The following is a 922,746-nucleotide window of genomic DNA, read 5'->3' on the forward strand; positions in this document are numbered from 1 at the left end:
GGACAAGGATGCGCGCACCCTGACCGTGCGCGACAACGGCATCGGCATGAACCGCGACGAGGTCGTCGATCTCATCGGCACCCTCGCGAAGTCCGGCACGGGCGAACTCCGGCAGAAGCTGCGCGAGGCCAAGGACGCCGCCGCTTCCGAGGAGTTGATCGGCCAGTTCGGTATCGGCTTCTACTCGTCGTTCATGGTCGCCGACAAGGTCACGCTCGTCACCCGCAAGGCCGGGGAGAAGACCGGTACGCGCTGGGAGTCCAGCGGCGAATCCACCTACACGATCGCCGAGGTCGACGACGCGCCCCAGGGCACCTCGGTGGTCCTGCATCTCAAGCCCGAGGATGCCGAGGACCACCTGTTCGACTACACCTCGCAGTGGAAGCTCGAGGAGATCGTCAAGAAGTACTCGGATTTCATCGCGTGGCCGATCCGCATGGAGGTCTCGCGCACCACGAAGTCGGAGGACGGCACCGACGAGGTGACCTTCGAGACCAAGACCCTCAACTCGCAGAAGGCGTTGTGGGCGCGCTCGAAGGACGAGGTCTCCGAGGAGGAGTACACGGACTTCTACAAGCACATCGCCCATGCCTGGGACGAGCCGCTCGAGGTCATCCCGCTCAAGGCCGAGGGCACCTTCGAGTACCAGGCGCTGCTGTTCATCCCGGAGCACGCGCCCTTCGACCTGTTCGCCCGCGAACGGCGCACCGGCGTGCAGCTGTACGTCAAGCGCGTGTTCATCATGGACGACTGCGAGGATCTCGTCCCCGAGTACCTGCGTTTCGTCAAGGGTGTGGTCGACGCGCAGGACCTGTCGCTCAACGTCTCTCGTGAGATCCTGCAGCAGGACCGGCAGATCCGGGCCATCCGCCGCCGCCTGACGAAGAAGGTCCTCGCGACCGTCAAGGACATGGCCGCGAAGGAACCCGAGAAGTACACGAAGTTCTGGCGCGAGTTCGGCCGGGTCGTCAAGGAAGGTTTGATCTCCGACACCGACAACCGCGACACGCTGCTGGCGATCTCGTCGTTCGACTCGACGGCGAGCGAGGAGGAGCAGACCACGCTCGCCGGCTACGTCGAGCGCATGAAGGACGGCCAGGACGCGATCTACTACCTCACCGGCGAGTCGCGGCAGCTGCTCGAGAGCTCCCCGCACATGGAGGCGTTCCGCGACAAGGGCATCGAGGTGCTGCTCCTGACCGACCCCGTCGACGAGATGTGGGTGACCTCCGTTCCGGAATTCGAGGGCAAGCGCTTCCAGTCGATCGCCAAGGGCGACGTCGACCTCGGTACCGAGGACGAGAAGAAGGCCGCCGAAGCCGAACGCGAGGAGAAGGAGAAGGAGTTCGGCGACCTGCTGTCGTGGATGAAGGAGACCCTCGACGAGCAGGTCAAGGACGTGCGGCTCTCGTCGCGCCTGACGTCCTCCCCGGCGTGCATCGTCGGCGACACCTTCAGCATGTCGCCCGCCCTCGAGCGGATGTACAAGGCGTCCGGTCAGCCGGTGCCGCGGGTCAAGCGGATCCTGGAACTCAACCCCGATCACCCGCTCGTGTCGGGTCTGCGCACGGCCCGGGAACAGCGTCCGGACGACGCCTCGCTCGCCGACGTCGCCGAGCTGCTCCACGGCCTGGCGCTGATCGCCGAGGGTGGCGAGGTCGAGGACCCGGCACGCTTCACCCGCCTGCTCGCCGAGCGTCTCGCCGGTAGCGTGTAGGCCGAGCGTTTCTCCGCGAGTCACCGCGCGGATAGGCTCGACGCATGACGCATGTGGACGGGGTGTTGTTCGATATCGAGGGTGTGCTCGTCACCGAGTGGCAGCCCGTCCCGGGCGCGGCGGACGTCCTGGCACGTTTGCGTGCCGAGGGCGTCCGCCGCGCCTTCCTCACCAACACCACCTCGCGTACGTGTGCCGAGATCGCGCAGCGGCTCACGGATCTGGGGATGGAGGTGGAGCCGGACGAGATCGTCACGGCGGTGTCCCTCACCGTCGACCATGTCCGGCAGACCTATCCGGGTCTGCGCTGCTGGGTCCTCAACGAGGGCGACATCGCAGCGGATCTCGACGGTCTCGTCCTGGACGCGGACGATCCGGAGGTGGTGATCCTCGGTGGAGCGGGAGATGCCTTCACGCATCGGGCGATGAGTCGCGTCGCCGAACTGATGCTCGAGGACGTCCCGGTGGTCGCGATGCACCGGGCGCTCGCCTGGCAGGCGGCCGACGGGCTGCGGATCGACACCGGTGTCTACCTGGCGGGACTCGAGGAACTCACCGGACGGTCGGTGGTGGCGGTGGGCAAGCCGTCGCTGCGCGGCTTCCTCGTGGCGTCGGAGCGGATGGGTGTCGAACCGGATCGGATGGTGGTCGTCGGCGACGACATCGCGGGCGAGGTCGTCCCGGGGCAACGCCTCGGTATGACGGGAATCCTGGTGCGTACCGGAAAGTTTCGGCAATCCGTCCTGGACCTGGCGGTCGATCGTCCCGACCACGTCATCGACTCCGTCGCCGCTCTCCCGGGGCTCCTCGACAGTCTGTGACAGGCGGTCTCGCGTGAGACGCATGTGATCGGTACCCTACCGCCGGGGCGCTCGCCCCGTTCAGCGCAGACGCAGCCTTTCGCGTAGAGGCACTCCAGTGCAGAGGAGCCGTTCTTGTCCATTCGTTCCTTCCGTTCCGCTCTCACCGCGCGCCGTTCGTTCCGGGCCGGTGTACTCGTCGCCGTCGGTGTGGCCTCGGCCGCGCTGTTCGGTGGGGGTACCGCCGCAGCGGCGCCGGTGACCTGTGTGTCGCCTCCTTCTGCCAACGACATCCTGGTGTCCGATACCGCCAGCTGCGGCGCCACCGCCGAGGACGCCTTCGCTCGCGCGTATGCGGCCGACAGCGGCACCGCGGTGTCGGTCGCCGAGTCGGCCGGTGCCGCCGAAGCCCACGCGACGGGCTTCGGCACGGCGCTCAGTGCAGCCCGTGACGGCGGCCGGTCGTTCGCCTACGCGCTCGGCGGCGGACTGAGCCACTCGTGGGCTCAGGGTCCGGCGACGACCCTGTCGGTGGCCGGCTACGGGTCGGGCGCCACGGCCGACACCACCGGCGTCACGTGCGTCGGAGCCCAGTCGTTCGCGGTCAACACCGCGACGGGACAGTGGTGCGCCGTGGGGGTCGGTTCGACGCCGCGCTGAGCGAGCGCGGCACCGATGATCCGGACGACCGTGTAGTCGGTCTTTCGCGGATTTCGTGACGGGGGTGGCAGGTGCCGGTAGTCTTGCACTCGCCACCCCCGAGTGCTAAAAATGCACTTAGCACTCGCAACACGTGAGTGCCAGGTCGGTAGGGTGAGACCGGGTTTTCGACACCCCTGGTCGTCCGTCGCGGGCACTGCTTCCGGCCGAAGGCGTACATGGAGCGATCCGACGAGCGATCGCTCCGGTGTCACCCCCATACCCGGAGGATCACTTCGCAATGGCCAAGATCATCGCGTTCGACGAAGAGGCCCGTCGCGGCCTCGAGCGGGGCCTCAACAGCCTCGCCGACGCAGTCAAGGTGACGTTGGGCCCCAAGGGTCGCAACGTCGTTCTCGAGAAGAAGTGGGGCGCCCCCACGATCACCAACGATGGTGTGTCCATCGCCAAGGAGATCGAGCTCGAGGATCCGTACGAGAAGATCGGCGCCGAGCTGGTCAAGGAAGTTGCCAAGAAGACCGACGACGTCGCGGGTGACGGCACCACCACCGCTACCGTGCTCGCCCAGGCGCTCGTCCGCGAGGGTCTGCGCAACGTTGCTGCGGGCGCCAACCCCCTCGGCCTGAAGCGCGGCATCGAGAAGGCCGTCGAGGCCGTCACCGCCAAGCTGCTCGACACCGCCAAGGAGGTCGAGACCAAGGAGCAGATCGCCGCCACCGCAGGCATCTCCGCCGGCGACCCCGCGATCGGTGAGCTCATCGCCGAGGCCATCGACAAGGTGGGCAAGGAAGGCGTCATCACCGTCGAGGAGTCCAACACCTTCGGCCTCCAGCTCGAGCTGACCGAGGGCATGCGCTTCGACAAGGGCTACATCTCCCTCTACTTCGCCACCGACGCAGAGCGTCAGGAGGCCGTGCTCGAGGATCCCTACATCCTGCTCGTCAGCTCCAAGATCTCCACGGTCAAGGACCTGCTGCCGCTGCTCGAGAAGGTCATCCAGTCGGGCAAGCCGCTGCTGATCATCGCCGAGGACGTCGAGGGCGAGGCTCTGTCCACCCTGGTCCTCAACAAGATCCGCGGCACCTTCAAGTCGGTCGCCGTCAAGGCTCCGGGCTTCGGTGACCGTCGCAAGGCCCAGCTCGCCGACATCGCCATCCTCACCGGTGGCGAGGTCGTCAGCGAAGAGGTCGGCCTCTCCCTCGAGACCGCCGGCATCGAGCTGCTCGGCCAGGCCCGCAAGGTCGTCGTCACCAAGGACGAGACCACCATCGTCGAGGGCGCGGGCGATCCCGACGCCATCGCCGGTCGCGTCAACCAGATCCGCGCCGAGATCGAGGCGTCGGATTCGGACTACGACCGTGAGAAGCTGCAGGAGCGCCTCGCGAAGCTGGCCGGCGGCGTCGCCGTCATCAAGGCCGGTGCCGCGACCGAGGTCGAGCTCAAGGAGCGCAAGCACCGCATCGAGGACGCCGTCCGCAACGCGAAGGCTGCCGTCGAAGAGGGCATCGTCGCCGGTGGTGGCGTGGCCCTGCTGCAGGCCGCTCCGGTTCTCGACGACCTCAAGCTCGAGGGCGACGAGGCTACGGGTGCCAACATCGTCAAGGTCGCTCTCGAGGCGCCGCTGAAGCAGATCGCCTTCAACGCCGGCCTCGAGCCCGGCGTCGTCGCCGAGAAGGTCCGCAACCTCGAGGCCGGCCACGGCCTCAACGCTGCGACCGGCGACTACGAGGACCTGCTCGAAGCGGGCATCAACGACCCGGTCAAGGTCACCCGCTCGGCGCTGCAGAACGCTGCGTCGATCGCGGCTCTGTTCCTGACGACCGAGGCCGTCGTCGCCGACAAGCCGGAGAAGGCCGCCGCTCCCGTGGGCGACCCGACCGGCGGCATGGGCGGCATGGACTTCTGATCCGCCCCTGCGGGCGGAGAGGACTTCTGATCCGCCCCTGCGGGCGGAGAGGACTTCTGATCCGCCCCTGCGGGCGGAGAGGACTTCTGATCCGCCCCTGAGCCACACGAGGCCCGATCCCACTCCGGTGGGGTCGGGCCTCGTGCTGTTCCCCGACGATTCCGGCCTCCGGTACGGAACGATCACATATTCGTTACGAAAGGGGCTCTGCGGACGATGAATGTCACGAAAGTGTCACTTCATCCGGTTCCGGAGGTTCGTGCCGATCCGCAACCGGTCCGAGGTGCGCAGCCAGACGGATCGACGAGGGGAAGAGAATATGCGGTCGTCCTGGTTACGGCGGGTACTGCTCACGGTGGCGATGGGAACGTCGATGGTCCTCGCGGCTCCCGGAGGCGCTTTCGCGCAGTCGGTAGAAGCCGACGACCAGCGACCGGTGGGAGAGCTGACCTCTGTCGAGCACGAGAGCGACCGCACCGTCATCGCGAACGTCTACTCACCGTCGATGGACAAGGTGATCCCCCTCCGGATCCGGACGCCCGCCGACTCGAGCGAACCGCGTCCCACCCTCTACCTGATCAACGGCTCGGGAGGCGGGCAGGGGATCGCCACCTGGGAGAAGCAGACCGACGTCGAGGACTTCTTCTCGGACAAGAACATCAACGTCGTCACGCCGCTCCTCGGCGGCTACAGCTACTACACCGATTGGCGCAACGACGATCCCGCACTCGGCCGCAACATGTGGACGACCTTCCTGACGCACGAACTCCCGCCGGTCATCGACACGGAGTTCGGGACATCGGGACGCAACGCCATTGCGGGAGTGTCGATGTCGGGGACGTCGGTGCTCGGCCTCGCCACGACGGCCCCCGAGCTGTACGAGGCGGTCGGGGCGTACAGCGGATGCGCCGAGACGAGCACGCCGCTGGGGCAGTCCTACGTGCAGGCCGTCGTACGCGTCAAGGGTGGCGACCCCGAGAACATGTGGGGCCCGGTCGGTGATCCGGCCTGGATCGAGAACGATCCCTACCTCCAGGCCGAGAAGCTCCGCGGTATCGACCTGTACATCTCGTCGGGTTCGGGTCTGCCCGGGCAGTACGAGCGGCTCGGATCGCGGTCGGTGAACAACGACCCGATCGGGCTCGTCGGGCAGGTGGTCGTCGGCGGCAGCATCGAGGCAGCCGTCCACCACTGCACACAGCGGATGGCTCAGCGCCTCGGGGAACTGGACATTCCCGCCCACATCGACATCCGCCCGGCGGGCACGCACTCGTGGGACTACTGGGAGGACGATCTGCGCAACTCGTGGCCGGTACTGTCCGAGGCGGTCGGACTGTAGGGGTTTCTTCCGCGACTCGCCGAATGCCCGGTTCGACCTCTGTCGAGCCGGGCATTTCCGTTCGGTGGGCATATTTCCGGTGGACCGGGCAACTCGCCCATAACTGTTCGGGAACGGGATGAAACGGGTCGATCGGAAATATCGAATCCGAAGCGAATTGATCGGTACGAACGTTCCATTTTCTTATGCGAGTACTCTGAACTGCTGATTTACGGGACCCTTTGGGTGAATCGGCGAGTGTGAAAGTCATCACACCAGTTTTTTGCATTCTCGGGTCGCGAAAGTTCGGCGAATGTGACCAGAATCTATTCGAGCCCGGATGGAATCCGGTCGGATTTCCGGGTGGGCGTAAAGCGATCGGACGAAATCCGTTCGATATGCGATCGGACGAAGGAGATTCTCATGGAGATCATCGAACTCATCGGCTCCGCCCTCGAACTGCTCGGCGGCACCGAACTTCTGGGCACCCTGCTCGACAGCGGCAGCGCTCTGCTGGGCAGCGCCCAGTCGTAGTGGTTCGCGCCTGCCGCTGCCACCTGTGCAACATGCGACCCCCGATGGATGTCCATCGGGGGTCGCATGTTCTCGGGCCGGGATGTCGATCAGTGTTCGGGGACGATCATCCACAGTGCGAGGTAGAGCAGTACGGCGGTGCCACCCGTGACGAAGGCTGTGAGGAGTGCGCCCGCGCGCACGAGGTTGAGGTCGATGCCGAAGTACTCGGCCAGTCCTGCGCACACGCCACCGAGCATGCGCTGGGACGAGGAGCGGGTGAAGGGGCGGGGAGTCCGGTTCTCGAAGTTCATGCATTCATCCTGTCGCCGAGGCGATCCCGCCACATCCGGGAACGACCCGGATCTTCACCCTGATCTTCGACTCGGGGTCGACCGGACTCTCGCCGGGGGAGTGCTGGGATCATCCTGGACAACTCGTCGTCCGGCGTGCTCGGAAGCCGCGAGGACATTCGAGATGGTCTGTGGGAGAGTGTTTTCGGTCTGGACCGACCTTCGAGGTGGGTCAGCGGCACACGACCGTCAGGCCGACCCCGCGCCACACCTGACGTTCGACACGATCGAACTCGTTGTCGTCACTGTCGTATTCGTACTCGACCTCGGTCCGGTATCCCCGGTCGCGCTGAGCGGTCACGGTGCAGTCGCCGCCGGCGGAACCGGACCGGTTGACGATCGAGTACGGCACACCCTCCGCGGCGAGCACGGCGACCGCGGCCTGCTCGCTCAAGCCGACTACGCCGGGCGCGGGTTGTGCTGTGGCAGTTCCTGTTCCGAGCAGTACTGCGGCGGTGCCGAGCGACAGGACGGCGGCGGTCGCGAGGCGGGAGCGGGTGGCAAGAGTACGCATGGGTTCCTCCGAAAGGGTGCTGGACCGGACATTTCGATCGTCCGCCGCGACCCGGCCCGAGCACATCCGGGCACGACCCCCATCCCGACCCTGAATTCCGGACTCGGGGTGGCAGGGACACTGGGGAAACCGGCACCCGCCGCGTCCGGATCGGCCTAGTCTGGGCCGGTGGAGACCGTACCGATCCAGCTTCCCGGGGGCACCACGGCCCCGGTGCGCCTCTTCGCGGGACCCGACCACGAGCACGAGACACGTCGCGACGCCTCCCGCGCCGTCGTGGTGATCGTGCCGGGGCTCGGCATCCCTGCCGGTTACTACGAGCCGTTCGGGCAGGCGATCACCGAGCACGGATTCGACGCGGCGATCTGTGAACTGGCCGGCCAGGGCGACAGCCGTCCGAGGCCCGGACCCGACAGCACCTACGGCTACCACGAGATCGTCGCGACGCACTTCCCCGCTGTCTTCGAGGTGGTGCGGGAGCGCTTCCCCGACTCGACGCCGTACCTTCTCGGCCACTCCATGGGCGGCCAACTCGGGGTGCTCTACGCCGCGCGCATCCGCGGCCGGCTCGGCGGACTGATCCTCGTCGCGTCGGGCACGCCCTACTACCGGCATCACGGGGGCGTCCGCGGCCCGGGACTGTGGCTCGGATCGACGGCGATGTCGCTGACCGCCGCGGTCGCCGGATTCTGGCCCGGCGACCGGATCGACGTCGCCGGGTTCGGCCGGCAGTCGCGCGTGCTGATCTCCGACTGGGCGCGACTGGCCCGCACCGGCCGGTTCGAACCGGCCGGTGCGGACATCGACTACGAGGAACGGGTCGGGCGTCTCACGCTCCCCGTCCTGTCGATCACGATCGAAGACGACGACCTCACCCCGGTCGCGTCGGCGCAGCACCTGCTCGAGAAGCTGCCCTCCACCGAGATCACCCGATGGCACAATCCGCGGGCACTGGGCCACAACGGCTGGATCCGCGACAACGACGACACCGTCGCGACGATCGTGGCGTGGTTACGTGACCGCTGAGCCCGCGCGGGCGGCCGCGGCGAGCCGGACGTGGGCGTTGGGGGAGCCGTATCCGGTGTATCCGCCGCGCCGTTCGAGGAGTTCGACCTGGAAATTGCCCTGCACCGGGAGCGTGTAGGCGTGCAGGAATTCGCCGCCGTCGTCGTTGCGGTCGTAGAGCAGGCCGTTGTCCTGCAGGACGGCGAGCAGGTCGGGGTCGAGCACGAACCGCGCGTCGAGATCCGCGTAGTAGTTCGCGGGCGGCCGGAGGAACTCCACGCCGCGCGCACGTGCGTGGCGTACCGAGTCGACGACGTCGGCCGTGGCGAAGGCCAGCTGGGTCACACCGTGCAGCTGGGGCGCAGCACCGGTCTCGGAGACGTTCAGCGCGACCCGCAGGTCACCCTTCTCCGCGCGCAGTGCGCGGATGCGCAGGCGGCCCTGCGGCTGGATGTACTCCTCGGGGTCTTCCGGCCGCAGTCCGAACAGGGTGCGGAAGAACGACAGCTCCTGGTTCAGGTCGTCCGCCGCGACCGTCACGTCGACATGGTCGAGACCGAGCCATCCCTCGTCGGCCGGGGGAGTGGCTGCCGCGTCGTCGGACACGAAGTCGTTGTGCCAGTCGTCGGTCTGCCCCGGCTCGGCACTGACGAAGACGTGCAGACCGGAGGGCGAGGTGATGCCCGGCAGGCCTGCTTCACCCTCCCCTCGGGTGCGGTCGACCGCGGGCCACAGCAGGTTCGCGGCGCGTTCGGCCACCGCGGCGACGTCGGGGGCGACGAGACCCAGCGCGGTCGCGGCGGGACCCGGCGCGGGCTCCTCGTTCAGGACGACGTTCGCGCCGCCGTTGCGCCACCACACGACGGGCTTGCTGCGGTGCCGGCCGGCGACATGGAATCCGAGTCCGGTGAGCAGCGCCGGGTAGTCGGTGCGGTCGGGGTCGGCGAGTTCGACGAACGCCGCGTCGGTGTGCGCCGGAAGCGGCGGTGCGACCGTCACCTTCTCGCGTGCGGGCCCGGTGACCCGCGCACCGAGCCGGTCCTCGAGGAACAGCAGCGACCGCATCGCGTCGCGCGCGGTCACATGCGGATCCGCTTCGCGCACCACGTCGCTGAAGACCTCGAGCGAGAGCGGACCGTCGTAACCGGCGTCGAGCACGGCCGCGACCACCCCGGAGACGTCGAGCATGCCCTGCCCCGGGAAGCACCGGAAGTGGCGGCTCCATTCGAGGACGTTCATGTCGAGCACCGGGGCGTCGGCAACCTGCAGGAAGCCGATGCGTTCGCCGGGGATGCCGGCCAGGGCGCGTCCGTCGTCGCCGCGTGCGAGCATGTGGAAGGTGTCCACGGCCAGCGTCACGGCCGGGTGGTCGGCGCGTTCGACGAGATTCCACGCCTGCCCGACCCGGTTGACGTGACGTCCCCAGGCGAGGGCCTCGTAGGCGAAGGTGACCCCGTGCGAGGCGGCGAGATCGCCGACGGCGCGCAGCTGTTCGGCGGACAGTTCCGGATCGTCGATCGCGGTCGGCAGCGCGTTCGAGCACGCCAGGAAGGTCGTTGCGCCGAGCTCGTTCATCACCTCGAGCTTGCGGCGGACGCGGTGCAGGACGTCGGGGAATCGCCGCGGGTCGACGCCCTCGATGTCGCGGATCGGCTGGAACAGGTCGATCGACAGACCGAGATCGGCGCAGCGCCGCGCTACCTCGGCGGGTGACAGCGGCGACGCGATGAGGTCGTTGTCGAAGATTTCGATCCCGTCGAATCCTGCAGCGGCGATCGCGTCGAGTTTGTCGGCGAGAACACCGGAGAGCGAGACGGTGGCGATTCCGCGGCGCATCAGCTGGTCAGCTCCTCGAAGTGTCGGACCATTCGTTCGGCGTCGGGTTCGACGCCCGTGAAGTACTCGAAGGCACCCACGGCCTGGAAGACGGCCATGCCGCCACCGGGCACCACGCGGCATCCGCGGGAGCGGGCGAGGTGGATCAGTTCGGTCTCGAGCGGGAAGTACACGACGTCGGAGACCCACAGGTCCTCGCGGACGAGCTCGGCGGGGACGGGCAGGCCGGGGTGGCCGGTCATGCCTGTGGGGGTCGCGTTGACCAGACCCTGCGCCGAGGCCAGAGCGCCGGCGAGATCGGTGGTCGCGCGGACCCGGTCGTCGCCGAAGCGTTTGGCCAGGCGGGTCGCGCAGGCCTGCGCCTTCTCGACGTCGACGTCGACGATGGACACGTGCGCGGAGCCCTGTTCGAGCAGCGCGTACCCGACGGCCGAACCGGCACCGCCGGCCCCGACCAGCACGGCGCGGTCGGAGACGGCCTCGGGCAGCCGGCGGCGGAACGCGCGCCCCCAGCCGGACCAGTCGGTATTGCGGCCGAGTGCGCGACCGTCCCGGAACACCACCGTGTTGACCGCGCCGAGATCGTGGGCGTCGTCGGACAACTCGTCGAGCAGGGGGATGACGACCTGCTTGAAGGGGTGCGTGATGTTGAGCCCGTCGAAGCCGAAACGCTGTGCCCAGTCGAGCATCTCGGCCAGGTTCTCGGCGCCGTAGCCGAGGCGCTCGGCGTCGACGAGGCGGTAGGTCAGGTTCAGTCCCGAGGCGAAGCCCTCCCGTTCCTGCATGGCCGGGGTGAGCGAACCGCCGATCCCGGCGCCGAACAGGCCCAGCAGGAAGGACGTACGTGCGGGCGCTGCGGTGGTCATCGGGAGCTTTCCTTCTTCTCGGTATCGAGTGCGAGTGCGGCCAGGTGACGGACGGCGAACTCGTATCCGTCGGGGCCGCATCCGGCGATCACGGCCTTCGCGACGGGAGCGACGAACGAACGGTGCCGGAACTCCTCGCGGGCGTGGACGTTGGTCAAATGCACTTCCACGATCGGTGCCGCGACGGTCACGAGCGCGTCGTGCAGTGCGACCGAGGTGTGCGTGTAGGCCGCGGCGTTGACGACGAAACCGGCTGCCGATTCGCGGAGTTCGTGGACGGCGTCGATGAGTGCGCCCTCGTGGTTGCTCTGCCGGAAGTCGATGTCGAAGCCCAGGTCGTCGGCGGTGCGGCGGCACGACTTCTCGATGTCCGCCAGCGTCGCGGTGCCGTAGAGATGAGGTTCGCGCGTGCCGAGCAGGTTGAGATTGGGCCCGTTGAGAACGGCGATCGTCGGACGAGCACTCACGATGCCGCTCCGGCGGGGACCGGCGCGGTGTTCCGATCGTGGGGGAGCAGGCCGATCTCACGGGTGGGGATCTTGTGGGTTCCGGACGGTCCGGTGGCCACCGCGATCAGCGAGATGGCGACGGCGCCGACGCAGAACAGGGCCACGCGGTACCAGTTGTCGGCGTTGCCGTCCATGAGCGAGCCGGCAATGGCCGGGGTGAAACCGGCGAGCGCGAAGCCGAACTGGGTGCCGATCGCCATGCCCGACAGGCGGACGCTGGTGGGAAAGTACTCGGCGTAGGTGGCGGGCCACACCGCGTTCGGCATGCTGTAGACCACGCCGGCGAGCAGGATTCCGGTGATGAGCACGAGCGGCACGTCGCCCCGCGAGATCGACCACAGGAAGGCCGTCACCATCACGGCGCTGCCGATCAGGCCGGAGACGAAGACCGGCTTGCGACCGATGCGGTCGGACAGCAGGGCCCACATGGGGATGGTGCCCACGGCGATGATGTTGGCGACGATCGCCAGCCACAGCATCGTGGTGTCGCTGATGCCGATGCCGTACTCGTCGGCTGTGGCGAAGTTGAGGGCGAACACCTGGAAGGCCGTGTTGACCATGGCGATGAAGGCCGCGAAGAAGACGCGCAGGACGCCGGTCCAGTGCTGGCGGAAGAGCACGGCCAGCGGTGCCTTGGGGGCCTCGTCGTGCGCCTTCTTGGCGTGGAACTCGGGGGTCTCGTCGAGGCTGCGCCGGATGAGGAAACCGACCAGCACGATCACGGCGCTGATCCAGAAGGGCACGCGCCAGCCCCACGACTGCAACTGCTCCTCGGACAGCAGCGCGATCACGGGCAGGAACATCAGAGGTGCGAGCACCTGGCCGCCCTGCGTGCCGCTCAGTGTCCAGCTGGTGAAGAAACCGCGTCTGTCGTCGGGGGCGTGTTCGAACGACATCGAGTTCGCGCCGGCCTGCTCACCCGCGGCGGACAGCCCCTGGAGCAGCCGCAGCACGACCAGCAGGATCGGCGCGATCATGCCGACCTGTCCGTAGGTCGGCAGGCAGCCGATGAGGAAGGTCGAGACACCCATCAGTAGCAGCGTGCCGACGAGAATCAGCTTGCGGCCGAAGCGGTCACCGATGTGGCCCATCAGGACGGAGCCGAAGGGGCGTGCGACGTAGGCGACGCCGAAGGTCGCGAGCGACGCGACGGTCGCGACCGCCTGGTTGCCCTCGGGGAAGAAGATCTTCGGGAAGACGAGCGCAGCGGCGGTACCGTAGATCGCCAGGTCGTAGTACTCCAGTGCGCTGCCGCTCCACGCGGCGAGGGCCGCCTTGCGGGGCGTGCGCTGCACCGTGGTGTTTTCAGTCATCGGATGCCTCGGGGGGTGGGTCTTCAGTATCGGATACACGGACGTTATGGGTGTGGCGCAGCCCACGACAATCGTTTGCCATTTTTTTTGCCATACTGTCCGTATGTCGGCCTCTCCGCGTTCACGGAAACGCGCCACCATCACCGATGTGGCCCGCGAGGCAGGGGTCGCGGCGTCGACGGTCTCGCGCACGTTCACCAAGCCCGGTCGCGTCAACGCCGCCACTCGCGACCACATCCTCGAGGTCGCCGACCGGCTCGGCTACGCACCCAACCCCGCGGCCCGCGCCCTCGAATCGGGACGCACCAACACCCTGGCGCTGCTGGTCCCCGACATCACGAACCCCTTCTTCTCGGGCGTGATCAAGGGGGCCGAACGCGCCGCCGTCGCCTCCGGCCGGACCCTCGTCCTCGCCGACACCCAGGAGAGCGCGACCACCGAAGCGCACATCATCCGGCGGCTGGGGCCGGCCGTCGACGGTTTCGTCCTGGCGGCCGCCCGTATGCCGGACGACGAGCTGCGGCGCGTCGCCGAATTCGACGCCGTGACCCTGGTGAACCGGGCGATCCGCGGAATCTCCTGCGTTGTCGCCGATTACGAGACGGGCACGCGGCAGATCGTCGACCACCTCGCGTCGCTCGGGCACCGCTCGTTGCTGTTCCTCGGCGGTCCGCCCGAGTCGTGGTCGGGAGCGCGGCGCTGGGCCGGTCTGCAGGCCGCGGCGCAGGCTCACGGCATCGCGGTGCGTCGCTTCGGCCCCTACTCGCCGACGCTCGGTGGCGGTGCCGCCGCGGCCGACGCCGCCGTGGCGGCCGGTGCCACCGCGGTGGTGTGCCACAACGACATGCTCGCCATCGGGGTGCTGCGCCGGATGCGGGAACGCGGGGTGTCCGTCCCGGAGCACGTGAGCGTGGTCGGATTCGACAACATCTTCGGCTCCGACCTGTGCCGGCCGTCGCTCACCACGCTCGCCGAACGCACCGAGGACGCCGGGGCGCGCGCCATCGAGATGCTCGCCCGGCAGGCCTACGAGCGGGTCGCGGTGGCCGACGAACTCGTGCTCCCGACGCAGCTCGTCGTCCGCGAGTCCACCGGACCGGCGAGATGAGGGAGGTTGTGTGCGTCTTTCTCGACGAGAACGCACACAGCCTCCCCGAAGTTCACCGGTTCGCGAGCTTGTCCGCCAGGAAGGTGAACGTCAGCGCCGACTTGAACGCCGCCTGGGCGTTGTCGGCAGCGCCGCCGTGGCCGCCCTCGATGTTCTCGTAGTACCGGACCTCGTGACCCTGCTCTTCGAGCCGCGCCACCATCTTCCGCGCATGGCCGGGATGCACCCGGTCGTCGCGCGTCGACGTGGTGACGAGGATCGGCGGGTAGTCGGCATCCGGGTCGGTGTTCTGGTACGGCGAGTACTTCGACAGGAACTCCCACTCCGCGGGGTTGTCGGGGTCGCCGTACTCGGCCATCCACGACGCACCGGCGAGCAGCAGGTGGTAGCGCTTCATGTCGAGCAGCGGCACCTGGCACACGATCGCCCCGAACAGTTCGGGATAGCGGGTGAGCATCACGCCCATGAGCAGACCGCCGTTGCTGCCGCCCTGGGTGCCGAGCTGCTCGGCCGTCGTGATCCCGCGCGCGACGAGATCCTTCGCGACCGCGGCGAAGTCCTCGAAGACCTTGTGCCGGTTTTCCTTCAGGGCCTGCGTGTGCCAGCTGGGTCCGTACTCGCCGCCACCGCGGATGTTCGCGATGACGTAGGTGTAGCCCTTCTCGAGCCACGCCCGCCCGACGCCGCCGCTGTAGGCCGGCACCATCGAGTTCTCGAACCCGCCGTACCCGTACAGCAGTGTGGGCGACGGGGTTCCGGTGTTGCTGCCGACCACGAAGTAGGGCACCTGCGTGCCGTCGTCGGACGTCGCGAAGAACTGCTCGACGGTGATGCCCTCGGCGTCGAAGAACGACGGGGCCTGCTTGATCGCCTCCACCGGGCCGCCGACCGTCCCCGACAGCAGGGTCGCAGGGATCGTGAAACCGCTGGAGTTGAGGAAGAAGTCGTCGCTGTTGAGCGGATCGACGTCGATGATCGAAGTCGACGTGGCATCGGGGACGTCGGGCAGTTCCTCGTCCGACCAACCGTCCTCACCCGGTGTGAGCACCCGCACGCGGGTCTGCACGTCGCGCAGTGTGACGACGAGCAGGTGATTCTGCGTCCACGCGTACTGCTCGAGCGAGGTGTGTTCGTCCGGGGCGAACAGCACCGTCACCTCACGCGAGCCGGCGAGGAAGGCCGGATAGTTCGCGGCGAGCAGCGTGCCGGCGGGATGGCCGAGCCATTCGGAGCGGGTGCGCACGAGCAGGTGGTCGCGGTACACGCTCACCCGCGCGTCGTCGGGAACATCCAGTTCGACGAGCTCGCCGTCCGCGGTGAGTTCGAAACGCTGCGCCCGGTAGAAGTCGATCGCGCGGTCGACGAAGCTGCGCTCGTATCCGGGCGTGTTGTCGTACCAGGCGGAGACAGCAACATCGGTGCGCTCACCTTCGAAGACCGTCTCGGCCTCATCGATCGGAGTGCCGCGCCGCCAACGCTTCGCGAGTCGCGGATAACCCGAGTCGGTGAGCGACCCGTCGCCGAAATCGCTTCCCACATAGACGGTGTCGGAGTCGATCCACCCGATGTCCGTCTTCGCCTCGGGCAGTTCGAAACTGTCCGGGCCCGAGACGAATCGTCGCTCGACGAGATCGAACTCGCGGATCACACTCGCGTCGGCACCACCGCGCGACAAGCTGATGAGCGCGCGGGTCTGATCGGGCCGCAGCACCTGGGCACCCGACCACACCCAGTTCTCGCCCTCTTCCTCGGCGACGGCGTCGAGGTCGACGAGGACGTCCCATTCGGGTTCGTCGCGCAGGTACTGCTCTATCGTCGTGCGACGCCACAGGCCGCGTACGTGCTCGGCGTCCCGCCAGTAGTTGTAGAGGTACTCGCCCCGCCGACGTGCATAGGGGATGCGGGCGTCGGTGTCGAGAATCTCGCGGATGCGGGATTCGAGGTCGGTGAAGCTCTCGGTGCGGGTGTACTCCTCGACCGTTCGGTCGTTCCGGGCACGCACCCAGTCGAGTTGTTCCTCGCCGGTGACGTCCTCGAGCCATAGGTACGGATCGGTCGTGTCGTCGCTCATGGTCCATTCATACCCGCCCCGCACGTGCCTCCGGCGGCAGGCAGACTGTGACCTCGTGCAGATGCATCCGTCGGACGCGCGCCGGGAATGGCTCGGCGACCGCATCCCGGGCGACCTGTTCGCCCTCTACTGTTTCGACGCCCCCGCGACTCCGGTCGCCGACGTGCTCGACGAACTGCGGTCGCGGGCGGCGGTGATGGGGGAGCTGCAGGTACGGATGGTCGAGGTACCCGCGGGTCTCGACTATCCCTACTGGGCAGCGCACACCCCAGCAGAAGACCGGTTCGTCGTCCACGAATCCGGCAGCTACGAACAGATGCTCGTCGCGCTGTCCGGGCTCGTCGCGACCCGCGTCGACGTCACCGTCTCGCCGTGGCGACTGCACGTCTTCCCACATGTCACGGGTGCTCCGCGCGGGAACGGTCCCGCCCTCGTGGTCGTCCTGCAGATGTCGCACGCCTTCGCAGACGGGGTGCGCTCCTCCGCGCTCGCCCGCGATCTGCTGGCGGGCACCGCGACACCCACGACACCGCCGCGCGCCCTCTCGCCCGCCGGGATGCTTACGCGTGCCGTCCTGCGGCTGCCGTTCTCGATTCCACGGGTGATCGCCGACGGGCGGCGGTCGGTGGATGCGGCGCGACAGCTCGCCGACCCCTCGGTGCCGCCACCCACCCCGGGGAGGCCGCTGGTCGCTGTGAACACCGCACCCGGGCCGCGGCGGACGGTCCGCACACTCGTGTTCGACTCCGCCGCCCTGCGCAGCGTCGGCACGGTCACCATCGGCGCGCTCACGGCCATCGGCGCCGCCCTGTCGCAGTTCCTCGGCGTCGACGAACTGTCCGCCGAGGTGCCGGTCGCGGTGGCGCCGGGCACGGCCCGCAACAGCTACCGCAACGTCGGCGTCGACCTGCACTGCGCGCTCCGCGACCCGCACGAACGTGCCGCGGCGATCGCCGCCGACCTGGCGTTGCAACGGATCCGTGCGCGGCACCCCGCCATGGCGATCCGGGTCCGCACCGACGACCACGTCCCCGCACCGTTGCTGCGGTTCGGTACCGACCGACTCGACCTGTCCGTCGTCCCACCCACCGTCACGGGCAACACCGTCGTGTCGAGCGTCTACCGAGGTCCGGCCGACCTGGAACTCGGTGGCGGGCGGGTGCGGTTCACCTCGGGCTTCCCGGGCCTGTCGCCCGTGCAGGCGCTCACCCACGGCGTGCACGGGATCGGCGACACCGTGACCCTGTCGGTGACGACCTCCCCGGATGTCCTCGACGCGGCAGGTCTCGCTCGGTACGTCTCCCTGCTGCACGAGGCGGTCGCCTCGCTGTAACGTGCCCCGAATCCAACGATGGAGGGGCACATGGCGGCTTATGCGGTGACGGGTGCCGCCTCGGGAATGGGCCGGGCGAGCGCGGAGCGGCTGCGGGCCGCCGGGCACACGGTGATCGGCATCGACCTGAAGGACACCGAGGTCACGGCGGACCTATCCACTCCGGAGGGTCGTTCCCACGCCGTCCGGGCCACGCTCGAGCTGGCGGGCGGCCGTCTCGACGGTGCCGTGCTCGCCGCGGGCCTGGGCCCCACCCCCGGCAAGGAGAAGATCATCGCGCAGGTCAACGTGCGCGGCGTGATCGACCTGCTCGTCGGATGGCGAGCAGCTCTGGCCGCCTCCGCGAACAGCAAGGTCGTGGTGTTCGGATCCAATTCGACGACCACGACTCCCGGCGTGCCGAACTCGGCGGTGAAGGCCTTCCTCGCCGGCGACATGGACAAGGGCGTCGCGCGCACCACCCGCATCTCGCAGGCGGGCCCGCCGTTCACCTATGCGGCGTCGAAGATCGCCGTGACCCGATGGGCGCGACGCGCCGCGGTCACCCCCGAGTGGGCGGGTGCCGGCATCCGCCTCAACATCCTCGCGCCCGGAGCGATCTCCACCCCGCTGCTCGACGCGCAACTCGAGAGCCCCCTCGGGAAGGTGGTGGAGAGCTTCCCCGTTCCGCTCGGGGGCTTCGGGAAGCCCGACGAGATCGCGCAGTGGGTCGAATTCATGCTGTCCCCGGCGGCGGACTTCATGACGGGCAGCGTCGTGGTGGTCGACGGCGGCACCGAGGCGTACTTCCGTCCCGACGACTGGCCGGTGCGGGTCCCGTTCCGGTCGATCCCGCGCTACCTGCTCGGCATGCGCAGGTTCGGGCGCCGCAAGTGAGGGTCCGCGCAGCGCGGACCCCCACCGCGCTCCCGTATCAGGCGAAGTAGTCGCCGAAACCGTAGATCGCGTCGAACGCGCTGGTGGGCAATACATCCACCGCGTTCACGCGGTAGGACGAGTACGAGTCCTGCATCAGGTCGCGCACGAACCGCAGCGCGTGGATCGCGTCGACGGCGTCGACGGTGATGATGAGCTGGGCGCGACCGTTGTCGCTGCGGCCCACCGCCCCGTGGTGCGGGACGATCGGTTCGATGAGGTCGACGGTCTCGTCGTCGGTCAGGAGATCGAGGTCGGCGTCGATTTCGATCATTGCGTTGTATTCCATGTGGGTTCTCCCGTGTCGAACACCCGAGCGGCCTCGCGCCGCGCGGGTTGATCTCGACGGGGAACACGCACGGCGACATCATGCCCGAGCCGGATGACCCTCGCCATCATCCGATCGGGGGACATCCGATCGAGACGGACGGACGATGTGCGGGACCTGTGCTCCGCGCGACGCTCGATGCATGCCGATCGTCGAAGTGAACAATCTGCACAAGTCGTACGGAGGTCGCGCCGTCGTGGACGGCGTGAGCTTCGAGATCCACGAAGGTGAGATCTTCGGGATCCTCGGTCCGAACGGGGCCGGGAAGACGACCTCCGTCGAACACATCTCGGGTCTGCGAAAACCCGATGAGGGCACCGTCCGCGTCGCCGGCCTCGACCCGGTCCGCGACCACCGGGCCGTCACCGAACTGCTCGGCACGCAGTTGCAGCAGAGTGAGCTGCAGCCGAAATTGACCGTGCGCGAGGCCCTCCGGTTGTACGCGGCCTTCTACGCCCGACCCGCGGACGGCGATGTGCTCGCCGAACGCCTCGGGCTCGGCCGCATGCTCGACACCCGGTTCACGAAACTGTCCGGGGGCCAGAAACAGCGGTTGTTCATCGCACTGGCACTCATCGGTTCACCGCGCGTCGTCGTCCTCGACGAACTCACCACCGGACTCGACCCGCGTGGGCGCCGTGACACCTGGGAACTGATCGAGGAGGTGCGTGATTCCGGCGTCACCGTCCTGCTCGTCACACATTTCATGGAAGAGGCACAACGCCTCTGCGACCGTGTCGCGGTCTTCGATTCCGGGCGCATCCGTGCGCTGGGGACGCCGGCCCAGCTGATCGGGCAGTCGTCCGCAGCGATCGTGGTCTCGTTCCACCCGTCCGGTCCGCTCGACCCCGCGCTCCTCGAAGCCCAGCCCGGCGTCGTCTCCGTGCACACCGCCCGGGAACGGGTGGCCGTCGAAGGCAGTGAGGAGTCGATCCACGCGGTACTCGGCCTGTTGGCACGCCTCGGCGTCACGGCCGAACGCCTCCGCATCGCCGAAGCGACCCTCGACGACGCCTACCTCGATCTCACCGACACCAGGAGCACGTCATGACCGACCCGACCGTCCGCACCAGGCTCGTCGAGACGTCGACGACGAGCACCCCGACGATGTCCGCATCGACCGCCGTTCTGCGTACCGAGGCACGACTGTTCACGCGGGAACCCGGGGCGCTCTTCTGGATCCTCGTCTTCCCCACGTTGTTGCTCGTGATCCTCGGCATGATTCCCGGTTTCCGGGAACCGGATCCGGACCTCGGTGGTCTGCGGGTGATCGATCTGTACGTCCCCGTGGCGATCCTCCTCGCGATGATCGTGGCCGGTGTCCAGACGATGCCCGCGGTGTTGTCGTCGTACCGAGAACGGGGCATCCTCCGCAGGCTCGCCGTGACCCCGGCGAGTCCGTCGCACCTGCTGACCGCACAGATCGTGGTGCACGCGATCGCGGTCCTGGCGTCGGTGGTCCTCGCACTGATCGTCGGTCGGGCGGCCTTCGGAGTCGCCTTCCCCGCCCAGCCGTGGGGATACGCACTCGCGGTACTCGTCACTCTCGCTGCGGCACTGAGCGCGGGAGCGACACTGGCTGCGGTGGCACCGTCCGTGCGGATCGCCCAGACGCTGGGCACGATCGTGTTCTTCCCGTTGATGTTCAGTGCAGGCGTATGGCTTCCGGTGCAGGCGATGCCCGAGCTGCTGCGACGGATCGTGGAGCTGACACCCTTCGGTGCCGCAGCGCAACTGCTCGACGAGACCGCCGCGGGCGGCCTGCCGAACCTCGGTGGCATCGCGGTCGTGGTGGGTTGGACCGTCGTCCTGACCGGCGTGGCGATCCGGTGGTTCCGTTGGCAGTGACCGCGTCGACCGTCATCCTGGAAGCCATGACGGCACCGACGACCACCGACGATCCGTGGCTTCGGACCTACAGATGGGCGCCGGTGGGGATGCTCGCCACCGGCACCGTCCTGTCCGTCGGCACCGCGACGTTGTTGATGAGTCCCGCCGAGCGGTACACGGCAGCGGTGCTCACCGCGGTGGCGGTGGGTCTGGAACTGTGGCGGGGCCGTCGCCGTCGGTCGATGCCGGAGGGCGACGCGGTCTACTACCTCCTCCGGTCCGCCCTGGCGTTCGTCCTGAGCTGGCTCAACCCGTTCTTTGCGATCTACGCGGCCTCCGGTTACTTCGATGCCCACGCGATGCTGCCGGACCGTTGGATCCGGTTCGGGCTGCTCGTCACCGCCGTGACGGTGGCGGGTTCGCAGGCGGGCGGTCTGCCGCCGGAGGACACGACCATGTGGATCGCGTTCGGGCTCCTCGTCGTGCTCAACGCGTCGATCTCCATGCTGATGATGAGGCTCGCCGAACGCGACGAGCAACGCAGTCTCGAACGGCTGGCTGCGATCGCCGAACTCGAACGCACCAACGTGCAACTCGAGAACGCGCTGTCCGAGAACGAGGCTCTGCACGCGCAGCTGCTGGTCCACGCCCGGGAAGCGGGGATCGACGACGAGCGTCGCCGACTCGCCGCGGAGATCCACGACACCCTCGCCCAAGGCCTGGCCGGGATCGTCACGCAGCTGCAGGCCGCGCAGGACACCACCGACCCGGAGGCGGCGCGGCGCCACGTCGAGAGGGCGACGGACCTCGCCCGACGCAGCCTCGGCGACGCCCGTCGTTCGGTGCGCAATCTCGCTCCCGAGGTACTCGAACACCGCACGCTCGACGACGCGCTGGCCCACGAGGTGGAGAGATGGTCGGCCGAACACGGGATCCGGGTCGATCTCACGGTCACGGGCACCACCGAACCGTTGCACGACGACATCGGCGTGACGTTGTTCCGCATCACCCAGGAGGCCCTCGCGAACGTCGCCAAGCATTCCTCCGCACACCGTGCCGGTGTCACGGTGTCCTATATGGACGACGAAGTGAGTGTGGACATCCGGGACGACGGATGCGGTTTCGATCCGTGCGCGACACCGGGCGACGGATTCGGGTTGCGGGGCATGCAGTCCCGTGCCGACCGGATCGCCGGCGTCGTGGACGTCGAGTCCGAACCGGGTGTGGGGACCGCGGTCTCGGTGCGGGTGCCGCTGATCAGGGCCGGGAGGACGTCGTGACCGACGCGGACGAGATCACCGTGCTGATCGTCGACGACCACCCCGTCGTGCGGGACGGCCTGCGCGGAATGTTCGCCGCATCCCCGGAATTCGACGTGGTCGGAGAGGCTGCCTCCGGTCCGGAGGCCGTGACCCTCACGCTCGAACTCGACCCCGACGTGGTGCTCATGGACCTGCGGATGCCGGGAGGCGGGGGAGTGCAGGCGATCACCGAACTCGTCGCGCGAGGTGCGCGCAGTCGCGTCCTGGTGCTGACGACCTACGACACGGACGCCGACACCGTGCCTGCGATCGAGGCCGGCGCGACCGGCTACCTGCTCAAGGACGCTCTGAGGGACGACCTGTTCGCCGGGGTGCGGGCCGCGGCGGAGGGACGGACCGTCTTGTCGCCGGTGGTCGCGTCGCGGTTGATGAACCACATGCGGACACCCACCGCCCCGCAGGCGCTCAGCGCCCGGGAGCGTGAGGTGCTGGCGCTCGTCGCGAAGGGCACCTCGAACCGGGCCATCGCCCAGGAGCTGTTCATCAGCGAGGCGACCGTGAAGACCCACCTGACCCACGTCTTCGCGAAGCTCGAGGTGAAGGACAGGGCGGCCGCGGTCGCAGTCGCCTACGACCGCGGGATCCTGGGTTAGCCGAACAGCAGGGTCATCCGAACACCGCACGCTCGCGGCGTCGTTGCCGACGGGAGAAGACCGCGACCATCAGTCGCACCGGAAGGGGCAGTTCGCGGCGGACCCGCTCGGTCTCGTCCTCGGTCATCACGGCGAAGAAGCGGGTGAGGTCGAAGTCGGCCCGGCCACCGCGCTGGGCGTCCTTCTCGAACCGCTGCCACGCGTCGGCGGAGACGTGCCCGGTGATGAGCGGGAAGACCGTTCCCTCCTCGTCCGCGATGTGCTCGTGGAGGTGCTCACTCAGCGTGCGGAGGGTGCGTGCGAAGCCGGCCACTGCCGCGGGGTCGGGGAGCCCACGGGTGAATTCGCCGAGTTCGTCGAGGAGCGGGTCGAGTTCGTCGTGGTCGTCGGTGAGTTCGGTGAAGTCGACGTGGGGTCCGGCCGACGCGGTGATCAGCGGCCAGAGTGCGAGGTCCTCCACGTTGTGATGGTGGTAGAGACTCGCGACGAACAGTCCGACATAGTCGGCGGTCGCCGCGTAGCGGGCCCTGTCGAAGCTCGACGGATCTGCGAGCATCCGGTCCGCCAGTTCGCGGAGCCGGGTGACGTCGCGGAGGATCACGCGGTGCGCGAGCCGCATTCCGAGCAGGTCGTCGTCGGTGGTGAGGCGCGGGGTGAGGGATGCGGAAGTCATGTCGGTAGCGTGCGCGGCCGGACTTGGAACCGGCTTGGTGCCGAGCGGGCGCCGGAGATCGTCGCGCACCAAGTGGTCGCCAAGAATGTCTCCGCGCGCTCGGTCCGTGATCATCACTCCGGCTCTTGCAGGGAGCCGGCAGGCGATGTCAGCGGGTCGGCGCGATGCCGAACAGGAGCGCGTCGATGCCGGCGCGGAACGCACGGTCGTTCGCATCGGATCCGTCGTCCGCACCGCTGCGGCTGTCCGCATCTGCGACATCACCTGCGGATCCTCCGGCGGACGCGCCGGTCATCAGGGCGGTGAGATGCGGGTAGTCGCCGTGCTCGAGCATCGCGGCGATGTGCGCGGCTCCGCCGCCGGCCGCCCCTGCAGACATCCCGGCGGCCTCCTGCGCGGCGAAGTTGGTGACCCACCCCGACAGGAGGGCGACTCCGGTCATCGTCGCGGTCGGGTCGAGTCCGGCGGGGGCGAGGGCGCCGACGAGGTGGTCGAGATACCGCATCGAGTTCGGGCCGAGCGTCGATGCCGTGACCTGGCTCAGCCAGGGATGCCGGCGGTGGATTGCGCGGGACTGTTCGGCGACGTCGAGTACGTCGGCGCGCACGTCACCGGTCAGCGGAGCGAAGCGGTATTCGGCTCCGGCCCGGTCGACCATGAGGTCCACGAGATCGGTCTTGCCGGAGACGTAGCGGTAGAGCGACGCGGGGGCGGTGCCGAGGGCGTCGGCGAGCCTGCGCATGGACAGGGCGCGGATGCCGTCCTCGTCGGCGATCCGCACGCACGCGTCTGCGAGCTGGTCGAGCGTGTAGGCCGGTCGCGGGCCGGGGCGCCCGGTGTCGGACCGCAGCCAGATCGAGTCGGAGACCGTCATGCAGGACAGCATGCCTCCTCGAACGGGTTGCGAACGATGTTCGCAGATGCGTACCCTCGAACTGCGAACGGTGTTCCCGATCGATAGGTGGATCGTGATCGAGATGGCACTCGAGGCGGAAGGCCTCACCCGGGCGTTCGGCGATCGCATCGTCGTCGACGACGTCCACCTGCGCGTCCCGCCGGGGCGCGTCCATGCGCTCCTCGGTCCGAACGGATCGGGGAAGACCACCATCGTCCGGATGCTCGCCACCCTGCTGCGGCCCACGGCCGGACGTGCCCGCGTACGCGGCTTCGATGTGGTGCACGACGCGACCCGCGTGAAGCGCTGCATCGGCTTCGTCGGCCAGTACCACGCGGTGGATCTACGACTGACCGGTGTCGAGAACCTGATGATCGTCGCTCGCCTGCACGGTCTGGCCGGCCGCGCCGCCCACACCCGCACGGTCGAACTGCTCGACCGCTTCGGCCTCGCCGATGCTGCGAACCGGCAGGCGAGCACCTACTCCGGCGGCATGCGCCGGCGGCTGGATCTGCTCGCCGGGATGCTCGTGCGACCCGACGTGCTCTTCCTCGACGAACCGACCACCGGTCTCGACCCGAGCAGCCGCAACGAGATCTACGGGATGGTCGGCGAACTGGTCGCCGAGGGCACCGCGGTCCTGCTCACCACGCAGTATCTCGACGAGGCCGACCGGCTCGCCGACGACATCACCATCCTCGACGCGGGCCGGACGATCGCGACCGGCACTCCCGCCGAGATCAAGGAGGCGGTCGGCTCCGGACTCGACCTCGTCCTCCCCGGTGCCGCCCGCATCGACGAGGCCGTCGCCGTCATCGGCGCATTCGGCCTGCGCCACAACGGCATCCAGGTGCCGGTCGAGAACGGCTCGGTCCGGCTGTCCTTCACGACCGACGCCCACTCGGTGCCGCTGCTGCCCGTGCTGCGCGCCCTCGACGACGCGGGTGTCCCCGTTGACGACATCGGCCGTCGCCGCGTCGGTCTCGACGAGGCATTCCTGACCCTGACCGGACGCGAGCGAATCGAGGAGTCCGCATGACCACCATCCACGAGTCCGGCCACGGCAGTTCTGCCCTCACCGGCACCCGGACGTTGCTGCATCGCGTCCTGCTGACCTACCGGCACTCGCCGGCCCTGCTGTTCGTCACCCTCGCCGCACCGCTGGGCATGATGCTGCTCTTCGGATTCGTCTTCGCCGGCGCCCTGTCCGGTGGCGAGGGCGCCGCCTACCGCGCATACCTGATGCCGGGTGTGCTCGTCCTCGTGGCGGCCATGGGCCTCGCGACCACCGCCGCCACCGCGAACGCCGACATGCGCAGCGGACTGTCGGATCGCTTCCGGACCCTGCCCACCTCCCCGGTGGCCGCGCCCGCCGGACTCGCCTTCGCCGAGACCCTGACGTGTGCGGTCACGCTGGCGCCGATGGTCGGCATCGGATATCTCGTCGGCTGGCGGATCGAAGCGGGCGCCGGGGAGATCGCCCTCGCCGCGGTGGTGCTGCTGTTGTTCCGGTTCGCATTCTCGTGGGTAGGTGTGTGGCTCGGCGTCTCGATCCGGGACGAACAGGTCCTGCAGCAGTGCGCACCCATGATCTTCGGCACGATCACGTTCTCGAACATCTTCGTGCCCACCGACACGATGCCGGTGGTCGTCCGACAGATCGCCGAGTGGAATCCCGTCAGTGCCGTCGTAGGTGCGCTGCGCGAGCTGCTCTCGGCGTCCGCGCCGGTACCCGCGGATGCGGCGTGGCCGCTGCACCATCCGGTGTGGTCGGCGTTCGGTTGGTGCGTCGTGCTGCTCGCCGTGACGGTCCCGCTCGCCGTGCGCCGATACACGGCCGATCACCGGATCCGGTAGCTACCGGCCGGTAACCGGACCATCGGCAGACACCGGAATCGGGCGGGACTACCCTGTATATCCGTGACCTCACACTATGACGTCGTTGTCCTCGGAGCCGGTCCCGGTGGGTACGTCGCTGCTATCCGCGCGGCACAGCTGGGACTGAGCACCGCCATCATCGAGCAGAAGTACTGGGGTGGTGTCTGCCTGAACGTCGGCTGCATCCCCTCGAAGGCACTTCTCCGCAACGCCGAGCTGGCACATCTCTTCAACAAAGAGGCCAAGACCTTCGGCATCTCGGGAGACGTGTCCTTCGACTTCGGTGCCGCCTATGACCGCAGCCGCAAGGTCGCGGACGGGCGCACCAAGGGCGTGCACTTCCTCATGAAGAAGAACAAGATCACCGAATACGACGGTAAGGGCTCGTTCGTCGACGCCAAGACCATCGAGGTGACCCTCACCAAGGGCGGCACCGAACAGGTGACCTTCGACAACGTCATCATCGCCACCGGCTCCGTCACCAAGCTGCTCCCGGGCACCGAGCTCAGCGACAACGTCGTCACCTACGAGGAGCAGATCCTCACCCGCGACCTCCCCGAGTCCATCGTCATCGTCGGTGCCGGTGCCATCGGCATGGAGTTCGGCTACGTCCTGAAGAACTACGGGGTCGACGTCACCATCGTCGAGTTCCTCGACCGCGCACTGCCCAACGAGGACGCCGACGTCTCCAAGGAGATCGCCAAGGCGTACAAGAAGCTCGGCATCACCATCAAGACCGGTGCCGCGGTGCAGAAGATCTCGGACGACGGTTCGAAGGTGACCGTCGAGATCAAGGACAACAAGTCCGGCAACGTCGAGACCGTCACGGTCGACAAGGTGCTGCAGTCGGTCGGCTTCGCGCCGCGCGTCGAGGGCTACGGCCTCGAGAACACCGGCGTCGAGCTCACCGACCGCGGTGCCATCGCGATCGACGAGCGCATGCGCACCAACGTCAAGGGCATCTACGCCATCGGCGACGTCACCGCGAAGCTTCAGCTCGCGCACGTCGCGGAGGCGCAGGCCGTGGTCGCGGCCGAGACCATCGGCGGTGCCGAGACCCTCGAGCTCGGCGACTACCGCATGATGCCGCGTGCGACCTTCTGCCAGCCGCAGGTCGCCTCCTTCGGTCTCACCGAGGAGCAGGCGAAGGCCGAGGGCTACGACGTGAAGGTCGCGACCTTCCCGTTCACCGCCAACGGCAAGGCGCACGGTCTGGGCGATCCCAACGGCTTCGTCAAGCTCATCGCCGACAAGACCCACGGTGAGCTCATCGGCGGCCACCTCATCGGCCCCGACGTCTCGGAGCTGCTGCCCGAGCTGACCCTGGCCCAGAAGTGGGACCTCACGGTCAACGAGCTCGCGCGCAACGTCCACACGCACCCGACTCTGAGCGAGGCGCTGCAGGAGGCCATCCACGGTCTCGCAGGACACATGATCAACTTCTGAGGATGCGGGGCCGACCCGAGGCCCCGCGTTCACCCTTCTTCCGTGTGGGCGGATCCCCGCTCGGATGTACCGGCTCAGCCCGTGACGACTCGACCGTCGTCGCGGGCTGACGTCGTTCCGCCCTTCTCCGGGCGCAGCACCAGCTGCACGAGACAGTTACCGTCCTGCGGGTCGGGCCGGACGTCGACGGCGTAGCGGCTGCGCAGCAGGTCGGCGTGGTCGTCGAGGACACGCTGGATCAATCCGCGTTGGATGCCGCGCACCACTTCGGGATTCGTGCGGGCGATCTCCGCGAGCGGGCACGTGCACAACGTGAGGCTGTGGGTGCCGAAGGCGTTCGTCGCGCTCTGCGTCTCGAAACCCAACTGCTGCAGGGCGTCGATGACGAGCGTGCCGGCGTCGACGGTCGGCGCGGGTGCGAGGGCGAGCATGCCCGCCCAGTCCGAGCCCACCTCGAACGCCTTGTCCTCGCGCTCGGTGGGGGTGCCCCCGATCCGCGCGGCGAGCAGCGCGACGAGATCGGTGTAGGACGGTTCCTTCACCGCGACGTAGCCGAGGCGCGGGCGCCCGACCCGCTCGATCGGAAGTTGCCGGGTGCGGACGAGACCTTCCTCCCCGAGGCCCGCGAGATGGAAGCGGACGGTCGTGACGTGCAGGTCGAGCGTGGCGGCGAGATGATGGGCGTCGACCGGGCCCGAGGACTCCCGCAACAGGCCGAGAATCCGCTCGCGTTGCTTCACCCGCCGTGCCAAGTCCGCTCTCCCGTCGCGCCCGCGGTGACTCTCAGGTGAGGGTCACCTTATTAAAAGGAGGAAAATCCTCTATAGTCGGCGCCATGGAGGCGACAACCGACGCACCGTCCACGTTACGACCGGTCCGGAGAGCCTCGGAACCGTAGCCACCCTTGCCCTCGCGAGAAGGAGTGCAGAACATGGCGGACAAGCGCGCATCGGAAGACGCTCTCCCCCTTGCGGGTAGGGACACCGCCCACCTGCCGGGACACTGGCTGCTCGCCCGCCTGGGCAAGCGTGTGCTGCGGCCCGGCGGTAAGGAACTGACGGCACGCGTGCTCGCCGACGCGAGGTTGCGTGGCGCGGACGTCGTCGAGTTCGCGCCCGGCCTCGGCCGGACGGCGCAGGAGATCCTCGCGTACTCGCCCGGCAGCTATACCGGAGTCGAATCCGACGAGACGGCAGCCGAACTGACGCGCAAGGCCATCGCCGGCGGAGGCAGTGTGGTCAGCGGCGAGGCGTCGAAGACCGGACTCGACGACGAGGTCGCCGACGTCGTGGTCGGCGAGGCGATGCTGACCATGCAGACCGACAGGCACAAGGCGGAGATCGTGCAGGAGGCCCGCCGGGTGCTCCGTGTGGGCGGCCGGTACGCCATCCACGAACTCGCGATCGAACCCGACGAGGTCGATGACGAGGTCAAGACCGAGATCCGCACGTCGCTCGCGCGCTCGATCAAGGTCAACGCCCGCCCGCTCACCGCGGCGGAATGGCGGACCCTGTTCGAGGAGAACGGATTCGAGGTCGAGAAGATCGGCTTCGCTCCCATGGCGCTGCTCGAACCCAAGCGCATCCTCGCCGACGAGGGCCTGCCCGGCACCCTGAAATTCGTTCGCAACGTCCTTCGCGACTCCGACGCCCGCAGCCGGGTGCTCCAGATGCGGTCGACGTTCACAAAGTACAAGAAGCATCTGGTCGCGATCGAGATCGTCGCCACGAAGAAGGAAGCGTGATGAGTACACAGCAGGTCGAGGGCAAGCTCACCCGTATCGAGGGGCTCGCGGAGCTCAACGCGGGCGAGGGGAGCGGGCCACGCATCGAGAAGCTCGCGACGGTCACCGGTGCCACCGTGGTACGTCTGTCCTTCGTCGCCGGGCAGACGATGGACGACCACAAGGCCGGCGCTCCGATCCTCGTGCAGGCCGTCACCGGCGACATCTCGTTCAGCACCGCCGACGAGACCGTGTCGCTCGTACCGGGTACCGCCGTCCACGTCGACGCCGGCATCGTGCACCGCCTCGTCGCGAACGCCGATTCCGTGGTGCAGCTGACGATCCTGCGCTGAGCTGTCACCGATCCCACATCGGCGACGAATGTGCACGTGAGGTGTGCGCGCCCGCGTAGTGTTGCGCCATGGCGGAACGCGGCGCTCGCCCACACGTGCACCCGGTTCGGAGATGGTTGCTGCAAACGGTGCGGCACCTGTTCACACCTCTGCGGCCCGACGACTATCTCGAGATGATCAACCCGCTCTGGACGACCCGCGAACTGCGCGGCCGTGTGGAGCGGGTCGTCCCCGAGGGCGGCGACGCCGCATCGGTGCTCATCCGCCCGGCCTACGAGTGGCGCGGTCACGAGCCGGGCCAGTACGTGCGGCTCGGGGTGGTCATCGACGGGGTCTACCACTGGCGCGCGTACTCGCTCACCTCCGACCCCGATCCGGTCGACGGGCTCATCAGCGTCACACCCAAACTCGTCGAGAACGGCGTGGTCTCGCCGTACCTGGTCCGCAAACTCGAGCCCGGCGACATCGTCCGCCTCGGTGAGGTCGAGGGCGTGTTCACCCTGCCCGACCCGCTGCCCGCGAAGATGCTGTTCATCAGCGCGGGCAGCGGGATCACCCCGAGCATGAGCATGCTGCGCAGCCTCGACCACCGCGACCGCATCGACGACGTCGTCGTCGTGCATTCCGCCCACACCGAGGACGAGGTGATCTTCGGCTCGACCCTGCGCGACCTCGACGAGCGGCATCCCGGAATGCGTCTCGAGCTGTGGCTCAGCGGCGACCGCGGCCGCATCACTCCCGACGACCTCGGCGATCTGTGCCCCGACTGGCGCGAACGCGACGCTTTCTGCTCGGGCCCGCGCGACCTGCTCGACGCCCTCGAAGAACACTGGGACGAACACGGTGATCCCGAAAGATTCCACCTCGAACGTTTCCAGCCGATCATCGGTGGGATGCCGGGAGCGGCGAGGGCGGCACCATCCACTTCCTCGACAGCGAGAAAGAGGTGGAGTGCGACGGGGGAACACCCATCCTGGTCGCAGGCGAGAACGCCGGCCTGAAGTTGCCATACGGCTGCCGTATCGGCATCTGCCACACGTGCGTCGGAACGCTGAAATCCGGGCAACTCCGGGACCTGCGGACCGACGAGGTGAGCGAGCCCACCGGGGCTGCGGTGCGTACCTGCATCCACACCGCGGAGGGTGGCATCGAAATAGAACTGTGAAGCAACCGGCTTCGAAGCAGGGGGCGTCGTGCCGAGAAGCATCGACAGGGCCGACACCGGGACGCGGGAACCACAGAGTCCGCTCGCGCATCTGAGCGACGACGATCTCGAACAGATCGCCAAGGAGTTCGACGCCATCCACGACGAGGTGTACTCGAGTCTCGGCGACAAGGACCGGCAGTACATCAAGAACGTCATCGCCGCGCAACGGCAGTTGGTCGTCGCGGGGCGGTTACTGCTCTTCGCGTCGTCGTACAAGCCCGCCTGGGTGGCCGGGACAGCCTGTCTCGGAGTGGCGAAGATCCTCGAGAACATGGAGATCGGCCACAACGTCATGCACGGCCAGTGGGACTGGATGAACGATCCGGACATCCACTCGTCGGTGTGGGACTGGGACACCGCCTCCACCGCGGAGGCGTGGAAGCACTCGCACAACTACATCCACCACACGTTCACGAACATCCGCGGCCTCGACAAGGATCTCGGCTACGAGATCATGCGGATCGACCCGCACCAGAAGTGGCACCCCGTCTACCTGGCGCAACCTCTCTACAACGCGCTGCTCACCGTGCTCTTCGAATGGGGTGTGGCGCTGCACGACCTCGACCTCGAGGCGTTGTGGGCCGGCGAGAAGTCGACCGGTCAGGTGATCGAGGAGCTGAAGGGCATCTTCGGCAAGGCCCGCGCGCAGTTCGTCAAGGACTACGTCGGCTGGCCGCTGGTGAGCGCCGCGCTGTTCGGTCTCGCGCAGGTCGCGCTGCAGGGCCGGTTGCCCCAGCCGAAGACCTCGCGTCTGGGCCGGCGACTGCGGTCGATGAGCAAGGGACCGATGGGCAAGGGCCGGTCCGGAAAGTTTCGTACCGCAGCCCATCTCGCCGACCGGTATCTGCCCGGTGTCGAGAAGACCTTCCTCGCGACGGTTCTCGCCGACATCACGGCCAACATCATCCGCAACGTGTGGGCGCACGCGATCATCTTCTGCGGGCACTTCCCGGACCAGACCTATACCTTCTCGAAGAAGGAGGTCGAGAACGAGTCGCGTGGAGGGTGGTACGTGCGGCAACTCGTCGGCGCCGCGAACATCGAAGGCACCCCGCTGTTCCACATCCTCAGCGGCAATCTCGGCTACGAGGTGGAGCATCACCTGTTCCCCGACATGCCGAGCACCCGTTACGCGGAGGTCGCGCCGAAGGTCAAGGACATCTGCGAGCGTTACGAACTGCCCTACAACTCGGGGCGATTGGGCAAGCAGTGGTTCATGGTGCACCGCACCATCGCCCGGCTCGCCTTCCCGGGCGGCAAGCCCCGTCCGAAGCCCGGACCGTATCGTCGTTCGCAGGACCCCACCGGCGGTCCCGTTCCCAGCGAGGCCGCACGGTTCCGCGACCGTCTGCCCGCCGACCATCCCGACGCCGGACCAGAACACGAGGGCGGCGGCGTGAAGGTCGATCCGCCACCCCGCTGATCACGTCGTCCGGTGTGCAGTTGTCGTCGACGATGCGCGAATTCGCCGATGAGAACTGCACTCCGGAGCCGGGGTCAGGACGCCCGGTATGCCTTCCAGCCGCCGAACTCGGTGATGTCCACCGCGTCGGCGGCTGCGTCCTGCGTGCAGCCGAAGCCGACGACCCACCGTCCGTCCGCCAGTTCGACACTCGTCAACGTCATCGGGGCGGGCAGCGCGGCGAGGAACCGACCCAGTCCGGCCTCCGACAACCGGAACAGTTCACCGACGATGGCGGCGCCCTCGCCCGGTGCGTGACGCACCAGGCCCGGCTTCGGCGGCGTCGTGTTCAACGCGGCGAGGCGGTACGCGTCGGAGGTGTACACCTCCTCGACGAAGCGCGCCCCGAGTTCCTCGAGCTGGAAGTGCAGCGGCTGACCGCGCAGGTGCGCTCCGAAGACCGCGAGTTCGACGCCGGACTCGACCACACGCGGTGCGTCCACACCGTTCAGCGCGGCCGCGACGTCCACGGCCACCTGGTCGCCGAAGGCCGGGACCACGACCATGACCCCGAACGGCTCACCGGCCGGTGTCGGCGCACCGGGCACCGCCACCGCCGTCATGTCCAGCAGGTTGCAGAAGTTGGTGTAGGTGCCCATCCGACGATTGATGGCGATCGGATCGGCCTGCACCGCGGCGATCGTCGGGTGTTCCGTCGTCGTCGGGAGCAGCAACCCGTCGAACCCGGCGAGCAGTTCACGCGCGAACGCCTTCACGTGGATGAGGGTGTCGAGATCCTCGACGAGTTCGTAGGCGGCAGGCTTCTTCGCGCCGGCGACGATCGCGGCGACCGTGGGATCGGCACCCTCCGGTGCCGTCGACAGGAACTCGCCGACGGCCGCGTAGCGCTGGGCCACCACGGCACCGTCGTAGAGAAGCAGGGCAGCATCGAGCAGCGGTGAGATGACCACCTCCGCGATCTCGATGCCGGATTCGCGTGCCGCGGTCACCGTGCGGGCGAAGGCGTCGCGGTACTCCTCACACAACGCTTCGAGATCCTCGGCGCGCGGCACCGCGACGCGCAGAGTGTTCGGCGCGGCGAGTCGTACATCCGCGGGCCAGGTCCTGCTGCGCGGGTCGCGGGGTTCGGGTCCGGCCATGATCCGGACCGCGGTCGCCGCCAGGTCGAGCGACGTCGCGAAGACCGTGAGGCAGTCGTAGTCGACGCAGGCCGGGACCACGCCGTGCGCCGGGATGACGCCGAGAGTGGCCTTGATGCCGACGATTCCGTGCAGCGCGGCGGGTACCCGTCCCGAACCGGCCGTGTCGGTGCCCAGCCCGATGTCGGCGATGCCGAGCGCCACCGCGGCCGCCGAACCGGAACTCGAACCGCCCGAGACCTTCTCGGGATCCCACGCGCACCGCACCGCCCCGTACGGGCTGCGGGTGCCGACGAGACCGGTGGCGAACTGGTCGAGGTTGGTCTTACCCAGCACGACGGCGCCGGCGGCGACCAGACGCTCGACACCCGAAGCGGTTTCCTCCGGGACGTACGCGAACTCGGGACATGCCGCAGTGGTCGGGATTCCCGCGACGTCCACGTTGTCCTTGACCGCCACGACCAGACCGGCGAAGGGAAGGGACTCACCGGCGGCGACCCGTGCGTCCACTTCGGCGGCGTCGGCGAGAAGATCGTCGGCGCTGCGCAGCGTGATCCACACCTCGGGTCGATCCACCTCGTCGATGCGGCCCAGTGCGGCACGAACGCGATCGGTGGCGGACACCCTCACCGGGGAGACGGGCGCCGCAGCTGTATACATCTTTGTGGACATGGCTGTATACGCTATGGACCAGCAATGACGCTGCTGTGACGTTGTGTAACAGCCTTGTTAGGATCGCGCCGAACCGATGCCCGCCGGTGCGGACGGATCAGAAGTCGCGTTCGATCCGCAGCACACCGATGGTTGTGGCAAGGGCGTCGTACTGCGTGACCAGCAGACAGAACTCGATGAGCCTGCGGTCGTCGTAGAACTGCGCGAGCGACGCCCACGTCTCGTCGGACAGATTTTTCGTCGCCACGAGTTCGTCGACGGCGGCGAGAAGAGCGCAGTGCCTTGCCTGCCAGCCGGGAGCGTCGGGTCCGGCGACGATACGCTCGCGCACCTCGTCGGTGATGCCGGCACGGCGACCCAGGCGGGTGTGGTGGTCGAATTCGTAACCGCACTCGCGCAGATGCGCGACGCGCAGGATGACCATCTCCGATTCGAACCGGCCGAGACGGCCGAACGGCATGAGCATGCCGGCGTAGTGCAACCACCCGCGGAACAGCCGTCCGGTGCGGCCGAGGGTGCTGAACAGGTGGGCGTCCGAAGTGCCGCCGGCGGCGGACAGGGCCTTCCATGTCACCCAGTTGATCGGGCCGAGTTCCTTGAAACGTCCGGGCGGGATGCGGGGTGTCATGAGCGCCAGTGTGCCGCACCGGACCCGTCCGGTCACGTGACACGACCGGAAGTGTCAGTCTCGGACGGCCCGGGCCATCCGCGCGAAGGCGCGTGCCTCCTCGGCCCGGCGCACGACCACCGATCGCGAGGTGTCGATGTGGGCGAGCAGCAGGTCGTGGGCGTCGTCGAGCTTGTCGGCGAGAACCAGCTCGGCGACCTCGATGTGCTCGTCGACGGTCGCGACGATGCGGTCGGGGGTCAGATAGTCGAACATCCGCACCGGGCGCACCTTGGCGTTCACCGAGGCCAGCGCGTCGCACAGGGCACGGTTGCCGGAGGCGGCGAGCAACGTCATGTGGAAGCGCTCGTCGAGCGTGACGAAGCCGGCGTCGGGCTCGGGCGGATCCTCGCGGATCTCATACCAGCGGTCGAGCTCGGGACCGAGGACGTCGGGATCGTGCCGCACCGACTCGCCGTCGAGTGCGCGGCGAATCCCGCGCAGCTCCAGGGTGGTCCGCAGTTCGTACAGGTCCGCGAGGTCGTCGAAGCGCGGACGGTAGGGGTACAGCCCCTGGTCGCGGCGTTCGACGAGCCCGTCGGAGACCAGTCGGGCGAGGGCCTCGCGTACCGGCGTGCGCGACACCTCGTACTGCTCGGCGAGGCGTTCTTCACTGAGTCGTTCGTCGGGGGAGGGGGTCCCGGACATCAGACGATCGCGCAGGGCCTTGTAGACCCTCTCGCGCCGTGTGTCGGCGGCCATCAGATTGCCATCGCCGCACGGACGGTGGAGGCGGCGTCGACACCACCGTCACCCGTCGAGGTGATGCGCCCGGATTCGAGGACGTAGTAGTGCAGGGCGTTGTCGAGGGCGAAACCGATGTGCTGTTCGACGAGCAGCACCCCGAGGTCGCCGCTGCGGCCGAGTTCGACGATGGTGTTCTCGATCTCGGCGACCACCGACGGCTGGATGCCTTCGGTGGGCTCGTCGAGGATGAGCATGCGCGGCTCGGTGATCAGCGCGCGGGCGATGGCGAGTTGCTGGCGCTGACCGCCGGAGAGCAGGCCGGCGCGGCGGTCGAGTAGCGGGACGAGGGCGGGGAACAGGTCGAGCATGTCGGTGACCAACTGACGGCCGTTGCGGCGCGTGTCGGCGACGACCTGCAGGTTTTCCCGGCAGGTGAGCTGACCGAAGGACTGTTGCCCCTGGGGGACGTAGGCCAGGCCGCGGGCGACGCGGGCAGATGGTCGCAGCGAGGTGATGTCGTCACCGTCGAAGAGGATCTTTCCCTTGGTGACGGGCAGCAGGCCGACGGCGGCGCGCAGCAGTGTGGTCTTGCCGGCACCGTTGTGGCCCATGACCGCGACGGTCTTGCCGGTCGGCACGGTCAGGGAGATGCCGTGCAGGATCTCGGTGCGACCGTAACCGGCGCGGACGTCGACGAGTTCGAGCATCATGCCTCCTGAGCAGCGGTGGCGGTCCCGAGGTAGACCTGCTGGACCTGCGGGTCGTTCTGGACCTGGTCGACGGTGCCGTCGGCGATGACCTTGCCGCGGGCGAGGACGGTGACGGAGGTGGCGAAGGCGCGCATGAAGTCCATGTCGTGCTCGACGACGACCACCGTGCGCTGCGCGCCGATGCGGCGCAGCAGCTGCCCGGTCTCCTCGCGTTCGTCGCCGCTCATTCCGGCGACGGGTTCGTCGAGGAGCAGCACGTCGGCGTTCTGCACGAGCAGCATGCCGATCTCGAGCCATTGCTTCTGCCCGTGGGCGAGGATGCCCGCGGGGGTGTCGCGGTGGGCGGTCAGGCCGATCGTCTCGAGTGTTTCCTCGATCTCGGGCAGAACGTTGTTGCGGCGGCGCAGCAACTGCCACGGGGAGCGGCTCGCGCCGGCGGCGATGTCGAGGTTCTGCAGAACGGACAGTTCCTCGAAGACCGAGGCGGTCTGGAAGGTGCGGCCGACACCGAGGCGTGCGATCTTGTGGGTCTTCTTGCCGAGCAGTTCGACGCCGGATTTGGTGATCGAGCCGGTCGCTGGGACCAGGCCGGTGACGGCGTCGACGAGGGTGGTCTTGCCGGCGCCGTTGGGGCCGATGAGGAACCGCAGGTCGCCTTGGAGGAGGGTGAGGTCGACGCCGTCGACGGCGGTGAAGCCGTCGAAGGTGACACGCAGGTCGCGGATCTCGAGGTAGTCGCTGCTCATTCCGGCGTTGCCGCCGTAGACGGGTTTGCTCATCGCACGGGCTCCATCTCGGGAAGGTCGGCGGGCTCGGGTTCGGTCGGGGGTGTGGGTTCGGTCGGGGTGGTGCGGCGGCGCCGGCGGAGCAGGGTGATGACTCCGGCGAGGCCGGCGGGGAAGAAGCCGACGACGACGATGAACAGCAGGCCCTGCGCGTAGGTCCAGGCCGAGGGGAAGTTCTCCGACAGGGTGGTCTGTGCCCACGCCACGCCCACCGCGCCGAGGACCGGGCCGAGCAGGGTGGTGCGTCCGCCGATGGCGACACCGATGAGGAACGCAATCGACGGGACGATGCCGACGTCGGCGGGGGAGATGATGCCGACGATGGGCACGAACATCGCCCCGGCGATGCCGGCGAAGAAGGCCGCGACGGTGTAGGCGGCCACCTTGATCAGGGCGGGGTCGTAGCCCAGGAAGCGGACCCGCTCCTCCTGGTCGCGCACGGCGACGAGCAGTTCGCCGTAGCGGGACTGCATGAGCTGGCGGGTCGCGGCGACGACGAGCAGCAGGATCGCGGCGACGATGAAGAACAGCATCCGCTTGTTGACCGGATCGGACAGGTCGTAGCCGAAGAAGGTGCGGAAACGGTTGAGGCCGTTGGATCCTCCGGTGGACTGCTGGCCGATGAGCAGGATCGCGAAGGCGGCGGCCAGTGCCTGGGAGAGGATGGCGAAGTAGGCGCCCTTGACGCGGCGGGCGAACACACCGAAGCCGAGCAGGGCGGCGAGCAGGGCCGGCACGATCAGGATCGCCAGCAGCGTGACGGCGGGGGAGGCGAACGGGGTCCAGTAGGCGGGTAGTTCCCGGATGCCCGCGATCTGCATGAAGTCCGGGACGGTGTCGCCGCGGAGCTGCGCGTCGGAGATCTTCAAGTGCATGGCCATGATGTAGGCGCCGAGGCCGAAGAAGACACCCTGGCCGAGGGTGAGCATGCCACCGCGACCCCAGGCCAGGCCGATGCCGACGGCGACGATCGCGAAGCACAGGAACTTGCCGAGCAGGCCGAGCCGGAAATCGGAGAGGACGGCGGGGGCGAGACCGAACAGGACGATCGCGGCGATCGCGAATCCGCCTGCTGTGCGTACGGGTCCGGGTCGGGTGAAGGTGCGGGTCGAGAAGGTCGCGGACATCAGACCAGGCTCCTCGTCTTGACGGCGAACAGGCCCTGCGGACGGACCTGCAGGAAGATCACGATGAGCACGAACACGATGACCTTCGCGATCGACGCGGTCGTGGAGTACTCGATGAACGAATTGAGCAGGCCCAGTGCGACGGCCGCGAGCACGGCGCCCTCGATGCGGCCGAGACCGCCGATGACGACCACGAGGAAGGCGTCGATGAGGTACGACTGGCCGATGGTCGGGCTGGTCGAGCCGATGAGTGTCAGGGCCACACCGGCGAGGCCGGCCAGGCCCGAGCCGAGGAAGAAGGTCGTGATGTCGGTGCGGCGCGACGAGATGCCCACCGTCTCGGCGAGATCGCGGTTCTGCACCACGGCCCGGATCCGTCGTCCCATCGGGGTGTACTTCATCGACGCGATCAGGGCGACCACGCAGACCACGGCGAGGGCGAGGATGAACAGGCGGGTCTTCGGGACCACCGCCCCGAAGATCTCCACACCACCGGAGAGCCAGGACGGTGCGACGACGTTGACGGCGGGGGCGCCGAAGATGTCGCGGGCGGCCTGCTGCAGCAGCAGGCCCACACCGAAGGTCACCAGCAGGGTGTCGAGCGGGCGGTGGTACATGCGGCGGATGAGGGTGACCTCGAGGATCACACCCATCACGCCGCCCACCAGGAAGCCGACGAGCAGGGAGACGAACAGGGACATCCCGGCCGAGGAGATCACCTGCTGCACGACGAAGGCGGTGTAGCTGCCGGCCATGATGAATTCGCCGTGGGCCATGTTGATCACGCCCATCTGGCCGAACGTCAACGACAGCCCCAGTGCTGCCAGCAACAGGATCGATCCGATACTCAATCCTGTGAAGAGCTGTCCTACAAGGACATCCATGTCGTCTCCCTCTTCGGCTTCCGTGCTCAGTTACCGGACAGGCCCGACGCCCAGTCGTAGGACTCGAGGTACGGGTCGGGCTCGATGGCGCCGTCGGACTCCCAGACGGTGTAGATCAGGCCGTCGCCGCGGATCTCACCGACGCGAGCGGTCTTGGTGATGTGGTGGTTGTCGCCATCGATCGTGACGGTGCCCTCGGGGGCGTCGAAGGTCACGCCGTCGGCGGCTTCGACGACGTCGTCGACCTCGAAGGACTCGGCCTTCTCGACGGTGTTCTTCCACAGGTAGACCGAGGTGTAAGCGGCCTCCATGGGATCGGAGGTCGGCTTGTTCGCGCCGTACTTCGCCTTGTACGCCTCGACGAACGAGGTGTTCTCGGGGGAGTCGACGGTCTGGTAGTAGTTCCACGCGGTGAGCTGGCCCTCGATGTTCTGCGCGCCGATGCCGCCCACCTCCTCCTCGGCGATGGACACCGACACGACCGGCATGTCCTTCGCGTTGAGGCCGGCGTTGGTGTACTCGCGGAAGAACGCGACGTTGGAGTCGCCGTTGAGTGTGTTGAACACCGCGTCGGCGTCGGCGGTGCGCACCTTGTTGACGATGGTGGAGAAGTCGGTGGAGCCGAGCGGGGTGTAGTCCTCACCCTTGATCTCGATGTCGTTGGCCTCGGCGTACGCCTTGATGATGCGGTTGGCGGTCTGCGGGAAGACGTAGTCGCTACCGACGAGGTAGAGCGACTTCACGCCCTGTTCCTTCAGGTAGTCCAGGGCCGGCACGATCTGCTGGTTGGTGGTCGCGCCGGTGTAGAAGATGTTCGATGACGACTCGAGGCCCTCGTACTGGACGGGGTAGTACAGCAGCGCGTTGCGGTCCTCGAAGACCGGCAGCATCGCCTTGCGACTCGACGATGTCCAGCCACCGAACACCGCTGCGACGCAGTCGGATCCGATGAGCTTTTCGGCCTTCTCCGCGAACACCGTCGGCTCGGATGCGCCGTCCTCGGAGACGATCTCGATCTGCTTGCCGAGCACACCGCCGTCGGCGTTGATCTCCTCGACGGCCAGCGCGATCGAGTCGCGGACGGTGACCTCGGAGATCGCCATCGTGCCCGACAGGGAGTTGAGCGAGCCGACCTTGACGGTGTCGCCCGAGGTGTCGACGCACGACGCAGCACCGGAGGCGGCCGTGCTGCCCTCGTCACCTGCGCGGCTTCCGCAGGCGGACAGCACGAGTCCGACTGCGACGAGTGCTGCGGGGGCCGCGATGGCGCGGGTGGCGAGCCTGGACCTGACAACAGACATGTAGAGCCCTTCCTTCGAAGGTGTGGCCTGAGGGGACCCCGGTGTATCCGGGAGGCGTATACAGCGCTGTATCCGTGAGGCCACACAGTAGAAGGGAGTTGTTGCGCGGGAATATCTTCCGGTCACGGTCTCGTGACACAGATTTCGTGGGCGTTACAAAATGCGCACAAGCATCAGCTACGACCTTCGCTATCCGCTACGGCAATCGCTGCGGCGGATAGCTGACGGTGTAGCGAACTGTTTGTCCACAGGTGGCGAGATCATCCACAGGCGACGCGAATACCGGTGTTCGCACCGCGTCTGCACCACGACGATCGGGCACGGTTGTCCGCATGCGACCGACACCTTTCCTGCGGACCACCGCTCTCGCTTCCGGGATGACCGACTCCGAGATCCGTCGTGCGGTACGCGCCGGTGAACTCGAGCGACTCGAACCCGGCGTCTACCTCCACCGCGACGACTCCCTCGACGAACTCGATCGCTATCGCGTGCGCGTGCGATCCGTCGGGGCAGTGCTCGCGCCCGGCACGGTGATCAGCCACGAGTCCGCCGCCGTCCTGCACGGGCTCGCCCTGTGGAAGCCGGATCTCACACGGGTCCACGTCACCCGCGGCAGATCGGGTGGTGGTCGGAGGAACGCGAACCGTCACCTGCACGTCGCCCCTCTGCGTCCTCACGACCTGTCGGAGGTCGCGGGCATAGCGTGCACCTCGCTCGCCCGGACCGTCGTGGATCTCGCCTGCACACTCGACTTCGACGAAGCCGTGATCGCGGGTGATTGTGCTGCGGCTCGTGATGCCGAGTTCGGCTCCGCGTTGCTCTGTTGTCTCGACGAGTCCGGGCCGCGTAGGGGTATCGCCGCGGCGCGACGCGTGGCTGCATTTCTCGACGGTCGCAGCGAGAGTCCGGGAGAATCGCTGAGTCGCATCCGGATGCATCAGGCCGGCATGCCCGCACCGACGCTCCAGAAGGAGATACGAACACCCGACGGGCAGTTCGTCGCCCGGGTCGACTTCCTCTGGGAGGACGAAGGAGTCGTCGGTGAGTTCGACGGGATGGGCAAGTACGACAAGGGAGGCGTCGAGGCCCTACGGAACGAGAAGCGACGGGAGGACGCCCTGCGCGACCTCGGCTTCGAAGTGGTCAGGTGGACGTGGCCCGAACTGTCCCGGTTCGACGTCGTCCTCGCTCGCTTCGACCGTGCTGTCGCCCGTGCGTGGCGGTAACCGCTACCCTCCCAGCTATGTGCCGCATCTGCTTCCGCTGCGGATGGCAAACAAGCGAGCGGATGCGTCAGATGGGGTCGAGGACCGAGCCCATCACGCGCTCGACTGCGATCTCGATGACGACGCGGCGGGGGTTGGGGCGGGGTTCGCGGTAGCGGGCGGCGTAGCGACGCTCGCCCTCGCGGACGTCGGCCGGCTCGCGCGTAACGCGGGCCGGGCCCTCGAGGGTGAGCCAGCGACCGCCGTCGACCTGGCTCACCACCGCGTAACCCCCGCGCTCGACGTTGAGGGTCTTCTGGGAGCCCTCGAAGGTGATGACGCGGGCGAGGCCGGCCTCGCCGTCCCACGTGAACCCGACGGCGACGACGTGCGGCGAGCCGTCCTTGCGGAGGGTCGTGAGCGTCGCGAGGTGGTACTCGGACAGGAACTCGAGTGCCTTCGCGCCTATCGAGTCGGGGGTGCGTGCCATGCGACGAGCCTACCGACGCTCAGCGCACCAGATACGGCGAGACCGACGAGCGGTGCTCGTTGATGTCGATCTCCTTGCCCAGGGGAGGGAAGGCGCGCTGCGGGCAGTTCATCCGCTCGCACACGCGGCAACCCGAGCCGATCGGCGTGCCGGGATTGGACTCGTCGAGGTCGAGACCGTCGGCATAGACGAGGCGATGCGCGTGCCGCAGTTCGCAGCCGAGACCGATCGCGAACGTCTTCGACGGCTGGCCGTAACGCGCGGCGCGACGCTCGACCGTGCGCGCGACCCACAGATAGCGACGACCGTCGGGCATCTGCGCGATCTGCGTCATGATCTTGCCGGGATAGGCGAAGGTCTCGTAGACGTTCCACAACGGGCACGTGCCACCGCTGGTGGAGAAGTGGAAACCGGTGGCGGACTGGCGCTTCGACATGTTGCCCGCGCGGTCGACGCGCACGAACGAGAACGGGACGCCCCGCAGCTTCGGACGTTGGAGTGTCGACAGCCGGTGCGCGATCGTCTCGTAGCTGACGCCGTAGAAGGCCGACAGGCGTTCGACATCGTAGCGGAAGTCCTCTGCGATCTCGTGGAACTGCGTGTACGGCAGGATCAGTGCGGCCGCCCAGTAGTTGGCGAGCCCGAGCCGGGCCAGCGCGCGTGAGGCATCGCTCGTGAACGAACCCTCCGCGACGAGGCGGTCGATGAGCTCTCCACACTCCAGGTACGCGAGTTCGATGGCCAGCTTGAAGACCTGCTGCCCGCCGGACAACTGCGGCGCGACCTCCAGGACACGGGTCTCGGGGTCGTAGCGGTGAAGGATGTTCTCGCCGAGGTCGATGCGCTTGACGATCTGCACATCGTGGACCGTGGTCATGCGGCGAGCGATCTCGCCCCCCACGTCGCCGCGGTGGAACCGGATGCGGTTGGCCAGCTCCTCGGCCGCGGTGTCGAGATCGTGCAGGTAGTTCTGCCGCTGGTAGAAGTAGTCGCGGACCTCCTCGTGGGGCATGGTGATCGCACCGCTGCCGCTGCCGTCGCTGTACCTCTCCTCGGTCGCGACGGCGAGCTGCGCGGTGGTGTTGCGGAAGCGCCGGTGGAGATTGACCATCGCGCGCGCCAGAGTGGGGTGGGCTGCGACCATCTCGGCGATCTCCTGGGCGTCGGCCTCGATGCCCATCTCCCGGTCGAGCGCGACCTCCCGCATCTCCGCGATCAGACGGGTGTCGTCCTGCGAGGAGAAGAAGGTGGCGTCGACCCCGAAGACCTCGCTGATCCGGAGCAGGACGGGCACCGTCAGCGGCCTGACGTCGTGCTCGATCTGGTTGAGATAACTCGCCGAGATCTCGAGGGTCTTGGCGAGCGCGGCCTGGCTGAGTCCTCGCTCGGTGCGTAGCTGCCGCAGCCGGGCGCCTACATAGGTCTTGGCCATTCGCCCAGGGTAGAACTGCCTCGCAGCCTTCGCAAGGCAGCGTTCGCAGCGTGTTAATCGACAGATACCGGTGGGGCCTCGAGGCCGAACCACGAGCCCGGCGCGAACGCCTCGAAGTGAATCGACTCGGGGGATACCCCCGACGCGACGAGATCCGAGCGGATGGCACGCATGAACGTGATCGGACCGCACACATAGGTGCGGGCATCGCCCGGAATCGTCAGCCCGGACAGTGGAGTTCGTCCGTCGCTGCGGATCTCGTCGTACTCGGTGTAGCGCACGTGCAGCCGGGCGTCCGGCAACGAGTCGACCAGGATGGCGAGTTCGGTCCGGTGCGGTTGCTCGTAGGGGGTGCGGTCGACGTGGACGACGTCGACGCTCCGGCCGTCGCCCCGGGACTGCATGTCGCGCAGCGCCGCGATCGTCATCGTCACGCCCACGCCCGCCGAGGCGAGCAGCAACGGTTCGCTGCCCCTGTCGACGACGACGCTGCCGAACGGCGGCGACACGAGGAGGTGATCGTCGACGCCCAGGCCGTCGCACAGCACGGGGGAGACGAGTCCGCCCGGCACGCGCTTGACGGTGACGGCCCACTCGCCGCTCGTCCTGCCCGGGAAGACGGTGTACTGGCGGATCTGCTCGGAGCCGTTCGGCAGCGCGACCCGCACCGAGATGTACTGGCCGGGAAGGAAGGCCGGCAGCGGCCGACCGTCGACGGAGCGGAGGTGGAAGGTGGCCGCGTGCGCGCCGTCGTACTCGTGTTCGGTGACGACAACCCGACGCCAGATGTCACCGGGGGCCACACCGGCCCGCCGGTACAGCTCCGTCTCCTGCTCGACGAGCGAGTTCGCCATCAGCGTGTACACCTCGTGCCAGGCCACGGCGACCTGCGGTGTGACGGCGTCGCCGAGCACCTCGGCGATCGCGGCGAACAGGTGGGTCCGCACGATCCCGTAGTGCGCGGCCTGTACACCGAGGGACGCATGTTTGGCGGCGATCCGCTCCATGATCGGGTCGATGTCGGTCGGTGCGTGGGTGACCAGCAGTGATGCGAAAGCGGCGACCGAGTCGGCGAGCGCCCGTTGCTGGGCCCCGTTGGCCTGGTTGGTGCGGTTGAAGGTGTCCCGCAGGGACGGGACGGCCCGGAAGAGCCGGTTGTAGAAGACACGTGAGATCGTGCCGATCTCGGCGCCGACCACCGGCAGGGTCGCTTCGACGATCGACCGCGACGTACTCGAGAGAATGTCGACTCCTCGTGTTCGGGGGCTGTTCTGCCGGGGCCCTGACACACGAAGGCACTACGATGCACCGGCCCCGATCCGGCCCGAGACATGTTACGGATGGGATTCCAGGGGTCAATGGGGATCACAAACCACGATCACCGTTTGTGAAGGCAGTCACAGGCAGGTGTCCGATCCGTCCCGAGGTGGGGGAGTCGGCGGGACGAGGCGTCCCGGCGGTGTGGGCCGGACGGCAGCGGCAAAAGCCGAGGTAGTTACTACTCGCGGGTAATAAACCCGTGCCCGATTCGGGTAGTTGGACCGACCATCGATTGGCAATCTTCGCAATGGCTGCGACGAAAATAGCCGAGATTGGCATTAGCAACAGGTAGACGGGCTTTTTGGACTGTGTCATTGTCGTTCTTGTACATCCGAACGGCACGCAAAGGATGTGAAGTCGTACACGCGTACTGCTTCATCCCGAGCGGGGCAGATCTAGAGAGTGGAGATTTGATGTCGACCACCGGCACCCCGAGGACTGCAGAAGAGATCCAGAAGGATTGGGACACCAATCCGCGCTGGAAGGGGATCACCCGCAACTACACCGCCGAGCAGGTCGCCAAGCTGCAGGGCAACGTCGTCGAGGAAGCCACCCTCGCTCGCCGCGGTTCCGAGATCCTGTGGGACCTCGTCAACAACGAGGACTACATCAACTCGCTCGGCGCCCTCACCGGTAACCAGGCGGTCCAGCAGGTCCGCGCCGGCCTGAAGGCCATCTACCTCTCCGGTTGGCAGGTCGCCGGCGACGCCAACCTGTCCGGCCACACCTACCCGGACCAGTCGCTGTACCCGGCGAACTCGGTTCCGCAGGTCGTCCGCCGTATCAACAACGCGCTGCTGCGCGCCGACGAGATCGCCAAGGTCGAGGGCGACACTTCCGTCGACAACTGGCTCGCTCCGATCGTCGCCGACGGTGAGGCCGGCTTCGGTGGCGCCCTCAACGTCTACGAGCTGCAGAAGGCCATGATCGCGGCCGGCGTCGCCGGTTCCCACTGGGAGGACCAGCTCGCGTCGGAGAAGAAGTGCGGTCACCTCGGTGGCAAGGTGCTCATCCCCACGCAGCAGCACATCCGCACCCTGACCTCGGCTCGCCTCGCGGCCGACGTCGCGGACGTCCCGACCGTGGTCATCGCCCGCACCGACGCCGAGGCCGCGACCCTCATCACCTCCGATGTCGACGAGCGTGACCGCCCGTTCATCACCGGTGAGCGCACCGCCGAGGGCTTCTACCACGTCAAGAACGGCATCGAGCCCTGCATCGCCCGTGCGAAGGCCTACGCTCCGTACTCCGACCTCATCTGGATGGAGACCGGTGTTCCGGACCTCGAGGTCGCCAAGAAGTTCGCCGAGGGCGTCCGCAGCGAGTTCCCGGACCAGCTGCTGGCCTACAACTGCTCGCCGTCCTTCAACTGGAAGGCTCACCTGGACGACGCGACCATCGCGAAATTCCAGAAGGAGCTCGGCGCGATGGGCTTCAAGTTCCAGTTCATCACCCTCGCCGGCTTCCACTCGCTCAACTACGGCATGTTCGACCTGGCGCACGGCTACGCCCGCGAGGGCATGACGGCCTTCGTCGACCTGCAGGAGCGCGAGTTCAAGGCGGCCAAGGAGCGCGGCTTCACCGCCATCAAGCACCAGCGTGAGGTCGGTGCCGGTTACTTCGACACCATCGCCACCACCGTCGATCCCAACACCTCCACGGCTGCCCTGAAGGGCTCCACCGAGGAAGGCCAGTTCCACTAGGAACCAGCGCCACCCCGAGGTCCACCACCCCGCGGCGGGATCCACAGGTCCCCATGTCCTGCCGCGGGGTGCGTGCGTATCCGGAGCAGTTCGAAACGCGCGCACCCGACGGGTCCTCGCTTGTACTTCCGGCCTCGGCCACGACCCCCACAACGAGAAGGAGCTGACGTGACCAGCGAAAAGATTCAGCGCGTCGGCGTGATCGGCGCCGGCATCATGGGCGCAGGTATCGCCGAGGTGTGCGCACGCGCTCATGTCGACGTACTGGTGTTCGAGCAGACCCGCGAACTCGCGGCTGCCGGACGTGCCCGGATCCTCCGGTCGCTGGACCGGGGCGTGAGCAGCGGAAAGATCACCGAACGGGAGCGTGAGCAGGCCGCATGGCGTCTGCGCTTCACCTCCGATCTCGGTGACTTCGCCGATCGGCAGCTCGTGGTGGAGGCCGTCGTCGAGGACGAGAAGGTCAAGAGCGAGATCCTCGCGGAGCTCGACAAGATCGTCACCGATCCCAACGCGGTGCTCGCCTCGAACACCTCGTCGATCCCGATCATGAAGCTCGGTATCGCGACCGGTGCGCCCGAGCGTGTCATCGGCATGCACTTCTTCAACCCTGTTCCGGTGCTCCCGCTCGTCGAGCTCGTCACCACCCTGAAGACCAGCCCCACCGTCGCCGAGCGCGCCGAGGCGTTCGCAGCCGACGTACTGGGCAAGCAGGTCGTGCGGTCCTCCGACCGTGCAGGTTTCATCGCCAACGCACTGCTGGTGCCGTACCTGCTCTCGGCGATCCGGATGGTCGAGTCCGGCTTCGCCACCAAGGAGGACATCGACAAGACGATGGTCCTGGGTTGCGCCCACCCGATGGGTCCGCTCGCCCTGACCGACCTGGTCGGTCTGGACACCGTCAAGTCGATCGCCGACTCCATGTACGAGGAGTTCAAAGAGCCCCTGTACTCGGCCCCGCCGCTGCTGCAGCGCATGGTCGAGGCGGGACTCGTCGGCAAGAAGTCGGGCGCCGGCTTCTACGAGTACGCCGACAACGGTCGCACGGTCAAGAAGGCCGGCTAGCCAGGTAGCACCACCGCACACGGCGCCCGTGCCCGGCGACAGTGTTCCGAACACTGGTCACCGGTGCACGGGCGCGACGTGCATGAGGGAAAGGTCGACGCCGACATGGCAACTCTCGCCGACGGATACGGATCGAGCATCCTCGGGTACCCGCGCATCGGGCCCCGCCGCGAGCTCAAGTTCGCCCTCGAGGCCTACTGGCACGGTGAGGGCACGCACGACGAACTTGTCGCGGTCGCTCGCGAGCTCCAGGAGAACACCTGGCGCGAGCTCGCAGCCACGGGTCTGACCCAGGTACCCGGCAACACGTTCTCCTACTACGATCACGTCCTGGACAACGCGCTGTTGTTCGGCGCGCTGCCCGAGCGGTTCCGTCCACTGGCCGATGAGCTCGACCCGCTCGATCTGTACTTCACGCTGTGCCGTGGCCGCGAGGACTTCCCGCCGCTCGAGCTGGTGCGCTGGTTCGGCAGCAACTACCACTACCGCCAGCCCGAACTCGACGAGAACACCGTCTTCGAGCTGAATTCGGCGGCCGTACTCGACGAGTTCGAGCGTGCGAAGGCCGAGGGTATCGAGCTGCGGCCGGTGGTGCTCGGCCCGGTCTCGCTGCTGCTGCTGTCGAAGGTCGCACCGACGTCGACGAAGGAGGGTTTCCGCACCCTCGACCTGCTCGACGCGCTGCTCCCCGAATACGAGAAGCTCTTCGAGCAGCTCGCCCGTGCCGGTGCCACCTGCGTGCAGCTCGACGAGCCGTCGTTCACCGAGGACCGCAGCGAGGAGGAGCTCGCAGCCCTCGCGCGTACCTACGACGCGCTCTCGCACGCTCCGCTGCGTCCGCGTCTGCTCGTGACCGGCCCGTACGGGCATCTCGGTGAGGCACTGCCGATCCTGGCCGCGTCGAAGATCGAAGCGATCGGCCTGGACCTGGTCAACGGCCGCATGAGCGCGGACGAACTGGCCGCAGTGCCCGGACTCAAGCGCAAGCGCATCTACGCCGGTGTCGTCGACGGCCGCAACGTGTGGAAGGTCGACCGCCGCCGCACCCTCGACTACCTGAAGTCGCTCGCCGCGGTCGCACCGGATCTCGTCGTGTCGACCTCGTCCTCGCTGCTGCACGTGCCCTACGACCTGCTCGTCGAGTACGACATCCCCGGTGACGTCGCCGACCGTCTCGCGTTCGCGAAGCAGAAGGTGGGGGAGGTGGTCTCCCTTGCCAAGGCGCTCACGACCGGAGCCGAGGAGCGGTGGCGCAAGCCGCCCGTGTCGGTGCACTTCAAGCAGAAGCACACCGTCCGTGCACGTCTGAACGCGGTCACGCCCGCCCATCGGGTGCGCGCGCCGTACGAGGAGCGCCGCGCCGCGCAGCAGAAGCGACTGGATCTGCCGCCGGTGCCGGTGACAACCCTGGGGTCGTTCCCGCAGACCGCGGAGATCCGCAGGGCACGAGCGGAACTCGCTCGTGGCCGGATGTCGTACGGCGAGTACGTCAAGCGGATCCAGGAGGAGATCGAGTCCACCATCCGTCTGCAGGAGGACATCGGTCTCGACGTCCTCGCCCACGGCGAGCACGAACGCAACGACATGGTGCAGTACTTCGCCGAGCTGATGGAGGGCTTTGCCACCACGCACTTCGGCTGGGTGCAGGCCTACGGTTCGCGCTGCACGCGTCCGCCGATCCTCTACGGCGACATCGTGCGGCCGAAGCCGATGACGGTCGAGTGGATCTCGTTCGCGCAGTCGCTGACCGACAAGCCGGTCAAGGGCATGCTCACCGGTCCGGTGACGATGCTGGCGCGTTCCTACGTGCGTCAGGATCAGCCGCTCCACGAGACGGCCGACCAGCTCGCGCTGGCCATCCGCGACGAGATCGCCGATCTCGAGCGGGCGGGCATCGCGATCATCCAGGTCGACGAACCGGCCATCCGGGAACTGTTGCCGCTGCGGCAGGACGGGCGCTCCGAGTACCTCGACTGGGCCGTCGACGCCTTCCGTCTCGCCACCGGTGGCGCGAAGCCGGAGACGCAGATCCACACGCACCTGACCTATTCGGGTCAGGTGTCGGTGGTCGACGCGATCGAGCGGCTCGACGCCGACGTCACGGCGATCGTGGCGACACGCTCGATCCGCTGGGTGCTCGAGGCGATCAAGGACCGCGCGCTGTCCCACGGTGTCGGTCCCGGTGTCTACGAGTCCCGCTCGGCCCGGATCCCGAACATCGACGAGCTCGACGAGTTGCTCAGCGAGGCGGCGGAATCGGTGGAACTCGACCGCTTGTGGGCCAATCCGGACGGTGGTCTCAAAACCCGTCACCACTGGCAGCTCGAGCCGTCGCTGCGCAACCTCGTCGCTGCGGCGCGACGACTGCGCCGCCGGGCGACACACCGGTCCGACCAGGCCGGATAGTCGAACCGTCTCCACGACGTGCACCTGCGGGAGTCCCCCGCGGGTGCACATCGTCGCGAGGCGGAGTAGTTGTGGAGGAATGACGTCCACAACCGGTACGACCACCGTCGCCGCATACGCCGCCACCGCGCCCGACGCGCCCCTGTCGAAGACCACCGTCGAACGACGTGCCCTCGGCCCGCTCGACGTGCTCATCGCCATCGAATTCGCCGGCATCTGCCATTCCGACATCCACACCGCCCGGAACGAGTGGGGCGGAACCAAGTACCCGATCGTGCCGGGCCACGAGATCGTCGGCACCGTCGCCGCCGTCGGTTCCGGTGTCACGAAGCACGCCGTCGGAGACCGCGTCGGCGTGGGTTGCTTCGTGAACTCCTGTGGTGAATGTGAGCCCTGCCGAACAGGATTCGAGCAGCACTGCACCAGTCGGGTGACGGGAACCTACAACTCCGTCGACCGCGACGGCTCCGTCACCCAGGGCGGCTACTCGACACACATCGTCGTCACCGAACACTTCGTCCTGAGGATTCCCGACGGACTCGACCCGGCCGCCGCGGCGCCTCTGCTGTGCGCGGGAATCACCCTGTACTCGCCGCTGAAGCGGTGGAATGCCGGGCCGGGGAGCAAGGTCGCGATCATCGGCATGGGCGGTCTCGGGCATGTCGGAGTGAAGATCGCGGCAGCGATGGGTGCGGAGGTGACCGTGCTCGGTCACTCGCTGTCGAAGCGGGACGACGGCCTGCGCTTCGGTGCGGTCGACTACCGGTCCACCGAGGACGAGTCGACCTTCAAGGAGTTGCGCGGGAAGTTCGATCTGATCCTCAACACCGTCTCGGTCAACCTCGACCTCGACCGCTACCTGTCGTTGCTGCGGCTGCACGGCACCCTCGTCGGCCTCGGCCTGCCCGAGAAGCCGCTGTCGGTGCGGGCGTTCTCGCTCGCGATGAACGATCGTGCGATGGCCGGATCGAATGTCGGCGGAATCCCCGACACGCAGGCGATGCTCGACTTCTGCGCAGAGCACGGCATCGGTGCGGAGATCGAGCTGATCTCCGCGGACCGTATCAACGAGGCATACGACCGTGTGGTCGCCAGTGATGTGCGCTATCGCTTCGTGATCGACGCCTCGACGTTCTGACCGCGTCGACGTCCCGGGCACGGGAGCCCGGGACGTCGACCCGTCAGAAGTTGTCGCCGAGCTGATCGCGGAGCTGCGCGAGGGTCTTCGTGAGCAGACGCGACACGTGCATCTGCGAGACACCCACGCGCTCGGCGATCTGCGTCTGCGTCATGTTGCCGAAGAAGCGCAGCAGCACGACCGTGCGTTCGCGGGCCGGAAGGGCCTCGAGCAGCGGACGCAGCGCCTCGTGGTTCTCGACCTCGTCGAGCGCGGCGTCGTAGTCGCCGAGCGTGTCGGCGAGGGTGAGCCCGTCGTCGCCGGACGGGGACGACCGGTCGACCGACACGGTCTGGTAGGCGTTGCCGGCCACGAGACCCTGCAGCACCTCCTCCTGATCGATGCCGAGTACCTCGGCGAGCTCGGAGGCGGTGGGTGCACGTCCGAGCTGCTGGGAGAGCTCGGACGTGGCCTTGCTCAGGGACAGATGCAGTTCCTTCATGCGTCGCGGCACACGAACCGCCCAGCCGGCGTCACGGAAGTGCCGGCGCACCTCGCCCATGATCGTGGGGACCGCGAAGGAGACGAAATCCGAACCGCGTTCGGGGTCGAAACGGTCGACCGCGTTGACCAGGCCCAGGCGCGCGACCTGCAGCAGATCTTCGAAGGCCTCACCACGGCCGTCGAAGCGCCGGGCGATGTGCTCGGCGAGCGGCAGGCACCGCTCGACCACTGCGTCGCGGATGCGGATGCGACCGGGGTCGCCCTCCTCGAGTGCGAGGAGTGTTCTCAACGTTTCGGTGACGTCGGCGTACTCGTCGCTCGACCTACCCGTGTTGCGCGTCACCGATCGGCGCTGCCTTCGGCGATGGACATGTCGATCGTGGCGCGCGAGTCGTCGCTCGTCACCGAGATGGACTCGGTCAGCGAGTTGAGCACGTGCCATCCGAAGGAGCGCGGCTGCCCGATCTCGGAGGCGTCGTTCGTGGGCGCCGACAGGCTGATGTGCAGCAGCGGGAGAGCCGCCCGGAACGAGCACGCCAGGATCGCGTCCTCGGGTGCGCCCATGATCAGCCGCGTGGCCGCTTCGTCGACGGCGAGCTTCACATCCGCAACGGTATCGAGGTCGAAGTCGTGCTGCAGCGCGATCGCGGCGGCTACCGCTCGGAGCACTGCGAGCTGGTCGGGATGGGCCTCTACTCGAAGTTCGACTACCGGGGGATTGTGGTCGCGTGCCGATTCGATCGACGCGGATTTTGCCATGAGCCTGATGTCTCCAGTACGGGGAGTGGGGGTACGAGCGGGTCGTGTCTGTCTGGTCGTCGGAGAGATTACCCAGATACCGCGAATTCAATCCATCCACCGTGACCTGGGCAGGGGGCCGCAACATTCCCGAAATGCACGATCGCGTGTTGAGTGCCCGTGGTTCGTGGACTACTGTGGCGGCAGAAGGTTGAGCACACAGCCGAGAACACGGAAGCACCCCTGTTTCGGGAGGGTTCCGATCGGTCACCGGTTGTGCCTGTCTCGTAGGTCGTGCTTCCTGCAATTTTCGATGTTGGGAAGTGCTATGACAGTTCCTCAGCGAATTGCCGCACAGGTAGATTCCGTCCCATCCGGGTGGTCGGCTCGGCCGATCAGGTCCGACATTCCCGCAGAACGGGTCGTCGGCGCAGAATTCAGCGCGCAGAAGATCGAACCGGACCTCGTCTGGATCGACGTGCGAGGCGAGATCGACATCCGCAACGCACACGCTCTACACGCGTTCACCCATCGGCAGCTCGAAGAATCGATCCGTATGGTCGTCGATCTCGGAGCAGTCGAATTCTTCGGTGCGGCCGGGTTGTCGGCCTTCGACGATCTCGACGAACGTGCGCGTGCCCTGAACGTCCGCTGGGCACTTCTGAGTGGGCGACCGGTGGAACGGTTGCTCCGGGTCGCCGACGCGACCATCGCTTCCAAGGCATGCAGAACACGTGAAGCAGCGCTTGCTGCGCTCGCTCGCGTGAAGTAACAGGCCGGGAGAGCCGACCATACGGCGTGGCCGCAATCCGCCACGCCCCTCCATACCGTTGCCGTTCGGGTTTCCCGGGCGGCAACGGTTCTGTTCGGAGGGCATCTCCGATCCGCCGCTCGGCCCGAGGTGCCCGTTTCGTCACTTCGACCCGGGGGAACCCGCTGGTGAACCCGAGGAGGTCGAGATGAGCACGAACGACTGGATTCTGCTGGTGATAGCGGTGGTCGTCGCGTTGGTGGTAGTGGCGGTGCTGGGGTGGACGCTCCGCAACCGGCGTGCCGAGCGCCGGCGTGCCGAAGCCGAACGTCTGCGTCGCAGCGTCGAGGAGAACAGGCCGGGAGTCGAACAGCGGGCGGCGTCGGCCGAACGCACCGAAGCGGAGGCCCGTCGCGCCGCGGCGGACGCCGAAGCGAAGGCGGCCGAGGCGGAGCGGCTGCGCGCCCGCTCCGAGGAGGAACGTCGTACCGCCGAAGCGGCACGAGCCGAACTCGACGAGCGTCGTCGCCGGGCGGAAGAGCTGGATCCCCGTTCGGCGGAACACGCCGAGCGCGGTGATCACCGCGCGGATCCGGTTCCGCGGACGGCAGGTTCGTCGGATCAGGTCCCGAACACCGTGCCGGGCGACGAGGCCGGCCCAGCGGGCGCACACCGGAACGATCAGGACTTCCGTCGCTGATCGTTCCGGCGTCTGTAGAGGTTCGACGGGCGCTACTGCACGCCGGTCCGTGCGGTCCGGTGTGCAGTACGCCGGACCGGCACGCAGCGTTCGTAGGCGCGAAGGGTGTCCTCCGCCACGCGATCCCAGGTGTACCGGGCGAGAACGCGGTCGCGTCCGGCGATACCGAAGGTGGCGCGTGTCGTCGCATCGGAGAGAAGCCGGCGCGCGGCGGCCGCGACGGCCTCGGGGGAGCGGGTGGGCACGAGAAGGCCGGTCGCCTCGTCGAGCACGGTGTCGAGCATTCCACCGGAAGCAGTTGCGATGACCGGGCGACCGCACGACATCGCCTGCAGGGCGAGCATCCCCGACGGATCGTGCCAGGGAGTGGAGACCACGGCGTCGGTGGACAGGAGGAGACCGGGCATCTCGTCCCGCCCGACATCGCGGCGGATCCGGACGCGTCCCTGCACACCGCGTACGCGTGCGAGCTTCACGAGTCGGGACTTCTCCTGCTCGTCCGCTCGGCGCGACGAGTACGGGGGAGCGGGATGCGCGGCGATGATCAACTCGGTGTCGGGAATGCCCGCCAGCGCTTCGATGGCGATGTCGAATCCGGAGCTCAGTTCGAGAGGGCCGGCTGCGAGCAGACGATGCTTGCGGGTCCTCGTGGTGTCGGGAGCGGCAGCGGTGCTGTAGTGCACGGCGTCCACGCCGCTCGGCACCACCGTGGTCCGCGTGCGGGGAAGTCCCATGCGCGCCAGCTCGAACACCTCGTCGGAACTCGTCGCGATCATGCGTGTCGCGCCCCGGGCGAGGAGCCGCTCCAAGCGGATTCGGTCGCGCGCGGACGCGTCCATCGCAGTCTTCTCCCGGATCCGGTGCTCGACCGTGCCGAGGGAATGGAAGGTCTGAACCGTGGGGATGCCCAGCGAACGGGTGGCGAGCTGCGTGGCCAGTCCGGACAGCCAGTAGTGGGCGTGGGTGATGTCCGGTGGCCGCTGGCGCCACTCCCGATCCAGGAAGCTCCCGAATTCCCCCATCGCAGAGGCGGTTTCGTCGGGACGCAGCGGGGACGGTGGTCCTGCCGGTACCTGCACCACCTCGTATCCACCGGGGGCGGAGATCCGGTCGGGGTCGTCGCGGTCCTCGCGGCGTGTGTAGACCACCACCTCGTGACCGGCCCCGGCGAGGGCGGACGACAGTTCGGCCAGGTGGACGTGAAGTCCTTGCGGCGGCGCATCTGCGTGCGCGCCGTGACCGAGCAGGGGATTCACTTGTCCGGCAACCATCGCGATCTTCACCACAGCGGTATTCCCGTGTGTGGTGGGGGATAAACCGGTCACGGCGCGCCGGTACGAACCGAAATACGCTGCTGCCCCACCTGTTCGTTCGTGTGGGGTCCCGGATCAGATGATGGCGCGGGCGGAGATGGTGGCGTAGACGACCATCAGCACCAGCAGTACCCATCCCGCACCCTGCCAGATCGGCCAGCGACCGCCGCGCTTCCACGTGCGGTAGGCCGTCAACAGTGCGCCGAGTCCGCCGAGCAGGAGCACGAGTGTGGGTCCGAAGACCAGGATCTGGCGGGCGGGATCGGTGCACACCGCGAATGCGGCGTCGCTGCAGTCCTGTCCGGAGTTCGTGCCCCAGAGGATGGCGACGCCCATCACCACGAGCGCAGCGACGATCACGCCCCCCGCGTACATCGTGGCCTTACGGGCCGTCCGGGGGTCGTTCCAGCGTTTCTCCACATCCTGGGTCATGGCTCTCCTTCTCGTGGCCGAACGGTGCACGCGCGATGGCGGCGCACGCGCGTAACGGCCGGCGTGACGCGCTCTCCGAGTACCCCCGGCCAGGTCGCCCAATCCGGATGTGCGGTGGTCGCCCCACGAGAGGTGGGGTGAGCCGGGCGTCAGGCGTGCTGGTGCACGGTCATGAAGACGTGGCCGAAGTGGCTCCGATGCTGTTCGGCGAGGGCCGGCAAGGACGTGATCTCGTGTACGAGTCGTTCGGCCAGTGCCCGCAGTTCGACGTCCGTCTCCTGCGAGCGCCAGGCGCCGCCGGACCCGGATTCATCCCCGCCCGATCCGACCTTGGAGAGTTTCGTCCGTTAGGGCCGGATCAGGGCGCTCGGTGCGTTTGTTCGGTTTCCCCCTCGGGTATTGCTACCCGGCCGGACGGTCCGGCATATGAGACGGATCGAGGTGAGGTCGTGCGATTGGTGAGTCTCGTGGTCCTGATCTGGTTGATCATCGGTGCGGTGGCGGCCGGTCAGCGCGGCTACTTCAGCGACTCGGACCAGAATTGCAGCAGTCTCGCGACAGTGGCAGTCACGGTGGTGGCCGGGCCGCTCAACTACGCGGGCGTCAATCCCCAGGTCGAGTGCGAGGTGCCGCAGCCGAGCGGGTAGGTCCGCATTCCTTCGGGTCTGTCGCTGTTCGAGGTGCGGAGCGTGCGGGTCCTCTTCCGACAGATGTCGGAGAGGACCCGCACGCCTAGCTTCCGGAGGCGGTGACGTGCGCACCCGAGGTGGCCCGCAGATCCTCGAGGAAGGTGCGCGACCAGCGGGCGACGTCGTACTCCATGACGTGCGCGTGCATGGTCTTCATGCGCTTCTTCCGTTCGGCCGGGTCCTCCTCTATCGCTTCCACGATCGCGCGCTTGACGCCTTCGAGATCGTGTGGGTTGACCAGAAGAGCGCGGCGGAGTTCGGCTGCCGCCCCGGCGAATTCGCTGAGCACCAACGAACCGCTGCCGTCGGGGTGGCAGGCGATGTATTCCTTGGCGACGAGGTTCATGCCGTCGCGCAGGGGAGTGACCAGCATGACATCGGCACCGGTGTACATCGCGAGCAGTTCGTCGCGGTCGACCGAGGCATGGAGGTAGTGGACGACGGGGGAACCGAGCCTGGCGAACTCGCCGTTGATCCGACCCACTTCGCGCTCCACCTGGTCGCGGAGTTGTGCGTACGCCGTCAAACGCTCGCGGCTCGGCGTGGCCAACTGCACCATCACGACCTTCTCGGGATCGAGGATGCCTTCGGCGAACAGCTCGTGCAGGGCCTCGAGACGTACGTCGATCCCCTTGGTGTAGTCGAGCCGGTCGACGCCGAGCAGCATGACCTCCGGATCGCCCAGGTCCCTGCGGATCTCGGCGGCACGCTCCTGAACGGCGGTGTCGCGGGAACGTTCCCGGAGCTGCGCGGAGTCGATGGAGATGGGGTAGGCACCGACACGAACCTGCCGGTCGCCGAGAACGATGGTGCCGCCCGACGAGGTCCCGCGCGGTGCCGGAAGTCCGAAGAGCCGGTTGGCGAGATAGAGGAAGTTCTGTGCCCCGCCGGGGAGATGGAAACCGACGAGATCGGCGCCGAGCAGACCGTCGACGATCGCCTTCCGCCACGGCAACTGCAGGAACAGTTCGGTAGGCGGGAAGGGGATGTGGAGGAAGAAACCGATCGTGACGTCGGGCCGGAGTTCACGCAACATCCGGGGAACGAGCTGGAGCTGGTAGTCGTGCACCCACACCGTCGCCCCGGGGGCAGCGGCACGGGCCGCGGCCTCGGCGAATCGCTGATTGACCGCGCGATAGGTCCGCCACCACCGGCGGTCGAAAGTGGGTGGGATGAGCGCGTCGTGGTAGAGCGGCCACAGAGTGTCGTTCGAGAAACCCTCGTAGTACTCCTCGACCTCCTGGGAGGACAACTCCACCGGATACAGCGAGAGCCCGTCCTCCTCGAAGGGATCGACCGTCACGTCGGGAGTGCCGGGCCAGCCGACCCAGGCGCCACTGTTGGACCTCAGGACGGTCTCCATCGCGGTCACCAGGCCACCGGGGCTGCGTCGCCAGACCGGCGGGCCACCGTCGGTCGGCGTCTCGAGATCCACCGGCAAACGGTTGGCGACCACGACGAAATCGTCGGAGTTCGGTTCGTTCATAATCCCGCCTTCGTGCAACTGCCTTACGGCGAACCAATCCCACATGTTCGAAATCGACTACTTCTTGTTATCAAGGCGGGTAGGGGGCCGCAAATTGCGTGCACCGCTGCGGGCCTTCGACCAGCAGTTCTCCGGAAAATCAGCTTTCGCTCGGCAGGGGAGCAGCCGGGTTGTCGAACATTTCGTCGATACGCTTCTTGATCTCCGCGGTACTGAATCGCACGCCCTGGTGGAGGGTTGCGGGCGGGAAGAAGGTGGCGCCGGAAACGGGGCTCTGCTCGAGCATCGTCGAGGTCCTTTCGGAAAACAGGCGGAGATGGACCGGGACCTTTGTGGTCGCGGTCGGTGAAGTGACGAGGATCGGCCTGCGTCGTGGCCCGAACGATTCAGCTCGCGGGGTTCGCCGCGAAGAGATCTATGAGTGCCTTGCAGAATGCCGGCAGGTCGCCGGGGTTGCGGCTCGAGACCAGGTTGCGATCGACGACCACCTCTTGATCGACGACGTTTCCGCCGGCGTTGCGGATGTCGGTACGAACGCTCGGATACGACGTGAGGGTGCGGTCGCGCACCACGTCGGCCTCGACGAGCATCCACGGTCCGTGGCAGATCACGCCGACCGGGCGCCCGGAGGTGACGAACTCCCGCACGAACGACACGGCCTTGTCGTCCTGGCGCAGCTGATCGGGATTCGTGGTTCCACCGGGAAGCACCAGGCCGTCGAAGTCGCCGGGGGAGACCTCCGAGACGAGGTGATCGACGGTGTATTTCCCTGCGGCGTTGACGTCCTTCTCCATTGCCTGGATCTCGCCCTGCTCGATCGAGACGAGTCGGACCGTGGCGCCCTCGTCCTCGAGAGCTTTACGCGGCTCGACGAACTCGACCTCCTCGACTCCGTTCGTCGCGAGAATTGCGATGGTCAGTCCGGACAGTCGTGCCCCATCGGCGGAATTCATGTTCGTGTGTCCTTTCTCGACTGCTGTCAGAATTACCCGGCTCGGATGGCGTGAAACGCGGGCTCTCACGCCTTTTTCCACCCTCGGCGTCACCTGGGGGAAAGGTTGCCGGTCGCGGGCCCCTCCAGCAGAGTGCCGTCGGCAGTGAATCGGGAGCCGTGCAGCGGGCAGTCCCACGACGACTCCGCGTCGTTCCACCGCAGGATTCCGCCGAGGTGCGGGCAGACCGCGCTCACGCGGTGCGTCCGGCCGTCGACCGTGGACACGCCGACGGGACGTCCGCAACTGCGTACCACCCGTCCCTGTCCTTCTTCCGGCTTTGATCCGGAGGACGTCGCGGCCTGCAACCAGCCCTTGGCCATGTGCAATGCGACGGTGGCATTGAGTTTGGCTGCGGTGGGAATGCCGGTCACCAGTTCGGTGCGCCATGCCGCCATGGCGGGCGCCCACGCCTCGACCTCGGGATCCGGCGACTCCGAGAACCGGGACGCGATGATGTGCGCCGCCGCGACCCCGCCGGTCATACCCCACTTGCCGAAGCCGGTCGCCACCCAGATCCGGTCGGCACCGGGCAGGACGGGCCCGACCTCGGGGAGGCTGTCCATGTTCGTGTAGTCCTGCGCCGACCACCGGTACAGTTCGTGGGCGCCGGGGAAGGTCCGTTGACTCCATCGCAGCAGGTCGTCGTATGCGGAGCGGGTCGAATCGTGCCGGCCGACGACGTGTCCGTTGCCGCCGACAAGCAGTAGTCGATCCGCCGACGAGGACGTTCCCGCCGCAGAGGCGGTGCGGAGCGACCGGGTGGGACTGTCCGCGGACAAGAACATCCCTTCCGGCGGGCCACCGGGCACTTCGACGGCGATGGAGTACGAGCGGTCGGGTTCCATCCTGGCGAAGAATGCACCGCGGTCCAGGATGGGGATGCCGGTTGCAAGTACGACGCGATCTGCACGGATGTTGCCGTCGTCGGTGCGGACGATGCATCCTGCGTCCTCGGTGTCCACGGTCTTCACGCGCCGCCCGACGAACACTTCGGCGCCGCACGCACGCGCCCGGTCGACCGCCGTGAACAGAATGGGCATGGGATCGACCTGCACCTGGTCGGGAATCGTGACTGCCGCGGCCACGCCGAAGGGCAGCGGGATCTCACCGACCCTCTCGGCCGGTAACCCGGCGGCGCGGCAGTGGTGGTATTCCGCGTCGATCATGCTCACGTTCGACGGATCCTGCGCGTAGGTATAGGCGTCCGCACGGTCGAAGTCGAGTCCGTGCCGCGTGCAGAAATCGACCACCCATCGTTGTGCCGCGAGGGTGCCGTCGACATATCCCTGACGGATCGCACCGGAATGTCTGCGGCCGATCTGCGACAGGCGTGTGCCCTGCAGGACGCTGACCTTGCCGGTGGTGTTCCCGGTGGTCACCGCCCCGATGTCCCGGGCTTCGAGCACCGCAACGCGTAGTCCCCTCTCAGCGAGGAGCAGCGCCGTCACGGTGCCCGTGATCCCGGCGCCGACGACCACGATGTCGTAGCGCTCCCGGCGGGCCGTCCAGTCGTCGTACGTCGCGATGTGCGGGGCGCGATCCCGCCAGAGGGACACCGTGGTCTCGGTAGGCATACGCGCTGGTTACCTCCCCGGCCGGACCGGTAAACGGGGCGCTGCGGGAGCCTCTCGCATCGTTGTTTCCGGTTCGTGATCCGAACCGGGTGTTTCGATGCCGGACAGGTGTGGGTAAACCGCAGTACCACGTCGCGTAAGGCGAAATAAATCAACCGGTTTCGTGGGTGTCCCACGGGAGGTTCCAGTGCTGTCTTCTGAGATCGACGATTTCGGTGGAGGTGAGGGCGTCAGCCGCACCCACCGAGGTGGAAGCGTGCGCTCCCGAGTCGTTCGGGGCGCGGTACGCGCACTCGCGAAGCCGGTCGTCGGGGCATGGATGGCCCGGCCCGACCTCGCGTGGCCACTGTCGGTCGTCGACGGCGCTGCGTCCCTCCTCCCCAAGCCCTCCGGAGCCCAGTACGTGGACGTCGACCTGGGCGCGTGCAGTGCAGAGTGGATCCGCGCGGAAGGACGATCGACCAAGCGCGCGGTGCTGTACCTGCACGGTGGCGCGTTCCTGATGTGCGGATTGAACACTCATCGTTCGCTGGCCGTGAGCCTGTCGGATCGCGCCGACGGCGCGGTGCTCAGCGTCGACTACCGCATGCTGCCGAACGCTCCCCTCGCACACGCGGTGGACGACGCGGTACGCGGTTACGAGTGGTTGTGCGAGAAAGGCTATCGGGGAGAGGACATCGTCGTCGCAGGCGACTCCGCCGGAGGATACCTGTCGTTCATGACGGCCCTGGCCATCGCGGAATCCGATCTGCCCCGCCCCGCCGGAATCGTCGCGCTGTCGCCCCTCGTCGACCTCGATTCCGATCGTCGCGCCGAACACGACATGCAGGCGGCCTGCCCCATGTTCCCCGGATCGGCCGTGCAGTCGCTCGTACGCTACATCGAGGGCACCCATACCCGTCTGACCGTCGACGGGGAGCCCGGACCGCTGATGTGCCCGCTCGACAACGACCTCAGTGTGCTGCCCCCGGTGATGATCCACGCCGGTCACGACGAATTGCTGCGCAGCGACGCAGAATCCATGGCGCGGGCCGTGCGGGAGGCAGGGGTCAGCTGTGACCTGCACCTGTGGCGACACCAGGTGCACGCCTTCCCGATCTTCGCCGACAGCGTTCCCGAGAGCCGGCGTGCGCTCGCCGAGGCCGGCCGGTTCGTGCAGTCCGTGACGGACACGACCGGTCGTGCGCAACGGTCCGTCGTCACGCCGATCTCTCGCTACGTCTCCGATTCCGCAGTCGCCTGAGCACTGCAGTGCTCTGAGAACTGCAGTGCTCTGAGAACTGTAGTGCTCTGAGAACTGCAGCGGCCCGAATCAATTGGAGTCGGGACCGCTCGGTCGCGGCACTCGTGACCGAGCGGTCCCGGAACCTTCTACAGCACCTACTGCTGCGAACTACCCGAGTGGGCGAATTCCAAGGTTCCGAGATCGGCTTCCGCCACCTCGAAAGGCATCGTCAGCACGGTCGCGGTCGCCCACCCCCGGCACACGAGAACGGCGTCGCTGTCGTGGGATTCGTCGAGTTCGACCGCCCGGAAGGTGACCGGCAAGGCGCGGGAGATGTCGCCGTCGTCCTCGACCTCCCCGATCTCGGCCTGGACGGCACCGAATCCTGCCAGAGGAGCACTGCGCAGTCCGCGTAACTCGTGGACGGGCATGTCGGGGATGTTGACGTTGAGAACCGTGCCCGGACGGCTGTGTTCGACGGCCCACTCGAGAGCGCGACGGGTCACCAACTCGGCGGTCTCCCACTGCGACGGAGCTGTCCCGTTGAGGGACAATGCGACCGCGCGGGCACCGTGGGTGGCCGCGGTCAGGGCTGCACCCACCGTGCCCGAATGCAGGATCGCGTGACCGGTGTTGGGGCCCAGGTTGATTCCGGATAACACGATGTCCGGTGCCGTCCCGAACGCGCCGTACGAGGCGAGGAAGGTGATCAACGCCGGAGATGCTTCCACCGCATAGGATTCCACCTCGGGCAGGTCGTCGAGCGGGCGACGGCTGAGCAGGAGTTTTCCTTCGTCCTGGAGAGCGGTCAAGGATGCGCTGGCGCCGCTGCGCTCGACATGGGGCGCCGCGACCTGCACGTCGAATCCCGCCTCGACGGCGAGGCGGGCGAGCAGGGCGAGACCGGGACTGTCGATGCCGTCGTCGTTGACGATCAGTGCTTTCATGAACGCTTCCCCTTCACCTTCCGGACCTCCACCTTCTCGGCCATCTTCTCCACAGCGCCACGATGCCCCGTCGCCAGACCGCGGCGCGTGACGTTGACCGCACCTGCTGCGGCGCCGAGACGCAGCGCGTCCTCGAACTTCGCGCCCGCGGCGTAGGCCGACGCGATGCCGGCGGTCATCGAATCTCCGGCACCGTGGTGGTCCACGGTCTGCACCGAGGGTGCCTCCACCTCCCAGATGGTTCCGTTGTCCAGTGCGATCGCCGGATCGCCGGCGCGGGAGATCACCACCGAGGCGGCACCTTCGTCGTGGAGACGGTGCAAGGCCTCGATGAGATCGTCGAGATCCTCGGACTTCGCGCGACCGTCCTCGATGAGATCCTCGTGGCTCACCTTCAGCACGGTCACCCCGCCTTCGAGGGCCGCACCGAGGGTGGGGCCGGACAGATCGGCGACGACCGGGATGCCGAGGGCTCCCAGATCGGCGCACAGGCGCGTGTACACCTCGCTCGGTACGGCGTCGTCGTTGTGCGGTCCGCCCAGCATCGCGACCTTCGCGCACATCGCGGACGCCAGCGACGCGCTGAACAGATCGTCGGTCTCGTGACGGGTGAGTGCCGGCGGGTCGATCTCCACGATCTCCTTCCGTTCGCCCTCGCGCCGGTCGTGGATGTAGGAACCGTTGGGTGATGCGGTCTCCACGGCATGCACCGTCACGCCTTCGCGGTTGATCATGTCGACGAGGATCGTGCCGGACTCGCCGCCGAACGGTCCGCACAGGTGCACGTCCATTCCCAGGGTCGCCGCCATGCGGCCGATCCAGAATCCCTGCCCGCCGGGATGGACGTGCAGTTCGGTGCTTCCGTCGGGTGCCTTCTCGAGGGTTACCGTGAGGAGCGGGGACGGCGCGAAGACGAAGGCGTACGGGTTGGAGGAGGGGGTGTTCTCGGCTTCCATGCCCGCCCGGATACCCCCTCCGAACAGCGATGACACCCGGCGTCGTGTGACACCTGCGGAAGCGGGGTATGCGTCTGCCGCAAGCGAGCTGTCGTCCAGAGGATGAGGAGCGGGCATGGCCAGGATCGCGACGATCGAGACTTCGGTGGCACCGGCGCGTGTATGGGAGATCCTCGCCGACGGCTGGCGGTACGCGGCATGGGTGGTGGGTGCGTCGCGCATCCGGGCCGTCGACCCCGCCTGGCCGCAACGGGACACCCGGATCCATCATTCGGTGGGTCTGTGGCCTCTCCTGCTCGACGACCACACCGAGGTCAGCGAGGTGGTGCCCGAACGGCAACTGGTGCTGCGCGCACGTGCCTGGCTGTTCGGCAAGGCCGAGATCGCGATCTCGCTCGAACCCACCCACGACGGCGGCACCCGCATCACGATGGCCGAACACGTCGTCGAAGGACCGTACGCCCTCGTCCCCGATCGCGTACAGGAGGAAATGGTGTTGCCACGGAACCAGGAATGCCTGAGACGGCTGGTGCTGCTCGCCGAAGGCGCCACCGAATGAGCGACGCGACGGTCGATGCGGTTGTCATCGGCGCCGGACCCAACGGTCTGACCGCCGCCGCGGTGCTCGCCGACGCCGGATGGGACGTCCTCGTACTGGAGGAACAACCCGAACCCGGTGGAGCGGTGCGCAGCGCAGAACTTCACCCGGGATACTGCGCCGATCTGTTCAGCGCGTTCTATCCGCTCGGTGTGGCCTCACCGGCCTTCCAAGCCCTCGATCTCGCGTCGCACGGCCTCCGCTGGGCGCGTTCCCCGAAGGCCTTCGGTCACCCGCTGGGCCCCGACGACGAGGACGCGATCGTCGTCTCTCCGGATCCGACCGACACGGCGGCCGACCTCGAGCGTCGCTACGTCGGTGACGGGGAAGCGTGGCTGGCGCTGTTCGACCAGTGGAAGCAGGTACGCGGCGCGCTTCTCGAACTGCTCCTCGGTCCGTTCCCGCCCGTCCGGGGTTCCGTGGACCTGCTGCGCACCATGAAGACGGGAGATCTGCTGCGCTACGCGCGCATGCTCGCGCTGCCCGTCACCCGGATGTCGTCGGAGTTGTTCGGCGGTTCGGCGGCGCGGCTGCTGCTCCTGGGCAATGCCATGCATGCCGACACACCGCCCGAGGCGCCCGGCAGCGGCGTGATGGGTTACATGCTCACGATGCTCGCGCAGGACGTCGGATTCCCCGCGCCGGTCGGCGGCGCGGGAGCGCTCACCGACGCGCTGGTCCGGCGCGGCGCCGCAGCGGGTGCCCAGCTGCGATGCGACTCGCCGGTCGTCGGCGTGGAGGTGCAGGGCGGGAAGGTCTCCGCAGTCCGGATCGCCGGTGGCGAGCGGGTGAAGGTGCGACGTGCCGTCCTCGCCGATACCTCGGCCCCGGCCCTGTACACGCGGCTCCTCCCGGCCGACGCCGTCGGGTCACGGGTACTCGACGACCTGCGCAAGTTCGAATGGGACACCCCGGTCGTGAAGGTGAACTACGCGCTCGACGGCCGCGTGCCGTGGCGTTCGCCCTCGTTGAGCGGGGCCGGCACGGTGCACGTCGGTGCCGATACGGACGCGATGATCCGGTGGTCGGCCGATCTGTCCACCGGGGTCGTCCCCGAGTCGCCCTTCCTCCTCTTCGGGCAGATGACCACCACCGACACGACGCGGTCGCCCGAGGGAACCGAAAGCTGCTGGGCCTACACACATCTGCCGCGGGGCATCACCGACGACGCGTCCGCCGACCACCTCGCCGAACGCGTCGACGCGCAACTCGAGGCCTACGCACCGGGTTTCGGTGCACGCGTGGTCGGCCGGCACGTCCAGCGACCCGGCGACCTCGAAGCGGCCGACGCAAATCTCGTCGGCGGCGCCGTCAACGGTGGAACCGCGCAGGTCCACCAGCAGTTGTTCCTGCGGCCCACTCCCGGTTTCGGCGGACCGCGGACCCCGGTCGAAGGGGTGTATCTCGCCAGCTCGGGTGCGCATCCGGGCGGGGGAGTCCACGGCATGGGTGGCTGGAACGCCGCTCACGCCGCACTCGCGGACGGCAAACGCACCGCTCCGGTGACCCGACGCGTGCGAAATGCCGCTCGCCGGGTGCTGTTCTCGTGATTGCTGGGCCTCCCACGCGGAACGGTGGCGTGTTTCACACGGAAGTCGCGCGGGTATCCGCCCGCGAACGGACGGATCCGGGTTTTCGGCCCGGGGTGGTGGAGATGCCGTCGAACTCGAGATACCGAGGTGGTGTGACGTGACAGCTTCCCTGGCGCTGGACGGATCGGATTCGCCGCGGGTATGGCGTCTTCCGGGGGTGTACCGCCCCCAAGAGGATTCGTATCTGCTCGCAGGCGCGCTTGCGGACGCAGGCGGTACGAAGGGTGCGAAGGTGCTCGACTTCTGCACCGGGACAGGGTTTCTGGCGGTGAACGCCGCCATGCTCGGTGCTTCGTCGGTGGCGGCCTTCGACATCAACCCGCGAGCCGTGTTCAGCGCCCGCGTCAACGCGTGGTCGCGCCGGCTGCCGATCCGTGCCCGGCAGGGAGGCCTGGACGAAGCGTTGCGCCACGGTCCGTTCGACATCGTCTTGTCGAATCCGCCGTACGTTCCGTGCGACGGGGAGAACCGCGACCCGCGCTGGGATGCCGGCGCCGACGGACGCTGCGTGCTCGATCCGTTGTGCGACAGCCTGCCCACCCTGCTCACGCCCGGCGGATTCGCGCTGATCGTGCACTCCGAGTTCACCGGTGTGGAGGCGACACTGTCCCGGCTGCGCGAGGCGGACCTCAAGGCATCCGTCGTCGCCCGCAGCCGTATCCCCTTCGGACCGGTCCTTCGCAACCGCACGGACTATCTGTACTCGTCGCAGCTGGCGGAGCCCGGGGCACTGACCGAGGAGGTGGTCGTCGTCCGCGCCGACCGCCCCCGCACGAGGAGTTGAGAACGTGAGCAAGGCACCGAAGATCACGCAGCTCACCGCCGACGGAGAGTGCGAAGCACGGGTCGTGCGGCAGGTGAGGGGCGGTCCCACCCTCGTCGAGGGCCCGGTGCGGATCGTCGAGGACGACGGCGCCGAGACGGTCTCGGACCGTTTCGTGGTGGCCGTGTGCCGGTGTCACCGCAGCGCGCTGTACCCCCTCTGCGACACCAGCCATCGCGCACTCCGCACGCCGAAAGCCGCGGCGCGCGCCGACACGTAGTCACCCGACGAATCTGCCGATCCGGGCCGGTCCCCGCACAGGGGCCGGCCCGGATGTCGTTCCGGGACCCGGTCCGTCCGTCCCTGTCGGGACCGGTCCGTAGAGGTACGGAAACGACGGATCCCGGGTGCAGTGAGCACCCGGGATCCGCAGTTCTGCTTCGTGCCGGACGTCTCCTTCCGGCACGGACGATCGGTAGGGGGTCAGTACCAATGCGCGCGTCCGCCGATCGCCCGGCCCGTCGCGCCCAGGATCGCAAGGATCACGCCGATCACCAGGAGTATCACTCCGAGTGTGGTGAGGATCGAGATACCCGTGAAGAACCCCACCACCAACAGAATCAGACCCAGAATGATCATTGTCGCCACCTCAGATGTCATGACCGAGACCTGGAAGCCTCGGTGCCCGGCGATCGAATAACCGGGTTGGTCCGTTTCCAAACGTTTGTGACTCGCCGAATTCGGACGAAATTCTTCGATGCAGGTCGCGGGACGTCCGGTGCGCCCGGATGTTTGGATTCCACCGTGCCTCGGGTATTCGCCCTCCGACACACCCGAGAGCATTCTGGAGGAAGAATATGTCGAACTCGAGCTATACGGTTCCCGGTCTGAGCGATGCCGACGGCTCGCGCACCGCGCAGATTCTCCAGGAGCGCCTGAGTGCCTACAACGACCTGCACCTCACGCTGAAGCACATCCACTGGAACGTCGTCGGTCCGAACTTCATCGGCGTCCACGAGATGATCGACCCGCAGGTCGAGCTCGTGCGTGGATACGCGGACGAGGTCGCCGAGCGGATCGCCGCGCTCGGTGCGTCCCCCAAGGGCACGCCCGGCGCCATCGAGAAGAACCGCACGTGGGACGACTACTCGGTCGGCCGCGACACCGCGCAGGCGCATCTCGCCGCGCTGGACCTCGTCTACGACGGGATCATCACCGACAACCGCAAGGCGATCGACGAGGTCGGCAAGCTCGACCCGATCACCGAGGACGTCCTGATCGGCCAGACCGGCCAGCTGGAGAAGTTCCAGTGGTTCGTCCGCGCCCACCTCGAGAACGCTGCCGGTACTCTCCAGAACGCCGATGCGCAGACGGAGAAGGACGCAGCGGAATCGGCCCGCTGACCGGGACGCTCGGACGATACCGGCGATGCCGATGGCTTCCACATCCCGAACCGGTCTGCCACGACGCATCGTCGTCACCGGAGCGAGCGGAAATGTCGGCACGGCGCTTCTGCGCCGGCTGGCCGCTCATCCCGCACAACTCGATATCGTCGCGATCGCGCGCCGGATTCCCCCGGCGCGCGATCCGTATGCGGCGGCACGGTGGTGCGCCGTGGACCTCGCGGCTCCCGACGCCGCCGAGGTCCTGACGCCTATCTTCGCGGAGGCCGACGCCGTCGTGCACCTGGCGTGGGGATTCCAGCCCTCGCACCGTCGCGACTATCTCCGGCGGGTGGCGGTGGACGGCACCCGCGCCGTCGTGACGGCCGCCGCCGAGGCCGGTGTCGAGCACGTGATCCACATGTCCTCCGCCGCCGTGTACTCCGACGGTGCCTACGGTCGGGAGGTCGACGAATCGTGGGCGCGCGAAGGTGTACCCACCTGCGTGTACAGCGTCGACAAGGTCGCGGCGGAGAAATTCCTCGACGACTTCGAGACCGGCACGAACGTGCCCGTCCTCACCCGTTTCCGCCCGGGATTCATCGGGCAGCTCGTCTCCGGCTCGGGTCTCGAACGCTACGTGCTGCCCGAGTCCGTGCCCGCCGGCATCACGAACCATCTGCCGCTGATCCCGATCGACCACAGGCTCACGATCCCCGCCGTACATTCCGACGACGTCGCGGATGCGCTGGTCGCAGCGCTCGAACGACGGGTGCCCGGTCCGTTCAACCTGGGTGCACCGACGCCAGTGGGGGCACAGGACTTCGCGGCCCCGTTCGACTGCCGGACGATTCCGGTGCCGCGATGGGGTCTGTCGGCCGTCGCCGAAGCGACCTGGCGCCTACGGCTGCAACCGGTGCAGGGCGGTTGGATCGACCTCGCCTACACCTGCCCGATGCTCGACTGCAGAAGGGCCCGCGAGGAACTCGGATGGTCGCCGAAGTACGACGGTCCCGAGGTGTGGTCCGAGACGGTGCGCGGCATGCGCAGCGCGACGGGCACCGATAGCCCCGTCCTCTCTCCGCGCAGCGCGCGCGAACGACTCGCCGCGCTCGTCGAACGTGGGCCCATCGGCCGGCGGATACCGCCGTAACACTCTCGGCCGTAACGCTCTCCTGCGCAGAACCATCCGCCGCCCTCCGTCGTCCCCTGCTGGGCCGTGGAGGGCGGGTTCGTGGAGGGCTGGTTTCGTGGAGGGCCGGATGCGGTATCCACCACCATGACGAAACCATCGAATCGAGCTCACGCTCCAACCACTGCGTCCCGAGCTTCGGGCTGGGTCGGATACGCCTGCATCCTCGCGGGGATCGCTGTCGTCGCTCTCGTCCTCTACGCGGCGGGCGACGGATTCGAGGGATGGGTGATCGTCGGAGCCATCGCTGCCGCCGTGCTCATCGTCATCGGCGTGGTGATGTCCGCGCTCAACCTCCGTCGACGCCGCCTCCGCGGGTCCGGTGGCACCCCCACACACGAACCCGGCCTGATCGACTGAGCCGGGACCCCGGCACCGACGAGTGGAGCCCCGGGACGCACTGTCCCGGGGCTCCACTCGCTGACTCGTACCCGAGTGTCAGGCCGGTGCCTCCGCCGACGTGAGGAGCGAGCTGCGACCGGCGGTCCAGCTGCCCAGCAGATGGCTTCCGAGCCGGCCCTCGAGGAACTCGATGGCCTGCGCACCGAACGAGATGTCCTGCGCCCGAGACGGATCCTGTTCGATCATGTAACCCACCACGTCGTGCCGCAGGACGAGCTCGTGGACGGCGTCGGCCTCGATGTGCTCGGAGTAGAAGAGGACGCACGCGTCGTCGGCGCCCAGACGCTCGAGAGCCTCGACCATGCGGCGGGCGCTGGGGGCGGTGGTGATCTCGGCCGCGGCGAACATCCCGACCAGCATCGGCGTATATGCGCGGTGCAGACCGCACAACGACATGAAGTTCACCGTTGCAAGGGTGACGGCGGGAACGACGTCGAGATAGCCCAGATAGTCGTCCTTCAGGCCGGCGGCGAGCAGCAGGTCGGCGAACAACCGCGAGTGCATGCGCTCGGCCCGACCTCCGCCGTACTCGTCGAACTCGACGGCGACCAGCGCGGCTTTGGCGCGACCGGACAGTCGAGGGATCGCGAGGGCGTGTGGGTCCGCTTCCTTGAGGTGGTAGATCGAGCGATGGACGAAGAACTCGCGCATCATCTCCCACGTGCCGTTCGCGGCGAGCTCGTGGGAGACACCCCACGAGTCGTCCGGCTCGCGGCACAGGTCCTCGAGGACACCCTGCGGATCGTCGGAAGCCGGGACGTCGGCGCGCAGCCGATCGAGGAAGATGCGCTCGAGACGCGCCCGGACCCCGAGCGGGCCCGGTGCCCATTCCCAGGCCGGGTCGACGCCCGCGAACCCGCGGTAGTGGAGCTCGTAGAGAACGGCCAGAGCGAGTTGGACGTCCTCGCCGTAGGCATCCGCGCCGTCGGTCGCGACGTCCCACACGGCATCGTCCACCGGGCCACCGAGTCGCTCGACGATCTCGGCGGAGATGGGTCCGCGGGGCGTGGGAAGCGGAGCGTCGTGCACGTCGCACATCCGGGTCTCATGAGCCATACGCCGGGGTTACCCTCTCGGAGCAGTGCAGAAACGACCCGTCGGTCGGTGCAGAAACGACCCGTCGGTCGGTGCAGAAACGACCCGTCGGTCGGTGCAGAAACGACCCGTCGGTCGGTGCGGACCGGGGAAACGGGCGTGAATATCGATGCAGCCTGTGGGTATCCGGCGGCCATGAGCGAGGACCGCGAACGAGAACCACACACCATCGACTATCCCGGTGAGACCGACGAGATGGCCGAGCGCCCCGCCGACGAGATGCGCGATTACGTCGGCCGCGGGTTGCTGTCCGGCCGCAAGGCCCTCGTCACGGGCGGCGACTCCGGCATCGGACGGGCGGTCGCCGTCGCCTTCGCGAAGGAGGGTGCCGACGTCGCGATCGCGTACCTCGAGGAACACCGCGACGCCGAACACACCGCCGACCTGGTGCGGCGCGAGGGCCGCACATGCCACGTGATCGCGGGCGACCTCGGCGACGCGCAGCACTGCCGGGCGGTGGTGGCCGAGACGGTCGAGCAACTCGGTGGCCTCGACATCCTCGTCAACAATGCCGGCACCCAGCAGCCCGTCGACGATTTCGCCGAGTTGAGCGAGGAGCAGTGGCGCCACACCTTCGCCGTGAACATCGACAGCTTCTTCCACGTGACGAAGGCGGCCCTGCCGCATCTGACGCCGGGCGGTTCCGTCATCAACACCGCGTCGGTCAACGGTCTGCGCGGCAACAAGACGCTCATCGACTACTCGGCGACCAAGGGCGCGGTGATCGCCCTGACCTACTCGCTCGCGCAGGCACTGCAGGACAGGCAGATCCGCGTGAACTGCGTGGCGCCCGGACCGGTGTGGACACCGTTGATCCCGGCGACGATGGACGCGGAGAAGGTCTCCGAGTTCGGGCAACAGGCCCCTTTCGGCCGCGCCGCGCAGCCCGACGAGATCGCCCCGTCCTACGTCTTTTTCGCATCGGAGACGATGTCGTCGTACTACAGCGGTGAGGTACTCGCCCCGCTCGGCGGCGAGACCATGCCGGGCTGACCGGGTGAGCCGGTAGAGAGCAAGAACGGTCGGGCGGCGGCCGGGGTCTGCGCGCGACACTGAACGCATGACCTTCGGCCGTGACCGACTGCGGGAACTGCTCGACGCCGTTCTCGACGAGAACAACGCGACCCTCGAACGGATGGCGCAGCACGCCTACGCGTCGCAGTGGCACTTCAGCCGCACCTTCGCGGTGGGCACCGGCGAGTCGCCGGTGGCGTTGCGGCGCCGGGTGATGCTCGAGCGTGCCGCCTGGCAACTGCGTCACGGCAGTTCGGTCACCGATGCGGCGTTCGCCGCCGGCTACGACAGCGTCGAAGGGTTCGCCCGGGCCTTCGCCCGTGCCTACGGATATCCGCCCAGCGAGGCCGCCCGGGTGCTCGGCACCGGCCGTAGGGATCCCGGGGCGCCTGCGCCCGTCGACCACTGGGCGCCCGCGCCCGTCGACCACTGGGCGCCCGCGCCCGTCGATCACTGGTTGCCCGCCCCCAACGGCGTACATTTCCATCCGCCCACCAATCTCTGGGTCGAGGAGGACGGAAGGCGGTCCACCGCGCCCGATTACCCGGCCGCCGAGGTCCTCGCGCAGATGGTGCAGCACGACCTCGCGGACACCCGCTATCTCCTCGAGCGCGCCACCGAGCTCGACGACGACGAGCGCGACCGGATCAGGTTCCCCGGACTGGTGGTCCTCGAATGGGACGGTCCCGAGGAATCCGTCTCACGTGTGCTCGGCAACCTGGTACGTGCCAAGGAGATGTGGTTGGCCTCGATGGCCGGCGCTGACCACCCCGAGGATTCTGACAACGGGATCGACTCTCTGACAGAGCGTTTCGAGGACGTTGCTCCGCGCTGGGTGGAGACGATCCGCGACATCCATCGCCGCGGCGCCTGGGGCGACGTGCTCATCGACGCCCTGTGCGACCCTCCCGAGAGCTTCGTCCTCGGGGGAGTGGTCGCCCACGTCCTCACCTTCGCCGCACACCGCCGTCAACTCGCGCGGCACATGATGCGGGCGGTCGGGCTCGACGTCGATCACGGAGATCCACTCGACTGGAACAGGAGCAGCTCATGACCCGGATGATCTACTACACCGCAAGTACACTGGACGGCTTCCTCGCCACCGAGGACCATTCGCTCGACTGGTTGCTCACCCGGGAGTCCGGTGACGGCGGGCCGTTCGACTACGAGAAGTTCATCGCCGGTATCGGCGCCATCGTCATGGGATCGTCCACCTACCGCTGGGTGCTCGACCATGCAGGCGAGGACAAGTGGGAGTACGACCTGCCCTGCTGGGTGTTCACGCATCGCGACGACCTGCCCGTCGCCCGGGCAGGCGACGAACCCGGCGACATCCGCTTCACGCAGAAGGACGTCCGTCAGGTCTACGACGAGATGGCCGAGGCCGCGAACGGCCGCGACCTGTGGATGGTGGGCGGCGGTGATCTCGCCGGACAGTTCGCCGAGCGCGGTCTGCTCGACGAGCTCGTCGTCTCCTTCGCGCCGGTGACCATCGGTTCCGGCCGTCCGTTGCTCCCGCTACACGTGGAGATGCGCCTCACCGAGCTCGGGCAGAGCGGCGAGTTCGCCGTCCTCCGCTACGAGGTGCTGAAGGAATCCACCGGTCGGTTGTGATGCGAGTCACGTGCAGGTACCGTCGGCATCGAGAGGGACACACCTCGTCCGAGGAGGCCGGTCGTGAAACTCAATCTGTTCGTAGCCTGGAGCGCGTATGCGCTCGCACTCGCCTCGATCCTGATGATCGCCCTGACGATCGTCGCCGCGGGGTACGGATTCTCGGGCTGGGCGCTCGTCGCGGCGCTCGGCGCTGTCGTCGCACTCGGCGCGGCATTCGGCATGATGGCCGGAACCGTGCGCCGAGACCACAGACGGCACTACGACACCCCGCATCTGTTCTGAGGGTGATACCTGACGCGAGTCGGTGAAAGCCGACTCGCATCACTCACACGACATCACGACTCTGCGAGACATCACGACTCTGCGAGTCGACGCTTCTCCGTTTCGATGTCGAAAGTAGGCTCCGGCCAATCGAGGTCGAGACGTTCGAACGCGTCGATGAGCAGTTCCGTCACTGCGAGGCGGCTGTACCACTTGCGGTCGCACGGTACGACGTACCAGGGCGCCTCGTCGGTGCTGGTCCGATCCAGCATGTCCTGATAGGCCTGCTGGTACTGCGGCCACAGGGCGCGCTCCGAGACATCGCTCGGGTCGTACTTCCAGTGCTTGTCGCGGCGCTCGAGGCGCTCGGCGAGGCGCTTCTTCTGCTCGTCCAACGAGACGAACATCGCGACCTTCACGATGGTCGTGCCCTCCCGGACGACTTCGCTCTCGAACCGGTTGATCTCGTCGTAGCGTCCGCGCCAGACATTCTCCGGCACCAGTGATCTCACCCGCGCGACCAGCACATCCTCGTAGTGCGACCGGTCGAAGACGCCGAGCTGACCGTTGCGGGGGAGGGCCTTCGCGATCCGCCACAGGAAGTGGTGCCGCTTCTCCTCCTCCGTCGGCACCCCGAAGGCCTTATGGTCGACGCCCTGCGGGTCGATTTGGCCGACGACGTGACGCACCATGCCGCCCTTCCCGGCGGTGTCCATGCCCTGCAGGATCAGCAGCACCGAGCGGGTGCCGCCGGTCCGCCCCTCGGCGAACAGCATCTCCTGCAGATCGGAGAGGATGGCACCACGTTCGGCGAACAGACGTTCGCCGAGCGCCTTGTCGCCGTCGAATCCCGGGGTGCCGTTCGTGTCGATGTCGGCGACGCGGGTCTCGGGCGTCGCCCGGAGGGCTTCGACGATCGATGCGGGCCGGAAGACGTCGTCCTTCGTCATCCCGCCAGCGTGTCACACGCAGTCGTGATCAGGCGGGATCGACACCGTCGGTCTCGGTTGGCAGAGGGTAGGGCGGTCGCGAGATGCCGTCGACCATGTGGCTGCCCCACAGGTCGACCTCCGAGATGCGGGCGGTCGCGGTCTCGGGGGCGTCGGGCACCGTGATCGTCACGGTGGTGCCGGGGGCGGGCGAGGCGTCTGCTCCGAGGGTCTCGGCGAGCCTGCGGAGCCGGCCGCGCCACACGTGCCGGCCGAGCAGGGGGTCGAACCGTCCGGAGATCTCGACGTCGACGGCGACCGTGCGGTTGCCCACGGTGACCTCGGCGGGACCGCGGTAGCCGGGATCGTCCTCGTCGTGCAGGTCGTCGGCGTGGTCGCTCATGTCCGCACTATACATGCAACTTCGAGTAACAGTAAAGGTGTCGATCAGGGAGTGGTCGACGACTCCGGCAGGAGTGGATGCGGTTGCGACTTGAAGCGCACCGGAGATCCGGCGACTCCGGCGATGCCGTTCATGCCGCCCCAGATCATCATCGTCAGATAATCGATCAGGTCCTCGGCGGTCATCGACTTGTTCGAGATCCACCAGTGCGTCGCGAGCTGGATGCCGCCGACGATTCCGTACGCCCACGGCACGGCACCACCCGAATCCATCTCGAGCAGCCGCAGCCGTTCCCCGAGGACGGTAGCGACGAGCTCGGCGATCATCCGCTCCGAATCGGCCACCACGTCGCGCCCCGCCGACGCGCTGTTGCTCATCACGTACAGATAGACCTCGGGATCGTCGGCGACGGTCTCGACGTAGGCGGTGATCGCCTCCCGGGTGAGCTCGTACTCGTCGAGATCCTCCGCGACCGCCGCGTAGATCCGGGGAGCGAGGACCGTCTCGACGTACCGCAGCATCGTCGCGGTCGTCAGGTCGCTCTTGTCGGTGAAGTAGCGGTAGAGCACCGTCTTCGACACGCCGATCTCGGCGGCGATCTCGTCCATGCCGATCTCGTGGCCGCGGGAGCGGATCGCGTTGATGGTGCCGTCCACGAGCTCTTCCCGGCGGGCGATCTTGTGCTCGTGCCAGCGCCGTTTGCGGCCGTCCTGCTTCACGGGCGGGGCGGCCTCGCTCGAGGTCGTGGTCGAAGTCGTCTGCGGTCTGCTGGACACTGTGTGGCACATCCGTTCGGTTTCGATCGTCGGCTCAGTCTACGATCCGGCCCCCCGTCCTTCAGAACTCGAGGGCGATCCGTCCGCCGAGTGCCGACTTTCGGCACAATCGATCGGGTGCAGCTCCTGACGACCGACGACGAGATCAAACGCCGAGAACTCCGCCGTATGAAGGCGGTCGCGACCGGCTTCCTCGTCGCCGCCGCGATCATCTATCTCTTCTGCCGCTGGCAGGAAACCCGCGGCGCCGGCGCATGGGTGGGTTACGTGCGCGCGGCTTCCGAGGCCGGCATGGTCGGCGCGCTCGCCGACTGGTTCGCCGTGACCGCCCTGTTCCGGCACCCACTACGGATACCCATCCCGCACACGGCGATCATCAAGCGGAAGAAGGACCAGCTCGGCGCCAACCTGAGCTCGTTCGTCGGCAACAACTTCCTCGCACCCGAGGTGGTGTCGGCCAAGGTCGAGTCGGCGCAGATCCCGCTGCGGGTCGGTACCTGGCTCGCCGAACCCGAGAACGCCCAGCGTGTGGCCAAGGAGACGTCGACGGTCCTGCGCGGCGTGGTCGGAATCCTGCGCGAGGACGACATCCAGCAGATCATCGACCACACCATCGTCAAGCGGATCGCCGAACCGGAATGGGGACCGCCCATCGGGCGTGTCCTCACCGAGCTCCTCGCCGAGAACCGCCACCTGCCGCTCGTCGACATGCTCGCCGAACGCGCGCACCAGTGGGCGCTCGGGAGCCAGGAGACCATCGACCGCGTGATCAGCCGCGACTCGCCGTCGTGGTCGCCGAAGTTCGTCGACCTGCTGCTCGGCGAGAAGATCCACCGCGAACTCGTGGAGTTCACGTGGAAGGTGCGGTCGAATCCCGACCACGAGGTGCGGCTCGCGGTCAACAAGTTCCTCGCCGACTACGCCCGCGACCTGCAAAGCGATCCCGTGACCATCGCCAAGGCGGAGAAGGTCAAGGCCGAGATCATGGGCCGCGACGAGATCACCGGGCTCGCCGCGGCGACCTGGCGGACGGCCAAGCGGATGATCCTCGACTCGGTGGACGACCCGAACAGCACCCTGCGCACGAAGATCGCGGAGAACGTCATGGCGTTCGGCATCCGGGTGCGTGAGGACGCCGAGCTGCGCACCAAGATCGACGGTTGGTTGCTCGACGCGGTGCGTTTCGTCGCGTCCAACTACGCCGACGAGATCACCTCCGTCATCCGCGAGACGGTCGAGCGCTGGGACGCCGAGGAGGCCAGCCGCAAGATCGAACTCGCCGTGGGTCGCGACCTGCAGTTCATTCGCATCAACGGCACGGTGGTCGGCTCACTCGCCGGGTTGACGATCTACACGGTCTCGGAGTTGCTGTTCGCGTGACGACGGTCACGTGCTAGCAAGGTGCTTGCTGTAGCTAGCACTTGTCCGTAGACTGGTCGGTGTGTCCACGGAACCAGATCCGATCGAGGGCTCGGACACGCCGGACGACAGCGCCGGACCGGGGGATATCGCCGTTCGGGTGGTCAACAACGCCGCCCAGGACATCGGTGCCTTCATTCGGTCGCAGCGCGAGGCTGCACAGGTGTCGCTCCGCCAGTTGTCGCAACTGGCCGGTGTCAGCAACCCGTACCTGAGCCAGATCGAACGGGGCCTGCGCAAGCCGTCCGCAGAAGTGCTCGCCCAGATCGCCAAGGGGTTGCGGCTCTCGGCCGAGGTTCTCTACGTGCGAGCGGGGATCCTCGAGCATCGAGCGGAGAGCGCCGTGCGCGACGCGGTGCTCGTCGACACCGTTCTCACCGAGCGGCAGAAGCAGGTCCTGCTCGACATCTACGACTCGTTCTGCCGAGAGAACCAGCAGAACACCGGCGAGGCCCGGCCCGACCATCCGACAGACTTCGACGAGGAGAAAACTCCATGACCGATCCCACCAACATCCGTACCTCCCTCTACGCCGCGGTCGGTGCCGGCGACGCCGTCGTCCAGGCCGTCGCCGACCTCGTGGCCCAGGCGCGCCGACGTGCGGAGACCAACCGCACCGAGGTGGCCGAGCGAGTCGAGACCGCCCGCGACCGCTTCGCGACCCTGCCCGCCGATCTCACCGAGACCGTCGAGTCCCTCCGCGAGCGTCTCGCCGAACTCCCGGCCGAGCTGCCCGAGGAGATCGCGGAGCTGCGCGAGCGCTTCAGCACCGAGGAGCTGCGCAAGGTCGCCGAGGCGTACCTGAAGGTCGCCTCCGACCTCTACACCGCACTTGCCGAGCGCGGTGAGGAGACCATCGAGCGTCTGCGCTCCCAGCCGGCCCTCGAGGACGGCCTCGGTCGCGCCGAAGCCGTGCTCGGCGACGCCGCCGACCTCACCGAGGAAGCCCTCGGGACGGTGGCCCGCCGGACCCGCGAGGTCGGCGAGCAGGCCGCTAAGCTCGCGGGTCGCGCGGCCGGCCGCATCTCCGAGACGAGCGACGAGGTGAGCGAGGCCGTGTCCGACGCCGGCGACAAGGCCGCCGAGCGCGTCGTCGAGCTCGGTGAGCGTGCCGAAGAGACGGGCTCCGAGACCGCCGGACGGGTCGAGTCGGCCCGCGGCGAGGTCCGCGAAGCGGCCGACAAGGCTGCGGAGAAGGTCGAGTCGGTGGCCACCCCGGTCGAGCCGGTCGAGGTCACCCCGGCCAAGGCTCCGGCCAAGAAGACTCCCGCCAAGGCTCCGGCGAAGGCCCCGGCCAAGACGGTTGCCAAGACGCCCGCCGCCAAGGCTCCGGCCAAGACCGCCGCCAAGACCCCGGCGAAGAAGACCCCTGCCAAGAAGGCGGCTCCGCGCAAGACCAGCGGTTCCTGACCTGCAGTGATCGATCGGCCCTCGTGCGAACTCGCACGAGGGCCGATTCTCGTAGACTGGTGTGGTGACCAATGTCGATTCACTTGCCGGTCTGATCATCCTCGCGCTGCAGATCATCGCCATCGCCGGGGCGGGATTCGCGCTGTTCCACGTCGTGCGTCAGCCCGCCGAGGCGTTTCCGGCCGTCGACAAGCTGACCAAGCCCGTCTGGCTCGGCATCCTCGTGGCCGCGTTGCTCGTCCTCGTCGTCTTCGGCGCGGTGGGTCTGCTCGGGATCATCGCGGTCGTCGCCGTGTGCGTGTACCTCGTGGACGTCCGTCCGCGGGTCGAGGAGGTCCAGCGCCCTCGGTGGTAGGGGGTCGGGCCTCCCTTTCGCTTGACAAGTGTGATCCAGATAATGACACTTCGGGTAACGGATAATTTTCCGAGACGAGGTGATCGGCGATGACGCTCCTGCGAAAGCACGACAGCCTGCCGGGTGAACACTCCACGGATCACCGGCAGGAGACCGCGCAACGCCTGCTCGATTCGTCGGCGCGGCTCTCCTACGATCCCGAGCTCGAGATCGACTGGGACGCGCCGCTCGTGGACGGCAAGTACGGCATGACCCCGGAGTGGTGCAGTCTCTACGGCACCGACCTGTGGGAACGCATGTCGGAGGACCAGCGCATCACCCTCACCGAGCACGAGGCCGCGAGCATCGCCGGCACCGGGATCTGGTTCGAGATGATCCTCATGCAGATGCTCGTCCGCGATCTCTACCGGCACGATCCGGCAACCCCCTACGTGCAGTTCGGGCTCACCGAGATCGCCGACGAATGCCGGCACTCGATCATGTTCGCGCGGTCGGCGCAGCGATACGGCATCCCCTCCTACCGGCCCAAGCGTTGGATCCGCGAGACCGGCCGGCTGTTCAAGGCCGTCGCGCGCGGCGCCCTCGCCTACGGCGGCACCCTGTTCGCCGAGGAGATCCTCGACATGATGCAGCGCGATTTCATGCGCGACGAGCGGGTGCAGCCCATCACCCGGACGGTGAGTCACGTCCACGTCGTGGAGGAGTCGCGGCACATCCGCTACGCCCGCGAGGAGACACGCAGGCGCTCGGCCCGGCTCGGACGTCTCGAGCGGGCATGGATCCGGATCCACCTCGGGGTGAGCGCGTACTTCGTCGTCACCAGCCTCGTGAACGACCAGGTCTACGCCGCGGCCGGACTCGACGTCGCCGAAGCGAAGAAGGCCGCACAGGAGAACAGGCACTACCACGACAAGCTCCGTCAGGGCACTCGCCGCACGGTCGAGTTCCTCGACGAGGTGGGACTGATCGGCGGTCCGTCCACTCTGCTTCTGCGTCGCGCGCACGTCCTGTGACGGCGCGCTGCTCCACCGAACCGACAGGAGAATTCCACCCGTGAGAAAGCCGTCCCCGACCGCGTCGATCGCCGCGGGTTCGATCGTCCTCGCTGCCGCGGCGACCACCGCCGTGCTCGTCCGCCGGCGTCGTCGGACGGTCGTCCGTACCGAGGACGTCGCCCCGCACGAGCTGCTGCGCGAACCGGAACTCGAACCCGAGATCCTCGACGTCCGCGCCGACGACGGTGCCCGGCTGAACGTGCTCGCCTATGGCGACGCGGACGCTCCCGTGCTGGTGTTCTGTCACGGCTGGACGTGCAACGCCGCGTACTGGACCCCGCAGATCAACGCCTTCGCGGAGAACTACCGGGTGGTGGTCTACGACCAGCGCGGGCACGGCGACAGCGAGGCCGGGGCGCGGACGCTGGGAGCAGACGTGCTCGCCGACGATCTCCGGACGGTCCTCGACGCTGTGGTCCGGCCCGGTTCGAAGGCCGTGCTCACAGGTCACAGCATGGGCGGGATGAGCATCATCGCGTGGGCCGAGAAGTACCCGGAGAACGTCGGCCGCACGGTCGCAGGCGTGCTGCTCGCGAGCACCGGCACCGACCGGCTGGTCGCGGACTCGGCGATCGTGCCGCTGCCGCAACGCTTCCCGCGGGTGCCGGTGCCCGTCGCGAGCCGGCTCATGGGTGCGACCGTCCCGTTGGCGGCGTCCCCGGTGACGACGCGGGCCCTGCGCTACGTGGCCCTGTCGCCCGGTGCAAGCGCCGCCGAGGTGCAGTTCTGCGAGAAGATCGTGCTCGGCTGCCCGCCGCGCACGCGGGGCGGCTGGGGCAGGGCCCTGAGTGCCCTCGACATCCGTGAGGGTCTGCGCAATCTCACCGTGCCGACGACGGTGCTGGTCGGCACCGCCGACCGTCTCACCCCGCCTGTCCACGCCCGGCGTCTCGCCGAGGAACTCGACCGTGCGGGCAACCTCGAACGTTTCGTGGTGCTCGACGGCATCGGCCACATGAGCTCGGTCGAAGCGATCGACCGGTTCGACGAGGAGCTCGCGCACCTTGTCGAACGAGCCGGTGTGCCCGTCGGCTGAGCCGATCACTCGCACGCACGTCGGCTGAACCGATCACCCACGCACGAAAGACCGGTCCATCCGCTCGCGGGTGGACCGGTTTCGGCTCGGGGGATCTACCGGAAGACGACGGTCTTACTGTCGTGCACCAGCACCCGATCCTCGAGGTGCCAGCGCAGACCGCGCGAGAGGACCAGCTTCTCGACGTCGCGGCCCTGACGGACCATGTCGCTGACGCTGTCGCTGTGACTGACGCGGATGACGTCCTGCTCGATGATCGGGCCCGCGTCGAGTTCGGCGGTGACGTAGTGGCAGGTCGCGCCGATGAGCTTCACGCCGCGCGTGAAGGCCTGGTGGTAGGGCCGTGCGCCGATGAACGACGGCAGGAAACTGTGGTGGATGTTGATCGCGCGGCCGGCCCAGTGCTCGCACAGTTCCTCCGGGAGCACCTGCATGAACCGGGCGAGGACCACCGCGTGCGGGTCGTGGGCGTCGACGAGCTTGCGGACCTGCTCGAAAGCCGGTCCGCGCTCGGCGGGATCCTTCGGGAACGACACGTAGTGGAAGGTGATGCCGTGTCGCTGCGCGACCGGTTCGAGATCGCGATGGTTGCCGATGACCGCGCAGATCTCGGCGTCGAGTTCCCCTGCGGCGACCCGTCCGAGGATGTCGTGCAGGCAGTGCCCTTCCTTGCTGACGAGCAGCACGACGCGCTTGCGCTTGCCGGTGTCGGAGAGCGTCCATTCGGTCTGCGGGCCGATGTCGGCGGCGACGCTCGCGAACTTCTCGCGCAGCTCGTCGAGTCCGAACGGGATCGACGACGCCCGGACGGCCTGCCGGGTGAAGAACCAACCGGTGTCTTGATCGGCGTGGTAGGCCGCCTCGACGATCGAACCACCGACCTCCGCGAGGAAGGTCGCGATGCGGGCGACGATCCCGGTGGTGTCCGGGCAGCCCAGGGTCAGAACGTAACGTCGATCGTCGGCGGATGAGGCGAGCGTCATGCCCCGATTCTCTCAGGTGACACACGGCGTCCTACTTCCGGTCGGCCCTGCTCCCGGTAGACCCTGGCTCCGGTCGTCAGCCCGAGACCGGAGGACGTCGAACCGTACCCGTGGCGACGAGAGTGGTCGCATCGATCGTGCGCAGTCCGCGTGCGGTGACCTCCTCGGCGATCTGCTGCCGCACCGACGCCACCTGCCCGGAGTCGAGCCCGGTCAGCACCGCGCGCAAACCGGTGCCCGTTACGAGCGACCAGCACAACTCCTCCGTCGCCGGAAGGAGATTCGACAGGGTGCGGACCTCCACGGAATCGGTTCCGGCGTCCGCGAGCCACGCCTCGAGTGTGTCCGGAGTGTCGATCCGGTGCAGGGGTGTGCGGTCGCGCAGGACGCCGCGCTCGCGCAGCCCGGGGGAGTAGCGCGACGCGACATCGAACACGATCGACGAGAACTCCTCCATCGCGCCGCGTCGCCAGACCGTCACGCCGGCGCGTCCGCCCTGCCTCACGAGCGAGACCAGACGCCAGAAGGTTCGGTCCATGTCCGGGAGGAAGAACACCCCGTAGGAGATCGACAGCACGTCGTAGCCGGCGTCGGGTACGTCCGACGGCGCCTCCCACTGCGAGGCGTCCGCACAGACGAATTCGATGTTCTTCAGGCCGCGGCGTTCCGCGGTCAGGCGGCCGTGTTCGAGCATCTCGTCGGCGACGTCGACGCCGTGGACGAGACCTTCGGGTCCGACGGCGGCGGCGGCGGGAAGCGCGGACGATCCCGTTCCGCAACACGCGTCTAGCACCGCCTCGTCGGGGGCGACGCCGAGCTGGAAGACCAGTGCCTGCCCGGCCGGTCCCCACACTGTCGGGGTCAGCTCGTCGAAATCCCCGCTCGCCGCGTCGAAGGTGCGTGCGGTCTCGGCGGAATCGGCCCAGGGGTTCTCGGGATCGTCGTTCATGCCTGCTCCTCGAGGGCGTAGAACGGCTCGGCGTACCGGAAGGTGCCCCGCAGCTCGGGGTCGTGTGCCGTGAGCGCCCGTGCCTGGAAGTGGGACGCCCACTCCTCGACGTCGGGGGAGATCCCGAGTTCGGCGGCGGGCACGAAACCGAAGCGGGGGTAGTAGTCGGGATGTCCGAGCAGGAGCACGATCGACTCGTCCAGGGCATCCGCCGCACCGAGCACGGCGTGCATGAGAGCGGCGCCCACGCCGGAGCGCTGGAAATCGGGACGGACACCGAGTGGACCGAGGCCCAGGGCAGGGGTGGCGCCGACGTGACCCCGGGTGGCGACGACCTGGCCGACGATCGCGCCCGAGGCGTCCTCGGCCACGAGCGACAACGGCGGCAGCCATGCGTCGCTCGCCCGCAACGACGCGACCAGACCGGGCTCGACCGGCTCGCGACCTTCCGGGGTGAACGGCGCGAACGCGGCGCGATGCACGTCGGCGGTCGCACGGACGTCGGCGGGGAGTTCTCGACGGATCAGCACGCGATCATTGTCGTGGCCGAAGCGGTGCGGCGGTATCGAATTATCGCCGTCTGCTGTTCCTCCGGACCACCACGACGGCCACAACTGCGACGAGAAGCGCGATCACCAGGATTTCCATGGGAATCGACTACCCGGCACGGGGCGAAGCCTGCTGAGCACGGCCGTCGGATCTCGCCGTGTGGAAAGCTGCAGTCATGTCCGGAACTACGTTGACCCGCGCGCAGGTCGCGTCGATGATCGACCACACCCTCCTCAAGCCCGAAGCGTCCTCGCAGGACGTGCGGGCCCTCGTCGACGAAGCCGTCGAACTCGGCGTGTACGCGGTGTGCGTGTCGCCGTCGATGCTGCCCCTGCGGGCCGAGGGGGTCACGGTCGCGACGGTCGTCGGTTTCCCTTCCGGCAAGCACCATTCCCTCATCAAGGGCGCCGAGGCGCGACTCGCCGTCGACGAGGGCGCACGCGAGATCGACATGGTGATCGACGTGGGCGCAGCGGTGGCCGGCGACTACAACGCCGTCCTCGCCGACATCCTCACCGTGCGTGAAGCGATCGGTTTCGACCCTGTCCTCAAGGTCATCATCGAATCCGCGGTGCTCTCCGACGAGGCGATCGTCGAGGTGTGCCGCGCCGCGGAGAAGGCCGGGGCGAACTTCGTGAAGACCTCCACCGGTTTCCATCCCGCGGGTGGCGCCACCACCCACGCGGTCGCGCTCATGGCGGAGACGGTGGGCGGCAAGCTCGGCATCAAGGCGAGCGGCGGCATCCGCACCGCCGAGGACGCGGTCGCAATGATCGAGGCCGGAGCGACGCGACTCGGACTGTCCGGCAGCCGCGCGGTGCTGGACGGGCTGCAGAGCTGACGACAGCTCTCGACGGTCTGCCGGACCGGCCTCCTCGCTCACGACAGGAGGCCGCAGCTGCCCTCCTGCTGTTGCTGCTGCTGTCCCTGCGGGGCCTCCGGCAGCACGAAGCGGCCACCCTCGAGGCGGAGATCGATACCGCTGTCGGTGACGTTCACCTCGGTGGCCTGCATACCCAGCGGGTACTGCTGCAGACCCGAGGTCAGGATCTCCACGACGCCGTCGACGAGGGCCGTCGGGAGCCCGATGCCGAGGATCGTCGCGTCGGTCGTCTCGACCGTCACCACACCGCCGTTCACCACCGGTCGCGCGGTGAACTCCGCGAGACCCTGGCCGCCGACCGTGAACGTCAGGGTGCCCGCGTTCTCGTCGGCCACGACATCGGTGACGAGGCCGCCGACCGACTGGCTCTGCACGGTCGCGAGGATCCCGGAGGTGGGCCACGAGACGTCGGCACTCGAGCTGCCGATGGTGCCGGCGCCCTCGGCGGAGTCGCGCAGGTCGACGTCGTTGACCTCGGCGTGCACCTGCATCTGCTGGGCCGGACCGAAGGCGGTGTCGTCGCTGTCGAGAGCGACCGAGGGAACCTGCCGGTCGAGCAGCTGGAGCAACACCGGCTTCCAGCTCAGGTCGACGTCGACTCCCGTGCCGAGCTCGCTCTCGAAGGACTGGGCGAGGCAGGCCGTCGCGCGGTTGCGGACGTAGACCTCCGCGCCCACCAGGACTGCGACCAGCGCCGCGACGAGAACGACGGCGATCGTGACGGTGCGGTTGCGCTTCCGTTGCGTCATGGTCGCCGATTCTTCCGGACGACGCTGAGGATCGACTGAGCACACGGCCACAGGATGAGGAAAATATGTGAGGTGTACCACATTCTTCGGCTACGCTGGGCGCCATGACAGGGTGGACGGATTCAGGTTACGACGCAACCGGGCGGGCCGATGCCGACGACTCGCTGCGGCGCCTCGCCGCCACACAAGCCGGGTTCTTCACCGCACGCCAGGCCGTCGGTCACGGAATAGCAGCTCACGACTTCGCGGAACGCATCGAGGCGGGACTGTGGATCCGCGTCGAGACCGAACTGTTCCGCCTCAGCGACAGCCCACGGACGAAGTTCGACGAATTCGCCCAATGGTGCACCTGGTACGAGGGGGAAGCGGTCGTCTCGCACCAGAGCGCCGCCGACCTGCACGGCATGGGCCACCTGCAGCCCCGCTTCCTGCACCTGTCCACACCCGACCAGCGCACCGTGCCGAGCAACCGGCTCGCGCTGCATCACCGGACGCTGGCAGAGGAGGACTGCGAGGTCGTCGGGGCCTTCCGGATCACCACACCCGCCCGCACCGCGGTCGACCTCGCGGCCGGCGGCGTGTCCCAGGAAGTGCTCGACGAACTCGTCGGCGACGCGATCGCGCTCGGACGGGTCGACTCCGACCAGCTGCACGCCGCCGTGGCGAACCAGCCGGCCGCAGTGGCCGACCGGATCGAGCTCGCGCTCCTCGCCGCGGGCTGACCGACCGGAGCGACGACGAACTCGGACAGACGGTCTCAGACCGCGACCAGCTCGGATGCAACGGGTGCGCCGGCGGGCGCGACCGCGTCCCACGGCACCGTCAGCACGCAGTCACGCAGACGGCGGCGGGGCGGAGACACCGGGAAGCCCTGATCCCGCAGCAGCTCGAGCGTCGCCTTCCATCGGATCCGCGGCCCGAACGCCGCGTGCGGAGCGCTCGTCGCCCACGCCCGGTCGGCCGCGCGGAGCAGCGCGTGGATCGGCTCGCCCGGGACGTTCCGGTGGATCAGCGCCTTCGGCAGCCGTTCGGCGACGTCGGACGGTCTCTCCACGTGGAACGGGCTCCACGCCAGGGTCAGCGAACGGGGACCGTACTCGTCGAGGAGCACCCAGGCGCAGCGCCGGCCCAGCTCGTCGCACGTGCCGTCGATGAGCAGGCCGCCGGAAGCGAGGCCGGAACGCAGGTGCGCCCACGCCGGTTCGACCGCCTCCTCCGGATACTGCCGGAGCACGTTGAAGGCCCGGACCAGGGTCGGGCGCAGGCCCGCGAGCTCGAAGCCGCCCCGGGCGAACTCGACACCGTCGCGGCCCGGGACCACACGGTCCGGATCGATCTCGAGACCGACCACGCGCAGATCGCTGCGGACCCGACGCAGGCGCGCGGCGAGTTCGAGGGTCGTCACCGGCATGGCGCCGTAACCCAGATCGACCACCAGCGGGTCGGTGGCGTGCGTCAACGCCCTCATGATGTGGGGGTCGTGCATCGCCCAGCGGTCGCTGCGGCGCAGCCTGTTGATGCCGGTGGTGCCGCGCGTGACGACACCGACGGGTCCTCGATTCCGCACGCGCTACCGGCCGGCGAGCCAGTCGGCGGTGATGGCCGCTTCGGTGCGGAACACGTCGACGAGATTGGTGAGGATGAGTTCTTCGAGTTTGCCGCCGACGAACGGGATGTGCACCTTGGCCTCGGAGGTGGTGCGGAGCGTGGCGCCGTGGTCGTCGCCGAAGAGCTCCATCGTGCCCGTAAGGCTGCCCGGACCGCCGGGGATCGACGCCTGGTAGGTGCCGGTCGCGCCGTCGGTGAACGGCCCGTAGTTCTCCTTGCGCGTGATGACCATGTCCTTCTTGATCACCGTGCGGGCGATCTCCGGCAGGTCGGAACGCGGCAGGACGTGGTGCAACACCAGTGCGATGCCCGATTCGGAGACCGTGAACTCGCGGACGTGGTTCTCCGAATACTTGCGCATCTCGGTCATCCGCGCTTCCCAGTGATCGGGGTCGGCGAGAGCCTCGTACACCCGCTCCGGTGGATGAGGGAAGCGGGCGGAGTAGTCGATACGCCGTGCCACGACCGGCCAGGTTACCGCGCCGGACGGCCGGCCCGGAAATCGCGACCGTCCACGGGGGAGCCCCGCGGGGTGCGATCAGGCCGAGTGATCCCCGTTCAACCACTGTTCGGTGAAGGTGCGCTCCGCGTCGAACAGCTCGACGAGCTGCTCGACGATCATGCCCTCGATCTTGGAACCGAGGAACGGGATCTTCACCTCGACGGTGCCCTCGATGACGACGGACGAGCCTGCTCCGTCGGCGATGAGTGTCATCCCGCCGGTGACCTCGCCGGGCATGCCGTCGACGTGGGCCGAGAACCTGCCCTCGGCGCGACCGTCTGCGTACGCACCCCACGATTCGTGACGCCGGATGACGAGATCGCCCGGGCGGAGGCTCGTGACCATGCTCGGCAGGTGCTCGGCCGGGATGGCCTGGTGGAGGTCGAGTTCGATCGTGCCGTCGCCGGTGTCGGCGCGTTCGACCGCCGCGCCCGGGCCCCCGACCTCACTCAGCCGGGTCTGCCAGTACTGCGGATCGACGAACGCCGCGTGGACCGCAGCAGGCGGGGACGAGTAGTTCGCAGTGTGGTCGATAGGGCTGCCCATACGGGGCACGCTACCGTTTGCTGGTGCTTGATCCACGTACCAGGGCCCGGCTCGTCGAAACGGGAGCCACGGTGTCCGAGCAGGTGTCGCTGTCGGAATTCACGACCCTCCGGCTCGGTGGCCCCGCCCGGTATCTCGTCGAATGCACGTCCACCGCGTCGTTGATCGAGGTCGTGCGCCTGCTCGACGAGCAGGAAGTGCAGCTGCTGCTCCTCGCGGGTGGCTCCAACCTCGTGATCGGCGACGACGGCTTCGACGGCGTGGTGGTGCGTGTCGCGACCACCGGTGTCGACCTTCGCGACGACCACGTCCGGGTGGACGCGGGAGCCGAATGGGACGCCGTCGTCGCGGCCACCGTGGAGGCCGGCCTCGGCGGCCTCGAATGCCTGTCGGGCATCCCCGGCTCCACGGGAGCGACGCCGGTGCAGAACGTCGGCGCGTACGGCGTCGAGGTGGGCTCGATCCTGCGTCGCGTCCGCCTGTTCGACCGCGCCACCGGCCAGGACTCGTGGGCCGGCCCCGAGGCACTCGGTCTCGGCTACCGGACCAGCATCCTCAAGCACACCGACGCAGCGGTCGTCCTCGAGGTGGAACTGGACGTGCGGAGCGACGGTTCGTCCGCACCCCTCGCATACCGGGAGCTCGCTGTCGCGCTGGGTGCGGAGGAGGGCGAGCGCCGGCCGGCGGCGCAGGTACGCCAGCACGTGCTCGCGTTGCGCCGCAGCAAGGGCATGGTGCTCGACGCCGACGACCATGACACCTGGAGCGCCGGATCGTTCTTCACGAATCCCGTCGTCCCCGACGACCGCCTGCCGCAGGTGCTCGCGGCCATCGCGGCGAAGGTGGGGGAGGACGTGCGCATCCCGCAGTTCCCCGCGGACGGCGGCACCAAACTGTCGGCCGGATGGCTCATCGAGCGGGCCGGTTTCGTGAAGGGTTTCCCCGGCGCCGACGCACCGGCGCGGTTGTCGACGAAGCACACGCTGGCGCTCACCAACAGGGGAGCGGCATCGGCCGCGGACCTCGTGGCGCTGGCGCGGACGGTGCGCGACGGCGTCGAGGACGCCTTCGGGGTCCGTCTGCATCCCGAACCCGTCACCGTGAACTGCGTGATCTGACGGACGGCCCGCCCGTCGCCCCCGGTCGAACACCCCGAAGGCGGTGGCGGGATCGAGGACCAGCTCCCGCCCACCCACGGTGACCGTGACAGTACCGACGGGGGTGGGTGCGACAGCCTCGCCGCGCCCACCACCGCGGTGGGTCAGTCGGTGACGCGGTGGAACCGGCCGGCATTGGCCTGGTCGCGCGGCTTGACGATGATCTGGTCGAGGTTGACATGCGACGGCCGCGACGCGACGAAGCCGATGATGTCGGCGATGTCCTGGGCGACGAGCGGGGTGATGCCCTCGTACACCTTGTCGGCCCGATCCTTGTCGCCCTCGAAGCGCACCAGCGAGAACTCGGTCTCGACCGCGCCCGGCGCGACTTCGGTGAGGCGGACGGGCTGTCCGAGCAGTTCGCCGCGCAGCGTGCGGTGCAGCACGGCCTGCGCGTGCTTCGCCGAGGTGTAGCCGGCGCCGTTGTCGTAGGCCTCGAAGGCCGCGACCGAGGTGATGGTGACGATCAGGCCGTCGCCCGAGGCGATGAGCTTGGGGATCAGCGCCTTGGTGATGCGCATGGTGCCGATGACGTTGGTCTCCCACATCCAGCGCCAGTCGTCCTCGACGGCCTCGGCCACCGGTGCGAGTCCCTTGGCGCCACCGGCGTTGTTGACCAGCACGTCGACCCGCGGCAGCACCGTGGTGAAAGCGTCGACCGAATCCTCGTCGGTGACGTCGAGCTCGAGCGCGGTACCGCCGATCTCGTCGGCGAGCTTCTGCAGGCGGTCGAGGCGGCGTGCGCCCACCACGACGTGGAAGCCCTGTGCGGCGAGCGTGCGGGCGGTCGCCTCGCCGATTCCGGAGGAGGCTCCGGTGACGACGGCGACGCGGGAATCGGGAGAGATGCTCATGGGGGCAATCGTAGTGTCGGGCACCGGATGCCGCCGCACGTCCCGGCCTGCGAAGTCCTTTCCGTGCGGCTACCCTGCGGCGTATGACCACCACCCGCGGTCGATACAGTTCGGGCGAACAGACCCGGATCCGGCTCGTCGAAGCCGCTGAGCGACTCTTCGCCCGCAGTGGATACGACGGGGTCACCCTCGCCGACATCCGCAAGGCCGCCGGACAGCACAACTCGTCGGTGGTCGGTTACTACTTCGGCACCAAGGAGGGGTTGCTCGAGGCGGTCTTCTCCCACCGGTTGCTCGCCCTGCACTCCCAGCGGGAAGCGCTCCTCGCCGAGATGCTGCGGACGCGGGAGACCCTCTCGGTCCGCGACCTGCTGTGGGTGATCATCCGCCCCCTGGCCGGCACGCTCGGCCGCAACAACCACTACGTCGCCTTCCTCGACCGGCTGTCGAACCACGACCGGTTCGCCGAGTGCTTCCGCGTCACCGGACCGACGGGAACCGAGAGCGGCCGCCGGTCCGACACCGCGCTACGGACCCTGCTCGGGCCGTTGCCCGACGATATCGCCGGGCAGCGTCTGCGGCTGGTCTACTCCGGCACCGTCGGTGCGCTGGCGCGGTGTCACCGTGCAGGCGAATCACCCACCACGGCAGAACTCGCCGCACTCGTCGACGCGTGGGAGGCGTTGCTGCTCGCCCCGGTGTCGGCGGAGACCGCGGACGCACGCGGGGACGTGCAGGAAGATTTCCCACCGGATCGGTGAGGATTGGACACGACGCGGTTCGGGCGATAGTTTGAGCGACATGTCAGTCGGCCACGCCTCCGCACCGCGGGTCACCTATGTGACCGCCGCGCTGGGATCACGGCTGCCTCTGGCGCGCGAACTCTGTTGTCGCTGCTGCGGAAAGTAACTCCGCACCGATCCCGCCCTCGTTGTGCGGGTCCGTCTCCGATCATGTTCTCCACGTCGGGGTCTCGGTGCGTCGATCGTCTCCCGCCCGTTCTCCGGTCATCACGTCCGGATCAGCAGCCAAGGATCAGCGCCGTGTCGGTTCCCACTCTCTCGCCGTCCGTTTCCCTTCCCTCGCGGTCGTCCGCGCCCCGTCGCGCCGCCGGTTCCGCCGTCCGTGGATCCACGCGTGCGACGGTCGTCCGTCCCCGCACCTCCCGTGTGTCGAGCCCCGTCAGGATCGTTCCGCCGGACCTGCGTATCGCCGACGGCACCGGGGCGTCGGTCTTCCGTGTCGCCGCCAACCGTGGCCCCGTCTCGCGCGACGTGATCGCCAAGGTCACCGGTGCGAGCATCGCCACCGTCAATCGTCAGGTGTCGGCCCTGCTCTCGGCAGGTCTGCTGCGTGAGCGCGCCGACCTGACCGAACCCGGCGCGGTCGGCCGGCCGCGTGTTCCCGTCGAGGTCGACCACGAGCGGTACCTGACGGTCGGCATTCACATCGGTGCCGTCACCACCGGCATCGTCGCCAGCGACCTGCGCGGTCGCATCATCGGCGCCGTCGAGGTCCCCACGCCGACCGGCGACCAGGACGCCGCGCTCGCGTCGATCACCGCGAGCGCCAAGGCCTTCGTCGGACGGTGGCACCGCCGCGCCCCGTTGTGGGTCGGCGTCGCACTCGGCGGGCGGGTGGACTCGAACACCGCCGTCGTCACGCACCCGCGACTCGGCTGGGTCGACGCCCGGGTCGGCGCGATCGTCGGTGGCGGTATGGGGCTTCCGGTCTCGGTGGCCGCGCACGTCGAGGCGATGGCCGCCTCCGAACTGCTCCTCACCCCCGATCGCGACGCCCCCGAGGCCAAGGGCACCGGCCTGTACTTCTACGTTCGTGAGACGGCCGGTGTGGCAATCACTTTCGAGGGCAAGGTGCACACCCCTGCCGGCGGTCCGGGTTCGGTGACGCATTTCCCCACCGGTTCGTCGACCCGGTGCTCGTGCGGCGGCACGGGTTGCCTCGAGGCGACGGTGAGCGATCGGGCGGTCGTGCAGCGCGCGGTGGCCGAGGGCATCCTCGCCGACGGCGACAACACCATTCAGTCGCTCTACCGCCTCGCGCGCGGCGGTTCCGAGGCCGCCCACGGTCTGCTCGTCGAGCGGGCCACCGTGCTCGGCCGCACCGTCGGAATGCTGCGCGACCTGTTCAATCCCGACCGTGTGATTCTCGGCGGACAGGCCTTCACCGAGTACCCGGCCGCGGTTCCGCACGTCGCCCGCGCGTTCGCCGCGTCGACCACCCTGCCGCGCAAGGACATCCGCATCACCGGCTTCGGCAACCGGGTGCAGGCCCACGCCGCGGGTGTCGTCTCGCTCAGCTCGTTGTTCTCGGATCCGATCGCGGCGATGAAGCGCACCGAACTCTGAGCGATCCCGTCGGATTCACACGCTCGGTGGGGCGTCCGTCGCGTCCGCAGCGGCGCCCCGCCGGTCGAGTTCCGCCCGGGCCCGGTCCAGCCCGCCGTGTTCGAGTGCGGCCGAGTGCGATTCGTCGGCCCACACCAGTTTCCCCCGTTCGTGGACCGTCACGGTCATGCGACCGCCGAGATGTTCGATCGAACCGGCGACGTTCCGTCGTTCCGCGGGCACGGGGACCGGCAGGACGTGTGCCGCTCCGAGGGGTGAACTTCCCGAGATCTCCACGCTCCAGCGGGCATTGCGGCCGCGCAGGTGCCAGCTCTCGTCGGTGACCGTCGCCCGGACCGGGGATGTGACGGGATTGCCCAGCCGCACGATGCGCCCGTCGGGTAGTGCGACGACGACCGCCGTGACCTCCGTGTGCAGCGGACCCGAATGCACCTGCCCGCCTGCGAACGCCACACACGCCTGCGGGTCGGCGAATCCCTGCGCCTGACCCCACCACCACGACTCGGGGAAACCGCCCTTGCCCCAGTTCTTCTCGCCGTAGACCTGGGCGCCGGTCAGATCCCACTTCTCGTCGCCGAGGATCGCGTGCCCTTCCACCCGGCCGCCGAGCAGCCAGGAATGCCAGTACTGGTTGAGACCGGGGACGGAATGGAACACGCTCGACGCGCCGAAGCGGCGTCGCGGCCAGAGCCACAGATCCGACAACCGGATGTCGAGACGGGCGTCGTCGCCGAGATCCATCCACACGCGTTCGCTGTCGCCGCAGAAGACGTCGCCGGCCGATGCGCCGAGCCGATCGGGATCGGAAGCGGCCACCGGATGCGCGGCGGTGCGCAGGAAACCCCCGGGATGGGCGGCCAGACCGAGCGTCGCCCAGTGCGAGCCGGGCCCTCCCGAGTCGTCCGCACGGTTTACCCCGCACAGAGCGATGACGACGCGGCCGGTTCCGGGCTGGGTGAAGCGCCAGAAGTAACCCTCCATCGCGACGCCGTGCGCGGCGAGCGGATTCCCGAAGGGCAGATCCGCTCCCGACGCGCGGTAGCGGGTCCACAGACTCCTCGGAGAGAGATCCTTCGGTGAGAGCCGTCCGTGTCGTTCGTGCACCGCCATGCCCGCTCCGTTCCGTGGATCCGTCCTGTCCGTTCTCCGGATGTACCCAGCATGGCCGTTCCCGTCACGGAACGTGCGGAATCGGGCAGCGATGTGCGGACGCGGGGGAGGTACCTTCACCTCGCGTGGTCGGTCGGCCATAACGTTGACCGGACCGGATCGGACCGAAGAGAACGCGAGAAGTACGTGACAGGAGAGAAGGGCGGCTCGTACCGCGAGTTGTTCGCAGCGCCGGGTGCAGCCGCGTTCTGCCTGGCGGGATTCGTGGCGCGACTGCCGATCGCGATGGTCGGGATCGGCATCGTCACGATGTTCTCCCAGCTCGAGGGGAACTATGCGGTCGGGGGCGCACTGTCCGCGGTGTTCGCGCTGTCGTACGCCGTGCTCACCCCGCTCGTCTCCCGCGCGGTCGACCGGTACGGCCAGCGACGGGTCCTGCCCACGGCGGCGGCCGTCAGTGCGGTCGCCACCCTCGCGATGCTCGCGGGCGTCCGGTTCGAGGTGCCCACGGTGTGGCTGTTCGTCTGCGGGATCCCGGCGGGACTCATGCCCACGATCGGCGCGATGGTGCGGGCGCGGTGGACACAGCTCTACGGCGGCACCCCGCGACTGCGCACCGCCTTCGCGCTCGAAGCGGTGGTCGACGAGGTGTGCTTCATCGTCGGCCCCGTCCTGTCGGTGGGCCTGAGCGTGGCGGTCTTCCCCGAGGCCGGCCCGCTGCTCGGCGCGGTCCTGCTGCTCGTCGGCACCCTTGCCCTTGCGGCGCTGCGCAGCACGGAGCCTCCCGTGCAACCGCACACCGACGACCGTGCGCGGACGAACATCCTGCGCATGCCCGTCCTCCTGTCGATCGTCGTGGTGATGGTCGCGATGGGTGTGGTCTTCGGCGTGATCGATGTCGCAGCCGTCGCGTTCACGGCCGAACAGAACTCTCCGGGCTCGGCCACCTTCGCGCTCGCACTGTTCGCGACGGGTTCGGCGATGAGCGGCCTGATCTTCGGTAGCCGGGTGGGATCGAGTGCTCCGACCCGCCAGTTGTTCGTCGCCACCGGCACTCTCGCCGTCCTGCTGTGCCCGTTGCTGCTCGCCGGTTCGGTGCCGATGCTCACGGTGCTGTACTTCGTTGCCGGATGCGCGATCTCGCCCATCATGATCGTGGCGACGTCGCTGACGCAGCAGATCGTGCCGCCCGACCGGCTCACCGAGAGCATCACGTGGACGGTCGCGGGTCTCGGCGTCGGCGTCGCCGCAGGTTCGGCGCTGGTGGGACAGGTCATCGACCGGACCGATGCCGGCACCGGATATCTCGTGGCGGTCGCCGCGGGCATCCTCGCGGTCACCTGTGCCGGCGGGATCCATGTGCAAGCACGGTTAGAGTGACGCGCATGGCAGTTCGTGAAGTGGCCGGTATCGACGGCACCTCCCTCGTCTATCGCACATTCGGCTCCGAGACGGCACCGGTTCTGGTGCTGCTCCACGGGTGGGCGCAGTCGTCGCGGTGCTGGGGCGACGGGGTCCTCGACGCACTCGCCCGCGACTTCCGTGTCGTCGCCGTCGACCTGCGCGGACACGGTTATTCGCAGGCTCCCGAGACCGGATACGCCGATCGCAGTCTGTGGGCCGGCGACCTCGCCGCGGTGCTCGCCGCCGAGAACGTCTCCGAGACGAACCCGGCGGTGCTGCTCGGTTGGTCGTACGGCGGCCTGGTGATCTGCGACTATCTCGCCGAACGCGGCGCGGGAGCCGTCGCCGGCCTGGTCCTCGTGGGTGCCATCACGAGCATCGGCCGTGGCGAGAAGGGCGGACGCGTCGGTGCCTCGATGCGTGCCGCGATCCCCGCCGCGATGTCGGAGGACCCGAAGGAAGCGGTGCGCGCGCTCGGCTCCTTCGGTAACGCCCTCACCGGTCCCGTCGTCGAGGGCAGCGCTCTCCTCGAAGGCAAGGGCGCGGTGTCGCAGGCCTTGTTCGGTGCGAGCCTGTGCACCCCGCCCCGCGTCCGTGCGGCGCTGTTCGACCGGGCGGTGGGCAACGACGACCTGCTCGCCGACCTGGACGTGCCGGTTCTCCTCCTGCACGGCGACGCCGACTCGGTCGTCGACGTCTCCGCGGCGCACCACGCGGCGTCGCTGCTGCGACGCGCCACGACCTCGATCTGGGAGGGCGTCGACCACGGTCCGTTCGTCGAAGATCCCCACCGGTTCGTGTCGGAGGTCGGAGAGTTCGCTCGCACCGCGACGGCGGAGGCGGCGACACGCGAAGATCGGCAGCAGGGCAGTATGGAGGGGTGACGTCCCAGCCCAGCCGCCCGCACCGCGTGGCCGTGATCTCGGTCCACACCTCGCCGCTGGCGCAGCCCGGAACCGGGGACGCAGGCGGTATGAACGTGTACGTCCTGCAGACCGCCGTCGAGCTCGCGCGTCGCGGCGTCGAAGTCGAGATCTTCACCCGCGCGACCTCGTCGGCCGATCCGGCCGTCCAGCAGGCCGCGCCCGGGGTGCTCGTCCGCAACATCGAGGCCGGCCCCTTCGAAGGCCTCGACAAACACGACCTGCCGACGCAGCTGTGCGCTTTCGCCGCCGGCGTGCTGCGCGAGGAGGCACGGCACCCGCAGGGCTACTACGACCTGGTGCACTCGCACTACTGGTTGTCGGGGCAGGTCGGCTGGCTCGCCCGCGACCGCTGGGGTGTGCCGCTCGTGCACACCGCCCACACGCTCGCCGCGGTGAAGAACGCCTCGCTCGCCGAGGGCGACACCCCCGAACCCGCAGCCCGGCAGATCGGGGAACAGCAGGTCGTCGCGGAGTCCGACCGCCTGGTGGCCAACACCGCCGACGAAGCGGGGCAGCTCGAACGCATCTACGGGGCCGATCCCGCGAAGATCGACGTCGTCGCACCGGGCGCCGACCTGAACCGCTACCGGCCCGGCGACCGCGCGGCCGCCCGCGCCGAACTCGGACTCGACCCGCGCGAGACCGTCGTGGCGTTCGTGGGCCGCATCCAGCCGCTCAAGGCCCCCGACGTGCTGCTCGAGGCCGCTGCGCGGGCACTCGCCGACGATCCCGGCATGCCGCTGCGGGTCCTCGTGGTGGGAGGTCCCTCGGGAACGGGTCTCGAGCGCCCCGACGCGCTCATCGAACTCGCGTCCGCACTGGGCATAGCGTCGCGGGTCACCTTCCTCCCGCCGCAGCCGCCGGACCGTCTCGTCCAGGTCTACCGGGCTTCGGATCTCGTTGCGGTGCCGAGCTATTCGGAGTCCTTCGGTCTCGTCGCAATCGAGGCGCAGGCTTGCGGCACGCCCGTGCTGGCCGCGAACGTCGGGGGTCTCGGCGTCGCCGTGCGCGACGGGGAGACCGGCATGCTCGTCGACGGGCACCGCATCGACGACTGGGCGACGGCGTTGCGTTCGCTCGTCGGCGATCCGGATCGTCTCGCCCGGTTCGCGGCGACCGCGCCCGTGCATGCGGAGTCCTTCTCGTGGGAACACACCGCGGAAGGACTGCTCGACAGCTATCGGCGGGCCGGGATGCGCCGCAACCGCACCTTCGGTACCGGTGAGCATTCGCTGCGACGGCAGCGTGGAGTGTGGAAGTTGCGACGGACGAGGGGAGTCACGGCATGAGCGACCGGCTCATCGAACTGATCGAATCCACGCTGCGCGATCGCGAGCTCGAGTTCTCCGTCAAGGAGGGCGGGCACTTCGTCGTCGAGCTCCCGGGCGAGAAGAAGCTCAAGACGACCACGCTGCTCAGCGTCGGACAGCACGGTGTGCGGGTCGAGGCGTTCGTGTGCCGCAAGCCGGACGAGAACTTCGAATCGGTGTACCGCTACCTGCTGCGTCGCAACCGTCGCCTGTACGGCGTGGCGTACACGCTCGACAAGGTCGGCGACATCTATCTGGTGGGACGCATCGCCGCGCACGCGTTGACCCCCGAGGAGATCGACGCGGTCCTCGGGCAGGTCCTCGAGGCGGCGGACCACGACTTCAACATCATCCTCGGTATCGGGTTCATCACGTCCATCAAGCGCGAATGGGAGTGGCGGGTCTCGCGGGGCGAACCGTTGCGCAATCTCGAGCCGTTCCGTCACCTCATCGAGGAGGAGACCGGCACGCCGTTCGAGCCCGATGTGGACGACGACGAACCCGGGGATCGGCGCGAAGCGAACGGGTGACGGCGTTGCCGGACACCGTTATCTCCCCGTGAACATGTCCGGTTGGAGAGGTCTGCACGGCCGTATGGTGTGACCATTCCCACAATCGAAATCCGCTGAAAACGTCCGGGAAACGGTGCGTTCCCACGAAGCGACCTGGGGTTTTGTCGATCGCCGGTCCGGTTTCTCGCACAGCCGTACCGGAAAATCGAACCGTGACCTCGCCGTGATGAACCCTTACCGTCGATGTAGGCCCGATACCGACGGGCTTTACACACCGGCCCCGCAGCCGCTCGTTCCACCCCCGCGGGATTGTCGGATCCACAATCTGCCGAGGGGTGGAGCGAGAGAGCGACCGGGCGTGCGCCAGCACCGCACCGCGTTGCCGGCACCGACCGTCCAGCCCACATGTGGCGGACCCGTTGCGTCGGGGGCCTCGCAAGCAGCCGGAAAGGAATCATCCACATGGCAAAGTTCACGATCAAGCGCGCCCTGGGCACCCTCGCTGCCTCCACTGCACTCGTTGCGACCCCGTTCGCTCTGGGTGCCGGTACCGCCAATGCCGCATCCGGTAACTGGGATGCCGTCGCACAGTGCGAGAGCGGTGGTAACTGGGCGATCAACACCGGTAACGGCTACTACGGCGGTCTGCAGTTCTCGCAGAGCACCTGGGAGGCCTACGGTGGCTCGGGAACCGCGAACAACGCGTCGCGCGAGGAACAGATCCGCGTCGCCGAGAACGTCCTCGCCGGACAGGGCGTCGGTGCATGGCCGGTCTGCGGTCAGTACCTCTGACCGCAGCGCCCTCCGGGGTAGCGAGCGCAGCTCACACGCCATCGTGAGTGCAGCTCCAGCAGCTTCACAAACCCCGCGTGCGATCCGTCGCACGCGGGGTTCGTGCTTTCCGGCAGGGGAATCGCGCCGGGAACGGTATCCTCGCAATCCCCACACAGCGTGTGTGACGGGCTTCATAGCCGCTGCGGTAGTGTGAACTCGACCGAAAGTCGGCACGGCGTGCCAGCAGAATCCTCGGAGGATGAGTAATGAGTTTCCGCAGTCCCTTTCCCGACGTGGACATCCCGGCATCGAGTGTCTACGACTTCCTGTTCGGTTCGCTCGACGAGTCCGAGCTCGATCGACCCGCGCTGATCGACGGCGCGTCCGGCACGGTGACGGACTACCGCACGCTCGTGGCCCACATCGACGCCGTCGCCGGAGCGCTGGCCGCCCGGGGCATCGGTGTGGGGAAGGTCGTCGGGCTGCTCGCACCCAACGTGCCGGCCTTCGCCTCGGTCTTCCACGGCATCCTGAGGTCCGGCGCCACCGCGACCACGATCAACGCTCTCTACACGGCCGGGGAGATCTCGAAGCAGCTCGACGACTCGGGGGCCGTGGCACTGTTCACGGTGTCCCCGTTCCTGCCGCAGGCGAAGGAGGCCGCCGCGGCCGCCGGGATCCCCGATGAGCTGCTCTTCGTGCTCGACGGGGCCGAGGGCCATCCGTCCCTGCGCGACGTGCTCACCGAGGGGTCACCGGCTCCCGCGGTCGAATTCGATCCGGCCACCCACCTCGCGGTACTGCCGTATTCCTCGGGCACGACCGGCCGGCCCAAGGGCGTGATGCTCACGCACCGTAATCTCGTCGCGAACGTCTGCCAGATCACCCCGCGGATGGGTATCGCCGCCGACGACCGCGTGCTCGCACTGCTGCCGTTCTTCCACATCTACGGCATGACGGTGCTGCTGAACGCCGCGCTGTACAACCGCGCGTCGCTGGTGACGATGCCGAAGTTCGACCTCGTCGACTTCCTCACCTACATCTCGGAACACAAGTGCACGTACGTGTTCATCGCGCCGCCGGTCGCGGTCGCGCTCGCCAAGCACCCCCTCGTCGACCAGTACGACCTGTCGAGCGTGCACACGGTCTTCTCCGGTGCCGCACCGCTCGACAAGGAACTCGCCGGATCCGTCGTGAAGCGCCTGGGCTGCAACGTCCGGCAGGGATACGGCATGTCGGAGATGTCGCCCGTGTCGCACGCAATTCCCTTCGAGGACAACGAGACCGAACTCGATTCGGTGGGTCCGACGATCGCGAACATGGAATGTAAGATCGTCGATCCCGCGACCGGTGAGGAAGTCGAATATCCCACCGGCGACGGCGTTTCGGCGCCCGGCGAACTGTGGTGCAAGGGGCCGAACGTCATGGTCGGTTATCTCGGCAATCCCGAGGCCACGGCCGACACCCTCGACGATGACGGCTTCCTCCACACCGGCGACATCGCCACGGTCGACGGGAAAGGTGCCGTCCGGATCGTCGACAGGCTCAAGGAACTCATCAAGTACAAGGGCTACCAGGTGCCGCCGGCCGAGCTCGAGGCTCTGCTGCTCACGCACCCGCAGATCGCCGACGCCGCGGTGATCGGCGTCCGCGACGACGAGGGCGAGGAGGTCCCGAAGGCCTTCGTCGTCCGGCAGCCGGATTCGACGATCGACGAGGACGAGGTCATCGACTTCGTGGCCGCGCGGGTCGCGCCGCACAAGAAGGTCCGCCAGGTCGAGTTCATCGACACGGTGCCGAAATCCTCTGCGGGCAAGATTCTTCGGAAGGATCTGCGCGCCCTGAACGCCTGACGGGCGCACCGGCGACGTGTGGATCCCCGGGAGATCGTGTGTCTCCCGGGGATGCCGCTGTCCGGCCCCTGCTACGGAACCGCCGGGCCTCGACCTCTCGGGCCGTGGAGGACCCTGCCCGATCAGGCGAGCATGTGCGGTTGTCCCGCTCGGTACCGGTCGGCGTTGATGCGCCGCAAGGGTTCCAGTTCGGGCGGTTCGTGCAACTTGTACAGTGCCGGCGGTGCGGCGGGGGAGCCCGCAGTCTGGAGCAACGCACCCACCGCCACCCGCGCCGATTCGTTCGCGCTCTCCATCGTCGCGAGGTCGATGTCGTTGCGGACGTAGTCGCCCGCGAGGAACAGGTTCGGGATCGCGGTGTGTGCCTCGGGCCGGTTCGCGAGCGACCCCGCGGTGTTGATGAGCAGCGGGTGTCGTTGGTGACGCCACCGGCTCCCCACTTCACGCCGGGATCGAGGAACCACGAGGCGATGTCGTTCTCGTCGATCGCGCCCGTCCCGGGCAGATCGAGGCGGCCGCCTGCCGCGGTGCCGGGGGAGGGGATGCTGCGCGCCTTGCCGCCGAGCGCGGTCGGCTCGAAGACGGTGACCTCGAAGCCGCGTCCGATCAACTCGTGCGCGGCGGCCGGTCCGGCCATCCCGCCGCCGAGGATCGCGACCCGGCGTCCGCCGGAGTGCACCGCCGGTGCGCGGCGGCTCGGCTGTGCGCCCGCCGTGACCGGCAGGGCTGCGGCCCCGAGCGCGCCGAGCGCGCCGAGCGCGCCGAGCGCGCCGAGGGCGGTGAGGACGGTGCGGCGGGACATGCGTCCGTCGGGCTGCGGACCCCGGTGTGGCTGCGGACCCCGGTGTGACATCGAATCCCGTGTGTGTCGGTGACGACGAACTGTGGTGCGCGGCGCCGACTCCCGCGTTCCTGGCAACGTACATTGTCAGATATGGCCCACGATCGGGGGCGCCCGTGGCGAAATCCCCATCCGTGCATGTCAGGATTGGGTCATGACTATCGGAACACTTGTTCTGCTCCGCCACGGCGAGAGCGAATGGAATGCGATGAACCTGTTCACCGGCTGGGTGGACGTGCATCTGACCGACAAGGGGATCGCCGAGGGCAAGCGGGCCGGTGCCCTCCTCGCCGAGCACAATGTGCTTCCCGACGTCTCCTACACCTCCCTGCTGCGCCGCGCGATCAGCACCGCCAACTTCGCGCTCGACGCCGCCGACCGGCACTGGATCCCCGTCATCCGCGACTGGCGTCTCAACGAACGCCACTACGGCGCGCTCCAGGGCAAGAACAAGTCCGAGATCAAGGACGAGTTCGGCGAGGAGCAGTTCATGCTGTGGCGTCGCAGCTACGACACCCCGCCGCCGCCGATCGAGCCGGGTTCGAAGTACAGCCAGGACGCCGACCCGCGCTACGCCGACGTCGACGAGGTTCCCCTCACGGAGTGCCTGAAGGACGTCGTCGCCCGTTTGATCCCGTACTGGGAGTCGACGATCTCCCAGGACCTGCTCGCGGGCAAGACCGTGCTCGTCACCGCGCACGGCAACTCGTTGCGCGCGCTCGTCAAGCACCTCGACGGGATCTCCGACGACGACATCGCGGGCCTGAACATTCCGACGGGCATCCCGCTGCGCTACGACCTCGACGAGAACCTGCGCCCGCTGAACCCGGGTGGCACCTATCTCGACCCCGAGGCCGCAGCTGCCGGTGCGGCGGCGGTCGCGAACCAGGGCGCCAAGTAGCAGCCTCACGGAAGCGAGATCCGACCCCGTTGCCGTTCGGTGACGGGGTCGGTTCGTTCGTGCAGGTCCGTCGCAGAGTGGTCCGTTCTGGGCGAACAAAGGGTGAACAACACTCCAACATCCGAAAAATGGGGTGTGACGTGCGGGAAATGCCGTCGACCCGCTGTTCGGTGGGGTACCGGTGTCATTACGATTCGAAGTGTGAGTGTTACGCAGGCCGTGTTGCTGGCCGTGGTCGCAGCGGTCCTCGGCGGGATCGTCACCGTCGCCGCCGGGAGGCTGGTGCAGCGCCGGGCCCACGGTAGCGACCAAGCCGACCTCACGATGTTCGACGTGCTCGACCGGGTCGTGCACGGGGCGTCGACCGGTATCGCGGTGGTCGACAAGTTCCACGACGTCGTCCTGTCGAACCCGCGCGCCGAGGAACTCGGCCTCGTTCGCAACCGGCAGATCGACGACCGGGCCTGGGCGGCCGCCTGCCAGGTGCTCGAGAAGAGGAAGCCGATCGAACTCGACCTGGGCGCGAAGGCATTGCTCGGCCGCGAGCCCGTCGCGGTGCGCTGCACCGTCCGGCTGCTGCTCGACCAGGATCCGCGCTTCGTCGTGCTCTACGCCTTCGACGACTCCGAGCACGTCCGCATGGAGGCCACCCGGCGCGATTTCGTGGCCAACATCAGCCACGAACTGAAGACCCCCGTCGGCGCGATGGCGTTGCTCGCGGAGGCGCTGCTCGAATCCGTCGACGATCCCGAGACCGTCCGCCACTTCGGCGAACGGGTCCAACGCGAGGCGACGCGCCTCGGCAACATGGTGACCGAACTGATCGCCCTCTCGAAGCTCCAGGGTGCCGAGAAACTGCCCGATCTCGAGGTCGTGGACGTCGACGACGTCGTCGACGAGGCTCTCGACCGCACGCGCCTGACCGCCGAGAACGCCTCGATCACCATCAGCACCGACCGGCCGAGCGGTCTCGAGATCCTCGGCGACCGAACGCTGCTCGTCAGCGCCCTCACCAACCTCATCGAGAACGCGATCGCCTACTCCCCGGCCGGCTCACCGGTGACCATCAGCAGGTCGCTGCGCGACGGCAAGGTCGCTATGGCCGTCACCGACCGGGGGATCGGTATCGCCAAGGAGGACCAGGAGCGGGTCTTCGAGCGCTTCTTCCGCGTCGACAAGGCCCGGTCGCGGGCCACCGGAGGCACCGGCCTCGGGCTGGCCATCGTCAAGCACGTCGCTGCGAACCATCACGGCGAGATCACCCTGTGGAGCAAGCCCGGTACCGGCTCCACCTTCACCCTCCTCGTCCCGGCCCACGTCGAGGACGCCGAGGACGACGAGAACCACACCGCCGACCGCACCGAGAAGGTGGTCGGATCGTGACGCAGACCCCACCCGGGTTCCCGGGCGGACGGATATCGAGAAACAGACGGAGGACCAGCTCGTGACGCGTGTGCTGATCGTCGAGGACGAGGAATCGTTGGCGGATCCGCTCGCCTTCCTGCTGCGGAAGGAGGGGTTCGAGACGACCATCGCCGGCGACGGCCCCTCGGCCCTCGCCGAGTTCGACCGGGAGGGCGCCGACATCGTCCTGCTCGACCTGATGCTCCCCGGGATGAGCGGCACCGACGTGTGCAAGCAGTTGCGGACCCGCTCGGGTGTGCCGGTCATCATGGTCACCGCTCGCGACAGTGAGATCGACAAGGTCGTCGGGCTCGAACTCGGCGCCGACGACTACGTCACCAAGCCGTACTCGGCGCGTGAACTCATCGCCCGGATCCGTGCGGTCCTGCGGCGCGGGGCCGACACCGAGAGCGAGGTAGCGGCGGACGACGGACTGCTCGAGGCCGGACCCGTGCGGATGGACGTCGACCGTCACGTCGTGCACGTCAACGGTGAGCCGGTTGCCATGCCGCTCAAGGAATTCGACCTGCTCGAATATCTCCTGCGGAACTCCGGGCGGGTGCTCACCCGCGGACAGCTCATCGACCGGGTGTGGGGCGCCGACTACGTCGGCGACACCAAGACCCTCGACGTCCACGTCAAGCGTCTGCGCTCGAAGATCGAGGAGGATCCGGCCAAGCCGCGTCACCTCGTGACGGTGCGCGGTCTGGGTTACAAGCTCGAGGCCTGATCGGAGCCGGCATCGGAGCCCGCCTGTGCTGCCGACGTCGCGGGATGGATCGCGATCAGACCCAGTCCCTGGCGTCGCCGGCACAGGCGCGCGAGCTCGTCGTAGGCCGCCGCACCGAGGAGTTCGGTGAGCTCGGGGGCGTACGACTGCCAGACCGGACGCTCGCCGACGTGCGCGTCGGGAGAGCCCGAGCAGTACCAGTCGAGGTCGTGCCCACCCTCACCCCAGCCGCGTCGGTCGTACTCGGTGATGACCGTGCGCAGGATCTCGGTGCCGTCGGGACGCTCGACCCAGTCCTGGGTGCGGCGGATCGGGAGCTGCCAGCATACGTCCGGCTTCATCTCGAGCGGTTCGATGCCGCGTCGCAACGCCATGGTGTGGAGGGCACAGCCCTGGCCGCCCTCGAATCCGGGACGGTTCAGGAAGATGCACGCACCCTTGTAGCGGCGGGTGCGCAGGGCGGGCTCGTCGTCGATCTCGTCCTCTTCGAGGTAGCCCTTCTTGCCCAGGCCCTTGTCCATGAACTGCCAATCGGCCGGCGTGAGGTGTTTCACTGCCTTCGCCAGCTTCTGGCGATCGTCGTCGTCGGACAGGAACGCACCGTGCGAGCAGCACCCGTCGTCGGGTCGCTCGGCGATGATGCCCTGGCACGCCGGAGTGCCGAACACGCAGGTCCACCGCGAGAGCAGCCATGTCATGTCTGCGGCGATGACGTGTTCGTCGTTGTCGGGGTCGGTGAACTCCACCCATTCCCGAGGAAAGTCGAGAGGGACTTCCGGGGCCGGGTCGAGTTTGTGTGGGGCATGGGACATACCTGCTGTCACAGGTCCCGACGGTAGACCCAGTACCGTATTGATGTGCGCTTAGGGGTACTCGACGTCGGAAGCAACACCGTTCACCTGTTGGTGGTGGACGCCCATCGTGGTGGGCACCCCACGCCGATGAGTTCGACGAAGGCCACGCTGCGGCTGTCCGAGAACATGGACGACAACGGCGACATCACCTCCAACGGCGCCGATCGGCTCGTCGAGACCGCCGCCGAATTCGCCAGCATCGCCCGCACCTCGGGATGCGGCGAGCTCATGGCGTTCGCGACGTCCGCGGTGCGCGACGCCGGCAACTCCGAGGCCGTCCTCGAGCGGGTGCGCCGGGAGGCCGGGGTGTCGCTGGACGTGCTCTCCGGCGAGGACGAGGCGCGGCTGACCTTCCTCGCGGTGCGCCGCTGGTACGGCTGGAGCGCCGGAAACATCCTCGACCTCGACATCGGCGGTGGATCGCTCGAGCTCACCTTCGGTGGCGACGAGGACCCCGAGATCGCCTACTCGCTCCAGCTCGGTGCGGGACGGCTCACCCGCGACTGGTTCCGTGAGGACCCGCCCGGCAAGCGCCGGATCTCGGCGCTGCGCGACTGGCTCGACGCCGAACTCGCCGAGCCGGCGAAGGCCATACGCAACGCGGGCGACCCCGACCTGTGTGTGGGCACCTCCAAGACCTTCCGGACCCTCGCCCGCCTGACCGGCGCGGCCCCCTCGTCCGCCGGCCTGCGGGTACAACGGACCCTGACGGCCAGCGGACTGCGCCAGCTCATCGCCTTCATCTCCCGGATGACCACGGCCGACCGCGCAGAACTCGAAGGCGTCAGCTCGGACCGGTCCGAGCAACTCGTCGCCGGCGCCCTCGTCGCGGAGGCGAGCATGCGTGCCCTCGGAGTGGAGACGCTGCAGATCTGCCCGTGGGCGTTGCGCGAAGGCCTGATTCTTCGGAAGCTCGATACGGATATGGGTGGCGAACTGGTGGTGGCAACCGGATGAGCGAGAATCGCAGCAACGACACGGGGCAGATCTCCGTGGCCGAGCTGTTGGCGCGTAACGGCCAGAAGGTGGGAACACGGGCCGGGGGACGACGCCGACGAGGTGCGAGCGGCGGCATCTCCGTCGCTGAACTGACGGGTGAGATCCCGATCACCCGCGCAGACAGCAAGGTCGAGCGGAATACCCCGACCGATGCGGAAAGCGCTGCCGGGCAGGCGGATTCGTCGTCCTCGACGGCTGCTGTCGAGGCGGAGACCCCGCCGAAGGCCGTCCCGGCGCCACGCAAGGTCGAGACCCCGAAGCTAGAGACGCCGAAGGCGGCGACCTTCGCGCTGTCCGACATCGAGAAGACCACCGTGACCCCGCGGGTTGCCGTCGAGACGAAGACGCCGCCGGTGAAGACCGGAACGAGCACGCCTGCCGTCACGAAGACGCCGCCTGCCGCGAAAACACCACCCACTGCGAAGGCGCCGTCCGGCCCGGCGGCGAAGGTGCCTGCAGCCGCGGATGAAGTGTCGAAGACGGACACGGTGTCGAAGACGGACACGGTGTCGAAGACGGACACGGTGTCGAAGACGGCCGCATCGACGAAGGCAGCGTCCAAGGCGGCGCCGCCCAAGATCGAGTCGCCGACCGAGGTCATCCGTCCCGAGGCGCTTCCCCGGCGCGCGCGGGCGCATCTCGGAGCGGCAGCGCCCGGCTCGCAGTCCGGTGAAGGAGCAGCGGTCGCCGACAAGAAGGCGGACAAGAAGTCCGAGAAGGCGAGCGTCCCGGCGGTGTCGGTGCGCAAGGCCGACGTCGCCGAACCGCGACTACTGTCCGGCCCCGCCAGCGACCTGCAGGGCACCGGTTCCGACGCCGACGACTCGACCGACACCATCGGTGCTGCGGGTGCCGCGCCCGACGCTTCGAAGGGAGTGGCATCGTCGCGGTCGCGGAAGTCCCGCGGCAAGGGTGGGAAGGCGACGTCCGACGCCGCCGACGACTCGGCACGGAAGAGTGCGGACGACGAGTCCGCCGACGCGGAGCAGGGCAGTGGCCTCAAGCAATGGGCGTTGCTGATCGGCGAGAGCGTCGCCGCGATCGTCGCGGGCGGATTGCTCTTCAAGGGCTTCGAGCGGTTGTGGGACCTCATGCCGTGGGTCGCCTTCGCGCTCGCGCTGCTGGTGATCGTGGGCCTGGTCGCGCTGGTGCGTGTCCTGCGGCGCACCGACGACATCACGAGTCAGCTCATCGCGCTCGCGGTGGGAGCATTCGTGGCCTTCGGGCCGCTGTTGTTCCTGCTGCCCGGGTGAGCCGATGCCGACCGCGCAGGGAATCCGGGTAGGGCTGTCCACCGCTTCGGTCTATCCGGAGAACACCGAAGCGGCGTTCCGCTTCGCGGCCGATCTCGGTTTCGACGGGGTCGAGCTGATGGTGTGGGCCGAACCGGTGAGCCAGGACCCCACCTCGGTGGAGCGTCTGGTCCGCGAGTACGGCGTGCCGGTGCTCGCCGTGCACGTGCCGTGTCTGCTGATCTCGCAGCGCGTGTGGGGATCCGATCCCGCCGCCAAGCTCGACCGTTCGGTGCGTGTCGCCGAGATCCTCGGTGCGGAGACCGTCGTGGTCCATCCGCCCTTCCGGTGGCAGCGTCGCTATGCGGAGGGATTCTCCGACCAGGTCGCGGCGCTCGAGGCCGACAGCCACGTGGTGCTCGCGGTCGAGAACATGTACCCGATGAGGGCCGACGTCGTCTTCGGCGGTCGTGATCGCGGCGCCGAACGTCTGCGCCGGCGCGGTCCCGGCCGCGCGGTCTCGGCCTACAGCCCGTCGCTCGACCCCACCGACACCGGTTTCGCGCACTACACGCTCGACCTGTCGCACACCGCGACCGCGGGGGCCGACGCCCTCGCGCTCGCGGATCGGATGGGGGAGGGGCTCGCCCACCTCCATCTCGCCGACGGCCGGGGCTCCTCGCTCGACGAACACCTCGTCCCGGGAACGGGCACGCAGCCGTGTGCGGACGTGTGCCGCCGGCTCGCCGCGAGCGACTTCGGCGGGCACGTGGTGCTCGAGATCAGCACCCAGAGCGCACGGACGCGTGCGGAGCGCGCCGGGATGCTGGCGCGTTCGCTGGCCTTCGCTCGCACGCACCTGGATCGCTCGGCGACGCGCGCGATCACCGCCGGCCCCGAGAGTCCCCGGCACACGGACATCGCGCGCGTCCCCGCCTCAGAGGGCAGCGATTCCGGCGGCGAGCACGGCGACGCCTGAGATCAGCACGCCCGCGGTGAGGGAGACGGCGCCGAGCCGGACCGCCGCGAACATCCGGTCGGGCCGCGTCGGATCGGGCCCGAGCACCGACAGGAAGAAGCCTGCCGGGATCAGGATCGCGGCGACGAGCACGGCGATGGCGCCGGCCGCCGACCAACCGGGTGATGCGCCCACGACGTGCGTGAGAACGGCGATGAGCAGCCCGAGGGTGACGAGTACTCCAGCGTGGGCGTGACCGGCACGGAAGAACGTCTTCTGCAGGTCGTTGGTGGGTACGCCGCCCGAGGCGACGCGTAGCAGGAAGGTGCCTCCGAAGGCGATGCCTGCGACGGTGAGCACGGTGCTCCCGAGAACGATGGTCACGAGCGGATGCATGAGGGCCTCCTCGGCCGGTACTCCGTGACTGGATACTACAACTATCCAATACTGGATAGTTGTAGTATCCGGTGTCGAGGAGCGGAGGTGATCGGTGCGTATCTCGGAACTCGCCGAGCGTTGCGGCATACCGCTGCCGACGGCGAAGTACTACCTGCGCGAGGGGCTGCTCATGCCGGGCGTGGCGACGAGCGTCACCTCGGCGACCTACGACGACCGGCACGTGCGGCGCATGGGTCTGGTCCGGTCACTCGCCGCGCAGGGTCTGCCCCTCGAGAAGATCAAGACCGTCGTGGATCTCGTCGACAATCCCCGCGACGACCTCTTCGTCGAACTCGGCCACGCCATCGCCGCGCTGCCACCCTACGTCGAGGACTCGGCCGGTCCCGGCTATCCCCGCGCCCGCCACCTGCTCGAACGCCTCGGCCAGATCTACGACCCACGGTTCGCGGCCGTGGCGCAACTCGAACACGCGCTCGCGGCACTCGAAGCCGCCGGCCTGCGGATGGACGACCGCCGGATCGACGCCTACGGCCGTCACGTCCGCGCCATCGCCGAACTCGACCTCGAACTGCTGCCGACGCACTCCCGGGAAGCCACCGTGGAAGCGGCCGTGCTCGGGACCGCCCTGTACGAACCGGTCCTCACGGCCATGCGCCGGTTGGCCCACCAGCATCTCGCCGCCCGCATGTTCGGGTCCGGTGGACCCCCCACGACCGGCGCCGATCCGGCCCCGAACGACGACCAGGAGCAGCAGTGACCCTCACCGACCAGCCCTTCCTCGACCTGACCTCGGTCACCCGGATGCCGGGAGAGCACCCGGATGGCACGGCGCCCTGGCAGGCGCACATCGATCCGGTGTGGACCATCGGGCCCAAGGTGCACGGCGGATGCATGCTCGCGGTCTGCGCGTCCGCGGCGCGCAGGTCGGTGCTCGACGCCGGCGTGGACCCGCTCACCCAGCCCCTCGCCGTGAGTGCCTCGTTCGTCGCCGCGCCCGACCCCGGCGACGTCGAACTCACCACCGTCCTACGCAAGCAGGGCAAGCAGATCGCCCTTGTGGACGTCGAACTGTCCCAGGCCGGGCGTGTGGCGGTGCGGGCGAGTGTCACCCTCGGCACGCCGGATACCGAGGAGCCCTTCCACACGGTGCCGCACCGCGCGACCACGATGCCCGCCGACCCGCCGGCCGAGTCGGTGCTCGTCACCCCCGAGCACCCCATGGGGCAGATCGTGAAGTTCGCCGCCACCTCCCACCTCCGGATCGACTCCGCCACCGCGCGTTTCCTCGACGGGCAGCAGGGCGAACCGCTCGTGTCGATGTGGACGCGGCCGTCGCCGGGCGACGAGGCCGACGTCGACACCTCGGTGCTGTTCGCGCTCATGTGCGGCGACGTGTCGGCTCCCGTCGCGATGAACCTCGGCCGTTTCGGCTGGGCGCCGACGGTGCAACTCACCGCCTATCTGCGGCGGGTTCCGGCTCCGGGATGGCTGCGGGTCATCGCCGAGAGCAGCGTGCTCGGCAGCACCTGGTTCGAGGAGGACCACACCGTCGTCGACTCGACCGGCCAGGTGGTCGTGCAATCGCGTCAGCTGGCCATGATGCCGCGCTGATACGCCCGAACGCGGTAGGTCCCGACAGGCGGTGACCGTGGTGTAGGCCGCACGGACGGTCGTGGCAGGCTGTCCCCATGACGAGAATCGCAGTGATCGGTGGCGGCAGGATCGGCGAGGCGCTGATCTCGGGTCTGCTGAAGAACGGCTTCGCGACCAAGGATCTCGTGGTCGCCGAGAAGTTCGAGGAACGGCGTGAGGAATTGTCCCGGGCCTACTCGATCCGGGTCACCGACAGCACCTCCGACGCCGCGGAAGGCGCCGACGTGGTGGTCGTGGCCGTCAAGCCCAACGACGTGGACGTCGTCGTCACCGCCCTCGCGGCGGTCGACGCCGGGAACGACGACGAGCAGATCCTGGTGTCGCTTGCCGCGGGCATCCCGACGGTCCGCTACGAGACCAAGCTCCCGGCCGGCTTCCCTGTCGTGCGCGTGATGCCGAACACCCCGATGCTCGTCGGGGAGGGCGCGAGCGTGCTGTCCGCCGGTCGGTACGTCAAGCAGCAGCATCTCGACACGGTCCGCGAGATCCTCGCGAGCGTGGGAACGGTCTCGGTGGTCCCGGAGGCGCAGATCGACGCGGTAACCGCGGTTTCCGGATCCGGGCCCGCATATTTCTTTCTCGTCGCGGAGGCGATGATCGACGCCGGTGTCTCGCTCGGCCTGACGCGGGCGGTGGCCACCGATCTGGTGGTGCAGACGATGACCGGCTCGGCCGCGATGCTCACGCGCTCGGGGGACAACGCTGCCGACCTGCGCGCCGCGGTCACCTCGCCGGGTGGCACCACGGCGGCCGCGATCCGCGAACTCGAGCGTGGAGGCCTGCGTACGGCCTTCTACGAGGCGCTCGACGCTGCGAAGCGCCGTTCCGCGCAACTCGGGGCGGCATCGGATCAGCCGTCGCCTGCGGCCCGCGAGGGGCTCTCCGGGACGGCCTGACAGGGCATCCACCCGAGGCACTGACAGGTGTCACTGCGGAACGCTGACAGACGTCACCGTAGGGCGTAGCGTGGCGACGAACAGCCGCCCGCCGGAAATTCCCCAGCTGCATCGTCGCACAGGAACCATTCGTCACGCTAAGCTCGAATCAGCACGTGCGTGTCTGTTCCGCCGGAGGGGAAGCCGGCGGCGCGGGCGTGCCGGAGGTGTGTAATGGTTTCAGGAAACACGCCGTCGAAGGGTCAACCTCAAGACGGACAGTCGGTTCTCGCCGGTACCCAGTTCCTGACGGTTGCCGAAGTGGCAGCTCTCATGCGGGTGTCGAAGATGACCGTGTACAGGCTGGTGCACAGTGGCGAACTACCCGCAGTGCGTGTGGGACGCTCGTTCCGCGTGCATGCGAAGGCCGTCCACGACTACCTCGAGACGTCGTACTTCGACGTCGGATAGAGGTCGGACAGGGACGATCGGCGCATCGTCGGGGACGACGGTACGACGAACGGATCCGGTGCGCGAGGGAAGTCGCGTTCCGGGACGGACCTCGGTTTCACGCCGGGTGGGCCGCCCCGGTAGGATTGCTTGTCGTCGTACCGGCCAGCCGGTGTCGTGAGGCGCTGTTACTCGTCGCCACGAGGCCCAGCGTCGACATACATCAGGCGTACGTCACCGGCGTGCGCAGGAACGCTACAAGGAACGTGAGGGATGCCCACATGGGATCTGTGATCAAGAAGCGCCGTAAGCGCATGTCGAAGAAGAAGCACCGCAAGCTGCTCCGCCGCACCCGAGTGCAGCGTCGTAAACTCGGCAAGTAAGCCCTGCGCCTATCCGATGCCCGTCACCTTCCATGGTGGCGGGCATCGTTCGTCTGTGCATCCCGGTACACGAAAGTTCACCCACGAGTCGTGCGATGGCGGCGAATTGGCCGTATTGTGGGACGGCATACCGCGTCGGGGCGAATGTGACCGATGACGCGTGTGGTGCAGCAGGGGGTTTCACGAGTGGTTTCGCAGGGGCACGAAGTGGCACGTCCACGAGTCGTGCTGGTCACCGGAGCAAGTCGGTTCCTGGGGGGTTTCCTCGTCACCAGGCTCGCCCAGAATCCCGACATCGAGCGGGTGATCGGCGTCGACACCCAGTCGCCGTCGAAGGACATGCTCCGGCGCATGGGGCGGGCCGAGTTCGTGCTCGCCGACATCCGCAACCCACTCATCGGCAAGATCATCCGCAACATGGACGTCGACACCGTCGTCCACGCGTCCGCCGTCACGAAGGCCCCGAAGTCCGGGAGCCGCACGGCGATGAAGGACATGAACGTCCTCGGCGCGATGCAGCTGTTCGCGGTGTGCCAGAAGGCACCCTCGGTGCGCAGGATCGTGCTGCGCTCGTCGTCCGTCGTCTACGGATCGAGTGCCAAGGACCCCGCGAAGTTCACCGAGGAGATGAGCGCCCGCCGCCGGCCCACGGGCGCCTTCGCCCGCGACATGATAGAGGTCGAGGGATATCTGCGCGGCGTCGCCCGGCGGCGCAGCGACATCGCGACCACCATCCTCCGGTTCGCACCCACCGTCGGAAACCGGCTGCCCGGCTCGGTGTCGAGCTATCTCACCTCCCCGCTCGTCCCCAACGTGCTCGGCCGCGACGCGCGACTGCAATTGCTGCACGAGGAGGACGCACTCGGTGCGCTCGAACACGCGGTCGTCGCCGGACCGTCAGGGACGTACAACATCGCCGGTGAGGGGATCGTCACGATGACCCAGGCCGTGCGCCGGGCCGGTGGCGTCACCGTGCCGATGCCCTACGCGCTGTTCCGCACGGTCGGGCACGCACTCATGGGTTCCGTGATGAACTCCTTCACCAAAGAAGAACTCGACTATTTCCATTTCGGATGCGGACTCGACACCACGCGCATGCGCAACGAGTTCGGATTCGAACCACGCTGGACCACGAGAGAAGCGCTCGACGATTTCGCCCGGGGCCTCGCCCTCACCCGCATCGTGAAGACCGAATGGGTGGACAAGGCCGAGTCGATGGCGCTCTCCGTGCTCGGAGAGACGAGGGAGACGCGATGACGGAGGTCGCGAAGGTCATCCCGTTGCACGCCGGCAACCGCCGTCCCGGTGAACGGGTCACACGCACACCCCATCCGTCGATGGGGCCACCGCCCACCCCCGAGCAGGTGAACCGCACCGATCGATTCCTCGACGACCTGCGCGGCACGCTCGCACAACAGGTCACCGCCACCGCCGAGTTCGTGCGCCGCCGGATGACCGGCGACTACGAAGTCGACGACTTCGGCTTCGACCCGCACTTCACCGAGAACGTCGTCCTGCCGGTGCTGCGACCCCTGTTCGACAAGTGGTTCCGCGTCGAGGTCCGCGGCGTCGAGAACATCCCCGCCGAGGGCAGCGCACTCGTCGTCGCCAACCACGCCGGCACGCTCCCCGTCGACGCACTGATGACCTCCGTCGCCGTGCACGACCACGCGGATCGTCACCTGCGGATGCTCGCCGCCGATCTCGCCTTCGGTATGCCCGTGGTGGGGACGGTGACGCGCAAGGCCGGCCACACCCTCGCGTGCCATCCCGACGCCGAACGACTCCTCCGGCAGGACCAGGTGGTCGCGGTCTTCCCCGAGGGGTACAAGGGACTCGGCAAGCCGTTCAAGGAGCGTTACAAACTGCAGCGGTTCGGCCGCGGCGGTTTCGTGTCGGCGGCCCTGCGCACCCAGGCGCCCATCGTGCCGTGCTCGATCGTCGGCTCCGAGGAGATCTACCCGAACATCGCCGACCTCACCTCGCTCGCGCGCCTGCTCGGCCTGCCCTACTTCCCGATCACCCCGCTGTTCCCGGCGCTCGGCCCGCTCGGGATCCTGCCGCTGCCGTCGAAGTGGTACATCGAGTTCGGCACACCCATCGTCACCGACGTGTACGACGAGACCTCGGCGGAGGATCCGATGGTGTTGTTCGAGGTCACCGACCACGTGCGCGAGACGATCCAGCAGACCCTCTACAAACTGCTCACGCGCCGGCGGAACGTCTTCCTCGGCTGAGCACCTCGAAAATCAAGCCGCTCGGTCGCGGCGGCGACCCACGAGGACCGCGACAGCACCACCCGCGGCACCGAGACCGAGCGCCGTCGGCACCCCGACCTTCGCGGCCTTGCGCGCCGTCCGGAAGTCGCGGATCTCCCACCCGCGTGTGCGAGCGACCTGCCGTAGATCCGGATCGGGATTGATCGCGACGGCCGTGCCGACCACCGAGAGCATCGGCACGTCGTTGTGGCTGTCCGAATAAGCCGTGCAGCGCTTGAGATTCAGACCCTCACGGATCGCGAGGGCCCGCACCGCGTGCGCCTTGCCGAGACCGTGCAGGATGTCGCCGACGAGACGGCCCGTGAAGACGCCGTCCTTCGACTCGGCGACGGTGCCGAGCGCACCGGTCAGGCCGAGGCGTTCGGCGATGACGTCGGCCAGTTCGACCGGCGTCGCGGTCACGAGCCACACCTGCTGGCCCGCGTCCAGGTGCATCTGCGCGAGCGCGCGGGTGCCCGGCCAGATCTTGTCGGCGATGATGTCGTCGTAGATCTCCTCGCCGAGCCGGCGCAGTTCCTCCGTGGAGCGGCCCTGCACGAACGACAGCGCCTTGTCGCGACCGGACGCGACGTCGTTCATGTTCTCCTTGCCCGTCAGGCGGAACTTGACCTGCTGCCAGGCGAACTCGAACAAGTCGGACTTGTCGAAGTAGTTCCGGGCGACGAGGCCGCGGGCGAAGTGGATGATCGACGCGCCCTGCACCATCGTGTTGTCGACGTCGAAGAACGCCGCCGCGGTCAGATCGCGCGGGACGGGAGCGGTATCGGGGGAGGGCTCGGGTTCGACGCGGGATTCCTGCAACGCGAGGGCGGCATCGGCGCTCGCCTCACCTGCGAGATTGGCGCGGACCTCTTCCTCGCTGGGTCCGAATTTGCGAGAGAAGAGCCGACGTCCGGGACGGATGATGCTCGCCCACGTCTCACCCATGCCCCATCCGTAGGGAAACGAACGTCCTGGCACTCGCACCTCCGGTGTCGTAACGGGCGGGGCTGTCGAAACGGGCGGGCCCCGTGTGACCCCTGCACTTCCGGGCGCCGCACATATGGCGACCGCATGCACGGGCGACCCGCGCCAAGCCTAGCCCGCGACACCGCCCCTCACCGGGAGGCCGTCGCCCCCGTGACGGGGTGTGACGTTCATCTCGACAGGTCGTGCCGCACAGTGGAGGCATGAGTGAGCAATCGTCATCGGCAACGAGCGGCTCCGCGAGCCGTCATCACCTGACCCTTCTCGTGCGCGCCGGGTGCGGTGCGTGCGGTCCTGCGCGCGAGCAGCTCGAGGCGCTCGCGGAGGAGCTCGGCGTCGAGGTCACCTGCATCGACGTGGATGTCGCTGCCGCAACCGATCCCGATCTGAGGGCCGAATTCGGGGACCGTCTGCCCGTCGTTCTGCTCGACGGACGCGAGCACAGCTACTGGGAGGTCGACGAGCCGCGACTGCGCGCAGATCTCGCTCGGTGAGTCGGCAGGTCCTCGTCGTACAGCAGGTGGGAAGCACATTCGGGGTGCTTCGAGCAACTTTGTGCATGGCTTCACAAGCGGTTACCGTGGTGTGAACGAATTCCCGGATCACCGTGAGGCCAGGCGTGTATCCACCGGCCGGACGAGGAGCCACGTACCGTGACGCAGTTGCACCCACCGCAGGGCGAGGACGCTCGCGGCACCGCCGAGTCCGGCGAGGGTGCCACTCCCACTCCTCCGGTCCGCGATATCCCACAGGCTACTGTGACGCGTCTCGCGACCTACCTCCGGGTCCTCGGTGCGTTCGCCGAAGCGGGCACTCTCATCGTCTCCAGTGAGGAACTCGCGGCCGCCGCCGGGGTCGGTTCGGCCAAACTGCGCAAGGATCTGTCCTTCCTCGGACCCAACGGAGTGCGCGGCGTCGGCTACGACGTCCTGCGCCTCCAGTCCCGCATCGAAGCAGCTCTCGGACTCGACCGGGGCCATCGCGTCGTGCTCGTCGGAGTTGGCAGCCTCGGCCGCGCCCTCGCCCGGTATCCGGGCTTCGACCGCCGCGGTTTCACGATGGCCGGACTCTTCGATTCCGATCCCGACGTGGTGGGCACACGTGTGGGCGATCTCGTCGTGCGTCACGTCGACGATCTCGAGAACGGAGCCCATGAACTCGGCGCGACCATCGGTGTCGTCGCCACCCCCGACGAGGCAGCACAGCAGGTGTGCGATCGGCTCGTGCTCGCAGGAGTGCGCAGCATCCTGAGCTTCGCTCCCGTCGAACTCGATGTCCCCGACCACGTCGAGATCCGACGCGTCGATCTGTCCGTCGAGATGCAGGTCCTGTCCTTCAACAGCACCCGCAACGGGGAGACCCCCCGGGCCGCGACCGCTGACGTTCGTCCTGCTGCCGGCGACGTACGCCCCGCCGGCATACCGCGGGTGTCCACCCGAAGCTCTGCTCGGCGTACCACAACAGGAAAGGCGGGTCCGATGGGCTCGGCCGCGACCAGAAACGGATCGGTGATCGCACCGTGAGTGTTCTCCTCGTCGGGATATCGCATAGGAGCGCACCGGTCCCGGTGCTCGAGAAGGTGGCGGTCACGGACACCGACCGCCCCAAGCTCACCGACAAGATGCTGGCGTCGGACAAGATCTCCGAAGCGATGATCGTCTCCACCTGCAACCGGGTGGAGATCTACGCGGTGGTCGACGCCTTCCACGGCGCGCTCGCCGCGGTCAGCGAACTGCTCGCCGAGCACTCGGGTCTGCCCGTCACCGAACTGCACAAGCACGCCTACGTCCGCTACAGCGAGGCCGCTGCCGAACACCTGTTCTCCGTCGCCAGCGGGCTCGACTCGATGGTCGTGGGGGAGCAGCAGATCCTCGGCCAGATCCGCACCGCCTACGCCGCCGCCGACGCTCAGCAGGCCGCCGGCCGCACCCTGCACGAACTCGCCCAGCAGGCGCTGCGCGTCGGCAAGCGGGTGCACTCGGAGACCGGCATCGACGCCGCCGGTGCATCCGTCGTGTCGGTCGCGCTCGACAAGGCCTCGAACTTCCTCGGAGGCGCCCTGAAGGGCCGCACCGCCGCGGTGATCGGTGCCGGCGCCATGGGTGGTCTCGCCGTCGCGCATCTCGTCCGGGCCGAGGTCGGCTCGATCGTCGTCGCCAACCGCACCCGCGACCGTGCCGAGCGACTCGCCGAGACCGCACAGGCCGCCGGTGTCGACGCCGAGGTCGTCGGATTCGACGATCTCGCGACCGCACTGAGCCGCGCCGACGTCGCCGTCACCTGCACCGGAGCCGTGGGCGCCGTCGTCACGCTCGCCGACGCGCACCGCGCACTCGCGCAGCCCGGCCGCGGCGAACGCCCCCTCGCGATCTGCGATCTCGGTCTGCCGCGCGACGTCGACACCGCCGTGGCCGGTCTTCCCGGTGTGCAGGTCTTCGACATGGAGTCGCTGCAGCGCGACCCGTCGGCCGGCGCCGCCGCGACCGACGCGGAGGCCGCCCGCACGATCGTCGCCGCCGAGCTGTCGCAGTACCTCACCGCGCAGCGACTCGCCGAGGTCACCCCCACCGTGACGGCACTGCGTCAACGCGCCGCCGAAGTGGTCGAGGGCGAACTGATGCGCCTCGAATCGCGACTGCCCGATCTCGACGACGGCCAGCGCGGCGAGGTCGCCCGCACCGTGCGCCGGGTCGTCGACAAGCTCCTCCACGCACCGACGGTGCGCGTCAAGCAGCTCGCGTCGACGCCGGGAGGCGACCAGTACGCCGAGGCCCTGCGCGAGCTGTTCGAGCTGCGCCCGGGCTCGGTCGAGGCGGTCGCGACACCCACCAAGGATCTGAACTCGCTGACCGATCCCACCCTCTCGGGGGATCTGTCCGCCGCACTCGACCCCGCTGTCACCACCGAACTCCAGGCCTCACGAAAGGACGGCACCGCATGAGCACCGAAGCCGCATCGGTTTCCCGCGACGATGTTGCTCGGCAGGATCGTCCCCTGCGGATCGGTACCCGCGGCAGCGTGCTCGCCACGACCCAGGCCGGTACCGTGCGCGACGCACTGATTGCCGCCGGTCGCCCGGCAGAGCTCGTCATCATCACCACCAAGGGCGATGTGACGCCCGGCCCGGTGCAGCGCATCGGCGTCGGCGTGTTCACCGCCGAGCTGCGCGAGGCGCTGCTCGCAGGTGAGGTCGACGTCGCCGTGCACTCCTACAAGGACCTGCCGACCTTCCAGGATCCGCGCCTCGTCGTCGCGGCCGTCCCCGAGCGGGAGGACCCGCGCGACGCGCTCGTCGCCCGTGACGGACTCGTCCTCGGCGAGCTGCCGCCCGGCTCCAAGGTCGGTACCTCGGCGCCGCGCCGGCGGGCACAACTCGCTGCGCTCGGCCTGGGACTGCAGATCGAACCGCTGCGCGGCAACATCGACACCCGCATCGGCAAGGTCGACTCCGGCGAACTCGACGCGATCGTCATCGCGCGTGCCGGACTGTCGCGGATCGGACGCCTGGACCGGGTCACCGAGTCCCTCGAACCGGTGCAGATGCTGCCCGCGCCGTCGCAGGGTGCGCTCGCCGTGGAGTGCCGGTCGGACGATCCCGAGATGATCGAGCTGCTCGCCGGACTCGACCATGCGCCGAGCCGCGCCGCCGTCGTCGCGGAGCGCTCGCTGCTCGCCGAACTCGAAGCCGGATGCACCGCACCGGTGGGGGCGATCGCCGAGGTCGTCGAATCGCTCGACGACGACGGCCGGGTGATCGAGGAACTGTCGGTGCGCGGATGCGCCGCCGCCATGGATGGATCGGATGTGCTGCGAGCGAGCGCGGTGGGGGCGCCGGAGAAGGCCGAGGAACTCGGTCGTCGTGTCGCCCGCGAACTGCTCGACCTCGGTGCGCGCGAGCTCATGGTCGAGCACGGGGTCTTCCCCGAGACGAGACCTGCCGATGATTGACACAGCCGTCACCGTCACCCGATTTGCCCTTACCGCTGATTTGACCGCACTGGAGAATGACCGATGAGCCGAGTCCGTAAGCACAACCCCGGGCGCATCCTGTTCGTGGGATCGGGTCCGGGCGATCCTGCGCTGCTCACCGTGCGCGCGCGTGACGTGCTGGCGGGCGCCACGATCGCCTTCACCGACCCCGATGTCGACAAGGGTGTCGTGGCCCTCGTCGGTGTCGACCACGGCACCGACCCGGAGACCGGTGAGCCCGTCGCCGAGGTCCGTCCCGCGCTCGGCGAGCCCGCCGAGGTCGCCAAGACGCTCGTCGCCGAGGCGAAGGCCGGTCGCGACGTGGTGCGCCTCGTCGCGGGCGACCCGCTCACCACCGACTCGGTGATCGCCGAGGTCAACGCCGTCGCCCGCACCCAGGTGGCCTTCGAGGTGCTGCCGGGCCTGCCCGCCGGATCGTCCGTGCCGAGCTACGCCGGTATGGCGCTCGGCTCGTGCCACACCGAGGTCGACGTGCGCGGAGAGGTCGACTGGGCCGCGCTCGCCGCCGCCCCCGGCCCTCTCGTCCTCCATGCGACCTCCGGCCACCTCGCCGAGACCGCCAGCGCGCTGGTCGAACACGGCCTGGCGCCGCAGACCCCCGCCGCGATCACCGTGCGCGGCACCACCCGTCAGCAGCGCACCGTCGAGGCCACTCTCGCGACCCTGAACGACGCGGGTTCCGAGCTCGTCGGACCGCTCGTCGTCACCGTCGGCAAGGTCGTCTCGCACCGCAACAAGATGTCGTGGTGGGAGTCGCGCGCCCTGTACGGCTGGACCGTGCTCGTGCCCCGCACCAAGGATCAGGCCGGCGAGATGAGCGAGCGGCTCGTCACGCACGGCGCGATCCCGATGGAGGTGCCGACCATCGCGGTCGAGCCGCCGCGCAGTCCCGCGCAGATGGAACGCGCGGTCAAGGGCCTGGTCGACGGTCGCTACCAGTGGGTGGTGTTCACTTCCACCAACGCGGTGCGTGCGGTGTGGGAGAAGTTCGAGGCGTTCGGTCTCGACGCGCGCGCGTTCTCCGGCGTCAAGATCGCGTGCGTCGGTGAGGCCACCGCTGCGAAGGTGCGCTCGGTCGGCATCATTCCCGAGCTCGTGCCCAGCGGCGAACAGTCCAGCCTCGGCCTGCTCGCCGAGTTCGCCCCGTACGACGACGTCTTCGATCCGGTCAACCGGGTGCTGCTGCCGCGCGCCGACATCGCCACCGAGACCCTCGCCGAGGGTCTGCGCGAGCGCGGCTGGGAGATCGACGACGTCACCGCCTACCGCACCGTGCGTGCCGCTCCGCCGCCGGCCGCGACCCGCGAGATGATCAAGACCGGTGGTTTCGACGCGGTGTGCTTCACCTCGTCGTCGACGGTCCGCAATCTCGTGGGTATCGCGGGCAAGCCGCACGCCCGCACGATCGTCGCGTGTATCGGCCCGAAGACGGCCGAGACGGCGATCGAGTTCGGCCTGCGGGTGGACGTGCAGCCCGAGACCGCGCAGATCGGGCCCCTGGTCGACGCGCTCGCCGAGCACGCGGCCCGGCTCCGCGCGGAAGGCGCACTGCCTCCGCCGCGGAAGAAGTCCCGCGCCCGCCGCTGATCTCTGGTGATCCGATGATCCGTGCGCGGTCCCGGTAGTCGCCACTACCGGGGCCGCGCACGACCCGTATGGAAGGTGTTCTCCCCATGTTTCCCGACATCCGTCCCCGCCGGCTGCGCAGCACACCCGCCATCCGACGGCTCGTGGCAGAAACCTCCCTCGAACCCCGCCACCTCGTGCTCCCGATGTTCGTGGCCGACGGCCTCGACGAGCCGCGCGAGATCGCGTCGATGCCCGGGGTGTACCAGCACACCGCCGATTCGCTGCGCAAGGCCGCGGCCGCGGCCGTGTCCGCCGGTGTCGGCGGCCTGATGCTCTTCGGTGTGCCCAGCCCCGAGGACAAGGACGCCCGTGGTTCCGCGGCGAGCGATCCCGGCGGTGTGCTCAACCGCGCGCTGCGGTCGCTGCGCAGCGAACTCGGCGACGCCACGGTGATCATGGCCGACACCTGCCTCGACGAGTTCACCGATCACGGCCACTGCGGTGTGCTCACCGACACCGGCGTCGTCGACAACGACGCGACCCTCGAGCGTTACGCCGAGATGGCCGTCGCGCAGGCCGAGGCCGGGGCGCACCTGCTCGGCCCGAGCGGCATGATGGACGGCCAGATCGGTTTCATCCGGTCCGCGTTGGACGAGGCCGGGCACACCGAGGTCGGTCAGCTCGCCTACTCCGCGAAATACGCCTCGGCGTTCTACGGTCCCTTCCGCGACGCCGTCGGCTCGTCCCTCGAGGGAGATCGCCGCACCTACCAGCAGGATCCGGCGAACCGTCGCGAGTCGCTGCACGAGGTGGACCTCGACCTCGCCGAGGGCGCCGACATGGTGATGGTCAAGCCGGCGATGTCGTATCTCGACGTGCTGCGCGAGGTCGCCGACCGCTCGCCCGTCCCGGTGGCCGCCTACCAGATCTCGGGGGAGTACTCGATGATCACCGCGGCCGCGCAGAAGGGCTGGATCGATCGCGATGCGGCGATCCTCGAATCGCTGGTCGGCATCCGGCGGGCCGGTGCGGACGTCGTCCTCACCTACTGGGCCGCCGAGGTCGCGGGTCGCCTGTCATGAGCTTCCCCGCACCTCCTGTCGGGCCCGGCCCCGCGGCGAATCGTCCCGTTCCCGGAGACGTCACGACGGCCCACCAATTGTGGTGCGGGGTACTCGCTCTCGCCGTCGTGAGTTTGGCGGCAAGTCTCGCCGATCTGCTGAGTCGACGCGAGGAACTGCTCGACCTCATGACCACGATGGCCGCCGAGCAGGCCATCGAGGGCGTCACCACGGAGCAGCTCGAGTCGGCGGTCCCGCTGCTGGTCGCGCTGACCGCCGGCATCGGCCTGGTGATCGTCGGACTGCTGTATCTGGTAGTCAGGCAGCTGTTGAAGGCCAAGAACTGGGCCCGGATGCTGCTGACCCTGCTCGGGGTGTTCATGTCGCTGTCGACCCTGCCCACCGTCTTCGGTGTGGGCGTCGGGGAGGGCGGCGCGGGCTGGATACTCGGTGTGGTGGGCATTCTGCAAGCCGTCGCGACCGTCGGAGCGATCGTGCTGATGCACCGGCGGGATGCCAACCGCTTCTTCCTGCGACTGCCGGAAGAATAGACGTACCACTCGGTTTCGTCCGGCGCGACCGAAGAGTACGGTGGGCTCACCATGTGGGCCGCACGGCCCTTTCCGTCGAGCGAAAAGGACGTCATGCAGGTGGAACCGCGGCCCTATGGGCGCCGTCGCGAATTGGTGTTGATCGCTCTCATCGCCCTCCTCGGACTGGTGACCACCGTGCTGCTGGTGATCCCCGGCGCGTTCGCCGCTTGACCGACCCGGCGGCCCCCGATCCGGCGACCCCTGATCCGGCAACCCCTGATCCGATGGGCACCGACCCGGCCGGGCCGCTGTTCCACGAACCCGGAGCGCGCTGGCGCACGGTCGCCATCGGCCCGCTGGTCTGCGTCGTGGCCCTCGTCGTCGAACTGTTCACCGGCCCCGTCGTGCACTGGGTCGCGCTGCCGATCATCGCGATCGTGCTCGCCGGCTTTTCCTACGTGATGGTCGTGGCTGCTCGTCGGCACGTCAGCGTCGAGCTCACCTCCACGGTCCTGCGGCAGGGCACCGAGGAACTGCCGGTCGCCGAGATCGAGGCGGTGCTGCCGCCGCCACCGGACGACCGGCGCGATCCGGAACGCTGGGAGACCGCCCGGAGCCTCGGCGAACTGGCGGATGTGCCGCGCGGCCGCAAGCCTGTCGGACTGCGGCTCATCGGAGGAACGTTCGTGCGGGCGTGGGCGAAGGACGCCGACGAGCTGCGAGCACGGCTCGGCGAGCTCGTCGGCGAACCCGGTCAGACTGCGACGTCCTGAGGTGGGACGACCGCTCCCTCGCGGTCGAGCATGGCCGAGCCGAGCAGGTAGTCGGGCACACCCAACCCGTCCACGAGCGTCAACGCGTGCGGACGCAGGCTGCGGCACCGCTCGTTGATCCCGCGTGTGACGGCCTTGGCGCGTTCGACCGACAGCAGGCGGTGCTCCATGAACCACGCCTTGTCCTCGTCGATGATCGTCAGCGCGTAGAGATCGCACAGCTCCGACAGCAGGTCGCGGGCGGTCTCGTCCTTGCAGTCCTCGATCGCGGCGACGAACGCCTCGAGCACGACTCGGTCGATGTGCGCGCGGGCGGCGTGCAGAACGTGGTCCTGCACGAAGTTGAAGGCGTCGAACGGGTTGTCCTCACGCTTCATCGCGGCCTGCAGGCGCCGGGCCGCAGTGGACAGCAGGTACTGCTCACGGTCCTCGAACATCGTCACCTGGGTGCCGCGGTCGAAGAGGCTGCCGTCCTCCTCGTTGTCCTGGCGGGTGTCGACGATCGTCTGGATGATCTGCTGCGCCGCGGTGCGCTTCTTGACGATGTCGGAGATGGTGGTCGCGGCGAAGCGCATCCACTCCACCGGGCTCATGCCCTGCACCTCGTCGGCGTAGGCCGTGAGCAGTTCCTTCGCGACCAGCTGGGTCAGGACGTGGTTGTCGCCCTCGAAGGTCGTGAACACGTCCACGTCCGCGCGCAGCGCCGTCAGCCGGTTCTCGGCCATGTAGCCGGCACCACCGCACGCCTCGCGGCACTCCTGTATCGCCCGCGACGCGTGCCAGGTGTTGGCGGCCTTGAGGCCGGCCGCGCGACCCTCGAGTTCGCGCTGTTCCTGCGCGTCGAGTTCCTGCAACGACGTCGACTGCAGCCGGTGCATCGTCGTGAGCAGCTCGTTCTGGGCGAAGCCGAGCGCGTACGAGCGGGCGATCAGCGGGAGCAGGCGCCGCTGGTGGACGAGATAGTCCATGATCGGCACCTCGCCGTCGCGCCCGGGGGCGTCGAACTGGCGACGCTTCTCGGCGTAGCGGGTGGCGATGCTCAGCGCGACCCGCGCCGCCGCACCCGCCGAGCCGCCGACGGTGATGCGCCCGCGGACCAGCGTGCCGAGCATCGTGAAGAACCGTCGGCTCGGGTTGTCGATGTCCGAGGCGTAGGTGCCGTCCGGTTCGACGTCCGCGTACTTGTCGAGCAGGTTCTCCCGGGGGATGCGCACCTGGTCGAAGACGATGCGGCCGTTGTCGACACCCGGCAGGCCGCCCTTGTAACCGCAGTCGGAGGTCGTCACACCCGGCAGGTCGTTGCCGTCCTCGTCGCGGATCGGGACGACGAAACAGTGCACACCGTGCGTCTCACCCTGCGTGACGAGCTGCGCGAAGACGGCCGCGAACCGGGCGTGCTGCGCCGCGCCACCGATGTAGTCCTTGCGGGACGACGGGGTGGGGGAGTGGATCACGAACTCCTGGGTGTCCGGATCGTAGGTCGCCGTGGTCTCGAGCGACTGCACGTCGCTGCCGTGACCCGTCTCGGTCATCGCGAAGCAGCCGAGCACGTCGAGGTCGATGAGCTGCTTGACGTACTTCTCGTGGTGCCGCTCGGTGCCGAGGTTCTCGATGGCACCGCCGAACAGGCCCCACTGCACGCCCGCCTTGACCATCAGCGACAGGTCGGACATCGCGAGCATCTCGATGGATGCGACCGCGCCGCCCGCGTCGCCCGTGCCGCCGGACTCGACGGAGAAGCCCGCCGCGGCATAGCCGTGTTCGGCGAGGATGCGCATCTGCTCGAGCGTGATGGCGCGCGCCTTGTCGGTCTCGGGGGTGTAGTGCGGTGCGAACTTCTCGTGCGCGAGATCCTTGCGTGCGCGTTCGCGTGCTTCGTGCCACGCACCGTCGAGTGCGATGCGCAGGTGTTCGGCTGTCGTCGGCATGCCTCAGACGATAGGTGCGACAAGTCACTCACGGTGTCCCTTTTTCCTGGTAAGGGAGAAAAAACACATGAGGTTTGAGGACCACTGTTTTTGGCAAATCCCGCGAAACTACGGACACTGGAAGTCGTGACTGCGACCCCCGATGCTTCGTCCACCCACGACACTCGATCCGCCGCACTCTTCCACCGGGCATCGAAGGTGACACCGGGGGGCGTCAACTCTCCGGTCCGCGCGTTCGGATCGGTCGGCGGCAATCCTCCTTTCTTCGCATCGGGATCGGGTCCGCTGCTCACCGACGTCGACGGAAAAACCTACGTCGACCTGGTGTGTTCTTGGGGCCCGATGATTCTCGGGCACGCGCATCCGGCGGTCGTCGAGGCCGTCCGATCCACCGCGCCGGCGGGTCTGTCGTTCGGTGCCCCCACCGAGGGTGAGGTCGAACTCGCCGAGGAGATCGTCGCCCGCATCGCACCCGTCGAGCAGGTCCGGCTCGTCAACTCCGGCACCGAGGCGACGATGAGCGCCGTCCGTCTCGCGCGCGGATTCACCGGACGGTCGAAGATCGTGAAGTTCGCGGGTTGTTATCACGGTCACGTCGACGCGCTGCTCGCCGACGCCGGTTCCGGCCTCGCCACCTTCGGTCTGCCCACCTCGCCCGGCGTCACGGGCGCCCAGGCGGGCGACACCATCGTCGTCCCCTACAACGACCTCGCCGCCGTGCGCGCCGCCTTCGAGGCGAACCCCGGTGAGATCGCCGCGGTCATCACCGAGGCCGCCGCCGGCAACATGGGCACCGTCCCGCCGGTGTCCGGCTTCAACGAGGGCCTGCGCGAGCTCACCCGTGAGCACGGCGCGCTGCTGATCATGGACGAGGTGATGACCGGCTTCCGCGCGAGCCCGACCGGCTGGCACGGCATCGACGGTGTCTCCGGCGACCTGATGACCTTCGGCAAGGTCATGAGCGGAGGTCTGCCCGCCGCGGCCTTCGGTGGCCGCGCCGACGTCATGGCCCATCTCGCCCCGAGCGGACCGGTCTACCAGGCCGGCACCCTGTCCGGTAATCCCGTCGCCGTGGCCGCCGGCCTCGCGAGCCTGCGTGCCGCCGACGCCGAGGTCTACGCCACCCTGGACCGCAACTCCGAGACCCTCGGGCGTCTGCTGGGGGAGGCACTCGCCGCCGAAGGGGTGCCGCACCGCGTCCAGAATGCCGGCACGCTGCTGAGCGTCTTCTTCACCGATGAGCCGGTGACGAACTACGAGCAGGCCAAGGCCGCGCAGACCTGGCGCTTCCCGGCCTTCTTCCACGCGCTGCTCGAGCGCGGCGTCTATGCACCCCCGAGTGCCTTCGAGACGTGGTTCGTCTCGTCCGCGCTCGACGACGACGCGTTCTCGCGGGTCGCCGACGCGCTGCCGCACGCCGCGCGCGCGGCCGCCGCGGCGACCGCGCCGTAGCACCGCTCTCCTGCCTGCCCAGCCCGATCCGCCCCTCCCACACCCCTCGAGGAACATCGACGTGACCGACGCCGCCCCGTCCGAGACCCGCACGATCGTGCACGTGCTCCGCCACGGAGAGGTCCACAACCCCTCCGGAATCCTCTACGGCCGCCTGTCCGGCTTCAAGCTGTCGGTGACCGGTGAGGCCCAGGCACGTGCGGTCGCGGCGTCGCTCGCCGACCACGACATCGCACACGTGGTCGCGTCCCCGCTCGAACGGGCCCAGCAGACCGCCGCCCCGATCGCGGAGAAGCACGGACTGCAGATCCGCACCGACGAGAACCTCATCGAGGCGGCCAACGACTTCGAGGGCTTGAAGGTCTCGGTCGGCGACGGTGCGCTCAGCCGCCCGCGCCACTGGTGGAAGCTGCGCGATCCGTTCACCCCTTCCTGGGGCGAGCCCTACCTGCAGATCGCCCACCGCATGCTCGCCGCCGTCCACGCGGCCCGCGTGGCCGCGGTGGGGCGGGAAGCGGTGTGCGTGAGCCACCAACTCCCGGTGTGGACGCTGCGCCGCTTCCTCGAGGGCGAGCGACTGTGGCACGACCCGCGTCGCCGCCAGTGCAGCCTCGCCTCGCTGACCTCCCTGGTCTACGAGGGTGACACCCTCGTCGACCTGGTCTACTCCGAGCCGGCCGGCGCCTCCGACCCGAACGTCCACGGCGCATGAGAAAGGTGTTCCGGGCGACGGTCGCCGCGATCTGCGGTGCCGTCCTTCTCACCTCCTGCGCCACCGGGGACGACGCCGTCGCCACCGGGGGAACGTTCGACTTCGTCTCGCCCGGCGGGCAGACCCGCATCTTCTACGACCCCCCGGCCGACCGGGGCACCCTCGGTGAGCTCACCGGCGAGGACCTCATGAACGAGGGCGAGACCATCTCCCTCGACGACTACGAGGGCCAGGTCGTCGTGCTCAACGTGTGGGGCCAGTGGTGCGCGCCGTGCCGCAGCGAAGCCGACGATCTCGAGGAGGTCTACGAGGCCACCAAAGATCTCGGGGTGCAGTTCCTCGGCATCAACGTCCGCGACAATCAGCGCGACAAGGCCCAGGACTTCGTCACCGACCAGCGGATCGGCTACCCGTCGATCTACGACCCGCCGATGCGGTCGCTGCTCGCCCTCGGCCGCAACTACCCGACCTCGGTCGTGCCGACGACGGTCGTCCTCGACCGTGAGCACCGCGTGGCTGCGGTCTACCTGACCGAACTGCTCGCCGAGGACCTGCAACCGGTCGTCGAACGGGTCGCGGCGGAACCGGATTCGGAGCAGTAACAGTGATCCTTGCGTCGGGTGTCGGGGAGACCTTCCAGAACGCGGCCCTGTCGGGTCCGCTGCTGCTGGCGATGGGCGCGTGCCTGCTCGCCGGTCTCGTCTCCTTCGCATCGCCGTGCGTCGTGCCGCTCGTTCCCGGCTATCTGTCCTACCTCGCCGGAGTGGTGGGAGCCGAAGCCCCCGCCGTCACCGCCGAGCAGGCCGGTGCCCGCACCACGACCGTCCGCAGCGACGGCCGCCTCCGGGTGGCCGGTGCCGCCGGGCTGTTCGTCCTCGGATTCACCGTGGTGTTCGTCCTCGCGACGGCCTCGGTGTTCGGGGCGATCTCCGCGCTCGCCGTCAACCGCGAACTGCTCATGCGGATCGGTGGTGTCGTCACCATCGTGATGGGTCTGGTCTTCATCGGTCTCATCCCAGTCTTGCAGCGCGACACGCGTCCGGCGCCCCGGCGCATCTCGAACCTTGCGGGAGCCCCGCTGCTCGGCGCGGTGTTCGCGCTCGGGTGGACCCCGTGCCTCGGCCCAACCCTCGCCGGCGTCATCTCGCTCGCGGCGGGCACCGAGGGCACCACCGCGGCACGCGGGGTGACGCTGATCGTTGCCTACTGCCTCGGCCTCGGGTTGCCGTTCGTCGTGCTCGCGCTCGGTTCGGCGCGGGCGCTGCGCGGGGTGGGCTGGCTGCGCACCCACGCGCGGACCGTGCAAATCGTCGGTGGCCTGATGCTCATGGCCGTCGGTATCGCTCTCGTCACCGGTGCGTGGGACCTGTTCGTGTCCTGGGTCCGTGACTCGTTCATCTCGGAAGTGACTCTGCCCGTATGACCGCGACACACACCCCGACCCCCGCACCGCAACCGTCGCCGCCGCCGCGACAGGGCGCGCTCGGACGTGCCGCGGCCTTCGTGCGGAACACCTGGCGCGGCCTGACGTCGATGCGGACTGCGCTGGTCCTGCTGTTCCTGCTCGCGCTCGCCGCGATCCCGGGCGCACTCCTGCCGCAGCGCAGCCTCAACACCCAGAAGGTCGACGAGTACATCGCGGCCCGCCCGACGCTCGGACCGATCATGGACCGGTTCGAGCTGTTCGACGTCTTCGGCAGCTTCTGGTTCACCGCCGTCTACGTGCTGCTGTTCGTCTCGCTGGTCGGCTGCATCCTGCCGCGCTGCGTCGAGCACTTCCACGCCCTGCGCACCCCGCCGGTCGCCGCGCCGCGCAACCTGCAGCGCCTGCCGCACCACACACAGACGATGGTGGCCGAGGCCCCCGCCGACGCCCTCGACCGGATCCAGAAAGAGCTGCGCGGTTGGAAGGTCGTGCGCCGCGAGGGCGGTGCCCGCGGGCGTGACGGCGAGGTGACCCTGTCCGCCGAGAAGGGTTATCTGCGCGAGGCCGGCAACCTGGTCTTCCACATCTCCCTCGTCGGGCTGCTCGTCGCCGTCGCCGCCGGCAAGCTCTTCGGTTACGAGGGGCAGCGCATCCTCGTCGCGAACGGTGAGGAGTTCTGCACCACCTCGCCCGCCTCCTTCGACTCGTTCCGCGCCGGCAGCACGCTCGACGGCACCGGTCTGAACCCCATGTGCGTGCGGGTGAACACCTTCGTCGCCGACTATCTCGACAACGGCCAGGCCGAGATGTTCACCTCCGACATCGAGTACCAGTACGGCGACGACCTCGTCACGAACACCTGGCGCGACGCGCAATTGAAGGTCAACCATCCGCTGCGGGTCGGCAGCGACCGCGTGTACCTACAGGGTCACGGTTACGCCCCGACCTTCACGGTCACCTGGCCGAACGGCGAGACCCGCACCGAAACGATGCAGTGGGCGCCCGACGACGCGACGACCTTCCTCAGCAGCGGCGCCATGCGCTTCGACCCGCCCGGTGGCATGTACCCCGACGCCGACGAGCGCCGGAAGAACCAGATCGCGATCGAGGGACTGTTCGCGCCGACGGCGTCCTTCCACGGCACGCTGCTCACATCGATCTTCCCCGCCCTGACGGACCCGGCTGTCGCCATCGACATCTACAAGGGCGACTCCGGTCTCGACACCGGCAACCCGCAGTCGCTGTTCTCGCTCAACAAGGAACTGATCAATCAGGGACGCCTCGTGAAGCAGGATCGTGTCAACCTGCGTCCGGGGGAGAGCGTGACGCTCGCCGACGGCACCGAGGTGCGATTCGACAAGGCCACCGACTTCGTCAACCTGCAGGTCTCCCACGACCCGGCTCAGCAGTGGGTGCTGGTCGCGGCGATCTTCATGATGGGCGGACTGCTCGTGTCGCTGCTGGTCAAACGACGCAGAGTGTGGGCACGCGCGTACCCGGACGGTACAGTGAGCGACGGCGAACGACGGACCGTAGTAGAGCTCGGCGGTCTCGCACGAACCGATCAGGCCGGATGGGGAGACGAGTTCGACCGGCTGGTCGAGCGCCTTCTCGGCGACGATGCACCCTCCGCCCCGGCGGCACAGGAGAAGAAGAACTGATGACAGAGAACGACACCCTCGCGCAGTACAGCGACTGGGCCTTCGAATCGGCGTTCGCGGTGCTCGTGCTGGCTCTGCTGCTGCTCATCGCCGAGTACGCGACCCACCGGGCCGACGTCGTGGCGGAGCGGGAACGCGAACTCGTGGCCGCCGGAAGGCAGCAGGCCCCCGCCGAGCGCGCGACCGGGCCGGGACGGATCGACCAGACGCCGAAGCGCACCGTGTCCCAGCGTCTCGGCAACATGGGACGCGCGCTCGTCGTCGTGGTCGCGGGCCTGCAGCTCGCCTCGATCGTCCTGCGTGGGCTGGCCACCGAGCGGTTCCCGCTCGGCAACATGTACGAGTTCGTCTCGATGGCGTGCACCGCCGCGGTGATCTTCGGGCTGATCGTCCTCCGCAAGCCGGCCTACCGGATCATGTGGGTGTACCTGGTGGTCCCCGTATTGATCCTCATGTTCCTCGCGGCGACGGTGTTGTATGCCGACGCCGCTCCCGTGGTGCCGGCCCTCCGATCGTTCTGGCTGCCGATCCACGTGACGATCATCAGCGTCGGCAGCGGCATCTTCCTCGTCTCGGGTGTCGCGAGCGTGCTGTTCCTGCTGCGCATCCGCTTCCCGAAGGGCGAGGAGCGCAGCGGTGTGTTCGCGGCGATCGCCGAGCGGCTGCCCGACGCGCAGACCCTCGACCGGCTCGCCTACCGCACCACGATCATCGGCTTCCCGCTGTTCGGCGCCGGCATCATCCTCGGGGCAATCTGGGCCGAGGCGGCGTGGGGACGCTTCTGGGGCTGGGACCCGAAGGAGACGGTCTCGTTCATCTCGTGGGTCATCTACGCCGCCTATCTGCACGCGCGTGCGACCTCCGGCTGGCGGAACACCCGCGCAGCGTGGATCAACATCGTCGGCTTCGTCACGGTGCTGTTCAACCTGTTCATCATCAACATGGTCGTGTCGGGCCTGCACTCGTACGCCGGGCTCAACTGAGGCTGCTATCGTCGCGCCGTCGTCCGTGACAGTCGACGGGGGGAGAACGCGGTGAATGGGGCCGGTAACGGGTCGTCGGGGCTCGACGGACACGCATTGGACGCGACGGCGCTGGACTCGTCGCTACTTGTACGTCCGGTCGCCGCGCCGCCGCGGAAGGGCTGGCGGCGGGTCGTCTACCGGGCGACCGGTGGTCGCGTGCACGTGGGGGAGAGTTCCCGGCAGCAACGCAAGGAGGAATCGGCCGAGCGGGTGCGTGCACCGCTGCACGGCTGCCATCGGATCGCCCTGCTGAGTCTCAAGGGCGGGGTGGGCAAGACGACCACCACGGTCACGCTCGGCTCGACCTTCGCGGAGCTGCGTGGCGATCGGATCGTCGCGGTCGATGCGAATCCGGACCGCGGGACGTTGAGTCAGAAGGTGGCCGAACAGACGCCGGCCACGGTGCGCACGCTGCTGCGCGATCAGTCGCTGCTCGAGACATATGCGGACGTGCGCGCCTACACCTCGCAGAACACGCATCGTCTCGAGGTGCTCGCCTCGGACACCGATCCGGCGGTCTCGGAGGCCTTCAGCGCCGACGACTACGAACGGACGTTGGGTCTTCTCGAGCGGTTCTACAGCATCGTGCTCACGGATTGCGGGACCGGGCTCATGCACTCCGCTATGACCGCGATCCTCGAGAACGCCGACACGCTGGTCGTCATCAGTTCCGGTTCGGTGGACGGCGCCCGCAGCGCGTCGGCCACGCTCGACTGGCTCGACGCGCACGGCTATCGCGAACTCGTCGAGCGGTCGGTGGCCGTCGTCAACGCGGTGCGGCCGAGGTCGGGCAAGGTCGACCTCGACCTCGTGGTGCGACACTTCGAACAGCGGTGCCGCGCGGTCCACGTCCTGCCCTTCGATCCCCACCTCGAAGAAGGGGCGGAGATCGACCTGGACCGGTTGCAGTCGGGTACGCGGCGCGCCCTGCTCGGACTCGCCGCGGATATCACCGACGGTTTCGCCGCGCGGTGACAGACCGCTCGGCGTAACGCGAACGGTCAGTCGCCCCGCTCCTGATCGGACTCGCCGGTGCCGTCGCCACTCCGGCGGCGGTGCACCTCGCGATCGACCTTCCACAGGAAGTCGGGATCGTCGTCCGGCCCCATCACGCGGGACGGCGGACGAGATGTGGGACCGTACGCCTTCCACAGCAGGACGGCGAGTGTCACCGCACCGATGAGTGCCAACAGATAGAGCACGTTGCACCTCCTGACCGTGGTGGTGCCGGACGAGGACGTGCCCTCGCCGTGCACCTCCGGGCCGCGGCGACCGCAGACCGGTTCGTCCACATTCTAGGTGGGAGGAACCCGGTCCGGCACGTGGGTTCCGCGGGTGGTCGGCCGAGATCCGGCAGGTGTACGCCGGAGGTGCGGATTCTGCTGTCTCGGATCAGCGTGTCGCTTCGGTCGTGAGGGAGCGGAGAAGCGCCAGGACCTCGGACTCACGGAAGCGGCGATGGCCACCGGGGGTCCGCAGCGAGCCCAATCGGCCGGCGTGGGCCCACCGGGTGACGGTCTTGGGATCCACATGGAACAGTGCCGCCACCTGGCCCGGGGTCAGCAGGGATTCCTTCGCGCCGTTGAAAGTGGGTGCGCTCATTGCGAATGTCCTCCCGGTTGTCGTGATCGTGTTGTTCGACGCGATCGAGTTGTTCGATCGGGATGTCCAAGCCCATGGTGGCACCGATACCCCTGGTTGCTCGAACGGTCTACGGTTGGTAAAGCGGAAGTAATAGACAAAACGGACGGATGTCCGACTTACGGAAATCGACGCGGAGCTCGTCGCCCGGGCGGCCGGTTAACCTGGAGTGGTGAACGACGAACGCCGGAACGAACCCTCGGATACCCCCTCCCAGCGCACTCCACACCCTCACGGTGAGGGCGCCACGGCCGCCGACGGTCAGGCGGGGGCCGGGTCTCTGATCCGGGACGTCGCGTTGTACTCGGTGGCCCGACTCGCCCTCGTGGTCGTGCTCACTCTGCTCATTCTCTACGTTCCGCGGGCATTCGGGGTGGAAATCCCCCTCCTCGTCGCGGCCCTGTTCGCCGTGCTCATCGCCCTGCCCGTCTCGCTCGTGCTCTTCGCGTCGCTTCGGCGTCGCGTCAACGTGGGCATCGCCGCGGTCGATGAGCGTCGGCGCACCGAACGCGCGGACCTCGAGAAGCGCATGCGCGGCGAGAACGGGCGGTGACGGCGACCGGTGCGGTCGTCGACCGCAGCGCACCCCGGGACTGGGTCGACAACGCGGTCCGGCTCATCGAGGCCGACGCCCAGCGCAGCGCCGACACCCACCTGCTCCGCTACCCCCTCCCCGCGGACCGGGGCATCGACCTGTACTTGAAGGACGAGTCGACGCACATCACGGGCAGCCTCAAGCACCGTCTCGCACGCTCGTTGTTCCTCTACGCCCTGTGCAACGGCTGGATCCGTGAAGGGACCCCGATCATCGAGGCGTCGTCCGGGTCCACCGCGGTCAGTGAGGCGTACTTCGCGCGACTCCTCGGCCTCGACTTCGTCGCCGTCGTACCGCGCCGCACCTCACCAGCGAAGGTCGCGCTCATCGAGGCGCAGGGCGGCCGGTGCCACTACATCGACCGCCCGCCCGAGATCTACACCGAGGCTCAGCGGCTCGCCTACGAGCTCGGGGGCTGCTACATGGACCAGTTCACGAACGCCGAGCGGGTCACCGACTGGCGGGGCAACAACAACATCGCCGAGAGCATCTACTCGCAGATGCGTCTCGAGCGTCATCCCGTGCCGGAGTGGATCGTCGTCGGCGCCGGAACCGGCGGCACGAGCGCGACCCTCGGCCGCTACATCCGCTATCGCCGTCACCGGACACGGCTGGCGGTCGTCGACCCGGAGAACTCGGCGTTCTTCGGCGGGTTCGAGACGGGATCGGCCGACTACACGACCGGCATGCCCTCGCGTATCGAGGGGATCGGACGTCCGCGCGTCGAGCCGTCCTTCGTGCCCGAGGTCGTCGACCGGATGGTGCGGGTGCCCGACGCGGCGTCCATCGCCGCCATGCGGCACGCGAGCACCGTGCTCGGACGTCGGGTGGGCGGCTCGACCGGCACGAACCTCTGGGGAGCCTTCGGCCTGATCGCCGAGATGCTCGCGGAGGGCCGTGAGGGCAGCGTCGTGACGTTGCTGTGCGATGGCGGCGAGCGCTACGCCGACACTTATTTCTCCGACGAGTGGGTCGCTGCCGAGGGGATGGACCTCGCAGGGCCGCTCGCGGTGCTGGAGAAGTTCGCGACCACCGGCGGCTGGCGCCGGTAGAGCCTTCACCACCTGCGCAGATTCCGTTTCTGTCAACCGTCGTTGACGCGCCCTCGGTGTCAACCTATATTGACAACATGAGTGAAGCCACCACCCTCGCCGCTGCCGCCGCGAGCTCCGATCCCGCAGTGGGCCTGCGCGCCGTGCGTGCCCTGCGCCGGCTGCTGGAACGGCTCGAGGAGGTCCAGGTCACGAATGCCCGTGAGCGAGGTTGGTCCTGGCAGGCCATCGCCGACGAGCTCGGTGTCAGCCGCCAGGCGGTCCATCAGAAGCACAATCGGAAGCTCAGGTGATCGACATGTTCGAACGATTCGCCGACGGTGCCAGATCCGCCGTTGTCGCAGCGCAACAGGAGGCGATCCGGGTGTGCGATCCCCGGATCGAGGCGTCGCACCTGCTCATCGGGGCCGCTGTCGCTGCGGACGAACCGCTGCGGGTCCTGCTCGCGGAGGAAGGTCTCACGGTCGACGGGCTCCGCTCCGACCGGGCCACCCGCACCGCCGACGCCCCGCTCGGTGACGAGGACGCCGCGGCGCTCGAAGCGATCGGGATCGATCTCGACGAGGTCCGGAGCCGTCTCGAAGCGGCCTTCGGCAAGGGGGTGCTCGACGGGAAGAACGCCGATCGGCGGGGCGTCGCGAACCGGCTCGGTCACATCCCGTTCGACCGGGCGGCGAAGAAGTCGCTCGAACTCGCGCTGCGGGAGGCCATCGCACGCCGCGAACGGGTCATCCGTCCCGAACACATCCTGCTCGGACTGCTGCGCAGCGACGATCCGGCGACCGGCGCCCTCGTGGAAGCGCACGTGCCGCGCGCGCAGCTCCGTCAGCGCCTGAGCGGCCACCTCGACGCCGCTGCCTGACGTCGTCGAGCCTTCGGGTGGTTACCGGGTCGGCTGCGCGGGGGCGGCGGCGAGCGGACGCCCGGCGACGAGCGGGACGACCGTCGCCGCGACGAGCAGCAGCGTGCCGACCGCGATCGTCGCGAACGGCCACCACTGACTACCCGATGTCGCCGTGACCTCCGCAGCCTGCGTGTCCGTAGCGGCCGGCGCGGTGCGCGGCAGCGCTTCGGTGGCCGACCGGACGTTGTCGGCGATGCCACCGACGACGTCGGCCACCGGCCCCACACCGTCGACCAGCTGTCCGGTGCCGTCCGTCAGGGCTCGGCCACCGTCGTCGAGGAGAACGAGGCCGTCGCGGAGCTGTCGCGAGCCGTCGGCGGCCTGCGCCATGCCCGCAACGAACTGCGCGTTCGGATCGGTGAGTTCGTAGGCGAGCTGCCGTGCGCCGTCGCGCAACTGCCCGAGCTGGGCGAGGGTGTCCGGTCCGAGGCCCTGCGTGTCGAGGGTCTCGACGAGCCCGCGCAGTCGGCCGGCCGCGCCCTGCGAGACCGGATCTGCAGACGCCCCGAGCGTGTCGGCGACAGCTGCGAGTTGCGCGGTGACGTCGCCCTGCATCTCCCCGAAACCGGAGAGCCGGTCGACCACCTCGTCGACGCCACCGCTCACCTGGCGGGCACCGTCGCCGAGCATGTCGACACCGCCGTCGAGTTGTCCGAGACCGTCGGCGAGCTGCTCCCCGCCGTCACGGGCCTGCCGGAGACCGTCGGAGAGCTGGTGGGCACCGTCGTCGAGCTGGGTGCTGCCCTCCGTCAGCTGACCGACTCCGCCGTCGAGCACCGACAGCGGCAGTCCGGCCCGCTGCAGATTGCTCCGCGCCTCGTCGACGCCGTCCGCAGAGGGACTCGGCTCTTCCGAGACGGTCGCGACCGTCGTCTGGGGGCGGTCGAGCCAGGCGAAGACCGAACCCGTGCCCACGAGGAGCAGACCGGCTACAGCGAGAAGCAGGGGGAGAAGACGTGAACGCACGCCGGCCGACGCTACCGTCCGTCGCTGAGAGGCCCCTGAGGGGGAGGGGCGATCCCGGATGGGCCCGATTTGCCCGTTACGAGACCGAGTTCGGTGTGCCACAGTGGCACCATGATTTCTCTGATACTGCGGTTGATCATCAACGCGGTCGGTCTGTGGCTCGCGGTCGAGCTGGTCGACGGGATCGACTTCACCGATCCCGCAGGCACCTCCGACACGACCCGCAAGGTCATCTCGCTCGTCGTGCTGGCCGCCATTTTCACCGTCGTCAACGCACTCGTGAAGCCGCTGGTGAAGCTGCTGTCGCTGCCGCTGGTGATCCTCACCCTCGGGCTCTTCCTGCTCGTCGTCAACGCGCTGATGCTCATGCTCACCGCGTGGCTGAGCGGATTCACCGAATACGGCCTCACGATCGACGGTTTCTGGGCGGCGCTGTGGGGCGGCGTGATCATCGCGATCGTCAACTTCGTCCTCGGCCTGGTCGTCCCGGACCGCGACTGATCCCGTCCGCCCGCGACCCGGTCCGCCGCGCCCGCGTCATGGTCAGCCGAAGGCCAGCGCGGGCGCGGTGGCTACCGCCCACACGAGCATCGCGACACCCGAATCGCTGAGCGCCGGGATCAGCGCGAGACCGAGGGCACCGGCCCGCACCGGTTTGTGCGCGCGGACCGCGAACGGTGCGGCGAGGAAGCCGGCGAGCGCCCACGGCGTCGCCGCGACCAGCACGAGCGACATCACAAACGGCACGACGACCAGCACCAGGTGGAGCGTGCGGGTCCTCGGGTCGCCCAGCTTGACCGCCAGGGTCCGCTTGCCGGTCTCCGCGTCGGTGGCGATGTCGCGGAGATTGTTCGTCACCAGGACGGCCGTCGAGATCGAGCCGACGGCGACCGCGCAGGCCAGACCCACCCAGTCGACGCGACCGGCCTGAACGAACTGGGTGCCGAGCACCGCGACCAGCCCGAAGAAGACGAAGACGCCGATCTCACCGAAGCCGCTGTAGCCGTACGGGTTCTTTCCGCCGGTGTAGTACCAGGCCCCGGCGATGCAGACCGCGCCGACGAGCACGAGCCACCAGGCGGTCGTGACGGCGAGAGCGAGTCCCGCGACGGCCGCGATGGCGAAGCACACGAACGCCGCGCGCTTGACGGCGCCGGGGCTCGCCGCCCCCGAACCCACGAGCCGCATCGGGCCGACCCGCTCGTCGTCGGTGCCGCGGATGCCGTCGGAGTAGTCGTTGGCGAAGTTCACGCCGATGATCAGTCCGAGCGCGACGACCAGTGCCAGCAGCGCCTTCCACCACACGGCCTCACCGAGCCACGCCGCAGCGCCCGTGCCCGCCAGGACGGGTGCGATCGCGTTGGGGAGGGTGCGCGGACGAGCGCCTTCGAGCCATTGACCAGCCGTTGCCATGGATCGATCTTCGCACCCGGGCCTGCCTGCCGCGTCGTGCGCACCCCGTCAGGAGAAGCGCGAGACGAGGGCGCGGCGATCGACCTTGCCCGGTCCACGCAGCGGCAGCGTGTCGACGACCTGCAGCTCACGCGGCGCAGCAGTGGGATCGAGCGTGGCCTCGACGTGGTCGCGGAGTTCGGCGAGCGTCGGCGTCGCGCCGGGGACGGGCACGACGACCGCCACGACGCGCTGACCGAGCCGGGCGTCGGGCAGACCCACCACCGCGACCTCCCGGACGGCCGGGTGCTCGACGAGCACGGCCTCGACCACCTGGGGGACCACGGTGAGCCCACCGGTCGAGATGGCCTCGTCGAGCCGTCCCAGGATGCGCAGGACCCCGTCGTCGAGCATGCCCGCGTCGTCGGTGCGGAACCAGCCGGGTTCGGCGAAGGCAGGATGGTCGGGCAGGTTCCGGTAGCCCGAGGCGAGCGTGGCGCCGCCGAGCCACACCCGCGAGTCGCCGTCGACGCGCACGTACACGCCGTCGAGCGGCACGCCGTCGTAGACGCAGCCGCCGCAGGTCTCGCTCATGCCGTAAGTGCGCACGACGGTGATGCCGGCCGCGCGGGCGCGCTCGAGGATTGGCACGGGAGTCGCGGCCCCACCGAGCAGGATCGCGTCGAGGCGGGCGAGCGCCGCGGTGGCGTCGGGATGGTCGAGGGCCTTGATCAGCTGCGTGGGAACCATCGAGCTGTACCGGCGGGGGCCCGGCACGGCGTCCACCGCCGCCGGCAGATCCGCAGGATCGAAACCGGCGGACACGTCGACGACGACGGGTTCGGTTCCGGAGAGCAGGCTGCGCAGCAGCACCTGCATGCCCGCGATGTGATGGGCGGGCAGGGCCAGGAGCCACGAGCCCGTCCCGCCCAGCCGGGCGTGGGTGGCGTCGCCGCTCGCGCGCAGCGCCTGCGCGGACAACATGGCTCCCTTCGGGGTCCCGGTCGTGCCGGAGGTCGCGACCACCAGTCCCACGCCGTCCGCGACGGGTTCACCGGGGCTCAGTGCGGCGGTGAGTCGGAGCGTCTCCCGCTCGTCCCCGGCGGGGACGGGAAGCAGCGCCGGTCCGTCACCGTCGAGCATGCGCTGCAGGGTGGGCAGCACGGAGCGGACGGCGGACCCGGCAGGGACGGGCAGGAGCTCGAGCGTGGTCACAGATCGTATTGTGTCGTGTCCCATCCGCCTGCCTCGAGCTGGCGGCGGACCCGGTCCACATCGTCGGGCGACGGCATGTTGTTGGTGATCCTGCTGACCAGGACCGCGATGTCGATGCGGTTGATCGAGAGGTCACCGTCCTCGACCAAGGTGTCGGCGACCTGGGCGACCTCCTCGTCGGACAGGCGCCGCGCGAGCAGTGCGAACAGGGGTACGTAGTCCTGTTCCGGTACCCCTTCGGGGTAGCCGGCGCGGAGCCACTCGACGATGGAAGCGAGAAACGGCGGGAGAGCCACCCGTCACTCCGATCAGAAGATGTCGATGCCGAACGTTCCGGCGAGGAAATCGGACGCCAGCAGGAGGATTCCCGCCAGGATCGCGCAGGCGACCACGGCGAAGCACAACACCGCAGCGGTCCGCGCCACGGGAGTCGGTAGGCCGTCGCTGCCCCGACCGGTGTCGAGCGCGCGGACCCCCAGGGCGAACAGGGAGGGCAGGCCGGCGCCGAGCAGCAGGCCCACGAGAACGACCTGCCAGAGGGAATCGAGGGTGTGCGTCAACAGGTTCACGAGCGTCCTTCCCCGCTGACCGTTGCGGAGGCACCCGGCGCCGGGGCCGGCTTGTCGTCCCAGTCGGCGGTGACATTGGAGGCGTCGACGGGCTGCCGGCGCGAGCGCAGCCACATGAACAGGGCCAGGGCGCACAGGATCGCGAACACGCCGAGCACGCCGGGCATGCCGCCGATGAGGTGGGCGAGCGCCCAGCAGATCGCTCCGACGACCGCGGCGCACGGCAGGGTGATGACCCACGCGACGACCATCCGTCGCGCCACCGACCAGCGCACCTCGGCGCCCTTGGTGCCCAGACCCGTTCCGAGGATCGACCCCGTGGCGACGTGCGTGGTCGACAGCGGCAGACCGAAATGACTCGAGGTGAGGATGATGGCGGCCGACGACGACTCGGCGGCCAGGCCCTGCGGCGGGGCGATCTCGACGAGACCCTTGCCCAGCGTGCGGATGATACGCCAGCCACCGAGATAGGTGCCGAGTGCGATCGCGACGGCACAGGCGACCTTCACCCAGAACGGCATCGCGGTGTCGGCGGTGATGGTGCCGTGGGCGACGAGGGCCAGGAAGATCACGCCCATCGTCTTCTGCGCGTCGTTGGTGCCGTGCGCGAGGGACATCAGGGACGCCGTGCCGATCTGTCCCAGCCGGAAGCCGCGGTCGCGGTGCTCGGTGGAGACGGAACGGGTCAGGCGGTGAATCGACCAGATGCCCACCGTGGACACGAGCGCCGCGATGACGGGCGCAAGCACGGCGGGGATCAGGACCTTGCCCAGGACTCCGTCCCACACGACGCCCTGGACACCGATCGACGCCAGTGCAGCGCCGACGAGACCGCCGAACAGAGCGTGCGACGAGCTGGACGGCAGGCCGAACAGCCAGGTCGAGATGTTCCAGAGGATCGCTCCGACCAGACCGGCGAAGACGATGAGCAATAGATCGGTACCGCCGACGGTGTCGAGGTCGACGACACCCTTCGCGACGGTCGCGGCGACTTCCACGGACAGGAAGGCGCCGACGAGGTTGAGGGTTGCGGACAAAGTGACCGCGGTCTTGGGTTTGAGGGCGCCGGTGGCGATGGATGTCGCCATGGCATTGCCGGTGTCGTGGAAGCCGTTGGTGAAATCGAAAGCGAGGGCAGTGACGACCACCACCAGGAGCACGACGAACTCTGCGGTCACGTCTGTCGATTGTGGGGTAGCGGGCAGGTGAATGTACAGCGACGGGGATGTGAATTCTGCGCCTCGCCGTCACGCCCGACCGGTTCTTTCGGACTCCGACCATGAGCGGAGTGCAGAGCAGACCGCACAGCTTGTGTGCAAGATCACCGGCGTCGCGCGACTGCCTCCGGCCGTGCCCGGGTACCTCCGTTCGTCAACGGAGGTCGCGCCGCAAGGGATGGTCCTCGGGGATCTGCACCAGGACGATCGGGATCCCCTCGGGATCCGCGATCCACAGCTCGCGCAGTCCCCACGGCTCCTGCTTCGCACCCCGGACGATGCGCACGCCCTTCAGCGCCAGTTCGGCCTCGGCGTCGTAGACGTCGCGCACCTGGAGCCACAGGGCGCCGTGGAACATTTCGTCGCTGTCGTCGGATCGGCCGTGCGCGGCGATCTCGATGAGCGACTGCCCCGCGAAGAAGACGGTTCCGCCGGGATACTCGCGGGCGATCGCCAGTCCCAGCGTCGAACCGTAGAACTCGAGGGCGGCCTCGGGGTCGCGCGGACGGAGGATGGTGCGGCTGCTGAGGATCTCCACGGTCACTGTTCCTCGGCCGGGCAGGCCTCGTGATGGCGGCGGCCGTGCGTGCGCCGCGATTCCTTCATCTCGGCCTCGAACAGATGGCGCCGGCCCTCCACGAGTTCGTCGCGCACCTGCTTCTCGAAAGTGCGGAAGTCCGACCAGTAGCCGTCGTCGAACTCCTCGACGAGCTGGAAGGTCCAGCGACCCTCGGCGATGTTGCGTCCGATGATCTCGGTGCCGAGCCGCTCGGCGATCTCGTCGTGCCCGGCCTCGCGGAACAACTCCTCGGCGTCGCCGGTGAGCAGATCGGCGCGGCCCATCAGCTGGTGGAAGGCATAGAGATGGCCTCGCGCCTGCTCGACGGTCTCGAGGGCCTCGGACAGTTTGCCGGTCGCTTTCACAGTGGCGTCGGAGACGCCTTCCGGGCGGGTGTGGGCGGTTCGCGGACTCTGGCGATCGGTCATGTCCCACAGTGTGCCCGAGAGCACACGGTTCGAACGTAACTGAACATATGTGTTTGACGAAGCTTTCGATGGGACATTACTGACGGCAACGGTGCCCATGACAGCGCCGGCCTGCCACAGCGGATCCGACGCAGCCGTTACCGCGGCTGCGCGGCACCGCCGACAACGAGTGAGGAGAACTGCCATGGCGACCGACTACGACGCTCCCCGCACCACCGACATCCTGGGCGGCGGTGGCACTGCCCTGGACGAGCTGGACATCAAGCCCACCGCGGCCGCCGACACCGACGAGGGCGAGATCCTCGAGACCCTCGACCTGCCCGGCGCCGACCTCTCGGCACTGTCGGCGGAGGAGCTCTCGGTGCAGGTCCTGCCGAAGCAGTCGGACGAGTTCACCTGCATGGGCTGCTTCCTCGTCCAGCACCACAGCCGTCGCGCGACGGGCGACGGCGAGCAGGCCTACTGCCGCGACTGCGTCTGACCTTCCGTCGGACGACTCCTCCCTGCGCGGCGAACCGGGCTTTGCACCTGCTGTAGCAGGGGCGAAGCCCGGTTCGCCGCGTCAGGATCAGTAGTAGTGCGGGTAGGGCGACCAGTCGGGCTCGCGCTTCTCGAGAAAAGCGTCGCGACCCTCGATCGCTTCGTCGGTCATGTAGGCCAGACGCGTGGCCTCGCCCGCGAACAACTGCTGACCGACGAGGCCGTCGTCCTGCAGGTTGAAGGCGTACTTGAGCATGCGCTGCGCCTGCGGCGACTTGCCGTTGATCTTCTGCGCCCACTCCAGCGCGACGTTCTCGAGCTCGTCGTGGTCGACGACCTTGTTCACCGCACCCATTTGGTGCATCTCCTCGGCCGTATAGGTGTCGCCGAGGAAGAAGATCTCCCGCGCGAACTTCTGGCCGACCATCTTGGCGAGGTAGGCGCTGCCGTAGCCCCCGTCGAAGCTGCCCACGTCGGCATCGGTCTGCTTGAAGCGGGCGTGCTCGCGGGAGGCGAGCGTCAGGTCGCACGTGACGTGCAGGCTGTGACCGCCACCGGCGGCCCAGCCGTTGACCAGAGCGATGACGACCTTCGGCATGAACCGGATCAGCCGCTGGACCTCGAGGATGTGCAACCGGCCCGCGCGGGCCTTGTCGACGGTGTCGGCGGTCTCGCCGCTCGCGTACTGGTAGCCGCTACGGCCACGGATCCGCTGGTCGCCGCCGGAGCAGAACGCCCACCCGCCGTCCTTCGGGCTCGGGCCGTTGCCCGTGAGCAGCACGACGCCCACGTCGGAGGTGGTCCGCGCATGATCGAGCACGCGGTAGAGCTCGTCGACGGTGTGCGGACGGAAGGCGTTGCGCACCTCGGGGCGATCGAACGCGACGCGGACCGTGCCCTGCGTGACGTGTCGGTGATAGGTGATGTCGGTGAGGTTCTCGAACCCGGGTACCGGGCGCCACAATTCTGGATCGAAGGTCACCTCGTCACCATAAAGGGCCGGACATCTCGGCGACGTGCGCTGCCGCCCGATAACGTGCACAACCATGACCGAGCAGACCGATCCCCGCGACGACTACGAACACCACGGCGGATTCCCGGTCTACGAACCGGTGAAGGCGGGGCCGAACTACGGTCGCCTCGTCGAGACCTTCCGGCGTCTGCAGGATCTGATGGTCTCCACGAACCCGCCGGACGAGGTCGTCGACCGCGCGATCGAGCAGACCGAGGCACTCGTCGGCCTGCTCGCCGAGCACGCCGTGCCCGAGGGCCGCTCGCCCGCCGGATTCAACGTCGACCTGCCCGGACGCGGCAGCGCGCTGCTGCTGCCGTGGACGATCGAGAAGTACGGACCGGACGGTGTCCGTGAGCGCGGCGTCTTCCGCCGCTACCACCTCGGAGGCAACGGGGCCGCGCACGGCGGCACGCTGCCACTGCTGTTCGACGACCTGTTCGGCATGGTCATCCACGCCAACGGCCGCCCGATCGCCCGCACCGCCTATCTCCACGTCGACTACCGCAGGATCACTCCGATCGAGACCGAACTCGTCGTCGACGGCTGGGTGGACCGCGTGGACGGTCGCAAGGCCTTCTGCAAGGCCGAACTGCGCGATGTCGACGGCAACCTCCTCGCCGACTGCGAGGCGCTGATGGTCCAGTTGCTGCCGGGCCAGCCGTGACCTCCCTGCCCCTCCCGTCCGCGCTGCCCCTCCCGTCCGCGGACGAGTTGCTCGACGGGGCAGTCGTCGTCTCGCTGCCCATGCGCGTCCGGTTCCGCGGCATCACCGAACGCGAGGTGCTGCTGCTGCGCGGACCCGCCGGGTGGGGCGAGTTCGGACCGTTCCCCGAATACGGCGACGACGAGGCGGCGCACTGGTTGCAGTCGGCGATCGAAGCCGCCTGGCAGGGCCATCCGGCTCCGCGCCGCTCCCGGATCGCGGTCAACGCGACCGTGCCCGCCATCGGCCCGGAGCGCGTCCCCGAGGTGCTCACCCGGTTCCCCGGCGCGCGCACCGCGAAGGTGAAGGTCGCCGAAACGGGCCAGGATCTCGCGCAGGATGTCGCTCGCGTCCGGGCCGTGCGCGAACACGTGCCCCACGTCCGGATCGACGCGAACGGCGGCTGGAGCGTGGACGAGGCCGTCCGCGCCCTCACGGCGTTCACCGCCGACGGTCCGCTCGAATACGCCGAGCAGCCGTGCGCGACCGTCCCCGAACTCGTCGAGGTGCGCCGGCGACTGCCCGGGGTGCGCATCGCTGCGGACGAGAGCATCCGCCGCGCCGAGGATCCCCTGCGGGTCGTGCGGGCCGGGGGCGCGGACGTCGCCGTCGTGAAGGTCTCGCCGCTCGGTGGGGTCCGACGCCTCGTCGCGCTCGCCGACGAACTCGCCGGGCACGGCGTCGAGGTGGTCGTCTCGAGCGCCCTCGACTCCGCGGTGGGGATCGCCACCGGTCTCGCGGCGGCAGCCGCCCTGCCCGACCTCCCGTACGCCTGCGGGCTGGGCACGGGTGGCTTCTTCGAAGCCGACGTCGCGCCGGCTCTGCTCATGTCCGACGGAGCGCTCGATGTCGTCGCGGTCGAGCCCGAACCCGAGCGGCTCGACGCGCTGCGGGCCGATCCCGATCGAGTCGAGTGGTGGTGCGAGCGGGTGCGTCGGTGCCGTACGGTGCTCGCCGGACGCGGACTGTGACGACCTCGCCGGACGCGGACTGTGACGGCACGGAATCGTCGTATATCGTTCCCCGCGTCCCAACGGTCACAAGTGTCACATCTACGGAGGCAGTGAAAGTGGTTGCAGCTCTGGGCGATGCCCTCCTCGGCGCCGACAAGTTCCCGGCGGTCAAGGCAGACGTCGAAGCCCTGATCGATGCTGAGGTGTCGGACAAGAAGGGTGCGTCCGGTCTCGCCCTCAAGGGTGGCTACGCAGCAGTGAAGAAGGTCGGCCCGGGCATCGTGCCGGGTGCCGTCGAAGGTCTGCTGCCCGAATTCGTCGAGAAGCTCCAGCCGTTCTGGGTGGAGTACGCAGGCAACGGTTCGTTCGCGGACTTCCTGGTCGCCCGCGGCGAGGTCGTCGCCGACGCTCTCCTCGGCGTGACCGACGAGCGCATCGCCGGCACGTCGAAGTCCGGCGTCAAGAAGGTCTACGACTCGCTGCGCCCCTCGGCCAAGAAGCACGTCGTCGAGGCCCTGCCGCGCCTGGGTGATCTCATCCAGAAGCACGCCGGCTGAGCCGACACCAGCGACATCCGGACGTCGCGGTCCCGAACCGGTTCGCCGGTCGGTACCGCGACGTTCGTCGTTCGAGGGGGCCGTCAGTAGACGGGCTCCCCGTACTTCCAGTAGCCGATGAAGGTCACCGCCGCACGATCCCAGCCGCACTCGCGCACGAGATGGCGGCGCACGCCGGTCGCGAGCGACGACTCGCCCGCGACGAACGCGTGGGCCGAATCCGACGAGGGCGTCGACTCCCGCACCGCGTCGACGACGAGACTGCCCGGAACCGCCTCGCCATCCGTCCTGATCACCGGATGCACCCGCACGTTCTCGCCCGTCGGCAGATTCTGGGCGCTGAGATCGCCCGGGTGCGGAACCTCGACGAAGACCTCCACGGCCGCGAACGGGTCGAGGGCAAGAATCGAGTCGAGGATGCCGACCACGGCGGGCACCGCGCTCTCGTCGCCGACGAGCAGCCACGACCGTGCTTCGTCGAGGGGCAGGTTGCTGATGCCCTCGTCGAGGATGCCGATCTCGTCGCCGGGCTGTGCCCGCTCCGCCCACGCCGAAGCCGGACCCAGATCGCCGTGTGACGCGAAATCGATCTCGATCTCTGAGGTAGGACCGAACAGCCCGGTGCCCGCAGGTCGCACATGGCGGAACGTGTAGTTCCGCAACACCGGACGCCGCTCCTCGGGCAGTTCCTGGTATTCGGGCCACCAACGGTCGTCGGTCGCGCCGGGAAGGGTCAGCTCCTGCTGATCCGGGGTGGGAAAGAACATGCGGAACCAGTGGTCGAAGCCCATCGGTGCGATCGAGTCGACGTCGTCGCCGCCCACGGTGATGCGCACGAAGGTCGGGCTGATGCGTTGGGCGGCGAGTACCTGCGCGCGCACCATCCGCCGCGACTCGGGCTTGAGATAGGGATTGCGCCGTGCGGTTCCGGTGCTCTTCGCCATACGGCCCTCCGAGGTTGCTCGGATGCCACCACTGACGACGTGCAGCATCCCGACGATCGTTCAGCGGAGCCTAACCTGTGTCGTCACCCGGGAGTGCCGGGCCGCTGCAGTCTCCGCACCGCGGGCGTCAGTCCCCATTCGGTCCGCCCCAACCGGCTCACCGCGCCGAGCGCGGCGAAGTCGGGGGCACCGTCCTCCGCCAGCACCTCCGAATCGACCGTCACGGCGAGGACGTCGCCCATCACGACGAACGAGTCGCCGATCTCGATCACACGGTGCAACCGGCACTCGATCGAGGCGGGTGCCTCCGCGACCCGCGGGGGCCGCACCCGCTCGCTCGGCTCGGCGTGCAACCCCACCTCGGTGAACTCGTCGATGTGGTGCGGGAACGCCGCCGACGAGGCGTTGACCTTCTCCATCAACGGCACGGTCGCGATGTTGATCACGAACTCGCCCGTCTGCTCGATGTTCCGCAGACTGTCCTTCCGGCCCACGGAGGTGAACTGCACGACCGGCGGGGCCGTACTCGCCACCGTGAAGAAGCTGTACGGAGCGAGATTGAACACACCGTCCTCGGCCTCGGTGGACACCCACGCGATCGGTCTCGGCACGATTGTCGCGGTGAGAAGGCAGTAGAAGCGGCCGGGACTCGACTCGGCGGGATCGAAGACTGTGCGCACGGCCTCCATTCTGACCGCACCTGTACCCGGCCACACTTCCGGCGCAATTACCCTGGACTCCGTGAATCCGTCCACTGCCCAGGCCACTGCTGTCGTCGACGAACTCGCCCGGGGCGGTGTTCGGGACGTCGTGCTGTGCCCGGGCTCGCGCAACGCGCCGCTCGCCTTCGCGCTCCAGGCCGCCGACAGCGCAGGACGTCTGCGCCTGCACATGCGTATCGACGAGCGCACCGCCGGATTCCTCGCGATCGGCCTGGCCCTCGCATCGGGGCGTCCCGTCCCGGTCGTCATGACCTCCGGTACCGCCGTGGCCAACCTCGCGCCCGCCGTGCTCGAGGCGAACTACGCCCGCGTCCCGCTGGTCGTGCTCAGCGCCAATCGCCCCTACGAGCTGCTCGGATCCGGTGCGAACCAGACCGTCGAACAGCTCGGGTTGTTCGGCAGCCAGGTGCGCGCCACCATCAGTCTCGGCCTCGCCGAAGGCATCGAGCAGAACAGCCAGTGGCGTTCGGCTGTCTCCCGGGTTCTCGCTGCCGCCCGCGGAACCCGATCGGGCAACGCCGGCCCGGTCCACTTCGACATCCCGCTGCGCGAACCGCTCGTGCCCGAGCTCGACGCGAAGGGCCCGGTGCCCGAGGGCCGCCCCGACGGCAATGCCTGGACCACCACGGTGAACGCCACCCTCGACGTCCCGCTCGAGATCGACCTGACCCCCGACACGATCGTCGTCTCCGGTCACGGTTCCGCCCACCGCCCCGAATTGTCCGGGCTGCCGACCGTCGCCGAACCCACCGCTCCGTTGCACGGCATCCCGGTGCATCCGATGGCGCTGCCGCACCTGAAGCCGCGCCAGGCGATCATCACCGGACGGCCCACGCTGCACCGGCCGGTGTCGAACCTGCTCGCCGACCCCGCCGTCACCGTGTACGCGCTGACCACCGGCCCGCGCTGGCCCGACGTGTCGGGCAACGTCATCGCGACAGGCACCCGCGCCGTGGTGTCGGGAACACCCGACGAGGCGTGGCTCGAACGATGCCGCCAGCTGTCGGCGCACACCGACAAGGCCGTGCGCGCCCAGCTCGACGGGCATCCGAAGGCCACCGGACTGCACGTCGCGGCGGTCGTGACGGACTCGCTGAAGCCCTGCGACCAGCTGCTGCTCGGGGCGTCGAACCCGGTGCGCGACGCGGCGCTCGTGAGCTACCCGAAACCCGACGTGAAGGTGCTGTCCAACCGGGGTGTCGCCGGGATCGACGGTACGGTCTCCACCGCCGTCGGTGCCGCACTCGCCTACGAACAGGGACGGACCGTCGCGCTGCTCGGCGACCTGACCTTCCTGCACGACGCGTCGGGCCTGCTCATCGGGCCGTCGGAGCCGCGGCCGCAGAACCTCACCATCGTCGTCGCGAACGACGACGGCGGCGGAATCTTCGAACTGCTCGAACAGGGCGACCCGCAGTACGCGGGTGTTTTCGAGCGTGTCTTCGGCACCCCGCACGGTATGGACCTCGCGGCACTGTGTGCGGCCTACCGCGTCCCGCACGAGCTGGTGGATCTGCAGGGACTCGCGCTCGCCCTCTCGAACGACACGGCGCCGCCCGCGGGCATCCGTGTGGTCGAGGTCACCACCGATCGGGCCGGGCTGCGCGAATTGCACGCGGCGGTGCGGGCGCAGCTGTGAGCGGACCCGAGCGCGCGCGGCGCGCGGTTCTCATGGTCGCGGCGGCGATTTCCGCCCTCGCGGTGATCCTGTTCCTCGGCGCCCTCCGCAACGACCTCACCATCCGCTCCGACACGGGCACGGCCGTCGCGGAGGTGCTCTCGGCCGGCTCCGTGCGGTCCGCCGTGAGTTTCGTCACTCCTGACGGTGTGACGCACAATCCGGAGCTCGGCGTTCTGTACCCGACGGGGCTGACCACCGGGCAGCGGATCGCCGTCGAGTACGCCCGGAGTGATCCCGATCTCGTTCGTGTGACCGGTCGCGACGCCCGCGTCGCCCTGATCCCGACCGGATCGGTGATCGTCGTCACATGGTTGATCGCCACGCCGGTGCTGATCTGGCTGCGGCGGAGGGCGACCGCCGCACCCGCTGTCGCTCCCGACGTGAAGGATCGACAGCTGCAGGTGTGACGAACGAAACGTTCGTCGCGACTTCGTCCATCGGTCACCGAGCTCGCACCTGCTCGACTCGCAGGCTCGCCACGCTGTCGGCGTGCGAGTAGCCATCGTCGCGGAATCCTTCCTCCCGAACGTCAACGGCGTCACCAACTCGGTGCTCCGCGTCCTCGAGCACCTCGACCGCACCGGACACGACGCGTTGGTCGTCGCACCCGACACGGTCGCAGGCAGGCCACCCGCTCCTTCCGACCATCACGGGACACCCGTCCACCGCGTACCGGCGGTGCGCGTACCGAGGATCAGCTCCCTCCCGGTGGGCGTGCCCGGCCCGGAACTCCTTCCGGTGCTGCGCACTTTCGCGCCGGACGTGGTGCACCTCGCGTCCCCGTTCGTGCTCGGTGCCGGCGGTCTCGCCGCCGCGGGACGCCTCGACATTCCGACGGTCGCGATCTATCAGACGGACGTGGCCGGATTCGCCTCCAGCTACGGGCTCGGCCTCGCCGCGCGTGCGTCCTGGCGGTGGACTCGGCGCCTGCACCGCGGCTGCGATCTCACCCTCGCTCCCTCGACCTCCGCCGTGGACGACCTCGTGGCCCACGGCATCCCGCGCGTGCGGCGCTGGTCGCGGGGCGTCGACACCGACCGCTTCGCGCCGTCCCGGCGGGACGAGGACCTGCGCGCCTGCTGGTCGCCGGACGGCCGTCCGATCGTCGGTTTCGTGGGACGCCTCGCGCCCGAGAAGCACGTCGAGCGGCTCGCGATCCTCGCCCACGACCCGCGGCTGCAGCTCGTCGTCGTCGGCGACGGTCCCGAACGGTCGCGGCTCGAACGTCAGCTGCCGTCGGCCGTGTTCACCGGGCAGCTGGGGGGCGAGGAACTGGCCCGCGCCCACGCGAGCCTCGACGTCTTCGTCCATCCCGGCGAACACGAGACCTTCTGCCAGGCCGTGCAGGAAGCCCTGGCGAGCGGGGTCCCGGCGATCGTGCCGGACGCGGGCGGACCACGCGACCTCGTCGCCCACTGCCGCAACGGTTACCGCTTGCCGGTGGACCGCTTCGTCGAATTGCTGCCCCGAGCCGTCGATGCGCTGCTCGCTCCTGGGGTCCGGGACGAGTTCGGTGGTGCGGCACGCAGTGGAGTGCTCGGCCGCACCTGGCCCGTGCTGTGCGACGAGTTGTTCGCCCATTACCGGCGGGTGCAGGGCCTTCCTGCGCACGCGCTCCGCCGCGCCGCATGAGCGCCGGCGTCCACTAGGGGAGCGGGTAACGTTTCGGCCGTGGCAACAACTCACGGATCACGCGCGTCGCTCGACAAGGACCCGCGTGAGGTCGCGTCCATGTTCGACGGGGTCGCTGCACGCTACGACCTGACCAACACCGTCCTGTCGTTCGGGCAGGACCGCGGGTGGCGTCGCGCGACCCGTGCGGCTCTCGACCTGAAGCCCGGCGAGCGGGTGCTCGACCTGGCCGCCGGCACCGGGGTCTCCACCGTCGAACTCGGACGGTCCGGCGCGTGGGTCGTCGCCACCGACTTCTCCAAGGGCATGCTGCACGCCGGTGAGTTCCGCAACGTCCCGATGGTCGCGGGCGACGCGATGAAACTGCCGTTCGCCGACGCGGTCTTCGACGCCGCGACCATCTCCTTCGGCCTGCGCAACGTCGCCGACCCGGACGAGGGACTGCGCGAGATCGCCCGGGTGGTCAAGCCGGGTGGACGCCTCGTGGTGTGCGAGTTCTCCACACCCGTGCGGGAACCGCTACGCACCGTCTACATGGAGTACCTGATGCGGACGCTGCCGCGGGTCGCGCGGGCGGTCAGCAGCAATCCCGACGCCTACGTCTACCTCGCCGAATCGATCCGGGCCTGGCCCGATCAAGAGCAGCTCGCCCGGCGCATCGAGGCCGCGGGCTGGAGCGACGTGAAGTGGCGCAATCTCACGGGGGGCATCACCGCCCTGCACCGCGCGGTACGCAAGTAGCCGGGCGCATCGGCACCGCGCGGTACGCAAGTAGCCGGGCGCATCGGCACCGCGCGGTACGCAAGTAACCGCGCGGCGCTGTATCGGCTCTCAGGCGAAGAGGGGCTGACGGTCCCAGCGCATCGAGAGATGACCGCTCGTCCGCCACACCCGGGCCACGAAGTCGGCGTCCTCGTCGGTGACGAGATTGCCCATCACCCGCACCGCGACCGACATCATCGTCCGCGACCGCATCGCGATCGGGCCGGTCGCCGGCAGGAACTTCGGGATCGTGAGCAGGCTCGCGAGGCGACGCGCGGTGGAGAACGCCCGGCCGTAGTGGGAGCGCAGCGTCGCCGGCCACAGGTCGGTGAGGTCGTCGGAGTCGAGCAGCCCGGCGAGCAACCGACCGCCTTCGAGTCCGTAGTCGATGCCCTCGCCGTTGAGCGGATTGACGCACGCCGCGGCGTCGCCGATCAGCGCCCAGTTCCTGCCCGCGACCCCCGACACGGCTCCGCCCATGGGCAGCAGCGCCGACGCCACACGCGTCACCTCGCCGAGTTCCCATTCCGTGCGGCGCTGCCGCGCGTAGAGGTCGATGAGAGGCCGCAGCGATCCGCTCGCCGGTCGCGAGGCGGTCGCGAGGGTCCCCACTCCCAGGTTCACCTCGCCGGTGCCGAGCGGGAACACCCAGCCGTAGCCCGGCTGGACGGCCCCCGCGTCGTCGCGCAGTTCGAGGTGCGAGGTGATCCACGGATCGTCGCTGCGCGGGGAGGTGGCGTAGGCCCGCGCGGCCACGCCGTAGGTGGTGTCGCGGTGCCAGCGACGACCGAGCACCTTGCCGAGGGGAGAACGCACCCCGTCGGCGACGATCACCGTGCGGCAGCGGACGGTCCGCGGTCCGTCGGCGGTGCGGAAGATCACGGCCGAGACCCGGTCGCCGTCGCGTTCGACGTCGACGGCCTTCGTTCCGTCCACGGCGCGGGCACCCGAGTCGAGCGCGACCTGCCGGATCCGGGCGTCGAGTTCGGTGCGCGGCACGGCGCTGCCCACGACCGGGAACGACGAGTCGGGCCAGGGGAGTTCGAAGCGGCCACCGAAGCCCTCGAGACGCAGACCGCGGTTGACGGTGCGGGTGCGCAGCCAGTCGCCGAGGCCGAGTTCGTCGAGTTCGGCGACGGCACGCGGGGTCAGTCCGTCACCGCAGGTCTTGTCGCGAGGGAAGGTCGCGGCATCGACGAGCAACACCTCGCGACCGGCGCGGGCAGCCCACGCGGCGGCGGCGGAACCGGCTGGACCGGCACCGACGACGAGAACATCGGTACTGTCGGGAACGCAGGACTGGGATTGCCGCGGATCTCGCGCGGAGTGTTCGGCCACCACCGCTCCATCTTCTCAGGCCGCGATCGGCCGCCTCGACGAGGTGGATCGGGGAACGAACGGCTAGGTTCACTACGGTGAAGTCGAGGCGACAGAACAGGATGGGTACGTCATCGTGAGCACTGAGGGGGCGGCTCGGACCGCTGGTTCGGCCGATGCGGCGCCGAGCACCGTCGTGGCCGGTGTGGAACTCGGCGATCCGGTCCTCGCCGCGACAGTCGGGGACGGCCTCGCGAGCGTCGAGAAACTCCTGGTCGAGGAACTGTCCGACGGTGAGGACTTCCTGACGGAGGCCGCATTGCACCTTGCGAAGGCGGGTGGCAAGCGGTTCCGGCCGCTGTTCACTATCCTCACCGCGCAGCTCGGGCCGAAGCCCACCGATCCCGCCGTGGTGACGGCGGCGACCGTCGTCGAGCTCGTGCACCTCGCGACGCTCTATCACGACGACGTGATGGACGAGGCGACGATGCGTCGCGGCGCCCCGAGCGCCAACGTGCGCTGGGGCAACAGCGTCGCGATCCTCGCCGGCGACTATCTGTTCGCGCACGCCTCGCGGTTGGTGTCGACGCTGGGTCCGTCGGCCGTGCAGATCATCGCGGAGACGTTCGCCGAGCTGGTCACCGGTCAGATGCGCGAAACCATCGGTGTGCGTACCAACGACGACCCGGTCGAGCACTACCTGCGGGTGATCTGGGAGAAGACCGGTTCGCTGATCGCCGCCAGCGGTCGCTTCGGCGGTACGTTCTCGGGCGCCGATCCGGAACATGTAGAGCGTCTCGAACGGCTCGGCGACGCCGTCGGCACCGCTTTCCAGATCGTCGACGACATCATCGACATCGCGTCCGACACCACGGAGTCGGGCAAGACCCCCGGAACCGATCTCCGCGAGGGTGTGTACACCCTGCCGGTGCTCTACGCGCTGCGGGAGACCGGACCGGAGGCGGATCGTCTGCGTGAACTGCTCGTCGGTCCCATCGAGGACGAAGCACACGTCGCGGAGGCGCTCGAACTGCTCGTCCGCTCGCCGGGGATGGATGCGGCGAAGGCGACTCTCGCGACCTACGCCGCCCGCGCTCACGCCGAACTCGATGCCCTGCCGCAGGGGTCGGCGAACGAGGCGCTGCGTCGCCTCGTGGACTTCACCGTCGCCCGCGTCGGCTGACGGACCGTCGTGTCGTCCCGCCCCGGTAGGGGCGGGAACCGCGCCGTTCGCTCGTTCGTTGGACGAATGAGTGAGAAATCGTGGTGCGGAAGGGGTGCGACGTGCACGGATACTCGAACCGTCTCAAGACGGCCGGTCTGTTGATCGGAATGTCCGCGCTGATCGTGTTCGTCGGAGCGTTGTTCGGCAATTCGACGATCCTGCTGATATCGATCGTGCTCGCCGTCGGCATGAACGGCTACGCGTACTTCAACAGCGACAAGCTCGCCCTGCGGGCGATGCACGCCCAGCCGGTCACCGAGGTGCAGGCACCGGCGATGTACCGGATCGTGCGTGAACTCGCGACCGCGGCGCACCAGCCCATGCCGCGGCTCTACATCAGCCCCACCAACGCCCCCAACGCGTTCGCCACGGGTCGTAACCCGCGAAACGCCGCCGTGTGCTGCACGACGGGCATCCTGGAGATCCTGAACGAACGGGAACTGCGCGCGGTGCTCGGCCACGAACTCGCCCACGTCTACAACCGCGACATCCTCATCTCGTCGGTCGCCGGCGCGATGGCTGCCGTCATCTCGGGCCTGGCGAACTTCGCGTTCTTCGCCTCGGCCTTCGGCAACCGGGAGGGTGGCGCGAACCCACTGGCGCTGCTGCTGGTTTCCCTGCTCGGCCCCATCGCAGCGTCGGTCGTCAAACTCGCTGTGTCGAGGTCGCGCGAGTACCAGGCCGACCAGTCCGGTGCCGAGCTCACCGGCGACCCGCTGGCCCTCGCGTCGGCGCTGCGCAAGCTCGCTCTCGGCACGCAGGCCGCGCCGCTGCCACCCGAACCGAAACTCGCGGCCCAGTCGCACCTGATGATCGCCAACCCGTTCCGGGCGGGCGACAAGATGAGCCGGCTGTTCTCGACGCACCCGCCGATGGCCGACCGCATCGAACGGCTCGAGCGCATGGCCGGGATCCGCTGACCGGACGGCACCCCACAGACGACATCCCAGACGACTCCGCCCGCGACGACGGTCGCGGGCGGAGTCGTAGGAGAGGGCGTCGTCGGCAGCGGTCGACGTACTAGCGGTAGTTGACGAACTGCAGGGCGATGTCGAGGTCGGCGTTCTTGAGCAGCGAGATGACGGCCTGCAGGTCGTCGCGCTTCTTGCTGCTCACGCGCAGCTCCTCGCCCTGGATCTGCGCCTTGACGCCCTTCGGGCCCTCGTCACGGATGAGCTTGGAGATCTTCTTGGCGTTCTCCTGGCTGATGCCCTGCACCAGCGTGCCGGTGATCTTGTAGACCTTGCCGGACTGCGTCGGCTCGCCGGCGTCGAAGGACTTGAGGGACAGGTCGCGGCGGATCAGCTTCTCCTTGAAGACCTCGAGCGCGGCGAGCGCGCGGTCTTCGGTCTCGGCCGAGATCGTGATGGCCTCGTCGCCCGACCACTCGATGTGCGCCCCGGTGTTCCGGAAATCGAAGCGGTTGGCGATCTCCTTCGCCGCCTGGTTCAGCGCGTTGTCCACTTCCTGGCGGTCGACCTTGCTCACCACATCGAACGACGAATCAGCCACGTCTCACTCCACTTCGGGGTCGGTCTGTAAGGGTTCTGTCCACCCGACGCTATCGGGTCGCGCGGAGCTGTGACCACTCGGTTTGCGTTTCGGGGGGGTATGCGTTGTATTCTTCCAAACGCATCGAGGACGCGGTCCCGATCGCACCCCGGCAGGTTGCCCGAGCGGCCAATGGGAGCGGACTGTAAATCCGTCGGCTTACGCCTACGTAGGTTCGAATCCTACACCTGCCACCGGAACAGCCCCGGTTCTTCGGAACCGGGGCTGTTCTGCATTCCGGGGCCCTTCGGTGCGGGCTCCGGAGTGTGGGTCCTGCTCCCCGATGCCTCCCGCCGGCCCGCCGCGCGCGTAGGTGTGGGCACGGGTGGGTGCGGGTGGGCAGAGCTCGGAGAGGAGCGGCGTTTATGCGCCTTCACCAGCGGATTTTGCACCAGGACCGAGTGTGTGTAATCTTTTGGAGGCCGCAGCGAGCAGAGATGCTCCGGAGGCCACGCCCCCTTAGCTCAGTCGGCAGAGCGTTTCCATGGTAAGGAAAAGGTCGACGGTTCGATTCCGTCAGGGGGCTCGCTGGATTGAGGTGCCGCCTTCGTAGCGACACTCGGCACCGAGGCGGTGTAGCTCAGTTGGTAGAGCAAACGACTCATAATCGTTGCGTCGCCGGTTCAAGTCCGGTCACCGCTACCAAAAGTTCATTGATCCACCCTGATCGATACTGATCGGATTGACGCGAAAGAAGGCATCCCGTGGCCTCCTCTACTGACGTTCGGCCGAAGATCACCTTGGCCTGCGAGGTGTGCAAGCACCGCAACTACATCACGAAGAAGAACCGTCGCAACGACCCCGACCGGCTCGAGCTGAAGAAGTTCTGCCCGAACTGCGGTACGCACCAGTCGCACCGCGAGTCCAAGTAGCCGGTCGCAACGACGTCGACGCATAAGGTCTCCGCAATACCGACCGTGCCAGTTGGCGTCGTCGGAATTGCGGAGGTTTTGCGTATGACGAACATACTCGAGAACCAGGAATCGGTGGACGCGACCGAACAGGCCGGGATCCCGTTCGATGCCGCCGCGCACGCCAAGTCCATGGTCGGTCACCACTACCGGGTGGGCGACTACTACGAGGTCGGTCGCGAGAAGATCCGCGAGTACGCCCGTGCCGTGCGCGATTCGCATCCGGCCCATCACGACGACGACGCAGCCCGGGGGCTGGGATATGACGGAGTGATCGCGCCGCTGACCTTCGTCTCGATCGTCGGCATGATCGCGCAGCGCAAGCTGTTCGAAGAGGTCGTCACCGGCTACGACCTGAGCCAGATCATGCAGACCGACCAGCGGATGGTCTACCACCGCCCGATCCAGGCCGGCGACAGGCTGTTCTGCGACGTCTACCTCGACGATTTCCGGCAAGCTGCCGGCAGCGACATCATCACCACCAAGAACGTGATCACGGATCAGTACGACAATCTCGTGCTCACCTCCTGGACGACGCTCGTCGCCCGTTCCGGTGGCGAGGTCGACGACAACATCGCGCACGCGGTCAAGGATGTGGTGATGCACAGTGACACTCCGTAGCTTCGCGGATGTCGCGGTAGGGGACGAGCTTCCGTCGAAGGTCGTCACGCTCACGCGCGGAAATCTGGTCAACTATGCAGGTGTGTCGGGTGATCCCAACCCGATCCACTGGAGCGACAAGGTGGCCGAACTGGTCGGCTTGCGCGACGTCGTCGGGCACGGCATGCTCTCGATGGGCATCGCGGCCGGCTTCGTCACGGAGTGGCTGGGAGACCCCGGCGCGGTGACCGAATACAACGTTCGGTTCACCAGTCCGGTATACGTGGAGGCCGACGAGGCCGCCGAGATCGAGTTCACCGGCAAGATCAAGTCGGTGGACGCGGAGAGCAAGACAGCAGTGGTCGCTATCGTGGCGAAGTCCGACGGTCGTAAGATCTTCGGTCGCGCCACGGCAACGGTCCGTTTGGCCTGACGGCCGAGCGGATTGGGTTTGTCCCGGGGCAATGCAGTACACTTAGGCTTCTGGGATCGCATAGCAGCGCGCTGCTCTACGAAGGCCGTAACGGCCCGACGGGGTAGCGCGCGTGTCATGTGGTCGCAGATGGGTCGGTTCCGGACACTCGCTTCGTACGAGTGTGGATGTCCGACCAGAGGGGCGTAGCTCAATTGGCAGAGCAGCGGTCTCCAAAACCGCAGGTTGCAGGTTCAAGTCCTGTCGCCCCTGCCCCCGGACTGCCAGCGACCGAGAGGAACGATGTGAGCGAGGAGCGCGGTCAGCGCCACAGCGGCACCGCAGGGAACATTCCCGGCGACGCTGGAACGGCTACCGGCGCGACCCCCGACGGTTCTTCCGCGGCTGCTCGGCCGACCGGCAAGCGGGCTACCCGTCGTGGTGCAGCCGATCCCTCGGCATCCACGACGAGTGCGGTGTCCATGAAGAAGACGTCGCGTTCGGCCACGGCCGTGAGCGATCGTCCCGCCGCGAAGTCCGAGAACATCTTCAAGCGACTCGTGCGCTTCTTCCGTGAGGTCATCGCCGAGCTCCGCAAGGTGATCTGGCCCAACCGCAAGCAGTTGACCACCTACACGCTCGTGGTCCTTGCGTTCGTGACCGTCATGACGGCGTTCATCTTCGGATTGGATCTGGCGTTCGTACAGGGCGTCAGCTGGTTGTTCGGTTAGCGCCTGTCCGCGCGAGACGAAAAATGTGATCGACGAGAGGAAAGTGCCCGGTGAGCACCCCCGAGAACGACTCGTACGAGGCTTCGGCCGAGGAGCACGTTTCGGACGAGGCCTTGGTTGACGACGTGACGGCCGAGTCGGCGGATGCGGACACCGAGGTCTCCGAGTCCGACGCTGCTGTCGAGTCCGGCACCGATGCCGAGACCGATGTCGAGGTCTCCGACGCAGCGGAGAGCACCGACGACGCCGCCGCCGAAGAAGACGAGGTCGACCCGGTCGAGGCCCTCGAGAAGCAACTGCGGCGCGAGCCCGGCGACTGGTACGTCGTGCACTCCTACGCCGGCTACGAGAACAAGGTCAAGACCAACCTCGAGACCCGCGTCCAGAACCTCGACCTCACCGAGTACATCTTCCAGGTCGAGGTGCCGACCGAAGAGGTCACCGAGATCAAGAACGGTCAGCGCAAGCAGGTCAACCGCAAGGTCCTGCCCGGCTACATCCTCGTCCGGATGGAACTCAACGACGAGTCGTGGGGCGCCGTCCGGAACACCCCCGGCGTGACCGGCTTCGTCGGAGCCACGTCGCGTCCGTCGCCGCTGACGATCAAGGAGGTCGTGAAGTTCCTCCTCCCGCAGCAGGCGAAGAAGAAGCCGGCGGCCGGTGCTTCGACCGCAGGCGAGCAGGCTCCCGCCGCCGCTGCGAAGCCCGCCATCGAGGTGGACTTCGAGGTCGGCGAGTCGGTCACCGTGATGGACGGCCCGTTCGCGACGCTGCCCGCCTCCATCAGCGAGGTCAACGCCGAGCAGCAGAAGCTCAAGGTCCTGGTGTCGATCTTCGGCCGTGAGACTCCCGTGGAGTTGTCGTTCAACCAGGTGTCGAAGATCTAACGATCCCCAGGATCCGACGGCGCCGGCATCCGGCGCGCACAAGCTTGCAGTAGCAGTACGCAAGAACCACACCGAGCACGAAACTAGGAATAGAGATGCCCCCCAAGAAGAAGAAGATCGCCGGGCTCATCAAGCTCCAGATCCAGGCCGGCCAGGCCAACCCGGCTCCGCCGGTCGGCCCCGCGCTGGGTCAGCACGGCGTCAACATCATGGAGTTCTGCAAGGCGTACAACGCGGCGACCGAGTCGCAGCGTGGCAACGTCGTGCCGGTCGAGATCACGGTCTACGAGGACCGTTCGTTCGACTTCAAGCTGAAGACTCCGCCGGCCGCGAAGCTCCTGCTCAAGGCCGCAGGCGTGCAGAAGGGCTCCGGCGAGCCGCACAAGACCAAGGTCGCCAAGGTGACCATGGATCAGGTGCGCGAGATCGCCAAGACCAAGCAGGAAGACCTGAACGCCAACGACATCGAGGCTGCCGCGAAGATCATCGCCGGCACCGCTCGGTCGATGGGCATCACGGTCGAGGGCTGAGCCCCTCGCTGTTCCGGGGCTCCGTCCCCGGGCTTGCATAGCACTCGTGGGAGGGCCGGCCAGGCCCGCTACCACGCCCGAACCATTCACCTGCCGGTGAGAAGTTAGGAAAGAACATGGCAAAGCGCAGCAAGGCATACCTCGCCGCGGCCGAGAAGATCGACTCGGACAACCTGTACAGCCCCCTCGCAGCTGCGAAGCTCGCGAAGGAGACCAGCTCGAAGAACTTCGACGCCACCGTCGAGGTCGCCATGCGACTCGGTGTGGATCCCCGCAAGGCGGACCAGATGGTGCGCGGCACGGTCAACCTGCCGCACGGCACGGGTAAGACCGCTCGCGTCATCGTCTTCGCGGTGGGCGAGAAGGCTGCCGAGGCCGAGGCCGCAGGTGCCGACGTCGTGGGCGCCGAGGATCTGATCGAGCGCATCCAGGGCGGCTGGCTGGACTTCGACGCCGCGATCGCGACCCCCGACCAGATGGCGAAGGTCGGTCGTATCGCCCGCGTCCTCGGTCCCCGTGGTCTGATGCCGAACCCGAAGACGGGCACGGTCACCCCGGACGTCGCGAAGGCCGTCACCGACATCAAGGGTGGCAAGATCAGCTTCCGCGTCGACAAGAACGCCAACCTGCACTTCGTGATCGGCAAGGCCTCGTTCGACGAGACCAAGCTGGTCGAGAACTACGCTGCTGCTCTGGACGAGGTGCTCCGCGCCAAGCCGTCCAGCGCGAAGGGCCGCTACATCAAGAAGGTCACGATCGCTACGACCACCGGCCCGGGCATCCCGGTGGATCCGCAGCGCACCCGCAACCTCCTCGAGACCGCGGAGTAATTCGCACTGCACGCAGTGGATGTGCGTCCTGAAGCGGCCGGTACAGCATCGCTGTGCCGGCCGTTTTGCATCTCGTGCACATCGTCCGCTACAGTGGTGGGGTAGTTCGGCGTGTGCCGATCTTCACCCCGATCATGTTCTACCCAAGACCGTTGGTCACCGAATCCGCGTGCGGATCGGTTGAAGGTCCGGAGTTGTCCGGCGGCCCACGCAGGAGGACGAGGTTAGGGGAGATACGAACCGCGATGTGCCTTCCGGGTGCATTCGAGTTCCTCCTCCTTGTATGCCCCGTGTGCCCTGCGCCGGGGCGTTCGTCGTTTTCCGGTCCCGGCGGTCGTCCGGTGGGGCGTCCCACTCGGGACACCGGGAAAACGACTGTTACTGAGAGGAGGCGAAGTATGGCAAAGCCCGAGAAGGTTTCCGCAGTTGCGGAGATCACCGAGCAGTTCAAGACCTCCACCGCTGCCGTGATCACGGAATATCGTGGTCTGTCGGTGGGAAGTCTGACCGAGCTGCGTCGCGCTCTCGGAGAGGGTGCCACCTACTCCGTCGCCAAGAACACCCTGGTCAAGCGTGCCGCCGCTGAGGCGGGCGTCGAGGGTCTCGACGATCTGTTCGTCGGTCCGACCGCCATCGCGTTCGTCAAGGGCGAAGCGGTGGATGCTGCGAAGGCTCTGAAGAACTTCGCGAAGGACAACAAGGCTCTCGTCATCAAGGGCGGCTACATGGACGGCGCTGCGCTGTCCGTGGAGCAGGTCAACCAGATCGCGGACCTCGAGTCCCGCGAGGTGCTGTTGGCCAAGCTCGCCGGCGCGATGAAGGGCAACTTGGCAAAGGCCGCAGGCCTGTTCAACGCCCCCGCTTCGCAGGTGGCCCGCCTCGCGGCCGCTCTGCAGGAGAAGAAGGCGGGCGAAGAAGCCGCCTGACGCTGATCCGCATCACTGCGAATCTGCATCACCGCGAAAGATACATCCACGCGTGCTCCGGCACGCACCATCCCATCCGGTCGCGGATCAGCGACATGGGACTTATCAGGAAGGACCGCCACCATGGCGAAGCTCACCACCGAAGAGCTGCTCGACGCGTTCAAGGAACTGACCCTGCTCGAGCTCTCGGAGTTCGTCAAGGCATTCGAGGAGACCTTCGAGGTCACCGCTGCTGCTCCGGTTGCCGTCGCTGCCGCCGGTGCTCCGGCCGCTGCTGCCGAGGCCGAGTCCGAGCAGGACGAGTTCGACGTCATCCTCGAGGGTGCCGGCGACAAGAAGATCCAGGTCATCAAGGTCGTTCGCGAGATCGTCTCCGGCCTGGGCCTGAAGGAAGCCAAGGACCTCGTCGAGGGTGCTCCGAAGCCGATCCTCGAGAAGGTCGCCAAGGATGCTGCCGACGCTGCCAAGGCCAAGCTCGAAGAGGCCGGCGCCAAGGTCACCGTCAAGTAAGACGGTTTCCGAACTTTCCGTCGAGCGTTCCGACGCTCTCCGGAACGGTTCCGCACAGGGCCGTTTCCGCGAATTCATTTCGCGGAAACGGCCCTTCTGCATTTCGGGCATGAATGCCGAGTGATATGTCCGTTATCGGCAGAAATCGACATCTACGCCGTGTTCATGCAGGTCACGGCGTAAGTCGAGATACGCGTACCCCCTTGTCCAACGTCCTTACTCATGAGTAGGATCGCGTGTCACAGGTACCACTATCCATGCGATAGAGTGGCCCAACCCACATGGGGGCGACGGTATCGGACAGTGGAGGTGATCGTGGGAGTCGAGGTTTCCGTCGAGGGACTGACCAAGTCCTTCGGCTCGCAACGTATCTGGCAGGACGTGACGTTGACGTTGCCGGCCGGTGAGGTGTCCGCGTTGCTCGGGCCGTCGGGTACCGGTAAGTCGGTGTTCCTCAAGTCGTTGATCGGTCTGCTGCGCCCGGAGGAGGGCTCGATCGTCATCGACGGCACCGACATCCTGCAGTGCTCCTCGAAGGAGCTCTACGAGATCCGCAAGTTGTTCGGGGTGCTGTTCCAGGACGGTGCGTTGTTCGGGTCGATGAACCTCTACGACAATGTCGCCTTCCCGTTGCGTGAGCACACCCGCAAGTCCGAGTCGGAGATCCGGCAGATCGTGATGAGCAAGCTCGAGCTCGTCGGTCTGCTCGGCGCCGAGGACAAGTTGCCCGGGGAGATCTCCGGGGGGATGCGGAAGCGCGCCGGTCTGGCGCGGGCGTTGGTGTTGGATCCGGAGATCATTCTGGTGGACGAGCCGGATTCGGGTCTCGATCCGGTGCGCACGACCTATATTTCGCAGACGTTGATCGATATCAATGCGGAGATCGATGCGACGATCCTGATCGTGTCGCACAACATCAATCTGGCGCGCACGGTGCCGGACAACATCGGGATGTTGTTCCGTCGGCAGTTGGTGATGTTCGGTCCGCGTGAGGTGTTGCTGACTTCGGATGAGCCGGTGGTCAAGCAGTTCCTCAACGGCACGATGATCGGTCCGATCGGGATGTCGGAGGAGAAGGACGAGGCGACGATGGCGCACGAGCAGGCGCTCGTCGAGGCGGGTCATCATGCCGGTGGTGTGGACGACGTCGAGGGGATCGTGCCGCAGATGCAGGCGACTCCGGGGATGCCGGAGCGGCAGGCGGTGGCGCGTCGGCAGGAGCGGGTGCGGTCGATCCTGCACAACCTGCCCCCGGCCGCCCAGAGCGCCATCCTCGAGTCGCTCGATCACAACGGCGCGCCCCACACAGCCCGGGGCTATGCCGACGACGACACCCAGATCATTCCCGCCTATGCCGGAGAGAGATACGAGCAGCAGGCCCAGCAGTAGCACCAGCCGCAGCAGTGGTACAGCGTCAGCAGTGGTACAGCCGCAGGTTGGAGAAGTAGGAGAGTAGATGGGGGCGGGCAGCTCGCTCGTGCGGCCGGTTCACGGCGCACTCACCCAGGCCGGCAACATCGTCGAACTGTTCGTCGACGTCGTGCGGAACACCTTCCGCCGACCGTTCCAGTTCCGGGAATTCATCGAACAGGCGTGGTTCATCGCCAGTGTCACGATTCTTCCGACGGCGCTCGTCGCGATCCCGTTCGGCGCCGTCGTGTCGCTGCAGACCGGCTCGCTGATCAAGCAGCTCGGCGCCGAATCGTTCACCGGTGCCGCGAGCGTCCTGGCGGTCATCCAGCAGGGCAGTCCGATCGTGACGGCTCTGCTGATCGCCGGTGCCGCCGGCTCCGCGGTCACCGCCGACCTCGGATCGCGGACGATCCGCGAGGAGATCGACGCGATGGAGGTGCTGGGCATCAATCCCATCCAGCGCCTCGTCGTCCCGCGAGTACTGGCGATGGTGCTCGTCGCGCTCCTGCTCAACGGTCTCGTCTCCGTGATCGGCATCGCCGGCGGCTACTTCTTCAACGTGGTGCTGCAGGGCGGTACCCCCGGCGCCTACCTCGCCTCCTTCTCCGCCCTGGCGCAGCTACCCGACCTCTACGTCGCCGAACTCAAGGCTGCGATCTTCGGGTTGATCGCCGGCGTCGTTGCGTCCTACAAGGGGCTGCACCCCGGTGCAGGCCCGAAGGGCGTGGGGGAGGCCGTGAACCAGACTGTCGTCATCACGTTCCTGCTGCTCTTCTTCGCGAACCTGATCCTGACGATGGTGTACCTGCAGATCGTTCCTGCGAAGGGATCCTGACCAGATGACAGTCTCCAGAGGCCGCGGAGATCTCGTTCTTCTCCGGGGTCGCCGAGCGGTGCGCGCACCGCTGAACGTGCTCGACCGCGCGGGGGACCAGATGTCCTTCTACGCGCGCGCCGTCGCGTGGACCCCGCGAACCCTCACCCACTACCGCAAGGAAGTCCTGCGGTTGCTCGCCGAGGTCACCTTCGGCAGCGGTGCACTCGCCGTGATCGGTGGCACCATCGGCGTCATCGCGATGATGTCCGGCTTCACCGGCGTCGTCGTGGGTCTGCAGGGTTACGCCGCGCTCGAGCAGCTCGGCTCGTCGGTGCTCACCGGCTTCCTCTCGGCCTACGTCAACACCCGTGAACTGGCCCCGATCGTCGCGGCGCTCGCGTTGTCGGCGACCGTGGGCTGCGGCTTCACGGCACAGCTCGGTGCCATGAGGATCAGCGAGGAGATCGACGCCCTCGAGGTGATGGCCGTGCCGTCGCTGCCGTTCCTGGTGACCTCCCGGATGATCGCCGGCTTCGTCGCCGTGATCCCGCTGTACATCATCGGTCTCCTCGCGGCCTATCTCGCGACCCGCACGATCAGCACGCTGTTCAACGGCCAGTCGAGCGGATCGTACGACCACTACTTCTATCTGTTCCTCCCACCGGAGGATGTGTTGTATTCGTTCGCGAAAGTGCTGGTCTTCGCGTTCGTGGTCATCCTCATCCACTGCTACTACGGTTTCCACGCCAGCGGCGGTCCCGCCGGCGTCGGGGTGGCCGTGGGCCGCGCGGTACGTACCGCGATCGTGACGATCGCGATCCTCGACTTCTTCCTCAGCCTCGCGATCTGGGGCACGACGACCACGGTGAGGGTGGCCGGATGAGCGACACGACCACTTCGCCCTTGCGTCGCCGCACCCTGGGATTGATCTTCTTCGTGGTGCTGGCGCTGTTCCTGTACGTCACGATCGCGATGTACAACAAGACGTTCACGAAGGTCGTGAAGGTCGACCTCCGCACCGACAGCATCGGCAACGCCCTGCCGCTCAACGCCGACGTCAAGGCACGCGGTGTGCTCGTCGGCGAGGTCCGCGGAACGAGCGCGGAAGGCGGCGACGTCACCGCGCATCTTGCGCTCGACCCCGACAAGGCCGAACTGATCCCGGTCAACGCCACCGCACAGCTGCTGCCGAAGACCCTCTTCGGTGAGCGCTACGTCTCGCTGATCATCCCCGACGATCCGGGGCGTCCCGTCACGAACGGCGATGTGCTGGTGCAGGACACGAGCGAGCGCACCGTCGAACTCGGCGACGTGCTCGACGGGCTGCTCCCGCTCCTCGAGGCCGTCCCGCCGCAGGACCTCGCCAACACGCTCGGCGCCCTGGCCCAGGGACTGAGCGGACGCGGCGAGAAGCTGGGACAGACGGTCGACGACCTCGAACAGATCTTCCGCGAGGTGAACGGCGAACTGCCCACACTGCAGGAGGATCTGCGCGGACTCGCCGATTTCTCGCAGACCTACTCCGAGGCCGCACCGGATCTCGTCGAGGCGCTGAACAACCTGCGCACGACGGGTGGCACGGTCGTCGAACAGCAGAACCAGATCCGCACGCTGCTTGCGAGCGCGACGGGAGCGTCGTCGCAGACGGCCGATTTCATCGAGCAGAACTCGAACTCGATCATCACGCTGTCCGCCGATTCGAAGGAGGCGCTGCAGCTGCTCGCCCGTTACTCGCCGTCCTTCCCGTGCACCTTCGAGGGATTCGCCGACGCGAAGCCGGCCGCCGTCGATCTGCTCGCGGCCGACGATCCGTTCCCGGGTGTGCGCGCGAACATCCAGTTCACGAACCCGAAGGGCCGCTACCTGCCGAACCAGGACGAACCGCGTCTGCTCGACGATCGCGGACCGGCCTGCTACGACGACGTGACCGCGCCCGGCCGCAACTTCCCGCAGTATCCGGGCGGTTCGATCAACGACGGTTCGTACCAGGTGCCGTCGCGTAATCCCGGCCCCGAGACCATCGATTTCTTCCCTGCCCCGGCAGGATCCGGCGTCCCCGACGACGTCGGTGAGATCATCGGCACCTCGGACGGCGGCGCGACTCCCGTCTCGTACGCCGGCTCGCGTCTGGAACAGGACACGCTCGACGTCATCTACGGACAGGCCACCGGTGTCGACCCCGAGGGGGTCCCGTCCTGGACCACCCGGCTCGGCGCTCCGGCGATCCGCGGTACGGAGGTGAGCTTCCAGTGAGAGGTCTCGCAGCACCCCTGATCAAACTCATCGTGTTCGCCGTGGTCACCGTCCTCGCGACCGGTGTCCTCGCCGCGACCATCGCCAATGTCGGCGGTGGGGGAGGAACGAAGTTCCACGCGATCTTTTCCGACGTCACCTCACTCAACAAGGGCGACGACATCCGCATCGCGGGTGTCCGCGTGGGGCAGGTCGAGGAGATCTCGGTCTTCGACGAACGGCAGGCGCGGGTCACCTTCTCGCTCGAGGAGCGCGACTGGCTCCCGGCCGGTGCCACCGCGACCATCCGGTTCCGCAATCTCGTCGGCCAGCGTTACATCGCGCTCGGTCAGGGTGAGGGCGCGCAGGGCGAGAAGATCACGGGCGGCGATACGATCCCGATCGAGCGTACGAAGCCGGCGGTGAACCTCACGACGCTCTTCGACGGCTTCCGGCCGTTGTTCCAGACGCTGAGCGCCGACGACGTCAACAAGCTCTCGTTCCAGATCATCCAGGTCTTCCAGGGTGAGGCCGGAACGATCGACGATCTGGTGCGCAGCACCGCGTCGCTGACCAACACCATCGCCGACAAGGACCGCGTGATCGGTGCGGTGATCGACAACCTCAACACCGTCCTGGCCACGATCGACCAGCGCGACGAGCAGCTCGATTCGCTGCTGGTCAACACGCAGGCACTCGTCAGCGGGTTGTCGGCCGACCGGGCGACCGTCGGTTCGGCCGTGGCGTCGATGGCGGGGCTGACCGACGCGGTCTCCGACGTCCTCGAGCCCACCCGCCCGTCGATCGCACAGTCGATCACGGCGCTCGAACAGGTCACTTCGAATCTCAACGCGAACCGCGACGAGGTCGACCGCGTCCTCGAGACGTTGCCGGTCAAGCTCGACAAGCTCGGGCGCGTGGCCAGCTCCGGTTCGTGGTTCCAGTACTACCTGTGCGGTATCGACATCATCGCAGGTCCCGGTTCGGTCCCGTATCTGAATCTGCCGACGGGGCTGCCCACCGTGAACCAACCCATCTACACGAATGCGGCGAAGCGTTGCTCGCAAGAGGGGATGCAGGAGTTGCAGGGACGATGAGCAAACGTCGCAGTCCGGCCGCCGCCGGTGCCCTGGGCATCGTCGTGGTGCTGCTGGGGACACTGTCCGCCTTTTTCCTCGACGAACTGCCCATTATCGGGGCGGGCGCGACCTACGAGGCCGAATTCAGCGAGGCCGCGGGTCTCAAACCCACCAACGAGGTGCGTATCGCCGGCGTGAAGGTCGGCAAGGTCACCGGAGTCGACCTCGAGGGCGACCGCGTGATCGTCTCGTTCAAGGTCCAGGACGCATGGGTCGGGAACGACACGGCGGCCTCCATCCAGATCAAGACGATCCTCGGACAGAAGTATCTGGCACTCGAGCCGCGGGGTACGGAGGTGCTCGACCCGGACGACCGGATCCCGCTCGACCGGACGGTCGCGCCGTACGACGTGATCGAAGCGTTCTCGTCGGCGGCCACGACCCTCGGCGAGATCGATTCCGAGCAGCTCGCGACCGGCTTCCAGACCCTGTCGGAGGCGTTCTCGGAGACACCCGACGACATCCGGGCCTCGCTCGACGGCATCAGCCGCCTGTCCGAGACCGTCGCGAGTCGTGACCAGGAGCTGAAGAAGCTCCTCGACGCGACCGGCAATGTCTCGAAGGTGCTCGCCGACCGCAACGCCGAGTTCAACCGGTTGCTCTCCGACGGTGCGCTGCTCGTCGCGGAACTGAACAATCGGCAGGAGGCGATCTCCCAGTTGCTCGATGGCACCAAGCGGTTGTCGGCCGAGCTCTCCGGGCTCGTCGAGGAGAACCGCGAGACCATCGGTCCCGCCCTGCAACAGTTGCGCGGCGTCGTCGACGTCCTCCAGGAAAACAACGACAACCTCGATCGGGCCATGGAGCTGTACGAGCCGTTCGTGCGTGTCTACACCAACGTCGTCGGCAACGGCCGGTGGTTCGACCAGGTCGTCGTGAACCTGACCCCGCCGGGCCTACCGGAGATCCCCGGTTACCGCGAGCCCGGTCGCCGCCTGGAAGGGGGCAACTGATGGCACACGCCGAGAACGGCGAGTCCCGCAGCAATCGCGGGCGCATCGCGCTGCTCGCAGCCGTCGTCGCGGGCGTGGTGGCCCTGGCCGGAGCGGGGTGGTGGATGTTCACCCGGCTGGGCACCACCGAGATCACTGCCTATTTCGACAAGGCCGTGGGCATCTACGAGGGCTCCGACGTCCGGGTGCTGGGCGTCGAGGTGGGGAAGGTGACGTCCGTCGAACCGCAGGGCGACCTCGTGAAGGTCGGGCTGCGGGTGAACCGCGGCGTCGACATCCCGGCCGACGCCCGCGCCGTGCAGATCACCCCGTCGGTCGTCGCCGACCGTTACGTGCAGCTCACCCCTGCCTACACCGGTGGCGACACGATGAGCAGCGGTGCGGTGATCGACCGCGAGCGCACCGCCACCCCTGTGGAGGTCGACGAGCTCTACGCGAGCATCGACGAGCTCTCCCGCGCGCTCGGTCCCGACGGCGCGAACCGCGAGGGCGCGCTGACCGACTTCGTCGAAGTCGGTGCGGAGAACCTCGCCGGCAACGGTGAGGCCCTCGGGCAGAGCATCGAGAACCTGTCGGCCGCCGCGCGCACGCTCGACCAGTCGCGCGACGACCTCTACGGCACGATCGAGAACCTGCAGGTGTTCGTCAGTGCTCTCGCGGCCAACGACGAGCAGGTGCGCCAGTTCAATGCGCAGCTCTCGGACCTGTCGGGATTCCTGGCGGGGGAGCGGCAGAACCTCGGTGAGGCGCTGAACACGCTGTCGGTCACGCTCGGCGACGTCGCGACGTTCGTGCGCGACAACCAGGCAGCCGTGAAGGACAACGTCGACGCACTCGTGCCGATCACGGAGACCCTGGCTAACCGCCGGCAGGAACTCGTGAATTCGCTGACGCTGCTCCCGCTCGCGGTGAGCAACCTCGTCAACTCGTACGACGCCGAAGCAGGTGTGCTCGCATCGCGGCTCGTGCTGCCCGACCTGCAGGACCCTGCGGGAGCGGTGTGCAAGCTCATCGATCTCGGCAATCTCGTGCCCGGCGACGAGCGTTTCGAGCAGCTCGGCCGGCAGATGCAGCCGCTGATCGACCGGTGCCGCGACGTCGCCACGCAGATCACCGAGGACCAGCGGTCCCCGGATCTGATCCTGCCGTTCGGTGTCCTGAGCGGTGAGAACATCCAGCGGCAGGTCACCCCGGGCACGGTGCCCGGCGTGGTCTCGCCTCGGCTCGACCTCCGGGGAGGAGATCGGTGAGCGGCGCGAAGAGGATGGGCCGCACAGGTGTCTTCGGAGCGGCCGCGTGCGTGGTCGCGGTGACGGTCGCGGGGTGCGGAGGTCTGTCCGACGTCCCGTTGCCCGGCGGCGCCGACGTGGGTAGCGATCCGATCCGTCTGTCCATCCAGTTCGACGACGTGCTCGACCTGGTTCCGCAGTCGAGCGTGAAGGTCGACGGTGTGCCGGTCGGGCGCGTCGAATCGATCTCGGTCGCATCCGATTTCGGATGGACCGCCGACGTCGGCATCGTGCTCGACTCGAGCGTCGACCTGCCGGCGAACGCGCTCGCGAGCGTCGAACAGTCGAGTCTGCTCGGTGAGAAGTTCGTGCAGCTCACGCCTCCGGAGGACGAGCCCCCGACGGGCCGGCTCGCCGACGGCGACGTGATCCCGCTCGACCGCACCCGGCACGCCACCGAACTCGAACCGGTGCTCGGCGCGCTGTCGCTGCTGCTCAACGGCGGCGGTGTCGGCCAGCTCGCGCCGATCGTCAACGAATTGTCGACGGCCTTCGACGGCCGCGAGGGAACCACGCGCAGCCTCATCGAGCAGGCCGAGACCCTGATCACCGGTCTCGAACAGCAACGCGACGACATCACCCGGGCGCTCGACGGACTCGACGAGCTCACGGTGCGGGTCGCGGAGCAGAACGACAAGATCGCCGCCGTGCTCGACGAACTGCCGGTCGCGACCGAGGTGCTCGAGCAACAGCGGCCGCAGCTGACCCAGCTGCTCGGCCAGCTCGACCGGCTCGGCACCGCAGGTGTCGACGTCCTCGATCAGTCCAAGGAGGATCTGATCGCCGATCTCCTGGCGCTGCGCCCGACCCTCCAGGCACTCGCGGCGTCGGGCGACGATCTCGTCGAGGCGCTCTCCTTCGTGCCCACGGTGCCGTTCCCGGACGGTGTCGAGAAGGTCGCGCTGGGCAACTCGGTGAACCTCTTCCTCCTCGTCGACCTGCAGATCGGCGATGCGCTGGCCGCGCTCGGTGTGGGCCAGGGCGACCCGGTCTACCGCCAGCCGAAGTTCGGCAATCCGAAGCCGCTCGTCGACCCGTCCAACCCGTACTACGACGGGAACGGACCTGCCCCGGGCTGGCCCACCGTGTCGTTGCTGCCGGTGCTTCCTACTCCGCGTCTGCCCGGTGTGACCCTGCCCGAAGGGGTGTCGCTGCCCGACGGCATCGAGATCCCGGGGGTCACCGAGGCCGGTACGGACACCGATACCGGCACCGGCACCGGCACCGACGGTGACGAGGCCCCGCCGCCGGGGCCGCTGGAAGGTTTGCTGAATCAGCTCGGACTCGGGGGTGGGCAGTGAGATCGCGCCTGGTGAAAGTGCAGCTCGCGCTGTTCGTGGTCATCGCCCTGCTCGGCATCGTGTTCGTCGGTGCCCGGTACGTGCGGCTCGACAACCTCATGGGCTTCGGCCAGTACACCGTCGACGCGCGGTTCCCCACCGGCGGTGGCATCTTCCCGAACGCCGAGGTCACCTACCGTGGGGTGCCCGTCGGTCGAGTCGGGGCGCTCAGCCTCACGGACGACGGAATCAACGTCGAACTGCGCCTCGACAACGGCGGACCGCAGATCCCGGCGTCGGCGCGTCCCGTCGTGGCGAACCGGTCGGCGATCGGTGAGCAGTACGTCGATCTGCAGCCGCCGAACGACGAGGGCCCCTATCTCGAACAGGGCTCCGTCATCGAGGGCACCGAGGACGATCTGCCCACGCCGGTCGAAGACCTGCTGTTGAGCACGAACGACCTCGTGTACTCGGTTCCGCTCGAGCCGCTGCGCACCGTCGTCACCGAGCTCGGCGCGGCCTTCGACGGCCGCGGCGACGACCTGCAGGTGCTCGTCGACGCGCTCGCCGGTCTCAGCGAGAAGGGCACCGAATACCTGCCGCAGACCGTTACGCTCATCCGCGACAGCCTCACGGTGCTCGACACGCAGTCCGCCCAGTCGTCGGCGATCCAGCAGTTCAGCTCGGATCTGGATCTGGTGACCGCGCAGCTCCGCGACAGCGACCCCGACCTGCGGCGCCTGATCGACACCGGCACCGACGCGAGCGACCAGCTCTCCCAGCTGATCGAGGGCTCCGGCCCGGGCCTGACCACCGACCTCGCCAACCTCGCGGCGGTGGCGGAAGCGGCAGCCCCGCAGTCGATCGCTCTGCAGCCGCTCCTGGCCTTCCTTCCCGCCGTCGCGGGCAGTGCGAGTACGGTCGCTCCGGGCGACGGCGCGGTGCGTCAGGGCATCGTGCTCGAGACCAACAATCCGCCTTCGTGCACCATCGGGTACGAGGGGACGCAGGAGATCCTCGCGCAGATGCGCGCGCAGGATCCGAACTTCGACGAGACCCAGCAGGACTTCCCGTTCAACACGAACGCCTCGTGCGAGGTGCCGCAGGGCAGTGTCACCGGCGTGCGCAGCGCGAACCGCATCGTCTTCGCCGATCCGAACACGATCCAGCCCTGGGATTTCAAGCCGAAGAAGGACCCCGACAAGCTCAACCTGAATCCGATCGCGACGCAGCTCGCGCCGTTGCTCGGAGTCACCCCGAAGTGAGCAGTTAGTAGGTTTGTGGAGTGAGTGCACCAATTTCCTCCGACGCTCCGCCCACCCCGCCCCCCTCCGCCGACGGCAACTCGTCCGCGGACGGGCGGGGGCCGGGCGGGGCACGCAGGGCGGCCCTCGCCGTCGTCTCGGTGCTCGCCGTCGTCGCCCTCGCGGCGGCGGTGTGGTTCGGCTACGGCTGGGGGCGCGCGCTCCTGGTGGACCGTTCGGCTGCCGAGGCGCGGGACGCCGCGCTCTCGGGAGCCATGCAGGCGGCCGTCAACCTGAACAGCGTCGACGCGAACGACGTCGACCTGTCGATCGAGAACATGCGGTCGTCGATCACCGGCGACGCCCTGCGCAACGATCTCGCGGCGACCGAAGAGGACATCCGGGCCCGGGTCGCGGAGACCGGCACCAGCATGTCGGCCGAGGTGCTGTTCGGAACGCTCACCGAACTCAACACCGACGACGACCTGGGCAAGGCGCTCGTCGTCCTGGCCGTGCGCACCCAGACTCCCGAGTACTTCGTGACCAACAAGGTCCCGGTGCTCGTGTCGCTGCGCAAGGACGGTGACGTGTGGAAGGCCGAGACCATCGAACCGCTCGCCTCCGTCGAGATGGAGTCGGGACCGGTCCCCGGTGCTCCGGCTCCCGATCCCGGCGCGCAGCCCGCACCGGACGGGGCGCCCGCGCCCGAGGGTTCCGGGGCGCCCGCGCCCGAGGGTTCCGGGGCGCCCGCGCCCGAGGGCGAGGCGGGCCCGTGATGTTCGGCAAGTCGACGAAGGAGAACGTGTAGTGCCCCCGCAGCGACGGAAGACCGGCCCCAGTGGGCCCCCGCGCCGTCGGCCGAAGGTCGCCGGCACGTCCCGACCGCCTCGAGCGACCCCTGCAGAGGACGAACGCCCGACCCGGGCAGAGCAAAACTCTGCCGAGGAAACTTCTGCCGAGCAGTCACGACCCTCCGAGGTGACGCTCGACAAGCAGGACGAGGAGCAGGAGAAGCCGGCCCCGGCGGCCGGCGACGGAACTCCCGCAGAGCACCCGACGGAGTCTCCGGCCGAGCCGGTTGATCCGCCCGGGCCTCCCGCCGGTGACGCCGGCAGGTCGCGTGCCTCCGGTGGGTGGCGTCCGGTGATCGTCGTCGGTGCGGTGGCGGTGGTGCTCGCGGTGATCGCCGCGGTCGCAGCCTTCCGCCCCGGCGCCGAGATCTCGAACGTCGCGTGGGTCGACACCGCGGAGACACGCGAGGTCACCGAGGCCGCGAAGGTCGCGATCGAGACCATGCACGGCTACGACTACCGCACCATCGACGAGGACTTCGGCCGGATCCGGGAGTTGCTGACCCCGGAGCGGCTCGAGGAGTTCGACTCGACCGCGGACGTCACCAAGAAGGCCGCGATCGACACCCGCACGGTCACCGAGGTGATGGTCGAGCACATCGGCGTGACGATGCTCGACGACACCCGCGCCGAGGTCGCCGCCTACATCAACGTCAGCGCCACCGGCGACGGGATCGCCCAGGGAAGTGCGGCCGCACCGCTGCTGGTGAGGATGGAGAAGTCGGACGGACGATGGCTGGTCTCGGAGATCCGCGACCGGTGACGACGGCTGCGGATCGCCCCCTCACCGGGGGCGTCCGCGGCCGCGACGCGCGGATCGTTCCGGACGCGCAGTCTTGACGCAGGCGACGCGAGCGGTCACTCTATCGGTACGCCTGTTCGACTGAAGGCTTCCTCGTGAGCCGCTCGAGGTCGTTTGCCAGGTTTCTTTGAGGCACCCCTGTGGACATTTCGCCTACTCAGGTGTAGGTTAGTTCTTTGCGCTGGCTGCCTCCTGTTCACCTTCTGATCGTCGAGTCGGAATTCGCTCTTTCGAGCGAGACCGTTTCGGTGCGTCGGTGGGGTTCTCGTTCGGGTTGCGACCAGCGAAAACGCCCCACATGAAGAAGCAGGTACAGCGGCGGTCGCACCGGTTGGAGCGGCCCGCGTGAGGTGCTGGAAGGACGCATCTTGGCAGTCTCTAGCCAGACCAAGGCAGTAGCCGGAATCCCCGGAGCCCCGACGAGGGTGTCGTTCGCGAAGATTCGCGAACCCCTCGAAGTTCCCGGGCTCCTCGATCTACAGACCGATTCGTTCGAATGGTTGATCGGCTCGGAGCGCTGGCGCGCGAAGGCTGCCGAGCGCGGCGACGGTCACGTCGTCGGTGGCCTGGAAGAAATCCTCGACGAGCTCTCGCCCATCGAGGACTTCTCGGGTTCGATGTCCCTGTCCTTCTCCGATCCGCGCTTCGACGAGGTCAAGGCCTCCGTCGAGGAGTGCAAGGACAAGGACATGACGTACGCGGCTCCGCTGTTCGTCACCGCCGAGTTCATCAACAACAACACCGGTGAGATCAAGAGCCAGACGGTCTTCATGGGTGATTTCCCGATGATGACCGACAAGGGCACCTTCATCATCAACGGCACCGAGCGTGTCGTGGTGTCGCAGCTCGTGCGTTCGCCCGGTGTGTACTTCGACAAGAACGTCGACAAGAGCACCGAGAAGGACCTGCACAGCGTCAAGGTCATCCCGGGCCGCGGTGCCTGGCTCGAGTTCGACGTCGACAAGCGCGACACCGTCGGCGTGCGTATCGACCGCAAGCGTCGTCAGCCGGTCACCGTGCTGCTCAAGGCGCTGGGCTGGTCCACCGAGCAGATCGTCGAGCGTTTCGGGTTCTCCGAGATCATGATGTCGACGCTCGAGAAGGACAACACGGCGGGCACCGACGAGGCGCTCCTCGACATCTACCGCAAGCTCCGTCCGGGCGAGCCGCCGACCAAGGAGAGCGCGCAGACCCTGCTGGAGAACCTCTTCTTCAAGGACAAGCGCTACGACCTGGCGCGCGTGGGCCGTTACAAGATCAACAAGAAGCTCGGCCTGAACACGGGCCAGCCGATCGAGGCGTCCACCCTCACCGAGGAAGACATCGTCGCCACGATCGAGTACCTCGTGCGCCTGCACGCGGGCGAGAACAAGATGACCGTCCCCGGCGGCGTCGAGGTTCCCGTCGAGGTCGACGACATCGACCACTTCGGCAACCGTCGTCTGCGCACGGTCGGCGAGCTCATCCAGAACCAGATCCGCGTGGGCCTGTCCCGCATGGAGCGCGTGGTCCGTGAGCGCATGACCACCCAGGACGTCGAGGCGATCACGCCGCAGACCCTGATCAATATCCGTCCGGTCGTGGCCGCGATCAAGGAGTTCTTCGGAACCTCCCAGCTGTCGCAGTTCATGGACCAGAACAACCCGCTCTCGGGCCTGACCCACAAGCGTCGCCTGTCGGCGCTGGGCCCCGGCGGTCTGTCGCGTGAGCGCGCCGGCCTCGAGGTCCGCGACGTCCACCCGTCCCACTACGGCCGCATGTGCCCGATCGAGACCCCGGAAGGTCCGAACATCGGCCTGATCGGCTCGCTGTCGGTGTACGCGCGGGTCAACCCGTTCGGCTTCATCGAGACGCCCTACCGCAAGGTCGTCGACGGTGTCGTCACCGATGAGGTCGAGTACCTCACCGCCGACGAGGAGGACCGCTACCTCATCGCGCAGGCCAACTCGCCGATCGGTTCCGACAACCGCTTCTCGGACGAGCGTGTGCTCGTCCGTAAGAAGGGCGCGGAGATCGAGTACGTCTCCGCCGACCAGGTCGAGTACATGGACGTCTCGCCGCGCCAGATGGTGTCGGTCGCGACCGCCATGATCCCGTTCCTCGAGCACGACGACGCCAACCGTGCCCTCATGGGCGCGAACATGCAGCGTCAGGCCGTGCCGCTGGTTCGCAGCGAGTCGCCGATCGTCGGTACCGGCATGGAGCTGCGTGCCGCCGTCGACGCCGGCGACGTCATCGTCACCGAGAAGAGCGGCGTGATCGAAGAGGTCTCCGCCGACTTCATCACCGTCATGGCCGACGATGGAACCCGCAAGACCTACCGTCTGCGCAAGTTCGACCGTTCGAACCAGGGCACCTGCTCGAACCAGCGTCCGATCGTGGACGAAGGACAGCGCGTCGAGTCCGGCCAGGTCCTCGCCGACGGCCCCTGCACCGAGAACGGTGAGATGGCGCTCGGCAAGAACCTGCTCGTGGCGATCATGCCGTGGGAAGGCCACAACTACGAGGACGCGATCATCCTGTCGCAGCGCCTCGTGGAGGAGGACGTGCTCACCTCGATCCACATCGAGGAGCACGAGATCGACGCTCGCGACACCAAGCTCGGTGCCGAGGAGATCACCCGCGACATCCCGAACGTCTCCGACGAGGTCCTCGCCGACCTCGACGAGCGTGGCATCGTCCGCATCGGCGCCGAGGTCCGCGACGGCGACATCCTCGTCGGCAAGGTCACGCCGAAGGGCGAGACCGAGCTGACCCCCGAGGAGCGCCTGCTCCGCGCGATCTTCGGTGAGAAGGCGCGCGAGGTCCGCGACACCTCGCTGAAGGTGCCCCACGGCGAGAACGGCAAGGTCATCGGTGTTCGCGTGTTCTCGCGCGAGGACGACGACGATCTGCCTCCGGGTGTCAACGAGCTCGTCCGCGTGTATGTGGCGCAGAAGCGCAAGATCCAGGACGGCGACAAGCTCGCCGGCCGCCACGGCAACAAGGGCGTCATCGGCAAGATCCTCCCGCAGGAGGACATGCCGTTCCTGCCCGACGGCACCCCGGTCGACATCATCTTGAACACCCACGGTGTTCCGCGTCGTATGAACATCGGCCAGGTCCTCGAGACGCACCTGGGCTGGATCGGCAAGGCCGGCTGGCAGATCCAGGTGGCCGACGACGGCAGCCGTCCCGAGTGGGCGCAGAACCTCTCCGATGAGATGCTCGCCGCCGAGCCCGACACCAACATCGCCACGCCGGTGTTCGACGGTGCCCGCGAGGAGGAGCTGACGGGTCTGCTGTCCTCGACGCTGCCGAACCGCGACGGCGAGGTCATGGTCGGCCCCGACGGCAAGGCGACGCTGTTCGACGGTCGCTCCGGCGAGCCGTTCCCGTACCCGGTGTCGGTCGGCTACATGTACATCATCAAGCTGCACCACCTGGTCGACGACAAGATTCACGCGCGTTCGACCGGTCCGTACTCGATGATCACGCAGCAGCCGCTCGGTGGTAAGGCACAGTTCGGTGGTCAGCGCTTCGGTGAGATGGAGTGCTGGGCCATGCAGGCCTACGGCGCCGCCTACACCCTCCAGGAGCTGCTCACGATCAAGTCCGACGACGTGGTCGGTCGCGTCAAGGTCTACGAGGCGATCGTCAAGGGCGAGAACATCCCCGAGCCGGGTATCCCCGAGTCGTTCAAGGTGCTCCTCAAGGAACTCCAGTCGCTGTGCCTGAACGTGGAGGTCCTCTCCAGCGACGGCGCGGCCATCGCGATGGCCGACGGCGACGACGAGGACCTCGAGCGGGCGGCCGCCAACCTGGGCATCAACCTTTCCCGCAACGAGTCGGCCACGGTCGACGACCTCGCGAACTAGGAGCCGAGCCGACGCGGTACGCACCCCGACACCACTGGGCGCGTACCGCGTCGGGCCCCGGCAGCGATAGCGACAACTAGCAGCAATACAACCCGCACAGGGGAAAGGAAGTTACGTGCTCGACGTCAACTTCTTCGATGAACTCCGGATCGGCCTGGCCACCGCCGAGGACATCCGTAACTGGTCGTACGGCGAGGTCAAGAAGCCCGAGACCATCAACTACCGCACGCTCAAGCCCGAGAAGGACGGCTTGTTCTGCGAGAAGATCTTCGGTCCCACCCGGGACTGGGAGTGCTACTGCGGCAAGTACAAGCGTGTCCGCTTCAAGGGCATCATCTGCGAGCGCTGCGGCGTCGAGGTGACCCGCGCCAAGGTCCGCCGTGAGCGTATGGGCCACATCGAGCTCGCCGCTCCGGTGACGCACATCTGGTACTTCAAGGGTGTGCCGAGCCGCCTCGGCTACCTGCTCGACCTCGCGCCGAAGGATCTCGAGAAGATCATCTACTTCGCCGCGTACGTCATCACGTCGGTCGACGACGAGCTGCGCCACAACGAGCTCTCCACTCTCGAAGCCGAGATGGAGGTCGAGAAGAAGTCGGTCGCCGACCAGCGCGACGCCGACCTCGAGGCCCGTGCACAGAAGCTCGAAGCCGACCTCGCCGAACTCGAGGCCGAGGGCGCCAAGTCCGACGTCCGCCGCAAGGTCAAGGACGGCGGCGAGCGCGAGATGCGTCAGCTCCGCGACCGTGCGCAGCGCGAGCTCGACCGCCTCGACGAGATCTGGACGACCTTCACGAAGCTGAAGCCGAAGGACCTGATCGTCGACGAGATGATCTACCGCGAGCTCCAGGACCGCTACGGCGAGTACTTCACCGGTGCCATGGGTGCCGAGGCGATCCAGAAGCTCATCGAGAACTTCGACATCGATGCCGAGGCCGAGTCGCTGCGCGAGACCATCCGCAGCGGCAAGGGCCAGAAGAAGCTCCGTGCTCTCAAGCGCCTGAAGGTCGTGGCGGCGTTCCAGCAGTCCGGCAACTCGCCCATGGGCATGGTGCTCGACGCCGTGCCGGTGATCCCGCCGGAACTGCGTCCGATGGTGCAGCTCGACGGTGGCCGCTTCGCGACCTCCGACCTCAACGACCTGTACCGCCGCGTCATCAACCGCAACAACCGCCTCAAGCGACTGATCGACCTCGGTGCCCCCGAGATCATCGTCAACAACGAGAAGCGGATGCTGCAGGAGTCGGTCGACGCCCTGTTCGACAACGGCCGTCGTGGCCGGCCGGTCACCGGTCCCGGTAACCGGCCGCTCAAGTCGCTGTCCGATCTGCTCAAGGGCAAGCAGGGCCGCTTCCGTCAGAACCTGCTCGGTAAGCGCGTCGACTACTCGGGCCGTTCGGTCATCGTCGTCGGTCCGCAGCTCAAGCTGCACCAGTGCGGTCTGCCGAAGCTGATGGCGCTCGAGCTGTTCAAGCCGTTCGTGATGAAGCGTCTCGTCGACCTCAACCACGCGCAGAACATCAAGTCCGCCAAGCGCATGGTCGAGCGTCAGCGCCCGCAGGTGTGGGACGTCCTCGAAGAGGTCATCAACGAGCACCCGGTTCTGCTGAACCGTGCTCCCACGCTGCACCGCCTCGGTATCCAGGCGTTCGAGCCGCAGCTCGTCGAGGGCAAGGCCATTCAGCTGCACCCCCTCGTGTGTGAGGCCTTCAACGCCGACTTCGACGGCGACCAGATGGCCGTGCACCTCCCGCTGTCCGCGGAGGCGCAGGCCGAGGCCCGCATCCTGATGCTGTCGTCGAACAACATCCTGTCGCCGGCATCGGGCCGCCCGCTCGCCATGCCGCGTCTGGACATGGTGACGGGTCTGTTCCACCTGACCCGTCTGGTCGAGGACGCCCCCGGCGCCTACACGGCCGCGACCGCCGACGAGCCCGAGCAGGGCGTCTACTCGTCGCCGGCCGAGGCCCAGATGGCCGTCGACCGTGGCGTGCTGTCGGTCCAGGCTCCGATCAAGGTGCGCCTGACCCAGCTGCGTCCGCCGCGCGACGTCGAGAACGAGCTGTTCCCGGAGGGTTGGAAGTTCGGTGAGCCGTGGACCACGCAGACCACCCTCGGTCGCGTGCTGTTCAACGAGCTGCTGCCGACGAACTACGCGTTCGTCAACGACATCATGCCGAAGAAGCGCCAGGCCGCGATCATCAACGACCTGGCCGAGCGGTACCCGATGATCGTTGTCGCGCAGACCGTCGACAAGCTCAAGGACGCCGGCTTCTACTGGGCCACGCGTTCGGGTGTCACCATCTCGATGGCGGACGTGCTCGTTCCGCCGGAGAAGAAGGACATCCTCGAGCGGTACGAGACCCAGGCCGACGCCATCCAGCGGCAGTACGACCGAGGCAAGCTCTCGGAGGACGAGCGTCGCGACTCGCTCGTCAAGCTGTGGCAGGAAGCGACCGAAGAGGTCGGTCAGGTCATGGAGGCGCACTACCCGGACGACAACCCGATCCCCACGATCGTCAAGTCCGGTGCTGCGGGCAACATGACCCAGATCCGTTCGCTGGCGGGCATGAAGGGTCTGGTGACGAACCCGAAGGGCGAGTTCATCCCGCGCCCGATCAAGTCCTCCTTCCGTGAGGGCCTGACCGTCGCCGAGTACTTCATCAACACGCACGGCGCGCGTAAGGGTCTGGCCGACACCGCTCTCCGTACCGCCGACTCGGGCTACCTGACCCGTCGTCTGGTCGACGTCTCGCAGGACGTCATCGTCCGCGAGGTCGACTGCGGCACGCCGCGCGGCATCGAGATGACCATCGCCGAGCTCGCACGCGACGCGACCGGTCAGCCGACCGGTGAGCTCGTGCGCGACGCTCACATCGAGACCAGCACCTACGCTCGCACGCTGGCGACGGACGCGGTCGACGCGAACGGCAACGTCGTCGTCGAGCGTGGTTCCGACCTCGGCGACCCGGCGATCGAGGCGCTGCTCGAGGCCGGTATCCAGAAGGTCAAGGTCCGCTCGGTCCTGACCTGCGACACCGGCACCGGCGTGTGCGCGACCTGCTACGGCCGTTCGATGGCGACGGGCAAGCTCGTCGACATCGGCGAGGCCGTCGGTATCGTCGCCGCCCAGTCGATCGGTGAGCCCGGTACGCAGCTGACGATGCGTACCTTCCACCAGGGTGGCGTCGGTGAGGACATCACCGGTGGTCTGCCCCGCGTCCAGGAGCTGTTCGAGGCTCGCGTCCCCAAGGGCAAGGCCCCGATCGCCGACGTCTCCGGTCGCATCCGTCTCGAGGACGACGATCGTTTCTACAAGATCACGATCATCCCCGACGACGGTGGCGAGGAGGTCGTGTACGACAAGCTGTCCAAGCGTCAGCGTCTGCACGTCATCCGCAAGGCCGACGGCACCGAGGGCGTGCTCGCGGACGGCGATCACGTGGAGGTCGGTCAGCAGCTCCTCGAGGGCTCTGCCGATCCGCACGAGGTGCTGCGCGTGATGGGCCCGCGTCAGGTTCAGGTCCACCTGGTCCACGAGGTCCAGGAGGTCTACCGGAGCCAGGGCGTGTCGATCCACGACAAGCACATCGAGGTCATCGTGCGTCAGATGCTGCGTCGCGTGACGATCATCGACTCGGGCTCGACGGAGTTCCTGCCCGGTTCGCTCGTCGAGCGCAGCGAGTTCGAGGCTGCGAACCGTCGTGTGGTTCAGGAGGGTGGCGAGCCGGCTGCCGGCCGTCCGGTCCTCATGGGTATCACGAAGGCGTCGCTGGCCACCGACTCGTGGCTGTCGGCGGCGTCCTTCCAGGAGACCACTCGCGTGCTCACCGACGCGGCGATCAACTGCCGCTCGGACAAGCTGATCGGTCTCAAGGAGAACGTGATCATCGGTAAGCTGATCCCCGCCGGTACCGGTATCAACAAGTACCGGAACATCGAGGTCCAGCCGACCGAGGAGGCCCGTGCGGCCGCGTACGCCATCCCGGCGTACGACGACCAGTACTACTCGCCGGACGGCTTCGGCCAGAACACCGGCGCTGCAGTGCCGCTGGATGACTACGGTTACTCCAACGACTACCGGTAGTTCGCTGCCGTAGTAGACGACGAAGGTCCCGCCCTCTTCTCTTCGGGGGCGGGACCTTCGTCATTTGTTCTCGACGGTGATGCCGTCACGGCGTGCGTGCGAGCGTCCCGTGGCAGTTCCGCTCGGGGTGGGTCGCTCGGGACGCGGGTCAGCGCGGGATGTGGAAGTCCACGAGTTCGGCGGTGCCTCGCGACAGTTCGGACCAGGATCCGCTCACCGTGAGGACCGCGATCGCGGAGGTGGGGAACTTCTCGGCCACCTGATGGGCAGCGTCGGTGCTGTGATCCGTGATGAGCCCGAGGACGGTCGCGGAGAGGGTCGGCTCGTGCCCGATGACGAGCAGGGTGTGCACGTCGTCGGCCGTTCCCCGGATCTCGGCGACCAGGGATTCCGGATCGGCGTGGTACAGGCTGTCGCGGTACTCGACGGGAGCCTCCACGGCTGCTTCGGCGAGTGTCTTGCGCGTCCGGGTCGCGGTGGAGCACAGAACGGCGTCCACTTCGGGCAGGTTCGCCCGGATCCAGCGACCGGCGAGTCCGGCCTCGCGGCGTCCGCGGGGGGAGAGGGGACGCTCGTGATCGTCCACGTCGTCCGGGTACGCGGACTTGCCGTGGCGCAGCAAGATCAGGGTACGGGTCATGGGGTCCACCGTAGAGCGTCCGGTTTCCGGCCGATCCACGCGACCGCGCGAGTGTGATCCTCGACCGTGAACCAGACCGTCAGTCCGTCCTCTCGCAGGGTCGTCCGCAGTGTGAGGGTCTCGCCGGCGGCGACGGGGCGCAGGTGTTCGATCACCGCCCGGTACGGCGCGTCCGGGATGTCCGGCCGGAGGGGCAGGAGCTCCTCGAGGCCGTGCCAGTAGACGGCGTTGTTGACGTGCCCGAACGGGTCGAGGTCGGTGGCGCGTAGGGGGAAGACGCGTTCGTCGTCGAGCTCGTCGGGTGCGCGAGCGGGCAGCCACGCCGTCCACTTCAGGCGTGTGTCGTGCGCGTAGCGGGCCATGTGCTCGAACAGGCCGTCGCTGATCCGGGTGGGGGCGCCGGTGGTGGGACCGATGTCGATCCAGAACGCCGCGGTCTCGATCAGCGGGCCGTCCGGGGCGTCGCCGGGGTCGTCGAAGCGGACCCGCACGTTCGCCCACCGCGTCGACAGGGCGTCGCACCAACGTCGCAGCCGGAGCGTGCGGCCGTACTCGGCGGGGCGGTGCACGTCGACGATCGTGCGCCGGACGATCCAGAGCGGGTCGGTCTCGGACGCGCCGACGGCGGCGAGGTTGTCGGTGCCGATGTCCTGGAGATAGCGGGCGATGCCGTCGAGCCGCAGTCGCTTACCGGTGTCGACGTCGCCGGTGCGGACGGTGCGCTCGGTGGAGAAGGGGTTCGCCTGCTCGGGCAGTTCCGTGAGCGGTCGCGTCCGAGGCAGATCGGTGCTCGGCGTCGACGTGGCCATGTGTCCCCCCCGGGTCGGATATCCGATCGTGCGATTCTCGCAGTTTCGGTGGGCGGTCGCAGGTTCTCTTGCGAACCCACGGCGACAGCCGCTACAGTCGAATTAACTGTTACGGATCGTTACATGAAATTCGCGGACGCTCCGCCCGGCTGCCGAGGACCCTTCCCATGGCCTATGTGATCACCCAGACCTGCTGCAACGACGCGAGCTGCGTCGCAGTCTGCCCCGTGAACTGCATCCACCCCTCGCCGGACGAGCCCGAGTTCGCCACCGCCGAGATGCTGCACATCGATCCGAAGACCTGCATCGACTGCGGCGCCTGCGCCGACGCGTGCCCGGTCGAGGCGATCCTGCCCGACGACAAGCTCGATCCCTCCCAGATGCGGTTCGCCGAGATCAACGCGGCCTGGTACGAGGACCACCCGGCGCCGGAGGGGTGGAAGCCCCTCGTGCCCACCCCGGCGCCTCCGCGCGATCGTGGAACGCTGCGGGTCGCGATCGTCGGCGCCGGCCCCGCGGCCTGCTACGCCGCCCAGGAACTGCTCGAACGTTCCGAAGTCGAGGTCGAGATGTTCGACCGGCTCCCGACTCCCTTCGGCCTCGTGCGCGCCGGTGTCGCCCCCGATCATCCGGGGACCAAGGCGGTCACGGAATCGTTCGAATGGTCGTTCCGGCGCGAGGAGTTCGCCCTGCACCTTGCCACCGAGGTCGGTCGCGACATCACCCACGCCGAACTGCTCGAGCACCACCACGCCGTGATCTACGCGACCGGTGCGTCGTCCGACCGCCGCCTCGGGGTCGCCGGTGAGGACCTGCCCGGCAGCCACGCCGCCACCGAGTTCGTCGCCTGGTACAACGGCCACCCCGACTACGCCGACCGCACTTTCGATCTGTCCGGGGAACGCGCCGTCATCGTCGGCAACGGCAACGTCGCCCTCGACGTCGCGCGGATACTCACCATGGACGTCGACGAACTCGCGCGCACCGACATCGCCGACCACGCCCTGACGGCGTTGCGGAAGAGCAACATCCGCGAGGTCGTCCTGCTCGGCCGGCGCGGCCCGGCCCAGGCCGCGTACAGCAATCCGGAGTTCCTCGCCCTCGGCGACCTCACCGGAGTCGACGTCGTCGTCGACGACGCCGACCTCGAACTCGATCCGGTGAGCGCCCGGGCCGTGGAGGAGGACGCGGCGACCGCGCTGCGCGTCCGTCTCGCCCGCGAGTACGCCGGCCGGCCCGTCCGTCCCGGGCACCGCCGCATCGTCTTCCGGTACCTCGCCGCGCCGAGCGAACTGCTCGGCGACGACCACGTGACCGGCGTGCGGATCGAACGCACCGAACTCGTCGACGACAGTGGTCGTCTCTCCGCCCGACCCACCGGCCGTTTCGAGGACCTGCCCGCCACGCTCGTACTCCGGTCGATCGGCTATCGCGGCGTTCCCCTGCCGGGTGTGCCCTTCGACGACGTCCGCGGGGTCGTTCCCAACACCGGCGGTCGTGTGGACGCCGGCGTCTACGTCACCGGGTGGGCCAAGCGCGGCCCGAGCGGCGTCATCGGCACCAACAAGGGATGCGCGAAGGAGACCGTCGCCGCGCTGCTGGCCGACTTCGACTCCGGTGCACTCGCCGCTCCCCGCGGCGACCGTCGTGCGCTGAACCGGTTGCTCGCACAGCGCAGGCCCGATCGGGTGGACCTGGACGGCTGGAAGACCATCGACGCCGCCGAGCGGCAGGCCGGACGAGCCCAGGGTCGGCCGCGCGTCAAGATCACCGACCGCGAGAGCCTCGTCGAACTCGGTCGTCGCCGACGCCGTCTTCCGCTGCTCGCCTCGCTGCGTCGTTGACACAGCCGCGGGTGACGCAGGTCGCGGCCCGCCCGGACGTTCGTCGATAGGCTCGGGAGAACCGAATCCCGACCCGAACGGACATGTGCATGAGCAGCGACAACCTCGACCGCACGGCGCTCACGCGCCGCACCCTCATCGGCGGCGCCGGTGTGGTGGCGGCCGGCGCGGCCCTTACAGCCTGCGGATCGTCCGGCGACACCGGCGAGGCGCGATCGGCGGTGCCCGCACCGACCACGACGGCGCCTCCCGGACCCGATGCGGAGGTCGTCGCCGCCGTCGCGGACGTGCCGGTCGGCGGGGGCGTCATGCTCGAATCGAAGAGGCTCGTCGTCACCCAGCCCGCAGAGGGCGACTTCCGCGCGTTCATCGCGATCTGCACCCATCAGGGCTGCAATCTCAGCGGTGTCGAGGACGATCGCATCATCTGCCCGTGCCACGGCAGCCGGTACGACCTCGACGGCGCGCCGGTCGAAGGACCGGCGAAGCGGCCGCTGAAGACCCGTCCCGTGGCGGCCCGCGGGTCCGATCTCGTCGTGGGCTGATCGGTCCGGGGATAGAGTCCGCTCCGTGGAGACCAGCGGAGGCCGGCGCCCGAAGGCGCTGCACGGTTGGCGCCCGAAGGCGCTGCGTGACGGTACGGACCCGGACCCTCGTTTCACGCTGGCCAACGAGCGCACCTTCCTCGCGTGGGTGCGGACCGCGCTCGGCGTCATCGCCGCGGCGGTCGCGCTGGAGACCTTCGCGGGCGGCATCGTGTCGGAGGGGCTCCGCACGGTGCTGGCGTGCGCGTTGCTCGGATTCGCCGCTGTGCTCACGGTGTTCGCGCTGATCCGCTGGCACCGCGTCGAGCACGCGATGCGCACCGGACGGGCACTCCCGGTGCCGTGGGTGGCCTATCTGCTCGCCGTGGCCCTCGGGGTCTCGGGGGTCGTGCTCGCCGTCGCGATCGCCCGGTGAGACGAGCCGCACCGTGAGCCGGGACGATCTGCGGCACGGCGACGTCGGTCTGCAGCCCGAACGGACGAGTCTGGCGTGGCTGCGCACCGCCTCGGTGCTCGGTGCGGTGGTGCTCGGATTCATGCGGTTCGTGCCGGGCCCGGGTGCCGTGGTCGCGTCGATCGGCCTGATCTGCCTCGTGCCCGTGCTGGCGGTGCTGCTCGCCTCCCGGATCGGTCACCGCGCGCGAGTGCGCGGTCTGGTCGCGGGTCGCGCGCCCTATTTCTGGTGGCGCAACGTCGCGGTCTCCGCCACGGTCGTGGTGCTCGCGATCTCGTCGGCCGTCCTGATCGTCACCGCCCGCTGAGTGACAACACGCCGATCAGGGCTATCGCCGCGACCCAGACGGTCGCCGCTGCCGCGAGCGCGATCGGACGCCATCCGACGCCGCGGAGCACTTCCCGGCGCACCCCCGCGCCCAGGGCGAACATCGCGACGGTCAGCAGCGTGCGCTGCACCGTCCCCGCAGCCTCCACCACGATCGGATCGAGCAGTCCGGTCGAGCGCAGTGCGACGCACGCGAGGAAACCCAGCAGGAAGACCGGCACGATCGGGGGAGTGCGCTCGTCGCGGCGGTCCTCACCGCGCCGCCGAGCGACGACCCCGACGACCGCCACGACCGGGGCCAGCAGTGCCACCCGTGCGAGCTTGACCGTCACCGCCGCGGCGAGCACCCCACCGGCGGTGGCCTCGAGGGCGGTGCCGGTCGCGACCACCTGGGCGACCTCGTGGATCGCCGCACCCGCCCACAGACCGGCGGTCCCGGGAGTCAGCCCGAGCATCCCGGCGGCGAGCGGAACGAGCGGGATCATCGCGGTGCCGAAGACGACCACCAATGCGACGGTGGTGACGAGTTCGCGTTTGCGCGAATCGATCACACCGTCGACCGCCGCCGCGGCCGCGGCTCCGCAGATCGAGAAACCGCACGCGATGAGCAGGCGCTGGGTCCAGCCCACCCCGAGCCACCGGCCGAAGGCGAGCGACCCGCCGATACCCGCGACGACGACGGTCGCCGCGACGACCGCTGTGCCCCACCCGAGGTCGACGAGATCGGAGACCGCGAGCTGCACGCCGAGAAGAGCGACGCCCACTCGGAGGAGACGCTTCGACGCCGTACCCAGGCCCGGCTCCAGAAGGCCGACCACCGGTGCGGGCAGCCCGATATTCGCCACGACCACACCCAGGACGATCGCGACGAGCAACGGGCTCGTCCCGGGGATCAGGTGCGCCGCTCCCAGTGCGACGACCGCGCCCGCCGCGGCCACGAGGAGACCCGGGACGACGGTGGGCCGGGACACGGGCGCGTGGACGGTGAGCATGCCTCGACTCTTCCGCCGCAGCGGTGTCCGCACCAGCCGTCGATCGGACATGAGCTCATATCGAATGGATATGAGTGGCGAGTGCGGCATATCGTTCGTGCATGACCAGCTGGCCGGATCTCGTCGCTCTGGAACTGCTCGTCGGGGTCGACGACCGGGGCGGGCTCGGCGCCGCGGCCCGCGCGGCCGGTCTCGCCCAACCCAACGCGACCCGCATGCTGCGCCGACTCGAACGGCAACTCGGCGCGGTCCTCGTGCGGCGGGGCCGCACGGGTTCGGTGCTCACCCCGGAGGGCACGGTGGTCGCGCACTGGGCGCGGGAGGTCCTGGCCGACGCGGAACGCCTCCTCGACGCCGCTGCAGCACTGCGCGTCGAACAGCAACCCGAACTGGTGGTCGCGGCGTCGATGACGGTCGCCGAACACCTCATCCCGCGGTGGCTCGGCGCCTTCCGCACGCTCCGCGACGACGTCCAGATCCAGTTGCAGGTCCACAACTCGATGCGGGTGTGTGACGTCGTCGCCGAGGGCGGATGCGACGTCGGGTTCGTCGAGGGGCCGACGGTTCCGGAGGGACTGCACAGTGTCGCGGTGGCACGCGACCGCCTGGTCGTGGTCGTCCCGCCGCAGCATCCGTGGGCACGGCGGCGGCGCCCGCTCACCGTGGCCGAATTCGCGGCGACACCACTGGTCGTCCGCGAGGAGGGGTCCGGTACCCGCCGCACCCTCGACCTCGCGTTGCAGGAGTACGACCGGGCCGCACCGCTGCTCGAACTCGGGAGCGGAGCCGCGGTCCGCACGAGTGTGCTCGGGGGCACGGGCCCGGCGGTGCTGAGCACCCTGGCGGTGGAGGAGTATCTGGACTCCGGCCGGCTCGTCGCGGTCGCGGTGGACGGACTCGACCTGCAGCGTGTGCTCCGCGCGGTCTGGAGGCCGCCGCGGGTGTTGTCCGGTCCGGCGGGGGAGTTGGTCCGACTGATCACCCGTACCCGCTGACCTGGCTTACATCCGGCGCCGGGTCACGCGCGCGAGTGCTGCAACGCACCAGCCCCCGCGACCACCACGAGTGCGATACCCGCGAGGGCGAGAGGTTCGACGACCTGCCCCAGCACCAGAGCGCCGGCGAGCGCTGCGGCGGCGGGTTCGAGCGCGATGAGGATCGCGAACACCTTCTTCGGCAGGTCGCGCAGGGCACGGATCTCGAGGGTGTACGGGATCGCCGACGACAGCAGCGCCACGGCGAGTCCTGCGAGCACGAGGCCGGGCCGGAGGAGCTCGGTGCCGGCCGTCGCCGCGCCGAACGGCAGGACGACGACGGCCGCGATCGTCGTCGCCCCGGCCAGCCCCGCCGATCCGGGCAGGGTCGTCGCCACACGTGAGCCCGCCACGATGTACCAGGCCCACCCCGATGCGGCGACCAGCGCGAAGGCGACTCCGAGCGGATCGGGACCGGTGGACAGCCCGGCACCGTCGCCGACGCCGAGCAGGACCACCCCGCCCAGCGCGAGCACCACCCACAGGGCGTCGCGCATACGTCGGGACAGGATCGCGGCCAGCCCGAGAGGGCCGAGGAACTCGATGGTGACGGTCGCGGCGAGCGGCAGTCGCGTCAACGCTCCGTAGAACGCCGTGTTCATCAGCGCGAGACTCGCGCCCAGTGTCACCACCGCCCGCCACTGTTCCGGTGTCCACGTCCACGGCCGGGGCCGGGTGAACGCGCAGAGGATCACGGCGGCGAACAGCAGGCGCAGGGTCACCGTGCCGAGAGCACCAGCCCGGTCGAACAGGGTCGCGGCGAAGGCCGCCCCGAACTGCATCGACAGCACCGCGGTGAGGACCGCGACGACAGGGCCGACGGTGTGCGTGCGGGAATCGTCGGCCATCTCGTCAGTATGTCCGACGAGCACGAACGACGCCTGCCGCAAAAAACAATCACACGTGCTTGATTTTGGGGCTGTGGCGTGTGACGCTTGCCGCATGTCCGATCTGTACATCGTGCTCGACGATCTCCGCGCGGAGGGCGACGATCTCGACGCTCTCGTCGCGACCCTGCCCGACGAGAGTTGGGCACTGCCCACCCCGGCGGAGGGCTGGACCATCGCTCACCAGATCGGTCACCTGTTGTGGACCGACCGGGCGGCGCTCACCGCCGTGCGCGACCCGGACGCCTTCGTGAAGATGGTCGAAGCGGCATTCGGCGACCCGCTGGGATTCGTCGACGTCGGTGCCGAGGAACAGGCGGGGCGGCCGCCCGCGGAGTTGCTCGCCGACTGGCGCGACACCCGCCGCGAACTCGCCGACGCGCTCGCCGAACTCCCGCGGGGTACGAAGATCCTGTGGTTCGGACCGCCGATGTCGCCGGCGTCGATGGCGACCGCGCGGCTCATGGAGACCTGGGCGCACGGGGGTGACGTCGCCGACGCCCTCGGTGTCACCCGCACGCCCACCGCGCGCCTGAAGAACGTCGCGCACCTGGGGGTGCGGACGCGCGACTTCGCGTACGTCATCCGCGACCGGAAGCCCCCGGCCGAGCCGTTCCGCGTCGTGCTTACCGCCCCCGCCGGGGACAGCTGGGAATGGGGTCCGGAGGACGCCGCGCAGTCGGTCACCGGCCCGGCCCTGGACTTCTGCCTGCTCGTCACCCAGCGCATCCACCGCGACGACACCGCCCTCGTCGCCGACGGCCCGGACGCGGAGGAATGGCTCGGCCTCGCGCAGGCCTTCGCCGGTGCCCCCGGCGCCGGGCGCGAGCCCGGCTCGTCCGCCACCTGAGACCGCCCGCCCCACAGTCGAGACACCTCCGGCCGAAACATCTTCGACCGAAACACCATCCTCGACCGAAAACACCATCGGAGACATCGTGAGCATGTGGACCACCCCCGAGCGTCTCGCCCTCCGCGAGACCGTCACCGGTTTCGTGAAGCGTGAGATCCTGCCCCACCTCGACGACTGGGAGCGCGCCGGCGAACTGCCCCGCGAACTGCACGTCGAGGCCGCGAAGATCGGCCTGCTCGGCGCCGGATTCCCCGAGGAGGTCGGCGGTTCCGGTGGCGACGGCGCCGACACGCTCACCGTGTGCGAGGCGTTCCACGAGGCGGGGGCCTCGGGCGGCGCGTTCGCATCACTGTTCACGTGCGGCATCGCCCTGCCGCACCTCATCGCGGCCGGCGATCCCGATCAGATCGACAAGTGGGTACGGCCCACTCTCGCAGGCGAACTCGTCGGGTCCCTCGCGATCACCGAACCGGGCGGCGGATCGGACGTCGGTCATCTGACCACCACCGCGGTGCGCGACGGCGACCACTACGTCGTCAACGGCGCGAAGACCTACATCACCTCGGGATGCCGCGCCGACTTCGTGGTCACCGCCGTCCGCACCGGAGGTCCCGGCGCCGGGGGAGTCTCGTTGCTCGTGATCGAGAAGGGCACAACGGGTTTCACCGTCTCCCGCAAGCTCGACAAGATGGGATGGCGCGCGTCGGACACCGCCGAGTTGTCCTTCGCCGACGTCCGCGTACCGGTCACCAACCTCGTCGGCGCGGAGAACACCGGATTCTGGCAGATCGCACAGGGTTTCGTCTCCGAGCGGATCGCCCTCGCCGCCCAGGCCTATTCGGGTGCGCAGCGGTGCCTGGACCTGACCGTCGCGTGGTGCCGCGACCGCGAGACCTTCGGCCGGCCGCTGATCACCCGCCAGGCCGTGCAGCGCACCCTGTCCGAGATGGCGCGTCGCGTCGACGTCGCGCGCGTCTACACGCGGCACGTCACCGAGCGCGCCGTGGCGGGAGAGACCGACCTGATCGCCGAGGTGTGTTTCGCGAAGAACACCGCGGTCGAGGCCGGCGAATGGGTCGCCGACCAGGCGGTTCAGTTGTTCGGCGGCCTCGGGTACATGGCCGAATCGGAGGTCGAACGGCAGTACCGCGACATGCGCATCCTCGGCATCGGTGGTGGCACCACAGAGATCCTCACCGAACTCGCCGCCAAGCGGCTGGGTTACGGCGCCTGACCCACCTGTTCCCTCATGCGACCGTCCACGGCCGCGCGTCCTCTCACCCGACCCGGAAGGCATCCCCGTGAGCATCATCGAGACCGAAGAACAGAAGGAACTACGCGCTGCGGTGGCGGCTCTGGCCGAGCGCTACAACTACGTCGACTACGTACTTCCCAAGTCGCGCGCGCACGAGCCGCTCACCGAATTGTGGGCGGAGGCGGCCAAGCTCGGCTTCCTCGGCGTGAACCTTCCGGAGCAGTACGGAGGCGGCGGCGCCGGCATCTACGAACTCGCGCTGGTGCAGGAGGAGCTCTCCGCGAAGGGCGCCGGGCTGCTGCTCGTCGTGGTTTCACCGGCGATCTGCGGCACCATCATCTCCAAGTACGGCACCGACGCTCAGAAGCAGGAATGGCTGCCCGGCCTCGCCGACGGCTCTTGCATCATGGCCTTCGGCATCACCGAGGCCGACGCCGGATCCAACTCGCACAACATCACCACGATCGCGCGCCGCGACGGTGACGACTGGATCCTCTCCGGCAGCAAGGTCTACATCTCCGGTGTCGACCAGGCCGACGCCGTGCTCGTCGTCTCCCGCACCGAGGACGCGAAGACCGGCAAGCTCCGTCCGGCCCTGTTCATCGTGCCGACCGATGCCCCGGGCTTCACGAAGACGCCCATGGAGATGGACATCCTCGAGCCGGACTACCAGTTCTCCCTGTTCTTCGACGACGTCCGACTTCCCGCCGACGCACTCGTCGGTGAGCCGGAGGCCGCGCTCATGCAGCTGTTCGCCGGACTGAACCCCGAACGGATCATGGGCGCGGCGATGGCAGTGGGTATGGGCCGGTACGCCCTCGACGCCGCGGTGCGCTACGCCAACGAGCGGACCGTCTGGAAGCAGCCCATCGGTGCGCACCAGGGCATCGCGCACCCGCTGGCGCAGCGCCGGATCGAGCTCGAACTCGCCAAGCTCATGATGCAGAAGGCCGCCGTCCTCTACGACAGCGGCGACGACTTCGGGGCCGCCGAGGCCGCGAACATGGCCAAGTACGCCGCGGGTGAGGCTGCGATCGCCTCGCTGGACCAGGCGATCCAGACCCACGGCGGTGCCGGCCTCACTCGGGAGTACGGCCTCGCGGCGATGCTCGGCGCCGCGCGCATCGCACGCGTGGCGCCGGTCAGCCGGGAGATGATCCTCAACTTCGTGGCCCGGCACTCGCTGGGCCTGCCGAAGTCGTACTAGGCCGACGCTTCCGAGTCGGATGCTTCCGGGTTCGAGGTTTCGGGGTTCGACACCGCGAACCCGGAGGTTCCGATGTTCGGCGGGAAGGAATCCGGCGGGAAGAGACCGGTCGCCTCCTCCGCTGGGAGCAGCGTCCCCAGCAGATAGGCGAGGGACCACCGCAACGAGCTCACGTCCTGCAGCGGCACGGTCTGCTGGTAGCCCACGAGCGTGTACAGGGCCAGCCGCGCGAACCGCTCGGCCTGGTCCCTCGAACCGAGGTACTGGGCCACCGCTTCGGCCACCACCGCGTACCGCAGGTCGTCGACCTCGCTCTGCACCTCGTGGACGCCGGAGTCGCTGTGCGACCAACCGCGGATGGCGGACTCGGCGGAGTGGGGGAGGCTGCACGCGAATTCGACGAGCAACCGGAGCCGCCGGGTCATCGAACCCTCGAGGCGCGCCGCGGCGGCGAGCTGGAGCGTCTGGCTTTCGAGCCAGTGCTGGAGGAATTCGGTCTTGAACTGCGCCCAGCTCTCGAAATAGTTGTAGAACGAGCCGGTCGTCACCTCGAGGTGACTGCACAACCGTGCCTGCTTGAGTCCGGCATGGTCGTTGGTGGCCAGGATGGCCAGCGCGGCGTCGAAGTAGTCCTCGCGCCTGACGGTGGTCGCCACGTGGTGCTCCCCTTTCCCCCCGACCTGTTATACGAGTGTACGGATGATGACCTTTGCGTACGGTCTCGGGGTCGCACGAATACCCGTTCGGCGGAAGATCAGTCGTGACGGAACGGTCGTGACCACGGGGTCGTGACAGGACAGGCAGGAACAGGAGTCCCGATGGCGCGAGAACCGAAGCAGGACCGCAGCCGCGCCACGCGGCGGCGACTGCTCGAGGCGACGATCGACTGCCTCGTCGAATCCGGTTGGGCCGCAACCACGGTGAGTGTGGTCGCCGAGCGGGCAGGAGTGTCGCGCGGGGCCGCCCAGCATCACTTCCCGACCCGGGAGGATCTCATCACCGCATCGCTCGAGTTCATGTTCGACAGTCGCATCGAGCGGGTCCGCACCGAACCGTTCGACGTGCCCGAGGGCGTCGGCCGCACGGAGGCGGTGGTCGAGCGCATCGTCGACCAATGCACCGGCAACATGTTCAAGGCCGCCCTGCAGGTGTGGACGGCCGCGGCGGCCGATCCGGCTCTGCGCGAGATGCTCCTGCCGCTCGAGGAGAAGTTCGGCCGTGTCTCGCACGCGGTGGCCGTCGAGCAGCTCGGTGCCGACGACACCGACCCGGTCGTGCACCGGACGGTGCAGGCGACCCTGGATCTCGCGCGCGGCCTCGGCCTGGCCGACGTGCTGACGGACGACTCGGCCCGCCGGCGGGAGATCGTCCGTCACTGGGCCGCGCAGCTCGACGAGGTGCTCCGGGAGTCCTCGAGTCGTCGCACACAGGTGGGCCCGGCTCGGTAGTCTTCCCGCCATGCCTCTCCCGCGCATCGGAAGGACGGCGGCTGCCGTGGCGACGGTCGGTCTCATGGGTCTCGGTGCGGCGGCGTGCGGGAACTCCGACGACGCCGGACAGGTCGAGACCTCGCCGACCGCGTCTGTCACCGACCCCGGCCCGCTGTTCGACGAGTGCGGCGCGATGTCCGACGACGAGGTGGCGGCGGCTTTCGGTCTCGGCAGTTTCACGACGGTGACGCGCAACTCGGTGGGCTGCGAGTGGGAGATCTACGTCGGCGGCCCCAGCGTGAGCTTCTCGTGGTACCGGGGAAGTCCCATCGGCCGCGAACGCGCCGGCTCCGATCTCATCGGCCGGCCCGCCGCCGACATCGAGATCGGGGGACGGTCGGGTTTCATGGGGTCCTATCAGAACGAGCTGGGGCAGACGACGCTGTGCGAGATCGGCGTGGAGTTCGGCGGCGACTTCGTCCACTGGTCGGTCTCGTACTCGAACCTCACGCCCGTGGCCGACGCCTGCGTCGTCGCTCGCGGACTGGCCACCACGAGTGTGGAAAGGGTGCAGAAGTGAACGCCCGCCGCTGGGGTGCCGCACTCGCGACCGTCCTCACGACGGGTGCTCTGCTCACCGGATGTACCCGCACCATCGAGGGGCGGGCCGTCCCGGAGGGGGTCGGCGGCGGCACGGGCGCCGAGTTCACCCGGCTGCTCACCGAGTGCGATGCGGTCGCCGACGAGAAGATCGCCGAGGCCGTGGGCGCGGACTACGTCTATCGCGGGTTCTTCGGTGCGATCTGCCGCTGGGACGGCGAGGGGCCCACGGGAGTAGTGAAGGTCACCTTCAACTGGTTCGAGACCGGTTCCCTCGACCACGAACGCGCCGCCGCCGAGGGGCTCGGCTACGAGATCGAGAACACGACCATCGAGGGCCGGCGGGCACTGCAGATGCGCCGACCCGGCGATCCGCTGTCGTGCGGGGTCAGTTCCGGGGCGTCGACGACCGGCATCTTCGGCTGGTGGGTGCAGTACACCTCCGGGGGAGCGGACCCGTGTGAAGCTGCTGCTACGTTGGCCCGGCTCACACTGAACCTCAGCAGTTGACGGTGTGTGCGGATCCTCGGGAGGGTGCGCGCTCCTCACTTTGACCTCATGCGCGCACGCCGGGTATCGTTGTGGGTCGTGTCCGGCATGCCCGGGCCGGTCTGTGTGCCTATGCGAGGTAGTGCCGTGCGCGTGGTCTGTAGATATCTGCAGGAACGAGCCCCCGGCTGCCTGTGTGGGGGTACGCGACACACCCGACCTCGTGTGCACACGAGGGGCGAGTGCGGGGCAGCAGCTTTCTTGCCCCAACCGATGGATCCCTAATTTCAGAACAGCCGAGGTTGCTCGAAGTGAGCAGCTTCAGACAACGAAGAAAGCCGGTTAATGCCAACCATCAATCAGCTGGTCCGCAAGGGCCGCCGCGACAAGGCCGCCAAGGTCAAGAGCGCGGCGCTCAAGGGCAGCCCCCAGCGTCGCGGTGTGTGCACTCGCGTGTACACCACCACCCCGAAGAAGCCGAACTCGGCTCTCCGTAAGGTCGCCCGTGTGCGCCTGACCTCCCAGGTCGAGGTCACCGCCTACATCCCCGGTGAGGGCCACAACCTCCAGGAGCACTCGATGGTGCTCGTGCGTGGCGGTCGTGTGAAGGACCTCCCGGGTGTGCGCTACAAGATCATCCGCGGCTCGCTCGACACTCAGGGTGTCAAGAACCGCAAGCAGGCCCGCAGCCGCTACGGAGCGAAGAAGGAGAAGGGCTGATGCCACGTAAGGGTCCCGCTCCCAAGCGCCCGCTGATCGCCGATCCGGTCTACGGTTCGCCGCTGGTCACCCAGCTGGTCAACAAGATCCTGCTGGACGGCAAGAAGTCCACCGCCGAGCGCATCGTCTACCAGGCGCTCGAGCAGGCTCGCGAGAAGACCGGTACCGATCCGGTCGTCACCCTCAAGCGCGCGCTCGACAACGTCAAGCCCGCCCTCGAGGTCCGCAGCCGTCGCGTCGGTGGTGCCACCTACCAGGTGCCGGTCGAGGTTCGCCCCGGTCGTTCCACCACGCTCGCGCTGCGCTGGCTGGTGACGTTCTCGCGTCAGCGTCGCGAGAAGACCATGGTCGAGCGGCTCGCCAACGAGCTCCTCGACGCGAGCAACGGCCTCGGCGCCTCCGTGAAGCGCCGCGAGGACACGCACAAGATGGCTGAAGCCAACAAGGCGTTCGCGCACTACCGCTGGTGAGTCGTCGCCGACCGGGAGATGCCGTCATCACGGACCTCCCGGTCGGCTGCTCGCACAACTGTGTCGGTCCCGTAAAGGCCGGCTGACAACACAAGAACATGTGGTCCGCACCCAAGGACCGACACGAGCTACGAGCGGGGTTACCTGTGGCACAGGAAGTGCTGACCGACCTGAACAAGGTCCGCAACATCGGCATCATGGCGCACATCGATGCCGGCAAGACCACCACCACCGAGCGCATCCTCTTCTACACCGGTGTCAACTACAAGATCGGTGAGACGCACGACGGTGCCTCGACCACCGACTGGATGGAGCAGGAGAAGGAGCGTGGTATCACCATCACCTCCGCTGCTGTGACCTGCTTCTGGAACAAGAACCAGATCAACATCATCGACACCCCCGGCCACGTCGACTTCACGGTCGAGGTCGAGCGGTCGCTGCGCGTCCTCGACGGCGCAGTCGCCGTGTTCGACGGCAAGGAGGGCGTCGAGCCCCAGTCCGAGCAGGTCTGGCGCCAGGCTGCCAAGTACGACGTTCCGCGCATCTGCTTCGTCAACAAGATGGACAAGATGGGCGCGGACTTCTACTTCACCGTGCAGACGATCATCGATCGCCTGGGCGCGAAGCCGCTGGTCCTCCAGCTCCCCATCGGTGCCGAGGATGCCTTCGACGGCGTCGTCGACCTCGTCGAGATGAAGGCGCTCACCTGGCGTGGCACCACCGACATCGGCACCGAGGCCACGGTCGAGGAGATCCCGGCCGACCTCGCCGACAAGGCTGCCGAGTACCGCGAGAAGCTGCTCGAGACGGTCGCCGAGTCCGACGAAGAGCTCATGGAGAAGTACTTCGGCGGCGAGGAACTCACCGTCGCCGAGATCAAGGCGGCCATCCGCAAGATGACCGTCAACTCCGAGCTCTACCCGGTGCTGTGCGGCTCCGCCTTCAAGAACAAGGGCATCCAGCCCATGCTCGACGCGGTCATCGACTACCTGCCGAACCCGCTCGACATCGGCGACGTCATCGGCCACCAGGTCGGTAACGAAGAAGAGGAACTGCGTCGTAAGCCTTCGAAGGAGGAGCCCTTCTCGGCTCTCGCCTTCAAGATCGCTGCGCACCCCTTCTTCGGCAAGCTGACCTTCGTCCGCGTGTACTCCGGCCGGATCGACTCGGGCACCCAGGTGCTCAACTCGACCAAGGGCAAGAAGGAGCGCGTCGGCAAGCTGTTCCAGATGCACGCCAACAAGGAGAACCCGGTCGACGAGGCAGTCGCGGGCCACATCTACGCGATGATCGGCCTGAAGGACACCACGACCGGCGACACCCTGTGCGCGCAGGACGCCCCGATCGTCCTCGAGTCGATGACCTTCCCGGACCCGGTCATCCAGGTTTCCATCGAGCCGAAGTCGAAGGCCGACCAGGAGAAGCTGTCGACGGCCATCCAGAAGCTCGCCGAAGAGGACCCGACCTTCTCGGTCGAGCTCGACGACGAGACCGGCCAGACCGTCATCGGCGGTATGGGCGAGCTCCACCTCGACATCCTCGTCGACCGCATGAAGCGCGAGTTCAAGGTCGAGGCCAACGTCGGCAAGCCGCAGGTCGCGTACCGCGAGACGATCACCAAGCCGGTCGAGAAGCTCGAGTTCACGCACAAGAAGCAGACCGGTGGCTCGGGCCAGTTCGCAAAGGTCATCATCGGCCTCTCGCCGTTCGTCGGCGAGGACGGCGCGACCTACGAGTTCGAGAACAAGGTCACCGGCGGTCGCATCCCGCGCGAGTACATCCCGTCGGTCGACGCGGGTGCCCAGGACGCCATGCAGTACGGCGTGCTCGCCGGCTACCCGCTGGTGAACCTGAAGGTCACCCTCATCGACGGTGCGTACCACGACGTCGACTCGTCCGAAATGGCGTTCAAGATCGCCGGTTCGCAGGCACTGAAGGAAGCGGCCCGCAAGGCCGCCCCGGTGATCCTCGAGCCCCTCATGGCGGTCGAGGTCACCACGCCCGAGGACTACATGGGTGAAGTGATCGGCGACCTGAACTCCCGCCGTGGCCAGATCCAGGCCATGGAGGAACGCAGTGGTGCCCGTGTCGTGAAGGCGCTGGTTCCGCTCTCGGAGATGTTCGGTTACATCGGCGATCTGCGGTCGAAGACCCAGGGTCGTGCGAACTTCTCCATGGTGTTCGATTCCTACGCAGAGGTTCCCTCGAACGTCGCGAAGGAAATCATCGCCAAGGCGACCGGCGAGTAGCCTCCGGGTTATCCCTCGGTCACCTGCACGACCAAGTAATACAAACCGCACTGCTGCATACAGCAAGCAACAACAGTCCAGGAGGACATCCAGTGGCGAAGGCGAAGTTCGAGCGGACCAAGCCGCACGTGAACATCGGCACCATCGGTCACGTCGACCACGGCAAGACCACCACCACGGCTGCGATCACCAAGGTGCTTGCCGACAAGTTCCCCGACCTGAACGAGAGCTTCGCTTTCGATCAGATCGACAAGGCACCTGAGGAGAAGGCTCGTGGTATCACGATCAACATCTCCCACGTCGAGTACCAGACCGACAAGCGCCACTACGCGCACGTCGACGCCCCGGGTCACGCGGACTACATCAAGAACATGATCACCGGTGCCGCCCAGATGGACGGCGCGATCCTGGTCGTGGCGGCCACCGACGGCCCGATGCCCCAGACGCGTGAGCACGTGCTGCTCGCTCGCCAGGTCGGCGTTCCCTACATCCTCGTCGCCCTGAACAAGGCCGACATGGTCGACGACGAGGAAATCCTCGAGCTCGTCGAGATGGAGGTGCGCGAGCTCCTCGCCTCGCAGGAGTTCGACGAGAACGCTCCGGTCGTTCCGATTTCGGCTCTCAAGGCTCTCGAGGGCGACCCGAAGTGGGTCAAGTCGGTCGAGGACCTCATGCAGGCCGTCGACGACTCCATCCCGGACCCGGTCCGTGAGACCGACAAGCCGTTCCTCATGCCCGTCGAGGACGTCTTCACCATCACGGGTCGTGGCACCGTCGTCACCGGCCGTATCGAGCGTGGCGTGATCAACGTCAACGAAGAGGTCGAGATCGTCGGCATCCGCCCCGATTCGACCAAGACCACGGTCACCGGCATCGAGATGTTCCGCAAGCTGCTCGACCAGGGCCAGGCCGGCGACAACGTCGGTCTCCTCGTCCGCGGCATCAAGCGCGAGGACGTCGAGCGTGGCCAGGTCGTCGTCAAGCCGGGCACCACGACTCCCCACACGGAGTTCGAGGGCCAGGCCTACATCCTCAACAAGGAGGAGGGCGGCCGCCACACGCCGTTCTTCAACAACTACCGCCCGCAGTTCTACTTCCGTACCACGGACGTGACGGGCGTTGTGACCCTCCCCGAGGGCACCGAGATGGTCATGCCCGGTGACAACACCGAGATGTCCGTCAAGCTGATCCAGCCGGTCGCCATGGACGAGGGCCTCCGCTTCGCGATCCGCGAGGGTGGCCGCACCGTCGGCGCCGGTCGCGTCACGAAGATCATCAAGTAGGCGCCGCCTACGGGATCATCAAGTAGGCACCGCCTACGGGATCATCAAGTGAGCTAGTCCTCACTGACGCTCGAACGGCGTCCACCCTCCGGGTGGGCGCCGTTCGACGTTTCTGGATCACAAGCGATCAGCCGACGATCTCCTTCAGCTGGTTTGCCACGGGGGTCACCGGTTCCTCCCCGTCGGCCGTCGGGATGTCGCTGTTCACGGCGGCGACGACCACGGCCCGGCGCTCGGGCAGATATCCCACGTAGGTGTTGAAACCGGGGAGTTCGCCCGTGTGGCCGAGCCAGCCGTTCTCGATACCGAGCCCGAGGCCGTAGGCGCGCGTGTCGGTCGCACCGGGGACGTCGAACAGGAACGAGTCGAGACGGAGCTGCTGCATCTCGGGGGAGAGGATGCCCTCGCCCGTCCCGAGGGCCGTGCCCCACAGTTCGAGGTCGTCGACGGTGGAGATCACCGCGCCGGCCGACCATCCCCACGACGGGTTCCAACCGGTCGCATCGGCCGTCTGCCCGTCCGGCTGTCCCTGTTCGGTGATCCCGTACAGGTGCGGTGACGCGATGGCCGCGTCGGTGGGCATGACGGTGTCGGCCATGCCCAGGGGCTCGAAGATGTTCGCCCGGAAGTACTCGTGCAGGCTCTGCCCGGAAACCTGCTCGACGACCAGCCCGAGCGCGATCGTGTTGGTGTTGGAGTACTCGAACCGCTCCCCGGGAGCGAAGTTCGGTGCGTCACCGCGTACGTAGTCGAGGAGTTCGTCCGGGGTCCACGGTGCCTCCGGATCGTCGAAGAGTTGCTGCTGGAATTCCTCGTCGAAGGTGTAGCTGGGGATGCCGCTCACCATCGAGGCCAGCTGACCCAGGGTGGCGACGTCGCCGTTCGGCAGGCCCGGCACATAGCGGCCGATCGGATCCTCCAGCGACAGGCGGTCGTCCTCCGCCAGTTGCAGTAGAGCGGTGATCGTCATCGTCTTCGTGATGCTGCCGATGCGGGTGTGGTCGTCCGGGCCGGGTTCCTCCGATCGATCCGCACCGATCGTGCCGGACGAACCGGTCCACTCGTAGTCCGGGGTGACCACGCGCGCAACGACTCCCGGGAAGCCGACTTCCTCGCGGACGCGGTCGAGCACGTCCTGGAACTCGTCGGCGGGCGCCGCGCCGGTAGCGGTCGCATCGGTCGCAGTCGCTTCGGACGTTGCGGCGAGCGGTGATTCGCTCGAGGTGTCGTTGCCGCAGGCGGCCGCGACGGTGAGGATCACGGCGGACAACACGATCGGTAGTCGACGCACAGCACTCTCCTCGGTCGAGACGACGGTGTGAGAACGACAGTGATCAGTATGTGCCGTTCGGCAGGACGTCGGGTCTGTTTTCGAACCCGGAGATGAGCGCGCCGTACACGATGCGCCGTGCGTCAGGCGCTCTCGATCGCGGCGAGGAGCATCCGCGCCGTCACCGCGATCATCCGGGTCCGATCGGATCGCCGGGGCCGCAAGAGGGCGATCCGTGAACACAGGCTCGCCGTCGCTCCCATCACGATGAACACGAGATCGTCGAGTGCTGCGTCGTCGAGATCGGGTCGCAGCCGCGCCGGGATGATGCGTCCGAGCGGCCGCAGCGGACCTTCGACCTCGGCCCACGCGAGTCCGAACTCGATCTCCTCGGAGGTGTACGACACCCGGAGCACCGCGGCGTGTTTCTCGAACGCGGCGGTGAGGCTTTCCACGACCGTCGCCATGGCGTCCTCCGGCTGCTGGTCCATCGCCCGCCCGATGGCGGTGGACAGCGAGGTGGTGATCGCGTGGACGGCGGTCATGCGGAGTTCGTCGAGCACGGCGTCGACGTCGGGGAAGTATCGGTAGACCGTCCCGATGCTCACGTGGGCGTGCTCGCCGAGTGCCGTGGTGCTGATCCGCGCGGTGGGGCTGCGCTCGAGCAACTCGTACGCAGAGGTGAGGAGCAACTTGCGGGTGTCGTGACTTCGCTGCTGCACAGGACGCTTCCGAGGGGTTCTGCCTGCGGTTCTGTTGCCGCGCGGGGAGCTCATGAAAAGTGAATAGTAAGTGAGGATTCCTCGTGTTTCCATGGATGCATGGAGCGACACATCCCACGTGATCTCGTCAACGCCGACCTTGCGGTGCGCCGATACGCAGATCTCGGCGAGCGCTGGCTCGACGGCATGTGGCAGGCCGACCCGCCGGCCGACGCCGTGGTGAACGACGACTTCGGTCCGAACTCCGCGACGGCTGCCGTGCGCGTCGCACTCACCCACGGTGTCGAGGCGGTCCCCGACGCACCCGAATCCCTGCGAGAGCTGTTCGCCTTCCTCGACGACGAACCCGCCTGGGTAGACCACGACCGCATCGACAACGCCGCCGACGCGCTCGTTCGGCACACGCCGATCCTCGGCATGGTGCTCGGTGCTGCCTCGCTGCTGCGCGGTGCCGGAAACTTCATCGCCGGAAAGCCTCTCGCACTGACGGGCCGCTATGTGAGTCAGCCGGCCGTGCGGTCGGTCGAGGTCGGGGAGTGGTTACGGCACGTCCTCACTCGCGGCGGAATGCGCCGCGACGGAGGCGGATTCGCGTTCACGGTGCGGGTGCGCCTGATCCACGCCCACGTGCGCAAGGGCATTCTCGCGAGCGGGGTGTGGGACGAGGACGCCTGGGGAGTGCCGATCCCGCAGTCGTACATGGCGCTCACGATGGCCGAGTTCGGGCACATCGCGGTCGAGGCGATGCAGATCCTCGGGGTGCGCTTCACCGATCGCGAACTCGACGACATCTACCACCTGTGGCGCTACGTCGGGCACGTGATCGGGATGGGCGAGGAACTGGGCCTGCGCACCGAACGCGACCACATCGCGGTCGAGGACCTGTACCGGCTCACCTCGCCCGGCCCCAGCGACGAGGACCGGGATTTCGTCACCGCGCTGACCGAGCAGTATCTCGTCCCGGAGCTGGCCAACCTGCTGCCGGGCACCGCACCGATCCGGACGACGGTCGCCCGCACGGTGATGCACTCGCTGCAGCGGGTGTTCATCGGTGACGCCGACGCCGACGCCCTGCACATCCCCGACAGCCCGCTCAAGCACGTCCTCGGACGCGTCGGGCCGCTGCTCGCGCTCGTCGACCGCGTCCAGGAATTCCGCTATCCGGACCTCGAACGCACCACGCAGCGGGCGTACAAGGTGCGCGACGTGGCGATGGACCGGATGCGCGTGGACTACAGCGTCGAGCACGACCTCGTGGACGCGGCCCGAAGCTGAGCCACCCCGGGCCGGATGGGTTCCGGCCCGGGGTGGGTGGGCTCAGTGGACATCCACAGCCGGGTCGAGATGTACCAGGACCTGCGTCGCCACGTGCGCCCCGCCGAGAGCGCGCGCGACCCGCTGGGCGGCATCCTCCGCGGCTTCCGTCAGCTCGGTGACATCGATGGTCGGGTCGGCGTGCACCACCACCGAGAGCGTCGGCAGGTGGCGTTCGACGACCGCGCGTCCGCGCACGGCCCGCACGCCCGGCAGGGCGGCGAGTTCGGCTGCCACGCCGTCGACGACGGGACCGAGTTCGACACCGAGGGTGGCGTCGGTGACCTGGTCGTAGAGCTGCACGGTCGACGTGCGCCGGCGCGACAGGTTGACAGCGAGCAACGCGATGCCGAGCACGAGTCCGCCCGCGAAGACCGACCACAGGGCCGGTGTCCACCACAACTGGTCCGGGACGTCGGTCACGCGGGGACGGTCGAGACGCGAGAGTTGCTCTCGAGCTAGGGGAACCTGCCACACCCACGCCAGGGCGAATGCGCCGGCACCGGCGAGGGCGAGGCCCGCCAGGAAGGTGACGAGCCGATTCGCCAGCACGGTACGGAGTTTCACCGCGCCACCTCCACCACGAGTTCGACGGGGTCGGCGAGCGCCGCGAGGTTCGGGGCGACCGCGCCGCGCACGGACGCGGTGATCTCGTCGACCGGTGTCTCGTCCTCGATCGAGATGCGCACCACGGCACGGCGACGGTCGACGACCGTGCGGGCCGTGCGCACGCCGGTGAGCGCGGACGCGTGGGCGCTGCACATCCGTGCGACGTCCGTGCGCCGCATCCACACCGTGGGCACCGGCCCCGCGACCTGCAGCGGCACATGCGTCCGGCGGCGGGGTTTGAGGGCGACGACGATCAGGACGATCCCGAGGACGAGGCAGACGCCCGCGACGGGTGCGAGCCAGGTGTGCCAGTGCAGACGGCCGAACCACTCGAAGGAGTTGCGCAGCCACGGGGCACCGCCGTACGTCCCGTTGACGATGAGCAGTTCCCGGGCGGCGACGAACGACAGGGCGAGCGCCGCGATCGCCACGACCGCGGCGGCGGGTGCGGCCGCGGGCGGCGCCAGCGGTGGCAGGGGAGCGACGGTGGGGATGTCGGGATGCGGAGTGGTCCGCGCCGCGACGATGTCGGATTCCAGGTACTCGACGGGTGGCTGCGCCTCGTCGGTCTCGCCGTCCTCGACGAGCGCGGTCGCGACGATGAGCACGTTGAGTTCGCTGATCCGCATGCCCGTCAGGTCGTTCAGCTGGCGTTCGACCGCGTCGTGGACCCGGCGGGTGAGCATCGCCGCGTCGTACGGCCATTCGGCGGCGATGTAGAGATTCACCGCGACGGCCTTCGCGCCGGTGGTGACGTCGGCCCGGGGCAGGTCGCGGCCGGTGAGACGCAGGATCCCACCTCCGCTGTGCCGCACCACACCGGGAACGCCGAGCGCGGCAGCCGCGGCGATGCGTTCGATCGCACGGTCCTTGACGACAAGGCTGCCGCGTTCGCCCGGGGGAACGACCCCGGTCCCGGTGTCGTCGGATGTCCCGACGTCGGACGCGGTGGGATCAGCCACGGCCCCGGCTCCTCAACAGGGCGCCGAGGTCGAGGTGGCCGTCGCGATGGGCGCCGATCGCGGCACCGAGCGCGCCGAGCAGCACGGCGAACAGCAGACCGCTGAACCCGCCGATGATGCCGGCGAGGGCCAGGAGCAGCCCCGCGAGGAGTCCGACGACGGTGTTGCTGACGGGTGTGTGGTTCACGATGGGGCTCCTTCTCGTTCACCGGCGTGGACATCTTCGATGGTCACTTGGACGGGGACGTCCACCAGCGGGGACACCCGGACGCGGACGGCGTCGGCGACGGCCGGGAGATCGGCGGGGATCCGCACGACGATGTGCACCGCGCACAGCTGATCGGTCAGCCGCACACCTTCGACCCGTCGGCCGGGCAGATAGGTGGCGACCTCCCCGAATGCGCCGCGGTGCAGACCGACGACGCCGGGAACGGACAGCGCGGCGTCCGCCACCAGGTCGGCCGCATTCGCCTGCGCTGCTGATCCGGGGTTCACTGCACGCGGGGTTTGGCGTCGTCGGTGAGGGCCGCGGCCTCTTCGTGGAGCATCACGTCGAAAACCGTGATGTTGACCTCGGTGACCTCGAGTCCCGTCATGCGTTCGACCGCAGCGATGACGTTGTGCCGGATGGCGACGGCGAGTTCGTGCAGCGCGACGCCGTATTCGGCGACGATGCCGATGTCGATCGCGGCCTGACGTTCACCGACCTCGACGGCGACACCCTGTCCGTGGTTGATGCGCGCACCGGGGATGCGGTCGCGCAGTGCGCCCACGACGCGGGCGGTGCCGGCGCCCACCTCGATGACGCCGCTGATCTCGCGGGTCGCGAGCCCCGCGATCTTGGCCACCACCGCGTCCGCGATGATCGTGCGGCCCTGCGGGTCGGCGGATCCGGAGGAGGTTCCGGCGCCGAACTGTATGCGGCTGATACCTGCGCCGCTGTCGCTGGTCATGAGGGGCTCCCAGGTAGGTGTACCGGTCGTGTTCCGTGCTCGATCCTGTGCTGGATCCCATTGTCCTCACGGTGCCTCGAACTCTAACGGCCGACGTAGGTCTGTCGCCCGTCGTCACTGTTTGGTAAGAACGTGGGACGCGGAGTGGGATGCATCACTACCGCGCGGAACGCGCATGCGTGTCGCAACAGACGAAGCGAAGGATGGGCCGAGGGTGTCGAACGAGCGGGAGACCGAGAGTACGCCGGAGCGCGTCGTGGTCGTGGGCGCCGGCCTGGCGGCGGTGCGTACCGCCGAAGAGCTGCGCCGGGCCGGATACGAGGGCGAACTCGTGCTCGTCGGCGACGAGACGCACCTGCCCTACGACCGCCCGCCCCTGTCGAAGGAGGTCCTGCGCGGCGACCGCGACGACACGACTCTTCGGCCGAGCGAGTTCTTCGGCGACAACCGCATCGAGTTGATGCTCGGTGCCGCGGCTCGCTCGGTCGACACCGCGTCGCGCATCCTCACGCTCAGCGACGGCACCGAACTCGGCTACGACGAACTCGTCGTCGCCACGGGTCTGCGGCCCCGCCGCATCCCCGGTCTGCCGGATCTGGCGGGGGTCCACGTCCTGCGGTCGCTCGAGGACAGCCGCGCCCTGCGCGAGGCGATCGTTCCGGGTGCCCGCGCGCTCGTCGTCGGTGCCGGGTTCATCGGGTGCGAGGTCGCGGCGAGCCTGCGGGCGCGCGAGGTGGAGGTCGTGCTGGTCGAACCGCAGCCCACCCCGCTCGCATCGGTGCTCGGTGCCGAGGTCGGTGCTCTCGTCACCCGCCTGCACACCGCCGAGGGCGTCGACGTGCGTGCCGGCGTCGGATTGTCGGAGATCCGCGGCGACGGCCGTGTCACCTCCGCCGTCCTGGGCGACGGCCGTGTCACCTCCGCCGTCCTCGGCGACGGCAGCGAGATCGACGTCGACCTCGTCGTACTGGGCATCGGTTCGATCCCGGCCACCGAGTGGCTCGAGGGATCGGGTGTCGAAGTCGAGAACGGTGTCGTGTGCGACGGCACGGGCCGCACCTCCACCCCGCACGTGTGGGCCGTCGGCGATGTCGCGTCCTGGCAGGTACCGGCCGGTGGGCGCAGGCGCATCGAGCACTGGACGAACGCCGGCGAGCAGGCATCCGTCCTGGCGAAGACCATCATGGGCGTCGAGGCCGGGGCCGCCGCACAGGTGCCCTACTTCTGGAGCGACCAGTACGACATCAAGATCCAGGGCCTCGGTGCGGTCACCGCCGACGACACGGTGCACGTCGTGCGCGACGACGGCCGCAAGTTCCTCGCGTACTACGAGCGCGACGGCAGGTTCGTCGGCGCTGTGGGCGGAGGCCTGCCCGCGCTGGTCATGAAGTCGCGCGCGAAGATCGCTGCGGGCGCCCCGATCGACGAGCTGCTCACGGCGGCGGTCTAGAGGAGTGAGCTGCGCGCCGGAACGACCGCCGTCGGGCCGGCCGTGCGCGACCCGCTAGATTCGTAGGGTGATCGTTGCGCTCATCGACTCGGGTCTCGGGCTGTTGCCGACGTCCGCGTGGCTGCGACGGTTGCGTCCCGATCTCGACCTCATGTTGTCGACGGATCCCGACGGCGCCCCGTGGGGCCCGAAGTCTCCGGACTGGGTGATCGACCGGGTCGTCACCACCGCCCGTCGCGCCGTCGCCCGGGGCGCCGAGGTGGTCGTGCTCCCGTGCAACACCGCGTCGGTGACCGCCCTCGAACACGTCCGGGCCGATCTCGGTCCGGCGGTGCCCGTGGTGGGCACGGTCCCCGCGGTCAAGCCCGCGGCCGCGGCGTGCGATTCGGTGGCGATCTGGGCCACCGCGGCGACCACCGCGAGCAGGTACCAGGCGAATCTGATCGACCAGTTCGCGAACGGGTCCGAGGTCGTCGGCGTGGCGTGTCACGGACTTGCCGACGCCATCGATGCGGGTGATCGGGTGGCCGTCGCCGCAGCGGTCGCCTCCGCGGCCGAGCGCACCCCTCGGGATGTCCAGGGTGTGGTTCTCGGTTGCACCCACTATCCGCTTGTCGCCGACACCATCATCGAACACCTGCCGGCCGGAGTGCGCCTGTTCGACAGCGCCGAGGCCGTCGCACGGCAGACGCTGCGCCGGATCGATGCGCTCGGGCGACCCGCCTCGGGTTCGGGCCGTGTCGAAGTCTTCCGCAGCGGTGTGCCCGGAGAGTTGCCGCTGGCAGCGACGGTCTTCGCTGCCGGTCGTGCCCTGCTCGCGGCGCCCGGCGACATGCGGGACGAGGACGTCGAGGACGCCACCTCCCTCTGAGTGTCCGAGCCGTCGGGTGGATGGCCGGAGGAATACTTCGTCGAGCGAAGTATGTTGGTGAAGGGGTGTTCACCAATCCGCGTGGAGGCGCTCGTTCGTTTCCGCGTGGGACACGCCGTTCGTCTCTCGCGTGGAACGCGCCGATCACCTTCTGGAGGTTCGATGACTGCTCCCGTCCAGCCCCGCGGCCGTATCCGCTCGTTCGGTTTCGCCGTGGTCGGCCTGGGAGCGTTCACCCTCACCGCGTCGTCGTCGGCACCGTCACCGCTGTATCCCGTCTACCAGCAGATGTGGGGGTTCTCCGCGGCGATGCTCACGGTGGTGTTCGCGGTCTACGTGCTCGCACTGCTCGCGGCGCTCGTGACGGTGGGGTCGCTGTCCGACCACGTCGGGCGCAGACCCGTGATCGTGACGGCCCTGCTGTTGCTCGCGGCGAGCATGGTGGTCTTCATCGCCTCCCCGGGGGTGGGGTGGCTGATCGTCGCGCGGATCCTGCAGGGTCTCGCGGTGGGCGCGGCGACGAGCGCGCTGGCGGCGGCCGTGATCGAGATGCAGCCGAACAGGCACATCGGTCCGCTGATCAACACCGCGGCGCCGTCGCTCGGCCTCGCGCTCGGCGCGGCGGGAGCCGGCGTACTCGTACAGTTCGCGCCGCTCCCCACGGTCCTGAGCTATGCGGTCGTCGGCGTTCTCGCCGTCGTGCTGGCGATCGCGCTGATCTTCGTGCCGGAGACCTCGCCGTCGGTGGGTTTCCCGTCGCGACGCGACGCCCTGCGGAGCCTGGTGCCGAGCGCGTCGGTGCCCCGTGAGGTCCGGGGTCGCTATCTGCTCATCCTGCCCAGTCTGATGTCGGCGTGGGCACTCGGCGGGCTGTACATGTCGCTGGGGCCCTCGATCGTCGACTCGGTATTCGGTATCGACAACCGCCTCGCCGCGGGTCTGGCGATCGGCACGCTGTTCACGGCGGGCACGGTCGCGGCGACCACCACGGCCCGCCGCGACCCCCATCGCATCGTGATCCTCGGGGCCGTGTTGCTCGTGACGGGACTGGCCGCGGTGATCACCGCGCTCCTCACGGGATGGGTCGCGGCGTACTACGCGGGTACCGCGGTCGCCGGCTTCGGCTGGGGTTCGACCTTCGTCGCGGCCATGGGCGTGGTCGGCTCGCTCGGCCGACCCCACGAGCGCGGCCGGATATTCGCAACGACCTTCGTCGTCTGCTACTTCGCGTTCTCGGTGCCCGCGATGGCCGCCGGGGCGGCGGCCGGATCGTTCGGCCTGATGTCCACCGCCGTCGGCTACGGCGTGGTCGTCGCCGTGCTGGCGCTCGTGGCCGGGGTCGGCGTGCTCGTGCGAAAGCCGAAGCCCGACTCCGCCGGGATGCGGGAAGTGCCCGTCCCCGCCTGTTCGTAGGGGCCGGGCACTTCCGCAGAGAGCGGGATCAGCGGGGCGTGAACCCGCCGGCTCAGAACTCGATCTTGAGGTGGTCGGTCACCGGCCGGGCCTGGCAACCGAGGATGTAGCCCGCCTCGATGTCCTCGGGGTCGAGCACGTCGCAGTTCTCCATCTCGACCTTGCCCTCGAGCACGGTGCACGCGCACGACCCGCATTCGCCCTCCTGACACGAATACGGCACGTCGATGCCCTTCGCGAGCATGATGTCGACGAGGGTCTGCGTACGCGGCCACGAGAGCTTGTGGACCTCGCCGTCGAGTTCGACCTCGACGGTCGCGGCGTCGGCGGCGTCCTCGTCGCTGACCTCGACCGGCGCCTGGTCGGCGAACGGGTCGCCCGACAGCGAGTTGAAGACCTCGGCGTGCACGCGGGCGCGGGGCATGCCCACGGTGTTCAGTGCCTGGTGGACCGTGTCCATGAACGGTCCGGGGCCGCACATGAACGCCTCGTACGACTCGTAGGGCGTTGCGATCGCCGCGAGCTGGTCGGCGGTGGGCAGACCCTGGACGGACTCGAGCCAGTGCACGACGGTCAGGCGCGTCGGGTACTTCTCCGCGAGAGCCCGCAGCTCCTCGGCGAAGATGACGGACTTCTCGTCGCGGTTGGCGTAGACCAGCACCACCGTGCCGCCGCCCTGGGTGAGCGCGGACTTGAGGATCGAGATCACCGGGGTGATGCCGCTGCCGGCGCCGAACAGCAGGAAGTCGTGGTCGAGCGACTTCGGGGTGAAGACGCCCGCGGGAGGGAGCACCTCGAGGGTCTGTCCGGCCGCGATGTTGTCGCACAGCCAGTTGGATCCGTAGCCGTCGGAGGTGCGCTTGACGGTGACCTTGGGGGCGTCGTCGGTGAACGGCGAGCTCGCGAGCGAGTAGCAGCGGGCCACCGAGCCCGTCCGGTCGCTCGGGATGCGCAGGGTGAGGAACTGGCCGGGCCGGTAGGCGAATTTGTCGCGCAGCTCGTCCGGGACGGCGAACACGATCGACCGCGTGTCGGCGGTCTCCTCGACGACGGCGGACACGGTGAGGATCACCGAGCGTGAGCCGTGGGGCACCTCGACAGTCGTCATGGGTGGGTCTCGTCCTCTCCTGCAAAGATGGCCGCGCACGACCGAATCTAGAACGTGTTCTAATTCAGGTTACCAGCGCACATGGGATGAGGAAAACGGTACCGGCACTGCTCGGGCGAGTGCGGCGCCCACCCGGTCAGCGGGAGGTGCCCTACCCGAACGGGCGGTGCCCCCGCGGCGACCGGACGGTTTCGGCCGCTGCGTCTTTCACGCCTCGCAGCTCTGGTCGATGGTGAATCGCGGATGAGGTCCACATCACACTCCCGATCCGGTACACCCCCTCTGCGAGGAGATACACCATGGCAATCGAGCTCAATCAGATCTGGGACTTCCCGATCAAGGAATTCCACCCCTTCCCCCGCGCGCTGATGGGTGTCGGCGCCCACGACATCCTCGGCGTCGAGGCGAAGAACCTCGGCTTCAAGCGCGCCCTGCTGATGACCACCGGCCTGCGCGGATCGGGGATCATCGAGGAGCTCATCGGTAAGATCGAGTACCAGGGCGTCGAGGTCGTCCTCTACGACAAGGTCGAGTCCAACCCCAAGGACTACAACGTCATGGAGGCCGCGGCGCTCTACCAGAAGGAGAAGTGCGACTCGATCATCTCCGTCGGGGGCGGATCGAGCCACGACGCCGCGAAGGGCGCCCGCGTCGTGATCGCCCACGACGGCCGCAACATCAACGAGTTCGAGGGCTTCGCGAAGTCCACCAACAAGGAGAACCCGCCGCACATCGCCGTCTCCACGACCGCCGGCACCGGCTCCGAGACGTCCTGGGCCTACGTCATCACCGACACCTCCGACATGGACCACCCACACAAGTGGGTCGGCTTCGACGAGGCCACGATCGTCACCCTCGCAATCGACGACCCGCTGCTCTACTACAGCTGCCCCCAGCACTTCACCGCCTACTGCGGTTTCGACGTCCTCGCCCACGGCTCCGAGCCGTACGTCTCCCGGCTGGATTTCGCCCCGTCGCTCGGCAACGCCCTGTACTCGATCGAGCTCGTCGCGAAGCACCTGCGTGAAGCGGTCTTCGAGCCGCGCAACCTCAAGGCCCGCGAAGGCATGATGAACGCCCAGTACATCGCCGCGCAGGCCTTCAACTCCGGCGGCCTCGGCATCGTGCACTCCATCTCGCACGCCGTCTCGGCCTTCTTCGACAGCCACCACGGCCTCAACAACGCCATCGCCCTGCCGCGCGTGTGGGAGTACAACCTGCCCTCCCGCTACGAGCATTACGCCCGCATCGCCACCGCGATGGGCGTGGACACCCGCAACATGACCACCGTCCAGGCCGCCGACGCGGCCGTCGAAGCGGCGATCCGTCTCGCGAAGGACGTCGGCATCCCCGACAACTTCGGGCAGGTGCGCACCGACTCGTACGAGAAGAACCAGATGAACACCAAGAAGTATGCGGGTCGCGGAGACGCGATCCGCGGCGACGAGAAGACCGTCCGGGCGATCTCCGAGCACATCCAGGACGACTGGTGCACCCCGGGCAACCCCCGCGAGGTCACCGTCGACTCGATGATCCCGGTCGTCGACCACTGCATCAACCGGTCCTACTGAGAACCCGCGCTCCCGGGGCGTCCCCTGCGCCCCGGGAGCGCCCTGCTCCGCTGCGACCACGCCACAGAAGGAGACCCCGGATGACCCCGTTCGCCTCGGGCGCCGAGTTGAAGGATGCGCTGCGCCGGCACGACTACATCGCCGACGACGAGTTCGCGACCGTCGTGCACCTCGCCACCGCACTCGAGCGGCCCCTACTGCTCGAAGGCCCCGCCGGGGTCGGCAAGACCGAACTGGCCAAGGCGCTCGCCGCGGTCGGCGGCCGGAAACTGGTTCGACTGCAGTGCTACGAAGGGCTCGACGACAGCCGCGCCCTCTACGAGTGGGACTACGCCAAACAGCTGCTGCACGTGCAGATGCTGCGCGACCGCATCGGCGAACTGCTCGCCGGTCGCGCCGACCTCGCGGACGCGTCGAAGTTCCTCGCGCAGCAGGACTTCGGACTGTACTCGGAGACCTTCCTGTCGGTCCGTCCGCTGCTCGAGGCCGTGCTCTCGGAGGAGCCGGTGGTCCTGCTCGTCGACGAGGTGGACCGCACCGAGGAATCCATGGAGGCACTGTTGCTCGAGGTGCTCGCCGAACGGCAGGTGACGATCCCCGAGGTCGGCACGTTCACGGCCCGGTCCACACCGTGGGTGATCCTGACCTCCAACGACACTCGCGAGTTGTCACCCGCGCTCAAGCGTCGCTGCCTGCACTACCACGTCGGATACCCGACACCCGAGCGTGAACGCGAGATCGTCACCGCGCGGGTGCCGGACGTGCGCCCGGGAACGGCTCACCAGATCGTCGACCTGTCCCGGACCCTGCGCGATCTGCCGCTGCGCAAGAGTCCCTCGATCTCGGAGGTCATCGACGCCGCACGTGCGGCGACGGTGATGGGACACGACGCCGACGACCCGGATTCGCTGGGCGGCATGCGCGACGTGCTGCTGGCGACGCTGCTCAAGTACACCGGCGACGTCGACCTCGCGAAGACCCGGCTCGGCGGTGCGGCACCGGCAGCCGCGGTGTCCGAACCGATCGCACCCGAAGCGAGTGCGCCCGAAGCTGTTGTGACCGAATCTGTTTCGTCGCGTGAACGCGTGACGGTCGCATCGCGCCCGGCGAACACCACGACGGCCGTCTTCCGGGGACGCGGTGGTGGCGGTCGCGACGCCGCGGGCAGCGGACTGCGGGGGTGACCCCGCAATGCACGCATCCCGGGTCACACAGGTGACCGCGCTCGACGAGCGTCGCCCCCGCTACGTGCTCGACGTGGTAGCGGCGGTGTTCGGCCTGCTCCTGCGACGCCACGGTGTCGCGGCGTCACCGGCCGAGAGCATCGAGGTGCGCCGGGTGCTCGACCTGGTCTCCGTCCGCGAGCGGGATTCACTGCGCTCGTGCCTGCGGGCGGTGTGCGCCAAGTACTCGCACGAGCGGGCCGGTTTCGAGCGCGCTTTCGACGAGTTGTTCGGTGCGGTCGACGCCGCCGTCGCCGCGAGCGGCGGCGGTCCCGCCCGGGCGCAGTTCGCCGAATCCCTGCCGGCGGCGATCGAGATCGGCGACGACCCGAGCATCGCGCGCTACGCCGAGTACAACGACCGCGCAGCCGAGGTCGGCGACCACTTCGACACCCCGGAGGCCCGCAAGGGGTTCAACCCGCACAAGGACGACGACGATGTGTCGATGACGTCGTCCGATGCCGATCTGTCGGTGGACACGGGTGCGGACTCGGGCCGTCGCGGCGTCACCTACACCGTCGACGTCGAGAATGCGGCGACCACGACGGTGGGTGATCTGTCCGGTGAACCGGGTGCCGCGGTCGTCGGATCGCTGTCGTGGGACGACCCGGCGTCGATCCTCGCGTGGCTCGACGCCTACGACCCGCACCGCACCTACGGGGGAGAGGTCCTCGACGAACCCCTCTCCGCATCGCAACTCGCGCGACTCGTGGACGCGGTCGAGGCGTTCGTCGCCTCACTCGCCGCCGCGGTGCCGGGCGCCGAGGGTGTCGAGGCGCCCGAATCGCACGACGCCGCCGACATCGATCGCGCCGAGATCGAGCTCGCGTGCCACGAGGTGCTGCGCCGCATGCGCGGACCGGTCCGGCCCCATCCGCGTGAGCGGACCCGCGGACGGCTCGACATGCGCAGGACCGCCCGGGCGGGGATGCGGACCGACGGTGTGCCGTTCCGGCTCGTCGTCCGCGCGCCCCGCCCCGACCGGGTGCGGCTGCTCGTCCTCGCCGACGTCTCGCTGTCGGTCCGCCCGATCACCGCGTTCACGCTCCGGCTCGCCCAGGCGATGCACGGGCGGGCGCACCGGTGCCGGGTGGTCGCCTTCGTCGATCGTCCGGTGGACGTGACGACACAGTTGCTCGCCGCCGGCGGTGACGGTGCCCTGGCCGCCGTACTCGCCCATCCTGCCGTCGATCTCGAGGCGAGCAGCGACTACGGAAGGATGTTCGACGAACTGCTCACCGAGCACTCCGGATCGATCGACGGCCGGACGTCGGTGCTGGTCGTGGGGGACGGGCGCTGCAACGGCCTGCCCCCGCGCACCGATCGGCTCGAGGAACTCCGTCGCCGCGTGCACCGCCTCGCGTGGATCACGCCCGAACCCGAGCGGTACTGGACGCAGGCGACCTGCGCGATGCCCGGCTACGCCGAACTGTGCGACGAGGTGGTCGTCGCCCGCGACGGCGCGCAACTGCTCGCGCGCGCCGCCGAACTCGGCCACGCCCTGCGGTGAACGGCGCTCACCGCGTCGCGGACCCGGCAAGCAGTTCCTCGAGTCGTTCGAAGCCCTCGGTCAGGCCGGTCTCCATACCCGCTTCCGCCATGCCGTCGCGGGCCTCCTGTCTCGGGTACACGGAATGGCCGACCAGCTTGCAGGGACGTTCCCGAGGTCGACGAAGGTGAGCGTCTCGAGGCTCACCACATCAGGGAACCCGAGATATTCGAAGGTCTGGACGATGAACTCGTTCTCGCGGACGGTGTGGACGACACCCGCGAAGCGGTAGCTGCCGCTGTCGTCGGAGTGTTCGTAGCGGTACGAACCGCCGGTGCGGAGGTCGTACTCCTCGATCTTCATCTCCAGGCCGCGCGGGCCGAGCCACTGCGCGACGGCGTCGAGACCGCGGAACTGCTGTTCCTTCACCAACCGGTAGCGGTCGATCCAGGAGGTCAGCATCTCCAGCCGTGCGGGCTTCAGGTGGACGGGCCGGCGCGGGGCGTCGCGCGTGCGCAAACGGATCGCGGTCGAATTCCCTACGGGCACTCACGCGCCCGGCTACGGTCAGTGAATGGTCCTGCCCTCGAGAGCCCGGTCCGGTGTCCGCGCGGCCTTCGCCGCGGCCGTCTCGATCACCCTCCTCGGCGCGTGTACGTCCGCGTCGGACGATATGGAGTCGGGCGGTACGGCTGACGTGCAGGAGACCGCGGCAGCCGCGACCTGCACCGCCGAACCCAACGGCACCCCGATCGCCGAGACGCAGCCGGCGACGGAGACCGGGGATCGCGACATCTCCACGAACCCCGAGATCGCGACCGGTTACCGCGCCGGCATGACCGCGGTGACCACCTCCTCCTTCGCCGTGTCGACGGCCAATCCCGCATCCACCGAAGCGGCATGCGAGGTCCTGCGCGACGGCGGGACCGCGGCCGACGCACTCGTCGCCGCCCAGATGGTCCTCGGTCTGGTCGAACCCCAGTCGTCGGGTATCGGCGGCGGAGCGTTCCTGGTGTACTACGACGCCGAGTCCGGTGAGGTGGAGGCATACGACGGCCGCGAGACGGCACCGATGTCCGCGACCGAGAACTATCTGCGCTGGATCAGCGACACCGATCGCACCGAACCCCGCCCCGACGCGCGTGCGAGCGGCCGCTCGATCGGCGTGCCCGGCGTCGTGCGGATGCTCGAAACCGTCCACGCGAAGCACGGGAGTGCCGCCTGGGGCGAATTGTTCCGCCCCGCGATCGATCTCGCCGATCAGGGCATCGTGATCAGCGACCGTCTGGCGCAGTCGATCGCCGATTCCGCCGAGCAGCTCGCCGTCGACGACGAGGCCCGCGCCTACTTCCTGCAGGCCGACGGCTCGCCCAAGCCCGAAGGTGAGATCCTCACGAATCCGGCGATGTCCAAGACGCTCTCGGCGATCGCCACCGACGGCGCCGACGCCTTCTACACCGGTGACATCGCGGCCGGCATCGTCGAGTCCACCGGCACCGATTCGGGCGGGCGTACACCCGGAACGATGACCCTCGACGATCTCGCCGTCTACGAGGCGAAGGAACGGCAACCGCTGTGCACCCCCTACCGCGAGTACGAGATCTGCGGGATGCCCAACCCGTCCTCGGGTGGCATGGCGGTCGCGGCGACGCTCGGCATCCTCGAGAACTTCGACCTCGCGTCGCTGCCGCCGGGTGATGTCGATGCCGACGGTGGCGTCCCCGACGCGGATGCGGTGCACCTGATCTCCGAAGCCGAACGACTCGCCTACGCCGATCGCGACAAGTACGTCGCCGACGCCGATTTCGTGCCCCTGCCGGGTGGCTCGCTCGAGACCCTGGTGAACCCGGACTACCTGTCCGAACGCGCAGGGCTGATCGACCCCGGCAAGAGCATGGGCGAGGCGCAGCCCGGCGACTTCGGTCCGGTCCCGCTCGGCATGCCGCCGCAGAGCCCCGAACACGGCACCAGCCACATCTCGGTCGCGGACAGCTACGGCAACGTCGCATCCATGACGACCACCATCGAGTCGGCCTTCGGCTCGTTCCACATGACCGACGGCGTCCTCCTCAACAATCAGCTCACGGACTTCTCGGCCGAACCGGTCGACGAGGAGGGGCTGCCCGTCGCCAACCGCGTCGAACCCGGCAAGCGGCCGCGCAGCTCGATGGCCCCGACGCTCGTCTTCGATCGCACCTCCGACGGCGGTCGCGGCGACATCCGGATGGTGGTCGGGTCGCCGGGCGGCTCGGTGATCATCCAGTTCGTCGTCAAGACACTCGTGAACACTCTCGACTGGGGACTCGACCCGCAGCAGGCCGTCTCGGCCGTGTCGTTCGGCGCTGCGAACACCCCCGTCACAGGGGTCGGCGGCGAGCATCCGGCGATCGACGGTGCCGACGACGGAGCGACCGATCCACTCGTGCAGCAGCTCCGCGACAGGGGCCACGAGGTGTCCGTCGCCCCGCAGTCCAGTGGACTGAGCGCGCTGCTGCGTCAGGGGGAGGGATGGATCGGTGGCGCCGACCCCCGACGCGAGGGCGCCGTGATGGGTGATACCGGCGGGCAGTGACGATCGGCGCCCTATATCCGTCGAGCGCGGATCGACGCCCGTGACCTACCCTGTCGAATAGGTGCCGACCTCACCATCGGTCCGGTGCGTCCCGTGCCCGCTGCGCCCGACAACCCGCGCACCGTAAGCTGGATCACACAGGTGCGCGGATCGTGCGGATCGTCAGGAGTGAACAGTGGCCGTCGTCATGCCGGGACACCAGAACACGACCCATCCCCGTGCTTCCGCGCCCCCTCGGGACGGCCACCCCGCTTCGGGGCCGGCCCTGGTCAAGTTCCACGCCCCCGAGATCGTCTTCGGGGAGGGCTCGCTCGTCGAAGCGGCCCACGCCGCCGTCCGGCTCGGCGGTGTCCGCCCCATGCTCGTCACCGACCCGGGACTGATCGAAGCCGGCTGGGTCGACGAACTCCTGCAGCACCTGCGTGATCAGGGGGTCGACGCCACCGTGTGGGCCGGTCTCACCCCCAATCCGAAGGACCACGAGGTCGCGACCGGCCACGAGGTGTACCGGTCGCGGGGCTGCGACGTCCTCGTCGCGCTGGGCGGTGGCTCGGTGATCGACGCCGCGAAGGGCGTCGCGATCCTCGCCGCCAACGGCGGCAACATCCTCGACTACGAGGGCGTCGACCGAGCGCGGTTGCCCATCCCGCCGATGGTCATGGTGCCGTCGACGTCCGGGACGGGAGCCGACGTCTCCCAGTTCTGCGTGGTCACCGACACCGCGCGCGGCAGCAAGATCACCATCATCGGCCGGTCGCTCGTCCCCGACCTCACGGTGATCGATCCGCGACTGCTCACCACCATGCCCGACGACCTCAACGCCGCCACCGGACTCGACGCCCTCACCCACGGCATCGAGGCGTTCGTCTCCCGCGCCCACAACCCCCTCACCGACCATCACGCACTGCGGGCGGTCGGCATGGTCACCGGCACGCTCGTGCGCACGATCGACGACCCGACCTACATGCCCGCTCGCGCCACCATGGCCCAGGCCAGTCTCGAGGCCGGACTCGCGTTCACCAACGCGATCCTCGGTGCAGCCCACGCGATGAGCCATCAGGTCGGCGGTCTGCTCGACCTGCCGCACGGGGTCATCAACGGCGTGCTGCTGCCGCACGTCATCCGGTTCAACGGTGCCGACGATCCCGAGCCGTTCGTCCAGGTCGCCGCGACCCTCGGTCTGGAGGAGGCGCGCGGTGCCGCGCCCGAGGCCGTCGATGCCGTCGCGTCGCGCATCGACGCCCTCGCCCGTCAGGTGGGTGTGCCGCGCGGACTGCGCCAACTCGGCGTGCGGGAGGAAGACCTGCCGCGACTCGCCGAGGGAGCACTGCGCGACGCGTGCATGTCGACGAATCCGCGCACCGCGACCCGCGACCAGATGATCGAGTTGTTCCGGACGGCGCTGTGAGTGCTCCCGACCTGTCGGCACTGACCGGACTCCGCTCCGGGAAGTCGACCTTCTATCCGCAGTACCGCGGCGCCGCCGAACGGCTCGAACGCGTCGTCCACGCACTCGAACTGATCTCCAGGGCATTGGTGCGCACGGTCGAGGGGCCCGAGACGCTCATCTGCGCCGTCGCCGAAGCCGCTCGCGCGCACCTGAGCGCGACGTGGGTTGCCTTCGCCCTCGCCGACGGTGTCCTTCCCGATGCCGGGCCGCGCAGGCTCGTGCTCGGCCCCGACGCCACTCCCTTCCTCGTCGACAACGTCGAGGGACCGCCCCTGCCCGACGAGGTCGTGGCCCTGCTCGACGCCGTGCGTACCGGTGCCGTCGAACGTCGCGAGCTGGTCGAGAACCACCACGCGTTCGTGCCCATCGTCCTGGACGGGGGAGTCGCCGGTGCCATCGCCGCGTGGACGCCGGACCGCCGCGTCCTCGACACCACCGACCGCGCCGTTCTGTCGATCCTCGCCAGCCAGACCGCGGTCGCGCTGCAGAACTCCGCGCTCTACCAACGCGGACAACTCCTGCTCGAACGCGCCGAGCAGGCCTACCGCGAAGCGAACCGCTCCGCCGCCGATCTGCAGGCACGCAACGAGGAACTCGAAGCGACCCTGAAGAAACTCGCTCTCACGCAGCGGCAGCTGGGCGTCGCCCACCGGAACCAGGCGCTCGACGAGGAACGCCACCGCATCGCGCGCGAGCTCCACGACAGCGTCACGCAGGCCGTGCTCTCGGCGGGCATGCAGATCGAGGTGTGCCGCAGCGACATTCCCGACGCCGAACGCAGCGAACGACTCGACCTCGCCAAGGAACTCACCCGCGGTGCCGTCGAGCAGTTGCGATCCGCGATCTACGCGCTGAACCGACCGTCCGATTCCGAACGGATGTCGTTGCCGGAGATGCTCGAACAGCTCAGCGTGGCCCACATGCCGGGCGAACTCGAGGTCAAGACGAGAATGGGTGGCACACCGGTCGAGTTGAGCGGCGAGGCCGAGCACGCCCTGCTCCGGATCGCCGGCGAAGCGTTGTTCAACGCGGCGGTGCACGCCAACGCGAGTCGCGTGGTGCTGCGGCTCAGTTATGGACGCGATGCGGTCCTGCTGTCGGTCGCTGACGACGGCGACGGCGACCCGGCGCGTCTGCGGGTGATGCTGCGACTCGCCGCCAACGACCTCGACGGGAGCCATCGCGGTCTCGCGAACATGCAGGCCCGCGCCCGCGAACTCGGTGGCACCCTCGAGGTGCGTCGTTCCCGGTTCGGTGGAGTGCGAATCGCGGCCCGTATCCCGTTGCAGGACAATGCTGTAGCTCAACAGGTGGGAGAACCGTCATGACCGTCACGCCGCCTCGGATGACCCCGCGGGCGCGGCCCGGCACGGTGCGCATCGCACTCGTCGACGACCACGCGATCCTCCGCCAGGGACTCCGCTCGATCCTCGATCGCGAACCGGATCTCGAAGTGGTGGGGGAGGCCTCGACGGACGTGGAGGCGCTCGCGCTCGTCGACCGCATGCGCCCCGACATCGTGCTGCTCGATCTCAAGCTCTCGGCCGGGTCGGACTTCGAGGGACTGGGATTGTGCGGGCGGCTGTCCTCGGCGCACCCGGGCATCGGTCTGCTCGTGCTCACCACCTTCCTCGACGAACAACTCGTCGTGCGGGCGGTGCACGCGGGCGCGCGTGGTTACGTCGTCAAGGACGTCGACACCACCGAACTGGTGCGCGCCATCCGGGCGGTCTCTCGCGGTGAGAGCGCCTTCGACTCGCGCAGCGCGGCGGCGGTCGTGCGTTCGCTCAACGGGCAGGGCACATCCGCCGAACAGTTGACCGGCCGGGAACTCGAGGTGCTGAAGCTTCTCGCCGCCGGCATGTCGAACGTGAAGATCGGTGAGCAGCTTTTCATCTCGGCCACCACCGTGAAGTTTCACGTCAGCAACATCATGCGCAAGCTCGGGGTGAGCCGCCGGGCCGAGGCGGTCTACGCCGCCAGCAAGCAGGGGCTGATCTGACCGCCTGGCCCCTTCCGCGGCTCAGCTCTGCGCGGTGAGCTTGCTGCTGTAGGCCGCACCCCAGTCGTCGAGCCACGCGGCGACGGCCAACGGTTTCGCGTTCGGTGTCCGCGACGAGCGTGGCCGCGTCCGCAGATACGGCGACGGGGGACTGGCGGGTACGGACCCGACGTCCACACCGCGTCAGCGTCCGGTCGGAGCAGGCGAGTGCAATGGCACGAGTACCGACAGTGCGCCGGTATACAGGATCAGGCGCAGTAGCGGTCCGCCTCGGAGAAGCTGCCGGGTGATCTCCCGGACCCGTCGGCCCTCGTCCTCACCCGGCGGCGCGGCGAGCACGATCGCGGGACCGGAACCGGGCCGGGTCGCGGTGACGAGCAGACACTCCTCGACGGTGGTCAGTACCGGAATGTCGTTCGCGCCCTCGGTCTTTCCGATCGCCACGGCGTCGTAGTCGGAGTCGTCCGCATCGTCGTGGAAGACGAGCAGCCGCACGTCCGGTCGCTGGGGGAGCGGCCGACAGTCCGTCACCACTCCGCACGACATGTCCCGCGATGCGCCGGGGCGGGGAAGGGCGACGCGACGAGTCGTCCAGCCGAAGTGGCTCTCGACGATGTGGTCCATCACGCCACCTCCTTCCGTCCACACCGGGTATTCGTCGCCGGACGGGAAACGGATGGGCGGGCAGGCGGATGGCCCGGGTGGATCACCCGATGACGAGCCACCCACCGTGGTGTTCGAACACCTCGAAGGGACGCCCCGTACTGCGGCCCAGTTCCTCGAGTGCGGGCAGGTCGAAGGTGCGCACGTGTCCGTGGCAGGCCGTCGCCTCGTCCTCGAACGGCACCGCGACCACCACCCGCTGCCGGGCGATCCGCAGCGCCTCGGCGAGGATCGTGGCACCGAGGGCGTCGTCGACGTGCTCGAGCAGGTGGATCGCGGTGACTGTGTCGGCGCTGCCGTCGGGCACCGGGACGTTCGCCGCGTCGCACACGAGCGTGTCGACGTGCAGCCCGAGCCGCGGTGCGACCGCATCGAGCAGGCGCATCGTGCCGGGCAGGATGTCGGTGGCGGTGACGGTGGTGCCGGCGGCGGCGAGCCGCAGCGGCAGGAAGCCGAAACACGACCCCAGGTCGAGCACGCTCCCACGCACGAGTTCGGCGGCCCGATTATGGATGGGCGCGAAATCGGCTGTACCGTCGAGCAGTTCGCCGAGCGAGTTGCGTTAGTAGGTGACCCACGAGTCGAGGGCGCCGGGCACCGTGGAGCGGACGAGTCCCACCATCGTCAGCTCGAACTCGTCCTGACCGAACTCGATGTCCTGGATCGAGGCGGTGACCTCGGCGACGAGTCGCTCGCTGATCTGCTCGGCCGTGAGGGAATGCGTGACGTGGAGTCGGTCGTCCTCGCGCCGGACGTTCAGCGGCCCGGCGGGTACGCGTTCGACCGTCACGTGATCGTGTGTCCACCGGCCCGGGCTGCAGGGAGCGAGCGAATCGAGCAGGGTCATTGTTTCGCAACCTTTTTCGGAGGTGTGGAAGGGGGCGGTGTGGAAGGGGAGTGCGGGTCACTGTAGTCGAGACCGGCCGTCAGTGTCCCCATCCCGGTGGCCAGTAAGTCGTGCAGATCCGATCCGGGTTCGTCGAGCCACGCCTCGTAGGCGGAGATCGCGACACCGAGCAGCAGATAGCCGACGGTGCGGGGGATGTGGTCGTCGGGATCGGCCCCGATGCGACGGGCGACGAACTCGGCGACGACACGTCTCCAGCCCTGGTACATCACCGACGAATAGCCCTGCAGCGCGGGCGTGTGCAGGATGAGACCCATCCGCGCGCGGTGTCGTTCGGCCTCACTGTCGGGGAAGGTGTTGAAGTCGTGCAGGGCGGTGGTCAGCGCTTCCGAGAGCGGAACGTCCTCGGGGATCGTTTCGAGGCTCGCGCGCATGCCGGCGAGGTGTTCGTCGAAGTTTCCCCAGGCCACCTCGTTCTTCGACGGGAAGTAGCGGAAGAAGGTGCGTCGCGCGATGTCGGCCGCCTCGGCGATGTCGTCGATGCTCGTCTCGTCGAAGCCCGCCTCCATGAACAGCTCGATGCCGATTGCGGCGAGTTCCTCCTTCGTGGTGGACGGGCGGCGACCTATCCGAGCGGACGGTTTCCCGCGACTACGCGTCATTCTTCCTCCCGAAGGCGTGACATTCTGCACTCGATGCCATTACAGTGGTGAACTGTCTCACAGCGCAAGTCCCACTGTGACGACCGGCTCCGATCCAGGAGAAGAAACCGAGGAGGAAACATGTCCGATCGTGACAACGCCGTGATCGAATCCGATCTGATCGAGGAGTCCCTCGTCGAAGAGGTCTCCATCGACGGCATGTGCGGCGTGTACTGACATGACCGCGCCCGGAGCCACCGACGTGTCCCCCCTGGCAATGGACACCGAGACAGCAACGGACACCGAGATGTTCGATCCGGGTGCCGGCTGGCGGCTCCACCCGCAGGTAGCGCTTCGCCCCGAGCCGTTCGGGGCGTTGCTCTACCACTTCGGCACCCGCAAGTTGTCGTTCCTGAAGAACACCGTCATCGTCGACGTCGTCCGATCCCTCGGCGACCACGGTTCGGTGCGAGAAGCGTTGCGAGCGCACGGGATCGACGAGAACGCCGAGCGGCCCTACGTGCGTGCCCTGGGCACCCTGGCCGATTCGCACATGATCGTTCCTGCCTGACGTCTGTAAGGACCAGCCCATGACCTCGCTGCTCGAACCGCCCACCACCTCCGCCCCACCGAAGGTCGGCCGCCTCGTCGACCAGTTCGAGAAGGGCCTCGATGCCCCGATCTGCCTGACCTGGGAGCTCACCTACGCCTGCAACCTCTCATGTGTGCACTGCCTGTCCTCGTCGGGCAAGCGCGACCCGCGTGAACTGTCGACCGAACAGTGCAAGGCGATCATCGACGAGCTGCAGCGCATGCAGGTCTTCTACGTCAACATCGGCGGCGGCGAACCCACCGTGCGATCCGATTTCTGGGAACTCGTCGACTACGCCACCGAACACCAGGTGGGCGTGAAGTTCTCGACCAACGGTGTGCGCATCGACAAGAAGGTCGCCGCCCGGCTGGCCGCCTCCGACTATGTCGACGTGCAGATCTCCCTCGACGGCGCCACCGCCGAGGTCAACGACGCCGTGCGCGGGCCGGGTTCGTTCGCGATGGCCGTGCGTGCCCTGGAGAACCTGTCCGAGGCGGGCTTCCGCGACGCGAAGATCTCCGTCGTCGTCACCCGCCAGAATGTCGACCAGCTCGACGAATTCAAGGCTCTCGCCGACCGTTACGGCGCGACCCTGCGCATCACGCGACTGCGCCCGTCCGGCCGCGCCGTGGACGTGTGGGACGACCTGCATCCCACCCATGAGCAGCAGCGGCAGCTCTACGACTGGCTCGTCGCCCACGGCGAGGGCGTGCTCACCGGCGACTCGTTCTTCCACCTGTCCGCCTTCGGCGGCGAGGGCGGCGGCTCGCTGCCCGGACTGAACCTGTGCGGTGCGGGACGCGTGGTGTGCCTGATCGACCCGGTCGGCGACGTCTACGCGTGCCCGTTCGCGATCCACGAGAACTTCCACGCCGGAAACATCCTCACCGACGGTGGTTTCGCGTCGGTGTGGAAGAACTCCGAGCTGTTCCGCGAACTGCGCGAACCGCAGTCCGCCGGTGCGTGCGGCTCGTGCAACTTCTTCGACGCGTGCCGCGGCGGCTGTATGGCCGCGAAGTTCTTCACCGGCCTGCCGATGGACGGACCCGATCCCGAGTGCGTGCAGGGCTACGGGCAGTCCGCGCTCGAAGCCGAGCGCACCGTGCCGCAGTCGAGCGTCGACCACTCGCGCACCGGCAAGCGCGCCGAACGGCGCACCCCGGCCGCACCGGTACCGCTGACCCTGCTCACCAAGCCCCCCGCCAAGTTCTGCGACGAGAATCCGCTCGCAGGGCTCTAGACTTTCCGAGGAGACGACCGACGATGGCCAAGCCTTCCTGGTTGAAGAATCCGTGGGCACAGGACCCATGGTTCGAGACCGTCGCAATCGCACAGCAGCGCGCCCGTGAACGCCTGCCCAAGTCCGTCTACGGCGCACTCGTCGCCGGATCCGAGGCCGGCATCACGGCCGACGACAACACCACCGCCTTCCGCGAACTCGGGTTCGCCCCGCACGTCGCGGGACTGTCGGACAAGCGGGAGATGTCTACGACCATCATGGGACAGGATGTGTCCCTGCCCGTGATGATCTCGCCGACCGGTGTGCAGGCCGTGCACCCGGACGGTGAGGTCGCCGTGGCCCGCGCGGCCGCCGCCCGCGGAACCGCGATGGGTCTGTCGTCGTTCGCGAGCAAGTCCATCGAGGAAGTCGCGGCGGTCAACGACAAGACCTTCTTCCAGATGTACTGGGTCGGCAGCCGCGACACGCTGATCCAACGCATGGAACGTGCCCGCGCTGCGGGCGCGAAGGGTCTGATCATGACCCTGGACTGGTCGTTCTCCAACGGTCGAGACTGGGGCAGCCCCGCCATCCCGGAGCGGATGAACCTCGAGGCGATGGTCAAGTTCGCCCCCGAGGGCATCACCCGGCCCAAGTGGCTCCTCGAATGGGCGAAGACCGGTGCCGTGCCGGATCTGACCACCCCCAACCTCACACCGCCGGACGGCCAGGCCCCGACCTTCTTCGGCGCCTACGGCGAGTGGATGACCACGCCCCTGCCCACCTGGGAGGACGTCGCGTGGCTGCGTGAGCAGTGGGGCGATGCACCGTTCATGCTCAAGGGCGTCATGCGCGTCGACGACGCCAAGCGCGCCGTCGACGCCGGGGTCACCGCCATCTCGGTATCCAACCACGGTGGCAACAACCTCGACGGCACCCCGGCGCCGATCCGGGCCCTGCCGGCGATCGCCGAAGCGGTGGGCAAGGACGTCGAGGTGCTGCTCGACGGCGGTATCCGCCGCGGCAGCGACGTCGTCAAGGCGATCGCGCTCGGCGCCAGGGCCGTGCTCATCGGCCGCGCGTACCTGTGGGGTCTGGCCGCGAACGGTCAGGCAGGCGTGGAGAACGTCCTCGACATCCTTTCCGGCGGAATCGGTTCCGCCCTCATGGGTCTGGGCAAGAACTCGATCCACGAGCTCACCCCCGACGACGTCTTCGTGCCGGACGGCTTCCGCCGCGACCTCGGCATCTGACCGAACCGACGACATGAGCCCCGCGCTCACCGAACCGATCACCCTCGCCGGACGCACCGCTTCGTCGAGGGTGATCTTCGGTCCGCACGTCACCAATCTCGGTGACGGCCGGTCGTTCTCGGACCGTCACGTCGCATACTACGCGCGACGTGCGCAGGGTGGGTGCGGGATCGTCGTCACGGAGACGGCGTCGGTGCACCCGTCCGACCACCCTTACGAACGCGCGCCGCTGGCCGAGTACTGCGGGGACGGCTACCGGCGGATCGTCGAGGCCTGCCGTCCGCATGGCACACTCGTGCTCGCCGGCCTCGGTCATCGCGGCCTGCAGGGTTCGAGCGCGTGGACCCGGGCACCGCTGTGGGCACCCTCGCGCGTGCCGGATCCGGTGACACGCGAACTGCCTGCCGAGGCGACCGAGCGTGGAATCGCCGAGCTCGTCGAGTCCTTCGCCCGTGCTGCCGTCGTCGCCGCGGAAGCGGGTCTCGACGGAGTGGAACTCGACGCCGGACCGACCTCGCTGCTGAGGCAGTTCCTCTCCGGGCTGACCAACCGTCGCGACGACGCATACGGCACCGAACGCCTGCGGCTGCTGCGTGAGGCGATCGCCGCCGTTCGCGCGCGAATCGGCTCGGATCACATTGTTGCACTGAGACTCTCGTGCGACGAGAACGCGCCGTGGGCGGGCATCACACCCGACATCGCCGCCGGATACGTCCACGCGATCGCATCATCGGTCGACCTGCTCACCGTGGTGCGCGGTGGATTGTTCTCACCCGAGTCGTATCGGCCCGACGCACATGTCCCCGCCGGATTCAACGACGACCTGTGCCGCCGCATCCGGGACGAGATCTCCGGATCGGTCCCGATCGCTCTGCAGGGCAGCATCGTCGACGCCGGCCACGCGCAGCGGGCCCTCTCCGGCGGTGCGTGTGACCTGGTCGAGATGACCCGCGCGCAGATCGCCGACCCCGACCTCGTCGTCGCCGTCCGTCGCGGTCGTCGGCCGCGTCCCTGCGTGCGCTGCAACCAGGCGTGCCTCGTCGACGACTTCCACAACCCGATCGTGGGGTGCATCGCGAACCCGGAGGCCGGCGACGAGACACGGAACTCTCCCGGATCAGTGGACTCCGCACGCGACGTACTCGTGGTGGGTGCCGGACCCGCCGGTCTGGAAACAGCGCGCGTGGCAGCGACGCGCGGTCACCGTGTCGTCCTGGTCGAGGCGGACGAACGGGTCGGTGGGACGATCGCCGCCGTCTCGCGCGGTGGCCGGCCCGACTTCGCTGCGCTCGTCGACTGGCTCGAACAGCAGTGCCTGGAGTCCGGCGTCGACATCCGTACCGGCACGGAAGTGAGCGCTGCCGACATCGAGAGTGCGCTCGCCGCGGGTACGGAGGTCGTGCAGGCCACCGGCGGGCTTCCACGTCCACCCTCCTTTCCGGTGACCGAGCCCGAGCGGTACGCGACCGCCGCGGAGGTGCTGTCGGGGATTCGGCCGCCTGCGTCCCGGATGGTCGTGTGGGATCCGACGGGTGGTCCGGTGGCGAGTGCCGTCGTCGACCGTCTCGTGGAGCGCGGCGCGGAGGTCCACTATGCGACGGGTGACCCGGTCGCCGGATCACGACTTGCGCCGACGGGGGACCTCGTCGCCTTCGACGTCCGCATGCAGCGGGCGGGCGTGGCGAGACATCTCGGGTGCCGGGTCGGTTCGGTCGATGCCGACGGCGTCGTGCTCGTCGACCGGGTGTCCGGGGAATCCAGGCCGGTGGCGGACGCTGTCCTGGTCGACTGCGCACCCCCGTTACCGGCAGAAGTGTCCGAGTGGCCGGGATCGCGGTCGATCGGCGACCAGGTGGCCCCGAGGACCGTGCGCGAGGCCGTCCGAGAGGGATACCGGGTGGCCACGGCGCTGTAACGTGGGGCACACTGAAACGCGTTCTAATTTGGGTCTACGGAAGGGCCGACATGGGAGATTTCGACGGCAAGGTCGTCTTCATCACCGGGATCGCGCGCGGGCAGGGCCGCAACCACGCCATCCGGTTCGCGCGCGAGGGCGCGTCCGTCATCGGCGTCGACATCGCGGCCCCGGTATCGGAGTACGTGACCTACGAGCAGGCCACCGAGGACGACTTCCACGAGACGGTCCGCCTCGTGGAGGAGGCCGGCGGGAAGATCCTCGCCCGTGTCGCGGACGTGCGCGACAGTGCCGCACTGAAGGCCGTCGTCGACGAGGGCGTCGCCCAGTTCGGGCGACTCGACGTGGTGGTCGCCAATGCCGGCATCTGCAGCTGGAACCGCTTCTGGGAAATGCCCGACGACCAGTTCGAAGAGCTGATCGACATAAACCTCACCGGTGTCTTCAAGACCCTCAAGGCCGCTGCCCCCGCGATGATCGAGGCCGGTAACGGCGGATCGATCATCGTCGTCAGCTCGGTGGCGGGCCTCAAGGCGATGCCAGGCCAGATCAACTACGCGGCAGCGAAATTCGGCCTCGTCGGTATCACGCAGGCAGCGGCGAAGGAACTCGGCCCGTACCGTATCCGGGTCAACTCCATCCACCCCTACGGCGTGAACACCCCGATGGGCACCGACGTCAGCGTCCTGAAGCTGTTCGAGAAGAACCCGTCGTGGGGACCGAACTTCGTCCCCATCCTCACCGAGAAGCCTGCGGCCGACCCCGACGACATCTCGGAGACCGTGTTGTTCCTCGCGAGCGATCGGGCCTCCACGATCACCGGCAGCCAGATGGCCATCGACCAGGGCAACTCGAAGGTCTGACGGTGACGCGCACGGCGACCGGCACCGTTCCGCACGCGTCGTTGCGGATCGGTCCGGTCAGCCTGCGCAACCGCATCGTCTTCCCGGCGCACCTGACCAACTTCTCGGTCGACGGCACCGTCACCGACCGCCACATCGCGTACTACGACGCCAGAGCACGCGGCGGCGCGTCCATGATCGTCACCGAGGAGCACACCGTGCACCCCTCGGACCGGCCCTACGAGAAACTGATCCGGGGCTGGGACCCGGACATCGTCACCGGTTACCGCCGCCTCACCGACGCCGTCCACCGACACGGCACGCGGATCCTCGCGCAGCTCAACCACAACGGCGCGCAGGGCACCTCGATGTACACGGGGCAACCGCTGTGGGCGCCGAGCCCCGAACCCGACCCGCTCTTCCGCGAGGTCCCACGCGTGATGACGGAATCCGACATCGCCGAACTCGTCGCGGGCTACGCCGACGTCGCCCGCCGCTGTGCCGAGGGCGGCTTCGACGGTGTCGAGATCCAGTGCTCCCAGGCATCCGTCCTGCGCGCTTTTCTCGCATCCGCGACGAACCGTCGCACGGACCACTACGGCGGGGATCTCGCCGGGCGGGCCCGTCTGCTGCTCGAGGTCGTGTCCGCGGTACGGGCGGCCGTCGGGCGCGACCGTGTCATGGGCGTGCGACTGACGGGTCACGACGGCACCGACGGCGGTGTCGGTATCGACGACGCCGTGCAGGTCGCGCGGATGCTCGAGGCGAGCGGCGACGTCGACTACCTCAACACGTCCGTGGGCGTCGCGACCGAGACGCTGCATCTGGTCGAAGCGCCGATGTCCACCCCGCACGGTTATTCCCTGTTCGTCCCCGACGCGATCCGGGCGGCGGTGTCGCTGCCGGTCGTCGGGGTCGGGCGCTTCACCCGACCCGAACAGGTCGGTGCCGCGCTCGCCGACGGAGTATGCGATCTGGTCGGCGCCGTGCGCGCGCAGATCGCCGACCCGGAGTTCGCGAACAAGACCCTCTCCGGACGCGACGACGAGATACGGCCGTGCATCGGCTGCAATCAGGAATGCATCGGACGGGTCGGGCTCAACCGTCCCATCGCGTGCGCGGTCAATCCCCAGGCCGGGTACGAATCCGACGCTCCTGCCGCGCCCGCCGTACCGCACCGGGTCGTCATCGTCGGCGGCGGACCCGCGGGCCTGCAGGCGGCGGTAACGGCTGCCGGAGAAGGACATTCGGTCACCTTGCTCGAACGGAACCGGTGCACCGGCGGCCAGATCCGTGAGGCGGCCGCAGCCCCGCACCGTGCCGAACTGCTCGGTGCGGTGACCCACCTCGACGCCGAGTGCCGCCGCAGGGGAGTGGACATCCGTACCGGTGTGACCGCCGATGCCGCGACGCTGCACGCGCTCGCGCCCGACGTCGTGGTCGTCGCGACGGGTGCGCGCCCACACCGGCCCGCATGGGCGGGTTCGTCGGCGCGGGTGAGCGACGTGCGCGACGTGCTCACCGGTCGCACCGCACCCTCCGGCCGCGTCCTCGTCGTCGACGATCTCGGTTTCCACCAGGCGACCTCGGTCGCCGAACTACTGGCCGACCGGGGGAGTGCGGTGACAGTGTGCACGCCGGGAATGCTCGTGGGCCAGGACCTCGGCCTGACGCTCGAGCTCGACGGCTGGTTGCGCCGCGCCCACGACAAGCGGATCGAGCGACTCACCGGCGTCGCCGTCGGCGGTGTCGTGGACCTGCCGGACGGCGCCGAGGTCACCCTGATCCACCACGCGACCGGCGAACCGGCGACGCTCGCGGTGGACGCGGTCGTCGTCGCCACCCATCAGGATCCCGTCGACGAGCTGTGGCAGGAGCTTTCGGCATCCGGCACGAGAGTGATCCGTGTGGGCGACGCGGTGACGCCACGCCGCCTGCACGCCGCGATCGTCGAGGGGGAGCGGGCCGCCAGGGACCTGGCTCCTACGCCTCCAGCCCGCGGCGCATGACGATGCGCGGCCAACGGTCGAGGCCATGCTTCCGTTCCTCCGCGCGGATCCGGGTGAGAACTGGGGAGAGGGCATCGTCCGCGACCGTGTGAAAGCCGAGACGGGCGTAGTACGGGCCGTTCCACGGCACGTCGCGGTAGGTGGTCAGCGTCAGCAATCCGAACCCGGCGTCCCGAGCCCACCCCGCGACATGGTCGATCAGCTTGCGGCCGATCCCGCGACGCGCGTGATCGGGATGCACCGACACCTGCTCGATGTGGACACCGTTGTCGACGAGGTCGGCCACGAGATACGCGACCGCTCGTCCCTGCTCGTCGAACCACGCCCAGCAGCGGCCCGCGTCCCGGTGAGCGCGCAACTCCTCGACGGACGGAGGATCGTCGTCGGTGACGAACGCCATCCCGATCTCGGCGAAGGGCTTGCCCGCCGCGCGTTCGATCTCCTGCAGCACCGGCAGGTCGTCGTCGGTCGCCGGACGGATCGGGGGCAGTTCCTTGCAGTAGTACATCGCCGTCGGTGATTCTGCGTAGAGCCCGAAGCGCTCGGTCATCGGCACGTACCCGGCCTTCGCGTACAGCGCGATCGCCTCGGGTTGCTCGCTGCCCGTCTCGAGGATCATGCGACGGCGACCGGCATCGGTCGCCGTGCGCTCCAGCGCACCCAGCACCCGTGCTGCCACACCACGTCGCCGCATGCTCGCCCGCACGTACATCCGCTTGATCTCGGCATCATCGTCGCGTACCCCTCGATGCGAATGCTCCGGTGCACGCCAGCCGCCGATCCCGGCCGGAACCCCGTCGGCCACCGCCAGGAGGAACACCCCGCGTGGCGGTTCGAATTCGTGCGGCGCCAGTTCGGTGTCGTCGGGTCCGCCGTACCTCCGCACGTATTCGAGTTGGACCTCGCCGATGAGGTCCTGCACGTCCGGATCGTCCAGCGGACGAGGTTCGATCAGCACCGGGAAAGCGTACCGACCGGATCTCGGCGTCCGGGCGGACCCACCGAGACCTCCGGGTTTCGTGCACGCCCGCGAAACCCTTAGCATCGGAGCGGTGATGCGGGAGCTCGCCGACGCCTGTTGGACGGACATCGAACCCGACCGGGTGACGGTGGCCGTCCCGATCGGTGCGTTCGAACAACACGGCCCACACCTTCCCCTCGACACCGACACCCGGATCGCGACTGCTGTCGCCGCCGAGCTGCCCGAGGTGGTCCTCGCGCCACCCCTGCCCTACGGAGCCAGCGGGGAACACGAAGGTTTCGCCGGCACCGTCTCGATCGGAGCCGAGGTGACGAAGGCGCTGATCGTCGAATACGGCAGGTCGGTGTGCCGATGGGCGAAGCGGGTCGTCTTCGTCAACGGGCACGGCGGCAACGCCTATCCGCTGATCGAGGCGGTGAGCCTCCTGCGATACGAAGGCCGCGACGCTGCCTGGCTTCCGTGCGCGGTGCCCGGATCCGATGCCCACGCCGGTGTCACCGAGACGAGTCTGCTGCTGCACCTGGCGCCCGGGGCGGTCGACATGACGCGGGCCGCGGTCGGCGCAACGGAACCGATCGGAGCACTGATGCCACGACTGCGCGAAGCCGGTATCGTCTCGGTGTCCGCGAACGGAGTGCTGGGAGACCCCACCGAGGCCACCGCAGAACTCGGCGCGCGCCTGTTCGCGAGTCTGGTCGAGCGGGCGAGTGCACAGGTCGCCCGGTGGCAGCCGGGAACGGAAGGAAGGCTTCGGTGAGTCGGGCGATCACTCCACAGGCGACGTCCCCGGAGGCGGCGCAGCCCTCAGCGACCCGGCTCCCCGACGGTTTCGGTGTGCGCATCGACGCGCGGGTGCGCAGCTTCGCCGGAGGACGCGTCCTCGTCGGAGGATCGCCCACGCGCATGCTCACACTTGCCCCCGCCGCCGTAGCGATGATCGACGAGGACTTCGTCGAGGTGGTGGACGCGCAGAGCGCCGCGGTCGCGCGACGCCTGCTCGACTCGGGCATCGGAAACCCCCGGCCGACGAAGCTGCCGCCGAGTTCCGCCGTCACCGTCGTCGTCCCGGTCAAGGACAATCCGTCCGGCCTCGCCCGTCTGCTCGCCGCTGTCGAAGGGCACGAGGTCGTGGTCGTCGACGACGGTTCCGAGAAACCGGTCGAGGCGCCGGAACGTGGTCGCGTCCGGGTGATCCGGCACGAGACCGCACGCGGGCCGGCGGCGGCCCGCAACACCGGATTGCAGCAGGTGGCAACGGAATTCGTCGCCTTCCTCGATTCCGATGTGGTGCCGCAGCTGGGCTGGCTCGAACGATCACTGGGGCACTTCACCGATCCTGCGGTCGCACTCGTCGCGCCGCGCGTCGTGGCCCTCGAACCCGACAGCAGCGCGCTCGCGAAGTACGAGCACGCACGCTCGTCGCTCGACCTCGGCAGCCGGGAATCCGCTGTGGTCGCGGGTGGTCCCGTCTCGTACGTGCCGAGCGCGGCGCTGCTCGTCCGTCGCGACGCGCTCGTCGCCTGCGGTGGTTTCGACGAGACGATGCACGTGGCCGAGGACGTCGATCTGTGCCGGCGACTGCAGACCTCGGGGTGGCGGTTGCGGTACGAGCCCATCTCGCGGGTCGCGCACGACCATCGCACCCGCTTCCGGACGTGGTTGACGCGCAAGGCATTCTACGGAACCGGTGCGGCTCCGCTCGCTGAGCGGCATCCGGGTTCCGTCCCACCGATGGTGATGTCGATCTGGACGCTCCTCGCGTGCGTCGCGATCGCGACCTTCACCCGCGTCGGGGTGATCGCAGCGGTGCTGACCCAGGTGGTCACCTTCGTGCGGTTGCGGCGGATGTTCTCCGGACTCGACCGGCCCGACCGCATCGCCGCGCTGCTCACCGCCCAGGGATTCGCCGGTGGTCTGTGGCAGGTGGCGTCGGCGGTGTGCCGGCACTACTGGCCGGTCACGGTCGTCGCAGCGGTGTTCTCCCGCAAGGTTCGGCGGGCGGTTCTGGCTTGCGCTGTGGCCGAAGGCATCTGGGACTGGAAGACGCACCGCGAGAGCGACGGCCTCGATCCCGTCCGGTACCTGCTCTACAAGCGCCTCGACGACCTCGCCTACGGCGCGGGGCTGTGGAAGGGTGCGCTCGACGCCCGCACGGCGGCCGCGCTCGTACCCGACATCCGGAAGTGACATGATCCCGGCGCACGCCGATGTGGTGATCGTCGGCGGGGGAAGTTGTGGCTGCGTTCTCGCCGCCGGGCTCAGCGACGATCCGGACCGCACCGTGCTGCTGCTCGAGGAGGGCACGGCGTTCGGGTCGGCGTCCGCTGTTCCGCGCGAGATCCGTGACGCTGCCGTCCTTCCGGTTGGTCCGGAGAGCCCGTGGACGGCGGACTTTCCCGGACGGTTGACCTCGGACGTCCAGGCGACCGTGACGCGGGGCCGGGTGCTCGGCGGCTCCGGCGCGGTCAACGGCGCGTACTTCGTGCGTGCGCGGCCGGACGACTTCGCGTCGTGGCCCGCCTCGTGGTCGTACGAGGAGGTGCTGCCGTCCTTCCGGGCCGTCGAGACCGACACGGATGTCCCCGGCGACCTGCACGGAAGTTCCGGCCCGATACCGGTCGCCAGGGTGCCGCGCGAACGGATGCATCCGCTCTCGCGTGCCTTCGTCAACGCCTCCGAAAGTGCGGGATTCGCACCGGTCGCCGACCTCAACGCTCCCGGACCCGACGGGGTGGGTGCGGTTCCGTCGAACATGCGCGATGGCACGAGAGTGGGTCCGTTCCTCGCGTACCTGGCACCCGTCCTGGACCGGCCGAATCTGACGGTCGCCGGCGGGGTGAGCGCGACTCGAGTCGTGATGACGGGCGGTCGCGCGGTGGGTGTCGAGATCGCCGGACCCGACGGACCACGAACTATCTCGGCCGGACACGTGATCGTCGCCGCAGGCGCAGTGAGGTCCCCGCAGTTGCTGATGCTCTCCGGGATCGGACCGGCCGACGAACTGCGCCGGCTCGGCGTCGATCCGCTGCACGACCTTCCCGGGGTGGGCCGCGATTTCTCCGACCATCCGGAGTTCGCCGTCCCGTACCGATTCCGCCCGGGCCTCCCGTCGCACACGCTGCTGCTCGAGACGGTCCTGCACACCGAGAACCTCGAACTGCGCCCGTACACCGCGGCATTCGGTGCGGCGATCCCCGGCAGCGGTGTCGCCGATCCGGTGCTCGGCGTCGTCCTGACGCGCCCACGCAGTCGCGGACGCATCGTGCTCGACGAACGTGACCCGCGACGTCCACCTCTGCTCGACTATCGATACCTGACCGACCCGGCCGACCGGCAAGCTCTGGAGGAGGGTGTCCGGCTCGCCGCCGACCTCCTCGCCGCGACCACCGGCGTCGTCGAGGCCGGCAGCGTGGACGCGCGCGGCGGCAGGCTCGGAACGTCCCTGCACCTGTCCGGCACGTGCCGGATGGGCGACGACGAGCACGCCGTGGTCGACGAGTGGTGCCGCGTGCGCGGGATCGAGGGGTTGAGCGTCGTCGACACCTCGGTGTTTCCGCAGGTCCCCAGCCGTGGGCCGCACGCCACCGCGGTGATGCTCGCCCACCGCATCGCCGCGACCGCGAGGGATGCCCTGCCCCACACGGTGTGATCCCGACTACAGTGTCGGGGGAGGAGGCGTCGGTACATGACGGATCGTGGAATCGCGACGACCAACCCCTGGGTGGCACTCGACCCGGGAGCGGACGTGGCCGCGCACGCACGTGCGGTACTGCGCGCGCACGGCACGTTCGTCTCCGCCCGCGGCAAGGATCGGCTCGACGGGGTGCGCTCGGTGGTCCGCGACTCGTGGAGCCGGAGCCTGCAGCGCGGCATCGATCCCGACGTCGTCGAACAACCCGCACTGCTCTCCGGGCACGACCTCGAGGAGTACCGCGCCGGCCACCCCATGTCGCTGATCCGCCCCGTGGTGCGCAAGCTCCTCGTCGAGGACGCCGACGACAGTGGACTGCTCGTCGCCATCACCGACGGACAGGGACGGCTGCTGTGGGTCGAGGGCGATCACGCCGCGCGCGACCGCGCCCTGTCGATGAGCTTCGTCGAAGGGGCCGACTGGAGTGAGGACCGCGTCGGCACGAACGCTCCGGGAACGGCTCTCGCCGTGGATCATTCGGTGCAGATCTTCGGCGCCGAGCATTTCAACCGCACGGTGCACGAATGGAGTTGTTCGGCCGCTCCCGTGCACGACCCCACCAGCGGCCGGGTCCTCGGTGCCATCGACATCACCGGTGGGCACCGCGTCGCCGCGCCCGAGGTCCTGCAACTCGTCCGCGCGACGGTCGCGGCGGCGGAGGCCGAACTGCGGTTGCATGCCCTGAGCGGCCGCCCGTTGTTCCCGTCGGCGACGCCGCGCATCGAGACGATCGGCGCCGGGCGGCCCGCCCTGCACCGCGGAGGCGAACGCGTCGGCCTGTCCCGCCGGCACGCCGAGATCCTGCTGATCCTCGCCGATCACCCCGAAGGCCTGAGCTCCGACAGGCTCGCGATGCTGCTCGACGAGAACGAACTCGACTCGGTGACCATCCGCGCCGAGATGTCGCGCCTGCGCAAGGTGCTCGGGGCCGAACACCTCGGATCGCGGCCCTATCGGCTGCTCACCACGCTCGACACCGATGTCGCGGACGTGCGCCGCGCACTCGACCGCGGCGACGTGGCCTCGGCGGTCCGCCTCTGTACCGGGGAGATTTTGCCCGGATCGATGGCGCCGGGCATCGAGGAGATCCGCGACGAACTCTGCTCGGGCGTGCGGGCGGCGCTGTTGCGCTGCGGCGAGGAGCATCTGCTCGCGCAATGGACCGCGTCCGTCCACGGCCGCGAGGACATCACCGCCTGGGCGGCCTACCGGGCATCGATCGATCCCCGGTCACCCCGCTTCGCGCAGGTCGACGCCACATTGACCCGATTGGACAGGCAGCTCGCAACGTAGTTGCAACCCTCGCGTTCGTAGTGTTTCGGATCACATACCGACCGCTCGACGCTGCAGGAGATGCACATGACCGTGTACGCCCGCCCCGGTTCGCCCGACGCCCACATGTCCTTCCAGTCCCGGTACGACAACTGGATCGGTGGCCAGTGGGTGCCCCCGGTGAAGGGGGAGTACTTCGAGAACGTCACCCCCGTCACCGGCCAGGTGTTCACCGAGGTCGCTCGCGGCACCGAGGAAGACATCGAACTCGCGCTCGACGCAGCCCACGCCGCCGCGCCGGCCTGGGGGAAGACCTCGCCCGCCGAACGCGCTGTGATCCTCAACAAGATCGCCGACCGCATCGAGGAGAACCTCGAGTCGATCGCCCTCGCCGAGTCGTGGGACAACGGCAAGCCCATCCGCGAGACCCTCAACGCCGACATCCCGCTCGCGATCGACCACTTCCGCTACTTCGCGGGAGCCATCCGCGCGCAGGAGGGTTCGATCTCCGAGATCAACTCCGAGACGGTCGCCTACCACTTCCACGAGCCGCTCGGCGTCGTCGGCCAGATCATCCCGTGGAACTTCCCGATCCTCATGGCCGTGTGGAAGCTCGCGCCGGCCCTGGCCGCCGGCAACGCGGTGGTCCTCAAGCCCGCCGAGCAGACACCGGCGTCGATCCTGCACCTGATCTCGATCATCGGCGACCTGCTGCCGCCCGGCGTGGTCAACATCGTCAACGGTTTCGGTGTGGAGGCGGGCAAGCCGCTCGCGTCGAGCCCGCGCATCCGCAAGATCGCGTTCACCGGTGAGACCACCACCGGCCGGCTGATCATGCAGTACGCCTCGCAGAACCTGATCCCGGTCACCCTCGAACTCGGTGGCAAGAGCCCGAACATCTTCTTCTCCGACGTGCTGTCGGCGAACGACGACTACCAGGACAAGGCGCTCGAAGGCTTCACGATGTTCGCCCTCAACCAGGGTGAGGTGTGCACGTGCCCGTCGCGTGCGCTGATCCAGCAGGACATCTTCGACGACTTCCTCTCGCTCGCCGCGGTCCGCACCAAGGCCGTCCGCCAGGGCGATCCGCTCGACACCGACACGATGATCGGCGCTCAGGCCTCGAACGACCAGCTCGAGAAGATCCTGTCGTACATCGAGATCGGCAAGAGCGAGGGTGCCAAGGTCATCACCGGTGGTGAGCGCGCCGATCTCGGCGGCGACCTCTCGGGCGGCTACTACGTGCAGCCGACGATCTTCCAGGGCAACAACAAGATGCGTATCTTCCAGGAGGAGATCTTCGGCCCGGTCGTGTCCGTGACGTCCTTCAGCGATTTCGACGATGCGATCTCGATCGCCAACGACACCCTCTACGGTCTCGGTGCCGGTGTGTGGTCCCGCGACGGTGGCGTCGCCTACCGTGCCGGTCGCGCCATCCAGGCCGGCCGGGTGTGGACGAACACCTACCACCAGTACCCCGCGCACGCGGCCTTCGGTGGTTACAAGCAGTCCGGCATCGGCCGCGAGAACCACCACATGATGCTCGACCACTACCAGCAGACGAAGAACCTCCTGGTGTCCTACGCCCCCAAGGCACAGGGCTTCTTCTGATCCGAACTTCGGCGCCTGTCACGTCCGCACGGCGTGGCAGGCGCCGTTGCCATACGCTCGGAACACCGTGCACCCCAACGGAAAGGCAGGCCTGTGACCGTCCCGCGAATCGTGGCGACCGTCGATGCCGTCGCCCTGCTGCGCCGCCTCGCGCAGCGCAACGGACCGCTCATGATGCATCAGTCCGGCGGATGCTGCGACGGCTCCGCGCCGATGTGTTATCCCGACGGCGATTTCGTCGTCGGCGACTGCGACGTGCTCCTCGGAGTCCTCGACCTGCGCCTCGGGGCAGGGGAGACCCGCTCCGATCCGCCGGTCGGCGCGGACGCCGTGCCGGTGTGGATCTCCGGTTCGCAGTTCGAGGCGTGGAAGCACACCTGTCTCGTCCTCGACGTGGTGCCCGGGCGCGGCTCCGGGTTCAGCCTCGAGAGTCCGGAGGGGGTGCGGTTCCTCAGCAGGGGGCGCGCGTTCACTTCCGACGAAATGGCTCTCCTGGAAGCCCACCGGCCACTCACCGGGCGGGACCGGGAGGCCGGCGTGGAGCCCGCGGTGTCCGATGTGCCCACCGTGGTCGCCGAGGCCGCCGACGCGTGCCCGGTACCCGGCCTGTCCCCATGATCCCATCTGCGTGATCCCATCGGGAGGAGGGTGACTCGCCTGCCGGTTGCCGGTGTGCGTCAGAATCGGGACGGAATCCGTCCGGATTCCGGACGACGACGTGGGCGCCCGGCGGGTGCGACGAGGAGTGGGCATGGCCTTCGCAGGCAACGTGGACGAACTGGCACTGCTGCAGACGGTGCGCCTGAAGAAGCAGGTCACTGCCGAGGTGATCGCCGCGCACCTCGGTGTGTCGGTGGCGGCCGGCCAGGCTGCGGTGGCCGCGCTCCTCGAACAGGGCAAGGCGTCGGAGAACGGCGGCGGCATCAGCCTCACCGACAAGGGCACCTCCGAGCTGAACGATCAGCTCGATGCCGAACGGGTCTCCATCGACGAGGATTCGATCTCGGAGCTCTACGACCAGTTCCTCCCGCTCGACGAGGAGCTGAACACGCTCCTCGAGAACGCGGACGCCGACGGATTCGTCGACGGCCTCATCGACCTCGACCGCCGGGCGCAGAGTCTGTTCGACGACGTGTCGGCGTTCGTGCCGCGCCTGTCGCGCTACCAGGACCTGTTCGCCGAGGCCCTGGAGAAGATCAAGGGCGGCTCGCTGGCGTGGGCCACGGCCGCCAACATCGACTCCTACGCCTCCGTGTGGGGCGAGATGCGCCAGGAGATCGCGGGCGCCGCCGGCCGCTGACAATTTCGTTCGTTCGGCGCACTATGTGATGCCGGTCACCTCTACCCCCCTTTCGGGGGTGGTGCGGGGGTGACCGGCATCACTACGTTTCGTTCATCCGCCGAGGCGATCACGCCCGCGGTTCGAACGGACAACGGAGGACTCACGTGACCAGTGTGTCGACCCCGGGGGCTGCCGAACCCCCCGTCGCCGGACCGGTGGGACGTTCGCGTCCCGATCCATCCACACCCCGCCACGCGGGCCCCTCGAAGGAAGGGCCCGGTATCCGGCGCGTCGCCGTCGCCAGCTGCATGGGCACGACGATCGAGTTCTACGACTTCTTCATCTACGGCACCGCCGCAGCGCTCGTCTTCCCGACGGTCTTCTTCCCCGCGCTCGGATCGACCGCAGGTACCGTCGCCTCCTTCGCGACCTTCGCCGTCGCCTTCATCGCCCGCCCCGTGGGCGCAATGCTGTTCGGGCACTTCGGCGATCGCATCGGACGCAAGAAGACGCTGATCTCCACGCTGCTGCTGATGGGTATCTCTACCCTGCTCATCGGCCTCCTGCCCGGCGCCGAGACCATCGGTGTCGCCGCCCCGATCATCCTCGTGCTGCTGCGATTCGCCCAGGGCTTCGCAGTGGGCGGTGAGTGGGCCGGTGCGACCCTGCTCACCGCCGAATACGCGCCACCAGGCCAACGCGGTCTGTACGCGATGTTCCCGCAGCTCGGTCCCGCCATCGCATTCGCCCTGTCGAGCGGAACCTTCCTGTTCACCGGTCTCGCCCTCGGCGACACCAACGACGCCTTCCTGAACTACGGCTGGCGGATCCCGTTCCTGCTCAGCATCGTTCTCGTCGGCATCGGCCTCTACATGCGCCTCGCCATCGAAGAGACTCCTGTCTTTCGTGCGGAGCAGGAAGCCCGCCGTAGTGCCCCGGCCGCCGAGATCGAGGCCCCGCGCCGGCTGCCCTTCCTCGACGCGTTGCGCTACCAGGCCAAGGAGATCTTCCTTGCCGGCGGCGCGCTGGCCATCATGTTCGCCTTCTTCTACATGGGCACGGCCTACCTGACCAGCTACGCGACGTCCGAGCTGGGATTCGACCGGCCGTTCGTCCTGGTGGTGGGCATCGCCTCGTCGCTCGTCTTCGGTCTCGCGATCGTGCTGTCCGCGCTGTATTCCGACCGCTTCGGGCGCAAGAAGGTCATCATGGTCTCGTGCGCCTTCTCCGTGGTCTGGGCACTGGTGTTGTTCCCGCTCCTCGACACCGGCTCACCGATTGCGTTCGTGCTCGGAATGATGATCACCCTCGCGATCTTCGGTATCGCCTACGGGCCGTGCGGAGCACTGCTGCCCGAGATGTTCGCGACCCGCTACCGCTACACCGGTGCCGGTCTGGGCTACAACTTCGCCGGTGTCCTCGGCGGCGCCATCCCGCCGATGATCGCCGCACCGCTCGCCGCCTCCTACGGCGGTATCGCGATCGGGATCATGCTGGCCGGAATCGGCCTCGTGAGCCTGGTCTGCACCGCGGCGCTCGTGGAGACCCGCGACCGGGCCCTCTGATCCACCGCCCCACCGATCCACCCCCGGTGGCGGTCGTCCGGCAGCAGCCCGACGACCGCCACCACAGCCGTTTCCCCGCCTCGTGAAGGAGAATGCGATGTCCGGCCTCGACGTCGACCGTCTGCCCAGCTATACCCAGGGTGCCTGGGACGTCCCGCTGCTCGGCGACACCATCGGCGACAACCTCGACCGCACCGCCGCCCGCTTCGGCGACCGTGAGGCGCTCGTCGATTCTGCCGCCGGAAAGCGCTGGAGTTACACCGAATTCGCCGCGGACATCGACGTGCTCGCGCTCGGTATGCTGCGGGCGGGCATCACCAAGGGTGACCGCGTCGGAATCTGGGCACCCAACTGCTGGCAGTGGGTGCTCGTGCAGTACGCGACCGCGAAGATCGGGGCGATCCTCGTCAACATCAACCCCGCCTACCGCTCGCACGAGCTGCAGTACGTCCTCGAGCAGGCCGGTGTGCGGATGCTGGTGTCCGCCCCGACGTTCAAGACCTCCGACTACGCGCAGATGATCGAGACCGTCCGGCCCAACTGCCCCGATCTCGAGGACGTCGTCCTGCTCGACTCGCCGCGGTGGGACGAACTCGTCGACTCCGGCCGCGCCGCGCTCACCGAGGACCGGGCACCGCTCGACGCGGCCCAGGCCTCGTTGTCGCCCGACGATCCGATCAACATCCAGTACACCTCGGGCACCACCGGTTTCCCCAAGGGCGCCACCCTCAGTCACCACAACGTGCTCAACAACGGTTTCTTCGTCGGCGAGCTGTGCCACTACACCGAACGCGACCGGGTCTGCATCCCCGTCCCGCTGTACCACTGCTTCGGGATGACGATGGGCAACCTCGCGTGCACGAGTCACGGCGCGACCATCGTGTTGCCGGCGCCGGGATTCGACCCCGCTGCGACGCTCGGTGCGGTCGCCGAGGAGAAGTGCACGTCGCTGTACGGCGTGCCGACGATGTTCATCGCCGAACTGGCCGACCCCGGATTCGACAACTACGACCTGTCGAGTCTGCGGACCGGAATCATGGCGGGATCACCGTGTCCGGTGGAGGTGATGAAGCAGGTGATCGACCGGATGGGCATGAGCGAGGTCTCCATCTGCTACGGCATGACCGAGACCTCCCCGGTCTCGACGCAGACCCGCAGCGACGACAGCATCGAGCGGCGCGTGAGCACCGTCGGTCGTGTCGGCCCGCATCTCGAGGTGAAGGTCGTCGACCCCGTCACCGGACTGACGGTGCCGCGCGGCGAACCCGGCGAACTATGCACCCGCGGTTACTCGGTGATGCTCGGCTACTGGGATCAGCCCGACAAGACCGCCGAGGCGATCGACGCGGCCCGATGGATGCACACCGGCGACATCGGCGTCATGGACGAGGACGGGTACGTCTCGGTGACCGGCCGGATCAAGGACATGGTCATCCGGGGTGGGGAGAACATCTACCCCCGCGAGATCGAGGAATTCCTCTACACCCACCCGGACATCCTCGACGCCCAGGTCGTCGGCGTGCCCGACACGAAGTACGGCGAGGAACTCATGGCGTGGATCCGGATGCGCGAGGGCGCCGAACCGCTCGACGCCGATTCGCTCCGGACGTTCTGCACCGGCAAGCTCGCCCACTACAAGATCCCGCGCTATGTGCACGTGGTCGAGGAGTTCCCGATGACGGTGACCGGGAAGGTCCGCAAGGTGGAGATGCGCGAGCAGGCGATCGCCTTGCTCGAGGCGACACGAGCGGACGGGGGCCGGTGAGACCACGGCCCTGCCGGAGAAGGATGTTCACTCGACAGGCACGTCGAATCCGCCTCGTGTGAGGGGTTCATGATCGACACTGATGGGGTACATGGTCGTCGAGGTTGCGCCGCCCCGGGTGCGGCGCCGAACAGAGAGGCTCACCATGGGACAGATCATCGGCACGATCATCTTCGGCGCAGTCATCGGTATCCTCGCCAGGTTGGTGATCCCCGGTAAGCAGGCGATGGGGATGCTCATCACCATCGTCATCGGCATCATCGGTGCGCTGATCGGTTACTGGATCTGGGGTCTGATCTCGTCCGAGGGGAACGAGAACACCTCCGGCATCGACTGGATCCGCTGGATCATCTCCATCGCCGTCGCTGTGGTGCTCACCCTCATCTACACGTCTGCGACGCGCGAGCGGCGATAGCCGAGAGTCCTCGCGCGAGGCTCCGTTTCGGACGTCTCGGACGTCGTGCACGGGCAGTCCGTCCGTGCACGACGGTTCCCGGCCGGTCCGGGCGGGCCTTCGTCCGTGTTCAGGTACGGTCCCGGACCGGGAGGTGAACTGTGGTGGAACCGCAATGGACTCCGACGGACGTCGACATCGAGCAGGCGAACGTCACCGGATTCACCCGGTTCGTCGAGGAGAGACACGGACTCGACCTGCCCGGCTACCGGGCGTTGTGGCAGTGGTCCGTCGACGAGCCCGGCGCATTCTGGCAGGCAGTGTGGGACGCCTTCGACGTCGTCTCCCACACCGACCCCGGCCCGGCTCTGGCCGACGCCTCCATGCCCGGTGCCGTGTGGTTCCCGGGCGCGCGACTGAACTTCGCCGAGTACGTCTTCCGGGAGCGTCCCCCGGACGAGGCCGCCATCGTCCACCTCGACGAGGAGGGACGCCGGCGCGAGGTCTGCTGGTCCGAACTCGAACGCCGGACGGCCGCGCTCGCCGCGACGCTCCGCGCGCACGGGGTGGGGGAGGGTGATCGTGTCGTCGGCTACCTGCCCAACATCCCCGAAGCGATCGTCGCCCTGCTCGCCACGGCGAGCATCGGGGCCGTCTGGGCCGGATGTGGACAGGACTACGCCGCACCTGCGGCGATCGACCGTCTGGGCAGACTCGAACCACGAGCACTCGTCACGGCAACCGGATACCGCTACGCAGGACGGCGGCACGACCGCGTCGACGAGGTGGACGTACTCCGCGCCGCGATGCCTGGCCTCGCCCTGACGGTCGTCGTGTCGGAGGAGGAGACATCGTTCGACACGTCCGGGTTCGACACGTCCGGGCAGACCGGGACCGTTCTGGACTGGCGGGACGCTGTCTCCGGCGACGCCGCTCTCGAACCCCTACCCGTTCCCTTCGACCATCCGTTGTGGGTGGTCTTCTCCTCCGGCACCACCGGCCCACCGAAAGGCTTGGTGCACGGCCACGGTGGTGTGCTGCTCGAACACCTCAAGGCGTTGTCGCTGCACCTCGACCTCCGTCCCGGCGACCGCTTCCTCTGGTACACCAGCCCGAGCTGGATGATGTGGAACTTCCTGCTCTCGGGGCTGCTCGTGGGATGCACCGTCGTCACCTACGACGGCGCCCCGTCCCATCCCGAGGTCGATCGCCTGTGGCGGATCGCGGCCGAGGAGAACGTCACGGTGCTCGGGACGAGCCCCGGCTATGTGCTGGCCTGCATCAAGGCCGGTGTCGTCCCGCAGGACGACCACGATCTGTCGGCCCTCCGCGGCGTCGGGGTCACCGGGTCGACGCTGCCCGCCTCGTCGTCGGCGTGGCTGTCGGACAACGCCGGCGAGCACGTGCAGGTGATGTCGATCTCCGGCGGGACCGACGTCGTGACGGCCTTCGTCGGCGCCGTCCCCACGGTGCCCGTGTGGCCGGGAGAGATCTCGGTGCCCTGCCTCGGCGTGGCGGTCGACGCCTTCGACGAAACGGGGCGGCCGGTGCGCGGAGAGGTCGGCGAACTCGTGGTGACCGTCCCCATGCCGTCCATGCCCGTGCGGTTCTGGAACGACCCGGACGGCAGTCGCTACCGCGATGCGTACTTCTCCGTCTATCCGGGTGTGTGGCGCCACGGCGACTGGATCACGATCACCGAGCGCGGAACCTTCGAGATGCACGGCAGGTCCGACTCCACCCTCAACCGCCACGGTGTGCGGATGGGCAGTGCCGATATCTACCAGGCCGTGGAGAACCTGCCCGAGGTCGTCGAGTCGCTCGTCCTCGGCATCGAACAACCCGACGGCACGTACCGCATGCCGCTGTTCGTCGTCCTCGCCGAGGGCGTCACGCTCACCGACGACCTGAAGGAACGGATCCGTGCGGCCGTGCGCGAGCACGCCTCGCCCCGGCACGTGCCCGACGAGATCGTCGCCGCGCCCGGGGTGCCGCACACCCGCACCGGTAAGAAGCTCGAGGTTCCCCTCAAACGGATCCTGCAGGGAGCCGATCCCGGCCGCGTCGTCGACCGCACCGCGATCGACGAACCCGACCTGCTCGACTGGTACCGCGACCAGGCGTGATCCGGGGCACACCATGAGCGTCACCTAACTGGACAGTCCCCGTCCCGAATGGTCGGATTGCGCCCATGGACATCGCCATCAAGATCTTCCTCATCCTGCACTTCATCGGCCTCGCGGGCATCATCGGTTCGTGGCTCGCGGTCATCAAGGAACCGCGCGTCGTCGCCGGCATGCTGCACGGCGCCATCCTGCAGGTCGTGACGGGTCTGGCCCTGGTCGGTCTGCGGGAGGCGCAGGACGTCGTCGAGGTGAACCACATGAAGATCGGCATCAAGCTGCTGGTCGCCCTCGCCGTGCTCGTCGTGGCGTTCATCGGCCTGAGGAAGGAGAAGCAGAATCCCGGCTCGACCGCGACGCTCGCCCACGTCGCCGGTGGTCTGGGCATTCTCAACGTGATCATCGCCGTGGCGTGGACGTGATCGTCCGCACTCGGGTGACAGCTGGTCGGCGCCGGGTGGGCACCCTGTAGATTGGGACCGATGCGTATGTCATGGGCTCCGGTGATGACCGGCGGGTAACCTGCTTCGGGCGCCTCGGCCGAAAGGCCGGGGATTCGTTGCTGCGTCCGGTCCTGCGGAGAGTCCTACCGCCCGGCCGCGCCGTAACGATTCCCACCTGGTCAGCAGATAAACCGAGAAGGTTGTGCGCTGCGCAAGCTGCCGCCGATGGGGGTTGCGCGACGGTGAGAGAGAGGTTGGGGATTGGACTCGCTGGGTAGCGGCGGATCGGAAGCGGCGAACGCGCAGGGCATCGTGCCGCCCGGGGCCTTTCCGCTCTCGCCGGCACAGCTGGGCATGTGGTTCGCTCAGCACGTCGATCCGACGGTGCCCGCCAACATCGCTCAGTACGTCGAACTCGAGGGCGACCTCGACCGCGACCTGCTGCGTGCCGCGAGTGTCCGCGCCGCCCACGAGATGGGATCGGGTTTCCTCCGGTTCATCGAGGTCGACGCCCAGCCCTACCAGCTCGTCGACCCCACTCTCGAAGAGTCCGTCGGGTACGAGGATCTTCGGGGCGAGCCCGATCCTCGCCAGGCCGCGCTCGATTGGATGCGCGACGACCGCAGCCGTCCCGTCGACGTCCTCCGCGACCGGCTGATCTCCGCGACGGTCCTGCGCATCGGTGACCGTCGTTACTTCTGGTACAACCGCGTCCACCATCTCGCGCTCGACGGTTTCGCCGCCGCGACCTTCATGACCCGCATCGCCGAGCTCTACACGGCGTCGGTCGACGGCGTCGAACCGTCCCCGAGCCTCGCGTCCGATCTGCGCAAGGTCCACGACGTCGAGATGGAGTACCGCGGATCGAAGCGGTTCGCCGACGACCGCGAGTACTGGGCGCAGCAGATCGAGGGCATCGAGGAACCCACGAGCCTCGCCGGCCGCACCGCGGCGCCCGCGCCGGTCAGCCGCATCGACAGCGCGGCGTTGTCGGACGAGACCGAACGTCGCGTCGAGCAGCTGTCAGAGCGGGAGAACACGAGTCTGGCGACCGCCGTCATCGCGGCGTTCGCGGCCTACGTCGCCCAGATGACCGGGCAGACCGACGTCGTCCTGAGCCTGCCCGTCGCGGCTCGCACGACCGCCCTGTTGCGCCGCTCCGGCAGCATGGTCTCGAACGTCGTCCCGCTCCGGCTGAGCGTGACCGACGAGACCACTGTGCACGACCTGATCGCGGCGTCCGGTGCTGCTGTCTCGGGCGCGCTGCGTCACCAGCGCTACCGGCACGAGGACATCGTCCGCGACCGCGCCGCGACCTCGGCGGGTGGAGCGCAGTCCACCTTCTTCGGACCGTGGGTCAACATCATGCTGTTCGACAACGAGGTCCGACTCGGCGACATGGTGGGACGGATCAACATCCTGTCCACCGGTCTGATCGAGGATCTCGGCGTCAACGTCTACACCAGCGGCGACAACACCCACATCGACTTCGAGTCGAACCCGAATCTCTACGGACCCGACCGGGCCGCCTCCGACCACGCGCGGTTCGTCGAGTTCTTCGACCGCTTCGTCGGTTCGGCCTCCGACCGGCCCGTCTGGGACATCCCGCTCGCCGGCGGCACCGAACTCGACCGGGTCGTCCGCGACTGGAACCGCACCGACCATCCCGTGCAGCGCCGCGACCTGCTCGCGGAGTTCCACGACCGGGTCGCGACCTCTCCCGAGGCGACCGCGCTGGTCTTCGAAGGCGAATCGCTGACCTACGCCGAATTCGCCGCGCGGGTGAACAGCCTTGCCCGGGCACTGGTCGATCTCGGTGTCGGCCCCGAGTCCCTCGTCGGACTGTCCATCCGACGCTCGCTCGAGCTCGTCGTCGGCATGTACGCGATCGTCGAGGCGGGTGGTGCCTGGGTGCCGATCGACCCCGACCACCCCGCCGATCGCACCGCCTACATCCTCGAGACCGCCCACCCCGCGGCGGTGCTCACCACGGCACGCGACGACGTGACGCTGCCCGAGGGCATCCCCACGATAGACGTCGACACCTTCGACCACGCGCGGTTCGGCACGACACCGCTCACCGACGCCGAACGACGCGGACCGATCCTGCCGGACACGACCGCCTACGTCATCTTCACCTCCGGTTCGACGGGCCGGCCGAAGGGCGTGGCCGTGAGCCACGTGGCGATCGACAACCAGATCCAGTGGATGAACGACCAGTACGGTCTGACCTCCACCGACGTGTACCTGCAGAAGACCGCGACGACCTTCGATGTGTCGCTGTGGGGCTTCTTCATGCCCCTGCGCGTCGGCGCGACCCTCGTGATCGCGACGCCCGACGGGCACCGCGACCCGGTCTACGTCGCGAACAAGATCGCCGAGCACGGCATCACGATCACCGACTTCGTGCCGTCGATGCTCACCGTCTTCGTCGCGAATGCGCCTGCCGGGACGTGTGATTCGCTGCGGCACGTCTTCGTCATCGGTGAGGCCCTGCCGTCCGAGACCGCCGCGGACTTCGCGCGCATGTGCCCGGCCGGGCTCCACAACCTGTACGGACCCACCGAAGCCGCGGTCTCCATCACCTACCACCGGGCCGCTCCCGGCGACGTGCACAGCGTCCCGATCGGCGTCCCGCAGTGGAACAGCCGCGCATACGTCCTCGACCGGCGGCTGCGGCCGGTGCCGGTGGGCCGACCCGGCGAGCTCTACCTCGCCGGCGTCCAGCTCGCGCGCGGATATCTCGACCGTCCCGACCTGACCTCCGACCGTTTCCTCGCCGACCCCTTCGGGGCGCCCGGCGAGCGGATGTACCGCACCGGCGACCTGGTGCGGTGGGAGACCGCCGCCGACGGCACGGGTCTGCTCGAATACATCGGCCGCACCGACTTCCAGGTCAAGTTCCGCGGCCAGCGCATCGAACTCGGCGAGATCGAAGCGGTGCTCCTCGCGCACTCCGCCGTCTCGCAGGCCGTCGTGCTCGTGGTGGAGACCCCCACCGGGGACCAGCTCGTGGGGTACGTCGTCGCGGCTCCCGGCCGCACCATCGACCCTTCCGATCTCGCCGATCATGCCGGCCGGTCGCTGCCGTCGTACATGGTTCCGGCGTCGCTCATGGTGCTCGACGCGCTGCCGCTCAACACGAGCGGCAAGCTCGACCGGAAGGCGCTGCCGGAGCCGGTCTTCAGCAGCACCCGCGTCTTCCGTGAGCCGCGCACCCCCGCCGAGCGTGCCGTCGCCGAAGCGTTCGGCGAGGTCCTCGGTGTCGAACGTGTCGGTCTCGACGACGACTTCTTCGAACTCGGCGGCAACTCCCTCGTCGCCACCCAGGTGGTCTCCCGCATCGGAGCCGCGCTCGACACCCAGGTGCCCGTGCGTGTGCTGTTCGAGGCGTCCACGGTCGTGGGTCTCGCGACCCGGCTCGCCAAGCAGATCGGTACCGGCGCGCGGTCCCCGCTCGTCGCCCGACCGCGACCCGACGTGCTGCCGTTGTCGACTGCGCAGCAACGGATCTGGTTCCTCAACCGCTTCGACGTCAGCACCGCCGCCTACAACCTTCCGTTCACGGTGCGGCTCACCGGCGCCGTCGATCCCGCAGCGGTGTCCGACGCCTTCGCCGACGTGGTGGCGCGGCACGAGAGCCTGCGGACCGTCTACCCCGAGGTGGACGGCGAGCCGCAGCAGACGATCCTTCCGGTCGAGCAGGTCGTCGTCCCGCTCGAGCCGATCGACGTCGACGAGCAGGACCTGCACGCGGCCGTCGTCGACCTCGCGAGCCGCGGTTTCGACGTCGTCCGCGACGTCCCCTTCCGGGTCGCGCTGTACCGGCTCGCCCCCGACGACTACGTCCTGGCCATGGTGCTGCACCACATCGCCGCCGACGGCTCCTCGTTCGGCCCCTTCGCCCGCGACGTGGTCACGGCCTACAGCGCCCGCGCCGAGGGGAACAAGCCGAGCTGGACGCCGCTTCCCGTCCAGTACGCCGACTACGCCGTTTGGCAGCGAGAGGCCCTCGGCGACGAGGCCGACCCGAATTCCGTTGCGGCGCAGCAGCTCGACTACTGGGTGAACGAGCTCGACGGTCTGCCCGACCAGCTCGACCTGCCCACCGACCGGACCCGGCCCGCCGTCTCCTCCTACAACGGCGACAAGCACCGCTTCGCGATCGACGCCGAGACCCACCGCGGTCTCGTCGACCTCGCCCGCAGGCAGCACGCGTCGCTGTTCATGATCGTCCACGCTGCCTACGCGGCGCTGCTGTCCCGCCTCAGCGGTTCCGACGACATCGCCATCGGTACCGCCGTGGCAGGTCGTGGGGAGAAGGATCTCGACGACCTGATCGGCATGTTCGTCAACACCCTCGTCCTGCGCACCAGGGTCGATCCCGGCGTTTCGTTCGAGGACTACCTCGCCGGCGTCCGGGAGACCGACCTGACGGCGTTCTCGAACGCAGACGTCCCCTTCGAGCGTCTCGTCGAGGTGCTCAACCCGCCGCGCTCGACCGCGCGGCACCCGCTGTTCCAGGCCGCGCTGTCCCTCGAACCGGGCACCGCGCGCGACGTCTCGTTCGCGGGAGTCCACGCCGTCGGCGCCGAACTGGACGTGCCGATCTCGAAGTTCGACATCCAGCTGTGGGTGACCGAGAAGACCGGTGACGACGGCGAACCCGCCGGCCTCGACGCCCTGTTCGAGTACGCCACCGACCTGTTCGACGCCGCGACGGTCGCCGTCTTCGCCGAACGCTTCGCGCGGATTCTCGCCGGGATCGTCGCCGATGCGTCGACCTGCGTGGGCGACCTGGCGATCCTCTCGCCCGGGGAGGCCGAACGCCTGCTCACGGCGACGGGGCCCGAGCCTGCCGAGGCCCGCACCCTGGTGGAACTGCTGACCACCGGCGCCGTCGACCATCCCGACCGCGTCGCCCTCCGCGACCGCGACACCGTCCTGACCTACCGCGAACTCGACACGTGGTCGAACCGCATCGCCCGGCGGCTCGTCGAGCGCGGTGCCCGGCCCGACGGCATCGTCGCGCTGGCCTTCCCACGGTCGTGGGAGATGGTGCTCGCCGTGTGGTCGGTCGCCAAGACCGGCGCCGCCTACACGCCCGTCGACCCGGAGTACCCGGCCGAACGCGTCACCCACATGCTCGACGACTCGTCGGCCGTCTTCGGTCTGACGACGGGGGAGTACGCCACCGGTCTGTCCTCGGCCACCGAGTGGATCCGACTCGACGACCCCGAGTTCGTCGACGCGTGCGCGTCCTACCCGGACGGCCCGCTCACCGACGCCGACCGCGCTGCGCCGCTGCGCCTCGACCACACCGCTTACGTCATCTACACCTCCGGTTCGACGGGCAAGCCCAAGGGCGTCGCCGTCACCCACCGCGGCCTCGCCGGTCTCGTCCGCGAGACCGTCGAACTGTACGGCGTGACAGAGGAATCGAAGCTCCTGCACATCTGCTCGCCGAGCTTCGACCCGACGGTCCTCGACTGGACGCTGGCCGGGTCCACCGGCGCCGAACTCGTCGTGACACCGCCGTCCGTCTACGGCGGCGCCGAACTGCGCGCGCTCATCGAACGCACCGGCGTCACCCACACCGTCATCACCCCGGCGGTGCTCGGTTCCGTCGACCCGAGCGGACTCGACGCCCTGCGCGTCGTGAACGTCGGTGGCGACGTGTCCACGGCCGACCTCGTCTCCCGCTGGGCGCCCGGCCGCAACTTCTACAACGCCTACGGGCCGACCGAGACCACGATCGTCTCGACGCGCGCTCTGCTCGAACCGTCCGGGCCGATCACCATCGGACGGCCCGTGGCGGGCGTGCACGCCCTGGTCCTCGACAGCCGGCTCCGCCCGGTCCCCGCCGGTGTCGCGGGTGAGCTCTATCTCGCGGGCGACGTGCTCGCCCGCGGTTACCATCGGCGTCCGGCGCTCACCGCCGACCGGTTCGTGGCGAACCCGTTCGGCGCGAACGGAACCCGGATGTACCGCACCGGCGACATCGTGCGCTGGGACGAGCAGGGCCGCATCGAGTTCGCCGGACGCGCCGACTTCCAGGTCAAGGTCCGCGGCTACCGCATCGAACTCGGGGAGATCGACGCCGCGCTGCTGACCCACCCCTCGGTCGCCTTCGCGACCACCGTCGGACACGAGATGCCGTCGGGCCAGACCGCGCTCGTCGCGTACGTGCACGGGGACGAGCAGATCGATCCTGCCGAACTCGCCGATCACGTCGGCCGCTCGCTGCCGTCGTACATGGTGCCGTCGCAGATCGTCGTGCTCGACGAGGTGCCGCTCAACCCGGTCGGCAAACTCGACCGCCGTGCCCTGCCCGAGCCCGATCTCGGCATCAGCTACCGCGAGTTCCGTGCCCCGACCACTCCCATCGAGGAGACGGTCGCGAACGTCTTCGCCGAGGTACTCGGCGTCCAGGGCGTGGGTCTCGACGACGACTTCTTCGAGCTCGGCGGCAACTCGCTGCTCGCCACGCAGGTCGTCTCCCGGCTCGGTGTCGCCCTCGACGCGCAGGTGCCGGTGCGGGCGTTGTTCGAATCCAGTTCGGTGGCGGCCCTGGCGGTGCGCGTCGAGCAGGAGGCAGGTCGCGGAGCGCGTATCGCTCTGACGAAGATGCCGCGGCCCGAACGTGTTCCGCTGTCGCTCGCGCAGCAGCGCATGTGGTTCCTCAACCGCTTCGATCCGCGGTCGTCCACCTACAACCTCCCGATGGCGCTGCGCCTGACCGGCGAACTGGACGTCGCCGCACTGCAGGTGTCGATCATGGACGTCATCGATCGGCACGAGTCGTTGCGCACCGTCTTCCCCGACTCGCCGAACGGACCGCACCAGGTCGTCCGTGCCGCGGCGGAGGTCGTGCCGGATCTGACCCCGACCCGGATCACCCCCGACGAGCTGCCGGCCTCCGTGCGCCGCCTGGTCTTCACCGGACTGGACGTGACGTCGGACGTGCCGATCCGCGCCGAACTGTTCGAACTCGGCGACCAGGACCACGTGCTCGCGCTCGTCGTGCACCACATCTCGGCCGACGGCTGGTCCACCGGCCCGATGGCGCGCGACATCATGGTCGCCTACACTGCCCGCACCGAATGGGAGGAGCCCTCGTGGGCACCCCTGCCGGTGCAGTACGCCGACTACACGCTGTGGCAGCGGCAGGTACTCGGATCCGAGGACGATCCGCAGTCGCTGATCTCCCGGCAGCTCGACTACTGGCGTCGCACCCTCGCCGGTGCGCCCGACCAGCTCGATCTGCCCGCCGACCGTCCGCGGCCGGCCGTGCAGTCGTACTCCGGTGCGACCGTGGACTTCCCGATCGATCCGGAACTGCACCGCGAGCTCGTGGCGCTGGCACGTACCCGCAACGCATCGCTGTTCATGGTGGTGCACGCGGCCCTGAGCGTGCTGCTCGCGCGGATGTCCGGTCAGGACGACATCGCGATCGGCACCCCGGTCGCGGGTCGCGGCGAGCAGGCGCTCGACGACCTGATCGGCATGTTCGTCAACACCCTCGTGCTGCGCACGGATGTCGATTCGGGCAGGCCGTTCACCGCGCATCTCGCACGGGCACGCGATGCGGCGCTCGGCGCCTTCGGCCACGCCGACGTGCCGTTCGAGCGGCTCGTCGAGGTGCTCAACCCGACCCGCTCCACCGCCCGGCACCCGCTGTTCCAGGTGATGCTCTCGTTCGAGAACCTGCGCGCCGCGCACGTCGAACTGCGTGGCCTGACCCTCGACGTGCTCGACATCGACACGGCGGTCGCCAGGTTCGACCTGCAGCTCACCCTCACCGAGGACTTCGCGGAGGACGGCACGCCGAACGGTCTCGGAGCGGCGTTCACCTATGCGACCGACCTGTTCGATCACGCGACGGTGCGCGGATTCGCCGATCGCTTCGTCCGCATCCTCGAGGCCGTGGTGCGCGAACCCGAGGTCGTCGTCGGCGACATCGACCTGCTCGACGCCGACGAGCGACTCGCGGTCCTCGAATCGTGGAACGACACCGCGCACGAGCTGGAACCGGCCACTCTCGTCGACCTGTTCGACGCCCGGGTGGCGACGGATCCCGACGCCGCGGCCGTGGCCTTCGAGGGCGAGCAGCTGACCTACGCGGACTTCGACGCGCGAGTGAACCGCCTTGCCCGCCATCTGATCTCGCAGGGTGTCGGACCGGAGTCGACCGTCGGACTCGCGGTGCGGCGATCCCTCGACCTCCTCGTCGGCATGTACGCGATCGTCAAGGCCGGCGGCGCCTACCTGCCGCTCGACCCCGATCAGCCCGCCGACCGCAACGCGTACATCCTCGACACGGCGGCGCCGGTCGCGGTGCTGACCACCACCCGCGACGCCTTCGGGTCGACCGCGGCCGCGCACACGATCGAGATCGACACGCTCGATGTGTCCGACCTGCCGTCCGGCCCGATCACCGATGCCGATCGCATCGCCACGCTCACGCCGGCGAACACCGCCTACGTCATCTTCACGTCCGGTTCGACGGGACGGCCCAAGGGTGTCGCGGTGCCGCACGGCGCAATCGTCAACCGCCTGCTGTGGATGCAGGACGAGTACGGCCTCGGTCGCGACGACGTGGTCCTGCAGAAGACGCCGTTCACCTTCGACGTGTCGGTGTGGGAGTTCTTCTGGCCCCTGCAGATCGGTGCGCGACTCGAGATCGCACTTCCCGACGGTCATCGGGACCCGGCCTATCTCGCCCGGGTCATGGCCGACCGCGGCGTCACGGTCGCGCACTTCGTGCCGTCCATGCTCGCGGTCTTCGTCGCCGAGAACGCCGCGGCCTCGGCCTCATCGTTGCGGATGGTCTTCGCCTCGGGCGAGGCACTGCCTGCCTCGGTCGCTGCACGCCTGCGGTCGATCCTGCCGGGCGCTCGCCTGCACAATCTGTACGGCCCCACCGAGGCGGCCGTCGACGTGACCTACCACGAGGTCACCGCGGCCGACGCGGTGTCGGTGCCGATCGGCGTCCCGGTCTGGAACACCGGCGTCCACGTCCTCGACGGCCGACTGCATCCGGTGCCGGTCGGTGTCGCGGGTGAGCTCTACCTGTCGGGCGTCCAGCTGGCGCGCGGTTACGTGGCGCGGCCGGACCTGACGGCGGAACGCTTCGTCGCCTCGCCGTACGGGGCGGGGGAGAGGCTCTACCGCACGGGCGATCTCGTGCGGTGGGTCGCCCGGGAGACCTCCGACGCACGCACGGCGCGTGCCGAACTCGAATACATCGGCCGCACCGACTTCCAGGTCAAGCTGCGCGGTCTGCGCATCGAACTCGGCGAGATCGAGACGGCCCTGCTCGCGCTCGACGACGTCGACCAGGCCGTCGTGCTCGTGCGCTCGGACGCCCACTCCGGTGAGCACCTCGTCGCCTATCTCGTCGCCGCCGACGGCCGGTCGCTCGACACCACCTCCGTCTCGCGTCGTCTCGCCGGCTCGCTGCCGGCCTACATGGTGCCGTCGGTCTACGTCGTGCTCGACGAGTTCCCGCTCGGATCGTCGGGCAAGCTCGACCGCAAGGCCCTGCCGGCCCCGGTCTTCGAGGTCAAGGAGTTCCGCGCCCCGACGACCCCGGTCGAACAGATCGTCGCGTCGGTCTTCGCCGACGTCCTCGGACTCGACCGCGTCGGTCTCGACGACGACTTCTTCGCGCTCGGCGGCAACTCGCTGATCGCAACACAGGCCGTCTCCCGCATCGGCGAATCCCTCGGTGGCCGAGTGGCATTGCGCGTGATCTTCGAGGCATCCACCGTCGAGGCCCTCGCCGCCGCCGTCGAGGCCGACTCGTCGGGTGCGGCCCGCACACCGCTCGTCGCCGGGCGCCGCCCCGAACGGGTTCCGCTGTCGCTCGCGCAGCAACGCATGTGGTTCCTCAACCGCTTCGACCCGGAGTCCGCGGTCAACAACATCCCGGTGGCCGTGCACCTGTCCGGTGCGCTCGACGTCGCCGCGCTCGGGACCGCGCTGCGCGACGTCGTCGCACGGCACGAATCGCTCCGCACCGTCTACCCCGACGTCGACGGCTACGGCTACCAGAAGGTGCTCCCGGTCTCGGAGGTGCCGGTCGAGCTGACCGTCACCCGTATCGACGCCGACCGTCTGCCCGCCGAACTGCGTGCACTCGCGGCGACGTCCTTCGACGTCGCTGTCGACGTACCGATGGTGGTGCGGCTATTCGAAACCGGCCCTGATTCGCACGTGCTCGTCGCGATCCTGCACCACATCGCCGCCGACGGATTCTCGATGGTGCCGTTGACCCGCGACATCATGATCGCGTACGCGGCTCGGTCGCAGGGCGGGGATCCGGCCTGGGCTCCGCTCGAAGTCCAGTATGCCGACTTTACTCTCTGGCAACACGAGGTGCTCGGTGCGGAGAACGACCCGGAATCGCTGTTATCAAAGCAAATTCGTTACTGGACGAAGGTGCTTGCTGGTCTACCTGACAGTCTCGACCTGCCGGCGGATCGGCCTCGCCCGGCGGTGGCGTCCTACGCGGGTGCCGTCACCCGATTGCGGATCGACGCTGAGCTCCGTATCGCTATCGAACGCGTCGCCCAGCAACACCGCTCCACCGAGTTCATGGTGGTGCACGCGGTGTTGGCCTTACTGCTTGCGCGGCTGAGCGGCTCCGGTGACATCACTATCGGTACTCCGGTCGCGGGCCGCGGTGAACGTTCCCTCGACGACCTCATCGGTATGTTTGTCAATACGCTCGTTCTGCGGACCCGAGTGGATCCCTCAGCGGGATTCGAAGATCTGCTTGCCCATGTCCGCGAAGTGGACCTCGGGGCCTTCGGGCACGCAGAGCTTCCGTTCGAACGTCTCGTCGACGTACTTGCTCCCGTTCGCACTCAGGCTCACAATCCGTTGTTCCAGGTGATGCTCGCATTCCAGAACCTTGGGCAGGTCGCTCTTGAGTTGTCGAACCTATCGGTCTCGAACCTGCCGTTCGACCACGGCATGTCGAAGTTCGACCTCGCATTTACCGTTCTCGACGTTGGCGAAGAAGAGGTCGATCGCGGTTATGAACTTGAAATTCAATATGCGACTGATTTGTTCGACGCCTCCACAATCGACGAATTGAGTAAGCGATTTGTCCGTCTCCTCCATGTCGTCACCGCAGACTGGTCCGTGACGGTGGGAGATATCGATCTACTGGATGCCGACGAGCGGTCGCGTCTGCTCCAGCATTGGAATGACACTCATCATGAGGTGGATGAGTCGTCTACCCTCGTGAATCTGTTCTTCGAACAGGTCGAGCGCACGCCGGATGCGATCGCGGTGGAATTCGAGGGTGAGGCACTGACCTACTCCGAATTCTCCTCCCGTGTCAATCGTCTTGCACGGCATCTGGTCTCGGTGGGAGTGGGGCCGGACTCGACGGTCGCGTTGGCTATGCGTCGGTCGACAAGCTTGTTGGTGGGTATGTACGCCGTTGTGGTGGCGGGAGGCGCCTACGTCCCGGTGGATCCGGATCAACCGGACGAGCGCAACGCATATATCCTCGACACGGCGGCTCCCGTGGTGGTGTTGACGACTGAAAGCGACAAGTTTGCGGTCTCCGGAGCAAAAGTGGTGCCGAACCTGACTATCGACACCTTGGATCTGTGCGATGTTTCGGATGCGCCTGTGTCGGATGTAGATCGGGTATCGCCGTTGCGGCGGACGAACACCGCCTACGTCATCTTCACGTCGGGATCGACGGGACGACCGAAGGGTGTTGCGGTACCGCACCGCGCGATAGTCAATCGTCTGCGCTGGATGCAGCACGAATACCCGCTTGACGCCACCGATGTAGTACTGCAAAAGACTCCGTTCACCTTCGACGTCTCGGTCTGGGAGTTCTTCTGGCCATTGCAGGTCGGCGCTCGCCTCGTGGTGGCGCGGCCCGACGGTCACCGCGATCCGCGCTACCTGGTCTCCGTGATAGCGCGCAGTTCCGTCTCGGTCGTTCACTTTGTCCCGTCGATGCTCGCGGTCTTCGTTGCAGAGTCTTCCGTCGCCAATTGCTCGTCGCTGCGTTACTTATTCGCGTCGGGTGAGGCGCTCCCGCCAGCGTTGGCGGCCCGCACCATTGCCGTCTTGCCCCGTGTCGGGCTGCACAATCTGTACGGACCGACGGAGGCTGCGGTGGACGTGACGTACCACGAGGTCGTCGATTCTGACGTGCTGTCGGTGCCGATCGGCGCGCCTGTGTGGAACACGAAGGTCTACGTCCTCGATCACCGCCTGGCTCCGGTCCCTGTTGGTGTCCCGGGGGAACTTTATCTCGCGGGCGTTCAGCTTGCCCGAGGTTACGTAAATCGGCCGGATCTGACGGCCGACCGCTTCGTTGCCTCTCCATTCGGTGATGGTGAGCGTCTGTACCGCACCGGCGATCTCGTCCGATGGATTGGTGATGGTGAGCGGGGTGAACTCGACTACATTGGGCGAACAGATTTCCAGGTCAAGCTCCGTGGTCTGCGGATCGAATTAGGGGAAATCGAAGCCGCACTTCTCGAATGTGACGACGTCGACCAAGCCGCAGTCCTCGTGCGACAGGACCAACTGGTCGCATATATCGTGCCGCAGAGCGGCGCGACCCTCGACCGCGAGGTGGTCGATACGTATCTGTCGACGCGTCTGCCGTCCTACATGGTGCCCGCGACCTATCTCGTGCTCGATGCCATGCCATTGGGTGCGTCCGGCAAACTCGACCGCAAGGCGTTGCCAGATCCTGTTATCGAGTTACAGGAGTTCATGCCGCCGCGCACGCCGGTCGAGGAGATCGTCGCGGGTGTCTACGCGCAGGTGCTCGGTGTCCCGCGCGTCGGCCGCACCGACGACTTCTTCGCGCTCGGTGGGAACTCGCTCGTGGCGACGCAGGTGGTCGCCCGTCTCGGCGACGCCCTCGACACGACCGTCCCCGTCCGTGCCCTGTTCGACGCCCCCACCGTCGAGGCTCTCGCGGTCCGCGTCGAACAGTTCGGGGGAGCCGGGTCGCGGCCCGCCCTCGAACGGCGCGAGCGTCCGGAGCGGATCCCGCTGTCGCCCGCGCAGCAGCGCATGTGGTTCCTCAACCGCTTCGATCCGGCCTCCGCGGCGAACAACATCCCCGTCGGTGTCCGCCTCACCGGGAACCTCGACGTCGACGCGCTGCGCACCGCGCTCGGCGACGTCATCGAGCGGCACGAGTCCCTGCGGACGGTCTACCCGGACATCGACGGCGTCGGCCACCAGTCGGTGCAGCCGCCCTACGAGGTGGAACTGCCCGTCGAGCGGGTCGCCGAGAGCAGCCTGCTCGAGCGGGCGGAGCAGCTCACCTCGGCCGGCTTCGACGTCACGAGCGAAGTGCCGCTGCGGGTCGTGCTGTTCTCGCTCGGCGCGCGTGAGCACGTGCTGTTCCTCGTGGTCCACCACATCGCGTCCGACGGCTTCTCGCTGCGGCCGCTCGCGCGCGACATCATGGTCGCCTACGCGAGCCGTTCGCGCGGTGAGACCCCGAACTGGGCGCCGCTCGAGGTGCAGTACGCCGACTACGCGTTGTGGCAGCGCGACGTGCTCGGCTCCGAGGACGATCCGCGTTCGGTGCTCTCCCGCCAGGTGGAGTACTGGACCGCGCAGCTGGCGGACCTTCCCGACCAGCTCGACCTGCCGTCGGATCGTGCTCGCCCCGAGGTCGCGTCGAACACCGGACGCACCAGCCGGTTCCGTATCGAACCCGAGCTGCACTCGGCGCTGGAAAGCCTTGCCCGGGAGCGGAACACGTCCCTGTTCATGGTCGTGCACGCGGCCCTGACGGTGCTGCTGGCGCGACTGTCCGACAGCGAGGACATCGCGATCGGCACCCCGATCGCGGGTCGCGGCGCGGCCGCCCTCGACGACCTCGTCGGCATGTTCGTCAACACGCTCGTGCTGCGTGTCGGTGTGCGCAACGACATCCGGTTCCAGGATCTCCTCGCCGAGGTGCGCGACACCGACCTCGACGCCTTCGCGAACGCCGACGTCCCCTTCGAGCGGCTCGTGGAGATCCTCGACCCGCAGCGTTCGCAGGCGCGTCACCCGCTGTTCCAGGTGGCTCTGACCTTCCAGAACACCGGCCGGGTCGAGTTCGACCTCGACAGCGTCACCGCCGCGGCGGTCGACTACGAGGCGCCCACCGCCAAGTTCGACCTGCAGTTCACCTTCGCCGAGAGCGTCGGCGAGGACGGTTCGGCGGCCGGTATGGACTTCGCCGTCACCTACGCGACCGATCTGTTCGACGACCTGCGGGTCGCGGCGTTCGCGGAGCAGCTGCTGCGCATCCTGCGCGGGGTGGCCGAGGATCCGGCGGCGGTGGTCGGCGACATCGAGATCGTCGACGACTTCGAACGCGAACTGGTCGTCTCGCGCTGGAATTCGCTGGGCGACGACGTCGCACCGGCCGGAACGACACTCGTCGACATGTTCGAGGCGCGCGTCGCCGAACGCGGCGACGCGGTCGCGGTGCGGTTCGGCGACGAGCAGTTGTCCTACCGCGAACTCGGTGCGCGGGTGCACCGCCTGGCACGTCATCTCATCGATGTCGGTGCGGGTCCGGAGGATCTGGTCGCGGTCGCGATGCCGCGCTCGCTCGATCTGATCGTGGCGCTGCTCGCGGTGCTCGAGGCCGGTGCCGGTTACCTGCCGATCGACCCGAACTCGCCGACCGACCGGATCGAGTTCCTGGTTTCGGACGCGACGCCGGTGGCGGTGGTGACCACTTCGGACGTCGAGGTCGCGTTCCCGGCCTCGGTGCCGGTCGTCGAGATCGACCGTCTCGATCTGTCGGAGGTCGACGACGCACCGATCCTCGACGCGGAGCGTCGTGCCCCGCTGACGTCGACGAATCTGGCGTACGTGATCTACACGTCGGGCTCGACGGGACGCCCGAAGGGTGTGCTGATCCCGCACCGCAATGTGGTGCGGCTGATGGTCAACACCGAATCGGTGTACGGCTTCGACTCGTCGGACGTGTGGACGATGTTCCACAGCTACGCCTTCGACTTCTCGGTGTGGGAGCTGTGGGGACCGCTGCTCTACGGCGGAACCCTCGTGGTCGTCGACTACTTCACGTCGCGTTCACCGGAAGCCTTCCGCGAGTTGCTGATCCGCGAGCGGGTCACCGTGCTCAACCAGACCCCGTCGGCGTTCTACCAGCTTGTCGAGGCCGACCGGGTGGCGGCCGACGAGGCACAGCTGTCGCTGCGGTACGTGATCTTCGGTGGTGAGGCACTCGAGCCACGGCGTCTGGCCGGGTGGTTCGAGCGTCACGGCGACACCTCACCGCGGTTGGTGAACATGTACGGCATCACCGAGACGACCGTGCACGTGTCGTACCGGGAGATCGGTGCCGACCTGGCGCAGGGCGCGTCCGCGAGCGTGGTCGGTGTGCCGATCGCGGGTCTGCGGGTGTACGTGCTCGACCGGCGGCTCAAGCCGGTGCCGGTGGGTGTGGCCGGCGAGATGTACGTCGGCGGCGGCCAATTGGCGCGTGGATACCTGCGCCGTCCGGAGCTGTCGGCGGCACGTTTCGTCGCCGATCCGTTCTCGTCCGACGGTGCGCTGCTGTACCGGACGGGCGACGTCGCACGCTGGGTCGTCTCGGGCGATCTCGAATATCTCGGACGCGCCGACGACCAGGTGAAGATCCGCGGTTTCCGCATCGAACTCGGTGAGGTCGAGGCTGCGGTGCTCGCGCAGGACGAGGTCGCCCACGCGGCGGTCATCGTGCGCGAGGACACCCCGGGAGCGGCCCGGATCGTCGCCTATGTGGTTCCGCACGAGGGCATGTCGATCGACACCGAAGCGCTGCGCAGCAGTGTCGCCGTGATTCTTCCGGAGTACATGGTGCCCTCGGCGTTCGTGGTGATCGACGCGATCCCGCTGACGGTCAACGGCAAGCTCGACCGGCGGGCGTTGCCCGAGCCGGTGTTCGAGACGCGTGGTTTCCGCGCGCCGAGCACCCCGATCGAGGAGATCGTGGCGGGTGTGTTCGCCGATGTGCTCGGTGTCGACCGCATCGGTGCTGACGACGATTTCTTCGCGCTCGGTGGCAACTCGTTGATCGCGACGCAGGTGGTTTCCCGGCTCGGTGCCGCGCTCGATGCGCAGGTGCCGGTGCGGGCGTTGTTCGAGGCGTCCACCGTCGCGGAACTCGCGACGCGGGTCGAGCAGGAGTCCGGTCGCGGTGCGCGGGTGCCGCTCACGGCCCGGACCCGGCCGGAGTCGATCCCGCTGTCGCTGGCGCAGCAGCGGATGTGGTTCCTCAACCGCTTCGATCCCGACTCGACGGCCTACAACATCCCGTTCGCGTTGCGGATGACGGGCGCACTGGACGTCGACGCCTTGCGTGCCGCGGTCGCCGACCTCGTCGCACGGCACGAGTCCCTGCGGACCGTCTACCCCGAGACCGAATCCGGTCCGGTGCAGCGCATCCTGCCCGCCTCGCAGGTCCGGCCCGAGCTCGAACCGGTGGACGTCACCGCCGCCGATCTCGAACCGCGGATGCGGGAGATCGCCGCGGCCGGCTTCGACGTCACGGTCGACGTGCCGGTGCGGATGCATCTGCTCCGCGTCGCCGACGACGATCACGTCCTCGTCACCGTGGTCCACCACATCAGCGCCGACGGCTCGTCGATGGTGCCGCTGGTCCGCGACGTCATGACGGCCTACGCCGCCCGGTCCGCGGACAGCGATCCGGCGTGGGCGCCGCTCGAGGTGCAGTACGCCGACTTCGCGTTGTGGCAGCGGGAGGTCCTCGGCTCCGAGGACGATCCGGAGTCCACCGCCGCCGAGCAGCTCGGCTACTGGCGCATCGCGCTCGCCGACCTGCCCGACCAGCTCGACCTGCCGCTCGACCGTCCGCGGCCTGCGCAGCAGAGCTTCCGCGGCGACCGCGTGGAGTTCACCATCGGTGCCGATCTGCACCGCGAGCTGCGCGACCTGGCACGCAACCGGAACGCGACCGTGTTCATGGCCGTGCACGCGGCCTTCGCGGCGCTGCTCGCGCGCCTGTCCGGCTCGACGGACATCGCGGTGGGCACCCCCATCGCGGGCCGCACCGAGCAGGCCACCGAGGACATCATCGGCATGTTCGTCAACACGCTGGTGCTCCGGCTGGAGGTGGACGGTGGTGCGTCCTTCGACGAACTGCTCTCCGCGGCACGGGAAACCGATCTGCAGGCGTTCGCCCACGCGGACGTGCCGTTCGAGCGCCTCGTCGAGGTCCTGAACCCGGCCCGCTCGACCGCCCGGCACCCGCTGTTCCAGGTCGGCTTCTCGTTCCAGAACCAGAGCCGCTCCGAACTCGCCCTGCCCGGCCTCGACATCGAACCGGTCGATCTCGAAGGCGGCACCGCCCAGTTCGACATGCACCTGATCGTCGCCGACAGCTACGGCGACGATGGCGCGCCGCAGGGCATCGACGCAATCCTCACCTACGCGACGGATCTGTTCGACCGCGAGACCGCGGAAGCCGTCGCGGCCCGTTTCGAGCAGCTGCTCGAAGCGCTCGTCGAGTCGCCGGCACTGCCCGTCGGCGATCACGCGTTGCTCCTGCCGCAGGAGCGCGACGCGGTGCTCGGCGCGTGGAACGACACCGCCCACGGAACCGACACCGGAGCGACCCTCGTCGGTCTGTTCGACGAGCAGGTCGCCGCACACCGCGACGACGTCGCGCTCGTGTACGAGGGCCGGCAGTGGACCTACGGCGAGTTCGACTCGTCGGTCAACCGTCTCGCCCGGCACCTGCTGGGTCTCGGTGTGGGACCGGAGCACCGGGTCGCGCTGGCGATCCGTCGTTCGCCCGAGTTGCTCGTGGGCATGTACGCGATCGCGAAGACCGGCGCGGCCTACGTGCCGGTCGACCCGGAGCAACCCGCCGAGCGCAACACCTACATCCTCGACACGGCCGCTCCCGTCGCGATCGTCACGACGAGCGGCGACCGGGTCGAGCACGGCACCGCGCCGGTCGTCGAACTCGACCGTCTCGACCTCACCGGGCTCCCGGACGGCCCGATCACCGACGACGACCGGTCGGCTCCACTGCGGCCGGGCAACACGGCGTATGTGATCTTCACGTCGGGTTCGACCGGACGCCCCAAGGGCGTCGCGGTCTCCCACGCCGCGGTCGTCAACCAGTTGCTGTGGAAGCGTGAGCATTTCGGCATCGGGTCCGACGACGCGGTGCTGCTCAAGACCGTCGCGACGTTCGACCTGTCGGTGTGGGAGTTCTGGTCGGCGCTCACCTCCGGTGCCCGCCTGGTGATCGCCACCGCCGACGGACACCGCGATCCCGACTACCTGCTCGCGCTGCTGCGCGACGAGCAGGTGACCACGCTGCACACCGTTCCGTCCATGCTGTCGATGCTGATGACGGTCGCGGCCGGTCCGGTGGCGCCGTCGCTGCGGCGGATCCTCGCGATCGGTGAGGCACTGCCCGCGGCGGTGGCCCAGCAGTTCCGCGCGGACAACACTGCGACGCTGTACAACCTCTACGGGCCGACCGAGGCTGCGGTCTCGGTGACCGTCCACGAGGTCGACGACGCCGACCGCACCGTCGTCCCGATCGGTGTGCCCGAGTGGAACACGGCCGTCTACGTCCTCGACGACCGGTTGCGACCGGTGGCGCCGGGCGTCGCCGGCGAGCTGTACCTCGCGGGTGCCCAGCTCGCGCGGGGCTACCACGACCGTCCCGACCTCACCGCGGACCGGTTCGTCGCCGACCCGTACGGGCGCGGACGCATGTACCGCACGGGGGACATCGTCCGGTGGAACCGTGCCGGTCGCCTCGAATACCTCGACCGGGCCGACTTCCAGGTCAAGGTACGCGGTTACCGCATCGAACTCGGCGAGGTCGAGACCGTCCTGCGGGAGCTGCCGGACGTGAAGGACGTCGCCGTCCTGGTGCGCAATACCGCCCACCTCGGCGACCGTCTCGTCGCGTACGTCGTTCCGGCCACCGACGCGTTCGACTCCGGTGCGACACGGGCGTTCGACGCCGGTGCGACACGGGCGTTCGACGCCGGTGCGACACGGGCGGCGCTCGCGGAGCGACTGCCGTCGTACATGGTGCCGTCGGCCTTCGTCGAACTCGACGCGCTGCCGCTGAACACCAACGGCAAGCTCGACCGGCGGGCCCTGCCCGACCCCGAACTCGACGCGGGGCAGTTCCGCGCCCCGACCGATCCCGTCGAGGAGATCGTGGCCGCGACCGTCGCCGAACTGCTCGGTGTCGAGCGGGCCGGTCTCGACGACGACTTCTTCGAACTCGGTGGCAACTCGCTGCTCGCGACGCAGCTCGCCGCCCGGCTCGGTGCCGCACTCGACACCCGCGTGCCCGTCCGGACCGTCTTCGAGTCGTCCACGGTAGTCGCGCTCGCCGCCCGCATCCGGCCGTCGGTGGGCGAGGGCGCCCGCCCGGCACTCACGACCGTCCCGCGCCCCGAACAGGTGCTGCTGTCGCTCGCCCAGCAGCGCATGTGGACCCTGAACCGGGTCGATCCCGAATCGGGTGTCTACAACATCCCCGTCGCCGTGCGCCTGACCGGTGCGCTCGACGTGGACGCCCTGCGCGCAGCGATCGCCGACCTGTTCGCCCGGCACGAGGTGCTGCGCACCGTCTACCCGGACAGCGGTGACGGTCCGGTGCAGGTCGTGCTGCCGGTCGCACAGGCCGTGCCCGAGCTCACCCCGGTGAGCGTGACCACCGACGAGCTCGTCGACCGCCTCACCGAGATCCTCGGCAGCGGATTCGACGTGACGGCATCGGTCCCGCCGGTGCGGGTCGCGCTGCTGCGTCTCGCGGCGGACGAACATGTCCTCGCGGTCGTGGCGCACCACATCAGCGCCGACGGGTACTCGATGCGTCCGCTCGTGCGCGACGTGATGACCGCCTATCTCGCGCACGCCGCGGGGGAGACCCCGGGATGGGAACCGCTCGAGGTCCAGTACGCCGACTACACGCTGTGGCAGCAGAGAGTTCTCGGCTCCGAAGACGATCCCGAGAGCGAGCTGTCGCGTCAGCTCGACTACTGGGCCGACGAACTCTCCGGTGTCCCGGAGGTTCTCGCCCTGCCCACGGATCGTCCGCGCCCCGCCCGCCAGTCGACCGTCGGTGAGTCGTTCACCTTCACGATCGGTGAGGAACTCGCGCAGCGCATCGAGAAGACCGCCCGCGAGCACAACGCGACGGTCTTCATGACGATGCACGCCGCCTTCGCGGTGCTGCTCGCCCGCCTGTCGGGCAGCGAGGACATCGCGGTGGGGACCCCGACCGCCGGTCGTGGTGAGGAAGCGCTCGACGACCTCGTCGGCATGTTCGTCAACACCCTCGTGCTCCGCACCCGGGTGGCCGGTTCGGCGACCTTTGCGGAGCTGCTCGCACAGGCCAAGGAGAAGGACCTCGCGGCGTTCGGCAACGCCGACGTGCCGTTCGAGCGGGTCGTCGAACGTCTCGGTGTGCGACGCAACAGCGCGTACACCCCGCTGTTCCAGGCGATGCTCACCTTCCAGAACATCGACACGGGCACCTTCGCCCTGCCGGGGCTCGAGGTGGCCGCGCTCGAGACGGGCGCCGACCAGGCGAAGTTCGACCTGCAGTGCACGGTGGTCGAACGGTTCTCCGAGTCGGGAGCGCTGACCGCGCTCGATGTGACCTTCACCTACGCCACGGCACTGTTCGACGCCGCGACGGTCGAGGCCTTCGGCGATCGCTTCGTCCGGATCCTCGAGGCCGTCAGCGCCGACCCGCAGGTCGTCCTCCGTTCGATCGACATCCGCACGGATGCCGAGCGGGCGCGGGCGGCCCGGCCGAAGAAGGCACGCACCGTCGCCGATCTTCCGGCACTCGTGGCGGCAGCGGCCGCGGTGGCCCCGGACACCGTCGCCTTCCGGCACGGTGAGCGCGAGGTCACACTCGGCGAGTTCGCCCAGCGTCTGGACACCATGGCCACCACGACCGGCGGTGCGCTCACCGCGGAAGCGCTCGTCTCGGTGGTTTTGAACGGCCTCGTACCGGGGATGCTGCCCCAACTCGGCGCCGACGGTCTCGCACAGTTGGTGCGCGATGTGATCGCCGTCGCGGAAGGCGTCGATGCCGATGCGGTGGGAGACGCGGATTAGTCCTGTGTCGGTCACTTCGGGATAATGGAAGATCGGCTGTCGTTCGACTGCCCGGCCAGTACGGTGCCGGGTGGCAGCGGGGGGCGGTGTCGCGTGCACAGCGTGATGCCGAGCGCAGGTTATTTCAGGAGGCTGACGTAGATGACGGGTGACATGGCGGGCAAGCCGGCGCTGGCGATCGAGGACCTTCCCCGGTTGCTCGCCGCCGTCGCGGAGATCGAACCCGACCGCGTCGCCCTCACCGACGGTGATACCCGTATCGGCTACGCGCGCCTGCGCGACGAGATCGCCACGCTCGACACCGCCATGGGCGGTGCGCTCGGTTTCGACGCGCTGTTCCCGGTCGTTCTGTCGAACATCGCGCCCGCTCTGCTGGGTGCTCCGGGTCTCGCGGGGGTGGTCGACGCCCTGCTGGCCGACGCCGTCGAGGTGCTCGGCGACGATGTGGCAGCACCGGCCACGGTCGATCCCGACACCCTCATGGCGCGTTTCGACGCCCAGGTGGCGCGGACCCCCGATGCGGTCGCTCTCGATTTCGACGGGCAGGCCCTGACCTACCGCGAATTCGACGCCCGCGCCAACCGTCTCGCACGTCACCTCATCGGTCTCGGTGTGGGCCCCGACGCACGTGTCGGTCTCGCCGTCCGTCGGTCGTTCGACCTGCTGGTCGGCATGTACGCGATCGTCAAGGCCGGTGGCGCCTACGTGCCGCTCGATCCCGACCACCCGGCCGACCGCCTCGCCTACGTCCTCGAGATCGCCGAGCCGGTCGCCGTCGTCACCACCGAGCGCGACGCCGTCGATCTCCCCGGTTCCGTCCCGGCGCTGACGATCGACACCCTCGACCTGTCCGAGGTATCCGACGAGCCGATCACTCCGGAGGAGCGCGGCGGCGCGCTCACGGCCGATCACCTCGCCTACGTCATCTTCACGTCGGGTTCGACGGGACGGCCCAAGGGCGTCGCCGTCGAGCACCGGGCGATCGTCGCGAACATCGACTGGCGTCAGTCCGAGTACGGGATGCGCGCCGACGACGTGGTGCTGCAGAAGACGCCGTTCACCTTCGACGTGTCGGTCTGGGAGTTCTTCTGGCCCCTGCAGGTGGGTGCCCGTCTCACGATCGCCGTGCCCGACGGGCACCGCGACCCTGCCTACCTCGCGCAGACGATGATCGAACGCGGCGTGACGATCGCGCACTTCGTGCCGTCGATGCTCGCCGTCTACCTCACCGAGTCCACCGCCGCGTCGGTGAGCACCCTCCGCTATGTCTTCGCGTCCGGTGAGGCGCTGCCGCCGCAGACCGTCGCCCGCTTCTACGAGATCTCCTCGGCGCGTCTGCACAACCTCTACGGGCCCACCGAGGCCGCGGTCGACGTCACCTACTTCGCGACCTCCGCCGACGACACCGTCGTGCCGATCGGTGCCGCCGTGGCCGACACCGGCCTCTACGTCCTCGACGAGGGTCTGCGCCCCGTCCCGGACGGTGTCGAGGGCGAGCTCTACCTCGCGGGCGTCCAGCTCGCGCGCGGCTATCTCCGTCGCCCCGATCTGACCTCCGATCGTTTCGTCGCCGACCCGTTCGGCGAGCCCGGCGACCGCATGTACCGCACCGGCGACCTCGTGAAGACGAACGAGGACGGGCAGATCGAGTACATCGGCCGTACGGACTTCCAGGTGAAGCTGCGCGGTCTGCGCATCGAACTCGGCGAGATCGAATCGGCGTTGCTCGACCACCCGGGCGTGCGGCAGTCGGTCGTCGTCGTGCACTCCGACCCCGCGCTCGGCGACCACCTCGTCGCCTACCTCGTCACCGACGGCCGCGACATCGAACGGTCCGAGCTCGCCGACGCCGTGCGCCGGCGCCTGCCCGACTACATGGTGCCGTCGCTGTTCGTCGAACTCGACGAGTTCCCGCTCGGCGGCAGCGGCAAGCTCGACCGGAAGGCCTTGCCCGCACCGGATTTCAGCTCCCTGCAGCGCGAATACCGCGCGCCGTCGACTGCTACCGAGCATGCCGTCGTCGCCGCTTTCGAGCAGGTCCTCGGCATCGAGCAGCTCGGTGTCGACGACGACTTCTTCGAACTCGGCGGCAACTCCCTGAGCGCGACGCGGGTCGTCGCGCGGCTCAGCGCCGATCACAAGGTCCGCATCGACGTCCGCGAGTTCTTCGACGCCCCGACGGCGGCCGAACTCGCCTCGCTCGTCGACGCCGCCATGGCCTCGGGTGGCGACGGACGCGCACCGCTGGTCCCGCAGGTGCGTCCGGAACTGGTGCCGTTGTCGCTCGCGCAGCAGCGGATGTGGTTCCTCAACCGCTTCGAACCGGAATCGGCGGTCAACAACATCCCCGTGGCGATCGGCCTGTCGGGGGCACTCGACGCGGCGGCCCTGCAGGCCGCGGTCACCGACGTGCTCGGCCGGCACGAGTCGTTGCGGACGATCTACCCGGACGTCGACGGTGTGGGCTACCAGCAGGTGCTGCCGGTGGACGAGGTGGTGCCCGACCTGACGCCGGTCCCGGTGGCCGAGTCCGATCTGATCGCCCGGGCCACCGAGATCGTCGGCACCGGCTTCGACGTGACGACGCAGGTCCCCTTCCGGGCCCGGCTGTTCGCCGTCACCGAGACCGGGACCGCGGCCGAGCACGTGCTGGTGCTGGTCGTGCACCACATCGCGTCCGACGGTTTCTCGATGGGTCCGCTGACCCGCGACGTCGTGACGGCCTACGCGGCCCGCGTCTCGGGTGACGCCCCGCAGTGGGAGCCGCTGCCGGTGCAGTACGCCGACTTCGCCATCTGGCAGCGGGAGGTGCTCGGTTCGGAGGACGATCCGGAGTCGATCATCTCCTCGCAGGTCGCGTTCTGGCGGGAGACCCTCGCGGGTCTGCCCGAGCAGCTCGACCTGCCGGCGGACCGTCCGCGACCGGCGGTCGCGAGCTACCGCGGTGCCTCGCACCGGTTCGTCCTGGACTCCGAACTCCGTTCCGCCGTCCGCGATCTCGCCCGGCGCACCTCCACCACCGAGTTCATGGTCGTGCACGCGGCACTGGCGGTGCTGCTGGCGCGTCTGTCGGGCACCGACGACATCGCGATCGGCACCCCGGTGGCCGGTCGTGGCGACGCGGCGCTCGACGATCTGGTGGGCATGTTCGTCAACACCCTCGTGCTGCGCACCCGGGTGGAGGGCGGCGAGTCGTTCGAGCAGGTGCTCGGCCGGGTGCGCGGCGCCGACCTCGAAGCGTTCGGGCACGCCGACCTGCCGTTCGAGCGGCTCGTCGAGATCATCGACCCCGAACGGTCGACGGCACGGCACCCGCTGTTCCAGGTGCTCCTCGCGTTCCAGAACCTCGATGCCGGCTCCCTCGAGCTGCCCGGCCTGACCGTCTCGGCGCTCGATGTCGACGTGGCACTGGCGAAGTTCGACCTGCAGGTCACCGTCTCGGACGACGCCACCGCCGAGGGTTATCTCGTCGAATTGACTTATGCCACCGATCTGTTCGACGCCCGGACGATGGAGTCCTTCGCCGAGCGCCTGGCCCGGATCCTCACCGCGGTCGTGACCGAACCCGCACTCCCGGTCGGTGATGTCGCGCTGCTCGACGATGCCGAGCGCACCGATGTGCTCGCCACGTGGAACGCCACCGAGCACGCACTCGGCGACGCCGGGACCCTCGTCGATCTGTTCGCCGAGCAGGTCCGGCGGTCGCCGGACGCGGTCGCGGTGGAGTTCGAGGGCGAGACGCTGACCTACGGCGAGTTCTCCGAGCGTGTGAACCGTCTTGCACGACACCTGATCTCGCTCGGTGTCGGTCCCGACGCGCGGGTGGGTCTGGCGATGCGCCGCTCGCTGGATCTGCTCGTCGGTATGTACGCGGTCGTTACGGCCGGTGGTGCCTACGTGCCGATCGATCCGGATCAGCCCGAGGATCGCAACGGGTACATCCTCGACATCGCCGCGCCCGTGGTGGTGCTGACCACCGAACGCGACGGATTCTCCGTGCCGGCCACGGCATCGGTGCCGTCGCTCGCGATCGACACCCTCGACCTGTCCGCGACACCGGCCGAGCCGGTCACCGACGCCGACCGCGTCGCGCCGTTGCGGCCGTCGAACACCGCGTACTCGATCTTCACCTCCGGTTCGACGGGACGCCCGAAGGGTGTGGCGGTCGCCCATGCCTCGGTCGTCAACCAGATCCGGTGGATCACCACCGAATACGGGATCGGCCCCGACGATGTGGTGCTGCAGAAGACCCCGTTCACCTTCGACGTGTCGGTGTGGGAACTCTTCGGCACCCTCGCCGTCGGTGCGCGCATGGTGATCGCGGTCCCGGACGGGCACCGCGACCCCGCCTATCTCGGCACCGTCATCCGCGAGCGCGCGGTGACGGCGACCTCCTTCGTCCCGTCGATGCTCGCGGTGTTCGCCGCGTCGGTGTCGCCCGACGACTGCGCGTCGCTGCGCACCGTGCTCGTCGCCGGTGAAGCCTTCCCGCTGTCGGTGGCCGAGCAGTTCTCCCGGAGCAGCGACGCCGAGCTCCACAACCTCTACGGCCCCACCGAGGCCACGGTGCACGCCACCGCCCGCCCGGTCGCAGGAACGACGGGTGGTTCCGTCGCGATGGGCGCTCCGGTGTGGAACACCCGCGCCTACGTGCTCGACTCGCGACTGTCGCCGGTTCCCGCCGGTGTCGTGGGAGAGTTGTATCTCGCGGGCGTGCAGGTGGCGCGCGGTTACGTCGGCCGCCCCGATCTGACCGCCGAGCGTTTCGTCGCCTCGCCCTTCGGCGAGGGTGAACGTCTGTACCGCACGGGCGACCTCGTGCGCTGGAGCAACGACCGCAGCGGAGATCTCGAGTACCTCGGCCGCACCGACTTCCAGGTCAAGCTCCGCGGTCTGCGTATCGAGCTCGGGGAGATCGAGACCGCGCTGCTCGACCACACCGGGGTGTCGCAGGCCGCCGCGCAGGTGCGCCGCGATCAGCTCGTCGCCTACGTGGTCCCGGCCCCGAACACGACCTTCGACCGCGACGCCGCGCAGGCCGCGCTGAGCGCGGTGCTCCCGGCCTACATGGTGCCGTCGCAGTTCGTGGTCCTCGACGAGATGCCGCTCGGCAGCTCGGGCAAGGTCGACCGGAAGGCGCTGCCCGACCCGGTCTTCGAGGCTCGCGGCTTCCGTGCACCCACGACCCCGGTCGAGGAGGTCGTCGCCGGCGTGTTCGCCGACGTCCTCGGTGTCGACCGTGTCGGGCTCGACGACGACTTCTTCGCCCTCGGCGGCAACTCGCTCATCGCGACGCAGGTCGTCGCGCGCCTCGGTTCCGAACTGGGAACCGTTGTGCCCGTTCGTGTCCTGTTCGAGGCGCCCGGCGTAGCCGCTCTCGCCGCCCGCGTCGAGCAGAGCGAGGCCCAGGGCCGCACGCCGCTCGTCGCACAGGAACGTCCCGAGCGGGTCCCACTGTCGCTCGCGCAGCAGCGGATGTGGTTCCTCAACCGCTTCGAACCGGAATCGGCCGTCAACAACATCCCCGGGGCGATCCGGTTGACCGGCGCCCTGGACGTCGAGGCGCTGCGCTCCGCGGTGGTCGACGTGCTCGGCCGGCACGAGTCGCTGCGGACGATCTACCCGGACGTCGACGGTGTGGGCTACCAGCAGGTGCTGCCGGTGTCCGAGGTCGAACCCGACCTCACGCCGGTCGACGTCACCGAGACGCAGCTGGTGCAGAGCATCACCGATCTCGTCTCGTCCGGCTTCGACGTCTCCACCCAGGCACCCTTCCGGACGCAACTGTTCGCGGTGTCGGCGACCGAACACGTGCTCGCGCTGGTCGTGCACCACATCGCCGCCGACGGCTTCTCGATGGGCCCGCTCACTCGCGACATCGTCTCGGCCTACGCGGCCCGCGCCGCCGGCGGCGAGCCGGGATGGGAGCCGCTGCCGGTCCAGTACGCCGACTTCGCGATCTGGCAGCGGGAGGTGCTCGGCTCGGAGGACGATCCGGAGTCGGTCATCTCCTCGCAGGTCGGTTTCTGGCGGGACACGCTTGAGGGTCTGCCCGAGCAGCTCGACCTGCCGGCCGACCGCCCGCGCCCCGCCGTCGCCACCAATCGTGGTGCCCTGCACGAGTTCACCATCGACGAGACGCTGCACGACCGCATCGTCACGCTCGCCCGCGAACGCAACGCGACCCCGTTCATGGTGGTGCACGCCGCGCTGGCGGTGCTGCTGGCGCGTCTGTCGGGCACCGACGACATCGCGATCGGTACTCCGGTGGCCGGTCGTGGCGACGCGGCGCTCGACGATCTGGTGGGCATGTTCGTCAACACCCTCGTGCTGCGCACCCGGGTCGAGGGCGGCGAGTCGTTCGAGCAGGTGCTCGGCCGGGTGCGCGGCGCCGACCTCGAGGCGTTCGGCCACGCCGACCTGCCGTTCGAACGACTCGTCGAGATCATCGACCCCGAGCGCTCCACCGCGCGTCACCCGCTGTTCCAGGTGATGTTGTCGTTCCAGAACCTCGAGACCGGCTCCCTCGAACTTCCGCGGCTGACCGTCGAGGCCGTCGACCTCGACATCGCGACCGCCAAGTTCGACCTCCAGTTCGTCGTCACCGAGACGCCGACCGCGACCGGTGCCGCCGAGTACTCGGTGGGCTTGGCCTACGCCACCGATCTGTTCGACACCCGCACGGTCGAGCGCGTCGCCGAGCGCTTCGTCCGTCTCCTCGATGCGGTCACCGGTGATCTCTCCGTCGCTATCGGTGATGTCGACCTGCTCGACGATGCCGAACGCGTGCAGGTCCTCGAGCAGTGGAACGACACCGGCCGCGCGCTCGACGACACCTCGACCCTCGTGGATCTGTTCGCCGAGCAGGTCCGGCGGTCGCCGGATGCGGTCGCGGTGGAGTTCGAGGGCGAGTCGCTGACCTACGGCGAGTTCTCGGAGCGCGTGAACCGTCTTGCGCGGCATCTGATCTCGCTCGGTGTCGGTCCCGACGCGCGGGTGGGTCTGGCGATGCGCCGCTCGCTGGATCTGCTCGTCGGTATGTACGCGGTCGTTACGGCCGGTGGTGCCTACGTGCCGATCGATCCGGATCAGCCCGAGGATCGCAACGGGTACATCCTCGACATCGCCGCGCCCGTGGTGGTGCTGAGCACCGAACGCGACGGATTCCGCGTACCGGGGGAGAGGTCCGTCCCGAGCCTGCTCGTCGACACCCTCGACCTGTCCGCGACGGCGTCCGGGCCGGTCACCGACGCCGAGCGGACGTCTCCGCTGCGGGCGTCGAACACCGCCTACGTCATCTTCACGTCCGGGTCCACCGGGCGCCCGAAGGGTGTGGCGGTGCCGCACGGCGCGATCGTCAACCGCCTGCGCTGGATGCAGCACGAATACCCGCTCACCGGCGCCGACGTGGTGCTGCAGAAGACCCCGTTCACCTTCGATGTGTCGGTGTGGGAGTTCTTCTGGCCCTTGCAGATCGGTGCCCGACTGGTGGTCGCCGTGCCGGACGGTCACCGCGATCCGCGGTACCTGGCCTCGGTGATCGAGCGGCGCGGCGTGACCGTCGTGCACTTCGTGCCGTCGATGCTGGCGGTGTTCGTCGCCGAAGCGTCGGCCGACGAACTCACTTCGCTCCGTCACGTCTTCGCCTCCGGTGAGGCGCTCCCGCCCGCACTGGCCGCACGCACGCGGGCACTGTTGTCCGATGCCGGCCTGCACAACCTCTACGGCCCCACCGAGGCAGCCGTGGACGTGACCTACCACGAGGCCACCGACGCCGACACGGTCTCCGTGCCGATCGGCGCCCCCGTGTGGAACACCCGCGTCTACGTCCTCGACGAGCGTCTCGCGCCCGTGCCCGTGGGGGTCGCGGGAGAGCTCTATCTCGCGGGAGCTCAGCTCGCCCGCGGGTACATGCAGCGCCCCGACCTCACGGCCGAACGCTTCGTCGCCTCGCCGTTCGGCGACGGTGAGCGGCTGTACCGCACCGGCGACCTCGTGCGCTGGACGGAGGGCGCCGGCGAGCTCGACTACATCGGCCGCACCGACTTCCAGGTCAAGCTCCGCGGTCTGCGCATCGAACTCGGCGAGATCGAGACCGCGCTGCTCGTCCTCGACGAGGTCGACCAGGCCGTCGTGCTCGTCCGTCAGGACCAGCTCGTCGCCTACGTCGTCCCGCAGGCCGGTGCGACCTTCGATCAGGTGGCGGCTGGTGCGGCACTGTCCGCGCAGTTACCGGCCTACATGGTGCCCGCCACCTACGTGCTCCTCGACGCCATGCCGCTCGGTGCGTCCGGCAAGCTCGACCGCAAGGCACTGCCCGACCCGGTCTTCGAGGTCAAGGAGTTCCGCGCTCCCACCACCTCCACCGAGCAGGTCGTGGCGTCGATCTACTCCGAGGTCCTCGGTGTCGACCGCGTCGGCCTCGACGACGACTTCTTCGCGCTGGGCGGCAACTCGCTCATCGCCACCCAGGTGGTCTCCCGCATCGGTGCCGCGCTGAACGCCACCGTTCCGCTGCGCTTGCTGTTCGAGGCCTCCACCGTGGAAGAGCTTGCAGCACGCCTCGAACGCGGGGTCTCCGGCGGTCCGCGCCGGCCCCTCGTCGCCACCGAACGACCTGACCGGGTGCCGTTGTCGCTCGCGCAGCAGCGCTACTGGTTCCTCAACCAGTTCGACACGGCGTCCTCCGCGGTCGACAACATCCCGATCGCCGTGCGGCTCGTCGGCACCCTCGATGTCGAGGCGCTCCGCGCGGCAGCACGCGACGTCATCGCGCGACACGAATCGCTCCGCACCATCTACCCGGACTCGCCGGAGGGCCCGCACCAGGTGGTGCTCCCGCTCGACGGTGCGCTGCCCGAACTCGTCGTGCGCGAGGTCGCGGAGGCCGAACTCGAACCCGAGATCGTCGCCTTCATGTCGACGACCTTCGACGTGACCTCCGAGGTGCCAGTCGCGGTGCGCATCTTCCGCGTCAGCGACGACGAGCACATCCTCGCGCTGGTCGTGCACCATGTGTCGGCCGACGGTGCGTCGGTCGGCCCGCTCACCCGCGACCTGATGACGGCCTATGCAGCGCGCTCCCACGGGGACGCCCCGGCATGGGAACCGCTGCCCGTGCAGTACGCCGACTACGCGCTGTGGCAGCGCGAGGTGCTCGGCAGCGAGGACGATCCGGAATCGCTGGCCGCCAAGCAGGTCGAGTACTGGAAGCAGGCCCTCGCCGGCCTGCCCGACCAACTCGACCTCCCGTCCGACCGCCCGCGTCCGCCGAGTCAGAGCTTCCGCGGCGAATCGTTGCAGCTCACGATCTCACCTGAACTGCACCGCGGCCTGCAGGAACTCGCGCGATCGAAGAACGCGACGCTGTTCATGGTCGTCAACGCGGCCTTCGCGACCTTGCTGGCACGGCTCTCGGGCACCCGCGACATCGCGATCGGCACCCCGATCGCCGGTCGTGGCGAGCGCGAGCTCGACGACCTGATCGGCATGTTCGTCAACACGCTGGTCTTCCGCAGCGACGTCGACCCGGCACAGTCCTTCGAACGACTCCTCGAAGGCACCCGCGAGACCGACCTCGGTGCCTTCGCGAACGCCGACGTGCCGTTCGAACGCCTGGTGGAAGTGCTGAACCCCGTGCGCTCGACCGCCCGCAACCCGCTCTTCCAGGTGGGTCTGTCGTTCCAGAACCTGGCGCGTACCCAGCTCGAACTGCCCGGTCTGACGGTGAGCTCCACCGATTTCGAGTTGCAGCTTGCGAAGACCGACCTGCAGCTCACGGTGTTCGACCACTACGACGACGACGGTGCACCTGACGTCATCGACGCCACCTTCACGTACGCGACCGATCTGTTCGACGAGTCGACGGTCGAGGGCTTCGCGCAGCGTTTCGTGCGGGTCGTCGAGGCGATCGTCGCCGACCCGACCACGGCCGTCGGCGACATCGACATGCTCGACGGATCCGAACGGGTCGAGATCCTCGAGTCGTGGAACGCCACCGACCGCGTGGTCGAGCAGGCGTCGACCCTGGTGGATCTGTTCGACGAGCAGGTCTCGCGGGTGCCGGATGCAACGGCATTGGTGTTCGAGGGTGAGTCGCTGACCTATGCCGAGTTCGATGCTCGGGTGAATCGCCTTGCACGCAAACTGGTCTCGCTGGGTGTGGGTCCGGAGTCGACGGTGGCGTTGGCGATGCGTCGCTCGGTCGAGTTGCTGGTCGGTATGTATGCGGTGGTCAAGGCCGGTGGCGTGTATGTGCCGGTGGATCCGGATCAGCCGGACGATCGCAATGCGTACATTCTCGACACGGCTGCTCCGGTGGTGATCCTGTCCACCGAACGCGACGAGTTCACGGCACCGGGGGAGAAGTCTGTCCCCATCCTGCTGCTCGACAGCCTGGATCTGTCCGAGCTGTCCGCGGCGCCGGTGACCGACACCGAGCGGATTGCGCCGTTGCGTGCGACGAACACGGCGTATGTGATCTTCACGTCGGGTTCGACGGGCCGGCCGAAGGGTGTGGCGGTGCCGCATGCGGCGATCGTCAACCAGTTGCTGTGGAAGCGTGAGCATTTCGAGCTCGGTACCGATGATGCGGTGCTGTTGAAGACGGTGGCGACCTTCGACCTGTCGGTGTGGGAGTTCTGGTCCGCTCTGGTCTCCGGTGGCCGTGTGGTCATCGCGTCGGCCGACGGTCATCGCGATCCGGCCTATCTGAACCGGTTGCTGACGGAGCAGTCGGTCACGACCCTGCACGTGGTGCCGTCGATGCTCGAGGCTCTGATGGTCGACGCGGGCGGCACCCTCACGCCGTCCCTGCGGCAGGTACTGGCCATCGGTGAGGCCCTCCCGCCGGCCACCGCGAAGCGGTTCGTCGAGCACAACGCCGCCCGGTTGGTGAACCTGTACGGCCCGACCGAGGCCGCGGTGTCCGTCACCGCCGGTGACGTCACCGATACCTCGGGGGCGTCGGTGCCGATCGGTGTGCCCGAGTGGAACACCCGTGTCTACGTGCTCGACGAGCGTCTGCATCCGGTGCCGGCCGGTGTCGCCGGTGAGCTCTACCTCGCCGGTGCGCAGCTCGCACGCGGCTACTTTGATCGACCCGATCTGAGCGCGGAGCGGTTCGTCGCCTCACCGTTCGGTGACGGAGAACGCTTGTACCGCACGGGCGATCTGGTGCGGTGGACCCGCGATGGGCAGCTGGACTACCTGTCGCGCACCGACTTCCAGGTGAAGGTGCGTGGTTTCCGCATCGAGCTCGGCGAGATCGAATCCGCCCTGCGTGCGATGGATGCGCTGCGTGACGTCGCGGTCATCGCCCGGGAGGACGAGCGGGTCGGCACCCAGCTGGTCGCGTACGTCGTTCCCGCCGAGAACAACACCCTCGACGCGGCGACGGTCAGGAGCGACCTGGCGACGCAGGTGCCGTCGTACATGGTGCCCTCGGCGTTCGTGACGCTCGACGCGCTGCCGCTGAACGTCAACGGCAAGCTCGACCGCAGGGCCCTGCCCGAGCCGGTCTTCGAGACCCGCGAGTTCCGGACCCCCGTCACACCGGCCGAGCAGGCCGTCGCCGCGGTCTTCGCCGAGGTGCTCGGCGTCGAACGGGTCGGCCTCGACGACGACTTCTTCGAACTCGGCGGCAACTCGCTGCTCGCCACCCAGGTGGCCTCCCGCCTCGGAGCCGCGCTCGGTGCGAAGGTTCCGGTGCGCGCCCTCTTCGAGAACACCACCGTCGAATCGCTCGCCGGTGCGGTCGAGTCGCAGCGCGGCGACGACCGCCGGCCTCTCGAAGCCGTCGAGCGGCCCGAGCGCGTGCCTCTGTCGCTCGCGCAGCAGCGCATGTGGTTCCTCAACCGCTTCGACACCGAATCGTCGGCCTACAACGTGCCGATCGCGATCCGGCTCACCGGCGATCTCGATGTCGACGCGCTGCAGGCCGCCGTCGGCGACCTCGTGGCCCGTCACGAATCGCTGCGCACCTTCTATCCGGAGACCGGGGACGGTCCCGTCCAGGTCATCGTTCCGGCCGCGCAGGCGGTTCCCGACCTCACCCCGGTGGACGTGCCGGAGGCGGACATCGTCGCCGCCGTCCAGGAACTCGCGGCGACGATCTTCGACGTCACCACGGCTGTGCCGCTGAGCGCGCGACTGTTCCGGGTCCGCGAATCCGACTACGTCCTCGCCTTCGTGGTCCACCACATCTCCGCCGACGGCTCGTCGATGGGTCCGCTCACGCGCGACCTCATGACGGCCTACGTCGCGCGATCGCAGGGCGACACCCCCGCGTGGGAGCCGCTCTCGGTGCAGTACGCCGACTTCGCCATCTGGCAGCGCGAGGTGCTCGGCGACGAGGACGATCCCGAATCGCTCGCCGCCAAGCAGGTCGAGTACTGGAAGCACGCTCTCGCCGGCCTGCCCGACCAGCTCGATCTCCCGAGCGACCGGCCGCGTCCCGCGGTCCAGTCGTTCCGGGGCGGCCGCGTCGACTTCACGGTCGAGGCCGAACTCCACCGGCGCCTCGCCGACCTCGGCCGGCGCACGAACACCACGATGTTCATGGTGCTGCACACCGCACTCGCGGTGTTCCTCGCACGCATGTCCTCGAGCGACGACATCGCGATCGGCACGCCGATGGCCGGTCGTGGCGAGCGCGAGCTCGACGACCTGATCGGCATGTTCGTCAACACGCTGGTGTTCCGGACCCACGTCGATTCGGACGCGTCGTTCACCGAACTGCTGGGACGTACCCGTGAGGCCGACCTCGGCGCGTTCGCGAACGCCGACGTGCCGTTCGAGCGGCTCGTCGAGGTGCTCAACCCCGCGCGGTCCACGGCACGGCACCCGCTGTTCCAGGTGGGTCTGTCGTTCCAGAACCTCGCGCAGGCCGCACTCGAACTCCCCGGTCTCACCATCTCCGGTCTCGACACCGACATGGAGATCTCGCAGTTCGACCTGCACCTGATCGTCACCGATCGCTACAGCGAGGACGGCACGCCCACGGGCATCACCGGCTACTTCACCTACGCGACCGATCTGTTCGACGAATCGACGGTCGCGGAGTTCGCCGCCCGGTTCATCCGCGTGCTCGACGCCGTGGTCGACGACCCGGCCCTGCCGGTCGGCGATCTGCCCCTCCTCGACACCGTCGAAACCGCGCGAGTGCTCGAGGCATGGAACGACACCGTGCACCCCACCGCCTCGGCGACCCTGGTGGATCTGTTCGACGAGCAGGTCTCGCGGGTGCCGGATGCGACGGCGTTGGTGTTCGAGGGCGAGTCGCTGACCTATGCCGAGTTCGATGCTCGGGTGAATCGCCTTGCACGCAAACTGGTCTCGTTGGGCGTGGGTCCGGAGTCGACGGTGGCGCTGGCGATGCGCCGCTCGGTCGAATTGCTGGTCGGCATGTACGCGGTCGTCAAGGCCGGTGGCGTCTACGTGCCGGTCGATCCGGATCAGCCGGACGAGCGCAACGCCTACATCCTCGACACCGCTGCTCCCGTGGTGATCCTGTCGACCGAACACGACGAATTCACGGCGCCGGGGGAGAAGTCTGTCTCCACCCTGTTCCTCGACAGCCTGGATCTGTCCGAGCTGTCCGCGGCGCCGGTGACCGACACCGAGCGGATTGCGCCGTTGCGTGCGTCGAACACGGCGTATGTGATCTTCACGTCGGGTTCGACGGGGTTCGGTTCGACGGGCCGGCCGAAGGGTGTGGCGGTGCCGCATGCGGCGATCGTCAACCAGTTGCTGTGGAAGCGTGAGCATTTCGAGCTCGGTACCGATGATGCGGTGTTGTTGAAGACGGTGGCGACCTTCGACCTGTCGGTGTGGGAGTTCTGGTCGGCTCTGGTGTCCGGTGGGCGTGTGGTCATCGCGTCGGCCGACGGTCATCGCGATCCGGCCTATCTGAACCGGTTGCTGACGGAGCAGTCGGTCACGACCCTGCACGTGGTGCCGTCGATGCTCGAAGCATTGATGGTCGACGCCGACGGAGTGCTGGCCCCCTCGCTGCGCCACATCCTCGCCATCGGCGAAGCGCTGCCGCCGGCGACCGCCCAGCGGTTCCTGACCCACAACCGGGCGCGGCTCGTGAACCTGTACGGCCCGACCGAGGCCGCGGTGTCCGTCACCGCCGGTGATGTCACCGATACCTCGGGGGCGTCGGTGCCGATCGGTGTGCCCGAGTGGAACACCCGTGTCTACGTGCTCGACGAGCGTTTGCATCCGGTGCCGGCCGGTGTCGCCGGTGAGCTCTACCTCGCGGGCACACAGTTGGCGCGCGGTTACTTCGGGCGCCCGGATCTGAGCGCGGAGCGGTTCGTCGCCTCGCCGTTCGGTGACGGAGCACGCTTGTACCGCACGGGTGACCTGGTGCGGTGGACCCGCGAGGGGCAGTTGGATTACCTGTCGCGCACCGACTTCCAGGTGAAGGTGCGTGGTTTCCGCATCGAGCTCGGCGAGATCGAATCTGCCCTGCGTGCGATGGATGCGCTGCGTGACGTCGCGGTCATCGCCCGGGAGGACGAGCGGGTCGGCACCCAATTGGTCGCCTACGTCGTGCCCGCGGACGGTGCGCAGGCGGACATCGAGTCGATCAGGTCCGCGCTCGGCACCCGGGTGCCGTCGTACATGGTGCCCTCGGCGTTCGTGATGCTCGACGCGCTGCCGCTGAACGTCAACGGCAAGCTCGACCGCAGGGCCCTGCCCGAACCGGTCTTCGAGACCCGCGAATTCCGCGCTCCGAGCACCCCGGTCGAGGAGATCGTCGCCGGCGTGTTCGCCGACGTCCTCGGCCTCACCCGAGTGGGTGTGGACGACGACTTCTTCGAACTCGGCGGCAACTCGCTGCTCGCCACCCAGGTCGTCTCGCGGATCGGCGCGGCACTCGACACCCGCGTCCCCGTGCGCGTGCTGTTCGAGGCCCCCAGTGTCGCGGCGCTCGCCGTCGCGGCCGAGCAGCACACCGGTGCGGCGGCACGTCCGCCGCTGGTGCCGCAGCCGCGGCCCGAGCGTGTGCCGCTGTCGCTCGCGCAACAGCGCATGTGGTTCCTCAACCGCTTCGACACCGAGTCGTCGGTCAACAACATCCCGGTCGCGGTCCGCCTGACCGGGGCACTCGACCTCGGTGCGCTGCAGGTAGCGGTCCAGGATCTGCTCGCCCGGCACGAGGTGCTCCGCACCATCTATCCCGAGATCGACGGGCAGCCCTACCAGCTGATCCTCCCGGTCGCGGAGGCCGCACCCGACATCGACGTCGAATCGGCCACCGAGGACGACCTGCTGCAGAAGGTGACGGCGGTCGTCTCCCGCGGGTTCGACGTCACCACCGAGATCCCGCTGCGCGCACGACTGTTCGAGCTCTCCGAGCGCGATCACGTGCTCGTCTTCGTCGTCCACCACATCAGCGCCGACGGCTGGTCCATCTCGCCGCTGACCCGCGACGTCATGACGGCCTACATGTCCCGCGCCGAGGGCGAGGCTCCCGGCTGGGCACCGCTGCCCGTGCAGTACGCCGACTTCGCGATCTGGCAGCGCGACGTGCTCGGCGACGAGGACGATGCCGCGAGTCTGCTCGCGGCGCAGGCCGACTTCTGGAAGCACACCCTCGCCGGACTCCCGGACGAGCTGAACCTGCCGATGGACCGGCCGCGTCCCGCGGTGCAGTCCTTCGCCGGCGGCAAGGTCGACTTCCTCCTCGACGCCGACACGCACCGCGGTCTCGCGGCGCTCGCGCGGCGGACCGGCACGACGATGTTCATGGTCGTGCACACCGCGCTCGCGGTGTTCCTCGCGCGGATGGCCGACACCGACGACGTCGCGATCGGCACCCCCATCGCGGGTCGCGGTGAGGCCGAGGTCGACGACCTGATCGGCATGTTCGTCAACACGCTCGTGCTGCGCAGCCGGGTGGACACGGGTGAGGGCTTCTCCGACCTGCTCGCACGGGTGCGCGAGGCCGACCTCGAGGCGTTCGCCCATGCCGACATTCCGTTCGAGCGGCTCGTGGAGATCCTCAACCCCGAGCGGTCGACGGCACGCCACCCGCTGTTCCAGGTGGTCCTGTCGTTCGAGAACCTGCCCGAGACCGCCCTGGAACTGCCCGAGCTCACCGTCTCCGGCGTCCCGTTCGAGGTCGACACCGCGAAGTTCGACCTGGGCCTGACCCTGCGCGAACACATCGACGGATCCGGCGCGCCCGCCGGCCTGTCCGCCGAGTTCTCGTATGCCAGTGCGCTCTTCGACGAGAGCACGGTCCAGCGTTTCGCCGAACGGTTCACGCGACTGGTCGGCGGCATCCTCACGGACGACCGCGCACCGGTCGGCGACCTGCCGCTGCTCGCCGACGACGAGTTCGCGCAGCTCACGGCGATGCGCGGACACGACGTCATCACCGAACCGAGCACCCTCGCCGAGTTCCTCACGCGCGGCGTCGCGATGGATCCCGACGCCGTCGCGGTGCGGTACGAAGGACGGTCGATCACCTACCGCGAACTCGACGAGACCTCGTCGAAGCTCGCGCGGGTGCTGATCGATCGCGGCATCGGCCCGGAGAACTTCGTGGCCGTGTCGTTCCCGCGCTCGTACGACATGACGGTCACCGTCATGGCCGTGGCCAAGTCCGGTGCGGCGCACGTCCCCGTCGACCCGACCTATCCGGCCGACCGCGTGCGCTACATGCTCGACGACTCCGGGGCCACCCTGGGCATCACGTCGTCCGAGTTCGTCGGCGGACTGCCCGACGACGCGGAATGGCTGCTGCTCGACGACCCGGCGTTCGCCGCGGACGTCGAATCCCGCTCCGCCGCACCGATCACCGACGCCGACCGGGTACGCCCGATCCGGGTCCACCACCCCGCCTACCTGATCTACACCTCGGGGTCGACCGGCAAGCCCAAGGGCGTCGTCGTCACGCACACGGGTCTGGCGGGCCTGAAGGACATGGTCACCGATCTGTACGGGGTGACCTCCGAATCGCGGTTCCTGCAGATCTGCTCGCCGAGCTTCGACCCGTCGGTGCTCGAGTGGATGGCGGCCTTCGCATTCGGCGCGACGCTCGTGATCGTGCCCGCCAGGATCATCGGCGGTCCGGATCTCGCCGAGCTGCTGAAGACCGAGCGCGTGACGCACACGATCATCACGCCGGCGGTGCTCGGCACGATGGACTCCACGGGCATCGACAGCTTCGAAGTGCTCTCCGTCGGTGGCGACGTGACGACGCCGGAACTGCTGGCCGAATGGTCGCAGCGCACCACCTACGTCAACGCGTACGGCCCGACCGAGGCGACCATCGTGTCGACCTTCGGCGAGATGGAACCCGGACGTCCGATCACCATCGGCGAACCCATCGTGGGCATGACGGCCCTCGTGCTCGACTCGCGTCTGCGTCCCGTGGCCGCCGGTATGGCGGGTGAGCTCTACGTGGCCGGCCGGGCACTCGCCCGCGGATACCACCGCCGCAACGCGCTGACCGCCGAGCGGTTCGTCCCCAACCCCTACGGCGAACCCGGCGACCGCATGTACCGCACCGGCGACGTCGTCCGGTGGCGGCCCGTCGAGGACCGGCTCGAGATCGAGTTCGTCGGCCGCAGCGACTTCCAGGTCAAGGTGCGCGGTTTCCGCATCGAACTCGGGGAGATCGACGCCGTCCTCAGTGCACACGAGTCGGTGAACTGGGCGACGACGGTGGGGCGGTCCACCCCATCCGGCGCGACCGTCCTCGTGTCCTACGTGCTGCCCGTCCGCGGCCGCACGATCGACACCGCACAGGTGACGGAGTTCGTGGCGCGCTCGCTGCCGCCGCACATGGTGCCGTCGGCGATCGTGGTGCTCGACGAGGTGCCGCTGACGCCGGTGGGCAAGCTCGATCGTGATGCTCTGCCGGAGCCGGTGATCGAGGAGCGCGAGTACCGGGCTGCGGAGAGCGAGGTCGAGCAGATCATTGCGGAGGTGTTCGCGGAGGTTCTGCATCTGGACAAGGTGAGTGTCGACGAGTCGTTCTTCGCGCTCGGTGGCGACAGCATCGTGTCGATCCAGTTGGTGTCGCGGGCGAAGGCGCGGGGCGTGGTCTTCACGCCGCGCGACGTCTTCGAGCGTCGTTCGGTGGCGGGCCTCGCCGAGGTCGCCACCCGCGCCGACGAGACGCAGGCGAAGCGACTCGAGGAACTCCCCGGCGGCGGTGTCGGCGACGTGCCGCTCACCCCGATCATGCGCGAGGTCCTCGGCTGGCCCGGCGGCTTCGACCGCTTCTCGCAGACCGTCGCCGTAACCCTCCCGGCCGACATCGACCGGGACGTGCTGACCCGCACCATCGGTGCGGTCGTCGACCATCACGACGCGCTGCGCTCGATCCTCGAACGCGATGCCGACGGAGAGGTGACCCTGCGGGTCCGCTCCGCGAGCACCGTGGACCCGGACGCCCTGCTGTCGCGGGTCGAGGTCGCGGCCGACGTCGACGACGCCGAGCTCACCGAGATCGCCTCCCGCGAACTCGATTCGGCGCTCGGAGCACTCGACCCGTTCGCCGGTTCGGTGCTGCGATTCGTGTGGTTCGACTTCGGCTCGGCCGAACGTCGCGGCGTGCTCCTCGTCGTCGCCCACCACCTGGTGATGGACGGCGTGTCGTGGCGCATCCTGCTGCCGGATCTCGGTCTGGCCTGGGGGCAGATCGTCTCCGGTGAGCAGCCGCGGCTCGAGGCCGTCGGGACGTCGTTGCGCCGCTGGGCCCACGGCCTCGTGGATGCCGCGGCACAGCGCCGGTCGGAACTGCCGCTGTGGGAACGGATCCTCGAGGGACCGGACCCGCTGCTCGGCGAGCGTCCCTTCGACCCCGCCGTCGACGTCACCTCCACCGTCGAACGCATCGAGATGAATCTCGACGCCGCGCAGACCGATGCACTGCTCACCACGGTGCCGGCCCTGTTCCGCGGCGGTGTCGCCGACGGTCTGGTGGCCGCGCTCGGACTGGCACTCGTGAGCTGGCGCCGCGACCGCGGCATCGAATCCTCCTCCGCCCTCGTGAAGTTCGAGGGTCACGGCCGTGAGGAATCCGTGGTGCCGGGCGCCGACCTGTCCCGGACGGTCGGCTGGTTCACCAGCGCCTACCCGGTGCGGGTCGACCTCGCCAGTGTGGACGTCGACGACGCCTTCGCCGGTGGAGCCGCGATGGGTGCGGCGGTCAAGGCCGTCAAGGAACAGCTGCTGGCCATTCCGGACAAGGGCATGGGCTTCGGTCTGCTGCGCTACCTCGATCCGGAATCGTCGGCACGACTCGCCGCCGTCGCACGCTCACCGCAGATCAGCTTCAACTACCTCGGTCGCGTGTCCTCCGCGGACGTGCCGGAGGAACTCGCCGAGATCGGCTGGGCCCCGACCGACGCGCTGGGACGCGTCGACGCCGCTCTCGACGCCGACATGCCCGCGAGCGCGGCGATCGACATCAACGCGATCGTCAACGACGGCGCGGACGGCCCGCAGCTCGGCGCGAACATCGCCTTCCCGGCGGGTCTGCTCGACCGCGAGGACGTCGACGAGTTCGTGCAGCATTGGCGGGCCGCCCTCGCGGCGCTCGTCACCCACGCCGCCGACCCCGCCGCCGGTGGGCTCACACCCTCCGACGTGCCGCTCGTGTCGGTCACGCAGGCCGATCTCGACCGCTGGCACGTGCGCTACCCGTCGCTGGCGGACGTGTGGCCGCTGTCGCCGCTGCAGTCCGGTCTGCTCTTCCACGCGTTGATGACCGGCGAGGACGACGTCGACGTCTACACGATGCAGGCCGTCCTCGATCTCGAGGGAGAGGTGGATCCCGAGCGGCTCCACCGCGCCGCGCAGGCACTGCTCGACCGGCACGCCAACCTGCGGACGGTCTTCGTGACCGACGCCGACGGCGACTCGGTGCAGCTCGTCCTCGACGACGTGCAGGTGCCGTGGCGCACCGTCGACCTGTCCGCCGAGGTCGCCGCGGACGGCGTCACCGCCACGGTGCCGTTCTGGAAGGACGAGGAGGCACGCCGCTTCGTCATGGACACCGGACCGCTCATGCGGTTCGTCCTCGTGCACCTCGGCGACGGCCGCTACCAGCTCGGCGTGACCACCCACCACGTGCTGGTCGACGGCTGGTCGATGCCACTGCTCATGCAGGACCTCATGGCCCTGTACGCGACGAGGGGAGAGGTGTCCCTGCTGCCGCGGGTGCGCTCGTACCGCTCCTTCCTCGAATGGGTCACCGCCCGCGACCGCGAATCCTCGCGTGAGGCGTGGGCGCAGACCTTCGCCGGCTTCGAGGAGCCGACGCTGCTCGCCCCGCAGACCCCACGCCATCCCGGACTGCAGGGCGACGACCGGGTGAAGGTCGAACTCGACGCCGAGCGACTGACCGCCGTCAGCGGCGCCGCCGCGCGCCTCGGTGTCACGGTGAACACGCTCGTGCAGGCCGCCTGGGGCGTGCTGCTCGGCCGCCTCACCGGTGCCGAGGACGTCGTCTTCGGCGCTACGGTCTCGGGTCGCCCCGCCGACCTGCCCGGTGTGGAGTCGATGGTCGGCCTGTTCATCAACACGCTGCCCGTGCGGGTCGCCTTCGATCCGGACGAGCCCGTCTCGGCGTTCCTCGAACGCCTGCAGGGCGAGCAGGCCGCACTGCTCGGTCACCACCATCTCGGACTCACCGAGATCCAGTCCGCGACGGGTCCGACCGTCGGCTTCGACACCCTCACAGTGTTCGAGTCGTACCCGCTCGACGAGGCAGCACTCGCGGAGCAGTCGGCGTCGATCGACGGCATGGCCGTGACCGGCGTGGGCACCCACGATGCGACGCACTACCCGCTGAGCCTGTTCGTGCACCTGCGCGCCGGTCTCGACGTCGAACTGCGTTACCAGCGGGCACTGTTCGATCGCGAACAGGCCGAGACGCTGGTGCAGCGTTTCGTGCGTGCCCTCGAATCGATGGCTGCCCGGCCGGAACTGCCGGTCGGTGAGATCGCACTCCTCGGTGAGGACGAACTCGACCGGATCCTGCGCGTGTGGAACGACTCGGATCACCGGTTGGACGAGAACGCACTGCTCACTTCGCGTTTCGACGGCCAGGTCGAACGCACACCGGACGCGGTCGCGCTCGTCTACGAGGGAGAGCAGCTCACCTACGCCGAGTTCGACGCCCAGGTCAATCGCCTCGCCCGGCACCTCATCGACCGGGGTGTCGGACCGGAATCGCTGGTCGGTCTCGCGGTCAGGCGCTCGACCGAACTGCTCGTCGGTATGTACGCCATCGTGCGCGCGGGTGGTGCCTGGGTTCCGATCGACCCGGATCATCCGGCCGATCGCACCCGCCACATCCTCGACACCGCCGACCCGGTGTGCATCGTGACCACCGCTCGCGACGAGTTCGAGGTGCCCTCGGGAATCGACGTTCAGGCGATCGAGATCGATCGCCTCGACCTCGCGGACGTCTCCGCCGCGCCGATCCGCGACGACGAGCGTCGCGGAATCCTGCGGCCCGACAACACCGCCTACGCGATCTTCACCTCCGGCTCCACCGGCCGGCCGAAGGGCGTCGCGGTGACGCATCGGGCGATCGTCAACCAGACCGAGTGGATGCTGCACGAATTCGAGATGACCTCGGAGGACGTGTACTTCCAGAAGACCGCGACGACCTTCGACGTGTCGTTGTGGGGCTTCTTCATGCCGCTGAGTGTCGGTGCGAAGCTCGTGATCGCCACCCCCGACGGGCACCGTGATCCCGCCTACCTGTCGGAGGTCATCGCCCGCGAGAAGGTCACCATCACGGACTTCGTTCCGTCGATGCTCACCGTCTTCGCGGCACACGCCGACGCGGACGAGTGCCGCACACTGCGCGACATCTTCGTCATCGGTGAGGCCCTACCGCCGGAGACGATCGACGGGGTGCGCCGGATCAGCTCCGCGGACATCGACAACCTGTACGGGCCGACCGAGGCCGCGGTCTCCGCGACCTACTGGCAGGCGCCGGCGACCGGAGCGGTCGACGTGGTGCCGATCGGTGTGCCCGAGTGGAACGTGCGTGCCTACGTGCTCGACGGGCGTCTGCGGCCGGTTCCGGTGGGTGTCCCGGGTGAGCTGTATCTCGCGGGCGTCCAGCTCGCACGCGGCTACGTCCGTCGCCCCGATCTCACCTCCGACCGGTTCGTCGCGAACCCGTTCGGCGAGGCCGGCGACCGCATGTACCGCACCGGAGACCTGGTCACCTGGAACTCCTCCGGAGAACTCGAATACATCGGACGCACCGACTTCCAGGTCAAGTTCCGTGGCCAGCGCATCGAACTCGGTGAGATCGAAACGGCGCTGCTGGCACACGAATCCGTGAACCAGGCCGCCGTTCTCGTTGCGCAGACCCCGACCGGCGATCAGCTCGCCGGGTATGTGGTCCCGGTGCCGGGACGAGATGTCGACACCGGCGAACTCGTCGAATTCGTCTCGGGGGCGCTGCCGTCGTACATGGTGCCCGCTGCCGTGGTCGTCCTCGACGAGTTCCCTCTCAACACCTCGGGCAAGCTCGACCGCAGGGCACTGCCCACTCCCACCTTCGAGGTACGTGAGTTCCGGGCGCCGAGAACTCCGATCGAGGAGATCGTGGCGTCGACGTTCGCCGACGTCCTCGGCGTCGAGCGGGTGGGTCTCGACGACGACTTCTTCGCACTCGGCGGCAATTCGCTGATCGCGACGCAGCTCGTCTCGCGGCTGGGTTCCGCGCTCGATACCCAGATTCCGGTGCGAGCGCTCTTCGAGGATTCCGGTGTCGAGGCACTGGCCGCGCACGTGGAGCAGCACGCCGGTTCCGGTGGGGCCGTCCCGTTGGTGAAGGTGGAGCGTCCCGGCCGGGTGCCGTTGTCGCTGGCGCAGCAGCGCATGTGGTTCCTGAACCGTTTCGATCCTGAATCGGCCGCCTACAACCTGCCGATGGCGCTGCGGTTGTCGGGCACCCTCGACATCCCGGCATTGCAGGCCGCGATTCGCGACGTCCTCGAACGGCACGAGGTGCTGCGCACCGCGTACCCGGAGACGGAGGACGGTGCCGTTCAGATCGTGCTCCCCACCGCCACTGTGGTGCCCGATCTCGATCCGGTCGTTACTACCTGGGATCGCGTCCCGGACCTCGTGCGCGAACTCGCGTACACGTCGTTCGACGTCACCTCCGAGGCTCCCGTCCGCGTCAGGTTGCTGAGCGTGGGAGACGACGAACTGATCCTCGCGTTCGTGGTGCACCACATCTCGGCGGACGGATCGTCGATGGGGCCGCTCACCCGCGACCTCGTCACCGCCTATGCCGCCCGATCCACGGGACGAGCGCCGGACTGGGCTCCGCTCCCCGTGCAGTACGCCGACTACGCGATCTGGCAGCGCAGGTACCTCGGCGACGAGAACGACCCGGAATCGCTCGCCGCCAAGCAGATCGAGTTCTGGAAGCACACCCTCAGCGGCCTGCCGGACCAGCTCGACCTGCCGAGCGACCGGCCGCGGCCGGCCGTGCAGTCCTACGCGGGCGGCAAGGTCGACTTCAGGATCGACGCAGAGCTGCACCGCGAGCTGGTCGCACTCGCGCGAGGCAGAGGCGCGACGTTGTTCATGGCTGTGCACGCAGCGTTCGCCGTCCTCCTCGCCAGGTTGTCGGGAACGGACGACATCGCCATCGGCACGCCGATCGCCGGGCGCGGTCGTCGCGAACTCGACGACCTCGTCGGCATGTTCGTCAACACGCTGGTGTTCCGCTCGACCGTGGACGGAGACCTGCCCTTCACCGCCCTCGTCGATCAGGCGCGGGAGCGCGACCTGCAGGCGTTCGCGAACGCCGACGTCCCGTTCGAACGGCTCGTCGATGTTCTCGAACCCGAGCGCTCCACGGCGCGGCATCCGCTGTTCCAGGTCGGCCTGTCGTTCCAGAACCTCGCGGCGACCAGCCTGGAACTGCCGGGTCTGACCGTCGCGGGAGTCGATGCAGACCTGCAGACCTCGCAGTTCGATCTGCATCTCGTCGCCACCGACCGGTACGACGAGAGCGGCGCCCCGGCCGGCATCGACAACGTGCTGACCTACGCCACCGATCTGTTCGACGAGGCCACCGTGCAGGGCATCGCACGACGCTTCGTCGGTCTGCTCGAGGCGATCGTCGCCGAGCCTTCACTGCCGGTCGGTGATCTCGAGATCCTGGACGACGCCGAACGGCTCCGGATCGTCGAGGAGTGGAACGACACCCTGCATCCGACGGATACGGCACTCACCCTCGTCGATCTGTTCGACGAACAGGTTCGCCGGGACCCGGCGGCGCCGGCGCTCGTGTCCGAATCCTCGTCGTTGTCCTACGGAGAATTCGACGGACGCGTCAATCGCCTTGCGCGGCACCTCGTTTCGCTGGGCGTCGGCCCCGAGACCACGGTTGCGCTGGCAATGCGCCGATCGGTCGAGTTGCTCATCGGTATGTACGCGGTGGCGAAGGCCGGTGGTGCCTACGTCCCGCTGGACCCGGACCAGCCGGCAGAACGCACCGGGTACATCCTGTCGGTGGCGAAACCGGTCGCGGTACTCGCCACCTCCCGCGACGACGTCGGCTCGGCGTTCGCCCCGTCCTCGACGATCGTCGAGATCGATACCGTCGATCTCGACGGACATGCCGACGCCCCGGTCACGGATGCGGATCGGCTCGCCCCGCTGCGTCCGGAGCACACCGCCTACGTCATCTTCACGTCCGGCTCGACGGGCCGTCCGAAGGGCGTTGCGGTCCCGCACCGGGCGATCGTGAACCAGATGCTCTGGAAGCGGACGGAATACGACCTCGGGCCGGACGACGCGCTGTTGCTGAAGACCGCTGCGACGTTCGACCTGTCGGTGTGGGAATTCTGGTCCGCGCTCGTCTCCGGCGGCCGCGTGGTGATCGCGTCTGCCGACGGTCACCGCGACCCCGAGTACCTGCATCGCCTGATGGTGTCCGAGTCGGTCACCACACTGCATGTGGTGCCGTCGATGCTGGACGCGCTCATGGCCTCGGTCGGAGGTCCTCTGACGGGATCGCTGCGCCGGGTGCTCGCCATCGGTGAAGCGCTGCCGGCCACGACCGCCGCGCGGTTCGCGACGGAGAATCCGGCGCGCCTCGACAACCTGTACGGCCCGACCGAGGCGGCGGTGTCGGTGACCAACCACACCGTCGACGGGGACGACGTCGTGAGCGTGCCCATCGGGTCCCCGCAATGGAACACGCGCGTGTACGTCCTCGACGACCGGTTGCGTGTGGTGCCGGTCGGTGTGCCGGGTGAGCTGTACCTCGCGGGTGAGCAGCTCGCACGGGGCTACCACGAGCGTCCCGATCTGAGCGCCGAGCGGTTCGTCGCCTCCCCGTGGGGCCGGGGCGAACGCCTGTACCGGACCGGTGACCTCGTGAAGTGGTCGGCGGACGGTGAATTGGAGTACCTGGGTCGCACCGACTTCCAGGTGAAGGTGCGCGGGTTCCGCATCGAACTCGGCGAGATCGAAGCGGCCGTGCGACGCCTGAGCGCGGTGCGCGACGCGGCGGTCCTCGTCCGCGAGGATGCGCTCGTCGGTCCGCGCGTGGTCGCGTACGTCGTCGGGCACAAGGATGCCGACGTCGACACCGACGCGATGATCGTCGAACTCGGCCGGACACTTCCGTCGTACATGGTGCCGTCCGCGTTCGTGGTGCTCGACGCGTTGCCGCTCAACGCCAACGGCAAGCTCGATCGCAGGGCTCTGCCCGAACCGGTCTTCGAGGCGACGGAGTTCCGGGCCCCCACCGGTGAGATCGAGCAGATCGTCGCCGACGTGTTCGCGGATGTCCTCGGAGCCGACAAGATCGGTGCCGACGACGACTTCTTCGCGCTCGGTGGTGACAGCATCGTCTCGATCCAGTTGGTGTCGCGGGCGAAGGCCCGGGGCGTCGCGTTCACTCCGCGTGACGTGTTCGAACGCCGCACGGTGGCCGGACTCGCCGAGGTGGCGACGAGGGTCGAGAGCGGTGTGCTGCGGCCTACCGAACTTCCGGGCGGTGGTGTCGGCGAACTCCCGCCGACACCGGTCGTACGGGACGTTCTCGAGCGGTCCGAACCTGCCGAACGTCTCGTGCAGGCCGTCGCCGTGACATTGCCGCGCGACGTCGAACGCGCGGGGCTCGAGCGAGCCGTCGGTGCTGTGATCGACCATCACGACGCGCTACGCATGGTCCTCGACCTCGGTATGGCCGGAGAACCCGTCCTGCGGGTCCGGGCAGCGGGCACCGTCGACCCGGCCGCGATCCTGGAGCGGGTGGAGGTCGCCGGTGAGCTCGCCGAGCCGGAGCAGGCGCGCGTCGTGAAGGACGCCGTCGATGCCGCCCTCGACCGGGTGGACGTGTCGAAGGGCTGCGCGGTCCGGTTCGTCTGGCTCGACTTCGGTACGGCCCGACCGGGTGTGCTCGCGATCCTGGCCCATCGTTTCGCGGTCGACGAGGAATCGTGGCGCATCCTGCTCACCGACCTCGCGCGGGCCTGGAAGCAGATTTCCGCCGGGGAGGCGCCGAGCCTCGAGCCGGTCGGCACGTCGTTGCGGCGGTGGACGCACGGACTCGTCGAGGCCGCTTCCGCGCGGCGCGACGAGCTGCCGATGTGGGAGCGGATGCTCGACGACGCGCTCGCCGAGCCGGCCGTTCTCCCGGCGGAGTCCGTCGTGGGCCCGGCGAGCGCGCGTGACCACGTCCGCATCTCCCTGTCCGCGAATCACACCGACGCGGTACTGAATTCGGTGCCGGCGCTGTTCCGCGGTGAGGTCGAGGACGGTTTGGTCGCCACCCTCGGTCTGGCGCTGGTGCGGTGGCGGCGGGACCGCGGTGTGCAGTCGTCGTCGGCGCTGGTGAGGATCGAGGATCACGGTCGTGAGGAGTCCGTGCTCCCGGGCGCGGATCTGTCACGCACCGTCGGTTGCTTCACCAGTGCCTATCCGGTGCGGCTGGATCTTGCCGGGATCGACGTCGACGAGGCGTTCGCCGGCGGTACTGCGATGGCACGTGCCGTCAAGGCCGTGAAGGAGCAGTTGCTGGCGCTGCCGGACAGCGGCGTGGGCTTCGGTCTGTTGCGTCATCTGGATCCGGAGTCGTCGGTGCGCCTGGGCTCGACGGGGCGAGCGCCGCAGGTCGGCTTCGGCTACCTGGGCCGGACGCCGTCGGATGTTCTCGAAGGTGAAACCGGCTGGACGCCGACCGACGAACTCGGTGACCTCCTTCCGGTAACGGGCTCGCTCACCGGGGCCGATCTCGACCTCCGCGCGTCCGTGTCCGGAGGCGACGATGCAAGGCTGGAGGTGCGCATCGAATTCGCGGCGGACCTGATCGAGCGTGCGGACGCCGACGAATTCGGCCGGCACTGGACCGAGGCTCTCGAGGCGCTCGCGCAGCATGCGGGGTCGTCGGATGCCGGGGGTCTCACCCCGTCCGATCTGCCGCTCGTCGATCTCACCCAGAACGAGATCGAGTCGTGGGAGCAGCGCTATCCGTCGTTGACGGACGTGTGGTCCCTGTCGCCGCTGCAGTCGGGGCTGTTGTTCCACGCGTCGCTGACGATCGACGAGCGGATGGATGTCTACACCATGCAGGCCGTGCTCGACCTCAAAGGCGAGGTCGACCCCGAGCGGTTGCAGGTGGCGGGGCAGGCACTGCTCGACCGGTATCCGAACCTGCGCGCCGCCTTCGTCACCGACGAGGACGGAGATTCGCTCCAGCTCGTCGTCGGCCGGATCGAGCTTCCGTGGCGGACGCTGGATCTGAGCGACGTCGCGGAAGAGCGCAGGGAACGCGAACTCGCCTCGGCGTTCGCCGACGAGCAGTCCCGGCGGTTCGACATGGCCACGGCACCGTTGATGCGGTTCCTGCTGGTGAAGTCGGCGCCGAGCCGGTACCACCTCGCGGTCACCGCGCACCACATCCTGCTGGACGGCTGGTCGATGCCACTGCTCATGCAGGACCTCATGGCCCTGTACGTGCTCCGGGGAGACTTCGCTGCGCTGCCGCCGGTGCGTTCCTACCGGGACTTCCTCGGATGGCTCGCCGAGCAGGACCAGGAACGGTCGCTCGACGTCTGGGCCGGGGCCCTCGAAGGAGTGGGAGATCCGACCGTCGTCGCGCCGACGGTCCGGGATCCGGAGAACGACACGATCTCCAAGGTCTCGGTCCTCGTCGACGCCGATCTCACCGCTCGCCTGAGTGCGCTCGCGGCGCAACTCGGGATCACGGTGAACACCCTCGTCCAGGCGGCGTGGGGCGTTCTCCTCGGGCGGACCGTCGGCAACGACGACGTGGTGTTCGGTGCGACCGTGTCGGGACGTCCGGCCGACCTGGCCGAAGTCGAGTCGATGGTCGGTCTGTTCATCAACACGCTGCCCGTTCGCGTGAAGGTCGATCCGGACGAGCAGGTTTCGGCGCTGCTGCGACGACTGCAGAGCGAGCAGGCAGAACTGCTCGATCACCACTACGTCGGGCTGTCCGACATCGAACGGCGGCTCGGGACCTCGGTCGCATTCGACTCGTTGGTGGTCTTCGAGTCGTACCCCGTCGACCGGGAATCCCTGGCCGAGGCGGCCGGATCGATCGACGGGATGACGATCACCGGAGTGGCAGTGAAGGACGCCACTCACTACCCGATCACCCTCATGACGGTCGCCGACACGCAGATCGACCTGACCTTCAAGTACCTGGAGCGGTTCTTCGCCGAGCCGGAGGTCAGGAACATCTCGGAGCGGCTGGTGCGCGTGCTCGACGCGTTCGCCGCCGATCCGGAGTCGGCGGTCGGCGACATCGACCTCGTCGATGCAGAGGAACTCGCCCGTATCGTCGCCGAGTCCGGACCGTCCACCGCGGCGGTGGACACCGGCGCGCGGACGCTGGCCACTGTCTTCGCCGAGGTGGTCGAGGAGGATCCGGCGGCGCCGGCGCTCTCGCTCCCGGCCGATCCGGAGATCGGCGGTGAGGGGACGGAGATCGCCTACCGGGAACTCGACGCACGGTCGTCCCGCCTGGCTCGGCTGCTCATCGGCCGCGGCCTCGGCACCGGCGATGTGGTCGCGGTCGCGATCCCACGCTCGGTGGAGTCCGTGGTCGCCCAGTGGGCGGTGGTCAAGACCGGTGCCGCGATCGCACCGGTCGATCCCACCCGCGTCGACGGGCAGCTGCCCGCCGGAGCCGCTCTGGGACTGACGGTCGCCGGTACCGCGGCGAACGGTACGGACGGCTGGCTGGTCGTCGACGAGCCCGGTGTGCGGGACGAGCTGGCTGCGCAGACGGCGGATCCGGTGACCTACGCCGACCGGTTGCGTCCGGTCGGCTCGGCGGACCCGGCGCTCGTGCTGCCCTCGCGTACGTTCACGAACGTCGAACTGGTCGAGAGGATCGGCACGCTGCGGGATCGGTACGAACTGACCTACGAGTCGCGCAGCCTCGCGGTGGGCGGTGTCGAGATCGAGGCGGTGGCGCTCGAACCGCTGGTCGTCACGGCGACCGGTGCCGTCGTGGTGGTCGTGCCCGAGGGCGCGTCGTCGGGTACGGCACTGGACAGCGTGCTCTACAACGAGTGGGTCACCCACGTGCACCTGCCCGAGGCGTCGCTGAGCACGCTCGAACCCGGGTCGCTCGAGGACCTCGCGGCCGTCGTCGTGGTGGACGACGCCCCCGACGGGTTGCTCGAGGAGTGGGGCGCGGCACACCGCCTGTACCGGCTCGCTGACCTGGACTGACGACGTGGTGGGGCCGCTTCGGGTGGCCCCACCACCTCGGCGGACGAGTCCCCGCGGGATGCGCCGGTAACGTCGGGAGTGGTCGGAGAGATGAACCCCATGGGGTTACTACCGAGTAAGTTCGCCCGTCTCCGGCGGGTGACTATGCTTGCTCGGTTCGCAGACGCGGCCGTTGGGATCGAAAGCGAAGGGTATGGGCTTTTTCATGCGTTCACGACACGATGGCAGCTCGAACGGGGCCTCTCCGGTGAACGCATCCTCTTCGTCCGATTTCCCTTCGGAGACGCAGCCTCGCGAGACGCAGGACGGTGCCCGCAGCCGGGCACCGCGCCCCGAACGTGCACCCCGTCCCGAACGCGCGCCCCGGCCCGAGCGCGCACCCCGCCCCGAACGTGGCTCACGCCCCGAGCGCGCTGCGCGCCCGGCGCGCGGCGAGCGCGCCCGTGGTCGTCGGGGTGTGTTGTTGCCGCAGTTGTTGGTGTCGGCGGTGGAGTCGGCCGGTGATGCGGTGGCGGTGGTGGAGGGTTCTCGGTCGTTGTCGTATCGGGAGCTCGATGCGGTGTCGTCGCGGTGGGCGCGGTGGTTGATCGGTCGTGGGGTGGGGCCGGGGGATGCGGTGGTGGTGGCGGTGCCGCGGTCGCTCGAGTCGGTGGTGGTGTTGTGGGCGGTGGCGAAGTCGGGGGCGACGTTCGTGCCGGTGGATCCGGGTTATCCGGCCGAGCGGGTGCAGTTCATGGTGGCCGATTCGGGTGCGGTGTTGGCGTTGACGGTGTCGTCGGTGGCGCAGGTGGTGGCCGAGGCGGCGGGGTCGGTGCCGGTGGTGGCGGTCGACGAGGTGTCGGTGGCTGCGCGGGTGGGGCAGTTGTCGTCGCGTCCGGTTTCGTATGCGGATCGGGTGCGTTCGCTCGAGCTGTCGGATGCGGCGTGGATGATCTATACCTCGGGGTCGACGGGGCGGCCGAAGGGTGTGGTGGTTTCGCATGCCGGTATCGGTGGGGTGATGTCGGCCGAGCGTGAGCATTTCGGGGTCGATGGCTCCTCGCGGGTGTTGCATGTGTGTTCGCCGAGTTTCGATGTGTCGTTGCTCGAGTTGGGGGTGGGGTTCTCGGCGGGGGCGACGGTGGTGGTGGCGCCGGCGGGGGTCGGTGGTGGTCCGGATCTGGCGGATGTGATTGCGTCGCAGTCGGTGTCGCATGTGTTCATGACGCCGGGTGCGTTGGGGTCGATGGATCCTGCGGGCTTGGACGATCTGCGTGTGGTGGTCGTGGCGGGTGAGTCGTTCACCCCGGATCTGGTGCGGCGGTGGTCGGTGCCGGGTCGGCGGCGGTTCTTCAATGCCTATGGTCCGACGGAGACGACGATTCTGGCGACCTCGTCGGCGGAGCTGGTGCCCGATGCGCCGGTGGTGATCGGGTCGGCGATCGCGGGGGTGGGCGCGTTCGTGCTCGATGAGCGGTTGCGTCCGGTGCCCGAGGGTGTGGTCGGTGAGTTGTATGTGGCCGGGGCGCAGGTGGCGCGAGGCTATCACGGTCGGTTCGGGTTGACCGCGGCGCGGTTCGTGGCCGATCCGTTCACCCCGGGTGGCCGGATGTATCGGACGGGGGATCTGGTGCGTCGCGGCGGCGATGGGGTGTTCGAGTATGTGGGGCGCAGTGATTTCCAGGTCAAGATCCGGGGGTTCCGGATCGAGCTGGGGGAGATCGATGCGGTGTTGTCGTCGGTGCCGGGGGTCGGTTTCGCGGTGACGGTGGGGGCGGCGTTGGCGTCGGGGGAGTCGGCGTTGGTGTCGTATGTGGTGCCCGAGGCGGGGGCGGTGCTCGATCCGGCGCAGGTGCGGGCGTCGGTGGGGGAGGTGTTGCCCGGTTATATGGTGCCGTCGTCGGTGACGGTGCTCGACGAGGTGCCGCTCACGCCGGTGGGGAAGGTCGATCGGGCGGCGTTGCCGGCGCCGGTGTTCGAGGTGGCCGAGTATCGGGCGCCGCGGACGCCGGTGGAGATCGCGGTGGCCGAGGAGGTCGCGCAGGTTCTGGGGGTCGAGCGGGTCGGGTTGGACGATTCGTTCGTCGATCTCGGTGGTAATTCGTTGGCGGCGACGCGGTTGGTGGCGCGGTTGTCGGCGCGGTTGGGGTATCGGGTGGCGGTGCCGGTGGTGTTCGAGGCGTCGTCGGTGCAGGAGTTGGCGGCCCGTCTCGACACCGACACCGCCGGTGCCGGGGTCGGGAGTGTGGTGTTGGCGGCGCGGCAGCGTCCGGATCGGGTGCCGTTGTCGTTGGCGCAGCAACGCATGTGGTTCCTCAACCGGCTCGAACCGCATTCCGCCGTGAACAATATCCCTGTGGCCATTCGTCTTTCGGGACGTCTGGACGTCGATGCGCTGCAGGCAGCAGTCTCCGACGTCGTGGAACGTCACGAATCGCTCCGCACCGTCTACCCCGAGATCGACGGTGTCGGCTACCAGCAGGTGCTGCCCGCCGCGGACGCGGTCGTCGAGGTCCGTCCCGAGACCGTCGGGGCCGACGAGGTCCCGGCCCGGGTCGCCGAAGCGGTCACTACCGGCTTCGATGTGACGCAACAGGTTCCGATCCGAGTGCGCCTGTTCGCCGTGGCCCCGGACGAGCACGTGCTCGTCGTCGTGGTGCACCACATCTCCGCCGACGGCTACTCGATGGGGCCGCTGACCCGCGACGTGGTGACGGCCTACGCCGCGCGTGTCGCGGGCGGGGAACCCGGATGGGCACCGCTCGAGGTGCAGTACGCGGACTACACACTCTGGCAGCGCGAGGTCCTCGGCGAGGAGTCCGACCCCGAGTCGCTCATGGCGCGCGAGACGGACCTCTGGACGCGGACCCTCGCGGATCTGCCCGAAGAGGCGACGCTGCCGTCCGATCGTCCCCGGCCGGCCGTCGCGAGCTATCGGGGTGCCTCGCACCGCCTCACCCTCGACGAGCGGGTCCGCGCAGCGATCGCCGATCTCGCCCGCCGCAGCGGCGCAACGGAATTCATGGTCGTCCACGCCGCGCTCGCCGTGCTTCTCGCCCGGCTCGGCGGTAACGACGACATCACCATCGGTACTCCCGTCGCCGGCCGTGGCGACGCCGCGCTCGACGATCTGGTGGGCATGTTCGTCAACACCCTGGTGCTGCGTACACCCGTCGAACCCCAAGCGTCCTTCGGCGACTTCCTCGACTCGGTGCGCACGACCGACCTCGAGGCGTTCACCCACGCCGACGTGCCGTTCGAGCGGCTCGTCGAGGTGCTCGATCCACCTCGTTCGCAGGCGCGCCACCCACTCTTCCAGGTGATGCTCACCTTCCAGAACATGCCGGTCTCGCAGCTGGAACTGCCCGAGCTGACCGTCTCCGGTATCGACTTCGACGCGCAGGTCGCCAAGTTCGACCTGCAGGTCACCGTCGCGGATGTCGTCGACGCCGCCGGCGATCCCTCCGGTCTCGTGGTGGAATTCAACTACGCCACCGAACTGTTCGACCCGCAGACCGTCGCCGCTGTCGCAGAACGGTTCTCGCGGATCCTCGAGGCGGTCACCACCGATCCGCGCATCCCGGTCGGCGACGTGCCGCTCGTCACCGACGATGAGCTCGACCGCATCCTTACCGAGTGGAACACGCTCGGCGAATCCGTCCCGGTCGTCGAACCGGCCACGCTGTCTGCGCGTTTCGACGCGGCCGTCCGCACCCACACCGCGAATGCCGCGGTGACTCACGGGGAGACGACCCTCACGTACGCCGAACTCGGTGCCCGCGCGAACCGGATCGCACGCCGGCTCGTCGGCGCAGGCGTCGGACCGGGCACTCTCGTCGCGGTGGCCCTGCCGCGGACCGAGAACCTCGTGGTCGCTCTCACCGCGGTCGTGCTCTCCGGCGGCGCCTACCTGCCGATCGACACCGCTCACCCGCAGGACCGTGTGCGGTACATCCTCGACCAGGCACGGCCCCGCGTGATCCTCACCTCGGATGCACTCGGAGACGAGCCCGGAGCGGAGGCGTTGCGCGGCAGCGGAATCGAGATGCTCGATGTCGTCGCCGCACAAGACGACGCCTCGGTCTCGGCCGATCCGCTCACCGACGCCGACCGGATCGCATCGCCGCAGCCGGACGATCTCGCGTATGTCATCTTCACCTCCGGTTCCACCGGCCGCCCCAAGGGCGTCGCCGTCACACACCGGAACGTGCTGACCCTCTTCGCCAACGCCGAACCCCGCTTCGGCTTCGGCCCGGACGACGTGTGGACGCTGTTCCACTCCTACGCCTTCGACTTCTCGGTGTGGGAGCTGTGGGGACCGCTGCTGTACGGGGGCCGGCTCGTCGTCGTCGACTACCTCACCTCCCGGTCACCCGAGCTGTTCGCGCAGCTCGTGCGCCGCGAGGGCGTCACGGTGCTCAACCAGACGCCGTCGGCGTTCTACCAGTTCGACGAGGCCGATCGCACTCTCGCGGCCGACACAGCACCGCTCGCGCTGCGCTACGTCGTCTTCGGCGGTGAGGCACTCGACCCCGCCCGGCTCGCGGACTGGTTCGATCGTCACCCCGCCGGCCCACAACTGGTGAACATGTACGGCATCACCGAGACCACGGTGCACGTGTCGTACCAGCCCATCGACCGCGCCCTCGCGAAGGCCGGTGCCGCCAGCGCGATCGGACGGTCGCTTCCCGGACTGGACGCCTACGTCCTCGACCGGCGCCTGCATCCCGTGCCCGCCGGCGTGCCGGGCGAGCTGTACATTTCCGGCGACCAGCTATCCCGCGGATATCTCGGACGTCCCGACCTGACGGTCGCGCGCTTCGTCGCGAACCCCTTCGGTCGAGGTCGCCTCTACCGCACCGGCGACATCGCGCGGTGGAACGGTGAAGGCATCCTCGAATACGCGGGTCGCAGCGACTCGCAGGTCCAGCTCCGCGGCTTCCGCATCGAACTGGGCGAGATCGAGTCGCAGCTGCTGCAGGCTCCGGGTGTCGCACAGGCCGTCGCCATGGTCCGGGACGACGGACTCGGCGAACGTCTCGTCGGTTACGTCGTCGCCCGCACCGGTGAGACCGTCGACGCGGCCGCGGTGCGCGCGCACGCGTCCGAATTCCTCACGGGGTACATGGTTCCCGATGTGGTGACCGTGCTCGACGAACTCCCGCTCACGGTGAACGGCAAGCTCGACCGTCGCGCTCTCCCCGTGCCCCGCATCGACATCGACGCCGATCGTTTCCGCGAACCCGCCACCGAATCCGAACGGATCGTCGCGCAGGTCTGGAGCGAGGTACTGGGCATCGAACGCGTCGGCGCCGACGACTCGTTCTTCGACCTCGGCGGTAACTCCCTCGTCGCGACGCGGGTCGTCGCGCGCATCAACGAGGCGACCGGAGCGAGCCTGGCCATCCGCGAACTGTTCGAGGATCCCACCGTCGCGGGTCTGGCGGCGCGCGTCGACGCCGGCGGGTCCGATCGGGCCGTGCCGGAGCTCGTCGCACGGCCGCGTCCCGATCGCATCCCCCTCTCGCTCGCGCAGCAGCGCATGTGGGTGCTCAACCAGCTCGACCCGGGCTCCGCGACCTACAACATCCCGCTCGCCATCCGGCTGCGGGGCGCACTCGACATCGATGCGCTGACCGCGGCGGTGCGCGACGTCGTCGAGCGGCACGAGACGTTGCGCACCGTCTACACGCAGGACGAGCAGGGCCCGTTCCAGAAGATCCTGGATGCGGAGTCGATGCCGCCGCTCGAGGTGGTCCGCGTGGCCTCCGAGCAGGAGGCTTTCGAGGCCGTGGTCGAGGTCGCCTCGCAGGGATTCGACGTGTCCTCCGAGCCACCCGTGCGCGGTCGCCTCGTCTCGATCTCCGCCGGCGGTAGTGCAGGTTCGGTCGTCTCCGACGATCATGTCCTCGCGCTCGTGGTGCACCACATCTCGGCCGACGGCGCCTCGCTCGTGCCGTTGGCCCGCGACCTCATGGAGGCCTACGTCGCCCGGCTGTCCGGTTCGCGACCCGACCGCCCGCCGCTCGAGGTGCAGTACGCGGACTTCGCGGCGTGGCAGCAGGAGACCTTCGGCGACGCCGAGAACCCCGATTCGCCGGCGGGCAGGCAGCTCGCCTACTGGAAGCAGCAGCTGGCCGGGGTACCGGACCTGCTCGACCTGCCCACGGACCGGCCGCGCCCCGCGGTACCGAGCCTGCGCGGGGCCACGGTCTTCACCGAGGTCGACGCGTCGACCCGGCAGCGGCTCGAGGCGCTGGCGACCGAGAACCGTGCGTCGTTGTTCATGGTCGTCCACGCCGCGCTCGCCGTGCTGCTCGCGCGGATGAGCGGTTCGCGGGACGTCGTCGTGGGAACCGCCGTCGCGGGACGCGGCTCGCGGGTGCTCGACGACATCGTCGGCATGTTCGTGAACACACTCGCCCTGCGCACGGACGTCGATCCGGGCGCGCATTTCGCCGACATTCTCGAACAGGCACGCACCGCCGATCTCGAAGCGTTCGCGCACGCCGACATCCCGTTCGAGCGCATCGTCGACGAGGTCGTCGCCACCCGGTCGCCGGCACGTCATCCCGTCTTTCAGACGATGCTCTCGTTCCAGAACCTCGAACCCGCCCGGCTCGAACTGCCCGAGCTCACGGTGGAAGCACTCGATTCGGGGGTGCTCGCCGCGAAATTCGACCTGCAGGTGACCGTGGAGCCGCTCGCCGACGACGACGGCATGCGGATCGCGCTCACCTACGCCGTCGATCTCTTCGACGAGACGACGGCGCAGGCACTCGCGCAACGCTTCGTGACGGTCCTCGACGCCGTTGCCGCGGATCCCGGTTCGGTGGTCGGCGACATCGAGGTCCGGACCGAGACCGAGCGCGAGGCGGCAACCACCCCGGTCGCCGCTCCGGTGCGGGAAACCGCTCTCGAGACGGTCGACCGGACCGTCGTCCAGGAGTTGCAGATCGCGGTCGAGTCCGATCCCGAGGCGCCCGCCGTGGTGGTGGGCGACACCGAACTCGGCTTCGTCGACGTCGAGCGCCGGTCGTCGCAGTGGGCCCGGTACCTCATCTCCCGCGGAGCGGGTCCGGGTCGCACCGTCGCCGTCGACCTTCCGGTCGGTCCCGACCTGATCGTTGCGGTGTGGGCCGCCGTCAAGACGGGAGCCGCCGTCACGGTCGACCCCACGGTCACTGCCGACCACGTGCTGACCACCCTCGCACGCAGCGACGATCTGCGGTCGTCGGTCGCGGGGACGTTCGTCGACGATCCGGAGACGCTCGCCCTCGTCGCCGAGCAGCCGACCCGCTCGATCGCGTACACCGACCGTTCCGGTGTCCTCGGCCCCGACGACACGGCCGTCCGGACGAGTGAACTCGATCTCACCCACGGTGCGGTCGTCGCGGCGCTGCGGCGCGGCCGGAAGGACCTCGATCTGACCTACGAGTCGCGGGTCCTTCTCGCCGGTTCCCGCCTCGACCAGTGGACGGTCTTCGCCGTCCTGGCCGCGGCGATCACCGGTGCCGTCGTCGTTCCCGCCGGTCCCGACCATGACCCGGGCATCCTCGTCGACGAGGAGTGGGTGACCCACGGCTTCGTTCCGGCCGACGAACTCGCCGCTCTGCCCGACACCGAGGACCTCGTGGCGGTCGTCGTCACGGACGGGCCTGCGCACGACGGTGCGGAGCTCTCCGCCGGTCTCGCCGGCAAACTTTCCGACCTGCGTTCCCCCTGGGTCCTGCAGGAATGATTGCGGAAAGGTAACTTTACTTACCGGCCGAGTTCGTTCGGGGCGTCCACGGCCGGAAGGAGAGCTGTTCCGTGTTGCACAGAGGTCTTGTCGGGGGCCGAGCACGCTCGGGGACGCGCACACGGATGGGGAACCCGCCCAATGAGGGCACGGAGCCAAGATCGTGCTCGCCGTGGGAAGTCGAGTGAGCGTAGCTCGATGCGGGCCCGGGTGAGTCCGTGGCCGGCTGATGACGACGGAATTAACGTTGACGGTGTCCGCCCTACGGGGCACCCGGTGAGTAGGATGGTTGCCGCAGCGGCGCGCCGGCGTGGTCGCGATCGTCCCGGAACCGAAAGGACCGGAATACCGCTTCCATGGAGCTCGGGACAAGTAGGTGACGAATGATCTGTGCCTGCTTACGGACTTGGGACACCGGCGGGAGGGAAGATCTTGAGTTCGTCTCATTGCTGAGGATCGAATGTGATGAAGACAACCGCTCTCGAAAAGAATAGCGGTCTTCATGGCGAAACATTTGTGATGCAAGTATGCGTCGTCGGCTTGTCCGGTATTTTCCTGTTCTCCGCGGGACAAGTTGCCGCTACGATGGCAAACCATGATCCCATACATGCGTAGAGTGTTATCGGACCGATTTATGCCGCATCGCGAAGGCATCAGGACTTTTTGGTGGCGGCGCATGGGACTTGTTACCGACAGGCCGAATTTTGGTGACGAGCTCACATCCGGAATCGTCCATGGACTCGCCGGAGTTACGTGCACTTGGGCTCACCCCAAACGGAGTGAATTCATCGGTGCCGGGTCCATCCTGGAAATGGTGCAGGGCGCGGGTGCGCCAAGTGGGCTGAAGGTATGGGGTTCGGGATTCATGGCTAGCGGCACTGCGGGGGGGAGAAATTGGGATCATCCCGATTTCGATTTCTATGCGGTTCGGGGAGAACTCACTCTCTCACGTATCCGTCCGGTCCGAGATGTAGCCCTCGGTGACCCTGGCCTACTTGCCAGTAGAGTCTACCCCCGCTCACCGGTAGTGACTGGAAAGGTTGGTCTTGTCTACCATTATGTGGATGAGAAAGACGAGGTTGTACGAGCCCTCGCGCAACAGGGGCGCGTCGCACTTATCGACCCGTCCAGAGAACCCCGCGATGTCATTGCCGACATTACTGAATGTGAGTTCATCTTCTCGACGAGTCTTCACGGCCTTATTGTCGCCGATTCGTTCGGCATCCCGAATGCTTGGATCGCGCTGAGTGGCCGGATCGGTGGTGGTCGGTACAAGTTCGAGGACTACTATTCCGCCTTCGGTGGGACCGCAACACAGTACGATGCTGATCTCGTCTGGGATCCGGAGGCTGTGGAGGACCTGAAAAGGGGATATTGTGCTGTTCCAAATCTGAAAGAAATTCAGAGCAGGCTGATTCGAGCAATACCGTACCTGTAATGTTACATCGTAGAATCTCTATCACCGACGGGCAATGCTCTCGCCCCGCCACCAAGGCCGCGGATGCGTGATATTGACGAATGACTCTTGTACAGCGGAAGAAAAATTGCGTGAACAAGCATGTTCGCGATGAGTAGAAGACGCAAACCCAGATAGTCGTGTCCGTGGCGCACGAAAGTTCTCTTTGTCGCTCTCGTATATGAGAGGTAATCCTTCAAACTGCTATTTCCTCTACGTCCGGAAACCGAAAGGAGCATATCCGCTGCTTGACCGAGCTGAAATCCATGCTTCAAGAGGCAGAGGGAAAGATCGACGTCCTCATGGACGTCCCTAGATACGGCCGTGCTGTTCTCCACGGTCTCCCAAGCGCTTCGACGAATGGCCATATTAGCACCAGACAATACAACGACTGGGCGCGATCCTTTTGAGCGCCAGCGCCTTGAGAAACGATCGAAAATCGTGCGTTGCAAGCCGGCTACGGGCGACTCATATAGATATGATAGTCCTGTCACTGCAGCATACCCTGGTTGTTCCCGGAAGAATTCGTGAATCGCCCTAGCCCACGAATTGCCCACGATCGTATCGGCGTCTACGCGCGCTATTATGTCACCCGAAGTGGCGTTGAATCCCGCATTCCGGGCATGCACCACTCCCGGTGTCTGTTCCGAGATGACAGCAAACTTCTCAAAACGGTCACGGAAGAGCATTGCAATATCGCGCGTGCGATCGGTCGAATTGTTGTCGACAACCACAACTTCGTCAATCCATTCACGGTTGTGCGCGAGGGTCGACAGGCATTTCCGGATATACCGTTCCTCGTTGTAAGCGGGCACTACAACAGAGAGGGTTACTCGGCTCATGGCGATCTACGCTACCCATGAAGCGGAGTCCACGCTGGACAGGTGGAGCTGAGTGTAAGATATGTCACTTTAGAATTCCTTAGGGTGGCTCTGCCGTCGCCGTGCTATAATCCGCTGTTTTCGGGTCATATTCGCGTGTTGACGCTGCGGTCCTGCAGGATCTGTTCTCGGCCGGTAACTTTCTTTGCGACCAGGGACGTCGGGGTGCCTCGGTCGGGAGGAGTTTGATACGTGACGCACGCGAAATCCGACCAGGAAGGACCACGGTTCGGAAGAGTGACAGCGCCCGGTTCAGGCAGGGTTCGAACCCCAGTTTCGAGCCGTTCCAATCGACGTAGTGGTCGTCGGGGTGTGTTGTTGCCGCAGTTGTTGGTGTCGGCGGTGGAGTCGGCCGGTGATGCGGTGGCGGTGGTGGAGGGTTCTCGGTCGTTGTCGTATCGGGAGCTCGATGCGGTGTCGTCGCGGTGGGCGCGGTGGTTGATCGGTCGTGGGGTGGGGCCGGGGGATGCGGTGGTGGTGGCGGTGCCGCGGTCGCTCGAGTCGGTGGTGGTGTTGTGGGCGGTGGCGAAGTCGGGGGCGACGTTCGTGCCGGTGGATCCGGGTTATCCGGCCGAGCGGGTGCAGTTCATGGTGGCCGATTCGGGTGCGGTGTTGGCGTTGACGGTGTCGTCGGTGGCGCAGGTGGTGGCCGAGGCGGCGGGGTCGGTGCCGGTGGTGGCGGTCGACGAGGTGTCGGTGGCTGCGCGGGTGGGGCAGTTGTCGTCGCGTCCGGTTTCGTATGCGGATCGGGTGCGTTCGCTCGAGCTGTCGGATGCGGCGTGGATGATCTATACCTCGGGGTCGACGGGGCGGCCGAAGGGTGTGGTGGTTTCGCATGCCGGTATCGGTGGGGTGATGTCGGCCGAGCGTGAGCATTTCGGGGTCGATGGCTCCTCGCGGGTGTTGCATGTGTGTTCGCCGAGTTTCGATGTGTCGTTGCTCGAGTTGGGGGTGGGGTTCTCGGCGGGGGCGACGGTGGTGGTGGCGCCGGCGGGGGTCGGTGGTGGTCCGGATCTGGCGGATGTGATTGCGTCGCAGTCGGTGTCGCATGTGTTCATGACGCCGGGTGCGTTGGGGTCGATGGATCCTGCGGGCTTGGACGATCTGCGTGTGGTGGTCGTGGCGGGTGAGTCGTTCACCCCGGATCTGGTGCGGCGGTGGTCGGTGCCGGGTCGGCGGCGGTTCTTCAATGCCTATGGTCCGACGGAGACGACGATTCTGGCGACCTCGTCGGCGGAGCTGGTGCCCGATGCGCCGGTGGTGATCGGGTCGGCGATCGCGGGGGTGGGCGCGTTCGTGCTCGATGAGCGGTTGCGTCCGGTGCCCGAGGGTGTGGTCGGTGAGTTGTATGTGGCCGGGGCGCAGGTGGCGCGAGGCTATCACGGTCGGTTCGGGTTGACCGCGGCGCGGTTCGTGGCCGATCCGTTCACCCCGGGTGGCCGGATGTATCGGACGGGGGATCTGGTGCGTCGCGGCGGCGATGGGGTGTTCGAGTATGTGGGGCGCAGTGATTTCCAGGTCAAGATCCGGGGGTTCCGGATCGAGCTGGGGGAGATCGATGCGGTGTTGTCGTCGGTGCCGGGGGTCGGTTTCGCGGTGACGGTGGGGGCGGCGTTGGCGTCGGGGGAGTCGGCGTTGGTGTCGTATGTGGTGCCCGAGGCGGGGGCGGTGCTCGATCCGGCGCAGGTGCGGGCGTCGGTGGGGGAGGTGTTGCCCGGTTATATGGTGCCGTCGTCGGTGACGGTGCTCGACGAGGTGCCGCTCACGCCGGTGGGGAAGGTCGATCGGGCGGCGTTGCCGGCGCCGGTGTTCGAGGTGGCCGAGTATCGGGCGCCGCGGACGCCGGTGGAGATCGCGGTGGCCGAGGAGGTCGCGCAGGTTCTGGGGGTCGAGCGGGTCGGGTTGGACGATTCGTTCGTCGATCTCGGTGGTAATTCGTTGGCGGCGACGCGGTTGGTGGCGCGGTTGTCGGCGCGGTTGGGGTATCGGGTGGCGGTGCCGGTGGTGTTCGAGGCGTCGTCGGTGCAGGAGTTGGCGGCCCGTCTCGACACCGACACCGCCGGTGCCGGGGTCGGGAGTGTGGTGTTGGCGGCGCGGCAGCGTCCGGATCGGGTGCCGTTGTCGTTGGCGCAGCAACGCATGTGGTTCCTCGGACGATTCGATTCCTCTGCGGCATACAACATTCCGATCGTCGTCCGGCTGACCGGAGATCTCGACGCCGCGGCGATGCAGGCGGCGGTCCGCGATCTCGTCGCTCGGCACGAGACACTCCGCACCGTCTACCCCGAGATCGACGGTGTCCCGGTGCAGGAGGTCCTCCCGATCGAGGCGTTCCTGCCGGATCTCCTGCCGGTCGAAGTCGATCCCGACGCCGTGCGGTCCGAGGTCGACGCCGTCCTTTCGACCCGATTCGACGTCACCCGTGAGGTTCCGGTCCTGGCCCGACTGCTGCGGTGCAGTAGCAGTATCGAAAACGACAGTGATGCAACGGAACACGTGCTCGTCGTGGTCGTCCACCACATCGCCGCCGACGGAGCGTCGCTCGCGCCGCTGACCCGCGACCTCGCCGCCTTCTACGCCGCCCGCGCGACCGGGACCACGGCCGAGTTGCCGCCGCTGGCCGTCCAGTACGCGGATTACGCACTGTGGCAACGGGATGCGCTCGGTGATGCATCCGACCCGGAATCGGTCGCCGCGCGGCAACTCGACTACTGGCGGCGCGCCCTCGACGGGTTGCCCGACCAGCTCGATCTGCCCACCGACCGTCCCCGGCCGACCGTGCAGTCGCACCGCGGGGGCAGTGTCGACGTCGAGGTCGACGCCCACGTCCACGAGCAGTTGCGCGAACTCGCCGCGCGTCACGGTGCGACCCCGTTCATGGTCGCCCAGGCCGCCTTCGCGGTGATGCTCGCCCGGTTGTCGGCGACGCGCGACATCGCCATCGGCACCCCCGTCGCCGGGCGCACCGATCCGCTGCTCGACGACCTCATCGGCATGTTCGTCAACACCCTCGTCTTCCGGACCGTCGTGGACCCCGCCGAATCCTTCGACGAACTCCTCGACCGCAGTCGCGCGACGGTGCTGGAGGCCTTCGACCACGCCGACCTGCCGTTCGAGCGGCTCGTCGAAGCGCTCGATCCGGCCCGATCCCTGGCACGGCACCCGCTCTTCCAGGTGGGCCTGTCGTTCCAGAACCTCGCACCGTCCCGGCTCGACCTTCCCGGTCTGTCCGTCGAGAGTCTGGTCCCCGACACTCGTATCTCGCAGTTCGACCTGCATCTGCTCGTCGGCGAACGCGTCGACCAGGACGGGCGGTGCGGCGGGCTGGCGGGTCGGCTCACGTATGCGGCCGACCTGTTCGACGAGGAGACCGCCCGCTCGTTCTCGTCCATGTTCACGCGCGTGCTCGCCGCACTCGTGGACTGCCCGTCACGTCCCGTCGGCGATGCCGACATGATCGGAGAGGACGAGCGGACCAGGCTGCTCGACATCGGCAGGGGAAAGTACCGCCGGTCGGACGCATCCGTCCTTCCCGATCCGTTCCGGGCGCACGCCGATCGTCGCCCCGATGCGATCGCCCTCGTTCACGAGGGAACGTCGGTGTCCTACAGGGAATTCGACGAGCGTGTGAACCGGTGTGCGCGTGCGCTGATCGCGGCCGGTGTCGGCCCCGAGACCCGGGTCGGCCTCATGATCGGACAATCCGTCGAGTTGGTCGTCGCGATGTACGCGGTGTCCGTCGCCGGCGGAGCTTACGTTCCGCTCGACCCCTCCCTGCCACCCGGACGCATCGCGCAGATCGTCGCGGCCGCCGAACCCGCCGTCGTCGTACGTGTGGGTGGGGCGTCCGCAGCCGTCGATCTCGGCGGTGCCGCGGTGATCGACGTCGACGATCCGGCCCATGCCGGACTGTCCGCAGCGCCGGTGACCGATGCCGAACGGCTCGCCCGGCTGCGACCGGAGAACATCGCGTACGTCCTGTTCACCTCCGGTTCGACGGGGGTCCCCAAGGGTGTTGCGGTCACCCATCGTGCGGTCACCAATCAGATGTGTTGGCTGCGAGAGCGATTCGACCTCGGACCCGACGACGTGTCGGTCCTGCACACCCCGGCGACCTTCGACCTGTCGGTCTGGGAGTTCTGGGGCTGGTCGACGTGCGGTGGCCGGCTGGTGATCGCCGACCGGGGACGCCACCCCGACCCCCGCGCCATGATCGCCCTGCTCGAGCGTGAACGGGTCACCACCTTCCACGGGGTTCCGACCATGCTCGGCATGTTCCTGTCGGGGGTCGAGAAGCGACTTCCGTCGACGTTGCGGCGTGTGCTGTCCATCGGTGAGTCCCTGCCCGCCGCGACCGCGCGGGAGTTCGCCGCCCGCAGCGACGCCGAACTGGTGAATCTCTACGGGCCGACGGAAGCGGCCGTCTCGGTGACCGATCACCCGGTGACCGACGCCGACGTCCACGGCGTGCCGATCGGGACACCGGTGTGGAACACGGGCGTCCACGTGCTCGACGACCGCCTCGGTGCGGTCCCGCTCGGCGCGGTCGGGGAGTTGTACCTGTCCGGCGAGCAACTCGCGCGCGGTTACGTCGCGCGGGCGGGTGAGACCGCCGGCAGGTTCGTCGCCGACCCCTTCGGCAGCGGAGGGCGTCTCTACCGGACCGGGGACCTGGTGCGCTGGGTCACGAGCGCACGCGGACCCGAACTCGACTACATCGGTCGCCGGGATCTCCAGGTGAAGATCCGCGGGTTCCGGATCGAGCTCGGTGAGATCGAGGACGCACTCCGGGCATGCCCCGGCGTCGCTGCCGCGGCGGCAACGGTGCAGCAGGATGCACATCGTGGCGACCGCGTGGTGGCCTTCGTGGTCGTCTCGGACGGCACCGAACCGGACACCGCCGCCCTGCGGACCTCGCTCGGCGAACGGTTACCGAACTACATGGTCCCGGCCGACATCCGCGCGATCGACTGCCTGCCGAAGGGGAGCACCGGCAAACTCGATCGGAACGCCCTCCCACTCGTCCCGGCCGCGCCGGCCGAGCACCGTCCGCCCGCCACCGCCGTCGAATCCGCCGTTGCGAAGGTGTTCGGGAAGGTCCTCGGCATCGAGTCGGTCGGACGTGACGACGACTTCTTCCGCTCGGGCGGTACCTCGCTGGTCGCGGTCCGGGCGGTCAGCGAACTCGCGGCGGCGCTGGAGCGTCCCGTGCCCCTCGAGTGGCTGTTCGCCCACCCCGTCGTCGCCGAACTGGCGGAGCGGATCGAACGCAGCGAGCGCGACGGTGAGGAGTCGGCGTCCACGGCGTTCGACGTCGTGTTCCCCCTGCGCACGGGACCCGCCTCCGGTGAGCCGGTCTTCTTCGTCCACCCCGTCGTCGGCCTCGCCTGGGGATTCTCGCGGCTCGCGGAGTTCATCGACGCCGGTCGTCCGGTCTACGGACTGCAGTCGCCCGCGCTGTCGGGCACCGAGGAGCTTCCCGGATCGATCCGGGAATGGGCTGCCCTGTACGTGGACGAGATCCGGCGCGCGCACCCCGACGGGCCCTACCACCTCGTCGGGTGGTCTATGGGCGGAGTGATCGCGCACGAGATGGCCGTGCAACTGCAACGACACGGGAGCTCCGTGGACTCCCTCGTCCTGCTCGATGCGCACGTCCCGGCCCCGCTACCGGAGTCCGTCGATCCGCAGTCGGTGGCCCTCGCGGCCCTGAACGGTCTCGACAACGGTGACCGCGCCACGCCGAACGTCGGGGATATCACATCGATTCTCGGGCGTGGCGAATTCGACAGCGACGTCTTCCCGTCCATGGAGTCGTTTCTCGGCGGCATCAGTCATTCGTTCGACGTTCTCGAGCGGCACTACCCGGGACGCTTCGACGGCGACCTGCTCTTCGTGGGGTCGCGGAGTTCGGCGTCGCCGGAAGACGATTCCCGGAGGGACTGGACCGAGTTCGTCACCGGACGGGTGCACCGCCACGACATCGACGTGTCCCACTGGGCGATGACGGGCGAGCACGCGTGTCGCACCGTCGGCCCGCTCCTCGCCGCCTGGTGCAACCGCCGTGTATGTCCGAATTGCGAAGTCCGCAAGCGCGACTCGACACTCCGTGTCGGGCACTGATGTGGCAGCGTTCGTACTCCTGTGCGAGACTCGTGTAGTTCGGCGTACGTGATCCGGCTGTCGGGGGCCTGATCGCGTCGATACGCCAGGGCGCGTGCCTGTTTCGGCGTGCGTTCATCAGCCGTACCGTCCCCCGGCGCGAAGCGGGGAGTGGTATGACGACGAATGCGATGGACTTCGACTCGGCCCACTCGGACGAGGGATCCGTTTCCGGGATCCGTACGTCGGGCAGCCCTCGGAGATTGCGCCGCAGCGCACCGACCGCATCGTTGCCCCATCTGCTCGCCGTCGCCGTCGAACGGAATCCGGACGGCATCGCCGTCGTCTCCGAATCCGGCGCTCTCACCTACCGCGAACTCGACGCGGGATCGTCACGCCTTGCCCGTCTTCTGATCTCGCGCGGAATCGGTCCCGAGGACTGCGTGGCGCAGTTCCTCACGCGCTCGCTCGAATCCGTCCTCGCGACATGGGCGGTGGCGAAGACCGGCGCGGCGTTCGTGCCCGTCGACCCCACCTATCCCGCCGATCGCATCGCCTACATGCTGGACGATTCGGGGGCCGGGCTCGTCCTGACCACCGAGGAACACGCCGGCACGCTGCCCGGTGAGGTACCCGCACTCGTGCTCGACACGGCCGAGGTGCGCGACGAATCGGCCGGGATGTCCTCGGAGCCCGTCTTCTTCGACGAGCGACGCGGTGTCGTCCGTGCGGAGAACGCGGCGTACGTCATCTACACCTCCGGCTCCACCGGTCGCCCCAAGGGCGTCGTGGTGACGCATTCGGGGCTCGCCAACTTCTGCGCCGAACAGGTGGAGCGCTACGGACTCTCGTCGCAGTCGCGCACATTGCATTTCGCGTCACCGAGTTTCGACGCCTCCGTGCTGGAACTCCTGCTGGCGGTGGGTGCGTCGTCGACGATGGTCGTCGCCCCGCTGACCGTCTTCGGCGGGTCGGAGTTCGCGGATGTCGTGCGGAAGCACGGGGTCACACACGCATTCGTCACACCCGCTGCGCTGGCCTCGGTGGACCCGGCCGGTCTCGAGGTACTCGGCACCGTCGCGGTGGGCGGCGAGGCGTGCCCGCCCGAACTCGTGACGCGATGGGCGCCGGGCCGCCGCTTCCACAACGTCTACGGACCCACCGAGACGACCATCGTCTCGAACATCTCCGAACCCCTCACCCCGGGCGACCGGGTGACGATCGGACCTCCGATCGGCAATGTCACGGAGACCGTGCTCGATTCGCGACTCCACCTCGTCCCCGTCGGTGTCGCGGGCGAACTCTACACAGCAGGGCCGGGGGTGGCCCGCGGGTATCTCGGTCGCCCAGGGCTCACCGCAGCGCGATTCGTCGCAGCGCCGGGAGGTGCGCGGATGTACCGCACCGGCGACGTCGTGCGCGGACCCGAGACGCCCTCGTCGGGCATCGTCTACGTGGGCCGTAACGACTTCCAGGTCAAGGTCCGCGGATTCCGCATCGAACTCGGGGAGATCGACGCCGCACTCGCGTCGCACCCAGGGGTCGACTTCGCCCTCACCGTCGGCCGCGAGACCCCTGCCGGCGAGACCCAACTCGTCTCCTACGTGCACGGCACCGACGACCCGCTCGATCCGGGCAGCCTCGTCGAACACGTCGCCGGCGTGCTCCCGACGTACATGGTCCCCGCCGCGGTCGTGCCCCTCGACCGCATCCCGCTGACCCCCTCCGGCAAGGTCGACCGCGCGGCGCTTCCCGAGGTGGGAACGACCGTCGCCGAATTCCGCGCTCCCGTCACCGCTTCCGAGAAGGCCGTCGCCGATGTCTTCGCCGATGTCCTCGGTGTGGACCGGGTCGGACTCGACGACGACTTCTTCGATCTCGGCGGCAACTCGCTCCTCGCGACGTCCGTCGTCGGCCGCCTCCGCGCGCGTCTCGGCGTCACAGTCCGCGCGGCCGCGCTGTTCGACGAGCCGACCGTCGCGGCACTCGCCCGGCACCTCGACGCGGCCGGCTCCGATCGCGCGGTACCGCTCGTCGCCGGCCCGCGACCCGCACACCTGCCGCTGTCCTACGCGCAGCAGCGCATGTGGTTCCTCAACCGCCTCGATCCCGAATCCGCCCTGTACAACATCCCTCTCGCGGTGCGTCTGACCGGTGGGCTCGACGTCGACGCGATGCGCGCGGCGTTCGCCGACCTCGTCGAGCGTCACGAGACCCTCCGTACCGTCTACCCCGAGATCGACGGTGTGGGTGAGCAGCGCATCCTCGAACCGGGAGCACGCGTCGTCGACGTTCCGGTCGAGCAGGTGCCCGCCGGCGAGTTGCCGGAGCATCTCGCGCGCGTCGCGGGCCGCGGATTCGACGTCACGGCCGAGGTTCCGGTGCGTGCGCACCTGTTCGCGACCGCACCCGACGAGCACGTGCTCGTCCTCGTCCTGCACCACATCGCCGGCGACGGCACCTCGCTCGCGCCGCTCGTGCGCGACCTCGTCACCGCGTACACCGCACGTGTCGGTGGGCACGCGCCCGACTGGGTGCCCCTGCCGGTGCAGTACGCCGACTACACGCTGTGGCAACGGGAGGTCCTCGGCACCGACGACGACCCCGAATCGATCGCGGGCCGTCAGCTCGCGTACTGGACGGGCGCGCTCGCCGGTGTCCCCGAGCATCTCGATCTCGCCACCGACCACGTGCGACCTGCGATCCTCGGCGCGGGCGGCGGTGCCGTGCGCGTCGAACTCGAGGACGACGTCCACGAGGCGATCACCGGCCTCGCCCGCCGGGCGGGAACCACCCCGTTCATGGTCGTGCACGCCGCACTCGCCGCACTCCTCGCGCGCCTGTCGAACACCCACGACGTCGTGATCGGGACCCCCGTCGCCGGTCGCTCGGCGCCCGAACTCGACGGTGTCGTGGGCATGTTCGTCAACATGCTCGCGCTGCGCACCGAGGTCGATCTCGGCGGCACCTTCGCCGATCTGCTCGAGCAGGCCCGCACGGTCGACATCGATGCCTTCGACCACGCCGACATCCCGTTCGAACGGCTCGTCGAGGTGCTCGACCCCGTCCGGTCGCCGTCCCGGCACCCCCTCTTCCAGGTCGGGTTGTCGTATCACAACTTCACCATCGACGCGCTCGAGCTGCCGGGCCTGCGAGTGGAGGCGCTCGACGCGTCGTCCTCGTCGGTCCGCTTCGACCTGCACGTGACGATCGTCGACAAAGGCGTCGACGGCGGACCGGGTGGATTCGACATCGAATTCGGTTACGCTACCGACCTGTTCGAGGAACCCTCGATCCGGCGCATGGTCGACCGCTACCTGCGCATCCTGCGCTCCGTCGCCGAGGACGCCGACGTCGTGGTCGGCGACATCGACCTGCACGAGCCCGACCAGCTCGCCGCGATGCTCGAAGCCTGGGAGGCCGAACAGCTCGCGGTGGGCCCCGGCCGGACCCTCGCCGACCTGTTCGACGATCAGGCCCGCACGACGCCCACGGCGTGCGCGCTCGTCGACGCGAACAGCGAACTCACCTACGGGGACTTCGCCGACCGGGTGCGACGCCTCGCACGGATGCTGATCGAACACGGCGTCGGTCCCGAGACGGTCGTCGCGCTCCCGATCCGACGTTCGATCGACCTCGTCGTCGCGATGTACGCGGTCGTCGAGGCCGGCGGTGCATATCTGCCGCTCGACCCCGACCACCCGCGCGAACGCGTCGAGTACATCCTCGGATCCGCCGACCCCGCCTGCATTCTCACCACGAGCCGCGACCGCCTCGACCTGCCCGGCGACCGGCCGACCATCGAGGTCGACACCGTCGACCTCGCTGCCTACAGCGGCAAGGAGATCCGCAACGCCGACCGCCTCGCCCCGCTGCGCGCGAGCAACGCCGCCTACGTGATCTATACGTCCGGATCGACGGGACGGCCGAAGGGCGTCGTCGTGCCGCACGAGGCGATCGTCAACCAGCTCGTCTGGAAGCGGAAGGAATACCGCCTCGGCGTGGGCGACGCCGTCCTGCTCAAGACTGCAGCGACCTTCGACCTGTCGGTGTGGGAGTTCTGGTCGTCGCTGACCTCCGGCGCGAAACTCGTCGTCGCCGCACCCGACGGCCACCGCGACCCGGCCTACCTCAACGACCTGATCCGCCGCGAGCACGTGACGACCCTGCACGTCGTGCCCTCGATGCTCGACGCGCTGCTCGACGACGCCGACGGCGAACTGCCCGACTCGCTGCGACGAGTGCTCGCGATCGGTGAGGTGCTTCCCGTCGACACGGCCGAACGCACCCTCGAGCGGTCGCACACCGATCTCGTCAACCTGTACGGGCCGACGGAGGCGGCGGTCTCGGTGACCGCGCACCGCGTCACCGAGACGGGGGAGAGCTCGATTCCGATCGGCGGCCCGATCCCCAACACGCAGGTCTTCGTCCTCGACGAGCGGCTGCACCCGGTGCCCCCGGGAGTGGCCGGAGAGCTCTACCTCGCAGGAACCCAGCTCGCGCGCGGCTACTCCGGCCGACCGGAGCTGACCGCCGAGCGGTTCGTCGCAAACCCGTTCGGCGACCCCGGCACACGCCTGTACCGCACCGGCGACCTCGTGCGCTGGCGGTTCGACGACGATCAGCTGTCGGGCACGCTCGAATACCTCGACCGGGCCGACTTCCAGGTGAAGGTGCGTGGTTTCCGCATCGAGCTCGGGGAGATCGAGTCCGCGCTGCGGGCGCTGCCGCAGATCCGCGACGCGGTGGTGACGGTGCAGCACGGCGACCGGATCGTCGCGTTCGTCGTCCCCACCGGCGGAGCCCCCGACATCACCGCGATCCGCGGCGCGCTGGCGCGGACGCTGCCGTCCTACATGGTCCCGCAGGGCTTCGTCACCCTCGACGCCCTCCCGCTTAACGTCAACGGCAAGGTCGACCGCAAGGCCCTCCCGGAGGCGGAGGTCGTCACGGCGCCCTACCGCGCCCCGCGCACCGGCACGGAGGCGACGGTCGCGTCGGTCTACGCCGAAGTGCTCGGCAGCGACGACCCGGTCGGTCTCGACGACGACTTCTTCGGTATCGGCGGCAACTCGCTCAGCGCGGTCAAGGTCGCCGCGCGCCTGCGCGACCGCCTCGACGCCCACGTCGAGCTGCCGTGGTTGTTCCTGCACCCGGGTGTGGAGGAACTCGCCGCCCGGATCGACTCGCACAGCACGTCCGAGACGGACACGCTCGGCACTGCCGGGCTCGACCCGCTGCTGCCGCTGCGTTCCGGTGGGGACGGTGCACCGGTGTTCTGCATCCACCCCGTCACCGGCCTCGCATGGGGCTTCGCCGGCCTCGTGCCGTACCTCGGCGACCGTCCCGTCTACGGTCTGCAGTCGCCCGCGCTCGGCGAGGCGGACGACCTGCCCGGCGACATCGACGCCTGGGCGGACGAGTACGTCCGGCTCATCCGGCAGGCGCACCCGCACGGCCCCTACCATCTCGTCGGATGGTCCATGGGCGGCATCCTCGCCCACGCCGTCGCGGTCCGGCTGCGACGGGCGGGGGAGCAGGTCCCGACCCTCGCGATCCTCGACGCCTACCCCGAGACCGGGGCCGCGCGGGCCGACGCGCAGCCCACCGCGGCCACCGCCCCGACGGTCGCGAACGTGCTCGGCATCCCGGCCGAGGGCCCGGCTGCGGAGATCCCCCTCACCGAGCTCACCGCCGAGAGCGCGCAGCAGGTGGTGCAGGCTCTGCCGGCTCCGTTCGACAGCCTGTCCCCGGAACGGATCACCCGGATCGTCGAGGGCGTCCGGCACTCGTACTCGGTCCTCGCGACGCATCGTCCCGAGGTCTACGACGGTGACCTGACGGTCTTCATCGCCGAGACCGATCGTCCGATGTCCTCCACCGAGGCCTGGTATCCCTACGTGAACGGGCTGGTGACCACGCGTGAGGTGCCGGTCTCGCATTGGGACATGGCCACCAGGAAGGCGTGGGCGGTCATCGGACCCGCCATCGGTCGCCGTCTCGACGAGAGGCGCTGACCGGCCACAACTCGACATCCCGCCACGGTGGGGCGGCCCGCACGGGTCGTCCCACCGTGGCGTGCGCGCCCACGGCCGTAACATGGCTTCTCGGCCACCGATGCTCTAATGGGCACATGACTGCCCGGTAACAACCGGGTGGCCGCGGCCGGAACGGGACGTACGAGGGATCGGGACCAGTGGTGAGTGAAGCCTTGCGTAAGGTCGGCGAGCAGGGGGCCGAGGGGAACGGTGGAGCCTCTGGCGATGCTCGACCTGCGGCAGCAGAGCGGCGGCGGCCACGCAGGCGTCCCGAGCGTCGCGGAGCCAGGGCCGCGCTGCTTCCCCAGCTGATTGCGGCGGCGGTCGAACGCGACCCCTCCGCGACGGCAGTGGTCGAGGATGACCGTTCGCTCACCTACGCCGAGCTCGACGAGGCGTCCTCGCGACTCGCGCGGTACCTGATCGGCCTCGGTGTCGGTCCCGAGGACGTCGTCGCGCTCGCGATCGCCCGGTCGATCGACTCGGTGCTCGCCACCTGGGCGGTCGCGAAGACCGGTGCCGCCTTCGTGCCCGTCGACCCGAACTATCCCGCCGACCGGGTCGAGCACATGACGGTCGACTCCGGCGCGGCGCTCGGCCTGACCCTCGCCGAGAACGAACCCGCCCTGCCCTCCGCGACCCGGTGGATCGCACTCGACGATCCCGCGATCGCGCAGCAGCTCGCGGCTCTTCCGTCCGAGCCCGTCTCGTTCGACGAACGGGTCCGAACCCTGCGGGTCGAGAACACGGCCTACATCATCTACACCTCGGGGTCGACCGGACGGCCGAAGGGCGTCGTCGTGACCCATTCGGGTCTGGGGAACTTCTGCACCGAGCAGGTGGAGCGGTATGCCCTGACCTCCGACTCGCGCACGCTGCACTTCGCGTCCCCGAGCTTCGACGCCTCGATCCTCGAACTGCTGCTGGCGATCGGCGCGTCGTCGACGATGGTGATCGCCCCGACCTCCGTGTACGGCGGCGAGGAGTTCGCCGAACTCGTTGTGCAACAGCAGGTCACGCACGCCTTCGTCACCCCGGCCGCGCTGGCCTCGGTCGACCCGACGGGCCTGGGCGTGCTCGATTGCATCGTCGTCGGCGGTGAGGCGTGCCCTCCGGACCTGGTGGAGCGGTGGGCGCCGGGACGGCGATTCTTCAACGGCTACGGTCCGACCGAGACGACCATCATGACCAACATCTCGGATCCGCTGGCTCCGGGTGAGCAGATCACGATCGGTGCGCCCATCCGGAACACCACCGCGCACGTGCTGGACACACGGTTGCACGCCGTTCCGGCCGGGGTGACGGGCGAGCTCTACCTGTCGGGTCCGGGCGTGGCCCGCGGATACCACCGTCGGCCGGAGCTGACCGCCGCCCGGTTCGTCGCGGCCCCCGGCGGCACGCGCATGTACCGTTCCGGCGACCTCGTCCGCGGACCCCGGGACGCCGCATCCCCCATCGTCTACATCGGTCGGAACGACTTCCAGGTCAAGGTTCGCGGCTTCCGCATCGAACTCGGCGAGATCGACGCCGTGCTGGCCTCCTCGCCGGCAGTGGACTTCGCGGCGACGCTCGCGCGGACGGGCCCGTCCGGGCAGGCACAGCTTGTCGCGTACGTGCACGCGGCCCCCGACGCAACCGTCGACCTGCAGGAACTGTCGGCCCTGGCCGCCGAGCGGCTCCCTGCCCACATGGTGCCTTCGGCGATCGTGCCGATCGACGAGATCCCGCTCTCGCCCACCGGCAAGCTCGACCGCGACGCACTGCCCGATCCGGGGCCGATCGTCACCGAGTTCCGGGCCCCGGAAACCGGCACCGAGATCGACATCGCCGCGGTGTTCGCCGACGTGCTGGGACTCGACTCCACGCGGGTCGGCCTCGACGACGACTTCTTCGATCTCGGGGGTAACTCGCTGATCGCCACGCGAGTGGCGGCACGGCTGAGTGAGCGTCTAGGGGTACGGGTGCCTGCCCGCCTGCTGTTTGAGGGTTCGACGGTCGCCGCCCTCGCTGTCATGGTCGAACCTCTTGCCGGTGACGACCGAGCTCCGCTCGTGGCGCAGGAGCGTCCCGAGCGGGTGCCGTTGTCGCTCGCGCAGCAGCGGATGTGGTTCCTCAACCGCTTCGAACCGGAATCGGCCGTCAACAACATCCCCGGGGCGATCCGGTTGACCGGCGTCCTGGACGTCGAGGCGCTGCGCTCCGCGGTGGTCGACGTGCTCGGCCGGCACGAGTCGCTGCGGACGATCTACCCGGACGTCGACGGTGTGGGCTACCAGCAGGTGCTGCCGGTGGACGAGGTGGTGCCCGACCTGACGCCGGTCCCGGTGGCCGAGTCCGATCTGATCGCCCGGGCCACCGAGATCGTCGGCACCGGCTTCGACGTGACGACGCAGGTCCCCTTCCGGACCCGGCTGTTCGCCGTCACCGAGACCGGGACCGCGGCCGAGCACGTGCTGGTGCTGGTCGTGCACCACATCGCCGCCGACGGTTTCTCGATGGGCCCGCTCACTCGCGACATCGTCTCGGCCTACGCGGCCCGCGCCGCCGGCGGCGAGCCGGGATGGGAGCCGCTGCCGGTCCAGTACGCCGACTTCGCGATCTGGCAGCGGGAGGTGCTCGGCTCGGAGGACGATCCGGAGTCGGTCATCTCCTCGCAGGTCGGTTTCTGGCGGGACACGCTTGAGGGTCTGCCCGAGCAGCTCGACCTGCCGGCCGACCGCCCGCGCCCCGCCGTCGCCACCAATCGTGGTGCCCTGCACGAGTTCACCATCGACGAGACGCTGCACGACCGCATCGTCACGCTCGCCCGCGAACGCAACGCGACCCCGTTCATGGTGGTGCACGCCGCGCTGGCGGTGCTGCTGGCGCGTCTGTCGGGCACCGACGACATCGCGATCGGTACTCCGGTGGCCGGTCGTGGCGACGCGGCGCTCGACGATCTGGTGGGCATGTTCGTCAACACCCTCGTGCTGCGCACCCGGGTCGAGGGCGGCGAGTCGTTCGAGCAGGTGCTCGGCCGGGTGCGCGGCGCCGACCTCGAGGCGTTCGGCCACGCCGACCTGCCGTTCGAACGACTCGTCGAGATCATCGACCCCGAGCGCTCCACCGCGCGTCACCCGCTGTTCCAGGTGATGTTGTCGTTCCAGAACCTCGAGACCGGCTCCCTCGAACTTCCGCGGCTGACCGTCGAGGCCGTCGACCTCGACATCGCGACCGCCAAGTTCGACCTCCAGTTCGTCGTCACCGAGACGCCGACCGCGACCGGTGCCGCCGAGTACTCGGTGGGCTTGGCCTACGCCACCGATCTGTTCGACACCCGCACGGTCGAGCGCGTCGCCGAGCGCTTCGTCCGTCTCCTCGATGCGGTCACCGGTGATCTCTCCGTCGCTATCGGTGATGTCGACCTGCTCGACGATGCCGAACGCGTGCAGGTCCTCGAGCAGTGGAACGACACCGGCCGCGCGCTCGACGACACCTCGACCCTCGTGGATCTGTTCGCCGAGCAGGTCCGGCGGTCGCCGGATGCGGTCGCGGTGGAGTTCGAGGGCGAGTCGCTGACCTACGGCGAGTTCTCGGAGCGCGTGAACCGTCTTGCGCGGCATCTGATCTCGCTCGGTGTCGGTCCCGACGCGCGGGTGGGTCTGGCGATGCGCCGCTCGCTGGATCTGCTCGTCGGTATGTACGCGGTCGTTACGGCCGGTGGTGCCTACGTGCCGATCGATCCGGATCAGCCCGAGGATCGCAACGGGTACATCCTCGACATCGCCGCGCCCGTGGTGGTGCTGAGCACCGAACGCGACGGATTCCGCGTACCGGGGGAGAGGTCCGTCCCGAGCCTGCTCGTCGACACCCTCGACCTGTCCGCGACGGCGTCCGGGCCGGTCACCGACGCCGAGCGGACGTCTCCGCTGCGGGCGTCGAACACCGCCTACGTCATCTTCACGTCCGGGTCCACCGGGCGCCCGAAGGGTGTGGCGGTGCCGCACGGCGCGATCGTCAACCGCCTGCGCTGGATGCAGCACGAATACCCGCTCACCGGCGCCGACGTGGTGCTGCAGAAGACCCCGTTCACCTTCGATGTGTCGGTGTGGGAGTTCTTCTGGCCCTTGCAGATCGGTGCCCGACTGGTGGTCGCCGTGCCGGACGGTCACCGCGATCCGCGGTACCTGGCCTCGGTGATCGAGCGGCGCGGCGTGACCGTCGTGCACTTCGTGCCGTCGATGCTGGCGGTGTTCGTCGCCGAAGCGTCGGCCGACGAACTCACTTCGCTCCGTCACGTCTTCGCCTCCGGTGAGGCGCTCCCGCCCGCACTGGCCGCACGCACGCGGGCACTGTTGTCCGATGCCGGCCTGCACAACCTCTACGGCCCCACCGAGGCAGCCGTGGACGTGACCTACCACGAGGCCACCGACGCCGACACGGTCTCCGTGCCGATCGGCGCCCCCGTGTGGAACACCCGCGTCTACGTCCTCGACGAGCGTCTCGCGCCCGTGCCCGTGGGGGTCGCGGGAGAGCTCTATCTCGCGGGAGCTCAGCTCGCCCGCGGGTACATGCAGCGCCCCGACCTCACGGCCGAACGCTTCGTCGCCTCGCCGTTCGGCGACGGTGAGCGGCTGTACCGCACCGGCGACCTCGTGCGCTGGACGGAGGGCGCCGGCGAGCTCGACTACATCGGCCGCACCGACTTCCAGGTCAAGCTCCGCGGTCTGCGCATCGAACTCGGCGAGATCGAGACCGCGCTGCTCGTCCTCGACGAGGTCGACCAGGCCGTCGTGCTCGTCCGTCAGGACCAGCTCGTCGCCTACGTCGTCCCGCAGGCCGGTGCGACCTTCGATCAGGTGGCGGCTGGTGCGGCACTGTCCGCGCAGTTACCGGCCTACATGGTGCCCGCCACCTACGTGCTCCTCGACGCCATGCCGCTCGGTGCGTCCGGCAAGCTCGACCGCAAGGCACTGCCCGACCCGGTCTTCGAGGTCAAGGAGTTCCGCGCTCCCACCACCTCCACCGAGCAGGTCGTGGCGTCGATCTACTCCGAGGTCCTCGGTGTCGACCGCGTCGGCCTCGACGACGACTTCTTCGCGCTGGGCGGCAACTCGCTCATCGCCACCCAGGTGGTCTCCCGCATCGGTGCCGCGCTGAACGCCACCGTTCCGCTGCGCTTGCTGTTCGAGGCCTCCACCGTGGAAGAGCTTGCAGCACGCCTCGAACGCGGGGTCTCCGGCGGTCCGCGCCGGCCCCTCGTCGCCACCGAACGACCTGACCGGGTGCCGTTGTCGCTCGCGCAGCAGCGGATGTGGTTCCTCAACCGCTTCGAACCGGAATCGGCGGTCAACAACATCCCCGTGGCGATCGGCCTGTCGGGGGCACTCGACGCGGCGGCCCTGCAGGCCGCGGTCACCGACGTGCTCGGCCGGCACGAGTCGTTGCGGACGATCTACCCGGACGTCGACGGTGTGGGCTACCAGCAGGTGCTGCCGGTGGACGAGGTGGTGCCCGACCTGACGCCGGTCCCGGTGGCCGAGTCCGATCTGATCGCCCGGGCCACCGAGATCGTCGGCACCGGCTTCGACGTGACGACGCAGGTCCCCTTCCGGGCCCGGCTGTTCGCCGTCACCGAGACCGGGACCGCGGCCGAGCACGTGCTGGTGCTGGTCGTGCACCACATCGCGTCCGACGGTTTCTCGATGGGTCCGCTGACCCGCGACGTCGTGACGGCCTACGCGGCCCGCGTCTCGGGTGACGCCCCGCAGTGGGAGCCGCTGCCGGTGCAGTACGCCGACTTCGCCATCTGGCAGCGGGAGGTGCTCGGTTCGGAGGACGATCCGGAGTCGATCATCTCCTCGCAGGTCGCGTTCTGGCGGGAGACCCTCGCGGGTCTGCCCGAGCAGCTCGACCTGCCGGCGGACCGTCCGCGACCGGCGGTCGCGAGCTACCGCGGTGCCTCGCACCGGTTCGTCCTGGACTCCGAACTCCGTTCCGCCGTCCGCGATCTCGCCCGGCGCACCTCCACCACCGAGTTCATGGTCGTGCACGCGGCACTGGCGGTGCTGCTGGCGCGTCTGTCGGGCACCGACGACATCGCGATCGGCACCCCGGTGGCCGGTCGTGGCGACGCGGCGCTCGACGATCTGGTGGGCATGTTCGTCAACACCCTCGTGCTGCGCACCCGGGTGGAGGGCGGCGAGTCGTTCGAGCAGGTGCTCGGCCGGGTGCGCGGCGCCGACCTCGAAGCGTTCGGGCACGCCGACCTGCCGTTCGAGCGGCTCGTCGAGATCATCGACCCCGAACGGTCGACGGCACGGCACCCGCTGTTCCAGGTGCTCCTCGCGTTCCAGAACCTCGATGCCGGCTCCCTCGAGCTGCCCGGCCTGACCGTCTCGGCGCTCGATGTCGACGTGGCACTGGCGAAGTTCGACCTGCAGGTCACCGTCTCGGACGACGCCACCGCCGAGGGTTATCTCGTCGAATTGACTTATGCCACCGATCTGTTCGACGCCCGGACGATGGAGTCCTTCGCCGAGCGCCTGGCCCGGATCCTCACCGCGGTCGTGACCGAACCCGCACTCCCGGTCGGTGATGTCGCGCTGCTCGACGATGCCGAGCGCACCGATGTGCTCGCCACGTGGAACGCCACCGAGCACGCACTCGGCGACGCCGGGACCCTCGTCGATCTGTTCGCCGAGCAGGTCCGGCGGTCGCCGGACGCGGTCGCGGTGGAGTTCGAGGGCGAGACGCTGACCTACGGCGAGTTCTCCGAGCGTGTGAACCGTCTTGCACGACACCTGATCTCGCTCGGTGTCGGTCCCGACGCGCGGGTGGGTCTGGCGATGCGCCGCTCGCTGGATCTGCTCGTCGGTATGTACGCGGTCGTTACGGCCGGTGGTGCCTACGTGCCGATCGATCCGGATCAGCCCGAGGATCGCAACGGGTACATCCTCGACATCGCCGCGCCCGTGGTGGTGCTGACCACCGAACGCGACGGATTCTCCGTGCCGGCCACGGCATCGGTGCCGTCGCTCGCGATCGACACCCTCGACCTGTCCGCGACACCGGCCGAGCCGGTCACCGACGCCGACCGCGTCGCGCCGTTGCGGCCGTCGAACACCGCGTACTCGATCTTCACCTCCGGTTCGACGGGACGCCCGAAGGGTGTGGCGGTCGCCCATGCCTCGGTCGTCAACCAGATCCGGTGGATCACCACCGAATACGGGATCGGCCCCGACGATGTGGTGCTGCAGAAGACCCCGTTCACCTTCGACGTGTCGGTGTGGGAACTCTTCGGCACCCTCGCCGTCGGTGCGCGCATGGTGATCGCGGTCCCGGACGGGCACCGCGACCCCGCCTATCTCGGCACCGTCATCCGCGAGCGCGCGGTGACGGCGACCTCCTTCGTCCCGTCGATGCTCGCGGTGTTCGCCGCGTCGGTGTCGCCCGACGACTGCGCGTCGCTGCGCACCGTGCTCGTCGCCGGTGAAGCCTTCCCGCTGTCGGTGGCCGAGCAGTTCTCCCGGAGCAGCGACGCCGAGCTCCACAACCTCTACGGCCCCACCGAGGCCACGGTGCACGCCACCGCCCGCCCGGTCGCAGGAACGACGGGTGGTTCCGTCGCGATGGGCGCTCCGGTGTGGAACACCCGCGCCTACGTGCTCGACTCGCGACTGTCGCCGGTTCCCGCCGGTGTCGTGGGAGAGTTGTATCTCGCGGGCGTGCAGGTGGCGCGCGGTTACGTCGGCCGCCCCGATCTGACCGCCGAGCGTTTCGTCGCCTCGCCCTTCGGCGAGGGTGAACGTCTGTACCGCACGGGCGACCTCGTGCGCTGGAGCAACGACCGCAGCGGAGATCTCGAGTACCTCGGCCGCACCGACTTCCAGGTCAAGCTCCGCGGTCTGCGTATCGAGCTCGGGGAGATCGAGACCGCGCTGCTCGACCACACCGGGGTGTCGCAGGCCGCCGCGCAGGTGCGCCGCGATCAGCTCGTCGCCTACGTGGTCCCGGCCCCGAACACGACCTTCGACCGCGACGCCGCGCAGGCCGCGCTGAGCGCGGTGCTCCCGGCCTACATGGTGCCGTCGCAGTTCGTGGTCCTCGACGAGATGCCGCTCGGCAGCTCGGGCAAGGTCGACCGGAAGGCGCTGCCCGACCCGGTCTTCGAGGCTCGCGGCTTCCGTGCACCCACGACCCCGGTCGAGGAGGTCGTCGCCGGCGTGTTCGCCGACGTCCTCGGTGTCGACCGTGTCGGGCTCGACGACGACTTCTTCGCCCTCGGCGGCAACTCGCTCATCGCGACGCAGGTCGTCGCGCGCCTCGGTTCCGAACTGGGAACCGTTGTGCCCGTTCGTGTCCTGTTCGAGGCGCCCGGCGTAGCCGCTCTCGCCGCCCGCGTCGAGCAGAGCGAGGCCCAGGGCCGCACGCCGCTCGTCGCACAGGAACGTCCCGAGCGGGTCCCACTGTCGCTCGCGCAGCAGCGCATGTGGTTCCTCAACCGCTTCGACACCGAATCGTCGGTCAACAACATCCCGGTCGCGGTCCGCCTGACCGGGGCGCTCGACCTCGACGCGTTGCGGGCAGCGGTCCAGGATCTGCTCGCCCGGCACGAGGTGCTCCGCACGGTCTATCCGGAAGTGGACGGACGTCCCTATCAGCTGATCCTCCCGGTCGCGGAAGCCGCGCCCGACATCGACGTCGAATCGGCCACCGAGGACGACCTGCTGCAGAAGGTGACGGCGGTCGTCTCCCGCGGGTTCGACGTCACCACCGAGATCCCGTTGCGCGCACGATTGTTCGAGCTCTCCGAGCGCGATCACGTGCTCGTGTTCGTCGTCCACCACATCAGCGCCGACGGCTGGTCCATCTCGCCGTTGACCCGCGACGTGATGACGGCCTACATGTCCCGCGCCGAGGGGCAGGTTCCCGGTTGGGCACCGCTGCCCGTGCAGTACGCCGATTTCGCGATCTGGCAGCGCGACGTGCTCGGCGACGAGGACGATGCCGCGAGCCTGCTCGCGGCGCAGGCCGACTTCTGGAAACGCACCCTCGCCGGGCTTCCGGACGAGCTGAACCTGCCGATGGACCGGCCGCGTCCGGCGGTGCAGTCGTTCGCCGGTGGCATGGTCGGATTTACGATCGATGCGGATACGCACCGCGGTCTCGCGGCGCTCGCGCGGCGGACCGGCACGACGATGTTCATGGTCGTGCACACCGCGCTCGCGGTGTTCCTCGCGCGGATGGCCGACACCGACGACGTCGCGATCGGCACGCCTATCGCGGGTCGCGGTGAGGCCGAGGTCGACGACCTGATCGGCATGTTCGTCAACACCCTCGTGCTGCGCAGCCGGGTGGACACGGGTGAGGGCTTCTCCGACCTGCTCGCACGGGTGCGCGAGGCCGACCTCGAGGCGTTCGCTCATGCCGACATCCCGTTCGAGCGGCTCGTGGAGATCATCGACCCCGAACGGTCGACGGCACGCCACCCGCTGTTCCAGGTGGTCCTGTCGTTCCAGAATTTTCGTGAGGCAGCGCTCGAACTTCCGGGCCTGACGGTCTCAGGAGTCCCGTTCGACGTCGACACTGCGAAGTTCGATCTCTCGCTCATACTGCGTGAGCAGTACGACGAGGAGGGCGAGCCCGCCGGCATCGGAGCCGAGTTCTCCTACGCGACGGCCCTGTTCGATCGGCGGACCGTGGAGGAGTTCGCGCGCAGGTTCTCGATGTTGCTCACTGGCGCGTTGGACACTCCGGAGGCGCCCGTCGGCGACCTGGCGATCCTCGACGTGGATGAGTTCGACCGCCTCATCCACGTCCGCGGTGGTCACGTGACCACTGGAGGAAGTTTCAGCGATATCCTCACGCGGGGGGGCGCGATGGATCCCGACGCCGTGGCAGTGCGGTACGAGGGACGGTCGATCACCTACCGCGAACTCGACGAAACCTCGTCGCGACTGGCCCGCTTGCTCATCGAGCGTGGTGCCGGACCGGAGAACTTCGTGGCCGTGTCCTTCCCCCGTTCGTACGAGATGGTGCTCAGCGTGTGGGCGATCGCGAAGACCGGCGCCGCGCACCTGCCCGTCGACCCGACCTATCCGGACGACCGCGTGCGCTACATGCTCGACGACTCCGGGGCCACCCTGGGCATCACGTCGTCCGAGTTCGTCGGCGGACTGCCCGACGACGCGGAATGGCTGCTGATCGACGACCCGGCGTTCGCCGCCGACGTCGAATCCCGCTCCGCCGCACCGATCACCGACGCCGACCGGGTACGCCCGATCCGGGTTCACCACCCGGCCTACCTGATCTACACCTCGGGGTCGACCGGCAAGCCCAAGGGCGTCGTCGTCACCCACGCCGGCCTCGGCGGTGTGGTCGACACTGCTGCCGATCTCTACCATCTCCGTGCAGGGCACCGCTCCCTGCACATCTGTTCGCCGAGCTTCGACCCATCGGTGCTCGAGTGGACAGCCACGTTCTCCAGCGGTGCCACTCTGGTGATCGTGCCGGCAGGGATCATCGGCGGGCCGGATCTCGCCGAGTTACTGCGGGCGGAGGGGGTGACACATGTGACGATCACTCCGGCCGTGCTGGGCACCATGGATCCGACCGGCCTCGACAGTGTGGAAACGATCTGTGTCGGCGGCGACGTCACCACGCCCGAACTGCTCGCGCAATGGGCGGCGGGACGGAGGTACTTCAACGGCTACGGCCCGACCGAGGCGACCATTATGACTACCTTCGGTAGGCTCCAGCCGGGACGGCCGATCACCATCGGTAGTCCTACACACGGAGTGTCGGCCCTGGTGCTCGACTCGCGTCTGCGTCCCGTGGCCGCCGGTATGGCGGGTGAGCTCTACGTGGCCGGCCGGGCACTCGCCCGCGGATACCACCGCCGCAACGCGCTGACCGCCGAGCGGTTCGTCCCCAACCCCTACGGCGAACCCGGCGACCGCATGTACCGCACCGGCGACGTCGTCCGGTGGCGGCCCGTCGAGGACCGGCTCGAGATCGAGTTCGTCGGCCGCAGCGACTTCCAGGTCAAGGTGCGCGGTTTCCGCATCGAACTCGGTGAGATCGACGCGGTCCTCAGCGCACACGAGTCCGTGAACTGGGCGACGACGGTGGGGCGGTCCACCCCGTCCGGTGCGACCGTCCTCGCGTCCTACGTGCTGCCCGTCCGCGGCCGCACGATCGACACCGCGGAGTTGACGGAATTCGTGTCGCGATCGTTGCCGCCGCACATGGTGCCGTCGGCGATCGTGGTGCTCGACGAGGTGCCGCTGACCCCGGTGGGCAAGCTCGATCGTGATGCTCTGCCGGAGCCGGTGATCGAAGAGCGCGAGTACCGAGCTCCCGCTACGCCGTACGAGGAGATCGTGGCACGGACATACGCAGAGGTGTTGGGCGTGCCCCGGGCTGGGGTGGACGACGACTTCTTCACTCTCGGGGGCAACTCGCTGATCGCCACGCGGGTGGCGGCGCGGATTTCCAAAGCGCTCGGTGTGCGGGTCACCGTGCGCGAACTCTTCGAATCCTCCACTGTGGCGGGACTCGCTGCCGTGGTCGAGTCTCTCGCCGGGGGGGATCGCATACCTTTGGTGCCAGGCCCTCGTCCCGAGACGATTCCACTATCCTTCGCGCAACAGCGCATGTGGTTCCTGAATCGCTTCGATTCGGCCTCGGCGGCGAACAACATCCCCGTCGCACTGCGTCTGCGCGGGACACTCGACGCCGATGCGCTCGGTGCCGCGGTCGCGGATCTTGTCGAACGACATGAACCCCTTCGGACGATCTATCCGGACCGCGACGGTGTGGGCAGCCAGTTGGTCCTGCCTGTCTCGAAGGCTATCCCGGTGTTACGAGTCGAGGAGGTCCAGAGCTCGGAGATCGAAAGTCGAGTGATCCATGCAGTGATGACGGGATTCGATATCACCGTCGAAGTGCCCTGGCGACTAGAACTCTTACGGACGGGCGACGAGTACGTTCTGATCATCGTGGTCCATCACATCGCTGCCGACGGTGCGTCGATGGAGCCGTTCGTGCGTGATCTCGTCACCGCCTACCTCGCCCGTAGGGCGGGGGCGGTGCCCGGCTGGGAACCACTCGCCGTGCAGTATGCGGACTTCACCCTGTGGCAGCGGTCCGTCCTGGGCGACGAGGATGATCCGGATTCGACGATCTCGAAAGACATCGCCTACTGGACATCGGTTCTTGCGGATCTACCGGATCGTCTCGAACTGCCCACCGACCGGCCACGCCCGGCCGGGGCGTCGGGCCGCGGGGCGGTCGTCGAGTTCGAGATCGACCCGGCCCTGCACGAGGCCGTCGTCGAACTCGGCCGGGCCGCGGGATGTTCGCCCTTCATGGTCTTCCACGCGGCCTTCGCCGTTCTATTGTCCCGGATCTCGGGTGCGAACGACATCGCGATCGGCACCCCGGTCGCGGGCCGCGGCGAGCAGGCGCTCGACGATCTGATCGGCATGTTCGTCAACACACTCGTGCTGCGGACCACCGTCACTCCCGAGCGGACGTTCGCCGACGTCCTGCGCGAGGTCCGCGCCTCGGACATCGACGCGTTCGCCCACGCCGACCTGCCCTTCGAGCGGCTCGTGGAGGTCCTCGACCCTGTTCGTTCCGCTGGTCACCATCCGCTGTTCCAGGTGGCCCTGTTCTTCCAGAACATGGAGCGACCCGACCTCGCCCTGCCCGGACTGGACGTCGAGCCGGTGGATCTCGGTGGCAGCATCGCCAAGTTCGATCTGCAGCTCACCGTCGGACCGCGAGAGGTCGAGGGACGTCCCGCCGGTATGGATGCCCAGTTCACCTATGCCACGGACCTTTTCGACGAGACGACGGTGCGGTCGCTCGCCGCCCGTCTCGTGACGGTCCTCGAATCGCTCACCGGCGACGTCGAGATGGTCGTCGGTGACGTCGACCTGCTGGCCGCGCCGGAGCGACACGCGCTCACCGTCGAGGTGAACGCCACCGAGCGACCGGTCGATGCGCAGACCCTGCTCTCGCGCTACCGCGCGCAGGTCGCCTCGACCCCGGACTCCACCGCAGTCGTCTTCGGCGACGACGCCCTCACCTATACGGAGTTCGACGCGCGGGTCAACCGCCTCGCCCGTCACCTGATCTCGGTCGGTGTCGGACCCGAATCGCTTGTCGCGCTGGGTATCCGGCGCTCGATCGATCTGGTCGCCGCCATGTACGCGGTCGTCACGGCGGGCGGGGCCTACGTGCCGCTCGACCCCGACCACCCGGCCGACCGGATCAGCCACATCCTCGACACCGCACGACCGGTGTGCGTGCTCAGCACCACCGCCGACGCCGGGGATCTCCCGGCCGGGGTCGAGACGATCCTCGTCGACGACCCGGCTCTGCCCGACCATCCGGCAGAGCCCGTGCGCGAGGACGAACTGCGGGGCACCGTCCAGGCCGCCTCACCGGCCTACGTGATCTTCACGTCCGGATCCACCGGACGTCCGAAGGGTGTGTCCGTCCCCCACGAGGCGATCGTCAATCAGCTCGAGTGGATGGCCGCGGAGTACGACATCTCGCCCGGCGACGTGTACCTCCAGAAGACCGCCACGACCTTCGACGTGTCGCTGTGGGGTTACTTCCTGCCGCTGCGCACCGGCGGTACGCTCGTCGTCGCGACCCACGACGGTCACCGCGACCCGGCCTACGTGGCCGACGCGATCGTCCGGTACGGCGTCACGCTCACCGACTTCGTCCCGTCCATGCTCACCGTCTTCGCCGCCCACGCCCCGGCGGGTAGCTGCGCCGGCCTGCGCCACGTCTTCGTCATCGGCGAGGCCCTCCCGCCGGAGACCGTGACGGCCTTCCGGCGTCTCGGTGACGCGGCGGTCCACAACCTCTACGGCCCCACCGAGGCCGCGGTCTCGGCGACCTACTGGGGCGCCGAGGACGGCGACCATTCCGTGCCGATCGGCGTTCCCGAAGCGAACGTGCAGGTATACGTGCTGGATTCGCGTCTGCGTCCCACCCCGGTGGGAACCCCGGGCGAGCTGTATCTCGGTGGCGTGCAACTCGCGCGCGGCTACGAGAAGCGCCCCGACCTCACGTCCGACCGGTTCGTCGCGAGTCCCCTCGGGGTGCGGGGAAGCAGGATGTACCGCACCGGCGATCTCGTGCGGTGGCGCCGCATCGCCGACGGTGCCCTCGTCCTGGACTATCTCGGCCGCACCGACTTCCAGGTCAAGTTCCGCGGTCAGCGCATCGAACTGGGCGAGATCGAGACGGCGCTGCTCGGCTGCGCCGAGGTGAGCCAGGCCGTCGCGCTCGTCGTGCCGACACCGACCGGTGAGCAGCTGGTCGCCTACGTCGTGCCGGCACCCGGGCACACTGTCGACAAGGCGGTCCTGCTCGACGCCGTGCGTAGCGTCCTGCCGTCGTACATGGTGCCGTCGGCGGTCGTCGTGCTCGATGCGTTCCCGCTCAACACCAGCGGCAAGCTCGACCGCAAGGCCCTGCCGGAGCCCGTCTTCGAGGTCCGCGAATTCCGCGCTCCCCGTAGCCCGATCGAGGAGATCGTCGCGAACGTCTATGCCGAGGTGTTAGGCGTACCCCGCGTCGGTGTCGACGACGACTTCTTTGAGCTGGGCGGAAACTCACTGATCGCAACTCGAGTGGTAAGTCGCCTACGCGAGAAGATCGGTGTCGAGGTTCGAGTCCAATGGCTCTTTGCCGAAACCACCGTCGAGGCGCTGGCACAGCGGATCGCGTTCGATCTCGATAGCGGGGAAGCGTTCGATCCGTCGGACGACAATTCGATGCAGATCCTGTTGCCGCTTCGGACTCGTGGTAGCGGCAAGGCGCTCTTTTGTGTGCATCCTCTGTACGGTTTGGCATGGACGTATTCGGGTCTGACCCATTTTGTGCGCGACCGTCCTGTCTATGGCGTCCAATCCCGGATTCTGTCGGAGGACGGTTACCGACCTAAGTCCCTCGCCGAGATGACCGCCCGCTATGTGGAGGAGATCAGGATTGTGCAACCCGAAGGGCCCTATCATCTGATGGGCTGGTCGCTCGGTGGCGTGCTCGCTCACGAAATGGCTGTCCGTCTTCAGGGGGAGAACGAACAGGTTGGGAGTCTGACAATGCTCGACAGCCGACTGAACCTGAAGGTGGGGGATTTCCGGGACACCATTCGTGACGAGCTCGCCCAGATCGGCGTCGTCCTTGAGGATGGGGACAACGTGATGGCATTGTCCGACGAACACCTGGAAAAGTTGTGGGAGATGATCCCGCAGGAGATGTTCGCCCTCTCTCCCGAGCGGTTTCGAGACCTGTACGAAGGTGCGCTCCATTCCGCCGAGCTCATCGCCTCGCATACTCCGGGTGTTTTCGAGGGGGATCTGCTCTACTTCACCGCTGCGGATCATTCGCCGAACCAGGACGATGTCGAGCAGCAGTGGTCACATCTTGTGACCGGCAGCATCAAGGACGTTCCGGTCGGTTGCGTCCACGGGGCGATGATGACGCCGGAGTCGCTCGCGGCGATCGGCCCTGTACTCGACGAGTACCTGAGAAGGAAGCAGATGTAACGAGTTGCTTCCGCATCCCGACGCATGTAACTGTACGAAACCTGTAATCAGGTAGGTTCCGTTCGTCACCGTCGAACCCGACGCCGACAACCGCTGCCCAACTCGAAAAGGTGAGAGAACCGTATGAAGCATCCGATGCGAGGATCCGGACGACTTCGTGTATTGACCGTTGGCGCGGCATGCGCAGTTTTTTCGGCGGCGTTGTCGTTCGCTCCGGCAATCGCACAGCCGGCGGACCCGGTGGTAGAGAGCCAGCAACCGCTCCAGTCGGTAACCAGTGAAAACGGTTCGAAGATCACTCGTATCGAGAAGTACGATGACCAGCAGCTGCTGGTCTACGTGTACTCCGCTTCAATGGACAAGGAGATCCTGCTCGACGTCTGGCGTCCGGCCGACACGAGCGAGCCGCGCCCGACGCTGTACCTCCTCAACGGCGCCGGCGGCGGCGAGGACAGTGCCACCTGGCGTTTCCGTACCGACGCGATCGAGTTCTTCAAGGACAAGAACGTCAACGTCGTCTCGCCGGTCGGCGGAAAGTGGAGCTACTACACCGACTGGAAGAACGAGGACCCGGAGCTCGGCGTCAACAAGTGGGAGACCTTCCTTACGAAGGAGGTCCCGCCGCTGATCGACGCCGCGCTCGGCACCAACGGCGTCAACGCGATCGCCGGTCTGTCGTCCTCGGGTACGTCCGTCCTGCAGCTGCCCATCGCTGCTCCCGGCCTGTACCAGGGCGTCGCGGCCTACAGCGGGTGCGCGCAGACCTCCGACCCGATCGGTCAGCAGTTCGTCAAGCTCGTCGTCGAGACCTGGGGTGGCGGCGACACCCGCAACATGTGGGGCGAGCTCGACGATCCGGCCTGGGTCGAGAACGATCCCTACGTGCACGCCGAGGAGCTGCGCGGACTCGATCTGTACATCTCCAACGGCACCGGCCTGCCCGGACGTTACGACACCCTGGCCGGCCCCGAAATCGACGGTGAGGTCGACGTGCTCGCCAACCAGATCATCGTCGGCGGTGTCATCGAGGCTGCGACCAACTACTGCACGCACAACCTCCGTGGCCGCCTCGACCAGCTGGGCATCCCCGCCACCTACAACTTCCGCGACTCCGGCACCCACTCGTGGGGTTACTGGCAGGACGACCTCAAGGATTCGTGGCCCGTCCTCGAGAAGGCACTCGGTCTGACTTCGTAAGTCCGGCCGGTCCGTCGCGACCAGGTGTGAGAAGGCCCCTCTTCGCCAGGGGGGTTCACATGATCGTCGCAACACTCTCAACGAGAGGTTGCGACGATCATGTCGTTTACGGAGGACTGCGACCGGTTCGGTGACCAACTGGCACGACTGATCGATGCCGGGATTCCGGTCAAGGAGGCCGCGGCCGCATTCGGGCTGCCCCGACAGCGGTGTTACGCGATTTTGAGGGCGATCGGCCGGCCGGCGGGTAGATCCCGTGGCCGGGCCGGCACCGCCGACCCTGCGCTGATCGTGTCTGTCTACAACGAGACCGGTTCGATCACCCGGGCGGCGAAGGCCTCGAAGGTGGCGCATTCGGTGGCCCGCCGGATCCTGGTCGACGAGGGACTGGTCCGCACAGGGAAGATCTCGCCGAAGGGCAAACCCGAAGCCAAGCGTCGTTGTCTGGAGTTGATCGCAGCCGGGTGGTCGGCCAGACGAGCAGCCCGTGAGGTCGGGGTCAACGAACGCACCGCACGGGACTGGCGGCAGGGGATCCGGCGTTCGAACAGCAAGCGGATTCACCCCGATGGGCGGGTCGTGGATTACCACCACGGAACCGTCTACACACAGTCTGTGACCAGTGCGACCAGAGTGACCTGCGATGACAGCGGACGGCCGGCGATCAGCGACCGGTATCTGTCGACCGAGGACCGGATCGCGATCGCCGACGGCCTGCTCGTCGAGGATTCGTTGCGGGCCATCGCCGCTCGGATCGGCAAGAACGTCTCGACCGTCTCGCGGGAGGTTCGTCGGCACAGCATCGAGGGCAGGTACCTGCCGTATCAGGCCGATCGAGCCGCCGCTGCCGCCCGGGCGCGGCCCAAGCAGTCCAAACTGGTGGTGAACACGGTCCTGCGGGCAGCGGTCGAGGAAGGCCTGTCCCGGAAGTTGTCGCCGGAGCAGATCTCGCACCGTCTGCGCCGGGATCATCCCGACGACGAAAGTATGCGGGTGAGCCACGAAACGATCTATCAAGCCCTCTACTTCCAAGCTCGAGGTGGGCTCAAAAAGCACGTGCAACAGGCACTTCGGACCGGACGGGCGAGACGTAAACCGCACCGCGCGGACGGTCAGCGGTATCAGCGATTCACCGATCCGATGGTGATGATCAGTGACCGGCCCGCCGAGGTCGCCGACCGTGCGGTGCCCGGACACTGGGAGGGCGATTTGATCACCGGTGAGCTGAACAAGACCGCGATCGGCACCCTCGTCGAACGCACCACCCGTTACACGATGTTGCTGCACCTGCCGAACGGGCACGACGCCGAATCCGTGCGGGACGCGCTCATCGCCGCGATGAAAGACCTGCCCGCGCATCTTCGTGGCTCGCTGACCTGGGATCAGGGCGCCGAGATGGCCCGGCACAAACAGTTCGGTATCGCCGCCGATATGGCCGTGTACTTCTGTGACCCGGCCAGCCCCTGGCAACGCGGCACCAACGAGAACACCAACGGACTGCTGCGGCAGTATTTCCCCAAGGGCACCGATCTGAGTGTCTACAGCCCGGCGGACCTCGAGCACGTCGCCCAGGAACTCAACGGCCGGCCACGCACAACGCTCGGCTGGGATACTCCAGCCGAGCGTCTGCGTGATCTAATCCCCACCAACTAACAGCGGTGTTGCGTCGACCCCTTGAAACCGCCCAGCGGAGAGGGGCCTTCCCCATTCGTGTGGTCGAGTCGGCTCGACGGGTGACGCTCGGATCAATTCTGTTCGGCCGAGCGCCGATATCCGACGACGGCGGGGAGGACGAAGATCGCCACCATCCCGGCCGACCACAGGACCGTCTTCAGGAACGGTTCCGCGATCGGACCGCCCATCGCGAGCGAGCGCATGGTGTCGATCGCGCAGGACATCGGCTGGTTCGCCACCACGGGTTGCAGCCAGCTCGGATACGCCATGACCGGCACGAACCCCGAGTTGAAGAACATGAGCAGCGTGCACAGGATCGAGACGGTCTCGACGAGGGGAGTGCGTCCCGGCAGGGTCGCCAGAGCCGTCACCATCATCGCGAATCCGAGACCGAAGATCAGTGGGACCACGAGGCTGAGCAGGGTGGGGCCGATGCCCTGCGTGAACCGGAAACCCAACGCCATGCCGGCGCCGAAGATCACGAGAGAGGTGACGAACACGCGCACCATCTCCGCCATCAACCGCCCCACCAGACCGGACGAGCGGTGGACGGGCAGCGTGTGGAACCGGCTCAGCAGGCCGGAATCGCGTTCGGTGCGCAGCCCCACCGCGCTGACGACCGAGCCGAACATCGCGCCGACGAGCACGATCATGGGCACGGTGCCGAAGATCGACGAATAGCCGGTCGCGGCGGTGATGCTGTCGCCGAGCACGATGCGGAACATCACCAGGGTGAGCGCCGGATAGATGAGCGCCTGGATCATCGTGGCCGGATCGCGGGCCCAGCGGAGCAGCAGGCGACCGCACTGCAGGCGGCTGTGCTCCCACAGTGCGCCGAGGGAACTCTCGCTGCGGACGCGATCCGGTTCGGGATAGGCGAAGGCGCGACCCGGAGTCCCTGCCCGCTCCCGCGATCGGGCCCGTGCCCGCTGTGTCTCGACGGTCTTGCTCATCGACTCACTCCCGCCTCGTCGCGGCCCACACGGCGCCCGGGATGCAGATCACGGCCAGCCCGATCATCCAGAACAGGCTCGGCCGGAAGACCTCCCAGGTCACGCCGTCCTGGGCCATGTCGCGCATCGCGAAGGAGAACTGTGAGATCGGCTGGTTGCGGACGAACGGTCTGATCCACTCCGGGAATCCCTCCTCGGGCACGAAACCGCACGAGAGCATCCCGAGGATCAGCTGCGGCAGGGTCAGCGCCTGCGCTGTGGCCTCGGGGCTCCGGGACAGACATCCGATCGCGTCGGCGCCCAGGCACAACAACAGGCTGATGATCAGTGCGGTCGCGCAGAACAACGCTGCCTGCCCGGGCCCGGCGGAGAAACGGAAACCGATGAGATAACCGAATCCGATCGCCGCGGCCAAGGAGATGACCGACCGCACCATGCTCGCCGTCATCCGTGACGCCAGGGGCGCCGCCGGGGCGACGGGCATCGTCTGCAGACGCGAGGTCACACCGGTCGTGCCCTCCTGCGCTGCCAGCTGCGCCGCGGAGATGGCGGTGAACGCCATCGACTGCAACACGATGATGGGCATCAGGAACTGCGCGTAGTCGATGCCCTGCAACTGCATCACGAACTTGAGCGGCAGATAGAAGCCGAGACCGAAGACGAACGGTGCCAGGACCGCGAGGACCAACTCGCCGTACCGCGCCATCGTGCGCAACGACCGGAGCGTCAGCACCCACCACTGCTCGACGCCCGACGGCGTGATCCGGCGGTGGACACCTCCCCGACGTGCGGGAAGGGTGGACGAGGAGTCGGTGAACGAGACCGTGGAGGCTTCCGTCCCGCGGACCGTCTCGTCGGTGCGGGCCGTCACGGCCGCTCACCTGCCGGCGCAGGCACCGCTCGTTCCGCCTCGGGCGGCGCTGTCGGGCCGCCGTTCGTAGGGCCACCGTCCGTCGGACCGCCGCCGTCGGAAGCGGAGTGCCCGGTGAGGCGGAGGAAGACGTCGTCGAGCGAGGGACGTCGCAGACCGATGTCGGCGAGTTCGATGCCCAGGGGTTCGATGCGCCGCAGCACCTCGGTGAGGGTCGCGGCGCCGTCCGGTGCCGGGACGGACACCCGATCCGTGTCGGGGACCGTACCCACCAGGACGTCCTGGGGGAGAAGACCGTTCAGGGCGTGCAGGATCTCGGGTATCGCCCGCGGGTCGGCCGGAACGATCTCGCAGTGGGTGCCACCCGCGGAGGACTTCAGCTGGTTCGCGGTGCCTTCCGCGATCACGGTGCCCTTGTCGATGACGATGATGTTGTCGCTCAGCACGTCGGCCTCTTCGAGGTACTGCGTCGTCAGGAGCACCGTGATGCCCTGGTCCTTGAGCGCCCCCACCAGCGACCACACGCCCTGCCGGCTGCGCGGGTCGAGACCGGTGGTCGGCTCGTCGAGGAAGACCACCTTGGGACGGACCACGAGGCCGCACGCGATGTCGACCCGTCGGCGCATACCGCCGGAATAACCCTTCACGGGGCGGCGACCGGCGTCGACGAGATCGAACTCCCGGAGCAGATCGTCGGCGCGCCGGGTGGCCGACTTCTTGTCCAGACCCATCAGGCGGCCGAACAGGATCAGGTTCTCCCGGCCGGTGAGGGTGTCGTCGAGCGCGGCGAACTGGCCGGTCATCATGATCGACCGCCGGACCGCTGCGGCGTCGGCGACCACATCGTGCCCGGCGACCACGGCGCGACCCGAGGTGGGACGCAACAGTGTCGACAGCACCTTGACCATCGTGGTCTTGCCGGCGCCGTTGGGGCCGAGGATGCCGAGGACACGGCCCGGCGGTGCAGAGAAGCTGATCCCGTCGAGTGCGTGGACGTCGCCGAACGACTTGTGGACGTCCTCCACGAGAACTGCCTGGTCGTGATCGCTCACATCACACCCCGCCGTAGATCTCGGTCCCCGTCGGGGACGGGTCGGTCCGTCACCGTCGGAATCGTACCGGTGCGCACGATCCCGGGAGGGGTGGACGGACATGCGCGTCGGCGCCGACGTCCCTTCCCCTCGGGGTGTTCACGCCGGTCGGTCAGGACCAGACGCCGAGATCTTCGAGGTGTTCGACGAGTCGGTGGGCCCCGTCGGTGAAGTGTTCGCGCGTCTCGCGTCCGGCGGCCTCGACGTCACCGGTGCGCAGCGCCTGCAGCAACCGCTCGTGCGAGGCGACCGCATCCGTCCCCCAGCTGCGCGCCTTCTCCTAGTACATGATCCGCCTTGTCACTTCACGGTCTCGGTAGCATCACAGCCGGAGGTGACATGTGGCACACCTACCGTGCCCTAACCTGGCTCGCAACGCACTGGATGGTTTGGTTGGCGGGTGAGCACCGGAGTATCACGCCGACGGTTACTGGGAGGGGCCGCCGGCGGATTGTTCGCGTGGGGTGCGACCGCGGGGAGCGGTCGTGCGGCTCCGCCACGCAGGCTTCCTCCACCCGACACCGTCACCGATCCCGCGAGGATGAGTGCGGCCGAGGCGGCAGCGCTGCTGCACGCCGGCGAACTGCACCCGCGCGAACTGCTCGATGCCTGTCTGGACCGCACGCGCTCGTACGACGGAGCGATCGGTGCGTGGATCCGGCTCTACCCCGAAGTGGCCTACGCGGCGGCCGAGGCGGCGGGGGAGCGCCTCGCCCGTGCGCGCCGCGATCGGACCCCGGCGCCGCTCGTGTGCGGGCTCCCGATCGCTCTCAAGGACATCTTCGCGGTGTCCGGGCTTCCGCTCACCGCGTCGAGTCGCGTCCTCGAGGGCAACATCGCGGCCGGGCACTCGGGTGTGTGGCGTCGACTCGAGGACGCCGGTGCGGTGCTCATGGGGCACGCGCACACCGACGAGTTCGCGATCGGTGTCGCCACCCCTCAGGTGGGCAATCCGTGGAACACCGAGATGTCGCCCGGCGGATCGTCCGGCGGCAGCGCGGCCGTGCTCGCCGCGCGGTTCGCGCCCCTCGCGATCGGTAGCGACACCGGCGGTTCGGTCCGGTTCCCGGCGAGCGCCTGCGGTGTCTCGTCGATCAAGCCGACCTACGGGCGCATCACCTCGCACGGCATGATCCCGCTGACCTGGACCCGCGACCACGTGGGTCCGATGGGCCGCAGCGTCGCCGACGCGTCCCTGATGATGACCGTGCTCGCGGGCGCGGATCCGGCCGACCCGATCACGGCACTCGGCCCCGACGTTCCCGAGGGCGGTTATCCGGTGACGGCCGCCGGGGGAGCGAGTCCCCTCGCCGGCGTGCGGATCGGACTGCCCGTGAACACGAATCCCGCACCCCCCGAGGCGGTGCAGCGCGTCGTCGACGACGCGGCACGGGTGGCGGAATCGCTCGGTGCGGTCACGGTCCCGGTGACGATGCCGTCCCTGCCGGAATCCCTCGCGACCGGCGACCAGGTCGAGATGGGTGCCTACCACCAGCAGTTCACCGACCGGCTCGGCCTGTATCGCCCCGAGAACGCGGTGGCCGCGGGCACGGCGGTGGCCTCGCTGGCCGTGCCGGTGGGCGACTACCTCACCTTCGAGCGCGACCGTCTGCGGTACCAGAGCGACTACAACCGGATGTTCGTCGACCAGGATCTCGACGCGATCATGCTGCCCGGCGCCTCCGTCGACGGCGCACGACGCCAGGAGTTCCTCGGCATCAGTGTCACGGCCGGAGTGACGGGCCCCGTGCGATGGGCGAACTACTCCGGTGCCCCCGTGGTGACCCTGCCCGCCGGGTACTCCGCCGCGACGGGGATGCCGGTCGGTGTGCAGCTCGGTGCGCGGCCGTGGCAGGACGAACGTCTCATCGGCATCGGGCTCGAACTGCAGGAGGCACTGCCGATCTGGCGCGACGAGCCGCAGCTCGTCGCCGCCGGCGCACGGGTCCCCGAGGTCGCGCAGGTGCAGCCGGGCCCCGGTCCCGACCCGACGAATACGATCGGGGCGGCCGCTCCGGTTCGGACCCTGCCGATGAACCCCATCGGCTAGGTTCGACCACGCGGATCCGACCGCACGGCGTATCGCCGAGGTGTACATCACGCACCGTCGTGAGTTGAACTCTCGGCCGTGCTCCTGCATACTGGTCGGGTTGCCTTGACCGGGCCATGGATGTTTTGCGGCTCGGATCGGGAAAGACGTGACAGTCGCGGATCGAGCCTCACGGCCTGGTCGCGGCCACATGCAAGACGGAAGCAGTACCCCTGTGTGCTCCTGTGGAGCGCAGCCGGTTCCGTTCCTTGCGGTGTCGAAGCCTTCGAGCATCGACGCCGGGGAATGAGCGGCGGGCCGACACGCCCGACCGCGTGGGCCGGAGAACAATGACAGATGAACAGCGGCAAGCGGATCGGATACGTCCGGCTCGCACTGTGTTTCGAGCGCTGTTCTCGGTCGCCGTTCCCCGGGGAACTGTGCAGACGAGGTGGTTTCCGGCTCCGCCGGGGATCACGAAACGCGGCAAGAAAAGGACACTAAGCGTGGCGGGACAGAAGATCCGCATCAGGCTCAAGGCCTATGACCACGAGGCGATCGACGCATCTGCGCGCAAGATCGTCGAGACGGTGACCCGTACGGGTGCCCGCGTGGTCGGCCCGGTGCCGTTGCCCACTGAAAAGAACGTGTACTGCGTCATCCGCTCGCCGCACAAGTACAAGGACTCGCGCGAGCACTTCGAGATGCGGACGCACAAGCGGCTCATCGACATCCTCGACCCGACGCCGAAGACCGTCGACGCGCTCATGCGCATCGATCTCCCGGCGAGTGTCGACGTCAACATTCAGTGACATTCGATTACAGCGAGCTTGTGAAAGACGCAGCGGAGACAACACATGACTAACCAGATCAAGGGAATCCTGGGCACCAAGCTCGGCATGACCCAGGTCTTCGACGAGAACAACCGGGTTGTCCCGGTCACCGTCGTCAAGGCCGGACCGAACGTGGTCACGCAGATCCGCACCGAGGAGCGCGACGGCTACAACGCCGTGCAGCTCGCCTACGGTGCCATCGCGCCGCGCAAGGTCAACAAGCCGGTTCGCGGCCAGTTCGAGAAGGCCGGCGTCACGCCGCGCCGTCACCTGGTCGAGCTCCGGATCGAGGACGCCTCCGAGTACGAGGTCGGCCAGGAACTCACCGCCGAGGTGTTCGAGGACGGCGCCTACGTCGACGTCACCGGCACCTCGAAGGGCAAGGGCTTCGCCGGCACCATGAAGCGTCACGGCTTCGCCGGCCAGGGTGCGTCGCACGGTACGCAGGCCGTGCACCGTCGTCCGGGCTCCATCGGTGGTTGCGCCACCCCGGGCCGCGTGTTCAAGGGCACGCGCATGTCCGGCCGTATGGGCTCCGACCGCATCACGACGCAGAACCTCTCGGTCCACAAGGTGGACGCCGAGAACGGTCTGCTGCTGATCAAGGGCGCGATCCCGGGTCGCAAGGGCGGCCTCGTGATCGTCAAGACCGCAGTGAAGGGTGGTGCACGGGCATGACCAGCACCGAGACCGCAACCAAGCTGACCCTGGACGTCAAGGCCCCCGGTGGCCAGACCTCCGGCTCCGTCGATCTCCCCGCCGAGATCTTCGACGCTCCCGCGAACATCGCGCTGCTGCACCAGGTCGTCACCGCGCAGCTCGCCGCGGCCCGCCAGGGAACGCACGCCACCAAGACCCGCGGCGAGGTCCGCGGCGGTGGCAAGAAGCCGTACCGCCAGAAGGGCACCGGCCGCGCACGTCAGGGCTCGACCCGTGCGCCGCAGTTCGCCGGCGGTGGCACCGTCCACGGCCCGCAGCCGCGCGACTACAGCCAGCGCACCCCCAAGAAGATGAAGGCCGCCGCCCTGCGCGGAGCCCTCTCCGACCGGGCGCGCAACGAGCGCATCCACGTGATCACCGAACTCGTCGCGGGTCAGACCCCGTCGACGAAGAGTGCTCGCACGTTCCTGGGCGAGATCAGCGACCGCAAGAAGGTCCTGCTCGTCGTCGGCCGTGAAGACGTGGCGGCGTGGAAGTCGGTTCAGAACCTTCCCAACGTCCACGCGCTCGCGCCGGATCAGCTGAACACCTACGACGTGCTCTACAGCGATGACGTCGTGTTCAGCGTCGAGGCGCTCAACACGTTCATCCACGGGCCGGCCGAGTCCGGCCAGGAAGTGAAGGAGGAGAGCAAGTGAGCACGATCGCCGATCCTCGCGACATCCTGCTGGCTCCCGTCGTCTCCGAGAAGTCCTACGGGCTGATGGAAGAAGGCACCTACACCTTCCTGGTCCACCCGGACTCGAACAAGACGCAGATCAAGATTGCCGTCGAGAAGGTCTTCGGCGTCAAGGTGAGCAGCGTCAACACCGCCAACCGTCAGGGCAAGCGCAAGCGGACCCGGTTCGGTTACGGCAAGCGCAAGAACACCAAGCGCGCGCTCGTGACCCTCACGGCCGACAGCAAGCCCATCGAGATCTTCGGAGGCCCGGTCGCCTAGCGATCGGAACTCTCGAGAGATAGAGGACGAGAAGACTCATGGCAATCCGTAAGTACAAGCCGACTACGCCGGGCCGCCGTGGCGCCAGCGTGTCGGACTTCGCCGAGATCACTCGGTCGACGCCCGAGAAGTCGCTGATCCGCCCGCTGCACGGTCGCGGTGGACGTAACGCGCACGGCCGCATCACCACCCGTCACAAGGGTGGCGGACACAAGCGCGCCTACCGCCTGATCGATTTCCGTCGCAACGACAAGGACGGCGTGCCGGCCAAGGTCGCTCACATCGAGTACGACCCCAACCGCACCGCGCGCATCGCGCTGCTCCACTACGTGGACGGCGAGAAGCGCTACATCATCGCCCCCAAGGGCCTCGTGCAGGGTGCTCCCGTCGAGTCGGGCCCCAACGCCGACATCAAGCCCGGCAACAACCTGCCGCTGCGCAACATCCCGACGGGTACGACCATCCACGCGGTCGAGCTGCGTCCGGGTGGCGGCGCCAAGATGGCCCGCTCCGCCGGTGCGAGCATCCAGCTCCTCGGTAAGGAAGGCACCTACGCCACGCTGCGTATGCCCTCCGGCGAGATCCGTCGCGTCGACGTGCGCTGCCGCGCCACCGTCGGCGAGGTCGGCAACGCCGAGCAGTCGAACATCAACTGGGGCAAGGCCGGCCGTATGCGCTGGAAGGGCAAGCGCCCGACCGTCCGTGGTGTCGTGATGAACCCGGTCGACCACCCGCACGGTGGTGGCGAGGGCAAGACCTCGGGTGGTCGCCACCCGGTCAGCCCGTGGGGCAAGCCCGAGGGCCGCACCCGCAAGAACAAGGCGTCCGACAAGCTCATCGTCCGTCGTCGCCGTACCGGCAAGAAGCGCTAGTCAAGGAGGGAGTTAGAGAATGCCACGCAGCCTCAAGAAGGGCCCGTTCGTCGACGACCACCTCCTGGCGAAGGTGGACACGCAGAACGAGAAGGGCACCAAGCAGGTCATCAAGACCTGGTCGCGCCGTTCCACGATTCTGCCCGACTTCATCGGTCATACGTTCGCTGTCCACGATGGACGCAAGCACGTGCCGGTGTTCGTCTCGGAGTCCATGGTCGGTCACAAGCTCGGTGAGTTCGCGCCGACCCGTACGTTCAAGGGCCACATCAAGGACGACCGGAAGAGCAAGCGTCGATGAGCACTGAAACCACCACCAACAGCGCTCGGGCTGTTGCGCGCCACGTGCGCGTGACCCCGATGAAGGCGCGCCGCGTCGTCGACATCGTTCGCGGTAAGTCCGTCGAGGAGGCCCTGGCCATCCTCAAGTTCGCGCCGCAGGCCGCGGCCGAGCCGGTCGCCAAAGTGATCGCGTCGGCCGCTGCGAACGCGCAGAACAACTACAACCTCGACCCCAGCACGCTCGTCGTCGCGACTGCGTACGTGGACGAGGGTGCGACCCTGAAGCGGTTCCAGCCGCGTGCCCAGGGCCGTGCGTTCCGCATCCGCAAGCGGTCGAGCCACATCACCGTGATCGTGGAAAGCGTCGGGTCGGCCTCGACTCGTAACCGCCGGAAGGGAGCTCAGTAGTGGGCCAGAAGATCAACCCGCACGGCTTCCGTCTGGGCGTCACCACCGACTGGAAGTCTCGTTGGTACGCGGACAAGCAGTACGCGGACTACGTCAAGGAAGATGTCGCGATCCGCAAGTTCCTGGCCTCCGGCCTCGAGCGCGCCGGCATCGCGAAGGTCGAGATCGAGCGCACCCGCGACCGTGTGCGTGTGGACATCCACACCGCTCGTCCCGGGATCGTCATCGGACGCCGCGGCGCCGAGGCCGATCGCATCCGCGCCGAGCTCGAGAAGCTGACCGGTAAGCAGGTCCAGCTGAACATCCTCGAGGTCAAGAACTCGGAGTCCGAGGCTCAGCTCGTGGCGCAGGGCGTCGCCGAGCAGCTCTCGAACCGTGTCGCCTTCCGTCGTGCGATGCGCAAGGCCATCCAGTCGGCCATGCGTCAGCCGAACGTCAAGGGCATCCGCGTGCAGTGCTCGGGCCGCCTCGGTGGCGCCGAGATGTCGCGTTCGGAGTTCTACCGCGAAGGTCGCGTCCCGCTGCACACGCTGCGCGCGGACATCGATTACGGCCTCTACGAGGCACGGACCACCTTCGGCCGCATCGGCGTGAAGGTCTGGATCTACAAGGGCGACATCGTCGGTGGCCGTCGTGAGCTCGCTGCTGCTGCAGCTGCTCCCGCCGACCGGCCGCGTCGTGAGCGTCCGAGCCGCCCGCGTCGTTCCGGCGCGTCGGGCACCACCGCGACGAGCACCGAGGCCGGCCGCGCCGCATCGAGCGACGCTCCTGCCTCGACCGAGAACAAGGAGGGCTGACGCAATGTTGATCCCCCGGCGGGTCAAACACCGCAAGCAGCACCATCCGAGCCGTACGGGTGCCGCCAAGGGCGGAACCCAGGTGGCCTTCGGTGACTACGGCATCCAGGCTCTCGAGCCGGCCTACATCACCAACCGGCAGATCGAGTCCGCTCGTATCGCCATGACCCGGCACATCAAGCGTGGCGGCAAGATCTGGATCAACATCTTCCCGGATCGCCCCCTCACCAAGAAGCCTGCCGAGACCCGCATGGGTTCCGGTAAGGGTTCGCCGGAGTGGTGGGTCGCGAACGTCAAGCCCGGTCGCGTGCTGTTCGAGATGAGCTACCCCAACGAGGAGATTGCGCGCGAGGCTCTGCGTCGCGCGATGCACAAGCTCCCCTGCAAGTGCCGCATCGTGACGAGGGAGGAGCAGTTCTGATGGCTACCGGTACCCCCGCCGCGGAACTCCGCGAGCTGAGCGACGAAGAGCTGACCGACAAGCTCCGCGAAGCCAAGGAAGAGCTGTTCAACCTCCGCTTCCAGATGGCCACCGGCCAGCTGGACAACAACCGTCGGCTCCGCGTGGTGCGCAACGAGATCGCCCGTATCTACACGGTGCTGCGCGAGCGCGAGCTCGGACTGGCCACCGGCCCGAATGCGGGTGACGTGGCATGAGTGAGGAAAAGGCAGTGAGCAACCAGGAACAGCGCGCGAGCCGTAAGGTCCGCATCGGTTACGTCGTCTCGGACAAGATGGAGAAGACCATCGTCGTCGAGCTCGAGGACCGGGTGAAGCACCCGCTGTACGGCAAGATCATCCGCCGTACGACCAAGGTGAAGGCGCACGACGAGAACGGTCTGGCCGGCATCGGCGACCGCGTGCAGCTGATGGAGACCCGTCCGCTGTCCGCGTCGAAGCGCTGGCGTCTGGTCGAGGTGCTCGAGAAGGCCAAGTAAGGCCTCCTCGTCCTCGACAGGGCCGAGAACATGCAGCACCCCACCACCCGCACCGCGGGCGGTGGGGTGCTGTGCGTCGGGTAGTAGGTGCAGCCCTCGCGTGAGGGAGCGGTGGACGTCGCTGCGACACGCCCGGTTCCGGGGTGGGGAGTGACATCACAATTCGCGAATTTGCCCTGCGTACGGTATATGGCCTACTCTGGACGGGTTGCTTACGGGACCCGTGTGTGATTCGCGCGTGCGCCGCAGGCAACCGACGACCGCGTACGTCCAGGTCGGAAATCTGACGTACACACCAATCCAGGTCAAGGAGAAGTAAGTGATCCAGCAGGAGTCGCGACTGCGCGTCGCCGACAACACGGGTGCCAAGGAGATCCTCTGCATCCGCGTTCTCGGTGGCTCGTCCCGTCGCTACGCCGGAATCGGTGACGTCATCGTCGCCACCGTCAAGGACGCGATCCCCGGCGGCAACGTCAAGCGTGGCGATGTCGTCAAGGCCGTGATCGTGCGCACCGCCAAGGAGCGCCGCCGTCCGGACGGTTCCTACATCAAGTTCGACGAGAACGCTGCCGTCATCATCAAGGGCGACAACGATCCTCGCGGCACCCGCATCTTCGGACCCGTCGGTCGCGAGCTCCGCGACAAGCGGTTCATGAAGATCGTCTCGCTCGCTCCGGAGGTGCTGTGATGAAGGTGCACAAGGGTGACACCGTGCTCGTCATCTCGGGCAAGGACAAGGGTGCCAAGGGCAAGGTCATCGCGGCCTACCCGGCGACCGGCAAGGTCCTCGTCGAGGGCGTGAACCGTATCAAGAAGCACACCGCCGTCTCTGCGAACGAGCGTGGCGCCTCCTCCGGCGGCATCGTGACGCAGGAGGCCCCGATCCACGTTTCCAACGTTGCGGTCGTCGACTCGGACGGAAACCCCACCCGCGTGGGCTACCGCACCGATGAGGAAACCGGCAAGCGCGTTCGGATTTCCCGGAAGAACGGGAAGGACCTCTGACATGACTTCCACCGAGAACAAGACCCAGCCGCGCCTGAAGGCCCGCTACCGCGCCGAGATCAAGGACGCGCTGAACGCGGAGTTCGACTACGCGAACGTCATGCAGATCCCCGGCGTCGTGAAGGTCGTCGTCAACATGGGTGTCGGCGACGCCGCCCGCGACGCGAAGCTCATCAACGGAGCCGTCAACGACCTCGCGCTCATCACCGGTCAGAAGCCGGAGATCCGTAAGGCCCGCAAGTCCATCGCACAGTTCAAGCTGCGCGAGGGCATGCCGATCGGTGCGCGCGTCACGCTGCGCGGCGACCGCATGTGGGAGTTCCTGGACCGTCTCGTGTCCATCGCGCTTCCCCGTATCCGGGACTTCCGCGGCCTCAACGGCAACCAGTTCGACGGCAACGGCAACTACACGTTCGGCCTGAACGAGCAGTCGATGTTCCACGAGATCGACGTGGACAAGATCGATCGCCCGCGCGGCATGGACATCACTGTCGTGACCACCGCTACCAACAACGAAGAAGGCCGTGCCCTGCTCAAGCACCTCGGCTTCCCGTTCAAGGAGAACTGAGCCCATGGCTAAGAAGGCACTGGTCAACAAGGCCAACAAGAAGCCGAAGTTCGCGGTGCGCGCCTACACCCGCTGCCAGCGCTGCGGGCGCCCGCACTCGGTCTTCCGCAAGTTCGGACTCTGCCGCATCTGCCTTCGCGAGATGGCACACCGCGGAGAACTTCCGGGAGTTCACAAGAGCTCCTGGTGACGTGAGCGGTGGGCGGAGGACCGAGAAGTTCTCCGCCCACTGTCACGCTGTCATGGGTTCGTCGCCGATCCGTCGACGAATCCGCTATCGAAACCGAGTTTCGATGTAGGCCCACGGCCGGCATGTTCCGGCGTTGCATGGGAACCGCATCGAGAAAGGTGAACAGGTCAGCCATGACCATGACCGACCCCATCGCAGACTTCTTGACGCGTCTGCGTAACGCCAACACGGCGTACCACGACGAGGTCAAGCTCCCGTCCTCGAAGATCAAGGTGAACATCGCCGAGATCCTCAAGCGCGAGGGCTACATCTCCGACTACCGCACCGAGGACGCCGAGGTGGGCAAGACCCTCATCGTCGACCTCAAGTACGGACCTTCCCGTGAGCGCAGCCTTGCCGGCGTGCGCCGCGTGTCGAAGCCCGGCCTGCGCGTGTACGCGAAATCCACCAACCTGCCCAAGGTCCTGGGCGGCCTCGGCGTGGCGATCATCTCCACGTCCTCCGGCCTGCTCACCGATCGCCAGGCGGCCAAGCAGGGAGTGGGCGGGGAAGTCCTCGCCTACGTCTGGTAAAGGGAGGCCACCACAATGTCGCGAATCGGAAAACTCCCCGTTGCAGTTCCTTCGGGCGTCGAGATCACCATCGACGGCCAGGATGTTGCAGTCAAGGGCCCCAAGGGCAACCTGTCCCTGACGATCGCCGAGCCGATCGCCGTCGCCAAGGGTGAGGACGGGGCAATCAACGTCACGCGCCCGAACGACGAGCGTCGCAGCCGCGCGCTGCACGGCCTGTCGCGGACGCTCGTGCAGAACCTCATCGTCGGTGTCACCGAGGGTTACATCACCAAGATGGAGATCCACGGCGTCGGCTACCGCGTGGCCCTCAAGGGCAAGGACCTCGAGTTCTCGCTCGGCTACAGCCACCCCGTGCTGATCGAGGCGCCCGAGGGCATCACGTTCGCCGTCGAGAACCCCACGCGCTTCTCGATCTCGGGCATCGACAAGCAGAAGGTCGGCCAGATCGCGGCCAACATCCGCCGGCTGCGCAAGTCCGACCCCTACAAGGGCAAGGGCATCCGCTACGAGGGTGAACAGGTCCGTCGCAAGGTCGGAAAGACGGGTAAGTGATCATGAGCCAGACCGAGAACCAGAAGGCCAAGCGCATCCCGCGCGGCAAGGACGCCTCCACCACGCGTCGCCTTTCGAAGACGCGTCGTCACTTCCGCCTCCGCAAGAAGATCTCCGGCACCGCCGAGCGTCCCCGCCTCGTCGTCAACCGGTCCTCGCGCCACCTGCACGTGCAGCTGGTCGACGACCTGACGGGCACCACTCTCGCCGCAGCGTCGTCCATCGAACCCGATGTGCGCGCTCTCGAGGGCGACAAGAAGGCTCGCGGCGCGAAGGTCGGTCAGCTGATCGCCGAGCGCGCGAAGGCTGCCGGCGTGGAAGCCGTGGTCTTCGACCGCGGTGGCCACACCTACAGCGGACGCATCGCGGCCCTCGCGGACGCGGCTCGCGAAGGCGGGTTGAAGTTCTGATGACCATTTTCTCGAACGGAAGGAACGCCTGATGCCGGGACGTCAGCGGCGTGACGGCGGCAATGGCCCCGCCGGACAGAACCCCAACAGCGGTGACAACCGTGGCGGTCGCGACCGCCGCGACCGCGACTCGCGCGGCGGCAACGCTGCCGAGAAGTCGAACTACATCGAGCGTGTCGTCTCGATCAACCGTGTGTCGAAGGTCGTCAAGGGCGGTCGTCGCTTCAGCTTCACCGCTCTGGTGATCGTGGGCGACGGCAACGGCCTGGTCGGCGTCGGCTACGGCAAGGCCAAGGAAGTTCCCGCGGCCATCCAGAAGGGTGTCGAGGAAGCTCGCAAGAACTTCTTCCGCGTCCCGCTCATCGGCGGAACCATCACCCACCCCGTCCAGGGAGAGGCTGCAGCCGGTGTCGTCCTGCTGCGTCCGGCTTCCCCCGGTACCGGTGTCATCGCCGGTGGCGCTGTGCGCGCGGTGCTGGAGTGTGCGGGTGTCCACGACATCCTGTCGAAGTCGCTCGGCTCCGACAACGCCATCAATGTGGTGCACGCGACGGTTGCGGCCCTCAAGGGTCTGCAGCGTCCCGAGGAAGTCGCGGCTCGCCGTGGCCTCACCCTCGAGGAAGTTGCCCCCGCCGGCATGCTGCGCGCACGTGCACAGGCTGCTGGGAGCGTGAAGTAATGGCAGAGCTGAAGATCACCCAGATCAAGAGCACCATCGGGGCCAAGTCGAATCAGCGCGACAGCCTCCGGACCCTCGGTCTGCGGAAGATCCGCCAGTCCGTCGTCCGCGAGGACAATGCGCAGAATCGTGGCCTCATCAACGTGGTGCGTCACCTCGTCATCGTTGAGGAGGTCTGAGAATGACCATCAAGCTGCATCACCTGCGCCCGGCTCCGGGTGCGAAGACGGACAAGACCCGCGTCGGACGCGGTGAGGGTTCGAAGGGCAAGACCGCCGGCCGCGGTACGAAGGGCACGAAGGCACGCAAGAACGTGTCGCCGGCCTTCGAGGGTGGCCAGATGCCCATCCACATGCGTCTGCCGAAGCTCAAGGGCTTCAAGAACGCATTCCGTACCGAGTACCAGATCGTCAACGTCGGGGACATCGCTCGCGTGTTCCCCGAGGGTGGACAGATCGGTGTCGCGGACCTCGTGGCGAAGGGTCTGGTTCGCAAGAACCAGCTCGTCAAGGTCCTCGGCGAGGGCGAGCTGACGGTGGCCGTGCAGGTCACCGCCGACAAGTTCTCGGCCTCCGCTCAGGAGAAGATCGCTGCAGCCGGTGGCAGCGCGACCGTCCAGGCCTGACCTGTACTTTCGCGTGTGAGTCACGGCTGTCGAACGGCCGCGGTGCAGATACCTGCACCGCGGCCGTTCGCGCGTTCACACCGGTGTCCCAAGCTGCGTTCGCAGCGGTGACATAGGCTACCGGGCTACGCCTCTCATCGGGGCCCACTGTTAGAGTTTCAGAGTTGTCTACCGTCCGACGGATCCCTCTCGATCCGTCGTCCCCGATCGGCCCGCCAGGAGGATCTTTGCTTTCCGCCTTCGTCTCGGCCCTCAGGACACCGGACCTGAGGCGGAAGATTCTCATCGCCCTCGGGCTCGTGGCGCTGTACCGCCTCGGTGCTACCGTGCCGTCCCCGGGCGTCGACTACGGCAACGTCCAGGCCTGTGTCGATCAGCTCGCCGGCAGCGAGCAGGCCGGCATCTACTCGCTGATCAATCTGTTCTCCGGCGGCGCGCTACTGCAGTTGTCGGTCTTCGCGATCGGCATCATGCCGTTCATTACCGCGAGCATCATCGTCCAGCTGCTCACCGTGGTCATTCCACGCTTCGAGGAACTGCGCAAGGAGGGCCAGTCCGGCCAGGCCAAGATGACGCAGTACACGCGTTATCTCGCCGTCGCGCTCGCCGTCCTGCAGGCCACCGGCATCGTCGCGCTCGCCGCCCGAGGGCAGCTGCTGCAGGGCTGCTCGGAGCCGATCCTCGCCGACGACAGCATCTTCGGGATGGTCGTCATCGTGCTGGTGATGACCGCCGGTGCCGCCGTCGTCATGTGGTTCGGTGAGCTCATCACCGAACGCGGCGTCGGCAACGGCATGTCGCTGCTGATCTTCTCCGGTATCGCGGCCGCGCTGCCGAGCGAGGGTCGCATGATCCTCGAATCCCGCGGCGGCCTCGTCTTCGCGATCGTCTGCGTCGTGGCCCTGGCCCTCATCACGGGTGTCGTGTTCATCGAGCAGGGTCAGCGCCGGATCCCGGTGCAGTACGCCAAGCGCATGGTCGGCCGTCGTATGTACGGCGGTTCGTCGACCTACCTGCCGCTGAAGGTCAACCAGGCGGGCATCATCCCCGTCATCTTCGCGTCGTCGCTGCTGTACCTGCCCAATCTCGTCGCGCAGCTCACCGGTGCCACGACGAACCCGGATCCGAGTTGGTGGCAGCGGATCATCAACGAGTACCTGGTCAATCCGAACAACCCGGTCTACATCGCGATCTACTTCGCCCTGATCGTGTTCTTCGTCTTCTTCTACGTCGCCATCACCTTCAATCCGGAGGAGCGGGCCGACGAGATGAAGAAGTACGGCGGCTTCATCCCGGGCATCCGCCCCGGTCGCCCGACCGCCGAATATCTCAGTTTCGTGCTCAACCGCATCACGGTTCCGGGCTCGATCTACCTCGGTCTCATCGCGACGCTGCCGAACTTCTTCCTGTCCGGCAGCCAGACGGCCTCGAGCATCTTCGGTGGCGCCGCGGTTCTCATTCTCGTCAGTGTCGCGCTGGACACTGTCAAGCAGATCGAAAGTCAACTGATGCAGCGCAACTACGAAGGGTTCCTCAAGTGAGACTTGTACTGCTCGGTCCTCCCGGTGCCGGCAAGGGCACACAGGCCGCGATTCTGTCCGAGAAGCTCGGCATCCCCGCCATCTCGACGGGCGATCTTTTCCGCGCGAACATCGGGCAGGGCACCCCGCTCGGCGTCGAGGCCAAGAAGTACATCGACGCGGGGGAGCTCGTTCCCGCCGAGATCACCAACAACATGGTGCGTGAGCGTCTGGCCGAGCCCGACGCCGCCAACGGCTTCCTCCTCGACGGCTTCCCGCGCAGCGTGGAGCAGGCCAAGGAACTCGAGAACATCCTGAAGGATCTCGGTGTCGAGCTCGACGGCGTGCTGTCCTTCGTCATCGACGAGGACGTCGTGGTCGAGCGCATGCTCGCCCGCGGTCGCGCCGACGACACCGAAGACGTGATCCGCAACCGTCTCCGGGTCTACCGTGAGGAGACGGCCCCGCTGCTCGACTACTACGCCGACTCGATCATCACGGTCGACGCGATCGGTGAGGTCGAGGAGATCAATTCGCGGGCTCTGTCCGCACTCGGAAAGTAGACGGGTAGTTCGACATGGGTTTCGGGCGCAAGCGCTCAGTGGTTCCGTTCCGCACCTCGGGTGAACTCGACGCGATGGCGGCGGCGGGAGCCGTGGTCGGTGCCGCACTCGTCGCAGTGCGCGAGGCCGCCAAGCCGGGCGTGAGCACCCTGGAACTCGACCAGGTGGCGGAATCGGTCATCCGCGATGCGGGGGCCGTTCCGTCCTTCCTGGGCTACCACGGCTTCACCGGTTCGATCTGTTCGTCGGTCAACGAGGTCGTCGTCCACGGCATCCCGTCGGTGTCGGTGGTGCTCGCCGAGGGCGACCTCGTGTCGATCGACTGCGGCGCGATCCTCGACGGCTGGCACGGCGACTCGGCATGGACCTTCGGGGTCGGGGAGCTGTCGCAGGCCGACATCGACCTGAGCGAGGCCACCCGTCTGTCGCTCGAGGCCGGTATCGCGGCGATGCTCCCGGGCAACCGCCTGACCGACGTCTCGCATGCGATCGAGCAAGGCACGCATGCCGCCGAGAAGGTGCACGGCCGCTTGTACGGCATCGTCGACGGCTACGGCGGTCACGGTATCGGGCGCGAGATGCACATGGATCCGTTCCTCCCCAACGAAGGCAAGCCGGGCAAGGGCCCGAAGCTCGTCGTCGGATCGGTGCTCGCCGTCGAGCCGATGCTCACCCTCGGTACCTACGAGACCGAGGTCCTCGACGACGAGTGGACGGTGGTGACCGTCGACGGCAGCCGGGCCGCGCACTGGGAGCACACGGTAGCGGTCACCGAGGACGGCCCCCGTATCCTCACCGTCCGGCCGGAGTGACGCGAGCGGTCGTACTCCGCGGCGTCATACGTCGACGAGGAGCGTGACCGGTCCGTCGTTGACGAGGCTCACCTCCATGTGGGCCCCGAACTTCCCGGTCTCCACCGTCGCGCCGAGATCTCGTAGAGCGTTCGCGAACGCATCGACGAGAGGTTCGGCGATCGGGCGGGGAGCGGCGGCCGACCACGACGGACGCCTGCTCTTCCTCGTGTCGGCCATGAGCGTGAACTGGCTGACCACCAGGATCGGGGCGTCGACGTCGGAGGCGGATCGCTCGTCCTCGAGGATGCGCATCGTCCACACCTTCCGGGCGAGCGTCGCGGCCTTGGCCTCGTCGTCGTCGTGCGTGACGCCGACCAGCACGAGCAGACCGTGACCGTCTTCGGCCGGCGTGATGCGAGCCACCTCGGCTCCGTCGACCGCCACCGCCGCCGTGGTCACCCGCTGGATCAACGCCCGCACGTGCGGTCCTCCTCCTGGTCGTGGGCACGAGTGTGCCGGAGCTCATTTGTCCTGGACGGTCAACTTCCCGTACCATTGATCGGTGGTGCGCGCTGCGCTCCGATCGGTCCCGTGTCGAATTCCTTCGAATCTCGGTTCGTGTCCGGTCCCGGAGTTGCCGAGCGTCACGGTAACGGATGCCGATGCAACCACAACGCCGAACAACGGATCGCGGAGGATATGGCTAAGAAAGACGGGGCAATCGAGGTCGAGGGCCGGGTAATCGAACCGCTGCCCAATGCGATGTTCCGCATCGAGCTGGAGAACGGGCACAAGGTTCTCGCCCACATCAGCGGAAAGATGCGTCAGCACTACATTCGTATCCTTCCCGAGGACCGCGTTGTCGTGGAGCTTTCTCCCTACGACCTCACGCGTGGACGCATCGTCTACCGCTACAAGTAACGAAGCTTCCCCGGCCACACGGTCGGGGAGAATCATGTCGCCGGGCCGGCTCTGCCGTGTCCGGCGGCGCACATACAGGAGATCGGACTTACGTGAAGGTTCAGCCTAGCGTCAAGAAGATCTGCGAGAAGTGCAAGGTGATCCGCCGTAACGGTCGGGTCATGGTGATCTGCGAGAACCTGCGTCACAAGCAGCGTCAGGGCTAGATCCACCTTCGTCTCGAAGATCTGCTTGGCAACAAGCACGAAGACCTTCCAGCACCAGTCGCGTGGTTACGATCCTCGATCCGTCGAGGAGCTGCGCGATCAACCCCCGGTACGGAGGCCGGGGCCCCACTGTGTTTTTGAATCACACAGTTCTTCGACGCAGGGGACGGGCTGGGAGCAGACCTCCGCACACCGAATAGGAATGCCACATGGCACGTCTCGCAGGTGTCGATCTTCCCCGCGAAAAGCGGATGGAGATCGCACTCACGTACATCTACGGCATCGGCCGTACCCGCTCCCAGGAGATCCTCGAGGCCACGGGTGTCAACCCGGACCTGCGCAGCAAGGATCTGACGGACGAGGACCTCGCCAAGCTCCGCGAGTACATCGAGGAGAGCTACAAGGTCGAGGGTGACCTCCGTCGCGAGGTTCAGGCGGACATCCGCCGCAAGATCGAGATCGGCTGCTACCAGGGCCTGCGACACCGTCGTGGTCTGCCCGTGCGTGGACAGCGCACCAAGACCAACGCCCGCACCCGCAAGGGTCCGAAGCGCACCGTCGCAGGAAAGAAGAAGTAATGCCTCCCAAGTCACGCAGCACCGGTCCGAAGAAGACCCAGAAGGCACGGCGGAGGGACAAGAAGAACGTTCCGCACGGTGCCGCTCACATCAAGAGCACGTTCAACAACACCATCGTGTCCATCACGGACCCGCAGGGCAACGTGATCTCCTGGGCGTCCTCCGGCCACGTCGGCTTCAAGGGTTCGCGCAAGTCGACCCCGTTCGCCGCACAGCTCGCCGCCGAGAACGCCGCCCGCAAGGCGCAGGAACACGGTGTCAAGAAGGTCGACGTCTTCGTCAAGGGCCCGGGCTCGGGCCGCGAGACGGCGATCCGTTCCCTCCAGGCCGCAGGCCTCGAGGTCGGCACCATCTCCGATGTCACCCCGCAGCCCCATAACGGTTGCCGTCCGCCCAAGCGGCGTCGCGTCTAACGGGAAAGGAAGGTAAAGAAAAATGGCTCGTTATACCGGTCCCGTTACCCGTAAGTCGCGTCGTCTCCGTGTCGACCTGGTCGGAGGCGATCAGGCCTTCGAGCGTCGCCCCTACCCGCCCGGCCAGCACGGCCGCGCGCGGATCAAGGAGAGCGAGTACCTGCTCCAGCTGCAGGAGAAGCAGAAGGCCCGCTTCTCGTACGGCGTCATGGAGAAGCAGTTCCGTCGCTACTACGAAGAGGCCGCAAGCCGCCCCGGCAAGACCGGTGAGGTTCTGCTGGTCATCCTCGAGTCGCGCCTGGACAACGTCGTCTACCGTGCCGGCCTCGCCCGCACGCGTCGTCAGGCCCGCCAGCTGGTGAGCCACGGCCACTTCCTGGTCAACGGCAAGAAGGTCGACATCCCCAGCTACCGCGTCTCGCAGTACGACATCATCGATGTCCGCGAGAAGTCGCTGAGCACGCTGCCCTTCCAGGTCGCCCGCGAGACCCAGGGCGAGCGCCCGGTTCCGGGTTGGCTGCAGGTCGTCGGCCCGCGTCTGCGAGTGCTGGTCCACCAGCTCCCCGAGCGCGCGCAGATCGACATCCCGCTGCAGGAACAGCTGATCGTCGAGTACTACTCGAAGTAAGACACCTCGGTGTCGTGGTGTCCTCCGGTCCGTCCGGGCGGGAGGACACCGCTCCATTCCACTAGGGCGTCATATGGCGGACGCCCACAAGGAGGCAACAGATGCTCATCTCTCAGCGACCCGCACTGACCGAAGAGGTCATCGCTGAAAACCGCTCGAAGTTCGTCATCGAGCCGCTCGAGCCTGGCTTCGGGTACACCCTCGGCAACTCGCTTCGTCGCACCCTGCTCTCGTCGATCCCGGGCGCCGCTGTCACCAGCATCCGCATCGACGGCGTTCTCCACGAGTTCACCACCGTTCCCGGGGTGAAGGAGGATGTCACCGACATCATCCTGAACCTCAAGGGTCTCGTGGTGAGCTCCGAAGAGGACGAGCCGGTCACCATGTACGTCCGCAAGCAGGGGCCGGGCACCGTCACGGCCGGCGACATCGTGCCCCCGGCCGGTGTCACCATCCACAACCCGGATCTGCACATCGCCACCCTGAACGACAAGGGCAAGCTGGAGATCGAGCTCGTCGTCGAGCGCGGTCGCGGCTACGTTCCTGCCGTGCAGAACAAGGCGTCCGGCGCCGAGATCGGCCGTATCCCGGTCGACTCGATCTACTCGCCGGTGCTCAAGGTGACGTACAAGGTGGAAGCGACCCGCGTCGAGCAGCGCACCGACTTCGATCGGCTCATTCTCGACGTGGAGACCAAGAACTCGATCAGCGCGCGGGACGCGCTCGCCTCGGCGGGCAAGACCCTCGTGGAGCTCTTCGGTCTGGCTCGTGAGCTGAACGTCGAAGCAGAAGGCATCGAGATCGGTCCCTCGCCCGCCGAGGCCGACCACATCGCCTCCTTCGGACTTCCGATCGAGGACCTCGACCTCACGGTCCGGTCCTACAACTGCCTCAAGCGCGAAGGTGTCCACACCGTCGGCGAGCTCGTGGCACGGACGGAATCCGACCTGCTCGACATCCGCAACTTCGGCCAGAAGTCCATCGACGAGGTCAAGGTCAAGCTGCACTCGCTCGGCCTGTCCCTCAAGGACAGCCCGGCATCGTTCGACCCCAGCACCGTCGCCGGCTACGACGCCGCGACCGGTACCTGGAGCGATACCGAGGCCGGCTCCTTCGGTGACAACGACGGCAACGAGGACTACGCCGAGACCGAGCAGCTGTAGCAGCTCACGGTCCGTTACTAGGAGAAAATCATGCCCAAGCCCAAGAAGGGCGCCCGCTTCGGCGGATCGGCCTCGCATCAGAAGGCGCTCATGGCCAACCTGGCCACCGCGCTCTTCGAGCACGGCCGCATCACCACCACCGAGGCCAAGGCCAAGGCCCTGCGCCCGTACGCCGAGAAGCTCGTCACGCACGCCAAGGCCGGCACGCTGGCCTCGCGTCGTGAGGTGCTGAAGGTCATCCGCAACAAGGACGTCGTCCACTCGCTGTTCGCGGAGATCGGTCCCTCCTTCGAGGACCGCAACGGCGGTTACACCCGCATCATCAAGACGATGCCGCGCAAGGGCGACAACGCCCCCATGGCCATCATCGAGCTGGTGCGCGAGAAGACCGTCACCTCCGAGGCCGACCGCGCTCGCCGCGTCGCCGCCTCGCAGGCACCCGCCGAGGACAACGCGGTCCAGGCCGTCGAGGCCGAGGCCACCGACGCCGAGGTCGCGAACGCCGACGCCGTCGTCGAGGGTGTCGAGGACACCAACGCCACGGCTGCCGACGCACCCGAGGCGGACGAGGCCAAGAAGGACTAATCCACTTGGTTTCGGCATCTGCTGAAGCTCACGAGACAACCCGTCTGCGACTCGACATCGCGTACGACGGCACCGACTTCTCCGGCTGGGCACGGCAGCCCGGACGTCGCACGGTGTGCGGGGAGATCGAGGAAAAGCTCTCCGCGATCGTCCGCACCCCCGTGCTGCTCACCGTCGCCGGTCGCACCGACGCCGGCGTGCACGCTTCCGGGCAGGTCGCCCACGTCGACGTCCCCACCGCGGTGCTGCCCGACGATCCGTCGCGCTGGGTCCGCCGTCTCGCACGGTTCCTGCCCCGCGACGTGCGGGTCACCGGGATCTCCGTCGCCCCCGAACATTTCGACGCGCGTTTCTCGGCGATCCGGCGCCACTACGAATACCGCCTCACCACAGCGGTGTACGGCGCCGAGCCGCTGCGTGCCCGCGACACCGTCGCGTGGCCGAAGGCCGTCGATCTCGATGCGATGCAACGCGCGTCGCAGTCGCTGCTCGGCCTGCACGACTTCGCCGCCTTCTGCAAGCGGCGGGAGGGTGCGACGACCGTACGTGAACTGCAGCGATACGACTGGACCCGCGAAGGTGACATCCTCACCGCCTATGTCAGCGCCGACGCCTTCTGCTGGTCGATGGTGCGCAGCCTCGTCGGCGCGGCCCTGGCCGTGGGGGAGGGGCGTCGCAGCGTCGAGTGGATGACGGCCCTGCTCGACGAACGCGAACGTGCGGCGTCCGTCGCGGTGGCACCGGCCCACGGCCTGTCACTGGTTCGCGTCGACTACCCTGCTGACGAGGAACTCGCCGCGCGCAACGCTGCGACGCGGGAGATGCGCGGGCCCATCACGCCCGGCTGTTGCGGATGAAGGGAACGAATGTGCGCGCACGACGGTTTGCGTTGATGGGGACGATCGGGGCGCTCGCCGTCTCGTCGCTGGTCCTGTCCGGTGCCGCGGTCGCCCACGCCGAGGATCTCCCGGCCGCCGCGACCGGCGAGACTCGGTCGCAGAGCGCGACTGTCGAACGCATCGAGAAGCACACCGACCGCGATTGGTCGCTGTTCGTGTACTCGCCGTCGATGGAACGCACCATCGAGCTGCAGGTGCTGCGACCGGCCGACACGAGCGCGCCGCGACCGGTCTTCTACCTGCTCAACGGTGCCGGTGGGGGACTGGACCGGGCGACCTGGCGCGAGCAGACCGACATCGTGGAGTTCTTCGGCGACAAGAACGTCAACGTCGTCACTCCGGTCGGTGGCGCGTTCAGCTACTACACCGACTGGCTCGAGGACGATCCCGTTCTCGGACGCAACAAGTGGACGACCTTCCTCACCGAGGAGATCCCCTCCGTGGTCGACGAGACACTCGGTGCGAGCGGCCGCAACGCGATCGCCGGTGTGTCGATGTCGGCGACGTCGGCGCTGGCGCTCGCCCAGCAGGCGCCCGATCTCTACCAGGCGGTGGGTTCGTACAGTGGATGCGCCGAGACCGCGTCGGATATCGGTTCGCGCTATGCGGAGATCGTCGTCGCGTTCGGCGGGGGCGAGGTCGAGAACATGTGGGGACCGGTCGCCGGTGAGCACTGGACCGAACAGGACGTCGTGCTCAACGCCGAGAAGCTGCGCGGCAAGGCCGTGTACGTCTCCACGAGCAGCGGTGTCCCGGGTCCGTACGAATTGAAGGCATGGGAGCAGGACGGTGTCGCCGTCCTTCCCGATGTGGCTCTGCTCGGGCTCATCGAGGCCGGCGTGAACGATTGCACGACGCGACTGCGCGGTGCGCTGGACGCAGCCGGGGTCGAGGCGACCTACTCGGTCCGGCCCGACGGTACCCACACCTGGGGCTACTGGCAGGAGGCCCTGCACGAGTCGTGGCCCGTGTTCGGCGAGGCCATCGGCGCCTGAGCCGAGAGCGCTGCCCTCGAAAAGACACCCGGGGGGTGAGGTCCGCGACCTCACCCCCTCGGGCGTTCTCACGTGCTCGTCGGATCAGCCAGTCCAGGAACTCGAGGACGTTGCTGATGAGCGCATCGAGCGAACCGGGAAGCGGCCGAGCGCCTCGGCGATCATGCGGTGGCCCTCGGCCTCGTAGCAGTCGTCGCCCACATGGAAGGCCCACACCGCGACCGCGACCGCCGCGCGGACACGTCGGCGGAACCAGGCGTCCTCCTCACGGGGATCCTCGCCGTAGCCACGCAGAAAGGCCTGCTCGGCACCGGGGACCCGGAGGAACTCGCGTACCGCGAGCCGCTCGAAGTCCTCACCCGCCGGGCGCATCGCGGCACGCCCGAAGTCGATCACCTTCACCACACCGATGTCGTCGGCGAGCCAGTTGCGGCTCTGCCAGTCGCCATGGGTGGGCACCAGGGTGGCCGTCGGTGTCGGCCATCCCTCGACCATCGAGCGCAATCGGCCGGCGACGTCGGGACCGATACGGTGCGGCGCCGCGAGCCACCGCAGCGTCTTCGTGTTCGCCGATCGCTCGTACCCCTCGTCCACCACATGCTCCTGGCGATGGAACTGGGCGAGCAGCGCGCCGGCCTGCTCGTAGACGTCGAGACGGGACGACGCGGCGGTGCCCAGGACGAGCCGCCCCGGAAGGTATTCCGTCACGACGAGTTTCGTCGCGCGGTCGGCGAACACCATGCGGGCGGCCCGACCGCACCGTACCCACGGAGCGGTCCACCGCTCGTGCGCGCTGATCTCGCGGCCGATGTGCCGATCCGGAGTTCCGCCCGCCTTCACGACCAGTAGCCCGTCGTCGGTGTCGACCTCGAGGACAGTGGTCGACACCAGCCCCCAACTCATGTCGGAGACCACGACGATGCGGCCGAACCGCTGCGTCAGCAGGTGGCGTTGCTGTGGAGTGAGCCGCTCCAGGGCGTCCGGCATGAAGGCACTCTAGCGATCTTTCGCCGCGAAAACCCCTGTCGCTTCCGGCTTGCGATCGTTCACCCCGCGAGGGACCGCGCGATCACGAGTCGCTGAATCTGATTGGTGCCCTCGAAGATCTGCGTGATCTTCGCGTCGCGCATGAAGCGCTCGACCGGGAAGTCGCGGGTGTAGCCGTATCCACCGAGGACCTGCACAGCGTCGGTCGTGACCTTCATGGCGGCATCCGTCGCGACGAGCTTGGCCACCGACGCCTGCCGCGAGTAGAGCAGGCCGGCGTCCTTGCGCCGGGCAGCGTCGAGATAGGTGGCGCGGGCCGAGTCGACGGCGGCGGCCATGTCGGCGAGAACGAAGCCGAGGCCTTGGTGGTCGATGATGCGCTTGCCGAAGGCCTGCCGTTCCTTGGCGTAGGCCGTCGCCTCGTCGAGGGCGGCCTGGGCCAGACCCGTCGCGACGGCGGCGATCCCCAGGCGTCCGGAATCCAGTGCGCTGAACGCGATCGGCAGTCCCTGTCCCTCGGCGCCGATCCGGCGCTCGGCCGGGACGAAGGCGTCGTCGTAGTGGGCGGAGGTGGTGGGGATGGCGTGCAGGCCCATCTTCTCCTCGGGCTTGCCGAAGGACAGGCCCTCGGTGCCGGCGGGCACGAGGAAGCACGAGATGCCCTTGCTGCCGGTGTCGGCTGTGCGGGCGAACAGGGTGTAGAAGTCGGCCTTGCCGCCGTTGGTGATCCACGCCTTCGAGCCGGTGATGCGGTAGCCGCCGTCGACGGGTTTCGCACGGCACGCGAGGGCCGCGGCGTCGGATCCGGCCTGCGGCTCGGAGAGGCTGTACGCGCCGATGGTGTTGCCGCCCAGCATCTCCGGGAGCCACTTGTTCTTCTGCTCGTCGGTGCCGTGGGTGGCGAGCGCGAAGCACGACAGTCCGTGCACGCTCACCGCAACCGCCACGGCAGCCCAGCGGGCGCCGAGTTCCTCGAGGACCTGCAGGTAGACCTCGTAGGGTTGGTCGCCGCCGCCGAACTCCTCGGGGTACGGCAGGCTCAGCAGCCCTGCGGCGCCGAGTGCGGGGAAGACGCCCTCGGGGAAGGTCTCCTTGCGCTCGTGCTCGTCGACGCGCGGGGCGAGCACCTTGTCGGCAACGTCGCGGGTGAGGTCTATCAGGTCGTAGGCCTCGCGGGTGGGAAGCAGACGCTCGACGGGCACGGTGGTTCCTCCTGGAAGACTGGGGACCAAAAATAGTACTGAGGACGATACTGCAGTACTGTTCTCGGTATGGCAAGAGTCGGTAGCCGGCGGCCCACCGCCCGGCAGGCGCAACTGTTCGACGATCTGGTCGCGTTATTCCTGGCAGAAGGCTTCGCGCACCTGACCCTCGACGACATCGCCGCGCGTCTGCGCTGCTCGAAATCGACGCTCTACGCACTCGCGGAGAACAAGGACCGGCTCGTCTACGCGGCGACCGTCCACTTCTTCAAGGGTGCCGCCGACCGGGTGGAGGCCGACGTCGCGCGGGCCGCGGACGCCCAGGCTCGCATCGGCGCCTATCTCGAGGCCGTGGGGCGCGAACTCGAACCCGCCTCCACGCGGTTCATGGAGGACATCGCCCACACGCCGGTCGCGCGCGAGGTCTACGAACGCAACACCCGGTTCGCCGCCGACCGCGTCCGCCAGCTCATCTCCGAGGGAGTTGCGGCCGGCGAACTGCGCGACGTCCACGCGGCCTTCGTCGCCGACGTCGTCGCCTCGGTCATGGTCCGCATCCAGCAACGACAGGTGGCCGAGGCGACCGGTCTCGAGGACGCACGTGCCTACCGGGAACTCGCCGCACTGCTCGCGCACGGGCTCTCGACCGCACCGCACCTACGATCGACCCTATGACCACGGCTGCACCGAACGATCCGATCCGCCTCGAGGTCGTCGTCGCGAGTGTCCGCGCCGGTCGCATCGCGCCGGTCGTCGCAGACTGGTTCGCGGCCACCGCACGGCGTCGGCCCGAGTTCGACGTCGGCGTTCTCGATCTCGCCGAGACTCCGCTCCCGCACGACCTCTCGGGCGGTCCCGACGCCGACGCCTTCACCGGTCGCATCGGTGCTGCGGACGCCTTCGTGGTGGTGACCTCCGAGTACAACCACGGCTATCCCGCCGCGCTGAAGACGGCCATCGACACCGTCAAGCACGAATGGCGCACCAAGCCGGTCGGATTCGTCTCCTACGGTGGCCTGTCCGGCGGATTGCGCGCGGTCGAGCAGTTGCGGCAGGTCGTCGTCGAGGTCCACATGGTGCCGGTGCGGCAGTCGGTGAGCTTCCACCGCGTCAAGCACGCCTTCGCGGCCGACGGCACCACCACGGACGAGGCCGCGATCGACGGCGCGGAACGCATGCTCGACCAGATCGCCTGGTGGGCCCGCACCGTCCGCGCCGGAACCGCCCTCGACCGCTATCCCGGCTGAGGCGCCGGATCCGGCATGCGCGACCGGCCGAGATGGGTGCTCTCCGCCGCGATCGTCACGAGGGTGAGAGGCGTGCGTTCGCCGCCTACCGTGAGCACCACACGGCCCCCGGCCGCTCCGGGTTGGAGCAACGACACCGTGGGGCGCTCGCGCGGCCATCCGTCCGGGTGGATGTGCACGTGGATCGCGGTCGCGTGCGGCATGGACGAGGTGGGCGGGACGCCGTCGTAGACGACCGTGTCGAAATCGTGGTCGCCCGCGTACTCGCCCGCCAGACGCAGCCGGTCGGGTCCGGCCGCGGATCCGACCAGGCCGCGCCACGCACCGGACCGGTCGGTGTGGACGACGACCCGCGCCCCCACCGCGACGGCGCGGAAGACCACCTGCTGGGCGAGATACAACTCGCCCGCGATGTGGACCGAGCGGACTCCGGGGCCGGTGAGACGCGCGGTGACGGCGCGACCGGCGTCGTCCGATCCGATGAGCTGCCCACACCCACCGGCCGGAAGAGCGAGGGCGTCGAGTTCCCCGCTACGCGATTCGCGCAAGGGAACCCGGTCTTCCAGTTGCGGAACCCCGAGGGGCAATGCCGCTGTGAGGAGTTCGGCGTGACGTCCGTACGCCGGGAACAGTCCGGCCACCGAGGGGACGTCCGCCTCGCGCGTGGTGAACCGTGCCAGCGCCCCGACCCGAACCGACCCGTCATCACCCGGTCGCAAGCGGAGGACCAGTGTCGACGCCAAAGTTGGATGCGACCAGATCGCCGCCGTGTGGCGGCGGTCGATCCGACGTGGGTCGAAGGCGCCGCCCGAGTCGAACGCGGAGGCCAGGGCGACGTGCCGGCGCGTCGGGGCCCACTCCGTCGCCGGGACCCCGTGGGAGATGCGCAGCGCGGCCTGTTCGATCTCGCTCGCGGTGAGCAGTCGCGCACCGTACCCGGCGTCGCCGAGCGCGCGGATCACGCGCCGCGCCGCCGCGACGACGGTCCGGGCGGCACCCTCGGAGCCTCCGCCCCGACGGGCGGCAGCGGCCGCGCAGGACGTGACGTCGAGTCGGAGCACCACCCGCACCGTGCGTTCGGCCGCGGCGGGAAGCGGGCCCAGCAACTGTGCGTAGGCCTGCCCCGCGGGGGTCGAGTCGCGAACCCGGCGCCCCTGCACCACGACATCGATCCCGTCCAGGACGACGTCGTGCCGGTACAGGCAGGCGGCGATCGCGTCGAGGGGGAGCGTTCGCCCCGTCTCCTCGCTGTCGCGCCCGAGTCGGGTGATCGCACCGGCCGGTGAGAACGGTTCGAGAACCACGGTCGCGTACGGGCCGTCCCATAGCACCCCCACCGGGACTGCCGACCCGACGTGGAAGTCGCGGAGGGCACCCGAGACGGAGACGTCGTCCGGGCGTCGGCGCAGAACGGTCGCGATCCATTCGGCTGTGCCGCGTCCGCCGATCCGCACGAGGCACAGCGCGGCCGGTGGCACGGCGATCGCGCAGGCCACCCACACGGACGCCCCCGACACCACCGCCAGCGTCCATACGAGGGCGGCGACGCACTGGGCACCCACGAGCCGCACGGCGACACGGCTTCTCGCATCACCTGCTGCTGTGCTGATCCGTGCACCGGTGGGCGCTGTGCTGACCCGTGAATCCCCCGACTCGAAGACGGTTCGTTGCATCGATCCCCCCCGAACGACGGCCGGCAATGATTCCGGCGCGGTGCCGACCTTCCCCCTGACCGCGCGGAGCGCCTGTGGTGGACGCCCGACTGGACTGTACTGTGTTGCGCCAGAGAGCGTGCCGTACGGGGGGAGATCGATGGCAGCGCAACCGACCACGCGATGGCAGGTCAGTGGATACCGTTTCCTGGCACGACGCATGGATCATGCTTTGGTGCGGGGCGACGTACGAATGATCCACGATCCCATGCGTTCCCAGTTCCGGGCGTTCGTCGTCGGAGTCGTCGTCGCGTGTGTCGTGCTGGGAGGCTGTGCCGCCCTTGCCCTGTTCCGCCCCCAGGACCGGATCGGTGATGCTTCCGTCGTCGTCGGACGCGACTCCGGTGCGCTCTACGTCGCGATCGGCACGACCTTCCATCCCGTCCTGAATCTCGCGTCGGCCCGGCTTATCCTCGGATCGCCCACCGAACCGGCGGTCGTAGCCGACGAGGAACTGACGACACGACCACGCGGACCGCTGGTGGGGATCCCGGGTGCGCCGTCCTCCCTGGTCCATGATGCAGAGGAGGTGCCGTGGACGGTGTGCGACGTCGCCGACCCGAACGGTCTGCAGTCCTCGACCACCGCCGTGCTCGCCGGCACACCCGACCACCGGGCAGGCTCGGTGCTCGCCGACGACGAAGCGCTCCTCGTGGCCGCGGACGGCAGATACCACTTGCTCTACGAGGGCAGACGCGCCGAAATCGACCCGAACGACCGGTCGCTCGTGCGCCTGCTGGGCATCGACGTCTCCCGTGCGCGCCCCGCGAGTCCCGGACTGCTCGCCGCCGTGCCGGAATCGCCGAAGCTGGCGGCACCCCACATCACCGGCGCCGGAGGTGTCCCGGGCATGTCGATCCCGGGTGTGCGAGTCGGGTCGGTCGTCGCGGTGTCCGAACCGGACGGGCAGAGTTTCCACGTAGTGCTCGAGAACGGTGTGCAGGAGGTCTCGCGGGCCACCGCACATCTCATCCACTTCTCGGATTCGCAAGGAGCACCCGAGATTCCGGTGATTCCACCCGACGTCCTCGCAGCCGCGCCGGCCGTGCACGAACTGCCGGTCGACACCTTTCCCGAGGTCGTCCCGCGCATCGTCGATCCGGGGGAGAGGCCTGTGGCGTGCTCCACCTGGCAGCCCGGCACAGGCGAGAACGACCGGCACCGCTCGACTCTGCGGTTGTCCGCGGGGACGGCCCTGCCCACCGGCAAGGACGCCGTGCCGGTGGTCCCGGCCCAGGCGGACGATGCCGGACCGCAGGTCGACGCGATCCACATCCCGCCGGGCCGCGGCAGATACGTGCAGACCACCTCGCTGACCTCGGACACCGACCGTCTCGGTTCGTTGTTCTACGTCGCCGACACCGGCGTGCGGTACGGCATCACCGATGCGGACGCCGCTGCGGCACTCGGCTTCACGGATCCACCCGCCCGGGTCCCGTGGCCCATCCTGCAGTTGCTCGCTCCGGGACCCGCGCTCGGCCGGGAACAGGCGCTGCTCGCACACGACGGTGTCGCCGCCGACCCGGAGGCGGTCCCCGTCGGGGCGGGCAACTGATTCAGGTCCGTGATCGGGCGAGTCGTCGTGCCGGTGCAGTGAGGACGAGAACGAGGGCGGTCGCGGCGATCACGGCCGCAGCCGAGATCAGTGCGATGGTGCGCGGCCGGTGATCCGGTACCGGGGGAGGAGTCGGCTCGGCGACGGCAACCGCCGGCATCGGCTCCGCGCGCCCGGCCGGCAGCGGCGCGGTGACGGCGGCGAGCGGGTCGACGACCCCGTGGCCCACCTGCGGATTCCATCCTTCCGCGGGGGAGTGGGCGGTGCTCTCGATGCGCGTCATCACCTCTCGGGCGGACAACTGCGGGTACCGCGAGCGCACCAGCGCGACCGTCGCCGCGACGAGCGGCGCCGCGAAACTCGTCCCGGACACCGGTCTGCCGCCCTGGGGGCCGGGGATCAGGTCGGCCAGACCGTCGGTGCCGGGATTGAGTGAGACGAGCCCGCTCCCGGGAGCGGCGACGTCGACCCACGGCCCGGGCAGGCTGTACCCGGCCGGTGTGCCGTCGTCCTCGACCGCGCCGACGGTGAGGACGTACTCGTCGTACCAGGCCGGTGATGCCAGGGTGACGACCGAATCCCACGGATCCGCACCGGGATCGGCCGGATCCGCCGAGCGCGGATTGCCTTCGCGGCAGGTGTCGGTGTTGCCGGCCGCCGCGACGACGACCGCGTCGTGTACATCCGTCGCGTACTGCACTGCCGCTCCCAGCGGACCGTCGACGAGGCCTTCGGCGACCGTTCGGCAGGCGACCTCGGAGATGTTGACGACGGTGGCGCCGAGATCCACCGCCTGCCGGACGGCCGCCGCGAGGGTCCGTACGTCGCCGTATCCGGAGGCGTTGCGCGCGGCGTCGTCGTCCGATCGGGAGCGGTCGGAGAAATGGCCGCTCGACTGGCGGATGGCGATGATCCCCACGTCGGGTGCGCCACCGGCGAAACCCGATCCGGGTGTCGGCCGCGCCGCGATCAGGCCGGCGACGAGGGTGCCGTGCGCGTCGCAGTCCTCGGTGCCGTCACCCGTGGACACGTAGTCGCCACCCGGCCTCGGGGCCGGCAACCGCGGATGCGGATGGACCCCGGTGTCGATGACGGCGACCACCTGCCCCGCTCCCCGGGTGATCGGCCACACGGACGCGAAGTCGAGGATGCGTTGTGCCCGAGGGATCTGCGGTCCGTCGGGAGCATCCGGCAGTTCTGCGCACAGCACCCGCATCTCGGTGGCCTCGGGAGGCGCAGGCGTCGCGCCGGCGGGCAGTTGCGCCGGATCGGGTACCGGGGGCGCGGCGGTCGCGAGACCCGGAGTAGTGGTCGCTATCAGGGCGGCGAGGGCCAGGACCGCGAACCGGTGTGACAGCCGCACCGTCACAGTCCGCGGATCGCTGCGTACACACCGGCGACCCAGCAGGCCAACGGCACGACGGTGGCGATGGTCGCGTACTCCGCGATCTCGGCGATCCGGCGTTGTACCGGGGTGAACGTCCGTCGCGGCGCGACCACACCGAAGAGGAAACCGGCACACGCGAGACCCGTAGCGGATGCGAACACCGCCCACGGCGGCAACGCTCCGCTCGCTGCCGCACCGACGAGCAGCCCGAGCAGCAGTACCGCGCCACCGGCCACGAGGGGAGCCGCCTGCGCGGTCGCGGTGTAGGTGCGGCCTCGGAAGACCAGGACCACGGCCGACGCCACGGCCAGTGCTACCGCGGGCACGGACACGTCTCCGTCGAACGGGAACGCGGCGCACCATGCTCCGCCCGCCGTGAGTAGGACGACGGCGTGGACGATTCCGGTGAGCGCGCTCCGTGCCCGGTTCGCACGGTGCTCGAGCTCCGCCTGTGACGGCAACCCGGACACGCTGCTCTCGGGGGTCTCCGGTTCGAGCGGAGCGCCCGGAGCAGGGACCGGGGGGATGGGGAGTTTCGCGAGCATCGCCGCGAGGCGTGGTGCCGTGCCGGCGAGCAGCAGCGCCACCACCACCGTTCCGGCTCCGAGGGCGCGCGCCTCGAGTTCGGTGGTCGATGCGAGGGTGGCCGTCACGACGACGCCCGCGGCGGTCGCGGCGACCGCCGTGCACGGTGCGAGGCCGATGCGGGTGGCACGCACGGCGAGCACTGCGACCGCACCGGTCAGTGCCGCGGCGAGGACGAGACGCGGCGCCGGCGATTCGCCGGGAACGAGCAGCGCCCCGGCCGTCGCTGCGAGCGGGAAGGCGCACCACAGCAGCGCGGTCGCGGTCCGTCGATCGTCGTGGAGCCGGGCGAGGATGCCTGCGGCGAGCAGCACCAGGAGAGGCAGCGCGGCGCACACGGCTCCGAGGGCGAGACGGCTCGCGCCGTCGGGCAGGAACAGCAACGGTACGCAGCCCGCGGCGAGGGCGACCGGACCCAGGACGGCCGCGATGAGACCCGACGGGCCCGCACCCCACGGCGTCGTGGTCCGGTCCGAGGCCGCGACGCTGTACATGACGTCGTCGAACAACGGTGGAGGAGCGGGGGATCCGGCGTCCTCCAGGACGAGGATCTCCCCGTCGCGGACGCCGTGCTCGTCGAGACTCAGCGCACCGGACAGCGGGGCCCGACCGATCCGGGCGAGCGCCCAGCCGTCGGGTTCCGTGCGTTCGGGTGTCGCGTCGAAGTCGTTGTCGGGCCGGTGGCCGGCGACGAGATTCACGATCCCCGGGAGCAGCAGCGCCACCGGAACGTCGAGGGGCAGTGCGAGATCGACCTCGGTGTGGCGGGCGAGCACGGTGATCCGGCACAGATCCGGGGCGCCCACCTGCCCCGGGGTCTCGGATCGCGCACGCACAGATGTCATCGGCCTCGGTTCCCCCCGTCACTGCAGTCCGAACGACGCAGACCATACGACATCGTCCCGACCGGTGTCGTGCCCGAGTTGTCCGTCGAGGGGCCGAGGGGCGAACAGGAGCACGGAAGGTCGCAGCCATGGGTTAGTCTTCCACGACCGTGGGGCCGTAGGGGGCGGCCGACGGCGTTCCGGGGGGTGACGAACGTGAGTACCGTGCGTTTCGTACGCAGAGCACGGCGGGAGGCACCGCGCGCTCCCAGCGGCGAGGTGAGTGTCCAACCGCCACCGGACATTCCCCGGGCTACGCCCGGCAATCTGGTGACCAGACTGCTCCCGCTCGTGATGGTCGCGGCGATGATCGGGATGGTCGCGCTGATGTTCACCACCGGCGCCGCACGCAGCCCCATGGCGATGATCTTCCCGCTCATGATGGTCGTGTCCCTGGTGGGCATGCTCGCCAACGGTGGTCGCAGCGGGGGAACGAAGACCGCCGAGGCGAACGAGGACCGCAAGGACTATCTGCGCTATCTCGACCAGCTCCGGCGCGAGGTCACCGAGACGGCGCACGAACAACGTCGGGCGCTCGAATGGTCGCATCCCGACCCGGCCCTGCTGTGGACCCTCGCCGGCACCGTCCGGATGTGGGAGCGGCGCAGCACCGATCCCGACTTCGGTCACCTCAGGGTGGGGCGCGGCGGGCAGCGACTCGCGACCCGACTCGTGCCTCCGGACACCGGGCCGGTCGAGGATCTCGAACCCGTCGCCGCCCTGTCGCTGCGCAGGTTCGTGCGCGCGCACTCGGTGGTGCAGGCGCTGCCCACGGCTGTGTCGCTGCGGGGTTTCGCGGCGATCGGCCTCGAGGGCGATCGCAGCGCGGCGCGCTCGCTCGCTCGGGGGATGCTCGCGCAGGCGTGCACCTTCCACGGTCCCGACACACTGCAGGTCGCCGTCGTGTGCGGGCCCGACACCGCTGCGGAATGGGAATGGATCAAGTGGCTGCCGCATGCGCAGAACCCGGTCCTGCGCGACGGTGCGGGCAGTGCACGCACGGTGTTCGGTTCGCTGTTCGAACTCGAGACCGATCTCGCGGCGGTCCTCGCCGGTCGCAGCAGATTCGTCCGGAACGCCCCGGCCACCGAGGGTGCCGTGCACCTCGTCGTGGTCGTCGACGGCGGGGTCACGGGATCGGGTTCGGGGGTGCTCGACGACGGTCTCGACGCAGTGACCGTGCTCGACCTCTCCGGTTACGCCACGCGGCTCAGCGCGACGCGCGGCCTGCGCCTGGTGGTCGAGGAAGGACGGGTCGGGGTCGCCACCGGCACCGACGTCGACATCTTCGCCGATGCCGACGGCATCGGGACTCCGCAGGCACAGACGTTGGCCAGACTGCTCGCGCCGTACCGGGTGACGAGCGGAGCGGTGGACGAGAGCGCCGGCGACGACCGGCCGTCGAGCTGGCAGGAGCTGCTGGGCCTCGGGGACGTGGCCCGCTTCGACCCCGCGCAGGTATGGGTGCCACGCCGCGGGCGCGACCGCCTGCGGGTACCGATCGGTGTCGGCATCGACGGTGCGCCTGTCGAACTCGACCTCAAGGAGGCCGCCGAGAACGGGATGGGACCGCACGGACTGTGCATCGGCGCAACCGGATCGGGAAAGAGCGAGTTCCTGCGGACGCTGGTCCTCGGTCTCGTGGCGACGCACCCGCCGGAGGCACTCAACCTGGTCCTCGTGGACTTCAAGGGCGGCGCGACCTTCCTCGGTCTGGACCGGATCTCGCACGTCGCGGCGGTGATCACCAACCTCGCCGACGAGATCGCGATGGTCGACCGCATGAAGGACGCCCTCGAAGGCGAGATGAACCGCCGCCAGGAACTGCTCCGGACCGCAGGCAACTTCGCCAACGTCGGCGACTACGAGAAGGCCAGGGCGGCAGGTGCACCGCTCGACCCGCTGCCCGCGCTGTTCATCGTGGTCGACGAGTTCTCCGAACTGCTCTCTCAACAGCCCGAATTCGCCGACCTCTTCGCGGCGATCGGACGCCTGGGCCGGTCGCTGCACATGCACCTGCTGCTCGCCAGCCAACGACTCGACGAGGGTCGCCTCCGCGGTCTCGACAGCCACTTGTCGTACCGCATCGGCCTGAAGACTTTCTCCGCAAACGAATCGCGGAGCGTTCTCGGCGTTCCCGACGCCTACCACCTGCCGTCGACACCCGGCGCCGGATATCTGCGGACCGATTCCGCCGACATCCAGCGGTTCTCCGCGGCGTACGTCTCGGGGCCGTACGAGCCCGGCCGCCCCACCCGGCGCACCCGATCGGCGGTGCCGGCCGGCACGTCCCGGCCCCGGCTCTTCACCGCGCGGGCGGTGCCGGTCGACGCCGGTCCGCCCGCCCCGGTCACGGAGCCGCTCCCGGTTCTTCCCGCGGGCGACGGCCGGAGCGTGCTCGAGGTGGTCGTCGACCGGATGCGGGGGCACGGAACACCGGCGCACGAGGTGTGGCTTCCTCCGCTCGACGACTCCCCGTCGCTCGACATGCTGCTGCCCAGGTCGGTGCTCACCGGCGACGTGCCGCGTCACGCAACCTTGCGCACCGTCGTCGGTGTCGTCGACCGGCCGTTCGAGCAACGCCGCGACCCGCTGGTGGTCGACCTGTCCGGGTCGGCCGGCAACGTCGTGGTGGTCGGCGGCCCGCAGTCCGGGAAGTCCACACTGCTGCGCAGCCTCGTCCTGTCGATGGCCCTCACGCACAACGCCGAGCAGGTGCAGTTCTACGGTCTCGATTTCGGTGGTGGCACGTTGTCCGGTCTGGCCGGCCTGCCGCACGTCGGTTCCGTCGCGGGGCGGCACGACACCGACCGGGTGCGCCGCACGGTCGCGGAGATGATGTCGCTGCTGCGTCGTCGCGAACGGTCCTTCGCCGAGAACGGCATCGAGTCCATAGCTCAGCTGCGGCGGATGCGCGCCGACGCGGTCGCACCGGCCACCGGCGATCCGTTCGGCGACGTCTTTCTCGTCGTCGACGGTTGGCCGAGCATCCGGCAGGACTTCGAGGCACTGGAACAGACGATCGGGATCCTCGCCGCCCAGGGTCTGTCCTACGGCATCCACGTGGTGCTCAGCGCCCCGCGCTGGGGTGACGTGAGGCCCGCCATGCGCGACCTGCTGGGTACGCGGCTCGAACTCCGCCTCGGCGACCCGTCCGACTCCGAGTACGGCCGAAAGAGAGCGGCGATGGTGCCGGAAGGGCGGCCGGGACGCGGTATCGACCGCGATGGCCTGCACATCCTGGGGGCGCTGCCGCGGGTGGATGGAAGCTCCGATCCGGCCGATCTCGCGGTCGGCGTCGCAGCGGCGGTCGAGGCCGTCCGTGCTGCCACGCCGGGGCGTTCGGCGCCACCGGTGCGCATGCTGCCCGAACGCATCGACCGGCCCGACCTTCTCACAGCTCTGCCCTCAGGGTGGCCGCCACCGGCCGACGCGTCCCCGGCGGCCCGGCTCTCCGTCCCGATCGGCATCGACGAATCCGAACTCGCGCCCGTATCGGTGGATTTCACCGACCATCCGCACCTGCTGATCTTCGGCGACTCGGAGTGCGGCAAGACCAATCTGCTGCGAGGGCTGTGCCGCGGACTGGTCGAAGCCGGCAGCGGTGCGCAGACCAGGATCATCGTCGGCGACTACCGCCGCACGCTGCTCGGTGTCGTGGGCGGCGACCATCTCGGGGGATACGCTGCGTCGGCAACGGTCCTCGCAGCCATGGTCCGCGAACTCGCCGGCATCTTCGAGCGCCGGCTGCCGGGCCCCGGCACGACGCAACAACAGCTGCGCGATCGATCGTGGTGGACCGGACCCGAAGTGTTCGTGGTGATCGACGACTACGACATGGTCGCCACCTCTGGCCAGAATCCGCTGCTGCCGTTGCTCGACTATCTCCCGCAGGGACGTGACATCGGCCTGCACCTGGTGGTCGCACGTCGCTCGGGTGGTGCCGGACGCGCGATGTACGAACCGATCCTCGGGCGTCTGCGGGAGTTGTCGACTCCGGGTCTGATCATGAGCGGTAGCCGCGACGAGGGAGCGCTCGTCGGCGCGGTCCGTCCGTCGCCGGTACCGCCGGGCCGCGGCACACTCGTACGACGCGACGGCACGGCGCTCGTCCAGACCGCGTGGGCGCCGGAGGTGTGATGGCGCTCCGGGACGAGACGGTCGTCGCGGTCGCGTTCACGCTGACACCCGGATCCGTCCACATCGGATGGCCCGGAACCACGCGCAGCGTGCCCGCTCTCGCCGCGGATCTCGGCGACCGACGGGTCTACGGAGCGGCAGCGGAGGAACCGTCGGAGCCGGCCGGCGTCGCAGGACTCATGGATGTCACGGAACTCGTGGATGCGGCCGCGGTCGAAGGGGAAACCGAACTCGGAGAACTGCTGAGCGGGCTCGTCTCCTACGCCGCAGCGACCGTGGGTGCACCGGACATCGGCGGGGTGGCGTGCGCGATACACCCGACCTGGTGGAACGAGCGGCGCCGCGATCTCTTCCGGACCGCCGTGCGGCAGGTCGCAGGCGATACGATCCTGCTTCCGGCCGCGGTGGCCGCCGCGCGCGCCGCCGATCCTGCGCCGCACGAGCGGTGTGCGGTGCTCGAATTCGCCGCCGGGGGAGTCACCGCCGTGAGCATCGCTCCGCCGGGGCCCGACGGGCCGACCGTCGAACGACTCGCACGCGATCCGGGTCTGTCGGTGCACTCCCCGGACGCCGCGATGCGACTCGAGAACCTGCTGACCTCGGTGTGCGGCGGGGCTGGGCCGGAGGTCGTGGTGGTGACCGGCGGCCCGGGCGAACCGTCCGGTGTCGAATACTTCTCTCTCGCAGTTGATCTCGTGGGTTCGGGTCGGCGGGTGCTGCCCGTCGCGGCCTCGGAGATGCTCAGCGCCGTGACCGGCCCTCCGGCGCCACCGGCAGGAACCGGAGGGACCGCGAGAGCCCCGGCCATCGCTCCGACGACCGACGGACCCGACAGGACACTGCCGTGGCTCAGCGAGGTGCGCGCACGCCCGGATCCCCCTCGTGGCGGGCGGGCCGGCACGGTGCCCGCGCTGGTCGTCGCCGGGGCGGTGATTCCGTTCCTGCTCGCCGCTGCGATCTTCCTGTGGCCGCTTCTCACCGGAGAAGGTGGAGACGCGGAGGTCCCGGCTCCGCCGGAAGTCGTTGCTGCAGAGGAGCCGCCGACCGACGCTCGTGAGCCCGAGTCGGCCGCCGACGCCGGTCCCTCCCCGTCGACGCGGATCGACGCCGGTCCGCTGCACCTCGACCTGCCGGAGGGCTGGCGCGTCCGCGACCCCGCGACTGTGCCCGAGGGGCGCGCGGAACTGATACCGGTCGGCGGAACCGATCGCCGGATCCTGGTCGTGTACCGCGATCTTCCCGACGGGATCGACGAGCGCTCGGTCGCCTCCGCGTTGGCGGAGCGGGCCGCCGAACGTGCACCTGTCATCCGCGACCTCGACACCGACACGACCTTCGCCGACCGCAAGGTCGTGGCGTACACCGAAGTTCCCGACGACTACTCGGTGGTGCGGTGGTCGGTCCTGGTCTTCCCCGGACTTCAGGTCTCCGTGGGATGCCAGTACCTCGAGGGGGAATGGACCCGTATCCGGAGTGAATGTGAGCAGGCCGTCCACACCCTCCGGGGCGGGTGAGAAAAGTAGGTCCACGAATTTCGGAAGGCGCGGAACCGATACCGGATCGGGTGCGTCCAACCAGATGTAGGAGCCAGGACCGGCTCGACACCGAGCCGGATGATCCACGCACGAGCGAAGGAGTACGCCGTTGACCCAACCGACCGGCAATTCGAATCACCTCACCACCGATGTAGCGACCATGGAGGTCGTCGCGGGACAACTCCAGGACTCCCGCGCCGAACTCGACGCGATCCTCGGTCGTCTGACGGGCGTGGTGCAGTCCGCGCCGTCGGTCTGGCGGAGCCGCTCGGCGGAACAGTTCGCCGGAATCATGGAGCGCTGGAACGTCAACCACACCAAGCTGTCGAACGCCCTGGACGAACTGGCAGAAGCCGTGCGCACCAGTGGACGGTCGTACGCCGCTGCCGAGGACCAGCAGGCCCAGTCCTTGTCGGCGATCGACCCCGATGGCGGTTCGGTGCTCAACGGGTCGTTCAACTGATCGCCGGTCGCTCCGGCACACAGCCCTCCGGCACACATTCGAGAACAAGGAGAACGATCCGTGTCCGAGATCTATCAGAACTTCGCCGGCGTCGCCGACCTGCACGCCCAGCTCGTGTCCGGTCAGAAGGCGATCGAGGCGACGCTCGACCGCATCGAGGGGCAGGTGGCGCCCCTCATCGCCACCTGGGACAGTGGGGCGCAGGAGCGCTACGCCGCCACGCAGGCGCGCTGGAACGAGGCCGAGGCCGGCCTCATCCAGGTGCTGCACGACATCGGTCGGGTGGTCTCGACCGGTAACGACAACATGCAGGAGGTCGAGCGACTGAACCAGCAGCGCTTCCCGGGCTGATCCGGGTCTGCCGGATCCGGACCGATCCGGCGCTGTCACGTCCCGGTGGTGGAGAGGCCGCCGGGACGTGCTGCTGCTTCCGGGGTGCTCCAGCGGAGGGTGCGCAAGGGGCAGGGCTGCTGCGGCGCTTTGACCGGCCCGGCGTCCGCCCGGTAGAGTGTCCCCTCGGCGTGTCGCACGTCGTCGTGCCCTGTGGTGCGACGAACACCTCTCCCGGGTCCCAACTGGCCGCCGGGCGTGGCAACCGTCGGCATGCAGGCCAGCAGCGAAACGATAGACGAGGAAGATCTGTGTCTACGTACACACCGAAGGCCGGCGACGTGACCCATCAGTGGCACGTCATCGACGCCACCGACGTGGTGCTCGGCCGCCTCGCGGTGCAGGCGGCAAACCTGCTCCGCGGCAAGCACAAGCCCACATTCGCGCCGCACGTCGACGGTGGTGACTTCGTCGTCATCATCAACGCCGACAAGGTTGCCGTCTCCGGCAACAAGCGGACCGACAAGTTCCTCTACAGCCACTCCGGTCACCCGGGCGGTCTGCGGGCTCGTTCCGTCGGCGAGGTTCTCGAGAAGAACCCCGACCGCCTCGTGGAGAAGGCCGTCACCGGCATGCTCCCGAAGAACAAGCTCGGTCGCGCCATCGCGAAGAAGCTGAAGGTCTACGCGGGCCCGAACCACCCCCACGCCGCGCAGCAGCCGGTGCCGTTCGAGATCAAGCAGGTGGCACAGTGACGACGCCCGAGGAACAGAACGTGAACCCCGAAGAGTACGTCGAGAACGTCGAGGTCGCTGCAGACGAGTACGTCGAGGACGTCGTCGAGGCACCTGCTGCCCCGATCGTGTTCGACCGTCCGGTCCAGACCGTCGGTCGCCGTAAGGAGGCTGTCGTCCGCGTCCGCCTCGTGCCCGGCACCGGCAACTTCACCCTCAACGGCCGCACCATCGAGGACTACTTCCCGAACAAGGTGCACCAGCAGCTCGTGAAGTCGCCCCTGGTGACGGTCGAGCGCACCGAGTCGTTCGACATCCACGCACGCCTGCACGGCGGCGGTCCGTCCGGCCAGGCCGGCGCGCTGCGTCTCGCCATCGCGCGTGCACTCACCGAGGTCACCCCCGAGGATCGCCCCGCGCTCAAGCGTGCCGGCTTCCTCACGCGTGACCCGCGTGCCGTCGAGCGCAAGAAGTACGGCCTGAAGAAGGCCCGTAAGGCATCGCAGTACTCCAAGCGCTGATGTGCCGCCGACGCTGATTTCGTCAGAGTCGGCACCTGTTCCATCACGAGAGCAGGCGTCGGTAGACATCTCCTACCGGCGCCTGCTTTCGTGCATTCTGTCCTCTATCGACACCCGCGGCGGGGGCCGCACACGACTGGGAGGCTGTGTACATGGGTCGGTTGTTCGGCACCGACGGAGTCCGGGGCTTGGCCAACGCCGAGCTCACATTGGAGCTGGCAGTACGCCTGGCAGGCGCTGCGGCAGCGGTCCTGGCCCCGCAGGGTGCCGAGCGGCGACCGGTCGCGGTCGTGGGTCGAGATCCACGCGCGAGCGGGGAGATGCTCGAGGCGGCCGTCACGGCCGGACTCACCGCAGCCGGAGTCGACGTGGTGTCGGTGGGCGTACTGCCCACCCCAGCGGTCGCGTACCTCACGGGTGACTACGGCGCCGACCTCGGCGTGATGATCTCCGCGTCGCACAATCCGATGCCCGACAACGGCATCAAGATCTTCGCAGCCGGCGGGCACAAGCTCGACGACGAGGTCGAGGACCGGATCGAAGCGGTGCTGCACGGCGACGCCGAGAGCGCCGCACGCCCCACCGGCTCCGGTATCGGCCGGGTGCGCGTCGTGTCCGACGCCCTCGACCGTTATCTCGCGCATCTCGCGACGGCCGTGCACAAGCCGCTCACCGGTACGACCGTAGTGGTCGACTGCGCGCACGGCGCCGCCTCGCAGGCCGGCCCGGCCGCCTACGCGGCCGCAGGTGCCACGGTCATCGCGATCAACGCCGAACCCGACGGACTGAACATCAACGACGGCTGCGGATCCACGCACCTGTCCGTGCTGCAGCAGGCCGTGCTCGAGCACGGCGCCGACCTCGGTCTCGCGCACGACGGCGACGCCGACCGCTGCCTCGCCGTCGATGCGACCGGCACGGTGGTCGACGGTGACGCGATCATGGCGATCCTCGCTCTCGGCATGCACGAAGCCGGTGAACTTCCCGACGACACCCTCGTCGCCACGGTGATGAGCAATCTCGGTCTGCATCTCGCGATGCGCGCGGCGGGGATCCAGGTGCGCACCGTCGGCGTGGGCGACCGCTACGTGCTCGAGGAGCTCCGCCGCGGTGGCTACGGCCTCGGCGGTGAGCAGTCCGGCCACATCGTCCTGCCCGCGCACGGTACGACCGGCGACGGCGTGCTCACGGGCCTGCGCCTGATGGAGCGGATCGCCACGACGGGTCTGCCGCTCGCGAAGCTCGCCTCGGTGATGACATCGCTTCCGCAGGTCCTCGTGAACGTGCGGGTCCACGACAGGGTCGCCGTCGCGAGCGATCCTGCGGTGGCGGACGCGGTCGCGGAGGCCGAGCGCGAACTCGGTGAGACCGGCCGGGTGCTGCTGCGTCCGTCGGGCACCGAGCAGCTCGTACGCGTCATGGTCGAAGCCGCCGACGACGATCACGCCCGGGCGGTCGCCGACCGTCTCGCGGGAGTCGTCGCCGCCGTCTGACCTGCGCGGTCCCTGCCCTTCGCTGCCGGTTTCCGCTCGCAGTCACGCTGCGGTGGAACCGGATCGTCCTGCGCTGCGTCCTAACCCTTCGAGAGGGTTCGGTGGGTGAAGGGCGGACATGGACACACAGCACAGCACGATCCAGGTCGACGGCGACGCGGTGCGAGCCGTCGCGGCACGACTCGCGGAGGTCGCCGAGGACGCCGACGACGAGATCCGTCGTGGCTTCGGCGGTCTCGTCTTCGACGGCTCCGGTGCCGGATCGACGCACCGGTCGGCCGGCGTTCGCGTCGAGACCGGATATCGCAGGATGCGTGCGACGTGTGAGAGCTGGGCGGCGACCGTACAGGCGCAGGCCGACGCATTGCACGCGGCGGCAGACAGATACCGGCACCAGGACGACGCGACCGGCATCGCCCTCACCGCTGTGACCGGTGCCGAACTCGACAGCGTCGGGTTCGGCGACGCAGGGACCCGGCAGCCGTGAGGACCCCTCCCGAGAGCGCAGGCGACATCCTCGACGCGGGAGCGCCCGGCCTGGCCCGTCTGACCGACCTCGTGCAGTCCCTGCACACTCTCGGGCTCGAGTCCGGCTGTTGCGTCGCGGACGTCCGGGCACGCTACGACGAGGAACGAACCCTCTCGTTGCCCGCCCTCGCCGACGACGCCGCCACGACGCGCTCGCTCGCGACCTCGCTCGGTCGTCGGACCGACGAACAGCGTCGCCTCCTGCAGCAACTCGACGAGTCGTGGGACGGATCCGCCGCCGACCGGGCTCGCGCCGAGCTGACGGCCACCGTCCGTTCCGGAGTGGCGCTGTGTGCGTCGCTGACCGATCTCGCGGTCGCGCTGGAATCGGCGGCCACCGCGATCGCCGCAGCGTTGCGTGAGAAGGCCCGCGTCGTCGGGGAACTCGCGGAAGGCACCGTCGACGGTCGCACGAGGGACGAGATCGACACGATCGTCGCCGGAGCGAGCGGTGGCCCGCACGGACCGAGCCCGGAGGAGCATGCCCGCTGGTTCGGCAACCCGCCCGGTGGCGACGTGGGCGACCCGCCCGGTGGCAACCTGGGCGACCCGCCCGGTGGCAACCTGGGCGACCCGCCCGGTGGCAACCTGGGCGACCCGCCCGGTGGCGACGTGTCCGACCCTGCCGCCGAGTGCCGGAGATGGATGGAGGAACGTCTGGTCCCGGCGGTCCGGGACGCCGTCGACGTGGTGCTCGGGGCATGTGAGGAGGCCGTCCGCCGGATCGCCGGCAGCGTCACCGACCTGGCGACGACCACCGAACGCGTCGCCGATGATGCCGGGGCGGCGACCGCGGACGTATCCGGTGCCGGGACGGTGGCTCCCGTCGTCGACGACGGGTCGACGCAGCACGGACCGAGCGACCCGCCGAATCAAGGTGCACTGCTGACGGTTCCCGGGATCCGCCCGGGCGAACGCAGACGCGAACACACCCCAGGACCGGTCGAGGCCGACCGCCGGCAGGACGAGAACGACGAGGGCGGTGCAGGAGCCGTGCTCGCGGAAGCCGGACCGCTGTGACGCGAACGACGGAACGTCAGCGCCCGAGGAGCAGGTTGACCTGCGTGCCGAGATCGCGATCGACGACGTCGGGGTCGGAGATCACCGTGGAGCCGGGCAGCTCCGTGGTGAGGTCGGAGAAGATCGCGTACGTCTTGTCGCCTGTGAGACGGTGCAGCAGGAAGCCGGTGAGCAGCGCACGAGTGCGTTCCTGGGTGCGACGCTCGGCACCACCGACGCCGAGCACTCCGAGCAGGCGGCGCCCCTCGACGAGTCCTTCGTCGTTCGCCTTCTCGACGACCCGCAGCTGCACGTCGTCGCTGCCCCAGCCCCGGGCGACCGCGACGGCGTCGCTGGTCATCGACCCGATGCTCTTCTCGCCGACGAGGACGAGGCCCGGTGCCCGCACGCGGCCCGCGGCTTCGGAGGCAGCGGGGGAGACGGGCGAGGGGTAGAGCGCGGCGACGGCCGCGACCTCACGCCTCGCAGCGGCGAGCACCGCCGCCCCGGCACCCGAGCCGTGGCCCACCAGCGCGAGCTTCGACGGATGGACACTGATCCGCCCGGTACCGAGACGCACGCCGGTGCAGATGTCGAGGGTGGTGAGCAGGTCGGTCGACAACCCGATCGCCGACGGCACCGGTCCGCGCTCGGTGTTGGGCGCGCCCACCACGATTCCCCAGGACGCGAGATGCTCGAAGAGCTTCGAGTACTTCGTGACCCCGGTGAGCCAGCCGTGCCCGAACGCGATCGCGGGCAGGTCGAAGCCTTCCGCGGGGGTGTACACGACACCCGGCTGACCGGCGAGCGCCAGGTCGCCGCGCAGCACCGAGTGCGGGCCGCGCCGAGAGAGTTCCTGAGCCAGTTTCTTGGGGTTCGCCGCCACGGCCTGAACGTTAGCGGATGGTGATGCCCGCCGGGGTCGGTGCGTACCGGACGGCGTGCCCCGATGCAGGTGTACGGGCTCACCGGTGTGTTGTTCCCGGGCGGGGGTCGACCAGTACCCTGCTAGGCATGTGCGGAATCGTGGGCTATGTCGGGCACCGTCGTGCTCTCGACGTCGTGGTGGAAGCGCTGCGGCGGATGGAGTACCGGGGTTACGACTCGGCGGGAATCGCCATCCTCGACGGCAAGGGTGGTCTGGCCGTCGAGCGGAAGGCGGGGCGGCTGGTCAATCTGGAGGCCGAGCTCGCCGAGATCGGCGAGGAGCACTTCGCCGGTACCGCGGGGATGGGGCATACCCGGTGGGCCACCCACGGTCGTCCCACCGACCGCAATGCGCATCCGCATCGCGACGCGACCGGCAAGGTCGCGGTGGTGCACAACGGCATCATCGAGAACTTCGCGCCGCTGCGTGAGGAGCTCGAGAAGTCGGGTGTGGAGCTGGCCAGCGACACCGACACCGAGGTCGCGGTGCATCTGGTGGCCCGCGCCTACGCCGAGGGTCCGACGGCGGGCAACTTCGTCGACAGCGCCCGCAGTGTGCTGCGCCGGCTGCAGGGTGCGTTCACACTGGTCTTCGCCCACGCCGATCATCCGGGCACGATCGTCGCGGCGCGCCGGTCGACGCCGCTGGTCGTCGGGGTCGGCGACGGTGAGATGTTCATCGCCTCGGACGTCGCGGCGTTCATCGAGTTCACCCGGGAGGCGGTCGAGCTCGGTCAGGACCAGGTCGTGGTGATCACGAACAACTCCTACGAGGTCACCGACTTCGACGGCAACACCGACGTGGCGACGCGTCCGTTCACCATCGACTGGGATCTCGCCGCCGCCGAGAAGGGCGGCCACGACTACTTCATGCTCAAGGAGATCGAGGAGCAGCCGGCCGCGGTCGCCGACACCCTGCGCGGTCACTTCGTCGACGGGTGCATCGTGCTCGACGAGCAGCGCCTGTCCGATCAGGAACTGCGCGACATCGACAAGGTGTTCGTCGTCGCCTGCGGCAGCTCGTACCACTCGGGCCTGGTCGCCAAGTACGCGATCGAGCACTGGACCCGCCTGCCCGTCGAGGTCGAGCTGGCCTCGGAGTTCCGCTACCGCGATCCGGTGCTCGACCGGTCCACGCTGGTCGTGGCGATCTCGCAGTCCGGGGAGACCGCCGACACCCTCGAAGCGGTCCGGCACGCCAAGGATCAGAAGGCGCGGGTGCTGGCGGTGTGCAACACCAACGGCGCGCAGATCCCGCGGGAGGCCGACGCGGTGCTCTACACCCGCACCGGCCCGGAGATCGGTGTGGCCTCGACGAAGGCGTTCCTGGCGCAGATGGCCGCGAACTACCTCGTGGGTCTGGCGCTGGCGCAGGCGCGCGGCACGAAGTATCCCGACGAGGTGGCCCGCGAGTACCAGGACCTGGCGGCGATGCCGGAGAAGATCGCCGAGCTGCTGACCGGCATGGAGCCGGTGCGGGCGCTGGCGCGGGAGCTGTCTGCCTCGCCGGCCGTGCTGTTCCTGGGCCGGCACGTGGGCTACCCGGTCGCGCTCGAGGGTGCGCTCAAGCTCAAGGAGCTGGCGTACATGCACGCCGAGGGTTTTGCGGCCGGTGAGCTCAAGCACGGCCCGATCGCGCTGATCGAGGACGGGCTGCCCGTCATCGTCGTGATGCCGTCGCCGAAGGGCCGCGCCGTGCTGCACAGCAAGCTGCTCAGCAACATCCGCGAGATCCAGGCCCGCGGGGCCGTCACCGTCGTCATCGCCGAGGAGGGCGACGAGACGGTCCGGCCGTTCGCCGATCACCTCGTCGAGATCCCGTCGTCGGCGTCGCTGCTGCAGCCGTTGTTGTCGACGGTGCCGTTGCAGGTCTTCGCCGCGGAGGTCGCGCAGGCCCGTGGTTACGACGTCGACAAGCCCCGCAACCTCGCCAAGTCGGTCACCGTCGAATAGCGACCCACCCGCCGGTGCAGGAGGGACGATGCGCAGTTTTCACCCGTCCGACGTGGTCCGCGCGGCGGAGGCGCCGCTGCTGGAGTCTCTCCCCGAGGGAACCCTCATGCGGCGCGCGGCCTACGGACTCGCGCGGGTCGTGGCTTCCGAACTGCGTGAACGCACCGGTGGGATCGCCGGTCGGCGGGTGAGCCTGCTCGTCGGGTCCGGCGACAACGGCGGCGACGCGCTGTGGGCGGGAACCTTCCTGCGCCGGCGGGGCGTGTCCGTCACTGCACTGCTGCTCGACCCCGACCGGGCGCACCCCGCGGGTCTGCGGGCACTGCGGAAGGCCGGCGGGCGGATCGTCCCGGCGACTCCAGAGCACCTCGGCGACCCGGACCTCGTGCTCGACGGCATCGTCGGCATCTCCGGGCGCGGCCCGCTGCGACCGGCGGCGGCCGCGCTCGTGGACGAGATCACCGCGCCGATCATCGCCGTCGACATCCCGAGCGGTGTCGGCCCCGATACCGGTGCCGTCGACGGACCGGCGATCAGGGCCGCGGTGACCGTCACCTTCGGCGCCTACAAGCCGGTCCATGCACTCGGCGCCACGCGCTGCGGTCGCGTCGAACTCGTCGACATCGGACTCACACTCCCGGAGGCCGGGCTGGTCGCGGCGGAACCGTCCGAGATCGGCGCGATCTGGCCGGTGCCCGGCGCCGAGGACGACAAGTACTCCCAGGGTGTGGTGGGTGTCCGTGCCGGCAGCGCCCGGTATCCGGGGGCGGGTGTGCTGTGCACGGGAGCGGCCGTCGCCGCGACCTCCGGCATGGTGCGCTACGCCGGGTCGGGTGCCTCCGAGGTGCTCGCGCGGTTCCCCGAGGTCGTCGTGTCGCCCTCGGTGGCCGAGACCGGGCGGGTGCAGGCCTGGGTCGTGGGGCCGGGTGCCGGTACCGACGATGAGGCCTGCGCGAACCTGCGCGACATCCTCGCCACCGACCTGCCGGTGCTCGTCGACGCCGACGGACTCACGCTCCTCGCCCGCGAACCCGGTCTCGTGCGGGGCCGGTCCGCGCACACCCTGCTCACCCCGCACGCCGGCGAGTTCGCACGCCTGACCGGGAACCGCCCCGAACCGGACCGGGTCGCGGCGGTACGTTCCCTCGCCGCCGACTGGGGAGTGCACGTGCTGCTCAAGGGGCGCGCGACGCTCGTGGCACGGCCCGACGGGCACGTCTTCGTCAACGATGCGGGCGGTTCGTGGGCGTCGACCGCGGGTGCCGGGGACGTGTTGGCCGGTGTCATCGGGTCGTTGCTCTCGTCGGGCATGCCGGTGGACCTGGCCGCGGCGGCCGGTGCTCGGGCCCACGCCCTCGCCGCGAACCTGGCCGCGCAGGACCCCGAGTCCCCTGGAGCGGCGCCGACCTCGGCGAGCGCGATCCTCTCGCGACTCGGCGACTCGATTCGTCTGTTGCGCACCCACATTGCCGAATCGTGACGTGGTACACGGGGACACGACGTCGACGTCCGACGGCGCAGTGGCAGGATCGACAGACGTGACCACGACCCAACGCACCCCGCGACCTGCACGTACCGTCCTTCCCCAAGCCGAAGCCCTCATCGATCTCGATGCCGTGGCGGAGAACGTACGAGCGCTCCGGGAGTACGCGGGTCCCGCTGCGGTCATGGCCGTCGTCAAAGCCGACGCCTACAACCACGGGGCCGTGCCGGTCGCGCGTGCCGCGCTCGCCGCAGGCGCCCGCGAACTGGGTGTGACGACGCTCGGCGAGGCCCTCGAACTCCGCGCCGCGGGTATCGAGGCTCCGATCCTGTCGTGGCTGCACACCGCCGACTCCGATTTCGCTCCCGCCGTCGAGGCCGGGATCGAACTGGGCGTGTCCTCGCCGCGGCATCTAGCGGCCGTCGTCGAGGCGGCGCGGCAGGTCGGGGTCACCGCGACCGTCACGGTCAAGGTCGACACCGGCCTCAACCGCAACGGTGTCGCCGTCGACGAGTGGGACGACATGGTGCGCGACCTGGGCCGGGCACAGGCCGAAGGTGTCGTGCGGCTGCGTGGAGCCTTTTCGCACCTCGCCCACGGCGACGAACCCGAGCATCCGGGCAACGCCGAGCAGCGCGACCGGCTGAGCGAGGCCGTCGCGGATCTGCGGCGGCACCATCTGGCTCCCGAAGTGGTGCACCTGTCGAATTCCGCGGCCACCGTCACCCGTCCCGACCTGCGATTCGACATGGTTCGGCCCGGAATTGCGATGTACGGGTTGACACCGATCCCGGAACTCGGCGACCTGGGCTTCCGGCCGGTGATGACCGTGCGGGCGAGGGTGGTGCTGGTGAAGAAGGTGAAGGCGGGAGACGGGGTGTCCTACGGGCACACCTGGACTGCTCCCGCGGATACGACGGTGGCGCTGCTGCCCATGGGATATGCGGACGGGATCCGCCGCAATCTCAGCGGGCGCATCGAGGTGCAGCTCGGCGGGCGCCGGTGCCCGCAGATCGGGCGCGTGTGCATGGATCAGGTCGTCGTCGACCTCGGCCCCGATGGGGCAGGAGTAAGCGAGGGCGACGAGGTGTTGTTCTTCGGTGACGGGCGTCACGGAGAGCCGAACGCCCAGGACTGGGCGGACAAGCTGGGCACGATCAACTACGAGATCGTGACCGGCATCGGCGGACGGACCGTCCGGACCTATGTCGGAGCGAAGGGAGCGTGACGTCATGTCACTCGTGAACAGGATGGGACTCCTCGGTGCGAGCCTTGCGACGCTCGCATCGTCGGCGGGACTGTACGCGGTCAAGACCGCGGGCGCGCCCGCCCATGAGATCTATCAGAACGAGGACTTCGACGAGATCCTCCGGCTCCCGCGCCGCATCGTGACCACCGAGGACGGTGTCCCGCTCGTGGTCCGCGAGAGCGGCTCGGCCCTGGCTCGGCTCACCGTCGTGTTCGTCCACGGCTACTGCCTGCGCATGCAGGCCTGGCATATGCAGTACCGCCACCTGCGCGAACAGTGGGGGCGTGACGTGCGTGCCGTCTTCTACGACCAGCGTGGTCACGGCGAATCCGGTTTCTCCGGTGCCGCGACGTGCACCATCGCGCAGCTCGGCCGCGACCTGGGCCGGGTGATCGACGAAGTCGCGCCCACCGGTCCGGTGGTGGTGGTGGGCCACTCGATGGGCGGCATGACCGCGATCGCGCTCGCCTCCCAGCGGCCCGACCTGTTCGGTGAACGCATCGTGGGCGTCGGTCTGCTGGCGACCACCGCGGCAGGGCTCAGCAAGACCGGTATCGGACGCAATCTCGAGAACCCGGTGATCGACGCGTTCCGGTACGCGGCGCGTACCGCACCGGGATTCGTGCAGTTCGCGCGCGGCGCGGCCCGTGCCGTCGTGACGCCGATCCTGCGTGCGGCGTCCTACGGCACGGTCGTGAGCCCCCGCCTGGTGAAGTTGTCCGACCGGATGCTCGACGAGACGTCGGTGCTCACCATCGTCAACTTCCTCCGCACCCTCGAACTGCACGACGAGTCCGCGGCGCTTCCGGTCCTGGGCACCGTGCCCGTGCTGGTGCTGTCCGGCGACGCCGACATGGTCATCCCGTACGCGAGTTCCGAGGCGCTGGCGGAGCAGCTGCCCGATGTCGAACTCAAGCGGGTACGTGGTGCCGGGCACCTCGTGCAGCTGGAGTTCCCCGAGGTGGTCGACCGTGCCCTCGATCGTCTGATCCAGCGGAGTTTCACGCAGGGAGTGAACGGAAGGCAGATCGCAATTGGGTGATTCGCAATCGAGTGGGCCGCAGGTGGGGGAGCAGACCATCGAACTGCCGACCGTGGAGGACACCGAGGCGTTCGGGCGCAGGCTTGCAGCCGAGCTGCGGGCCGGGGACCTCGTCGTGCTCGACGGGCCGCTCGGCGCGGGAAAGACGTCACTGACCCGCGGAATCGCCGCCGGCCTCGGGGTGGAGGGACGCGTGACCTCCCCGACCTTCGTCATCGCCCGCGAACACCGTCCCGGTAGTCCGGAGGGACGCGAACCGGTCGGGCTCGTCCACGTCGACGCCTACCGTCTCGGCGACGGACCGAACGCCCTCGACGAACTCGACGCGCTCGACCTCGACACCGACCTGACCGACACCGTCGTGGTGGTCGAATGGGGCGGTGGCTTGGTCGAACAGCTCGCCGAACGGCATCTGAGGGTCCGGCTCCGGCGCGACCCGGGCACCGATGTCCGCCGTGCCTCGTGGGAATGGATCGGCTGAGCCACCGGCAGTCCGCATGCCGGTGGCTTCCGTCACTGCACACCGACCGGGCAGGTCGCGCGGGGTAAGCTGGTACATCGTGCTCGTGCTCGCTGTCGATACCGCCACCCCCGCCGTGACCTCGGGAGTCGTCCGTCTCGACCGCGGTCGGGACGATGCCCGACCCGAGACGGTCGCTGCGCGCGTGCTCGACAATCCGCGAGCGCACGCCGAAGTCCTCACTCCGCAGATCCTCGAATGCCTCGCCGAGGCCGGCGCTGCCCCCATCGATCTCGACGCGATCGTCGTCGGCATCGGACCCGGCCCGTTCACGGGTCTCCGCGTCGGCATGGCCACTGCTGCGGCCTTCGGTGATGCGCTCGGCATCCCCGTGCACGGTGTGTGCAGCCTCGACGCGATCGCCGCGGACGTCCACCGGGAACACGGTACGGACGACGATCTGCTCGTCGTCACCGACGCCCGTCGTCGCGAGATCTACTGGGCACGCTATTCCGGCGGCCGCCGCGTCGAAGGGCCCGAGGTGCGCAAGCCCGCCGACGTGCCCGCCGAGCCGTCGGTGCGGGTGGCGGGCTCGTCGTCGCACGTCGCGCTGTTCGACCTTCCGGCGGTGGACGTGCAGACGCCGTCCCCGGCGGGCCTGGTGACAGTCGCGGCCGACGCCCTGCGCGCGGGCGCCGAACCGGAGCCGCTCGTGCCCCTGTACCTGCGCCGCCCCGACGCGGTGGAGACCGCGAATCGCCGAGCATGAACGCCACACCCGAGGAGAATACGGCCGCAGAGAACGCGGTCGTCATCGACGCACTGCGCCCCGAGGATGCACCCCGCTGCGCCGAACTCGAACAGATCCTGTTCCCCGGCGACGACCCGTGGAGCGCCGACGCCTTCCGTTCGGAGCTGGCCTCGCCCCACAACCGCTACTTCGCGGCCCGCGACCCGCAGGGCCGGCTGATCGGTTACGCGGGACTCGCGCGACTCGGTACGGCCATCGAACCCGAATCCGAGGTGCACACCATCGGTGTGGACCCCGTGGCGCGCCGCCGGGGGATCGGCGGAGCCCTCCTGGGGGAGTTGCTGGCCGTCGCCGACCGCTGGGGAGGGCCGGTCTTCCTCGAGGTGCGCACCGACAACGACGCGGCGATCGCCCTGTACCGGCGCGAGGGCTTCGAGATCGTCGGAACCAGGAAGCGTTACTACCAGCCGAGCGGCGCGGACGCGTACACGATGCGTCGTCCGGATCCGCGAGAGGAGTCACCGGCGTGAGCACCACCAGCCCCCGATTCGAGCTGCCCGAGCGCCCCGTCGTGATGGGCATCGAGAGTTCGTGCGACGAGACCGGTGTCGGCATCGTCCGCTGGGTGGGTGACGGCACCCTCGAGCTGATGGCCGACGCCGTGGCGTCGAGCGTGGACGAGCACGCCCGCTTCGGTGGTGTGGTGCCGGAGATCGCATCCCGCGCCCACCTCGAAGCCATGGTGCCGACGATGCGGCGCGCCCTCGACGAGGCCGGGATCGAGAAGCCGGACGCGGTGTGCGTAACCATCGGGCCGGGTCTCGCGGGAGCACTTCTCGTCGGTGTCGCCGCCGCCAAGGCCTACGCGGCAGCGTGGAACGTGCCGTTCTTCGCGATCAACCACCTCGCGGGCCACGTCGCGGTCGACACCCTCGAGCACGGACCGATGCCGCCCTGCGTGGCGCTGCTCGTCTCCGGTGGTCACACCCACCTGCTGCACGTCGAACATCTCGGCAAACCCATCGTCGAACTCGGCACCACCGTCGACGACGCCGCCGGGGAGGCCTTCGACAAGGTCGCGCGACTGCTGGGGCTCGGTTATCCGGGCGGTCCCGAGGTCGACAGGCTGGCCCGCCAGGGCGACCCCTCCGCGGTCGTCTTTCCGCGGGGTATGACCGGTCCGCGCGACGCGCGTCACGACTTCTCGTTCTCCGGTCTCAAGACCGCGGTGGCCCGCTTCGTCGAAGCGAAGGAACGTGAGGGCGAGCCGGTGCCGGTCGCCGATGTCGCCGCGGGCTTCCAGGAGGCGGTGGCGGACGTGCTCACCATGAAAGCTGTGCGGGCCGCCCAGGATCTCGGTGTCGACACGCTCGTCCTCGGTGGTGGAGCGACCGCCAACAGCCGGTTGCGCGCACTCGCCGAGGAACGGTGCACTGCTGCGGGTATTACCCTGCGCGTGCCGCGGCCGAAGTTGTGCACCGACAACGGCGTCATGATCGCGTCGCTGGGCGCGCATCTCATCGCCGCGGGGGCGCAGCCGTCCTCGCTGGGCGCTGCGACGGATCCGGGCCTGTCGGTGTCGGTGTCGCAGGTCGTGGCCTGACCTTTCCCGACCGACCCCCACCCGAGGAGGACGCGCTGCCTAGGTGGGGGCGATCTCCGAGGTCCCGGATCCGGTGGTGGTCTCCCCGGTGGTCGTTTCCCCCGTCGTGGTCTGTCCGGTGGACGGCACGGTCGTGCCCTCCTCCGTGACGGACGCGATCGTGGAGGACAGGTCGGTCGGATATGCGCCGGTGGACGACGCGGACGGCGTCTCGGTCGACGGGGGTGTCGGGCTCACACCGGTGCTCGGTTCGGTCGTCTCCGGATCGGTGGGCGCAGGGCTCGTCGTCTCCGGCGGTGTGGTCGGCTCGGTGGTGTCGGGAGCCGTCGTGTCGGGAGCCGTGGTGTCCGGAGCGGTCGTGTCCGGAGCCGTGGAGTCCGGAGCCGTGGAGTCGGGATCGGGCCTCGGTGCGGTCTCGGAATCCGGCGACGTGAACGGTCGGTCCGGGTCGGACTCTTCCTCCGCTGTCGACCCGGGGGTCGGCACCTGATCGATCGGCGTGGGCGTCACGGTGGTGCTCGACGACTCGGGCACAGTGGGCCACGGATCTTGGGTCGACGGAACGGTGTGCTCGACGGTCGGCAACGGCCAGGGAACCGTCGTCGGCGCGGGTGCGTCCCGGGTGCTCCGGGACGTCACGGGTTCGGGCGGCGGGTCGTGGGACGGGACGGCCGACTCGCCGGGACCGGCCTCCTGCGTGGGGACGTCGCCGCTCGTGAAACGTGGCGACACCTGGGCGTCGCTGCTGTCGCGTTCGGTGAAGTGCTGGGTGGCGAAGCCGGCCATGATCGCACTGAGCACCAGGAGCCCGGCGACCGCACCGGAGACACGACCCGAGGACCGGTTGCCGGTGCGCGACAGGGCGCCGACCACGGTGTATCCGACCGAGGACGGGGAATCGACCGACAGTGCCGCACCGATCGCGGCAGCCGCTCCCGGTTCGGGGACGGTGACGATCTCGCCGTCGAACTCCGCCGAGATCGCCGCGGCGAGGACGGGGGACGCGGCCGCGCCCCCGATGAGGGCCATGGTCTCGGGGACCGGATCGGTGCTCGAGCAGATGCGCCGCGTGAACGCCGCCGCTTCGTCGGCGAGATCGGTCGTCAGTTCGTCCAGTTGCGCTCGGGTGAGGGTGACCGTCGCGTCGGGACCGGCCTCGGCGATGTCGATGCGGGTCGTCGTCGCCGAGGAGAGTGCCTCCTGGGCGCCCTGGCACCGGGCCGCCAGCAGGCCGGGGTCGATCTGCCTCCGGGTGCGCATCCGCTCGGTGGCGTTGCGGACATGATCGAGCACACGTGCGGTCAGGGCGTCGCCGCCGACGGTCTCGGTACGTGCGGACCGCAGCAGGGTGCCGGTCTCGCGGTCGAGGACGGAGACGGTCGTGCCGGTGGCTCCGATGTCCACGAGCGCGATCGCGCCGGGTTCGCGACGGACCCCCACTGTGTAGAGATATTCGAGGGCGGCGGTGGTCTCCGGAACGAGGCGGACCATGTGGCCCGTCCGCTCGGCGGCCGTGCGGATCTCGTGCGCCTGTTCCTCGGTGCGGTATGCGACCGTGATGATGGCGGGACTGTCGGCTCCGCGGGCGGTTCCGCGAGGAGACGTGAGCGAGACGGCGTCGAAGACGAGATCTCCGAGATCGCGCCCGGGCTGCGACTCGGAGGCGAGTCTGCGGAATTCCGTTGTGGGCGCGTGTGCAGCATCGACGCGCAGGGCCGAGCCGGCGCCGGAGGCGCCGACGGAGATGCCGAGCGACGTGGGCATTGTTCACCTTCCGTGCGTGATCGACGACCAGGCGTCCAGGGCCTACCTCGGCTGAGGTCACCGAACGATCACGCTCATGGGTTTCCGTTATTCAACCGTAACATGACGTCGGGTTCCACGCAGGTCGGCGTGTTTGCACCCGTTGCCCTTGAGCGCTGGCACTCTCGTGTATAGAGTGCTAGTGACACCGAGCGCCGGCCCGGCACCCGCGACGACGGGACGCGTGCGGAGTCACCGTGATGACTGAACACACCCGTGTCCGAGAACACCGGTTCTCGGACCCCATTACCCCTGAAAGTGGAGGGCTCATCGTGGCGAGCGTGAACATCAAGCCGCTCGAGGACAAGATCCTCGTCCAGGCCAACGAGGCCGAGACGACGACTGCCTCCGGCCTGGTCATCCCGGACACGGCGAAGGAGAAGCCCCAGGAGGGCACCGTCGTCGCCGTCGGACCCGGCCGCTGGGACGAAGATGGCGACAAGCGCATCCCGCTGGACGTCAAGGAAGGCGACGTCGTCATCTACAGCAAGTACGGCGGAACCGAGATCAAGTACGCCGGCGAGGAGTACCTGATCCTGTCTGCGCGCGACGTCCTGGCTGTCGTCGCCAAGTAGGCCGCTTGCATTCCGCCCCGGTGTCCCGTTTCGGACCCGGGGCGGAATACGTTGGGGAACATCCGAGTCCAGGAGTAGTCGCAGAACATGTCCAAGCAAATCGAGTTCAACGAGACCGCGCGGCGGGCTCTCGAGCGCGGTGTCGACCAGCTGGCCGACGCCGTCAAGGTGACGCTCGGCCCGCGTGGCCGGCACGTCGTGCTCGCCAAGGCCTTCGGTGGTCCCACCGTCACGAACGACGGTGTGAGCATCGCCCGTGAGATCGAGCTGGAGGATCCGTTCGAGAACCTCGGCGCCCAGCTCGTCAAGAGTGTCGCGACCAAGACCAACGATGTCGCGGGTGACGGCACCACCACCGCGACCGTTCTCGCCCAGGCGCTCGTCAAGGCCGGCCTGAAGAACGTTGCCGCAGGCGCCAATCCGATCGCGCTCGGTGCCGGTATCGCCCAGGGTGCGGACAAGGTGAGCGAGGCTCTGCTCGCTGCCGCCACTCCCGTCGAGGGCAAGACCGCCATCGCGCAGGTCGCTACCGTGTCCTCGCGCGACGAGGAGATCGGTGAGATGGTCGGCGAGGCGCTGACCCGCGTCGGGAAGAACGGTGTCGTCACCGTCGAGGAATCCTCCACGCTGAGCACCGAACTGGTCGTCACCGAGGGCGTGCAGTTCGACAAGGGCTTCCTGTCGCCCTACTTCATCACGGACATCGACGCGCAGGAAGCCGTCCTCGAGGACGCGCTCGTCCTGCTGTACCGCGAGAAGATCAGCTCGCTTCCCGACTTCCTCCCGCTCCTCGAGAAGATCGCAGAGTCCGGCAAGCCGGTCCTGATCATCGCCGAGGACATCGAGGGCGAGCCGCTGTCGACCCTGGTGGTCAACGCGATCCGCAAGACCCTCAAGGCCGTTGCCGTCAAGGCTCCGTACTTCGGTGATCGCCGGAAGGCCTTCCTCGAAGACCTCGCCGTCGTCACCGCGGGTACGGTCATCAACTCCGATCTGGGTCTGTCCCTCAAGGAGGCCGGACTCGACCTGCTCGGCTCGGCCCGCCGCGTCGTCGTCACGAAGGACAGCACCACGATCGTCGACGGTGCCGGTACCGCCGAGGACATCGAGGCGCGCGCCGCTCAGCTGCGTCGTGAGATCGAGGCCACCGAGTCCGACTGGGACCGCGAAAAGCTCGAAGAGCGCCTCGCGAAGCTCGCCGGTGGCGTCGCCGTCATCCGTGTGGGTGCGGCGACCGAAACGGACCTCAAGGAGCGCAAGTTCCGCGTCGAGGACGCAGTCAACGCCGCGAAGGCGGCCATCGAGGAGGGCATCGTCCCCGGTGGCGGGTCGGCTCTCGTACAGGCCGCACGCTCGCTCGAAGAGCTCCAGGCGTCCCTCTCCGGCGACGCCGCCACGGGCGTCGCCGCGCTGCGCACCGCGCTCACCGCGCCGCTGTACTGGATCGCCACGAACGCCGGCATCGACGGTGCGGTGGTCGTGAGCAAGGTCGAGGAGACGGGTAAGGGCTTCAACGCCGCGACCCTCTCCTACGGCGACCTCGTCGCCGAGGGCGTCGTCGACCCGGTGAAGGTGACGCGTTCCGCCGTCGTCAACGCCGCCTCGGTCGCACGCATGGTGCTCACCACCGAGAGCGCCGTCGTCGACAAGCCGGAGGAAGAGGCCGAGGCCGGGCACGGCCACGGTCACGCGCACTGAGCGACCGGTCAGGGCCGCGGACCCGCCGCCCGGCGGGTCCGTAGGTCGAGCCGGACGTGAAAGTCGTTCCGGACGGCACGAATACAGCGAGGCCCCGCAAGGAATGTTCGCATTCCCTGCGGGGCCTTCGTCGTATCGACGCAACTCCTCCAACCGGCCTCCCGGTCGTACCGTCACGGTCGTGTCGACATGGTCACGACCGTGACGGTGTTGACATGGTCACGACCGTGACGGTGTTGACATGGTCACGACCGTGACGGTGTCGTCACGGGGCGGGTGACCGCCTCACACAGCGACCTTCCGCCGTCGTTGCCTCGTGTACATCTCCCGCTCGGTCTCCGACATGCCGCCCCAGATGCCGTACGGCTCGGCGACGGCGAGGGCGTGGTCGCGGCAACGGGCCAGCACGGGGCAGGTGCGGCACAACTCCTTCGCGCGGTTCTCCCGCTGGGCGCGGGCACGACCGCGCTCTCCGTCGGGGTGGAAGAACACCGAGGAGTCCACACCACGACACTTACCGTGCATCTGCCAATCCCAGAGGTCCGCGTTGGGGCCGGGCAGTGTGTGTGGTGCGGGCATGTGGCACTCCTTTGCAGCAAGCTCGCGTGAATGGTGCGAGCGGACCGTGGACACATCGGGATTCCCGCTGTGATCCGAATCAAACAAACTCACCGTAGGATCTGTATCGATTCGTCGTCAATGTTTTCGATGAGTGGGATAGTCCATAACCGAACAGCCAAGATTTAACCGCGGAAATATTTACTTTCGTGAGGAGTCGTGCCTGTGCGCTGCGGGCGGGGGTGATCCGGGGTATCTTATGCTCCCGACGTGGGCAAAAGGTCCCTTACTCGCTGGTAACCCGGCCTTTCGGCGGCCGGATGCGGGCTCCGACGCGGCCTCGGAGGTCCGGGGCGGCACCATACATGCACCACGCATGTTTTAACTCGATGTTTAACAAAATGTTCGGAAATGTCTTCTGTGCGTCCCTGCGTTCCAATCATCGAGACTATTTGCGCTCACGGTGATAATTTCTCTCCGACAAATGCCCGGCGTCGGCCCGGAGCCCCGCGTATCGTCGGTATCCGCTGGTGCGATGATTCCGCGATGGCACATTCCGACGCCCGCCGGCACACGGCACCGACACCTTCCGACCGCCACGCGATCCTGGTCGCCGCGGCCTTCGGCTCGTCCCCGGGGGCACATCCGCTCCCTGCCGCGCACGGACCCGAACAGAACTGGTTGCGGGCCGTCGCGCTCGGTGGGCAGGGACGTTACGCCGCCGCGCGGGCCGAGCTGGCCCGAGTGCGTGGAACCGGAGGAGTGTGGTCGTCGTTCGGAGCGAGCACCGAGGCCTCCCTTCTCCGTCAGTTGGGCGGACATCGCGCGGCCGCCGTCCTGGACGGACGTGCTCTCGCGGAGGCGGGGTCGCTGCGAACCAGCTCCGGGAACACTGTCGCTGCATGGCGCGACGTCGGCACTGTCGCCGCACGGCGCGACGTCGATGTTGTCGCTGCATGGTGTGACGCCGCCACGGGGTTGGCGGCCGATGCGCTCGGGCGGGGCCGTCTCGCGGTGTGCGGGTCGCTGCTCGACCGATGCGCAGCCGCTCTCGACGCTGCCGAATCGGAAGCGGGGGAGAAGGCCTTCGTGCGACAGCGGATCCGTCTCGCATGGGTCGGGGCCGAATCCGCTCTCGCGGCAGGCGACTTCACCCGTGCGCGCAGCCGGGCGGACCGCGCGGTGGAACTCGCGGACGGCTTCGGATCGATCCGGCACTCCGTGAAGTCGGACCTCGTGCGGTCGGCCTCTTTGACCGGACTGCCCGACCATGGTCCGGCTATGGATCTGGCCGCCGACGTCCTCGCGCGCGCGGAGGAACACGAACTCATTCCGTTGCAATGGGCCGCGGCGATGCTCCTCGACGGGCTGGAGGCAGGGAGAGACGCGGGTCGCGTCCGTGATCTCGATGCGGGTCGCGTCCGTGACTTCTGCGCGACCGTGATCAGGGGGCGTGGGGGTCGCTTCGTGACCTTGTCTGCCTGCTGAGTTCCAGTCGCGCGCGGGGGGTGACCGGACCGGTCGGTCGTTGTAGTTACTCTGGGGGTGTTCCACGGTCAGGTGGAAGCCCGCCCGGGGGGTGGTGCCGTCTGTAACGCCAGGACTTGCGCAATCGATGACTGTTATGGGTGAGGAGTTGGACTCCGCGGTTGCTGCGGCTGCGCAAGGCGACCGGGCGGCTCTCGCTCAGGTTCTTGCAAGTGTCCGGCCCCTCGTCGTGCGGTACTGCCGCGCACGGGTCGGATCTGCAGAGCGCGGCCAGCTCTCTGCAGACGACGTTGCACAGGAGGTGTGCCTGGCCGTGATGACCGCTTTGCCGAGATATCAGGACCAAGGCCGCCCCTTCATGGCGTTCGTGTACGGGATCGCTGCTCACAAGGTCGCCGACGCGCACCGCAGTGCGGCGCGCAACCGCGCGGAACCCGTGGCGGATGTGCCGGAGGTGATGTCGCTCGACGACAGCCCCGAGGAATACGCGATCAACTCCGAGGCGGGCCGGCAGATGAAGCAGCTGCTGGGCATCCTCCCGGAGAAGCAGCGCGAGATCCTCATCCTCCGTCTCGTCATGGGATTGTCGGCCGAGGAGACGGCCGCAGCAGTGGGTAGTACTGCAGGAGCGATCAGGGTGGCCCAGCACCGGGCCATCGCGAGACTCAAGAAGGAAGTCACGAGAGCAGGTGAGCGGAATGGGTAGGGGGCGTTTCTCGGGCGACGGCTTCGACGACGAGTTTCCCGACGACGAAACCTCCGTGGACCTCGCCGCCGTGCGTCGTGACGACGCGCTGATCGATGCGATCTCCGGTAACGGGCTCGTCGAGACGAAGGACAACGAGGAGTACGAACTCGCCACTCTGCTCGCCGACTGGCGTGCAGAGATCCTCGCCGAACCGATGCCCGCCGGCCCCGACCTCGACGAAGTGGTCGCCGCCGTCCACCGGGAACTGGGAACACGGGAAACGCTCGCTCGGGCCCCGGAGGTCACCCCTCTGCGCCCGCGATCGAAGGGGCAACTCCGGTTGCTCCGTCCGCTCGCAGGTGCAGCAGCGCTCGTCGCTATCGCCGTCGGCAGCGCGACCGCCGTGTCCTACGGCGCCGAGCCCGGCGACCCGTTGTGGGGCGTCAAGCAGGTCGTGTTCAGTGAGCAGGCGCAATCCACCGAGGCCCGGATCGACACCACATCGACCCTGGAGCGTGCCGAACAACTCATCGCCGAGGGCAACACGGAGGAAGCACGCGAGTTGCTGACGTCCGCGGAGTCCCGTTCGGGCGACGTCCGGGACGCGGAGGAGCGCGATGCGCTCGGCGACTGGGTGCAACGCCTCGCCGAGGAACTCGGCCGGTTGGTGCCGCAGGTGCCTCCGCCGCCGGCAGCGCCGGTGGCACCCGAGGTGCCGGTGGTTCCCGGTGCCGTCGTGCCCCCGCCGGTCACGACGCCCGGCACGGATGGGCAGCAGCCTGCCCCGACGACCGGTGCGGAAACCGGCACGACCGTGCCGCCCACTTCCACGACGGTGGATCCGACCATCCTGCAAGCGCCGCCTCCGGTTTCGAACACCACGACGCCGTCGCAGACCGCGCCACCGCCCCCGTCGAGCACGCCGGGTCCGTCGGTGCCCAGCGAGGCTCCTCCGTCGACCTCGGCTTCTTCCCCGACTCCCGCTCCGACGACGACGGCATCGTCGCCGCGGTCGACGCAGGACGGACCGGGAGCAGATTTCGCTCCGGGGTCCGTGACCACTTCGGAAGGCGGCTAGAAGTACAGAACGACCCGGGCCCGGCAGCATGTGCTGTCGGGCCCGGGTCGTTCGTGGAAGTGACGTGATGCGTGGTCCGCGTGGGGAACGGTCGGTCAGGAATCCAGACCGTAGGGGTCGACGGGAAGAGCCTCGTTCATGGACGCGTCCGCGTAGCCGCGGCAGTAGTCCCAGGTGACGTAGGCGTCGGGGGACGGATCGAAGGCCGGCTCGTGCGGTCTGACGGTGCCGTCGACGAGCAGCTGCAGCAGGTTCGCCCGCAGCATGTCCCAGTCGTGGTAGTGGTCCTGGTGGCAGTCCTCGCAGCACACCACGAGTCCGCGGACGCCGCGGGGAGCCAACAGCGCCTCATAGACGGCCAGGTCTGCGAGGTCCTCTTCCACCGCGAGCCGCTCCGCAGGATCCAGGGGCTGGCCCGGCTCGATCGCGTCCAGTGCTGCGGACGGATCGTCGGGGTCTCCTGCGAACGGGTCCGGTGGGAGTCCGGGAGGCAACTGATCACGCACGACTCCACGGTACGCAGACCGAGGGGGTCTGCGCCAGCGGTCGCCAGGGGACACGCCGTGAAATCACACGGGGTGATGTGACGAACATCGGGGAACAGGGTGGGAGCCGAGCTTGTTCCCCGAACAGATAACATGAAGGGGTGCGTGCCGCTCTCCAACCGCCCGTCGGTGCGACGAGCGCGCACAGCCTTCATTCATTCCTGCTGTCGGACGGTTCTGCCGTCCGCTCCCATCGACTGTCACGGAGGGTCCGAACCGCATGAGTAGTACCGGAGGGCGCGTGCACACCGGCGGTGACGACCCGAACAAGGTCGCAATGCTGGGTCTGACCTTCGACGACGTGCTGCTGCTTCCCGCGGCTTCCGATGTCGTCCCGAGTCAGGTCGACACGTCGAGTCAGCTCACCCGCGAGATCCGCCTGCGGATCCCGCTGGTCAGCTCCGCGATGGACACCGTCACCGAGTCCCGCATGGCCATCGCGATGGCCCGGGCCGGTGGTATGGGCGTGCTGCACCGCAACATGCCCACCGAGGTGCAGGCCGCGCAGGTCGAGACCGTCAAGCGGTCGGAGGCCGGCATGGTCACCGATCCCGTCACCTGCAAGCCGACCGACACGCTGGCCGAGGTCGACGCGAAGTGCGCGCGATTCCGCATCTCGGGTCTGCCGGTCACCGACGACGAGGGTCAGCTCGTCGGCATCATCACCAACCGCGACATGCGCTTCGAGGTCGACCAGAACCGCCCGGTCGCCGAGGTCATGACAAAGGCTCCGCTGGTCACGGCCCGCGAAGGCGTCACCGCTGAGGCCGCGCTCGGTCTCCTGCGTCGCCACAAGATCGAGAAGCTGCCGATCGTCGACGGTCAGGGCAAGCTCACCGGCCTGATCACCGTCAAGGACTTCGTCAAGACCGAGCAGCACCCCAACGCCACGAAGGACCGCGACGGCCGTCTGCTCGTCGGTGCCGCCGTGGGCGTCGGCGACGACTCCTGGACCCGCGCCATGACGCTGGTCGATGCCGGAGCCGACGTTCTCGTCGTCGACAGCGCCCACGGCCACTCGGCCAACGTGCTGTCGATGATCTCGAAGCTCAAGAGCGAGGTCGGCGACCGCGTGCAGATCATCGGCGGCAACGTCGCGACCCGCGAGGGCACCGAGGCGCTCATCAACGCCGGCGTCGACGCGGTCAAGGTCGGTATCGGCCCCGGCTCGATCTGCACCACGCGTGTCGTCGCGGGTGTCGGCGCGCCGCAGATCACGGCGATCCTCGAGGCGTCCACGGTGGCGCGCGCCCACGGCGTGCCGGTCATCGCCGACGGCGGTATGCAGTTCTCCGGCGACGTCGCCAAGGCTCTGGCAGCCGGTGCGTCCACCGCGATGCTCGGTTCGCTGCTCGCCGGCACCACGGAGTCCCCGGGTGAGCTGATCCTGGTGAACGGCAAGCAGTTCAAGAGCTACCGCGGCATGGGCTCGCTGGGCGCGATGCAGAGCCGCGGCGAGGCCAAGTCGTACTCGAAGGACCGCTACTTCCAGGACGACGTGCTCTCCGAGGACAAGCTCGTGCCCGAGGGCATCGAGGGACGCGTGCCGTTCCGCGGCCCGCTGCAGCAGGTCACGCACCAGCTCATCGGTGGCCTGCGCGCAGCGATGGGTTACGCCGGCGCGACGACGATCGAGCAACTGCAGGAGGCGCAGTTCGTGCAGATCACCGCCGCCGGCCTCAAGGAGAGCCACCCGCACGACATCACGATCACTGCCGAGGCGCCGAACTACGTGGTCCGGTAGTTTTCGCGTTCGCAGCAGGGTCCCGTTCCGAATAGGACGGGAGCATCGTCCAAGAGGAGAAAGGGGCGCGCGTGCGCGACCTCGTTGAAATCGGCATGGGTCGCACGGCCCGACGTACGTACGAGCTGGGCGACGTCGACATCGTCCCGTCGCGCCGGACGCGGTCGTCGAAGGAGGTGTCGACGGCCTGGCAGATCGACGCCTACCGTTTCGACATCCCGGTGCTGGCGCACCCCACCGACGCGCTGGTGTCGCCCGCCTTCGCGATCGAGCTGGGCAAGGCCGGCGGTCTCGGTGTCATCAACGGCGAGGGCCTGTGGGGTCGTCATGCCGATGTCGACGCCGTCGTCACCCGTCTCGCGGAGATCGCGAGCACGGATCCGCGCGCAGCCGTCCGTTACCTGCAGGAACTGCACACGGCTCCGCTGCAGGGCGATCTGCTGGCCGCGGCCGTCGCACAGGTGCGGGATGCCGGGGTGACCACCGCGGTCCGCGTCAGCCCGCAGAATGCGCGCGCTCTCACGCCCGAGCTCGTGAAGGCGGGCATCGATCTCCTCGTCGTCCAGGGCACCATCATCTCGGCCGAGCATGTGGCCCACGGTGAGGACGAGCCGCTGAACCTCAAGACGTTCATCTCGGAGCTCGACGTGCCGGTCATCGCCGGCGGTGTCAGCGACCACCGCACCGCGCTGCATCTGATGCGCACGGGTGCGGCCGGTGTCATCGTCGGCTTCGGCTCCACGAAGCAGGCGACCACCACGTCCTCCTCGCTCGGTATCGGCATCCCGATGGCCACGGCCATCGCCGACGCCGCTGCGGCCCGGCGCGACTACCTCGACGAGACCGGGGGCCGTTACGTCCACGTGCTCGCCGACGGCGACATCGAGAACGCCGGCGACCTCGCGAAGGCGATCGCGTGCGGCGCCGACGCGGTGGTGCTCGGCGCGCCCCTGGCTCTCGCCGAGGAGGCCGCGGGTAAGGGCTGGTACTGGCCGTCCGTGGCCGGGCATCCGTCGATGCCGCGCGGCGCTGCGGTCCGGGTCGCCGAGGACGGGCGACCGGGCCTCGGTCGGGTGCTGTTCGGCCCGTCCGATGACCCCTCCGGTTCGCTCAATCTTGTGGGCGGCCTGCGTCGATCGATGGCGAAGGCCGGATACTCCGATCTGAAGGAATTCCAGAAGGTCGGTCTGTCGGTCCGCGGATAAGGATCTTCCCGGTACATCCCGATGGCCGGTCACAGCGTCGCAGGACGCGGTGACCGGCCATCGATTTTTCTCGCACTTCGTTTTCGTGCAACTCCACGTAACGGGTAGAGTCGGGGCTGTGCCTGTAGTCACACCGCCGAAGTGCATACTTGCCGGTAACAACTCTCGCCGCTGGAGGTTCCATGGGTAAGCAACGGGTCACGGACTACGACGTCCTGATCGTCGGATCGGGTTTCGGTGGGAGCGTCACGGCGTTGCGCCTCGTGGAGAAGGGCTACAAGGTCGGCGTTCTCGAGGCCGGTCGCCGCTACGCCGACGCCGACTTCGCGAAGACCAGCTGGGACCTGCGCCGCTTCCTCTGGGCGCCCAAGCTCGGCTGCTTCGGCATTCAGCGCGTGCACCTGCTGCGCGACTGCCTGATCCTCGCCGGTGCCGGCGTGGGCGGCGGGTCGCTGAACTACGCGAACACCCTGTACAAGCCTCCGGCGCCGTTCTTCGAGGACCGCCAGTGGGCGCACATCACCGACTGGCAGGACGAACTGAGCCCGTACTACGACCAGGCGAAGCGGATGCTCGGCGTGGTGCAGTACGGCCGGATGACCGACGCCGACAAGGTGATCAAGTCGGTGGCCGACGACATGGGCGTCGGCGAGACCTTCATCCAGACGCCCGTGGGCGTGTTCTTCGGCGAACCCGGCCGCACGGTCGCCGATCCCTACTTCGGTGGCGTGGGTCCCGACCGCACCGGCTGCATCGAGTGCGGTGAGTGCATGACGGGATGCCGCCACGGTGCCAAGAACACCCTCGTGAAGAACTATCTGGGTCTCGCCGAGCGGGCGGGAGCCGAGATCGTCCCGCTGACCACCGTCACCGATCTCCGTCAGGCCGCCGACGGCACCTGGGACGTGATCACCGAACGCACCGGCGCGTGGGTCCGCAAGCGGCGGCGCACCTACACGGCCGCGCACGTCGTCCTTGCCGCCGGAACGTGGGGCACGCAGCACCTGCTGCACCACCTCAAGGACACCGGTGCGCTGCCCGAACTGTCCGACAAGGTCGGCGAACTGACCCGCACCAACTCCGAATCGATCGTCGGCGCCGGGAAGATGCGGATCGATCCCGGTCTGAAGCTCACCGAGGGCGTCGCGATCACGTCGTCGTTCCACCCCACCCCCGACACGCACATCGAACCCGTGCGGTACGGCAAGGGATCGAACGCGATGGGCTTGCTGCAGACCCTCATGACCGACGGCGACGGACGCACCCCGCGCTGGGTGAAGTTCCTCGGGCAGGTCGTGCGGAACCCCGTGAAGATGCTGCGGATGCTCTCGGTGCACCGGTGGAGCGAGCGCACCATCATCGCGCTGGTGATGCAGAACCTCGACAACTCCATCACCACCTACACGACCAAGGGTGTGTTGGGCCGCCGCAGGGTCACGAGCAAACAGGGCCACGGGCAGCCGAATCCCACCTGGATCCCGGCCGGCAACGAGGCCACGCGCCGCATCGCCGAGAAGATCGACGGTGTCGCGGGCGGCACGTGGGGTGAGATCTTCAACATTCCGCTCACCGCACACTTCCTCGGTGGCGCCGTGATCGGATCCGATCGCGACCACGGGGTCATCGATCCGTACCACCGCGTCCACGGCTACCCGACGCTGAGCGTCGTCGACGGCGCCGCGGTCTCCGCGAACCTCGGTGTGAACCCCTCGCTCACCATCGCGGCGCAGGCTGAACGCGCTGCGTCGTTGTGGCCCAACAAGGGTGAGGACGACCAGCGTCCCGAGCAGGGACAGCCCTACCGTCGTATCGCGCCGATCGAACCGAAGAACCCCGTGGTGCCCGTCGACGCACCTGGTGCGTTACGACTGCCGGTCGTCGAGGTCAAGCACAGCGGCGTCGCGTAGCGACCCGGAAGTGATCGGATGAGCGGCCGCGTCGGGAACACCCGGCGCGGCCGCTTAGACTGTTCGGGTGTCGTCGCAAAGCCAGCAGTCCAGACCGGTCGTCGTCGTCGATTTCGGAGCTCAGTACGCGCAGCTGATCGCTCGGCGCGTTCGTGAGGCCAACGTCTACTCGGAGGTCGTGCCCCACACAGCCGGTGTCGAGGAGATCGCGGCGAAGAACCCGCGCGCGGTGGTGCTGTCCGGTGGCCCCGCCAGCGTGTACGAGGAGGGCGCACCGCGTCTCGATCCCACGCTGTTCGATCTCGACGTCCCCGTCTTCGGCATCTGCTACGGCTTCCAGGCGATGGCGCAGGCGCTCGGCGGCACGGTCGCGCACACCGGCTCGCGCGAGTACGGCCGCACCGAGCTGTCGGTCTCCGGAGGTGTGCTGCACCACGGTCTGCCCGAGACGCAGCCCGTCTGGATGAGCCACGGCGACGGCGTCACCGAGGCCCCCGAGGGCTTCGAGGTCACGGCGACCAGCGCCGGTGCCCCGGTCGCGGCGTTCGAGGACCGCGCCCGTCGCCTCGCCGGTGTCCAGTACCACCCCGAGGTGCTGCACTCGCCCCACGGCCAGCAGGTGCTGAGCCGGTTCCTGCACGACATCGCCGGAATCCCGGGCGACTGGACTGCAGCGAACATCGCCGACGCGCTCGTCGAGCAGGTCCGCGAGCAGATCGGCGACGGTCGTGCCATCTGCGGCCTGTCCGGCGGCGTCGACTCCGCCGTGGCGGCCGCGCTGGTGCAGCGCGCCATCGGCGACCGCCTGACCTGTGTGTTCGTCGACCACGGCCTCATGCGCGAGGGTGAACGGCAGCAGGTCGAGAAGGACTTCGTCGCCGCGACGGGTGCCCGTCTGGTCACCGTCGACGCGTCCGAGACCTTCCTGCGCGAGCTCGCCGGCGTCACCGACCCCGAGACCAAGCGCAAGATCATCGGCCGCGAGTTCATCCGTTCCTTCGAGGGCGCGGTCTCCGAGGTGCTCGGCGAGGGTGCCGACAAGGGCGAGACCGTGAAGTTCCTCGTGCAGGGCACCCTGTACCCGGACGTCGTGGAGTCCGGCGGCGGTTCCGGCACCGCGAACATCAAGAGCCACCACAACGTCGGTGGACTTCCCGAGGACCTCGAGTTCGAGCTCGTCGAGCCGCTGCGTCTGCTGTTCAAGGACGAGGTGCGCGCGGTCGGACGTCAGCTCGGTCTGCCCGAGGAGATCGTCGGCCGCCAGCCGTTCCCCGGCCCCGGCCTCGGCATCCGCATCATCGGTGAGGTCACCCGCGAACGCCTCGAGATCCTGCGCCGCGCCGACTCGATCGCCCGCGAGGAACTCACCTCCGCCGGCCTCGACGGACAGATCTGGCAGTGCCCGGTCGTGCTGCTCGCCGACGTCCGCAGCGTGGGCGTGCAGGGCGACGGCCGCACCTACGGACACCCGATCGTGCTGCGTCCGGTCTCCAGCGAGGACGCGATGACCGCCGACTGGACGCGCCTGCCCTACGAGACCCTCGAGCGGATCTCCACTCGTATCACAAACGAGGTGACGGAGGTCAACCGAGTGGTGCTCGACGTGACGAGCAAGCCCCCGGGAACGATCGAGTGGGAGTGATTTCCGCTCGCCGTAAGCGGTGAGACGACGTCCCCCGGACCGGTCAGGTCCGGGGGACGTCGCGTAGGTGGGGGTGGTTATCTCCGGCGGTTGGGGAGGAAGACCAGCACCGCTCCGATCAGCAGGGCCGCGCCCACCAGGACCCATCCGAGGTCGACGGCGGCGAGGAACTCGACGGAGAACGGCCCGATCATGGCCCATCCGCTCACGACCAGCGCTGCCAGTGCGGCGAGCAGGAGCAGGAGCGACGGTCCCTTGCGGGTGCGCTCGGTCCGATCCTCGGTGTGTGTTCCGGTTTCGTGATCAGCCACGACGCACCTCCAGAGATCCGAATTCCATGTTCGCGTTCAGGTCCAGGACCGGCCCGTCGTCGACTCCGTCGGCACCACCGTCGATGCCGGGGGCGGGGCATCCCCTGATCTCACCGGGACCGACCGTGCAGTCGGCGCGGACGTCCAGGTTCTCCGGCAACAGCACCTCGACGCTGCCGAACCGGCCGTCGACCTGCACCGTGCGGTCCTCGGTGAGTTCGAGTCCCCGCAGATCGAGGGTCATCGCCCCGAACTGGAAGCTGTATTCGGACTCGAGCTGATCGGTACTGGTCGGAGCCCAGGTCCGGTCGCCCCAGTTGGAGGTGTCGACCGGGCCGGCGATCGAGGCGAGGACGACGAATCCGAGGAGGGGGCCGGTGACGACGAGCAGTCCGTGCCCGCGGTGCAGGAACGCGCCGATCAGCAGGCCCAGACCGACGACCGCGAGGGCCGCGGCACCCACCCGGGCGGGGGTCACCCAGGCCAGGTCGGCGGCGGCACCGAGCGCGCCGGTCACCGCAGCGGCGATCACGGCCAGTCCGAGAACCGTCGTGGTCAGGCGCGAGCGTCGATTCGTGACGATCGCAGGTTCGTGCTTCGGTGCCGGTTCGGGCAGATCCCATGCGAACGGGGCGACCCCGAGGGGATCCCATGCCGGCGGTGCCGAACGGTGGGGGGAGAGCGCGTCGACATCCGGGAGCGGAAGGTCGGTGTCCTTGCGGTCGGTGTCCTTGCGGTCGGTGTCCTTGCGTAGGTCGGGCATCGGGGACGTCTTCCTCTCAGTCGTCTCGGTGGGCGCTGTGGAATCGGTGCCCGAAGCAGGGGTGTCCGAGGCGTCGGTGGTGCTCAGGACCTCCGTCGCGTCGGTGGTCTGCGCAGGCGGGGTTGCCGCTGTGCTGGTTGTCTTTGTGCCGGCTGCCTCTCCGCCCGGTGTCGTCGTGGCCGCCGGACCCGCCTGCATGTGCCATGCACCGGTGTGTGCGCCCCACGGGGAGCAGTACGCGTTCGTCACCGGAGGCTGAGGAAAGGCCGCCTGGGTGGGGAAGGAGGTTCCCTCGGGCGCCGGCAGCACCGGCGGTTCGGGACGCCGCTGATAGAGCAGCCACCAACCGCCGAGCAGCAGGAGCGTTCCGATGAATCCGGAACCGCCCGAACCCGCACCCACCGGACCGATGGCACCCGCCGCGATCGCCAGGGCCACGAGGAGTACGACGACCTTGGTGGCCGAGTCCGAGCTCGCACCCCGCCCGACGAGCGATTCGAGCGAGGATACCTGGTCGCCGTGACGGGGGAACATCAGCCAGGCGGCCAGATAGAGGACGAGACCGCCACCGCCGAACAGCGCCGACGCGACGAAGACGACACGGATCAGCACGGGATCGACGCCGTAGCGCACTCCGATACCCGAGCACACACCCGCGATGTGCCCCTCCTTCGGCAGACGCACGGGGCGGGTCCGCCACATGTCCGCCACCTGGTCCTGAAAGCTCCTCGTGTCCATGGCACCCATCCTGCTGGGCTTCCGCGCGCGGCACATCAGGGACCAACCCTGATTTCCGAGGGCCCGATCGGAACCCGGACATCAGGGTTCGTCCCCGATGCCGGGCCGGCGATCTCCGTGCCAGTATCGAGGTGTGCAACCGGTACCTGGATTACCCGTGACCGTTCCCCGCCTCGAACGACGGGTGGGCGGTCGCATCGTGGGCGGTGTGGCCGGCGGTATCGCCGACCATCTCGGCATCGACGCCACCAAGGTGCGGGTCGCGTTCACAGTGCTCGCCGCCCTCGGCGGGTTCGGGATCGCGGCCTACGGCTTGCTGTGGATGTTCGTGCCCCCGGGCTCCGACACCGATCGCCCCACCGGCCCCGAACGGCGCCGAGCCATCGGCCTCGCCTTCATGGGTATCGGCCTGGCGGTGGGTCTTTCGTGGCTGTTCAGTGGTGGTGCCGCCGGGGTGGTGCTGCCGATCGTCGTGGTGGTCGTCGGTGCGGCGCTCGTATGGCGTGAATTCGACGTCGAAGGCCCCCGATCGGTACTCGGTCTGCCCGCACATCCGACGGTCCTCACATGGGCCCGCGTACTCGGCGGCCTGACCCTCGTCGTCACCGGACTCGGAGTGATGGTCATCGCGCAGGTCGACGTCGCGGCGCTGCGCTCGTCGCTGGTCGCCGTGGTGGTCACGCTGGTCGGTGCCGCCCTGCTGTCGGTGCCGCTGTGGATCCGGATGTGGCGTGCCCTCGAGACCGAGCGTGCCGCCCGGGTGCGCAACGAGGAGCGCGAGGAGATCGCGTCGCACCTGCACGACTCGGTACTCCAGACCCTCGCGCTCATCCAGAAGCAGGCCGGCGACCAGCAAGAGGTCGTGCGACTGGCGCGCAGCCAGGAACGCGAACTGCGCCGCTGGCTGTTCGGTGGGGACGAGACGCCGAGCACCTCGCTCGCCGAGACGCTGCGCACCATCGCCGGTGAGGTGGAGGACCAGTACGGTCTGTCCGTTCAACCCGTCATCGTCGGTGACGTCGCGCCGGATGACAGCGATCTGACCCCCGAGGCCGCGACCGCCGTGCTCGGCGCGACCCGCGAGGCTCTCGTCAACGCCGCCAAGCACGCCGGGGTGGACAGCGTCGACCTCTTCGCGGAGGTGGAACCGCATCAGGTGAGCGTGTTCGTGCGCGATCGCGGCGTCGGATTCGATCCCGACGAGGTGCCGGCCGATCGGCAGGGTCTGGCCAAGTCGATCCGGGCGCGCATCGAACGTCGCGGCGGCCGGACGGTCGTGAAGTCGAGTCCCGGAAAGGGAACCGAGGTGCGCATCCATGCACCGCGCGCCGGCCGGACGGAGACCGAACGCGAACAGGACACCGAGTCGACCTTAGAGTGGGGGGTGAACGACCCCCACCCCGAGGAGCAGACACAGTGACTTCGATTCCGGCGACATCGTCCGATGCCACCGAGAACAACCGTCCCTATCGTGTCTTCCTGGTGGACGACCATGCGGTCTTCCGCTCCGGAGTGCGCGCCGAACTGGGGCGCGAGGCCGACATGGAGATCGTCGGCGAGGCCGGGGGAGTCGCCGAGGCCGTCGCCGGGATCGAGGCGACCAAGCCGGATGTCGTGCTCCTCGACGTCCACATGCCCGACGGCGGCGGCGTCGCCGTCCTCCAGCGGATCCCGGACGGGCCGGTCTGCCTGGCGCTCAGCGTGTCCGACGCAGCCGAGGACGTCATTGCCGTCATCCGCGCCGGCGCCCGCGGGTACGTGACGAAGACGATTTCCGGTCCGGATCTGGCCGACGCCGTCCGGCGGGTCGCAGGGGGAGACGCCGTGTTCAGTCCGCGTCTGGCCGGTTTCGTGCTCGACTCGTTCACCGGCCGGTCGGCCGCGCCGGAACCGCCCCTCGATCCCGAGCTCGACTCGCTGACGCCGCGGGAACTCGAGGTGCTGCGCCTGCTCGCTCGCGGCTACACCTACCGTGAGATCGCCGAGGAACTCGTGATCTCGGTGAAGACCGTCGAGACGCACGCGTCGAACGTGTTGCGCAAGACGCAGCAGTCGAACCGCAACGCGCTGACCCGTTGGGCACACCGCCGCCGCATCGACTGAGCGTGACCGGTGCTCGTCGTGCCGATGCCGGCGGCGTGCAGTTCTCGTCGCTCGCGAGCGAAATCATCGACGAGGACTGCGCAGCCGGCGCAGATCAGACGACCAGCGCGATGATGACGGCGACGAGCAACGCCACCAGGATCACCGCGATCATCGCCGCCATCGCCAGGGGTGCATAGGCGACGATGCGGTCCTGCGGGTTGTCGGGCACGGGGCCCTTCGGGAGCAGGCGGTCGAGCAGATCCGCCGGGGCGAAACCCTTCGCCGACTTCTTCGGACCACCGGTGGCCTGCGTCGCGGCACCGAGGGGGCGGTCGACGAAGGAACCACGGGGGCGTGCGGGTTCGGCGAAGTGCGCGGAACGCTGTGCCCACGACGGGATCGTGCCGTCCTCGTTCTGGATGGGACGGCCGCGCAGCGCCGCCGCCGATCCGCTCGGTCCGAGGACCACGCGGGCGAGGAGATCGCGCGCCTGCGCCATCGTCGGGCGTCGCGCCGGATCGGGCTGGAGCATCTCGAGCAGGGGCTCGGTGAGCGGACCGGTGTGCGTGGGCATGATGATCTCCGCCCGCGCGACCCGGTGCAGCAACGCGATCGAGTCGGTCTCGAAGCCGAAGGGCGGTTGCCCCTCCACCGCGGTGTAGAGGGTGGCGCCGAGCGAGAAGACGTCGCTGGCCTCGGTGGGATCGTTGCCGCGCGCGACCTCGGGTGCGAAATAGGCGGGGGTGCCGATGATCACGCCGTCGGGGTCGTTGTCGCCCTTCGCGCGAGCGATGCCGAAGTCGCTGATCTTCACGATGCCGGCGTCGCGGCCGCGTTCGGCGATGAGGATGTTGCCGGGCTTGACGTCGCGGTGGACGATCCCGGCGGCGTGCGCGGCGGTGAGGGCGTCGGCGACGTTCGCGCCGATCTGCGCCACCACGTACGGCGGGAGAGTGTCGACGACGTTCATCACCTGCGCCAGGCTGCGGGACGGCAAGTGCTCCATGACGAGCCACGGTTCGCCGTAGTGCAGAGCCATGTCGTACATCGAGATGGCGTGCTCGTGGGCGAGTTGGGCGGCGGCCCGGCCCTCCCGGAGCGCGCGGCGGCGAAGATCCTCGGCCTCGTCGGGATCGAGGTCTGCGGTGGAGATCACCTGCTTGACGGCGACGTCGCGGCCCAGACGGTTGTCGCGGGCGAGCCAGACGGCACCCATGCCGCCACCGCCGAGCTTGGAGTCGAGCCGATATCGACCGGCCACCAAGTGATCCGGTCCTACGGCCCGTCCTGCCCATGCCTGCTCCGCCACTCGATCGAGAGTAGTCGATCGGAGGTGTTCGCCCCGGCCGAAAAACGTGTGAGCTGCACTGTAGTCACCGTCGGGGGCGGTGCTCCCGGCTTGACGGGAAGGATTCGGGTCGGTTCTACTTGATGGGGATCGAAAGTATGTTCGAATAGAGTGCGAGCCGGGCCACGACTTCCCCGTGGTCGGCCGGTCGTGTGTGTCAGGCGGCAGGCGGATGACAGGGGTGACAGTGGGCGAGGTGGCCGAATTTCCGGTGGACGACGAGGAAGCGGGTCGCGCGGAGCGGATCGAAGCGTTGCGACGTCGGATCGCGGCAGTGCCGGCGCGGGGCGAGGTCCAGTCCGTCGCGCGAGGCCGGGTCGAGGCCCCCTCCGACCGCATCCTGCCCGTCCCGGCTCCGCTCGCGGAACTGTTGCCCCAGGGCGGATTGGTGCGTGGCAGCGTCGTCTCGGTCTCGGGGGCCACCTCCCTTCTCCTCGGGATGCTCGCGTCCGTGACTGCCTCGGGCGGATACGCCGCCGTGATCGGTCAGCGCCGGCTGGGTCTGCTCGCCGCCGCGGAGATGGGAGCCCGTCTGCACCGGTTGGCTGTGATCCCCGATCCCGGACCGGATCCCGTGGAGATCGCCGCGGTGCTGCTCGACGGGATCGACCTGGTGGTGTTGGGGCTCGGTGGGGCATCGGTGCCGCCGTCCCGCGCTCGTGCGGTCGCCGCCCGGGCGCGGAGCAAGCAGTCCGTCCTCGTGGTCACGGACGGTCGCTGGGAGGGTGCACACGTGCGACTGGAGGCGCGGGTCGACGGTTATCGGGGTGTGGACGGTCCCGGCCGGGACCGGCTGTGCGCGACCCGCTTGTCGGTCCGGGCGCACGGGCGTGCGTTTCCTCCGCGCGCCACCCGCGTGGAGGTGTGCGCCGGCCGCAGTGCCGTCGAATGGGCGAGTGAGGAGCGAAATCGGCTGGAGGACGGGCATTTCCGTAAAGCGGTCCGGTGAACGACTCGTCCTCTCGACGGGCGCCCGCGCGGGTCGTGGCCCTCTGGTGCCCAGACTGGCCCGCCGTCGCCGCCGCCACCGCCGCGGAGTTGCCCGCGACCGTCCCGGTGGCGGTGGTCTCGGCGAATCGTGTCGTCGCCTGCTCGGCCTCGGCGCGGGCCGCGGGTGTCCGGCGCGGCCTGAGACGACGTGAGGCGCAGGCACGCTGCCCGGAACTGCATGTGGCCCGCTCGGATCCCGACCTGGAAGCGCGGACGTTCGAGGTGGTGGTGGCCGCAATCGATGCGGTGGCCCCGGGCGTGGAGGTGCTGCGCCCGGGTCTGGTGGTCCTCGCCGCGCGCGGTGCAGTCCGGTGGTTCGGTTCGGAGGAGGCCGCCGCGGAGGTCCTGATCGACGCGGTCGCGGCGAACGGCGTGGAATGCCAGGTCGGTGTCGCCGACGAGTTGTCCACAGCGGTCCTCGCCGCGCGCCGGAACGCGCTGGTCCCGACGGGGAGGGGCGCCGAGTTCCTGGCGCCGCTGCCGGTCTCGTATCTCGCGGTGGAACCGGCGCTGGCGGCTCCTCGGCGGGCCGACACGGTGGATCTGTTGCGCCGTCTCGGTATCCGCACCATCGGAGCGTTCGCCGCGTTGTCCCCGATCGATGTTGCGTCACGCTTCGACGCGGACGTCGTCGCTGCGCACCGGAGCGCACGGGGCCTGCCGGAACGTCCCCCGTCGGGGCGGCCGATCCCTCCGGACCTGACGGTCGAGCAGCCCTGCGACCCGCCGGTGGAGCGGGTCGACGCCGCGGCCTTCGCCGGTCGCGCACTGGCCGAACTGCTCCACACCAGGCTCGCGGCAGCGGGAGTCGCATGCACGCGACTGCTCGTGACGGCACGCACCGGGGCCGGGGAGGAACTCGCGCGCACCTGGCGCTGCGCCGAGCCGCTCACCCCCGAGGGTACGGCCGATCGTGTGCGATGGCAGCTCGACGGATGGCTCACCGGCCGCAACACGAACCGGCCCACGGCGGGAATCGTGCTGCTACGTCTCGAACCGGTCGAGGTCGTGGCCGCCGGCGCGCTGCAGCTCGGGCTCTGGGGCGGTGTCGGCGACGAGGACGAACGCGCACGTCGGGCGCTCGTCCGAGTGCAGGGCCTGCTCGGTGGGGACGCCGTCCGGATCGGAGTGCTCGGCGGCGGCCGGGGACCCACCGAACGGATCGTCCTCGTGCCCGTCGGCGACGAGGCGATACCGCACTCCGACCCGGACGCACCGTGGCCGGGCCGGCTCCCGCCCCCGGCTCCCGCGCTGGTGTTGCACACACCTCCCGCGATCCGGCTGGACGACGACGTGGGGAATCCGGTCTCGGTGACCGAGCGCGGACTGCTCAGCGGGTCACCTGCTCGGCTGCGATGGGGAAGTCGCAGCTGGACGGTGATCGGATGGGCCGGTCCGTGGCCGGTGGACGAGTACTGGTGGGATCCGGCCGCCGCCCGGTGCGCCGCCCGTCTGCAGGTGCTGCTCGAGGAATCACGGGCCCTGCTGGTGTTCTTCGGCGCCGACGGCTGGCGGGTGGAGGGCGTCTACGACTGAGTAGGCTCGAGCATCATGAGATCTCCGGTCCTCACCGTCGCGCCGAACGGGGTCGCCCTGGCGTATCGCGAATACGCTGCGTCCCGCGAATCCGCGGGGTCCGCCGCCCGTTCCGTGCCCGTACTGCTGGTGCACGGGATGGGGGGTGACGGGCGCACATGGACCCGGTTCGCCGGAAACCTGGTGAAGGCGGGCCGACGGGTGATCACCGTCGACCTGCGCGGGCACGGACGCAGCGGCCGGGCCCCCTCGTACCGTTTCGACGAGTTCGCCGCCGACGTCGCCGGCCTGTGCGCCCACCTCGGTGTCGAGGCCGTCGATCTCGTCGGGCACTCGCTCGGCGGTCATGTGGGATCGCTGGTCGCGCAACAGAATCCCGGCCTCGTCCGGCGACTTGTCCTCGAGGAGACACCTCTGCCGTTGCGGGAGGGGGATCCGGTTCCGGAGGTGCCGGCCCACCGCCCGACTCCCGCGGAGTTATGGCACGCCGCGACCAGCATGGCGCTCAACCCGCGCGCGGTCACCGCCTTCGACCGCTCGATGACGCCGTCGGTCGTCGCCCAGTTTCACACGCCGAATCCGGTGTGGTGGAAGCATCTTCCGTCCCTCGACGCTCCGACCCTGCTGTTGCGCGGAGCGCGCCGCGGCAGCATGGTCGACCCGCGCCTGTTGACGGCGGCAGTCGACGCGCTGCCTTCGGCCTCAGTGCGGGAGATCGGCTGCGGGCACAGCATCCACCGCGACCGTGCCCGCGATTTCGCAGCGGCCGTCGTCCCGTTCCTCACGGATCGAACGGTTGCCTAGACTGGACGATCGTGCGCATCGCGACCTTCAACATCAACGGAATCCGCGCCGCACAGCGCCGCGGATTCGAGGACTGGTTGCGTGAGCGCAACCCCGACGTGGTGGCCCTGCAGGAGGTACGCGCCCCGGCGGCTGCGATCCCGCAGGGAGTCTTCGGCAAGTACCACCTCGCCTACGACGAGGGCACCCTTCCCGGCCGCAACGGCGTCGGAATCCTGACCCTGCACGAACCTGCCGCCGTGCGCACCTGGAGCGGCACCGCACTGCTGCGACTTCCCGGTGAGGAACACGTCGACCGGATCGAGTTCGATCGGGGAGCGCTGGCACGCGGACTGTCCGAATTCGCCCACGAGGGGCGGTACGTCGAGGTGGATCTCGCCGACGCACCGATCACCGTGGCGTCGCTGTACCTGCCGAAGGGCGGGCTCCCGGCGCACCTCCAGAAGCCCGGGCGCATGCGCGACGAACCGGACGGTGGGATGCGCTACCAACGCAAGATGCGGTTCCTGTCGGCCTTCGCCCGGCAGCTGACCCGTAGCCGACTCGCGGCGCGCGCCCAGGGGCGGGAGTTCCTGATCATGGGTGATTTCAACGTCGCCCACACGCGCTACGACGTGCGCAACTGGCGGCGTCGCGGGCAGGCCGAGGGCTTCCTGCCCGAGGAACGCGCCTGGTTCGATTCACTGTTGTCGCCGCGCACGCTCGTCGACGTCGTCCGCCGGCATCATCCCGAGGTCGACGGTCCCTACTCGTGGTGGTCGTGGCTGGGGGAGTCGTTCGCCTCCGATTCCGGGTGGCGGATCGACTACCACCTCGCCACGCCGCGACTGGCCCGGACCGCGATCTCCGCAGGGACCGACCGCGATCCGGCGCCGGACCGGAGGATCAGCGATCACGCGCCGGTCGTCGTGGACTACGACATCTGAGTGACTGTCGTGGACTACGACATCTGAGTGACTGTCGTGGACTACGACGTCTGAGCTTGATATGTAGGGCTCGTGGTCAGTCCATGGTGAGGATCTGACGGAGGGCGGTTCCGTCGGCCAGGGCGTCCATCGCCTCGTTGATCCGACCCAGCGGCAGACGGTCGGTGACGAGTCGCTCGACCGGCAGTCGCCCCTCGCGCCACATGTCCACGAAGCGGGGGATGTCGCGGGCCGGGACGGCGGATCCGAGGTAGCTGCCCACCAGTGAGCGGCCCTCGCCGACGAGAGCGGTGGGCGAGATCTCGAGCCGGGCGTCGGGGGCGGGCAGGCCGACAGTGATCGTAGTGCCTCCCGGTCCGGTGAGCGCGACCGCCGTGGCGAGCGCGGGCACGCTCCCCGCGGCCTCGATGACCAGCCGCGCCTTCACGCCCTGTTCGACGGCCTCGTCCGGTGAGAGGACGCGTTCGGCTCCCAGCGACCGGGCCGTATCGCGCTTGTCCGGGGAGGTGTCGACGGCGATCACGGTGACGTCGTCGTGGGCCAGCGCCACGAGCAGCGCGGCCATCCCCACTCCGCCGAGACCGACGACGACCAGCGTGTCCCCGGCCTGAGGACGAGCAGTATTGACGACCGCACCGCCACCGGTCAGCACGGCGCAACCCATCAGCGCGGCGACCTCGGCGGGGACGTCGTCGCCGACACCGACGAGCGACCGCGTGTCGACGACGGCGTGGGTCGCGAAGGCCGATGCTCCCAGATGGTGGTGGACGTCGTTCCCGTCGCGGTGCAGCCGCCGGGCGCCCGACAGCAGGGTTCCCGCCGCGTTCGCGGCCGATCCCGGGATGCAGGGACGGATGCCGTTGCTCGCGCAGCCCTCGCACTCACCGCAGCGGGGCATGAAGGTCATGACGACCCGCTCGCCGACGGAGAATCCGGTGGTGTCGTCGCCGAGTTCGACGATGCGTCCGGCCGCTTCGTGCCCGAGCAGCATGGGAACCGGACGAGGCCGGTTGCCGTCGACCACGGACAGATCGGAGTGGCACACACCGGCGCATTCGATCTCGACCAGCGCCTCACCCGGGCCCGGTGGGTCGAGTTCGAGAAGGTCCACGCTGAGCGGGGTGGACTCCTCGTACCGCCGTCGACGTCCGATCTCCTCCAGGACTGCTCCGGTGATCTGCACGAGTCTCCCTTCCGTAGAGTCGCGGATTCTCCGCCTCTAGCATCACGAGCATGACACTCACCCGGGCCGACCGCTTCCTCATCGGTGCTACCGCAGTCTTCCTCGTGTCCCAGGCGAACATCGGTCGGGTTCTCGGCTCCACGGCCCCGACGGTGGGCACCCTCCAGACCACCTTCTCGGCCGCGAAGTACCGAAAGATCCTCGACAATCTCGGTCCTGAGGAGATCGAGCGCTACCGGCAGCACTACTACTGGGACATGGTCCATCCGGCGACCTTCGCGATCGCATTGCGGGCCGGTGCACGATCGCTCGACGAACACCGCCCGCTGTTGCCGAGCACGCGTCGGATCCTGATGGCGGCGCCCGTCGTCGCCGCGGCGGGGGACTACGTCGAGAACGCCGTCGGCCTGTACCTGCTGGATCACCGCACCCGGATCGACGATCGGACGGTCCGGGCTGCCTCGACCGTCAGCGTCACCAAGTGGGTGCTGGCGCTGGGCAGTTTCGCGTACCTGTCGCAGGGATTCCTGCGGATGTGGGGCGGTGCGGCACAGCGGGTTCTTCGCCGCGGCTGACCGGTCACTGCGGGGTGCCGGGCCGTCACGAGGGTGTCCGGGCCACAATGTCCGCGTGACCACCATCTCCGCCCCCACCTGTTCCGCACTGTCCGCACTCGACGAGCCGCTGCCCGGTACGGCGGCCACCGCGCCCGGCTACGTGTGCCTCGAGGTGCCGACGGGCTGGGGCCGCGACGTGCTCGACGGCACCGCCCTCGGCGCCGAGTTGTCGGACGAATTGTCCGCCCGGGCGAAGGTCGCGGACGTGCGGATCCTGTTCATCCGGAGACCCGGCCGCGACGTGGTGCGGGAGACCCGGACCGTCCTGCTGGCCCGCACCGAACCGGAGAACATCTGGTGCGAGCGGCTCGAGATCACCGAGCCGGCGGAGCTGCTCGACATCGTCCCCCGTGTGGTCGCAGGTCCGGCCCCCGGTTTCGGCACGGCCGTGCAGGACCCGATCGCCCTGGTGTGCGCTCACGGAAAGCGGGACCGGTGCTGCGCTGTGCTGGGGCGCCCGATCGCGGCCGCTCTGACCGCCGAGTTCGGGCAGGACGTGTGGGAGTGCTCGCACACCGGCGGACACCGTTTCGCGCCGTCGATGATCATGCTGCCCACCGGTTACACCTACGGGCGGCTCGACGAGGACGACAGTCTCGCCGCCGTCCGCGACGCCGGGAAGGGCAAGGTCCACGCGGCCGGTCTGCGGGGTCGCAGCACCTGGGGTGCGGCCGGGCAGGCCGCCGAGATCGCGGTGCGCGAGGCGATCGACGAGTTCGCGATCGACGCCGTGACGGTCGAGGACGGGGACGAGCCGATCGTGCGTCATCGCGACGGCCGGGCATGGCAGGTCGGGGTGGAGACCTCGGAACTACCGGCCCGGCCGGCGAGCTGCGGTGCCGCGGCCAAGCCGGCGCGTCCCGTCGTCGCGACGACGATCACGCCGCTGTAGCGACACCCCGACCACCCGGCCGCTCTGCGGTTCAGTGATCCCGCCGCTCTGCGGTCTAGTGACCCAGTCCGACCTTCGCGTGCACGCGCTTCATCCACGCCGGTGCCCACCAGTTGGCCTCGCCCATGAGCTTGACCAGTGACGGCACGAGCAGCATGCGCACGATCGTTGCGTCGATGATCAGCGCGACGATCATGCCGACGCCGAGGAACCGCATGATCGACAGGCCGGAGATGGTGAAGGCCCCGGTGACCACGATCAGCAGCAGTGCAGCGGCGGTGACGACACGTCCGGTGCGGGCAATGCCGTACTCGACGGCTTCTACCGTCGTCGCTCCGGCCGCGCGGGCCTCCATCATGCGCGACATGAGGAACACCTCGTAGTCGGTCGACAGGCCGAACACCACGGCGAGGATGAGGACGACGAAGGTCGGCTCCATCGCCGCGGGAACGACGTGCAGCCACGAAGCACCGTGGCCCAGCTGGAACACCCAGGTCAGCACGCCGAAGGTCGCGGCGAGACTCAGTGCCGCCATGAGCACCGCCTTGATCGGCAGTGCCACCGACCCGAATGCCAGGAACAGCAGCACCAGGGTCGAGAGCACCATGATCGTGATCATCCAGGGGAGCGAATCCGAGACGGCCTGGTTGGCGTCGTCGACGAGAGCCCGGCCGCCGCCGACGAGCAGGTCGGTGCCGTCCGGCACGTCCAGGGCGCGCAGTTCGCCGGTGATCTCGCTCGCCCGTGCGGTGCCGTCCACGCCCTGAGCGTAGAGGCCTTGCAGGACCACCACGTCGGACTCCTGCCCGACGATGACGGTCTGCGAGATGCCGTCGACCTTGGCGACCTCGGTGGACACCGTGCGCACGGCAGTGCTGTCCGGGGCCTGTCCGTTCTCACCACGCAGGACGAGCGTGGCGCCGTTGCCGGTGCTCGGGAACTCGTCGAGCAAGGTCTGGGTGGCTGCGCGGGCCTGGCTGTCCTCGGGCAGGGCGGTGTATTCGATCTCCCCGAACCGTGCTTCGAACAGGGGCGACGCGAGTACGAGGAGACCGCCGGTGATCACCACCGCGATCAGGGCGGGACGGCGCACGACCTTGCGGACGACCCCACCCCAGAAACGACGTGCCCGCGCTTCGGCGCGGGTGGAGGTCTCACGGTCCCAGGTCCACGCGTTGATGCGGTGGCCGAGCATCGTCAGCAGGGCGGGAACCGCGGTCAGCGACAGGACGGCGGCACCGAGGACGGCGGCCATGGCACCGAGGCCGAGCGACCGCAGCACCGTCTGCGGGAAGACGAGCATGCCCGCGAACGCGCAGATCAGCAGGGCAGCGGAGAACATCACGGTGTGACCGGCGGTGGACATCGTCCGCTTGACCGCCGAGGTGACGTCCGAACCGGCCGCGAGTTCCTCGCGGTAGCGGCTGACGATGAACAGGCCGTAGTCGATCGCCAGGCCCAGACCGATCAGCGACGTGATGTTCAGCGCGTACGACGACACCTCGGTGAAATTCGACAGCAGGCGCAGGGTGGCGAGGGACGAGAAGATCGCGAGCACACCCACGAAGACCGGGACCGCGGCGGCGATCACCCCGCCGAAGATGAACACCAGCAGCACCAGCGTGATGGGCACCGCGATGAGCTCGGACCGGACGAGATCGCTCTCCAGGGTGTCGGTGAACTCGATCGCGACCACGGTGTTGCCGGCGAACTGCGATTCCACGCCGGGCACCTCGAGCAGGTCGAGGGCTTCGGGGAAGCTCGCGGCCGTGAGCCCGGAGTTCGCGCCGAGCGTGATCGAGGCAGCCACGCTGCGTTGGTCGGTCGACAGCAGCAGTTGGTTCATCGGCGGCGGAGCGGTCCAGTAGGTCTGGATCGACTCGGCGGGGACGGCGTCCTGGAACTCGGCGAGGGTTCTTTCGATGTCGGGACGGATGTCGTCGACCGTGCGTCCCTCGGGTGCGGTGTAGAGCGCGATGATGTCCGCGGCCTGCGACCCGAAGTTCTCGTAGATGATCTGCTCGACCTCGACGGCCTCGCTGTTCGGGTCGTAGTAGCCCGTGCCGGTCAGCTTGCCGAAGATCCCGACGCCCCAGGCGCCGGCGAAGAGCACGACGAGCAGCACGATCGCCAGTACCCATCGGCTCCTGGTGACGACGATCTCGGCCCAGCGACTCATGCCCACTCCCGGTTCCGCTGACGATTGTGACGATCGGCAACTGTACTGGCGTGGAGTGGGAGGGCTTTACCCTGCTCGGCCGGAACGGGCACGAGATCAGGGGAGGAAGAAGGTGGACCGACGCGCCGGATGCCTCACGGCACGGTGCGCAACGTGGCTCCAGCCGGACGGTATTCCACGAAGGCGGTTTCTCATTGGCTCCGGGGCGTACGCGACGCGCCGATCCACACTCCTCAACAGGGGTGGGCGGGGATCCATTCCCCGCCCTGCCGGACGTGACCGGGTTCACCCGCCGTCGTGGGCATGGTGGGCCGTGCCGGCCACCTGCGTCACCTCGTCGGCGCCGACCACCACGAACTGCCCCATCATCCCGGCGTCCTCGTGTTTGAGCAGGTGACAGTGGTACATGTACGGCATCGCCGGATCGGTGTGGCTACCGAACGGAACGAGCAGCCGCACCGTCGCCGCCGGCGGGATGAAGACGGTGTCCTTGCGCCCCGCCAGGGACGGATGGTCGGGACTCATCCCGGTCATGCCGAGGATCTCGAACTGCACGTCGTGGATGTGGAAGTTGTGGATCGTGCCGCTGGCGTTGGTCACCTCCCACAGTTCCGTGGTGCCGGCGACGATCACCTCGTCGATCCGGCTCATGTCCATCTCGCGATCGTTGATGGTCGTCGACGACGTCAGGTCGATGCGGCGGGTGTTGCTCGGCTCCCCGAGCTCCGGGAGGGTCGTCAGCTTCTCCGGGATCGCGGCCGACGACCCGAGCACGGGTGCCGCCCGCAGTTCGAGGACGTCCAGGCGATCGTCACCACCGGAGAAGCGGTCCTGGAAGAAGCCGGCCTTCAGCTCGGGTGGGGTGCTGCGCAGCACGTGGCTCGAACCTGCTTCCGGCCGGACGACGATCTCGGCGCGCTCACCCGGCGACAGCTGGAGGCTGCGGACGGCCTGCGGTTCCTCGAGCAGACCGCCGTCGCTGCCGACGACGAGGAACGGCATCCCGGTGTCGAACGAGAAGTTGTAGACGCGCGCGTTCGACGCGTTGAGCACCCGGAGCCGGACCGTCTCGGTGCCGACGTCCAGGAACGGTCGCGGTGTGCCGTTGACGAGGATCTCGTCGCCGAGCGTCCCGACGTCGGCGAAGATCGCGTTGCTGTCGTCGAGCTGATCGCCCTCGAACTTCCGGTCCTGGACGATGAGGGGGATGTCGTCGACCCCGTAGTCGTGGGGGAGCGGCGACGTGCCGGGTTCGTCGATCAGGAACATGCCCGCGACACCCCGGTACACGTGCGCGGCGGTGGAACCGTGCAGGTGCGGGTGGTACCAGAGGGTCGCGGCCGGCTGATCGACGGTCCAGTACGGCGACCATGTCGTTCCCGGCTCGATCGGCTGGTGCGGTCCGCCGTCCATCGCCGCGGGCAGGTGCATGCCGTGCCAGTGCATCGTGCTCGTCTCGTCGAGTTCGTTCGTGACGTTCACGCGCACGTTCTCACCCCGCACGGCGCGGAGGGTGGGCCCGAGATAGCTGCCGTTCACTCCCCACGTCCGGGTGTCGGGGCCGTGCCCGAGGTCGGTCGTGCCGCGCTGCATGGTCAGGTCGAACACGCGTGTGCCGTCGGCGTCGACGGTGCCCGACTCGACGGGAGGGATGCGCAGGGCGGTGTCGAAGTCGACGCGTCCGGTGGTGTCGATCGCGCGCGTGGTCCACGCGTGGACGGCCAGGCCACCGATGACCGCCACGAACGCGAGGAAGAGCACGAAGGGTATGGCGAGCAGACGCACCAGGAGTTTCACGACATCCATGCTCGTTCTCCCGCACTCTCGGCACATCCGGCGTGGCACCGGATTTCATGGTGGGGGAGAACCCTGAGCGACCCTCAGGAAACGCTGTGCAGGCGCGCCGCCTGCCGCACGAGATGGTCCCGCTCGGGGACGCTGGTCGCCAGGTGTGCGGCCTCCGTGTAGAGCCGGGCCGCCGTGGCCGTGTCGCCGGCGCGTTCGTGGAGATATGCCGCGGCCGCCGTGTACCGAGGCAAGCCGGGGTCGAGTTCGGCCAGCGCCGCGAGACCGGCCTGCGGTCCGTCCGCCTCACCGAACGCGACGGCGCGGTTGAGGCGGGCCACCGGGTTGTCGGTGAACCGCAGGAGCTCGTCGTACCACTCGACGATCTGCACCCAGTCGGTCTCCTCCGCAGTGCGTGCGTCGGCGTGAAGGGCGGCGACGGCGGCCTGTGCCTGGAACTCGCCGAGCCTGTCGCGGGCGAGTGCGGCCTGCAGGATCTCCACGCCCTCCGCGATCATGCGCGTGTCCCACAGGCTGCGGTCCTGTTCGGCGAGGGGGACGAGACTGCCGTCCGGCCGGATGCGCGCCGCTCGCCGGGCGTGGTGGAGCAGCATCAACGCGAGCAGACCCGACACCTCGGGGTGGTCGATCACCGCTGCCAGCCGGCGCGTGAGCCGGATGGCCTCGGTGGCCAGGTCGACGTCACCTGAATAACCCTCGTTGAACACGAGATAGAGCACCCGCAGCACCGTCGCGACATCGCCCGGCCGATCCAGCCGGACGTCCGCGATCGTGCGCTTGGCCCGGCTGATGCGTTGGGCCATCGTCGCTTCCGGGACGAGATAGGCCTGCGCGATCTGCCGGGTGGTCAACCCACCGACGGCCCGCAGGGTCAGCGCGACCGCCGACCCGGGCGTGAGCGACGGGTGGGCACACAGGAAGTACAACGCGAGGGTGTCGTCCACCGGTGTGCCCGGACCGGGCCGGGGCTCGGCGTCGACGAGGATCTCGCGGCGCCGGCGGGATGCGTCGGCGCGTACGGTGTCGAGGAATCTGCGCCACGCCACCGCGACCAGCCAGCCCTTCGGGTCGCGTGGCGGATCCTCCGGCCACACCCGCAGGGCTTCGACGAGCGCGTCCTGCACGGCATCCTCGGCCGCTGCGAAATCCGCTCCGCGGCGGACGAGGATGCCGATCACGGTGGGGACGAGCGTGCGCAGCAGAGCCTCGTCCACGTCTACTCCGTGACGGTCGGCGGCTCGGACATGAACGGGCGCACCTCGAGCCATTCGTGGATCGGCTTCCCGCCGGCTCCCGGCGCGGCCGACAGTTCGGCGGCCAACTCCAGTGCCCGGTCGTAGCTGTCGACGTCGATCACCATCCACCCGGCGATGAGATCCTTCGTCTCCGGGAACGGCCCGTCGGTGACCGGGGGACGTCCCTCACCGTCGTAACGGACGAAGGTGCCCTCCGGGGAGAGCGCCTGCGCGTCGACGAACTCGCCGGTGCTCTCGAGACGGGCGGCGAAATCCTGCATGTACCGGATGTGGGCCGACACCTCGTCCGGCTCCCACTGATCCATGGGTACGTCGTTCACCGCTGCCGGGGCGCCGCGGTAATGCTTGAGCAGCAGGTACTTGGCCATGATGTTCTCCTCCGTGCGGTACGGCCCATTGTGGCCGCGTTCATGGAGGAGACGGAGCCGCTTCCGGATTCTCGACATCCCTCCGCGAACGATTCGAGGTTAGGGTCGCGGCATGCGTATTCATCTCGGACCGGGCCACGACGAACACCTCGCCACCGCGATCGTCTCCGGCGGTGGAACCCTCTCCGAACTGGACGAGGCCGACGCCCTGGTGTGGGACGGCAGCGCCGAGGAATTCCCGGATCTGCCCGACCGAGTCCGCTGGGTGCAGCTCACCTACGCGGGTATCGAACCGTTCTTCCGGGCGGGCGTGATCGACGACCGCCGGCTGTGGGCGAATGCGTCCGGTGTGTACGCCGACAACGTGGCCGAGTACGCGGTGGGAGCGCTGCTCGTGGGGTTGCGGCAGTTCCACGCCTCGGTTGCCGCGAAGCGGTGGACCAAGGACGTTCTCGACCCGCGGGTGCGGACCCTCCACGGCTCGACCGTGGCCATCGTCGGATGCGGCGGTATCGGCCGGGCGATGATCCCGCGCCTGCACGCCCTCGGCGCGTCCGTCGTCGCGGTCAATCGTTCGGGCCGTCCCGTCGACGGCGCGAAGGTCACGCTGCCGGCCGACCGCACGTCGGAGGTGTGGTCGATGGCCGATCACTTCGTCGTCGCCGCACCCGCGACCGCCGAGACCGATCATCTCGTCGACGCCGCCGCGCTCGCGGCGATGCCCGGGTCGGCGTGGCTTGTGAACGTCGCGCGGGGCAACCTCGTCGACACCGACGCGCTGGTGAAGGCGCTCGGGGACGGTGCGATCGCCGGGGCGGTCCTCGACGTGACCGATCCCGAACCGTTGCCCGACGGTCATCCGCTGTGGGATCTCGACAACGCCGTGATCACACCGCACATCGCCAATACGCGCAGCCGGCTGACGCAGACGTTCGCGCCGACCCTCGAGGAGAACGTACGCCGGTTCGCCGCGGGTGAGGAGTTGATCGCCCGGGTCGATCCGAACGCGGGTTACTGAGGCCGTTCGGCCGCCTTCTTGATCGCGGACAGGCGGCGGTCCCAGCCTGCCCCCACGGCGTCGATCGCACGCCCGACCGCGCTCAGCCGCGATCCGACGGCGGAGAAGCGGATCTCCCGTCCGGCGCGCTCGGAGGTCACGAGACCGCACCGTTCGAGCACCGCCAGATGCTTGGCGATGGCCTGACGGGAGACCGTGAACTCGGCCGCGAGCCCGGACGCCGACGCCGGGGATCGGCCCAGTCGCTGCAGGATGCGCCACCGGGTGTCGTCGGCCAGGGCCGCGAAGACGGGATGCAGGTCGGCGGAGAACTCAGCGTCGGGCAACGCTTCCGTCCTTCTCGAGATGGTGCTTGGCGATCTCCAGTTCGGTGGTCCAGCCCCGGGAGTTCTCCTCGAAGCGGGTGCGGCGTTCGCTCGCGTCGCCGGGCATGGAGTCGAATCCGGTTTCCGTGACGCGTAATTCGGTCGTGTCGGTGTCGAGGGCGGTGAGCCGGAACTCGACGAGGGTCGACGGGCTGTCGGGATCGGTGTGGTCGGCGAGCCAGCGGAAGGCCGCGTAGTGCGGTTCGTCGAGGGTCACGGTGCGGAAGACGAAGGCGCCGTGGACCGGATCGTGCACGGTGGTGAGATCTCCGTCGTGTTCGAGGCGGTGCTCGGTCCACTCGTTGTCGTTGATGTACCAGCCGGGTTCGGCCACGAGTGTCCACACCCGGTCCACGGGGGCGTCGATGGTGATGTCGCGTTCGATGCGGTCGAGTTCGTCGGTCATGATTGCCTCCTTCGATGGGAATGCAACTCCAGGGTTGCACTTGCTGGCCCGTGATGCAACCCCCTGGTTGCAGTCGATCGTGCAGTTCTCGTCGCCGACTCCCGGCGTGTCGCGACGAGAACTGCGCGTGTTCGAACGTCTCGTTCGAACACATGTGCGATACTGGATCGGTCGAGGAGGTGCCGGAGTGGGATGGGGAAACGGTCCGCCGACCTGGTCGGAGATGGAACGTGTGCTCTCGGGACGACCCGGCACTTCCCGTCGCGATGCCGAACATCCCGGCGACGGGAGCGACAGCCCGGCGTGGTCGCGCACCCGCACCGAGTACGAGGCGCGGGTCCGACGTCCGGAAGGACCGGTCGTGCCCTACGCCGAACTGCACGCCCACTCCGCGTTCAGCTTCCTCGACGGTGCCTCCACGCCGGAGGAACTCGCCGAGGAGGCGGCACGACTCGGACTCGAGGCCCTCGCGGTGACCGACCACGACGGACTGTACGGAGCGGTGCGATTCGCCGAAGCCGCACGCGAACTCGGCATCCGCACCGTCTTCGGAGCCGAGCTGGGCCTCGACGATGCGCACCTGCTCGTCCTCGCCCGCGGTCAGGAGGGCTATCGACGCCTGTCGCGGCAGATCGCCGACGCCCACCTCGCAGGAGGGGAGAAGAACAACCCGAGGTACGACTACGACGCGCTCACCGACGCCGCCGGTGGGCACTGGCAGATCCTCACCGGTTGTCGCCGGGGGCACCTGCGACAGGCGCTCACCACGGGCGGGATCCCCGCCGCCGAAGCAGCATTGCTCGATCTCGTCGACCGGTTCGGTGCCGACCGCGTGACCGTCGAACTCACCCGTCACGGATATCCCGACGACCACGAACGCAACGCAGCCCTCTTCGAACTTGCCGCGCGACATGGCATTCCGTGCATCGCGAGCACGGCGGCGCACTTCGCGCATCCCCATCGGCGACATCTGGCGATGGCCGTGGCGGCGATCTCCGACCGGCAGAGCCTCGACGACGCCGTCGGCCGGATCCCCCCGACCGGAGGCGGGCACCTGCGGTCGGGGGAGGAGATGACGTGGCTGTTCGAGGCCTTTCCGGGTGTCGTGCACCGTGCCGCCGAACTCGGTCGTGAATGCGCCTTCGATCTGCGTCTCGTCGCCCCGAAACTGCCGCCCTTCGATGTTCCCGACGGGCACACCGAGTTCACCTGGCTGCGCGAACTCACCTACGACGGGGCGCGTCGCCGCTACGGTCCGGTCGAGCGCCGCCCCGACGCCTATCGGCAGATCGAACACGAACTCGATGTCGTCGGCCGGCTGGGATTTCCGGGATACTTCCTCGTCGTCCACGACATCGTCGACTTCTGCAAGCGAAACGACATCCTGTGCCAGGGAAGAGGATCAGCCGCCAACTCGGCGGTCTGCTACGCGATCGGCATCACCAACGTCGATCCCGTCGGCAACAAGCTGCTGTTCGAACGCTTCCTGTCGCCCGAACGCGACGGCCCACCCGACATCGACCTCGACATCGAATCCGACCGGCGCGAGGAGGCGATCCAGTACGTCTACCGCAAGTACGGGCGGATCAATGCCGCGCAGGTCGCGAACGTCATCACCTACCGCGGTCGCTCCGCTGTCCGCGACATGGCCCGTGCCCTCGGATACTCGCAGGGACAGCAGGACGCGTGGAGCAAGCTCATCGGCCGGTGGGGTGGGGTGCGGGTCGAGACCGACGAACGGATCCCGGAGACGGTTCTCGATCTCGCCGAACAGATCGAAGGTCTCCCACGGCATCTCGGCATCCACTCGGGCGGAATGGTGATCTGCGACCGGGCCGTCGCCGACGTGTGCCCCGTCGAATGGGCGCGGATGGAAGGGCGCACCGTCCTGCAGTGGGACAAGGACGACTGTGCTGCAGCGGGTCTCGTGAAGTTCGATCTGCTCGGCCTCGGCATGCTCTCCGCGTTGCATTACATGATCGACCTCGTCGACGAACACGAAGGCGTCCGAGTCGACCTCGCACACCTCGATCTCTCCGAGCCGGGGGTCTACGAGATGTTGTGCCGCGCCGACTCGGTGGGGGTCTTCCAGGTGGAGTCGCGGGCGCAGATGGCCACTCTGCCGCGGTTGAAGCCGCGATGCTTCTACGATCTGGTCATCGAGGTGGCCATCATCCGGCCCGGCCCCATCCAGGGCGGTTCGGTGCACCCCTACATCCGGCGGCGCAACGGTCTCGAACCCGTCACCTACGACCATCCCTGCCTCGAGAAGGCCCTCGAACGCACCCTCGGCGTTCCGCTCTTCCAGGAGCAACTCATGCAGATGGCCGTCGACGCCGCGGGATTCACCGCGGCGGAGGCCGATCGCTTACGTCGCGCCATGGGATCGAAACGCTCGACGGAGAAGATGGAACGTCTGCGCGGACGCCTCTATCAGGGCATGCGGGACCTGCACGGCATCACGGGGGACGTCGCCGACCGCATCTACGAGAAGCTCTACGCCTTCGCGAATTTCGGTTTTCCCGAAAGTCATTCGCAGAGCTTCGCCTCGCTGGTGTTCTATTCGGCATGGTTCAAACTGCACCATCCCGCAGCGTTCTGTGCGGGCCTGCTGCGTGCTCAGCCGATGGGTTTCTACTCGCCGCAATCGCTGGTCGCCGATGCCCGCCGTCATGGTGTGGTCGTCCACGGCCCCGACATCGCGGCGAGTCTCGCGCACGCCACCCTCGAGAACGAAGGGAAGGAGGTCCGGCTCGGCCTGGCCACGGTGCGGCACATCGGCGACGACCTCGCCGAACGCATCGTGACCGAACGCAGTGCCCACGGCCCGTACACCTCGCCCGCCGACCTCGCCGCCCGCGTCGGTCTCACCACCACGCAGGTCGAGGCGCTGGCCACCGCAGGAGCTTTCTCCTCGTTCGGCGTCACCCGCCGCGAAGCCCTCTGGGGTGCGGCCCCGGCCGCGGCACAACGCCCCGGGCGGCTCCCCGGGATCGGGACGGTGCCGACTCCGGCCCTGCCGGGGATGAGCGCTCTCGAACTCGCCGCCGCCGACGTCTGGGCCACGGGAATCTCGCCCGACAGCTATCCGACGCAGTTTCTGCGCGAGCGGCTCGACGAACTCGGGGTGATCCCGGCCGCGGAGTTGTGTCAGGTCCCCGACGGGACGCGCATCCTCGTCGGCGGGGCCGTGACACACCGGCAGCGACCTGCAACAGCCGCCGGTGTCACCTTCCTCAACCTCGAGGACGAGACCGGAATGGTGAACGTGGTGTGCTCGGTCGGTCTGTGGGCGCGCTACCGGACCGTGGCCCACACGGCTCCCGCCCTGCTCGTCCGCGGCCGGCTCCAGAACGCCGAGGGCGTGGTCACGCTCCTCGCCGACCATCTCGAAGCCATGGATCTGCGAATGCCGAGCAGATCACGCGACTTTCGCTAACATCGCCGAGTGTGAAACGCCTGTGGCCGGTCTCGTTGGCTCTGTTCGCTCTGGTCGTCACCGGCTGCGACGAGGGTGGTGGAGGCGAGGGCTCCTCGGCGTCCGCGCCTGCGATCTCGGCACCGGCGATCGTCGACGGCGGTCTCCGCGAGTCGCAACCCGAAGAGGCCGACCGCAAGGAGGTCGTCACCGGCTACCTCGAGATGGATGCCGGCGATCCCGTGGCGACGGGCCGCCGGGTCGTGACGGTCGTCGAGGAAGCCGGTGGACGCGTCGACTCGCTCACCGAACAACCCGAGGCGAGCAGCGTGCTCACGGTGCGGGTGCCCGCCGACCGGCTCGACGAGGTCGTCGACGAGATCCGCACACTCGGCCGTGTCACCAGCCTGAGCACCACCCGCGACGACGTGACGATGCAGTACACCGACCTCGAAGCCCGGGTGGGTGCGTTGCGGGCCTCGGTGGACCGCCTGCGGGCACTGCTCGAGTCGTCGGCCGACGTCGAGGCGCTGATCGCTGCAGAGACCGCGCTGGCCGAACGACAGGCCGAACTCGACAGCCTCGAGGCGCAGCGACGGCAGCTGGGCGACCGGATCGAACTGTCCACGCTCACCGTCGACATCACCACCGACCGCCTTCCCTCCGAACAGGACAGTTTCTGGGACGGGCTGGTCGCAGGATGGAACAGCCTGTGGGCCGCGCTGGGGGCAGCGGTGGTCGGTATCGGCGCCGCGCTACCGTGGGTGGCGTTCCTGTTCGTGTGTGCAGGTGTCCTCTACCTGGTCATCCGGCTCATCACCCGACGGGGACGTTCGTCCGGAACCACCGGGACGCCCGACACCGAGAGGACCGACAGCGATGCGTGAGGTCGACCTGGCCGCACTCGAATCCGCGCTCACCGACGGGGCGACCGTCATCGACGTGCGTGAACGCGACGAATACGCCCAGGTGCGCGTACCCGGCGTCACGAACATCCCGCTCAGCGAGTTCGTCGCGCGGATCGACGAGATCCCCACCGAGGGCACCGTCTACGTCGTCTGCGCCGTGGGTGGCCGCAGCCTGCAGGCCGCGCAGTATCTCGCCGGTCGCGGTGTCGACGCCGTGTCCGTCGCGGGTGGCACCGACGGATGGGCCCGCTCGGGTCGTCCGGTGGAGAGCGACGCCTGACTGCTCTCGTCGTCGAACGCGCGCCGTGGCACCGGGCCGCTCACCTTCGGCCTGCCGAAGGCTCATGTCGACACGGATCCGGGTGCCGGGTCCGTCTCGGGCACCGGCGGATCGTCCGGTGGGTGTGTCGGGAGGCGTGTCTCGGCGGCGATGCGGCGGGGATCGTCGTGGGGGAGCGAATCGATGAGGATCCGCCGGGGGTGTGCCGCGGTTCCGGTGACCAGATACTTCCGGCCGGGACGCACGTGCCGGGCCTGATCGATCATCTCGTCGGTGCCGGCCGGTGTTGCCGGCGGGTGCGCGGCAGGTTCGAGCAGTACGTCGTTCACGATCGTACGAGGATCGTACCGACGCAGGTCGAGTGATTGCCATTCGTTGCGGCGCAACGAGATTCCCATGTCGCGTTCGGCGTCGCTGCGGGTCTTGTCGATGAGATGCCGTAGGGCCCGGACTGTCCCGGCGAAGTGCTGGGCGTAGACGGGCAGGCGTTGTGGGCCGATCACGATTCCTGCCAGAAGAACCACGAGGAACAGTTTTTCGAGGGTCAGGCCGAACATGGTGTGGATTCCTCCCTGACGAGATCGGGATCGTGCGATGTGAGAGCGCGACGTGCCGCCCTCCGGTCGTGCAGACGGGTGATCACGAGAGCGGCGCCGAACAGAGCCGACATCGGTAACGCGACCAGGAACATCGACAACACGTCCGCGGACGGCGTGACCAGAGCACTGAACAGGGTGATGACCACGACGATGAGGCGCCAGCTGCGGCGCAGGGTGTGCGCGGAGACGACCCCGAGACAGTTCAGCATCACCAGCACCACCGGCAGGACGAATGCGATCCCGGTCGCCAGCACGATCTTCATCACGAAGTCCACGTAGTAGGAAGCATTGAGAAGGGTGCTGTCCCGGTCGGAGGAGAAGCCGGTGAGCACGCTCACCATGCGGGGGAAGAGCAGGAAACCGAAGGCGCACCCCCCAGCGAACAGTGGAGCGGCTGCCGCGGAGAACCCGATCACGTACTTCTTCTCGCGACGGGTCAGTCCGGGGGTGACGAAGGCGAACAGTTCGCACAACCAGACGGGACCGGAGACGATGACCCCGCTGAACAGCGCGATCTTCAGTTCGACGTCGAACGCTCCGGTGATCGTGTCGTAGTTGAGGCTCGCCTGGCGGGATCGGGCCAACTCCTCGATGGGTGCGCGCAGAAGGTCGAGGACCTGATCGGCGAAGACGAAACCGCCGATCACGCCGACCAGCAGCGCCACCGCCGCGCGAAGTCCGCGCCGTCGTGCCTCACGCAGGTGATCGGTGAGCGGCATCGTGCCGCGCGTGGCGGTGCGGGCCGTCATGACGCGGGTCGGTAGGGAACCGGGGTGCTCGTGACGGTGGTCGTCGAGTGCTCGCCGAGGGCGGTGGGGGCGTTGTCCTGCGGGGACGGAGTGGATTCCTCACGGATTTCGTCCTTGAGGATGCGCAGAGATTGTCCGACACCCTTGGCGAGGGCGGGAAGTTTGGCAGCTCCGAAGACGAGCAGGAGGATCGCCAGGACGATGAGGGCGTGCCAGCCCGTGAGATTGTGCAACATGGTGGAGTCCTTCGATGGTGGTGGGTCGATGTATGCGGACGGAGCGCGCTCAGTTCGAGGCTTCGGAGCCGGTTTGCGTCGGTGCGCCGCCGGGACCTCCGCCGCCGGGACCTCCGCCGGCGGGCGGCCGACCCGCGGATGGAACACTGTTGTTCCCGGGTCCGTCCGGACCTCCCGGTGCACCCCCGCCTGCACCGAGCGCGGGCTCGGTTGTCGTGTCGACTGCGACGGCCAGAGTCCCGACGTAACCCGCTTCGGTGTCGCCGGTGAACGTCCCCATCTGCAGGTCGTAACCGTCCCCGAAGACGTTGTCGTTGTCGGGGTTTCCGATCCGGGCCAGATTGCCGGCCGAACCCGGATAGGTAGCGAGCCGGTACACCGCGTCGAGCATGTCCTGTGGGAAGGCGACCTGTGAGGTCGCGATCGCGTTGTTCGCATCGGTCGCAGAGGCGGCATCGGGGTAGATCTCGAAATGGAGGTGGGTCCAGCGGCCGGAATAACAGCCCGGAACGATCGTCTCGAATGTCGCCTTGCCGTTGGTATCGGCGATCTGGATCCCTCGGAGATAGGTCTGGTCCTCGACGCCTTCGGAGTACATCGAGTACCGGCCCTGCGCGTCGCACTGCCAGGCGTACACGGCCACCCCGTCGAACGGGACGCCACCGTTCGCCGTGTCGGTGACGGTGAAGGTGAGCGAGAGCGGGACACCGTCGACGGTGGTCCCGCCGTCGAGGCTCGAGGTGATGTCCCTGCGGACGATCCCCGATTCCTCGAGCACGTTGATTCCGTTCGTGCCGTCGGCCGGGTAAGGCCCGTTGGTTTCTTCGGGTATCTCGTCTGCAGGGGTCACCGGCGCGGTCGTTCCGGCAGTGGTGATCGTGTTCGCGGTGCCGGTGGAGCAGGCGGCCAGTGCCAGGGCGCCCGCTCCGGCGCCGACGAGGCCGAGCACCCGGCGCCGGGTGACGAGGGTCGTGATGTCGAAACCGGCACCCTGGTCGACGACGTCCTCGGCGGGGCGATCGAGCAGGCGTCCTTCGTAGATGGGTCCGGCCGGTGTGGAAACGGGTTCGGGGATACGGGGCATGTCGACGTCTCCTTCGACGATTCGCTCGGTGGTTCGGTACCGAGTGTTGCCGTCGATCCGGTGGGGACGCTGTGTCTTACCTGTCGGTTTCCTGTCAGCCGGTCGGTGGAAGGGATACGGGCGGTATGTCGCCGGTGACTAGACCGCGCCGGGGAAACCCTGCTGCCGCCACGCCTCGTAGCAGGCGACCGCCGCGGCATTCGACAGATTCAACGAGCGTCGGCCGGGCAGCATGGGGATGCGGACCTGCTCGGTGATGTGCGGATCGGCGAGTACCTCGGGCGACAAGCCCGTCGGTTCGGGCCCGAACAGCAGCACGTCGCCGGACCGGTACTCGATCTCCGCGTAGCTCGACGTGCCGTGAGCGGTGAACGCGAACACCCGCTCGGGGGCCAACGCCTCCCATGCGGCCCCCAGATCGCTGTGCACGGTGACCGACGCGAGGTCGTGGTAGTCCAGTCCCGCCCGACGCAGCTTCGGTTCGGAGAGGTCGAAGCCGAGGGGTTCCACCAGGTGCAGCTCCGCGCCGGTCGCGGCGACCATGCGTATGGCATTGCCGGTGTTGGGGGGAATGCGCGGCTCGTGGAACATCACTCTGAACACTCGATCCAGCTTGCCAGAGGCGCGCCGGCGTCCCGCACGCGCGTAGCGCCGATCTCGGCGTAGCGAGGGCACGCGTGTTTTCATTCTCGTGTCGTGGTTCGACGTATCGACCGCTGGGGGATGCATGGAGTCACCGGTAGCGACGTACGTCTCGGCGGTGCGCAGCTTCTCGGAACTGGTCCGTGCCGTGCCGGAGGGCCGCTGGGACGGTCCGGGCCTGGGTGAGTGGGACCTCCGAGCACTGATCGGACACACCTCACGCTCGTTGACGACCGTCATGACCTATCTCGACAGTCCTGCCGACACCGAGGACCTCGCGAGCGCGGAGCAGTACTACGTCCACGTCGAGGAACTGACCTCGGTCCTCGGCGCGGAGGACATCGTCGAACGCGGGCGGCGTGCCGGTGCCGACCTCGGTGACGACCCGGTGGTGACGATCGGTGCCCTGTCGGCTGCGGTGATCGAGCGGCTCGGTACCGGGGAGGATCGTCTGATCCGGGTGATCGGAGGATCGGGGATCCGGCTGCATTCCTACCTCCCGACACGCACCTTCGAACTCGCCGTCCACGGTCTCGACATCGCCGCCGCCGCGGATGTTCCCTACGAACCTCCCGTCGAGGTTCTCGAGCAGTCCGCCCTGTTGGCGGCGAGAATCGCTCTGGCACTCGGCGACGGCACGACCGTGCTGCGGGCATTGACCGGTCGGATGGCGTTGCCGAACGGCTATTCCGTTGTGTGAGCGGAGAGGTTCAGCGCAGCCGGGACCGGAACATCCGATCCTCGAGCAGCGCGAGCACGGATGCCGGGGGAGGCAATCGTGCGATCTCGTCGCGCAATTCCTCGGCCCCGCGGCGGAGAGAGCGCGAGGACAGCGCGTCGAGGGTGATCCCTCCGATCTCCGCCGAGGTTACGGTGACGGGATCGACCGTGGTCCCTGCGCCCAGCGCGACCAGCCGTCGGGCGTTGAGTTCCTGGTCCGCGCCCATCGGAAGCGCGACGACCGGAACGCCGTGGGCGAGCGCACCGATGACGCTGCCCGATCCGCCGTGGTTTACGACGACATCGACGTGCGGGAGCACGGCCGACTGGGGCACGAACCGCACGATGCGGACGTTGCCGCCCGGTGACGGCAGGGTGGCCGGGTCGATGTCCCGGCCGACGGTGACGAGCACGCGCGCAGGTAGTCGGTGCAGCCCCCGGAGGAGACGGACGATGAGATCACCGGACTCGGTGTTGAAGACGGTACCCAGCGTGACGTACACGCGGTGGGGCTTCTCGCCGCTTCGAAGCCAGTCGATCGCAGGGTGTTCGCGGGATGCGAGCGACGGGCCCGGCCCTGTCGAGACGGCTGTGGGAGGCAACGGGACATCAGGATCACGGAACGACGGTGGGAACGGTGAGATGACCAAATCCTGTGTCAGGAAAGAGCACTCGTGATCGGAAGGGAGGTCGTGGGCGGCCCGTAGTCGTCCCAGTGGCTCACGGATGCGGTCGATCCGGGTGAGTGCTCCGGACGCGATGACGGCGACCACCACGCGGGGAACGGCGGCGTGCTCGGCCGCCGTCATCGCACCGAAGTCCATCTCGTCGCAGATCACCAGATCCGGATGCCAGCGGTCGATCACATCGCGGACCAGGTCGAATCGTCGCGCCGCGAGCACACCGGCGAAGTGGGTGCCGATCACCGAGTACTCGTGGTCGAGGTCGGGAGGAGCGAGCGTGCCCGTGGACCGACCGGAAGGAGATGTCGTCTCCCCCTCGGGGAAGTGTGCGTCGAAGCCTTCGGTGCCTGCGAGGGCGTCCGCCTCCCCGCACACGCCGAGACGGTGGCCGGCCCCGCGCAGGACGTCGGCGATCGGGAGCATCGGTGCGAGATGGCCGAGGCCGCCTGCGAACGAGAACAGGACGCGACGCACGGCCCGGCCTCGTGTACTGCCGGTCGTCGATCCGACTCGGTGCGCCATGGCCGAATTACACCGCTCCGCGCTCGTGTACGCGAATCGTCGACCGGGTGTGGCCCCGAGCGGTAACTGGTTCAATCGAGAGGCACGAGCAGCGGGCGACCCGGGAGAGAACCATCACGATGACACGCCGACGCGGAATCCGACTGGCCGCGCGGGACGCGCTCCACGTCTTCGTGGAGGACACGGACCCCGAGGCTCCGCCGTCGACCATGGTGAGTGTCTACGTGTTCGACGCCCGAGCGGGCGACGCTCCCATCCGCACCCGTGAGGACGCCGTCACCTGGATCGGACAGCGCCTGCACCGCACACCGGCGCTCACCCGCCGTCTGCACCGGGTGCCGGCGAACCTCGACTTCCCGTACTGGGTCGAGACCGGCGTCGATCCGGACGATCACGTCCGGTACGAGACGATCGGACCGACCTCGCGCAGCGGGTTGCATCGGCTGCTCGCGTCGATGAAGGAACGCTGCCTCGATCTGTCCGCACCGCCGTGGGAAGTGCACGTCCTGACCGACATCCGCGGTGTCGACGACCTTCCCGAGGGCGCCACCATCGTCGCGTTGCTCCTGCACCACTCGGTGACCGACGGGCTCGGAGCCGTCGAGATCGCTCGTGCACTGCTCGACGATCCGGCTGCCGCCCCTTCGGCGGGAGGACGCATCGTCGCCGTGCCGGGACCGGTCCGCGCGGCGGTCTCGCTGCCCTTCCGGTACGCGAGGATGCTCCCGGCTCTGGTCGCAGCACGTCGCGCTCGACGAGCACTGGGTGGTCTCACCGCATCGGGGGAGATCACCGCCCCCCGGCCGCAGCGTCCCCGCACCCGCTTCGACACCGACGCCGGCAGCGCCTGGCAGCTCGGCGTCGTCCGTATGCCGTTGCCGGAGGTGCGTGCCGTCGCGCGCGCCACGGATACCTCGGTGAACGACGTGATCCTGACGGTCGTCTCGGGCGGACTACGCGCCTACCTCGCATCCTACGAGGAAATTCCCACCGATTCACCGGCGGCGATCGTTCCGGGATCCCTCCGGGACGGAGCGGGAGCGGAGTCGGAGAACAAGGTCACGCTCATGTATGTCGACCTGCACCTCGATCGGGCTGATCCGCGCGAGCGACTCCGCCGAGTCCACGAGTCGGCCGCTCTCGAGAAACGGCGCATCCGGCGTCCGGAGTCGGCTGCCTCCGTTGCGGCGGTGGATGCATCGCCCGCGTTCGACCTGGCGATGACGATCCGGAGAGCGCACCGCGGGCGGGTGGGGCCCACGGGAGACGTGGTGCCGCTGGCCAACACCACCGTGACGAATGTGCCGCGCGGGCCGGTCGAGGGCCTCCGATTCGGTGGCAGTCCCGCCGTCGAGGCGATCGGTACTCCGATGCTCAACCGGAACTACGGTCTCGTCCACTCCGTGACCTCGCTCGGCGAGGTTCTCACCTTGTCTTTTCTGGCCTCGGACTCTTGCATGCCCGACCCCGAGCAGTACGAGCGGCACCTCGCCGAAGCCTTCGCGGAACTATCCCGGGACTGCCTGCCTCCCGGCGCGCGGACGGTTTCCGGTACCGGCCGCGATTCGACGCCGGACGGGCGCCTGGAAGAATGAACGACGTGACTGCGACGATCCTGGACGGCAAAGCAACCCGCGACGAAATCTTCGAGGACCTGAAGGTCCGCGTGGATGCGCTGAAGGCCAAGGGCGTCACGCCCGGTCTCGGCACGATCCTCGTCGGCGACGATCCGGGATCCGCGGCCTATGTGCGCGGTAAGCACAACGACTGCGCGAAGGTCGGCATCACGTCGATCCGCAAGGATCTGCCCGCCGACATCACCCAGGAACAGCTGTTCGAGGCGATCGACGAGCTCAACGCCGACCCTGCCTGCACCGGCTACATAGTCCAGCTCCCGCTGCCGAAGCATCTCGACGAGAACGCGGCGCTCGAGCGCATGGATCCGGGCAAGGACGCCGACGGATTGCACCCGGTCAACCTCGGCCGGCTCGTGCTCGGCAAGGAGGCTCCGCTGCCCTGCACGCCGCGCGGCATCATCCACCTGCTGCGCCGCTACGACGTGGAGATCGCCGGCGCGCACGTGGTGGTGGTCGGTCGTGGCGTCACCGTCGGCCGCCCGATCGGTCTGCTGCTGACCCGTCGTTCGGAGAACGCGACGGTCACCCTCTGCCACACCGGCACTCGTGATCTCGCTGCAGAGGTGCGTCGCGCCGACATCATCGTCGCCGCCGCAGGTGTTCCCGGGCTGGTGACGGCGGACATGGTCAAGCCCGGCGCCGCTGTGCTGGACGTGGGTGTCTCCCGCACCGAGGACGGACTGCGCGGCGACGTCGCCGCGGACGTGCGCGAGGTCGCGGGCTTCGTGTCCCCGAACCCCGGTGGCGTCGGACCGCTCACCCGCGCCTTCCTGCTGACCAACGTCGTGGAGCGGGCCGAGCTGCTCGCGACCCGATAAGCGGGTCGACGACCCCGGGAGACGAGATGGCTCAGGCTATGCGATTCACGCGTCTGAACCTGCCGCTGCTCGCGGTCACCCTGGTGATCGCGGCAGCGGTGATCTTGGTGATCGCCGATCGGTGGCGACGCGGAGCGTTCGTCTTCGGCGGCGCCACCATCCTCGCCGGCCTGTTCCGCTGGGCTCTCGACGAGGACAAGGTCGGTGTCCTCGCGGTACGCGGCAAGGCGTTCGACGTCGCCTCGATGATGGTCGTCGGCGGAATCGTGGTGGCGCTCGCCGCGTCGATCGACCCGCTGGGAACCGACTAGCCCTCGGCGAGCTTCATCAGTTCGACGAGGAGCTTCGCGACCTCGTCGGCCTCGGTGAGGAATCCGTCGTGTCCGTCGCGGGAGACGAGCACACGCAGGTCGCCCGATCCCGGGAGCAGATCGGCGATCTCCTGCTGCAGGCGCAGCGGGTACAGGCGGTCGGAGTCGACGCCGGCGACGATCGTCGGGACCGGGGTGGACGCGAGTGCGGCCTCGACGCCGCCGCGTCCGCGCCCGACGTCGTGCCGGTTCATCACGTCGGACAACACCACGTAGGTGCCGGGATCGAAACGCGCGACGAGCTTGCGCGCCTGGTGCTCGAGATAGCTCTGCACGGCGTACCGGCCGCCGCGCCACGGGTCCTCGTCGTCCTGGGGTAGATTCCCGAAGCGCGTGTCGAGTTCGAGTTCGGTCCGGTAGGTGAGGTGCGCGATGGTCCGGGCGATGGCGAGTCCGGCTTCGGGACGCCGCCCCGTGCCGTAGTAGTCGCCGCCCTGCCAGTCGGGGTCGGCCGTGATGGCAGCCATCTGCGCGGTCTGGGTGCCGATCTGGTCGGCGGTCGCGCGGGCACCGGTGGCGAGGACGAGCGACGCTCGCACCCGCTCCGGGTACGCGATGATCCACTCGAGGGTGCGCATGCCACCCATCGATCCGCCGGTCACGGCGGCGAGGACGTCGATGCCGAGCCTGTCGAGCAGCGCCACCTCGGCCGCCACCTGGTCGCGCACGGTGATCAGCGGGAAGCGGGATCCCCAGGCCTTGCCGTCGGGTGCGGTGCTGCCGGGGCCGGTGGTGCCGCGGCACCCGCCGAGAATGTTCGTCGAAACCACGCACCAGCGGTCGGTGTCGATCGGAGCACCGGGGCCGACCATGCCCGACCACCAGCCGGGGGACGGATGGTCCGGTCCGGCGGGGCCGGTGACGTGCGAGTCGCCGGTGAGGGCGTGTTCGACGAGCACCACGTTGTCGCGGGCGGGGGACAGTTCGCCCCACCTCTGCACGGCGACGGTGACGTTCGGCAGCGTCTCGCCGCTCTCGAGCGCGAGATCGCCGATGTCGATGGTGTCGAGGCGTCCGTCTGCCGGGGGCAGTTCGACGCGACGCCGCTCGGTGCCCGCCGTCAAGAGATGACCGCCTCGAGGCTCGCGGTGGGCCGGCAGCGCCGGCTGCGGATGTCGGTCATCGTGTCCTTCCGGCGGTGATGGGAGGTGTGATCGTGACTTGGGTGCGACAGCACATCATCATCTCAGTCCTCCCGACAACAGGCTTGTCGGTGGGGTTCCACCGACCGTGTCATCACCCGGAGCACCCCACCCCGGTCGGAGGGTTGCCGGCCAGCAAGCCGGGGCTTGACGCTGGCACTCATGACTTTCCCGGCAGTCTAGCGACTCTCCGTTGCAGGGTCTTTATGCACCCTCTGAACATCCCTGACCAGCAGGAAAGTTACCGGTCGGTAGGGCGTGAGGGTGGGACGAGGCGCTTTGCGGTCGTCGGCAATAGCAGTACGCTTGTCATGTTTGGCCGCGGTTCAGGACGTGGACACGGCCATGCTCGCTGCTCGCGAGCCGACGGCGACCGCACCCACAAAGTGCGGTCGATTGGGGACCTACAGAAACGTCCTAGGAGGACACGAAACGCATATGTCCAAGATCAAGGTTGAAGGTAAGGTCGTCGAACTCGACGGCGACGAGATGACCCGCATCATCTGGCAGTTCATCAAGGACAAGCTGATCCACCCGTACCTGGACGTGGATCTCGAGTACTACGACCTCGGCGTGGAGAACCGCGACGCCACCGACGACCAGGTGACGGTCGATGCGGCGAACGCCATCAAGAAGCACAACGTCGGTGTCAAGTGCGCCACCATCACCCCCGACGAAGCGCGTGTCGAGGAGTTCGGCCTGAAGAAGATGTGGCGGTCGCCCAACGGCACCATCCGTAACATCCTCGGCGGCACCATCTTCCGCGCGCCCATCATCATCTCGAACGTGCCGCGTCTGGTGCCGGGCTGGACCAAGCCCGTCATCGTCGGCCGTCACGCGTTCGGCGATCAGTACCGCGCCACCGACTTCAAGGTCGACCGCCCGGGCACCGTCACCATCACCTTCACGCCCGAGGACGGCAGCGAGCCGATCCAGCACGAGGTCTGCCAGATCCCCGAGGACGGCGGCGTCGTGATGGGTATGTACAACTACAAGAAGTCCATCCAGGACTTCGCGCGCGCCTCGCTCTCGTACGGCCTGCAGCGCAACTACCCGGTCTACCTGTCGACCAAGAACACGATCCTGAAGGCCTACGACGGCATGTTCAAGGACGAGTTCCAGCGGATCTACGAGGAAGAGTTCAAGGCGGAGTTCGACGCCGCCGGTCTCACCTACGAGCACCGCCTCATCGACGACATGGTCGCATCGTCCCTCAAGTGGGAGGGCGGCTACGTCTGGGCCTGCAAGAACTACGACGGCGACGTCCAGTCCGACACCGTCGCGCAGGGCTACGGCTCGCTGGGGCTGATGACCTCCGTCCTGATGACCCCGGATGGCAAGACCGTCGAGGCGGAGGCCGCACACGGCACCGTCACCCGGCACTACCGTCAGCACCAGCAGGGCAAGCCGACGTCGACGAACCCGATCGCGTCGATCTTCGCCTGGACCCGTGGCCTCGAGCACCGCGGCAAGCTGGACAACACCCCCGAGGTCATCGAGTTCGCGCAGCAGCTCGAGGACGTCGTCATCAAGACCGTCGAAGCCGGTCAGATGACCAAGGACCTCGCACTGCTCGTTGGCCCGGAGCAGGGCTGGCTGACCACCGAGGAGTTCCTCGGCGCACTCGACGAGAACCTGCAGAAGGCTCGCGCCTGACCTTCGGCTCGTTTCTCGGCAGCACGAACACGGGACGCCCGCACCGGGCGTCCCGTGTCGTGTTTCCCGAGCACTCCGGGCACGGGCTACCGTTCCGTGTACCACTGTCAGTCGCATCACCGCCGTAGTGCCCGGGAGGAGGACGGCCGTGACCACCACTGGTGCCGACTCCGAAGGTCGCGGCGGGGCGCATGCCCGCCGGCGCTTCTGGACCCGGGTGTGGGCGCTGATGTTCGGCTCGGCGCTGGCCTACCTGCCGGTCGCCCTCGCCCCGAACATGATCCACGCGATCGCCCGCCGAACCGACGAGCTGGCCCTACGACCGGTCCACGCCGGTGCGCAGCGGCGTGCTCACCACCCTCACGATGGGCGAGGCCGCCGCTGTTCTCGGGGTCCTCGCCGCCCTCGTCATCGCGCTCAATCTCATCGCCTGGTCGCTCGGGCCGGTCATCGCCGCCGAGGGTTCGTCCCGATCGACCGAGGCGTTGCGCCTCGAGCACCTCGAACTGTGCGGGTCGGTGTTCGGTGTCGGAGCGACGATGACCTTCGTCGCAGCGCTGCTCGACGGTCTCCCGCACTCCGTGGATCTGGCGGCGCTGCTGCTGTTCCCGGCGGTCTTCGTGATCGTGGTACTCAGCCAGGACCTGTTCCTCGCGACCCAACGCGGCGTCGGTGCCCGCCGTCGTCTGCGCCGGGAGGCGTCGCTGCTGCGCCGACGTGAACTGCTCGCCACGGCGGCGAGGCTGCGACCGGGCGACCCGCGGGTCGCCGGCCACCCCTTCGCGGCGCTCGCCGTCGAACTTGCGGTCCTGGCCGTCGTCACGGTGGTGGCGGGGCTCCTCATGATCGTGGTGTTCGACGACGAGTCGGGCTCCGGGCCCTTCCTGGATTCCTCGGACATGGTCTTCGTGGTGGTCACGTCCGCGATCACGATGTTCACGGCCGTCGTCCTCGTGCTGTGGACGGTCCGCTGCTGGTTGCTCCGCCGATACGTCGGCGCGGTCCTGGCCGCGGCGTTGGGTGGCACCCTCTACGTCGTGGTCGGTGCGGGAATCGTGTGGGCGGCACTCGACGAGGACGCCGTCGCCGAGGCGATCGCCTCCGCCGCCGTCCTGTACGCCTGGATAGTCCTGCCGGCCGCCGTCCTGCTCCTCGGCACCGTCGGGGTGGGCCGTCGGGGTCGCTTCCCGGGTGTCACCGCCGCCCTGCGCGCCGCGGTGCTGCGCGAGCGGTACCGGGTGCGGCGCGCCGAGCTCGACGGTGGTCGGAGGAACGGTCGAGCGGAGGGTTCCGTCCCGCCGCTCCGTCATCTGATCGTGCGGGCGCGCACCGTCGCCCGTGTCGCTCCGGCGGACCGGACATGACGACGGGGACGTCCTCCTCGGAGGGCGGCCCCGTCGATCCACTCGTCTACCGGTGCGCGCCCACCGGATCGCGGTGCGTAGCGCGCTGCCGCTCCGTCTGCTCGGTCAGCAGGTGGTCGAACAGACCCCCGGCGCGCAGCCATTCCCACTCGAGGGGAGTGTCGATCCGGGAGAGTGCCGTGCCCTCCCACACGATCTCGCCTGCACGGCGGACCCGGACGGTGATCTCGGTGGTCGATCCGAGAGCGGCCAGTCCACCACCGTCGACTTGGGGAGCCCGGTGATCCCGACGAGTTCGCGCAGCGTCCGGATCGGGTGCTCGGCGTCGAATGCGTTGAGCAGATCGAACGCGCGGGCGACGCTCCGCACGCCGCCGTCGGCTCCGGCGACCGTCGATGCCTGTGTCATGCGAGTCACTCCAGGCCCACAGAACAGTCCGAGCAATCCGCAGAATGGAACACATGAGTGTTTCCCAGTAGAGATATTTCGGTAATAGGGTGTGTCGTTGCACTTGATTCACACCGCGCTGCTTGATCATTGACGAATGGCAGGGAAGAAGACTGGTTCCGGCGAGGAGCCCAACTACCGGAAAGCCAAGCAACGTGGCGCTCGACGCGATTTCGAGGCGTTGCGTGACCGGCGAATGCGCGCCGCGGAGATGTTCGCCGCAGGACGACGACAGATCGATGTCGCGGTCGAACTGGAGGTGACCCAGCAGACCGCCTCACGCTGGTATCGGCAATGGGCCGACGGGGGCAGTGACGCACTCGAAGGGCCCAGGCGAGCTGGACGCCGGCCCCGCCTCGACGACACCCAGATCGAAGTGATCCGAGAGGAATTGCTCAAAGGACCCCAAGCTCATGGCTTCGCCACCGGGGTGTGGACCCTGGGACGGGTCGCGATCGTCATCGAGCGGCTCACCGGCGTGACCTACGGACCCACCCAGACCTGGACGATCCTGCGGACCCGGCTCGGCTGGAGCCGGCGGCGGCCCGCACGGCGCGCGGTCGAACGCGACGAGGACGCCATCGTCGCCTGGCGCGAGAGATGAGTGGCTGTTTGGGACGCCTTTCGGAAAGCGCGGTTCTGATGATCGGGTAGCGGTCGGACGGGTATCGGATAGCGGAGTTCACCCGTCCGACCGCTGGGCCGCTATGGCGTTGCCGTGGCGAGGTGTCGTCTCATGTTCGGGCCGTCGAGGGCGATGATCTCGGCGCCGGCGACGATCCGGTTGAGGATCGATTCGGCGATGACCGCGTCTTGGAGCGACTTGTACCAATCTGGCGGATCGAACTGCGAGGTCACCAGCGTCGAGCCCCGCCCCTCCCGAGCGGCAAGGATGTTGAGCAGCTCCGCCGCGGTGTGCGGGGCCACCGGCGTGGTCAGGAAATCGTCCAGCACTAGCAGGTCGCAGTTGTGCAGATCAGTGAGGAAGTCCAGCCTGCGCTGCGAGGTCGGCTCCAGCACGGCGAGCCGGTTGGCCAGGTCGTCGAGCCGGAAGAACCTCGCGGTGTAGTACTTTCGGCACGCGGCATTGAGAAGCGCCTGGGCGAGGTAGGTCTTGCCCACGCTGGATTGGCCGAGCACGACGAGATTGCGAGTGGCGTCGATCCATTGACAGCTGGAAAGTCGTGCGATTAGCTCGCGGTTGACGTTGCGGTCAGGCAGGTAGCGGATCTCTTCTACGCAGGCGTCAGGGTTTGGCGATCTGGAGGCCTTGAGTAGTTTCTGGGTCCGGCGTTCCTGCCTGGCCGTGATCTCTTTGTCCAGGGCGTGGAAGATCTTCTCCGAGAAGGTCCACTCGTCGCAGGCGGGATCGTTGGCCAGGTCAATGACGGTCTGGCCGAACGCGGTCATCCGCAGCTGCGTGAACAGCGGCATGTCGGCGTCGGTGAGATGACGATCAGTCACTGCAGCTCCTCCTGCCCCGCAGTGCCGCTGCTCGGGCCTCCGGTGAGGGCGGCGAGGCTGAACTGCTCGGGCCCGGCCAGATGCGCCCCGGTGGTATCTCGCCGACCCGGCGGCGGCTCCAGCCGGTCCGTCGTAGCCGCCACCGCCGGCTGCGTGGTGGTGGGCCGGGCGGCGGCCTGGGTCCTCAGGGCCGCCAGCTGCTGCTTGACGGCGGTGTAGCTGATCGCCCGGCGTGAGGTCTCGGAGACGAGTTGGCCACAGGCCCGCTCGAGCAGCATCTTGTTGTCCCCGCGGGCCAGGGCGAGGATGTTCTGGCACGAACGGTAGCCCTGAGCCTCGATCCGCTGGCGATCCAGGACCTCACTGATCGCAGCCACGGTGTGCGGTCCGATCTTGTGGGCCTGGCGCACGAAATACGCCCGCGACCACAGGTCCGATGACTGCAGATGCTGCGCGGGAACATGGTCGGGATCGGTGACGAAGGCGTGCCGCCTACCGGAGACGGTGTGGGAGGCGATGATCTCGCCGCCAGCCATGACCACCAGTGTGGGGCCGGTGATCTTCACGTCGACGTGCTGGCCGGTGAAGGTGTAGGGCACCGAGTACTTCACCGTGGCGATCTCCACGTGATAGTCCCGGTTGACCTTGGACTTCTTCCAGATGACCGGCTGCCAGCGGACCTCGGGCAGAGCGATCAGCTCCGACTGCTCGTGCTCGGTGAACAGCTCGCGGCGGCTGGTCTTCTGGCCGCGGAACGGGATCCGGTCGTTGATCGCCTCCACCTCGGCGGCGATCGCCTCGTTCAGATCGTCCAGGCTGGCGAAGCGCCGATCGGCCAGCCGTCCGATCACCCAGTTCGTCACCACCTTCACCCCGGCCTCGACGTTGCCCTTGTCCGTCGGGCGCACCGGCCGAGTGGGCACGGCGGCGGTGTGGTGGTACTCGAGGAAGTCACGGTATTCACGGTTGACCTCGCGGGCCCGGTCGCCGCGGGCGATCTGGTTCGATGCCGTCGAGGCGTTGTCCGGGACGATCACTTGCGCCGCGCCGCCGAAGTACTCGAAGGCCTGCAGGTGCGCGTCGAGCCAGTTCGCCATCTTCTCGTCCACGCAGCCGCACGCGAAGACCATCCCCGAGTACGGCAGCGACGCAACGAACACCGAGACCGTGGTCTTGGTACCGAGGACGGGGTCGAAGATCGCCATCTTTGTGCCCGCCCAGTCGACCTGCATCGTGTGCCCGGGCACGTGCGCGATCCGCATCGTCAGCTCGTTGACCTCGACGTACTCGCCGACGATCTGGCAGAACCGCTGATAGCTGTAGTGCCGCTGCCCCGGCGATCCGTCGCTGTCGAGGTAGTTGGCCCACAGCACCCGCAGCGGCAGCTTGTTCTTGCCCGTGCGCTTCTTCACGGTCGCCGCCACGTCGAAGGCGACGAACTCCTTCGACGGCGTCTTGCGCCCATCTGCGAACAAGACGTCGATCTCCTCGCCGCTGAGCGCCTCGACCTGGCTCGTGGCGGTCAACCCGTGCTCGTGGCAGACCTTCTTCGCCTTCGCGACAGTGCGATGCGAGCAACCCGCGATCGCCTCGATGTCCCGGTAGGACCTGTCCTGCAGCAGTAGCGACATCACCAATCGGTAATCAGTCACCCGTGCCTCCTGTTCGGATCCACGCGCAGCCTTGTTGCCACGCGTAGAACCGACACGAGCACACGAGGACCGGCACCGCTATCCGATGCTCATACTCGCGCTACCCGATCATCAGAACCCTGCTTTCCGAAGCACGTCCCTAACAGAGTGGCCGCGGATAAAAAAATAGCGCGGCGCCGAGGTGCATGGATCTGCTTCCAGGACGAAAGCGGCGTCTCGCTGCTCCCGGTGGTCCGCGCAACCTGGGCGCCGAAAGGCGACACACCCGTTCTGCATCACCGGTTCTCCTGGAAACGCCTGTCGATGGCCGGAGTCCTGGCCTATCGGCCCGACCGCAGTCGCAGTGCGTTTGTGTTCTCCATGACCGACGGTGCCTACAACACCGACAAACTCATCGAGTTCCTCACCGAACTGCGTGGCCACTTCGCCGGCGAGAAGCTCATCGTGCTCTGGGACGGACTGATGGCCCACCGGTCCCGGGCGATGACCGCGTGGCTGGCGACCCAGCGCGACTGGCTCCACGTCGAACGTCTCCCGGCGTATGCGCCCGAGCTCAATCCCATCGAACAAGTCTGGGGCAACATGAAATCCACCGAACTGGCCAACCTGTGCCCCGATACTCTCGACGAGGTTCGTGTGGCGACCGAGGCAGGGCTGACCCGGATCGGGTCGAGCTACGACCGTGTGTCACGGCTTCCTCGACCACACCAGGCTCTCGTTATGATCTACGCTCACTCAATTACCGAACCATCTTTAACCGTGCAGTAGCCATCTCTGATGAGGTGGCTGATCTCCTGAAGCAGTAGTCGGGTGCTGAGCGCTCACACGCTCAGGAGCTTGGTCCCCTCCAACGACGAATTCAGATCATCGTTGAAATTCTTCACCGCCAGGCGCAAGACCAAACCGATCAGCAGGACCGGCAGAGTGAACAGCAACAGGAAGCCTAGCGCCTTCCAGTAGTCGGCATCGTAAATTCCCGCGATAGCCGCGCGCACCGCTGTCGTGGCATGGGAGACCGGGACGAACGGGCTGATGTTCTGGAACCACTCCGGCAGGACCGCCAACGGATACGCACCCCCACCCGCGGAGATCTGCACGACCAGCAGGAGCACCCCTATTGCCTTACCCGCCTCGCCAAATGCAAGCACAAGCGTGTACGTGATGAGCGAGAAGACGAACGACATCACCCACCCGGCGAGGATCAACAGGAACGGGTGCGCCGGACGAACCCCGACGAAGCCGATGAGGCCCACGAAGAGGATCGTGCTCTGCAGAAGAGCCATCCCGCCGAAGATCGCGTAGTGGCCGAAATACTCCTGCCACGGCTTGAGCGGCTTATCGAGCGGTGGAAGCGACTCGCGCGAGACCTCGGTGCGGATGAGCACCGCGAGCAGCAGCGAACCCACCCAGAGCCCGAGGACCGTGTACAGCGGCGCCATCTGCGAACCGAAGTTGTCGACCTTGAACACCGGGATTTCCTTGAGGTTCACCGGAGAGGCGAGCTGGGAGGCGAACGTCGCCGGGTTCGAGCCGATGATCTCGGTCACCTTGCTGAGGTCACCGGTGTTCTCGGCACGCGCGAGGGCCGCCTCGAGATCGGCAAAGATATCCGAGGTCCCACGGAGATCGCTCGCGAGCAGCCGGACCGCGGTCTCCGCGTCGGAGAGGCCGGCACTCAGCGAACCCGCCCCGGCGGACAGCGACTGCTCCGCTGCTCGCAGATCCTGACCGATACCCGCGAAGTTCCCCTCCACTCTGGAGAGGTCGCCTGCGAGTCGGTCGAGCTTCGGCCGCAGGCTGTTGGTGTACTGGTCCCGCGCCCCGACGATCGCTGCCTGTACGGCATCCACGTCCCGCAGGATTGCGCTGCGCGCCGCGGCAACGTCACCCGTCGACTGGGGACCGGCCGCCGCCGCGTCGAGGCGCTGCTCGAGAGCCTCCTGACGGTCGACGATGCCAGCGACTCGATCGGCGAGAAGATTCACAGCGTCCCGGGTCACAGGGTCCAGACCTGCCGCCGATGCCTGGTCCCGCAACCGATCACGAAGCTGGGCGTACGACTCGGCCTGCTGCCCGACTATCCAGGAGGCCTGCGACAGCGTCGCCACGGACTGCGGCGACGGCGAGTTGCCCAAGATCCGGTCGACCTCGGCACGAAGAGCCTCGAAGCTTCCGGCGCTGGCGCTGAAGGCCTGCGAGAGTCGCTCGGACGTCGATGCGAGGACGTCCCGGGCGGAGGTGACGGCACCGGCACCCTGTCCGATCGCTCCGGAGGTGTCCCGCACGGCATCGGACGATGCGGTGGCGAGCGAACCGGCGCTGGAGAGCAGACTGTCGGCAGACGAGAGCACCACTGCGAAGATGTCGGCAGTGCCGGCTGCCGAATTCAGCTGGGTGGAGATCCCGCCCACCGAAGCCTGCAGCCGGTCCAGAGTCTGCTGCGTCTCGGAGCCCTCGAGATAGGTGGCCAATGACGACACCAGCGCCAGGCCGACCTCGTTGAGGGTCTTGGTAAAGCTGGTGTTGATCTGCGTCGATACCTCCGTCGCGGCCTCGCCGGTGATCAGCGAGGAGAGTGCGTTCTTCTTCTCGTTGACGTAGAGGTCGATCTCCACCGGCGAGGCGCCGGGGGCGATGAAGGTCAGCATCTTCTGGCTGAAGTCCTTCGGCAGCACGATCGCTGCGTAGTACTCCTCGGACTTGGTGCCCTCGATCGCTTCTTCCTCCGAGACGAACTGCCAGTCGATGTCGCTGTTGGCGCGCAGCTGCGAGACCACCTGGTCGCCCACGTTCACGCGCATCGGGAACAGGTCGCTCTCGAAACCCTCGTCGGCGCTGGCGACCGCGACCTCGAGGTTGTTGACGTTGTCGAACGGGTCCCAGCTCGACAACACGTTGAACCACGCGAAGAAGGAGGGGATCAGTATGACGCCGACGAGCACCACCGCCGCGACCACGTTGCTGGTGGCCTGACGGAAGTCATGACGGATCAGGGTGATGATGTTGTTCACGCGTTCTGTCCCTGCTTCTCAAGCTGGTCGAGTCGGGCGTCCGACCTGATCGCGATATCTTCCTGTGCCAGAGCTCGCTTCAACGCATCGTCTGGAAGATCGCTGACCTCTGCGCCGTACAGGACGTTCTGGTTGATGTACTCGACCACCACGATCGAACCCATAACGAGAAGGCACAGGAGCCCCCACAGCCCGAGGACTGTGGCCTTCTCATCGGGGAAGACGGACCCGATCACGAAGAGAACCACGGACCCGATCACGCCGGCGAACAGTGCGGCGCGCTGCGCGGCCTTGTGGTTGGTGTCCAGCCAACGACGCTTGCGGGCGTTGTCCTCCCGGAACTTGTCCCGATCGGTCAGGGCCTGCACCAACTGGGTGAGCCTGTGACGGGAGCCGAGGATCTGCACGTCCTCGCTCAGGAACAGACCGGTATCGGCCAACTTGCTGTTGAACAATCGAGCGAAGTTGCCCAGCCGCTGGCGGAGGAACAGCCCGAGGATGAAGGCCAGCGCGGCGAAGAGTACGAGTACGGCCATGCACCGGAGGTAGTGCAAGCCGTAAAAGCCGCCGATGGTCTCGCGCAGCGCGTCGATCCCGTACGTGAACGGGAAGAACGGGAACAACGCCCGGAAGAAGTCCGGCATCATCTCGATCGGATAGATTCCCGAGGCGCCGGGAATCTGCATGATCACCAGCAACACGGCTATGCCCTTACCGATGTAGCCGAAGGACACCGAGAGCGCATAGATGATGGACATGTAGACGAGGCCGATGAACACCGCCGTGGCGACGAACACGACGGGGTTGACCGTCTGGACGCCGATCACCACATTGCCGATGCTCACCAGCAGCGCCTGGATGACGTTCATCACCGCGAACAGCAGCCAGCGCCCGAAGTACGCCTGCCGCACCGTCAGGCCCTCGACATCCTCGTCGTCGACCTCGAGCTTGAACAGCACCATCAACACGAACCCGGCGATCCACAGCGACAGGTTGGTGAACAGGGGCGCCATCGACGAGCCGTAGGCCGGCACCGGGAACAGGTCGTTCTCGTGGACCACCACGGGCCCCGCCATGAATTCGGCGATCGTGTCCGGGTCGAGCGAGGTCAGTGTGCTCACCTGGTTGAGGAGGTCCGTGGCACTGATCGCACTGAGGTCGGTCTGCAGGGCGATGAGATCCGATTGCACGTCCGCGAGGTTCCCGTCCAGCGACGACACTGCGGTGCCGGTCTCATCCATGACCGATTCCAGTTCGGTGAGCATGCCAACGGCCTCGCCCACGAGCACACGCTGCGAATCGAGCGCCGAGGAGAACGCCCCGACGGTCGCGGACAGCGACGACATGGACTGGTTGAGCCCCGGGAAGGTCCCCGACAACACACTCTGCAGCGCGCCGGAGGAACGCTGGGCGGCGGCCATGGCCTCCGACGCGGCGGCCGTCTGATCGGCCACCGTGGACACACCAGCCTGCGCGGCCTCCAGGGTCGCCAGGAGCTCCTGATCGCGGACCGTCTGCGCTTCGAGCGCGCCGATCACCTGGTTCAGCTGGTTCTTGAGCGGCAGCCCGTCAGGGGTGGCGGCGACGAGAGGAAGCATGGTGGCGAGTAGCGCCTGATTTGCGGTGATCACCGCCTGCACATCACGCTGAGCTGTGCTGAGAGCCGACCGGGCCGCGTCGGCGCCGACCGCGACCTGCCCGACGCTCTCGTTGAGGCGGGTGGTGGCGCCCGTGAGGTTCGCCGTGCCGGAGACGTAGGCGCCGGTCAGGGTGTCGGAGAACTTGACCAGGTCGCCCTGGACCTCGTTGACGAGGCCCTGCGCGTCGGAGACCGCTGCGGTGACGTCCCCGATGGCCGCGTCCACCCGCTCCAGGGCTCGCCTGGCATCGGTGAGCGCCGCCGCCCCGGGCTCGAGCGTGCCGTTCAACTCGGTCAGGGTCGTGCGGGTGGCCTGGACCGTCGCGAGGGCCTGGTCCAACGCGGTCAGCGTCTGGCTGCGCGAATCGACCAGCCAGTCTCCCGCATCGACCCCGGCCTGCTCGGCTTCCTTGGCGATGGTCTGTGCGACGGTGGAGACGAAGTTCGAGTTGATCTGCGTGTCGAGCGTGGACGCACCGACCTCGGTGATCTTCGGGGCGATCGCGTTGGCCTTCTCGTTGGTGTAGTACTCGAGTTCCGGCCGGACGAAGTCGCCGGTGACGATGGTGAGGAGGTTCTTGCTGAAATCGGGGGGCATGACGATCGCGGCGTAGCTCTCGCCGGACCTGACCGATTCCATGGCCGCGTCCTCATCCATGAACTGCCAGCCGAGCTGGTCGTTCGACTTGAGCTGGGCCACCACCTGCTCGCCGACGTTCACTTCACCGGTCAGCTCGGTACTGGCTCCCTCGTCCTGGTTGACGACGGCGACCTTGATGTGGTCCGCGTTCCCATACGGATCCCAGAACGCGATGATGTTGACCCAGGCGTAGAGCGAGGGCAGCACCAGCAGTCCGATGATGATCGCCCACGACTTCGGAGCCCGACGGATACGCGTGAGGTCACGACGAAGCACCTTGTAGGCGTTGCGCATGCACTTTCCCCGCTTAGCTGTATGGGCATTCATGGATCGCACCGTGGATAAGGGACTTCCCCCACTTCAGTTGACTCGTGGGGTTGAGCGGTTCAGGCCGCGTGTGCGGCCTGATTGGTTGTCTCGAACGGGTACTTGCCGGGCACGTCTGCGGTCGCCTCGATGATCGCTCGGCGAACACTGTCGCGGCGGAAGCGGGATGGACACCGCGGAATCACGACACCGGGAGCGGCTCCGGCGCCGATTTCCTGCGACCGAGGAAGACTGCAGACGCCAGGAGGAAGCACACTGCGCCGACGAACGTGCCCACGTTGGCCAAGTTGGGGTCGAGCGAGGTCCCGTGGTGCAGGACGAATGCTCCGACTGCGGAGATGCCGAACGCGATCGAACCGAGGGTGTTGAGCCAGACGCTCTGCCAGTCCCTCGACTTCGGTGCCCAGTAGGTTCCGGCTCTGAACAGAATGAGTACGGCGAGGGCGCTTGAAACGAGGAAGGCGATGGAGCCTTCCGCGTTCGGATTCCAGACCAGGTGCATCTCCCCTTTCACGGTGTGGGCGTGGAGTGCGGAGCCGGTGCTGATGTTGAACAGGATCGTCCCGAGTAGCTGGACTGCGGCAGCCAGCCACAGCGCGCGGACCGCGGGACGGCCGGCGTCGACGACGGTGGCCGGTTGACTCAACGTTAGCTGTAGGAACGCGGCTGCGGTGAAGAACCAGGATCCCGCGAAGAAGAAGACGTTCGCGAGCATGACCCCCGAAGACAGCAGACAGATACGGCGCCGAACCGAGCGCGAAGAGGGCGGAGCCGATCACGAAGCCCCAGGACTGCATTCGCAGTGTCCGGTGAATCAACATGCGCCGCATGATAGTTAGAATCCCAGATACTTTCAGCACGACACTCGGTCCATTTGTCGACACGACAACCTCGTGTGATTCGACGAATCGCGCCCCTCGGGTCGACACGGAACGGGTTGCCCGCGCCGTGGCGAGCAGGACGGCTTCCTCGGTGTTACGGTCGGCCCATGCCACCCAAATCGGACGCTGGTACTCGTTTGCTGTTCCGTAGCGTTCGTGTATACGACGGCGTGTCGCCGTCACTCGTCACCGGTGACGTCCTGATCGACGGGGCGACCATCGCGGGGGTGTCCAGCTCCCCTGTCGGCGAAGATCCGAGCCGGGAAACCATCGTCATCGACGGTGGAAATCGTGTCCTGATGCCGGGCATGAGTGACGCCCACGTGCATCTGGTCGGAAATGCCAACTCCTACGTCGACATGGTGGCGGGAACCGAATCCCACATCGCACTCAACGGTCTCGCCGAAGCCAAGAACATGCTGCACCGCGGATTCACCGCGGTGCGCGACATGGCCGGCGACACCGGGAGTATCAAGTCGGTGATCGACCGCGGACTCTTCGAGGGACCTCGCATCTATCCGTCGCAGGCCGCGATCTCCTAGACCGGCGGGCACGGCGACTTCGGATTCGTCTACGAGTGTCCGACAGCGCTCGGCGGAAATCAAAGTCGCGCAGAGGAAATCGGGTTCATGCGGGTGGCTGACGGGCCGGATCGCGTCCTCGCCGCCGTCCGTGAGCAGCTCAAGAAGGGCGCATCCCAGATCAAGGTGATGGTCGGCGGTGGTGCCGCGTCCATGTACGACCCGCTCTACACCGTCCAGTTCACCGATCCCGAACTTCGTGCGGCTGTGCACGCCGCCACCGACTACGGAACCTACGTCGCCACGCACGTCTACAACGTCACGGGCATCCGCCGGGCGGTCGCGGCAGGGGTGAAGTCGATCGAGCATGGCCACCTCGCCGACGAGGAGACCATCGCCCTGCTGGCGGAGAAGGATGTCTGGCTGTCGATGCAGCTGTTCGCGTTGGGAGATCACCACTACCCGGATCCGAACCGAGCCGACAAGGACAAGGAGATCTGCTCGGGAACGGACAACGTATACGAGTGGGCGCGCAAGCACGGCGTCAAGACCGCATGGGGCACTGATCTCCTGCTCGAACCTCAGCTTGCGCACCGGCAGAGTGAGATGGCAGCACGCCTCGGCGATCACTACAGCAACGCCGACGCCCTCCGGATGCTCACCTCGGGCAACGCCGAATTGTTCCGGCTCGCCGGCGAGCGAGATCCGTACCGGCAGGCCCCGTTCGGGGTGATCGCCGAGGGCGCGTGGGCGGACGTCCTGCTGGTCGACGGCAATCCACTCGAAGATCTCAGCTTGCTGGCCGACCCCGCGAAACACCTCTCCGTCATCGTCAAGAACGGCAACGTGGTCAAGAACCTTCTCCAGTAGCGCACGTTAACAGACATCCGATTCCGGGTGACGTGGCCGGAATCGGTCAGTGCGTTGTACCCGAATCCGGAGGTCGAGTTGGTCGACATGCAGTCCGAGAGTTGGCAGCCACCGCCGCCAATCGTCACGAACACCGCAGGAACCCTGGTATCAGCCCGCAGCATCGAACTGCACGGGCCGTGGGGGCACGTGTTCGGCCCACTCGACCTCGACATCGACCTCGGCGGGGTCAGCGTCATCGCCGCCCAGGCCGGTGCAGTCCGAACCGCACTGCTGATGGCACTGTGCGGCCGGATGCGACTCAATGCCGGTTCGTTGACCGTCCTCGGCAACGACAAGCAGACGACGGTGTTCGCGCAGTCGTCGATCGCGTGCGTGAACGAACTCGAAGAAGTACGGCCGTCCGTCACCGTCCGCTACCTGGTCACAGAACAGCTGCGCTGGGGATTCCCCGTGGTACCGGATGGTGCCCCGGGTGAAGGAATCCGGGCCGGCGGCATCTATCCGGTGCCGACCACCGCGAAACCATTCCAGTGCATCCACCCGTTCGACCCGATGACCTACACGGTGAACGGGCTCCGGCAGCCCACCGTCGCCGGTCACGTCGACTCCAGGCTGCGGATCGCGATCGCGGTACTCACCGGCATCCTCCTCGTCACGCTCACGGCCAGCGCCGTGTCCGTGCGACGCAACCGCCGCTACACGATGGAACGCCTCTACCCCCCGATCGAGGTCTGATCCACCCCGAACCGGCCACCCCCCGCTCGACCCGTACACGCCAAGGATCGTCCGTTCGACCCGGTGGAGGAACAGATGTCAGAACGCAACTCGGCCCCCGCGGAGACTCTCGCCCCGGCATACACCGGACGGCTCGGGACCGACCCGGTCCCCGCGCTCCGCCTTCCGAAGTCCGAAACCGACCCCGAGGCGGCCTACCGGTTCATTCACGACGAGCTGATGCTCGACGGCAGTTCACGGCTGAACCTGGCCACGTTCGTCACCACCTGGATGGACCCGCAGGCCGATCGTCTGATGGCCGAGACCTTCGACAAGAACATGATCGACAAGGACGAGTACCCGGCCACCGCGGAGATCGAGACCCGCTGCGTGAACATGGTGGCCGACCTGTTCCACGCGGAGAACCTCACCGCCGATCCCGCGTCGGCAACCGGTGTGTCGACCGTGGGATCGTCCGAGGCGGTGATGCTCGCAGGTCTGGCCCTGAAGTGGCAGTGGCGGCAGAAGCGTCAGGAGGCGGGAGAGGACGCCACCCGTCCGAACCTCATCCTCGGCAGCAACGTACAGGTCGTGTGGGAGAAGTTCTGCCGCTACTTCGACGTCGAACCGAAGTACCTGCCCATGGAGAAGGGGCGCTACGTCATCACTCCGGAACAGGTCCGGGATGCAGTCGACGAGAACACCATCGGTGTCGTCGCGATCCTCGGCACCACCTTCACCGGGGAGCTCGAACCCGTCGCCGAGATCGCCGAGGCGCTGGACGAGATCGCCGCCGCAGGCGGGCCCGACGTCCCGGTGCACGTGGACGCGGCGAGTGGTGGCTTCGTGGTTCCGTTCCTGCACCCGGAACTGCAGTGGGACTTCCGGATTCCCCGTGTGGTGTCGATCAACGTCAGCGGCCACAAGTACGGCATGACCTACCCGGGCATCGGATTCGTCGTCTGGCGCTCGAAGGAGCACCTGCCCGAGGACCTGGTGTTCCGGGTCAACTACCTCGGCGGAGACATGCCGACGTTCACCCTCAACTTCTCGCGCCCCGGAAACCAGGTCGTCGGCCAGTACTACAACTTCATCCGACTCGGTGTCGCCGGCTACACCGCGATCATGGAGTCCCTGCGCGACACCGCACTGATGCTCTCCGAACGGATCTCCAAGATCGACAACATGCATGTCATCACCGACGGCACCGCCATTCCCGTTCTGTCTTTCGAAATCGTCGACGACCCGGGATTCACCGTCTTCGACGTCTCACACGAACTGCGCGCCCGCGGATTCCAGGTCCCGGCCTACACGATGCCCGCGGATGCCGAGGACGTCGCGGTTCTGCGGATCGTGCTGCGCGAAGGCTTCAGTCGCGACCTGGCAGCCAAGCTGGCGGACGCCCTCGACAGCGTGACCGGGGAGCTGCGAGGCAAGAACACCGATCGACCGGCGAAGACGCACTTCGCCCACTGACCGTCGTGGGGGAAGCCGCGGTCCCGGCTTCCCCACGACCGATCCCGACAGATTGCGAGACGCAACGTGAAACGCGCCGCCGGCGAACTCATCGTGATAGACGGCCTGCCGAATCTCCGCGACATCGGTGGATGGCCGGTCTCCGACGGCAGCCACGTTCGTCGGGGTGCCCTGTACCGCTCGGTCGAACTCAACCGCCTCAGCGACGTCGGTGTCGCCGCGTCGCTGCGCTCGGCGTGCACACCGTGTTCGACCTGCGCACGGAGATGGAGCGGGCGGCGCAGCCGGACCGACTTCCCGAGGGCACCGCTCACGTGGTGGTCGACGTGCTCGCCGACGCCCCGACGGACGGGCGGAACAGCTACTCGCCGAAAGTTACCGCGACATAGTCGGATCCGACAGCGCACTGGCCGCATACCGGCATCTGTACACCGCGCTCGCCGACCCCGAGGTACGGCCGGCGCTCATCCACTGCACGACGGGCAAGGACCGGACCGGTTGGGCGGCAGCGGCCCGTCAAGGTCGCCCCACGCACGTACCGGAACTGGAAAACCGCTCCGCCGTCGGAACGGACCGTCGCCGACGCGCATGTCACGAATGCATTGCTCGGCACCGTCGGCGCCGCGGAGGGGCTGTACGGGCGCCGCAAGATGACCGTGCACCTGCGCAACCAGGGCCACGAGGTCGGCAAGCACACGGTGGATCGGTTGATGCGCGACGAGGGCCTGTCCGGTGTGACTCGTGGGCGCCGGGATCGTACTACGATCCCCGGCGGCCGGAAGGCAGATCGGGCGCCTGACCTGGTCGATCGTGACTTCACCGCCGAGGTGCCGAACCGGAAGTGGGTCACCGACTTCACCTAGAGATATTTCGGTAATAGGGTGTGTCGTTGCACTTGATTCACACCGCGCTGCTTGATCATTGACGAATGGCAGGGAAGAAGACTGGTTCCGGCGAGGAGCCCAACTACCGGAAAGCAAAGCAACGTGGCGCTCGACGCGTGACCTACGGACCCACCCAGACCTGGACGATCCTGCGGACCCGGCTCGGCTGGAGCCGGCGGCGGCCCGCACGGCGCGCGGTCGAACGCGACGAGGACGCCATCGTCGCCTGGCGCGAGAGATGAGTGGCCGCGGATAAAAAAATAGCGCGGCGCCGAGGTGCATGGATCTGCTTCCAGGACGGAAGCGGCGTCTCGCTGCTCCCGGTGGTCCGCGCAACCTGGGCGCCGAAAGGCGACACACCCGTTCTGCATCACCGGTTCTCCTGGAAACGCCTGTCGATGGCCGGAGTCCTGGCCTATCGGCCCGACCGCAGTCGCAGTGCGTTTGTGTTCTCCATGACCGACGGTGCCTACAACACCGACAAACTCATCGAGTTCCTCACCGAACTGCGTGGCCACTTCGCCGGCGAGAAGCTCATCGTGCTCTGGGACGGACTGATGGCCCACCGGTCCCGGGCGATGACCGCGTGGCTGGCGACCCAGCGCGACTGGCTCCACGTCGAACGTCTCCCGGCGTATGCGCCCGAGCTCAATCCCATCGAACAAGTCTGGGGCAACATGAAATCCACCGAACTGGCCAACCTGTGCCCCGATACTCTCGACGAGGTTCGTGTGGCGACCGAGGCAGGGCTGACCCGGATCGGGTCGAGCTACGACCGTGTGTCACGGCTTCCTCGACCACACCAGGCTCTCGTTATGATCTACGCTCACTCAATTACCGAACCATCTTTAATACTCTCGGGACGTTCCGCTGAATGAGAGAAAATGGTGAATGTGTTCCGTCTTGTGGAACTCGCGGTCGTGGGGTGAGCCACTCTCACGGCAGGCTCCTTCCACGGTGGAGCAGTGGCATCGCCGGCGTGGGCTACGGTGACCCGGTGCCTCTCGTGATCACCACCGTGAACGTCAACGGCGTGCGCGCAGCCGCAGCCAAGGGTCTCGTCGACTGGCTCGCCTCGTCGGCCGCCGACATCGTGTGCCTGCAGGAGGTGCGGGCCACCGAGAAGCAGTTCCACGCCGCGATCGCCCCGGCGCTGGAGGCCGGATGGCACTGTGTCGGCGCAGAGTCCTCGGCCAAGGGCCGCGCCGGGGTGGCGATCCTCTCGCGTGTCCCGGCGGACGCCGTCCGCGTCGGATTCGACGTCGACGAGTTCGCCTCGGCCGGCCGCTACATCGAGGCCGACTTCGGCGACGTGACGGTGGGAAGCCTCTACCTGCCGACCGGTGAAGCACAGACGCCGAAGCAGGACGAGAAGGAACACTTCATGAAGAGCTTCGCGACCTACCTCGCCGAACGGTACGCCGCGGTGACGGCCGCAGGTCGCGACATGGTGGTGTGCGGCGACTGGAACATCGCCCCTACCGAGCGGGACATCAAGAACTGGAAGGGCAACGTCAAGAAGTCCGGCTTCCTGCCCGAGGAGCGCGCGTGGGTCGGCGACCTCCTCGAGACCGGCTGGCGCGACGTGGTGCGCGACCTCCACGGCGACGTCGCGGGCCCCTATTCGTGGTGGTCGTACCGCGGCAAGGCATTCGACACCGACGCAGGCTGGCGCATCGACTACCACCTCGTGACCCCGGGCCTGGCGGCCCGCGCGAGCGAGGCCCGCGTCGAACGCGCAGCGAGCTACGACCAGCGCTGGTCCGACCATGCACCGGTGACCGTGACCTTCGATCGCTGACCGCTTCTGCGGATCGGCGCAGAAGTGCCCACCTCGGTCGCAGCGCGGCGTGGCCTGCGTGGAATCATCGACGGCATGTCGAGCACTGCAGAACAGAACGCCACGAAGCCGAAGGCCCGCCCCCGTGTGCTGTCCGGCATCCAGCCCACCTCGGATTCGTTCCACCTCGGGAACTTCCTCGGGGCGCTGGCGCAGTGGGTTCCGGCGCAGGACGAGAACGACGCCTTCTACTTCATCCCCGACCTGCACGCGATCACCGTTCCGCACGAGCCGAAGCTGCTGCGCAAGCGAGTGCTCGTCTCCGTGGCGCAGTTGCTCGCCATCGGTATCGATCCGGAGAAGTCCGTGCTGTTCGTGCAGAGCCAGGTGCCCGAGCACGCCGAGCTCGCCTGGGTCCTGAGCTGCATCACCGGTTTCGGTGAGGCCAGCCGGATGACGCAGTTCAAGGACAAGTCGGCCAAGCAGGGCACCGAGCACGCCGGCGTCGGCCTGTTCACCTATCCGATCCTCATGGCCGCCGACATCCTGCTCTACCGCGCGAGCCACGTGCCGGTGGGGGAGGACCAGCGTCAGCACCTCGAACTCACGCGAGATCTCGCGCAGCGCTTCAACTCCCGCTTCGGCAAGACCTTCGTCGTCCCCGAGCCGACGATCGTGAAGGAGACCGCGAAGATCTACGATCTGCAGGATCCGACGTCGAAGATGAGCAAGTCCGCGACGACCGACGCGGGCCTGATCAATCTCCTCGACGATCCGAAGGTGTCGGCGAAGAAGATCCGCTCCGCGGTGACCGACAACGAGCGCGAGATCCGTTTCGACCGGGAGAACAAGCCCGGGGTGTCGAACCTGCTCACGATCCAGTCTGCGCTGTCGGGTCGCAGCGTCGACGAACTCGTCGCCGGCTACGAGGGCAAGGGTTACGGCGATCTGAAGGCCGACACCGCAGAGGTCCTCATCGAGTTCGTCACCCCGATCCGCACCAAGGTCGACGAGTACCTGGCCGACCCGGCCGAACTGAACCGCATTCTTGCGGGCGGCGCGGACCGCGCTCGCGAGGTCGCATCCCGCACCTTGGCGCAGGTCTATGACAAGGTGGGTTTCCTGCCGCGGACCTAGACGAAGGAGCACCCGGATGGCCGGTGAACCCGACGAGAAGCCGGGATTTCTCGAGCGTCAACGCGCGGCCCATCCCGTGCTCGACCGCATCCTCCGGGCCGGGGTTCGGTACCAGGAGAACAAGGGCGACTACTACGCGGCCGGTCTGACCTACTTCACGGTGCTGGCAATCGTCCCGATCATCATGGTCGTGTTCTCGCTGGCCGGTTTCGTGCTTGCCGGGCGACCCGAACTGCTCGACGAGATCCGGCAGGTCATCTCCGAGAACATTCCCGGTCAGCTCGGCGGCACCGTGCAGAGCTTGATCGACTCGGCGATCGAATCCCGCGGCGCGGTCGGCCTCATCGGCCTGCTCACCGCCTCGTATGCCGGTCTGGGCTGGATCACGAATCTTCGCGAAGCCCTCACCGCCATGTGGGAGCACCCGCGCGACAAGGGCAACTTCTTCGTAGTGAAGTTGCGCGACGGGGGCGCACTTCTCAGTCTCGGACTCGCGATGACCGTGTCGTTGGGGCTCTCGGCGCTGAGCAGCGGTCCGATCGCGCGCAGGATCGTCGAGCTGCTCAACATGGAGAATCTCGTCGGCATCGGCGTGGGTCTGCGAATTCTGGCTCTGGTGGCGGCCACTGCCGCCACCGGTCTGGTGTTCACCTGGGTGATCGCTCGCCTGCCCCGCGAACCCGTTCCGTTCCGCAGCGCGCTCGTCGCGGGTGCGATCGCCGGGATCGGTTTCGAACTGCTCAAGCAGACGGGTTCGATCTACCTCGAACGTGTGCTCAACGGCCCGGCGGGCGTCGCCTTCGGCCCGATCCTCGGCATCCTCGTGTTCGGTAACCTCACGGCCCGCCTGGTGCTCTTCTGCACCGCGTTCGCAGCGACGTCCCGAGCGAGCCTCGCACTCGCACACCATCCCGCACCCACGGGGGCGGTCATCACGCCTCGCCTCGAGGTGCACGAGGGTCTCGACGCGCGCCGCGGCGCCGCAATCCTCGGTGCGGGCCTGGTCGGTGGACTCCTCGCCGGGCTGCGCTTCCGGAGGAAATGAGCGAACTCCCGGGGTGAAAACTCGGTTCGGGGGTGCCGATCGTGCCGCGAACGGGCGACGATGGAGGCGTGGCAAAACAGTCGCGATCCGCCGCGCCCCAACGCGCGTTCCGGGTGACTCCGCGCAGAGCGCTCGCGGCCGTCCTGGTCCTGCTCGCTGCGCTGTTCGTTCTCCAGAACCGCAACAGTACGAGCATCGACCTCTTCTGGATCTCGCTGCAGGCACCGCTGTGGCTGGTGCTCGTCATCATCTTCGCGGTCGGGGTGGGTCGCGGGCTTCCTGTTCGCACGCGGACGCTGATCCGCATCGGTGCGGCCACCGGCAACGGAGCACAGGGGAGTGGGCACAGCGGAGTGGGCACAGGGGAGTGGGCACAGCGGAGTGGGCGCAGCGGAGTGGGCACAGCGGAGTGGGCACCGACGACAGCAGGCCCGTCCCCGAAGGGACGGACCTGCTGTCGTGCGAGGTGATCAGCGAGCGAACATGAGCGCGCGCTTGACCTCCTGGATCGCCTTCGTCACCTGGATGCCACGGGGGCACGCGTCGGTGCAGTTGAAGGTGGTGCGGCAGCGCCACACGCCTTCCTTGTCGTTGAGGATGTCCAGCCGCTCGGAGGCACCCTCGTCACGCGAATCGAAGATGAACCGGTGCGCGTTGACGATCGCGGCGGGGCCGAAGTAGCTGCCGTCGCTCCAGTACACCGGGCACGAGGTGGTGCAGCACGCGCACAGGATGCACTTGGTGGTGTCGTCGAACCGGGCACGGTCGGCCTGCGACTGGATACGCTCGCGGGTCGGCTCGTTGCCGGAGGCGATGAGGAACGGCTTCACGGCGCGGTAGGCGTCGAAGAAGGGTTCCATGTCGACGACGAGGTCCTTCTCGACCGGAAGGCCACGGATCGGCTCGATCGTGATCGTGACGTCCTTGCCGTTCTTGTCCAGCATGTCCTTCATGAGGATCTTGCAGGCGAGACGGTTGACGCCGTTGACACGCATCGCGTCCGAGCCGCACACGCCGTGGGCGCAGCTGCGACGGAAGGTGAGCGTGCCGTCGAGGTAACCCTTGACGTAGCCCAACAGGTTGAGCAGACGGTCGGACGGCAGCGCCGGCACCTGGAACGAATCCCAGTGCTGACCCTTGTCGTCCTCCGGGTTGAACCGGGCGATCTTGAGGGTGACCATCGTCGCGCCCTCGGGCACGGGTGGCAGTGTCGACGCGCCCGTGTCGGTCTTCTCGATGGTTGTCATCAGTACTTACGCTCCATGGGCTCGTACCGGGTCTGGACCACCGGCTTGTAGTCCAGGCGAATGTCGGAGATCAGTTCCTCGCCCACCTTGTACGCCATGGTGTGCTTGAGGTAGTTCTCGTCGTCGCGCTTCGGGTAGTCCTCGCGGGCGTGTCCGCCACGCGATTCCTTGCGGTTCAGCGCGCCGACGACGGTGACCTCGGCCATCTCGAGGAGGAAGCCGAGCTCCAGCGCCTCGAGCAGGTCGCTGTTGTAGCGCTTGCCCTTGTCGTGGACCGTGATCTCCTTGTAGCGCTTCTTCAGCTCGTGGATGTCGTTGAGCGCCTGCGTCAACGTCTCCTCGGTGCGGAACACCGACGCGTTGTTGTCCATCGTCTGCTGCAGCTCGGTGCGGATGTCGGCCACCCGCTCCTTGCCGCCCTGGTGCAGGATCAGATCGAGCCAGTCGTCGACGTACTTCGTCGGCTGCTCGGGCATCTCGACGTGCTTCGTGCTGTTGGCGTACTCCGCGGCGGCGATGCCGGCGCGACGACCGAAGACGTTGATGTCGAGCAGCGAGTTGGTGCCGAGACGGTTGGCGCCGTGGACGGACACGCACGCGCACTCGCCGGCCGCGTACAGGCCGGGCACGACGTTCTCGTTGTCGCGGAGGACCTCGCCGTCGACGTTGGTCGGGATACCGCCCATGACGTAGTGGCAGGTCGGGAACACGGGCACGAGCTCGGTGACGGGGTCGACACCGAGGTAGGTGCGGGAGAACTCGGTGATGTCGGGGAGCTTCTCCTCGAGGACGTCCTCGCCGAGGTGGGTCACGTCGATGTAGACGTAATCCTTGTTCGGTCCGGCGCCGCGACCCTCGAGCACCTCGAGCACCATCGAGCGGGCGACGATGTCGCGGGGCGCGAGGTCCTTGATGGTGGGGGCGTAGCGCTCCATGAACCGCTCGCCGTCGGCGTTGCGGAGGATGCCGCCCTCACCGCGCACGGCCTCCGAGATGAGGATGCCGAGACCGGCCAGGCCCGTGGGATGGAACTGGTGGAACTCCATGTCCTCGAGCGGGAGGCCCTTGCGGAAGATGATGCCGAGGCCGTCACCGGTGAGGGTGTGGGCGTTCGACGTCGTCTTGTACATACGGCCCGAGCCGCCCGTCGCGAAGACGATGGCCTTGGCGTGGAAGACGTGGATCTCGCCGGTCGCGAGCTCGTACGCGATGACACCCGTCGCGACGGGACCGTTCTCGGTTTCGGTGAGGGTGATGTCGAGTGCGTAGAACTCGTTGAAGAACTCGACGTCGTGCTTGACGCAGTTCTGGTACAGCGTCTGCAGAATCATGTGGCCGGTGCGGTCGGCGGCGTAGCACGCGCGACGGACCGGGGCCTTACCGTGGTCGCGGGTGTGACCACCGAAGCGACGCTGGTCGATCTTGCCCTCGGGCGTCCGGTTGAACGGAAGACCCATCTTCTCGAGGTCGAGAACGGCGTCGATGGCCTCCTTGGCCATGATCTCCGCAGCGTCCTGGTCGACCAGGTAGTCGCCACCCTTGACGGTGTCGAAGGTGTGCCACTCCCAGTTGTCCTCTTCGACGTTCGCGAGGGCGGCGCACATGCCACCCTGAGCGGCGCCGGTGTGGCTGCGGGTGGGGTAGAGCTTCGTGAGCACTGCGGTGCGCGCACGCGGGCCGGCTTCGATGGCCGCACGCATGCCGGCGCCGCCGGCGCCGACGATGACTACGTCGTAACGATGTTCCTGCATGAAGGTTCGGCTCCCCTAGCTCGCCGTGATGTTCGGGTCGAAGGTGAAGATCACGTAGGTGCCCAGGCCCATGATCAGGATCATCGACACGACGAGGATCGTGTTGAGCCAGAACCGGGTGGAGTCCTTACGTGCGTAGTCCGCGATGACGGTGCGCAGACCGTTACCGCCGTGGAGCTGTGCGAGCCACAGCATCGACAGGTCCCAGAACTGCCAGAACGGGCTGGACCAGCGGCCTGCGACGAACGCGAAGTTGATGCGGTGCACGCCGTCATCGAGCATCAGCATGATGAAGAGGTGACCGAGGACCAGGATGATCAGGGCCAGGCCGGACAGGCGCATGAACAACCAGGCGTAGAGCTCGAAGTTGTTCTTCGCGGCACGCCGCGGCGTGCGCGGGTTGTCGAGGCCTGCGGGCCGGTCGTATTCCTTACCCAGAGTCTTCGCTTCGGTCATGTCAGTGCCCCGCAAACGTGTTGAAGAGGATGCGAACGGCCGCGGGGATCATCACCACGAACCAGATCGCGAGGATCGTCCAGAGCATCACGCGCTGGTACTTCGGGCCCTTCGACCAGAAGTCCACGAGCATGACCCGCAGGCCGTTGAGTGCGTGGTACAGGACCATCGCGACCAGGCCGAGCTCCATGAGGCCGACGATCGGGTTCTTGTACGTATCGATCACCGCGTCGTAGGTCTCGGGGTTGACCCGGACGAGTGCGGTGTCGAGGACGTGGACGAAAAGGAAGAAGAATGTCGCCACGCCCGTGATCCGGTGCAATACCCAGGACCACATGCCGGGGTCTCCCCGGTAAAGCGACCGTGTGCGCCCCGCCTTTGCGGGGGCGGCTTCAGTCGTGCTGCTCATCGAGTGCTGTGCCTCCAACGTCAATGGTGGACGCGTCGAGCTGCTCCTACCTGTGGGGGATTCCGCAGTACGGGCCCGACGTGAACCTGAACCGACTTGGATCGACTCTAGACCCATCCCAAACTCGGGAACCAATCTCCTGCGCCATTCGTACAGGCCCCAAAAGCGAAGTTAGGTTTGCCTTTCCAACTGTGATCTGGCGCAGTGGGGGTCGTTTACCGTCGTCCACGCCACCGTGACAGGATGGGGAACCATGCCGGACATCGACTGGAAAATGTTGCGCGCCAAAGCACATGAGGTGATGGGTCGAGCCTACGCCCCCTACTCCGGGTTCCCGGTGGGGGCTGCCGGCCTCACCGTCGACGGTCGGATGGTCTTCGGGTGCAATGTGGAAAATGTCTCACACGGACTGGGACTGTGTGCCGAATGTGTACTCGTCGGTAACTTGTTCGCCCAGGGTGGAGGGCGTCTGCGGGCCGTCGCCGTCTGCGACTCCCGAGGCCACGTCCTGACCCCGTGCGGCCGGTGCCGGCAGGTGCTCCTCGAACACGGCGGTCCCGATCTCGAGGTCGACGCCCAGGGTGGCCCGCGTCGCCTCTGCGAGCTCCTCCCCGACGCGTTCGGCCCCGACGATCTGGCGGCCGTGCGGGAGAACGAGGACCGCCGTGCCTGACATCGTCACCGTCATCCGCCGCAAGCGCGACGGACACGAGCTCTCCGGCGCCGAGATCGACTGGGTCATCGAGGCGTTCACCCACGAGATCGTCTCCGACGCCCAGATGTCGGCCCTGGCGATGGCAGTCTGGTTCCGCGGCATGAGTCGGGTCGAGACGGCACGCTGGACCACCGCCATGATCGACTCCGGTCGTCGTCTCGACTTCTCCGCTCTCGGCCTGCGCACCGTCGACAAACACTCGACAGGCGGTGTGGGGGACAAGATCACACTGCCGCTCGCACCGCTCGTCGCGGCCTGCGGCGTCGCGGTCCCGCAATTGTCGGGCCGCGGTCTCGGTCACACCGGCGGCACCCTGGACAAGCTCGAGGCGATCCCCGGCTGGAAGGCCGATCTGACCACCGCGGAGATCGCCGAGATTCTCAGCGACCCGGCCGTCGGTGCGGTCGTGTGCGCGGCGAGTGCCGATCTCGCCCCCGCCGACCGCAAGCTCTACGCGCTGCGCGACGTCACCGGGACCGTCGAGTCGATCCCGCTCATCGCCAGCTCGATCATGAGCAAGAAGATCGCCGAGGGCACCGGAGCCCTCGTCCTCGATGTGAAGGTCGGCAGCGGCGCCTTCATGAAGGAACTCGGCGAGGCCCGCGAGCTGGCGCGCACCATGGTCGAACTCGGCACCGACGAAGGGCTGCCCACGACGGCCCTGCTCACCCGCATGGACAGCCCGCTCGGGCGCACGGCGGGCAACGCGCTCGAGGTCCGGGAGGCCGTCGAGGTGCTCGCCGGCGGCGGACCCGACGACGTCGTCGAGCTGACCCTGGCCCTGGCCCGCGAGATGCTCGCCGCCGCCGGTGTCGACGATGTCGATCCCGCCGACCGACTGCGCGACGGCACCGCAATGGACCGGTGGAACGCGATGATCGCCGCCCAGGGCGGCGACCCCGCGGCGCCGTTGCCGGTCGCGACCCACACCGAGACCTTCCACGCCGACGCGGACGGGGTGGTCTCCGAACTCGACGCGTACAAGGTCGGTATCGCCGCCTGGCGGCTCGGAGCCGGTCGCGAACGGCAGGGTCAGGACGTGCAGCCCGGGGCCGGTATCGAACTGCACGCGGTCCTCGGTGATCGCGTCCGCGCGGGGCAGCCGATCGCGACGCTGCACACCGACACTCCGGGACGTATCCCCGACGCGCTCGCCGCCCTCCGCGGCGGTGTCCGAATCTCCGACACGGCCCCCGTTCGGCAGCCGCTCGTGATCGAACGGATCCGGGCGTAGGGGCTCGGTGGCCGGAGACCGAGCGGAACCGGCCGCCGCCGACTACCGTCCCGATCATGAACGGCCGTCTGACTCCCGAACTCGTTCGCACCGCACCCAAAGTGGTCCTACACGATCACCTGGACGGCGGACTCCGTCCCCGGACGGTCCTCGAACTCGCGGACGCGTGCGGGTGGTCGTTGCCCGCGGACACCGAAGCGGATCTCGCCCGCTGGTTCCGCGAATCCGCCGACAGTGGGTCGCTCGAGCGCTATCTCGAGACCTTCGAGCACACCGTCGCCGTGATGCAGACGGCAGAAGGACTCGAACGCGTCGCACGCGAGTGCGTCCTCGACCTCGCCGACGACGGCGTGGTGTACGCCGAGGTGCGGTTTGCGCCCGAGCAGCACCTGGAGAAGGGACTGTCTCTGGACGAGGTCGTCGAGCGCGTCCTCGAAGGCTTCCGAGCCGGGGAATCGGAGGTGGCCGCCGGTGGTCGTCGCATCCGGGTGCGCTGCCTGCTCACTGCGATGCGGCACGCTGCACGCTCGTTGGAGATCGCCGAACTCGCCGTGCGCTTCCGGGACCGCGGCGTGGCGGGATTCGACATCGCCGGCGCCGAAGCGGGCAACCCGCCCAGCCGTCATCTCGACGCCTTCGAGTACACCCGCGCGGCCAACGCGCACTTCACGATCCACGCCGGTGAGGCGTTCGGGCTCCCGTCCATCCACGAAGCGGTCGCCTTCTGCGGCACCGACAGACTCGGCCACGGTGTGCGCATCGTCGACGACATCGAAGTGCACGACGACGGAACCGCCACTCTGGGCCGGCTCGCGAACTACATCCGCGACAAGCGCATCCCCCTCGAACTGTGCCCGTCGTCGAACGTGCAGACCGGCGCGGTGCGCACGCTCGCCGAGCATCCCTTCGACCTGCTGGCCCGCCTGCGCTTCCGCGTCACCGTCAACACCGACAACCGGTTGATGAGCGACACCACGATGACGCAGGAGATGGTGCGGCTCGTCGAGACCTTCGACTACAGCTGGGTCGACCTCGAACGGTTCACGATCAACGCGATGAAGTCGGCCTTCCTCCCGTTCGACCAGCGACTGGAACTGATCGACGACGTCATCAAGCCTGGATACGCCGTCCTCGTCGGGTAGAGACCGCGACCCGCAGATACCTCTATGGGTGCGCGGGGCGGGAAATGGTCATCGGAGCGCGTTACAACGCGCTCTTGTGACCACTTCGCGCGCCGGAGTGCCCAAGTGGAGCTGCCGTCAGTGCCTACCCGACGCGACCCGCGTCAGTGCCGACCCGACGCGACCCGCGTCAGTGCCGACCCGACGCGACGCGCGTCAGTGCCGACGCAGTCGCGCTTCGAACTCGCGCTCGAGCTCGCGCCAGGCGAGGGATTCGGTGTCGAACGGCGGCTTGGGTGCCGTGCGTCCCGAGTCGGGTTCGATCACGTGGTTGACGAACCAGCCGAGTTCCGTGGACGCGGCGAGCGCGGCCTCCGTCGAGTCATCGTCCGCGAAGTTCGCTGCGTCGACGAACAACTCGACCGCGAGTTCGAGCTGGTCGGGGTCGACGGCCGCAACACCCTGAGCGATGTCGTCGGCGATCCCGGTGAGCACATAGACGTTGTCGTCGGTGACCGTCACGTCGAGCGATCCGTCGACGGCGGCGAGCTGGATCTCCGTGTACGGCTCGAGCGTCGCGAGGTCGTGGTCGTGGTTGTCGGCGAGGTGGCGGGCCAGCGCGCGCTCGGACGGGAAGACGTCGATCGTGCCGTCGTGGCCGAGGAAGACGGCGTCGTCGTTCACGTAGCACCGCAGCGAGTACCAGGTGCCGTCGGTCGTGATGATCCGGATGGGATCGATGCCGACCCGGGCCCAGAACTCGTAGCCGTCGTCCTCGTCATCGGTGTCGATGAACTCGTACTCGTCGTCGGCGTCGACGTCCTCGACCGTGTCGTCGGCCTCGACCTCGTTCTCGTCGACCGCGACGAGCTCGGATTCGATCTCGGCGACCACGGCAGCATCGACGTCGGGAGTGGAGATCACGGCGTCGAGCGCGTCGATCACGCCGTCCCAATCCTGCGCGACCGCGGTCCCGACGCGATTCCACAGGTCGAGGCCCTCGCGCGTGCGGAAGGCCGAGACGCCGTGCTGCAACAGGAGGTCGATCTCCTCGCGTTCGAAGAACTTCGTCACGACGTCGAGATCGCAGACGTCGCCGAGGATGCTCACGATGTCGAAGGTGTCCTGCAGCTCGGACACCGACACGGGATCCGGATCGTCGGCCACGAGTTCGGGGACGCCGACGAGGTCGTAGGTGTGCGGTTCGTCGGGTTCGAACTCCGAGGCCGCAAGCTTGGACACGATCGGCCACGCCTCGTGCTCGACGAGGTCGTTGTCGGCACCCGAACGCACGAACGCGACGAGCTCGGGGACCGACGGGAAGGCGTACAGATCGTCGCCGTGGCCGAGGAATGCCTCCCACTCGTCGTCGCCTTCGCGCCAGCGCGGCGCCCAGAGCGTCACGAGGTTGCCGTCGGTGAGACCGAGCTCGATCGGGACGATGTCTCCAGCCATGGCGCGAAGCCTAGCCATGTCGGCGCCGAGAATATAGCCGGGGGCGGCTCGCTATCGGTTTCATCGCGTTACCGGACGGTCGCCGACGGTGACCGGGTGGTGACCGACGGCGACCGGACCGGCGTCGCTCGCGTCGAGGGCCGCGCGGAGCTCGTCCATCGCGGAGACGCGCGCGGCAGCGGCCTGCCGTGCGGCGTCGTGCACGGTCGCGAGAATCACCGCGGCCAGTTCGCGGGGGTCGGTGCCGCCGATCGGCTCGGCCAGCTCGAGTCCTTCGAGCGCTCCCGAACCGTCCACACGGGCGGTCACGCGTCCGTCGGGACTGCTCGCGGTGCCCCGGACCGCGCCGAGCCTCTCCACCGTGCGTTCGAGCGCATCGAGCCGGACGTGGGCTCGGTCGACGATCGCCTCCACCATCGGTTCGCTCATCGAACGAGACTTCCACGACGATCGGTCGGTCCGTCCGCCAGGTCGGCGCGGGACGGCAGCCGCATCCGGTCGAGGATCTCGCGGGGGACACCTTCGGCGGCGAGGCGTTCGCCGCGGACCACCGCGGCCTCGAGAGCGGCCTGCCGGTTCAGGGCGAGGATCTGATCGGCCAGTTGCCGTGCTCCGTAACGCAACTCGCGGGGGTCGATGCGAAGGTCCACGGGTAGTCCACCGTCCGTCGTGCGCACCGAGATCGTCCCGGCCCGGTTGTGGGCGGTGGCCGTGATCGGTTCCGTCGTCGTGCTGTCCATATCGGGTTGGACGCAGCGCGAGCCCGGCCGGTTCCCTCCCGGTGCGGAGATTCTCCGGAATCAGCCGGCGGTCGGGCGGTAGACACCGTGGAAGGCCATTCCACCGTTGCTGGTGCGCATCGGCGTCACGGAGACGGGGTCGCCCGCCTCGACCATGAGGCCGTTGCCCACCACCATCGCCACGTGCCCGTCCCACACGACGAGGTCTCCGGGCAGGGCGGCCGCAGGATCCACCCGTGTGCCGACGTCCTGTTCCTGGGCCAACCGCGGCAGTTCGACCCCGGCCTGCGCGTAGGCGTACTGCGTCAGTCCGCTGCAGTCGAGGCCGGAGCCGGGACTCGTGCCGCCCCACACGTACGGGGTGCCCTGCTGGGCGAGGGCGTGACGCACCGCTGCCGCAGCGGTCTCGTTCGGTGCCAGGCTGACGCTGCCGTCCGGAAGCCGCACCTCCACGCCCGTCGAGAGCCCTCCACCGAAGGTGTGGAGCGAACGTGGCTCGTCGCCGGCCGGGTCGGGGCCGGGATGGTGGCCGGAGTCGATCGGGGGAGCGGAGGGCTCGGGTGGAAGGAGTGCGGACGCCCGATCGGTCAGCTCCGCGAGCGTTCCGGTCACCTGTGTCAGCACGTCCAGCCCGGCGACGAGGTGGTCGATCGCCACTGCGAGGAGCGCGAGCTGCCCCTGTGGAAGCGACGTCGCGGGTGCGGCCTGCTCGGCGAAGGTGACGAACGAGTCGACGAGGCGAGCGATCTCGGCCGCACCGGTGACCACCGTGACGGTCGCCTCGAGCGCGATCCCGGCCAGTGCCGACCCACGATCGGCCGCCGCGAGGACGTCGGCGAGGACCTGCTCGGCACTCGCGATCGCCTGCGAGGCGGCCGGGCCACCCCAGGCCCAGGCGAGCTCGGCGACGGCGTCGCGCCCGGTCGCATGTACCTCCTCGGCCCACTGCGCACCGATGCGCACCATCTCGCCCGGATCGACGCCGGGTGGCAGCGCGGTGCCGAACGCGTCGAGCAGGCCGGTCAGCGGAGCGACGAGCAGATCCCCTCCGATCACAGTGACTCCACGACGGAGTCGAGTCGTGCGGCGGTGTCGTCGGTGGTGTGCTCGTAGGCGGCCGCGGAGGCCTTCGCGGCGTCTCCCATTCCGCCGAGCAGGTCGCCGAGCCGGCCGAGATCGCGCACGTGCGCGGAGTGGGTCGCGGTGAGAGCGGCGAGCACGGGTGCCCCGATCGGACCCAGTGCGGCGCTCAGCGCCGAGGGGTCGCCGTGCCGTGTCCGTTCGGCGGCCTCGTGCAGGCGCGCGGCGAGTTCGACGGCGTCGTCGCCGAACCTCCCGACGGCACTCGTGTCGATCCGTATCGCGTCCCTACCGGAGTTCTCGGTCACCTCGTCGCCTCTCGCGTCGTTGATGTGGGATTCGGCACCTTCGGAGGGTTCCGTCCCTGCCTGGTTCGACGCACCCGACTGCCGATCGGTTCCGTCGTTCTATCCTTCGGACATGGATTCGCTCGTCGTCGACCATCCGCTCGCTGCTTCGCTCCTGACCATCCTTCGCGACGAACGCAGCGACAACGCTGCCTTCCGGCACGCGTTGAGGCGGCTCACCCAGATGCTCGTCTACGAGGCGGTGCGCGATGCGCCCACCGAGACGTTCGACGTCAAGACGCCGGTCGCGGTGACGACGGGGGTACGGTTGCAGCAGCCTCCGCTGCTCGTCCCGGTTCTTCGCGCCGGCCTCGGCATGGTCGAACAGGCCCACGCCCTGATTCCCCAGGCGCAGGTCGGTTTCGTCGGTCTCGCTCGTGACGAGAAGACCTTCGAGCCGGTGCCCTATCTGGAGTCGTTGCCGGAGGACCTGTCGGGTCTTCCCGTCTTCGTGCTCGACCCGATGCTCGCGACCGGGGGGTCGATGGTGCACACCCTCGACATCCTCGCCCAGCGCGGTGCCACGGATATCACCGCGATCTGTGTGGTCGCGGCGCCGCAGGGCGTCGAGGCCCTTGCTGCCTCGGGTCATCCGGTCCGGTTGGTCACGGCGTCGGTCGATGAAGGTCTCAACGAGAACAAGTACATCGTGCCGGGTCTCGGCGATGCGGGGGACAGGCAGTTCGGGCCGCGATAAACCGCGCGTCGTGTGTTACTCGTGTGACTGACGGTACGGATGTGACACCCGACCGCAGTCATCTCGTTATCGAAAAGCAACCCGCAGGTCTCGATTTCTTCTTACGCTCGGTGTGCTCCGTGTGAAGTCCACTGCGTAGGTACAGCCGGAGATGGGGTCGGCGGAATGGCAAGAATCTTCTTCCGCAATCTGATTCGTGGAAGTGTCAGAGCGGCTTCGGTGGGCGCGGTCGCCGTCCTCGCCGCAGTGACGAGTCACGGCACGGCTGCGGCCGCTGTCGACAACTCGCGTATCCTCCCGTTGGACGGAGGGCACGCGATCGAAGTGATCCAGGCCGACACCTCGACACAGTCGGTGCCGCCGCTCGACAGCTCACCGCTGAGTGTCGAGTTCTTCCACGACGAGATTGCTACCGTTCGGATCACCGGTCCGAACGCGGCGAACTTCGTCGGGACGGCGGTGGAGGTCGGTTTCCAGGTCGGCTACCCGGTCGCGCTGCCGGGGGCGACGGTCACCGCCATCACTCCGAGCCTGTCCTGGGGTGTGGACAACGGTGCGGCCATCGGCCTCTCGCTCGACAACGAAGGTGGTGCCTCGCTCGATCTCGGCCTGGAGGCGGGTGGTTCGCTCAGCGGCGACATCATCCCGTCCCAGGAGATCGAGATCCCGCTCGAGCCGGGCGGCATAACGTCCGTCCCGATCGTCGAGGGCTTCGAGTTCGACGGCAGCTCGACGACCATCCGGATCGCCGGCGTGCACGGCTCGGTCTCGGGAGCCATCGGGCCGGTGATGATCCGTCCGTACCTGAAGGCTGTCACCGCCGACCGGAACACCGTCGTCACTTACGGTGTGCCGCAGCAGGTTTGATTGCAGCAGCAGGTCTGATCGAATCGGGTCCTGGCCCGGCCGGATCCGGCCGGGTCAGGGGTTCTCGTCACCGAGCGAGGCCGCCCATCCGCGCAGGGCGTCGAGTATCGCTTCCGCCGCCGGGCGGTCCCGCTCCGTGACCACCTCCAGGTAGACCTTGAGCTTCGGTTCGGTGCCCGAGGGGCGCACCACCACGCGCACCCTCGGCCCGCCCGCGACGTCCTCGCGACTCTCGAAGACGAGAGCGTCGGTGTGCATCGGTCCCGGGCTCTCGGCGAGATCGGTCGCGGTCACCTCCAGACCCGCGAGGGTCGTCGGCGGCTCCGCACGCAGTCGCGTCATCACGGTGCCGATGCGCTGCAGGTCGTCGACGCGGATCGACACCTGATCGCCGACGTGGACACCGAGTTCGCGATGCAGGTCGTCGAGTGCGTCGAGCAGTGTCCGGCCGGCCTGCTTCAAATCGGCCGCGTAGTCGGCGACCATTACGGCGGTCGCGATGCCGTCCTTGTCGCGCACAGCGTCCGGATCGACGCAGTGCCCGATCGCCTCCTCGTACGCGTAGACGAGGCCGTCACCGGCGCGGGCGAGCCACTTGAAACCCGTGAGCGTCTGCGCATATCGCGCGCCGCGTGCGGTCGCGAGTCGCCCCAGCATGGTCGACGAGACAATGGTGGTCGCGACCAGTGAGCCGGGCGGTGACGACGCGAGGATCCGGTCGCCGAGCAGGACCCCGGTCTCGTCGCCGCGCAGCATCGTCCATCCCCGCGGGCCCGGGACACCGACGGCGCAACGATCGGCATCGGGATCGAGCGCCAGGGCGATGTCGGCGTCGACCTCGGCCGCCAGCGCGAGCAGAGCCTCTGTTGCGCCCGGTTCCTCGGGGTTGGGGAAGGCGACGGTGGGAAACGCCGGGTCGGGTGCGAACTGGGGCGCCACGACGTGGATGTCGTCGAATCCCGCGGAACGCAGGGCCGCGACTGCCGTCTCGCCGCCGACACCGTGCAGTGCCGTCAGGGCGATGCGCATGCCTCGGTGCGGTGAGCGGGGGAGCGACGCGACCCGGGCGAGATAGCGGTCGACGAGGTCGTCACCCGACGGCGCGACCGGCATCCGGGGCACGTCCGCGGCGGAACCGACGGCGTCGATCGCCGTTTCGATCTCCCGATCGGCGGGTGCGGCCAGTTGCGCTCCGTCGGCGAGATAGACCTTGTACCCGTTGTCGGCGGCGGGATTGTGCGATGCCGTGATCTGCACGCCCGCAACGGCGCCCAGCGCCCGTACCGCGAAGGCGGTCACCGGGGTGGGGAGCGGCTCTCCGAAGGCGACGACCTCGAAGCCGGCCGCGGCGAGAACCTCTGCCGCGGCGGTGTGGAATTCCGCTGAGCCCGTACGGGCGTCGCGGCCGACGACGACGGTACCGTCGCCCTGCCCGTTCGCCTCGAGCCACGCCGCGAGTCCGGCGGTGGTGCGGACGACGACGGGTACGTTCATGCAGTCCGGTCCGTCGCCGACCGGGCCGCGCAACCCCGCGGTGCCGAATCGCAGCGTCACAGCCGGGCCGCCAGATCGCGCAGAAGATCGCCCATCCGGGTCGCGGCCGCACGACCCGCGGCCAGTACCTCGGTGTGGTCGAGGGGAGCGCCGGTGATGCCGGCCGCGGCGTTGGTCACCAGCGAGACCGCGAGCACGCGCGCTCCGGCCGCGCGCGCCGCGATGGTCTCGTGGACCGTGGACATGCCGACGAGGTCGGCGCCGAGGGTGCGCAGCATCCGGATCTCCGCCGGGGTCTCGTAGTGCGGCCCGGGCAGACCGGCGTAGACCCCTTCGCGCAGCGACGGATCGATCTCGCAGGCGAGTGCACGAAGATCCGGCGAGTAGGCGTCGACGAGGTCGACGAACTGGGCACCCACCAGCGGCGAGCGACCGGTGAGATTGAGGTGGTCCGAGATGAGAACCGGTTGTCCCACGGAGAACTCGGGATCGATGCCGCCCGCCGCATTGGTGAGGGCGACGGTGCGGGCACCCGCTGCGACTGCCGTGCGCACGGGATGGACGACGCGGGCGAGGTCGTGCCCCTCGTAGGCGTGGATGCGGCCGGCGAGGACGAGGACGGCGTTGTCACCGGCGCGCACGGAGTGGATGTTACCGGCATGCCCTGCCGCCGTCGGCGGTGCGAAGCCGGGCAGCTCGCTCATCGGGATCGTGGCGACGGGGATGCCGAAACTCTCGACTGCGGCCCGCCAGCCGGACCCGAGGACGACGGCGACGGAGTGTTCGGCGACCCCCGTCCGTTCGGCGAGAGCGGCGGCTGCGGCGTCGGCGGCCGCGGTGGGGTCGAAGACGTGATCGGGTTCTCCCATGGCATCGGACCCTAATCGCTCACAGCTTGTTACTCGTGGGTAAGTAGGCGCGGTATGCTGACGCGCATGCCTTACCTCGAACGTGACGGCGACGTCTTCGTCCTGCATCTCGGTGACCGTGACGCGGAGGTCTCCGAGAACCGGTTCCACCCCGATCGTCTCGCCGCGATCCACTCCCTCCTCGACGAGGTGGAAGCGCACGACGGACCCGCCGCCCTCGTGACCGCGGCGACCGGAAAGTTCTGGAGCAACGGACTCGACATCGACTGGGTCGGCGCGAACCTGCCGGATCTGCCGGGCTATCTGGACTCCGTCCACGCCCTCTATGTGCGGCTGCTCACCTTCCCGGCGGCGACGGTCGCGGCCGTGCAGGGGCACGCCTTCGGTGCCGGCGCGATGCTCGCGCTCGTGCACGACTTCCGGGTGATGCGCGGCGACCGCGGCTACTGGTGTCTGCCCGAGGTGCAGCTGAACATGCCGTTCACCGTCGGGATGTCCGCGCTGATCCGTTCCCGCCTGCCGATCCAGACGGCGGTCGAGGCCATCACCACCGGCCGTCGCTACGGCGGTGAGGACGCCGTGGCCGCGGGCATCGCCGAGCAGGCCGTCACCGGTGACGTCGTGCTCTCAACGGCGGTCGAGCGCGCAGCGGCGCTCACCGCCACCCGCGGGCCGAATCTGTCGGGCATCAAGCGCGGTCTGCACGCGCCGCTGATCTCGGCACTGGAGATCCGGACCGACGCGTCGAACTTCCGGTTCGGCTGATCGCCCCGCCGCGAAGTCGACGAACCGGTCGTACGCGCCGATCGATCGGGACGCGGTGAGCATGACAGACTGGACCCCGTGACGACCGACTACGCCACGGCGATCGAGGCTGCTTCCGACACCCTCGTCGGCCTGTCGCATTCCATCCATGCCGAACCGGAACTCGCGTTCGAGGAACACCGGAGCGCCGCGAAGATCGTCGAGGTGCTGCGCGACCACAATTTCGAGGTCACCACCGGCATCGCCGACCTGCCCACCGCCTTCGATGCGCGGTTCGGCAGCGGCGAACTCGTCCTCGCGTTCTGCGCCGAGTACGACGCACTGCCGGGCATCGGGCACGCGTGCGGCCACAACATCATCGCGGCGTCGGCCGTGGGCGCCGGGATCGGTCTCGCTGCGCTCGCCGACGAACTCGACGTGACCGTCCGCGTCGTCGGAACCCCCGCGGAGGAAACCGGCGGCGGCAAGGTCCTCATGCTCGAACGCGGCGTCTTCGACGGCGTCGGTGCGGCGATGATGGTGCATCCCGGCCCGTTCGACATCACCGGGGCGACGTCGCTCGCCCTCGCCGATATCGCCGTCGAGTACGACGGCCGCGAGGCGCACGCCTCCGCGGCCCCCGAATACGGGCTCAACGCTGCCGACGCTGCGACCGTCGCCCAGGTCGCGGTCGGACTGCTGCGGCAGCACCTGCATCCCGGGCAACAGATCCACGGCATCGTCGCGCAGGGCGGGACGGCACCGAACATCGTGCCCAGCCACACCGAACTGCTGTACTACCTGCGGGCCGGGACGAGCGAACTCCTCGACGACCTCGTCGACCGCGCACGCAACTGCTTCGCCGCCGGGGCGCTGGCCACCGGATGCAACCACCGGATCCGGACGGTCTCGCCGACCTATACCGAACTCACTCCCGATCCGTGGCTGGTGCAGGCATATCGTGAGGAGATCATCGATCTCGGGCGCCGACCGCTGCCCGTCGAGGAGGAAGGAGCGCGCCCCCTGGGCAGTACCGACATGGGAAACGTGACGAACGTGGTGCCGGGAATCCATCCGGTCATCGGACTCGACTCCGGTGGCGCGGTGACACATCAGGCTGCATTCGCGGCCGCGTGTGTCACTGAGTCCGCCGATCGGGCAGTACTCGACGGAGCGCGTGCGCTCGCAGCGACCGCCGTACGCGCGGCGACCGATCCGGTCCACCGGGCACGGCTCCTCGAACAGGCCGGCCGTCGATGAACCCCTACGTCGAGAAGTGGTTGGACCGCCACACCGAGGACCTCTCGCTCTGGCGCCGTCACATCCATGCGAATCCCGAACTCGCCCGGCAGGAGTACGCCACCACCGAGTTCGTCGCGAAGCACCTGCGCGCGGCCGGACTGGAGCCGAAGGTCCTGCCTCGCGGCACCGGCCTGATCTGCGATCTCGGTCCGACCGGCGGACCGCGCATCGCCCTGCGTGCAGACATGGACGCCCTGCCGATGCAGGAGGCCACCGGCCTGCCGTTCGAATCCACCGTCCCCGGTGTCTCGCACGTGTGTGGGCACGACGCCCACACCACCGTCGTGCTCGGTGCAGGTCTGGCGCTGGCCTCGATGCCCGAATTGCCGATCGGTGTCCGGCTGGTCTTCCAGCCCGCGGAGGAGGTCATGCCGGGCGGGGCGCTCGACGTCGTCGCGGCGGGCGGACTCGACGGGGTCGCGCGAATCTTCGCCTTGCACTGCGACCCGCGTCTCGAGGCGGGCAAGGTCGGTATGCGGGTCGGGGCGATCACCTCGGCGGCCGACACTGTCGAACTCGTCCTCGACTCACCCGGTGGGCACACCTCCCGGCCGCACCTGACCGGCGATCTCGTCTACGGCCTCGGTGCCGTCATCACGGGTCTTCCCGGCATGCTCAGCCGTCGCATCGATCCGCGCACCGGCACCGTCATGGTGTGGGGTGCGGTCAGCGCCGGCAAGGCACCGAACGCGATCCCGCGCACCGGCATGCTCGCGGGCACCGTCCGCACCGGCGACCACGACACCTGGCAGCTGCTCGAACCGATGGTCCGCGAGATCGTGCACGGTCTGCTCGCGCCCACCGGTGTCAGCTACGAACTGAACTATCGCCGCGGCGTGCCGCCGGTGGTCAACGACGAGGTGTCGGCGCGCATGTTCGAGGACGCGATCCGCGCGACCGGCCCCGACGCCCTCGCGGACACCCCACAATCCGGTGGGGGAGAAGACTTCTCGTGGTATCTCGAACACGTCCCCGGCGCCATGGGTCGGCTCGGGGTATGGCCGGGGGTCGGGCCCGAACTCGACATCCACCAGCCCACCTTCGATCTCGACGAGCGGGCGCTGGCCGTGGGTGTGCGGGTGATGACGAATCTGGTTCTCGGCGCTGCGTGACGCAGCCCGAAATAAGCTCAGGCTTACCTGAACGGTAGGATGTGTGAGCTCACCCATACCAGGAGGAATCGATGTCCCTTCGACACCGGATCGGCGCAGGGCTGACGGCAGCCACGCTCGTCGCCGTTCTCGCCGCGTGCAGCGACAGCGGCTCGGGCGACACCACCCCGGACGCTTCGAACGGGGAGGCGCTCACGCTCTATTCCGGGCGTAGCGAGAACCTGGTGGGCCCGCTCGTCGAACAGCTCGAAGGCACTCTCGGTTTCCCGATCGACGTCGTCTACGGCGGCACGCCGGAGATCACGGGCAAGCTCGTCGAAGAAGGTGCCGCATCGCCCGCCGATGTGGTCTTCAGCCAGGATGCCGGCGCGCTCGGTCTGCTCGACCGTTCGGGTCTGCTCGAGCAGCTGCCCGCGAGTGTGACGAATCAGGTGCCCGAGAACTACCGCGCGGAGGACGGCACCTGGGTCGCCACCTCTGCACGGGCTCGCGTCCTGGTCTACAACGACGACAAGGTGCAGCCGCAGGACCTGCCGAGCGGGATCGACGGGCTCCTCGACCCGAAGTGGAAGGGCCAGGTGGGCTTCGCGCCGACCAATGCGTCGTTCCAGTCGTTCGTGACCGGACTCCGTGTCTCCCGGGGCGAGGACGGTGCCCGCGAATGGCTCGAGGCGTTCAAGGCCAACGAACCGGTCGCCTTCGAAGGCAACGGACCTCTCATGGAGGGCGTCGACACCGGCCAGGTGACCCTCGGCCTCACCAATCACTACTACTGGTACGGGCTCGCGGACGAGAAGGGCGCCGACAACCTTGCCGTGCAGCTCCACTTCTTCGACGCGGGCGATCCCGGTGCCCTGGTGAACATCGCCGGCGCCGCGGTGCTCGCCACTACCGACCAGCGCGAGCAGGCCGAGCAGTTCGTGGCAGCGTTGCTCTCGCCCGAGTCGCAGACCTATTTCGCCGACGAGACCGCGGAGTATCCGGTCGTCGAGGGGACCGAAACCCAGACCGACCTGCGCCCGCTCTCCGAGATCGGGACCTCCGACATCGAACTGGCCGAACTGGCGTCCCTGGCCGAAACACAGGCGCTCCTGCAGGAACTGGAATTCATCTGATCACCCTCGCGACGCCGCGCGTCGGTACCCGACGCGGCCGGCCGATCCTGGCCACGGCCGCGCTGGGTGTTGCCGTGTTCGCGCTCGCACCCGTCGCGCACCTGGTGATGCGCGCGTTCGCGGACGGACCCGAACGGGTCGTCTCGCTCGTGTTCCGTCCACGCACTCTCGAACTGGTGTGGCGCAGCGGCGCGCTCGCCGTGACGGTCACGGTGGCATGCCTGATCCTGGGGCTCGCCGCCGCATGGTTGACGACCCGCACGGATCTCTCCGGCCGTCGCTGGTTCGCGTTGGCCCTGAGTCTGCCCTTGGCGATCCCCTCGTACGTGTCGGGCTTCGTCTGGATCGCCCAGTTCCCCGCGCTCGAAGGTTTCGTCGGTGCTGCCCTCGTCCTGACCTGCGCGTCCTTTCCTTACGTCTATCTGCCTGTGGCGGCGGCACTCGCCTCGGCCGACCCGGGGCTCGAGGAAGTGGCCCGCACTCTCGGCCGGTCCCGGCTGACCGCCATCCTCACCGTCACCTTGCGGCAGGTGTGGCCGACCGCGGCGGCGGGCGGACTGCTCGTCGCGCTCTACACGCTCAGCGATTTCGGCGCCGTCGCATTGATGCGCTACGAAGCGTTCACCCTGGCGATCTACGGAAGTTACCGGGGACTTCTCGATCGCACGCCCGCCGCTGTCTTCGGCCTCGTGCTGGTCGCGATCGCCGTGGTGCTGACGGTCGCCGAACGGAGCGCGCGCCGCGGCGCCACCGCGCGGATCGGATCCGGTACCGCGCGCACGGCCGAACCCGTGATGCTCGGCTCACGGCGATGGCCGGCGATCGGCTTCCTCGCCGCTCTGCTCGTCGTGAGCGTGGGAGTTCCGGTCGCGGGCCTGGCCCGCTGGTTGTGGAGGTCACAGCAGATCGCGGTCGACTGGTCCGGTATCTGGACCGCCACCACCTACACTCTGTGGGTGTCCGCGCTCGGTGCGTTGCTGACCACGGTGCTCGCACTTCCGGTGGGCATCTACGCCGCACGGTCGCACTCCCGATTGTCCCGCTTCACCGAGAGCGCCGCCTACATCGGCTTCGCGCTGCCCGGCATCACCGTCGGTCTGGCGCTCGTGTTCTTCGGCATCCGACTGCTCCCGCAGTGGTACCAGCAGACCCCGATGCTGGTGATCGCCTACGCGGTCCTGTTCCTCCCTCTCGCGGTGGGGTCGATCCATGCGGCAATCGCCGCGATCCCCCGGGGTCTCGAAGATGCGTCCGCAACTCTCGGTTCCGGACGATTGCTCACCGGACTGCGGGTGACGATCCCGATCGCCGCACCCGGCGTGGTCGCCGGTGCGGCATTGGCATTCCTGACCATCGCCAAGGAACTGCCTGCGACGCTGCTGCTCGTCCCCATCGGGCACGACACGCTCGCGACTGGGATGTGGCGACATACCGAAACCCTCGCGTACGGCTCGGCAGCACCCTATGCGGTGATCCTCGTCCTCATCGCGGCACTGCCGTCGCTCGTGCTGGGACGTCTGTTGCGCGGCCGGGTCGACGCGGAAAGTGGAGGCGAAGAGTGACCGGTCTGACCATCGAGAATGTATCCGCGCGATACGGCGCCGCCGAAGTCGTCACCGATGTGACCCTCGACGTGCCGCGCGGCGACCTGCTCGCCGTCCTCGGACCGTCGGGTGGCGGCAAGACCACGCTGTTGCGAGTGGCGGCTGGGCTGCATCCCGCAGCGTCGGGACGGATCTCCGTAGACGACGTGACCGTGACCGACGTGCCACCCGAACGTCGCGGGGTGGGCCTCGTGCCGCAGGAAGGCGCGTTGTTCCCGCATCTGAACGTGGCGCGCAACATCGGCTACGGTCTGGGGCGAGCGAACCGGCCGTGGCGCGGAGGTGCGCGGGAGGAACATCGACGCCGGGTCGAGGAGCTACTGGATCTCGTCGGTCTTCCGCGAGTCGGGCACCGTAAGCCGAGCGCGCTCTCCGGCGGGCAACAGCAGCGGATCGCTCTGGCTCGTGCACTGGCACCGCGACCGTCCGTGGTCCTGCTCGACGAGCCGTTCAGCGCGCTCGACGCCGGTCTGCGCGCGAGTCTGCGCGCGGATGTCCGTACGCTGCTGCGCGAACAGTCGGTCGCGGCGGTGCTCGTGACCCACGACCAGACGGAGGCCTTGGCCATGGCCGACAGGCTGGCGGTGATGCTCGACGGCCGGATCGCCCAGGTGGGCTCGCCCGAGGAGGTCTACGGGAGGCCGGCATCCGTCGCGGTGGGCGAGTTCGTGGGGGAGGCGATCGTACTCGAGGCCGAGGCGTTCGGCGACTGCGCGCAGACCCCGCTCGGGAAGGTTCAGCTCGTCTCACCCGGACACGGCGTGGGCCGCGTCCTGCTGCGACCGGAACAGATCGAAGTCGGGGCAGCGCCGACGAAGTGCCCTGCTGCCGGATCGTTCACTGTGCGCGACACGGCATTCGGCGGCGCACACAGCGAAGTGCGGGTCGAGGGGATGGGAATCGCCGTCCGTGCCCTGTGCACCACCCTGCACGGTCTGCAGGCGGGCGACCCGGTGACGGTGAGCGTCCGGCGACCGGTGCCCTTCTATCCCGGAGGGTAGGAAGGCCGGCGTCTAGAAACCGTCGGGACGCCCCGGACCCACATTGCGACTGTTGCGGGTACGCAGATCCCGAACGTATTCGGCGGGGGCCCCGGCGATCTCGGCCGCGTCGGCCATCACGCCCAGATAGCGTGCCGACGGCAGGCCGCCCTCGTATCCGTCGACGACGTACAGCCACGCGAGGACCGGACCGTCGGCCGTGTCGACGCGCACGCGGATCTTGCGGTGGAAACCGAGTTCGGCTCCCTCCCAGCGGTCGAGGCTGCGTTCGTCGTCCTCCGGCACGTCGTAGAGCACGACGAACACCTTCGCGTCCGAATCCTCGACGACCGTCGCGAGGGCGCCCTCCCAGCCGATGTCGGCGCCGGCGAAGGTCAGTCGCCAACCGTGCAACCACCCGGTTCCCGCCATCGGCGAATGCGGGCAGCGCGTCAGCATCTGCTCCGGATGCATGTTGGACCCGTAGGCGGCGTAGATCGGCACGAGGATAAGGCTAACCCGTCGTCCACCGGAGTCGTCGGAGGGGCGGCGCAGGGACGGACGAGGAGTTATCGGGGGCCGTTGCGTGCCGGGTCCACCGGTCCCTGTGCGCGAGGTGGGGGCATTGGCATAGCGTTGAGACCACGTGTGTGCCCACCAGGCGCTCACGTGCAGCCCGACCCGGCACCCTTCGGAATCGATACAGAGGAGAACAATGACCCGGATCGTCATCATCGGCGGCGGCCCCGCAGGATACGAGGCGGCGCTGGTGGCATCCCAGTACGGCGCGACGGTGTCACTGATCGATTCGGACGGGATCGGTGGCGCCTGCGTGCTCTTCGACTGCGTCCCCTCCAAGACCTTCATCGCCTCGACCGGCGTGCGCACCGACATGCGCCGCGCCGCCGACCTGGGCATCGAACTCGACCGTGCCGAGGTGTCGTTGCCGCAGGTGCACGGCCGTGTGAAGAGCCTCGCCCGCGCGCAGTCCTCCGACATCCGCACCAAGCTCGAGGCCGCCGGGGTGAAGTTGTTCTCCGGTTACGGCGAACTCGTCGACGCGCAGCCCGGCATGGCCGCCCATCAGGTGCGCGCCAAGCTGCTGACCGGCGAGGAAAAGGTGCTCGACGCCGACGTCGTGCTGATCGCCACCGGCGCGAGCCCGCGTGTCCTGCCGGGCGCGGAGCCGGACGGTGAGCGGATCCTCACCTGGCGTCAGCTCTACGACCTCGAGAAGCTTCCCGAGCACCTCGTCGTCGTCGGTTCGGGTGTCACCGGCGCCGAGTTCGTCTCCGCTTACACCGAGGTCGGCGTGCAGGTCACCGTCGTGTCGAGCCGCGACCGGATCCTGCCGCACGAGGACGAGGACGCGGCTCTCGTGCTCGAGGACGTCCTCACCGAGCGCGGTGTGACCCTCGTCAAGCACGCCCGCGCCGACCGGGTCGAACGCACCGAGGACGGCGTCCGCGTGCTCCTCGCCGACGGCCGCATCGTCGAGGGCAGCCATGTGCTGATGACCGTCGGCTCGGTGCCCAACACCCGGGATCTCGGTCTCGACAGGGTCGGGCTCGAACTCGACCGGGGCGGTTACCTTCCCGTCGACCGCGTCTCCCGTACCGCCGTCCCCGGCATCTACGCCGCGGGCGACTGCACCGGACTGCTGCCCCTCGCGTCGGTCGCGGCCATGCAGGGCCGCATCGCGATCTACCACGCGCTCGGCGAAGGCGTGAGCCCCATCAAGCTGAAAACCGTTGCGGCCGCAGTGTTCACGCGTCCCGAGATCGCCGCCGTCGGTGTCAGTCAGGCGACGATCGACAAGGGCGAGGTGCCCGCCCGCACAGTCATGCTCCCGCTCAACACCAACCCGCGCGCCAAGATGTCCGGCCTGCGGCGCGGTTTCGTGAAGATCTTCTGCCGTCCCGCGACCGGTGTGGTCATCGGCGGTGTGGTCGTCGCCCCGACCGCGTCCGAGCTCATCCTTCCCGTAGCGTTGGCGGTGCAGAACAACCTGTCGGTCAACGACCTCGCGCAGACCTTCTCGGTCTACCCGTCGCTGAGCGGATCGGTCACCGAGGCCGCCCGCCAGCTGATGCGCCACGACGATCTGGACTAGGCACCGGACGGGGCGGGATTCGCGGCGATCCCGCCCTGCTCAGGCCCAGTCGTAGGTGCGTTCGACCGCCTTGTTCCATTCGCCGAACAGGCGCTCGCGTTCGTCGACCGGCATCGCCGGCTCCCACGTGCGGTCCGCGGTCCAGTTGCGGCGGATGTCCTCCTCGTCCTCCCAGAAGCCGACGGCGAGACCGGCCGCGTAGGCGGCGCCGAGTGCGGTGGTCTCGGAAACGGTGGGTCGTACCACCGGCACACCGAGGATGTCGGACTGGAATTGCATGAGCAGATCGTTGGCGACCATGCCGCCGTCGACCTTGAGGGTGCGCAGGTCGACCCCGGAGTCGGCGTTCATCGCCTCGATGACCTCCCGCGTCTGGTAGGCCGTCGCCTCGAGCGCCGCCCGCGCGAGGTGGCCCTTCTCGACGAAGCGCGTCAGGCCGGCGATGACGCCGCGGGCGTCGGGTCGCCAGCGCGGCGCGAACAATCCCGAGAAGGCCGGCACGAAATACGCCCCGCCGTTGTCGGGGACGCTCGTGGCGAGCGCTTCGATCTCGTCGGCGGACCGGATCAACCCGAGATTGTCGCGCAGCCACTGCACGAGCGAACCGGTCACGGCCACCGAACCTTCGAGGGCGTAGACCGCGGGGGCGTCACCTATGCGATAACAGACGGTGGTGATCAAGCCGTGCTCGCTGCGCACCGGGGTCGTGCCGGTGTTGAGCAGCAGGAAGTTGCCGGTGCCGTAGGTGTTCTTCGCCTCGCCGGGGGACAGGCAGCCCTGGCCGAAGGTCGCGGCCTGCTGGTCGCCGAGGATGCCGGCGACCGGGACCCCGGCGAGCGGTCCGCGCTCGCGGGCGTGCCCGTACACCTCCGACGAACTGCGGATCTCCGGCAGCATCGACTCCGGGATGCCGAGTTCGGCACAGATCGCCGGATCCCACTGCTGTGTCCCGAGATTCATCAGCAGCGTCCGGGAGGCGTTGGTCACATCGGTGATGTGCAGTCCGGGTGGCTGACCCTCGTCGCCGACACCACCGGTGAGATTCCACAGGATCCAGCTGTCGATGGTGCCGAACGCGAGGTCGCCGGCCTCGGCGCGCTCTCGGGCACCGTCGACGTTGTCGAGGATCCACCGCACCTTCGGTCCGGCGAAATAGGTCGACAGCGGTAGTCCGGTGATCTCGCGGTAGCGGTCGGGCCCGGCGTCGCCGGCAAGCTCCTCGACGAGCCTGTCGGTGCGGGTGTCCTGCCAGACGATCGCGTTGTACACCGGTTTTCCGGTGGTGCGGTCCCACACCACCGTGGTCTCGCGCTGGTTCGTCAGGCCGATCGCCGCGACGTCGTTGCGTCGCAGATCCGCTTTGGCGAGTGCTGCGGCGCCCACTTCACGGGTGTTGAGCCACAGCTCTTCCGGGTCGTGTTCGACCCATCCCCACCGCGGGAGGAACTGGCGGTGTTCCTTCTGCGCGAGCGAGACGATGCGCCCGTCGTGGTCGAAGATGATGCACCGGCTGGACGTGGTGCCCTGGTCGATCGCCGCGATGAACTGGTTCACAGGTGATCCTCGGGTGAAGGGGACGGCTCGGTTCGGCAACGCTTCCGCTGCGCGCTGCGGGTCCGAAGCTACTACCCTTGATCGGGATACGTCGACGACTCACGGGAGCAGGTGCGGTGACCAACCAATCGGGTGTGCAACTCCTCGGACCGCAACAGCGCGCCGACGCCTGGCGTCGTCTCGCCACCGAACAGTTCGACGTCGTCGTCATCGGCGGTGGTGTCGTCGGGGCGGGAGCAGCGCTCGACGCCGCAACCCGGGGCCTGCGAGTCGCTCTCGTCGAGGCCCGCGACTTCGCGTCCGGCACGTCGAGCCGGTCGTCGAAGATGTTCCACGGCGGCCTGCGCTATCTCGAACAGCTCGAATTCGGTCTGGTGCGAGAAGCCTTGCGCGAGCGCGAACTCGCATTGACGACCCTGGCCCCGCACCTGGTCAGGCCGTTGAAGTTCCTCTTCCCGCTCACCCATCGGGTGTGGGAGCGGCCCTACGTCGCGGCGGGTATCTTCCTCTACGACCGTCTCGGCGGCGCGAAGTCCGTTCCGGCGCAGAAGCACCTGACCCGCTCGGGCGCCCTGCGGATGGTTCCCGGTCTCAAGCGCAATTCGCTCGTCGGCGGAATCCGCTACTACGACACGGTCGTCGACGACGCCCGGCACACCATGACCGTCGCGCGGACGGCCGCGCACTACGGTGCGGTGGTGCGTACGTCGACGCAGGTCGTCGGTTTCCTGCGCGAGGCCGACCGCGTGTCGGGTGTGCGGGTGCGCGACAGCGAGGACGGTTCGGTCACCGAGGTGCGGGCGCACGCGGTGATCAACGCAACCGGTGTGTGGACCGACGAGATCCAGTCGTTGTCGCGGCAGCGCGGCCGATTCCGGGTCCGCGCGTCGAAGGGCGTGCACATCGTCGTGCCCCGCGACCGGATCGTCAGCGATTCGGCGATCATCCTGCGTACCGAGAAGTCGGTGCTGTTCGTCATCCCGTGGGGCAACCACTGGATCATCGGCACCACCGACACCGACTGGAATCTCGACCTGGCGCACCCGGCAGCGACGAAGGCCGACATCGACTACATCCTCGACCACGTCAACCGCGTACTCGTCGTCCCGCTCACCCACGACGACATCGACGGTGTCTACGCTGGTCTGCGCCCGCTGCTGGCGGGGGAGAGCGACGAGACGTCCAAGCTCTCGCGTGAACACGCCGTCGCGCGGGTGGCGCCGGGGCTCGTGGCGATCGCCGGTGGCAAGTACACGACCTACCGCGTCATGGCCGAGGACGCCGTCGATCTCGCGGCCGAGGACATTCCGGCCCGGATCGCGTCGTCGATCACCGAGAAGGTGCCCCTCGTCGGGGCCGACGGGTACTTCGCGCTGGTCAACCAGACCATGCATCTCGCCGAGCAGTACGGTCTGCATCCCTACCGCGTCAAGCATCTGCTCGACCGCTACGGCTCCCTCGTCGAGGACGTGCTGAGCCTCGCGAAGGGCCGGCCCGAGTTGCTCGAACCGCTGACCGATGCCCCCCAGTACCTGCAGGTCGAGATGGTCTACGGCGCTGCGGCCGAAGGAGCCCTACATCTCGAGGACCTCCTGGCGCGCCGGACCCGGATCTCGATCGAATACCCGCACCGCGGGCTGCACTGTGCGGAGCAGACGGCCCGGCTGGTCGCTCCGGTCCTCGGCTGGGACGACGCGACGATCGACCGGGAGGTCGCGACCTACCGGGCGCGCGTCGAGGCGGAGATCGAGTCGCAGAACCGACCCGACGACGAATCCGCGGACGCGCTCCGGGCAGCGGCCCCGGAGGCCCGGCCGGAGATCCTCGAACCGGTGCCCATCACGTAGCCGCGGGCGGTTCGTGACGGGTGTCGGTGCGTGAGCACCGCCTTCTCGGCGGTCGGTGCGTGACACCGCCTTCGCGGCGGTCAGTGCGTGAGCACGACCTTCACGACGACCACGACCGTCGCGATCAGAGCCACCCCCACCGCGGCCGCCACGGTCCGGTGGGTCGGGCTGCGATTCTGTAACCGGCGCACGACGAATACGGTCGAGCCGATACGGATCAGCACGGCGACCTCGGCGAGGATGTGGGCCGTCCGGGGCTCGAGCCAGCCGACCCAGGCCGTGGCGAGCACGAGACAGGGCAATACCGCCGACGACAGGATGGGAACGGAGTCGCGGAGTTCCTCGATGCGTTCGCTGCGCGTGAGTTGAGCACCCGAACGAACGGACTGAGCGACCGACTCCGCGAAGACATGGGCGATGAACGTCGAGAGTGCGGTGCCGATCACGATCGCGATCCCGATGTACTCGGGCGAGGTCGTGATGGGGACGAGCGCGGCCAGCACCAGGATGTTGCCGTAGACGTAGGCGCTGATGCGGGAGGCCGCCGACTCCGGGGACAGAGGGCGGCGCCGTCCGGACGACAGGTACGAGGGCGTGGACACCTCGCTAGCGTGACACAGAACGCCCTCGTCGACGCCGCTACCGGAAGGGTGCGTCAGGGTGAAACAGAAGTGGGACGGTGGCGATCCGTCACCTTCGGGCTGAGCGCCCGACGGCGCGGCAGCGAACGTCAGGGCCGTGTGCCGGGCCGCCGAACTCACCGAACGGTACTTCTACGAGAGCTTCACCGACCGCGACACCTTCGTCCGCGAGATCTACGCCCACGTCGCCGACCGCGCCCGCGACGCGCTGACCGAGGCGGTACTGTCCGCCCCCACCCTCGGCCGGGCCGAGGCCGCGGTGCGGGCGTTCGTCGAGCTCATGGTCGACGACCCCGCGAAGGGACGCGTGCTCCTCCTCGCCCCGCTGCGCGAACCCACAATCAGTCGGCGCGGTATCGAACTCGCCCCGGCCTTCGTCGCGCTGGTCCGCGACCAACTACCCCCGGGTGGCGACGAGGGACAGCGCCACATGGTGGCCGTGGGTGCCGTCGGCGCCCTCACCAGCCTGTTCATGAGGTACCTCGAAGGCGACCTCGCCGTGTCGCGAGACACCCTCGTCCGGCACTGCGTCGCGCTCGTCGAGGACGCCGGCAGGGCGGCGTGTCTGCAGGGCGATCAGGGCGGGGATCCTTCCGGGCGCGGCTGACATCGCGGGCACCGGTAGACCACCCGCTCGGGATCGGTCGCGGTGCCGATCTCGCCGAACCGGATCGGGGTATGGCAGCGTCTGCACGGCTTCCCGCGACGCCCGTAGACCCACAGATTGTGGCCCGGACGACGGTCGCCGGTGGTGATACGGGTCGTCCGGTCGCGGTTCGCGACCAGCAACCGATGCGTGAGGTCGACCCACGCAGCGGGATCCCCGGCCTGCGCGACCGGGGTCCACGGATCGACGCCCCGCAGGAAGCACAATTCGGAGCGGTACACGTTCCCGACGCCGGCCATGATGCGCTGATCGAGCAGGGCCACCCCGATCGGACGGTCCGGGTCGCGCACGAGATTCGCCGCCGCACGCTCGGGATCCCAATCGGGACCGAGCAGATCCGGCCCGAGATGGCCCACGGCGTCGTCCTCCCGGTCACGGGCGAGCACCTCGACGATGCCGAGTTCGAAACCCACCGCCTGCACGTCCTCGGTGCCGAGCACGATGCGCGCCTTGTATCCGGGCTTGCGCCACCGTGTTCCGCGCGGATAGACGTGCCATTCGCCTTCCATCTTCAGGTGCGAATGGATCGAGACGTCGGCGACGCGGACGAGTAGGTGCTTGCCCCGCGAGACCACTTCGTCGACCGTGCACCCGGTGAAATCGGCCGTGGCGAAACGCGGAACACGGAAGTCCGTCTCTGTGAGCACCTTTCCCTCCAGTGCCGTTCGGAGGCGGTGCGCGGCGCGGAACACGGTGTCTCCCTCGGGCACGTCAGAACCTCAGCCGGTAGCCGCGCGGGGTCGCCGAGAATCCCGCTTCGGCAAGATATCCGGCGAACTCGTGCCCATGGATCGTCTCACCGTCGACCTTCTCGACGACGATCTTGTCGACACCACCGCGTTTGACGCTCGCAGCGAGCGACGCGCATGCGCTGCGCAACCGGCCCGGATCGTCGTCGAAGGTGAGCAGCGTGCGTCCGCCGCGTTCGACGAACAGCACGAGCGCCCCGTCGACGAGCACCACGAGTCCACCGGCCTTGCGGCCCGGCCGGTGCCGCGGCGCGTCGTCGTCGGCCGACGACTTCGGCCACGGCAGTGCCGCACCGTACGGGTTGGCCGGATCGCACGCCGCGAGGGTGACGGCCGCGGTCTCCGAGTGCCGGCCCTCGATCGAATCCGAGAACGACCGGAGACGGTCGACGACCGACGGTGTCGAGAACTGCGCTCCGCCCAGCGAATCGACGAAGTAACCGCGGCGGCACCGGCCCGTCTCCTCGAACCGGCTGAGCACCTTGTACATCGTCGCGAATCCGCCGGGCACACCCTCGCCGACGACGACACCGCGGGTGACCACACCGTACCGCTCGAGCAGCAGTTCGGCGGTGGTGTGTGCGCGGACCGTCGCGTCGGTCTCGCGTTCGGGCAGCATCGACCAGCGCCCGCTCACGGTCGGTGGCCCGGTGCGGCTCGGCAGCGTGGGCCGGGCCCGGTACATCCGGGCGCGCGGCGCCCGGCGCGGGGTGCGGTGGGCGGGCTTGGCACGGGAGGTGTCGCCGATCAGGGCGCGCAGCGGGGCGAGGGTGTCGCCCGCGATATGCCCGCTCCACACCAGCTCCCACAGGGCGTCGGCGACCGTCGTGTCGCTCGCCGTGGTGTGGAGGACGGTGACGGCGTCGACGAGTTGCCGGAAGAAGTACGCGCCGCCGCCCGAGAGCGACTCGAGGATCGCCCGGTGCACCGGCCCCAGCTCGATGTCGTCGACCGGAGCGAGGCTCGCCGGGGCCAGATCGGCCGGATGCAGTGCCACCCAGCCGTCCTTCCCGGAGATGGACCCGGCACCCGACCACAGGACCTCACCGGTCGTGGTGAGTTCGTCGAGCATCGTCGGGGTGTAGTCGCGCACGCGGGGAGCGAGGATCAGCGGTTCGAGGGCACTCGCGGGCACCGGTACCCCGGCGAGTTGTTCGACGACGGTGAGGACACCGTCGATGCCGTAGAGCGCACTCGTGCCCGGGCCGGTGCCGAGGTGGTGCCAGTCGGGCAGGAATCGTCCGAGGGTCGTGGTGCTGACGGGTTCGACGTCCTGCCGGGCGGCTGCGAGCGACCGGCGCCGCAGCCTTCGGAGCACCTCCGTGTCGCACCATTCCGATCCGCTCGCACCCGGGCGGAATTCGCCTGCCGTGACGCGCTTCTCGGACGCGAGCCGGCCGAGGACGGATTCGACGACCGCCGTGCCCAGTCCGAACCGGGCGGCAGCCTGCGCGGTGGTGAACGGGCCGTGGGTGCGGGCGTGCCGGGCGATCAGATCGCCGAGCGGGTCGGGGACCGGTTCGACGAACACCGTCGGGACCCCGATCGGCAGGGGCACGCCCAGCGCGTCGCGCAGACGTGAGGCGTCCTCGACCGCCGCCCATCGGTGCTCACCCGCGTACGAGACACGCAACGCGCGGCGTTGCGCTTCGAGATCCTCGATCCAGGACGTCGGGTCGTCGGTGGTGCGCTCGCGCAGCTCGGCCTCGGTGAGCGGACCGAGCAGACGCAGCAGATCGGCGACGCCCTCGGCGTCGCGTGCGCGTCGCTGCGGGGTCAGGCGTTGCAGTTCGTGCTCGGCCTCGGTGATGACGTCGGCGTCGAGCAGTTCGCGCAGCTCGACCCGGCCGAGAAGTTCGGCGAGCAGCGTCGAGTCGAGCGACAGTGCCGCGGCCCGACGTTCGGCGAGCGGGCTGTCGCCCTCGTACAGGAACTCACCCACATAGGAGAACAGCAGCGACGTCGCGAACGGTGAGGCCGTGGGGGTCTCGACCTCCACCAGCCGGATCTTGCGCTGGGCGATGCTGCCGAGCAGGTCGCGCAGAGCAGGCAGGTCGTAGACGTCCTGCAGGCACTCGCGCACCGTCTCGAGCAGGATCGGGAAGTCGGGAAAGCGGCGAGCGACGTCGAGCAGTTGCGCCGATCGTTGGCGCTGCTGCCACAGCGGGGCGCGCTTGCCCGGGTTGCGGCGGGGCAGGAGCAGGGCCCGCGCCGCGCACTCCCGGAAGCGGGACGCGAACAACGCGGAGCCGCCGACCTGTTCGGTGACGATGTCGTCGATCTCCTCGGTGTCGAAGACGAAGATCTCCGAGCCGGGCGGGGCGTCGTCGGTGTCGGGCAGTCGGACGATGATGCCGTCGTCGGACGGGGTGGGGTGCGATTCGATGCCGTAGCGTTCGAGCAGCCGCGCGCCCACCGCGAGCGCCCACGGCGCGTGCACTCGCAACCCGAACGGCGAGTGCAGCACCAGCCGCCAGTCGCCGAGTTCGTCGCGGAACCGTTCGACGACGAGTGTTCGGTCGGTGGGCAGGTGACCGGTGGCGGTGCGCTGCTCGTCGAGCAGACGGATGAGATTTCCGGTGGCGTAGTCGTCGAGACCACCTTTGCGGCAGCGGGTCTCGGCGTCCTCCGGCGAGGCGTGGCCCATCTCGCGCAGGAATGCGCCGAGCGCGGCACCGAGTTCGGCGGGTCGACCCTGACTGTCGCCGTGCCAGAAGGGCAACCGGCCGGGCCGGCCGTAGGCGGGGGAGACCAGCACTCGGTCGAAGGTGATCTCCTCGATCCGCCAGCTGGTGGCACCGAGCGCGAAGACGTCACCCACTCGCGACTCGTAGACCATCTCCTCGTCGAGTTCGCCCACCCGCGTGTTCTTCTCGCCGACCATGTACACGGTGAACAGGCCGCGGTCGGGGATCGTGCCGCCGGAGGTGACGGCGAGCCGTTGGGCGCCGGGCCTGCCGATGAGGGTGCCGGCCGTGCGGTCCCATACCACCCGGGGACGGAGCTCGGCGAACTCGTCGGACGGATAGCGGCCGGCGAGCAGGTCGAGGACGGATTCGTAGACTCCGCGGGAGAGCGTCGCGAACGATCCGCTGCGCCGCACCGTGTCGAACCAGTCGTCGACGTCGACGGGTTCGAGGGCCGTGGCCGCGACCGTCTGCTGGGCGAGCACGTCCAGTGGATTCGCCGGGACCTGCAGCGCCTCGATGTGTCCCTCGACCATCCGCTCGACGGTCACCGCGCAGTGCACGAGATCGGTGCGGTGCTTGGGGAACAGCACGCCGCGCGAGGTCTCGCCCACCTGGTGCCCGGCGCGACCGACGCGCTGCAGACCGCTGGCCACCGAGGGCGGAGCCTCGACCTGGATCACGAGATCGACCGCACCCATGTCGATGCCGAGTTCGAGACTCGACGTCGCCACCACGCACCGCAACCGGCCCGACTTGAGATCGTCCTCGATCAGAGCGCGCTGGTCCTTGCTCACCGACCCGTGGTGGGCGCGGGCGAGCACGGGTGCAGCGCCGGCGGTGGTCTCGGTGGGCGATCCGAGCTGCGAAGGCGGTGCGCCCTCGCGGTCCACCTGCTCGCCGAGGCGTTCGGCCTGGATCTCGTTGAGCCGGGCGGTGAGACGTTCGGACAGTCGCCGGGAATTGGCGAACACGATCGTCGACCGGTGCTCGGTGATGAGATCGACGATCTGCTCCTCGACGTGCGGCCAGATCGACCCGGCCTGCGGTGTGGGTGAGAACGATTCCTCGTCGGGCTCGGAAACCCCGAGTTCGGTCATGTCCTCGACCGGTACGCGCACCGCGAGATCCCACGTCTTCGCCGAGGGCGGCGCGACGATCCGGATGGGGGCGGAACCGGCGAGGAACCGACCGACCTCCTCGTGCGGTCGCACGGTGGCCGACAACCCGATGCGTTGGGCCGGCGCGCGCAGGAGCTGGTCGAGACGCTCGAGCGACAGCGCGAGATGCGCCCCGCGTTTCGTCCCCGCCACCGCGTGGACCTCGTCGACGATCACCGTCTCGACACCGACGAGGTTCTCCCGCGCGGACGAGGTGAGCATGAGGAAGAGCGACTCGGGCGTCGTGATGAGGATGTCCGGTGGCGTGCGCGCCATGGCGCGACGATCGGCCTGGGAGGTGTCGCCGGAACGCACACCGACGGTGATGTCGGGTGGCGTCAGACCGAGCCGTTTCGCGGTCTGGGTGATGCCGACGAGCGGAGACCGCAGGTTGCGCTCGACGTCGACGGCGAGGGCCTTGAGCGGCGAGACGTACAGCACGCGGGTGCGGTGCTCGCGCGCGGCGTGCTCGTCGGCCGGGGTGGACGAGAGCCGGTCGAGCGACCACAGGAACGCCGACAGGGTCTTGCCCGAGCCGGTGGGGGCGACGACGAGCGTGTGGGCTCCCGAGGAGATCGAATCCCACGCGCCGAGCTGGGCCGGGGTCGGGGACTCGAACGCCCCGGCGAACCACGCCCGGGTCGGCGCGGAGAAACGATCGAGGATGTCGGTCACCATCCCATCGTCTACCCGCCGACCGACACACTCAGTCGCCGCACGTGAACCCACTCAGTCGCCGCACGTGAACCCGCTCAGTCGTCGTACGCGAACCGGGCGATCTGCCGGCAGTGATCGTCGGCCCAGGAGTTGCGGCCGCCGCGCATCAGTTCCGTCACGAGCGCCCGCGCCGGGGCCCGCCACGGCAGCGCCTCGAACTGCTCCCGCGCGGCGGGTTCGTCGCTCCACACCACGGACACCACGGAGCCCTCGTCGATGAAGGAGAGGCCGGGGGAGTCCGCCGCGAGCTGCTCGCGGGTCGAACCCGACGCCTTCTCCAGCTCGGCCCCCGACACACGGACGTAGCCGGCGAGGCTCCGCTGCCCGTCGGAGAGGTCGAGGAACATCCCTGCGACCGCCATGTTGCCGGCGTGCACCGACACCAGCGGCTTCCGCGGGTCGTCCGGCTCGCCGGCGGGAAGACACACGACGGACCAGTACTCGCATTCGCTCATGCGGGCGTTGGGCACGATCGACGACACGACGTCGCGGAGCCAGGCCGTGACGGAGCCGAACTCGGGATACTGTTCGAGCTCGCGGTACTTGGTCTCGCGCAGCGGCAGGGCGGTCGTTGACGGGGGCACACGGGTGTTCACGCGACGATTATGACCGCAGCCGATGTGGTGTGGGTCATCAGATCACCACGCCGGGATTCAGGATCGCGTTCGGGTCGAGCGCGGCTTTGATCCGCTCGGTCAACGCCATCACGTCCGGTCCCACCTGATCGGGTAGCCAGGCCTTCTTGAGCCGGCCGACACCGTGTTCACCGGTGATGGTGCCGCCGAGTTCGATCGCGAGATCCATGATCTTCCCGAAGACCGTCTGCGCCCGCGCCGTCATGTCCTCGTCGGCGGGGTCGTAGACGATCAGCGGGTGGGTGTTGCCGTCCCCGGCGTGGGCGATCACGGCGACGGTGACGTCGTGTCGGGTTGCGAGATCGGCGATTCTGCTCACCAGTTCCGGCAGTGCCGGGATCGGCACCCCGACGTCCTCGAGCAACAGGCTGCCGGTGCGCTCGACGGCCGGGATCGCCATGCGGCGGGCGACGGTGAACGCCTCACCCTCCTCGGGGTCGTCGGTCGCGAAGACGTCGTCGGCGCCGGCCTCGCGGCAGGCCCGCACCATGATCTCGATCTCCTCCGCGGCCGCGTTGCCGGGTGCGTCGGAGCGTGCGATGAGCATGGCCTCGGCGGTGCGGTCGAGTCCCATGCGCAGCATGTCCTCCACCGCCCCGATCGACGCCCTGTCCATGAATTCGAGCATCGCCGGTCGCAGGACCGCGGTGATCGCGACGACCGCGTCGGCGGCGGCCTGCACGGTGGCGAAGGTCGCGACCATCGTGGACGCCGGTGGCGGCGGTGGGACGAGGCGCAAGGTCACCTCGGTGATGACCCCGAGAGTGCCCTCGCTGCCGACGAACAGCTTCGTCAGCGACAGGCCCGCGACGTCCTTGACCCGCGGACCGCCGAGCCGCACCGCGGTACCGTCGGCGAGGACCACCTCGAGTCCGAGCACGTAGTCGGTCGTCACCCCGTACTTCACGCAGCACAGCCCACCGGCATTGGTGGCCGCGTTGCCGCCGATCGTGCAGATCTCGAACGACGACGGATCCGGTGGATACCAGAGTCCGTGTTCGGCCGCGGCCTGCTTCACCTCGACGTTGAGCAGACCGGGCTGGACGACGGCGGTGCGGGTCGCGGTGTCGACGGTGATCGCCCGCATCTTCTCGGTGCTCAGCACGATGCCGTCGGCGAGCCCGCCCGACCCGCCGGACAGGCTCGTGCCGGCACCCCGGGGTACCACCGGCACCTTGTGGGTGTTCGCCCACCGCAGCGTCGCCTGTACGTCGGCGGTGGATGTGGCCCGTACGAGCGCGAGGGGAACCGCGGCGTCCGGGTCCTGCGCCCGGTCCTGCCGGTAGCCGGCGAGGATGTCGGGATCGATGATCAGTGCGCCGGCGGGCAGCTGCCCGCGGAGTTCGTCGAGCAGGTTCCCTGGATACACGCCCCAGGTCTACCACAGGATGTGTCACAGGCCACAGATCCTCTGATTGGGTGAAGTGTCGTCGGGTACCCCTTCCGCAGGACACGGAAAGGAGAAGACGATGCCGAGTCCGTCGATCAAGAACGAGAAGATGTACGAGGACCTGCGCGAGGACGGTGCCTCCAAGGAGAAGGCGGCCCGGATCTCCAACGCGGCTGCGAACGAGGGTAAGTCGCAGGTCGGGAAGAAGGGTGGCAAGTCCGGCTCCTACGACGACTGGACGGTCGACGACCTGAAGAAGCGTGCGAAGGAACTGGGCATGACCGGTTACTCCGACATGAAGAAGGACGAACTCGTCGACGCACTGCGCAACCATTAGCCGCCCGGACCCCCGAGTTCGGGATCAGCCGAATTCGACACCCTGGGCGAGCGGCAGCTCCGTCGAGTAGTTGACGGTGTTAGTCGCCCGCCGCATGTACGCCTTCCACGCATCCGATCCGGATTCGCGCCCGCCGCCGGTGTGCTTCTCCCCGCCGAAGGCGCCGCCGATCTCGGCCCCCGAGGTGCCGATATTGACATTCGCGATGCCGCAGTCGGATCGGGCGAGGAACAATTCGGCCTCGCGCTGGTCGAGCGTGAATATCGCCGACGACAGGCCCTGCGGTACACCGTTGTGCAAGGCGATCGCCTCGTCGAGGTCGTCGTAGTCGAGGACGTACAGGATCGGGGCGAAGGTCTCCTCGCGCACCACCTCGGTCTGCGCCGGCATCCGGACCAGTGCGGGGGAGACGTACACGCCACCACCGGTGACCTCCACCCGTTCGCCGCCGACGACGAGCGTGCCCCCGTCGGTCTGCGCGCGGTCGAGCGCCGCGGTCATCGCCTCGTAGGACCGTTCGGAGATGAGCGGACCCACGAGGACACCCTCGTCCAGCGGATTCCCCACCCGCAGACGCGAGTACGCCTTCGCGATGCGCTCGACGAACTCGTCGGCGATCGATCGGTGCACGATCAGCCGGCGCAGGCTGGTGCAGCGCTGGCCCGCCGTGCCGGCTGCGGCGAACACGACGCCCCGGACGGCGAGGTCCTGATCGGCGGACGGAGCGACGATCGCCGCGTTGTTGCCGCCGAGTTCGAGCAGGCAGCGACCGAACCTCGCCGCGACCCGCGGCCCGACGATCCGCCCCATCCGGGTGGAGCCGGTCGCACTCACCAGGGCGATACGGGGATCGTCGACGAGCGCCTCACCCACCCTGTGGTCGCCGAGGAGCAGGTGATGGAGACCGCCGGGGGCGCCGACGTCGGCGGCGGCGCGGCGCAGCAGCGCGTCGCAGGCGAGGGCGGTGAGCGGGGTGGTCTCCGACGGTTTCCACACCACCGGGTCGCCGCACACCAGCGCGATCGCGGTGTTCCACGACCACACCGCCACGGGAAAGTTGAACGCGGAGATCACGCCCACCACGCCGAGCGGATGCCAGATCTCCATGAGCCGGTGCCCGGGCCGCTCGGACGGCATCGTCCGCCCGTAGAGCTGTCGCGACAGACCGACGGCGAACTCACAGACGTCGATCATCTCCTGCACCTCGCCCGCGGCCTCCGACGGGATCTTCCCCGCCTCCAGGGTGACGAGCTCGGCGAGATGCCGCTTGTGCTCGACGAGCAGTTCGCCGAGCCGTCGCACCACGCGGCCGCGCACCGGGGCGGGGACGTGGCGCCACTGCTCGAAGGCCCGTGCCGCCGCGGTGATCGTCGCATCGACCTCGGTGGCCGAGTGGACGGGTACGTGCCCGAGCACGCTGCCGTCGATCGGGCTGGTCACCGCGAGTGTCACGCCGGCGGGCAGGGCGCTGTCGGGCACGGCGTCGGCGCCGCACTGCCTCAGCGCGGTCGCCGCGCGGTCGGCGAGATCGGTGGTCGCATTCATCGGTGAGCTCCTTTGCTGCTCGGATACCCTGCGCTGGTGCCCGAATCCTCGAGAAACGACTCGTCGAAGGAGTCGCTGGACGACATCGATCGGATGTTGCTGCGCGAACTGGTCGCCGACGGTCGCGCGACACTCGCGGCGCTCGCCGAGAAGGCAGGGCTGTCCGTCTCGGCCGTGCAGTCGCGGGTGCGCCGGCTCGAAGCGCGCAGCGTGATCCGCGGATACAGTGCGCGCGTCGATCCCGAAGCGCTCGGGCTGATGCTGTCGGCGTTCGTGGCGATCACCCCTCTCGATCCGTCGCAACCCGACGACGCGCCGGCCCGCCTCCGGCACATCTCCGCGATCGAATCGTGTCATTCGGTGGCAGGCGACGAAAGCTACATCCTCCTCGTGCGTGTCGAGTCTCCTCGCGCTCTCGAGCGGTTGCTGCAGGAGATCCGGGCGACCGCCGATGTCGCCACCCGCAGCACCGTCGTTCTGCAAACATTTTACGAACGATAGGCCTCTGCGCCGTAAATGTTGCTGTGATACCGGGTTTGTACCGTTGAGTTTCGCGTACGGTGGGGTTATGAGCACTGCATTCCGAAACCCGGACGGTGCCGAGAATCTCGCCCCCGACCGGGTACACAGCATCCTCGGCCGGCACATGCTCGCCGACGGTTTCGACCTCGTCCTCGATCTCGACCGCTCCCGCGGAGTCCGCCTCGTCGACGCCCGGGACGGAACGACCTATCTCGACATGTTCGGGTTCTTCGCGTCGTCCACGCTCGGGATGAACCATCCCGCGCTGACCGATCCGGAGGCAGCGCACGAACTCGGCGCCGTCGCGGCGAACAAGCCCAGCAACTCCGACATCTACACCGTGCCCATGGCACGCTTCGTCGAGACCTTCGTGCGCGTCCTCGGCGACCCGGCGCTCCCGCACCTGTTCTTCGTCGACGGCGGCGGGCTCGCCGTGGAGAACGCGCTCAAGGTGGCGTTCGACTGGAAGAGCCGCCTCAACGAGTCCCGCGGTCTGTCCGCCCACCCGGGCGGTTCGGTGCTGCACCTGACCGGGGCCTTCCACGGCCGCACCGGGTACACCCTGTCGCTGACCAACACCGATCCGGTCAAGACCGATCGGTTCCCCAGGTTCGAATGGCCGCGGATCGACGCGCCCTATCTTGTCGAGGGCCGTGATGTCGCCGCGGCCGAGGAGAAGGCCCTCGAGCAGGCCCGACGAGCCTTCGCCGAACGCGCCCACGACATCGCATGCTTCATCGCCGAACCGATCCAGGGGGAAGGCGGCGACCACCACTTCCGTCCCGAGTTCTTCCGGGCGATCGCGCAGCTGTGCCGGGAGAACGACGCCCTGCTGATCTTCGACGAGGTGCAGACCGGCGCCGGCACGACCGGCACCGCATGGGCCTACCAGCAGCTCGGCGTCACCCCCGACATCGTCGCCTTCGGCAAGAAGACTCAGGTGTGCGGGATCATGGCCGGCGAACGTATCGACGAGGTGCCCGACAACGTGTTCGCCGTGAGTTCGCGGATCAACTCGACGTGGGGCGGCAATCTCACCGACATGGTGCGGGCCCGTCGCATCCTCGAGGTCGTCGAGCACGACCGGCTGATCGACCGCGCCCGGTTGAGCGGAGCGCACCTGCTGTCGGGGTTGCAGCAGATCGCCGCGCGACGACCGGTCGTCACCGAGCCGCGGGGACGCGGACTGATGTGCGCGGTCGATCTCCCGACTCCGGAGATCCGCGACGAGGTGCTGAGACGGCTGTACCGCGACGAGCACGTCCTCGTGATCGGGACGGGCACGCGCGGCATCCGCTTCCGGCCGCCGCTGATCGTCACCACCCACGAGCTCGACGAGGCCCTCGACGCGCTCGACAGGGTGACCTCGCAGTACGAATGACGGGGCGGGTCCCCCTGTTCGGGGCCGCACGGCGGTAGCTTGTCGGATATGGCCGATGCACTGGACGAGACCGTAACCGGCGGCGAATCCTTCGCGATTCCGTCGCTGGTCAACCTGAGGGACATCGGCGGTTGCCGGAGTTCGTTCGGCGGCGTGGTCCGCACCGGGGTGGTCTTCCGCTCCACGGACCTCAGCCGCCTGACCGACACCGACGTCGAGACCCTCGAGGCCCTGAGCATCGCGACGGTTTTCGACCTGCGCACGCTCGAGGAACAGCAGCGCCGTCCCGATCGTGTCCCCGACGGTGCCCGGCACCTCGGGCTCGACGTCCTCGCCGACCGGCAGAGCGGATCGATCGCGGCCGCGCTGCCGGAACTCGTATCCAACCCGGAGCTGGTGGCGCAGACACTCGGGGACGGTCGTGCTGTCGAGTACCTGCGGCAGAGCTACCGCGAGTTCGTCACGTTGCCGAGTGCCGTGGCGTCGTACCGGACCCTGGCGAGCACCGTCGCCCACGGAGACGTTCCAGGGCTCGTGCACTGCAGTGCCGGCAAGGACCGCACCGGCTGGGCGGCGGCCTCGCTGCTCCTGTTCGCCGGCGCCGACCAGGAAGCCGTCTTCGCCGACTACCTGCGCACGAACGACGAACTGCTCCCGCATTTCGACGACTTCTTCGCCCGGTTCGCATCGCTCGGCGGCGATCCGGAACTGATCACCCCCCTGCTCGGTGTGCGTCGCGAGTACCTCGAGGTGGCGATCGAGGAGGCGCTGTCGCGCTACGGAACCATCGAGCAGTACTTCGCTGCCGGACTCGGTCTCGACGACGACACCCTGCAGTCCCTGCGGATCCGGCTCGTCGATTCGAACGTGACCGCCTGACCGTCACCTCGGCGCCGGCGTGCTCAGGGTCGGCACGGGGACCGGACCGTAGCGTCGCCACCGCGGTCCGGGTGCGTAGGAGCGCAGCTCGTCGACTCGGCGTGCGACAGCGTCGGGATCGGCGAGTTCGGCACGGGCGTCGGGGTCGCGGAGATAGTGGTCGAGCACGGCGTCGAGGAGTTCGGGAGCGATCTCGAACCGGCGCCGGTCGATGCGGGCAGTGTGCCCGGGGCGGCGCCGGGATGAGGGACGTAGGTCGCCGTCCTTGCGGTCGTCGATGATCCGCCACGGCAGTGGAACCCGCGAACTCGTGGTGGCGCCACGCGCCGGTAGGGCCGGCACGACGACATAGAGGGGATCGGCCAGTACTCCGGACGCCGTTGCCTCCCAGGGGATCCAGGTGTCCGTGGCGTGATCGCTGAAGCGGATTCCCTCGGCGGAGAGTGTGATGTAACCGGGGCGTAGTTTGTGTCGGACGATGAGGAAGCAGTAGCCGACCTGCCACGCGCAGGCGAGGACGGCCAGGACGACGTTGATGTCCAGCCGCTGTTCGTCGGGCTCGCCCGTCAGCCAGATGAGCCCGAGGAGCATGAGCGTGAACGCTCCGATCTGGACGAAAGCGATCCGGAACACCCAGGACGACTGCCGCAGAACCAGCGCCGGTGCCGTGGATCCGGTGTCCGCCGTGATGTGGTCCGCCTTCGTGCGAGGGCTGTACATGAGGAAGCCGAGCACCGGATACATGAGGATCGTGGCGCTCAGCGCCAGGATCACCGGCCAGCCCCTGGGCAGTTCGAGGGGAGCCCCCTGTGCTGCCTGCTCGATCAACACTGCCGGGACGAGCAGCAGGAAGACGAGACCGACGATTCCGGTCCCGAGAACGACGAAAGGGGCACGCGAGTCGCCGTAGGTGCGGAGACCGTGGTCGTCAGAAGATGGCATCGAATGCTCCTCGTCCCAGCCTGGCCAATCCTCCGATGGAGGCACCGGCGAGTTCTTTGGTTGCGCTTGCAGCACTTCCGACTTCGGCCAGGCCAGCGCTGAAGGATCCACCGATCGATTTCGTGCTCGACTCGTAGAGATTGTCGACCGCGCCGGAGGTGAAGATTCCGGTGACCGTCCCTGCTGCTGCGCCGACCACCGCTCCGAACGCCGTGCCGGCGCCCGGAACGATCGACCCGACCATCGCACCTGCCGCGGAACCGGCGGCTATCGATGCTCCGAGACCGAGGCCGTTGGATACCACGGCCTGTTCGAGGGACTCACCACCCGCGAAATAGTCGAGCCCGACACCGGCGACGAGACCTATGGTCCCCGCGGCCCGGCCGGCGGTCCGGGACATCGATGCCATGTCGTCGAGGCGTCCGGTGGTCGCCACCAGATCGTCGAGTGGTTCCCGCGCAGAACCGAACAGACGTCGTAACTCGTCGTAGGGTGTGTCCGGCGAAAGCGAGAGAAATCGCTCCATCTCACGGATCGCCTCGGTCTGGAGGTGCTGCTGCATGGTGAGGAGGTCCGCGATCCTGCCTTGCAGGTTCTTGTCGACGTAGTCGAGCGCGGTGCTCACGAGGAAGGACGCGGACCACGGGTGTCCGGTCCAGGTGTTCGTGGCGGTTGCGACTGCGACGGACCAGCGAGCGTGCACCGCCTCGGCGGCGTCACTCGCTTCTTGATATGCCGAGGTCCTCCGGAAAGCGGCTTCGTCGTCACCCGGGGGAGGATTACCGATCGTGTTGCATACGACCGGCAATCCCGCGGCCAAGGCACGAGCGCGGATGTCGGCCATGTCGGACAGGGCGCGCGACAGTTCGCCCGCCAGGCCCGCGAAGACATCGGCGGTCTTCGATGTCCGCGCGTGGAAATCGTCGATGGCGTGGACGTGCTCGCTCGACCTGCCGAGATAGGTCTCGGAAGCGTCGCCCTCCCAAGCGTCGTCGGCGATGCGGCGCGCCCGGGCCGCGGCGTCGGCGACGTTCCCGATCGTGGTGCCCAGCGTCGTGCGGATCCAGTCCTCGACCCGTCGGATATCGGTGGGGTTGCCGGCGATGAAGGTGTCGATCGGCACGGTCACTCCGACCAGGTCCGGACGAGCGCGGCGGCGGCCTCGTCGTCGGCTTCCCGGTACGTCTGCGCTGTGGTCGTCAGCAGGCCACCCGTTCCGCCGAGCACCTCGACCATGCCGGCGAGGTCGGTGACGATCTGCGCCAGCATGCCGGTGAGCGGACCGGTCGCGAGACCCGCGTCCACACTCGTGGGGCAGGTGTCGACGAGATCCGCGGTGTCGGTGGCCGCACCCGTGTAGATGCCTGCGGCCCGATCGAGTTCGTCGGGATCGACGTACAGGCTCATCTCGCGTCTCCGGAGGCCGGGTGCCGACGTTCCGCTTCGGGTATCGGGACGTCGAGCAGCAGCGAATCCCACGGCTGTGCCTCCCGCAGTCGCGGGAGCATGTGCGTGGGCAGCACCAGCCACGGTTGCCCGGCGCCGCAACAGGAGTGGAGACGGTCGAGAGCCGTGTAGGCGAGCAGCGCGATGCGGCCGTCGCTGAGATACCGATAGTCGACGGTGGCATCGGCCGGATCCGGGACCGCTTCCGCGCAAGGTAGATAGAGATACGGCGGGAGCACCGTCGGTAGTGCGTCCGCGACCTGTTCCTGCGACATTCGTTCCCCCGTGAACAGCCTGTCCGATCCCCCGTCGGACTGTCGGCGCAGAGGAGGCTACCAGCATCAGGGTTTGTGACGAATCACGGGTTGATGCTTACGGTTTCGACCGCGTGCGAGAACGTGAGCCGACGACCGCCGCGACGGCGAGACCGATCGCGACACCGGCAAGGTCGGCGCACCAGTCCCAGAACGACCCGGAGCGCCGGACCGCGACGGTGGCCTGGAGGATCTCCGTCAGCACGCCGTAGAGACCCAGCCACACCACGGTGACGACGGGGGAGATCCGTGCGTAGCGGGAACACAGCGCGAGGGCCACGAACATCAACGCGTGCGTGACCTTGTCGGCATGGGGAGGACCGCTCGGCACGGTACCGCCGGGAGAGAGCAGCATCGCGGTGATGACGACGCCCGCGAGGATCAGGGGCAGAGCGCGGTGCCGGAGGAGCGTGGACGGCACGGTTCAGGCGTTCTTCTTCTCACCACGGTGAGTGTCGGCGTCGTCGGTGCTGTGCCCGTCCCGATCGCGACCGGCGAACAGGACGATGCCCACGGCGGGGATCAGCAGGAAGAACAACCACGTGTCGAAGGTGAAGAACAGCACGAGCGCGACCAGCGGCGTCAGGCCCATCACGACCTCGCGCCACCGCTCGGGATCCCTCTTCGGGATGATCACCGGAAGATCGTCCCGGGTCGTGGCCGAGCTATCGGTGAGGTGGGCGGGCAGGTCGGTGAACAGCACGTCGAGATCACCGCGCGTCCCGGCCGCCGACGCCATCGCGCTGCGTTCGTCGAACTCCGACAGCGTCAGCCGGCCGAGCGCGAAGTGCTCGCCGAGCAGGTCGAGAGCCTCACTGCGTTCTGCGTTGCCGATCCGGACGTCGGGGTGTTCGGGCATGCCGGCCACACTAACCTGTGCCGTCGGACCGGCAACAGCCACGGGCACCTCTCGAAGAGCTGTGATATCCGCTACAGGATCTCTGCAACAGCAGAAGGACGCGGCCGGGTACCGCGAGGTCAGGACGGCCCGCGGCCCTCGCCGAGGAGCCGGTAGGCCCGGCGACCCGCGACGAACAGCACACCGAAGGCGATGAGCAGCGCGATCGGGTGCCGGAAGACGACGACCACGAGCAGCGCGACCAGGATGAACGGAACCAACGTGAGCAGCTGTTCCGCCAGATCGCGTGGCCCGGTGGTGGCCATCGCGGCCGGCGCCGAGGGCAGGTCGGCGAACAAGGGGATCAGGTCGCCACGCACCGTGGCCTGCGTGGCGAGTGCGACCCGCTCGTCGAATTCCGCCAGGCTGAGACGGCCCGCGGCGAAGTGCTCGCCGAGCAGCGCTACGGCTTCTTCACGCTCGGCGGTGCCGATGCGGATGTCGGGGCGGTCGGCCATGACTCCAGGCTAGTGGTTTTTCGCGCGCATGAGCCGGTCACGGGGGCCCGATACGGCGAGGTCCCCCGCATCGTGAGCGATGCGGGGGACCGTCGGCCGTACTGCTCGAGCGTTGCTCGGGCGGGGTCCTACTTGATCTCGGTGAGCACGGTGCCCTGGGTGACCGCGGCACCCGGCTCGACCGCGAGGCCGGTGACGACGCCCGCCTTGTGGGCGTTGACCGGGTTCTCCATCTTCATGGCCTCGAGCACGGCGATGAGCTCGCCCTCGGCGACCTCCTGGCCCTCGGCAACCGCGACCTTGACGACGGTGCCCTGCATGGGTGCGGTCACCGCGTCGCCCGACGCCTTGCCGGCGCCGCCGCCACCGCGCTTGCGGGGCTTCGGCTTCTTGCGGATCACGCCGGCGCCGCCGCCGTTACCGCCGAGCGAGAACTGCCCGGGCAGCGACACCTCGACGCGGCGTCCGCCGACCTCGACGACGACGTTCTGCCGCGGCAGGGCCTCGTCCTCGTCCTCGATCGGGGCACCACCGGTGTACGGCTCGATGGTGTTCTCCCACTCGTTCTCGATCCACTTGGTGTAGACGTCGAACTTCTCGCCGTCGCCCACGAACGCCGGGTTCTCGACGATGTGGCGGTGGAACGGGATGACCGTGGCCAGGCCCTCGACCTCGAACTCGGCCAGCGCGCGGGCAGCACGCTGCAGCGCCTGCTCGCGGGTCTCACCGGTGACGATCAGCTTGGCGAGCATCGAGTCGAACTGACCGCCGATGACGTCGCCGGCGACGACACCCGAATCGACACGCACGCCGGGGCCCGTGGGCTCCTTGTAGACGGTGATCGGGCCGGGAGCGGGGAGGAAGCCGCGACCGGCGTCCTCACCGTTGATGCGGAACTCGAAGGAGTGGCCGCGCGGGGTCGGGTCCTCGGTGAGCTCGAGCTTCTCGCCGTTGGCGATGCGGAACTGCTGACGCACGAGGTCGATGCCGGCGGTCTCCTCGGTGACCGGGTGCTCGACCTGCAGGCGGGTGTTGACCTCGAGGAAGGAGACGGTGTCGCCCTGCACGAGGTACTCGACCGTGCCGGCGCCGTAGTAACCGGCCTCGCGGCAGATGGCCTTGGCGGAGTCGTGGATGCGCTTGCGCTGCTCGTCGGTCAGGAACGGCGCGGGGGCCTCCTCGACGAGCTTCTGGAAGCGGCGCTGCAGCGAGCAGTCGCGAGTGCCGGCGACGATGACGTTGCCGTGCTGGTCGGCGATGACCTGGGCCTCGACGTGGCGGGCCTTGTCGAGGTACTGCTCGACGAAGCACTCGCCGCGACCGAAGGCGGCGACGGCCTCACGGGTGGCCGACTCGAACAGTTCGGGGATCTCCTCGATGGTCTGCGCGACCTTCATGCCGCGTCCACCACCGCCGAAGGCGGCTTTGATCGCGACCGGCACGCCGTACTTCTCGGCGAACTCGACGACCTCGTCGGCGTTCTTGACCGGGTCCTTGGTGCCGGCCGCCATCGGAGCCTTGGCGCGCTCGGCGATGTGGCGGGCGGTGACCTTGTCGCCGAGGTCGCGGATGGACTGCGGCGAGGGGCCGATCCAGATGAGGCCGGCGTCGATCACGGCCTGGGCGAAGTCGGCGTTCTCGGAGAGGAAGCCGTAGCCGGGGTGGATGGCGTCGGCGCCGGACTTGGCCGCGGCGTCGAGGATCTTGTCGAACACCAGGTAGGACTCGGCCGAGGTGTTGCCGCCCAGTGCGAACGCCTCGTCGGCGAGCTTCACGAACTGTGCGTCTGCGTCCGGTTCGGCGTAGACGGCGACACTGCCGTAGCCTGCGTCCTTGGCGGCTCGGATGACCCGCACAGCGATTTCGCCGCGATTCGCGACGAGCACCTTCGTGATCTGCGCGCTGGCATGACTGGGCACGGAGCCTCCTGTTGATCGATCGTTAGGTTATTTCCGTCGACGGGCAGTCTAAGCGCCATTCGGATCGACGATGTAACCGGATGCCCGTATACATTACGGCGGCCGTTCGAGCGCACAATGCTACTCACCGGTAGGTGGGACTGCCGCCGTTTCCGGCCGTGCGATCCACGGTCCACCCACCGCGACCTCGTGCATCAGTTCGCGGGTGCGCGTCAGAAGGCTCGGGACGTTCTTGTCCGCGACCGTATTGTCTGGAAATCGCGCCGACATGTTCACACCCTCGGGCGTGCGGTTGATCCAGACGTAGACGTCGTGGGTGAAGCTGCGGCTGCGCAGCGCCTGAGCGTTCCATTCGGGCCACTGGGCGGCCATCGGTACGAACCGCACGTCCATGTACGAGACGACGAAACGTGGACGGATGGGCACGCCGAGGAGTTCGCCCACCCGCGCGAACGGCACTCGTGCGCTCGCGCGGGTGCGGTGCAGTTCGTCGCCGGCCCGCATCGCCAGGGTCTCGAAATCCGTTGTGTCCGTGAGTTTCAGATCGATCGGACGCAGACCGACGAACCATCCGAGCGAACCCGCCCAGATCGGCCCGGCGCGGGTGTGCGCGGGCGCGACGGTCCGGAACCGATCCGCACCGGTGAGTTCGGCCGTCGCCCGGCCGAAGCACGCCAGCACGCCGGCGAAGAATCCCGTCCCGGCGCGTCGGCAGCACGCGGAGAAGGCGCTCGCCTCGTCGTCGTCGAACCAGCGTTCCGACAGTCGTTGCTGGGGTGTGGCGTGCGCGGGTCGCGCCCCGATCGGGAGGGGGAAGGCGGGCGGTTCGCCGCCGCATTCGGTGAGGGTCCGCCGCCAGATCTGCACGGCCTCGTCGTCGTCGTCGAGATGCGCGGACTCGTCGCGTTCGGCGGCGCCGAAGTCGATGTAGCTGCCCACCGGGAACAGGTCGGCGGCGCGACCGGTGCGCTCCTCCTCGTAGAGCGCCGAGATCTCGTGCGCCACGAGCACCACCGAGTACCCGTCGATGATGGAGTGGTCGGCGCCGAAGAAGACTGTGAACCGCTCGTCGGTGTCCTTCGCGCTTTCTGCGCTGTCGGGATCCCCGTCCGGTGTCCGCTCGAGCGTCGCGAAGACGTAGGACGGCCACAAGTGCGGGGTCGTGTAGTCGTCGAACAGACCGAGCAGGTGCTCGTGGATGGTGTCGGGATCGGCGGGATCGTGCCGGATGGGTCGCACCGACACCCGGCCGGGGGGAGCGGTGCGCCGCACCAGACCGCCGCCGCTCTGCTCCTCGTCGAGGTGCGCGTGGCTGCGCAGCGGTTCGTGCCGATCGATCCAGCGCTGCAGGGCCCGCCGGAACCGCTCGGTGTCGAGGGGCCCGGGGACCTCGAAGGCCGTGCCGAGCCAGGAGTCGCGGCCCCCGCCGTACCGGACCCCCGAGGTACGCCGCAGATGCGCCTCGTGGATGTACGAGGCGGGACGAGGGTCCTCGCGCCAGTCGTCCTCGGCCGCACACGGCAGCCATTCGGTGAGAACGCCCGGGGGGATCCGGTAGTCGGCGAGCTCGGTGAACTCCATGACCGCGTCAGGTTCGGAGATGCCGCTTGATGCGCGTGAGCATCGCGCTCATCCCTCGCAGCCGCAGCGGGCTGACCGCCTCGGCGAGACCGAGCGAGGCATAGAAGTCGTCGGGCACGTCGAGGATCTCCTGTGCGCTGAGACCGTCGAGTCCCTGCTGCAGGATCGATGCGAATCCGCGGGTGGTCGGGGCTTCGGCGGGTGCGCTGAAGTGGAGCTTCACCTGCGACCGGTCGGATGCGTCGACGGACAGGAACAGCGGCGACTGGCACTCGGGCACCGGCTCCATCGCCGCTTCCTCGAGTTCGGCGGGAAGCGGCGGGAGCTCGCGGCTGAATTCGAGAAGCAACTGCAGCTTGTCCTGACCTTCGACGGCAGCGAAGTCGTCGACGATCTCGGCGAGGGGGGCGGGAATGCTCATGCGGCCGGCGCTTCTCCGGGCTCGTCGCCCTTGGCGATGGGCACGCGGACGGCGTTGCCCCACTCGGTCCACGAACCGTCGTAGTTGCGCACGTTCGAGTATCCGAGCAGGTAGGTGAGGACGAACCAGGTGTGGCTCGAGCGCTCGCCGATCCGGCAGTAGGCGATCACGTCGGCGTCCTGGTCGATGTCGCCGTAGATCTCCTCGAGTTCGGGCCGCGCACGGAACCGGCCGTCGGGCGCCGCTGCCTTCGCCCACGGGATCGACACCGCGGTGGGGATGTGGCCACCGCGCAGGGCGCCTTCCTCCGGGTAGTCGGGCATGTGGGTGCGCTCGCCGGTGTACTCCTGCGGCGACCGCACGTCGACCAGCGGGCCCTTGCCCAGGTGCGCGAGGACATCGTCCTTGAATGCGCGGATCCGGGCGTCGTTGCGCTCGACGACCGGGTAACCGCTCGTCGTGGCGGCGGGGATGTCGAGGGTGGTGTCGCGGTTCTCGGAGATCCACGCGTCGCGTCCACCGTCGAGCAGGCGGACGTCCTCGTGGCCGAAGAGGGTGAAGACCCACAGTGCGTAGGCGGCCCACCAGTTGGACTTGTCGCCGTAGATGATCACGGTGTCGGTGCGGCGGATGCCCTTGCGATCCATGAGCGCGGCGAACTGCTCGCCGTCGATGTAGTCGCGGGTGACGGGGTCGTTGAGATCGAGATGCCAGTCGATCTTCACCGCACCGGGGATGTGCCCCACGTCGTAGAGCAGGACGTCCTCGTCGGACTCTACGACCTTCACTTCGGGATGACCGAGATGAGCGGACAACCACTCCGTCGACACGAGACGGTTGGGATCGGCGTATACCGCGAACGAAGGGTTGCTATCGGGTGCGACGGGCACATGGGCTCCTGAGGCTGTGGTGGCAGGTGCGCCGTCGATTCTAGGCGGTACCGTGACGGGACGTGACCCGCAGTGACACCCACGGCGACCGGCCGGCCCCGGTCGAGCTCGCATCGCGGGAGCACATCGACCTGCTGGTCCGGCGGTTCTACGAACGGGCCCTCGACGATCCCGTGCTCGCGCCGGCCTTCGACGTCCTCGCCGTGATCGGACTCGACGACCATCTGGTGGTGGTCGGCGACTTCTGGGAGCAGATCCTCTTCCGCACCACCCGCTATCGCGGAGCGTTCGTGCCGGTGCACCGGGCGCTGCACGGACACCACGGACTGACCCCCGCCCGGTTCGAGCGGTGGTTGCAGTTGTGGTGCGGGACCGTGGACGAGATGTTCCACGGCGTGGATGCCGAACGTGCGAAGACCAAGGCCGAGGCGATGGTGGGCTCGTTGCAGAAGACCTTGTACGGCGGCACGGCCCGATAGTGCCGGGTACGGCTCAGTTCTCGAGCGCCTCGACGGGGATCGCGGCGTTCTCGGCCCACAACCGGGCGACGGAGATGCCGACCTCGGCGAGGAGGCGCCGCACCAGCGGGAGCCCGATGCCGATCACCGACGACGGATCGCCTTCGATGCCCTCGACGAACCAGCCCCCGTGACCGTCGAGCGTGAAGGCCCCGGCCACCTCGAGCGGCTCACCGCTGTCGAGATAGGCCTCGAGTTCCTCGTCCGTGGGGATGCCGAAGTGCACCACGGTGCCGCTGTGGTCGGCGGCCTCCGCGACGACCTCGTCGTCGCGGAGACGGAGCACGGCATGACCGGTGAGCAGCTCGCCGCTGCGGCCGGCCATCGCCCGCCAGCGCTCGCGGGCCGCCTCGACGGTGCCGGGCTTGCCCTGCAGAGCGCCGTCGATCAGCAGCATCGAGTCGCAGCCGATGACGACGGCGTCGCGCAGCTTCTGCTCGCGCAGGACGGGCAGGATGTCGGTGGCCTTGGCGCGGGCAAGCTCGGTGACCACCTGCGCCGGCGGCGTGCCGGGGCCGAGGGACGCGATGAGCGCGTCCTCGTCGACCTCCGACACCTGCACCAACGGCTTCACGCCCGCCGCGTGGAGAACCGCGAGGCGGGCGGGTGAAGCCGAGGCCAGAACGAGCCGGGGCATGTCAGCCGCGGTTCGGGTACGAATACGGCGAGAACGGCGCCCACTGCCGGTGCGTCCGCGTCGGATCGCCCCAGGTCTCGGGCGGCCGGGTGTCGACCACCTCGTCGCCCGCCGACGCAGCGGCAGCGGCGAGCACGGCGACGAGAGCCGCGATCTCCTCGTCGGCGGGGTTGCCCTTGACGATGCGGATGGCAGCCGCGGTTTCGGCGACCGCGGTGCTCTCCTGGGCGGCTTCGGTCGCGTCGTCGGCGGCCGTGGCCTCGACCGCGGGCGGCTGCTCTTCGACTTCGAACTCGGTGATGATCTTGTCCTCTGCCGTCGCTGTCACAGGGCACCCCCCGGGTACGCGTCCACACAGGCATCGGATGCCCACCGGGTCGCTGTCATGTCGATCCCTCTCTCGGGTTCATCGCACGTCGTCGGCGACGTGCTACGCCGTACGGTCGCGGCAGGACCGAGCTGCGCCCGGTCCTGCCGCCGAGCGTCACAGCGGAATGTTTCCATGCTTCTTCGGCGGGAGCGAAACCATCTTCCGCTCGAGCAGGCGCAGCGCGGAGACGATCTGTCCGCGCGTGTGCGACGGCGGGATCACCGCATCGACGTAACCGCGCTCGGCGGCGACGTACGGGTTCACCAGGGTGTCCTCGTACTCGTTCTGCAGCTCGAGGCGCAGCGCGTCGACGTCCTGACCGTTCTTGGCGGCCTCGAGCAGGCGCTTGCGGTAGACGAAGCCGACGGCGCCGGAGGCACCCATGACGGCGATCTGCGCGGTGGGCCATGCGAGGTTGACGTCGGCACCCATGTGCTTGGAACCCATGACGTCGTACGCGCCGCCGTAGGCCTTGCGGGTGATGACCGTGATCTTGCCGACGGTCGCCTCGCCGTAGGCGTAGAGCAGCTTGGCGCCGCGGCGGATGATGCCGTTGTACTCCTGCTCGGTGCCGGGCAGGAAGCCGGGAACGTCGACGAGCGTGATGATCGGCACGTTGAACGCGTCGCAGGTGCGGACGAAGCGCGCGGCCTTCTCGGACGCGTCGATGTCGAGGCAGCCGGCGAACTGCGTGGGCTGGTTGGCGACGATGCCGACGCTGCGGCCGTCGACGCGCCCGAAGCCGACGATGATGTTCTTCGCGCGCTCGGCCTGGACCTCGAGGAACTCGTCGTCGTCGAGCAGGCGACGGATGACCTCGTGCATGTCGTACGGCTGGTTCGGTGAATCCGGGATGAGCGTGTCGAGCTCGATGTCCTCGGCGGTGAGGGAGTCCTCGATCGCACCCTCGATCGGGTCGCTCGGCGCGAGGCGCGGTGCAGCGGCCTGGTTGTTGCTCGGCAGGTAGGACAGCAGGTCCTTGACGTAGTCCAGGGCGTCCTGCTCGCCGTCGGCGACGTAGTGCGCGACACCCGACTTGACCATGTGGGTGTGGGCGCCGCCGAGGTCCTCCATCGTGACGTCCTCGCCGGTGACGGTCTTGATGACGTCCGGGCCGGTGACGAACATCTGGCTGGTCTGGTCGACCATCACGACGAAGTCGGTGAGAGCGGGGGAGTAGACGTGACCACCGGCCGCGGGGCCCATGATCAGCGAGATCTGCGGGATGACACCGGAGGCCTGCACGTTGCGGTGGAAGATCTCACCGTAGAGGCCGAGGGAGACGACACCTTCCTGGATGCGCGCGCCGGCGCCTTCGTTGATGCCGATCAGCGGACGGCCGGTCTTGAGGGCCAGGTCCATGACCTTGACGATCTTCTCGCCGTAGACCTCGCCGAGGCTGCCGCCGAAGACGGTGGCGTCCTGCGAGAAAACGCAGACGTCGCGGCCGTCGATCGTGCCGTAGCCGGTGACGACGCCGTCGCCGAGCGGACGGTTGTCGGCCAGGCCGAAGTTGGTGCTGCGGTGGCGAGCGAGAGCGTCGAGTTCGACGAACGATCCTTCGTCGAGGAGCGCCTGGATGCGCTCGCGAGCGGTCAGCTTGCCCTTGGCGTGAACCTTCTCGACTGCGGCCTCACCGACCGGGACCTTGGCCTGTGCTTGACGGTTGCGCAGGTCGGCCAGCTTGCCGGCGGTGGTGTGGATATCGGGCGTACTCGCCGCCTCGGGCGCGGACGGCTCCTGGACAGTGGTCATGGCCAGTCAGCTTAGCGATCGTCATACAAGGCCGCTGCATCGAGGTCCCGAAGGCCGGACCACCGCTCCGGACCTACCGGCGGGTAGGTGGCGAAGGCCCACTTTAGGCTGTGTACATGGCATCCGACCGGCCCACGACCGATCTCCTCGCCCTCCGCACACCGCTCGACGAGGCGGCGTTGCGCGATGCCCTCGTCGGCGTCGAGCGCGAAGGTTTCTACACACGTCTCGACGTCGTCGCCGACACGGCCTCGACGAACGCGGATCTGCTCGCCGTCGCCGCGACCGGCGACGACCGTCGCGTGCTGCTCGCCGAGTTCCAGCACGGCGGCCGCGGTCGCCACTCCCGCACCTGGAACGGTGTGCCCGGCGCGCAGGTCATCGTGTCGGTCCTGCTGCGGCTGCCCGAGTGCCCCCTGCAGAACCTCGGTTGGCTCCCGCTGTTGTGCGGCATCGCCGCCGTCGACGCTGTGCGATCCGTGACCGGCGTTGCGGCACAACTGAAGTGGCCCAACGACGTCCTCGTCGACGGACGCAAGCTCGCCGGGATCCTCGTGGAGGTCGCGGCCACCTCGCCGGTGCCCACGGTCGTCGCTGGCATCGGCATCAACGCCACCCTCGGACGCGACGAACTGCCCGTCCCCACCGCCACCTCGCTGCTGCTCGAGGACGCCACCGAACTCGATCGCACGCCGCTCGCGCAGGCGCTGCTCGCCGGCTTCGGCGAGCGGATCCGGGCGTGGGCCCGGGCGGGATGGGACACCACCGAACTCGCCGCGGCCTACCGCGAACGATGCGGCACGGTCGGGCAGCGCGTCCGTGCGATCCTGCCCGGCGACACCGAACTGCACGGCGTCGCGACCGACGTCGACGATCAGGGACGGATCGTGATCCGCCCCGACGGCGGGGAAGAGTCCGTGGCGGTCGCTGCGGGCGACATCACACATCTGCGACCGGTCTGAGCACCCTGCGACTGCTCGCATCGGTACAAGACCGACATATGCCATCGTGGGCGGTATGGGATACCCGGAGGACGCCCTCGCACCCGAGGAAGAGTTGCTGCTGCACCGGCATCCGCACTGGAAGTCTCTCGTACTGCCGACGGCCACCTTCCTCGTGTCGACGATGGTCGCCGGTTTCCTGGTGGGACTCGTCCAGGCGCGGCTCGACGGTGCCGCCGCGACCTGGTGTGGCCTCGCCGTGGCCGCGGCGTGGATCGGCCTCGTCGGCTGGCGGTGCGTCCCTCCCTTCGTCGGGTGGCTCACCACGCACTTCATCGTCACCGACCGGCGCGTCCTCGTCCGCACCGGTGTGCTCACCCACACGGGTATCGACATCCCGATGGGCCGGATCAGCAACGTCCAGTTCCGGCACGGCCTCGTCGACCGGATGCTCCGGACCGGCACGCTCGTCGTGGTGTCCGCCGCCGACGATCCCATCGAGTTCGACGACATCCCTGACGTCCAGCAGGTGCACGCCCTGCTCTACCGGCAGGCCTTCGACGCGCAGAACCAGCGCCCCGGTGACCGTCACACCACCCGCTACCGGCGCGACGAGCACGGGCATGAGCACCGCAAGGGGTGGTGACCGCGAGTCGTAGGTGCGCCGACGCGAGTCGCAGGTGCGCCGACGCGAGTCGCAGGTGCGCCGACACGACCCGCCGGTAATCCCGACGAAGCGAACCGCGATCCGTACGCTGGCGTGGTGACTGCCGTTCTACTCGCCGAAGACGACGACGCAATCGCTGCACCGCTGTCCCGCGCGCTGGGACGCGAAGGGTACGACGTGACCGTCGAGGACAACGGTCCGGCCGCGCTCGAACAGGCACTGTCGGGCAGGTTCGAACTGCTCATCCTCGACCTCGGTCTACCTGGGATGGACGGACTCGAAGTGTGTCGCCAGATCCGGGCGAGCCGCTCCGATCTGGCCGTGCTCATGCTCACCGCCCGCACCGACGAGGTCGACTTCGTCGTCGGTCTCGATGCCGGCGCCGACGACTACGTCGGCAAACCGTTCCGTCTCGCTGAGCTCATGGCGCGTGTGCGCGCGCTGTTGCGCCGGCGCGGCGGCCCGGAGAACGACGACATCGTGGACGTCGCCGGGATCCGGCTCGAACGTGCCGCGCGCCGTGTCCTCGTGGACGGCTCCGAGGTGACGCTCGCCAACAAGGAGTACGAGCTCCTGCGTGTGCTGCTCGAGCACGCGGGGCAGGTCGTCTCCCGCGACGCGATCCTCGAGGAGGTGTGGGGCGACGCCGACCTGCGCGGTTCGAAGACGCTCGACATGCACATGTCGTGGTTGCGCCGCAAGATCGGCGACGAGGGGCCGGCCGGGGAACGTCGCATCGCCACGGTGCGCGGTGTCGGTTTCCGGCTGAACACCGACTAGCGTCTCCGGCGTGCGCAGCCGCATCCTCAACGCCGTCCTGGCGACCGTGCTGCTCGTCGCGCTGTTGCTCGGCATTCCGCTGGCCTACACGGCGTTCCTGTTCGTCGAGGACACCGCCCGCCGCGACCTGCAGAACCGGCTCGAACGCATGGCCGACGAGATCATCGCCCAGGAGGGCACCGACGGATTCGTCGTCGGTGGTCTCGACACGAGTTCCCTGCGTCTGCTCGTCCCCACCGACGGGCGGGCTGTCGTGGTCTACCCGACACCCGAGAACGTCGCGGCGCGGCTGGACATCGGCACGCCGGTGCTCGGGGCGTCGATCGTCGAGTCGTTGTCGATGGGGACGTCCGGCTCGCTGCTCATCGAGGTGCCCTCGGAGAGCATGCGAACTCTGCAGCAGCAGGTGCTCGCCGCGGTGAGCCTGCTGGTGCTGCTGTCCGTCGCGGCCGGGGCGCTGGTCGCGGTGGCGACCGCCCGAAGACTCGCCGACCCGCTGCGCGACGTGGCGAACCGGGCGGCCCGTCTCGCCGAGGGCGACTTCCGCCCGGTGGCCCGGCGGCACGGTATCCCCGAACTCGATCGCGTCTCCGACGTGCTGGATTCGGCCGCCGTCGAGATTTCGCACCGCCTGCAGCGCGAGCACGCGCTCGTCGGCGACGTCTCGCATCAGCTCCGCTCCCGGATGACCGCGATCCGGCTGCGGCTCGACGAGTTGTCCACCCACGAGGATCCTGCCGTGGTGGAGGAGGCCGAGGCGGCCATGGCACAGGTGGACCGGCTGACCACCGCGATCGACGGTCTCGTGCGCCAGTCCCGCGACAGCAGTGCCGACCAGCGCACCGACGTCTCGGTGGTCGGCGAACTCACCGGTGTCGTCGCCGACTGGCGCGGTCCCTACGAGGAGGCGGGACGGGAACTGGTGTTGCGCGGCGATCCGTCGTTGCGGGCGGCGGTGACCGGTTCGCGGTTGCGTGAGGCGGTGGCGGTGCTGGTCGACAACGCGCTCGTGCACGGAGGAGGCACGTGCACGGTCTCGGTGCGGCAGGTCGCGACCCGCGGCGACGTCACGGTGTGTGTCGAGGTGGCCGACGAGGGAGAGGGTGTCAGCGACGAGGTCGCGCCGTACGTCTTCGACCGCGGCTTCTCCGGGGGCGGGTCGACCGGGGTGGGACTGGCGCTCGCACGTGCCCTCGCGGAGGCCGACGGCGGTCGCCTCGAACTGCAGCGACGCCGGCCGGCACTGTTTGCGCTGTTCCTCGGCGCGCCCCGCGATCGGGACACCTGTACGCCGACCGGCACGCGCGAACCCCGCTAGACCGTCTTCCCGTCAGGAGCGGTCGAGCTGCTCGCTGGGCTCGCCCAGGGGAGCGTCCGGGACCATCTCCTCCGGAAAGACGAACTTCTTGAAGCAGTAGAAGCGGAAGATCATCTGCAGCAGGTTGCCGATGATGTACGCGCTGACGAAGTCGGCGATGTTCTCCGTCGCGAGGCTCACCTCGGGTACGCGCAGGTCGAAGACGTAACTCGAGATCCATAGCGGGATGAACGAGAGCACGACGCCGATACCGCTGACGAAGAAGAACAGGAACGCCTCGTGGGCGCGCTCGCGACCGCCGCGATTACGGAAAGACCATTCGCGGTTGAGGATGTACGAGCAGATCACCGCGACGACACCGGCGATGATCTTGGCGGTCACCGGCTTCTCGGACAGAACTGTGAGCTTGAGCGTGTAGAAGATCGCCGAGTCGATCACGAAGGTGGTGCCGCCGACGATGGCGAATTTGATCAATTCGCGATGCCGGAGCAACAGCCCCCGGAAAGGCTGGGGAACTCTGCTCAACGCTTCATCGACGATTGTCACTTGGAGAAGTGTACGAAACGAAGAGGTGAATTTCCGAAACCCGACCGCACATGTCGGCATTCCCACACCGCTGGGCGGGCCGGTGGGAGGTCCCTCGACGCTCGGCGGGGGAGCAGCGGAACGACGCCACGACATGCTGTGACACCATGGACAGCCGTGACAGGCAGACCTGAATCGTCCCCCAGATCCGATACGCCCCGCACCCTGACGACGGGCATGCCGGTCGTCACGATGATCGGTGGTGGACAGCTCGCGCGGATGACCCATCAGGCGGCGATCGCGCTCGGCCAGACGCTCCGCGTCCTCGCCGGGAGCGCCGACGAACCCGCCGCGCAGGTCAGCCCGAATGTGGTGCTCGGCAGCCATGACGACCTCGACGCCCTCCGCCGCGCCGCGACCGGCGCGCACGCGCTGACCTTCGATCACGAGGGTGTCCCGACCGAACATCTCGAGGTCCTGCAGCGCGAAGGCGTCGCGGTGCTGCCGCCCCCGCAGGCCCTGATCTACGCCCAGGACAAGATCGCGATGCGCAAGCGGCTCGGTGAGCTCGGCGCACCGATGCCGAAGTTCGCGGAGATCACCTCCGTCGAGGATGCCCGCGCCGCCCTCGACGCGCTCGGCGATCCGTACGTGCTCAAGGCCGCACGCGGTGGCTACGACGGCCGTGGCGTGTGGATTCTCGACGACCACGCCGAACTCGAGCGGGTCGTCGCCGACCAGCTCGCTGCCGGTGTCCCGCTCCTCGCCGAGGAGAAGGTCGAGTGGACGCGCGAGCTGTCGGCGATGGTCGCGCGGTCCCCGTTCGGCCAGGGCGCGTCGTGGCCGGTCGTCGAGACCGTCCAGCGCGACGGCCAGTGCGCCGTCGTCATCGCACCCGCCCCGAACCTGCCCGAGGACGTCGCCACCGCCGCCGAGCAGCTCGCGCTGCGCATCGCCGGTGAGCTCGGCGTCGTCGGTGTCATGGCGGTCGAGCTGTTCGAGACGCGCTCCGGTGAGCTGATCGTCAACGAACTGGCGATGCGTCCGCACAACTCCGGTCACTGGGGCATGGACGGTGCCCGCACCGGCCAGTTCGAACAGCACCTGCGCGCCGTGCTCGACTACCCGCTCGGCGACACGAGCCCGATCGCGCCGGTGACGGTGATGGCGAACGTGCTCGGCGCGCCCGAGGCGCCGGCGATGAGCATGGACGAGCGACTGCACCACCTGTTCGCCCGGATGCCCGACGTGCACGTGCACCTCTACGGCAAGGGTGAGCGCAAGGACCGCAAGATCGGCCACGTCAACGTGCTCGGCGCGCCGTCCGGGTCGATCGACGATCCCGAGTACGTCGCCGCCGTGCGCGAACGCGCGGAACGCGCGGCGCACTGGCTCTCGCACGCGGTGTGGACCGACGGTTGGAACGAACACACGGGAGAAATCGGTGAGTGACGTGGCACAGGGTGCACAGGTCGGCCTGATCATGGGCAGCGACTCGGACTGGCCGACCATGCAGGCCGCGGCCGAGGCGCTGGTCGAGTTCGGGATCCGCTTCGAGGTGGGTGTCGTCTCGGCGCACCGCACGCCGCAGCGGATGCTCGACTACGCCAAGGACGCCGCCGGCCGCGGGATCAAGGTCATCATCGCGGGCGCCGGCGGCGCCGCCCACCTACCCGGCATGGTCGCCTCGGCGACCCCGCTGCCGGTGATCGGCGTTCCGGTGCCGCTGAAGTACCTCGACGGTATGGACTCGCTCCTGTCGATCGTGCAGATGCCCGCCGGTGTCCCCGTCGCCACCGTCTCGATCGGCGGCGCCCGCAACGCGGGTCTGCTCGCCGCGCGCATCCTCGGTGCCTCCGATCCGGCGCTGCGCGAGCAGATGGAGAAGTTCCAGGCGGGTCTCGAGCAGATGGTGCTCGAGAAGGACGAGGCGCTGCGGCAGAAGCTGCTCGGCTGACGGAGCGTCGCCGTGCAGACGACCCCGCTGCTCGAACGCTGGAACCGGTGGGCCCGCGGGCACACCGGAGTGATCGACGGGGCGTTGGCCGCGGTGCTCGCCCTGTTCGGGGTCGCCCTGCACGTGGCGGACGCGCGATCGGTGGCGGGTCTGTTCGTCACCCTCGCGCTCACGCTGCCGCTGGCCTGGCGCAGGACCCGCCCGGTGGTGGCGGGTTCGCTCGTCGCGCTCGCCGCCTACGCGCACCTGCTCGTCCTGCCGGAGGTCCTGCCGATCGCGGCGATCGCGGTACCGATCGCGGTGTACGCGCTCGCCGCCTACGCTCCGCGGTGGGCCGCCAACACCGCGCTGCCCGTCGCGGTGGTTGGGGGCGCACTCGCCGGAGTGCTCTATTTCGGCTACGACGGCCGCACCGCGCTCGAAGCGTTCGTGACGGCCACCTTCGTCGCGGTCTTCCTCGCTGGTGTGTGGGCGTTCGGGCGGGTCCGCGGGTTGCGTTTGCGCGAGATGGATTCGCTCACCGAGCGCAACCGGTTGCTCGAACTCGAACGCCTCAAGGAGGCCGAACTGGCCGCCACCCAGGAGCGCACCCGCATCGCCCGGGAGATGCACGACATCGTCGCGCACTCGCTCACGGCGATCATCGCGCAGGCCGACGGTGGTCGCTACGCCGCCGCGACGAACCCGGAGGCGGCCGCAGGGGCGTTGACCACCATCGCCGAGACCGGGCGTCGCGCGTTGACCGACATGCGCGGGTTGCTGTCGGTGCTCCGTGAGGACACGCCGCGCGAGTTCACCACCACACCAGGCGTCGGCGACGTGCCGGCGCTCGTCGAGCAGATGCGCACGAGCGGGCTCGAGGTCGAGTTCTCGGTCGACGGGCAGAGCCGCGAGGTGCCCGAGGGACTGGGGCTGTCGGTTTACCGGATCGTGCAGGAATCGCTCACCAATGTCCTCAAGCACGCGGGTCCCCGCGCCCGCACCCACGTCCGTCTCGACTGGCGGCCCGACACGCTCGTCGTCGAGATCGTCGACGACGGCAGGGGAGCGGCGGCGCTCGTCGAGGCCCGCCCGGGTGGGCAGGGGCTGACCGGTATCGAGGAGCGGGCCCGGCTGCACGGCGGTCGCGCGGCGGCCGGTCCGAGAGACGGTGGCGGCTACCGGGTCCGTGCCGAACTGCCCGCACCGGCGGTCTCCCCCTAGGGTGGCGTCCGTGACCGAACCCGCCCGCGACACCCGATCCGACACGACCATCCGTATCGGGCTCGTCGACGACCAGCAACTCGTGCGCGCCGGTTTCCGCATGGTGCTCGAATCGCAGCCGGACATCGAGGTCGTCGTCGAGGCGTCCGACGGCGAGGCCGCCGTCGCCGAACTCGAACGGGTCCGCGCCGACGTCGTGCTGATGGACGTGCAGATGCCGCGGGTCGACGGGATCTCGGCGACGCGGTCGTTGCTGCGCTCGGCCGACGCGCCGAAGGTCGTGGTGCTCACAACCTTCGACAACGACGACTACATCGTCCAGGCGATCGCCGCCGGTGCGAGCGGCTTCCTGCTCAAGGACGCGCCGCCCGAGGACCTGCTGGCCGCGGTACGGACGGTGCACCGCGGTGACGCCGTGATGGCCCCGCGCGCCACCCGCTCACTGCTGCACCATGTCTCGCCGTTCCTCGACGGTGCGGAGCGGCGCGCGGTGCCGGTCGCGGTGCCCGAGGATCTGACTCCACGCGAACTCGATGTGCTCGTCGCGATGGCACACGGCCTGACCAACGGGGAGATCACCGAGCGGTTCGTGCTCTCCGAGACGACCGTCAAGACCCACGTGGGCCGGGTGCTGGCGAAGACGGGATCGCGCGACCGCGTGCAGGCGGTGCTGTTCGCCTTCCGCGCCGGTCTCGTGCATCCCGACGATCTGCTCGGCTCGGAGGAGTAGGACCGTGGTGCCATCCCGGAGACGACCGGTCCTCCCGGGGTAGGACACCGGGGCGGCGAAGATCGACTCGCGGGTCGATGTGCGTGCGCCGCATCGTTTCTAGCGTCGAAGCATGACTTCGATCAGCTCTTTCGTACCGGCATGTTCGGCTCAGGGGGTCGCCCGCGTCTACGGGCGCGGCGACGCCGAGGTGCGTGCCCTCGACGGGGTGTCCGTCGCCTTCGCGCGGGGACGCTTCACCGCGATCATGGGACCGTCCGGATCCGGCAAGTCGACACTCATGCACACCCTCGCCGGTCTCGACGGTGTCGATTCCGGGCGCGTGATCCTCCACGGCGACGGCCGCCGCGCCGACGTCGAGATCAGCACCGCCCCCGATGCGGTGCTCACCGAACTGCGCCGCGACCGCATCGGATTCGTCTTCCAAGCGTTCAATCTGCTGCCCGTGCTCACCGCCCGCGACAACATCCTGCTGCCGATGCGGCTGGCCGGCTCGCGCCCGACGCCCGAGTGGTTCGACGAGGTGACCGGCCGGCTCGGTCTGACCGACCGGCTCGACCACCTTCCCCACGAGATGTCCGGCGGTCAGCAGCAACGCGTCGCCGTCGCGCGGGCGCTCCTGCCGCAGCCCGACGTGATCTTCGCCGACGAACCCACCGGAAACCTCGACTCGCAGTCCGGCGGGGAGGTGCTCTCGATGCTCCGGTCGAGCGTGCGGGAGACCGGTCAGACCGTGGTGATGGTGACGCACGATCCGGTCGCGGCCTCCTACTCCGATCGGGTGGTGCTGCTCGCCGACGGCCGGCTCGCCGGTGAGATCGCGCAACCCACAGCGGATTCGGTGATCGATGCGATGCGCGACCTGCGCACCTCCCGAACGGTGGTGCCGGTCCGATGAGGCATCTCGTCCTGGCCCAGGCCCGCGCCCATCGGGGGCGGTACGTCGCGTCCGTGCTGGCGGTCTTCGTCGCGGTCGCGTTCGTCGTCACCACCCTCGTGCTCGGCGACACGGTGAGTGCGTCGGTCTCGAAATCCACGGCGGCCCGGTATGAGGGGGTCGCGGCAGTCGCTCTTCCCGCCGACTCCACCGTCGCACCCGACGAGGTGCTCGCGCTGGTCGCCACGACACCGGGCGTCGAGGCGGCGGCGCTCGACGTCAGCGGTCCCGTCCGGCTGATCGGAGCCGACGGGTCGTCCTCGAACGGCACCGCGACGAGCATCGCACCCGAGGGCGCCCTGCGGTGGCAGCAGCTCGGGGACGGACGCTGGCCGTCGAACCCGGGTGAGGTCGCCGTCGGCTCGTCGTCCGGCCGGGCGATCGGTGACGAGATCACCGTCGCCGGCCCGACGGGTTCTGTCCCCCCGACCACCGTGGAGGTCGTCGGTGTCGTCGATCTCGACGGATCACCGCTCGCCCTGAGCCCGGGATCGGTCTTCGGCGACGCCGCGCAGGTGCGGTCGTGGTCCGGGGACACGACGGACTGGGAGGTCCGTGCAGTCGGTGACGCCGACGCCGTGCGAGCGGCACTCGCGCCGGTGTCGGGCGTCGACGTCGTGCCGGGTGCCGATCGCGCCACGGCGGTCGCCGACGACTACGTCGGGGACGTCGCCCTGCTGCGCAACGTCCTGTTGTGCTTCGCGGCGATCTCGGTGGTCGTGGCCGGCCTGGTCATCGCCAACACCTTCTCCGTCCTGCTCGCCGCGCGCACCCGCGAACTGGCCCTGATGCGCTGCGTGGGCGTGACGTCCACCCAGGTCCGCCGCAGTGTCCGCGGCGAGGCGTTCGTCGTCGGCCTCGTCGCGGCCGTCCTCGGCGTGCTCGGCGGGTCCGGACTCGCCGCGGCCGTGGTGTCCGCGGCGCGGGCCGTGGACGCCCCGATCCCGCTCACGTCGGTCTCGGTGACGGCCACCACGGTGATCGCGGGTCTGATCGTGGGAACGGGCATGACGGTGGTCGCCGCGAACGGTGCCGCGCGGGCGGCGACCCGCGTGCGGGCGCTCGCGGCTCTGCAGCCCCTCGAGACCCGCCCCGAACCGGTGCGCGATTCGTGGGTGCGCCGCATCTGTGCCGCGCTGGCGATCGTCGGGGGCACGGCCCTGCTCGGTCTCGGGGTCGTCATGGCGAACGTGCTCGTCGCGTGCCCGGGTGGACTGCTGCTGTTCGTCGGTGTGGTGCTCGCCTCCCGCCGTCTCGTGCCCGCCGCGGTCGGTGCGGTGGGGGACGTGCTCGCCCGTGCCGGTGGCCCGCTCGCGGTGCTCGCCGCCGGCAACGCCCGGCGCAATCCGCGCCGCACCGCGTCGACGGCCACCGCGCTGTTCATCGGCGTGACGTTGACCTCGACCCTCGTCGTGGGGATCGGCACGCTCGAGGCCGGGGCGCCGGACGTGATCGACGAGCAGTTCCCCGTCGACATGGCCGTGACCGCGCCCGAACGCGACGGGCTCGCACCGGAGGTGACCGAGCGGCTGACGGCGGTCGACCGGGTGAGCAGCGGCGCCGAACTCGCGGCGGTCGACCTCACGATCGGCGGCACGGAGGCGTCGGTCCTCGGCGTCGATCCCGCGGCGATGGCCTCGACCGTCCGGACCGACGTGCGCCTGCCCGAGGCCGGGACGATCGTGCTCGAACGCTCTCTGACGAGGTCGGTGGGCGTGGACGACGGAGCCGTCATCACCGTCGGCGGCCCGGTGGGCACCCGCGAGCTGACCGTCGCCACGACCGAGCCGGGGATGCCCGACATGATCGAGTGGAGCGACCTGACCGCCGTCGCCGGCCCCGTCACGGCGGACACCGTGTGGCTGAAACTCGATCGAGGAATGTCGGACGAGGACCTCCTCGCCGTTTCCGACGACCTGTCTCGGGTCGCCGCGGCCGAGGTTCCGGGCAGCGAGGTGGTCGGTGCGGTGCAGATGCGGCAGATGCTCGAGAAGATCCTCGACACGATGCTGCTGATCGTCGGCGGGCTGCTGTCCGTGGCCGTGGTGATCGCCCTGATCGGCGTGGGCAACACGATGGCGTTGTCCGTGCTCGAGCGGCGACGGGAGACCGCGATGCTGCGCTCGGTGGGTCTCTCGCGGGCCGGTGTGCGGAGTCTGCTCGTGCGGGAGGCGTCGATCATAGCCGGCGTGGCGTCGCTGCTCGGCGTGGTGCTCGGCCTGCTGCTCGGGGCGGCCGGCACGGCCTCGGTAATCGGCCCGGGCCACATCGCACCAGGTTCGGTGCCGTGGTGGCAGCTCGCGGCGATCGTCCTGGTGGGCGGTGTGGCGGGCGTCGTCGCCTCGCTCGTCCCCGCCCAGCGCGCGAGCCGGGTGTCGCCGGTCGCGGCGATGGCGGGGTGACGGTCGGTCCTCCGCCCGACGGTGCTCCCGGTCGACCGGAACGCGCCCGAGTCCTTCCGCGGCTCGGGGGCGTTCGTCGTCGAATCGGCGGTTCGAGACGACCGGCCGAGAACTAGGCCGACGAAGTCGGCAGAGAATCAGGCCGACGAAGTCGGCAGAGGATCGGACCGATCGAGTCGGCGTAGGCTCGAGCCGTGTCGGGACGGGACCGGAAGCGTGCCAGGGCGATACGGGTGTCGCGCGGGGTCCCGTCGGTGCGGTTCGTCACCGCGCTCGCGACGGTGTGGGGCAGGGCCTGGGGCGGCTCGGTGTCCTTCGACGACGAGTTCGGCTTGTTCGTCTGCAGCGGTATGCGCGGTGGCTTCGCGCGCGGCGGCACCACCGTCGGCGGTGTCTTCCTCACCCGTAGGCCACCGACGCGGGCGCTGCTGCGCCACGAATCCGTGCACGCGGACCAGTGGGCCCGTTACGGCATCGGCTTCGCGGTGCGTTATCTGTGGGAGGAACTCCGCAACCCGGGGTCCCGCAACAGGTTCGAGATCGAGGCGGGACTCGCCGATGGCGGCTACCGCGCGGCGCGCGGGATCACCCGTCCAGACGAACCGTGATCTTCTCGCTCGCGACGCGGCGTTCGGTGGCCTCCGGGTCGGGATTGCTCACCTGTACAAGCGACGCCCGGGCCGCGAGCACCGCGAGCAGTCCGGCGACGAGAGCGTCGGGCTGCGACCAGGACCGGGACGACAACACGCGGTCGCCGCTGCCGATACCCGCCGCCGACGCCGACTCCGTGGCGGCAGCGAGCACGTCCGACTGCGAACGTCCGGCGAGCACCGCGTCGCCCGCACCGGAGGATCGGAACTGGTCGCCGTGCATCCGCACGTCCGTCGCATAGTCCGTGATCCCTGGCGGCAGGTCGCGCACGGGGGCACCGAAGGCGTCGAGCGACAACGCCGCGACCTCGGCAACCGTGTCGACCTCGTCCAACCGGTCGGGGGTGACGAGAGCGAGATCGGCATCCGGGTCGGCGTCGAGGACGACCTCGGCCCCTGCCCACCACACGCCCAGCAGGACCGCGGCGCTCTGCCAGTGGGCGGGAAGCAGCACCGCCACCCGACCTCCCGGAAGGACTCCGAACTGGTCGCGAATCATATTGGCCGTCTTGGCACCCCAGTTGGCGAGGGTGAGCGCCGACAGTTCGATCCGCGCGCCGGTCGCGTCGTCGTACCAGGTGATCCGCGGACCCGCCGGATCTTCGGCGAGGATCGGGTCGAGCAGTGCGTCGGTCAGGGTGGTCACGATGTCCTTCTTCTCGGATTCTGTTCGCGCGACTGTCGGTTCACACAGGTGTCAGTTCACGCAGCGCGGGCCGTCGGAGCCCGCATCGATGGGCGGTGCGGCGGGAGCCGGGGTGGCGGTGCCACCGGCCGGGCTCACGCCGATGTCGGAGGCGGATGCGGCGGTGGACGAACCGGAGTACGACGACGAGCCGGGGCCGGTGTAGTCGCCGGCGAGCACGACCCGCACGGTGCCGGCCGGGAGCGAGGGATCGGACTCGGTGGCGAGACCACCGAGCGCCGCGGCCACCGCGCGGGTCTCGTCGGAGTCCTCGTCGGCACCGAAGACCGTCGACGTGCCCACACCGGAACCGGTGTAGTTGCCCACCTCGCCCTCGACGTAGCCCTCCTCGGACAGAGCCGTGGAGACCTGGGAGGCCAGGCCGGACACGGATCCGGCGTTCGCGACGTCGACCGTAACGGTCGACGCGTCGATGTCGGGAGCGGGCACCGGGGTCGAGGTGGTCTCGCTGCCGTCCGGTTCGCGGCCGATCAACTCGGCGACGAAGGAGCGCACCTCGTCCGGATCGACCTGCACGACCGACTCGCCGTAGTCGGTCATCGCGTTGATGTCCTGCACCGGGATCGTCGAGAAGGTCACGTCGCCACCGGCGAGGCCCTGCAGCTGGGTCGCCAGCGCCATGATGTCCCAATCGGAGTCGAGCACCACCGAGCGCTGCACTGCGGCGGTCAGCTGACTCACCTTCGACGGGTTGGACAACGTCTTGGCGCTGAGCACCTTCTGTGCCAGCGACGCCATGAACACCTGCTGCCGCACGATCCGGTCGAGATCGCCGCGCGGCAGGTCGTGACGCTGGCGGACGAAGCTCAGTGCGTCCGAACCCTGCAGGGTCTGCTCACCGGCATCGAAACGGGCACCCGACAGCGGCTCGTCGACCGGTGCGTTCAGGCACACCTCGACACCGCCGACGGCGTCGGTGAGCAGCACGAAGCCGAGGAGTCCGACCTCGGCGTAGTGGTCCACCGTCACACCCGTCAGGTCGGCGACCGACTCGATGAGCGCCTCCCGGCCTGCCTGGGTCGATTCCTTCTCGAGTTCGGCCTCGGTCGCGTCGGCGTCCGCTTCGACGAGCTCGGCGCGCCGGTTCGCCTTCGTGGCGCCGTAGGCCGCGTTGATCTTCGACATCCCGATCTCGGGCACCTCGACGTAGGTGTCGCGGGGGATCGACATCGCAGTGGCCGACCGGCCGTCGTTCGGCACGCGGATCAGGATGATCGTGTCGGTGTTGTTCGCTACTTCTTCGCCGGCGCGCAACGCGTCGAGCTCGCGCTGGGAGAGAGGATTGCCGTGCGCGTCGGTGCGGCTGTCCGTGCCCACCAGCAGGATGTCGACGGCGCCGTCCTCGCCGTCGCCGAGGGCCAGGCCGCGGACCGAGGCCAGCGACGACTGCAGCGCGTCGACGCTGCGCCACGCCGCACCGGTGGCGACCAGCACGAGGCACGCCGCGATCGCGACGGCGATCTGCCACGGCCTTCCGCTGTACACCCGTGCCTCCGCCGGTGCTCCGGGGCTGCGTGAGGGCGGCTCGCGACGCGCGGAACGCCGGGACTGCCGGGGACCGGGATCCGACCCGTACCTGCCGTCGGCAGCTGTCGGATCGCCCGCGCGGGTGCGACGTCCCGTGGGGGCGGGACGTCGGCCGGTGCGGCGACGCGGCTCTGGCGGCACCTGGTACTCCTCCTGTGGGTGGTACGGGGTCTGTGGATGTAGCTCTCGGTTGAAGGCTACTGGTGGGGACGCTCGCCCGGCGCGCACCACTCCGGCGTGCCAGACTTCTCCGAGTGCGTAGCGTTCTCGTCACCGGAGCCCGTGGCCAGCTCGGCCGTCATCTCGTGAACCGCGGCACCGCGGCGGGGATACCGATCCGCGGTGTCGGATCGTCCGAGGTGGACATCACCGATCCGCAGGCCGTGGCCGCCGCGGTCGAACCGGGATCCGTCGTGATCAACGCCGCCGCGTACACCGCCGTCGACGCGGCCGAGACCGACGAGGACCGGGCCGCTGTGGTGAACGGCACGGGCCCGGGCGTGTTGGCCGCCGTCTGTGCCGACAAAGGTGCCCGTCTCGTCCATGTCTCCACCGACTACGTCTTCGCCGGCGACGCGACCGAGCCCTACTGCGTGGACGCGCCGACCGGCCCGCGCACGGCCTACGGCCGCACCAAACTCGCCGGTGAACGGGCGGTGCTGGAGGTGCTGCCCACCGCGCACGTCGTGCGCACCGCCTGGGTGTACACCGGCGACGGCAACGACTTCGTCGCGACCATGCGGCGACTCGAGGGCGAGCGGGAGACCCTGCGCGTCGTCGACGACCAACGCGGTTGCCCCACCTACGCGCGCGACCTGGCCGACGGACTGATCGAACTCGCCGAGCACGGTGACCGGATCCCCGGTGGGATTCTGCATGCCACGAACGCCGGAGAAGCGACGTGGTTCGACCTCGCCCGGGCGGTCTTCGAGGAGATCGGCGCCGACCCGGAGCGGGTGCAACCCTGTGGCAGCGACGAGTTCGTCCGCCCCGCGCCGCGGCCGGCCTATTCGGTGCTCGACGACAGTGCCTGGATCGGTGCCGGCCTGACGCGCTTCCGTCCGTGGCGGGAGGCACTGCACGAGGCGATCGCCGGTAGCGGAACCGTGCCGCCCGCGCGATGACGTGTGAGGAAACGGCCCGTGAGGTGTCGCACACCGTCGAGGTCGCTAAGGTGACCGGCGTGGATTCGACGCTGGCCGTGGTGACGGTGACCTATTCGCCCGGTGAGCACCTCGAGAACTTTCTCACCTCGCTCACCTCCGCGACCGTTCTGCCGACGCAGGTGATCCTGGCCGACAACGGTTCGATCGACGGTGCTCCCGAGGCCGCCGAGGCGGCACACGAGAACGTGCGACTGCTCCGGACCGGGGGAAACATCGGATACGGCGGGGCGATCAATCGCGCGGTCGCCGAGATCGACCCGTCCGCGGAGTTCGTGATCGTCGCGAACCCGGACGTCCGGTGGCACCCCGGTTCGATCGACGAACTGCTCGAGGCGGCGCGTCGCTGGCCGCGAGCCGGCTCGCTCGGGCCGCTGATCCACGAACCCGACGGAAGCGTCTACCCCTCGGCACGCACCGTCCCCACCCTCGCCTCCGGTGCCGGTCACGCGCTGCTCGGCACCGTCTGGCCGGCCAATCCGTGGACGCGTCGCTACCGGCAGGAGAACGAGGAGATCAGCGAACGCCCCGTGGGCTGGCTGTCCGGATCGTGCCTGCTGCTACGGCGAGCGGCCTTCGATTCGATCGACGGCTTCGATTCGCGGTACTTCATGTACATGGAGGACGTGGACCTGGGCGACCGGCTCGGACGAGCGGGCTGGCTCAACGTGTACGTGCCGTCCGCGGTGGTCACGCACGCCAAGGGCCACGCGGCCGGACGGCACCCCGAACTGATGCTTCCGGCACATCATGAGAGTGCCTACCGCTTCCAGGCGGACCGTCACCCCCACGGGTGGCAGGCACCGCTGCGGTGGGCTCTGCGGGCCGGGCTCGCGGTGCGATCGCGAGTGGCGGTCGCAGCGGCCGTGCGGGAGCGTCGGAACGGGAGGACCGACCGGAACATTCGGGTCGGCACGACAGTGAACAGGGGAGACGATGACGAGTGAGTCGGCACCGCACACCGATGCGGTGATTCTGGTCGGCGGACAGGGCACGCGGCTACGCCCGTTGACGCTGTCGGCACCCAAGCCGATGCTGCCCACCGCGGGGGTGCCTTTCCTCACCCATCTGCTCGCGCGGATCCGTGAGGCAGGCATCAAACACGTCGTCCTCGGCACCTCGTTCAAGGCCGAGGTCTTCGAGCAGCACTTCGCCGACGGTTCCGACTTCGGGCTCGAGATCGAGTACGTCACCGAGACCGAGCCGCTCGGCACCGGCGGCGGTATCCGCAACGTGCTGCCGAGGCTGCGCGCCGACAACGTGATGGTCTTCAACGGCGACGTGCTCGGTGGCACCGATCTCGGTGCGGTGCTCGACACCCACGTGCGGACCGAGGCGGACGTGACCCTGCACCTGGTGCGGGTGAGCGATCCGCGTGCCTTCGGCTGTGTGCCGACCGACGAGGACGGCCGGGTGACCGCCTTCCTCGAGAAGACTCAGGATCCGCCGACCGATCAGATCAACGCCGGTTGCTACGTCTTCCGCCGCGAGATCATCGAGCAAATCCCCGAAGGCCGTCCGGTGTCGGTGGAGCGCGAGGTGTTCCCGGCGCTGCTGACCGAGGGCAAGAAGGTGTTCGGGCACGTCGACGCGGCCTATTGGCGCGACATGGGCACCCCGGAGGATTTCGTCCGCGGCTCGGCCGATCTGGTCCGCGGTATCGCTCCGTCCCCGGCGCTCCCGCCGCAGCGCGGCGAGTCGCTCGTGCATCCGGGTGCCTCCGTGGCCCCGGGCGCCCTGCTCATCGGGGGCACGGTCGTCGGCCGCGGCGCCGAGATCGGTGCGGGTGCCCGCCTGGACGGCGCGGTGATCTTCGACGGTGCGCGGGTCGAGGCCGGTGCGGTGGTCGAACGGAGCATCATCGGTTTCGGTGTACGGGTCGGTCCGCGGGCCTTGATCCGCGACGGTGTGATCGGTGACGGCGCCGATATCGGTGCGCGATGCGAGCTGCTGCGCGGTGCCCGGGTGTGGCCGGGAGTGAAGATCCCCGACGGCGGTATCCGGTTCAGTACCGACGTGTGAGTCGAGAGGTCGAAGTGGGTTTCGAAAGATACGTGGCCCTCGGTGATTCGTTCACCGAGGGAGTCGGCGACCCGGATCCGGCGCGTGCCAACGGGCTGCGCGGTTGGGCCGATCTCGTCGCCGGTGAGCTGGCGCGGCACTCGGAGAGCTTCGCGTACGCGAACCTCGCCATCCGGGGCCGGTTGCTGCGACCGATCATCGACGAGCAGCTCGAGACCGCCGTGGCGATGCGTCCCGATCTCGTGACGATCTATGCCGGCGGCAACGACCTCATGCGTCCGAAGCTCGACCTCGACGCGCTCGCGGCGGAATACGACGAGGCGATCGGCAAGCTCGCCGCGACCGGCGCCCGCATCCTGATGTGGACGGCCTACGACGGCAGCTGGGCGCCGGTCTTCGGGATGCTGCGCGGCCGCTGGGCCGTGTACAACGAACTCGTCCGGGCGATCGCCGATCGACACGGGGCGACCATCGTCGACTTCTGGCGGTTCGACGAGTACCGCGATCTGCGCATGTGGGACTTCGACCGGCTGCACATGTCCGCGGCCGGCCACCACAACATGGCGATCCGCGTGCTCGATCTGCTGGGCGTCGCACACGGTCTCGGACCGGTGGAGTTCGACGAGGCACCCGTCCTCACACGGGCCCAGGAACGCGCCGCGGACCGCGCGTGGATGCGCGAGTTCCTCGTCCCCTGGGTGGGCCGGCGGCTGCGCGGAGTATCCTCCGGCGACGGCATCACCCCGAAATACCCCGACCTCGGCCCTGTCCGGTTCTGACCTCACGGCCCGGTTCCGACCTCACGCTCGTCCCGGCAACCCACCGGGACGAGCGTGGTCGTCTCAGGCCCGTCGGGCCCCGTCGCCTCAGGCCCGTCGGGCCGCGTCGTCTCAGGCCCGTCGGGCCGCGGCGAGCCGGACCATGTGCGCGATGGTCTCGTGCTCGGCCTCCGGCGGAAGCGCGTCGACGGGCCACCACTGCAGGTCGGTGGATTCGTCGCTGCGCACCGGCCGGGCACCGACGGGTGCGGTCACCAGGAACCGCAGGTCGAGGTGACGGGTGGGCACGCCGAGGGAGCACGTGATCGGATGCGTGTGCGCCGACAGCAGTTCCGGATCGATCACCAGATCGGCGATGCCGGATTCCTCGGTGGCCTCGCGCAGGGCCGCGTCGACGACCGTGTCGTCCGACGGCTCGCAGTGACCGCCGAGCTGGATCCACCGCCCCACCCGCGGATGCAGGGTGAGCAACACGTTGCGGTGGTCGGCGTCGAGCACGATCGACGACGCCGTGATGTGGCCGGGCACGTGTTCGCGCAGGCACCCGTCGGGCGCCGAATCGAGGAACGCCAGCATCGTATGCCGCAGCGATTCGGCGTCTTCCGAGTCGGTGCGCCAGGCGGTGAGCCGGTCGATCGCCGAGGCGTGCAGGGAACGCGCCGACACGACTACAGCTCCACGAGGGCGTCGCCCGGGTCCGCGGGTTCGCGCGGTTCCGGTTCGGTGAGCGGGTAACCGACGGCGACCGCCCCGAGCGGCGACCACTCGGCGGGAAGACCGAGTTCCTCGCGGACCACCTCGGGAGCGAAGATCGTCGAACCGATCCAGCAGCTGCCGAGCCCGCGGGTGGCCAGGGACACGAGCAGGCCCTGCACCGCGGCGCCGGCGGCGACGGTGAACATCGTCGACTCGGCCGCGGTGCGACGGGCATCCGGATAGTGGTGTGCGCCGTCGGGCACCCAGAAGGGGACGATCACCTCGGGTGCGTCGTAGAGGATCGCGCCGCGGGAGATCCGGCGTTCGACGGCCACCGGGTCGAGTCCGTCGCCGTGGAGATCCTCGGCCCACCTGTCGCGCATGCGGTCGAGGAGCCGGCGGCGCACCTGCTCGGTGCGCACCCACACGAACCGGACCGGACGGGTGTGATGAGGTGCGGGTGCGGTGAGGGCCTCGGCGACCGCCTCGCGCAGATCCTCGGGATCGACGGGCTCGGAGGCGAACTGCCGCACCGACCGGCGCAGCAGCAGTGCCTCGCGCCGACCGCGTTCGAGAGCCTCCTCGGTGCCGAGCCAGAACAGGTCGTCCTCGCCGCTGCGGATCAGGGCGCGGGCGGTGGATCCGTCGTCGGGCAGGCCGAGTCCGCGTACCACGGCGACGGGCACACCGCCGAGCTTGCCCTTGACCAGATCGCCTGCGGCGGCGATCTCGTCGGCGACCGCCACGGACGTCACCTGCAGTTCGTTGCCCTGCGAGTCGTGGGAGCCGGCGTAGCCGTGCAGGACTGGAAGCCCGGACGAGCCGATCGCGGCGTCGGTCTGGCCGTTGCGCCAGGCGCGGCCCATGGTGTCGGTGACCACCACGGCGACCCGGACGCCGAGCAGCGCACCGATCCGTTCGCGGAGCGCCGCTGCGCTCGCATCGGGGTTCTCGGGCAGCAGCGCGAGTTCGGCGCTGTCGACATTGGATCCGTCGATGCCGGAGGCTGCCTGCACGATGCCGAGCTTGTTCTCGGTGATGAGGGTGCGGCCCTTGCGTGCCAGCACGCGCACCGCTTCCTGATTCACCAGGCGCCGGCGGAGCGCGTCGCGGGCGTCGGGATCGGTGGGCGCGGCCACGATCCGTCCCTCGACCTTCGAGACCACTTTGCTGGTGACGACGAGGACGTCCCCGTCGGCCAGCCACGGTGCGGCCTGCGCGACGGCTGCGGCCAGGTCGTCGCCGGGCCGGAATTCGGGAAGCCCGGCGACGGGCAGGATCTCGATCGGGCCGCCCGGCGCGTGGTCGCGCACTGCAGGGTCGGCGACGGCGTCCGGCATCACAGGGTCACTCCGGCGAGGTCGAGGGCGGCGCGGGCCATCTCGGCCGTCGCGTCGGTGTCGGTCATGAGCAGGGGAACGGATCGGACCTCGACGCCTGGCACCTCGGCGTTGTCGGTCGAGTGCACGAGCCAGCCGTCGAGAATGCCTGTGCCCGAGCGGGCGCCGTAGTACCGGCCGACCGCCTCGGCGGTGGTCTCCACTCCGATGACGTCCAGGCACGCATCGGCCATGCCGCGCAGGGGCTTGCCGTCGATGACGGGGGACAGGCCGACGACCTTCGCCGACGTGGTGCGCAGCGCCCCACGGATACCGGGGATCGCGAGGATCGCTCCGACGCTCACGACGGGGTTCGACGGGGCCAGGACGACGGCGTCGGCGTTCTCGATCGCCTCGAGCACACCGGGAGCGGGCTCTGCCTCTTCTGCGCCGATGTGGGCGAAGCTGTGGGTGGGCACCTGGGCGCGGTGACGGACCCACCATTCCTCGAAGTGCACGGCCCGCTGTTCACCGTCCTCGGGATCGGTGATGACGACGTGGGTCTCGCTGCGGTCGTCGGAGACCGGCAGCAGGGTCACACCCGGCTTCCACCGCGTGCACAGTGCTTCGGTGATCGCGGAGAGCGGATAGCCGGTCCGCAGCATCTGCGTCCGGATGAGGTGGGTGGCGATGTCGCGGTCGCCGAGACCGAACCAGTCGGGGATCGCCCCGTAGGCGGCGAGTTCCTCCTTGGCGTTCCAAGTCTCACCGGCGCGGCCCCAGCCGCGTTCGGTGTCGATCCCACCGCCGAGGGTGTACATGCAGGTGTCGAGATCCGGACAGATCCTCAGGCCGTGCATCCACACGTCGTCGCCGACGTTGACGATCGCGGTGATGCGGTGTGCCGCGTCCGGATTCGGCTCCACGCCCGGAGAAATATCGAGAAGCCGGCGCAAACCTGAGAGAAAACGCGCCCCACCGACACCTCCGACCAATACAGTCACATTCACGGCCCAAGCCTAAGCGGTGCGTCGCCTACCCGGTCGCGCACCGTCCGAAACGCGTTTCGGCAAAGCGGCCGATGATATGTGAACAACGCCGCTCCGCTTGACCGCGACACACCCGAAGTGTCTAATCACATACATGTCATTCGATAATCGAATTCGAGATCCCTTGCGGTGAACCCGCATTCGAACGAGTATTCGAAGGATGGCAGCGGGTTGATCCCCGGTCATGATTCGGCGCTGCAGGTGAGGAGGGACAATGGCCGGCGAGCGCGACAGCTTCGAGCTCACTCGAAGCGATACTGCAGTCGAGGCTGTCTGTGACTACCCGGACGTCGGGGTGCCCGTCCTGAGTTTGATCTCGGGATTCGGTGACCCAGCGGACGGCGAGGAGCAGTGGCAGGAGCGTGCGCTCTGTGCGCAGACCGATCCGGAGGCATTCTTCCCCGAGAAGGGTGGCTCCACCAGAGAGGCCAAGCGCATCTGCATGGGGTGTGAGGTCCGGGACGAATGTCTCGAATACGCTCTCGCTCACGACGAGCGGTTCGGTATCTGGGGCGGGCTCTCCGAGAGGGAACGCCGTCGCCTCAAGCGCGGAATAGTCTGACGAGGAGTTCGGCCCGGTACGGGGAGTGCGGGACCGAGTGAAACACCGAATCGGATGACGAAGGCCGGTTGCGGCCGTGGGGGACGAGCAACCCGGCCTTCGTCATGTATCCGGAACGTTTCTCAGTCCTCGTCGTCCTCGTCGAGTGTCGGATCCACCACTTCCGGTTCGACACCGAGATAGGTGGCCACCTGGTGCACGAGGACGTCGTGCACCAGATCCGTCAGATCGTCCGGATCCTTCGCGCGCACCTCGAGAGGTCGGCGAAACAACACGATCCGCGCCCGGGTGGCAGCGCCTCGTCGATCGATCCCCGCCGGCACGAGCCGGGACAGCGGCACCGGCCCGTCGGCAACCACCTCGTCCGGCCAGTTGACCGAGTCGGGGTCGCGTGCCCGGATCTTCGGGACCTCGTCGACGGCAATGTCGAGCTTGGTGAGGCGGTCGTGCCAGCGCGCGTCGATCGGCGCGAACGCCCCCAATACGAGCAGGTCGAATTTCTCTGCGCGTGTCTTCCACGCCGGCAGGCTCTGCGGGAACAGGGGACCGCGGATTCCCCTGCCGCGGCGTGCCACGGCACGGGACGACACAGGGCGGGAACGTCGTGCGCGGACCATGCCATGGACACTACGACACGAAAATCGCTCCACCCTTTCGGTGTGTCCGAATAGTCCTGGCGCGTCCGGCGCGCTACGCTCCCAGTCGTGAGAACACTGCGTCGATGCTGCCGGCCTGGGTGCAAGAACCCTGCTGTTGCGACGCTGACCTACGTGTACTCGGACTCCACTGCCGTTGTCGGTCCCCTGGCGACCGTCGCGGAACCGCACTCGTGGGATCTCTGCGAGATGCACGGTTCGCGCATCACGGCACCCAAGGGCTGGGAACTCGTCCGATACGAGGGAGCGTTCTCGTCGGCCACCCCCGACGAGGACGATCTGACCGCCCTCGCCGAGGCCGTACGCGAGGCCGGCCTGGGGGAGCGTTCCCGTTCCGACGCGAGCGACGACGACGCCGAGCAACCCCAACGGGCCGTCGTGCCTCCCACCGCACGCACCGGCCGACGCGGTCACCTGCGTGTTCTTCCCGATCCCACGTCCTGAGCCGTTCGCACTAGGCTGAGCGAGTGCGATGGCGCGGAGGACGGTATCGCACGAGTCGAGTTCAGGAGCTAATACAGTGGCGAGAGCTGCCGAGTCGGTGTCAGCAGTCATCAAGGCCTACGACGTACGGGGTGTCGTCGGAGAGCAGATCGACGAAGAGTTCGTCCGCGAGGTCGGAGCGTCGTTCGCACGCCTGTTGCGCAGTGAGGGCAGCGCGGACCGTGTGGTGATCGGGCACGACATGCGCGCCTCGTCCCCCTCGCTCTCGCAGGCCTTCGCCGACGGGGTCACCGCCCAGGGACTCGACGTGGTGCTGATCGGCCTCGCATCCACCGACCAGCTCTACTTCGCGTCGGGCCTGCTCGACGCACCCGGCGCGATGTTCACGGCCAGCCACAATCCCGCGAAGTACAACGGCATCAAGCTCTGCCGTGCCGGTGCCAAGCCCGTCGGTCAGGACACCGGTCTGGCGCAGATCTCCGCCGACCTCGTCGAGGGGGTGCCCGCCTACGACGGCGAGCGCGGCAACATCACCGAGCAGGACGTCCTCGAGGACTACGCCTCGTTCGTCCGCGGCCTGGTCGATCTCGCGGAGATGCGTCCGCTGAAGGTGGCGGTCGACGCCGGCAACGGCATGGGAGGCCACACCGTCCCCGCCGTCTTCGGTGCCCTGCCCGTCGATCTCGTGCCGCTGTACTTCGAACTCGACGGCACCTTCCCGAACCACGAGGCCAACCCCCTCGACCCCGCCAACCTCGTCGACCTCCAGCGTCTGGTCGTCGAGTCCGGTGCCGACGTGGGCCTGGCCTTCGACGGCGACGCCGACCGCTGCTTCGTCGTCGACGAGCGCGGCGAGCCGGTCACCCCGTCCGCGGTCACGGCGCTCGTCGCCGCCCGCGAACTCGCCAAGGAACCCGGCTCGACGATCATCCACAACCTCATCACCTCGCGCGTGGTGCCCGAACTCGTCGCCGAGCAGGGCGGCAAGCCGGTGCGCACCCGGGTCGGGCATTCGTTCATCAAGCAGCAGATGGCCGAGACCGGTGCCGTCTTCGGCGGGGAACACTCGGCGCACTACTACTTCCGCGACTTCTGGGGTGCCGACTCCGGCATGCTCGCGGCGCTGCACGTCCTCGCCGCACTCGCCTCGCAGGACGGTCCGCTCTCCGAGCTGATGAGCTCCTACAACCGGTACGCGGCGTCGGGCGAGATCAACTCGACGGTCGCCGATGCTGCCGAGCGCACCGAGGCCGTCGTCGCGGCGTTCGAGGACCGCGCGGTATCGATCGACCGGCTCGACGGTGTCACCGTCGACCTGACCGACAACGCATGGTTCAACCTGCGCGCGTCCAACACCGAGCCGTTGCTGCGGCTCAACGTGGAGGCCCGCACGGACGGTGAGGTCGAGGCATTGGTGAAGGAGATCCTTTCCGTCGTTCGTGCGTAGGCGGAGGGACAACGGGAATAATCGAAGTGCCGGGACAGGTCGTGCCGGTGTCGGTTCGGCGGAGCACCGATCTCGGGTCGGTGGCCCCACCGGGCCCTGTCAGCCGGCCCGCCGAGGTCGCGGCGGCGGAAGGAAGGTGATGCGGTCGTGACGGCACCCTCACCGCTGTTCGACTTCGACGATGCGGGCGGTGTTCTCGCCGCCGATGTCGACGGCATCCTCAGGAGCGCGGCCCTCGGCGGCGCCCAGATCCGCGCGGTCGCCGCGGCGGTCGACGAAGGTCTGCTCGGCCGGCTCACCGACATGCACCCCCGCAGTGTGGTCTTCGTCGGCACCGACGCCCGCGCCCGCTCGGCCGCGGAACTGGTCGTCGCGATGTTCGGTGGGCAGGCCGGTGTACCGCTGATCTCCGCGCCGACCACACCGCCGTGGGTCGGCGCGCTCGATGTCGTGGTGGTCTCGGGAAATGACGCCGGCGATCCAGAGCTGGCGCGCAGCATCGACGCCGGACTGCGTCGCAGCGCTGAGGTCGTCGTCGACGCCCCCGACGAAGGTCCGGTGCGGGCGGTCTCGGCCGGTCGCGCGATGTTGTTGCCGCCGCGCGTCCGGGTCCAGACCCGGTACGTGCTCGCCCGGCACGTCGCGGTGTTCTGTGCGGTGCTCGGCGTGTTGCAGCGCGCCGTCCGGATCACCGGTGTCCCTCCGCTCGCCGAGGTCGCCGACACGGCCGACGAGGAAGCGGCGCGCAATCATCCGGCGAACGAGGTCTTCCACAATCCCGCAAAGTCGCTCGCGGTGCGCATGCAGTCGCGTCGCGTGGCGTTCGCGGGAGACTCCGCCGCGACGACGGTGCTCGCACGGCACGCGTCGGAGGCCCTGCTCCAGGAGGCGGGTGTGGTCGCCGGCGCTGCGGCACTGAGCGACGTGCTGGTCGCGCGCGACCGGCTCACGAATGTGGTCACCGCGAGCGGTGAGAACTACGACCCGTTCTTCCACGACGAGGAGCTGGACGGACCGGCGCCGATCGCACCGGCACGGGTGTTCGTGCTCAGCACCGACCCCGACCGCTCGGCGGCGCAGCGCAGGACGGCGGCACTTCCGGATGTGGAATTGATGTCCGTGATCGGAGAATTCGAATCGAGCACGGTTCCGACCGTGCTGGAACAGGTGGCAGTGTTGACCGTCCGCACAGAGATGGCGGCCGCATATCTCGGATTGGCAGGGGGGAGATAGTGCACCGACTCGAAGGTGCGGTGCGCTCGTACGCCTGGGGATCGCGGACCGCGATCGCCACCCTGCGTGGCCGCAATGTGCCGTCCCATCATCCCGAGGCCGAGTTGTGGCTCGGTGCGCACCCGGCCGATCCCGCCAGGCTGGTGGATCCGGACGGCGACGAGCACTCGCTGCTCGACGTGTTGTCGGCCGATCCGCAGCGACACCTCGGTGATCGCACGGTGGGGGCGTTCGGTCCCCGCCTGCCCTTCCTGCTCAAGCTACTGGCGGCGGAGGAGCCGCTGTCGCTGCAGGCGCATCCCAGCGCCGGCCAGGCGGCCGAGGGCTTCGCTCGTGAGGAAGCACTCGGCATCCCGATCGACTCGCCCGTCCGCAACTACAAGGACGCCAGCCACAAGCCCGAACTCGTGGTGGCGCTGACCCGGTTCGAGGCCCTGGCCGGCTTCCGTGACCCGAAACGGACCGTGGAGCTGTTCGAGGCGCTGGCCGTGCCGGAACTCGACCCCTATGTGGGACTGCTCGCGGGCCAACCCGATTCGAGCGGTCTGCGGGCGCTGTTCACCACCTGGATCACGTTGCCCCCGCCCGCTCTCGCAGCGTTGCTGCCGCGTGTGCTCGACGGTTGCGTCACCTATCTCGCGGCCGGACGGGACGGCGAACGCGATTTCGTTCCGGAGGTACGCACGGCCCTGCAGCTGGCGGACTTCTATCCCGGCGACGCCGGAGTGCTCGCCTCGCTGCTGCTCAACCGCATCACCCTGCAGCCGGGCGAGGGCCTGTACCTCGACGCGGGAAATCTGCACGCCTACCTGCACGGCATGGGTGTCGAGGTCATGGCGAACTCCGACAACGTGCTGCGCGGTGGTCTCACCCCGAAGCACGTGGACGTGCCCGAACTGCTGCGGGTGCTCGACTTCGGTGCGGCCTCGGTGCCGATTCTCGAAGCCGTGCCGGAGGCCTCGGCGGAGACCGGGTCGGGGCAGAGTCCGATCGAACGCCGCTACCGCACCCCGGCACCGGAGTTCGCGTTGTCCCGCATCGATCTCGGCGCGGGCGACGCCCTCGGGGTCGGTGCCGACGGACCACAGATCCTGCTGTGCACCGCAGGCGATGCCCGCGTCGAGTGCGACGGCGAGTCGGTGACGCTGAGGCCCGGCGACTCGGCGTGGTTGTCGGCGTGCGACCGGAATCCGACCGTCCACGGTTGTGCCGCGGACACCCAGGTCTTCCGGGCCCGGCTCGGGGAGATACCGGGATCGGCGACCGACGAGTCCTGAAGCAGAGTCCCGGTAGGGACGGAATCGAACCGAAGGCGAGCCCGCACGGGCTCGCCTTCGTCGTTTCCGGATGCATCTTCGTGAGATTTACAAAATCGGCTATATGTCTAGACCTAGGACGAACAGTGGCCTAGAGTCAAGATATGAGTGGTGTGCGTCACCGTGCGGTGGCGTGCCCGGCGCCATCAACGGTGATGAAGGAGACCCGACATGAGTACGGCATCCGCGGATTCGGTGGATCGACCCGACCTTCAGTGGCGCGACCGGAAACGCCATCTGTGGCTTCTGGGGCTGGTGCCCCCGACGGCGCTGTTCGTCGCCGCCGCCCTGGTGTGGGGCGGTAACGAACTCGGTCTGCAGAGCGTCACCCCGGTCCTGTGGTGGATAGGCCCCCTGCTGGTCTACGTCCTCGTCCCGCTGCTCGACCTGTTCGTCGGCCCCGACGGCGAGAATCCACCCGACGAGTTGTTCGAGCAACTCGAGAACGACCGCTTCTACCGCTACTGCACCTACCTCTACTTGCCCTTCCAGTTCGCGTCGCTGGTCTTCGCCTGCTACCTCTGGTCGGCCGGCGACCTGTCCTGGCTCGGCATCGACGGCGGGCTCGGCGTGATGTCGAAGATCGGACTCGCGATCTCGGTCGGCGTGGTCGCGGGCATCGGTATCAACACGGCGCACGAGCTCGGCCACAAGAAGGTCGAATTCGAACGGCGACTGTCGAAGTGGGCGCTCGCCCCGTCGTTCTACGGGCACTTCTACATCGAGCACAATCGCGGCCACCACGTGCGGGTCGCCACCCCGGAGGACCCGGCCTCGGCCCGGTTCGGGGAGAGCTTCTGGCGATTCCTGCCCCGCAGCGTCGTCGGCAGTCTGCGGTCGGCGTGGCGCCTCGAACGAGCCCGCCTCGAGCGGCTCGACAAGCCGGTGTGGAGCGTGCACAACGACGTCCTCAACGCGTGGGCGATCTCCGTCGTGCTGTACGCGGTGCTTCTCGGCGTCTTCGGTCTGTCGATCGCGCCGTATCTCGTGATCCAGGCGGTCTTCGGGTTCTCGTTGCTCGAGGTCGTGAACTATCTCGAGCACTACGGTCTGCTGCGGCAGAAGACGGCGAAGGGACGCTACGAGCGCTGCTCGCCCGCGCACAGCTGGAACAGCGACCACCTGGTGACGAACATCTTCCTGTACCACCTGCAGCGGCACAGCGACCATCACGCCAATCCCACGCGGCGCTACCAGACCCTGCGCAGCATGGAGATCTCACCGCAACTGCCCGCGGGCTACGCGACGATGATCACCCTCGCCTACATCCCACCGCTGTGGCGCAAGGTCATGGACCACCGCGTGCTCGACCACTACGACGGCGACATCACCCGCGTCAATATCGAACCGCGTCGACGCGAGAAGATCCTGGCCCGCTACGGAGCATCGGATCCCGCTGCCGCGGAAGGAAAATGATCGTGGCGTCCTACCGCTGTCCCGTCTGCGAGTTCGTGTACGACGAGACCGCCGGCGTTCCCCGCGAGGGCTTTCCGGCCGGCACCCCGTGGTCCGACGTACCCGACGACTGGCCGTGTCCCGACTGCGGAGTCCGGGAGAAGACCGATTTCGAGGAGCACACCCCGTGAGTACCGACTACCGTCTGTTCCGTTGTCTCGTCTGCGGATTCGAATACGACGAGGCCGAAGGGTGGCCCGACGAGGGCATCGGACCCGGCACCCGATGGGAGGACATCCCCGACGACTGGTCGTGCCCGGACTGCGGCGCCGCCAAGGCCGACTTCGAGATGGTCGAGATCGTCCGCCGGTGAACCGCTGCCCGGGGGATCACGACCCGCCTTGCTTTGACGAGCACTTCCGCGCGTGAGAGCGTTCCCACCATGTCGAACGCGCGGGTTCCCTTCCACGAGGCAAGTCGGGTGCTGCTGCGCTCGACGATCCTCGACGCCATGCGCGAGCTGCTGCACGAACGCGACTGGTCGGCCGTCACCATGAGCGACGTCGCCCGGGCTGCCGGCATCAGCCGGCAGACCCTGTACAAGGAGTTCTCCTCCCGGCAGGGGCTCGCCCAGGGATATGCGCTGCGTCTGGTCGACGAGTTCGTCGATGCGGTGGCCGATTCGGTGTACGCCCACGTCGGCGACGCGCGGGCCGCGCTCGTGGACGGATTCACCTTCTTCTTCGAGGCGTCCGCCGCCGACCCCCTGGTGCAGTCGCTGCTGAGCGGGGAGGCCAAACCCGACCTGCTGCGGTTGATCACCACCGACGCCGCCCCCATCCTCGAGCGGGGCGCGGGTCGCCTCACGGAGACCTTCCACCACAGCTGGATCGCGGCGTCCGAATCCGACGCGGGGATCCTCGCGCGCGCTGTCGTGCGGGTCGCGCTGAGCTTCGTCTCGATGCCCCCGGCCTCGGGGCGTGATGTCGCCGCCGACCTCGCCGATCTGCTCGTGCCGTTCGTCGAACGGGCCGCCATACGCGGTTGACGTCCGGGCGTCGTACCGGAAGGTGCGGCGGACGGATCCCGTCGGGGGACGATCTGCCGGGCCTCTTCTTGCGCAGGTTGTATAGCCTGGAACCAACATCGTCTGCCGACAGGAAGAGGCATCTGCACGTGTCTGACACCACGCTCGTAGCCGACCGGGTCAACGGTCTCGATTTCAAGGTCGCCGATCTGTCCCTCGCCGAGTTCGGGCGCAAGGAGATCCGGCTCGCCGAACACGAGATGCCGGGCCTGATGGCGCTGCGTCGCGAGTACGCGGAGGTGCAGCCGCTGAAGGGCGCACGGATCTCCGGCTCGCTGCACATGACGGTCCAGACCGCTGTGCTCATCGAAACGCTCGTCTCCCTCGGCGCGCAGGTGCGCTGGGCGTCGTGCAACATCTTCTCCACCCAGGACCACGCCGCCGCGGCCGTCGTCGTCGGCCCGCACGGCACCCCCGAGGAGCCCAAGGGCGTCCCGGTGTTCGCCTGGAAGGGCGAGACCCTCGAAGAGTACTGGTGGGCGGCCGAGCAGATGCTCACCTGGCCCGGCGAACCCGCCAACATGATCCTCGACGACGGCGGCGACGCCACGATGCTCGTGCTCAAGGGCGCCCAGTTCGAGAAGGCCGGCGTCGTCCCGCCGAGCGACGAAGAGCAGGACTCCGCAGAGTACAAGGTCTTCCTCGAGCTGCTGCGCCGCTCGCTCGCGGCCGACTCGAAGAAGTGGACCACCGTCGCCGAGTCCGTCAAGGGCGTCACGGAGGAGACCACCACGGGCGTCCTGCGCCTGTACCAGCTCTCCGCAGCCGGCGAGCTCGCGTTCCCCGCGATCAACGTCAACGACTCGGTCACCAAGAGCAAGTTCGACAACAAGTACGGCACCCGGCACTCGCTGCTCGACGGCATCAACCGCGGCACCGACGTCCTCATCGGCGGCAAGGCCGCGCTCGTGTGCGGCTACGGCGACGTCGGCAAGGGCTGCGCCGAGGCCCTGCGCGGCCAGGGCGCACGCGTCTCGGTCACCGAGGTCGACCCGATCAACGCCCTGCAGGCCATGATGGACGGCTACGACGTCGTGACGGTCGAGGACTTCATCGGCCAGGCCGACATCGTCATCACTGCGACCGGCAACAAGGACATCATCACCTTCGAGCACATGAAGGCGATGAAGCACCAGGCCATCCTCGGCAACATCGGCCACTTCGACAACGAGATCGACATGGCCGGCCTCGAGCGGGCCGCCGACGTCACGCGGATCAACATCAAGCCGCAGGTCGACGAGTTCACCTTCGCCGACGGCCATTCGATCATCGTCCTGTCGGAGGGCCGCCTGCTCAACCTGGGCAACGCCACGGGCCACCCCTCCTTCGTGATGAGCAACTCGTTCGCCAACCAGGTGATCGCCCAGATCGAGCTGTGGACCAAGCCCGACGAGTACGACAACGAGGTCTACCGCCTGCCCAAGCACCTCGACGAGAAGGTCGCGAAGATCCACGTCGAGGCGCTCGGTGGACAGATCACGAAGCTGACCAAGGAGCAGGCCGAGTACATCGGTGTCGACGTCGAGGGCCCGTACAAGCCCGAGCACTACCGGTACTGATCCCGTTGATTCGACGGGAATCACAGGGCACATGGGTGATCTGATCGTCGTCGAGGGTCTCGACGGGGCCGGCAAGCGGACGTTGTCCGCCGGTCTCGTCGAGACCTGGCGCGAGGCCGGACGGAAGGTCGCGACGCTGGCCTTCCCGCGGTACGGGCAGTCGATCCACGCCGATCTGGGCGCGGAGGCGTTGCGCGGGCAGCACGGCGACACCGCCTCGAGCGTCGAGGCGATGGCGTTGCTGTGGGCGCTCGACCGACGCGATGCTGCCGACGAGCTGCGGAAGCTGCTCGCCGACAACGACATCGTGCTGCTCGACCGGTACGTCGCGTCCAACGCCGCGTACACCGCGGCGCGCCGGAACCAGGATGCGACCGGCCCGGCGGTGGAGTGGATCCGCCGTCTCGAGTTCGAACGGTTCGGGCTTCCGGTGCCCGATCTGCAGGTGCTGCTCCGCGTTCCGGTCGCCCTCGCCGCCGAGCGTGCCCGTAACCGCGCCGCGACCGAGGTCGACCGCGATCGCGACGCCTACGAGCGCGATGCCGGTCTGCAGGAGCGCACCGGCGCGGTCTACGACGGGCTCGCGCAGCAGCAGTGGATGTCTCCGTGGGAGGTCGCAGGCCCGCAGACCTCCCCGCGACAACTCGCCGTTGACATCTCAAATCTGCTTCACGACGCTCGAGGGGTGACACGATAGAGGCTATGAAGCCGAGGATTCTGGTAGTCGACGACGACACCGCGCTGGCCGAGATGCTCACGATCGTGCTGCGCGGCGAGGGATTCGAACCGTTCGTGGTGGGGGACGGCACTCAGGCGCTGGGTGCCGTGCGCGAGATCCGGCCCGACCTCGTCCTGCTCGATCTCATGCTCCCCGGCATGAACGGCATCGACGTGTGCCGTGTGCTCCGCGCGGATTCCGGTGTGCCGATCGTGATGCTCACCGCCAAGTCCGACACCGTCGACGTCGTGCTCGGCCTCGAATCGGGCGCCGACGACTACATCGTCAAGCCGTTCAAGCCGAAGGAGCTCGTCGCACGCGTGCGGGCCCGGCTGCGTCGCACCGAGCAGGAACCGGCGGAGGTCCTGAACATCGGGGACATCACCATCGACGTCCCCGCCCACAAGGTCACCCGCGGCGACGAGGCGATCTCGCTCACGCCCCTCGAGTTCGACCTGCTCGTGGCGCTCGCACGCAAGCCGCGCCAGGTGTTCACCCGTGAGGTCCTGCTCGAGCAGGTCTGGGGCTACCGGCACGCCGCCGACACCCGGCTCGTGAACGTCCACGTCCAGCGTCTGCGCGCGAAGGTCGAGAAGGATCCCGAGAATCCCGAGGCGGTGCTCACGGTGCGGGGGGTCGGCTACAAGGCCGGACCGCCGTGATTCGAACCTACCGGCTTCGGCGGCGTATCACGCGTAGGACGCTGCCGCTGGTGAGGTGGTCGCGGTCGATGAGCAGCCGACTCGCGCACACCTGGCGACGATCCCTGCAGCTCCGGGTCGTGACCTCGACCCTCACGCTGTCGCTGATCGTCATGTTCGTGCTCGGAGTGGTACTCACGAGCCAGATCACCGACCGACTGCTCGAAGTGAAGATCGACGCGGCGACCGAGGAGATGGATCGCTCGCGCGCACTCGTCGAGGGACAACTCGCGGGCGCCGACGACTCCGGTTCGCTCGCGGTCCGCCTCGACGGTGCCGCGGCGATCCTCACCAGCCGTGGCAGCGACGGGGGACAGGACACCGGCGTCGCCGGAACCTTCGACCCCGTCCTGATCGTTCCCGGCGACGGTCCGCGGGCCCCCACCTCGAGCGGGCCCGCCGACCAGATCCCGCAGAACCTGCGTGCCTTCGTCCAGAACGGGCAGATCGCGTACCAGTTCGCGACGGTCGCCGATCCCGACGGCTACACCGGGCCGGCCCTGATCATGGGCAGCCCCACCGACTCCGACATCTCGACACTCGAGCTGTATCTCGTCTTCCCGCTCGGCGGTGAGGAACGCACCCTCGCCCTCGTCCGCGGCACCCTGCTCGTCGGTGCCGTGGTCCTGCTCGTGCTGCTGGCCGCGATCTCGATGATCGTCGCGCGGCAGGTCGTGCTGCCCATCCGGTCGGCCTCCCGGATCGCCGTGCGCTTCGCCGACGGACGGCTCAAGGAACGCATGCCGGTCCGCGGTGAGGACGACATGGCGCGCCTGGCGATGTCGTTCAACGAGATGGCCGAGAGCCTGTCGCGGCAGATCACCCAGCTCGAGGAGTACGGCAACCTGCAGAAACGGTTCACCTCCGATGTGAGCCACGAACTGCGCACCCCGCTCACGACCGTCCGTATGGCCGCCGACCTCATCCACGACGGCAGCGACGAGCTCGACCCCGTCCTCAAGCGGTCCTCCGAACTGCTCGTCGCCGAACTCGACCGCTTCGAGAGCCTCCTCAACGATCTGCTCGAGATCAGCCGGCACGACGCGGGTGTCGCCGAACTCGCCTCCGAACGACTCGATCTGCGGATGTGCGCGCGTGCCGCCGTCTCGACCGTGCGGCACCTCGCCCGCGAGACCGCCACCGAGCTCATCGTCGACCTTCCGGACGAGTCCGTCGAGGCCGACGTCGATCCGCGCCGCGTCGAACGCATCCTGCGCAACCTGCTCGCCAACGCGATCGATCACGGCGAGGGCAAACCCATCCTGCTGCGGTTGCGCGCCGACGACGCGGCCGCGGCCTTCGTCGTGCGCGATCAGGGCGTGGGCCTGCGACCGGGGGAGGAGAAACTCGTCTTCAACCGGTTCTGGCGCTCCGATCCGTCGCGGGTCCGGCGCTCCGGCGGCACCGGCCTCGGTCTCGCGATCAGCGTCGAGGACGCCAACCTGCACAACGGCAAGCTCGAAGCGTGGGGCGAACCGGGACGAGGTGCCAGCTTCCGGCTCACCCTCCCGCGCGAACGCGGACGTAAGGTGGGTCGCAGCCCCCTGCCTCTCGTACCCAGCGCCGCGAAGGCCGTGCAGGGCAAGCCCCCGCCGGGTGACGACACCCCGGAGCGGCCTTCGACGGGAGAGATCCCGACCGACCCTGCGAGCACATCGTCCGAAGGAGCCAATACATGAGCCGCTCGACTCCGCGTGCAGCGGGCGTGCTCGTCGTACTCCTGACCGTGGCCGGACTCGTGCTGTCGGGATGCGCCACGCTGCCAGATTCGTCGTCACCGCAGGCCATCGGAACCCTTGAACGCGGCCCCGCGACCACCGAGGTCGCCGCTCCCGTGCCCGGTCGCGAACCCGACCTGCTCCTGCGCGACTTCCTGCAGGCGAGCACGGATCCGACCAACCGCCACCGCGCGGCCCGGCAGTTCCTCACCCCCACGATGTCCGAGTCCTGGGACGACGCGGCGAGCGCGACGATCGTCGACAAGGTCGACGTCCTCGTCGAGGAACGCGACGGCGACAGCGCCACCTACGTGGTGCGGGCCAGCACCGTCGGCTACCTCGAGGAGGGCGGCATCTACCGTCCCGCCGACGGGGAGTTCGAGGCGCGGTTCTCCCTGGTCCGCACGGACGGGGAGTGGCGCATCGACCGGTTGCCGGCCGGCGTCATCATGGACCGCCCGCGCTTCCTCAACACCTATCAGCGCCGCTCGCTGTACTTCCTCGACCCGACCGGCACCGCCGTCGTCCCCGACCCCCGCTGGATCACGGGTACCCCCGAACAGACGGCGTCGCAGTTGATCGGGTTGCTCGTCGAAGGGCCGAAAGAGGTCCTCGCGCCTGCGGTCAAGAATCTCCTCGAGGACGTCACCGTCATCGGCTCGGTGACGAAGGCGGACGGCCGCACGACCGACGTCGGCGTCGGACTCGGCGGTATCCGCATCGACTTCCAGGGGGTCGGCTCGATGGGCCGGCAGGATCGCGAACTGCTCGCCGCGCAGGTGATCTGGACCCTCGCCAACGCAGACATCAGCGGCCCGTACCAGCTCCTCGCCGACGGCCAGCCCCTCGACGAACGGTTCCCGAACGGGTGGACCACCGCCGACGTGGCATCGATGAACCCCCTTGCCGCATCGAGCGTGACGGTGGGCCTGCACGCGCTGCTCGACGGCGCGCTGGTGAGCGTCGCAGAGACCGGCGTGACACCGGTCCGCAGCTTCTTCGGCATGTCCGACGATCTGCAGTCCGTCGCCCTGTCGCTGGACGGAGAGCTCGTCGCCGCAGTCGAGAACACCGGCAAACCGGCACCGGAACCGGCCGTGCAACTCATGGTGGGGGCCTACAGCGAGGGCGGTGCCGAGCCGGCGGTCGACGGCGAGTCGATCACCCGGCCGTCCTGGTCTCCCAACAACAATTCGGTGTGGGCGGTCGTCAACGGGACCTCGGTGGTGCGCGCGGTGCGCGAACCCGGCACCGGGCGGGTCACCGTCGTCGGGGTGGAGGCGGGCGCGGTCCGCGGTCTCGGCGACCGCATCACCGAACTGCGCCTGTCGCGCGACGGTGTCCGCGCCGCCATGATCATCGACGGGCGGGTCTTCGTCGCGACCGTCGTGCCGACCACGACCGGCGAGTACTCGCTCACCAATCCGCGCGAGATCGGCTTCGGTCTCGGTGGTCCCGCGCTCGCCTTGGACTGGAGCACGGCCGACACGATCGTCGTCTCCCGCGCGTCGGCCGACGTGCCCGTCGTGCAGGTCGCGGTGGACGGCTCACGCATCGACGCACTCCCGAGCCGCAATCTCACCCCTCCGGTGGTGGCCGTGGAGGCGTCGACGGCCAGCGAGTTCGTCGCCGATTCCCGGACGGTCTTCCAGCTCAACAACCGCGATCCCGCGGGCGACCGGTACTGGCGCGAGGTACCCGGACTGGCCGGGATGGCGGCGATCCCGGTCCTTCCCGGCTAGAGCGTGCCGACGGTGACGCCCAGGCGTCGGTGACTTCGGGCACACTCCCGGTGTGCTCACCGCCTTTCTCGATCTCGTCCTGCCCGCCCGGTGCGGTGGGTGCGCCGCTCCCGGAGCGAGCTGGTGCCGGGCGTGCGCACGCGAGCTCTCCGATCACCCCGTGGCCGTCGCGCCGCGCGTCGACCCCGGGACCCCGGTGTGGAGCCTGGGCCCGTACACCGGCCCCAGGCGCCGCGCGGTGATCGTCGCGAAGGAGCGTGCCCGCCGGGATCTCGCCGAGCCGCTCGGGCTCGCGTGGGCCGTCGCGATCGCGCGGCTGCGCCGATGGAGCGAGCTGCCCGAGGGTCCCTTGATCGTGACGCCCGCCCCCACCCGGACGCGTGCGGCGCGGGCACGCGGAGGCGATCCCGTCACGCGTGCCGCCCGGGCCGCCGCGACCCACGACCGTCGCCTCCACGTGCATCCGATCCTGAGTGTGGCGGCCGGGGTGCGTGATTCGGTGGGGCTCTCGGCAGCCGACAGGCAGCGCAACCTCGCCGGCCGTGTCGGGGTGCGCGCCGACGGTCTGCCGCGCACGATCCCGGTCCTCGTCGTCGACGACGTGCTCACCACCGGAACCACCGCGCGCGAGTCGGTGCGGGCACTCCGACGCGCCGGATTCGACCCTCTCGGAGTGCTCGTGATCGCCCACGCGTGAGCCCGCGGACGGGCCCGGAAAGTACCTCACCGAGTGACCGGAAGGCGACGCGATGGGAAATCGCGCGGGAACGGTGGCACACCTCCGCGTTACGTACTACCGTCGCCATCAGACCCGGAAACAACAAGGTAGACGGGTGGAAACGCCTGTTCTTCCGATTCCGGGTGAGCGCGCTCTCGCGCTCATACATCATGCCGGCGCGCGGGCTGCGCCGGCCGTAACTCGGGAGGTACGCGTGACGACCCCTTCGAAGTCCAGAGGTTCCGTTGCAGAGGCCGATGCAGCCACGGAAGGCCCACGTGCCGACGTTGTCGTGAAAGGACGCAACGTCGAGGTCCCCGATCACTTCCGGATCTACGTCTCCGAGAAACTCGCTCGGCTCGAACGTTTCGATCCGACGATCTTCATCTTCGACGTCGAGTTGCAACACGAACGCAACAGGCGTCAGAGGAAGAGTTGTCAGCGGGTCGAGATCACTGCCCGCGGAAAGGGACCTGTCGTACGCGCCGAGGCCAGTGCCGATAGCTTCTACGCTGCCTTCGAGTCTGTGATCAGCAAGCTCGAATCGCGCCTGCGACGGACGAAGGAGCGCCGCAAGGTCTCCTACGGTGAGAAGACGCCCGTGTCCGTGGCGGAAGCCACCGCGGCCCTCGCCCAGGATGACGAGCTCGCGATCTCGCCCGACCTGTCGCTCGGCGACAGCGAGAAGGAGCCTCAGGACGGTCCCGGTCGCATCGTCCGGACGAAGGAACACAACGCTGCGCCGATGACCGTCGACGACGCCCTCTACGAGATGGAACTCGTCGGTCACGACTTCTACCTGTTCCACGACAAGGAGACGGACAAGCCGTCCGTGGTCTACCGGCGACACGCCTTCGACTACGGTCTGATCAGGCTCGTGTGACACTGCAGGGAGTGACCGAAGGCACCTCGCCATCGCGGTCACTCCCGCGCAGCGCCTACCATGGAATCCGGCCGGGGTCCGACAAGGCCTCGGCCGGATTTCTTGTCCGTGCAGGTACCCGAGATTGAGGACGAACACACCAGTGCTGTCGCTGACGAAGCTGCTCCGGATCGGTGAAGGTCGCATGGTCAAGCGGCTCAAGCACATCGCCGAGCATGTCGATTCCCTCTCCCCGGACTTCGAGGCCCTGACCGACGCCGAGCTCCGTGCCAAGACGGACGAGTTCCGGAGCCGCTACCAGGACGGCGAGACGCTCGACGATCTGCTTCCGGAAGCCTTCGCGACCGCCCGGGAGGCGTCCTTCCGTGTGCTCGGCCAGAAGCACTATCTCGTCCAGATCATGGGTGGCGCGGCGCTGCACTTCGGCAACATCTCCGAGATGAAGACCGGTGAGGGCAAGACCCTCACCTGCGTGCTGCCGGCCTACCTCAACGCGATCTCCGGCGACGGCGTCCACGTCGTCACCGTGAACGACTACCTCGCCAAGCGCGACGCCGAGTGGATGGGCCGCGTGCACCGTTCCCTCGGACTCGAGACCGACGTGATCCTGTCCGGCATGACCCCGGCCCAGCGCCGCGCGGCCTACTCCGCGGACATCACCTACGGCACCAACAACGAGTTCGGTTTCGACTACCTGCGCGACAACATGACGCACTCGCTCGACGATCTCGTCCAGCGTGGCCACAACTTCGCGATCGTCGACGAGGTCGATTCGATCCTCATCGACGAGGCCCGGACCCCGCTCATCATCTCGGGTCCCGCCGACGCGTCGAGCAAGTGGTACTCCGAGTTCGCGCGCATCGCCAAGCTGCTCAAGCCCGAGGTGCACTACGAGATCGACATCCGCAAGCGGACCGTCGGTGTGCACGAGGCCGGCGTCGAGTTCGTCGAGGACCAGCTCGGCATCGACAACCTGTACGAGGCGGCCAACTCGCCGCTGGTGAGCTACCTCAACAACGCCATCAAGGCCAAGGAGCTCTACGCCAAGGACAAGGACTACATCGTCCGCAACGGCGAGGTCGTCATCGTCGACGAGTTCACCGGCCGCGTCCTGTCGGGCCGCCGCTACAACGAGGGCATGCACCAGGCGATCGAGGCAAAGGAAGGCGTCGAGATCAAGGCCGAGAACCAGACGCTCGCCACGATCACGCTGCAGAACTACTTCCGCCTGTACGACAAGCTGTCGGGCATGACCGGTACGGCCGAGACCGAGGCCGCCGAGCTCCACCAGATCTACAGCCTGGGTGTCATCCCGATCCCGACCAACCGCCCGATGGTGCGCGTCGACCAGGGCGATCTGATCTACAAGACCGAGGAAGCGAAGTTCGCGGCCGTCGTCGACGACGTCGTCGAGCGTCACGAGAAGGGCCAGCCGGTCCTCATCGGTACGACGAGCGTCGAGCGGTCGGAATACCTGTCGCGACAGTTCACCAAGCGCGGTGTGCCGCACAGCGTGCTCAACGCGAAGTTCCACGAGCAGGAAGCGCAGATCATCGCGCAGGCCGGCCGGTCCGGCGCGGTGACGGTCGCGACGAACATGGCCGGTCGCGGTACCGACGTCGTGCTCGGCGGCAACCCCGACATCCTCGCCGACATCGAGCTGCGCAAGCGCGGCCTCGACCCGGTCAACACGCCGGACGAGTACGAGGCGGCCTGGGACGAGACCCTCGAGCGGATCAAGGCCGAGTCGAAGGCCGACGCCGAGAAGGTGCGAGCGGCCGGTGGCCTGTATGTGCTCGGCACCGAACGGCACGAGTCGCGTCGTATCGACAACCAGCTCCGTGGCCGTTCCGGTCGTCAGGGCGATCCGGGCGAGTCGCGGTTCTACCTCTCGCTCGGCGACGAGTTGATGCGACGCTTCAACGGCGCCGCGCTCGAGTCGATCATGACGCGACTGAACCTGCCCGACGACGTGCCGATCGAGGCGAAGATGGTCTCCACGGCCATCAAGAGCGCGCAGACGCAGGTCGAGCAGCAGAACTTCGAGATCCGCAAGAACGTCCTCAAGTACGACGAGGTGATGAACCAGCAGCGCACCGTCATCTACGAGGAGCGTCGCCGGATCCTGCGCGGCGAGGACCTCGAGGGTCAGGTGCAGCACATGCTCACCGACGTGATCACCGCCTACGTCGACGGTGCGACCGCCGAGGGCTACGTCGAGGACTGGGATCTCGAGCAGCTGTGGACGGCGCTCAAGACCCTCTACCCCGTGGGTGTCGACCACAAGACGCTCGTCGCCGAGAACGAGGACCTCGACCGCAACGGTCTGCTCGAGGTCCTTCTCGAGGACGCCCGCGCCGCCTACGCACGTCGCGAGGCCGAACTCGAGGCCATTGCCGGTGAGAACGCGATGCGCGAACTCGAGCGTCGCGTGCTGTTGTCGGTTCTCGACCGCAAGTGGCGCGAGCACCTCTACGAGATGGACTACCTCAAGGAGGGCATCGGCCTGCGCGCGATGGCGCAGCGTGATCCGCTCGTCGAGTACCAGCGCGAGGGCTTCGACATGTTCACCGCGATGCTCGAGGGCCTGAAGGAGGAATCGGTCGGATTCCTGTTCAACCTCCAGGTCGAGGCCGCGCAACAGCAGCAGGCCGCGGGTGTGGCGGTCACGCCGGCCTCTGCGGCGGCCGCCGCGCAGGCGTCCCCGAGCCTCGCCAAGGCTGCTCCCGCGCGACCCGCACAGCCGGCCCCGACGGCACAACAGGCACAGCCGGCCCCGGCGGCACAACAGGCACAGCCGGCTCCGGCGGCGCAGGCGGAGCCCGCACCGGCCGCGCTGCGGGCCAAGGGTCTCGACGAGACCGAGCGGCGTCTGACCTACACCGGTCCCGACGAGGACGGCCGCGCCCACGTCGCGCGTACGACCGCCGGTTCCGACGCGGGCTCCGCGCCCAGGCAGGCGGGCACTCGCAAGGAGCGTCGTGCCGCGGCCCGGCGCGATGCGAAGACCAACCGGCGACGCTGAACGCGCTGAGTCGAAGACTCACGTAGGCGCTGAGTCGAAGACTCACGTAGGCGCTGAGTCGAAGACTCACGTAGGCGCTGAGTCGAAGACTCACGTAGGCGCTGAGTCGAAGACTCACGTCGGCGCTGAGTCGAGGACTCACGATCACCCCACGACCCTGTGGTTCACCCGAGCCACAGGGTCGTGATCGTCCAGCGGTGCGGAGCACGAGGACGGGGACGCTTGCGCACCATCCGGCCGGCGAAGGCGAACACCCGGTCCCCGCGACCGTAGCTGCCGAACAGTTCCACGGTGTCGGCGTCGACGGGACGCACCCGCGTCCGCAGCAGTATCGCGGTGCTGCGTCCGGCACGCGGAGGCCGGCCCGCGGTGATCGTCGCGACGAGACGCGGATCGAGGACCGTGGTGGACTGCACCGCGGGACGGCGGCCGTCGACGACCTCGAGGACCAGGCGCACCGCCGTCTCCGCGACCCGCACGACACCCGGATCGAGCACGATCGCGGGTCGGTCGCTCGGCCCTGTGGCCGGACCTTCGATGCTCGGGCCCTCGGCCGGACGTCCGGTTCCGTCGCGGCGGAGCGTGGCGCGTCCCGAGCGTCCGTCGTGCGGCGTGGGCCGACGGGCGACGTGGCTGCGGGGACGGTGGCAGCTCTCCTCGACCGGAGGTTCGAGGCGGGTGAGGCGGCGCACGTAGCGCCCGGTGTGATGCGACATGGGCTCTCCCGAAGGGCATGAGAACGGATCGTCACGGTGACACCGTGACGGCGGATCGGTTCGGGAGAGGACGAACCGCGCACATGATGCCACATCTCCGGGCGACGGTCCCGGTTCGACGCGCGCGGGATGCGCTGCGCGAGCAGGACGTCCAGGACCTACGGTGGTGTCGTGATGCGAGGACTCGTACTCGACGTCGGTGGCGTCCTGGTCGGGCCGGGAAGCGACCCCGACACCTTCGGCGCGGCCGTGACGGTCCTGCGCGCGCGTGGGGTGCGGACCGCCCTGCTGAGCAACGATCCCGGTGGGCCCGGCGCGCAGTGGCTGCGCGATCTCGAGGGTCCGTTCGTCGACCGCGTGGTGCTCTCGGGTGACGCACGTGTCGCCAAACCCGACCCCGAGAGCTACCTGCTGGTCGCCCGGCTGCTGGACCTCGAACCCGGCGAGTGCGTCTTCGTCGATGATTCGGTCGGCAATGTGCGAGGCGCCGCCGCTGCGGGGATGGTCGGCGTACACCATGATGGTTCACACGACGCGCCGGGCGAACTGGCCGTACTCTTCGATCTCGATCCCGAGGAGATCGGGAGCGGAGCCACGGACGGCGCCGAGTCGTGGTGGCGATGTTCGGGAGGTTCGGGTCAGGAGGGAGAACGGGGTCGATGACGAGCCGGATGACGGCGCAGGACGCGTCGTACTACTACCTGGAGACGAGCAACACGCCGATGCACGTCGGGTCGCTCGCGATCCTCGAACCCCCCGAGGGCGGTCTCGACTACGAGAGCGTGCTGCGATTGGTCGAGCAGCGACTGCCCGAGGTGCCCCGTTACCGGAAGAAGGTGCGGGAGGTCGCATTCGGGCTCTCGCGACCCGTGTGGGTCGACGACCGCGATTTCGACATCACCTACCACGTGCGGCGCTCCGCGCTGCCGAAACCCGGCTCCGACGAACAGCTGCACGACCTCGTCGCGCGTCTGGTCTCGCGACCGCTCGACCGCACGCGACCGCTCTGGGAGATGTATCTCGTCGAGGGGCTCGCGAACGATCGGGTGGCGCTGTTCACGAAGTCGCATTCGGCGCTCGTCGACGGCGAGGAGGCCCTCGACATCGTCCAGGTGCTCTTCGACAAGGAGCCGGTGCCGCGTGAGGTCCCCGAGGAATTGTGGATGCCCGAACGCGAACCGTCGGAGTCCGCTCTGCTCGTCGGAGCGCTCGCCGAACTCGTCGCGCGCCCGGGGGAGGGGATCGCCGCCGTGCGATCGGCCGTGGGCGATCTCACGGCGACCCTCACCGAGACCGTCGACGCCGTCGGCCGGATCGCCCGCACGGCAGCGCAGTCGGCGCCCGAGACTCCGCTGAACACGCAGATCTCGAGGAGCCGTCGGTTCTCCGTGGTGCGCTCCGATCTGGAGCCCTACCGCAAGATCCACTCCCGCTACGGCTGCACGATCAACGACGTGGTGCTCGCGGTCCTCGCCGGCGCGTTGCGGTACTGGCTGCTCTCCCGCGGGGAGCCGGTCACCGAGGCGACGGTGGTGCGGGCGATGGTCCCGATGTCGGTGTACACCCAGGATCCGGACGACTGCGGCGACAACGACACGATCCAGGTGCACCCGCAGGGCGAGGTGTCGTCCTTCCTGCTGGATCTGCCGGTGGGGGAGCCGAACGCGGTGGTCCGGTTGTCGCACATCGCGCATGCGGGCGAGGCCTACTCGCGGCAGCGGCGGCGGGTGGCGGCGCAGACGATGGTCCGCTTGTCGGGCTTCGCCCCGGCGACGATGCACGCGGTGGGAGCCCGGGTGGCGATGGGTTTCTCGCAGCGGATGTTCAACCTCATGATCACCAATGCGCCCGGTCCGCAGCACCCGCTCTACCTCACCGGAGCCCGGCTGCTCGAGATCTTCCCGGTCTCGCCGCTGCTGAAGAATCAGGCCCTGAGCATCGCGTTGACGTCCTACGACGGCAAGATCTACTACGGTTTGAATGCGGATCGTGATGCGATGCCCGATGTGGACGTGGCAGCGACGCTGATCCAGGAATCTCTCGAGGAGTTGACGGATGCCGGCAGGTGAGAAGTGACGCGTGTCTATGTACCGGCAACGCTCGCGATGTTGCAGGGCCTCGTCGCCGACGGTGAGGTCGACGCGGTGGGCCGGACGGCCTTCGCGGTGACCCCCGCTCTGCGCGAGGCCTACACGGCGGGCGACGACGAGGAGCTCGCCGAGGTCGCTATGGCCGAGGCGGCACGCGCGTCGCTGCGGTTGCTCGGGTCGGAGGAGCCGAACGATCATCCGTCCTTCGCGTCGCGTCGGGTGGTGATCGCGGCCGACGTCGACGAGGTGAAGCCGCGACCGGATCTCGACGATGCGGTCGTCAAGCTCGCCGGGCCGATCACGATGCGTACGGTTGCGTCGGTGCACATCGACCTGCAGGAGGCGGAGGCCGACGTCGCGCGGGCACGCGAGATCGTCGATGCCGCCGAACTGGGCGACGAGGAGGCCGAGTTCGTCCTCGGCGACGCGGAGGACCACGAACTGGCGTGGTACGCGGCCCAGGAACTGCCCTTCCTCCTCGAACTGCTCTGACCTCGCATATCGCCACGTCATAGGTGTGACGACCGTCTCTCGCTCAACCTACGCTTCCGTAACCTCTGATAACCTACGGAGCCGTAACCGGAGTGAGGAGAAACGGTCGGATGGGCCTGAAGGAATGGATCGAGAAGCCTGCGGCACACGTCGCGCCAGGGGAGAAGTCGCTCTCCAACGTCCTGCGTGGCGCGGTGGCCCGGCTGACCACCCCTCTGCTCCCCGACGACTACCTGCATCTGGTCAACCCGCTGTGGTCCGCCCGTGAACTGCGCGGGCGCATCGTCTCGGTGCGCCAGGAGACCCCCGATTCCGCGACGATCGTCATCCGTCCCGGCTGGGGCTTCGACTTCGGATACGCGCCCGGCCAGTACATCGGCATCGGTCTGCATGTCGACGGTCGCTGGCACTGGCGCTCCTACTCGCTGACCTCCTCGCCCACCTGGGGCGACAAGGTCATCTCCATCGCCGTGAAGGCGATGCCCGAGGGTTTTCTGTCCAGCCACCTCGTCGGTGGGGTTCCCGAGGGCACCGTCGTGCGCCTCGCCGCCCCGAAGGGCGATTTCGTCCTGCCCGACCCGCCGCCGGCGAAGATCCTCTTCCTCACGGCCGGCAGTGGCATCACGCCGATCATGTCGATGCTGCGGACGCTCGACCGGCGTGCGGTCGAGCGCGAACTCGACCTGCCCGACGTTGTGCACATCCACTCCGCGCCGACGGCCGAGAACGTGATGTTCCGGTCCGAACTCGAGCGTTTCGACGCCACCCACGATCGCTTCCGCGTGCACGTGCGTCACACCCGTGAGAAGGGCAAGTTCGCGCTCTCGGAGCTCGACGAGGTGTGCCCCGACTGGCGCGAGCGTCAGACCTGGGCGTGCGGTCCCCAGCAGATGCTCGACGACATCACCGCGCACTGGGCCGCGGAGGGCATCGAGGATCAGGTCCACCTCGAGCGCTTCGCCGTCAGCCGCGCCGACACCTCTGGCTCGGGCGGAACGATCACGTTCGCGAAGTCCGGCAAGACCGTCACTGTGGACGGCGCCACGACGATTCTCGAGGCGGGTGAGAGCGTCGGTGCGCTGATGCCTTTCGGTTGCCGCATGGGAATCTGTCAGACTTGTGTTGTGCCGCTCGAGAAGGGGCATGTCGTCGATCTGCGATCCGGCAAGGAGCACGCAGAAGGCGAACGTGTCCAGACCTGCATCTCCGCCGCTGCCGGCGACTGCACACTGGACGTGTAGACACCGACAGCAAACCTCCGAAGGATCCCGCTTGGCCATCACCGACATCCGCGCGTTCTCTCATCTGACCGAAGACGACATCGTTGCTCTTGCAAACGAATTCGACGCGATTCGACGGGATGTGGAGAATTCGCGCGGCCCGCGGGACGCCCGCTACATCCATTCCGTCATCCGTGCGCAGCGTGTGCTGGAGGTGGTCGGACGCTGCGCGCTGTTCGGTTCGCGTCGACGGTCGCGCTGGATCATCGGTACCGCTGCGCTGTCGCTCGCGAAGATCATCGAGAACATGGAACTCGGGCACAACGTGATGCACGGGCAGTGGGACTGGATGAACGACCCCGAGATCCACTCGACATCGTGGGAATGGGATCAGACCGGTCCGTCCGAGCACTGGAAGCGCGCCCACAACTACGCGCACCACACCTACACGAACATCGTGGGCATGGACGAGGACGTGGGATTCGGCATCCTGCGGATGACGCGCGACGAGAAGTGGCGTCCGCGCAATCTCGCGCAGCCGATCGCGAACATCGTCCTCGCGCTGACCTTCGAGTGGGGGATCGCGCTGCACGACCTCTCGGCGAAGAAGGAACTCGAGGGCGTCCCGCCCGTGCAGTGGAATTCGGGGCCCAACAAGGAATTCGCAGCGAAGGCCGGCCGGCAGGTCGTCAAGGACCTGGTGTTCTTCCCGGCGCTCACCGGGCCGGCCTGGCGCAGCACGTTGTCGGCGAACCTCACCGCGAACGTGATCCGCAACATCTGGGCGTATCTCGTGATCTTCTGCGGCCACTTCCCCGACGGCGCAGAGAAGTTCACGACCGAGCACTACGAGAACGAGACGCGCGGAGAGTGGTATCTGCGCCAGTTGCTCGGTAGCGCAAACATTTCCGGTGGGCGTGCGATGGATTTCCTCACCGGGAATCTCAGTTATCAGATCGAGCATCACCTGTTCCCGGACTTGCCGAGCAACCGCTACCCGGAGATCGCCGCCCGTGTACGGGCGCTGTGCGGCAAGTACGACCTGCCGTACACGACCGGTTCGCTCGCCCGGCAGTACTGGCTCGCCCTGCGCACGATCCACAAGCTCGCGTTGCCCGACCGATTCCTCAAGGCGACGGCCGACGACGCCCCCGAGACCTCCTCCGAGCGCAAGTTCGACAGGTGGCGCCCGGAGGCGCCCGCGGTGGTCACCGAGGCGTCCACCGGACGTCACCGGGGTCTGCTCACGGCGCTGCGGGTCCATGCCGAGCATGCGGTAGCAGAACGTCGTCGTCGCCTGGTGAATCGGGTCACCGGCGACCTTCCGTCACTCTGTGATTCGCGCCACAGCTCCGAATCCGGCTAACCTACGGGACCGTAACCTACGGTAGAGTAGCCCGCATGGCGATATCGGATGTCAAGGAGTACGCGCACCTGACGGAGGCGGACGTCGAGGCCATCGGCCGCGAACTCGACGCCATCCGGCACGATATCGAGGAGTCCCGCGGTGAGCGCGACGCTCGGTACGTCCGCAACACGATCCGGCTGCAGCGCGGCCTCGAGATCGGCGGGCGCCTCGTGCTGCTCGGCTCGAACAAGCGTCCGCTGTGGCTGCTGGGCACGGGCATGCTCTCCCTGTCGAAGATCATCGAGAACATGGAGCTCGGGCACAATGTGATGCACGGGCAGTGGGACTGGATGAACGACCCCGAGGTGCACTCGGCCAACTGGGAGTGGGACAACGTCGACCCGTCGGCGCACTGGAAGATCACCCACAACTACCTGCATCACAAGTACACCAACATCCTCGGCATGGACGACGATGTGGGATACGGCCTGCTGCGCGTCACCCGCGACCAGCGATGGAAGCCGTTCTACCTCGGCAACGTCGCGTACAACGCCATCCTCGCAGCGCTGTTCCAGTACGGCATCGCCATCCAGCTGCTCGAGCTCGGCAAGGTCATCCAGGGGCGCGACGACCGCGAGCTCACCAAGGCACGCGGCAAGGAGGTGCTCGCCAAGCTCGGCAAACAGCACCTCAAGGACTACGTGATCTATCCGGCGCTCACCGGCAAGTCGTGGAAGTCCACGATGAGGGCCAACGCCACGGCCAACTTCGTGCGCAACATCTGGACCAACGCGGTGATCTTCTGCGGTCACTTCCCGGACGGTGCGGAGAAGTTCACGAAGCAGGACATCGAGACCGAGACGCGTGCCGAGTGGTACCTGCGTCAGATGCTCGGCTCCGCGAACATCTCCGGCGGTAAGGTCATGGACTTCATGACCGGCAACCTGAGCTACCAGATCGAGCACCACATCTACCCCGACCTGCCGTCCAACCGGTACGCGGAGATCGCGGTGCGCGTGCGTGAGCTGTGCGAGAAGTACGACCTGCCGTACACCACCGGCCCGCTCGCGGTGCAGTACTGGAAGTCCTGGCGCACCATCGCCAAGCTGTCGCTGCCCGACAAGTACCTCAAGGACGACCGCGACGCCGCCCCGGAGACCGCTTCCGAGCGGGGCTTCGGCGGAGCGCCGGAGATCGATCCGGCCACCGGCCGCCGCGTGGGTCTGGCCACCACCATCGAGAAGACACGCAAGCGCGGATTCGTCCGCCGCGCGCTCGGCATGCGCTGACGGTCACGAGAACGAGCACGAACCCCGGCACCTACAGGTGCCGGGGTTCGTGCGGTCGGCCGGGGTTCGTCGGTTCACCAGGGGTCGTTGGACGCGAGCGCCGTGAGCAGTTCGCGCACGGCCATCGCCCGGTTGTGCGACTTGCCCTCCAACGAGTCGAAGGCACATTCGGGATCGGCGGGCGGGCCGAGATGCGTGCACCCGCGCGGGCAGTCCTCGACCGCTTCGGCCAGGTCCCCGAACGCCGCGACGACGTCGTCGGGCCCGATGTGCGCGAGCCCGAACGACCGGATGCCCGGGGTGTCGACCACCCACCCGCCCTCGGGCAGATGCAGGGCCACCGACTGGGTGGAGGTGTGACGTCCCTTGCCCACCCCGGAGACCTCGCCGGTGGCGCGGTCGGCGTCGGGGACGAGCCTGTTCACCAGTGTCGACTTGCCGACCCCCGAGTGCCCGATCAGGGCGGTCACGCGACCGTCGATCCGCTCGTGCAGGGCGGTGAGATCGTCGTCCTGACCGACGAGCAGCACCGGGATGTCGAGATCCGCGAAGTGCGCGGCGAACTCGTCGGGATCGGCGAGGTCGCTCTTGGTCAGTCCCAGTAGGGGAGCGAGACCGCCGGCATAGGCCGCGACGAGTGCGCGTTCGACGAGTCCGGTCCGTGGTGGGGGATCGGCGAGCGCGACCACGATGAGCAGCTGTTCGGCATTGGCGACGACGATGCGCTCGAACGGATCGGTGTCGTCGGCCGTGCGCCGCAGGACGGTGCTGCGGTCCTCGACCCGCACGATGCGCGCGAGCGTGTCGGGGCGACCGGAGAGATCGCCGACGACACCCACCTGATCGCCCACCACGATCGGGGTCCGGCCGAGCTCGCGTGCCCGCATCGTCGTCACGATCCGGTCGGGATCACCGCCGAGCGCGACACCCCACCGCCCGCGGTCGACGGAGACGACCATGCCCTCCTCGGCATTGCGGTGGGCCGGGCGGTCCTTCGTGCGCGGCCGCGAGCCGCGCCCGGGGCGGACCCGGACGTCGGACTCGTCGTACTCCCGCCGCCTCAGGAGTCGCTCCCCGTCAGCAGCGACTCCCACAGGCCTTCGAAATCGGGGAGCGTCTTGGCAGTGGTGCCGATGTCCTCGACCTCGATCCCGTCGACGACGAGCCCGAGGATCGCACCGGCCGTGGCCATCCGGTGGTCGGCGTAGGAGTGCCAGATACCACCGTGCAGCGGCGTCGGCTCGATGTGTAGACCGTCCTCGGTCTCGGTGATCGAACCCCCGAGACGACCGATCTCGGTGGCGAGCGCCGCCAGCCGGTCGGTCTCGTGACCGCGCAGGTGCGCGATACCGCGCAGGTCGGAGGGCGAGGCGGCGACCGCGGCGAGGGCCGCGACGGTCGGCGCCAGCTCGCCGACGTCGTGCAGGTCCACGTCGATGCCTCGCAATTCGCCCGGGCCGCGCACGGTCAGCGTCCCGTCGGCCCACGTCACCTCGGCGCCCATCTGCTCGAGGATGCCGCGGATCGCGTCGCCGGCCTGGGTGGTCGACTCGGGCCACAGGGGCACCGAGACGACACCACCGGTGACCGCCGCGGCCGCGAGGAAGGGCGTGGCGTTCGACAGGTCGGGCTCGACGGTGACGTCGACGGCCTTGATCGTCGTCGGGGGCACCCGCCAGGTGTCGGTCTCGGAGGTGTCGACGGGGACCCCGGCCGTTCGGAGCATCTCGACCGTCATCTCGATGTGCGGCATCGACGGCACCGGTTCACCGGCGTGGCGGACCACCACGCCCTCGTCGAAGGCGGCCCCGGACAGCAGCAGACCCGAGACGAACTGCGAGGACGCGGAAGCGTCGATGGTCACGGAACCGCCGCGCACCGCACCGCGGCCGTGCACGGTGAAGGGCAGCCGGTCGCCGTCGATGTCGGCGCCGAGGGCGCGCAGGGCGTCGAGCACGGTGCTCATCGGGCGGACGCGGGCCTGTTCGTCGCCGTCGAACCGCACGTCGCCGTCGGCCAGTGCGGCCAGCGGCGGTACGAACCGCATGACGGTGCCGGCCAGTCCGCAGGCGACCTCGCCTCCGCGCAGGGGGCCGGGGGTCACGTCGAGGGTGGTGCCGCCGTCGCGCTCGGTGACGGTCGTGCCGAGCGTGCGCAGGGCCCCGATCATCAGGTCGGTGTCACGGCTGCGCAGCGCGCCGGTCAGGGTGGACGGCCCGTCGGCGAGTGCGGCCAGGATCAGGGCACGGTTGGTGATCGACTTCGATCCCGGCAGCGTCACCGACGCTCGAACCGGGGACACGGCGCGGGGTGCTCTCCACAGACTCACCCGACCATCTTCGCCCATCCGGACCGGTGCGGGCACCCTCGCCCACCCGGTGCGCGCCGGTGTCGGTTCCGTCACCCGGCGATGCCACACTCGACGGCATGTGCGGAAGGTATGTCTCCACCGCCGACCCGGCGACGCTCGCCGTCGAACTCGACGCGCTCGACGAGACCGGCGACGACAGCAGCCGGGACGGGCGGGGGCCCGACTACAACGTCGCGCCGACGACCGAGGTGCTCACCGTTGTCGCCCGGCACGACGGGGAAGATCCCGACGGTCCCGTCCGCCGCCGTATCCGCCGCATGCGCTGGGGACTCGTGCCGCACTTCGCCGAAGAGGTGGGCGGAAGCGCACCACTGATCAACGCGAGATCCGAGTCGGTCGCCACCAAGCCGAGCTTCGCGCGGTCGCTGCGCTACAAGCGGTGCCTCGTCCCGATGGACGGCTGGTACGAATGGCAGGTCGAACCCGCGCCGGACGGCAAGCCTCGCAAGGTGCCGTACTTCATGGCGCCGGCCGACGGCTCGCGGATCTGCATGGCCGGGGTGTGGGCGGAGTGGCGCGACCCGCGGAACCCGAAGGCACCGCCGCTGTCGAGCACGGCGATCCTCACCGCTCAGTCGGTCGAGCAACTCGGCAACGTGCACGAACGGATGCCGCTGATCCTCCCGCCGGAGCGGTGGGATGCGTGGCTCGACCCCGACAGTCTCGGCCATCCGGATCTGATCGTGCCGAGCGTCGAGGCGATCTCGGCGATCGAGATCCGCCGCGTGTCCGCGAAGGTCAACAGCATCCGCAACAACGACCCCGAACTGCTGCAACCCGACGACGGCGCCGGCGATCAGATGGTGCTGTTGTAGGCGCTGCCGGAGCGGACGGGCCCTACGGACCGGCCGTGATCGGTGCCACGACGGCGCGGGTCAGCCGGATCAGATCGTGCGGATCCAGTTCGATCTCGAGCCCTCGCCGACCCGCGCTGCACAGCACCCGGTCCCACTGCTCGGCGGAGACGTCGATCACGGTGCGCAGACGCTTGCGCTGCCCGAGCGGGGAGATGCCGCCGACGACGTATCCGGTCGCGCGTTCGGCGGCGGTGTGATCGGCCATCACGGCCTTGCCGCCGCCCAGCGCCCCGGCTGCGGCCTTGAGCGACAGCGTCGCCGGGACCGGGATCACCGCGACGGCGAGCTTGCCGTCGGACAGCGACACCACCAGCGTCTTGAAGATCTGTTCGGCGGAAACCCCGAGGTGTGTGCCGAGTTCCTCGACGGCTTCGGCGCCGAAGGACGACGACCTCGGGTCATGTGCGTATTCGTGGACCCGGTGCGCGACCTTCTCGCGCTTCAACAACACCGTCGCGGGAGTGGATGTCGAGGCCATCCGATCACTCTAGAGAACCGGAGGTGGGGAACAAGCGCGGTGGGCACGGCGTTGCACACCGACGGGTGGATCCACCGGCCACCCGAGACCCGACGATCGGAGAATTCGTGGCAGTGCTGTGCCCGCCTCGACCGGACGCCATCGGACGTCCCCCCGATCCGGACGCCATCGGACCGGTAGCCTTCTCGACAGGCGTCGATGAAGGGATCGGTGTGATCGAGGAGTCTGTGGAAGAACTGACCGAGCGGTTCGAGCGGGACGCGCTTCCCCTGCTCGATCAGCTCTACGGCGCTGCGCTGCGGATGACCCGCAATCCCTCCGACGCCGAGGACCTCGTACAGGAGACCTACATCAAGGCGTTCTCCGCCTTCCGGTCGTTCCGCGAGGGCACCAACCTCAAGGCCTGGCTGTACCGGATCCTCACCAACACCTACATCAACTCGTACCGGAAGCGTCAGCGGCAACCCGCGCAGTACCCGACCGACGAGATCACCGACTGGCAGCTCGCCGCCACGGCCGAGCATTCGTCGACCGGTCTGCGGTCCGCGGAGGTCGAGGCACTCGACGCGCTTCCCGACGACGACATCAAGGCGGCGTTGCAGGAGCTTCCCGAGGAGTTCCGCATGGCCGTCTACTACGCCGACGTCGAAGGGTTCCCCTACAAGGAGATCGCCGAGATCATGGGGACGCCGATCGGCACCGTGATGTCGAGACTGCACCGGGGTCGCAAGCAGCTGCGGGGTCTGTTGGCCGACGTGGCGCGCGATCGCGGTTTCATGCGGGAGAAGGCCGTGGACGCCACAACCGGAACATCGGATCAGCCCGAGAGCGGAAAGGGAGCACCGCAGTGAGCGAACCCGACTTCGATCGACTCGACTGCTCGGCGGTCATCGCGGACGTCTACCTGCTTCTCGACTCCGAATGCGACGCCGGTTCCCGCGAGAAGCTGCAGCGGCACCTCGACGAGTGCGGCACCTGCCTCGAGGCCTACGGGATCGAGGAGAAGATCAAATCGCTGCTCAGCCGCAAGTGCGGCGGGGAACACGCACCCGAGGGCCTGCGGGAGCGGCTCATGCTGCAGATCCGCCGCACCGTGGTGATCACCGAGACGGACAGCGCCGAGTCGTAGGCGGGTTCACTCGTACCGAGTCGTAGGCGAGTTCACTCGTACCGAGTCGTAGGCGAGTTCACTCGTACCGAGTCCTGGGTGAGACCCCCGAACGTGACAGGGGCCGGAAAGCTGCTGCTTTCCGGCCCCTGTCCGCGTCTCAGGCGTTGGGACGCTTGCCGTGGTTGGCGGCGTTACCCTTGCGGCTGCGCTTCTTGCGACCTCGCTTACCCATGGTGGGATCTCCTTTCTCGTTCATTACAGTGTTTCACGTGCGGTCGAGTGGTCCTGTCGGCAGGTCCGCCGCCGGAGCGTGAAACGAGGTGTTCGATGGCGGAAGACGTACGCGCGGAGATGGTATCGACCGTGTTCGAGGTCGTCGTGCGGGAGGGTGACGTGGTGGCCGAGGGCGACACGCTGGTGATCCTCGAGTCGATGAAGATGGAGATTCCCGTGCTCGCCGAGTCGGCGGGCACCGTGACCTCCGTCGGAGTCTCGGTCGGGGATGTCATCCAGCAGGGCGACCTCATCGCCGTGATCTCCTGACGGCGGGTATCTCCTGAGTACGAAAGCGGTTCCCGTGTCCACACTCAGTTCGTTGCTCGCGAGGTACACGGATCTTCCGGGCGCGGCCGTCGATCACCTCCAACGTGTCGTGGGCGAGTGGCAGTTGCTCGCCGACCTGTCGTTCGCCGACGTCCTCCTGTGGGTCGACGCGGCGCCGTCCGGAATCGTGTGCGTCGCACAGTGCCGACCCACCACCGCCTCGACGGTGATCCCCGAGGACGCCGTCGGCACGCTCGTCTCCGACAACGAACATCCTTACGTCCGTAAGGCTTTCGAAACCGGAGAGATCGTCGACGTCAAGTCGTCCCCGGGCGCCGGGATCAACATCCGTCAGGCCGTGCCGGTGCGCTGGGACGGTCGGGTCGTCGCGGTGCTCAGCCGCGACGCCGCCCGCGTGTCGCGGCGGTCGGCCAGCGCGCTCGAGACGGCCTATCTCGAATGCGCCGACGACCTCTACCGGATGATCAGCGAGGGCACTTTCCCGACGCCCGAGGCGCGCTCGGACACCAAGTCGAGTCCGCGTGCGGGCGACGGATTCATCCGGCTCGACCGGAAGGGCAAGGTCGTCTACGCGAGCCCCAACGCGCTGTCGGCCTATCACCGGATGGGTCTGAACTCCGACCTGATCGGTCAGGATCTCGTCGAGACGACCCGCGCACTGGTCACCGACCCCTTCGAGAGTCGCGACGTCACCGACTACCTCCGCGGGGCCGTGGAGGGCCGTCTGGGGCAGCGCATGGAGATCGAGGCACTCGGGGCCACCGTTCTGATCCGTGCGTTGGTCCTGAACCCGGGAGGGAAGATCCGGGGCGCCGCGGTGATCGTCCGCGACGTCACCGAGGTCAAGCGACGCGACCGGGCACTGCTGAGCAAGGACGCGACCATCCGCGAGATCCACCACCGTGTCAAGAACAACCTGCAGACGGTCGCCGCGCTGCTGCGACTGCAGGCGCGCCGAACCGGGAACGCGGAAGCCCAGCAGGCCCTGGGGGAGGCGGTCCGTCGCGTGACATCCATCGCCCTGGTCCATGAGGCGCTGTCGATGTCAGTGGACGAGGAGGTCGATCTCGACGGTGTGTTCGACCAGCTGATCCCCATCGTCGTCGACGTGTCGACGGTCGGCAGCCAGATCCGGGTGGTGCGGGAGGGGAATCTCGGCGTGTTCCCCGCGGATCGCGCCACGCCTCTGGTCATGGTGCTGACCGAACTCGTCCAGAACGCCGTCGAGCACGCCTTCGATCCGGGCGTGAACGGCACGGTCACCGTCAATGCCCAGCGTTCGGCCCGCATGCTCGACGTCGTGGTCCGCGACGAGGGGAAGGGTCTTCCCGAGGGGTTCAGCCTCGAGGCGTCGAACCGGCTCGGTCTGCAGATCGTCCGGACCCTCGTGGCTGCCGAGCTCGGCGGATCGTTGGAGTTGACGTCCAACGAGGTCGGCGGGACCGATGCACGCCTGCAACTACCGCTGGGCAAGGTGCCGGTCGCCTGATCGTCCTTACGACCGTGCACGTAAGAAGGCCCGGCCTCCCCCGTAGGGGAGCCGGGCCTTCGAACGTCTATCGGAGTTGCTCAGACCGCCGTACGAGCGCGGGTGCGGGCGTTGCGACGCTTGAGGGCGCGGCGCTCGTCCTCGCTCATACCGCCCCAGACGCCGGCATCCTGGCCGGATTCGAGCGCCCAGGAGAGGCATTCGGCGGTGACGGGGCAACGGTTGCACACGAGCTTGGCATCCGCGATCTGCGCGAGAGCCGGGCCGCTGTTTCCCACGGGGAAGAACAGTTCCGGATCCTCGTCGCGGCAGATGGCCTTGTGGCGCCAGTCCATGCTTCTACTCTCCTTCGATGGTGCGTGTGCACCGGCTGATTGGTCAATGTGTGTTCACGCCTGTGGCACGGAGTGTTTCCGCGCGGTTACTTGTGAATGCTTTCACGAACGAGCGTGGAGTCAATAGAATCGACCACGATCGTGGGGAAGCTCACGCTGGTGTGGGCTACGAGTTCGCCAATCCCTCTTTCTACTCCCCTCGAGCCGAGAAGGTAGTGGCAATCACAGAATTCGTGCTTCTCTTTCTGTCGCTGTCCCGCTGGGGGGATCGTCAGCGGGGCGCGACGACATCGAGGATCGACGCCACGGACACGAACTCGACCTCGGCCCGGAGTCCGAGATAGTCGCCGTCGACCTGAAGTCCGATCGGGCGCGAGGCCCGGGCGCGCACGCGCGCGACATCGTCCGCACGCACCAGATGCGGCGACGCCGGCTCGCCGCGGGCGGCCAGAAGTTGTCTCACCACCCGCAGGCTCGGAAGTACCCGGGTCGTCGTCATAGCAAACACACCCAAACCGGTGTCGAACGAGGTGCCGGGATTCGTGTGCACCGGCCGGGACTCGAGATAGGTCCACGGACTCGAGTTCGACACGAACGCATAGTGCACCCCCGAAACAGGTTCGGATCCGGGCATCTCGAGCGTGAGCGCCGGTTCGGCCCGCTTCGACGCGAAGAACCGGGCCACCGCGTGCCGCACGTAGCGCGCCGTCGTCACCTTCTTGCCCTCGGCGCGGCTCAGGTCTATGGCCTCGCACACCTGGGCGTCGAGACCGAGGCCCGCGTTGAAGGTGAACCACCGCCCGTCGCAGTGGCCGAGGCCGATCCGGCTGGTCCTGCCCTCCTGCAACGACTCGAGTACCTGCTCGGTGGCCTCGAGTGGATCGGCGGACAGTCCCAGGGATCGCGCGAACACGTTCGCCGAGCCGCCGGGCACCACCGCGAGTCGCGGCAGGGTCGGATCGGCGCCTCGGTCGGGGGAGGGGCCGAGGAGGCCGTTGACGATCTCGTTGACGGTGCCGTCGCCACCGTGCGCGACGACGACGTCCATCCCGTCGGCGTGCGCCGAACGCGCCAGTTCTGCGGCGTGCCCGCGGTGGGTCGTGTGCGCGACGGTCAGCGCGAGCCGGCCTCTCAGGGCGTGAGCGAGGCGGTCGCGACCGGCCGGGGTGGTCGTCGTCGCATTCGGGTTCACGATCAGCAGGGCGCGCACGGAACATCAGCCTAAGTGGTGCCCGGCGGGTCCACTACGCTGGACGGGTGCCTCTCGAAACACCTCGCAGCAGCGTTCCGTCGACCGTGCGTGCCGCCGGTTGGCTCGTCGTCCTCGAGGGCGTCGTCGCGATGGGATTCGCGGTGTACTCGATCATCCGCGCCGCCTCGGGCGAACACGATCAGTCGGTCACCAATGGCTACGGCTTCGCGCTGTGGCTGTTCATCCTGTTCGGCGGGGTCCTGGCCGGCGGGATCGCGCTCGTGCGCGGTGTGCGCTGGGGACGTGCCGTGGCGATACTCGCGCAGCTGTTGTTGCTGCCCGTGGTGTGGTCGCTGCTGACGGACTCCCAACAGCCGGTCATCGGCACTGTGCTGGCGCTCGTCGTGGTCCCCACGCTCGTGCTGCTGTTCAGCCCGCCCACGTCGCGGTGGCTCGCGCACGAGTACGCGCCCGACGTCGACGAGTGATCCGGCTCAGCTGCCGAGCGCTTGCAGGGCGGGGCCGCTGAGCCTGAAGGTCGTCCACTCGTCCTGCGCGACGGCACCGAGGGATCGGTAGAAACCGATGGACGGCTCGTTCCAGTCCAACACCGACCAACTCAGGCGGGTGTAACCGCGCTCCACGCATTCGTGGGCGAGCGCCGCGAGCAGTGCCCGTCCGTGTCCCTTGCCGCGGTGTTCGGGACGGACGAACAGATCTTCGAGGTAGATCCCGTGCACGCCGTCCCACGTGGAGAAGTTCCGGAACCACAACGCCACCCCGACGACCCGGCCTTCGGTGCCGTCCTCTCCGGATTCCTCTGCGACGTGCGCGTACACCGAGGGCTGCGGCCCGAAAAGAGCCTCGTGGATCTGCTCGGGCACCACGGTGCACTCGTGCCGGGCCTTCTCGTATTCGGCGAGGTCGTAGATCAGCCCGGTGATCGTGGGGACGTCCTCGGGTGTGGCTCTGCGGATCACGGCGGGCTGCCTCCTGCGGTCTCGTGGGCGGATTCACCTCGCGCTGCGCCGCCGAGTGCGCGAGGATCGGGGTCGTGGCAACGGTACTTGCAGTGGCAAATCAGAAGGGTGGCGTCGCCAAGACGACCACCGTCGCGTCGTTGGGGGCCGCGCTGTCGGCGCTGGGCCGGCGGGTGCTCGTCGTCGATCTCGATCCCCAGGGGTGCCTGACCTTCTCTCTCGGGCACAACCCCGACAAGCTCGAACAATCCGTGCACGAGGTGCTCGTGGGCGGTGTCGAGACGAAGGACGTTCTGCTCGGGACAGCGGAGGGGATGTCGCTGCTGCCGGCGACCATCGACCTCGCGGGTGCGGAGGCGATGCTGCTCATGAAGCCGGGGCGTGAATACACCCTGAAGCGGGCGCTGGCGTCGGTGGAGGACGACTACGACGTCGTCGTCATCGACTGCCCGCCCTCTCTGGGCGTCCTCACCCTCAACGGGCTGACCGCGGCGCGGTCCGTGCTCGTTCCGCTGCAGTGCGAAACGCTCGCGCACAGGGGAGTCGGGCAGCTCCTGCGCACGGTGAACGAGGTGAAACAGATCACCAATCCGGATCTCGAACTGCTCGGCGCGCTGCCGACCCTGTACGACTCGCGGACCACGCACAGTCGCGACGTGCTCGCCGATGTCTCCGACCGGTACGACCTGCCGGTGCTGGCCCCGCCCGTACCCCGCACGGTCCGCTTCGCGGAGGCTTCCGCCTCGGGCGCGACGGTGCTGGCGGGACGCAAGAACAAGGGCGCCGAGGCGTACCGGGCGCTCTCCGAGAACCTGCTGCGCTACTGGTCGGGGGAGGCGGAACTCGAGACTTTCGAGACCGCCGTCGCGGACTGAGACGTCAGCACCGACCGGGACGGCTCGCTTTCAGCACCGACCGGGACGGCTCGCCATCAGCACCGACCGGGACGGCTCGCTTTCAGCACCGACCGGGACGGCTCGCCATCAGCGCAGTGCCACGAGCTCATCGCCGCGTTGCTCGACCACGACATTCCCCGCGACGGCGACGTTCACCGTGGAGACCGTCCCGCGCTCGACGTCGATGCGCGGGCCGGGTTCACCGGTCCGTGAGTCGACTCCCACGAGGGCGTCCTCGACGGGAAGGAGCAGCGAACCGGCCATGATGTCGCCGTTGCCGAGAGTGTCCTCGACGGTCCACTGCGGGGCGAAATCGGTGGTGGACAATGCGACGGTGTCGCGGCCCGTCCACCACACGAGCACGCCGCCGCGCTCGAGGGCGGGGTCGTCCGATTCGCCGGCAGGACGCGACAGGGCGTGCGTGTCGAGGAGGACGCCCTCGCTGTCGAAGACCTCGATGCGCGGCCCGTCGTTGTCGTCCGGGGCCAGGTAGACCGCCGTGCGGTCGCCGACCACCGCGACGATGCGGGAGTCCCCGCCCGCTTCCGGCAGCACCGACGACGCGAACTCCTCGGGCTTGGCGCTGTCGTCGGGGGTGGGATCGAGAAGGGTGAGCCGATTGGTCGGCTCGTTCGCGCACTGCTCGAGCACGGCCAGCACTTCGGCGCCCGAATCCGCCGAGCGCAGTTCGCAACCCGATCGTGGCTGCGCGTTCGGGTTCACCGGTGCGTCGACGCGCCCGTACTCGACCGTGCGCACCAGATCGGAGCGCCACATCTCGAGACGTGACTCGCCGAAGGCGATCAGGTGCGAACCGGCGCCGACGACCCGGATCGGATCGTCGGCGTCGCTCGACCGTTGCGCGCCCCGAGAGCCACTGCCCGAGTCGAGCGCGGTGACCTGACCGCATCCCCGCGGGCCGCGATAGACCGAGACCACGTCGCCCCAGGCCTCGGTGACCGCGCACAACGCCCGGTCGCGGTCGTACCGCCAGCGTTCCTCGCCGGATTGCGGGTCGCGGCCGACGACCGCACCACCGTCTGCCGTGGCGACCGTGCCGCCGGACACCACCGGTGCGGTCGTCGCCGTACTCGGAGCACGCCACAGTTCGGCGAGCGTGCGCGGAAGAGATTGCGCGGCAGCGAGAGTGGGGACAGGGCCGTCCCAGGTGGTCGACGTGGTGCCCCGCGCATCCGAGTTCAGCCAGACGACACTCGCCGCCACCAGAGCGGTGACGACGAGTGCGGCTGCGACGAGAAGGTCGGTGCGGGTGCGGCGCTCGGGCGCGAGCACGTGGTTATCGGGCAGACGACGTCGAGACCGCTTCCACGTTCGACGTGCCCTGCTGCTCTGCGCGACCGGCCGGGCCCTCGCCCGAGCGGGTGCGACGGCGACGACGGCGACGACGTGCCGGAGCGGCCGCCCCGGTGTCCTCACCCGTCTCCGCTGCGGCAGGCTCGTTCTCGGCCTTCACCGAGTCGTCCGAACCGGTTGCGGCCACATCCGTTGCGGAGCCGTCGGCAGACTTTCCGCGGACGGTACGACGGCGGACCCGGTTGCGCTTCGGGCGGGATCCGCCCTCGCGCTCGACGCGCTCGCGCTTCTCACCGTTCTCCGAGGCGGCGGGAGCGGCCTTGCGGACGCGTCCGGTGGCGTCGGACGGGATGTTCAGCTCCTCGAACAGGTGCGGGGAGCTCGAGTAGGTTTCGATCGGATCCGGGATACCGAGATCGAGAGCCTTGTCGATGAGCTGCCAGCGCGGCACGTCGTCCCAGTCGACGAGGGTGATCGCGATACCGGTGCGTCCGGCGCGACCGGTACGGCCGATGCGGTGGACGTAGGTCTTCTCGTCCTCGGGGCACTGATAGTTGATGACGTGGGTGACGTCGTCGATGTCGATGCCGCGGGCGGCGACGTCCGTGGCGACGAGCACGTCGATCTTGCCGCTGCGGAACTTGTCGAGTGCCTTCTCACGCGCGATCTGACCGAGGTCGCCGTGCACCGCGCCGCACGCGAAACCGCGCTCGACGAGGTCGTCGGCCACCTTCTGCGCCGTGCGCTTGGTGCGGGTGAAGACCATGGTGGCGCCGCGACCCTCGGCCTGCAGTACGCGGGCGACGAGTTCGGCCTTGTCGAGTGCATGCGCCCGGTAGATGAACTGCTGGGTGCGCTCGTGCACGGCCGACGATTCGGCCTCCTCGGCCCGGATGTGCGTCGGGCGGTTCAGGAACGTGCGGGCGAGGGTGATGATCGGGCCGGGCATGGTGGCCGAGAACAGCATCGTCTGACGACGGTCGGGGACCATCGTGAGGATGCGCTCGATGTCGGGCAGGAAGCCGAGGTCGAGCATCTCGTCGGCTTCGTCCATGACGAGCACGCCGATCTTGCCCAGGATCAGATGGCCCTGGTTGGCGAGATCGAGCAGACGGCCGGGAGTACCGACGACGACGTCGACACCCTTCTTCAGTTCGTCGATCTGCTGCTCGTAGGGGCGCCCACCGTAGATTGACAGGACCTCGAGGCCCGACTTGCGGCTGCCGGGCAGGTACTTGGAAGCGTTCACGAGGTCGTTGGTGACCTGGATGCACAGCTCGCGGGTCGGGACGATCACGAGTGCACGGGGAGTGCCGTCGAGGGTGGTCGTGCCGGAGCCCTCGGTGGCGATGCGATGCAGGAGCGGAACGCCGAAGCCGAAGGTCTTGCCCATACCCGTACGGGCCTGCCCGATGAGGTCGTCGCCGGCGAGGGCCAGCGGCAGGGTGAGTTCCTGGATCGCGAAGGTGCGTTCGATGCCGACCTCGGCGAGGGCGCGGACGATCTCGTCGCGGACACCGAGTTCGCCGAAGGTGGGGGGTACGTGGGTGGAGTCGAGTTGTGCGGAGACGGTCGTTTCGCTCGCGTCGTCTTCGTGGTCGATGGTGATCTTGCTCAGGGGTCCGGCCTTCCTGGTCTCGGCACGCACGCACGAGGGGGAAAGGCGACCGGCCTGCACCTCAGCGCGAGCGGTTTCCACCAGGCTCGGCGAAGCGCGGCAGCGATCCGCAGTTCGGGTGCGCGCACATTATCTGGGAAGCTCGCGGGCCACGGTCGGCGGCTCGAAGCGCGGGCTTCCCGATCCATTGTACCGGTTCCGGCGCATTCCACGAGGTAGTACTACGCTTCGTCGTCATGGGAGCCGATACGCCGCAGTCCACCTCCGAGTCCGGCACGACGCCGGGCGGACCCGCAGTCCCCGCCGATCACCCCGGTGTCGCGGAGCTCTTCGCGTTGCTCGCGTACGGCGAGATCTCGGCGTTCTACCGGCTCGCCGAGGACGCACGGTTCTCCCCGTCCCTGCGCGGGCGGGTCGCCCTCGCAAGCATGGCAGCTGCGGAGATGAGCCATTTCGAGACGCTCCACACCGCGCTCACCGATCGTGGTGTGGAGATCTACGCGGCGATGGAGCCCTACCGCAAAGCCCTCGACGCCTACCACGCCTCGACCACTCCGTCGACGTGGCTCGAGGTTCTCGTGAAGGCATACGTCGGTGACAGGATCGCCGCAGATTTCTACTGTGAGATCGCCGACATGCTTGCTCCCGAGGTGTCCACGGTGGTCCGGGAGGTCCTCGCCGAGACCGGCCACTCGGAGTTCGTGGTGCATGAGGTCCGCGAGGTCGTCGAGCGCAGCCCGCTGCAGAAGGACCGTCTGATGCTGTGGGGACGCCGGCTGCTCGGCGAGGCCATCACCCAGGCGCAGTACGTCCTCGCGCAGAACGAGGAACTCGCCGAGCTGGTGATTCTCGCGTCCGGTGACCTGGCGAACATCGCCGCGCTGTTCGATCGCATGCAGGTCGAGCACGCCGAGCGGATGTCGGTGCTCGGACTGCATTAGCCTGGGGCTGATAGCAGTACCAGCTCGGTTTCAATGCATGAGAATCGGAGGTCCACCGTGGAGGTCAAGATCGGCGTCGCGGACAGCCCGCGCGAAGTTGTCGTCGTCAGCGACCAGACGCCCGACGAGGTGGAGAAGCTCGTCCGGGCCGCGTTGAACGGCGCCGACGACGGGGTGCTCGCCCTTGTCGACGAGAAGGGCCGCAAGGTTCTCGTGCAGGCCGCCAAGATCAGCTACGTGGACATCGGTCCTGCCACGCTGGGCAAGGTCGGCTTCGCCGCCAACTGAGAGCGACCGACGAGAACGGGCCGGGGCATGTCGCCCCGGCCCGTTCGTCGTTCTCGGCATGTGTCGTCAGCGACGACGGTGCTCATATGTCGTCAGCGACGACGGAGTTCCGGCTGCAGCGGCACGTGCTTCAGACCGCCCCAGGCCAGCGCGACCGTGGTATCCACGGCGTCCTCCTTGGGGATCGGGCGTGCGGCGTCGAGCCAGTAGCGTGCGGTGAACTGGCTCGTTCCCACCAGGCCGACCGCGAGGATGCGGGCCCGGTACGGATCGAGACCGGAGTCGTGGCTGACGAGGTCGAAGACGGCGTCGACGCACGCCTCGGTGGCCTGCTCCACTCGCCGCGACACCTGCGGTTCGCCCATCAGATCGGATTCGAAGACGAGCCGGAATCCCTGGCTGTCGTTGTCGACGAAATCGAAGAAGGCCTGCACTGCGGCGCGCACGCGCTGACGGTTGTCGGTGGTGGACCGCAGGGCCTGGCGTACGCCGTTGATGAGGGTGTCCACGTAGTTCTGGAGCACGGCGCAATACAGTTCGAGCTTGCCGGGGAAGTGCTGGTACAGGACGGGCTTGCTCACTCCGGCACACTCGGCGATCTCGTCCATGCCGGCCGAGTGGTAACCGCGTGTGACGAATACCTCGCTGGCAGCCTCGAGCAACTGGGCACGACGCTCGTCACGCGGCATCCGGGCGCCCCGTTTGCCGTTGGAACCCCGGCCGGATGCTCGTTCGGTGACGTCGGTCATGCTTACTCCCAATCTGCACTACTTCCGAACGTGGCCTGTACCACCTCGGCGCTCCTCGTCTCTGCACGTTACAGGTGAAGTCGCGTGTCGAACGGATCGGCCTACCGCCCAGTATCCGTTCCCGGTGCACGAATGGGGGCGCAGGTTCGGCGCTTCGGATATCGAAATGGTCTCGATATGACATCCTGACATCCGTGATCGAGCGTGGAGGAGTGCGCGAGAGCAGGGGCCCGCAGGGCTCCTCGCCGACAGATCCTTCCCCGACGCTGCCCGGTTCGTCCCGGTCGCGAGGAACGGAACGACCCGAGGCGGGTCGCCGGTCGCACCAGCCCCTGCGTGCCGTGTGGGACCCGGTGGGACGGCCGGACCGGCCGCCGCGCCGACCGCGACCCGAACGGGACGTCCGCAAGCAGACCCGCGTGGGCAGGTTCGTCGCCACCTACGGCTGGCGCGCCTACGCCGTTCCGATCCTCGCCGTCGTGACCCTGATCGTGCTGTGGGACGCCGCGCGTGGCGCCGGAGCGGAGGAGCCCGCCGACCAGACCGACGCGAGCGAGGTCACCGAGATCATCGTCGAGGCCCCGCAACCCGAGGGAACCTTCCCCGAGTCGCTCGAGTCCGGTGCGCTGCCGGAGGGCGGCCCGTTCACGGAGGTCGGTGCGCGGGAGTGGCGGGTCGTGCCCGGCACCACGGGTCAGGTCGGCGCGGGGCAGACCCGTGTGTTCACCTACACGGTGGAACTCGAGGAGGGCATCGACACCACCGGCTACGGCGGCGACGCGGCCTTCGCGTCGATGGTCGACCGGACCCTCGCCGACCCGCGCAGCTGGATCGGCGACGAGGCGGTCGCCTTCCGCCGGATCGACACCGGCGAGCCGGACTTCCGGATCTCCCTCACCTCGCAGATGACCATTCGCGAAGGATGCGGCTACGACATCCCGCTCGAGGGATCGTGCTTCAACCCCTCGATGGAGCGGGTGTTCCTCAACGAAGCGCGGTGGGTGCGCGGGGCCGTCGCCTTCCAGGGCGACATCGGGTCGTACCGCCAGTACGTCGTCAACCACGAGGTCGGCCACGCCATCGGCCTGGCGCAACACGATGCCTGCACCACCGACGGCGGCCTCGCGCCGATCATGATGCAGCAGACCTTCGGCACTGCCAACGACGACATCGCGCGCCTGGACCCGGGCGGCACGGTCCCCGCCGACGGGGCGCGGTGCCGGTTCAACCCGTGGCCGTACCCGCGGGCGTAGGCGCCGGTCGGGGTCGACGGGCCGGGCGGAGTCGACGGGCGAGGTGGGGGTCGACGGGCGGAATGGGGGTCGCAGCAGGGAATGGCACCATGGACGGTGACGCAGGACGCATCGCGACAGGAGAACCCGTGACCGCAACGACACCGTCGACGCGCCGATCCCTTCCGCCGTTGGTGGAACCCGGCCCGGAGCTCGGTCGCGAGGAGGTCGCGCGGTACAGCCGTCACCTGATCATCCCGAATGTCGGGGTCACCGGCCAGCGTCGCCTGAAGAACGCGCGGGTGCTGTGTATCGGCGCCGGCGGCCTGGGTTCGCCCGCCCTGCTGTATCTCGCGGCGGCGGGGGTCGGCACGATCGGCATCGTCGAGTTCGACGACGTGGAGACGTCCAACCTGCAGCGCCAGGTGATCCACGGCCGCTCCGACGTCGGACGGCCCAAGGCGGACAGTGCCCGCGACAGCATCCTGGCGATCAACGACGGTGTGACTGTGCGCCTGCACGAGACGCGCCTGGAGTCGAGCAATGCCGTGCAGCTGTTCGAGCAGTACGACCTCATCCTCGACGGCACCGACAACTTCGCGACCCGCTATCTCGTCAACGACGCCGCGGTCCTCGCGGGCAAGCCCTACGTGTGGGGATCGATCTTCCGTTTCGAGGGCCAGGTATCGGTGTTCTGGGAGGACGCCCCGGACGGACGCGGCCTGAACTACCGCGACCTCTACCCCGAGGCACCGCCACCGGGGATGGTTCCCTCCTGCGCGGAGGGCGGGGTACTCGGTGTCCTGCCCGGCACGATCGGCACCGTCATGGCGACCGAGGCGATCAAACTCGTCACCGGGATCGGCGAGCCGCTGCTCGGTCGCCTCCTGATCTACGACGCGCTCGCGATGTCGTTCCGGACGGTGACCCTGCGCCGGGATCCGGGACGGGTGCCCGTCACCGAACTCGTCGACTACGAGGCCTTCTGTGGGATCGTTCCCGATGCCGCCGCGTCGGCTCGCTCGGCCGTCACCCCCAGCGAGTTGCGCCGGATGCTCGACGAGGGCCGCGACATCGCGCTGATCGACGTGCGCGAACCCGTCGAGTGGGAGATCGTCCGCATCGACGGTGCCCGGCTCGTGCCGAAGGACCGCATCCTCTCCGGTGAGGTCCTCGCCGACCTGCCGCAGAACACGCCGATCGTGCTGTACTGCAAGACGGGAATCCGATCGGCCGAGGCGCTCGAAGTGCTTGTGCGAGCCGGATTCTCGGACGCGACACATCTGCACGGCGGGGTGATCGCGTGGGCGCAGCAGGTGGATCCCTCGCTACCGGTGTACTGACGGTGACCTCGTTGTGACCTGAAACAGCGGAGTGCCTTCCCGATCCGAGCGGTGTGCGGCGGTAGGTTGAGCTGCGTGAGCTCACTCGAACCGCCTCAGCACGTGTGCTCCACATTCGGTCTCCGCGACGTCGAACCGGTCCCGCTCGGGCCCGACTGGGACGGCGGTTTCCGGTGTGGAGACGTGGTGCTGTCCCGAGTCGCCGATCATGCTCGCGCGGCCTGGTCCGCCAAAGTGCGGGAGACCCTGACCGTCGACGGTGTGCGGCTGGCCCGTCCGGTGCGGTCCACCGACGGTCGCTACGTGGTCTCCGGATGGCGCGCCGACACCTACATCGTCGGTACGTCCGAGCCCAGGCACGACGAAGTGGTCTCGCTGTCGCTGCGGCTGCACACCGCCACCGCGCAGCTCGAACGTCCCCGTTTCCTCATGCAGCCTCCGGTCGCACCCTGGGAGGACGTCGACGTCTTCGTCGCGGCCGACCGCGCGGCCTGGGAAACCGTGCCCCTGCGCAGCGCCCGCGCGGCGGGTGCGCCCGAGACGGTGACCCCCGACGGCCGTAAGAGTCTCGACCTGATCAACCAGCTCGCGACCTTCCGCAAGCCCGTGCACCTGCCTGATCAACTCGTCCACGGCGACCTGTTCGGCACGGTCCTGTTCGCCGGGCGCGCGGCACCCGGGCTGACCGACATCACTCCCTATTGGCGTCCGGCCTCGTGGGCGGCCGCCGTCGCCGTCGTCGACGCACTGTCGTGGGGCGGTGCCGACGAAGGGCTCATCGGTCGCTGGGAGGATCTGCCGGAATGGCCGCAGATGCTGCTGCGCGCGGTCATCTTCCGGCTGGCCGTGCACGCGCTGCACCCGCGCTCGACCGAGGACGCCTTCCCGGGCCTGGCGCACACCGCCGACCTCGTGCGGTTCCTCCTGTAACACCTCACAGGGCGGCCGGGGCCGGGGTGAGCAACTCTTGACGCGACGGTCACCGCGGGCAGCACCGTAGCAACACCCGTTTCCTACCTTGGGGATCAACACGGACCCGAGGAGGAACGGCGATGACGACCTTCATCGAAAAGGAAAGTCTCAGAGACAAATTCGGACGCAAGCACAACATCGAGCGGTGGGACGCCGAGGATGTGGAGGCGTGGGAGGCCGGCGGCAAGCAGGTCGCCAAGCGCAACCTGATCTGGTCGGTGATCGCCGAGCACGTCGGCTTCTCCGTCTGGTCGATCTGGTCGGTGATGGTGCTGTTCATGCCCACCGAGGTGTACGGCATCGACGCCGCCGGTAAGTTCTTCCTGGTCGCCGTCCCCACACTCGTCGGCGCGATCCTCCGCATCCCCTACACCGTCGCCACCGCCCGTTTCGGTGGCCGCAACTGGACCATCTTCAGTGCCCTCGTACTGCTGATCCCCACCATCGGGGCGCTGTACCTGATGCTGAACCCGGGTCACTCCTACACGACGTTCATGCTGATCGCGGCACTTGCCGGTGTCGGCGGCGGCAACTTCGCGTCGTCGATGACCAACATCAACGCCTTCTACCCGCAGCGACTGAAGGGCTGGGCCCTCGGACTCAACGCCGGCGGCGGGAACATCGGTGTCCCGGCCGTTCAGCTGATCGGCCTGCTCGTCATCGCCACCGTCGGCAACACCGAGCCCTGGATCGTGTGCGCGGTCTACCTGGTCCTGTGCGCCGTCGCCGCGCTCGGTGCCGCCCTGTTCATGGACAACCTCCGTGATCAGAAGGCCGACCTGCGGGCCATGGGCGCCGCGCTGAAGTTCCGCGACTCGTGGATCATCTCCTTCCTCTACATCGGCACCTTCGGTTCGTTCATCGGCTTCAGCTTCGCCTTCGGTCAGGTCCTGCAGATCAACTTCCTCGCCGGCGGCGACACCCCCGCCCAGGCCGCACTGCACGCCGCGCAGATCGCCTTCATCGGCCCGCTCCTCGGATCCATCTCGCGCCCGCTCGGCGGAAAGCTCGCCGACCGCATCGGCGGCGGGAAGATCACCCTCTACACCTTCGTCGCGATGGCCCTGGCCGCCGCGGTGCTCATCGTCGCCGGCACCCTCGACGACCGCACCACCGGCGCCGCGACCGGCGGTGTGCTGACCGCCATGGTGCTCGGCTTCATCGCCCTGTTCCTGCTCTCCGGGCTCGGCAACGGCTCGGTCTACAAGATGATCCCGTCCATCTTCGAGGCCCGTGCGCAGGATCTCGACGAACTGGATCGCGACGAGAAGGCCGCCTGGTCGCGCAGCATGTCCGGTGCCCTCATCGGCTTCGCCGGTGCCATCGGCGGACTCGGCGGCGTGGGCATCAACCTCGTCTTCCGCGCCTCCTACGGCGGCGAGGCGCAGTCCGCGACGATGGCCTTCTGGGTCTTCGCGATCTTCTACCTCGTGTGCATCGCGGTGACCTGGTTCGTCTTCCTCCGCCGCCCGAACACCACCCCCACGAGCGAGCCGTCCACCGAGGCTCCCGCCCCGGCCCGCGTCGCAGTCTGACCGATCCCGGCACGAAGAAAGAGAACATCATGAGCCGCAAGAACGTCGTCGTCGTCGGACACGGAATGGTCGCCCACCGCTTCGTCGAAGCCCTTCGCGTCCGCGACGAGCAGAACAGCTGGTCGGTGACCGTGCTCGGCGAGGAGGCCGACGCCGCCTACGACCGCGTGGGACTGTCGTCCTACGTCGGAGCCTGGGACCGCAAGGAACTCGCCCTCGCCGGAAATGACTACGCAGCAGACGACCTCGTCGACCTGCGTGTCGGCACCCGCGCCGTGGGAATCGACCGCGCGGCCCGCACCGTCACCACCGCCGGCGGCGACGTTCTGCCCTACGACAGCCTCGTCCTCGCGACCGGCTCGTACCCCTTCGTGCCCCCCGTGCCCGGCCACGACCTGCCCGGCTGCTTCGTCTACCGCACGCTCGACGATCTCGACGGCATCCGCGCCGCCGCCGAACGCGCCAAGGCCGCCGGCCTCGCCGGCATCGTCATCGGTGGTGGCCTGCTCGGACTCGAGGCCGCCAACGCGCTGCGCCTGCTGGGCGTGACCCCGCACGTCGTCGAGTACAACAACCGGCTCATGCCCGCCCAGGTCGACGAGGGCGGCGGCCGTGTCCTCGACCGTCTCGTCACCGACCTCGGCCTCGTCACCCACACCGGTGTGGGCACCGAGAAGATCGAGGCCGGACCTGAGGCGCTCCAGGTGACCCTGTCCGACGGCTCCGTCCTCGAGGCCGGGCTCGTGATCTTCTCCGCCGGCATCCGTCCCCAGGACGAACTCGCCCGCGAGGCCGGACTCGAACTCGGCGGCCGCGGCGGTGTGCTCACCGACCGCACCTGTCGGAGCATCTCGGACGAGGCCGTCTACGCGATCGGTGAATGCGCGGCCGTCGAGGGCACCTGCTACGGACTCGTCGCCCCCGGCTACAGCACCGCCGAGGTCGTCGCCGACCGGCTCGTCGGCGGCACCGCCGAGTTCCCCGGCGCCGACCTGTCGACGAAGCTCAAGCTGCTCGGTGTGGACGTCGCGAGCTTCGGTGACGCCCACGCGACGACGCCCGGCGCCCTCGAGGTCGTGCTGTCCGACTCCGCGAAGGGCACCTACGCCAAGCTCGTCGTCTCCGACGACGCGAAGACCCTGCTCGGCGGCATCCTCGTCGGCGACGCCTCCGCCTACGGCAACCTGCGACCGCTCGTGGGCCGCGAACTGCCGGGTGATCCGGCCACGCTGATCTCCCCGGTGGGGGAGAAGCCGGGCGCCGGTGCGCTACCCGACGACGCCGAGGTGTGCTCGTGCAACGGTGTCACCAAGGGCGCGATCTGCGGAGCGATTTCCGAAGGTGCCTGCGACATCGCGCAGATCAAGTCGTGCACGAGCGCCGGCACCACCTGCGGCGGTTGCCTCCCGAGCATCAAGCAGCTGCTCGCCCAGTCGGGTGTGCAGATGTCGAAGGCCCTGTGCGAGCACTTCGAGCAGTCGCGCGCCGAGCTGTTCGAGATCGTCCAGGCCACCGGCATCCGCACCTTCTCCGCGCTCATCGCCCAGTACGGCACCGGACACGGTTGCGACATCTGCAAGCCGGTGGTCGCCTCGATCCTCGCGTCCACCGACTCCGACCACATCCTGCACCCGAAGCAGGCCGGTCTGCAGGACACGAACGACCACTTCCTCGCCAACATCCAGAAGAACGGCACCTACTCGGTCGTGCCGCGCATGCCCGGTGGCGAGTGCACCCCCGAGCAGCTCATCGTGATCGGTGAGGTGGCACGCGATTTCGGCCTCTACGTGAAGATGACCGGCGGTCAGCGCGTCGACCTGTTCGGCGCTCGCGTCGAACAGCTCCCGCAGATCTGGAAGCGTCTCGTCGACGCCGGCATGGAATCCGGACAGGCGTACGGCAAGTCGCTGCGCACCGTCAAGAGCTGTGTCGGCTCCACCTGGTGCCGCTACGGCGTGCAGGACTCGGTCGGGATGGCCGTCGCTCTCGAATTGCGTTACCGCGGACTGCGATCGCCCCACAAGCTCAAGATGGGGGTGTCGGGTTGCGCCCGTGAATGCGCCGAGGCCCGCGGCAAGGATGTCGGTGTCATTGCGACGGAGAACGGCTGGAACCTGTACGTGTGCGGCAACGGCGGCCAGTCGCCCAAACACGCACAGCTCCTCGCCGGCGGTCTCGACGACGAGACCCTCGTCCGCTACATCGACCGGTTCCTGATGTTCTACATCCGCACCGCCGACCGGCTCCAGCGCACCGCTCCGTGGCTCGACGCGCTCGAGGGCGGCCTCGAGCACCTCAAGGAGGTCGTGTGCGACGATGCCCTCGGTATCGCCGACGATCTCGAGGCCGCGATGGCCAAGCACGTCGAGGGCTACAAGGACGAGTGGGCCGGCGTACTCGAAGATCCGGAGAAGCTGGCGCGGTTCGTCTCGTTCGTCAACGCGCCCGAGCAGCCCGACCCCACCGTCCGCTTCGACGACAGCGGCCCGCGCAAGGTCCCCGTCCTCGTGGGTATGCCGGGCATCGGACCCGGAACCGGGGCGTGACGACCGCTTACCCCGAGGGAACGAGCGGGTAACGCGCTCGAAACACCCGGCACCCAAACTTCAGGACAGCAGTTTCAAGGAGGACAGCGATGACCGTCATCGAGACGCATACGGTAGGGGGATCGACGCGCGACAGCGTGTTCGACGGGCGGCTGGAATGGACCTCGGCCTGTCCGCTCAGCCATCTCATTCCGGGCCGCGGCGTGGCCGTGCTGCTGCGCGGCGGCGAGCAGGTGGCCCTGTTCCTGCTCGACGACGGAACCCTGCGCGCAGTGGGCAACTTCGATCCGTTCGGCCGCGCCGCGGTGATGTCCCGCGGCATCGTGGGCGACCGGGGCGGAGAGCCCACCGTGGCCTCGCCGCTGCTCAAGCAGGTCTTCTCCCTCGACGACGGCCGGTGCCTCGACGATCCGTCGGTGCGTCTGCCCGTCTACGAGGTGCGCGTGTGGGCGGGAGTCGTCCAGATCCACAGCCTCGTCCCGCGCGACCGGCGGCACGGGGATGCGACCGGAGAGGGTTCGTGAGCGACGACACCGCGCCGCTGCGGGGATTCACCATCGGCGTGACGGCAGCTCGGCGTGCCGACGAGTTCGCCACGCTCCTCACCAGGCGTGGGGCCGAGGTCGTGCACGCCCCCGCCATCCGCATCATCCCGCTGTCCGACGACGACGAGCTCGAGCGCGTCACCCGCTGCATCGTCGCGCAGCCCCCGGACATCACGATCGCCACCACGGCGATCGGATTCCGCGGGTGGATGGGTGCAGCGGAGGGCTGGGGACTGGCCGACGACCTCGCGCAGGCACTCGGCTCGAGCCGGATCCTCGCCCGTGGCCCGAAGGTCACGGGCGCGATCCGGGCCGCCGAACTCCGCGAGGAGTGGTCTCCTTCCTCGGAATCGTCCGCCGAGGTGCTCGAACTTCTGCTGAAGGAGGGGGTCGCCGGCCGCCGCATCGCGGTGCAGTTGCACGGCGAGCGCACCGAATGGGAGCCTGGGACCGACGTGTGCGATGCGCTGCGCGCTGCGGGCGCCGACGTCGTGCCCGTCCCGGTCTACCGATGGACGGCCCCCGAGGATCTCACCGCGCTCGACCGGATGATCGAGCAGATCGTCGAACGCGGACTCGACGCCGTGAGCTTCACCAGTGCACCGGCGGTCGCGTCGATGCTCATGCGGGCCAAGGAGACCGGCTGGCTCGAGCCGATGCTCCGGTCGCTGCGGACCGGCGTCACCGCGGTGTGCGTCGGTCCCGTCACCGCGGCACCGCTCACCGAACTCGACGTACCCGTCAGCATGCCCACCCGATCCCGGCTGGGCTCGCTGGCCCGGCACATCGCCGAGGAACTGCCCCGGCGGGCTGTGCGCATCGAGGCCGGCGGTCACGTACTCAGTCCGCGAGGGCGCTGCGTGATCGTCGACGGCACCGTGCGGTGCCTTCCCCCTACCGGGATGGCCCTGATGCGCACACTCGTCGCGCGCGCCGGTCTCGTCGTCTCCCGCGAGGAACTCCTCGCGGCCCTGCCCGGCGGTGGCGGCGACACTCACGCCGTCGAAACCGCGGTCGCCCGGGTGCGCTCGGCTCTCGGCGCACCGGCGATCGTGCAGACCGTCGTCAAGCGCGGCTACCGCCTCGCCGTCGACCCGGAAGGAATGCATCCATGACCGGTACACACGCCGACCCGGCGCTCCTGCTCGTTGCGCACGGCACCCGCAATCCGCGCGGTGTCGACATGATCGCGGCGCTCGCCGATGCCGTCTCCTCCCGCGTCGGCCCCACCCGTGTCGCCTTCGTCGACGTCCTCGGACCGTCGCCCTCGGAGGTCCTGCGCGACACCGGCCGTCCGACCGTGCTCGTCCCCGCCTTCCTCGCCTCCGGCTATCACGTGCACACCGACGTTCCGCGCGAGGTCGCGGCCGGCGGGAACGACGCGGTGACGATCACCCCCGCGCTCGGTCCCGATCCTGCTCTCGCCCGTGTCCTCGTCGAGCGGTTGCGGCAGGCCGGCTGGGTCGAGGGCGACGACGTCGTTCTCGCGGCGGCCGGCTCGTCCGACCCTCGCGCCCGCCACGACGTCCACGTGACGGCCCGCATGGTCTCGTCGCTCGTGCAGACCCCGGTGCGCGTCGGATGGATCGCCACCGGAGAACCGCGGGTCGCGACCGTCGTGGACGAGGTCCGCGCCGGCGGCGCACACCGGGTGTTCGTCGCGTCGTATCTTCTCGCCGACGGTCTGTTCCACCACCGCCTGGCGGAGGTCGGCGCCGACGGCGTCGCTGCGCCGATCGGTGTCGCCGAACCCGTCGTCGACCTCGTGGCCCGGCGCTACCGCTCCGCAGTCGACGCGTTGCGCCTCGCTCCCGTGGGAGCGGCTCGCCACCGCGCCTGAATCAGCGGGGGAGCGGCAGCAATTCGACGCGGTCGCCGTCCACCGCTCCCGGTGGCACCACGGCGATCGCGCTGCGCCCGATGAGGCCGGCGAGATGCGCGGTACGAATCATGTTGTCGCACAACCATCGTCCCTGCACGTCCTGGCGGGCGGGGAGCAACCGCGTGATGTCGCCGACGACCTCCGAGGCGTTCGCCAGGGGAGCGGTCACAGGAGTCGCCGGGGTGCGGAGGGTGCGGCCGTCGACGATCGCAGGCAGCAGCACCAGCAGCGTCGACACCGCCGCCACCGGATTCCCGGGCAGTCCCAGCACGGCACGGCCGTCCGGCAGCGTCGCCGCGACCTGTGATCCGCCGGGCTTGCACCGCACCCGTTCGACGACCACCTGCGCGCCGGCCCGCGCCAGCGCACCGCGCAACTGATCGGCGGCGCCACCGCCCGTCGCGCCCACGATGACGATCGCATCGGCATCGGTGCCCGTGAACAACGCATCGAATCCGTCGGCGGTGTCGCGGAGATGCCCTTCACCGACCACCGTGGCGCCGCACCAGCGGACGAAGTCCGGGAGTACCGGACCCAGCGAGTCGCGCGTCTGCCCCTCGCGCAGAGGGCCGGTGCGTCGGATCTCGTCGCCGGTGAGCACTATATGCACCCGTAGAGGACCTCGCACCCGGAGTTCGGTGACCTCACCGCTGGCGGCCGCGGAGGCGACCGCCGGGCTCACGGCGGTGCCGGCCTCGGCGAGGACCGTCCCCGACTCCCAGTCCTCCCCGCGGCGCCGCGCGTCGTCGCGCACGGGCGCATCGGGCAGTCGACTGACGAGACCGCCTTCCATGCGGACGAACTCGTCGCGCACGACGGCGGTCGCGCCGGCCGGCAGGTGGGCGCCCGTCGCAATCCGGGCCGCTTCCCCGTCGCCGAGCGTGAGCGAGCCTCCGTCGCCCGCGTAGCGGATCTCGTTGCGCAACAACCACGGTCCGTCGCCCGCCACCGCGTAACCGTCCATCGCAGAGGTGCGGACGCGAGGCAACGCCTCCACCGCGACGAGCGGAGCCGCCAATGTGGCGCCCCGCGCCTCCTCGACCGGAACGGTGCGGGAAGGCAACGGCGACAACGCTTCCCGTAGGATTCTCCGCGCCCGGTCCGGATCGGCGGCCACACGGGCGGTCGCGGATCCGGCGCGCGCCGCCTCCAGATCGGCAGGGGTGTCGCAGTCGGTCGCCTCGGACACCGAGACGGTGACGTACCGCTCGGGCAACAACGCCTTCATGGGCCGGTTCGCGACGTCTCCACCGAGAGAGTCCAGACGCGCGGCCAGCGCCGGTGTCCGCCACGCGGCGAGCAGGAACTGCACCCGGCCGGTGTCGTCCACCGCGAAGGCGGCCTCGGCCGTCGCATCCTCGTTCAGGGCCTCCAGCAGGGCCGCAACCGTCGTCGGTGTGACGAACGGAAGGTCGGCGGCGAGAGTGACCACGAGATCGGCGACCGGATCCGCCGCTGCCAGCGCCGCGACCGGACCCGCGCCGGGCGGTGTCTCCTGGATCTGCAGCACGTGGAGGTCGAGATCGTCGCGGTGCGGACCCACCACCGTCACCCGCGCGCACCCCTCGACCGCGCCCAGGGCGGTGTCGAGCATCCTGCGGCCGCCGACGGTCAGAGCGGGCTTGTCGACGCCTCCCATGCGGGTCGCGCGGCCTCCCGCGACGATCACGGCTTCGACGTGGGTGAGCGTGCTCATGTCTTCATGCTGCCTCATCCGCCGCGCTCGTGATCGTCTGTACTCGCCGTGTCCGGTACCGATCGCACTGCCGTGTCCGGCACCGATCGCACTGCCGTGTCGCGGATAGACTGCCGGGTATGTTCTTCGGCTGGCGGAACGGCGCGGCGGTGTTCGTCGTCCTCATGTCCTGGCTCGTCTCCGCGGTCGTTCCGGTCACCGCGGTCTCCACCGGCGACACCGCCGGATTGCTCCTCGGCCTGCTGGTGGTGGTCGTCGCAGCACTCACGTTCGTCGCCGCCGCGGAGGATCCGCTGTTCGCTTTCGGTCGCAGCATCCGGGGCCCGACCTCCGAGGAACGACGTCTGCGCGGCGGGTTCCGCCGCCACTCCCACCCCGACACCGCCGGACGGCCACGTCCGCGCTCACCCGGTTCCGTCCTCGCCCTCGACACTCCGTCCGACGAGGAACACCGGGAGATTTTCCATGTTCGATCCCTATCCACACGGCACACCCGCCGTGTCCGTCCGCAACGCCCACCGCTCGTTCGGTGACCTGACCGTCTTCACCGGGGTGAACGTCGACGTCGCCCCCGGCCGATGTTGCGCCGTGATCGGCGCGAACGGCACCGGCAAGTCCACCCTGCTCGGATGCGTCGTCGGCGTCGACCGACTCGACAAGGGCGTTGTCGAGATCCACGGCGTCCCCGTCGACGAGAGCTCGCCGACGCTGCGACGGCAGGTCGCCGCAGTCCTCGGCGACGTGGCGACATTCGCGCATCTCACCGCGCACGAACACCTGCAACTCGTCGCCACCGGTCACGGCGTGACCGACCCGTTCGACGCGGCGACACAGGTCCTCGAGACGGTCGGTCTCGCCGCGTCGGCCGATCGACTGCCGCTGACCTTCTCGAGCGGGCAACGCCGCCGGCTCGCGCTGGCCTCCGCGCTGGTACGGCCCCGGCGGTTGCTCGTCCTCGACGAACCCGAACAGCATCTCGACGACGCCGGTCGCCGGTGGCTGGCGTCCACACTGGAAGCCGAGAAGCGCGCGGGCGGCACCGTGCTGATGGTCTCGCACGATGTCGCGCTGGTGGACGCGGTCGCCGACCAGGTGGTGGAGGCGGACCGATGGAGCTGACCGGAACCGTCCCCAGCGCGCGCGACCTCCGCGCGCTCCGTCACGCCTTCGAGCGCCGGCGCGCGCCGCTGGTGGATCGTCCGGCCCTCGCTGTGCTGGTCGTCCTCGGCTTGTATGTCGGCGGGGGACTGGCGTGGTGGTTGTTCTCCCTTCCTGCGACGACCTTCGCGTGCGGGGACCCGATCGTGCGCGATTCGGGGTGCACCTCGGCGTGGGGATGGGCCGTCGTCGCGATCGCGGTCGCTGCGGGGACGGCGTCCACCCGGGCCGCAGGTCCGGTGACGTGCGGTACCGAGACGGAGTTCTGGCTGCTGTCCACACCGGTGGATCGCGGTGCGGCACTCCGCCCGAGAGTCGCGGCGCTCCTGATCTGCGGTGCAATCGCGGGTGCTCTCGCGGGACGGTTCGCGACGTTCGTGACCACCCCGGAGGGGCGCGTCGCGTTCACATGTCTCGCTGCCGCTCTCGGTGTCGGTGCCGTCGCCCTTCCGATGCTCGTGCAGTGCCGGGTACTCGTGCCCGCGGTCGTGCGGGTCGTGGTCGGGCTGTGCCTCGTCGCCGTTCCGGGCGTGGTGACGGTCGCCGCCGTCGGCGTCGCGGTGCCACCGCCGGGACCGTTGTTCGTGGTGGGGGCGTGGATCGCCGTTGCGGCACCTGCGGTCTCGGCGTTGCGTCGATGCGACAGGATCGCTGCACCGGAGTGGAGGGTGGGATCGGACACCGCGGTCGGTGTGTCGGCGTCGTTCACGGCACTCGATCCTTCGCTGCTGACAGGCGTGGTCGAACGGAAGGCCTGGTTGCGCATCGGATCCCGCCGCTCGCGGGCCCTGCCGCGCCGCCGGATCGCGGCACTCGTCCGTTCCGATCTGCTCCGCCATGTCCGTAGGCCCACACCCGTGCTCGTCGCGTGCGTGGCGCTGCTCGGCGTCGTGGTGCTGATGTCGGTCGTATCGCCGCCCGCCGCTGTCGTGGTGCAGCTCGTCGCCGTCTTCACCGTGGCGACGATCTTCGGTGCGGGTCTGCGCGACGTGAGCCGCGATCCCGATTTCGCCGTCCTGCTCGGTACGAGCGACACGTATCTGCGTCGCGCACTCTCGGCCGTCCCGGGGTCGGCCGCGGTCGTCGCCGGTGCCGTGACGGGATTCGCCGGGAGTGCGTCGGTGGCGAGCGTCGTGATCGTCATCGTCGGTGGGTGCGCGGCCGCCTATCGGATGCGCACGCGACCTCCGATCGGGTACGACGGTCTGATCCTCGAGACGGCCGTCGGGCAGATTCCGGTCGATCTGCTCCGGCAGTGGGCGCGGGGACCGGACCTACTCGTCGTCTGCGCGTGGCTCGCCGCCGTGCTCGCCTGAGCCCGGCGGGAACCGGTGTCGAGCACGGGTGAGATCGATCCGGTCGCCGGAGATCGGGACGCCCTCGAGTTCGAGACGCGCGAGTTGCCGGCGCGCGAGGTGCGAGGCCGGTCGCCCGGACGCCGGGACCACGCGGTGCCACGGCAGGTCGGCGGAATCGGTCCGCATGATCCATCCGACGGTGCGTGCACTCGACAGGCCCGCGGCACCGGCGATGTCGCCGTAGGTCGCGACCCGGCCTGCGGGCACGGAGGCCACGAGTTCGCGGACCCGCTCGATCTGCTCGTCCGTGGTGACCACCGGCTACACCATCCGGGCCACGAGTTCGGCGGTCTCGGCGGGACGCGCCTGGTCGATCATGTGGTCGCAGTCGAATTCGAGCAGGGTCAGGTCGTCGCCGAGTCGTTCCGCCAGGTCGCGACGGAAATTTGACGTGGTGTACGGGGGTTGCACCTTCCCGGCCTGCACGAAGATCGTCGGGATACCGGCCGGCGGCAGGACGGGTCCGCGGGCCAGCTCGCCCCACGAGGTCACCAGCGCAGGTACGCAGATCCGCCAGTTGACACGCCCCGAGTCGAGTTCGACGAGGTGCTCGGCGATCTCCTCGTCGAGCAACTCGGGGGCCACCTCGCCCCAGTCGCCGTGGACCTTCTCGGCCCGCGCCTCCGCCTCGTCCGTGTAGTCGGGGTTGTGGAGGGTGAGGTCGGCGATCTCGAGCATCCGGTCGGCCGGGAGGCCGATCGCCGGATCGAGGAGTACCAGCGCCCGCACCCTGTCGGGCACCGCGGCGGCGAGATGCAGCGCGAGGGCACCACCGAAGGAGTGGCCCACCACGGTGACGGGACCGGTGGTGTGTGCGTCCAGCACGGCCTTCAGGTCGGCGATGTGCGCCTCGCACGACCACGGGGGAGTCCACGGCGACCGGCCGTGACCCCGGAGGTCCGGAGCGACGAACCGCAGGTGGGGCAGGTGTCGTTCGGCGAGGTTCCGCCAGCGTCGGCCGTGACCGGTGAGTCCGTGCAGGGCGAGGACCTCCGGTCCGTCGACGGGGCCGAACAGATGGGTGTGCAGAAGATCCGTGGCACTCACGCCGACCACTATCCCAGTCGTGACTCCGCGGTGTGCCCCGGACGCTGTCGTACCCGTCTGGTGGGATGGGGTCATGCTCGACGTCGATACCGGCATCCCCGACCTGCACCCACCACGGGCGCAGGTCACCGACCTGCCCGCCACCGTCTCGCGCATGTCCGAACCGCAGATCCCCGATCGCGTCCGCCGCCCGGCCGCGCGCCTCGTGCGCAGGTCCGCCGAGGCGCCGGTGGCCCGCGAGTGGCCCGACGACGTGCGCGTGCTGTTCGACGACGCCCCGCCCTCCCTCCGCTGGCGGCCGTGGCAGGTCCTCGGCGGTCCCGGCACGGGCAAGACGTCCCTGCTGGTCGACCTCGCGGTCCACCGCATCGCCTCCGGCGCCGATCCCGAGTCGGTGCTCATCCTCACGCATTCGCGGCGGGCCGCCACCGCCGTGCGCGAGGCGATCACGGCCGGTCTGATCGCGCTCGGCGACGGCGCAGTGCCCCGCGCCACACGCGAGCCGCTCGTCCGTACCGTCCACTCCTACGCCTTCGCGGTGCTGCGGTTGCAGGCCTCGGCGCACGGCAATCCGCCGCCCCGTCTGATCACCGGCGCCGAACAGGACGCCGTGCTGCGCGAACTGCTGCGCGGCGACATCGATGACGGCGCCGGGATGTGGCCCGAGCGGTTGCGTCCGGCACTGGGCATGACGGGCTTCGCCGTCGAACTGCGCGACCTGATGTTGCGCGCGAACGAGCGCGGTCTCGGTCCGGAGGATCTGGTGGCACTCGGAGAGCGCCGCACTCGACCGGAGTGGGTCGCGGCCGGGCGTTTCGCGGAGCGCTACGAGCAGGTGATGCTGCTGCGCGGTGCCGTCGGTCTCGAAGCTCCGGAGGCCACCGCTCCGGCACTCGACGCGGCCGAACTGGTCGGTGCGGCGCTCGCGGCGTTCGCGACCGATCCCGATCTGCTGGCCGCCGAGCGCGGCCGGATCCGCCACCTGCTCGTCGACGACGCCCAGCATCTCGATCCGCAGGCCGCCGACCTGGTCCGCGTGATCGGTACCGGCACTCGCACGAGCACGATCGCCGGCGATCCCGATCAGGCCGTCTTCGGTTTCCGCGGCGCCGATACCTCCTTCCTGGAGAGCCTCGGCGAAGCCGACGGATCGCGCCGGGTCGTATTGGGTGTCAATCATCGTGCCGCTCCCGAGGTGGCGTCGCTCGCCGACGGGATCGCTCGCAGACTGCCGGGCCTGCCGCCGCACCGCGGTATGGCCGGGCACCGCGTCGAGGAAAACGATCCCGGGCGGGTCCGCGTGGCGGTGTGCTCGTCGCAGGCCAAGGAGGCGGCACTGGTCGCCGACACCCTGCGCCGGTCCCATCTCGTCGACGGTGTGCCGTGGTCGCGCATGGCGATCGTGGTTCGGTCCGTGCCGCGGGTGCTCGCTCCGCTACGCCGCGCGCTGCTCGCGGCGGGCGTCCCGATGACGACCGCCGCCTCCGAACTCCCGCTGGCCCGTCAGCACAGCGTCGCGGGACTGCTGCTCGTGCTGCGCGCGGTATCCGACAGTGGCTTCGGCGGGGACGAAGCACTTGCCCTGCTGTCCGGGCCCATCGGCGGTGCCGAACCGGTCGCGCTGCGGAGACTGCGGCGTGGTCTGCGGCGGGTCGAGCTAGCATCGGGCAACGACCGCGACTCCGCCGAACTGCTGCGCATCCTGCTCACCGAGGGCGACGACACCGCCGGGAACTCGCATCTGATCCGCGGGCTGACCGACGTCGAGGCGGCACCGCTGAGGAAGGTGCTCGGTGTGCTGCACAAGGCCCGCTCGGCGGCGCTGCGCGGGGGCGGTCTCGAGGACGTGCTGTGGGAGGCATGGCAGGCCACCGGACTCGAACGGCGATGGGCCGCCGCGTCGGCCTGGGGTGGGCCGATCGGGGCGCAGGCCGACCGCGATCTCGACGGCGTCGTGGCTCTGTTCGACGCCGCCGCCGACTACGTCGACCGTCTGCCCCGCGCACACATCGCCGGGTTCGTCGACTATCTCACCGAGCAGGAGATCCCTGCGACGGCTCGCACCCGTGTCGCCGCCGAATCCGAAGCGGTCACGGTCGTCAGCGCGCACTCCGCCGCCGGTCGCGAATGGGACGTCGTGGTGGTCGCCGGTGTCCAGGAAGGGCTGTGGCCGAGCCTGCGCGCCCGCGGCACCCTGCTCGGCATCGAGGCCCTGATCGACGCGGTCTCCGGTGCCGACGGCGGCGACGAGGCCGGTTCGCGGCTCTCCCGCACCGCACCGCTGCTCGCCGAGGAGCGGCGCCTGTTCCTGGTGGCATGCAGTCGCGCCCGCACCCACCTTCTGGTGACCGCAGTCGATTCGGTGAGCGGCGACAGCGAACTGGTCCGGTCCCGTTTCGTCGACGAACTGCGCGGTGTCGGCACCGACGACCTCGACGCGCCCGACGACCTCCTGGCCGAACCGGCGCCCGACGAGGTCCGCACCCGCGTGCTGGCCCTGCCCGCCCTCGTCGCCGAACTGCGCAGCGTGGTCTGCGATCCCGAGATCGCCGAGACCGAACCCGAACGACAGCAGCGAGCCGCCCAGCAACTCGCGCGGCTCGCGCGCGCCGGGGTGCGCGGCGCCCACCCCGACGACTGGTACGGCACGGCCGATCCCAGCACCGCCGACCCGCTGTGGGATCCCGACGACGACGCGGTGCGATTGTCGCCGTCCACGGTCGAACAGCTCACGACGTGTCCGCTGCGGTGGATGTTCGAGCGCCACGGCGGTTCCGACGGCGAGAACAGCCATGCCGTCACCGGCACGCTGGTACATACCCTCGTCCAGGCGCTCGCCGGGCGGATCCCTCCCGACCGCATCGACCAGGCCCTCGAGAAGGCATGGGACTCGGTCGATCTGGGTGCCGAATGGTATGCCCGCCGCGAGCTCGAACGCACCCGCCGCATGCTCGACACCTTCTCGACGTGGCTGCAGGGCACACGCGGAGAGCTCACCGAGATCGGCGTCGAGATCAAGGTCGACGGCATCCTCGAACCCGATTCCGACGACAAGCCCCGCGTGCGGCTCCGTGGTCGCATCGACCGGCTCGAACGCGACGCCGAGGGCCGCCCGGTCGTCATCGACGTCAAGACCGCGAAGAACCCGGTGTCGAAGGACGCCGCGCGCGATCATGCCCAGCTCGCCGCCTACCAGGTGGCCGCGGCGGCCGGCGCGATCGAGGGCGAACCGGCATCGGAGCCCGGTGGCGCGCGCCTGGTCTTCGTGGCGAAGCCGCACAACAAGGAAGGCGCGACGCAGCGCGTGCAACCGCCCCTCGACGAGGACGGTCTCGCGCAGTGGCGGGAGATCATCCACGACGCGGCGGCCGCGACCCGTGGCCCCCGCTTCGTTGCGAGGGTCAACGACGGGTGCCGGCACTGCCCGGTGCTGTCGAGCTGCCCGGCACACGACGAAGGCAGGCAGGTGACAGGGGAATGAGTGCACCACGGGTGAGCGCGAAGCGCCTGGCGGAGGCACTGGGACAGTTGCCGCCGACGACCGAGCAGGCCGCCGTCATCGAGGCCCCGCCCGGCCCGATGCTGGTCGTCGCCGGGGCCGGTGCCGGCAAGACCGAGACGATGGCCGCGCGGGTGGTGTGGCTCGTCGCCAACGGTCTCGTCGAACCCGAGCAGGTGCTGGGCCTGACCTTCACGCGTAAGGCCGCGCAGCAGCTCACGGCCCGCATCCGGGCGCGCCTGGCCAAGCTCGCCGGATCGGCGCTCCTGCGCGACCTCGATCCGAGCGGCGGGTTGCGCGCACGGATCCTCGGCAGCGAACCCGAGGTGAGCACATACCACGCATACGCCGGTCGCCTGCTCACCGAGCACGGTCTGCTGCTGCCCATCGAACCGTCGGCGACGCTGCTGTCCGAGACCGAGCTGTGGCAGGTCGCGCACCGCGTGGTCAGCTCGTGGGACGGCGAACTCGACACCGACCGCAATCCCGCATCGGTGACCGAGGCCGTTCTCGCCCTGTCCGGCCAGCTCTCCGAGCACCTCGTCGAGCCGGATCTGCTGCGCGACGCCCACGTCGAACTCGAACAGCTGGTGCACACCCTCCCGCCCGGCCCGGGGCAGCGCGGAGCACCGTCGAAGACGCTGCTCGGCTACCTCGAGACCCAGCACGCGCGGTTGCAGTTGCTTCCGCTCGTCGAACGGCTGTCCGAGACACTGCGTCGCGAAGGTGCTCTCGACTTCGGGAGCCAGATGTCGCTCGCCGCGCGGGTCGCCCGCGATCACCGCGAGGTGGGAGCCGGGGAGCGGGAACGATTCCGGGCTGTGCTGCTCGACGAGTACCAGGACACCGGGCACGCCCAGCGCGTGTTACTCGCCGCCCTGTTCGGCGGTGGCGCCGATCCCGGTCTCGCGGTCACCGCGGTCGGCGATCCCATGCAGTCCATCTACGGCTGGCGCGGCGCGTCGGCCGCCAACCTGCCGCGGTTCGCGACCGACTTCCCGGCGGCCGACGGCGAGCCGGCACCCACCCGCGAACTGCTCACCAGCTGGCGCAATCCGCCGCAGGCCCTCGAACTGGCGAACGTCTCGTCCGAACCTCTGCGCGATCGCGGGGTGTCGGTCAGCCGGTTGCGTCCCCGCCCCGACGCGGCCGCCGGCGACGTCCGACTCGCGTTGCACTCCGACGTCGCGGTGGAACGCGACTGGGTCGCCGACCGGATCGCCGACGAGTACGCCGCCGCCCGCGAGGCCGGACGCACACCGCCGACCGCTGCGGTCCTCGTCCGACGCAACGCCGACGCCGCTCCGATCGCCGAGGCGCTGCGCGCCCGCGACCTTCCGGTCGAGGTCGTCGGCATCGGCGGGTTGCTGCACACGCCCGAAGTCGCCGACGTGCTCGCGATGCTGCGCCTGGCGGCGGATCCGCTGGCCGGGAGCGCAGCTGTGCGGGTGCTCACCGGCGCCCGCTGGCAGCTCGGTGCCGCCGACCTGAAGGCACTGTGGGAGCGCGCCCAGGAACTGGCCATCGCGGGACGCTGGGGTGTCGCCGGGGCGGTGACCGATCCCGACGCGCTCGAGGACGCCCTCGATTCGGCGCTGCCCGGTGAATATGCCGACCAGGCCGGTCTCGCTGATGCGATCTCCGATCCCGGCGACAGCAGCCGCTATTCGAAGTTCGGCTACGCGCGCATCGTCGCGCTCGGTCGCGAGCTGACCTCCCTGCGCGAGCGGCTCGGCCAGCCGCTCACCGAACTCGTCGCCGAGGTCGAGCGTGTGCTCGGTATCGGCATCGAGACCGAGGCCCGCGTGGGCCGCCGACGCGGTGTCGCCGGCCGCGAGCATCTCGACGCCTTCGCCTCGGTCGTCGCGTCCTACGCGGGACGGACCAACGCGACCCTGCCCGGTTTGCTGTCCTATCTCGCGGCGGCGGAGGAGATCGAGCAGGGGCTCGCGCCCGGTGAGGTGGAAGTCGACCCCGACCGCGTGCAGGTCCTCACCGTCCACTCCGCGAAAGGCCTCGAATGGGAGGTCGTCGCCGTCCCACATGTCGCTGCCGGGGTCTTCCCATCCTCCACCGCCGCCGCGACCTGGCTCGGTTCGACGACCGAACTTCCCCCGCACTTGCGGGGCGACCGGGTGCTGCCCGCCGACGATCCGGGCAGCACCGACGGTGTGCCCGTGCTCGAGCTCGACGACCTCTCCGATCGCAAGATGCTCGAGCGGGCCATCGACTCCCACAAGGACGCGCTCAAGCGCCGCAAGCTCGACGAGGACCGTCGGCTGTTCTACGTCGCTCTCACCCGCACCGAACGAACACTGTTCGTCTCCGCCCACCACTGGGCAGACACCGGATCCGAACCGAAGGGACCCTCGCAGTTCCTCGAGGAACTGCACGAGATCGTCACGGCCCGGCCCGAACTCGGTGCGATCGACCACTGGGCTCCGGAACCCGAACCGGAGGAGGAGAACCCGCTCACGGCCTCACCGCGCAGCGCACTGTGGCCGCGCGACCCGCTCGGTGCCCGGCGCACCGAGGTCGAACGCGGCGCGGCACTGGTCCTCGCCGAGTTCGACCGGACCGACCTCCCGACCGAATACGACGACGATCCCGACGAGTGGGCCACCGACGTCGATGCGCTCCTGGCCGAACGCGAACAGCGCGCCGAGCAGAGCGCCGAGGTGGTGCTGCCCGCACAGCTGTCAGTCAGCCAACTCGTCGATCTCGCCACCGATCCCGACGCCCTCGCCGCGCGTCTGCGTCGTCCGTTGCCGTTCCGGCCCAATCCGCTCGCGCGTCGCGGCACTGCCTTCCACGCGTGGCTCGAGCGCAGATTCGGCGCGACGCGCCTGCTCGACCTCGACGAGCTTCCCGGTGCCGACGACGAGGACGGCGACGATTCGCACTTCGACCGGCTCCAGGAGGCATTCCTGCGGTCGAAGTGGGCGTCGCGCAACCCCGTCGAGGTCGAGGTGCCGTTCGAAACGGCCCTGGGCGGCACCGTGATCCGCGGACGTATCGACGCCGTCTTCGAGGATCCGGACGGCGGTTGGACGGTCATCGACTGGAAGACCGGCGCCGAACCGGAAGGCGAGAAGCTCGCCGCGGTGGGTGTGCAGCTCGCCGCCTACCGGCTCGCCTGGGCCCAGTTGATGGCAGCGCGGACCGAGCGGCTCACCGGCCGACCGGCCGAACTGCCGCTGCACAAGGTCCGAGCGGCCTTCCACTACGTCCGCACCGGACGCACCGTCGCGCCCGAGGAACTGCCGAATGCGGCGATGCTCGAACGCCTCGTGCTCGAGGCGGGGAATCTGCGAGGGCGTGCCGACGGCGAGTGACGCAACCTCAGTGGCGCTGCCCGATACCGGTGGCCACTTCGTGTGCCCGGCGTCCGGCGGTATCGGGTGCAAGGGGAGCAGTGGGCATCCCGGCTCCCTCCCGCAGTCCCGACAGGAATTCCTCGAGGATCTCGGGCGGCGAATACTGCGGTTCCCAGCCCAGTTCTGTGCGGGCGCGCGTGCTGTCGAGCAATGGAAGTTGCAACACGGTGTCGAGCAGGCCGGGGGAGGCCGGAACGAGATGCGCGTGCCAGGCCGCCCGCACGGCCTTGCGGAGTGCTGCACGCGGTACGGGGATCTTCCTGGCGGAGAACATCTCTGCCAGGAACGCGCCGTCCACGGGCGGTTCCGTGGCGAGGTTGAACGCGCCGCGGACGGGCCGGACGGTCGCACGGACGAAGGCGTCGGCCACGTCGCTCGTGTGCAGTACCTGGGCACGCAGATCCTCGACCAGCGGCATCACGGGGAGCAGTCCGCTGCGCAGCAGGTTTCCCGGGAGCAGGGGGCCGACGAACAGGCGTCGCTGTGAGGTCGCCGATTCGCGCTTGAAGAGGAAGTAGGGCCGCATCCGTACGATGCGCATCTCCGGCGCCCGCAGTTCGAGGGTGTCGAGAAAACGTTCCAGATACGACTTCTCGCGGGGATAGACGGCACCCGGCCACCCATGTGTGGGCCAGTCCTCGGTGACGCGATCCGTCGAGCGTCCGGGCGAATAGGCCGCGACCGACGACGAGTAGATCAGCGCGGGAACCTTCTCCGCGGCAGCCGCCTCGAAGACAGAGATCGCGCCGAGCACATTGTTCTCCCAGGTCACCTCCGGGCGGTGCGTGGGTTGGAACAGCCAGGACAGGTGGATCACCGCGTCCGCGCCCCGCACGATGGGGCGGAAGTCGTCGGTGGTGGTGTCGGCGACCGTGAAGGTCGCCTTGGGGGACGTCCATTCCGTCGGTCGTCGCGCGACGCCGACGATCTCGGCGCCGTCGGGTTCGCGTCCGAGCGCCTCGACGATCCCGGTTCCCAGATTTCCGGTCGCGCCGACGACGACCACCTTCAGACCACGTGCGGTGTCCATACCGACGCATACCCGCTCGCTGTGACCTCACTCACCGCGTGTGGTCAGCTCAGCGGGAGGATGTGCGGCGGACCTTCAGTGCCTCGGTGACGAGCGGGACCTGCAGCGGAAGCCGGGCGAGCGACACCGCCTTGGCGGCGGGGGAGAGCTTCGGGCTGCGCAGCCACGTCACGGCCATCTGCACGTTGGCGGGGAAGACCGCCAGGAACAGCGCCGCGGCCAGGGAACCGCCGAGGCGCCGGGTGCGGGGCACGGCGAGCGCGCCGGCGACGGCGATCTCCGCGACCCCCGAGGCGTAGGTGTACGTGCGGGCATCACCCGGCAGGGCGCGGGGCACCATGCCGTCGAACGGTTCCGGTCGCACGAAGTGCAGGACCCCCACGCCGAGAAGTAGACCTGCCAGCCGGATCGCAGAGCGCTGCGACGCTTTCGTGGACATGCGTGCCACACTAGCGCGCGGCGGTACGCTGCGATCCGGTATCGGGCGCAGTTCGTTCGGTACCGCGACGACCGAGGGTGGCCACCAGTGGAGGCCGACAGCAGGAAGGTGGGACACCGCGATGCCCGGGAGGTTTCGTGCGCGGTTCAGCCGCTCCGATCAGCTCACCGAGCGCCCCGACTTCGCGCTCGTCGGTGTGCTGCGCGTACCCCAGGAACAGACGAGTCCCGGACTCGCGATCGCGCGTCGCATCGGCTACGCGTTCGCGGCGCTGTTCCTCGCGGTCGTCGTGGTCTACCTCGATCGCGATGGCTACCGCGACGCCCAGGGCGACGAACTGTCGCTGCTGGACTGCGTCTACTACGCCACGGTCTCGCTCTCGACCACCGGCTACGGCGACATCACCCCGTTCACACCCGAAGCGCGCCTGATCAACATCTTGCTGATCACCCCGCTCCGGGTGTTCTTCCTCATCGTGCTCGTCGGTACCACTCTGTCGGCACTGACCGAGAGTTCCCGGCAAGCATTCAAGATCCAGCGTTGGAGGCGCCGCGTGCGTAATCACACCGTCGTCATCGGTTACGGCACCAAGGGCCGTACCGCAGTCGACGCGATGCTCGGCGACGGGGTACCCCCGTCCGAGATCGTCGTGGTCGACACCGATCCGGTGGTTCTCGAGTCCGCGGCCGGCCAGGGCCTCGTGACGGTCCAGGGTTCGGCGACGAAGTCCGATGTGCTCCGGCTCGCCGGGGTGCAGCACGCGTCGGCGGTGATCGTCGCCGCGAACCGCGACGACACCGCGGTGCTCGTGACCCTCAGCGCCCGCGAGATCGCCCCGCGCGCGAAGATCGTCGCCGCCATCCGCGAGTCGGAGAACACCCACCTGCTGCGTCAGTCCGGTGCCGACTCGGTGGTCATCTCGTCGGAGACGGCGGGGCGACTGCTCGGCATCGCCACGACCACGCCGAATGTTGTCGAGATGATCGAGGACCTGCTCACCCCGGAAGCCGGGTTCGCCATCACCGAACGCGATGTCGACCCCAGCGAGGTCGGGGGATCCCCGCGGCATCTCAAGGACATCGTGCTCGCCGTCGTCCGCGACGGGCGGATGTGGCGGATCGGTTCGCCCGAGGTCGACGCGCTCGAAGCGAACGACAAACTGCTCTACATCCGGCTGGTGGGTTCGTCGCCGGGCGCCATGCGTGGCTAGGGTGCTGATGTGACCGGTTTCGCTCTGTCGGGTACCCCGCTGCTCTCACGTACCGTCGTCGACCGGGCGGAGGAACTGCGTTCGGACGAGGACGCCCTCCGCGCCGGCTGGGCCGGTGCGAAACTCCTGCGGGTCGATCGTCGCAACCAGGTCCGTGTCTCCGACAACGCGCTCGTGCTCGGTGAGGCGTCCGAACTCGGTCCTGAACCGGTCGAGGGCGCGATCTTCCTGGGTATCCGCGACGGACACCACGTCTGGGCGTCTCGCGTCCTGGCGCAGACGGGCACGGTGGCCGATCTGCGGCGCATCGGCGAGCGTCTCGACGATGCCGACGCCGATCTGATGGTCAGCGCGGTCGCGTTGCTGAACTGGCACGACAACGCCGGCTACAGCGCGGTCGACGGCTCGCCCACCCGTCCGACGATGTCCGGCTGGTCGCGGATCAGCACCGAGACCGGCCACCAGGAGTTCCCTCGCACCGACCCGGCGATCATCTGCCTCGTACACGACGGACACGACCGGGTGCTGCTCGCCCGGCAACCGGTGTGGCCCGAGCGGCGCTTCTCCGTTCTCGCAGGCTTCGTCGAAGCCGGTGAGTCGCTCGAATCGTGCGTGGTGCGGGAGATCCGTGAAGAGGTCGGTGTCGAGGTGCGCGACGTGCGGTATCTCGGCAGTCAGCCCTGGCCGTTCCCTCGATCGCTCATGCTCGGATTCGCGGCGATCGCCGATCCCGAGCAGGCGCTGGACTTCCGCGACGGGGAGATCACCGAGGCGCGGTGGTTCACTCGTGACGAGGTCCGTGCGGCGCTGGCGACTGGCGACTGGGCGTCCGCCGAGGACGCCCCGCTGTTGTTGCCCGGTTCGATCTCCATTGCGCGCGGGATGCTCGAGGGCTGGGCCAAGGAGTAGCAGGCCGTGCGGTAGAGGGCACTGCGGTAGAGGGCACTGCGGTAGAGGGCACTGCGGTAGAGGGCGCAGGATCGAGTCGGGCCCGGACACGGGTAAGGCCGGCCGCGACGAACGCGACCGGCCTTACCGGAAGAGCGGGAGCTACAGACCCAGAGCGCGCTGGACCTCGGCGAGCGACGGGTTGGTCGCGGTGCTGCCGTCGGCGAACTTGACGGTGGGCACCACGTGGTTGCCGTTGTTGACGCTGCCGACGAACTCCGCGGCGGCCGGATCCGACTCGATGTCGATCTCGGCGTATGGGATGCCGTTCTGGTCGAGCTGGGTCTTCAGCCGCCTGCAGTAACCGCACCAGGTGGTGGAGTAGACGGTGAGGGCGGGTGCGTCGGTGGGCGTCATGTCTTCGAGAACATCACAGCCGCCGAACATGTTCCGCGACGGGGTGAGCTGTGGTCCTCACCACACCGGGTGATCTCACCGGTGGGCTGCGCTGTCGGCGGTCGCTGTCATGATGGAGGCCATGTGTGCGGATGTGGTGGACGGTCTCGACCCCGAGCAGGCGGCAGCGGTGCTCGCCCCACGCGGGCCGGTCTGTGTACTCGCCGGCGCCGGTACCGGCAAGACCCGCACGATCACCCGCCGCATCGCCCATCTCGTCTCGGCCGGTCACGTCTCCGCGAGCCAAGTCCTCGCCGTCACCTTCACCGCCCGCGCGGCAGGGGAGATGCGTTCCCGCCTACGCGCCCTGGGCATCGGTGGCGACGGTACGCAGGTGCAGGCCCGCACCTTCCACGCCGCTGCGCTGCGGCAGCTGCGGTACTTCTGGCCGCAGGTGGTCGGCGACACACCCTGGCAACTGCTCGATCGCAAGTTCGCGGCGGTCTCGCAGGCGGCGCACCGGTGCGGCTTCCCGACCGACACCGACACCGTGCGCGACCTGCTGTCCGAGATCGAATGGTCCAAGGGCACGCTCGTCGCGCCCGAGGACTATCCCGCCGCGGCCGCCCGCGCCCACCGCACCCCACCGGCCGATCCCGAGCGGGTCGCGCGTGTCTACGAGACGTACGAGCAGCTCAAGACCCGGTCGGGCGACGGGATGTATCTCGACTTCGACGACTTGCTGCTGCACACCGCCGCGGCCCTCGAGGACAACCTCGCGGTGGCCGAGGAGTTCCGCGACCGCTACCGCTGCTTCGTCGTCGACGAGTACCAGGACGTCACGCCGCTGCAGCAGCGCGTGCTCGACGCGTGGCTCGGCGCGCGCGACGACCTCACGGTGGTCGGCGACGCCAACCAGACCATCTACTCGTTCACGGGCGCCACCCCGAAGCACCTGCTCGACTTCTCCCGCCGGTTCCCCGACGCCACGGTCGTGCGCCTCGAACGCGACTACCGCTCCACGCCGGAGGTGGTCGACCTCGCCAACCGCGTGATCGGTGCGGCGCGGGGCCGCATCGCCGGCACCCGGCTCAAGCTCATCGGTCAGCGTCCGTCCGGGCCGGAGCCCACCTTCGCCGAGTTCGACGACGAACCCGCCGAAGCGCAGGCGGTCGCCAAGGCCGTCGCGAAGCTGATGGGCAAGGGGGTCCCGGCGGCCGAGATCGCGGTGCTCTACCGCATCAACGCCCAGTCCGAGGCCTACGAGCAGGCGTTCACGCAGGCGGGTATCCCGTACCAGGTGCGCGGCGGTGAAGGTTTCTTCAACCGCGCGGAGGTCCGGCAGGCGGTCAACGCGCTGCGTCAGGTGGGTACGCGCGACGACCTGCCGGAGGATGCCGGTCGCGGTGCCGGGCTGCGCAGCCTCGTCCGGGCCACCTTGGTGCCGCTGGGCCTGACCGACACCGAACCGGTGGGTGCGCAGGCACGCGAGCGCTGGGCGTCGCTCGTCGCGCTCGTGCAGCTCACCGAGGAACTGCTCGAGCACGAACCCGATCTCGATCTGCAGGGTCTGTTGCGCGATCTCGCGGCCCGTGCCGAGGCGCGCCAGCCACCGACGGTCCAGGGCGTCACCCTCGCGTCGCTGCATGCGGCGAAGGGCCTCGAATGGGACGCCGTCTTCCTCGTCGGACTCACCGACGGCACCCTGCCGATCACTCATGTCACCGGCGACAAGGACACACCGCCCGACGAGGCCGGCATCGAGGAGGAACGGCGGCTGCTCTATGTCGGTGTCACCCGAGCCCGTGTGCACCTGCAACTGTCGTGGGCGTTGTCCCGCACGGCGGGCGGACGTCGGTCGCGGCGACGCTCTCGATTCCTTCACGGGCTCATCCCCGACAGTTCACCCGCGTCGAAGATCGCCGAACCGTCCTCCCCGCGGAAGAAGCGCCCGCAATGTCGCGTCTGTGGCAAGCCGCTCATGGGCACCACCTCGACCATGCTCGGCCGCTGCGAGGGTTGCCCATCCGATCTCGACGAGAATCTGCTGGTCGCGCTCAAGGAATGGCGCCGGGAGCGTTCGAAGGAGATGAAGGTTCCGGCCTACGTCGTCTTCAGCGACAACACCCTCGTCGCGATCGCCGAACAGCAGCCGCGCGACGATCGTGCGCTGGTCGCCATCCCGGGGATCGGGGCGAAGAAGCTCGAGCAGTACGGTGCCGACGTGCTCGCCCTCGTGCGGGGGGAGCGCACCGTCGACACCCTCGACCTCTGACGACTACCCGACCGTGTTCATTCGGCGCACAGGCAGAAGTAGTGCCCGGCCGGTCGCGGAACACCCGGAAGGTGCTTTTGTTCGAGCCGTCGTCGGCGCGCAACGCATCGAGCCCGAGGACGAGGCGTTCGGCCTCGTCGAGGTCGGGCAGGAGTCTCGTGGTCGCGAGGGACATGCCCTCCGACTTTGGTGCGGGGACGAAGAACGCGGCACGAAACCGCAGGTAGAAAATAACTTGTGCCGATCGTGCTCACGAATCTAGTCTGGATGACGATGTCACGGGAGACGGTCCGTGCGCGACGAGAAAGTGAGGTGGCCCCGATGCTCGGTTTCGATGCTTTTGCAGCGGCAGCGGCCCCTCGTGTCGCTGGGGCCGCCGCTACCACTCGCACCGCCACATCTGTGGCACCCGCAGTGGCAGCCGCGCCGCGTGCACGCCGACGTGTGCACGCCGCCGCCGTCTCGTCCGTGGTCGGAAGTCGATCGGGAACTGTTTCCCGGTAGACCTTTCGTCTCCTCCAGGCCACGGACCCCGCCCAGCGGACCGTGGCCTTTCTCGTTCTCCGGCCGGGTTCGCATCGCATTCCACCGAACCAACGAAGGAGCTCACGTGCCGAGCGAATACCCGTCGAGCCTGCCGAACCGAACGGAAGGAGACGAGATGCGTTGTACCGACATCCTGTCGCGCAGCGACACTTTCGCGGTCTCCCGCAACGACCGCGACCGCGACACCCTGCCGTGCCACGACAACGACCCCGACCTCTGGTTCGCTGAGACCCCGGCCGATCTCGAGTACGCCAAGACGCTGTGTGCGGGCTGCCCGGTGCGTGCCCAGTGTCTCGACGCCGCTCTCGAGCGGGAGGAACCCTGGGGCGTGTGGGGCGGGGAGATCATCGACCGTGGTGTCGTCGTGGCCCGCAAGCGGCCGCGGGGCCGGCCGCGGAAGAATCCGCTGCCCGAACCCCGCAAGGAACTGGTCTGTGCGTGAATACGGTTGCCCGGCTTTGTCACTCCTCGACGAAGCCGGGTAGCCATTCACTGAGGATGCGCATGTACGGTGCCTCGGCGTCGAGCTGAGCGCAGATGCCGACCGAGCCGAGCAGCACCCGGAACACACTCACGTACTCGGGCGGAAGATTCAGCGTCCGAGCCGTCTTGAAGGTCGAACTCGAGAAGTCCGTGGCCGTGCCCGCCACCCGCTGCAGCCATGTGCGGGTGAAGTGGAACGACTCGGTGTGGATCGGGTCGGTGAACGGCCGGAGGTAGTCGGCGATCTCCTCGTCGGTGACCGTGCGGCCGGGCAGGACGAACTTGTTGTCGTAGAGCAGCCGGGTGAGTTCGTCGAAACGTTCCTCGAGGGCGAGTCGGACCATCCGTCCGAGCACCGGCGGGAAGCCGTCGGGCATCGACGCCGTGGCCCCGAAGTCGATGACTCCGAGACGGCCGTCGTCGAGAAGCATGAAATTGCCCGGATGCGGGTCGCTGTGGAGCAGACCGGCGCGCGCGGGCGAACAGAAGTGGAACTCCGCGAGCAGCGCACCGGCCCGGTTGCGCTGCTCCCGCGTGCCACCGCTGATGATCACAGACAGCGGAGTGGCCGAAAGCCATTCGGTCACGACGACTTTCGGGGCGCTCGCGACGACACGCGGGATCACGAACTTCTCGTCGCCGGCGAACGCCTTCGCGAAGGCTCGCTGGTTGTCGGCCTCGATCCGGTAGTCGAGCTCTTCCTCGGTGCGTGCGGACAACTCGTCGAGCAGCGCACGCACATCGGCACCCGGCATCATCGTGGCGAACAATCCGGCGAACCGGGACAGCGTGCGCATGTCGGCGCGCAGAGCCTCGTCGGCGCCCGGGTACTGGACCTTCACCGCGACCTCGCGTCCGTCCGACCACACGGCCCGGTGCACCTGGCCGATACTGGCCGACGCGACGGGCACGTCGTCGAACGACTCGAAGCGCTCACGCCACTTCGTGCCGAGTTGCTGGTCGAGCACGCGGTGCACGGCTTGGGCGGGCAGTGGAGGGGCCTCCGCCTGCAGTTTGGTGAGCGCCTCCCGATACGGCTCGGCGAACTCCTCCGGGACGGCGGCTTCCATCACGCTCAGGGCCTGGCCGAACTTCATGGCGCCGCCCTTGAGTTCGCCCAACACACTGAACAACTGTTCGGCGGCCTTCGCCGTCATCTCGGCGTCGATCTCCTCCCGATCTCCACCGGCGAGTCGACGGCCGAAACCGACAGCGGCGCGCCCGGCGATTCCCAGAGGAATGCTCGCGAGCTTGGCAGTGCGGGACGAGCTTCTGCGAGGGATGTCTGGCACGCCCCCCATCATGCCTGACCGACCCGAGCGATGGCCGAGCAGTCGCACCGGGGGTGACGGAACCATCGGCGCGTGACGATGCGGTGGGTTCGCAGGTCCAGTTCGAGTGTGCGGTCGACCGCCGGGGTCACGGACGGATCTGCGGAGAGGAACGCCTCGATCTGGCCGACGGCCATCGCCGCGGTCGCCGACGTCACCGCCCTGCCGGCGTGGCCCTGCCGCCCGTACAGCTGACTCGCCAGTCGCGGCCAGGACGGATCGAGATCGGCCCGCACGAGATCGGCGCAGCGCAGACAACTGCTCCGGCCGGGGAGTACGAACGGGCCGACGATGCCGCGTCCGTCCCTGATCCGCACCGCGAGATGGGGGACACCGGCCCGCACGAGCATGTTCACGAGATGGGGGTCGGGCACCTGCCCGTCGGCGAGGACGACACAGTCGGCCGGGTCCTGCAGTTCGTCACCGGACGACGAGCGCACCCACCGCACATCCCATACCGGGAGATCCTCGACGATCGCCGAAGCGAGCGGACCCGAGCCGTGGACCCGCACCCGCCGCGGTCGCGCCGGACCGGGCGACGCGGGGACCTGCCGGACCGCACCCGTCGCGGTGAGCTCATCGAGCACCTGCCGGACCCGTCCGGACGGAAGCCCGCGCTCGGCTGCGACGTCCAGCACCTCGTCGAGGGTGAGCCGGCCGTCGAGCAGTCGGACGAGAACGCCGAGGTCGAAGCTGTCCATGCCCTGGGGTGGCAGGACGACGGTCGCGGTGCCGGGACCCCAGCCGAGCTGGAGCGAGCCGTCGGACCGCTCGAGCACGGCCAGTTCCGGATCGACCCGGAGAACCGCAGCCTCGGCCGGCGCGGGATTCGTGGTCGTCTCGCGCGATGCGGTGATCATGGAGACAGACTGACAGTATCCGCGCCCGTGGACGGCTCACGAGGAGCAGTTTGTCCACAGGCGCGGGTGCCTCTATCGGGTCGTTCTAGGAGGTGCTGTCGTCCCCGGGCCGGTCCTCGCCGGATCCGTCCTCGGCCGCGCGATCCCGTTCGGCCTGCTCACGTTCCATGGTCGCCTGAAGCTGGGCGATCGGATCCTCGAAGGCTCCGGTGCCACCGCCGATCACACGATCGACGAAGGCCGTCGGGTTGTCGAGATCCGACGAGTCCGGCAGCAGGTCGGGATGCGCCCACACATGGTCGCGGGCCTCGGTGCCGGCGTCGGTGGTGAGGCGTCGCCACAGCGCAGCGGCCTCGCGCACCTTCCGGGGCCGGAGCTCGAGGCCGACGAGCGTAGCGAAGGTCTGCTCGGCCGGTCCGCCCGTGGCGCGGCGACGGCGCAGGGTCTCGGTGAGGGCCGAGGCACCCGGGAGCCGCTCGCCGAGCGCGTCGGCGACGACCGTCTCGACCCAGCCCTCGACGAGCGCGAGCATCGTCTCGAGTCGTTCGAGTGCGGCCTTCTGCTCCGGGGTGGTCTGGGGTTCGAACGCGCCCTGCTTGAGGATTTCCTCGAGCTTGGACGGGTCGGTGAGTGCAGACGGGTCGAGTCCCTGGGCGAGATCCTCGATCGACGACATGTCCATGCGGATGCCGCGTGCGTACTCCTCGACGGTCGCCAGCATCCGCTGACGCAGCCACGGCACGTGGCTGTAGAGGCGCTGGTGGGCGGCCTCGCGTGCGGCGAGGAAGACGAGCACCTCCTGAGCGGGCTGCTCGAGTCCTTCACCGAAGCTCTCGACCGCGGCCGGCAGGAGAGCGGCGGTGCCCTCCGGGCCGAGGGGGAGACCGATGTCGGTGGAGGTGAGCACTTCCTTCGACAACTGGCCGAGGGCCTGGCCGAGCTGGGAGCCGAAAGCAACCCCACCCATCTGCGAGAACATCCCGAGCATGGGCCCGGCCATCGCACGGGCCTCCTCGGGCAGACCGTTCAGCATCATGCCGTTGACCTGCTCGGCGATCGGATCGCACAGGCGCTTCCACGTCTCGAGGGTGTTGTCGAGCCAGTCGACGGGCGTCCACGCCACGACCTTCGACGCACCCGCGGGCAGCGTGGTGGCCGCGTCGAGCCACAGTTCCGCGAGGCGCGCGGCGTCCGTCACGGCGTCGGCGGTACGGGGCGAGACCGGGTCGACGGACCCGATCTGCTGACGTGCGAGCTTCGTCGCGATGTCGTAGTTGACCGGACCCGAGCCGCCGCCGGAACCCATGGCGCTGCCCATACCGGCGAGCATCTGGCCGAACTGGCTGAGCATCTGACCGAACTGCGCGGGATCGAAGCCCTGACCGCCGAACGGGTTGTCGCCCCCACCGCTGCCGGGGAGTCCGAATCCGAAGGGCATGCCGCCACCGGCTCCGCCGCTACCGGAACCCTCGTCCTTCCTACGGTCGGGGTCGTCGTCGGGATTCGAGAATCCGAAGGGCGTGTCGCTCATGTATCCAACGGTACAAGGCGTCCAGGGCGGGGACCGGCGTCGTGGTCACGCTCATGGCGAACACGACACGGTCGTGGTGTGAAGGGGGTGGTCGGGCGACCGTTACCCTGGCCGGGTGAATCGTCGCTACGTCCTGCCGCTCGCGCTCGTGCTCCCGATCCTCGTCATCGTGGTCGTGGCGTTCAACGTCCGGGCGCCGTACGTGGCGCTCGGCCCCGGCCCCGTCTTCGACACGCTCGGGGAGATCGAGGGCACCCCGGTCGTCGCGCTCGAGGGGATCGAGGAGGACGAGACCGAGGGCAGTCTGTTCATGACGACCGTCGGGGTCACCGACAATCTCACCCTCGCGCAGACCTTCACCGCCTGGATCAGCGGGCGCTACGGCGTGGCGCCGCGCGAGCAGGTCTACCCGCCCGACCGCAGCAAGGACGAGGTCCAGGCCGTCGACCAGGCGCAGTTCGCCCAGTCGGAGCGGTCCGCCGAACTCGCCGCCCTGCACTATCTCGACCTGCCGGTGACCCTGCGGATCGCCGAGGTGGGCCAGGACGCCCCTGCCGCCGGGTTGCTCGAGGCGGGCGACCGGATCGTCGCCGTCGGCGGCGAGGAGATGCGCACGGCCGGCCAGGTCCAGCGCGCGGTCGGCGACGTGCCGCCCGGTGAGTCGGTGGACGTCACCGTCCGGCGCGGCGATGCCGAGGAGTCGTTCGACGTTCCCGTCGGTTCCCGGCCCGGCGACCCGGACAAGGGCTTCCTGGGCATCGCCACCGAGGAGGTTCCCGAGGTGCCCTTCGAGGTCACCTTCAACCTCGCCGACATCGGCGGACCGTCCGCCGGCCTGATGTTCAGTCTGGCCGTGGTGGACAAGCTCAGCCCGGGCCTGCTCAACGGCGGTCTGGACGTCGCCGGTACCGGCACCATCGACTCGGACGGGATGGTCGGTCCGATCGGCGGGATCACCCACAAGCTCACCGCGGCGTCGGAGGACGGCGCGACCGTCTTCCTGGTGCCCGCCGAGAACTGCGCGGAGGCGCAGAGCGGCGCCCCCGAGGGTGTGCAGCTCGTGAAGGTCGAGACGCTCGAGGGTGCGATCGACGCGCTGGCAGCGATCGCGGACGGACGCGACGCGCCCGCCTGCAGCTGATCCCGCCCGTCGGCAGCCGATCCCGCGCGCCGCACGGGGGCCGGCAGTGCGGTGATCGCACTCTCAGTAGTCGTCGTCGCTCGCCTCGAGGGTCGCGTACAACGCGGCCACGACGTGCGGGGCGAGGTTGTCGTAGGTCCGCAGTTCAGTGCCCGCGAACGGATCGTCGTCGTCGAGGGGGCGCAACTGAAGGAGCGAGAGTGACGGCCCGTCGCGCAGGACCGCGGAGATGAGGCGGGCGGCGCGTCGTTCCGGGTGACTGTGCGCTGCGAGCCGGGCCGCCTCGTCTGCCGCGTGGGCGTCGGCGAGCAATGGCGTGAAGGCGTCGTCGAGTTCGTTCTCGGCGCTCGGCGGCAGCACGACCACCTCCTGCACGAGAGCGCACCCGGCAACCGATCCGGGCCAGGTGGTCGTGGCGAGGAACTCCTCGAGTGCGGGACTGCCGCCCTCGACGTCGTCGGGGAAAGATTCCTGCGCGATCGGGGTGTACTCGTGTCCCTCGTCGAGCTGGTCGGCGAGGGCGGGTTCGGCGGCTGCGAGAAGCACGGTCGGGACGAGCGCGAACATGACGGGAGGGCGGTCCCAACCCTCCGCATCCGCGAAATCGATGATCTCGTGGACGGCGCGCGCGAGTCCTTGTTCGGAAGGTACGGGAAGACGTTGGTTCACCGGCCTATCCTGGCACCCGTACGCGGGTGTGCGCTGCCGGACCTGCGTCGTGCGACCCCCTGTACGAGGATTCCGTAGAGTGGGGCGAAACGGTCACTCCGTGAGAACGAGGCGTGCTCGCACGCTTTCGTCGAGCGCGAGATGTACAGATGCGGTGCGATCGCGCCGCCGGACGAGTTGGGAGCGTGGCACGTGGGCATGAGGCCCCCGACCGGAGTACCTACATTGTCGAAGCGGAGCAGAGTTCTGCTGATCCTGGCAGTGGTGGCCGCAGTGCTGCTCCTGCTCGGACCACGGTTGGTGGACACCTACACCAACTGGCTCTGGTTCGGCGAGGTCGACTTCCGGGACGTATACGTCAAGGTTCTCCTGACCCGGATCGCACTGTTCCTGGCGGTCGGATTGTTCATCGGCGGTGTCGTCTGGCTGGCGATGCTGCTCGCCTACCGGTCGCGCCCGGTCTTCGTGCCGACCACCGGACCCAACGATCCGGTGGCGCGCTACCGCACCACCGTGATGACGCGCATGCGCGCCTTCGGGATCGGTATCCCGGTCGTGCTCGGTGTGCTCTCCGGTCTGGTCGCCCAGGCCGGCTGGGTCACCGTCCAGATGTTCTTCAACGGCGGCGACTTCGGCACCACCGATCCGCAGTTTGGTCTCGACGTCGGCTTCTACGCCTTCGACCTGCCGTTCTACCGCTTCCTGCTCAACTGGTTCTTCGTCGCGATCGTGCTCGGGTTCATCGCGAACCTCGTCACCCACTACATCTTCGGCGGCATCCGCCTCGCCGGTCGCGGGGGAAGCATGTCGACGGCCTCGCGTGTGCAGCTCGCGGTCCTCGCCGGCCTGTTCGTCGCGTTCAAGGCGTTCGCCTACTGGCTCGATCGGTACGAACTGCTGTGGAGCAGCCGCAAGGAACCCACCTTCACCGGCGGTGGCTTCACCGACATCAATGCGGTGTTGCCGGCCAAGCTCATCCTGCTCGCGATCGCCGTCATCTGCGCGATCGCGTTCTTCGCCGCGATCTTCCTGCGCGACCTGCGGATCCCCGCGCTCGCGACGGCGCTGCTCGTGCTCTCGTCGATCCTCGTCGGCGCGGTGTACCCGCTCATGGTCGAGCAGTTCTCGGTGCGCCCGAACGCTGCCGACAAGGAGAGCGAGTACATCGAGCGCAACATCGCCGCGACCCGCGAGGCGTACGGCATCACCGACGACAAGGTGGCGTACGAGGACTACCCGGGTGTGGGCACCACCTCGCCCGAGAACATCCCGGCCGACATCACCACGATCGCGAACGCACGCCTGCTCGACCCGAACGTGCTTCCCCGCACGTTCACGCAGCAGACGCAGCTGAAGAACTTCTACGGCTACCCCGAGTCGCTCGACATCGACCGGTACGAGCTCGACGGTCGTATGGAGGACTACATCGTCGCGGCGCGTGAGCTCTCGCCGACGAGCCTGACCGGCAACCAGACCGACTGGATCAACCGCCACACCGTGTACACGCACGGCAACGGTCTCGTCGCGGCGCCCGCCAACCGCGTGAACGCCGCCGCGAGTGCCTCGGCGGAGGAGGCCGCCAACAGCAACAGCGGCTATCCCGTCTACTTCGTCAGCGACCTGGCGTCGCTCGCCGCGGAGAACCAGGTCATCCCCGTCGAGCAGCCCCGCATCTACTACGGCGAGGTCATCGCCGAGGCCGATCCGGACTACGCGATCGTCGGCAACAGCGCCGACTCGTCCGGTCCGCGCGAGTACGACACCGACACCGAAAAGTACACCTACACCGGCTCGGGCGGCGTCGACATCGGCAACTGGTTCAACCGGCTCGCCTTCGCCGCGAAGTACGGCGAACGCAACATCCTGTTCTCGAGCGCCATCGGCAGCGACTCGAAGATCCTGTTCAACCGCGACCCGCGTGAGCGCGTGACGAAGGTCGCGCCGTGGCTGACGGCCGACGGCGACGCCTACCCGGCCGCGATCGACGGCCGCATCAAGTGGGTCGTCGACGCGTACACCACGCTCGACTACTACCCGTACGCGCAGCGCGCGTCGCTCGAGGGCCTCGTCGAGGACAGCATCGACCAGAACACCGGCCGGTTGCTGCCCCGCAAGGAGGTCTCGTACATCCGCAACTCGGTGAAGGCGACGGTCGATGCCTACGACGGCACGGTGACGCTCTACCAGGTCGACGATGAGGACCCGGTCCTGAAGGCGTGGATGGGTGTCTTCCCTGATGCGGTGACCCCGCAGGACCAGATCTCCGACGAGCTGCGGGCGCACTTCCGGTACCCGGAGGATCTGTTCAAGGTGCAGCGCGAGATGCTCGCCAAGTACCACGTCGACGACCCGCGCGAGTTCTTCACGAACAATGCGTTCTGGTCGGTGCCGGCGGACCCGACGGTCGACACCAGCGCGAACCAGCCGCCCTACTACCTGCTCATGGGCGATCGCGAGACGGCGGATCCCCGGTTCCGTCTGACCTCGGCGATGGTGGGTTACAACCGGCAGTTCCTGTCGGCGTACATCTCGGTCGAATCCGACCCGGAGAACTACGGGAAGTTCACGATCCTGCAGTTGCCGACGGATACGCAGACCTTCGGTCCGGAGCAGACGCAGAACGCGATGATCTCCGACACCCGAGTGGCTTCGGAACGGACCCTGCTCGAACGGTCCAACCGGATCCAATACGGCAACCTGCTCACCCTGCCCATCGCGGACGGCGGCATCCTGTACGTCCAGCCGATGTACACCGAGCGCAACGCAACGGCGGGTAGCACGTCGACCTTCCCGCAGCTGTCGCGCGTGCTCGTCAGCTACCGGGAGCCGGGTGCCAGCGGTGGCGTCCGGATCGGTTACGCACCGACTCTCGCCGGTGCGCTCGACCAGGTGTTCGGTCCCGGCGTCGGCGACGCGGCCACCGCTCCCGGTGGCGAGGCGCTGCCCACCGCCGAGGTGGAGGACGAGACGCGGGGCGAGGTGATCGAGGGCACCACGGACGAGAACCAGCCTTCCGATCAGCAGCAACAGCAGCCCACCTCGCCGGCGCCGACGACTCCCGCGAATCGCGATGCCGCGGTCGCGGAGCTCGATTCGGCACTCGCGGAGCTGGCCAACGCGCAGACCAGCGGCGATTTCGAAGCCTACGGACGGGCGCTGCGGCGGGTGCAGCAGGCCGTCGATGCCTACGAATCCACTGGCGGCTGAATCCACCGGCGGCTGATCCGGTAACGGAAACCGACACGACGAAGGCCCGCGGTTCGCACCGCGGGCCTTCGTCGTGTTCGCAGAGACGGTCTGCGTCAGCGACCGGCCAGCGTGATATCGACGATCTGCGCGAACTCGGCGCCGAAGCCGTACTGCTGGGCGAGCTGGTTCGCGGTGTCGACGGCCTGGGTGACCTCGGCCGGCAACTCGGGGGCGGCCGGAGCCGCGGGTGCCGGAGCCTCGGGTGCCGGTGCGGACGCCTCGGGTGCGGCGGGAGCCGGCGCGGATTCGGTTGTCAGGTACTGACCGCAGACGGGCCACGCGCCGGGGCCCTGCGTCTGCAGGACGTTCTCGGCGACACGGATCTGCTCCGCCTTCGAGGCTTGGTCCGCGCGGCCGCTGCCGCCGTTGGCCTCCCAGGTGCTCTGCGAGAACTGCAGGCCGCCGTAGTAGCCGTTGCCGGTGTTGATGGCCCAGTTGCCACCGCTCTCGCACTGGGCGACGCCGTCCCAGTTGTGCTGGGCAGCGGACGCGGTGCCGGTGGCGAGCGCGAACGGAACCGCGGCGAGTGCACCGGTGACGACGGCAGTGCGGAATGCACGCGTGCTGAAGTTGGTCATTCTGTGGAGTCCTTCCCGCGCTCGCGGAGCGCGACGGCCCTCGTCGATCTCGCTCGACGGAGAAATGTCTCCGTCCGGATCGGGGACCACGTCGGTTGCGTCCCTGCCCCTCGGGTCTTCGTAGGCACCGGATCCCGCGGGGCAGAGTGGCGGCGACGGGCCGGTGGTGGCTCGGCTGTTTCGAGCCGGGACCGACAGTACAAAGCGCTCCGCGGCGCGTCATCCCCCGCCGGGAGAGGTGTTTGTCCACCTGATGGGATGGGACGATTGAGTCTTCGCAGCTCAGGAAGGTGATAACGGGGGTCGATGCAAGATCGTTACACCGCCGTTATGTGGCGATAGTCATGGTGGAAATGTGAACCGAGACACCTCGGGGTTGCGATTTCGGTTGTCGTCGAGGCCCATCCGCGTCCGACGAGGCGATTTGCATTCCGTTTCCGTGCTCGTGTAGGTTCATTCATGCAACGCGGGGTGGAGCAGCTCGGTAGCTCGCTGGGCTCATAACCCAGAGGTCGCAGGTTCAAATCCTGTCCCCGCTACCACCACGAAGGCCGGTCGTCTCGGACGACCGGCCTTCGTTCGTTCGAGGGGGTCACCCCCGAGCGGTGGTGTACCCCTTCTCGGGATCCTCGGGCAGATCCATCTCCACCAGCACCCGGCGCAGCAGCTTCCCGGTGGCGTTGCGCGGCAGCTCGTCGAGGAAAACCACCTCGCGCGGAACCTTGTACCGGGCGAGATTCGACTTCACGAACGCCTTGATGTCCTCGGCGTTGCGGGAGGAGTCGGGGGAGGGAACCACGAAGGCTCGCAGCCGCTGCCCGAACTCGGGATCGGGGACACCCACCACGGCGGCGTCGAGTATGTCCTCCCGCTCGGCGAGTAGGTTCTCGACCTCGAGCGGATAGACGTTCTCGCCGCCGGAGACGATCATGTCGTCGTCGCGACCGTTGACGAAGAGCAGGCCGTTCTCGTCCCAGTGCCCGATGTCGCCGATCGACAGCAACCCGCCGATGCGTTCCTTGTCGCGACCGTCGGTGTAGCCGGCGAAGGACAGGCCGCTCGAGACGAAGATGCGGCCGGGGACGTGCGGCTCGGTGATGCGGTTGCCGTCGTCGTCGAACAGCACCACCCGACACGTCACGGGAGGGCGACCGGCCGTGCCGGGGGCCTGCCGGATGTCGTCGGGGGTCGCGACCGTCGCGACGGCGCATTCGGTGGAGCCGTACAGGTTGTAGAGCACGTGTCCGAACGCCTCCGTCGTCCGGCGACACACGTCGGGCGAGAGCGACGAACCCGCGGAGAAGACGATCTTCAGGCTCGAGGTGTCGTACTCGGCGATCTTCTCCGGTCCGAGGTCGAGGATCCGCTGCAGCATCGTCGGGACCACCACCAGCACGATCGCTCCGTGCTGCTCGACGAGGCCCAAGGTGTCGACGGGGGAGAAGCGCCGCATCATCACCACGGTCTGACCCAGTGCGAGGGCGAGCGCGAACTGCGAGACGCCGGTGCCGTGGAAGGCCGGGGCGGCCATGAGCATCGTCTGCCCGGGGCGCAGCGGAACCCGATCGAGGAACTGGACCGACGCGAACGGTGACGTGCGGCCGCGCGGCGCGCCCTTCGGGGTGCCGGTGGTGCCGCTGGTGAGCAATACGAATCCACCGAAGACCTCCGGCGCGGGCAGGGACGAGCCGTCCAGCCCTTCGATCGACTGCTCCAGCGTCGGGATGCCGGGGACCTCGTCGTCCGCCCAGGAGACGTACCGGCGCACGTCGTCGGGGAGCGCGGCTGCGACCTCGGCGAATTCGCTGTCGAAGACGAACGTCGAGACCTGTTCGCGCGCTGCGACATCGACGAGTTGCCGCGGCGCGAAACCGGTGTTCATCATCACCAGTCGCACACCGAGCTTGGCGGTGGCGAGCATCGTCAACACGAGACCGCGGTGATTGCGGGCCATGATGCCCATGACCGATCCCGGCTCCACCCCGGCGCGTTGCCACGCACGCACGAGGGCATTGGAGCGGGCCTCGAGTTCCTTGTAGGTGACATCGCCGGCCTCGTCGATCAGGGCGACGGCGTCGAGACCGCGTTCGGCCTGTGCGTGCACGGCGCCGGCGAAGGGGCCGTACTTGTTGGCCGCCATGATCGTCCCGATGCTGTGGTCCACGCGCGGAAAGTGCAGCAGACCTGCGCGATGGAGTACCGCGAGTGATCCGATGGTGTCCTTGACCTGGCCGATCGTGTCGTCGAGCGTGATCCGCCCACTCGTGATCCTGCCGAGAATGTCCTGACCGAGCATCCGTCCCCCTAGCTGTGTGTCGGCGTCAGCACACACAGTAGCCGTGACGTAGCTCACATTCCAGGCAATCTTCCACGGATGATCTTCCTGGAACGGGTAGAGCCCTCCCGCACCTGCGGCGAGGGCTCTACCCCGATGGATCCTCCGACACGTCCGGTACCGTGCGCAGACACCGGTCCCATCCTTCCGGCGCCCGCGGACGGACCCCATGCCCCGAGCGCTATTTCAGTTCGGAGGACGACTTTCCGAGCACCCGCCGAGCGACGATGAGCTGCTGGATCTGCTGGGTGCCCTCGAAGATGTCGAGAATCTTGGAATCGCGTGCCCACTTCTCGAGCAGCGGCCGCTGCGAATACCCGTAGGTTCCGGCGAGTTCGACGGCCTTGAGCGAGACCGCGGTGCCGGTGCGGCCGGCCTTCGCCTTCGACACCGACGCCTCGAGGGAGTTGGGCTTCTTGTTGTCGGCCATCCACGTCGCGCGCAGCGCGAGCAGGTAGGCGGCCTCCCAGTCGGCCTCGAGCGCGAGGAACTCGGCGGCCGCGGCATGCTGGTTGTTCGCGGGGATGTCGTAGGAGACCTCGACGCCCGCCTCCTTCAGGATCGTGCGCAGTTCCTCGAGTACCGCACGACCGAGACCCACGGCCATGCCGGCCACGATCGGACGCGTGTTGTCGAAGGTCTGCATGACCCCGGCGAACCCCTTCTCGGTGTTCACCTCCGGGGAGCCGAGGATGTTGTCCTTCGGGATGCGGCAGTTGTCGAGCACGAGCACCGCGGTGTCGGATGCCTTGATGCCGAGCTTCTTCTCGAGACGCGCGACCGAGAGTCCGGGAGCCTCGCGCGGCACGACGAACGACTTGATCGCGGCGCGGCCCTTCGACCTGTCGACGGACGCCCACACGACGATGTGCGTGGAACGCTCACCGGCGGTGACGAAGATCTTCTCGCCGTTGAGGACCCACTCGTCGCCGTCGAGCACGGCCGTGGTCGTCACGGCCGCCGAATCGGATCCGAAACCGGGCTCGGTGATTGCCATGGAGGCCCACACCTTGCCGAAGCGTTCGAGCTGCTCGTCGGTGGCCACCGCGGCGATCGCGGAATTGCCCAGGCCCTGGTAGGGGATCGACAGGGTCAGGCCGACGTCGCCCCAGCACGTCTCGATGACATTGAGGAGTCCGGCCATGTTGCCGCCGTTGGCATTTCCGGCGGGGCCGTCCTGCTTGGCCTTGCTGTCGCGGCCGAGCGCGGCACCCGCCGCGCCCTGGCCGGAGTCGTTGAGCCCTTCGACCATCGCGGCCATGGTGTCGAGTTCGACGGGGTACTCGTGCTCGGCGAGGTCGTACTTGCGGGAGATCGGCCGGAAAATCTGCGCGGCGACCTGATGGGCCTGGTTCGCGGAAGCCTTGAGCTTCCGGGGAAGTTCGAGATTGATCATCACAGGTTCCTTGTTCGGGTCGGGCCGATCAGACGAGGACAACGCCCTCGGCGACTCCGATTGCTCGCAGGTCGCGGTACCAACGTTCGACGGGGTGTTCCTTGGTGTAGCCGTGGCCGCCGAGCAGCTGGACGCCGTCGAGGCCGAACTGCATGCCCTTGTCGGTGGCGAGCTTGCGGGCCAGGGCCGCCTCGCGAGCGAACGACAGGCCCTGCTCGGCCCGCGACGCACCGCGCAGGGTGGCCAGACGTAGACCGTCGAGCTCGATCTTGATGTTGGCCACCATGAACGCCACCGCCTGCCGGTGGCTGATGGGCTCGCCGAACGCCTCGCGCTCGTTGACGTAGGGGACCACGTAGTCGAGCACGGCCTGACCGGTGCCCATCGCCAGAGCTGCCCAGCCCAGGCGCGACAGGCGCACGGCGTCGGCGTACTGCTCGGCGCGGACGTCGGCGTCGTCGTCGCCGAGACGTGCCGATTCCGGCACCGCGACGTCCTCGAGCAGAAGGCGGCCCAGTCCGGCGGCGCGCAGGCCCATGCCCGGATCGGCCTCGATCACGACGCCCTTGCTCTTCGCCTCGACGAGGAAGAGGGACGGCTTACCGTCGAGTTCGGCTGCCACGACGAACAGTTCGGCGCTGCCCGCCGCCGGGACGAACGACTTCACGCCGTTGAGCCGGTAGCCGCTGGGGGAGCGCACCGCCTTGGTCTGCAACGCGAAGGGATCGAACAGGGCGCGCGGCTCGGCGATGACGACCGACGCCTGGGGGACATCGTCGCCGGCGAAGGCCGGCAGGTAGGTCTTCTGTTGGTCCTCGGTGCCCCACTGTGTGAGCGCCACGGCCACACCGCTCGGCGCGAGGATCGGCAGGGCCAGGCCCATGTCGCCGTGCGCGAGGGCCTCGGCGACCAGCACGTTGGTGACCACGCCGCGCTCGTCGGCGGCGCCGTCGAACGCCTCGGGTACGTTGACCATGGTGATGCCGAGTTCGGCTGCGCGCGCGAGTAGATCGGCCGGGGCCGCGGCGGCCTCGTCGGCGTCGTGCGCGGCGGGGCGCAGGATCTCGGCGGCGAACTCACGCACCGTCTCCGTGATCATCTGCTGATCGTCGGTCGGGGTGAGATCGAAGAAGTCGGCGTTCTTCGCGGTGGTGAGACGCTGCGGGCCGCTCGCGCCGCCGGACATTTTCTTGAAGGTGCGCGTGGCGGCGCCGAGGGTCTTGAAGCCGGTCTTCGTGGACTGGTACGTGATCCGGTCGATCGTCTCGCGGATCTTGTACCGGTCGGCCAGTTCGGAACCCGTGATCCGGGTGAGCACGCGCATGGCAGCACCCATGGCGTCGCGTTTGATCGGATTGAGGCCGACGGCGGACGTATCGCGAGGCGTGTGGCGGCCCACGCTGTCTTGCTTGCTCATGATCACCAGAAGTCTCTCGATGCGGCAGCGGACACTCCCGATCTTACTTCTGAGTAAGGTCACTGTCTACCGCGCAGTAAGTTCCGCGGTGGACGCGTGTCGCCCAGCATCGTCCGCTGTGTCGCGAGCACGAGTTGACTCTCACACCGTGTGAGGTCGCAGACTCGGCGCCATGGCCGACACCACCAGGTTGATGTCCATCGGAGAGTTCTCGTCCCTGACCCGGATCAGCGTGCGGATGCTGCGGCACTACGACTCGCAGGGAGTGCTGATCCCCGCCGTGGTCGACGAGGTCAGCGGTTACCGCCGATACCTCCCCGAGCAGACCGCCGATGCCGCGCGAGATTCCTCAGCAGACGTACGTCTGCCTCCGCGGCACCGTCGCCGACTACTCGGCCGAAGGTGAACTGTGGCAACGCTTCATGCCCGCCCTGCAGGAGCAGGGCATCGTCCCGACCGGACCCGGCGGATGTATCGAACACGACGGCGAGTTCCGTGAGTCGGACGTCGACGAATCGGTGTTCCTGCCGGTGGCGCCGGGAACCACGGCCCGCGAGCCGCTGACGGTCCACGAGTTCCCCTCACGCCGGGCGGTCGTCGCCACCGTGACCGGGCCGTACGCCGAATCGATCCCGCGGGCCCACGAGGCGATCGCCGAATTCCTGACCGAACACGGCCTGTCCGCGGCCCGGGTCGACGACGACGTGGCCACCCACCACTTCAACGTCTATCTCGATGATCCGGGCGTCACGAACGAAGCCGACCTCGAGACCGCTGTGCATCTCCCGGTCCGCTGACGAACCCGGCCCCACGCGTGACCATCCGTGCGTGGGGCCGGCCACTCACTTCAGTCGACCGAGCACCTCGTCGTGCAGCGTGCCGTTGGTCGCGACCGCACTGCCGCCGTGCGGACCGTCCGCACCCTCGAGGTTCGTGAACCGTCCACCTGCCTCGCGCACCAGCACGTCGAGCGCGGCCAGATCCCACAGCGAAACCTCGGGTTCGAGCGCGATCTCGAGGGCGCCCTCGGCGAGCAGGCAGTAGGAGAAGAAGTCGCCGTAGGCGCGCACCCGCCACACGTCGTCGGTCAGGGCGACGAAACGATCACGGATGCCACGCTCGTGCCAGCCGCTCAGGCTCGAGAAGCTCAGCGACGCCGACGCGAGGTCGGTCACCTCCGACACCGAGATGCGCCGGGGCTCGGCACCGTCGTGCGACACCCAGGCGCCGCCGTCCGCGGCCGCCCACCACCGACGGTTCAGTGCCGGGGCGCTGACCACGCCCACGACAGGCACACCGTCCTCGAGGAGCGAAATCAGGCTCGCCCAGACCGGTACGCCACGCACGAAGTTCTTCGTGCCGTCGATCGGATCGACGACCCACTGCCGCCCGCGGAAGACCGCGTCGCCACCGAACTCCTCGCCGAGCACCGCGTCGTCCGGTCGCTGCTCGCCGAGCATCTCGCGGATGGCGCGCTCGACGGCGAGGTCGGCGTCGGAGACCGGACTCAGGTCCGGCTTGTCGTCCACCTTCAGGTCCAGCGCACCGAAGCGGTCGCGGGTGATGGCGTCGGACGCGTCGGCGAGTCGGAGTGCGAGGTCCAGGTCGGCGGTGTAGTCGGTGGTCATGACGGAAACGCTAGCCGCCGTCGTCCGGGGCCGAGCAGCTTGCCGTCCACTCCGGGGTCGGCGCGGTGCTCGACCCGACCGGGGCCCTGCCGTGTCGATCGCTGCCCACGGCGGGCCGGTTCGTCGCTCCGGTAACCTGTTGAATCGTGCATCCCGATGTTTCCGCAGCCCTGACCGAGCTCGACACGACCCTCCGCACCGTGGAGTCGGTCCTCGACGTCGAGGAGCTGCGACGGCGCATCGACGAACTCGAACACCAGGCCGCCGACCCCGAGCTGTGGAACGACCAGGACCACGCCCAGAAGGTCACCAGCGAACTGTCGCACGCACAGGGTGAGCTGCGCCGGGTCGAGGGCCTGCGCCAGCGGCTCGAGGATCTCCCGGTTCTGTACGAGCTCGCCGAGGGCGAGGAGGGCGAGGCCCGCACCGCCGCCCTGGCCGACGCCGAGGCCGAACGCGAGAGCCTGCGCGCCGACATCGAGGCGATGGAGGTGCGCACGCTGCTGTCCGGCGAGTACGACCAGCGCGACGCGCTCGTCAACATCCGCGCGGGCGCCGGTGGCGTCGACGCCGCCGACTGGGCCGAGATGCTCATGCGTATGTACATCCGCTGGGCCGACAAGCACGGCTACGGCGTCGAGGTCTACGACACCTCCTACGCGGAAGAGGCCGGCATCAAGTCCGCCACCTTCGCCGTCAAGGCGCCCTACACCTACGGGACCCTGTCGGTCGAGATGGGCACGCACCGTCTCGTCCGCATCAGCCCCTTCGACAACCAGGGCCGCCGCCAGACCTCCTTCGCCGAGGTCGAGGTGCTGCCCGTCGTCGAGACCACCGACCACATCGACATCGACGAGAACGACGTCCGCGTCGACGTCTACCGCTCGTCCGGCCCGGGAGGCCAGTCGGTCAACACCACCGACTCCGCCGTGCGCCTGACGCATATCCCGACCGGCATCGTCGTCACCTGTCAGAACGAGAAGTCGCAGTTGCAGAACAAGGTCGCGGCCATGCGTGTCCTGCAGGCCAAGCTCCTCGAGCGCAAGCGCCAGGAGGAGCGCGCCGAGATGGATGCGCTCAAGGGCGACGGCGGCAGTTCGTGGGGCAACCAGATGCGCTCGTACGTGCTGCATCCCTACCAGATGGTCAAGGACCTGCGCACCGAGTACGAGGTCAACAACCCCTCGGCGGTGCTCGACGGCGACATCGACGGATTCCTCGAATCGGGCATCCGCTGGCGTATGCGAGAAGAGCAGAAATCGTGATCGGAAACAGGAGAGGGGCCTGTGCCGTTTCTTCCCGGAGCTAGACTGCTCGACTGGTTGTCGACGAGCGGGCTGCTGATCGCACTCACGATTCTGGGTGCGGTTCTGATCGCCCGGTTCGTCTCCTGGATCGGCAGCCGCATCACGCGCCGCATCGACGAGCGCTACACGCAGTCCGACGACCTCGTGCGGTCCGAGGCGACGAAGCATCGCCATTCGGTCGCCCAGGTGGTCACGTGGATGGCGATCTCGTTCGTGTACATCGTTGCGACCCTGAAGGTGTTCGACTATCTGCAGCTGCCCATCGGCAGCCTGGTCGCGCCGGCGACCGTGCTCGGCGCGGCGCTCGGCTTCGGTGCCCAGCGCATCGTGCAGGACATCCTCGCGGGGTTCTTCATCATCACCGAACGGCAGTACGGCTTCGGCGACACCGTGCAGATCTCCGTGACCGGTGCGTCCGAGGACGCGATCGGCACCGTCGAGGACGTCACGTTGCGCGTCACCCGGGTGCGTAGCACGGCGGGTGAGGTCATCACCGTCCCCAACGGGCAGATCAACAAGGCCGTCAACCTGTCGAAGGACTGGGCGCGCGCCGTGGTGGACGTGCCGATCCCGGTGACCGCCGACATCGCCGACGTCACCGAGATGCTGCGCGAACTGGGTGTCGCCGCATACAAGGAACCCCGCCTGCGGGAGCTGTTGCTCGACGAACCGAGTGTGATGGGTGTCGAGAGCCTCGAGGTGGATCAGCTCAGCGTCCGCATGGTCGCGCGCACGCTGCCCGGCAAGCAGTTCCAGGTGGGCCGTCTGCTGCGTGCGCGGATCGCGCGAGCACTGCGTGAACGGGGCATCACCGTCACGCCCCAGCTCGACACCGCCAGCGTGGTCGATCGAGTGGAGGCACAGTGACACCGGGTGGAGGGACGTCGGGTGGGGGCGCGGCCACCGAGCCGGAGGAGAAGCACCGCAGGCGCATCCCGTCGCACCTCCTCGGTGGGCGGATCAGGACCACGACCTTCGCGTTGTGCACCCTGTGGCTTGCGCTGTGGGTGACCTACCTGTTCCTCAACCAGCCCGAGGACACCCCCGATGCGCCGTCGACCGCCGTGATCATCTCCGAGACGCCCTACGTGCCGTACGTGCCGCCGGCGACCACCGCCCCGCAGGAGAAGTCCGTGCCGGAGACCACCGACACGCCCTATCCGCCGACGACGGCGACCGGCGTGCCGGGCAGGGAACAGGGCGGGACGCCGCCGCAGGATGCCACGACGACAGCGCCCCCCACCACGACGAACAGGCAGTTCCCGTTCGACCTGCCCACGATCCCCGGACTGAACGACCAGCAGGATCCGACGGTGACCGAGGACACCGACGCTCCGTCGTCGTAGAGCACCGACGAGCCGGTGCCGTAGGTCACCGTCCGGTAACGGTTAGCATGTCCACGTGATCCGGCTGGAGAATGTGTCCAAGTCCTACAAGACGTCCACGCGTCCCGCGCTCGAAGGGGTCTCGGTGCACGTCGAGAAGGGCGAGTTCGTCTTTCTCATCGGTCCCTCCGGATCCGGGAAGTCGACCTTCCTCCGGTTGCTCCTGCGAGAGGAGAAGCCCACCACCGGCGACATCCACGTGGCCGATTTCCACGTCAACCGGCTGCCGGCGCGTCGCGTACCGAAGCTGCGCCAGAATCTCGGATGCGTCTTCCAGGACTTCCGGTTGCTCCAGCGCAAGACGGTCGCCGAGAACATCTCGTTCGCTCTCGAGGTGATCGGTAAGCCGCGCGGAGTGATCGAACGGACGGTGCCGGAGGTTCTCGACCTGGTGGGACTGTCCGGCAAAGCCGACCGGTTGCCCGCCGAACTGTCCGGCGGCGAACAGCAGCGTGTCGCGATCGCGCGTGCGTTCGTCAACCGGCCGCTCGTGCTGATGGCCGACGAACCGACCGGCAACCTCGACCCCGAGACCAGCCAGGACATCATGCTGCTGCTCGAACGCATCAACCGCACGGGCACGACGGTGCTCATGGCGACCCACGACCACCACATCGTCGACTCGATGCGGCGACGGGTCGTCGAACTCGATCTCGGACGCGTCGTGCGCGACGAGGCACGCGGCGTCTACGGCGTCGGCCGCTAGATCCCGTCACCCGAGCATCCCCACCAGGCAACCGAAGGAATCCCACCCGATGCGTGCCAGCTTCCTGTTCAGCGAGGTCACCACCGGCCTGCGCCGCAACCTCACCATGACCATCGCGATGATCCTCACCACGGCGATCTCCCTCGCGCTGTTCGGTGCAGGGCTGCTCGTGGTCCAGATGGCGGGCAAAACGGAACGGATCTTCCTCGACCGGGTCGAGGTGCAGGTGTTCCTGACCGAGGACATCTCCTCGCTCGATCCGGAGTGCGAGCAGGATCTCTGCTCCACCCTGCGCAGCGACCTCGAGAGCACCGACGACGTGGTGTCGGTCCAGTACCTGAGCCGCGACGACGCCGTCCTCGACGCCACCGATCGTGTCTTCGCCGATCAGCCCGAACTCGCCGAACTCGTGAGTGCCGACAGCTTCCCTGCCTCCTTCAAGATCAAGATGTCCGATCCGGATCGATTCGCGGCGATCCAGGACGATTTCGGTACCCGGCCCGGAGTCGACAGCGTGCTCAACCAGCAGGATCTCGTCGAGCGTCTGTTCGGCGTGCTCGGCGGCATCCGCAACGGCGCGTTCGCCATCGCCACGATCCAGGCGATCGCGGCCGTGCTTCTGATCGCGAACATGGTGCAGATCGCGGCCTTCACCCGCCGCACCGAGGTCGGCATCATGCGGCTGGTCGGCGCGACTCGCTGGTACACGCAGCTGCCCTTCCTCCTCGAAGCGGTGATCGCCGCGATCGTGGGTGCCGCACTCGCCATCGGCGGACTCTTCGTCGCCAAGAGCATGTTCGTCGACGACATGCTCACCGAGGTCTACGACGCGAACATCGTCGCCCGCATCACCGACAGCGACATCCTTCTGGTCTCGCCGTTCCTGGTCCTCGTGGGCGTGGGAATGGCCGCTCTCACCTCGTATGTGACCTTGCGTCTGTACGTGCGTGAATAAGGTGTCGTGCGAGGTTCCTATGCTGGACGGTGTTCTGTTCGATCAATCGTGGACCGGAAAGGCCTGCACGTGAAGGAAAAGGGCCGGAAGGTCATCGCGACCAACCGGAAGGCGCGCCACAACTACACCATCCTCGACACCTACGAGGCGGGCATCGCCCTCGTCGGTACCGAGGTCAAGAGCCTGCGGGAGGGAAAGGCCTCCCTGGTGGACGCATTCGCGACCGTCGACGACGGCGAGGTGTGGTTGCGGGGTCTGCACATTCCGGAATACGGGCACGGCACGTGGACCAACCACGCTCCGCGCCGCACCCGCAAGCTGCTGCTGCACCGTCGCGAGATCGACGCGCTCGTCGGCAAGACCCGGGAGGGCAACCAGACCCTCGTGCCGCTGTCGATGTACTTCTCCGACGGCAAGGTCAAGGTCGAGCTCGCGCTCGCCAAGGGCAAGCAGGACTACGACAAGCGTCAGGATCTCGCCCGCCGGACCGCCGAACGTGAGGTGACCCGCGAGCTCGGCCGGCGAGTGAAGGGCATGAGCCGCTGATCGCGGTCGCGCTCGCGCTTCTCGCGGCGGTCGGGTACGGCCTCAGCGATTTCGCCGGGGGTGCCGCCTCCCGTCGCGCGAGCGCACTCGGCGTCGTCGCCGTCACCTACCCGGCTTCGCTCGTCGTGTCCCTGATCGCCGCGTCGATCGTCGGCGGCGACCTCACCGCGGCGTCCCTCGCGTGGGGTGCCGCAGCGGGCGTGGCCGGCGGCATCGCCGTCTGGTGGTTCTACCTCGCACTGGCGAACGGGCCGATGTCGGTCGTCTCACCGGTCACCGCTGTCGTCGTGGCCGGAATCCCCGTGCTGTTCGGGATCGCGACGGGGGACCGGCCCGGTCTCCTCGCCTATCTCGGCATCGTCGTCGCGGTGATCGCGGTGGGGCTGGTCAGCCGCGAATCCGACGAGACCGTCACCGGTGTCGGACACCCGCGCTTCACGTCGAGGATCGCGTGGTGGACGGTCGGATCGGGCATCGCCTTCGCGTTGTCGTTCATCGGCCTCGGTCAGGTCGGCACCGGCACCGGCCTGTGGCCGCTCGCCGCCTCCCGCGCGACCGCCACCCTCGTGGTCTGGCTGGTGATCGCCTTCTCGTGGCGCACCGTGGTGTGGCCGATCCGGTCGCTCCTGCCGATCCTGATCGGGATCGGCGTGATCGACGTGATCGCGAACGGTGCACTGCTGTTCGCCTACCAGCACGGCCTGCTGTCGCTGGTGAGCGTGATCGCGGCGCTGTATCCGGCGGTGACGGTGCTACTCGCCGTCATCGTGCTCGGAGAGCGCGTGAGCCGGGTGAAACTGCTCGGCCTGCTCGCAGCCGGACTGGCCGTCGCACTCGTCAGCCTGCCCGGCTGATCCGGGGTGGGGTGGGAAGAACACGAATCCTGGAGGCGCTGGACCCGGCATCGTGGAAAGCGCGTCACCGGACGGAGCGCTACGGGTGACACCCGGCGACGCCGGACTCGGGTCACCCCGACCCGGTTCCGTTGCCGGTGAGCGGCGGTGTGAGTAGGCTCATGACCCGGCAACGAATCGTTTTCGAAAATGGGAATGACATCGGGCCTTCGGGTCGTTACAGTGGGTAGTCCTGCGAAGGTCGCAGGCGCGTACGGGGCTGAACGGTTTCGACTGCGTACGTTGAGCAAGGGGAAGCGTGTCGGTGCAGGCAAGAGACCACCGTAAGCGTCGCTGCAACCAATTAAGCGCCGAGTCCACTCAGCGCGAGTACGCCCTCGCTGCCTAAGCGAGCGCGTCTCTGTCAGCCCGGGTTTGCTCTCGACCCGGATCCTGGCATCGACTAGAGAGCTCTACCGTACGGCTCGGTCGCGGAGACGTGCGGGACAACAAACAGCGACTGGGATCGTCATCTCGTCTTGTTCGCGAGAACGGGAGATCCGAGTAGAGACATAGCGAACTGCACACGGAGAAGCCCTCGCGAGGCGGCGGAGGACCCGGGTTCGATTCCCGGCAGCTCCACCATCGACCCGGGTAGGTGATCGACCATCGATCACCTACCCGGGTTTCTTGTTGTCCGGGTGAGCCTGATCGGCAGCTTCGGGAAACGGCAGTGCCCGCCGTCGAGACTCAGAGGGTGAGTGTTCTCGACGACGGGCACGGTCGCTGTCGGTCCCGGAGACGTCGGAGACGGCGCCGAAACAGCGAGAGCGAAACGAAGAAATGTCCTCCCCGGCATCGTCTTCATTTCGTTCACTGAAGTTAGCCCACCTAATTGTGAACGCCAATACTACTTTCGGGTCAGAAACTCTGGTCCCATGGCCGTGATGACCTTTTCGTCAGTATCCGTACCGACGCGCGGATCGGGGTACTCATCCCGCGCGTGCCGCGGATCGGCGGCAAGATGAGAACACCACCATCGACGAGGAGAGCACATGGCGCACGAACGAGCGGGACAGCCGGCCACCGCGGCGGATCTCGAAGATCTCGCACACCTTGTCACCGCCTACTACACCGTGCAACCGGATCCCGAGAACGCCTCGCAGCAGGTGGCTTTCGGCACGTCCGGTCATCGCGGCTCGAGCCTCGACGGTGCGTTCAACGAAGCCCACATCCTCGCGACCACCCAGGCCATCGTCGAATACCGCGCCCAGCAGGGCACTTCGGGCCCGCTGTTCTTCGGCCGCGACACGCACGCCCTGTCCGAACCGGCCTGGGCGAGCGCGCTCGAAGTGCTCGTCGCGAACGGCGTCGAAGTGGTCGTCGACTCCCGCGACCGCTACACCCCGACTCCGGCCGTCAGTCACGCGATCCTGCAGCACAATTCCGGCTCCGGTGCCCGCGCCGACGGGATCGTCGTCACCCCCTCGCACAATCCTCCGCGCGACGGTGGCTTCAAGTACAACCCCCCGTCGGGTGGTCCGGCCGACAGCGACGCGACGTCGGTCATCGCCGCTCGCGCCAACGAACTGCTCGCCGCCGGACTCGACGGGGTGAAGCGGGTGCCGCTCTCGTCGGCGCTCGCGTCCGCCGGACGACACGACTTCCTCGCTGCCTACATCGACGATCTGCCGAACATCGTCGATCTCGACGTCGTCCGTGCTGCCGGGGTACGGATCGGCGCCGACCCGATGGGCGGTGCGAGCGTCGACTACTGGGGCGAGATCGCCGAACGGCACGCCCTTGACCTCACCGTCGTCAATCCGCTCGTCGACGCCACCTGGCGGTTCATGACGCTCGACACCGACGGGAAGATCCGCATGGACTGCTCGTCGCCGAACGCCATGGCATCGCTGATCGGCAACCGCGAGGCCTACGACCTCGCGACCGGCAACGACGCCGACGCCGACCGGCACGGCATCGTCACCCCCGACGCCGGTCTGCTCAATCCGAACCACTATCTCGCCGTCGCGATCGACTACCTGTTCCGCAATCGCCCCGGTTGGGCGGAGTCGAGCAAGGTGGGCAAGACGCTCGTGAGTTCGTCGATGATCGACCGGGTCGCCGCCGGCCTCGGCCGCGACCTGCTCGAGGTGCCGGTGGGCTTCAAATGGTTCGTTCCCGGGCTGAGCGACGGTTCGCTGGGCTTCGGCGGGGAGGAGAGCGCCGGTGCGTCCTTCCTCCGGCGCGACGGCTCGGTGTGGACGACCGACAAGGACGGCATCGTCCTCGCCCTGCTCGCGGCGGAGATCACCGCGGTGACGGAGAAGAGCCCGTCCCGCTACTATGCCGAACTCGTCGATCGGTACGGCGACCCCGCTTACGCGCGCGTGGACGCCCCGGCGACGCGCGAGCAGAAGGCGGTGCTGTCGAAACTGTCGTCCGAGCAGGTCGGCGCCACCGAGCTCGCCGGCGAACCGATCACCGCGACGCTCACTGCGGCACCCGGCAACGGTGCCGCGATCGGTGGCCTGAAGGTCACCACCGAGAACGCGTGGTTCGCCGCCCGCCCGTCCGGCACCGAGGACGTCTACAAGATCTACGCCGAATCGTTCCGCGGCCCCGACCATCTCGCCGAGGTCCAGCAGGCGGCACGCGAACTCGTCTCGTCCGTCCTGTCCTGAGCCCGCTCGCCCACCGCGCGACCGGGCGAGGTCGTGCGCCTCGCTAACATCGTGGGCATCATGCGGACACGTGATGCGGCTTTGCCGCGGGAAATCTGGGTTCTGGTCGTCGCGAGTTTCGTGATCGCGCTCGGCTTCGGTCTCGTCGCTCCCGCGCTGCCCCAATTCGCGCGAAGCTTCGACGTCGGTGTGACGGCGGCGACGGTCGTCGTGTCGTCGTTCGCGGCGATGCGACTGCTCTTCGCACCCGCGAGCGGGTCGCTGGTGCAGAAGTTGGGGGAGCGGCCCGTCTACATCACGGGCCTGCTCATCGTCGCCCTGTCGACGGGCGCGTGCGCATTCGCGGCGAGCTACTGGCAGCTGCTCGTCTTCCGGGCCCTCGGCGGCATCGGGTCGACGATGTTCACGGTGTCGGCGCTCGGTCTGCTCGTGCGGATCGCGCCCCCGGACGCCCGCGGGCGTGTGTCCGGCCTGTACGCGACCAGCTTCCTCATGGGCAACATCCTCGGCCCGCTCTTCGGCGGTGTCCTTATCGGACTGGGGCTGCGCGCACCCTTTCTCATCTACGCCGTGGCGCTGCTCGTCGCGGCCTCGGTCGTGGGGATCAGCCTGCGCTCGTCGGAACTCGCCCGTCCCGACAGTGGGGACGGCGTGCCCGTCATGCGCCTGCGCGACGCGCTGCGCTCGCCGGTCTACCGCGCGGCGCTGGGATCGAACTTCGCCAACGGCTGGGTGGTGTTCGGGGTCCGCGTGGCGATGGTGCCTCTGTTCGTCGTCGAGGCGCTCGACGAGGGTGAGGCGTTCGCGGGTGTCGCGCTGACCGCCTTCGCGGTGGGCAACGCACTCGTCCTCATCAAGTCGGGCAAGCTGTCCGACCGGTTCGGGCGGCGACCCTTCGTCCTGGCCGGTCTGGTGGTGTGCGGGGTCAGCACGATCGCCATGGGATTCACCGAGAGCGTCGTCTGGTTCCTCATCACCTCGTTCGTGGCGGGTATGGGGTCCGGGCTGTCGAATCCCTCGCAGCAGGCCGCCGTCGCCGACGTCGTGGGCAGCAAGGCCCGGGGCGGGCCGGTGCTCGCGACCTTCCAGATGGTCGCCGATGTCGGCGCGGTGATCGGTCCGGTCGCCGCAGGCTTCCTCGCGGACCGGTTGTCCTACTCGACGGCCTTCGCGGTCACGGGTGTGATCATGCTAGCGGCGACGCTGCCGTGGTTCGTCGTCGGACGCCCCCGGGTCGTCGAGCAGGCGACACAGGTGACCGACGACACGGCGCGGTGAGACGACCGCCCGGTATTGTCGCCGGCATGTGGGTCGGTCTCGTCTCCACGCTCGCCCGATACGGTCTGGCGGCGGTGTGGCTCGTCTCCGGTTGGGTGAAGTTCTCGGATCCGACGCAGACCGTCGTGGCGGTACGGGCGTACCAGATTTTGCCCGCCGGCTGGGTGCGGCCGTTCGCCGCCGCCTTCCCCGTTCTCGAACTGGCCCTGGGCCTGGTCCTGCTCGTCGGTCTCGCGACGCGCTTCGCAGCGCTCGTCAGCGCCTTGGGGCTGGTCGCGCTCGTCGCCGCGATCGCCTCGGCGTGGGCGCGCGGCCTGTCGATCGATTGCGGCTGCTTCGGGGGAGGAGGTGTGGTCGAGGGCGTCGACGGCCGCGACTACGCGATCGAGATCGCCCGCGACGTCGGCTTCCTGGCGATGTCGATATGGCTGGTCGTCCGGCCGCGCACCTGGTTCGCGCTCGGTCCGGGTTCATGTGCTTCCCTCTCAGCGGCCCCTCAGCCGTCGATGGCAGAGTGAGATCGTCCTTCCCCACCGACGAGCAGTAGAGGGCAGCATCCGTGAGCGCGAAGAAGGTCTCATCCGGCAAGTACACACCGCAGCCGACGTCGAACAGGGTCACCTACATTCTCGGCGGCATCGCGATCCTGGTGATCGGTGCGCTCGTCATCGGTGGTGTCCTGTGGTCGTCGGGCAGCGGCGATCCCCGCAACGATGGTTACGGCTCCGTGCAGAACGGCGCGGTGGAAGTGTCGATCGAGGACGACGGCGCAATCCTGCTGGGCCGCCCCGACGCCCCACGGACCGTCGACCTGTTCGAGGACCCGCTGTGCCCCTACTGCGCCGAACTCGAACACAAGCACTCGCAGGAGCTCGCCCAGGCGATCGACGACGGCCAATTGGCGATCCGGTACCGGATGCTCGCTTTCCTCGACCGGGCGTCGAGCAGCGGCGACTACTCGACCCGCGCGGTGGCGGCGGCGCAGTGCGTCGCCGAGAGCGGCGATGCCCGCGCGTTCTCCGCATTCCACGACGCCCTGCTTTCGCCCGACAACCAACCGGCCGAGGGTGGCGACGGTGACATCGACAACGCGGGTCTCGCGCAGATGGCGCGCGACGCGGGTGCCTCCGAGGACGTCGCGCAGTGCATCACCGACGGCGCCCGGATCGATCAGGCCTCGGCCGACGCGGAGGCGGGACGCCGTCTGCTCGCGACGACCGGAGCGGCCGGCACGCCGGCTGTCGTGTACGAGGGGACCGTTATCGACGCCCTCGGCGACGAGAACTGGGTGACCGAACTCGTCGGATAGACGGAGCGGTGGCGGGAGCTGCGCACGGTGCGTGCTCCCGCCACAGTCACGCTGTCTACCAGCCGATTTGTTGGCGTCGAGCGCGATGGTGTAGTTTTCTTTCAGCGCGAAGGGGTCAACCGGAGCGCAACGGTACAACCGAATACGGGGCTATGGCGCAGCTGGTAGCGCACCACACTGGCAGTGTGGGGGTCAGGGGTTCGAGTCCCCTTAGCTCCACAAGATCGCTACAGGCGAGAGTTCACGCTCTCGCCTGTAGTCTTCGGTGGCGGTCCCCGTCAGGGCCGTGCAAGGGGCTATGGCGCAGCTGGTAGCGCACCACACTGGCAGTGTGGGGGTCAGGGGTTCGAGTCCCCTTAGCTCCACGTAAGTTGAGAAAATCGAAACCTGCCCCGCCTGAGTGCGGGGCAGGCTCGTTTCTGCGGTCACCGGATCGGGGATGTCGGTGTTGACGTGATCCGGGTCGGCCTGACACGCCGAGCAGCGAGCTTGGCGGAAGGATCGACCATGACGGAAACACTGGAGCCCATGGCGGACGAGATGAACCAGCTGGAGTTGGCGCAGCAACTACTGGCCCAGGCCGAGGAACAAGGCGTCTAACTGATGGGCCCGAACGGACTGCTCGGGCAGTTGACGAAGACCGTGCTCGAAACCGCACTCGACGCTGAGGAACGAGCCGACGAGAGTGTCGACGCGGTCGAGGTTCAGCCCGGCGACGAATTCGTCAAACGGGTGCAGGGCATCAGCGAGGATCACCCCGTGTCATACCTGAGTTCCACAAGTTGACGTCGTTTCTAGCCAATTCGTTAGGATCGCTGCAGGTCACGAGTTCGAGCATGTGGCGCGCGGGTCACTAATCGAGCGGAGTATGGAGGTGGTGGATCTGTACGTGGTGCAGTCCAAGACCGCCTCCGGGGCCATCGGCGTGCAGATCTGGGAGAAGATCCGCGGTCGGCGCCAGATGATCGCGCACATCGGCTCGGCTCACACGCCCGGCGAGCTTGCGGCATTGATCGAGATTGCTAACCAACGAATCAACGCTAACCAGCACGAACTCGATCTCGGGCTGGAGGATCGAGCCTCGGCGGTGGTCCGAGGTGAGATAGTTTTGAGCCACCCACCGGATGGCTCTCGGGCATCAGAAGTTACCGTTGGATACAGTTCACTTGGCCCCCCGAAACCACAACCGAGAGATTCAAAAACGAGGCAGGCCAGACGTTTAGCCGATCAAAGATAAAGTGATACAGCAATGCCAACCACATTGACAGTTGATAACGAAACAGTCGAAGCTCTTGTCGAGAAACTCGCCAACGACCGCTTTTTGCTCGCCGAATATCCCGCAGACCACGCTGCCTTTATCCTCTTTTACGAGTCAAACACAATAAAACTCCTTGCCGCCGCTTATGGGCCTCAGCGTGAGGATAACGTCGGTGACATCCACCCCAAGAACTTTGGGATTCTAAAAGCGGTAGTCAACAACACTTGGCTCGACAACCGGGAAGACCAACCCGGCGAACCTGTCGCAGGGGTGATCCAGTGCGACCTCGAGGCGAAGTCCGCAACCGTGACCTACCACCTCGGCAACGAAACCGAGGCCTGGCGCTTCAACGATGACAACTCCATGGAGCTTCGAGCCGCGCTGGCCCCCTGACCCGACCCCCACTGAGAGGACTTGGCAATGCCCGCTCCCCAGACGACTGACCCGACAGCGCTGCTCGGCCGGTGGGAATTGACCGGCTTCTCCGAACAGGACGCCGGACACCGCTCGGGCAGCTACGCGATCATCTTCCGCGACCGTTCGCTCTACACCCCGGAAACCATCTCCCCCGCCGGAGGCGAAACGCTCGAGATCACCGACTCCGACGGCGAGGTCCACTTCTCGATGCGAGGCGGCGCCAAGGTCCCCTGGACCTCCGCCGAGAAGGAGCAGGGCGTCCTGACCGACTCGATCGAGGACCAGGACGGACGCATCGTCAGCAGCGTGGCGCCATACCTCCGCATGGAGCGACTCGTGGACGGCACCTGGGTGAGCAAGTACTCCGACAGCGACCTCGACATGAACAGCAACCTGTTCACCGACGGCCCCGACCTCATCCTGATGGTCACCACCATCGTCGACGAACTCTACGTCACCAAATACTTCTACCGCTTCTCCCCAGCCTGAGCATTCCGTGCGACCATTACAGGCTCTTCCCAGATGACGGTGTAGGTCGGCCGGGCGCGTCGGTCCGCAGATAGACGTCGAGGTCTCCCGACGATGGAGGTTCCTACGCCATCCATCCGAAAGACCTCGACGTGTCCGACGCTACCCCGCCGGCCGGCTTCGGCCGCCCTGACCTGACCGCCTTCGCGGCTCATCCCAATCGACCCTGATCGGGTCTGCTGACCTCCTCGACGAGAACGCAGCGACATCACAGCCACCCAACCCCGACCGTCCGGGAAGCCGGGGCACGTCACATGGCCTGTGCTGCGGGCGTGTCGAGTGGGTCGTCCAGGGGCGACGCAGGAGCGTCGACGCGACGTGCTGAGAGGTGGTTCCAACCGAGCGCTAGGACACCGGCTACAGGCATGGCGATAGGTCAGGAACGGCGTCGCTCCCTGCGCAGGAGGGAGCGCAGAGTCTCGGCGTTCGCGTAGCCGACCCGTAGCGCGATCTCGGCGGAGGTGAGGTCCGTGGTTGCTGAGAGGTGCCGAGCTCGTTCGATGCGAAGCCGTTGGACGAAGCCGAGCGGAGTGAGGTTGAGCGCCGCACGGACTCGTCGTTCGAGGGTGCGCCGGCTGGTGCCGAGCGACTGCGCGACGAAGGCGACGTTGAACGGTTCGTCCAGGCGGGCGCGCACGAAGCGTTCGAACTCGACGACGATCGGGTCCTCGTGCCGGAGATGTTCGTAGGCGACGAAGGCCGCCTGCGACGGACGCTCGTCGATGATGAGGAGCTTGGCGACATGTTGGGCCAGGTCGGGGCTGATCGATCGCACGAGTGAGAGCGCGAGGTCGATGTGGGCGAAGGCGGCGCCGGCGGTGACGAGGTTCCCGTCGGCCACGACCATGGTGTCGAGATCGAGGGCGACGGTCGGATAGCGCTTCAGGAACTCCGGCCCCAGGAACCAGCTGGTCGTGGCCCGCCGATGATGCATCCGTCCGGTCTCGGCGACGGCGAACACGCCGGTGCACGCCGCGGCGATCCGGGTGGTCGCCTCGTCGAGGCGCCCGAGCGAGGCGATGACCGAACGAGCATCTCGGCTCTGGAGGGCGTCGTTGGTAGCGGCGGCCGTGAGGGTTCCAAGCGCAGGGACGACGACCACGTCGAACTCTCCGGACTCCGACAGCGGGTGGTCCACCGACAGGGTCATCGATGCCGTCGTGGTCACTCGCCGTTTCGGTCCGAGGATGGCGAGTTCGATCGGGTCGATCCGCGGGTCGACATCGCCGCGGGCTCCGTCGGCCACCCGCACGATGTCGATGACCGACGCGACAGCCGAACCGAAGCAGCCGTCGATCGCGATCAGTCCGATACGCATGACGTAAACAATAGCAATACTGCCGTATACGCCACTCCCCACCGGCCCTCGCTCGTCATACGCTGAACTCGCTTCACCAAAAAACCTCGACACCTAGGAGAGTCCCTCATGTCCACACCAGCATCACTTCCGTATGCATTCGTCGCCAAGATCGTCGCGGCCGATGGACAGCACGACGCGGTCGCCGATCTGCTCGCCGGCGCTGTCGCACTCGCCAACGAAGAAGTAGGAACGATTGTCTGGTTCGCGGTCAGGACCCACGCCGACACCTTCTGGATCTTCGATGCATTCCCCGACGAGGCCGCTCGCGACGCCCACGCCAACGGCGCCATCGTCGCAGCCCTGATGGCCAACCAGCACCTCCTCGGCGCAGCACCCGAGATCCTGGCGGCCGACGTCCTCGCGTCCAAGCTCCCGTAGTCCGCCAACGCACGAGACGATCGCGCCCCGCCGAGCCGTCGGACCCGACCGCCTCGACACCCGCACCACGTTGACGATCCCCGACGGGCCGATCACGAGGAGGCCAGGCAACACCAGGCGCAAGCCTGGAGCGGCACTGTTTCACCGGTGGTCGTCGAGAGAGCCAGCGCGGTTCCATGGCAGCGCAACTGTGTCAACTTGCCCTCCGTCCCGCGAGGCGCCGTGGGCGGGTCGTGGTTGCGATCCGTTGCCGTGACGGGAGACGCTTTGCGCGTCGCAGCGATGACGGGTCGTTGGCGTCCCGGGGCGTTGCGTTCGTGCGCGCCGCGCGTGCGGCATGGAGCATCTCGCTGCGCACACAACGATCGCTGCGCCGACGCACCGTTGACACCTCGCAGTTCAAGTCGCGACACAACGCCACGCCGCGTTGCCGAGCGGAGCGAGGCCTATCGGCACACGGGCAGGATGCCGGCCGCGAGCGCTCAGCCGGCGAGGGGTCCGTCGCAGAGGAGAGCGACGTCGGTGTCGGGCAGAGCCGTGAGGCCAGCGCATCGCGCGACCACCAGAACCGAACCGCCCCTGCCCTGCGTTTGCGCAGGTCAGGGGCTGTTTGCCGGAGCCGCCTGTCGGAATCGAACCGACGACCTAGTTGTAGTTCCCAGGCAGGTTGTGAACGGCGTGCCGCCACGAGATAGGTGAGGACCTCCGGTATCGGTGTGGTTACCACACACACCCCGACTACCGGAGGGCCCTCATGACACACGCTAACGCCTATCTGACCCCACGTGGCCGATTGGCCCTGGCCGAACTCGTCGTCGAGACCGGTTGGAGCCTGCGCCGGGCCGCCGAACGGTTCCAGTGCTCACCGGCGACCGCCAAGAAATGGGTCGATCGCTACCTGGCCGGTGACCGATCGATGCAGGACCGGTCCTCACGCCCCCGGTCCTGCCCGCACCGGACCCCGACCCGCACCGAACGACGCATCATCGGCCTGCGTTTCACCCGACGGTGGGGACCGCACCGTATCGCCTACCACCTGCACCTGGCGAAATCGACCGTCGAGGCGGTGCTGCGCCGCTACAAGATGCCCCAACTCGCCCACCTCGACCAGGCCACCGGACTGCCCGTACGCCGCCCGGCACCCCACCGCTACGAACACGAGCAACCGGGTGATCTGGTGCACGTCGACATCAAGAAACTCGGCCGGATTCCCGATGGTGGTGGGCACCGCAAGCTCGGCCGGCAGACCGGCCGCAAGAACCGATCGAAGATGGGTTACGCCTACCTGCACCACGCGGTCGACGATCACTCGCGGCTCGCCTACTCGGAGATCCTCGGAGATGAACGCAAGGGCACCGCGGCCGGGTTCTGGGCCCGTGCTCACGCGTTCTTCGCTGCCCACGACATCACCGTCAGGCGAGTGCTGACGGACAATGGATCCTGCTATCGATCACAGGAGTTCGCTTCTGCTCTCGGTCCGGAGATCGCGCACAAGCGGACCCGGCCGTATCGGCCGCAGACCAACGGCAAGGTCGAACGGTTCAACCGCACCCTCGTTGCCGAGTGGGCGTACGCGCACACCTACCGGTCCGAGGAGGCCCGCTGTGCCACCTACCAGCAGTGGCTGCATGACTACAATCACCATCGGCCCCACACCGGGATCGGTGGACAGTCACCTATAGACCGCGTCGGCGTTCACAACGTCCCCGGGAATTACACCTAGTCACGTCGGCTTTGCGCCTATCGCTTGATGCGCCCACTGGGCGAACGAGCCGCTGACCTGCGCAAACGACGAGCGTGGCGGACGCTGCCATCCGGTGGTGACCGACGACGACCGACCAGTACCGACCATTTTACCGGAGCTCGCGGCGGCGTCGAAGCCGAGCAAGCTCCATTCTTTAGTTCACCGCGCCTTGCTCCTCGCCGGTCCCGTCGTCGTCGAAGACGTTTCAGGGCTCTTCCCAGATGAGGGTGTAGGTCGGCCGGGCGCGTCGGTCCGCAGATAGACGTCGAGGTCTCCCGACGATGGAGGTTCCTACGCCATCCATCCGAAAGACCTCGACGTGTCCGACGCTACCCCGCCGGCCGGCTTCGGCCGCCCTGACCTGACCGCCTTCGCTCGACTCGACGGCCTCGGTCTGAGCGTGACCGGGGAACGACTTGAACCGGATCGTGCGGTCCTTGCGTGCCGCGTGGTGGAACCAGATCAGTGGTGCCGACGGTGCGGCAGCGTCTGCGGGTCAGGCTCCGGCGTCATCGGCACGGACTCGTTTCGTCGTGCCGTCGAGCTCGGGGATGAGTCCGAAGTCGGTGAGGAGTTGTCCGATCTGAGTGTGGTCGAGGTGCTTGATGATGCGGTTGCCAACGAACTTCGGGCCGGGGAGCTCTATCTCCTCGCCGTCGCGCAAGCGCGCGGTGGCCTCGAGCAGGAACCTGAGATCATAGGTGGAGTTGAACACCTCCGGCACGCCGCGATCGATGCCCAGCAGCTGGTAGGCGGCCTCCATCGCAGTACGCACCGAGTACTCGGTGGTGAAGATCGTGTCGCGCGTGGTTTCGGCGAACTGGCCGATGAACGCGAAGTTCACTGCGCCCTCGGGCACCACGTCGGGGCGGTCACCGGCGGTGCGGGGCATGAAGAACGAGGTGACGTAGGGCATCATCACAGGCACGGTCTTCGCGCCGTTTGCCGCGAGCTCCGGGATGTCCTCGACGGGCACACCCAAGTGATAGAGCCATTCTTGGGTGATCTCTTCGCCGGTCGACTCCTGCATTGTCTTGCCGGTGAAGTCGCCGGGCACGTCTACGAACAGGCCGTAGACCCACACGACGATCTCGTCGGGTGCTTGCGCTTTGAAGTGCGGCTGGCGGTTGACTGTCCAGCTGAGCAGCCAGGACGAGTCTTTCGCGGTGACGATGCCGCCGGTGACGATGTTGCCGGAGAACGGGTCGCGCTTGGCGATCTTCTTGATGTACCTCGGGATCTCAGGGCCGATGGTGGTGACCGTCGCTGACTCCCACTTCGTCTTCGAGATGTCGCCGCAGAACACCTCGGGGCGTCCGAAAGAGGGGTGCTTGGCCGCGATGCGCCGCCACAGGTCCCACGCCGGCGCGGGACCTTCGTCGAGTCTGGCCGCATTGTGGTGGGTGCCGTCGTCGGAGTTCTCTGTGAGCGAACCGATCGTGGCGAGCACGAGGTCGTCGGGACCGAGGTCGACGCCGCCGGGCACGCCGCCCTTTGTCCAGTGGATGCGGGTGGCCTGTTTACGGTCGCCGTCGAAAACGAAGTCGATGTCGGTGACCTCGGTGGAGAACTCGAATCTCACGCCCTGGTCCAGGAGCCAGCGGTACATGGGCAGCACGAGCGATTCGTACTGGTTGTACTTTGTGAACTTCAGCGCCGAAAGGTCGGGGAGCCCGCCGATGTGGTGCACGAACCGGTGCAGGTAGAGCTTCAGCTCGAGTGCGGAGTGCCAGTTCTCGAACGCGAACATCGTCCGCCAGTAGAGCCAGAAGTTGCTGCTCAGGAACTCTTCACCGAAGATCTCGTCGATGCGCTTGTCTTCCATCTCCTCACGCGAGGCGAGAAAGACCTTGACCAACTCCTTCTGAGCTTTCTCGCTCAGGCCGAACTCATTGTTGGTGACGAACTCCTCGCCCTGCCGGTGTGTGACCCGGTTGAGTGAGTAGTTGGGGTCGTCTTTGTTGAGCCAGTAGAACTCGTCGAGGACGGATCCGTCGACCTCGAGCGACGGGATGGTGCGGAACAGATCCCAGAGGCACTCCATGTGGTCTTCCATCTCGCGCCCGCCGCGGATGACAAACCCTTTGTCCGGCTTCTTGATACCGTCCAGCGCGCCGCCGGGCAGGTCCAGGCGCTCGAGGATTGTGATCTTGTCGCCGGAGAGTTGCCCGTCGCGGATCATGAACACCGCCGAGGCCATCGAGGTGAGCCCGGCGCCGACGAACCAGGCGGTCTTGTTCTCGACTCCCTCGGGCTTGCGGGGGCGGGCGAAGGCTTCGTAGTTTCCACTGCTGTAGTACATCTGGCTTGCACGTCCTCTCGTGGACTGTTCTGCCGCGGTCGTGGGTCAGTTGTAGGTGTAGAAGCCCTCGCCGGTGGCGACGCCCAGCTTGCCGTGGTCGATGTACTCGCTCTTCAGCCAGGCCGCGAGCGCCTGGTCCTCCTCCCCGCCGTGGGCGAGGATGTTGTACGGGGTGACCAGGCCGATGACATCGGTAATCTGGAAGGGGCCCATCGGCGCTCCCGTGCCGATCCGCCACACGTTGTCGATGTCCTTCGGCTCGGCGTATCCGCCGGCGGCGAGTGCGTACCCGGCGTTGAGGAACGGCACCAGTAGCGAGTTGAGGACGTAGCCGGACTTCTCCTTGTACACGGGGATCGGAACCATCCCGATGTTGCCGGCGAAGGCGACGACCTCGTCGAACACGGCCGGATCGGTGTCGGCGGTGCCCATCACCTCGGCGGTGTTGAACTTCCAGACCCGGTTCGCGAAGTGCAGCGCGAGGAACTTGGCGGGGCGTCCGGTGGAGTCCTTGAGGTCGCTGGGCAGAAGTGTCGACGAGTTCGTTGCGAAGATCGTCTTCTCCGGTGCGAGCTCGCCGAGCCTTCGGTAGGTGTCCTGCTTGATGGACAGTACCTCGGGGATCGCCTCGATGACCAGATCCGCGTCCGCGACCGCGTCGGCGAGGTCGGAGGAGAACCGGACGCGGGTGAGCGCCTCGTCCGCCTTCCCCTCGGCTGCCCCCGCGACTCCGTCGTCCTTGTAGGTGGTGACGAGAGCGTCGAACCGCTTCTTGGCTGCCTCGATGGCATCGCTGCTGATGTCATATGCGGTGACCTGGAAGCCGCTGTAGGCGGTCTGGAAGGCGATCTGGGTGCCGAGGACTCCGGTTCCCAGGACGGTCACGTGTGTGATGTTGCTCATTGTTCTGTTTCCTTCATTCCTTCTCGGGCGGCGGATCCGGCCGCCGGGGTGTGTGCAGCACGCCGGTCACGATGAGCGTGACCTGACGTCTGAGGTCGTCGATCGCGTCAGCCTCGGGGATGTCCGAGGCCGTCATCCGAGCGATCGCGAGATGAGTGACGGCGAACAGCGAGGATCCTGCGACGCGTGCCTCCCCGTCGCTGAGGGTCGGAGCGGCGCGTCGTAGCGTGTCGGAGAGGGACGCCTCGAGCTCGAAGATCAACGCCATGCCCTCGGCCCGGAACTTCGCGTCGTGAGGGCCGAACAGCAGCTCCCGCTGGTACGCAGCACTGTTCTCCGGCTCACGTGCGGCAGCGACGACGAGGGGGTGCAGGCGGGCGAAGACCGCGGCGGCAGGATCCGGCGTCAACGCCGCACGCGCGGCGCCCTCATCTATCGATGCCCGGAGTGCCTCGTTGTAGACCATGAGCAGCAACTCGCTCTTGGTCGCTGCGTACCGGAACAAGGTCCCCGCTGCGACCCCGGCCGCGGCGGACACCTCCTGCGTCGTCACCGCGGAGAACCCGCGCGCACGCAACAGATCGGACGCGGCGCGAAAGATTCGCTCCCGCTTGAGCCGCATGTTCTGCTCGCGGCGGGACTCTATCTCCCGAACGCCCGGGCGCCGTCCGCGCTCTGAAAGCTGCTGCACCTCGCTCACATTAATGAGTGTACTCATTTTCTTGCGGACCGCAAAGGGCGTACGCACGCGATCGGCGACAGGTGTGGCCGGTGTTGTGGCTCTTCGCAGTTGAGGGGGTGGGTGGCTGAGCGCGTCGGTCGCCGGATGAAAGTCGAGGCCTTCCGATGATGGAAGTTCTCACACTGACCATCCGCCGGAAGACCTCGACGTGCACCACGCTACCTTCGCGCCCCCCGACCTGACCGTCTTCTGACACCTCGACGAGCTCGGTCTTGTGGCCGTCGGTCAGCTGCTCGAGCCGGATCGCGCGGTGATCGAGTGCCGCGTCGCCGAGCCGGACCCGTGGTGCCGGGGATGCGGTAGCCGGGCGCTCTCGCGCGGGACGGACACGCGGCGTCTCGTCCACGAGACATCCTCGCGTTCTTCGACCGGACCGGCACGTGCAACGGCCCGACCGGGACCGTCAACGGGTGCCTGGAGCGCCTCCGCGGCTCGGCCCTGAACTTCCGGAACCTGACGAACCTCATCCGGTCGAGACAGCTGAGGAAGGCTCCGCCTCGGTGCGCCTGGTGGACACGCACGCTTCGAATGGCCCTGTGGCTCGCGACCATCCGTGCCAGCGCTGGGGCAAGTTTCGACAAGCCTCCCGCTAGGTCCACCGTTCGGAAGACATTCCTCGCGGGAGACTTCCTCGCAGCAGCTCTTCTCGTCGTTCTGCAGCGGCCCCGCGCGTCGCGAGGCCGCTGCATTCTCACGATCTCAGCCCGCCGAGCCGGTGGACGTGTACAGCGTCATGCCCCAACCCACCGTCGTGCGCTCGGGTTCCGCGAGGCCGGCTGCCTCGAACAGTGCCAGGTGGTCCTCGTGCGTACGACCACCGCCGCCGCTGAGTGCGAAGTCGATGAGATCGTCCTCGTAGTCGTGCTCACCGGCGATGTCGTCGAGCACAGTGCCGAAGACGAGGACCCGGCCGTCCGGATTCAGTCCCGCCGCCGCCTGCTGCAGCACGTGCACGGCGTCGGCATCGGGCAGTTCGTTCAACCGCCCGGTCAGCAGCACCGCGTCGACCGGTTCGGGGCGGGTTTCGAGCATGCTGCCCGGCGTATAGGCGACGCGCTCGTGCTCGCCGTGGACGCGACGCAGGACCTCGATCTCCGACGGCGCGGCCACCACGGTCGCCCGTACCGACGGATTCGCCGTGACGAGGGCGTGGGCGTAGGAACCGGCGGCCTCACCGGAGACCGCGATCGTCGAGACATCGGAGGGCACCTTCGCCGCGAGGGCACTGGCGAAGTAGACGGCCATTTCGGCTTCCTGCTCGTACCGATCCGTCAGGAGAGCGGTGTCGTCTGTGACGCGCTGCGCGAAGCTCTTGCCGAACCGATGTGCGTCGTCCCCGCGACCCGTGCGGACGGCAGCGAGCAGTGCGAGCATGCCCGCCAGTTCCCGCTGCGCGTGCACACCGTCGAGTCGCAGTTCCTCGAGGTGGTGGTCGTCCTCGAGTTCACGGCCGACGCCGGTGAGCCGGAACCGGCCCTCGCCCAGATCCTCGGCCACCCCCACGGCGACGAGATAACGGAGAAGTTTGCCCAGACCGGTGCGGTCGGTCCCTGTCTTGGCCACGAGTTCGTCGAGGGTGCGCGGCGACGCGTCGAAGGCCGTCGCCAGTCCGATGGTCGCTGCGACCCGCAGCGCGAAACCCGGTGCGATCTCGGTCAATTCGTCGAAACGGTCGCGTTCGTCCTCGGTCGTCTCGAAATCGGGCAGGGAGGCGTCGGCCTCCGACACCGCGACTTCCTGACGACGCCAGTAGCCGGTGACCTCCACCTGTTCCTTCGGCAGGCCCTTCTCATTGCGCAGCCACCGCCGGATCGGGGTGAGCGTGAGGGCTTCACCGGCCACCCACGCGAAGACCGTGCCGTCCCACCACTCGGCGGCCCGGAGGGCATCGAACAACAGGGTGGTCGTGCCCGGCTCGGCGCCGTCGCGGCTCAGCCAGGTCAGCTCCACACCGGCGGGAACGGGAAGATCCTGCCGATTCGAGTCGTCGGCGATCTCGACGAAGATCCGGCCGCGTGCACCCTCCGGCCAGTTCTCGAGCCAGCGCCCGATGGCCGGCAGCGCCGTCTCGTCGCCTGCCACGAGCGTCCAGTCCACGCCCTGCGGGTGTCCGGCCGACGACTTCGGTCCGGCGATCTGGATGGTCTCACCGGGTTCCGCGCGGTACGACCAGCTCGACGCGGGACCCACGCCGTGGCGCACGAAGTCCACGTCGATCTCGCCGGCGGCCGGATCCCAGCGCCGGACGGTGTAGGTGCGCATGAGCAGCTTCGGATCGCGCGGCCAGTTCACCACGCCGTCGGCCTGGGTGGGGCCGAGGGCCTCGTCGAGTTCGGGATGCTTGAACATCAGCTTGAACTCGTCGTCCACACCGTCGGACCGGAACGCCTCCACCGGGAATCCGTTCGGCGCGACGTGCGCCCGCAACTGTTCGCCCCCGAGGGTCACCCGCCGCATCCCGGGGCTCACGTCCGTCACGCGGAGCACCTTCAGGTACCGCGTGGTGATCGGGAAGACCTCGAGGGGGCGAAGACTACGGGCCATGGGTGCGTTCTCCTCGGCAGGGGATCGTGGACGGCGGAACGACCGGTCTCTCCGCCCGCGCGGTGACCTGCGTTTAGGCGAACCTTACTTCAGAGGGCATTCGTCTGCCGCGACCCGTCCTGGCCCGCGCGACGACCGTTCGCGTACATCTCGTCGACGAGACTGGCGTACCGGGCGAGCACGCGATCCCGGATCGGACGCCCGGCCGGGTCGAGATCGTCGGTCTCCGGCGGCTCGCTCACCGTGACGAAACGGCGGATGCGTTCCCACGGATCCGATCGGGCGTCGAGCTGTTCCAGCGCGGCCGCGACGACCGGTTCCGGCGCGGTGGTGAACACGAGACCGACGCAGTACGGGCGCAGCTCCCCGGCCACGACGAGTTCGCTGCCCGGACACATCCGGCGCCAGCGGTCGGCGAGCGCGGTGGGGCCGACGTACTTTCCGGTGCTGGTCTTGAAGGTGTCCTTGCGGTGCCCTGTCACGACGACGAATCCGTCGGCGTCGATCTCGGCGAGATCGCCCGTGTGGAACCAGCCGTCGGCGTCGAGCGCGGCGGCACTCTCCGCGGGATCGTCGTGGTAACCGGTCATCACTCCGGGACTCCGAATGAGGAGTTCGCCGGTGTCGGCGATCCGGACCTCCGTGCCGCGCAGTGGTCGGCCGACCGTGCCGGGGCGGTGCGCGCCGAGCAGGTTCGCGCACGACGGTCCGGAGGTCTCCGTGATCCCGTAACACTCGAGCACCGGTACACCGAGCTGCTCGAACCGCCGGGCGACGTCTTCGGACAATCGCGCCGATCCGGAGACGACGAAGCGGAGCCGACCCCCGAGCTCGTCCCGTTCCAGCCGGGCGATCTTCTCGAGCACGTGCGGGACCGATCCCAGGAAGGTCGGCCGGACCGTGCGCAGATTCGCGGTGACGCGGTCGGCGCGACCGTCGACGGCGGTGCTCACACCTGTGTGCATGGCCATGAGCAGCAACGACCGGCCGAAGACGTGCGCGAGCGGCAACCACAGCAACTGACGGTCGGACGACGAGATCATCCCGGTCTGCGCGACGGCACGGGCGCCGTAGGTCGTGCCCCGGTGGGTCAGGCACGCGCCCTTGGTGCGGCCGTCCTCGCACGCCGTGTATATCAGCGCGGCCTCGTCGTCCGGGGACAACGCCGCGATCCGTCGCTCCACGACGTCGGGGTCGGTGCGCAGCAGACGGCGCCCTTCGTCGGCGAGCTTGTCGAGTCCGTCGATGCCCAGGACGTCGGTGGCGGCGACCGGCCGGTCGGCGACGGTGAGGACGGTGTGCGCACGCCGGATCTGCGACCGCACCTCGTCGTCGCGGGTCGCCGGGTAGATCGGGACGGTGACGCCGCCCGCGCACGCGATCGCGAGGTCGGCGACGACGGTCCGATAACAGGTCGTCGCGCAGATCGCGACCCGCGATCCGGCTCCCACACCCCGACCGATCAGTCCCGCCGCGAGGTCGAAGACCTCGCGGCGTACGTCCGTCCACGTCGAAGGACGCCACCGTTCACCGTCCGGGCACAGGTAGGCGACGGAGTCGGGGGAGCGGGACACCCGGTCGAGCAGCAGACCCGGCACGGTCGCGGGGAACCCGTCGCGACCGTCGATCGCGGTCGCGGTGCCCGTCGTCGCGCGGGGGTCCGCCACTGTTCGCAGCACCTCCCACGGACGAGGAATCGAAGTCGCCCCAGTGGTCGGAATGTTACCGCCGGCCGGGGTCCGAGGGGCCGAAGTGGCGCAGTACGCGATGCACGCGTCGGCAGGGGCCGGGGCTCCTCCGGGAAGGCGCCGGTGGACGCCGATATCGTGGGCATGTGAGTCCCGCTGCCCGTCGCCCTGAGGTCCTGATCGCCGAGCTGCGCGACGTCCTCACCGGTCCGCTCGCGGAGATCGCGCAGCGATTCTCCACCTATGTCGACGACCTCGCTCCGCACAGTGCCCTGGTGATCTTCACGAGGGAATGCACCGGCCGGCCGCGGAAGGTGGCCGGCGACCCGTCGATCGTCGACCGGGTGACCATCGCCGAGCTGGACCGGGTGCGGAACGACCTCGTCGCGGGGGAGATCCGCCGCGGCAGCTTCCGTCTCGCTGGTCGCGATCGTGAGGTGTGCGCGATCCTCGACAGCACCGACACGCTCCTGGTGTTCGTGCCTCGCGGGGCCCGGGCCACCTCCGCGGCCCTCGTTCTCGTGCGGGCGGCGTTCGGCGTGGTCGCGACCGGCATCCGGTTGCAGGTGCACACCGCCAGCCCGGCATATCTCGCGGAATCGCGGGCCGCCTCCGCGGAGCGGGCCCGCACCGTCGCCGAGCTCACCGAATCCCATGCCGTGACCCTCGAGACGATCCTCGCGACCCTGCGGTCGAAGGATCTCGACGACACCCGTGCCCGGACCACGGCGCGGGAGACGGCGACCGAGGCCCTGATCGGCCTGCGATCGGCGGTGGACCTGCACCGCGAACTCGCGGAGGAGGCACTGACCACCGCGTTCGCGCGACTCCACGGTGAACTGCGCGATCTGGTGCGGCACCGCCCGCTCGACCTGCAGATGGTCGCTCCGCCGGTGGGTGGACGGGGACTGCCCGGAGAGGTCGCGCACGCGGCCCGCGCGATCGCCCGGGGCGCCGTGCTGGCGATGTCCGGTCAGACCGACGTGACGCGGGTGCGCGTCGCGTGGACCTGCGACGACTCGACCCTGCTGGTGGACGTGCGTGACGACGGCAGCGGCGAGATCGACGTCGTCGAACTCGGGCGCCAGCTCCGCGACCGCGTCGAAACCCTCGGCGGTGGAATCGAATCCGAGTCGACCCCCGGCTGGGGCACACGGATCGCGGTGAGCTTCCCGCTCGACCTGCCGATCGCTGCGACGGACGGACCCGCTCTCGATGCGCTCGCCGCGCTCGCGCCCCGGGAGATCGAGGTCCTCGAACATCTCGTGGCCGGACGGCGCAACCGCGTCATCGCCGAACGTCTCGGCGTGAGCGAGTCGACGGTGAAGTTCCACGTGGCCGGCGTACTACGAAAACTCGGCGTCAGCACTCGCGGTGAGGCCGCGGCTCTCGGTGCAGAGGCCGGGGTCCGCGCCGCGGGCTGACGCCGAGTTCTCGGTCGGCGGGTGGCCCGTCGAGGACGGTCAGGCAGCCGGTGCCGGCGACGTGGTCGTCGGGGCGACGGTCGTCGTGGGCGTTCCGGAGGAGGTGGTCGACCCGGCGCCCGTGGTGGTCTCGCCCGTGGCCGGAGTCGTGGTCTCCGACGGGGTGGAGACCGGAGCCGTGGTGGTCATCGGGGTGGGCGTGGCTGTCGTCACGCCCGCTTCGGGTGCAGCCGGGGCCACCGGTGCAGCGGGGTCGCCTGCGGGAGCCGGGACAGCGTCGACGGGGGTGGGCACGCTGCTGTCGGCGACCGTCGCATCGTCGGTCACAGTCGAGGACGGCGAGGTCTCCGGCGTGGTGGACGCCTCGGCGGTCTCGGCCTTCGCCGTCTCCTCGGCGATCATCAGCACCGCGGCCTTGTCGACCTTGTTCGCATCGACCGCGTTGCCCTCCTTGGCCTGGCGGGCCAGGTGCTCGAGCCAGGCGGCGGCGTACTCGACGGTGGACGTGCCCTTGCCGTCGATGTCGTCGTCCCAGTAGTCGAAGTGGTGCCCGTAGTGGTCGTCGTTCTCACGGTCGTAGCCGAAGGTCTGGTCGTACGGGTCGGCAAGCACCACCGCGAGGGTGTTCTGGTTGCTCCGGATGAACCCGACGACCTCCTTGACGATCTTCTCCGGCAGGTACGCCAGGTTCGACAGACGCTCCGCGGGGATCGGCGCCTCGGCCCCGTCCTCACGGGTGGCGCCGGAGTCGGCGTCGGCAGCCACAGGCGTGGTGGGGCGGGCGGCGGGATCGTAGCTCGGGTCGGAGACCTTGATCAGCACCTCGAGGAAGGTCTCGTCCGACCGCATCCAGTCCGGATTCGCCGAGATGTCGGCGAGGGCGAGCAGCGCGACCCGGCCGACGACCTGGGCCAGGTCGGCGCCGGTCGCGGGGGTCAGTCCCTCACGCTCGAGGGCGTCGCCGTTGACCTGACGACCCACGTTCGCGAGCAGTTCGATCAGCGCGATGTTCTCGGGTGCCGAGCACGTGAAGTCGCCCTCGGAGCAGAACGAGGCGACCTTGCCGGCGAGATGACCGAAACCACCGTTCGTGTCGGGGAGGACACCGCGTCCGGAAACGGCGTCGCTGCCCGGCTGGTAGGGGCGATCGAAGCCGTCGGGGTTCGTGCCGTTTTCCGCGCCGGGGAAGAAGCCTTCTCCGGCCTCGCGGCCCGCGTCGGAGAGGATGACCACGCCGCTGACGGCGTCGGGATCGATGATCTCCCAGGAACCGTCCTCGCTCTGCTCCTGCGCACCGATCTGCATCGCGGCGCGGCGCGCGACGTCCGCGCCCTCGCTGAACCCGACGATGGCGAACTGGGTGTCGGGGCAGGACCGCCGGATGGCCTTCATGACCTCGATGGTGTTCTCGGCGCCCTTGTTCACGGCGTTCTCGTAGCTGGCGAGGTCGGCCGGGTACTCGATGTAGATGGCCGCGTAGCCGTCGCCGGCCTCGTGGTTCTCGAGCGGTGCGCTGATGACCGGCTCGACCCAATGGCTGCGGTAGGCGCCCTGCTGGGCGGCGGGAAGGCGGTTGCCGTTCTCGTCGACGAGCATCTTCGACTCGTCGCGAGGGATGTCACCGCGACCGCCGATACCCAGGCTGACCATGTCGTGACATTCGGTGGTCTTCGCCAGGCCGGCGAGGTACGGGTCGGCAACGGTGGGGGTGTCCTGTTGCGGAAGCACGATCGCGGCCGCTGCCACGACTCCGAGCGCGGTGGGGGCGAAGACGCCGGCGAGAATCCGCCGACGCGACAGCGACTTTCGAAGTGCCATGGGCCTCTACCAATCCGTTTCTGACCGAGGAATTGCCGGCCCGCCGAAGTGCGGCGGGTCGTAACGGATTTCGTGAAGGTCGCTCGCAGCGTTACATCGACACGGGTTTACCGAGGTGGCGACGGAGAAATGCAGGCGCGAACACCGAGCCGCGAAATCCAAGGGAAATGCGCCAATCGGACAATTCGAGTTCGCCGCTCAGCGACTGGCCGTTCGGCTGGGTCGGGCCCGCCGAACGATCAGGAGCAGAGCGCCGCGGGAGTGGCTAGGGTCGGAATCACCGGAAGTCGGAAACACCGGATACTGCCGGTCGCATCACGAAACGGAGACAGCATGTCGCAAACAGTCCGCGGAGTCGTCGTTCGCTCGAAGGGAGCGCCTGTGGAGGTCGTGCCCATCGTGATCCCCGATCCCGGCCCCGGTGAGGTCGTCGTCGCGATCGCCGCGTGCGGCGTGTGCCACACCGATCTGCACTACCGCGAGGGCGGCATCAACGACGAGTTCCCGTTCCTGCTCGGCCACGAGGCCGCCGGTGTCGTCGAATCCGTCGGTGAGGGCGTCGACTCGGTCGCCGTGGGCGACTTCGTCGTCCTGAACTGGCGCGCGGTGTGCGGCCAGTGTCGCGCATGCAAGCGCGGTCAGCCGCAGTACTGCTTCGACACTTTCAACGCCACCCAGAAGATGACACTCGAGGACGGCACCGAACTCACTCCGGCGCTGGGCATCGGCGCGTTCGCCGACAAGACCCTCGTCCACGCCGGTCAGTGCACCAAGGTCGACCCGAGCGCCGATCCGGCCGTCGTCGGCCTGCTCGGCTGCGGTGTCATGGCCGGTCTCGGTGCCGCCGTCAACACGGGCGGAGTCACCCGCGGCCAGTCCGTCGCCGTCATCGGCTGCGGCGGTGTCGGCGACGCCGCGATCATGGGTGCGCGCCTGGCAGGTGCCGTCACGATCATCGCCGTCGACCGCGACGACAAGAAGCTCGAGTGGGCCACCGACCTCGGTGCCACCCACACCGTCAACTCCAGCGGGGTCGACGCGGTCGAGGCGATCAAGGAGCTGACGGGCGGTTTCGGTGCGGACGTCGTCATCGACGCGGTGGGCAGGCCGGAGACCTACAAGCAGGCCTTCTACGCCCGCGACCTCGCCGGCACCGTCGTCCTCGTCGGTGTACCCACCCCGGATATGACCCTCGAGATGCCGCTGATCGACTTCTTCTCGCACGGCGGCTCGCTCAAGAGCTCGTGGTACGGCGACTGCTTGCCCGAGCGCGACTTCCCGACCTACGTCGACCTGTACCAGCAGGGACGCCTGCCGCTCGAGAAGTTCGTCACCGAGCGCATCGGCATCGACGACGTCGAGAAGGCGTTCGAGACGATGCACCGCGGTGAGGTCCTCCGTTCGGTGGTGGTCCTGTGAGCACCTCGCCGATCCGCGTCGACCGGGTCGTCACGTCGGGCACCTTCGCGCTCGACGGCGGCGAATGGGAGGTCGACAACAACATCTGGCTCGTCGGCGACGACTCCGAGGTCGTGGTGATCGACGCCGCGCACACCGCGCAGCCGATCATCGACGCCGTCGGTGGACGGAAGGTCGTGGCGATCGTGTGCACGCACGCACACAACGACCACATCACCGTGGCGCCGGAGCTGTCCGAGAAGCTCGACGCGCCGATCCTGCTCAACCCGGCCGACGACGTGCTGTGGGAGATGACCCACCCGGGTGTCGCGCACGGCACGCTCGAGGACGGGGAGCGGATCCGGGTGGCCGGAACCGACATCCAGGCGATCGCCACGCCGGGTCACTCGCCGGGTTCGACCTGCCTGTACCTGCCGGAAGCGGGTGAGCTGTTCACCGGCGACACCCTGTTCTCCGGCGGACCGGGCGCAACGGGCCGCTCGTTCTCGGACTTCCCGACCATTATCGGGTCGATCCGCGACAAGCTGTTCGTCCTGCCCGCGGAGACGAAGGTGCACACCGGTCATGGCGACGGCACCACGATCGGCACCGAGTCGCCGCACCTCGAGGAGTGGATCAAGCGCGGCAGCTGATGCTGCCGATGCGCGGTTCCGGCGGCGGTTGCCGTCGGAACCGCGTACGAGCGCACGGCTAGTCTCACCACCATGGCGAAGAAGCAGATCCCGGTGATCGTGGTGGCCGGATTTCTCGGCGCGGGGAAGACGACGCTGCTCAACCACCTGCTGCGCAACACCCGCGGTGCGCGGATCGGTGTGATCGTCAACGATTTCGGTTCCGTCAACATCGATTCGATGATGGTGGCGGGGCAGGTCGACTCGATGGTCTCGCTGAGCAACGGATGTCTGTGCTGCGCAGTCGATGTCAGTGACATGGACGCGATGCTCGACAAGCTCGCCCACCGCTCGTCCGATCTCGACGTGATCGTCGTCGAGGCGAGTGGACTCGCCGAGCCCCGCAACATGATCCTGCTCGTCGCCGGTTCGGAGAACGAATACGTCTCCTACGGTGGCCTCGTGCTGGTCGTCGACGCGGTGGAGTTCGACGCGACCGCCGAGCAGCATCCCGAGCTCGAACAGCACGTGGCGCTCGCCGATCTGGTGCTGATCAACAAGACCGACCGGATCGACGGTGAGGCCCACGACGATCTGCTGACGCGCCTGTGCCGGCTCAACTCCCGCGCCGCGGTCGTCTCGACCGATCACGGCCGCATCGACCCGGCGTTGCTGTTCGACATCCCGGAGCGGCCGGGTCCGCAGCCGGGGGAGCAGCTCACCCTCGACCGGTTGCTCTACGAGCAGGACGACCACGAGCACACCCATCTGCACGACGGCTACGACGCGATCACCTTCGAGTCAGCAGATGCACTGCACCCCCGCGTGCTGGTCGATCTCCTCGAGAACCAGCCCGCAGGGGTGTTCCGTATCAAGGGATACGTGCGAGTCGCTGCCGGACTGGACACCGGCACCTATCTGTTGCACACCGTCGGCGACCACATCAGGTTCGAACCGGCGGGTCGCGGCGACGACGTGCCCGACGGGACGCAGCTCGTCGTCATCGGGGCCGATCTCGAATCCGACGACGTACGCGAGCGACTACTCCGCTGCGTGCCGACCGAACCGGTGTCCGCGGACGCGATGTACGCGATACACCGATTCACGCCCCGCTGAGGCGGAAGGCCGATTCATCCCGCTGAGGCGGCAGGCCGATTCATCCCGCTGAGGCGGCAGGCCGACTCACCCCCGCTGACGCGGAAGGCAGGCCCTTCGGCTCAGCGAGCGGCGGAGGTACGGCGCTGGGGACGACGACGGCCACCGGTGGCAGCTGCGGCGCCCTGACCGGTCGAACGCTGACCGCCGGCCGCGCGCTGCCCACCCGAGGAGCGCTGCCCACCCGAGGAGCGCTGACCACCGGCGGAACGCTGTCCGCTCGACGAGGAACGCTGACCCGAACCGGAGCCCTGGCGGGGAGCCGACGAACGGCGGCTGCCGCCGTTGCGCTGCGGACGCGACGGCGCGGAAGCCTGCTTCGGTGCCGGCGCGACGTACGGCGCGATCTCGCCGACGAGCTTCAGCACGTGCTCGGAATCCGCCGTCACCTTGATGGGGGTGACGTCGATGGCGGCCTTGCGCATGATGGCCGCGAGATCCCTGCGCTGGTCGGGTAGGACGACGGTGACGACGTCGCCGGTGCTGCCGGCGCGGGCCGTGCGACCGGAGCGGTGCAGGTACGCCTTGTGCTCGGCCGGGGGATCGACGTGCACGACGAGTTCGACGTCGTCGACGTGGACACCACGTGCGGCGACGTCCGTCGCAACGAGCACCCGCGCCTCACCCGACGAGAACGCGGCGAGATTGCGGTCGCGGGCGTTCTGGGAGAGGTTGCCGTGCAGGTCCACCGCTGGGATGCCGGAGTCGGTGAGTTGCTTGGCGAGCTTGCGGGCCTGATGCTTGGTGCGCATGAACAGGATTCGGCGACCGGTTCCCGATGCGAGGGTGCGGACGAGGTCCTTCTTCGTATCCATGCCCGCGACGTCGAAGACGTGGTGGGTCATCGCGGCGACGGGGGAGGTGGCCTCGTCGACCGAGTGCATGACCGGGTTCTTCAGGAACCGCTTGACGAGCTTGTCGACGCCGTTGTCCAGGGTGGCCGAGAACAGCAGGCGCTGACCGTCTTTCGGTGTCGCCGTCAGGATGCGGGTGACGCCGGGCAGGAAGCCGAGGTCTGCCATGTGATCGGCCTCGTCGAGCACTGTGACCTCGATGTCGTCGAGCACCACGAACTTCTGGCGCATGAGGTCCTCGAGGCGGCCCGGGCAGGCGATGACGATGTCGACGCCGCGGCGGAGGGCCTCGACCTGGCGCTTCTGCGACACGCCGCCGAAGATCGTGGTGACCTTCAGACCCGACGAATGCGCGAGCGGTTCGATGGCCGCGGCGATCTGGGTCGCCAGTTCGCGGGTGGGAGCCAGGATCAGGCCACGCGGACGGCCTGCCGCCCTGGTGCTCCTGCCTGCGAGGCGAGCGGCGAGCGGGATCGAGAAGGCCAGGGTCTTACCGCTACCTGTGCGTCCGCGTCCGAGCACGTCACGACCGGCGAGGGTGTCGGGGAGGGTGTCCACCTGGATGGGGAAGGGGCTGGTGATCCCGGCGTCGTTCAGCGTGGCGACGAGCGGGCGGGGCACCCCGAGATCGGAGAAAGATGTGGTCATGGAACAGCGCTGCCTTTCGATGCGGCGTGTGTGCACTCGACGGACCGTGTGCCCGTGGTGCTGTGCGATCGCCGCAAGGAAGGCCGGTGCATCTGTGCGTACTGCATCTGTGCATGCGGGCCGGGCACGATCCCGGTCCGCCGGTATCCCACGACGGTGGGCGTCGTCGTGACGCCCGAACCATGTCACCCTACCGCACGGGGTGCGTCAGTCCCTGATGTGACTACAGACCCACCCACTCCGAGGCACCCTCGGTGAAGTGCTGACGCTTCCAGATCGGCACTTCGGCCTTGATGCGTTCGACCAGTTCGGCGCAGGTGGCGAAGGCTTCTGCGCGGTGTGGGGCGGCGACCGCCGCGACCAGCGCGAGATCGCCGATGGTGAGATCGCCCACTCGGTGCACCGCCGCGACCGGGAGCCCGGACTTCGCCGCGACGTCCTCGCAGCACCGCCGCAGGAACGTTTCGGCATCCGGATGTGCCTGGTACTGCAGCGCGGTCACCGACTGTCCATCGTCGTGATTGCGGACGACACCGGTGAAGAGCACCACCGCACCGTGTTCGGCGCCTGCCACCGCGGCGTCCACCGTTGCGGGATCGAGCGGTTCCGAGAAGATCCGGGCCAGTAGTTCACTCATGAGCGCCGCCTCCTGCGACTTGTGCCAACAGATGGTCGAGGATGGGGGCGAGGGCGGCGAGACCGTCCTTCACCCCGCCGGGCGAGCCGGGCAGGTTCACGACGACCGTGTGGCCGACGAGACCGGCGACGCCGCGCGAGAGCACGGCGTGCGGGGTGGCCTCGAGTCCGCGCTGCCGGATCGACTCCGCGATGCCGGGCAGTTCACGATCGAGCAGGGCGAGAGTCGCTTCGGGGGTCGCGTCGGTCGGCGACGCCCCGGTTCCGCCGGTCGTCACGACCAGGGCAGGGCCCGGACGGACCGCGTCGGCGAGACCGGCTGCGATGTCGGCGTCCGCGTGGACGAGGGGACCGCGGACCGCGAATCCCTTGTCCTCGAGCCACGACCGGATGAGCGGTCCGGTGCGGTCCTCGCGGGTGCCCGCGGCGACACCGGTCGACGCGACGACCACGGCGGCGGAGCGTCCGGTCTTCTCCACGGGCTGTTCGCCGGCCCCGGGGGTCCCGTCCCGGCCGGGTGCGTCGTCACGGGTCCAGTGGCCGCGCTTGCCGCCCTCCTTGGAGATCAGCCGCACGCCGTCGAGAACGGCGGCCGGATCCACGGCCTTGACCATGTCGTGCAGGGTCAGGCCGGCGACGGCGACCGCGGTGAGCGCCTCCATCTCGACTCCGGTCGGGCCCTTGGTCTTCGCGGTGGCCTCGATCGTGATCGAGGTGTCGGTGAAGTCGAACATCACCTTCACCGACGACAGCGCCAGCTGGTGGCACAGGGGGATGAGCTCCCAGGTGCGTTTCGCCGCCGCGATGCCGGCGATGCGGGCCGTGGCCAGGACGTCGGCCTTGGGCATGTCGTCGGCGCGGACGAGCGCGACCACCTCGGGAGTGGTGACGAGTTCGCCTGCCGCCACGGCGATCCGTGTGGTGTCGGTCTTCGAGGAGACGTCCACCATGCGGGCGCGTCCCTGGTCGTCCAGGTGGCTGAGGTCGGTCACAGGATCCGTACTTTCACGAGGTCTCCGGCTTCGAGGGAGGTGGTGTCGGCGGGGATGTCGAGGAGCACGTCGGCGGCGGCGAGTCCGGCGACGAGATGCGACCCGTGCCCGCGGAAGGGGGTCACCCCCTTCTCGTCGAGTCGCCCGCGCAGGAAGTGCCGGCGTCCCGGGATCGACGTGAGATCCTCGGTGAGCGGCAAGCTCTCGCACACGACGGGCGGATAGCCGGCGGCGGCCCGCAGTGCGGGTCGCGCGAACACCTCGAACGAGACGAGCGCGCTGACAGGATTGCCGGGGAAGGTCAGGATCGGCACGCCGTCGACCACGGCGGTGCCCTGAGGGCCGCCCGGCTGCATCGCCACCGAGACGAACTGCCCGCCCCGCGGCGCGAGCGTGTCCTTCACGACCTCGAAGTCGCCCTTCGACACTCCGCCGGAGGTGAACACGACGTCGGCGACGCCCACGGCATGTTCGAGCATCGTCACGAACTCCTCCGGATCGTCGTGGCAGTGGTCGATGGTCACGACGTCGGCACCGTTGGCCGACGCGCTCGCGGCGAGCGCCGGTCCGTTCGAGTTGAAGATCTGGCCCGGCCCGAGTTCGCTCCCGGCCGTGACGAGTTCGCTGCCGGTCGAGATGATCGCGACCCGCGGCCGTGCGCGGACGGGGATCGAGGTGAGGCCGACGGCGGCGAGCGCGGCGATGTGTCGGGCGGCGAGGACCGTGCCCGCGGGAAGCAGCAGATCGCCCTTGCAGACGTCGGTTCCCGCCTCACGCACATAGGCTCCGGGCGTGACGCTGCGCTCGACGGTCACGCTGCCGGCGCCGTCCGAGTCGGGGGTGGTCGCACGGGTGTCCTCGACCGGGACGACGGCGTCGGCGCCGTCCGGGACGGGAGCGCCCGTCATGATCTTCAGAGCGTGCCCCGGTTCGAGTGCCGCGACGGTGTCGCCCGCGGCCAGCACGCCCTGGACGGGCAGGTCGGCGGGGGTCGACGCGAGATCGCCGGCGCGGACGGCGTAGCCGTCCATCTGGGAGTTGCGGAAGGGTGGCAGGTCCAGCGGCGACTCGACGTCCTCCGTGAGGGTGCGGTGCAGCGCGTGCGCGAGCGGCACACGCAATGGGCTCTTCTTCCGCAACGGGTCGAGCAACGCCGCCACGTGCTGTTCGTGTTCCTCCACGGACCGCCTGCCGCTCGTCATGCCGCCATCCTAGGCACACGAGGGCCGTGCCCCGCCGCCCACGACGCGCCGCGTGTGCCCCGTCTGTCCGGATGCGATGTCACGATCGGCGGTTGTGGGCATACTGGGCTGTATGAAAGCGATGGTCGTATGACAGCGGTGGACATGGGCATCCCGGTCGTGCGCGATCGCGCAGACGACGCGTCCGATCGGCCCGACGTGCCCGAGCTTCTCGATCGCTTCGGTCGCATCGCCCGCGACCTGCGCGTGTCCCTCACCGAGAAGTGCTCGTTGCGCTGCACCTACTGCATGCCGGCCGAGGGCCTTCCCGAGATTCCGCGCGACCAGCTGCTCGCGAGCGCCGAGATCGTGCGTCTGGTGGGCATCGCGACCGGTCGACTCGGTGTCCACGAGGTGCGCTTCACCGGTGGGGAACCGCTCATGCGCCGCGATCTCGAGGAGATCGTCGCCGGATGCGCGCAGCAGACGCCGGGGCTGCCGATCGCGCTGACCACCAATGCGGTCGGTCTCCGGCACCGTGCGCGGGCGCTGGCGGACGCCGGACTGACCCGCGTGAACATCTCCCTCGACACCATCGACCGCGAGCACTTCGCGCGGCTCACGCGCCGCGATCGGCTCGATTCGGTGCTCGACGGTATCCGCGCCGCGGTGGCCGCCGGACTGGGTCGGGTCAAAATCAACGCTGTCCTGATGCCGGAAACCCTCGAAGGTGCGGCCGATCTGCTCGCGTGGTGCCTGGACGAGGGCGTGGAACTGCGGTTCATCGAGCAGATGCCTCTCGACGCCGATCAGAACTGGGCGCGCTCGCAGATGGTGCCGGCCCAGCAATTGCTCGACGTGCTCGGGCAGCGGTTCACGCTCACGGAGACCGAACGCGAGGACCCGTCCGCGCCGGCCGAACGCTGGCTCGTCGACGGCGGACCGGCGACCGTCGGGATCATCGCGTCGGTTACGCGGTCGTTCTGCAGCGACTGCGACCGCACGCGGTTGACGGCCGAGGGAACGGTCCGGTCCTGCCTGTTCAGCGACCGGGAGACCGACCTGCGCGCCGCTCTGCGGGGCGGCGCCACCGACGACGAACTCGCCGCGCTGTGGCGCGGGGCGATGTGGAACAAGTGGGCCGGACACGGCATGGACGCGGCGGACTTCGCGCCGCCGCAGCGGAGCATGGGAGCTATCGGTGGCTGAGGTGACGACGGGGATCGAGGTGCGGTACTTCGCGGCCGCAGCAGATGCGGCCGGACGCGAGAAGGACACGATCGACCTGCCGGAAGGCGCCGATCTCGGCACGCTGCGTGCCGTCCTCGTCGATCGTTACGGCGCCGATATGGAGCGGGTCCTGTCGGTGGCGGCCTTCCTGCTCGAACCCGGCGACGGCGGCACGGGCGAACTCACCCGGGACCTCGGCCGGCCGGCCGGGTCCCGAGTGGACGTCCTGCCGCCCTTCGCGGGTGGTTAATCCTCACGCCACCAGGTGTCGAAGGGCCCCACGGGCATCACGCGCTTGTGCCGCGTGTCGAGGAACTTGGCCTCGAGGCGCTTGGCGAGGTCGTCGGTGACGTCCTTGCCCTCGAGATAGTCGTCGATCTCGCTGTAGGCCATGCCGAGCGCTTCCTCGTCAGGCAGCGCGGGACGGTCGTCCTCGAGATCGGCGGTGGGGATCTTGATCCAGGTGCTCTCGGGTGCTTCGAGTTCGCGCAGCAGCGCCGCACCCTGCCGCTTCGTCAGACCGGCCAGGGGAGTGATGTCGACGCCGCCGTCGCCGTACTTGGTGTAGAAACCGGTCACCGCTTCGGCGGCGTGGTCGGTGCCGACCACGAGGTAGCCGAGTTCTCCGGCGATCGCGTACTGGATCATCATGCGTTCGCGGGCCTTGATGTTGCCGCGCACGAAGTCGCGCAGACGCGTCTCGGTGCCGTACAGCGCGCGAGCCGCTTCCGAAGCCGTCGCGTCGGCGCCGGGCTTCACATCCACACCGAGAGTGCGATCGGCTCCGATGAACTCCAATGCGACGAGGGCGTCGTGCTCGTCGGCCTGCTTGCCGTAGGGCAGGCGGACCGCGACGAACTCCGCCGTGTGGCCCTCGGCGCGGAGCTTCTCCGCGGCGAGCTGGGCGAGCTTGCCGGCGAGGGTGCTGTCCTGCCCGCCGCTGATGCCGAGCACGAATCCCTTCGCGGGAGTGCTGCGCAGGTAGTCGGCGAGAAACTGCACCCGCGCGTCGATCTCGGCGCGCGGGTCGATGGAGGGTTTCACCCCGAGTTCTTCGATGATCCGATCGCGAAGGTTCGTCATCTTCACGACCCTAGCGTTCCTGTGTTACTGCTGCGATACAACGGAGAAGAGGGTGGGCGAAGAGGGCGGGACGAAGTGTGCGGTCGGGCAGACTCTTCGGGGTGAGCACCGGAGACGTCTTCCGCAAACACGACCCGCACACCCATCCTGATTTCTTCCGGGCCGAGGCGGCCGGTCTGGCCTGGCTCGCCGAGGCCGGTATGCCGGTGGCGGCGGTGCGGTCGGTGAGCGAGCACCACATCGAACTCGAGCGGATCGCCGAGGCATCCCCGTCCGCCGAGGCCGCACGGGAGTTCGGTGCGGCACTCGCCCGGATGCACGACGTGGGCGCCGCCGGTTTCGGTGCGGCACCCGACGATTACGACGGGCAGCTGTTCATCGGCCGCCGCCCCATGAGCCGCACCGTGCACGACACCTGGGGATCGTTCTACGTCGCAGAGCGGGTGCTGCCCTTCCTGCGCATCGCGGTCGAGGCGGGCAGCGTCACCGGCCGTCAGTGCCACGACATCGAGGCCGCCTGCGATCTCGTCGCCGCCGGAGCCTTCGACGACGAGGATCCGCCCTCGCGCCTGCACGGAGACCTGTGGAACGGCAACGTGCTGTGGTCGCCGCGCGGCGTCGTCCTGATCGATCCGGCCGCGCACGGCGGCCACCGCGAGACGGATCTGGCGATGCTCGCGCTCTTCGGTTGCCCGCACCTGGGCCGGGTCGTCGACGGCTACGAGGCGGCGCATCCGCTACGCGTCGGGTGGGAGCAGCGGGTGCCCGTGCACCAGCTGCATCCACTGGCGGTGCACGCCGCGGGATACGGTGCCGGGTACGGGCGGGAGCTGCACCGGGCGGCACTCGCGACCCTCGAACTCGGAGGTAGTACGTGAACGGGATCCTCGTCGTATCCGCGACCCGCGCCGAGGCGGCGCACGTCCCGGAACGCTACGAGACGGTGATCACCGGGATCGGGAAGGTCGACGCAGCGGTGGCCGTCACCGCGGCGCTCGCGGGGTATCCGGCCGACGCGCGGCCGCTCGTCGTGAACATCGGCACCGCCGGTGCGTTGCACACCCACCACTCGGGACTGTTCCTGCCGTCCGCCGCGATCAACCACGACATCAGCAGCGAGATCCTGAAGAGCCTCGGTCATCCCGTGCAGGACGTCGTGCAGATCGACGACGGTGACGGCAGCGTGCTCGCCACCGGTGATTCGTTCGTCTCGGACGCCGAGATCCGCGACGCGCTGTCCGCGCGCGCCGATCTTGTCGACATGGAGGGTTTCGCAGTTGCCTACGCCGCCCGCCGCATGGGCGCGCCGTGCCGACTCGTCAAGCACGTGAGCGACCGGGCCGACGATTCGGCGCTCGACTGGCCGAAGCAGGTCGACCGCAGCGCGCAGGAACTCGCCCGCTGGCTCGTCGAGCGTTACTGAACGATTCGCTGTCGAACGATCTCAGCGCCCGTCCGTACGTTCGGTGAGGGTGACGGTCACCGCGCCGGTGGTCAGGGTGAGCACCTCCCCGTCGAGAGTCCACCGGGGTGTGCCCGCGAACAGCGTCCGTACCCAGTCGTCGGCGCCGTCGCGCGGGGGAGGACACGCCATTCTCGTGGACGCGAGCGTCCCGGCGCGGATCCTGCTCCCGGACAGGTCCGCGGTGCCGGTGAACCGGTTGCATCCGGCGGACGCCGCGACCCGCTCCCGAGCGGGGAACGACAACTGGAGCGGACCGCCGCCGGGGATCGGCCGCCCCTCGACCTCGGTCGAGATGTAACGGCGACCGATCGGGTCGGACGGCGACGACCCGAACATTCCGCACCCGGACAGCAGCGCACCCAGTGCGAGGACGACGACCACGCGGACTGCTCCCGGCATGGGTCTCACGGTACCGAGGAGGGATCAGCGGGCCGTGAACTCCAGTCCGTCGGTGCCGTTCGCTGCGGTGAGAATCATCGACGAGCCCCGGACGATGTAGGTGGTCTCACCTGCGAGCACGTTCAGGACGTGCGTCTCGATGTCGGCGAGCTCGGGATCGGCGCAGGCCGCGCGGGTCATGGTGAGCGGTTCGAACAGGATGACATCGTCGCCCACCTCGGCGCTGCCGCCGAACTCGTTGCACCCCGTGTTCCCGGTGAGGGTGCCGTCGTCGGCCAGGGTGAGCGTCGGCGCGGCGTTCTCCAGGGCGACCGACCTGACGACGGCGTCGGCGGTGCGCAGCGAGGTCACCACCCACTCGGTGCCGGTGATCGGCAGATCGGGGTCGACGACCTTCTCGTCCTCGAGCGAGACCGTGATGTCGTCGCCGGTGAGCATGAAGGTGTCCCCGTCGAGCGACCAGCGCGGCTCGGCGTCGAACAGCGTGGTGAGCCAAGCGTCTGCTCCCTCGCGTTCCGGCAGGCAGGCCATCATCGTGCTCGCCAGGTCCGATGCCTTCACTCGGCCGTCGGCCAGGTCCACGCCGCCGACGAAACGGTTGCAGCCGGCGGTCGCGGAGATGCGTCCGTCCTCCGGGAACTCGACGACCATCGGTCCGTCGCCCGGGATCTGCGTGCCGGTCACGCTCGTCGAGACGAAGGTGCGGCCGGTGAGGTCCTCCGCGGAGTTGCCGTCGTCCGAATCCGAATCGGTGCTGCACGCGGCGGCCACCGCTGTCAGGGAGACCAGTGCGAGCACCCGGAATGTGCGAATCATGCCGTTACGGTACGGCGCTCGACCCAGATTTGCGGCTACCTCGACCGGTCACGACACGGTGTGCGAGTTCGGCCCAGTTGTCGGCGAGTCGGCGGAGCGGATGTCCCAGCTCGCGCCACTGGTGGAGCACGAGGGTGGCCTCGAGCGACGCGACCAGCGAGGTCGCCAGCAATCGGGTGTCGCCGGTGACTCCGGCGGCACGCAGCAGTGCGTCGACGTGGGCGAGCGAGACCAGGTGGGCGGGAGCGGTGTAGTGGGAGTCGGTGGCGGATTCGGCCGCGCGGAGCAGTTCGCCCTGCACCTCGACGAGTTCGATGCGTGCACGACCGAAGGCGATGAGCCGGTCCAGGGCCTCGGCGTCGGGGCCGAGCGGTGGCGGGCCGAACAGGAAGCCCTGCTGGAACTCGCGCTCGCTGTGGTCGAGCAGTGCCCGGACGAGCCCGGCGCGGGAGCCGAACCTGCGGAAGACGGTGCCCTTGCCGACCCCGGCCCGCGCCGCGACGGCGTCCATCGTCACGGCATCGACGCCGCGCTCGGCGACGAGCAGGGCGGCGGCGTCGAGCAGACGGGAACGATTGCGCGCTGCGTCGCCCCGTTCGGAGAGTCGTTCGTCCGCCAGGGGGAGAGCCCGGCTGTTCGCCGCAGACAGCGCCCGACCGTCCGCGTGCGGGAGGGGGCGAGTGTTCACAAGGTCACACTCTAGCGGGGCAGGGAATAAAGCGGACCACGGTCCGTTTAAAATTGCGTAGTCAACCACTTCGACCCGAGGATGTTCCCATGACCCGAGTTCTCGCCCTCGTCGGCAGCCTGCGTGACGGCTCCGTCTCCCGCCAGCTCGCCGAGACCGCCGCGGCGGTTGCTGCCGAGAACGTCGAGGTGACCCTCTACGAGGGCCTCGCCGACGTTCCCTTCTACAACGAGGATCTCGACGGCGAGGCTGCCCCCGCTGCTGCCGTGGCTCTGCGCGACGCCGCTGCCGAGGTCGATGCCGTGCTGATCGTCACGCCCGAGTACAACGGCACCGTCTCCGCGGTGCTCAAGAACGCCGTCGACTGGCTGTCGCGCCCCTACGGTGCCGGCGCACTGAGCGGCAAGCCCGTCGCCATCGTCAGCCAGTCGCCCAGCCAGAACGCTGCGAAGTGGGCGCTCGAGGACGCGGTCAAGGTCGTCGGAATCGCCGGCGGCAAGGTCGTCGACGCCGGCTCGCTGTCGGTCGGCGAAACCTTCGGCAAGTTCGGCGGCGAGCACGCCAAGGAGCACGCCGAGACCGCGCAGCAGGTCGCAACGGTCGTCGCCGCACTGGCCGACGCCACCAAGGTGCTCGCCGACGCCTGATCGAGACGTCCGTCGTCCCTGCCGGTACCGCCGGCACCGAGAGCGGCCGGCGGACCGACCGCCACCCCCGGTGCCGGAGACCCGTGAGGTCTCCGGCACCGCGTATCCGCAGGGTCCGGCCGAGCCGCGGACGCTCCCCTCGTCGCTCGTCGCATCTCGACGGTTCGATGACGCCTGCAGCGGGAATGCCCCGAACACAGCCCACTGTTCGGAGGTTTGCCCATGACAAGCGGGGACACGAGGACCGATACCGGCCACCGACCCGATCTCGACATAGTTCTCCACGTCGACGGGGTGGAGCGTCGCGTCCCGATCGACGTCCGCACCACCGTGCTCGACGCACTGCGCGACCGCCTCGGGATCACGTCCCCGAAGAAGGGATGCGATCTCGGTCAGTGCGGAGCGTGCACCGTGCTGATCGACGGCCGGCGCACCCTCTCGTGCCTGGCCCTCGCCGCCTCGCACGACGGCGCCGAGATCGTCACCGCCGCCGGACTCGGCGACGGGGAGATGCATCCGCTCCAGGCGCAGTTCATCGAGGACGACGCCTTCCAGTGCGGCTACTGCACCCCCGGCCAGATCTGTTCGGCCGTCGGCATGCTCGACGAGTTCGCCGACGGGGCGCCGAGTCACGTAACGGCCGATCTCGAACAGGCACCCGAACTCGACGACGACGAGATCCGGGAACGCATGAGCGGCAATCTGTGCCGCTGCGCCGCCTATCCCAACATCGTCTCGGCGATCCGCACCGTCGCCACCGGCGACAGCCGAATCGGTGCAGGCGACAGCCGAATCGGTGTCGGCGACAGCCGCCTCGATACGGAGGAGACGCGATGAGCCCCCTCCGCTACGAGCGACCGGCAGATCCCGCCGCCGCCGTCGCCGTCGTGCACGAGACACCGGGTGCGGTCTTCCTCGCGGGCGGCACGAATCTGGTCGACCACCTCAAACTCGGCGTCGCGACCCCCGATCTCCTCGTCGACGTCTCGCATCTTCCGCTCGACGCCGTGGAGGAGACGGCCGACGGGGGAATCCGGGTGGGCGCCAACGTCCGCAACAGCGACCTCGCGGCGCATCCCTTCGTGCGGCGCAACTACCCGGTGCTGTCGCGCGCACTGCTCGCCGGTGCCTCACCCCAGCTCCGGAACACCGCGACCACCGGCGGCAACCTGCTCCAGCGCACGCGGTGCTCGTACTTCCGGGACGTGAGCACCCCCTGCAACAAGCGCGAACCCGGCAGCGGCTGCTCCGCCATCGGCGGATACACCCGCTACCACGCGATCCTCGGCGCCTCGGAGCACTGCGTGGCCACCCATCCGTCCGACATGGCGGTCGCCCTGCTCGCGCTCGACGCCGAAGTCCTGGTCCTCGGCCCGGACGGCGAGCGCGCCATCGCGGTAGAGGACTTCTACCGACTCCCCGGCGACACACCCGAGCGCGACACCGTGCTCGAACGCGACGACCTCATCGTCGGCGTGCAGATCCCCGCGGCGCAGAGTTCGCTGTCCACCTATCGCAAGGTGCGCGACCGGGCGTCCTACGCCTTCGCGTTGGTCTCCGTAGCGGCCGAGATGACCGTTGCGGACGGGACGATCACCGGGTGCCGCATCGCATTCGGTGGGGTCGCACACCGGCCCTGGCGGGCACACCGCGCGGAGGAAGCACTCCTCGGGCAACAACCCTCCGACGAGGTCTTCGCTGCGGCGGCCGAGGCCGAACTCGCCGACGCGAGTCCCCTCGACGGCAACGCCTACAAGATCCCGCTGCTGCGGCGAACCGTGGTGGCGACCCTGCGCGAACTCGACGAACGACGGGAACGAGGTGGATCCGCATGAGCCCCGAGCCGATCCGAGCAGGTGGACGCTCCACCGCGCGCATCGACGGACCGGCGAAGGTCGCCGGGACGGCACCGTACGCCTACGAGCACCCGGTCGACGATCGCGCCTACCTCGTACCGCTCACCTCCACCATCGCCCGTGGACGCGTCGACCGCATCGACACCGCCGCCGCAGAAGCGGTGCCCGGGGTGCTGAAGGTCCTCACTCCCTGGAACGCCCCACGTCTCACCGAAGAGGCCGAGGGCGAGTACTCCGTCCTGCAGACACCCGACGTGCTGTACCGGGGTCAGATCATCGGCGCGGTCGTCGCGGAGAGCTTCGAGATCGCCCGGGAGGCATGCTCGCTCCTGAAAGTCGAGTACAGCGAGGAACCGCACGACGCGCTCTTCCGCGCCGACCATCCCGACGGGTACACACCCGAGACCGTCAACGGCGGCTACGAACCCGACACCGAGCGAGGCGACGTCGACGCGGCGTTCGCCCGCGCCGAGACGGTGATCGATCAGTGGTACTCCACCCCTGAGGAACACAACAATCCACTCGAACCGCACACCGTGGTCGCGATCTGGCGGAACGACGTCGTGCCGTCGAACAGTGAGACCGACGGATACACTCTGACGCTGTACACCTCGACGCAACATCCGCACGGTGTCGTCGAGACCCTCGCGCCGGTCTTCGGTCTCGACGCGGCCCGGATGCGGGTGGTCTGTCCGTACATCGGTGGGGGATTCGGTTCCAAGGGCGGTCCTCACGCGCACGACGTCCTCGGTGGACTCGCGGCGCGGGCCCTGGCCGGGAAAGCGATCAAGTTCGCGGTCTCCCGACCAGACATGTTCGGTTACGTCGGGTACCGCGCTCCGACCGCCTCGCACATCCGGCTCGCGGCCGACAGTGACGGCAAGCTCACCGGTCTCGTGCACGAGGCGTTCGCCCAGTCGTCCCGGGTCACCGAATTCGTCGAACAGGCGGGGGTGCCGCTGCGCAATCTCTACGACGTCGCCAACGCCCGTACGTCGCATCGCGCGATCACTCTCGACGTGCCGGCGCCGTTCTGGATGCGCGCGCCAGGTGAAGCGCCGGGCATGTTCGCCGGCGAGGTCGCGATGGACGAGCTCGCCGCCGAACTCGGGATCGACCCGATCGAACTGCGCATCCGCAACGAACCCGAGTCCGATCCGGAGACGGGGAAGCCGTGGTCGTCGCGCCGGCTCGTCGAATGCCTCCGCGGAGGAGCACAGCGATTCGGGTGGGATCCGTCCGACCGCGAACCCGGCACCCGGCGGCAGGGCAACACCCTGATCGGTACCGGCATGGCGGTCGCGACCTATCCCCACATGGTCAATCCCGGCTCGGAAGCCCAGATCCGGTATCTCGGGGAGGGGCGCTACTCCGTCCGCATCGGAGCCACCGACCTCGGTACGGGTGCGTGGACGGCCCTGACCCTCATCGCCGCCGACGCACTCGGATGCCGACCGGAGGACGTCGACCTCGAGATCGGCGACAGCGCACTGCCCAACGGCACGGTGGCCGGCGGATCGTCGGGCACCTCGTCCTGGGGAACCGCGATCGTCACGGCCGCAGAACAATTCGGTAAACGTTTCGGCGACGACCCGCCGGTGGGTGCCGAACTGTCCGCGTCGGCAGCCGAGAACCGCGAACTCGAGCACTACACCGCGCAGTCCTTCGGTGTGCACTTCGCCGAGGTGCACGTCGACGCCGATACCGGCGAGATCCGGGTGCCCCGGATGTTCGGTCTGTTCTCCGTGGGACGGGTGATCAATCCGCGAACCGCGCGTTCGCAGGTCATCGGCGGGATGTCCTTCGGGATCTCGATGGCGCTCTTCGAGGAGAGCATCCGCGACGCGCGTTTCGGGCACGTCGTCAACCACGATCTGTCCGAATACCACGTGCCGACACACGCCGACATCCGCCGGGTCGAAGCGGATTGGCTCGATGACGAGGACCTGCATGCGACACCCATGGGGTCGCGGGGGATCGGTGAGATCGGGATCGTGGGCAGCGCCGCGGCGGTCGTCAACGCCCTGTGGCACGCGACCGGAGTGCGGGTCCGGAACCTACCGGCCCGCCTCGACGACCTACTGCCCGGACTGCCCTGACGCGTCGGACCGGTGACAGACCAGCAGCCAGCGATTGGTGCCGGCCTGTCGCCGGTACCGCAGCTCGTCGAGCGCGGCGAGGGCGATGGCGAGTCCTCGACCGCGCTCGGCGAGGGCATCCGGGAGTTCGACCGAACGCAGATCCACACGTGCCGGGGCCCCGTCGTCGATGAATACTGCTTCGAGACGATCCGGGTGGAGCTCCAGCGTCAGCGTCACCGAGACAGCTTGTCCCCGGCCGGCGTGCTCGATGATGTTCGCGGCGATCTCCGCGACCGCGATCTCGAACTGCACGCGGTCGGACTCGTCGAGTTCCTCGGCGGCGAACATCTCCGCGACCAGATCCATGATCCGGTCGAGGGTGCCCTCGCTCGTCGGGGCGGACAACTCCCACCGGCAGGGCGCCCCGTCGGACGGCTGCGCGTCGGACGGGGCGTCAGTCGCCATCGAAGGCCGCGTCCGCGGAGTCGTGGGTCGCCAGGACCCGATCGAGGCGGGTCAGCGCGAGCACGCTCTGCACCTGCGCCGTGGGCGAGGCGATCCGCAGGTCGCCGCCGGCCTGCCGCGCCGCCTTCAATCCGGACACGAGTGCGCCGAGCCCGGACGAGTCGATGAACTCGGTCGTGCTGAGGTCGACGACGAGCCGATGGGATCCGTTCTCGACGAGATCGCGCAACTGCTCGCGAAGACGTGGCGCCGCAACCATGTTCAGACGACCGGTGGGTTGCACGACGGTACTCGTTCCGACCGTGCGGGTTTCGTAATGGCTCATCGAACTCCTTCGTTCTCGGGTCCACGGTAGCGAGCCGCGCCGATCACCACCGACAGAATCAACAGGTCGAAGACGACCCAGACGAGGTTCGCGGTCACGCCGAGAACCGAGATGTCGCCGAGGAACAACCGCACCGCGCCGACGACCGCCGCCACGACCAGCAGTGCCATGACGAGCAGTTGCTGACGGAACAGATACCAGGGGACGCCCTCGCCGCCCTGGCGTGTCTTCGGGGTGACCGCGAAATCGAGCGGTTTGTCGAAGTACACGTTGAGGAAGGCCGTCCAGCATGCCTTGATCCACACCGGGAACAGCGCGAGGCTGTACTGCTGGCCGCGCCAGGTCGGCGTGCCGCGGCCGACGACGAAGAACAGCAGCTGACTGAGGATCAGGAACGGGACGAGCCGCGCGAAGAAGTCGAGACTGTAGGCTTCCACCGGCAGGATCCCGAAGACGAGATAGATCATCGGCGCCGCGAAATAGGCGAGGGCCGCGAAACCGGAGAGATAACTCCACATCGTCGCCCAGTACATGAGGCGCTGCGCGAGGGTCATGCCCTTCTGGACGAGCGGATTCTCCCGCAGCATCACCTGGATCGTGCCCTGCGCCCACCGGAGTCGCTGCGTGACCATCGTCTTCGGATCCTCCGGTGCCAGTCCGTAGGCGAGGATCTCGTGGTGGTAGACGGACTTCCAACCCGCGCCGTGCAGACGCATGGAGGTGGCCATGTCCTCGGTCACGGAGATCGTGGCCAACGCGAGCATCGGCTCGGCCTCCTCGGCGCGGTCGACGTCGACGGCCCGGATCATCGCCCGGATCGATTCGAGCGCGCCGAGCGGCGACCATTCGCGGTCGGCGAGGCGGTCGAGCACGGTCTCGTCGATGGTGAGCGCGTCGGTGCCGTGCGCGTCGAGGGCGGCGATCTCCTCGAGATCGGCTCGGATACCACCGAAGTCGGCATCGACGATGCTGCGCGCGGCGGCGTCGACCGCCTGCTGGAAGCGGAAGGTGACGTCGGCGAGCGCCGCGCCGGCCCGCCGTTCGCCGCGTGCTGTACGCACGGCCTGTCGCACCGAATCCAGTGCCGCGGCGACGTCGGGCTGGTCGGCGGGCACCTTCCGGCGTGCGCGGTCGACCACCTTTCCTGCGGTGCGCAGGGTGCGTTCGACTCCGTCTTCGACGGCTTGGACGTAACCGGTCAGGCCGAGCTGCATGAGCGCTTCGCGTCGGAGGATTGCGTTGGACCCGCAGAAGAAGGCGGCGTTCCAGCCGTCCTTGCCCTGCTGGATCGGGCCGTAGAACAGCGGGGCCTGGCTGCCGAGCGGGTCGGACTCGGGAACGTTGGTGAAGTACTGCGGTGTCTGGACCAGGGCGGTGCGGTCGTCGGTGAAATATCCGAGTGTGCGGTCGAGGATCTCGGGTTCGGGCACCTGGTCGGCGTCGAGGATGAGCAGGAACTCGCCGTCCGAATGCAGCAGCGCGTTGATCAGGTTGCCCGCCTTGGCATGGCGTGGCTTGTTCGTCCAGCTCGCCGCCCGCGTCATGTAGTCGACGCCGAGTTCGGCGGCGGCTGCGGCGAGTTCGGGCCGGGATCCGTCGTCGAGGATCCACGTCCGGTGCGGATACCGGATACGCTTCGCTGCCGTGGCGGTCCGCAACACCAGATCGACCGGTTCGTTGTAGGTGGTGATGAAGACGTCGACCGTCATCCCCTCCGGCGCTGCGGGTGGTTCGGGCCGTCTCCTCAGCCGCCACATCGTCAATGCGAAGAGCAACGAGTCGATCAGGCTGTAGGTCTCGGCCAGCACCAGCGGAACCGCGATCCACCAGGCATCCCAGTTCACCGAGAACAGCCAACGCCAGACGATGTAGTTCAGGCCGACGACGACCGTGAGGACGATGAGGACACGCAGGAACGGTGACGGGTAGCCCTCCTTCGTGACGGCCTTCACGACATCTCGTTCCGTCGTATCGCGACGACCGTGACGTCGTCGAGCGGAGGTTCGTTCACCGTCAGGGCACGTGCTGCGGCCACCAGCGCCTCCGGGGTCGGATGGCCGGCGACGAAACGGCACAGTGCCGCCGGGTCGCTGTTCTCGTCGAGCAGGTCGAGCAGTCCGTCCGAGCAGACCACCAGCATGTCGCCGGGAGCGAGGTGCGCGGTCTCCGATGTCCATGTGGTGGCGGGGAACACTCCGAGCGGGGGACCGTCGCCCTCGAGGGGTTCGACCCCGCCGTCCGCGCGACGGATCGCCGCGAGTCCGTGCCCCGCATCGGCGTGGTCGACGTCTCCCGTGGAGAACTCGATCGCAGCGACGAAGGAGGTGGCGAACGTTCCCGTGTGCTCGAAGTCGTCGGCGAGGTGCTCGGCGCCGAGGGTCAGCGCCATCCCGGTGTCGAGGACGCCGACCGGACGACGTCCGAAGCGCTCGAGCACCCGGCCGGCACCGCGCAACGAGGAACGCACGCCCGACGCCAGGATCGCCGCGCCGAGGCCCTTTCCCATCACGTCGGCGACGGAGATCACGACGCCCTCACGGAGCCGGTAGTGGTCGTAGAAGTCGCCACCCACCACGAAGGCGGGCAGGCAGACGGTGGTGATCTCGTAGCCCGGAAGGTCGGATAGCGGCCGGGGGAGGAGCTGCTTCTGGATCTCGGCGGCGCGGTCGAGTTCGTCGGACCGGTCGAGTTCGCGCTGGGTCCATTCGGCCAGCTCCGCGAAGGTGTCGAGCTGATCCGGGTCGAGGTTCCTCTCCTCGGTGTCGTAGATGCAGAAGGTGCCCACGGGATGACCGGCCGGACCGAACAGGGGGTAACCCGCGTAGAACCGGATCCCACCCTCACCACCGATACCGGGGATGTCCATGAAGGCGGGATCGGTTGAGGCGTCGGGAAGGACGAGTGCGGGGTCGTCCGGCCGCTCGTACGCGCGCGCGATGGTGGTGCGGCACACCGTCCTCTCGCGAGGAACTTCGGAGAGTTCGAGTCCGAGGATCGACTTGAACCACTGCCGGTCGTGGTCCATCAGCGACACCGACGCCATGGGGACGCCGAACACGCGGCACGCCATGCGGGTGATCTTGTCGAAGCGCTCCTCGTGAGGGGTGTCGAGCAGCTCGAGTCGCTCGACGTCGCGCATGCGCTCGTCCTCGAGATGGTCGGGGAGCAGCGACGCCTCGGATGTCATCGTGCGGTGTGTCTCCTGTGCAGAGCGTCGTCCAGGGCCGCCGCGCACTCGGCCGTGCTGGTCAGGCGCCAGTCGGTTTCCTTGTTGTGATGGAACCACACGAACGTCGTCACCGCGGGGTGACTGTCCAAGTAACCCACCAGATCCCGGATCCAGTCCGGCTTCGACCCACCGGCCTCCGCGCTCGCGACCTCGGTGACCGCGACGGGACGACCCGGGGCGATCCGGCCGAGCTCGTCGAAGGTCGGTCCGAACAGATCTTCGGGGGACTGCCAGCGACTCCACGGCCGGGTGGTGCCCCAGTTGTAACCGTCGACCCCGACGACGTCGACGTGGTCGTCACCGGGATACAGGGGTGCGATGGGACTGCTGCCCTCGTGCGGGACGTTGACCGTCCAGATCCAGCGCACGTTGTCGGCCCCCTTGGAAGCGAACAGTTCGTGCACGTGTCGCCACGCCGCGACGTAGGTCTCCGGTGGGGTGCCGCCGGCGGGACCCCAGGGATACCAGTCCCCGTTCGGCTCGTGTGCGAAGCGCAGGTACACCGTCCCGCCCCAGACGGTGAGTTCGTCCGCCCACCGGTAGAGATGGTCGTCGTGGATCCCGGCGGCGATGTCGGCCATCGTGATCGACGTCCGGTCGTACGTCCCGTCGCCACGCTGCAGCCACGGTTCCCACGTGACGATCGGGTCGGCTCCCGAGGCGCGCACGATGTCGAGGGCCCCGACGGGTGGTGGGGAGAGGAAGTCGACGAACCACAGCACCGCGCCGGGTGCGGTGCCGACCGCCTCGGTGACCGCGCGGTACTCGTCGACGGCCACCGGGCCGCCCGGGGTGCTGATGCCGAAGCGGGGACACGCGGTGCTCGTCTCGTCGAGCGGGGCGGAGATCGGTTCGCACTCACGGCGCGAGTCGCAGGCGGCGCACAGGGACAGTGCCAGCAGTGCGGCGAGCATCGCGCGAACCGGGTGCACGAGGAGTCATTCTTCCCGCCCGGAGCTCCCCGCGCAGGCCCTTCGGAGGGTGTTCTCGCGGTGCCCTCGCGAAGTTGTCGGTGGCACCCGCCACACTGTGCTCGAGGTCTCTCTCGTACGCGCTGCGGCGACACGCCGGGACACGCCCGAAACGCCGTGGAGGGAGGGTCGCGACCTGGGAATATCACCTTTGTAAGTCACAACATCCTGGGTTCTGTGTATCCGATGGACACAAGGTGTAGTGTCTAGACCGCTGGAGGGCCACAAGTGCCGACGATCTCTCGGGGAAGCGGGATCGGACGGATGAGTGGGCTTCCGGGTAACGCACAGCAGTCAGTCGTCAGGCCGCCCACGGCCGTCGGAAAAGGGGCATTCATGAACATCACCGTCTATACCAAGCCTGCCTGCGTCCAGTGCACCGCCACCTACCGCGCCCTCGACAAGGCCGGCATCGAGTACGACGTCGTCGACATCAGTGAGAACCCCGAGGCCCGCGACTACGTCATGGCGCTGGGATACCTCCAGGCGCCTGTCGTCGTCGCCGGCGACGACCACTGGTCGGGCTTCCGCCCCGACCGCATCAAGGCGCTCACCGTCGCTGCCTGAGCCCGGGCCGCGTTCGCGGCGGCCCGATCGTCGTCGTCTCCGGGCGGACGTGTTCTTCCGTGTCCGCCCGGGCCGGTCTTCGCAATCGAATGAAGAGTGGTGACTACCGATGGCTTCGCTGGGGTCGATCCCGGGAACATCGCTGGTGTACTTCTCGAGTACATCCGAGAACACCCACCGATTCGTGCAGAAACTCGGGATTCCGGCCAGCCGTATCCCATTGCACGATCGTGAGGGAAATTTCGAGGTCCACGATCCGTACGTGCTGATCGTGCCGACCTACGGTGGCGGGACGACCGCCACGGGCCGTGATACCCGCTACGTTCCCAGGCAGGTCATCCGATTCCTCAACAACGAGCACAATCGGGGCCTGATCCGCGGTGTCATCGCGGCGGGTAACACCAACTTCGGCGACTCGTACTGTTTCGCGGGAGACATCGTCTCGCGCAAGTGCAAGGTGCCGTATCTGTACCGGTTCGAGTTGATGGGCACGACCGACGACGTCGAGCGTGTCCGCGACGGTCTCGCCCGATTCTGGGAGTCCGTGCTCCAGAACGCCTGAGCCACATCCGTATCCGTATTCGACGCGCGTCGCGGACGTGACTGCGCGGCCGTTTCCTAACTCCGACAAGTGGGGACAGCACTGTGACCATTACCGATCCCGCTCCCGCCACGAGCGCACACCTCGACGATTCGCTCAAGGATCTCGACTACCACGCGCTCAACGCGATGTTGAATCTGTACGGCCCCAACGGCGAGATCCAGTTCGACAAGGATGTGGCCGCCGCCCGTCAGTACTTCCTGCAGCACGTCAACCAGAACACGGTCTTTTTCCACAACCTCGACGAGAAGCTCGACTACCTCGTCGAGGAGAACTACTACGAGCCCGAGGTGCTCGAGAAGTATTCGCGCGCATTCGTCAAATCGCTGTTCGAGCACGCATATTCGAAGAAGTTCCGGTTCCCGACCTTCCTCGGTGCGTTCAAGTACTACACCTCGTACACGCTCAAGACGTTCGACGGCAAGCGCTACCTCGAGCGTTTCGAGGACCGTGTGTGCATGGTCGCGCTGACGCTCGCCGACGGCGACGAGATCCTCGCCCGGCACCTCGTCGACGAGATCATCTCGGGTCGTTTCCAGCCGGCCACCCCGACCTTCCTCAACTCGGGCAAGAAGCAGCGCGGCGAGCCCGTCTCGTGCTTTCCCGCCGGTACGCTCATCGACACGATCGACGGGCAGCGGGCTATCGAGACCCTGCAGGCGGGGGATCTGGTCCTGTCGCACGACGGGGCGTACCACGCGGTCGAGGAGCTGATCGAGAACACGAATGATCAAGCCTTGGTGTCGATTTCGCACTTCGGGCACAAAGAGCCGATTCGGTGCACTCCGGAGCATCCTATCCTGGTGTGGACCGAGCGTGATGTCGAGACCTTGATCGACGGCGATGGAGCGGATCCCTTCAACGGTTTCGTATGGCTCGCTGCCCAGGACGTGCGCCCGACCGACTTCATTGTCACCGCGGCGCCGTTGGGTGAGCGCGACAAGCGCGTTTTCGACCTCATGGACCATGTTGGTAATGGACTGTACGAAGAGGTCGATGGTCTGATTCGTAAGGTGAACGTTGATGCCAAGCATCGGAACAAGCAGCGTCACAGTCAGCGCTTCGTCGGTGTCAACCGATACGTCGAGGAATCGTACGAGTTCGGACTGATTCTCGGCTGGTATGTTGCCGAGGGCTACGTATCCAAGCGTGCGGGTGTCGACGGTGTGCAACCCAATGGTGTTCACTTCACTCTCGGTGCACACGAGGTCGAGTACCAGGCAGATCTGGCGGCGGCGTTCAAGCAAGTATTCGGCGTCGAACTCTCTCAGTCCACCAACCAGTCGGACCACTCGACCAAGATGGGTTGCAACAGCAAGGTGGTGGCGTCATTGCTGCTGTCGCTTGCCGGGACCGGTTACAGTACGAAACGCCTGACGCGCGATGTCATGACTGCCGATGAAGAGTTTCAGCGCGGTCTGCTTGCGGGCTTGTTCAGGGGCGACGGCTGCAGCACCAATGGCGGCATGATCCTCGATCTCGTCAATCCGGAACTGGTGGATCAGGTGCAGTTGATCCTGCGCCGCCTGGGCATCGTGTCGGTTGTTCGCCAGTACATCAACCAGGCGGGCAATGTGACGGGCCATGTGTTCGTCCCCGGGGTGCCCGGTACCAACGAAGACTTCATCTTCGACGTCGGCAAGAACCTGCACAACTATGTCGGGCGGAAGGGCGCCAAGCGCACGACCTATCAGGTGGCGCACGGGCGTCATGTCTACGGAATCCGTGAGATCGCGAAGACCGACGAGACGCCGAGCAAGGTGTACAACCTGCACGTCGAGGGCACACATACCTATACGATTCGCGGCGCTGTGGTGCACAATTGCTTCCTGCTCCGCATCGAGGACAACATGGAGTCGATCGGCCGCTCCATCAACTCCGCACTGCAGCTGTCCAAGCGCGGTGGCGGTGTCGCCTTGCTGCTCAGCAACATTCGTGAGCACGGCGCTCCGATCAAGAAGATCGAGAACCAGTCCTCCGGCGTCATCCCGATCATGAAGCTGCTCGAGGACTCCTTCTCCTACGCCAACCAGCTCGGTGCCCGTCAGGGTGCCGGTGCGGTCTACCTGCACGCGCACCACCCCGACATCTACCGCTTCCTCGACACCAAGCGCGAGAACGCCGACGAGAAGATCCGCATCAAGACCCTCTCGCTGGGCGTCGTCATCCCCGACATCACCTTCGAGCTGGCGAAGAAGAACGAGGACATGTACCTGTTCTCGCCGTACGACGTCGAGCGCGTCTACGGCAAGCCCTTCGCCGACATCGACGTCACCGAGAAGTACTACGAGATGGTCGACGACAAGCGCATCCGCAAGTCGAAGATCAAGGCGCGCGAGTTCTTCCAGACCGTCGCCGAGCTGCAGTTCGAGTCGGGCTACCCCTACGTCATGTTCGAGGACACGGTGAACCGGGCCAACCCGATCGCCGGCAAGATCACGCACTCGAACCTGTGCTCGGAGATCCTGCAGGTCTCGACTCCCTCGGAGTTCAACGACGACCTGTCCTACAGTCATGTAGGCAAGGACATCTCGTGCAACCTCGGCTCGCTGAACATCGCGAAGACGATGGACTCGCCCGACTTCGCGCAGACCATCGAGGTCGCCATCCGCGGCCTGACGGCCGTCTCCGACCAGACGACGATCTCGTCGGTGCCGTCGATCGAGCGGGGCAACAACGAATCCCACGCCATCGGCCTCGGCCAGATGAACCTGCACGGCTTCCTCGCCCGCGAGCACATCTTCTACGGGTCCGAAGAAGGCGTCGACTTCACGAACATCTACTTCTACACCGTGCTGTTCCACGCCCTGCGTGCGTCGAACAAGATCGCGATCGAGCGCGGCTCGTACTTCAAGGGCTTCCCGGAGTCGAAGTACGCCTCGGGTGAGTTCTTCGACAAGTACACCGATCAGGTGTGGGAGCCGGCCACCGAGCGGGTCCGTCAGCTGTTCGCCGAGTCGGACATCGCGATCCCCACGCAGCAGGACTGGCGCGAGCTGAAGGAGTCCGTGCAGAAGCACGGCATCTACAACCAGAACCTGCAGGCGGTTCCGCCCACCGGTTCGATCTCGTACATCAACCACTCGACGAGCTCGATCCACCCGGTCGCGTCGAAGATCGAGATCCGCAAGGAGGGCAAGATCGGGCGTGTCTACTACCCGGCGCCCTACATGACGAACGAGAATCTCGAGTACTTCCAGGATGCCTACGAGATCGGCTACGAGAAGATCATCGACACCTACGCTGCCGCGACGCAGCACGTCGACCAGGGGCTGTCGCTGACGCTGTTCTTCAAGGACACCGTCACCACCCGCGACGTGAACAAGGCCCAGATCTACGCGTGGCGCAAGGGAATCAAGACCCTGTACTACATCCGCCTGCGGCAGATGGCGCTCGAGGGCACCGAGGTGGAGGGTTGCGTCTCCTGCATGTTGTGACCCTGCTCCACGACAGTCTTTGCATCAGCACACAATTCAGGTAGGTAACCGATGACTGCAGCAGCACACTCGCCGGCCGACGGCGTGCGCGTCAAACTCATCGATCGCGTCTCCGCGATCAACTGGAACCGCGTCCCCGACGACAAGGACGCCGAGGTCTGGGATCGTCTCACCGGCAACTTCTGGCTCCCGGAGAAGGTGCCGGTCTCCAACGACATCCAGTCGTGGGGCACGCTCACCGAGTACGAGCAGGAACTGACGATGCGGGTCTTCACGGGCCTGACGCTGCTCGACACCATCCAGGGCACGGTCGGCGCGGTCTCGCTCATCCCCGATGCGGTGACCCCGCACGAGGAAGCGGTGCTGACGAACATCGCGTTCATGGAGTCGGTGCATGCGAAGAGCTACTCGCAGATCTTCTCGACGCTGTGCTCGAGCCGCCAGATCGACGACGCCTTCCGCTGGTCGGAGGAGAACGAGCACCTGCAGCGCAAGGCGCAGATCATCCTCGACTACTACAAGGGCGACGACCCGCTCAAGCGCAAGGCCGCCTCGACGCTGCTCGAGTCGTTCCTGTTCTACTCGGGCTTCTACCTGCCGATGTACTGGTCGTCGCGGGCCAAGCTCACCAACACCGCCGACATGATCCGCCTGATCATTCGCGACGAGGCCGTCCACGGCTACTACATCGGCTACAAGTACCAGCGCGGGCTCGAGACGATCACGCAGGCCGAGCGCGACGAGCTCAAGGACTGGGTCTTCGAACTGCTCTTCGAGCTGTACGACAACGAGACCCACTACACGGCCGACCTCTACGACCAGGTCGGGCTCACCGAGGACGTCAAGAAGTTCCTGCGCTACAACGCGAACAAGGCGCTGATGAACCTCGGTTACGAGGCGCTGTTCCCGAAGGACGAGACGGACGTCAACCCGGCCATCCTGTCGGCGTTGTCGCCGAACGCCGACGAGAACCACGACTTCTTCTCGGGCTCCGGCAGCTCCTACGTGATCGGCAAGGCCGTCGTCACAGAAGACGACGACTGGGACTTCTGACGTAGACGTTCTCTGTCACCGGCCCGAACGCATCGATCCCGTACACCGGCGCAGCAGCGCCCGTGTGCGGGATCGCGTGCTTTTCGCGGCCCGGCCCGTCCCCGATAGCATCGCTCCTCGTGACCGAGACAAGAGAAGCGTCGGGCTCGCCTCGGCCGGTGACAATCGAACGCGTGCCGTCGGGCGGGCGGGCAGTCGAGCAGCGGACCCGTCTGTGGGCGGTGCTCGCCGCCGTCGTGGGGATCGTCGCATCCATCGCGATGCCGTTCCTGCCCGTGACGCAGACCACTGCGACCATCGACTGGCCGCAGAGCGAGAGCAACGCAGGCATCTCGGCGCCGTTGGTGTCCTACGCACCGGTCGATCTCGACGCCACGATCGAGTGCCGGTCCGTGCGCGACGCGCTGCCGGACGGCGGCACCGTCTTCTCCACACTTCCCGCAGGAGCTCCCGACCGTGAACGCTACGGGCTGATCGCCCGTGTCCGGCCGGCCGGTGACGACGGGCCGGCGGTGTTCGAGGTGATCTCCCGCAACACACTGCTCGCCTCCGCGCCGGTGGACGACCTGGCCGGGGACTGCTCGGTCACCCTGTCCTCGAACTCGGAACGCACCGTCGCCACGATCACCGGCTCGGCCGCGGCGTCAGGGGAGCGGACCTTCGACCGAGACCTGCGGCCCCAGCTCGTCGGCATCTTCACCGACCTGCCCGGTCCCGCACTCGACGGTGTCTCGGTCACCGCGACCGTCGACACCCGCTTCACGACGTCTCCGACGGTGCTGAAGATCGTCGCGATGATCGTCGCGGTGGTCGCCACGGCACTGGCGTTGTGGACGCTGGCCCGGCTCGACCGCGCCGACGGTCGTCGCCACCGCCGCCTGTTGCCGGCGTCGTGGTGGTCGTTCACCCGCATCGACGCGCTGGTCGTCGGAACGCTGCTCGTCTGGCACGTCATCGGGGCGAACACCGCCGACGACGGTTACCAGCTCGGAATGGCTCGCGCCGCGGGCGCGGCCGGGTACATGGCGAACTACTTCCGGTGGTTCGGTGTGCCCGAGGCACCCTTCGGCACTCCCTTCTACGACGTCCTCGCCCTGATGACCCAGGTCTCGACGGCGAGCGTCTGGATGCGGCTACCGGCACTGACCGCCGGAATCCTGTGCTGGTGGGTGCTCAGCCGCGAGGTCGCTCCGCGTCTCGGCGTCGCGCTACGCCGCAACCGGCTGCCGCTGTGGACCGGGGCGCTGGTCTTCCTGGCGTTCTGGCTGCCGCTCAACAACGGACTGCGCCCGGAACCGATCGTCGCGACGGGCGTCGTGCTCACCTGGTGCTCGGTCGAACGCGCGATCGCCACCCGGCGTCTGCTGCCCGCGGCGGCCGCGATCCTCGTCGCCGCGCTCACCGTGACCGCGGGACCGTCGGGCATCATCTGTTTCGCCGCGCTGATCGCCGGTGCCCGCCCGATCGCCCGCATCCTCCATCGGCGGGCGCAGACCCTGGGATGGCTGCCCGTTCTCGCGCCGATGATCGCGACCGGACTGGTGATCCTGGTGTCGGTCTTCGCCGACCAGACCCTCGCGGCGGTGCTGGAGATGCAGCACGTGCACGGCGTCGGCCCGAACGTGCCGTGGTTCCAGGAGTATCTGCGCTACCAGTACCTGCTGCAGATCACCGTGGACGGCTCGCTGGCCCGCAGGTTCGCGGTCTTCACCCTGGTGCTGTGCCTGGCGGTGGCGATCGTGGCGATGCTGCGCCGCGGTGGACACATCCCCGGCACCGCGCAGGGACCGTCCCGCCGCATCGTCGGCATCACCCTCGGCGCGCTGGTGCTGATGATGTTCGCGCCGACGAAGTGGACCCACCACTTCGGTATCTACGCCGGTCTGGCCGCCGCGGTGGCGATGCTCGCCGCCGTGGCCACCGGCCCTGCGGTGTTGCGTTCGCGACGCAACCGCGCCCTGTTCGCCGCGGCGGTGTCGTTCGTGGTGACCATGTCGTTCATCGGCCCCAACGGCTGGTGGTACGTCTCGAGCTACGGGGTCCCGTGGTGGGACAAGCCGCCGTCGGTCGCCGGATTCGGTTTCTCCACCGTCTTCTTCGCCGTGACGGTCGTCGCATTGCTGCTGGCCGCGTGGTGGCACATCCACCCCGTCGCCTCCACCCGCACCGACACCCCGTCGCGGTTGTGGGCGGTGCCGCCGTTGACCGTCGCCGCCGCGGTGATGGTGCTGTTCGAGGTGCTGTCACTGGCCAAGGGCGCGATCTCGCAGTACCCGGGCTATTCGGTGGCACGGTCCAACGTCGACACGCTCACCGGCAACTCGTGTGCGCTCGCGAACGACGTGCTGCTCGAAACGGATCCGAACGCCTCGGTGCTCACCCCCATCGGCGCCGACGCGGCCTCCGCTCTCGATGCCGGGGGAGGGGACGGGTTCACGCCGGGTGGTGTCGCGCTCGATCTGACCCCGGACGACGACTCGGCCTCGGCCGGCACCGCCAACACCGTCGACACGAACGACGACCAGAGCTCGACCGGCGGTACCGGTGGCACCGGCGGCGGTACCGGCAGAGTCGGAATCAACGGCAGCACCGTCGCATTGCCGTTCGGCCTCGATCCGGTGACCACGCCGGTGCTGGGCAGCCACGGATCGTCCCTCGGCGACGTCACGAGCGCCTGGTTCCGGCTGCCCGAGCCCGACGCGACCGGATCGCGTGGGGATCTCGTCACGATCGCCGCGGCCGGCCGGATCTTCTCCGTCGACGCCGACGGCACCGAAACCTACGGTCAGCGACTCGAACTCGAATACGGAACCACCGCTGCCGACGGCCGCGTGACCGCGCTGGGACGGGCGCTGCCGATCGACATCGGTCCGTCGCCCTCGTGGAGGAATCTGCGTGTCCCGATGGACACGCTGCCGGCCGAGGTCGACGCGGTGCGGATCGTCGCCTCCGACAACGATCTCGCGCCCGAACAGTGGCTGGCGTTCACCCCGCCGCGCGTGCCGCAGACGCAGACTTTGCAGCAGGTCGTCGGGAGCGACACACCGGTCCTGCTGGACTGGGCTGTCGGTCTCAATTTCCCGTGCCAGCGGCAGATGGTGCACCGCAACGGCATCGCCGAGATCCCCGAGTACCGGATCCTGCCGGACCGGATCGGTGCTATCTCCACGGATCTGTGGCAGGACCACAACGGTGGCGGTCCTCTCGGCTGGACCGACCAGCTGTTGCGGGCCCGCACGATCCCGTCGTATCTCGATCACGACTGGGACCGCGACTGGGGAGCGATCGAGCAGTACACACCGATCGATCCGTCGACGGAGACCGCGGAACTCGACACCGCCACGGTCACGCGCAGCGGTCTGTGGAGCCCGGGTCCGATCAACACTGCCTACTGACGGAACCAGGCCTCCGCACGCCCGGCGAGGGCCTTCCCGAGCCGCAGACGCGACGTCTCGGTGAGTGGCTCGGGGAGGTCGTCCGGCACGAACCACGCCACCTCGAGGTTCTCGTCGTCGGCGACGCGTGCGTCCCCGCCGGTCGCGCGGAGCAGGAAGCACACGTCGAGGTACTGCGCGACGTCGCCGTTGGGATAGGTGATGGGTGCGGTGACGTCGACGCTCGTCAGCCGCACGATCTCGGCGGCGACACCCGTCTCCTCGAGCACCTCCCGGACTGCGGCGACAGCCGGTTCCTCGCCGGGTTCGAGGATGCCGGACACCACGGCCCACATGCCGTTGTCGGCGCGGCGGGTGAGCAGGACGCGGTCGTCGTCGTCCGTGACTATCGCGCTCACCCCCGGCAGCCACAGGGGTGCGGTTCCTACGTGTGAGCGGAGCTGGACGACGAAATCGGGTATCGGCACGCCCTCGTTTCTATACCGGCAGGCGTGCTGCCGCCGGTCGAGCCGGCGATCAGTTCGAATATCCGTTGAGGGTGTGCGTCAGGTCGGTGAGGATCGCCCGCGCGGCGACCGGTCCGGGGGTCGACCACACGTCGTCGGTCACGGAGAACAGACGGTTGTCGCGCACGGCCCCGAGGTCGAGCCACTCGTCGGTCTGCATGTAGTCCTTGCCGGCCTCGAGCCCGTCCTCACCGGCGAAACGGACGAAGATCACATCGCCGTCCGCCGGGGCAGGGTCCTCCGTGTCGACGGCCTGCCACGGTTGTCCGTCGACGACCGCGAACCGCTGGGCCGGGGGCCGGGCAGCGCCGACGTCGCCGAGCACCTGCCCCGCGAACGACGCGGTGCCCTCCACGGTCGGGCCGTCGGCCGTGAACCGGACGATCGACGCCTGCGTCTGGGACGACACGAGCTCGCGGCCCAGATCGCGCGCGGCCGTCGCGTAGTCGTCGAGCACGCGACGTGCGGCCTCCGTGCGCCCGAGCGCCTCACCGACCCGGACGAACTGTTCCCTCCAGAAGACGGGATCGGACCCGACCAGCACGGTGGGTGCGATGCCGCTGAGGGAGGCGTAGACGTCCGGGGCGGTGGAGGAGCCGAGGATCATATCCGGCTGTGCGCGCTCGATCGCCGCGACGTCCGGGTTGCCCGCGGCACCCACGGGCGGGAGTTCGCCGATCCCGTGACCGAGATATTCCGGCCGGCCGGTGAGCTCGGCGCTCGCTCCCACGACGCGCTCCCACAGCCCCAGGGCGCACACCGCGTCGAGCGCCGCGGGGTCGAGGACGACGATCCGCTGCGGGTCGGCGGGCACATCCGACCGGCCTGCGGTGTGCAGGACCGGCCGGGTGCCGGTGGTGGGCTGTCCCGGATCGAGCGGAGAGGGGAGTGCGCACGCGGTCGACGTGTCCCGGTCGATGCCCACGACCGACGCACCGGCGATGCGGGTCGTGGTGCGCACGATCTCCGATGCGTCGTCGTCGGGAGGTGTGGAGCATCCGGCCAGGGCTGTCGTCACCGCAGCGACGGCTGCGACGAGCACTGCTCGTGACCGGTGCACGGAAAACACGTCGGACCAACTCCTGTAGGACGCTGCTCGGATCGGACGGCTCAGGCTATCCGGTCGTGTGACGGTCGACGCCGAAGGTGTCCGCGAGGTCGTCGAGGATGCGGTGCGCACCCTGGATGCTCACCGGCATCATCCACACGCTGTCGTCGACCTCGACCTTCCGTCCCTGCAGGTTCTCCCACAACGGATTGGTGACGAAGGGTTCGGCCGCCGCCTGCGCCTTGCCGTCGCCGAGGTCGTAGGTGGTGACGAAGATGACGTCCGCCTCGGCCTCGGTGATCAGTTCGGGGCTGATGGCGTTCATGATGCTCGACGGATCCGACGGATCGGGACCCTGGCTCGCGGGGCGGGCGAGACCGGCGTCCTCGAGCACGATGCCGCTGAACGAGGTGGTGCGGTACAGCCGGGCCGTCGGTTCACCGGCGAAGCGGACGATCGAGATCGTCGGGTTGCCGGCCTTTTCGTTGATGTCCGCACCGATGGCCGCGGCGCGCTCCTCGTACTCGGAGATCTTCTGCTCGGCGAGGTCCTCCTTGCCGATGGCCTGCGCGACGAGGCGGATGTTGTCCTTCCACGTCGGTCCGGTCGACTGGGAGAAGACGGTCGGGGCGATGGCGGACAGTTCCTCGTAGTTCTCTCCGTCGCGCACCTCCGCCGAGAGGATGAGGTCGGGTTCGAGCGCGGCCACCTGTTCGAGGCTCACGTCCGCGGTCTTGCCGACGGACACGGCGTCGGTCGCGTGCTGCCGCGAGTCGCCGAGATAGTCGGGGAACTCGTCGGTGCGGTAGTCGACGTACCCGACGAGAGGTGCCTCGAGGAGAAGCACGGCGTCGGAATAGCTCGTGTCGAGCGCGACGATGCGGGTCGGCTCGCTCTCGATCGTGGTGGAACCGCGGAAGTGTTCGACGGTCCGGGGGAAGCCGGCGGCCGAGTCGGACGCGGTGTCGGTGGTCGCGTCGTCGGAGGTGTCGGCCGAACTGCAGCCGGCGACGAGGAGTCCGGCGGTCAGCAGTGCTGCCGCGAACCGGGCTGGTCGGGAGGAGAGAACAGGCACGGGTCGTCCTTCTGTGATTGCGGGGGGAAGTGCACCCTAACCCGTGCTGTTCGCGCGTGGTGGGGTCACCTGCTGTCGCCCTGCGTGTGAAGTGCAGCACAAAATCCGATTGTGGTTGTCCGCTCCGCTCCAGGTAGCCTCGCGAGTCGAGTACGACAGTGAGTAGGACCCGGAGGGCGACCGTTTCGGGCAGGGTCTACGATTCGATGAGCGCAAGCCAGAGACCGTTCGCCTCCAGCCCGAGGTCGAGCGCGCATTCAGGAGGATTAGTGACTGCCGTAGCGCCCCAGCCAGTCCCAGAGATAGCTGCAGCAAGGCCGTACCCGCCGCGGCAGGGACCCAAGGGTTCGTTCATCTACAAGATGATCACGACCACAGATCCCAAGATGTTGGGGATCATGTACATGGTCACCTCGTTCGCCTTCTTCCTCATCGGCGGCCTGATGGCCCTGCTGATGCGCACCGAGCTCGCGGTCCCCGGCCTGCAGTTCCTGTCGAACGAGCAGTTCAACCAGCTGTTCACCATGCACGGCACGATCATGCTGCTGATGTACGCGACGCCGGTCGTGTTCGCCTTCGCGAACTACATCCTGCCGCTGCAGATCGGCGCCCCCGACGTCGCCTTCCCGCGCCTGAACGCCTTCAGCTACTGGCTGTACCTGTTCGGCGCGACGATCGTCATGCTCGGCTTCGTCACCCCCGGCGGTGCCGCGGACTTCGGTTGGACGGCGTACACGCCGCTCACCAGTGAGATCCACTCCCCGGGTGTCGGTGCCGACTTCTGGATCCTCGGCCTCGGCGTGATGGGTCTGGGCACCATCCTCGGTGGCGTCAACTTCATCACCACCGTGGTGTGCATGCGTGCACCGGGCATGACCATGTTCCGGATGCCGATCTTCACCTGGAACATCCTGATCACCAGCCTGCTGATCCTGCTCGTGTTCCCGCTGCTGACCGCCGCCTTCATGGGCCTGTTCGTCGACCGTCACCTCGGTGGCCACATCTACGACCCCGCCACCGGCGGTGTGCTCCTGTGGCAGCACCTGTTCTGGTTCTTCGGTCACCCCGAGGTGTACGTCATCGCGCTGCCGTTCTTCGGCATCGTCTCGGAGATCTTCCCGGTCTTCTCCCGCAAGCCGATCTTCGGTTACACCGGTCTTGTCTACGCCACGATGGCCATCGCGGCGCTGTCCATCGCCGTGTGGGCGCACCACATGTACGCCACCGGCGCCGTGCTGCTGCCGTACTTCTCGTTCATGACCTTCCTGATCGCCGTCCCGACCGGTGTGAAGTTCTTCAACTGGATCGGCACGCTGTGGAAGGGCCAGATCACCTTCGAATCGCCGATGCTGTTCTCGGTCGGCTTCATCGTGACCTTCCTCTTCGGTGGCCTGACCGGTGTCATCCTCGCGAGCCCGCCGCTGGACTTCCACCTGCACGACTCGTACTTCGTGGTCGCGCACTTCCACTACGTGCTCTTCGGCACCATCGTGTTCGCGACCTACGCCGGCATCTACTTCTGGTTCCCGAAGATGACCGGACGCATGCTCGACGAGCAGCTCGGCCGCTGGCACTTCTGGCTGACCTTCATCGGCTTCCACACCACCTTCCTGGTACAGCACTGGCTCGGTAACGAGGGCATGCCCCGTCGCTACGCCGACTACCTGCCGTCCGACGGGTTCACCACCCTGAACACGATCTCCACCATCGGTGCGTTCGTGCTCGGTGCCTCGACGCTGCCGTTCCTGTGGAACGTCTTCAAGAGCTACCGCTACGGCCAGGTCGTCACGGTCGACGACCCGTGGGGTTACGGCAACTCGCTCGAATGGGCCACCAGCTGCCCGCCCCCGCGGCACAACTTCACCGAGCTGCCGCGGATCCGCTCGGAGCGTCCCGCCTTCGAGCTGCACTACCCGCACATGGTCGAGAAGATGCGCGCCGAAGCGCACGTCGGCCCGGGCAGCGACAAGCACAACGTCAACGTCCTCGAGGGTGCCGACCGTACCCCCGGCGACCATCCGCGCGCCTGAGCGCAGATCGACGATCGACCGAAGCCCCACCCGTTCACCGGGTGGGGCTTCGGCCTTTCCGTGGGTCCGGACCCGCGAACGGGAGCGGCGGTTCGCCCTGCAACAATGAACGAGCGAGCCGGTACGCGCGTGCGTCCGTGTGTACCTCGACAGACAAGCGATCGGAGACGTAGTGGCGTCTGACAGCACGGTGCTGGTGACCGTGACCGGACCTGACCATCCCGGCGTGACCTCGGTGCTCTTCGCAGCGCTGACGCGGCACGACGTCGACCTCCTCGATGTGGAACAGGTCGTGATCCGTGGCCGGCTCACCCTCGGTGTCCTCCTCGTCTGCCCGACCGATGTCGAAGCGATGCAGGACGAGGTCGAGTCCGCGATGGCCACCATCGGCATGCACGCCGACGTCCAGATCGGTGCCGAGCGCGGCGCCCGCACCGTCTCGACCCACGCCGTCGTCGTGCTGGGCAGCCCGGTCAGTGCCAAGGCGCTGCGATCGGTGGGCCGCACCCTCGCGGCCCAGGGCGCGAACATCGATTCGATCCGCGGCATCGCCGACTACCCGCTCACCGGCCTCGAGCTGATGATCACCGCGCCCGACACCAGCGTCGAGGCCGACGCCGCGCTGCGGCACGCCCTCGTCGAACTCGCCGCGGTCCTCGACGTCGACATCGCGGTGGAGCGCGGCGGTCTCGCCCGTCGTTCCAAGCGCCTGATCGTCTTCGACGTCGACTCCACGCTCATCCAGGGCGAGGTCATCGAGATGCTCGCCGCGCACGCCGGTGTCGAGGACAAGGTCCGCGAGGTCACCGAGGCTGCGATGCGCGGTGAGATCGACTTCGCGCAGTCCCTCGAACAACGCGTCGCGACCCTCGCGGGTCTGCCGGCGACCGTCATCGACGAGGTCGCCGAGCAGCTCGAACTCACTCCCGGTGCCCGCACCACGATCCGGACGTTGCGTCGGCTCGGCTTCCGCTGCGGCGTCGTCTCGGGCGGCTTCCGCCAGGTGATCGACCCGCTCGCACACGAACTCGAACTCGACTTCGTCCGCGCCAACACGCTCGAGATCGTCGACGGCAAGCTCACCGGGCGAGTGGTCGGCGACATCGTCGACCGCGCCGCCAAGGCACGCGCCCTCCGCGAGTTCGCCGACGAGGCGGGCGTGCCGGTCGAGCAGACCGTCGCGGTCGGCGACGGTGCCAACGACATCGACATGCTCTCGGCCGCGGGCCTGGGCGTCGCGTTCAACGCCAAGCCGGCCTTGCGCGAGGTCGCCGACACCGCCCTGTCGTATCCCTACCTCGATGCGGTGCTCTTCGTCCTCGGCGTCACCCGCGAGGAGATCGAGGCGGCCGACCGCGTCGACGGAACCCTGCGCCGCGTCCCGATCGACGGCAGTGTCTGAGCTGGACCCCGACTTCGCGGACACGGCGCCCGAGCCGGTCTTCGAGGCCGCACCCGATCGGGTCTTCGACCCGGCCTCGGATCCGGGTTTCGCCGAGCGCCACGGCGTACTCACCCGCGGTTACGGGCACCGGCCCGACCCGGAGGATCCGGCGAAGGTGCAGGCGATGCCGATCGTGCTGCACATCCCCAAGGTCGATCCACCCGCCCGCAGTGCGGTGCTCGAAGCCGCCGCGATGGCCACCGTGGCACTGTGTTTCGACCCGCGGGTCGGTCCCGGCCCGGACGGCGAACCCGGTCCGTGGCAGGAACCCTTCCTCGCATGGAACGACGCGCGGATCCGGAAGGTCGCCCGCCGCGCCCGCGGAGCGCACTGGCGTGCCGCGCAGGACGTCGACGGAGTCACCGTCGACCACGCCGGTGCCCAGGCCCGGGCGTTCGTGCCCGGCCCGGTGGGGGAACTGGACCCGCGCATCTCCCGCCTGCAGATCGGTGGCACCGACCTGCCCCACGACGATCCGCCCCCACCGGCGGACGGCGTTCCGGTCCTCTGGGTGCAGAAGGACCTCGAGATGACCGTCGGCAAGGCGGCCGCGCAGGTCGGTCACGCCGCGATGCTGTTCGCGGGGGCACTGGACGTCGACACCGCACGCGCCTGGGCTTCCGACGGATTCCCGTGTGCCGTCCGCGATGCGGACGAGGCCACCTGGCGCGAGCTGCTCGCCCGCGTGGAAGCCGGCACGGCCGTCGCGGTCCGCGACGCGGGCTTCACCGAGGTGGCCCCGGGTTCGATCACCGTGATCGCGGTGCCCGGCACGGTCGACGAACGAGCCTGACCTCCACCGGCGTCGTGCCGCCGTGGATCATCCTTGCTCGATGGGTCCGTCGTCCGCGATCCAGAAGATCAGCACCGTCGGACCGTCGACCGGGTACGAACTTCCCACCCGCATCGGGGAGGTGTCCGCGGGCCTGCCGTCGGGGGCACTCGAATCGAAGACGCACACGATGTTGCCGCGATACCACTCGGGTCCGGCGAGGGTCACCGTGGCGGCGTCGCCCGAATGCAGAACGAACAGCCCGCTGCTGTCCTCGAGAGTGACGCCGGTGCGGGTCACGGTGCCGAGTTGCGAGCCGTCGACCCAGCCCTGCAGCGTGCGGCGACTGTCGTCCTGCCACGCATCCTCGTCGAGTTCGATCCCCTCGATGCCGAACCACACGAGATCGGGATAACCCACGGACCGGGCGCGGCCCTCGAAGAAGCGTCGCTGCCGCAGCACCGGGACGCGCGTGCGCAGGCGGAGCAGTTCGCGCACGTAATCCGTTCGCGCACGGTCGGCGTGCTCCCAGTCCAGCGGCCAGGCGTCGCGGACGGGGACGTCCTCGGGGACGCAGTAGGCGTTGTTGTTGCCGTTCTGCGTGTGCCCGAACTCGTCGCCGGCGAGCAGCATCGGTGTGCCCGTCGACAACAGCAGCGTCGCGAGCATCGCCCGGATGTGCCGGTCGCGGGCGGCGAGGATCTCCGGATCGTCGGTCGGCCCTTCGACCCCGTGGTTCACCGACTCGTTGTTGTTCGACCCGTCCCGGCCCTCCTCACCGTTCTCGTCGTTGTGCTTGCGCTCGTACGAGACCGCATCGGCGAGGGTGAAACCGTCGTGGGCGGTGACGAAGTTGACCGACATCCACGGCTGCCGGATGTTCCTGTCGTAGAGGTCCTCCGAACCGGTGAGCCGCGACGCCATCTCGCGGATCCCGGAACGTCCCGCCCAGTAGCGGCGGACCGTGTCGCGGTAGCGGTCGTTCCATTCGGCCCATTGCGCGCCGAAGTTCCCGAGCTGGTAACCGTGTGCGGTGGCGTCCCACGGTTCGGCGACGAGCTTGACGTCGCAGAGGACGGGATCGGTGACGATCGCGGTGAGCAGTGCCGCTCGCGGATCGAAGGCCCCACCGCGAGGACGGGCCAGCGCACTGGCGAGGTCGAAGCGGAAGCCGTCCACCCCCATCACGTCCGCCCAGTACCGGAGGCTGTCGCACACCATCCGCACGACGATCGGTGAGGACGCGTCGAGGGTGTTGCCGCACCCCGTCAGGTCGATGTCCCGTCCGTGCGCGTCGAGCAGGTAGTAGCCGGGCGCGTCGAGACCGCGCCAGGACAGACTCGGACCGTCGACCGATGCTTCGCACGTGTGGTTGTAGACGACGTCGAGCAGCACCTCGAGCCCGGCGCTGTGGAAGGCGTCGACCATCGTTCGGAACTCGGCGATCTCGTTGCCGGGCGTGACGGCGTAGGCGGGATGCGGCGCGAAGTACGAGGCGGTCGAATAGCCCCAGTGGTTGCGCATCCCCCGCGCACGCACCGATGGCTCGGTCACGAAGGCCTGCACGGGGAGCAGTTCGACCGTCGTCACTCCCAGCCCCACCAGGTGGTCGATCACCGACCGGTGGGCGAGTCCGAGATAGGTGCCGCGCAGTTCCGGCGGCACGAGCGGGTGACGGGCCGTGTACGAACCGACGTGCAGTTCGTAGACGACGGTGTTCTCCCACGGCACGCGGGGTTTGTCGTGCATGGGCGTCAGGACGGGGGTCACCACCGACAGAGGTGTGTGGCCGAGCGAGTCGGTGCTCGACATCGCACCGAACGGGTCACCCTGGTGGGGGATCAGCCGGTCCGGATCACCGACGTCGCCGACGATCCGGCGGGCCCACGGGTCGAGCAGGATCTTGTGCGGATTGGTACGCAACCCCCACTGCGGTTGCCACGGCCCGTAGGCGCGGTAGCCGTACCGTTGCCCGGCGCCGACGCCGGGGACCACCCCGTGCCAGACCCCGTAGGTGCGGTCGGGCAGGTCCACGCGGTGTTCGTTCCCGTCGTCGTCGACGAGGCAGACCTGGACGCGGTCGCTGTGCGGGGCGTGGACGGCGAAGCGTGTCCCACCGTCGACCGGGGTGGGGCCGAGCGGGAAGGCGGCCCGGTCGGGGAGCGCGACCGAGCCGGACACGACAGCAGATTCGGATGCGGAGGACGACACGGGAACCGATCCTGCCGCGTTTCGGGCTCGGGCGTAAGAGAAGATGGTCCGCGTGGCACAACCTGATCCCGATTTGCTCATCGAATTCGACGACGTAGTGGTCCGACGCGGCGGGAACGTCCTCGTCGGTCCCGTGACCTGGAAGGTGGAACTCGACGAACGTTGGGTGGTTCTCGGACCCAACGGGGCAGGAAAGACCTCGCTGCTGCGGGTCGCGGCAGCCGAGACGTTCCCCACCTCCGGCACCGCGCACGTCCTCGCGGAGACGTTCGGAAAGACGGATCTGTCCGAACTACGACCCCGGATCGGATTGTCCTCCGCGGCCCTGGCCAACCGGGTGCCGAACGACGAGAAGGTCACCGATCTCGTGCTCTCCGCGGGCTACGGCGTGCTGGGCCGGTGGCGCGAGCAGTACGACGACATCGACACGAGCCGCGCGGTGGAGATGCTCGAGAGCCTCGGCGCGGAACATCTCGCCGACCGTCTGTACGGGACGCTGTCGGAGGGCGAACGCAAGCGTGCGCTCATCGCCCGGGCGCTCATGACCGACCCCGAACTGCTGCTGCTCGACGAGCCCGCGGCCGGTCTGGACCTCGGCGGTCGCGAGGAACTCGTGGCCCGGCTCGGGACGCTCGCGGCCGACCCGGATGCCCCGGCGATCGTGCTCGTCACCCATCACGTGGAGGAGATCCCGCCGGGCTTCACGCACGCGCTGCTCCTGAAGGAGGGCGGTGTGGTCGCCCAGGGCCTGCTCGACGACGTGATCACCGCCGAGAACCTCAGCGCGGCGTTCAGTCAGTCCATCTCGCTCGACAAGGTCGACGACCGGTTCTTCGCCCGCCGCACCCGCCAGGCGGGACGGCACCGCCGGTGACTCCGGGTCGGGTGGTGCCGGGACCGATCGGTTAGGTTGAGGCCATGGCCAACAATCGCTCGGCATCCACCTTCGATCCCACCGCGGTACCCATCCGCGACGCGTCCACCGTGATGCTCGTGCGGGACTCTGCGCGCGGCGTCGAGGTGTTCCTGCAGCGTCGTGTCGTCGGCATGGACTTCGCCGGCGGCATGACCGTCTTCCCCGGCGGCGGTGTCGACACTTCCGACACCGACGCCGAGGTGCGGTGGACCGGACCGGACGTGACCTGGTGGGCCGAGCGGTTCGGTATCGGCGAGGCGCAGGCCCGTGCACTGGTGCTCGCGGCCGTGCGCGAGACCTTCGAGGAGTGTGGCGTGCTGCTCGCCGGACCCACCGAGGATTCGGTGGTGGCCGACACCGGTGACTACGCGGAGGCGCGTCGTCTGCTGGAAGCGCGCGAGTTGTCCTTCGGCGACTTCCTGGAGAAGGAACAGTTGGTGCTGCGCGCCGACCTGCTGCGTCCCCACGCGAACTGGATCACTCCGCTGGGGGAGCGGCGCCGCTACGATACGCGGTTCTTCGTCGCCGCGGTACCGGAAGGACAGCGGGCCGACGGCAACACCAGCGAGACCGATCTGGTGCAGTGGCAGACCGCGGAGGAGGCCCTCGCCGACTGGCGGTCGGGCCGGTGCATCCTGCTCCCGCCCACGTGGAGTCAGCTGTCGATCCTGTCGGGCTTCGCCACGGTCGCCGACCTCATGGCGGCGGATCCGGTCATCGAGCCGATCCTGCCGATCATCAGCCGTCGCGACGGGGCGGTCCACATCGCGTTCGACGGGGACGAGGCCTACTACGAGGTCGGTACTCATCCGTGGGCCCAGCGCTCCGACATCTAGGCTGAGGACCATGGCTGAATTCGTGACCCTCGACGTCTCCGACGGCATCGGCACCATCCGTCTCGACCGCCCTCCGATGAACGCGTTGAACCGGCAGCTCCAGGAGGAGATCCGGGCCGCTGCGCGCGAGGCGACCGTCCGGTCCGACGTGAAGTCGGTGATCGTCTACGGCGGCGAGAAGGTGTTCGCGGCCGGCGCCGACATCAAGGAGATGGCCGACCTGAGCTACGTGCAGATGAGCGAGATCGTCGGCGACCTGCAGTCGGCCCTCGGGTCGATCGCCGACATCCCCAAGCCCACCGTCGCCGCGATCACCGGCTACGCCCTCGGTGGTGGCCTCGAACTCGCCCTCGGCGCCGACCGGCGCATCGTCGGCGACAACGTCAAGCTCGGCACGCCCGAGATCCTGCTGGGCATCATCCCCGGTGGCGGCGGCACCCAGCGACTGGCTCGGCTCGTCGGCCCGGCGAAGGCGAAGGATCTCGTCTTCACCGGTCGTTTCGTCGGCGCCGACGAAGCCCTGTCGATCGGTCTGGTCGACGAGGTCGTCGCCCCCGACGACGTCTACGAGGCTGCGCGTCGCTGGGCCGGGCAGTTCACCGGCGCCGCCTCGCGCGCGCTCGCCGCCGCGAAGGCCGCGATCGACCAGGGCCTCGACACCGATCTGGATACGGGTCTGAAGATCGAACAGCACGTCTTCGCCGCGCTGTTCGCCACGAAGGACCGCACCATCGGCCTCGAATCGTTCATCGAGAACGGGCCGGGCAAGGCGAAGTTCGTCGGCGAGTGATGCCGACCGGCACCTGCACTTGTCCACAGCTTACCGATGAGTAGGATCACCGCATGACTGCCAGCAGGACCGACGGGGTCGACCCCGCGCCGAATCCGCACGCCACTGCCGAAGAGGTCGCAGCCGCGCTCGAGGACACCAAGCTAGCCCAGGTGCTCTACCACGACTGGGAAGCCGAGACGTACGACGAGAAATGGTCCATCTCGTACGACGAGCGGTGCATCGACTACGCCAAGGGGCGGTTCGTCGCCGCGGCCGGCGATCAGCCGCTGCCCTACGAGCGCGCACTCGAACTCGGCTGCGGCACGGGCTTCTTCCTCCTCAACCTCATGCAGGGTGGGGTCGCGAAGACCGGTTCGGTGACCGACCTGTCGCCCGGCATGGTGAAGGTCGCGCTCCGCAACGCCGAGAATCTCGGCCTCGACGTCGACGGCCGCGTTGCCGACGCCGAGACCATTCCGTACGACGACGACACCTTCGACCTCGTGGTCGGCCATGCCGTGCTGCACCACATCCCGGACGTCGAGCAGTCGCTGCGCGAGGTGCTGCGCGTGCTCAAGCCCGGCGGCCGTTTCGTCTTCGCCGGTGAGCCCAGCACGATCGGCAACTTCTACGCCCGCATGCTCGGCCGGGTCACGTGGGAGGCCACCACCAACATCACCAAGTTGCCTTTCCTGCGCGACTGGCGTCGTCCGCAGACCGAGCTCGACGAGTCCTCCCGCGCGGCCGCCCTCGAGGCCGTCGTCGATCTGCACACCTTCGATCCTTCCGATCTCGAGAAGCTGGCCTCCTCGGCCGGAGCCGTCGAGGTCAAGGCGTCGAGCGAGGAGTTCGCCGCGGCCCTGCTCGGCTGGCCGGTGCGCACCTTCGAGGCCGCCGTCCCGCAGGAGAAGCTGGGCTGGAACTGGGCGAAGTTCGCCTTCGGTGGCTGGAAGGCGCTGAGCTGGGTCGACGAGAACATCCTCGAGCACGTCGTGCCCCGTAGCTTCTTCTACAACGTCATGATCACCGGTGTGAAGCCCGGCAAGTAGTTGGGTTACGACTTCACCCTCGCCGACGTCGAGTACCTGACGTCGGACGACGGCCGCGACGCTCTCGCGAGCGTCGCCGACCGGGAGCTGTCGACGCGTACGCGCCTCGCCGACATCGGCTGGGCGCGTACGCGTTTCGGCGATCGTGCCGGAATGCTGGTCGAAACCGTCATCCTGCGGCGCAAGACGGAGGCGAAGATCGCCGGCGGCGGCGAGTGGGTGCTCACCGACGACGCTCTGCAGCAGTCCACGCCCACGCGCGTCGCGGCCCACCGCGCGAAGCGGTTGCGAGGGCGCACAGTGCACGACGTGACGTGTTCGATCGGCGCCGAGCTCACTGAACTCGTCGGGGTCGCCGAGACCGTGATCGGCAGCGATCTCGACGACGTGCGGCTGGCGATGGCCGCGCACAACGTCCCCGGGGCGTACCTCCTGCGCGCCGACGCCCTGCGTCCGGTCACGCGAGGCACCACCGTCATCGCCGATCCCGCACGCCGTTCGGGCGGGCGACGGACCCACGATCCGGCCGCGCTGCAACCACCGCTGCCCGATCTCCTCGACGCCTACGCGGGCCGCGATCTCGCCGTGAAGTGCGCACCGGGACTGGACTTCGACTCGTTCGACTGGGCCGGTGAGGTCGAGGTCGTCTCGCTCGACGGTGGAGTCCGCGAAGCGTGCCTGTACTCGCCGGGATTGAGCACTCCCGGCGTGCGCCGACGGGCTGCAGTACTGCGTTCGGACGGAACCGGTTTCGAGATCACCGACGCCGCGGACGACGACATTCCGGAACGGGAGCCGGGGGAGTGGATCGTCGACCCCGACGGCGCGATCGTGCGCGCCGGTCTCGTCCGCCACTACGCGGCAGCCCACGGACTGTGGCAACTCGACCCGCGGATCGCCTATCTCACCGGCGACAGCCTGCCCGACGGAGTACGGGGTTTCCGGATCGTCGAGCGTCTCAAGTACAGCGAGAAGACACTCCGTCAGGCGCTCGCCCGCCACGACTGCGGCGCGGTCGAGATCCTCGTGCGCGGCGTCGACGTCGACCCGGCGGTATTGCGTCCGCGCCTGAAACTGCGCGGGTCGGCCTCGCTCAGCGTGGTGCTCACCCGCATCGGCCGGACGCCGGAAGCCTTCGTCTGCACGCCGTCGCGCTGACCGCCCTCACACGGGCGGCCGTCCTCACACGGACTGCGGTTCGCGCAGCACCACCACGTCCCCGTCGAGGGTCGTGATCACGAACTCCCCGCCCGGGCCGACGCCGGTGCCGACCGGCAGTCCGGTGGCGGGATCGAGGGGTTCCTCCTCCATCGTCGCTCCGTCCGCGAGATCGAGCACCGCCGCTGCGAGACCCCGATCGCCGTCGACGACCACATAGGCCCGGCCGTCGGCGGTCACCGCCGGCGCACCGTACGGAGTCACGTCCGCCCGCTCCCACTCGACTTCGACGCTGTCGCCGCCGTCGCGCAGGGCCGTCAGCGGGGCGCTGCCGTCGGCCGACGCGAGGAGCAGCAGTCCGTCCTCGGTGACGGCGGGACCGAGCGCCGTGGGACGGCCGGTCTCGTGGGTCCATCGCGCTTCGCCTGTCTCGGCGTCGAGCGCCCACAGGGCACCCTCCCCGTCGTGGACGTAGACGGTCGAACCGTCAGCAGACAGAACCGGACTCGTCACCGCACCTCCGGGGAGGTCGGCTACCGACCACTCCTCGATGACCACGGCGTCGTCACCGGCCGTGTAGCGCAGCGCCACGAGCGCCGACCTGTCCGAACCCGGACGCCACACGGTGACGAAGACACGGTCGGTGGCGGTGTCGACGGCCGGGGTGGTGGCGACCGGGCAGTCCTCCGAGCCCCCGAAGCAGGCGGGGAGGCCGTGATCACTCGCGAGTCGCGGCAGGTTCTGCCCGTCCTCGAGGGTCGGCACCGGCACCAGATCGAACAGCGGTGCCTCGAGTTGTCCCGTCTGCGGGTCGACGACGTTGACCTGACCGAAATGCGTGACCACCAACAGGCTTCCGTCGGAGGTGAACTGTGCGCTGCGGGGGCTGCCGCTCACGGGAATGCGCCAGCGACGCTGGCCGTGCTCGTTGAACGACAGCAGTCCGCCGTCCTCACCGACGTAGATGTTCGCGACGCCGTCGGAGACGGGGGTGATCGTCGTGACGGCCGGGGCGAGACGCGTGCACCAGCGCTTGCGGCCCGTGTCCATCTGGAAGGAGAACAGATTGCATCCGGCCTCCGTCGCGGCCGCCACCGAGACCTGGCCGTTGGCCGCGATCCCGGCGGGGGAGCCGACCGGGCCGCCCAGCGGACGCGTCCAGCCGGGCGCGAGGTCGTCGACGCTCTCGGCGGTCGCGGTGTTGCTGTTGCGGGCATCGGAGTGCCGTCCCGGCCAGCCACCGCTCGACAACACGTCGTCGGTGCCGGCCCCACCGCCGCACGCGCTCAGCGCGAAGACCACCGTCAGCGCCGGGACCGCGGTCCGCAGGACACCCCGCATCACTCAACTCCTCCACAGGCGAACGATTCGACGTGTCAGCGTATCGGGCCGGGGGTCGTGAGCCGCGAACGAGGCGGACCGTAGGCTGCCCCTATGACGAGCATGTGGGGTGCACCTCTGACGGCGAGGTGGCGCGGGTCCCGTCGGAGGGATCCCGAACAGGTACGATTCCTGACGCTGTCCTCTCTGAAATGGGTGCTGGACAACAAGGCGTACACGCCCTGGTACCTGGTCCGGTACTACCGCCTGGCGAAGTTCCGGCTGGCCAATCCGCACGTGGTGCTGCGCGGCATGGTCTTCCTGGGCAAGAACGTCGAGATCCACGCGACGCCCGAACTGTCGCGCCTCGAGATCGGCCGCTGGGTCCACATCGGCGACGGCAACGCCATCCGCTGCCACGAGGGTTCGCTCCGGATCGGCGACAAGGTCGTCTTCGGCAAGGACAACGTCGTCAACACCTATCTCGACATCGAGATCGGCGCGTCGACGCTGGTCGCAGACTGGTGCTACATCTGCGACTTCGACCACCGCACCGAGGACATCACCTACCCGATCAAGGACCAGGGCATCGTCAAGAGCCCCGTCCGGATCGGTCCGGACACCTGGATCGCCGCGAAGGTCACCGTGCTCCGCGGCACCCGGGTCGGCCGCGGTTCGGTGCTCGGAGCGCACGCGGTCGTCAAGGGAGACATCCCCGATTTCAGTATCGCGGTGGGTTCGCCCGCCAAGGTCGTGAAGAACCGTAAGGTGGCGTGGGAGAGCGCCGCTGCCGAGCGTGCCGCCCGGGAAGCGGCGCTCGCAGATATCGCACGGAAGAAGTCGGTAGACACGCCCGCGGGCGTCCCCCAGTAGCGACGCGGGCCGGGACACTGTCGGGGGACAGCAGATGGACTACTCGGAGTATCGGAGTCACGACGCGACCGGCCTGGCCGAACTCGTCGCGACGGGGCAGGTATCGGCGAGCGAGTTGCTCGAGACCGCGATCGCGCGGCTCGACACGGTCGAACCGACACTGAACACCGTCGTCCGCAGGCTCGACGACAAGGCCCGGGTCCTGGCACGCGAACCGCTCGACGGTCCGTTCGCCGGGGTGCCGTTCCTGCTCAAGGATCTGGGGCAGGATCTGGCCGGTGAGCCGACCTCGTGCGGGTCCCGTGTCCTCGCGGACCTGCCGATGGACGAGAACTCGGTGATCGTCGACCGGTGGCTCGGAGCCGGCCTGGTCCCGTTCGCCAAGACCAACACCCCCGAGTTCGGGGCGAAGGGCATCACCGAGCCCGAGGCGTTCGGGGCCACCCGAAACCCGTGGGATCCGTCGGTGACGCCGGGCGGGTCATCGGGTGGTTCCGCCGCGGCGGTCGCGGCCGGCGTCGTTCCCGCGGCGGGAGCGAGCGACGGCGGCGGCTCCATCCGCATTCCCGCCGCCTGCTGCGGGCTCCTCGGGCTCAAGCCCGGACGCGGACTCGTGCCCACCGGTATGCGCGGCGGGGAACCGCTGCACGGCGCGGCTACCAACGGGGTGATCTGCCGGACGGTGCGCGACGCCGCTGCCTTCCTCGACGTCATGGCGGGCCCGTACGCGGGTGGGCCGTATCTCGTCGAGCGTGCCCGGTCGTACGCGGAGGCCGCGCGCTCGGCGCCGAAGCGGTTGCGGATCGGATACGAGACCGCGTCACCGATCGGGACGCCGGTCGATCCGGAGGCGAAGGCCGCGGTGGACGCTGCCGTCGCGGTGCTCGAGGAACTCGGCCATCACGTCGAACCCGCCTCGACGGGTATCGACGAACGGCGTCTCGCAGAGGACTTCCTCATCATGTGGTTCGCCACGGCTGCCGCGGAGGTCGCCGAGGCCTGCCGCCTCACCGGAGCACGACCCGAGGACTTCGAGTTCGACACCCGCATCATCGCCGCCGTGGGCAAGGCGACCTCGGCGTCGGACTACATTGCGGCCCATGCCCGCTGGGCCGAGTACGCGAGCGGTCTCGCGCAGTTCCACGAACGCTACGATCTGCTGCTCACGCCGACACTCGCCTTCCCGCCGTCGCGCATCGGCGAACTCGACACGCCCCGCTGGATGCGGCGTGCCGGCGAGGCGCTCCTGCGTACCCGCACCGCGTGGATCGCGACCCGGGCCGGTTTCATCGACCGGGTGGTGGACGACAATCTGGGGCGCACCCCCTACACGCAGCTGGCCAATATCACCGGGCGCCCGGCGATCTCGGTGCCGTTGCACTGGACGGTGTCCGGTCTGCCGCTCGGGGTGCAGTTCGTCGGCCCACTCGGTGGGGAGAGTGTGCTCCTCGCCCTCGCAGGCGAACTCGAACAGGCCCGGCCGTGGTTCGATCGGCAGCCGCCGCTCGCTCCGGCCGAGTTGTCCGCTACCTCGTGAGTCGAAGGTCGACTCAGGGTCGGCCCAGTGGCTTCCGGTAGACGACCGTTTCACATAGGACCGCAAGAGCCGGAACGAGTTCCGGATGGCGCGTATCGAGCGGCGCGGGCTCCTCCGGCACGTACCCGAGCCGGGTGTAGAGCCGGTCGAGGAACACCTTGGACTCGTGTGAGGTGTCGCGCGGACGGATCACCTCGAGTTGCATTGCCTCGAAACCTCGCTCGGCGAACTCCGTCTCGACGGTGTCGATCAGGACGCGGCCGACGCCTGTGCCGCGGACCTTCGGGTCGGAGGCGAGCATCCCGAACTCGGCCGTCGTCGCGTCGACCGGGGTCACGCGGATACAGCCGACCACCCGGCCGTGCGAGCGGGCGATGCGAATGCTGCCCTCCCGCGCATATCGGGTGATCTCGTCCGTGTCGGTCCGTGTGGTGCCCGGTACCCACATGCCGTCCTCGGCCACCGCGTAGACCGCGTTGAGCAGTGCGGTGACGGCGACGATATCGGATTCGTGCGGTGCCAGGCGCCCGATTTGGAGCGTGTGCTGCTCGTTCATCCGCGGTCCGGGAGGGGACGTTGGGGGACAGTGGGGCGTGCGAGCGGGTGACGCACCCGCCGCTTCGCCGACGAGTAGACCTGCGCGGTTTCTTCGGCGACGCGGCGCCAGTCGAAGTCGTCGGTCAGTCGTGCCCGGGCCGCCCGCGCGCGCACTCGGGCGGCCTCGGGATCGTCGAGGGTTTCCCGGACGGCCGAGACGAGTCCGGCCACGTCGCCGGGCCGGAACGACAGTCCGGTCACGCCGTCGACCACGGCTTCGCCCAGGCCGCCGGCGGTGGACGCGATGAGCGGGGTACCCGCTGCGGCGGCCTCGAGGGCGATGATGCCGAACGGCTCGTAGCGGCTCGGCAGCACGATCGCGTCGGCGCCGTGCAGCCAGCCGAGCAGTTCGGTGTGGTCGAGGTTGCCGAGGAAACTCACCGAGCGTGCGACGCGGTGTACGCGTGCCTGCTCGCGCAGCCACTCGAACTGGGTGCCCTCACCGGCGACCACGAGGGTCGTGCCGGGATGCGAGCGGCGGATGCGGGGGAGCGCGGCGATCGCGTCCTGCACACCCTTCTCGTATTCGAGGCGGCCGACGTACAGCAGTCGTGCCGGCCCGGGACGCGGTTCGCGGTCGCGGTACGACCAGGTGGTGATGTCGATGCCGTTGCGGATCACGGAGATCTCCGGCAGGTCCGGACCGTACAACTCGGTGACCTCGTCGTGCATCGACGCCGAACACGTGATGAGACGGTCGGATTCGTTGGCGAGCCACCACTCGACGGAATGCACCTGGCGGTTGATCCGGCCCGACAGCCAACCGCTGTGGCGACCGGCCTCGGTCGCGTGCAGGGTCGACACGAGCGGCACGTCGAAGTACTCGGCCAGCGCGATCGCGGGGTGGGCGACGAGCCAGTCGTGGGCGTGGACGACGTCCGGATACCAACCTTCGCCGATGCCGCCGCGGGTCAGCCCGATCCCGGCGCGGACCATCGCGTGGCCCATCGCCAGCGTCCAGGCGATCATGTCCTCGCCGAAGTCGAAGTGGGGTGCGTCCTCCGCGACCGCCACCACGAGCACGCCGTCGGCGATGTGGCTGATCGTGGGGTGGGTCGACGCATCGGTGCCGGTCGGGCGACGTGACAGCACCACCACCTCGTTGCCCGCCGCGGCGAGTTCGGTGGCGAGATGATGGACGTGTCTGCCCAGGCCGCCAACGACGACGGGTGGGTACTCCCATGAGACGAGCAGAATCTTCATCGCGGGCCTCCGTGGCGTCCGGGCAGTCGTCGGGCGTCGAGTCCTGGGAAGAGATTGTCGGCGCGGTTCCATCCGTCGGCCAGACGCCGTGCCGTCTCGGTGCGTCCGGAGTCGACCGCCTCGGCGATCTCACGCAGGGCGTGGGCGTGTTTGTGCGCGCGGTCGCGGGCATAGGCGGCGGCGGTGTCCTTGCTGACCATGAACGCCCAGTCGCTGGAGACCGTCAGCAGCGCTTCGCGCACCATCTGGTCGTGCACGCGGTTGCGGAGCGCGACCGACGACGTGCTCTGCTCGCGGGACTTGTCGATGCTGTCGAGGGTCGTGCGCACCACCTCGTCGTTGAGACGCACGAGATCGGCGACCTGGTCGCCGGCCCAGACCCGCCAGTCCTTGCCCGAACCCCACGACGAATTCTCGAGATCGACGGAGGCGCCGACGTATCCGCGGTTGCGGGCATCGGCGAGGGTTCCCACCTCGATGCCCGCCTCGGGAAGCGCGCGGAGCAGTCGTTCGAGGAAGATCGGACCTTCGAACCACCAGTGGCCGAACAGTTCCGTGTCGAAGGCCGCGACGACGAGTGCGTCCCGGCCGATGCGGCCGGATTCGCTGCGCAATCGCTGCCGGACGGTCTCGACGAAGTCGGCGACGTGCCGGTCGACGGCGTGCGACGCGAGTTCGGGATCGTAGGGCGCCTTCTCGTGCGAGGGCACCGTGCGGCCCGTGACGCGGGACGGTTTGAGTCCGGTGTCGTGGCAGTAGGTGTGGAAGTCGCGGTAGGCGGAGTGGCCGGGATAGCCGGACTTCGGCGACCACACCCGGTACGAGACCTGCAGGTCGCGGCCGAAACACACGACGTCCGAGTCGCGGACCGTGCGGCCGAGCGAGGTGTCGCCGCGCAGCGCAGGACCGTCGACCATGAAGTGCTCGACTCCCGCTGCGGCGTAATCGTTCTCCATGCCCGGCGTGTAACCGCATTCCGGGCCCCAGATGCCGCGGGGGCGATGGTTCCAGCGGGCGTGCGCGTCGGCGAGACCTTCGGACAACGAGAAGGTGCGCAGTCGCGGGTCGAGGAGGGGCTGGAACGGATGGGCGAGAGGCCCACCGAGCAGTTCGATCGCGTCGGCGTCGATCAGCTGCCGCACGACGGGGGATCCGCCGTGGCGCCATTGGGTTTCGAAGTCCTCCAGTGCCGCGGTGGCGGCGCGGTGCTCGCGGGCGCCGAGTGCGCGGTAGGACTCCTCCCGCATGCCGGCCGCCTCGTGCGCGCGCAGTTGCCAGTTGCCGAGCCAGTGGTGCATCCCGGCGAGGCAGTGCGGGTCGTCGAGTTGCGCGGCCAGTACCGGGGTGATGCCGAGTGTGAGCATCCGGGTTCGGCCTTCGGCGGCGAGCCGCCGCAGCACGTCGGTGACGGGCAGATAGGTCGCTGCCCACGACTGGTAGAGCCATTCCTCGCCGACGGGCCACCGGCCGTGGTGGGCGAGCCACGGGAGGTGGGAGTGGAGGACGAGCGCGAACATCCCGGGTTCGCGGGACGATGCGGCACTCACGGAGCGGTGTCCTTCGCTGCGGGGTCCTTCACGGCGATCGCGACCAGATCGAGGCTCGCATCGATGTTCTCGGGGACGATGGCGAAGTCGTCGGTGGAGACCATCGCGACGTCGGCGGTGAGATCGTCCGGCCACGGCTGCCCGGCGAGGGCGCGCTCGATCTGGGCGTCGATGAACGATCCGCCGTGCTTGGCATCGAGTGCGCGCAGCGTGGGGCCGTGGTGCACGCCGGTCATGAGTTCGACGCGGAAGCCGGCGTCCTCGAGCAGTTCGGTCAGTTCGGCGGCGTTCAGCTCACGGGTGTGGAAGGGGTTGAGCGGGGTGTCGCGGCCGGGGGAGAAGGTGATCCGGTTGGGAGTACTGATGAGCAATTCGCCGCCGGGGGTGAGAACGCGGTGACATTCGCGTAGGAACTGTGTCTGATCCCACAAATGCTCGATCACCTGGAAGTTCACGACCGTATCGACCGATTCGTCCTCGAGGGGAAGTTCGGCGAGGTTTCCGTGCCGGATGTCCACGCGGGGGTAGCGCGCGCGGATGTGTGCGACGGCGCTCTCGTCGTAGTCGAGGCCGATCACGCGCGTCGCCACATCGGCGATCATGTCGGCCCCGTAGCCTTCGCCGGCGCCGGCCTCGAGCACGGCCCGGTTCACGCAACGGGGGAGAAAGTTCTGGTAGACGACCTCGTGACGTCGGAACCAATAGTTCTCCTCGGCGATGCCGGGGACCGTCCGTTCGCCGGTGAGGGGGAGGGCGTGCGCGTCATCGGCGCGGGCGGGGGTGTCGCTCACCGCCACGACATTAGACCTCTCCCCGGAGGGGTGGTCTCCGGTGTTCCAGATCACAGGTTTCGTCGTCCTTCCGTACGGCTATGGTGAACCGGGAATCCCGTCAAGTTACTGACTGGTAACTTAGCGGCTGATAATCTATCGCACACGCCGTGCGAAAGACACGAGTGCTCGGTTCAGGCAGCGCCTTGCCGACCAAAGGCAGCTACACACAGGAGGTCGACGCAGACCCATGACGAACATCGTCGTTTTGATCAAGCAGGTCCCCGACACGTGGTCCGAGCGCAAGCTCAGCGACGGCGACTACACGCTCGACCGTGAGGCCGCCGACGCCGTGCTCGACGAGATCAACGAGCGCGCCGTCGAGGAAGCTCTGCTCATCAAGGAGCGCGACGGCGGTGAGGTCACCGTTCTGACCGCCGGCCCGGACCGCGCCACCGACGCCATCCGCAAGGCGCTGTCCATGGGCGCCGACAAGGCGATCCACCTCAACGATCCCGCCATGCACGGCTCCGACTCGATCCAGACCGCGTACGCGATCGCCGCTGCGCTCGGCCAGATCGAGGGTGTCGAGCTGGTCATCGCCGGTAACGAGGCCACCGACGGTCGCGTGGGCGCCGTGCCCGCGATCATCGCCGAGTACCTGGGCCTGCCTCACCTGACGCACCTGCGCAAGCTCACGATCGCGGACGGCAAGGCCGCCGGCGAGCGCGAGACCGACGAGGGCGTCTTCGGCATCGAGGCTCCGCTCCCCGCCATCGTCTCGGTCACCGAGAAGATCAACGAGCCCCGCTTCCCCTCCTTCAAGGGCATCATGGCCGCGAAGAAGAAGGAAGTTCAGACCCTCACCCTCGCCGACATCGGTCTCGATCCCGAGATCTTCGGTGTTGCGAACGCTGCGTCCACCGTCACCGGTGTGACTCCGAAGCCCCCGCGCACCGCGGGTGAGCGCGTCACCGACGAGGGCGACGGCGGCAGCAAGATCGCTCAGTACCTGGTCGGCCAGAAGATCATCTGATCGCGCCCCGCGACAACATCTGACATATCTAGGAGAGAAGTAGTAATGGCAGAAGTACTCGTGCTCGTCGAGCATGCCGAGGGCGCGCTCAAGAAGGTCAGCACCGAACTCATCACCGCCGCGCGTGTGCTCGGCGAGCCCTCCGCCGTCGTCGCAGGTGCCCCCGGCACCGCCGACGCGCTGCAGGACGCCCTCGCCGCCGCCGGTGCGGTCAAGGTCTACGCCGCCGAGTCCGAAGACGTCGACAACTACCTGGTGACCCCGAAGGTCGACGTCCTCGCGTCGCTCGTCGAGTCCACCAGCCCCGCCGCCGTCATCACCGCCGCGTCCGTCGAAGGCAAGGAGGTGTCGGGCCGCCTCGCCGCCCGCATCGGCTCCGGTCTGCTCGTCGATGTCGTCGACGTCAAGGCCGACGGCTCCGCCGTGCACTCGATCTTCGGTGGCGCGTTCACCGTCGACGCCAAGGCCAACGGTGAGGTCCCCGTGATCTCCATCCGCCCGGGCGCCATCGAGGCCAAGCCCGAGGCTGCCGCCGCCGAGCGTGTGGCCGTCGAGGTTCCGGCCCAGGAAGAGAACGCCGTGAAGATCGTCTCGCGCGATCCGATCGTCGGCGGCGACCGTCCGGAGCTGACCGAGGCGTCGATCGTCGTCTCCGGTGGCCGCGGTGTCGGTTCGGCCGACAAGTTCTCCGTCGTCGAGGAGCTCGCCGACTCGCTCGGTGCCGCCGTCGGTGCTTCCCGCGCCGCCGTCGACTCGGGCTACTACCCGGGCCAGTTCCAGGTCGGTCAGACCGGTAAGACGGTCTCCCCGCAGCTGTACGTCGCGCTCGGCATCTCCGGCGCCATCCAGCACCGCGCCGGCATGCAGACGTCGAAGACCATCGTCGCCGTCAACAAGGACGAAGAGGCCCCGATTTTCGAGATCGCGGACTACGGCGTCGTCGGCGACCTGTTCAACGTCGCTCCGCAGCTGACCGAGGAGGTCAAGAAGCACAAGGGCTGATCCGCTCCGGCAGATCGATCCCTGCGCGGCCCCGCTCCTTCGAAAGGAGCGGGGCCGCGTGCATTCTGCGGGAGTGTTCATCGGCGATGCATCGCCGCGACACCCCGTCGCCGCCGGCGCGCCTCCCACGGTCGTTACACCTTGGGGCATGACCACATCGCCGGTGCTGTACCGCCCGAGTGGGTTCACCGCTCCCGTCCTGTCCGGCCCCCGCTACTCCCTCGTCGTGTCGACGGAAGCGTCGGATCGCCTGGCTGCGCAACGCCTTCGGTACCGGGTTTTCTCCGGTGAACCCGGCTTCCGGATCCCCGATGCGGGGGGCGGATCCGACGCCGACCGGTTCGACGAGTTCTGCGACCACGTGCTGGTGCGCGATCGGGTCACCGACGACGTCGTCGGCTGTTACCGGATGCTGCCGCCCGAAGCCGCCCGCGAGGCCGGTGGGTACTACACCGCCACCGAATTCGATCTCTCCGCACTCGACCCACACGGGCGCGGCCTGGTGGAGATGGGCAGGGCCTGCGTCGATCCAGCCCACCGTTCCGGATCGGTCCTCACCCTGATGTGGGCCGGCATCCTGCACTATCTCGAGGCGACCGGACACAACGAGGTCGTCGGATGCGTCTCGGTGCCCATGCGCACGACGCCCGACGAACCCGAGGCGTCGAACGTTCGGGCCGTGCGCGACCTGCTGCTCGAACGACACGCCGTCGAACCCGCAGCGCGGGTCCGACCGCTGAATCCCGTGATGGTCGAAGGCCACCCGCTCGACGAGATCGCTCCGTTGCCGCGTCCCGTGGTCCCGCCGCTCCTGCGCGGATACCTGCGGCTCGGTGCCCGGATCTGTGGTGAACCGGCCCACGATCCGGACTTCGGGGTCGCCGACTTCGTCGCGATACTAGCCGTGGACCGGGCGGACACCCGCTATCTCGCCCGCCTGCGCGCGGCCGCCGAGCGTGCCGAGCGGGGGTCGCGGTGACTCGGGTCGGTACGACACGGGTGCACGCGTGGATGCCGTCGAGTCCGTGCGGGATCCGGTGCCTGCCGGACGGGACGGATCGTGTGGGTCTGCCGACGGTGTGGTTGCGCATCGCGACGGTCGCGGTCGTGCTGACGGTGGTGCCGCTCCTGCTGGCAGGACGGATGATTCCCGCGGCGCGTCGGGAGAGCACGGTGCGGCGCAGTGCGCGCCTGTTGTTGTGGTGCGTAGGCATCCGTCCGACGATCGACGATCGGCGTGACCGACGGGCGCGCGCAGGGGGCGTGCTCGTCGTTGCACCGCACATCTCGTGGACGGATGTCCTCGTCCTCACCGCAGTCGCTCCCGCGGAGTTCGTCGCACGAGCGGACCTGCTCGACTGGGGCCTGCTGGGCGCGCTCGCACGCCGGATGCGTGTCATCCCCATCGAACGGGAACGACTGCGACTGCTGCCCGCCGTGATCGAGCGAGTACGCACCCGCTTGCTGGAGGGCGGGTGCGTCGCCGTCTTCCCCGAGGGCACGACGCGATGCGGACGGTCCCACGGCGGTTTCCGCCCCGCCCTGCTGCAGGCGGCCGTGGACGCGCAGTGCCCCGTCCAGCCCGTCGGCCTGCGATACGGCGAGCGCGGGGGAGACCTCACCGCCGCGCCGGCCTTCGTCGGTGACGAGACGATCGGTTCCTCGATCCGGCGGATGATCCGGAACCGCGGTGTCGTCGTCGAAGTCGTGCTCGCTCCGCTCGAACATCCGGGTCGGGACCGGCACGATCTCGCAGCCCGATGCGCCCGCGCGGTCCGTGCCGAGCGCCCGGTCGAGGCCGTGACATTCCTGCCGGTCGGCGGCTCACCGGCCGGTGGAACGGCACGGACGGTGGACGCCGCCTGACGGGCGACCCCCCTGAGCGCGGCGGGCACCTGCGCCGACCCGCTATCCTGGATCGGTCATGACCTCGCCCGCCGCCGGTCCCTCCGGTACCTCCACGACCGTCTACCTCGATCACGCCGCGACGTCGCCGATGCTTCCTGCGGCCGTCGAGGCGATGACGTCGGTCCTCGCCACCGTCGGAAACGCGTCCTCCCTGCACGGATCGGGGCGCGCAGCGCGCCGGCGCGTCGAGGAGTCGCGGGAGTCGATTGCGGCCGCCCTCGGCGCCCGGCCCTCCGAGGTGATCTTCGTCTCCGGTGGCACCGAGGGCGACAATCTGGCCGTCAAGGGCATCTATTGGGGTCGCCGCGCCCAGGACCCCCGGCGTCGCCGGATCCTCGCGAGCGCGGTCGAACACCACGCCGTGCTCGACGCCGTCGAATGGCTCGTCGAGCACGAGGATGCCCAGGTGACGTGGCTGCCGGTGGACGGCTCCGGCCGCGTCGATCCCACCACGCTCCGCGAGGAACTCTCGCGCCACGCCGACGAGGTCGCCCTCGTGTCCGTGATGTGGGCGAACAACGAGGTCGGCACCGTCATGCCGATCACCGAACTCGCTGCGGTCGCCGCCGAGTTCGACGTCCCGATGCACAGCGACGCCGTGCAGGCGGTCGCGCATCTCCCAGTCGATTTCACCGCGAGCGGACTGTCGGCACTGACCCTGGCCGCTCACAAGTTCGGTGGTCCGCAGGGAGTGGGAGCGCTGCTGCTCGGCAGGCAGGTACCGTGCGTGCCGCTCGCCCACGGTGGGGGCCACGAACGCGACGTGCGGTCCGGGACGCAGGACACCGCGTCCATCGTGGCGATGGCCGCGGCGTTGCGCGAGGTCACCTCGGATCTGCCCGGCCGCACCGCCGAACTCGCGCACCTGCGCGATCTTCTTGTCGCGGGTGTCGAGGCGGCGATCCCCGACGCGATCCTCAACGGTCCTCGCGAGGTCGGACGACTGCCCAACAACGCGCACTTCACGTTCCCCGGATGCGAAGGCGACTCGCTGCTGATGTTGCTCGACGCGGCCGGTATCGAATGCTCGACCGGTTCGGCGTGCACCGCCGGGGTCGCGCGCGCGAGTCACGTACTCGTCGCGATGGGGGCGGACCCGATCACGGCACGCGGTTCGCTCCGATTCTCGTTGGGGCACACCACAACCCGCAGTGACATCGACAAACTGATCGAAACTCTCCCTTCCGTGGTGGACAGGGCTCGCGCCGCCGGACTGGCGAGCGCCGGTGGACGAGGAGGTGACCGGAGATGAGGATTCTTGCGGCAATGAGCGGCGGTGTGGACTCGGCGGTCGCCGCCGCCCGCATGGTCGAGGCCGGACACGACGTCGTGGGAGTGCATCTCGCGTTGTCGGCCGCGCCGGGCACACTGCGCACCGGCTCGCGCGGATGCTGCTCGAAGGAGGACGCCGGCGATGCTCGCCGCGCCGCCGACGTGCTCGGAATTCCCTTCTACGTCTGGGATTTCGCAGACCGCTTCAAGGAGGACGTGATCGACGACTTCGTCGCGTCCTATGCCGCCGGTGAGACCCCGAACCCGTGCCTGCGTTGCAACGAGAAGATCAAGTTCTCGGCGCTGGCCGACCGTGCCGTCGCGCTCGGCTTCGACGCCGTCGCCACCGGTCACTACGCGCAGTTGAACGACGGGGTGCTGCGCCGCGCCGTCGACGCCGACAAGGACCAGTCGTACGTACTCGCCGTGCTCACGGCGCAGCAGTTGTCGCGCGCGGTGTTCCCCGTCGGCGACACCCCCAAGAGCCGGATCCGCGAGGAGGCCGCCGAGCGCGGACTCGCTGTGGCGAACAAGCCCGACAGCCACGACATCTGCTTCATCCCGTCGGGCGACACCCGCGCCTTCCTCGGTGCCCGCATCGGTGTGCGTCCCGGCGCCGTCGTGGACGACCGTTCGGGTGAGGTGCTCGCGCAGCACGAGGGCGTGCACGGTTTCACCATCGGCCAGCGCAAGGGACTCGGTATCGCCGGGCCCGGACCGGACGGACGCCCCCGCTACGTCACCGCGATCGAACCGGAGAGCGGCACCGTCCGGGTCGGCAGCGCCGAACAGCTGAAGGTCGAGTCGATCCGGGCCGAACGCGCCGTATGGACCTCCGGCACCGCTCCTGTCGGACCGATCGAGTGCGTCGTCCAGGTCCGCGCTCACGGTGGCCTGGCCCCGGCCGTCGCCGAAGCGGTGGGTCCGGGCATCGAGATCTCGCTGCGCGAACCGCTCACCGGTGTCGCCGCCGGTCAGGCCGCCGTGCTGTACCGGTCCGACGCTGCGGGCGACATCGTCCTCGGCAGCGGAACCATCGCGGCAGGGGACCGGTGACGGCACCTGCCACCGGCCGCGAGGTGTGGTCCGGTCTCGCGACAGGCATCGGTTCGTGGCCCGGGACGGACCCGCGCGAGGCCGCGGCGGTCGTCGTCGGCGAACTCACGGATCTGCCCCACCTCGTCGAACTGCCGGCACGCGGCCTCGGTGCCGACATGATCGGGCGGGTCAGCGCCCTGCTCGTCGACATGTACCTCGACACCTCGACCACTGGTTACCGCCTCGTGTCGCGACGCGGCGGTGTGGCCGCCCGGGCGCGCGACCTGCTCGCCCAGGACCTCGATGCGCTCGAGGAGGCCTGGGAACGCGCCGGGCTGGATGCCGGCCGCCCCGTGAAGGTGCAGGCTGCCGGGCCGCTCACCCTCGCCGCCCACGTCGAACTCGCCACGGGACGCCGGGTGCTCACCGACCGCGGCGCCGTTCGCGACCTGGCCGAATCGCTCGCGGAGGGCCTGGCCCGACACGCCGCCGAGATCACCCGCCGGCTCGGGGTTCAGGTGGTCGCGCAACTCGACGAACCGTCGCTGCCGGATGTGCTCGCCGGAACGCTGAAGGGCCGGACCGTCCTCGAGACCGTCCCTGCCGTGCCGGACCCGGAAGCGCTGGACGTGCTCGACACGACGATTCGGGGCACTGGGCTCTCCGTCGCGGTGCACTGCTGCGCGGGCACCTTCCCGGCCGACTTCCTGCGGCGCAGCGCTGCCGACGCTGTGGCCTTCGACGTCGGAGGCGTGCGACGCTCCGACCTCGACGGACTCGGGGAACTGTTCGACTCGGGCACGGTCCCGATACTCGGACTCGTGCCCGCCACCGCACCGGCCTCGACGGGCTGGCGCGAGTACGCGGCACCGGCCGTCGAGCTGATCGACCGGCTCGGGTTCCCCAGGAAGGTGCTGCAATCGGTGGCGGTGAGCCCGGTCTGCGGGCTGGCCTCGGCCTCCACGGAGGGGGCACGGGCCGCTCTGCGTTCGTTGCGCGACGTCGCGTCGGCCTTCGCTGAGGAAGCCGACACGCTCTGAGTATTCCGGTCGGTCCCCTCGACTAGGCTTGCAGGCTGTGAGTGAACCGACGGACGCACCCATCACCGCTCCTCCGGAGGCGCGTGAGCGCTGGCAGGATCTCGCCGAACAGGTGCGCGAGCATCAGTTCCGTTATTACGTGCGCGACGCCCCCATCATCTCCGACGGTCAGTTCGACGCGCTCCTCGGCGAACTGCAGGCACTCGAGGATCAGTACACCGAACTCCGCACGCCGGATTCGCCCACCCAGCTGGTCGGCGGCGGCTTCGCCACCGAATTCGGTGCCGTCGAGCATCTCGAACGGATGCTCAGCCTCGACAACGTCTTCGACGAGGACGAACTGCGCGCGTGGCTCTCGCGCGCCGAGGTCGAGACCGGCACTCACCCCGATTATCTGTGCGAGGTGAAGATCGACGGCGTGGCGCTCAGCCTCGTCTACGAGAACGGCAAACTCGTCCGCGCGGCCACCCGCGGCGACGGACGCACCGGGGAGGACGTCACCCTCAACGCCCGCACGATCGACGACGTTCCCGAAAAGCTCACCGGCACCGCCGAATACCCGATCCCGACGTTGCTCGAAGTGCGCGGCGAGGTGTTCTTCCGGCTCGAGGACTTCCAGACCCTCAACGCCGGGCTGGTGGCCGAAGGCAAGCCGCCCTTCGCGAATCCCCGCAATTCCGCCGCCGGTTCCCTGCGGCAGAAGAACCCGGCCGTCACCGCGCGCCGGCGTCTGCGCATGTACTGCCACGGCTACGGCCGCATGGAGGGCTTCGAACCCCGCTCGCAATCCGACGCCTACGCGGCCTTCGCGGCCTGGGGCCTGCCCGTCTCACCGCACACTGTTCGCGTGCAGGGCGCCGAGGCGGTCGTCGAGCGGATGCGCTACTGGGGCGAACACCGCCACGACATCGAACATGAGATCGACGGCCTGGTGGTCAAGATCGACGACATGGGGCTGCACCGACGCCTCGGTGCCACGTCCCGCGCCCCACGGTGGGCGATCGCCTACAAGTACCCGCCGGAGGAGGTCACCACCAAGCTCCTCGACATCCGCGTCAGTGTCGGGCGCACCGGACGCGTGACCCCCTTCGCCTACATGGAGCCGGTCACCGTCGCCGGGTCCACCGTCTCGCTGGCGACGCTGCACAACGCGTCCGAGGTGGAGCGCAAAGGCGTGCTCATCGGCGACACCGTGGTCATCCGCAAGGCCGGCGACGTGATCCCGGAGGTCCTCGGCCCGGTCGTCGACCTGCGCGACGGTTCCGAGTACGCCTTCGAGATGCCCACGCAGTGCCCCGAATGCGGAACCACCCTTGCCCCGGCGAAGGAGGGCGACGTCGACCTGCGCTGCCCCAACTCGCGGTCGTGCCCGGCGCAATTGCGCGAGCGGGTCTTCCACGTCTCGGGCAGGGGAGCGTTCGACATCGAAGCCCTCGGCTACGAGGCGGCCACGGCGCTGCTCGAGGGGAAGATCATCGCCGACGAGGGCGACCTGTTCTCGCTCACGAAGGAAGACCTCGAACGCATCGCGTTTTTCCGCACCACCAAGGGCGTGCTGTCGAAGAACGGCGAACGTCTGCTGCAGAACCTCGACAAGGCGAAGGAACAGCCGCTCTGGCGCGTGCTGGTCGCCCTGTCCATCCGGCACGTCGGACCGACCGCTGCGCGTGCGCTGGCCACCGAGTTCGGCAGCCTCGACCGGATCCGGGCCGCGTCCGTCGACGAGCTCGCGGCCGTCGAGGGCGTCGGACCGACGATCGCCGCGGCGGTGACCGACTGGTTCACCGTCGATTGGCACGTCGCGATCGTCGACAAGTGGGCGGCAGCGGGTGTGCGGATGGCCGACGAACGCGACGAATCGATCCCGCGAACCCTCGAAGGACTGTCGATCGTGGTTACGGGCACGCTCGCGGGATTCTCCCGCGACCAGGCCAAGGAGGCCGTCCTCGCGCGCGGAGGCAAGGCCGCCGGATCGGTGTCGAAGAAGACGGCTTTCGTCGTCATCGGCGACAACCCGGGTTCGAAGGCCGACAAGGCCGCCGATCTCGGAGTACCCGTGCTCGACGAGGACGGTTTCCGGATCCTGCTCGACGAGGGGCCCGACGCCGCTCGCGCCTATCTCGAAGGGCGCGAAGGGGAGAACTGAGACGCTCTCCGCCGGCAGGTGCCCTGCCGGCGAATTCTCAGGAGGCCGTTGCGGATTCCGGTTCCTCGGCGCTGCGCCTCCCGAGGAATACCGCCGCGGCGAGCAGGAAGCAGATCGCCCCGACGAACGTGCCGGCGTTGGCAAGGCTCGGGTCGAGGGTGTTTCCGTCGTCGAGGACGAACGAACCGACGGCGGAGACCCCGAAAGCGATCGACCCGAGCATGTTCAGCCACCCGCTGATCCAGTCCTTCGAGCGCGGCGCCCAATGCGAGCCCGCTCGCCAGAGGACTGCACACGCGATCGCGCTCGACACCAGAAAGCACAGGGAACCTTCGAGATTGGGGTTCCACACCAGGTGCTCCTCACCCTTGACGGTGTGGGCGTGCAGTGCGGCTCCCGTGCTGACGTTGAACAACAGCGTACCGATGAACTGGATCAGCGACGCGAGCCAGTCGGCGCGGATCGCCGGGCTGCCCTTGTCCGTGACGGTGGCCGGCCCACTGAGCATCAATTGGACGAATGCTGCACCCGTGAAGAACCAGGAACCCACGAAGAACGAAGTATTTGCACCGGCGGTGCCGAGAAGCGTCGCAATTCCGGGCGCCGAACCCAATGCGAACAGGGCGGCGCCGATGACGAATCCCCAGGACTGCATGCGCAATGTCGGGTGAATCAGCATTGGCGCAGTGTAAGTCGAAGATCGGAAATTTTTGTGTTTTCAAAAGAAACTATCCGATCGAATAGGTGCAGCTCAGAACGAACTTTCGAAAAGGGTGAACGGTTGGGGTGAATTGGTTCGGGATCCTTTCGGTTGGTCGGAAGTCGTGTTCGATGCGCGTTAGCGTCCCAGCCATGACGGAAACCGGTAAGTCCACTCAGCGCCTTCTTTTTCGTAATGTGCGAGTTTTCGACGGAGTTTCCGGAGAGCTCGTCACCGGCGACGTACTGATCGACGGAGACCGCATCGTCGCCGTATCCGAATCGCCGATCGGCGACGAACCCGGCCGCGAGACCGACGTGATCGACGGCGGCGGGCGTGTCCTCATGCCCGGCATGTCCGACGCGCACGTCCACCTCGTCGGTAACGCGAACTCCTACATCGACATGGTGATGGGCAGTGAAGCGCACATCGCGCTCAACGGCCTCGCCGAGGCCCGCAACATGCTGCTGCGCGGCTTCACCGCCGTCCGCGACATGGCCGGCGACACCGGCAGCATCAAATCGGTGATCGACCGGGGATTGTTCGACGGTCCCCGCATCTACCCGTCCCAGGCCGCGATCTCGCAGACGTCCGGGCACGGCGACTTCGGCTTCGTCTACGAATGCCCCACAGCCCTCGGTGGGGATCAGGCCCGCGCCGAACAGATCGGCTTCATGCGGGTCGCCGATGGTGAGGACCGGGTCCTCGCAGCCGTGCGCGAGCAACTCAAGAAAGGTGCATCGCAGATCAAGCTGATGGTCGGCGGCGGAGCGGCGTCCATGTACGACCCGCTGTACACCGTCCAGTTCATCGACAGAGAACTGCGTGCCGCCGTCCAGGCCGCATCCGACTACGGCACGTACGTGGCCACCCACGTCTACAACGTCACCGGGATCCGCCGCGCGGTCGCGGCCGGGGTGAAGTCGATCGAGCACGGCCACCTCGCCGACGAGGAGACCGTCGCACTGCTCGCGGAGAAGGAGGTGTGGTTGTCGATGCAGCCCTTCGCGCTCGGCGACCACCACTATCCCGACCCGGATCGCGCGGAGAAGGACAAGCAGATCTGCACCGGCACCGACCACGTCTACGAGTGGGCGCAGAAGCACGGCGTGAAGACGGCCTGGGGAACCGACCTGCTGCTCGAGCCGCAGATCGCGCCGCGCCAGAGCGAGATGGCCGCGCGGCTCGGCGACCACTACAGCAACCTCGACGCGCTGCGGATGCTCACCTCCGGAAACGCCGAACTGTTCCGGCTCGCAGGCGAACGCGATCCCTACCGTCAGGCCCGATGGGGTGTGATCGACAAGGGCGCCTGGGCGGACGTGCTCCTCGTCGACGGCAACCCGCTCGAGGATCTGAGTCTGATCGCCGATCCAGCAAAGAACCTGTCGGTCATTGTGAAGAACGGCCACGTCGTCAAGAACAGCCTGTGACCGTGGCAGCGCATCGGACACGGCACCACACCCCACTCGCTCGGCGCAAGGACAGTCGGTGACTCACTACGGGCAGCACAGCGACGCAGAGGCCTGGGACGAGTTGTCGGACGAGCAGCTCGAGGATCCCTTCGTCGTGGACGGAAACTACGGCGGAACGCCGGTGGGCACAGCCGAACCGGATGATGTCGGGACTCCGCCGTACGGCGCTCCGGTCGTGCAGCGGGCAACCGCCCGGCAGACGCCGGGCACACTCGTGTCGGCGCGCGGGATCGAACTCCACGGACCCTGGGGCCATGTCTTCGGCCCCCTCGACCTGGACCTCGACGCCGGGGGAGTGACGGTTCTGGCCGCGCAGGCCGGTGCTGCGCGTACCGCGTTGCTCATGGCTCTGTGCGGTCGCATGCGACTGACCCGGGGATCGCTGACGGTTCTCGGCGAGGACAGACCGCAGAAGATCATCGCGCGGTCGGCGATTGCGTGCATGAACGAGCTCGACGAGGTACGCCCGTCGGTCACCGTGCGCGATCTCGTCACCGAGCAGAAGCGGTGGGATTCCCCGTGGTACAAGTTCGTTCCGCGGGTCCGTGAGTACGGTATCGCCGAGATGTGCGAGGAGATCTTCGGCGACGTACCGCTGCCACCGCTCGAGGCGTTCGTCGACGACCTCCCCGAACTCCAGCAAGTGCTCCTGCGGATCTCGGTGGCGAACACCCGGCGTCCGCCACTGCTGGTGGTGGGCCGGATCGATCGGATCGCCGACGACGTCGAACGTGCCACCCTGCTCGGCCGGCTCGTCGCGCTCGGTGAGAACCAGGCGGTGATCATCGGCGACGTGAACCCCGTCGACCCCGATAGCGGGGTACGGGCCGTGGTGGACATGCACGATCTGCTCGGGCCCGGTGACATCGGCGTCCTGACGAAGAGGAAGTGACGAGTGCTCGCAGGCGTCTCTCTCGGTAGCGACTCGAAGCGATACTTCCGCGGCACGATGCCGCGCATCGCGATCGCGACGATCATTCTCATGCCGTTGCTGTACGGGGCCATGTACCTGTGGGCCTTCTGGAATCCGTTCGGTGCGGTGAACAAGATTCCCGCGGCGATCGTCAACAACGACACCGGTCGTTCGTCGACGGGGGAACAGGTCGACGCCGGCGATCAGGTCGTGAAGTCCCTCATCGCATCCGGTCAGCTCGATCTGGCGGAGGTGTCGGAAGAGGACGCTGTCGCGGGTCTGGCCGACGGAAAGTACTACTACACCATCACGATTCCGGAGAGTTTCACCGAAGCCGCTGAGATCATGCGTCTGCAGGCAGGCGCCGAACAACTCGAGTATCAACTCGGCAACCCGAACAGTCCGCTACAGGGAGCCCTGGCGACGTTGTCGAACGGGGGACTGGCGGCGGACGTGAACCGACTCCGCAGCGGTGTCGACGAACTGAGCTCCGGTCTCGTCCAACTCACCGACGGCAGTGTCCAGTTGGCCGACGGAGCAGGAGAGCTGTCCTCGGGCATGGTCGAGTTGCAGTCGGGTTCGCGGGAACTCGCGCAGGCCCTGAGTCAGGGTGCCACCCAGGTGCCGAACTGGACGGACGAACAACGCACCGCCACCGCCGAGACGTTGTCGACTCCGGTTGCTCTGCAACAGAACTACACGAACGAGGCACCCACCTTCGGTACCGGTTTCGCCCCGTTCTTCCTGTCGCTCGCCCTGTTCGTCGGCGGCATCATCACCTGGATGCTGCTCACCCCGTTACAGTCGCGGCCCACCGTCGCGGGACTCGGTGCCTACCGCACGGTCCTCGCGTCGTACTGGCCGGCTCTGCTGGTAGGCATCCTGCAGGTGGTCGTGATGTACACGGTCGTCCATTTCGGCGTCGGACTGGACGTGAAGCACGTCGTGGGGACGATCCTGTTCCTGATGTTGATCTCCGCAACGTATCTGGCCATGATCCAAGCGTTCAATGCGATCTTCGGCGTCGCCGTCGGTCGGGTGGTGACCTTGGCCTTCCTGATGCTGCAACTGGTCTCGGCCGGCGGTATCTACCCCGTGCCGACCACGGCGAAGCCGTTCCAGTACATCCACCCGTTCGACCCGATGACCTACACCGTCAACGGTCTGCGGCAGCTCACCGTCGCCGAGAATATCGATTCGCGATTGTGGATCGCAATCGCTGTCCTGGCCGGAATCCTGCTCGTATCGTTGACGCTGAGTGCCCTGTCGGTTCGGCGCAACCGCCGCTACACGATGGAGAGGCTGTACCCGCCGATCGAGGTGTGAGAGCCGCCCCGTATGTCCTGACGTCACCGGATCGACGAGTGTTCGATGCGGGAAATGGAGGAAATCATGTCAGAGTCCAATGCTCCAGCCGAGACACTCGCACCTGCCTTCACCGGCAGACTCGGTACCGACCCGATTCCTGCTCTGCGACTTCCCAAGTCGGAGACCGATCCTGAGGCGACGTACCAGTTCATACACGACGAGCTGATGCTCGACGGCAGCTCGCGGCTCAACCTGGCGACCTTCGTCACCACGTGGATGGATCCGCAGGCGGGTCGTCTCATGGCCGAGACGTTCGACAAGAACATGATCGACAAGGACGAGTATCCGGCCACGGCGGAGATCGAGACCCGCTGCGTCAACATGGTCGCGGCCCTGTTCCACGCCGAGAACCTCGATCCGGCCGATCCGTCGTCGGCCACCGGCGTCTCGACGATCGGTTCGTCCGAGGCCGTCATGCTCGGCGGTCTCGCGCTCAAGTGGCGCTGGCGTGAGGCCCGTAGGGCCGCCGGCAAGGACGCGTCGAAGCCGAACCTGGTGCTCGGCAGCAACGTGCAGGTGGTGTGGGAGAAGTTCTGCCGCTACTTCGACGTCGAGCCGAAGTACCTGCCGATGGAGCCCGGCCGTTACGTCATCACCCCCGAGCAGGTCCGTGAAGCGGTCGACGAGAACACCATCGGCGTCGTCGCGATCCTCGGCACCACCTTCACCGGTGAACTCGAGCCCGTGGCGGAGATCGCCGCCGCGCTCGACGAGCTCGCGGCCTCCGGCGGTCCCGACGTCCCGTTGCACGTCGACGCCGCCTCCGGTGGCTTCGTGGTGCCCTTCCTCCATCCGGACCTCGAATGGGACTTCCGTGTGCCGCGGGTCGTGTCCATCAACGTCAGTGGTCACAAGTACGGCATGACCTATCCGGGTATCGGTTTCGTCGTCTGGCGCTCGAAGGAACATCTGCCCGAGGACCTGGTCTTCCGGGTCAACTACCTCGGTGGCGACATGCCGACGTTCACGCTCAACTTCTCGCGTCCTGGTAACCAGGTCATCGGCCAGTACTACAACTTCATTCGGCTCGGTGTCGCCGGGTACACGCAGATCATGGAGACCCTGCGCGACACCGCGCTCATGCTGTCGAAGCAGATCTCCGAGATCGAGAACATGGCGATCATCACGGACGGCTCCGCCATCCCGGTCATCTCCTTCGAGGTGACGGGCGACCCCGGCTTCACGGTGTTCGACATCTCCCACGAATTGCGGGCCCGCGGATTCCAGGTTCCGGCCTACACGATGCCGGCCGACGCGGAGGACGTCGCGGTCCTGCGAATCGTGCTTCGCGAGGGCTTCAGCCGGGACATCGCCCACAAGCTCGGTGAAGACATCGCCGATGTAGTCGGATATCTCCGCGAGGGTGTCGGTCGCGGCCACACCGACCAGGCATTCGCACACTGAACGAAGTCGCAGCGGGGGAGAAGCTCACCGAGTTTCTCCCCCGCCGACGTGAAATCCGTTCGTGGACCGTGTGAATGGAGGTGCGGAACTACTTCGATGTGATTCCTGGCGCGCGATCGGAATCCCGGCGAAATCCGTCATTTCCCCCGCCGGCTGCTAATATTTGCACATACTTGTGAGTCCGTTTCGAGGGCGATGCTGCCCGGATGCGAAAGGGATAGTGGACGTGCCGAGAACACTGCCTTTGTCCCGTCGCCGATTGTTCTCCGTTCTGTCCGCGCATTCCGAACTCGCCGTGATCCTCGGTGGCCCCTTCTCCGGCAAGACGACCCTCGTCGACACGTGGCTGGCGACCGACCCGTGTCCCGAGTGGGCGCCGGTGGTGATTCCCGAACCCGCGCACGACGTCACACCCGAGACCTACTGGGCGACGGTGGCATCGTCGCTGTGTACCTCCCTCGGAGTCGACGAACCCGTTGCGGCGGAAGGCTCCTTCGACTCGTTGTGTTCGATACTGGTCCGGCACCCCCGGCCCGTGATGTTCGTGCTCGACGGTGTCCGGTCGGTCGAAGCGATCGAAGACCGGGTCGGGCAGTTGCTGCGGCTCGGGCCGCAGGTGCGGATGGTGGTCACCAGCAGGGCCGCAGGCTCGTGGGCCGAACTTGTCGACGGACACCCGCACAGGACGATCGTCGGCGACGACGACCTGGCGTTCACCGTGGACGAGACCGCTGCACTGTGCCGGCTCTTCGGACTTGCGCGGGACCAACGCACCATCGAGTGGATCACCCGCCGCACCGAAGGATTCGCCGCATTCGTCGCGGCGGTGTGTGCGACGCTGCGTGCCGAGAAGCCGGATCGGGTCTACGGCACCGACGCCCTCGACGTCCTGGTCGACTCGACCGTCGATCTCGTCGTCATGCATGTCGTGGCCGCGGATCCCTCACTGGCACTGTCCTCCCGCTCGGTCCTCGTCTCCGCCGCACCCAACACGGTGACGGAGTCGTCGATTTCGGCTCTACCGCACATCGACGACAGCGACGCCTTCCTCACCGCGCTGACCGAGTCGGGACTGATCGAGGCCTGCTCGACGGACGAGAACTCCACGGACGGCGAGACCGCCTGGCGCTATCCCGAGGTCGTCCACAGATCACTCCTGCGGGTGGGCAGCGCCGAATACCCGAAGGAGCTGTGGGATGCGCGGTCGGCTCTCATCGACTACTGGTTGCAGCGCTCGCGTCCGGACATCGCCCTCGAACATGCCGTGGAGCGGCGCGACTGGCGATGCGCGATCGACATCGTCGAGAAGAACTGGGTGGCGCTGTACGGAAGCGGATCGCTCCGCTCCCTGGGGATCGTGCTGCTCGAGCTGCTCCCCGACGATATGACGACCAACGATCGCACCGTCGCGTCGCTGCGGACGATCACCCGTGCCCGGAACAAGGCGGGAGAGCCGGAACAGTGGGCCTTCCCTCGATCCTTCGAAACGATCCTTCGCCTCGGAAGTCTCCGGATGCAGGGTGCCTACGACGAGGCGATGGAAGTGTGCGACGGCCTGGCCACCGAACCCGTGCCGAATTTCGAGACGCTGGACGACACGACCCGGCACGCCCACGGACTGAAATACCTCAACTTCGGCACCGTCTACCTCCTCGGCGGACGCACCACCGATGCCGGAACGATGCTGCGCCGTGCCCACACGGCGGGTCGCGGTGTGTTCGTCGAGCGAGAGGCCGCGGGCAAACTCGCGCTCCTCGAAGCCCTCCGGGGCCGGACCCACGAGGCGACCCGGTGGATCGAGGAGGAGCTCCGGCATCCGCCGATCATGGGAGAGGCCGAGGCCCTCATCCGTACGGCGGGCCTGGTCGCCACCGCGCTCGTGGCCCTCGACAGGCTCGACACCGGCACGGCCTTCCGCGCGCTCTCCGAACTCGGCACTCCCCGCCACACGGAAGAGTTGTGGGCGGCCGTCATGTACGCGCGGGGGCGACTGGCGCTGCTGAGCGGTGTGCCTGCCGACGGCCTGCTGTACATCGATTCGGAACTTCAGCACTTCTCCCATCGCCTCACCGGTATCTCCGCGGTGTTGGTCGATGCCGCGCGTGCCGACCTGTACCTCGCGCTCGGCGAGGCCCGCGCGGCGCGCGAGCTGGTCGACAGCTCGACGCACCCCCTCACGGCTCCGGCCCGTGCGCGATTGCGTCTGCTCGGCGGCGATCCCGGAGGCGCGGAGGTGATCGTGCATCGTGGGGATGCCGCCCGTGAGCACTGTCCGGCCGTCGGTGCGGAACTCGCCCTGATCGGATCGGTGGCGTCTCTGAGACTCGGTCGCCGCACCGATGCGCGACGGCATCTCCAGCGGGCCGTGGTGCTGGCGGAACATGCCGGGGTGACACGGCCGTTCGTCGGAGTCCCGCCCTCGGCCGTGCGCGACATCCTGTCGCTCGGGGTCGACCTGCCGATCGATCTCGACCCGGCGATGGCCGAGTACGGCATCTTCCGCGAGATCCGTGTCGTCGTACGGCTGACCCCGCGCGAGCGCGCGGTCCTCGACGCGTTGCTCGCCGGCGGCACGGCGAGCACGATCGCCAAGGAACAGTTCGTCACCCTCAACACCGTCAAGACCCAATTGCGTTCCCTCTACCGGAAACTGGGCGTGCATTCGCGTGAGGAAGCGATCGCGCAGGCGCACAGGCTCGTCGTCGGCTGAGACCCTTTCCCGAAGCTGCGACCGGAACCCCGGGGACTATCGGAGGACGGTGCCGACGATGCCCGCGAAGTAACCGATGCGTGCGATCTCGGACGGACGGAACTCCGGTCCGCCGGGGCGGCCGAGGACGAGGACACGTTCGGGCGAGCCGAGGGGAGCGGCCGCGAGCATCGTGTCCATGTCGCGCCAGAGCTGCGGCACCCACTCACCGTCGTGGTCGAGCAGGGTGGCCTCGGCGAGCGGCATCCAGGGGACGCCGTCGAGGCGGGTCTCCGGCGAACCCGGGCTCCCCGCGAGGCGGAAGATGCCGTTCGGGCCGACTCCGAGCACGGTCGCCCAACCCACGCGGAGCACCCGGGGAGCACCGTCGACGAGGATCTGGATGCGGTCGTCGCGGGCGGCGGCGACGTGATCGATCAGTTCGAGTTCGCGATGGGTGTCGAGGATTCCGGCGTAGGGACGGATCGAGTCGACCGTCACACCGGGCAGGGCCTCGGCCGCGGTGAGGAGCGTGTCGGGGAGCTTGCCCGGCTCGACGTCGACGACGAGATCGTCGATCGCGAAGTCCGTGCCGCGTTCGACGACGTCGAGCGACAGGATGTCGGCGCCGACCGAACCGAGCGCCAGGGCGAGCGAGCCGAGGCTACCGGGACGATCGGGGAGCCTGACACGCAAGAGGTACGACACGTGAGTCCTTTCCCCAGTCGGTTTCGTGCCGTCGACGAACGCCACATCGACGGCACATGGTGCGCCGGCATCCGAGTGCCGGCCCAGGGGCCCGTGTCGACCTCTGGCAGACCACATCCTTGCACCTCGGCGCCGGCGTCCGGGACGGCGCAGATCCGAAATTATGCCGACCCCATCGATAATCCCCGGTCGCGACGGTGCATGTCACACGAACGCAACACAGCGTTGCGAAGCTTGCAACATCGGCGGACGGGACGCGACGCCGACCGGGCGACGAGTGATGTCGCCGAACCGCGTGCGCCGTCGCTTCCAGGACGCATTACCCTGGACAGGACGTTCACTCTCCATCGGAAAGGGGCCATTCACGGTGCCTGCCATCTCCCGTGACGAGGTCGCGCATCTCGCCCGGTTGTCCCGGCTTGCGCTGACCGATGCCGAACTCGACGAGTTCGCCGGTCAGTTGGATTCGATCCTCAACCACGTCAAGGCGGTGTCGGAGGTGGCCGCGGACGATGTGGCTCCCATGGCGAACCCGAACGCCGTCACCAATGTGACGCGACCCGACGTCGTCGTCCCCGGTCTCACACCCGAGCAGGCGCTCTCCGGTGCGCCGGCCGTCGAGGAGGATCGCTTCTCGGTCCCGCAGATCCTGGGAGAGGGCGAATGAGCACGGATACGACACGCCTCGACGCCGCGACCCTGGCGTCGAAGATCCATGCCGGCGAACTGTCGTCGGTGGAGGTCACCCAGGCCCACCTCGATCGCATCGCCGAGGTCGACGGCGAGTACAACGCCTTCCTGCACGTCGCCTCCGAGCAGGCGCTCGCCGCCGCGGACGAGGTCGACCGTGCCGTCGCCGCGGGCGAGAAACCGGCCTCGGCGCTCGCCGGTGTGCCGCTCGCGCTCAAGGACGTGTTCACCACCACGGACATGCCCACCACGTGCGGTTCGAAGATCCTCGAGGGCTGGGTCTCGCCCTACGACGCGACGCTCACCACGAAGCTGCGCGAGGCCGGGATCCCCATCCTCGGCAAGACCAACATGGACGAGTTCGCGATGGGTTCGTCCACCGAGAACTCGGCCTACGGCCCCACCCGCAACCCGTGGGACACCAGCCGTATCCCGGGTGGCTCGGGTGGCGGTTCCGCTGCGGCGCTCGCGTCGTATCAAGCACCCCTCGCGATCGGCACCGACACCGGTGGCTCGATCCGCCAGCCCGCCGCTGTCACCGCCACCGTCGGCACCAAGCCCACCTACGGCACGGTCTCTCGGTACGGCCTCGTCGCCTGTGCGTCGTCGCTCGACCAGGGTGGTCCCTGCGGCCGCACCGTCCTCGACACGGCGCTGCTGCACGAGGTCATCGCCGGGCACGACCCGCGCGACTCGACGTCGGTGAACGCCCCCGTGCGTCCCGTCGTGGAGGCGGCGCGCCAGGGTGCGGCCGGCGACCTGAAGGGCCTGAAGGTCGGCGTGGTCAAGGAGTTGCACTCCGACAGCTACCAGCCCGGCGTGCTCTCGTCGTTCGATGCGGCGGTCGAGACGCTCACGAAGCTCGGTGCGGAGGTCGTCGAGGTCTCGTGCCCGCACTTCGAGTACGCGCTCGCCTCGTACTACCTGATCCTGCCGTCGGAGGTCTCCTCCAACCTGGCCCGCTTCGACGCGATGCGGTACGGCATGCGCGTCGACGACGGCACGATGAGTGCCGAGCAGGTCATGGCCGCGACCCGCGCCGCCGGTTTCGGCAAGGAGGTCAAGCGCCGCATCATGATCGGCACCTACGCGCTGTCCTCCGGCTACTACGAGGCCTACTACGGTCAGGCACTCAAAGTCCGGAGCCTCATCGCGCAGGACTTCGACAAGGCCTACGAGCAGGTCGACGTGCTGGTCTCGCCCACGAGCCCGTTCACGCCGTGGAAGCTCGGCGAGAAGGTCGACGATCCGCTGGCGATGTACCTGTCCGACCTGTGCACGCTCCCGACCAACCTCGCGGGGCACTGCGCGATGTCGGTGCCGTCCGGCCTCTCGGCGGACGACGGTCTCCCCGTCGGTCTGCAGATCATGGCCCCGGCCCTGGCCGACGAGCGCCTGTACCGCGTGGGTGCGGCCTTCGAGGCGGCACGAGGACCCATCGTCGCCTGATCCTTTCCCACACCACGACCCGTCGTGCCGTTCGTCGGCCGGCGGGTCGCGGTGTATCCGGACGCCGATCCGTGTGGGCGCGATCTACCCGTCGGCGGAGGTGCACCGCGCCTGATCGTCGCCGTAGCGATGACCGTGACCGGGTGCCGCCTCGAGCGAGGTGAGCAGGTCCACCGTTGTGTTCACGAACGACACCACCGGCAGCCACGGCGGGGTCGGGGCATCGGCGCGCGCATGCGACAGATCGGGCGGCGACCACAGCAGCGACGGCCGCCACCACACCACCGGGTCGGAGGTGTTCGCCCGGACACTCGCACCGGCGGTGCGGACCCCCGCGGGTGGCCCCGCGAGGAACAGTGCACACGGCTCCGGTTCGTCGTCGAAGACGGCGCTCGCGCCGGACGCTCCCAGAGACTGCCCGTAGACGTGCAGGGCGGGGCGTCGCTCGTCGGGCAGCGTGGACAGGTACGCCCGCAAGGCGGTGACGAGCGCGCGGGCCTCCTCCTCCGCAGCACCGCGATCGAGGACGAAGGTCACCCAGCTCGGCATGTCCGAGTACTGCTGGGCGACGATGGCGACATCGTCGCCCCACCGGTCCTCGAAGCCGCGAACCGCAGCGGCATCGACCCAGCCCGAGCCGGTCGGCACGGCCACCACGAGATGCGGTCGGTCGAAGGCTCTCGCCCGGCGGAGTTCGTCCACCGCGAACTCGGCGCGCGCAGACGGATCCGGCGCGGCCGACAACGGTATGTAGATCCGGATCGGTGACCCCTCGGAGGGCAGGGACACGAACTTCTGCCCCTCTCGACCCAACCGGTTCCACAACACCGCCGATCCCACGCCACCCGACAATCCCGCCGAGAGCGCGGTGGGGGAGGCGACCGTGTCGACCGCCCCTCCGGTTGAGAAGGCCGCCGTGGTGCCGATCCCAACCGTGGCGCCGATTCCCAGCGTCGCGGCGACGGCCACCGCCACCCCGCGTCGCGACAGGAGGTTCACGAGGCGCGGAAGGGCGAGCAGCGCCGCGACGACCACGATCGCGACTGCCAGTGCCTCCAGCCACCAGCGCACATCCAGCGCCGGGACCGCCATCGCCTCCCGCAGACCGTTCTGCCACCGATGCGCACCGGCGGCCGTGACCAGAACGACGGATCCGCCGACGAGGCCGACGGGCACACGCAGTTCCGGTCTCGCCGGCCGCGGAGCCCGACCGGTCCGCCGCCTCGCGGTCACGACGAGACGGAGAACGGCCAGCGCGACCACGACGAACACCCCTGTGACGACGCCCTGCACGACCGACTGTCGCGGCAGCAGGGGAGGGGCGAGGGAGATCACCGTCGCGAGAACCACCATGAGGATCGTCATCGCCGTACCTTTCGTGCCGTGAAGCCCAGAGCGACCGAGCCCGCAGCGACGGCCAGGGCCCACGGCGATTCCGCGACAGGTGTCCGGTGACCCTGTCGCCACGAGTTGAATTCCACTGCTGCAGAAGAAATCCCTGCGATCGGCGTGCAGGAGGGGATGCCGGGTTCGGAACGGCAGACGGTGTCGAGATGCCGTGCGAACAGACCGTCGAGGTCGCGGCGGGCACCGGTGTCCAGCTCGCCACCGGTGGTGTGGGCGTACCGCAGGAGGTCGTACCCGAGATCGTGCACCCGGCATGCCGATTCGAACGCCGCCGGCAGCGGCACCGGGGCGGAGCAGTCACCTTCGGGGTCGGCGAGCACCGTCGTCCCGTCCGCCCACTGTTCGACGATCGGCGCATACCCCATCACGGCGGTGAAATCGGCCGGCAGGGACGACAGTGCTCCCTCCGCGTCGTCGGCGACGAGCGCCGTCACCGTCGCTGCGGCCGCGGCGTCCTCCGTCGGGGGCGCGGCGGAGTGGGCGAGCGCCCCCGGCACGGCGGCATATGCTGCGGTGGCGAGGAAGGCGACCGACGCGACTCGGACCGCTGCGGATCTCACTGTCATGCCGGTGACGCTAGGAACGCGCAGCCCTGCACCGGACCCCGCGACGGAGCGATCTCGAGGAGGCCGACACCACCCGCAGAGCTATGCGGATCTCACCCCCAGGTATGAGGACAGTCGAGACCCCGGCTCCTAGCGTGGGTGAGGTGAAAGAGCTTGCGAAGTCCGGCGTGAGAACCGCGGGACGCCTGGGCCGGGGACGGTGGAGCGTCATCACCGTGGTCACCGTGACGTTGATCCTCTATGCGATCGCGTGGCCGACGCTGCCCCTGACCCACGACGTCTCCCCACCCCTGTTGCCGCTGATCTCGGGGATGGCGGTGTTCCCGTTCCTCCTCGTGCTCGTCCGGCCGGCGCTCGGGTGGGCGGTGGCCGCGGCGGCGGGACTCGTCATCCCGATAGCGTTCGACCTGGTCCCCGGCTACGACTATCCGTGGCAGGTCGTGCACATCATGGTGATGCTCGCGCTGGTGTTCGCCGTGGCGATCCGCGAGGAGATCCGGATCGTCCTCGTCGTCTGGGTCTCGACGGTTCTGCTCTTCGCGGCCTTCGTCCCCGGCAGCGACGGCTGGGGCTGGGGGATCGGGATCAGCGCCCTGATGGTGTTCGGGCTGTTGGTGCGCTGGCTGATGATCTCCCGACGGCAACTCGCCCAGCAGGAGGAAGCCAGCGAGCTCGAACGTGCACGGCGCGCCATCCTCGAGGAGAAGGCCCACATCGCACGCGACCTCCACGACATCGTTGCCCATCACATGTCGATGATCGTCGTGCAGGCGCAGAGCGCGCCCTACCGGCTCCCGGACGTGAACGACGACGTGCGCGCCGAGTTCGACGCCCTCGGTGCGACCGCACGGGAGGCGCTGAACGAGGTCCGCACCCTGCTCGGAGTACTCCGCAGCGACGGGCAGCTCCCCGAACACGAACCGCAGCCCGACATCGACCGCATCGGTGAGCTGTTCGAGTCCTCCCGCCGAGCCGGGATGGCGCTCGAGACGGAGACGGTCGGCGTCCCCGCACCCGTCTCCGACAGTGTCGGACTCACCGTCTACCGGATCCTGCAAGAGTCTCTGGCGAACGCGGCCCGGCACGCACCCGGCGCCCGCGTGTCCGCACGACTGCAGTGGGAGCCGGCGACCGTCACGGTGGAGGTGACCAACGGGCCGGCCTCGCCCGGTCAGGTCGACACCACCGTTCGGCAGTCGGACCGCAGCGGCGGCAACGGAATCCTCGGCATGGTCGAACGTGCGTCCGTCGTGGGCGGGCAACTCGTCGCCCATCCCCGCCCCGGCGGCGGATTCGAGGTCCGAGCGGTTCTCCCGGTGCTGACCGGGGCCTAAGGTGGGTGCCGATGACCGAACCGCACCCTCCCATCACCGTGTTCATCGCCGACGACCAGGCAATGGTCCGGCAGGGCTTCGGAGCACTGCTCGGAGCCCAGCCCGACATCAGCGTCGTCGGCGATGCCCCCGACGGTCGAGCGGCTGTCTCGGAGGTCGCGCGACTGCGGCCCGACGTCGTCCTCATGGACGTGCGCATGCCCGAGATGAACGGTCTCGACGCGGCGCGGCACATCCTTGCCGACACCCGTGAGTCGCGGTCGAAGGTGCTCATGCTCACCACCTTCGACCTCGACGACTACGTCTACGAGTCGCTCGGGATGGGAGCAAGCGGGTTTCTGCTCAAGGACGCCCCCGCCGACGAACTCGTGCGGGCCGTGAGGGTGGTCGCCGATGGTCAGGCACTGCTCGCGCCGACCGTCACCCGTCGCCTCATCGCCGACGTCACCAGCCGGCGCGGGCCGGCGAGAGGGCGCGACCGCGTCCTCGATCCGCTGACCCCGCGCGAACTCGAGGTGCTGGAACTGATCGCACACGGCCTGTCGAACACCGAGATCGCAGAACGATTGTTCGTCGCCGAGCAGACCGTGAAGACCCACGTCGGCAAGGTTCTCGCAAAACTGCACCTGCGCGACCGGGCACAGGCCGTGGTGCTCGCCTACGAGTCCGGTCTCGTCACACCCGGCTGAATCGGGCTGCCGTCGCGCCGGTGAACGGGCAGGATGGCAATGCAGCAGCGGTCCGGGCGGTATCGGTCCGTGCGGTACGGAACCATGCGACGGGAGGTAGTGCGTGACGAGGATCGGAATTCTCACCAGTGGCGGGGACTGCCCCGGGCTCAACGCGGTCATCCGCGGTGCGGTGCTCAAGGGCACCGAGGTCCACGGACAGGAGTTCGTCGGATTCCTCGACGGCTGGCGCGGTCTCGTCGAGGGCGATGTGATCCCGTTGGACCGCAGCCGTGTTCGCGGTCTCGCCCAACAGGGAGGCACGATCCTCGGTACGAGCCGGTTCGGTCCGTACCAGGGACCCGACGGTGGGGCGCAGAACATCCAGAAGACCCTCGACCGCCTCGGGATCGACGCCGTGATCGCCATCGGGGGCGAGGGCACCGCTGCCGCCTCGAAGCGACTGTTCGGTGAAGGGATCCGCATCGTCGGTGTGCCGAAGACGATCGACAACGACCTCAGCCACACCGACTACACCTTCGGGTTCGACACGGCCGTCGAGATCGCGACGGTGGCGATCGACCGCCTCCGGACCACCGGCAACTCCCACAAACGCTGCATGGTGCTCGAGGTCATGGGCCGGCACGCCGGATGGATCGCGCTGCACGCCGGTACCGCCGGCGGCGCACACGCCATCCTCATCCCCGAGCACCCCGAGAGCCTCGAACAGATCTGCGAGTGGGTGACGAGTGTCCGCAACCGCGGACGTTCGCCGATGGTCGTCGTCGCGGAGGGCTTCACGCTCCCCGAGATGGAGGAGGCGTACTCCACCAAGGGGCTCGACGGATTCGACCGGCCGCGCCTCGGTGGGATCGCGGAGGTGCTCGCGCCGCTCATCGAGAAGCACACCGGTGTCGAGGCCCGCGCGACGGTGCTCGGCCACATCCAACGGGGCGGTGTCCCCACGGCATTCGACCGGGTACTCGCCACGCGACTGGGCATGGCGGTGACCGATCTCGTCGCCGAGGAGGACTGGGGGCACATGGTCGCGCTGCACGGCACCGACATCGCCCGGGTCGATTTCGACGAGCTCGCCGAACCGAAGTACGTGCCCGACGAGCGCTATCAGGAGATGCGGATCCTGTTCGGGTGAGGCCGCGCGTCGGCACTGTCGGCGCCGTCTAAAATCGACACCATGACTGCCTCCGTGTCCGCTGACCTGCTCGCCTACGACGACGTGCTCGCGAAGTTCGAGCCCGTGATGGGCATGGAGGTGCACGTCGAGCTGCACACCGCCACCAAGATGTTCTGCGGCTGCCCGACGGCCTTCGGCGCCGAGCCCAACACGCAGGTGTGCCCGGTCTGCCTCGGTCTGCCGGGGGCGCTGCCCGTCGTCAACCAGGCCGCGGTCGAGTCCGCGATCCGCATCGGCCTCGCGCTGAACTGCTCGATCACCCCGTGGGGTCGCTTCGCGCGGAAGAATTACTTCTACCCCGATCAGCCGAAGAACTACCAGATCTCGCAGTACGACGAGCCGATCGCCACCGACGGATATCTCGACGTCGTGCTCGACGACGGCACCACCTGGCGGGTCGACATCGAGCGCGCGCACATGGAGGAGGACACCGGCAAGTCGCTGCACGTCGGTGGCGCCACCGGTCGCATCCACGGTGCGAGCCACTCGCTGCTCGACTACAACCGCGCCGGTGTGCCGCTCGTCGAGATCGTCACCAAGCCGATCGTCGGTGCCGGCGAGCGCGCCCCCGAGGTCGCCCGCGCCTACGTCACCGCCCTGCGCGACCTGCTCGAGGCCCTCGATGTCTCCGACGTCCGCATGGACCAGGGTTCGATGCGGTGCGACGCGAACATCTCGCTGATGCCCATCGGCGCGAAGGAGTTCGGTACCCGTACCGAGACGAAGAACGTCAACTCCCTCAAGTCCGTCGAGGTCGCGGTGCGCTACGAGATGCGCCGCCAGGCGGCCGTGCTGGTCTCCGGTGGTGAGGTGATCCAGGAGACCCGGCACTTCCAGGAGGCCGACGGCACCACCTCGCCCGGTCGCCGCAAGGAGACCGCCGAGGACTACCGCTACTTCCCGGAGCCCGACCTCGAGCCGATCGCGCCCGACGCCGCCTGGGTCGAGGAGTTGCGCGCGACGCTGCCCGAGCTGCCGTGGCTGCGCCGCGCCCGCATCCAGGCCGACTGGGGTGTCTCCGACGAGGAGATGCGCGACCTCGTCAACGCCGGTGCGCTCGATCTCGTCATCGCGACCACCGAGGCCGGCGCCCCCGCCTCGGAGGCCCGCTCGTGGTGGGTCGCCTACCTGGCCCAGCAGGCCAACACCCGCGGTGTCGAACTCGCCGAACTGCCCATCACGCCCGAGCAGGTCGCCCGCGTCATCGCACTGGTGGCCGACGGCAAGCTGACGAACAAGCTGGCCCGTCAGGTCGTCGACGGTGTGCTCGCCGGTGAGGGCGAGCCCGACGAGGTGGTCGCCGCTCGCGGTCTCGAGGTCGTGCGCGACGATTCGGCGCTGCAGGCCGCGGTCGACGCCGCTCTGGCCGCCAACCCCGACATCGCCGACAAGATCCGCTCCGGCAAGGTTCAGGCGGCCGGCAAGATCGTCGGCGACGTCATGAAGGCCACTCGCGGACAGGCCGATCCGGCGCGCGTGAAGGAACTCGTCATCGCCGCGTGCAGTTGATCTTGCGCGGCTAGAGTAGCGGCGCATGGACGCTGCTGTAGCCATCTCGCTGTTCTGGATCGCCGTCGCGGCGGTGCTGGCACCGCTGATCGCCGGCGCCGTTCCGCGTCGGCTGGTCCCCGAGGTCGTGCTGCTGCTGGTGGCCGGTGTCCTCATCGGTCCCTACGCGCTCGACCTCGCGGAGACGGGCAGCGAGATCGGTATCCTGCGCGAACTCGGCCTGGGGATGCTCTTCCTGCTCGCCGGATACGAGATCGACCCCGCCGAGTTGCGCGGGCGGGGTGGGCGCCGCGCGATGCTCACCTGGTGCGTGTGCATGCTGTTGGCGCTCGGTACCGTCGCCGCCCTGGGAGCGGTCGGCCAGGTGCACGCCGAGATTGCCGTGGCGATCGCCCTGACATCCACAGCGCTGGGGACGCTCCTGCCGATCCTCGCCGACCGCGGGCTCGTCGCGACCCCACTCGGACGCTCGGTGCTCAACCACGGGGCGTTCGGAGAGCTGCTGCCCGTCGTGGCCATGGCGACCCTGCTCGGTGCGCGCGGCGCACTCGGCTCGCTGATCGTCCTGCTGGCGTTCGCGGTCGTGGCCGTCGCCGTCGCCGTGCTGCCGACCTGGATCCTGCGGGAGGGCTCACGGTTCACCCAGTTCGTCCGGCTCGGCTCCGACACCACCGCCCAGATCCCGGTGCGCCTGACAATGTTGCTGCTCGTCGGACTCATCGCCGTCGCGGCCGTCTTCGATCTCGACATCATCCTCGGTGCCTTCGCGGCCGGTTTCATCCTGCGCCGCACGATCCCGGCGGGCGACGAGCGGCTCGAGAAGAAGCTCGACGGTCTCGGATACGGCTTCCTCATCCCGATCTTCTTCGTCACCTCGGGCATGGCGATCGACGTCGGTGCCGTCGTGAGTGCCCCGGGGATCCTGCTGGCATTCCTCGGACTGCTCGTCCTGGTGCGGGGTGTGCCGGTCTTCGTCGCATCGCGCCTCGAACGTGACGAGACCGGAAAGCGGATGTTCGGAACCGCGGAGCAGTTGCAGATCGCCCTGTACTCGACGACGGGTCTTCCCCTGATCGTCGCGGTCACGGGCGTGGCGGTGAGTGCCGACCAGATGTCGAACGCGAGCGCGTCGATCCTCGTGGCGGCGGGCGCCGTCACCGTCCTCGTGCTCCCGATGCTCGCGGGACTGCTCCACCACCCCGCTGCGGTGGAGACGCCGGAGCGGGCGTGATCAGTCGAATCCACCGCCACCGGCCGGGAACTGGATGCGGATGACGCGGTCGTCGTTCGGTCCCGGTTCGGAACCGGACTTGTTGACCGTCGAGACCCACAGCAGGCCGTCGGGCGACGACGCGGCGCCGCGCAGCATGCCGTAACGGTCCTCCGCTGCGAGGACGGGCGACGCCGTGACCGCTCCGGTGCCCGGATCGGTAGCGACGACCGCGACGGCCTTCGCCTCGGTGAGCGAGATCGCGATCCCGTCGGGAGCCGCCGCGCACCCGGCGACACCGGGCCGCTCGGGCCACGTCCAGGCCGGGCCGGTGCCGGTCGAGCCGTCGACCCCGACCCGTTGGAGCCGGTCCTCGAGGGGAGTGCGGTCGGTGATCCACAGGTTGCCGTTCGGATCGCGGCACACATCGCCCGCGGTGCCGATCCCCGACAGCATCACCGAGGGAGTGGGTGCTGCGCCGGGTGCCGGGAGCGGCAGGTTCAGGAGCTTGCCGGACAAGACGTTCGGATCGTTTGCGGCCGCTGCGTTTCCGGCGTCGCCGGTCAGAACGGCGAGTTCGGTGGGTGAGACGAACTCGATGGCGCCGGAATTGCCCGTCGCGCCGCGCGGGATTCCCGTCAGCACGTCCTTGGGAGTGTCACCCGCGGCGATGCGGACCACGCGGTTGTCCGAGGCCGTGGTGATGTAGGCGTAGAGCAGTCGGTCCTCGGCGAAAGTGGGGGAGAGCGCCACGTCCAGCAGCCCACCGTCCCCGGATCCGTCGACCGGGATCGTCGCGATCTCCGCCGGCTCGGTCTCCGGCGCGACCTGCAGTATCCGACCCGTCCGGCGCTCGGTGACGAGCGCGGAGTTGCCATCGGGCATCGTCACCAGGCCGCCGGTGACGTCGAGGCAGGTCGCGATCACGGACGGGTCGGGATCGACACACGGCCCCGGAGGCTTGGGGGAGGCGCTCGGCGTGGTCGTCTCGGTGGGGTCCTGGGGCCCGACGCCCGGTCCCGGATCGAAGGTGGGTTCGGGAGTGAACGGGCTCGATGCGGAGTCGTCGAAGCGGGCGCAGGACGGGACGGCGAGGACTCCGACGGCGAGCACCGCCGCTGCCGCACGTACGCCCCACGAACCCGTCCACCGCGTACCCCGTGTCATGCCGCAAACGTTACCGGCACGACGCGCGCACCCGCGGATGCCGGGTGCGGGGACGGTCACGGGCATAGGCTGAGGACGTGGCCGACAACAAGAACGGTGGCATACCGGACGCGGGTTCGAATCCCTACGGCGACCAGCCCGACGAACACACACTCGAGATGCGCCGACCACGCGAGTCGTATCTCGGATCCGACGATGACTTCGGCGCAGGCGGAACTCCCCTCGGCAGCGACGCCTACGCCGCTCCCACCGAGCAGATGTACCGGCCGGAGCCGGTCTACGGTGCGGATACGGGCGGCGCGGTGGTCGCCGGCGAACAGGCCCCGGCGAAGGTGCGCCGCGGAACGCTCGACCTCGGATTGTTCGTCCTGCGCGCGGCGGTCGGGGCGATCCTCGTCGCACACGGACTGCAGAAGCTGGTGGGTCTGTGGAACGGCCCGGGTCTCGACGGTTTCGAGTCGTTGCTGCGCGACGCGGGGTACCAGCAGCCCGCCGTGCTCGCGATCGTCGGCGCGGTCGGTGAGATCGCGGCCGGAGGACTGCTCGTCCTGGGTCTGCTCACTCCGTTCGCCGCTGCTGCGATCGTGGCCATCATGGTCAACGCGGTGCTGTTCAAACACGAACTCGAGCCGGGCGTCCAGTTCTTCGCCGCCGAATCGTCGGGCTTCGAGTTCGAGGCCCTTCTCGTCGCCTGCGCGGTGACGATCACCCTCACCGGACCGGGACGCATCGCGATCGACGGACGACGCGGCTGGGCGACGCGTCCGTTCCTGGGCTCGTTCGTCGTGCTGCTGATGGGTGTGGCGGCCGGCGTGTGCCTGTGGATCTTCGGACGCTGACATACGAAGGACGGACACCAGGCGAGGGCCCCGCGATCGGGATGATCGCGGGGCCCTCGTTCCTGCTGTCGTGAAGTGTTACGGCACGCGCCGGACGGCACCCTTGTCGGCGGAGGTCGCCAGAGCGGCGTAGGCGCGCAGTGCCTTCGAGACCGTGCGCTCACGGTCGACGGGCTGCCACGGACGCTCGGAGGCCTCCATCTTCGCGCGACGGTCCGCGAGCACCTCGTCGTCGACGAGCACCTCGAGGGTGCGGGTCGCGACGTCGATGCGGATCCGGTCGCCCTGCTCGATCAGGCCGATCACACCACCGGAAGCGGCCTCGGGGGAGACGTGCCCGATGGACAGACCGGAGGTGCCGCCCGAGAAGCGACCGTCGGTGATCAGGGCACACACCTTGCCCAGACCGATGCCCTTGAGGAAGGAGGTCGGGTGCAGCATCTCCTGCATGCCGGGGCCGCCGGCCGGGCCCTCGTAGCGGACGACGACGACGTCGCCGGCCTTGATCTTCTTGCCGAGGATGACCGAGACGGCCTCCTCCTGCGACTCGACGACGTAGGCCGGGCCCTCGAAGTGGAACAGATCCTCGTCGATACCGGCGGTCTTGAGGATCGCGCCGTCCGGTGCGAGATTTCCGCGCAGCACGCACAAGCCGCCCTCGACGGTGTAGGCGTGCTCGATGTCGCGGATGCAACCGTTCGCGGCATCGGTGTCGAGCGACGACCAGCGGTTGTCCGTCGAGAACGGTTCGGTGGTGCGCACACCGCCCGGTGCGGCGTGGAACAGTTCGAGGGCCGTCTCGGACGCCTTGCCGGAACGGATGTCCCAGGTGTCGAGCCACTCGTCGAAGCTCTTCGTGTGGACCGTGGAGACGTCGGTCTCGAGCAGACCACCGCGGCGCAGCTCGCCGAGGATGGCGGGGATTCCGCCGGCGCGGTGCACGTCCTCCATGTGGTAGTCGGAGTTCGGGGAGACCTTCGCCAGGCAGGGCACCCGGCGGCTGATCTCGTCGATGGTGGTGAGATCGAAGTCGACCTCACCCTCCTGCGCGGCGGCGAGGGTGTGCAGCACGGTGTTGGTGGAACCACCCATGGCGACGTCGAGCGCCATTGCGTTGCGGAAGGCGGCCGGGGTGGCGATGTTGCGCGGAAGCACCGACTCGTCGTCGTCGCGGTAGTAGCGCAGGGCGGCCTCGACGATCGTCCGGCCGGCGGTCTCGAACAGTGCGCGTCGCGCCTCGTGGGTGGCGAGGGTCGAACCGTTGCCGGGCAGCGCGAGACCGAGAGCCTCGGTGAGGCAGTTCATCGAGTTTGCGGTGAACATGCCCGAGCACGAACCGCAGGTCGGGCACGCGCTGCGCTCGACCTCGTCGAGTCCCGCGTCGTCGACGGCCTCGCTGGCGGAGGCCGAGATGGCGGTGATGAGGTCGGTGGGGGCCTGCGCGACACCGTTGACGACGACCGCCTTGCCGGCCTCCATCGGACCACCGGAGACGAAGACCGTCGGGATGTTCAGGCGCATCGCGGCATTGAGCATGCCCGGGGTGATCTTGTCGCAGTTCGAGATGCACACCAGTGCATCGGCGGTGTGCGCGTTGACCATGTATTCGACGGAGTCGGCGATGATCTCGCGGCTCGGCAGCGAGTAGAGCATGCCGCCGTGGCCCATGGCGATGCCGTCGTCGACTGCGATGGTGTGGAACTCGCGCGCCACGCCGCCCGCTTCGCGCACGGCCTTCGCGACGATCTCACCGACGTCCTTGAGGTGGACGTGACCGGGTACGAACTGCGTGTAGGAGTTCGCGATGGCGACGATCGGCTTGCCGAAGTCGGAATCGGTCAGGCCGGTGGCGCGCCACAGGGAGCGCGCTCCCGCGGCGTTTCGTCCGACGGTGGTGGTGCGTGACCTCAACGGGGGCATGGGCTGACTTCCTTGACGGTGGCTGGTGCGCAATCGGCCGGGCCGCGTCCGGGCGCCGGGCTGGGCGGATCCGGGCAACGGCACCGACGAATCTACTCGCGTGCTTCCGGATGCCTCTATTCGCACCCGGTCGCGAGGATCAGGAGGAGCGGTCCCCCTTCTTCTCGACGGTGACTGCGTCGTCGGTGGTTTCGGCATCCGGACCGGCTTCGGCGGCCGCCTTCTCGCGGTATGCCTTCTCCTCGGCGAGCTGTGCGGCCGCGTACGGATCGGTGATGCGGCCTCCGCTGGCCTCCGACAGCTGCGGCAGCCGGCCGAAGGTGACGACCGGCAGTGCGACCTCGCTGCCGTCGGTGAGCCGTGCGCGGGCCCAGCCCCGCTTCGGGAACCGGAGGCCGTCGAGTTCGTCCCACTTCAGGTTCGTGGTCTTGAAGGTCGCTCGCGCGACGATGCCCTCGGGGCCGACGACGGTGCGTACCCGCACGACCCAGGCGGCGACGAGGAACGGGATGATCAGCGTCCATGCGAAGGCCTCCGGCCACGCCAGCGCGGGGGAGGCGAGGGCGAGGAACAGCAGAGCGCACGCGAGGAAGGACAGTCGCGAGATCTGGATGACCTGCGTCGTCGAATCGGGCGTGTGGGATGATGGGGGCGGTGGCACGGGCTGCTGGGAAGATGACACCTCTACATCTTCGCACTGCAGCCGCGGCATCTCACATTCTGGGACAGTGGACCGCACCAAGTTGACTGTCTGGACACCATGCGCCTACCGTCGAGCGCGTGAATCAGAATGGGTTGCTCGTAATCGGCCGGCGCGTCGTCGCCTGAGCCGCATTTCGCAACTCGCCCACGACGCGCCACCCTCGTACAGCAGACTTGCTGACGAGGGTTTTTTGTTGCCCGGAGCCAGAATCAGAGGAATTCGCAGTGAGCGCACCAACCGCACGGCCTCAACCCTCGCCGCGAAAGCCGGGGTCCGCCACCCCGACTCCCGCAGCTGCCGCGACGCAGCCCGCCAATCGACGCCAGGTCGCCCCCGAGCGGGTCACCGGCGCCCAGTCGGTGGTCCGCGCACTCGAGGAACTCGAGGTCGACACGGTATTCGGCATTCCCGGCGGCGCGATCCTGCCCGTCTACGACCCGATCTTCGATTCGCGGCGCGTGCGCCACGTGCTCGTCCGTCACGAGCAGGGCGCCGGGCACGCTGCCACCGGTTACGCCCAGGCCACCGGCAAGGTCGGCGTGTGCATGGCCACTTCCGGTCCGGGCGCGACGAATCTCGTCACCCCGCTCGCCGACGCGCAGATGGACTCCGTGCCCCTCGTCGCGATCACCGGCCAGGTCGGTCGCCCGCTCATCGGCACCGACGCCTTCCAGGAAGCCGACATCTCCGGCATCACGATGCCGATCACGAAGCACAACTTCCTGGTCACCGACGGCGCCGACATCCCGCGCATCCTGGCCGAGGCGTTCTACCTCGCCTCCTCGGGCCGACCGGGCGCGGTCCTCGTCGACATCCCCAAGGACATCCTCCAGGCACAGACCACCTTCAGCTGGCCGCCGGAGATGCACCTGCCCGGCTACCGCCCGGTGACGAAGCCGCACGGCAAGCAGGTCCGCGAGGCCGCGCGACTGATCGCCGACGCGAAGAACCCGGTGCTGTACGTCGGCGGCGGTGTCATCAAGGCCGAGGCGTCGGCCGAGCTGCTCGAGCTCGCCGAGCTGACCGGCATCCCGGTCGTTACGACGCTCATGGCCCGCGGTGCGTTCCCCGACAGCCACAACCTGCACTGCGGCATGCCCGGCATGCACGGCAACGTCGCCGCGGTGGCCGCACTGCAGAAGAGTGACCTGCTCATCACCCTCGGTGCCCGCTTCGACGACCGCGTCACCGGTCAGCTGGACTCCTTCGCGCCCGACGCCAAGGTCATCCACGCCGACATCGACCCGGCGGAGATCGGCAAGAACCGGCACGCCGACGTGCCGATCGTCGGTGACTGCAAGGAGGTCATCGTCGAACTGCTCGAGGCGATCCGCGCCGACCTGGCGACCGGCACGAAGCTCGACTACACGGCATGGTGGGCCTACCTCGACGACATCCGTCGCACCTACCCGCTGAGCTACGACCGTCCCACCGACGACACCCTGTCGCCGCAGTACGTCATCCAGGCCGTCGGTAAGCTCGCCGGTCCCGACGCGATCTACTGCGCAGGCGTCGGTCAGCACCAGATGTGGGCGGCGCAGTTCGTCGACTACGAGAAGCCGCGCACCTGGCTCAACTCCGGTGGTCTCGGCACCATGGGCTACGCGGTGCCCGCCGCGATGGGCGCCAAGATGGGTTGCCCCGACACCGAGGTGTGGGCCATCGACGGCGACGGCTGCTTCCAGATGACCAACCAGGAACTCGCGACGTGCGCCGTCGAGGGTGTGCCGATCAAGGTCGCGCTCATCAACAACGGCAATCTCGGCATGGTCCGGCAGTGGCAGACCCTCTTCTACGAGGAGCGATACTCGAACACCGACCTGGCGACGCACTCGCTACGCATCCCCGACTTCGTCAAGCTCGCCGAGGCCCTCGGCTGCGTGGGCATCCGCGTCGAGCGCGAGGAAGACGTCGAGCCTGCGATCCGCCGGGCGCAGGAGGTCAACGATCGTCCCGTCGTGATCGACTTCATCGTCGGCAAGGACGCGCAGGTGTGGCCGATGGTCGCCGCCGGCACGAGCAACGACGAGATCATGGCGGCTCGCGACATCCGGCCGCTGTTCGACGACGACGCCGCTGCCGACGATCCCGCTGTCATCCACGAGACCATCGACGCGCTCGAAACCCGCAGCGAGAACGCTGCGGCCCAGGAGGAGACCAAGTGAGCACGAGTCACACCCTCAGTGTTCTCGTCGAGGACAAGCCGGGCGTGCTCGCCCGAGTCGCATCGCTGTTCTCGCGACGCGGCTTCAACATCGAATCCCTTGCCGTCGGTGGCACCGAGGTGCCCGACATCTCGCGGATGACGATCGTGGTGACCGTCGACGAGTTCCCGCTCGAGCAGGTCACCAAGCAGCTCAACAAGCTCGTCAACGTCATCAAGATCGTCGAGCAGGAGGACGAGGCGTCCGTCGCCCGCGAACTCGTGCTCATCAAGGTGCGCGCCGACGCGAGTGTACGCACCCAGGTCATCGAGACGGTGAATCTGTTCCGCGCCAAGGTGATCGACGTCTCGCCCGAGTCGCTGACCATCGAGGCGACCGGTACGCGGTCCAAGCTCGACGCGCTGTTGCGCATGCTCGAACCGTACGGAATCCGCGAGATCGTCCAGTCCGGTGTCGTCGCCGTCGGACGCGGTCCGAAGTCCATCACGGCTACCCGTTAGCCTTAACACACCCATACTTGCTGAAAGAGGTAATCACTGTGGCAGTCGAGATGTTCTATGACGACGATGCCGACCTGTCGATCATCCAGGGTCGTAAGGTCGCCGTCATCGGCTACGGCAGTCAGGGACACGCGCACTCGCTGAGCCTGCGCGACTCGGGCGTCGACGTTCGCATCGGTCTGAAGGAGGGCTCGAAGTCGCGGGCCAAGGCCGAGGAAGCCGGTCTCACCGTCGGCACCCCCGCCGAGGTCTCCGAGTGGGCCGACGTCATCATGATCCTCGCGCCCGACACCGCCCAGGCGTCGATCTTCACCAACGACATCGAGCCCAACCTGAAGGACGGCGACGCGCTGTTCTTCGGCCACGGCCTCAACATCCACTTCGGTCTCATCACCGCTCCGGAGAACGTGACCGTCGCGATGGTCGCCCCCAAGGGCCCCGGCCACCTCGTGCGTCGTCAGTTCGTCGACGGCAAGGGCGTTCCCGCGCTCATCGCCGTCCATCAGGACCCCAAGGGTGAGGGCCAGGCGCTCGCGCTGTCCTACGCCAAGGGCATCGGCGGCACCCGGGCCGGCGTCATCAAGACCACCTTCAAGGAAGAGACCGAGACCGACCTCTTCGGCGAGCAGGCCGTGCTCTGCGGTGGCACCGAGGAGCTCGTCAAGACCGGCTTCGACGTCATGGTCGAGGCGGGCTACGCCCCCGAGATGGCCTACTTCGAGGTTCTCCACGAGCTCAAGCTCATCGTCGACCTCATGTACGAGGGTGGCATCGCCCGCATGAACTACTCGGTGTCCGACACCGCGGAGTTCGGCGGCTACCTCTCCGGCCCGCGCGTCATCGACGCCGGCACCAAGGAGCGCATGAAGGAGATCCTGAAGGACATCCAGGACGGCACCTTCGTCAAGCGTCTCGTCGCCAACGTCGAGGGCGGCAACAAGGAGCTCGAAGGCCTGCGCAAGCAGAATGCCGAGCACGGCATCGAGGTTGTCGGCAAGCAGCTGCGCGACCTGATGAGCTGGGTCGATCGCCCCATCACCGAGACGGCGTGACAGCCACCTGATCCGGTCACGGCGGCCCGGTACCCCTACGGGGTGCCGGGCCGCCGTCGTCGGTGCGCGTGAGCGATGTCGCAGCCACGGGCCGAGGCCGCGGAGGATACTGGGCTGATGTGGCTCCTCGCCGCGTTCGGGCGGCTCCCGGGTGTCGCCACCGCACGGTCCTACCGGCGGGGGTGGCTGCGGGGCGACGTCACGGCGGGTCTCGCGCTCAGCGCCCTGCTCGTCCCCACCGGCATGGGATATGCCCAGGCGGCGGGACTGCCGCCCTACACGGGTCTCTACGCGACAGTGGTGCCGATGCTCGTGTACGCGGTGGTCGGTCCGTCCCGGATCCTCGTGCTCGGACCGGATTCCGCGCTCGCCCCGCTCATCGCGGCCGCGGTGATCCCGCTCGCCGCCGACGGTGACCCGCAGCGTGCGGTCGCCCTCGCCGGTGTGCTCGCCCTCCTCGTCGGGGCGATCCTCCTCGTCGGGGGGATACTCCGCTTCGGATTCCTGACCTATCTGCTCTCCACACCGATCCGGGTCGGTTTCCTCAACGCGATCGCGATCATCGTCATCGTCGGGCAGCTCCCGCTCCTGCTGGGCACCTCGGCCGACGAATCCGGTGTCGTCGCCGAGGTTCTCGACGTCGTCGACGACGTCTTCGAGGACGGTGTCGAACCGGTCGGACTTCTCCTCGGCGCCGGCACCCTCGCTGTGATCCTCGTGCTGCAGAAGGTCGTTCCCCGCATACCCGCGGTGCTCGTCGCGGTGGTCGCCGCCTCCGCGGCGGTCGAGGTGTTCGGGCTCACCGATCGGGTGGAGATGGTGGGGGCGCTGCCCTCCGGGATCCCCGCGCCCGTTCTGGGCGGTATCGAACGGGGAGACGTGATCGAACTGCTCGCACCCGCGGTCGCGGTCGCCGTCATCGCGTTCGCCGACACCGCGGTGCTGTCGCGCTCGTTCGCGCTCCGACGGGGCGAGGACGTGGACGGCAGTTCCGAGATGCGCGCCCTCGGTGTGGTGAACATCGCAGCCGGTGCGACGGGCGGATTCCCCATCTGCGGCAGCGGCAGTCGCACTCCCGTCCTCGAACAGGCCGGAGCGCGTACCCAGCTCGCGGGTGCCGTCGGAGCGGTGACGGTCGCGATCTTCCTGCTCGCCGCGCCGGGGGCGACGGCGTACCTGCCGCAGGCCGCGCTCGCTGCCGTCGTGATCGCCGCGGCGAGTGCTCTCGTCGATGCGAAGGGGCTCGGTCGCCTGTGGCGGGTCAACAAGATCGAATTCTGTTTGTCCTTCGCCGCATTCGTGGCGGTCGGTCTCGCCGGTGTGTTGAGGGGTGTACTCGTCGCGATCGCATTGTCGTTGACGGTCGTGATCGTGCGTGCCTGGCAACCCCACCGGACCGAACTCGTCGAACTCGAGAACATCGCCGGATATCACGACCGGGAGCGGCATCCCGAGGGCCACCGCATCCCGGGTCTCGTGCTCGTGCGATTCGACGCTCCGCTGTTCTTCGCGAACGGTGTGATCCTCACGAAGTTCGTCCGTGAACTCGTCCGCGAACGCGAGGACCGTATCGAGTGGGTGGTACTCGCGGCCGAACCGATCACGGATCTAGACATCAGCGCCGTCGAGGAGATCGAACGTCTCGACGACTACCTCGCCCACAGGGGGATATGGCTCGCCTTCGCCGCGATGAAGGGGCCGGTCAAGGACAAGTTGCACCGGATGCAATCGGGGAATCGCTTCGGGGCCGGTCGATTCCATCCGACCGTCCGCACTGCCGTGGTGGCCTTCCGGCACCGGAACCAGCCCGGCATCGAGCGCAGTGTGCTCGACGCACCCCCGCAGGACATCGTCCCGCCCCCGCGGAAGGATCGGCCCGCACCACCGTGATCCCGGTCCCGGTGGCCCCGTGGGAGGGGCCGGGGCACTAAACTGTGGGCGGTCGCGGGTGCCCACGCATGCTGTCGGGCGCGAGCGCCGTCGACCACTCACACATTCACGACACAGGGAGTCCGCACGTGAGCCAGAATGGCCGTCCAGTAGTCCTGATCGCCGACAAGCTTGCGCAGTCGACCGTCGATGCGCTCGGTGACGGTGTCGAGGTGCGCTGGGTCGACGGCCCCGACCGCCCCGCCCTGCTCGCGGCCGTGCCCGAGGCCCAGGCGCTGCTGGTCCGCTCCGCGACCACCGTCGACGCCGAGGTGCTCGCTGCGGCGCCCAACCTCAAGATCGTCGGTCGCGCCGGTGTCGGCCTCGACAACGTCGACATCGCTGCTGCCACCGAGCGCGGTGTGATGGTCGTCAACGCGCCCACCTCCAACATCCACTCCGCCGCCGAGCACGCGGTCGCGCTCCTCATGTCCGCGGCGCGGCAGGTTCCCGCCGCCGACCGCACCCTGCGTGAGCGCACCTGGAAGCGGTCGAGCTTCAACGGCACCGAAATCCTCGGCAAAACGGTCGGCGTCGTCGGCCTCGGCCGCATCGGCCAGCTGTTCGCCCAGCGTCTCGCGGCGTTCGAAACCCACGTCATCGCGTACGACCCCTACCTGCCGGCCGCCCGCGCCGCACAGCTCGGCATCGAGCTCGTCGACATCGACGAGCTGGTCGCCCGCGCCGACTTCATCTCGGTGCACCTGCCCAAGACCAAGGAGACCGCCGGCCTGATCAACGCCGAGCGTCTGTCCAAGGCCAAGGACGGCGTCATCATCGTCAACGCCGCCCGCGGTGGCCTGATCGACGAGGACGCGCTGTACGACGCGCTCGTCGAAGGCAAGGTCCGCGCTGCCGGCCTCGACGTCTTCGAGACCGAGCCGTGCACCGATTCGAAGCTGTTCGACCTCGACAACGTCGTCGTCACCCCGCACCTCGGTGCATCCACCGCCGAGGCCCAGGACCGCGCCGGTACCGACGTTGCCAAGAGCGTGCTGCTCGCCCTCGCCGGCGAGTTCGTGCCCGATGCCGTCAACGTCTCCGGTGGCCCCGTGGGCGAGGAGGTCGCGCCGTGGCTCGAGCTCGTTCGCAAGCTCGGTCTGCTCGCCGGCACCCTCTCGCCCGAGGCCGTGCAGAACGTGCAGGTCGTCGTCAGCGGTGAGCTCTCGGCCGAGAACACCGACATTCTCGGCCTGGCCGCCCTCCGCGGCCTGTTCTCGGCGAGCAGCGACGAGCCCGTCACCTTCGTCAACGCCCCCAAGCTCGCGGAGCAGCGCGGCGTGACGGTCGAGGTCGAGAAGGTCAGCGAGGCCACCACGCACCGCAGCGCCGTCGAGGTCCGCGCCGTGGCGCCGGACGGACACGTCACGTCCGTCGCGGGTGCGCTCACCGGCCTGCAGCAGGTCGAGAAGATCGTCAACATCAACAGCCGCAGCTTCGACCTCCGCGCCGAGGGCCACAACCTGATCGTCCACTACCAGGACCGTCCGGGTGTCCTCGGAACGCTGGGCACCGTGCTCGGCAACGCGAGCATCGACATCCAGGCCGCGGCGCTGAGCCAGGACGCGGAGGGCCCCGGCGCCACCGTGATCCTCCGTGTCGACCGCGTCGTCGGCGACGCCGAGGTCGGACAGATCACCGAGGCGCTCGACGCGCGCGTCGCCCAGGTCGACCTGTCCTGATCCTTCGGTTCTCCATCATCCGGTGGCCGCGACCGTCTGCACGGTCGCGGCCACCGTCGCACAGGAAGTGAGTAGTGCTCATGAAACTTGCGGTCATCCCCGGTGACGGCATCGGTGTCGAGGTCACGGCGGAAGCTCTCAAGGTGGTCCGCGCCCTCGTCCCGGATCTCGAGACGACCGAGTACGACCTCGGTGCCCGCCGGTACAACGCGACCGGCGAACTCCTGCCCGATGCCGATCTCGCCGCGATCCGCGAGCACGACGCGATCCTCCTCGGTGCCATCGGCGATCCGTCGGTCACGCCGGGCATCCTCGAACGCGGTCTCCTCCTGAGCATGCGGTTCGCACTCGACCACCACGTCAACCTGCGGCCGTCGCGCCTGTACCCGGGCTCGAAGTCGCCGCTCGCCGCCGACCACGAGATCGACTTCGTCGTCGTCCGCGAGGGCACCGAGGGCCCGTACACCGGCAACGGGGGAGCGATCCGCGTCGGCACCCCGCACGAGATCGCCACCGAGGTCTCGGTGAACACCTGGTTCGGAGCCGAGCGCGTGGTCCGCTACGCCTTCGAGCTCGCGCAGACCCGCCGCAAGCACGTCACGCTCATCCACAAGACGAACGTGCTGTCGAACGCCGGCGCCATCTGGACCCGCGCCGTCGAGACCGTCGGCAAGGAGTTCCCTGAGGTCACCACGGCCTACTGTCACATCGACGCCGCGACCATCTACATGGTCGACGACCCGTCGCGCTTCGACGTCATCGTCACCGACAACCTGTTCGGCGACATCATCACCGACCTCGCCGGCGCCGTAACCGGCGGTATCGGCCTTGCCGCGAGCGGCAACATCGACGCCTCGGGCACCAACCCGTCGATGTTCGAACCGGTCCACGGCTCGGCACCGGACATCGCCGGCAAGGGCATCGCCGATCCCACCGCGGCGATCCTGTCCACCGCCTTGCTGCTGCGCCATCTCGGGCGCGAGGAGGATGCTGCACGCGTCGAGCGGGCCGTCGAGGCCGACCTCGCGAATCGTGGCACCGGTCCGATCGTGACCACCGAGATCGGCGATCGGATCGCTGCTTCTCTTTGATCTCTGAGCGCGGATTCTCTCCGGGCACCGAGTTCTTCGGCACAAACGCGCGTGGCGCCGGCGGGTACGTCCCGTCCGGCGCCACGCGCGTTTCGCGTATCAGTCCTTCGGTATCACCGGGACCGCCGCTGCGGGAGCGATGGCGGCCAGGGCGAAGGCCGCGGGGAATCCGACCGCGGCGATGAGCCCACCGAAGACCGGTCCGACGGCCGCGGCGAACACGAACTGCCCGGTGTTCTGGATCCCGAGTGCGCGGCCGCCCCAGAACGGGCCGGCGATCTCCGCGACGGCAGTGAATGCCAACCCGTTCGGCGCCGAGGTCAGGATCGACGCGACGAGCAGGACGCCCACCGCGATCGCCGAATCCGTCCACGCCGTGACGGAGAGCGCGACCATCGACACGACGACCGATGCGGCGACGAGGCGCATCGGTCCCAGCCTGCTGCCCACCCGATCGGACCAGGCCCCGGTGACGACACGTCCGAGGGCGCCGAGGATCTGGGCGGCGGTGATGACGAGACCGGCGCCGACCTCGTCCCAGCCGCGGTCGGCGATGAGCCAGACCAGGGCGTAGGTCCACACGACGTACTGCGGAACGACGAGCAGGATCGACGCGAGATGGATCCGCGTGAGGGACATGGAACTCCGGTAGGGATTGCCGAGCACGCCTGCGCGCTCGGCCTCCACCCGTCCGGGTCGGGGCGGATCCACCACGCCGACCGCGCAGACGACGGCTGCGAGCCCGCACGCGAGCATGGGAAACGAGAGCGCCCAGGCGATCCCGTGGTCGCCCGCGAGAGTGGGGATGACGAGTGCGCCCGCGGCGACACCCAGCGGCACCGACATCTGCCGGATGCCCATCGCGAGGCCGCGCTGGTGCGGCGGGAACCATCCGACCACCACGCGACCGCTCGCCGAATTGGCGCTCACGGCGCCGGCTCCCGCACACATCAGCAATAGGCCGAGCAGTGCTGCGGAGGTGGTGCGGGACAGGTCCAGTGAGGTGGTCGCGCTCGCGAGTCCCATCGAGACGGCCGCGATCCCGAGTCCGGCGGCCAGCGCGAGACGTTCGCCGAACCGGTCGGCGATCGCGCCCCACACGACGAGCGTGAACACGCCGCCGAGGATCGGTGCGCCGGCGAGGGTTCCGGCCTGGGCGAGGGTGAAGCCACCCTCCTGGTTCAGGATTGGGATGAGGAAGGCGACGCCGTTGATGACGGTGGCCTGGGAGGCCTGGGCGAGGACGCCGAGGGCCAGGATCAGCCATCGGCGCCGACCGATGTCCGGAGTGTCCATGAGTCCCACTATTTGAGAAAGTCGTACCGTTATATGAAATCTTGGTCGGACTCTATACCCGCGGCACCCGGGCGTCGATCGCAGTGTGCGCGCACCGTTAGACTCCGGACATGCGCCTTGGTCGAATTGCCAGCCCGGATGGTGTCGCGTTCGTGAGCATCGAAGGGGAGGGGAAGTCCGCGACGGCGAAGGAGATCGCCGAGCATCCTTTCGGGAACCCCACCTTCACGGGCCGGAGCTGGCCCCTCGCCGACGTGCGGATTCTCGCCCCGATCCTCGCCACCAAGGTGATCGCGGTCGGTCGCAACTACGCCGCCCACGCCGCCGAGTCGGGCAACGAGGTCCCCGACGAGCCGATGATCTTCCTCAAGCCCAACACGTCGATCGTGGGCCCGGGCGCGCCCATCGTGATTCCGCCCACCACCTCGCTCGTCCATCACGAGGCCGAACTCGCCGTGGTCATCGGGCGTCCCTGCAAGGACGTCCCCGCCGCGAAGGCCCCGGAGGCGATCCTCGGCTACACGATCGCCAACGACGTGTCCGCGCGCGACCATCAGCGCAAGGACGGCCAGTGGGGCCGAGCCAAGGGCCACGACACCTTCTGCCCGCTCGGTCCGTGGATCGAAACCGACATCGACCCTTCCGATCTCGAGATCTCGGCGGAGGTCGACGGGCAGATCCGCCAACGCAGCCGCACCTCGAAGATGGTGCACGACATCCCGAAGCTCATCGAATGGATCTCCGGTGTCATGACCCTGCTGCCGGGCGACGTCATCCTCACCGGCACTCCCGAAGGTGTCGGACCGATCGAGCCGGGCAACACAGTCTCGATCACCGTCGAGGGCATCGGAACGCTCACGAATCCGGTCGTCGCCAAGGGATCCTGACCGGAGCTCGCTGCGGGGCGGATAGCCTGGGAAGGTCTCCCGTCGATCCTCAACCCTGAGCGAGTCATGACCACCAGCGAAGTACGCGTACGTTTCTGCCCGTCACCGACCGGAACCCCGCATGTGGGTCTGGTGCGCACCGCCCTGTTCAATTGGGCTTTCGCGCGTCATCACGGCGGCACCTTCGTGTTCCGCATCGAAGACACCGACGCCGCACGCGACACCGAGGAGTCGTACCAGGCGATCCTCGACGCCCTCCGGTGGCTTGGTCTCGAATGGGACGAGGGTCCGGAGGTCGGCGGACCGTACGAGCCGTACCGGCAGTCGCAGCGACGCGACCTTCACCTCGAGATCGTGCAGAAGCTCGTCGACTCCGGTGAGGCCTACGAGTCGTTCTCGACGCCGGAAGAGGTCGAGGAGCGGCACAAGGCCGCCGGCCGCGACCCGAAGCTCGGCTACGACAACTTCGACCGCGACCTCACCCCGGAGCAGCGGCAGGCATTCCTCGACGAGGGGCGCAAGCCGGTCGTGCGACTGCGCATGCCCGAAGAGGACCTCACGTGGAACGACCTGGTCCGCGGCGAGACCACTTTCAAGGCAGGCTCGGTGCCCGACTTCGCGCTGACCCGCGGCAACGGCATCCCGCTCTACACGCTCGTCAATCCCGTCGACGACGCGCTGATGAAGATCACACACGTCCTGCGCGGCGAGGACCTGCTGTCGTCCACCCCGCGTCAGCTTGCGCTGTACGCGGCGCTGCAGCGCATCGGCGTCACCGATTTCACGCCCGAGTTCGGCCACCTGCCGTTCGTGATGGGGCAGGGCAACAAGAAGCTCTCCAAGCGCGACCCGGAGTCCAACCTCTTCCTGCACCGCGATCGCGGGTTCATCCCCGAGGGCCTGCTCAACTACCTCGCTCTGCTCGGCTGGGGTCTCGCCGACGACCGCGACGTGTTCTCCCTCGACGAGATGGTCGCGGCCTTCGAGATCTCCAAGGTCAACTCGAACCCCGCCCGGTTCGACCAGAAGAAGGCCGACGCCATCAACGCCGAGCACATCCGCCTGCTCGAGCCGGAGGAGTTCGCGATCCGGCTGAAGGCGTACCTCGTCGAGCACGGCCGGATCGGGGCCGACGTCGACGACGCGCTCTTCCGGACGGCCGCCGACCTCGTACAGACCCGTATCGTCGTTCTCGGGGACGCGTGGGACCTGCTGAAGTTCCTGTTCGTCGACGACGCCGACTTCACGCTCGACGAGGTCTCCGCGGCGAAGAATCTCAAGGAGGATGCCGCGCCCGTGCTCGACGCCTCCGTCGCCGCCCTCGAGGGCCTGACCGAGTGGACCACGCCGGCGATCGAGGAGGCGCTCAAGAGCGCACTGATCGAGGGGCTCGAACTGAAGCCGAGGAAGGCCTTCGCTCCCGTGCGGGTCGCGGTGACGGGCTCGCACGTCAGCCCGCCGCTCTACGAGTCGATGGAACTGCTCGGCCGTGAGCGCACCCTTGCACGACTGCGTGCCGGGCGGGCGCGCATCGCCTGACCCCTGCATGGTCGCTCTCGGCCCGTCGTCGGCACCCGCCGGCGACGGGCCGAACTCGTTCCGGGCTCGATTTCATGCCACCGAGTTCGTCCTGAGCTCGATTGCACTCCTCTGACCAGCCGATTTGTAGTTGGTGGCGGGGTTGGTGCTAATCTTCTTCTCGGTTCGGAACGGAGGCCACAACGCCCGCAGGGCAGGCCGAAGGAACAAACCATTGGGGTATGGTGTAATTGGCAACACAGCTGATTCTGGTTCAGCCATTCTAGGTTCGAGTCCTGGTACCCCAGCTGAGACGCGGCGGTTTGCCCGCAACGTCTCAGCCAGCTATGCTGGCTGAGCTTCCTTCGGGAAGCGAAGAGAAGAAGTTCCATAGGCCCCCGTCGTCTAGCGGCCTAGGACGCCGCCCTCTCACGGCGGTAGCGTGGGTTCGAATCCCATCGGGGGTACAACGGACTACCCACCGATCTCCGGGTCGGTGGGTGTTCTTCTCTCGGAGGCGTCGGCTCGTCGATTCCTCGGAAAGTTCCAGGCCCCCGTCGTCTAGCGGCCTAGGACGCCGCCCTCTCACGGCGGTAGCGTGGGTTCGAATCCCATCGGGGGTACAACCACGAAGGCTCTCCGATCATCGATCGGAGAGGCTTTCGCGTATGGGCGGTCAGTGCGCGGCGGACGGAAGATAGGCGGCCGTCGTGCCGCCGATCTCCATGGCAGGCATCCCGAGCTTGCAGTGATCCCACGAACGCACCCGCGCGGGCACCACACGGACGGCCACCCGTTTGTGCATCATCTGCTCCACCGCGGGGCGCGCCTCCTCCGTGTACGGGGCGGTGTACCGCTCCCATACGTCGCGGCAGACCTCGAACAGGCGGTCGTGGTCGTCCACGATCTCCGCCCGCCCCTCGATCGAGACGCCACGCAACTGGTCGTAGGTGTCGCCGGCCTCGACGAGGACGGTCACGCGATCGTCGCGCCGGAGGTTGACGACCTTCTGCGATTTCGCCTTCGTCTCGAACCAGATCTCCCCGTCGAGCACCGCGTACCACATGGCGACGAGGTGCGGGGTGCCCGTCGGTCCGAGGGTCGCCAGGTTCGCGACCCGGCTGCGGTGGAGGAACTCGTCGATCTCCGACTCCGTCATCGTGATGCCTGCGCGGCGGTTGGTTCCCATGCGAAGCACTCTGGCAGAGCGTGGGGCCGCACGGCTGTCTTCCTCCCGCCCCGCCCGTGTCCCTCCTGGGCTCCACCCGGGAGGGACACGGGCATGCGGTCGGCCTCAGAGACGCTTCTGGAGCGCTTCTGCGGCGGCGAGGAGGTCGGCGGCCCAGCGGGCGCCCGGTCGGCGGCCCATGCGGTCGATGGGGCCCGATACGGAGATCGCGGCGATCACGCCACCGCTGCTGTCGCGCACGGGTGCGGCGACCGACGCCACACCGGGTTCGCGTTCGGCGGCGCTCTGCGCCCAGCCGCGGCGGCGGACCTCGACGAGCACGCGTTCACCGAAGGCCGCGTCGGGGAGGATGGCGCGCTGGGTCGCCGTATCGGCCCACGCGAGCAGAACTTTCGCGCCGGAGCCGGCCGTCATCGGAAGGCGTGCGCCGACGAGGACCGTGTCGCGCAGACCGGTCGGCGGTTCGAGAGCGGCGACGCAGACCCGCTGGGTGCCCTCGCGGCGGTACAACTGCACGCTCTCGCCGGTGATCTCGCGCAGACGGGGGAGGACGAGCGAGGCGGCCTCGACGAGCGTGTCGCCTGCGCCCGCGGACAATTCGGCCAGTCCGGGGCCGGGACGCCACTGTCCGTCGCTGTCGCGCATGAGGAGGCGGTGGACCTCGAGGCCCACGGCGAGACGGTGCGCCGTGGCACGGGGCAGGCCGGTCCGCGCGCACAACTCGTTGAGGTTGCACGGCTGTTCGGCAACCGCATGGAGGACTGTCATCGCTTTGTCCAGCACTCCGATCCCGCTATGCTGTCTCATAGGTCGATACCTCCGTCTCGCATAATGGGAAGCATATCGCATGCCGAGAACGGTGGGGACGACACCATACGCGGCCGGACAGCCCCCGGGATCCCGCGTTCGTCACGTACGACAAGGTGGAGAAGATGGCTGGAAAGACTCTGGCGGAAAAGGTGTGGGACCAGCACGTGGTCGTGCGCGGTGAAGGAGAGGGATCGGCGCGACAGCCGGACCTGATCTACATCGACCTGCATCTCGTACACGAGGTGACCAGCCCGCAGGCCTTCGACGGTCTGCGGCTGGCAGGACGCCCGCTGCGGCGTCCCGACCTCACGATCGCCACCGAGGACCACAACGTCCCCACGGTGGACATCGACAAGCCGATCGCCGACCCGGTCTCGCGCACACAGGTCGAGACCCTGCGCCGCAACTGCGAGGAGTTCGGTGTCCGTCTGCACCCCATGGGCGACCTCGATCAGGGCATCGTCCACGTGGTCGGCCCGCAGCTCGGTCTCACGCAGCCCGGCATGACGGTGGTGTGCGGCGACAGCCACACCTCCACCCACGGCGCCTTCGGCGCACTGGCGATGGGCATCGGCACCAGTGAGGTCGAACACGTCATGGCGACACAGACGTTGTCGCTGCGGCCGTTCAAGACGATGGCCATCAACGTCGGCGGCACCCTCGCGCCGGGAGTGACGAGCAAGGACCTCATCCTCGCGATCATCGCGAAGATCGGCACCGGCGGCGGACAGGGCTACGTCCTCGAGTACCGCGGCGAGGCGATCCGCGCACTGTCGATGGAAGCGCGGATGACCATCTGCAACATGTCGATCGAGGCGGGCGCCCGCGCCGGCATGATCGCCCCCGACGAGACCACCTACGAGTTCATCAAGGGCCGCCCGCACGCCCCGAAGGGCGCCGACTGGGATGCTGCCGTGGAGGCGTGGGAGCAGCTGAAGACCGACGACGACGCGGTTTTCGACGCCGAGGTCCACATCGACGGCAGCGCTCTGACCCCCTTCGTCACGTGGGGCACCAACCCGGGCCAGGGCGCTGCGCTCGGGTCCAGCGTTCCGGTACCCGAGGAGATCGCCGACGAAACCGAGCGGTCTGCAGCGGAAAAGGCGTTGCGCTACATGGATCTCGAACCGGGCATGCCGCTGCGCGACGTGAAGATCGACACCGTCTTCGTCGGCTCGTGCACCAACGGCCGCATCGAGGATCTGCGTGCCGTGGCGGATGTCCTGCAGGGCCGCAAGGTCGCCGACGGCGTCCGGATGCTCGTCGTGCCGGGTTCGATGCGGGTGCGCGCGCAGGCGGAGGAGGAGGGTCTCGGCGAGATCTTCACCGCCGCAGGGGCCGAGTGGCGTCAGGCCGGGTGCTCGATGTGCCTGGGCATGAACCCCGACCAGTTGGCGCCGGGCGAGCGTTCCGCGTCGACCTCGAACCGGAATTTCGAAGGACGGCAGGGCAAGGGCGGACGGACGCATCTCGTCTCGCCGGCCGTGGCCGCCGCAACCGCGGTGCGGGGAACGCTTTCCGCACCCGCGGATCTGGACTAGACCACAGGACCGACGAGGAGAATTTTCGATGGAAGCCTTCACCACCCACAGGGGCATCGGCGTCCCGCTGCGCCGCTCCAATGTCGACACGGATCAGATCATCCCGGCCGTGTACCTGAAGCGCGTCACCCGTACGGGATTCGAGGACGGTCTGTTCGCCGCATGGCGCAACGACCCGTCCTTCGTCCTCAACACCCCGCCCTTCGACCGCGGCAGCGTTCTCGTCGCCGGACCGGATTTCGGCACCGGCTCCTCGCGTGAGCATGCCGTGTGGGCGTTGTCGGATTACGGATTCCGGGTCGTGATCTCGTCCCGCTTCGCCGACATCTTCCGGGGCAACGCCGGAAAGGCCGGTCTGCTCGCCGCTCAGGTCTCGCAGGACGACGTCGAACTGCTGTGGAAGCTCATCGAGCAGCAGCCCGGACTCGAACTGGAAGTGGATCTCGAGAACCGGACGGTGACCGCCGGAACCACCGTGGTGCCGTTCACCATTGACGACTACACGCGGTGGCGTCTGCTGGAGGGTCTCGACGACATCGGATTGACATTGCGCCAGGTAGACGCGATTTCCGAGTACGAAAAGTCAAGGCCGTCATGGAAACCGAGTACCCTTCCGGCGCCCTGAAAACACCCCCGAACGCGCCTTCTCCGGGTCCGGTCCGACGCTCCCGTCGGGCCGGGCCCGGAGGTTATTTGCATGAGAATCCGCGTGGCACATAGACTCTTGCCCGTTTGCGGGTCTACCGTGGACTGGAGTCGGTCTGACGGTGGACCGTGTATGTGCGGAGGAAATCAATGAACAAGGCAGAACTGATCGACGTTCTGACCGAGAAACTCGGTTCGGACAGGCGCACCGCCACCGCGGCCGTCGAGCACATCGTGGACGCGATCGTTCGCGCCGTGCACGACGGTAAGAGCGTCACCATCACCGGATTCGGTGTCTTCGAGAAGCGTCGTCGGGCCGCGCGTGTCGCGCGGAACCCGCGCACGGGTGAGACGGTCAAGGTCAAGCCGACCTCGGTGCCGGCCTTCCGTCCCGGCCAGTCCTTCAAGAACATCATCGCGGGCACCCAGAAGCTCCCGGCTTCGGGTCCGGCCGTGAAGCGCGGTGCAGCTGCAGCGGCCAAGAAGACCGCGGCAGCGAAGAAGGCGGCGAAGAAGACCACGGCGGCGAAGAAGACCACGGCGACCAAGTCGACCGCGGCGAAGAAGACCACCGCAGCGAAGAAGACCACGGCGGCGAAGAAGACCACCGCCACCAAGTCGACTCCGGCGAAGAAGACCACGGCGACCAAGTCGACTCCGGCGAAGAAGACCACCGCCACCAAGTCGACCGCGGCGAAGAAGACCACCGCGGCGAAGAAGACCACGGCGGCCAAGTCGACTCCGGCGAAGAAGACCACCGCCACCAAGTCGACCGCGGCCAAGAAGACCGCGGCCAAGAAGAGCCCGGCCAAGAAGACCACGGCCCGCAAGAGCACCAAGAAGTAACACCCACCCGCGATGCGGCTCGCACACGTGCGAGCCGCACAGGTGAGACGACGGCGGCCACCGGACATCCGGTGGCCGCCGTCGTGTGTACTCGGTCAGATGCTCTCGTCGTCCGCCGGTGGACGGCCCGTGGGAAGAGGGCTGTCGAGGTGGTCGGCTGCGACGAGACGATCGCCGCGCAGCGACAACACCCACATGCTCGCCTTCCGGTTCCGCGCCGGAGGCAGCGCGAGACCGTCGCGCTCGGCCCACCACTCCAGCAGCGGCGGGATCACCTTGCCCTGACTGCAGATCACGGGAGTGCCGGGACCGGACGCGATCTCCAGCGCCCGCTTGCGGCCGCGGTCCGGATCGGCGCGGTACTCCTCCTCCGACAGGGACGGCTCGATCGCGATCTCGAGTCCGTGCCGGGAGGCGAAGGGTTCGACCGTCGCGATGCACCGCGTGCGGTCGGCGGACACCACGCTGTCGCCGCCGAATGCCGTCAACTGCGGAACGAGAGCCTCGGCCTGCGCCCGTCCGGACGCATCGAGGGGCCGGTAACGGTCGTCGCCCTTGTACTTCTTCCGACTACCCGCCTTGGCGTGCCGCACGATCAGCGCCATGGTCGTGTCCAACGGCACCCGGCGGAACCGGCGCAGGACACTGCGGTCCATCGGATAGGACAACAGATCGAATGCCTCTTCGGGGGACACCCAACGCAATTCGTCAACCTCGTCATTGGGCGCGAACTGCCCGTCGAGGCACCGCGCAGCCCAGTAGTCCACCCGCTTGAGCTTGCGGTGACCCGGAACGGGGTAGACGACCTTCCCGAGACTACTGCCGAGCGCGGAGCGGAATCCGGTCTCCTCCTCGATCTCCCGCACCGCGGCAACCACGGCCGTCTCACCCGCGTCGAGCTTGCCCTTCGGAAAGGACCAGTCGTTGTAGCGCGGGCGATGCACGAGCGCGACCTGCACATCGTCCGGAGCGTTCTCGTCGACAGGACGCCACAGGACCGCGCCCGCCGCGAAGATGTTGGCCTTCACGGGCTTGTCGCGTGATTCGGTCAACGTTCCCTCCACCTCAGGACGCACGACTACGCATGAGTTCGACCTGGTGGTCGCGGGCAGCGGTTCCCGGCTCGGGGGACGCCGTCCAGGTGCCGTCGCCCTCGAGAATCCAGCAGCGGGTGACCGGGTCGAGCGCGGAATCGAAGATGCCGTCCAGCTGCGCTGCGAGCCGGGTGTTCTTCACCTGCACCATCACCTCGACGCGACGGTCGAGGTTCCGGTGCATCATGTCGGCGCTACCGATCCAGTACTCGTCGCTGCCCCGGAAATGGAACAACCGCGAATGTTCGAGGAACCGCCCCAGAATCGAGCGCACCGTGATGTTCTCGCTCAGGCCGGGCACGCCCGGCTTGAGGGCACAGATCCCGCGCACGACCACCTCGGTCCGCACCCCTGCCCGCGACGCGCGGTAGAGCGCGTCGATCACCTGCTCGTCGACGAGGGCGTTGGCCTTGAGCCGGATCCCGCTGGGGCGACCGGCCGCGTGGTGCTCGATCTCACGCTCGACGCGTTCGATGATGCCCTTGCGGACTCCGTGCGGTGCGACGAGCAGATTGCGGTACTGCGCCTTCCGGGAGTATCCGGTGAGGGTGTTGAACAGGTCGGTGAGGTCGGCGCCGATCTCGGGTGACGACGTGAGCAGGCCGACGTCCTCGTAGAGACGAGCGGTCTTCGGGTTGTAGTTGCCGGTGCCGATGTGGCAGTAGCGGCGGATCGTCGAACCCTCGCGCCGCACGACCAGACAGGTCTTGCAGTGTGTCTTCAGACCTACGAGTCCGTATACGACGTGGACACCGGCCTGTTCGAGCTTGCGCGCCCACTTGATGTTGGCCTGCTCGTCGAAGCGTGCCTTGATCTCCACGAGCGCGACGACCTGCTTGCCCGCTTCGGCAGCGGCGATCAGGGCGTTGACGATGGGGGAGTCGCCCGACGTCCGGTACAGCGTCTGCTTGATCGCGAGGACCTGGCTGTCGGCGGCGGCCTGCTCGATGAACCGTTGCACGCTCGTGGAGAACGAGTCGTACGGGTGGTGGACGAGGATGTCGCCCTCGCGCAGGGTGGAGAACACGCTCTTCGGTGTCTCTCGCTCGCCGAAGGCGGGATGGGTCGCCGGCACGAAGGGGGCGTCCTTCAGATCCGGTCGGTCGACGGCGTGCACCTGCCACAGCGACGACAGATCGAGCAGCCCGGGCAACTGGACGACGTCCACCCGATCGACGTCGAGTTCGCGCAACAGGAGGTCGAGCATGTGCTCGGTCATGTCGTCCGACACCTCGAGCCGCACGGGAGATCCGAAGCGCCGCCGGGCGAGTTCGCGTTCGAGGGCTTGAAGGAGATCCTCGTCGCGGTCCTCCTCGACCTCGAAGTCGGCGTTGCGGGTGACGCGGAATGCGTGGTGCTCGACGATCTCCATGCCCGGGAACAACACGTCGAGATGGGCGGCGATCAGCTCCTCGAGCGGGAGGAAGGCCGGCAGTCCGTGCGACGAACCCGCGCGATCGACCCGGACGAACCGATCGACGTTGTCGGGCACCTTCACGCGCGCGAAGTGTTCACCGGACGACTGCGAATCCTTGACCGTGACAGCGAGGTTCAGGGACAGGCCGCTGATGTACGGGAAGGGGTGTGCGGGATCGACCGCGAGCGGCGTCAGGACCGGGAAGACCTGGTCGGCGAAATACTGTGTCAGTCGTCGGCGTTCGTCCTCCGTCAGATCCGCCCATCGGATGATCGAGATGCCTTCGGCCGCCAGGGCGGGCATGACCGAGTCGAGGAAGACCTGCGCGTGGCGACCGGCGAGTTCGCGCGTGCTCGACGCGATGAGCGCGAGCTGGGCGCGCGGGGTCAGTCCGTCCGCGGACCGGACCGACAACCCCGTCTCGGCGCGACGTTTCAGCCCGGCGACCCGCACCATGTAGAACTCGTCGAGATTCGACGCGAAGATCGCGAGGAACTTGGCGCGTTCGAGCAACGGCTGCGAGGTGTCCTCCGCGAGCGCGAGAACGCGGGCGTTGAAATCGAGCCAGCTCTGTTCGCGGTTGAGATAGCGGTCGACGGGAAGTGTGTTGTCGTGATCGGTCCTCGACTGCAGTCCCGTCGCGGCCGGAGGGGCGCTGGTGGCGGTCGCTACGCGACCGGCGGGTCGTGCGGCACCGGATGGTGCCGCGTGCTCGGAACTCGTGGGATCGGTGGAATCGCCGTTGGTCACGAGTTCATTGTTGCAGAGCGACGGCTCCCTGCAGCGCTGTCGCACGGGTGGCACAGGGGGAACTCGACCGTGTCGAGCACGGCCGCGGTGGCCGGTCCGACGCCGAGTTGCAGTGCGGCGGCAAGATCGTCCGGTGTGTCCACATCGAGTCGCAGTCCGGGGAGGGCGTCCGGTACCGGGTACGCACCGGCATCGATGTGGCGACCGGCCGATCCCGGACCGAACGACAGTGGCGGCAGGGTGCCGCTCACGCAGTGCAGCAACGCCGTCGTACCGCTCGCCGTGTGGTCGACGACCACGGCCGTTCCGGTCCGCCGCGCAGTCTCGCGTGCGAGCACGAAATCCTCGGGCCGCAGGGACGGAAGGTCGGCCTGCAACGCCACGAGTTCGGCGCCGGGTGCGTGCTCCCGCGCCCGGCGGGCCGCTGCGAGCAGTGCGGAGTTCAGTGGGTCGGGGGAGTCGGGACGCACCGGATCGGGGAGGACGTCCGCGCCGCAGTCCAGCGCCGCGGCCGCGACCCGCTCGTCGGCGGTGACGACGGTGACCGTCACGTCTCCGGCGGACAGCGCCGCCGTCACGGTGTCCTGCAGCATCGCAAGCACCAGTGATTCCCGTGATGCCGGGTCGAGGACGTGCGAGAGCCGCGACTTCGCCAGGCCGAGGGCCTTGACGGGAACGAGCACGTGCGTCGCGGGCATTGCCCGATTGTGCCATCAGTATCGAATCGCACGGTCGCGCCAGGTGACGAACCGCACGAGCGCCCGGTGCGACCGGGTCGTGTGCGGTCCGTCCTCCGACCCGGCGCGGTGTCGGTGGAGCCTGCGCGATACTGGGTGCGACCGTGGGTGGTGACCGCCCGGACCGAACCGGTCGCGGCCGCCCGCTCCGGGCCGATCGCGAGCGTGAGTGCCGGGCATCGGATGAGAGTGAGGATGGCGTGACCACAGCAGCAGTTCTGGGCGCGGGTTCGTGGGGGACGGCGTACGCCAAGGTGCTGGCCGACGCCGGAACGGACGTGACGATCTGGGCGCGGCGCGAGGAGGTGGCGCGTGGCATCGCCGAGCGGCACGAGAACTCCGACTATCTACCCGGTGTGGAACTGCCGCACTCGCTGAAGGCGACGGCCGATCATCGGGTGGCCCTCGAGGGCGCCGATTTCGTGGTCCTCGCCGTCCCGAGTCAGACCCTGCGTACCAATCTCGAGGAGTGGAAGGCAGATATCGGACCGGACGCGACACTTCTCAGTCTCGCCAAGGGAATCGAGAGCGGCACCCTGATGCGCATGAGTCAGGTGATCGGTCAGGTCACCGGCGCCGAGCAGAATCGCATCGCCGTGCTGTCCGGCCCCAACCTCGCCCGTGAGATCGCCGAGGGGCAACCGGCCGCGACCGTCATCGCGTGCCCCGATTCCACCCGCGCCATGGAGATCCAGAAATCCTGCGCCACAAAATATTTCCGTCCGTACACGAACTCCGACGTCATCGGCTGCGAGGTCGGCGGCGCCTGCAAGAACGTCATTGCCCTCGCGTGCGGCATGGCCGCCGGAGTCGGGCTCGGTGAGAACACCGTCGCGAGCATCATCACCCGCGGTCTCGCCGAGATCACCCGGCTCGGAACCGCCCTCGGGGCCAAGCCGGCCACGCTCGCCGGTCTCGCCGGTGTCGGCGATCTTGTCGCCACATGTACGTCCCCGTTGTCCCGCAACCGTTCGTTCGGCGAACGACTCGGCCGCGGTGAGTCCCTCGAGAGCGCGCAGGAGGCCACCCACGGTCAGGTGGCCGAAGGGGTCAAGTCGTGCACCTCGGTCCGCGCCCTCGCAGCGAGTTACGACGTCGAGATGCCGCTCACCGACGCCGTGCACCGCGTGTGCCACGAAGGCATGTCGGTGCAGGACGCGATCGGGCAGCTGCTCGGACGCCGGATCAAGCCGGAATGAGTGGCATGACGGGCGATTCGACTCGCTGTGTGAAGGCAGTTGCACACGAGTGTGTTCCGGGCTCCCCGCTGCAGGCGGGACCGGTCTTCGCGGCGCCGTATCTCCTCGGGGAGGACGAGCGCGACGACGTCGACACCTATGCGCGGGCCTCGAATCCCGGCTGGCGCGCACTCGAATCGGCGCTCGCCGACCTCGAGCACGCCTCGGCCGCCCGCGTCGTCGGCTCGGGAATGTCTGCGATCACGGTCGCCCTGCGATCCCTCGTGGCCCCGGGCGGCACGGTCGTCGTCCCCTCCGACGGTTACTACCAGGTGCGCACGTACGCGCAGGAATTCCTGGCGCCGCACGGAGTGAAGGTCGTCGAGATGTCGGTCGCGGAGTTCGGTGACGGCACCCTGACCGACGTTCTGGTGACCGCTCCCGACAATTCCGTCGTACTGGTCGAGACCCCGTCGAATCCAGGCCTCGACACCGTCGACCTGCGCGCGATCGCGACCGCGTGCCACGTCTCCGACGCGCTCCTGCTCGTCGACAACACCACCGCCACACCCCTGGGCCAGCTGCCCCTCGATCTCGGCGCCGACGTCGTGGTGGCCAGCGGGACGAAATCGCTCAGCGGACACAGTGACCTGCTGTTCGGATACATCGCCGTCGCGGATCCCGAACTGCTGCCCGCGATCGACCGGGAACGACTGTTGTCGGGAACCGTGCTGGGACCCTTCGAGACATGGCTCGCGCACCGCAGCCTCGGCACCGCCGGACTGCGCTTCGAACGGCAGTGCGCCAACGCGCTCGCCGTCGCCGGGATGCTGTTCGAGCACGCCGCTGTCACGGACGTCCGCTATCCCGGACTCGCCGGCGACCCCGCCCACGCCGTGGCGGCCGGCCAGATGAGCCGCTTCGGCCCCCTCGTCACCTTCCGGCTACCCGGCCGCGACGAGGTGCACCGCTTCGTCCGCGCGGCCACGCTCGTCGCACCCGCCACCAGCTTCGGCGGTATCCACACGACAGCGGATCGTCGCGCACGATGGGGCGATGCGGTGCCGGAGGGATTCGTCCGGTTGTCGTGCGGAATCGAGGACACCGCGGATCTGCTCGCCGATCTCGACGCGGCGCTGAAGGAGACGACCCTCCACCGAGGGAGACCGGAGCCCGCGGAGACATAGCAGGGTGTCCGGCCCCACCCGCGTAGGACTCGCTCGACACGCGGAGATCGCCACCCGGTACGGTTCGACACGTGAGTATGCCCCGAACCCGGGTGGCCGTCGTCTTCGGTGGTCGCAGCAACGAACATTCCGTCTCCTGCATCTCGGCAGGGAGCATCCTGCGCAACCTGGATCAGGAGAAGTACGAGGTCGTGCCCATCGGCATCACTCCCGAGGGCGCATGGGTCCTCGGCGACGCGGACCCCGCCGGCCTCGCCGCGGCCGGTCGCGAACTGCCCGTCGTCGCCGGCGACGGCTCCGATCTCGTCCTCACCGCGGATCCGACCCGCGGTGGCGACATCGTCGCCCTCGACGAGGGCTCCTACGGCCGGGTGCTCGCCTCGGTCGACGTGGTGTTCCCGGTCCTGCACGGCGCCTACGGCGAGGACGGCACCATCCAGGGTCTGCTCGAACTCGCGGACATCCCGTACGTCGGTCCCGGGGTTCTTGCCAGCGCCGCCGGGATGGACAAGGAGTTCACCAAGAAACTGCTCGCGGCCGAAGGCCTGCCCGTCGGCTTCCAGATCGTCCTGCGTCCCGGCACCGCGACCCTCACCGAGGAGCAGAAGACCCGCCTCGGCCTGCCCGTCTTCGTCAAGCCCGCCCGCGGCGGATCGTCCATCGGCATCAGTCGCGTGGCCGACTGGGCCGCCTTCGACGACGCCGTCGCGAAGGCCCGGCAGCACGACCCCAAGGTCATCGTCGAGTCCGCGATCATCGGCCGCGAGGTGGAGTGCGGCGTGCTCGAGTTCCCGGACGGCGACGTCCGCGCGAGTGTCGTCGCCGAGATCCGCATGCCCGACACCTCCGGCGACCACGAGGCGTTCTACGACTTCGACACGAAGTACCTCGACGACGTCTGCGAGTTCGACGTCCCGGCCAAGCTCGACGAGGAGACCTCCGACCGGATCCGCGAACTCGCGGTCCGGGCGTTCCGCGCCCTCGACTGCCACGGCCTGTCCCGCGTCGACTTCTTCGTCACCGAGGACGGACCGGTGATCAACGAGATCAACACGATGCCCGGATTCACCTCCATCTCGATGTATCCGAGGATGTGGGACGCCACCGGAGTGGAGTACGCCGAGCTGCTGTCGATCCTGGTGGAGACGGCGCTGGCGCGGGGCACCGGCCTGCGCTGACGGCACACGGCCTGTCGGCTTCCGCGAGGACCCGACTAGGCTGGATACATGACTGCCGTGACCCCCGACTCAGCTGCGACCGACGCCGGCACGGACACCCGTGAGGCCGTCCACGAAGCTGCGCGTCGCGCCCGCGTGGCCTCCCGTCGTCTCGCGTTGCTCACCACCACCGAGAAGGACGCGGCTCTGCACGCCGCGGCCGACGCTCTGCTCGCCGCCGCCGACACCGTCCTCGCCGCGAACGCGGAGGACATCGAGGCCGCCCGCGCCGGTGGCACCGAAGAGGCCATCCTCGACCGCCTGCGCCTGACCTCCGCCCGGATCGACGGGATCGCCGCCGGCCTGCGCCAGGTGGCCGGACTGCCCGACCCGATCGGCGGCGTCGTCCGCGGCTCGACGCTGCCGAACGGTCTCGAGCTGCGCCAGGTGCGCGTCCCGCTCGGCGTGGTCGGCATGGTCTACGAAGCACGGCCCAACGTCACGGTCGACGCATTCGGTCTCGCCCTGAAGTCCGGCAACGCGGCGCTGCTGCGCGGCTCGTCGTCCGCGGCCCGCTCCAACGCCGCGCTCGTCGAGGTGCTGCGCGCCTCGCTCGAGAGCCGGGGCATCCCCGCCGATGCCGTGCAGCTGCTGCCGAGCGCCGACCGCTCGTCGGTCACGCATCTGATCCAGGCCCGAGGCCTGGTCGACGTCGTGATCCCGCGCGGTGGCGCCGGTCTGATCGCCGCGGTGGTGCGCGACGCGACCGTCCCCACGATCGAGACGGGCACCGGCAACTGCCACGTCTACGTCCACTCCGCGGCCGATCTGGAGATGGCGGAGAAGATCGTGATCAACGCGAAGACCCGCCGGCCCAGCGTGTGCAACACCGCCGAGACGATCCTCGTCGACAAGGCGATCGCCGACACCGCCGTCCCGAAGCTCCTGCAGGCATTCCAGCAACACAGCGTGACGGTCCACGGCGACCTGCCCGGCCTCGTGCCCGCGACCGACCAGGACTGGTCCGACGAGTACCTCTCGCTCGACGTCGCCCTCGCGGTGGTCGACGACCTCGACGCGGCCGTCGACCACATCGACCGTTACGGCACCGGCCACACCGAGGCGATCGTCACCTCGGACCTCGCCGCTGCTCGGGAGTTCACGACGCGCGTGGACGCCGCAGCCGTTATGGTCAACGCTTCGACGGCGTTCACGGACGGCGAGCAGTTCGGATTCGGCGCGGAGATCGGCATCTCCACCCAGAAGCTGCACGCTCGCGGCCCGATGGGTCTGCCCGAACTGACGTCGACGAAGTGGGTGGTGTGGGGCGACGGCCACACCCGTCCCGCCTGATCGAGACCGGCCCGACGAAAGGAACCAGCGTGGATCGTGCGCTGCCCACCACCCCGCCGATCTTCGCGGACGTCCAGGACGTCGTCGATCGTCTGGCCGGTACCGGTTATCTCGCCGACAAGTCCACCGCGACCGCGGTGTTCCTCGCCGATCGCCTCGGCAAGCCGTTGCTGATCGAGGGACCCGCGGGCGTGGGCAAGACCGAACTTGCCCGCGCCGTCGCCGAGACCTCCGAGGCCGAACTCGTGCGCCTGCAGTGCTACGAGGGCGTCGACGAGTCCCGCGCGCTGTACGAGTGGAACCACGCCAAGCAGATCCTGCGCATCCAGTCGGCAGGGGCGACCGCCGCGGCGGGCGAGTCGTGGGACCGCACCAAGGAAGACGTCTTCTCCGAGGAGTTCCTGCTGTCGCGGCCGCTGCTCACCGCGATCCGCCGCGAGGATCCGACCGTGCTGCTCGTCGACGAGGTCGACAAGGCCGACGTGGAGATCGAAGGCCTGCTGCTCGAGGTGCTCAGTGACTTCGCGGTCACGGTGCCCGAACTCGGCACCATCCGGGCCACCCGCAAGCCGTTCGCGGTGCTCACCTCGAACGCCACCCGCGAGTTGTCCGAAGCGCTCAAGCGCCGGTGCCTGTTCCTGCACCTGGACTTCCCCGACGCCGACCTCGAACGACGCATCCTCGCCAGCCGGGTCCCCGATCTGCCCGACGCGCTCGCCGACCAACTCGTACGCACGGTCCGCGTGCTCCGCGGCATGCAACTCAAGAAGGTGCCGTCGGTGGCCGAGACGATCGACTGGGGTCGCACCCTGCTCGCACTAGGACTCGACACCCTCGACGACACCGCGCTGCGCAGCACGCTCGGCGTGATCCTCAAGCACCAGTCCGACCAGATCCGCGCTGCCGCCGAGCTCCGGTTGAACTGATATGGCCGCCGCGCACCTTCCCGGATCCGAGGCGCCCCCGGCACCCCACGGACTGCCCGGGCACCTGGTCGGATTCGTCGAGGCGCTGCGCCGCCGCGGCATCGCGGTCGGGCCGTCCGAGACGGTCGACGCCGGACGGGTCATGACGGTGCTCGATCTCCTCGATCGGGAGGCCCTCCGCGAAGGCCTCGCGTGCACCCTGCTCCGCCGGTCCACACACCGGCCGACCTTCGACGCCCTGTTCGACCTGTGGTTCCCGCCCGCGATCGGACGCCGCGAGGCCACCGACCCTCAGGCGAGCATCCCACGCACCCCCACGGGGGAGGTCGACTTCGAGGCCCTACGCGATCTCATCGCCGAGCTGCTGTCCGACGAGTCGCCGGAGGCACTCGAGGCCTCCGAGATGCTCGTCTCCGCCATCGTCGAGGAACTCGGCCAGTATGCGTCGTCGAACGGCCCGTCCTTCTCGGCCTATCAGGCGCTTCGCGACGTCTCCCCGGACACCCTGCTCACGAAGATCCTCGAGGGACTGCTCGGCAACAGCACCCGCGAGGAACGCGACGACGCCGCCTACGAGAGCGAGGTCGCGCGGCGCACCGCCGCCCAGCGCATCGCCGATTTCCGGGCGATGGTCGAACGGGAGACCCGGCGACGCACCGCCGAGCAGCTCGGCCGCGAACGCGTCGAGAAGTACGGGGTGCCCAAGCTTGCCGAGGAGGTCGACTTCCTGCGCGCGTCCGACGCGGAACTCGTCGCCCTGCGCCGCAGCGTCATGCCGCTCGCGCGTCTGCTCGCGAGCCGTCTCGCGGCGCGCCGCCGGCGCGCTCGTGCCGGCGCCATCGACCTGCGGCGCACACTGCGCAAGTCCATGTCGACCGGTGGCGTGCCCATCGACCTGGTCAACCGCAAGCCCCGTCCGGCGCGTCCCGAACTCGTCGTGCTCTGCGACGTCTCCGGCTCCGTCGCCGGCTTCTCGCACTTCACGTTGCTGCTCGTGCACGCCCTACGCGAACAGTTCTCCCGCGTGCGCGTGTTCGCGTTCATCGACACCGCCGACGAGGTCACCCATCATTTCGCCGCAGGGTCCGATCTGGGCGAGTCCATGTCGCGGATGCTGAAGGAAGCGGAGCTGATCACCTACGACGGTCACTCCGACTACGGACACGCCCTCGGCGGCTTCGCCGAGAACCACGCCCACGCCCTCACCAGCCGCAGCTCGCTGCTGATCCTCGGCGACGGCCGCACGAACTACCGCAATCCGAACCTCGAAGTCCTCGAACATCTCGTGTCCGTCGCACGGCACGCGCACTGGCTCAATCCCGAGCCGAAGGGACAATGGGGTTCGGGGGATTCGGCCGCCAGGGTCTACAGCGAGGTCGTCACGATGCACGAGTGCCGGTCGGCGCAGCAGCTCGCAACGGTGGTGGCGAGTCTGCTCCCCGTGTGAACCCGTAAGCTGGACAACCGTGCATCAGCCAACGGATCGGCCCTCGGCCCCCAGGCGCCGCCTGGGCGTCATGGGTGGAACGTTCGACCCGATCCACCACGGACACCTCGTGGCGGCCAGCGAGGTCGCCGCGAGCTTCGACCTGGACGAAGTGATCTTCGTGCCCACCGGGCAACCCTGGCAGAAGACCGGACGCGACGTCAGCCCCGCCGAGGACCGTTACCTGATGACGGTGATCGCGACCGCATCCAACCCGCGGTTCTCCGTCAGCCGCGTCGACATCGATCGACGCAAACCCACCTACACCGTCGACACCCTGCGCGATCTCAGCGAGCAGTATCCCGACGCGGATCTGTACTTCATCACCGGCGCGGACGCACTGGGATCGATCCTGTCCTGGCAGGACTGGCAGACCCTGTTCGACCTCGCCCGCTTCGTCGGGGTGTCCCGGCCCGGATACGACCTTCACGCCGAACACCTGGCACCGCATCTGGACGAACTCCCGGCCGAGGCGGTGAGCCTGGTGGAGATCCCGGCACTGGCGATCTCCTCCACGGACTGCCGCAGGAGGGCCCGCGAGAACCGTCCCGTCTGGTATCTGGTCCCCGACGGAGTGGTGCAGTACATCAGCAAACGCCGGCTCTACCGCACGAATACGCACCCCGACGGAGATCCCGTCCCGGTGTTCGACGGAAACACCCCCGGCACCATCGAGAGAAAGAGCACGCAGTGAGCGCAACGGCAGAAGCCACGGAGATGGCCCGAATCGCAGCCCTGGCCGCCGACGAGAAACTCGCCACCGACGTCGTGGTTCTCGACGTGTCCGAGCAACTGGTGATCACCGATTGCTTCGTCATCGCGTCCGCACCCAACGAGCGTCAGGTCAACGCCATCGTCGACAACGTCGAGGAGAAGCTGCGCGAGGCCGGCCACAAGCCCGTCCGCCGCGAGGGCACCCGCGAGGGACGGTGGACGTTGCTCGACTACGTCGACGTCGTGGTGCACATCCAGCACGAGGACGAGCGCAACTTCTATGCCCTCGACCGCCTGTGGAAGGACTGCCCGACCATCGAGGTCGATGGTGTGGGTGGCCCCCGTTCGGCGATCGACGCCGCCGACTCGCCGGAGGACGTGTGAGTCGTCCGGAGGAGGGTTCGCAGAGCCCGCGGGTGCGGCAGCTGGTGCTGCTGCGCCACGGCCAGACCGAGTACAACGCCACGCGGCGGATGCAGGGCCAGCTCGACACCGACCTCTCCGAGCTCGGCCGGCAGCAGGCGCTCGCCGTCGCCGACGCGATCGCCCGGTTCGATCCGCTCGCCGTCGTCTCGTCCGATCTGCGCCGCGCCTACGACACGGCGACCGCGCTCGGCGATCGCATCGGGCTGCCGGTCGCGATCGACACGCGGCTGCGCGAGACGCATCTCGGCGAATGGCAGGGCCTGACCCACACCGAGGTCGACGCCGTGGCCCCGGGCGCGCGCAGCGCGTGGCGCGCCGACGCGACCTGGGCACCGCCGGGAGGCGAGAACCGGATCGACGTCGCGCGGCGCAGCATGGCCGTCGTCGGCGAACTGCTCGACAAGTACGAGGACTGGAGCGATCGGCCCATCGTGCTGGTCGCACACGGGGGTCTGATAGCCGCGCTCACCGCCGCCCTGCTCGACCTGCCCGTCGATCGGTGGTCCGTCCTCGGCGGTCTCGGGAACACCGGATGGGTGCAGCTCAGCGGATACGGCGAGGTGCCGTCCTGGCGCCTCGACGTCTGGAACGCGTCGGCCACGGTGGCGCCCGATGACGTCCTCTGAACCCACGCCGATCGGAACCGACGCCGCCCCGCAGCGCCCGGTCCTGCTGGTGATCGGTGACTCCCTGAGCTACTACGGCCCGAAGGGCGGCCTGCCCGCCGACCATCCGCAGATCTGGCCCAACCTGGTCGCGGCCGAACTCGGATGGGACGTCGAGCTCGTCGCTCGGATCGGGTGGACCACACGCGACGCGTGGTGGGCCATGACCCAGGACCCGCGGGTGTGGGCCGCGATCCCGCACGCCGGAGCCGTCGTCCTGGCCGTGGGCGGGATGGACACCCTCCCGTCCCCGCTGCCCACCGCACTGCGGGAGGGCCTGCGCTACATCCGCCCGCCGGCCCTGCGTCGCGCGGCGCGTAGCGCCTACGGGTGGTTGCAGCCGCGACTGTCACCGCTCGGGCGACCGGTGGCGCTCCCACCCCGGGTCAGCGTCGAGTACCTCGAAACGATCAGGGACGCATTGGCATACATGCGCCCCGATCTGCCCGTCATCGGCACCATGCCGTCGGTGCACCGCAGCGAGCAGTACCGGTCGGTGCATGCCGGCCGGCTCCCCGCGGCACGCGCGATCACCCGCTGGGCGGCCGAGAAGTCGGTTCCCCTCGTCGATCTCGCCGAAGCGGTGCGGGAGAACGTCTTCTCCGACGACGCCAATCCCGACGGGATCCACTGGGGTTGGGAAGGACACCGCCGTGTCGCCGCCGCTGTCGGCGACGCGGTCCGGATCGTGCATCGGGATGCGGAAGTCCCGGTGGAGGGCCTACGGTAGGCGTCGTGTCCGTCGTCGTCGTCACAGATTCGTCGAGTTGTATCGACCCTGAACTGGTCCGTCGGTACGACATCCGTGTTGTGCCACTGCACATCATCGCGGGCGGACGCGACCTCCGCGAGGGCGTCGACGAGTTACCGGAGGACCTGTCGACCGTGACGACCTCCGGTCCGTCTCCCGCAGAACTGACCGACGCCTATACCGAGGCGCTCGAGGACAGTGGAGGAGACGGCGTCGTAGCCGTGCACCTCTCGCGGGTGCTGTCCGGGACATGGGACGCAGCTCGGCACGCCGCCGAATCGCTGGGCGACCGGATCCGGCTCGTCGATTCGCGGAACACCGCCATGGGTTCGGGTTTCGCCGTCCTCGAAGCGGTGCGCGCCGCACGGGCCGGAGAAGACCTGGCCCGGGTGTACGAGCGGGCCGTGGAGGTCGCGGCGTCCGCCCGGACCCTGCTCGTCGTCGACCGGCTCGACCACCTCCGTCGCGGTGGCCGGATCGGCACGGCCACAGCGCTGTTGGGTACCGCGCTCGCGATGAAGCCCGTGCTGCACATCTCCGACGGCAAGCTCGTCCTGCGGGAGAAGACCCGCACGATGACCAAGGCGATGGCCAAGCTCGTCGACGGAGCCGCGACCGATGTGGGCGACGAACCGCTCGTCGCGGTGCACCACCGCGGGGCACCCGAGCGGGCGCGCAGCCTCGTCGATCAGCTCGCACAGCGCCTTCCGGAAGGCACCGAGATCGTCGTGTCCGAACTCGACGCGGTTCTCGGCGCGCACGTCGGGCCGGGTGCGGTCGGTGTGGTCGTCGCCTCCGCGGCGACCGGTGTCTCCGAGGACTGACCACCTACACCACCTCCCGGCCCGGATGATGCCGGTGGAGGCCCCATCCGGGCATTCATCCACAGGGGTGCGGGTCATCCACAACCCAGGCCGAATCGGCGCCGACACCGAATCCGGCGGTCGCGGCCGCGGTTAGCGTCGCGGCATGGCGAGCAGTGACCACCGTGATCTCGCGCGCACCCGCCTCGGCGCGATCACGCGTTCCTCGGCGATGCCCGCGGAACCGCCCTGGACCGACGACAGGTCGGCTAACGACCACCCCTGGGCGGATCCGGACGACGGCGACGAACCCCTCCACAGCGGTCCCGGCCGGGAACGATTCGTCGATCGGCTGACCGCAGCGCGATGGGACACCGGACGACGGGGAACCGCTGCACTCGCCGCGATCGGAGTACTCGCCGCCGCAGTGGCACTCGTCGTCGTGTGGCGCGACCGGCCGGTCCCCGAACCGGTACCGCCGCTGCCGAGAGTCGAAGTCGTGGACACGGCAGAGCCGTCCGCCGCGAGGGAGACGGACACGGCACAACCGGATTCCGCCGATTTCGTCGTCAGCGTCGTGGGTGCGGTGATACGCCCCGGGCTCGTGCGGCTGCCGGCGGGATCCCGTGTGGCCGACGCGCTCGACGCTGCCGGTGGTGCCGTCGACGGCGCCGACCTCATCGGCCTGAATCTGGCCCGGCGGGTCGCCGACGGTGATCAGATCGTCGTGGGAATCGCCCCGCCCCAACCTGTTCCGCAGGCCAGTGGAATCGTCGGGGCGCAGACACCGGGCGATGCTCCACCGGAGACAGGCGGACCGGTGGATCTCAACACCGCCGACGAGACCGCGCTCGACGCGCTGCCGGGCGTCGGTCCCGTCACGGCAGCGGCGATCGTCTCGTGGCGCGACACCAACGGACCGTTCACGGACGTCGAACAACTCGGTGAGGTCGACGGGATCGGACCGGCGCGACTCGCGAGGCTGCGTGAACTGGTGACGGTGTGACCGGACGGAACGACGGGTCCGACGCCGCAACGGTTCTCGATGCCCGGTTGGTGCCGTGCGCGCTGGCCGCGTGGGCCGTGACACTTCTCGGGTTGTACACGGGATGGCGGATCGTGATCGTCGTGGCGGTCGCGGCCGTCGTCGGGTGCTCCGTGACGGTCCGTCTCGTCGCGACCGGTCGCATCCCACGCGGAGGTGCGCGGATCCTCCTCGCCGCACTGGCCGTCGTCGCGGGATTCGGACCGGCCGCCGGCCTCCGGATGTGGGCCGCCGACCAGCACCCGATCGCCTCCGCAGCGGAGAAGGGATCCTGGGCCGGCGTCGTCCTCCTCCCCACCGACGACCCGCGGCACATCCGGGCTGCGGCCTTCGACGACACACCCCGGGTACGCATCCCGGCCCGGCTCGAGCACGTGATGGTCGGTGGACGATCCATGGACACCGGGGGATCGGTGGTGGTGTTCGCACCGGCCGACTCGTGGGGAGATCTCCTGCCCGGGCAGTCGGTCACCGCGCGTGTGCGGGCGGCGCCGCACACCGGGCCGGGCACCACGGTGGCGGTGCTCCACGCGGAGAACGCACCCACGGTCGTCGGCCCGCCACCGGTGTGGCAGCGATGGGCTGGCACGGTACGCGACCGGCTCGCGCAGGTGGGTTCCGCGGTGCTTCCCGCCGATCGGGCCGGCCTGCTGCCCGGTCTCGTGGTGGGCGACACCACGGCGCTGACCGACGAGGTGCGGGAGGACTTCCGGGTGGCCGGACTGACGCATTTGACGGCCGTGTCCGGAGCCAACGTCAGCATCGTCCTCGGAGCGGTACTGCTCCTCGTGCGCGCGGTAGGACTCGGACCGCGTTCCGGGACCATCCTCGCCGCGACGGCTCTCGTCGCCTTCGTCGTCGTGGTCCGTCCGTCGGCGAGTGTGGTGCGCGCGGCCGCGATGGGATCGATCGGGTTGCTGGCATTCGTGACGGGTCGTGAGCGACAGGCACTTCCCGCCCTGTGCACCGCGGTGGGCGTACTGCTCGTACTCCTGCCCGACCTCGCCGTCGACGTCGGGTTCGCGCTGTCGGTGTCCGCGACGGCGGCACTGATCGTCGCCGCGCCACCTGTCGTGACCCGGCTCGTGGATCGCGGGTGGCCGCGTCCCATCGCGGAGGTCGCGGCAATGTCGCTGGTCGCGTTCGTAGCGACCGCACCTCTCGTCGCGGCGGTGAGCGGGACCGTGAGTGTCGTGTCGGTCGCGGCCAATGTCCTCGTCGCCCCGGTACTTGCGCCGCTGACGGTCCTAGGTTCGCTGGTCGCGCTGGGCGCCTCCGTCGTCCCGTGGGTTGGGGAGGTGCTCGCGCGCGGCACCGGGCCGTTCCTGTGGTGGCTGATCACGGTGGCCGACCGGGCGGCATCGTTGCCGTCGGCCGAACTCGAGGTGCCGGACGGGCCGGTGGGGGCAGTGGTCGCGGCGGTGCTGGTCGCGGTGGCGTGGTCGGTGGCTCGTCACCGGCGGGTGCGGATCACGGCTCTCGTGATTGCGGTGGCCGTCGCGGCGGTGTGGCTGCCGGTGCGGATGCTGCGACCGGGCTGGCCCGGAGCCGAATGGGTACTCGTCGCATGCGATGTCGGTCAGGGCGATGCGCTGGTGCTGGCGACGGGGGACGGGCGCGCGGTCGTCGTCGACACCGGACCCGAACCGGAACCCGTCGATCGGTGCCTGCGCCGGTTGAGGATTCGCCGTATCGCACTGCTCGTCGTGTCACACCTGCACGCCGACCACGCGGGTGGGATCCGCGGTGTCCTCACCGGGCGCTCGGTCGAGATGGTCGTGGTCGGGCCGGGTGCTGCCGGTGACGACGCGGCGGGTGTGCTCGACGCGGCGACCGGGGTCGGTGTCGTGGTGCGGGAAGCGGGTGCCGGTGCGACCCTGCGTGCGGGCGATCTCGACATCCGGGTGCTGGGCCCGGCCGGGCGACGGACAGGCGGTTCCGAGAACGACAACTCGCTCGTCCTGGCGGTCGACACCGTCGTGGGCCGGGTCCTGTTGCCGGGAGACGCGGAGGAGGCCGCGCTCGACGCACTCGTGCGGTCGGGCACCGACGTGCGTGCGGACGTGTTGAAGGTGCCGCACCACGGCTCGCGCACCACACCCGCACGCTTCCTCACCGCTGTGCGGCCGAGCGTCGCCCTCGTCAGCGCCGGGCGAGACAACCTGTTCGGGCATCCCCATCCCGAGATCGTCTCCACCCTGACCGGAATCGGGGCGCGGGTCCTGCGGACCGACCTGCACGGCGACGTTGCAGTGCTCCGTGCCGCCTCCGGGGCGCTCGCGGTGGTGTCGGACGTGCGTGGCACGATCGAACCGTGAGCGACGCGTCCCTGCATCTGATCCTCGGTGAGGAAGAACTGCTCGTCGACCGTGCCGTCGCGAAGATCGTGTCCGATGTCCGTACGCGCAGCGAAACTCCCGGCGATCTCCCCGTCTCCAGGCTCCGCGCCGGCGACGCGGGCGTACCCGAACTCGCCGAGCTGCTGAGTCCGTCGCTGTTCGCGGAAGAACGCATCGTGATCCTCGAATCCACCGCCGACGCCGGGAAGGACGCCGCGGCGCTGATCCTCGATGTCGCGGGCGATCCGCCTCCGGGCGTGACACTGGTGATCCTCCACAGCGGCGGGGGACGCACCAAGGCGATGGTGCCCGCGCTGCGCAAGCGCGGCGCCGAGGAGCACATGTGTGCCGCTCCCGCGAAGGCGGGGGAGAAGGCGGCGTGGGTGCGGACGTTCGTCCACAAGGAGTTCCAGGCTGCGGGGGTGCGAGTCTCGGGCGATGTCGAACAGCTCGTCATCGAGGCGGTGGGTTCCGACCTGCGCGAACTCGCTGCGGCGTGCAGCCAGCTCGTGGCCGACACCGGCGGCAAGATCGATGCTGCGGCCGTGCGACGCTACTACTCGGGCAAGGCCGAGGTGTCGGGATTCGACGTAGCCGAGAAGGCCGTGGCCGGCGATACGGCCGGTGCGCTCGAAGCGCTACGGTGGGCGATGCACCGCGGTGTCGCCCACGTGCTGCTCGCCGATGCTCTCGCCGACGCCGTGCACACGATCGCCCGGGTCGGCTCGGCCGGTCGCGGCGACCCGTTCTCCCTCGCGTCGTCGCTGGGTATGCCGCCGTGGAAGGTGAAGAAGGCGCAGGCGCAGGCGCGCACGTGGGCGCCGGCGTCGATCGGGACCGCACTCACGGTGGTCGCTGCGCTCAACGCCGACGTCAAGGGAGCCGCGGCCGATCCGGACTACGCCCTCGAGCACGCCGTGCGGGTCATCTCCGAGCTGGTGGCCTGAGGCTTCTCCGCCGTGCCCGTGCCCGTGCCCGTGCCCGTGCTCGTGCCCGCGGCCGATTCCGGGCGGGCGGCATCATTTCTGTCGTTCAACGCCACGAAGGCCGTCCCCGGCAGGGGGACGGCCTTCGTGAAGCAGAGCCTGCGTCTACTACCTCGGAGCGATGAACTCAGAGCTTGTTGGCAAGCTTCGCGAGAGCAGACTTCTTGTTGGCAGCCTGGTTGGGGTGGATGACACCCTTGCTGGCAGCCTTGTCGAGCTGACGGCTCGTGGCGACGAGGAGCTCGTTGACCTTGTCCTTGTCGCCAGCGGCCGCAGCCTCGCGGAACGAACGGATCGCCGTACGAAGCGACGACTTCACCGACTGATTCCGGAGTCGGTTGCGCTCGTTGGTGCGAATCCGCTTCACCTGGGACTTGATGTTGGCCACGCGTAAAATCCTGTCGTCTTGCTGGTAGCTGGTAGGAAAGCTCTGGGTGCATCTGAGCACCGATGGACAAGGTTACCAAGAACGGATCGCAAAGCCCAAACCGGCGGTCGAATCACCCTTCTCACCGGCCTGATCGTTTCGGCCAGGACTACGCGCACCTGACTGTTGTTGTTGCGTGCCGCCGCGGGAGGGCATCTACATGGGCGGACACGCCACGGTGCACGATGTCGTTGTCGAGGTCACGGCGCATGCGTAATCTCCCTCACAGCGCGAACGACGAGTTCGCGGCTGCGGTGCATCGACTCGAAGTGTTCTACCACCAGGTTCCGCCTGCGAGCGGGACCACGAACATCGAGGTGACCCATGGAACCCCCACGCGATCCCGAGTCCCGAATCGACGAAGATCTCGCACGCCAGACCTCCCTGGAAATCAGAGACCCCGGTGAGTTCTCCGACCTGCGGAAGTACGTGGCGGAGGCGATCGGAACCTTCCTCCTGGTGTTCTCCGCGGTGGGTACCGCGGTGTTCGCCGGAACCTATGTCGGTCAGCTCGGCGTCGCACTGGCGTTCGGCCTGACCCTGCTGTTCCTCGTGTACACCATCGGCCCGATCTCCGGGTGTCACGTGAACCCGGCGGTGACGCTCGGGCAGCTCATCGTCGGTCACGTGACGCCGGTGCGCGCCGTGGGTTACTGGATCGCGCAGGTCGTCGGCGGTCTGGTCGCCGGTCTGACGCTCTACGCGGTGGCGTCGTCGTTGCCGAGCTACGACCGTGCCGCCGACGGCCTCGGGGCGAACGGCTGGGGCGCGCACAGCCCCTCGGCGGTGCACGGTCCGCTCGGCGGCGTGCTCGAGAACGGCTACGGCATCGGCGCGATGATCGTCGTCGAGGTCCTGCTCACGGCCGTGCTCGTCTTCGTGGTGCTGGGTGCGACCGATCAGGTGGCCGACGCGCCGATCGCCGGCATCGCCATCGGCTTCACTCTCGCGGTGATCCACCTGATCTCGATCCCGATCGACAACACGTCGGTCAATCCCGCCCGTAGCCTCGCCGTCGCCTTCTACCAGGACGGTGCGCTCGGGCAGCTGTGGGCATTCATCGTGTTCCCGCTCATCGGCGGAGCGCTCGGAGCGCTCGTCTACACCTTCCTCTTCGGGCGGCGGTACGGGCTCCGGGCCTCCTGAGGGCCTGCGGTCAGGGCGCGGCCCGATTCAGCTCCAGCCGAAATCGGTACGGAGCCGGGTCGCGACCTGATCGAATCGTGCGCGGGGGAGGATCGCGCCTTCGCGGCGGATGCCGTCCTCGGGGACGTCGAGCACGCGATCGAGGCGCACCCAGCTCGGGCGGTTCTCCGCGTCCCACGGTCCGGAGCCGATTCCGAGCCAGTCGCGGTGACCGTCGCGGTCGGAGTTCGACGAGAGCATCAGCCCGAGCAGCGTCCTGTCGTCGCGGCCCACGACGAGCACCGGGCGGTCCTTGCCCTCCGTCGGATCTTCTTCATAGGCCACCCAGGTCCACACGATCTCGCCCGGATCGGCGCGACCGTCGAGGTCGGGGGAGTACTCGAGGCGGCGGGCACGCTGCGCCGTGGGCGTGGTGCGCGACGCCACCGGGCGACCGGGGGCCGGACGCTTCGTGCCGGACTGGGTCTTCGCGGCACCTGGCTTCGGCGCCGTGGTCCCGGACGCGCCGGGCTTCGGTGCCGCAGTGGTACCGCTCCCCGAGGTTCCGCTCGCTGCGCCGGTCCGGCCGGCCGCGTTCAACGCGGCGCGCGCCTTGTCGAGCGCCCCGGACTGCTGCAACTGCTGGTAGATCTTCGGACCCTGGTCGACGGCGAGACGCCCCAGCTGCCTGCCCAACTTCTTCCATGTACCGGCCACGGGAACCGAGCTTAACCGGACCTGACCCGGGCGAAATCCCGGCCGTCGCCCGACTTGGATATTCTGCAGGGTGACCGCGGTCTGCTGGCCGCTGCCAGTCCGAGTCAGGAGCACGACATCAGCACCTTCGCCGACACCACGTTCACGGACCCCGCAAAGATCCGGAACTTCTGCATCATCGCGCACATCGACCACGGAAAGTCGACGCTCGCGGACCGGATGCTGCAGCTCACCGGGGTGGTCGAGGAGCGGCAGATGCGCGCCCAGTACCTCGACCGCATGGACATCGAGCGCGAGCGTGGCATCACGATCAAGGCGCAGAACGTACGTCTGCCGTGGAAGCTCGACGGCGAAGACTATGTGATGCACCTGATCGACACCCCGGGCCACGTCGACTTCACCTACGAGGTCTCCCGCGCGCTCGAGGCGTGCGAGGGCGCGGTCCTGCTCGTCGACGCCGCGCAGGGCATCGAGGCGCAGACCCTCGCCAATCTCTACCTTGCGCTCGACAAGGACCTGACGATCATCCCGGTCCTCAACAAGATCGACCTGCCCGCGGCCGATCCCGACCGCTATGCCGGTGAGATCGCGAACATCATCGGCTGTGAGCCGTCCGACGTGCTCCGGGTCTCCGGCAAGACCGGCGAGGGCGTCCCCGAACTCATCGACGCCGTGATCCGCCAGGTGCCGCCGCCGGTCGGTGACGCCGACGCGCCCGCCCGCGCCATGATCTTCGACTCCGTCTACGACACCTACCGCGGCGTCGTGACGTACGTGCGTGTGGTCGACGGCAAGATCGTGCCCCGCGAGAAGATCAAGATGATGTCGACGGGCACGACCCACGAACTGCTCGAGGTCGGCATCGTCTCGCCCGAACCCAAGGCCACCGCCGGTCTCGGCGTCGGCGAGGTGGGCTATCTCATCACCGGCGTGAAGGACGTGCGCCAGTCGAAGGTCGGCGACACCGTCACCACCGCCCGCCACGGTGCGGAGGAGCCGCTCACCGGCTACCGCGAACCGCGCCCGATGGTCTACTCCGGTCTGTACCCGGTCGACGGCTCCGACTACCCGGTGCTGCGCGACGCGCTCGACAAGCTCCAGCTCAACGACGCCGCGCTCACCTACGAGCCCGAGACGTCCGTCGCTCTCGGGTTCGGTTTCCGCTGCGGCTTCCTCGGTCTGCTGCACATGGAGATCACCCGCGAGCGCCTCGAGCGCGAGTTCGGCCTCGACCTGATCTCCACGGCTCCCAACGTCGTCTACCGCGTCGTGCTCGAAGGCGGCCAGGAAGTCGTCGTGACGAACCCGTCCGACTGGCCCGAGGGCAAGGCTCGCGAGATCTACGAACCGATCGTCAAGTGCACCATCATCGCGCCGAGCGAGTTCATCGGTTCGATCATGGAGCTGTGCCAGTCGCGGCGCGGTGAGCTCGGCGGTATGGACTACCTGTCCGAGACCCGCGTCGAGCTGCGGTACACGCTGCCGATGGCCGAGATCATCTTCGACTTCTTCGACTCGCTGAAGTCGCGCACCCGCGGCTACGCCTCGATGGACTACGAGGAGGCCGGAGAGCAGGAGGCCGCGCTGGTCAAGGTCGACATCCTGTTGCAGGGCGAGGCCGTCGACGCATTCAGCGCGATCGTCCACAAGGACGCCGCGGCCGCCTACGGCAACAAGATGACGACCAAGCTCAAGGAACTCATCCCGCGGCAGCAGTTCGAGGTGCCCGTCCAGGCCGCGATCGGCTCGAAGATCATCGCCCGCGAGAACATCCGGGCGATCCGCAAGGACGTTCTCGCCAAGTGCTACGGCGGCGACATCAGCCGTAAGCGCAAGCTGCTCGAGAAGCAGAAGGAAGGCAAGAAGCGGATGAAGACCATCGGCCGCGTCGACGTTCCGCAGGAGGCGTTCGTCGCCGCGTTGTCGTCCGAGGCCTCGTCCGACAAGCCGAAGAAGTAGTCGCTCCTGCTGCGACGCCCAACGGAAGGATTCGCGTGCTCGACACCTGGCTCACCCGTGAACTCGGAATCTCCGTTCCTCTGCTGGGTGCGCCCATGGGTGGCCGGGCCGGTGGGCGGCTCGCCGGCGAGGTGACGCGGGCCGGCGGACTCGGCCTGATCGGTGCCGCCCGGTACAACACCGCCGAGTGGATCGAGGGCGAGGTGCGCACCGCCCGCGAGATCGGTGGTGGGGCCGTGGGATTCGGTCTGATGACTTGGGCGCTTGCCGACGACGACAGCCTCCTCACCGCGGTGCTCGAGTACCGCCCGCAACTGGTCACGCTCTCGTTCGGCGATCCCGCTCCTTACATCGAGCGCGTCCACGAGGCCGGGGCCGTCGTCCTCTCGCAGATCAACACGGTCGACGATCTGCGCGTGGTCGAGGCAGCGGGTGTCGACGCGGTGATCGCGCAGGGCCATGAGGCCGGTGGGCACACGGGCAGGATCGGTACCCTCCCGTTGCTGCAGGAGGTGCTCGAGTCGACGTCGCTGCCCGTGCTCGCCGCAGGTGGCATCGCCACGGGTCGCGGTCTGGCAGCGGTGCTCGCAGCCGGTGGGCAGGGCGCCCTGGTCGGGACGGCGCTGCTCGCCAGCCCGGAGACCGTCGGCCCCGACTACGCCCGTGGCCGGCTCGTGGAGGCCGGCAGCGCCGACACCGTCTACACCGACGTCTTCGACAAGGCCCGGCACCAGCCGTGGCCGGCGCGCTGGGGCGGACGCGCCCTGCGCAATGCGTTCACCGAGGAGTGGCACGGCCGGGGCGCCGACGAGGACACCCTCGCCGCGGCGTACACCGGTGACGATCCCGACATCGGGGTGGTCTACGCGGGGGAGGCCGCCGGTCTGGTGCGCTCCGAGCGACCCGCGGGCGAGGTGATCCGGGGTATCGCCGAACAAGCGGAGACCCTGCTGTCCCGCTTCCGTTGAGCACTGCGCCGGCACACGGACGTCCACATTCGAGCTGAGGTGAGCCTCACCTGAGGTGGAGGTCGCCCATGCGCCGAGTCGTTCTCTCCGCGGTAGCGCTCGTACTGTTCGTCGCCCCGACCCTCGTGGCGTGTTCGTCGGACACCGATGACACCGCGACCGCCGGCGGCGAGACCGTCACCGTCGAGCACTCCTACGGCACGACGACGATCGAGGGCACACCCGAGCGGATCGTCGCGACCTCCAGCCAATGGCTCGACGCTCTCGTCGAACTCGGGGTGCAGCCCATCGCGTACTACAGCGCCGGCTCGTACGGCGACGAGCGCGGCCTCTATCCGTGGCAGACCGACGTCTCCCCGGATGCGGTGGCGCTGAGTCGCCTGAGACCGGCTCACGGTCCGAGATGCGCGGGCCGGAAGTTGCCCGCTCCGATCTCCCGCTCTGCGCGGATGACATGGACGACGGCATTGATGAGCGCCAGGTGGGTGAACGCCTGCGGGAAGTTCCCCAGATGACGTCCGCTCTCGGTGTCGATCTCCTCGGCATAGAGCTTCAGGGGGCTCGCGTAGTCGAGCAGGCGCTGGCACAGTGCGGCGGCCCGCTCGACCTCGCCGATCTCGACGAGCGCCGAGACCAGCCAGAACGAGCAGATGGTGAACGAGCCCTCCTTGCCCGCGAGCCCGTCGTCGGTGGTCTCCACCCGGTAGCGCAGCACCAGCCCGTCCTCGGTGAGTTCGTCGGCGATCGCCAGCACCGTGGCCCGCACCCGGGGGTCGTCTGCGGGCAGGAAGCGCAACAAGGGGATCAGCAGAGCCGACGCGTCGAGTGACGGGTGGCCGTACCGCTGGGTGAAGACGCCGCGTTCGTCGACGCCGTGTTCGAGGACGTCGGCCTTGATCTCGTCGGCCATCGCCGCCCACTTCCGGGCGTAGTCGGGACGACCCTGCAGTTCGGCGAGTTTCGCGCCGCGATCGAGTGCCACCCAGCACATGACCTTCGACGACACGAAGTGCTGGGGTTCGCCGCGTACCTCCCAGATGCCGCGATCGGGCTTGCGCCAGTTGGCCGCTGCCTCCTCGACCTGCCGGCGCAGGGTGTGCAACAGCGTCTGGGGGAAGTGCCCGCGGGACTTGACGTGCAGGTACACCGAGTCGAGCAGTGTGCCCCAGATGTCGTGTTGCTGTTGGTGATAGGCGTCGTTGCCGATGCGGACCGGGGTGGCGCCGTCGTAGCCGCTCAGATGATCGAGGGTCGACTCCGGCAACTCGCGCTCACCGCCCACCCCGTACATCACCTGGAGCGGATAGCGGACGCCGTCCGCGTCGCGCGAGACGTCGAGGATGAACGAGAAGAAGTCGTCGGCCTCCCGGTCGAACCCGAGGGTGTACAGACCCCACAGTGCGAAGGTCGAATCGCGTACCCACGCGTAACGGTAGTCCCAGTTACGTTCTCCGCCAGGTGTTTCGGGGAGTGAGGTCGTCGACGCTGCGAGCAGCGCCCCGGTCGGGCTGTAGGTCAGTCCCTTGAGCGTCAGAGCGCTGCTCTGCAGGTAGGTGCGCCACGGGTGATCCGGGAAGCGGCCCGTCGTGATCCACTCGCGCCAGTAGTCCTGGGTGGCGGTCATCTTGACGGCGGCCTCGTCGAAGGTGTGCGGCATCGGGCGGTCCGACCACGACAATGCGACGAAGGCCGTGTCGCCCTTGTGGAGTCGACGTCGCGCGCGGACCTCGCGGTCCTCGATTCCGAGGCGCAGATCCGTCGTCATGCGCAGCGTCGGATGTTCGTCCGGCGCGTTCCGGCACACCGCGGTGGCCTCCTCGTAGACCTTGCCGGTATAGCTCCATTCGGTGCGGCCGCGGTGGTAGTCGAAGGCGGGTTCGCAGCTGACGTACAGGTCGACCGTCCCGTTCACGCAGCGCACCGTGCGCAACAGCATGTGCTCGGCCTCCCAGTCGGACGGGGTCCGGCGATGCGTGGTGGAGCGTTCCTCGACGTCGTACCAGGGTGACATGACCAGCGCGTCCCGCACGATCATCCAACCCGTGTCGGTCTGCCAGGTCGTCTCGAGCACCAGACCGCCCGGCAGGTACCGGCGTGCCGCAGGAACGGTGCGGTCGTGCGGCGACAACCGGAAATGTCCCGCGCTGCGGTCCAGCAGCGACCCGAACACACTCGGCGAGTCCGGACGGGGCACGCACATCCACTCCACGGTGCCGTCACGTGCGATCAGGCAGGTGCTCTCGCAATCCGAGAGGAATGCGTAGTCGTCGATCGGCGGGAACGGACTCCGTCGGAAGGGTGCCCCCGACAGCGGTGAGGAGTGGTAGTGGTCCATCCCTCCATGATCACCGCGGGCCGGGCGGATCGCAGCGCGGTTGCCGAACCTACTAGGGTGTAGGCAATGGATCGGGTGGCTTCGTGGTGGGACGGCTTCGAGCTGTGGCTCGCGGGCCTGTCCTTCGTCCCCCAGGTGGCCCTGGTGCTCGCAGTGCTGGTGCCGGCCTGCTCCGGGGTCGCATGGCTGCTCGATCGGGCGATGGCCGGTGTCTTCGGACTGCTCGGCCGCGGAGAGACGGACTCGCCCGCCACGACGACGGAGGATTGCTGACATGCCGCGTTCGCGCGTAACCCTGGCGCTGATCGCGCTGCTGATCATCGTCGTCGTCGCATGGCTCGTCTCCATGTGAGCACGCCGCTCGCGCATCCGGTTCGGTGCTCGACGTCCGGTGTCCGAATCGTCGATTTCGGTCGACCCTCGACCTCTGCTAATCTCTGCCGCGTGTCCGCGACCACTCGGCCCCGCCTCCGCCACGAGTTGGCGTTGATCGCTGTGGGCATGCCATCGGTCGCCGACATCGACTGTTGTCGCTGAATCCTCCTTCTCTCCGCGGTCCCCGTCTTCCGGATCCTCTCGTCCGTCGGTGCCGCATCCTCGCGAATCCCGGCCGGTCCGATTCCGGCAGCCCCTCGTCCGGTGCCGGTCGCGTTCATCCCCCCCTCGAAACAGCCCCTCAGGAGGCTCGTCATGAAACGTTCCAGGTTCGTTGTCGCGGCGTTCGCTGCGGTCACCGCACTCTCCCTCACCGCCTGCTCCGGTGGTTCGAGCGACACCGTCGGAGCCGAGAGCGGCGGCGACGGATCCGGCGGCACGGTCAACCTCTACGCCTACGCCGTGCCCAAGGTCGGATTCGACTCGCTGATCCCCGCCTTCCAGGAGACCGAGGAAGGCGAGGGCGTCGTCTTCCAGCAGTCCTACGGCGCCTCCGGAGACCAGTCCCGCAAGGTGCGCGACGGCGCCGAGGCGAACTTCGTGAACTTCTCCGTCGAGCCCGACATCACCCGTCTCGTCGACGCGGGACTCGTCGACGAGAACTGGAACGACAACGCCTACAACGGGATACCGTTCGGATCGGTCGTGACCATCGTCGTCCGTGAGGGCAACCCGAAGAACATCCGGGACTGGGACGACCTGCTCCGGCCGGATGTCGAGGTCGTCACCCCCAACCCGTTCAGCTCGGGTTCGGCGAAGTGGAACCTGCTTGCGCCGTACGCCGCGAAGAGCAACGGCGGCGCCGACCCGCAGGCCGGCATCGACTACGTCACCGCACTGGTCACCGACCATGTGAAGGTGCAGCCGAAGTCCGGTCGCGAGGCCACCGAGACCTTCCTGCAGGGCACCGGCGACGTGCTGCTGAGCTACGAGAACGAGGCACTGTTCATCGAGCGCAACGGCGACCCCGTCGAGCACGTCACCCCGCCCGTCACCTTCAAGATCGAGAACCCTGCGGCGGTACTGAAGAACGCGAAGGACGTCGAGGTCGCGCAGGCGTTCAACGACTTCCTGTACACCCCCGAGGCCCAGCGCCTGTGGGCCGAAGCCGGTTTCCGGCCCGTCGATCCGACCGTCGCCGAGGAATTCGCCGATGAGTTCCCGCAGCCGGAGAAGCTGTGGACCGTCGCCGATCTCGGCGGTTGGGAGACCGTGAACGAGGAGCTGTTCGCCGACAGCACCGGCACCATCGCGGTGATCTACGACAACGCAACGAAGTAGAGCACGCGCGTGACCGTTTCGGAACACACCGCCGGGTCGGGAGGTTCGTCTCCCGCCCCGGCGGGTTCGCGTCGCCGGCCGTCCGCCACGGCCCCCGCCCGACCACGACGCCGGATGTTCACCGGCGCCGTCGGGCCCCTCGGTATCGGCATCGCCACACTGTGGTTGAGCCTGATCGTCCTGCTTCCCCTCGCGGCCCTGGCCTTCCACTCCGTCTCGGACGGTCTCGGGACGTTCGTCGATGCGATCACCGCTCCGGCCGCCCTGGCGACCCTACGGATCACCGTCGTCGTCTCGCTGGTCGTCGCGGCGATCAACGCGGTGATGGGCACGGTGATCGCCTGGGTGCTCGTCCGCGACGAGTTCCCGGGCAAGAAGTTCGTCAATGCCCTGATCGACCTGCCCTTCGCGCTACCGACGATCGTCGCGAGCATCGTGCTGCTCTCGCTGTACGGGCCGCAGAGCCCGATCGGTGTGCAGCTCAACGCGACCGAGCCGGGACTGGTGGTGGCGCTGGCGTTCGTCACGCTGCCGTTCGTGGTGCGCTCGGTGCAGCCGGTGCTCATCGAGGCCGACCGTGAGGTCGAGGAGGCCGCCGCCTCGCTCGGCGCCGGCAACTTCACGATCTTCCGCACGGTCGTGCTGCCCGTGCTCGCGCCGGCGGTCCTCGGCGGCACCGGCCTGGCATTCGCCCGCGCCATCGGCGAGTACGGCTCGATCGTGCTCATCGGCGGCAACATCCCGTACAAGACCCAGGTCGCGTCGCAGTACATCCAGCAGCAGATCGAGATCGACCGGCCGGTCAACGCCGCCGCGGTCTCCGTCGCGCTGCTGGTGATCGCCTTCGTCGTGCTGTTCGTCCTGCGCCTGGTCGCGAATCGGGGGCTGCGCCGAGAGGAGGACGACCGGTGAAACCGTCCCTCGCATCCCGACTGTCGCTGCGCTTCGTCGCGCTCGCCTACCTGTTCGTACTGTTGCTCGTCCCGATCGGGGTGATCCTCTACCGCACCTTCGAGAACGGCATCGTGGCGTTCGCCGAGTCGATCAGCACCCCGGCGGCGATCTCGGCGCTGAACCTGTCGCTGCTCATCGTCGCGATCGTCGTGCCCGTGAACGTGGTCTTCGGCATCGTCGTCGCGCTGGCGCTCGTCCGCGGCAGATTCCCGGGGAGGGGACTGTTGCAGGCCGTCGTCGACCTGCCCTTCGCGGTCTCGCCGATCGTCGTGGGTGTCGCCCTGATCATGTTGTGGGGCGCCAACGGCTGGTTCGGTGCCGTCGAGGATCTCGGCTTCAAGGTGATCTTCGGCCTGCCGGGCATGGTGCTCGCGACGATCTTCGTGACGCTGCCGTTCGTCGTGCGCGAGGTCGAACCGGTGCTGCGCGAGATCGGTGAGGAGCAGGAGCAGGCCGCCGCGACCCTCGGCGCGAACACCTTGCAGACCTTCTGGCGGATCACGTTGCCGGCGATCCGCTGGGGCCTGACCTACGGCATCGTCCTCACCGTCGCGCGGGCCCTCGGCGAGTTCGGCGCCGTCATCATGGTCTCGTCCGGCTTCCCCGGCGTCTCCCAGACCCTGACGCTGCTCGTGCACGCCCGGTACATCGACGACCACAACACCTTCGGCGCCTACAGCGCCGCGACCCTGCTCATGGCCATCGCGGTGATCGTCCTGCTGCTGATGACCCTGCTCGACCGGAAGAGGACCACCGAATGATCACTGTTACCGGGGCGCGCAAGAACTACGGAGATTTCGCCGCACTCGCCGACGTCGACATCGACATCCCGTCCGGCTCGCTCACCGCCCTGCTCGGACCCTCGGGTTCGGGGAAGTCGACGCTGCTGCGTTCGATCGCCGGCCTCGAGACCCTCGACGCGGGCACCGTCCACATTGCCGGTAAGGACGTCACCGGCGTCACCCCGCAGAAGCGCGACATCGGTTTCGTCTTCCAGCACTACGCCGCGTTCAAGCACATGACCGTGCGCGAGAACGTCGCCTTCGGACTCAAGATCCGCAAGCGGCCCAAGGCCGAGATCACGAAGCGGGTCGACGACCTGCTCGAGATCGTCGGGCTCGGCGGGTTCCAGCGACGCTATCCGGCGCAGTTGTCCGGTGGCCAGCGTCAGCGCATGGCGCTCGCCCGTGCTCTCGCCGTCGACCCGCAGGTGCTGCTGCTCGACGAGCCGTTCGGTGCCCTGGACGCGAAGGTGCGCGCCGACCTGCGGACCTGGCTGCGCCGCCTGCACGACGAGGTGCACGTGACCACCGTGCTCGTCACGCACGACCAGGAGGAGGCGCTCGACGTCGCCGACCGCATCACGGTGATGAATGCCGGACGTATCGAACAGGTCGGAACGCCGGAGGAACTCTACGATCGCCCGGCGAACAGCTTCGTGATGTCGTTCCTCGGGACGGTGTCCAAGCTCAACGGCGTGCTGGTGCGGCCGCACGACATCCGGCTCGCCCGGCAACCTGCGCTCTCCGACACCTCCGGCGGCTCGGTCGGTGTCACGCGGGCGACCGTCGAGCGTGTGGTCCGGCTGGGCTTCGAGGTGCGCGTCGAACTGCGCAACGACGCGACCGGTGAGCAGTTCACGACGCAGATCACCCGCGGCGAAACCCGCGACCTGGGGCTCGTCGCGGGCGACACCGTCTACGCGCACGCTCCGGCCGCGTCGGAGACCGCCCCGCTCGGTACCGCCGCGCAGTAACCGAGCGGGGGACTCGAGGGTCACGCGGGTCGGCTCAGTGGGCTTCGGTTTCCGATCGTTGGTGGGCCCGGCAGATCATGACCGGACAGCAACTGTGATGGATGAGTCCCTGACTGCTCGAGCCGACCACCGCAGCGGCCAGCGGGCTCCGGCCGTGGCTGCCGACCACCACGAGCTGGGCACTCTTGGATTCCTCGAGCAGGACGATGTCGGGCTTGCCCCGCGCGACCCGGTAGGAGACCGCGACGTCGGGGAACCGTTCGGTGTGCCCGGAGGTATGCGACTTCATCTCCTCCCTCCGGTGCTCGACGTAGGCCGTCCAGTCCGTGAACCGTGACCCCTCGCCGTAGGTGAGCGTGGACTGCTCCGTCCAGGTGTGGATCGCGACGAGGGGTGCCTCGAGCGCCGCGGCGGTCGCGAACGCATGCTCGACGGCGGACTCGCTGACCTCGGTGCCGTCCACTCCGACGACGACCGGGCGCCCGTCGGGCGGTTGGAATCCGTCGCGGCTGCGCCACGTCACCACCGGGCATTCCGCGTGGTTGGCCACCGACACGACGTCGGAGCGCCGGATCATCGACTCCCACTCCGTGGTGGTCGTGTGGCCGAGGACGATCATCCGTGCCTCGCGCGACAGGTCGGTGAGCACTCGATCCGGCTTGCCCGACGGAGTGGACCGCCGGACCTCGACCCGGTCGACCGCGCCCCGAACTGCCGCTTCCGCGGCGGTCAGAACGGCTTCCTCCGACGGGTCGGTCCCGTCGCCGGAGGTGGGGGGATGAACGTGGACCAGGTCGATCGGTTCGCCGAGACGTCGGGCGACGCAGGCGGCCCACCGGGCCGCATCGAGTGCGCTGTCCGATCCGTCGATGCCGACGACGATTCCGTGACCGACATTGGCTGTGCCCATGCTGCCTCCTCGCGTCACCATCCAGTGTGGTACGGATCGCAGTCTGGGCGCCAGTCCTGCGCACCTCGGCACGCCCGGAGCACGACCTCCCGGCAGCTAGTCGCCGACGGCGTCCTTGCCGCGCTGCACGATCCTCGGGTCGGCCGGGAAGACGATCTGACGGTCCTTGTCGTCGTACTCGAACTGGTTGAGGAAGAACCGCATCGCGTTGACCCGGGCCCGCTTCTTGTCGTTGGACTTGATGGTCGTCCACGGCGCCCAGTCGGTGTCAGTGCGCCGGAACATCTCTTCCTTCGCGTCGGTGTACTGGTCCCACTTGTCGAGCGATTCGAGGTCCATCTCCGACAGCTTCCACCGCCGCACCGGATCGAGCTGGCGGATGGCGAAGCGCGTGCGCTGCTCCCTCCGGGTGACGGAGAACCAGAACTTCGTCAGGGTGATGCCGGCGTCCACGACGAGCTTCTCGAACAACGGGACGTGCTCCATGAAACGTTCGTACTCGTCGTCGCTGCAGAAACCCATGACCCGTTCGACGCCGGCTCGGTTGTACCAGGAGCGGTCGAACAGTACGAGCTCACCGGCGGTGGGGAAGTGCTGGATATAGCGCTGCATATACCACTGGCCCTGCTCACGGTCGGACGGCTTGTTCAGCGCGACGGTCCGGGCGTGCCGGACGTTGATGTACTCCTGGAACCGCTTGATCGTGCCGCCCTTGCCGGCGGCGTCGCGACCTTCGAACACGATGATGTGCTTGGAGCCGTTGTCCTTGGCCCACGACTGGAACTTCAGCAGTTCGATCTGCAGGAGATACTTCTCGACCTCGTAGGTGGCGCGGTCCATCCGGGTGTCGTACGGATAGTTCTCCCGCCAGGTGTCGACGGCCCGGCCCTCGATGTCGATCAGATCGGGGTCCTCACCGTGGTCGTCGCGCACCGAATAGCCCTCCGTGCGGAGCCGATCGATGTAGCGCCGAAGTTCGTTCTGCACGTGAGGCCCTCCCGGATCACCGATGTCGTCGGACGACGACCGTGACTCCGTTGTAGCGGAGGAATGCAAATCGTGCGTGAACTCGGGTGGAGATCCGGAAGTGACTCAGGCCACGCGCAGTCCGCGCCGCCGGTGCACGGCCTCGGTGTAGCGCTCGGTGATCACCCGCGCGACGGCATCGTGCCGGGTGAGGGTCTGCGCGACCCGCACGTGCCCGAGGCTGTCGGCCTCGGCGCAGGCACGGTCCCACAGCAGCCCGGGGGCGAGGATCCACGGTGTCAGCACGACGGTGCGGGCACCGCGGGAGGTGAGGTCGGCGAGGGTCGTCCCCACGGACGGACCGGTCGTGGCGAAGCACGCCGCGGCCTGCGTCCACGCCGTGCCGACGAGAATGCGGGGCACGACCAGCCCGGTCGCCCGGTTCGCTTCGGGGCGTCGCGATCCCACCGCGCACACTGCGATACCGACGGACGGATCGTCGGCCGACACCCCCGTGGCCGTGATGAGATCGCGAGCCGCGTCGACGAGGAGATCGTCGTCGCCGAGGATCGGCGAGCACAGCACCTCGAGCAGCGGATGACGTTGCTGCGCTTCGTGCAACAGGGCCGGCAGATCGACCCGCGCGTGGAAGGCGCTGCCGAGCAGCAGCGGCACCACCGCGACCTGCCGGTGCCCGTCCGCGGCGAGCGCGTCGAGAGCCTGACCGACCGACGGGGTGTTCAGGTCGAGGAACGCGAGTCGCACGTCCAGACCGGGGTTCTCGGCCCGGACGGTGTCGAGCGCGGCAGCCACGGCCTGCGCCGAACGCGGGTCGCGACTGCCGTGCGCGACGGCGACGAGCGGCATCATGCCGGGACGCGGTCCCCGAGCTCGATGTCGGCGAGTCCGTCGCCCACGAGACCCGCGGCGAGGGTGTTGCCCCCGGCCGGATCGATCAGCAGGAAGCTGCCGCTGCGGCGGTTGATGCGGTAGTCGTCCGCGGCGATCGGCTCGGCCACACGCACCGTGATGCGCGCGATCTCGTTGAGCTCGATGCTCTCCGGGCTCGGGACGGAGGAGAGATCCTGCTCGTCGAACCGCTCGTCGATCGTCCCGACGATGGCCTGCGTGATGCGGGTGCCGTGCTTGAGCAGCAACCGGGCGCCCGGGCGCAACGGCTTCTCGGCGAGCCAGCACACGGTGGCCTCGAACTCCGACAGCGGCTCGGGTGCCGCCTCCGGGGTGGCGATGATGTCGCCGCGGGAGACGTCGACGTCGTCGGCGAGCACGAGGGTCACCGACCGGCCGGCGTGCGCGACATCGAATGCGCCGTCGGCACTGTCGATGCGCTCGACGGTGGTGCGGACACCGGACGGCAGCACGACGACCTCGTCACCGGGGCGCACGGACCCTGCCGCGACCTGACCGGCGTAGCCGCGGTAGTCGGGGAACTCGGCGGTGCGGGGACGGATTACGTACTGCACCGGGAAGCGCAGACCGGTCTCGTGCCGGCCGTGCACATCGGCGTCGACGGGAACCGACTCGAGGTGCTCGATGAGCGTCGGGCCGTCGTAGTAGGGGGTGCTCTCGCTGCGCACGGCCACGTTGTCGCCGTGCAGCGCGGAGACCGGGATCTCCTGCACGTCCTCGGGTGCCCAGCCGAGCGAACTCGTCAGTTCCCCGAACTCGGCGGAGATCTGCGCGAACACCGAGGCCGGATCCTCGACGAGGTCGATCTTGTTGACCGCGAGGACGAGCTTCGGCACACCGAGCAGGGCCAGCACGGCGGCGTGCTTGCGGGTCTGCGAGACGACACCCTTGCGCGCGTCGACGAGCAGGACGACGAGCTGCGCGGTGGACGCACCCGACACCGTGTTGCGGGTGTACTGGACGTGACCCGGGGTGTCCGCGAGGACGAAGCTGCGCTTCGGCGTCGCGAAGTAGCGGTACGCCACGTCGATGGTGATGCCCTGCTCACGCTCGGCGCGAAGGCCGTCGACGAGCAGCGAGAGGTCGGGGGTGTCGAGGCCGCGGTCGACCGACGCGCGGGTGACGGCGTCGATCTGGTCGGCGAGTACGGACTTGGTGTCGTAGAGCAGTCGTCCCACCAGGGTGGACTTGCCGTCGTCGACCGAACCGGCGGTGGCGAGGCGCAGCAGCTGCGTGTCGCTCTGCACGCTCTGCTCGTGAAGGTCGCTCATGATCAGAAATAGCCCTCTCGCTTGCGGTCTTCCATCGCCGCTTCGGAAACCCGGTCGTCGCCGCGGGTGGCGCCGCGCTCGGTCAGTCGTGACGCCGCGACCTCGGCGAGGATCTCCTCGTTCGTGGAGGCCTCGGACAGGATCGCGCCGGTGGTCGATCCGTCGCCGACGGTGCGGTAGCGTACCGAACGCGTCTCGAGCTCTTCGCCCTCGGCCGGACCGCCCCAGACACCCGGGGTCATCCACATGCCGTCGCGGCGGTAGACGGTGCGCTCGTGCGCGTAGTAGATGCTCGCCAGTTCGACGTTCTCGCGGGCAATGTAGCGCCAGATGTCGAGCTCGGTGAAGTTGCTCAGCGGGAAGACACGCACGTGCTCCCCGGGTGCGTGCCGCCCGTTGTACAGATTCCACAACTCCGGACGCTGACGCTTCGGATCCCACTGGCCGAATGCGTTGCGCAGCGAGAAGATCCGCTCCTTGGCGCGCGAACGCTCCTCGTCGCGGCGGCCGCCACCGAAGACGGCGTCGAACCGGTTCTCCGAGATCGCGTCGAGCAGCGGCACGGTCTGCAGCGGGTTGCGGATGCCGTCGGGACGCTCGGTGAGCCGGCCGTCGGCGAGGTAGTCCTCGACACTCGCGACGTGCAGTCGGAGGTTGTACTTTTCGACGACGTGGTCGCGGAACTCGAGGACCTCGGGGAGGTTGTGGCCGGTGTCGACGTGCAACAGCGCGAAGGGCAGCGGCGCGGGCCAGAACGCTTTGATGGCGAGGTGCAGCAGGACGGTGGAGTCCTTGCCTCCCGAGAACAGGATGACGGGGCGTTCGAACTCGCCCGCGACCTCGCGGAAGACGTGGATCGCTTCCGACTCGAGGGCGTCGAGGGTGTCGAACCGGTTGCCGTCCAGCAGCGTCCGGGTCTCGGTGGGATTCGTATCGGTGAGTGTCATGAGGCGTGCAACCCGCATTCGGTCTTGGCTCGGCCGGCCCAGCGCCCGCTGCGCGGATCGGCTCCGGGAAGTGGTTTGGTGGTGCACGGGGCGCACCCGATGGACGGGTAGCCCTCGTCGACGAGCGGATTGACGAGGATCCCGTGTTCGTCGATGTAGTTCTGCATGTCCTCGTCGGACCATGCCGCGATCGGATTGATCTTCACCAGTCCGAACGCGTCGTCGAACGAGATGAGCGGTGAGTTCGCGCGGGTGGGCGCCTCGACACGGCGGATTCCGGTCACCCAGGCGCGGTAGCCCTTCAGGCTCTCCTTCAGCGGCACCACCTTGCGCAGGCGGCAGCACTCGTTCGGGTCGCGGGCGAACAGATCCTTGCCGAGCAGGGCGTCCTGCTCCGCGACGGACTGCTGCGCCCGGGCGTTGACGATGTTCACGCCGTACACCTGCTCCACCGCATCGCGCGTGCCGAGCGTCTCGGCGAAGTGGTAGCCGGTGTCGAGGAACAGCACGTCCACGCCGGGGCGCTGCTGCGCGGCCAGATGGACCAGGACACCGTCCTGCATGTTGGACGCGACGATGTACCCGCTACGTCCACCGTCGGTGGTGGGGGTACCGAAGGTCTCGTCCGTCCACCGCAGGAGTTCCTGCGCCGACGCACCTTCGAGTTCTGCCGCCCCCTGCGCGGCAATACTCCGGAGCTCGTCGATGTTCGTATCGATCGTCATCGCGTCCCTTCCCGATCCGTCTTCGTGTCGACCGCTGCAGCAGTGCCCGTCATCGCAGGTCTGCCTCCTCGGCGCGGACGACCCATTCGCCGAAGCGCTCGCCGGGCGTGCGCTCCTTGACGAAGGTGCGCACCACCCGCTCGATGTAGTCGCCGAGCTCGGCACTGGTGACCTTGTGCTGGCGCAGCTTGCGTCCGAACTTCGCGTCGAAGCCCAGCGCACCGCCGAGGTGCACCTGGAAACCTTCGACCTGGTTGCCCTCACCGTCGTCGACGAGTTGACCCTTGAAGCCGATGTCGGCGATCTGGGAGCGCGCACACGAGTTCGGGCAGCCGTTGATGTTGATCGTCACCGGGACGTCGAGCTGCGCGTTGATGTCGGCGAGACGCTCCTCGAGCTCGGGCACGAGGGCTTGCGAACGCTTGCGCGTCTCGACGAAGGACAGCTTGCAGAACTCGATTCCCGTGCACGCCATGAGATTCTTGCGCCACGGCGACGGCGAGGCCGGCAGACCCAGCGCCTCGAGCTCGGTGACGAGCTGCTCGACCTTGTCGTCGGCCACGTCGAGCACGATCAGCTTCTGGTATGGGGTGAACCGGATCCGGTCGGAACCCGCACGTTCGGCGGCGTCGGCGACCTTCGACAGGATCGTGCCCGAGACACGACCGGCGATCGGCGCGACACCCACGGCGTTGAGGCCGTTGCGTAGCTTCTGGATACCGACGTGATCGATGGGACGCTCCGGTGCGGCCGGGGCCGGGCCGTCGATGAGCGGACGCTTCAGGTACTCGGTCTCGAGCACCTCGCGGAACTTCTCGATGCCCCAGTCCTTGATGAGGAACTTCAGGCGTGCCTTGGACCGCAGCCGCCGGTAGCCGTAGTCGCGGAAGATCGCGACGACGCCTTCCCACACATCGGCGACCTCCTCGAGCGGCACCCAGGCGCCGACCCGCTGCGCGAGCATCGGGTTGGTGGACAGGCCGCCGCCGACCCACAGGTCGAAGCCGGGGCCGTGCTCGGGATGCTCGACGCCGATGAAGGCGACGTCGTTGATCTCGTGCACGACGTCCTGCTGGCCGGAGATCGCGGTCTTGAACTTGCGCGGCAGGTTCGAGTACTCGGGGTTGCCGATGTAGCGGCGCACGATCTCGTCGATCGCGGGGGTGCCGTCGATGATCTCGTCGAGGGACTCACCGGCGAGCGGCGAACCGAGCACGACGCGAGGGCAGTCGCCGCACGCCTCGGTGGTCTTCAGGCCGACCGATTCGAGACGACGCCAGATCTCGGGGACGTTCTCGACCTCGATCCAGTGGTACTGGACGTTCTCGCGGTCGGACAGGTCGGCGGTGTCGCGACCGAACTCGGTGGAGATACCGGCGATCGTCCGCAGCTGCGCGAGATTCAGGGCGCCGGCGTCGCAGCGCACCCGCATCATGAAGTACTTCGCCTCGAGCAGGTCGATGTTCTCGTCACCGGTGTAGGTGCCGTCGTAGCCCTGCTCGCGCTGGGTGTACAGACCCCACCAGCGGAAGCGGCCGCGCAGATCGCTCTTGTCGATTCCGTCGAAACCGGTTTGCGCATAGATGTTCTCGATACGCTTGCGGACGTTGAGCGGGTTGTCGTCCTTCTTCGTCTGCTCGTTGGCGTTGAGCGGCTCCCGGTAGCCGAGGGCCCACTGGCCTTCGGCGCGACGCTGGGCGGGACGCGCGCGGCGGGCGGGAGTGGCCGACTCGTCGGCGGGCGTGACGTCGGTGATCGACGACATACAGGGTCTCCTGATACTCGCTGGAACCGGATCGACGAGCGCAGGAGGGAGCTGACCTCGTGCACGCATGCTTCGACCCGGCGGGATCTGGGATGTGCCGGGGAGTGCCGACTAGAGACAGTCGGCGCAGAGACAAGCGGCGCAAGGCAGACAACAGGATGCGCAGACGCGCTTGAAGTCGACGTGGCGTCGCGCCACGAGTCGCACTCCGTGTCCTGTCATGCGGACCATTGTGCCACGTCACCGGGACGATTCCGAATTGCGGGCGGTATTTCCACCCGATTTTCGGGAAATGTCGAGGTAGGGGCGTCGCGCGCGGAGCCGCCCTTCAGGTCTCTGGAACACTGGAGGGCGTGAACAGCACTGAGATCGGTCGACGCACCGGCACGGAAATCGGTATCGCGGGTCGTCCGGCCGGTCTCGAACTTCCCGCTTCGGCACTCGCAGGAGTGGGGACGCGACCGTTCGGTGTGTACGTGCACGTGCCCTTCTGCGCGACCCGCTGCGGCTACTGCGACTTCAACACCTACACGGCCGGGGAACTCGGCAGCGCGGCGTCGCCGCAGTCCTGGCTGGAGGGTCTGCGCCGCGAACTCGACGCCGGTGCCCGGCTGCTGTCCGAATCCGGACGACGGACTCCCGCTGCCGAGACGGTCTTCGTCGGCGGCGGAACACCCTCGCTGCTCGGCGCGGACGGTCTCGCGCAGGTGCTCGACGCGATCCGCGACTCGTTCGGGCTCGCTCCCGGCGCCGAGGTGACCACCGAATCGAACCCGGAGTCGACCTCCACGGAGTTCTTCTCGTCGATCCGCGAGGCCGGATACACCCGCGTGTCGCTCGGCATGCAGTCCGCGGCGCCCCACGTGCTGGCGGTCCTCGACCGCACCCACACACCCGGGCGTCCCGTCGCGGCGGCGAAGGAAGCGCGCGCGGCCGGTTTCGGCCACATCAACCTCGATCTGATCTACGGTACTCCCGGCGAGCGCGACGTCGACCTCGACGCCTCCCTCGACGCCGTGCTCGAAGCGGGGGTCGACCACGTCTCGGCGTACGCGCTCATCGTCGAGGACGGCACCGCCCTCGCTCGCCGTGTCCGTCGCGGCGAGCTGCCGGCTCCGGACGACGACGTGCTCGCATCGCGGTACGAGCGGATCGACGCGCGACTCGCCGACGCCGGGATGACCTGGTACGAGGTGTCCAACTGGGCGAAGGCCGATGATTCGTCGGCGCGCTGCGCCCACAACCTCGGTTACTGGGACGGCGGCGACTGGTGGGGCGCCGGGCCGGGCGCGCACAGCCACGTCGGTGGCGTGCGCTGGTGGAACGTCAAGCATCCCGCCCGTTACGCGTCGACCCTCGCCGACGGAGTCCTGCCCGTCGGGGGCAGCGAACACCTCACGGCCGAGGACCGGCACACCGAACTCGTCATGCTCACCGTCCGGCTGCGCACGGGCCTGCCGTTGTCGGAGCTCGACGACGGTGAGCGCGAGGCAGCAGAGACGGTGGTCGCCGACGGGCTCGCCGTGGAGCGCGACGATCAGCTCGTGCTGACCGACCGGGGCCGGCTGCTCGCCGACGCGGTGGTCCGCACCATCCTGCTCGGCGCGGACGACTGACCGTCCGGTCGCGTCATGCTGCTCCGACCGACCGGTCGCGTCATGCTGCTCCGATGCGCTCCGAGTCGTAGACCGACAGCCGCCCACGGTTCTCGACCACCGACACCTAGTACTTATCCGACTCGGTCCGGCCGTCGACGGTGACGAACGTGAGGGTGACGATCACACTCGACACATCGCGGGGCTCCACGGTATCCACCCCTGATCGGGCTATGCGGGCGACGGGCCCCGAACCTCGGCGCCCGGGTCGGGCACGCCACCGGGAATCAGCACGTCGTACTCGAAGACACGCACGTGCAGCACCGTCCGGTTCCGCAGCGCAGACTGCACGGCACGGTGGAGTCCGTCCTCGAGGTACAGCACGCCCTGCCACTGGACGGCGTGTGGGAACAGATCGCCGTAGAACGTCGAGTCCTCCGACAACAGCCGGTCGAGTTCGAGCACCTTCGTCGTCGTGACGATCTCGTCGAGGCGCACCTGGCGGGGCGGAATCCTCGACCAGTCGCGCAGAGACAGTCCGTGATCGGGATACGGCTTGCCGTCCCGGACGCCCTTGAAGATCATGTGAACACATTACGGGGGACGCGCCGAAGGCGTCGCTTCCGGTTCGGGGTGGTATCGCACACGTGCCCGACACCTTCGAGGTCGTCGCGCGATTAGACTGACAGGGTACGGCCCCGAGAGGTGCAGTCCTGCAGGCGGCGGAAACGGAGGTGGCGGGTTGTCGAGTACCGAGGAGCGGAGATTCACGGTCTTGCGCGCCATCGTGGCGGATTACGTGTCCACCAAGGAGCCGATCGGCTCCAAGACTCTCGTCGACCGGCACAATCTCGGAGTGTCCAGCGCCACGGTCCGCAACGACATGGCTGTGCTCGAAGCAGAGGGATACATCACACAGACCCACACGAGCTCGGGACGCGTGCCCACCGACAAGGGCTACCGCCAGTTCGTCGACAGGATCGCGGAGGTCAAACCGCTCTCGTCGGCCGAGCGCCGCGCAATCCTGCAGTTCCTCGAATCGGGCGTCGACCTCGACGACGTGCTGCGCCGCGCGGTGCGGTTGCTCGCGCAGCTCACCCGCCAGGTCGCGGTCGTGCAGTACCCGACGCTCTCCGCGTCGTCCGTGCGACATCTCGAGGTGGTCGGGCTGACACCGGCGCGGCTGCTGCTCGTGCTCATCACCGACTCGGGCCGCGTCGATCAGCGCATCGTCGAACTCGGCGACGTGATCGACGAGGACGGCCTGTCGCGGTTGCGTGAGCTGCTCGGCGGGGCATTGACCGGCAAGCGGCTCGCCGCGGCCTCCGTCGCAGTGACCGAGCTCGCCGACAACGCACCGGACGATCTGCGCGACGCGCTCATCCGGTGCACCACCGTGTTGGTGGAGACCCTCGTCGAGCACCCCGAGGAGCGTCTCGTGCTCGGCGGCACCGCCAATCTCACCCGCAACGCCGCCGACTTCGACGGCCACGGCATGCTGCCGGGCTCGTTGCGTACGGTCCTCGAAGCCCTCGAGGAGCAGGTCGTGGTGCTCAAACTGCTCGCGTCCAGCCAGGACGCAGGCCGGGTCACCGTCCGCATCGGTGAGGAGACCCAGTTCGAGGAGATGCGCACCACCTCGGTCGTGTCCACCGGCTACGGGGCCGCGGGTACGGTCTTCGGTGGTCTGGGAGTGCTCGGCCCCACCCGGATGGACTATCCGGGAACCATCGCATCGGTCGCCACCGTTGCGAGATATATCGGTGAGGTGCTCGGCGAACGCTGAGCACCGTCCATTTTTGCTCTGTAGAACGACGTAAGGACGAGAACCAAACGTGGCACGGGACTACTACGGGACGCTCGGCGTGTCCAAGAACGCGACCGACCAGGAGATCAAACGGGCGTACCGCAAGTTGGCGCGCGAGCACCACCCGGATGTGAACCCCGACGAGTCGGCGCAGAAGCGTTTCCAGGAGATCTCGGCCGCCTACGAGGTGCTGTCGGATCCCGAGAAGCGACGCATCGTCGACCTCGGCGGCGACCCGCTCGAACCCGGTGGCGGCGGTGCGGGCGGCTTCGGCGGCGCCGGCTTCGGTGGCGGCCTCGGTGATGTCTTCGAGGCGTTCTTCGGTGGTGGGGCCGGCGGTTCCCGCGGTCCGCGCGGCCGCGTCCAGCCCGGCGCCGACTCGCTGCTCCGCACCCGCCTGACCCTCGAGGAATGCGCTCGCGGCGTCACCAAGACGGTCACGGTCGACACCGCGATCCTGTGCGACGCGTGCACCGGTTCCGGCACCCACGGCGATTCGAAGCCCGTGCGCTGCGAGACCTGCGGTGGCGCCGGTGAGGTTCAGTCCGTCCAGCGTTCCTTCCTCGGCCAGGTCATGACGTCCCGCCCGTGCCCCACCTGCCGCGGTGTCGGCGAGACGATCCCGGATCCCTGCCGCAAGTGCGGTGGTGACGGCCGCGTGCGCGCCCGCCGCGAGGTCACCGTCAAGGTGCCCGCCGGCGTCGGCAACGGGATGCGCATCCGCCTCGCGGCCCAGGGCGAGGTCGGCCCCGGCGGCGGTCCTGCCGGCGATCTCTACGTCGAGGTGCTCGAACAGCAGCACGAGGTTTTCGTGCGCGACGGCGACGACCTGCACTGCACCATCCGCGTGCCCATGGTCGACGCTGCGCTCGGCACCAAGGTGACGATCGAGACCATCCTCGACGGCCCCACCGAGATCACCATCGATCCCGGCACCCAGCCCGGTTCGGTCTCGGTGCTGCGCGGCCACGGCATGCCGAAGCTGCGCTCGGGTACGCGCGGCGACCTGCACGCGCATCTCGAGGTCGTGGTGCCGAGCAAGCTCGATCACAAGCAGACGAAGCTGCTCGAGGACCTGCGCCGGCACAGCGACCGGGAGCATGTCGAGGTCGTGACCACGGGTTCGCAGAACACCGGCGGCCTGTTCTCGCGCCTGCGCGACGCGTTCAGCGCCCGTTAGGTCGCTCGGGTGGCCGCGACACTGTTCTACCTCGACCCGCTGCCCGACGAGGGGCAGACGGCCGTGCTCGACGGCAAGGAGGGCCGGCACGCCGCGACGGTGCGCCGTATCGCGGTAGGCGAGCGGCTCGTGTTGTCCGACGGTGCCGGTGAGGTCGCCGACGTCGAGGTCACGGCGGTCGCGAAGGACCGGCTCGAAGCGCTCGTGCTCGGTCGTCGCGTTGTCGACCCGCCGCGTCCGAGCGTGACCGTCGTGCAGGCGCTGCCGAAGTCCGACCGGTCCGAACTCGCCGTCGAACTGGCCACCGAGGCCGGCGCCGACGAGTTCGTACCGTGGCAGTCGGTGCGCTGTGTCGCCCGGTGGGATGCCAAGGCGGACAAGGGTGTTGCCAAGTGGCAGGCGGTCGCGACGTCCGCGGCGAAGCAGTCGCGGCGCGCGCACGTGCCGACGGTGGCCGGGTTGCACCGCACACCCGAGGTCGTCGCACGGGTCCGCTCGGCCGTCGAGCGCGGCGACGTCGTCGCGGTGCTCCACGAATCCGCCACGATCCCCTTCGCCGATCTGCCCGTGCGCGACGTCGATTCGCTGACGCTGATCGTCGGTCCCGAAGGCGGACTCGACGACGCGGAGGTCGAGGCCCTCGTCGACGCGGGCGCGGTGGCCGTCGGTCTCGGCCCCACGGTGCTGCGCACCTCGACCGCCGCGGCCGTCGCACTCGGCGCGATCGGTGTGTTGACCGACCGGTGGCGTACCAGGCCCCTGCACTAGGGATCGCTTGCGGGTCCCGATTCTCTGTGCTGCGGGATCGCTTGCGGGTCCCGACCATACGTATCGAAGGAATTTCCTCTCTTGGCTCGTACGAAGATCGCCTACGGCACCCACTCGCAGCAGTTCGGGCACGTCTTCCTACCCGACCCCGCGACGGTGACGGGGCCCGTTCCCGCCGTCATGGTCGTTCACGGCGGTTCGTGGCACGGCCGCTACCAGCTCACCCTCGGTACGGCGCTGTCCGTGGAACTCGCGCGTCGCGGTGTGGTGGCGTGGAACGTCGAGTACCGCCGTCTCGAGGCCGGTGGCGCGTGGGACGAGATGTCCGCCGATGTGGTCGCGGCGTACGAGACGATCTTCACCGAGGTCGTTCCGCACGCGCAGCGCGGCGGTGTCGAGGTCGATCTCGACCGTGTGCGGCTCGTCGGTCACTCTGCGGGAGGCCAGCTGGCGGTGTGGCTCGCGGGTGAGTGCACGTCGGTGCGACCGGAATTCGTGGTTTCGCAGGCGGGTGCGCTCGACCTCGTCACCGCCGGGGAGCGCGGTCGTCGCGTGGAGGCGTTCGAGGCGCTCTTCGGTGCGTCCTACGCGGAGGCACCCGAGTGTTATCGGTCGGCCTCGCCGACGCACCGGCCGCCGATCGGTGTGCCGGTCGCGGTGCTGCACGGCACCGCCGACGAGCAGGTGCCGGTGAGTGTCGCGCACCGTTACGTCGACGCGGCCGACGCGGCAGGAGATCCGGTGTCGCTGGAGCTGTTCGACGGTGAGGATCACGTCGCCTTCCTGAACCGGAGCACCCGGGCCTGGGCGCGATCGCTCGACCTGCTCACCGTCCGGTCAGTGGCCGATCTCGGCCTCGCTGCCGGTGCGGGTGTGGAGTCCGCGGGGGAGTAGCGCGGTGACCGCCGCGGCGCCGATGAGCAGGACGATGCCGGCGACGAGGCTCGCGGACGAGATCGCCTCGGCGAACGCTGCGGACGACGCGTCGAGCAGCGGTTGTGCGTACGACGCCGCGAATGGGTTCGCCGCGAGTTCCTCCGCGACGATCGCCGCACCGCCCACCGAATCGCCGGCCGCCTCGATCGCCATCGCGGCCTGATCGGCCATCGGACCTGTCAGGTCCGCCAACGGCAATCCGTCGAGGAACCCGGAGATCTCGCGGTGATAGGTGGTCGCGAGGATCGAGCCGAGCACGGCGATACCCAGCGACCCGCCGAATTCCACTGCGGTGTCGTTCAACCCGCCCGCCGCTCCGAGGTCCGAGTCGGGGAAGCCGCCCATGATCAGGTCGGTGGACGGGGATGTGGCCAGGCCGATGCCCAATCCGAGCAGCAACAACGAGATCAGAAAGGGCGTGAAGCCGGAGGCGCCGGCCGTGACGGTCAAGGTGAGGATGCCTGCCGCAGCGGCGACCATGCCCGTGCCCACGAGGACCCGCGCACCGAGTCGGGGCGCGAGCCGGCCGCTCAGCGCCGCGCCGAGCGAGACCGTCACCGCGAGGGGAAGCAGACGCAGACCGGTCTCGAGCGGGCCGTAACCGAGCACGAACTGGAACTGCTGCGCGACGAAGTAGATGGCGCCGAAGGCGACGAGGAAGAGCAGTAACACCGACACGCACGCACCGCCGACGGTCCGGTCCGCGACCCGACGCACGTCCAGCAACGGCCGGGGGTGGCGAAGTTCCCACACCACGAAGAGCACCGCGGCGATCACCGAGCCGATCGAGGTGGCGATCACCCCGGTGCCCCAACCGAAGTGGAACCCCTCGATGACCGCGTAGACGATTCCGCCGAGAGCAGCGACCGACAGGGCGCCGCCGACCCAGTCGGTGCGGGTGAGATCGTCCGCCTTCGAGGCCGGCACGAGGATCAGGGCCGCGATCGCCGCGAATGCCGCGATCGGCACGTTGATGAGGAAGGTCGAACCCCACGAGTTCGATTCGAGGAGCCATCCGGCGAGCAGGGGACCGAGCGCAATGGCGAGTCCGGACGTGGCGGCCCAGGCTGCGATCGCGCGGGCACGCTCGTGCACGGGGAACATCGCGACGAGCAGCGACAGTGTCGCAGGCATGATCACGGCGGCGCCCACCCCCATGGCGATGCGCGCGACGATCACGTCGCCGGCGCTGTCGGCGAACGATCCGTAGACCGCGCCGGCGGCAAAGACGACCAGGCCCGCCAGCAACGCGCGACGTCGTCCGTATCGATCGCCGAGCACGCCGAACAGCAGCATCAGCGCGGCATAGGGGACGGTGTAGCCGTCGATGATCCACTGCATGTCGGCGCTGGTGAGCTGCAGTTCGCGCAGCATGCCGGGTGCGGCGACGATGAGCGAGGTGTTGGCCATCACGACGATGAGCAGGCTCAGGCACAGCACCGCCAGTCCGGCCCAGCGCAGCCGGTAGGGTTCCTTCGCTGCGGTCCCTCCTGCGAGGGTCACGGCAGTGGGCATGGGCTCTCCTCGGGTGCGACACGGGCCGGGACCTGAGCCCCGATCTACACGGTGGTGTGCAAGTTACGCAGCTGCACATCCGTGTGCAACTAAAATGAAAGACAGATCACAGTCGGCGGAAGAGGGCGAGAACGTGGAGAACTCGGTCACACGACCGCGAACCCGATTCAATGCGAACCGCATGCGCATACTCGACGCTGCGGTGATGTGCTTTGCGGCCGACTCCGACGCGAGCATGGACGATGTCGCCAAAGCCGCGGGTGTCGTCCGCCGCACCGTCTATGCGCACTTCCCCAACCGGGAAGCCCTCGTCGAGGGGATCGTCGACGACGCCTCGACCGCACTCGCCGAGGCTCTCGACCACCCCGAGCCGGACGATCCCGCGGTCGCGCTCGCGGTCGTGGCGTTGCGGACCTGGCCCATCGGCGACCGCTACCGCGTGCTGCTCTCCTTCGCCCGCAAGGAGATGGGAGAGCAGCGCATCGCCGAGCTGGTCTCCCCGGTGCGCTCACGTGTCCTCGGGCACGTCGAACGCGGCCTCGCGCAGAGCCAGCTCTCCGACTACCTCCCGGCGCCCGTGCTCGTAGGGATGATGGAGGGCCTGACGATGGCCACACTCGAGCAGGCCAATCTCGGGCTGGTGGACGACTCGGGCGACACGATCGTCCTGGGCAATCTCGTGCTCGGTGGGGTCTCACCCGACCGGGCACCCGGGATCCTCGCCGAGGCACGGCGGTGGCTCGCGGAGGCGGGTTCTGGTGAAGGCGGAATCCAACCCCGCTGAAACTCCCTGTTGCGGGAGGGTGCGCTTCGTCCGGCGCTAGACTGGCACGAACACGACGACCGTCGTGCAGGAGCCGAACCGAAAGCAGGACGTACCGTCCACGTGAGTGAACCAGACCGACCCCACGAGCCCCCCGAATTCGAGCCGACCACGGTCAAATCGAGCCTCGACCTCCCCTCGGAGGCCGCAGCGCCCCTGCTCGGAGCCGCGGACGAGAATCTGATCGCCCTCGAAGCCCTCCTGGCGGCGGACATCCACGTGCGGGGCAACACCGTCACGCTGACCGGAGCGCCCGCCGACGTCGCCCTCGCGGAACGTGCGCTCGCCGAACTCGTCACCATCGTCCGTCGCGGACAATCGCTCGCGCCCGACGCCGTGCGTCGCACCGTGGGCATGCTCACCCAGGGGCTCTCCGAGTCGCCGGCCGACGTGCTCAGCCTCGACATTCTGTCGCGGCGCGGGAAGACGATCCGGCCCAAGACCCTGAACCAGAAGCGGTACGTCGACGCGATCGATGCCCACACCATCGTTTTCGGTGTCGGACCGGCTGGTACGGGCAAGACCTATCTCGCCATGGCAAAGGCCGTGCAGGCGCTGCAGACCAAGCAGGTCAACCGCATCATCCTCACGCGTCCCGCCGTCGAGGCAGGGGAGCGGCTCGGCTTCCTGCCGGGCACCCTGCACGAGAAGATCGACCCGTATCTGCGTCCACTGCACGACGCGCTGCACGACATGATGGATCCCGAGGCGATCCCGAAGCTCATGCAGGCCGGGGTCATCGAGGTCGCACCCCTGGCGTACATGCGTGGCCGCACCCTGAACGATGCGTTCATCATCCTCGACGAGGCGCAGAACACCACCGCCGAACAGATGAAGATGTTCCTCACGCGTCTGGGCTTCAATTCCAAGATCGTCGTGACGGGCGACATCACGCAGATCGACCTGCCCGGCGGCGCCCGTTCGGGTCTCGCCGCCGCCACCGAGATCCTCGACGGCATCGACGACATCCACATCGCGCGACTCGACAGCAGCGACGTCGTGCGGCACCGGCTCGTCTCCGACATCGTCGACGCCTACAGCCGTTTCGAGGCCACCCGCGACGGCGACGGGATCCCCGGCAACCGTGCTCAACGTCGCGCGCAGCGGGTGCAGCGTCGATGAACACCCTTGTAGATCAACCGAATACCGTCGTGCAGAAGGAACTCCAGTCATGAGCATCGAGATCTCGAACGAATCGGGAATGGACGTCTCGGAGGAGGAGCTCCTCGACGTCGCCCGTTTCGTGATCGCCCGGATGGATGTGCATCCGGCGGCGGAGTTGTCGATGGTGCTCGTGGACCTCGACACCATGGCCGATCTGCACGTGCGGTGGATGGACCTTCCCGGCCCCACCGACGTGATGTCGTTCCCCATGGACGAACTCGAGCCCGGGGGGCGTCCGGACGCTCCCGAACCGGGACCGTCGATGCTCGGCGACATCGTGCTGTGTCCGCAGTTCGCCGCCGACCAGGCGGCGAAGGCCGGTCACCCGGTGGCCCACGAACTCGCCCTGCTCACCGTGCACGGCATGCTCCACCTCCTCGGCTACGACCACGCCGAACCGGAGGAGGAGAAGGAGATGTTCGGCCTGCAGAACCAGCTCCTCGCCGAGTGGTACGAGGAGATCCGCCGCGCCGAGCACGAGGCGCGGCTCGCCGCCCGCGACCGGAAGCTGCTGGGCAAGGCCGGTTTCGTCGACACCCCCGAATCATGAGCGGCGACAGTGCGAGCCATCGTGATCGGACGGCACCGATCGAGGGAGTGACGATCGCGTGAGTACCGTGCCCCTCGTCGTCCTGGCGGTCGTCCTGGTGGTGCTCGGCGGCCTGTTCGCCGCTGTCGATTCCGCGCTCAACACCGTATCCGCGGCGCGCGCCGAGGAACTCGCGAAGGAGGGCCGCCCCAGTGCGCGCCGCCTGCTCGGTCTGCTCGACGATCGGCCCCGCTACGTCAATCTGACGGTGCTGCTGCGCATCCTCTGCGAGATCACCGCCACCGTCGTGCTCGTCGGTGCGTTGCTCGCCGTGCTCGACCGCACGTGGGCGCTCGTCGTGGGCGCTGCGGTGATGGTCATCGTCGACTACGTCGTCATCGGTGTCGGTCCGCGCACGCTCGGACGCCAGCACGCGTACCCGATCGCGCTCGCCGCCACCGGACCGCTGCGGGTACTCGGTGTCCTGCTCGGTCCGATCAGCCGAATCCTCATCAGCGTAGGCAATGCGGTCACACCCGGTCGCGGTTTCAGGAACGGCCCGTTCTCCAACGAGATCGAGCTGCGCGAACTGGTCGATCTCGCTCAGGAGAGCGGGGTCGTGGCCGACGAGGAACGCCGGATGATCCAGTCGGTGTTCGACTTCGGCGACACCACCGCTCGCGAGATCATGGTTCCACGCCCCGAGATGGTGTGGATCGAGGAGACCAAGACGGCCGGTCAGGCCACCTCGCTCGCCGTCCGCAGCGGGCACTCGCGGATCCCGGTGATCGGTGAGAACGTCGACGACATCCGCGGTGTCGTCTACCTCAAGGATCTCGTCCAGCAGACCTACTACCACCGCGACGGCGGACGCAGCGTCTCCGTCGCCGACGTCATGCGACCGGCGGTCTTCGTGCCGGATTCGAAGCGCCTCGACGATCTGCTCGCCGACATGCAGCGCGACCGCAACCACATGGCGATCCTCGTCGACGAATACGGCGGCATCGCCGGTCTCGTGACGATCGAGGACGTCATCGAGGAGATCGTCGGCGAGATCGCCGACGAGTACGACACCGGGGAGATCCCCGACGTCGAGGAACTCGGCGACGACACCTACCGCGTTTCCGCGCGACTTCCCGTCGAGGACCTCGGCGAACTGTTCAACATCGACATCGAGGACGACGAGGTCGACACCGTCGGCGGACTCCTCGGCTACGAACTCGGCCGAGTTCCTCTGCCGGGTGCGGAGGTACGGACCCACGGCCTGCTGCTCCGCGGCGAGGGCGGACCGGACGTCCGCGGGCGGGTGCGTGTGAGCACCGTCTTCGTGCAGCGCGTCAGCCCCGAAGAAGAACCCACCGATACCGATACGGCCACCACCGAGGAGCATGCATGACCGACACCGACTTCCGTTCCGGCTTCATCTGTTTCGTCGGCCGGCCCAACACCGGGAAGTCGACGCTCACGAATGCGCTCGTCGGCAGCAAGATCGCGATCACCTCGTCGCGCCCGCAGACCACCCGCCACACCATCCGCGGCATCGTCCACCGCGACAACGCCCAGCTCATCCTCGTGGACACCCCGGGACTGCACCGCCCGCGCACCCTGCTCGGCCAGCGGCTCAACGACCTGGTGCAGGACACCTACTCCGAGGTCGACGCGATCGGCATGTGCTTCCCCGCCGACGAGAAGATCGGCCCCGGCGACCGCTGGATCCTCGAGCAGGTGCGCCACATGGCGCCGAAGACCCCGGTCATCGGCATTGTCACGAAGATCGACAAGGTGGGCAAACAGCAGGTCGCCGCGCAGTTGCTCGCCGTGTCGAAGCTCCTCGGCGAGAACTGCGAGGTCGTGCCGGTCTCCGCGGCCTCGGGTGAGCAGGTCGAGGTCCTCGTCGACGTCCTCGTCTCGCACATGGAACCCGGACCGGCCTTCTATCCCGACGGCGAGCTCACCGACGAGCCGGAAGAGACCCTGATGGCCGAGCTCATCCGCGAGGCCGCCCTCGAAGGTCTCGGCGACGAGCTGCCCCACTCGCTCGCCGTCGTGATCGAGGAGATCACCGAACGCGAGGGTCGCACCGAGAAGCAGGGCGAGATGCTCGACGTGCACGCCCTGCTCTACGTCGAACGGCCGAGCCAGAAGGGCATCGTCATCGGCAAGGGGGGCGCGCGGCTGCGCGAAGTGGGCACCGCCGCACGCACCCAGATCGAGAAGCTCCTCGGCGTGAAGATCTACCTCGACCTGCACGTGAAGGTCGCGAAGGACTGGCAGCGAGACCCCAAACAGCTGGGCCGTCTGGGATTCTGACGCCGAGCCCTACGGGGTGGACGCGGTGATCGGCCGGGCGACCCACATCGACGCGAGGTAGGTCGGTGCCGACGAACGCGCTGAAGCGGTCGATCAGTTCCGCCGGCCGCGGTGTCATGGCGACGGCGGCGGAGACGTCGAAGCGGCGACGAGCAATCCGCTCACCACCGAGATCGCGAGTCGTCGCACGAGATCTCCGACCGGGACGCGGCAGAAGCCCGCGACCACGATCAGCGACGACCAGATGACGCGGGTGCCGCCGCCGGTCCAGGTCGCGGCGTTCTGCGCAAGGGCGGCAAGCGTTGCGGTGTCCGTTCCGGCCTGCGGGGCGAGCGCAGCGGCGATACCACCGGTAAGCGGCAGACCGGCCCAGCCGGAGCCGTCCAGACCGATGAGCATGCCGATCAGGATCATGCTGAACGCGGCGAAGAGACCGTTGTCGGGAATGCGGGTCTGGATGCTCTCGACGACGTCGAACAGGAAGGCCGGCCCGGTGCCGTCCTCGAGTCCCAGGATCGAACCGGAGTCGTCGGGGATGCCGGGGTACACGAATCCGGACACCGGCAGGATGATTCCCATGGCCTTGAACGCGTGGACCAAGCCGTCGACGAAATGGGTGGCGCAATGTTCGAGTGCCACGCCCTGTCCGGAAATCGCGAGGGCGATCAAGGCCGAGCGGCGGCAGCCCGGCCTTGATCGCCGCCGGGAGCAGCCCGGCCTTGATCGCCGCCGGGAGCAGCACGGCACCGATGATCGCGAGAGCAGGTGTGGGCAGAAGAACAACGACAGCAGATAGGTGACGACGAACAGCACGACGTAGGCGATACGGCCGTTGATCATCCAGCGCCCGAAGGGACGCACCATGAGTTCGTCGGCGCCGATGGTGCAGCATCGCCGCGAGCATCGATGGGCGGCACCGCCGTCGTCGGCCGGAACATGTCGATCCCGAAGAGTCGGACAGGACTCGGCAATCGGCCGACGAACCACTCGCGACGCGAAAGAATTGTGCACACGGCATAATTCGTGACGGTGGTGTTTCGTCGCGGACGCGGATGTGAACGCGTCGTCACGCCGGGGCCGGTGACCGAAGGGAACTCAGCGACGCGTGGCCGCCGCGCCGTGCAGCAGCAGCAGAACGGCCTCCGACAGATCCGGCTCCGTACCCGTCGACAGGCGGCGCAGTTGCAACCCGGTGATGGTCGCGACGACCGTCGGGGCGATCGTCTCCGGATCCGGCACTCCCAGCGCGGAAAGGACGGAGGCAGTCAACGCGTCGTAGGCACGCCAGCAGCGTTCGGCGACCCGCCGCAGTTCCTCGTCGCGCCCCGCCTGCACATAGAGCTCGAAGGGGGCGATGCGTTCGGCCGTGAAGGTCAGGTCGTGGGCGACGCGTTCGGTGAGTTCGGCGGCCTCCGTCAGCGACAGGGCCCGGGATCGATACTGCTCGGCGAGTTCTCGCAGCCGCTCGGTCTCCTCGTCGACGAAGAACTCGAGCGCGGCGCGCAGCAGGTCGGCCTGGGTGGGGAAATGGTAGGTGATCGAACCGAGCGACACTTCGGCGCGCGCCGCGATGCGCCGGTTCGTCACCCCGGCGACCCCGTCGGTGCCGACGAGATACAGGGTGGCGTGGACGATCCGCGAGCGGGCGTCGTCGCGCGTGGTCACCACCATCGCTCCGGGGTGTGTTCGTGCCAGCGCAGCACCGATTCGAGTTGGGAGGCGAGGGACACCAGCAGCGGTTCGGAGTTCGCCGGGCCGAGCAGCTGGGCACCCACCGGCAGTCGCTCCTCGGTGAAACCCGCGGGGACGTTGATCGCGGGCCAGCCCAGCACGTTCCACGGCCACGCGTAGGGGCATGCGCCGGTGATGACCTTGTCGGTCGCCCAGCCGCCGATGCCGTCGATCGCCGTCACCGGCAGCGGCGGTGTGGCAGTGGTGGGGGCGAGTACGACGTCGAACCGGTCGAAGATGCGGCCGACCCGACGGTGCAGTCGCGGTTCGACCGCGCGCGCCGCCCGCAACGGATAACCGTGCAGGAACCGGCCGGTGCGGGCGTTGGCGCGGGTGCGCACGTCGGCGAGGGACGGGTCGGGCAGGCGGTACAACCAATCCTCGATACCGGCCATGGATCGAGGGAGGAAGGTGAGACCGAACGTCATTCCGTAGTCGGGATCGGCGAGCGTCACCTCGTGGCCGAGATCGCGCAGTACCGCGGCGAGTGCGGCGATGCGGGTGCGGACGCGGGCGTCGAGGCTGGTGGGTGTCGCGGTGAACGGGATCTTCAGCGACAGAGCGATGTTCAGTCTGCCGGGATCTCGTCCCACGGCGTCGGAGACGGTCAGCGGCGCGCACGCGTGCCGGTCGCCGGGGTGGTTCCCGGACACGACGTCGAGGAGCAGGGCCGCGTCGGCGACCGTGCGGGCGAGTGGGCCGTGCGTGGTGAGTCCGTTGAAGGATTCGGCGTCGGGCCACATGGAGATCCGGCCGCGTTGGGGCTTGATGCCGACGAGATTGGACCACGAGGCGGGGATGCGGACCGATCCGGCGCCGTCGGATCCCAGGGCGGCCGGCACGAGTCCCGCCGCGACGGCCGCGGCGCTGCCACCCGACGAGCCGCCGGGGGTGTGGTCGCGCGACCACGCGCTGCGGGTGTGCCCGAAGGCGTCGCCGCCGGTGAGCGGCCACTGGCCGAGTTCGGGGGAGTGGGTCTTGCCGACGATCACCGCGCCGGCGGCCCGCAGGCGACGCACCACCTCGGCGTCGGTGTCCTTCGGGGCGAAGGTGCCGGCGCAGCCGAACATCGTCGTCTCGCCGACGATGTCGGTGTCGTCCTTGATCGCGATGGGGACACCCAGCAGGGGGAGGTGTTCGCCGTTCGCGCGGCGCCGGTCGGCCTCGCGGGCCTCGTCGAGTGCGGTGGTGCGGCGCACGACGCGGAAGGCGTTCAGGTGCGGTTGCGATTCGTCGATCCGGTCGAGGCTCGCACGGACGAGGTCCGTGGAGGTGGTCTCGCCGCGGTCGAGTGCCTCGACGGTCGCCTTCAGGTCGCGCAGGTCGGTTCGAGCGTCCATTCGTTCCCCCGTTCGTTCGAACGAACAATAACGCGTTCCCGTTCTGGGTGTCGAGTCCCTTCGTGGACCGTCCCGTGTCACCGCGACATGACAGACTCGGGGAGTGAGGCTTTATCGGGACAACGCGGTGGTGCTGCGCCAGCACAAGCTGGGCGAGGCCGACCGCATCGTCACCCTGCTGACGCGTCGGCACGGTCTCGTGCGGGCCGTCGCGAAGGGCGTGCGCCGGACACGCTCCAAGTTCGGCGCACGGCTCGAACCGTTCGCCCACATCGACGTCCAGCTCCACCCGGGCCGCAGTCTCGACGTCATCACCCAGGTGCAGACCCTCGACGCCTTCGCGGTGGGTATCGTCGACGACTACCCCCGCTACACCACCGCGTGCGCGATCCTCGAGACCGCCGAACGCCTCGCCGGTGAGGAACGCGCGCCCGTGCCGCGCCTGCACGCACTCACCGTCGGCGCCCTCCGCGCGGTGTGCGACCGCACCCGGCCACCCGAACTCGTACTCGACGCCTATCTGCTGCGGGCCATGGCCTACGCGGGATGGGCGCCGGCGATCACCCACTGCGCGCGCTGCGACCGTCCCGGCCCGCACACCGCCTTCCACGTCGCCGCCGGTGGTGCGGTGTGCGTGCACTGCCGTCCGCCGGGGGCGGCCACCCCGGCCCCGGGTGTGTTGGCGCTGCTCGACGCGCTCAACCACGGACGCTGGGCCGACACCGAGGCCGCCGACACGGCGGTGCGTCGCCAGGCCAGCGGGCTCGTCGCCGCGCACCTGCAGTGGCATCTCGAACGGCAACTGCGTTCGCTGCCCCTCGTCGAGCGCGGTCGCACCGAACCTGCGACGGGGAACCGGGTTGATGACGTCGCCCGGGGTGTCCGGCAGGATGGGGACCGTGATTCGACGACGTACCACGCCCCCATCGCCTGAGCGGGTGATCCGGCCGCCCGACCCGCATCCGTCGGGCGCGCGACCTCCCGTGCTGCAACCCGAGCTGATCCCCCAGCACGTGGCGCTCGTGATGGACGGCAACGGTCGCTGGGCGCAGGAGCGCGGTCTGCCGCGCACCGCCGGCCACGAACGCGGCGAGGCCGTGCTGATGGACACGGTGTGCGGATGTATCGAGATGGGCGTCGAGTGGCTCTCGGCCTACGCCTTCTCCACCGAGAACTGGAAGCGCAGCCCCGACGAGGTCCGCTTCCTCATGGGCTTCAACCGCGACGTGATCCGCCGCCGCCGCGACGAGATGCACGAGATGGGGGTGCGCGTCCGGTGGGCCGGTCGCCGTCCCCGCCTGTGGCGCAGCGTGATCAAGGAACTCGAGATCGCCGAGGAACTGACGAAGGACAACGACGTCATGACTCTCACGATGTGCGTCAACTACGGCGGTCGCGCCGAGATCGCCGACGCCGCACGGGAGATCGCCCGCCGGGTCGCGGCAGGGGAACTCGATCCCGAACGCATCACGGAGTCGACGATCGCGCGGTATCTCGACGAGCCCGACATGCCCGACGTCGACCTGTTCCTGCGGCCCTCGGGCGAGCAGCGCACCTCGAACTTCCTGCTGTGGCAGTCGGCCTACGCCGAACTCGTCTTCCAGGACACGATGTTCCCCGATTTCGACCGGCGCGATCTGTGGGCGGCGTGCGTCGAATACGCCTCCCGCGACCGGCGGTTCGGTGGTGTGAAGTGACCTCGCTGCGCGAGCGGATCGCGGGCGCGCTGACGCCCTTCGTCGACGTCCGCACCCCGTCGTCCGCCGCCGACGGCGACGGCTCGTTCGGATTCGACTACGGCGCCGTGCCCTTCGCGCTGCAGGTCGTCACGCTCACCGAAGGACTCGACGTGGTCTCCGTCACCGGAGTGCTCGCGTGGGATCTTCCGCTCGACGACGCCGTGCGCGGTCGGGTCGCGGCCGCCGCCGACGCCCTGCAGTTCGGCTCGGTCCACCTCATCGAACGCGAGACCGACGCCGACGTCGTGCTGCGGTACTCGTTCCCCGCGACCGGGCTCGACGACACGGCGCTGACCACCATGCTGTTGCTCGTGCTCGACGGTGCCGCCGACGCGCGCGGCGCCGTGGCCGGCACCCCCGATCCCAAGGAGAATTCGTGACCACCACCGACATCGACGCCGAGACCACCACCGAGGAGGTCGTCGCCGCCGACGGGACGCACGCCGTCGCGATCCCCACCGAGGACGACGACATGCTGCGCGCCGCTGTGGTGGAGACGCTGTCCGAGATTCTCGAGGAAGCGCCCGAGCCCGACGAGGACGGCGAGATCCCGATCTGGATCGACGACGTGCTCACCTACGCGACGGTCGACGCCGAGGGCGGCTTCGTGCTGCTCACCACCTACCTGGTCGAGGGCATCACGGGCCGCACCCGCGCCGCCGAGGTCCTCGGCGACCTGCAGGTCGAGTTCCCCGAAGTCAAGTTCGTCCTCGACAAGGACCGAGTCACCGTCGAACTGCGGGTCGCGGCGTCGCCGCTCGTCCCGATCCATCTCGTGCGGGCCGTCGCGTCGCTCGTGCCGGTCGTCGAGCAGGCACGCGCATTGGCGCAGCGTCTCGGCGGAGAAGCGTCGGTCTTCGACGGTGAGGCCGAGGACGGCGAGGAGAACCTGCTCGCCGACGGCTGCGGCTGTGATGACTGCGATTGCGGCTGACGGCCGCGGGCCGTCGGTTCAGCCCTGAGCGAGGGCGCACTCGCGGCAGTTGCCGAAGATCTCCACGGTGTGGCTGACGTCGACGAAGCCGTTCGACTCGGCCACCTCGTGCGACCAGCGTTCGACCTCCGGGCCGTCCACCTCGACCGTGAAGCCGCAGTGGCGGCACACGAGATGGTGGTGGTGCCCGGAGGAACACCGCCGGAACAACGACTCGCCGCTGTCGGTGCGCAGCACGTCGACGCTGCCGACCTCGGCGAGCGACTGCAGGGTGCGGTAGACGGTCGTCAGGCCGATGCCCTCGCCGCGCTTGCGCAGCTCGTCGTGCAGGTCCTGGGCGGACCGGAACTCCTCGGTGTTGTCGAGCAGGTCGACGATGGCGCTGCGTTGACGGGTCGAGCGGACCCCCACGAGAGGTTTGCGGGCGGAGGTCACTGCGATCGTCCTTCCTGGGCGTGAGCGACGGCGTCGACGACGATGCGGGCGAGATGGTCGTCGGCCAGGTGGTAGAGCACTTCGCGTCCCGAGCGTTCGCCGCGCACGACGCCCGCAGTCTTGAGCACGCGGAGATGCTGGCTGATGAGCGGCTGGGTGACGCCGAGGGCGCCGACGAGCTCGTGCACGCAGCGGGCCGACTCGCGCAGTTCGAGCACGATCGAGATGCGGACGGGTGCCGACAGTGCGCGCAGCAGCTCACCGGCCGCGATCAGGGCGCCGGGGGAGACATCGACCGGGGACGGCAGGGCGTCGCTGCCGATCGGGCCGCGGGCGCGCTCGCCCGTGCTGCACTCGCGTGGATCGGCGTCGATGCTCACGGGGCTCCTCGGGGCAGGGGCGGCCGCCGGTCGGCGGGCCTTATTGCAAATCGATTCCATTTTGATATGCACGGTTGTGCATGTCAACCGGCGCGAATTCGAGCTGCGAACGAGGAGCGATAGGCTTACAGATCGACGCATGCTGCGAAAACCCGCATCGAAGATGGAGAAACCGAGTGGCACCCAAATCCAAGATCGATACCGTCGCCAACCTCGCCAAGCGCCGGGGCCTGGTCTATCCCTGCGGTGAGATCTACGGCGGCACCAGGTCCGCGTGGGATTACGGGCCGCTCGGCGTGGAGCTCAAGGACAACATCAAGAAGCAGTGGTGGCGCAACATGGTCACCAGCCGCGAGGACGTCGTCGGCCTCGACTCGTCCGTGATCCTGCCGCGTCAGGTCTGGGTCGCCTCCGGCCACGTCGGTGTCTTCAACGACCCGCTCGTCGAGTGCCTGAGCTGTCACAAGCGTCACCGGCAGGATCACCTGCAGGAGGCCTACGCCGAGAAGAACAAGCTCGACGACCCCGACGCCGTGCCGATGACCGAGATCGTCTGCCCGGACTGCGGCACCAAGGGCCAGTGGACCGAGCCCCGCGACTTCAACATGATGCTCAAGACCTTCCTCGGCCCGATCGAGAGCGAGGAAGGCCTGCACTACCTGCGCCCCGAGACGGCGCAGGGCATCTTCGTGAACTTCGCGAACGTGCTCACCACCTCGCGCAAGAAGCCGCCCTTCGGCATCGGCCAGATCGGCAAGAGCTTCCGCAACGAGATCACGCCCGGCAACTTCATCTTCCGCACCCGCGAGTTCGAGCAGATGGAGATGGAGTTCTTCGTCAAGCCCGGCGAAGACGAGCAGTGGCACCAGTACTGGATCGACTACCGGATGAACTGGTACACCGATCTGGGCATCAACAAGGACAACCTGCGCCTCTACGAGCACCCGCTCGAGAAGCTGTCGCACTACTCGAAGCGCACCGTCGACATCGAGTACCGCTTCCACTTCCAGGGCAGCGAATGGGGTGAGCTCGAGGGCGTCGCGAACCGCACCGACTTCGACCTGTCGACGCACTCGAAGCACTCCGGCACCGACCTGAGCTTCTTCGATCAGGCCACCAATGAGCGCTACACGCCCTACGTGATCGAGCCGGCGGCCGGCCTGACCCGTTCGCTCATGGCCTTCCTCGTCGACGCCTACACCGAGGACGAGGCACCCAACGCCAAGGGTGGCGTCGACAAGCGCACCGTGCTGCGCCTCGACCGTCGTCTCGCGCCGGTCAAGGCCGCCGTGCTGCCGCTCAGCCGCAACGCCGACCTGAGCCCGAAGGCCAAGGACCTCGCCGCGAAGCTGCGCCAGAACTGGAACATCGAGTTCGACGACGCCGGCGCCATCGGCCGCCGCTACCGTCGCCAGGACGAGATCGGCACCCCGTTCTGCATCACAGTCGACTTCGACACCCTCGAGGACCAGGCCGTCACGATCCGTGAGCGCGACACCATGGCGCAGGAGCGTGTGAGCCTCGACCAGGTCGAGGGCTACCTCGCGCAGCGCCTGATCGGCTGCTGACCGATCCGATCGACGCAGATGCCCTCCGGTCCCGACGGACCGGAGGGCATCTGTCGCTTCGTAGCCGGGTGCTCGTAGCGGTCACCTCGTCGAGCGTCGATCGAGGTACTCGAAGTCCACGTCCCGGAAACGGGTTTCGTCACCGCGGCGGGTGTGCAGGATCACCGATTCCAGGCCGGTGCCCGGTGCGCGTGCTGCGATCGGGCGCATGGTCTAGAAGCGTCCTCCACTCGATCCGCCGAAGCCGCCGCCCCCGAAACCGCCCCCACCGAAACCGCCACCGAAGCCACCGCCGCGGCCGCTGTTGAGCACGCTGTTGATGAGGATGCCGCCGAGCACGGCACCGGCGACGTTGCCGCCCGACGAACCACCGCGGGGCGGACGGTGCTGGTTGTTCCAGCGCTGCACGTCGTTCTGGGCGCTGCGCAGTGCCTGCGCGGCCAGCGACGCGGCGGACCGCGCGTACTGGATGGCGGCCGCCGGATCGGACTCGGCTGCCTGCTGCGCGGCCTGCAGGTGCCGCTGCGCCTCCGACAGGCGGGTGCGTGCCTGGGCGCCCACGACGCCGCGGCGGGTCCCGATGAAGTCGGCCGCGGCGGTGACCTGCGCTTGCGCTGCGCTCAGATCCTGTTCGAGGCGGCGCCGCATCTCCTCGGCTTGCTGCTTCGCCTGCCGCGTCCGGGCACGCAACTCGTCGAGACGCGCATCGGCCTCGACGACCCGCGTGAAACTGCCCAGCGGGTCGGTGTGCTGCTCGGCCCGGGCGTGGTCGAGGGCTTCCTGCACGGCCTTCAGGGCGTCGACGAGCTCCGGGCCGCCCGCGTCGAGGAGTTGCTTCGCGTCGGCGACACCCTGTTCGGCGTCCTCCACCGCGGCGGGAAGCGTCGCGATCGCGCGCCGGATGTCCTCCGCCGCATGGTCGAGCGCGTCGAGCAGCGTCGCGGCATGCCCCAGTGCGCGTTCGGCCTCGCGGATCGCGCGCACGGCGTCGCCCTGCTCACCGACCGGTCGCGCCACCGCCGTGCGGCCCTGGTCGATCGCGTTCTCGGCGAACGAGATCTCCTCCCGCGCCAGCGAGACGTTGTCGACCACCGGAGTCAGGGCGCCCGCCGGGAACTCCGAGTGCAGCTGCCCCAGAATCCGCTCGGCCTCGGGGATGCGGGCCTGCAGCGCGATCGCGCGCTGCGTGAGGCCGTCCAGACGGGCCGGGGCATCGAGCAGCAGGTTGCGCATCTTGTCGAACGCCTCGACCTGCGCATCGAGTTCGCGGTTCGCCTGCCCGCACGAGGAGACGAGTTGCACGAGCATGTCGCGCTGCTGTTCGGGCGTCTCGGGGATGTCGTCGTCGAGGCGCTGACGGATCTCGAAGGCGTTCGTCAACGCGACCTGTGCCTGCCGGTGTGCGCGGTCGAAAGGAGCCACCGCGGAGTCCCCGAACTCACCCCGGGCGAGCTCGAGCGCTTCGGCGCTGGACCGCACCGCGTTGTCGGTGTCCACCAGGAGGGTCTGTGCATACTGGTCTAGACCCTCGACCGGCAGACCGCGCAGAGCGGTCGTGTCGGCCGGATCGACCTGCGCGGCCTGCGCGGCACCGGCGTCGGCGCGCTTCCTCTTCGACCGCCGGTTGTAGGCGTAGAGCCCGGCACCACCGGCCGCGATGACACCGCCGCCGACGAGCAGCGTCGTCACCGGAGCAGCCGACGGCGTAAGGGCGTTGCTCAACCCGTCGGCCGCGCCCACGGCGGCGCCCGCCCAATCGCTGTTGCGCAGGGCCGGCACGACGTCGGACGAGCTGATCCGGTCGCGCTCGCTCTCGGAGATCTCCGAACCCGTCGGTGTCCACAGCGCGAACTCGCGGTCGTCGGTCGCCACCGCCAGCAGCGCGGTGTCGGGACCGAAATTGCTTGCCTGCGCGGTGGCCTGCGCCCAACTGTTGTAGTCGCGTCCGTCGAAGCTCGACACGTAGGTCACCCACAACTGCAGGCCGTGCTCGTCGTAGAGGGTGTTCGTCGCTTCCTGGATGCGTGCGACGTCGGCGTCGTCGAGCACGCCCGCGGTGTCGGTGATCGGCTGGGGGAGCCGCGAGGGTGGCTCCGCGGAGGCCGCCGCGGGAAGGAGCAGCCACGCGGTCACTGCCAGCAGGGCGGGGACGAATGCGAGCGCGGACCGTGCAGGTCGCCGGAGCGGTGCTGCAGGTCGCTGGAGCGGTGCTGCAGGTCGCCGGAGCGGTGCGGCCGATACGTGTGCCATGGCATCGAATCTAGTTGTTGCGAGGTGAGGACGGGGTCGGCGCGTCGTCCGGTCGACGCGTTCTCGTTCGCTGGCAGAATCAGGGGGTGAGCACCGCATCCCGCCGCACCGGCACCACCGCGACGTACACCGGGGACGACCTCGGGGTCGGCGCGCGCATCGCGCGCTGGCTCCGGCGACTGATCATCGGGGTGCTGCTCGCCGCCGTCCTCGTCGTCGGCGGCACGGCGCTGCGGGTGTGGCAGGTCGCGCGGATCGACGACCGCACCCCCGCCGACGCCATCGTCGTGCTCGGGGCCGCGCAGTATTCGGGCACACCGTCGTCGGTTTTCGAGGCCCGCCTCGAGCAGGCCCTCAAGCTCTACGAAGCGGGAGTGTCGCCGCGGATCGTCACCGTCGGCGGCAAGCAGGAGGGCGACCTGTTCACCGAGGCCGCGGCGGGCAAGAACTATCTCGTCTCGCGCGGGGTGCCCGCCGAGTCGATCGTCGCCGTCGAAGAGGGCTCGGACACACTGCTCAGCGTCGAGGCCGTCAGCCGCGAGATGTCGGAGCTGGGCCTGTCGTCGGTCGTGCTCGTCAGCGACCCGTGGCATTCGTTGCGTACCCGGACCATGGCGCGCGACGCCGGTCTCGACGCCTGGACCGCTCCCACCCGCCAGGGTCCGGCGGTGTTCACCCGCGAGTCGCAGCTGCACGGCATCGCCCGCGAGACCGGCGCGTTGATCTGGTACCAGATCACCCACTTCTCCGCCGATTTCCCGTACACGGCGCAGCAGTGAGGCGGAACGTAGGGTCTTCGGTGACGGAAGGCAGTGTGATGCAGGGCTACAGCGAACACGATCTCGAACGGCGCGTCGCCGAGCCGCGCAAGACCTCGGCGCTCGCCGGGTCCGAGGGAGCGGCGTCCGAGCGGACCGCCTTCGCACGCGACCGTGCGCGCGTGCAGCACTGCGCGGCCCTGCGCCGCCTGGCCGACAAGACACAGGTCGTCGGCCCCCGTGACGGCGACACCCCGCGCACCCGTCTGACGCACTCGATGGAGGTCGCGCAGATCGGCCGCAGCATCGGCGAAGGGCTCGGCGCCGACCCCGATCTCGTCGACCTGGCCGGCCTCGCCCACGATATCGGGCACCCGCCCTACGGGCACAACGGCGAGCGGGCACTCGACGCGGTCGCGGAGTCCTGCGGCGGATTCGAAGGCAACGCGCAGAACCTGCGCATCCTCACCTGCCTCGAACCGAAGATCCTCTATCCGGACGGCTCGAGCGCCGGTCTCAACCTCACCCGCGCCTCGCTCGACGCGACGCTCAAGTACCCCTGGACGCGTCCGCGCCCGGGCGCGAAGTTCGGCTCGTACGACGACGACGCCGAGATCCTCCACTGGATCCGCGAAGGCGCACCCGAGCGCCGCAAGTGCCTCGAGGCGCAGATCATGGACTGGTCCGACGACGTCGCGTACTCGGTGCACGACCTCGAGGACGGTGTGATCGACGGTCGCATCGACCTGCGGATGCTCGACGATCCCGACGATGTCGCCGGACTCATCGAGGTGGGCATGCGCGAATTCTCGGGTCTCGACCCGGCCGAGCTCACCGAGGCGGCGAAGCGGTTGTCCTCCATGCCGGTGGTCCGCGCCGTCGGCACCTTCGACGGCACCCTCGCCTGCTCGGTCGCGCTCAAGAAGCTGACCAGCGAGCTGGTGGGCCGCTTCGCCAACGCAGCGATCCTCGGGACCCGGGAGGCGACGGAAGGCCGACGCGTCACCCGGTACGACGCCGACCTCGTGGTCCCGCCGATCGTGGTCTCGGAGGTCGCGTTGCTCAAGACGATGGCGCTGCAGTTCGTCATGTCCGACCGCGCCCACCGCACCCGCCAGGAATCGCAACGCGAACGCATCCACCGCGTCGCCGAGTGGCTACTGCGCACCGCGCCGGTCGGTCTCGACCCGTTCTTCGTCGCCGCCTGGAAGGCCGCGCCCGACGATGCTGCGAAGGTACGGGTCGTGGTCGATCAGATCGCGTCGTGCACCGAATCGCGCCTCGAACGGATCGACCGGGACAGCCTCGCCGCGCAGGCGAGCTGGGGCTGACACCGACGTTTGCGCCCTTCGCGGACACAAGCACGAGTCCGGCGCCGTGCATCTGTCCGGAGGGACGCGCTTACGCGCTCGCCGGTGTGGGTTGCGCCGGACCGTCGTGCCGGGCAGTCTGCCCGGCGGCTTAGACTCGTCTCGTGGCCGGCCGTATTTCAGACAGAGACATCGCGGCCATTCGCGACCGCGTGCGCATCGAGGACATCGTCGGCGAGTACGTCGCACTCAAGCGCGGAGGCGCCGACTCGCTCAAGGGCCTGTGTCCCTTCCACGACGAGAAGTCCCCGTCTTTCCACGTGCGGCCCAATCACGGGCACTACCACTGCTTCGGCTGCGGTGAGGGCGGCGACGTCTACTCGTTCCTGCAGAAGATCGAACACGTCAGCTTCGTCGAGGCAGTCGAGCAGCTCGCCGAGCGTGTCGGCTACACGCTGAACTACGAAGGCGGCGGTCCGTCCGTCCAACGCGACCGGGGCACGCGTGCCCGGCTGGTCGCGGCGAACGCGGCCGCCCAACAGTTCTACGCCGAGCAACTGCGCGCGCCCGACGCCCAGGCCGCCCGCGACTACCTGACCGAACGCAACTTCGACCAGGCAGCCGCCGAGACGTTCGGCTGCGGCTACGCACCCGCCGGCTGGGACGCGCTCACCAAGCACCTCCTCGGCCGGGGATTCGAATTCTCGGAACTCGAGGCCGCAGGACTGTCCCGGCAGGGTCGCCGCGGTCCGATCGACCGCTTCCACCGTCGACTGCTGTGGCCCATCCGCAATCTCGCGGGCGACGTCATCGGCTTCGGTGCCCGCCGTCTGTACGACGACGACCAGATCACCGCCAAGTACATGAACACACCGGAAACGGTGCTGTACAAGAAGTCTCAGGTGCTGTTCGGGCTCGACCTCGCCAAGCGCGAGATCGCCAAGTCGCACCAGGCCGTGATCGTCGAGGGCTACACCGACGTCATGGCCATGCACCTGGCCGGCGTGAAGACCGCGGTCGCCGCGTGCGGCACGGCCTTCGGTGACGAACATCTCGCGCTGCTGCGTCGCCTGCTCATGGACGACAGCTTCTTCCGCGGTGAGGTCATCTACACCTTCGATGGCGACGACGCCGGTCGTGCGGCGGCGATGAAGGCGTTCGAGGGCGATCAGAAGACCGCCGCGAAGACCTACGTCGCGATCGCCCCCAAGGGCATGGACCCGTGCGAGTTGCGGCAGCAGTCGGGCGACGGTGCGGTGCGCGACCTCGTGGCCCGCCGCACCCCGATGTTCGAGTTCGTCGTGAAATCGATTCTCGCCGAACACAATCTCGACACCGTCGAAGGTCGCGTCGAGGCCCTGCGCCGATGTGTCCCCGTCGTGGGCCGGATCAAGGACCGCACGATCCGCGACAACTACGCGGTGCAACTCGCGCACTGGACGGGATGGGACGACATCCCCACCGTGCGTCGGCGTGTGCAGGAGGAGGCACGGCGAGGAGTTCGTGCACCGGAAGCCAAGGCGCGGCCCGCGACGGCCACGGCGGAGCCCGTGTCGGCCCTGCGCCGCCCTCGGCCGAATGATCCGACGCTGTGGCCGCAGCGCGACGCGCTGAAGGCCGCGCTGCAGTATCCGGGTATCGCCGGGACCGTCTTCGACTCCCTGCCGCCGGAGACCTTCACCGACCCTGCGTACGCGGCCGTGCGGCAGGCCGTCGCCGACGCCGGCGGAACTGCAGCGGGCCTCGGGGGAGCCGAGTGGGTCGACGCCGTCGGCAGGGCAGCGACCGATCCCGTCGCGCACTCGCTCGTGATGGAACTCGCCGTCGAACCCGTCCCCGCCGAAGAGGACCGGCTGCCGCGCTACATCGGTGGCGTGCTGGCCCGGCTGCAGGAGGTCTGGGTCGGCGAGCAGGTGGCCGAACTGAAGTCCAAACTGCAGCGGATTTCCCCGGCCACCGAGTCCGAGGAGTTCCACGCCCTGCTCGGCGACCTCATGGCGCTCGAACAGTACCGGCGGAGCCTGCTCGACCAGGCCATCGGTGACGGCCTGGCCGGCTGACCGTCTACTTCTTCAACTGGTCCCGCGGGATCATGATCGTGGTCGTCTCGTCGATGGGCTTCATCGGCTCGAGCTTGGGCTGAGGACTGAGCGAGTCGGCGAGCTTCTGCCGGCCCACCTCGATCGCCTTCTTCGTGACGGGGCTCGCGGCCACCGCCTTGGCCGTCTTGCTGATCTGTTCGTACCTCGCGCGACCCGCTCGGGTGCCGAGTACGTATCCCGCAGCGACCCCGACCAGCAAACCCATCAATGTGTTGTCCTTCCACCTGTGACTGCGTCGTCCCCATCCTGCCCGATGACCCCGCAGCATGCCCACAAGCAGGCGATTTGGTGCTGCGGCGGGTGGGACGCTATGGTTTTTCACGCACCGGGGGAAACCGCGGAGCACCGCAGGACAATCCCCTGTAGCTCAATTGGCAGAGCATTCGACTGTTAATCGAACGGTTGCTGGTTCGAGTCCAGCCGGGGGAGCGCCTACAGAATCCTCCCACCCGTCACGGGTGGGAGGATTCTGTGTATCCGGGGGTGCCTATGCGGCAGAACATCCACCGATGTGATCTCTGCTACTTCGTACCCGGTAGAGTGTTGCCCGCTGTGTCCGGGTAGCATTCGATCGCGCCGTGCGAGCAGTGCGGCACTGTGCGACGCATGTCGTCGCGACGGGGCGGTAGCTCAGTCGGTTAGAGCCGCGGACTCATAATCCGCTGGTCGCGGGTTCGAGCCCCGCCCGCCCCACCTCCTTCGCTCATGGCCGCGAGATGTTCCTGCTTGTCGGAACGGTAGCGTTCGACCCCATGAGCACCCTTCGAGAAGTCGGTGAGCGCGAGGCGTGGCGTTGCTGGTTGTGCGACGAGCCCGTGGACCCCGACATGTCGGTCAACGACCCGCGCGGTCCCAGCATCGACAGCATCAACACCGCCAAGAAGGGTGGCAAGGGAAAGGGCGGAGTCGAGCGACTCGCGCACCGCGCCTGCAACACCAAGAAGGGTGCCGTCAAACCCGTCGTGCCGTGGTCCGACCGGCTCTTCGTCGTCGACCCGGCGCCCATCATCGGCGTCGTCGAGCAGCTCACCCGCAAGGGTGGTCGCGTCGCCGTTGCCCGGTGTCCCGAGAAGTCGGACGCGGAGGACGCCTCCGAATGGCTCCTCGACCGCTTGTCGCGACTCGAGCCGGGAGTGCGGTTCGATACCAGGATCGAGCAGGCCGGCGGCTGCTACCTCCTCGTGCTGACGACCTAACCGGGAGCCGACACCAGTCCGGAATGATCCGATGACTCGGCGGAGACCTCGACCTCGGTGAGCACCGTTCCGTCGTCCCCCCGCAGCGTGTAGCGACCCGGCATGAGACCGGTGAACAGGAACCAACCCTCGCTCGTCGTGACGATGGTGCGGTCGATGTACTGCTCGCACACGTCCAGGCCGACCAGTCGAATCGTGGTGGACGGATGGAAGACGCCTCCGATCCGCCCGTTCGCCACCGCTCCGATCGCAGCCGGTGGATCCGGGTGGTCGCCGAGCTCGTCCGGACGCCAGACAGGCGCACCGTCCGGCGGTGCGCACACTGAGACCGAGGAGTGCGACGACCGGGCATGCGCGACCGTCGGGTCGGCCCGGACCACAGAGTCGGGCTGGTGCGTCGTCGCCGCGACGAGCACCCCTGCTCCCAGTGCGGTGATCAACATCCATCGGGCTCTTCGGATCGTCCCCGTGTGCAGCAACGGATCCACCTCCTCTCCGTAAGAGAACTTAGGAAAGTTGTTCTCACCGAGGGTTATTCGGAACCGATGCTTCGGTGGATCGTGACGATACCCGGGGCGGACGCGCAGGGCTATCCTCCGTCGAGGCGACAGGTAGCGGCGGAATGTAACGGTCGGGCTGTCGAAACGCCGAAATCGGTTGTTGGCACAACGATTCGGTCTAGTTTCGGATGAGGTCGGTAGTCGGAGGGGTGCATTCCGCCTCCTGTACGGCGGAACCGGTTGCATTGTTGTGTTCGGACAATGCAGGTTCGAACGGCCGATACCGGAAATAATCGCCCGGCGTTGTGCGATGTCGTCGGTGTACTCACCGGCACCGAGTTGCTCGGAGCGGATTGCGGAACGAGGGAGCACATGACGGTCGACGAGAATCCGACGACGCTCCGCCGGGCGTCCGACCTTCTGGCAGGGGTCCGCGACGGCACGGACGACGACACGCTCGCGGCAGGCGTCGTACTCGCGGCGACCCTGATCGCTCAGGTCTGGGCCAACCTGGGCGACTCGTACGAGGCGTTCTGGCACACACCTCTCAGCATCAGCATCGGCGACTACGGCATCGATCTCGACCTCGAGCACTGGGTCAACGACGCCGTCATGACGCTGTTCTTCTTCGTCGTCGGCCTCGAGGTCAAACGCGAGCTCACCATGGGAGAGCTCACCGACCGGACGCGCGCCGCGGTCCCGCTCGTGGCGGCAATCGCGGGGCTCGCGCTACCTGCGGGACTGTTTCTGCTGCTCAACCCCAGCGGGGAGGCCGCAGGAGCGTGGGGTGTGGTCGTGTCCACCGACACCGCCTTCGTGCTCGGTGCGCTCGCGCTGGTCGGACCCCGCTGCCCGGCCCGCCTGCGCGTGTTCATCCTCACGCTGGCCGTGGCCGACGACATCGGCGCCCTCGCCATCATCGCCTTCGTCTACACCGACGATCTGCAGCCGGTCTACCTGATACCTGCCGCGATCGGACTGTTGCTGATCCTGCAGTTCCGCCGGCTCGAGGTGTGGCGGGGCGTCGTCTACTTCGTCGTCGCGGCAGGGACGTGGGTGGCGTTCTACGAATCCGGTGTGCACCCGACCCTCGCCGGTGTACTGATCGCGTTGATCCTTCCCGTCTATCCGCCGCGCCGCAGCGAGGTGGAGCGCGCCGGCGAACTCACGCGGGCGTTCCGCCAGTCGCCCAACTCCGACTACGCGCGCGCCGCGCAACTCGGGGTGCTCCGCGCCGTGTCCGTGAACGAGCGGCTGCTACGGCTCTACCAGCCGTACACGGCGTTCCTCGTCGTGCCGATCTTCGCCCTCGCCAACGCGGGTGTGGTGATCTCCGCCGAGACCGTCGGCACTGCGATCCGGTCGCCGATCACGTGGGGAGTCGTCCTCGGTCTCGTGGTGGGCAAACTCGTGGGCATCACCGCGGCCACTGCCGTCTTCTCGAGCCTGCGTCCGGGCAGCCTGCCGCCGGGACTCACCCTCTCGCACGTCGGTGGGGGTGCCGCGCTCGCCGGCATCGGGTTCACGATCTCACTGTTCATCGTGGATCTGGCGATCGAATCTCCCGAAGCGGCCAACGACGCCCGAATCGGCGTCCTTCTCGCGGCTGTTCTCGCCACGGCGCTGGGCTGGGCTTTGTTCCGGCTGTCCGACCGCCTGAATCCGCCGCAGGGATCTGCCGGGCTCGTGCTGCTGCGTCCGGTGGATCCGAACCGCGACCACATACGGGGACCGGTCGACGCTCCGCTCACACTCGTCGAGTACGGAGACTTCGAGTGCCCGTTCTGCAGCAAGGCCACCGGCAGCATCCGCGACGTGCGCGAGCACTTCGGCGACGACCTGCGGTACGTCTTCCGGCACCTTCCCCTCGATGAACACCACCCGCACGCCCGGTTCGCCGCCGAAGCGGCCGAGGCTGCGGCGGCGCAGGGACGATTCTGGGACATGCACGACCACCTGTTCGCCCACAGCGACGCTCTGTCCCGCGACGAGATCTACGAACACGCCCAGCAGTTGGGTCTCGATATGGACAGGTTCGACGAGGACCTTCGCCTGGGGCGGTATCGTCACCGTGTCGAGGACGACGATCTCGACGCCGAGACCAGCGACGTCTTCGGAACGCCCACCTTCTACCTCGGCGCCACCGGATCGGACCTCGCCCGGCACACCGGCCCGTTCGACGCGGCGACGTTGATCCGCAGGCTCGAAGAGGTGCGCGAGAGGTGATGCGATTCGGGTGGATCCGACCCCGGAAAGCGGGGGCGGATCCACCCAAGTCGTGACGGCTTCTACCGGATGGTGGGTCCGGCCTCCGCGGATCCGGTCGGTAACAGGCCGGCCAAGCTGGCGAGGAGCGTTTCCCAGCGGCATTCCGCGGAGATCGACGCGAAGCGGCACCCGGAGTAGTCCTCCGTGGGGAGCGTAGGTGTGCCGGGATCTGCGTACGCCGTGGCCGGCACTGCAAAGGCAGGGCCCCGGAAAGGTCGATTCGCAATGCCCTGAACTGGGGTTTTATGGGTGAGAGGCTGGTGGCATGAGGGTGTGACCCACAGGTTTGGATGGAGGTTGGCACTGGTGGTGACCGCGACGATCGCTGGCGGTCGGCGGCGGCGGCGAGACGGCGTTGCAGCCGCGCGCGTGTCGGGTTCTCGGCCAGGCGAGCACGGGCGGCGGCGACGCGCGCAAGCGGCGCGGTCGAGGCGTTGGCCCGCGCGCGGGGTGCAGCGCGGTCCGGGCTCGGGTCTACACATCAGCGGCCGCTTGCGCGGCGACCGTGTCGATCAGGGTGGCCAGGGCGCGGCCGAGCCGGTCGACGCGCGCAGCGTCGGGGGTGCCGGGGTCGGTGAGGTAGACGTCGCGGCGCAACTCGATCATCACCGACGTCACGCGCTTGTCGTGGCCGTAGTGGCGCAGCGGCACGTAACTTCCTGCGTAAGGGGTGTTCTCGGCGATCTCGTCGATCTCGGGCAGGGGCGCGAATGCGCCACGGGTCACCTCGATCAGCCGATCCGGGGTGTGGATCGGGTCGGTGCCGATGCACAGCGCGGGGCGCGCGGCGGTGTGGTCCTCGAACCCGGACGGTGTTGCCGGGTACGAGTGCAGGTCGATGATCACCGCGCGCCCACACGCGCGCAGACGATCCTCGACCGCGGCGGTGACCGCGTCCGCGTAGGGACGAAAATAACCGTCGAGCAGATCGGTGGTGCGCGGGTAGGGCTCGGTGCGCAGCGGCAGCCCGGGGCAGGTGCGGGTGTAGACCGCGCCCCGGCCGAACGCGGCGGCCGACTCGCTCGCGTCGGCGAACCGTTCGGGGTCGATCACCAGGCGTGAGAGCGTGTTGACCACGGTCGTCGGCCTGATCCTGGTGTGGCGCAGTGCTGCCGCTGCGATGCCGTCGGTGGCGGCGTCGGTTGATTCGTCGAGTTCGGCGGCCAGCTCGACATCGTTCAGAAGCAGATCCGCGCGCACCTCGGGCGGGATGACGCGCGAGGCGTGCGGGACGTGGATGAGCACCGGAGACCGACTGTCTCCCGGTGTGACGAGCGCTGAACTGGGCACGTGCACTTTCCCTTCTTGGTCTCACGGCGTCTTCGGGCACGACACACAGAACCCGAGACGCGAATTATCCTCGAGAAAGGCCGGATTCACCAAGGGGCGGATGTCGGTCAAGCATCGTGCGGATTGCGAGTGCGCACTGCCGGCTACCACGCGGACCCAGATCAGAAACGCGACCTCGATCCGGGTGGAGGTGGAACAGCCGGTTCGCTCGACCGCCTGCCGCGCCACCATCGACGATCCCGCGACGGTGGCGGCGACGAACTCGGCAGGAATACAACCCTGAGCACGATCGACCGCGCCTTGCCCACAGTGTTCGATACCGGGACCGCACCATCGAGATCGTCGTCCATATGAAATCGCGAGACCTTCGAATTGGCCCGGTTGTCACTCCAGTCAGCAACTGCGGCAACCTAGTTCAGCTGCCGAGCCCCCTTCTCCTCAGGCCGGTTCCTGTCGCGCACGTTCCAGGAGAACGAGCGCCGCCGATCGTAGTTCTTCGACCGCGGCCGGCGTGCCCACCAGTCCGTCACCCGAGAGATCCGCGACGGCCAGTGGAACATGGCGGCATGCGTCGTCGACGATGGCAGCTCCCGTGTACGTCAGGACCGTTTTGAGCGACGCGTGAGCACCCGCCGCTTTGGTGGCGTTCGCCGACACGTTGATCCAGGCTGTGGGCTTGCCGACGATCTCCATTCCGCCGACGGTCCAGTCCAGCAGATTCTTGAAGGAGCCGGGAAGAGCTCCGGCGTACTCGGGGGTGCAAATCAAGACCGCGGTGCTGTCTTCGATGCGCTTGCGCAGACGCGCGACGACTTCCGGCACCGCTGTGGCCTCGACGTCGGGGGTGAAGTGGGGCAGCGCGCCCATTTCGTTGTACACGGTGACGTCCACATCGGCGGCCAATTGGGTGGCTACCGTACGGATCGCCGAGCTGTTGATCGATCCTTCGCGCAATGACCCGGAAACGAGCAGGATCTGTGGGCTGGTCACTGGACACCATGCTTTCTACGGATTCTTCGGAGATGTGAACCTGACGGGGATCGAGGGTGACGGCCGGGGGTCGACTCAGGAAATGTCATGCACTTACCTCGGCGAGCTCGCCCTCGTCGGTGAGCATGTCCGACTTTCGGATGGTGGCGAAGGCGACCAGCGCACCGAGAGCACAAAGGATGCCACACGCGATCATCACCCAGGAGAGTCCGCTCGCGAACCAGGACCGCGCCGAATCGACCACGTCGGCCGGCACACCGGCGAGATCACCGCTGGCCACCGCCTTGCCGAGCTCGCCGGTGCCCGCAGCGTCGATCACCTTGTGCTGGAACAGTGCGCCGAAGACCGCGATGCCGAAAACGACTCCGACCTGTTGGAAGGTCTCGCCGACACCAGATGCCAGGCCGGCTTGCTCAGGTGTGACGACACCCACCGTGACCACGCTTCTGGGCGGATTGAACATGCCCATGCCGATGCCCATGACGATCAGTCCCGGCAACAATCGGACCCACCCCGAGCCGGTGCCCGCAAGCGCCAGTAGCGTCAGGCCCGCTGCGATGAGCAAGATGGCGGTGCCCAACAGCGCTCCCGGAGCCACTCGCGGCAGGATCTGCCCGGTGACCGCGGCCACCACGAACAGCACCAGCGTGAGCGGCAGAAGAACCAGACCAGCCTGCAGCGCCGACAGATCCAGCACGTTCTGGAGATACGAGACGATCAGGAACAGTCCGGCGAGGCTGGTTGCATTCGACAGAAACGTGGCGGTGAGCAGGCCGGAGAATGTCCGATTGCGGAACAGGGCGAGGTCGAGCATCCCTGTGTCGGGATGGCGTTCACTGATGAGGAAGAGTGCGATCAACAACGCTCCGAGTACCAGGGCTGTCAGCACCTCGGTCGACGCCCAACCAAGACGTTCGCTCTCGATGATGCCGAACGTGAGGGCGCCGAGTCCGCCGGCGGATGTCGCCAGTCCAAACAGGTGCGGGCGTCGCGCATTGGGGGACAATACATCCCGTGCCCGACCGAAGCCGACCAAGAGCAGAATCACCCCGATCGGCACGTTCACGAGGAAGACCCATCGCCAGTTCACGGTGGCCAGCAGGCCACCCACCACCGGCCCGAGGGCCAGCGCGAGGCCCGTCACTCCACCGAAGATTCCGAATGCCTTCGCACGATCAACGCCGCTGAACTCCTGCGCGATAAGTGCAGGGCTCACCGCGAAGAGCACGGCGGCCCCGATGCCCTGGACCACCCGCGACACCTCCAGCACCACAAGGCCCGGAGCGAGTCCGGCGGCGAGCGAACCGGCGGTGAAGAGCACCAAGCCGATTATGAACAGGGTACGGCGACCGTACCGGTCGGCGAGTGATCCGCCGGCGAGTAGAAACGCGGCCAGCGGCAGCGTGTAGGCGGCGATGATCCATTGCTGGTCGGCAAGGTCGGCGGAGAACTCTCGGCGGATCATCGGCAAGGTGACATTGATGACCGTTACGTCGAGCATCAACATGAACGTCGCCACGCAGGCCAGCAGAAGTGCCCACCTCCGGAACGATTGGTTGGCGGTCTCTGTGCGCATCGGGATCTGATTCCTTCTCATTGATTTCAGGTCTGTGCAGAGCATTGCAGCGGCAGCCGGGCCGCGTCCCCAAGCGGCGGCAGCGCCTGCGTCGAGTCCGCGAGGGTCCGGTTCACCATGCGACAGGCACCGAGCAGGCGCCGTAGAGCACCATGTCGTCGCGGAACGTCAGGGAGGCAATCTCGCCGGTCAATTGCATCTCAGGAAGTCGTTCCGCCATGACAGTGAAGACCTCGGAGAGTTCGACACGGGCCATCGTCAGACCGATGCACTTGTGGAAGCCGTGACCGAATGCGATGTGCGAACCGAGTTGTGGCCGGGAGATGTCGAAACGGTCTGCGTCTTCGAAAACGTTGGTGTCGCGGTTCGCGGCATTCAGCATGACGAGCACGCCGTCGCCGGCCCGGATCGCCTGTCCCCCGATTACCCTGTCCTCCGTCGCGGCCCGCGGTAGACCAGCGTGGTTGATGGACAGGTAGCGCAGCATCTCTTCGACCGTCTGCGCGGCGCGCTTCGGATCGTCGACGAGAGACCGAAGTTGATCGGGGTGCGTGAGCAGAAGCAACGCTCCGAGACCGATCGTCTGCGCCATCGTGTCGTAGCCGGACAGGACCAGCAACGCGGCCAACCCGATGAGTTCGCCCTCAGTGATAGTGCCGGTGCGCTCGTGTTCGATGAGCCGGCCGAACAGATCGTCCTTGACATGCTTCTTCTTCCGACGCACGAGATCTCCGAAGTAGGCCATCAGGTCGCGCACGGCGACCGCAGCCTCGTCGGGCGGCGTGGACCGATCGAGGATCGTGTCCGTGAGACCGATGAACGTCCCCTGGTCTTCGACGGGGACGTCGAGCAGCTCGCAGATCATGGTGGACGCCACAGGAAATGCGATGTCGGTGACGATGTCGCCTCGCCGATCCTCTGACGCCATCATCTTGTCGAGGGCCTCGTTGATGACTTCGTTGACTCGTGGACGCAACTGCTCCATTCGTCCGATGACGAACTCTCTCGTCACCAGACGCCGCAGCCGAGTGTGATCGGGCTGGTCGAACATCAGGAAATACCCAGGAGGAGGGGTGATGCCCCCTGAGATGTATGAGGGGTACCCCGAAGTTCGGGGGTCCGAGCTGAACGAACGGTCAGTGAGCACCGTGCGGCAGTCGTCGTGGTGAGCGACAAGCCAGGCCGGGCCCGACGGCGTCTGCACCAAAGGCACTCGCGATGTCGCGGCGAGCTCGCGGTACGCCGGGGGCGGGTCGAGTGGCCGCTGCCGATCACGCGGCATGGGGAAGGTCGCCGTGACTGTCATCGAGCGTTCTCACTTTCGGTGAAGGGAGAGGCGCCGCTCCGATCGGGCGGCGGGGGAAGAAACCCGGTCCTGACGAAGTAGTCGAGATAGGTGAACATGACTTCGCGGGTCAACAACAGTTGTCGCACATCGCTTCCGGCCAGCGCGGCCACGAGATTGTCGTCGACGAACCGTGGTGAGTTGCCCGCCAGACCGATCTCCAATCCGGGTGCGTCGGGCGAGAACAGCGGCAAGTAAGGCACCAGATCGTTGTCTTCTCCTCTGTCGGCGGCCGCCAGCAGCCGGGCGTACCACTCGGCGTAGTCGAGAGATTCCAGGTCGTACCCGTAGGCGAGCAGGTGGTCGAGGACGTCGTCCATCATCACCGGGGCGGTGCCGAGCACGTGATAGGTCTGCGGTTCTCGTGCGTCCAGCGCAATATGCGCGACGACGCGAGCGAAGTAGTCGATCGGCACCATCTCGACCTGCAGGTCGTAACGCATCGCGCAGCCCAGGCCGACCCAGCCACGGATGAGGTGATTGATGAACGTTTCCGTCGAGCACGCCCCCGTGGACTGCGCTCCGACCAGCGCTCCGGGCCGGAAGACGGTCACTCGCATACCGCGCTCACGCGCTTGATGCATGAGCTGATCCGAAACCCACTTCGTCTGGCGGTAGCCGCCGAGCACTCCGTCGAGGTCGTCATTCGCCTGCTCATGCCACACCGAAGTTCCCGGCTTGGTGGGCAGCGACCCGGTGGAACCGACATAGTGCACCGGTGTGTTGCCGCCGGTTCTCGCCAGCCGCAGCACTTCCAGCGTGCCGAGAACGTTGGTGACCTTCACCTCCGAATAGGAAGTGGTCCACCGAGAATCGGCGGCGTTGTGGATGATCACGTCGGAATCGGCCGCGGCTCGCGCGTAATCGTCGGGGCGCATACCCAGGTAGGGCCGCGACACGTCCCCCGGAACACCCGCGATGCGATCTTCGTCGCCCGGCCGATTCAGCTCGTATTCGGCGAGATTGGCGACCACGCGCTGCACGACGTCGGCCGGCCGCGCACCGCGGGCCAGCACGGTGACGGTGGCCGAGCTGCGGTCGAGCAGTTCCCGGAGCAGGAACGCCCCCGTGTACCCGGTACCCCCGGTCAGCAGCACGTTACGACTCTCGCGTGAGATGTCACGGTCGAACTCCGGCTTGATGTCGTCAGGCAACTGTGCGTCTGTGCGCATGGTGTGCTCGTCGGCGTAATGCAGCGGCCGGACGATCGTTGTGCTCGGTGTGGTGCCCGACAGTTCCGCAGAAAGGCTTCGGATGGTGGGGGCGGCGATGAACTTGCGCACATCGACACGCTGCCCGGTGACGAGCTTCACCCGCGCCGCCATCTGCATCATGCTCAAGGAGCTGCCTCCCAGTTCGCTGAACGGCGTGTCGATGTCGACATCTTCCGCACCGAGTCCCAGGATTTCGTTCCAGACGGTTGCCACCGTGCGCTCGAGTTCGGTGCGCGGCGACACGTGTTCGATCTTCGCTGCGACCGGCGCAGTGATCGGCGCCGGAAGTCGCGATCGATCGGTCTTGCCGTTCGGCAAGCGTGGAAATTCTTCCAGCACAACATATTTGCTCGGAACCACACCGGGCGGAAGCAGGGTTGCGATGTGCTGCCGCACATCATTGATCAGCTTCGTGTTGCCGACTGTGCCGGTCGGCATGGTGCTCACCGCTGTCGTGTTCACGCCTCTCCTTTCGGACCGAATCGCAAGTCCAATCTCTGCAGCGAGTCCTCGTGGGGAACCAGCTCGACAGTGCGGCCCTCGCCAGCGGCCAGTGCTTCGAGGTCGGTGAGATCGGGATCGACGGCCCACGACTGCGACCACGCCGTGCGCTCGAGATCCCACACCGTCTGGCCCGGCGACGCGGTCGGCAGCTCAGCCGCCGTTGCCGCCACCCACGCAAGTTTCGGATTCGGCACGCCGATCACCGTGACCGCGTCGTCGAACCGCTCCAGCGTCTGCCGGAGCGAGCCTGTCGCAGACCACCCGACCGAATGTCTCAGTTCCTCACTCCGGCAAGACTTCCGCACGACCACGTCGTATCGGAACAACGACATCTCATTGCACGCGGCGGTCCGCTTCACCCGAAACTCGACGTCGACGCCGGCTTGTTCGGCCCACATCCGGAAGAAGCGCGGCGCGACACAGAGCTCCGACTCTCGCTCCCGTCTTTGAGCGACACGGGACCGCACATCGTCCACGGCGTCCAACGGCGCCGCCCGGCTCAGCTCCACGTCCAGGTAGAAGAGTTCGAGGTCCTCGAAGCTCCGCACGTCGCCGACGAAAACCGCTCCGGCGTCGTCGATGAGCTCGACGGCACGGTCCAGGACAGACGCCAGGTAGTCGATTGACGGGAAGTACTGGATGACCGAGTTGAGCACGACCACGTCCCGCGAACCGGCCACGAGATCCTGCAGAGCTGTGGCGTCGCCGTGCCGCAGTTCCACTTCGACTCCCGGCAACGTGTGTTTCGACGCCGCCTCGATCGCCGCGACAGAGATATCGACGCCCAGGTAGGACTCGGCCGCGCCTGCCAGACCCCGCATGATGAGACCGGTGCCGACTCCGATTTCCAGCACCCGACGGTGCGGCGTTTCGCAGATCCGCCCGACGGTGTGCCGCACCCATTCGTCCATCTCAGCCGAGGGGATCAGCTGATCGGTGTAGCTGCTCGTCCATCCCGCGTACGGGTTGTCCTCGGCGTCGGTGTAGGCACCGTCCCACAACTGGGACCAGCTGTCGGTGACTGCCGAAGCGTCGGCCGCAGCGTCGACGTGCGGCAGCAGGTAGGCGACGAGCTCGGAATCGCGGAGCACGACCGCTGCCTCGGCTACGCCGGGATACCGTGACAGGGCTCCTTCGATCTCGTCGAGCTCGACGCGCTGACCGTGCACTTTCACCTGCCGGTCGAGGCGACCAACCACCTGGACCTTGCCGTCGTGTGTGAGGCAGGCGAGGTCGCCGGTTCGGTACAGTCGCTGCCCGCCGGTCTCACAGAACCGATTCTGTGTCAGCTCCGGGCGGCGTAGATAGCCGGGGCTGACACCTTCGCCGCCAATCCAGAGTTCCCCGACCACGCCGGTCGGCACCGGGTATCCGTCGGTGGACAGAACGGTCAGTGTGGTGTTTGCAATCGGTCGCCCTACAGAGACGAGTCCGGTGGGGTCGACCGTCCGTACCTCTTCGAATGCCGACCAGATGGTGGTCTCGGTCGGCCCGTACATGTTGTAGACCCGAGTCCGTGGCAATGTGCGGACGAGTTCGGCAGCGAGACCGCTCGGGAACTGTTCACCGCCGACGAGCAGCGACCGCAGGTTCGCCATCGCAGCCATACCAGCCTTGTCTTGCACGATCACCGACATCACAGATGGCGTCGCCTGGAACATCGTCACTCCGTAACGGCGACAGAGCTCGGTGAGTGAATGCCCGGTCCGCTCGACATCACGCCGATGGAGGCTGAACAGCTCGTGCAGACGGTCCAGCCCGGAAATCACATCCTGGCGCGGCACTCCAAAGTCGATGAGCGCGGCCACTTCGTCGACACCTGCGTCTTGGATGCGCCGGACCAACTCGATACGCGTTTCGGGGGCGCCGAACAGCCCGGCGTCCTGGTAGTAGCGGTCGATCGCGATATCGATGACGGCGTCGAGGTAGTCCTCGGCGTCCTCCTGGGGGAACTCCTGTCCGGTGCTGGCGAACATGGTGCGCCACAGCTCGCCAGCGCCCCGCAGGTAGTTCCTGAACGGTTCGCGCGCCGCGGACCGAGCCTCCTCGTCAGTTGCGCCGAGATACGTGTGCAGCATCAGGGTGACCGTGCCCGGACCGTCATGACCCGCTTCGGCCCTCACAGACCGATACAGTCTGATCCGCTCGGTCAGCGTATCGAGGTCCTGGCCGAACAGATGCGTCAGAATATTCACCCCGCGGCGACCGGCGTCGATGAAGGTGGCCTCCGTGCCCACCGTCGTCAGCCACAGTTCCGGGAGCGGCTGGACGGGGCGCGGATAAGTGACCAGTTCGACCTCCTCTCCACTGCCGCCTGTCCGGGTGCTCGGCTCGCCTCGCCACAGCCTCGAGAACTCGTCGATCCGGTCCGCGAAAACCGTCTTGCGGTCGCCGAACTCGGATGGTGCGAGCGCGAAGTCGTTGGAGTTCCACCCCGGCGCGAACGCCAGTCCGATCCGCCCGCCGGAAAGCTGGTCGACGACCGCCCACTCTTCGGCCAGTCGGAGCGGATCGTGCAACGGCGCGACCACACTGCCGCTGCGAAGGTGGACGTTCGAGGTGATCGTCGCGAGCGCCGCCGAAGTGAGCGCCGGATTCGGGTACAAACCACCGAACGGATCGAAGTGTCGTTCCGGCGTCCACACAGCCCGGAAGCCGTGAGTGTCGGCGAAGCGTGCGGCATCGAGAAGCAGCCGGTAGCCCTCACTCGCAGCCGCCGCATCCGATGCGCCACCAGCGAAGAAGAACAGGCTGACGTCCAGCGGGGAACGCCGTGTCGCGGTCGAATCGTCCGAGGTGATGTGCTGTGCGATCTGATCGTCGGCAACCACTACGTGCGCACCGGTAGTCAACGGCCACAACAACTCGAGGACCGAGATGTCGAAAGACAAGCTCGTCGCCGCGAGCATCACGTCGTCCGGCGCGCAACCGATCGCCCCGTCCATCGCTGCAAGGAAGTTCGCCAAGTTGCGGTGCGTGATCTGCACGCCCTTCGGGATGCCGGTCGATCCCGAGGTGTAGATCACATAGGCGGTATCGGCAAGTTCCACTCGGGTCCGCGCCACGTCGTGGCCGGCGTCCAGGTCGAGGTCGTTCGGCCGCAACGCCGCGACGCCGACGAGGAAGTCCGGATTCGCGTCGGTGACCACCGCGCGTGGCGCAGCATCGTCCACGATCGTCGCGAGCCGCGCCACCGGATATCCCGGGTCCAACGGGATGTAGTAGCCGCCGGCCTTGAACACGCCCAGAATCGCGGCGACGAGATGCCGGCCACGAGGCAGATGGACGGCCACAGCATCGCCCTGCCGGACGCCGATCCGCAACAACCCCTCGGCGTATCGGTCGGACCATCTCGCCAGTTCAGCGTAGGTCCACGATCCGTCACGATGACTCACCGCAAGCGCGGCGGGATGGAGCCGGATGCTCTCTTCGATGCGGCTCAGCACGGTTCCCGACGGAGTCACACGGATCGTCGGGCCCGTGAGCTCGGTGATCTCATCCGCATCGAGCAGGTCGATGGACCGCACAGGCACAGCACTGTCCACCGTGGTCAGGGCCTCCAGCGCACGCTCGTGCAATGCTGCCAGGCGAGACAGTTCGTCGGCGGAGAAGACCCCGAGGTTTCCATCAATCCAGCCGCTGCACTCGGCGTCGTCGGTGAACAAGAAGTCCACCGCGGCAGGAAAATTCGTGTCGGCTACAGCCCGGACATCGTTCATCCGAACTGGCACGTCCTGGTAGTCTGCGCGCCGGAAATCCATGAAGTTGACGTAGGTCGGCAGGTCGCCCAGGTGGATGTCGCCGCGCAGATCCCGCTCCAGAATCCCGAACGGGACGTACCGGTGCGGCACGACACGTGCATCCCACTTGCGCAGTTCGGCAAACAGCTCGCTCACCGACCGATCGTGTGTCTGCACGTGCAGAGGAAGGGTGTTGAGGAAGACTCCGATCAGCCGGTCGGCGTCTGCGGTTTCGGGCCGTGCATTCGCGATCACTCCGGTCAGGACGTCGTTCTGTCCGCTTGCGACCGCCACCGCAAGGACATGCGCCGCGACGAAGACCGTTCGTAACGAGACTCCGTGCCGGGACGCAAGTTTCTGGATCCCCTCGGACGTGACCGCCGAGATCGCGATCGGAAACCGCGCGATCTCGTTGCGGACATCGGTTTCGGCAACCGGGCGCCGTCCGAAGATCTGTGGGAGACGCGCATCGTGCAGTTCAGCGCTCCAGAACTCCCGCGATGTGGGCTCGATCGAACGCTGCCGTTCGAGCGCAACGTAATCGGCGAAAGTCGTGACCGGCGCCGATGGCAGCACGTCGTCGCCGAATGCGGCGACGATTTCTTCGATCAGGAGGACATCGCTCCAGCCGTCGAGCACGACGTGGTGCTCGACAGCCGTCAACTGGAATCCGCGGGGGCCCAACGGATGCACTGCGAACCGTATCAGCGGAGGACGTTCCAGATCGAAGTCGGCCGAGCGTGCTTCGTCGACGAACGCGTCGAGCCGCCTGCAGACCTCTTCCTCGTCGAAATCCTCGAGGTCGCGGATCTCGTCGATCGGGATGTCGACCGTCGCATGCACCAACTGGAGCGGTTCGCTGTACGACGTCAGATCGACGGAGATTCGCAGCTGTGGATGCCGTTCGAAGACCAGGTCGCAGGACCGCCGCAACCGCTCGGCGTCGTATTGCTGCGGCACTGCGACGCTGGTGACGACCCGATAGACCGTCGAGCTCTGATCCTTCGCGAACTGGTACAGGATGCCCTGCTGCATCGACGTCAGTGGATACGCATCGACGACCGCATCGGGCAGTCGCTCACGATCGGCGGGTGAGACAAGGCTGAACGGAGCGACGGCATCCGGAGCCGCACTGCATCCCAGACGGGGGGCGAGCGCGGCAGGAGTCGGGTGCGTATACAGGTCCTCGATCGCGAAGGTGAGGTTCAGCTCGTCCTCGACGACCGACCGCAGCCGGACTGCGCGCATCGAATCGCCGCCGAGCGCGAAGAAGTTGTCGTCGGGTCCGACGAAGGTGCATGCCAGCACCGCGGAGAAGGCACGCTGAACGCCGGCTGCCCGCCCGTTCCCAGAAGCCGCTGGGATACATTCCGACTGCTCGATCGCGCTCGCTTGCAACCCTGCTGTGTCTCGTTTTCCGTTCGGCAGCACGGGGATTGCGTCAATTGCGATCCAGCGCACCGGAATCATGTAGTCGGGCAGATCGCGCCTCAGCTCCTCGCGCAGATCTGTGAACGGCCGCGACGCGCCGGCCACGAAAGCGATCAGCCGGTCGTTCGCGGGGCCAGGCTCCGGAATAACCGCGACATCGATGTCTCCGGCGGTTTGCTGGATCTGCGCCTCGATTTCGCCAAGCTCGACGCGATGGCCACGGATCTTCACCTGGTGGTCGCTACGGCCCAGATACTCGAGCACACCGTCTTCGGTCCACCTCACGATGTCCCCGGTGCGGTACGTACGTTCGCCGAGTTCGCCGCCCTGCACGAACTTCTCACTATTCAGTTCCGGTCGCCCGAGGTATCCGTCGGCGAGCTGGATCCCGTGGATGCACAGTTCGCCGGGGACACCGACCGGCACCAGGCGCAACCGCTCGTCCACCACGCTGATCCGGGTGTTGGCGACCGGTCGTCCGATCGGAACGTTGCCCTGCACCACCTCGTCACGGCCGCATGTCCACGCCGTGACGTCGATGGCAGCCTCGGTGGGACCGTACAGGTTGTGCAGCCGCACACCCGGCAGCCGATTCAAGAATGTTTCGACGGTGCCGGGGCGTAGAGCCTCCCCTGACGAAAAGACGTGACGGAGAGCTCGAGGCGCCCGCCGTGTCTCCCGAAGGAATGCGTCGAGCATCGTCGGCACGAAGTGGGCGACGGTAATTTCTTCGGAGTCGATCACCGCCGCAAGTGCCCGGGGATCCCGCTCGTGTCCGGCCGGCAGGCAGTGCAGACGCGCACCGGTGATGACTGGCAGCACCGTTTCCCACAGCGCCACATCGAATGCCGGATTGGTCTTCTGTAAGTAGACGTCGGTCTGATCGAGTCCGTAGTCCTCCTTCATCCATTGCAGCCGGTTCCACAACGCCGCGTGCGATACGACAACGCCCTTGGGTCGGCCGGTGGAGCCGGAGGTGTAGACGAGGTATGCGGGCGATTCGCGCTGGGGAGGTCCAGGCAGATCGTCGCCGCCGTCGACGGCGAGCAAATCCTGGTAGCTGATTCCCGGTACGTCACCCGTGACCGCCCGGTGGTCGCCGTCGGAGAGAACAAGCGCCGGAGAACTATCCGCCACAACGTATTCGAGGCGGCCGGACGGTCCGGACGGGTCGAGCGGCAGATAGACCGCACCGAGCCGCATGATACCGAGAACCGCGCACACCTGGCGAGCGCTGCGCGGCATCAGCACACCGACCACATCGCCTGGCTTCACACCCGATTCATGCAATGCTCCGGCAACCGCGCGTACCGTGTCGGCGACCTCTCGCCGGGTCATCTGGCCGCCTTCCCCGGACAGTGCCACGGTGTCGGGGTCGAGGCCGGTCACCTGGTCCAGCGCCCCGGCGAGCGGCTGCTCCTGCGGAAACGTGCGGTCGGTGGCGTTGAATGACCTCAGGAGTTCGATCTCCGACTCCGGCAGAATATCCAGTCCGGCGACGGTGCTGTCGGCGCTGACGTCGCCTGCCGACCGCAGCAGACGGGCGATGCGGGCGGCGTGCCGGGCCACAGCGTCGCCGCCCTGGGTCCGGCCGTCGCTCACGACATGAGCACGCACGTCACCGTCCAGCCGGTACAGGTCGACGGCCAGATCACGTACCGGCCCCGTCGAAATCTGCTCGATCCGGCCGGTCGCCTCGCCCAGCGAGATGGCATTGCTGAACGACATGACGTTCAGCACCACATTCGGCCGTCGCACAGACGGATCGGTCTGCCTGGTACGCCGCAGGATCGTCTCCCCGCGTACTTTCTGGTGCTCGAGAAGATGACGGATGCGCTCGTCGACGTGCTGGATGACGTCGACGAAGCGGTCGTCCAGGCCGATCTCCAGAAAGAGCGGAAGTTCGTTGGAGAACATGGCCGGGAGTGCACGCTGACGAGGAGTATGCCGACCGCGAGTGGGGAATCCGACAACCACGTTGTCAGAATCGGTAATACGCCGCAGGTAGCAGGCGATCAGAGCCGTCAGCACCGTCGACCAGCGTGCCCCGAACCTGGACGCACATTCGTCGGTGGGTGCCGCGGGGGTCACCGCTGCGGCTCCGCGCCGACCGGCCGGACCCGCCCCTGAGGGTAGTTCGACGGTCCACGGACGTCCGGTCACGAATTCTGCCCACACGTCCTCATTCGCAGCGAAGGCTGCTGCGAGATCGCGTTCGTCTGCGACGAGATCGGCGTGCATGTGCGTCGACAGGCCCGCGGACGTACCCCCGGAGTCGTTTTCGTTGTACAGCTCGGCGATTCGGTTCCAGAGGAGCACCTGCCCGAAGCCGTCGCACAGCAGATGGTGGTAGCGCATGTAGAAGACCGACCGGTTGTCGGACATCGTGTAGAACACGAACTCCGCAGCGACCTCTTTGGTGAGATCCACCGGTGAAGCGGACCGGGCGGTCATTTCCTGCATTGCAGTGCGCTCAGCGTCCTCGGCACCGGTGAGATCGATGTGGGCGAGTGTCGGCGCTTCTCCGGCGACCAAGTGCGGGTTTTCAACGTCTCCGGCGATGGTCATCCACAGGTTCGACGCTTCCGCGACGGCTGCGTCGAATGCTCGCTCGAACTTCGGAAAGTCGATGGCGCCCTCGATGTCGAGGTAGCCGGCACAGATGAACTCCGCACTCTCGGGGGCCATCTGTTGAGCGGTCCACAATTCGCGTTGCGCAGCAAGCAAAGGCTGCCCGGTTTGTACTGCAGTCATTTCTCCGTGATTCCTGTCGCCGGCGCCGTCAGGCGGAAAGGTCTGCGCTGATGGACGCGACGATCGGAAGCAACTCGCGTGTGCTCTGGACGCCTCCGCGTTCAGCGATAGGTGTCAGCATCTGCAGCACCGTCGACGGTATTCGCATCACTCGTCGGGCGCGCAGGACACACTCGATGAGATCGTCGGTGAGCCAGTTCGCCACCCGGTCGGCAACCTCTTCCGACTCGCCGGTCTCGGTGAGCTGCTGAAGGACCACGACACCGAAGAAGCAGCGGGTGAAGAGCTCGCCCCGAGCCTCGATCACCGCTTCGTCGCCACGGCGGGGCAGGTCCTTTTCGAACACCTCTGCCAGTGCAGAGACCAGCGCGACAAACTCCCGGCCACCGGCGAGATCAGTGGTCAGAACACTTCGGTCGATGTACGAGAAGGAGGTGTTCTCCAGCTTGCCGAGCGGCTGTTGACTCAGGAGGTAGGAAACGCCGACGTCTCCTGACGACATCTGCATTTCGGCATCGTCGTGGCCGCGGAGATAGGCCGAGAAAGCGCTAGCGGCCCGCACGGACTGCATCATGTTGACGTACCGCGTGCCTTCGAGACGGGGAAGCCACTCGACGTACTGGGCCATAATCCGGAACAGCGATTCGGATTCGAAGGCGCGAGCGGAGATGGCTTCACCGAGATCCCGGATCACTTCCACCGCCTTGAGGGTGACGAGCGATTTCGCCACCGAGGTCATCAGCCGGAACGACCTGTCCGCAGAACTGGCGCGCTCGAGACTCTGAATCGTCGCTTCGTTGAATGCATTCAGAGCCACAATCCGAATCCCAGCATCGTTCAGGATCCGGCGGATCTGCCCGAACTCTATGACCTGTGAGCCGAACAGCGATCGAGTCGAGGTGTGTTGCACGGTTTCGGCCAGTGCCCGCCGAGCCATCCCCACTGAAGCGGTCGCCAAGTTGAACTTCCCGACGTTGAGGGTGTTGACCGCATCGGCGAACGCCTGACCGCCGGCAGTGATCATGTCTTGCGGTCCGAATGCGTATCCCTCGAGGCGGAACTGGGTCACGCGCATCTGCTCCGGGACCGCATTGCGTTCGACGATGTAGCCGCGCTGTCGCGCGTCGGCCCGAAAGAACGCGTAACCGCCCTCAGCGCCATCGTCGTAACGCGCGAAAGTGGTGACCAGCTGAGAACTCTCGGCGTTGCCCGAGTAATCTTTCTGGGCCTCGGCGATATAGCCGTGCCGCGCAGGCCGCACGACTGAACGGGTATGCCTCCAGTCCGCACCCGCGGCCCGCTCCGACATCGCGAACGCCCCGAAGACTCCTCGTTCGAAACCCTCGCGGTACACGTCACGAACCTGCAGGTTGTCGGACATCCACACCGGCAGTGCAGCCAGCGAGGACACGTGCCACATCAGCCATTCGGTGAATCCGTGCGCGGCCAGTGCGGAGCTGGTCCCAGCAACGCGCCGCGGGGTCCAACCGAGCAATTCCGGCTGCGCAGAGGGGATCAGAGTGCGTGCGAGAAGCTTCGAATCCCGAACGAACTCAATGAAATCGGCAGGGGTGGCCCGCACAGCCTCCTGTCGTGTTGTGACGTTCGCTCCCCGGTCACGGAACCACTCCCGGACTTCGGTCTCGACTCCGGAGTCATAGGAAATCCCTACCATCGTGGTCATACATCCCCCCAATTCAGCTGCATCCGTAACACTTCGGCAACTCGAGGCCGCATGAATGCCTGGCCACACTCGAACTCGAGGCCCAGCCCGACAATCAAACCGAGATCCCGGTTTGATTTACGATTCTTGCATGGTTGCTCGAAACGGAACCTGCCGAAGTGCTCGATCCCAACGGGGATTGCGCCGCGCCGTGTTCGGGTCCAACGGGAGTTTCGCCGCAGCCTGATCGCCGCCGAAATTGTCCTGTTCCTTCGCCTCTTCGGGTTGGTTGATCCATTCGACTTCGGGCAACGCTAGGGTCGACGAGGGCTCGGCGGCCCGAACCTTTCCGGAGCTCACCGTGGCGAACCGCGTCATCGAAGCCGCACACACACACACCGCTCACCCCGCAGCAGGGCGACTGTCTCGACCTTCGTGGACGATTTGTGTTGTGCATCGATCGAATCCTCATCGGCACCCCGGCCGAACCGGTCACCGAGCGGATCCCCACTCCGCAGCTCCCACCGGAAAGAGCAGGACTCGAGGTCGCCACCGCGGTGCCGATGCGGCCCGGCCGTGCCGTAGCCGTACGCGAATTCGCACGACAGATGGGCCGCTCCCCCAGGCACGGTCTCCTCGCAGCGCCGAGACGGCTTCGTCGATGCCCGGAACGCGGTCGCGGGGACGGAATTGTTCCGGCAGGTCGCCGAGCCGGCGTGTTTACCTGACACCACTCCCCATCCTGGATCAAGCGAGCCCGATACGACCGTTGCGACTCGGCGTCGATACAGTGAGACACGAATCCGGTTGGACACTCACCGATTCCGCAGGTTTCAATGCTGCCCCCGACCGTAAGAACCGCGCGGTTCGCAACCACAGAAGGCCTTCGACGAACGGGATGTGGGCCTGGATCACATCGCCTTCGGTTGTACGGCAGGTGATCTGGTGAAATGGCGCGATCGGCTCGACAGTTTGGGAATCGCACACGGAGACATCAAGGAGGCCGATGCGGCTCGGGACTCCCCCTCCGCGACCCGGACAACATCGCGCTCGAATTCTTCGCGCCACCGAGTTGATCGCATCGTCCGGCCGAGCGGGCACGTCGTGTCGCTCCGCCTCAGCCCCAGGGTCCCGGAAAGGTTGACTCGACAATGCCCTGACCTGGGATTTGATGAGTGTGGGGCTGGTGATGGGAGGGTGTGCCCCACAGGCTTGGATGGAGGTTGCGACACCAACCCAGCCGAACCCGAGGTCACACCCGTATGCCATCTTCCCCCACCCCTTCGTCGACCGCGCATCCGACACGACACGAGCGATTGTTGTCGGCGTTCGAGACGGTCCCGGACCCCCGAGACCGGCGTGGAGTGCGCTACCGACTTGCCGGGGTCCTTGCTCTCGCGGTGACCGCCACCATTGCCGGCTGCCGGTCGTTCGCGGCGATCGGCCAGTGGGCTGCCGAGGCGACGGTCGAGGTGTTGACGTCATTCGGGTTCACCGATGCAGCAGCTCCGGACGAGTCGACGCTGCGGAAACTGTTCGCCCGCATCGACGCCGACGCCCTCGACACCGCACTCGGTGTATGGATGTGGACCCGCACCGTCGTCACAGGTCAGCGGAGGGTGATCGCGATCGACGGAAAGACCCTTCGCGGCGCACGACGCCGCGCAGACGACACCGCCGCACCGCACCTGGTGGCCGCGTTCGACCACGGCGCCGCCACGGTCCTCGGGCAGGTCTGCGTGAAGGAGAAGAGCAACGAGATCCCGGCCGCGCGAACACTGCTGGCCCGATTCGACCTCGCGGGCGCGGTGGTGACGATGGACGCCATGCACACCCAAACCGACACCGCCACCCTGATCACCGGCGCCGGCGGCGACTACGTGTTCACGGTGAAGAAGAACACCCCCACCCTGCACAGGGAGTTGAAAGCGTTGCCGTGGAGAGATGTCCCCGCCACCAGGGTCACGACGACCGGACGGGATCGGCGGATCACCCGCACGATCAAGGTCACTGCCGTCCCCGGATGGATCGACTTCCCCGGCGCCGCTCAGGTCGCGCAGATCCGCCGCACCGTCACGAAGAAGGGGCGCAAGACCGTCGAGGTCGTCTACCTGGTCACCTCCGCCGACCACCTCGCCGCACCGCCCGCGGTGCTCGCGACGTGGGTGCAGGGACATTGGGGCATCGAGAACCGTCTGCATTGGGTGCGGGATGTGACGTTCGCCGAGGATTCGTCGCAGGTTCGCACCGGGCAGGCCCCGAGGATCATGGCGACCTGCCGTAGCCTCGCGATCGGCCTGCTTCGCCTCGCCGGCTGGGACAACATCGCCGCCGGGTTACGGCATCACGCCAGGCATCCCGATCACGCACTCATGCTGGCCTTGACCTGAGGAAACCCGACCTTTCCGGGGCCCTGACTGCAAAGGCGATTGCGGCACAACCGAGCACGCCCGCGGCGAATCGCTTCATGAAATCCTCGAATCTCTCGTACGAACCTTCGGGGAAATCATTCCCCGGTGGGTCGTACCCCGCCATTCGAGACGAGCGGTTCGAGCCCGTCGAGGACGCGCTGCAGCCCGAACTCCCATGCGTGGTGCGGGCTGTAGGCGGCGTTCATCTCTGCTCCGGCCGCCGCTCCCACCCGCTGTGCGAGGGGATGGTCGTCACCGAGATAGTGCGCGAGTCGCTCGTTCCATCGCGCCCAGGCCTCGCCCATGTCGGCGGCGTGCGGATCAGGTCGTCGGGCTCGGGCCGCACCCCGCACGAAGTCCGCGACGAACGTGAGCGCGGCGTCGCGATCGATGTCGCCGAGGGGCGTGCCGTCGAAGGCGTGGAGTTCGTGGTCGTACTTCGCGATCGTGCCGGGGCCGAGGGCCGTGCGCTGATCGTCGACGTCCAGCAGCCACCAGTGTGCGGCGTAGTGCTCGAGTTCGGATTCGGCGACCTGCCGTACCCGATCCCGCCACGACGGGGACTCGTAGGGCGGCCGGGGTTGCCGGGCGTGGACCCGATCGACCATGAGGACGAGGAGGTCGTCGCGCGACCCGACATGGGTGTAGAGGGCCATGGCGGAGACGCCCAGATCGGTCGCGAGGCGACGGATCGTCACCGCGTCGAGGCCCACCGCGTCGGCGACGGTTACCGCAGCGTCCACCGCGGATGTGGTGGTGATCTTGGCTTTCGGCCCGCGGGAACCACCGGTCGGCGCGTCGGGATGCTCGCGCCACAGCAGGTCGATCAGATCGCGCGCCATAAATGCCTCCCGAAAACTCGCTCTCGGGAGTACTCTATACGCCGTACAAGGTTTCTGCTCTGGGGGAGGTCCTATGAAAATCAAGTCCACAGCACTGTCGCTCAACGTCGCCGACACTGCCGCATCGGCAGATTTCGCGATCCGGCACTTCGGTTTCACCGAGGAGATGTCGGCGGACGGATTCGTCTCGTTGACTCACCCGGACGCAGGATTCAACATCGTGTTCCTGCGTACCGGGCTGTCGACCTTCAAGCCGGAATCCGTCGCCGGCCCGGCCGGTCAGGGCATGCTCATCGCCTTCGTCGTCGACGACGTCGACACCGAGTTCGCGCGCATCGCGGAAGCCGGTGCGACGGTCGTGACCAAGCCGGAGACCGAGCCGTGGGGTGAACGGTACTGCCAGTTCGCCGATCCGAACGGGATCATCTGGCAACTCGTCCACTGGGTCTCGGAACCGGCCTGACCATGCGAAGTCTCAGTCGAGGCAGAATTCGTTGCCCTCGGGGTCGGCCATGACGATGTGGCCGGCCCCGAACGGCGGCGCCGGGTCGTGACGCTCCAGGCGCGTGGCCCCGCGTGCGACGAGCCGTTCGGCCTCGGCTTCCAGGGCGGCCATGCGCTCGGCGCCGTCGAGTCCGGGCGCGGCACGCACGTCCAGATGCATCCGGTTCTTGGCCTGCTTGCCCTCGGGCACCTTCTGGAAGAACAGTCGGGGCCCTGCCTCGTCCGGGTCGACGATGCCCGACGCGTCGTTGCGTCGTTCGAGTGGCACCCCCATCGCGTCGAGCGCGTCGTCCCACGACACGAAATTGCCGGGCGGCTTCTGGAGTTCGTAGCCGAGGGCGTCCGCCCAGAAGTCCGCGAGAGCCGCGGGATCGGCGCAGTCGAACGTGATCTGGATGTCGCGGGCCATGTCAGCTCGCCTCCTGTCGGGCGCGGGTACGGGTGTGCAGGTAGTGGTCCCTCAGAAGACAGACCTCGGACAGATGATGGATGAGTTCGCGGTGGATGTGCAGGACCAGCGCGCCCATCGGGTACTCGGCGTACGGTCCTTCGGCTTCACCGCACGGTCGGGCGAGTCCGTCTTCCCCGAGAGACTCGACGCCCGCAATCCACGTGGCGAGTTCGGCATCGAGCTGGGCGAGGGCCTCGTCCGCGGTCGCTGCGTACTCGAACGACATGTAGTCGGTGGCTGTGCGTCCGAAATGGCTCGCGTTGCGCATCGCCAGCACGCCGACGATCACATGCCCGAGCCGCCACGCAATGGTCGTGATGGGCGGCGGATCCGGTTCGGGGACCGCGAAATCGATGGTCATCGCCCCGGCGCCTCCCAGTAGGGGAGCGGTGCCCGTCCCGCGCGGCCGAACACTCCAGCAGTCGAGTGCGGGCTCGAAGAAGTATTCGTCGTCGGTGAGGCCGTCGAGGCGACGGCGAACCGGATAGTCGAGTTGCTGTCGCAGTAGGTGGTTCCAGTCGAGTTCTGTCATGGCTCCAGGTTGGCGCATATTCCGGACAGCTTCGGTCCGTGATCCGTGCGACTATCGTCGTGTGACCGTCGAGTCGACCACCGAACGGGTTCTGAGGGTGCTTGCGCTGTTGCAGAGTCGCCCCTCGTGGACCGCTGACGAACTGGCTGCGGAACTCGGCGTGACCGATCGCTCGGTGCGCCGCGACGTCGATCGGCTGCGCGCCCTCGGCTATCCCGTCCGCGCGACCCCCGGTGTCGGCGGTGGTTATCAGCTCGGTGCCGGCACGAGACTGCCGCCGCTGCTCCTGCACGACGACGAAGCGATCGCCACGGCGGTGTCGCTGCGACTGGCGTCGGGCAGCACCATCGCCGGTGCCGCCGAGGCGGCCCTGCGCGCACTGGCAAAGCTCGATCAGGTGATGCCGCCGCGTCTGCGCGCGGAGGTGCGGGCGATCTACGGGGCCACCGAGACCGTCGTCGGCGCGGGCACCGAGATCGACGCCGACACGCTGCTGGCGTTGGCCCGCGCGTGCCGCGACGCGACCCGTGTGCGGTTCCGGTACACCACCCGGCAGGAGGCGGACGACGAGCGCACCGTCGAACCGGTGCGGATGGTCGCTGCCGGACAGCGCTGGTACCTCATGGCATGGGACGTCGATCGCGACGACTGGCGCACCTTCCGGCTCGACCGGATGCGCGACGTGTCCCTCACGACCTGGCGGTTCCGGCCGCGGCAGCATCCCGATCCGGTGTCGTACGTCCAGCGGTCCGTGACGGAGTCGCCCTACCGGTACATCGCGCGGATCCGCCTGCGGGCGGACGCCGGCCAGGTGCGCGACATGGTGCCGCCGCAGGTCGGGCGGGTCGAGGACGACGAGGACGGGTGGTGCGTGCTCGTCGTCGGCGCGGACGACCCGGACTGGGTCGTGATGCACGTCGCGCGAATGGGTTTCGAGGCGGTCGTCCTCGAGCCACCGGAACTTCGGGCGGCCGCGGACCGGCTCGCGACGCACCTCGCCGCGATCGCCTCCCGCTCCGATCGGTGACGGGTCCTCGCGCACGCGACCTGCGGCATGGTTGTGTGGCGTGGTGACGGCGAAGTGGCTCCGGCTCGGATCGGACGTTCTCGGGTGGACGGCAACCGCGACAGGCGCGGTCGGTCTCGCGCTCCACTTCGGTAGGTGGTCGGCCCAACCCTTGGTGCTCGCAGCGTCCGGCGCGTCGTATCTGATGGCCGGTGCGGTGATCGGGCTGATCGCCTTTGCCGTCCGTCGACGCCTATTCGGGGCCCTCGTTGCGGGTGCGATTGCTGCGACTGCGGTCTGGACCCAGGCGCCTCTCCACGTCGCGACGGCTGCGGCCGGTGCGGGTCCCGATATCACCGTGATGCACGCGAACATTCTGTTCGACAGGGGTGCCGATCCCGAGGTCGTCGTGTCCCGGGTCCGGGACCGCGACGTCGACCTGCTCACGGTGAACGAACTCACCTCTGCGGGGGTCGATGGACTCACCCGTGCCGGTCTCGACGAGCTGTTACCCCATCGGTATCTCGTCCCCGGAGAGTTGGCGTCGGGAACGGGGATCTGGAGCCGATTTCCGCTGTCGGACACCGTCGAACACGACGGATTCGTCTTCCGTCAACTCTCTGCGCTCGCGGACGTACCGGGAGCGGGACCGGTCGCGGTCCACGCGTTCCACCCGGTCCCACCGGTGTTCGACGCGCAGGACTGGGCTGCCGAACTGTCACGGTTGCAGGACATCCTCGATCGATCTCCGGCCGACGTCCCCGCAGTCGTGGGTGGCGATTTCAACGCCACCTACGACCATGCGCAGTTCCGCGCGTTGCTCTCGGGGCGTTTCGCCGATGCCGCGGAGCAGGCGGGAGCGGGGGCGGTGCGTACCTATCCGACCGACAAACCCGGCCCGCCGCTGGTGGCGATCGATCACATCCTCGTCGGGAACGGGACGGCCGTCGCGTTCGACTCCGACGACCTTCCCAGGGCGGATCACCGTTCGGTGGTCGCCCGGATCCGGTTGGACCCCGGCGAGTGACGCCTCGGGATCAGGCCCCCCGCGAGCGAAGCCTTGCGATCAGGCCCCCCGCGAGCGAAGCCTCGCGATCAGGCCTCAGCGCCCATCGACTCGGCGAGGATCGGCCACGCCTTGCGCGGGTCGTCCTCCCAGTAACCCCACGAATGCGTTCCGTCGGCATCGAGTTCGGCCGTGACCGGGATGTCGAGCGCTTCGAGCCGGTCCACCAGCTGGCGCGTGCAGGCATTCGTGGCGGCCTCGATCGCTCCGCCTGCGACGATCTGCGTGGCGAACGATTCACCCGCCGCGCGTTCCTGACCGGGGACGTCGTACGTGCCGGGCAGACCGTTGCGGCTCGACAGGTACAAGGCCTTGCCGCGCAAGCCTTCCGCATTGAGGTAGACGTCGTGCTCGGCCCAGCGCGGACCCGTCGGCCGGACCCCACATACTCTCGACGTCGCCCTTGCCGCGGCGCTCGACGACGAGCCTCACGTACAGCTGACCGACCGGATCACTGGTGCGCACGCATCCGCTGAGGGATGCGACGCCGGAGTACAGGTCGCCGCTCCGGATCGCGAGGTCCAGCGCGGAGCCGGCACTCATGGACATCCCGATGATCGACTGCTTGCCGTCGGTGTCGAGCAGTTCGTCGACGACGGGCGGCAGTTCCTCGAGGAGGAAGGTCTGCCACTGGTTGCGACCGAGAACCGGATCGTCGAGATCCCAGTCGGTGAAGTAGCTGAAGTTGCCGGTGGCGGGGATGACCACGTTGACATTCTTGTCCGAGAAGAACTCGGCGATGTCGCTGCTCTCCATCCACCCGGTGCCGTCGATCACCCCGACACCCGCGCCGCCGAGGGCGTAGACGACCGGCCGCGGCTCGCTCGGATCGGCCGGACGCAGGACGTCCAGGGGGATCACGGTATCCACGGCCGGGGAATAGACGCGGACCGTCCAGTGCTGGTCGGTCACCTCGTCGACGCCCTCGACGTAGGCGGTGGCGGGCTCGGCGTCGGGTTGCTCGGGATCGGCGTGCGCGGTGGCGGTGCCGAACACGAGCGACGAGAGGCCTGCGAGACCGACCGCAAGGCTGCGGAAGCCACGACGGGACACGACGGATCGACGCACGGATGAACGCCCCGACTCGAAGTGATGCCGAGAGTCGTCCCCCGCGTTCGACCCGCTGAGCTGGACAGTACCTTCCTCCGGTTGCGAAAAGTGCCTCGGGGTGCTGTGATTCCGGACTCGCGATGGCGCCGGGACGAGTTCGACGACCGCACTCGGGATCTCGTGCGGTGGCCGAACTTTCAGACGATTACGTGGTGCTCGGAGTGACAGGATCGACGCTGCGGCGGTGCCGGGTGCGCCGTAGACCTGGGCAAGGCCCACCTTCGGTTCGCCCGGAACCTGCCGCTCGCCAGCCTGACCGCGCAGCTGCAGCACCAGTTCGTGGACCTGGCGGATACCGGAGGCGCCGATGGGTTCACCGTTGGCGATGAGACCACCGTCGGTGTTCACCGGGAGGGATCCGCTGATCTCGGTGGCTCCCTCGACGATCAGCTTCTCCTGGTCGCCGTCGGCGCACAGGCCGGTCTCGGCCATGTGGATCACTTCCGCGCCGGCGTCGGTGTCCTGGAGCTGGGCGACATCGACGTCCTCGGGGCCGATGCCGGCGGCCTCGTAGGCGGCCTTGGCTGCGTAGACGGTGGGGAGACGTCCTCCTCGACCGACGCCCACGTCACACGGACCTCGTACGCGCCGTAGGTGCGCGTGCGAATCGCGTTGGAGCGCAGTTAGACCGGCGTTTCGGTAGTGTGCTTCGACACCAGATCGCCGCGGCACATGATCACCGCTGCGGCACCCTCGTCCGGCGCGCAGAACATCTTCGCCGTGAGCGGGTAGTTGAGCATCGGCGATGACAGGATTTCGTCGATGCTGAACTCCCTGCGGCGGAAGGCCTTCGGGTTGAGGCCGCCGTTGCGGTAGTTCTTCGCCGCGACCCGTGCGAGCGTCTCGTGCGAGATGTTGTGGTCGATGGCGTAGCGGTTCGCTTTCATGCCGAAGAACTTGGTGGTGACGAACTGTCCGTTCTCGGCGTACCAGGCGGGCAGACCGAGCATGGCGGGATCGGCGGTGAAGGCGCCGCGGGGGTGCTTGTCGGTGCCGACCGCGATGCCGATGTCGTACTTGCCGGAACGGATTCCGTCGGCGGTCTGCTCGATCGCGCTGGCGGACGTCGCGCACGCGTTGAACACATTGGTGAAGGGAATGCCGGTCAGGCCGACGAGGCGGGTGACGGCGTCGGTGTTGTCGACCTCGTAGCTGCCGCCGATGCCGAACTGGATGTCCTTCCAGGCGACACCCGAGTCCTCGAGCGCGAGCTGGATTGCGTCTGCGGCCATTTCGATGGCCGACTTGGCGCCGAATCTACCGAACGGGTGAAGGCCCACCCCGATGATGGCAACGTCGTTCATGATGTCGGGAACTCCTCGATGGGATGTGTGCGGATCAGATCGGCGCGAAGGCCCACGTGACGATGTCGGTGCCCTCTTCGTCGGTACAGAAGGGGACGAAGGTGAGCTCGAGTTCCATGCCCGGGTGCAACTTCTCGGGGTCGGTCTCCGTGAGGCGGGCCTCGACGCGGACGACGTCACCGAGCTGGACGAAGCCGAACGCGAAGGGCGTGAAGGTCGCCGCTGTCTCGTTGCCCGCGTAGGGCTGCTTCGGCACGAAGCCCTGCGTGGTCCATGCCACGAGCGTGCCGCGACGCGGCAGCAGCAGCTCCGAGATGTTCGCCCCGCTGCACCGGGGGCAGCGCGGCTGGGTGGGCCATGTGGTCGCGGAGCAGTCGTTGCGGCGGCTGCCGATGAGCTGCGGGTTCTCTGCCGGCCACGTGGATACGTCGGGCGCGAGCGCCTTCGTCGTCATGGTTCGTCCTCCGTTGTCCGATGCCGATGCGGCGGCCCTCGCCGCGGTCGAACATGAGGATCACGCTCAGAAACGGCGCCTCCGGCGGGGCGGAGGCTTGCGCCGACCCGGCCTCGAGTGGCGCCGGTGCTCCTCCGGGGTCTGGGCACCCGTGCGGTATTCATCGAGCACCTTCCGCATCGCAGCGATCGCGCGCTCCCGGGTGCGCGGGTCGTCGATCTCGAGCAGCTGGTCGCGCAGACCGGTAGCGAACTCGGCGTACTCGTTCTGCCAGTCGCGGCCGACGTGCACCGGCGCCGGGGGTGCGACCGTGGCGACGTGCTCGGGCGGACCGCCCGCCACGAGCCGGTATCGGGCGCCGATCTCCGGGACGACCACGTTCAGTCCGGCATCGAGGTCGTGCAGCGCCGCCGTGAAGGCGGCGAGCGCATCGGGTTCTCCGTGGTCGAGGAAGACTGCACCGGAGATCGGCGCGCGTTGCCCGACCCATTGCACCAACTCGCCGCGATCGGCGTGCGCGGAGTAGCTGTCGATCCGCCGGATCCGTGCCCGGACATCGATGTCCTCACCCGAGATCCGGACCTTCGAGGCACCCTCGAGGATCACCCTGCCGAGCGTGCCTTGCGCCTGATAGCCGACGAAGAGCACCGTCGAGTCGGGGCGGGCGAGGTTGTTCCGCAGGTGGTGCCGAACCCGTCCCGCCTCGCACATCCCGGAGGCCGCGATGATGATCGCGCGATCGTAGCTGTCGATCCGCATCGATTCCTCGGCCTCGGCGGTGTACCGGATGCCCGGATGGCGGAAGACGTTCCGGCCGTCGAGATCCTCGAGTTCTCCGGCATGTGCGGCGAAGACGTCGGTCGCGCGGATCGCGAGCGGGGAGTCGACGAAGACCGGCACCCCCGGAATGCGCTCGTCATCGAGCAGATATCCGATGTCGAGCAACAACTCCTGGGTGCGTTCGAGCGCGAACGACGGCACGATCAGGTTGCCGCCCCGCCCGAGTGCCTCGTTCACCTCCCGGGCGAGGAGGTCGCGGCGCTCGGCGATCGTGAGTCGAGGGCGTGAGCGGTCCCCGTAGGTGGATTCGCAGACGACGTAGTCGAGTCCGGTCGGACCTTCCGGATCGGCGTGGAAGGCCTTCTGTTCCGGCCCCAGATCCCCCGAGAACAACATCCGGACACCGCCGGCCTCGATCTCCGCCGAGGCCGATCCCAGGATGTGTCCGGCATTCCACAGGCGGACCCGGAAACCGGGCGCCGGTTCGAACCACTCCTCGAGCGGTATCGGCCGGGCGCGTGAGGCGGCGAGCCGGGCGTCCTCCTCGGTGTAGATCGGGTGGAATTCGGCGCGGTTCGCGCGGTCGCGTCGCCGATTGCGGCGCTGGGCCTCGAACTCCTGGATGCGAGCCGAGTCGGCAAGCATGAACGAGAGCAATTCCGCTGTGGGGGCCGTGCAGAAGATCGGGCCGTCGAAGCCGCGGGCGACGAGCTTGGGGAGCAGGCCGCAATGGTCGATGTGGGCGTGGGTGAGGATCACGGCGTCGACCGACTCCGGGGGGAACGCGAACTCGGCGACGTTCAGGTTCTCGAGGCTGCGGGAGCCCTGGAACAGTCCGCAGTCGATCAGGATCTGTGCGTCGCCGAGTTCGACCGTCGCGCACGAACCGGTGACGGTTCTCGCCGCCCCGTGGAAAGTGAGTTCCGGATTGTCGGACACGGCATCTCCTCGGACGCTCGGGCGGTGGTGACCCGCGGGACTGCCTCTCACCGTATCGAGCGCGGGTGTCCCACCGGACCGGGAACGTATGTAGAACCTGTTCCAATTCTGTGCGATTGTGGCTATCGTCACGTGCACAACCGGCAATGCGATGGAGGGCGAGCCAGATGAAGACCAAGGGTGCAGTGCTGTGGGGCATCGACGAACCGTGGTCCGTCGAGGAGATCGACCTCGGCGATCCCGTCGCGGGCGAAGTGCAGATCCGCATGGAAGCCGCCGGCATGTGCCATTCCGACCATCACATCGTCACGGGCGCAACCCCGATGCCGTCCTTCCCGGCCATGGGTGGTCACGAGGGCTCGGGCGTGATCACCAAGGTCGGTGAGGGTGTGGTGGGTCTCGAGGTGGGCGACCACGTCGTGCTGTCCTTCATCCCTGCGTGCGGACGGTGTCCGTCCTGTTCCTCGGGGCACTCGAATCTGTGCGACCTCGGGGCGGGACTGCTCAGCGGCCAGGCGATCTCCGACGGCACCTACCGCATTCAGGCCCGCGGCGAGAACGTGATCGCGATGTGCCTCCTCGGCACCTTCTCGCCGTACATGACGGTCAACCAGAGCCAGGTCGTCAAGATCGACAAGGACGTACCCTTCGAGCTCGCGGCGCTGGTCGGCTGCGGCGTGCCCACCGGCTGGGGTTCGGCGACGAACATCGCCGAGGTCAAGGCCGGCGACTCGGTCGCCATCATCGGCGTCGGCGGTGTCGGCATGAGCGCTCTGCAGGGCGCCGTCGCCTCGGGTGCGCGTCACGTGTTCGCGATCGACCCGGAGCCGTGGAAGCGGGAGCAGGCGCTCAAGTTCGGTGCCACCCACACCTACGCCTCCATCGAGGAGGCCATCGTGCCCATCATGGAGATCACGTGGGGCCGCATGTGCCACTCGACGATCATCACCGTGGGCGAGATGAAGGGCGAGCTGGTCGATCCGGCCCTGACGCTCACGGCCAAGGGCGGACGGTGCGTCGTCACGGCGATGGGCTACATGTCCGACATGGACGTCAAGCTCAACTCGTTCCTGTTCTCGATGCTGCAGAAGGACCTCAAGGGCAACATCTTCGGTGGCTGCAACGCCCGCGTCGACATCCCGAATCTGCTCGACCTGTACAAGTCCGGTCAGCTGAACCTGGCCGACATGGTCACGCGTACCTACACCCTCGAGCAGATCAACGACGGATACCGGGACATGCTCGAGGGCAGGAACATCCGCGGCGTCATCCGCTACACCGAAGCCGACTGGTGACCGGTACCGACCGGTGACCCCGCGCCGCCGGGGCGTCTCGTAGGCTGATCGCGTGCACAGCCTCGATCTGCTCAGCGACTGGCCCGTCGACCGTTCCGCCGCCGCGGTGGTGACCCGCGACGGCGGAACGGTCGCGTCCAGGGGAGACCTCGACGAGGTCTTTCCCCTCGCGTCCGTGACGAAGCCGCTCGTAGCGTACGCCGCGCTCGTGGCCGTCGAGGAGGGCGCGATCGAGCTCGACCAGCCCGCGGGCCCCGCGGGGTCGACGGTGCGCCACCTGCTCGCCCACGCCTCCGGTCTGGCGTTCGGTGAGCGCACCGTGCAGACCGAACCCGAACGCAAGCGGATCTACTCGAGTGCGGGCTTCGAGGTGCTCGCCGAACTCGTCGAGACGGAAACCGGTATCGAGTTCCCGGAATACCTCCGGCAGGCGGTCTTCGAGCCGCTCGGCATGCCGTCCTCGTCCCTGCCGGGGCCGGCGGGTCACGGGGCGCAGTCGTCGGTCGCCGATCTCGCACTGTTCGCGCGCGAGCTGCTCGATTCCGTTCTGGTCTCGCACGAAACCCTCACCGAGGCGACCAGCGTGCAGTTTCCGGGTCTGAACGGACTCGTGCCCGGCTACGGGATGTTCAAGCCCAACGACTGGGGTCTCGGATTCGAGATCCGCGGCGAAAAGAACCCGCATTGGACCGCCCCCGGTAATTCACCGCGCACTTTCGGTCATTTCGGTCAATCGGGCACATTCATTTGGGTAGATCCCGAAATTTCCGTCGCCGCTGTGGTACTTACTGATCGTGCGTTCGGAGACTGGGCCAAACCGCTCTGGCCTGCCCTCGGAGACGCGATCATCACCGAATTCACATAAACCTCTCTGGTTCGCTGGCGAAACACACGCCACACGGGCACACTTGTACGCAGCCTGCATGGAGAAGCCTTGATCGACGAAGGTCGTTGGGGAAGACGTCCTGGTCGAACCGGAGGTGAATGTATGCGCGCATCCAACCAATTCGCGGATGCCACGGCGGGGGTGATCTATGTCCACTCCTCACCGGCGGCGGTGTGCCCGCACATCGAGTGGGCACTGGCCGACATCCTCGACTGCCGGCCCGATCTCTCGTGGACGGGCCAGCCCGCCGCACCGGGGCTGCTGCGCACCTGCGTCGACTGGGTCGGGCCCGTGGGCACGGCCGCGCGACTGGCCGACGTGCTGCGGTCGTGGCCGATGCTCCGCTTCGAGATCACCGAGAATCCCAGCGAGGGCGTCGACGGCGAACGTTTCAGCTACGCCCCCCGACTGGGTCTGTGGCGCGGGTGCACCAGCGCCAACGGCGACATCGTCGTCGGAGAGATGCGTCTGCGCGCCATGCTGTCCTCCGCCGATGTCACGAGCGAACTGCACCGCGCCCTCGGAACGGCATGGGACGAAGAGCTCGAGCCGTACCGCAGCGGCGACGAAGGCGCGCAGGTGACGTGGCTCCGCCGGGACGTCGGCTGACCGCGGCCCGCCGCCCCGGCGACGCGACCGGAACGCACCCCACATCTTCCTGATACGAGAACACCGGCACCGCTCCGAGGAGCGGTGCCGGTGTTCTCGTGCTGTGTCGGGATCAGAGCGGAATATTCTTGTGCCGTCCGCGAACCGCGGGTGCGGCGGCGAGCGCGGCGGCCAGGGTGCTGCGCGTGGTGGCGGGATCGATCATCTCGTCGACCACACCGATGGCCATCGCACGACCGACGCCACCGGCGATCGCCTCGTGTTCGGCGGCGAGACGGTCGTGCAGCGCCTCACGCTCTTCCTCGGGAGCCGCGGCGAGGGCCTTCTTGTGGAGGATGCCCACAGCGGCTTTCGCGCCCATCACGGCCACCTCGGACTCCGGCCACGCGTAGACGGCGGTGGCCCCGAGCGCCCGGGAGTTCATCGCGATGTACGCGCCGCCGTAGATCTTGCGCGTCACCAGCGTGACACGGGGAACCTTCGCCTCGGCGAACGCGTGGAGCAGCTTGGCGCCGCGTCGCACGACACCCTCCCACTCCTGGCTCACACCGGGAAGGTAACCGGGAACGTCGACGATGACGACGAGCGGAACACCGAAGGCGTTGCACATCCGCACGAAACGCGCTGACTTCTCGGCGCTCTCGGAGTTGAGGCAGCCGCCGAGGCGCAGCGGGTTGTTGGCGATGACCCCGACCGTGCGGCCGCCGAGACGGCCGAAGCCGGTGACGATGCTGCGGGCCCAGCCGGCCTGCAGTTCCTCGAAGGAGGACTCGCCGTCGACGTTGTCGAGCAACTGGTGGACGATCGGCCGCACGTCGTATGCGCGTCGCGGCGAGGCGGGCATCAGCGCCCGCAGGTCGGTGTCGCCGAGTGTCGCTGCGACGACGTCGAATTCGCCCTGCTCGGCCAGCATCGACACCAGGCGGCGGGCCCGGTGCAGGGCGTCGGCCTCGTCGTGCGCGGCGATGTGCGCGACACCGGACTTCTTGGTGTGCGTGTCGGGGCCGCCGAGCGACTCCATGTCGACCTGCTCACCGGTGACGCTGCGGACCACGTCCGGTCCGGTGACGAAGACACGGCCCTCGGGGGCCATGATGACGATGTCGGTCAGGGCCGGGCCGTAGGCGGCACCGCCGGCCGCGAAGCCGAGAACGACGGAGATCTGGGGGATCAGACCGGACGCGCGGACCATGGCCTCGAAGACCAGGCCGACGGCGTGGAGGGCTTCGACGCCCTCGGCCAGACGCGCGCCACCGGAGTGGAAGATGCCGACCACGGGGATCTCGTGGTCGATGGCGTGGTCGATGGCGGAGACGATGTGCTTGCATCCCTCGACGCCCATGGCTCCGCCCATGACGGTGGCATCGGAGCAGTATGCGACGGTGCGGATGCCGTCGACCTCGCCGACGGCGGCGAGGACGCCCGACTTGTCGCGGGTGTGCAGCAGTTCCAGGCTGCCCGGGTCGAACAGTTTCTCGAGACGGGCCAACGGATCTCTCGGGTCCACCGTCGTCTCACGCGGGGTGGCTGGATCCAGGATGGTCATCGGGTGCTCCTCGGGCAGACGCGGTGGTGGTGGGCTGCGGTGGAGGCTCCGGGTGGAGCCTCCACCGCATGGGGCGCAGCGGCGTCGACGGTCAGGCGCGACCGAATGCGAGCGCCACGTTGTGCCCACCGAAACCGAACGAGTTGTTCAGCGCGAAATCGATCCGGCCGGAACGTGGTTCGCCCTTGACCACGTCGAGATCGATCTCTGGATCCTGGTTCTCGAGATTCAGCGTGGGCGGGATGACCCCGTCACGCAGAGCCAGGACCGTGAGTACTGCTTCGAGTGCACCCACCGCACCGATCGAATGACCGAGCGCGGACTTGGGGGCGTAGATCGCGGCGTGGTTGCCCACGGCCGCGTTGATGGCCTTGGCTTCGGCCACGTCGCCGATCGGGGTGGCCGTCGCGTGCGCGTTGACGTGCCCGATGTCGGCCTTGGTGAGCCCGGCGGTCTCGATCGCTCGCCGCATGGCCCGAGCCGCTCCCGTACCTTCCGGATCGGGGGCGACGATGTGGTAACCGTCGGAGGTGATGCCGGCGCCGAGGATGCGAGCGTGGATGGTCGCTCCGCGTGCCTTGGCGTGCTCCTCGCTCTCGAGGACCATCAGTGCGCCGGCCTCGCCGAAGACGAAACCGTCGCGGTCCTTGTCGAACGGACGCGAGGCGCCCTTCGGGTCCTCGTTGCGGGTGCTCAGCGCCCGCATCATCGCGAAGCCCGCGGTGGCGACCGCGTCCAGCTGACCCTCGACACCACCGGTGACGACGATGTCGGCGTCGCCGAAGGCGATCATGCGGAACGCGTTGGCGATCGCCTCGGATCCGGACGAGCACGCCGAGACCGGGGTGATGACCCCTGCGCGAGCACCGAGTTCGAGCCCGACGGTGGCCGACGGTCCGTTCGGCATGATCATCTGCACCGCGAAGGGCGAGACCTTGCGGTAGCCGCCGGCACGGAGCTTGTCGACGGCGTCGATGAGCGACTCGCCACCGCCGAGGCCCGTACCGATGACCACACCGAGACGGTCCTGGTCGACCTCGGGGCTGCCGGCGTTCTGCCAGACGGTGCGCCCGAGGGTGAGCGCGAGGCGCTCGACGAAGCTCATGCGACGGAGTTCCACCCGGGACAGTCCTTCGTCGGGGCTGACCTTCAGGGTTCCGCCGATGCGCACCGGGAGGTCGAACTCGTCGACGAATCCGCCGTCGATGGTGCCGATCCCGCTCTCACCGGCCAGCAGTGCTTTCCAGGTGGCGTCCACGTCGCCGGCGATCGACGTCGTAGCCGCGAGGCTGGTGACGACGACGTTGCGGAGTGCCCGAGGAGAAGGGGAGGTCACAGCAGAACTCATTCGTTGTCGTTCGTGGCCTGAACGCCTGCGGCCTCGAGCTTCTGGATGTAGTTCACGGCGTCACCGACGGTGCGCAGACCGGCGAGATCCTCGTCAGGGATCTTCACGCCGTACTTGTCCTCGGTCTGGACGGCGATCTCGACCATGGACAGCGAGTCGATGTCGAGGTCGTCGACGAAGGACTTGTCGACGGTCACCTCGGAGGGCTCGATGCCGGTGACCTCTTCGATGATCTCCGCGAGACCGGCGATGATTTCTTCCTGGGTGGCGGCCACGATGTGGCTCCCTTCTCGATCTGTCGACTATGTCGTTCGAAACCGGCCGGATGATTCCGGTCGGGGGTCCGGGGAGGTCCCGGTGAGGTGCCCGTGCTGTGCGACGGCGCGCGCAGCAACCTAACCGAGTTGAAGACTTTCGGCCAGAGCGGAGATCTCCGCGGGGGTCTTGAGGGCGACGGTGGGCGTGCCGCGCATCTCGCGCTTGGCGATGCCCACCAGCGTGCCGGCGGGGGGAAGCTCGACGATCCGGCTCACCTGCGCCGCGCGCAGGTAGGCGGTGCACAGGTCCCACCGGACGGGCCGGGTGACCTGAGCTGCGAGACGTTCGAGGGCGTCGGCTCCGGAGGTGACGGGCTTGCCGTCGTAGTTCGACAGCAGCGTGTGCGTCGGATCCGATGGTGTGATCTTCGCCGCGGCGGCAGCCACGGCGTCCTGGGCGGGTGCCATGAATCGGGTGTGGAAGGCACCGGCGACCGGCAGGGCGCGGACGCGGGCCTTCTCGGGCGGGTTCGCAGCGAGTTCCTCGAGCGCACTCAGGCGCCCGGCTGCGACGATCTGACCGGCCGCATTCATGTTTGCGGGGGCCAGATCCAACTCGGCGAGGCGCGCGAGCACCTCGTCCTCGGCGCCGCCGAGGACGGCGGACATTCCGGTGGGTTCGAGGGCGCAGGCGCGGGCCATCTCGGCTCCGCGGACGGCGGCGAGGGCGACGGCGTCGTCGGCGCTGATGACACCCGCGATGGCGGCCGCGGCGAGTTCGCCGACGGAGTGGCCGGCGACGATCGTGTCGGCGGGCACGAGGCCGCGACGGTCGAGATCCTCGAAGGCGAGCAGGGCGGAGGCCACCACGAGCGGCTGGGTCACCGCGGTGTCGGTGATCTCCTCGGCGGTGGCAGTGGTACCGAGACGCGCGAGATCGAGTCCCGCCGTCTGCGACCACCGGTCGATCCGGTCGCGCGCTCCGGACTGCTCGAGCCACGGGGCGAGCATTCCGGGTGTCTGAGACCCCTGGCCGGGGGCAAGCAGCGAAATCACGATCACCAGGGAACACCGCGAACGGGTGCCTGCGAGATGTCGGTAGCGATGAAAGGTTGCCCCTCGATTTGTAGGGTTCCCACAAATCTGCACGTCGGTGCTCGCTATCGGAGGAAAGGCCGGGGACGTTACGTGTCCGATTCGCGAATTGTGAATCGTGTGACAGGTGGTGCAGGCGATCTCAATTCGTTATGGCTTCGTGCCAGGCGGCCTACCGTGGCAGCGATTCGAAGCACGTACGCATCGCGAGGATTTGTGGGATCCCGACCCGTTACTTCTGTGATCCGCTTCAATCGATACCGCACGGTATTTGGATGAACAAACAGCTTCCGGGCGCAAGTCTCGACAGCGCCCCCACTGTCGAGGTATGCGTCCAGCGTGTCCGCGAGGGACGGCCCGGCGGCTGCGAGCGGGGCGACGACGAAGTCCTCGAGCGCGGCGATCGCGCCGGGATCACCGAGCAGCGCACGTTCGGGCAACAGCTCGGCGGCGTGCACCGGCCGGGGAGCCCCCGGCCACCCCACGACCGCCTCCATGCCGGCGAGCGCTTCGACGGCGGAGACGTGTGCGGTCGCCAGCGTCGGTGTCGTCGGACCGATCACCACCGGATCGTCGGAGAACGCGCGCATCAACTCGGAGCGGAAGTCCGCCGCGTCGACCGTCCCGTGCAGTTCACCGCTGACCACCATCACCAGGCGTTCGCCCTGCACCACCGCGAGAGCCGCGCGACCGTGCTCCTGGGCGACGGTGTGCACGGTGGTGATCACCGAGACGCCCTGGTCGGGCGGGGGAGTACCGACTATCACCGTCGCCGGGGCGGTCGCGTCCCAGTTGAGGGTCGCGGCCCGCGACTGCATGTCGGGCCCGGTGTCCCCACGCACCACGGCGTCGACGACGAGGGCCTCGAGCCGCGTGTCCCAGGCGCCCCGCGACTCGGCCGCCCCCGCGTACACCGCCGCGGCAGCGAAACCGAGCTCGCGCCCGTACCGCAGGATCGCCTCGGTGAGCGCCACGAGCTGTTCCTCGTTGCGGGCGAGGGCCGGCAGCCACTGCTCGAAGAACTCCATCGCCGCGCGGACCATGTCCACCGTCTGGCGCAGCGTCAGTCGCCGGGCGAGATCCTGCGGGATCATCTGGAAGGCGTCGAGGCTGAAGCGCAGGTCGCTGTCGGGATTGCGCACCCACTCGAGGAAGTCGACCACCGACGTCTGGATCACCAGCTGCACGGTCGACCGCTGCGACGCGTCGAGATCGGCGAAGAAGGGCAACTGCTCCTGCATGACGTGTACCGCTTCGGTGGACAGTCGCCCCGAGAACTGCTTGACCCGACGGAGCAGCGCGTCGGGCAGCGGTGCCCGCTCGGGACGGGACGGCGGTACCGGGCGTTCCCTGTGAACGCCCGGTACCTGCCCGGTCCGGCGGGGTTGCGGCTCGTCGACCATGGGACGAAAGTACCCGGCGCCCGCGAACCGGCCGGTCACGCCACTCGGACGTGACCGGCGGACGGATCAGGCGACGCCCGGATCCGCCATCGAGACCGGGGCGGCCGTCACGTCGTCGATCTTGTAGGTGCGGGCCGCCTCGACGGCCTTCTCACGATCGATCGCGCCTTCGCGGCCGAGTGCCGAGAGCACCGCGACCACCGTGGACTCGGCGTCGATGTTGAACACGCGGCGGGCGGCGCCACGGGTGTCGGAGAAGCCGAAGCCGTCGGCGCCGAGCACCGTGTAGTCGCCCGGAACCCACTTGCGGATCTGATCGGGCACCGCGCGCATCCAGTCGGACACCGCGACGAACGGACCCGCCGCGTCGTTGAGCACCGACGCGACGTACGGCACCGAGGCTTCCTCACCGGGGTTCAGCAGCGCCTGGCGGTCGCACTCGACGCCGTCGCGGCGCAGCTCGCCCCACGAAGTGACGGACCAGACGTCCGCGGACACTCCCCATTCGTCGGCGAGCATCTTCTGCGCACGCAGCGCCTCGGGCATCATCACGCCCGAGACCAGGATCTGCGCCTTCGGACCCGACTCCGGTCCCCGCTTGTACAGGTAGATGCCCTTGAGAAGGCCCTCGACGTCGAGATCCTCCGGCTCGGCCGGCTGCGAGTACGGCTCGTTGTAGATGGTGATGTAGTAGAAGACGTCCTCACCGCCGAAGCCGTCGACACCCTCCGTGCCGCCGTACATCCGCCGCAGACCGTCGCGGAAGATGTGGGCGATCTCGTAGGAGAACGCCGGGTCGTAGGTGACCGCGGCCGGGTTGGTCGACGCGAGCAGCAGCGAGTGCCCGTCGGCGTGCTGCAGGCCCTCACCGGTCAGCGTGGTGCGACCGGCCGTCGCGCCGAGGGCGAACCCGCGTGCCATCTGGTCGGCCGCCGCCCACAGGCCGTCGCCCGTGCGCTGGAAACCGAACATCGAGTAGAAGATGTACACGGGGATCATCGGCTCGCCCTGCGTTGCGTAGGACGTCCCGACCGCCGTGAACGACGCCGTCGAACCGGCCTCGTTGATGCCCTCGTGCAGGATCTGCCCGACTTCGCTCTCCTTGTAGGCAAGCATCAGATCGGCGTCGACCGAGGTGTACAGCTGACCGTTGCGGTTGTAGATCTTCAGCGACGGGAACCACGAGTCCATACCGAAGGTGCGGGCCTCGTCCGGGATGATCGGCACGATGCGCTTGCCGATCTCCTTGTCGCGCAACAGTTCCTTGAGCACACGGACCGTCGCCATGGTGGTGGCGACCTCCTGCTTGCCCGAACCCTTGCGGACGACGTCGTAGGTCTTCTCCGCGGGCAGCGCCAACGGCTTCGCGGTGGTGCGGCGCTCCGGAAGGAAACCGCCGAGGGCCCGGCGACGCTCGAGCATGTACTGGATCTCGGGCGACTCGAAGCCGGGGTGGTAGTACGGCGGCATCTTCGGATCCTTCTCGAGCTCTTCGTCCGAGATCGGGATCCGCTGGATGTCGCGGAAGTACTTGAGGTCCTCGAGGGTGAGCTTCTTCATCTGGTGGGTCGCGTTGCGGCCCTCGAAGTGCTTACCGAGCGTGTAGCCCTTGATGGTGTGCGCGAGGATCACCGTCGGCTGACCCTTGTGCTCCATCGCCGCCTTGTAGGCCGCGTAGATCTTGCGGTAGTCGTGGCCACCGCGCTTGAGGTTCCAGATCTGCTGGTCGGACAGGTCCTTGACCAGTTCCTTCGTCCGCGGGTCGCGGCCGAAGAAGTGCTCGCGCACGAACGCGCCGTCGTTGGCCTTGTAGGTCTGGTAGTCGCCGTCGGGGGTGGCGTTCATGAGATTGACCAGTGCGCCGTCCTTGTCGGCGTGCAGCAGGGCGTCCCACTCGCGGCCCCACACGACCTTGATGACGTTCCAGCCGGAGCCGCGGAAGAACGACTCCAGCTCCTGGATGATCTTGCCGTTGCCGCGCACCGGGCCGTCGAGACGCTGCAGGTTGCAGTTGACGACGAAGGTCAGGTTGTCGAGACCCTCGGTGGCCGCGACGTGCGCCAGACCGCGCGACTCCGGCTCGTCCATCTCGCCGTCGCCGAGGAACGCCCAGACGTGCTGATCGGAGGTGTCCTTGATGCCCCGGTCGTGCAGGTAGTGATTGAACCGTGCCTGGTAGATCGCGTTCATCGGGCCCAGGCCCATGGACACGGTCGGGAACTCCCAGAAGGTCGGGAGCAGGCGCGGGTGCGGGTACGAGGGCAGGCCGCCGCCGAGCGAGGCGTGGCTGTGCTCCTGACGGAAGCCGTCGAGCTGCTCCGTGCCGATGCGGCCCTCGAGGAAGGCTCGGGCGTAGATACCGGGGGAGGCGTGGCCCTGGATGAAGACCTGATCGCCGCCGCCGGGATGGTCCTTGCCGCGGAAGAAGTGGTTGAAGCCGACCTCGTACAGGGCGGCGGACGACGCGTAGGTGGAGATGTGACCACCGACGCCGACACCCGGGCGCTGCGCGCGGGTGACCATGATCGCCGCGTTCCACCGGATGTACGCGCGGAAGCGACGCTCGACCTCCTCGTCACCGGGGAACCACGGTTCGCTCTCGGTGGGGATGGTGTTGACGTAGTCGGTGGAGGTCAGGGCGGGAAGGGAGACCTTGCGCTCGTTGGCACGCTCGAGCATGCGCAGCAGCAGGTAGCGCGCGCGGGTGGGGCCCGCGGCCTCGAGCATCCCGTCGAACGACTCGAGCCACTCTTCGGTCTCCGCCGGATCGATGTCCGGCAGATAGGAGGCCACACCCTCGCGGATCACCCGGACACGGTTGTCCTTGGTCGATGCCGGCTTGGCCGAGGAATCCGGTCCCGACGCGCCCGGTGCGGCGCCTTCTCGGGAGTCGGATCCGTGGATCAGGTCTGTCAACGTCTGCTCCTCATCGTGGTGGGCGCGTAGGTGGAGCGCCCTCTCCGTCGGCCGGCTCTTGTGGGAGCCGACGCAATCGACATCTGAACATGATGCACCCCTCATCTTCCCCCATCCGCGACGAAGGATCACGCCGTGGCCCGGCCAACAGGACGGATCGGACACGGTGCGAGGCGGTGCAATGGGTCCCTCTGGAAAGATTCTCCCGCTTTTCCCAGCGATTCGGGTTGCGTTGAGGCCCGCAACGATGTTCGCTTTGACCAATTGATCGTCACGCCGGTACGCGGATCCGATTCGCGCACCACAACCCTTAGGAGGAGCCACCGTGGTCGCCGCGGCGGATGCCAAGAACTATGTCTCCAAGCTCGGTATCACTCACGACCACGTGGTGCAGGAACTCGGTTGGGACGAGGACACCGACGACGAGTTGAGAGCTGCGATCGAAGAGGTCACCGGTACGGAGCTGCTCGACGAGGACTCCGACGAGGTCGTCGACGTCGTCCTGCTGTGGTGGCGCGACAGCGACGGCGACCTGGTGGACGCCCTCATGGACGCGATCGGCCCCCTCGCCGACGAGGGCGTCGTGTGGGTGCTCACCCCCAAGACCGGGCGCCCCGATCACGTCGAGCCCAGCGAGATCGCCGAGTCGGCCGCCACAGCCGGCCTCACCCAGACCACGGCCACCAACCTCGGTGACTGGATCGGCAGCCGCCTCGTCCAGCCCAAGGCCGGCCGTCCCCGCCGCTGAACCGGCTCCCGGAACGTAAGGATCCATACGCATGCCGATCGCCGTGGGCGCCGAAGCCCCCGATTTCACTCTCAAGGACCAGAACAACCAGGAGGTGACGCTGTCGAGCTTTCGGGGCAGCAAGAACGTGCTCCTGGTGTTCTACCCCCTCGCCTTCACCGGCGTCTGCCAGGGCGAACTGTGCGCCGTCCGCGACGACCTGCCCACCTTCGAGAACGACGACACCGCCATCCTCGCGGTGTCGGTCGGCCCGTCGCCGAGCCACAAGATCTGGGCAGCCGAGCAGGGCTACACCTTCCCGCTGCTGTCCGACTTCTGGCCGCACGGCGAGGTCGCGCAGGCCTACGGAGTGTTCAACGACAAGTTCGGTTTCGCGAACCGCGGCACGTTCGTCATCGACAAGGACGGCATCGTGCAGTTCGCGGAGGAGAACCAGCCCGGAGAGGCCCGTGACCAGGGAGCTTGGGCCAGAGCGCTCGCCGCGCTAAAGTCCTGATGCGAAGTCGGCGGCACCTGCCGCCGTCTTTCGGGCGTGTAGCTCAGTGGTAGAGCTCTGGTTTTACACACCAGCGGTCGGGGGTTCGAAACCCTCCGCGCCCACAAGTGTTAGAGCAGGTCAGACAGTTTTTCAGGGTTCGGAGTGGGACCGCAGTACCCTCCCAGACCGCAGTGAGACCGCAGCACTTCAGCTCGAGCTTGTTTCGAGGGGGTCGGCCGCGGGTTGGGCGGCCGAAGAATCGTCGGTGCCGTCGTCGACGTCGTCGCCTGAGTCTCCCTCGTCCTGCCCTCCGGTGTCGAGCGCCGTGAAAGCTGCATCCAGTCGGTCTGCTGCCGACGTGAGGTCCTCCTCGAACAGGAACCCGTAGATGTCGAGGGTGATGGACGGCCGCGCGTGCCCTAGTTGGCGCTGCACCACGTAGATGTTCGCGCCCGCTCGGATGGCGGACGCCGCGTAGCAGTGCCGCAAGTCGTGCACGGTAAGCGGACCGAGCCCGGCTTTCCTCACGGCGGGGGAGAACACCCGTTTGGACCAATTGGTGCGGCGGGTGGGCTGTGATGGTCCCGACGCGTCCACGCCGCCCTGCTGGAACACGTAGGCATCTGCCGGGCGATCGGTGGTCAGCGTCTGGAGGCGCTCGGCGAGCGACTTGGGGAATGTGACCGTGCGAGGCTTCCCGGACTTGGGGGAGCCGACGTGCACGTGACCGTCCACCTCGGTAGCGCTGCGGACGATCCGCATGGTGCGCTTTGCGAAGTCGATGTCACCGACCCGCAGGCCGGCGAGTTCACCGAACCGCAGCCCGACCATGCCGAGCGTGAGGATCATGGTCCCGTCCTGCTCCGACCTGTCGTCGGCGATCTGAGTGAGGGTCCGCAGATCGGCGAGCGAGATGATCCGCAGATCCTTGTGTTCGGCGTGCGTGGCCTTGGGCAGGCGGACGTCGGCGGCGGGGTTGCGCAGCAGCCGCCCGTCCCGTGTGGCGATCTTCAGGATCTGGTTGAGGACACCCCAGCACTCGGCAATCGACGATGCGGACTGTCCGCCCTGGCGAAGCTCCGCGACCCACTGCACGATGTCGGCGTGTTCGACGTCGGCGAGGCGTACGGCGCCCCAGCGGGGTTCTACGTGCTTTCTCCAACGGTTCAGGTAGCCGCCGCGCGTCGAGGGCTTCAACTGCTCGATGTGGGCTTTCCAGGTCTCGGCGATGGCGCCCACGGTGATGGACTGCCGGTCGTTGTGGATGAACTCGCCGCGGGTGACGTCGGCGGTCTGCTCGTCGAGCCAACGTTGAGCGTCGGCTTTCTTGGCGAACGATTTGCCGACCTCGCGGCCGTCTCGGGTGACGAAGCGGGCCTGCCAGCGCATGCCCTTGCCGTGCCGCGCGGTGGGGGTGCGTTGTTCGCGGCCGTTGCTGTCGAGGATCGGGTTGCCGTCGGCGTCTCGGAGGATTTGGTGGGAGTACCACCGGTCGACGATGCCGGATCGGACGTTGCGGCGAGTGGGTGTGCGGGTGGGTGATGTGTTGGGTTGTGGTGCGTTCACACGCCCCACAATAGCGCGTCCGACTACTGGTCTGACTGCGGTCGATACAACTAGCAAATAGTGTTTGCGCAGGTAATGGCGTCGGTGACTAGTTCGGCCTGTCTCGAATTAGCGCAAGTGCCCTCTGAGCTGCGGGGTTGTCGGAGCTGGCACTTATTAGCGCAACTTTTTCTGACGGATTGAGTGATGTTGACATCGCTATTCGCCACGGTCTAGAAATATCCGCATCACCCCCTAAACGGAAACGAGACACCACCATGAACACCCCCTCGGCGACCAGCGCGCACCACCGCCTCATCACCGACATCCACCTCATCAACTCCAACACCCCCGACGACGCCCTCGTGAACCTCCACGTCGCCGCCGAATACGTCGGGCACACCGTCCCCTACATGCGGAACATGCGCGCCGACGGCCGCGGCCCTATCAGCCACCTCCGCGCGCGGCGCATCGTCTACCGACTCGGCGACCTCCGCGCCTACAACGACCGGTACGCGCAGGCCACCACCGCAGGTGGCAACTACTAGCCGCAACCCGAGCACCACCCACCAGACCGAGAACCACCCACCAGCACGCCCCGCCACCCACACCGAAGCGGGAAGGAGACCACCACACGCACAGAAGCGAGAAAGAGCGCCGTGACCGACACACAAATGCCGCTGTTCCCCCTCGACAGCGACGACACCGCTCGCCCGGCCTTCCGCGTCGGCGACATCAACCCCACACTCACCGCGGCGCACGCACGCGGCGAGAAAATCGCAGAAGCCTTCCGCGTCGCCACCACAGGATGGACCGACCACGAGACGTACGGCACCGCCGTCGAAGCCCTCACCGCCGCCGGACTGCGCCTCTGCCTCGTCTACCCACCCGACACGCTGCCCGGAAACGAGAAAACCCCCGTATCCCGGCGCCACTGCCTCACCACCGAACAGCAGACCTCGAGCGACTACACCGCCCACGGCCGCAACCTCGACGCCGTCCACCTCGCTACCGACGACCCGCAGCGCATCGCCGAGATGACCGCCGAGTTTCTCCGCCACTACCCCGGATGGACCGTTCCCGCTCTGGTGGACACCCGGAGATGAGCGGTGAGTTCCCCCAAGATAGAGGGAGCGGATTATGGGATCTACTCGTCGGAGCTTCACTGCCGAGTACAAGGCCAACGCGGTAAGTTTGGTCATCGATGATGGCCGTGCGATCGCCGAAGTTGCACGCAGTATCGGCGTTCACGAGATGACGTTGGGGAAATGGGTGAAGAAGACTCGAGACGAGGGAAACGGTGAGTCTGACCGCCCGTTGAATGAGGACGAGCGGGCGGAACTCGAGCGCCTTCGCGAAGAAGTGAAGCACGCCCGGATGGAGGTGGAGTTCGCAAAAAAAGTAGCGACCTGGTTCGCGAAAGACCCGCGGTGAAATTCGCGGCTATCGCGGACTGGGCTGAATCCGATTCATATCCGGTCACGTTCATGTGTGCTCAACTCGGCGTATCGACTTCTGGCTACTACAAGTGGCGCGGCAAGTCGCGCTCAGCTCGAGACCTCCGAGACGACGAGTTAACAGCGCTGATCGAGTACCACTACGAGCACCTCAACGGCCGTCCCGGCGTTCGGCGCATGCGTGCGGAACTCGCCGCCGGCGGCCACCGGGTCTCGCACAAGCGGGTGTGGCGGCTCATGAAGGTCGCAGGTCTGGAAGGCCGCCACCCGAAGGCGTGGAAACGCACCACCGTCGCCGGAGACAGCCCCGTTGGGGCACCTGACCTCATCGGCCGCGACTTCACGGCGGCCGAGGCGAACACCAAATGGTGCGGCGATATTACTTACGTACGGACCTGGAACGGCTGGGCGTACCTGGCCACCGTCATCGATCTGCACTCCCGGATGGTCGTCGGATGGGCCGTGGCCGACCACATGCGAACCGAGCTGGTCACCGACGCACTGGACATGGCCATCGCTCGTCGTCGACCACCCGGAAAAGTCATATTCCACAGCGATCGCGGAACTCAATACACGTCCACCGACTTCGATAAGTACTGCACGAAAAACAATATCCGACGATCATTGGGGCGCACTGGCATTTGTTTCGACAACGCGGTCGCAGAATCATTCTTCGCGAGCTACAAGAAGGAACTCATTCACACGCGCCCGTGGCCCACTCTAAAAGCACTCAAAAAGAGCACATTCACCTGGATTGAGGAGTACTACAATAGGGCCCGACGACATTCCACACTGGGCTATTTGACACCAGCCGAGTTTGAACTAGGATTCAGAGACATATACGAACTCGCCGCTTAATTGCAGTGGCCACTTTAGCGGGAACACTCCAGGAAAACTTCCCAACCTCGGCGTCCACCTGCACCCGTCCCGGCTCATCGTCGCCGACTACGACACCCCCACCCAGACCGCCGCGTTCGACAACGCCCGCCGGTTCGGAGACCGCGACGCCCACGCTGACCATCCCGGCCCCACCGTCACCACACCCGGCAAACGCGACGACAGCGGGGCATGGACACACTCGGACGGCGGGCACAGCTACTACGTCCTGCCCGACGGCGTCGACGGAGACAACGCCGACGTCCCCATCAACGGCAGTACCGAAAAGTGGGCGATCCTCGGCGGCCCCGGCAAATACGTGATGCTGCCCGGCTCACGACGCACCGAAGGCCCCTACGAATACACCGGCGCCCCCATCGACGTCGCCGGTCCGTGGATTACCCGCAAACTCGTACGCCCCACCCGCAGCGCACGCAGCACCGGAGCGCGCGGCGCACGCACAGCCTCCCCGACGACGTCCGGCGGCGGGGGAGACACACCCCTCGACCATTGGAGCCGCGCGCACCCCTGGCACGAACTGCTCACCGCCGACGGATGGACCGACACCGGACCGAGCGGATGCGGCCCCCACTGCACCCAATGGCAACACCCCGACGCCTCCTCGCCGCGCTCCGCCATCACCCACGGCGACGGCTGCACAGAGGGATACACCCCCGGCGACGACGGCGCATACCCCCTCTACATGTTCAGCGGCTCCCACCCCACCCTCGAAGCAGGCCGCGCCTACACCCGCGCGCAATACGCACTCACCGCCCGCTACGGGGGCGATTGGGCGACGTTCCACCGGGAAGAGGACACCGCCAGCTACGAAAACACCGGCCTCGCCGAGCTCACCGATTTCAGCCTCGAGGACTTCATGGCCCACCTCAGCGACCCCGCGGACACCGAACCGCAGGAGACTCCGGCTGCCGAGCCAGTGACTGCTTCCACGGTAAGCACCCCGGCGACCACCACGCCCACCACAACCTCATCGGTTGGACTTCTCGCAGGCATGACCGAAGGCGACTTCTGGGCCTCCCGCGACGTCCTCACGCACATCTACCGGTTCGCACTCGCCCGCTACGCCAGCCCTTGGGCCGTCCTCGGCGTCGTCCTCGTCCGAACCCTCTCCCGAGTCGCCTACAACGTGCAGATCCCGCCCATCGTCGGCGGTCGCGCCTCCCTCAACCTGTTCGTCGCCCTCGTCGGAGACAGCGGCACAGGCAAAGGTGCAGCCACCGCCACGGCACGCGACGCCGTGACACTCCCCGGCGCCGAAATCGAACCCCATACCCCTGGCAGCGGTGAAGGCTTCGCACGCCTCCTCGGCCACTGGACCAAAGGAACCAAATCGACCCCTGCCGAACTCATCCGCGAGTACAGCGCCATCATCGACCTCCCCGAAATCGACACACTCGCCGCCATCAGCGCGCGCGGCGGGTCCACCTATCTCTCCGAATTCCGGAAGGCATACAGCGGTGAAGCTCTCGGACGACGCAACAACTCCGACGACCGATCCGTCATCATCCCTAGCCACACCTACCGCCTCGGCGCCATCGTCGGCGTCCAACCCAACCGGTCCGCTGTACTCCTCGACGACGCAGACGGGGGCACCCCCCAACGCTTCCTGTGGCTGCCTGCCCAGTACGCCGTACCGCGCCACCCCGACCCTGCACCACCCGCCTGGCCGGACCCCATCAACCCCGTCCTCACCGCGTACCTGGACCCGGTGAAACTTCACACCGGCAACCCCGTCCACGAACTCGTACTGCCGGCCGTCGCGGTCGAACACACACGCGACATCCGCTGGCGACGCATGAATCGCGAGACCGGCAAAGACCTCGACGCACACGCCAACCTCACACGATTGAAAGTCACCGCGGCGCTCGCCATCCTCGACGGCCGCATCAACCCCACCGACGACGACTGGGACCTCGCCGCCGCCGTCCTCGCCAAATCCGACGCCACCCGCGAAGAGTGCACCAAAGCGATGCAGCAAGTCGCCCACGAAGCCAACATCAACCGCGGTAAAGCGGCAGGCATCCACGCCGTCGCACAGAACGCCATCATCGAGAAAGCTGCCACAGCGCGCGTCTCCACCAACCTCACACGGCACCTCGACGACGGCGAATGGCACTCCGCATCCGAACTCCGACGGCGCATCAAACACAGCGACAGGTCTTACGTCGGCGACGTCCTCGAACAGCTCCGCGCGCTCGGTCAGATCGAAGTGCGCGACCACCCCACACGCCCCGGCGAGCAGGTGCGCAGAACGCCCCCGAAATGACACTCACCGTGGGTGTACGCCGACGCTCCGCTGTGGGGTGTACCCGTGTACCAAGTACACCCCACGGCCGCTAGCACGCCCTTATATAAACAAATTTCTATCTATTTTCCCCTGGTCAGAGCGTTTTCGGTCGGCGGCGAATTCGAGGGTGGGGTGTACCAGGTACACGGGTACACCCCGGACGCTCGCCCTCAGGAACACCCCACGGTGAATCCATAATCCACCGCCGTTGACGCCGCCCGATTCAAATCTGGTTACCACCGCTAACGAACATGAAAGGCGCCACCATGAGCCCCGCCCCGCAGCGACCCATCCACCCCGTCATCGCCGCGCTCACCCCCGCCGAGCACGCCGCGTTCCTCCGCCGCTTCCACTCGAAAGTGCAGCCGAACCCCGACACCGGATGCCACGAATGGACAGCCGCCGCCTGCCACCTTGGCTACGGACGATTCGGCATCAACAACCGCCCCTACCTCGCCCACCGCATCGCTTGGACACTCGCGCACGGCAAAGACATCCCCGACGGCCTACAAATCGACCACCGATGCCGCAACCCCCGCTGCGTCAACCCCGACCACCTCGACGCCGTCACCCCCCGTGACAACACCCTCGCCAGCAACTCCCCCTCGGCGCTGAACGCCGCCAAACTCGCCTGCGACCGCGGACACCTCCTCATCGGCCACAACCTCATGACCGGGCCTACAGGCAAACGCCGCTGCCGCATCTGCACCAACGCCAACACGCGCCGCTACCAAGCCAGACGCCGCCTCGCCACCGAAGTAGCCGCCTACAACGCCGCCGTAGCGCGCGGCGAAACTCCCGCCCCCATTGGACCGTTCCCGCTCTGGTGGACACCCGGAGATGAGCGGTGAGTTCCCCCAAGATAGAGGGAGCGGATTATGGGATCTACTCGTCGGAGCTTCACTGCCGAGTACAAGGCCAACGCGGTAAGTTTGGTCATCGATGATGGCCGTGCGATCGCCGAAGTTGCACGCAGTATCGGCGTTCACGAGATGACGTTGGGGAAATGGGTGAAGAAGACTCGAGACGAGGGAAACGGTGAGTCTGACCGCCCGTTGAATGAGGACGAGCGGGCGGAACTCGAGCGCCTTCGCGAAGAAGTGAAGCACGCCCGGATGGAGGTGGAGTTCGCAAAAAAAGTAGCGACCTGGTTCGCGAAAGACCCGCGGTGAAATTCGCGGCTATCGCGGACTGGGCTGAATCCGATTCATATCCGGTCACGTTCATGTGTGCTCAACTCGGCGTATCGACTTCTGGCTACTACAAGTGGCGCGGCAAGTCGCGCTCAGCTCGAGACCTCCGAGACGACGAGTTAACAGCGCTGATCGAGTACCACTACGAGCACCTCAACGGCCGTCCCGGCGTTCGGCGCATGCGTGCGGAACTCGCCGCCGGCGGCCACCGGGTCTCGCACAAGCGGGTGTGGCGGCTCATGAAGGTCGCAGGTCTGGAAGGCCGCCACCCGAAGGCGTGGAAACGCACCACCGTCGCCGGAGACAGCCCCGTTGGGGCACCTGACCTCATCGGCCGCGACTTCACGGCGGCCGAGGCGAACACCAAATGGTGCGGCGATATTACTTACGTACGGACCTGGAACGGCTGGGCGTACCTGGCCACCGTCATCGATCTGCACTCCCGGATGGTCGTCGGATGGGCCGTGGCCGACCACATGCGAACCGAGCTGGTCACCGACGCACTGGACATGGCCATCGCTCGTCGTCGACCACCCGGAAAAGTCATATTCCACAGCGATCGCGGAACTCAATACACGTCCACCGACTTCGATAAGTACTGCACGAAAAACAATATCCGACGATCATTGGGGCGCACTGGCATTTGTTTCGACAACGCGGTCGCAGAATCATTCTTCGCGAGCTACAAGAAGGAACTCATTCACACGCGCCCGTGGCCCACTCTAAAAGCACTCAAAAAGAGCACATTCACCTGGATTGAGGAGTACTACAATAGGGCCCGACGACATTCCACACTGGGCTATTTGACACCAGCCGAGTTTGAACTAGGATTCAGAGACATATACGAACTCGCCGCTTAATTGCAGTGGCCACTTTAGCGGGAACACTCCACATCCGCATCCACATACGGCAGCGAGAAACCTCTACACACCCCAACCCGTAGAGCGCTCCCGCAACGCCCGCCTACGAGTCGCACAGCGCCAGAAGGGACCACACCGTGCGCATCATCGACGAACACCAGTCCCCGGATGCACGCGCAAACCAACAGCGCATCCACGACGTCCTCGCCGACGGGAAGTGGCACAGCCCCGCCGAGATCCGCCGCCACCTGCCGCACCTCACCAACCGAGAAGTCGGCAATATCCTCGCCGGTGGTGCCCAGAAACGCCCACCCTTATGGCAACGCGCCAACCTCGGCGATCGCAGCATGTACGCCGCACTCCCTCCGGAACCACCACGCCACAGGCAACGGCGTCACCCGAAGTGGCCTCCGATGAACCTGCGGATACTGCCCGAGGAAATCCACCGCCGCGCTCAACAGGTAGCCCCGCGTCATCTCAGTGACCGCACGCGCGACAAATGGGAACGCATGCAAGCTGCAGACCCCCACTTCACCCCACCGCTCCCGCTGGACACGCCACCGCCCCCGACGCCCCCTCCACCCCTCCGGCTGCCACCGCCTATCCCGCGCACCGCTACGGCAAGGCAGGGTGGCCGACGCACTCGAGCCGCACGACGCGCGCGGCACTACCGCAAACAGGCAGACCGTAACCGCCGCACCCGCACCGGCGACAGCGACGAACGCAGCGGTGACGGCCACGAACGCCCGGACGTCGCCTAACTTCGGGTTAAAGGCCGAGCGCGCGCCCCTGAGGACGCTCGGTAACCGGTGTGAATACCCCAGCGCCACAGCAAAGTTGCGCTAGATCGCGTCACACCCCAGACATACACCCACGCCGCCCACGCCGTGCCCCACGTAGCGGGCAGTGTCGAAAGTAGTTGTGCTAGTCGCGGACACACGCAGCATTACCGCAGCTCACGACCATTGGACCCGTGCGGGTCACATGGTCACCCTCGGCTCCGGGGCGGAACGCGAAGTCACCGACTGGCACCTCACCCGCTATGCGGCGTACCTCGTCGCCATGAACGGTGACCCGACCAAACCGGAGATCGCGACATGACCAGCCAGTTTGCCGCCGTCGGCACTCTGGTTGACCTTTTCCTGTGACCCCAGGAAAAGCCCGCCGGACGATCTCGCGCCGACGTCATCGTTGGTGAAGAGAAAATTTGGCGGTCGAATCCGGGTTATGTAGGAAAAAATCCGGTACAGATGCGAGTTTGCTGTAGATTACGCGCGCGCACGCCGTTATCGTGCGGGCTATGCCGAGAGCCCCCAGAGCCGAGCGCCGCCCGCTCATGTCCAAGGTGCCGCGCGTTGCCGGCGGCTACCTCTCACCCCCGCTGCCCGACAACCACGTCCTCGTGTGGCTCGCCCGAGCCGCCGCCTCTCGCACCGGATTCACCGCAGGACACCACCAGGTCCTCACCGACCCCACCCTCGCCAAGTTTCGGGACACCCTCGAGCGCCTGCACCGCAATGCGCGCGGCATCCACGCCAAACACGACGCCCCCGCAGACGACCGCCTCGCCTGGCTCATCGACGCCGCCCTCGTCGACCTCACCGACCTGTGCACCCCGCAGGAACGCCGCCGCCTCACCGTCAACCGCTACCTCTGAACAGGCAGGACACGACATGACCACTACGCAGAACGCCCGCTACGACGCCACCGAAGCCGCGAGCATCCTCACCGCACTGCTCACCGAATCCGGCATCGACGCACCCACGGTGACCAAAGTCCGCGACGAAATCAACGACATCGCCACTCAACGCAACGCGGCTCTCGCCGAGCTCGCCGACGCGCTCCGGCCCACCGACGTCGACACCCTCGCCGAAGCCATCGCCAACGGCGACCGCGCCGTCATGCAGACCATCGCCCGCGCCCTCACCCGCAAAGACGAGAAGGATTACAAGCGGCTGGTCAACCGCGTGTCCTGGATCTACGACCGCCGCGCACACGAGCGACTCCGCAAACTCGGAGACCACCTCATCACCGAGCTTCTCGCCCCCTGGATGGACCGCACCATCGCCGAGCTGGCGCCGCACGCCTCCGTGGTCGTTGAACACGGACACCGCTCCGCGCGCCTCGAATTCGATCCTCACCAGCCTTCGTACGACGAAGCTGAGCGTCTCACCGCTCAGGCACACGCGATCTGGCGGCACGCTGCAAGTCTCCGCGGTCGGGGAGTGCTGTCCGATCTGCAAGAGCAGTCGGACCCCCGCTGGCTCGCGTTCGGGGCACCGCATCGACTCGCGGACGAGAGCAAGGCGCACCGGGAGGTGTGGTGGCTGGCCTACGCCGTGACCAATGGTGCAATGCCGGGCGTCTACCCGAGCTCCACCGCGGAAGCGCGGCGACGAGCAGTGCCTGCTTAATACGGCGGATCTTCTAGGTGACGCACTGCTCTCCACTGACCGGGCAGATGAACGCGTCGTACAGCTGAGTGCACGTCTTCAGTAGCGCAGCGTGATCAGGCCAGTCCCAGCGGAGCCAACGCGCGACGCACAGAACCGTGACAGACGCGGCTCCGGCGGCTTTCGCGGCTATCGCAGCGGACTGAGCTTTCGCGCCAGTTGCCCAAGTGTCATCCACGATGAGGACATTTGAACCCTCAACTCTGTCGAGGTACTCCGGGGCAACGCTAAACCTATCGGGGACGACTTCCCGGTTCGCCGATGCCTCAGGGTTGACCGTGAGCAGGAATCGAGATGCAATCTCTGCTTCGGTTGCGACCGCCTTAGCTATGTTCACAACCGGGTGGCTGACTCCAGGCCGCTTGGCCGATGGTACAAAAGTCACAGAGTCCCACGTGACACCCACCGCCGACTGGATGCAGGACCCGTGGAGGTCGATTGCAACCCCCGCAGTCAAACAAAGATTGTCGCGACACTTTGCCACCGGCAGCTCGTACTTATATGCCTGCACGTCATGCGCCGACTGGTGCTTGTGCCCCGGATGCTGACCCTGCGCATAGAAAAGAACGACGACTCTATCCGCGAGTCGGTTTCCGAACGTATGACGTTGACTAGCGCAAGGGGCGCAGAGCTCATTCTTCGCCGGACCGCTGCAGACTCCGCAGACCCCCATCGCTCCGGGTGGATATGCGTTTCTGTAGAAGGCGCCGACGCGAGTTCTCATCAGGTTCCGCCAGTACTCGGGGGAACCTGTAACGAGCTCTACCATCCGCTCCCTGCCAGAATGCTCTCGACCGCTGCGTCCGCCTCGATTACTTCACCGATCTGCTCTATGGCCTCGTTGACGTCGTTCGCCACATAAACGCCTGGTTCTCCGATCAAGCGCCTCGCCCAATTTGTAGCCTCCACCACACGGCACGACAGGATGACCGCTCGTCCGTGGTTGACGGCTTCTCGGGCCTGAATGCGGGTACCGCTCACCTCCGTCGCTTCTACGATCACCGTGGCGAGCCCGTATGCGCTCATCACCGCGTTGCGCGCTGGAAACGACCATTTGGTTGGTGAGAAGTCCGGCATAAATTGCGAGAGAAGCATTCCATCCTTCGCGATCTCTTGCTGAAGGTCACGATTGTTGGCCGGGTATGAACGCTCGATGCCATTGCCGAGAACAGCAACTGTGCGCCCGCCCGCACGTAGCGCAGCTTCGTGTGCAACTGTGTCGATGCCCTCTGCCAAGCCGGCCACGACCGTCACGTCAAATTCGGCCAACTGGCGTGCCAATCCATCGGCGAATCGGACCCCTTCCGGTGACGCCCGCCGAGACCCAACTACCGATACCGCCACCTCTCGTGGAACCCGCCTTCCCTGAGTGAACACAATTGGCGGCATCTGATGCACGGACCTGAGTTGCTCGGGATACGAGTCGTCCATGAACGTATGGAAGTCGAACGGCGCATTGCGCCACTTAGTAACGTCTGCTCGCGCGCGTTCAAGCACGGCGTCTTCGTCACCGCCAAGTAGCGCAGCCGGATAGCGTGCATGCCATACATCGCGCGCACTTCCGTTTGTCGCAACTGCATCAGCGACATCTGACCAGCGAGCTCCCTTGGGCTGCATCCTCAGCAGCGCGAGCAGTGCAGCACGTTCCTCGTCATCCCAAGCCTTCGCGGTGGCGGAGTATGGCTCGTGAGGCCACAGCTCGCGTCCGTAAAGCCCCATCTCAACACCTCCCAACTCTCGCGTATCGAACACGTATTCGATTCTGTCAGGCGGTACCGACAACTGCCAAGGTCCCGGCGTTGTCCGCCGGTTGCCTGCAGCGCCAGCTTCCGTCTCAGCAGGACTCGGACGCACCTTACCGTGCAGCATCTAGCCGATAAGGCGGATGTGTTATGCGTGCTGCCAGCTTGGCATGGACGCGTGGAGCGCAGAATGGCTAGCTCTGCACGAGCACGAACGTACCGCCACCCCGCCACCCCCCCCTGAGCTTCTCTGATGGTGTTGTCCCGTGCCTCTGGGAACGATCCACGCGCGCCTGTACGCGCGTGTAGGCGCCCGCGAGTACGCGCGTCGTTAAGGTTCACATAGACCGCAATGAGACCGCAGTACCGGACTACATCGAACTCGACACAGGTGATCGTGGCACACAGTTGGAGGGCCAAAAATAGCCCTCCAACTGGGCATCCATCTATCGGAGTGTGAATCCGCCTGAATCCAGCAAATCGCGAGACCGCACGTTTTACACACCAGCGGTCGGGGGTTCGAAACCCTCCGCGCCCACCATCCCATGTGCGATTCCGGTGGATCGAGCCCCGCTCAGCGGGGTCGGATCCACCCGGATCTAATGTCCCGTATTCACTGCCGCGACGAGCGTCGGCAGATCGTCGGCGACGACGATCATGAGCGGCCGTTCCTTCGCGCTGCCGCTGTGCGTGACGATCAACGCCGTCGGCGGCAGTTGCCCGCCCGCGGGCGGGGACAGCTTCTTGATCGCCTGCGGCACCGTGATGGTGCGGGGCAGGTGCGCGGCCCGCTCGTGCGGTTCGGCGAACTCCAGGGCCGCTCCGACGGTCTCGCCCTCGACGATCTCGTCTGTCGCGAGACGATGCGCGAGCCAGCGGGCGATGCAGTTCGTCGTCAGCAGCCCGAGATAGGTGTCTTCCTCGTAGATCGGGAACTGCGAGTAGTCGTGGCGTCGGATCTCGTCGAGCACCCGATTCAGTGGTGTGTCCGTCTCGAACACGGCGGGTGCCCGCCTCGGCAGGACCTGCAACACCTTCGGCGGATCGATGATCCTGTCGCGCAGTCTCTCGATCGCCTCGACGACCTCCGGGACCGGATCGGCAACCGGCTTGCCCCCGTAGTAGTCCTGGTGCACGAGCGCGTTGCGCAGGTCCGCGAAGGCCCGGAGCGCGGGCAGATCGACTTGTGTGTGATGGCGCCGTGCGTACTCCTTGGCCATCCGGACGAAGCTCATGTGCTCCTCGTCCGTCTGCAGTTGCCACTTGAAGTGGTTCTCGATGGCCGTGAAGGCGGACAGGAACCGGATCGCGCCGCTCACCTCGTCCATCTCGTCTCCTTCGTGCGGAAGGGAGTCGTGGGGGGTCAGTCGCGCGGTTCCGCCGCGGTGCGGTAGGCGACGTTCAGCAACTCCACGAAGTGGTCGTCGAGTTCGTCGACCGACGAGACACTCAGCCGGTGCGTCGTCACCGTCCCCTTCTTCGGGAACGCCTCACGCAGCGTCGCGTGGTGGATGCGCCGCGGCAGATCCAGAGCCACCTCGAGACGCGAGGCGTAGACGAACGCCGCCGCGAACGGGCGGCCCCGCGACCACGAGATCTCCGACGCGTGAACGTGCTCGGTGACGTCGCCGCCGAGGTCGAGGATCATCGCGCGCACGTGCCGGAACACATCGACGGCGGCCGGATCCTTGTCGGCCAGGTAGTCGTCGATGGTCGCGTACATCGGGAGCTCCTCGAATCGGGGCAGAGTGGTCGGCTCGGTCACCGCGGCCGGCCGTATCGATCGGCGAGCTTCTCGCTCGCGGTGCGCGGTGCCGCTTCCGCCGGGGCCTCGGCTGCGTCACCACCGTCTTGCGAACCCTTGGACTTCCTACGCTCCCGCAGCTCGGCCCACACGAAATAGCCCAGACCCAGCGGAGCCATGATCCCGAACGCCAGCCACTGCAGGCCGTACGACAGGTACGGGCCCGAATCGAGCTGGGGGAGCGGGATCACGCCGAGACCGCCGGGCTGGTCGGCGTCGAGCTGCAGGTAGACGTCCTCGAGATCGAGACCGGTGACGGATGCGACCTGCGGGGCGTCGATGAAGTACACCTGCTGGTAGCCGTCGTCGACGAAGGGGGCTTTGTCCTCGACCGTTCCCTCGGACATCCGGATGCGCGCGTCGAGCGTGACGGGGCCGGACGGCGCGGGCGGGATCTCGGGGATCTCGGTGCCGCGGACCGGCCGCACGTACCCGCGGTTGACGAGGATCGTTCCGCCGGAATCGAGTGCGAACGGAGTCAGCACCTCGTAGGCCGGCTGCGACTCGACGCTGCGCAACCGCACGAGCACGTCCGACTCGGGCAGATAGGAGCCCTGCGCGAGCGCACGGCGCCACTCGTCCTCGATGGTCGGACCGTCGCCGCCCAGTAGGTCACCGACGGGAACCGGATCCTGTGCCATCGACGCAGCGATGCGACCGTTGCGGTCCTCGGTGCTCGTGTTCTTGCCCAGCTGCCACGGCGCGAGGACCGTGAAGCACGCGTAGGCGAAGCCGACGACCACCAGTGCCAGGACCAACCAGCCGGGGCGTAGGAGAAATGTCAATCGGCGCACAGATCCACGGTAGCCGGTGAGGTGCGTCTCACTGCTGCCGCACCCGCTCGAGCAGGCCCGGAACGGCGGTTTCGATCTGTTCGCGGACCTGCTCGAACTCGTCGAGAGAGCCGTAGTACGGATCGGGCACGGAATCGTCGCCGGCGTCGGGATCGAACGAACGCAGCAGCACACGGCGATCGGACGGGACACCGAGCTGCGCCAGCGCCCGCTCGTGAGTGGTGGTCATGGCGACGACGAGGTCGGCCGCCAGGTGCTCGGCACCGAGCTTCGCCGCGCAGTGACCGGTGGGATAACCGTGCCGCTGCAGCACCGCATCGGTGCGCGGATCCGCCTCGGACCCGACGTGCCAGCCGTGCGTGCCGGCGCTGCTCACCCGGACGCGCTCGTCGAGTCCTTCCCGGCGCAGGTGTTCGGCGAAGATCTTCTCGGCCATCGGCGACCGGCAGATGTTGCCGGTGCACACGAAGGTCACGTGGAAGCGGTCGTCAGCGTCCACCCGTGAGCACCTCCCGCAGTTCTTCGACCGAGGCGGTCGTCCGCGCCGCCGCACGACCCTCGGTCTCGGTCCCGTAACCCCACTCGACGAAGACCGTGGGGATGCCGAACCGGCCCGCACCGTGGATGTCGTGCTCGCGGTCGCCCACCATCACCACGCCGGTCGTGCCGCCGGCCTCGGCATCCTGCGGATCGATCCCGAGAGCGGCGAGGCTGTGCGCGACGACCTCCCACTTGTGCCGCCGGGCGCCGTCGTCGCTCGCACCCCCGATGAACTCGAAGTATCCGGTCAGACCGAAGTGGTCGAGGATCCGTTCGGCGAACGTCTGGGACTTCGACGTCGCCACCGCCAGGCGGCTACCTGCCTCACGGACGGCCTCGAGCACTGCTTCGATGCCGTCGAAGACGGCGTTCTCCGCCCAGCCGGTGGCGGAGTAGTAGTCCCGGTAGGCCGCGAGTCCCGCAGCGACCTGCTCCTCGTCGAGCCCGAGATTCTGCAGGGTGTCGCGCATGGGCGGTCCGAGCAGCCACTGCAGGTCGCCGTCCGGTGCCTCGAAGCCGGTCGTCTCGGCGGCGTGGAGGAACCCGTTGATCACCCCGGTCGCGGAATCGGTGAGCGTGCCGTCCAGATCGAAGAGGACGACGGGAGCAGGGAGCACGAGCGGCTGGGTGGCAGCGAGAACGGTCACCGGGCCATTCTCCCCGTTCGTTCGGTCTTCCGCCGCGTAGGGTCGTGCGCGTAGGAGAGAGCGGATCGGCTGGAGGTGGACGTGACGGCGGCGACGCTGCGTGAGGTGATCGACGTTCTGGAGACGGCCTACCCGCCGTCGCTGGCGGAGAGCTGGGACTCGGTGGGACTCGTCGCCGGCGACCCCGACGAGCCGGTGCGCAAGGTGCTGCTCGCCGTCGACGCGACCGCGGCTGTCGTCGACGAGGCGATCGAATGGGGCGCGCAACTGCTGCTGGTGCACCACCCGCTGCTGCTGCGCGGAGTCGACACGGTGGGCGCGCACACCCCCAAGGGCGCGCTGATCCACCGCCTCATCCGCGGCGGCTGCGCTCTGTTCACCGCGCACACCAACGCCGACCGTGCGAACCCCGGTGTCTCGGACGCCCTCGCCGGGGCGCTGGGCCTGACCGGCCTGCGACCGCTCGAGGCCAAGCCCGAACCCGCGACCGACAAGTGGGTCGTGATGGTGCCGTCCGACGCCGCCGACACGGTGCGCGCGGGACTGTTCGCAGCGGGCGCGGGTGCCCTCGGCAACTACCGCGAATGCTGCTGGTCGACCACGGGCACCGGCCAGTTCCGCCCGGTCGACGGCGCGGACCCGGCCGTCGGCTCGGTCGGCGACCTCGAACGCGTCCCCGAGGACCGGATCGAGGTCATCGCGCCGCGCCGGTCGCGCGCGGCGGTACTCGCGGCCCTGCGCGACGCGCACCCGTACGAGGAACCGGCCTTCGACATCATCGAACTCGCCGACCTGCCGAGCGATCGCGGGCTCGGCCGGGTGGGGGAGCTGCCGCAGACCCGCACGTTGCGCGAGTTCACCGCCGACGTCGCCGCCGCGCTGCCGGCCACCGAATGGGGTGTGCGCGGTGCGGGCGACCCCGACCGGCCGGTGCGGACCGTGGCGGTGTGCGGCGGATCCGGTGATTCTTTCCTCGGGCTCGCCACCGCGCAGGGGGTCGACGTCTACGTCACCGCCGACCTGCGGCACCATCCCGCCGACGAGCATCTGCGCGCCGGGGGTCCCGCGCTGGTGGACGTCGCGCACTGGGCGAGCGAGTACCCGTGGTGCGCGCAGGCCCGCGACGTCCTCGATAGGGCGTTCGCCGATCGGGACGGCTGGCAGGCGCGGGTCAGCGAGTTGCGCACCGATCCCTGGACGACCGCGGCGGGCGCGGTACGGTAATCAGCTACGACACGTCCCGCGTGGCCGCCGACTCCCGGTCCACCGACACACCATCGAAAGCAGGAACCACCCGAGTGAACGTCGAACCCACCGTGCAGGCCAAGCTGCTGTCCCTCGCCGCCGTGGACGCAGAGCTGAACCGCCTCGCGCATCGCCGTCGGACACTGCCCGAACAGCAGGAGGTGGACCGCTTGCAGACCGAGCGCAACGCGCGCAAGGACGCCGCGGTGGCCGTCGAGATCATCCTCGACGACCTCGACCGGGACATCCGGAAGCTCGAGGGCGAGATCGAGGCCGTGCGCATGCGCGCCGACCGCGACCGGTCGATGCTCCAGAGCGGCTCGGTGGGATCGAAGCAGCTCACCGAACTGCAGCACGAGCTCACCAGCCTCGAGCGTCGCCAGGCGGCACTCGAGGACGATCTGCTCGAGGTCATGGAGCGTCGTGAGGCGTCGAAGGCCGACCACGACCACGCCGGTGCGCGGGTCTCGCAGGTCGACGACCAGCTCGGCGACGCCGTCCGGGCCCGCGACGAGGCGCTCGCCGACATCGAGGTGGCCGAGCAGCGGTGCCGCAGCGACCGCGAGGCACTGCTCGCCGTCTTTCCTACGGAACTGGTGACGCTCTACGAGAAGCAGCGCGAGAAGTCCGGCATCGGCGCCGCACTGCTGCAGGCCCGCCGCTGCGGCGCGTGCCGTCTCGAACTGGACCGCGGTGAGATCGCCCGGATCGCCGCCGCACCTGCCGATCTGCTCGTCCGGTGCCCGGAGTGCGACGCGATCCTGGTTCGCACCAAGGAATCCGGACTGTGACGACGGTCGTCGTCGAAGCGGACGGTGGTTCTCGCGGGAATCCCGGACCGGCCGGTTACGGTGCCGTGGTCTTCGATGCCGACCATCGGACCGTCCTCGCCGAACGCCAGGCGAGCATCGGGCGCGCGACGAACAACGTCGCCGAGTACAAGGGTCTGATCGCCGGTCTCACGGCCGCCGCCGAGCTCGGCGCCGACGAGGTGCACGTCCGCATGGATTCCAAGCTCGTCGTCGAGCAGATGAGCGGACGGTGGCAGGTCAAACATGCCGACATGATCCCGCTGGCCGCGCAGGCACGTGAGCTCGCCGGCCGGTTCCGCAGTGTCGACTTCACGTGGATCCCGCGTGCGGAGAACGCCCACGCCGACCGGCTGGCCAACGCCGCGATGGACGCGGCGGCCGAAGCGCTGCTGGACGTCGCGTCCGACACTGTGACGCGTCCCGTGGCGCCGTCGAATGCGGGGACCGAGAACGTCGCCACCCCGCCGGCCGTGCCGGTGCCCGACCCGGCAGTTCCCGCTTCGCCCGGCTGGACCGGTGCGGTCGGGTCACCGACCCGTCTTCTGCTGCTGCGTCACGGGCAGACCTCGCTGTCGGTCGAGCGTCGCTACTCGGGGCGGGGCAACCCGGAGCTGACCGAACTCGGTCGCGACCAGGCGGTCGCCGCGGCCCGGCGACTCGGTGCCCGCGGCGGGATCACCGCCGTGCTGGCGTCACCGCTGGGGCGAGCGCGGGAGACGGCCGCTGCGGCCGCCGACGCCCTCGATCTCCCGGTGACGGTGCACGACGGGCTGATCGAGACGGATTTCGGCGACTGGGAGGGTCTCACCTTCGCCGAGGCCGCGCGTCGCGATCCCGAACTGCACCGCCGCTGGCTCGGCGACACCTCCGTGCGACCCCCGAACGGCGAGAGCTTCGACGAGGTCGCCAAGCGGATCGCCTCGGTGCGCGACGACCTGCTGACCGACTACGCCGGCTCGACCGTGCTGGTCGTCTCGCACGTCACGCCCATCAAGACGTTCCTGCAGATGGCGCTCGAGTCCGGCCCGTCGCTGCTGTACCGCCTGCACCTGGATCTCGCGTCGCTCAGCATCGCCGAGTTCTACGCGGACGGCGGCTCGTCCGTGCGGCTCGTCAACGACACCTCGCACCTGTGAACCCGTAGCGGTCGCGAAACGACAAGTGGCCGCGCAGACATGTCGGGGGGTTGCCTGCGCGGCCACTCATCAGGTCTATCTGTCGGCCGACTGAGGGTGTTACACGGTCCCGAGAAATTCTTCCGGCGGGATGTCGGGCGGTGCAGTCGGACTGGGATTCCCGGCCGGAGAACCGCTGATCGAGCCAGTCGAGGCCTTCGACGACGGCCGGGAACATGCCGATCAGATGGCCCGTCCCGGTCTTCGTCAGAACGGGTCCGACGTCGTAGCGGCGGTAGGTGACGTCGGCGCCGGCCGAGCACCACTCGTCGACCATGGGGTCGACCCCTTGGACGAGCACGAGGTCGTCGCCCGTGCTCTGCGCCACGAAGACCGGCATTGCCGGGGCGCGGTTGCTGAGTTGCTGCTCGGCGACCAGCGACGCCCACGGCTCGTCGCCGAGATGAAACCGTCGACGACCCAACCGATCCCGCCGGAGAGCAGGGATCCGTCGCCGGCTACGGCGAGGTCGCCCAGGTCGGCGGGCGGTGAACCGGCCACGGCGCCGACCACCGACAGTTCGGGGCGTACGTCGCGGCGAGTTCGGCGGCCGAGGCGGATACCATGCCGCCCTGCGAATATCCCCAGAACGCGATCGGGCCGTCGGGGTCGAGACCGCTCGGTACATCAAGCGGGTGACGGCCGCGTCGAGGACGGTTGGGGTTTTCGGGACGACGGCGGCGACCGACGATGCGGTGCGCAGGACGTCGCCGAGCGGCGCCGTCTCGAAGGCCGGAGGGGACGTGTAGAAGTCGGTATCGGACTCGGCGGTCTCCACCGTCGGTGTGGTCGCGAGGAGTGCAGCCGCGGCGATCGAGGCGAATGCTCCGGTGCGTCTGCGCATCCTGGACCTTCCGGCGGGCCGAATGTCGAGGAGGGACGCTACCTGCAGTCTGTACGCAGGTGCGATGGCCGGCGACGTGCCCTGTCAGGCCAGTCGACGCAGCGTGTTGAGGTTCCGGACGGTCGTCGTCGCCTTGTTCCGGGCCGAACCCGACTGTTTCCCCACGGCACTGTCGAGCGTCGAGCCCTTCACGACCTGCCAGTAGAGGACCCTCTTGCCTACCTCGATGCACTCGAGATTCGGATCGAGATCGTCCGACAGGGTGGCCAGCGATTCGAGTACGGCGGGATCGGAGACGAACACGACGTACGAATGCCGGTCGGCGCGTGCGTCGTCGAAGGGATACGCCTCGACGACCCGCGCGAGATACGACTGCTCGACGACGAAGGTGTAGGCCTCGTAACCGAACCGCTCGGTGAGTGCGGCCTCGATCCGGGCCTTCGCGGTGGCGGGGTCGTCCTCGGAGTCGAAGAGCACGTTGCCGGACGCGAGTACGGTGCGGACGTTCTCGAAGCCGAGGCCGACGAAGACCTTCTTCAGATCGGCCATCCGGATGCGGATGCCGCCGACGTTGATTCCGCGGAGCAGGGCCACGAGTCGCGTCATGAGTGCACCGTAGTTGGCGGCGCCGATACGCCGCGGGATAGTCTGGTCGAGCGAACGAGTCGGCCGGGCGGCCGCGGAGCAGGGAACCGGTACCGGATGGGGCCAGGCCCTGAATCGAGGAAAGTCCGGACTCCACAGAGCAGGGCGGTTGCTAACGGCAACCCGAGGTGACTCGCGGGACAGTGCCACAGAAAGCAAACCGCCTGCCGTACGGCAGGTAAGGGTGAAAGGGTGCGGTAAGAGCGCACCAGCGCCCCGGGTGACCGGGGCGGCTAGGTAAACCCCGCCCGGAGCAAGGTTGAAGGTCGCATCGCGTGCGGTGCGGCTGCGCAGGTGTTCGAGGGCTGCTCGCCCGAGCCTGCGGGTGAACCGCTCGAGGTACCCGGCGACGGTGTGCCCAGATGGATGGTCGCCACCCCGTTTCGGCGGGGGACAGGATCCGGCTTACAGGCCGGCTCGTTCGCCCGGCGTCTCCCGATCCCACCGCGTTGCTACCGGTCGGGTCAGATCGGATCGATGACCAGCAGGTGCGCCCAGTAGGAGGCCGCATCCGGACCCAGCCAGGGCAGCAACGCGTCGTAGAGGATGTAGGACATGGCGTGCTCCTTCGTTCGGACATCGAGCACATGCGCGTTCGGACATCGAGCACATGTGTGCGGCCCGACAGTACCGCGCCACGCCCGCCGACGGGTTGCCCGTACACGAGGACGTCGTTCGGGCACACTGAGACCATGAGCGACGACGGCTGGTACTACGACGTGCGTACGGGGAAGGTCTCCCAGGGCAAGGATCCGCACGCCCTCAACCGCATGGGGCCCTACCCGGATCGGGAGACCGCTCAGCGGGCGCTGGAGATCGCGGCAGAGCGGAACAAGGCGGCCGACGCCGCCGACGACGACTGGAAGAACGGTTGAGTTCGACGACGAGCACCCGGAACCGCAGGAGTTCCCGAGCATCGTGGTGACCACTCCCATCGTCGTCGCGCCGGCGATCGACTTCGCCGACGTGCGCGCCGAATTCGACCTCGTCGACGGCTTCCCGTCGGATGCCCTCGACGAGGCACGGCAGGCGGCCGACCGCTACGCGGACGTCCGCGAGGACCGCACCGACCTGCCGCTCGTGACCATCGACCCACCCGGATCGATGGATCTCGATCAGGCGCTGCACCTCGAACGCACCGACGACGGTTTCGTGCTGCACTACGCGATCGCCGACGTGTACGCACTCGTCGAACCGGGCGGCGCTCTCGACGCCGAGACACATCGTCGCGGGCAGACCTTCTACCTGCCCGACGGCTCGGTTCCGCTGCATCCACGCGAAGTGTCCGAGGGCACGGCGAGCCTGCTGCCGGACGTCGTCCGCCCCGCGGCGCTGTGGCGGATCGAGACCGACCACGGCGGGGAGCCCGTCGCGGTGAGCGTGCGGCGTGCGCTCGTCCGGTCGGTCGCGCGCATGGACTACGCCGGAGTGCAGCGCGACGCCGACGCGGACAGGTTGCATCCGTCCGTCGAGGCGTTGCCCGACTTCGGCCGGTTGCGCTCGGCCGCGGCGCTCGCGCGCGGCGCGATCGAACTGCGTCTGCCCACGCAGGACGTCGTGCCGCACGGCGACGGCTGGAGGCTGCAGATCGAACCGCGGACCGAGGCCGACGAGTGGAACTCCGAGATCTCGCTGCTCACCGGAATGTGCGCCGCGCAGATGATGATCGACGCCGGGGTCGGTCTGCTGCGCACCCTTCCCGCCGCCGATCCCGCGGCGGTCGACGGGCTGCGTCGCACCGCTCGGTCGTTGGACGTGCCGTGGCCGCCGGAGATGGGAGTCGGGTCCTTCCTCGCCGGACTCGACGCCCACGATCCGCGCACGCTCGTGTTGATGAGCGAAGCGCCGACGCTACTGCGCGGGGCGTCCTACGCCGCCTTCGACGGTGAACTGCCCGAGACCATCCTGCACGGAGCGATCGGCGCGCCCTACGCGCATGTCACCGCGCCGTTGCGCCGGTTGTCCGACCGATACGCCACCGAGGTGTGCCTCGCGGTGTCGTCGGGCCTGCCCGTCCCGGAGGCGGTGCGCGCCGAACTGTCCGCGATGCCGAAGATCATGTCGTCGACCGATTCGCTCGCCGGCAAGGTGAACCGGGCGTGCATCGACCTGACCGAGGCCGTCGTGCTCGCGCCGCGAGTGGGGGAGACCTTCGAGGCGACGGTGCTGAAGGAAGCCACCGACCGGCATGACGCCGAGGTGTTCGTCGCCTCCGAGACCGTCATCGGCCCGTGCGGCGGGGCACCCGAGGAGGGCAGCACCGTGCGGGTGCGGCTCACCCTCGCCGACCCGCAGGCCCGCAAGATCCGCTTCGACCAGGACCGGTGAGACCACGCGGCGGCGACGTCCGGTCGCTGCCGTCCTCGCCGTCGCGGTCGCGTTGTGCGCGGCGCTCGCGGTGCTCGTGTGGTGGATCCTGCCGAACCGGCTGTTCCCCTGGGACAGTGCGTCGTTCCCCGAGATCGACACGTCGGCGTTGACACCGACGCAGGTGCGGATCGTCGAACTGCTCGAGGAGCAGCACGAGGCGCAGAATCCCGGCACGTTCTACTCGGAGGATGTCCGCGAACCGTGGTGCGCCGACTTCGTCAGCTGGATCATGCGGGAAGCCGGTGTGCCGCTGTCCAATCCGCATTCGGGCCACTGGCGGATCCCCGGCGTGTTCACGCTCGGTGAGTTCTACGAGCAAGCCGACCGCTACGAACCGGCGGGCACGGGGTACCGGCCGGAGGTCGGCGATGTGGTGCTGTACCACAACAGGATCGGTGTCGGTCAGCGCGAGCACACGAACATCGTCGTCGCCGTCGACGGTGATTCCGCGATCACCGTCGGCGGAAACGAGATGGGCCGCATCCGCGTCCACGAACTCGACGTGACCGGGGACGACGCCGTGGTCGGCTTCGGGCGGTTGCCGGGCTGATCCGGGTCAGCGGAAGGTGTCGGTGGCCTCGACGAGCCGGTGCACGATTCCCGGTTCGGTCGCCGCATGGCCCGCGTCGTCGACGATGTGCAGGCGGGAGAACGGCCACGCCTCGTGCAGGTCGTGCGCGCTGCGCGTCGGGCACACCACGTCGTAGCGGCCCTGCACAATCACGCCCGGGATGTCGCGCAGCAGATGCGCGTCGCGCAGGAGTGCCCCCTCGTCGAAGAAGCCACGGTGGTGGAAGTAGTGGTTCTCGATACGAGCGAAGGCCAACGCGAACCGGGGTTCGGCCGTCTCCGCGACGCGATCCGGGTTCGGCAGCAGTGAACTCGTGGCGCCCTCCCAGGTGGACCACGCGATCGCCGCGTTCAGGGCGACGTCCGGATCGGTCGAGTGCAGCAGGCGGTGGTAGACGTCCACGGGATGCTCGCCGGGCCCAGTGGTGGCGAGCGGGGCACAGAATCCTTCCCACGCCTCAGGGAACAGCTGCCCGGCGCCGCCGTTGTAGTACCAGTCGATCTCGCTGCGGCGCAGCAGGAAGATCCCGCGCAGGACGAGTTCGGTGACGTGCTCGGGGTGCCGCTGGGCGTAGGCGAGGGCGAGCGTCGAGCCCCACGACCCGCCGAAGACCATCCACCGGTCCACACCGAGGAAGGTGCGCAGCCGCTCGATGTCGGCGACCAGATGGTCGGTCGTGTTGACCGACAGATCGGCGCCGTCGGCCACGTGGGGCTGCGACCGGCCGCAGCCGCGCTGGTCGAACAACACGATCCGGTAGGCGCCCGGATCGAAGAAGCGCCGGTGCAGGGGTGCGGTGCCGCCACCCGGACCACCGTGGAGGAAGACCACGGGCTTGCCTTGCGGGTTGCCGCTGACCTCCCAGTACAGCTGCTGGCCGTCACCGACGTCGAGCATGCCCGTCTCGTGCGGCTCGATCGGCGGATACAGTTCGCGTCGCTCCACGGGTCAGAACCCGACGAGACCCGACGCGAGATCGGGAATGTCGAGGCCGCGCAGGGCCTCCTCGCGCACCTGCGGGCACTGCGAGGAGGTCGCCGCGTCGATGCGGCCCCGGTCGCCCGCGAGCACGACGAGATCGACACCGTTCGCCGCACCCCATTCACCGACGAGGATGTTGAGGCCGCCGCGACCCACCGACGGGGTGTAGGTGCGCCAGTTCGACAACTGACCTTCGAGACGAGCACACAGGTCGGCGGTCTGCGCCTCGGTGAAGCCACCCGCTCCGGCCTCCGCGGGGCTCGATCCCGCAGCCGATGTCGTTTCCGTCGTCACCGGGGACTCGGTGGACGTGCCGGTCGGCGCCGGGTCCTGGGCCGGCGCGCACGCCGCGAGAACACCTGCCAGCGCGACGGCGACGGCGGGAACGAGACTGGAGCGGATCTGCATGGACACCTCACGGGTCGTACGGTCGGATCGTCGTCGAGTCTGCCACCGGCCGGGGACGGGGCCGTCGGCGGTCAGGACACGGGTGCCGGTCGCAGGCGCCGGACCACCCACTTCTCGAACTCGGCGACGACGAACACCAGCAGGCCCGCCGCGAGCACCTTGCCCCAGTCCGCCCACGAGATCGCGGCGGACCCGAAGATCGCCTGCATGAACGGGGCGTAGGTGAACAACAGTTGCAACGCGGCGCACGCCGCGATCGCAGCAAGCACGTACCGGTTCCCGAACAGCCCGTCGCGGGTGAGGACCGTGTCGCGGATGCGGCGGCTGTTGAGCAGGTAGAACATCTCGGCCACGACGATCGCGTCCACCGCGAGCGTGCGCGCGACCTCCACCGGTGCACCGCGGTCGAGTTCCCACAGGAACAGGCCGAGCGAGCCGACCATCATCAGCACCGACACCATCACCACGCGCCAGACGAAGAAGCGGGACAGCAGTGATTCCCCGGGCGGTCGCGGCCTGCGGAGCATGACCGACTTCTCCGTCGGTTCGAACGCGAGCGCCAGACCGAGGGTGCTGACGGTGGCGAGGTTGATCCACAGCACCTGCGCGGGTGTGAGCGGCAGGGTGAGCTGGAAGAGGATGGCGGCGACGACCACCAGCGCCTCACCGCCGTTGGTGGGCAGCATGAAGAGGACGAACTTCTTCAGGTTGTCGTAGACGCCGCGGCCCTCGCGGACTGCGGCGGCGATGCTCGCGAAATTGTCGTCGGCGAGAACGACGTCGGCCGCTTCCTTGGCGGCCTCGGTTCCGGTCATGCCCATCGCGACCCCGACGTCGGCCCGCGCAAGCGCCGGCGCGTCGTTCACACCGTCGCCGGTCATCGCCACGACGTGACCGCCGGCCTGCAGGGCGCGCACCAGACGGAGTTTGTGCTCGGGACTGGTGCGCGCGAAGATGTCCGTCTCCGCGACGACCCGGCGCAGTTCCGCATCGTCGAGGGTCTCGATCTCGGCGCCGGTCATCGCCCGCGAACCCGTGCCGAGACCCATCTGCGCCCCGATCTCGGCGGCGGTGGCGGCGTGGTCACCGGTGATCATCTTCACCGTGATCCCGGCGCGGTGGCATTCGCGCACCGCCGTGATCGCCTCCTCGCGCGGCGGGTCGATGATGCCGACCAGAGCGAGCATCGTGAAGTCGTGCCGGGCGTCTTCGAAGGCGAGCACGCCGTCCTCCGGTTCGCGGTCGCGGAACGCGAGGGCCAGCACGCGCAGGCCCTGGGCCGCGATCTCGTCGGCGCGGCGGGTCCAGTAGGCCTCGTCGACGGGGCGTACCACGCCGTCGGCGCCGAGCTGGCCGGTGCAGGCGACGAGGACCCGCTCCGGGGCGCCCTTGAGCAGGATGCGTTCGCGGCGACCGTCGTCGTGCGGGTGCAGGGTCGCCATGAACTTGTGTTCGGATTCGAACGGGACGACATCGAGGCGCGGCCACCGCTCGTGGGCCGCCGCGGTGGGCAGGCCGGCCTTGCGGCCGAGGACGACGAGCGCTGCCTCGGTGGGGTTGCCGTGCACCTCCCACACGCCGTCCTCCTCGACCACCTCGGTGTCGTTGCACAGGACACCGGCGCGGACGGCCAGATCGAGTGCCGGGTCGGTGTGCGGATCGACCGGATCGCCACTCTCGGCGGCGATGATCGAACCGATCGGCGCGTAACCGACACCGCCCACCTCGACGGTGCGGTGCGCACACACGACCTTCTGCACGGTCATCTCGTTGCGGGTCAACGTGCCCGTCTTGTCGGAGCAGATCACCGTCACCGAGCCGAGGGTCTCGACGGCAGGAAGGCGCCGGATGACGGCGTTGCGCCGGGCCATGCGTTGCACGCCGAGGGACAGGGCCACGGTCATCACGGCCGGGAGTCCCTCGGGGATCGCGGAGGCGGCCAACGCGACCACGAGGGTGAACATCTCCGCCGGGCTCTCGCCGCGCCACACGACACCGAGCGCGAAGGTCACGGCGGACGCGAGGAGGATGACCGCCGCCAGCCAACGGCCGAAGCGGCCGATCTGCTCGAGCAACGGTGTGGCCGCGCGGTCGACACCCGACAACAGGGCATTGATGCGGCCGAGTTCGGTGTCGGAGCCGGTCGCGATCACCACGCCGTCACCCTGGCCGAAAACCGCGACGGTGCCGGTGAAGCACGTCGATCTGCGGTCGCCGAGTTCGGTGTCGGCGTCGACCGGGTCCGGTGTCTTGGCGACGGGCACGGATTCACCGGTCAGGGCCGCCTCGTCGATGCGCAGCTCACGCGAGCTCAGGATCCGCAGGTCGGCGGGGACGCGGTCGCCGGAGGCGAGGCGCACCACGTCGCCCGGCACGAGATCTGCCGCGGGGATGTCGACGATCCGGCCGTCGCGGTGGACCCGCGTCCGGGGCGCGAGCATGGCACGGATCGAGTCGAGCGCGGACGCGGCGCGACCCTCCTGGACGAAACCGATGAGCGCGTTCACGATCACGGCACCCATCAGGACTGCCGTGTCTATCCAGTGGCCCAGGAACGCGGTGACGACAGCGGCCGCCATCATCACGTACAGCAGGACGTTGTGGAACTGTCGCAGCAGTCGCCACCACCAGCGATCCGAGCGGGGAGCGGGCAGCGCATTGGGTCCGTACAGCTCCCGCCGGCGGGTCGCCTCGGCCGTGGTCAGTCCCGCTTCGGTGGTCTCGAGCCGGGCGAGCGTGTCACCGGAATCGAGTGCGTGCCAGGGGTGGCTCATTACCGAAATTTTACTCAGTGTCGCTTCCGCGGGCACCCCGGGACGGCGGTGATCCCGGACGCACGAGGGGCACCACCGCGGTCGGTGGTGCCCCTCGGCAAACGAGCGATCGTCAGAAGGAGTGCTCGGGCCCCGGGAAGGTGCCCTGCCCGACCTCTGCTGCGTACTGTGTTGCGGCGCGGCGCAGTTCGTCGCCCACCTGTCCGAACTTCTTGACGAACTTCGCGGTCTTCCCGCTCGTGTAGCCGGCCATGTCCTGCCAGACGAGGACCTGGGCGTCGCACTCGTTGCCGGCGCCGATGCCGACGGTCGGGATGCTCAGCTTGCGGGTGACCTGCCCGGCCAGGTCGGCCGGCACCATCTCCATCACGACGGAGAAGGCGCCTGCCTCCTGGACGGCGATCGCGTCGGCGACGAGCTGCTCGGCGCCGTCGCCGCGGCCCTGCACCCGGAACCCGCCGAGTGTGTTCACGGACTGCGGGGTGAAGCCGATGTGTGCCTGCACGGGGATGCCGGCGGCGGTGATCGCGGCGATCTGCGGAGCCATCCGCTCGCCACCCTCGAGCTTCACCGCGTGGGCGCCGCCCTCCTTCATGAACCGCACGGCCGTGGCGAGGGCCTGTTCGGGCGAGGCCTCGTACGAGCCGAACGGCAGGTCGGCGACGACGAGCGCGTGCGGAGCACCGCGCACTACGCCGCGGACGAGGGGGAGGAGTTCGTCGACGGTCAGGGGCACCGTGGTGTCGTAGCCGTAGACGACGTTGGCTGCGGAATCGCCCACGAGCAGGACGGGGATACCCGCCTCCTCGAAGATGCGGGCGGAGGAGTAGTCGTAGGCCGTCAACTCTGCCCAGCGGCGGCCTTCGGCCTTCATCGCCTGCAGGTGATGGACTCGTGTCTTGCGCTTGGGGGTGTCGGCAGGGGCTGAAGCGGAGGCCGCGCCGCCGTATACGGACGTCACGTTGTCGGACATCACTGTCCCTTTCTTCCTCGAGGCCCTCGGGGTCCCCGGGTCGGGTGATGACTGTCTCAGTCTGCCACTCGGCCCGGAGAGCGCGAAGGCCGCGCAGCGGTGCGATTCGTCACACCGAACGACCGCTCGGAAGAGAGTGCAGGTCGTGTCGCTGCAGGTTGACCGGGGCATGGCACGATCGGATCGTGCCCCACCCTGCTCGCGCGCGCATCCGTCGTCTGTCCGTCCTGGCGCTCGTGGCCGCTGCCGCGGCGACCGCGTGCGGTGACACCGCGCAGGAACAACGACAGCCGTCGGCGGTCGGAGTGGTTCCGGGCCTCGAACGGTTCTATGAGCAGGACGTCGACTGGGAGTCGTGCGGGCCGTACGACGCCGACGGGCCGATGATGGTGCGGCAGGGTGTGGAGTGCGCACGCATCGAGGTTCCCCTCGACTACGAGGACCCGGACGGTGAGGTGATCACCCTCGCGGTGTCGCGACTGCCCGCCGGCGGCGACCGGATCGGTTCCCTGCTGGTCAACCCCGGCGGCCCGGGCGCCTCGGGACTGTCCACCGCGCTCGCGGCCGACGGCACCGTCCTCGCCGACCGCTTCGACGTGGTCGGCTTCGACCCCCGCGGTGTCGGATCGTCCGAACCGGCGGTCCGCTGCCTCACCGACGCCGAGTTCGACGCCGACCGCGCTCTGGACGACGGGGACACGAGCCCTGCGGGCATCGCCGAGACGGAGAAGCGCAATCGCGAGTACGCGGAGCTGTGCGCCGAACGCAACGGCACAGATCTGCTCGCGCACCTCGGCACGCGCGAGGTCGTGCAGGACATGGATGTCCTCCGCGGGGTCCTCGGTGACGACGCGCTGACCTATCTCGGCTACTCCTACGGAACCCGACTCGGCACCCTCTACGCCGAGGCCTTCCCCGGTCGGGTGCGGGCGATGGTGCTCGACGGCGCGATCGATCCGGAGCAGGACCCGGTCGAGGAGATCGTGCTGCAGGCCGAGGGCTTCCAGAAGGCCTTCGACGAATTCGCGGCGTACTGCGCGCGGTACGCGGGGTGCCCGCTCGGGACCGATCCGGCCCGGGCCGCCGAGCGGTTCCGCGGGCTCGTCGACCCGCTGCTCGACGCTCCGGCGCCCACCACAGATCCGCGAGGCCTGAGCCACCGCGACGCCATCACCGGTGTCCAGCAGGGTCTGTACTCGCCGACCCTGTGGGGTTCGCTGCGCGGTGGGCTGGAGTCGCTCGCGACCACCGGCACGGGCGACACCCTGCTGCGGCTCGCCGACCTCTACGAGGGGCGCGGCGAGGACGGCACCTACAGCAACATCACCGACGCCTTCAACGCCGTCCGGTGCGTCGACGACCCGCCGGTGACCGACCGGGCCCTCGCGGGCGAACTCGACATGCGGTTCCGCGCGGCCGCACCGTTCCTCGACGACGGCCGCGGCACCGGATCGGCGGCCCTCGACGTCTGTGCCTTCTGGCCGGTCCCGGCCACCGGGGAACCGCGCACTCCCGACGTTCGCGATCTGCCGCCCGTGCTCGTGGTCTCGACGACCGGGGATCCCGCGACCCCCTACGACGCGGGGGTCGAACTCGCCGCCCGGCTCGGTGGTGTCCTGGTGACCTTCGAGGGAACGCAGCACACCGTCGCCCTGGACGGCAACGAGTGCGTGGACACCGCTGTGACCAGCTATCTGGTGGATCTCGAGGTGCCCGCGCGGGATCCTCGCTGTTGACCGGAGGGGCGTGTGAGCGACACGCCATCCGGATGCGCCTGCCGATGTAACACGGAATTAACGGATTGTGCCTAGTCTCGCGGGTATGGATCGCCAGAAGGAGTTCGTGCTCCGCACCCTCGAAGAGCGCGACATTCGGTTCGTGCGTCTGTGGTTCACCGACGTCGTCGGCACTCTCAAGTCGGTGGCGATCGCGCCTGCCGAACTCGAAGGGGCCTTCGAGGAGGGCATCGGCTTCGACGGCTCGGCCGTCGAGGGCTTCTCCCGCATCTCCGAAGCCGACATGGTTGCGCGTCCCGACGCCACCACCTTCCAGGTGCTGCCCTGGAGCGACGACCGGGGTCACCAGTACTCGGCCCGGATGTTCTGCGACATCACCATGCCCGGCGGCACCCCCAGCTGGGCCGACCCCCGCCACGTGCTGCGCCGCCAGCTCAACAAGGCCTCCGATCTCGGCTTCAGCTGCTACGTGCACCCCGAGATCGAGTTCTTCCTCGTCGAGGACGGCCCCGAGGGGAGCGCCCCGGTCCCGGCCGACATCGGCGGCTACTTCGACCAGTCCGTGCACCGCTCGGCCCCGCACTTCCGGCGTCACGCCATCGACGCTCTCGAGTCCATGGGCATCTCGGTGGAGTTCAGCCACCACGAGACCGCGCCCGGCCAGCAGGAGATCGACCTGCGCTACGCCGACGCGCTGTCCATGGCCGACAACGTCATGACCTTCCGCTACGTGGTCAAGGAGATCGCGATGCAGGAGGGCGTGCGGGCCACCTTCATGCCCAAGCCCTTCCGCGACCACGCCGGCTCCGCGATGCACACCCACATGTCGCTGTTCGAGGGCGAGACCAACGCCTTCCACGACCCCGACGACCCGCTGCAGCTCTCGGCGACCGGCAAGGCGTTCATCGCCGGTGTCCTCGAGCACTCCAACGAGATCAGCGCCGTCACCAACCAGTGGGTCAACTCCTACAAGCGTCTCGTGCACGGGGGAGAGGCACCCACGGCCGCGTGCTGGGGCCCGTCGAACCGGTCCGCGCTCGTGCGCGTCCCGATGTACACGCCGAACAAGGCATCGTCGCGTCGCGTGGAGATCCGCACCCCCGACTCGGCGTGCAACCCCTACCTGACCTTCGCAGTACTGCTCGCGGCAGGTCTGCGCGGCATCGAGAAGGGCTACGAGCTCGCCCCCGAAGCAGAGGACGACGTGTGGTCGCTGACCTCCGCCGAGCGTCGCGCCATGGGCTACCGCGAACTGCCTACCGATCTCGACATCGCGCTGCGCGAGATGGAGAAGTCCGAACTCGTCGCCGAAACCCTCGGTGAGCACGTCTTCGACTACTTCCTGCGCAACAAGTGGCGGGAGTGGGAGAACTACCGCAGCCAGGTCACCCCCTTCGAACTCGAGCAGTACCTGGGGTTGTAAGCGACGATGGAAGCGTGGTGAGACCGCCCAGCGCGCGTTCGGTAGTTCCCGGCCCCGGTCGGCTCGGCCTCGTCGAGCCGACCGCCCCCGCCGAGCTCGCTCGACTCGGATGGAACGACGCCGACAGCGTCGAACTGCTGTGGGCGCTGTCCCGTGCCCCCAACGCCGACCTGGCCCTGCGCACCCTCGCGCGCCTGGCCGACGCGCTCGGTGACGACTGGGCCGAACTCGACTCGGCGCTGCGCTCCGACACGCGCCTGCGCGGCCGGTTGTTCGGGCTGTTCGGGGCGTCGTCGGCGCTCGGCGACCACATCGTCGCCAACCCGGATCGCTGGAAGATGCTCGCGGGCAGCGCGGCGCTGCCCGACAAGCACACCTTCACGGCGCGGATGCTCGACAGCGTCGACGCCGAACCCGAGCCCGACGGACGTCCCGGCCGGCTGATCCACCGGGCCGGGCTCATCGGCCCGCACGCGGTCGCGGCGCTGCGCACCACCTACCGCGACCAACTGATGCTGATCGCCGCCGCCGATCTCGCGGCGGTCGTCGAGAACGAACCGGTGCTGCCCTATCTCGAGGTCGGGGCGTTGCTCGCCGACCTCGCCGACGCGGCGCTGACCGCGGCCCTCGCGGTGGCCGTGTCCACGGTGGTCCCGGAGGGCCCGTGCCCGATCGACCTCGCCGTCATCGCGATGGGCAAGTGCGGTGCGCGCGAGCTGAACTACGTCAGCGACGTCGACGTCGTCTTCGTCGCCGAACCCGCCGACGCCCGCGCGAGCCGGATCGCCGGCGAGATGATGCGCATCGGCACGTCGGCCTTCTTCGAGGTCGACGCCGCGCTGCGACCGGAGGGCAAACGCGGCGAGCTCGTCCGCACCCTCGAATCCCACGTCGCCTACTACAACCGGTGGGCCAAGACCTGGGAGTTCCAGGCACTGCTCAAGGCACGGCCGATGACCGGGAACCTCGACCTCGGCCGCCGGTACATCGACGCCCTGAGCCCGATGGTGTGGACCGCCTCCGAACGCGAGGACTTCGTGCCCGACGTGCAGGCGATGCGCCGCCGGGTCGAGGAGATGGTGCCCCCGGAATTACGCGAACGCGAACTCAAGCTCGGACGCGGCAGCCTCCGCGACGTCGAGTTCGCCGTGCAGTTGCTCCAACTCGTGCACGGTCGCGTCGACGAATCGCTGCGCGTGCCCAACACCGTCGAAGCGCTGTGCGCGCTCGCCGACGGCGGTTATGTCGGGCGCGACGACGCCGCGAACATGCGGGCGTCCTACGAGTTCCTCCGCCTGCTCGAACACCGGCTCCAGCTCCAGCGGCTCAAGCGGACCCACACCCTGCCGCCGCCCGAGGACCGCGAGGCCCTGCGGTGGCTCGCGCGCGCCGCGCACATGCGGCCGGACGGGCGCAAGGACGCCCTCGGCGTTCTCGAATCGGAGATCAAGCGCAACTCGTCGCGGATCCGCAAACTGCACGCGCGCCTGTTCTACCGGCCGCTGCTCGACTCGGTGAGCAAGCTCGACAAGGAAGCCCTGCGCCTGTCGCCCGACGCGGCGGTCCGTCAGCTCGCGGCGCTCGGCTACAACGCCCCGCAGCACGCGATGGAACATCTGGCGGCGTTGTCCGGGGGAGCCTCCCGCAAGGCGCGCATTCAGGCACTGCTGCTGCCGCAGTTGCTCGAATATCTCGGGGAGACAACCGATCCCGATGCCGGCCTGCTCGCCTATCGACGGCTGTCCGATGCGCTCTACGACACCGTCTGGTTCCTGCGGGTGCTGCGCGACGAACCGGCCGTCGCCGAACGTCTCATGACGGTGCTCGGCTCGTCGGCCTACGTCGCCGATCTGCTGGTGAAGTCTCCCGAGGTCATCCGCCTGTATGCCGACGCGTCGACCGGGCCGCGGCTGCTCGAGGCGAACCCGCCCGAGGTGGCGCGCGCCCTCGTCGCATCGTCCTCGCGCTACTCCGACCCCGCTCGCGCCATCGCCGCCGCGCGTTCGCTGCGCCGCGCCGAACTCGCGCGCGTCGCGAGTGCCGACATCCTCGGCATGCTCGACGTGCCGCAGGTGTGCCGGGCGTTGTCCACGGTATGGGCGGGTGTCCTCGAAGCCGCGCTCGACGCGGTGATCCGGGGCTCGGAACAGTCCCGCGGACCGGCGCCGGCGCGTATCGCAGTGATCGGGATGGGCCGGCTGGGAGGCGGCGAACTCGGCTACGGATCCGACGCGGACGTGCTGTTCGTGTGCGACCCGCTGCCGGACGCCGACGAGACCGATGCGGTCAAGTGGGCCACGAGCATCGCCGAGCAGGTGCGGCGACTCCTCGGCGCGCCGAGCACCGACCCACCGCTCGAGGTCGATCTGGATCTGCGTCCGGAAGGTCGCAGCGGGCCGATCGTCCGGACGTTCGCGTCCTACCGGGCGTACTACACGCAGTGGGCCGAGGTGTGGGAGGTGCAGGCGCTGCTGCGTGCACACGCCGTCGCGGGCGACCGCGAACTCGGCACCCGCTTCCTGCACATGATCGACGAGGTGCGCTATCCGGAGGGCGGGGTCTCGCAGGAGGCCGTCCGCGAGATCCGGCGCATCAAGGCACGTGTGGACTCCGAGCGGCTGCCGCGCGGGGCCGACCCGGCCACCCACACCAAACTCGGACGGGGCGGCCTCGCCGACATCGAATGGACCGTGCAGCTGCTGCAACTCCAGCACGCCTACCGGCTCCCGGCGCTCCGCACGACCTCGACGCTCGAGGCCCTCGACGGCATCGGCGCGGCGGAACTGCTCAGCGCGACCGACGTCGAACTCCTGCGCACGGCATGGATCACCGCGACGGATGCGCGGAACTGTCTCGTGCTCGTCCGCGGCAAACCGACCGACCAGCTCCCGGGGCCGGGGCGGCTGCTCGAAGCCGTTGCCCGCGTGACGGGGTGGCGTGGTGAGGACGCGTCGGAGTTCCTCGACCACTACCTACGCGTCACGCGTCGTGCGCGGGCGGTCGTCGAGCGGGTGTTCTGGGACTGACGGACCGTCAGTCGCAGAAGACGACGAGTGCGAGTCCTCGCCAGACCTCGACCTCGGTCTTGTCCCATTCCTTGTTCTCGTGGTCCCAGTCGTACTCGACCTCGACGTCGTAGCCACGGTCGCGTTGCTCGGTCACCCTGCAGTTCTGCATGGTGCTGCCGGACCGGTTGAGGATGATGTAGGGGACTCCCGCGTCGGAGAGCACCTGCTGTGCCTGCTCCTGCGACATGCCGACGACGGAGATGTCGGTCTGGGCCGCTGCGGTGCCTGCGAATGCGACGGACAGAGGGACGGGGGACAGCATGACAGCGGCGCATGCTGCCGAAACGAGGGATCTACGCATGGTGGCCTCCCGAGGAGACGTGTCGTTCGGATACGGACCACGTCGCATCCACTCCCCCGCGAGCGGGTGTGACGAACATCACCAAAGCTGTGTCCTCACGGTACACCCGTGTGCAGTACGGCTGTCCAGTCGGTTTCGGCTCGGCGGACCTGCGCACGACCCCCTGCACACGACGGAGCCACCCGCCGAACACGACAGGTGGCTCCGGGACGGTGCGTCAGGCGCGGTCGTGGACCGCCGGCGCGGTCACTTCTTCAGATCGAAACGATCCAGGTTCATCACCTTCGTCCAGGCCGCGACGAAATCGCGGACGAACTTCGGGCCGGCATCGTCGGTCGCGTAGACCTCGGCGAGCGCCCGCAGCTGCGAGTTGTGCCCGAAGACCAGGTCGACGGCGGTCGCGGTGTACTTGACCTGGTCCGATCCCCGAGCGCGTCCTTCGTAGACGCCCTCGCTGTTCTGCGAGACCTTCCACTCGGTCCCCATGTCGAGCAGATTGACGAAGAAGTCGTTCGTCAGGGTCTGCGGGCGGTCGGTGAAGACCCCGTGCTTGCTGCCGCCGTGATTCGCGCCGAGCGCACGCAGACCGCCGACGAGCACCGTCGTCTCGGGCGCGGTCAGCGTCAGCAGGTTGGCGCGCTCGAGGAACAGCTTCTCGGGCGGAAGCTTCTCTTCACCGCGCAGGTAGTTGCGGAAACCGTCGTGCTTCGGCTCGAGCACCTCGAACGACTCGACGTCGGTCCACTCCTGGCTCGCATCGGTGCGGCCGGGGAAGAACGGAACCGTGATGTCGTGTCCCGCATCCTCGGCGGCCTTCTCCACCGCGGCGTTACCGGCGAGGACGATCAGATCCGCCAGGGAGACCTTCTTGTTGCCGCCCGAGCCGTTGAAGTCCTGCTGGATACCCTCGAGGATCTGCAGTACCTGTGCGAGCTGCTCGGGTTCGTTGGCTTCCCAGTCCTTCTGCGGCTCGAGCCGCACGCGTGCGCCGTTCGCACCGCCGCGCTTGTCGGTGCCGCGGAAGCTCGCGGCCGACGCCCACGCGGTGGCGACGAGCTGCGGGATCGTCGCTCCCGAGTCGAGGACCTTCGCCTTGAGTGAGGCGATGTCGCTCTCGTCGATCAGCTCGTGGTCGACGTCCGGCACCGGGTCCTGCCAGATCTGCGGTTCCGGGATCCACGGTCCGCGGTACCGCGAGAGCGGACCCATGTCGCGGTGCAGCAGCTTGAACCACGCCTTGGCGAACTCCTGCTCGAGTTCCTCGGGATGGTCGAGCCAGCGCCGGGTGATCTCGCCGTAGATCGGGTCGTAGCGCAGCGCGAGGTCGCTGGTGAGCATGCCCGGCGCGTGCTTCTTCGCCGGGTCGTGGGCGTCGGGCACGGTGTCCGCGCCGGCACCGCCCTTCGGCGTCCACTGCCACGCCCCGGCGGGGCTCTTGGTCTTCTCCCACTCGTAGGCGTACAGCGTCTCGAGGAAGGTGTTGTCCCACTTCGTCGGAGTGGGCGTCCAGGTGACCTCGAGGCCGCTGGTGATCGTGTCGGCACCGGCGCCGGTGCCGTGCGAGTTCTTCCAGCCGAGACCCTGCTGTTCGAGCGGGGCACCCTCGGGTTCGGGACCGAGATTGTCGGCGGGAGCGGCACCGTGCGTCTTGCCGACGGTATGACCACCGACGATGAGCGCAGCCGTCTCGACGTCGTTCATCGCCATCCGGGCGAACGTCTCGCGGATGTCGCGTCCGGACGCGAGGATCTCCGGGTTGCCGTTGGGGCCTTCGGGATTGACGTAGATCAAACCCATCTGGACGGCGCCCAGCGGGCCCTGGAGTTCGCGCTCACCGGCGTAGCGTTCGTCGCCGAGCCAGGTGTCCTCCGGGCCCCAGAAGACCTCGTCGGGCTCCCAGATGTCCTCGCGGCCGAACGCGAAGCCGAATGTCTTGAACCCCATCGACTCGTAGGCGCAGTTGCCGGCGAAGACCAGCAGGTCGGCCCAGGAGAGCTTGCGGCCGTACTTCTGCTTGATCGGCCACAGGAGGCGACGCGCCTTGTCGAGGCTGACGTTGTCGGGCCAGCTGTTGAGCGGCGCGAACCGCTGCGCGCCCTTGCCGCCGCCACCGCGACCGTCGGCGATGCGGTAGGTGCCGGCCGAGTGCCAGCTCATGCGGATGAACAGACCCCCGTAGTGACCGAAGTCGGCCGGCCACCAATCCTGGGAATCCGTCATCAGGTCGATCAGATCCTGACGGAGCGCCTCGACGTCGAGGGATTCGACTTCCTTCGAGTAGTCGAAGTCGGGTTCCAACGGATTCGACAGCGGTGAATGCTGGTGCAGGACCGTCAGATCCAACTGGTCCGGCCACCAGTCCTGATTGGTCCTCGGCCGGTGCGGTGACGGCTCGGGGGAGGGGATTGCCGGGTTTTCGCTTTCGGACACTGCGGTTTCCTTCCGGATCAGGGTCGATCGGACCGATTCAGGGCTGTTGTCGTGGATCGTCTGTCGAACAGTCGCGGCACAGGCCCCAGAAGACGACGTCCGCCTCGTCGACGTCGAAACCTGCGTCGTCCACCGGTGACAGGCAACGCGAGTCGCCGATGGTGTGGTCGACATCCGAGATCACGGCGCAGGACCGGCAGACGAGGTGGTGATGACTGTCGCCGACACGCACCTCGTACCGCGCGTGGAAACCTGCGGGCCGGATTCGTCGGAGCAGGCCGTGTGCCGAGAGTGCGTGAAGGATGTCGTACACGGTGTGCCGACCGATGCCGGGAACGACGGCGCCGACCGCGTCGAAGATGCGATCGGCATCGGCGTGCGGGTGCTCGTGCGCCGCATCGAGCACCGCCAGACGCTGCCGGGTCACGCGAAGACCGGCGGCGCGTAACCGCTCGGAGAATTCCCGCGTCGAGGGCACGTGCCCACTATGGACCACTTTTCTGGAACCGGTCGCGATTTCGCGGGATTCGATGACGAACGAACGCATCTCGCGCGCCGAACCGGGGCTTGCTACTGCTGCAGCAGGGGCGAACCCCGTTTCGGCGCGCGAGGATGCCGGAGAGGAAGGGGCGCAGACAAGGCGAGAGGCCGCCCGTCCCGGAAGGGACGAACGGCCTCTCGAAGAGTGCTTACCGGACTCGACTCAGCAGTCGAAGTACAGCTGGAACTCGTAGGGGTGCGGGCGCAGGTTGACCGGAGCGATCTCCTGCTCGCGCTTGAGCGAGATCCAGGTCTCGATGAGGTCGGTGGTGAAGACGCCGCCCTCGGTGAGGTACTCGTGGTCGCGCTCGAGGTTGTCGATCACGGCCGACAGGCTGGTGGGGGCCTGCGGGATGTTCTTGGCCTCCTCCGGCGGGAGCTCGTAGAGGTCCTTGTCGACCGGAGCGAGCGGCTCGATCTTGTTCTTGATGCCGTCGAGGCCGGCCATCATCTGCGCCGCGAAGTTCAGGTAGGGGTTACCCGAGGAGTCGGGAGCGCGGAACTCGAGACGCTTGGCCTTCGGGTTGTTGCCCGTGATCGGGATACGCACGGCGGCCGAACGGTTGCGCTGGCTGTACACGAGGTTGATCGGAGCCTCGTAGCCCGGCACCAGACGGTGGTACGAGTTGATCGTCGGGTTCGTGAAGGCGAGCAGCGACGGCGCGTGGTGGAGGATGCCGCCGATGTACCAGCGGGCGAGGTCGGACAGACCCGCGTAGCCGGACTCGTCGTGGAACAGCGGCTTGCCGTCCTTCCACAGCGACTGGTGCACGTGCATGCCCGAGCCGTTGTCGCCGAAGAGCGGCTTCGGCATGAAGGTGGCGGTCTTGCCGTTCTTCCACGCCGTGTTCTTGACGATGTACTTGAACAGCTGCAGGTCGTCGGCTGCGGAGAGCAGCGTGTTGAACTTGTAGTTGATCTCGGCCTGGCCGCCGGTGCCCACCTCGTGGTGGCCGCGCTCGAGCTCGAAGCCGGCGAGCTGCAGGTTGGTGGAGATCTCGTCGCGCAGGTCGACGTAGTGGTCGTACGGAGCGACGGGGAAGTAGCCACCCTTCGGGCGGACCTTGTAGCCGCGGTTCGGGGTGCCGTCGGCGTTGTACTCGGCGCCGGTGTTCCACGAGCCGGAGATCGAATCGAGCTCGTAGAACGCGCCGTTCATCTTCGAGTCGTAGGAGACGGAGTCGAAGATGTAGAACTCGGCCTCGGCACCGAAGAAGGCGGTGTCGGCGATGCCGGTGCTGATCAGGTATTCCTCGGCCTTACGCGCGACGTTGCGGGGGTCGCGGCTGTAGGACTCACGGGTGAACGGATCGTGGACGAAGAAGCTGACGTTCAGGGTCTTGGCGGCGCGGAAGGGATCGATGCGGGCGGTCGTCACATCGGGGAGCAGGAGCATGTCCGACTCGTGGATGGACTGGAAACCCCGCACGGAGGATCCGTCGAATGCCAGGCCGTCCTCGAAGACGTCCTCGTTGAACGCCTTCGCCGGGATCGAGAAGTGCTGTTCGATGCCGGGCAGGTCCGTGAAGCGGATATCGACGTACTCGACGTTCTCTTCCGCGATGTACTTGATGACCTCTTCGGCCGTGGTGAACGCCACGCTTGTGCTCCTTCAGTCGGTGCGCGCCATGGGTGCTGGGCGCCTGCGTCGGATCAGACGTTATGGATCTGGTGTTGCCCGTCCATCAAGCCTATGTTTCGCGGGTGTTACACATGCTTTCGTCCTGCTGTGAGGTCGAAAAGGTGGTATAAGTCACCGCGGCCAACACGGGTCGACGCTGGTCCGCCCATGAGAGCTTATCCTGGTGCCATGGCACGCATGACGGGCAGTTGGCTTTCCGGGCCTGCTGCGGCGCTTCCCAAAGGTCTCCAGCAGGAGCAGGACTATCCCGGGCAACTGCTCGGCCTCCCCGAACACGGCCCCGGCTCCATTGTGCCCACCGTCCGCCGGGTGCTCGCCCTCGCGGTCGACTGGTTCATGTCCATGGCGATCGCCGCCGGCCTCGTCGGGGGCAACCCGCTCGAGAGCCCGCTGCTGTCGTCGTACACCCTCATCATCTGGTTCGTGGTGGGCGTGGGATGCGTGAGCCTGTTCTCGTTCACCCCCGGCCAGTTCGTCGCCGGGCTGCAGGTCGTGCGGGTGGACGCCCCCGTGCGGGTCGGCATCGTGCGCGCGCTCGCACGTCAGGTGCTGCTGGTGTTCATCGCCCCGGCGCTCGTCACCGACATCGACGGTCGCGGCCTGCAGGATCGCGCCACGGGCACCGCGGTCGTCCGTTCGCGCTGACGCGCGGTCGTCCGTTCGCGCTGACGCGCGGTCGTCCGTTCGCGCTGACGCGCGGTCGTCCGTTCGCGCTGACGCGCAGGCGTCCGTTCGCGCTGACGCGCAGGCGTCCGTTCGCGCTGACCGCGACCACCCGCAAGCTTCTCCGCATACACCGAAGGCCGCCTTCGTCCCCGGGACGAGAGGCGGCCTTCGGCGTAGTTCGGAAGATCAGCGGCGGCGCATGGTGCGCTGCACGCTGCGCATCTTCGCGCCGGCGGGAAGCGGGCCCTTGGGCATGGCCGGCCCGGACTTCTTCGTGCTCAGCGCCGACAGGCGACCTTCGATGGTGTCCATCCGCTTGGTATCGATGTTGCGGGGCAGCTTGTTCAGACGCTTCTGCAGCTGGGAGAGCTGGATCTGGCCCTCCTCGTTGCCGACGACGAACTCGTAGATCGGGGTGTCGCCGACGAGACGCGCGACCCGCTTCTTCTCCTGGGCCATCAGGCCCTTCACGCGACCGGGGTTGCCCTCACCGACGAGGATGATGCCGGGACGTCCGATGACGCGGTGCACGGCGTCGAGCTGGGTGGTGCCCGCGACCGCCTGGCTCACGCGCCACGCGCCCTGCAGGTTGTCGAGCGCCCACGCGGCCGCACCGGCCTGACCGTCGGCCTTCGCGTACACGCTCTTCTGCACGCGGCGCCCGAAGATGATGAAGGCCAACAGGACGCCGACGAGGATGCCGACCGGCAGCAGGAACCACTGGATGTCGAAGATCAGGCCGACGAGGAAGAACACCACGATCGAACCGACGAGGGCACCGATCATCCACGGCAGGAGTGCCTTGTCCTCCTTGCGCTGGATCTGGAACGCCTGCCACAGCTGGGTTCGACGCTCCTTCGACGCCTGCTTGCGTGCGGCCTTCGCCGCGGCCTTCGCTTCCTTGTCGGTCTTGCTGCCCTTCGCCATGTACTCAAGGATACGGCCCCGGTGGTGGCACGTTTACCACCACCGGGGCCGCCTGAGGACCTGCCGCGACGAGCGGCGGGAGGTCAGTTGCCGAAGCGCGCGAGAACGGCGCCGGCTTCCTGGGACGCCGTGCCCTCCTCGGCGAGATGCGCCTGGTCGGCGGGAAGTTCGCGTCCGTGGTGGGCCATCGCCTGCGCGTACAGGCGACCGGCGCGGTACGACGAACGCACCAGCGGACCGGCCATCACACCGGCGAACCCGATCTCGCGGGCGGTCTCGGAGTGATCGACGAACTCCTGCGGCTTGACCCAGCGCTCGACCGGATGGTGGAGCGGGGAGGGCCGCAGGTACTGGGTGATCGTGATGATGTCGCAGCCGGCGTCGTGCAGGTCGTGCAGCGCTTCGGTGACCTCCTCGGGGGTCTCGCCCATGCCGAGGATGAGGTTGGACTTGGTGACCAGTCCGAAGTCGCGGGCCTGCCGGATCACGTCGAGCGACCGCTCGTAGCGGAAGGCCGGACGGATGCGCTTGAAGATCCGCGGCACGGTCTCGACGTTGTGCGCGAGCACCTCGGGACGCGACTCGAAGACCTCCTGCAGCAGGTCGGGCTTGCCGTTGAAGTCGGGGATGAGGTTCTCGACGCCGGTGCCCGGGTTGAGCGCGTGGATCTGCTTCACCGTCTCGGCATACAGCCATGCGCCGCCGTCGGGCAGATCGTCGCGGGCGACGCCGGTGATCGTGGAGTAGCGCAGACCCATCGAGCGGACCGACTCGGCGACACGACGCGGCTCGTCGCGGTCGAGCGCGGCGGGCTTACCGGTGTCGATCTGGCAGAAGTCGCAGCGACGGGTGCACTGCTCGCCACCGATGAGGAATGTCGCCTCGCGGTCTTCCCAGCACTCGTAGATGTTGGGACAACCGGCTTCCTCACAGACCGTGTGCAGACCTTCGCGTCGCACCAGGCCCTTGAGGTCGGTGTACTCCGGGCCCATCTTCGCCCGGGTCTTGATCCAGTTGGGTTTGCGTTCGATCGGCGTCTGCGCGTTTCGGGTCTCGATCCGCAGCAGCTTGCGTCCTTCTGGGGCCACAGTCACGCACTCGATCGTACGCCGCCGGTCCTGCCCGGACCCGGCGGGTGCGACCGCCCTTCAGAACCGGTGTGTCGTGAATTCCGGGGTGGTGGTGGGAATTCCGGACGCCCCGACGGCGTGCTCGAAGGTGACCCGCTCGATGTCGCACTCGGTCACGGGGATTCGGCCGTCGAGAGCGGCGATGACGGCCTCGGTGACGGCCGGGATCACGTCGTCGACGGTGACCTCCCGGCCGAGTTCGCCGGTGAGCGACGCGACTCCGGCGTCGCGGATGCCGCACGGGACGATCGAGTCGAACGCGTCGAGAGCCGAATTGCAGTTGAGTGCGAAGCCGTGCATGGCGACACCACGTTGCACCCGGATGCCGATCGCAGCGATCTTGCGTTCGGGGAGCCAGTGCCCGTCGCGCAGCTCGGCGGGAAGCCAGACACCGGAGCGTCCTTCCACGCGGCCGCAGTTCAGGCCCATGTCGGTACAGACGCGGATCAGGCCCTGCTCGACGCGACGCACGTAGCCGACGACGTCGATCGGCTCGGCGAGCTTGACGATGGGATAGCCCACGAGCTGCCCGGGGCCGTGCCAGGTGATCTTGCCGCCGCGGTCGACGTCGATGACGGGCGTGCCGTCGGTGGGGCGGTCGCCGTCCTCGGTGCGGCGCCCGGCCGTGTAGACGGGCGGGTGTTCGAGCAGGAGCAGGGTGTCGGCGCCGATGCCGTCGGCGCGCTCGTTCGCGAGTTCGCGCTGCCTCTCCCAGGCCTCGAGATAACCGAGGGTTCCGAGACATGCGACGGCGACGGGAGCCGAATCGGAACGGGCGGAAGACGAGGGATCACTCATGTTCCTGAACTCTACGCCGCACCGCAGGGGGAGGGCACCCGCTGTGGCGCGGACGCCGACGGGGGCATCACGGCAGTGGTGATGCCCCCGTCGGAGGTCGTCGGACGGATAGTCCGGATCCGGAAACCTACAGTCCCAGATCGGACTCGAACGCGCCCTCCTCGAGACGATGCTTGATCGTCTTGAGGAAGCGGCCCGCGTCGGCACCGTCGATCAGGCGGTGATCGTAGGTAAGCGGCAGGTAGCACATCGAGCGGACGCCGATGGACTCGTTGCCGGTCTCGTCGATCACCACGACCGGACGCTTGACGATGGCGCCGGTTCCGAGCATCGCGGCCTGCGGCGGCACGAGGATCGGGGTGTCGAACAACGCGCCCTGGCTACCGATGTTGGTGATGGTGAAGGTGCCACCGGCCAGCTCGTCGGGCTTGAGACCACCCTTGCGGGCACGCTCGGCGATGTCGGCGATCGCGCGGGCGAGCTCGGCCAGCGACAGGTCGCCGGCGTTGTGGATCACCGGGGAGAGCAGGCCCTGCTCGGTGTCCACCGCGATGCCGAGGTGCTCGGCCGCGTGGTAGGTGATCTCCTTCTTGCTGTCGTCGAAGGAGGCGTTGACGTTCGGGTGCGCGCGCAGCGCCTCGACGACAGCCTTGGCGAAGAACGGCAGGAAGGTGAGGTTGACGCTCTCGCGCTCGGAGAACGCCTTCTTCGCCTGGGCCCGCAGCTGGGCGATCTTGGTGACGTCGACCTCGAAGGTCTGGGTGAGCTGCGCGGTGGTCTGCAGCGACTCGAGGGTCTTCTTCGCCGTGATCTGGCGGATGCGGTTGATCTTCTGGGTCGTTCCGCGCAGCTTGGCGAGCTCGGGGCGCACACCCGGAGCCGGACTCGCCGGAGCGGCCGACTTCTGCTGCTCGCCACCGGCTGCCTTGCCACCCTCGGCGGCAGCGAGGACGTCCTGCTTGCGGATGCGGCCACCGACACCGGTGCCCTTCACCGTCGACAGGTCGACGCCGTGCTGCGAGGCGAGCTTGCGCACGAGCGGGGTGACGTACGGGGTCGCACCGCTCGGGGTGGACTCCTCCTGAGGCGCGGGCTTCGGGGTCGTCGCCGCGGTCCCGACCGGCTTCGGTGAGGGAGCCGGGGTGGCCTGCTCGACCTTCGGGGCCTGCTGCTGTGCGGCGGGCTTCTGCTCGGCGGGCTTCGGAGTCTCCTGCTTCGGAACCTCCTGCTTCGGCGCGGGCTTCTCCTCGGCGGGAGCGGACTGCTGGGCCGGGGCTTCGCTGCCGATGACGGCGAGCTGTCCACCGACCTCGACGGTCTCGTCCTCCTGAGCGGTGATCTCGGTGAGGATGCCGGCGACCGGGGAGGGGATCTCGGTGTCGACCTTGTCGGTGGAGACCTCGAGGAGCGGTTCGTCCACGGCGACCTCGTCGCCGACGGCCTTGAGCCAGCGGGTGACGGTGCCTTCGGTGACCGACTCGCCCAGTGCCGGCATGGTGACCGGGGTGCCCTCGCCGCTACCACCCGAGGATGCGGGCTGCGCGGGGGCGGACGGAGCCGGAGCGGCCTCCTCGGACGGCTCGGTGGTGGGCTCGGCGGCCGGCGCCGACTCCTCGGCCGGGGCGGACTGCTCGGCGGGAGCGGACTGCTGGGCCGGGGCTTCGCTGCCGATGACGGCGAGTTGTCCACCGACCTCGACGGTCTCGTCCTCCTGAGCGGTGATCTCGGTGAGGATGCCGGCGACCGGGGAGGGGATCTCGGTGTCGACCTTGTCGGTGGAGACCTCGAGGAGCGGTTCGTCCACGGCGACCTCGTCGCCGACGGCCTTGAGCCAGCGGGTGACGGTGCCTTCGGTGACCGACTCGCCCAGTGCCGGCATGGTGACCGGGGTGCCCTCGCCGCTACCACCCGAGGATGCGGGCTGCGCGGGGGCGGACTCCGCGGCGGGCTCCTCCGCGGGAGCCTCTTCGGCCGGTGCCTTTTCGGCGGCGGGTGCGGACTCTTCGCCGGCTTCCTCACCGGCGTCACCGATCACCGCCAGTTCGCCACCGATCTCGACCGTGTCATCCTCCTGGGCGACGATCTTGACCAGCACGCCGGCTGCAGGCGACGGGATCTCGGTGTCGACCTTGTCCGTGGAGACTTCGAGCAAGGGCTCGTCGACTTCGACCGTGTCTCCTTCCTGCTTGAGCCATCGCGTGACAGTTCCCTCGGTGACGCTCTCACCAAGCGCTGGCATCTGGACGGAGAAGGCCATGTCTGTTGACTCCTCGACGGTTGTGTTCGTGTGTGTTGAGTTGTACCGACTCGTGGTCGCCGACCATTGTGTGGTCGTTGACCATTGTGCGCGGGCCAGGAACCCCGTGCCTGCTGGTTCACGTGTTCGGTCGGGCCGATACCGGCGGGGCATGGCCCCTCCCATCCTTGCACCTATCTTTCGGTGATGTTCGGGGAGGGGCGGATCACCTCACACCGGGGTTCCGCTGTTACCGATCACACCGGTCCTCTCCCTCGCCCCGGGCGGGGCCAGGCGGGGAGAGGACCGGTGCGGAAGATCATCCGTTGGCGGCGATGTCCTCGATCACGGCGAGCATGGTGCGCACGGGCACGCCGGTGCCGCCCTTGCCGACGTAACCGAACGGTCCGCCGGTGTTGAAGGCCGGGCCGGCGACGTCGATGTGCGCCCACTGCACACCTTCGGCGACGAACTCCTTCAGGAAGATGCCGGCCGTGAGCATGCCGCCCCACCGGTGGGGGGAGACGTTCGCGAGGTCGGCCACGCGGGACTCGAGATCACCGCGCAGTTCCTTCGGGAAGGGCATCGCCCAGCCGTTCTCGCCGACCTCCTGGGACAGCGCGGCCACGCGGTCGCGGAACTCGTCGTGACCCATGACGCCCGGCGTCCGGGTGCCGAGGGCGACCATCTGTGCGCCGGTGAGGGTCGCGGTGTCGATGAGGTAGTCGGGATCGTCCTCGCATGCGCGCACGATGGCGTCGGCGAGGATCAGGCGACCCTCGGCGTCGGTGTTGATGACCTCGACGGTGGTTCCACCGTACTGGGTCAGCACGTCGCCCGGACGCTGCGCGGTCGACGACGGCATGTTCTCGGCCATCGGCACGGTCGCGGTGACGTCGGCGGCGACACCGAGCTTCGCGGCGAGCACGACGGTCGCGACGACCGCGGCGGCGCCGGCCATGTCGGAGGTCATCGCCTCCATGCCGGCGGCGGGCTTGATGGAGATGCCGCCGGTGTCGAAGGTGATGCCCTTGCCCACGAGCGCGACCTTCGGGGCCTTGCGCTTCTTCGACGAGTAGGACAGGCGCACGAGACGCGGGGGACGCGACGAGCCCTTGCCGACGCCGACGATGCCGCCGAAGCCCTTCTTCTCGAGCACCTTCTCGTCGAGGATCTCGACCTTCAGACCGGCGGCCTCGCCGAGTGCCTTCGCGCGCTCGGCGAACTCGGCCGGGAACAGGTGGCTCGGCGGGGTGTTCACGAAGTTCCGGGCCGTCGCGACGGCCTCGGCGATCGCGACGGAGCGGGAGAGCGCCGCCTTCGCCGCGCGGTCGCGGGTCGAGGGCACGAGCAGTTCCACCCGCGCGACCGGCTGCGCGTCCTTCTTGGGTGCGGACTTCTCCGACCGGAACTCGGTGTAGGTGTAGGCGCCGAGCGCGAAACCTTCCGCCGCGGCACCGAGGTCGACGGCGGACAGCGTGGTCGCGACCGTCTCCACACCTGTCAGTGCGCGCGCCGCGGTACCGGCGGAGCGGCGGACCTGCTCGGCGTCGATCTTGTCGGCGTCGCCGAGACCGACGGCGAGCACGCTCGCCACGGGCAGGGAGGCAGGCGCCGGCACGCGGGTGAGCTCCTCGCCGCGGCCCTTCGCGCCCACGGCGACCAGGGAGTCGAGCAGTTCGCCGAGAACCGCTTCGTCGATCGGGGCATCGCCCGCGAGGATCTCGGGGGTGCCGTCGGCGGAGGTCACGCCGATCACCAGGACATCGGCTCGTTTGGAAACCGAACCGGCGAGAACGAGTTCGGGAAGATCGGGAGTGGGTGCACTCACAGGGCATCTCCTTGGAGCTTGGTCGGGAACGAGCGAGTCGTTCTCTTGCGGCGTCGTTCGGTGCGAGGGGAATCGCCTCGATGTAATCGACCCTAATGACAACGACGCCCGGCGTCGCTGTCGGACACGGTGGCGGTGGGATAGCGTCGTACGCCATGAGCGACGAGGAACTGAAGCAGGGCCCCATCCACACCGTGCACGTCGAACTCGGTGCGACCTTCGCTCCGTTCGGCGGCTGGGAGATGCCGGTCTCCTACGCAGGGACGGTCGCCGAGCACACGGCCGTGCGCGAGAACGTGGGACTGTTCGACGTCAGCCACCTGGGCAAGGCACTCGTCGCCGGACCGGATGCCGCCCAGTTCCTGAACACCACGCTCAGCAACGACCTCACCCGCATCGGTCCCGGCAAGGCGCAGTACACCCTGTGCTGCACCGAGAACGGCGGTGTCGTCGACGACCTGATCGTCTACCACGTCTCCGACGACGAGCTCTTCCTCGTTCCGAACGCGGCCAACACCGCAGCGGTCGTCGAGGCGCTGACCGCCGCGGCACCGGCCGGCGTCACAGTGACGAACCAGCATCGCGACCACGCGGTGTTCGCCGTCCAGGGGCCGAAGGCCGTCGAGGTCCTCGAGGCGCTCGGCCTGCCCACCGACATCGCCTACATGGGCTTCGCCGACGCCGAGTACGAGGGTGCTCCGGTGCGCGTGTGCCGCAGCGGCTACACCGGTGAACGGGGCTACGAGGTGCTGCCGCGCTGGGACGACGCCGAAGGTGTCTTCCGCGCGCTGCTCGACGCCGTCCGCGCACAGGGCGGTCAGGCCGCCGGTCTCGGCGCCCGCGACACCTTGCGCACCGAGATGGGCTACGCGCTGCACGGGCACGAGCTGTCCGTCGACATCTCGCCGCTCGAAGCGCGGGTCGGCTGGGCCGTGGGCTGGAAGAAGCCGCAGTTCTGGGGTCGCGACGCGCTGGTCCGCGAGAAGGAGGCGGGCCCGGCACGGAAACTGTGGGGCCTGCGGGCGCTCGACCGCGGCGTCCTGCGTCAGGACCTGACCGTGCGTCGCGACGGTGACGAGGTAGGGCGGACCACCTCGGGCACCTTCTCGCCGACCCTCAAGATCGGCATCGCCCTCGCACTCCTCGACACCGCCGCCGGACTCGAACCGGGCGACGAAGTGAGCGTGGACGTGCGCGGACGGTCGCTGCGCGCCGAAGTGGTGGCTCCGCCGTTCGTCGAGGACCACACCAGATAGGGCTTCTGCAGGCGGTTGTACCATTGTCCTCCATGACAGGTGTCCTCGAATTCGCCCGCGTCCAGCATCCTTCACCGAGCTCTGCGGAGCGGCGCCAGGAGGTTCTGTCGAATCCCGGTTTCGGGCAGTACTTCACCGATCACATGGTGTCGATCACTTACACCGGCGGGATCGGTTGGCACGACGCGAAAGTCGAGCCGTACACCCCGATATCCCTGGACCCGGCCGCGATGGTCCTGCACTACGGGCAGGCGATCTTCGAGGGTCTCAAGGCCTACCGGCAGGCCGACGGCAGCATCGCGTCGTTCCGCGTGACCGCCAATGCCGCGCGCATGAACCGGTCCGCGGAGCGGCTCGCGATGCCGTACCTGCCGCCGGAGCTGTTCGTGAAGGCGATCACCGAGCTGGTCGAGGTCGACAACGAGTGGGTTCCCGCCGCCGGCGGCGAGGATTCGCTCTACCTGCGTCCCTTCGCCTTCGCGACCGAGCCGGCTCTCGGCGTGCGGCCCGCGAAGGAATACAAGTTCCTCGTCATCGCGTCCCCGGCGGGTGCCTACTTCCCGCGCGGCGTGAAGCCGGTCAACGTGTGGCTCTCCCGCGAGTACGTGCGCGCCTCCCCGGGCGGCACGGGCGCCGCGAAGTTCGCCGGCAACTACGCGGCTTCGCTCGTCGCGCAGGCGCACGCTGCCGAGCAGGGCTGCGACCAGGTGGTCTGGCTCGACGCGATCGAGCGCAAGTACGTCGAGGAGATGGGCGGCATGAACCTGTACTTCGTGTACGGGTCCGGTGCCGACGCGCGTCTGGTCACCCCGGAGCTGTCCGGCTCGCTGCTCCCCGGCATCACCCGCGACTCGCTGCTCACCCTCGCCGAGGACTCCGGTCTCTCGGTCGAGGAGCGACGCATCAGCACCGACGAGTGGCGCGAGAAGGCCGGCAGCGGTGAGATCACCGAGGTGTTCGCGTGCGGTACCGCCGCGGTCATCACGCCGGTCGGCAGCGTCAAGGACAAGGACGGCGAGTTCACCATCGCCGACGGCGAGCCCGGCCCCATCACGATGGCCCTGCGCGACACCCTGACCGGCATCCAGCGCGGTACCTTCGCCGACACCCACGGATGGATGACGACGCTGCGCAAGTGACGTAGCCACGAACGCGAAGGGGTGTTGCCGGATTTCCGGCAGCACCCCTTCGTCGTTTCCGGACGCAGTGCGATCTAGAACAAGGCCGCCGCAGCCACCGCGACGGCAGAGACCGTGCCCTCGGTGACCGCGCCGAGCACGTCGCCGTTCATGCCGCCGAAGCGCGCGACGCAGTGACGGGCGAAAAGCACCGAGGCGACCAGCACCACCGTGACGACGAGCGGTCCCGCCCAGAGCGGACCGGGCAGGCACACGAGCGACAGTGCCACCGCGGCCACCGTCCACACCGTGATCGGCACGACACCCTGCGTCCCCGCCACGAGCGAGCCGAAGCCGCTGCCGGGCGCTGCCGGGACACCGCGCCGGCACGCGACGACCACGGCCACACGTCCGGAGAAGACCGCGAACCCGACCGCCCCCCACGCGTCGGTGTCGACGAGCGCACCGAACGAGGCGGCCTGCAGACCGAGGACGACGACGAGCGCCGCCACACCGAAGGGACCCGCGCCGCCGCTGTGCATCACCTCGCGCGCCCGCTCGGGCGGGCCGTAGCAGCCGAGACCGTCGGCGGTGTCACTCAGGCCGTCGACGTGCATTCCGCGGGTGCCGACCGCCAGCACCCCGACACACACCAGGCCCGTCACCAGTGGTGGCGTCCCGACGGCGGAACCGATCAGGCAGACGGCGGTGGCCGCGGCGGCGAGTACGGCACCGGCGATCGGCGCCACGGAGATCGCACGTCCGGCGACCGTCCGGTCGATCTCCGTCGGGCCTCGCGCGGGCAGGACCGTCAACCACGACAGGGCCAGCGCGACCCCGCCGAGCCAGGCGCGGATCATCAGTCGGCGTTTGCCGGGGCGCTCTCGTCGCGGGTGCTCACGCCCGCTTCGGAGAAGGTGGCCATCTGCGCGAGAATCGCGACCGCACCTTGCAGCACCGGCAGCGCCGTCACGGCTCCCGATCCCTCACCGAGGCGCATACCGAGGTCGACGATCGGTTCGAGCCGGAGATGACGCAGCGCGATGGTGTGGGCGGGTTCGGCCGACCGGTGACCGGACACCCACCAGCGTGCCGCGCCGGGTGCGAGTTCCTCGGCGACCATCGCAGCAGCGGTGACGACGACGCCGTCGAGGATCACCGGCGTCCGGCGGACCGCGGCCTGCGCGAGGAATCCCGCCATCGCAGCGAAGTCCGCGCCACCGGCGGTGCGCAGCAGGGCGACGGGATTGCGTACGTGGGGCCGCGCCCGCCACATGGCGTCGCGGATCGCGGTGACCTTGCGCATCCACCCCGCGTCGTCGACGCCGGTGCCGCGGCCGACCGCGGCCACGGGTTCGGTGGAGGTGAGGATGGCGATGAGAACGGTTGCAGGAGTGGTGTTCCCGATCCCCATATCGCCCGCGACGAGGAGATCGGCGCCTTCGTCGACCTCGCGGTCGGCGAGCGCACGGCCGGCCTCGATCGCGCGGACCGTCTCGTCGTGCGTGAGCGCGTCCTCGCGGTCGATGCTGCCGCTCGAGTGACGGATCTTGAACTCGGACACCTCGGGGGAGGTGTCGCTCTCGACTGCCATGTCGACGACCCGCACTCCTGCGCCCGCGGCGGCGGCGAGCACGTTCACGGCGGCGCCACCCGCGGACAGGTTCGCCACCATCTGCGCGGTGACCTCCGGCGGATAGGCCGAGACCCCGTTGCGCGCGACGCCGTGGTCACCTGCGAAGACCACGACCCGCGGTCGGCGGAAGGGATGGGGCGGGACCTCGCCCTGACAGGCGGCGACCCAGCACCCGAGTTCCTCGAGCCGTCCGAGTGAGCGGGCGGGTTTCGTCAGATCCCGCTGGCGTTCCTCGGCGGCGACGCGTGCTTCGAGATCGGGTGGGTCGACGCGCGGGAACTCGACGTCGGCGGGGGAATCGGAACCGCTGGTCACAGGTCACCTCTCGGACGGATCTTCACGCGAGAACGCTATCAACCGCCCGCTCTGGCAGAAATCCGATGCTATGCGTCATCACTGCCACTTCTCGGCGATCGGATTCGGTCGGAGGATCGAGACATGATCGAACTCACAGTCACCGTCCTGGTCCTGTCCACCCTGGTCATCGGTCTCGAGGTGCTCCGCCGGCGGACCGCTACCGCGCCGGCCTGGGTCCGGCGCGCGCCCTGGCGACTCCACTGGGAGCGCCCCGCACGGACGACTCGGCCGCGGCACCGCATGTCGCAGGACGTGCAGGCCGCGGCCGAGATCCGGAGCTACCGCCGGTGGTGTGCGGGGCGCCTCACAACTGAGGTCGCCGGGAGGTCAGACGGCGTCCCCCGGGCCGACCCGGGGGAGCGGTGCACGCAGCTTCTTGATCTGGGAGGCGCGCACGAAGGCGTACCAGCCGAGGCCGAAGCCACCGTCGGTCGAATCGGGGAAGCGCTCGCGCACCTTCTTGTTGACCATTCGCCCGAGATAGATGCCCTCGATGATCATCAGGAACATCATCACGAACATCGCGAGCGTGACGTACTGCTGCACCACCGGCCCGAGGAACATCGACATGATGAGCACGAGCGCGAGCGGCATGAACAGGCCGACGAGATTGCGCCGGCTGTCGACGATGTCGCGCACGTAGGCGCGCACCGGGCCGCGGTCGCGGGGGAGCAGGTACTTCTCCTCGCCCGCGAGCATCCGGTTGCGACGCTCGGACGCGTCGGCGCGACGCTGCGCGGCGGCCGCCTTGCGCTCCTCCTTGCTCTGCGACTTGCGCGCGGCCTTGCGGCGCTCGCGGGCTTCCTTCGCAGTCAGGGGAGCGGGGGCGACGGGACCGCGACGACGGTTCTCGGCGTCGCGCCGTTTGGGCGTCGGACGCCCCTTACCGGTCGTCGCCTTCGCGGACGCGGAATCGTCGGGAGTCGCGGCCGGGGAGTCCTCGGTCGCAGGAACCTGGTGATCGGCGGAGTCGTCGGAACCACCGCGGCGTAGCAACTTCACACCACCAGGCTATGGGATAGTGGAGAGAAGCGGGAAATTCCGCACGCCATACCACGCTCGGCGCAACTCGTCCACGAGGAATAGATTCCGGCGCGGTACCGTTGAACCATCGGGTTTCGACACGAACGACAGGGAGCGCCCATGACTGTGCAGCAAGAGACCGATACTCACGGCGTCATCCTGACCGAGGCCGCCGCTGCGAAGGCGAAGGCACTGCTCGATCAGGAGGGCCGCGACGACCTCGCACTGCGTATCGCCGTGCAGCCCGGAGGCTGTGCCGGTCTGCGGTACCAGCTGTTCTTCGACGACCGCACGCTGGACGGCGACCTCACGAAAGAATTCGCCGGTGTGACGCTCGCCGTCGACCGGATGAGCGCGCCGTACGTCGAGGGTGCGTCGATCGACTTCGTCGACACCATCGAGAAGCAGGGCTTCACCATCGACAACCCGAATGCCACGGGGTCGTGCGCCTGCGGCGACTCGTTCAACTGAACCGAGAACGCACCTCGGAACCCCGGCGCTTCACGGCGCTGGGGTTCCGTCGTTTCCGCGGTAGTACCGTGGGACCGCTCCGGCTCTCCGTGTGAGCAGCCACACCATCGACATCCGCGGAAAGGCTCAGCCACGTGACTATCGCCGTGACCGGCTCCATCGCCACCGACCACCTCATGCGCTTTCCCGGCCGGTTCGCCGAGCAGCTGCTCGCCGACCAGCTCGCGCACATCTCCCTGAGCTTCCTCGTCGACGACCTCGTCGTCCGGCGCGGCGGAGTGGGCGGCAACATCGCCTTCGCGATGGGTGTCCTGGGCGGAACGCCGGTGCTCGTCGGCGCCGTCGGCGCCGACTTCACCGAGTACCGCACCTGGCTCGAGGACCACGGGGTCGACTGCTCGTCGGTGCGGATCTCGCAGACCGCCCACACCGCCCGCTTCGTGTGCACTACCGACCTGGACATGGCGCAGATCGCCTCGTTCTACCCCGGTGCGATGTCCGAGGCCCGCGAGATCTCCATCGCCGACGTGGTGAGCAAGCACAGCGTCGACCTCGTGCTCGTCGGCGCCAACGATCCCGACGCGATGATCCGGCACACCGAGGAGTGCCGCCGGCTCGGCGTCCCGTTCGTCGCCGACCCGTCCCAGCAGCTCGCCCGCCTGGACGGGCAGCAGGCCGAGCAACTCATCGACGGCGCCGAGTACCTGTTCACCAACGAGTACGAGTGGGGACTGCTGCTGCAGAAGACCGGTCTCACCGAGGACGAGGTGCAGACGAAGGTCGGCATGCGCATCACCACCCTCGGCGGTGACGGCGCGACGATCGTCGACCGCGACGGCAACCAGGTGCAGGTCGGTGTGGTGCCCGAGCGCGCAAAGGTCGACCCCACCGGTGTGGGCGACGCCTTCCGCGCCGGCTTCCTGCTCGGACACCGCTCCGGCCTGAGCATCGAACGGGCCGCGCAGCTGGGCTCGCTGGTCGCGGTGCACGTCCTCGAGACCACCGGCACGCAGGAGTGGAACTTCGACCGCACCGACGCCCTCAAGCGTCTCGCCGACGCCTACGGCACCGCCGCCGCCGACGAGATCGGCGCGATTCTCGGCGCCTGAGCGGCGGAACACCCGATCCTGGAAACGCGACGGCCGCGAACATCCCCGGGGATGTTCGCGGCCGTCGCGTACGGGTCGGGTGATCAGATCTCGACCGGGTAGGCCGGCTCCTGGATCTGCGGCACGATGCGCTTCTCCACGAAGATGCCGTGCCAGACCATGAAGCACAGCACCGTCCACAGACGACGGCTGTGATCGATCGGGCCGGTCCGGTGCTCGTCGAGCATCTTCGCCACCGCGCCCTTGTCGAGCAGGTGATCGGTCTGCGACTCGGCGATCACCTCGTGCGCCCAGTCGAACAGCTCCGTGCCGGCCAGCCAGTGCCGCAGCGGCACCGGGAAGCCCAGCTTCGCGCGATGCAGCACGTGTGGCGGGACGATGCCCTCCAGCGCCTGCCGCAGCGCATACTTCGTCGTCTGTTTCGTGATCTTCTGGTCCAGCGGAACCTGCGACGCCACCCGGAACACCTCGGAGTCCAGGAACGGCACGCGCAGCTCGAGCGAGTTGGCCATCGTCATCTTGTCGGCCTTGACGAGGATGTCGCCGCGCAGCCACGTGAACAGGTCGAGATGCTGCATCCGTGCCACCGGATCCCAGCCGGCAGACTGCGCGTAGATCGGGGCGGTGACGTCCTGGTGCGTCCATTCCGGACGGAAGTCGCGCAGCACCGAGCGCAGCTGCGCGTCGTTGAAGCTGCGGGCGTTGCCGTAGTAGCGCTCCTCGAGCGTCATCGAGCCACGGTGCAGCAGGCTCTTGCCTCGGGTGCCCTCGGGGATGCGCTCCGAGAGCTTCCCGGCAGCCCGGCGCAGCGCCGGCGGCAGGAACTCGAACGGACGCAGCGACAGCGGCTCGCGGTAGATCGTGTAACCGCCGAACAGCTCGTCGGCGCCCTCACCCGACAGCACGACCTTGACGTGCTTGCGGGCCTCCCGGGCGATGAACCACAGCGGCACGAGCGCCGGGTCGGCCACAGGGTCGTCGAGGTACCAGATGATCTCGGGGATAGCCGCGGCGAACTCGCTGGGGGAGACCACCCGCACCACGTGCCGGGCACCGATCGCGGCCGCCGACTCTGCGGCGACGTCGACCTCGGAGTAACCCTCCCGCTCGAAACCCGCGGTGAAGGTGATGAGCTTCGGGTTGTGGCGCATCGCCAGCGCGGCGATGGCCGTCGAATCGATGCCACCCGAGAGGAACGACCCGACGGTCACGTCGGCGCGCATGTGCTTGGCCACCGAGTCCTCGAGGGCCTCGGCGATCTCGCGGTAACGATCCTGTTCGCGGCCCGCCGCGAACGGCCGGACCGGGAAGGTGGGATGGAAGTATCGCGTGATCTCCGGCTCGGCGCCGGGCGTGATACGCGCGTAGCAGCCCGACTCGAGCCGGCGGATCCGCCGGTGCAGCGTCTCGGGCTCGGGAACGTACTGCAGCACCGTGTAGTGCTCGATCGCACGAGGATCGAGCTCGGTGTCGATGCCGATCACGTCGGCGAGCTCCAGCAGACTCTTCTTCTCGCTGCCGAAGGCGGTACCGCCGGTGCCGGTCGCGAGGAACAGCGGCTTGATGCCGAACGGGTCGCGGGCGACGAACAGCTCGCGGGTGTGCGTGTCCCAGATCGCGAAGGCGAACATACCCCGCAGGCGCTGGACCGCGCGCACTCCCCAGTGGTGGTAGGCCGCGACGATCGCCTCGCTGTCGCCCTCGGTCGCGAAGGAGGTACCGAACGTCTCGGTAAGCTCCTTGCGCAGTTCGAGATAGTTGTAGATCTCACCGTTGAAGGTCAGCGCGTAGCGGTCGGGCTGCTCCGGCGGGCCCCAGCGCAGCGGCTGGTGCGAGTGCGCGATGTCGATGATCGACAACCGGTTGAATCCGAAGACGAGGTCGGCGTCGTGCCAGGTGCCGTGCTCGTCGGGGCCGCGATGGCGCAGGCAGTGCATCGCGGAGTCCACCTTCGCGACGGCGTCGTCGCTGGTGCCGTCAGTGGTCAGAAACCCGAGCAATCCGCACACGCGTGGGTTACCTCATTCCGGTCGGGGGTGTCGCGAAGAACCCCGGTGGGTGCCCAGCGCGGGACACCGCACCGCGCATGACACCGGGAACTACCACTCGGGGTCCGGCGTTGGTTCTACCGAAGTATGCCGCAGACGGTCGACATCGGGCAGCCGCGCCCGGACGCCACCGACGATCATTCGCCCGACAGGAGAAAACCGACGTCACGAGCCGGGTCTTCCGGTCGAAACGCCCAGTCCGACACTTTCTTCGTGCCCCGGCGATGGATAGCGCCCGGGTTTGGTCTACGCTGCGTAGTAATTGGGCCGGCCCTCCGGGTGTGCCCTAGTGGAATTGCGGCGATCAGGAAGGCGTGAACGTGGCGCAAGGTCGGATCCTTCGGCGGTTCGGGCTCGCAGCATCACTCGGCATTGCAGCCTTGGTGCTGACCGGGTGCTCGAGCGAAGAAATCCTTCGTTTCGGCTGGCCGGAGGGCATCACTCCTCAGGCCGAGCGTATGCGTGAACTGTGGACGTGGTCGGTTGTCGCCGCCCTCGTCATGGGAATTCTCGTGTGGGCACTCACCTTCTGGGTGATCATTGCCTACCGGCGTCGGAAGGACGATCCGGAGTTCCCGCGTCAGACGGCATACAACGTGCCGCTCGAGCTGGCTTACACCGCGGCGCCGTTCGTCGCCGTGTGTGTCCTCTTCTACTTCACGGTCGTGGTGCAGAACTACGTCCTGGAGAAGGAAGACAACCCGAACGTCGTGGTCGACGTGACGGCGTTCCAGTGGAACTGGAAGTTCGGCTACCGGACGATCGATCTGCAGGACGGCACGGCCCCTTACAACGGTATCGACGAGGTCGCCGAGGCGGCAGTCGCACAGGAGCCGTTCGACCCGTCCACCGCGCACGGTGAATCGGGTGAGGAGCACGAGGCTCCGGGAGCGATCCACGGCAAGCCCGCCGAGGACCTGTCCTACCTGCACTACGACAAGATCGAGACGATCGGCACCAGCGAAGAGATTCCGGTGCTCGTTCTTCCCACCGGGAAGCGCATCGAGTTCCAGCTGGCGTCCTCCGACGTCATCCACGCCTTCTGGGTGCCGGAGTTCCTGTTCAAGCGCGACGTGAACCCGAACCCGCGTGAGAACAACTCCGATCCGGTCTTCCAGATCTCCGAGATCGAGCGTGAGGGCGCGTTCGTCGGCCGCTGCGCCGAGATGTGCGGCACCTACCACGCGATGATGAACTTCGAGGTCCGCGCGGTCAGCCCGGAGGACTTCGCCCGGTACATCGAGCTCCGCAAGCCGGTCGAGGACGGCGGCGAAGGCCTGTCGAACGCTCGTGCGCTCGAAGCCATCGGCCAGAGCCCGATCGCGACCTCGACGACTCCGTTCAAGACCGACCGCACGGATCGGTCGGCGACCGTCGCCGCAGGCGAGTGACGGCCACCCCCTCCGACAAGGACAAGTGCTGATATGAAGATCGAAGCCAAGCTCTTCGAGGTCGTGACGGTGTTCTTCGTGCTCGTCGCCATCGTGTACGGCGTGTTCACCGGGCTCTCGGACAAGGGCATCGAATGGGCCGGCCTCACGGCCATCGTCCTCTCCGCCGGTCTGACCCTGATCGTCGGAACGTACTTCCGCTTCGTTGCTCGTCGTCTCGACACCCGTCCCGAGGACTACGAGGACGCCGAGATCAGCGACGGTGCGGGCGACCTCGGTTTCTTCAGTGCGGGTAGCTATTGGCCGATCCTGCTCGCCGGCGCAGCAGCGTTCGCCGCCATCGCACTGGCCTTCTACCAGCCGTGGATGATCGTCCTCGCGGTCGCGCTCATCATCGCGGCAGCAGCCGGCCTGGTGTTCGAGTACCACATCGGACCCGAGAAGCACTGAGCCGGTACCCTCGACCACACGGGCGCCGCACCTTCGGGTGC

The 922,746-nt window shown here is 68.4% G+C and carries 801 protein-coding genes, 13 tRNA genes, 2 other RNA genes, 22 pseudogenes and 1 riboswitch (1 of these 839 running past the window's edge); of the genes and pseudogenes, 536 read left to right on the plus strand and 302 right to left on the minus strand.

What is annotated here, in order from left to right; all coding sequences use genetic code 11:
• From htpG to M3330_RS16785, 5 genes are all read left to right on the plus strand, one after another.
• Nucleotides 1–1,717 carry the 3' portion of a molecular chaperone HtpG gene (htpG, locus tag M3330_RS16765; RefSeq protein ID WP_255025575.1) on the plus strand. 209 nt of this gene lie to the left of the window's left edge, so the window shows 1,717 of its 1,926 coding nt (coding positions 210–1,926); the start codon falls outside the window, past its left edge; it ends in the stop codon at nucleotides 1,715–1,717.
• A gap of 44 nt (nucleotides 1,718–1,761) precedes the next feature.
• Nucleotides 1,762–2,538: an HAD-IIA family hydrolase gene (locus tag M3330_RS16770; RefSeq protein ID WP_255025576.1), complete on the plus strand. Its 777-nt coding sequence runs from the start codon at nucleotides 1,762–1,764 to the stop codon at nucleotides 2,536–2,538.
• 114 nt (nucleotides 2,539–2,652) lie between these two features.
• Complete coding sequence (locus M3330_RS16775; RefSeq protein ID WP_255025577.1) at nucleotides 2,653–3,177, plus strand: DUF6764 family protein; 525 nt, start codon at nucleotides 2,653–2,655, stop codon at nucleotides 3,175–3,177.
• A gap of 280 nt (nucleotides 3,178–3,457) precedes the next feature.
• Nucleotides 3,458–5,083 carry a chaperonin GroEL gene (gene groL / locus M3330_RS16780; RefSeq protein ID WP_024101799.1) on the plus strand — a complete coding sequence of 542 codons (1,626 nt, stop codon included), beginning with the start codon at nucleotides 3,458–3,460 and terminating at the stop codon, nucleotides 5,081–5,083.
• A gap of 319 nt (nucleotides 5,084–5,402) precedes the next feature.
• The gene (locus M3330_RS16785; protein ID WP_255025586.1) at nucleotides 5,403–6,422 is read left to right on the plus strand and encodes an alpha/beta hydrolase family protein; all 1,020 of its coding nucleotides are present in this window, start codon (nucleotides 5,403–5,405) and stop codon (nucleotides 6,420–6,422) included.
• Nucleotides 6,423–7,024: 602 nt separating this feature from the next.
• On the opposite strand, the gene M3330_RS16790 is transcribed toward M3330_RS16785, so the two are convergent.
• Together M3330_RS16790 and M3330_RS16795 are read right to left on the minus strand one after the other, a co-directional pair.
• Nucleotides 7,025–7,228 carry a PspC domain-containing protein gene (locus M3330_RS16790; protein WP_064062654.1) on the minus strand — a complete coding sequence of 68 codons (204 nt, stop codon included), beginning with the start codon at nucleotides 7,226–7,228 and terminating at the stop codon, nucleotides 7,025–7,027.
• Between the two features lie 211 nt (nucleotides 7,229–7,439).
• Entirely contained in the window at nucleotides 7,440–7,781 is a 342-nt protein-coding gene (locus tag M3330_RS16795; protein ID WP_024101798.1) for a hypothetical protein, read from the minus strand.
• 168 nt (nucleotides 7,782–7,949) lie between these two features.
• On the opposite strand from M3330_RS16795, the gene M3330_RS16800 reads away from it, so the two are divergent.
• Nucleotides 7,950–8,807, plus strand: coding sequence for an alpha/beta fold hydrolase (locus M3330_RS16800; protein ID WP_071935572.1), 858 nt, complete (start codon nucleotides 7,950–7,952; stop codon nucleotides 8,805–8,807).
• Here M3330_RS16800 and M3330_RS16805 read toward each other — a convergent pair.
• From M3330_RS16805 to M3330_RS16820, 4 genes are read right to left on the minus strand one after another with little or no spacing between them, the layout of a single operon-like run.
• On the minus strand, nucleotides 8,793–10,622 hold the full coding sequence (locus M3330_RS16805; RefSeq protein ID WP_219129372.1) for a sugar phosphate isomerase/epimerase and 4-hydroxyphenylpyruvate domain-containing protein: 1,830 nt from the start codon (nucleotides 10,620–10,622) through the stop codon (nucleotides 8,793–8,795). The two genes, M3330_RS16800 and M3330_RS16805, sit on opposite strands and share 15 nt — an antisense overlap.
• Nucleotides 10,622–11,488, minus strand: coding sequence for a shikimate dehydrogenase (locus M3330_RS16810; RefSeq protein ID WP_019291127.1), 867 nt, complete (start codon nucleotides 11,486–11,488; stop codon nucleotides 10,622–10,624). Before M3330_RS16810 ends, M3330_RS16805 begins: the two co-directional genes overlap by 1 nt.
• Nucleotides 11,485–11,955, minus strand: a complete 471-nt coding sequence (gene aroQ, locus M3330_RS16815; protein WP_024101795.1) for a type II 3-dehydroquinate dehydratase — start codon at nucleotides 11,953–11,955, stop codon at nucleotides 11,485–11,487. Before aroQ ends, M3330_RS16810 begins: the two co-directional genes overlap by 4 nt.
• A complete protein-coding gene (locus M3330_RS16820) occupies nucleotides 11,952–13,310 on the minus strand; it encodes an MFS transporter (protein WP_255025594.1) in 1,359 nt (452 codons plus the stop codon). The genes aroQ and M3330_RS16820 overlap by 4 nt, the downstream gene beginning before the upstream one ends.
• Before the next feature lie 103 nt (nucleotides 13,311–13,413).
• On the opposite strand from M3330_RS16820, the gene M3330_RS16825 reads away from it, so the two are divergent.
• Nucleotides 13,414–14,418 (plus strand): LacI family DNA-binding transcriptional regulator, encoded by a 1,005-nt coding sequence (locus M3330_RS16825; protein ID WP_019291129.1) that lies wholly within the window; start codon nucleotides 13,414–13,416, stop codon nucleotides 14,416–14,418.
• Nucleotides 14,419–14,470: 52 nt separating this feature from the next.
• Here M3330_RS16825 and M3330_RS16830 read toward each other — a convergent pair whose 3' ends face one another.
• Nucleotides 14,471–16,489 carry a prolyl oligopeptidase family protein gene (locus tag M3330_RS16830; protein ID WP_219129370.1) on the minus strand — a complete coding sequence of 673 codons (2,019 nt, stop codon included), beginning with the start codon at nucleotides 16,487–16,489 and terminating at the stop codon, nucleotides 14,471–14,473.
• On the opposite strand from M3330_RS16830, the gene M3330_RS16835 reads away from it, so the two are divergent.
• Both M3330_RS16835 and M3330_RS16840 read left to right on the plus strand, forming a co-directional pair.
• A complete protein-coding gene (locus M3330_RS16835; protein ID WP_219129369.1) occupies nucleotides 16,488–17,822 on the plus strand; it encodes a wax ester/triacylglycerol synthase domain-containing protein in 1,335 nt (444 codons plus the stop codon). The genes M3330_RS16830 and M3330_RS16835 overlap by 2 nt on opposite strands.
• Nucleotides 17,823–17,852: 30 nt before the next feature.
• Nucleotides 17,853–18,698, plus strand: a complete 846-nt coding sequence (locus M3330_RS16840; protein WP_121208859.1) for an SDR family oxidoreductase — start codon at nucleotides 17,853–17,855, stop codon at nucleotides 18,696–18,698.
• 37 nt (nucleotides 18,699–18,735) lie between these two features.
• Here M3330_RS16840 and M3330_RS16845 read toward each other — a convergent pair whose 3' ends face one another.
• Nucleotides 18,736–19,026 (minus strand): hypothetical protein, encoded by a 291-nt coding sequence (locus M3330_RS16845; RefSeq protein ID WP_019291132.1) that lies wholly within the window; start codon nucleotides 19,024–19,026, stop codon nucleotides 18,736–18,738.
• A gap of 181 nt (nucleotides 19,027–19,207) precedes the next feature.
• Here M3330_RS16845 and M3330_RS16850 point away from each other — a divergent pair, with 181 nt between their 5' ends.
• The 4 genes from M3330_RS16850 (at nucleotide 19,208) to M3330_RS16865 (ending at nucleotide 22,810) form a co-directional block, all read left to right on the plus strand.
• Nucleotides 19,208–20,116 carry an ABC transporter ATP-binding protein gene (locus tag M3330_RS16850; RefSeq protein ID WP_254707508.1) on the plus strand — a complete coding sequence of 303 codons (909 nt, stop codon included), beginning with the start codon at nucleotides 19,208–19,210 and terminating at the stop codon, nucleotides 20,114–20,116.
• Complete coding sequence (locus M3330_RS16855; RefSeq protein ID WP_219129367.1) at nucleotides 20,113–20,913, plus strand: ABC transporter permease; 801 nt, start codon at nucleotides 20,113–20,115, stop codon at nucleotides 20,911–20,913. Before M3330_RS16850 ends, M3330_RS16855 begins: the two co-directional genes overlap by 4 nt.
• A gap of 26 nt (nucleotides 20,914–20,939) precedes the next feature.
• Nucleotides 20,940–22,175 (plus strand): sensor histidine kinase, encoded by a 1,236-nt coding sequence (locus tag M3330_RS16860; protein WP_255025600.1) that lies wholly within the window; start codon nucleotides 20,940–20,942, stop codon nucleotides 22,173–22,175.
• Between the two features lie 68 nt (nucleotides 22,176–22,243).
• Nucleotides 22,244–22,810, plus strand: a complete 567-nt coding sequence (locus M3330_RS16865; protein WP_229579808.1) for a response regulator transcription factor — start codon at nucleotides 22,244–22,246, stop codon at nucleotides 22,808–22,810.
• 13 nt (nucleotides 22,811–22,823) lie between these two features.
• Here M3330_RS16865 and M3330_RS16870 read toward each other — a convergent pair whose 3' ends face one another.
• Together M3330_RS16870 and M3330_RS16875 are read right to left on the minus strand one after the other, a co-directional pair.
• The gene (locus tag M3330_RS16870; RefSeq protein WP_255025602.1) at nucleotides 22,824–23,483 is read right to left on the minus strand and encodes a hemerythrin domain-containing protein; all 660 of its coding nucleotides are present in this window, start codon (nucleotides 23,481–23,483) and stop codon (nucleotides 22,824–22,826) included.
• A 148-nt stretch (nucleotides 23,484–23,631) separates the two neighbouring features.
• On the minus strand, nucleotides 23,632–24,357 hold the full coding sequence (locus tag M3330_RS16875; RefSeq protein ID WP_230809933.1) for a TetR/AcrR family transcriptional regulator: 726 nt from the start codon (nucleotides 24,355–24,357) through the stop codon (nucleotides 23,632–23,634).
• Nucleotides 24,358–24,403: 46 nt separating this feature from the next.
• Here M3330_RS16875 and M3330_RS16880 point away from each other — a divergent pair, with 46 nt between their 5' ends.
• From M3330_RS16880 to lpdA, 3 genes are all read left to right on the plus strand, one after another.
• Nucleotides 24,404–25,417, plus strand: a complete 1,014-nt coding sequence (locus M3330_RS16880; RefSeq protein ID WP_219129364.1) for an ABC transporter ATP-binding protein — start codon at nucleotides 24,404–24,406, stop codon at nucleotides 25,415–25,417.
• Nucleotides 25,414–26,235 carry an ABC transporter permease gene (locus M3330_RS16885; RefSeq protein ID WP_219129363.1) on the plus strand — a complete coding sequence of 274 codons (822 nt, stop codon included), beginning with the start codon at nucleotides 25,414–25,416 and terminating at the stop codon, nucleotides 26,233–26,235. The genes M3330_RS16880 and M3330_RS16885 overlap by 4 nt, the downstream gene beginning before the upstream one ends.
• A 63-nt stretch (nucleotides 26,236–26,298) precedes the next feature.
• Complete coding sequence (gene lpdA, locus M3330_RS16890) at nucleotides 26,299–27,702, plus strand: dihydrolipoyl dehydrogenase (RefSeq protein ID WP_006553599.1); 1,404 nt, start codon at nucleotides 26,299–26,301, stop codon at nucleotides 27,700–27,702.
• A gap of 74 nt (nucleotides 27,703–27,776) precedes the next feature.
• Here the strand turns inward: lpdA and M3330_RS16895 are convergent, their stop codons facing one another.
• A complete protein-coding gene (locus M3330_RS16895; RefSeq protein WP_248846324.1) occupies nucleotides 27,777–28,454 on the minus strand; it encodes a metalloregulator ArsR/SmtB family transcription factor in 678 nt (225 codons plus the stop codon).
• A gap of 179 nt (nucleotides 28,455–28,633) precedes the next feature.
• Here M3330_RS16895 and M3330_RS16900 point away from each other — a divergent pair, with 179 nt between their 5' ends.
• The 4 genes and pseudogenes from M3330_RS16900 to M3330_RS16915 all read left to right on the plus strand — a co-directional run bounded on the left by M3330_RS16900 (nucleotide 28,634) and on the right by M3330_RS16915 (nucleotide 32,408).
• Nucleotides 28,634–29,446: a methyltransferase domain-containing protein gene (locus tag M3330_RS16900; protein ID WP_064062060.1), complete on the plus strand. Its 813-nt coding sequence runs from the start codon at nucleotides 28,634–28,636 to the stop codon at nucleotides 29,444–29,446.
• Nucleotides 29,446–29,778: a cupin gene (locus M3330_RS16905; protein WP_255025608.1), complete on the plus strand. Its 333-nt coding sequence runs from the start codon at nucleotides 29,446–29,448 to the stop codon at nucleotides 29,776–29,778. Before M3330_RS16900 ends, M3330_RS16905 begins: the two co-directional genes overlap by 1 nt.
• Before the next feature lie 68 nt (nucleotides 29,779–29,846).
• Nucleotides 29,847–30,943: pseudogene (locus M3330_RS16910) on the plus strand (ferredoxin reductase).
• A gap of 28 nt (nucleotides 30,944–30,971) precedes the next feature.
• Nucleotides 30,972–32,408, plus strand: a complete 1,437-nt coding sequence (locus tag M3330_RS16915) for an acyl-CoA desaturase (RefSeq protein WP_255025609.1) — start codon at nucleotides 30,972–30,974, stop codon at nucleotides 32,406–32,408.
• 74 nt (nucleotides 32,409–32,482) lie between these two features.
• Here the strand turns inward: M3330_RS16915 and atzF are convergent, their stop codons facing one another.
• From atzF to urtA, 8 genes are all read right to left on the minus strand, one after another.
• On the minus strand, nucleotides 32,483–34,207 hold the full coding sequence (gene atzF / locus M3330_RS16920) for an allophanate hydrolase (protein WP_050993574.1): 1,725 nt from the start codon (nucleotides 34,205–34,207) through the stop codon (nucleotides 32,483–32,485).
• A 109-nt stretch (nucleotides 34,208–34,316) separates the two neighbouring features.
• Complete coding sequence (locus M3330_RS16925; RefSeq protein ID WP_024101778.1) at nucleotides 34,317–34,847, minus strand: carboxymuconolactone decarboxylase family protein; 531 nt, start codon at nucleotides 34,845–34,847, stop codon at nucleotides 34,317–34,319.
• Nucleotides 34,848–34,901: 54 nt separating this feature from the next.
• Entirely contained in the window at nucleotides 34,902–35,588 is a 687-nt protein-coding gene (locus tag M3330_RS16930; RefSeq protein WP_006553590.1) for a GntR family transcriptional regulator, read from the minus strand.
• The gene (gene urtE / locus M3330_RS16935) at nucleotides 35,588–36,280 is read right to left on the minus strand and encodes an urea ABC transporter ATP-binding subunit UrtE (protein WP_024101776.1); all 693 of its coding nucleotides are present in this window, start codon (nucleotides 36,278–36,280) and stop codon (nucleotides 35,588–35,590) included. The genes M3330_RS16930 and urtE overlap by 1 nt, the downstream gene beginning before the upstream one ends.
• Nucleotides 36,280–37,062 (minus strand): urea ABC transporter ATP-binding protein UrtD, encoded by a 783-nt coding sequence (urtD, locus tag M3330_RS16940; RefSeq protein WP_024101775.1) that lies wholly within the window; start codon nucleotides 37,060–37,062, stop codon nucleotides 36,280–36,282. Before urtD ends, urtE begins: the two co-directional genes overlap by 1 nt.
• The gene (gene urtC / locus M3330_RS16945) at nucleotides 37,059–38,195 is read right to left on the minus strand and encodes an urea ABC transporter permease subunit UrtC (RefSeq protein WP_024101774.1); all 1,137 of its coding nucleotides are present in this window, start codon (nucleotides 38,193–38,195) and stop codon (nucleotides 37,059–37,061) included. Before urtC ends, urtD begins: the two co-directional genes overlap by 4 nt.
• A complete protein-coding gene (urtB, locus tag M3330_RS16950; protein WP_006553586.1) occupies nucleotides 38,195–39,079 on the minus strand; it encodes an urea ABC transporter permease subunit UrtB in 885 nt (294 codons plus the stop codon). The genes urtC and urtB overlap by 1 nt, the downstream gene beginning before the upstream one ends.
• A 26-nt stretch (nucleotides 39,080–39,105) precedes the next feature.
• Nucleotides 39,106–40,380 (minus strand): urea ABC transporter substrate-binding protein, encoded by a 1,275-nt coding sequence (gene urtA, locus M3330_RS16955; RefSeq protein ID WP_024101773.1) that lies wholly within the window; start codon nucleotides 40,378–40,380, stop codon nucleotides 39,106–39,108.
• A gap of 332 nt (nucleotides 40,381–40,712) precedes the next feature.
• On the opposite strand from urtA, the gene M3330_RS16960 reads away from it, so the two are divergent.
• The gene (locus M3330_RS16960) at nucleotides 40,713–41,606 is read left to right on the plus strand and encodes a type IV toxin-antitoxin system AbiEi family antitoxin domain-containing protein (protein ID WP_024101772.1); all 894 of its coding nucleotides are present in this window, start codon (nucleotides 40,713–40,715) and stop codon (nucleotides 41,604–41,606) included.
• A gap of 67 nt (nucleotides 41,607–41,673) precedes the next feature.
• On the opposite strand, the gene M3330_RS16965 is transcribed toward M3330_RS16960, so the two are convergent.
• Genes M3330_RS16965 through M3330_RS16975 form a run of 3 tightly spaced genes read right to left on the minus strand, consistent with a single transcriptional unit; the run spans nucleotide 41,674 to nucleotide 44,706 of the window.
• On the minus strand, nucleotides 41,674–42,075 hold the full coding sequence (locus M3330_RS16965) for a PPOX class F420-dependent oxidoreductase (protein ID WP_024101771.1): 402 nt from the start codon (nucleotides 42,073–42,075) through the stop codon (nucleotides 41,674–41,676).
• A gap of 19 nt (nucleotides 42,076–42,094) precedes the next feature.
• The gene (ramB, locus tag M3330_RS16970; protein WP_006553582.1) at nucleotides 42,095–43,507 is read right to left on the minus strand and encodes an acetate metabolism transcriptional regulator RamB; all 1,413 of its coding nucleotides are present in this window, start codon (nucleotides 43,505–43,507) and stop codon (nucleotides 42,095–42,097) included.
• Nucleotides 43,508–43,560: 53 nt separating this feature from the next.
• Nucleotides 43,561–44,706: a globin domain-containing protein gene (locus tag M3330_RS16975; protein WP_255028924.1), complete on the minus strand. Its 1,146-nt coding sequence runs from the start codon at nucleotides 44,704–44,706 to the stop codon at nucleotides 43,561–43,563.
• A gap of 534 nt (nucleotides 44,707–45,240) precedes the next feature.
• On the opposite strand from M3330_RS16975, the gene aceA reads away from it, so the two are divergent.
• The 4 genes from aceA (at nucleotide 45,241) to M3330_RS16995 (ending at nucleotide 51,139) form a co-directional block, all read left to right on the plus strand.
• The gene (aceA, locus tag M3330_RS16980; protein WP_006553580.1) at nucleotides 45,241–46,530 is read left to right on the plus strand and encodes an isocitrate lyase; all 1,290 of its coding nucleotides are present in this window, start codon (nucleotides 45,241–45,243) and stop codon (nucleotides 46,528–46,530) included.
• A 168-nt stretch (nucleotides 46,531–46,698) separates the two neighbouring features.
• Nucleotides 46,699–47,595, plus strand: coding sequence for a 3-hydroxybutyryl-CoA dehydrogenase (locus tag M3330_RS16985; RefSeq protein ID WP_019291147.1), 897 nt, complete (start codon nucleotides 46,699–46,701; stop codon nucleotides 47,593–47,595).
• A 105-nt stretch (nucleotides 47,596–47,700) separates the two neighbouring features.
• Nucleotides 47,701–50,001: a 5-methyltetrahydropteroyltriglutamate--homocysteine S-methyltransferase gene (metE, locus tag M3330_RS16990; RefSeq protein ID WP_255025610.1), complete on the plus strand. Its 2,301-nt coding sequence runs from the start codon at nucleotides 47,701–47,703 to the stop codon at nucleotides 49,999–50,001.
• Between the two features lie 79 nt (nucleotides 50,002–50,080).
• Nucleotides 50,081–51,139, plus strand: a complete 1,059-nt coding sequence (locus tag M3330_RS16995; RefSeq protein WP_039585432.1) for an NAD(P)-dependent alcohol dehydrogenase — start codon at nucleotides 50,081–50,083, stop codon at nucleotides 51,137–51,139.
• A gap of 43 nt (nucleotides 51,140–51,182) precedes the next feature.
• On the opposite strand, the gene M3330_RS17000 is transcribed toward M3330_RS16995, so the two are convergent.
• Nucleotides 51,183–51,965 carry a SigB/SigF/SigG family RNA polymerase sigma factor gene (locus tag M3330_RS17000; protein ID WP_006553576.1) on the minus strand — a complete coding sequence of 261 codons (783 nt, stop codon included), beginning with the start codon at nucleotides 51,963–51,965 and terminating at the stop codon, nucleotides 51,183–51,185.
• Complete coding sequence (locus tag M3330_RS17005; RefSeq protein WP_006553575.1) at nucleotides 51,962–52,381, minus strand: anti-sigma factor; 420 nt, start codon at nucleotides 52,379–52,381, stop codon at nucleotides 51,962–51,964. Before M3330_RS17005 ends, M3330_RS17000 begins: the two co-directional genes overlap by 4 nt.
• Before the next feature lie 307 nt (nucleotides 52,382–52,688).
• Between M3330_RS17005 and M3330_RS17010 the strand changes: the two genes are divergently transcribed.
• Both M3330_RS17010 and M3330_RS17015 read left to right on the plus strand, forming a co-directional pair.
• On the plus strand, nucleotides 52,689–53,132 hold the full coding sequence (locus tag M3330_RS17010; protein WP_231413320.1) for an STAS domain-containing protein: 444 nt from the start codon (nucleotides 52,689–52,691) through the stop codon (nucleotides 53,130–53,132).
• A gap of 187 nt (nucleotides 53,133–53,319) precedes the next feature.
• Nucleotides 53,320–53,811, plus strand: a complete 492-nt coding sequence (locus M3330_RS17015; RefSeq protein WP_006553573.1) for a hypothetical protein — start codon at nucleotides 53,320–53,322, stop codon at nucleotides 53,809–53,811.
• A gap of 32 nt (nucleotides 53,812–53,843) precedes the next feature.
• Here the strand turns inward: M3330_RS17015 and M3330_RS17020 are convergent, their stop codons facing one another.
• Both M3330_RS17020 and M3330_RS17025 read right to left on the minus strand, forming a co-directional pair.
• Nucleotides 53,844–55,082, minus strand: coding sequence for a glycosyltransferase (locus M3330_RS17020; protein ID WP_255025611.1), 1,239 nt, complete (start codon nucleotides 55,080–55,082; stop codon nucleotides 53,844–53,846).
• Between the two features lie 117 nt (nucleotides 55,083–55,199).
• Nucleotides 55,200–55,556, minus strand: coding sequence for a hypothetical protein (locus tag M3330_RS17025; RefSeq protein WP_019291150.1), 357 nt, complete (start codon nucleotides 55,554–55,556; stop codon nucleotides 55,200–55,202).
• Between the two features lie 449 nt (nucleotides 55,557–56,005).
• On the opposite strand from M3330_RS17025, the gene M3330_RS17030 reads away from it, so the two are divergent.
• Entirely contained in the window at nucleotides 56,006–56,203 is a 198-nt protein-coding gene (locus tag M3330_RS17030) for a hypothetical protein (RefSeq protein ID WP_019291151.1), read from the plus strand.
• An 85-nt stretch (nucleotides 56,204–56,288) separates the two neighbouring features.
• On the opposite strand, the gene M3330_RS17035 is transcribed toward M3330_RS17030, so the two are convergent.
• The 4 genes from M3330_RS17035 to M3330_RS17050 all read right to left on the minus strand — a co-directional run bounded on the left by M3330_RS17035 (nucleotide 56,289) and on the right by M3330_RS17050 (nucleotide 60,300).
• Nucleotides 56,289–57,731: a trehalose-6-phosphate synthase gene (locus M3330_RS17035; protein WP_255025613.1), complete on the minus strand. Its 1,443-nt coding sequence runs from the start codon at nucleotides 57,729–57,731 to the stop codon at nucleotides 56,289–56,291.
• Nucleotides 57,732–57,870: 139 nt separating this feature from the next.
• Entirely contained in the window at nucleotides 57,871–58,017 is a 147-nt protein-coding gene (locus tag M3330_RS17040) for a hypothetical protein (RefSeq protein ID WP_255025614.1), read from the minus strand.
• A 100-nt stretch (nucleotides 58,018–58,117) separates the two neighbouring features.
• Nucleotides 58,118–58,684, minus strand: a complete 567-nt coding sequence (locus M3330_RS17045) for a type 1 glutamine amidotransferase domain-containing protein (RefSeq protein ID WP_006553568.1) — start codon at nucleotides 58,682–58,684, stop codon at nucleotides 58,118–58,120.
• 89 nt (nucleotides 58,685–58,773) lie between these two features.
• Nucleotides 58,774–60,300 (minus strand): FAD-dependent oxidoreductase, encoded by a 1,527-nt coding sequence (locus M3330_RS17050; RefSeq protein WP_006553567.1) that lies wholly within the window; start codon nucleotides 60,298–60,300, stop codon nucleotides 58,774–58,776.
• Nucleotides 60,301–60,487: 187 nt separating this feature from the next.
• Here M3330_RS17050 and M3330_RS17055 point away from each other — a divergent pair, with 187 nt between their 5' ends.
• Nucleotides 60,488–61,543: an alpha/beta hydrolase gene (locus M3330_RS17055; protein WP_041803435.1), complete on the plus strand. Its 1,056-nt coding sequence runs from the start codon at nucleotides 60,488–60,490 to the stop codon at nucleotides 61,541–61,543.
• 137 nt (nucleotides 61,544–61,680) lie between these two features.
• On the opposite strand, the gene surE is transcribed toward M3330_RS17055, so the two are convergent.
• On the minus strand, nucleotides 61,681–62,472 hold the full coding sequence (gene surE / locus M3330_RS17060; RefSeq protein WP_006553565.1) for a 5'/3'-nucleotidase SurE: 792 nt from the start codon (nucleotides 62,470–62,472) through the stop codon (nucleotides 61,681–61,683).
• Nucleotides 62,469–63,428, minus strand: coding sequence for a 1-phosphofructokinase family hexose kinase (locus M3330_RS17065; RefSeq protein WP_024101762.1), 960 nt, complete (start codon nucleotides 63,426–63,428; stop codon nucleotides 62,469–62,471). Before M3330_RS17065 ends, surE begins: the two co-directional genes overlap by 4 nt.
• Before the next feature lie 115 nt (nucleotides 63,429–63,543).
• Between M3330_RS17065 and M3330_RS17070 the strand changes: the two genes are divergently transcribed.
• From M3330_RS17070 to M3330_RS17085, 4 genes are all read left to right on the plus strand, one after another.
• The gene (locus M3330_RS17070; protein WP_006553563.1) at nucleotides 63,544–63,987 is read left to right on the plus strand and encodes an SRPBCC family protein; all 444 of its coding nucleotides are present in this window, start codon (nucleotides 63,544–63,546) and stop codon (nucleotides 63,985–63,987) included.
• Nucleotides 63,984–65,576 (plus strand): NAD(P)/FAD-dependent oxidoreductase, encoded by a 1,593-nt coding sequence (locus M3330_RS17075; RefSeq protein WP_024101761.1) that lies wholly within the window; start codon nucleotides 63,984–63,986, stop codon nucleotides 65,574–65,576. The genes M3330_RS17070 and M3330_RS17075 overlap by 4 nt, the downstream gene beginning before the upstream one ends.
• Nucleotides 65,577–65,775: 199 nt before the next feature.
• Nucleotides 65,776–66,402, plus strand: coding sequence for a HemK2/MTQ2 family protein methyltransferase (locus M3330_RS17080; RefSeq protein ID WP_024101760.1), 627 nt, complete (start codon nucleotides 65,776–65,778; stop codon nucleotides 66,400–66,402).
• 4 nt (nucleotides 66,403–66,406) lie between these two features.
• Nucleotides 66,407–66,661, plus strand: coding sequence for a CDGSH iron-sulfur domain-containing protein (locus M3330_RS17085; protein WP_024101759.1), 255 nt, complete (start codon nucleotides 66,407–66,409; stop codon nucleotides 66,659–66,661).
• 203 nt (nucleotides 66,662–66,864) lie between these two features.
• On the opposite strand, the gene M3330_RS17090 is transcribed toward M3330_RS17085, so the two are convergent.
• A complete protein-coding gene (locus M3330_RS17090; protein WP_006552398.1) occupies nucleotides 66,865–67,020 on the minus strand; it encodes a DUF6131 family protein in 156 nt (51 codons plus the stop codon).
• A 218-nt stretch (nucleotides 67,021–67,238) separates the two neighbouring features.
• Between M3330_RS17090 and M3330_RS17095 the strand changes: the two genes are divergently transcribed.
• The 3 genes from M3330_RS17095 (at nucleotide 67,239) to M3330_RS17105 (ending at nucleotide 69,315) form a co-directional block, all read left to right on the plus strand.
• Nucleotides 67,239–67,784, plus strand: a complete 546-nt coding sequence (locus tag M3330_RS17095) for a Dps family protein (protein ID WP_016693685.1) — start codon at nucleotides 67,239–67,241, stop codon at nucleotides 67,782–67,784.
• 25 nt (nucleotides 67,785–67,809) lie between these two features.
• Nucleotides 67,810–68,916, plus strand: coding sequence for an NAD-dependent epimerase/dehydratase family protein (locus M3330_RS17100; protein ID WP_255025633.1), 1,107 nt, complete (start codon nucleotides 67,810–67,812; stop codon nucleotides 68,914–68,916).
• A gap of 126 nt (nucleotides 68,917–69,042) precedes the next feature.
• A complete protein-coding gene (locus M3330_RS17105; RefSeq protein ID WP_024101757.1) occupies nucleotides 69,043–69,315 on the plus strand; it encodes a hypothetical protein in 273 nt (90 codons plus the stop codon).
• 78 nt (nucleotides 69,316–69,393) lie between these two features.
• Here M3330_RS17105 and M3330_RS17110 read toward each other — a convergent pair whose 3' ends face one another.
• Nucleotides 69,394–70,413 (minus strand): iron-containing redox enzyme family protein, encoded by a 1,020-nt coding sequence (locus tag M3330_RS17110; RefSeq protein ID WP_024101756.1) that lies wholly within the window; start codon nucleotides 70,411–70,413, stop codon nucleotides 69,394–69,396.
• 174 nt (nucleotides 70,414–70,587) lie between these two features.
• Between M3330_RS17110 and M3330_RS17115 the strand changes: the two genes are divergently transcribed.
• The 4 genes from M3330_RS17115 to M3330_RS17130 all read left to right on the plus strand — a co-directional run bounded on the left by M3330_RS17115 (nucleotide 70,588) and on the right by M3330_RS17130 (nucleotide 73,365).
• Nucleotides 70,588–71,445: an SDR family oxidoreductase gene (locus tag M3330_RS17115; protein WP_024101755.1), complete on the plus strand. Its 858-nt coding sequence runs from the start codon at nucleotides 70,588–70,590 to the stop codon at nucleotides 71,443–71,445.
• A 67-nt stretch (nucleotides 71,446–71,512) separates the two neighbouring features.
• Entirely contained in the window at nucleotides 71,513–72,520 is a 1,008-nt protein-coding gene (locus M3330_RS17120; RefSeq protein WP_024101754.1) for a helix-turn-helix transcriptional regulator, read from the plus strand.
• The gene (locus M3330_RS17125) at nucleotides 72,517–73,080 is read left to right on the plus strand and encodes a dihydrofolate reductase family protein (RefSeq protein ID WP_024101753.1); all 564 of its coding nucleotides are present in this window, start codon (nucleotides 72,517–72,519) and stop codon (nucleotides 73,078–73,080) included. Before M3330_RS17120 ends, M3330_RS17125 begins: the two co-directional genes overlap by 4 nt.
• Before the next feature lie 63 nt (nucleotides 73,081–73,143).
• Nucleotides 73,144–73,365 (plus strand): hypothetical protein, encoded by a 222-nt coding sequence (locus M3330_RS17130; protein WP_006552390.1) that lies wholly within the window; start codon nucleotides 73,144–73,146, stop codon nucleotides 73,363–73,365.
• Nucleotides 73,366–73,436: 71 nt separating this feature from the next.
• On the opposite strand, the gene M3330_RS17135 is transcribed toward M3330_RS17130, so the two are convergent.
• Genes M3330_RS17135 through M3330_RS17145 form a run of 3 tightly spaced genes read right to left on the minus strand, consistent with a single transcriptional unit; the run spans nucleotide 73,437 to nucleotide 75,464 of the window.
• Entirely contained in the window at nucleotides 73,437–74,294 is an 858-nt protein-coding gene (locus M3330_RS17135) for a polyphosphate kinase 2 family protein (protein ID WP_006552389.1), read from the minus strand.
• Nucleotides 74,295–74,322: 28 nt separating this feature from the next.
• A complete protein-coding gene (locus tag M3330_RS17140; RefSeq protein ID WP_019291167.1) occupies nucleotides 74,323–74,676 on the minus strand; it encodes a DUF4873 domain-containing protein in 354 nt (117 codons plus the stop codon).
• Between the two features lie 44 nt (nucleotides 74,677–74,720).
• Nucleotides 74,721–75,464: a TetR/AcrR family transcriptional regulator gene (locus M3330_RS17145; RefSeq protein WP_024101752.1), complete on the minus strand. Its 744-nt coding sequence runs from the start codon at nucleotides 75,462–75,464 to the stop codon at nucleotides 74,721–74,723.
• Between the two features lie 96 nt (nucleotides 75,465–75,560).
• Between M3330_RS17145 and M3330_RS17150 the strand changes: the two genes are divergently transcribed.
• The 6 genes from M3330_RS17150 (at nucleotide 75,561) to M3330_RS17175 (ending at nucleotide 80,727) form a co-directional block, all read left to right on the plus strand.
• Nucleotides 75,561–76,832: a DUF445 domain-containing protein gene (locus M3330_RS17150; RefSeq protein ID WP_174556268.1), complete on the plus strand. Its 1,272-nt coding sequence runs from the start codon at nucleotides 75,561–75,563 to the stop codon at nucleotides 76,830–76,832.
• 61 nt (nucleotides 76,833–76,893) lie between these two features.
• Entirely contained in the window at nucleotides 76,894–77,370 is a 477-nt protein-coding gene (locus M3330_RS17155; protein WP_006552384.1) for a helix-turn-helix domain-containing protein, read from the plus strand.
• Complete coding sequence (locus tag M3330_RS17160; RefSeq protein WP_024101751.1) at nucleotides 77,367–78,281, plus strand: hypothetical protein; 915 nt, start codon at nucleotides 77,367–77,369, stop codon at nucleotides 78,279–78,281. Before M3330_RS17155 ends, M3330_RS17160 begins: the two co-directional genes overlap by 4 nt.
• Nucleotides 78,282–78,345: 64 nt before the next feature.
• Nucleotides 78,346–78,636: a DUF2516 family protein gene (locus M3330_RS17165; RefSeq protein WP_024101750.1), complete on the plus strand. Its 291-nt coding sequence runs from the start codon at nucleotides 78,346–78,348 to the stop codon at nucleotides 78,634–78,636.
• A gap of 89 nt (nucleotides 78,637–78,725) precedes the next feature.
• Entirely contained in the window at nucleotides 78,726–79,649 is a 924-nt protein-coding gene (locus tag M3330_RS17170) for a diiron oxygenase (protein WP_006552381.1), read from the plus strand.
• A gap of 67 nt (nucleotides 79,650–79,716) precedes the next feature.
• Nucleotides 79,717–80,727 carry an alpha/beta fold hydrolase gene (locus M3330_RS17175; RefSeq protein WP_230826450.1) on the plus strand — a complete coding sequence of 337 codons (1,011 nt, stop codon included), beginning with the start codon at nucleotides 79,717–79,719 and terminating at the stop codon, nucleotides 80,725–80,727.
• Nucleotides 80,728–80,822: 95 nt separating this feature from the next.
• Here M3330_RS17175 and purU read toward each other — a convergent pair whose 3' ends face one another.
• The 3 genes from purU to M3330_RS17190 all read right to left on the minus strand — a co-directional run bounded on the left by purU (nucleotide 80,823) and on the right by M3330_RS17190 (nucleotide 83,189).
• A complete protein-coding gene (gene purU / locus M3330_RS17180; RefSeq protein WP_006552379.1) occupies nucleotides 80,823–81,710 on the minus strand; it encodes a formyltetrahydrofolate deformylase in 888 nt (295 codons plus the stop codon).
• A gap of 76 nt (nucleotides 81,711–81,786) precedes the next feature.
• The gene (locus tag M3330_RS17185; protein ID WP_024101749.1) at nucleotides 81,787–82,659 is read right to left on the minus strand and encodes a class I SAM-dependent methyltransferase; all 873 of its coding nucleotides are present in this window, start codon (nucleotides 82,657–82,659) and stop codon (nucleotides 81,787–81,789) included.
• On the minus strand, nucleotides 82,656–83,189 hold the full coding sequence (locus tag M3330_RS17190; protein ID WP_024101748.1) for a GNAT family N-acetyltransferase: 534 nt from the start codon (nucleotides 83,187–83,189) through the stop codon (nucleotides 82,656–82,658). The genes M3330_RS17185 and M3330_RS17190 overlap by 4 nt, the downstream gene beginning before the upstream one ends.
• A 194-nt stretch (nucleotides 83,190–83,383) precedes the next feature.
• Here M3330_RS17190 and deoC point away from each other — a divergent pair, with 194 nt between their 5' ends.
• Nucleotides 83,384–84,049 carry a deoxyribose-phosphate aldolase gene (deoC, locus tag M3330_RS17195; protein ID WP_019291175.1) on the plus strand — a complete coding sequence of 222 codons (666 nt, stop codon included), beginning with the start codon at nucleotides 83,384–83,386 and terminating at the stop codon, nucleotides 84,047–84,049.
• A gap of 38 nt (nucleotides 84,050–84,087) precedes the next feature.
• On the opposite strand, the gene M3330_RS17200 is transcribed toward deoC, so the two are convergent.
• A complete protein-coding gene (locus tag M3330_RS17200; protein WP_255025647.1) occupies nucleotides 84,088–84,840 on the minus strand; it encodes a DUF2993 domain-containing protein in 753 nt (250 codons plus the stop codon).
• Between the two features lie 104 nt (nucleotides 84,841–84,944).
• Here M3330_RS17200 and M3330_RS17205 point away from each other — a divergent pair, with 104 nt between their 5' ends.
• Nucleotides 84,945–85,562: a type IV toxin-antitoxin system AbiEi family antitoxin gene (locus tag M3330_RS17205; protein WP_006552373.1), complete on the plus strand. Its 618-nt coding sequence runs from the start codon at nucleotides 84,945–84,947 to the stop codon at nucleotides 85,560–85,562.
• 35 nt (nucleotides 85,563–85,597) lie between these two features.
• Here M3330_RS17205 and M3330_RS17210 read toward each other — a convergent pair whose 3' ends face one another.
• The 3 genes from M3330_RS17210 to M3330_RS17220 form a co-directional block, all read right to left on the minus strand.
• Complete coding sequence (locus tag M3330_RS17210) at nucleotides 85,598–86,407, minus strand: hypothetical protein (RefSeq protein ID WP_024101746.1); 810 nt, start codon at nucleotides 86,405–86,407, stop codon at nucleotides 85,598–85,600.
• Nucleotides 86,408–86,410: 3 nt separating this feature from the next.
• Nucleotides 86,411–86,911 (minus strand): DUF2505 domain-containing protein, encoded by a 501-nt coding sequence (locus M3330_RS17215; protein WP_024101745.1) that lies wholly within the window; start codon nucleotides 86,909–86,911, stop codon nucleotides 86,411–86,413.
• Nucleotides 86,912–86,986: 75 nt separating this feature from the next.
• On the minus strand, nucleotides 86,987–87,496 hold the full coding sequence (locus M3330_RS17220) for a DUF2505 domain-containing protein (protein ID WP_024101744.1): 510 nt from the start codon (nucleotides 87,494–87,496) through the stop codon (nucleotides 86,987–86,989).
• A 71-nt stretch (nucleotides 87,497–87,567) separates the two neighbouring features.
• On the opposite strand from M3330_RS17220, the gene M3330_RS17225 reads away from it, so the two are divergent.
• Nucleotides 87,568–88,614, plus strand: coding sequence for a UDP-N-acetylmuramate dehydrogenase (locus M3330_RS17225; RefSeq protein ID WP_024101743.1), 1,047 nt, complete (start codon nucleotides 87,568–87,570; stop codon nucleotides 88,612–88,614).
• A 143-nt stretch (nucleotides 88,615–88,757) separates the two neighbouring features.
• On the opposite strand, the gene M3330_RS17230 is transcribed toward M3330_RS17225, so the two are convergent.
• Nucleotides 88,758–89,507, minus strand: coding sequence for an SDR family NAD(P)-dependent oxidoreductase (locus tag M3330_RS17230; protein ID WP_006552368.1), 750 nt, complete (start codon nucleotides 89,505–89,507; stop codon nucleotides 88,758–88,760).
• An 83-nt stretch (nucleotides 89,508–89,590) separates the two neighbouring features.
• Between M3330_RS17230 and M3330_RS17235 the strand changes: the two genes are divergently transcribed.
• Complete coding sequence (locus M3330_RS17235) at nucleotides 89,591–90,268, plus strand: TetR/AcrR family transcriptional regulator (protein ID WP_024101742.1); 678 nt, start codon at nucleotides 89,591–89,593, stop codon at nucleotides 90,266–90,268.
• 408 nt (nucleotides 90,269–90,676) lie between these two features.
• Nucleotides 90,677–91,876, plus strand: coding sequence for an ROK family transcriptional regulator (locus M3330_RS17240; protein WP_235367137.1), 1,200 nt, complete (start codon nucleotides 90,677–90,679; stop codon nucleotides 91,874–91,876).
• A gap of 15 nt (nucleotides 91,877–91,891) precedes the next feature.
• Here M3330_RS17240 and M3330_RS17245 read toward each other — a convergent pair whose 3' ends face one another.
• Nucleotides 91,892–92,986, minus strand: coding sequence for a tocopherol cyclase family protein (locus M3330_RS17245; RefSeq protein ID WP_024101740.1), 1,095 nt, complete (start codon nucleotides 92,984–92,986; stop codon nucleotides 91,892–91,894).
• Between the two features lie 51 nt (nucleotides 92,987–93,037).
• Between M3330_RS17245 and M3330_RS17250 the strand changes: the two genes are divergently transcribed.
• From M3330_RS17250 to M3330_RS17275, 6 genes are all read left to right on the plus strand, one after another.
• A complete protein-coding gene (locus M3330_RS17250) occupies nucleotides 93,038–94,366 on the plus strand; it encodes an MFS transporter (protein WP_242411742.1) in 1,329 nt (442 codons plus the stop codon).
• Nucleotides 94,367–94,371: 5 nt separating this feature from the next.
• Entirely contained in the window at nucleotides 94,372–95,274 is a 903-nt protein-coding gene (locus M3330_RS17255) for an alpha/beta fold hydrolase (RefSeq protein ID WP_024101738.1), read from the plus strand.
• The gene (gene mshA / locus M3330_RS17260) at nucleotides 95,271–96,605 is read left to right on the plus strand and encodes a D-inositol-3-phosphate glycosyltransferase (RefSeq protein ID WP_024101737.1); all 1,335 of its coding nucleotides are present in this window, start codon (nucleotides 95,271–95,273) and stop codon (nucleotides 96,603–96,605) included. The genes M3330_RS17255 and mshA overlap by 4 nt, the downstream gene beginning before the upstream one ends.
• The gene (locus M3330_RS17265) at nucleotides 96,602–97,156 is read left to right on the plus strand and encodes a YbjN domain-containing protein (protein ID WP_019291186.1); all 555 of its coding nucleotides are present in this window, start codon (nucleotides 96,602–96,604) and stop codon (nucleotides 97,154–97,156) included. Before mshA ends, M3330_RS17265 begins: the two co-directional genes overlap by 4 nt.
• Before the next feature lie 444 nt (nucleotides 97,157–97,600).
• Nucleotides 97,601–97,930: a transglycosylase family protein gene (locus tag M3330_RS17270; protein ID WP_006552360.1), complete on the plus strand. Its 330-nt coding sequence runs from the start codon at nucleotides 97,601–97,603 to the stop codon at nucleotides 97,928–97,930.
• A gap of 248 nt (nucleotides 97,931–98,178) precedes the next feature.
• A complete protein-coding gene (locus M3330_RS17275; protein WP_024101736.1) occupies nucleotides 98,179–99,765 on the plus strand; it encodes an AMP-binding protein in 1,587 nt (528 codons plus the stop codon).
• A 122-nt stretch (nucleotides 99,766–99,887) separates the two neighbouring features.
• On the opposite strand, the gene M3330_RS17280 is transcribed toward M3330_RS17275, so the two are convergent.
• Both M3330_RS17280 and M3330_RS17285 read right to left on the minus strand, forming a co-directional pair.
• On the minus strand, nucleotides 99,888–100,229 hold the full coding sequence (locus M3330_RS17280) for an FAD-dependent oxidoreductase (protein ID WP_313906254.1): 342 nt from the start codon (nucleotides 100,227–100,229) through the stop codon (nucleotides 99,888–99,890).
• 98 nt (nucleotides 100,230–100,327) lie between these two features.
• Nucleotides 100,328–100,402, minus strand: a pseudogene (locus M3330_RS17285) (hypothetical protein); the annotation flags it as partial.
• Here M3330_RS17285 and M3330_RS17290 point away from each other — a divergent pair.
• The 4 genes from M3330_RS17290 to M3330_RS17305 all read left to right on the plus strand — a co-directional run bounded on the left by M3330_RS17290 (nucleotide 100,379) and on the right by M3330_RS17305 (nucleotide 103,641).
• Nucleotides 100,379–100,615, plus strand: coding sequence for a hypothetical protein (locus M3330_RS17290; protein WP_255029078.1), 237 nt, complete (start codon nucleotides 100,379–100,381; stop codon nucleotides 100,613–100,615). The pseudogene M3330_RS17285 and the gene M3330_RS17290 sit on opposite strands and share 24 nt — an antisense overlap.
• A gap of 145 nt (nucleotides 100,616–100,760) precedes the next feature.
• Nucleotides 100,761–101,507: a phosphoglyceromutase gene (locus M3330_RS17295; protein ID WP_019291191.1), complete on the plus strand. Its 747-nt coding sequence runs from the start codon at nucleotides 100,761–100,763 to the stop codon at nucleotides 101,505–101,507.
• A gap of 201 nt (nucleotides 101,508–101,708) precedes the next feature.
• Nucleotides 101,709–102,890 carry a cell wall metabolism sensor histidine kinase WalK gene (locus M3330_RS17300; RefSeq protein ID WP_024101733.1) on the plus strand — a complete coding sequence of 394 codons (1,182 nt, stop codon included), beginning with the start codon at nucleotides 101,709–101,711 and terminating at the stop codon, nucleotides 102,888–102,890.
• 61 nt (nucleotides 102,891–102,951) lie between these two features.
• Nucleotides 102,952–103,641, plus strand: a complete 690-nt coding sequence (locus M3330_RS17305; protein WP_006552355.1) for a response regulator transcription factor — start codon at nucleotides 102,952–102,954, stop codon at nucleotides 103,639–103,641.
• On the opposite strand, the gene M3330_RS17310 is transcribed toward M3330_RS17305, so the two are convergent.
• Nucleotides 103,623–104,453: a hypothetical protein gene (locus M3330_RS17310; RefSeq protein WP_024101732.1), complete on the minus strand. Its 831-nt coding sequence runs from the start codon at nucleotides 104,451–104,453 to the stop codon at nucleotides 103,623–103,625. The two genes, M3330_RS17305 and M3330_RS17310, sit on opposite strands and share 19 nt — an antisense overlap.
• A 45-nt stretch (nucleotides 104,454–104,498) precedes the next feature.
• Between M3330_RS17310 and M3330_RS17315 the strand changes: the two genes are divergently transcribed.
• The 3 genes from M3330_RS17315 to M3330_RS17325 are packed head-to-tail and all read left to right on the plus strand — an operon-like array spanning nucleotide 104,499 to nucleotide 107,705.
• Nucleotides 104,499–105,452 carry a Ppx/GppA phosphatase family protein gene (locus tag M3330_RS17315; protein WP_024101731.1) on the plus strand — a complete coding sequence of 318 codons (954 nt, stop codon included), beginning with the start codon at nucleotides 104,499–104,501 and terminating at the stop codon, nucleotides 105,450–105,452.
• The gene (locus M3330_RS17320; protein ID WP_024101730.1) at nucleotides 105,449–106,747 is read left to right on the plus strand and encodes a hypothetical protein; all 1,299 of its coding nucleotides are present in this window, start codon (nucleotides 105,449–105,451) and stop codon (nucleotides 106,745–106,747) included. Before M3330_RS17315 ends, M3330_RS17320 begins: the two co-directional genes overlap by 4 nt.
• A 4-nt stretch (nucleotides 106,748–106,751) precedes the next feature.
• Complete coding sequence (locus tag M3330_RS17325; RefSeq protein WP_019291195.1) at nucleotides 106,752–107,705, plus strand: sugar phosphate isomerase/epimerase; 954 nt, start codon at nucleotides 106,752–106,754, stop codon at nucleotides 107,703–107,705.
• On the opposite strand, the gene M3330_RS17330 is transcribed toward M3330_RS17325, so the two are convergent.
• Nucleotides 107,664–108,080, minus strand: a complete 417-nt coding sequence (locus M3330_RS17330; RefSeq protein ID WP_024101728.1) for a hypothetical protein — start codon at nucleotides 108,078–108,080, stop codon at nucleotides 107,664–107,666. The two genes, M3330_RS17325 and M3330_RS17330, sit on opposite strands and share 42 nt — an antisense overlap.
• 94 nt (nucleotides 108,081–108,174) lie before the next feature.
• Between M3330_RS17330 and M3330_RS17335 the strand changes: the two genes are divergently transcribed.
• From M3330_RS17335 to M3330_RS17365, 7 genes are all read left to right on the plus strand, one after another.
• A complete protein-coding gene (locus M3330_RS17335; protein WP_024101727.1) occupies nucleotides 108,175–108,840 on the plus strand; it encodes a MerR family transcriptional regulator in 666 nt (221 codons plus the stop codon).
• Between the two features lie 44 nt (nucleotides 108,841–108,884).
• Nucleotides 108,885–109,694, plus strand: a complete 810-nt coding sequence (locus M3330_RS17340) for a thioesterase family protein (protein ID WP_051424933.1) — start codon at nucleotides 108,885–108,887, stop codon at nucleotides 109,692–109,694.
• A gap of 77 nt (nucleotides 109,695–109,771) precedes the next feature.
• On the plus strand, nucleotides 109,772–110,632 hold the full coding sequence (gene proC / locus M3330_RS17345; RefSeq protein ID WP_024101725.1) for a pyrroline-5-carboxylate reductase: 861 nt from the start codon (nucleotides 109,772–109,774) through the stop codon (nucleotides 110,630–110,632).
• Between the two features lie 213 nt (nucleotides 110,633–110,845).
• Nucleotides 110,846–111,082: a helix-turn-helix domain-containing protein gene (locus tag M3330_RS17350; protein ID WP_006552345.1), complete on the plus strand. Its 237-nt coding sequence runs from the start codon at nucleotides 110,846–110,848 to the stop codon at nucleotides 111,080–111,082.
• A gap of 260 nt (nucleotides 111,083–111,342) precedes the next feature.
• A complete protein-coding gene (locus M3330_RS17355) occupies nucleotides 111,343–111,444 on the plus strand; it encodes an AURKAIP1/COX24 domain-containing protein (protein WP_003402602.1) in 102 nt (33 codons plus the stop codon).
• A 225-nt stretch (nucleotides 111,445–111,669) separates the two neighbouring features.
• Nucleotides 111,670–112,701 (plus strand): NAD-dependent epimerase/dehydratase family protein, encoded by a 1,032-nt coding sequence (locus M3330_RS17360; RefSeq protein ID WP_041803431.1) that lies wholly within the window; start codon nucleotides 111,670–111,672, stop codon nucleotides 112,699–112,701.
• The gene (locus M3330_RS17365) at nucleotides 112,698–113,681 is read left to right on the plus strand and encodes a lysophospholipid acyltransferase family protein (RefSeq protein WP_024101723.1); all 984 of its coding nucleotides are present in this window, start codon (nucleotides 112,698–112,700) and stop codon (nucleotides 113,679–113,681) included. The genes M3330_RS17360 and M3330_RS17365 overlap by 4 nt, the downstream gene beginning before the upstream one ends.
• 12 nt (nucleotides 113,682–113,693) lie before the next feature.
• Here M3330_RS17365 and M3330_RS17370 read toward each other — a convergent pair whose 3' ends face one another.
• On the minus strand, nucleotides 113,694–114,650 hold the full coding sequence (locus M3330_RS17370; protein ID WP_006552341.1) for an HAD family phosphatase: 957 nt from the start codon (nucleotides 114,648–114,650) through the stop codon (nucleotides 113,694–113,696).
• Between the two features lie 242 nt (nucleotides 114,651–114,892).
• On the opposite strand from M3330_RS17370, the gene M3330_RS17375 reads away from it, so the two are divergent.
• From M3330_RS17375 to M3330_RS17410, 8 genes are all read left to right on the plus strand, one after another.
• A complete protein-coding gene (locus M3330_RS17375; RefSeq protein WP_006552340.1) occupies nucleotides 114,893–115,183 on the plus strand; it encodes a glutaredoxin family protein in 291 nt (96 codons plus the stop codon).
• 159 nt (nucleotides 115,184–115,342) lie between these two features.
• Entirely contained in the window at nucleotides 115,343–116,212 is an 870-nt protein-coding gene (locus M3330_RS17380; protein ID WP_019291201.1) for a redox-sensing transcriptional repressor Rex, read from the plus strand.
• Nucleotides 116,209–117,630, plus strand: a complete 1,422-nt coding sequence (locus M3330_RS17385; RefSeq protein ID WP_024101721.1) for a glutamyl-tRNA reductase — start codon at nucleotides 116,209–116,211, stop codon at nucleotides 117,628–117,630. Before M3330_RS17380 ends, M3330_RS17385 begins: the two co-directional genes overlap by 4 nt.
• Complete coding sequence (hemC, locus tag M3330_RS17390) at nucleotides 117,627–118,637, plus strand: hydroxymethylbilane synthase (RefSeq protein ID WP_024101720.1); 1,011 nt, start codon at nucleotides 117,627–117,629, stop codon at nucleotides 118,635–118,637. Before M3330_RS17385 ends, hemC begins: the two co-directional genes overlap by 4 nt.
• A 63-nt stretch (nucleotides 118,638–118,700) precedes the next feature.
• On the plus strand, nucleotides 118,701–120,266 hold the full coding sequence (locus M3330_RS17395) for a bifunctional uroporphyrinogen-III C-methyltransferase/uroporphyrinogen-III synthase (RefSeq protein ID WP_024101719.1): 1,566 nt from the start codon (nucleotides 118,701–118,703) through the stop codon (nucleotides 120,264–120,266).
• Nucleotides 120,267–120,352: 86 nt separating this feature from the next.
• Entirely contained in the window at nucleotides 120,353–121,330 is a 978-nt protein-coding gene (hemB, locus tag M3330_RS17400; protein ID WP_024101718.1) for a porphobilinogen synthase, read from the plus strand.
• 107 nt (nucleotides 121,331–121,437) lie between these two features.
• A complete protein-coding gene (locus M3330_RS17405; protein ID WP_228044622.1) occupies nucleotides 121,438–121,860 on the plus strand; it encodes a hypothetical protein in 423 nt (140 codons plus the stop codon).
• Nucleotides 121,861–122,126: 266 nt separating this feature from the next.
• The gene (locus M3330_RS17410) at nucleotides 122,127–122,615 is read left to right on the plus strand and encodes a hypothetical protein (RefSeq protein WP_006552334.1); all 489 of its coding nucleotides are present in this window, start codon (nucleotides 122,127–122,129) and stop codon (nucleotides 122,613–122,615) included.
• On the opposite strand, the gene M3330_RS17415 is transcribed toward M3330_RS17410, so the two are convergent.
• Nucleotides 122,597–124,543, minus strand: coding sequence for an acyl-CoA dehydrogenase (locus M3330_RS17415; protein WP_024101715.1), 1,947 nt, complete (start codon nucleotides 124,541–124,543; stop codon nucleotides 122,597–122,599). The genes M3330_RS17410 and M3330_RS17415 overlap by 19 nt on opposite strands.
• 126 nt (nucleotides 124,544–124,669) lie before the next feature.
• Here M3330_RS17415 and hemL point away from each other — a divergent pair, with 126 nt between their 5' ends.
• From hemL to M3330_RS17450, 7 genes are all read left to right on the plus strand, one after another.
• Nucleotides 124,670–125,995: a glutamate-1-semialdehyde 2,1-aminomutase gene (gene hemL, locus M3330_RS17420; RefSeq protein WP_024101714.1), complete on the plus strand. Its 1,326-nt coding sequence runs from the start codon at nucleotides 124,670–124,672 to the stop codon at nucleotides 125,993–125,995.
• Between the two features lie 61 nt (nucleotides 125,996–126,056).
• A complete protein-coding gene (locus M3330_RS17425; RefSeq protein ID WP_006552331.1) occupies nucleotides 126,057–126,707 on the plus strand; it encodes a histidine phosphatase family protein in 651 nt (216 codons plus the stop codon).
• Nucleotides 126,704–127,309: a TlpA disulfide reductase family protein gene (locus tag M3330_RS17430; protein ID WP_006552330.1), complete on the plus strand. Its 606-nt coding sequence runs from the start codon at nucleotides 126,704–126,706 to the stop codon at nucleotides 127,307–127,309. The genes M3330_RS17425 and M3330_RS17430 overlap by 4 nt, the downstream gene beginning before the upstream one ends.
• Before the next feature lie 2 nt (nucleotides 127,310–127,311).
• Nucleotides 127,312–128,130, plus strand: coding sequence for a cytochrome c biogenesis CcdA family protein (locus tag M3330_RS17435; RefSeq protein ID WP_006552329.1), 819 nt, complete (start codon nucleotides 127,312–127,314; stop codon nucleotides 128,128–128,130).
• Nucleotides 128,127–129,794: a cytochrome c biogenesis protein ResB gene (locus tag M3330_RS17440; RefSeq protein ID WP_255025681.1), complete on the plus strand. Its 1,668-nt coding sequence runs from the start codon at nucleotides 128,127–128,129 to the stop codon at nucleotides 129,792–129,794. Before M3330_RS17435 ends, M3330_RS17440 begins: the two co-directional genes overlap by 4 nt.
• Complete coding sequence (gene ccsB, locus M3330_RS17445; RefSeq protein WP_006552326.1) at nucleotides 129,794–130,777, plus strand: c-type cytochrome biogenesis protein CcsB; 984 nt, start codon at nucleotides 129,794–129,796, stop codon at nucleotides 130,775–130,777. The genes M3330_RS17440 and ccsB overlap by 1 nt, the downstream gene beginning before the upstream one ends.
• A gap of 51 nt (nucleotides 130,778–130,828) precedes the next feature.
• Nucleotides 130,829–131,794, plus strand: coding sequence for a MinD/ParA family protein (locus M3330_RS17450; protein WP_121208893.1), 966 nt, complete (start codon nucleotides 130,829–130,831; stop codon nucleotides 131,792–131,794).
• Between the two features lie 26 nt (nucleotides 131,795–131,820).
• Here M3330_RS17450 and M3330_RS17455 read toward each other — a convergent pair whose 3' ends face one another.
• Together M3330_RS17455 and M3330_RS17460 are read right to left on the minus strand one after the other, a co-directional pair.
• The gene (locus M3330_RS17455; RefSeq protein ID WP_024101710.1) at nucleotides 131,821–132,021 is read right to left on the minus strand and encodes a hypothetical protein; all 201 of its coding nucleotides are present in this window, start codon (nucleotides 132,019–132,021) and stop codon (nucleotides 131,821–131,823) included.
• 190 nt (nucleotides 132,022–132,211) lie between these two features.
• Nucleotides 132,212–132,421, minus strand: coding sequence for a BldC family transcriptional regulator (locus M3330_RS17460; RefSeq protein ID WP_006552323.1), 210 nt, complete (start codon nucleotides 132,419–132,421; stop codon nucleotides 132,212–132,214).
• Nucleotides 132,422–132,629: 208 nt separating this feature from the next.
• On the opposite strand from M3330_RS17460, the gene M3330_RS17465 reads away from it, so the two are divergent.
• From M3330_RS17465 to M3330_RS17480, 4 genes are all read left to right on the plus strand, one after another.
• Nucleotides 132,630–133,013, plus strand: coding sequence for a DUF4229 domain-containing protein (locus M3330_RS17465; RefSeq protein WP_006552322.1), 384 nt, complete (start codon nucleotides 132,630–132,632; stop codon nucleotides 133,011–133,013).
• Entirely contained in the window at nucleotides 133,010–134,107 is a 1,098-nt protein-coding gene (locus tag M3330_RS17470; protein ID WP_255025683.1) for a PLP-dependent cysteine synthase family protein, read from the plus strand. The genes M3330_RS17465 and M3330_RS17470 overlap by 4 nt, the downstream gene beginning before the upstream one ends.
• A gap of 77 nt (nucleotides 134,108–134,184) precedes the next feature.
• Nucleotides 134,185–134,400, plus strand: a complete 216-nt coding sequence (locus M3330_RS17475; protein ID WP_255025684.1) for an HTH domain-containing protein — start codon at nucleotides 134,185–134,187, stop codon at nucleotides 134,398–134,400.
• 5 nt (nucleotides 134,401–134,405) lie between these two features.
• Entirely contained in the window at nucleotides 134,406–134,969 is a 564-nt protein-coding gene (locus M3330_RS17480; protein WP_255025686.1) for a Clp protease N-terminal domain-containing protein, read from the plus strand.
• A gap of 21 nt (nucleotides 134,970–134,990) precedes the next feature.
• Here the strand turns inward: M3330_RS17480 and M3330_RS17485 are convergent, their stop codons facing one another.
• On the minus strand, nucleotides 134,991–135,977 hold the full coding sequence (locus tag M3330_RS17485; RefSeq protein ID WP_255025688.1) for a hypothetical protein: 987 nt from the start codon (nucleotides 135,975–135,977) through the stop codon (nucleotides 134,991–134,993).
• A gap of 111 nt (nucleotides 135,978–136,088) precedes the next feature.
• Here M3330_RS17485 and M3330_RS17490 point away from each other — a divergent pair, with 111 nt between their 5' ends.
• Nucleotides 136,089–136,478, plus strand: coding sequence for a phage holin family protein (locus M3330_RS17490; protein WP_033096110.1), 390 nt, complete (start codon nucleotides 136,089–136,091; stop codon nucleotides 136,476–136,478).
• Nucleotides 136,479–136,520: 42 nt separating this feature from the next.
• Here M3330_RS17490 and M3330_RS17495 read toward each other — a convergent pair whose 3' ends face one another.
• The 7 genes from M3330_RS17495 to M3330_RS17525 all read right to left on the minus strand — a co-directional run bounded on the left by M3330_RS17495 (nucleotide 136,521) and on the right by M3330_RS17525 (nucleotide 141,357).
• Nucleotides 136,521–137,390, minus strand: a complete 870-nt coding sequence (locus M3330_RS17495) for a 1,4-dihydroxy-2-naphthoate polyprenyltransferase (protein WP_193902475.1) — start codon at nucleotides 137,388–137,390, stop codon at nucleotides 136,521–136,523.
• 48 nt (nucleotides 137,391–137,438) lie between these two features.
• The gene (menE, locus tag M3330_RS17500) at nucleotides 137,439–138,584 is read right to left on the minus strand and encodes an o-succinylbenzoate--CoA ligase (RefSeq protein WP_255025693.1); all 1,146 of its coding nucleotides are present in this window, start codon (nucleotides 138,582–138,584) and stop codon (nucleotides 137,439–137,441) included.
• Nucleotides 138,581–138,880: a DUF3349 domain-containing protein gene (locus tag M3330_RS17505; RefSeq protein ID WP_024101704.1), complete on the minus strand. Its 300-nt coding sequence runs from the start codon at nucleotides 138,878–138,880 to the stop codon at nucleotides 138,581–138,583. The genes menE and M3330_RS17505 overlap by 4 nt, the downstream gene beginning before the upstream one ends.
• 12 nt (nucleotides 138,881–138,892) lie before the next feature.
• Nucleotides 138,893–139,153 (minus strand): hypothetical protein, encoded by a 261-nt coding sequence (locus M3330_RS17510; protein ID WP_024101703.1) that lies wholly within the window; start codon nucleotides 139,151–139,153, stop codon nucleotides 138,893–138,895.
• Nucleotides 139,150–140,331 (minus strand): inorganic phosphate transporter, encoded by a 1,182-nt coding sequence (locus tag M3330_RS17515; protein WP_071935519.1) that lies wholly within the window; start codon nucleotides 140,329–140,331, stop codon nucleotides 139,150–139,152. Before M3330_RS17515 ends, M3330_RS17510 begins: the two co-directional genes overlap by 4 nt.
• Nucleotides 140,332–140,524: 193 nt before the next feature.
• Nucleotides 140,525–140,908, minus strand: coding sequence for a VOC family protein (locus M3330_RS17520; protein ID WP_024101701.1), 384 nt, complete (start codon nucleotides 140,906–140,908; stop codon nucleotides 140,525–140,527).
• A 2-nt stretch (nucleotides 140,909–140,910) separates the two neighbouring features.
• A complete protein-coding gene (locus M3330_RS17525) occupies nucleotides 140,911–141,357 on the minus strand; it encodes a hypothetical protein (RefSeq protein WP_071936453.1) in 447 nt (148 codons plus the stop codon).
• A gap of 184 nt (nucleotides 141,358–141,541) precedes the next feature.
• On the opposite strand from M3330_RS17525, the gene M3330_RS17530 reads away from it, so the two are divergent.
• Nucleotides 141,542–141,838, plus strand: a complete 297-nt coding sequence (locus M3330_RS17530) for a DUF4193 domain-containing protein (protein ID WP_024101699.1) — start codon at nucleotides 141,542–141,544, stop codon at nucleotides 141,836–141,838.
• Nucleotides 141,839–141,925: 87 nt separating this feature from the next.
• On the opposite strand, the gene M3330_RS17535 is transcribed toward M3330_RS17530, so the two are convergent.
• The gene (locus M3330_RS17535; RefSeq protein ID WP_255025698.1) at nucleotides 141,926–142,819 is read right to left on the minus strand and encodes a 1,4-dihydroxy-2-naphthoyl-CoA synthase; all 894 of its coding nucleotides are present in this window, start codon (nucleotides 142,817–142,819) and stop codon (nucleotides 141,926–141,928) included.
• 64 nt (nucleotides 142,820–142,883) lie between these two features.
• On the opposite strand from M3330_RS17535, the gene M3330_RS17540 reads away from it, so the two are divergent.
• The 3 genes from M3330_RS17540 to M3330_RS17550 all read left to right on the plus strand — a co-directional run bounded on the left by M3330_RS17540 (nucleotide 142,884) and on the right by M3330_RS17550 (nucleotide 145,065).
• The gene (locus M3330_RS17540) at nucleotides 142,884–143,516 is read left to right on the plus strand and encodes a PaaI family thioesterase (RefSeq protein ID WP_006552307.1); all 633 of its coding nucleotides are present in this window, start codon (nucleotides 142,884–142,886) and stop codon (nucleotides 143,514–143,516) included.
• An 80-nt stretch (nucleotides 143,517–143,596) separates the two neighbouring features.
• Nucleotides 143,597–144,526 (plus strand): o-succinylbenzoate synthase, encoded by a 930-nt coding sequence (locus tag M3330_RS17545; protein WP_255028925.1) that lies wholly within the window; start codon nucleotides 143,597–143,599, stop codon nucleotides 144,524–144,526.
• A 98-nt stretch (nucleotides 144,527–144,624) separates the two neighbouring features.
• Complete coding sequence (locus tag M3330_RS17550) at nucleotides 144,625–145,065, plus strand: hypothetical protein (protein ID WP_006552306.1); 441 nt, start codon at nucleotides 144,625–144,627, stop codon at nucleotides 145,063–145,065.
• Nucleotides 145,066–145,148: 83 nt separating this feature from the next.
• On the opposite strand, the gene M3330_RS17555 is transcribed toward M3330_RS17550, so the two are convergent.
• Both M3330_RS17555 and M3330_RS17560 read right to left on the minus strand, forming a co-directional pair.
• Complete coding sequence (locus M3330_RS17555; protein ID WP_255025702.1) at nucleotides 145,149–146,009, minus strand: siderophore-interacting protein; 861 nt, start codon at nucleotides 146,007–146,009, stop codon at nucleotides 145,149–145,151.
• A gap of 83 nt (nucleotides 146,010–146,092) precedes the next feature.
• Nucleotides 146,093–146,698: a flavin reductase family protein gene (locus M3330_RS17560; RefSeq protein ID WP_255025705.1), complete on the minus strand. Its 606-nt coding sequence runs from the start codon at nucleotides 146,696–146,698 to the stop codon at nucleotides 146,093–146,095.
• 52 nt (nucleotides 146,699–146,750) lie between these two features.
• Between M3330_RS17560 and menD the strand changes: the two genes are divergently transcribed.
• The 4 genes from menD (at nucleotide 146,751) to M3330_RS17580 (ending at nucleotide 150,785) form a co-directional block, all read left to right on the plus strand.
• A complete protein-coding gene (gene menD, locus M3330_RS17565; protein ID WP_064062026.1) occupies nucleotides 146,751–148,370 on the plus strand; it encodes a 2-succinyl-5-enolpyruvyl-6-hydroxy-3-cyclohexene-1-carboxylic-acid synthase in 1,620 nt (539 codons plus the stop codon).
• Nucleotides 148,367–148,819 (plus strand): DUF3592 domain-containing protein, encoded by a 453-nt coding sequence (locus M3330_RS17570; protein ID WP_024101693.1) that lies wholly within the window; start codon nucleotides 148,367–148,369, stop codon nucleotides 148,817–148,819. The genes menD and M3330_RS17570 overlap by 4 nt, the downstream gene beginning before the upstream one ends.
• 82 nt (nucleotides 148,820–148,901) lie before the next feature.
• Nucleotides 148,902–150,044: a glycosyltransferase family 1 protein gene (locus M3330_RS17575; RefSeq protein ID WP_024101692.1), complete on the plus strand. Its 1,143-nt coding sequence runs from the start codon at nucleotides 148,902–148,904 to the stop codon at nucleotides 150,042–150,044.
• A gap of 39 nt (nucleotides 150,045–150,083) precedes the next feature.
• Complete coding sequence (locus M3330_RS17580; protein ID WP_071935515.1) at nucleotides 150,084–150,785, plus strand: demethylmenaquinone methyltransferase; 702 nt, start codon at nucleotides 150,084–150,086, stop codon at nucleotides 150,783–150,785.
• Between the two features lie 90 nt (nucleotides 150,786–150,875).
• On the opposite strand, the gene M3330_RS17585 is transcribed toward M3330_RS17580, so the two are convergent.
• Entirely contained in the window at nucleotides 150,876–152,147 is a 1,272-nt protein-coding gene (locus M3330_RS17585; protein WP_024101690.1) for a geranylgeranyl reductase family protein, read from the minus strand.
• A gap of 112 nt (nucleotides 152,148–152,259) precedes the next feature.
• Here M3330_RS17585 and M3330_RS17590 point away from each other — a divergent pair, with 112 nt between their 5' ends.
• Nucleotides 152,260–153,306, plus strand: a complete 1,047-nt coding sequence (locus M3330_RS17590) for a polyprenyl synthetase family protein (RefSeq protein ID WP_006552298.1) — start codon at nucleotides 152,260–152,262, stop codon at nucleotides 153,304–153,306.
• Between the two features lie 101 nt (nucleotides 153,307–153,407).
• Nucleotides 153,408–154,268, plus strand: coding sequence for a zinc metalloprotease HtpX (gene htpX, locus M3330_RS17595; protein WP_024101689.1), 861 nt, complete (start codon nucleotides 153,408–153,410; stop codon nucleotides 154,266–154,268).
• Between the two features lie 100 nt (nucleotides 154,269–154,368).
• Here the strand turns inward: htpX and M3330_RS17600 are convergent, their stop codons facing one another.
• Complete coding sequence (locus M3330_RS17600; protein ID WP_006552295.1) at nucleotides 154,369–154,860, minus strand: YajQ family cyclic di-GMP-binding protein; 492 nt, start codon at nucleotides 154,858–154,860, stop codon at nucleotides 154,369–154,371.
• A gap of 150 nt (nucleotides 154,861–155,010) precedes the next feature.
• Between M3330_RS17600 and M3330_RS17605 the strand changes: the two genes are divergently transcribed.
• The 26 genes from M3330_RS17605 to M3330_RS17730 all read left to right on the plus strand — a co-directional run bounded on the left by M3330_RS17605 (nucleotide 155,011) and on the right by M3330_RS17730 (nucleotide 181,200).
• A tRNA-Tyr gene (locus tag M3330_RS17605) sits at nucleotides 155,011–155,093 on the plus strand.
• Between the two features lie 259 nt (nucleotides 155,094–155,352).
• Nucleotides 155,353–155,425, plus strand: a tRNA-Thr gene (locus M3330_RS17610).
• Nucleotides 155,426–155,468: 43 nt separating this feature from the next.
• Nucleotides 155,469–155,544 (plus strand) — tRNA-Met (locus M3330_RS17615).
• Between the two features lie 59 nt (nucleotides 155,545–155,603).
• Nucleotides 155,604–155,771, plus strand: a complete 168-nt coding sequence (gene rpmG, locus M3330_RS17620; RefSeq protein WP_003941903.1) for a 50S ribosomal protein L33 — start codon at nucleotides 155,604–155,606, stop codon at nucleotides 155,769–155,771.
• An 84-nt stretch (nucleotides 155,772–155,855) separates the two neighbouring features.
• Nucleotides 155,856–156,431 carry a (3R)-hydroxyacyl-ACP dehydratase subunit HadA gene (gene hadA / locus M3330_RS17625; RefSeq protein ID WP_006552294.1) on the plus strand — a complete coding sequence of 192 codons (576 nt, stop codon included), beginning with the start codon at nucleotides 155,856–155,858 and terminating at the stop codon, nucleotides 156,429–156,431.
• The gene (gene hadB, locus M3330_RS17630) at nucleotides 156,418–156,843 is read left to right on the plus strand and encodes a (3R)-hydroxyacyl-ACP dehydratase subunit HadB (RefSeq protein WP_255025735.1); all 426 of its coding nucleotides are present in this window, start codon (nucleotides 156,418–156,420) and stop codon (nucleotides 156,841–156,843) included. The genes hadA and hadB overlap by 14 nt, the downstream gene beginning before the upstream one ends.
• A 179-nt stretch (nucleotides 156,844–157,022) precedes the next feature.
• Nucleotides 157,023–157,095 (plus strand) — tRNA-Trp (locus M3330_RS17635).
• A gap of 32 nt (nucleotides 157,096–157,127) precedes the next feature.
• The gene (secE, locus tag M3330_RS17640) at nucleotides 157,128–157,553 is read left to right on the plus strand and encodes a preprotein translocase subunit SecE (RefSeq protein WP_024101687.1); all 426 of its coding nucleotides are present in this window, start codon (nucleotides 157,128–157,130) and stop codon (nucleotides 157,551–157,553) included.
• Between the two features lie 50 nt (nucleotides 157,554–157,603).
• The gene (gene nusG, locus M3330_RS17645; RefSeq protein WP_255025736.1) at nucleotides 157,604–158,440 is read left to right on the plus strand and encodes a transcription termination/antitermination protein NusG; all 837 of its coding nucleotides are present in this window, start codon (nucleotides 157,604–157,606) and stop codon (nucleotides 158,438–158,440) included.
• A 95-nt stretch (nucleotides 158,441–158,535) separates the two neighbouring features.
• Entirely contained in the window at nucleotides 158,536–158,970 is a 435-nt protein-coding gene (rplK, locus tag M3330_RS17650) for a 50S ribosomal protein L11 (protein WP_006552290.1), read from the plus strand.
• A 116-nt stretch (nucleotides 158,971–159,086) separates the two neighbouring features.
• Nucleotides 159,087–159,800 carry a 50S ribosomal protein L1 gene (gene rplA, locus M3330_RS17655; protein WP_039585374.1) on the plus strand — a complete coding sequence of 238 codons (714 nt, stop codon included), beginning with the start codon at nucleotides 159,087–159,089 and terminating at the stop codon, nucleotides 159,798–159,800.
• Between the two features lie 398 nt (nucleotides 159,801–160,198).
• The gene (gene rplJ, locus M3330_RS17660) at nucleotides 160,199–160,726 is read left to right on the plus strand and encodes a 50S ribosomal protein L10 (protein WP_006552288.1); all 528 of its coding nucleotides are present in this window, start codon (nucleotides 160,199–160,201) and stop codon (nucleotides 160,724–160,726) included.
• Between the two features lie 123 nt (nucleotides 160,727–160,849).
• Nucleotides 160,850–161,236 carry a 50S ribosomal protein L7/L12 gene (gene rplL, locus M3330_RS17665; RefSeq protein WP_003937621.1) on the plus strand — a complete coding sequence of 129 codons (387 nt, stop codon included), beginning with the start codon at nucleotides 160,850–160,852 and terminating at the stop codon, nucleotides 161,234–161,236.
• A gap of 312 nt (nucleotides 161,237–161,548) precedes the next feature.
• Nucleotides 161,549–162,625 carry an ABC transporter ATP-binding protein gene (locus M3330_RS17670; protein ID WP_303627232.1) on the plus strand — a complete coding sequence of 359 codons (1,077 nt, stop codon included), beginning with the start codon at nucleotides 161,549–161,551 and terminating at the stop codon, nucleotides 162,623–162,625.
• A 67-nt stretch (nucleotides 162,626–162,692) separates the two neighbouring features.
• Nucleotides 162,693–163,484 (plus strand): ABC transporter permease, encoded by a 792-nt coding sequence (locus M3330_RS17675; RefSeq protein ID WP_006552286.1) that lies wholly within the window; start codon nucleotides 162,693–162,695, stop codon nucleotides 163,482–163,484.
• Nucleotides 163,485–163,488: 4 nt separating this feature from the next.
• On the plus strand, nucleotides 163,489–164,349 hold the full coding sequence (locus tag M3330_RS17680; protein WP_024101684.1) for an ABC transporter permease: 861 nt from the start codon (nucleotides 163,489–163,491) through the stop codon (nucleotides 164,347–164,349).
• Entirely contained in the window at nucleotides 164,346–165,719 is a 1,374-nt protein-coding gene (locus M3330_RS17685; protein WP_255025741.1) for an MCE family protein, read from the plus strand. The genes M3330_RS17680 and M3330_RS17685 overlap by 4 nt, the downstream gene beginning before the upstream one ends.
• Nucleotides 165,716–166,795 (plus strand): MCE family protein, encoded by a 1,080-nt coding sequence (locus tag M3330_RS17690; RefSeq protein WP_033096104.1) that lies wholly within the window; start codon nucleotides 165,716–165,718, stop codon nucleotides 166,793–166,795. The genes M3330_RS17685 and M3330_RS17690 overlap by 4 nt, the downstream gene beginning before the upstream one ends.
• Nucleotides 166,792–167,790, plus strand: a complete 999-nt coding sequence (locus M3330_RS17695; RefSeq protein WP_006552282.1) for an MCE family protein — start codon at nucleotides 166,792–166,794, stop codon at nucleotides 167,788–167,790. Before M3330_RS17690 ends, M3330_RS17695 begins: the two co-directional genes overlap by 4 nt.
• Complete coding sequence (locus M3330_RS17700; RefSeq protein WP_019291234.1) at nucleotides 167,790–169,040, plus strand: MCE family protein; 1,251 nt, start codon at nucleotides 167,790–167,792, stop codon at nucleotides 169,038–169,040. Before M3330_RS17695 ends, M3330_RS17700 begins: the two co-directional genes overlap by 1 nt.
• A gap of 14 nt (nucleotides 169,041–169,054) precedes the next feature.
• Nucleotides 169,055–170,380: an MCE family protein gene (locus M3330_RS17705; RefSeq protein WP_247849608.1), complete on the plus strand. Its 1,326-nt coding sequence runs from the start codon at nucleotides 169,055–169,057 to the stop codon at nucleotides 170,378–170,380.
• Nucleotides 170,377–171,624 carry an MCE family protein gene (locus M3330_RS17710; RefSeq protein ID WP_039958116.1) on the plus strand — a complete coding sequence of 416 codons (1,248 nt, stop codon included), beginning with the start codon at nucleotides 170,377–170,379 and terminating at the stop codon, nucleotides 171,622–171,624. The genes M3330_RS17705 and M3330_RS17710 overlap by 4 nt, the downstream gene beginning before the upstream one ends.
• Nucleotides 171,625–171,644: 20 nt before the next feature.
• Nucleotides 171,645–172,379, plus strand: coding sequence for a hypothetical protein (locus tag M3330_RS17715; protein ID WP_228044616.1), 735 nt, complete (start codon nucleotides 171,645–171,647; stop codon nucleotides 172,377–172,379).
• Nucleotides 172,380–172,581: 202 nt separating this feature from the next.
• Nucleotides 172,582–173,217: a hypothetical protein gene (locus M3330_RS17720; protein ID WP_200358451.1), complete on the plus strand. Its 636-nt coding sequence runs from the start codon at nucleotides 172,582–172,584 to the stop codon at nucleotides 173,215–173,217.
• Nucleotides 173,218–173,606: 389 nt separating this feature from the next.
• Complete coding sequence (locus M3330_RS17725; protein WP_006552276.1) at nucleotides 173,607–177,113, plus strand: DNA-directed RNA polymerase subunit beta; 3,507 nt, start codon at nucleotides 173,607–173,609, stop codon at nucleotides 177,111–177,113.
• Nucleotides 177,114–177,228: 115 nt separating this feature from the next.
• Nucleotides 177,229–181,200 (plus strand): DNA-directed RNA polymerase subunit beta', encoded by a 3,972-nt coding sequence (locus tag M3330_RS17730; protein WP_006552275.1) that lies wholly within the window; start codon nucleotides 177,229–177,231, stop codon nucleotides 181,198–181,200.
• Nucleotides 181,201–181,348: 148 nt separating this feature from the next.
• On the opposite strand, the gene M3330_RS17735 is transcribed toward M3330_RS17730, so the two are convergent.
• Together M3330_RS17735 and M3330_RS17740 are read right to left on the minus strand one after the other, a co-directional pair.
• Nucleotides 181,349–181,840 (minus strand): histidine phosphatase family protein, encoded by a 492-nt coding sequence (locus M3330_RS17735; protein WP_059383303.1) that lies wholly within the window; start codon nucleotides 181,838–181,840, stop codon nucleotides 181,349–181,351.
• The gene (locus tag M3330_RS17740) at nucleotides 181,837–182,649 is read right to left on the minus strand and encodes an acyl-[acyl-carrier-protein] thioesterase (RefSeq protein ID WP_006552273.1); all 813 of its coding nucleotides are present in this window, start codon (nucleotides 182,647–182,649) and stop codon (nucleotides 181,837–181,839) included. Before M3330_RS17740 ends, M3330_RS17735 begins: the two co-directional genes overlap by 4 nt.
• Before the next feature lie 167 nt (nucleotides 182,650–182,816).
• On the opposite strand from M3330_RS17740, the gene M3330_RS17745 reads away from it, so the two are divergent.
• The 4 genes from M3330_RS17745 (at nucleotide 182,817) to M3330_RS17760 (ending at nucleotide 185,799) form a co-directional block, all read left to right on the plus strand.
• On the plus strand, nucleotides 182,817–184,493 hold the full coding sequence (locus M3330_RS17745) for an FAD-dependent oxidoreductase (protein WP_255025756.1): 1,677 nt from the start codon (nucleotides 182,817–182,819) through the stop codon (nucleotides 184,491–184,493).
• A gap of 89 nt (nucleotides 184,494–184,582) precedes the next feature.
• Nucleotides 184,583–185,038 carry a Rieske (2Fe-2S) protein gene (locus tag M3330_RS17750; RefSeq protein WP_006552271.1) on the plus strand — a complete coding sequence of 152 codons (456 nt, stop codon included), beginning with the start codon at nucleotides 184,583–184,585 and terminating at the stop codon, nucleotides 185,036–185,038.
• 25 nt (nucleotides 185,039–185,063) lie between these two features.
• Nucleotides 185,064–185,453: a YidH family protein gene (locus M3330_RS17755; RefSeq protein WP_006552270.1), complete on the plus strand. Its 390-nt coding sequence runs from the start codon at nucleotides 185,064–185,066 to the stop codon at nucleotides 185,451–185,453.
• Nucleotides 185,454–185,466: 13 nt separating this feature from the next.
• On the plus strand, nucleotides 185,467–185,799 hold the full coding sequence (locus M3330_RS17760) for a DUF202 domain-containing protein (protein ID WP_006552269.1): 333 nt from the start codon (nucleotides 185,467–185,469) through the stop codon (nucleotides 185,797–185,799).
• On the opposite strand, the gene M3330_RS17765 is transcribed toward M3330_RS17760, so the two are convergent.
• Nucleotides 185,786–186,811: a YeiH family protein gene (locus tag M3330_RS17765; protein ID WP_006552268.1), complete on the minus strand. Its 1,026-nt coding sequence runs from the start codon at nucleotides 186,809–186,811 to the stop codon at nucleotides 185,786–185,788. The genes M3330_RS17760 and M3330_RS17765 overlap by 14 nt on opposite strands.
• Before the next feature lie 101 nt (nucleotides 186,812–186,912).
• On the opposite strand from M3330_RS17765, the gene M3330_RS17770 reads away from it, so the two are divergent.
• Nucleotides 186,913–187,806, plus strand: coding sequence for a LysR family transcriptional regulator (locus M3330_RS17770; RefSeq protein ID WP_019291245.1), 894 nt, complete (start codon nucleotides 186,913–186,915; stop codon nucleotides 187,804–187,806).
• 23 nt (nucleotides 187,807–187,829) lie between these two features.
• On the opposite strand, the gene M3330_RS17775 is transcribed toward M3330_RS17770, so the two are convergent.
• A complete protein-coding gene (locus tag M3330_RS17775) occupies nucleotides 187,830–188,693 on the minus strand; it encodes a DMT family transporter (protein ID WP_037218093.1) in 864 nt (287 codons plus the stop codon).
• 94 nt (nucleotides 188,694–188,787) lie between these two features.
• Between M3330_RS17775 and M3330_RS17780 the strand changes: the two genes are divergently transcribed.
• From M3330_RS17780 to M3330_RS17790, 3 genes are all read left to right on the plus strand, one after another.
• Nucleotides 188,788–189,582, plus strand: a complete 795-nt coding sequence (locus M3330_RS17780; protein WP_255025757.1) for a TIGR03084 family metal-binding protein — start codon at nucleotides 188,788–188,790, stop codon at nucleotides 189,580–189,582.
• A gap of 88 nt (nucleotides 189,583–189,670) precedes the next feature.
• A complete protein-coding gene (locus tag M3330_RS17785) occupies nucleotides 189,671–190,819 on the plus strand; it encodes an acyl-CoA dehydrogenase family protein (RefSeq protein ID WP_037218035.1) in 1,149 nt (382 codons plus the stop codon).
• A gap of 67 nt (nucleotides 190,820–190,886) precedes the next feature.
• Nucleotides 190,887–192,047: an acyl-CoA dehydrogenase family protein gene (locus M3330_RS17790; protein WP_255025759.1), complete on the plus strand. Its 1,161-nt coding sequence runs from the start codon at nucleotides 190,887–190,889 to the stop codon at nucleotides 192,045–192,047.
• Here the strand turns inward: M3330_RS17790 and M3330_RS17795 are convergent.
• The gene (locus M3330_RS17795) at nucleotides 192,044–192,703 is read right to left on the minus strand and encodes a TetR/AcrR family transcriptional regulator (protein ID WP_019291248.1); all 660 of its coding nucleotides are present in this window, start codon (nucleotides 192,701–192,703) and stop codon (nucleotides 192,044–192,046) included. The two genes, M3330_RS17790 and M3330_RS17795, sit on opposite strands and share 4 nt — an antisense overlap.
• 162 nt (nucleotides 192,704–192,865) lie before the next feature.
• On the opposite strand from M3330_RS17795, the gene M3330_RS17800 reads away from it, so the two are divergent.
• From M3330_RS17800 to tuf, 7 genes are all read left to right on the plus strand, one after another.
• Entirely contained in the window at nucleotides 192,866–193,495 is a 630-nt protein-coding gene (locus M3330_RS17800; protein ID WP_019291249.1) for a TetR/AcrR family transcriptional regulator, read from the plus strand.
• A 46-nt stretch (nucleotides 193,496–193,541) separates the two neighbouring features.
• Nucleotides 193,542–194,057, plus strand: a complete 516-nt coding sequence (locus tag M3330_RS17805; protein WP_255025761.1) for a DUF3558 domain-containing protein — start codon at nucleotides 193,542–193,544, stop codon at nucleotides 194,055–194,057.
• On the plus strand, nucleotides 194,054–194,587 hold the full coding sequence (locus M3330_RS17810; RefSeq protein ID WP_071935503.1) for a DUF3558 domain-containing protein: 534 nt from the start codon (nucleotides 194,054–194,056) through the stop codon (nucleotides 194,585–194,587). Before M3330_RS17805 ends, M3330_RS17810 begins: the two co-directional genes overlap by 4 nt.
• Before the next feature lie 324 nt (nucleotides 194,588–194,911).
• Complete coding sequence (gene rpsL / locus M3330_RS17815; protein WP_006552258.1) at nucleotides 194,912–195,286, plus strand: 30S ribosomal protein S12; 375 nt, start codon at nucleotides 194,912–194,914, stop codon at nucleotides 195,284–195,286.
• Nucleotides 195,286–195,756 carry a 30S ribosomal protein S7 gene (rpsG, locus tag M3330_RS17820; protein WP_006552257.1) on the plus strand — a complete coding sequence of 157 codons (471 nt, stop codon included), beginning with the start codon at nucleotides 195,286–195,288 and terminating at the stop codon, nucleotides 195,754–195,756. Before rpsL ends, rpsG begins: the two co-directional genes overlap by 1 nt.
• Nucleotides 195,757–195,902: 146 nt before the next feature.
• Nucleotides 195,903–198,005, plus strand: a complete 2,103-nt coding sequence (gene fusA / locus M3330_RS17825; protein ID WP_024101663.1) for an elongation factor G — start codon at nucleotides 195,903–195,905, stop codon at nucleotides 198,003–198,005.
• A gap of 92 nt (nucleotides 198,006–198,097) precedes the next feature.
• Nucleotides 198,098–199,288: an elongation factor Tu gene (gene tuf / locus M3330_RS17830; RefSeq protein WP_006552255.1), complete on the plus strand. Its 1,191-nt coding sequence runs from the start codon at nucleotides 198,098–198,100 to the stop codon at nucleotides 199,286–199,288.
• Between the two features lie 127 nt (nucleotides 199,289–199,415).
• Here the strand turns inward: tuf and M3330_RS17835 are convergent, their stop codons facing one another.
• Together M3330_RS17835 and M3330_RS17840 are read right to left on the minus strand one after the other, a co-directional pair.
• Complete coding sequence (locus tag M3330_RS17835; protein WP_121208909.1) at nucleotides 199,416–200,579, minus strand: serine hydrolase; 1,164 nt, start codon at nucleotides 200,577–200,579, stop codon at nucleotides 199,416–199,418.
• Between the two features lie 122 nt (nucleotides 200,580–200,701).
• Nucleotides 200,702–201,280: a TetR/AcrR family transcriptional regulator gene (locus tag M3330_RS17840; RefSeq protein WP_255025764.1), complete on the minus strand. Its 579-nt coding sequence runs from the start codon at nucleotides 201,278–201,280 to the stop codon at nucleotides 200,702–200,704.
• 99 nt (nucleotides 201,281–201,379) lie between these two features.
• Here M3330_RS17840 and M3330_RS17845 point away from each other — a divergent pair, with 99 nt between their 5' ends.
• Nucleotides 201,380–202,555 (plus strand): oxygenase MpaB family protein, encoded by a 1,176-nt coding sequence (locus tag M3330_RS17845; protein WP_039585351.1) that lies wholly within the window; start codon nucleotides 201,380–201,382, stop codon nucleotides 202,553–202,555.
• 42 nt (nucleotides 202,556–202,597) lie between these two features.
• Here M3330_RS17845 and M3330_RS17850 read toward each other — a convergent pair whose 3' ends face one another.
• From M3330_RS17850 to M3330_RS17870, 5 genes are read right to left on the minus strand one after another with little or no spacing between them, the layout of a single operon-like run.
• The gene (locus tag M3330_RS17850; protein ID WP_255025780.1) at nucleotides 202,598–203,161 is read right to left on the minus strand and encodes a hypothetical protein; all 564 of its coding nucleotides are present in this window, start codon (nucleotides 203,159–203,161) and stop codon (nucleotides 202,598–202,600) included.
• On the minus strand, nucleotides 203,158–204,165 hold the full coding sequence (locus M3330_RS17855; protein ID WP_064851962.1) for a DUF6286 domain-containing Asp23/Gls24 family envelope stress response protein: 1,008 nt from the start codon (nucleotides 204,163–204,165) through the stop codon (nucleotides 203,158–203,160). Before M3330_RS17855 ends, M3330_RS17850 begins: the two co-directional genes overlap by 4 nt.
• A complete protein-coding gene (locus M3330_RS17860) occupies nucleotides 204,158–204,352 on the minus strand; it encodes a hypothetical protein (protein ID WP_006552248.1) in 195 nt (64 codons plus the stop codon). The genes M3330_RS17855 and M3330_RS17860 overlap by 8 nt, the downstream gene beginning before the upstream one ends.
• Nucleotides 204,349–204,660 (minus strand): hypothetical protein, encoded by a 312-nt coding sequence (locus M3330_RS17865; RefSeq protein WP_006552247.1) that lies wholly within the window; start codon nucleotides 204,658–204,660, stop codon nucleotides 204,349–204,351. The genes M3330_RS17860 and M3330_RS17865 overlap by 4 nt, the downstream gene beginning before the upstream one ends.
• On the minus strand, nucleotides 204,657–205,118 hold the full coding sequence (locus M3330_RS17870; RefSeq protein WP_006552246.1) for an Asp23/Gls24 family envelope stress response protein: 462 nt from the start codon (nucleotides 205,116–205,118) through the stop codon (nucleotides 204,657–204,659). The genes M3330_RS17865 and M3330_RS17870 overlap by 4 nt, the downstream gene beginning before the upstream one ends.
• Before the next feature lie 214 nt (nucleotides 205,119–205,332).
• On the opposite strand from M3330_RS17870, the gene M3330_RS17875 reads away from it, so the two are divergent.
• From M3330_RS17875 to M3330_RS17885, 3 genes are all read left to right on the plus strand, one after another.
• A complete protein-coding gene (locus M3330_RS17875; protein WP_039585347.1) occupies nucleotides 205,333–206,568 on the plus strand; it encodes an NAD(P)/FAD-dependent oxidoreductase in 1,236 nt (411 codons plus the stop codon).
• 67 nt (nucleotides 206,569–206,635) lie between these two features.
• A complete protein-coding gene (locus M3330_RS17880) occupies nucleotides 206,636–207,439 on the plus strand; it encodes a glutamate racemase (protein ID WP_006552244.1) in 804 nt (267 codons plus the stop codon).
• Nucleotides 207,440–207,601: 162 nt separating this feature from the next.
• On the plus strand, nucleotides 207,602–208,852 hold the full coding sequence (locus tag M3330_RS17885; protein ID WP_255025786.1) for an MFS transporter: 1,251 nt from the start codon (nucleotides 207,602–207,604) through the stop codon (nucleotides 208,850–208,852).
• Between the two features lie 52 nt (nucleotides 208,853–208,904).
• On the opposite strand, the gene M3330_RS17890 is transcribed toward M3330_RS17885, so the two are convergent.
• Nucleotides 208,905–209,960: a ferredoxin--NADP reductase gene (locus M3330_RS17890; RefSeq protein WP_019291258.1), complete on the minus strand. Its 1,056-nt coding sequence runs from the start codon at nucleotides 209,958–209,960 to the stop codon at nucleotides 208,905–208,907.
• 299 nt (nucleotides 209,961–210,259) lie between these two features.
• On the opposite strand from M3330_RS17890, the gene mdo reads away from it, so the two are divergent.
• From mdo to M3330_RS17905, 3 genes are all read left to right on the plus strand, one after another.
• Nucleotides 210,260–211,531 carry an NDMA-dependent methanol dehydrogenase gene (gene mdo, locus M3330_RS17895; protein WP_024101655.1) on the plus strand — a complete coding sequence of 424 codons (1,272 nt, stop codon included), beginning with the start codon at nucleotides 210,260–210,262 and terminating at the stop codon, nucleotides 211,529–211,531.
• 80 nt (nucleotides 211,532–211,611) lie between these two features.
• Nucleotides 211,612–212,715, plus strand: coding sequence for a MoxR family ATPase (locus tag M3330_RS17900; protein WP_231413389.1), 1,104 nt, complete (start codon nucleotides 211,612–211,614; stop codon nucleotides 212,713–212,715).
• A 7-nt stretch (nucleotides 212,716–212,722) separates the two neighbouring features.
• Nucleotides 212,723–214,264 carry a VWA domain-containing protein gene (locus tag M3330_RS17905; protein WP_255025790.1) on the plus strand — a complete coding sequence of 514 codons (1,542 nt, stop codon included), beginning with the start codon at nucleotides 212,723–212,725 and terminating at the stop codon, nucleotides 214,262–214,264.
• Nucleotides 214,265–214,324: 60 nt separating this feature from the next.
• On the opposite strand, the gene M3330_RS17910 is transcribed toward M3330_RS17905, so the two are convergent.
• Nucleotides 214,325–214,606: an SRPBCC domain-containing protein gene (locus M3330_RS17910; protein WP_255028926.1), complete on the minus strand. Its 282-nt coding sequence runs from the start codon at nucleotides 214,604–214,606 to the stop codon at nucleotides 214,325–214,327.
• A 30-nt stretch (nucleotides 214,607–214,636) separates the two neighbouring features.
• Nucleotides 214,637–214,759: pseudogene (locus M3330_RS17915) on the minus strand (transcriptional regulator); the annotation flags it as partial.
• A gap of 58 nt (nucleotides 214,760–214,817) precedes the next feature.
• On the opposite strand from M3330_RS17915, the gene ggt reads away from it, so the two are divergent.
• From ggt to M3330_RS17935, 4 genes are all read left to right on the plus strand, one after another.
• Nucleotides 214,818–216,815: a gamma-glutamyltransferase gene (gene ggt / locus M3330_RS17920; RefSeq protein ID WP_039585342.1), complete on the plus strand. Its 1,998-nt coding sequence runs from the start codon at nucleotides 214,818–214,820 to the stop codon at nucleotides 216,813–216,815.
• 175 nt (nucleotides 216,816–216,990) lie between these two features.
• Nucleotides 216,991–218,223, plus strand: coding sequence for an iron-containing alcohol dehydrogenase (locus M3330_RS17925; RefSeq protein WP_200358441.1), 1,233 nt, complete (start codon nucleotides 216,991–216,993; stop codon nucleotides 218,221–218,223).
• Nucleotides 218,220–219,593, plus strand: coding sequence for a GAF domain-containing sensor histidine kinase (locus tag M3330_RS17930; protein ID WP_024101651.1), 1,374 nt, complete (start codon nucleotides 218,220–218,222; stop codon nucleotides 219,591–219,593). The genes M3330_RS17925 and M3330_RS17930 overlap by 4 nt, the downstream gene beginning before the upstream one ends.
• Nucleotides 219,590–220,267, plus strand: a complete 678-nt coding sequence (locus tag M3330_RS17935) for a response regulator transcription factor (RefSeq protein ID WP_006553550.1) — start codon at nucleotides 219,590–219,592, stop codon at nucleotides 220,265–220,267. Before M3330_RS17930 ends, M3330_RS17935 begins: the two co-directional genes overlap by 4 nt.
• 21 nt (nucleotides 220,268–220,288) lie before the next feature.
• Here M3330_RS17935 and M3330_RS17940 read toward each other — a convergent pair whose 3' ends face one another.
• The 4 genes and pseudogenes from M3330_RS17940 to mftR all read right to left on the minus strand — a co-directional run bounded on the left by M3330_RS17940 (nucleotide 220,289) and on the right by mftR (nucleotide 222,439).
• Nucleotides 220,289–220,444 carry a hypothetical protein gene (locus M3330_RS17940; RefSeq protein WP_024101650.1) on the minus strand — a complete coding sequence of 52 codons (156 nt, stop codon included), beginning with the start codon at nucleotides 220,442–220,444 and terminating at the stop codon, nucleotides 220,289–220,291.
• A gap of 6 nt (nucleotides 220,445–220,450) precedes the next feature.
• The gene (locus M3330_RS17945) at nucleotides 220,451–220,891 is read right to left on the minus strand and encodes a hypothetical protein (RefSeq protein ID WP_255028927.1); all 441 of its coding nucleotides are present in this window, start codon (nucleotides 220,889–220,891) and stop codon (nucleotides 220,451–220,453) included.
• An 82-nt stretch (nucleotides 220,892–220,973) separates the two neighbouring features.
• A pseudogene (mftM, locus tag M3330_RS17950) lies at nucleotides 220,974–221,777 on the minus strand (mycofactocin oligosaccharide methyltransferase MftM).
• The gene (mftR, locus tag M3330_RS17955; protein ID WP_019291266.1) at nucleotides 221,774–222,439 is read right to left on the minus strand and encodes a mycofactocin system transcriptional regulator; all 666 of its coding nucleotides are present in this window, start codon (nucleotides 222,437–222,439) and stop codon (nucleotides 221,774–221,776) included. The pseudogene mftM and the gene mftR overlap by 4 nt, the downstream one beginning before the upstream one ends.
• Before the next feature lie 120 nt (nucleotides 222,440–222,559).
• Between mftR and mftA the strand changes: the two genes are divergently transcribed.
• From mftA to M3330_RS17990, 7 genes are read left to right on the plus strand one after another with little or no spacing between them, the layout of a single operon-like run.
• On the plus strand, nucleotides 222,560–222,655 hold the full coding sequence (gene mftA, locus M3330_RS17960; RefSeq protein WP_006553546.1) for a mycofactocin precursor MftA: 96 nt from the start codon (nucleotides 222,560–222,562) through the stop codon (nucleotides 222,653–222,655).
• A gap of 40 nt (nucleotides 222,656–222,695) precedes the next feature.
• Complete coding sequence (gene mftB / locus M3330_RS17965) at nucleotides 222,696–222,989, plus strand: mycofactocin biosynthesis chaperone MftB (protein ID WP_255028928.1); 294 nt, start codon at nucleotides 222,696–222,698, stop codon at nucleotides 222,987–222,989.
• Nucleotides 222,990–223,008: 19 nt separating this feature from the next.
• Nucleotides 223,009–224,250 (plus strand): mycofactocin radical SAM maturase, encoded by a 1,242-nt coding sequence (gene mftC, locus M3330_RS17970; protein ID WP_019291268.1) that lies wholly within the window; start codon nucleotides 223,009–223,011, stop codon nucleotides 224,248–224,250.
• A gap of 23 nt (nucleotides 224,251–224,273) precedes the next feature.
• Nucleotides 224,274–225,482: a pre-mycofactocin synthase MftD gene (mftD, locus tag M3330_RS17975; protein ID WP_255025799.1), complete on the plus strand. Its 1,209-nt coding sequence runs from the start codon at nucleotides 224,274–224,276 to the stop codon at nucleotides 225,480–225,482.
• Nucleotides 225,483–225,495: 13 nt separating this feature from the next.
• Nucleotides 225,496–227,397, plus strand: coding sequence for a mycofactocin system FadH/OYE family oxidoreductase 1 (locus M3330_RS17980; protein ID WP_255025801.1), 1,902 nt, complete (start codon nucleotides 225,496–225,498; stop codon nucleotides 227,395–227,397).
• A 50-nt stretch (nucleotides 227,398–227,447) separates the two neighbouring features.
• Nucleotides 227,448–228,260, plus strand: coding sequence for a mycofactocin-coupled SDR family oxidoreductase (locus M3330_RS17985; protein ID WP_024101647.1), 813 nt, complete (start codon nucleotides 227,448–227,450; stop codon nucleotides 228,258–228,260).
• A 2-nt stretch (nucleotides 228,261–228,262) separates the two neighbouring features.
• Nucleotides 228,263–230,248, plus strand: a complete 1,986-nt coding sequence (locus tag M3330_RS17990; RefSeq protein ID WP_255025804.1) for a mycofactocin system FadH/OYE family oxidoreductase 2 — start codon at nucleotides 228,263–228,265, stop codon at nucleotides 230,246–230,248.
• Here M3330_RS17990 and M3330_RS17995 read toward each other — a convergent pair.
• A complete protein-coding gene (locus M3330_RS17995) occupies nucleotides 230,223–231,206 on the minus strand; it encodes a GNAT family N-acetyltransferase (protein WP_255025806.1) in 984 nt (327 codons plus the stop codon). The genes M3330_RS17990 and M3330_RS17995 overlap by 26 nt on opposite strands.
• 97 nt (nucleotides 231,207–231,303) lie before the next feature.
• On the opposite strand from M3330_RS17995, the gene mftE reads away from it, so the two are divergent.
• The 16 genes from mftE (at nucleotide 231,304) to M3330_RS18075 (ending at nucleotide 305,408) form a co-directional block, all read left to right on the plus strand.
• Entirely contained in the window at nucleotides 231,304–231,987 is a 684-nt protein-coding gene (gene mftE / locus M3330_RS18000; protein ID WP_019291273.1) for a mycofactocin biosynthesis peptidyl-dipeptidase MftE, read from the plus strand.
• Entirely contained in the window at nucleotides 231,984–233,417 is a 1,434-nt protein-coding gene (gene mftF, locus M3330_RS18005; RefSeq protein WP_255025809.1) for a mycofactocin biosynthesis glycosyltransferase MftF, read from the plus strand. The genes mftE and mftF overlap by 4 nt, the downstream gene beginning before the upstream one ends.
• A gap of 1 nt (nucleotide 233,418) precedes the next feature.
• Nucleotides 233,419–234,879 (plus strand): mycofactocin system GMC family oxidoreductase MftG, encoded by a 1,461-nt coding sequence (mftG, locus tag M3330_RS18010; RefSeq protein ID WP_255025811.1) that lies wholly within the window; start codon nucleotides 233,419–233,421, stop codon nucleotides 234,877–234,879.
• Between the two features lie 36 nt (nucleotides 234,880–234,915).
• Nucleotides 234,916–236,214 (plus strand): GAF domain-containing protein, encoded by a 1,299-nt coding sequence (locus tag M3330_RS18015; RefSeq protein WP_200358431.1) that lies wholly within the window; start codon nucleotides 234,916–234,918, stop codon nucleotides 236,212–236,214.
• 66 nt (nucleotides 236,215–236,280) lie between these two features.
• Nucleotides 236,281–237,804 carry an aldehyde dehydrogenase gene (adh, locus tag M3330_RS18020; protein WP_006553532.1) on the plus strand — a complete coding sequence of 508 codons (1,524 nt, stop codon included), beginning with the start codon at nucleotides 236,281–236,283 and terminating at the stop codon, nucleotides 237,802–237,804.
• A gap of 93 nt (nucleotides 237,805–237,897) precedes the next feature.
• Nucleotides 237,898–238,422, plus strand: a complete 525-nt coding sequence (locus M3330_RS18025; protein ID WP_006553531.1) for a DUF779 domain-containing protein — start codon at nucleotides 237,898–237,900, stop codon at nucleotides 238,420–238,422.
• A gap of 133 nt (nucleotides 238,423–238,555) precedes the next feature.
• Nucleotides 238,556–239,104 carry a hypothetical protein gene (locus tag M3330_RS18030; RefSeq protein ID WP_006553530.1) on the plus strand — a complete coding sequence of 183 codons (549 nt, stop codon included), beginning with the start codon at nucleotides 238,556–238,558 and terminating at the stop codon, nucleotides 239,102–239,104.
• 263 nt (nucleotides 239,105–239,367) lie between these two features.
• Nucleotides 239,368–240,651, plus strand: coding sequence for an MFS transporter (locus tag M3330_RS18035; RefSeq protein ID WP_024101640.1), 1,284 nt, complete (start codon nucleotides 239,368–239,370; stop codon nucleotides 240,649–240,651).
• A gap of 97 nt (nucleotides 240,652–240,748) precedes the next feature.
• Nucleotides 240,749–242,416, plus strand: coding sequence for an AMP-binding protein (locus M3330_RS18040; protein ID WP_039584744.1), 1,668 nt, complete (start codon nucleotides 240,749–240,751; stop codon nucleotides 242,414–242,416).
• Between the two features lie 145 nt (nucleotides 242,417–242,561).
• Nucleotides 242,562–242,831 carry a GlsB/YeaQ/YmgE family stress response membrane protein gene (locus tag M3330_RS18045; RefSeq protein ID WP_016932945.1) on the plus strand — a complete coding sequence of 90 codons (270 nt, stop codon included), beginning with the start codon at nucleotides 242,562–242,564 and terminating at the stop codon, nucleotides 242,829–242,831.
• A gap of 143 nt (nucleotides 242,832–242,974) precedes the next feature.
• Nucleotides 242,975–244,936 carry an acetoacetate--CoA ligase gene (locus M3330_RS18050; protein ID WP_064060473.1) on the plus strand — a complete coding sequence of 654 codons (1,962 nt, stop codon included), beginning with the start codon at nucleotides 242,975–242,977 and terminating at the stop codon, nucleotides 244,934–244,936.
• Nucleotides 244,937–245,001: 65 nt separating this feature from the next.
• A complete protein-coding gene (locus M3330_RS18055) occupies nucleotides 245,002–245,355 on the plus strand; it encodes a hypothetical protein (protein WP_006553525.1) in 354 nt (117 codons plus the stop codon).
• 282 nt (nucleotides 245,356–245,637) lie between these two features.
• The gene (locus tag M3330_RS18060; RefSeq protein ID WP_255025823.1) at nucleotides 245,638–266,517 is read left to right on the plus strand and encodes a non-ribosomal peptide synthase/polyketide synthase; all 20,880 of its coding nucleotides are present in this window, start codon (nucleotides 245,638–245,640) and stop codon (nucleotides 266,515–266,517) included.
• A 141-nt stretch (nucleotides 266,518–266,658) separates the two neighbouring features.
• Complete coding sequence (locus tag M3330_RS18065; protein ID WP_255025825.1) at nucleotides 266,659–296,250, plus strand: non-ribosomal peptide synthase/polyketide synthase; 29,592 nt, start codon at nucleotides 266,659–266,661, stop codon at nucleotides 296,248–296,250.
• A gap of 247 nt (nucleotides 296,251–296,497) precedes the next feature.
• Nucleotides 296,498–303,970 (plus strand): non-ribosomal peptide synthetase, encoded by a 7,473-nt coding sequence (locus M3330_RS18070; RefSeq protein ID WP_254583096.1) that lies wholly within the window; start codon nucleotides 296,498–296,500, stop codon nucleotides 303,968–303,970.
• Between the two features lie 676 nt (nucleotides 303,971–304,646).
• Nucleotides 304,647–305,408 carry a polysaccharide pyruvyl transferase family protein gene (locus tag M3330_RS18075; protein ID WP_157741786.1) on the plus strand — a complete coding sequence of 254 codons (762 nt, stop codon included), beginning with the start codon at nucleotides 304,647–304,649 and terminating at the stop codon, nucleotides 305,406–305,408.
• Between the two features lie 2 nt (nucleotides 305,409–305,410).
• On the opposite strand, the gene M3330_RS18080 is transcribed toward M3330_RS18075, so the two are convergent.
• Nucleotides 305,411–306,268, minus strand: a complete 858-nt coding sequence (locus M3330_RS18080) for a glycosyltransferase family 2 protein (protein ID WP_080678480.1) — start codon at nucleotides 306,266–306,268, stop codon at nucleotides 305,411–305,413.
• A gap of 351 nt (nucleotides 306,269–306,619) precedes the next feature.
• Between M3330_RS18080 and M3330_RS18085 the strand changes: the two genes are divergently transcribed.
• The 5 genes from M3330_RS18085 (at nucleotide 306,620) to M3330_RS18105 (ending at nucleotide 336,854) form a co-directional block, all read left to right on the plus strand.
• A complete protein-coding gene (locus tag M3330_RS18085; protein ID WP_255025830.1) occupies nucleotides 306,620–312,430 on the plus strand; it encodes a non-ribosomal peptide synthetase in 5,811 nt (1,936 codons plus the stop codon).
• A 155-nt stretch (nucleotides 312,431–312,585) separates the two neighbouring features.
• Nucleotides 312,586–318,426, plus strand: a complete 5,841-nt coding sequence (locus M3330_RS18090) for a non-ribosomal peptide synthetase (RefSeq protein WP_033098812.1) — start codon at nucleotides 312,586–312,588, stop codon at nucleotides 318,424–318,426.
• A 182-nt stretch (nucleotides 318,427–318,608) separates the two neighbouring features.
• Nucleotides 318,609–334,004 (plus strand): non-ribosomal peptide synthetase, encoded by a 15,396-nt coding sequence (locus tag M3330_RS18095; RefSeq protein ID WP_254583093.1) that lies wholly within the window; start codon nucleotides 318,609–318,611, stop codon nucleotides 334,002–334,004.
• Between the two features lie 135 nt (nucleotides 334,005–334,139).
• Nucleotides 334,140–335,201 (plus strand): alpha/beta hydrolase family protein, encoded by a 1,062-nt coding sequence (locus tag M3330_RS18100; protein WP_033097162.1) that lies wholly within the window; start codon nucleotides 334,140–334,142, stop codon nucleotides 335,199–335,201.
• Between the two features lie 453 nt (nucleotides 335,202–335,654).
• Nucleotides 335,655–336,854 carry an IS30 family transposase gene (locus tag M3330_RS18105; RefSeq protein WP_255028929.1) on the plus strand — a complete coding sequence of 400 codons (1,200 nt, stop codon included), beginning with the start codon at nucleotides 335,655–335,657 and terminating at the stop codon, nucleotides 336,852–336,854.
• A gap of 92 nt (nucleotides 336,855–336,946) precedes the next feature.
• Here the strand turns inward: M3330_RS18105 and M3330_RS18110 are convergent, their stop codons facing one another.
• From M3330_RS18110 to M3330_RS18125, 4 genes are all read right to left on the minus strand, one after another.
• Nucleotides 336,947–337,828: an ABC transporter permease gene (locus M3330_RS18110; protein ID WP_033096987.1), complete on the minus strand. Its 882-nt coding sequence runs from the start codon at nucleotides 337,826–337,828 to the stop codon at nucleotides 336,947–336,949.
• Between the two features lie 4 nt (nucleotides 337,829–337,832).
• A complete protein-coding gene (locus M3330_RS18115) occupies nucleotides 337,833–338,699 on the minus strand; it encodes an ABC transporter permease (protein WP_033096988.1) in 867 nt (288 codons plus the stop codon).
• On the minus strand, nucleotides 338,696–339,751 hold the full coding sequence (locus tag M3330_RS18120) for a daunorubicin resistance protein DrrA family ABC transporter ATP-binding protein (RefSeq protein WP_033096989.1): 1,056 nt from the start codon (nucleotides 339,749–339,751) through the stop codon (nucleotides 338,696–338,698). The genes M3330_RS18115 and M3330_RS18120 overlap by 4 nt, the downstream gene beginning before the upstream one ends.
• A 151-nt stretch (nucleotides 339,752–339,902) precedes the next feature.
• Nucleotides 339,903–340,022: a hypothetical protein gene (locus tag M3330_RS18125; protein WP_033096990.1), complete on the minus strand. Its 120-nt coding sequence runs from the start codon at nucleotides 340,020–340,022 to the stop codon at nucleotides 339,903–339,905.
• Nucleotides 340,023–340,331: 309 nt separating this feature from the next.
• Between M3330_RS18125 and M3330_RS18130 the strand changes: the two genes are divergently transcribed.
• The 25 genes from M3330_RS18130 (at nucleotide 340,332) to map (ending at nucleotide 355,108) form a co-directional block, all read left to right on the plus strand.
• On the plus strand, nucleotides 340,332–341,840 hold the full coding sequence (locus tag M3330_RS18130) for an amidase (RefSeq protein WP_033096991.1): 1,509 nt from the start codon (nucleotides 340,332–340,334) through the stop codon (nucleotides 341,838–341,840).
• Nucleotides 341,841–342,325: 485 nt separating this feature from the next.
• Nucleotides 342,326–342,631, plus strand: coding sequence for a 30S ribosomal protein S10 (gene rpsJ, locus M3330_RS18135; protein ID WP_003938093.1), 306 nt, complete (start codon nucleotides 342,326–342,328; stop codon nucleotides 342,629–342,631).
• 45 nt (nucleotides 342,632–342,676) lie between these two features.
• Nucleotides 342,677–343,330 carry a 50S ribosomal protein L3 gene (gene rplC / locus M3330_RS18140; protein ID WP_006554610.1) on the plus strand — a complete coding sequence of 218 codons (654 nt, stop codon included), beginning with the start codon at nucleotides 342,677–342,679 and terminating at the stop codon, nucleotides 343,328–343,330.
• Nucleotides 343,327–344,010 (plus strand): 50S ribosomal protein L4, encoded by a 684-nt coding sequence (gene rplD, locus M3330_RS18145; RefSeq protein WP_006554609.1) that lies wholly within the window; start codon nucleotides 343,327–343,329, stop codon nucleotides 344,008–344,010. Before rplC ends, rplD begins: the two co-directional genes overlap by 4 nt.
• Nucleotides 344,007–344,312: a 50S ribosomal protein L23 gene (rplW, locus tag M3330_RS18150; protein WP_006554608.1), complete on the plus strand. Its 306-nt coding sequence runs from the start codon at nucleotides 344,007–344,009 to the stop codon at nucleotides 344,310–344,312. Before rplD ends, rplW begins: the two co-directional genes overlap by 4 nt.
• Before the next feature lie 38 nt (nucleotides 344,313–344,350).
• Nucleotides 344,351–345,184: a 50S ribosomal protein L2 gene (gene rplB / locus M3330_RS18155; protein ID WP_006554607.1), complete on the plus strand. Its 834-nt coding sequence runs from the start codon at nucleotides 344,351–344,353 to the stop codon at nucleotides 345,182–345,184.
• Between the two features lie 19 nt (nucleotides 345,185–345,203).
• A complete protein-coding gene (rpsS, locus tag M3330_RS18160) occupies nucleotides 345,204–345,485 on the plus strand; it encodes a 30S ribosomal protein S19 (protein ID WP_003938088.1) in 282 nt (93 codons plus the stop codon).
• Nucleotides 345,482–345,874 (plus strand): 50S ribosomal protein L22, encoded by a 393-nt coding sequence (gene rplV / locus M3330_RS18165; protein WP_006554606.1) that lies wholly within the window; start codon nucleotides 345,482–345,484, stop codon nucleotides 345,872–345,874. Before rpsS ends, rplV begins: the two co-directional genes overlap by 4 nt.
• A complete protein-coding gene (gene rpsC / locus M3330_RS18170) occupies nucleotides 345,874–346,671 on the plus strand; it encodes a 30S ribosomal protein S3 (RefSeq protein WP_006554605.1) in 798 nt (265 codons plus the stop codon). Before rplV ends, rpsC begins: the two co-directional genes overlap by 1 nt.
• A gap of 4 nt (nucleotides 346,672–346,675) precedes the next feature.
• Complete coding sequence (gene rplP / locus M3330_RS18175) at nucleotides 346,676–347,092, plus strand: 50S ribosomal protein L16 (RefSeq protein WP_006554604.1); 417 nt, start codon at nucleotides 346,676–346,678, stop codon at nucleotides 347,090–347,092.
• Nucleotides 347,092–347,328 (plus strand): 50S ribosomal protein L29, encoded by a 237-nt coding sequence (gene rpmC, locus M3330_RS18180; protein WP_006554603.1) that lies wholly within the window; start codon nucleotides 347,092–347,094, stop codon nucleotides 347,326–347,328. The genes rplP and rpmC overlap by 1 nt, the downstream gene beginning before the upstream one ends.
• The gene (gene rpsQ / locus M3330_RS18185; RefSeq protein WP_024101619.1) at nucleotides 347,325–347,609 is read left to right on the plus strand and encodes a 30S ribosomal protein S17; all 285 of its coding nucleotides are present in this window, start codon (nucleotides 347,325–347,327) and stop codon (nucleotides 347,607–347,609) included. Before rpmC ends, rpsQ begins: the two co-directional genes overlap by 4 nt.
• Nucleotides 347,610–347,928: 319 nt before the next feature.
• Entirely contained in the window at nucleotides 347,929–348,297 is a 369-nt protein-coding gene (rplN, locus tag M3330_RS18190; RefSeq protein WP_006554601.1) for a 50S ribosomal protein L14, read from the plus strand.
• Entirely contained in the window at nucleotides 348,297–348,614 is a 318-nt protein-coding gene (gene rplX, locus M3330_RS18195) for a 50S ribosomal protein L24 (protein ID WP_006554600.1), read from the plus strand. Before rplN ends, rplX begins: the two co-directional genes overlap by 1 nt.
• Nucleotide 348,615: 1 nt before the next feature.
• Nucleotides 348,616–349,182: a 50S ribosomal protein L5 gene (gene rplE / locus M3330_RS18200; protein ID WP_006554599.1), complete on the plus strand. Its 567-nt coding sequence runs from the start codon at nucleotides 348,616–348,618 to the stop codon at nucleotides 349,180–349,182.
• 4 nt (nucleotides 349,183–349,186) lie between these two features.
• A complete protein-coding gene (locus M3330_RS18205) occupies nucleotides 349,187–349,372 on the plus strand; it encodes a type Z 30S ribosomal protein S14 (RefSeq protein WP_006554598.1) in 186 nt (61 codons plus the stop codon).
• A 173-nt stretch (nucleotides 349,373–349,545) separates the two neighbouring features.
• Nucleotides 349,546–349,944 carry a 30S ribosomal protein S8 gene (rpsH, locus tag M3330_RS18210; RefSeq protein WP_006554597.1) on the plus strand — a complete coding sequence of 133 codons (399 nt, stop codon included), beginning with the start codon at nucleotides 349,546–349,548 and terminating at the stop codon, nucleotides 349,942–349,944.
• Between the two features lie 15 nt (nucleotides 349,945–349,959).
• Nucleotides 349,960–350,499 carry a 50S ribosomal protein L6 gene (gene rplF, locus M3330_RS18215; protein WP_255025834.1) on the plus strand — a complete coding sequence of 180 codons (540 nt, stop codon included), beginning with the start codon at nucleotides 349,960–349,962 and terminating at the stop codon, nucleotides 350,497–350,499.
• A gap of 2 nt (nucleotides 350,500–350,501) precedes the next feature.
• A complete protein-coding gene (gene rplR, locus M3330_RS18220; RefSeq protein WP_255025835.1) occupies nucleotides 350,502–350,909 on the plus strand; it encodes a 50S ribosomal protein L18 in 408 nt (135 codons plus the stop codon).
• A gap of 31 nt (nucleotides 350,910–350,940) precedes the next feature.
• Nucleotides 350,941–351,588, plus strand: coding sequence for a 30S ribosomal protein S5 (rpsE, locus tag M3330_RS18225; protein WP_006554594.1), 648 nt, complete (start codon nucleotides 350,941–350,943; stop codon nucleotides 351,586–351,588).
• Complete coding sequence (gene rpmD, locus M3330_RS18230) at nucleotides 351,588–351,767, plus strand: 50S ribosomal protein L30 (RefSeq protein ID WP_255025836.1); 180 nt, start codon at nucleotides 351,588–351,590, stop codon at nucleotides 351,765–351,767. The genes rpsE and rpmD overlap by 1 nt, the downstream gene beginning before the upstream one ends.
• Before the next feature lie 2 nt (nucleotides 351,768–351,769).
• Entirely contained in the window at nucleotides 351,770–352,213 is a 444-nt protein-coding gene (gene rplO, locus M3330_RS18235; RefSeq protein WP_006554592.1) for a 50S ribosomal protein L15, read from the plus strand.
• Between the two features lie 227 nt (nucleotides 352,214–352,440).
• The gene (gene secY / locus M3330_RS18240; protein WP_059382411.1) at nucleotides 352,441–353,754 is read left to right on the plus strand and encodes a preprotein translocase subunit SecY; all 1,314 of its coding nucleotides are present in this window, start codon (nucleotides 352,441–352,443) and stop codon (nucleotides 353,752–353,754) included.
• Nucleotides 353,751–354,296 (plus strand): adenylate kinase, encoded by a 546-nt coding sequence (locus tag M3330_RS18245; RefSeq protein ID WP_220666893.1) that lies wholly within the window; start codon nucleotides 353,751–353,753, stop codon nucleotides 354,294–354,296. Before secY ends, M3330_RS18245 begins: the two co-directional genes overlap by 4 nt.
• A gap of 14 nt (nucleotides 354,297–354,310) precedes the next feature.
• A complete protein-coding gene (gene map / locus M3330_RS18250) occupies nucleotides 354,311–355,108 on the plus strand; it encodes a type I methionyl aminopeptidase (RefSeq protein ID WP_255025840.1) in 798 nt (265 codons plus the stop codon).
• A gap of 24 nt (nucleotides 355,109–355,132) precedes the next feature.
• Here the strand turns inward: map and dtd are convergent, their stop codons facing one another.
• Nucleotides 355,133–355,570 (minus strand): D-aminoacyl-tRNA deacylase, encoded by a 438-nt coding sequence (gene dtd / locus M3330_RS18255; RefSeq protein WP_019288600.1) that lies wholly within the window; start codon nucleotides 355,568–355,570, stop codon nucleotides 355,133–355,135.
• Nucleotides 355,571–355,789: 219 nt separating this feature from the next.
• Here dtd and infA point away from each other — a divergent pair, with 219 nt between their 5' ends.
• The 9 genes from infA (at nucleotide 355,790) to M3330_RS18300 (ending at nucleotide 361,478) form a co-directional block, all read left to right on the plus strand.
• Nucleotides 355,790–356,011 carry a translation initiation factor IF-1 gene (gene infA / locus M3330_RS18260; protein WP_006554587.1) on the plus strand — a complete coding sequence of 74 codons (222 nt, stop codon included), beginning with the start codon at nucleotides 355,790–355,792 and terminating at the stop codon, nucleotides 356,009–356,011.
• A gap of 92 nt (nucleotides 356,012–356,103) precedes the next feature.
• On the plus strand, nucleotides 356,104–356,217 hold the full coding sequence (gene rpmJ / locus M3330_RS18265) for a 50S ribosomal protein L36 (RefSeq protein ID WP_003938068.1): 114 nt from the start codon (nucleotides 356,104–356,106) through the stop codon (nucleotides 356,215–356,217).
• Nucleotides 356,218–356,426: 209 nt separating this feature from the next.
• Complete coding sequence (gene rpsM, locus M3330_RS18270; RefSeq protein WP_006554586.1) at nucleotides 356,427–356,795, plus strand: 30S ribosomal protein S13; 369 nt, start codon at nucleotides 356,427–356,429, stop codon at nucleotides 356,793–356,795.
• Nucleotides 356,795–357,208 carry a 30S ribosomal protein S11 gene (rpsK, locus tag M3330_RS18275; protein ID WP_006554585.1) on the plus strand — a complete coding sequence of 138 codons (414 nt, stop codon included), beginning with the start codon at nucleotides 356,795–356,797 and terminating at the stop codon, nucleotides 357,206–357,208. Before rpsM ends, rpsK begins: the two co-directional genes overlap by 1 nt.
• 22 nt (nucleotides 357,209–357,230) lie before the next feature.
• Complete coding sequence (gene rpsD, locus M3330_RS18280) at nucleotides 357,231–357,836, plus strand: 30S ribosomal protein S4 (protein ID WP_006554584.1); 606 nt, start codon at nucleotides 357,231–357,233, stop codon at nucleotides 357,834–357,836.
• Nucleotides 357,837–357,937: 101 nt separating this feature from the next.
• Nucleotides 357,938–358,999, plus strand: a complete 1,062-nt coding sequence (locus tag M3330_RS18285; RefSeq protein ID WP_006554583.1) for a DNA-directed RNA polymerase subunit alpha — start codon at nucleotides 357,938–357,940, stop codon at nucleotides 358,997–358,999.
• A gap of 30 nt (nucleotides 359,000–359,029) precedes the next feature.
• Nucleotides 359,030–359,584, plus strand: coding sequence for a 50S ribosomal protein L17 (gene rplQ / locus M3330_RS18290; protein WP_006554582.1), 555 nt, complete (start codon nucleotides 359,030–359,032; stop codon nucleotides 359,582–359,584).
• A 5-nt stretch (nucleotides 359,585–359,589) separates the two neighbouring features.
• Complete coding sequence (truA, locus tag M3330_RS18295) at nucleotides 359,590–360,441, plus strand: tRNA pseudouridine(38-40) synthase TruA (RefSeq protein ID WP_255025843.1); 852 nt, start codon at nucleotides 359,590–359,592, stop codon at nucleotides 360,439–360,441.
• A gap of 35 nt (nucleotides 360,442–360,476) precedes the next feature.
• On the plus strand, nucleotides 360,477–361,478 hold the full coding sequence (locus M3330_RS18300) for an alpha/beta hydrolase family protein (protein ID WP_255025845.1): 1,002 nt from the start codon (nucleotides 360,477–360,479) through the stop codon (nucleotides 361,476–361,478).
• An 84-nt stretch (nucleotides 361,479–361,562) separates the two neighbouring features.
• Here M3330_RS18300 and M3330_RS18305 read toward each other — a convergent pair whose 3' ends face one another.
• Nucleotides 361,563–362,465, minus strand: a complete 903-nt coding sequence (locus M3330_RS18305; protein WP_033096995.1) for a phosphotransferase family protein — start codon at nucleotides 362,463–362,465, stop codon at nucleotides 361,563–361,565.
• 59 nt (nucleotides 362,466–362,524) lie between these two features.
• Nucleotides 362,525–363,667 carry an acyl-CoA dehydrogenase family protein gene (locus M3330_RS18310; RefSeq protein WP_006550046.1) on the minus strand — a complete coding sequence of 381 codons (1,143 nt, stop codon included), beginning with the start codon at nucleotides 363,665–363,667 and terminating at the stop codon, nucleotides 362,525–362,527.
• Between the two features lie 69 nt (nucleotides 363,668–363,736).
• Here M3330_RS18310 and M3330_RS18315 point away from each other — a divergent pair, with 69 nt between their 5' ends.
• Entirely contained in the window at nucleotides 363,737–364,342 is a 606-nt protein-coding gene (locus tag M3330_RS18315; RefSeq protein ID WP_006550047.1) for a TetR/AcrR family transcriptional regulator, read from the plus strand.
• Nucleotides 364,339–364,914 (plus strand): NADPH-dependent FMN reductase, encoded by a 576-nt coding sequence (locus M3330_RS18320; protein WP_019288595.1) that lies wholly within the window; start codon nucleotides 364,339–364,341, stop codon nucleotides 364,912–364,914. The genes M3330_RS18315 and M3330_RS18320 overlap by 4 nt, the downstream gene beginning before the upstream one ends.
• Here M3330_RS18320 and eccE read toward each other — a convergent pair.
• Entirely contained in the window at nucleotides 364,902–366,587 is a 1,686-nt protein-coding gene (eccE, locus tag M3330_RS18325; protein WP_255025852.1) for a type VII secretion protein EccE, read from the minus strand. The two genes, M3330_RS18320 and eccE, sit on opposite strands and share 13 nt — an antisense overlap.
• A gap of 139 nt (nucleotides 366,588–366,726) precedes the next feature.
• Between eccE and eccB the strand changes: the two genes are divergently transcribed.
• Nucleotides 366,727–368,181, plus strand: coding sequence for a type VII secretion protein EccB (gene eccB / locus M3330_RS18330; RefSeq protein WP_247849394.1), 1,455 nt, complete (start codon nucleotides 366,727–366,729; stop codon nucleotides 368,179–368,181).
• A 1-nt stretch (nucleotide 368,182) separates the two neighbouring features.
• On the opposite strand, the gene mycP is transcribed toward eccB, so the two are convergent.
• Nucleotides 368,183–369,550: a type VII secretion-associated serine protease mycosin gene (gene mycP / locus M3330_RS18335; RefSeq protein WP_033096999.1), complete on the minus strand. Its 1,368-nt coding sequence runs from the start codon at nucleotides 369,548–369,550 to the stop codon at nucleotides 368,183–368,185.
• A complete protein-coding gene (gene eccD / locus M3330_RS18340) occupies nucleotides 369,547–370,998 on the minus strand; it encodes a type VII secretion integral membrane protein EccD (protein ID WP_231781809.1) in 1,452 nt (483 codons plus the stop codon). Before eccD ends, mycP begins: the two co-directional genes overlap by 4 nt.
• Before the next feature lie 195 nt (nucleotides 370,999–371,193).
• Here eccD and eccCa point away from each other — a divergent pair, with 195 nt between their 5' ends.
• The 9 genes from eccCa to M3330_RS18385 all read left to right on the plus strand — a co-directional run bounded on the left by eccCa (nucleotide 371,194) and on the right by M3330_RS18385 (nucleotide 381,801).
• A complete protein-coding gene (gene eccCa / locus M3330_RS18345) occupies nucleotides 371,194–375,177 on the plus strand; it encodes a type VII secretion protein EccCa (RefSeq protein WP_200358405.1) in 3,984 nt (1,327 codons plus the stop codon).
• Nucleotides 375,177–376,691 carry a type VII secretion-associated protein gene (locus M3330_RS18350; RefSeq protein WP_255025859.1) on the plus strand — a complete coding sequence of 505 codons (1,515 nt, stop codon included), beginning with the start codon at nucleotides 375,177–375,179 and terminating at the stop codon, nucleotides 376,689–376,691. Before eccCa ends, M3330_RS18350 begins: the two co-directional genes overlap by 1 nt.
• A 130-nt stretch (nucleotides 376,692–376,821) precedes the next feature.
• Nucleotides 376,822–377,175, plus strand: a complete 354-nt coding sequence (locus M3330_RS18355; protein ID WP_019288588.1) for a WXG100 family type VII secretion target — start codon at nucleotides 376,822–376,824, stop codon at nucleotides 377,173–377,175.
• A 60-nt stretch (nucleotides 377,176–377,235) separates the two neighbouring features.
• Nucleotides 377,236–377,526, plus strand: a complete 291-nt coding sequence (locus tag M3330_RS18360) for a WXG100 family type VII secretion target (protein ID WP_016690931.1) — start codon at nucleotides 377,236–377,238, stop codon at nucleotides 377,524–377,526.
• A gap of 290 nt (nucleotides 377,527–377,816) precedes the next feature.
• The gene (rplM, locus tag M3330_RS18365) at nucleotides 377,817–378,260 is read left to right on the plus strand and encodes a 50S ribosomal protein L13 (protein ID WP_006550055.1); all 444 of its coding nucleotides are present in this window, start codon (nucleotides 377,817–377,819) and stop codon (nucleotides 378,258–378,260) included.
• Nucleotides 378,257–378,760 (plus strand): 30S ribosomal protein S9, encoded by a 504-nt coding sequence (gene rpsI, locus M3330_RS18370; RefSeq protein WP_006550056.1) that lies wholly within the window; start codon nucleotides 378,257–378,259, stop codon nucleotides 378,758–378,760. Before rplM ends, rpsI begins: the two co-directional genes overlap by 4 nt.
• 152 nt (nucleotides 378,761–378,912) lie before the next feature.
• Nucleotides 378,913–380,253 (plus strand): phosphoglucosamine mutase, encoded by a 1,341-nt coding sequence (gene glmM / locus M3330_RS18375; RefSeq protein WP_255025861.1) that lies wholly within the window; start codon nucleotides 378,913–378,915, stop codon nucleotides 380,251–380,253.
• Nucleotides 380,254–380,371: 118 nt separating this feature from the next.
• Nucleotides 380,372–380,740 (plus strand): hypothetical protein, encoded by a 369-nt coding sequence (locus M3330_RS18380; RefSeq protein ID WP_255025862.1) that lies wholly within the window; start codon nucleotides 380,372–380,374, stop codon nucleotides 380,738–380,740.
• Nucleotides 380,737–381,801, plus strand: a complete 1,065-nt coding sequence (locus M3330_RS18385; RefSeq protein WP_255025863.1) for a WXG100 family type VII secretion target — start codon at nucleotides 380,737–380,739, stop codon at nucleotides 381,799–381,801. Before M3330_RS18380 ends, M3330_RS18385 begins: the two co-directional genes overlap by 4 nt.
• 16 nt (nucleotides 381,802–381,817) lie before the next feature.
• On the opposite strand, the gene M3330_RS18390 is transcribed toward M3330_RS18385, so the two are convergent.
• Nucleotides 381,818–382,666, minus strand: a complete 849-nt coding sequence (locus M3330_RS18390) for a hypothetical protein (RefSeq protein ID WP_255025864.1) — start codon at nucleotides 382,664–382,666, stop codon at nucleotides 381,818–381,820.
• Between the two features lie 128 nt (nucleotides 382,667–382,794).
• On the opposite strand from M3330_RS18390, the gene glmS reads away from it, so the two are divergent.
• The 8 genes from glmS to tsaD all read left to right on the plus strand — a co-directional run bounded on the left by glmS (nucleotide 382,795) and on the right by tsaD (nucleotide 391,248).
• Nucleotides 382,795–384,660 (plus strand): glutamine--fructose-6-phosphate transaminase (isomerizing), encoded by a 1,866-nt coding sequence (glmS, locus tag M3330_RS18395; RefSeq protein WP_006550061.1) that lies wholly within the window; start codon nucleotides 382,795–382,797, stop codon nucleotides 384,658–384,660.
• Nucleotides 384,661–384,688: 28 nt separating this feature from the next.
• Nucleotides 384,689–386,140 carry a bifunctional ADP-dependent NAD(P)H-hydrate dehydratase/NAD(P)H-hydrate epimerase gene (locus M3330_RS18400; protein WP_039584872.1) on the plus strand — a complete coding sequence of 484 codons (1,452 nt, stop codon included), beginning with the start codon at nucleotides 384,689–384,691 and terminating at the stop codon, nucleotides 386,138–386,140.
• A 58-nt stretch (nucleotides 386,141–386,198) separates the two neighbouring features.
• On the plus strand, nucleotides 386,199–387,371 hold the full coding sequence (alr, locus tag M3330_RS18405; protein WP_039584927.1) for an alanine racemase: 1,173 nt from the start codon (nucleotides 386,199–386,201) through the stop codon (nucleotides 387,369–387,371).
• A gap of 4 nt (nucleotides 387,372–387,375) precedes the next feature.
• Nucleotides 387,376–388,434, plus strand: coding sequence for an alpha/beta fold hydrolase (locus M3330_RS18410; RefSeq protein WP_006550064.1), 1,059 nt, complete (start codon nucleotides 387,376–387,378; stop codon nucleotides 388,432–388,434).
• Nucleotides 388,435–388,456: 22 nt separating this feature from the next.
• A complete protein-coding gene (gene tsaE / locus M3330_RS18415; RefSeq protein ID WP_006550065.1) occupies nucleotides 388,457–388,915 on the plus strand; it encodes a tRNA (adenosine(37)-N6)-threonylcarbamoyltransferase complex ATPase subunit type 1 TsaE in 459 nt (152 codons plus the stop codon).
• Nucleotides 388,916–388,994: 79 nt separating this feature from the next.
• The gene (gene tsaB / locus M3330_RS18420; protein WP_064060917.1) at nucleotides 388,995–389,663 is read left to right on the plus strand and encodes a tRNA (adenosine(37)-N6)-threonylcarbamoyltransferase complex dimerization subunit type 1 TsaB; all 669 of its coding nucleotides are present in this window, start codon (nucleotides 388,995–388,997) and stop codon (nucleotides 389,661–389,663) included.
• Nucleotides 389,660–390,175 (plus strand): ribosomal protein S18-alanine N-acetyltransferase, encoded by a 516-nt coding sequence (gene rimI / locus M3330_RS18425; protein ID WP_006550067.1) that lies wholly within the window; start codon nucleotides 389,660–389,662, stop codon nucleotides 390,173–390,175. Before tsaB ends, rimI begins: the two co-directional genes overlap by 4 nt.
• 44 nt (nucleotides 390,176–390,219) lie before the next feature.
• On the plus strand, nucleotides 390,220–391,248 hold the full coding sequence (tsaD, locus tag M3330_RS18430) for a tRNA (adenosine(37)-N6)-threonylcarbamoyltransferase complex transferase subunit TsaD (RefSeq protein ID WP_033097166.1): 1,029 nt from the start codon (nucleotides 390,220–390,222) through the stop codon (nucleotides 391,246–391,248).
• A gap of 39 nt (nucleotides 391,249–391,287) precedes the next feature.
• On the opposite strand, the gene M3330_RS18435 is transcribed toward tsaD, so the two are convergent.
• Entirely contained in the window at nucleotides 391,288–393,012 is a 1,725-nt protein-coding gene (locus tag M3330_RS18435) for an Hsp70 family protein (RefSeq protein ID WP_033097004.1), read from the minus strand.
• A gap of 311 nt (nucleotides 393,013–393,323) precedes the next feature.
• On the opposite strand from M3330_RS18435, the gene groES reads away from it, so the two are divergent.
• Together groES and groL (M3330_RS18445) are read left to right on the plus strand one after the other, a co-directional pair.
• Nucleotides 393,324–393,626, plus strand: coding sequence for a co-chaperone GroES (gene groES, locus M3330_RS18440; protein WP_006550071.1), 303 nt, complete (start codon nucleotides 393,324–393,326; stop codon nucleotides 393,624–393,626).
• Between the two features lie 87 nt (nucleotides 393,627–393,713).
• Nucleotides 393,714–395,324 carry a chaperonin GroEL gene (gene groL, locus M3330_RS18445; RefSeq protein ID WP_006550072.1) on the plus strand — a complete coding sequence of 537 codons (1,611 nt, stop codon included), beginning with the start codon at nucleotides 393,714–393,716 and terminating at the stop codon, nucleotides 395,322–395,324.
• 285 nt (nucleotides 395,325–395,609) lie between these two features.
• Here the strand turns inward: groL (M3330_RS18445) and M3330_RS18450 are convergent, their stop codons facing one another.
• Nucleotides 395,610–395,903: a WhiB family transcriptional regulator gene (locus M3330_RS18450; protein WP_006550073.1), complete on the minus strand. Its 294-nt coding sequence runs from the start codon at nucleotides 395,901–395,903 to the stop codon at nucleotides 395,610–395,612.
• Nucleotides 395,904–396,428: 525 nt separating this feature from the next.
• Between M3330_RS18450 and M3330_RS18455 the strand changes: the two genes are divergently transcribed.
• The 3 genes from M3330_RS18455 to M3330_RS18465 all read left to right on the plus strand — a co-directional run bounded on the left by M3330_RS18455 (nucleotide 396,429) and on the right by M3330_RS18465 (nucleotide 399,136).
• A complete protein-coding gene (locus M3330_RS18455; protein ID WP_255025865.1) occupies nucleotides 396,429–397,370 on the plus strand; it encodes a hypothetical protein in 942 nt (313 codons plus the stop codon).
• Between the two features lie 127 nt (nucleotides 397,371–397,497).
• Nucleotides 397,498–398,076: a sigma-70 family RNA polymerase sigma factor gene (locus M3330_RS18460; protein WP_019288580.1), complete on the plus strand. Its 579-nt coding sequence runs from the start codon at nucleotides 397,498–397,500 to the stop codon at nucleotides 398,074–398,076.
• Nucleotides 398,069–399,136 (plus strand): anti-sigma-D factor RsdA, encoded by a 1,068-nt coding sequence (locus M3330_RS18465; RefSeq protein WP_033097049.1) that lies wholly within the window; start codon nucleotides 398,069–398,071, stop codon nucleotides 399,134–399,136. Before M3330_RS18460 ends, M3330_RS18465 begins: the two co-directional genes overlap by 8 nt.
• Nucleotides 399,137–399,231: 95 nt before the next feature.
• On the opposite strand, the gene M3330_RS18470 is transcribed toward M3330_RS18465, so the two are convergent.
• Nucleotides 399,232–399,642: a DUF5319 domain-containing protein gene (locus M3330_RS18470; RefSeq protein ID WP_006550077.1), complete on the minus strand. Its 411-nt coding sequence runs from the start codon at nucleotides 399,640–399,642 to the stop codon at nucleotides 399,232–399,234.
• A 259-nt stretch (nucleotides 399,643–399,901) separates the two neighbouring features.
• Here M3330_RS18470 and guaB point away from each other — a divergent pair, with 259 nt between their 5' ends.
• The 4 genes from guaB to guaA all read left to right on the plus strand — a co-directional run bounded on the left by guaB (nucleotide 399,902) and on the right by guaA (nucleotide 406,179).
• Nucleotides 399,902–401,425: an IMP dehydrogenase gene (gene guaB, locus M3330_RS18475; RefSeq protein ID WP_033097050.1), complete on the plus strand. Its 1,524-nt coding sequence runs from the start codon at nucleotides 399,902–399,904 to the stop codon at nucleotides 401,423–401,425.
• Between the two features lie 71 nt (nucleotides 401,426–401,496).
• Nucleotides 401,497–402,630 carry a GuaB3 family IMP dehydrogenase-related protein gene (locus tag M3330_RS18480; protein ID WP_033097051.1) on the plus strand — a complete coding sequence of 378 codons (1,134 nt, stop codon included), beginning with the start codon at nucleotides 401,497–401,499 and terminating at the stop codon, nucleotides 402,628–402,630.
• A gap of 182 nt (nucleotides 402,631–402,812) precedes the next feature.
• Complete coding sequence (locus M3330_RS18485; protein ID WP_255025870.1) at nucleotides 402,813–404,537, plus strand: GMC oxidoreductase; 1,725 nt, start codon at nucleotides 402,813–402,815, stop codon at nucleotides 404,535–404,537.
• A gap of 67 nt (nucleotides 404,538–404,604) precedes the next feature.
• Entirely contained in the window at nucleotides 404,605–406,179 is a 1,575-nt protein-coding gene (guaA, locus tag M3330_RS18490; protein ID WP_006550081.1) for a glutamine-hydrolyzing GMP synthase, read from the plus strand.
• Between the two features lie 77 nt (nucleotides 406,180–406,256).
• Here guaA and M3330_RS18495 read toward each other — a convergent pair whose 3' ends face one another.
• Together M3330_RS18495 and M3330_RS18500 are read right to left on the minus strand one after the other, a co-directional pair.
• A complete protein-coding gene (locus tag M3330_RS18495) occupies nucleotides 406,257–406,490 on the minus strand; it encodes a hypothetical protein (RefSeq protein ID WP_006550082.1) in 234 nt (77 codons plus the stop codon).
• Nucleotides 406,483–407,991 (minus strand): PspC domain-containing protein, encoded by a 1,509-nt coding sequence (locus M3330_RS18500; RefSeq protein ID WP_255025874.1) that lies wholly within the window; start codon nucleotides 407,989–407,991, stop codon nucleotides 406,483–406,485. Before M3330_RS18500 ends, M3330_RS18495 begins: the two co-directional genes overlap by 8 nt.
• A gap of 97 nt (nucleotides 407,992–408,088) precedes the next feature.
• Between M3330_RS18500 and M3330_RS18505 the strand changes: the two genes are divergently transcribed.
• Nucleotides 408,089–409,411 (plus strand): ATP-binding protein, encoded by a 1,323-nt coding sequence (locus M3330_RS18505; protein ID WP_051121489.1) that lies wholly within the window; start codon nucleotides 408,089–408,091, stop codon nucleotides 409,409–409,411.
• Nucleotides 409,408–410,094, plus strand: coding sequence for a response regulator transcription factor (locus tag M3330_RS18510; protein ID WP_006550085.1), 687 nt, complete (start codon nucleotides 409,408–409,410; stop codon nucleotides 410,092–410,094). Before M3330_RS18505 ends, M3330_RS18510 begins: the two co-directional genes overlap by 4 nt.
• Before the next feature lie 94 nt (nucleotides 410,095–410,188).
• On the opposite strand, the gene M3330_RS18515 is transcribed toward M3330_RS18510, so the two are convergent.
• Nucleotides 410,189–411,337, minus strand: coding sequence for a serine/threonine-protein kinase (locus M3330_RS18515; protein WP_019288573.1), 1,149 nt, complete (start codon nucleotides 411,335–411,337; stop codon nucleotides 410,189–410,191).
• A gap of 274 nt (nucleotides 411,338–411,611) precedes the next feature.
• Between M3330_RS18515 and M3330_RS18520 the strand changes: the two genes are divergently transcribed.
• From M3330_RS18520 to M3330_RS18535, 4 genes are read left to right on the plus strand one after another with little or no spacing between them, the layout of a single operon-like run.
• Nucleotides 411,612–412,373 (plus strand): hypothetical protein, encoded by a 762-nt coding sequence (locus M3330_RS18520; protein ID WP_006550087.1) that lies wholly within the window; start codon nucleotides 411,612–411,614, stop codon nucleotides 412,371–412,373.
• Nucleotides 412,370–413,950 (plus strand): DNA polymerase Y family protein, encoded by a 1,581-nt coding sequence (locus tag M3330_RS18525; protein WP_037216093.1) that lies wholly within the window; start codon nucleotides 412,370–412,372, stop codon nucleotides 413,948–413,950. The genes M3330_RS18520 and M3330_RS18525 overlap by 4 nt, the downstream gene beginning before the upstream one ends.
• 15 nt (nucleotides 413,951–413,965) lie before the next feature.
• The gene (locus M3330_RS18530; protein WP_006550089.1) at nucleotides 413,966–414,754 is read left to right on the plus strand and encodes an alpha/beta fold hydrolase; all 789 of its coding nucleotides are present in this window, start codon (nucleotides 413,966–413,968) and stop codon (nucleotides 414,752–414,754) included.
• Between the two features lie 11 nt (nucleotides 414,755–414,765).
• Nucleotides 414,766–415,680 (plus strand): exodeoxyribonuclease III, encoded by a 915-nt coding sequence (locus tag M3330_RS18535; protein ID WP_006550090.1) that lies wholly within the window; start codon nucleotides 414,766–414,768, stop codon nucleotides 415,678–415,680.
• Nucleotides 415,681–415,756: 76 nt separating this feature from the next.
• Here M3330_RS18535 and M3330_RS18540 read toward each other — a convergent pair whose 3' ends face one another.
• Entirely contained in the window at nucleotides 415,757–416,863 is a 1,107-nt protein-coding gene (locus M3330_RS18540) for an alcohol dehydrogenase catalytic domain-containing protein (RefSeq protein WP_019288569.1), read from the minus strand.
• 50 nt (nucleotides 416,864–416,913) lie between these two features.
• Between M3330_RS18540 and M3330_RS18545 the strand changes: the two genes are divergently transcribed.
• Complete coding sequence (locus M3330_RS18545) at nucleotides 416,914–417,438, plus strand: hypothetical protein (protein ID WP_019288568.1); 525 nt, start codon at nucleotides 416,914–416,916, stop codon at nucleotides 417,436–417,438.
• 55 nt (nucleotides 417,439–417,493) lie between these two features.
• Nucleotides 417,494–418,372: a sucrase ferredoxin gene (locus tag M3330_RS18550; protein WP_255025883.1), complete on the plus strand. Its 879-nt coding sequence runs from the start codon at nucleotides 417,494–417,496 to the stop codon at nucleotides 418,370–418,372.
• Nucleotides 418,373–418,427: 55 nt separating this feature from the next.
• Here the strand turns inward: M3330_RS18550 and M3330_RS18555 are convergent, their stop codons facing one another.
• The 4 genes from M3330_RS18555 to M3330_RS18570 all read right to left on the minus strand — a co-directional run bounded on the left by M3330_RS18555 (nucleotide 418,428) and on the right by M3330_RS18570 (nucleotide 423,981).
• Nucleotides 418,428–420,551, minus strand: coding sequence for an MMPL family transporter (locus M3330_RS18555; RefSeq protein WP_006550094.1), 2,124 nt, complete (start codon nucleotides 420,549–420,551; stop codon nucleotides 418,428–418,430).
• A 285-nt stretch (nucleotides 420,552–420,836) separates the two neighbouring features.
• Nucleotides 420,837–422,357 carry a multicopper oxidase family protein gene (locus M3330_RS18560; RefSeq protein ID WP_255025886.1) on the minus strand — a complete coding sequence of 507 codons (1,521 nt, stop codon included), beginning with the start codon at nucleotides 422,355–422,357 and terminating at the stop codon, nucleotides 420,837–420,839.
• A gap of 74 nt (nucleotides 422,358–422,431) precedes the next feature.
• Nucleotides 422,432–423,571 (minus strand): RNA polymerase sigma factor, encoded by a 1,140-nt coding sequence (locus M3330_RS18565; protein WP_255025888.1) that lies wholly within the window; start codon nucleotides 423,569–423,571, stop codon nucleotides 422,432–422,434.
• Between the two features lie 2 nt (nucleotides 423,572–423,573).
• Complete coding sequence (locus M3330_RS18570) at nucleotides 423,574–423,981, minus strand: YciI family protein (protein WP_006550097.1); 408 nt, start codon at nucleotides 423,979–423,981, stop codon at nucleotides 423,574–423,576.
• A 112-nt stretch (nucleotides 423,982–424,093) separates the two neighbouring features.
• On the opposite strand from M3330_RS18570, the gene M3330_RS18575 reads away from it, so the two are divergent.
• Nucleotides 424,094–424,999: a D-isomer specific 2-hydroxyacid dehydrogenase family protein gene (locus tag M3330_RS18575; RefSeq protein WP_006550098.1), complete on the plus strand. Its 906-nt coding sequence runs from the start codon at nucleotides 424,094–424,096 to the stop codon at nucleotides 424,997–424,999.
• Here M3330_RS18575 and M3330_RS18580 read toward each other — a convergent pair.
• Entirely contained in the window at nucleotides 424,993–425,325 is a 333-nt protein-coding gene (locus M3330_RS18580; protein WP_006550100.1) for a helix-turn-helix transcriptional regulator, read from the minus strand. The genes M3330_RS18575 and M3330_RS18580 overlap by 7 nt on opposite strands.
• Nucleotides 425,312–425,770, minus strand: coding sequence for an ATPase (locus tag M3330_RS18585; RefSeq protein WP_255025894.1), 459 nt, complete (start codon nucleotides 425,768–425,770; stop codon nucleotides 425,312–425,314). The genes M3330_RS18580 and M3330_RS18585 overlap by 14 nt, the downstream gene beginning before the upstream one ends.
• A 187-nt stretch (nucleotides 425,771–425,957) precedes the next feature.
• Here M3330_RS18585 and M3330_RS18590 point away from each other — a divergent pair, with 187 nt between their 5' ends.
• The 3 genes from M3330_RS18590 to M3330_RS18600 are packed head-to-tail and all read left to right on the plus strand — an operon-like array spanning nucleotide 425,958 to nucleotide 430,376.
• Complete coding sequence (locus M3330_RS18590; RefSeq protein ID WP_039584922.1) at nucleotides 425,958–429,209, plus strand: error-prone DNA polymerase; 3,252 nt, start codon at nucleotides 425,958–425,960, stop codon at nucleotides 429,207–429,209.
• Between the two features lie 11 nt (nucleotides 429,210–429,220).
• Nucleotides 429,221–430,075 carry a DUF4349 domain-containing protein gene (locus M3330_RS18595; RefSeq protein WP_006550104.1) on the plus strand — a complete coding sequence of 285 codons (855 nt, stop codon included), beginning with the start codon at nucleotides 429,221–429,223 and terminating at the stop codon, nucleotides 430,073–430,075.
• Complete coding sequence (locus M3330_RS18600; protein WP_006550105.1) at nucleotides 430,068–430,376, plus strand: rhodanese-like domain-containing protein; 309 nt, start codon at nucleotides 430,068–430,070, stop codon at nucleotides 430,374–430,376. Before M3330_RS18595 ends, M3330_RS18600 begins: the two co-directional genes overlap by 8 nt.
• A 62-nt stretch (nucleotides 430,377–430,438) precedes the next feature.
• Here M3330_RS18600 and M3330_RS18605 read toward each other — a convergent pair whose 3' ends face one another.
• From M3330_RS18605 to M3330_RS18625, 5 genes are all read right to left on the minus strand, one after another.
• Nucleotides 430,439–430,933 carry a hypothetical protein gene (locus tag M3330_RS18605; protein ID WP_006550106.1) on the minus strand — a complete coding sequence of 165 codons (495 nt, stop codon included), beginning with the start codon at nucleotides 430,931–430,933 and terminating at the stop codon, nucleotides 430,439–430,441.
• The gene (tatC, locus tag M3330_RS18610) at nucleotides 430,921–431,724 is read right to left on the minus strand and encodes a twin-arginine translocase subunit TatC (protein ID WP_006550107.1); all 804 of its coding nucleotides are present in this window, start codon (nucleotides 431,722–431,724) and stop codon (nucleotides 430,921–430,923) included. The genes M3330_RS18605 and tatC overlap by 13 nt, the downstream gene beginning before the upstream one ends.
• A complete protein-coding gene (locus tag M3330_RS18615) occupies nucleotides 431,721–431,960 on the minus strand; it encodes a twin-arginine translocase TatA/TatE family subunit (RefSeq protein ID WP_006550108.1) in 240 nt (79 codons plus the stop codon). Before M3330_RS18615 ends, tatC begins: the two co-directional genes overlap by 4 nt.
• A 49-nt stretch (nucleotides 431,961–432,009) precedes the next feature.
• On the minus strand, nucleotides 432,010–433,044 hold the full coding sequence (locus M3330_RS18620; protein WP_033097061.1) for an intradiol ring-cleavage dioxygenase: 1,035 nt from the start codon (nucleotides 433,042–433,044) through the stop codon (nucleotides 432,010–432,012).
• Nucleotides 433,045–433,182: 138 nt separating this feature from the next.
• Nucleotides 433,183–433,647, minus strand: a complete 465-nt coding sequence (locus M3330_RS18625) for a tRNA (cytidine(34)-2'-O)-methyltransferase (protein ID WP_006550110.1) — start codon at nucleotides 433,645–433,647, stop codon at nucleotides 433,183–433,185.
• A 124-nt stretch (nucleotides 433,648–433,771) separates the two neighbouring features.
• On the opposite strand from M3330_RS18625, the gene M3330_RS18630 reads away from it, so the two are divergent.
• Entirely contained in the window at nucleotides 433,772–434,386 is a 615-nt protein-coding gene (locus M3330_RS18630; protein WP_039584853.1) for a maleylpyruvate isomerase N-terminal domain-containing protein, read from the plus strand.
• 10 nt (nucleotides 434,387–434,396) lie between these two features.
• On the opposite strand, the gene M3330_RS18635 is transcribed toward M3330_RS18630, so the two are convergent.
• A complete protein-coding gene (locus tag M3330_RS18635) occupies nucleotides 434,397–435,611 on the minus strand; it encodes a glycosyltransferase (RefSeq protein ID WP_255025895.1) in 1,215 nt (404 codons plus the stop codon).
• A 119-nt stretch (nucleotides 435,612–435,730) separates the two neighbouring features.
• On the opposite strand from M3330_RS18635, the gene M3330_RS18640 reads away from it, so the two are divergent.
• The 3 genes from M3330_RS18640 to M3330_RS18650 are packed head-to-tail and all read left to right on the plus strand — an operon-like array spanning nucleotide 435,731 to nucleotide 438,377.
• Nucleotides 435,731–437,206 (plus strand): wax ester/triacylglycerol synthase domain-containing protein, encoded by a 1,476-nt coding sequence (locus tag M3330_RS18640; RefSeq protein ID WP_255025896.1) that lies wholly within the window; start codon nucleotides 435,731–435,733, stop codon nucleotides 437,204–437,206.
• A gap of 5 nt (nucleotides 437,207–437,211) precedes the next feature.
• On the plus strand, nucleotides 437,212–438,066 hold the full coding sequence (locus M3330_RS18645) for a bifunctional methylenetetrahydrofolate dehydrogenase/methenyltetrahydrofolate cyclohydrolase (RefSeq protein ID WP_006550113.1): 855 nt from the start codon (nucleotides 437,212–437,214) through the stop codon (nucleotides 438,064–438,066).
• Between the two features lie 26 nt (nucleotides 438,067–438,092).
• Complete coding sequence (locus M3330_RS18650; RefSeq protein ID WP_033097065.1) at nucleotides 438,093–438,377, plus strand: DUF3017 domain-containing protein; 285 nt, start codon at nucleotides 438,093–438,095, stop codon at nucleotides 438,375–438,377.
• Here M3330_RS18650 and M3330_RS18655 read toward each other — a convergent pair.
• Nucleotides 438,374–439,501, minus strand: coding sequence for a homoserine O-acetyltransferase (locus M3330_RS18655; protein WP_024101561.1), 1,128 nt, complete (start codon nucleotides 439,499–439,501; stop codon nucleotides 438,374–438,376). The genes M3330_RS18650 and M3330_RS18655 overlap by 4 nt on opposite strands.
• A 134-nt stretch (nucleotides 439,502–439,635) precedes the next feature.
• A riboswitch (SAM riboswitch) is annotated at nucleotides 439,636–439,747 on the minus strand.
• Nucleotides 439,748–440,017: 270 nt separating this feature from the next.
• Between M3330_RS18655 and M3330_RS18660 the strand changes: the two genes are divergently transcribed.
• Both M3330_RS18660 and M3330_RS18665 read left to right on the plus strand, forming a co-directional pair.
• A complete protein-coding gene (locus tag M3330_RS18660; RefSeq protein WP_039584849.1) occupies nucleotides 440,018–441,235 on the plus strand; it encodes an NADP-dependent isocitrate dehydrogenase in 1,218 nt (405 codons plus the stop codon).
• Nucleotides 441,236–441,570: 335 nt separating this feature from the next.
• Nucleotides 441,571–442,599 carry a hypothetical protein gene (locus M3330_RS18665; protein ID WP_255025897.1) on the plus strand — a complete coding sequence of 343 codons (1,029 nt, stop codon included), beginning with the start codon at nucleotides 441,571–441,573 and terminating at the stop codon, nucleotides 442,597–442,599.
• A 46-nt stretch (nucleotides 442,600–442,645) separates the two neighbouring features.
• On the opposite strand, the gene M3330_RS18670 is transcribed toward M3330_RS18665, so the two are convergent.
• Both M3330_RS18670 and M3330_RS24515 read right to left on the minus strand, forming a co-directional pair.
• Nucleotides 442,646–442,792 carry a hypothetical protein gene (locus M3330_RS18670; RefSeq protein WP_200360280.1) on the minus strand — a complete coding sequence of 49 codons (147 nt, stop codon included), beginning with the start codon at nucleotides 442,790–442,792 and terminating at the stop codon, nucleotides 442,646–442,648.
• Between the two features lie 113 nt (nucleotides 442,793–442,905).
• Nucleotides 442,906–443,007: pseudogene (locus M3330_RS24515) on the minus strand (IclR family transcriptional regulator); the annotation flags it as partial.
• Nucleotides 443,008–443,143: 136 nt separating this feature from the next.
• Between M3330_RS24515 and M3330_RS18675 the strand changes: the two are divergent.
• Complete coding sequence (locus M3330_RS18675; protein ID WP_200358362.1) at nucleotides 443,144–443,650, plus strand: winged helix-turn-helix domain-containing protein; 507 nt, start codon at nucleotides 443,144–443,146, stop codon at nucleotides 443,648–443,650.
• Nucleotides 443,651–443,751: 101 nt separating this feature from the next.
• On the opposite strand, the gene M3330_RS18680 is transcribed toward M3330_RS18675, so the two are convergent.
• Both M3330_RS18680 and istA read right to left on the minus strand, forming a co-directional pair.
• Nucleotides 443,752–444,510 (minus strand): ATP-binding protein, encoded by a 759-nt coding sequence (locus M3330_RS18680; protein WP_007633699.1) that lies wholly within the window; start codon nucleotides 444,508–444,510, stop codon nucleotides 443,752–443,754.
• On the minus strand, nucleotides 444,507–446,162 hold the full coding sequence (istA, locus tag M3330_RS18685; protein WP_247848311.1) for an IS21 family transposase: 1,656 nt from the start codon (nucleotides 446,160–446,162) through the stop codon (nucleotides 444,507–444,509). The genes M3330_RS18680 and istA overlap by 4 nt, the downstream gene beginning before the upstream one ends.
• A 147-nt stretch (nucleotides 446,163–446,309) precedes the next feature.
• On the opposite strand from istA, the gene M3330_RS18690 reads away from it, so the two are divergent.
• A complete protein-coding gene (locus tag M3330_RS18690; protein ID WP_255025901.1) occupies nucleotides 446,310–446,930 on the plus strand; it encodes an IS630 family transposase in 621 nt (206 codons plus the stop codon).
• A gap of 53 nt (nucleotides 446,931–446,983) precedes the next feature.
• Here M3330_RS18690 and M3330_RS18695 read toward each other — a convergent pair whose 3' ends face one another.
• The 3 genes and pseudogenes from M3330_RS18695 to M3330_RS18705 form a co-directional block, all read right to left on the minus strand.
• On the minus strand, nucleotides 446,984–449,173 hold the full coding sequence (locus tag M3330_RS18695; protein WP_039584847.1) for a YhgE/Pip domain-containing protein: 2,190 nt from the start codon (nucleotides 449,171–449,173) through the stop codon (nucleotides 446,984–446,986).
• Entirely contained in the window at nucleotides 449,170–451,746 is a 2,577-nt protein-coding gene (locus tag M3330_RS18700) for a YhgE/Pip domain-containing protein (RefSeq protein WP_039584846.1), read from the minus strand. Before M3330_RS18700 ends, M3330_RS18695 begins: the two co-directional genes overlap by 4 nt.
• 214 nt (nucleotides 451,747–451,960) lie before the next feature.
• Nucleotides 451,961–452,600, minus strand: a pseudogene (locus M3330_RS18705) (hypothetical protein).
• Nucleotides 452,601–452,767: 167 nt separating this feature from the next.
• Between M3330_RS18705 and M3330_RS18710 the strand changes: the two are divergent.
• The 12 genes and pseudogenes from M3330_RS18710 to M3330_RS18760 all read left to right on the plus strand — a co-directional run bounded on the left by M3330_RS18710 (nucleotide 452,768) and on the right by M3330_RS18760 (nucleotide 461,560).
• A pseudogene (locus M3330_RS18710) lies at nucleotides 452,768–454,051 on the plus strand (amidohydrolase family protein).
• 483 nt (nucleotides 454,052–454,534) lie between these two features.
• Nucleotides 454,535–454,789: pseudogene (locus tag M3330_RS18715) on the plus strand (hypothetical protein); the annotation flags it as partial.
• Nucleotides 454,790–454,864: 75 nt separating this feature from the next.
• Nucleotides 454,865–456,244: a glutamate decarboxylase gene (locus tag M3330_RS18720; protein ID WP_064060921.1), complete on the plus strand. Its 1,380-nt coding sequence runs from the start codon at nucleotides 454,865–454,867 to the stop codon at nucleotides 456,242–456,244.
• Nucleotides 456,245–456,337: 93 nt separating this feature from the next.
• Nucleotides 456,338–456,406: pseudogene (locus M3330_RS24520) on the plus strand (hypothetical protein); the annotation flags it as partial.
• A gap of 49 nt (nucleotides 456,407–456,455) precedes the next feature.
• Nucleotides 456,456–456,695: pseudogene (locus M3330_RS24525) on the plus strand (hypothetical protein); the annotation flags it as partial.
• 151 nt (nucleotides 456,696–456,846) lie between these two features.
• Entirely contained in the window at nucleotides 456,847–457,107 is a 261-nt protein-coding gene (locus tag M3330_RS18730; RefSeq protein ID WP_052227244.1) for an IS3 family transposase, read from the plus strand.
• A gap of 65 nt (nucleotides 457,108–457,172) precedes the next feature.
• Nucleotides 457,173–457,370, plus strand: coding sequence for a winged helix-turn-helix domain-containing protein (locus tag M3330_RS18735; protein ID WP_200358356.1), 198 nt, complete (start codon nucleotides 457,173–457,175; stop codon nucleotides 457,368–457,370).
• Nucleotides 457,371–458,006, plus strand: coding sequence for an IS630 family transposase (locus M3330_RS18740; protein ID WP_255025907.1), 636 nt, complete (start codon nucleotides 457,371–457,373; stop codon nucleotides 458,004–458,006).
• 119 nt (nucleotides 458,007–458,125) lie between these two features.
• Entirely contained in the window at nucleotides 458,126–458,929 is an 804-nt protein-coding gene (locus M3330_RS18745) for an exodeoxyribonuclease III (protein WP_019288552.1), read from the plus strand.
• Nucleotides 458,930–459,004: 75 nt separating this feature from the next.
• Nucleotides 459,005–460,045, plus strand: coding sequence for a tryptophan--tRNA ligase (gene trpS / locus M3330_RS18750; RefSeq protein WP_024101559.1), 1,041 nt, complete (start codon nucleotides 459,005–459,007; stop codon nucleotides 460,043–460,045).
• Between the two features lie 16 nt (nucleotides 460,046–460,061).
• Nucleotides 460,062–461,090: a YhjD/YihY/BrkB family envelope integrity protein gene (locus M3330_RS18755; RefSeq protein ID WP_006550122.1), complete on the plus strand. Its 1,029-nt coding sequence runs from the start codon at nucleotides 460,062–460,064 to the stop codon at nucleotides 461,088–461,090.
• A 68-nt stretch (nucleotides 461,091–461,158) separates the two neighbouring features.
• Nucleotides 461,159–461,560, plus strand: a complete 402-nt coding sequence (locus M3330_RS18760; protein WP_255025908.1) for a LapA family protein — start codon at nucleotides 461,159–461,161, stop codon at nucleotides 461,558–461,560.
• Here M3330_RS18760 and M3330_RS18765 read toward each other — a convergent pair whose 3' ends face one another.
• From M3330_RS18765 to sdhC, 4 genes are read right to left on the minus strand one after another with little or no spacing between them, the layout of a single operon-like run.
• Nucleotides 461,561–462,337: a succinate dehydrogenase iron-sulfur subunit gene (locus M3330_RS18765; protein ID WP_006550125.1), complete on the minus strand. Its 777-nt coding sequence runs from the start codon at nucleotides 462,335–462,337 to the stop codon at nucleotides 461,561–461,563.
• Nucleotides 462,337–464,088 (minus strand): succinate dehydrogenase flavoprotein subunit, encoded by a 1,752-nt coding sequence (gene sdhA, locus M3330_RS18770; protein WP_193902355.1) that lies wholly within the window; start codon nucleotides 464,086–464,088, stop codon nucleotides 462,337–462,339. The genes M3330_RS18765 and sdhA overlap by 1 nt, the downstream gene beginning before the upstream one ends.
• A gap of 15 nt (nucleotides 464,089–464,103) precedes the next feature.
• Entirely contained in the window at nucleotides 464,104–464,544 is a 441-nt protein-coding gene (locus M3330_RS18775; protein ID WP_006550127.1) for a succinate dehydrogenase hydrophobic membrane anchor subunit, read from the minus strand.
• 1 nt (nucleotide 464,545) lies between these two features.
• Complete coding sequence (sdhC, locus tag M3330_RS18780) at nucleotides 464,546–464,881, minus strand: succinate dehydrogenase, cytochrome b556 subunit (protein WP_006550128.1); 336 nt, start codon at nucleotides 464,879–464,881, stop codon at nucleotides 464,546–464,548.
• 325 nt (nucleotides 464,882–465,206) lie between these two features.
• Here sdhC and M3330_RS18785 point away from each other — a divergent pair, with 325 nt between their 5' ends.
• Genes M3330_RS18785 through M3330_RS18795 form a run of 3 tightly spaced genes read left to right on the plus strand, consistent with a single transcriptional unit; the run spans nucleotide 465,207 to nucleotide 468,044 of the window.
• Entirely contained in the window at nucleotides 465,207–465,626 is a 420-nt protein-coding gene (locus M3330_RS18785) for a cytidine deaminase (RefSeq protein WP_255025911.1), read from the plus strand.
• Entirely contained in the window at nucleotides 465,619–466,902 is a 1,284-nt protein-coding gene (locus M3330_RS18790; RefSeq protein WP_024101555.1) for a thymidine phosphorylase, read from the plus strand. Before M3330_RS18785 ends, M3330_RS18790 begins: the two co-directional genes overlap by 8 nt.
• Nucleotides 466,903–466,958: 56 nt before the next feature.
• On the plus strand, nucleotides 466,959–468,044 hold the full coding sequence (locus tag M3330_RS18795; protein WP_006550131.1) for an adenosine deaminase: 1,086 nt from the start codon (nucleotides 466,959–466,961) through the stop codon (nucleotides 468,042–468,044).
• A 195-nt stretch (nucleotides 468,045–468,239) separates the two neighbouring features.
• Here M3330_RS18795 and M3330_RS18800 read toward each other — a convergent pair whose 3' ends face one another.
• The 5 genes from M3330_RS18800 to M3330_RS18820 are packed head-to-tail and all read right to left on the minus strand — an operon-like array spanning nucleotide 468,240 to nucleotide 471,606.
• Complete coding sequence (locus tag M3330_RS18800) at nucleotides 468,240–469,478, minus strand: hypothetical protein (RefSeq protein ID WP_006550132.1); 1,239 nt, start codon at nucleotides 469,476–469,478, stop codon at nucleotides 468,240–468,242.
• Between the two features lie 60 nt (nucleotides 469,479–469,538).
• Entirely contained in the window at nucleotides 469,539–469,907 is a 369-nt protein-coding gene (locus M3330_RS18805; protein ID WP_006550133.1) for a YbaB/EbfC family nucleoid-associated protein, read from the minus strand.
• The gene (locus M3330_RS18810) at nucleotides 469,904–470,218 is read right to left on the minus strand and encodes a hypothetical protein (RefSeq protein ID WP_006550134.1); all 315 of its coding nucleotides are present in this window, start codon (nucleotides 470,216–470,218) and stop codon (nucleotides 469,904–469,906) included. Before M3330_RS18810 ends, M3330_RS18805 begins: the two co-directional genes overlap by 4 nt.
• Before the next feature lie 60 nt (nucleotides 470,219–470,278).
• Nucleotides 470,279–471,274, minus strand: coding sequence for a C40 family peptidase (locus M3330_RS18815; RefSeq protein ID WP_024101553.1), 996 nt, complete (start codon nucleotides 471,272–471,274; stop codon nucleotides 470,279–470,281).
• Nucleotides 471,271–471,606 carry a type VII secretion target gene (locus tag M3330_RS18820; RefSeq protein WP_019288542.1) on the minus strand — a complete coding sequence of 112 codons (336 nt, stop codon included), beginning with the start codon at nucleotides 471,604–471,606 and terminating at the stop codon, nucleotides 471,271–471,273. The genes M3330_RS18815 and M3330_RS18820 overlap by 4 nt, the downstream gene beginning before the upstream one ends.
• Before the next feature lie 112 nt (nucleotides 471,607–471,718).
• On the opposite strand from M3330_RS18820, the gene upp reads away from it, so the two are divergent.
• Nucleotides 471,719–472,342 (plus strand): uracil phosphoribosyltransferase, encoded by a 624-nt coding sequence (gene upp, locus M3330_RS18825; RefSeq protein WP_024101551.1) that lies wholly within the window; start codon nucleotides 471,719–471,721, stop codon nucleotides 472,340–472,342.
• A gap of 165 nt (nucleotides 472,343–472,507) precedes the next feature.
• Complete coding sequence (locus M3330_RS18830) at nucleotides 472,508–473,209, plus strand: MspA family porin (RefSeq protein WP_255025920.1); 702 nt, start codon at nucleotides 472,508–472,510, stop codon at nucleotides 473,207–473,209.
• A 54-nt stretch (nucleotides 473,210–473,263) separates the two neighbouring features.
• On the opposite strand, the gene M3330_RS18835 is transcribed toward M3330_RS18830, so the two are convergent.
• Nucleotides 473,264–474,763: a phospho-sugar mutase gene (locus M3330_RS18835; RefSeq protein ID WP_200358346.1), complete on the minus strand. Its 1,500-nt coding sequence runs from the start codon at nucleotides 474,761–474,763 to the stop codon at nucleotides 473,264–473,266.
• A complete protein-coding gene (locus M3330_RS18840) occupies nucleotides 474,760–475,572 on the minus strand; it encodes a purine-nucleoside phosphorylase (protein WP_255025922.1) in 813 nt (270 codons plus the stop codon). The genes M3330_RS18835 and M3330_RS18840 overlap by 4 nt, the downstream gene beginning before the upstream one ends.
• 66 nt (nucleotides 475,573–475,638) lie before the next feature.
• On the opposite strand from M3330_RS18840, the gene M3330_RS18845 reads away from it, so the two are divergent.
• The 6 genes from M3330_RS18845 to M3330_RS18870 all read left to right on the plus strand — a co-directional run bounded on the left by M3330_RS18845 (nucleotide 475,639) and on the right by M3330_RS18870 (nucleotide 482,450).
• Nucleotides 475,639–476,337, plus strand: coding sequence for an enoyl-CoA hydratase/isomerase family protein (locus tag M3330_RS18845; RefSeq protein ID WP_039957748.1), 699 nt, complete (start codon nucleotides 475,639–475,641; stop codon nucleotides 476,335–476,337).
• Between the two features lie 78 nt (nucleotides 476,338–476,415).
• Complete coding sequence (locus M3330_RS18850; RefSeq protein ID WP_255025927.1) at nucleotides 476,416–477,576, plus strand: M20 family metallopeptidase; 1,161 nt, start codon at nucleotides 476,416–476,418, stop codon at nucleotides 477,574–477,576.
• Nucleotides 477,573–478,730, plus strand: a complete 1,158-nt coding sequence (locus M3330_RS18855) for a M20 family metallopeptidase (RefSeq protein WP_006550147.1) — start codon at nucleotides 477,573–477,575, stop codon at nucleotides 478,728–478,730. The genes M3330_RS18850 and M3330_RS18855 overlap by 4 nt, the downstream gene beginning before the upstream one ends.
• A 71-nt stretch (nucleotides 478,731–478,801) precedes the next feature.
• Complete coding sequence (locus M3330_RS18860; RefSeq protein WP_006550148.1) at nucleotides 478,802–479,845, plus strand: iron ABC transporter substrate-binding protein; 1,044 nt, start codon at nucleotides 478,802–478,804, stop codon at nucleotides 479,843–479,845.
• 74 nt (nucleotides 479,846–479,919) lie between these two features.
• Nucleotides 479,920–481,407, plus strand: coding sequence for an iron ABC transporter permease (locus M3330_RS18865; protein WP_255025931.1), 1,488 nt, complete (start codon nucleotides 479,920–479,922; stop codon nucleotides 481,405–481,407).
• A complete protein-coding gene (locus tag M3330_RS18870; RefSeq protein WP_006550150.1) occupies nucleotides 481,404–482,450 on the plus strand; it encodes an ABC transporter ATP-binding protein in 1,047 nt (348 codons plus the stop codon). Before M3330_RS18865 ends, M3330_RS18870 begins: the two co-directional genes overlap by 4 nt.
• Nucleotides 482,451–482,462: 12 nt before the next feature.
• Here the strand turns inward: M3330_RS18870 and M3330_RS18875 are convergent, their stop codons facing one another.
• A complete protein-coding gene (locus tag M3330_RS18875; protein ID WP_006550151.1) occupies nucleotides 482,463–482,933 on the minus strand; it encodes a gamma-glutamylcyclotransferase in 471 nt (156 codons plus the stop codon).
• A 211-nt stretch (nucleotides 482,934–483,144) separates the two neighbouring features.
• Here M3330_RS18875 and M3330_RS18880 point away from each other — a divergent pair, with 211 nt between their 5' ends.
• Nucleotides 483,145–484,542, plus strand: coding sequence for an NAD(P)H-quinone dehydrogenase (locus M3330_RS18880; RefSeq protein WP_006550152.1), 1,398 nt, complete (start codon nucleotides 483,145–483,147; stop codon nucleotides 484,540–484,542).
• Nucleotides 484,543–484,581: 39 nt separating this feature from the next.
• Here M3330_RS18880 and glpK read toward each other — a convergent pair whose 3' ends face one another.
• Entirely contained in the window at nucleotides 484,582–486,096 is a 1,515-nt protein-coding gene (gene glpK, locus M3330_RS18885; protein ID WP_255025936.1) for a glycerol kinase GlpK, read from the minus strand.
• Between the two features lie 116 nt (nucleotides 486,097–486,212).
• Here glpK and glpD point away from each other — a divergent pair, with 116 nt between their 5' ends.
• Nucleotides 486,213–487,943 (plus strand): glycerol-3-phosphate dehydrogenase, encoded by a 1,731-nt coding sequence (glpD, locus tag M3330_RS18890; protein ID WP_019288535.1) that lies wholly within the window; start codon nucleotides 486,213–486,215, stop codon nucleotides 487,941–487,943.
• Nucleotides 487,944–488,023: 80 nt separating this feature from the next.
• Here the strand turns inward: glpD and M3330_RS18895 are convergent, their stop codons facing one another.
• Complete coding sequence (locus tag M3330_RS18895) at nucleotides 488,024–488,545, minus strand: hypothetical protein (protein WP_006550155.1); 522 nt, start codon at nucleotides 488,543–488,545, stop codon at nucleotides 488,024–488,026.
• A 103-nt stretch (nucleotides 488,546–488,648) separates the two neighbouring features.
• Between M3330_RS18895 and M3330_RS18900 the strand changes: the two are divergent.
• Nucleotides 488,649–489,191 (plus strand): annotated as a pseudogene (locus M3330_RS18900) (TetR/AcrR family transcriptional regulator); the annotation flags it as partial.
• Here M3330_RS18900 and M3330_RS18905 read toward each other — a convergent pair.
• From M3330_RS18905 to M3330_RS18920, 4 genes are all read right to left on the minus strand, one after another.
• On the minus strand, nucleotides 489,161–489,961 hold the full coding sequence (locus M3330_RS18905) for a DNA-formamidopyrimidine glycosylase family protein (protein WP_039584832.1): 801 nt from the start codon (nucleotides 489,959–489,961) through the stop codon (nucleotides 489,161–489,163). The pseudogene M3330_RS18900 and the gene M3330_RS18905 sit on opposite strands and share 31 nt — an antisense overlap.
• 1 nt (nucleotide 489,962) lies before the next feature.
• Nucleotides 489,963–494,525 (minus strand): ATP-dependent helicase, encoded by a 4,563-nt coding sequence (locus tag M3330_RS18910; RefSeq protein WP_033097076.1) that lies wholly within the window; start codon nucleotides 494,523–494,525, stop codon nucleotides 489,963–489,965.
• A gap of 74 nt (nucleotides 494,526–494,599) precedes the next feature.
• Nucleotides 494,600–495,160, minus strand: coding sequence for a hypothetical protein (locus tag M3330_RS18915; RefSeq protein WP_006550159.1), 561 nt, complete (start codon nucleotides 495,158–495,160; stop codon nucleotides 494,600–494,602).
• A 37-nt stretch (nucleotides 495,161–495,197) separates the two neighbouring features.
• Complete coding sequence (locus tag M3330_RS18920) at nucleotides 495,198–496,568, minus strand: FAD-binding oxidoreductase (protein WP_255025940.1); 1,371 nt, start codon at nucleotides 496,566–496,568, stop codon at nucleotides 495,198–495,200.
• 100 nt (nucleotides 496,569–496,668) lie between these two features.
• On the opposite strand from M3330_RS18920, the gene M3330_RS18925 reads away from it, so the two are divergent.
• Nucleotides 496,669–496,926, plus strand: a complete 258-nt coding sequence (locus M3330_RS18925) for a Rho termination factor N-terminal domain-containing protein (protein ID WP_255025942.1) — start codon at nucleotides 496,669–496,671, stop codon at nucleotides 496,924–496,926.
• Nucleotides 496,927–496,950: 24 nt separating this feature from the next.
• Here the strand turns inward: M3330_RS18925 and M3330_RS18930 are convergent, their stop codons facing one another.
• A complete protein-coding gene (locus M3330_RS18930; RefSeq protein ID WP_006550163.1) occupies nucleotides 496,951–498,471 on the minus strand; it encodes an aldehyde dehydrogenase family protein in 1,521 nt (506 codons plus the stop codon).
• 93 nt (nucleotides 498,472–498,564) lie between these two features.
• On the opposite strand from M3330_RS18930, the gene M3330_RS18935 reads away from it, so the two are divergent.
• From M3330_RS18935 to M3330_RS18945, 3 genes are all read left to right on the plus strand, one after another.
• On the plus strand, nucleotides 498,565–498,972 hold the full coding sequence (locus M3330_RS18935) for an Lrp/AsnC family transcriptional regulator (RefSeq protein ID WP_230826290.1): 408 nt from the start codon (nucleotides 498,565–498,567) through the stop codon (nucleotides 498,970–498,972).
• A 67-nt stretch (nucleotides 498,973–499,039) separates the two neighbouring features.
• Nucleotides 499,040–500,374 (plus strand): L-lysine 6-transaminase, encoded by a 1,335-nt coding sequence (gene lat / locus M3330_RS18940; protein ID WP_255025945.1) that lies wholly within the window; start codon nucleotides 499,040–499,042, stop codon nucleotides 500,372–500,374.
• Between the two features lie 48 nt (nucleotides 500,375–500,422).
• Nucleotides 500,423–501,253 (plus strand): tyrosine-protein phosphatase, encoded by an 831-nt coding sequence (locus M3330_RS18945; protein ID WP_006550166.1) that lies wholly within the window; start codon nucleotides 500,423–500,425, stop codon nucleotides 501,251–501,253.
• 3 nt (nucleotides 501,254–501,256) lie between these two features.
• On the opposite strand, the gene M3330_RS18950 is transcribed toward M3330_RS18945, so the two are convergent.
• From M3330_RS18950 to M3330_RS19000, 11 genes are all read right to left on the minus strand, one after another.
• Complete coding sequence (locus M3330_RS18950; protein ID WP_006550167.1) at nucleotides 501,257–502,195, minus strand: hypothetical protein; 939 nt, start codon at nucleotides 502,193–502,195, stop codon at nucleotides 501,257–501,259.
• Nucleotides 502,182–503,324 carry a hypothetical protein gene (locus M3330_RS18955; protein WP_006550169.1) on the minus strand — a complete coding sequence of 381 codons (1,143 nt, stop codon included), beginning with the start codon at nucleotides 503,322–503,324 and terminating at the stop codon, nucleotides 502,182–502,184. The genes M3330_RS18950 and M3330_RS18955 overlap by 14 nt, the downstream gene beginning before the upstream one ends.
• Nucleotides 503,321–503,602 carry a hypothetical protein gene (locus tag M3330_RS18960; protein WP_006550170.1) on the minus strand — a complete coding sequence of 94 codons (282 nt, stop codon included), beginning with the start codon at nucleotides 503,600–503,602 and terminating at the stop codon, nucleotides 503,321–503,323. The genes M3330_RS18955 and M3330_RS18960 overlap by 4 nt, the downstream gene beginning before the upstream one ends.
• Nucleotides 503,599–503,916, minus strand: a complete 318-nt coding sequence (locus tag M3330_RS18965) for an SAV_915 family protein (RefSeq protein ID WP_064060877.1) — start codon at nucleotides 503,914–503,916, stop codon at nucleotides 503,599–503,601. Before M3330_RS18965 ends, M3330_RS18960 begins: the two co-directional genes overlap by 4 nt.
• Before the next feature lie 97 nt (nucleotides 503,917–504,013).
• Nucleotides 504,014–504,376: a VanZ family protein gene (locus M3330_RS18970; protein ID WP_064853122.1), complete on the minus strand. Its 363-nt coding sequence runs from the start codon at nucleotides 504,374–504,376 to the stop codon at nucleotides 504,014–504,016.
• 3 nt (nucleotides 504,377–504,379) lie between these two features.
• Nucleotides 504,380–504,814, minus strand: coding sequence for a DUF1707 domain-containing protein (locus M3330_RS18975; RefSeq protein ID WP_039584911.1), 435 nt, complete (start codon nucleotides 504,812–504,814; stop codon nucleotides 504,380–504,382).
• Between the two features lie 119 nt (nucleotides 504,815–504,933).
• Nucleotides 504,934–505,311 (minus strand): DUF1707 domain-containing protein, encoded by a 378-nt coding sequence (locus M3330_RS18980; RefSeq protein ID WP_039584826.1) that lies wholly within the window; start codon nucleotides 505,309–505,311, stop codon nucleotides 504,934–504,936.
• 128 nt (nucleotides 505,312–505,439) lie between these two features.
• Entirely contained in the window at nucleotides 505,440–507,230 is a 1,791-nt protein-coding gene (locus tag M3330_RS18985; RefSeq protein ID WP_039584825.1) for an acetyl/propionyl/methylcrotonyl-CoA carboxylase subunit alpha, read from the minus strand.
• 120 nt (nucleotides 507,231–507,350) lie between these two features.
• A complete protein-coding gene (locus M3330_RS18990) occupies nucleotides 507,351–508,811 on the minus strand; it encodes a condensation domain-containing protein (RefSeq protein ID WP_019288523.1) in 1,461 nt (486 codons plus the stop codon).
• Between the two features lie 7 nt (nucleotides 508,812–508,818).
• On the minus strand, nucleotides 508,819–509,232 hold the full coding sequence (locus M3330_RS18995; protein ID WP_006550177.1) for a SufE family protein: 414 nt from the start codon (nucleotides 509,230–509,232) through the stop codon (nucleotides 508,819–508,821).
• On the minus strand, nucleotides 509,229–510,122 hold the full coding sequence (locus M3330_RS19000; protein WP_024101525.1) for a sulfurtransferase: 894 nt from the start codon (nucleotides 510,120–510,122) through the stop codon (nucleotides 509,229–509,231). The genes M3330_RS18995 and M3330_RS19000 overlap by 4 nt, the downstream gene beginning before the upstream one ends.
• 62 nt (nucleotides 510,123–510,184) lie before the next feature.
• Between M3330_RS19000 and M3330_RS19005 the strand changes: the two genes are divergently transcribed.
• Entirely contained in the window at nucleotides 510,185–510,601 is a 417-nt protein-coding gene (locus M3330_RS19005; protein ID WP_019288521.1) for a group III truncated hemoglobin, read from the plus strand.
• A 13-nt stretch (nucleotides 510,602–510,614) separates the two neighbouring features.
• Here the strand turns inward: M3330_RS19005 and M3330_RS19010 are convergent, their stop codons facing one another.
• From M3330_RS19010 to M3330_RS19020, 3 genes are all read right to left on the minus strand, one after another.
• The gene (locus M3330_RS19010) at nucleotides 510,615–511,277 is read right to left on the minus strand and encodes a nucleoside triphosphate pyrophosphatase (protein WP_006550180.1); all 663 of its coding nucleotides are present in this window, start codon (nucleotides 511,275–511,277) and stop codon (nucleotides 510,615–510,617) included.
• A 1-nt stretch (nucleotide 511,278) separates the two neighbouring features.
• On the minus strand, nucleotides 511,279–511,605 hold the full coding sequence (locus M3330_RS19015; protein WP_006550181.1) for an acyl-CoA carboxylase subunit epsilon: 327 nt from the start codon (nucleotides 511,603–511,605) through the stop codon (nucleotides 511,279–511,281).
• 156 nt (nucleotides 511,606–511,761) lie between these two features.
• Nucleotides 511,762–513,402, minus strand: coding sequence for an acyl-CoA carboxylase subunit beta (locus tag M3330_RS19020; protein WP_019288520.1), 1,641 nt, complete (start codon nucleotides 513,400–513,402; stop codon nucleotides 511,762–511,764).
• Between the two features lie 116 nt (nucleotides 513,403–513,518).
• Between M3330_RS19020 and M3330_RS19025 the strand changes: the two genes are divergently transcribed.
• The 4 genes from M3330_RS19025 to M3330_RS19040 all read left to right on the plus strand — a co-directional run bounded on the left by M3330_RS19025 (nucleotide 513,519) and on the right by M3330_RS19040 (nucleotide 517,108).
• Nucleotides 513,519–514,364, plus strand: a complete 846-nt coding sequence (locus M3330_RS19025) for a biotin--[acetyl-CoA-carboxylase] ligase (RefSeq protein ID WP_019288519.1) — start codon at nucleotides 513,519–513,521, stop codon at nucleotides 514,362–514,364.
• Nucleotides 514,365–514,419: 55 nt separating this feature from the next.
• Nucleotides 514,420–514,989, plus strand: coding sequence for a PH domain-containing protein (locus M3330_RS19030; RefSeq protein ID WP_039584821.1), 570 nt, complete (start codon nucleotides 514,420–514,422; stop codon nucleotides 514,987–514,989).
• Nucleotides 514,990–515,106: 117 nt separating this feature from the next.
• A complete protein-coding gene (locus M3330_RS19035; RefSeq protein WP_024101522.1) occupies nucleotides 515,107–515,790 on the plus strand; it encodes a response regulator transcription factor in 684 nt (227 codons plus the stop codon).
• 10 nt (nucleotides 515,791–515,800) lie between these two features.
• The gene (locus M3330_RS19040) at nucleotides 515,801–517,108 is read left to right on the plus strand and encodes a HAMP domain-containing sensor histidine kinase (RefSeq protein ID WP_006550186.1); all 1,308 of its coding nucleotides are present in this window, start codon (nucleotides 515,801–515,803) and stop codon (nucleotides 517,106–517,108) included.
• Between the two features lie 12 nt (nucleotides 517,109–517,120).
• Here the strand turns inward: M3330_RS19040 and M3330_RS19045 are convergent, their stop codons facing one another.
• Complete coding sequence (locus tag M3330_RS19045; protein ID WP_024101520.1) at nucleotides 517,121–517,654, minus strand: GtrA family protein; 534 nt, start codon at nucleotides 517,652–517,654, stop codon at nucleotides 517,121–517,123.
• Nucleotides 517,655–517,810: 156 nt separating this feature from the next.
• Here M3330_RS19045 and M3330_RS19050 point away from each other — a divergent pair, with 156 nt between their 5' ends.
• The 7 genes from M3330_RS19050 (at nucleotide 517,811) to M3330_RS19080 (ending at nucleotide 525,470) form a co-directional block, all read left to right on the plus strand.
• Nucleotides 517,811–519,085, plus strand: coding sequence for a 5-(carboxyamino)imidazole ribonucleotide synthase (locus M3330_RS19050; RefSeq protein WP_033097087.1), 1,275 nt, complete (start codon nucleotides 517,811–517,813; stop codon nucleotides 519,083–519,085).
• Nucleotides 519,086–519,116: 31 nt separating this feature from the next.
• Nucleotides 519,117–519,590: a 5-(carboxyamino)imidazole ribonucleotide mutase gene (purE, locus tag M3330_RS19055; protein ID WP_050993434.1), complete on the plus strand. Its 474-nt coding sequence runs from the start codon at nucleotides 519,117–519,119 to the stop codon at nucleotides 519,588–519,590.
• 12 nt (nucleotides 519,591–519,602) lie between these two features.
• The gene (locus M3330_RS19060) at nucleotides 519,603–520,793 is read left to right on the plus strand and encodes a sensor histidine kinase (RefSeq protein ID WP_019288514.1); all 1,191 of its coding nucleotides are present in this window, start codon (nucleotides 519,603–519,605) and stop codon (nucleotides 520,791–520,793) included.
• Nucleotides 520,794–520,893: 100 nt separating this feature from the next.
• The gene (locus M3330_RS19065; protein ID WP_255028930.1) at nucleotides 520,894–521,523 is read left to right on the plus strand and encodes a response regulator transcription factor; all 630 of its coding nucleotides are present in this window, start codon (nucleotides 520,894–520,896) and stop codon (nucleotides 521,521–521,523) included.
• Nucleotides 521,524–521,635: 112 nt separating this feature from the next.
• Nucleotides 521,636–522,421 (plus strand): ABC transporter ATP-binding protein, encoded by a 786-nt coding sequence (locus M3330_RS19070; RefSeq protein ID WP_019288512.1) that lies wholly within the window; start codon nucleotides 521,636–521,638, stop codon nucleotides 522,419–522,421.
• Nucleotides 522,418–524,862 carry an FtsX-like permease family protein gene (locus M3330_RS19075; RefSeq protein WP_255025951.1) on the plus strand — a complete coding sequence of 815 codons (2,445 nt, stop codon included), beginning with the start codon at nucleotides 522,418–522,420 and terminating at the stop codon, nucleotides 524,860–524,862. Before M3330_RS19070 ends, M3330_RS19075 begins: the two co-directional genes overlap by 4 nt.
• A gap of 194 nt (nucleotides 524,863–525,056) precedes the next feature.
• Entirely contained in the window at nucleotides 525,057–525,470 is a 414-nt protein-coding gene (locus tag M3330_RS19080) for a hypothetical protein (RefSeq protein WP_230826279.1), read from the plus strand.
• Here the strand turns inward: M3330_RS19080 and M3330_RS19085 are convergent.
• Together M3330_RS19085 and M3330_RS19090 are read right to left on the minus strand one after the other, a co-directional pair.
• Entirely contained in the window at nucleotides 525,448–526,158 is a 711-nt protein-coding gene (locus tag M3330_RS19085; protein ID WP_255025955.1) for a TIGR03089 family protein, read from the minus strand. The two genes, M3330_RS19080 and M3330_RS19085, sit on opposite strands and share 23 nt — an antisense overlap.
• A gap of 51 nt (nucleotides 526,159–526,209) precedes the next feature.
• Nucleotides 526,210–527,703: an LCP family protein gene (locus tag M3330_RS19090; RefSeq protein ID WP_255025957.1), complete on the minus strand. Its 1,494-nt coding sequence runs from the start codon at nucleotides 527,701–527,703 to the stop codon at nucleotides 526,210–526,212.
• Between the two features lie 296 nt (nucleotides 527,704–527,999).
• Here M3330_RS19090 and rfbD point away from each other — a divergent pair, with 296 nt between their 5' ends.
• The 4 genes from rfbD to M3330_RS19110 are packed head-to-tail and all read left to right on the plus strand — an operon-like array spanning nucleotide 528,000 to nucleotide 531,709.
• Nucleotides 528,000–528,869 carry a dTDP-4-dehydrorhamnose reductase gene (gene rfbD, locus M3330_RS19095; RefSeq protein WP_006550197.1) on the plus strand — a complete coding sequence of 290 codons (870 nt, stop codon included), beginning with the start codon at nucleotides 528,000–528,002 and terminating at the stop codon, nucleotides 528,867–528,869.
• A 59-nt stretch (nucleotides 528,870–528,928) separates the two neighbouring features.
• Entirely contained in the window at nucleotides 528,929–529,855 is a 927-nt protein-coding gene (locus M3330_RS19100; RefSeq protein WP_051121505.1) for a glycosyltransferase family 2 protein, read from the plus strand.
• Nucleotides 529,845–530,930, plus strand: coding sequence for a sugar phosphate nucleotidyltransferase (locus M3330_RS19105; protein WP_006550199.1), 1,086 nt, complete (start codon nucleotides 529,845–529,847; stop codon nucleotides 530,928–530,930). The genes M3330_RS19100 and M3330_RS19105 overlap by 11 nt, the downstream gene beginning before the upstream one ends.
• Nucleotides 530,931–530,944: 14 nt before the next feature.
• Nucleotides 530,945–531,709 (plus strand): SGNH/GDSL hydrolase family protein, encoded by a 765-nt coding sequence (locus tag M3330_RS19110; RefSeq protein WP_019288508.1) that lies wholly within the window; start codon nucleotides 530,945–530,947, stop codon nucleotides 531,707–531,709.
• A 111-nt stretch (nucleotides 531,710–531,820) separates the two neighbouring features.
• On the opposite strand, the gene M3330_RS19115 is transcribed toward M3330_RS19110, so the two are convergent.
• Genes M3330_RS19115 through cofD form a run of 3 tightly spaced genes read right to left on the minus strand, consistent with a single transcriptional unit; the run spans nucleotide 531,821 to nucleotide 534,734 of the window.
• Nucleotides 531,821–532,375 carry an NUDIX hydrolase gene (locus tag M3330_RS19115; protein WP_006550201.1) on the minus strand — a complete coding sequence of 185 codons (555 nt, stop codon included), beginning with the start codon at nucleotides 532,373–532,375 and terminating at the stop codon, nucleotides 531,821–531,823.
• 2 nt (nucleotides 532,376–532,377) lie between these two features.
• Complete coding sequence (locus M3330_RS19120; RefSeq protein WP_039584812.1) at nucleotides 532,378–533,745, minus strand: coenzyme F420-0:L-glutamate ligase; 1,368 nt, start codon at nucleotides 533,743–533,745, stop codon at nucleotides 532,378–532,380.
• Nucleotides 533,745–534,734 (minus strand): 2-phospho-L-lactate transferase, encoded by a 990-nt coding sequence (gene cofD / locus M3330_RS19125; RefSeq protein ID WP_072740421.1) that lies wholly within the window; start codon nucleotides 534,732–534,734, stop codon nucleotides 533,745–533,747. Before cofD ends, M3330_RS19120 begins: the two co-directional genes overlap by 1 nt.
• A 334-nt stretch (nucleotides 534,735–535,068) precedes the next feature.
• On the opposite strand from cofD, the gene M3330_RS19130 reads away from it, so the two are divergent.
• Nucleotides 535,069–535,335, plus strand: coding sequence for a WhiB family transcriptional regulator (locus M3330_RS19130; RefSeq protein ID WP_167414258.1), 267 nt, complete (start codon nucleotides 535,069–535,071; stop codon nucleotides 535,333–535,335).
• Nucleotides 535,336–535,457: 122 nt separating this feature from the next.
• Here the strand turns inward: M3330_RS19130 and M3330_RS19135 are convergent, their stop codons facing one another.
• Nucleotides 535,458–535,952 (minus strand): metallopeptidase family protein, encoded by a 495-nt coding sequence (locus tag M3330_RS19135; RefSeq protein ID WP_033097091.1) that lies wholly within the window; start codon nucleotides 535,950–535,952, stop codon nucleotides 535,458–535,460.
• Nucleotides 535,953–536,039: 87 nt separating this feature from the next.
• Between M3330_RS19135 and M3330_RS19140 the strand changes: the two genes are divergently transcribed.
• From M3330_RS19140 to secA, 16 genes are all read left to right on the plus strand, one after another.
• Nucleotides 536,040–536,435, plus strand: a complete 396-nt coding sequence (locus M3330_RS19140) for a DUF3499 domain-containing protein (protein WP_170318468.1) — start codon at nucleotides 536,040–536,042, stop codon at nucleotides 536,433–536,435.
• Nucleotides 536,436–536,511: 76 nt separating this feature from the next.
• Nucleotides 536,512–537,882: a phosphomannomutase/phosphoglucomutase gene (locus M3330_RS19145; RefSeq protein ID WP_255025961.1), complete on the plus strand. Its 1,371-nt coding sequence runs from the start codon at nucleotides 536,512–536,514 to the stop codon at nucleotides 537,880–537,882.
• A gap of 147 nt (nucleotides 537,883–538,029) precedes the next feature.
• On the plus strand, nucleotides 538,030–539,115 hold the full coding sequence (locus tag M3330_RS19150) for a hypothetical protein (RefSeq protein ID WP_033097092.1): 1,086 nt from the start codon (nucleotides 538,030–538,032) through the stop codon (nucleotides 539,113–539,115).
• The gene (manA, locus tag M3330_RS19155) at nucleotides 539,115–540,392 is read left to right on the plus strand and encodes a mannose-6-phosphate isomerase, class I (RefSeq protein ID WP_006550209.1); all 1,278 of its coding nucleotides are present in this window, start codon (nucleotides 539,115–539,117) and stop codon (nucleotides 540,390–540,392) included. The genes M3330_RS19150 and manA overlap by 1 nt, the downstream gene beginning before the upstream one ends.
• Before the next feature lie 210 nt (nucleotides 540,393–540,602).
• Nucleotides 540,603–541,847 carry an alkane 1-monooxygenase gene (locus M3330_RS19160; RefSeq protein WP_033097093.1) on the plus strand — a complete coding sequence of 415 codons (1,245 nt, stop codon included), beginning with the start codon at nucleotides 540,603–540,605 and terminating at the stop codon, nucleotides 541,845–541,847.
• Nucleotides 541,848–541,849: 2 nt separating this feature from the next.
• On the plus strand, nucleotides 541,850–542,017 hold the full coding sequence (locus M3330_RS19165) for a rubredoxin (RefSeq protein WP_174247009.1): 168 nt from the start codon (nucleotides 541,850–541,852) through the stop codon (nucleotides 542,015–542,017).
• A complete protein-coding gene (locus M3330_RS19170; RefSeq protein ID WP_019288502.1) occupies nucleotides 542,014–542,199 on the plus strand; it encodes a rubredoxin in 186 nt (61 codons plus the stop codon). The genes M3330_RS19165 and M3330_RS19170 overlap by 4 nt, the downstream gene beginning before the upstream one ends.
• Before the next feature lie 69 nt (nucleotides 542,200–542,268).
• Nucleotides 542,269–542,874 (plus strand): TetR/AcrR family transcriptional regulator, encoded by a 606-nt coding sequence (locus M3330_RS19175; protein ID WP_255025970.1) that lies wholly within the window; start codon nucleotides 542,269–542,271, stop codon nucleotides 542,872–542,874.
• A 128-nt stretch (nucleotides 542,875–543,002) separates the two neighbouring features.
• On the plus strand, nucleotides 543,003–544,472 hold the full coding sequence (gene ahcY, locus M3330_RS19180; RefSeq protein WP_039584804.1) for an adenosylhomocysteinase: 1,470 nt from the start codon (nucleotides 543,003–543,005) through the stop codon (nucleotides 544,470–544,472).
• A 31-nt stretch (nucleotides 544,473–544,503) separates the two neighbouring features.
• Nucleotides 544,504–545,169 carry a dTMP kinase gene (locus M3330_RS19185; RefSeq protein ID WP_039584803.1) on the plus strand — a complete coding sequence of 222 codons (666 nt, stop codon included), beginning with the start codon at nucleotides 544,504–544,506 and terminating at the stop codon, nucleotides 545,167–545,169.
• Nucleotides 545,166–545,852, plus strand: coding sequence for an MtrAB system response regulator MtrA (gene mtrA / locus M3330_RS19190; protein ID WP_174556239.1), 687 nt, complete (start codon nucleotides 545,166–545,168; stop codon nucleotides 545,850–545,852). Before M3330_RS19185 ends, mtrA begins: the two co-directional genes overlap by 4 nt.
• A gap of 68 nt (nucleotides 545,853–545,920) precedes the next feature.
• Entirely contained in the window at nucleotides 545,921–547,570 is a 1,650-nt protein-coding gene (gene mtrB, locus M3330_RS19195) for an MtrAB system histidine kinase MtrB (RefSeq protein ID WP_019288499.1), read from the plus strand.
• A complete protein-coding gene (lpqB, locus tag M3330_RS19200) occupies nucleotides 547,567–549,351 on the plus strand; it encodes an MtrAB system accessory lipoprotein LpqB (RefSeq protein WP_039584802.1) in 1,785 nt (594 codons plus the stop codon). Before mtrB ends, lpqB begins: the two co-directional genes overlap by 4 nt.
• A gap of 52 nt (nucleotides 549,352–549,403) precedes the next feature.
• Nucleotides 549,404–550,048, plus strand: a complete 645-nt coding sequence (locus tag M3330_RS19205; protein ID WP_039584801.1) for a ComF family protein — start codon at nucleotides 549,404–549,406, stop codon at nucleotides 550,046–550,048.
• Nucleotides 550,049–550,283: 235 nt separating this feature from the next.
• Entirely contained in the window at nucleotides 550,284–550,952 is a 669-nt protein-coding gene (raiA, locus tag M3330_RS19210; protein WP_024101500.1) for a ribosome-associated translation inhibitor RaiA, read from the plus strand.
• Nucleotides 550,953–551,136: 184 nt separating this feature from the next.
• Nucleotides 551,137–553,977, plus strand: a complete 2,841-nt coding sequence (secA, locus tag M3330_RS19215) for a preprotein translocase subunit SecA (RefSeq protein ID WP_255028931.1) — start codon at nucleotides 551,137–551,139, stop codon at nucleotides 553,975–553,977.
• A 164-nt stretch (nucleotides 553,978–554,141) separates the two neighbouring features.
• Here secA and M3330_RS19220 read toward each other — a convergent pair whose 3' ends face one another.
• Nucleotides 554,142–554,693, minus strand: coding sequence for an Rv3235 family protein (locus tag M3330_RS19220; protein ID WP_019288495.1), 552 nt, complete (start codon nucleotides 554,691–554,693; stop codon nucleotides 554,142–554,144).
• Between the two features lie 174 nt (nucleotides 554,694–554,867).
• Between M3330_RS19220 and M3330_RS19225 the strand changes: the two genes are divergently transcribed.
• From M3330_RS19225 to M3330_RS19250, 6 genes are all read left to right on the plus strand, one after another.
• Nucleotides 554,868–555,356: an HAD-IA family hydrolase gene (locus tag M3330_RS19225; protein ID WP_024101497.1), complete on the plus strand. Its 489-nt coding sequence runs from the start codon at nucleotides 554,868–554,870 to the stop codon at nucleotides 555,354–555,356.
• Nucleotides 555,353–556,762 carry a wax ester/triacylglycerol synthase family O-acyltransferase gene (locus M3330_RS19230; protein ID WP_026061398.1) on the plus strand — a complete coding sequence of 470 codons (1,410 nt, stop codon included), beginning with the start codon at nucleotides 555,353–555,355 and terminating at the stop codon, nucleotides 556,760–556,762. Before M3330_RS19225 ends, M3330_RS19230 begins: the two co-directional genes overlap by 4 nt.
• 3 nt (nucleotides 556,763–556,765) lie before the next feature.
• Nucleotides 556,766–557,275, plus strand: coding sequence for a hypothetical protein (locus M3330_RS19235; protein WP_200358321.1), 510 nt, complete (start codon nucleotides 556,766–556,768; stop codon nucleotides 557,273–557,275).
• A gap of 110 nt (nucleotides 557,276–557,385) precedes the next feature.
• Nucleotides 557,386–558,516 carry a ferredoxin reductase gene (locus tag M3330_RS19240; protein WP_255025979.1) on the plus strand — a complete coding sequence of 377 codons (1,131 nt, stop codon included), beginning with the start codon at nucleotides 557,386–557,388 and terminating at the stop codon, nucleotides 558,514–558,516.
• Nucleotides 558,517–558,547: 31 nt separating this feature from the next.
• Nucleotides 558,548–559,861 carry an acyl-CoA desaturase gene (locus M3330_RS19245; RefSeq protein ID WP_039584798.1) on the plus strand — a complete coding sequence of 438 codons (1,314 nt, stop codon included), beginning with the start codon at nucleotides 558,548–558,550 and terminating at the stop codon, nucleotides 559,859–559,861.
• A 35-nt stretch (nucleotides 559,862–559,896) separates the two neighbouring features.
• Nucleotides 559,897–561,132, plus strand: coding sequence for a fatty acid desaturase (locus tag M3330_RS19250; protein ID WP_024101492.1), 1,236 nt, complete (start codon nucleotides 559,897–559,899; stop codon nucleotides 561,130–561,132).
• A gap of 74 nt (nucleotides 561,133–561,206) precedes the next feature.
• Here M3330_RS19250 and rsgA read toward each other — a convergent pair whose 3' ends face one another.
• Together rsgA and aroA are read right to left on the minus strand one after the other, a co-directional pair.
• Nucleotides 561,207–562,226 (minus strand): ribosome small subunit-dependent GTPase A, encoded by a 1,020-nt coding sequence (gene rsgA / locus M3330_RS19255; protein ID WP_006550228.1) that lies wholly within the window; start codon nucleotides 562,224–562,226, stop codon nucleotides 561,207–561,209.
• Entirely contained in the window at nucleotides 562,193–563,479 is a 1,287-nt protein-coding gene (gene aroA / locus M3330_RS19260) for a 3-phosphoshikimate 1-carboxyvinyltransferase (RefSeq protein WP_033097204.1), read from the minus strand. Before aroA ends, rsgA begins: the two co-directional genes overlap by 34 nt.
• 80 nt (nucleotides 563,480–563,559) lie before the next feature.
• Here aroA and M3330_RS19265 point away from each other — a divergent pair, with 80 nt between their 5' ends.
• A complete protein-coding gene (locus M3330_RS19265; RefSeq protein WP_255025984.1) occupies nucleotides 563,560–564,318 on the plus strand; it encodes an SOS response-associated peptidase in 759 nt (252 codons plus the stop codon).
• Between the two features lie 22 nt (nucleotides 564,319–564,340).
• Here M3330_RS19265 and ybaK read toward each other — a convergent pair whose 3' ends face one another.
• Nucleotides 564,341–564,838, minus strand: a complete 498-nt coding sequence (gene ybaK, locus M3330_RS19270; RefSeq protein ID WP_255025986.1) for a Cys-tRNA(Pro) deacylase — start codon at nucleotides 564,836–564,838, stop codon at nucleotides 564,341–564,343.
• Nucleotides 564,839–565,050: 212 nt separating this feature from the next.
• On the opposite strand from ybaK, the gene M3330_RS19275 reads away from it, so the two are divergent.
• The 4 genes from M3330_RS19275 to M3330_RS19290 all read left to right on the plus strand — a co-directional run bounded on the left by M3330_RS19275 (nucleotide 565,051) and on the right by M3330_RS19290 (nucleotide 568,002).
• Complete coding sequence (locus tag M3330_RS19275) at nucleotides 565,051–565,689, plus strand: sigma-70 family RNA polymerase sigma factor (protein ID WP_050993430.1); 639 nt, start codon at nucleotides 565,051–565,053, stop codon at nucleotides 565,687–565,689.
• Complete coding sequence (gene rsrA / locus M3330_RS19280; RefSeq protein ID WP_006550233.1) at nucleotides 565,686–565,967, plus strand: mycothiol system anti-sigma-R factor; 282 nt, start codon at nucleotides 565,686–565,688, stop codon at nucleotides 565,965–565,967. Before M3330_RS19275 ends, rsrA begins: the two co-directional genes overlap by 4 nt.
• 309 nt (nucleotides 565,968–566,276) lie before the next feature.
• Nucleotides 566,277–566,492, plus strand: coding sequence for a biotin/lipoyl-binding carrier protein (locus tag M3330_RS19285; RefSeq protein ID WP_006550234.1), 216 nt, complete (start codon nucleotides 566,277–566,279; stop codon nucleotides 566,490–566,492).
• A 34-nt stretch (nucleotides 566,493–566,526) separates the two neighbouring features.
• Nucleotides 566,527–568,002: a sensor histidine kinase gene (locus tag M3330_RS19290; protein WP_006550235.1), complete on the plus strand. Its 1,476-nt coding sequence runs from the start codon at nucleotides 566,527–566,529 to the stop codon at nucleotides 568,000–568,002.
• An 80-nt stretch (nucleotides 568,003–568,082) separates the two neighbouring features.
• Here the strand turns inward: M3330_RS19290 and M3330_RS19295 are convergent, their stop codons facing one another.
• A complete protein-coding gene (locus M3330_RS19295; protein WP_006550236.1) occupies nucleotides 568,083–568,337 on the minus strand; it encodes a WhiB family transcriptional regulator in 255 nt (84 codons plus the stop codon).
• A gap of 271 nt (nucleotides 568,338–568,608) precedes the next feature.
• Nucleotides 568,609–569,547, minus strand: a complete 939-nt coding sequence (locus M3330_RS19300; protein WP_255025992.1) for a diacylglycerol kinase family protein — start codon at nucleotides 569,545–569,547, stop codon at nucleotides 568,609–568,611.
• An 86-nt stretch (nucleotides 569,548–569,633) separates the two neighbouring features.
• On the opposite strand from M3330_RS19300, the gene M3330_RS19305 reads away from it, so the two are divergent.
• A complete protein-coding gene (locus M3330_RS19305) occupies nucleotides 569,634–570,017 on the plus strand; it encodes a hypothetical protein (protein ID WP_255028932.1) in 384 nt (127 codons plus the stop codon).
• Nucleotides 570,018–570,023: 6 nt separating this feature from the next.
• Here M3330_RS19305 and M3330_RS19310 read toward each other — a convergent pair whose 3' ends face one another.
• On the minus strand, nucleotides 570,024–570,509 hold the full coding sequence (locus M3330_RS19310; protein ID WP_019288485.1) for a GNAT family N-acetyltransferase: 486 nt from the start codon (nucleotides 570,507–570,509) through the stop codon (nucleotides 570,024–570,026).
• Between the two features lie 74 nt (nucleotides 570,510–570,583).
• Between M3330_RS19310 and M3330_RS19315 the strand changes: the two genes are divergently transcribed.
• Nucleotides 570,584–571,384 (plus strand): ParA family protein, encoded by an 801-nt coding sequence (locus M3330_RS19315; protein ID WP_024101487.1) that lies wholly within the window; start codon nucleotides 570,584–570,586, stop codon nucleotides 571,382–571,384.
• A 108-nt stretch (nucleotides 571,385–571,492) separates the two neighbouring features.
• Here M3330_RS19315 and M3330_RS19320 read toward each other — a convergent pair whose 3' ends face one another.
• Both M3330_RS19320 and M3330_RS19325 read right to left on the minus strand, forming a co-directional pair.
• Nucleotides 571,493–572,698 carry a hypothetical protein gene (locus tag M3330_RS19320; protein ID WP_033097102.1) on the minus strand — a complete coding sequence of 402 codons (1,206 nt, stop codon included), beginning with the start codon at nucleotides 572,696–572,698 and terminating at the stop codon, nucleotides 571,493–571,495.
• A 4-nt stretch (nucleotides 572,699–572,702) separates the two neighbouring features.
• A complete protein-coding gene (locus M3330_RS19325) occupies nucleotides 572,703–574,367 on the minus strand; it encodes a DEAD/DEAH box helicase (RefSeq protein ID WP_255025996.1) in 1,665 nt (554 codons plus the stop codon).
• Between the two features lie 206 nt (nucleotides 574,368–574,573).
• Between M3330_RS19325 and M3330_RS19330 the strand changes: the two genes are divergently transcribed.
• Complete coding sequence (locus tag M3330_RS19330) at nucleotides 574,574–575,278, plus strand: ferritin-like fold-containing protein (protein WP_006550243.1); 705 nt, start codon at nucleotides 574,574–574,576, stop codon at nucleotides 575,276–575,278.
• Nucleotides 575,279–575,335: 57 nt separating this feature from the next.
• Nucleotides 575,336–575,566 (plus strand): DUF3107 domain-containing protein, encoded by a 231-nt coding sequence (locus M3330_RS19335; protein WP_006550244.1) that lies wholly within the window; start codon nucleotides 575,336–575,338, stop codon nucleotides 575,564–575,566.
• Nucleotides 575,567–575,658: 92 nt separating this feature from the next.
• Here the strand turns inward: M3330_RS19335 and M3330_RS19340 are convergent, their stop codons facing one another.
• Nucleotides 575,659–576,315: a TetR/AcrR family transcriptional regulator gene (locus M3330_RS19340; protein ID WP_006550245.1), complete on the minus strand. Its 657-nt coding sequence runs from the start codon at nucleotides 576,313–576,315 to the stop codon at nucleotides 575,659–575,661.
• Nucleotides 576,316–576,581: 266 nt separating this feature from the next.
• Between M3330_RS19340 and M3330_RS19345 the strand changes: the two genes are divergently transcribed.
• From M3330_RS19345 to M3330_RS19380, 8 genes are all read left to right on the plus strand, one after another.
• Nucleotides 576,582–577,568 (plus strand): DUF3152 domain-containing protein, encoded by a 987-nt coding sequence (locus M3330_RS19345; RefSeq protein WP_230826289.1) that lies wholly within the window; start codon nucleotides 576,582–576,584, stop codon nucleotides 577,566–577,568.
• An 89-nt stretch (nucleotides 577,569–577,657) separates the two neighbouring features.
• On the plus strand, nucleotides 577,658–578,890 hold the full coding sequence (gene moeZ / locus M3330_RS19350) for an adenylyltransferase/sulfurtransferase MoeZ (RefSeq protein WP_051121492.1): 1,233 nt from the start codon (nucleotides 577,658–577,660) through the stop codon (nucleotides 578,888–578,890).
• Between the two features lie 75 nt (nucleotides 578,891–578,965).
• The gene (locus M3330_RS19355; protein WP_006550248.1) at nucleotides 578,966–579,820 is read left to right on the plus strand and encodes a TIGR02569 family protein; all 855 of its coding nucleotides are present in this window, start codon (nucleotides 578,966–578,968) and stop codon (nucleotides 579,818–579,820) included.
• A gap of 122 nt (nucleotides 579,821–579,942) precedes the next feature.
• The gene (locus M3330_RS19360; RefSeq protein ID WP_255026001.1) at nucleotides 579,943–581,397 is read left to right on the plus strand and encodes a NarK/NasA family nitrate transporter; all 1,455 of its coding nucleotides are present in this window, start codon (nucleotides 579,943–579,945) and stop codon (nucleotides 581,395–581,397) included.
• A 29-nt stretch (nucleotides 581,398–581,426) separates the two neighbouring features.
• Nucleotides 581,427–583,943 carry a nitrite reductase large subunit NirB gene (gene nirB / locus M3330_RS19365; RefSeq protein ID WP_255026002.1) on the plus strand — a complete coding sequence of 839 codons (2,517 nt, stop codon included), beginning with the start codon at nucleotides 581,427–581,429 and terminating at the stop codon, nucleotides 583,941–583,943.
• Between the two features lie 89 nt (nucleotides 583,944–584,032).
• Complete coding sequence (gene nirD / locus M3330_RS19370; RefSeq protein ID WP_145693150.1) at nucleotides 584,033–584,467, plus strand: nitrite reductase small subunit NirD; 435 nt, start codon at nucleotides 584,033–584,035, stop codon at nucleotides 584,465–584,467.
• The gene (locus M3330_RS19375) at nucleotides 584,464–585,603 is read left to right on the plus strand and encodes a uroporphyrinogen-III synthase (RefSeq protein ID WP_255026003.1); all 1,140 of its coding nucleotides are present in this window, start codon (nucleotides 584,464–584,466) and stop codon (nucleotides 585,601–585,603) included. Before nirD ends, M3330_RS19375 begins: the two co-directional genes overlap by 4 nt.
• Nucleotides 585,600–586,328, plus strand: coding sequence for a sirohydrochlorin chelatase (locus M3330_RS19380; protein ID WP_024101478.1), 729 nt, complete (start codon nucleotides 585,600–585,602; stop codon nucleotides 586,326–586,328). Before M3330_RS19375 ends, M3330_RS19380 begins: the two co-directional genes overlap by 4 nt.
• Nucleotide 586,329: 1 nt before the next feature.
• Here M3330_RS19380 and M3330_RS19385 read toward each other — a convergent pair whose 3' ends face one another.
• Nucleotides 586,330–588,066, minus strand: a complete 1,737-nt coding sequence (locus M3330_RS19385; RefSeq protein WP_255026004.1) for an NTP transferase domain-containing protein — start codon at nucleotides 588,064–588,066, stop codon at nucleotides 586,330–586,332.
• A gap of 119 nt (nucleotides 588,067–588,185) precedes the next feature.
• Between M3330_RS19385 and M3330_RS19390 the strand changes: the two genes are divergently transcribed.
• From M3330_RS19390 to M3330_RS19400, 3 genes are read left to right on the plus strand one after another with little or no spacing between them, the layout of a single operon-like run.
• Nucleotides 588,186–588,599, plus strand: a complete 414-nt coding sequence (locus M3330_RS19390) for a DUF6412 domain-containing protein (RefSeq protein ID WP_231413147.1) — start codon at nucleotides 588,186–588,188, stop codon at nucleotides 588,597–588,599.
• Complete coding sequence (locus M3330_RS19395) at nucleotides 588,532–589,185, plus strand: ABC transporter ATP-binding protein (RefSeq protein WP_255026005.1); 654 nt, start codon at nucleotides 588,532–588,534, stop codon at nucleotides 589,183–589,185. The genes M3330_RS19390 and M3330_RS19395 overlap by 68 nt, the downstream gene beginning before the upstream one ends.
• Nucleotides 589,176–590,540, plus strand: a complete 1,365-nt coding sequence (locus M3330_RS19400) for a DUF6297 family protein (protein ID WP_220666771.1) — start codon at nucleotides 589,176–589,178, stop codon at nucleotides 590,538–590,540. Before M3330_RS19395 ends, M3330_RS19400 begins: the two co-directional genes overlap by 10 nt.
• Here M3330_RS19400 and M3330_RS19405 read toward each other — a convergent pair.
• Both M3330_RS19405 and M3330_RS19410 read right to left on the minus strand, forming a co-directional pair.
• Nucleotides 590,499–590,840 (minus strand): MGMT family protein, encoded by a 342-nt coding sequence (locus tag M3330_RS19405; protein ID WP_006550258.1) that lies wholly within the window; start codon nucleotides 590,838–590,840, stop codon nucleotides 590,499–590,501. The genes M3330_RS19400 and M3330_RS19405 overlap by 42 nt on opposite strands.
• Nucleotides 590,841–590,843: 3 nt before the next feature.
• Entirely contained in the window at nucleotides 590,844–591,638 is a 795-nt protein-coding gene (locus tag M3330_RS19410; RefSeq protein ID WP_019288472.1) for an alpha/beta fold hydrolase, read from the minus strand.
• 145 nt (nucleotides 591,639–591,783) lie between these two features.
• On the opposite strand from M3330_RS19410, the gene M3330_RS19415 reads away from it, so the two are divergent.
• Both M3330_RS19415 and M3330_RS19420 read left to right on the plus strand, forming a co-directional pair.
• Nucleotides 591,784–595,110 carry an ATP-dependent DNA helicase gene (locus M3330_RS19415; protein WP_255028933.1) on the plus strand — a complete coding sequence of 1,109 codons (3,327 nt, stop codon included), beginning with the start codon at nucleotides 591,784–591,786 and terminating at the stop codon, nucleotides 595,108–595,110.
• A complete protein-coding gene (locus M3330_RS19420) occupies nucleotides 595,107–598,463 on the plus strand; it encodes an ATP-dependent helicase (protein ID WP_071935395.1) in 3,357 nt (1,118 codons plus the stop codon). The genes M3330_RS19415 and M3330_RS19420 overlap by 4 nt, the downstream gene beginning before the upstream one ends.
• 7 nt (nucleotides 598,464–598,470) lie before the next feature.
• Here M3330_RS19420 and M3330_RS19425 read toward each other — a convergent pair whose 3' ends face one another.
• Nucleotides 598,471–599,535, minus strand: a complete 1,065-nt coding sequence (locus tag M3330_RS19425) for an NAD-dependent epimerase/dehydratase family protein (RefSeq protein WP_255026006.1) — start codon at nucleotides 599,533–599,535, stop codon at nucleotides 598,471–598,473.
• A gap of 49 nt (nucleotides 599,536–599,584) precedes the next feature.
• Complete coding sequence (locus M3330_RS19430; protein ID WP_033097208.1) at nucleotides 599,585–599,974, minus strand: membrane protein; 390 nt, start codon at nucleotides 599,972–599,974, stop codon at nucleotides 599,585–599,587.
• A 121-nt stretch (nucleotides 599,975–600,095) separates the two neighbouring features.
• Here M3330_RS19430 and M3330_RS19435 point away from each other — a divergent pair, with 121 nt between their 5' ends.
• Both M3330_RS19435 and nudC read left to right on the plus strand, forming a co-directional pair.
• Nucleotides 600,096–601,184, plus strand: coding sequence for a TrkA family potassium uptake protein (locus M3330_RS19435; protein WP_255026007.1), 1,089 nt, complete (start codon nucleotides 600,096–600,098; stop codon nucleotides 601,182–601,184).
• A 9-nt stretch (nucleotides 601,185–601,193) separates the two neighbouring features.
• Entirely contained in the window at nucleotides 601,194–602,093 is a 900-nt protein-coding gene (gene nudC / locus M3330_RS19440) for an NAD(+) diphosphatase (protein ID WP_006550265.1), read from the plus strand.
• Nucleotides 602,094–602,234: 141 nt separating this feature from the next.
• Here the strand turns inward: nudC and M3330_RS19445 are convergent, their stop codons facing one another.
• Nucleotides 602,235–602,489 (minus strand): mycoredoxin, encoded by a 255-nt coding sequence (locus tag M3330_RS19445; protein WP_024101470.1) that lies wholly within the window; start codon nucleotides 602,487–602,489, stop codon nucleotides 602,235–602,237.
• 121 nt (nucleotides 602,490–602,610) lie between these two features.
• On the opposite strand from M3330_RS19445, the gene M3330_RS19450 reads away from it, so the two are divergent.
• Nucleotides 602,611–604,743: an ATP-dependent DNA helicase UvrD2 gene (locus tag M3330_RS19450; protein ID WP_121208974.1), complete on the plus strand. Its 2,133-nt coding sequence runs from the start codon at nucleotides 602,611–602,613 to the stop codon at nucleotides 604,741–604,743.
• A 661-nt stretch (nucleotides 604,744–605,404) separates the two neighbouring features.
• The gene (locus M3330_RS19455; RefSeq protein WP_228044579.1) at nucleotides 605,405–605,731 is read left to right on the plus strand and encodes a WhiB family transcriptional regulator; all 327 of its coding nucleotides are present in this window, start codon (nucleotides 605,405–605,407) and stop codon (nucleotides 605,729–605,731) included.
• Nucleotides 605,732–605,750: 19 nt separating this feature from the next.
• Here the strand turns inward: M3330_RS19455 and M3330_RS19460 are convergent, their stop codons facing one another.
• The 3 genes from M3330_RS19460 to M3330_RS19470 all read right to left on the minus strand — a co-directional run bounded on the left by M3330_RS19460 (nucleotide 605,751) and on the right by M3330_RS19470 (nucleotide 609,494).
• The gene (locus tag M3330_RS19460) at nucleotides 605,751–607,076 is read right to left on the minus strand and encodes an AarF/ABC1/UbiB kinase family protein (RefSeq protein WP_033097113.1); all 1,326 of its coding nucleotides are present in this window, start codon (nucleotides 607,074–607,076) and stop codon (nucleotides 605,751–605,753) included.
• Nucleotides 607,073–607,963, minus strand: coding sequence for a hypothetical protein (locus M3330_RS19465; protein ID WP_019288462.1), 891 nt, complete (start codon nucleotides 607,961–607,963; stop codon nucleotides 607,073–607,075). The genes M3330_RS19460 and M3330_RS19465 overlap by 4 nt, the downstream gene beginning before the upstream one ends.
• An 85-nt stretch (nucleotides 607,964–608,048) precedes the next feature.
• Nucleotides 608,049–609,494: a zinc-dependent metalloprotease gene (locus tag M3330_RS19470; RefSeq protein WP_024101466.1), complete on the minus strand. Its 1,446-nt coding sequence runs from the start codon at nucleotides 609,492–609,494 to the stop codon at nucleotides 608,049–608,051.
• 115 nt (nucleotides 609,495–609,609) lie between these two features.
• Here M3330_RS19470 and M3330_RS19475 point away from each other — a divergent pair, with 115 nt between their 5' ends.
• On the plus strand, nucleotides 609,610–610,635 hold the full coding sequence (locus M3330_RS19475) for a PDZ domain-containing protein (RefSeq protein WP_006550272.1): 1,026 nt from the start codon (nucleotides 609,610–609,612) through the stop codon (nucleotides 610,633–610,635).
• A 63-nt stretch (nucleotides 610,636–610,698) separates the two neighbouring features.
• Here the strand turns inward: M3330_RS19475 and M3330_RS19480 are convergent, their stop codons facing one another.
• Entirely contained in the window at nucleotides 610,699–611,304 is a 606-nt protein-coding gene (locus M3330_RS19480) for a PPA1309 family protein (RefSeq protein ID WP_006550273.1), read from the minus strand.
• A gap of 192 nt (nucleotides 611,305–611,496) precedes the next feature.
• Here M3330_RS19480 and M3330_RS19485 point away from each other — a divergent pair, with 192 nt between their 5' ends.
• Entirely contained in the window at nucleotides 611,497–614,511 is a 3,015-nt protein-coding gene (locus M3330_RS19485; protein WP_174556232.1) for a UPF0182 family protein, read from the plus strand.
• Between the two features lie 95 nt (nucleotides 614,512–614,606).
• Here M3330_RS19485 and M3330_RS19490 read toward each other — a convergent pair whose 3' ends face one another.
• Complete coding sequence (locus M3330_RS19490; RefSeq protein WP_255026008.1) at nucleotides 614,607–615,131, minus strand: transglycosylase family protein; 525 nt, start codon at nucleotides 615,129–615,131, stop codon at nucleotides 614,607–614,609.
• Nucleotides 615,132–615,596: 465 nt separating this feature from the next.
• Here M3330_RS19490 and M3330_RS19495 point away from each other — a divergent pair.
• Nucleotides 615,597–615,673 (plus strand) — tRNA-Met (locus M3330_RS19495).
• A gap of 50 nt (nucleotides 615,674–615,723) precedes the next feature.
• Here M3330_RS19495 and M3330_RS19500 read toward each other — a convergent pair.
• The 3 genes from M3330_RS19500 to M3330_RS19510 all read right to left on the minus strand — a co-directional run bounded on the left by M3330_RS19500 (nucleotide 615,724) and on the right by M3330_RS19510 (nucleotide 620,285).
• Nucleotides 615,724–617,427: an acyl-CoA synthetase gene (locus tag M3330_RS19500; protein WP_064851513.1), complete on the minus strand. Its 1,704-nt coding sequence runs from the start codon at nucleotides 617,425–617,427 to the stop codon at nucleotides 615,724–615,726.
• Between the two features lie 220 nt (nucleotides 617,428–617,647).
• Nucleotides 617,648–618,862, minus strand: a complete 1,215-nt coding sequence (locus tag M3330_RS19505; protein WP_064851514.1) for an acyl-CoA dehydrogenase family protein — start codon at nucleotides 618,860–618,862, stop codon at nucleotides 617,648–617,650.
• Nucleotides 618,863–618,890: 28 nt separating this feature from the next.
• The gene (locus M3330_RS19510) at nucleotides 618,891–620,285 is read right to left on the minus strand and encodes an acyl-CoA dehydrogenase family protein (RefSeq protein ID WP_219129264.1); all 1,395 of its coding nucleotides are present in this window, start codon (nucleotides 620,283–620,285) and stop codon (nucleotides 618,891–618,893) included.
• A gap of 166 nt (nucleotides 620,286–620,451) precedes the next feature.
• On the opposite strand from M3330_RS19510, the gene M3330_RS19515 reads away from it, so the two are divergent.
• Both M3330_RS19515 and M3330_RS19520 read left to right on the plus strand, forming a co-directional pair.
• Nucleotides 620,452–620,685 (plus strand): MerR family DNA-binding transcriptional regulator, encoded by a 234-nt coding sequence (locus M3330_RS19515; RefSeq protein ID WP_232512219.1) that lies wholly within the window; start codon nucleotides 620,452–620,454, stop codon nucleotides 620,683–620,685.
• Nucleotides 620,612–621,076, plus strand: a complete 465-nt coding sequence (locus M3330_RS19520) for a GyrI-like domain-containing protein (RefSeq protein WP_052227240.1) — start codon at nucleotides 620,612–620,614, stop codon at nucleotides 621,074–621,076. The genes M3330_RS19515 and M3330_RS19520 overlap by 74 nt, the downstream gene beginning before the upstream one ends.
• A gap of 45 nt (nucleotides 621,077–621,121) precedes the next feature.
• Here M3330_RS19520 and hisN read toward each other — a convergent pair whose 3' ends face one another.
• Nucleotides 621,122–621,907: a histidinol-phosphatase gene (gene hisN / locus M3330_RS19525; protein ID WP_006550344.1), complete on the minus strand. Its 786-nt coding sequence runs from the start codon at nucleotides 621,905–621,907 to the stop codon at nucleotides 621,122–621,124.
• Between the two features lie 146 nt (nucleotides 621,908–622,053).
• Between hisN and prfB the strand changes: the two genes are divergently transcribed.
• The 18 genes and pseudogenes from prfB (at nucleotide 622,054) to M3330_RS19615 (ending at nucleotide 635,074) form a co-directional block, all read left to right on the plus strand.
• The gene (gene prfB / locus M3330_RS19530) at nucleotides 622,054–623,172 is read left to right on the plus strand and encodes a peptide chain release factor 2 (protein WP_006550345.1); all 1,119 of its coding nucleotides are present in this window, start codon (nucleotides 622,054–622,056) and stop codon (nucleotides 623,170–623,172) included.
• A gap of 90 nt (nucleotides 623,173–623,262) precedes the next feature.
• Nucleotides 623,263–624,081, plus strand: coding sequence for a mechanosensitive ion channel family protein (locus M3330_RS19535; RefSeq protein ID WP_230826288.1), 819 nt, complete (start codon nucleotides 623,263–623,265; stop codon nucleotides 624,079–624,081).
• On the plus strand, nucleotides 624,078–624,560 hold the full coding sequence (locus M3330_RS19540; RefSeq protein WP_064851517.1) for a hypothetical protein: 483 nt from the start codon (nucleotides 624,078–624,080) through the stop codon (nucleotides 624,558–624,560). Before M3330_RS19535 ends, M3330_RS19540 begins: the two co-directional genes overlap by 4 nt.
• A 55-nt stretch (nucleotides 624,561–624,615) precedes the next feature.
• The gene (gene ftsE, locus M3330_RS19545; RefSeq protein ID WP_006550350.1) at nucleotides 624,616–625,305 is read left to right on the plus strand and encodes a cell division ATP-binding protein FtsE; all 690 of its coding nucleotides are present in this window, start codon (nucleotides 624,616–624,618) and stop codon (nucleotides 625,303–625,305) included.
• A gap of 49 nt (nucleotides 625,306–625,354) precedes the next feature.
• The gene (gene ftsX / locus M3330_RS19550; protein ID WP_006550352.1) at nucleotides 625,355–626,260 is read left to right on the plus strand and encodes a permease-like cell division protein FtsX; all 906 of its coding nucleotides are present in this window, start codon (nucleotides 625,355–625,357) and stop codon (nucleotides 626,258–626,260) included.
• A 69-nt stretch (nucleotides 626,261–626,329) separates the two neighbouring features.
• Nucleotides 626,330–626,806, plus strand: coding sequence for an SsrA-binding protein SmpB (gene smpB, locus M3330_RS19555; RefSeq protein WP_024101458.1), 477 nt, complete (start codon nucleotides 626,330–626,332; stop codon nucleotides 626,804–626,806).
• Nucleotides 626,803–627,660, plus strand: coding sequence for a DMT family transporter (locus tag M3330_RS19560; protein ID WP_051121498.1), 858 nt, complete (start codon nucleotides 626,803–626,805; stop codon nucleotides 627,658–627,660). The genes smpB and M3330_RS19560 overlap by 4 nt, the downstream gene beginning before the upstream one ends.
• 255 nt (nucleotides 627,661–627,915) lie before the next feature.
• Nucleotides 627,916–628,284, plus strand: a transfer-messenger RNA (tmRNA) gene (ssrA, locus tag M3330_RS19565).
• Nucleotides 628,285–628,694: 410 nt separating this feature from the next.
• The gene (gene pgm, locus M3330_RS19570) at nucleotides 628,695–630,323 is read left to right on the plus strand and encodes a phosphoglucomutase (alpha-D-glucose-1,6-bisphosphate-dependent) (RefSeq protein WP_024101457.1); all 1,629 of its coding nucleotides are present in this window, start codon (nucleotides 628,695–628,697) and stop codon (nucleotides 630,321–630,323) included.
• A 60-nt stretch (nucleotides 630,324–630,383) separates the two neighbouring features.
• On the plus strand, nucleotides 630,384–631,601 hold the full coding sequence (locus M3330_RS19575; RefSeq protein WP_200358282.1) for an MFS transporter: 1,218 nt from the start codon (nucleotides 630,384–630,386) through the stop codon (nucleotides 631,599–631,601).
• 26 nt (nucleotides 631,602–631,627) lie between these two features.
• Complete coding sequence (locus M3330_RS19580) at nucleotides 631,628–632,119, plus strand: MauE/DoxX family redox-associated membrane protein (protein ID WP_006550358.1); 492 nt, start codon at nucleotides 631,628–631,630, stop codon at nucleotides 632,117–632,119.
• A 41-nt stretch (nucleotides 632,120–632,160) separates the two neighbouring features.
• Nucleotides 632,161–632,910, plus strand: a complete 750-nt coding sequence (locus M3330_RS19585; RefSeq protein ID WP_006550359.1) for a DsbA family protein — start codon at nucleotides 632,161–632,163, stop codon at nucleotides 632,908–632,910.
• A 146-nt stretch (nucleotides 632,911–633,056) separates the two neighbouring features.
• Nucleotides 633,057–633,129 (plus strand) — tRNA-Ala (locus M3330_RS19590).
• 73 nt (nucleotides 633,130–633,202) lie between these two features.
• Nucleotides 633,203–633,275: transfer RNA gene (locus tag M3330_RS19595), tRNA-Ala, on the plus strand.
• Between the two features lie 142 nt (nucleotides 633,276–633,417).
• Nucleotides 633,418–633,579 (plus strand): annotated as a pseudogene (locus tag M3330_RS19600) (IS256 family transposase); the annotation flags it as partial.
• A gap of 208 nt (nucleotides 633,580–633,787) precedes the next feature.
• Complete coding sequence (locus M3330_RS19605) at nucleotides 633,788–634,147, plus strand: hypothetical protein (RefSeq protein ID WP_156665111.1); 360 nt, start codon at nucleotides 633,788–633,790, stop codon at nucleotides 634,145–634,147.
• Nucleotides 634,148–634,159: 12 nt separating this feature from the next.
• A complete protein-coding gene (locus M3330_RS19610; protein WP_255026014.1) occupies nucleotides 634,160–634,561 on the plus strand; it encodes a hypothetical protein in 402 nt (133 codons plus the stop codon).
• Between the two features lie 27 nt (nucleotides 634,562–634,588).
• Nucleotides 634,589–635,074: a hypothetical protein gene (locus M3330_RS19615; protein WP_033097161.1), complete on the plus strand. Its 486-nt coding sequence runs from the start codon at nucleotides 634,589–634,591 to the stop codon at nucleotides 635,072–635,074.
• 415 nt (nucleotides 635,075–635,489) lie between these two features.
• Here the strand turns inward: M3330_RS19615 and M3330_RS19620 are convergent, their stop codons facing one another.
• Nucleotides 635,490–636,431: a GlxA family transcriptional regulator gene (locus M3330_RS19620; protein ID WP_255026016.1), complete on the minus strand. Its 942-nt coding sequence runs from the start codon at nucleotides 636,429–636,431 to the stop codon at nucleotides 635,490–635,492.
• Between the two features lie 108 nt (nucleotides 636,432–636,539).
• Here M3330_RS19620 and M3330_RS19625 point away from each other — a divergent pair, with 108 nt between their 5' ends.
• From M3330_RS19625 to M3330_RS19635, 3 genes and pseudogenes are all read left to right on the plus strand, one after another.
• Nucleotides 636,540–636,851 (plus strand): putative quinol monooxygenase, encoded by a 312-nt coding sequence (locus tag M3330_RS19625; protein WP_033107114.1) that lies wholly within the window; start codon nucleotides 636,540–636,542, stop codon nucleotides 636,849–636,851.
• Between the two features lie 754 nt (nucleotides 636,852–637,605).
• Nucleotides 637,606–638,574: an IS481 family transposase gene (locus tag M3330_RS19630; RefSeq protein WP_094980148.1), complete on the plus strand. Its 969-nt coding sequence runs from the start codon at nucleotides 637,606–637,608 to the stop codon at nucleotides 638,572–638,574.
• A gap of 340 nt (nucleotides 638,575–638,914) precedes the next feature.
• A pseudogene (locus tag M3330_RS19635) lies at nucleotides 638,915–639,079 on the plus strand (ISL3 family transposase); the annotation flags it as partial.
• Between the two features lie 12 nt (nucleotides 639,080–639,091).
• Here the strand turns inward: M3330_RS19635 and M3330_RS19640 are convergent.
• The 3 genes from M3330_RS19640 to M3330_RS19650 are packed head-to-tail and all read right to left on the minus strand — an operon-like array spanning nucleotide 639,092 to nucleotide 642,500.
• Nucleotides 639,092–640,897, minus strand: coding sequence for an oleate hydratase (locus M3330_RS19640; protein ID WP_255026032.1), 1,806 nt, complete (start codon nucleotides 640,895–640,897; stop codon nucleotides 639,092–639,094).
• Between the two features lie 45 nt (nucleotides 640,898–640,942).
• A complete protein-coding gene (locus M3330_RS19645; RefSeq protein ID WP_006550366.1) occupies nucleotides 640,943–641,800 on the minus strand; it encodes a 3-hydroxyacyl-CoA dehydrogenase in 858 nt (285 codons plus the stop codon).
• A 13-nt stretch (nucleotides 641,801–641,813) separates the two neighbouring features.
• Nucleotides 641,814–642,500 carry a TetR/AcrR family transcriptional regulator gene (locus tag M3330_RS19650; protein WP_230811593.1) on the minus strand — a complete coding sequence of 229 codons (687 nt, stop codon included), beginning with the start codon at nucleotides 642,498–642,500 and terminating at the stop codon, nucleotides 641,814–641,816.
• Nucleotides 642,501–642,690: 190 nt separating this feature from the next.
• On the opposite strand from M3330_RS19650, the pseudogene M3330_RS19655 reads away from it, so the two are divergent.
• Together M3330_RS19655 and M3330_RS19660 are read left to right on the plus strand one after the other, a co-directional pair.
• Nucleotides 642,691–642,846, plus strand: a pseudogene (locus M3330_RS19655) (ISL3 family transposase); the annotation flags it as partial.
• Nucleotides 642,847–642,878: 32 nt separating this feature from the next.
• Nucleotides 642,879–643,034 (plus strand): annotated as a pseudogene (locus M3330_RS19660) (ISL3 family transposase); the annotation flags it as partial.
• A gap of 207 nt (nucleotides 643,035–643,241) precedes the next feature.
• On the opposite strand, the gene M3330_RS19665 reads toward M3330_RS19660, so the two are convergent.
• Nucleotides 643,242–645,086, minus strand: coding sequence for a siderophore-interacting protein (locus M3330_RS19665; RefSeq protein ID WP_033097708.1), 1,845 nt, complete (start codon nucleotides 645,084–645,086; stop codon nucleotides 643,242–643,244).
• 89 nt (nucleotides 645,087–645,175) lie between these two features.
• A complete protein-coding gene (locus M3330_RS19670) occupies nucleotides 645,176–646,753 on the minus strand; it encodes a long-chain fatty acid--CoA ligase (protein ID WP_052040091.1) in 1,578 nt (525 codons plus the stop codon).
• Nucleotides 646,754–646,920: 167 nt separating this feature from the next.
• Here M3330_RS19670 and M3330_RS19675 point away from each other — a divergent pair, with 167 nt between their 5' ends.
• A complete protein-coding gene (locus tag M3330_RS19675) occupies nucleotides 646,921–648,198 on the plus strand; it encodes a LuxR C-terminal-related transcriptional regulator (RefSeq protein ID WP_006550370.1) in 1,278 nt (425 codons plus the stop codon).
• Between the two features lie 39 nt (nucleotides 648,199–648,237).
• Here the strand turns inward: M3330_RS19675 and M3330_RS19680 are convergent, their stop codons facing one another.
• On the minus strand, nucleotides 648,238–650,016 hold the full coding sequence (locus M3330_RS19680; protein WP_019288440.1) for a cutinase family protein: 1,779 nt from the start codon (nucleotides 650,014–650,016) through the stop codon (nucleotides 648,238–648,240).
• Between the two features lie 333 nt (nucleotides 650,017–650,349).
• On the opposite strand from M3330_RS19680, the gene M3330_RS19685 reads away from it, so the two are divergent.
• The 3 genes from M3330_RS19685 (at nucleotide 650,350) to M3330_RS19695 (ending at nucleotide 653,162) form a co-directional block, all read left to right on the plus strand.
• Nucleotides 650,350–651,435: an S-(hydroxymethyl)mycothiol dehydrogenase gene (locus tag M3330_RS19685; RefSeq protein WP_255026039.1), complete on the plus strand. Its 1,086-nt coding sequence runs from the start codon at nucleotides 650,350–650,352 to the stop codon at nucleotides 651,433–651,435.
• Nucleotides 651,432–652,067 carry an MBL fold metallo-hydrolase gene (locus tag M3330_RS19690; RefSeq protein ID WP_006550373.1) on the plus strand — a complete coding sequence of 212 codons (636 nt, stop codon included), beginning with the start codon at nucleotides 651,432–651,434 and terminating at the stop codon, nucleotides 652,065–652,067. The genes M3330_RS19685 and M3330_RS19690 overlap by 4 nt, the downstream gene beginning before the upstream one ends.
• Nucleotides 652,068–652,139: 72 nt before the next feature.
• On the plus strand, nucleotides 652,140–653,162 hold the full coding sequence (locus tag M3330_RS19695) for a GTP-binding protein (protein ID WP_039586042.1): 1,023 nt from the start codon (nucleotides 652,140–652,142) through the stop codon (nucleotides 653,160–653,162).
• A gap of 101 nt (nucleotides 653,163–653,263) precedes the next feature.
• Here M3330_RS19695 and M3330_RS19700 read toward each other — a convergent pair whose 3' ends face one another.
• From M3330_RS19700 to glp, 4 genes are all read right to left on the minus strand, one after another.
• Nucleotides 653,264–654,703, minus strand: a complete 1,440-nt coding sequence (locus M3330_RS19700) for a DEAD/DEAH box helicase (RefSeq protein WP_200358270.1) — start codon at nucleotides 654,701–654,703, stop codon at nucleotides 653,264–653,266.
• 223 nt (nucleotides 654,704–654,926) lie between these two features.
• The gene (locus tag M3330_RS19705; protein ID WP_255026042.1) at nucleotides 654,927–655,340 is read right to left on the minus strand and encodes a molybdenum cofactor biosynthesis protein MoaE; all 414 of its coding nucleotides are present in this window, start codon (nucleotides 655,338–655,340) and stop codon (nucleotides 654,927–654,929) included.
• Complete coding sequence (gene moaCB, locus M3330_RS19710) at nucleotides 655,333–656,331, minus strand: bifunctional molybdenum cofactor biosynthesis protein MoaC/MoaB (RefSeq protein WP_255026044.1); 999 nt, start codon at nucleotides 656,329–656,331, stop codon at nucleotides 655,333–655,335. The genes M3330_RS19705 and moaCB overlap by 8 nt, the downstream gene beginning before the upstream one ends.
• Nucleotides 656,328–657,533 (minus strand): gephyrin-like molybdotransferase Glp, encoded by a 1,206-nt coding sequence (glp, locus tag M3330_RS19715; RefSeq protein ID WP_255026046.1) that lies wholly within the window; start codon nucleotides 657,531–657,533, stop codon nucleotides 656,328–656,330. The genes moaCB and glp overlap by 4 nt, the downstream gene beginning before the upstream one ends.
• A gap of 129 nt (nucleotides 657,534–657,662) precedes the next feature.
• Here glp and moaA point away from each other — a divergent pair, with 129 nt between their 5' ends.
• Nucleotides 657,663–658,721: a GTP 3',8-cyclase MoaA gene (gene moaA, locus M3330_RS19720; protein ID WP_039586034.1), complete on the plus strand. Its 1,059-nt coding sequence runs from the start codon at nucleotides 657,663–657,665 to the stop codon at nucleotides 658,719–658,721.
• Nucleotides 658,714–658,992 (plus strand): MoaD/ThiS family protein, encoded by a 279-nt coding sequence (locus tag M3330_RS19725; RefSeq protein WP_006550379.1) that lies wholly within the window; start codon nucleotides 658,714–658,716, stop codon nucleotides 658,990–658,992. Before moaA ends, M3330_RS19725 begins: the two co-directional genes overlap by 8 nt.
• Here M3330_RS19725 and nadE read toward each other — a convergent pair.
• A complete protein-coding gene (gene nadE / locus M3330_RS19730) occupies nucleotides 658,989–659,825 on the minus strand; it encodes an ammonia-dependent NAD(+) synthetase (RefSeq protein ID WP_006550380.1) in 837 nt (278 codons plus the stop codon). The genes M3330_RS19725 and nadE overlap by 4 nt on opposite strands.
• Nucleotides 659,826–659,926: 101 nt before the next feature.
• On the opposite strand from nadE, the gene M3330_RS19735 reads away from it, so the two are divergent.
• Both M3330_RS19735 and M3330_RS19740 read left to right on the plus strand, forming a co-directional pair.
• Nucleotides 659,927–660,703 (plus strand): fructosamine kinase family protein, encoded by a 777-nt coding sequence (locus tag M3330_RS19735; protein WP_248690361.1) that lies wholly within the window; start codon nucleotides 659,927–659,929, stop codon nucleotides 660,701–660,703.
• Complete coding sequence (locus tag M3330_RS19740; RefSeq protein WP_071935374.1) at nucleotides 660,700–661,248, plus strand: nucleosidase; 549 nt, start codon at nucleotides 660,700–660,702, stop codon at nucleotides 661,246–661,248. The genes M3330_RS19735 and M3330_RS19740 overlap by 4 nt, the downstream gene beginning before the upstream one ends.
• A 21-nt stretch (nucleotides 661,249–661,269) precedes the next feature.
• Here M3330_RS19740 and M3330_RS19745 read toward each other — a convergent pair whose 3' ends face one another.
• The 3 genes from M3330_RS19745 to M3330_RS19755 are packed head-to-tail and all read right to left on the minus strand — an operon-like array spanning nucleotide 661,270 to nucleotide 663,154.
• Nucleotides 661,270–661,689 (minus strand): META domain-containing protein, encoded by a 420-nt coding sequence (locus M3330_RS19745; protein WP_039586033.1) that lies wholly within the window; start codon nucleotides 661,687–661,689, stop codon nucleotides 661,270–661,272.
• A gap of 24 nt (nucleotides 661,690–661,713) precedes the next feature.
• A complete protein-coding gene (locus tag M3330_RS19750) occupies nucleotides 661,714–662,505 on the minus strand; it encodes an META domain-containing protein (RefSeq protein ID WP_255026055.1) in 792 nt (263 codons plus the stop codon).
• 4 nt (nucleotides 662,506–662,509) lie between these two features.
• On the minus strand, nucleotides 662,510–663,154 hold the full coding sequence (locus tag M3330_RS19755) for a TetR/AcrR family transcriptional regulator (RefSeq protein ID WP_024101427.1): 645 nt from the start codon (nucleotides 663,152–663,154) through the stop codon (nucleotides 662,510–662,512).
• Between the two features lie 128 nt (nucleotides 663,155–663,282).
• On the opposite strand from M3330_RS19755, the gene M3330_RS19760 reads away from it, so the two are divergent.
• The 4 genes from M3330_RS19760 to M3330_RS19775 all read left to right on the plus strand — a co-directional run bounded on the left by M3330_RS19760 (nucleotide 663,283) and on the right by M3330_RS19775 (nucleotide 667,795).
• Entirely contained in the window at nucleotides 663,283–663,840 is a 558-nt protein-coding gene (locus M3330_RS19760) for an NAD(P)H-dependent oxidoreductase (RefSeq protein WP_006550386.1), read from the plus strand.
• Nucleotides 663,841–664,062: 222 nt separating this feature from the next.
• On the plus strand, nucleotides 664,063–664,677 hold the full coding sequence (locus M3330_RS19765; protein ID WP_051121499.1) for a 2Fe-2S iron-sulfur cluster-binding protein: 615 nt from the start codon (nucleotides 664,063–664,065) through the stop codon (nucleotides 664,675–664,677).
• Nucleotides 664,674–665,675, plus strand: a complete 1,002-nt coding sequence (locus M3330_RS19770) for a xanthine dehydrogenase family protein subunit M (protein WP_024101424.1) — start codon at nucleotides 664,674–664,676, stop codon at nucleotides 665,673–665,675. The genes M3330_RS19765 and M3330_RS19770 overlap by 4 nt, the downstream gene beginning before the upstream one ends.
• A complete protein-coding gene (locus M3330_RS19775) occupies nucleotides 665,672–667,795 on the plus strand; it encodes a xanthine dehydrogenase family protein molybdopterin-binding subunit (RefSeq protein WP_255026059.1) in 2,124 nt (707 codons plus the stop codon). The genes M3330_RS19770 and M3330_RS19775 overlap by 4 nt, the downstream gene beginning before the upstream one ends.
• Here the strand turns inward: M3330_RS19775 and M3330_RS19780 are convergent.
• Genes M3330_RS19780 through M3330_RS19800 form a run of 5 tightly spaced genes read right to left on the minus strand, consistent with a single transcriptional unit; the run spans nucleotide 667,775 to nucleotide 672,710 of the window.
• Complete coding sequence (locus M3330_RS19780; protein WP_024101422.1) at nucleotides 667,775–668,242, minus strand: ATP-binding protein; 468 nt, start codon at nucleotides 668,240–668,242, stop codon at nucleotides 667,775–667,777. The genes M3330_RS19775 and M3330_RS19780 overlap by 21 nt on opposite strands.
• Entirely contained in the window at nucleotides 668,232–668,567 is a 336-nt protein-coding gene (locus tag M3330_RS19785) for an STAS domain-containing protein (protein WP_033097719.1), read from the minus strand. The genes M3330_RS19780 and M3330_RS19785 overlap by 11 nt, the downstream gene beginning before the upstream one ends.
• Complete coding sequence (locus tag M3330_RS19790; protein ID WP_033097720.1) at nucleotides 668,564–670,519, minus strand: glycosyltransferase; 1,956 nt, start codon at nucleotides 670,517–670,519, stop codon at nucleotides 668,564–668,566. Before M3330_RS19790 ends, M3330_RS19785 begins: the two co-directional genes overlap by 4 nt.
• Entirely contained in the window at nucleotides 670,516–671,754 is a 1,239-nt protein-coding gene (locus M3330_RS19795; protein ID WP_255026061.1) for a PP2C family protein-serine/threonine phosphatase, read from the minus strand. Before M3330_RS19795 ends, M3330_RS19790 begins: the two co-directional genes overlap by 4 nt.
• A complete protein-coding gene (locus tag M3330_RS19800) occupies nucleotides 671,751–672,710 on the minus strand; it encodes a glycoside hydrolase family 26 protein (protein WP_255028934.1) in 960 nt (319 codons plus the stop codon). The genes M3330_RS19795 and M3330_RS19800 overlap by 4 nt, the downstream gene beginning before the upstream one ends.
• Before the next feature lie 393 nt (nucleotides 672,711–673,103).
• On the opposite strand from M3330_RS19800, the gene M3330_RS19805 reads away from it, so the two are divergent.
• The 7 genes and pseudogenes from M3330_RS19805 (at nucleotide 673,104) to M3330_RS19825 (ending at nucleotide 681,820) form a co-directional block, all read left to right on the plus strand.
• Entirely contained in the window at nucleotides 673,104–673,334 is a 231-nt protein-coding gene (locus tag M3330_RS19805; RefSeq protein WP_006550390.1) for a redoxin NrdH, read from the plus strand.
• A gap of 109 nt (nucleotides 673,335–673,443) precedes the next feature.
• On the plus strand, nucleotides 673,444–673,896 hold the full coding sequence (gene nrdI, locus M3330_RS19810) for a class Ib ribonucleoside-diphosphate reductase assembly flavoprotein NrdI (protein WP_006550391.1): 453 nt from the start codon (nucleotides 673,444–673,446) through the stop codon (nucleotides 673,894–673,896).
• 167 nt (nucleotides 673,897–674,063) lie between these two features.
• Nucleotides 674,064–674,537 (plus strand): annotated as a pseudogene (locus M3330_RS24530) (ribonucleotide reductase N-terminal alpha domain-containing protein); the annotation flags it as partial.
• A 51-nt stretch (nucleotides 674,538–674,588) separates the two neighbouring features.
• Nucleotides 674,589–675,731 (plus strand): annotated as a pseudogene (locus tag M3330_RS24535) (LAGLIDADG family homing endonuclease); the annotation flags it as partial.
• Nucleotides 675,732–675,755: 24 nt separating this feature from the next.
• Nucleotides 675,756–677,372: pseudogene (nrdE, locus tag M3330_RS24540) on the plus strand (class 1b ribonucleoside-diphosphate reductase subunit alpha); the annotation flags it as partial.
• Nucleotides 677,373–677,423: 51 nt separating this feature from the next.
• Nucleotides 677,424–678,425, plus strand: a complete 1,002-nt coding sequence (gene nrdF / locus M3330_RS19820) for a class 1b ribonucleoside-diphosphate reductase subunit beta (RefSeq protein WP_006550395.1) — start codon at nucleotides 677,424–677,426, stop codon at nucleotides 678,423–678,425.
• Nucleotides 678,426–678,583: 158 nt separating this feature from the next.
• Nucleotides 678,584–681,820, plus strand: a complete 3,237-nt coding sequence (locus tag M3330_RS19825; RefSeq protein WP_255026062.1) for an arabinosyltransferase domain-containing protein — start codon at nucleotides 678,584–678,586, stop codon at nucleotides 681,818–681,820.
• On the opposite strand, the gene M3330_RS19830 is transcribed toward M3330_RS19825, so the two are convergent.
• Genes M3330_RS19830 through M3330_RS19840 form a run of 3 tightly spaced genes read right to left on the minus strand, consistent with a single transcriptional unit; the run spans nucleotide 681,814 to nucleotide 684,449 of the window.
• Complete coding sequence (locus tag M3330_RS19830) at nucleotides 681,814–682,287, minus strand: NUDIX domain-containing protein (protein ID WP_064061603.1); 474 nt, start codon at nucleotides 682,285–682,287, stop codon at nucleotides 681,814–681,816. The genes M3330_RS19825 and M3330_RS19830 overlap by 7 nt on opposite strands.
• Nucleotides 682,288–682,336: 49 nt before the next feature.
• Nucleotides 682,337–683,386, minus strand: a complete 1,050-nt coding sequence (locus M3330_RS19835) for an ABC transporter substrate-binding protein (protein ID WP_156666161.1) — start codon at nucleotides 683,384–683,386, stop codon at nucleotides 682,337–682,339.
• A gap of 55 nt (nucleotides 683,387–683,441) precedes the next feature.
• Complete coding sequence (locus M3330_RS19840; RefSeq protein WP_033097725.1) at nucleotides 683,442–684,449, minus strand: ABC transporter substrate-binding protein; 1,008 nt, start codon at nucleotides 684,447–684,449, stop codon at nucleotides 683,442–683,444.
• Between the two features lie 269 nt (nucleotides 684,450–684,718).
• On the opposite strand from M3330_RS19840, the gene ctaD reads away from it, so the two are divergent.
• From ctaD to M3330_RS19855, 3 genes are all read left to right on the plus strand, one after another.
• Entirely contained in the window at nucleotides 684,719–686,479 is a 1,761-nt protein-coding gene (gene ctaD / locus M3330_RS19845) for a cytochrome c oxidase subunit I (RefSeq protein ID WP_024101412.1), read from the plus strand.
• Between the two features lie 172 nt (nucleotides 686,480–686,651).
• A complete protein-coding gene (gene serB / locus M3330_RS19850) occupies nucleotides 686,652–687,881 on the plus strand; it encodes a phosphoserine phosphatase SerB (protein WP_255026063.1) in 1,230 nt (409 codons plus the stop codon).
• Entirely contained in the window at nucleotides 687,874–688,716 is an 843-nt protein-coding gene (locus M3330_RS19855; RefSeq protein ID WP_006554579.1) for a peptidyl-tRNA hydrolase, read from the plus strand. Before serB ends, M3330_RS19855 begins: the two co-directional genes overlap by 8 nt.
• Nucleotides 688,717–688,743: 27 nt before the next feature.
• On the opposite strand, the gene glgX is transcribed toward M3330_RS19855, so the two are convergent.
• Nucleotides 688,744–690,876 (minus strand): glycogen debranching protein GlgX, encoded by a 2,133-nt coding sequence (glgX, locus tag M3330_RS19860; protein WP_094980280.1) that lies wholly within the window; start codon nucleotides 690,874–690,876, stop codon nucleotides 688,744–688,746.
• 73 nt (nucleotides 690,877–690,949) lie between these two features.
• On the opposite strand from glgX, the gene M3330_RS19865 reads away from it, so the two are divergent.
• Genes M3330_RS19865 through M3330_RS19885 form a run of 5 tightly spaced genes read left to right on the plus strand, consistent with a single transcriptional unit; the run spans nucleotide 690,950 to nucleotide 695,637 of the window.
• Nucleotides 690,950–691,780, plus strand: a complete 831-nt coding sequence (locus M3330_RS19865) for an ABC transporter ATP-binding protein (RefSeq protein WP_006554577.1) — start codon at nucleotides 690,950–690,952, stop codon at nucleotides 691,778–691,780.
• Between the two features lie 44 nt (nucleotides 691,781–691,824).
• Entirely contained in the window at nucleotides 691,825–692,658 is an 834-nt protein-coding gene (locus tag M3330_RS19870; protein WP_006554576.1) for an NUDIX hydrolase, read from the plus strand.
• A 10-nt stretch (nucleotides 692,659–692,668) separates the two neighbouring features.
• Nucleotides 692,669–693,448, plus strand: coding sequence for an enoyl-CoA hydratase-related protein (locus M3330_RS19875; protein WP_019288413.1), 780 nt, complete (start codon nucleotides 692,669–692,671; stop codon nucleotides 693,446–693,448).
• Nucleotides 693,449–693,501: 53 nt separating this feature from the next.
• Nucleotides 693,502–694,479 carry a class I SAM-dependent methyltransferase gene (locus M3330_RS19880; RefSeq protein WP_019288412.1) on the plus strand — a complete coding sequence of 326 codons (978 nt, stop codon included), beginning with the start codon at nucleotides 693,502–693,504 and terminating at the stop codon, nucleotides 694,477–694,479.
• Nucleotides 694,480–695,637 (plus strand): hypothetical protein, encoded by a 1,158-nt coding sequence (locus tag M3330_RS19885; RefSeq protein ID WP_006554573.1) that lies wholly within the window; start codon nucleotides 694,480–694,482, stop codon nucleotides 695,635–695,637.
• A 24-nt stretch (nucleotides 695,638–695,661) separates the two neighbouring features.
• On the opposite strand, the gene M3330_RS19890 is transcribed toward M3330_RS19885, so the two are convergent.
• Entirely contained in the window at nucleotides 695,662–696,978 is a 1,317-nt protein-coding gene (locus M3330_RS19890; RefSeq protein ID WP_230810309.1) for a PQQ-binding-like beta-propeller repeat protein, read from the minus strand.
• 93 nt (nucleotides 696,979–697,071) lie between these two features.
• Here M3330_RS19890 and M3330_RS19895 point away from each other — a divergent pair, with 93 nt between their 5' ends.
• Nucleotides 697,072–697,830 (plus strand): acyltransferase, encoded by a 759-nt coding sequence (locus M3330_RS19895; RefSeq protein ID WP_033097730.1) that lies wholly within the window; start codon nucleotides 697,072–697,074, stop codon nucleotides 697,828–697,830.
• 34 nt (nucleotides 697,831–697,864) lie between these two features.
• Nucleotides 697,865–699,367 carry an amidase gene (locus tag M3330_RS19900; protein WP_033097731.1) on the plus strand — a complete coding sequence of 501 codons (1,503 nt, stop codon included), beginning with the start codon at nucleotides 697,865–697,867 and terminating at the stop codon, nucleotides 699,365–699,367.
• Nucleotides 699,368–699,380: 13 nt separating this feature from the next.
• On the opposite strand, the gene M3330_RS19905 is transcribed toward M3330_RS19900, so the two are convergent.
• The 4 genes from M3330_RS19905 to M3330_RS19920 are packed head-to-tail and all read right to left on the minus strand — an operon-like array spanning nucleotide 699,381 to nucleotide 703,511.
• Nucleotides 699,381–699,923 (minus strand): GNAT family N-acetyltransferase, encoded by a 543-nt coding sequence (locus tag M3330_RS19905; RefSeq protein WP_255026067.1) that lies wholly within the window; start codon nucleotides 699,921–699,923, stop codon nucleotides 699,381–699,383.
• Nucleotides 699,920–701,167, minus strand: a complete 1,248-nt coding sequence (locus M3330_RS19910) for a glycosyltransferase family 4 protein (RefSeq protein WP_006554568.1) — start codon at nucleotides 701,165–701,167, stop codon at nucleotides 699,920–699,922. Before M3330_RS19910 ends, M3330_RS19905 begins: the two co-directional genes overlap by 4 nt.
• Entirely contained in the window at nucleotides 701,164–702,684 is a 1,521-nt protein-coding gene (locus tag M3330_RS19915) for a glycoside hydrolase family 57 protein (RefSeq protein WP_255028936.1), read from the minus strand. The genes M3330_RS19910 and M3330_RS19915 overlap by 4 nt, the downstream gene beginning before the upstream one ends.
• A 26-nt stretch (nucleotides 702,685–702,710) precedes the next feature.
• Entirely contained in the window at nucleotides 702,711–703,511 is an 801-nt protein-coding gene (locus M3330_RS19920) for a class I SAM-dependent methyltransferase (RefSeq protein ID WP_006554566.1), read from the minus strand.
• Nucleotides 703,512–703,734: 223 nt separating this feature from the next.
• Here M3330_RS19920 and M3330_RS19925 point away from each other — a divergent pair, with 223 nt between their 5' ends.
• The 8 genes from M3330_RS19925 (at nucleotide 703,735) to ligA (ending at nucleotide 712,926) form a co-directional block, all read left to right on the plus strand.
• A complete protein-coding gene (locus M3330_RS19925) occupies nucleotides 703,735–704,520 on the plus strand; it encodes an electron transfer flavoprotein subunit beta/FixA family protein (RefSeq protein WP_006554565.1) in 786 nt (261 codons plus the stop codon).
• A 45-nt stretch (nucleotides 704,521–704,565) separates the two neighbouring features.
• Nucleotides 704,566–705,522 carry an electron transfer flavoprotein subunit alpha/FixB family protein gene (locus M3330_RS19930; RefSeq protein WP_006554564.1) on the plus strand — a complete coding sequence of 319 codons (957 nt, stop codon included), beginning with the start codon at nucleotides 704,566–704,568 and terminating at the stop codon, nucleotides 705,520–705,522.
• Between the two features lie 148 nt (nucleotides 705,523–705,670).
• Nucleotides 705,671–706,501 carry a GNAT family N-acetyltransferase gene (locus M3330_RS19935; protein WP_006554562.1) on the plus strand — a complete coding sequence of 277 codons (831 nt, stop codon included), beginning with the start codon at nucleotides 705,671–705,673 and terminating at the stop codon, nucleotides 706,499–706,501.
• A gap of 83 nt (nucleotides 706,502–706,584) precedes the next feature.
• Nucleotides 706,585–707,388 carry a 1-acyl-sn-glycerol-3-phosphate acyltransferase gene (locus M3330_RS19940; protein WP_006554561.1) on the plus strand — a complete coding sequence of 268 codons (804 nt, stop codon included), beginning with the start codon at nucleotides 706,585–706,587 and terminating at the stop codon, nucleotides 707,386–707,388.
• A gap of 58 nt (nucleotides 707,389–707,446) precedes the next feature.
• Complete coding sequence (locus tag M3330_RS19945) at nucleotides 707,447–708,682, plus strand: cysteine desulfurase family protein (RefSeq protein WP_006554560.1); 1,236 nt, start codon at nucleotides 707,447–707,449, stop codon at nucleotides 708,680–708,682.
• The gene (mnmA, locus tag M3330_RS19950; RefSeq protein ID WP_033097734.1) at nucleotides 708,679–709,758 is read left to right on the plus strand and encodes a tRNA 2-thiouridine(34) synthase MnmA; all 1,080 of its coding nucleotides are present in this window, start codon (nucleotides 708,679–708,681) and stop codon (nucleotides 709,756–709,758) included. The genes M3330_RS19945 and mnmA overlap by 4 nt, the downstream gene beginning before the upstream one ends.
• Nucleotides 709,755–710,780, plus strand: a complete 1,026-nt coding sequence (locus M3330_RS19955; protein WP_039586018.1) for a methionine synthase — start codon at nucleotides 709,755–709,757, stop codon at nucleotides 710,778–710,780. Before mnmA ends, M3330_RS19955 begins: the two co-directional genes overlap by 4 nt.
• A 37-nt stretch (nucleotides 710,781–710,817) precedes the next feature.
• Entirely contained in the window at nucleotides 710,818–712,926 is a 2,109-nt protein-coding gene (gene ligA, locus M3330_RS19960) for an NAD-dependent DNA ligase LigA (RefSeq protein ID WP_039586017.1), read from the plus strand.
• 37 nt (nucleotides 712,927–712,963) lie between these two features.
• On the opposite strand, the gene M3330_RS19965 is transcribed toward ligA, so the two are convergent.
• Nucleotides 712,964–713,605 carry a hypothetical protein gene (locus M3330_RS19965; protein ID WP_033097737.1) on the minus strand — a complete coding sequence of 214 codons (642 nt, stop codon included), beginning with the start codon at nucleotides 713,603–713,605 and terminating at the stop codon, nucleotides 712,964–712,966.
• A gap of 173 nt (nucleotides 713,606–713,778) precedes the next feature.
• On the opposite strand from M3330_RS19965, the gene M3330_RS19970 reads away from it, so the two are divergent.
• The 5 genes from M3330_RS19970 (at nucleotide 713,779) to M3330_RS19990 (ending at nucleotide 721,496) form a co-directional block, all read left to right on the plus strand.
• Nucleotides 713,779–715,059, plus strand: coding sequence for an amidohydrolase family protein (locus M3330_RS19970; RefSeq protein WP_024101399.1), 1,281 nt, complete (start codon nucleotides 713,779–713,781; stop codon nucleotides 715,057–715,059).
• A 58-nt stretch (nucleotides 715,060–715,117) separates the two neighbouring features.
• Entirely contained in the window at nucleotides 715,118–715,993 is an 876-nt protein-coding gene (locus M3330_RS19975; RefSeq protein ID WP_064852980.1) for a hypothetical protein, read from the plus strand.
• Between the two features lie 3 nt (nucleotides 715,994–715,996).
• A complete protein-coding gene (locus M3330_RS19980) occupies nucleotides 715,997–717,340 on the plus strand; it encodes a YhgE/Pip domain-containing protein (RefSeq protein ID WP_255026083.1) in 1,344 nt (447 codons plus the stop codon).
• 66 nt (nucleotides 717,341–717,406) lie between these two features.
• On the plus strand, nucleotides 717,407–718,786 hold the full coding sequence (locus M3330_RS19985; protein WP_024101396.1) for a glutamate decarboxylase: 1,380 nt from the start codon (nucleotides 717,407–717,409) through the stop codon (nucleotides 718,784–718,786).
• A 226-nt stretch (nucleotides 718,787–719,012) separates the two neighbouring features.
• Nucleotides 719,013–721,496 carry a LuxR C-terminal-related transcriptional regulator gene (locus M3330_RS19990; protein WP_255026086.1) on the plus strand — a complete coding sequence of 828 codons (2,484 nt, stop codon included), beginning with the start codon at nucleotides 719,013–719,015 and terminating at the stop codon, nucleotides 721,494–721,496.
• Nucleotides 721,497–721,532: 36 nt separating this feature from the next.
• On the opposite strand, the gene M3330_RS19995 is transcribed toward M3330_RS19990, so the two are convergent.
• On the minus strand, nucleotides 721,533–722,183 hold the full coding sequence (locus M3330_RS19995; RefSeq protein WP_064852977.1) for a hypothetical protein: 651 nt from the start codon (nucleotides 722,181–722,183) through the stop codon (nucleotides 721,533–721,535).
• Between the two features lie 367 nt (nucleotides 722,184–722,550).
• Here M3330_RS19995 and gatC point away from each other — a divergent pair, with 367 nt between their 5' ends.
• Together gatC and gatA are read left to right on the plus strand one after the other, a co-directional pair.
• Nucleotides 722,551–722,850, plus strand: coding sequence for an Asp-tRNA(Asn)/Glu-tRNA(Gln) amidotransferase subunit GatC (gene gatC, locus M3330_RS20000; RefSeq protein ID WP_006554549.1), 300 nt, complete (start codon nucleotides 722,551–722,553; stop codon nucleotides 722,848–722,850).
• Nucleotides 722,847–724,322 carry an Asp-tRNA(Asn)/Glu-tRNA(Gln) amidotransferase subunit GatA gene (gene gatA, locus M3330_RS20005; RefSeq protein ID WP_006554548.1) on the plus strand — a complete coding sequence of 492 codons (1,476 nt, stop codon included), beginning with the start codon at nucleotides 722,847–722,849 and terminating at the stop codon, nucleotides 724,320–724,322. Before gatC ends, gatA begins: the two co-directional genes overlap by 4 nt.
• Before the next feature lie 84 nt (nucleotides 724,323–724,406).
• On the opposite strand, the gene M3330_RS20010 is transcribed toward gatA, so the two are convergent.
• Nucleotides 724,407–725,687 carry an alpha/beta-hydrolase family protein gene (locus M3330_RS20010; RefSeq protein WP_255026090.1) on the minus strand — a complete coding sequence of 427 codons (1,281 nt, stop codon included), beginning with the start codon at nucleotides 725,685–725,687 and terminating at the stop codon, nucleotides 724,407–724,409.
• Nucleotides 725,684–726,295: a hypothetical protein gene (locus M3330_RS20015; RefSeq protein ID WP_006554546.1), complete on the minus strand. Its 612-nt coding sequence runs from the start codon at nucleotides 726,293–726,295 to the stop codon at nucleotides 725,684–725,686. The genes M3330_RS20010 and M3330_RS20015 overlap by 4 nt, the downstream gene beginning before the upstream one ends.
• A 134-nt stretch (nucleotides 726,296–726,429) precedes the next feature.
• Between M3330_RS20015 and M3330_RS20020 the strand changes: the two genes are divergently transcribed.
• The 5 genes from M3330_RS20020 (at nucleotide 726,430) to M3330_RS20040 (ending at nucleotide 732,232) form a co-directional block, all read left to right on the plus strand.
• Nucleotides 726,430–727,629 carry a sensor histidine kinase gene (locus tag M3330_RS20020; protein WP_255026092.1) on the plus strand — a complete coding sequence of 400 codons (1,200 nt, stop codon included), beginning with the start codon at nucleotides 726,430–726,432 and terminating at the stop codon, nucleotides 727,627–727,629.
• An 11-nt stretch (nucleotides 727,630–727,640) separates the two neighbouring features.
• The gene (locus M3330_RS20025) at nucleotides 727,641–728,318 is read left to right on the plus strand and encodes a response regulator transcription factor (RefSeq protein WP_255026094.1); all 678 of its coding nucleotides are present in this window, start codon (nucleotides 727,641–727,643) and stop codon (nucleotides 728,316–728,318) included.
• A 103-nt stretch (nucleotides 728,319–728,421) separates the two neighbouring features.
• Nucleotides 728,422–729,450: a 6-phosphofructokinase gene (locus M3330_RS20030; protein ID WP_019288390.1), complete on the plus strand. Its 1,029-nt coding sequence runs from the start codon at nucleotides 728,422–728,424 to the stop codon at nucleotides 729,448–729,450.
• Nucleotides 729,451–729,492: 42 nt separating this feature from the next.
• Nucleotides 729,493–731,001: an Asp-tRNA(Asn)/Glu-tRNA(Gln) amidotransferase subunit GatB gene (gene gatB, locus M3330_RS20035; protein WP_024101389.1), complete on the plus strand. Its 1,509-nt coding sequence runs from the start codon at nucleotides 729,493–729,495 to the stop codon at nucleotides 730,999–731,001.
• 25 nt (nucleotides 731,002–731,026) lie between these two features.
• Nucleotides 731,027–732,232 (plus strand): cation:proton antiporter, encoded by a 1,206-nt coding sequence (locus M3330_RS20040; protein WP_255026096.1) that lies wholly within the window; start codon nucleotides 731,027–731,029, stop codon nucleotides 732,230–732,232.
• Here the strand turns inward: M3330_RS20040 and M3330_RS20045 are convergent, their stop codons facing one another.
• Entirely contained in the window at nucleotides 732,233–733,378 is a 1,146-nt protein-coding gene (locus M3330_RS20045) for a PQQ-dependent sugar dehydrogenase (RefSeq protein WP_255026097.1), read from the minus strand.
• Between the two features lie 77 nt (nucleotides 733,379–733,455).
• Here M3330_RS20045 and M3330_RS20050 point away from each other — a divergent pair, with 77 nt between their 5' ends.
• Nucleotides 733,456–734,217, plus strand: a complete 762-nt coding sequence (locus M3330_RS20050) for a DoxX family protein (RefSeq protein WP_255026099.1) — start codon at nucleotides 733,456–733,458, stop codon at nucleotides 734,215–734,217.
• 78 nt (nucleotides 734,218–734,295) lie between these two features.
• Here the strand turns inward: M3330_RS20050 and ilvD are convergent, their stop codons facing one another.
• Nucleotides 734,296–736,137 carry a dihydroxy-acid dehydratase gene (gene ilvD / locus M3330_RS20055; RefSeq protein WP_193902293.1) on the minus strand — a complete coding sequence of 614 codons (1,842 nt, stop codon included), beginning with the start codon at nucleotides 736,135–736,137 and terminating at the stop codon, nucleotides 734,296–734,298.
• Between the two features lie 139 nt (nucleotides 736,138–736,276).
• A complete protein-coding gene (locus M3330_RS20060; protein ID WP_006554537.1) occupies nucleotides 736,277–736,798 on the minus strand; it encodes a PH domain-containing protein in 522 nt (173 codons plus the stop codon).
• A gap of 266 nt (nucleotides 736,799–737,064) precedes the next feature.
• On the opposite strand from M3330_RS20060, the gene M3330_RS20065 reads away from it, so the two are divergent.
• The 6 genes from M3330_RS20065 to M3330_RS20090 all read left to right on the plus strand — a co-directional run bounded on the left by M3330_RS20065 (nucleotide 737,065) and on the right by M3330_RS20090 (nucleotide 745,259).
• Complete coding sequence (locus tag M3330_RS20065) at nucleotides 737,065–739,005, plus strand: acetolactate synthase large subunit (protein WP_024101384.1); 1,941 nt, start codon at nucleotides 737,065–737,067, stop codon at nucleotides 739,003–739,005.
• A complete protein-coding gene (gene ilvN / locus M3330_RS20070; protein ID WP_006554535.1) occupies nucleotides 739,002–739,505 on the plus strand; it encodes an acetolactate synthase small subunit in 504 nt (167 codons plus the stop codon). Before M3330_RS20065 ends, ilvN begins: the two co-directional genes overlap by 4 nt.
• Nucleotides 739,506–739,555: 50 nt before the next feature.
• On the plus strand, nucleotides 739,556–740,557 hold the full coding sequence (gene ilvC, locus M3330_RS20075) for a ketol-acid reductoisomerase (RefSeq protein ID WP_170318577.1): 1,002 nt from the start codon (nucleotides 739,556–739,558) through the stop codon (nucleotides 740,555–740,557).
• 117 nt (nucleotides 740,558–740,674) lie between these two features.
• Nucleotides 740,675–742,447, plus strand: a complete 1,773-nt coding sequence (locus M3330_RS20080; protein ID WP_255026104.1) for a SulP family inorganic anion transporter — start codon at nucleotides 740,675–740,677, stop codon at nucleotides 742,445–742,447.
• A gap of 128 nt (nucleotides 742,448–742,575) precedes the next feature.
• A complete protein-coding gene (serA, locus tag M3330_RS20085; protein WP_006554532.1) occupies nucleotides 742,576–744,168 on the plus strand; it encodes a phosphoglycerate dehydrogenase in 1,593 nt (530 codons plus the stop codon).
• Nucleotides 744,169–744,248: 80 nt separating this feature from the next.
• Entirely contained in the window at nucleotides 744,249–745,259 is a 1,011-nt protein-coding gene (locus tag M3330_RS20090; protein ID WP_219129237.1) for a 3-isopropylmalate dehydrogenase, read from the plus strand.
• Between the two features lie 99 nt (nucleotides 745,260–745,358).
• Here the strand turns inward: M3330_RS20090 and M3330_RS20095 are convergent, their stop codons facing one another.
• The gene (locus M3330_RS20095) at nucleotides 745,359–746,555 is read right to left on the minus strand and encodes an MFS transporter (RefSeq protein ID WP_006554530.1); all 1,197 of its coding nucleotides are present in this window, start codon (nucleotides 746,553–746,555) and stop codon (nucleotides 745,359–745,361) included.
• Nucleotides 746,556–746,665: 110 nt separating this feature from the next.
• Between M3330_RS20095 and M3330_RS20100 the strand changes: the two genes are divergently transcribed.
• From M3330_RS20100 to M3330_RS20120, 5 genes are all read left to right on the plus strand, one after another.
• A complete protein-coding gene (locus tag M3330_RS20100) occupies nucleotides 746,666–747,442 on the plus strand; it encodes a fumarylacetoacetate hydrolase family protein (RefSeq protein WP_219129235.1) in 777 nt (258 codons plus the stop codon).
• Nucleotides 747,443–747,508: 66 nt separating this feature from the next.
• Nucleotides 747,509–748,981: a glutamate--tRNA ligase gene (gene gltX, locus M3330_RS20105; RefSeq protein ID WP_121209065.1), complete on the plus strand. Its 1,473-nt coding sequence runs from the start codon at nucleotides 747,509–747,511 to the stop codon at nucleotides 748,979–748,981.
• Between the two features lie 215 nt (nucleotides 748,982–749,196).
• Nucleotides 749,197–749,268 (plus strand) — tRNA-Gln (locus M3330_RS20110).
• A gap of 86 nt (nucleotides 749,269–749,354) precedes the next feature.
• Nucleotides 749,355–749,427: transfer RNA gene (locus M3330_RS20115), tRNA-Glu, on the plus strand.
• 83 nt (nucleotides 749,428–749,510) lie between these two features.
• A tRNA-Glu gene (locus M3330_RS20120) sits at nucleotides 749,511–749,583 on the plus strand.
• Nucleotides 749,584–749,636: 53 nt separating this feature from the next.
• On the opposite strand, the gene M3330_RS20125 is transcribed toward M3330_RS20120, so the two are convergent.
• Together M3330_RS20125 and M3330_RS20130 are read right to left on the minus strand one after the other, a co-directional pair.
• Nucleotides 749,637–750,149, minus strand: coding sequence for a pyridoxamine 5'-phosphate oxidase family protein (locus M3330_RS20125; RefSeq protein WP_006554527.1), 513 nt, complete (start codon nucleotides 750,147–750,149; stop codon nucleotides 749,637–749,639).
• Nucleotides 750,150–750,254: 105 nt separating this feature from the next.
• Nucleotides 750,255–750,956, minus strand: coding sequence for an IclR family transcriptional regulator (locus M3330_RS20130; protein WP_006554526.1), 702 nt, complete (start codon nucleotides 750,954–750,956; stop codon nucleotides 750,255–750,257).
• A gap of 125 nt (nucleotides 750,957–751,081) precedes the next feature.
• Here M3330_RS20130 and leuC point away from each other — a divergent pair, with 125 nt between their 5' ends.
• The 3 genes from leuC to M3330_RS20145 all read left to right on the plus strand — a co-directional run bounded on the left by leuC (nucleotide 751,082) and on the right by M3330_RS20145 (nucleotide 753,991).
• A complete protein-coding gene (leuC, locus tag M3330_RS20135) occupies nucleotides 751,082–752,500 on the plus strand; it encodes a 3-isopropylmalate dehydratase large subunit (RefSeq protein WP_024101379.1) in 1,419 nt (472 codons plus the stop codon).
• A 28-nt stretch (nucleotides 752,501–752,528) separates the two neighbouring features.
• The gene (leuD, locus tag M3330_RS20140) at nucleotides 752,529–753,125 is read left to right on the plus strand and encodes a 3-isopropylmalate dehydratase small subunit (RefSeq protein ID WP_006554524.1); all 597 of its coding nucleotides are present in this window, start codon (nucleotides 752,529–752,531) and stop codon (nucleotides 753,123–753,125) included.
• Nucleotides 753,126–753,295: 170 nt separating this feature from the next.
• Nucleotides 753,296–753,991, plus strand: a complete 696-nt coding sequence (locus M3330_RS20145) for an HU family DNA-binding protein (protein WP_255026114.1) — start codon at nucleotides 753,296–753,298, stop codon at nucleotides 753,989–753,991.
• Nucleotides 753,992–754,086: 95 nt separating this feature from the next.
• Here the strand turns inward: M3330_RS20145 and M3330_RS20150 are convergent, their stop codons facing one another.
• The 3 genes from M3330_RS20150 to cofC are packed head-to-tail and all read right to left on the minus strand — an operon-like array spanning nucleotide 754,087 to nucleotide 757,950.
• Nucleotides 754,087–755,043 (minus strand): NUDIX hydrolase, encoded by a 957-nt coding sequence (locus M3330_RS20150; RefSeq protein WP_152640945.1) that lies wholly within the window; start codon nucleotides 755,041–755,043, stop codon nucleotides 754,087–754,089.
• Nucleotides 755,044–755,056: 13 nt separating this feature from the next.
• Nucleotides 755,057–757,252: an RNA degradosome polyphosphate kinase gene (locus M3330_RS20155; RefSeq protein WP_255026119.1), complete on the minus strand. Its 2,196-nt coding sequence runs from the start codon at nucleotides 757,250–757,252 to the stop codon at nucleotides 755,057–755,059.
• Nucleotides 757,249–757,950 (minus strand): 2-phospho-L-lactate guanylyltransferase, encoded by a 702-nt coding sequence (gene cofC, locus M3330_RS20160; protein WP_255026121.1) that lies wholly within the window; start codon nucleotides 757,948–757,950, stop codon nucleotides 757,249–757,251. The genes M3330_RS20155 and cofC overlap by 4 nt, the downstream gene beginning before the upstream one ends.
• Nucleotides 757,951–758,189: 239 nt before the next feature.
• On the opposite strand from cofC, the gene M3330_RS20165 reads away from it, so the two are divergent.
• The 14 genes from M3330_RS20165 to holA all read left to right on the plus strand — a co-directional run bounded on the left by M3330_RS20165 (nucleotide 758,190) and on the right by holA (nucleotide 772,966).
• Nucleotides 758,190–759,188 carry an NAD(P)H-dependent glycerol-3-phosphate dehydrogenase gene (locus M3330_RS20165; RefSeq protein WP_024101374.1) on the plus strand — a complete coding sequence of 333 codons (999 nt, stop codon included), beginning with the start codon at nucleotides 758,190–758,192 and terminating at the stop codon, nucleotides 759,186–759,188.
• Between the two features lie 5 nt (nucleotides 759,189–759,193).
• Nucleotides 759,194–760,354 (plus strand): cystathionine gamma-lyase, encoded by a 1,161-nt coding sequence (locus M3330_RS20170; protein ID WP_094980303.1) that lies wholly within the window; start codon nucleotides 759,194–759,196, stop codon nucleotides 760,352–760,354.
• Between the two features lie 71 nt (nucleotides 760,355–760,425).
• Nucleotides 760,426–761,532 carry a D-alanine--D-alanine ligase family protein gene (locus tag M3330_RS20175; RefSeq protein ID WP_255026124.1) on the plus strand — a complete coding sequence of 369 codons (1,107 nt, stop codon included), beginning with the start codon at nucleotides 760,426–760,428 and terminating at the stop codon, nucleotides 761,530–761,532.
• Nucleotides 761,533–761,580: 48 nt separating this feature from the next.
• Nucleotides 761,581–762,864: a glutamate-5-semialdehyde dehydrogenase gene (locus M3330_RS20180; protein WP_006554515.1), complete on the plus strand. Its 1,284-nt coding sequence runs from the start codon at nucleotides 761,581–761,583 to the stop codon at nucleotides 762,862–762,864.
• Nucleotides 762,865–762,893: 29 nt separating this feature from the next.
• Complete coding sequence (locus tag M3330_RS20185; protein ID WP_006554514.1) at nucleotides 762,894–763,790, plus strand: MoxR family ATPase; 897 nt, start codon at nucleotides 762,894–762,896, stop codon at nucleotides 763,788–763,790.
• 1 nt (nucleotide 763,791) lies between these two features.
• Nucleotides 763,792–765,237: a VWA domain-containing protein gene (locus M3330_RS20190; RefSeq protein ID WP_024101370.1), complete on the plus strand. Its 1,446-nt coding sequence runs from the start codon at nucleotides 763,792–763,794 to the stop codon at nucleotides 765,235–765,237.
• A 70-nt stretch (nucleotides 765,238–765,307) separates the two neighbouring features.
• Nucleotides 765,308–765,970 (plus strand): nicotinate-nucleotide adenylyltransferase, encoded by a 663-nt coding sequence (gene nadD / locus M3330_RS20195; RefSeq protein ID WP_019288365.1) that lies wholly within the window; start codon nucleotides 765,308–765,310, stop codon nucleotides 765,968–765,970.
• Nucleotides 765,967–766,374, plus strand: coding sequence for a ribosome silencing factor (gene rsfS, locus M3330_RS20200; RefSeq protein ID WP_024101369.1), 408 nt, complete (start codon nucleotides 765,967–765,969; stop codon nucleotides 766,372–766,374). Before nadD ends, rsfS begins: the two co-directional genes overlap by 4 nt.
• A gap of 89 nt (nucleotides 766,375–766,463) precedes the next feature.
• Nucleotides 766,464–767,042: a histidine phosphatase family protein gene (locus tag M3330_RS20205; protein WP_230810365.1), complete on the plus strand. Its 579-nt coding sequence runs from the start codon at nucleotides 766,464–766,466 to the stop codon at nucleotides 767,040–767,042.
• Nucleotides 767,029–767,811: a diglucosylglycerate octanoyltransferase gene (gene octT, locus M3330_RS20210; RefSeq protein WP_219129232.1), complete on the plus strand. Its 783-nt coding sequence runs from the start codon at nucleotides 767,029–767,031 to the stop codon at nucleotides 767,809–767,811. Before M3330_RS20205 ends, octT begins: the two co-directional genes overlap by 14 nt.
• Nucleotides 767,812–767,816: 5 nt before the next feature.
• Entirely contained in the window at nucleotides 767,817–768,656 is an 840-nt protein-coding gene (locus M3330_RS20215; RefSeq protein ID WP_006554508.1) for a DegV family protein, read from the plus strand.
• A 145-nt stretch (nucleotides 768,657–768,801) separates the two neighbouring features.
• Nucleotides 768,802–769,641, plus strand: coding sequence for a ComEA family DNA-binding protein (locus M3330_RS20220; RefSeq protein ID WP_255026131.1), 840 nt, complete (start codon nucleotides 768,802–768,804; stop codon nucleotides 769,639–769,641).
• Nucleotides 769,638–771,998: a DNA internalization-related competence protein ComEC/Rec2 gene (locus tag M3330_RS20225; protein WP_255026133.1), complete on the plus strand. Its 2,361-nt coding sequence runs from the start codon at nucleotides 769,638–769,640 to the stop codon at nucleotides 771,996–771,998. The genes M3330_RS20220 and M3330_RS20225 overlap by 4 nt, the downstream gene beginning before the upstream one ends.
• Nucleotides 771,995–772,966, plus strand: a complete 972-nt coding sequence (gene holA / locus M3330_RS20230) for a DNA polymerase III subunit delta (RefSeq protein WP_138843690.1) — start codon at nucleotides 771,995–771,997, stop codon at nucleotides 772,964–772,966. Before M3330_RS20225 ends, holA begins: the two co-directional genes overlap by 4 nt.
• A 166-nt stretch (nucleotides 772,967–773,132) precedes the next feature.
• Here the strand turns inward: holA and rpsT are convergent, their stop codons facing one another.
• The gene (rpsT, locus tag M3330_RS20235) at nucleotides 773,133–773,393 is read right to left on the minus strand and encodes a 30S ribosomal protein S20 (RefSeq protein ID WP_006554505.1); all 261 of its coding nucleotides are present in this window, start codon (nucleotides 773,391–773,393) and stop codon (nucleotides 773,133–773,135) included.
• Nucleotides 773,394–773,756: 363 nt separating this feature from the next.
• On the opposite strand from rpsT, the gene M3330_RS20240 reads away from it, so the two are divergent.
• A complete protein-coding gene (locus M3330_RS20240; protein WP_006554504.1) occupies nucleotides 773,757–774,578 on the plus strand; it encodes an aquaporin in 822 nt (273 codons plus the stop codon).
• 27 nt (nucleotides 774,579–774,605) lie between these two features.
• Here the strand turns inward: M3330_RS20240 and M3330_RS20245 are convergent, their stop codons facing one another.
• Complete coding sequence (locus M3330_RS20245) at nucleotides 774,606–775,274, minus strand: type II toxin-antitoxin system PemK/MazF family toxin (RefSeq protein WP_019288360.1); 669 nt, start codon at nucleotides 775,272–775,274, stop codon at nucleotides 774,606–774,608.
• Between the two features lie 63 nt (nucleotides 775,275–775,337).
• On the opposite strand from M3330_RS20245, the gene lepA reads away from it, so the two are divergent.
• Nucleotides 775,338–777,233 (plus strand): translation elongation factor 4, encoded by a 1,896-nt coding sequence (gene lepA / locus M3330_RS20250; RefSeq protein WP_259443777.1) that lies wholly within the window; start codon nucleotides 775,338–775,340, stop codon nucleotides 777,231–777,233.
• A 35-nt stretch (nucleotides 777,234–777,268) separates the two neighbouring features.
• Nucleotides 777,269–778,201, plus strand: a complete 933-nt coding sequence (locus tag M3330_RS20255) for a nitronate monooxygenase family protein (RefSeq protein WP_006554501.1) — start codon at nucleotides 777,269–777,271, stop codon at nucleotides 778,199–778,201.
• Nucleotides 778,202–778,592: 391 nt separating this feature from the next.
• On the opposite strand, the gene M3330_RS20260 is transcribed toward M3330_RS20255, so the two are convergent.
• Complete coding sequence (locus tag M3330_RS20260; protein WP_255026142.1) at nucleotides 778,593–780,536, minus strand: glycoside hydrolase family 15 protein; 1,944 nt, start codon at nucleotides 780,534–780,536, stop codon at nucleotides 778,593–778,595.
• Between the two features lie 66 nt (nucleotides 780,537–780,602).
• On the opposite strand from M3330_RS20260, the gene M3330_RS20265 reads away from it, so the two are divergent.
• The 6 genes from M3330_RS20265 (at nucleotide 780,603) to M3330_RS20285 (ending at nucleotide 784,962) form a co-directional block, all read left to right on the plus strand.
• Nucleotides 780,603–780,809: a hypothetical protein gene (locus M3330_RS20265; protein ID WP_019288357.1), complete on the plus strand. Its 207-nt coding sequence runs from the start codon at nucleotides 780,603–780,605 to the stop codon at nucleotides 780,807–780,809.
• Nucleotides 780,810–780,869: 60 nt separating this feature from the next.
• On the plus strand, nucleotides 780,870–781,073 hold the full coding sequence (locus M3330_RS24545; RefSeq protein ID WP_369683107.1) for an Ms4533A family Cys-rich leader peptide: 204 nt from the start codon (nucleotides 780,870–780,872) through the stop codon (nucleotides 781,071–781,073).
• Between the two features lie 153 nt (nucleotides 781,074–781,226).
• Complete coding sequence (locus M3330_RS20270) at nucleotides 781,227–782,252, plus strand: sulfate ABC transporter substrate-binding protein (RefSeq protein WP_019288356.1); 1,026 nt, start codon at nucleotides 781,227–781,229, stop codon at nucleotides 782,250–782,252.
• A gap of 114 nt (nucleotides 782,253–782,366) precedes the next feature.
• A complete protein-coding gene (gene cysT / locus M3330_RS20275; protein ID WP_016694104.1) occupies nucleotides 782,367–783,164 on the plus strand; it encodes a sulfate ABC transporter permease subunit CysT in 798 nt (265 codons plus the stop codon).
• Nucleotides 783,161–783,967, plus strand: a complete 807-nt coding sequence (cysW, locus tag M3330_RS20280; RefSeq protein WP_255026145.1) for a sulfate ABC transporter permease subunit CysW — start codon at nucleotides 783,161–783,163, stop codon at nucleotides 783,965–783,967. Before cysT ends, cysW begins: the two co-directional genes overlap by 4 nt.
• Nucleotides 783,964–784,962 carry a sulfate/molybdate ABC transporter ATP-binding protein gene (locus M3330_RS20285; RefSeq protein ID WP_255026147.1) on the plus strand — a complete coding sequence of 333 codons (999 nt, stop codon included), beginning with the start codon at nucleotides 783,964–783,966 and terminating at the stop codon, nucleotides 784,960–784,962. The genes cysW and M3330_RS20285 overlap by 4 nt, the downstream gene beginning before the upstream one ends.
• Before the next feature lie 34 nt (nucleotides 784,963–784,996).
• Here M3330_RS20285 and M3330_RS20290 read toward each other — a convergent pair whose 3' ends face one another.
• The 7 genes from M3330_RS20290 to M3330_RS20320 form a co-directional block, all read right to left on the minus strand.
• Nucleotides 784,997–785,872: a universal stress protein gene (locus M3330_RS20290; protein WP_033097759.1), complete on the minus strand. Its 876-nt coding sequence runs from the start codon at nucleotides 785,870–785,872 to the stop codon at nucleotides 784,997–784,999.
• Between the two features lie 96 nt (nucleotides 785,873–785,968).
• Nucleotides 785,969–786,859 (minus strand): polyphosphate kinase 2, encoded by an 891-nt coding sequence (gene ppk2, locus M3330_RS20295; RefSeq protein ID WP_006554492.1) that lies wholly within the window; start codon nucleotides 786,857–786,859, stop codon nucleotides 785,969–785,971.
• Between the two features lie 105 nt (nucleotides 786,860–786,964).
• A complete protein-coding gene (locus tag M3330_RS20300; RefSeq protein ID WP_006554491.1) occupies nucleotides 786,965–787,708 on the minus strand; it encodes a sirohydrochlorin chelatase in 744 nt (247 codons plus the stop codon).
• Nucleotides 787,705–789,039, minus strand: a complete 1,335-nt coding sequence (locus tag M3330_RS20305) for a sulfate adenylyltransferase subunit 1 (RefSeq protein WP_006554490.1) — start codon at nucleotides 789,037–789,039, stop codon at nucleotides 787,705–787,707. Before M3330_RS20305 ends, M3330_RS20300 begins: the two co-directional genes overlap by 4 nt.
• 2 nt (nucleotides 789,040–789,041) lie before the next feature.
• Nucleotides 789,042–789,986: a sulfate adenylyltransferase subunit CysD gene (cysD, locus tag M3330_RS20310; protein ID WP_064852508.1), complete on the minus strand. Its 945-nt coding sequence runs from the start codon at nucleotides 789,984–789,986 to the stop codon at nucleotides 789,042–789,044.
• Nucleotides 789,983–790,711, minus strand: coding sequence for a phosphoadenylyl-sulfate reductase (locus tag M3330_RS20315; protein ID WP_006554488.1), 729 nt, complete (start codon nucleotides 790,709–790,711; stop codon nucleotides 789,983–789,985). Before M3330_RS20315 ends, cysD begins: the two co-directional genes overlap by 4 nt.
• A gap of 49 nt (nucleotides 790,712–790,760) precedes the next feature.
• Complete coding sequence (locus M3330_RS20320) at nucleotides 790,761–792,476, minus strand: nitrite/sulfite reductase (protein ID WP_255026151.1); 1,716 nt, start codon at nucleotides 792,474–792,476, stop codon at nucleotides 790,761–790,763.
• A 392-nt stretch (nucleotides 792,477–792,868) separates the two neighbouring features.
• Between M3330_RS20320 and hemW the strand changes: the two genes are divergently transcribed.
• Nucleotides 792,869–794,092: a radical SAM family heme chaperone HemW gene (hemW, locus tag M3330_RS20325; protein WP_255028957.1), complete on the plus strand. Its 1,224-nt coding sequence runs from the start codon at nucleotides 792,869–792,871 to the stop codon at nucleotides 794,090–794,092.
• A gap of 210 nt (nucleotides 794,093–794,302) precedes the next feature.
• Here the strand turns inward: hemW and M3330_RS20330 are convergent, their stop codons facing one another.
• Entirely contained in the window at nucleotides 794,303–794,656 is a 354-nt protein-coding gene (locus M3330_RS20330) for a type II toxin-antitoxin system VapB family antitoxin (RefSeq protein WP_006554485.1), read from the minus strand.
• Nucleotides 794,657–794,813: 157 nt separating this feature from the next.
• Between M3330_RS20330 and hrcA the strand changes: the two genes are divergently transcribed.
• The 4 genes from hrcA to M3330_RS20350 all read left to right on the plus strand — a co-directional run bounded on the left by hrcA (nucleotide 794,814) and on the right by M3330_RS20350 (nucleotide 798,720).
• A complete protein-coding gene (gene hrcA, locus M3330_RS20335; protein ID WP_006554484.1) occupies nucleotides 794,814–795,857 on the plus strand; it encodes a heat-inducible transcriptional repressor HrcA in 1,044 nt (347 codons plus the stop codon).
• A 49-nt stretch (nucleotides 795,858–795,906) separates the two neighbouring features.
• On the plus strand, nucleotides 795,907–797,058 hold the full coding sequence (gene dnaJ / locus M3330_RS20340) for a molecular chaperone DnaJ (RefSeq protein WP_006554483.1): 1,152 nt from the start codon (nucleotides 795,907–795,909) through the stop codon (nucleotides 797,056–797,058).
• A gap of 9 nt (nucleotides 797,059–797,067) precedes the next feature.
• Complete coding sequence (locus tag M3330_RS20345) at nucleotides 797,068–797,826, plus strand: 16S rRNA (uracil(1498)-N(3))-methyltransferase (RefSeq protein WP_255026152.1); 759 nt, start codon at nucleotides 797,068–797,070, stop codon at nucleotides 797,824–797,826.
• 81 nt (nucleotides 797,827–797,907) lie between these two features.
• The gene (locus M3330_RS20350; protein WP_255026153.1) at nucleotides 797,908–798,720 is read left to right on the plus strand and encodes a S9 family peptidase; all 813 of its coding nucleotides are present in this window, start codon (nucleotides 797,908–797,910) and stop codon (nucleotides 798,718–798,720) included.
• Here the strand turns inward: M3330_RS20350 and M3330_RS20355 are convergent.
• Entirely contained in the window at nucleotides 798,664–800,277 is a 1,614-nt protein-coding gene (locus M3330_RS20355; protein WP_255026155.1) for an MFS transporter, read from the minus strand. The two genes, M3330_RS20350 and M3330_RS20355, sit on opposite strands and share 57 nt — an antisense overlap.
• Nucleotides 800,278–800,458: 181 nt before the next feature.
• Here M3330_RS20355 and M3330_RS20360 point away from each other — a divergent pair, with 181 nt between their 5' ends.
• The 5 genes from M3330_RS20360 (at nucleotide 800,459) to era (ending at nucleotide 805,103) form a co-directional block, all read left to right on the plus strand.
• Nucleotides 800,459–801,061, plus strand: coding sequence for a TetR/AcrR family transcriptional regulator (locus tag M3330_RS20360; protein WP_170318574.1), 603 nt, complete (start codon nucleotides 800,459–800,461; stop codon nucleotides 801,059–801,061).
• A 102-nt stretch (nucleotides 801,062–801,163) separates the two neighbouring features.
• Nucleotides 801,164–802,222 carry a PhoH family protein gene (locus M3330_RS20365; RefSeq protein WP_006554479.1) on the plus strand — a complete coding sequence of 353 codons (1,059 nt, stop codon included), beginning with the start codon at nucleotides 801,164–801,166 and terminating at the stop codon, nucleotides 802,220–802,222.
• 49 nt (nucleotides 802,223–802,271) lie between these two features.
• Nucleotides 802,272–802,814: an rRNA maturation RNase YbeY gene (ybeY, locus tag M3330_RS20370; protein WP_006554478.1), complete on the plus strand. Its 543-nt coding sequence runs from the start codon at nucleotides 802,272–802,274 to the stop codon at nucleotides 802,812–802,814.
• Nucleotides 802,815–802,872: 58 nt separating this feature from the next.
• Nucleotides 802,873–804,189: a hemolysin family protein gene (locus tag M3330_RS20375; protein ID WP_255026159.1), complete on the plus strand. Its 1,317-nt coding sequence runs from the start codon at nucleotides 802,873–802,875 to the stop codon at nucleotides 804,187–804,189.
• Nucleotides 804,186–805,103: a GTPase Era gene (gene era, locus M3330_RS20380; protein ID WP_024101353.1), complete on the plus strand. Its 918-nt coding sequence runs from the start codon at nucleotides 804,186–804,188 to the stop codon at nucleotides 805,101–805,103. The genes M3330_RS20375 and era overlap by 4 nt, the downstream gene beginning before the upstream one ends.
• Before the next feature lie 114 nt (nucleotides 805,104–805,217).
• Here the strand turns inward: era and M3330_RS20385 are convergent, their stop codons facing one another.
• The 3 genes from M3330_RS20385 to M3330_RS20395 form a co-directional block, all read right to left on the minus strand.
• On the minus strand, nucleotides 805,218–805,967 hold the full coding sequence (locus tag M3330_RS20385) for a hypothetical protein (RefSeq protein WP_255026163.1): 750 nt from the start codon (nucleotides 805,965–805,967) through the stop codon (nucleotides 805,218–805,220).
• A 231-nt stretch (nucleotides 805,968–806,198) separates the two neighbouring features.
• Complete coding sequence (locus M3330_RS20390; RefSeq protein WP_033097766.1) at nucleotides 806,199–806,774, minus strand: TetR/AcrR family transcriptional regulator; 576 nt, start codon at nucleotides 806,772–806,774, stop codon at nucleotides 806,199–806,201.
• Entirely contained in the window at nucleotides 806,765–808,174 is a 1,410-nt protein-coding gene (locus tag M3330_RS20395) for an amidase (protein WP_039585145.1), read from the minus strand. Before M3330_RS20395 ends, M3330_RS20390 begins: the two co-directional genes overlap by 10 nt.
• A gap of 103 nt (nucleotides 808,175–808,277) precedes the next feature.
• Between M3330_RS20395 and recO the strand changes: the two genes are divergently transcribed.
• From recO to M3330_RS20415, 4 genes are read left to right on the plus strand one after another with little or no spacing between them, the layout of a single operon-like run.
• A complete protein-coding gene (gene recO, locus M3330_RS20400) occupies nucleotides 808,278–809,108 on the plus strand; it encodes a DNA repair protein RecO (RefSeq protein WP_072740431.1) in 831 nt (276 codons plus the stop codon).
• Complete coding sequence (locus tag M3330_RS20405) at nucleotides 809,065–809,871, plus strand: isoprenyl transferase (RefSeq protein ID WP_050993415.1); 807 nt, start codon at nucleotides 809,065–809,067, stop codon at nucleotides 809,869–809,871. The genes recO and M3330_RS20405 overlap by 44 nt, the downstream gene beginning before the upstream one ends.
• The gene (locus M3330_RS20410; RefSeq protein ID WP_006554470.1) at nucleotides 809,868–810,293 is read left to right on the plus strand and encodes a hypothetical protein; all 426 of its coding nucleotides are present in this window, start codon (nucleotides 809,868–809,870) and stop codon (nucleotides 810,291–810,293) included. Before M3330_RS20405 ends, M3330_RS20410 begins: the two co-directional genes overlap by 4 nt.
• Entirely contained in the window at nucleotides 810,290–810,847 is a 558-nt protein-coding gene (locus M3330_RS20415; protein ID WP_033097768.1) for a hypothetical protein, read from the plus strand. Before M3330_RS20410 ends, M3330_RS20415 begins: the two co-directional genes overlap by 4 nt.
• An 18-nt stretch (nucleotides 810,848–810,865) precedes the next feature.
• On the opposite strand, the gene M3330_RS20420 is transcribed toward M3330_RS20415, so the two are convergent.
• Both M3330_RS20420 and M3330_RS20425 read right to left on the minus strand, forming a co-directional pair.
• On the minus strand, nucleotides 810,866–811,282 hold the full coding sequence (locus M3330_RS20420) for a Fur family transcriptional regulator (protein ID WP_006554468.1): 417 nt from the start codon (nucleotides 811,280–811,282) through the stop codon (nucleotides 810,866–810,868).
• Nucleotides 811,279–811,662, minus strand: coding sequence for a helix-turn-helix transcriptional regulator (locus tag M3330_RS20425; RefSeq protein WP_006554467.1), 384 nt, complete (start codon nucleotides 811,660–811,662; stop codon nucleotides 811,279–811,281). Before M3330_RS20425 ends, M3330_RS20420 begins: the two co-directional genes overlap by 4 nt.
• 176 nt (nucleotides 811,663–811,838) lie before the next feature.
• Here M3330_RS20425 and M3330_RS20430 point away from each other — a divergent pair, with 176 nt between their 5' ends.
• Nucleotides 811,839–813,230, plus strand: a complete 1,392-nt coding sequence (locus tag M3330_RS20430) for a glycine--tRNA ligase (RefSeq protein WP_006554466.1) — start codon at nucleotides 811,839–811,841, stop codon at nucleotides 813,228–813,230.
• Between the two features lie 81 nt (nucleotides 813,231–813,311).
• On the opposite strand, the gene M3330_RS20435 is transcribed toward M3330_RS20430, so the two are convergent.
• Together M3330_RS20435 and M3330_RS20440 are read right to left on the minus strand one after the other, a co-directional pair.
• Entirely contained in the window at nucleotides 813,312–813,440 is a 129-nt protein-coding gene (locus tag M3330_RS20435; protein WP_024101348.1) for a hypothetical protein, read from the minus strand.
• A gap of 3 nt (nucleotides 813,441–813,443) precedes the next feature.
• The gene (locus M3330_RS20440) at nucleotides 813,444–815,480 is read right to left on the minus strand and encodes a YgcG family protein (RefSeq protein ID WP_255026167.1); all 2,037 of its coding nucleotides are present in this window, start codon (nucleotides 815,478–815,480) and stop codon (nucleotides 813,444–813,446) included.
• Between the two features lie 86 nt (nucleotides 815,481–815,566).
• On the opposite strand from M3330_RS20440, the gene M3330_RS20445 reads away from it, so the two are divergent.
• The 3 genes from M3330_RS20445 to dnaG all read left to right on the plus strand — a co-directional run bounded on the left by M3330_RS20445 (nucleotide 815,567) and on the right by dnaG (nucleotide 819,608).
• Entirely contained in the window at nucleotides 815,567–816,259 is a 693-nt protein-coding gene (locus M3330_RS20445) for a YdcF family protein (RefSeq protein WP_006554464.1), read from the plus strand.
• Nucleotides 816,260–816,297: 38 nt separating this feature from the next.
• A complete protein-coding gene (locus M3330_RS20450; RefSeq protein ID WP_037215996.1) occupies nucleotides 816,298–817,569 on the plus strand; it encodes a deoxyguanosinetriphosphate triphosphohydrolase in 1,272 nt (423 codons plus the stop codon).
• A gap of 143 nt (nucleotides 817,570–817,712) precedes the next feature.
• A complete protein-coding gene (gene dnaG / locus M3330_RS20455) occupies nucleotides 817,713–819,608 on the plus strand; it encodes a DNA primase (RefSeq protein WP_006554462.1) in 1,896 nt (631 codons plus the stop codon).
• A gap of 4 nt (nucleotides 819,609–819,612) precedes the next feature.
• Here the strand turns inward: dnaG and M3330_RS20460 are convergent, their stop codons facing one another.
• On the minus strand, nucleotides 819,613–819,858 hold the full coding sequence (locus M3330_RS20460; RefSeq protein ID WP_024101344.1) for a hypothetical protein: 246 nt from the start codon (nucleotides 819,856–819,858) through the stop codon (nucleotides 819,613–819,615).
• Between the two features lie 148 nt (nucleotides 819,859–820,006).
• Between M3330_RS20460 and M3330_RS20465 the strand changes: the two genes are divergently transcribed.
• From M3330_RS20465 to M3330_RS20475, 3 genes are all read left to right on the plus strand, one after another.
• Nucleotides 820,007–820,079: transfer RNA gene (locus tag M3330_RS20465), tRNA-Asn, on the plus strand.
• Between the two features lie 190 nt (nucleotides 820,080–820,269).
• Nucleotides 820,270–820,343, plus strand: a tRNA-Ile gene (locus tag M3330_RS20470).
• 122 nt (nucleotides 820,344–820,465) lie between these two features.
• Nucleotides 820,466–820,846, plus strand: coding sequence for a hypothetical protein (locus M3330_RS20475; protein ID WP_319804814.1), 381 nt, complete (start codon nucleotides 820,466–820,468; stop codon nucleotides 820,844–820,846).
• Here the strand turns inward: M3330_RS20475 and M3330_RS20480 are convergent.
• Nucleotides 820,843–821,289 (minus strand): hypothetical protein, encoded by a 447-nt coding sequence (locus M3330_RS20480; RefSeq protein ID WP_255026172.1) that lies wholly within the window; start codon nucleotides 821,287–821,289, stop codon nucleotides 820,843–820,845. The two genes, M3330_RS20475 and M3330_RS20480, sit on opposite strands and share 4 nt — an antisense overlap.
• Nucleotides 821,290–821,718: 429 nt before the next feature.
• Here M3330_RS20480 and nhaA point away from each other — a divergent pair, with 429 nt between their 5' ends.
• Complete coding sequence (gene nhaA, locus M3330_RS20485) at nucleotides 821,719–823,572, plus strand: Na+/H+ antiporter NhaA (protein ID WP_255026174.1); 1,854 nt, start codon at nucleotides 821,719–821,721, stop codon at nucleotides 823,570–823,572.
• Between the two features lie 516 nt (nucleotides 823,573–824,088).
• Here nhaA and M3330_RS20490 read toward each other — a convergent pair.
• The 7 genes from M3330_RS20490 to M3330_RS20520 all read right to left on the minus strand — a co-directional run bounded on the left by M3330_RS20490 (nucleotide 824,089) and on the right by M3330_RS20520 (nucleotide 840,142).
• On the minus strand, nucleotides 824,089–824,904 hold the full coding sequence (locus M3330_RS20490) for an N-formylglutamate amidohydrolase (protein WP_082937558.1): 816 nt from the start codon (nucleotides 824,902–824,904) through the stop codon (nucleotides 824,089–824,091).
• 438 nt (nucleotides 824,905–825,342) lie between these two features.
• On the minus strand, nucleotides 825,343–825,894 hold the full coding sequence (locus M3330_RS20495; RefSeq protein WP_064851466.1) for an NADPH-dependent FMN reductase: 552 nt from the start codon (nucleotides 825,892–825,894) through the stop codon (nucleotides 825,343–825,345).
• Between the two features lie 85 nt (nucleotides 825,895–825,979).
• On the minus strand, nucleotides 825,980–827,470 hold the full coding sequence (locus M3330_RS20500; RefSeq protein ID WP_197483179.1) for an MFS transporter: 1,491 nt from the start codon (nucleotides 827,468–827,470) through the stop codon (nucleotides 825,980–825,982).
• 112 nt (nucleotides 827,471–827,582) lie between these two features.
• On the minus strand, nucleotides 827,583–828,776 hold the full coding sequence (locus tag M3330_RS20505) for a cytochrome P450 (protein ID WP_064851465.1): 1,194 nt from the start codon (nucleotides 828,774–828,776) through the stop codon (nucleotides 827,583–827,585).
• Nucleotides 828,773–830,467, minus strand: coding sequence for a thioester reductase domain-containing protein (locus tag M3330_RS20510; protein ID WP_064851480.1), 1,695 nt, complete (start codon nucleotides 830,465–830,467; stop codon nucleotides 828,773–828,775). The genes M3330_RS20505 and M3330_RS20510 overlap by 4 nt, the downstream gene beginning before the upstream one ends.
• Before the next feature lie 20 nt (nucleotides 830,468–830,487).
• The gene (locus M3330_RS20515) at nucleotides 830,488–838,458 is read right to left on the minus strand and encodes a non-ribosomal peptide synthetase (protein WP_082937555.1); all 7,971 of its coding nucleotides are present in this window, start codon (nucleotides 838,456–838,458) and stop codon (nucleotides 830,488–830,490) included.
• Between the two features lie 28 nt (nucleotides 838,459–838,486).
• The gene (locus tag M3330_RS20520) at nucleotides 838,487–840,142 is read right to left on the minus strand and encodes an acyl-CoA dehydrogenase family protein (RefSeq protein WP_197483177.1); all 1,656 of its coding nucleotides are present in this window, start codon (nucleotides 840,140–840,142) and stop codon (nucleotides 838,487–838,489) included.
• Between the two features lie 852 nt (nucleotides 840,143–840,994).
• Between M3330_RS20520 and M3330_RS20525 the strand changes: the two are divergent.
• Nucleotides 840,995–841,197: pseudogene (locus tag M3330_RS20525) on the plus strand (VOC family protein); the annotation flags it as partial.
• Between the two features lie 288 nt (nucleotides 841,198–841,485).
• On the plus strand, nucleotides 841,486–842,511 hold the full coding sequence (locus M3330_RS20530; RefSeq protein WP_255028962.1) for an ISAs1 family transposase: 1,026 nt from the start codon (nucleotides 841,486–841,488) through the stop codon (nucleotides 842,509–842,511).
• Nucleotides 842,512–842,627: 116 nt separating this feature from the next.
• Here M3330_RS20530 and M3330_RS20535 read toward each other — a convergent pair whose 3' ends face one another.
• A complete protein-coding gene (locus M3330_RS20535) occupies nucleotides 842,628–843,374 on the minus strand; it encodes a TetR/AcrR family transcriptional regulator (protein WP_006554456.1) in 747 nt (248 codons plus the stop codon).
• 73 nt (nucleotides 843,375–843,447) lie between these two features.
• Here M3330_RS20535 and M3330_RS20540 point away from each other — a divergent pair, with 73 nt between their 5' ends.
• A complete protein-coding gene (locus M3330_RS20540) occupies nucleotides 843,448–843,837 on the plus strand; it encodes a VOC family protein (RefSeq protein ID WP_006554455.1) in 390 nt (129 codons plus the stop codon).
• Between the two features lie 12 nt (nucleotides 843,838–843,849).
• On the opposite strand, the gene M3330_RS20545 is transcribed toward M3330_RS20540, so the two are convergent.
• A complete protein-coding gene (locus M3330_RS20545; protein WP_006554454.1) occupies nucleotides 843,850–844,287 on the minus strand; it encodes a VOC family protein in 438 nt (145 codons plus the stop codon).
• A 1-nt stretch (nucleotide 844,288) separates the two neighbouring features.
• Nucleotides 844,289–844,861, minus strand: a complete 573-nt coding sequence (locus M3330_RS20550; RefSeq protein ID WP_006554453.1) for a DinB family protein — start codon at nucleotides 844,859–844,861, stop codon at nucleotides 844,289–844,291.
• Nucleotides 844,862–844,922: 61 nt separating this feature from the next.
• On the opposite strand from M3330_RS20550, the gene M3330_RS20555 reads away from it, so the two are divergent.
• Both M3330_RS20555 and M3330_RS20560 read left to right on the plus strand, forming a co-directional pair.
• Nucleotides 844,923–845,888 carry a YafY family protein gene (locus tag M3330_RS20555; protein ID WP_033097775.1) on the plus strand — a complete coding sequence of 322 codons (966 nt, stop codon included), beginning with the start codon at nucleotides 844,923–844,925 and terminating at the stop codon, nucleotides 845,886–845,888.
• 40 nt (nucleotides 845,889–845,928) lie between these two features.
• Nucleotides 845,929–846,894: an endonuclease/exonuclease/phosphatase family protein gene (locus M3330_RS20560; protein WP_006554451.1), complete on the plus strand. Its 966-nt coding sequence runs from the start codon at nucleotides 845,929–845,931 to the stop codon at nucleotides 846,892–846,894.
• Nucleotides 846,895–846,962: 68 nt separating this feature from the next.
• Here the strand turns inward: M3330_RS20560 and M3330_RS20565 are convergent, their stop codons facing one another.
• From M3330_RS20565 to M3330_RS20585, 5 genes and pseudogenes are all read right to left on the minus strand, one after another.
• Nucleotides 846,963–847,241: a hypothetical protein gene (locus tag M3330_RS20565; protein ID WP_255026178.1), complete on the minus strand. Its 279-nt coding sequence runs from the start codon at nucleotides 847,239–847,241 to the stop codon at nucleotides 846,963–846,965.
• Nucleotides 847,171–848,001, minus strand: a complete 831-nt coding sequence (locus M3330_RS20570; protein ID WP_255028964.1) for an alpha/beta hydrolase family protein — start codon at nucleotides 847,999–848,001, stop codon at nucleotides 847,171–847,173. Before M3330_RS20570 ends, M3330_RS20565 begins: the two co-directional genes overlap by 71 nt.
• Nucleotides 848,002–848,202: 201 nt before the next feature.
• A pseudogene (locus M3330_RS20575) lies at nucleotides 848,203–849,350 on the minus strand (thiolase family protein); the annotation flags it as partial.
• 31 nt (nucleotides 849,351–849,381) lie between these two features.
• The gene (locus M3330_RS20580; RefSeq protein WP_255026179.1) at nucleotides 849,382–849,801 is read right to left on the minus strand and encodes a Zn-ribbon domain-containing OB-fold protein; all 420 of its coding nucleotides are present in this window, start codon (nucleotides 849,799–849,801) and stop codon (nucleotides 849,382–849,384) included.
• 66 nt (nucleotides 849,802–849,867) lie between these two features.
• A complete protein-coding gene (locus tag M3330_RS20585) occupies nucleotides 849,868–851,520 on the minus strand; it encodes an MBL fold metallo-hydrolase (RefSeq protein WP_255026180.1) in 1,653 nt (550 codons plus the stop codon).
• Nucleotides 851,521–851,687: 167 nt separating this feature from the next.
• On the opposite strand from M3330_RS20585, the gene M3330_RS20590 reads away from it, so the two are divergent.
• The 3 genes from M3330_RS20590 (at nucleotide 851,688) to M3330_RS20600 (ending at nucleotide 854,310) form a co-directional block, all read left to right on the plus strand.
• Entirely contained in the window at nucleotides 851,688–852,815 is a 1,128-nt protein-coding gene (locus tag M3330_RS20590; RefSeq protein WP_255026181.1) for an NDMA-dependent alcohol dehydrogenase, read from the plus strand.
• Nucleotides 852,816–852,867: 52 nt separating this feature from the next.
• Nucleotides 852,868–853,680, plus strand: coding sequence for a serine hydrolase (locus M3330_RS20595; RefSeq protein WP_248690319.1), 813 nt, complete (start codon nucleotides 852,868–852,870; stop codon nucleotides 853,678–853,680).
• A 123-nt stretch (nucleotides 853,681–853,803) separates the two neighbouring features.
• Complete coding sequence (locus M3330_RS20600; RefSeq protein WP_006554444.1) at nucleotides 853,804–854,310, plus strand: DUF3145 domain-containing protein; 507 nt, start codon at nucleotides 853,804–853,806, stop codon at nucleotides 854,308–854,310.
• Between the two features lie 112 nt (nucleotides 854,311–854,422).
• Here the strand turns inward: M3330_RS20600 and M3330_RS20605 are convergent, their stop codons facing one another.
• The 6 genes from M3330_RS20605 to aceE form a co-directional block, all read right to left on the minus strand.
• Nucleotides 854,423–855,856: an acyl-CoA carboxylase subunit beta gene (locus M3330_RS20605; protein WP_024101332.1), complete on the minus strand. Its 1,434-nt coding sequence runs from the start codon at nucleotides 855,854–855,856 to the stop codon at nucleotides 854,423–854,425.
• Between the two features lie 91 nt (nucleotides 855,857–855,947).
• Entirely contained in the window at nucleotides 855,948–857,204 is a 1,257-nt protein-coding gene (locus M3330_RS20610) for a KasA/KasB family beta-ketoacyl-ACP synthase (RefSeq protein ID WP_162836414.1), read from the minus strand.
• Nucleotides 857,201–857,479: a meromycolate extension acyl carrier protein AcpM gene (gene acpM / locus M3330_RS20615; protein WP_006554441.1), complete on the minus strand. Its 279-nt coding sequence runs from the start codon at nucleotides 857,477–857,479 to the stop codon at nucleotides 857,201–857,203. Before acpM ends, M3330_RS20610 begins: the two co-directional genes overlap by 4 nt.
• A gap of 120 nt (nucleotides 857,480–857,599) precedes the next feature.
• Complete coding sequence (locus M3330_RS20620) at nucleotides 857,600–858,517, minus strand: ACP S-malonyltransferase (RefSeq protein ID WP_024101330.1); 918 nt, start codon at nucleotides 858,515–858,517, stop codon at nucleotides 857,600–857,602.
• A gap of 128 nt (nucleotides 858,518–858,645) precedes the next feature.
• Nucleotides 858,646–859,959 carry a CdaR family transcriptional regulator gene (locus M3330_RS20625; RefSeq protein WP_006554439.1) on the minus strand — a complete coding sequence of 438 codons (1,314 nt, stop codon included), beginning with the start codon at nucleotides 859,957–859,959 and terminating at the stop codon, nucleotides 858,646–858,648.
• A gap of 66 nt (nucleotides 859,960–860,025) precedes the next feature.
• The gene (aceE, locus tag M3330_RS20630) at nucleotides 860,026–862,875 is read right to left on the minus strand and encodes a pyruvate dehydrogenase (acetyl-transferring), homodimeric type (RefSeq protein WP_033097778.1); all 2,850 of its coding nucleotides are present in this window, start codon (nucleotides 862,873–862,875) and stop codon (nucleotides 860,026–860,028) included.
• Between the two features lie 325 nt (nucleotides 862,876–863,200).
• Here aceE and M3330_RS20635 point away from each other — a divergent pair, with 325 nt between their 5' ends.
• The 3 genes from M3330_RS20635 to M3330_RS20645 all read left to right on the plus strand — a co-directional run bounded on the left by M3330_RS20635 (nucleotide 863,201) and on the right by M3330_RS20645 (nucleotide 864,223).
• Complete coding sequence (locus M3330_RS20635) at nucleotides 863,201–863,623, plus strand: DUF3052 domain-containing protein (RefSeq protein WP_006554437.1); 423 nt, start codon at nucleotides 863,201–863,203, stop codon at nucleotides 863,621–863,623.
• A 31-nt stretch (nucleotides 863,624–863,654) separates the two neighbouring features.
• Nucleotides 863,655–864,119, plus strand: a complete 465-nt coding sequence (locus M3330_RS20640; protein WP_019289828.1) for a peroxiredoxin — start codon at nucleotides 863,655–863,657, stop codon at nucleotides 864,117–864,119.
• A gap of 32 nt (nucleotides 864,120–864,151) precedes the next feature.
• Nucleotides 864,152–864,223 (plus strand) — tRNA-Val (locus tag M3330_RS20645).
• Nucleotides 864,224–864,308: 85 nt separating this feature from the next.
• Here M3330_RS20645 and M3330_RS20650 read toward each other — a convergent pair.
• Nucleotides 864,309–865,667: a site-specific integrase gene (locus M3330_RS20650; protein ID WP_255026184.1), complete on the minus strand. Its 1,359-nt coding sequence runs from the start codon at nucleotides 865,665–865,667 to the stop codon at nucleotides 864,309–864,311.
• Between the two features lie 257 nt (nucleotides 865,668–865,924).
• Between M3330_RS20650 and M3330_RS20655 the strand changes: the two genes are divergently transcribed.
• The 12 genes and pseudogenes from M3330_RS20655 (at nucleotide 865,925) to M3330_RS20705 (ending at nucleotide 874,754) form a co-directional block, all read left to right on the plus strand.
• Entirely contained in the window at nucleotides 865,925–866,194 is a 270-nt protein-coding gene (locus M3330_RS20655; RefSeq protein WP_219129212.1) for a hypothetical protein, read from the plus strand.
• Nucleotides 866,195–866,305: 111 nt separating this feature from the next.
• Nucleotides 866,306–866,752: a hypothetical protein gene (locus M3330_RS20660; RefSeq protein WP_255026185.1), complete on the plus strand. Its 447-nt coding sequence runs from the start codon at nucleotides 866,306–866,308 to the stop codon at nucleotides 866,750–866,752.
• A gap of 34 nt (nucleotides 866,753–866,786) precedes the next feature.
• A complete protein-coding gene (locus M3330_RS20665) occupies nucleotides 866,787–867,080 on the plus strand; it encodes a transposase (protein WP_006898371.1) in 294 nt (97 codons plus the stop codon).
• The gene (locus M3330_RS20670) at nucleotides 867,077–867,961 is read left to right on the plus strand and encodes an IS3 family transposase (protein ID WP_204650704.1); all 885 of its coding nucleotides are present in this window, start codon (nucleotides 867,077–867,079) and stop codon (nucleotides 867,959–867,961) included. Before M3330_RS20665 ends, M3330_RS20670 begins: the two co-directional genes overlap by 4 nt.
• A 76-nt stretch (nucleotides 867,962–868,037) precedes the next feature.
• Nucleotides 868,038–868,295, plus strand: a pseudogene (locus M3330_RS24550) (hypothetical protein); the annotation flags it as partial.
• A 3-nt stretch (nucleotides 868,296–868,298) separates the two neighbouring features.
• Nucleotides 868,299–870,266 carry a hypothetical protein gene (locus tag M3330_RS20675; RefSeq protein ID WP_255026186.1) on the plus strand — a complete coding sequence of 656 codons (1,968 nt, stop codon included), beginning with the start codon at nucleotides 868,299–868,301 and terminating at the stop codon, nucleotides 870,264–870,266.
• Between the two features lie 287 nt (nucleotides 870,267–870,553).
• Nucleotides 870,554–871,138 (plus strand): HNH endonuclease signature motif containing protein, encoded by a 585-nt coding sequence (locus M3330_RS20680; RefSeq protein WP_255026187.1) that lies wholly within the window; start codon nucleotides 870,554–870,556, stop codon nucleotides 871,136–871,138.
• Nucleotides 871,139–871,165: 27 nt separating this feature from the next.
• On the plus strand, nucleotides 871,166–871,459 hold the full coding sequence (locus M3330_RS20685) for a transposase (protein WP_006898371.1): 294 nt from the start codon (nucleotides 871,166–871,168) through the stop codon (nucleotides 871,457–871,459).
• The gene (locus M3330_RS20690; protein ID WP_204650704.1) at nucleotides 871,456–872,340 is read left to right on the plus strand and encodes an IS3 family transposase; all 885 of its coding nucleotides are present in this window, start codon (nucleotides 871,456–871,458) and stop codon (nucleotides 872,338–872,340) included. Before M3330_RS20685 ends, M3330_RS20690 begins: the two co-directional genes overlap by 4 nt.
• Before the next feature lie 137 nt (nucleotides 872,341–872,477).
• The gene (locus M3330_RS20695; protein WP_255026188.1) at nucleotides 872,478–873,101 is read left to right on the plus strand and encodes a hypothetical protein; all 624 of its coding nucleotides are present in this window, start codon (nucleotides 872,478–872,480) and stop codon (nucleotides 873,099–873,101) included.
• Between the two features lie 539 nt (nucleotides 873,102–873,640).
• Entirely contained in the window at nucleotides 873,641–873,997 is a 357-nt protein-coding gene (locus M3330_RS20700; protein WP_255026189.1) for a hypothetical protein, read from the plus strand.
• A gap of 16 nt (nucleotides 873,998–874,013) precedes the next feature.
• The gene (locus tag M3330_RS20705) at nucleotides 874,014–874,754 is read left to right on the plus strand and encodes a hypothetical protein (RefSeq protein ID WP_255026190.1); all 741 of its coding nucleotides are present in this window, start codon (nucleotides 874,014–874,016) and stop codon (nucleotides 874,752–874,754) included.
• A gap of 801 nt (nucleotides 874,755–875,555) precedes the next feature.
• On the opposite strand, the gene M3330_RS20710 is transcribed toward M3330_RS20705, so the two are convergent.
• The 6 genes from M3330_RS20710 to M3330_RS20735 all read right to left on the minus strand — a co-directional run bounded on the left by M3330_RS20710 (nucleotide 875,556) and on the right by M3330_RS20735 (nucleotide 880,320).
• Nucleotides 875,556–876,545, minus strand: a complete 990-nt coding sequence (locus tag M3330_RS20710) for a DNA-processing protein DprA (RefSeq protein WP_255026191.1) — start codon at nucleotides 876,543–876,545, stop codon at nucleotides 875,556–875,558.
• A gap of 589 nt (nucleotides 876,546–877,134) precedes the next feature.
• Nucleotides 877,135–877,863, minus strand: a complete 729-nt coding sequence (locus M3330_RS20715) for a CBS domain-containing protein (RefSeq protein ID WP_255026193.1) — start codon at nucleotides 877,861–877,863, stop codon at nucleotides 877,135–877,137.
• Nucleotides 877,864–877,898: 35 nt separating this feature from the next.
• Nucleotides 877,899–878,300, minus strand: coding sequence for a DUF5655 domain-containing protein (locus tag M3330_RS20720; RefSeq protein ID WP_255026194.1), 402 nt, complete (start codon nucleotides 878,298–878,300; stop codon nucleotides 877,899–877,901).
• Nucleotides 878,297–879,133 carry an SURF1 family protein gene (locus M3330_RS20725; RefSeq protein ID WP_037216851.1) on the minus strand — a complete coding sequence of 279 codons (837 nt, stop codon included), beginning with the start codon at nucleotides 879,131–879,133 and terminating at the stop codon, nucleotides 878,297–878,299. Before M3330_RS20725 ends, M3330_RS20720 begins: the two co-directional genes overlap by 4 nt.
• 28 nt (nucleotides 879,134–879,161) lie before the next feature.
• Nucleotides 879,162–879,632, minus strand: coding sequence for a low molecular weight protein-tyrosine-phosphatase (locus M3330_RS20730; RefSeq protein WP_303627219.1), 471 nt, complete (start codon nucleotides 879,630–879,632; stop codon nucleotides 879,162–879,164).
• Nucleotides 879,622–880,320: an HAD hydrolase-like protein gene (locus M3330_RS20735; RefSeq protein ID WP_006554430.1), complete on the minus strand. Its 699-nt coding sequence runs from the start codon at nucleotides 880,318–880,320 to the stop codon at nucleotides 879,622–879,624. The genes M3330_RS20730 and M3330_RS20735 overlap by 11 nt, the downstream gene beginning before the upstream one ends.
• Before the next feature lie 81 nt (nucleotides 880,321–880,401).
• On the opposite strand from M3330_RS20735, the gene M3330_RS20740 reads away from it, so the two are divergent.
• From M3330_RS20740 to M3330_RS20750, 3 genes are all read left to right on the plus strand, one after another.
• Entirely contained in the window at nucleotides 880,402–881,544 is a 1,143-nt protein-coding gene (locus M3330_RS20740) for a Nif3-like dinuclear metal center hexameric protein (RefSeq protein WP_024101326.1), read from the plus strand.
• Between the two features lie 74 nt (nucleotides 881,545–881,618).
• The gene (locus M3330_RS20745) at nucleotides 881,619–882,356 is read left to right on the plus strand and encodes a zinc ribbon domain-containing protein (RefSeq protein WP_006554428.1); all 738 of its coding nucleotides are present in this window, start codon (nucleotides 881,619–881,621) and stop codon (nucleotides 882,354–882,356) included.
• On the plus strand, nucleotides 882,353–883,513 hold the full coding sequence (locus M3330_RS20750) for a bifunctional RNase H/acid phosphatase (protein ID WP_064852527.1): 1,161 nt from the start codon (nucleotides 882,353–882,355) through the stop codon (nucleotides 883,511–883,513). Before M3330_RS20745 ends, M3330_RS20750 begins: the two co-directional genes overlap by 4 nt.
• On the opposite strand, the gene M3330_RS20755 is transcribed toward M3330_RS20750, so the two are convergent.
• The 3 genes and pseudogenes from M3330_RS20755 to M3330_RS20765 form a co-directional block, all read right to left on the minus strand.
• The gene (locus tag M3330_RS20755; protein ID WP_255026200.1) at nucleotides 883,491–883,892 is read right to left on the minus strand and encodes a lipase family protein; all 402 of its coding nucleotides are present in this window, start codon (nucleotides 883,890–883,892) and stop codon (nucleotides 883,491–883,493) included. The two genes, M3330_RS20750 and M3330_RS20755, sit on opposite strands and share 23 nt — an antisense overlap.
• Nucleotides 883,893–884,011: 119 nt before the next feature.
• Nucleotides 884,012–884,118: pseudogene (locus tag M3330_RS24555) on the minus strand (lipase family protein); the annotation flags it as partial.
• Between the two features lie 362 nt (nucleotides 884,119–884,480).
• Nucleotides 884,481–885,002 (minus strand): DUF1697 domain-containing protein, encoded by a 522-nt coding sequence (locus tag M3330_RS20765; RefSeq protein ID WP_255026202.1) that lies wholly within the window; start codon nucleotides 885,000–885,002, stop codon nucleotides 884,481–884,483.
• A gap of 55 nt (nucleotides 885,003–885,057) precedes the next feature.
• Between M3330_RS20765 and rnpB the strand changes: the two genes are divergently transcribed.
• The 4 genes from rnpB (at nucleotide 885,058) to M3330_RS20785 (ending at nucleotide 887,961) form a co-directional block, all read left to right on the plus strand.
• Nucleotides 885,058–885,465: RNase P RNA component class A (gene rnpB / locus M3330_RS20770), an RNA gene on the plus strand.
• A gap of 268 nt (nucleotides 885,466–885,733) precedes the next feature.
• Nucleotides 885,734–885,916 carry a hypothetical protein gene (locus M3330_RS20775; RefSeq protein ID WP_006554424.1) on the plus strand — a complete coding sequence of 61 codons (183 nt, stop codon included), beginning with the start codon at nucleotides 885,734–885,736 and terminating at the stop codon, nucleotides 885,914–885,916.
• A 43-nt stretch (nucleotides 885,917–885,959) separates the two neighbouring features.
• Entirely contained in the window at nucleotides 885,960–887,369 is a 1,410-nt protein-coding gene (locus tag M3330_RS20780) for an RNB domain-containing ribonuclease (RefSeq protein WP_255026207.1), read from the plus strand.
• 52 nt (nucleotides 887,370–887,421) lie between these two features.
• Entirely contained in the window at nucleotides 887,422–887,961 is a 540-nt protein-coding gene (locus M3330_RS20785) for a CHAP domain-containing protein (RefSeq protein ID WP_255026209.1), read from the plus strand.
• Nucleotides 887,962–887,967: 6 nt separating this feature from the next.
• Here M3330_RS20785 and pip read toward each other — a convergent pair whose 3' ends face one another.
• The 4 genes from pip to panB form a co-directional block, all read right to left on the minus strand.
• The gene (gene pip / locus M3330_RS20790) at nucleotides 887,968–888,927 is read right to left on the minus strand and encodes a prolyl aminopeptidase (RefSeq protein ID WP_039585164.1); all 960 of its coding nucleotides are present in this window, start codon (nucleotides 888,925–888,927) and stop codon (nucleotides 887,968–887,970) included.
• Between the two features lie 3 nt (nucleotides 888,928–888,930).
• Nucleotides 888,931–889,371, minus strand: coding sequence for a hypothetical protein (locus M3330_RS20795; protein WP_039585239.1), 441 nt, complete (start codon nucleotides 889,369–889,371; stop codon nucleotides 888,931–888,933).
• 71 nt (nucleotides 889,372–889,442) lie between these two features.
• Nucleotides 889,443–892,145, minus strand: a complete 2,703-nt coding sequence (locus M3330_RS20800; RefSeq protein ID WP_006554419.1) for a cation-transporting P-type ATPase — start codon at nucleotides 892,143–892,145, stop codon at nucleotides 889,443–889,445.
• A gap of 112 nt (nucleotides 892,146–892,257) precedes the next feature.
• Nucleotides 892,258–893,118 carry a 3-methyl-2-oxobutanoate hydroxymethyltransferase gene (panB, locus tag M3330_RS20805; protein WP_039585165.1) on the minus strand — a complete coding sequence of 287 codons (861 nt, stop codon included), beginning with the start codon at nucleotides 893,116–893,118 and terminating at the stop codon, nucleotides 892,258–892,260.
• 185 nt (nucleotides 893,119–893,303) lie between these two features.
• Here panB and M3330_RS20810 point away from each other — a divergent pair, with 185 nt between their 5' ends.
• The 3 genes from M3330_RS20810 to M3330_RS20820 all read left to right on the plus strand — a co-directional run bounded on the left by M3330_RS20810 (nucleotide 893,304) and on the right by M3330_RS20820 (nucleotide 899,303).
• Nucleotides 893,304–894,854, plus strand: a complete 1,551-nt coding sequence (locus M3330_RS20810) for an alpha/beta hydrolase (protein WP_255026212.1) — start codon at nucleotides 893,304–893,306, stop codon at nucleotides 894,852–894,854.
• Between the two features lie 85 nt (nucleotides 894,855–894,939).
• Nucleotides 894,940–896,277: a type I glutamate--ammonia ligase gene (gene glnA, locus M3330_RS20815; protein WP_071935203.1), complete on the plus strand. Its 1,338-nt coding sequence runs from the start codon at nucleotides 894,940–894,942 to the stop codon at nucleotides 896,275–896,277.
• A 14-nt stretch (nucleotides 896,278–896,291) separates the two neighbouring features.
• Complete coding sequence (locus M3330_RS20820) at nucleotides 896,292–899,303, plus strand: bifunctional [glutamine synthetase] adenylyltransferase/[glutamine synthetase]-adenylyl-L-tyrosine phosphorylase (protein WP_064852523.1); 3,012 nt, start codon at nucleotides 896,292–896,294, stop codon at nucleotides 899,301–899,303.
• Between the two features lie 7 nt (nucleotides 899,304–899,310).
• Here M3330_RS20820 and M3330_RS20825 read toward each other — a convergent pair whose 3' ends face one another.
• The 4 genes from M3330_RS20825 to glnA (M3330_RS20840) all read right to left on the minus strand — a co-directional run bounded on the left by M3330_RS20825 (nucleotide 899,311) and on the right by glnA (M3330_RS20840) (nucleotide 904,216).
• Nucleotides 899,311–899,646, minus strand: a complete 336-nt coding sequence (locus M3330_RS20825; protein WP_024101314.1) for a hypothetical protein — start codon at nucleotides 899,644–899,646, stop codon at nucleotides 899,311–899,313.
• Between the two features lie 246 nt (nucleotides 899,647–899,892).
• On the minus strand, nucleotides 899,893–902,076 hold the full coding sequence (katG, locus tag M3330_RS20830) for a catalase/peroxidase HPI (protein WP_183070726.1): 2,184 nt from the start codon (nucleotides 902,074–902,076) through the stop codon (nucleotides 899,893–899,895).
• A 37-nt stretch (nucleotides 902,077–902,113) separates the two neighbouring features.
• Nucleotides 902,114–902,554, minus strand: coding sequence for a Fur family transcriptional regulator (locus M3330_RS20835; RefSeq protein WP_064852529.1), 441 nt, complete (start codon nucleotides 902,552–902,554; stop codon nucleotides 902,114–902,116).
• Between the two features lie 225 nt (nucleotides 902,555–902,779).
• The gene (glnA, locus tag M3330_RS20840; RefSeq protein WP_006554411.1) at nucleotides 902,780–904,216 is read right to left on the minus strand and encodes a type I glutamate--ammonia ligase; all 1,437 of its coding nucleotides are present in this window, start codon (nucleotides 904,214–904,216) and stop codon (nucleotides 902,780–902,782) included.
• A gap of 210 nt (nucleotides 904,217–904,426) precedes the next feature.
• Here glnA (M3330_RS20840) and M3330_RS20845 point away from each other — a divergent pair, with 210 nt between their 5' ends.
• Complete coding sequence (locus M3330_RS20845; protein WP_255026213.1) at nucleotides 904,427–904,903, plus strand: RDD family protein; 477 nt, start codon at nucleotides 904,427–904,429, stop codon at nucleotides 904,901–904,903.
• A 207-nt stretch (nucleotides 904,904–905,110) separates the two neighbouring features.
• On the opposite strand, the gene M3330_RS20850 is transcribed toward M3330_RS20845, so the two are convergent.
• The 5 genes from M3330_RS20850 to M3330_RS20870 all read right to left on the minus strand — a co-directional run bounded on the left by M3330_RS20850 (nucleotide 905,111) and on the right by M3330_RS20870 (nucleotide 911,846).
• A complete protein-coding gene (locus tag M3330_RS20850; protein WP_033097792.1) occupies nucleotides 905,111–905,851 on the minus strand; it encodes a DUF4191 domain-containing protein in 741 nt (246 codons plus the stop codon).
• An 83-nt stretch (nucleotides 905,852–905,934) separates the two neighbouring features.
• Entirely contained in the window at nucleotides 905,935–906,945 is a 1,011-nt protein-coding gene (gene lipA / locus M3330_RS20855) for a lipoyl synthase (RefSeq protein WP_024101310.1), read from the minus strand.
• Nucleotides 906,946–906,999: 54 nt separating this feature from the next.
• Nucleotides 907,000–907,779 carry a lipoyl(octanoyl) transferase LipB gene (lipB, locus tag M3330_RS20860; RefSeq protein WP_006554407.1) on the minus strand — a complete coding sequence of 260 codons (780 nt, stop codon included), beginning with the start codon at nucleotides 907,777–907,779 and terminating at the stop codon, nucleotides 907,000–907,002.
• Between the two features lie 127 nt (nucleotides 907,780–907,906).
• A complete protein-coding gene (sucB, locus tag M3330_RS20865) occupies nucleotides 907,907–910,036 on the minus strand; it encodes a 2-oxoglutarate dehydrogenase, E2 component, dihydrolipoamide succinyltransferase (RefSeq protein ID WP_255026214.1) in 2,130 nt (709 codons plus the stop codon).
• A gap of 298 nt (nucleotides 910,037–910,334) precedes the next feature.
• Nucleotides 910,335–911,846: a leucyl aminopeptidase gene (locus M3330_RS20870; protein ID WP_138843606.1), complete on the minus strand. Its 1,512-nt coding sequence runs from the start codon at nucleotides 911,844–911,846 to the stop codon at nucleotides 910,335–910,337.
• A gap of 155 nt (nucleotides 911,847–912,001) precedes the next feature.
• Here M3330_RS20870 and gcvT point away from each other — a divergent pair, with 155 nt between their 5' ends.
• Both gcvT and M3330_RS20880 read left to right on the plus strand, forming a co-directional pair.
• Nucleotides 912,002–913,102 carry a glycine cleavage system aminomethyltransferase GcvT gene (gcvT, locus tag M3330_RS20875; RefSeq protein WP_033097582.1) on the plus strand — a complete coding sequence of 367 codons (1,101 nt, stop codon included), beginning with the start codon at nucleotides 912,002–912,004 and terminating at the stop codon, nucleotides 913,100–913,102.
• Nucleotides 913,103–913,134: 32 nt separating this feature from the next.
• Nucleotides 913,135–914,241, plus strand: a complete 1,107-nt coding sequence (locus M3330_RS20880; protein WP_039585171.1) for a branched-chain amino acid aminotransferase — start codon at nucleotides 913,135–913,137, stop codon at nucleotides 914,239–914,241.
• A gap of 74 nt (nucleotides 914,242–914,315) precedes the next feature.
• Here the strand turns inward: M3330_RS20880 and M3330_RS20885 are convergent, their stop codons facing one another.
• The 3 genes from M3330_RS20885 to M3330_RS20895 all read right to left on the minus strand — a co-directional run bounded on the left by M3330_RS20885 (nucleotide 914,316) and on the right by M3330_RS20895 (nucleotide 917,215).
• Nucleotides 914,316–915,080 carry an adenosylcobinamide-GDP ribazoletransferase gene (locus M3330_RS20885; RefSeq protein ID WP_039585172.1) on the minus strand — a complete coding sequence of 255 codons (765 nt, stop codon included), beginning with the start codon at nucleotides 915,078–915,080 and terminating at the stop codon, nucleotides 914,316–914,318.
• Nucleotides 915,080–916,171: a nicotinate-nucleotide--dimethylbenzimidazole phosphoribosyltransferase gene (cobT, locus tag M3330_RS20890; protein ID WP_006554402.1), complete on the minus strand. Its 1,092-nt coding sequence runs from the start codon at nucleotides 916,169–916,171 to the stop codon at nucleotides 915,080–915,082. The genes M3330_RS20885 and cobT overlap by 1 nt, the downstream gene beginning before the upstream one ends.
• Nucleotides 916,172–916,540: 369 nt before the next feature.
• A complete protein-coding gene (locus M3330_RS20895; RefSeq protein WP_016693856.1) occupies nucleotides 916,541–917,215 on the minus strand; it encodes a DUF3043 domain-containing protein in 675 nt (224 codons plus the stop codon).
• A gap of 141 nt (nucleotides 917,216–917,356) precedes the next feature.
• On the opposite strand from M3330_RS20895, the gene M3330_RS20900 reads away from it, so the two are divergent.
• Both M3330_RS20900 and M3330_RS20905 read left to right on the plus strand, forming a co-directional pair.
• Entirely contained in the window at nucleotides 917,357–917,707 is a 351-nt protein-coding gene (locus M3330_RS20900) for an iron-sulfur cluster assembly accessory protein (RefSeq protein WP_006554400.1), read from the plus strand.
• 134 nt (nucleotides 917,708–917,841) lie between these two features.
• On the plus strand, nucleotides 917,842–918,816 hold the full coding sequence (locus tag M3330_RS20905; RefSeq protein ID WP_033097585.1) for a carbohydrate kinase family protein: 975 nt from the start codon (nucleotides 917,842–917,844) through the stop codon (nucleotides 918,814–918,816).
• An 83-nt stretch (nucleotides 918,817–918,899) separates the two neighbouring features.
• On the opposite strand, the gene asnB is transcribed toward M3330_RS20905, so the two are convergent.
• A complete protein-coding gene (asnB, locus tag M3330_RS20910) occupies nucleotides 918,900–920,825 on the minus strand; it encodes an asparagine synthase (glutamine-hydrolyzing) (RefSeq protein WP_006554398.1) in 1,926 nt (641 codons plus the stop codon).
• 353 nt (nucleotides 920,826–921,178) lie between these two features.
• Between asnB and M3330_RS20915 the strand changes: the two genes are divergently transcribed.
• Both M3330_RS20915 and M3330_RS20920 read left to right on the plus strand, forming a co-directional pair.
• Nucleotides 921,179–922,255, plus strand: coding sequence for a cytochrome c oxidase subunit II (locus M3330_RS20915; protein ID WP_006554397.1), 1,077 nt, complete (start codon nucleotides 921,179–921,181; stop codon nucleotides 922,253–922,255).
• Nucleotides 922,256–922,288: 33 nt separating this feature from the next.
• Nucleotides 922,289–922,705, plus strand: coding sequence for a cytochrome c oxidase subunit 4 (locus tag M3330_RS20920; protein ID WP_006554396.1), 417 nt, complete (start codon nucleotides 922,289–922,291; stop codon nucleotides 922,703–922,705).
• Nucleotides 922,706–922,746: the final 41 nt, after the last annotated feature.

It is taken from the genome of Rhodococcus sp. GA1, from assembly GCF_024321955.1.
Taxonomy (GTDB): domain Bacteria; phylum Actinomycetota; class Actinomycetes; order Mycobacteriales; family Mycobacteriaceae; genus Rhodococcus; species Rhodococcus pyridinivorans.

What these genes read in the sequence shown, in the direction of transcription:
- M3330_RS16770 (WP_255025576.1), top strand. Translation starts at nt 1,762, where the DNA reads ATGACGCATGTGGACGGGGTGTTGTTCGATATCGAGGGTGTGCTCGTC.
- groL (WP_024101799.1), top strand. Translation starts at nt 3,458, where the DNA reads ATGGCCAAGATCATCGCGTTCGACGAAGAGGCCCGTCGCGGCCTCGAG.
- M3330_RS16785 (WP_255025586.1), top strand. Translation starts at nt 5,403, where the DNA reads ATGCGGTCGTCCTGGTTACGGCGGGTACTGCTCACGGTGGCGATGGGA.
- M3330_RS16790 (WP_064062654.1), bottom strand. Translation starts at nt 7,228, where the DNA reads ATGAACTTCGAGAACCGGACTCCCCGCCCCTTCACCCGCTCCTCGTCC.
- M3330_RS16795 (WP_024101798.1), bottom strand. Translation starts at nt 7,781, where the DNA reads ATGCGTACTCTTGCCACCCGCTCCCGCCTCGCGACCGCCGCCGTCCTG.
- M3330_RS16805 (WP_219129372.1), bottom strand. Translation starts at nt 10,622, where the DNA reads ATGCGCCGCGGAATCGCCACCGTCTCGCTCTCCGGTGTTCTCGCCGAC.
- M3330_RS16810 (WP_019291127.1), bottom strand. Translation starts at nt 11,488, where the DNA reads ATGACCACCGCAGCGCCCGCACGTACGTCCTTCCTGCTGGGCCTGTTC.
- M3330_RS16820 (WP_255025594.1), bottom strand. Translation starts at nt 13,310, where the DNA reads ATGACTGAAAACACCACGGTGCAGCGCACGCCCCGCAAGGCGGCCCTC.
- M3330_RS16825 (WP_019291129.1), top strand. Translation starts at nt 13,414, where the DNA reads ATGTCGGCCTCTCCGCGTTCACGGAAACGCGCCACCATCACCGATGTG.
- M3330_RS16835 (WP_219129369.1), top strand. Translation starts at nt 16,488, where the DNA reads ATGGTCCATTCATACCCGCCCCGCACGTGCCTCCGGCGGCAGGCAGAC.
- M3330_RS16830 (WP_219129370.1), bottom strand. Translation starts at nt 16,489, where the DNA reads ATGAGCGACGACACGACCGATCCGTACCTATGGCTCGAGGACGTCACC.
- M3330_RS16840 (WP_121208859.1), top strand. Translation starts at nt 17,853, where the DNA reads ATGGCGGCTTATGCGGTGACGGGTGCCGCCTCGGGAATGGGCCGGGCG.
- M3330_RS16845 (WP_019291132.1), bottom strand. Translation starts at nt 19,026, where the DNA reads ATGGAATACAACGCAATGATCGAAATCGACGCCGACCTCGATCTCCTG.
- M3330_RS16850 (WP_254707508.1), top strand. Translation starts at nt 19,208, where the DNA reads ATGCCGATCGTCGAAGTGAACAATCTGCACAAGTCGTACGGAGGTCGC.
- M3330_RS16855 (WP_219129367.1), top strand. Translation starts at nt 20,113, where the DNA reads ATGACCGACCCGACCGTCCGCACCAGGCTCGTCGAGACGTCGACGACG.
- M3330_RS16860 (WP_255025600.1), top strand. Translation starts at nt 20,940, where the DNA reads ATGACGGCACCGACGACCACCGACGATCCGTGGCTTCGGACCTACAGA.
- M3330_RS16865 (WP_229579808.1), top strand. Translation starts at nt 22,244, where the DNA reads ATGTTCGCCGCATCCCCGGAATTCGACGTGGTCGGAGAGGCTGCCTCC.
- M3330_RS16870 (WP_255025602.1), bottom strand. Translation starts at nt 23,483, where the DNA reads ATGACTTCCGCATCCCTCACCCCGCGCCTCACCACCGACGACGACCTG.
- M3330_RS16875 (WP_230809933.1), bottom strand. Translation starts at nt 24,357, where the DNA reads ATGACGGTCTCCGACTCGATCTGGCTGCGGTCCGACACCGGGCGCCCC.
- M3330_RS16880 (WP_219129364.1), top strand. Translation starts at nt 24,404, where the DNA reads ATGCGTACCCTCGAACTGCGAACGGTGTTCCCGATCGATAGGTGGATC.
- M3330_RS16885 (WP_219129363.1), top strand. Translation starts at nt 25,414, where the DNA reads ATGACCACCATCCACGAGTCCGGCCACGGCAGTTCTGCCCTCACCGGC.
- M3330_RS16900 (WP_064062060.1), top strand. Translation starts at nt 28,634, where the DNA reads ATGGCGGACAAGCGCGCATCGGAAGACGCTCTCCCCCTTGCGGGTAGG.
- M3330_RS16905 (WP_255025608.1), top strand. Translation starts at nt 29,446, where the DNA reads ATGAGTACACAGCAGGTCGAGGGCAAGCTCACCCGTATCGAGGGGCTC.
- atzF (WP_050993574.1), bottom strand. Translation starts at nt 34,207, where the DNA reads ATGTATACAGCTGCGGCGCCCGTCTCCCCGGTGAGGGTGTCCGCCACC.
- M3330_RS16925 (WP_024101778.1), bottom strand. Translation starts at nt 34,847, where the DNA reads ATGACACCCCGCATCCCGCCCGGACGTTTCAAGGAACTCGGCCCGATC.
- M3330_RS16930 (WP_006553590.1), bottom strand. Translation starts at nt 35,588, where the DNA reads ATGGCCGCCGACACACGGCGCGAGAGGGTCTACAAGGCCCTGCGCGAT.
- urtE (WP_024101776.1), bottom strand. Translation starts at nt 36,280, where the DNA reads ATGCTCGAACTCGTCGACGTCCGCGCCGGTTACGGTCGCACCGAGATC.
- urtD (WP_024101775.1), bottom strand. Translation starts at nt 37,062, where the DNA reads ATGAGCAAACCCGTCTACGGCGGCAACGCCGGAATGAGCAGCGACTAC.
- urtC (WP_024101774.1), bottom strand. Translation starts at nt 38,195, where the DNA reads ATGTCCGCGACCTTCTCGACCCGCACCTTCACCCGACCCGGACCCGTA.
- urtB (WP_006553586.1), bottom strand. Translation starts at nt 39,079, where the DNA reads ATGGATGTCCTTGTAGGACAGCTCTTCACAGGATTGAGTATCGGATCG.
- urtA (WP_024101773.1), bottom strand. Translation starts at nt 40,380, where the DNA reads ATGTCTGTTGTCAGGTCCAGGCTCGCCACCCGCGCCATCGCGGCCCCC.
- M3330_RS16960 (WP_024101772.1), top strand. Translation starts at nt 40,713, where the DNA reads ATGCGACCGACACCTTTCCTGCGGACCACCGCTCTCGCTTCCGGGATG.
- M3330_RS16965 (WP_024101771.1), bottom strand. Translation starts at nt 42,075, where the DNA reads ATGGCACGCACCCCCGACTCGATAGGCGCGAAGGCACTCGAGTTCCTG.
- ramB (WP_006553582.1), bottom strand. Translation starts at nt 43,507, where the DNA reads ATGGCCAAGACCTATGTAGGCGCCCGGCTGCGGCAGCTACGCACCGAG.
- aceA (WP_006553580.1), top strand. Translation starts at nt 45,241, where the DNA reads ATGTCGACCACCGGCACCCCGAGGACTGCAGAAGAGATCCAGAAGGAT.
- metE (WP_255025610.1), top strand. Translation starts at nt 47,701, where the DNA reads ATGGCAACTCTCGCCGACGGATACGGATCGAGCATCCTCGGGTACCCG.
- M3330_RS16995 (WP_039585432.1), top strand. Translation starts at nt 50,081, where the DNA reads ATGACGTCCACAACCGGTACGACCACCGTCGCCGCATACGCCGCCACC.
- M3330_RS17005 (WP_006553575.1), bottom strand. Translation starts at nt 52,381, where the DNA reads ATGGCAAAATCCGCGTCGATCGAATCGGCACGCGACCACAATCCCCCG.
- M3330_RS17010 (WP_231413320.1), top strand. Translation starts at nt 52,689, where the DNA reads ATGACAGTTCCTCAGCGAATTGCCGCACAGGTAGATTCCGTCCCATCC.
- M3330_RS17015 (WP_006553573.1), top strand. Translation starts at nt 53,320, where the DNA reads ATGAGCACGAACGACTGGATTCTGCTGGTGATAGCGGTGGTCGTCGCG.
- M3330_RS17020 (WP_255025611.1), bottom strand. Translation starts at nt 55,082, where the DNA reads ATGGTTGCCGGACAAGTGAATCCCCTGCTCGGTCACGGCGCGCACGCA.
- M3330_RS17025 (WP_019291150.1), bottom strand. Translation starts at nt 55,556, where the DNA reads ATGACCCAGGATGTGGAGAAACGCTGGAACGACCCCCGGACGGCCCGT.
- M3330_RS17035 (WP_255025613.1), bottom strand. Translation starts at nt 57,731, where the DNA reads ATGAACGAACCGAACTCCGACGATTTCGTCGTGGTCGCCAACCGTTTG.
- M3330_RS17040 (WP_255025614.1), bottom strand. Translation starts at nt 58,017, where the DNA reads ATGCTCGAGCAGAGCCCCGTTTCCGGCGCCACCTTCTTCCCGCCCGCA.
- M3330_RS17045 (WP_006553568.1), bottom strand. Translation starts at nt 58,684, where the DNA reads ATGAATTCCGCCGATGGGGCACGACTGTCCGGACTGACCATCGCAATT.
- M3330_RS17050 (WP_006553567.1), bottom strand. Translation starts at nt 60,300, where the DNA reads ATGCCTACCGAGACCACGGTGTCCCTCTGGCGGGATCGCGCCCCGCAC.
- surE (WP_006553565.1), bottom strand. Translation starts at nt 62,472, where the DNA reads ATGAAAGCACTGATCGTCAACGACGACGGCATCGACAGTCCCGGTCTC.
- M3330_RS17065 (WP_024101762.1), bottom strand. Translation starts at nt 63,428, where the DNA reads ATGGAAGCCGAGAACACCCCCTCCTCCAACCCGTACGCCTTCGTCTTC.
- M3330_RS17070 (WP_006553563.1), top strand. Translation starts at nt 63,544, where the DNA reads ATGGCCAGGATCGCGACGATCGAGACTTCGGTGGCACCGGCGCGTGTA.
- M3330_RS17075 (WP_024101761.1), top strand. Translation starts at nt 63,984, where the DNA reads ATGAGCGACGCGACGGTCGATGCGGTTGTCATCGGCGCCGGACCCAAC.
- M3330_RS17090 (WP_006552398.1), bottom strand. Translation starts at nt 67,020, where the DNA reads ATGATCATTCTGGGTCTGATTCTGTTGGTGGTGGGGTTCTTCACGGGT.
- M3330_RS17095 (WP_016693685.1), top strand. Translation starts at nt 67,239, where the DNA reads ATGTCGAACTCGAGCTATACGGTTCCCGGTCTGAGCGATGCCGACGGC.
- M3330_RS17100 (WP_255025633.1), top strand. Translation starts at nt 67,810, where the DNA reads ATGCCGATGGCTTCCACATCCCGAACCGGTCTGCCACGACGCATCGTC.
- M3330_RS17105 (WP_024101757.1), top strand. Translation starts at nt 69,043, where the DNA reads ATGACGAAACCATCGAATCGAGCTCACGCTCCAACCACTGCGTCCCGA.
- M3330_RS17110 (WP_024101756.1), bottom strand. Translation starts at nt 70,413, where the DNA reads ATGGCTCATGAGACCCGGATGTGCGACGTGCACGACGCTCCGCTTCCC.
- M3330_RS17115 (WP_024101755.1), top strand. Translation starts at nt 70,588, where the DNA reads ATGAGCGAGGACCGCGAACGAGAACCACACACCATCGACTATCCCGGT.
- M3330_RS17120 (WP_024101754.1), top strand. Translation starts at nt 71,513, where the DNA reads ATGACCTTCGGCCGTGACCGACTGCGGGAACTGCTCGACGCCGTTCTC.
- M3330_RS17125 (WP_024101753.1), top strand. Translation starts at nt 72,517, where the DNA reads ATGACCCGGATGATCTACTACACCGCAAGTACACTGGACGGCTTCCTC.
- M3330_RS17135 (WP_006552389.1), bottom strand. Translation starts at nt 74,294, where the DNA reads ATGACGAAGGACGACGTCTTCCGGCCCGCATCGATCGTCGAAGCCCTC.
- M3330_RS17140 (WP_019291167.1), bottom strand. Translation starts at nt 74,676, where the DNA reads ATGAGCGACCACGCCGACGACCTGCACGACGAGGACGATCCCGGCTAC.
- M3330_RS17145 (WP_024101752.1), bottom strand. Translation starts at nt 75,464, where the DNA reads ATGTGCCACACAGTGTCCAGCAGACCGCAGACGACTTCGACCACGACC.
- M3330_RS17160 (WP_024101751.1), top strand. Translation starts at nt 77,367, where the DNA reads ATGACCGATCCCACCAACATCCGTACCTCCCTCTACGCCGCGGTCGGT.
- M3330_RS17170 (WP_006552381.1), top strand. Translation starts at nt 78,726, where the DNA reads ATGACGCTCCTGCGAAAGCACGACAGCCTGCCGGGTGAACACTCCACG.
- purU (WP_006552379.1), bottom strand. Translation starts at nt 81,710, where the DNA reads ATGACGCTCGCCTCATCCGCCGACGATCGACGTTACGTTCTGACCCTG.
- M3330_RS17185 (WP_024101749.1), bottom strand. Translation starts at nt 82,659, where the DNA reads ATGAACGACGATCCCGAGAACCCCTGGGCCGATTCCGCCGAGACCGCA.
- deoC (WP_019291175.1), top strand. Translation starts at nt 83,384, where the DNA reads ATGTCCGGAACTACGTTGACCCGCGCGCAGGTCGCGTCGATGATCGAC.
- M3330_RS17200 (WP_255025647.1), bottom strand. Translation starts at nt 84,840, where the DNA reads ATGACGCAACGGAAGCGCAACCGCACCGTCACGATCGCCGTCGTTCTC.
- M3330_RS17205 (WP_006552373.1), top strand. Translation starts at nt 84,945, where the DNA reads ATGACAGGGTGGACGGATTCAGGTTACGACGCAACCGGGCGGGCCGAT.
- M3330_RS17220 (WP_024101744.1), bottom strand. Translation starts at nt 87,496, where the DNA reads ATGGGCAGCCCTATCGACCACACTGCGAACTACTCGTCCCCGCCTGCT.
- M3330_RS17230 (WP_006552368.1), bottom strand. Translation starts at nt 89,507, where the DNA reads ATGAGCATCTCTCCCGATTCCCGCGTCGCCGTCGTCACCGGAGCCTCC.
- M3330_RS17235 (WP_024101742.1), top strand. Translation starts at nt 89,591, where the DNA reads ATGACCACCACCCGCGGTCGATACAGTTCGGGCGAACAGACCCGGATC.
- M3330_RS17245 (WP_024101740.1), bottom strand. Translation starts at nt 92,986, where the DNA reads ATGGCGGTGCACGAACGACACGGACGGCTCTCACCGAAGGATCTCTCT.
- M3330_RS17250 (WP_242411742.1), top strand. Translation starts at nt 93,038, where the DNA reads ATGGCCGTTCCCGTCACGGAACGTGCGGAATCGGGCAGCGATGTGCGG.
- M3330_RS17255 (WP_024101738.1), top strand. Translation starts at nt 94,372, where the DNA reads ATGGCAGTTCGTGAAGTGGCCGGTATCGACGGCACCTCCCTCGTCTAT.
- M3330_RS17265 (WP_019291186.1), top strand. Translation starts at nt 96,602, where the DNA reads ATGAGCGACCGGCTCATCGAACTGATCGAATCCACGCTGCGCGATCGC.
- M3330_RS17270 (WP_006552360.1), top strand. Translation starts at nt 97,601, where the DNA reads ATGGCAAAGTTCACGATCAAGCGCGCCCTGGGCACCCTCGCTGCCTCC.
- M3330_RS17275 (WP_024101736.1), top strand. Translation starts at nt 98,179, where the DNA reads ATGAGTTTCCGCAGTCCCTTTCCCGACGTGGACATCCCGGCATCGAGT.
- M3330_RS17295 (WP_019291191.1), top strand. Translation starts at nt 100,761, where the DNA reads ATGACTATCGGAACACTTGTTCTGCTCCGCCACGGCGAGAGCGAATGG.
- M3330_RS17310 (WP_024101732.1), bottom strand. Translation starts at nt 104,453, where the DNA reads ATGTCCCATGCCCCACACAAACTCGACCCGGCCCCGGAAGTCCCTCTC.
- M3330_RS17320 (WP_024101730.1), top strand. Translation starts at nt 105,449, where the DNA reads ATGAGCGAGAATCGCAGCAACGACACGGGGCAGATCTCCGTGGCCGAG.
- M3330_RS17325 (WP_019291195.1), top strand. Translation starts at nt 106,752, where the DNA reads ATGCCGACCGCGCAGGGAATCCGGGTAGGGCTGTCCACCGCTTCGGTC.
- M3330_RS17330 (WP_024101728.1), bottom strand. Translation starts at nt 108,080, where the DNA reads ATGCATCCGCTCGTGACCATCGTTCTCGGGAGCACCGTGCTCACCGTC.
- M3330_RS17340 (WP_051424933.1), top strand. Translation starts at nt 108,885, where the DNA reads ATGCCGGGAGAGCACCCGGATGGCACGGCGCCCTGGCAGGCGCACATC.
- proC (WP_024101725.1), top strand. Translation starts at nt 109,772, where the DNA reads ATGACGAGAATCGCAGTGATCGGTGGCGGCAGGATCGGCGAGGCGCTG.
- M3330_RS17350 (WP_006552345.1), top strand. Translation starts at nt 110,846, where the DNA reads ATGGTTTCAGGAAACACGCCGTCGAAGGGTCAACCTCAAGACGGACAG.
- M3330_RS17355 (WP_003402602.1), top strand. Translation starts at nt 111,343, where the DNA reads ATGGGATCTGTGATCAAGAAGCGCCGTAAGCGCATGTCGAAGAAGAAG.
- M3330_RS17365 (WP_024101723.1), top strand. Translation starts at nt 112,698, where the DNA reads ATGACGGAGGTCGCGAAGGTCATCCCGTTGCACGCCGGCAACCGCCGT.
- M3330_RS17370 (WP_006552341.1), bottom strand. Translation starts at nt 114,650, where the DNA reads ATGGGTGAGACGTGGGCGAGCATCATCCGTCCCGGACGTCGGCTCTTC.
- M3330_RS17375 (WP_006552340.1), top strand. Translation starts at nt 114,893, where the DNA reads ATGAGTGAGCAATCGTCATCGGCAACGAGCGGCTCCGCGAGCCGTCAT.
- hemC (WP_024101720.1), top strand. Translation starts at nt 117,627, where the DNA reads ATGAGCACCGAAGCCGCATCGGTTTCCCGCGACGATGTTGCTCGGCAG.
- M3330_RS17395 (WP_024101719.1), top strand. Translation starts at nt 118,701, where the DNA reads ATGAGCCGAGTCCGTAAGCACAACCCCGGGCGCATCCTGTTCGTGGGA.
- hemB (WP_024101718.1), top strand. Translation starts at nt 120,353, where the DNA reads ATGTTTCCCGACATCCGTCCCCGCCGGCTGCGCAGCACACCCGCCATC.
- M3330_RS17410 (WP_006552334.1), top strand. Translation starts at nt 122,127, where the DNA reads ATGGGCACCGACCCGGCCGGGCCGCTGTTCCACGAACCCGGAGCGCGC.
- M3330_RS17415 (WP_024101715.1), bottom strand. Translation starts at nt 124,543, where the DNA reads ATGCCGACGACAGCCGAACACCTGCGCATCGCACTCGACGGTGCGTGG.
- M3330_RS17430 (WP_006552330.1), top strand. Translation starts at nt 126,704, where the DNA reads ATGAGAAAGGTGTTCCGGGCGACGGTCGCCGCGATCTGCGGTGCCGTC.
- M3330_RS17440 (WP_255025681.1), top strand. Translation starts at nt 128,127, where the DNA reads ATGACCGCGACACACACCCCGACCCCCGCACCGCAACCGTCGCCGCCG.
- ccsB (WP_006552326.1), top strand. Translation starts at nt 129,794, where the DNA reads ATGACAGAGAACGACACCCTCGCGCAGTACAGCGACTGGGCCTTCGAA.
- M3330_RS17460 (WP_006552323.1), bottom strand. Translation starts at nt 132,421, where the DNA reads ATGAGCGCACCCACTTTCAACGGCGCGAAGGAATCCCTGCTGACCCCG.
- M3330_RS17475 (WP_255025684.1), top strand. Translation starts at nt 134,185, where the DNA reads ATGAGTGAAGCCACCACCCTCGCCGCTGCCGCCGCGAGCTCCGATCCC.
- M3330_RS17480 (WP_255025686.1), top strand. Translation starts at nt 134,406, where the DNA reads ATGTTCGAACGATTCGCCGACGGTGCCAGATCCGCCGTTGTCGCAGCG.
- M3330_RS17490 (WP_033096110.1), top strand. Translation starts at nt 136,089, where the DNA reads ATGATTTCTCTGATACTGCGGTTGATCATCAACGCGGTCGGTCTGTGG.
- M3330_RS17495 (WP_193902475.1), bottom strand. Translation starts at nt 137,390, where the DNA reads ATGGCAACGGCTGGTCAATGGCTCGAAGGCGCTCGTCCGCGCACCCTC.
- M3330_RS17525 (WP_071936453.1), bottom strand. Translation starts at nt 141,357, where the DNA reads ATGACCGATCGCCAGAGTCCGCGAACCGCCCACACCCGCCCGGAAGGC.
- M3330_RS17530 (WP_024101699.1), top strand. Translation starts at nt 141,542, where the DNA reads ATGGCGACCGACTACGACGCTCCCCGCACCACCGACATCCTGGGCGGC.
- M3330_RS17540 (WP_006552307.1), top strand. Translation starts at nt 142,884, where the DNA reads ATGACCGAGCAGACCGATCCCCGCGACGACTACGAACACCACGGCGGA.
- M3330_RS17545 (WP_255028925.1), top strand. Translation starts at nt 143,597, where the DNA reads ATGCGCGTCCGGTTCCGCGGCATCACCGAACGCGAGGTGCTGCTGCTG.
- M3330_RS17555 (WP_255025702.1), bottom strand. Translation starts at nt 146,009, where the DNA reads ATGGCGAAGAGCACCGGAACCGCACGGCGCAATCCCTATCTCAAGCCC.
- M3330_RS17560 (WP_255025705.1), bottom strand. Translation starts at nt 146,698, where the DNA reads ATGGAGGCCGTGCGCACAGTCTTCGATCCCGCCGAGTCGAGTCCCGGC.
- hadA (WP_006552294.1), top strand. Translation starts at nt 155,856, where the DNA reads ATGACGAACATACTCGAGAACCAGGAATCGGTGGACGCGACCGAACAG.
- rplK (WP_006552290.1), top strand. Translation starts at nt 158,536, where the DNA reads ATGCCCCCCAAGAAGAAGAAGATCGCCGGGCTCATCAAGCTCCAGATC.
- rplA (WP_039585374.1), top strand. Translation starts at nt 159,087, where the DNA reads ATGGCAAAGCGCAGCAAGGCATACCTCGCCGCGGCCGAGAAGATCGAC.
- rplJ (WP_006552288.1), top strand. Translation starts at nt 160,199, where the DNA reads ATGGCAAAGCCCGAGAAGGTTTCCGCAGTTGCGGAGATCACCGAGCAG.
- rplL (WP_003937621.1), top strand. Translation starts at nt 160,850, where the DNA reads ATGGCGAAGCTCACCACCGAAGAGCTGCTCGACGCGTTCAAGGAACTG.
- M3330_RS17675 (WP_006552286.1), top strand. Translation starts at nt 162,693, where the DNA reads ATGGGGGCGGGCAGCTCGCTCGTGCGGCCGGTTCACGGCGCACTCACC.
- M3330_RS17680 (WP_024101684.1), top strand. Translation starts at nt 163,489, where the DNA reads ATGACAGTCTCCAGAGGCCGCGGAGATCTCGTTCTTCTCCGGGGTCGC.
- M3330_RS17685 (WP_255025741.1), top strand. Translation starts at nt 164,346, where the DNA reads ATGAGCGACACGACCACTTCGCCCTTGCGTCGCCGCACCCTGGGATTG.
- M3330_RS17695 (WP_006552282.1), top strand. Translation starts at nt 166,792, where the DNA reads ATGAGCAAACGTCGCAGTCCGGCCGCCGCCGGTGCCCTGGGCATCGTC.
- M3330_RS17700 (WP_019291234.1), top strand. Translation starts at nt 167,790, where the DNA reads ATGGCACACGCCGAGAACGGCGAGTCCCGCAGCAATCGCGGGCGCATC.
- M3330_RS17705 (WP_247849608.1), top strand. Translation starts at nt 169,055, where the DNA reads ATGGGCCGCACAGGTGTCTTCGGAGCGGCCGCGTGCGTGGTCGCGGTG.
- M3330_RS17735 (WP_059383303.1), bottom strand. Translation starts at nt 181,840, where the DNA reads ATGACCCGTACCCTGATCTTGCTGCGCCACGGCAAGTCCGCGTACCCG.
- M3330_RS17740 (WP_006552273.1), bottom strand. Translation starts at nt 182,649, where the DNA reads ATGGCCACGTCGACGCCGAGCACCGATCTGCCTCGGACGCGACCGCTC.
- M3330_RS17745 (WP_255025756.1), top strand. Translation starts at nt 182,817, where the DNA reads ATGGCCTATGTGATCACCCAGACCTGCTGCAACGACGCGAGCTGCGTC.
- M3330_RS17750 (WP_006552271.1), top strand. Translation starts at nt 184,583, where the DNA reads ATGAGCAGCGACAACCTCGACCGCACGGCGCTCACGCGCCGCACCCTC.
- M3330_RS17765 (WP_006552268.1), bottom strand. Translation starts at nt 186,811, where the DNA reads ATGCTCACCGTCCACGCGCCCGTGTCCCGGCCCACCGTCGTCCCGGGT.
- M3330_RS17770 (WP_019291245.1), top strand. Translation starts at nt 186,913, where the DNA reads ATGACCAGCTGGCCGGATCTCGTCGCTCTGGAACTGCTCGTCGGGGTC.
- M3330_RS17775 (WP_037218093.1), bottom strand. Translation starts at nt 188,693, where the DNA reads ATGGCCGACGATTCCCGCACGCACACCGTCGGCCCTGTCGTCGCGGTC.
- M3330_RS17780 (WP_255025757.1), top strand. Translation starts at nt 188,788, where the DNA reads ATGTCCGATCTGTACATCGTGCTCGACGATCTCCGCGCGGAGGGCGAC.
- M3330_RS17800 (WP_019291249.1), top strand. Translation starts at nt 192,866, where the DNA reads ATGGCGCGAGAACCGAAGCAGGACCGCAGCCGCGCCACGCGGCGGCGA.
- rpsL (WP_006552258.1), top strand. Translation starts at nt 194,912, where the DNA reads ATGCCAACCATCAATCAGCTGGTCCGCAAGGGCCGCCGCGACAAGGCC.
- rpsG (WP_006552257.1), top strand. Translation starts at nt 195,286, where the DNA reads ATGCCACGTAAGGGTCCCGCTCCCAAGCGCCCGCTGATCGCCGATCCG.
- M3330_RS17845 (WP_039585351.1), top strand. Translation starts at nt 201,380, where the DNA reads ATGGAGCGACACATCCCACGTGATCTCGTCAACGCCGACCTTGCGGTG.
- M3330_RS17870 (WP_006552246.1), bottom strand. Translation starts at nt 205,118, where the DNA reads ATGACCAGCGACAGCGGCGCAGGTATCAGCCGCATACAGTTCGGCGCC.
- M3330_RS17885 (WP_255025786.1), top strand. Translation starts at nt 207,602, where the DNA reads ATGACTGCTCCCGTCCAGCCCCGCGGCCGTATCCGCTCGTTCGGTTTC.
- M3330_RS17890 (WP_019291258.1), bottom strand. Translation starts at nt 209,960, where the DNA reads ATGACGACTGTCGAGGTGCCCCACGGCTCACGCTCGGTGATCCTCACC.
- mdo (WP_024101655.1), top strand. Translation starts at nt 210,260, where the DNA reads ATGGCAATCGAGCTCAATCAGATCTGGGACTTCCCGATCAAGGAATTC.
- M3330_RS17900 (WP_231413389.1), top strand. Translation starts at nt 211,612, where the DNA reads ATGACCCCGTTCGCCTCGGGCGCCGAGTTGAAGGATGCGCTGCGCCGG.
- M3330_RS17905 (WP_255025790.1), top strand. Translation starts at nt 212,723, where the DNA reads ATGCACGCATCCCGGGTCACACAGGTGACCGCGCTCGACGAGCGTCGC.
- M3330_RS17910 (WP_255028926.1), bottom strand. Translation starts at nt 214,606, where the DNA reads ATGAAGATCGAGGAGTACGACCTCCGCACCGGCGGTTCGTACCGCTAC.
- ggt (WP_039585342.1), top strand. Translation starts at nt 214,818, where the DNA reads ATGGTCCTGCCCTCGAGAGCCCGGTCCGGTGTCCGCGCGGCCTTCGCC.
- M3330_RS17935 (WP_006553550.1), top strand. Translation starts at nt 219,590, where the DNA reads ATGACCGTCACGCCGCCTCGGATGACCCCGCGGGCGCGGCCCGGCACG.
- M3330_RS17945 (WP_255028927.1), bottom strand. Translation starts at nt 220,891, where the DNA reads ATGGACCACATCGTCGAGAGCCACTTCGGCTGGACGACTCGTCGCGTC.
- mftR (WP_019291266.1), bottom strand. Translation starts at nt 222,439, where the DNA reads ATGACGCGTAGTCGCGGGAAACCGTCCGCTCGGATAGGTCGCCGCCCG.
- mftA (WP_006553546.1), top strand. Translation starts at nt 222,560, where the DNA reads ATGTCCGATCGTGACAACGCCGTGATCGAATCCGATCTGATCGAGGAG.
- mftB (WP_255028928.1), top strand. Translation starts at nt 222,696, where the DNA reads ATGGACACCGAGACAGCAACGGACACCGAGATGTTCGATCCGGGTGCC.
- mftC (WP_019291268.1), top strand. Translation starts at nt 223,009, where the DNA reads ATGACCTCGCTGCTCGAACCGCCCACCACCTCCGCCCCACCGAAGGTC.
- mftD (WP_255025799.1), top strand. Translation starts at nt 224,274, where the DNA reads ATGGCCAAGCCTTCCTGGTTGAAGAATCCGTGGGCACAGGACCCATGG.
- M3330_RS17980 (WP_255025801.1), top strand. Translation starts at nt 225,496, where the DNA reads ATGAGCCCCGCGCTCACCGAACCGATCACCCTCGCCGGACGCACCGCT.
- M3330_RS17985 (WP_024101647.1), top strand. Translation starts at nt 227,448, where the DNA reads ATGGGAGATTTCGACGGCAAGGTCGTCTTCATCACCGGGATCGCGCGC.
- mftE (WP_019291273.1), top strand. Translation starts at nt 231,304, where the DNA reads ATGCGGGAGCTCGCCGACGCCTGTTGGACGGACATCGAACCCGACCGG.
- mftG (WP_255025811.1), top strand. Translation starts at nt 233,419, where the DNA reads ATGATCCCGGCGCACGCCGATGTGGTGATCGTCGGCGGGGGAAGTTGT.
- M3330_RS18015 (WP_200358431.1), top strand. Translation starts at nt 234,916, where the DNA reads ATGACGGATCGTGGAATCGCGACGACCAACCCCTGGGTGGCACTCGAC.
- adh (WP_006553532.1), top strand. Translation starts at nt 236,281, where the DNA reads ATGACCGTGTACGCCCGCCCCGGTTCGCCCGACGCCCACATGTCCTTC.
- M3330_RS18030 (WP_006553530.1), top strand. Translation starts at nt 238,556, where the DNA reads ATGGCCTTCGCAGGCAACGTGGACGAACTGGCACTGCTGCAGACGGTG.
- M3330_RS18040 (WP_039584744.1), top strand. Translation starts at nt 240,749, where the DNA reads ATGTCCGGCCTCGACGTCGACCGTCTGCCCAGCTATACCCAGGGTGCC.
- M3330_RS18045 (WP_016932945.1), top strand. Translation starts at nt 242,562, where the DNA reads ATGGGACAGATCATCGGCACGATCATCTTCGGCGCAGTCATCGGTATC.
- M3330_RS18055 (WP_006553525.1), top strand. Translation starts at nt 245,002, where the DNA reads ATGGACATCGCCATCAAGATCTTCCTCATCCTGCACTTCATCGGCCTC.
- M3330_RS18065 (WP_255025825.1), top strand. Translation starts at nt 266,659, where the DNA reads ATGACGGGTGACATGGCGGGCAAGCCGGCGCTGGCGATCGAGGACCTT.
- M3330_RS18075 (WP_157741786.1), top strand. Translation starts at nt 304,647, where the DNA reads ATGGGACTTGTTACCGACAGGCCGAATTTTGGTGACGAGCTCACATCC.
- M3330_RS18080 (WP_080678480.1), bottom strand. Translation starts at nt 306,268, where the DNA reads ATGAGCCGAGTAACCCTCTCTGTTGTAGTGCCCGCTTACAACGAGGAA.
- M3330_RS18090 (WP_033098812.1), top strand. Translation starts at nt 312,586, where the DNA reads ATGACGACGAATGCGATGGACTTCGACTCGGCCCACTCGGACGAGGGA.
- M3330_RS18100 (WP_033097162.1), top strand. Translation starts at nt 334,140, where the DNA reads ATGCGAGGATCCGGACGACTTCGTGTATTGACCGTTGGCGCGGCATGC.
- M3330_RS18110 (WP_033096987.1), bottom strand. Translation starts at nt 337,828, where the DNA reads ATGAGCAAGACCGTCGAGACACAGCGGGCACGGGCCCGATCGCGGGAG.
- M3330_RS18130 (WP_033096991.1), top strand. Translation starts at nt 340,332, where the DNA reads ATGAGTGCGGCCGAGGCGGCAGCGCTGCTGCACGCCGGCGAACTGCAC.
- rplC (WP_006554610.1), top strand. Translation starts at nt 342,677, where the DNA reads ATGACTAACCAGATCAAGGGAATCCTGGGCACCAAGCTCGGCATGACC.
- rplD (WP_006554609.1), top strand. Translation starts at nt 343,327, where the DNA reads ATGACCAGCACCGAGACCGCAACCAAGCTGACCCTGGACGTCAAGGCC.
- rplB (WP_006554607.1), top strand. Translation starts at nt 344,351, where the DNA reads ATGGCAATCCGTAAGTACAAGCCGACTACGCCGGGCCGCCGTGGCGCC.
- rpsS (WP_003938088.1), top strand. Translation starts at nt 345,204, where the DNA reads ATGCCACGCAGCCTCAAGAAGGGCCCGTTCGTCGACGACCACCTCCTG.
- rplV (WP_006554606.1), top strand. Translation starts at nt 345,482, where the DNA reads ATGAGCACTGAAACCACCACCAACAGCGCTCGGGCTGTTGCGCGCCAC.
- rplP (WP_006554604.1), top strand. Translation starts at nt 346,676, where the DNA reads ATGTTGATCCCCCGGCGGGTCAAACACCGCAAGCAGCACCATCCGAGC.
- rpmC (WP_006554603.1), top strand. Translation starts at nt 347,092, where the DNA reads ATGGCTACCGGTACCCCCGCCGCGGAACTCCGCGAGCTGAGCGACGAA.
- rpsQ (WP_024101619.1), top strand. Translation starts at nt 347,325, where the DNA reads ATGAGTGAGGAAAAGGCAGTGAGCAACCAGGAACAGCGCGCGAGCCGT.
- rplX (WP_006554600.1), top strand. Translation starts at nt 348,297, where the DNA reads ATGAAGGTGCACAAGGGTGACACCGTGCTCGTCATCTCGGGCAAGGAC.
- rplE (WP_006554599.1), top strand. Translation starts at nt 348,616, where the DNA reads ATGACTTCCACCGAGAACAAGACCCAGCCGCGCCTGAAGGCCCGCTAC.
- M3330_RS18205 (WP_006554598.1), top strand. Translation starts at nt 349,187, where the DNA reads ATGGCTAAGAAGGCACTGGTCAACAAGGCCAACAAGAAGCCGAAGTTC.
- rpsH (WP_006554597.1), top strand. Translation starts at nt 349,546, where the DNA reads ATGACCATGACCGACCCCATCGCAGACTTCTTGACGCGTCTGCGTAAC.
- rplF (WP_255025834.1), top strand. Translation starts at nt 349,960, where the DNA reads ATGTCGCGAATCGGAAAACTCCCCGTTGCAGTTCCTTCGGGCGTCGAG.
- rplR (WP_255025835.1), top strand. Translation starts at nt 350,502, where the DNA reads ATGAGCCAGACCGAGAACCAGAAGGCCAAGCGCATCCCGCGCGGCAAG.
- rpsE (WP_006554594.1), top strand. Translation starts at nt 350,941, where the DNA reads ATGCCGGGACGTCAGCGGCGTGACGGCGGCAATGGCCCCGCCGGACAG.
- rpmD (WP_255025836.1), top strand. Translation starts at nt 351,588, where the DNA reads ATGGCAGAGCTGAAGATCACCCAGATCAAGAGCACCATCGGGGCCAAG.
- rplO (WP_006554592.1), top strand. Translation starts at nt 351,770, where the DNA reads ATGACCATCAAGCTGCATCACCTGCGCCCGGCTCCGGGTGCGAAGACG.
- map (WP_255025840.1), top strand. Translation starts at nt 354,311, where the DNA reads ATGGGTTTCGGGCGCAAGCGCTCAGTGGTTCCGTTCCGCACCTCGGGT.
- infA (WP_006554587.1), top strand. Translation starts at nt 355,790, where the DNA reads ATGGCTAAGAAAGACGGGGCAATCGAGGTCGAGGGCCGGGTAATCGAA.
- rpsM (WP_006554586.1), top strand. Translation starts at nt 356,427, where the DNA reads ATGGCACGTCTCGCAGGTGTCGATCTTCCCCGCGAAAAGCGGATGGAG.
- rpsK (WP_006554585.1), top strand. Translation starts at nt 356,795, where the DNA reads ATGCCTCCCAAGTCACGCAGCACCGGTCCGAAGAAGACCCAGAAGGCA.
- rpsD (WP_006554584.1), top strand. Translation starts at nt 357,231, where the DNA reads ATGGCTCGTTATACCGGTCCCGTTACCCGTAAGTCGCGTCGTCTCCGT.
- M3330_RS18285 (WP_006554583.1), top strand. Translation starts at nt 357,938, where the DNA reads ATGCTCATCTCTCAGCGACCCGCACTGACCGAAGAGGTCATCGCTGAA.
- rplQ (WP_006554582.1), top strand. Translation starts at nt 359,030, where the DNA reads ATGCCCAAGCCCAAGAAGGGCGCCCGCTTCGGCGGATCGGCCTCGCAT.
- M3330_RS18300 (WP_255025845.1), top strand. Translation starts at nt 360,477, where the DNA reads ATGGGGACGATCGGGGCGCTCGCCGTCTCGTCGCTGGTCCTGTCCGGT.
- M3330_RS18305 (WP_033096995.1), bottom strand. Translation starts at nt 362,465, where the DNA reads ATGCCGGACGCCCTGGAGCGGCTCACTCCACAGCAACGCCACCTGCTG.
- M3330_RS18315 (WP_006550047.1), top strand. Translation starts at nt 363,737, where the DNA reads ATGGCAAGAGTCGGTAGCCGGCGGCCCACCGCCCGGCAGGCGCAACTG.
- M3330_RS18320 (WP_019288595.1), top strand. Translation starts at nt 364,339, where the DNA reads ATGACCACGGCTGCACCGAACGATCCGATCCGCCTCGAGGTCGTCGTC.
- eccE (WP_255025852.1), bottom strand. Translation starts at nt 366,587, where the DNA reads ATGCAACGAACCGTCTTCGAGTCGGGGGATTCACGGGTCAGCACAGCG.
- eccB (WP_247849394.1), top strand. Translation starts at nt 366,727, where the DNA reads ATGGCAGCGCAACCGACCACGCGATGGCAGGTCAGTGGATACCGTTTC.
- eccD (WP_231781809.1), bottom strand. Translation starts at nt 370,998, where the DNA reads ATGACATCTGTGCGTGCGCGATCCGAGACCCCGGGGCAGGTGGGCGCC.
- M3330_RS18350 (WP_255025859.1), top strand. Translation starts at nt 375,177, where the DNA reads ATGGCGCTCCGGGACGAGACGGTCGTCGCGGTCGCGTTCACGCTGACA.
- glmM (WP_255025861.1), top strand. Translation starts at nt 378,913, where the DNA reads ATGGGTCGGTTGTTCGGCACCGACGGAGTCCGGGGCTTGGCCAACGCC.
- M3330_RS18380 (WP_255025862.1), top strand. Translation starts at nt 380,372, where the DNA reads ATGGACACACAGCACAGCACGATCCAGGTCGACGGCGACGCGGTGCGA.
- glmS (WP_006550061.1), top strand. Translation starts at nt 382,795, where the DNA reads ATGTGCGGAATCGTGGGCTATGTCGGGCACCGTCGTGCTCTCGACGTC.
- M3330_RS18400 (WP_039584872.1), top strand. Translation starts at nt 384,689, where the DNA reads ATGCGCAGTTTTCACCCGTCCGACGTGGTCCGCGCGGCGGAGGCGCCG.
- M3330_RS18410 (WP_006550064.1), top strand. Translation starts at nt 387,376, where the DNA reads ATGTCACTCGTGAACAGGATGGGACTCCTCGGTGCGAGCCTTGCGACG.
- rimI (WP_006550067.1), top strand. Translation starts at nt 389,660, where the DNA reads ATGAACGCCACACCCGAGGAGAATACGGCCGCAGAGAACGCGGTCGTC.
- tsaD (WP_033097166.1), top strand. Translation starts at nt 390,220, where the DNA reads ATGGGCATCGAGAGTTCGTGCGACGAGACCGGTGTCGGCATCGTCCGC.
- M3330_RS18435 (WP_033097004.1), bottom strand. Translation starts at nt 393,012, where the DNA reads ATGCCCACGTCGCTCGGCATCTCCGTCGGCGCCTCCGGCGCCGGCTCG.
- groL (WP_006550072.1), top strand. Translation starts at nt 393,714, where the DNA reads ATGTCCAAGCAAATCGAGTTCAACGAGACCGCGCGGCGGGCTCTCGAG.
- M3330_RS18450 (WP_006550073.1), bottom strand. Translation starts at nt 395,903, where the DNA reads ATGCCCGCACCACACACACTGCCCGGCCCCAACGCGGACCTCTGGGAT.
- M3330_RS18455 (WP_255025865.1), top strand. Translation starts at nt 396,429, where the DNA reads ATGGCACATTCCGACGCCCGCCGGCACACGGCACCGACACCTTCCGAC.
- M3330_RS18460 (WP_019288580.1), top strand. Translation starts at nt 397,498, where the DNA reads ATGACTGTTATGGGTGAGGAGTTGGACTCCGCGGTTGCTGCGGCTGCG.
- M3330_RS18465 (WP_033097049.1), top strand. Translation starts at nt 398,069, where the DNA reads ATGGGTAGGGGGCGTTTCTCGGGCGACGGCTTCGACGACGAGTTTCCC.
- guaB (WP_033097050.1), top strand. Translation starts at nt 399,902, where the DNA reads ATGAGTAGTACCGGAGGGCGCGTGCACACCGGCGGTGACGACCCGAAC.
- M3330_RS18485 (WP_255025870.1), top strand. Translation starts at nt 402,813, where the DNA reads ATGGGTAAGCAACGGGTCACGGACTACGACGTCCTGATCGTCGGATCG.
- M3330_RS18500 (WP_255025874.1), bottom strand. Translation starts at nt 407,991, where the DNA reads ATGGACACGAGGAGCTTTCAGGACCAGGTGGCGGACATGTGGCGGACC.
- M3330_RS18505 (WP_051121489.1), top strand. Translation starts at nt 408,089, where the DNA reads ATGCCGGGCCGGCGATCTCCGTGCCAGTATCGAGGTGTGCAACCGGTA.
- M3330_RS18530 (WP_006550089.1), top strand. Translation starts at nt 413,966, where the DNA reads ATGAGATCTCCGGTCCTCACCGTCGCGCCGAACGGGGTCGCCCTGGCG.
- M3330_RS18545 (WP_019288568.1), top strand. Translation starts at nt 416,914, where the DNA reads ATGACACTCACCCGGGCCGACCGCTTCCTCATCGGTGCTACCGCAGTC.
- M3330_RS18555 (WP_006550094.1), bottom strand. Translation starts at nt 420,551, where the DNA reads ATGAGTCGCTGGGCCGAGATCGTCGTCACCAGGAGCCGATGGGTACTG.
- M3330_RS18560 (WP_255025886.1), bottom strand. Translation starts at nt 422,357, where the DNA reads ATGGATGTCGTGAAACTCCTGGTGCGTCTGCTCGCCATACCCTTCGTG.
- M3330_RS18570 (WP_006550097.1), bottom strand. Translation starts at nt 423,981, where the DNA reads ATGGCCAAGTACCTGCTGCTCAAGCATTACCGCGGCGCCCCGGCAGCG.
- M3330_RS18575 (WP_006550098.1), top strand. Translation starts at nt 424,094, where the DNA reads ATGCGTATTCATCTCGGACCGGGCCACGACGAACACCTCGCCACCGCG.
- M3330_RS18585 (WP_255025894.1), bottom strand. Translation starts at nt 425,770, where the DNA reads ATGACCGACGAACTCGACCGCATCGAACGCGACATCACCATCGACGCC.
- M3330_RS18600 (WP_006550105.1), top strand. Translation starts at nt 430,068, where the DNA reads ATGCGTGAGGTCGACCTGGCCGCACTCGAATCCGCGCTCACCGACGGG.
- M3330_RS18605 (WP_006550106.1), bottom strand. Translation starts at nt 430,933, where the DNA reads ATGTTCGGCCTGACCCTCGAAAAACTGTTCCTCGTGGTTCTTCTGGCA.
- tatC (WP_006550107.1), bottom strand. Translation starts at nt 431,724, where the DNA reads ATGACGGCCCGCACCGCCACGCGCGGCACGATGCCGCTCACCGATCAC.
- M3330_RS18615 (WP_006550108.1), bottom strand. Translation starts at nt 431,960, where the DNA reads ATGTTGCACAATCTCACGGGCTGGCACGCCCTCATCGTCCTGGCGATC.
- M3330_RS18620 (WP_033097061.1), bottom strand. Translation starts at nt 433,044, where the DNA reads ATGCCCCGTATCCCCGAACCCGTTTCCACACCGGCCGGACCCATCTAC.
- M3330_RS18630 (WP_039584853.1), top strand. Translation starts at nt 433,772, where the DNA reads ATGGAGTCACCGGTAGCGACGTACGTCTCGGCGGTGCGCAGCTTCTCG.
- M3330_RS18635 (WP_255025895.1), bottom strand. Translation starts at nt 435,611, where the DNA reads ATGGCGCACCGAGTCGGATCGACGACCGGCAGTACACGAGGCCGGGCC.
- M3330_RS18640 (WP_255025896.1), top strand. Translation starts at nt 435,731, where the DNA reads ATGACACGCCGACGCGGAATCCGACTGGCCGCGCGGGACGCGCTCCAC.
- M3330_RS18650 (WP_033097065.1), top strand. Translation starts at nt 438,093, where the DNA reads ATGGCTCAGGCTATGCGATTCACGCGTCTGAACCTGCCGCTGCTCGCG.
- M3330_RS18660 (WP_039584849.1), top strand. Translation starts at nt 440,018, where the DNA reads ATGTCCAAGATCAAGGTTGAAGGTAAGGTCGTCGAACTCGACGGCGAC.
- M3330_RS18675 (WP_200358362.1), top strand. Translation starts at nt 443,144, where the DNA reads ATGGCAGGGAAGAAGACTGGTTCCGGCGAGGAGCCCAACTACCGGAAA.
- M3330_RS18700 (WP_039584846.1), bottom strand. Translation starts at nt 451,746, where the DNA reads ATGCGCAACGCCTACAAGGTGCTTCGTCGTGACCTCACGCGTATCCGT.
- M3330_RS18720 (WP_064060921.1), top strand. Translation starts at nt 454,865, where the DNA reads ATGTCAGAACGCAACTCGGCCCCCGCGGAGACTCTCGCCCCGGCATAC.
- M3330_RS18735 (WP_200358356.1), top strand. Translation starts at nt 457,173, where the DNA reads ATGGCAGGGAAGAAGACTGGTTCCGGCGAGGAGCCCAACTACCGGAAA.
- trpS (WP_024101559.1), top strand. Translation starts at nt 459,005, where the DNA reads ATGTCGAGCACTGCAGAACAGAACGCCACGAAGCCGAAGGCCCGCCCC.
- M3330_RS18755 (WP_006550122.1), top strand. Translation starts at nt 460,062, where the DNA reads ATGGCCGGTGAACCCGACGAGAAGCCGGGATTTCTCGAGCGTCAACGC.
- M3330_RS18765 (WP_006550125.1), bottom strand. Translation starts at nt 462,337, where the DNA reads ATGACAACCATCGAGAAGACCGACACGGGCGCGTCGACACTGCCACCC.
- sdhA (WP_193902355.1), bottom strand. Translation starts at nt 464,088, where the DNA reads ATGCAGGAACATCGTTACGACGTAGTCATCGTCGGCGCCGGCGGCGCC.
- M3330_RS18775 (WP_006550127.1), bottom strand. Translation starts at nt 464,544, where the DNA reads ATGACCGAAGCGAAGACTCTGGGTAAGGAATACGACCGGCCCGCAGGC.
- sdhC (WP_006550128.1), bottom strand. Translation starts at nt 464,881, where the DNA reads ATGTGGTCCTGGGTATTGCACCGGATCACGGGCGTGGCGACATTCTTC.
- M3330_RS18785 (WP_255025911.1), top strand. Translation starts at nt 465,207, where the DNA reads ATGCCGGACATCGACTGGAAAATGTTGCGCGCCAAAGCACATGAGGTG.
- M3330_RS18795 (WP_006550131.1), top strand. Translation starts at nt 466,959, where the DNA reads ATGAACGGCCGTCTGACTCCCGAACTCGTTCGCACCGCACCCAAAGTG.
- M3330_RS18800 (WP_006550132.1), bottom strand. Translation starts at nt 469,478, where the DNA reads ATGGCTGGAGACATCGTCCCGATCGAGCTCGGTCTCACCGACGGCAAC.
- M3330_RS18805 (WP_006550133.1), bottom strand. Translation starts at nt 469,907, where the DNA reads ATGAGCGAACCGATGGTGGAGGCGATCGTCGACCGAGCCCACGTCCGG.
- M3330_RS18810 (WP_006550134.1), bottom strand. Translation starts at nt 470,218, where the DNA reads ATGGACAGCACGACGACGGAACCGATCACGGCCACCGCCCACAACCGG.
- upp (WP_024101551.1), top strand. Translation starts at nt 471,719, where the DNA reads ATGGATTCGCTCGTCGTCGACCATCCGCTCGCTGCTTCGCTCCTGACC.
- M3330_RS18830 (WP_255025920.1), top strand. Translation starts at nt 472,508, where the DNA reads ATGGCAAGAATCTTCTTCCGCAATCTGATTCGTGGAAGTGTCAGAGCG.
- M3330_RS18840 (WP_255025922.1), bottom strand. Translation starts at nt 475,572, where the DNA reads ATGGGAGAACCCGATCACGTCTTCGACCCCACCGCGGCCGCCGACGCC.
- M3330_RS18845 (WP_039957748.1), top strand. Translation starts at nt 475,639, where the DNA reads ATGCCTTACCTCGAACGTGACGGCGACGTCTTCGTCCTGCATCTCGGT.
- M3330_RS18855 (WP_006550147.1), top strand. Translation starts at nt 477,573, where the DNA reads ATGAACCCCTACGTCGAGAAGTGGTTGGACCGCCACACCGAGGACCTC.
- M3330_RS18860 (WP_006550148.1), top strand. Translation starts at nt 478,802, where the DNA reads ATGTCCCTTCGACACCGGATCGGCGCAGGGCTGACGGCAGCCACGCTC.
- M3330_RS18880 (WP_006550152.1), top strand. Translation starts at nt 483,145, where the DNA reads ATGACCCGGATCGTCATCATCGGCGGCGGCCCCGCAGGATACGAGGCG.
- M3330_RS18910 (WP_033097076.1), bottom strand. Translation starts at nt 494,525, where the DNA reads ATGGTGACCGACATCCTCGATCGTTTCTCCGCGCCGACCCGGGCGTGG.
- M3330_RS18925 (WP_255025942.1), top strand. Translation starts at nt 496,669, where the DNA reads ATGCCGAGTCCGTCGATCAAGAACGAGAAGATGTACGAGGACCTGCGC.
- M3330_RS18930 (WP_006550163.1), bottom strand. Translation starts at nt 498,471, where the DNA reads ATGAATGCGACCACCGATCTCGCCGACCGCGCGGCGACCGCGCTGAGG.
- M3330_RS18935 (WP_230826290.1), top strand. Translation starts at nt 498,565, where the DNA reads ATGTTGCTGCGCGAACTGGTCGCCGACGGTCGCGCGACACTCGCGGCG.
- lat (WP_255025945.1), top strand. Translation starts at nt 499,040, where the DNA reads ATGAGCACTGCATTCCGAAACCCGGACGGTGCCGAGAATCTCGCCCCC.
- M3330_RS18945 (WP_006550166.1), top strand. Translation starts at nt 500,423, where the DNA reads ATGGCCGATGCACTGGACGAGACCGTAACCGGCGGCGAATCCTTCGCG.
- M3330_RS18950 (WP_006550167.1), bottom strand. Translation starts at nt 502,195, where the DNA reads ATGCCATCTTCTGACGACCACGGTCTCCGCACCTACGGCGACTCGCGT.
- M3330_RS18960 (WP_006550170.1), bottom strand. Translation starts at nt 503,602, where the DNA reads ATGAGCCTGTACGTCGATCCCGACGAACTCGATCGGGCCGCAGGCATC.
- M3330_RS18965 (WP_064060877.1), bottom strand. Translation starts at nt 503,916, where the DNA reads ATGTCGCAGGAACAGGTCGCGGACGCACTACCGACGGTGCTCCCGCCG.
- M3330_RS18975 (WP_039584911.1), bottom strand. Translation starts at nt 504,814, where the DNA reads ATGCCCGAACACCCCGACGTCCGGATCGGCAACGCAGAACGCAGTGAG.
- M3330_RS18980 (WP_039584826.1), bottom strand. Translation starts at nt 505,311, where the DNA reads ATGGCCGACCGCCCCGACATCCGCATCGGCACCGCCGAGCGTGAAGAA.
- M3330_RS18990 (WP_019288523.1), bottom strand. Translation starts at nt 508,811, where the DNA reads ATGGAGTTCACCGAGCTCGCCGACTACCGGATCCCCCCGGGCGTTCTC.
- M3330_RS18995 (WP_006550177.1), bottom strand. Translation starts at nt 509,232, where the DNA reads ATGAGCATTCCCGCCCCCCTCGCCGAGATCGTCGACGACTTCGCTGCC.
- M3330_RS19010 (WP_006550180.1), bottom strand. Translation starts at nt 511,277, where the DNA reads ATGCCCCGGCTCGTTCTGGCCTCGGCTTCACCCGCCCGCCTCGCGGTT.
- M3330_RS19020 (WP_019288520.1), bottom strand. Translation starts at nt 513,402, where the DNA reads ATGACCACTGTCCAGGAGCCGTCCGCGCCCGAGGCGGCGAGTACGCCC.
- M3330_RS19025 (WP_019288519.1), top strand. Translation starts at nt 513,519, where the DNA reads ATGGCATCCGACCGGCCCACGACCGATCTCCTCGCCCTCCGCACACCG.
- M3330_RS19030 (WP_039584821.1), top strand. Translation starts at nt 514,420, where the DNA reads ATGGGATACCCGGAGGACGCCCTCGCACCCGAGGAAGAGTTGCTGCTG.
- purE (WP_050993434.1), top strand. Translation starts at nt 519,117, where the DNA reads ATGGGCAGCGACTCGGACTGGCCGACCATGCAGGCCGCGGCCGAGGCG.
- M3330_RS19065 (WP_255028930.1), top strand. Translation starts at nt 520,894, where the DNA reads ATGGTGCTCGAATCGCAGCCGGACATCGAGGTCGTCGTCGAGGCGTCC.
- M3330_RS19070 (WP_019288512.1), top strand. Translation starts at nt 521,636, where the DNA reads ATGACTTCGATCAGCTCTTTCGTACCGGCATGTTCGGCTCAGGGGGTC.
- M3330_RS19075 (WP_255025951.1), top strand. Translation starts at nt 522,418, where the DNA reads ATGAGGCATCTCGTCCTGGCCCAGGCCCGCGCCCATCGGGGGCGGTAC.
- M3330_RS19105 (WP_006550199.1), top strand. Translation starts at nt 529,845, where the DNA reads ATGACGAGTGAGTCGGCACCGCACACCGATGCGGTGATTCTGGTCGGC.
- M3330_RS19120 (WP_039584812.1), bottom strand. Translation starts at nt 533,745, where the DNA reads ATGCCGGACGCCGTCGCCGACCCTGCAGTGCGCGACCACGCGCCGGGC.
- M3330_RS19135 (WP_033097091.1), bottom strand. Translation starts at nt 535,952, where the DNA reads ATGGTCCGCGCACGACGTTCCCGCCCTGTGTCGTCCCGTGCCGTGGCA.
- M3330_RS19160 (WP_033097093.1), top strand. Translation starts at nt 540,603, where the DNA reads ATGAGTACGGCATCCGCGGATTCGGTGGATCGACCCGACCTTCAGTGG.
- M3330_RS19175 (WP_255025970.1), top strand. Translation starts at nt 542,269, where the DNA reads ATGTCGAACGCGCGGGTTCCCTTCCACGAGGCAAGTCGGGTGCTGCTG.
- M3330_RS19185 (WP_039584803.1), top strand. Translation starts at nt 544,504, where the DNA reads ATGGGTGATCTGATCGTCGTCGAGGGTCTCGACGGGGCCGGCAAGCGG.
- mtrB (WP_019288499.1), top strand. Translation starts at nt 545,921, where the DNA reads ATGAGCAGCCGACTCGCGCACACCTGGCGACGATCCCTGCAGCTCCGG.
- lpqB (WP_039584802.1), top strand. Translation starts at nt 547,567, where the DNA reads ATGAGCCGCTCGACTCCGCGTGCAGCGGGCGTGCTCGTCGTACTCCTG.
- secA (WP_255028931.1), top strand. Translation starts at nt 551,137, where the DNA reads ATGGTCAAGCGGCTCAAGCACATCGCCGAGCATGTCGATTCCCTCTCC.
- M3330_RS19220 (WP_019288495.1), bottom strand. Translation starts at nt 554,693, where the DNA reads ATGTCGCATCACACCGGGCGCTACGTGCGCCGCCTCACCCGCCTCGAA.
- M3330_RS19225 (WP_024101497.1), top strand. Translation starts at nt 554,868, where the DNA reads ATGCGAGGACTCGTACTCGACGTCGGTGGCGTCCTGGTCGGGCCGGGA.
- M3330_RS19230 (WP_026061398.1), top strand. Translation starts at nt 555,353, where the DNA reads ATGACGAGCCGGATGACGGCGCAGGACGCGTCGTACTACTACCTGGAG.
- M3330_RS19240 (WP_255025979.1), top strand. Translation starts at nt 557,386, where the DNA reads ATGGGCCTGAAGGAATGGATCGAGAAGCCTGCGGCACACGTCGCGCCA.
- M3330_RS19250 (WP_024101492.1), top strand. Translation starts at nt 559,897, where the DNA reads ATGGCGATATCGGATGTCAAGGAGTACGCGCACCTGACGGAGGCGGAC.
- aroA (WP_033097204.1), bottom strand. Translation starts at nt 563,479, where the DNA reads ATGGGCGAAGATGGTCGGGTGAGTCTGTGGAGAGCACCCCGCGCCGTG.
- M3330_RS19265 (WP_255025984.1), top strand. Translation starts at nt 563,560, where the DNA reads ATGTGCGGAAGGTATGTCTCCACCGCCGACCCGGCGACGCTCGCCGTC.
- ybaK (WP_255025986.1), bottom strand. Translation starts at nt 564,838, where the DNA reads ATGGCCTCGACATCCACTCCCGCGACGGTGTTGTTGAAGCGCGAGAAG.
- M3330_RS19285 (WP_006550234.1), top strand. Translation starts at nt 566,277, where the DNA reads ATGGCGGAAGACGTACGCGCGGAGATGGTATCGACCGTGTTCGAGGTC.
- M3330_RS19295 (WP_006550236.1), bottom strand. Translation starts at nt 568,337, where the DNA reads ATGGACTGGCGCCACAAGGCCATCTGCCGCGACGAGGATCCGGAACTG.
- M3330_RS19330 (WP_006550243.1), top strand. Translation starts at nt 574,574, where the DNA reads ATGGGAGCCGATACGCCGCAGTCCACCTCCGAGTCCGGCACGACGCCG.
- M3330_RS19340 (WP_006550245.1), bottom strand. Translation starts at nt 576,315, where the DNA reads ATGACCGACGTCACCGAACGAGCATCCGGCCGGGGTTCCAACGGCAAA.
- moeZ (WP_051121492.1), top strand. Translation starts at nt 577,658, where the DNA reads ATGGACGGTGACGCAGGACGCATCGCGACAGGAGAACCCGTGACCGCA.
- M3330_RS19360 (WP_255026001.1), top strand. Translation starts at nt 579,943, where the DNA reads ATGACGACCTTCATCGAAAAGGAAAGTCTCAGAGACAAATTCGGACGC.
- nirB (WP_255026002.1), top strand. Translation starts at nt 581,427, where the DNA reads ATGAGCCGCAAGAACGTCGTCGTCGTCGGACACGGAATGGTCGCCCAC.
- nirD (WP_145693150.1), top strand. Translation starts at nt 584,033, where the DNA reads ATGACCGTCATCGAGACGCATACGGTAGGGGGATCGACGCGCGACAGC.
- M3330_RS19380 (WP_024101478.1), top strand. Translation starts at nt 585,600, where the DNA reads ATGACCGGTACACACGCCGACCCGGCGCTCCTGCTCGTTGCGCACGGC.
- M3330_RS19385 (WP_255026004.1), bottom strand. Translation starts at nt 588,066, where the DNA reads ATGAGCACGCTCACCCACGTCGAAGCCGTGATCGTCGCGGGAGGCCGC.
- M3330_RS19390 (WP_231413147.1), top strand. Translation starts at nt 588,186, where the DNA reads ATGTTCTTCGGCTGGCGGAACGGCGCGGCGGTGTTCGTCGTCCTCATG.
- M3330_RS19395 (WP_255026005.1), top strand. Translation starts at nt 588,532, where the DNA reads ATGTTCGATCCCTATCCACACGGCACACCCGCCGTGTCCGTCCGCAAC.
- M3330_RS19400 (WP_220666771.1), top strand. Translation starts at nt 589,176, where the DNA reads ATGGAGCTGACCGGAACCGTCCCCAGCGCGCGCGACCTCCGCGCGCTC.
- M3330_RS19415 (WP_255028933.1), top strand. Translation starts at nt 591,784, where the DNA reads ATGTCCGAACCGCAGATCCCCGATCGCGTCCGCCGCCCGGCCGCGCGC.
- M3330_RS19420 (WP_071935395.1), top strand. Translation starts at nt 595,107, where the DNA reads ATGAGTGCACCACGGGTGAGCGCGAAGCGCCTGGCGGAGGCACTGGGA.
- M3330_RS19425 (WP_255026006.1), bottom strand. Translation starts at nt 599,535, where the DNA reads ATGGACACCGCACGTGGTCTGAAGGTGGTCGTCGTCGGCGCGACCGGA.
- M3330_RS19430 (WP_033097208.1), bottom strand. Translation starts at nt 599,974, where the DNA reads ATGTCCACGAAAGCGTCGCAGCGCTCTGCGATCCGGCTGGCAGGTCTA.
- M3330_RS19435 (WP_255026007.1), top strand. Translation starts at nt 600,096, where the DNA reads ATGCCCGGGAGGTTTCGTGCGCGGTTCAGCCGCTCCGATCAGCTCACC.
- M3330_RS19445 (WP_024101470.1), bottom strand. Translation starts at nt 602,489, where the DNA reads ATGACGCCCACCGACGCACCCGCCCTCACCGTCTACTCCACCACCTGG.
- M3330_RS19450 (WP_121208974.1), top strand. Translation starts at nt 602,611, where the DNA reads ATGTGTGCGGATGTGGTGGACGGTCTCGACCCCGAGCAGGCGGCAGCG.
- M3330_RS19455 (WP_228044579.1), top strand. Translation starts at nt 605,405, where the DNA reads ATGCGTTGTACCGACATCCTGTCGCGCAGCGACACTTTCGCGGTCTCC.
- M3330_RS19460 (WP_033097113.1), bottom strand. Translation starts at nt 607,076, where the DNA reads ATGATGGGGGGCGTGCCAGACATCCCTCGCAGAAGCTCGTCCCGCACT.
- M3330_RS19465 (WP_019288462.1), bottom strand. Translation starts at nt 607,963, where the DNA reads ATGATCACCGCATCGCGCGAGACGACCACGAATCCCGCGCCGGCCGAG.
- M3330_RS19470 (WP_024101466.1), bottom strand. Translation starts at nt 609,494, where the DNA reads ATGAGCGACACGCCCTTCGGATTCTCGAATCCCGACGACGACCCCGAC.
- M3330_RS19490 (WP_255026008.1), bottom strand. Translation starts at nt 615,131, where the DNA reads ATGACCAACTTCAGCACGCGTGCATTCCGCACTGCCGTCGTCACCGGT.
- M3330_RS19500 (WP_064851513.1), bottom strand. Translation starts at nt 617,427, where the DNA reads ATGCTCGGTCAGGACATTCTCGGCAGGATCACGAGTGGGCGGATCACG.
- M3330_RS19505 (WP_064851514.1), bottom strand. Translation starts at nt 618,862, where the DNA reads ATGATCAATCTCGAACTTCCCCGGAAGCTCAAGGCTTCCGCGAACCAG.
- M3330_RS19515 (WP_232512219.1), top strand. Translation starts at nt 620,452, where the DNA reads ATGGCCGACACCACCAGGTTGATGTCCATCGGAGAGTTCTCGTCCCTG.
- M3330_RS19520 (WP_052227240.1), top strand. Translation starts at nt 620,612, where the DNA reads ATGCCGCGCGAGATTCCTCAGCAGACGTACGTCTGCCTCCGCGGCACC.
- hisN (WP_006550344.1), bottom strand. Translation starts at nt 621,907, where the DNA reads ATGACCACCGACTACACCGCCGACCTGGACCTCGCACTCCGACTCGCC.
- ftsX (WP_006550352.1), top strand. Translation starts at nt 625,355, where the DNA reads ATGCGTGCCAGCTTCCTGTTCAGCGAGGTCACCACCGGCCTGCGCCGC.
- pgm (WP_024101457.1), top strand. Translation starts at nt 628,695, where the DNA reads ATGGCGCACGAACGAGCGGGACAGCCGGCCACCGCGGCGGATCTCGAA.
- M3330_RS19575 (WP_200358282.1), top strand. Translation starts at nt 630,384, where the DNA reads ATGCGGACACGTGATGCGGCTTTGCCGCGGGAAATCTGGGTTCTGGTC.
- M3330_RS19580 (WP_006550358.1), top strand. Translation starts at nt 631,628, where the DNA reads ATGTGGGTCGGTCTCGTCTCCACGCTCGCCCGATACGGTCTGGCGGCG.
- M3330_RS19610 (WP_255026014.1), top strand. Translation starts at nt 634,160, where the DNA reads ATGCCAACCACATTGACAGTTGATAACGAAACAGTCGAAGCTCTTGTC.
- M3330_RS19615 (WP_033097161.1), top strand. Translation starts at nt 634,589, where the DNA reads ATGCCCGCTCCCCAGACGACTGACCCGACAGCGCTGCTCGGCCGGTGG.
- M3330_RS19620 (WP_255026016.1), bottom strand. Translation starts at nt 636,431, where the DNA reads ATGCGTATCGGACTGATCGCGATCGACGGCTGCTTCGGTTCGGCTGTC.
- M3330_RS19625 (WP_033107114.1), top strand. Translation starts at nt 636,540, where the DNA reads ATGTCCACACCAGCATCACTTCCGTATGCATTCGTCGCCAAGATCGTC.
- M3330_RS19630 (WP_094980148.1), top strand. Translation starts at nt 637,606, where the DNA reads ATGACACACGCTAACGCCTATCTGACCCCACGTGGCCGATTGGCCCTG.
- M3330_RS19640 (WP_255026032.1), bottom strand. Translation starts at nt 640,897, where the DNA reads ATGTACTACAGCAGTGGAAACTACGAAGCCTTCGCCCGCCCCCGCAAG.
- M3330_RS19645 (WP_006550366.1), bottom strand. Translation starts at nt 641,800, where the DNA reads ATGAGCAACATCACACACGTGACCGTCCTGGGAACCGGAGTCCTCGGC.
- M3330_RS19665 (WP_033097708.1), bottom strand. Translation starts at nt 645,086, where the DNA reads ATGGCCCGTAGTCTTCGCCCCCTCGAGGTCTTCCCGATCACCACGCGG.
- M3330_RS19680 (WP_019288440.1), bottom strand. Translation starts at nt 650,016, where the DNA reads ATGGCACTTCGAAAGTCGCTGTCGCGTCGGCGGATTCTCGCCGGCGTC.
- M3330_RS19685 (WP_255026039.1), top strand. Translation starts at nt 650,350, where the DNA reads ATGTCGCAAACAGTCCGCGGAGTCGTCGTTCGCTCGAAGGGAGCGCCT.
- M3330_RS19695 (WP_039586042.1), top strand. Translation starts at nt 652,140, where the DNA reads ATGGCGAAGAAGCAGATCCCGGTGATCGTGGTGGCCGGATTTCTCGGC.
- M3330_RS19700 (WP_200358270.1), bottom strand. Translation starts at nt 654,703, where the DNA reads ATGACCACATCTTTCTCCGATCTCGGGGTGCCCCGCCCGCTCGTCGCC.
- M3330_RS19705 (WP_255026042.1), bottom strand. Translation starts at nt 655,340, where the DNA reads ATGAGTGAACTACTGGCCCGGATCTTCTCGGAACCGCTCGATCCCGCA.
- glp (WP_255026046.1), bottom strand. Translation starts at nt 657,533, where the DNA reads ATGACGAGCGGCAGGCGGTCCGTGGAGGAACACGAACAGCACGTGGCG.
- moaA (WP_039586034.1), top strand. Translation starts at nt 657,663, where the DNA reads ATGACAGCGGTGGACATGGGCATCCCGGTCGTGCGCGATCGCGCAGAC.
- nadE (WP_006550380.1), bottom strand. Translation starts at nt 659,825, where the DNA reads ATGACGAACCTTCGCGATCGGATCATCGAAGAACTCGGGGTGAAACCC.
- M3330_RS19745 (WP_039586033.1), bottom strand. Translation starts at nt 661,689, where the DNA reads ATGCCGGGAGCAGTCCGCGTGGTCGTCGTCCTCGCACTGGGTGCGCTG.
- M3330_RS19750 (WP_255026055.1), bottom strand. Translation starts at nt 662,505, where the DNA reads ATGATTCGCACATTCCGGGTGCTCGCACTGGTCTCCCTGACAGCGGTG.
- M3330_RS19760 (WP_006550386.1), top strand. Translation starts at nt 663,283, where the DNA reads ATGACCCGAGTTCTCGCCCTCGTCGGCAGCCTGCGTGACGGCTCCGTC.
- M3330_RS19765 (WP_051121499.1), top strand. Translation starts at nt 664,063, where the DNA reads ATGACAAGCGGGGACACGAGGACCGATACCGGCCACCGACCCGATCTC.
- M3330_RS19770 (WP_024101424.1), top strand. Translation starts at nt 664,674, where the DNA reads ATGAGCCCCCTCCGCTACGAGCGACCGGCAGATCCCGCCGCCGCCGTC.
- M3330_RS19775 (WP_255026059.1), top strand. Translation starts at nt 665,672, where the DNA reads ATGAGCCCCGAGCCGATCCGAGCAGGTGGACGCTCCACCGCGCGCATC.
- M3330_RS19780 (WP_024101422.1), bottom strand. Translation starts at nt 668,242, where the DNA reads ATGGCGACTGACGCCCCGTCCGACGCGCAGCCGTCCGACGGGGCGCCC.
- M3330_RS19785 (WP_033097719.1), bottom strand. Translation starts at nt 668,567, where the DNA reads ATGAGCCATTACGAAACCCGCACGGTCGGAACGAGTACCGTCGTGCAA.
- M3330_RS19795 (WP_255026061.1), bottom strand. Translation starts at nt 671,754, where the DNA reads ATGACATCCGAGGCGTCGCTGCTCCCCGACCATCTCGAGGACGAGCGC.
- M3330_RS19800 (WP_255028934.1), bottom strand. Translation starts at nt 672,710, where the DNA reads ATGCTCGCCGCACTGCTGGCACTGTCCCTGTGCGCCGCCTGCGACTCG.
- M3330_RS19805 (WP_006550390.1), top strand. Translation starts at nt 673,104, where the DNA reads ATGAACATCACCGTCTATACCAAGCCTGCCTGCGTCCAGTGCACCGCC.
- nrdI (WP_006550391.1), top strand. Translation starts at nt 673,444, where the DNA reads ATGGCTTCGCTGGGGTCGATCCCGGGAACATCGCTGGTGTACTTCTCG.
- nrdF (WP_006550395.1), top strand. Translation starts at nt 677,424, where the DNA reads ATGACTGCAGCAGCACACTCGCCGGCCGACGGCGTGCGCGTCAAACTC.
- M3330_RS19865 (WP_006554577.1), top strand. Translation starts at nt 690,950, where the DNA reads ATGGTCCGCGTGGCACAACCTGATCCCGATTTGCTCATCGAATTCGAC.
- M3330_RS19870 (WP_006554576.1), top strand. Translation starts at nt 691,825, where the DNA reads ATGGCCAACAATCGCTCGGCATCCACCTTCGATCCCACCGCGGTACCC.
- M3330_RS19875 (WP_019288413.1), top strand. Translation starts at nt 692,669, where the DNA reads ATGGCTGAATTCGTGACCCTCGACGTCTCCGACGGCATCGGCACCATC.
- M3330_RS19880 (WP_019288412.1), top strand. Translation starts at nt 693,502, where the DNA reads ATGACTGCCAGCAGGACCGACGGGGTCGACCCCGCGCCGAATCCGCAC.
- M3330_RS19890 (WP_230810309.1), bottom strand. Translation starts at nt 696,978, where the DNA reads ATGCGGGGTGTCCTGCGGACCGCGGTCCCGGCGCTGACGGTGGTCTTC.
- M3330_RS19895 (WP_033097730.1), top strand. Translation starts at nt 697,072, where the DNA reads ATGACGAGCATGTGGGGTGCACCTCTGACGGCGAGGTGGCGCGGGTCC.
- M3330_RS19900 (WP_033097731.1), top strand. Translation starts at nt 697,865, where the DNA reads ATGGACTACTCGGAGTATCGGAGTCACGACGCGACCGGCCTGGCCGAA.
- M3330_RS19905 (WP_255026067.1), bottom strand. Translation starts at nt 699,923, where the DNA reads ATGAACGAGCAGCACACGCTCCAAATCGGGCGCCTGGCACCGCACGAA.
- M3330_RS19910 (WP_006554568.1), bottom strand. Translation starts at nt 701,167, where the DNA reads ATGAAGATTCTGCTCGTCTCATGGGAGTACCCACCCGTCGTCGTTGGC.
- M3330_RS19915 (WP_255028936.1), bottom strand. Translation starts at nt 702,684, where the DNA reads ATGTTCGCGCTCGTCCTCCACTCCCACCTCCCGTGGCTCGCCCACCAC.
- M3330_RS19925 (WP_006554565.1), top strand. Translation starts at nt 703,735, where the DNA reads ATGACGAACATCGTCGTTTTGATCAAGCAGGTCCCCGACACGTGGTCC.
- M3330_RS19930 (WP_006554564.1), top strand. Translation starts at nt 704,566, where the DNA reads ATGGCAGAAGTACTCGTGCTCGTCGAGCATGCCGAGGGCGCGCTCAAG.
- M3330_RS19935 (WP_006554562.1), top strand. Translation starts at nt 705,671, where the DNA reads ATGACCACATCGCCGGTGCTGTACCGCCCGAGTGGGTTCACCGCTCCC.
- M3330_RS19945 (WP_006554560.1), top strand. Translation starts at nt 707,447, where the DNA reads ATGACCTCGCCCGCCGCCGGTCCCTCCGGTACCTCCACGACCGTCTAC.
- mnmA (WP_033097734.1), top strand. Translation starts at nt 708,679, where the DNA reads ATGAGGATTCTTGCGGCAATGAGCGGCGGTGTGGACTCGGCGGTCGCC.
- M3330_RS19965 (WP_033097737.1), bottom strand. Translation starts at nt 713,605, where the DNA reads ATGCTGATTCACCCGACATTGCGCATGCAGTCCTGGGGATTCGTCATC.
- M3330_RS19970 (WP_024101399.1), top strand. Translation starts at nt 713,779, where the DNA reads ATGACGGAAACCGGTAAGTCCACTCAGCGCCTTCTTTTTCGTAATGTG.
- M3330_RS19985 (WP_024101396.1), top strand. Translation starts at nt 717,407, where the DNA reads ATGTCAGAGTCCAATGCTCCAGCCGAGACACTCGCACCTGCCTTCACC.
- gatA (WP_006554548.1), top strand. Translation starts at nt 722,847, where the DNA reads ATGAGCACGGATACGACACGCCTCGACGCCGCGACCCTGGCGTCGAAG.
- M3330_RS20010 (WP_255026090.1), bottom strand. Translation starts at nt 725,687, where the DNA reads ATGACGATCCTCATGGTGGTTCTCGCGACGGTGATCTCCCTCGCCCCT.
- M3330_RS20015 (WP_006554546.1), bottom strand. Translation starts at nt 726,295, where the DNA reads ATGACAGTGAGATCCGCAGCGGTCCGAGTCGCGTCGGTCGCCTTCCTC.
- M3330_RS20025 (WP_255026094.1), top strand. Translation starts at nt 727,641, where the DNA reads ATGACCGAACCGCACCCTCCCATCACCGTGTTCATCGCCGACGACCAG.
- gatB (WP_024101389.1), top strand. Translation starts at nt 729,493, where the DNA reads ATGACTGCCTCCGTGTCCGCTGACCTGCTCGCCTACGACGACGTGCTC.
- M3330_RS20040 (WP_255026096.1), top strand. Translation starts at nt 731,027, where the DNA reads ATGGACGCTGCTGTAGCCATCTCGCTGTTCTGGATCGCCGTCGCGGCG.
- M3330_RS20045 (WP_255026097.1), bottom strand. Translation starts at nt 733,378, where the DNA reads ATGACACGGGGTACGCGGTGGACGGGTTCGTGGGGCGTACGTGCGGCA.
- ilvD (WP_193902293.1), bottom strand. Translation starts at nt 736,137, where the DNA reads ATGCCCCCGTTGAGGTCACGCACCACCACCGTCGGACGAAACGCCGCG.
- ilvC (WP_170318577.1), top strand. Translation starts at nt 739,556, where the DNA reads ATGTTCTATGACGACGATGCCGACCTGTCGATCATCCAGGGTCGTAAG.
- M3330_RS20080 (WP_255026104.1), top strand. Translation starts at nt 740,675, where the DNA reads ATGTGGCTCCTCGCCGCGTTCGGGCGGCTCCCGGGTGTCGCCACCGCA.
- M3330_RS20090 (WP_219129237.1), top strand. Translation starts at nt 744,249, where the DNA reads ATGAAACTTGCGGTCATCCCCGGTGACGGCATCGGTGTCGAGGTCACG.
- M3330_RS20095 (WP_006554530.1), bottom strand. Translation starts at nt 746,555, where the DNA reads ATGGACACTCCGGACATCGGTCGGCGCCGATGGCTGATCCTGGCCCTC.
- M3330_RS20100 (WP_219129235.1), top strand. Translation starts at nt 746,666, where the DNA reads ATGCGCCTTGGTCGAATTGCCAGCCCGGATGGTGTCGCGTTCGTGAGC.
- gltX (WP_121209065.1), top strand. Translation starts at nt 747,509, where the DNA reads ATGACCACCAGCGAAGTACGCGTACGTTTCTGCCCGTCACCGACCGGA.
- M3330_RS20125 (WP_006554527.1), bottom strand. Translation starts at nt 750,149, where the DNA reads ATGGGAACCAACCGCCGCGCAGGCATCACGATGACGGAGTCGGAGATC.
- M3330_RS20130 (WP_006554526.1), bottom strand. Translation starts at nt 750,956, where the DNA reads ATGAGACAGCATAGCGGGATCGGAGTGCTGGACAAAGCGATGACAGTC.
- leuC (WP_024101379.1), top strand. Translation starts at nt 751,082, where the DNA reads ATGGCTGGAAAGACTCTGGCGGAAAAGGTGTGGGACCAGCACGTGGTC.
- leuD (WP_006554524.1), top strand. Translation starts at nt 752,529, where the DNA reads ATGGAAGCCTTCACCACCCACAGGGGCATCGGCGTCCCGCTGCGCCGC.
- M3330_RS20145 (WP_255026114.1), top strand. Translation starts at nt 753,296, where the DNA reads ATGAACAAGGCAGAACTGATCGACGTTCTGACCGAGAAACTCGGTTCG.
- cofC (WP_255026121.1), bottom strand. Translation starts at nt 757,950, where the DNA reads ATGCCCGCGACGCACGTGCTCGTTCCCGTCAAGGCCCTCGGCCTGGCG.
- M3330_RS20170 (WP_094980303.1), top strand. Translation starts at nt 759,194, where the DNA reads ATGACGGGCGATTCGACTCGCTGTGTGAAGGCAGTTGCACACGAGTGT.
- M3330_RS20180 (WP_006554515.1), top strand. Translation starts at nt 761,581, where the DNA reads ATGACTGCCGTGACCCCCGACTCAGCTGCGACCGACGCCGGCACGGAC.
- M3330_RS20190 (WP_024101370.1), top strand. Translation starts at nt 763,792, where the DNA reads ATGGCCGCCGCGCACCTTCCCGGATCCGAGGCGCCCCCGGCACCCCAC.
- nadD (WP_019288365.1), top strand. Translation starts at nt 765,308, where the DNA reads ATGGGTGGAACGTTCGACCCGATCCACCACGGACACCTCGTGGCGGCC.
- M3330_RS20205 (WP_230810365.1), top strand. Translation starts at nt 766,464, where the DNA reads ATGCAGGGCCAGCTCGACACCGACCTCTCCGAGCTCGGCCGGCAGCAG.
- octT (WP_219129232.1), top strand. Translation starts at nt 767,029, where the DNA reads ATGACGTCCTCTGAACCCACGCCGATCGGAACCGACGCCGCCCCGCAG.
- M3330_RS20220 (WP_255026131.1), top strand. Translation starts at nt 768,802, where the DNA reads ATGGCGAGCAGTGACCACCGTGATCTCGCGCGCACCCGCCTCGGCGCG.
- M3330_RS20240 (WP_006554504.1), top strand. Translation starts at nt 773,757, where the DNA reads ATGGAACCCCCACGCGATCCCGAGTCCCGAATCGACGAAGATCTCGCA.
- M3330_RS20260 (WP_255026142.1), bottom strand. Translation starts at nt 780,536, where the DNA reads ATGGACCACTACCACTCCTCACCGCTGTCGGGGGCACCCTTCCGACGG.
- M3330_RS20265 (WP_019288357.1), top strand. Translation starts at nt 780,603, where the DNA reads ATGGATCGGGTGGCTTCGTGGTGGGACGGCTTCGAGCTGTGGCTCGCG.
- M3330_RS24545 (WP_369683107.1), top strand. Translation starts at nt 780,870, where the DNA reads ATGGCTCGTCTCCATGTGAGCACGCCGCTCGCGCATCCGGTTCGGTGC.
- M3330_RS20270 (WP_019288356.1), top strand. Translation starts at nt 781,227, where the DNA reads ATGAAACGTTCCAGGTTCGTTGTCGCGGCGTTCGCTGCGGTCACCGCA.
- cysT (WP_016694104.1), top strand. Translation starts at nt 782,367, where the DNA reads ATGTTCACCGGCGCCGTCGGGCCCCTCGGTATCGGCATCGCCACACTG.
- M3330_RS20285 (WP_255026147.1), top strand. Translation starts at nt 783,964, where the DNA reads ATGATCACTGTTACCGGGGCGCGCAAGAACTACGGAGATTTCGCCGCA.
- M3330_RS20290 (WP_033097759.1), bottom strand. Translation starts at nt 785,872, where the DNA reads ATGGGCACAGCCAATGTCGGTCACGGAATCGTCGTCGGCATCGACGGA.
- M3330_RS20300 (WP_006554491.1), bottom strand. Translation starts at nt 787,708, where the DNA reads ATGATGCCGCTCGTCGCCGTCGCGCACGGCAGTCGCGACCCGCGTTCG.
- M3330_RS20305 (WP_006554490.1), bottom strand. Translation starts at nt 789,039, where the DNA reads ATGAGCGACCTTCACGAGCAGAGCGTGCAGAGCGACACGCAGCTGCTG.
- cysD (WP_064852508.1), bottom strand. Translation starts at nt 789,986, where the DNA reads ATGACACTCACCGATACGAATCCCACCGAGACCCGGACGCTGCTGGAC.
- M3330_RS20315 (WP_006554488.1), bottom strand. Translation starts at nt 790,711, where the DNA reads ATGACGATCGATACGAACATCGACGAGCTCCGGAGTATTGCCGCGCAG.
- M3330_RS20320 (WP_255026151.1), bottom strand. Translation starts at nt 792,476, where the DNA reads ATGTCGTCGATCACCGACGTCACGCCCGCCGACGAGTCGGCCACTCCC.
- M3330_RS20330 (WP_006554485.1), bottom strand. Translation starts at nt 794,656, where the DNA reads ATGATCTTCAAGGGCGTCCGGGACGGCAAGCCGTATCCCGATCACGGA.
- M3330_RS20355 (WP_255026155.1), bottom strand. Translation starts at nt 800,277, where the DNA reads ATGCCCACTGCCGTGACCCTCGCAGGAGGGACCGCAGCGAAGGAACCC.
- M3330_RS20360 (WP_170318574.1), top strand. Translation starts at nt 800,459, where the DNA reads ATGCGCATACTCGACGCTGCGGTGATGTGCTTTGCGGCCGACTCCGAC.
- ybeY (WP_006554478.1), top strand. Translation starts at nt 802,272, where the DNA reads ATGAGCATCGAGATCTCGAACGAATCGGGAATGGACGTCTCGGAGGAG.
- era (WP_024101353.1), top strand. Translation starts at nt 804,186, where the DNA reads ATGACCGACACCGACTTCCGTTCCGGCTTCATCTGTTTCGTCGGCCGG.
- M3330_RS20385 (WP_255026163.1), bottom strand. Translation starts at nt 805,967, where the DNA reads ATGGTGCGTCCCTTCGGGCGCTGGATGATCAACGGCCGTATCGCCTAC.
- M3330_RS20390 (WP_033097766.1), bottom strand. Translation starts at nt 806,774, where the DNA reads ATGGTGGTGACCACGCGCGACGACGCCCGCTCGCGGATCGTCCACGCC.
- M3330_RS20395 (WP_039585145.1), bottom strand. Translation starts at nt 808,174, where the DNA reads ATGGACGCTCGAACCGACCTGCGCGACCTGAAGGCGACCGTCGAGGCA.
- M3330_RS20405 (WP_050993415.1), top strand. Translation starts at nt 809,065, where the DNA reads ATGGGGACCGTGATTCGACGACGTACCACGCCCCCATCGCCTGAGCGG.
- M3330_RS20435 (WP_024101348.1), bottom strand. Translation starts at nt 813,440, where the DNA reads ATGCGCCCGATCGCAGCACGCGCACCGGGCACCGGCCTGGAATCGGTG.
- M3330_RS20440 (WP_255026167.1), bottom strand. Translation starts at nt 815,480, where the DNA reads ATGGCACACGTATCGGCCGCACCGCTCCGGCGACCTGCAGCACCGCTC.
- M3330_RS20450 (WP_037215996.1), top strand. Translation starts at nt 816,298, where the DNA reads ATGCAGGGCTACAGCGAACACGATCTCGAACGGCGCGTCGCCGAGCCG.
- M3330_RS20480 (WP_255026172.1), bottom strand. Translation starts at nt 821,289, where the DNA reads ATGTTGATCACCGCACTGGGAGCAGGGGTGCTCGTCGCGGCGACGACG.
- nhaA (WP_255026174.1), top strand. Translation starts at nt 821,719, where the DNA reads ATGACGGTCGACGAGAATCCGACGACGCTCCGCCGGGCGTCCGACCTT.
- M3330_RS20500 (WP_197483179.1), bottom strand. Translation starts at nt 827,470, where the DNA reads ATGCGCACAGAGACCGCCAACCAATCGTTCCGGAGGTGGGCACTTCTG.
- M3330_RS20505 (WP_064851465.1), bottom strand. Translation starts at nt 828,776, where the DNA reads ATGACAGTCACGGCGACCTTCCCCATGCCGCGTGATCGGCAGCGGCCA.
- M3330_RS20510 (WP_064851480.1), bottom strand. Translation starts at nt 830,467, where the DNA reads ATGCCGACCGGCACAGTCGGCAACACGAAGCTGATCAATGATGTGCGG.
- M3330_RS20515 (WP_082937555.1), bottom strand. Translation starts at nt 838,458, where the DNA reads ATGACTGCAGTACAAACCGGGCAGCCTTTGCTTGCTGCGCAACGCGAA.
- M3330_RS20520 (WP_197483177.1), bottom strand. Translation starts at nt 840,142, where the DNA reads ATGACCACGATGGTAGGGATTTCCTATGACTCCGGAGTCGAGACCGAA.
- M3330_RS20535 (WP_006554456.1), bottom strand. Translation starts at nt 843,374, where the DNA reads ATGGCGCGCGATCTGATCGACCTGCTGTGGCGCGAGCATCCCGACGCG.
- M3330_RS20540 (WP_006554455.1), top strand. Translation starts at nt 843,448, where the DNA reads ATGAAAATCAAGTCCACAGCACTGTCGCTCAACGTCGCCGACACTGCC.
- M3330_RS20545 (WP_006554454.1), bottom strand. Translation starts at nt 844,287, where the DNA reads ATGGCCCGCGACATCCAGATCACGTTCGACTGCGCCGATCCCGCGGCT.
- M3330_RS20550 (WP_006554453.1), bottom strand. Translation starts at nt 844,861, where the DNA reads ATGACAGAACTCGACTGGAACCACCTACTGCGACAGCAACTCGACTAT.
- M3330_RS20580 (WP_255026179.1), bottom strand. Translation starts at nt 849,801, where the DNA reads ATGACGACGAAGGCGCTCGCGCCCGACGTATCCACGTGGCCGGCAGAG.
- M3330_RS20590 (WP_255026181.1), top strand. Translation starts at nt 851,688, where the DNA reads ATGAAGACCAAGGGTGCAGTGCTGTGGGGCATCGACGAACCGTGGTCC.
- M3330_RS20600 (WP_006554444.1), top strand. Translation starts at nt 853,804, where the DNA reads ATGCGCGCATCCAACCAATTCGCGGATGCCACGGCGGGGGTGATCTAT.
- M3330_RS20605 (WP_024101332.1), bottom strand. Translation starts at nt 855,856, where the DNA reads ATGACCATCCTGGATCCAGCCACCCCGCGTGAGACGACGGTGGACCCG.
- M3330_RS20610 (WP_162836414.1), bottom strand. Translation starts at nt 857,204, where the DNA reads ATGAGTTCTGCTGTGACCTCCCCTTCTCCTCGGGCACTCCGCAACGTC.
- M3330_RS20625 (WP_006554439.1), bottom strand. Translation starts at nt 859,959, where the DNA reads ATGGTCGACGAGCCGCAACCCCGCCGGACCGGGCAGGTACCGGGCGTT.
- M3330_RS20640 (WP_019289828.1), top strand. Translation starts at nt 863,655, where the DNA reads ATGCCGATCGCCGTGGGCGCCGAAGCCCCCGATTTCACTCTCAAGGAC.
- M3330_RS20655 (WP_219129212.1), top strand. Translation starts at nt 865,925, where the DNA reads ATGAACACCCCCTCGGCGACCAGCGCGCACCACCGCCTCATCACCGAC.
- M3330_RS20665 (WP_006898371.1), top strand. Translation starts at nt 866,787, where the DNA reads ATGGGATCTACTCGTCGGAGCTTCACTGCCGAGTACAAGGCCAACGCG.
- M3330_RS20680 (WP_255026187.1), top strand. Translation starts at nt 870,554, where the DNA reads ATGAGCCCCGCCCCGCAGCGACCCATCCACCCCGTCATCGCCGCGCTC.
- M3330_RS20685 (WP_006898371.1), top strand. Translation starts at nt 871,166, where the DNA reads ATGGGATCTACTCGTCGGAGCTTCACTGCCGAGTACAAGGCCAACGCG.
- M3330_RS20700 (WP_255026189.1), top strand. Translation starts at nt 873,641, where the DNA reads ATGCCGAGAGCCCCCAGAGCCGAGCGCCGCCCGCTCATGTCCAAGGTG.
- M3330_RS20705 (WP_255026190.1), top strand. Translation starts at nt 874,014, where the DNA reads ATGACCACTACGCAGAACGCCCGCTACGACGCCACCGAAGCCGCGAGC.
- M3330_RS20715 (WP_255026193.1), bottom strand. Translation starts at nt 877,863, where the DNA reads ATGGACGAGGTGAGCGGCGCGATCCGGTTCCTGTCCGCCTTCACGGCC.
- M3330_RS20755 (WP_255026200.1), bottom strand. Translation starts at nt 883,892, where the DNA reads ATGCCGGTCTTCGTGGCGCAGAGCACGGGCGACGACCTCGTGCTCGTC.
- M3330_RS20765 (WP_255026202.1), bottom strand. Translation starts at nt 885,002, where the DNA reads ATGACGCGACTCGTGGCCCTGCTCCGCGGAATCAACGTCGGCGGCATC.
- M3330_RS20775 (WP_006554424.1), top strand. Translation starts at nt 885,734, where the DNA reads ATGAGCGACGACGGCTGGTACTACGACGTGCGTACGGGGAAGGTCTCC.
- M3330_RS20795 (WP_039585239.1), bottom strand. Translation starts at nt 889,371, where the DNA reads ATGCAGATCCGCTCCAGTCTCGTTCCCGCCGTCGCCGTCGCGCTGGCA.
- M3330_RS20800 (WP_006554419.1), bottom strand. Translation starts at nt 892,145, where the DNA reads ATGAGCCACCCCTGGCACGCACTCGATTCCGGTGACACGCTCGCCCGG.
- panB (WP_039585165.1), bottom strand. Translation starts at nt 893,118, where the DNA reads ATGTCCGACAACGTGACGTCCGTATACGGCGGCGCGGCCTCCGCTTCA.
- glnA (WP_071935203.1), top strand. Translation starts at nt 894,940, where the DNA reads ATGGATCGCCAGAAGGAGTTCGTGCTCCGCACCCTCGAAGAGCGCGAC.
- M3330_RS20825 (WP_024101314.1), bottom strand. Translation starts at nt 899,646, where the DNA reads ATGCGTAGATCCCTCGTTTCGGCAGCATGCGCCGCTGTCATGCTGTCC.
- M3330_RS20845 (WP_255026213.1), top strand. Translation starts at nt 904,427, where the DNA reads ATGGCACGCATGACGGGCAGTTGGCTTTCCGGGCCTGCTGCGGCGCTT.
- M3330_RS20850 (WP_033097792.1), bottom strand. Translation starts at nt 905,851, where the DNA reads ATGGCGAAGGGCAGCAAGACCGACAAGGAAGCGAAGGCCGCGGCGAAG.
- lipB (WP_006554407.1), bottom strand. Translation starts at nt 907,779, where the DNA reads ATGAGTGATCCCTCGTCTTCCGCCCGTTCCGATTCGGCTCCCGTCGCC.
- sucB (WP_255026214.1), bottom strand. Translation starts at nt 910,036, where the DNA reads ATGGCCTTCTCCGTCCAGATGCCAGCGCTTGGTGAGAGCGTCACCGAG.
- gcvT (WP_033097582.1), top strand. Translation starts at nt 912,002, where the DNA reads ATGAGCGACGAGGAACTGAAGCAGGGCCCCATCCACACCGTGCACGTC.
- M3330_RS20880 (WP_039585171.1), top strand. Translation starts at nt 913,135, where the DNA reads ATGACAGGTGTCCTCGAATTCGCCCGCGTCCAGCATCCTTCACCGAGC.
- M3330_RS20885 (WP_039585172.1), bottom strand. Translation starts at nt 915,080, where the DNA reads ATGATCCGCGCCTGGCTCGGCGGGGTCGCGCTGGCCCTGTCGTGGTTG.
- M3330_RS20900 (WP_006554400.1), top strand. Translation starts at nt 917,357, where the DNA reads ATGACTGTGCAGCAAGAGACCGATACTCACGGCGTCATCCTGACCGAG.
- M3330_RS20920 (WP_006554396.1), top strand. Translation starts at nt 922,289, where the DNA reads ATGAAGATCGAAGCCAAGCTCTTCGAGGTCGTGACGGTGTTCTTCGTG.